Genomic DNA, 656,038 nt, shown 5'->3' with positions numbered 1-656,038 from the left:
CCCAAGTTCACCTCACATTCCGATCCGGCCAGCCAATGGACTGCCGCGCGAAAAGGGCCTGCTTTCTTCAGCTATTCCGACAATTATCTGATCGACACGGATCACGGTGTTATTTTGGACGTCGAAGGCACCCGTTCAATCCGGCAAGCCGAGGTTGGGTCGACGCAGACCATGCTGACACGGGTGAAAGACAAGTTCGGCCTGGTCCCTGACTGGATGATCGCCGATACCGCCTATGGTTCAGGCCCGATGCTCGGCTGGCTCGTAGATCGCGACATCGACCCCTACATCCCGGTAATCGATAAGGCCGCACGCCCCGACGGCACTTGGACACGCACAGATTTCGAATGGGACGCTGAGAATGATCAATACATCTGCCCCGAGGGTCACGCGCTCAAACAGTTTCGCAGGAATTATTCCGATCCGAACCGGGGCCCGACGGGCAAAGGCACAGCCCGCTATCGCGCCTTGAAAGACGTCTGCCAGGTCTGCCCGTCCAAGCAAAAATGCTGCCCCAACGCTGATGCGCGCAAGATCACCCGCGAGGAGCACGAAGATGCGCGTCAGGTCGCCAGGGATCTGGCCAAAACCGAAGAGTACCAGATTGCGATGAAGCTCAGAAAGAAGGTTGAGATGCTCTTTGCCCACCTCAAACGCATTCTCGGGTTGGGACGACTGCGATTACGTGGGCCGTGCGGCGCAAATGACGAATTCCTACTCGCCGCCACCGCCCAAAACCTCCGCAAACTGGCCAAGATCCTTCCTGCACCGCAGCAAACGCGCAAAGCCTGATCAGAAAGGCGCTCGCGGTCAGTTCAGCGCACTACTTTCTGCGACCGCAACACGTTGTTTTTCCACAGAATGGGCTCTCCTTCCTCCTTCGCTGCGCGGTTCAGGAGTGGCAGCTTCGGGAAGCACAACCGTTCGCTGCGCAATGCTCTAACTGGCAGGACGCGGACAAAGCATGGGTAATCGGGCTGACCAGATAGCGGGGTCAGGTTCTTGATAGAGTTGCAGTGTGTTTCTGCAATTTGAGGAGAACGAAATGGATTACTATGTGGGTTTGGATGTGTCGCTGCGGTCGGTTGCAGTTTGCGTCATTGATGTGGATGGCAAGCATGTCTTCGAGCGTACGGTCGAATGCGAGATTGATGACATTGTCCGAAGCCTTAAGAAATTTCCAATCTCAAAGCTGCGCGTTGGTTTTGAATCCGGAGCGATGAGCCAGCATCTCTACTATGGCCTCCGGGCCGCTGGGTTTGAGGTTGTCTGCATGGAAGCGCGTCAGGTCAATGCGGCGTTGTCGGCGATGCGAAACAAGACCGATAGGACGGATGCGCGGGGCATTGCGCAGGTGCTGCGGTCCGGCTGGTTCAGCGAGGTTTTTATCAAGAGCCGGGAAGCCCACGCAGTGCGTGCCCTGCTCAGCAGCCGCAAGGCGATCCAGAAGAAATGCATTGATCTGGCCAATGAGGTTCGCGGGCTGTTCAGGGTCTTTGGCTTGCGGCTACCATCGCGTGTCGATCAAGGGTCGTTTGATGAACGTGTTAGGCCTTTGGTGGAGGCAGATCCGGATCTGTCACATGCTTTGCTTCCACTGCTTGATGCGCGGGTCGTGCTCTACAAGACGTACCGTGAACTGGATCGCCGCGTGAAACAGGCGGCAAGTCGGGATGAGATCTGTCTGCGGTTCATGGCAATTCCGGGAGTTGGCCCTATCGCAGCACTGACCTTCCGTGCAGCTGTCGATGATCCGGCCCGGTTTACCAGTTCCCGCACCGTAGCGGGGAGTATCCGAAACTCTGTGTATGAGACTTAGCCCATGCGGTTTCGACGGGTCATTTGTTGAACCGTTCGGGGTATAGGATAGCGAACTGGTTTCGCGCAGCAACCCATTCCCTGACGGCCCTGCCGGTCTTTTCGAAGCTGCGGATGGCGAGGTAGATCAGCTTTGTCGCGGCATCATCTGTCGGAAAGCTACCGCGCGTTTTGGTTGCTTTGCGGATGACTCGATTCAGGCTCTCAATCGCATTTGTCGTGTAGATGATTTTCCGCACGGCTGGCGGGAAGGCAAAGAACGGGATGACCTCTTGCCACGCCCTTCGCCAGCTTGGGGCAATTGAGGGATATTTTTGACCCCATTCTGCTTCGAAATCCGCGAGCGCTTTCTCGGCCTCGTTGTCGTCGGTGGCTTGATAAATCCGCTTCAGATCTTTGGCGACCATCTTGCGGTCTTTCCAGCCGCAGAAGTTCAGGGAGTGGCGCACGAGATGCACGATGCAGGTCTGGACGGTTGTGTCCGGAAAGGCCGCGTTGATGGCGTCAGGGAAGCCCTTGAGGCCGTCCACAACGGCGATCAGGATGTCTTCGACGCCCCGATTGCGCAGGTTGTTCATCACCGAGAGCCAGAATTTTGCCCCTTCATTTGCCGCGATCCACAGGCCAAGAACCTCGCGTTCGCCCTCGGCGTTGACGCCCAGGGCCACGTAGACTGCCTTGTTCTTCACTTGACGGCTTTCCGCGTCGCGGATTTTGACGCGCAAGGCATCGAGGAAAACAATGGGGTACATCGGCTCCAGGGCGCGGTTTTGCCAGTCCGACACTTCTTCCAGGACGGCATCTGTGACGCGGCTGACCAGATCGGCGGACACCTTCAGGCCATAAACCTCCTCAAGGTGGGCGCGGATATCACGGGTTGATAATCCGGCGGCATACAGACCGATGATTTTGTCATCCATGCCGTCGATCCGGGTCTGGCCCTTCTTGACCAGCTCAGGCTCAAAACTGCCGTCCCGGTCGCGGGGGACATCAATCGGCAACGCCCCATCATTGCCCTTTAGCGTTTTGCGCGTCGTGCCATTGCGGCGGTTGTTCTGTTGGTTCGAGGGTTCCGCATCCGGTTCATAGCCCAGATGCTCGGTCAGTTCCGCACCCAGCATCCGCTCCATCAACTTGACCTTCAGTTCCTTCATCAGGCCCTGATCGCCCAGCAAATCGTCAGCGTTCTCAACGCCAAAAAGCAGCTCGTCTAAAACTTCCTTGGAAATCGTCATTATCGTCATGCTCCTTCAGTTTGGAAGCATGGGCCAATTTACTCATACACAGAAGATCGGACACTCTCCCGTAGCGGCGCACTTCGGGTTGACGCCGCGACGATACCAATCCGGCGAAATTGATAATCCCGGCCGTATATCAAAAGCAGGCGACCGCGATGTGCGCGCAGCGCTCTATGCCGCGGCCAATGCGATGATGATGCGCTCCGTCGCAAGCTCTGAAATCAAAAGCTGGGGCTTGCGTCTGATGCGCCGCAAGGGCCGCCGTCGTGCCGTAGTCGCTGTCGCCAGAAAACTGGCCGTTATCATGCACCGCATTTGGGCAGACAACACCGAGTTCCGTCATGGGAAAATGGAGGGCACTGTATGACCTGACAAACCCACCAAAAGCCAATGACGGGATCGTCCCTCACCGGACGAGGTCTGTGGATGACGCCGAAAAAGCTCACTGCGCAACTTGAAGCGCGAGACAAAGCGGGGCGCTCCACGTCCAATCCGACACATGCATGCAGCGGTCCAACCGAACCGGACCATCAATGACTGCGAAGAGAAGTGTGACCCGGATGAGAGACAACGATCCCTATCTGACGGAAATGAAACGATGAAATGAACTTGACCCAAACGCCCGATTAGAGAAGCGAGCTTTCGCTGCAGTTGCACTAATGGCTACTCCGGCTCAATGCGAAGGAAATTGCTGGCCTTCGCTGCGTGAAGTACATCTCGGTGTCTCTGTCAGACTACCGCTCATACAGGCTGCATTCTCTAGGAGAGATTTCGCGCCTGAAAAAAGCTGCGCCTGGCAGGCAGTCAACGTAAAGCCCTTCGATCTCACTCACTTCGAATGTCAGCAAATGGTCATCGTCGACGATGAGCTTGCAATCAACTCTGACCGGATCAAGCTCAACTTTTGAATCAGAAAGCACCAAAATAGCACAGTTTGCCTCAGCAAGCTCTACTGACCGAGAATAGTCTTCCCTGAAGTCGGTTAGCGTATGGACCCCGTAGCCAAGAAAAAGGCCCACGCAGAAAAGAACTATCCTCATTTCTTTCCCTTAGCTGTTTCAAGTGCATATTGGCATCGACGTGAGCAAGTCTCAATCATTGCCGACATTGGCGCATAGCGCAGCATCAGTCACTAAGGGCTCTCTGCGGACCAACACAATTTGCGGGCATCACGTTTTTTCTCCGGGAACTGGAGGTTGGCCCAGGACAAGGTCGTCTTTGCCAAGACCGGTTCAGTATGGCGGCGCGATGGGTTACACTTGGCAGGATCAACGTTGTCAGGAATGGACATGTCACTGTTTTCAAAACTTTTCGGTGGCGGGGGCGGCGGTAAGTCGGCTGCGCCGCAACCCGTCGAATACAACGGTTTCCACATCATCCCCGAACCGATGGGGGCCGATGGCGGGTTTCGCCTCGCCGCACGGATCGAACGTGAGGTGAACGGGGAAACCAGGTCTCATCACCTGATCCGTGCAGATGTCATCCGCGACAAGGCCGAGGCCGAAAAGGCCGCGATCGAAAAGGCCAAGCAGATGATCGACCAGCAGGGTGAGCGGATTTTTGACTGACCTGGGTCAAACCATGCAGACCGGTTTTACCATCAGGACCCGGGGGCAAGGGCTGTATGAGTTCACCCGCGACGTTGCCGGCTGGGTCGCGCAGCAGGGGGTATCTTCGGGGCTGCTCACGCTGTTCATCCGGCATACCTCTGCCAGCCTGCTCATTCAGGAAAACGCCGATCCGGAGGTGCAGGTCGACCTGCGCAACTTCTTTTCCCGGCTGGTCCCGCCCTCGACCGACCCGGCGATGTCCTATCTGACCCACACCTATGAGGGGCCGGACGACATGCCTGCCCATATCAAGGCCGCGCTCTTGCCGGTCTCTGTTCAAATTCCGGTGAGTGGCGGACGGCTGGCGCTCGGCACATGGCAAGGCATCTACCTGTTCGAACATCGCGATTCTGCGCATGAACGCTCAGTTGTGGCGCATTTGGCGGGCTGAGCGCGCATATCGGGGCATATCTGCCCCTGCCGTGGCACAGGCCGGCAACAGGCTGCGTTTTTCGGGCGCGCGGACATTGCCGAGCCGGGTCTTCTGTGTCAAAACAAAAGACGACAATCTGAACGAACGAGTTTAGTACATGCCCGATTACGCGACCCGCCGGACACTGATGGTGGATACACAGATCCGCCCATCGGATGTCACCAAGTTTCCGATCATTGACGCGATGCTTTCGGTGCCGCGAGAGGCTTTCGTGCCGCGTGACAAACGCGAAGCGGCCTATATGGGCGAGAATATCGAACTTGGCGGCGGCCGCGTCCTGCTGGAGCCGCGCACATTTGCCAAAATGCTGGATGCGCTGGAAATCTCGGGCGACGAGCTTGTGCTCGACGTGGGGGCGGCGCTTGGCTACTCCTCCGCCGTGATCGCCCGCATGGCAGAGGCCGTCGTGGCGGTCGAGGATGACGAGACCCGCGCTGAAGAGGCGCAGGGCCTGCTCACAGAACATCATGCCGACAGCGTGATCCTGCATGTCGGCCCCCTGGCCGAAGGCGCGCCAGAGCATGGCCCCTATGACGTGATCATCGTCGAAGGCGGTGTCGAAGAACTGCCCAAGGCGCTTGACGATCAACTGAAAGAGGGTGGCCGCATCGCGGTGCTGTTTCAGGAAAACGCGTTGGGAACGGTTCGTATCGGTCACAAACACAAGGGGCGCATCAACTGGCGCTTCGGATTCAACGCCGGCGCCCCGGTGCTGCCGGGGTTCGGCAAACAGGATGCTTTCGCGCTCTGACGGGCGGGGCGCAGGCACAACCATCGACCCGGGAAAACGGGCATAGCGACGAGGCAAGCATGGTAGGTACAGCGTTCAAGGCGAAGCTGGCAGCGGGCCTCACGGCCCTCGCGCTGACAGTTCCCGGGGCTACATGGGCAGACACATTGGCGGATGCGCTGGTGGGGGCCTACAACACTTCAGGACTTCTGGAACAGAACCGGGCATTGCTGCGGGCAGCGGATGAAGATGTCGCCGTGGCCCAATCGGCCCTGCGTCCGGTGGTTGACTGGACCGCGCGGCTGAACCGCACGTTTGGGCGCAGCGCGTCCACCAGCACGGCATTCCGGACCGTCGGCACCGCCAATACCCAGGCCTCTTATGAACTCTCGGTTCAGCTGACGCTGTTCGATTTCGGCCGCACCAAGCTTGCCATCGATTCCGCCAAGGAATCCGTGCTGTCAGCCCGCGAAGGTCTGATCAGTCTGGAACAGGACGTGTTTCTGCGTGCGGTCGAGGCGTTCATGGGCGTGCGCAGCGCCACCGAAAACGTGGCCTTGCGCGAAAGCAACGTGCGCCTGATTACACAGGAATTGCGCGCGGCGCGGGACCGGTTTGAGGTGGGCGAAGTGACCCGTACCGACGTGGCCCTTGCCGAGGCAGAGCTTGCCGGCGCGCGCTCCGCTCTGGCCTCCGCCCAGGGCGAGCTGGATCAGGCGAAAGAGGAATACCGCGCCGCGGTCGGCCGGGCGCCGGGCCAGCTTGTGCCGCCGCGCGCCATTCCGGACATCCCCTCCAGCCTTGATCGCGCCAAGGCTCTGGCCGTGCGCAACCATCCTGACATGAAACAGGCGCAGCGCGAGGTCACCGTGGCAGAGCTGAACATCCTGCGGGCCAAGGCGGATTTCAATCCGTCGGTCACAGCCGATGGCAGCTATGGCTTTACCGAGAACTTCAGATCCGAAGCAAGCTCTCAGGGCGGCAATATCGGCATCACCGCGACGAAGCGTCTTTATCAGGGCGGGCGGCGTTCCGCGCTGCTGCGTCAGGCGCAGGCCAACCGCGATGCCGCACGCGCCAATCTGCATGTTGTGCAGGTCGGGCTGGAACAGGCCGCAGGCAATGCCTGGTCCTTCCTGCAATCGACCCGTGCGGCCCGCGATGCCAGCCAGCGCCAGATCCGCGCAGCAACCGTCGCCTTTGACGGCGTGCGCGAAGAGGCGAAGCTGGGCGCGCGTACCACGCTTGATGTGCTCAACGCCGAACAGGATCTGCTGGACGCCCGCGCCGCGTTGATCGACGCGACGGCCAATGAATATGTCGCCGCCTATACGCTGCTTTACACGGCGGGGCTGCTGACCGCGGACCATCTGAAGCTGGGCGTGCAGCAATACGACCCTTCTGCCTATTACAACCTCGTCAAGGACGCGCCACATGTCAGCAGACAGGGCGAAAAGCTTGATCGCGTGCTGAAGGCATTGGGCAAGAACTAGGCCCCTTGCCACCGGTTGTGAGAATCCTCGTCGCCCGGTACAGTTTCCGGGAGGCGAGAGTGGTAAAAAGATGTCTGATCCAGTGACGAATGTCGAAATAGAGGACGTGCTGTCCTCCATCCGCAGGCTTGTATCCGACGAGGAGCGCGTCACGGCGCGAAAGCCGGGCAAACCGCCTGCGGATCTGCTGATCCTGACGCCAGAGCAGCGTGTGCCGGGCACTTCCAGCAAAGGCGCCGCGAAGGCTGCGCCGGGGGCACAAAAGCGCGCTGATCAGAAAACCGACCCTGTTGGCAAGGCGCCGGCCTCTGCGGGCATAAAGGCCGATCCCCCGATTGGGCAGGCATCAGCGGCGCTCTTGCTGGACAGGTCTGCGAAAAGGCCACACCGGAACGATCCTGCCTCGGCAGATGCCAGTGATTCGAACGACACCCCGGCCCGTGGCGACGATCTCTATACGCTCCATGCCAACCGGGCGGGCGCGGACAAGCCTGCTGATGCGTCGTCCGATGGCAGTCTGGAAAGCAAGATCGCCGAGTTGGAGGCGATGTTCGCCAAGGGCGCGCCCCGTTGGGAAACCGAAGAGGACGAGGATGGCAGCACCGCCCCCTTCGCGCCCCCGTCGCCCCGCCCGCAAAACGCTAGTGAAGCTTCGCAGGCATCTGCCGATGGCGCGCCCGCGACCAAGCCGGCGGGCACCGATCTGGTCGATCCGTCAGCCCAGCCGCTTCTGGACGAGGCCGCCCTGCGAGAGATGGTGTCAGAGATTGTCCGACAGGAACTTCAGGGCGTTCTGGGCGAGCGGATCACACGCAACGTGCGCAAACTTGTGCGCCGCGAGATCAACCGTGCCCTGCTCAGCCAGGATTTCGACTGACCGGTCAAGGCCTTCCGCCTGATCAATATCCTTGGCATTCAGACATGAAAAAAGCGCGCCCGATGAACGGGACGCGCTTTTTTTGGGCCGGTTGCCCGGGTGTCGTCAGGCCGCCTCAGCTTGCTGCGCGGCATGACGGCGTTCGCTTTCCTCGCGCGACAGCGCGACGGAGGTGCGGACACCTTTGGACACGAACTCCATCAGGCCGGACACAACCCGTTCGTTCGGGTCGATACCGGCACAGCTGAGAACTTCGCGCCCATCGCGCGAACGTGCCCAACGGGCGATCTGCTCGGGGCCGTTGCCGTACTTCTTGTCGTCGGCAATTGCGTCGTCCAGTGCGGCCAACACAACAGCGGCGAACAATTTTCGGGCACGGTTGCCCTGTTCGCTGTTGAAAGCCGTGCCATCAACGAAATCGGTCATGATTCGTCCTTTTATTCTTGCTCTTTTCTTTTCGGCGTGCCGTGCGTTATGGCTGATTCCGAACGATTCGGATATAGCTAAAAAGCATGGCTGCCATGTTCTGTGCGCATGGCTTTCTGCGGGTGCAGCACGAGATTTGGTTGCCTTGCCAGCACGCCGTCCACGAGATATAGGTGCCGCGCTAATATGATCAAGCGATTGCCAAGGTTTTGACCCATGCCCAAGATCAACGGAAACGAGATACGCCCCGGCAATGTGCTGGAACATGACGGGGGTCTGTGGGCCGCCGTCAAGGTGGACCATGTCAAGCCCGGCAAGGGCGGGGCATTTGCCCAGGTGGAGCTGCGCAACCTGCGCAACGGCTCCAAGCTGAACGAGCGGTTCCGCTCTGCCGACAAGGTGGAACGCGTGCGGCTTGAACAAAAGGACATGCAATTCCTTTACGAAAATGACGGGATGCTGGTCTTCATGGATACCCAGACCTACGATCAGGTCGAGCTGCCCGCAGAAATTCTGGGCGAACGTCGCCCGTTCCTTCAGGATGGCATGACGATCGTTGTCGAATTCCACGAAGAAGAGGCGCTGAACGCGACCCTGCCGCAGAAAGTCACCTGCCAGATCGCCGAGACAGAGCCGGTCGTGAAGGGCCAGACAGCCGCCAACAGCTTCAAGCCCGCAATTCTGGACAATGGCGTCAAGGTCATGGTCCCGCCCTTCGTGGGCCAGGAAGAGATGATCGTGGTCAATACCGAGACCATGGAATATTCCGAACGCGCCTGACCCCTGCGCCAGATCCCACACCAAACCCCGCCCCTGAACCGGGCGGGGTTTTGCGTTGCTGACGCTGCCAAAGCATGCCCGCCCCAGCTACCCGTCCAAAACGGGCACCGTCCGGTTTGAGCCCTTACCTACCGATTTTCCCATCAGAAAGGCCGACCTTATCAACAACATTCCAAACGACACTCTCGAAAAACCAAGCGTCTGGTAGGCGCGGCAACCAAAGGCGGTCTTCGGCACCATAGATCATAAGGGATGTCTTCGTGCCCTTCATCTTAGTAATGCCGTCCAACCCAATTCCGTAGGATTTTCCGTTTGGTTCAACGGCTAGAATTCGTTCTGTCGTAATGATATAAGTAATCGGTCGAAAAATCCGGTGAAGTATTGGTACTAAAAGGAAAAACCACACAGGAACAAACAAAGTAATAAATATCACGTCAGACAAACTTGGAAAAATTCGAGCATCCACAGCCATGACAATCTGTTCGTGTTTGTTAAGTGAAACTGGAGGGTGCTGTTGATTAAGGTGCCGCATCATTTTCCTATAGACGTTGGCGGCTTGGGGGCCAACGTCGTTAACTAACCATACTATACTATGATCCATCCATCGGCTCGTGCCTCTAGACAAGTATGATGCCAATTGGCTGAACGGTAAGTTTGTCCGCCTTCCGACCCAGTAGCGCAGCATCGCAGCATCGTGGCGTCTTCATCGCATGTTGTCGGACACCAATTTTGGGCGAATGGTCGGTCCGGGGGGCTTATGTACAAAAGAGCAGTACAAAAAGCACAAAAGGCCCCAAACGTCAGAGCGTGCTCAGGCTTGGTCTTCCCGCACATCGCCAGAAAATGCCTGTCCGTGACCTTGGGGTAAACAGGTTGAGCGGCGCTTTGTAACCTTAGGGAAAGACAAGCGCGGGAAGTTCTTGGCAACGAACACGTCTTTGGCGTAACGTCACCTTCGGGGCTGCCCGATATTGTGGGAAAGCCCTGACGCAGAGCCGGGTCAGATGTGCCTGCCCCGTGCAGGCGCCGGCCCGGTGACCGCGGCATTGGGGGAGGTGATCTGCAAGGCTCACTGGTTTGTTCGTAAGGGCAAAGGCGCTCCTTTTGCGGGATACGCATGCGCGCCTGATGTGCTGACGAGACCGCCGCCATCCGGATTGGGAGGACCGGATGGCCGATCTGACACGGGATATTCCTGCGTGAATTTTGACGGCTGCCGTGGCGGATGCCCGGATTGATGGGAGCGTCCGAGATGTTCGGAAACCTCGCCGGTTCCCGCGCCGCGGACCAACAGGTTGGGGAGGAACGATGAGCCTTTTGGAGCTCGACAATATCACCAAGAGCTTTGGCGCCATCCATGCGCTGAGCAAGGTCAGCCTGACGATCCAGCCGGGCGAGGCTGTCGGCCTGATGGGCGATAACGGTGCAGGCAAATCCACGCTGATGAAGATCATCGCGGGGAATTTCATGCCATCTTCGGGTGAGATCCGCATTGAAAACAAGCCTGTCGCCTTCCACAAACCGATAGACGCGCGAAATGCCGGGATCGAGATCGTCTACCAGGATCTGGCGCTTTGCGACAACCTGACTGCCGGGGCGAATGTGTTCCTGGGGCGGGAGTTGAAGCGCAAATTCGGGCCGATCAGCATGCTGGACTACCCGGCGATGTACAAACGGGCGGGCGAACTCTTTGCCGAGCTGAAGTCGGAGACCCGGCCGCGCGATCTGGTGCGCCAGATGTCGGGTGGCCAGCGACAGGCCGTTGCCATCGCACGCACGCGGCTGTCGGACCCCAAGCTTGTGCTGATGGACGAGCCGACCGCCGCCATCTCTGTCCGGCAGGTGGCAGAGGTTCTGGCCCTGATCAAGCGATTGAAAGAGACCGGCCACGCGGTCGTTCTGGTGTCGCACCGGATGCCCGATGTGTTCGATGTCTGCGACCGGGTGGCTGTGCTGCGGCGCGGGACCAAAGTCGCGGACAAACCCATCAAGGAAACCAGCCCGGAAGAAGTGACCGGACTCATTATCGGGGCGATCGAAGCAGCATGACGGATACGACACCAAAACCGAACAACGCGGCCCAGGCCGGAACGGACCACGCGGCTATCGACGAAGACATCACCCTGCGCCAGGAAGTGTCCGGTTTTGGCGCAATATTGCGGACGCAGCCTTTCTGGGTGTTCGTTGCAATCCTGTTTATCGGCCTTGTCATGAGCTTCGTGTCCGACGCGTTCATGACAGAGCGCAACATGTTCAACATCACGCGAAACATGGCGTTTTTCGGCATCATGGCATTGGGCATGTCGGCCGTCATCTGCACGGCCGGGATTGACCTTTCGGTAGGCTCGCTTTTGGGCCTGTGCGCGATCACGCTGGGCCTGACCATGCAGGCGGGGTTCGGCATAGGCGCCGGTTTTGTCGTGTGCATGCTGACGGCCGCGGTGGTCGGGCTTATCAACGGGATATTGATTGCCTACCTCAAGATGGCGCCCTTCGTGGTCACGCTGGGCATGCTCGCCATGGCACGATCCATCGCGATGGTGATTTCCAACAACAAGATGATCTACGAATTCGGCCCGGACATGGACCTTTTCGAATGGATCGGCGGTGAAAGCGTCCTTGGCATCCCGAATGTCGTCTGGGTGCTGGCGATCCTGACGGGGGTGTTCTGGTGGGTCTGGAAATTCTCGACCTGGGGGCGCTGGGTCGTAGCGATCGGGGGGAACGCGCAGGCCGCAAAGCTGGCGGGCATTCCGGTCGAGCGCATGATCGTCTCGGTCTATGTCGTCTGTTCGCTTTGCACCGGGCTCGCGGCCTTCATGTTCATTGGCTACACCGGCTCTGCCACCAACGGGATGGGTGCGACCTACGAGCTCAACGTGATCGCCGCGACGGTAATTGGTGGGGCCAACCTGATGGGGGGGGTGGTCTATGCGTTCGGCGCATCCATCGGCGCGGCGCTTGTCGAACTGATCAGAAATTCCTTGTTGCTGGCCGGTATCCCGGCGCTCTGGCAGCAATTCTTTGTCGGGCTGTTCCTGATTCTTGCAGTGCTTCTGGAACAGATCCGCAATCGAGGGGGCAAGTAAGACCCTCATTTCCAAACTCTTCGAAAAATCCAAAGGGAGGAAAGACCATGAAACGACTCTTAGGAGCCACGATCCTGACCGGTTTGCTGTCGCCATTCGCGGCAATGGCGGACGGCCACAGCATGACATTCGCACTGGTGCCCAAGGCGATGAACAACCCGTTCTTCGATCTTGCACGCGACGGTTGCTACAAGGCGCAGGAAGAGGTTGACGGGCTGACCTGCGAATATATCGGACCGGGCGAGCATACGGAGCTGGAGCAGATCCAGATCGTACAGGACCTGATCACCAAAGGGGTCGACGGGATCGCTGTGGCGCCTTCGAACGCGCCGGCAATGGCCAAGGCGCTGAAGGGTGCGGCAGATGCAGGTATCCCGGTCATCACCTGGGATTCCGACCTGTTGCCGGAAGACAAGGACCTGCGGACCATGTTCGTGGGGACCAACAACGGCGATATCGGCGTGAACCTTGCAAAGCTGGCCATGGCGCGCCACCCAGATGGGGGCACGGTCTGCCTGCAAACGGGCGGCGCTGCGGCAGCCAACCATAACGAGCGTCTGAAAGGTGCCCGCGATACGCTGGCAGGCATGGATATGGGGACGCCTCCCGGAAAGGCGCTGTCGGGCGAGGGCGGCTGGACCGAAATCTCGGCCTGTCCGCTTATCACCAATGATGACGGCAATGTCGCGGTGCAGGGCATGTCGGACATTCTGGCAGCCAACCCGGATCTCACGCTGTTCCTGTCGACCGGCGCCTTTACCATGTGGTTCGACAACGCCTATCGTCAGGCGGCGGAGCCTTACAAGGAGCGTATGGATGCCGGAGAGTTGACCATCGTTGTCGCGGACACGCTGGACATGCAGCTGGAGCAGACGAAGGATGGTCTTGCCAACGGTCTGGTTGGTCAGCGGCCGTTCGAGATGGGCTACAAGGCGATGTATATCCTCAAGGACATCGTGGACGGAAAAACGGTTGAAGACCCGCAATATACCGGTTTGGATGTCTGCGATAACAGCAATATCGACACCTGCGTGAACTGACGCCTGTCGCAATCAAACCACTCCGGCGGTACGGGATCCCCGCGCCGCCGGTTCTATTGAGATGAGAGTATAACATGACACATCCCGCATTGAGCGCAGGCGCCGTCGCCGTTGTGACAGGCGCGGCATCCGGCATCGGGTTGGCGACGGTCAAGGCATTGTCGAATGCAGGCCTGTCGGTCGTCCTCGTGGATATCGACGGGACCCGGCTGGATGACATTCTGGCCTCACTTCCCGGTGACGGGATTGCCTGTCCTGCGGATGTCGCCAATCCAGAAGAGATCGAAGCACTGGCCCGGACCGTGCGGGACCGTTTCGGGCGGGTCGACTTTCTGATGAACAATGCCGCCACGCGGGTTGCCGGAGGCGCGCGCGAGGATCTGGACGAATGGCGGCGCACGATGGACGTCAACTTCTGGGCAGCGGTCTATGCGGAACGTGCCTTTTTGCCGGGCATGATCGCGGCGGGAAGGCCTGCCATGATCGTCAATACCGGCTCCAAGCAGGGCATCACCAACCCGCCGGGCAACACGATTTACAACGTGTCGAAATCGGCGTTGAAGACCTATACCGAACAGCTCCAGCACCGTTTGCGCAATACCGAAGGCTGCGAGGTTTCTGCGCATCTTCTGGTGCCGGGGTTCACCATCACCGGGCCGCACAAACCCAACCCCGGTGGCTGGCAGCCCGAAGAGGTGGTGGCCCACATGCTTCCCCGGCTGGAGAAAGGTGACTTCTACATCATCTGCCCGGATAACGAGGTCACCTCTGAAATGGATGCGCGCCGGATCCGCTGGGCCGCCGGGGACATCGCGGAAAATCGTCCGCCCCTGTCGCGCTGGCACCCCGACTGGGCGGACAAGTTCAAGTGATCATCGACGCCCACCACCACTTCTGGAACCCTGCGCGCGGCGATTACGGGTGGTTGCCGCCGGACGATCCGGTTCTCAGCCGCCAATACGGGCCTGCCGACCTTGCCGCATCGCTTGCAGAGACGGGCGTCGCGCAAACCGTGCTGGTGCAGGCAGCACCCAGCGTGGCAGAGACGGAATACCTTTTGGGCATCGCCGATGCCACACCGCATGTTGCCAAGGTGGTTGGCTGGGTGGATTTCGAAGATAGCAGCCAAAGCGGCGTGCTCGAAAGACTGGCCGCCCATCCGAAATTCGCAGGCGTCCGGCCCCTGATTCAGGACATTCCCGATGACGACTGGATGCTGCGCGACGATATCCAATGGGCGTATCGCGCCATTATCGAGCTTGACCTCAGTCTGGATTGTCTGGGATTTCCGCGCCATCTGGAGAATTTTCACAAGGTGCTGACGCGCTACCCGGACATGCGCGCCGTCATCGACCATTGCATGAAGCCGCAAATCGGCGCGCAGTCACAATCCGATTTCGAGGCATGGAAGACGGGCATGACCCGGCTGGCGCGCGACACGTCAGCCGCCTGCAAGCTGTCGGGTCTGGTCACCGAGGCAGGCGCGGACCTGTCGGATGACGCGCTGGCACCCTGCACCGACCACGTGTTGGAGGTTTTCGGCGCGGACCGGGTGATGTGGGGGTCGGACTGGCCGGTGGCACGACTGCGATGCGAATACGGTGAATGGTATGCGCAAGCCCGTCGCCTGACATGCAATCTCGACCCGTCGGCCCGCGCGCAGGTTTTCGGCGGCACAGCGGCCAAATTCTACAGGATAAGGAACACATAGGTGGATAAACGCAGGATCAGCAATACGGGGCTTGGTGTCACGAATATCTGCTTTGGCACTTCGGGGCTGGGGAACATGCCCGACACCTACGGTTATGAGGTGGACGAGGGCCGCGCCCGCGCAACGTTGCAGGCGGTGTTCGACGGACCGGTCAATTTCCTTGATACGTCGAACAATTACGGGTTCGGGCGCAGCGAGGCACGCATTGGCGATGCCATCCGCGAGCGGGGCGGGTTGCCGGACGGGTTCGTGCTGTCCACGAAGATCGACCGCGATATGGAAACCGGACGGCTGGACGCGGACCGCGTGCGCCAGTCGCTTGAGGAAAGTCTGGAGCGTCTTGGCCTTGACCGCGTGCAAATGCTGCATCTGCATGATCCCGAACATGCGCGCGATCTGGGGGAAATCACGGCGACGGGTGGTACCGTTGAGGCATTGTTTCGCTTGAAGGAAGAGGGCCTCGCCGATGCGGTCGGGCTGGCGATGGGGCGGATCGACGTGATGTTCCCGCTACTGCGGGCGAACCCGTTCGACGCGATCATCAGCCACAATCGCTATTCCCTGCTGAACCGCGCCGCCGACGAGATTTTCACCCATGCAAATGGCCGTGGCATCGCGGTTTTGAACGCAGCGCCCTATGCCGGCGGGGTTCTTGCCAAAGGCAGCGCCGTCATGCCGCGCGTGACCTACCAGCCTGCCGGAGAGGCCGAATTGGCGCCCGTCCGCGCGCTGGAAGCAGTCTGTGCGCAAAACGGTATCGCCCCGGGGCCGGTGGCGTTGCAATTCTCGCTGCGCGATCCGCGTATCACATCAACCATCGTCGGCGTCTCTACGCCGGAGCGTGTCAGCCAGACGCTTGATTGGGCGCTGAGGGACATCCCCGCAGAGGTTTGGGAGCAACTGGACGATCTGGGCTATTCAACCGAAGATCCCGAGGCGAACCGCGATTACAGGCCCGGCTGACCCAAGTCGCCCGGTTCAGAATTGCTGTCGTTCCAGCGTGAAGCCGCGCGCTTGTAGCAGGGCAAGCACCCCGTCGGGGCCGGACAGATGCGCCGCACCAAAGGCTGCGACGATCAGGCCGCCTTTTGCCGCGGCTGCTGTGATAACGGGAATCCAGGTCTGATTGCGCGTGGCCAGAAGCGCGCGTTCCATCTTGTCCAGCGCGGGGTCGTTGTCCCCGGCTGAATTGGGGGCGTGCAGCACCGAAAGCTCGCGCATAACCTCCCACGCCTCGGCGTGACGCTCCGCGAAATAGGTGGCAAGCAGGGTGGCGAACATGTCTTCTGCCGTCTGGTTCGGCACGATACTGGACATCAGCAAATCGATCTGATCGTCGCGGCTCATCTCGCCGAAGGCACGCATCCCGGTGTCAAAAGCCTCTAACGACAGCAGCTCTTTGCCGTTTTCCTGCGCGAAGGCGGCAATCCGGCCGTCCATTCCCGCGACGCCCCCTGTCAAGGTGGACATGGCGCAGGGCGGTATCGACAGGAGCGTCGCCAGATACCACGGCTGATACTTGGACACCAAAATGGGCGGCAAGCCACGCGCCGATGCCGCACGCGACAGGGCCTGCCAGTCCTCTTCCGGCAGCAGTTCGGGCAGGGTCGTATCGGTCAGCAAGAGCAGCTCTGGCTGGGTAGAGAGCGCCGAATGGAGGGCGGCCTCCTCGTCTGGTGTGACCTCCAGCAGGATACGGTCCGCCGCTTCAAGGATCGGCCGCAGCCGTTCAAAGGGCGCGTCAAGGCGGGGGTCGTCGATATGGACGGTTCCGATCAGGTGAACAAGTTGGCCGTCGCGCCTTGCCATCCAGTGATTGCCCTCTGCGAAGGGCGTCTGTGCAAGACGTGCCGCAAGCTCCTTTTGCAGCTCCGCGGGCAGGCTGTGGCGCAGGTCGGTGCCCAGGCATTGCGCGCTGGCGATATTTGCCAATCCAAAGAGAATCAGGGTGACCAGGGCGCGTAACATGGGGGGCCTCTTTCAGTTCGGCGTCACGCTATCGCGACGGCTGGGTCTGGACAAGCCGGGCCATGCGGGCATGATCCCACCATGAACCGCGAGAGCGATCTTTATCCGCCGGTCAAGGCGCTTCTGGAACGTCAGGGCTATGAGGTCAAGGGCGAGGTCGGGGCTGCCGATCTGGTCGCCCGGCGTGGCCAAGAGCCGCCCGTGATCGTGGAGTTGAAGCTGCGTTTCGCGCTCACCCTGTTTCATCAGGCGGTCCGCCGTCTTTCGGTGACCGAGGCGGTCTATATCGCGGTGCCAAGGCCCACGGGCCGGACGGCGCGGCGGGTGCTCAAGGACAATCTCGCGCTGTGCCGCAGGCTTGGGCTGGGGCTGATGACTGTGCGGGAAGACGGGCGGGTCGAGGTGCATTGCGATCCCGGCCCCTACGCGCCCCGCCAAAACAAGAAGGCCGCGGCCCGGCTGCTGCGGGAATTCAACCGGCTGGAAGGGGACCCCAACGACGGTGGCGCAACGCGGCACGGGATCGTGACGGGCTATCGTCAGGACGCGCTGCGCTGTGCCGCCTGTCTGGCGCAACTGGGCGCCAGCCGGGGGCGCGACGTTGTCAAGGTGACCGGCGTCAAGGTCGCCACACGGATCATGCGGGACAATCATTACGGCTGGTTCGAGAAGGTCAGCACCGGTGTCTATGCCCTGACCGATCAGGGGCGCGAGGGGCTGGTGCATTGGGCCTATAGCTGGGATGAGACGGCTACAGGGGAACCGCGCTGAATGTCTCTTTGAGCATTTCGGCAGAGGCGCGCAGGGCATCGGCCTCGTCCGTGGAGAGTTCGGGCACCAGTGCTTCGGTGACGCCTCCCGCGCCAAGCACGCGCGGCACAGAGCAGGCAACCTCGCGGACGCCCTGAACATCCGACACGCAGGACACGGTCAGCACGGTCTGCTCGTCTCGGGCGATGGCGGCCACGATGCGGGCAAGACCTGCGCCGATGCCGTACCACGTGGCGCCCTTGCCCTCGATGATGGTGTAGGCCGCGCGCCGCACGCCCTTGTCGATCCGGGCCATCTGGCCGGCGTCGAGCGGTTTGCCGATCTGTGCCGCAAAATCCCCGACGGGGACCGACCCGGCGCGGGCGCTGGACCAGGCCAACACCTCGCTGTCGCCGTGTTCCCCCAGCACATAGGCGTGAACCGATTGCGGCGCGATGCCAAGGTGACGCCCCAAAAGCCAGCGGTACCGGGCGGTGTCGAGTATTGTGCCCGAGGCGATCACCCGTCCGGGCGGCAGGCCGCTGAGCGCGGTGGTGATCTGGCCCATCACATCGACAGGGTTTGAGGCGACCAGCAGGATGGCATCCGGGCTGGCGCGCATGACCTCTGTGACCACATCGCGGAACACGGCGGCATTGAGTCCAAGCAATTCAAGCCGTGTCTCCCCCGGCTTCTGCCCGACACCGCAGGACAGGATCACCACCTGTGCGCCTTTGAGGTCGTCATAGCTGCCCGCATCCACGCGGGTGGCACCGGCAAATGGTGCGGCATGGGCAATATCTTCGGCCTCTGCCAACGCGCGGGCCCGATTGATATCCACCAACACGATGCGCGACGCGACACCGCGCATGACGCAGGCAAATGCGGCAGCTGATCCGACCATTCCGGCCCCGACGATTCCGATTTTCATGCCTGCCATGCTCCAATCTGCCTTCCGCCAGCTTAGGCGCGGCGGGGTGCGGGGTGCAAAGGAAACAAGCCCGTGCAGGCCGGGCAGGGGCTTTGCGCCGGAATTTCGCGCGTTTGCGGGGGCGTCGCGGGGCTTATGGTGCCAGCCATCGCGGCGGCGGGGCTCAGGGCTCCCACATGCACCCCCGTTTCGGACTGTGCGGATTTCTTGATCGGGCTGTTGACACGACGCAGCGACATGCCTAGCTATGCGTCGTTAGCACTCGACCTCTGCGAGTGATAATGATCCCCGGAAGCCACCGGAGGGTCTGGAGGAAACCTAAGAGCCAAGGAGCTTCTTGCAATGGCATTTAAACCGCTTCATGACCGTGTGCTGGTCCGCCGTGTGGAAAGCGACGAGAAAACCAAGGGCGGCCTGATCATTCCCGACAGCGCCAAGGAAAAGCCTGCTGAAGGTATCGTCGTTGCTTGCGGCGAAGGCGCGCGCAAGGATTCGGGCGAGCTGATCGAGATGGCCGTTTCGGCCGGCGACAAGATCCTGTTCGGCAAATGGTCGGGCACCGAGGTCACCGTTGATGGCGAAGAACTTCTTATCATGAAGGAAAGCGACATCCTCGGCATCATCGAGGACGACGCAGCCGCCAAGGCCGCCTGATCGCCCACGATCGCGAACCCCATAGAAATTACGGAAGATCTGAGGAGTAATCCCGAATGTCCGCTAAAGACGTCAAATTCGATACCGATGCCCGCAACAAGATGCTGCGCGGCGTCAACATCCTGGCCGATGCGGTCAAGGTGACCCTTGGCCCCAAAGGCCGTAACGTGGTTCTGGACAAATCGTTCGGCGCACCGCGCATCACCAAGGACGGTGTTTCTGTCGCCAAAGAGATCGAACTGGAAGACAAGTTCGAGAACATGGGCGCGCAGATGGTCAAGGAAGTTGCTTCCCGCACCAATGACGAAGCCGGTGACGGCACCACCACCGCAACTGTTCTGGCACAAGCCATCGTTCGCGAAGGCCTGAAGTCGGTCGCAGCGGGCATGAACCCGATGGACCTCAAGCGCGGTATCGACCTCGCGACTTCCAAGGTGGTTGCAGCGATCAAAGCAGCCTCCCGCCCGGTCAACGACTCGGCCGAAGTTGCTCAGGTCGGCACGATCTCTGCCAACGGCGAAGCCGAAATCGGCCAGCAGATTGCGGACGCCATGCAGAAAGTCGGCAACGAGGGTGTTATCACCGTCGAAGAAAACAAAGGTCTGGAAACAGAGACCGATGTTGTCGAAGGCATGCAGTTCGACCGTGGCTACCTCAGCCCCTATTTCGTCACCAACTCTGACAAGATGATTGCAGATCTCGAAGACTGCATGATCCTGCTGCACGAGAAGAAACTGTCGTCGCTTCAGCCGATGGTTCCGCTGCTCGAGCAGGTGATTCAGTCGCAAAAGCCGCTGCTGATCATTGCGGAAGACGTTGAAGGCGAAGCGCTGGCGACCCTCGTGGTCAACAAGCTGCGCGGCGGCCTGAAAATTGCTGCTGTCAAGGCGCCGGGCTTCGGCGATCGCCGCAAGGCCATGCTGCAGGACATCGCGATCCTGACAGGCGGTCAGGTGATCTCGGAAGATCTGGGCATGAAGCTGGAATCCGTGACCATGGACATGCTTGGCACTGCCAAGAAAGTCTCGATCTCCAAGGATGAGACCACCATCGTTGACGGTGCAGGCGAGAAGGCCGAGATCGAAGCGCGCGTCGCTCAGATCCGCAACCAGATCGAAGAAACCACCAGCGACTACGACCGTGAGAAGCTGCAGGAACGCGTTGCGAAGCTCGCAGGCGGCGTTGCAGTCATCCGCGTTGGCGGCATGACCGAAGTCGAAGTGAAAGAGCGTAAAGACCGCGTTGATGACGCGCTGAACGCAACCCGCGCTGCTGTTCAAGAAGGCATCGTGGTTGGCGGCGGCGTCAGCCTGGTTCAGGCGGCCAAGACGCTTGAAGGTCTGACCGGTGCAAACGCCGATCAGAACGCTGGTATCGTCATCGTTCGCAAGGCGCTTGAAGCACCGCTGCGTCAGATCGCCGAGAACGCCGGCGTCGACGGTTCGGTTGTGGCTGGCAAAGTCCGCGAATCCGACGACCTGAAGTTCGGCTATAACGCACAGACCGACGAATATGGCGACATGTTCAAGTTCGGCGTTATCGATCCGGCCAAAGTGGTCCGCACCGCGCTTGAGGATGCATCCTCGATCGCCGGCCTGCTGATCACCACCGAGGCAATGGTTGCCGACAAGCCCGCCAAGGAAGGCGCTGCCCCCGGTGGCGGCATGCCCGACATGGGCGGCATGGGCGGCATGATGTAATCTGCCTCTCGGCTCAAGCCTTTTGGGGTCGCCTTCGGGCGGCCCCTTTTCGTTTCTGCACCCAAGTCTGCGGGTCACGGTGACCATGCGTAAAGATAATTCTTTCCGACAGCCCGTGTTTCGCCTTATGGTTGAGGCTCCGGGATCGCCTGCAATTTAGATCCCGAGCGAAAGGGAGACATAAACTTGAATAAACTGGCAGGTTTCGCCGTATCCGTTGCTGTCCTGACGATGGCGTTTACAGAATCGACAGAGGCCGGGACGAACCCCTACATCGGCGACATCGTGATGGTCGGTGAGAATTACTGCCCGCGCGGGTGGGCGGAAACTGATGGTCGGTTGATGCCGATTTCGCAGTACAATGCCTTGTTTTCGCTCCTTGGGACAACCTATGGCGGTGATGGGCGCACAACCTTTGCTTTGCCTGACCTGCGGTCGCGTGTCGTGGTCGGGATGGGGCAGGGCGCCGGGCTGTCACCCATCCAGCAGGGCCAGACCGGCGGGGTGGAGATGGTGACGATCACCCAGTCGAACATGCCAAACCACACCCACACGGCCACCACCACGGCCACCACTGTTCTGAACGCCTCTAACGAAAGTGCGACGGAACAAAGCCCGGAGGACGGTATCCTCGCCGAAGCGAGCGGGAATACCTATGGGTCTACAACGGTTGACGCCACGCTGCGCAACGACGCGGCCGCGACGACCGTATCGACTACAATTGCACCGACCGGCGGAGGACAACCCGTGAGTATTGTCCAGCCCTTTATCGGAATGAAATTCTGCATTGCGATCGAGGGCGCCTACCCCAGTCGGAGCTGAAGACGGAGGAGAAAATGATGCAAGGTGAAATGTCGGGATGCGCTGTGCGTCCCTACCTTCAACAGCGGCCATTGACGATCCGCCGCCCCGGATTTCTGCGCGAGATGCGCGGATCAGAGCTTGCTCAGGCAGACCAGCTCTTGCAAGCGGCCTTTGGCGGCCCGGACGAGGCGGCTTTGGTGCGACGTCTGCGCGCCGATCGGGCGCTGGCCGGAGAGCAGGTTCTGCCCTTCGAGGACCGGATCGTAGGCTATGCGGCCCTGTCGGAAATGCGCAGCCCCCAGGGCTGGCTGTGCCTTGCACCCATCGCCATCGCGCCGGATTTTCAGGGTTTCGGCCATGGTCGCCGCATGGTTGGCATGCTCGCTGAATGGGCGCGTCGCTCTGGTGTGTTCCTCGTCGTGCTGGGCGATCCGGCGTTCTACCGGCGGTGCGGCTTCTCGTCGGAACGGGCTGCCAAGCTTCGCGCACCCTATCCGGCTTCGCATCTTCTGCTGGCAGGTCCGGGCGATGCTGTGCCCGAAGAGACCCTCGAATATCCACGCGCGTTCGGCTGATCCTATTCAGTAGGCGAGCGGTTCCAGCGGATCGTAAATCGGCGGCGCAGGTGGTTCAAAAGCCACCTGCGCAAGGCTGTCGGGCTTGTGGCGCATCGTGGCCAGTTCGGTCTTCGTAACCCATCGCCTCTCTGTCACGATGCCTTCAGGGTCGGTCCACGCGCCGTTGCGATCACCGCCGAGGATGCGGCAGTGAAAGAACAGCTCTACCTGATGAAACCCGCGCGCCTCTTCGTGATATTCGTTCAAAAGGCAGGTTTGCCCGACCGCGATCTTCAGCCCGCATTCCTCCCATACTTCGCGCGCAAGGTTTTCGGGCAGGGACTGGTGCATCTCGGCGCCGCCGCCCGGTGCGCACCACAGGTCACCGTCCTTCCAGGCATTCACCATCAACAATCGGCCGTCTTCGACGATGACGGCGCGCAGGGCAAGACGTGGCGACATAAACCGGCTCCGTGTGCATTTGCCCCTGTTGTAGGGGGATCGGGCGGACTATCTCAAGGCGTATGCGGTGGTTCATTCTTTTTCTGGCGATGCTTCCCGGCGCGGCCCTTGCCGATTGCGTCGTGCTGCTGCACGGGCTTGCGCGCACTGAAGCCAGTCTGACGCTCATGGCGTGGAGCCTTGAGGCAGCCGGATATCGCACTGTCAATCCGGGCTACGATTCGACCCACGAACCGCTTGAGCCATTGATGCGCGAAACCTTGCCCGCAGCGGTTGCGGAATGCGGCGAGGACCGGGTGCATTTCGTGACCCATTCGATGGGCGGTATCCTTTTGCGACTGTGGTTGGCAGAGGGGAACCGGCCCGAAGACATGGGCCGCGTGGTCATGCTTGGTCCGCCCAATGCGGGCAGCGAACTGGTCGACCACCTGCGCGATCTTGCGGCCTTTGGCTGGGTCAACGGCCCGGCCGGCGTGCAACTGGCCAGTGACGGCGTGGTGACAGACCTGCCGCCCGTAGAGGCCGATCTGGGTGTGATCGCGGGCAATCGATCGCTCAATCCGGTGTTTTCGCTGATGATCGACGGGCCGGATGACGGAAAGGTCTCTGTCGCCTCGACACAGGTGGCAGGCATGGACGATTTCATCGTTCTGCCCGTCACACATACCTTCATGATGCAGAGCCCGCTGGTGATCGCGCAGGTTCTGGAATATCTGGAGACCGGCCAATTCAGGCCGGATATGGGCTGGGCCGAGGTCCTGCTTCGCAGCGGCCTGACCTGTGCGCTGCAGGGCTGTCTGGAGGATGACAATGAGCTATTCGACTTCGGGGCCAGCCCTTGACCTGACGCTGACGGGCGCGCGCGTGCTGCGGCCCGAAGGGTGGGACGCCGACGCGCTTTGCCTGTCGGGTGGGCTGATCAGCGAGGCGGCAGATGGGCGGCAGGTCGACCTTGCCGGGTGTCTGGTGCTGCCCGGGCTGATTGACGTGCATGGTGACGGTTTCGAACGCCACATGGCGCCGCGTCGGGGCGCCTTGCGAGAGGCGGAAAACGGCGTGATCGCCACGGCGGCCGAGTTGGCGGTAAACGGCATCACTACGGGCGTCATGGCGCAGTTCTTCAGCTGGGAAGGCGGGATGCGCAGCCCGGAATTCGCCGCCTCTGTCTTCACCGCAGTCGGCGCGGTTCGCGACAGTGTGGCGGTCGATCTGCAACTGCAATTGCGGTTGGAGACGCATATGATGGACGATTTCCCCCGCGTGCTGGAGATGATCGCCGCGCATGACATCTCATACGTTGTGCTGAACGATCATCTGCCGCATCAGCGCCTGTCCGAGGGGCGCAAGCCACCACGTCTGACGGGGCAGGCGCTGAAATCCGGGCGCTCGCCCGAGACCCATCTGGCCCTGATGCAGGATCTGCACGCACGCGGTGGCGAAGTGCCAGCGGCGGTTGCGGCGCTGTGTAAGGCATTGTCAGCGCAAGGTATTCGGCTGGGCAGCCATGATGACCGCACCGCCGAGGTGCGGGAGGATTGGCGGAGAAAAGGCGTTCTTGTATCCGAATTCCCCGAAACGGCAGAGGCAGCGAGTGCCGCGCGGCAAGGCGGGGATGCGATCGTACTGGGCGCGCCGAACGTGGTGCGCGGGGCGAGCCATGCGGGCAATGCCTCTGCCACAGAGCTTGTGCGCGAGGGTCTGTGCGACGCGCTTGCCTCCGACTACCACTATCCTGCGATGCGGCAAGCCGTCTGGCGGCTGGTCGATCAGGATATCCTGCCGCTGGAGGAGGCCTGGGCGTTGGTGTCTTCCGGGCCTGCGCGGGTTCTGGGCCTGGCGGACCGTGGCGCGTTGGCACCCGGCCTTCGTGCCGATCTGGTGGTTCTGGAAGAAGACACGCGGCGCGTCGGGGCCGTCATCAGCGGCGGACAGGTTGCATATATGACAGGGCGGGTCGCTTCGCGGTTTCTGGCCTGAACGCCGTGCAAACTGGCGCTGTCCCTCGCCAATCCAGTCTGGCCATGGGCACGGACCTGCCTGACGTCAAAATGCCCTAGGCTTTGCCGCGCTGAATGCGGTTCACATGACCCATCTTGCGGCCCGGTTTGACCTCTGCCTTGCCATAAAGATGCAGCGCGCAATCCGGTTCAGCCGCAAGGTCGGCCACGCGGTCCATGTCGTCGCCGATCAGGTTTTCCATCACCACATCCGTATGGCGCTGCCCATCGCCGAGGGGCCAGCCAGCGACGGCGCGAATGTGCTGTTCAAACTGGTCGATGGCACAGCCGTTCTGGGTCCAGTGCCCGGAATTATGCACACGCGGCGCGATTTCGTTCACGATCAGACCCTTGGGCGTCACGAACAGCTCGACCCCCATGACGCCAACGTAATTCAACGCGTTGAGGATGCGGGCGGCGAGCAGTACCGCGTCGCTGCGTTGTGCAGAGCTGAGCCGCGCAGGCACGGTGGTGGTGCGCAGAATGCCATCCTTGTGGACATTCTCACCCGGATCGAAGGCCGAGACAGACCCGTCCAGCGCACGTGCGGCGATGACCGAAACCTCATGGCTGAAATCCACAAAGCCCTCAAGGATCGCGGGCGCCCCGGCCATATCGGCGAATGCCTGAGCGGCGTCAGACGATGCGGAAATCCGCGCCTGCCCCTTGCCGTCATAGCCAAAGCGGCGAGTTTTCAGGATCGCAGGCGTTCCAATCTCTGCCAGCGCGGCATCCAGCGCCTCGGCACTGTCTATCGCTTTGTAAGGGGCGGTGGTCAGGCCCAGTTCACTAAGGAAGTCTTTCTCTGTCAGCCGGTCCTGACTGATCCGCAGCGCCTCGCGACCCGGAAAGACGGGCGCAATCGCTTCGAGCACGTCAAGCGCCTGCGTCGGGATGTTCTCGAACTCGTAGGTGATGACGTCGACGCTCTTTGCAAATGCGCCCAAGGCGGCCGCGTCGTCATATGACGCCGTCGTGACCGCATGCGCCACATCGGCAGCGGGCGGGTTGGCGCCGGGCTCGTAGATATGGGTGCGCAGCCCCAGCCGCGCAGCAGCGACAGAGAGCATGCGGCCAAGCTGGCCCCCGCCCAGAATGCCGATGGTCGAACCTGTGGGAAGCGGGTTTGTCATCTGCTCGAACCTCCAGCGCTGTCGTGGTCTGCGTTGCCGTGCGGGGTACAGAAGGCCAGCGAACTGTGCAAGACGGGTCAGTCGTCGGTTGGAATCTCGGGGATGGAGGCTGACAACGCCGCGCGCCAGTCGTCCAGCCGCTTTGCAAGCGCGTCGTCCTGAAGCGCGAGAATGCCTGCGGCCATCAACCCGGCATTCGCGGCACCCGCAGCCCCGATGGCCATGGTGGCAACAGGAAAGCCGCGCGGCATCTGGAGGATGGAATACAGGCTGTCGACACCCGAAAGCGCGCGGGTCTGCACCGGCACGCCGATCACTGGCACCCGCGTCTTGGACGCCATCATGCCGGGCAGATGCGCAGCACCGCCGGCACCCGCGATGATCACCTGAAGGCCGCGGCCCACGGCTGTCTTGCCATAGTCCCAAAGACGGTCTGGCGTGCGGTGGGCTGATACGATGCGCGCCTCATAGGGCACGTCTAGCGCGGCCAGCATATCGGCGGCTTCCTTCATCGTGGGCCAGTCGGACTGGCTGCCCATGATGATGCCAACCCGGATCAATGTGTCGTCGCCCATACGGCCCTCCGCGAAATCAGAGCGGGCACTATAGCCGGATCACGCCTGCTGGCAACGGCTCTCAGGCGATGATGTCGGGCAGCAGCCGATCTTCGATTCGCGCGATCAGATCCTTCAGCCGCAGCTTTTTCTTTTTCAAACGCTGCAAGGTGATCTGGTCGGCCGTGCCACGTTCGTTCAGCGCGCGAATCGCATCGTCGAGGTCGCGGTGCTCGCTGCGAAAAACCTCAAGCTCCACGCGCAGGACGTCATCCGTCTTCATCGAGAGATCAGTGGGCGCGTTCATGGATATATACCTGACAGACTATGGGGTTACAGAATACCGCGTCGATTTGCGTTTGGCAAAGGTCTTGCAAGCGCCGGGGGTGCGACCCATATTTGTGTTGCGGTGGTGCCTATAAGGGCCGCCGCAGCATTGTCGCTTGTTTGATAAGGACACCGCATGACGAAACTGACACTGGGATCATACCCGCACATGCTGGGTTTCGAGCAGCTTGAACGCGCTCTGGAACGTACGGCGAAATCGGGTAACGAGGGCTATCCTCCCTATAACATTGAGCAAACGTCGGAGTGTTCCTACCGGATCACGCTGGCTGTCGCCGGCTTCAAGGAAGAGGATCTGTCGATCACTGTCGAAGATCGGCAGCTGGTTATCCGTGGCAAGCAAGGCGACGATGAAGAGGGACGGATCTTTCTGCACCGCGGAATCGCGGCGCGACAGTTCCAGCGGTCCTTCGTTCTGGCTGAAGGGGTCGAAGTGGGCGACGCTCTCATGGAGAACGGGCTTCTCCATGTCGATCTGGAACGATCACGCCCCGAAGCCGTTGTCCAGACTATCCATATCAGGAAAGGTTGACGTCATGCATACCCCTATCGAGCTTCCGAAATTGGATGATGAGCGCATTGTATACGTGCGCCAAGTGAATGTATCCGACCTGCCTGCCGAGGTTCAGAATCAGGCGGGCGGCGTAAAGCAGCTTTACGCGGTACACCGCGCCGATGGCGAACGGTTGGCACTGGTGAAAGACCGGCAGCTTGCCTTCATCCTCGCGCGCCAGAACGATCTTGCGCCAGTCACCGTTCACTAAACCTGCGGCGCCCGGCCTGTTGTTCTGAAATGGCGATTGCGCGGTAAGGCCGTCAGCGATCGCTGCGGTCGAACTGCGCCGCTGCGTGGCGGCACATCAAACCAGCTTACACAAGGCCCGAAACCCGGTGCGGTTCGGGCCTTGTTGCATCCACGCCCATGGCGTTTCGATGGGGTTTTCTGGCAGACCGTTGCGAGGCCATGCCCTCCCAAATTCTTTGGGCGGAATTGCGCCAAATCTCGAACAATTTGCCCGTTTTCATGGGAACCGCCGTGCTCTCGGATCGAGCGCGCCGGGTCTTTTCGTAAATTGTTGAAATAGAATGGCAAAAGCCGCTGAGCCGCTTTGGAGTTATGTCAGAATTCTTGGGCCGGAATTGCGGTCGAGAGGACGCCTAGAGGACGCGCGCGTGATAGGGTGGTCAAATCCCGGTTCAAGGCTCCAGCCGCACAATTTTTTCGTCATCCGTGCAGGAACATTCCCCCTTTCTGCCGTGTTCATCCTCCATAGCCAGACGGGCAAACCTGCCTGTCCCCGGCAAACGAAAACTGGAGGACTGAACTATGAAAACTCTGCTTGCAACAACCGCCATCGTGATGGCCAGTGCAATCCCCGCATTCGCTGAAAGCCACAGCATGGCCACCGAAAGCGGCCCCTTCCTTGACAGCGCCAAGATCGAAAGCAATGCCGATCTGCGTGCCTCGCGTCTGATCGGGATGAGCGTTTACACCACCGAAGCCGAAGTTGAAGGCGAAGCGATGGCCGATGCCGGAACCGACTGGGACCGCATTGGCGAAATCAGCGACGTCATCCTGTCGCGGTCGGGCGATATGGAGGCTGTCCTGCTTGATATCGGCGGTTTCCTTGGCATCGGCGAGCGCACCGTCGCGGTGACCCTGTCCGAGCTGAAGCTGGTTTCTGACAGCGATGATGCGGACGATTTCTTCGTCGTGCTGAACACGGATCGCGCTTCGATCGAAAATGCGCCGGAATTCGATACAGACGTCATTGGCGCCTGGAACGGCGTTGAGCGGACTGGCGAAAACGCCGCAGATATGGCCGAAGAAACGACCGAGAAAACTGCTGATGCGGTCGAAAATGCTGCTGAAGATGCAGAGGGAACCGTTGTTACGACCGGTGCCGAGCTGAACGAAGCGGGTGATCAGGCTGTTGAAACCGCCGAGACTGCTGGTCAGAATATCGAGCAGGAAGCCGAAGAAATGGCTGCCGACACCGAACATGCGATGGACGGCATGACCCATTCGCCCGAAGGTTACATGGCTGCCGACACAGCGACCCTGACGGCCGAAATGATCGACGGCGCCCGCGTCTATGACGGCCGGGACGAGTGGATCGGTGAGATTTCCGAAGTGATCGTGGCCGAAGACGGCAAGATCAGCGAAGTCATCCTTGACGTTGGCGGCTTCCTTGGTCTGGGCGAAAAGCACGTGTCCATGCCGTTCGACAAGCTGAACCTGCAGCAGGAAGACGGTGGCGATGATCTGCGCGTCTATGTCTCTGCCACCAAGGAAGAGCTTGAAAGCATGGAAGACCGCGGCATGTAAGCCGACCTCCATGTGACACGCGACGTAGCTGACGAGTACCAACCCCGGGGCTTTCCCCCGGGGTTTTTTCTATCATGCGACCAGGGTTTCGGCCTTCTTGAGGTCAACCGACACCAGCTGGCTGACCCCCTGTTCCTGCATCGTGACGCCGAACAGGCGATCCATACGGCTCATCGTCACGGCGTGGTGGGTAATGATCAGAAAGCGCGTGTCGGTCTGGCGACACATCTCGTCCAGAAGATCGCAGAACCGGGTCACGTTGGCATCGTCAAGCGGCGCATCGACCTCGTCCAGCACGCAGATCGGCGCTGGGTTCGCGAGGAACACCGCGAAGATCAGCGCCATAGCGGTCAGGGTCTGCTCTCCGCCAGACAGCAGCGAGAGGGTCGACAGCTTCTTGCCAGGGGGTTGGCACATGATTTCCAGCCCCGCGTCCAGCGGATCGTCGGATTCGACCATCACGAGGTTGGCTTCGCCCCCGTTGAACAGGTGGGTGAACAGCAGGCGGAAGTTGCTGTTCACCTGTTCAAAGGCGGTCAGAAGGCGCTCGCGGCCTTCGCGGTTCAGGCTGGCGATGCCGTTGCGCAGGGTGCGCACCGCCTCTTCAAGATCCGCCTTTTCGTTGACCAGCGTATCATGCTCTTCGCGGACTTCGCGGGCGTCTTCCTCGGCACGCAGGTTCACAGCCCCCAGCGCGTCGCGCTGACGTTTCAGCCGGTTCACATCCGTTTCAATACTATCGGAATCGGCCATCTTCTCCGGGTCGGCATCAAGCTGTTCCAAGAGCTTTTGCGGGGTCGTTTCCTGCTCTTCTGCGATACGCTCTTCGGCGGCAGCCACGGTCTCGCGGGCGGCTTCTGCCCGCGCCTCTGCCCGCGCCCGTGCTTCGCGCGCCTCCGATGCCGCGCGCTCTGCCTCGCGTTCGCCTGTCTCTGCCTCGCGCAGGGCGCTTTCGGCAGCGCTAAGCGCATCTGCGGCGGCGGCCCGGCGGGCATCAGCCTCGGAGATCGCATGCGAAAGTTCATCGCGCTTGGCGGCGATTTCCTCTGGCGCGGCGCTGGCTTCTTCCAGTTCCTCTTCTGCTGCTTCCTTGCGGTCCAGCAATTCCTGACTGCGGGTCTTGGCGGTTTCCAGCCGGTGCCGCCAGCCGCTCAATTCCTTCGTGACCTGCTGGCTGCGGGCGCGGCGCGCTTCGCCTTCACGCCGCAATTCATCATGGGCCGATCGCCGGGCCATCATCGTCATCCGCGCGGCTTCGACCGTCATCTTGATGTCGTCGACCTCTGCCCGGGCACTGTCGAGGTCTTCCAGACCCTGCGCGGCGCGCTCTGCTTCGGCGAGCTGCTTGCGCGCGGACATGGCCTCTTCTTCATAGCGGGTCACTGCCATGGCGAGGCTTTCCAGCTTGCCCCGGGCCAAATCGCGGTCGGCCTCGGCCCGGTTGAAGGCGCGGCTGGCCTCGGTCACCTGTGCGTCGGCGTCGCGGCGGGCCTTGCGCGCTTGCTGATCGGCGGCGGCAAGCTCTGCCATCTTGGCCGTCAGCGCCTCGTGCGCGGCCCGCGCCCCATCGACGCGCGCCTCGGCATGGGCGTTTTCCTGCTTGAGCGCTTCCAGGCGATTAAGCTGTTCCAGACGCAGCGCCGCCGCGGATGGTGCGTCCGCCGCCCAGGCCCGATACCCGTCCCAACGCCAAAGATCGCCTTCAAGGCTGACAAGGCGCTGTCCGGGCTTCAGCAGCGGCTGAAGACGCTGGCCATCCTCTTCCTCGACCAGACCGATCTGGGCCATCCGGCGCTGCAGAACATCCGGCACCGATACATGGTTGGTCAGCGGGGTGACGCCCTCTGGCAGGGTCTGCCGGGTGTCGTAGTCCGGCAGGATCGCCCAGCCGGACGGGCCATCGCCTTCCACCTCTGGCGCGCGCAGATCGTCTGCGAGTGCAGCACCAAGCGCCTTTTCGAACCCTTGTTCTACCTGCAACCGGTCGAGCACCTGGCCGCCTTCGGCCGTGTCGCGTTCCAACAACCGCGCCAGCGCCGTGACCTCGGCGCGCAGGGCGTTGGCTTCGCCCTCTGCCTCGGACCGTTCAGCGCGGGCATCTGCCTCTCGGGACTGGGTGTCGGCGCGGGCCTCTTCGGCAAGGTTCAGGGCCGTTTCCGCCCGTTCGGCGTTTTCGCGGGCATGTTCCTCTGCGTTGGCGGCGCGCTCCATCGCTTCGCCCGCAGCTTCCAGCGCCTCTTCGGCGGTCTGCATCGCATCACGGGCACGCGCGGCTTCGCTTTCGTTCTTGTCCAGCATCTTGCGGCTGTCTTCCAGAAGCCGCATCGCTGAATGGTGCCGTGCCGCCAATCGCGCGACATCCTCGGTGCGCTGTGACAGGTCCGCTTCCCGGCTTTGCAGCACTTCTGCGGCCTCATGCGCGGCGGCTGCGGCTTCTTCCAGCCGGGTGTCATGCCCCTCGCCAGCCTTGGCAAGCTCGCGCGCTTCCCATTCCAACTGGTCAATCGTCTCGCCCGCGTCGCGGTTCAGCCCGGTTTCGCGCTCCATGTCCAGCGCCATCTGGGTGATGCGTCGCTTCAACGTCTCGATCGCGTCCAGCGCGCGCTTTTCCTGATCCGCGAGGGTGTCACGCTGCACCTGAAGGCGTTGCAGGACGGCGGCGGCGATCGCCTCTTCCTCGCGCAGGGGCGGCAGGTTCGCGTCACGCTCCTCGCGCAGTTTCGCAGCCTGGCGCGCGGCGGTTTCCGACTGTGCCGCCACTGACGTGCGTTCCCGGAGCACGCTTTCGGCTTCGGCGCAGGCCAGATCGGCCTCTTTCCAGCGGCGATAGAGCAACAGCCCCTCGGCGCGCCGCAGTTCTTCTCCGATAGAGCGATAGCGCGCGGCCTGTTTTGCCTGCCGTTCCAGCTGCGCAAGCTGCGTGGCCAACTGTTCGACCACGTCGTCGACGCGGGTCAGATTGGTTTCGGTATTTTTCAGTTTCAGCTCGGCTTCGTGGCGGCGTGCATACAGGCCCGAAATCCCCGCAGCCTCTTCAAGGATGCGGCGGCGTGATTTCGGCTTGGCGTTGATAAGTTCGCTGATCTGACCCTGCCGCACCAATGCGGGCGAATGCGACCCGGTGGAAGCATCGGCAAAGAGCATCTGAACGTCGCGCGCACGCACATCCTTGCTGTTGGTCTTGTAGGCAGAGCCCACGTCACGGGTGATCCGGCGGACAATCTCCAGCATGTCGCTGTCGTTGAACCCGGCCGGCGCGAGGCGGTCCGAATTGTCGATGGTCAGGGAAACCTCGGCAAAGTTGCGTGCAGGTCGGGTAGAGGCACCGGCAAAGATCACATCCTCCATCCCGCCGCCGCGCATCGCCGTCGGCCGGTTTTCACCCATGACCCAGCGCAAGGCTTCCAGCAGGTTGGATTTGCCGCACCCGTTCGGCCCGACAACGCCGGTCAACCCATCCGCGATGATCAGATCGGTGGGGTCTACAAAGCTTTTGAAGCCTGTGAGTCTGAGTTTCGAAAAGCGCAAGACAACGGGTCCCGTGATTCCCTCGTGTTTTGCGAGACTGAAGGCTCAGCCGGGGTCAAGTCAAGCTATCTGCGCAGCATGTGGCGGTAATTTGCATCTTATCCACAAGATGTAGTCACTCCGCCCTTCAGGAATTGCTTGACCGATTGCAGATTTTATTCTCAACTTCAACAGGTTGGAGAGGAGGGGGCATGACCGTAACGATCAGGGCCGGATCACCGCACGAGCCCCAGGCCAAAACGTTGCTGAAGCAAAGCCAGCGGCATATGCGCGATCTGTTTTCTGCCGAGGATAATCATTACCTGTCCATCGATGCTCTGTGCGACGAAGACGTGACATTTCTGCTCGCCGAAGACGCGGGAGAGATTGTCGGCTGTGTCGCGATGAAGCGCATGGCGGGGTATGGCGAGGTCAAATCGCTGTTCACAGCACCGCGGGCGCGCGGGCAGGGCATTGCGGCCATGCTCGTCACCCGGCTGGAGGCGGTGGCACGGGACGAAGGTCTGCCATTGCTCCGCCTGGAGACCGGCGATCTTCTGCACGAGGCGCACAGGCTTTATGCCCGGCAGGGGTTTGGTCTTTGCGAACCGTTTGGCAGCTACGCGGCCTCACCCGCCAGTATTTTCATGGAGAAACGGCTGGCCTGATCCGCTCATCCCCTGCGGCAGTCCATCTGCAGTTCACCAACGCCGCGTTTTCTAGACAGGTAGCCCCCCGTCACGTCGCAAACATAGCTTCGTCGTTTGCGCGGTTTTGCAGGGGCGCGGCTGCCATTGCAGGACAGGCCCGCAATCATCATCGCGGGATCGCCAACGAACCATCGGCTTTCGCAGCCCGTCTGGGCCAGTATCGCCTCTGCCGCGCGCTCGGCTACGACCGGAAAGCGGGGTAGAAATTCGCGCGATGTGCGTGTCACCTCGACCATCCCGTCAGCGTAACGCAGCAAAAACTGACTCCCGCCAGCTTCGGCGCGGGCTGATGTGGCGCCGCGAAAGCCCGGACCCGCCATGTTGCAGGCGGTCAGAAAAACCAGAAAGACGATCAGAGCGCGCATTGCGACAGCTTGGACCCTGGCTGATTAACAGCCGGTAAACTCGCCTGGCGACGGTACAGTCACAGATTTGGGGGATCGAAGACACCTTACGGCGGCTGCCCTTGCGTCGGCCGCGCGCTCAGATGACCTTGATCACCGCCTTGTCGATGGTCAGCATATAGCCGCGTCTTGCGATGTTCTTGACCAACAGCTCGCTGACAAGCTGGTTGCCCAGCCCGTCGCGCAGGCGTTTGATCCGCGTGGCGCCTGCCGCCTCCTCGCAATCGGATGCGTGGCGGCCCGATATCACGGCCTCAATCTCGGCGCCGGTCATGACGTCATCATCCATGCGCGCCTCGGCCAGCACGCTCAGGGTTTCCATCGCGGCTTCGGTCAGCTTGAACCCCATATTGTTGAGGTAGACGGTGTTTTCCTCCCTGCTGATCAGAAGCGAGGACACCTGTATGCCGGATCGTTCGATCTGTGCCATGCGGCGGTTCAACGTGACGAGCATTACAAGGAACACAAGCGCGGCCACCAATAAAGCGGTCGCAAAAATCAGCAGCACGAAAATCACCATGCGGTAACTGGCCAGCGTTTCGGCAAAGGACGTCCCCGATTGTGCGAGGATCTCCAGCAGCTTGATTTCCGCCTGCGCGGTCAGGTCATTATTCTCTACGAACAGCTGCTCGACACGTTCGTTGAACGCGCCCGCATCGGGCAGGGACGCGAACAGCCAGACAGCGGCGCCCAGCAGCAGGATCACGATGGCGGTGATTCCGCCAACCACGATTCGTGTGCCAGAGCGCCGTGCGTCAGTAGCGGAGGTAATACTGTCCGGCACTGTCTCTCCTTTCGGCAAGCCCGGCATCGTCGAAGACGGACAGGACTGTCAGAAGCGTCCAGCCGTCAGCGGCGAGACGCGGTTTCAACTCTGCCCGGGCGGCATCGCGCGAACAGGCACCTGAGATCTTGGCGATACCGTAATGCAGGCGCAGCGGCGTGTCGCGCTTGGCCTTGTAATCGGCATAGCAATCGGCCTGCGCCATGGCGGGCAGGGCCAGTAGCACGGTCAGGATCACCGCGCGAAGGGGGCGTGTGTGTTTCATGCCCGGACTCTGCGCAAACCCCCGCGGCAATTCAATAACCAACAGTATGTTATCCGATAACAGGGGGGCGTTATTGCCTGACTTTCGTCGCCGGGGCCAGGGTTGATCCATAGGCGATGCCGTGCTGGCCGCGCCGCATCTGCTGACTTCGTATGACGGAAAGGATCCCCCCCATGTCCCGCAAATATATCGCCTCTGTTCTGGTCGCCACCATGGCCATCACCGGTTTCGCCGCCCGCCCCGCAGCCGCCGCCAGCGAAGAGGATATCGCCCGCATTCTGGCCGGGGCGGCCACGATCTTCATCATCGGAAAGGCCATTCAAAGCAGCCGCGACAATGATCGCGACGACAAGAAGAGCGCCAAGAAGGCGCATTCGCAGCGTCACGATCACAAGGATAAGCCTGTCGTGATCCGCAAGCATGACCACAAGGACAAGGGTCGCAAGGTCACCAACAAGAACTACGACCGCAATGATCGCGGCCGGGACGGGCATCAGACCCGCAGCCGGGGCGCCACTCCGTTGCCGCAAAGCTGCCAGATAAGTGCGCGTACACGCCATGGCACGCAGACCTTGTATGGGGCCCGTTGCCTTGATCACACCTATCGCAGCGCAAGGAAGCTTCCCGACGAATGCCGCCGCGAGGTTCGGACCAGTCGCGGGGAAAGCAAGGCCTATAGCGCCGATTGCCTGCGTCAACGTGGTTACACCTCCGCCAGATACTAGGGTTGGCCTGTCCGTAAGAGACAGAGTCGAGCAGCGGGCGCGGCCGCACCCCAGCACCGCGTCCGAAGGGGGAAGGGGCCCGCCTGTGGCCCCTTCCTTTCTTTTTGACTTGGCAAACCCCACAGGCTGCGGTTCAACGACGATATGACCAAGGACATCCTGACGCCCGATTATTCGCTCGAAACCAGCGCTCTCTCTCGTGGGGCGCGCGTCATTGCCGGTGTGGACGAGGTTGGCCGTGGCCCGCTTGCTGGCCCGGTGACCGCCGCTGCGGTCATTCTGGACGCCTCCCGCATCCCGGACGGCCTCAACGATTCCAAGAAGCTGACGGCAAAGCGGCGCGAAGCACTATCGGTGGAACTGGAGGCCGTCGCGCACATATCGGTCGCCCATGCGAGCGTCGAGGAGATCGACAGCCTGAACATCCTGCGCGCCAGCCATCTGGCCATGGAACGCGCGGTAGAAGGCTTGCCGGTCACTCCCGATTATCTGCTGATTGATGGCAATCTGATACCGCGTGGGTTGTCCATTCCGTCCGAAGCAGTGGTGCGCGGTGACGCCCGTTCGGTCAGCATTGCGGCTGCTTCGATTGTGGCGAAATTGTGTCGCGATCGGATCATGTGGGATTTGGCGCAACACTATCCGGGTTATGGGTGGGAAACCAACATGGGCTATCCGTCAAAAAGCCACAGGTTGGCGTTGGAAAATCTTGGGGTGACCCCACACCATAGACGATCCTTCAAACCGGTACACAATATCTTGTATCAAGACAAAACCGTAAGCCCCTGATTCAAAAAAGAATTTGACCGCGAATCGGCTTTGAATCATCTTCGTACTCAATCAGTGAGCGCAAAAAGGCGCCGGATAGAGGCAGAGATGAAAACGATGACCAAGAAAAAGAGCACTGCGGTGCTCCCTCTAAACACGATTCTTGCCGGTGACTGCATCGAAGCGATGAACAGTCTGCCCGAGGAATCGGTCGACCTGATTTTCGCCGACCCGCCTTACAACCTGCAACTCAAGGGCGATCTTCATCGTCCGGATAATTCGCGGGTGGATGCGGTCGATGACCATTGGGACCAGTTTTCCTCTTTCGCGGTGTATGACAAGTTTACCAGAGAGTGGCTGAAGGCCGCGCGCCGGCTTCTCAAGCCAAACGGTGCCATCTGGGTGATTGGCTCCTACCACAACATCTTCCGTGTCGGTGCCTCGCTTCAGGACGCGGGTTACTGGATCCTGAACGACGTGGTGTGGCGCAAGTCGAACCCGATGCCGAATTTCCGGGGCAAGCGGTTCACCAATGCGCATGAAACGATGATCTGGGCGTCGAAATCCGAAGGTGCGAAATACACGTTCAACTACGAGGCACTCAAGGCGCTGAACGAAGGCATCCAGATGCGCTCTGACTGGGTGCTGCCGATCTGCAATGGCGGCGAGCGTCTGAAGGATTCCAATGGCGACAAGGCCCATCCGACGCAAAAGCCCGAAGGTCTGTTGCACCGGGTTCTGGTGGGATCGACGAACCCCGGCGATGTCGTGCTTGACCCGTTCTTCGGCACTGGCACCACGGGTGCTGTTGCCAAGATGCTGGGCCGCGACTGGATCGGGATTGAGCGGGAAGAGGCCTACCGCGAGGTGGCCACCCGCCGCATCGCATCGGTGCGCAAATTCGACCGCGAGGCATTGCAGGTCAGCACATCCAAACGCGCCGAACCGCGTGTTCCCTTTGGCCAACTGGTGGAACGCGGGATGCTGCGCCCCGGCGAAACGCTGACTTCGCCTTCGGGCAAGATCGCCAAGGTGCGCGCCGATGGCACGCTGATCGGCGACGACGTCAAGGGATCGATCCACCAGGTCGGCGCCCATCTGGAAGGCGCGCCAAGCTGCAACGGCTGGACCTACTGGCACTTCCGCCGCGAGGGCAAGACCGTGTCCATCGACGTCCTGCGCCAACAGATCCGCGCGGAAATGACCGACCGCCCACATTGAAATTGAACACCGCCGGTGCCTGTGTTTAACACAAGGCACTCGACTTGACCCCGCCGGTCTGGCGGGGTCTTTTTTCGTTCATGAGGCAAGGAAACAAACATGGATCTGCGCGCGATTCTGATGGGGATTTCCTTTGCCCTGATGTGGTCTTCGGCCTTTGCCTCGGCGCGGATCATCGTGGCCTACGCACCGCCGCTGGCGTCCTTGTCGCTGCGGTTTTTCGTCTCCGGCGTGATCGGCGTGCTGATCGCCAAGGCCCTGGGGCAGAGCTTTCGCCTCAGCCGCAACCAATGGCGCGCAACGATCATCTTCGGGATCTGCCAGAACGCGCTCTATCTCGGGCTGAATTTCGTGGCGATGCAGACGGTAGAGGCGTCACTGGCCTCTATCATCGCATCCACCATGCCGCTGATGGTGGCGCTGGCGGGCTGGATCATCTTTCGGGACCGTTTGCGCTGGCTAGCGGTGGCCGGTTTGATCGCGGGAACGGTGGGCGTGGCGCTGATCATGGGCGCGCGTCTGCAAGCGGGCGGCGATCTCTGGGGCATCGCGCTTTGCGTCGTGGGCGCTGTGGCGTTGACAGTTGCGACGCTGTCGGTGCGCGGCGCCTCCTCGGGCGGGAACCTGGTGATGATCGTGGGCTTGCAGATGTTCGTGGGGGCCATTGTGCTGGCCGTTGCATCGGCGCTTTTGGAATGGCCGTTCACGGTGACGATGTCCCGGCCGCTGGTGCTGGCATTCATCTATACAACGCTGGTGCCGGGGCTGTTGGCGACGATCGTCTGGTTCTCGCTTGTGAACCATATCGGTGCGATCAAGGCCGCGACTTTCCACTTTCTCAACCCGTTTTTCGGCGTGGCCGTTGCCGCGGTTCTGTTGGGTGAAAAAATCGGTCCGCTTGATATTCTGGGTGTTGCCATCATCGCGGCCGGCATTCTGGCGGTTCAAATCTCCAAACAGCACCCGTCGAAAGGCTGATCAGGTCAGCAGCACAAGAAGCAGGTTCAGCGTCACGAAGGACCCGACTGTCGTGCCCAGAAGTGCGAGCGACGCCAGCCCCTCGTGCCCGTAATCCTGCGCTATGATGGTATAGACGCCGATCATCGGAACCGCAGCAGACAGTATGACCGCGACCGCAAGATCCGGCTTAAGCGGCGGAAGACCAAGCAGTGGCAGGGCCAGCAAGAACAGCGCGACCATCGCCGGATGCAGGATCAGCTTGCCAAAGACGATCTGCCCGGCCAGCAAGCGGTTGCCGACGATGGGCAGCCCGGCCAGCGTGCCGCCGATCACGAACAGAGCGATGGCGCTGGTAGAGGCGGCCGTCATCTCCAGCATCCTGCTAAGCGCTTCGGGGATCGGCAGGCCCATGACCGACACCGCCACACCGGACAGAAGCCCGATCACCAGGGGCCGACGGAGGACGCCAACCAATGTGTGGCGCGCGCTTGACCACAACGACATGCCTTTGCGCGGCCGCGAAAGCTCCAGCAGGGCGAAGCTGAGCGGGACCAACAGGAAATTCTCCACCACCAGGTTCATCGCAAGGATCAGCCCCGCGCTGTCCGAAAAGAGCAGCATCATCATCGGAAAACCGATATAGGCGGAATTCGGGCAGGCAGAGCCCATCGTCGCTATGGCACGTCGGGCGGGGCCCGTGCCGTGCAACATCGAGATGCCATAAGCCAGCAGCATGGTCGCCAGCCCGCCAAGCGCAAAGACGACGACGTAGGAAGGCAGGATGATCTCTGTCATCCGGCGGGTCGCCACGGCGTTGAACAGCAATGCGGGCAGGGCGATGTTCAGCACGTATTGCCCAAGGACCCGCATATCCGCTGTCCTGAAAACCTTCAGATAGACGCAGAGGTAGCCAAGCACCACCAGCGCGAAGATCGGGAAGGTGATCGCGAAGATATCAACCAAGCGTGGGACCGATCTTGCCGCGTGTCTCGCCGATTTCGCCGCCAATCTGGCCGCGATGCAGCAGCATGTGGTCAAGGATCACGCAGGCCATCATCGCCTCGCCTACCGGAACGGCGCGGATGCCGACGCAAGGATCGTGGCGGCCCTTGGTGATGATCTCGGCGGCCTCGCCCGATTTGGTGATCGTCTGGCGGGTTTTCAGGATGGAAGAGGTCGGTTTGACCGCGAACCGCACAACGACGTCCTGCCCGGTAGAGATGCCGCCAAGGATACCGCCGGCATGGTTGGACGAATAAGCCGGCTTGCCATCATTGCCCATGAAGATCTCGTCGGCGTTTTCCTCGCCCGTCAGCATTGCCGCAGCCATGCCTTCGCCGATCTCCACGCCCTTGACGGCGTTGATGCTCATCATCGCGGCGGCAAGATCGGTGTCCAGCTTGGCATAGATCGGCGCCCCCAGCCCGGCGGGCACACCGCTGGCCACCACTTCGATGATCGCCCCCACCGAATTGCCGGACTTGCGCAAACCGTTGAGGTAATCTGCCCAGGTCTCGGCCGTTTCTGCCGAAGGCACCCAGAACGGGTTCTGGTCGATCTGCGACATGTCCCGCTCGCCCGTGATCATATGCGGCCCGACCTGCACCATGTAGCCGGTGATCCGCAGCCCCGGTGCCAGCGCGTCAATCGCCGCGCGTGCAATCCCACCTGCGGCCACACGTGCCGCCGTTTCGCGCGCCGAGGACCGCCCGCCGCCGCGATAGTCGCGGATGCCGTATTTCTGCCAGTAGGAGATGTCGGCATGGCCGGGGCGAAACTTCTCGATGATGTCGCCGTAATCCTTGCTGCGCTGATCGGTATTCTCGATCATCAGCTGGATCGGGGTGCCCGTCGTCTGGCCCTCGAACACGCCGGACAGGATGCGCACCTGATCGGGTTCCTGCCGCTGGGTAGTGAATTTGTTCTGGCCCGGCTTGCGCTTGTCCAGCCAGTGCTGAAGCATCGCCTCGTCGATTTTGATCCCCGGCGGGCAGCCATCCACCGTGGCACCAAGTGCCGGCCCGTGGCTTTCGCCCCAGGTCGTGACGCGGAAGAGATGGCCAAACGAATTCATGCTCATGGGACGGCTCCTTTGGGCGTCTCTGTTAGGCCAGAGCCGTCCGACCCTCAAGGGATTTCGCTTGAAACCGGGCCTTTGGGGCCTTACCAATCGCCGCACCTCGGGGTGCCTGCAAGGGGCTGAGATGCGCGACGCGAACCCGTTGAACCTGACCCGGTTAACACCGGCGGAGGGAAGGTATCGGACATATGCTCCTTATCTTGCCCATCTGCCGCAAAAAGGAGGATGCCGATGAAAAAGGCCCTGACATTTGCAGCGGGCATGATGATTGCCAGCATGGCAGGCGCGCAGACGCCCGTGCTGACGGTCTATGCCCCGGATTATTTCACGTCCGAATGGGGCCCCGGCCCGGCGATCGAGGCGGGGTTCGAGGCGCTTTGCGGCTGTGATCTGGAATACAAACCCGGTGACCTTCTGCCCCGGCTGATGCTGGAAGGCGACAAGACCCGCGCCGATGTGGTGATCGGTCTGAACACGGATGTGACGGCCAAGGCGCGGACCAGCGGGTTGTTCGGACCGCATGGGCAGGATCTGTCCCCCCTGACGCTGCCCATCGCCTGGACGGATGAGACCTTTTTGCCCTTCAACTACAGCCAGACCGCCTTTGTCTATGACAAGACGCGCGTCGACACCCCGCCTGAAAGCTTCGAGGCGTTGCTTGCGGCGCCGGATGATCTGAAGATCGTCATTCAGGACCCGCGCAGCTCGATCTCTGGTCTGGCACTGGTGCTGTGGGTCAAGGCGGTCTACGGCGACGAGGCGGAGAGCGTGTGGGAACAGCTTGCGCCGAAGATCCTGACTGTCACCAAGGGCTGGTCGGAAAGTTACGGCCTGTTCACCGATGGTGAGGCGGATATGGTGCTCAGCTACACGACCTCGCCCGCCTATCACATCATCGCTGAAGAGGATGATACAAAGGCCGCCGCGATCTTTCCCGAAGGTCATTATTTCATGGTCGAGCTGGTCGGCAAAATCGCCGCCACCGAACAGCCGGAACTGGCCGATCAGTTCATGGCCTATGTCCTGAGCGGAGAATTCCAGCAGATGATCCCCACCGGCAACTGGTCGCTGCCCGCCGCCTTGCCAAGGTCCGAGTGGCCCGAAGGTTTCGACACGCTGCCCCTGCCGGACAAGACGCTCTTCTTTGACGAGGTGCAGGCCGCGGCCGTGCAGGACGAAGCGATTGAGGAATGGCGACGCGCCCTGTCGCGCTGATCGCCGGATCGCTTGTCGCCGGGCTGACCCTGGGCCCGGTGGCGGCGGTGGCGTGGCGCGCAGGTGTTCTGACGGGGCTGGAGCCCGCCGACTGGGCGGCGCTGCGGTTTACCGTCATGCAGGCGCTTTTGTCGGCGGCGCTCAGCGTTGGCTTCGCCATTCCCGTTGCACGGGCGCTGGCGCGGCGCGCCTTTCCCGGTCGCGCCTTGCTGATCGCACTGCTCGGCGCGCCGTTCATCCTGCCGGTGATCGTGGCCATTCTGGGTTTGCTTGCCGTCTTTGGCCGGTCCGGCGTGCTGAACCGTCTGTTAGAGGCCTTGGGTCTGCCCGAAGTGTCGATCTACGGGCTGCATGGCGTGATCCTTGCGCATGTTTTCTTTAACCTGCCGCTGGCGACCCGGCTGATCCTGCAGGGCTGGCTGGCCATCCCCGGTGAGCGTTTCCGGCTGGCCGCAACGCTTGGTTTCACCTCGCGCGATGTGTTCCGGGTGCTGGAGCGACCGATGCTGGCCTCGATCCTGCCGGGGGCCTTCGCGGTGATCTTTGTCATCTGCCTGTCATCCTTTGCCGTGGCGCTGACCTTGGGGGGCGGACCACGTGCGACGACGCTGGAACTGGCGATCTATCAGGCGGTGCGGTTTGATTTCGACCTCGCCCATGCGGCCTCTCTTGCGCTGGTGCAGCTTGGGATGGCGCTGGTTGCCGGGCTGGTGGCGCTGCGCCTGTCCGGCACTGGGCTGGGGGCGCAGGGGCTTGACCGCGTGGTGCCGCGCTGGGACACGAACAGCCCTGGCCTGCGCGCGCTGGATGCGCTCTGGCTGCTGCTTGTGGCGCTCTTCCTGCTCTTGCCGCTGGGGTTGGTGGCGGCGCGCGGTGCGCTTGGCCTGTTCAGCCTGCCGGGTCCGGTGTGGATTGCAGCGGCGCATTCGCTGGCGGTGGCTCTGGCATCAACACTGCTTTGCATCCTCTGGGCCATCCCGCTGGCCACGCGTCGCGGAGAGTTGTTGGGCCTTGCGGGTATCGCGCTGTCGCCACTGGTGCTGGGCACTGGGCTGTTCCTGATCCTGCGCGAGTTTGCCAATCCGTTTGCGCTGGCGCTGCCGGTGACGGGCGTGGTCAATGCGCTGCTGTCGCTGCCCTTCGTGCTGCGCATCCTGCGGCCAGAGGCAGAGGCGCTGCAGAAGGACTTTGGCCGGTTGGGCGACGCATTGGCGCTTAGCCCGCTGGCATGGTTGCGCTGGGTCTACCTGCCGCGTATGCGCCGCCCCTTGGGCTTTTCCGCCGGTCTTTGCGCGGCCCTGTCGATGGGGGATCTGGGCGTGATCGCCCTCTTTGCCGATCCCGACCGGGCCACACTCCCCTTGCAGATCTACCGCCTGATGGGGGCTTACCGGATGGATCAGGCAGCCGCGGCCGCGGTACTGCTTCTTGCGCTCAGCCTTGGGCTATTCTGGTGTTTCGACAGGGGAGGCCGCGCAAATGCTGGTTCTTGAAAACCTTGTGATAGGGGCGGGGGCGTTCCGCGTTTCTGCCGACTTAAGCCTCGGCTCAGCGGAGCGTGTCGCGATCATCGGCCCGTCCGGGGCAGGCAAGTCCACGCTTCTGGACGCGATCGCAGGCTTCCGGCCGCCGCATGCGGGGCGGATCCTTTGGAATGGCGTCGAGATCACCCATGATGCACCGGGAAAACGGCCCGTGGCGATGCTGTTTCAGGACAACAACCTGTTTCCGCATTTGACCGTGGCGCAGAACCTGGGGCTGGCATTGCATCCCGATGGTCGTTTGCAGAAGTCCGACCGCAGGGTGATCTCTGCCGCACTGGAGCGTGTCGGGTTGGCAGGGATGGAGGACCGGCGTCCCTCGGGGCTGTCCGGTGGTCAGATCAGCCGCGCGGCGCTGGCGCGGGTGCTGTTACAGGCCCGCCCGATCATGGCACTGGACGAGCCGTTTGCGGCGCTTGGTCCAGCGCTGAAGGTCGAGATGCTGGACGTGGTCGGCAAGGTGGCGGACGAGATCGGGGCGCATGTCCTGATGGTCAGCCATGATCCGCAAGACGCGCAGCGTTTCGCGTCGCAGACCATCTTTGTTGATGCTGGATCGGCGCAGGGGCCATTTCTGACCGATAGTCTGTTTTCAGACCCGCCAGAGGCATTGCGGGCCTATCTGGGCCGCTAGCGATATCGCAGTTAAACTCTGCATAGCGTGCTGGACGTCGGTGTCATACGCACTTGAACGGACTTTCTGGAGGATGGTGCAGCTTGGTTCACAGCGAAGGAATGACACCGGACGCGATGACCGGTGTAGAATTTTGGCTTCTGCACGCATCTGCGTAAAGGTCCGGCCGGCAGGATTTAGCGACACAACGCGGCGACTGCACAGATGTCAGTTTCTGATGTTAGCCCGGCGAAAACTCGTCGATCGACGAGACCAGCTTCGACAAGTCAGCCTCATAGAAACCCGCAGCGTTGATGCAATTCGTTTCGAGCATCTTTAGCCCATCATCCGTGCGACAGATGTCGATAACATAGGCGGGCACGTAATCTGGGTTCGCCTTGACCAGCATCTTTGCAAACTCCAAGGCGTCGTCATCAATTTCATGCCGGTAAACGACGCGCGAGCCGTCCTTGTAAAGAGAGAACGTTACGATCTCGTCTCTCACCGCCCACAGACGCCATTCTTTGAGTATGCGAACGGGCTTTGTGAACATCATTTCCGTATCGTGACGAAGTGAGCCATTTGGTATCTCGTGTGCTTCAAGGGCGAGTACCTTGTTGGCCAAATCGATGATTTCACGAGCGGACTTTACGTTTCCCGGCTCCTCCTTGCTGTCTTGCACCGGGCGTAAGAACCAGTCTTTCCCGTCGTCCGGCAGCTGTTCAGGAACGTCGCGCAGTGTCAGGAAAAGAGCATCCGCGCCATTAAGAAGAAATGGGTGCCACGGTGCTTCATGGACAAATGGTCTGATTTTGAAGACGCCGGGCTTCAGGTTATTGGCCTGTGCGTAGCGCCATAGGGCATAAGAACCGAACATGACCACTGCGTTCGGGTCGCTGATCGTCGGGGCCGGTGTCAGTTCGCCGATGAACGGAACGACTTTGTGCCACGTGTACGGAATTTCCAGCTGATCAAGTGCATCAGCCATTTTCCGAGTGTCCTCAAAATCCTGAAGTATCCATTGCATGAGTTTGTGCTCAGATCTGACAGCTTCGTTCCGCACTTACAAAGCATCATCAGGCAAAATGCTCAACAGCAGACATTGGACCTGCGTGTGATCTCAATGCGTGTGGGCTCAAGCCAAACATTCCGGAACATGCTGTGCATTCGCAGCATTGCTGCCTTCACTTGCCAGTCGTTCCAAAAAGAAAAGCCCCGCGTGAGCAGGGCTTTTCATGGTCTATCCAAACGTCGAAGGGTTTACGCCTCGGGCTTGTGCTTGCCTTTGAGTGGCGCCCAGATGCGCTTGTTCGTGAGGTAGAGCAGCACGGACAGCACGGTCAGGAACAGCACGGCGACAAAACCCGCATGCTGGCGCGCCATCATTTTGGGCTCTGCGGTCCACATCAGAAAGGCAGCAACGTCCTGCGACATGTGGTGCACGGTGTTGCTGTGGCCGTCGTCAAACTCGACCATTTCATCGGATAGCGGCGGTGCCATCGAAATCCAACCGCCCGGGAAGGCGTGGTTTTCGTAGAAGGTGGTGCCTGCTTCGACTTTTTCCTCGCCGGTATAGCCCGACAGGAGCGACGCGATGTATTCCGCCCCGCCAATGCCGCGGAACAGCTGGTTGAGGCCGGAACCGTAGGGGCCGTGGAAGCCCGCACGCGCCTTCGCCATCAGCGACAGGTCAGGTGCGCCAACTGCGTCATTCGCCGGGAACTTGTCGACGGGGCCAGCGGGACGGAAGTCATCCAGCTCGGCGTCGAACACTTCGAAATTCTCGGCGGCATAGGCGCGAACCTGTTCTTCGGTGAAGCCCGGGCCGCCTTCGTCGCCAAGCGTGCGCAGCGGGACGAACTTCAGCCCGTGGCAGGCGGCGCAAACCTCGGTGTAAACCTTGAGGCCGCGCTGCAGCTGGTTCTGGTCATAGCTGCCGAAGGGGCCTTCGTAGGAGAAGGCGAAGTCTTCGACATGGCCCTCATCGCCGGCAGCAAAGGCGCTGCCAGAGGTGAGGCCCAGGACCGTGACAGCCGCGATGGTGAGTTTCTTGAACATGCCTGTCAGTCCCCTGTTCATTCCGCCGGAGCCGTGTCGGACGGCTTGGCGTAGTGGGCGTTGAAGTCTTCCTCGATCGTCGCGGGCTGGGCCTGCGGCTTTTCGATCACGCCAAGCAGCGGCAGGATCACGAGGAAATAGCCGAACCAATACGCCGATGCGATCAGCGAGAAGGACGCATAGGGCTCTTCCGCGGGCATTGCCCCCAGCCACATCAGGACGATGAAGTCGATGACCAGCAGCGCGAACCACCACTTGAACATCGGGCGATAGCGGCCCGAACGTACCGAGGAGGTGTCGAGCCAGGGCGCCAGCGCCATGACTGCAATCGCGCCGAACATCGCCAGAACACCGAAGAACTTCGCGTCGATCAGGCCACCAGTGATGAAAGAGGCGATCTGAACAACCCAGACTTCGGAGGTGAAGGCACGCAGGATCGCGTAGAAGGGCAGGAAGTACCATTCGGGAACGATATGCGCGGGCGTCGCCAGCGGGTTGGCTTCGATATAGTTGTCGGGGTGACCCAGGTAGTTGGGCATGAAGCCGACAATTGCGAAGAAGATCACCATGATCACGGCCAGCGCGAACAGGTCCTTGATCACGAAGTAGGGCCAGAACGGAACAGTGTCCTTTTCGGCCTCGGCTTTCGATGCGCGGCGCACCTCAACCCCGGTGGGGTTGTTGTTGCCGGTCGAGTGGAAGGCCCAGATATGCACGGCCACCAGCGCTGCGATCACGAAGGGCAGCAGGTAGTGCAGCGAGAAGAACCGGTTCAGCGTGGCGTTGTCCACAGCCGGTCCGCCCAGAAGCCAGGTCTGGATAGGCTCGCCGATGAACGGGATCGCGCCGAACAGGCCGGTGATCACGGTCGCACCCCAGAAGGACATCTGGCCCCAGGGCAGAACGTAGCCCATGAAGGCAGTGCCCATCATGCACAGGTAGATCAGCATGCCGATGATCCACGTGATCTCGCGCGGGGCCTTGTACGACCCGTAGTAGAGACCGCGGAAGATGTGGGCGTAGACGGCCACGAAGAACAGCGAAGCGCCGTTTGCATGCAGATACCGCAGCATGTGGCCGCCGTTCACGTCGCGCATGATATGTTCGACAGAGGCAAAGGCCATGTCGACATGCGGTGTGTAGTGCATTGCCAGCACGATGCCCGTCACGATCTGCAAAACAAGGCAGAACGTCAGAACAATGCCCCAGATCCACATCCAGTTCAGGTTCTTTGGGGTCGGGATCATAAGCGTGTCATAGAGCAAGCCAACGATCGGAAGCCGTGAGTGGACCCACTTCTCGGTTCCGGTGCGCGGCTCGTAATGGTCGTGAGGAATTCCTGACATGGATCTCTCCTTAACCCAGTTTGATCGTGGTTTCGTCGACGAATTCGGCGACCGGGACATGCAGGTTCTGCGGGGCCGGGCCTTTGCGGATGCGTCCGGCACTGTCGTAATGCGATCCGTGGCACGGACAGAACCAGCCGTCGAACTCGCCAGAGCCGTTGCCGATCGGAACGCAGCCCAGATGGGTGCAGACGCCGATCATGACCAGCCACTTGCCGTCTTCGTCAAGCGCGCGGTTCTGGTCGGTGGCAGGGGCAGGCGCGCCATTGCCGACATTCGGGTTCTGTGCGGTGGGATCGATCAGGGTGTCCACGTCTACGGCACGGGCCTCGTCGATTTCGGTCTGGGTGCGGTGACGAAAGAACACCGGCTTGCCCAACCATTTGACGGTTAACTGCGTGCCCTCTTCGACACCGCTGATATCGACCTGGATCGAGGCCAGCGCGCGCACGTCGGCGGCAGGGTTCATCTGATTGACGAGAGGCCAGACTGCAGCACCGGTAGCCACCGCCCCGGCGCCTGCCGTGGCGTAGTAGAGGAAATCCCTACGGGTGCCTTCGTGATCTTCTGCGTGGGACACGAGGTTAACTCCATTCGTTGGGCCTTGAGAACGGCCAATACGGGTTTTGGCCGCGGTCTGGGCCGCAGCGTTTCCGAGGGCGTATTTAACGGGGCTATGTATGCCCGTCCAGAACACAAAATGACGTGAAGTCGATTAGCGCGCATGTGTCGCGGTTGAGCCGACGTTAAATGGCCTATATGAGTGGGTCAAATACACTCTGACTGCCCGATGAGGTTGCTCCATGAAAAAGGTGATTCTTTCTGCCGCCCTGGCTTTGTGCATGGGGGCGGGCGCAGCTTCTGCGGAAATGGAGCTTAGCGTCTATTCCGGCTGGCAAACCGCGCCGCATAGCCGTGCGACGGGCAACCACCCCGATGGTGGCAGCTATGACGCGTTGATCGGCTGGGAAGGCAAGTCCTTTGAAATGCCGCCCTATTACGGTCTGCGCGGCACGTGGTGGCGGGATGAGCGTCTGGGTTTCGGGCTCGAATTCACTCATGCCAAGGTCTATGCGCCTGATTCCGAACGCGAAAATATCGGTTTCGACCGGATGGAATTCACTGATGGGCTCAATCTGATCACGGTCAACGCCTATCATCGCTGGCTGAACCGTTGGGACGATTTCACACCTTATGTCGGTGGCGGCATCGGTCTGGCGATCCCGCATGTGGATGTGGAGTCCGCCGGGGGCGAGAAGACATTCGGCTATCAGGTGACGGGTCCCGCCGTCAGGGTTCTGGCCGGTGTGAGCTATGATCTCAGCGAACGGTTCGCGGTTTTCGGGGAATACCAGTTCACCTATTCCAACAATAAGGCCGACCTCGAAGGCGACGGCACTCTGGAGACGGAAATCAAGACGAACGCGCTTAATTTCGGTGTAACGCTGAAGTTCTGACGCGGCGATTGCGGATTTTCGGATCGAATGCAGAAGGGCGCCCGCATTGGCTGGGCGCCCTTTTGATTGGTCTGGGTAAGATCTGACCGCCGCTATGCCGGCGGGACGGTCGCTGTCATGGAGTCGCGTTCGGCAAAACTGGCATACCAATTTGCAAGCGCGTCATTGCCCTTGCGCCAGCCGCGCGCGTCATGACGAAAATCGACATAGGCCAGCGCACAGGCCACGGCAATCTGGCCCGCATCGAGCGGCCCGGACAGATGGCTGATCCACCGGGCGTTCAAAGCGGCGCAGGCATTCTCGATCTTGGCCCATTGCCCGTCCACGAACGCTTCCATCTGCTGGGCTTCGGGCCGCAGGCGCGATTCGTAGGTCATCAGAAGCGCGGCATCGGTGATTCCGTCACCGGTTGCTTCCAGTGTCTGCGTCTCCCAGCCCCGGGCCCCCGAGGGATAAAGCCCGGCATCGGCGCGCGCGTCCAGAAAGCGGCAGATCACCCGGCTGTCATATAGAGTGCAGCCATCAGGGCGTTCCAGCGCCGGAACCTTCGTCAGCGGGTTCTTTGCGGCCAGCCCTGTCGCGGGGGCGAGCGGCGTGCCGCTGGTTTCCTCAAGCGACACGTCCTGCAACTGGTCGGTTTCGTGAAGTATCACCATGACCTTGCGGACATAGGGTGAAGTCGGGCTGTAAAAGAGCTTCATCGCGGTGCCTCCCTCGCGGATCGTGACCTGAGGCGCAGACTAGGGACTAATCGCGGCAGCGCAACAGCTCTGGTGGTGCACCCGGTCGGGCGCGGGACGATCCAGGCGTCAGCCAGCCTTGGGGTGGGCCTTGTTATAGGCATCCATCAGATGAACCGTATCGACAGAGGTATAGGCCTGCGTCGTGGACAGTGACGAATGGCCAAGAAGTTCCTGTATCGCGCGCAGATCGCCACCCGCCGCCAGAAGATGCGTGGCAAAGCTGTGGCGCAATGCATGCGGCGTGGCCGTGGCTGGCAGGCCAAGCTGCAACCGGACCCGCGCCATAAGCTGCTGCACGATGCGCGGACTTAACGTACCACCCCGGACGCCGCGAAAAATGGGGGCGTTCTGCGACAGGTCGAAAGGGCAAAGCCTCAGATATGCCTCGACCGCATCGCGCGCCGGACCGATCACCGGCACGATGCGCTCTTTTCCACCCTTGCCGACGATACGAAGCACCTCGCCGATGGGCAGATGCGCCGGGGTCATGCCCAAAGCTTCGGAGATTCGCAAACCGCAGCCATAAAGCAGGGTCATGACCGCGATATCCCGCGCAGAGACCCACGGCGTTTCGGACTGCGTGCCCACCGTGTCCAGCAAATCGCGGGCGGCATCGACGCTCAGGGGGCGCGGAAGCTTCTTTTCGAATTTCGGGGCGCGTGCGGATAGAACGGCAGTGGGTTCGAAACCCTGCCGTTCGCCCAGCCAGCGATAAAAGGACTTCACCGCCGACAGTTTGCGCGCGACAGAACGTGCGCCGACCTCCTCTGCCCGCAGACGCGCCATCCAGGACCTCATTTCGGAAATGCCGACCTGCGTCAAAGGCGCCAGTCCCTGCGGGCCGCCCTGATGATGGGTCAGGAAGACAAGAAAGTCCCGCACATCGGCCCCGTAGGCTGTCAACGTATTGGCCGACGCGCCTTTCAGGGCCTTTTGCGAGATCAGCCAATGCTCCAGTGCGTCGCGCGCGGCTGGTGACAGAGCCAGGCTCATGACAGCCAGCGGCGCATCGACCTTTCGAAGACACCTGCGAAAAAGGCTAGCAGGTCGGTGCCTTGCTGGGCCGAGAATTGCTGGCCGTCCCGCGCGCCCATCACCAGCATGCCGGGCAGGCGGCCTTCGCCAAGGTCCAGCTTGAGGCAGGCCTCGGAATTTACGCTGTCTGCCGCATCCCCGTAAACGCGCGCGTCGACCACCAGAACCTCGCGCAGGGTGACTTGCCGGGCCGGGCCGCCACGGCCCATCGTCAAATAGCTGTCAATGAAGCCCGGGGCGCAGACCGACAGCACGTCACCAAGCTTCTTGACCGCCTCATTCTCTTCATCCTGGGCGGTTTCCAGAACGAGTTTCACGCAGTCGACACGCAGGATATCTGCAACGGGCCCGCCAAGGTCGCGCAAGAACCCTTCGAACTCCGTGGGGTCCAGCATCCGCAGGATGGCGCGATGCACCTGGTTCGTGCCTGCAAGGTTTTCGTATGCGGCGGCGATCACCGAACGATGCGTGTCCTCCAGCCGGTCCAGCCGGGTTTCCAGACGTTCCATCGCGATGCCGCGCAGATCGACGATATTGCCGCCCATTGCCTGTTCGTTCGCCGCAATCAATGCCTGCATCACATCCTGATCATCAAGGATGACATCCGGACGCGAAATAATCGTCTCCCTGAGGGAGTCGTCAATTTGGGGGCTGCTGCTCATGCTTGCCTCTGTTTTGTGTTTTTTGCGACCATAGCAGAGCTTGCGCGGGGAATGCCCGTTTTTTCGGGCGCGGTCCACGGAATTTGTTCACTGTGGCATCGCGCCAACGCAAAGGCGCCGCGACGGAGACCCGCGCGGCGCCAATTTTCGAAGCAATCAGTCCGGGATCAGACGATTTTGATGCCCGCCTGTTTGGCATCTTTGACGAACTGGTCCAGACCTTTGTCGGTCAGCACGTGGTTGGCCATCGCCTTGATCACACCCGGAGGGGCGGTTGCCACATCGGCACCGATCTTGGCGCATTCGCTCATGTGGTTGGCCGACCGGATCGAAGCGGCGAGGATATTCGTCTCGAACCCGTAATTGTCATAGATTTCGCGAATATCGGCGATCAGTTCCAGCCCGTCCATGTTCAGATCGTCCAGCCGTCCAATGAAGGGGCTGATGAACGTGGCACCGGCCTTGGCCGCCAGCAACGCCTGATTGGCCGAGAAACACAGCGTGACGTTGACCATCTTGCCTTCGTCCGTCAGCACTTTGCAGGCTTTCAGGCCATCCCAGGTCAGCGGCACTTTCACGGCGATGTTTTCGGCGATTTCTGCCAGTTTGCGGCCTTCCGCGATCATGCTTTCGGCATCCAGAGCGATCACCTCGGCCGAGACCGGGCCAGAGACCATGTCGCAGATCTCCTTGGTGACTTCGAGGATATCACGGCCGGATTTCAGGATAAGCGAAGGGTTGGTCGTGACCCCGTCCACCATGCCCAAAGCGTTCAGTTCGGCGATGGCATCGGTATCGGCAGTGTCTACGAAGAATTTCATGGCAGCACATCCTTGGTTGGCTTGGCTTTCGATTGCGGCTGTCATACCCCAAGGAGGGGGAAGAGAAAAACCCCTTTCGGACAGCGCAAACAAGCAAGGTCATTCATGGACGCTGGGTATTTCGACGAAGGCGAGCTGGTGGGGGTGCTGACGACGCAGCCCCTCGACAGAGTGCTGGACTATCGCGCCCCCGAAGGCGGCTGCCAGCTGGGCGCGTTTGTCGAGGTGCCGCTGGGCCCGCGCAAGGTTCTGGGCGTGATCTGGGGGCCGGGAAAGGGCGACTGGGACATCTCGAAGGTGCGTCAGGTGATACGCGTGCTGGATACGGCCCCCATGCGGGATGAGCTGCGCGCCTTTCTGGAAAAGGCCGGGGATTACACGCTGACGCCGATGTCAGCGATGCTGCGTCTGGCCACCCGCGCGCCGGGGCTGGGCGATCCGCCATCAATGCGCAAGGTCTACCGGCTGGGTCATGCCGAACCGGAACGCATGACCGATGCGCGCTGCCGCGTGTTGGAAGCGTTGAAGGAATATGGCGGGCTGTCCTTCACGTTAAAGGAATTGGCCGAAATGGCCGGCGTCACGACCAGCGTGGTCAAGGGGCTGGCCAAGCTGGGTGCGGTTGCCGAAGAGGACAGCCCCCGCGACCTGCCATTCCCCCGGCTGGACCCCGATCTTGGCAGCAAGGAGCTGACCGGCGATCAGGCGGTGGCGGCAGATACGCTTCGTGCGGGCGTGGCCTCTGGCAGCTATGGTACGGTCTTGCTGAAAGGTGTGACCGGCTCGGGCAAGACCGAAGTCTATCTGGAGGCCGTCGCAGAATGCTTGCGCCGGGGTCGTCAGGCATTGGTGCTGCTGCCCGAAATCGCGCTGACGGCGGAATTCCTGACGCGGGTGCAGGCGCGGTTCGGGGCGCAGCCTGCGGAATGGCATTCCGGCGTGACAATGACCGAACGCCGCCGGGTCTGGAAGATGATCGGGCAGGGCGGCGCGCAACTGGTCGTCGGTGCGCGATCGGCCCTGTTTCTGCCGTTCCGCGACCTTGGGCTGGTGGTGGTCGATGAAGAACATGACACCTCCTACAAGCAGGAAGAGGGCGTGCTTTATAATGCGCGCGACATGGCGGTGCTGCGGGCATCGCTTTGCGGGGCGCGGGTTGTGCTGGCCTCTGCCACGCCGTCGCTGGAAAGCTGGGCAAATGCCGATGCGGGCAAGTATGACAAGGTCGAGCTGACCTCACGCTATGGGCCTGCGGTGATGCCCGAGATGCGCAGCCTTGACATGCGCAGCGAAAGGCTGCCCTCGGATCGCTGGATTTCCAGTGCATTGCAATCGGCGGTGAACGCCCGGATCGAACGGGGCGAACAGGCGCTTTTGTTCATCAACCGGCGTGGCTATGCGCCCGTTACCATCTGTCGGGCCTGCGGGCATCAGATCGGGTGTGACCATTGCGACGCGCGGATGGTGGAGCATCGGTTCCTCAAACGCCTCGTCTGCCATCAATGCGGTGAGACGAAACCAATGCCAGAAATCTGCCCCTCCTGCGAGGCGGAAGGCAGGTTGGCGGCGGTCGGGCCGGGGGTTGAGCGCCTGACAGAAGAAGCGGTGAAGCTCTTTCCCGAAGCGCGGGTGGCGACGCTGTCTTCGGACATGTTCGGATCGGCCCGCGCGCTGAAGGCAGAGATCGAGGGCATCGCGCAGGGTTCTGCGGACATCATCATCGGTACGCAGCTGGTGGCCAAGGGGCACAACTTTCCGCTGCTGACCCTTGTAGGGGTGATTGATGCGGATCTGGGGCTGCAAGGCTCTGATCTGCGGGCGGCCGAACGCACCTTTCAGCTGATGCGGCAGGTTGCGGGCCGTGCCGGACGGGCCGAGAAATCCGGCGTGGCACTGCTCCAGACCTATCAGCCCGAACATCCTGTGATCCGCGCGATCCTGTCAGGGGACGAGGAAGGCTTCTGGAAGGCGGAGGCGGGCGAGCGCCGCCATGCGTGCGTGCCCCCTTATGGACGGATGGCGGGGATCATCCTGTCGTCATCCGATGTGCAAGAGGCGTTTGACCTTGGCAACGCGCTGGCGCGGCAGGACGCACCTTTGCGCAGAATTGGCGCGCAGGTCTTTGGCCCCGCGCCCGCTCCCATCGCGCGGGTCAGGGGGCGCCACCGTGTGCGGCTGCTGGTCAAGGCAGACCGCGGCACGCCGCTGCAACCGGCCTTGCGTCAGTGGGTGGGGCAATTCCGCCTGAAGGGCGACATGCGCCTGTCGGTCGATATCGATCCGCAAAGTTTCTACTGAGCGTCCGGTTTTTACGCATCAATGCTGGCAACTGCGCCACGTCACCCCGGTTTGTGCGTGGCTGACCTTGTTTGTCGGGCGGGGGCAATCTACATCCCGAACCATGAAACAGTGGATCCCCTACCTGAACAAGGCACCCACCGTTGCGGTGGTCCGGCTGAACGGTGCAATCGGCATGTCCGGGCGCGGCAGCCTGAACGACGAGGCCATCGGCCCGGTTCTTGAAAAGGCTTTCCGGCGCGGAAAGCCCGCGGCGGTGGCGCTCCAGATCAACTCTCCGGGTGGGTCGCCCGTGCAATCTTCGCTGATCGGCGCCCGCATCCGGCGGCTGTCGGAAGACAAAAAAGTCCCCGTTCTGGCGTTTGTCGAGGATGTCGCGGCCAGTGGCGGCTATTGGCTGGCGGCCTCTGCGGACGAGATTTTTGCCGACGAAAGCTCTATCCTTGGGTCGATCGGCGTGATCTCGGCCGGGTTCGGCGCGCATGTCTTCCTTGCCCGCCAGGGGATCGAACGGCGCGTCTATACTGCGGGCCGGTCGAAATCGATGCTGGACCCGTTCCGCCCCGAAAACGAAGAGGATGTCGAGCGGCTCAACCGTCTTCTGGGTCAGATCCACGAGAATTTCATAGCCCATGTTCAGGCACAGCGCGGCCCCAAACTGGCACAGGATCCAGAGCTTTTCACCGGCGAGATCTGGCTGGGCAAAGCGGCAGTGGAAGTGGGGCTGGCCGACGGGATCGGGCACATGATGCCGGTTCTGAAAGAACGCTTTGGCGACAAGGTTCGCCTGCGCCGTTACGGGCTGAAACGCCCCTTCCTGTCGCGGTTCGGCATGTCTCTGGCGCAGGACGCGGTCTCTGGCATCGAGGAACGCGCCCATTTCGCGCGCTTCGGTCTCTGACGTGGTAATCAAGATTGTCATCCTGTTTCTGGTGGGCATGGGCGTAATGGCCATGTTTGGAAAACTCCGGTTCCCGGGCAGCAAGCGGTTGGCTTCGGCGAAATGTCCCAAATGCGGGCGCTACAGGATCGGACGCGGGCCCTGCGCCTGCGGTCACGGAAAGGGCTGACATGGTCTGGTTGATGTCGGGGCTGGGGCTGGTCATTCTGCTCCTCGCCGGGGATGCGCTTGTCAAAGGCGCAGTGAATCTGAGCCTGCGGGTTGGTATCCCGGCACTGATTGTCAGCTTGACCATCGTGGCTTTTGGCACCTCTGCACCAGAGCTGCTGATCGCGATCAGCGCCGTGCTGGAAGGCGCGCCGGGTCTGGCTCTGGGCAATGTGGTGGGGTCGAATACCGCCAATATCCTGCTGGTGCTGGGCGTTCCGGCATTGATCTCGACGCTCAGCACGTCCGAGTGCAAGACGCATAAGACTTACGTATTCATGCTGATGTCATCGGTCCTGTTCATCGGGCTGGCGTTCACGGGCGTATTCGATTGGAAGGTCGGCCTGATACTGCTGGCGGCTCTGGCGCTTATCCTTGCCGACGCGATACGAGACGCGCTGGCCCACCGGCGTGACGCCAAGGCCAATGAGCTTGAAGACGTCGAGGGCGCGGACCCGGACATGCCCTGGTGGCGGATCGTGGGCTTTCTTGCGTTGGGATTGGTCGGGCTTCCTCTCGGCGCGAACCTTCTGGTCGAGAACGCCTCGATCATCGCGCGCATGTATGGCGTCAGCGATACGGTGATTGGCCTCACGCTGGTTGCCGTGGGCACGTCGCTGCCGGAATTGGCAACCACAGTCATGGCGGCGCTGCGGCGTCAGGCGGACGTGGCGCTTGGCAACGTGATCGGTTCGAACATGTTCAACCTGCTCGCCATCATTGGTATTGCGTCATTTGTAGGCCCGATCCCGGTTGATCCGGAATTCCTGCGCTTTGACCTATGGGTGATGCTGGCGGCGTCCCTGGTGCTGTTCCCCTTCGTCTGGATGCGGTGGAACATGTCCAGGGCCTGGGGCGGCGCGTTCACCGCCCTATATGTCATCTACGTGGTGGCCATCCTGATCTGAGGCCCAATGCGGCCAACTGGAGGAACGTCATGACGATTGCATTAGTGACAGGCGCGGGCAAACGGCTGGGCCGGGCCATGGCGCTTTACCTCGCTGGACGCGGCTTTGACGTCGGTGTGCATTACGGCAGCTCCGCAGAGGCCGCAAATGATGTCGCAGAGGAGATCCGCGCGATGGGGCGCCGTGCAGCGCCCTTGCAGGCGGACCTGCTGGACGAGACGCAGGTGCAGGCGTTGCTTCCCGCCTGCCGTGATGCGCTTGGCGGACCGGTGACATGCCTTGTCAACAACGCGTCGATCTTTGAATATGACCGGATCGAGACCGCGACCCGCGACAGCTGGGACCGGCATATCGAAAGCAATCTGCGCGCACCTTTTGTGCTGTCTCAGGCGATGGCGGCAGAAATCCCGGACCCGACGCCTGACGAAAACGGCGAACCGGTGGCGCAGGGGCTGATCGTCAACATGGTTGACCAGCGGGTGCGAAAGCTGACGCCGGAATTCATGACATATACCATCGCGAAGATGGGGCTCTGGGCCTTCACCCAGACTGCGGCGCAGGGGCTGGCGCCGCGTATCCGGGTCAATGCCATTGGCCCCGGCCCGACGCTTCAGGGCGCGCGGCAAAGCGACGAGCATTTCGCGCGACAGCGCGCGGCAACTGTTCTTGAGCGTGGCTCCAACCCTTCTGACATCACCGCCGCACTGGGATTTCTGATCGAGTCGCCGGGCGTCACGGGGCAGCTGATTTGCGTCGACGGAGGCCAGCACCTGGGTTGGCAGACCCCGGATATTCTGGGCACAGAAGGGTAGTGCCGGGGAAGTTGTGCACGGGCGTAACGATTGTCGCAAAACCTTCATAGAAACTTTAATGTTTTCAATAATTTGGCGCAGGTAAAAAATAAATACATTTGTTTTCATGCACTTGGGGGGGTGCCTAAAAATTAGGCAAATTCACGAAAGGGGCCGAAACCAACGAAAATTTCCGTGTGAACCAAACTTGTCCGCAGAGTTATCCACAAGAATCGTGGATGCCTTAGCTCTTGCTCCCGGTGCCGATAGTGTGCAGCCATCACAGAGAATCACGTAAAGAAAACCATGGTCGACGAGAACGAGCAGACGACGGGGAATGCGCCTACCGGGCACCGCCTGATCCAGTCCTACCTCAAGACGCTTGACAGCTCTCCGGGGGTGTACCGGATGCTGGATGCGCAGGCGCGTGTGCTTTACGTCGGCAAGGCGCGGAACCTCAAGGCGCGGGTGTCGAACTATGCCCGGCCCTCGGGGCATTCGGGGCGGATTGCGCGGATGATCCGAGAGACCGCGTCGATGATGTTCCTGACGACGCGGACGGAAACAGAGGCGCTTCTGCTTGAACAGAACCTCATCAAGCAGTTGAAGCCGCGCTATAATGTGCTGCTGCGCGACGACAAGTCCTTTCCGAATATCCTCGTCTCCAAGGAACATGCCTTTCCGCAGATCAAGAAGCATCGCGGCGCGAAGAAGGACAAGGGGGCCTATTACGGACCCTTCGCCAGCGCGGGTGCGGTCAACCGGACATTGAACCAGTTGCAGAAGGTGTTTCTGCTGCGCAATTGTTCTGACGCGATGTTCGAGAGTCGCACCCGTCCGTGCCTTCTGCATCAAATTCGGCGGTGTTCCGCTCCTTGTGTGGGCAAGATTTCAGAGGCCGAATACCTTGAAAGCGTGGCCGAGGCGGAACGGTATCTTTCGGGCAAATCGACCCAGATTCAGGAAACGCTGGCGCGACAGATGCAGGAGGCGTCAGACGCGATGGAGTTCGAGCGTGCGGCGGCGCTGCGAGATCGGATTCGCGCGCTGACGCAGGTGCAGACATCCCAAGGCATCAACCCGCGCGGCGTGGCGGAGGCGGATATCATCGCGCTTCACATGGATGGCGGGCAGGCCTGCGTGCAGGTGTTCTTTATCCGCGGCAACCAGAACTGGGGCAACCGTGATTTCTATCCGCGCGTGGGGGCGGATGTCGAAGAGGCAGAGGTGCTGGAGGCCTTCATCGGTCAGTTCTACGACACCAAAGAGCCGCCCCGGATGCTGCTTTTGTCCCACGCGATCGAGAATACCGACCTGATGGAAGAGGCGCTTGCGGGAAAGCTGGGCCGTAAGGTCGAGATTCTGGTGCCGCAACGCGGGGAGAAGGCAGAGCTGGTTGAGAGCGCAGCCCGCAATGCCCGCGAAAGCCTTGCCCGGAAGCTCGCCGAGACGGCCAGCCAGGCGCGGTTGCTCAAGGGCATCGCCGAAGCGTTCGACCTTGACGGACCCCCGAAGCGGATCGAGGTTTATGACAACAGCCACATTCAGGGCACCAACGCCATTGGCGGGATGATCGTTGCGGGGCCAGAGGGGTTCATCAAGGGGCAGTACCGCAAGTTCAATATCCGCGGCGATGACCTGACCCCCGGGGATGATTTCGGGATGATGAAAGAGGTGCTGAACCGCCGGTTCAAGCGTCTTCTGAAAGAAGATCCGGACCGGGACAAGGGCATGTGGCCCGACCTATTGCTGATCGACGGTGGCGCGGGGCAGGTCTCTGCCGTGGCCGAGATCATGCGGGAACACGGTGTCGAGGATATCCCGATGGTGGGCGTGGCCAAGGGGATCGACCGTGACGCAGGCAAGGAAGAATTCCACCGTGTGGGCCAGCGCCCCTTCGCGCTGCGCCACAATGATCCGGTGCTGTATTTCGTGCAGCGCATGCGGGACGAGGCGCATCGTTTCGCCATCGGCACGCATCGTGCCAAGCGGGCCAAGGCCGTGGGCGCGACGCCGCTGGACGAAGTGCCGGGTGTGGGTGCGTCGCGCAAGCGGGCGCTATTGGCGCATTTCGGGTCAGCCAAGGCAGTGAGCCGCGCAAACCTGTCCGACCTGAAGGCCGTTGATGGCGTCTCTGGCGCGTTGGCCGAACGGATATACGCCTATTTCCACGAGAACGGTTAGGGCCTGACCCGTTCAAGGCAGGCGGCGCACCCAAAATGAGCGCTTCCGCGCGCTCTTTTTTCAGCCAGTGGAAGCGTGACGCGCCAAGGTGACCTGCGCGTCCGGTATTAACTGGTGCGCAGGTTGTTTTGGTCGGCAGGACGCGGGTTCAGATCACTTGTTGGGCCGCGTCACGGATGGCGCGGATGTTCTGGCCATAGATTTCGAGCGCGCCGACCGAGCCGCCTTTGAAAACGGCGGACCCGGCGACAAGAACGTCGGCGCCCGCAGCCGCAACCAACGGAGCGGTCGACGGGTCGACGCCACCATCGATCTGGATGTGAATGTCGCGGTCCCCGATCATGTTGCGAATGGTTTTGACCTTTTCGACCTGGCTGTGAATGAACTTCTGTCCGCCAAATCCGGGGTTCACGGTCATGACCAGCACCATGTCGGCAAGGTCCAACAGGGTTTCTACCGCAGAGGCGGGCGTGCCGGGGTTCAGCGCCACACCTGCCTTGGTGCCGGTGGCCCGGATGGCCTGCAATGTGCGGTGGATATGGGGGCCGGCTTCGACATGGGCGGTGATCATATCGGCGCCTGCGTCCGCATAGGCGTCGATATAGGGATCGACCGGCGCGATCATCAGGTGCACATCCATGAAGGTTTTGACATGCGGGCGGAAGGCTTTGACCGCAGGCGGGCCGAAGGTCAGGTTCGGAACGAAATGCCCGTCCATGACATCCACATGCACCCAATCGGCGCCCTGATCCTCTATCGCGCGGATCTCCTGGCCAAAATTGGCAAAATCGGCGGAAAGGATCGACGGAGCGATCTTGATGGAACGGTCGAAGCTCATGGTGGTCTCCTGCGCTGGTTGAGGGCGCTTTATCAGTAGCCGCGGTCCCGGTCTACAAGGTGATTGAGCGGCAGGCCGTCCTCGGCCCGCCGGATGTTCTGTGCGATGGTGCGGGCGGCGGTCTTGGGCCGTGTTTCTGACGCGATATGGGGCGTGACCGTTACCTTGGGGTGTGCCCAGTAGGGGTCATCGGCGGGCAACGGCTCTACGCGGAAAACGTCAAGCGTGGCATGTGAGATATGGCCCTCATCAAGCGCCGCGATCAGCGCCGCGTCGTCAATCAGGCCACCGCGTCCGGGGTTGATGATGACGGCCCCTTTGGGAAGCCGTGCGAGCGCGTCCGCGTCGATCAGATTTTCCGTATCAATGGTCAGTGGAAGGAGCAGAACGAGGATCGCCGCTGTCTCAAGCGCCTTTGTGAAACCGTCGGACCCGTGCAGACGATTGATGCCGGGCGTGTCGCCGGGCCGTCGGCTCCAACCCGTCACAGGAAAGCCAAGGGTCCGAAGCGCCTCGCCGCAGGCGGTGCCAAGGGCGCCGTAGCCCAGAATGGTGACCGGGCGGTCCTCTGCCAGAGGGGGCGCACCGAGAGCCCATTCATGCGCGGGGTTCACGATATGCGCATCCATGCCCAGATGGTGCCGCAAAACGTGGCCTGTGACCCATTCGACCATGCCTTGCGTCAATCCGTGGTCCACCATGCGCGCAAGCGGAACATTGAGCGTCTGGTTGCCAGCGACGCCTTCGACGCCGGCCCAGAGGTTCAGGACGGCCTTCAGCCGCGTGTAGGGCGTGAAATCCTGCACGTCGCTGCTGGGCGCGTAGACGATGTAATCCACCACCTGTGGGTCGAACGTGGTTCGCAGGTCAAACTCCAGCCCTTCGGTTGTCAGCGCCTCACGCAGAGGAATCTCGTAATCGGGCCAGTCCGCCTGATCGGCGGCGAAAAGTATGTTGACGCTCATGGAGTTCCCTTAACGTGGTCGGTGGATATGGGCGCTTTGCACCAGGCCGAAGGCGATCATCAAGACCAGCATCGCCGAGCCGCCATAGCTGACAAGCGGCAGCGGGACACCGACCACGGGGGCCAGCCCCATCACCATCGACATGTTGACGGCAAAGAACAGGAAAAACGTCAGCCCGACCCCAAGGGTGAGGAGCGAGGAGAACCTGTCGCGGTTCTGAAGGGCGGAAATGATGCAGAAGATCAGGATCAGCACATAGAGCGCCAGCAAAGAAAACCCGCCGATAAAGCCGAATTCCTCGGCCAACGTGTTGAAGATGAAGTCGGTATGCTTTTCAGGCAGAAAGTTCAGCCGTGATTGCGTGCCCTGCATGAAGCCGCGGCCCGTCCAGCCGCCGGACCCCATCGCGATCTTGGCCTGCGTGATGTGATACCCGGCGCCAAGCGGATCGGTGGACGGATCGAGGAACGTATCGATACGGCGGAACTGGTAATCCTTGAGCAGTTGCCAGTCCGTGCCGCGGCTTTGGAAAACCGCAGCGATCGTGCCCCCCGCAAGGGCGAGCACCACGGCGAAATAGGCCCAGTGGACACCGGCAAGAAACATCATCAGCCCGCCTGCGGTGACGAGCAGGATCGCAGTGCCAAGGTCTGGCTGTTTGAGCACCATGGCGGTTGGCAGAAGGATGATCAGGATCGGCGGCAGCACCCAGAGCGGTCTCGACGTATTACGCATCGGCAGCCAGTCGTAATAGGCGGCAAGGAACATAACGAGGGTGATCTTCGTCAGCTCTGAAGGTTGCAGCCGCATGAAGCCAAGATCGATCCAGCGCTGTGCGCCCATGCCGACCGTGCCGAACAGTTCCACGAAGACCAGCAGCATGATCGAGACCAGATAGGCGAGCGCGGCCATGTTGCGCCAGAACCAGATCGGCACAAGCGCCACGAGGAACATCGCGACAAACCCAAGGGCATAGCGCTTCATCTGCGGTTCGGCCCAGGGAGAGAATGACCCGCCCGCGACGGAGTAGAGCATCAAGAACCCGATGCTGGCCACCGCCGTCAGTAGGAGTGCGAGGGGCCAGTTGAGGTAAAGCACCTTGCGCAGCCCCGACGGGACGGCCTTGACGGTATATTCAAGATAACTCATGCCCGGCTGCGCCCATCGCTTTCGGGCAGGCGGCGTTCGCGTTCCAACCGTTCCTGTTGTGCCTTGATGCGGCTGCGATCCTTGCTGGGATAGGCACTGAGCGGCGGGTCGCCGCCGTAAAGTGCCTGAAGTGCCACGTCCCGCGCAATCGGCGTGGCCGCGCCAGAGCCACCGCCATGTTCGACAACCACGGAGACGGCGATTTTGGGTGCCTCGTAGGGTGCGAAGGCCACGAACAGGCCGTGGTCGCGCCGCTCCCACGGAAGGTCATCGTTGCTGGTCACGCCTCGGGCGCGTTCGGCGGCCGTAATGTTTCGGACCTGGCTGGTGCCGGTCTTGCCCGCCATGCGAAACGCCTCTTCGGCGATGCGCTGGCTGTAGGCGGTGCCGCGCTTGTTGTTCGAGACCGCGAACATCGCCTTGCGGATCCAGCGCAGGTGGTTCTCGTTGAAGCCAAGGCTTTCGCCGACCTGGCTTTGGGTTTCGACGCCCTCGATCGATTTCACCAGCCGGGGCGTCACTTTGCGGCCCGTGGCCAGCCGCGCCGTCATCACCGCCAGTTGCAGCGGCGAGGTCAGCACGAATCCCTGCCCGATGGAGGCGTTGACCGTGTCCCCGATCACCCAGGACGACCCGCGTTCGCGTTCTTTCCACGCCTTGGTCGGGGTCAGCCCCTCGGTGACGGCGGACATCGGAATATCGTGCGAGGCACCCAGCCCGAGGCGCAGCGCCGTTTCGGTGATTTTCTCGATCCCGACCTTCAGCGACAGGTCATAGTAGTAGACGTCACAGCTTTCGCGCAGCGAGGTTTCGAGGTTCATGTGACCATGGCCCCGACGCTTCCAGCAGTGGAATTTGCGCCCGCCAACTTCAAGGTGGCCGGGGCACCAGACAGTTTCCTCGGGCGAGATCACACCCGCATCCAGCGCCGCCAGCGCCGTCACCATCTTGAAGGTAGAGCCGGGCGGATAGGCATCCTGCACGGTCTTGGACGCCAGAGGGCGATGCGTGTTGTCGCGCAGGATCGCGTAGTCATCAAAAGAGATACCGCGCACGAATTTGTTGGGGTCATAAGACGGCGACGAGGCGATGGCCAGAACGTCGCCTTCGGTCAGATCCATCACCACGACAGAGGCGCTTTCGGGGCCAAGCCGGGCCTGAATGTAGTTCTGAAGGCCATTGTCGACGGTCAGTTGAAGGTCGGCGCCCGCTTCGCCCTCGCGGCGGCCAAGTTCGCGCATTACACGGCCAACAGCGTTGACTTCGACCCGTTTCGCGCCGGCCTTGCCACGCAGGGCCTCTTCGTATTTCGCCTCCACCCCGACCTTGCCGATCTGGAAGCGCGGGATGCGCAGCAATGGTTCAGGGTCTTCATAGCGCGCCAGATCACGTTCAGAGACGGGGCCGACATAGCCCGCCACATGCGCAAAATCAGATCCCATCGGGTAATGCCGCGACAGGCCAACCTCGGGCGTGATGCCGGGCAGGGCGGGGGCGTTGACGGCCACGCGGCTGATATCGTCCCAACTGACGCGGTCGGCGATGGTGATCGGCAAGAACGGCGCGGAGCGGTCCATCTCGGCCATGGCGCGGCTCAACTCGTCCTCGTCCAGCCTGACCAGAGCCGACAGACGCTCGATCACCTCTTCGACATTGCCTGCATCCTCGCGCACCATCGTGATGCGGTAGGACGGCGCGTTTTCGGCAATAACAGCACCGTTGCGGTCAAAGATCTGGCCGCGCGCGGGCGGGATCAGCCGGATATTGACGCGGTTCTCTTCGGCAAGAAGGCGGAACTCATCGGCCTGTTCGACCTGCATGTACCGCATGCGCAGGCCAAGCAATCCGACAAACCCCAACTGCATGCCGCCAAGGATCAGCCCGCGCCGCGATATGCGGCGATAGCTGTCGACGGTATCCTTTGGCGAGCGTCTCATATCTTGCGTCCCAGAGTGTCTACTTCGCCGGGGGCGGCGTGGCGCACCCCTAGCAGCAGCCGCGAAAGCATTACCACCACCGGATAGGCAAAGGCTGTCATCGCCAGCTGCATCAATGCCAGGTACAACGATCCAGGCGCGTACATGACCGACAGCAAGACCAACCGGTTGGCAAGCGTTGCAAGCGTCAGCGCGGATACTACCGTAAGCCATTCCATAGCGAAAGACGTGTCGCGGTGGCGACGCTGGCGTCGTTTCAGCCATTCGACAGTGATCACGATCAACGCGGCCCAAAGTCCTGGAGGACGTTGAAACATCAGATCCGCCAGCAGCATCACCGCCGCGACAGATAGGGCTGGCACGTATTCAGGGCGTCGGATTGCCCAAACCACGCTGAGTGCAACCATGAAGTCAGGCGCGGCCCATCGGCGCGGCATGGTTTCCAGCGGCAACAGGTGAAAGAAGATCACCACGAGGCACAGCGCCACATAGGCCGCGCGCATCGTCCACAATCTGGATGGGCTTTGATCAACCATTGCCATCCTCGACTTCCGTGACGGGATCGGCGGCCTGTTCTTCGGGCGGCAGCACCTCGTCGGGCAGCGTCAGCGGGGCGATCAATGCGCTGGGGCTTTCAACCCTGCGGCTGCCGTGGTCCCGCAATACGCGCAGGAATTCGAGCCGTTCGTAATCGGCGGCGAGCCGTGCGCGGAAACGTCCGCCCGGGTCTTGTGCAACCTGACCGATCAGCAGGCCCGGCGGGAAGACCTCGCCGTCGCCGCTGGTCACGATCCGGTCGCCGGGGCGCACCTGATCGGGGTCTTCCAGAAAATCGACAGGCGGGGCGGCAGAGTTATCGCCAACAATCAGCGCCCGCTGGCCCGAAGGCTGGATCGTCGCAGGGATGCGGCTGGAGGCATCGGTCAGCAGGATCACCCGGCTGGTATTCTCGCCCACGCCGGAAATCCGTCCGACAAGGCCGATGCCGTCCATAGTCGCCCAGCCATCCACGATCCCGTCGCGCGCCCCGACATTCAGAAGGACCGATTGGCGAAAGGGCGAACCGCTATCGGCCAGAACCACGCCCGTCACGAAGGTCAGCCTTGGATCAAGCCGCACATTGTTAAGGTCGAGCAACCGGGCATTTTCCTGCTCCAGCTGCAGAGCGGCCTCTTTCCACGACTTCATCTGCTGCAATTCGCGGCGCAGTTCCTGATTCTGTTCGTAGATGCTCTGGTAGCTCTGGAAGTCGCGGATCAGGTGGACCGTGGCCGTCACCGGCACCATCACCCATTCAAAACCCGGCATCACCCTGTCGATGACCTGTGCGCGAAACCTCTCGACGCGCGGGCTGTCGATCCGCCAGACCAGAAACAGCCCGATCAGACACAGCACCAGCACAGACACCAGCAGCCGTCGCAACGGGCCTGTGTAGTCTTCGCTTTGTGAACGATCTCTGGCCAAAGGACCCCCTTTACGACAAAGGTGGGCAGCTTAACTGTCGTAGTCAATCGCGTGGCGCAGCTGTTTTTCGTATTCCAGCGCCTTGCCGGTGCCCATGGCGACGCAGTTCAGCGGCTCGTCGGCGATGGAAACGGCAAGCCCGGTCTGTTCGCGCAGCGCCAGATCCAGATCGCCAAGCAGAGCGCCACCACCGGTCAGCATGACGCCGCGGTCGACGATATCCGCCGCCAGATCCGGCGGCGTGGCTTCGAGCGCGGTCATCACGGCCTCGCAGATCTGCTGCACGGGTTCGGACAGCGCCTCGGCGACTTGCGCCTGGCTGATCTCTGTTTCCTTGGGCACACCGTTGAGCAGGTCACGCCCGCGGATCAGCATCGACGCACCGCGCCCGTCATCGGGCATCCGCGCGGTGCCGATGGAGGTCTTGATGCGTTCAGCCGTCGATTCGCCAACCAGCAGGTTCTGCTGGCGGCGCAGGTAGTTGATGATCGCCTCGTCCATACGGTCGCCGCCGACGCGGACAGAGCGCGCATAGACGATGTCCCCAAGGCTGAGAACCGCAACCTCGACCGTACCGCCGCCGATATCCACGACCATGTTGCCGGTCGGATCGGTGATCGGCATGCCGGCACCGATGGCAGCGGCGATGGGTTCCGCGATCAGACCCGCCTTGCGGGCGCCTGCCGACAGAACCGACTGGCGAATCGCGCGCTTTTCCACCGGGGTGGCGCCATGCGGCACGCAAACGATGATCTTGGGCTTGGAGAAGGTCGAACGTTTATGCACTTTGCGGATGAAATGCTTGATCATTTCCTCGGCGACATCGAAATCGGCGATAACGCCTTCGCGCATCGGCCGGATCGCTTCGATGCTGCCGGGGGTGCGGCCCAGCATCAGCTTGGCATCTTCACCGACGGCCAGCACTTTTTTCACGCCATCCTTGACGTGATAGGCGACAACTGACGGTTCCGAGAGGATCACGCCGCGACCCTTGACGTAAACCAGCGTATTCGCGGTTCCAAGGTCGATTGCCATGTCTGATGAGAACATGCCCATCAGTTTGTCCAGTCCAAGCATTCTGTGTCGTGCCTCAAGCAATGAAGTTGGGCCCGCGACTCTTCCGATGCAGGCCGGATGTCCTTATAGGCGCGGAAGCGCGGCAGCGAAAGGGCCAGTACCCTCTGAACAGGCGTTAACTTGCCGGAACTTGCCGACCCGGGCCGGGTTTGCTGTATCGCGGCGGTTTTTGCGAGCTGGCGAGGCAAAAGCCGCAACCCCGCGCGTGGAAAACATACGCCCTGCCAGCGGCACGGATCGGCATGGGCGCGCCCGGAAATTTGCGCTATGTAGGCAGAAGTTGCAGGGGCCGGGAGCACTGGCCTTGCGTCGCGGGTCTTGCAAACGCGGCGCGGGCATCGCATTAGCGGGAACCACAAGGCAAGAGGTGGAAACGTGGCGCCAGCCGAGACCATCGTGAAGACGGGCCAGCGTGTCCTGCGCATCGAAGCCGCCGCGCTGGCGACTTTGGCCGAAGCACTGCCCGCAGATTTTCCCGCAGCCGTCGCAATGATCCTTGGCGCCAAGGGGCGCGTCGTGTTGTCGGGCATCGGCAAGTCCGGCCATATCGGCAACAAGATCGCGGCGACGCTGGCCTCTACCGGGACGCCCGCGCAATTCGTGCATGCATCCGAGGCGAGCCATGGCGATCTGGGGATGCTGACCACCGATGACATTTGTGTGCTGCTCTCCAACAGCGGTGAGACGACCGAACTGGGCGATATCGTGGCCCATACGCGGCGTTTCGGTATCCCGCTGATCGGGATTTCCAGCCGCGAAAACAGCACCCTGATGCGAGCGGCCGATCTGCGTCTGACCCTGCCAGCCGCGCCAGAGGCCTGCGCCATTGGCATGGCACCCACCACATCGACCACGATGATGCTCGCCCTCGGGGATGCGCTTGCGGTGGCTTTGATGGAAGATCGCGGCTTTCAGGCCGAGAATTTTCACGTCTTTCACCCCGGTGGCAAGCTGGGCGCGCAAATGGCGAGCGTCGCGGATTTCATGCATGGCGGTGACGAACTGCCGCTTGTTTCCGCCGATGCGGATATGAGCGAGACCTTGCTGCAAATGACCTCAAAAGGGTTCGGCATTGCCGCAGTGGTCAAAGATGGCAGGCTGGCGGGCGTTGTCTCCGACGGTGACCTGCGCCGTAACATGGCCGACCTGATGAGCCGCACGGCGGGACAGGTCGCCACCCCCGATCCTGTGACCGTGGCGCCAGATTGTCTGGCCGCGGTCGCGCTGAAAACCTTGAACGAGCGCAAGATCGGCGCGCTTGTTGTCGTCTCGGAGGATAAAGAACCCTTGGGCATCCTGCATATTCACGACCTTCTGCGCGCCGGTGTGGCATGAGCGCGGTCATCCTGATCCCCGCCCGCTACGCCTCGCAGCGCTATCCGGGCAAGCCATTGGCCGAACTGCGCCAGCCCGATGGCAGCCGCAAATCCCTGATCCGCATGAGCTGGGAAGCGGCCTGTCAGGTTCCGGGCGTCGATGCGGTGCATGTGGTCACCGATGACGACCGGATAGCCGATGCCGCAAAGGCGTTTGGTGCCAGCGTGATCATGACGTCCGATCAATGCGAAAACGGCACCGCCCGCTGCGCCGACGCGCTTGCGCGGGCCACGCTGAACGCCGACATCATCGTGAACCTGCAAGGCGACGCGCCCCTGACGCCGCCCTGGTTCGTCGAGGCCCTGATCGAAGAGATGCGCCGCGATCCGGCAGTTGGCATGGCGACACCCGTCTTGCGGCTTGACCGCGAGACCTATGGCCATTTCACCGAGGACCGAAAGAATGACCGCGTGGGCGGCACCACGGCGGTCTTCGACAAGCATATGAATGCGCTCTACTTTTCGAAAGAGATCGTGCCGTATCTTGACCCTGAGAAGCTGCCCGATGGTCCCTTGCCGGTGTTCCACCATGTCGGCGTTTACGCATACACGCCCGACGCGCTCACCGCCTATGGCAGCTGGCCGCAAGGCCCGCTGGAAGGCGTCGAGGGGCTGGAACAGCTCCGTTTTCTGGAAAACGGCCACCAGATCCGCTGCGTCGAGGTCGATGGGCGTGGCCGGGTCTTCTGGGAGCTGAACAACCCCACCGATATCGACCGTATTGAAGCTGTATTGAGGACGCTGGCATGACCCCGATGGATGGACGCACGGTAAAGGTCGGCGATATAGAGGTGGGCGGCAACGCCCCCTTCATGCTGATCACCGGGCCGTGCCAGCTTGAAAGTCTGGACCATGCCCGGATGATGGCAGGCCGCATTGCCGAGGCCTGCGCGCCGACCGGCACGAAGTTTGTCTTCAAGGCCAGCTATGACAAGGCCAACCGGTCCTCCATCGGCACCAAGCGCGGCCTGGGCATGGAAAAGGGGCTGGAGATCCTCGGTCGTATCGCAGAAGAGTTCGGCTGCCCGGTCCTTACGGATGTGCACGAACCCGGCCATTGTGCGCCCGCTGCCGAAACCTGCGATATCTTGCAAATCCCGGCCTTCCTGTGCCGACAGACCGATCTGCTGCTGGCCGCCGGCGAGACCGGCAAGGTGATCAACGTGAAGAAAGGGCAGTTTCTGGCACCCTGGGACATGGGAAATGTCGCCGCCAAGATCGCCAGCACGGGAAATGAAAACATCCTGCTTTGCGAGCGCGGCACCAGTTTCGGATATAACACGCTTGTCACGGATTTCCGGGGCCTGCCGACGATGGGCCAGACGGGTTATCCCGTCGTGTTCGATGCCACGCATTCCGTGCAGCAGCCCGGCGGGCAGGGAACATCCAGCGGGGGTCAGCGTGAATTTGCGCCGGTTCTGGCGCGGGCAGCTTGTGCCGTCGGGGTGTCTGCACTGTTCATCGAGACCCATGAAGACCCCGATAATGCACCCAGCGACGGGCCGAACATGATCCCTGTGGATCAGATGTCCGGCCTCATCGCGGAACTTCGGGCGTTTGACGCCTTGCGCAAGGGATTGCCTGCGCCGGGCTGAACGCCCAGGGTCTTAGATGTGGTACAGGTCGGCAAAAACGTGCTGCACGATCCGATCACGCGGGATGCCCAGCTTTTCAAGCTGCTCGTCTGACATCGCTTGCAAACGCTCGACCTTTTCGAGGCGGCGGTTGTGCGACGATGCTTCGATCAGCGCTGTGCCGATACGGCCGAGGAAGGCCAGAAAGCCGTGAGTTTTGCCTTGCGAGCCTGTGGCTGCGTAGGTGGCGGTATGTGCCATGATGTTGTTTCCTTACAGATCATCTTGCTGTTGAGACTGAAGATAGGCCTTGGGTGCCGCGTTGCCTATGCACAATGCTGCATAGCGGCATTCCGTTTAGTGCAAGGGTTTCGTTATGTTTTCGCTAATGTTTTGGGCGATGGGTCTGCAGAAATTCTGCGACGCAGCGTAAGCGGCGTTTCCAAACTGCCCAAATTTTACCAGTTGATAAAAAAATAAACCTGTGAGAGCCTTTCCTGAACCTATTGGACGCGGAGGGATGGAATGGACCCGAAAATGTTAAGTGAAGGGATTGTTGCAGGGCGGCGCAGTGCCGGGCAACTGGCCGAAGCTTTCGACGATCTCCATCCGCCTCTGACAGAGCATGAGGCGCTTGTCGCAGCCGACCGTTGCTACTTCTGCCACGATGCGCCCTGCACCGTGGCCTGTCCCACTGATATCGACATTCCGCTTTTCATTCGACAGATCGCAACCGGCACGCCAGAGGCCGCGGCGCGTACCATCCTGTCGCAAAATATCCTTGGTGGGATGTGTGCCCGCGTCTGCCCGACGGAAACCCTGTGTGAAGAGGTCTGTGTCCGCGAGACGGCAGAAGGCAAGCCGGTCCTGATCGGGCAGCTGCAACGCTTTGCGACAGATACGCTGATGGCGGCGGATGTGCATCCGTTCAGCCGGGCGGCCTCCACCGGCAAGCGCATTGCCGTCGTCGGGGCAGGGCCCGCCGGGTTGGCCTGCGCGCACCGGTTGGCGATGAAAGGCCATGATGTCGTGCTTTACGATGCGCGGTCCAAGGCCGGGGGACTGAACGAATATGGCATCGCGGCTTACAAGAGCGTCGACGGGTTTGCCCAGGCAGAGGTCGATTGGCTGCTCAAGATTGGTGGCATCACCCTGGAGAATGGCAAGGCCCTGGGCCGGGAACTGGCCTTGGAGGCTTTACGCTCAGAATTTGACGCCGTGTTCCTGGGGGTAGGCCTTGGTGGCGTGAATTCTCTCGGCGTGACCGGCGACGAAAAAGACGGGGTGCGCGACGCCGTCGACTTCATTGCCGATCTGCGTCAGGCCACGGATCTGACGGCGCTGCCTGTCGGGCGAGATGTTGTCGTGATTGGCGGGGGCATGACGGCGGTGGATGCGGCAGTACAGGCAAAGCTTCTGGGCGCTCTCAACGTCACCATCGTCTATCGCCGCGGCAAGGATCGTATGGGCGCCAGCGCGTTCGAACAGGATCTGGCCGCTTCTCGCGGAGTGCGGATCATCACCAATGCGCAACCGGTTGCGGTACATGGCAACGGGTCCGTCCGCGAGGTCGAATTCGCGTTCACCGATGACGCGCTGACCCCGACGGGCCAGACTTTTCGTCTGCCCGCCGATCAGCTTTTCCGTGCCATTGGACAGACACTTAACGGCGATGGCCTGCCGGAACTGGATGGCCGCAAGATCGCCATTACCGGTGCCGGGCGAACCAGCGTTGCGGGCGTCTGGGCTGGCGGCGACTGTGCAGCGGGAGGGGATGATCTGACCGTGACGGCCGTGGCAGAGGGAAGAGACGCCGCCGAAGATATTCATGCCCAGCTGATGAAATAAGGGCTGCCCGCCCCGGGCTTGACCCGGGGCCTTGCGGCAGCCGACCCAGAGGCCCCGGGTCAAGCCCGGGGCGCGAGAGGACAAGAAAAGGACGTACGTGACATGGCCGATCTGACGACCGATTTCGTAGGCATCAAATCCCCGAACCCGTTCTGGCTGGCCTCTGCGCCGCCCACGGACAAGGAATACAACGTCCGCCGTGCGTTCGAGGCAGGCTGGGGCGGCGTGGTCTGGAAGACGCTGGGAGAAGAGGGGCCGCCCGTCGTCAATGTCAACGGTCCGCGCTACGGTGCGATCTGGGGGGCGGAGCGACGGCTCCTGGGTCTCAACAATATCGAGCTGATCACCGACCGCCCGCTGGAGGTCAACCTGCGCGAGATCAAGGCCGTGAAGCGAGACTACCCGGACCGGGCGGTTGTCGTCTCCCTTATGGTACCCTGCGAGGAAGAGGCGTGGAAGAAGATCCTGCCGCTGGTGGAAGAGACCGGCGCCGACGGGGTGGAGCTTAACTTCGGCTGCCCCCATGGGATGAGCGAGCGGGGGATGGGCTCTGCCGTGGGTCAGGTCCCCGAATATATCGAGATGGTGACCCGCTGGGTAAAGCAATATTCCCGCATGCCCTGCATCGTGAAGCTGACGCCCAACATCACCGATATCCGTAAACCCGCCGCTGCCGCTCATGCCGGGGGGGCGGATGCCGTCAGCCTGATCAATACGATCAACTCGATCACCGGCGTTGATCTGGACATATTCGCGCCCGAGCCGACGATTGATGGCAAGGGCGCGCATGGCGGCTATTGCGGCCCGGCGGTCAAGCCTATCGCGCTGAACATGGTGGCCGAGATTGCCCGCTCGCCCGAGATGCGCGGGCTGCCGATCAGTGGCATAGGCGGCGTCACCACTTGGAAAGATGCCGCAGAATTCATGGCGCTGGGTGCGGGCAACGTGCAGGTCTGCACCGCCGCCATGACCTACGGATTCAAGATCGTGCAGGAAATGATCTCTGGCCTGTCGCAATTCATGGACGAAAAGGGGCTGACATCGACGTCAGAGCTGGTGGGGCGCGCAGTGCCCAATCTCAGCGACTGGCAGCATCTCAACCTCAACTACATCACGAAGGCCCAGATCGATCAGGATCTTTGCATCAGCTGTGGCCGGTGTTTTGCCGCCTGCGAAGACACCAGCCATCAGGCCATCGCCATGTCGGATGATCGCGTGTTCACCGTCAAAGACGAAGAATGCGTGGCCTGCAACCTTTGCGTAAATGTTTGCCCGGTCGAGGATTGCATCACCATGGTCGAGATGCAGCCGGGCCAGACCGATCCGCGCACGGGCCTTACGGTGCAAAAAGACTACGCCAACTGGACAACGCATCCGAACAACCCGGGGGCAGTCAAGGCCGCGGAATGATCCGTTTGAACTGACAGCCAGATCCCCATCCTGTCTGCTCAAGTGCCGCTGCGGGTTTCGCCCGTGGCGGCACGGTCGTTTTGGGGTAGGCGTGATTGAATTCAATCAATCGATTGATTAAACTTTCAGAATGGCACCGCCCGACTCACCTTCGTCGTCCTCCTCGGACAAAACCCGCGACAATCTCATTTCGGCTGGGTTGCACCTTTTTGGGGCGCAAGGATTTGCCGCGACATCCACCCGACAGATCGCAGCGCGTGCGGGCACCAATGTCGCGTCGATCGCCTATCACTTCGGCGGCAAGATCGGGCTGCATGAAGCATGCGGTCGCGCAGTGGCAGACCGCATGGCCGCCACCGTAGGGAAACCCCGCCACCACGCAGAGCTGACGGCCCGGGAAGCCGCATCCATGATCGAAGCGATGATCCGCAACCTTGTCCGCTTTGTCACGGCGGCGCCTGCGGCGACCGATATCGTCGCATTCCTGCTGGGCGAAATCCGCGACCACGGACCCGCCGCTGACCTGATCTACAGCCGGTTCGTCGGGCCGAAACACTCGGAGCTTTGCGCGCTTTGGGCCGCCGCCACGGGGCGGGATGCCGAAAGCGAGGCGGTGAAAATTGCTGTCTTCGCCCTGGTCGGGCAGATCGTCTATTTCCGCATTGGCCAGCCCTTTGTTCTGAAACGCATGGGCTGGGATCACCTGACAGAGGCAGAGGCCGCGCGGATCGCCGATGTCCTTGTCAATCAACTGCATGCGACGTTGGAGCGGGGGCGGGAATGATGGGGTTCTTCTGTGCCTTGCCTGTCATCAGCGCCCTGCTGGGCAGCTGCGCCCCACCGTCGCCGTTTGCTACCGGTTATGTTGAGGGCGAATTTGCCTTGGTCGCGCCTGTCGCGGTGGCGCAGATCGAAAGCCTGAGCGTGTCGCGCGGCGACCGGGTTGAGAAGGGCGATGTTCTGGCAAGGCTCACCCAGCGTGACGCCGAAATCGCGCTTGCCGAAGCCGAAGCCTCACTCGCCCGCGCAAAAGCCGCACTGGCCAATCTGACCGAAGGCAAACGCCCCGAGGAGATCCGGGTGATCGAGGCCGCACTCGCCAGTGCTCGCGCGCAGGCGGCCGAGGCGGAACGTTCGAGAGAGAGGATTAGCAGCCTTGCTGCACGCGGGGCCGCAACCACGGCGCAACGCGATGATGCGGTGACGGCTGCCGAGGTGGCAAATGCGCGGGTGGCCCAGACAGAGGCTGATCTGGCTGTCGCGCGCTTGCCCGCCAGACCGCAAGAGATTGCCGCCGCAGAGGCGACCGTTGCAGGTGCGGTCGCCGCGCGGGACAGCGCCCTTTGGCATTTGGAAGAGCGCACGCTGCTGGCCGCTGCAACCGGCACCGTCTTTGACGTGATCCGCATTCCGGGAGAAATCGCAGGCCCGACTGCCCCGGTCGTGTCCTTGTTGCCTGACGGCGCGGTGAAGCTACGGCTCTACGTGCCGGAAATTGCCGTCTCTCAGATCGCAGTGGGCAGCATGCTTGACGTTCGGTGTGACGCTTGCCCAGAGGGGCTCCGCGCCCGCGTGACCTATGTTGCGGACGAGGCCGAATTCACCCCGCCGGTGATCTACTCGCTGGAGAACCGGCAGCGGCTGGTCTACCTGATCGAGGCGCAGCCAGACGCGGGATCGCCGTTAAAACCGGGCCAGATCGTTGACGTCGCCCTGCCAGAGCCGGACGAATGACGGCGCCTGCTATCTCTGTCCGGGGGCTGACCAAGCGGTTTGGCGACAGGACCGTGGTCAAGGACGTGTCGCTAAATGTCGCCCGCGGAGAGATTGCCGGATTTCTGGGCCCGAACGGGTCTGGCAAGACCACGACGATCCGGCTGATGTGCGGGCTTCTGACGCCCGATGCGGGCGAAGGTACGGTTCTGGGCCACGACATCCTGCGTGAGGGCCGGGCGATCAAGCGCCGGGTCGGGTATATGACGCAGCGCTTTTCGTTTTACGAAGACCTGACCATTGCCGAGAACCTGCACTTTGTGGCGGGCCTATACGGGATGCGCCCCGTTGCCAGTGTTGTCCGGGACACGCTGGAGGATCTGGGGCTAAGCTCGCGCCGGGATCAGTTGGCGGGGTCACTGTCGGGCGGCTGGAAACAGCGGCTGGCGCTGGCGGCGTGCATCATGCACCGGCCTGACCTGCTGTTGCTGGATGAACCCACGGCCGGGGTGGACCCCAAGGCTCGGCGCGAATTCTGGGACGAAATCCACAGGCTGGCGGCGGACGGGCTGACAGTGCTGGTGTCGACCCATTACATGGACGAGGCAGAACGCTGCCACCGGATCAACTATATCTCTTATGGCGAACTGGTCGCGCAAGGCACGGTGGAAGAGGTCGTGCGCAACGCGGGCCTGACCACGCTGGTCCTGACAGGTCCGCGCAGCGCCGAGGCCGCGCGCCTGCTGAAAGGCGCGCCGGGTGTCGAACAGATTGCGCCCTTCGGCAACACGCTTCACCTTGTCGGCGCCAACGGGGCGACCCTGCGCGCCAGTGCCGAACGGGTCGCGGCACAGACCGGCACGCAATTGGCCCCGGCAGAGACCAGCCTTGAGGACGTGTTCATCCGCCTGATGGGCGACGCACGGGACAACGTGACATGAGCCGGTTCTTCTCATTCGGGCGGCTATGGGCGCTGCTGACCAAGGAAACCATCCAGATGCGGCGCGACCGGCTGACCTTTGCGATGATGCTGGGCATCCCGTTGTTCCAGCTGATCCTGTTCGGATATGCCATCAACACCGACCCCAAGCAGCTGCCTGCGGCCCTTGTCGCGCCGACCCAGGACCGGTTCACCCGCGCGATGGTCAGCGCGTTGGAGCTGACAGGCTACTACCGTTTCGTGACCGTGGGGGCCACGGCGGGCGAGGCGGAAGAGATGATCGCACGTGGCGACGTGGCCTTTGTCGTGACCGTGCCATCGGATTTCGGACGCCGGGTGGAGCGCGGCGACAGTCCGGTCATCCTGATCGAGGCGGATGCCACCGACCCGTCTGTTGCCTCTGGCGCGATTTCCACCCTCAGCACGGTCGCGGCCGAGGCGCTGTCGCGTGAGACCGGGGAGGAAGCGCAAAACGCGCTGAATGCGGCGAAACAGCTGAGTGTGATCGTGCATCGACGCTACAACCCCGAAGGCATAACGCAATACAACATCGTGCCCGGCCTCTTGGGGGTGATCCTGCAACTGACCATGGTGATGATGACCTCCATGGCGCTGACGCGAGAGACAGAGCGCGGCACGATGGAGAACCTTCTGTCCATGCCCGCCACCCCGTTCGAGATCATGCTGGGCAAGGTCATGCCCTATCTGGCGGTCGGGGCGGTGCAGGTGGTGGTGGTGCTGCTTGCCGCCAAGGCGCTGTTTGACATCCCCTTCGTTGGATCGCTGCCGCTGATCCTGATCGGAGTCTTTGTATTCGTCCTTGCGCTGGTGATCCTTGGGTACCTGATTTCCACTGTCGCGCGGACGCAGATGCAGGCCATGCAGCTGACATTCTTCTTTTTCTTGCCGTCGCTCATGCTGTCAGGCTTCATGTTCCCGTTTCGCGGCATGCCGGTCTGGGCGCAGATGCTGGGCGAGGTCTTTCCGCTGACGCATTTCCTGCGGCTAATCCGGTCTGTGATGCTGAAAGGTGCAGATGCGGTGACGGTGGCAGGCTCCTTCGGGGCGCTGGCTCTTTTCGTGGCATTATTGGCCGGGGCCGCGCTGTTGCGGTTCCGGCGTACTTTGGACTGATCCAAAGCAGCCGGATCATTGCTGCGCGCGCGACTGATCGCTGGTTCAGGCCGTCCCCGCGATGATCTGGTCAAGCGGGTCATGCTCTGCCACCAGATGCCCTTCGGATACCTCGTCAAGCTGCGGTACGTAGTCATCCTCGCCCGCCGCCAGCTTTGACGGCAGAAACCGTAGCGCGGCGCGTGTGTCCAATGGCGAGGGCAGCTCTCCGGGCAGGCGGATCCTTTGCCGGGTCCGTTCGACCGCCGGGTCTGGAATGGGCACGGCGGAAATCAGCGATTGCGTATAGGGGTGCAGGGGGCGGGCGCAGATCGTGTCGGCATCGGCCAGTTCCACGATACGGCCCAGGTAAAGCACCATGATCCGGTTGGAAATCGCGCGGACCACGGACAAATCATGGCTGATGAACAGCATCGACATGCCGAATTCATCCTGAAGATCGCGGAGCAATTGCACGATCTGCGCCTGAATGGACACGTCCAGCGCGCTCACCGCCTCGTCACAGATGATCAGGCGCGGCTTGTTGATCATGGCGCGGGCGATGCCGACACGCTGGTTCTGCCCGCCAGACAGCTCGTGCGGGTAGCGGTTATACATCGCCGCCTCCAGCCCCACGCGTTCCATCATCGCCTGCACCTCTGCGCGGCGTTCGCGTTTGGTCAGGTCGGGGCGGTATGTGCGCAGCGGCTCGGCGATGGAATCTGCGATTGTCATGCGCGGATCAAGGCTGGCCAGCGGGTCCTGAAAGACGATTTGCAGATCCTTGCGCTCGCGCTTCATGCCTGCGCGGTCCAGATCCGTCAGCGGCGTGCCCAGCCAGCTGACGCTGCCTGCAGAGGGTTCGATCAGGCGCAGCACCGCGCGGGCAAGGGTGGATTTGCCGCAGCCGGACTCGCCGACGATGCCCAGCGTCTCGCCTGCCCGCAGGCTGAAGCTGACGCCATTCACGGCCTTCAGCGGAACCTTGCGGCCAAAAAGCCCGCCTTTCACCTGAATCGGGAAATGCACCTTGAGGTCATCGACCTTCAGCAGGGTTTCAGAAGCGGCCGCCGCCTCGGGTGCCTCGCCCTTGTCGATGCGGGGCATCGCATCCAGCAGTTTCCGGGTGTAGTCGTGTTTCGGCGTGGAAAAGACCTGCTCCACCGGACCTTCTTCGACAAAGGCACCAAGGCGCATCACCTTCACCCGGTCGCACATCCGCGCCACGACGCCCATGTCATGGGTGATCAGGGCGATTGCGGTCTGCAGATCGTTCTGCAAACCTGCCATCAGGTCCAGCACATCAGCCTGCACCGTGACATCCAGCGCCGTCGTGGGTTCGTCCGCGATCAGCAGCTTGGGTTCGCACAGCATCGCCTGCGCGATCATCACACGCTGACGCATGCCCCCTGACAGTTCATGCGGGTACTGGTCCAGCCGTCGCGCGGCCTCGGGGATGCGCACGCGGTCCAGCCAGTCAAGGCAATGTTTGCGGGCGGCGCTGCGCGACATGCCGCGATGCACTTTCAGCACCTCCGCCATCTGCTCGCCCACCTTCATATGGGGCGTCAGCGCGGTCAGCGGGTCCTGAAAGATCATGCCCACATCGGCGCCGCGAATGCGGTTCAGCCGCCCCGGCGACAGGTTCAGGATCTCGCGGCCACCCAGCGTGACAGAGCCGGACGCGCGCCCGTTGGGAGGCAGCAGCCCCATCGCAGCCATGAAGCTCTGGCTTTTGCCGGAACCGCTTTCGCCGACGATACCCAGACATTCCCCTGCTGCGACGTCGAATGAAACGCCCCTTACGGCCTCGACATGCCCGTCCGGCGTGTCGAAGCCCACTCTCAGATCGGTGACGGAAAGAACGGTCATGTCAGTGATCCTTCGGGTCAAGCGCGTCACGCAGGCCATCGCCGATGAAGAACATCGTGATGATGATGGTGACGTAAAAGAAGAGCGGGTAAAGCAGTTGCCAGAGCGTGCCGTAGGCCATCGTTCCTGCCCCTTCGGCGATCAGCCGGCCGAGCGAGGTGTTGGGTTCGGAAATGCCCAGACCAAGGAACGAGATGAAGGATTCCGCAAGGATCATCTCGGGCACCAGCAGCGATGCATAGACGATCACCACACCCATCAGGTTGGGCAGAACGTGGCGGAAGATAATCGCCGTCTCCGATACGCCACCTGCGCGCGCGGCCTCGATGAATTCGCGGGTCTTCAGGGCGAGCGTCTGGCCGCGGACGATCCGGCTCATCGTCAGCCAACTGACCGCGCCTAGGGCGATGAACAGTGTCACGAAGCTGCGCCCGGCGATCACGAGGATCAGGATGAGGATAAGCGTCAGCGGGATCGCCAGCAGGATGTCGACAAAGCGCATCATCACACTGTCCAGCTTGCCGCCAAAATAGCCCGCGATGACACCCCAGGCCGTGCCCACGATCAGCGCCATTCCTGCGCCGATCAACCCCACCAGCAACGAGGTGCGGGTGGCCTGGATGGTGCGGGAATAAAGATCGCGTCCCAGATCGTCGGCGCCGAAATAGTGGCCTGATTCCAGCGAAGGCGCGCCGAGTGCCAGCACATCGCCCATGACCACCCAGTCGATCTCCTCATTGCTCCAGACCGCGAAGAGCGGCCCGAAAAGAACGAAGAGCACGATAAGCCCCAAGACGAAAACGCTCGCCATTGCGGCCTTGTTGCGCAGAAACCGGCGCAGGGCATCATTCCACAGCGATCGCCCGCGCACGGCGGTGAAATCGGTGATATCGGCGGCGAGCGCCTCGGCTTTTTTCGATTTTCCGAACATGCGCTGCCTCCTTAATAGCGGATCTTGGGATCGAACCACGCATAGGCGAGGTCGGTGAGAAGGTTCACCACGACAGTCAGCGCGCCGTAGAGGATGGTGATCCCCAGGAGCACGGCATAGTCGCGGGTGAGCGCAGAGCTGACATAGGATTGCCCCAGCCCGCCGGTCGAAAAGTAGATATCCACGAAGACCGATCCGGTCAGGACGTAGACGAAGACTGGGCCTAGGTAGGAGACCACCGGCAGCAGCGTCGGTTTCATCGCATGGCGCCAGATGATGGCGCGTTCGGGCAGGCCCTTGGCGCGGGCTGTGCGGATGAAATTGGAGTTCATCACTTCCAGCATCGAGGACCGGGTGATCCGCGCGATGTTGCCCATGTAGGAGGTCGACAAAGCGATCACCGGCATGATGAGGTAAGGCCATTGGCCGCCATTCCAGCCGCCACCGGGAAGCCAGCCAAGCCAGAGTGTGAAGGTCAGGATCAGGATCGGTCCCATGATGAAGTTCGGCAGCGCCTGTGCGGCAATACCCAGACTGACCGCAAAATAATCCAGCCAGGTGTTGTGGCGGATCGCCGCCGCAATCCCCAGCGTGATGCCGACAAGTGATGCGGCCAGAAAGGCCAGAGAGCCGTAGGTCAGCGAGATCGGAAACCCTTGCGCGATGATGTCGTTCACGTCTCGATCCTTGTAGCGGAAGGACGGTCCGAAATCGAAATGCAGGAAGATATTGGTGAAATAGTCCCAGAGCTGTTTCCACAGCGGCTGATCCAGCCCGTAGCGCGCTTCGATATTGGCCAGCACCTCGGGCGGCAGGGGCCGTTCCGAAGTGAACGGACCACCGGGGGCAACATGCATCATGAAGAAGGCGGCGATGACAAGCAGCATGATGGTCGGCACGGCGATCAACAGCCGCCGGATGACATAGGAAAGCATGGTTGGGATGTCCGAAATTTGAGAAACCCGTGCCCCGGACTTGATCCGGGGCCTCTACCTGCGACACGCGCGCTGGCAGGAGGCCCCGGCTCAGGGCCGGGGCACGGGGCGCATCAGGTTACTCTGCGATCTTGTAAAGATCCTTGGAGTACCAGTTCTGTTCGACGTTCTCGACGGGCCAGTTGCCCACGTCGCTGTCCATCATATAAACGCCCGCATAGTGGTAGATCGGGATCACGGGCATTTCTTCGGCGAGGATCTGCTCAATCTCGGTATAGATCGGCGCGGAATCATCGGCAGATTTCGCCTGAACCAAAAGCTCGTCGACACGCGGGTTGCTGTATTTGCCGTCGTTGTAGCCGGATTCGCTGTCCAGCAGATCAAGGAAGGTCGACGCTTCGTTATAGTCGCCACACCATGCGCCGCGGGCCAGATCGAAATCCTGATTGCCGCGCGTCTCGAGAAATACTTTCCACTCCATATTGGCAAGGTTGGCCTGTACGCCCAGCTTCTGCTTCCACATCTGGGTCAGGACCACGGCGATCTTCTCGTGGCTTTCGGACGTGTTGTAGATCATGTCAAAGGTCAGCGGATTGTCGGGGCCATAGCCCGCCTCTGCCAGCAATTCCTTGGCCTTTGCGTCGCGCTCGGCCTGGGTCATCTTGGCCATTTCAGTCTCGGGCGGGGTAAAGCCTGCGACGGCTTCGGGCGTGAACGTGTAGGCCTCAGGCTCGCCGCCCGCCTTGATATTTTCCGTGATGATCTTGCGATCCACGGCCAGCGACAGCGCCTGACGGACGCGGACATCCTTGAACGCCTCGGGGCCGGAATCGCTCTGATTGAACGTGTAGTAATAGTTGCAGAGCTGCGGGAAACTGACCGCCTTTTCCGGGTGTTCCTTCTTAAGGCGGGGGAACTGACCGGCGGGCACTTCGGTGCGGTCCAGCTCTCCGGCCATGAACCGGGTGAGGGCTACGTTTTCATCGTTGATGACCAGCGCAACGGTCTTGTCGATAATCGTGTTCTCGTTGTCCCAGTACATCTCGTTGCGTTCACGCACAGAGCGTTCGTTGGGCAGGTGCTCTGTCAGGACATAGGCGCCGTTGGATACGATGTTTTCGGGCTTGGTCCAGTCCTCTCCAAATTCCTCGACCACCTTCTGCGGCGCCGGGAAGGTGGTGGCATGTGTGGTCATCTGCGGGAAATAGCTGAGCGGCGCTGACAGGCGCACCTCGAGCGTGTGATCGTCGATGGCCGTCACGCCCAGCTCTTCGGGGGGCATGTCCCCGGCCACGACCTCTGACGCGTTTTCCAGCGACATCAGCTTGACATACCATTGATAGGGAGAGGCCAGTTCGGGCGAGGCGGCGCGGCGCCATGCAAAGACGAAATCGCCTGCGGTCACCGGATCGCCGTTCGACCACTTGGCATTGTCGCGCAGGTGGAATGTGTAGGTCATCTTGTCGTCAGACACATCATAGCTGGTGGCGACGCCGGGGATCAGGTTGCCCTTGGCATCCTGGTTCATCAGTCCCTCAAACAGGTCGCGCACGATCTCGGCACCGATCGTGTCTTCGACGACCTGCGGGTCGACAGAGCTATGCTCGTCCAGAACGCGATAGGTGAAGGTCTGGTCCTCGGCCAGCGGTTCGCCGGTCTCGGGGTGGGTTGCCTGTGCCAGCGCGGCACCTGAAAGCAGCGCAGAACACAGGAAGGTGGACAACGTCAGTTTGGCATGATGTCTCAAGGGTTTTCTCCACTATTGTTGGGGCGAGAAAGGACTTCTGGTTGCGAGGCCTTTGATAGGCGAAGTGTAGGGCGCTGTAGTCCTTACGCAAGAGTCGTGATGCGTTTACTCGCCTTGTGCGGCAGGTGTAAGAAAATTTTTCCGATTGGTCAAATTTTGCGCGGATCTGGTCACGGGGCGGTGCGGAAAACCGCTGACGCCGTATGCCCGGCTGGACAGGATGTGGGCGGTGCAGGACGGTGGCCTTCAGTCAACCGGCAACCCGCTTGGCACGCGATCAGGCCGCCCCAAAGGCCGCGTCATGGCGGTTCGGCCGGTCAGCGCGTGCAGGAACGCCTCGATCTGCGCGACCTCTTCATCTGTCAGTATCACGGGCTCTGCATCAAGCATGCGAGTCTGACGGGCCATTTCAAGCCGGTCCGCCCGGATCACAAAGTCGGACGCCTCAAGCCAGGGCGCAGCGGGCAGGCGGGCCATCGTCGGGGTCCAGGCAGACCGCGCACTGACAGGATCTGCCATGTGCCGGATCATATCGGCCAGAGTGGGATAGGCGCCATTATGCCCGTATGGCGCGGTCAGCGCGACATTGCGCAGCGAGGGCGTGCGGAACCGGTAGGCATCTTCCAGCGCGTCCGTCTTGCCCATGCGGCCCACGTCACGCGGCATCGGATCAAACCGCCGGGTGCGGCCGGGGCCAAAGGCGGGCAGCCCCATGGCGTGAAAGTCGTGATCTGTCAGAAGCGGGCCGTTATGGCACCTGCTGCAATTGGCCTTACCGAAGAAAAGTTGCCGCCCAAGCTCGGCCTGTGCGGGCAGGGGCGTGCCAGAGGCCACCCAATCATCGTAAGGGCTGTCATGGCTTTGCCACTCGGTCCCGATAAAGGCGGCAAGCGCATTGGCGACATGGACAATGCTGACATCCTCGGGGTTTTCCACATCGTCAAAGGCCTCGACAAAAAGCGCTGCATATTCGGGAATGATGCGCACACGTTTGGCAAGGATCGGCCAGGCCGCATCAATCCGGTCATGCACGGCGCCCGCGATCTCGTTCTCGCGCGGGTTGCCCGCCATCTCAAACTGAGACGTCATCGGGAACAGCGCCTGCGCAGCGAGGATATTGTTCAGCCCTTGCGGCAGCCATTCCTCCGCAGGGGAATTGAAACCGTTGCCGTAAAGATCCGACACGGCTAGCCGCCCGTCGTGAAACAGTGTCGTGACCGATCTGTGGCCCAGATTCCAAAGGGCCGGGGCATTGCGGGGAATGCGTTTCGCAATACGGTCGGCACCGCTGCCGGGCGTGCGCATTGGGCCGACGCCCTCGCCCCCTTCGCCAATGCCAAGGCTCAGCCCATCCCCGCCTGCATGGTCGTGATGGTGGCAGGTGCCGCAGCTGATATTGCGGTTGCCGCTCAGGATCTTGTCATAGAACAGCATTTGGCCGATGCGGGCTTGCGCCGGGTCGAAGGACAGGAAATCATCCGGGTCAACCGATTGCGCCGCCAGCGGCGATGTGGTCAGGCAGAGGAGGGCCAGAAAGCAATGAAGCCGCGATATCAGCTTGCCGCTCTGGCGCTTATGCTGGGCACGATTGGCCCCCCGGCTGCGGCCGATATTGAAGAGGCGCGCGATCTGATGGAGGCCAGCCGCTTCGAGCAAGCGCGCGCGGCGCTTTGGCCCGCCGCCCGGTCCGGCAATGCAGATGCCGAAGAGCTGATCGGCGTGATGTATGCGCTGGGGCTGGGCGTGGAGCAGGACCACGTACGGGCCTTCGAGTGGTATCTGCGCAGCGCCCTGAAGGGGCATCCCGGCGCGCAATCCGGCATCGGCTGGTATTACGAGGTCGGCCTTGGCATGCCTGCTCCCGACCTTACCCGCGCCTATATGTGGTACGTGCTTTCGGCCATCGGTGGCGACCCCGACGCGGCGATCAGTCAGGAAGAGGTTATCAAGAAGATGACGCCGGACGAAATCGAACATGCCAACACACTGATCGAGGATTATCGCGTATGGATGTACCCGTTTCGGTAAGCCTGCGCCAGTCTCGGCCCGCTGTGTGAGGGGGCGTTCCGGTTATCTCGCGTGCCGTCACAGCAACGAAGAACGGCGACCCGAAGGCCGCCGTGCAAGTTCTTTATCAAGGCTTTTGGCCGAAGCTCAGGCCGCTTTACGCTTCCGCGCAACGCCAAACCCTGCAAGGGCGGTGCCCAGCAGCAGAATACCGGCGGGAAGCGGCACGGGGGCCACGGAGTCCAGTGTCACGGTCGCGGAAGCTGTGTAGTCGGGGTTGCCGTCCAGCAGCCAACCCCGGCCTTCTTCAAAGCCGAGCGAGAAGACAGAGCCATTATCGGCGGTCACCGACAGCGGCATCGTGTCATTCCAGAACAGCTCGCCACCAGTGATGTAACCGAAAGCCGTCAGAGCGCCGCCGCTCCCCGTGCTGCCCGCGGATGCGAGCGGATCGGTGAAGGCCAGTTGAGCTTCGATGTTGAACTGGGATCCGCCGAGCCCGCGTCCAACTGTTTCAAAGTCGATGAAGTCGAACTCAATGCCATCGCCCTCTTCCAAGTCGAAGCTGAGGCCATCGAGCGAGGTTGCCAGAGATGCCGAGACTTGGCAGTTGCCAAAGCAGAGCTGACCATCCTGAAAAATGTTCACGAAAGAATTGGCATAATCGATCGTGAAGCTCTGCGTTGCGGCCATGGCCGACGTGGAGGTCAGTCCGACGACAGCAGCAACCAAAAGTTTCTCTTTAAGTTTCATTAATAATACACCCCTTTTTAATATGCGCGCATTTAAGCCCTCTTAGATAAAGGCAGCTGCCACCATCGGACAACTAAAATGAAATTAAATTGCCCGAAATATGTGCAGTTTATTGGAGTTCTGGGACCTTTTTTAGTGGATTCGCGCTATGATTGTAAGTCGCTGAATGCTCTCTCGCTATAGTATCACCTGATTAATGGTTGCCGCACGTCCCTAAATCAGGGGGCGACTGCCCAAAGGTGTGTCACGACAAAGCCCGGCCTCTTCCAATTCTTCTATGTCCGGGACCGTCAGCTTTCCGTCGGCCCAGATCGCCAATCGGGCGGCCCGCAGCTTTGCCAGTGTCTTGTTCGTATGGACCAGAGATAGCCCCATTGCATCCGCCAGGTCCTGCTGGCGATAGGGCAGCGAGGTTGTGTCGCCGTTGGTCATCTGCAGCGCCTCCAGCTTGCGCCAGATTCGCGCCAGCGCCCAGGCCAGCAGCTCATAGGCGTCGCGCTGCCCCAGGGCGGCCAAAGCCTCCCCAAGAAAGCGTTCCTCGTTCGCGGCGAGCCATGTCAGGTCAAAGGCCCTTTCGGGCTGGGTGCGAAACAGGTTCCACAGCTCAGACCGGTCAAAGACGCAGAGCCTCATCGAGGTGGTTGCCTCGACCGAATGGGTCATCTGGTTCATCACACCCGCCTGCAATCCGATGAAATCCCCCGGCAGCACCAAGCTGATAACTTGGCGGCGACCATCCTCAAGCAGCTTGTAGCGGAGGCCCATCCCGCTGAGGGCTGTATATATCTGCGGAGTATTGCCGCCCTCCGACAGGATTGGAGCGCCCGGGGAAATGCTGAGCTCGCCAACCTTGAAATGCTCCATGAACTCTACTTCGTCCGACGTCATCGGATCGAAGAGGGGCAATTTACGGATCGGACAGTTGCGGCACTTCACGCCCATTTTTCTCTCCAGCTATGTCGTAGTTTAATGCGGAGAATCGGAAAACGTTCCATCATTGCGGTTTGATGGATGGGAGTCCGTATGTTGATCACAGTTGAAAAGCCCACTGTCGGCGCCCGCCAATTCGGCGTGGTTTGTCGCGACCCGGTTATTCAGATCGACGCCGTAGAAACGCTCAGAGAGGTGTTTCCTGGTGCTGCCGTCCACATGGCGCACGGACTTGGATCCACCGAGGCGGAGATCGAGGCGCAGGGCGCTTGCTCGGTCCTTCTGGTGATCGGTCCGGGGATGCATGTTCGCAGTGGCGCGCTGGCCAGCCGCCTTGTCGCGCGCGGTGCGTCGGTTGTTCTGGTCGATTGCGACCCGTCCGAATGGGAAGCGTTCGGTATTCAGCCAATTGAGCTGGAGCTGCCATTCACGTCAGAAACTCTGGCAGCGGCATTGCAGTCCATCTGAGAGGTCCGGCGCTGTCGTGGGGTGGTGAGTGTGACGCCTGACGCAGCGCCGATGGGTGCCGACCCGGTGACCGGGTTCTTGGGAGGGAACCCGAACCGGATCGGTACGATGCCGGGGCCGAATTGAGCGGCCCCGGCATCACTATTACTGAAGATCCTTCGCGCGGCCTTCGTTGATTTCGGCCTCGGCTGCGGCAACCGCCTCTGTCAGGGCGGTGAAGATTTCCTCGCCACCATCGACATTGGTCTTGAACCAGTCATAGACCGGGGCTGCAGCTTCCTTGAACGCTTCCTTTTCCTCGGGCGTGGGGACGTAAAGATCGCCGCCACCGGCCACGAAGTCCTCATATGCCTGGATCGACTTGCGCTTGGGTGACGCGAATGTCGCCTGTTGCAACTGGTAGAACCCGTCCACGACAACGCGGCGCAGCTCTTCGGGCATGGACATGAACTTGTCGTTGTTCATGAACCACAGCGCACCCATATAGGCATGCCCGTCCAGCGTGACATATTGCAGGCCGGCATCGGGGAATTTCATGCCCATGATGTCGGTAATGCCGTTCTTGGATCCCTCGACCACGCCGGTCTGGAAGCTGGTGAACAGTTCCGGCCACGGGATCGGGGTGGGCGACGCGCCAAGCGCCTTGACCAGTTCCTGCGGCAGATCGGCGACCACGGTACGGATCTTCAGGCCTTCCATATCGGCAGGCATCTGTACCCGGCGCTTGGTGTTGGCGAAATTGCGCCATCCGCCGGTATTGCCGATGGTCATCAGGCGGATCATGCCGTTTGAATCCTCGAGCGCCATGTCGCGCATGGTCCGGACAAAATCACCTTGCAGCACTGTTTCGGCAACGCGGTCGTCGGCCATCAGGTAGGGCAGGTCCAGCACCTGCACATAGGGAAAGATCCCCGCCGCGCCACCAGAAGTAGAGATGTAGACGTCGATCGACCCATCAGCGATGCCTTGCAGGCATTCCGTGCCATTGGAGCACAGCTGCGTGCCGATGAACATCTCGACGCCGATCTGGCCGTTGGAGGCGGCTTCGACATAGTTCTTGAAGACCACGAGCCCGTCGTAATCCTCGTCATTCTCGTTGGAATTGGCAGTGGCGCGAATGGTGTATTCCTGCGCGCTTGCGGCGAGTGTGCCGCCCGCCAGAAGTGCCGCGGACAGTGCCGCCGTTGTAAGACCCTTGAGCATGTATAACCTCCCTAATGCTTCGTTCTTGGTCGATGACCGGGCAAGGCGCCCGGGTTAGTTGACGAACCCCGTCAGGCGCGGAATCGTCATTGAAATCGCGGGGATGTAGGTGATCAGGAAGATCACCACCACCTCTACCGCAAGGAATGGCAGGATCGCACGGGCGATCTTTTCGACCCGTTCGCCCGATACGGACGAGGCGACGAACAGCACCAGCCCCATCGGCGGGGTGGCCAGCCCCACGGTCAGGTTGACGGACATGATGATCGCGAAATGCACCGGGTCGACGCCGAGGCTGACAAAGATCGGGCCCAGGATCGGGCCAAGGATGATGATCGCGGGGCCCGCATCAAGGAACATGCCGACGATAAACAGCAGCAGGTTGATCAGGAACAGCAGGATCAGCGGGTTGTCCGAAAGCGCAAGGATGAAGGCTGCCAGTTGCTCTGGCGCGTGGCTGAGGCTGACGACTGTCTTGAACGCCATCGCGGCGCCCACCAGCAGCAGCACAACGGCGCTGGTCATGGCAGAGTTCGACAGCACCTCTGGCAGATCCCGAAACCGCAGCGTGCGCAGGATGAAGAGCCCCACGATAGTGGCATAGGCGACGGCCACCGCCGCCGCTTCGGTCGGGGTAAAGATGCCGCCCAAAATGCCGCCCAGGATGATCACGGGCGTCAGCAGAGGAAAGAAGGCCTTGAGGCTCGCCTGTCCACGCTCTGGCCATGTGTGTTTGCGCGTGGCGACGGGGAAGTCGTATTTGTCGGCCATGACCTTGACCATTACCATCAGCCCGGCCCCGACAAGGATGCCCGGCACGATACCCGCGAGAAACAGCGCCGCGACGCTTTCACCCATGACATAGGCATAGATGATCATGATGCCCGAGGGGGGGATGATCGGCCCGATGACGGAACTGGCGGCCGTGATCGCGGCGGCGAATTTGCGGCTATAGCCCTGTTTCTCCATCGCGGGGATCAGCATGGACCCCAGCGCCGACGTATCCGCAACCGCTGATCCCGACAGGCCCGCGAACAGCATGGAGCTGAGCACGTTCACATGTGCCAGCCCACCGCGCAGGTGGCCCATCATCGCCTGGCTGAACTCCACAAGGCGCATGGTGATGCCGCCGCGATTCATCAATTCGCCCGCCAGCATGAAGAACGGGATGGCCATCAGCGGGAAGCTGTCCATGCCGTTGTAGACATTGCGGTATAGCAGGGCGACGTCACGCTCTTGCCCGTTCATCCAAAGCAGGATGCCCGGTGCGGCAAGAAGGCCAAAGAAGACCGGCAGGCCGATCATCAGGAAGACAAGGAAAAGCGGCAGAAACCAGATAAGCATCTATTCAGCCCCCGGCGTGTCGAGTGTTGGTAGCGGCGGCAGGTCATCCCCGCCCCCGGTCAGGCGCACAAGCTGTCTGAGCAGCAGTTCCACGGTGACAGAGGTCAGCAGGATGACGCCCACATAAAGAGACATGAACATCCAGGCGAGCTTCAGCTTCACCGGCGCCATGCCGATCAGGTCCAGCGGCAGGCGAAGCGAGGATGACGCGAACAACCAGCCGGAATTGACATGCTTCAGCCCCAGTTGCAGCGCGACGACGAGGACCAGAAGGGCCAATGCCAGAAGAACGAAGTTGAGAACCGCACCGATGTTTCTGGGCAGCAACATCGTGAGCGTGTCGATGGCCACGAAGCCGCCCCGGCGGTAGGCGGCGGGCGCAACAAGCCCCGTCATCCAAAGCATGCAGAAGCGCGCCAGTTCTTCGGACCAGTTGGGGGCGGCGTTGAAACCATAGCGCATCACGACCTGATAGAGGATCGACAGGACCATGATCGCCATGGCAAAGACGGCGATCGCCCGGCCAAGGCGCAACACATGCGTGTTGACGAATTGCAGCGGAGCCAGCAGCCCCTTCAATATCGCCATACGGTCTTCTCCTCCCTGCGCCGCGCTACTGTTTTTTCTATGGCGGCGAATTACGACACTTTTTCTATGGCTCCGTATTTTCCGGCGAAAAAGGTCAGCGGTTTGCCGGGCCGGGTCGTGACGCGCGTCACGCGGGCCACGATAATGGAATGGTCGCCGCCATCATGCTGTGCGGTTCGCGTGCATTCGAACCGGGACAGGCACCCGTTGATCAGCGGCACGCCATGGCTGCCTTCCTCCCAGTCGAAGGCATCGAAGACGTCGCCATTGCGCGCGAAGCCAGAGCAGATATCCGTCTGCTCGGCGCTCATGACATGGATCGCGAAATGCTCTGCCGCCATGTAGAACGGGTAGCGCTGAGAGCTTTTCGCAGGCGCCCAGAGAACCAGCGGCGGGTTCAGCGACAGGCTGGCGAAGCTGTTGGCCGTGATGCCGATCGGGCCGCTGCCGGATTGGCAGGTAATCACGGTGACACCCGTTGCGAAATTGCCCAAGGCGGCGCGGAAGCTGCGCGGATCCTCGGTCGCGGGGTCGAAGCTGTGAGGCTCTGCCGTCATCAGTGACATGTCTCAGGCGACTTCGTGGCCGATTGCGTGGGTGTAGATCTCAAACCAGGTCTCCCTATCCATCTTTAACTTAGCAGCATCGCCGATACGGGCGATACGGTCCAGATTGTTGGTGCCGAGGACAGGTAGGATGCGGGCGGGATGTGCCAAGAGCCACGCGACGGCAACCGCGGCGGCATCAACGCCGTGTTCTTCGCCGACTTTCTTGAGCTCTTTGCGCAGATCCTCGCGGCTGCTGGCAAAAAGCGTGCCACCACCAAGCGGCGACCACGCCATCGGCGGGATGCCGCGTTCCTGCAAGAACGCGATGTCGCCATTGGTAAAGGCGTCATGCGTCATCAGGCTAAGCTCGATCTGGTTGGTGGAGAGCGGGGTCTTCATCGCCGATTGCAGCAGGGTCCAGTCCCAGGGGCGGAAATTGGACACACCCACGGCGCGGACCTTGCCCGCGGCCACCACCTCGTCCAGCGCGGCGCCCGTTTCGTGGTGATCCATGAAAGGATCGGGCCGGTGGATCAGCAGCAGGTCAATCCGGTCTGTTTTCATCAAGCGCAGCGAATGTTCGACAGAGGCAAGGATATGCGCTCGGCTGGTGTCGTAATGCTTGACGCGCGCCTTGTCGTAGCGGCCCGCAGGGGCCACGATATCGCATTTCGTGACAATCTCGATCTTGTTGCGCAAATCAGGTGTCAGCGCGTTGCCAAGGATCTCTTCGGCCATGTAGCCGCCATAGATGTCGGCCTGATCCATCGTCGTGATGCCCTGATCAAGGCAGGCGGAAATCTTGGCCTGCACATGCTCCGGCGCGGTATTGTCATCGTCGCCAAGGCGCCACATGCCATAGACGATACGGCTGAAATCAAGTCCCGGGGTAATCTGGATACGGTCCATCAGCGGCGCTCTCCTGCGGCAAGGGGGGTGTTCGGCTGGCCCTGCGGCACGCGGCCGTAGGCTTCGGGCAGCGAACATGTCTTCATCTGCGGAAGCACCTTTTGACCGAAATGGCGGCATTCGTCGAGATGCGGATAGCCCGACAGGATGAAAGCGCGGATGCCCATCTTCTGGTATTGCTCCAGTTCGGACAGAACCTGATCGGTTGAACCCACCAACGCAGCCCCGCAGCCAGAGCGCGCACGGCCCACGCCGGTCCACAGATGCGGCTCGATAAAGCCCTCCATGTCGGCCAGTTCGCGGTTCCTGGCCTGATGCGACACACCAAGGCTGGTGGCGTCCAGAGAGCGTTCACGAATCGCGCGGCCCTGATCGTCGTCCAGCTGGCTGACGATATGCTGCGCCCATTCACGGGCCTCGGCCTCTGTGTCGCGCACGATGACATGCACGCGCAGGCCATAATCCAGCGTGCGGTCGTATCTTTGCGCCACGGCATGCACGGCCTTCATCCGTTCGGCCAGCGCGTCCTTGGCCTCTGGCCACATCAGGTAGACGTCGCAATGCTGGCCGCACAGCTCCAGCGCATCGGGCGAATAGCCGCCGAAATAAAGCAGCGGCCCGCCAGTCTGGTAGGGTTTGGCCGGATCGGTCCACAGCCCCTGAAAGTCATAGACATCGCCCTTGTAGGTGATCTCGTCCTGCGTCCATGCCTGTTTCAGGATCTCGACCACTTCGCGCGACCGCTGGTAGCGGAATTTGCTTTCCGCCTTCTCGCCGGGGAAATCGGACGAGATGATATTCACCGTCAGCCGCCCCTCCAGCATGTGATCCAGCGTGGCGATGGTGCGGGCCAGCATGATGGGCTGCATTTCGCCGCAGCGCACAGCGGCCAGCATGTTGATCCTGTCGGTGATGGGCGCGCAACCTGCCACGAAGCTGAGCGTGTCCTGACCCACCTGATAGGACGACGGGCACAGGATGTTGCGAAAGCCCTGTGCCTCGGCCTCTTTCACGATGGATGAACAATGCGCCCATGATGATCGCAGGCGCCCTTCGGGGACACCAAGGTATTCGTAGTCATCCGAGCAGAGCGCCGCGAACCACGACACTTCGGCCGCGTCAAGATCAGGAGAGGTGATAGGGACCACGGTCATGGGCAGGCTCCGGCATGCGTCATTTTGTCTTGCGTAGCACCGGCTTTAATGTAGATCAATAGTGTATCAATTATTCTTCGCCCGCGCCGGACCCGCTCGATGACCAACCAGAATGCCCTGCCGCTCTATATCCAGATCAGCGAAATGCTGATCCGCGAGATCAACGCGGGCCGCTATCTGGACGGTGAGCGCCTGCCGCCAGAGCGGGACATGGCAGCGACGCTTGAAATCTCTGTGGGCACATTGCGCAAGGCTCTGGCAGACCTGACATCGAAGGGGATGCTGGAACGCGTGCAGGGGTCGGGCAACTACATTCGCGCGCGGGCCGATACGCAGAGCGTCTACACGTTTTTCCGGGTCGAACGGCTGCGCGGGGGCGGGTTGCCGACGGCGGATGTGCTGGACGTGGCCCGGGTCAGCAAACCGGATGACCTGCCGGATTTTGGCACCTCGCCAGAGGCGCATCGCATCCGCCGCCTGCGCAGGCTGGACGGCATCCCGGCAGTGCTGGAGGAAATCTGGCTTGATGGCAGCTTTGCCGGGCGGATCGCGGCGCAGGACCTGTCAGAGTCGCTCTACCTTTACTACCGCCAAACGCTGGGCCTGTGGATCACACGCGCCGAGGACAAGGTGAGCCTTGGTCAGGTGCCCGACTGGGCCCCGCCCGAATTTGGCATGGCTGAGGCCAGCCCTTGTGTCCTGATCGACCGGATCAGTTGGGGCAAGGACGGCGCGCGGGTCGAGGTGTCGCGCAGTTGGATAGATACGAATGTGGCGCGCTACGTAGCGCGGCTGAAATGAAGGCAGGAAGCATGAAAGACACCGTCACCTATGGCATCATCGGCTGCGGCATGATGGGGCAGGAACATCTGCGCAACATCGCCCTTGTGCCCGGCGCCCGCGTCGGCGCCATCTTCGAGCCGGACCGCGCGATGCGCGAAGCCGCAGCGGCGATTGCTCCGGATGCGGTGCTGCCCGAAACCGCCGAGGATCTGCTGGAGGTCGAGGGGCTGGATTGCCTGTTGATCGCCTCTCCCAACCATCTGCATATCCCGCAACTGGAGATGATCGCGGCCAAACGCCCCCTGCCATTGCTGATAGAGAAGCCTTTGTTCACCAATCCCGCCGATGCGGATCGTGTGACGGAGATTTGCGCGGCCTACCCGGCACCGATCTGGGTGGCGATGGAATATCGCTACATGCCGCCCATCGCGGCGCTGCTGGAACAGGCGGATATGGCAACCGGCGGCGTGCGGATGCTGACGATCCGCGAACATCGGTTTGCCTTCCTCAAGAAGGTCGGCGACTGGAACCGGTTCAATCGCTACTCTGGCGGGACCTTCGTGGAAAAATGCTGTCATTTCTTTGATTTGATGCGGCTGGTGATCCCGTCAGAACCGGTGCGCGTCATGGCCAGTGCGGGGCAGGCGGCCAATCATCTTGATGAAAGCTATGGCGGCGAGACGCCGGACATATGGGACCATGGCTATGTCATCGTGGAATTCGCCAACGGCGCCCGCGCCATGCTGGAACTGTGCATGTTCGCCGAAGGCAGCAGGTATCAGGAGGAAATCTCGGCCGTCGGTCCTGCGGGCAAGATCGAATGCCTTGTGCCCGGTCCCGGACGGTTCTGGCCTGCTGATCTTGGCGATCCGCCTGTGCCCCAGCTGATCGTCAGTCCGCGCAACCCCAAGGGGCCGATGGTGCTGGATATCCCGGTCGACCCGGAATTGCTGGAGGCGGGGGATCACAACGGCTCTACCTACTATCAGCATGTGCGGTTCCGTGACGCGGTGCTGGGCAAAGCGGCGCCAGAGGTCACCGCAGAGGATGGGCACATGGCCGTGCGACTTGGGCTTGCTGCGCAATTGTCTGCAAGCACCGGCAAGGCTGTGGAGGTCTGAGGCAGGCAGGGCCTTTGCAGGGCGCGCAACCGGTGTGACAAAAATGCGCTCGCGGTCGGCAATCGCGCCGTGCTAACGCGGCGTCAAAGCCGTGCGCACCCGCATGCAGACCCGGAAGGAAATCCCATGCCCTCAACCTGCGCCCTGTGCAGCGCCCCCGCAACTGCCGAGACTGCTGTGGCCCCTCGCGACGACACGCTGCCGCTGTGCGATACCTGTCAGGCCGGTGTGCAGGACGGGCCGCAGGAGGCACCGCATTGGCAATGCCTGCATGAGGCGATCTGGTCCACTGATCCGGCGACGCAGGTGCTGGCATGGCGGTTGCTGAAGGGGCTGGAGACCGAAGTCTGGGCGCGCGACCTGCTGGACATTGCCTATCTGGAACCGGACGTTCAATCCTGGGCCGAGGCGGGCCTGTCCGACGCACCGGACGTCATCCACCGCGATAGCAACGGCACGGTTCTGGCCCAGGGCGATACGGTTGTTCTGATCAAGGACCTGCCGGTAAAGGGCGCAGGGTTCACCGCGAAACGGGGCACGGCCGTGCGGGGCATTTCGCTGGTCGCTGACAATGCCGAGCATATCGAGGGGCGCGTCGAGGGGCAGCGCATTGTCATCCTGACGCAGTTTGTGAAGAAGTCCTGACGCCTACGCGGCGGTGTCGATCCAGATCGTCACGGGGCCGTCGTTTACAAGGCTGACCTTCATATCCGCCCCGAACTGCCCCCGCGCGGTCTGGATGCCCAGGTCGGCCAGTGCATCGGCAAATGCCTCGTAAGCCGGTTCGCCCGTCGCCGGGGGCGCGGCAGCAGAAAATCCGGGACGGTTGCCGCGCTTCGTATCGGCGGCCAAGGTGAACTGGCTGACGACCAGCGCCGCGCCGCCCGTATCGGAGAGCGACCTGTTCATCTTGCCCGCGTCGTCGGAAAAAATCCGCAGCTTGGCGATCTTGGCCGCCAATCGGGACGGGGCATCTTCGGCGTCGCCCTGCATTGCACAGACAAGGATCAACAGGCCCGGCCCGATTTCGCCCAGCACCTCACCATCGACCCGCACGGCGGCCTCGGTCACGCGCTGGACAAGTGCCCTCATGCCAGTTCTTCGGCCCAGGGCGGGTTGGCGCCAGCACGGCTGACGGTGACGGCTGCGGCGCGTGCCCCCAGTTCGATAGCCGGGCGGAGCGCGTCCTGTCCGGCAGAGGCGATCGCCTCCTTGCTCAGCAACCCGTCCTGCCAGAGACCGGCAAGCAGCCCTGCGTTGAACGTGTCACCGGCACCGACCGTATCCACGACAACGGCCTTCTGCGCGGGCACTTCGAAACTGCCGCTGGCAAGATGCGCCTCGACACCCTTTGCGCCGCGGGTCATCAGGATCAGCTTTGGCCCGCCGCTGGCCAGCAGTGCTTCTGGCGTGGTGCCAAGCCAGGCCAGATCCTCGTCCGAGATCTTGACGATGTCTGTCACGGCCAGCATCGCATCCAGACGGGCGCGATAGCGCGCCTCGTCGGTGATGAAGCTGGGGCGGATGTTGGGATCCATCATGACTGGAAGGCGCGGGGCCTCGCGCAGGGCGAGCGCTTTGTATGCATCGGCCGCGGGTTCGCCGACCAGGCTGATGCCGCCGAAAAAGAGCGCGTTCACCTCGTCCGTCAACGCGGGCAGGTCGTCTGCATGCAGCATCCGCCCGGCCGTATTCTCATCGTAGAAGGCATATTGCGCATGTCCGTCGGTCAGCGTCACAAAGGCCAGCGTCGTCGGCCTGTCAGAACGCGGAGCAAGGCGGCTGTCGACATGGGCAGCGGCAAGGTTGGTTTCCAGCAGCTTGCCAAAAAGATCATGGCTCAGACCGCCGAAATACCCCGCAGGTGCGCCCAAACGCCCCAGCGCGATGGCGGTATTGAAAACAGCACCGCCCGCATGCGGCGCAAAGGCGCCTTCGCCTTCGGTCGTCGTACGCGGCAACATGTCGATCAGCGCTTCGCCACAGCAGAGTATCATGGACACCTCCCAATTGCTTTGTTTGCGCTAACATGAGCAACGATTCCCTTCAAGGCCAAGCCTCGCGGATTTATGCCCGGCTGAGGTAGCGCGCAGTTTTCCACGCTAGACTTCGCAAAGCGTCAAAACAACGTTGAAGAACGCGTAATGGGCGATGGACATTGATATGGTCCGTTCCCGGCAGGTCTGCGCGCGGCCGGAAAAGATTTGCGACCGCGCGGGAACGGGCGCCCTATTGGTTCATCGCGACGACATAGCCGACGCCCGCCGCCACGATCAGACCAAGGATCACGGCAATCGCGATTTTCCAGGCCGACCAGGGCCGTTCGCCCTGCACCCGCCCGGTACGGCCATTGACGACAAAGCGGTAGGTCTTGCCGCGGAATTTATATGCGGCCAGCCAGACCGGTAGCAGGATATGTTTAAAGGTCACGTCGTCCACATCGGTATCAACGCTGTGAATGCGCTGCCTGTCGCCGCCAATGTCAAAGCGGATATCGCGCGCAATCTGGCGGTCCATGATATGGCGGGCCTCGTCGAACCCGTCTTCCAGTTGCACGCCGTAGCCTTCAGCGCGGAAACCGGCCAGAAATTCGGGCCGGTAAGTTTCCAGCTCTGACAGATCCCAGGGTTCCAGCGCGTCGGTGAACCGCTTGGGCAGGGATGTCGAGGCCAGCACGAGCACGTCGTCAAAGAACCGCGCAACGCGGCCCGACACTAACTGCCATCGTATCTTCTGCACGCGGACCTGCTCGGTCTTGCCTTCGCGCGTGACGGTGCGCGTTTCGTAATAGACGGTGCCCCGCTCGCCCCGGTAACGCGACTTCGTATCGGCGTCGAAGGTCCAGTAGGGCACGTAGATCCCGTTCATCTTTCGACCCTTTCGCGCATAGTCCTTCAGGCCGCCGGGGGCGAACCAAAGCCCGCCAAGCCAGTCGTTCATCGCTGTCCGGGCCTCTTCCTGACTAAGGCGGAACGGCAACAAGGCGCGCGGTTTGATATGCCGATGCGCGCCGGTATCGGTGACGACGGGCGTGGCGCAGAACGGGCATTCGGTGGCGTGAATATCTGCGTCGAATTCTACCGAAGCACCGCAATTGGGGCATTTCGTGACGCGGGTTTCCTCGATCTCGGCCTCGGACATGTCGCCCCGGACGGCGCGGTCAAAGTCGATTTCACGGATGCCGCCGGTCCAGGGACCAGATTGCGCCACTTCCGAGGTGTTGCCGCAATGGTCGCAGACCAGCTGGCCCGCATCCGGGTCAAACCGCATATCCGCGCCACATTGATCACAGGGAAAGCGGTGCTCTGATTGCGGCGCAGTCAGGGTCTGGTCGGGCATCTCAACCTCGTGCCTGTTGCGGGTCAGGAGCGCGGGCCGAGTTTTGGCGCCCTTGACCCGAAAACGCTGTCGTCGTCCAAATCCGAAGCCCCCCGCAAACACCGCCTGCGAAGGGCTCTAGCTGTGTCAGATGCCCGGCGGCGGGGGCGGGGGCATGACGGTGAAAAGCTGCGCCAGCTCGTCCACATCCTCGGCAGGTTTCCAGCCGTCCTGACCTGCGGTCCAGACATAGGTCTCGCGGGTCATTTCGCCGTTCTGGGCCATGCGACCCAGTTGCGCCTTGGAGAACGGGCCCTGCGTTTCGCCATTCTTGGCAAGGTGCCAGACATGCTCCACCGGGGGCGGCGGCGGTGCGCTGGGGGCCTGGGCCGGGGCCGCGCCCCATGGGCCGCGCTGGCCGCCCATCATCTGGCCTGCCATCGCCATGCCCATGCCTGCACCCATGCCTGCCCCCATTGCGCCCGATGCGTCACCACCCTGACGCAGCGCCTCGGCGGCAGAGTATTTCAGGTGCTGCTCCAGATCGCCCGACAGCCCGCGAGAGGTGCGGGTGTCCAGCGCCTTTTCCACTGCAGGCGGCAGCGAGATATTCTCGATGTAAAGCTCGGGGATGGTCAGGCCGTATTGCTCCAGCGTCGGAGAAATCGCATGGGCCAGCACTTTGCCCAGCTCGGCGGTGTTCGCGGCCATATCCAGTACGGGTATGCCGGATGCAGCAATCACCCGGCTGAATTCCTGCACGATGATGTTGCGGATCTGAAAGCTGATCTCGTCCATCGTGAATTCGCCATCCGTACCGACGATTTCAGACATGAAACGCGCGGGCTCTCCGACGCGGACGGAGTAGGTGCCGAAGGCGCGGATGCGGGTCGGCCCGAATTCCGGGTCGCGCAGCATGATAGGGTTCTTGGTGCCCCATTTCAGATCATTGAACCGCGTTGTATTGACGAAATAGATCTCTGACTTGAACGGGCTTTTGAAACCGTGATCCCAATGCTGGAGCGTCGTCATGATGGGCATGTTGTTGGTTTCGAGCATGTACAGGCCCGGCGTGAACACATCCGCCAACTGACCTTCATGCACGAACACGGCCGCCTGACCTTCGCGCACCGTCAGCTTGGCACCGTATTTGATCTCGTGGCCCTCACGCTCGAAACGCCAGACCATCGTATCGCGGGTGTCATCGGTCCAGTGGATGACGTCTATGAACTGACCGCTCAGAAAATCGAAAATGCCCATGGGTTACTCCTCGGGTTAACTGGGGCCGCCGGTCATCCGGGCGGCAAGCTCTCGTACGATGGGGCGGGCCTGGTCGGCGGACATGCCGGGCTTCAGCCTTGGATCGTACAGGATTTTCAACAACATCTCGTCGTGCGTCGTCAGCAGGGCGAATTCGTCGTCGTCATTGAAGATGGAGGGGCGTGCGGTCGGGCTGTCATTGCCAAGCCCGAGCCCCTGCGCCAGCTCTTCGTGAATGCAGGATTGGCGCAGCAGATCAGGATGCTCGGCCCGGATCAGCGCCACGGCGCGGGCGTAGTCATAACCGTTCGGGCTGCCCGAGAAGGCGAGCACAAGGCAATGGATACCACGCGGAAGGTTGTCAAAGATCGAAAGGGCGGAATCGCTGATTTCGGGCACAAGGGCGCGAATGCGGGGCTTGAGCTGGTCGCTGTCATCCTCGCCCATGAAAAGCACGTGGAAATTCGCGTTGCTCTGGCTGATGCTGACAGGATGGCGGGTGACGCGCGCCAGCCTTGCAACATAGCGCGCAACCTGGGCCTGATCTGTGATGCGCTGGTCGGCATCGACAGAGGCGCCAAAATCGACCGAAATGCGCACCGGGCCGTTCCACTTCTTGACCCGTCCAAGCTCTCCGCTGCTGCGGGTGAAGCCTGCGCCGCGGGCGTATTCTTCGGCAAGAGCGATACGTTCGAAATTGCGCACCAGCATCGTGTCTGTAAAGGGCGTGTCCGGGCCGCCGCCATCGGTGCGTAACAAACCCTGAACCAACAGATCCTGTTGCAACCGGCCATAATACGCCGCCAGTTCGCGGCTGGCCGCCGATCGCGGGGCAGTGCTTGGCGCCGGGGTCGTGTCTATGCCGGTTGTCGGCGAGGGAGCGGGTTGCGGGGCGGCGCGCGGACGTGTCGGCGCCACCTGCGGTATGTCTTCGGGCGGGGTGGGCTCATTTGGAAGGATTTCACAGGCAGCGAGCGCCGCCACCGCGAACCCGGTCAGCAAGAGCTGACGTGCCCTACGTCCCACCCGCATGTTTCAGCCCCGTGGTACAGAGGTCGAGGCAGTATCGCCCAGCCCGGTCTTTTTGGCCTTTGCTGACGCAAGCGTATCGCGCAGTTCGGCTTCCATCTTCTTCAGTTCAGCTTCGGCAGCGGCGCGGCGGGCCTTGCCTTCATCCGCGATCTGAAGCGATTCCTGAATGGTGCCAATCAGGTCGGCATTGGCTTGCTTGACGGCCTCGATGTCGAAGACGCCGCGCTCCATTTCCTGACGGATCATCTTGTTGCTGTCGCGCAGGTTCTTGGCGTTCGACGTCAACAGCTCGTTGGTCAGGTCATTGGCATCGCGCACGGCAACCGCCGCTTCGGCAGAGCGCTGGATCGTCACCGCCTGTGCCAGTTGGGTTTCCCACAGCGGGACAGTGTTCACGAGGGTCGAGTTGATCTTGGTGACCAGACTCTTGTCGTTTTCCTGCACAAGGCGGATGGAGGGCAGCGACTGCATCGTCACCTGCCGGGTCAGCTTCAGGTCATGGACCCGGCGTTCCAGATCATCGCGCGCGGCGCGCAGATCCCGCAATTCCTGTGCGACCATCACCTGGTCGCCCTCGGGCGTGGCCTGAACTTCGGCCTCTTTCGCAGGGATCACCTCTTCGTCCAGAACGCGCAGCTTTTCTTCGCCTGCCGCGATGTAAAGCGCCAGTTCGTCATAAAAGGCCAGTGTCTTTTCATACAGCAGGTCGAGCGACTTGATGTCTTTCAAGAGCGTATGTTCATGCTTGAGCAGGTCGTCGGTCACGCGGTCGATCTGGCCCTGCACCTGCTCGAATTTGGCGGTAAACTTGGCGAAGGGCGCGGCGCGGCCCAGAAGCTTTTCCCACCAGCTGCGCTTGCGGCGAACATCCAGCTCGGACACCGAAAAGCCCCGGATCGTGGTGACGATATTGCGCAGGGAGTCGCCCGCCGGGCCCACATCCTTGTTGCGCACGTCCTGCAGCATGGCCTGGCTGATTTCCTGCAATTCGGCCTGCGCGGCAGAACCGAACGCGACGATGGAATTGGTATCGCCCATGTCGATCTCGTCCATCCGGCTACGGATTTCCTCACCCAGCGGCGCGTCGGCCTCGGCCAACGAAATGACCTCACCGGCGTCTACCGGTTCGGGCAGGACAACGGCATTCACTTCTTCGACGAGCGCAAGCGTCTGCTCGGCCTTTTCCCTTACGTTCTCAGACATCGGTGTACCTCTTTAAAGTCATGCAATTTTCTATTTCAGCCGGATACCGTCGCGCTGAAGCCGGTCACGAAGGACCTCTATCTCGACCGTCAGGTCGGAATTGTCGTCCAGCAGCAACTTGCGTTTCTTCGCGCTGAAGCTTTCTTCGAGATCGGTCAGCAACATCATGTAGTCAGAGCGCGCCCCGGCATCCTGCGTCCGGCTGTAGACATCGGCGAATTTCACCGAAGCGTCGCGGGCGCCCATCAGGTAGACACCCATGTATTTCCGTGCAGCGGTCAGATCGCGAGGGTCTTCTTCGACCGTGCGCAAAAGTTCGCGCACCTCGCCCTGAAACCGCTCTACCCGCGCTTCGACCTGCCTGTCGCCCGCGCGCCGGATGGCGTCGGACATGGCGGCAAGATGTCTTTCGGCTTCGTCGACGGCCTTGGCCACGCGGTCTTGCTGGAAAGTGTCGATCCCTTCCATGCCCTTGTTGCGCATCGGATCGATGCCGAATGCGGCCAGATGCAACCCACCCGCAGCCGCGGCATAAAGCACGGGGGCCAAGATGCCGGGCTCATTGCGCCATGCGGCAAGGGCCACACCTGTTGCCGCCAGCAGGGCGGCTGCGATTTTTCTGGGAAATCCCGGCCGTCGCGCGACCTTGCGGGCATTATACGCCGCCTCTGCGCGAAGCCCGTCCCGCAGAAGCCATGCCCCCAGCGCCAGTGCCGCAGCGCCAAGCAGGCCAGTGATCAGAGTGGTCGCACCCCCTGCGATGGAGGTAAAGGCCAAGACCACGGGCGGAACGAAAAGAACATTGCTGCGCGCGCCCACGGGATCGACTGTCGCACCGCGAAACGCGCCGCGTTCTTCGGATGTCTCCGGGCCCGTGCCGTCGGGGCTGAACTTGCCGCCAAAACGCTGTGCCATCGTCAAAGCCCCCCGAGCCAGCCGGAAGACACCCCGAACAGGACGACAATAAGCAGAACGTAGGCGATCTTCTGAAATGCGGTGCCAGTCATGCTGCCTCTGGTTTCTGAGCCGGATCTGTTGTGTCAGAACTTAGGCGATAGGCCCTTTGCGTGCTAGGGGGAGAATTGCCTACGCATTCCACCTTTCCGTGGCAGCCCGTAATACAGGCTGCCACGGTTCATTTGGCAGGCATTCAGTGGCGCGAGGCTGTTCTGCGCTCGGCATTCAGCTTTCGCGAATACCGCGACTGGATGATCTCTACCGCGACCAGCACCAACACGCTGAAGTAGAAGGTGGTCTTGGACATGGGCACGACCTCGTAGCCGAAGAAACGCAGCGCAAGCGTTTCGTCATGCATCGCATGGGCCGCGGCCTGTCCGGATTCGCCCAAAAGGACGACGCCCACGATCAGCAGGATGAAGAGGCCCAGAACCTCGTACATCCGGTTCTTTTCAAGAAACGCGGTGACCGTGTCAGCCAGAACCAGCATTGCCAGCCCTGACAGGATGATCGCCGTCGCCAGCACCAGAAACACATCCGTGATCGCAATCGCCGAAAGCACGGAGTCAAACGAGAAGATCAGGTTCATCATGACGATGAGCAGCACGACCTGCGTGGCGCTCTTGCCGGATTTCGCGTCCACATCCGTGCTGAGATGTTCAATCGCCAGCATGTGGCCGATTTCCTTGACCGCCGTGTAGATGATGAAAATACCACCAATTATGAAAACGCAGGTGGCAAAGTTCACACCGCCTTCGATGACGCCCGGCCAGTCAAAGACGTAGAACGGCTCTGCCATCGAGTCGATCAGCTGGATCATGGTGAACAAAAGGACCACGCGCAGCGCCACGGCGATGATGATGCCCCAGTAGCGGACCGCCTTTTGCTGCGCCACAGGCGCGCGTTGCGATTCGATGGAGATGTAGAGCAGGTTGTCAAACCCCAGAACCGCTTGCAGGAAACACAGCATCAGCAGGTTTCCAAGGTTCTCGATGGTCAGTAGTTCGGCCATGAGCGTATTCCCGTAGATAGGTCAATTTGTCGTGAGACTCCACGAAACAACGCCGTTGAACAAGGGGAGTTCCGGCGACAAATCGGCAATGGGGCGACAAAGTGGTGCCATGGCAGCGATCTGCAGCGGTTTGCATCAAGTTGCAAAGGCGTCGCGCATCAGGTGTCGCTTGATGGAAATGCGCCTATCTGCGCTTGCGCGAGACCTTTGGCTTGTCGGTCTTGGCGCCTTCCAGACCCAGCTGGTCGCGCAAAACCTTTGGCCGGATCTCCTCGACCGCGCCCGCCTTGAGCTGACCCAGCTGGAACGGGCCATAGGAGACCCGGATCAGCCGGTTCACGGCCAGTCCCAGATCCATCATCGCGCGCCGCACCTCTCGGTTTTTGCCTTCGCGCAGGCCAACTGTGACCCAGGCATTTGCACCTTGTTGGCGGTCGAGTGTGACGATCATCGGCTGGAACCGCTCCCCATCGATCACCAGACCCTTGCGGAGCGGCTCGAAGGTTTCGTCGGTGGGCCTGCCATTGATCCGCACGCGGTAACGCCGCAACCATCCGGTCGAGGGCAGTTCCATCCGGCGTTTCAACGCGCCATCATTGGTCAGCAGCAGCAGGCCTTCGGAATTCAAGTCGAGCCGCCCGACCGTCATCACCCGGGGCAGATCCTCGGGGAGGTTGTCGAAAATCGTCGCGCGGCCCTTTTCGTCGCTGTTCGTCGTCACCAACCCGGTCGGTTTGTGGTACAGCCACAAACGCGGCGGCTCTGCCTCTTTGAGCGGTTTGCCATCCACCGCGATCCGGTCCTTTTCGGTGACGTTCAGCGCGGGGCTATCGATCTTGCGACCATTCACGCTGACGCGGCCCAGTTCGATCATGCGCTCCGCCTCGCGGCGGCTGGCGACACCGGCACGGGCAAGCACCTTGGCGATGCGGTCTCCGGGAGGGGTGGTCTGGCTCATGCGGCGCACCTTTGACGATGAAAGATCTGTGTCGTTTCGCAAATGCCCGTCAACCAAAGGGCGCGCGAAACGGCGGAACCCGACAGGCCTTAGAGTAATTTTCGCTCTTGGGAAAGCGCGAAGGCGGACTTATGAGGGGCGCATGACCTTCAAGAGCCACATGCACACCGCCTTGTCAGAGGCCCAGGCCGCCGCCGAACGCGGCGAAGTGCCTGTGGGTGCCGTATTGGTCGGGCCGGACGGCAGCATTGTTGCGCGCGCAGGCAACCGCACGCGGGAGCTTAGCGACCCGACAGCCCATGCAGAGGTGTTGGTGATCCGCGAAGCCTGCGCGCGATTGGGTTCGGAACGTCTGACAGGTCACGACCTCTATGTGACACTGGAGCCTTGCCCGATGTGCGCCGCCGCGATTTCTTTCGCGCGGATCCGGAGGCTGTATTACGGGGCGGGTGATCCGAAATCCGGCGGTGTTTCGCATGGCGCAAGGGTTTTCGCGCATCCGCAATGCCACCATGCGCCAGAGGTCTACGATGGCATCGCCGCATCCGAGGCCGAGGCCCAGTTGAAAGCGTTTTTCAGCGCAAGACGAGGCTGATCCGGTGGCCCGACCCCGCAAATCCAACATGTCCAGGCCGCGCGCGCCGAAGCCACGCCCGACAGGGCCTGCGCGGGTGATCCTGCTCAACAAGCCGTGGGGGGTGTTGTCGCAATTCACCGACAAGGGCACCGAAGGGTCGGCCCGTGAGACGCTGTCCAACTATGTGAACGTGCCAGAGGTGTACCCTGCCGGTCGGCTTGACCGCGACAGCGAGGGGTTGCTGATCCTGACCAATGACGGGCGTCTGCAAAATCGCATCGCGCATCCCGACACGAAGCTGCCCAAGACCTATCTCGCGCAGGTCGAGGGCGAGGTCACCGAAGAGGCGCTTGCCCTGTTGCGCAGCGGCGTGGCGCTGCAGGACGGCATGACCCGACCGGCAAAGGCGAAGCGGATTGACCCGCCGGACTGGCTCTGGCCGCGCGATCCGCCGGTGCGGTACCGCAAATCCGTGCCCGACAGCTGGGTGGAGCTGATCCTTACCGAAGGGCGCAACCGTCAGGTCCGCCGCATGACGGCCGCTGTCGGCCTGCCCACGCTGCGCCTTATCCGTTGGAAAATCGGCGACTGGACGCTGGGCGGGCTGCAGCCCGGGCAATGGCGGGATGCCTGACCCCTAGACCCATTTGGCCATCGGGGGCAGGCTCATCAGCACGGCATTCGCATCATGCCCGGTGGCCAGACCGAATTTCGTGCCCCGGTCATATACCAGATTGTATTCGGCATAGAGCCCGCGATGCACCAGTTGCGTGTCCTTGTCGGCGTCGGACCAGTCCTGCACCCGCCGCTTCTCGACCAGTGGGACGTAAGCGGGCAGAAATGCCCGGCCAATATCCTGCGTCAGCGCGAAATCGGCCTCCCAGTCTCCGGTGCAGCGATCATCCATGAAGATGCCACCGACGCCCCGCGCGCGACCGCGGTGGGGGATGTAGAAATACTCGTCCGCCCAGTCCTTCAGCCGCGGATAAAGCTCGGCCCCATGTGGCGCCAGATGCGCCTCTTGCACGGCGTGGAAATGCGCGGTGTCCTCTGCGTATTCAATGCAAGGGTTCAGGTCCGACCCGCCCCCGAACCACCAGGCATGCGGCGTCCAGAACATGCGCGTGTTCATGTGAACGGCCGGGGCACGCGGGTTCTGCATATGCGCGACAAGGCTGATCCCGCTGGCCCAGAAACGCGGATCTTCCGCCATCCCCGAAAGCCCCTTGCGGGCCATCATCGACGCCTGCGCAGCCTCGCCCAGCGTGCCGTAAACGGTCGAGACGTTGACGCCGACCTTCTCGAACACACGGCCACCGCGCATGACGCTCATCAGCCCGCCGCCCGCATCCGAGCCGTCCTCCGAGGCGCGTGTCGTCTCTGTCACGTCAAAGCGCCCCGCTGGCCTGTCGTTCAACGGCCCCTCGGCATGGCTGGTTTCGAGCGCCTCGAAAGCAGCGACGATACGGTCACGCAACTCCCGGAACCATGCCGAGGCGCGCGCTTTCTCACTTTGAAATTCTTCGCCCATCCCGGCCCCCTTTTTCAAGCTTGCCCCGTCCCCTAGCGCAGGGGGGCGGCGATGGGCAAGCTCTGCGCGGCCTGAAGCGGCCTTCCGTCATGTCGGATACGTAACCCACGCGGGCGGCAGGGGCCGCGGCCCGTGTTTCTGCGAAGCACTGAATGCCCTATCTGGCGGCAATTAATGCGCCGGCGCGCATACCGGATCAAGAAGGGTGCGCCCACCATCCACTGTCAGGATCTGGCCGGTCACGAATCCGGCCCCTTCGGAGGCAAGATACTGCACGGCTTCGGCAAGCTCTCCGGGCGAGGCGATCCGGCCCATCGGGGTGTGGCATTCGATCTCGCTGCGATACTCGGCATGCTCTTTCAGCGCACCTTTGAGGCTGGCAGACATCACCGACCCGAATGCGACGGCATTGACGCGAATCCGGTGCGGTGCAAGTGCGACCGCCAGCGACCGTGTCATCTGGTCCAGCGCGGCAGTCGACACCGAATAGGCCAAGAGCCCGGGTTGCGTGCGCCGCGCGGCGATGGAAGACAGGTTCACGATGGACCCCGCCTGACCTTCCTCTTTGCCCTCGGCCTGCTTGACCATGCGCTTGGCCACCAGTTGGGACAGGCGCAGGCTGGCCATCAGATTCTGTTCCAGCAGGGTTTCCACACTGGTGTCATCAAGGTCCAGCGGGTCCGTTGGAATGATTTGACGGGCGCCGTTCACAAGGATGTCGACCCGGTCGAACGTATCCAGCGTGGCAGAGAGCAGGTTTGCGATTGTCAGCCTTTCGCGCAGGTCGCCCGCGAAGAAATGGATGTTGCTGTCTTCGGACAGGTTTCCCACCTCTTCCTGCAGCCGCGTCTCGTCGATATCGGCGAGCATCACATTGGCGCCCTTGTCAGAGAAATGCCGCGCCATGGCAAGGCCCACGCCATTTGCGGCCCCTGTCACGATTGCGGTCTTGCCTTCAATGGAGAAACTCATGCGGCTCCTTTCCCCGCGCCCGCCAAAGCGGGGCCGGTGGCGGTTATCTGCCCTGCCGAAGCGGGCGTGCTGCGTGCAAAATCTTGAAACGGGCGTCGCCGCCCACTTCGGAGTGACTGGTGAAGTACTGCGTTAGCGTTGCTTCATAGGGCAGGTGCCGGTTTGCCACCATCCACAACTGACCTGACGGTTTCAGGCATGCCGCAGCCGTCGCGACAAAGGCCTGACCCAGTGAGGGGTCGGGCGTGCGGCTGGTGTGGAAGGGCGGGTTCATGATCACGCTGTCGGCGCGGGTATCAGGACGCCACCGCGTGGCGTCATCCCAGTGAAATTGCGCGCGCGCGTCGTCAACGTTCCGGCGTGCGCAGTCCAGCGCAATGTGATCGGCCTCCACCAGATCGATGCGGGTGACGGTCTCCCGTTCCAGGACCTTGCGCGCAAGATAGCCCCAGCCAGCGCCCAGATCGACGACATGCGCCCCCAGCTTTGGGGGCAGGGCAGCCGCCAGCGCTTCGGACCCCGGGTCGATGCCATCGGCGGAAAACACGCCCGGCGCGGTGACAAAGCCCTCAAGCTGCGGTTGCGGCGCCTGTGTCCAGTCGTTGCCGAGATCATCAGCTGCAAACCAGAACAGCTTGCCATGCGACCGGGTGTCGAGGCCGACCAGATTGACCAGCTTGCGGATCTTGCGAAGCGCGGCTTCAACCCCATCGGTCTTGAGGCCATCGACTGCGACCAGCCCGCCGGGTGCCGCGGCAGAGGCCTGCGCGATCAGCGTCTCGGCCAGCGCCCGTGTGCGGGGCAGGAACACGATCGCTGCGGCATAGCTGCCCGTCGGCTCCAATACGCAGTTGAACCGCTGGGCGGTAAGTGCCGCCACATCAGGGTAGAAACTGCTGATGACGTCGCAGCGATCCCTGGGCAATGCCGCAAGATCGGTATCGGCGCGGGGCTGAAACAATGCGATGCGGCCCGTATCGGGCAATACCAGATCTGCGCTTTCAAGCGCGTGGGTCAGTCGGGATGAGGCCATGACATCGGGCAAGGAACGCGCAAACGCGGTCCGGCGCCTATTCCTTTTCCATGGTGCATTGCAGCGGGTGCTGGTGGCGCCGGGCAAAATCCATCACCTGTGCCACCTTGGTTTCGGCGATCTCATGGGTAAAGACCCCCACGACAGCCAAACCTTTCTTATGCACGGTCAGCATGATCTCGAAGGCCTGCGCGTGGGTCATTCCGAAGAAACGTTCCAACACATGCACGACAAATTCCATCGGCGTGTAGTCGTCATTCAGCAGCATGACCTTGTAAAGCGGCGGGCGCTTCGTCTTGGGCTTGGTTTCAAGAACCACATCACTTTGGGACCCGCCGCCGGGGGCGTCGGGGGAATTGCTGGCCAGTCTGGTGGCAAAGATGAAGGTCTGCCCGGTCATTGCGCTCGTCTGACTGTGCTTGTCCGCTCCTGAGCGCTCTATATAACCTGATTGGCGCGTGTGAAAAGAGGCGCCGGACGCAGGAGAGGCAGGATGGCAAGAAATCTTCTGACAATCGGCTTCGATGCGGATGATACGCTGTGGCATAACGAGCGCTTCTTCCAGCTGACACAAGAGCGATTCGCAGAGCTTCTTTCGGATTTCACCGAACCAGATCACCTGATGGCCCGGCTGCTGGACGCAGAGAGGCGCAACCTTGGCCATTACGGCTTTGGCATCAAGGGGTTCGTACTGTCGATGATCGAAACCGCGATCGAGGTCACGGAGGAACGTGTGCCGGCCTCGGTGATCCGGCAGCTCGTGGATGCCGGGCAGGAGATGCTGCGCCACCCGATCGAGCTTCTGCCGCATGCGCGCGAGGCAGTGGAAAAGCTTGCCACGGATCACCGTCTTGTCCTGATCACCAAGGGCGATCTGTTGGACCAGGAGCGCAAACTGGCACAATCCGGGCTGGGGGAGTTGTTTGATTCGGTCGAGATCGTCTCTGACAAGACGCCGCAGACCTATGCCAGGATTTTCGACGCGTCGGGCGGGACGGACCGCGCGCTGATGGTCGGAAATTCGCTGAAATCGGACGTTCTTCCTGCAATCAAGGTGGGCGCGCACGGGGTTTACGTTCCTCATTCCCTGACTTGGGCGCTGGAACAGGCTGAGCCGCCAAAGACCGAGCCGCTCTATCATCACATTGACGACCTCGCCGGGCTGGCGCCACTGGTGCAGACCCTCGACTGAGCTGCCCGGTCTTGTGGCAAGGTCCCTGTCTTGTGTCTGGTAACAGATCGGCCGCAACATATCGTGTGCCGACTGAATGAGAATTAATAATTTCTTTATTATTGAAAGCTTTATTCGGATCAGTTGATGTGCTAGGTTGAATTCAATCAAGCAGAATAACGTTCACCGGAAAAATCCGGGAGCGAGAGGCAGTATAAGGGCAGAAATCGTGACGGGACGGCGTAGGCAGCCGGGCCTCTTTGGCCTGTTCATTATCACAATCATCTGGTTGGCGGTTCTTGTGCCGCTCAGTGCGATGGCCGCTCCATATGCGGCGGTCGTGATGGATGCGCGCAACGGCAAGGTGCTGCATTCAAGCAACGCCGATACGCGGCTGCATCCGGCATCACTTACCAAGATGATGACCCTCTATATCGCGTTCGAGGCGGTTGAGAATGGCGAGATCAGCATGGACACGCAGGTGCGGATTTCGCGCCACGCGGCGTCTGAGCCGCCCTCGAAACTGGGTCTGCGCGAGGGCCAGCGCATCAAGCTGCGTTACCTTGTGCGCGCGGCGGCGGTCAAATCGGCCAATGACGCGGCCACCGCCATCGGCGAGGCCATCGCAGGGTCCGAGGCGGCATTCGCCCGCCGCATGAACCGGACCGCAAGCGCGATGGGGATGACCCGGACAACCTTCAAGAACGCACATGGCCTGACAGAAAGCGGCCATCTGTCCACCGCAAGGGACATGACGCTTCTGGGGCAGCACCTGATCTATGACTACCCCGAATACTACAATCTGTTTTCCAGACAGACGGCCGATGCAGGCATCAAGACGGTGTCGCATACCAATCGGCGCCTGCTGCAAAGCTACAGGGGCGCGGACGGTATCAAGACCGGCTATACTCGCGCGGCAGGTTTCAACCTTGTCGCCTCTGCCGAGCGCGGCAGTGAGCGGGTCATCGCAACAGTCTTTGGTGGCCGTTCCACACTGACGCGGAATGCAAAGGTGGCAGAGCTTCTGGACCTTGGCTTCAGCCGGGCGCCGTCGCGCGTCGCGATGCGGGTGCCGCCCAAGCCGCCCTATAAGGGGGGCGTCTCTAAAAGCACGGCAGTGGCCTCTGTTGCAGCAAGCGGCGACAAGCAGGGTAAATCGACACGCGTCGCCGCAGCAGCGGTGAAGCGCAGCCTGCGTCCGGTTTCGCGACCTGCCGCGGCAGCGCCGACACCTGCACCGGTGCTGGTGGCGGCGAAAGTGGATGTCGAGGAAGCCCTGAAAGAAGCGCAGGCGGTCAAGCTGGACAGTGCCAGCGGCTCTGCGCCTGCAAGCTCGGCAAAGCCCGTCAGACGGCCCGCCAATCTGGTGCTAGCGTCGACCCAGGAGGCTGCGGTGGCGGCTGCTCCGGCGCCGGAGGCAGAGGTGGTCACACGTCTGTCAACCTCCGGCGGGCGGCATTGGGGGATCAATGTGGGCAGGTATCCCAGCCGCTATCAGGCGGAGCGGGTGCTGCTGAAAACGGCACTTGCAGAAATGGCGACGCTGGACGGCTCCTTGCGCAAGGTGGTCAGCCGGTCGAATGGGCATGACGCGAATTTCATGGGGCTGACCCGTGATATGGCGGACCTCGCCTGCCGCAGGCTTCAGGCGCGTCAGGTGACCTGCTTCATGATCGGGCCAAACTGAGCGCTGAAAGCGTGTTCAATCGCCACGAGACTTGACTGCAACTCAGGGATTGCGCCCCGGCTTTGCCGGGTCGCCCGGGGGCCGCAGGCGCGCTGCGCGCCCCTATCCGTATTGGCGATGACGGCCTCCGGGCACGGGCCAGGACGGCAGGACCTTACTCTGCCCTTCGGGTCGCGCCCGTCAGGCCAAGGTTAATCCGGTTTCGGGTGATCATCATACTCGTCTGACAGAATGCGCCGCGCATCGCCTTCAGGGTCCTCATATTGCCGCGATTTCACCGTAAAGACGAAGAATGCCAGACCAATTCCGCCGAGAATCAGGGAAATCGGGATCAGGAAGGCGAGGACATTCATGGCTGGCTCCGAAGCCTGAGGGCGTTTAGGCTGACCGTGATGGAAGAGGCCGACATCGCCAATGCCGCAATAAGCGGCGTGGCCAGCCCGGCCACGGCCAGAGGTACGGCAATGATATTGTACCATGTCGCGATGCGAAAGTTCTGGCGAATGCGCTTGGTTGCCGCGCGCGCTGTCCGGACGGCCTCTGGCAACGGGGACAGATCGGTGCCCAAAAGGACGATGTCCGATGCCGCACGGGCCGCGTCCAGCGCTGATGCCGGCGAGATGGACACATGGGCGGCGGCGAGCGCAGCCGTGTCATTCAGCCCGTCACCAACCATCAGGACCTTTGCGCCTGTCTCAGAGAGAGACGCAATCCGTTCCGCCTTGTCTTCCGGCAGGCAATTGGCCTGCCAATTGTCGATCCCAAGTTTTTGGGCAAGCTGTGCGACGGCCCCTTCGGTATCGCCGGACATCAGAAGGATGCGCGTCCCATCGGCTTTCAGTTCGGCCACGGCCTCTGCCGCACCGGGGCGCAGTTGGTCCGTAAAGGTGACAGCACTTGGAGCGGCATCGCCGATGCGCAGCCAGGAGGCTGTCAGGTCAAGCTCTGTCCCGCCTGTCCATCCGGTGCGGCCAAGACGCACGGGCTGGCCGTTCCAGAGCGCCTCTGTGCCGTAACCCGGCACTTCTGACACCGCGTCGAGAATTGCCGGTTCCACCCCCTTCGCGCGCGCGGCACCGGCCAGCGCGACGGAAAGCGGATGGCTGGACCCTTCTGCCAGCGCCAGCGCGACGCTCAACTGTTCGGTTGTAAGGCTATCGAGATTGATGGGTTCCGGCGTCCCGGCGGTCAGAGTGCCGGTCTTGTCGAAAACCACGGTGTCGACTTCTGCCAGACGTTCCAACGCGGTGGCATCCTTGATCAGCAGCCCGCGCCGAAAGAGCCGACCGGAGGCGGCGGTGGTCACGGCAGGCACGGCCAAACCAAGCGCGCAGGGACAGGTGATGATCAGGACGGCAGCGGCGATATTCACGGCTGTACGCGGATCGAACGTCGCCAGATACCAGCCGATGAAGGCCAGCGCCGACAGGATGTGCACACCGGGCGCATAAAGTTTTGCCGCCTTGTCCGCGAGCGACGTGTAGCGCGAACGCCCCGATTCAGCGACAGCAACCAGATCAGCCATGCGGTGAAGCGAGCTGTCGCGGCCCACGGCAGTGGCGCGGATGGTCAGGGGGCCAGTCAAGTTGACCTCTCCGGCGCTGACGGCTTGTCCGGGTTCCGCGTAGATCGGCAAGGTTTCTCCGGTCAGCAGCGACCGGTCCAGTTCCGATGTGCCGGACGTGATTTCCCCATCCACGGGCATGCGGCCACCGGGACGGACGCGGATTAGGTCGCCCACGCTCAGCTCTGCGACAGGTACTTCCGTTTCGCTGCCATCGGGCCAGACGCGGCGGGCGCGGGGCACCTCCAGCGCGGCCAGTTCCTCGGCGGCAGAGCGGGCGATGGCGCGCGTGCGATGGTCGAGGTAGCGGCCGGTCAGCAGAAAGAATGTCAGCGCGACGGCAGCGTCGAAATAGGCATGTTCGCCCGAAAGGGACGTTTCCCAAAGCGAGGTGACAACGGCGAGGCCGATGGCCAGCGAAATGGGCACATCCATGTTCAGCTTGCCGACGCGCAGCGCGCGCCAGGCATTGCCAAAGAAGGGCTGTGCGGAAAAGGCAATCACCGGCAGGGCGATGGCGGCCGAGATCCAGTGGAACATGTCACGTGTCGGACCCTCGGCCCCCGACCAGACGGCGATGGACAGCAGCATGACGTTCATCATGGCAAAGCCCGCAACGGCCATGCGCATCAACAGGTCGCGGCCAGCGCGATCCGTCTGGGTGGCGCGCAACGCGGTGGCATCCAGCTCGTGCGCCTCATAGCCCGCATCGGCGAGAAGCGCGATAAGCTGATCCGCGGTGACGCCTGCATCGGCCACGATCTGCGCGCGTTTCTGCGTCAGGTTCACGCGGGCCTGACGGATGCCCGGCGCTGCGTTCAGCACCTTCTCCACCGTCGAAATGCATGCGGCGCAATGGATCGTGGGCAAGGAAAGCGCCAGATCGGCATCCTTCACCGCTTCGCGTTCCGCAAGCGCCTCTGCCGCGGGGGCCGCGGCGCAGGCGGGGCAGGCAGAGATCTGGGGCCGCATCGCGACGGTCATCTGGGTCAGCCTTTCACGTGCAGGATGACGCGCTGGGTGAATTCCGTCCCATCAAGAGCGGTCGCTTTCATGCGGATGTTCCAGTTCCCGTCGGGCAGCGCCTCGTAGGCGACATAGGCTGTGCCGTCGAACTGGAAATCGGGCCTGCGGTCATCCTTGACCTGCGTGGCGCGGCCCAACGTGGCATCCAGACTGCCGACCTGCACCGGGCGGCCTTCGGCATCGGTGATGGCCAGCATCACCTTGTCGCCCTGGGCATCCGCGTGCACTGTCCAGCCAAGCGCTTCCTGTTTGGCGCGGCGGTCGTCGAAAGTCTGGCTGGCGACGTAGGAGTTTTTCACCTCCAGCCCCGGAAAGGTGCGCACCGCGTTATAAGCGAGCGTAAGATTGACCGCGATGATGACCCCGAAGGCGCCGCCGAAGATCGCCAGCACATGCCAGCCTGTCAGTTTGCGTTCACGGGTCATCAGTTCGTCCTGCCGTTGAAAATCGTGTCTTTATAGGCGCGCTCACCGTTCGAGGTATCCTCGACCCAGAAGCGGAATTCGGTCCTCTCGGCCTCTGCCGGCTGCGAATCGGGCGGTGCGATCACGTAGACCCGCTGAAGGTAGTTGCTGTCGGCGGGGACGGTCACGGACTCGTAGGGTGTGCCCTCCAACTGTACACGCAATGCGGGGTCGCCCGCGACTGTAATGCGGAAAGGCCGGTCATCGCCATGCTTGTTGAGCAGCCGCACGTCATAGGTGTTGCGGATGGACCCGTCAGACAGCGTGACGAAAGTGGGGTTGCGCACGGGCGCGACATTCATTTCGACATCGGGCCGGATGAACAGCGCAAAGACAAGGCCCAGACCGACCAGAGACCACAGGGTCGTGTACATGATCGTACGGGGCCGGAAAATGTGCCGCCAGACGGGTCGCGGTTCGTTGCCTGCACGCTCGCTCGTCTCGTCCGAGGCGGCGAGGTAGTCGATCAGGCCGCGGGGCTTGCCGATCTTGGCCATGACGTCGTCGCAGGCGTCGATGCACAGCGCACAGGTGATGCACTCCAACTGCTGCCCATCCCGGATGTCGATTCCCATCGGGCAGACGTTCACGCAGGCCATACAGTCGATGCAATCGCCCTGATTGGCGTCCAGCTTGCCTTTCTTGAGCTTGCCGCGCGGCTCTCCTCGCCACTCGCGGTAGCCTACCGTCAGCGTGTCCTCGTCCATCATTGCGGCCTGAATGCGCGGCCATGGGCAGGCATAGATGCAGATCTGTTCACGCGCGAAGCCGCCGAAGATGAAGGTCGTCATGGTGAGGACCAGCATGGTCGTGTAGGCGACCGGATGGGCGTTCAGCGTTACCAGATCGCGCAGCAGCGTGGGCGCATCGGTAAAGTAGAACACCCAGGCCCCGCCGGTGGCGAGACCGATCAGGAACCACAGCACCCATTTGGTCAGGCGTAGCCGCGCCTTGCGGAAATCCAGTTTCTTCTGCCGGTGCAGCCGCAACCGCGCGTTGCGGTCGCCCTCCACCCAGCGTTCAACGAGGATGAAGAGATCGGTCCAGACGGTTTGCGGACAGGCATAGCCACACCAGACCCGGCCAAGCGCCGAGGTGAACAGGAACAGCCCCAGCCCCGCCATGATCAGCAATCCGGCGATGAAGTAGAACTCATGCGGCCAGATCTCGATCCAGAAGAAGAAGAACCGACGGTTGGCGAGGTCCACAAGCACGGCCTGATCGGGCAGGTTCGGGCCACGATCCCACCGAATCCAGGGGGTCAGGTAGTAGACGCCCAGGGTGACGATCATGATCACCCATTTGAGATTGCGGAATTTTCCCGAGACACGGCGCGGAAAGATCGGTTCGCGCGCGGCATAAAGGCTCGGGGGGGCTTCGGGTTGAGAATCGGCCACGGAATCACTCCGGAAATTGGGCGTATTTGCGTGCTGTTGTCTCAGCCCGCGCGCATTCGGGCTTTGACCTGTGTCAAATACTGAGTCTGAAACTCACCTATTGGCCGGTTCTCCTTCAGGGCCGGGTCGCAAAGATGCGCGGCATGAAGCGACGGGGCCGGAACCGGCCAAAGGTGCGACATTTCATCAGGTCCGGCAGGGGGTACTTGATATTCCAATTACTGAATACTTATCTGGAGTGCTTATGTGATCTTGTAAAGGACGACCGAGATGAAGAAACACCTGACCATCACCGCTGTTCTGTGCCTTCTGGCCGCCCCCGCATTTGCGGATCATGCGAACCCCTGGGCCGGGGAAGGCGACACCGTCCTGAGCAGGAACCACGATGCCAACCAGGCAAAGAGCGTCAACACGCCGGGTCAGGACGAAATGCGCGGGAAGATGGAGCAACGGGCGCGCGGCAAGCTGGAAGATGCGGGTCGCAGCAACCAGAGCGGTGGACGGTCACAGGCGTCGCGTGGCGGTAAGGGCCGGGGCAGCTGATCTGGCCGCAAGGGAGGGTTGAAAATGACCGTCCCCTTGCCGGAAGCCCTTGGTTACAATGGCGAAGCCGGTCTTTGTATCGCTTGCACTGCGCCAAATCATCTTGGATGATCGCCAATGAAAAAGGCCGCAACCGTTAACGGATGCGACCCTTTTCGTGAGCGCCGGTATCCCTGGAAACGCGCGAACAGGACGGGATACCGGCGTCACACCGCCAGACAAGGGACATGCCCGGCGGTATTCCTGAGTGTCATTCGGGGGTGGCTTCGCCCCCGCCAAGACCGTGTACGTAGGACGCGACGGCGCGGATTTCTGCCTCGGACAGACGGTCCTGCCATTCGGGCATGACTCCGTAACGGGCGTTGTGCACCGTTTCCATCAGCGCGTCGTAGTCGCCCCCGTAAAGCCAGATCGCATCGGTCAGGTTCGGCGCGCCCTGCGTCCGGTCGCCGGTGCCGTCTTCGGCATGGCAGGACGCACAGTTGTCCATGAAAACGACCTCGCCTTCCGCTACGAGCGCCGGATCATTCGGCGTGCCCGACAGCGACATGACGTAGTTCACCACCTGTTCGATCTGCTCGTCTTCCAGCAATTCGTCGCGGCCAAAGGCGGGCATCTCGGAATAGCGCGCATCGGGGTTCGTCTCGTTGCGGATGCCGTAGCTGATCGTTTCGTGGATGGCTTCGATATCGCCGCCCCACAGCCAGTCATCGTCCAGCAGGTTGGGATAGCCCTTGGCACCCGCGGCACCCGATCCGTGGCACTGGGCGCACCATGTGCGGAACACCGCGCCCCCTGCGTTCTGGGCATAGCCCTGAAGCTCTGGATCGGCGCTGATCTGCGTCAGCTCGACCGAGGCCAGCTGTTCGTTGATCCCGGCATTGCGCGCCTCGACGGCGGCGATGTCCTTGGCAACCTCGGCACGTGTCGAATAGCCCAGCACACCGGCCGTTGCCTTGTTGACCATCGGCCATGCCGGGTAGGCGATAGAATAGCCGATTGCCCAGACGATGCAGGCATAGAACGTCCACAGCCACCAGCGCGGCAGGGGGTTGTTGAATTCCTGAATGCCGTCCCAGCTATGGCCGGTGGTTTCGGGATCACCCTTCTTGAGTTCCGGTTTCTTGCTCATGTCCTCGCCTCCTTGTCTTCGGCGGGTTTGTCTTCATGCCGGAAGGGGATGTCGGCCGTGTCGCTATAGGTCTTGCTGGCACCGGGGCGGAACACCCAGATGATGATGCCGATGAAGAAGGCGAACAATGCCAGCAGCATCCAGCTGTCCGCGAATTGGCGAAGTAGAGAATAGGTTTCCATGCTCAGTCTCCCTCAGCGGCTTGCATCAGGCGTGAAGGTCGAGAAATCGACCAGCGTGCCCAGCATTTGCAGGTAGGCGATCAGAGCATCCGCTTCGGTGACGCCCGGCTGACCGTCGAAATTGCTGACGACCACTTTCTCGCCATAGCGTTCCAGAAGACCGTCATAGTCGCTGTCAGGGTCGGCTTGTGCGGCAAAGTCCCGCTGACCTTCCTCGATCATCTCGTCGGAATAGGGAACGCCCACAAAGGCATGGGTGCGCATGAGGTCGGCGACATATTGGCCGTCGATCACCTTTTGCTCCAGATAGCCGTATTTCGGCATCACGGATTCCGGCACGACCGATTGCGGATTACGCAGGTGGTCCACATGCCAATCATCCGAATAGCGCCCACCGACGCGTGCCAGATCCGGCCCGGTGCGTTTGGAGCCCCACTGGAACGGATGGTCGTACATCGATTCCGCGGCAAGGCTGTAATGGCCATAGCGTTCGACCTCGTCCCGCATGGGGCGGATCATCTGGCTGTGGCAGACATAGCAGCCTTCACGGATGTAGATGTCGCGCCCCGTAAGCTCCAGCGGGGTGTAGGGGCGCATGCCTTCCACTTCCTCGATAGTGTTTTCGAGGTAGAACAGCGGCACGATCTGCACCAGGCCGCCGATGGTCACCACAAGGAAGCTGAAGATCAGAAGAAGCGTCGCGTTCTTCTCGAGGATTGCGTGTTTGTCCAGAATTGCCATTGTCTCGGCGCTCCTTATTCGGCCGGGGTGGCATGCGAGGCAGCGATATCGGCTTCGACGGCCGGGCTGCGCTTCACAGTCATCCAGAGGTTGTAAACCATGATCAGGGCGCCGGCGAGGAACATGACCCCACCCAGTCCGCGGACCACATACATCGGGAACTTCGCAGCCACCGTGTCGGCAAAGGCGTTCACGAGGAAGCCGTTCGCGTCAACTTCACGCCACATCAGGCCTTCCATGATACCTGTGACCCACATCGACGCGGCGTAGAGCACGATGCCGATCGTGGCGAGCCAGAAGTGCCAGCTGACAAGGCTTAGGCTGTAAAGACGTTCGCGGTTCCACAGTTTCGGCACCAGGAAGTACAGCGCGCCGAAGGTGATCATGCCGTTCCAGCCAAGCGCGCCGGAATGCACGTGGCCGATGGTCCAGTCGGTGTAATGCGACAGCGAGTTCACTGCGCGGATCGACATCATCGGACCTTCGAAGGTCGACATGCCGTAGAAACCGATGGAGATCACCATCATCCGGATCACCGGGTCGGTGCGCAGCTTGTCCCAGGCACCCGACAGCGTCATCAGCCCGTTGATCATGCCGCCCCAGGAGGGCATCCACAGAACGATCGAGAACACCATGCCCAGCGTCGATGCCCAGTCAGGCAGCGCCGTGTAGTGCAGGTGGTGCGGGCCTGCCCAGATATAGATGAAGATCAGCGCCCAGAAGTGGATGATCGACAGTTTGTAGCTGTATACCGGGCGGCCAGCTTGCTTGGGCACGAAGTAGTACATCATCCCCAGAAAGCCCGCCGTCAGGAAGAAGCCCACGGCGTTGTGGCCGTACCACCATTGCGTCATCGCGTCCTGCACGCCCGAAAAGACCTGAACGGATTTCGACCCGAACAGGCTGACCGGGATGGACAGGTTGTTGAAGACATGCAGCATTGCCACGGTCACGATGAAGGACAGGTAGAACCAGTTTGCGACGTAGATATGCGGCTCTTTCCGCTTGATGATCGTGCCCAGGAACACGGCCAGATAGGCCAGCCAGACAACGGTCAGCAGAAGGTCCACATGCCATTCAGGCTCGGCATATTCCTTGGACTGCGTGGCACCCAGCAGATAGCCGGTCGCCGCCAGAACGATGAACAGCTGATACCCCCAGAAGACATACCACGCCAGATTACCACCCCAGAGCCGCGCAGCACTGGTGCGTTGGACGACGTAGAAAGACGTGGCGATCAGCGCGTTGCCGCCAAAGGCGAAGATCACCGCCGAGGTATGCAGCGGGCGCAACCGACCGAAATTCGCATACCCATCGGCCCAGTCGAAATTCAGCGCGGGAAAGGCCAGCTGAAAGGCGATGAATGTGCCGACCAGAAAGCCGACGACGCCCCAAAAACAGGTGGCGATCACGCCGTAGCGGACCACGCCGTCCATGTAATCGGTCTGCAGCACTGCTGCTGGCACCGGCTCGTCCGTATTGCGCAGCGTCCACAGAAACAGGCCACCTGCGAGCAGCATGATGATAATGGCATGCACCATATAAGCCGCGTCACGCGCATAGTTGGCCGCGATCATCGCAAATAGCGTGACCAGACCAAGCGCGATCAGCTTGAAATAGTTTGTCATTGTTTGTCCCTTCGTCGTACCCGCACGATTCGTACCCTGCGCGGAGGGGTATCCGATTGCCGCGTTTTGCGATGTTTGCGGTGCGGATGCCTTGATCTAGGTCAACCTTTGTCTGTGGGGTCTTTGATGCGCATCAAAGATCGCGTCGCGCATCGGGCCTAGGTTTGTAAGACAAGGCAGAAGGCAGGAGAGGGAATCATGGCCTATAAGACATTATTGACCGTCCTAACCGACAATGGTGTGGCGGGGACGACTTTGGCCCATGCAGCGACGCTGGCAGAGGCCAACGAGGCGCATCTGGATGTGCTGTGCCTTGGGGTCGATCGCAGCCAGGCCGGGTACTACTACGCCGGTGCAAATGCGATGATCCTGCAGGAAACCATCGCGCGCGCGACAGAAGAGGCAGAAACTCTGGCAGCCTTTGCCCGCGAGCATCTTGATGCCCGCGATGGCCGCTGGGGGGTGGAGGCAGGCGTGGCGCAACTGGCCGACATCACGCGTCACGTGGCCGCCCGGGCGCGCTTTTCGGACCTTGTCGTCGTACCGCAGCCCTATGGCAAGGATCGCGGCGCCGAACTCGAACCGGTGGTGGAGGGGGCGCTCTTCGAAGGGCAGACGCCTGTGCTTGTCGTGCCCGATGACGCGGACCTTGTTGCGCAGCCCAAGCGGATCGTGCTGGCCTGGAATGAAAGTGCCGAGGCGCTGAATGCTGTCCGCGCCAGCCTGCCTCTCTTGCAGGCGGCCGACATCGTGCATGTCGTCATCATCGACCCGCCGACCCATGGTCCGAACCGGTCCGATCCCGGCGGCATGCTGTCACAATATCTTGCGCGCCACGGTGTGAAGTCGCAGATCGACGTGCTGTCCAAGGTGATGCCGCGGGTGTCCGATATTCTGGTGCGCCATGTCGGCGACGTCGAAGCGGATCTGATTGTCATGGGGGCATACGGGCATTCTCGGTTCCGCGAGGCGATCCTGGGGGGTGCCACCCGCAACATGCTGGAACATTCGCCCGTGCCGGTGTTCATGGCGCACTGATCTTCGCATAAGGTCAGAGGCGGCTTTCATGCCGCCTCTACCGTCCGGAAATGTCTGCGGTCAGGAAATCAGGCCGCCATCCATATCGTCGCCTGCCTCTTCCAGCAGTCGGCTGATATCCGGGACGGTCACGTGACGCTTGCCTTCCAGAGAGATCACACCATCCTTGCGCAGCGCAGAGACCTGTCGGCTGACGGTTTCCAATGTCAGCCCGAGGTAATCGGCCATGGCTTCGCGTGTCAGCGGCAGATCAAAGACAACCGGCCCGTCCTCGCGGCGGATATGCAGCATGGCGTCGCGCCGGGCGATGATGGACAGGAGCGAGGCGATCTTCTCGCGCGCGGTCTTGCGGCCCAGAACGAGCATCCATTCACGTGCCGCGTCCAGTTCGTCCAGCGTCATCTCAAGCAGCCGGTGCGCGATATGCGGCGTGTCCTCGATCAGCGCTTCGAAAGGGGCCCTGCGGAAACAGCACATCAGCACGTCGGTCGTGGCCGTCACATCATAGGCGGCAACCGCGCGACCGGGGCGGCCCACGAAGTCAGAGGGCAGCAACAGCCCGACCATTTGCGTGCGCCCGTCTTCCATGGCCTGGGTGAGCGAAGCGACGCCCAAGACGACGGACCCCACGAAATCCATGCGGTCGCCGCACCAGATGATGGGCTGGCCGGCCTCGAACCGACGGTAATACTTGACCTCTTCGAGGCGCTGCAACTCATCCGTTTCGCACCGGGCGCACACTGCGCGGTGCCGGATCGGACACTCTTCGCAGTTCTGTGATCCCGTTAGAATGGGCTCTTGCAGCATGTTGAAGTCCCAACTTGATCTAAGTCAAAGCCAATCGAACACTTGACTAGCTAACAATAGGGGGATGATCAGCCAAAAACAACTCGCGCAGATGGGGTTATTTGACGCGCGTGTACCTCGTTACACGAGCTACCCCGCGGCTGCACATTTTTCTGGCGAGACTGGCCCGACGCAGCACCGTGAGTGGATCAAGGCGCTGCCGCCCGGTGCGCGCATTTCGATTTATGTGCATATCCCCTTTTGCAGCAAGCTGTGCTGGTTCTGCTCTGCACGCACCCAGACTGTGCAGGGACGGGGTCCGGTCGCTGCTTATCTTGACGCGTTGAAGGCAGAGCTGCGCCTCCTGGCCCGCGATCTGCCACCGGGGGCCACACTCGCCTGCATGCATTGGGGAGGCGGCACACCGACCTTGCTGGATGCGGCGGCGCTTTCGGATCTTGCGCAGGCCGTTTTTGAGGTAGCGCCCCCCGATGCGTCTACCGAATTCTCGGTCGAAATCGACCCGAACGAGATTGACGCCGCGCGGCTTGAAGCACTTGTTGCGGTTGGCATGAACTGCGCCACGATCGGTGTTCAGGACTTTGACCAGCATGTCCAGAAGACCATCGGGCGGATGCTGAGCTACGAGGTCACCGCCGATGTCGTGGCGATCCTGCGCGACCTTGGCGTGGCCAGACTTGACGCTGAAATCCTGTATGGCTTGCCCGGGCAGACCAATGTGCGGATCACGGACAGCGTGCAAAAGCTGCTCTCTCTTGGTCCGGACAGGGTTGCGCTTAACGGGTATCTGCACGCCCCGTGGATGGCGAAACGGCAGATGCTGATCTCGTCCGATCTTTTGCCGGAACCCGGCGAGCGGCTGCAACTGTTCGAAATCGCCCGCAAACTGTTCGTCTGGGATGGCTATGCAGAGGTCGGAATCGACCATTTCGCGATCAAGGGGGACAAGCTTGAAATCGCGCAGCGCACGGGTCGGTTGCGGCGCTGTTTCCAAGGCTATTCCGACGATAGAGCAGAGGCACTGATCGGGCTGGGTGCCTCGTCTATCTCGCGTTTCGCGCAGGGCTACACGCAGAATGCGGCCGCGACCTCGGCCTATTGCGAAACCGCGGGGGCGGGGGCGTATGCGACGGTTCGTGGTCACGCGCTGACGGAAGAGGATTACCTTCGCGCCCGCCTGATCGAGATGCTGATGTGCGATCTGGGCGTTGATTACAAAGAAATTCTGTCACGCTTCGACATCACGCCCGAGCGTCTGGACGGGATGCTTTCGACCGTCACCAAACGGTTCGCGGATGTTCTGACCAAGACAGCCGAGGGGTTCCGGATCCGCCATTCGGCCCGTCCCTTCGCGCGTTTGATTGCGGGCGCAATTGACGGGTATGACATGCGCCGCGCGGGCAATAGCCCCGCGGTCTGACGCCCGCCGCGCAGACACGTAGCGGACTGGTTGCTAGGCGGCGCCTTTGCCTTGCAGATCAAAGGCAGCGGCCAGCAGTTCGCGCGTATAATCGGTCTTGGGCGCCTCGAATATCTCTTCCGCCGTGCCATATTCCACGACATCGCCCTGTTTCATCACCATGACCCGATGCGACATCGCGCGCACGACTTTCAGGTCGTGACTGATGAACAGATAGGCAAGGTTGTACTTGCGTTGCAGGCTGCGCAGCAGGTCCACGATCTGCACCTGCACCGTCATGTCCAGCGCCGAGGTCGGCTCGTCCAGAACCACCAGCCGGGGGCGCAGGATCATCGCGCGGGCAATCGCGATACGCTGACGTTGGCCGCCGGAAAACTCATGCGGGTAGCGGTGCATCGTGGCGGGGTTCAGCCCGACCTCTGTCATGACCTCGGCCACCAATTCCTGAGAGGGGCGGCCATCCGGGCTGCCATGGACGCCCAGACCCTCGGCAATGATCTGTTCGCAGGTCATGCGCGGCGACAGGCTGCCGAACGGGTCCTGAAAGACGATCTGCATCTTGGCCCGCAGGCGCCGCAGCTCTTTTGTCGACCATTGCCGCACGTCCTGCCCCATGAAGGTGATGCCACCTTCGGACTGGATCAGCCGCATGATCGCCAGTGCAAGCGTGGTCTTGCCCGACCCGCTTTCGCCCACGATCCCAAGGGTTTCACCCGCATGCACCGCGATCGACGCGTCATTCACGGCCTTCACATGGCCCACCGTGCGCTTGAACAGACCCTGCTGGATCGGAAACCAGATCTTCAGCCGGTCTGTTTCAGCAACCAGTTCAGCGCCTTTTGTGACCGGATCGGGCGTGCCGGTGGATTCCGCGCTCAGCAGCATTTGCGTATAGGGGTGCTGCGGATCGGCGAAAATCTCTGACGTGCGGCCGGCCTCGACGATTTCACCGTCCTTCATCACGCAAACACGGTCGGCGATGCGCCGCACGATGCCAAGATCATGGGTGATGAACAGCAGGCTCATGTCGAGATCCTGCTTGAGATCGGCCAAAAGCTCGAGGATTTGGGCCTGAATGGTGACATCCAGCGCCGTCGTCGGTTCGTCCGCGATCAGCAGCTCCGGCCCGTTGGCGAGGGCCATCGCGATCATCACGCGCTGACGCTGCCCACCGGAAAGCTGGTGTGGATAGGCGCCCAGTCGGCTTTCGGGGTCTCTGATGCCCACCTGGGTCAGCAATTCGATGATCCGCGCCCGCGCCTTTTCGCCCGTCAGCCCCTGATGCAGCGCCATCGATTCCGCCAGCTGCTTTTCCAGCGTATGCAACGGGTTGAGCGAGGTCATCGGTTCCTGGAAGATGAAGCTGATGTCGTTGCCGCGCACGTCGCGCAGCCGCGCAGGCGAGGCGCCGATCATCTCTTGACCGTCATAGGTGACAGAGCCTTCGACAATCGCGCTGTCGCCCAGAAGCGACACGGTAGACAGGGCCGTCACCGACTTTCCCGACCCGCTTTCGCCGACCAGCGCCACGGTTTCGCCCTTTTCGATGGTAAAGGACACGCCCTTGACCGCGCGCGAAATCTGGCCGTCCTGACGGAAACCCACCGTCAGGTTTTTGACCTCTAGGATGGTGGTCATGAGAAAGTCTTCCTGGGGTCGAACGCATCCCGCACGCCTTCGAAAATGAAGACCAGAAGCGACAGCATGGCGGCAAAGGTGAAGAAGGCGGTAAAGGCGAGCCAAGGCGCTTGCAGGTTCTGCTTGGCCTGAAGCGTCAGTTCGCCCAGCGAAGGCGCGGAGGAGGGCAGGCCGAAGCCAAGGAAATCCAGCCCCGCCAGCGTGCTGATCGTTCCCGTCACGATGAAGGGCAGCATGGTCACCGTGGCCACCATCGCATTGGGCAGCATGTGGCGGAACATGATCGTCCAGTTGCTGACACCCAGTGCGCGGGCGGCGCGGACATATTCCAGATTGCGGGCACGCAGGAACTCTGCCCGCACCACGCCCACCAGCGCCGTCCAGCCGAAAAGGACAGTCAGGAAGACCAGCAGCCAGAAACTTCGCCCCAGAATCGCGAAGAGGATGATGATGATATAGAGCGACGGCGTCGCGCCCCAGATCTCGATCACCCGCTGGAAAATGAGGTCCAGCCAGCCGCCGAAGAAGCCTTGAAGCGCGCCCGCGACGATCCCCACGACAGAGGCCAGCGTGGTCACGATCAGCGTGAACAGGATCGACAGGCGGAAGCCATAGATCACACGCGCCACGACATCGCGCTTGGTGTCATCCGTGCCCAGCCAGTTCTGCGAGTTCGGCGGCAGCGGCGCGGCTCCGGGCCGGTCAACGGTGGTCTGATAGCTGTAGGGGATCAGCGGCCACAGCATCCAGCCCTTGTGGAAATCACCCTCCAGCACCTCGCCCGCATCCACGCGTTCAATCAGTTCGTCCGGCGTGTCGAAACACTGCTCAAGGCCCCCGGTGCGCACAAGGCATTTCACCTCCGGATCGCGATAGATCGCTTCGGTTTGAAAATCGCCGCCAAAATCCGTCTCTGCGTAGAAGTTGAAGATCGGCGTATAAAGCTCTCCTCGATAGCTTACGAGGATCGGCTTCTCATTCGCGATGAACTCGGCAAAGAGCGACAGGCCAAAGACCACGGCGAAGATGATCAGCGACCAGAAGGCGCGTCGGTTGCGGCGAAAGTTGCGCCAGCGCCGCTGATTGAGCGGGGACAGCGTGAAGAACCCCTTTCGCGGGGCCGGAGCAACGGGTTTGCCGGGCATCGGTTCAGGGATCAGGTCAGGGTTCTGCATCCGCTCAACCCTCCCGCTTTTCAAAGTCGATGCGCGGATCGACGAAAACATACATCAGGTCGGACAGGATACCGACCAGCAGCCCCATCAGGCCAAACACGAAGAGCGTGCCGAAGATCACGGGGTAGTCGCGTGCAACCGCCGCTTCGAACCCCAAACGCCCAAGCCCGTCGAGCGAAAAGATCGTCTCGATGATCAGGCTGCCGGAAAAGAACACGCCGATGAAGACCGCCGGGAAGCCCGCGATGACGATCAGCATGGCGTTGCGGAAGACGTGACCATACAGCACCGCGCGTTCGGACAGGCCCTTGGCGCGGGCGGTCATCACGTATTGCTTCTTGATCTCGTCCAGAAAGCTGTTCTTGGTCAGCAGCGTCAGCGTGGCAAAGGCCGAAATTGTCGAGGCCAGCACCGGAAGGGCGATATGCCAGAAGTAATCGGCAATGCGCGCGGGCCAGGACAGGCTTTCCCAATTGTCGGACACAAGGCCGCGCAGCGGGAAGATCTGCCAGTAGGACCCGCCGGCAAACAGCACCAGGAGCAGGATCGCGAACAGAAAACCCGGGATCGCATAGGCGACGATGATGGCGCCGGAGGTCCATGTATCAAAGGCCGAACCGTCCTTGACCGCCTTGCGGATGCCCAGCGGGATCGACACGATATAGGCGATCAGGGTGGACCAGAGGCCCAGCGAGATCGAAACCGGCATTTTTTCGATCACCAGATCGATCACGCTGATGGACCGGAAATAGCTCTCGCCAAAATCCAGCCGCATGTAGTTCCACATCATTCCGAAAAAGCGTTCCAGTGGCGGCTTGTCAAAGCCGAATTCCTTTTCAAGCTCTGCGATGAATTCTGGCGGCAGGCCGCGCGCGCCGGCATATTGGCTTTCGCCGCCGCCGCCCTGGGTCTCCAGCTCTGATGCGGGCGCGCCACCGCCCCCGGCAAAGCCGCCGAATACGTCGCCGCCGCCTTCGATCTGGGCGATGATCTGTTCGATCGGGCCGCCGGGGACGAATTGCACCAGCGCAAAGTTCATCACCATGATCCCGAACAGCGTCGGAATGATCAGCAGCAGTCGTCTGAGGATATAGGCGCCCATTTAACGAAGCGCGCCCTTGTCCTTGAGGGCCTGTGCCTTGTCGGCATCGATCCACCACAGATCAAGATAGCCAAGGTCATAGGGCGGCAGGGGGTCGGGATGATCGTACATGTCGAAATGGGCTACCCAGTGTTCAGCGATATAGCCGGTGGGTATCACGAAGAATTCGTAACGCAAGGCCCGATCCAGCGCCATCAGGGCTGCATCCTGATCTTCCTGGTTGGTGGTGTCGAAAGACGCCTCAATGATCGCATCGACAAGCGGGCTGGCGATGCCTGCGGGGTTGAACAGGCTGAATTCGGCCTCTTTGGAGCCGTACATCTGGCTAAGCCCGCCACCCGTGGACAGAAACGCGCCATATTGCGTCGAATAGATCACGTCATAGTCGCGTTCGCGCCGCCGCAGCGTGTATTGCGCAGGGTCGATCTTTTCATAGCTGGCATTCACGCCCAGAATTTCGAGGTTCTGAACATAGGTTTCGACCATCGCCTCCAGCGTGGGATCCATGTTCGACGGGATCGGGATGCTCATGTCGAGCGTCTTGCCATCGGCATTGCGGCGCAGCTGATCGTCACCGATGGACCAGCCGGCCTCCTCCAGCATGGCAGCCGCTTTGCGCAGGTTGCCGCGATCGTTCAGGCGGGCGGCACCCGACACATGGCTGGTCATCGGCTCTTCGGTCATCAGGGCCGCAGGGACAATGTCGCCCAACGATTCAAGAAACGCCTTCTCGGCACCTTCGGGCAGACCTTTGGCTTCGAGCGGCGTGCCTTCCACAAAGGAACTGCGCTGGCTGTAAAGACCGTAGCGCAGGGATTCGTTGGTCCATTCAAAGTTGAAGGCCAGCGCCAGCGCCTTGCGGACCTCCTTGTCGGCAAATTGCGGCTTGGCAAGGTTGAAGACAAAGCCCGAGGCATCGGGCGGGCTGCCATCGGGCAGGGCCTCTTTCACCACGGTGCCATCCTGCACCTTCGGGAAGTCGTAACCCGTCGCCCATTGCTTGGGGTCGCCTTCGTTCTTGAACGTGTATTCCCCGGCCTTGAACGCCTCGAACGCGGCGGTACTGTCGGCAAAATATTCAATGCGGATGCTGTCGTAATTGTGGCGGCCCTTGTTGAAGGGCAGATCCTTGCCCCAGTAGTCGGGGTTGCGCTTGTAGACGATCCGGCGATTCACCTCGTAGCTGTCCAGCACATAGGGTCCGGAGCCGATGGCGACCTCCAGCCGGGGTTCATCCAGACGGCGTGATTCGTCCGCTTCGAACCACGCTTTGGAGAAGACTGGCGTGCTGCCGACAGTTTCGATCAGGCTGCGGCGGGTGATACCTTCGGCAAAGGTGAATTTCACGGTGTGTTCGTCCAGCGCCTCGGCCCCGGTCACCATGCGGCCAACAGCTTGTGCATAGGATGGCAGGCCCTGTTCGATGAACAGACGGTGGCTATAGACCGCGTCCTCGGCCGTGACGGGGGTGCCGTCGGAAAAGACCGCTTCGGGGCGGAGGTGGAAAATGACGTAGTTCTTGCCCTCGTCATATTCGAGGCTTTCGCAAAGGACGCAGTAATATTGCCCGACGCTGTCGGCGACGGATTCGATCAGCTGGTCATACTGCAATGTCGTCAGCGCACCCGCGCGCCCCTTGCGGGAATAGGGGTTGAGGCTGTCAAACGTACCGGTGGCGCCCAAAGACAGTTCGCCACCCTTCGGGGCGTCGGGGTTGGCATAGGGCAGGTGCGGGTAATCGGCGGGATAGTCGAGGTTGCCGAAATACGAATAGCCATGCGCCTGGGTGATGTTTTCGGGGGCATCTTCGGCGAGAGATTGGCCCGCCCATAACGCGATACCGGTGGCCATCAGCCCTGCGGCGACGGCATTGACGGTGGAGAATCCCTTGGCGACACGGGTCTGTGCCTGCGCATGCATCCTGGTCATGTCTTCCCTTCCGGTTATGAGAACAACCCCTTGGACATTGGCCATAAGCTAAGGGGCGTGTCCAACCACATTCAAGTTGAGATTGCGTGATCTGCGGGGAAGTTGCCGTTTGGGAAAGAAAAAAGGCCGCTGTCCCGGCGGACAACGGCCTTTATTCGGGATTTGGAGCGATTTAGCCGCCCAGCGTTTCGAGATACGCGATCAGGTTGGCGCGATCTTCGGGTTTCTTCAGGCCGGCGAAGCTCATCTTCGTGCCGGGCGCATAGCCTTTGGGGTTCGCAAGGAAGCCGTCCAGATGCTCGGGTGTCCAGACATCCGCAACTTCTTCGAGGGCGCCGGAATAGGCAAATCCGTCGACGCTGTCCACGGGGCGGCCAACAATGCCGTAAAGCGTTGGGCCGGTGCCGTTCGCGCCGGGTTCAACCTTGTGGCAGGCGCGGCATTTGCTGAAGACCTTTTCGCCCTTGCCTGCATCGGCAGAGGCCAGCAGCGTTGCGAAATCGACTTCTTCTTCGGGTTCAGCCGCGGCGCCATCGCCACCGGTTTCGATGGCATAGCCCATCGCGTGCTCCTCACCGTGGCCGCCTGCACCAACGTGGTACAGTGTTTCGCCGGCCCATTTGCCGAGAAGGAAGATCAGCAGGGCCCCGCAAAATGCGCCGAGGATCTTGGTGAGGGTCATCGTGTCCAGCATAGCTCGCCTGTCCGTATGAATAGGGTTCCGGCGCGTGTCTACGGCTTCCCCTTCGCTCTGGCAAGGTATAGAAACCGCGACCAAACGCCCGACAGGCGTCAGGACACGGGAAATTTGAAATGACCAGACGTATTGCATTCCAGGGCGAACTTGGCGCCTACTCGCATGAAGCGTGCCGACAGGCCCGCCCTGACATGGACGCATTGCCCTGCCGGACCTTCGAAGATGCCATCGAGGCCGTGCGCAGCGGTGCCGCAGAGCTTGCGATGCTGCCGGTCGAAAACACCACCTATGGTCGCGTTGCCGACATCCATCGCCTTCTGCCAGAATCAGGTCTGCATATCGTCGATGAAGCCTTTGTGCGCGTGCATATCAGTCTGATGGCACTGCCCGGTGTGGAAATTGAAGATCTCGAGGCCGTGCGCGCGCATCTGGTGCTTCTGCCGCAGGCAAAGTCATTCCTGTCGAAATACGGTATCCGCGGCGAATCTGCCGCAGACAGCGCTGGCGCGGCTGCGGAACTGGCGGAATCGGGCGACCGCAACGTCGGGGTTCTGGCTTCTGACATTGCGGCGGAATTGCACGGGTTGAACATTCTGGCGCGCCATATCGAGGATCATGCGCATAACACGACCCGGTTTCTTATCATGTCGCCCGAGCCTGATCTGTCACGGCGTGGCACGCACGGGATGATGACAACCTTTGTTTTTCAGGTTCGCAACATTCCGGCCGCGCTTTACAAAGCGATGGGTGGTTTCGCGACAAATGGTGTCAACATGACCAAGCTGGAAAGCTACATGGTGGGCGGGTCGTTCACGGCGACGCAGTTCTATGCTGACATTGAGGGCCACCCGGAGGATCCCGAAGTGGCGCGGGCGCTGGACGAGCTGGGCTATTTCACCAGCATGCTGGAAATCCTGGGCGTCTATCCGCGCGATTCGCGCCGCGACTGAACGGGGCTGTTCCCTTGATGAGCGGCCTTTCGGCCGCACAGGATGTCTCGCTTCCCGCCTTTGGGCAGGAGGCTCGGCGCGCGTGGCGAGGCGACGCGCCTGTCTGACGTCCGGGGGATTGAGGGGTTAGATGAGCAGGCTGGCCGCGCCCTCATGTTTCAGCAGCCAGACCTTGGTTTCGATGCCGTGGCGACCCGAGAAGCCCCCGAGGTTGGAGGCCGCAAGCACACGGTGGCAGGGGATGATCAGCGGGATCGGATTGCCGCCGCAGGCCTGACCAATCGCCTGGGCCGGCGCGCCGAGCGCCTTTGCGATTTCGCCATAGGTGCGGGTTTCGCCGAATGGGATGGCTGACATGGCGTCGCAGGTGCGGAGCTGGAGGGACGATCCGCCCGGGTCGAGTGGCAGGTCGAACCGCGTCAGGCGGCCGTCAAAATAGGCGGTGACCTGCGCTGCGGCGTCTTGCAGGAGCGGGGTGACATCATCGCCCCCGCTGCTCCACTCGGCGCGGGTGATCTGACCGTGCTCTTCGGAGATTGTGAAGGGGCTGGTGGGCGTTGGGACGGTGAGGCTGGGCATGGCCCGCAGGGTGGCGCGGGCAAGGTGTTTTGGCAAGGGCGGTCAGAGCCGGGTCAGCACCACGCCAAGGACGATCAGGGCGGCGGCAAGCGCCTTTGTGCGGTCGATCCGGTCGCCCATGAAGAGCCAGCCCAGAAGGAGGGCAAAGAGGATCGAGGTTTCGCGCAGGGCGGTGACAAGCGCGATGGGTGCCTGGGTCATGGCCCAGACGACGATGGCATAGGCGGCGTAGGACCCGGCGGCGGCGAGGCTGCCCAGCACCCAGTCTGGACGCCGCGCCGTCAGCACCGTGCGTCCGCGCAGTGCCAGACAAATCGGGGTGAAAAACAGCCCGTCGAAGATGAAGAGCCAGGCGACATACATGGCGGCGTTTCCCGCGGCGCGCGCGCCCAGACCATCGACCAGCGAATAGCCTGCCGTCATCAGGGCCGATCCGAGCGCCAGAGGGACAAGGCGCCTGCTTTCGCCGTTCTGAAAGACGCCGTGAGCCATGAGAAGGATGCCCAGGCCGAGGATGGCGATTGCGAAATATTCCAGCGCAAGGATGATGTCGGCAAGCAGCAGGCCCGAAACCAGCGTGACGATCAGCGGCGCGGCGCCTCGTGCGATGGGGTAGACCCTGCTGAGATCGCCCTGTTCGTAGGCATAGGCCAGAAACAGCTTGTAGCCGGAATGAAACACGCCCGAGGCCAGCAGCCAGAGCCAGATTTCGCCCGAGGGCAGCGGGTAGGCCATCGCGATGATGCCGCCCATGCCCGCCTGCACAAGCGTCAGGATGAGCATTGAGGTCATCTTGGACGCGCCGAGCTTTATCAATGCGTTCCAGCCTGCATGCAGCAGGGCGGCGGCGAGGACCGCGAAGAATACCGTCAGGCTCATCGCGGTCCGCCTTTCTTGTCAGCGCCGGGGCGGGTCAGCCCAGAGCCGCGTCGCAACGGGCACAGGTGCCCGGATGCTTGTGCGTGCCGACATCGGGCAGGATCTTCCAGCAGCGCTGGCATTTTTCGCCTTCGGCCTTTTCAAACACCACACCGACGCCTTCGACCTCTGGCAGGCGGAACGCCTCGTTCGGAAGGGGATCGCCAGAGAGCGACACGTCCGAGGTGATGCAGATATCGTCGAAATTGACCGATTTCAGCGCAGTCAGCATATCGGCGTTGCGCACATGCACGACCGGTGCTGCCTCCAACGAGGCGCCAATCACCTTGTCGGTCCGCTGCACTTCGAGCGCGGCTGTCACCACGCGGCGGGCCTGACGGACGCTGGCCCATTTGGCCGCCAGCGGCTCGTCCAGCCAGTCCGCGGGGGTGTCCGGGAAATCGGTCAGGTGGATGGAGCTGTCGGCACTCGGGAAGCGTTCCAGCCAGACCTCCTCCATCGTGAAGACCAGAACCGGGGCAAGCCAGCTGGTCAGACGGTGGAACAGGATATCCAGAACGGTGCGCGCAGCACGGCGGCGATCCGTGTCGCCATCGCAATAGAGCACATCCTTGCGGATATCGAAGTAGAAGGACGACAGATCCACCGTGGCGAAGTTGAACAGCGCCTGGAATACCCCCTGGAAGTCGAACTCGGCATAGCCCTTGCGGACGCGGTGATCGAGCTCTGCCAGACGGTGCAGCACCCAGCGTTCCAGTTCCGGCATGTCGGCAGGCGCGACGCGGTCGGATTCCTCGAAATGCGACAGCGCGCCCAGCATGAACCGCATCGTGTTGCGCAAGCGGCGATAGCTGTCGGCCGTGCCTTTCAGGATCTCCGGCCCGATACGCTGGTCGGTGGTGTAGTCGGCCTGCGCCACCCAAAGCCGCAGTATATCGGCCCCGTATTGCTTGACCACATCATCGGGCGCGATGGTGTTGCCCAGCGACTTGGACATCTTGTTGCCCTTGCCATCCAGCGTGAAGCCATGCGTGACCACGTTGCGATAGGGCGCGCGGCCGATCGTGCCGCAGGCCTGAAGCATCGAGGAATGGAACCAGCCGCGATGCTGGTCGGTGCCTTCCATATAGACATCTGCGATGCCATCCACGGTCCCGTCTTCCCGGTCGCGCAGTACGAAAGAGTGGGTGGAGCCGGAATCGAACCACACATCGAGAATGTCGAAGACCTGATCCCAATCATCGGCATTGTAATCGCTGCCAAGGAAACGCTCTTTCGCGCCGGGCTTGTACCATGCGTCCGCGCCCTCGACCTCGAACGCCTCTAGGATACGGGCATTCACGGCATCGTCGCGCAGAAGGAAGTTTTCGTCCGTGGGCAGCGTGCCCTTGCGGGTGAAGCAGGTGAGCGGCACGCCCCATGCGCGTTGGCGCGACAACACCCAGTCGGGACGCACTTCGATCATCGAATACAGACGGTTGCGACCCGAAGGCGGCGTCCACTTCACCAATTCGTCGATAGAGGTCAGCGCGCGTTCGCGGATGGTCTTGCCATAGGTGTCCTGCCCGTCGCCGACCTCGCGGTCGATGGCGGCGAACCATTGCGGGGTGTTGCGGAAGATGACCGGAGCCTTGGACCGCCAGCTATGCGGATAGCTGTGCGTGACGCGGCCCCGCGCGATCAGGCCTCCCACCTCGACCAGCTTGTTGATCACGGTGGAGTTGGCCTTGCCTTCCTTGCCCTTGCGGTCGAACACTTGGAGGCCCGCGAAGAACGGCACATGCGGAAGGAATTCGGATTCCTCGCCCACGTTATGCGTCATCCGGTCCAGCCAGTTGCGCTTCATGAAGCATTCGAAGTCATCGGCGCCGTGGCTGGGCGCGGTATGGACAAAGCCCGTGCCCGCATCATCGGTCACGTGATCGCCGTCGATCATCGGCACCTCGTAGTCCCAGAAGCCGTCTGCGCCATCAACACCCGCAAACGGATGCGCCAGCGTCAGAGTGGACAGTTCCTCGGCAGAGACATCGCGCAGGCGGCGATACATCGTGTCATCCAGCCGTGCAGCACCCAGCACATCCCCGGCCAGCGTGTCAGCCAGCAGGTAGCGGTCGCCGATCCTGCACCAGCATTCCTCTGGGCGGCCAGTGACCTCGTAGAGGCCGTAGTTGATCTTGGGGTTGTATGCGACCGCCTTGTTCGACGGGATCGTCCAGGGGGTCGTTGTCCAGATCACCACCTTGGCGGATAGCAGGTCAGAGGCGACCAGCGCCGCATCGGCACCTGCATAGTCGTCATCCTCGCCCTCGGGCATTGTGAAATCACCGCCAGAGACGATCTTGAACGGCACCCAGATCGTGTGGCTCTTGTGATCGTGATACTCGATCTCGGCCTCGGCCAGCGCTGTCTTTTCGACCGGCGACCACATCACGGGCTTGGAGCCCTGATAAAGCGTGCCGTTCATCAGGAATTTCTGGAAATCCTCGGCGATGATGCGTTCGGCGCGGAAATCCATCGTCAGGTAGGGGCGGTCCCACTTGCCGGTGATGCCCAGACGTTTGAATTCGTCGCGCTGCACGTCGATCCAGCCCTCGGCAAAGCGGCGGCATTCCTGACGGAAATCGACGACATCGACCTCGTCCTTGTTCTTGCCCTTGGCGCGGTACTGTTCCTCGATCTTCCACTCGATCGGCAGGCCGTGACAGTCCCAACCGGGGATATAGCGCGCATCCTTGCCCATCATCTGGTGGGACCGCACGATCATGTCCTTGATCGTCTTGTTCAGCGCGTGGCCGATGTGAAGATGACCGTTGGCATAGGGCGGCCCGTCATGCAGCGTGAAGGGCGTGCGGTCGCCCGCAGTCTCGCGCAGGCGATCATAGATGCCGATCTTCTCCCAGCGGGCCAGCCATTCAGGCTCGCGCTTGGGCAGTCCCGCGCGCATCGGGAAATCGGTTTTGGGCAGGTTCAGCGTGGCTTTATAGTCGGGCGTCTCGGCGCACATCTTGGGCGTCCTTGAAAATCGGGTGAATTGTCAGGGGGTCAGGGGCGGCGCTGCGGTGCATACGCCTTGTCCCGGCAGCTCGTATGTCAGAGCGCCGGGCATATAATTCGAATGATGATCGCGTGAATAAGCGTCATGTCGCGGGTTATAGGCCCGGTCTGCGCGGGCGTCCAGTGGCCGCGTTGTATGCCGGGTTCAGGCCGCGCGGGGGATGTGCTGGTCGTTCCTGATCCGGTCGAACTTGCGGCGCAGCAATATTGAACGCCGCACGCGGATCAGGATCGCGGCTGTGCCCATGCATATCATGAAGCCCTGCGTTAGTGCCGCCGGAAGGTTGAAATCCTGCGTCAGCCCGATCAGGACCAGCACGGCGGCAGTCGTGTTGACGACGAAATAGCGAATACCCTGAGCGGTGAAGATCTGCGTCGACAACAGGAAATAGTTGATGACGTAAAGGCAGAACCCGACAAGCCCCAGCATGCGGCAAAGCAGCCCCGTGTCGATCGGTTGAGAAAAATCGGGCATGAAATGGCTCCGTACTCAGCAAAAAATTCGTCAAGATATTCCGCATATCAATGGGTTGCGGTCAGAACAGTCTGCCCGAACCCGTGATCGGGGGGTAGTCAGGTAAACCTGACCGGGAAGGTCAACTATCGCGTGTGCGGCGTTTGGGCGGTGGGTGATCAGGGTTGCGCGGGCGTTCGGCGATCGGTCGCCGGTTCCATGGGCAGATGGCACTTGGCGGATCTTGGCGCATCTCGCCTGCCCTGATCGGCGGGGACTGGCCCAGCACTGGCGGGGGGCGACGCTTTCATCGAACCAATCCGAATTTGGCGCGTTTGGTCTGCATGAGGCGGACGGTCCGGACGGGCCAAGCGACGCCCCGATAGCAGAGACGTAAACAGGAGAAACGACATGGCCTTTGAAACGACAGAAACCCGTATCGATGATCCCCGCACGCCCCGCGAGGTTCGGACCACGCGCTCCGGCGGTAATGCTGCACTTGGGATTGGCATCGGGATCGTGGTGATCCTTGCCGTGCTGATCGGCGCATCGCTGATGGGCGGGGCAGACCGGGAAGAACCAGTGATGACAGAACCGGCGACAGAGACTGCGCCCATGATCGAAAGCGACGCGCAGGCCCCCGCCGTTGAAAGCGAAACGACCGCCCCCGCAGCGGAAGCGGAGACGACAACCGAAGGTTCGACGCTTGAGAGCGCCCCTGCCGCGACAGAGCAGCCAGCGGCAGGTGAAGAAGCTGTGCCCGCCGAATAACTCTGGCACACTTATGCCGCCCGCGCCTCGTCGCGCGGGCGTCCAAGGCGCCGACGCTTATGTCGGCGCCTTTTCTGCGTTTTAAGAAAGAGGTGCGCAGCGGCCAGTGTTAACGTTTCAAGTTGCGCGGACGTCCGTTGCTACGAGGTCAAGCTCAGTCCTTGGCCTGCTTGAACAGCCCTGTCAGGGCCGATTTCACCATGCTGCGCACCGGGGGGCGCGGCTCTCTGGTGAAGGGCAGGGGGCGGCAGACCTCCATCGCGGCGGCACCGACGCGGGCTGTCAGGGCGCCGTTTATCAGACCTTCGCCAAAGCGGCGCGAGAGTTTCGCCAGAATCCCGCCGCCCAGCACGGGCTCTAGCATGTCGTCACCGACGGCCACGGCGCCGGTGGCCACCAGATGCGACATCACGGCGCGGGTCAGCCGCCAGCTGCCCAGCGTGCCCGCGCGGCCACCGTAAATTTCGGCAATGCGCCGGATCATCCGCAGGTTCGCCGTCAGGGCAGAGGCCACATCGGCCAGCGCCAAAGGCACCAGCGCTGTCACCGTCGCGACCTGCCGGGCTGCGGCCTCGACCTCTGTCCGCGCGGCGCGATCCAACGGGCGCAGCAACTCGGCCTCGGCCAGACCCAGAAGACCACCCGCGTCGAACTGTTCTGCGCCCAGCTCCGCCACGCGTTGCCGACCCCAGCGTGTGTCTTCGCGCCCACTATAAAGCGTGTCCAGCTCCTTGATGACGATGCGGGCACCGCCAAGGTCATCCTCGGCCAGCGCTTGGGCGGCACGGCGGTGCAGCTTGTCGATCCGCGCCAGACGGGCAAAGACCGATAGTTCGCGCACCGCGATTGCCAGCAGCACCAGCACGAAAAGCGCGAAGAGTGCTGTCACGGTCCATCCCAGAAGCGGCACGCGCCCGATCAGATCGGCGGCAAAGTTCCACGCGGCGACCGACACGACCGTGGTAATCACTGCCGTCAACAACCCCCAGAACCACCGCGCGAGCGGCGAACTGCGTCGCCCGGCAAGCGCCGCCACGGTGGCCATCGCCTGCCCGCTTGGGCCGGGCTGTCCGGTTTCAGGGACGGGCGGCGCCTCGGCGGGCGAGGGAGCGCGGCTCTTTCCGTCCAGGTCGATCAGCACGGGGCCGTCACGGTCGCTCATGTCTTGGCCTTTCGCGTCCAGAGGTATCTGATGTCGGGCAGTTTCTCGTCGTTGCTCTGCCCGTCGGTCCGTTTGACCTCGGTAAAGCCTTCGCGCAGATAAAACCGCTGTGCGCCGGTGTTCAATTGAAAGGTCCAAAGCTCCAGCCTGTCACGTATGGCCTTCGCATCGTCCAGCAGCATCCGCCCGATCCCCGCCCCTTGCGCCTGTGCGGCCACGTAAAGCGAATGCACCTCGTCCTCCTGCCGGGCGATGAAGCCCAGAACGCGGCGGTCCTGACAGGCGACCGTGACCCAGCCGCGATCAATCATCTTGGCGCAAAACCCAATATCTTCGGCGCCGGAATGCAGGTGCGGTTTCCATGGGTTTGCACCGTTCCCGTCGGTCAATATCTCCCCGATCTTGCCTGCATCCAGCGACTGGGCGGGCCTTAGGTAGACGCTCATAGCCGATCTCCGATCAGGAATTGCGCGGCCTTGTCCAGCCGGATATGCGGCGGCCCTTCGCCGGGTTTCAGCGTCAGCGGCGCGGGCGAGAAGCGCATGACCTTGTAATCCTGATCCAGCCAAGCCTCGGCCCCCTGACGCGCGGGGCCCAGCAGGTGACCGGGGTCGTCAGGCAGCGCGCCGGGGTAAAAGGCCGCTTCCTTGCCACTGTCCAGCAGCCTGCCGCGCACGCAGTCCAAATTGCGGCCATCATGTTGGATGGTTTCCTCGACCGTGGCGCGCAGGGCAGCCAGCGACATGGCAGAGGTTTCCGCCCCGGCAAAGCGCGCCCGGTCGCGGGCCTCGCGGGTCAGCGCCTCCATGATCGCGGTCAGGCGGCCATGCTGGGTATGGTGCAGGTGATCGGCCTTGGTGGCGGCGAACAGGATCTTTTCGACCCGTTTGCCGCGGAAAATCTGCGACAGAAATGCATTTCGTCCGGGCCGGAAAGACGACAGGATATCCGCCATCGCCAGACGCATATCCTCGACCGCCGCGGGGCCGGAATGGATCGCACCAAGCGCGTCAACCAGCACGACCTGCCTGTCGATGCGGGCGAAGTGATCCCGAAAGAAGGGCCGTACCACGCGCGACTTGTACGCCTCATAGCGCCGCTCCATCTCGCGCCAGAGCGACCGGCGCGGCGGATCGCCCGGGTCGGGCAGGGGGCCAAAGGTCAGCACCGGCGATCCGGCAAGGTCGCCCGGCAGCAGGAACCGCCCCGGCGTGCAATCGGAATAGCCATCCTGCCGGGCCTGCGTCAGGTAACCGGTAAAGCTGCGGGCAAGCGCCTGCGCATCGGTTTCCTGCAGTTTCGCGGACGGGTCGAGCGCGCCGGACGTGGCCATGAACTCTGCCGCCTGCGGGCGGGACGCAATCCGCGCCAGCGTCTCGCGCGACCAATCGGCATAGGATTTCTCCATCAGGCCAAGATCCAGCAGCCATTCGCCGGGATAATCCACGATATCCAGATGCACGGTCCGCGGCCCCTGTAGCCCCGCCAGCAGCCCGGTCGGTTGCACCCGCAGCGACAGCCGCAACTCAGAGATCATGCGCGTGCTGTCGGGCCAATGCGGCTCTCTCGCGGTCAGCGCGGCCAGATGTGTCTCGTATTCGAACCGGGGCAATGTGTCATTGGGCTGGGGTTGCAGATAGGCGGTGGTGATCCGCCCATCCGCTGCCGCCAGGAGCTGCGGCATCCGGCCACGATCCAGCAGGTTGGCCACGAGCGAGGTGATGAACACGGTCTTTCCCGCCCGCGCCAGCCCCGTGACGCCCAGCCGGATCACCGGTTCCGAAAAAGGGCTGGTCAAAGTGTCGGTCAGGGATTCGACCCCGCGCGTCAAACCGTCTGCCAGCGTCGAGATTACCACTGCTCTGCCCCTTTGCGCATTCTATGGCCGCAAGATAGGGGCACCCGGCGCCAATCACCAGTGCGGCAGACAGGGATTGTGCGGCGGGCGCGCTCGGGGTATCTGCGCCGCCATGCCCAGATACGCGCTCTTGGTGGAATATGATGGCGGCCCGTTTTCGGGCTGGCAGCGTCAGGCCGGCCTGCCGTCTGTGCAGGGCGCGATAGAGGCTGCGCTGGCAAAGCTGGAACCGCGCGCGCATACCATTGCCGCTGCCGGACGCACCGATGCGGGCGTGCATGCGCGGGGCCAGGTGGCGCATTGCGACATGGAGAAGGACTGGGACCCGTTCCGCCTGTCCGAGGCATTGAACTACCACCTGAAACCGGCTCCCGTGGCGATCCGCGCCTGCGCGGTCACGGCCCAGGACTGGCACGCCCGGTTTTCGGCGATGGAGCGGCGCTATCTCTTCCGCATCCTCAGCCGCCGCGCGCCGCTGACGCTGGAGGCCGGACAGGTCTGGCGCGTGAGCCACGATCTTGATGTCGAAGCCATGCACGAGGCGGCTCAGCGGCTGGTCGGGCAGCATGACTTTACCACCTTCCGCTCGACCATGTGCCAGGCCAAGTCCCCGATCAAGACCTTGGACAGGCTCGACATCCGCGCCATTTCCACCCCGGCCGGGACGGAGATCCAGTTTGACGTGCGTGCGCGGTCTTTCCTGCACAATCAGGTGCGCAGCTTTGTCGGCACGTTGGAGCGGGTCGGCGCGGGCGCGTGGACAGCCGATGACGTCAGCGCGGCACTTGAGGCACGCCAACGCGCAGCCTGTGGGCCGGTTTGCCCGCCAGAAGGGCTCTACCTGATGGGGGTGGGATACCCCGACAATCCGTTCGCTGCCGGGCAATAGGGTGTGATGCCCCAAGCGCCGCGTCGCCGCGCGCTGCGATGGGCAGATTTCTCCGCCTGAAACACCAAAACTCTGCCGCTTCTTGTGCGTGGGCCGTCAGACGCGCCGCCCATTGGCATCAAAGAACATGGCATCCGCATCGGCCCAATTGAGCTGTACGCTTTCCCCTTCGGCAGGGATATGGTGCAGGGCGTCCTGCCGGACGGTTACCTGACGCCCGCCTGCAACCCTGCAATGGATCAGCGTCTCGGCTCCCAAGGCTTCGGCAAAGGACACCGTCGCGGTCAGGCGGCCCTGATCTTCGATCTGAAGATGTTCCGGCCGAATGCCGAGGCTGGGCGCTGTCGAAAGTCCGGGCAGAAGTGCGGTATCAAGGAAATTCGTGGGCGGCGACCCGATGAAACCTGCCACAAACTCTGTCCGGGGATCGGCATAGACATCCAGCGGTTTGCCGACCTGATCCGCCACGCCGCCATTCATCACTACCATGCGGTCCGCCAGCGTCATCGCCTCTACCTGATCATGCGTGACGTACAGCGCCGTGACCCCCAGCTCGCGCTGAAGGGCCTTGATCTCCAGCCGCATCTGCACGCGAAGCTTTGCATCAAGGTTGCTGAGCGGCTCATCGAACAGAAAGACCGCAGGTTTGCGCACGATGGCGCGCCCCATGGCCACGCGCTGACGTTGACCACCTGACAGCTCTCGGGGGCGGCGCTTGAGATATTCCTCCAACTGCAACAGTTTGGCGGCGGTGGCCACGCGGTCCTCGATCTCGGATTTGGGGACCTTGGCGATCTTCAGCCCGTAGGCCATGTTGTCGAACACCGTCATATGCGGATAAAGCGCGTAGTTCTGAAACACCATGGCGATGTCGCGATCCATGGGCTCGACCTTGTTCACCAGTCTGCCGCCGATCTCCACCTCGCCGGAGGTGACCGTTTCCAGACCCGCCACCATGCGCAGCAGAGTGGATTTGCCACAGCCCGACGGGCCGACGATCACGATGAATTCGCCATCGGCAATCTCCAGGTCGACGCCGTGGATGACATCGGTCTTGCCAAAGGATTTCCTGACGTTTCGAAGCGTGACAGTCGCCATTATTTCTCGCTCTCCACCAGTCCGCGCACGAACAGTCTTTGCATACCCACCACGACCAGCACCGGCGGCACCATTGCCAGAATGGAGGTGGCCATGATCACCGGCCAATCGGCCAGATCATCGCCGGATGGGAACATCTGCTTGATGCCCATGACGATGGTGTTCATCCCGGGGTCGGTTGTGATCAGCAATGGCCAGAGATATTGGTTCCAGCCGTAAATAAACAGAATGACGAAGAGCGCGGCAATGTTCGTCCGGCTCATCGGCAGCAGGATGTCGATGAAGAACCGCATCGGCTTTGCCCCGTCGACCCGCGCCGCTTCGGCCAGCTCGTCCGGGACGGTCATGAAGAACTGGCGGAACAGGAATGTCGCGGTTGCCGAGGCGACAAGCGGCAGGATCAGCCCCTGATAACTGTTGAGCATCTTGAAATTGGCGATCACCTCGTAGGTCGGCACGATCCGCACCTCGACGGGCAGCATCAGCGTCAGGAAGATCAGCCAGAAGAAGAGCTTTCGCAGCGGAAACCGGAAATACACGATCGCGAAAGCCGAGAGCAGAGAGATCACGATCTTGCCCAGAGCAATCCCCAGTGCCATGATCAGCGAATTCACCAGCATTGCGGCCACGGGGGCGTTCACGCCGGATGTCAGCGCGCGGGCGTAGTTTTCAAGGAACTTGTCGCCCGGCATCAGCGGCATCGGCGGCTGCGAGATGTCCTGCTGCGTCACGGTCGAGGCGACGAAAGCCAGCCAGATCGGGAAAAAGATGAACAGGACGCCGATGATCAGACCCAGATGGGTCAGCCAAAGACCGGCGCCGCGTTTTTCGACCATGCCGTTACGCTCGGCCATCAGTAATGCACCCTGCGTTCGATGAATTTGAACTGAACCACCGTCAGGATCGACACAAGGAACAGCAGCACCACCGACTGCGCGGCAGATGAGCCCAGATCCTGCCCAACGAAACCGTCAGAGAAGACCTTGTAGACGAGGATCGTCGTTGCCTGTTGCGGTCCGCCGCTGGTGATCGTGTGAATGACGCCGAAGGTTTCGAAAAAGGCGTAGATGATATTCACGACCAGCAGGAAAAACGTCGTGGGCGACAAAAGCGGGAAGACGATGGTACGGAAACGTGTCCAGAAATGCGCGCCATCAATGGCCGCGGCTTCGATCACAGATTTCGGGATCGCCTGTAGCCCGGCGAGGAAAAACAGGAAGTTATAGCTGATCCGTCCCCAGGCAGAGGCAACCACGACCAGTCCCATCGCTTCGCCCTCGTTCAGGACATGGTTCCAGTCATATCCCAGAAGGCCCAGATACCAGGCCACAACCCCCACGCGCGTATTGAACATGAAAAGCCACAGCACGCCTGCGACGGCAGGGGCGACGGCATAGGGCCAGATAAGAAGCGTCCGGTACACACCGGAGCCCTTGATCAGCCGGTCTGCGAGCACGGCAAGATAAAGCGCGACACCCATGGAAACGACCGTGACGAGGATTGAAAAGACCGCCGTCGTCACGAAAGAGGCGCGGTAATACGGGTCGGAAAACAGGTATTCGAAATTGCCCAAGCCCACCCACTGCATGGACAACCCGAACGGGTCGGGGATGAAGAGCGATTGCCAGATCGCCTGACCCGCAGGGTAGAAGAAGAAGACAACCGTAATGACCAACTGCGGCAGAACCAGCAGAATCGGCAACCAGATGCCTTTGAAAGTGACGCGCTTTTCCATGGGGTTATTCGGCTGCCCCGCAGGACGGGGCAGCCTTTATCCGATTACTGCGAGGCTTGCTCGAACCGGCGCAACAGCGTGTTGCCACGGTCCACGGCGCTGTCGAGCGCGGCTTGCGCGTCCTTGTCGCCCGCCCAGACGGCTTCCAGTTCCTCGTCGATGATGCCACGGATCTGGTCAAAGGACCCAAGGCGCAGGCCCTTGGAATTGTTCGTCGGCTCCTTGGCGGTCATCTGGATCACCGCGATGTCGGTGCCGGGGTTTTCGTCGTAAAAGCCCATCTCGCGGGTCTTTTCGCCGGCTTCTGTCGTGATCGGCAGATAGCCGGTATCCTGGTGCCACTTGGCCTGGATTTCCGGCGAAGACAGGAAGTTCAGGAACGCGGCAACGCCCTTGTATTCCTCGTCGCTCTGGCCTTCCATCACCCACAAGGACGCCCCGCCGATGATCGTGTTCTGCGGCTCGTCAACCAGCGCTGACCAGTAGGGCAGGGGGCGCACGTCGAAATCGAACTCCGCCTCGGCCTTGATGCCTGCATACCCGGCCGAGCTTTCGGTGAAGAGCGCGCATTCGCCGCCACGGAAATTGGCACCGCCCTCGTTGCGGCGGCCCGCATAGATGAACTTGCCGTCCTGCGCCCATTCGCCCATGGCCGAGATATGCGCGACCTGCGCTTCGCCGTTGAAGGCCAGCTCGGTATCGGTGCCGCCAAAGCCGTTATCCTTCGTCGCAAACGGGACGTCGTGATAGGCCGAGAAGTTCTCGAGGTGAATCCAGCTTTGCCACGCTGTCGTCATCGGGCAAGAGATGCCGGCATCTTTGAGCTGATCAAGCGTCGCGCCCACATTCTCCCAAGTGGAAAGATCGGTGTCGGGGTCGATCCCGGCCTCTTCCAGCTTGTTGCGGTTGACCCACAGAACAGGCGTCGAGGAGTTGAACGGCAGCGACAGCATGTTGCCATCGGGTGATGTATAATAACCCTTGACCGAGCCGATATATTTCGACTGGTCGAACTCTGCGCCCGCATCCGCCATCACTTCAAAGACGGGCTTCACGGCGCCCTTGGCGGACATCATCGTGGCGGTGCCAACCTCGAACACCATCAGGATGTCGGGCTGTTCGCCCGCGCGGAATGCGGCGATCCCGGCATTCAGCGTCTCCGAATAGTTGCCCTTGTGGCTCGCCACGACGGTGTAGTCGCCCTGGCTGGCATTGAAGGTTTCCACCTGTTCGGCCACGAGATCGCCAAGACGCCCCGTGAATGCGTGCCAGAATTCGATTTCGGTCTGCGCAAAGGCAGCCTGTGTCGAGCACAGGACTGCGGCGGTTGCGATAACGGATGTTGAGTGTTTCATCATACTCCTCCCTGGTTGTCCTTTCATAGATCGACGCCCCCGCTCCGACCCTTGCGCGCGCGCCTTGACGGCGTTCTCGCCGGGGATGGTAGCTGGCACCTCCGTGTCGATCTACAGACTATTCGTGACATAAATTTGTCAGTCTTGATAGATAGTTCGAAGATGTGTGCCATTGCGTCCATTCGAATGCAAGCTTTGCGAACCCGCCGATTGCGCGGCGTTTGACCCGGCCTTTGCCGCTCTCGCCGGGGGCGGTTCTGCCTGCCCACGCCCAGCAGATCAAGGGTGCGCAGGCGGGTCGCCCCGGGGTCCGGCAGGCGGTTCCCGGCATCTGTCCTTGTCTTGCTCGCGAGGTCGCGTCGCGCGGTGGTTTCGGTCCGGGGGCGGGCTCATTTTTCCATCGTGCCGCCGATTTTTATCTGGCGGGAGCGTTTGGGACGGTGTAATGCAGCGCCCATGAACACCACGCGCCACATATCCGTGATCCGACGCCGACGCATTCGCGTCTGACGTCCCGCGCCTGCTGTTCCCGCGCCGCCCCCGGCGCAAACATACCCTCTCCAGATTGACTTGAGCCTGCCCATGCGGCACTCAAAGAGCTTCATTCACAAGGATGCTGTCCATGATCCCGTCCGTTCTGCCCACTTATGCGCGTGCGCCCCTGTCCTTCGTCAAAGGCGAGGGCCCCTGGTTGACCGAGGCTGACGGGCGCCGATTTCTGGATCTGGGCGCCGGGATCGCGGTCAATGTGCTGGGCCATGCCAACCCGGACCTGACGGCTGCACTGACCGAGCAGGCCAACAAGGTCTGGCACGTGTCCAACCTTTACTCGATCCCCCAGCAGCAGGCGCTGGCAGACAAGCTGGTCGCAGCGACATTCGCCGACACGGTGTTTTTCACCAATTCCGGGACCGAGGCCTGCGAGCTCGCCGTGAAGATGGCCCGCAAGTACTGGTACGAAAAGGGCCAGCCCGACAAGGTCGAGATCGTGACCTTCTCGGGGTCTTTCCACGGCCGGTCCTCGGCCGCGATTGCGGCGTCGGGGTCCGAGAAAATGGTAAAGGGTTTCGGGCCAGTGCTGCCGGGATTTGTCCATGTCGACTGGGGCGACCATGACGGGCTGCATGCCGCGATCAACGACAACACCGCCGCGATCCTGATCGAACCGGTGCAGGGGGAAGGCGGCATTCGCCCGCTTCCCGATCAGTGCCTGAAGGGCCTGCGGGATCTTTGCGACGAGAAAGGTATCCTGCTGGTGCTGGACGAGGTGCAGAGCGGCATGGGCCGGACGGGGCGGCTCTTTGCGCATGAATGGGCGGGGGTCACGCCCGACATCATGATGGTGGCCAAAGGCATCGGCGGGGGTTTCCCGCTGGGCGCCGTGCTGGCGACCGAGGATGCGGCCTCTGGCATGGTCGTCGGCACTCATGGCTCCACTTACGGCGGCAACCCGCTGGCCTGCGCCGTTGGCGGCAAGGTCATGGATATCGTGGCCGACCCGGATTTTCTGGCAGATGTGCGCAGACGCTCTGGCCTGCTTCGGCAAAAGCTGGAAGGGCTGGTTGCGTCGCACCCGGACGTCTTCGAAGGCGTGCGCGGGTCGGGCATGATGCTGGGCCTGAAATGCAAGGTCGCGCCCGCCGATCTGGTCAAGGCCGGTTACGACAAGCTGGTTATCCTTGTGCCTGCGGCGGATAACGTGGTGCGCCTGCTGCCGCCGCTCAACCTGACCGAGGACGAGATCGCCGAGGCCATCACACGCATCGATGCGGCGGCAAGTGCCGTTGCATCCGATGTATGAATTCCGCCCAGTGACCCGAGCGGATTACGATATGCTGCGCGGGTGGCTGGGACAGGACCATGTGAGCCCTGTCTGGGGCCCGGTCGAGCATGAAATCGCGTTGATCGACGCCGAAATCGACGGCGGCGATTGCCAGATGCATGTGGTGGGGCTGGAGGGCGCGGAATTCGCCTTCATTCAGCACTGGTGCCCGCATCTGGCAGGCGTGCCGCATTTTCACGACGCCCTGCCCGGAACCCGCGCCGTTGATACGTTTCTTGGCGTTCCCGCCTTTCTGGGGCGCGGCCATGCCAAGGCCTATGTCCGCCAATATGCGGAAACGCTGCTGAAGGATGGCGCGCCCGAGGTCGTAACCGACCCGCGCGTGACCAATCCTCGCGGCATCTCGATGTTCCGCGGGGCAGGGTTTGTCCCCGGCCAGATCCGCCCCTGCGAAGATGGCGCCATGGTGCAGAACATGCATTTGCGACGAAACTGACCGATACACTCTTGCCACATTTCCAACGGGGTGAACGCTCCGACGACAGGCCGTATCTTGCCGGCAGACAATAAAGCGAAAAAAGACATGACCCATTTTCTGGATATACATACGACGGATCCCGATCAGCTTCGGCAGATCATTGATGCAGGCAAGGCGATGAAGGCCGCGCGCCTTGGCCGGCCAAAGGGCGCGCCGGATGACGAACAGCCGCTTGCTGGCCACATGGTCGCGCTGATCTTCGAAAAACCCTCGACCCGGACGCGGGTCAGCTTTGACGTCGGGGTGCGCCAGATGGGCGGACAGACGATGGTGCTGTCGGGCGCCGACATGCAGCTTGGCCATGGCGAGACGATCGCCGATACGGCCCGCGTGCTCAGCCGCTATGTTGACCTGATCATGATCCGGACATTCGAGGAGCAGACCCTGCTGGAGATGGCCGAGCACGCGGATGTGCCGGTGATCAACGGGCTGACCAACCGGTCCCATCCCTGCCAGATAATGGCCGATATCCAGACCTTCGAAGAGCATCGCGGCCCGATCGCGGGCAAAAAGGTTGTCTGGTCTGGCGATGGCAACAATGTCTGCGTCTCGTTCATCCATGCGGCCGGGCAGCTGGGGTTCGATTTCACCTTCACCGGCCCGCAAACGCTGGATCCCGAAGCGGGCTTTGTCGAGGAGGCACGCGCCAAGGGCGTGAACATTGAAATCGAGCGTGACCCGATGAAGGCCGTCGAAGGCGCCGATCTGGTCGTGACCGACACATGGGTCAGCATGCACGATCCACAATCCGCCCGCGAGCGGCGGCACAACCAGCTGCGCGGCTACCAGGTGAACCAGCGGCTGATGTCCAACGCCAAACCCGACGCGTTGTTCATGCATTGCCTGCCCGCGCATCGCGACGACGAGGCGACATCCGAAGTCATGGACGGCCCGCATTCGGTGATCTTCGATGAAGCAGAGAACCGCCTGCACGCGCAAAAGGCGATCATGCGCTGGTGTCTGGGCGTCTGAACCTCTGACGTCCAAGCGTCGAAATGCGGGCGTCGGGCATGTGCGGACGTGGGCGGTGCTTGCGTCTGTCAGTGCGCCCTGAGCAGCCCGACGGCGCCCGTACTGTCTATTGCCCGCGCGGTTTTGCGCGCAGGGTCGGGTCGGCCTCGGTTGGATCCTCGGGCCAGGGGTGTCGGGGGTAGCGTCCGCGCATGTCCTTGCGAACGTCCGCATAGGACGTCGCCCAAAAGCCCGGAAGGTCCATCGTTGTCTGCACCGGGCGCCCGGCAGGCGACAGCAGCGTCACCCGCAATGCCTGCCCCGCCACGGTGGGGTGGGTGGTCTGGCCGAACATCTCCTGCAGGCGCAGACTGATCTCGGGTGCCTCGCCGGAATAGTCGATCGGGATCGCGCGCCCCAACGGGGTGGTGAAATGCGCAGGCACCGCGCGGTCCAGCGCTTGCATCTCCTCCCAGCTCAGCATGGCGCGAAGGGCATCCAGCGGCTCGAACCGTTTCCAGTCCGCGGCGCTTTTGACACCGGTGATATAGGGCAATAGCCAGTCCTCAAGCCGGGCCATGAGCGCGTCATCCGACATGTCGGGAAGAGACGCGCCATCGGCACGGGCCAACGCCACACGGGCCCGAAAGAGCTGTGCCTTGTCCGAGAAGGCAAACCCCAGCTCGCGAATGCCCTCCAGCATCGCGCGGGCAACCGCCTCGGAGGGGGCGTCCTTCCACAACCGGTCATCCAGCGCCAACGCGCCGAAACGCTCTTGCTGACGGGCGACAACGCGGCGTTCGCGGCGTGACCACTCGCAGACATTTACCCAGGCGATGCGGTCAGGAAACAAGCTGCGCAATTCCGCTTCGGACAGGGCTATCGCCTGGCGGATCCGGGCCTCGCGGGGGTTGCCATCGGTATCTGTCACGACGATCAGGCGCTGGCCTGCAAGCGGATCTGCATCGCCCATTACGGCCCCTTTGCCGCCCGAAAGGACATAGCGCGGCGCCTCGCCACTGCGGCGCAGGCCCACGCGATCAGGATAGGCAAGCGCGGCCATGGCCGCTGGTGAAAGCTGCCCGTCGCCCTTTGCAGATCGTTCCAGCCGCTTTGCCTCTGTGCGGATGCGCGACACCGCGCCGCGATCGGCAGGCCACGGGCGGTGTTTGGCATACGCCTTTGGGTCGCGCAGCGCCTCCAGCCGCAGGGCCAGATCGACCGGCGCGCCACGCAGCGGGTCGCGGTCGGCCAGCAGCGCGGCCAACAGGGCAGCACCTCGCCCCGCGCGCACCAACATATGTCCCAGGCGTGGATGCAGGGGAAGTGCTGCCAGCGCCTTGCCATGATCCGTGATGCGGCCGCTTTCATCCAACGCGCCCAGCATCCGCAAAAGCGCCTGCGCCTCTGCCAGCGCGCCGGGATTTGGCTGCGTCAGGAATGGCATCTCAGCCGCCTCTGCCCCCCATAGCGCCAGTTCCAGCGCAAGCCCGGTCAGGTCCGCCGTGTCGATCTCTGCGGGTGGAAAGGCAGATAATGCGCCCTCTTCCCCGCGAGTCCACATCCGGTAGGCCACGCCTTCGGCCACGCGCCCCGCGCGGCCCGCCCGCTGTGTGGCCTCGGCTCGCGTGACACGTTCGGTCACCAGTCGCGACATGCCCGATCCCGGATCGAACCGCGCGCGCCGCGCCCGGCCTGCGTCGATGACCACGCGCACATCCTCGATTGTCAGCGAGGTTTCGGCGATGGCCGTGGCCAGCACGATCTTGCGGCAGGACGTGTCAGGCCGGATGGCCGCACGCTGATCGGCAAAGGGCATCGCGCCGAACAGTGGGCGCAGGACGCATCCCTTCGGCAATTGGCCGGACAGGGCCGCTTCGACCCGGCGGATCTCGCCCTCGCCGGGGAGAAAGACCAGCACCCCGCCGGTCGTCTCGCGCAGCGCCACCAGCACCTGTTCTGCCACGGCATGCTCCAGCCGCGCGCGGCGATCAAGCGGGCGCGGCAGGTGGCGCGTCTCGACCGGAAAGCTGCGCCCTTGCGAAGAAATGACAGGCGCGCTCATCAGCTCTGCCACCGGTGCGGCATCCAGAGTTGCCGACATGGCCAGCAGGATCAGGTCGTCGCGCAGCGCGCCCGCGATTTCGAGACATAGCGCGAGGCCAAGATCAGCGTTGAGAGACCGCTCGTGGAATTCGTCGAAGATGACAGCGCCGATACCGGAAAGCTCTGGATCGGACTGGATCATCCGTGTCAGGATGCCCTCTGTGACCACCTCGATCCGCGTGTCGCGCCCGACCTTTGCCTCGCCGCGGATGCGGTATCCAACCTGCTGGCCGACGGGTTGGCCCAGCGTTTCGGCCATACGTTCCGCCGCGGCGCGCGCTGCAAGCCTGCGCGGCTCCAGCATCAGGATACGGCCGTCTGTGAGCCGGGCATCGAGCATCGCGAGAGGGACGCGCGTCGTCTTGCCGGCCCCGGGCGGCGCCTGCAACACCGCACGCCCCTGCGCGGAGAGGGAAGAGATCAGTTCGGGCAGGGCATCATCAATGGGTAAACGATCCATGACCCGCCTTATGAAACGCACCCCCTCCGGCGTAAAGCCTGCGTCTTCGTGGTGGACCCACACTGTCCAGAGCGCAAGACGCGCCAAACCGGGTGTAGGCGCGTGGGTGACACCCAATAAGACCGGCGCGACAGGGCGTGTCGGGGCGGGGCTATGTTGCATCGCTTGCGCTCAGCCCGGTCAAAGGAATGGCGCGGATACCCCGGACCTAGGCCGGGATATCCGCAATGTAAACCGCCGTTCAGGTGCGGGTGTTGCCTGTCAGCTCGCCCTTCGCGTGTCCCGACAGGCCGCCAGAGACCTCCTCTGTCGCCTCGTCTGACAGCTCTTCCGGCAGTACCAGGTTCAGAACGATTGCGATCAGGGCGGCAGGCAGCAGGCCGCTTGTCATCAGGATGCGAACCGAGTCAGGCAGGTATTGGACAGCCTTGGGGTCAAGCTGCAGCCCAAGGCCGATGGACAGCGCAATGGCAAAGATCACCATGTTCCGGCGGTTCCATTTCACGTCCGACAGCATCGAAATGCCTGCCGCTACGACCATGCCGAACATCACGATGACGCCGCCGCCCAGAACCTCAATCGGGATGGTGCGGATCACGGCGCCGACTTTCGGGATCAGACCGCAGAGGATAAGGAAAATGGCGCCAATGGTCACGACATGGCGGCTCATCACACCGGTCATGGCGATCAGTCCGACATTCTGGCTGAACGAGGTGTTTGGAAAACCGCCGAACACACCGGCCACGGCCGTGCCCAGACCGTCAGCATAGGTGGCACCGGTGATCTCTGCCTCGGTCGCCTCGCGGCCCGCGCCGCCCTTGGTGATGCCCGATACGTCGCCGACGGTTTCCACCGCCGAGACAAACGCCATCAGGCAGAAGCCGATGATCGCGGCAAAGCTGAACTCGAACCCGTATTTGAACGGCATCGGCAAAGCGACAGGCGCCGCACGGCCCCAGCTGGTGGCGATGCCCTCGACCGTGATCATGCCCATGAGCAGCGCGTAGACATAGCCTGCGAGAATGCCAATGACGACGGCAGAGACCGCAAGCATGCCCTTGGCATAGAATTTCAGGCCCAGCGTCACAAGGATGACAACCAGCGCCGCCGACCAGTTAAGCAGGGAGCCATATTCCGGGGAATTTATCGCCGGAACACCACCGGCGGCATATTGAATGCCGACCTTGACCAGCGCCAATCCGATCATCGTGACCACAAGCCCGGTCACAAGCGGGGGCAGGGCAAAGCGGATCTTGCCGATGAACGTGGCGATGAACATGTGGAACAGACCACCGATCACGACGCCCCCGAACAACGCGGGCAGCGCCTCGACCCCTTTGCCCGCGACAAGCGGGATCATGATCGGAATGAAGGCAAAGCTGGTGCCTTGCACGATCGGCAGCCGCGCGCCAACCGGGCCAAAACCGATGGTCTGGAACAGCGTGGCGATGCCCGCAAACAACATTGCCATCTGGATCAGGTAGGTCATGTCCGGAAAGCCCTGCGCGCCTGCATCGGACCCAAAGCCAAATCCGGCCGCCCCGGCGATGATGATCGCGGGCGTCACGTTCGAGACGAACATCGCAAGCACGTGCTGGATGCCCAGCGGAATGGCGCGTTGAAGCGCCGGTGTGTAATTCGGATCCCGGAGCTGTTCCGGTGTCCCGATGGACGAATGTGCCATTCTAGTCGTACTCCCCTGAGTGTTGTTGCGTGTCAGCTTTTGCCGATCACATTTTTCAGTCTTCGATCAGGTAGTCCTGTTCGAACCAGTGCTCCTGTAGATTTGGGCCCGCGCCGATCCGGTCGATGACGGCGAACAGACCTGGCTCTGACAGCGGGGTCAGGACGCCGTGCCATGTTCCGCACAGCAGGTTGATTGCCTGACCGGGTTGGGTCCGAAACGCCTTGGGATTTGCAGGTGTGCCGCCCGCATCATCCGCGACGACGACAAGGAATGGATCCGCGCTCATCGGGATGAAGGCCTGACTGCCTTCGGGGTGACGCTCCATCATCTCCAGCCGCAGGGGCAGGTGCGCTGCTTCGCTTTGGAAGATGCTGATACCGGCCCGGCCATCGGCAAAGTCGAGCCGCGCCTGATCGTGGTAGCGCCCGCACCGGCCCTGATTGATCAGCTTGTCCGGCGCGCCCGTGGCATCAAGCACATCGCCGTAGGGCATGAACGCCTCTGCCGTCAAAGGCTGTATCCTGATGCGCACAGTCATCTTCGCAGCTTTTCTTCAAGACGCAGTTCCGCGATCCGTTCCACCTGTCGGCAGGCCTCGGCGAATTCGCTGTCGCGGTCGTTTTCGATCCGGCGCTGAAAGCTGTCGATGATGGATGACTTGGTATTGTCACGCACCGCAATGATGAAGGGAAATCCGAATTTCGCGGTATAGGCGCTGTTCATCTCGGTCAACCTGGTGCGTTCGTCATCCGTCAGCGCGTCCAGCCCGACAGAGGCCTGCTCTGCCGCGGAATCGGCAGTCAGCCGTTTGGCCTCGGCCAGCTTGCCTGCAAGGTCTGGATGGGCGTTGAGCACCTCAAGCCGCTTTCCCTCTGGCGCGCTGCGGAAGATGCGCGCCAATGCCTGATGGACCCCTTTGGGGGTGTCATGGGTCGGCCCCAGTTCCAATCCGTGCGCGGCCTCTGCGATCCATGGGCTATGTTCGAACACGCCGCCAAATTCCGCGACAAAGCTGTCACGATCCATCTGGGAAGGACGCTCAAGGTGCACCGGCGGGTTCTCCTTTGCCCAGTGTTCAGCAATTTCAAGGCGAGTGGCAAACCAGACGCCTTCATGCGATTTGAAATGTTCGAGGGCTCGCTGCAACGCAGCGGCGCGGCCCGGTCGCCCGATCAGGCGGCAGTGCAAACCGATTGACAACATTTTGGGCGAACCGGCGCAGCCTTCGGCATAAAGGTAATCGAAACTGTCCTTGAGATAGCTTTCGAACTGATCGCCATTGGTGAAACCCGCCTGAATGGCAAAGCGCATGTCGTTGCAATCCATCGTGTAGGGCACGATCAACTGGTCGCGGTCGCCGAACTGCATCCAGTAGGGCAGGTCATCCGCATAGCTGTCCGCGACATAGGCAAACTGCCCGGTCTCGGCGGCAAGGCGGACCGTGTTGTTGGAACAGCGCCCGGTATACCAGCCGCGCGGCGGGGTGCCGGTCACTTCGGTATGCAGACGTATCGCCTTGGCAATGGTTGCGCGCTCTTCCTCCTCTGGCATGTCCTTGTGTTCGATCCATTTCAGGCCGTGGCTGGCAATCTCCCAGCCTGCGTCCTTCATCGCGGCCACCTGCTCTGGCGCACGTGCCAGCGCCGAGGTCACACCGTAGACAGTGACCGGCAAATCCCCCAACAGCCGGTGAACACGCCAGAACCCGGCACGCGCGCCGTATTCGTAAATCGATTCCATGTTCCAATGCCGCTGACCGGGCCAGGGCTGTGCGCCCGTGATCTCGGACAGGAACGCCTCGGAGGCAGGATCGCCGTGCAGGATGTTGTTCTCGCCGCCTTCTTCGTAATTCAGCACGATCTGGACAGCGATTTTCGCCCCGTTTGGCCAGTTTGCGGCGGGCGGGGTCGCGCCATAGCCCGTCATGTCGCGTGGGTAACGTCTCAAGTCTTGCCCTCCTGCATGAGATGCGTTCATTTCGGCACAGTTGAGCAGGTTTTCAGATGAACCGAAAGTCAGCACCGTGCAGTTCGGGGTTTGCCTTTGGCGGATCGAATTGAGAGACTGCCCCAAAATGGAGTGATACGACCCATGTCCGGATACCTGACAACCCATATTCTTGATACCGCGCGCGGCTGCCCTGCCGAAGGCATCCATATCGCGCTGTACCGAGTGTCGGGCAATTCACACAAGAAGATCGCCGAGGCTGTCACCAATAGTGACGGACGTACAGATGCCCCGATTCTGCCGACAGAAAGCTTCAAGACCGGAAGCTACGAGTTGATTTTCTTTGTCGGCGACTATCTGCGCGACACCGGGCAGGCCGAGGGCGAGGTGTTGTTTCTTGATCAGATCCCGATCCGTTTCGGCATGTCCGACCCGGAGGCACATTACCACGTCCCGCTGCTGCTATCGCCCTACGGATACTCCACATACCGGGGCAGTTGACCCGCGGCACAGGGGCTTTGCGACGACATCTGCATCCGGCGAGCCGCTGATTGCACGGACCAAAGCCAATTTTGCCCATGCGGGCATCTTTCAGCCGGGTCATGGCCCTTAAAAAGGCGATACCCCTTGGCATGCGCGCGCAATGCCGGAAAACTGCAACTCGCCTGATCTGCGAACACGAATTCTCGGGAGACATTAGATGTACGATATCGCCACAATGTGGGAATGGGTCGCCTTCGTGGTCCGTTGGCTGCATGTCATCACCGCGATGGCGTGGATCGGGGCGTCGTTCTTCTTCATCGCGCTGGATCTGGGGTTGGTCAAAGCGCCGGGAATGCCCGCAGGCGTGACGGGTGAGGAATGGCAGGTCCATGGCGGCGGCTTCTACCATATCCAGAAATACATGGTCGCGCCGGAACACATGCCAGAGCATTTGATCTGGCATAAATGGCAAAGTTACACGACATGGCTGTCGGGCGCCGCTCTCTTGATGATCGTCTATTGGGTGGGCGGAGAGCTGTTCCTGCTGGATCCCAACAAGGCCGATCTTGCGCTGTGGCAGGGTATCGTGATTTCTGCCGGGTCGCTGACCATCGGCTGGGTTGCCTATGATTACCTGTGCAAATCCCGGCTGGGCGAAACGCCGACCGCGCTGATGGTGCTGCTTTTCGTGATCCTTGTGATCATGGCCTGGGGCTATAACCAGATCTTCACCGGCCGCGCCGCCATGCTGCATCTGGGCGCTTTCACCGCAACGATCATGACGGCCAATGTCTTTTTCATCATCATGCCGAACCAGCGCATCGTGGTGAAGGATCTGCAGGAAGGCCGCACGCCGGACCCAAAATACGGCAAGATCGCCAAGCTGCGGTCCACCCATAACAACTACCTGACCTTGCCGGTGATCTTCTTGATGCTGTCCAACCACTACCCTCTGGCCTTTGCCACAGAGTATAACTGGATCATCGCCAGCCTCGTCTTCCTGACGGGGGTGACCATCCGGCACTACTTCAACACGTTGCACGCCACTGGCAAAGGGCCGCACTGGACCTGGGCGGTCACGGTGATCCTGTTTGTGTTGATTGCCTGGCTGTCGACGGCTTCAATGCATGACAGCTATGAAGAGGCAGAAGCGCGCGACCTGACACCTTACGAGCAACGGTTTGCGGCTGCAGACGGGTTCGAGGACGCCTACGACGTCGTGCTGGGCAATTGTTCGATGTGCCACGCCCGGGAGCCTGCTTGGGAAGGCATGCACTGGGCCCCGAAAGGTGTGCTGCTGGAAACCCCAAGCGATGTCGCCCGGCACGCGAAAGAGATTTATCTGCAGGCCGGCCTGACCCATGCGATGCCACCACCCAATGCCATTTCGACGATGGAGAGCAGCAACCGTGCCGCCATCGTGTCCTGGTATCAAAGCGCAGCGCGGGACTGACTTTCTGGGTCGCAGCTAAGGCGCCAATATGCAGTTCTCAGGTGTCTTTCTCGGATGGCTGTTCGTGCTCGCTCAGAAATTGCCGGATGAAGCGCCGGATTTCGCGCGCGGCAGAGGTATCAAGATCCTTGCAAAGCGAAACAAATGCGTCCCTCTCGCCTTTGGGCAGGCGCATCACCAACTGACTGTCTTTCTGGTTTTTCTTCTTGGGCTTCGACATGTCAGTGAGCGCCTCTTGAAATTTTCGTCAAAAATGTATATACATTGGATGTATTTTCGAGTCCATATCGAGGTTTGACATGATCCTTCAAAACGCAAGACACATCCTTGTTCAGGAACGCCTTGGCAGGTCACGCTCGTTCCTGCCCTGGTTGCCGAGGCTGCTTTACAGATCCGATACAAGAAGCAGTAAACGGCGGTCGGCTGACAAGTCCTGACCATTCGGTAAACGCGTCACGCCTCGCACGGCGAAAAAGCGACTGCGCCGAGGATCTGTCGGCAGGGCTGCGAGTGGGGCGTTGTTCCTGATCGGGCGTCCCGTATGGGCGGGTAGGTCACCCCGAGATGATGCCGGGGTGACTGGTCGGGCAAGGGTTTTCCACCCTTTGCGACGCTACTTTTTCTTCGACTTGCTCTTCTTTTTACCGCCCGCCTTCTTACCACCCGACTTCTTGGCGTCCTTTTTCTTTTCAGGCTTTGACTTCTTTGTGGCCGTCTTGCCCTTTTTCTCGGCAACCTTCTTCTTTTTCTTCTTCTTCGAGGTTTTCTTTTCAGCCGGTTTTTTCTTGGATTTCTTCTTGGCAGGCTTCTTTTCAGCCTTTTGCGCAGGTTTCTTCTTGGCGGGCGCCGCTACCGGCTGTACCTCTTCGTCAGAGGCATCGCTTTGAGCCTCTTCATCGGCGGTCGCGACAGGTTCAGCTACAGGTTCAGCGACCTGGGCAGGCGCGGGGGCCTTTGGTGCTGCGGGTTCGGGAGCTTCTTCGGGCGCATTCGCAGCAACTGTTTCTTTGGCAGAGGCAAGGATTGCGGCGGCGCGCTGCGGTCCGACCCGGGGGACCGACTGCAAGCTCTCAAGCGACAGATCGGCCAAATCTTCAGCCGTCTTGACGCCTTTTGCAGCCAAGAGACTGGCCATGGCGGGGCCGATGCCGGTGACTTTCAGAATGGGGGTCATGGGAGGGGTCTCCTTCACTTTGGCCTGAAGGGAACATGCCGAACGTCGGGAGAGCCGGGATGGATCTGCGCCCATTTTCGTCGGATTCAGGCAGCTTGTTACTTTCTATTGAATGAGCATCTTGATGAGGCCGTAAACCGGGCCTAGGCCCGTCACGACGAAGCATAGCGAATGTATATACAAAATTGCAACCTGCTTCTTGGTACACCCGGGTGGCGGCCCTGCGGGACGACCTGTCCCAAAGAAAATTTCGCATCCGCAGAATTTTTCGACGGAACAGCGCGGCAACGGCGTTAAAAAGACCAAGAACTGTTAAAGGGACATTTTTCAAGATGCGCAGACTGATGACTTTGGTCGCAGCGGCCGCCATTCTGGCAGGGGCCTATACTGTGACATTCGGCATGCCCGCCCCGCTATCGGCCATGTTGGGCAATGACAGCACTGCCGGGACCGGTGCCGACGCTGCCAATGGGGCGCGTCCGGGCGCCGGTATGCCCCGTGGTCCGGGCGGACGCTCCAGAGCGACGACGGTCGTGACGACTGCGCTTGAAAACCAGCCCTACGAAAGCGTGCTGAGCGCGATCGGCACCGGGTCGGCGCTGCGCAGTGTTGACGTTGTCTCGGAAATCGCGGGCACCGTGGTTGAGGTAAATCTGGCAGCCAATCGCGAGGTGGCCGAAGGCGACGTTCTGCTGCGCTTTGATGCCCGCATACAGGCGCTGAACCTTGAAATCGCGCATGCCGAACTGGAACTGGCCAGCGACACCGTCGCCCGCTACGAGCGGCTTCGGCAAAGCGGCAACACGACCGTGACGGATGTCACCCTGTCCGAGGCGCGCCTGAACCTGCGACTGGCAGAGGCCGCAGTGGGCCTGGCAGAGGTCGCGCTGGAAGACCAGACAATCCGCGCGCCGATCTCGGGGCGGCTAGGGCAGAGCGACGTCGATGTCGGAGAAACGCTCAGCGCGAACAGCGTCATCGTCAGCATCGACCAGTCGGATGTCATCGTGGTGGAATTCGAACTGCCGGAGCGTGCAATCGGTATGCTGGCCGAGACGAAAGACGTGCTGGCCAGCACCTCCACCCTGACCGGGCGGGTTTTTATCGGCAATATCGTCTCCTTTGACAGCCGTATCGACCCGGTCACCCGCAGCGTGACCGTCAAGGCCGAGATAGACAATTCGGAAGGTCTGCTGTGGCCGGGCATGACATTCGCGGTCCGGATGACCCAGGAAAGCAAACCGTTGCGCCGGGTGCCTTCTACGGCGATCACGTGGTCCCGGTCCGGGTCCAGCGTGTGGATCGACGCTGATGGCGTTGCCAGCCAGGTCCCCGTCACCATCCTGTATCGTCAGAACGACGCGGTGTGGATTGACGCAGATATTCCCGAAGGCACCTTGGTCGTGACCGAGGGTGCGCAGAAATTGCGGGAAGGGATGCAGATCTCGACCCCGGGCGGGGCTCCCGCAGATCGCCGCCCCCCCGCAGACGGGCAGACCCCGCCGGCCGCGCGCCTTATGGATGGCAACGCGCAGGCGCCCGCAAAGGAACCGACATGAGCACTCCTCCCGTGACAGAGCGCCGGTCCGGTCTTGCTGACCTGTTTGTCGGACGGCCGATCTTTGGCGTTGTCATCAACCTGCTGATCCTGATTGCGGGACTGGCGGCCTTGGCGTCCGTCGATGTGCGAGAGATGCCGGATGTGGACCGGCCGGTCCTGTCCGTCCGCACCAGTTACGAGGGGGCTGTACCCTCCACCGTCGACAGGGAGGTCACGCAGGTCCTCGAAGATGCGCTGAGCGCGCTGGAAGGGCTCTCCTACATTGAATCGACCTCTTCGACCGGGGAAAGCCGCATCACCATCGACCTTTCCGAAGGAACGGATGTGGACGTGGCCGCGAACGAAGCGCGCGAGATCGTATCAAGCACACTGCGCCAACTTCCCGATGACATTGACGATGATCCGTCCGTGTCGAAAAGCGACAGCAACGCCGACGCCATCATCCGGCTGGCGCTGCTTGGCGATGCCAGTCTGGACGAATTGACAACCCTTGCCGAAGGCCCGGTCTATGACAGGCTTTCGACCATCGACGGGATTGCCGAGGTCACGGTGCGCGGCGACAGGCCCAACGAATTCCGGGTGACGCTGAACATGCCCGCGCTGCAAAGCCGCGGCATGACGATCTTTGACGTGTCCGATGCGCTGGCAGCGCTGCGCGATGACACGCCGCTTGGTCAGCTTGAGACAGAGGCGCAGACCCTTGCCTTGCGCGTCGCCAATGCCGACGTGACCACTCAGATGGTCGCGCAGGTCCCGATTGATGCGAACACGCGCGTCGCGGATGTGGCCTTTGTCCGGCTTCTGCCAGAGGAAGGTAGCGTTCTGACCCGGGTCAACGGGCAGACGGCGGTCGGGCTTGATATCACCCGGCAGTCGGTCGGCAACACCCTGTCCATTTCGCAGGACGTGGCCGTGGCGGTGGCCGAGCTGAAGGCCTCACTGCCAGAAGGTGTTGAGCTGATCGTGACATCGGATGACGGCACATTCATCGAAGGGTCCATCAACGAAGTGGTCAAATCCATCGGTTTGGCCACGGTCATCGTGGTGGCAGTGATCTTTGCCTTTCTGCGCAGCCCGCGCGCCACGATCATCCCCGCTGTCACGATCCCCGTGGCACTGGTGGGCACGATTGCGGCAATCTGGCTGACGGGGTTCTCTGTCAACACGATCAGCCTTCTGGCGCTGGTTCTGGCGACGGGGATGGTGGTGGACGATGCGATCGTGGTGATCGAGAATATCGTGCGAAAACGCAAGCAGGGCATGGGCGCCTTCGCCGCCGCTGCTGCGGGTACGAACGAGGTGTTCTTTGCCGTCATCTCGACCACCGCGACGCTGGCGGCCGTGTTCATCCCGATTTCATTCCTCCCCGGTCAGGCGGGGGGCGTGTTCAGCGAATTCGGCTTTGTTCTGGCCTTCGCTGTAACGCTGTCCTCCATCACCGCGCTGACGCTGGCACCGGTCCTTGCGGCATTTCTTGATCCCGGCAAGGTGGATGTCGCGGATGGGCCACCGGCGCGTCCGGGCTTTGCCGCGCGCGCCTTTGACAAGGTCATGGACCGCGCAATCCGGATGCCCGTTGTCGTGCTTGCGGTTGCAGGCGCCTTTGTCATCATCGCGGCGGGCGCGGCGGGGACCTTGTCCTCCAGCATCACCCCGACCGAGGATCGCGGGTTCTTCCTTGTGCAGGCGCGCGGCGCGTCCGACACCACGGTCGACTATCTCGATACGCAGGTCGCGCTGATCGAGGACATCCTGCTGCCCTACCGCGAGAGCGGCGAGGTCGCGGCGGTGCAAAGCATCATCGGGGTCGGGGGCGGCACCAGTGCGTTCATCGTGGTGCGTCTGGCGGACTGGGCCGAACGGGATCGCAGCCAGGCAGAGCTTGTGGCCGAACTTAGCACCCGGTTGGCACAGGTCCCCGGCGTTCAGGCAAGCGCCCGCTCGACCAACAGCCTGAACATCCGGGGCGCGGGGCGCGGTCTGCAATTCGCGATCACCGGCATTGATGTTGACGCCATGACGGAGGCTGCGAGCGATCTTGTCGCCGCAATGGCGCAGGACGACACCTTCCTTAACCCGCAACTGTCGAACGATTCCGTTCAGGCCCAGTTCGAAGTGTGGGTTGATCCGGATATGGCCAGCGTCTTTGGCCTGACCGAGGCCGAGATCACCCGCACCATCGGCGCGCTGATACAGGGCGAAACTGCGGTGACCGTCTTTGCCGACAATATCGAAACTGACGTAAACCTCGTGCCGGGCGGCCCGCCGATCGACGACCCGTCCGATCTGGACAACATCCAGTTGCAGCTGCCCGGTGGCGGATATGTCCCGCTTTCGGCCGCCGCGACGCTGGAGCCTGTCCTCAGCCAGTCCACGCTTGTCCGGCAGGGTGGAACGCTGGCCGTTTCGGCGCAGGCGAACCTGGGCGAAGGGGTTGATCTTGGCACCGCCATGGCGCGGCTGACAGAGATCGCGTCAGGGTCGCTGCCCGATGGCATGGGCCTGATCTTCACAGGCGAGGCGGCAAGCTTGGACGACAGCCAGACGGCAATGTACACGGTGTTCGGTGTGGCCTTCATCGTCGTGTTCCTTGTGCTCGCGGCCCAATTCGAAAGCCTCGCCAGCGCTGTTGTCATCATGCTGACCGTCCCGTTTGGCCTTGCGGCGGCACTGCTGGCCATTTCGATCAGCGGCGGATCACTGAACTATTACAGCCAGATCGGGCTGGTGATGCTGATCGGGGTGATGGCCAAGAACGGAATCCTGATCGTCGAATTTGCCAACCAGCTTCGCGAGGCAGGGCAGGATATCGACAGCGCCATTCGCGACGCGCTTCGCCTGCGGATCCGCCCGGTGATGATGACCATGGTGTCGACCGTGTTCGGGGGGCTGCCGCTGATCCTGACCTCCGGGGCAGGGGCAGAGGCGCGTATCGCCGTGGGTTGGGTGATTGTCGGCGGGCTCGGTTTTGCCACCGTCTTTACCCTGTTCCTGACGCCGGTCTTCTACCGCTGGATCGCGGTATGGGGCGCGGAACCCGGCATGGCGACAAAGCGGCTCCGCCATGAAAGAGAGATGGGTACAGCCGTCCCCGCCGAATAGGCGGTGGTTGCCATGACATCACCCCTTCCCCGGCCTGGCGCTGAGGGAGGGGGTCCATCCAGACGCGCTAGCCACCCGTCAGATTGCCAAAGCGGCGCGCAAGCCGCGTTTCAAGCTGCACCATGGCATCGTAGAGCAGCACCGCAAACAGGCCGACGACCAATCCGCCTTGCAGAACATAGGCGGTGTTGTTGGTCAGAAGCCCCGCGATGATCACCTCGCCCAATGTGCGCGCAGCCACCGTTGATCCGATGGTCGCGGTGCCAAGGGCGATCACCGCGGACAGGCGAATGCCGGTCAGGATAACGGGCAGCGCGAGGGGAAGCTCCACCCGCCACAGCCGTTGCCAGCGCGTCAGGCCAATGCCCCGGGCGGCTTCCATTGTTGCTGTCGGCAAAGCGGCAAGCCCGGTCACGGCGTTTTCGAAAATGGGCAACAAGCCATAAAGGAACAACGCGACCAGTGTCGGCCCCGCCCCGAACCCCAACGCGGGCACTGCAAGGGCCAGAACGGCCACCGGCGGGAAGGTCTGCCCGATATTGGTGATCGTGCGGGAGAGGGGGCGAAAGACCGCTCCTGCGGGGCGCGTCACGAGAATGGCGAGCGTCACCGCGACAAGGGTTGCGGCCACTGTTGCCAGCACCACAAGCCCCAGATGGCTGAGCGACAGCGACAGCAGTGACGCGCGCGCATAGATGACAGGGCCACCTTCCGGCGCGAATGGTGCAAAGACCGGTACGAACCAGTCCGGCCGCAAAACCAGTGCCAGAAGCAGCGCACAGAGCGCTGCCCGAAAGACAAGCGCCCGCGTCATTCGGGGCCTTCCGCGCGGGCGCGGATCGCGCCGAGTGTCACCCGGCCAACCGGTGCGCCGTCACGAACCACCGGCAAAGCGTCACGCCCGGACCAAAGGCAGGTTGAAAGCGCATCGCGCAAGTTGGTGCTGGTCTGCACCGGCGCGCCCTCTGCCGGTCCGTCCTCGACAATCTCGGAGACGGGTACAAGCGACAGAAGACGGAGTGGACGATCGACACCGCCGACCATCTCGGCCACGAAATCCGTCGCGGGCCTTTGGATGATTTCTGCCGGGGTGCCGTATTGGACCAGACGCCCCGCATCCATCACCGCCACCTTGTCGCCAAGGTGAATGGCCTCTTCCATGTCATGCGTAACCAGCATGATCGTGGAGCCAAGCGTCTTCTGGATACGGCGCAGATCCTCTTGCGCCCTGGCCCGTATGATCGGGTCAAGCGCGCCGAACGGTTCATCCATCAGCATCAGATCGGGCCGCGAAGCCAGCGCGCGGGCCACGCCGACACGCTGCTGCTGCCCGCCTGACAGCTCGGCCGGGTAACGATCGCGGAACTGGGCGGGCTCCATACCGAAAAGTGTCAGAAGCTCGTCCACGCGCGCGCGGATCTTCTGGCCCGGCCAGCCCAAAAGCTCTGGCACAGCACCAATATTGCGCCCCACCGTGTGATGCGGAAACAGACCGTGACCCTGAATGGCGTAGCCGATGCGGCGGCGCAGCTCGTGTGGTTGCAGCGCCCCGGTGGGCTGTCCGTTTATCCGGACCTCGCCAGAGCTTGGCTCCACAAGGCGGTTGATCATGCGCAGCAGCGTTGTCTTGCCTGATCCGGAAGTGCCAACGATTGCCGTGATCGTGGCGGTCTCGACCGTCATCGAGACGGAATCGACAACGTTGCGGCCTTCATATTGCTTTGAAATTCGGTCGATTTCGATCATGTTGCGCTCTCTGGCAGGGGGCGGGTCAGTGCGACGAGGATGTCCATGACAATCGCCGCCGTGAGCGCCATCGCCACGGTTGGCAGCGCGCCAAGCAGGATCAGGTCCGTTGCCGTCTGGTTGAGGCCCTGAAAGACAAATGTGCCAAAGCCACCCCCGCCGATCAGCCCGGCGATGACGGCCAGGCCAATGTTCTGGACCAGCACGATACGAATGCCTGTGAGGATGATGGGCAGGCCAATTGGCAATTCGACCCGCAGCAAAAGCTGTCTTGCGGTCATCCCCATGCCGCGTGCGGCCTCACGGGTTGCGGGCGGGGTGCCTTGCAGGCCTGCCACCGTGTTCGCAACAACAGGCAGCAGGGAATAGAGCACCAAGGCCAGAAAGGCAGGCGCGAAGCCGATGCCTGCAATGCCAAAGGCCTGCGCACCGGGGACATTATCCCCGACCCAGCCAAGCAACGGGATCATGATCCCGAACATCGCCAGCGACGGGATGGTTTGCAGAAAGCTGAGCACCGGCAGCGTGGCACGCCGCAGCGCCTCACGGCGATGGCACAGCATTCCAAGCGGCAGGCCAAGTGCCGCCGCCGCAATCAGCGACCCGAAGGAAAGACCGAGGTGGCGCAGCGTGGCATCCGCAAAGGCATCTTTGCGGCTGGCAAATTCCTGCATGATGGACAGATCGACCAGCGCCCCTGACCCCAGCAGCACGGCAAGCAGGCTCGCCGCGACGATCAACAGAGACGCCTTGATCAAGGGGCGGGGTGACAGCACTGCCAAGGCGTCAGCCATCAGCAGAGCGAGCACGATCAGCAGGCACCAGAACCCCGCCCCGGGCGAGACGCGCGCATATTCCCCGGCGCCGTCCAGCAGGGCGGAGGCACCCCCGGCCAAAAGCCAGACCAGCCCGGCCAGACCCAGCGCCGCACCTGCCAGCCGCAGCCATGGGCGGCGCGGATGCAGACCAAGCAGAAGCGCCGTGGCCAATGCAGCCAATCCCGGCCATGTCACGCCGGGGCCGGCGAGGTTCCATGACGCCACCCCGTCGCCCGCGACGATGCGGTTGGCCGCCAAGGTCATGAAGGGCGCGCCAAGCGCTGCAAGGCCTAGCACGGCAAAAAGAAGCCCGGGCGCGGAAAAGGCAGCGCGCGGGCTTGGCGAGGACAAGGCTCCGGCGATCAGTCCAGAACCCCGGCTTGGGTGAGGTAGTCGCGCGCCACGGCCTCGGCCGGTTCGCCGCCCACCTGAATGCGCCCGTTCAGCTTTTGAAGCGTCGCCATGTCGAGACTGGCAAAGATCGGGTTCAGCACCTCGGCGATCGCGGGGTATTCCGCCAGCACATCACCGCGCACGATCGGGGCGGGCTCATAGACCGGCTGCACACCCTTGTCATCGGTCATCACGACCAGCCCGGTCGCGCCCACGCCGCCATCGGTGCCATAGGCCATCGCGGCATTCACGCCGGAGGTTCCGCGTGCCGCCGCCTGAATGGTCGCCGCGGTATCGCCGCCCGACAGAACCACCGTCTGATCCTGCGTCAGCACAAAGCCATAGGCGTCCTGCATGGCCGGCAGCACTGCGGGGGAGGAGACGAACTCTGTCGATGCGGCCAGCTTCACCTCGCCCCCGTTCGCCACCCAGGCGCCGAAATCGGACATGGTGACAAGATCATTCTCTGCCGCGAGCGTGCCGGTAAGGGCGATGGCCCAGGTGTTGTTTGCGGGCGCCGATTGCAGCCAGGTGATATTGTTCTGCTCGGCGTCCAGCTCTGCCGCGCGGGTGTGGGCGGCCTCGGCATCCTTCCACACATCGCTGTCGGCTTCGTTGAAAAAATACGCGGCATTGCCGGTATATTCCGGGTAGATGTCGATCTGACCGGCCAAAATAGCCTCGCGCACAACCTGCGTGCCGCCCAGCTGGAGGCGACGGTCCACCGGAAGACCTGCATCCTCAAGGGCAAGGGCGATCATGTTGCCCAGCAGCCCACCTTCCGTATCAATCTTGGAAGAGACGGTGATGTCGGCCTGACTGGCATTTGCCAAGGCGCCGACAAGGCCAGCAGTGGCGAGAACGATTGAAAGTTTCATGGTGAACTGGGTTCCTTTTGAGAGAAGGCCGAATCGTCGATGCAAGTTTTCAGGAACATAGAACGGTAGACGCCGTGGCCAAGGCCTTTGCGGCGCGCAAATTGCGGGAAGGGTAACGCGGGGTCATCGGCCGACAGATATCCACCTTCGAACGGTGGGGCAGGCCGCTCTTGGTTGCGTCGGAATCGGCCCGAAACGCCGCTGCAACCGGGCCGGATCTTGGCGCAGTTACGCCGAAGCACCGCGTGGCCGACCGGCCGCAGAACGAAAAACGCCGCCCCCGAAGGAGCGGCGCTTGGAAATCCCAAAAGGTCAGTGGCTTCAGAAGCCCAGGCCTTCGTATTTCTTTTTGAACTTGGTGACGCGGCCACCGGCATCCATGAGACGCGAGGACCCACCGGTCCAGGCAGGGTGCACAGAGGGATCGATGTCCAGGGCGAGCTGGTCGCCTTCTTTGCCCCAGGTGGAGCGCATCTGAACAACTGTACCGTCGGTCATTTTGACGTCGATGGTGTGGTAGTCGGGGTGGATGTCTTTTTTCATCTCGCCGCTCCTTACGCTTCTGCGCCCGCTTTGGGCTTGTAGTTTGCGACTTCCGCGATGCGGGCCGATTTACCGCGACGCGAGCGCAGGTAGTACAGCTTGGCACGGCGCACACGGCCGCGGCGAACCACGGTGATGCTGTCGATATTGGTCGAATAAAGCGGGAACACACGTTCCACGCCTTCGCCAAAGGAAATCTTGCGGACGGTGAACGATCCGGCAATGCCCTGGCCGTTCTTGCGGCTGATGCAAACGCCTTCGTAGTTCTGCACCCGGGTGCGGGTGCCTTCCGTCACTTTATAGCCGACACGGATCGTGTCACCGGCTTTGAAATCGGGAACGTCTTTCCCGAGGGAAGCGATCTGTTCCGCCTCCAGCTGAGCGATGAGGTCCATTGACCTACTCCTATGTTGCCTGCGGTTGTTCCGCAAAGTTCTGTCGCGTCCTCAGAGCTCTTGGTCTTCTTCCGGGTCCCTGTTGTGCGCTGCACACCAAGCCCGCCAGAGGTCAGGTCGTCTTTCCTTGGTCAGCCTTTCGGCCATGTCCCGCCGCCAGTCGGTGATCTTCGCGTGATGTCCCGAAAGAAGAACTTCGGGGATCTCGCGACCGTTCCAGACAGCTGGGCGCGTGTACTGGGGATGTTCCAGAAGCCCATCGGAAAAGGATTCTTCCTCCGTGGACGCCTGATTCCCAAGCACGCGGGGTATAAGCCGGACCGTAGCATCAATCAAGGCCTGAGCGGCAATCTCTCCGCCCGTCATGACAAAGTCGCCCAAGGACACTTCTGTAATGCCATAATGGTCGATCACACGCTGGTCCAGACCTTCGAACCGGCCACAAATCAGCGTGACACCATCGGTCTGGCTGAGCGCGCGCGCCATGCCCTGATCAAAGCGTCGTCCGCGCGGGGACAGGTAGATCAGCGGGACATTGCCGCGGGTCTTTGATTGTGCATGTTCGATCGCGGCACCCATCACGTCGGGGCGCAACACCATGCCCGCGCCGCCACCCGCAGGGGTGTCGTCGACATTGCGGTGCTTGCCTTCGCCAAAGCGCCGCAGGTCGACCGTGTCCAGTTGCCACAAACCATCCTTCAGCGCTTTGCCGGTCAAAGACCCGCCCAGAATGCCGGGGAAAAGCTCCGGAAAGAGGGTAATGACCCGCGCCGCCCAGACGCCGTGCAGCTCTGGCGTGTGGGTCATGAGCTCCTGCGGTTTCAGCGAAGGGCGTATGGTCTTGCGACCGTGGGATTTGGGCTGGTCAGTCATGCAGCGCTGCATAGGGGGTTTGCGCGGTCTTGGGAATGGGCTTTGCGCAGGTCGGGCGGGTCAGCGGTCGCGGCGGGCAAGCCGCAGGATGTGCCGCTTGGCGTCGGCGACCTTGTCATCCTCCATCCCGCTGCGGTTCAGCGCAAGAAAGACGTCGCTGAGCCCGTCATATGGCATGGCGTTGACGGCAGGCAGGACAGACAGCGCGGTGCGTATCCCTGGCGCAATGTCGAGCAGATCGAGAAGAGGGGTCAGCGGGCCTTGAGGCAGGCCGCTCGTGTGGTCCAAACGTTGGCTGCTGACCCGTGCGGGGGCTACGGACGCGCGAATATCCGCGAGAAGGCTGTCAAATTTCGATGCCTCCACGTGCCGCTTGACGAATTCGGGCAGGTCATCGGTCAGGCGCTTGCTGCGCAGGTTCTGCCAGTAGAGGCTGGCAAACCAGCTGTCAGGCTGGCGCGTTGAAAAATAGAAATCGATCTGTGTTTCATCCCCCAGGGATGCGCGCGCCGAGGCTGCAATCTGGGCCATGATTTTGGGGGTGGCGTCGTAACGCGTCAGCTTTCGGCGCCCCGGCATGTAGCCGCTCAGGTCTTCGGCAGAGATCAGGATCGGGCGCGGGTCCAGAGGATCAAGCGAGGCGAAAAATGCGCGCTCGGCCTGTCCGAGCGTCCGAAGGGCGGCCTGTTCGCGGGTGGCAGAGAACTTCTTGGCAAGTTCGGTGAGCCGTTGCACATCCGACTTGAGGTAACACCGCATGACCGGATCAAGAACCGCGCGGTTGGTGTTGATCATGGCTTGCACGCTCTTCGTGCCGGTCTTGTGAAAACCGGCATGAATGACGACGTGCACCATGTCAGAAAAGGCCGTCCGGAGGGTCGGCCACGATGCGCCCGGAGGCAAGATCCACCGTCGGGACTGCAGCCAGTGTGAAGGGCAGCAGCACGGTGTCGCTTTGTCCCGGGGCCTGAATTTCGAGAAGGTCGGCAGCGCCGTGATTGAGCACAGCCTTGACCCGGCCAAGCTCTGCCCCGCCGGTGTCATAGACCATCATGCCGATCAGGTCGGCGTGATAATATTCGTCATCGGGAAGCGAGGGCAGGCGGTCGCGTGGTGCAAACAGTCTGGTCCCGCGAAGGGCGTCGGCCTCTTCCTTGGTCAGAACGCCCGAAAGCTTTGCGGCAAAACCGCTTTTGACCGGGCGGATCAGGGTGACGTCGAAGCTTTGCTTGCCGTCTTCCGTGACCAAAGGGCCATAGTCGGCGATGCCGGTTGGTTCAGCGGTGAAGCTCTTCAGCCGCACTTCGCCCTTGACGCCAAAGGCGCCCGAGATGGCACCTACGCAGATCAGATCGCTCATTCACTTGCCCCGATGCAATGGCCCCGTCGCATTTCCCCAGACCCCTGGGCACATTGTTCCGCAGCCTGATTGCGTTCGAACATCACGCCCGCAGCGAAGGCGAGAAGCGTGAAGATGACAAGGCGCAGCAAGCGAAACATGCGGGGGTCCGTTTGGTGGGGGATGGGAACGGCGCTCTTTCAGCTTTGCTGAAACTCGCCCCGCCCACCATCCCCGGCGGCGGCCGCTTATTCGGCGGCGGCTTCTTCTGCTGCGTCTTCGGCAGGTGCTGCAGCAGCTTCGGCCGCGGCGGTTGCCTTGGCGGCTTTCTCGTCGGCGCGATCCTGGGCTTTCTTGCCCGGAACAGCTTTCTTGGGGTTGTTGCGGGTTTTCTTTTCCAGAACGCCTGCGGCTTCAAGCATACGCGAGACGCGGTCGGTTACCTGAGCGCCTTCGCCCAACCAATGCTTGACGCGTTCAAGGTCCATCTGGACGCGCTCTTCACTGTCCTTGGCGAGCAGCGGGTTATAGGTGCCCAGCTTTTCGATGAAGCGGCCGTCGCGGGGCATCCGCGTGTCGGATACGACGATGCGGTAGAAGGGGCGCTTTTTGGAGCCGCCACGGGCGAGACGGATTTTGGTAGCCATTGAGTTTCTCCTTTGAATGGCAGGGCTGGCGGGGCAGTCCCGCCTTACGATTGGTGTTGTTCGTGGTGCTTGATGACTTCCTGAATCACGAAATTCAGGAACTTGGCGGCGAATTCCGGGTCGAGATCGGCCTGTTTCGCCAGGTCTTGCAGCCGCTCGATCTGCTGGCTTTCACGCGCAGGGTCCGAGGGCGGAAGGTCGTGCTGAGCCTTCAGCACGCCCACGGACTGGGTATGCTTGAAGCGTTCGGCGAGGGTGAACACGAGGATCGCGTCGAGGCGGTCGATGCTTTCGCGATGCGCCTTCAGAAGGTCTGCGGCGCGGGTCACCGGATCGGTCATGGGGCGGTCCTCGGTCATGGTAAAGGGGGTGCGATCAGTCAATGGGGAACCCCTTTGGCTGAAAGAGAGGGTTGATGTAGTTCTGTATTTCCAGCGCGATACCGTCGGCGATCTGGCTGGAGCGCAGCTGAGCAGGCGAGGGGTGGCGGTAGCAGACATCGCTGCCATCCACGGTCGCCGCGTCCTTGTCTTTCTTCGCACCCAGCCGTTCGGCCAGGCGGATGGAATCCAGGTTCTTGGGGTCGAGATAGCTGACCGCTGTCTCCCAGCCCTGATCCTCGTAGAAATGGTGACGCACGCGGTTCGTGGCTTCAAGCGCGAAGCCCTTTCCGGCCTTGTCGGGCCAGATGATCCAGGCGATTTCACGCTCTGGCCAGCGCGCCGGGAACCAGCCCCCGGCCATGCCGACGGTTTCTTCGGTGTCCTTGAGATGCACCATCCACATGCCGAAGCCGCGAATATCCCAATGGCCGATTTCCGCAGCATAGAGCATCCATGTCTCATAGGCATTGAGAGGCCCCCCCATGAAACGCGCACGGTAAGAGCTGAACGTCGCCTTGAAATCGGGATAGTCCTCGGCACGGGGCGCACGCAGCTCCAGCCTGTCGGTATGCAGGACGGGGATCATTCCAGCACCTCGTCCGGTCCGAGATGGCGAAAGAGCATATCCTTGCCCATATGCGGGTTGTGATAGGTCCGCTCGTAGCGCGCGCCGAGCCGTTCTGCCAAGGCGACGGACCGGTCGTTTCCCGGCACGATATTGGACGTCAGCGTTTTCATGCCCAGATCTTCATAGGCATATTGGCGCGCGCGTTTGGCAGCCTCAAAGGCGATGCCCCGGCCTTCGAACCCTTCGTAGAGGGACCAGCCCAGCTCTGGCTCTGGCCAGCCCTCGGGGTTCCAGATGCCGCACAGCCCGGCAGCTTCGCCGGTATCACGCATCTCGATGGTGAAATAGCCGTAGCCGTGGATGTGCCAATGCCCGACGTTCAGCGCGAACCAGCGCCACGCCTCGCCGCGATTTGAGGCAGCGCCGAAGCCACCGGAACGGCTCTCGTCCAGCAGGAAGGCGATCATCGGCTCGACATCGCGCAGTTCAGGACCCCGCAGAATGAGGTTTTCGGTATCCAGCACCGGGGCTTGCGTCAGGTTCATACGCGCCCTCCCACCGCCACATGGCAGAGCAGGGCACCGAATTCCGGCGCTAGGGTATGGAAGGCGAAGGCGGGCATCGGGTTATTTCTTCTTGCCAAAGCCGCTGAGGCCCGGGGGCAGGCCACCGCCGCCCAGCCCGGGCAGTTTGCCGCCCGCGCCCAGCTGTCTGGCCGCTGCTTCCAGCGCCTTGGGGTCCATGCCCTGTGCCATTTGCTCTGGCGAAGGGCCGCCCTTGCCGAACATGCCCTTCATGGCCTGTTTCAGCATGCCGCCTTTGCCCATCTTGCCCATCTTCTTCATCATGTCGGCCATCTGTCGGTGCATCTTCAGAAGCTTGTTGAGGTCGGACACTTCCATGCCCGCACCACGTGCGATGCGCTTCTTGCGACTGGCTTGCAGCAGGGCGGGGTTGGCGCGTTCCTTCTTGGTCATCGACTGGATCAATGCGATCTGACGCTTGATCATCTTGTCGTCGATCCCTGCGCCTTCCATCTGCTTGGACATCTTTGCGGCACCGGGCATCATCGACATCATGCCTTCCATCCCGCCCATCTTCATCATCTGTTCAAGCTGCATCTTCAGGTCGTTCATGTTGAACTGACCCTTGGTAAAACGGCGCATCATGCGCTCGGCCTGTTCGACCTCCAGCGTTTCCTGGGCCTTCTCGACCAGCGCGACAATGTCGCCCATGCCAAGGATGCGGCCCGAAATTCGTTCCGGTTCGAACGTTTCCAACGCGTCCATCTTTTCGCCCAGACCGACGAAGCGGATGGGTTTACCGGTGACCGCGCGCATCGACAAGGCAGCACCGCCGCGCCCATCGCCATCCATCCGGGTGAGGACAACGCCGGTCACACCGATCTTGTCATCAAATTCTGTCGCGACGTTGACCGCGTCCTGACCGGTCAGACCGTCAACCACCAGCAGCGTTTCTCGCGGGTTGGCGACGTCGCGGACAGCCGCAGCCTGCGCGATCAGCTCGTGATCGATATGCAAGCGACCCGCAGTATCCAGCATATAGACATCATACCCGCCGAGGCTGGCTTGCGTCTTGGCGCGTTTGGCGATCTGGACCGGATCCTCGCCCTTGACGATAGGCAGCGTGTCCACACCGATCTGCACGCCGAGGATCTGCAACTGTTCCATCGCGGCGGGCCGGTTGACGTCAAGCGAGGCCATCAGAACCCGCTTGCCGTCACGTTCCTTCAGCCGTTTGGCCAGCTTCGCGGTTGTCGTGGTCTTACCCGAACCCTGCAGGCCGACCATCAGGATCGGCGCAGGCGGGTTGTCGATCTTCAACTTGCCGGGGTCTTCGTCGCCGGTCAGCACGTGAACCAGCTCGTCATGGACAATCTTGACGACCTGCTGGCCCGGCGTGACCGACTTGGTTACCGCCTGTCCGGTCGCCTTGTCCTGAACGGCCTTGACGAAATCACGCGCCACGGGCAGCGAAACGTCCGCCTCCAGAAGGGCGACCCGCACCTCGCGCAGGGCGGTCTTGACATCCTCTTCGGACAGGGCACCCTGCTTGGTAAGCCGGTCGAATACGCCGGAGAGACGCTCGGATAGATTTTCAAACATTTCCGCGGCTCCTTCGCCCGTTTCGATATAGCCCAACAGTTAAGTAGGACCGGCCCAAATGCAATTGTCCCCCGTGGGCGAAACTCGCTGACGGGGGGCGATCCCTGAACTTTCAGGGACCGGAAGCATGACAGACTTCCGGATGGTTGGTGCGCGGATAGGCCAAAAGGGCATATGGAGTCAAGCCCGCGTGGTCGCGTCTGCCTTGGGAGAGTTGCCATGAAGGATGGTGTGATCTTTGTCGCGACCGGGCAGGGCTATGTAGAGCTTGCCATTCAGGCTGCACAAAGCCTGCGCGCCACTAATCCCGGCCTTGCGGTGGATCTTTTCACCGACAGTGAAAATGCGACAGGGTTGGAGGTTTTTGACGAGGTTCACCCCACCCCGTCCTCTCATCCCCGGGTGAAGCTGGAATGCTTCTCTCGCGCGCGCTTTGAAAGGGTGCTTTTCCTTGATTGCGACGTGTTGGTACTGGCGCCGTTGGGGGATCTTTTCGCGCTTGCAGACCGGTTTGCGCTGTCGATTGCACATGATATGCGGCGGTGCACGAAGCTGATCCGACAAGGTCATGCCGCGACGACGCCCTATGCCTTTCCTCAGATGAACTCTGGCGTCATGGTCTATCGCAACGACGAGGAGATGGCCGCATTCTTTGCAGAGTGGAAACGGCGCTACGACGCGGCAGGGGTCACGCGCGATCAGGTTACGCTGAAGGATCTGCTGTGGGAAAGCGACCTGCGCTTTTATGTGCTACCACCGGAATTCAACCTGCGCCGGGTGACAGAGCTGGACGCGTGGGAGCCGCTGGATGCGATCCCCACGATCCTGCATTCGCACCGATTGTTGCAGCATCTGCGCGGGCAGGGCGCGCGCGTCACCACGCTGGCAGAGTTGCGTGTGCTGGAGCGTGAGGCCTTGGAGCAGGAATGGGCCGCGCTTGCCGGTGCTGCGCCATGGTCGCGTTGACAGGGGCTAGCGAATGGTTTGCTGAACGCTCTTGCTGCTCAGCTCCCTACCGTCGCGGACCAGTTTGACGGTGCCATGATAATGGCCTTTGGGCCAGCTCTCCCCGGACCGTTTGAGCCCGGCCGCGCGGAAAAACTGCGCCTGTGCCTTGTCCAATTGAAGCTCTTGTTTGACGATACGGCCTTCGGGGCCTGTCAGCGTCAGTTCCACCACATCACCCCGCAACCCGCCATAGGCGAGGCCGAAAATCACCATCGCGGGAGAGTTGGCGTCGAGAGGTTTCGCCGCTGTTCCAGCCTTGACCGCTGCATAGTCGGGGATGCTTCCGGCCAGTGCGACATGGATTATTCCGCCAGCGAAGTCTGGCAGGGGCGCGTCCCAAAGCGCAGATGCCGCGGCGCCGTCGCACCGGTCGGCGCCATTCGGTTCGAACGGATCAATCACCGCGCCCTCGTGCCGGACGGTCAGGTGCAGATGCGGGAATTGGGTGCGACCACTCAGCCCGATCTCGCCCAGCGGCTGCCCCGCGGCCACCGACTGGCCTTGAGCCACGGCGATACTGCCCTGGCGCATGTGGCAATATTGGGTCTGCCAGCCATCCTCATGGTCGATCACGACGCCATTGCCGCAGTCTCGCCCATTGATTTCGGCCATGTCGGTTTCAGCAAAGATGCGGTCTGCCATGCCGTCTCGCGTGGCACGGACAACGCCTCCGGCCGCCGCCAGAACCGCGACGCCTTCCTGCATGTCTGACAGGGTGGGCAGCGCGAAATCCGTGCCTTTGTGGCCGTCGTAACTAAGCGCGCCGCAGCGATAGTCCCTGACGTCAGGCCCGGCTGCGCGGTCCATGTAATGCTGGATGTGGCAAGATTCGTTCAGTTTGCAATCTACGGGCACTTGTAACGAAAACTCCCCCGCCACGGATGTCGTGGCGAGGGAGCATGAAATTACGGCCCAAAGCCGAAGCATCACTCTGCGGTAAGCAAAGGCGGCTTATCGCCCGAAAGACGCTTGCTTTCCGGTCCGCTCATCTCAAGGTGCAGCTTGCCATCTTTCAGGCCAACCTTGACCAGACCACCTTTGGCGAGCTTGCCAAACAGCAATTCCTCGGCCAGCGGCTTCTTGATGTGCTCCTGAATCACGCGACCCAGTGGGCGGGCCCCCATCTTGTCATCATAGCCCTTGTCAGCCAGCCAGGCGGCGGCGGGTCTGGTCAGTTCGATGTGAACGTTGCGGTCCATCAACTGCGCTTCGAGTTGCAGCACGAACTTCTCGACGACCTGCAAGATCACGTCCTTCGGAAGCGGCGCGAAGGAAATCACCGCATCCAGACGGTTGCGGAATTCCGGCGTGAAGGTCCGCTCGATCGCGGCGGTGTCTTCGCCTTCGCGACGGTCACGACCAAAGCCGATGGCCGCCTTGGCCAGTTCCGATGCGCCCGCATTGGACGTCATGATCAGGATCACGTTGCGGAAATCCGTCGTGCGCCCGTTATGATCTGTCAGCTTGCCGTGATCCATGACCTGCAACAGGATATTGTAGACATCCGGATGCGCCTTTTCCATCTCGTCCAGCAGCAGCACGCAATGCGGGTTCTGGTCCACGCCATCGGTCAGCATGCCGCCCTGATCAAAGCCGACATAGCCCGGAGGCGCGCCGATCAGACGAGAGACCGCGTGTTTCTCCATGTATTCCGACATGTCGAAGCGCAGCAGCTCAACACCCAGCGTATCCGCCAGCTGCTTTGCCACCTCGGTCTTGCCGACGCCCGTGGGTCCTGCGAACAGGTAGTTGCCGATGGGCTTTTCGGGTTCGCGCAGGCCGGCACGCGCCAGCTTGATCGCCGAAGACAGGGCCTCGATCGCGGCATCCTGCCCGAACACCACGCGTTTAAGGCTGGTTTCCAGATCCTTCAGAACCTCTGCGTCATCTTTCGACACGTTCTTTGGCGGGATACGGGCGATCTTGGCCACGACAGCCTCGATCTCTTTCGCGCCGATGGTCTTGCGGCGCTTGGATTCGGCCACAAGATGCTGCGCCGCGCCCGCCTCGTCAATCACGTCGATGGCCTTGTCGGGCAACTTGCGGTCATTGATATAGCGTGCAGAAAGTTCCACCGCCGATTTGATCGCATCCGTGGTGTACTTGATGTTGTGGTGATCCTCGAAATAGGGCTTGAGGCCCTTGAGGATCTTGACCGTATCATCCACCGACGGCTCGCTCACGTCGATTTTCTGGAACCGGCGGCTTAGCGCGCGGTCCTTTTCGAAATGCTGGCGGAACTCCTTGTAGGTGGTCGAGCCCATGCAGCGGAGTTTGCCGCCCTGAAGCGCGGGTTTCAGCAGGTTAGAGGCGTCCATTGCGCCGCCAGACGTGGCACCGGCCCCGATGACGGTGTGAATCTCGTCAATGAAAAGCACAGCGTCGGGGTGATCTTCCAGCTCTGTCACGACGGCCTTCAGGCGTTCTTCGAAATCGCCGCGGTAGCGCGTACCGGCCAGAAGCGCGCCCATGTCGAGCGAATAGATCGTCGTTTCCGCCAGAACCTCCGGCGTTTCACCGGCGACGATCTTGCGGGCCAGCCCTTCTGCAATTGCGGTCTTGCCCACGCCAGGGTCGCCCACCAGAAGAGGGTTGTTCTTGCGGCGGCGGCACAGCACCTGAATGCAACGCTCAACTTCCGAATCGCGGCCGATCAACGGGTCCACGTCGCCCTTGCGGGATTTTTCGTTCAGATCGACGCAATACTTGGCGAGGGCGGATTCCTTCTGTTCCCCGTCAGTGACAGGCGGCGTTTCCTCTTCGATCTCGGTCGCGCCCTGCACAGGACGCGCTTCGCCATATGCGGGATCCTTGGCCACACCATGGGCGATGAAATTCACCGCATCATAGCGCGTCATGTCCTGCTGTTGCAGGAAGTAGGCGGCGTTGCTCTCGCGTTCGGCAAAGATGGCGACCAAGACATTGGCGCCTGTCACTTCGGTCCGGCCCGAGCTTTGCACATGGATCGCAGCGCGCTGAATAACGCGCTGGAAAGCCGCTGTTGGCACAGCTTCGGAACCTTCGATGTCAGTGACGAGGTTGGCCAGATCGTCGTCAATATACTCGACAAGCGATGTGCGCAGTTCCTCTGTATCGACCGAGCAAGCTTTCATCACCCGCGCGGCATCGGGTTCGTCGATAAGGGCAAGCAGCAGATGCTCGAGCGTGGCGAATTCATGCGCCCGCGAATTCGCCAGCGCCAGCGCTGCGTGGATTGCCTGTTCTAGTGTCGTCGAGAATGAAGGCACGGTGTTGGTGCTCCTCTTATCTGGGTCGGTGCCGGTCGTAGCCTGCTCAACCATGGCCTCTTAGTATTAAAGTGTGGTGGATGTTCCCCCACATCTTCAAGCTATTTCTGCATTTCGTACGGTCACAAATGGGGCTGACGCTGCAACGTGGCGTGAAATGCATCTAGAAGTTATCCTTGCGCTTCCTTATTTCGGCGAAAACGCTCGCGTCCGGGGCGCCCTGCATGCCAAGCGCGGCTTTGACTTCCGGAAGGTTCGCGCGCAAAAACGGGTTCGTCTCCAGTTCTTCGGACAGAACAGAAGGGACCGTGGGGCGGCCTTCAGTGCGCGCTTCTGCAACCGCCTCGTATCTCGATTTAAGCTTTGCGTTGTCCGGTTCAATACTCAACGCAAATTTTGCGTTGCTCATCGTGTATTCGTGACCCGAGTAAATCCTGGTTTCCGGCGGCAGCGCGGCCAGCTTTGACAGGCTGTCCCACATCATTTCAGGCGTGCCTTCAAAGACGCGGCCACATCCCAGGGCCATCAGGCTGTCGGCCGTGAACACGACGCCCGCATTGGGAAAATAGAATGCCATATGGCCCAGCGTGTGGCCCGGCACCATCATTGGCACGGTATAGGCCTCATCGGTGCCGCCATTCATGCCTTCCTCCAGCGCCATGTCCAGCGGGGGCAGCTTTGCTTCTTCGGCTTTCGGGCCCATCACCTTGCATCCGTAGCGATTGCGCAATTCCTGAACGCCGCCGACATGGTCGTTGTGATGGTGGGTGATCATGATGACATCCAGCCCCCAGCCGCGCGACTCCAGCGCCTCAATGATCGGCCCGGCTTCGGGCGCGTCAATCAGGCAAACGCCATCCGGCCCCTTGATGAGATAGGCATAGTTGTCCGACAGGCAGGGAATGGTGACGATCTCAAGGGGCATGGTCTTTCCTCCGGTCTTGACTAAACTGCGGCCAGCTTCGCCGATCAAAGAGGGGGCTGCAATGCATCTTGACGTGCAGGACCTGCGCAATTTCTATTATCGCAGCGCGTTGGGCCGCCAGGCGCAGAAGGCGCTGCGCAGACAGCTGTTGCAGGTCTGGCCGGAGGCGAAGGGGCAGAAGGTGGCCGGATTCGGCTTTGCCGTGCCGCTGTTGCGGCCCTATCTGGCGGATGCGCGCCGGGTGGTCGGGCTGATGCCGGGGCCGCAGGGGGTGATGCCGTGGCCGCCGGGCATGCCGAATGTCAGCGTGCTGTGTGACGAGACGCTCTGGCCGATAGAAACCGGACATGTCGATAAGCTGGTCGTGCTTCACGGGCTGGAGACGTCGGAACAGCCTTCGGCGCTGCTGGATGAGTGTTTCCGCGTGCTTGGGCCGGGCGGCAAGGCGCTTTTCATCGTGCCCAACCGCGCGGGGCTATGGTCCCGCAGCGACAAGACGCCTTTCGGCTACGGTCGTCCCTACACGCTGGGACAGCTGGAGGATCAGCTCAAGAAGCACAATTTCATGCCCGAGCAGCATATCACCGCGTTGTACCAGCCGCCGTCGCGAAAGCGATTCTGGATGAAAACCGGTCCCATGTGGGAACGTCTTGGCGGATCGGTTTCCATGATAATGGCGGGCGGGGTGCTGATGGTGGAGGCATCCAAGCGTGTGCAGGCGCCTTCGGGTCCAAGCGCGCGGGTCAGGGTGCGCTCGCCTCTCGAAGTGCTGGGAGGCGCCGAAGCCAAACCCAAACCGGTGTGATGCCGCGGGGGGGGGGCGGGATAAAGAGTTGACGCACGAGGGGTGGAAATGCGTCTATCGGAACACCAGATGTCGTGTTTTGGAGCGCGATAACTGCACAAGAATCGCGCAAACCACGGCAAACAGACGGAATTTCTTTACCTTTTTGGGCGCGCATTAGGTCGCACTTTGTCTAACCTCATGTAAACGCAAGATTTTGCGTATTCGTCAAAACACTCTAAGCATGTTGCTAGGTTGGGAAGCCTCTGCTACATCCGCGCTGATTTAGTCGTCCCGGACCGATCCGGGGCACCAACACCCCCGGAAGAAGTGCTCCTCGTGGGCAGGGTTCGGGGCAAAGATATCGGAAGGGTGGACGTGTCTGAATCAGCTTCGATTTCCTCCGGCATCGCCGAACGCTACGCGAAAGCGGTGTTCGAGATCGCCAAGGAGACTAACGGGCTTGCCCAGCTTGAAGGCAATCTGGATGAGCTACATGGGGTCCTGCAAAGCAGCAGCGACCTGCGCGCGCTCGTCACATCGCCGATCTACGGCCGCGAAGATCAGGGCCGCGCGATTGATGCGATAGCCAAGAAGGCAGGGCTGATGCCCGTCATGCAGAACGTGCTGAGCCTGATGGCATCCAAGCGCCGTCTGTTCGTGGTTCCGGCAATGATCGAGCAGCTGCGTGAGATGATTGCCGATGAGAAGGGCGAAGTGACCGCAGAGGTGGTTTCCGCCCAGGCGCTGTCCCCTGCTCAGGCAGAAGAACTTTCCAAGACGCTCAAGGCCCAGGTGGGCAAGGACGTCAAAATCAATGCGACCGTCGATGAAAGCCTCATCGGCGGTCTTGTCGTCAAGGTGGGCTCGAAGATGATCGACACGTCGATCCGCTCCAAGCTCAATTCCCTCCAGAATGCAATGAAAGAGGTCGGATAAATGGGTATCCAAGCAGCCGAGATTTCTGCGATCCTAAAGGAGCAGATCAAGAACTTTGGCCAGGAAGCCGAAGTCGCCGAAGTGGGCCGCGTGCTCTCTGTCGGCGACGGTATTGCGCGGGTCTACGGCCTCGACAATGTTCAGGCCGGCGAGATGGTCGAATTCCCCGGTGGCATCCAGGGCATGGCGCTGAACCTTGAATCCGACAACGTCGGTGTCGTTATCTTCGGCTCTGACCAGGACATCAAGGAAGGCGACACGGTCAAGCGAACCAAGTCCATCGTGGACGTGCCAATCGGCGACGAGCTTCTTGGCCGCGTTGTGGACGGTCTTGGTAACCCGCTGGACGGCAAGGGCCCGATCAATGCATCCAAGCGCGGCGTTGCCGACGTCAAGGCGCCCGGCATCATCCCGCGTAAGTCGGTCCACGAACCGATGGCAACCGGCCTGAAATCGGTCGACGCGATGATCCCGATCGGCCGTGGCCAGCGAGAGCTGATCATTGGCGACCGTCAGACCGGTAAAACCGCTGTCGCACTCGACGCGGTTCTGAACCAGAAATCCTATAACGACGCTGCTGGCGATGATGAGGGCAAGAAGCTCTACTGCGTCTACGTCGCGATCGGCCAGAAGCGGTCCACCGTTGCCCAGCTGGTGAAAAAGCTCGAAGAAACCGGCGCGATGGAATATTCCATCGTTGTTGCGGCCACCGCGTCCGACCCGGCGCCGATGCAGTTCCTGGCGCCGTATTCCGCGACCGCCATGGCAGAGCATTTCCGCGACAACGGCCGCCACGCCCTGATCATCTATGATGACCTTTCCAAACAGGCCGTGTCCTACCGTCAGATGTCCCTGCTTCTGCGCCGCCCGCCGGGCCGCGAAGCATACCCGGGCGACGTTTTCTACCTCCACTCCCGCCTGCTGGAGCGCTCTGCAAAGCTGAACGAAGACTTCGGCGCAGGTTCGCTGACGGCTCTGCCGATCATCGAAACCCAGGGCGGCGACGTTTCGGCGTTCATTCCGACCAACGTGATCTCGATCACCGACGGCCAGATCTTCCTTGAAACCGAACTGTTCTATCAGGGCATCCGTCCTGCCGTGAACACCGGTCTGTCGGTGTCTCGTGTGGGTTCGTCCGCTCAGACCAACTCGATGAAATCTGTTGCGGGTCCGGTGAAACTGGAGCTGGCTCAGTACCGCGAAATGGCGGCCTTTGCGCAGTTCGGTTCCGACCTTGATGCCGCCACTCAGCAGTTGCTGAACCGTGGTGCGCGCCTGACAGAGCTGATGAAGCAGCCGCAGTATTCGCCGCTGACCAACGCGGAAATCGTCTGCGTGATCTTCGCCGGCACCAAGGGCTATCTCGACAAGATCGCCGTCAAGGACGTCGGTCGTTTCGAGCAGGGTCTGCTGCAGCACCTGCGCGGCAAGCATTCTGATCTGCTGGACTTCATCACCAAGGAAGATCCGAAGATCAAGGGCGAAGCCGAAGACAAGATCCGTGCCGCTCTGGACGAATACGCCGCAGACTTCGCATAAGAAGGAGATAGGCCTATGCCGAGTCTCAAGGACCTGAAAAACAGGATCGAGTCGGTCAAATCGACCCGCAAGATCACCAAGGCCATGCAGATGGTCGCCGCGGCAAAACTGCGCCGTGCGCAGGACTCTGCCGAGGCGGCCCGTCCCTATGCCGAGCGCTTCAATGAAGTGCTCGGACAGCTGGCGGCCTCTGTGGCTGGATCGGATTCCGCGCCGCTTTTGCTGCGCGGAACCGGCAAGGACGACGTGCATCTGCTCGTTGTCATGACGGCAGAGCGCGGTCTTTGCGGTGGCTTCAACGCCAATATCGCAAAGCTGGCAAAGCAGCATGCTTCGGAATTGCTTGCCAAAGGCAAGACGGTGAAGATCATCACCGTCGGCAAGAAGGGTCGCGACGCCATCAAGCGCGACTTCGGCAACCTGTTCATCGAGCATGTAGACATGAGCGAGATCAAGCGCGTGGGCTATGCCGATGCGCAGGGTATCGCGAAGAACATCCTGTCGCGCTTTGATGAGGGCGAATTCGACGTGGCGACGATCTTCTTCTCGGAGTTCGTCAACGTGGTCACGCAGATCCCGACCGCTCAGCAGATCATCCCGGCCAAGTTCGATGTCGCCGAGGATGAGGGGGCCGCAACTGTATACGAATACGAGCCCAGCGAAGAGGCGATCCTTGCCGACCTGCTGCCGCGCGGCGTGGCAACCCAGATCTTCGCAGCTCTGCTTGAAAACGGCGCCAGCGAACAGGGTGCACGGATGTCCGCCATGGACAACGCGACCCGCAACGCAGGCGAGATGATCGACAAGTTGACCATCGAGTTCAACCGTTCGCGTCAAGCCGTCATCACAAACGAGCTTATCGAAATTATCTCGGGCGCCGAGGCGCTCTAAGGAACCGGAGACGAAACATGGCAAACGCAAAAGGCAAAATCACTCAGGTGATCGGCGCCGTTGTCGACGTGCAGTTCAGCGATGAACTGCCGCAGATTCTGAACGCACTGACCACCGACAACAATGGTAAGACACTGGTTCTGGAAGTTGCACAGCACCTGGGCGAGGGCACCGTTCGTACCATCGCGATGGATGCGACCGAAGGTCTGGTTCGCGGCCAGGAAGTGATCGACACCGACGGTCAGATCCAGATGCCGGTTGGCACCGCGACCCTCGGCCGGATCCTGAACGTCACCGGTGACCCAGTTGACGAAAAGGGCCCCGTAGATTCCAGCGAAACCCGCGCGATCCACGGCGAGGCACCCAGCTTTGCAGAGCAGTCCACCGAAACCGAGATCCTGGTGACAGGTATCAAGGTCATCGACCTTCTGGCGCCCTACACCAAGGGTGGTAAAATTGGCCTGTTCGGCGGTGCCGGCGTGGGCAAGACGGTTCTCATCATGGAACTGATCAACAACATCGCCAAAGTGCACTCTGGCCTGTCGGTTTTCGCCGGCGTGGGCGAGCGGACGCGTGAAGGCAACGACCTTTACCACGAGATGATCGAATCCGGCGTTATCGTGCCCGACAACCTGTCGGAGTCGAAGATTTCGCTGGTTTACGGTCAGATGAACGAGCCTCCCGGTGCGCGTATGCGGATCGCCCTGTCGGGTCTGACCCTGGCCGAGCAGTTCCGTGACGAATCCGGTTCGGACGTTCTGTTCTTTGTCGACAACATCTTCCGCTTCACGCAGGCGGGTTCCGAGGTTTCGGCCCTTCTTGGCCGTATTCCTTCCGCTGTGGGCTACCAGCCGACACTGGCAACCGACATGGGCGCCATGCAGGAACGCATCGCATCGACCAAAGCCGGTTCGATCACGTCGGTTCAGGCCGTCTACGTTCCCGCGGACGACCTTACTGACCCCGCGCCTGCAACGTCATTTGCGCACCTCGACGCGACAACCGTTCTTAGCCGTGCGATCTCCGAGCTGGGCATCTACCCGGCGGTTGACCCGCTCGACTCGACATCGCGCCTGCTCGACCCTGCCGTTATCGGTGAAGAGCACTACAAGGTTGCGACCGATGTTCAGCAGATCCTTCAGCGCTACAAGTCGCTGCAGGACATCATCGCGATCCTCGGGATGGACGAACTGTCTGAAGAAGACAAACTGACCGTTGCCCGCGCCCGTAAGATCCAGCGTTTCCTCTCGCAGCCGTTCGACGTTGCGAAAGTGTTCACCGGTTCTGACGGTGTGCAGGTTCCGCTGGAAGAAACGATCGCGTCCTTCAAGGCCGTGGTTGCCGGCGAATACGATCACCTCCCCGAGGGCGCCTTCTATATGGTTGGCGGCATCGACGAGGTGAAGGCCAAGGCAGAGCGCATGGCCGCAGACGCCGCCTAATCGGAAGTGCTTGTGGGGGGCCTGTGCCCCCCGCGCCTGACAGGAGGCCCAAATGGCTGAAACTATGCAATTCAATCTGGTAAGCCCGGAACGCAGCCTGATGTCGGGTCCCGTGCTGTCGGTAGAGATCCCTGGCGCCGATGGCGACCTGACGGCCCTGCCGAACCACGCGCCGACCCTGACCACCTTGCGCCCCGGCATCCTGACGGTTCAGACCGAAAAGGGTTCCGAGGAATATATCGTAACCGGTGGCTTTGCCGAACTGGGCGAAGGCGTCACGATCCTTGCTGAAAAGGCATTGCCCCGCGGTGATGTCGACCAAGACACTTACGAGGCGCTGGTTGACGAGGCGCACGTGGCCTATGGCAAAGCCAAGGAAGTCTTCAAGAACGAGCCCGGTCCCGTCGATGACGCGGTCAAGCTGCTGCATGACATGGTGGCAATCGGTGGCAAGATCGGTCTTGACCCAAAACAGCCGTCGCTCTGATCCCAGAGTGATATCTGAAATAACAAGGGGCTCCGCTTTGGCGGGGCCCCTTTGCTTTGGTGGTAACACCTTCCGGCTTGCGAATGGCAAAGCGCTGCGGTCCTTATGACCCCTTCGGACAGTCGCTGCGAAGCGACCTCCCAAAGAGCAAAGGCAATCTTGCTGTCACAACAGTCCGGGAAAGCCCCTGCACAGGCTTGGGCGGCAGGGCGATGAAAAGCGCTCAAACATGGGCGCTCCCCTGAGATCAGGCGTAGTACATGCCTTCATAGATCGGGGTCAGGGTTTCGGTTTCAAACAGGGACGAGACCGAGGTGCCATTCCAGATGTTCAGGATGGCTTGCGCAAACATCGGTGCCGTCGGCACGATACGGATATTGGGCGCACCCTTGACCTGATCCGTGGGTTGGATCGAATCCGTGATCACCAGTGATTTCATCACCGATTTGGTGATCCGATCAACGGCCGGCCCGGACAGGACACCATGGGTGATGTAGGAATGCACTTCGGTTGCACCGTGATCCATCAACACTTCGGCTGCTTTGCAGAGCGTTCCGGCGGTGTCGCAGATGTCATCCACGATGATGCATTTCTTGCCGCTGACGTCGCCGATCACCGTCATCTCGGCAATTTCGCCCGGTTTCTCGCGGCGTTTGTCAACGATGGAGAGCGGCGCGTTGATCCGCTTGGCCAGCTCGCGTGCGCGCGCCACACCGCCAACGTCAGGGGAGACGATCATCACATCGCCAAGCTGGTCCTTGAACTGGTGCATGATATCGAGCGCGAAGATCGGGCTGGCATAGAGGTTATCAACCGGAATGTCGAAGAAACCTTGGATCTGCGCGGCATGCAGGTCCATTGTCAGAACCCGCTCGATGCCCGCTTCGACGATCATGTTCGCCACCAGCTTGGACGAAATCGGCGTGCGCGCCTTGGATCGGCGATCTTGCCGGGCATAGCCGAAATAGGGGATCACTGCGGTGATACGTGCCGCGCTGGACCGACGCAGCGCATCGGCCATGATCAAGAGCTCCATCAGGTTGTCATTGGCCGGGTTGGAAGTCGGCTGAATGATGAACATGTCTTCGCCGCGCACATTCTCGTAAACCTCGACAAAGATTTCCTGATCGTTGAACCGTTCCACCCGCGCATCCACAAGGCCGACATTCATCCCGCGGTGCATGGACATGCGCCGGGCAATGGCTTTGGCTAGGGGCAGGTTGGCATTGCCCGAGATAAGCTTGGGTTCGATGATCGAGGCCATGTGAGGGAAGCTCCGCGCAAGTCGTTGATGTCAGATTCGTGACGTTGCGCACCGCTTAGCACGCGGTTACGGTCCCGCAAAGCTGCTCAGTCCCGGGAGAGACCAAATGGCCCATATCGACTACTTCTTTACGACGCTTTCGCCGTATTCCTACCTCGCCGGGCTGCGGCTGGAGGAGGTCGCGCAAAAACATGGCGCGACAATCACCTACAAGCCTTTCGATCTTATCGCGGCGTTCGGGCGAACTGGGGGCACGCCACCGATGCAGCGACACGAGTCCCGTCAGGTCCTGCGCGCGCAAGAGATTGTGCGGCAGGCGAAGAAGCTTGGCATGCCGATCAATCTGAAACCGGCGCATTGGCCGACCAATGCCGCGCCTTCGGGATATGCGATCATTGCGGCCCAGAACGCCGGGGGTGGCGATCTGGGCGCGCTGGTTCATTCGCTTATGCGGGCGTGCTGGGCGGAAGAGCGTGACATTGCGCAGGATGACGTGATCCGCGACTGTCTGGAAAAGGCAGGCTTCGATCCGGCGCTTGCCGATACGGGCCTTCTGGCAGGCGCCGAAACCTATGCGGCGAACCTGGAAGAGGCGGTCAGCCGCGGTGTCTTTGGCGCGCCGTTCTACATCACCGACAATGACCAGCGCTTCTGGGGGCAGGACCGCGTCGGGGATCTGGACCTGCACCTGGCGGGCAAGCTCTAGCTTTCGGGCGCTTTCTTTTGCCCGACCTTGGGTTCTGTGCCCGCGCGCAGCCGGGAAATGTTGGCGCTGTGTCGCAGGTAGACCAGCGCGGTCAAAAGAAGCGCCAGCACAAAGATCCGCCACGGTCCCAGGATCAGCACCCAGAGGGGGGAGCTTGCCGCAGCGGCCAGCGCGCCCACCGAAGAGATGCGGAAAATGGCGAATGCTGCGGCCCATGTGGCGCAGCACGCCAGACCGACCGGCCACGCCAGCGCCAGCATCAGGCCCAGAAAGGTTGCCACGCCCTTGCCACCGCGAAAGCCCAGCCAGACCGGCCAGCAATGGCCTATGAAGGCTGCAAGGCCCGCGACCTGCGCCGCGTCCTCGCCTGCCAGAAGGCGGGCGATCAGCACCGCAACCGCTCCCTTGGCCCCATCCAGCAACAGGGTCGCCAGAGCCGCGCCTTTGTTGCCCGTGCGCAGGACATTGGTCGCGCCGATATTGCCAGAGCCGATTTCCCGCAGGTTGCCAAGGTTCATGGCGCGCGTGATGACCATGCCGAAGGGGACAGAACCCAGCAGGTAGCCAAGCGCGGCCCAAGCCAGAAGAATCGCGACCGAATGCTCTATGACTGGCATCATTCTCTCCCGTAGACCTGCTGACCGCCAACGTAGGTTGCGAGTACCTTGCCCTGCATTCGCTGGCCGTCAAAGGGGGTATTGCGCGATTTCGACCGCAACGTGTAGCGGTCCATCACGAAGGGCGCATCGGGGTCGAAGAGCACCAGGTCGGCAGGCGCGCCATTCGCCAGCCGCCCACATGCCAGCCCCAGCCGTTTCGCCGGGTTCAGCGCCAGCGCGCGGAAGAGCGTCGGCAGATCCAGATGCCCGGCATGGACCAGCCGAAGTGCTGCGGGCAGCAGCGTTTCCAGCCCCACGGCGCCAGAGGCGGCCTCTTCGTAAGGAAGACGCTTGGATTCCTCGTCCTGCGGCGTGTGCATCGAACTTAGCGTGTCGATCAGGCCAGAGGCCAGCGCCTCGACCACGGCCAGCCTGTCATTCTCGGACCGCAGGGGCGGTTTCAGCTTGAAGAACGTGCGATAATCGGCGACGTCGAGCTCGTTCAGCGTCAGGTGATGGATCGAGGCTCCCGCCGTGATGTCCAACCCGTTCTGGCGGGCGCGTTCCAGCGCGGGCAGGGCGCGGGCGGTGGTGATCTGGTCGGCGTGATAGCGCGCACCGGTCATTTCCAGCAGGGCGATATCGCGGTCCAGCCCCATACGCTCGGCCATGGGCGAAACAGCGGGCAGGCCACGCAGCGATGCGAACTTGCCAGAGGTGACCGCAGCGCCCGCCGACAATGTCGGTTCCTGAGGGTGGCCGACCACCAAAGCGCCAAGGCTGCGGGCATAGGTCAGCGCACGTTGCAGCACCTTGGTGTTGCGGACCACGTGATCGCAATCGGAAAAGGCCACCGCACCGGCATCAAGCAGGAAGCCGATTTCGGTCATCTCGTGCCCTTCACGCCCCTTGGTCAGGGCGGCCATGGGCAGGACATTGACGGGCGCGGCCTCATTGGCGCGGCGGCGGATGAATTCCAGCGTTTCAGGCGTGTCGATGGCGGGCAGCGTATCGGGTCGGGTGATGATCGTGGTCACACCACCGGCCGCGGCGGCCAGACCGGCAGAGCCAAAGCTCTCCTTGTGGCGTTCACCCGGCTCGCAAACTTTCACACCCAGATCGACAATACCGGGGGCAAGGCATTTGCCGTTGCAATCGATCATCTCTGCCGCGCGGGTCTTCGCGGCGGCGATCTCGGCACTGTTGGTCATGACCGCGCCGATGGCACCGTTTTCGATCAGCACCGCGCCCGTGTCATCGGTGCCCGTTTCAGGGTTGATCAGGCGGGCATTCCACAGAAGTGTTGTCATTCGTTGTCTTCCCATGCCGCACCGGGCAACCACGCCACCGTCATTTGCCAGCCCCGGAAAATCCCAGCACAATGGCAATGATCGCGGCCAGGACCATAAGCACAAGCGTCACTTTCAGAACCATGGGCAGCGCCGGTTTGACCGGTTCGGCAGTGCCCCCGGCAGAGGCCTGCCCCTGCGCGGTGGCCACATGCAATTGCTCCATCGTGCTGCGGGGGCTTTCCTGGCGAAGCGTCGCGATCCAGCGCAGGGGCGCGCGCGGCTCTACCGTGACGGCCTGCCCTGAAAAGGCACGGGAGCCGACGATCAATACACGCTCCTGTATCGAATCGAGATGGCTGCGCAGCGGGGCAACCTCCTCTTCTGCAATGCCGTACCCTTCGATCAAAAGCCCACTCAGCCCCAGTTCGTCAAGATCACGCGGGTTGACGACTTCCATGTAGCGGCGGTCCATTCGCGTGAACGGGGCGCTTACGCTGGTCGCATTCAGCGTAACGATGGGTGGCCAGTCGCCCTCGGCATCTTCCAGAAACTCCCTGCGCTGCGCTTCTTCCGGCAGGTCGATCAGAAAGAGGCGGACTACCTCTGCCTCATGTGCAGAAATCTCGAAACGGTCGCTCATGCCATTACCTCCTTTGGGAGGGAACGTAGGTTGCGTGCCAGGATGTCCATTGCAGCCATGCGCACGGCCACGCCCATTTCGACCTGCTCCTGAATGACCGAACGGTTGATATCATCGGCAATTGTGCCGTCGATTTCGACGCCTCTGTTCATCGGGCCGGGATGCATGACAATGGCGTCGGGTTTGGCATGGGCCAGCTTTTCCGCATCCAGCCCGTAACGGTGGTAATATTCGCGCTCGGACGGGATAAAGCCGCCATCCATGCGTTCCTTCTGAAGCCGCAGCATCATGACCACATCAACATCGCGCAGGCCTTCGGCCATGTCCTCATAGACCTCTACTCCGAACTCAGCGATGCCCGAGGGCATCAGCGTGGGCGGGCCGATCAGCTTGACCCGGTTTTCCATCTTGCCCAGCAGCAGGATGTTGGAGCGCGCCACGCGGCTATGGGCGATGTCACCGCAGATCGCAATGCTCAGCCGGTGCAGCCGCCCCTTGGCGCGGCGGATGGTCAGCGCATCCAAAAGCGCCTGGGTCGGGTGTTCGTGCTTTCCGTCGCCCGCGTTCAGAACCGCGCAGTTCACCTTTTGCGACAGAAGATCCACCGCGCCGGAATGCGGATGCCGGACGACCAGAAGGTCAGGGTGCATGGCATTCAGGGTCAGCGCCGTGTCGATCAGCGTCTCGCCCTTCTTGATAGAGGACGCCTGCATCGACATGTTCATCACATCCGCACCAAGCCGCATGCCCGCCAGTTCGAAACTGGCCTGCGTGCGGGTTGAGTTTTCGAAGAACATGTTGATCTGGGTGAGACCCGCCAGAGCATCGCCATGTTTGGCGCGTCCGCGGTTCAGGTCGACGTAACGCTCTGCCAGGTCGAGGATCATGGTGATCTCGTCCGGGGCGAGCGGCTCTATCCCCAGAAGATGCTTATGTGAAAAGCGCATGGCCAGGCTCCCTGCCGTGTCCTTGGCGCTTATAGGAAGTGGCGACACGGGCGGCAAGACCCGGCGCGGCATCTTCCCCCTGCGCGGGCGCGGCAGTAGGGTGGGCGCATGGATTCGGCAATGGAATGGCATAGGGCGCGGGCACTGCTGCAATGGCAGGTAGAGCTGGGCGCGACAGAGGCGGTCTGCGACACGCCGATCAACCGCTATGAGGTGGCCGCAGCACCTGCGCCGACAGTGGCAAAGCCTGCCGCGGCAACCGGGCCGGTTGCGGTTCCGCAGTCCCCGCAGATTGATCCTGAGGCGGAGGCGCGGGTCGCTGCATCCGGTGCCGCCGATCTGGAGGCGCTTCGCGCGGCGATGCAGAGCTTCGAGCATTGCGAGTTGAAACGCGGTGCCCGCCAGCTGGTCTTTGCGGATGGTGTGGCGGGCGCGCGCGTGATGATCGTGGGCGAAGCGCCGGGCCGTGACGAGGATTTGCAGGGCAAGCCTTTCGTTGGCCGTGCCGGGCAATTGCTGGACAGGATGGTGGGCGCGATCGGCCTTGATCGCAAGGCGGTTCAGGCAAGGGATGCGGTCTACATCACCAATGTCCTGCCGTGGCGCCCGCCGCGCAACCGCGACCCGGAACGCGACGAAATCGCGATGATGCTGCCGTTTCTGGAACGCCATATCGCCCTGGCGCAGCCCGAGATCCTGATCGCGATGGGCAATATTTCCTGTCAGGCGCTGTTGGGTCGGCGGGGCATCAGCCGTCTGCGCGGGGGCTGGACAGAGGCGTTCGGCCTGCCGCTTATGCCGATGTTCCACCCGGCCTATCTGTTGCGCACGCCGGAAGCCAAGCGCGACACATGGGCGGACCTGCTGGAAGTGGATGCAAAGTTGAAAGGGCGCGGATGAGCAAGATTGACGAGTCCAGAACCTTCGTGCCGGTGCGCATCGCGGTTCTGACCGTTTCGGACAGCCGTAATCTGCAGGACGACCGCTCTGGCGACACGCTTGTGGCGCGGATCACGGCAGCCGGGCACGAGGTGGCCGACCGCAAGATCATTCGCGATGAACGCGGGGAAATCGCTTTGCAGCTGCGGGAGTGGTGTGCCGATCCGGACATCGATGTGGTGATTTCCACGGGCGGCACCGGGTTGACCGGGCGCGATGTGACCGTCGAGGCGCATCGCGATGTCTATGAGAAGGAGATCGAGGCTTTCGGGACGGTGTTCACGATCATCTCCATGAAGAAGATCGGCACCAGCGCCGTGCAAAGCCGTGCCACGGGTGGCGTGGCGCAGGGGACGTACCTGTTCGCCCTGCCGGGCAGTCCGGGGGCGTGCAAGGATGCGTGGGACGAGATCCTCGCCTACCAGCTCGACCTGCGGCACAGGCCGTGCAACTTCGTGGAAATCATGCCGCGGCTGGACGAGCATTTGCGGCGCAAATAGGCCACATTCGGTTGCCCCTGCCAGCGGAGTGTTCTTGCAAACTTGCCCCTCGCTGACCGACGAAGCGCCCTCAATTCAGGGACAAGATCATGCGCCCGACAAGCAAAGTCACTGGCAGGGTGATGAAGCTCAGCAAGGTTTGGGTTGTGATGATGGCCGCCATCAAGGGCGCGTCTCCCCCCATCTCGCGCGCGAGCGTATAGCTGGCAACACCGGTGGGAAGTGCCGCGAAGATCAGTGCCACCTCGATCGCCAAGGGATCGGGGGTCAGCACCAGCGCCGCGATCACCACTGCGGCAGGGTTGATCAGGAATTTTCCGACCGTTGAAAACCCGATCGCCCGGCGTGATCCGCTCAGACCGCGGAGTTTGAGATTGGCGCCAACGCATAGCAGCATGATCGGCAGCGCCGCGCTGCCCAGAATGCGGGCGATTTCATGCAGGACAGGCACCTCTTTCATGCCCAGAACGTTGAAAAGCGCGCCTGCGCAGATACTCAGAATCAGGGGGTTTTTTATCAGGCCGCGCAAGACTGTCTTGCCATTCCCGCCCAGTTGCCGGGTCATCAGCGTGACGACGGTCACGTTCACCACCGGCACCAGAAAGGCCGACCCCAGCACTGCAACCTGCAACCCTTCCGCCCCGAACAGCGCCTCGGCAATCGCCAGCGCAACGAATGTGTTGAACCGCGCACTGCCTTGCAGAAGCGAGCTTGCCTGCGGCGCGGGCATGCCCCGGCTCAGAACCCAGCCGCACAGGATGGCGCAGAAAAAACCGGCATAGAGCAGAATGGCATAGTCCCCAAGCCCGCCGCTCAGATCCGCGGCCGAGATTTTCGCGAAGAAGAGCGCGGGCATCAGAACCCAATAGACCAGACGGTCGTTGAGGTTCCAGAATTCGGTCGAAGGGATGCCCCCGCGCCGTAACCCGTAGCCCATCAATATGAGGGCGAAAACCGGAGCAATGGCCAGAAAGGTTGTCAGCATGTGCGGGGCGCCTTGTGGGAATGTCGAAGGACTATGTGACATTTTTGGGCGATGCAACGGGCGAGGGCGGCCCGGTTTAGCCTGAAGGCAAGATCGGGGCGGGCTTCAAAACGCTTTGGCCATCACGCGCCCTCAATTGATTTGGCGCAATGGCAATCAGCGTGTCTGCTGTAAGATGAGTCGTGCAGCCAGAAGGGGGAAATTCGATGACACGGTATTTGCTGATCCTGATATCGGCCTTGCTTGCAGGCCCCGTCCTCGCCGAAGAGGGCACCGCTTTCTTCAACCTGGGCGGCGATGTCTTTCGCGCCGGGCAGGCGGTAAGCCACGAAGATTCCGGGGCGGACGATCTTTTCATGGCGGGCGAGAAAGTGACGACCCGCGCCGACGTCTCTGGCACCGCGCATCTGGCGGGCCGCGAGGTTACGCTGGAGGGCGCAGTTGGGGGCGATGCCTACCTGGCGGGCGATAATATCCACGTTACAGGCAGCGTCGCTGGCGATTTGACGATGATTGGGCGCGATCTGACCGCTGGCGATGTCTCCGGGGATCTGCGGGCAGCGGGACAAACCGTCAACCTGACAGGAAACATAGGCGGCTACGCCATGATCGCCGGAGAGCACGTCACCGTGAATGCGAGCGTGGCCGGGGACGTGAGCCTCGCCGCAGAGACTGTTGACTGGGGCGAAGACACCGTAATCGCCGGGCGGCTGATACTCTATGAAGAAGAGCCGGGGGAGATTGACGTGCCAGTGAGCGTTGCATCGGCCGATCGGGTCGAGCGGCGTGAAATCGACGATTGGGACGGTCCGCAGGCGCCCGGATGGGGGCGGGCCATTCTTTGGTTCATCACGGGTGTGATCGTCGTGGCGGCGCTTGCGGCGCTGATTGCCGCGCTGGTCCCCGGACGGCTTGCCGAGATGCGAAAACAACTGCTTGCGCGGCCGTTCCGGACCCTCTGGCTGGGTTTTCTCGCGCAGTCCACCGTGATTGGCGCTGCCGTTCTATTCGCGATGACGATCATCGGCCTTCTGCTGAGCCCCGCAATGGTGATGCTGGCCCTGATCGGTGGCTTTGCGGGCTATGTGGTGTCGGCCTACTCTTTCGGTGTGGGGCTGCTGTTGGCCTTTGGCACCAAAGAGCCCGACAGTATCGGGGACCGCGCGCTTGCTGCGGCTGTCGGGGCGCTTGCGGCGGGTGTCATCGGCCTCATCCCCTTCTTGGGATGGCTGTTCGTGCTCGCATTGGTGCTCGCCGGGGTCGGGGCCATCACAGAACGGGTCATCCGGCCGGTGTTTTTCGCTGCGGGTGACCTGAAGGAGTAACGGGCGGGCTGCTTGTTCCCTGCAGAATCCGCAACTCGCTGACTGGGGAAAGGCCTGCGGCTTAGTTCAATCACGGCGGTTTGGGGGCGGCAAGTTAACGCAGCGTTCATATTTTGTTAACCATTCCTTACCTCACGACTTGGTACCGAGTCGCATATGCATCTGTGTAGACCTTGCGCGCACTAAGATGCGCGCAAGTTTCTGTTTTTAATAAGATTTTAGTATTTCTTCCGCGTCGATTTTCCTAAGGTGGCTCGGAAGCAGCATCCTGAGAATTCAGGAACCCGGGCGATGAACTCGCGCCACGGGGGAAAAATGGGATTTGTTTACTGCTTGTTCGACTGCTGCTCCTGCCATAGGGAAACCTAGTGAGTGGTTAATCCCGTGAGTAAAAAGTGCGCTGCCGAATTTGCGGCAGCCTGTTGTTATTATTTTGGTTTGGCTGCGTTGAGCGGCCACGGTGAGGTCAGATCATGCCCGATCAAACGATCAACGTTAACACGACTGTCGACGGCGTCGGTGTTGCAACGACCAGTACAATTCCAGACACCTCTTTCGACACGTTGAGCATTGACCACACGGTCAATATCGGCGCGCAAACCTCGCCGGATATCAACGTCGCCATCGCAGTCGACACGTCCGGGTCTGCAGGCGGGAGTTCCGGGTCCGACGTTGACGGCGATGGCACGACTGACACCTTTCTTGAGGCGCAGGTCTATGCTGCCAAGCAGGTGTTTCAAACCTATATCGACAATGGATACGACCCATCGACGGTGACGGTCACGCTCGTCGAATATAACAGCGATTCGTCCTTGGTTGGTGTATACACGTTGGACCAGCTGACCCAGTTCGAACAGGATATCGACGCATTGACGGCTGGGGGCGGAACCAACTTTGCTGCGCCCCTGCAAGAGATCAACGACAGCTGGACGGCGCAAGGCGTCACGGATCAATCGTCAAACTCGATCATCTTCATGTCTGATGGCGTTCAGAACCGAGGCGGTAATTTTACCGATGAAGCACTGGCGCTGGAGAACGATTTCGGCGCATTGATCTCGGGTGTTGGTGTGGGTGCCAGAAGTGGCCTGAACGCGGGCAGTGATGGCGGTCTGAACGACCTCGACAACACTGGCGGCTCAATCGGGTCGGCTGACGGTGCTATTCAGGTTGTCGATGCCTCGCAACTGACCGACGCGATCAGCTCTCCGCCGCCAATTCTGGACGTCGACTCCGTGACGGTTGTTCTGACCTATCCTGATCCGGCCGATCCGAGCCAGACGATCACGATTACCGAAGTCATTCCGGTTGGCGATCCACGCCTTGTTCCGACGCCCAGCGGTTATGTGCTGGACGACCTTGTCATCGACTACGAACCGAATCCGGCGCGCGGCGATGACATTCAGGTCGAAATCATCACCTCGTTCAATAACGGGACCGATGTCCTGTCGACCGGTGTTGTTACGATCCCGCAGCTGGTCTGCTTTGTTGGCGGTACCCGGATCATGACGGCGCAGGGTGAAAAGGACGTGGCTGATCTTCGGATCGGGGATCTGGTGCTGACGCGGGACAATGGCATGCAGCCGGTCCGGTGGATCGGCCGTCAGAGCTTTGATACGGCGTTTCTGGCCGGGCAACCCAAGGCGCGTCCGGTCTGCATCAAGGCCGATACGCTTGGTCGCGGCATGCCGAGGCGCGATCTTCGGGTGTCCCAGCAGCACCGGATGCTGATCCAGTCCCGTGCTGTCGAGGCACTGATCGGAAAGAGCGAGGCGCTGGTCGCCGCCAAGAAGCTGACCGGCCTGAAAGGTGTGGAGATCGACAACAGCTGCACGCCGCTTGAATACGTGCATTTCCTTTTCGACCGGCACGAGCTGGTGCTTGCTGACGGGGCGTGGTCCGAAAGCCTGTTCATCGGCCCGCAAGTCTGGACGCATATGGACAGCGAGACGAAGGCAGAGTTTCGCCTGCTTATGGGGATCACGCAGCCCGAGGACCGCCCGGCGCAGGCCGCTGCGCGAGATATTCCGACACCGCGAGAGCAGAAAGACATCGTCTTGGCGATGCTTGACAGCGCGAAGTAAGCAATCTTTACGGCAGGCCAGCGTGGCTGGCGACCTCTTGCGCTGATATGGCTTGGCGTCGGCGCGCATCTGGCACGTCGTCATCGGCGGGATGGAGGGTCTAACGCGCGGGCTGCCTCAGATTGCGGAGAACCGGTCAGGGTCGGTATCAGTGAGGTGGGCCGTGACTGCGGGCAGGTCATGACGCGTTGTCTGTCCAACCCGCGCGACACATTCCCATTGGTCCAACGAAAAACGCCACCCAAACCCGGGTGGCGTTTCTTTTTCGATTGGCACGTTGGCCGGTATCAGTGGCCCAGGATCTGGCTGAGAAACAGCTTCGTCCGGTCTGATTGAGGGTTGTTGAAGAACGCCTCTGGCTCGTTTTGCTCCACGATCTGGCCCTGGTCCATGAAGATCACACGGTTCGCCACCTGACGGGCAAAGCCCATCTCGTGCGTGACGCAGAGCATGGTCATGCCTTCCTCGGCCAGCTCGATCATGGTGTCGAGAACCTCCTTGATCATCTCCGGATCAAGGGCAGAGGTTGGTTCGTCGAACAACATCACGCGCGGCTTCATGCACAGCGACCGAGCGATGGCGACACGTTGCTGCTGACCGCCGGAAAGCTGGCCGGGATACTTGTTGGCCTGATCGGGGATCTTGACCTTTTCAAGGTAGTGCATCGCCGTCTCGATGGCTTCCTTCTTGGGGGTCTTGCGAACCCAGATCGGCGCCAGTGTGCAGTTCTCAAGAATGGTCAGGTGCGGGAAGAGGTTGAAGTGCTGGAAACACATGCCAACCTCGGAACGGACCTTGTCGATGTTCTTCAGGTCATTTGTCAGCTTCGTGCCGTCAACCTCGATAGAGCCTTGCTGATGTTCTTCCAGCGCGTTGATGCAGCGGATCAGCGTGGATTTACCCGACCCGGAGGGGCCACAAATCACGATCCGCTCGCCCTGGTAGACGGTCAGGTTGATGTCGCGCAGCACGTGAAACGTGCCGTACCACTTGTTCATTCCCTGGATTTCAATTGCCACCTCGTCAGAGACGGCCAATTCCTTGCGGGCTGTAGCTTGTTCAGACATTTTCTATCTCCTCACCGGTGAGAACGGTCGAGTTTGTTTTCCATGTAAACCGAGTAGCGCGACATGCCGAAGCAGAAGATCCAGTAGATCAGGGCAATGACGAGATAGCCGGTATAAGCGGTGGTGGGCGTCGACCATTCCGGGTCTTTCAGCGTGGCCGACAGGATGCCCAGCAGGTCGAAGATCGAGATGATCAGAACCAGCGTGGTGTCCTTGAAAAGGCCGATGAACGTGTTGACGATGCCCGGGATCACGGTGGTCAGCGCCTGCGGCATGATGATCAGCCGCATCTGTTGCCAGAAGCTGAGACCCAGCGACATGCCGCCTTCGTACTGGCCCTTGGGAATGGCCTGGAGGCCGCCCCGGATCACCTCTGCCATATAGGCCGAGGCGAAGAGGACCACGCCGATCATGGCGCGCAGGAGCTTGTTGAAGTCGACACCCGGTTCCAGGAAATAGGGCAACATCGCGCTGGCGAAGAACAGCACCGAGATCAGCGGAATGCCCCGCACCACTTCGATGAAGATGATCGAGCTGTAGCGGATGATCGGCGCGTTGGACTGTCGCCCCAGCGCCAGCAGCATGCCCACTGGCAGCGAGATCACGATCCCGAAGATAGCGACCACCAGAGTGATGGTCAGGCCACCCCATTTGTTGGTCTCCACGACCTCGGTGCCAAGGGCAAGGTCAAGCGTCATGGTCACCAGCGGAAGGCCGGCGAAGATGCCCAGCACGATGGCTGCCATCAGCAGGGCCGGGGCCATCGCTTCGCCGACATCGCCAATGCTGCCGTGGCTTGTCACCCAGTAGCCGGCAAAGGCAATCCCGGCGAGGATCAGCGGGAACCAGACGCCGGATACGACATGACCAATGTCGCCGTCATGCTCGATCGGCATACCGTTCAAAAGCACAAAGGCGATGACGGGATAGCCAAAGAGCATGAAGGCCGCGACCTTGCCACGATGCGGCAGCGGGAAGATCAGCCAGGCAATACCCACGGCAAGCAAGGCCATGCAGACATTCACCCGCCAGACCTCTTCCGGGGGGTAGAAGCCGTACATGAACTGGTACCACTTTGCCTTGATGAAGGGCCAGCAGGCACCTCCGGCGTCAAGGCAGGCCTCTCGTTTAAGCCCTTCGGGATCGAAGAAGGTGGCCGAGAAGATGGCAAAATCCAGCAGCGTCCATGTCATCCAGACCAGCGCATAGGCGGTGAAGACCGTGATGATCGTCATCATGATCGACACGATGGCCTTGCTGGGGGTGGCATAGTCCGCCATCGACGCGAAGATGTTCTCCCACAGCCATGCGCGGGGACCGATTTGCGAGGAAGGCGGCTCCAGCAGCGGAGCGTCTTCGGTACGAACGTATGAGATATCTTGATTCATCGTGATGTCCCTTTCCTACCGTTCGACCAGCTTCACGCGGTTGTTGAACCAGTTCATGAAGGCCGATGTGAGAAGAGAAATCGTGAGATAGACAAGGATCACGATGGCGATGATCTCGATCGCGCGGCCGACCTGGTTGAGCGTGGTGCCGGCGAAGACGGCAACCAGTTCCGGGTAGCCGATGGCGGCGGCGAGCGACGAGTTCTTGGTCAGGTTCAGATACTGCGAGGTCAGCGGCGGGATGATCACCCGGAACGCTTGCGGCAGGATCACCTTGCGCATGGCAAGGCCCGGGGGAAGCCCCAAAGCGCCTGCGGCTTCTGACTGGCCGTTTGGAACCGCCTGAATACCAGCGCGGACGATCTCGGCGATGAAGGCGGCGGTATAGGTGGTCAGTGCAAGGAACAGCGCGAAGAATTCAGGCGCGATATAGCTGCCGATACCTCTTTCGAAGCCGCGCCGCAGGATCGGGCCTTCGGTCACGAAGTTGGGCCATTCGATTGTCATTGGGCGTCCGGTCACCAGGAACACCAGCGTTGGCACGAGGATCAGCAGGCCCAGCGTGACAAGGCCCACAGAGCTTTGCTTGCCGGTGGCGTCCTGCCTGCGCTTGGCCCAGCGGGCAAAGCCCCAGGCGGCGACACAGGCCAAGAGGAAGGCGATCAGCGTATAGGAAAAGCCGGGCTCGACCAGCGGGTAGGGGCCGTAGATGCCCTTGGAGTTCCAGCTCAGCAATCCGGGGACCAGCCAACCGGCATCGCGCGGACCGGGTGCCACGAGGCGCAGCACAGCCGTCCAGAAGAAGATCTGCAGCAGCAGCGGCACGTTGCGCAGAAGCTCGATATAGATTGTCGCAAAGGAGTTCAGGACGAAGTTGTTCGACAGGCGGAAGATGCCAAGAAGGAAGCCCCAGAGCGTTGCAAAGATCACGCCCGCGATGGCGATGATCAGCGTGTTTGCGATTGACAGCAGGAACACGTCGAACACGGTATTCTTGCCAGCCTCATAGCCGATCAGCCACGTCCCGAAGGTCGTCAGGATCTGGATGTCGGATGGCCGCCCGAAAAAGTCGAAGCCGAATTCCCGGCCCTGCTCAGCAAGGTTGGCGCCCGCGTTACGAACGGCGATGTATGCGGCAATGATGATAAGGATGGCCAGCACGGCCTGGAAGAAGAGCGATCGGGCCTTGGCATCGAAGACAAGCGCGGCCAGACCGCTGCGCTCGCTCCGGACGGCGTCGTCGCTGTCACTGATGGAGCTCATGTTCGTTCCCTGTCGGATGTTATTGTTTTATTGGGAAAGGGACGGGGCATGCCCGTCCCTTTCGATATCTGCAGATCGCGCGATTAGCGGATCGGCGGTGCGTACATGAAGCCGCCGTTGTTCCACAGGTTGTTCACACCGCGGTCAAGCTTCAGCGGCGTGTCGGGGCCGACGTTGCGGTCATAGATCTCGCCGTAGTTGCCAACAGCCTTGATCGCACGGGCTGCCCAATCCTTGGTCAGGCCCATGGGCGCGCCGTAGTCATTGTCGCCAGCACCCAGGATACGCTGAACCGAGGGGTTCTCGGAGGTCATCATCTCGTCAACATTTGCAGAGGTGATGCCATATTCTTCGGCTTCGATCAGGGCGTTCAGGACCCACTTGGACACACGCTCCCACTGCTTGTCGTCTGCGCGAACGGACGGGCCAAGCGGCTCTTTGGAGATGGTTTCAGGCAGAACGACATGCGCATCGGGATCCGCGAGCTTCAAACGCTCGGCGGCCACGCCGGAACGGTCGGTCGTGAAGACGTCGCAACGGCCCGCGCCATAGGCTGCGATCACCTCGTCAGAGTTCTCCAGCGCAACAAGCTCGAAGCTCATGCCGTGCTGGGTGAAGTAGTCGGTGATGTTCAGCTCTGTCGTGGTGCCGGTATTGGTGCAGATCGTCGCGCCATCAAGCTCCAGCGCGGTGGTCACGCCCAGGCTTGCGGGAACCATCATGCCCTGACCGTCGTAATAGCTGACGCCGGTGAAGGTGATGCCCAGATCGGTGTCGCGGGTGATCGTCCAGGTGGTGTTGCGCGACAGGATGTCGATCTCGCCCGAGGACAGCGCGGTGAAGCGGTCCTTGGCCGAAAGCGAGACGAACTCGACGGCCTCGGGATCATCCAGAACGGTTGCGGCCACAGCGCGGCAGTAATCGACGTCCAGACCGGTCCACTTGCCGCTGTCGTCAGGTGTCGAGAACCCGGGTAGACCCTGGCTTACGCCACACTTCAGCTTGCCTGCGGCTTTGACATCGTCGAGCGTGCCCGCGGAGGCACCGCCTGCCACGAGGGCCGCAGCGGCGACCAGGGTATAAAATTTGGGTGTCATTTACGAACTCCATGTTGGTCGTTTTTGGGGGGCGTTTGAAACCGTCCCCGGTTTAGGCGGAGCAGAGGCTCCTTCCAGGCATGCAATCCACGGTCAGGTCCGAGGGGGAGGCGGGGCCTCTGGTTCGGAGCGGAGCGCATCTGCGATCCCAAGCTAGGTGACTCGATGAATAGCATGGGGAACTTTTTAAATCGCGATTCGTGATGGTGTAAATCGCCCATTCACATGGCATTTCCCGCTTTGACGCGGGCGATTCCCGGTGGGTTGCAGCCAAAGCGATTTGAGAAATTTGCAAGCCATTGAAAATCAACAGTTTTAATGGGGTTGATTTTAAAGAATTCAGGCGCGCAGCCAAATATTTAAATATGAACAACACACGTATAAGGCGAATTGCTGCCGGATTTTTTGGCACTAACGTCGCGTCAGTGAGAGGCGGCGCGGGCGCTGGCGCGGCTGAAATGCGGCGCTGAGAGCCGCAGGACGCGGCCCGGGGGGGCGCGCAAAGCGGGTTTGAGGGCGCGGGGGTTTGATGCCTTTTGTGCTTTTTGTACCCCCGTTTTGTACAAATGCCCTCTGACCCCGCCGAAAGCCGCTTGGACCTGATGGCGCGCGCGCCGGGACGGGCGGGGGACCGGACCTGCGGCGCGGGACGGGAATTGCGCGCGGGCGCTGGATTGCGCTGCGGCCACGGGGGCTGCGCGCGCCGGGTTCAGAATTTGGAAAGCCGGCCGTGTAAACATTCCCCCCATGACAACCGAATACCGCATAACCCCGCTGAGCACCTTTCGCCGCGACTCTGGCCGGTTGACCGAATGGGTCCGCCATTCGGGGGGGCGGATCTGGCTGACCAAACACGGCAAGGCCGTCGCCGCCGTGATCCCGATGTTCCAATGCGAACGGCTGGAAACCTGGGAGCGCGTCTCGCTCGCCGAGAAACGCCGCCAGATGGAAGAAGGCTATGCCCGCTGGAAAGCCGTCAAGGCGCTGAGCGGCGACACGGCAGAACGGGATTTCTGGGATCGGGGGATTTGAGGGCGAGCCATTTGTCGCACTTCAATGTAGCGGGCCGGTCTCGCGGTTACAGGTGCTAGCCGGGATTGGCATATCCCAGCTTTTACAAATTGAGCAACGGGCGGCGTCGTACCAAGCAAAGTTGTATTATCTACCAAGTTGGAAAGACATGGCCCTCGACGCAGTTGCTGATGGCAACGGCTAAAGCCCCGGCGGCGACCACATCTTTCATATTGGGCCTCCTCTCCCTTTCAGTGGGGCGAACCAAGGTTGTAAACGGATGCGTGTGTGTCTAGCTGTCTAGGGTTAGTGCCGGGTGGGACGTCTGCGGGGTGCAACGGATAGGAAGTGCATAGTAAGGTAGCAAAATACCGCCTTGCAAAAAACTCACACCGCTTGATAGTTAGGCCTCTCCGTTCAAAGCCCGCCCCGGGCATTTAATCAAAGTGAGGGTCGTTTTGGCGAAGATACCTGTCGTTGCAAGCGTCGGTGAATATTTGGATTTTGTACTCGATGATATAGTTAGTGGGAAAATTACCGCGTATCGCGGCCATTCCAATTATTCCTATAAACTAATTCCAAAGATTTACAGATTTGAGACCGCAAAGAAAAATGAAGAAAGAATTTTGTCAGAGTTGTTGACAGAGTCCCCTAGTGATTTTAAGGATGATAAGTCAGTTTTTGAGCAGCTAGTGAGGGCACAGCATTACGGCCTGCCGACCAGATTACTAGATGTAAGTCTAAATCCTTTGGTCGCATTATTTTTTGCTGTTCGAGACTATAAGTCCGTAGAAAAAGATAATGATGGTGAGGTGATAATTCTTGAAATTTCAGAACAAAGGTCGAAATTGTTTGACAGCGACGCGATAAGTTGCGTTTCTAATCTGGCGCGCCTGACATATGACGAAAAGAATACCCTTTATCAACACTTGATGTCGAAAAAAGGGAAGGGTGGGGTCTCTTCGATAAAGGTCGAGACGTTCAACGATATGCCGGAAGTTGAACGATTGGTGCAATTCGTTCGCGTTGAGAAGCCCTACTTTCAGAACAAGATAAGGGCGTTGGACTTAGGTCGATTTTTCTTTGTGAGACCAAAGAGGACTAATAGGCGTATTTTGGCGCAAAGCGGCGCATTTGTTATGTCAGGGCTCCTCAAACAGATCGGAGAGGAAACCAGTACGGCATTTAATTTTAGCAGAATAAGAATCGACCGCAATGAAAAACATAGCATCTTATCTGACCTGGATAAGCTTCATATTAATGACCGCACGATGTTCCCAGAAATCGAAAACACTTCTCGCTATATAGGTGAGAAGTACACGGATTAAATTTTCAAAATCGTTCATTTGTGGGGCGGCAAAAATTCTATTTGCTGAAATTTCCTGAGTTAAGAGCGCTCCGTCTCCCGACTACAATCACTCCGCCTCCGCCTCCATCACCTGCAATCCGACATTGCCGATGACGGTGTTGCGCAGGCGGTCCCGGTGCATGAGGACTCCGTCGGTGATGTAGAGCTTGTCGACGTCGAGTATCCACGGGCCGACACCGGGGGAGGCGACGCGGATCTTGGCCTCGCCGGCGGTGGCGTTTTTGCCCTCCAGCGTCACGTAATCCGTGCCGGGCTGGATCAGGGCAAACATGGTGGGGTCGGAATTCGCGGCGAGATTCTGCATGATGTAGAGGATCTCGTCATAATCGGTGATGCGGTCGGCCTTGAAATAGCACGCACCCTCGTACCCGCCCAGAGCCACGGCCGTGAGCCCCGCGATCACGATGGTAACGGGCGCGGTGGCGATGGCCGTTGCGGTGCCAAGGGCGCCGGATGCGCCGGTGGCGATGCTGGTGCCCGCAGCCGTTGCACTGGTGACGCCGGAGCTGATCATGGTGGCGCCGGTGACGGGGTTTTCCAGCGTGTAGGCGCCCACGGCCTTGACGCCGGTCGCAGCGGCGCTGGCGGCATCGGTTGCCATGTCGCGCGCGGCGGAGCCTGCCTTGCCCGCGACGATGCTGGGGCGGAAATCGCAGACCTCTGCAGCGCCGGTTTGTGCGGCGAGGATCAGGGCGAGGGTCAGAATCGGGCGCATATGTGCCTCCTGCACGGGCGTTTCGGCGCACTCTAGCGGAGCGGTGCGGGCCCGTGCAGGGGGAATGTCATCACGTTGATGTGCAGGCGTGGCGGCCTAGCCATCCATCTTGAGGGCAGAGATGAACGCCTCTTGCGGGATGTCGACCTTGCCGAACTGGCGCATCTTCTTTTTGCCGGCCTTCTGCTTTTCCAGCAGTTTCTTTTTACGCGTGGCATCGCCGCCGTAGCATTTCGCGGTCACGTCCTTGCGCAGGGCTGCGAGGGTTTCGCGGGCGATGACCTTGCCGCCGATGGCCGCCTGGATCGGGATTTTGAACATGTGGCGCGGGATCAGGTCCTTGAGCTTTTCGCACATGGCGCGGCCGCGCATTTCGGCCCGGTCGCGGTGGACCATGGTAGAGAGCGCGTCGACGGGTTCGTCATTCACGAGGATCTGCATCTTGACGAGGTTGTCTTCGCGGTAGCCCAGCATCTGGTAGTCGAAGCTGGCATAGCCCTTGGTGACCGATTTCAGGCGGTCGTAGAAGTCGAAGACGACTTCGTTGAGCGGCAGGTCGTAGACGACCATCGCGCGGGAGCCCGCATAGGTGAGGTCGAGCTGGATGCCGCGGCGGTCCTGGCACAGCTTCAGCACGTCGCCCAGGTATTCATCGGGGACGAGGATGGTCGCCTTGATGCGCGGTTCCTCGATATGGTCGATGGTCGAGGGGTCGGGCATGTCGGCGGGGTTGTGCAGTTCGATCTCGGACCCGTCGCGCATGTAGATCCGGTAGATCACGGAGGGCGCGGTGGTGATGAGGTCGATATTGTATTCGCGTTCCAGACGGTCGCGGATGACTTCGAGGTGGAGCAGGCCAAGAAAGCCGCAGCGGAAGCCAAAGCCGAGCGCGGCGGAGGTTTCCATTTCCGAGGTGAAGGACGCGTCGTTCAGGGCGAGCTTTTCGATGGCGTCGCGCATGTCTTCGAAATCGGCGGCATCGACGGGGAAGAGGCCGCAGAAGACCACCGGGATCGACGGTTTGAAGCCGGGCAGGGCGGTTTCGCAGCCCTTCTTCTCGGTCGTGATCGTGTCGCCGACGCGGGTGTCGCGGACCTGTTTGATCTGGGCGGTGATATAGCCGATCTCGCCGGGGCCGAGTTCCTTGACCTCTTGCATGGCGGGGCGGTAGACGCCGATCCGGTCGATGTCATAGGTGCCGCCGGTGCGCATCATCTTGATCCGCTGGCCCTTTTTCAGAACGCCGTCGATGACGCGCACGATGACGACGACGCCGAGGTAGGGGTCGTATTTGGAATCGACGAGCATCGCCTTGAGCGGCTTGTCGGGGTCGCCTTCATGGGGCGGCGGCAGGCGCTTGACGATGGCCTCCAGCACCGAGGGGATGCCGATGCCGGTCTTGGCAGAGATCAGGCAGGCGTCCGACGCATCGATGCCGATGACATCCTCGATCTGTTCGCAGATCCGTTCGGGTTCGGCCGCGGGCAGGTCGATCTTGTTGAGGACGGGAACAATCTCGTGATCCGCGTCGATGGCGGTGTAGACATTGGCCAGGGTCTGCGCCTCGACCCCTTGGGTGGCATCGACCACCAGCAGGGAGCCTTCGACCGCGCGCATGGAGCGGGAGACCTCGTAGGCAAAGTCGACATGGCCGGGCGTGTCGATGAGATTGAGGATATACGTCTCGCCATCCTCGGCCTTATACTCGATCCGGACGGTATTGGCCTTGATGGTGATGCCACGTTCGCGTTCGATGTCCATCGCGTCGAGCAATTGCTCTTTCATCTCGCGGGCGGAGACGGTGTTCGTGGACTGGATCAGCCGGTCGGCCAGGGTGGATTTCCCGTGGTCGATATGGGCAACGATCGAGAAGTTGCGGATATGCGAGAGCTTTGTCATGCGAGCCGATATGATGCGGAAAGCAGCAACGGTCAAGGTGGCACGATACGTCGCGGCGGGAGGCTTTGCGGGCCGTGCTGCGCATACCACGGAAAGGAAGGCGACATGACGCGGGAAATTGCACGGCAGGCGCGGGTGATGGGGCGGGTTCAGGGCGTGGCCTTCCGGGTCTGGACACAGGCCGCAGCGCGGCGTCAGGGCTTGCGCGGTTGGGTCCACAACAATGATGACGGGTCGGTCACGACCCTGCTGGTGGGGGCGGAAGACGCGGTAAAGGCCATGCTGCTGGCGCTGCGCGACGGGCCGGGAGCCGCGGCGGTGCGCGATGTGCTGGTGGACGAACTGGAGGATCTGCCGGATGTCGAGGGGTTCGAAATCACCGGTTGAGCGCAACAATTGCCGCCTTTCTTGGCCCGCCCGTCTGTTGGGAATTGAAATCTGCGCGGAAATCGGACAGGATTCCCGCAGAGGCAACAAAGTCCGGGCAAGAGAGGATAACCTCCGCATCCCGGCCGTATCGGAGCAGTAGAATGCGAGTTTTCATCCTGTTGATGCTGGTGACCACACTGGCAAGCTGCGGCGGCAGCAAGAAATCCACCACCTATTCCGGCGGGTCCGTGACCCGTCTTGCGTCGGGGCCGATCAGCCGGGCCTGCCTCGCGTCGGAACGCAAGGCCAGCAGCCCGCGCCTGTGCGGCTGTATCCAGACGGTTGCGAACCGAACGCTGGATGGCGGCGACCAGCGGCTTGCGGCGAAATTCTTTGGCGATCCGCATCACGCGCAGGAAATCCGCCAGTCCGACCGCAGCTCTCACGAGGTGTTCTGGAAGAAGTACAAATCTTTCGCCAGCTCGGCCGAACGGAGCTGCCGGGGCTACTGAGCCCGGCCGCACAACGCGCATCACGGCGACCCGCCTGACAGCATAGCCCGCGGCCCGGAACAGGGCTTGCGGGCTTTTGCGTGGCACGGCCGGCTTGACGGGACGGGCTTGACGGGACGGGCTTGACGGGGCGGGCGATCGGTTTCAGAAAAGGTGAAACTGTGGGCGGGATGAACCGGTGTTCAACGGCGTGACCCTGAAAGGGCTGGAAGTGTTCGAGGCGCTGGCGGCGACCGGCTCTGTCGCGCTGGCATCAGAGCGCACGGGGCTGAGCCAGCCTGCGGTCAGCCAGCAGATGCGCAACCTTGAAACGGCGCTGAAGGTCGATCTGGTGGATCACGGTCGCAGGCCCATGCAACTGACGCCCGCGGGGCGCAGTTTCCTGCAACGCACGCAGGTGGTGCTGGGCCAGTTGCGGCTGGCGCAGAACGAGCTGACGGTCATGGACCTGACGCATCTGGAAACGCTGAACCTGGGCATGATCGACGATTTCGACAATGACCTGACCCCGCGACTGGTGACCATTCTGGCCGAGAGCCTGTCGAAATGCCGGTTCAAGCTGGTCTCGGCCCCCAGCCACGAGATCAGCGCCGCACTGGTTGCGCGCAGGCTGCATATGGCGGTGGCGGCCAGCGCGGGCGATCCCCTTGACGGGGTTACGGAATTTCCGCTTGTCCGCGATCCCTACATCCTTGTCATTCCGCGCGGTGCCGGGGGGGCAGAGGCGGCGCTGAAGACGCTGCCCATCCTGCGCCATGACCGTGATCAGCTGATCGGCCGGCAGGTAGAGGCGCATCTGGCGCGGCAGCGTCTGGACTGGCCCGCGCGGTTCGAAATCGGGCCGCACCTGTCGCTGATGGCGCTTGTCGCGCGGGGTGTCGGCTGGACGATCACGACACCGCTGGGCTATATGCGCGCGGCCCGGTTCCACCCGGAAATCGAGGCGCATCCGGTGCCGTTCGAGCCGTTCTCGCGCCGGATTTCGCTGTTTGCCGGGGCCGACTGGGCCGAGCAGGTGCCCCGCGACGTGGCCCGCACGATGCGGCTGTTACTACAGGAAACGGTGATCGATCCGGCGCTGGCGCAGCTGCCCTGGATGAAGGACGATCTGCGGCTGCTGGACGGCTAGGCCGCCCGGCTGGCGGGGGCCTTTGGTTTTCGATTTTTCGAAACTGCCGCTTATGCGTCGAGAAAGGCGCGGGCGGACGCTTCGAATTCGCGGGGCTTTTCGGCATGCAGCCAGTGGCCCGCGCCGGTGATCCTGGCAAAGCGCGCCTTGGGAAACAGGGTGCGGATGCGGTTCCGGTGGGCGGGCAGGACATAGTCGCTTTCACTGCCGGACAGGAACAGGGTCGGGCGTTCGAACCGGGCGTCGATCTCGGGGAAGCCCAGCACTTTGGGCATCTCGGCCTCCAGCGTGTCAAGGTTCAGCTTCCAGCGGCGTTCCTTGATGTCGAGCGACTGGGTGAAGAAGGACTGGAGGGTCTTGTCCTCGACCGTGCGGGCCAGCTGTTCGGTGGCGTCCGAGCGTTTTTCCACCCCGGACAGGTCCACGCTGCGCATGGCGGCGATGAATTGCGACTGGTCATGGCCGTAGGCGACGGGTGCGATATCGGCCACCAGCAGGCGGTTGAGCAGGTCGGGATGTTTGAGCGCGAGCGTCATGGAGGCCTTGCCACCCATCGAATGGCCGATCACGTCGGCGGGGGCATCGAGGGTGCGGATGACCTCGGCCAGGTCATCGGCCATGTCGGGGTAGCCGTGGGCGTCCGACCAGAAACTGTCGCCGTGGTTGCGCATGTCGACGGCGATGACCTGACGCGTGTCGGCGAGGCGGCGGGCAATGACGGACCAGTTGCGCCCCGACCCGAACAGGCCGTGGACGATGAGGAGGGGCGGGCGCGAGGTTTTCTCGCCGAATGTCAGCATGTTCAGCATGGCCCACATCTAGCCGTCCGCGCCGGGGTTTTCCAGTGCCCGCGCGTGGGGGAGAGAGGCGACTTGCCGGCCGGTTTGGTTCGGGGCGCGCGCGGGAAAGGCGGCTTTGGCTGCGTGCCAGATCCGGGGCGGTGCGTCGCGGGCGGGCGGGTTTAACGCCTCAGCGCGTCGCCTGCGTGCCACAGGGCCGTGTGTGCGGCATCGTCATCCATCTCGATCAGGGCGGCGAGCGGATCGGTATCGGGCCGGTGCAGCGGGTCGGGAAGGATGCCGATGCTCATGGCGAGCGCGGCGAGTTCGGGCCGGCTGTTCACGCCGGTGCGCTGCATCAGCGTGTTCATCCGCTGGCGCACGGCAGATACCGAGATGTCGAACTGTTTGGCGATGGCCTTGTCCTTCTTGCCCAGCCCGATCAGGCGCAGCAATTCCTGCTGCTTGTCGGTGATCTGGTTGCGTTCGGAAAATTCCTGCGAGAAGTGAAAGACATAGCGCTGGTGGCCCGCCAAAGCCGCGGCGTGCAGCGTCCAGCCATGCGAGCGCATGATGGTCTGCATGTCGCGCCGGGAATGATCGCCCGCAAAGGACAGCATTGCCGATTGCGCCGGGCTGTGCTGGCGCAGGGGGATGGAAAACCCCGAGCGGATGCCGCGCCGGGCGGCCTCTTGCAGAACGGCGATGCGGGTGTCGGGCAGGTCGTGATACTCGTCGATGAATTCCAGCCCGATCGCGATCGGGGTGAGGTGGGTCATCGCGTGGCTGCGAAAATAGGACCAGCGATCATTCTCGGGGTCCTGGTTATGTTCATGCAGCCACCTGGAATCGTAGGAGGTGCGGATGAACAGCGTCTTTTTCCAGTCGGTATAGCTGCTGGCAGAGACGAAATCCACGCAAGGCAGCTGCAGATCCCGCCCAAGCCTGACGATCATACGCCAGACCTGACTGGAATGCGTGGTGGTTTCGAGATCGCGGAGAAACCCCTGAAGAAGATCCGGCACAAAGCGCTCTGCCCCGATCAGGGGGCGGGGCGCGTCGTTGTCGGTCTCAGACAGTTTCGTCCTCCAGATGCATCTTCATCTCGATCAGGACTTTCTGAAGGGTCAGCGTTTCCTTCAGCATGCGCTTGGCCTCGTTGACCGTGATGACGCCGTCCTGGATCGACAGGTTGTATTCCGCCATCAGCATGGCGAATCGCTGGCTGAGCACGATGACATCGGAATTGATGCCGCCGGGCTTGTTGGAAGCGGTTGGATTGCCTTCCTGCGACAGGGTCATCCCGCGCAGTTCCGACAGGGCCGCGGTGACATGCGGATAGCTTGATGCCTCTTCCAGACGCGCAACAGCGTCGATGGGCATGAAACGGTCTGAATGTTCGTCATGATCTGAATAATACCGTCCAAGCGTCGCCTTGGATTTTCCGGTGATTTCGCAGGCCGGTTCTATGCCCACATCCTTCACCAAAGCCTCGGTGTGTTTTTTCAGATAACTGCCGATAGTGTCCATTCTGGTCCTCACTTGCCCGCCGGAAGCGGGGAATCCAATCCCCATTTCCCCTTAACCGTATTGAATGGAAATGTCATTTACAAAGCAAGCCCGCACGCAGGTGGGTAGGTAACGAGTTGCCGCTTTGCGGTTTTGTTGAAGAGGCCCCGGTGGGCCAGGCCCGTCAAACGGCCGAACGCACCGGGGTCATGTACCTTGGGCAAATCTCGCCAAAGGGTTTGACTTGTTCCACGACGACGGAGCCGGATGGCGAATCCACTCCCCCGTGAATGGCTGTCTGGCACCGTCGTCGTCCTTTATCCTGTCCTGCCCCTTCGTCCCGGCTTGAGCCCCCAGCAAGGCTGGGGCATATCTTGCGCCATGGCAAAGCTGTATTTTCACTACTCGACGATGAATGCGGGCAAGTCGACCTTGCTGTTGCAGGCGTCTTACAACTACCGCGAGCGCGGGATGGACACCTATCTGCTGACGGCCGAGGTCGATCAGCGCGCAGGTGCCGCGCGCATCGGTTCGCGGATCGGGATCGCGGCAGAGGCTGATACATTTGTAAGCGGCGATGATCTGTTTGCACGCATTGTGCAAAGACAGGAAAGCGGCAGCATTGCCTGCGTCTTTGTCGACGAGGCGCAGTTTCTGGAGCCTGAACAGGTGTGGCAACTGGCCCGCGTGGCCGATGATCTGAAATTGCCGGTGATGTGTTACGGGCTGCGCGTCGATTTCCGGGGAGAGCTGTTTCCCGGTTCGGCCACCTTGCTGGCGCTGGCGGATGTGCTGCGCGAGGTGCGCACGATCTGCCATTGTGGTCGCAAGGCAACGATGGTGGTGCGTCAGGATCAGGATGGCCGCGTGCTGCGCGACGGTGCGCAGGTGCAGATCGGCGGGAACGAGGCCTATGTCTCGCTTTGCCGCCGTCACTGGCGCGCGGCGATGGCGCAGGACGCAGAGGGCTAGCCCCTCAGTGCATCTTGCCGCCATCGGGGACCGGCGTTTTCGGCCCGATCAGGACGATATCGCCATTCGCGTCCGACAGCCCCAGCGTCAGGCATTCCGACATGAACGGCCCGATCTGGCGCGGCGGGAAATTGACCACGGCCAGCACCTGCTGCCCGACAATGGTTTCGGGGTCGTAATGCTGCGTGATCTGGGCAGAGCTTTTCTTTGTCCCCACCTCCTCGCCGAAATCGATCCACAGCTTGATCGCGGGGCGGCGCGCCTCGGGGAAGGGTTCGGACCGGGTGACGGTGCCGACACGGATGTCGAGTTTCAGGAAATCGTCGATCGTGACCTCAGCCATTGGCAAGCTCCCTTGAACGGTCGGCGGCGGCGGCCACGGTGTTTTTCATCAGCGACGGCAGGCCTGTATCCGAGTTCATCAGCACGTCGAGCCCCGCCTGCGTGGTGCCGTTGGGCGAGGTGACATTGACGCGCAGCTGCGCGGGCGTCTCATCTGCCGCCTCTGCCAGCGCGCCGGCCCCGGCAACTGTGGCCTTGGCAAGCGTCATGGCCAGATCCGGGGCCAGCCCCTGCGCCTCGCCCGCGGCGGCGAGGCATTCGATCATGTGAAAGACATAAGCCGGGCCAGAGCCGCTGACCCCGGTGACGGCATCCATCTGCGCCTCGGCCTGCAGCCGGACGGTCTGGCCCACGGCTTGCAGCAGCTCTTCGGCCATGGCCATCTGCGCGTCCGAGGCGACGGCATTGCCGATCAGCGCGGTGATGCCGCGCCCGACGGCGGCGGGGGTGTTGGGCATGGCGCGGATGATCGGGGTGCGGGCGCCCAGCATGTCCTGATAGGTGGCGATGCCGATGCCCGCGGCCACCGACAGGAACAGCGTGTCGCCATTGCCATAGCTTTTCAGCGTCGGCAGCGCGTCCTGCATCATCTGGGGTTTCACGGCGATCAGCACGATGGCGGGGCTGTCCGGCAGGGTGGTGTTGAGGTTCACGCCCTGCGCGGTCAGCCAGTCAGAGGGGTAGGGGTCGTTGACCCAGACGGAAGAGGCAGAGAGCCCGCCTTTCAGCCAGCCTTCCAGCATGGCCGATCCCATTTTGCCGCAGCCCAGAAGCACCAGGCCGCGGTTTGCCAGTTCCGTCATGTTCATAGCAGATCCCCCGTCGGATTATTCCTTGTCGGGGGATAGTGTTACGCGCGGCCGTAAGCCTCTGCAATGGCGACCTGAAGCGCATCTTTGGGGCGCTGGTCGGACCAGATCATCAGCTGGAAGGCGGGGTAGTAGCGCTCGGCGCTCAGCACCGCGGCGGTGATCATCGTGTCGATCTGTTCGGGGCTGGCGACCTGCCCGCCCGCGAGGATCAGCCCGTAGCGATAGACCATCAGCTTGGGTTCGGCCCAGTAGCTGAACGCGCCCGCCCAGCATTGGTCGTTCACAAGGTTCAGCCCTTCGTGCAGCGCGCCCATCTTTTCTTCCGGCGGGTCCATGTCGAAGGTGCAGATCATCCGCAGCGTTTCGTCATAGGCCGACCAGGCGAGGGTGATGGAATATGTGCGCCACTGGCCCTCGACGGCCATCGCGATCTGATCGTCCCCGACGCGGTCGAAATCCCATTCGTGGTTTTCGGCCAGGTGTTCGACGATGTCGATAGGGTGAAGGTCGTCTTCCAGATACTGTTCGGACAATGCCATGGCGCCACCTCATTTTTCTGTAGCGCGGGGGCTTGGCAGCGCCCCCAAGCGCTTGGTGCCTGCTCTAGGATGAGGGGGATTTCCCTCGATCCTTACCATATATGGTGGGGGTTGGGTATCGGCCTGTAAAGCTAAATATTCGTGAACAACGCAATAAGTTGTGGATTACTCCTGGCTCTGCCACCAGATTACGCGTGCTGCCGTAGGGTCAGGCAGGGCTAGTCCACAGGGTCGGATTTTTCGCCCTCGCCCGAGCGGACGATGTGCATTTCTTCGGCCGGATAGGGCTCCAGCAGGTCAAAGGCGGCGTCGGCGTCGGCCTCCAGCCATGTGGCATGATCGCCGGGTTTGAGGATCACCGGCATCCGGTCGGGATGCACGGGGCGCACGACGTCATTCGCGGTGGTGGTGATGATCGTGTAGGTCTCGCATTCCTCGGGGCCGTCCTTTGTCATGTAGCGCGAGCGCGTCCACATGCCCGCAAAGGCGAAGGGCGGGCGGGGGTCGTCGCCTTTCAGGGCGAACCAGTGATAGGTGGCCGGGTTGCGGCCCTTGGCCTCGCAAAAGGACGAGGCAGGCACAAGGCAGCGGCGGTTGAGAAACGCGTCTTTCCAGAGACCTGCGCTGCGCAGTTTGTCGGCGCGGGCGTTGTTCCAGGCCGACGGCATGATGAGGTTGCCTGTCTTCTTGCTTTTGTTCGTGGTGCGGAACCCCCAGCTGAGCGGCAACATCTCGCGCCCCTCTTCCGTCAGGCGCACCACGGGGGCCATATGTTTGGGAAAGATCGCGGGCAGCGGTTCGGCATTGCCGGTGCGGTCCAGCCCGGCAGTCACGTCGAACATCTGGCGCATCGCCTGCGCGGCGGTGGTGTTGGAATACAGATTGCACATGGCGCGGCCCTCCTGCTGCCCTATCCATATGCCAGATGCGGAGCCTTTGCACGACAGGCACATCAATGCGGCAGCGCCCACCCGGCGGGCGGGGGTGCGACGACCTAAACCTTGCATTTACGCAACAGCAGGCATAGCGGTGCTGTATTACCTCTCTTTTCCGGCCGCGCCGGACATTTCTTGCAAGACCGGCACAGCCGTATTTTCGGCGCCGCCATGAACATTCAGTTTCTGAGGACGCAGGTTTTCCCATGAAACCCAAAATCATCACGACGATGGCCAGCTATGACCGTCAGCAATTCACCTCTGACCTGATCGCGGGCGTGACCGTGGCGATGGTGGCCCTGCCGCTGAGCCTTGCCATCGCCATTGCCTCTGGCGCGGGGCCGGAAAAGGGGCTGATCACCGCGATTGTCGCCGGTTTCCTGATCTCTGCGCTGGGCGGCAGCCGGGTGCAGATCGGCGGGCCGACGGGGGCGTTCATCGTCGTCGTGTTCGGCGTGATCGCCGAGCATGGCTATGACGGGCTGGTGCTGGCCACGTTCATGGCGGGGCTGATCATGCTGGTCGCGGGGTATTTCAAGGCGGGCAGCCTTGTCGCCTATGTGCCGGAACCGGTGATCAACGGCTTTACCATCGGCATTGCCGTCATCATCGCCACCAGCCAGATCAAAGACCTACTGGGCCTGTCGATTGCCGAGGTGCCTGCAGAGTTCATCGGCAAGATGGAGGCGCTGTGGTCCGCCCGCGACACGCTGAGCGGGCTGGCGCTGGCCATCGGGCTGGCGACAATGGTGCTGATCGTGGCATTGCGGCGCGTGGCGCCGAAATTTCCGGGTCTGATTATCGCGGTCGGTGTGACCTCTGCGGCCGTGGCGCTGTGGATGCTGCCGGTGGACACGATCTTTTCGCGCTTTGGCGCCTTGCCCAGCACCTTGCCCATCCCCGCGCTGCCGGAGATCAGCCTTGCCCGGATCACGGAGCTTTTGCCCTCTGCCATCGTCATCGCCTTTCTGGCCAGCATTGAATCGCTTCTGTCTGCCATGGTCGCTGACCGGATGAGCGGCGGGCATCACCGCCCCAATGCCGAGGTTCTGGCGCAGGGCTGGGCCAATATCGGGTCGTCCCTGTTTGGCGGGCTGCCCGCGACGGGGGCGATTGCGCGCACGGCGACAAATGTGCGGGCGGGTGGCAAGACGCCGGTGGCGGGGATCGTGCATGCGCTGACCATTCTGCTGGTGATGCTGGTGGCGGCGCCGCTTGCGGGCTACCTCGCGATGCCCGCGCTGGCCGGGCTGCTGATCCTGACCGCGTGGAACATGAGCGAGCCGCATAAATGGGTCAGCTATGCGCAGGCGCGTGTTTCTGACCGGGTGCTGCTGGTGCTGACGCTGGTTCTGACGGTGTTTGCCGATCTGACCGTGGCCATTGGCGTCGGCGTGTCCGTGGGCCTCGCGCTGCGGTTGCGGCGACGCAACGTCGAGATGGAAAAGGACTGGGTTCCGCCCGAGGCATGACCGGCAGGGATGCGCGAGGGGGCGCGTTGGCGCCACGCTCCCCCTTGGCGAGCGGTTTCGGCGGCGCTATGACGAATGTCCCGAAGCCAGACGAGAGAGGCCGCACGTGGACCCCAGCATTCGCATCGCCCGCACCATCGCAACAGAGATTGGCGCGCAGCCGCAGCAGGTGAATGCCGCCGTGGCGCTGCTGGACGAAGGGGCCACCGTGCCGTTTGTCGCGCGCTACCGCAAGGAGGCCACAGGCGGGCTGGACGATACGCAGCTGCGCAACCTGGCCGACCGGCTGTCCTATCTGCGAGAGCTGGAAGCGCGGCGGGTGGCGATCCTCGAATCGATCAAATCGCAGGACAAGCTGACCGATGATCTGGCCCGCGCCATTGCCGGGGCCGAGACGAAGGCTGCGCTGGAAGACATCTATCTGCCCTACAAGCCCAAGCGCCGCACCAAGGCGATGATCGCGCGGGAAAACGGGCTGGAGCCGCTGTTGGAGGCCATTCTGGCGGATCGCGCGGCTGACCCGGAGGCTTTGGCCAAGGGCTATCTGTCCGAGGCGGTCGAGGGCACGAAACAGGCGCTGGAAGGCGCGCGGGACATTCTGGCAGAGCGTCTGACCGAAGATGCGGGGCTTTTGGGCGACCTGCGGGCCTTCATGCAGAAAGAGGCGTTTCTGACCGCCAAGGTTGTCGAGGGGCAAGAGGAGAAGGGCGCGAAATTCTCGGACTATTTCGATCACCGCGAGGCTTGGGCGGATGTGCCTTCGCACCGGGCGCTGGCGATGCTGCGCGCGTCGAAAGAGGGGATCGTGACGGTGGATATCGCGCCTGATCCCGAAGAAGGCGCAGAGCGGGCCGAACGCATGGTTGCCGCGCGTCTGGAATGTCGCGGCGCGGGGCCAGGGGACGACTGGCTGCGCAAGATGGCGGGCTGGACCTGGCGGGTGAAGCTGTCCATGTCGATGATGTTCGAGCTGCTGGGCGATTTGCGTGCCCGCGCGCAGGAAGAGGCGATTGCCGTCTTTGCCCGCAACCTCAAGGATCTGCTGCTGGCCGCACCTGCGGGCGCGCGCCCGACGCTGGGTCTTGATCCGGGTATTCGGACGGGCGTGAAGGCTGCGGTGATCGATGCCACGGGCAAGGTCGTGGCGACGGATACCTTGTACCCGTTCCAGCCCAAGAACGACACGCGCGGCGCGCAGGAGGCGATCCTGCGGCTGGTCAAGGCGCATGGCGTGGATCTGATCGCCATCGGCAACGGCACGGCCAGCCGCGAGACGGAGCGGCTGGTGGCCGAGACGCTGAAGCTGCTGCCTGCGGGCGTGAAGCAGCCCACGAAGGTTGTGGTGTCAGAGGCCGGCGCGTCGGTTTATTCCGCGTCCGAACTGGCGGCGCGTGAATTCCCGGATCTGGACGTATCCTTGCGCGGGGCCGTGTCGATTGCGCGGCGCTTGCAGGATCCGCTGGCGGAACTGGTCAAGATCGAACCCAAGAGCATCGGCGTGGGCCAGTACCAGCATGACGTCGACCAATCGCGCCTGTCCAAATCGCTGGAGGCGGTGGTTGAGGATGCGGTGAACGCGGTCGGGGTTGACCTGAACACCGCCTCGGCACCGCTGCTGGCGCATGTCTCGGGGCTTGGGCCGGGGCTGGCGGAATCCATCGTGGCACATCGTGACAGCAACGGGGCGTTTGCGGCCCGGAAGGAATTGCTCAAGGTTGCGCGGCTGGGGCCACGGGCGTTTGAGCAATGCGCAGGCTTCCTGCGCATCCGCGACGGTAAGGAACCGCTGGATGCGTCATCGGTCCACCCCGAAGCTTACGGCGTCGCGCGCCGGATCGTGCAGGCCTGTGGGCGCGATCTGCGGGCGATCATGGGCGATAGCGGCGCGCTGAGCGGGTTGCGGGCCGAGGATTTCGTCGATGACAGCTTTGGCCTGCCGACGGTGCGCGACATCCTGTCGGAGCTGGAAAAGCCCGGCCGCGACCCGCGCCCGGAATTCAAGACCGCCAGCTTTGCCGACGGGGTCGAGGACATCAAGGATCTCAAGCCCGGCATGGTGCTGGAAGGCACGGTCAGCAATGTCGCGGCCTTTGGCGCTTTCGTCGATATCGGCGTGCATCAGGACGGGCTGGTCCATGTCAGCCAGCTGGCCGACCGGTTCGTGAAAGACCCGCATGAGGTGGTCAAGGCCGGTGACGTGGTCAAGGTCCGCGTGACCGAAGTGGACGTGCCGCGCAAACGCATCGGCCTGACGATGCGCAAGGATGGCGGCGACCCCGCCCGGTCTGCAAAGACAGAGCGGGACGCAGGCCCGGCTGCACGCCGGGGCGGTCCGGGAGGAAAGGGCGGCAATGGCGGCGGCGGTGGCGGTCGTGGTCCGGGCAAGGGGCCCCGGGGTGGCACGCATTCGGCCAAACCTGCGGGCAAGCCCGATCAACCCGGCGCGTTGGGGTCGGCCTTGCTGGACGCGATGAAGAAGAAGTGAGCCGCCAGGGGGCGTCGGGCTTTTCGCTGCGACCCCAACGCCTTGCAGGGCAAGTCGGTTGCGCAGGTCTTGGGCCGAAGGCTGCCACGTGTGCGGCTGCCCCTTCCGGCGTGCGGGGCTAGGGGGCGTCTTCCCTTGGAAGCAAGCCTCAAGGATTTTATACGATCTGGTGCGTCATATCTGTGTGAAGGTGCCGTCCCTCGGGCGGGCGCCCGCGCAGTCTTCGTCGCGAATGTCCTTATCTAAAGGCAGGCAGGGTCGTCGGCGCAGCCGTCAAGGCAAGGTGATCGGTTGGCTTGAGGTGGCTGCTGTCCTGTCTACTTGCCCAGCAGCCGCAGCAGGCCTTTGGTCGCGTCTTCCTCCAGTTTGCGCTGCAGGACATCCTCGACGCTTTCGCCTTCCTCGACGGTCACGCCCAGCTCTTTTTCCAGCTTTTCGGTGACCTTGTCGCGGACCTTGGTTTCCAGCTCTTTCTTCTCTTCTGCAAGGTTGCGGTCGATCGCTTCGCCCATATCGGCACGGATGGCGGGCGCGTCCCAGGACCCTTTGATACGCACCGGGATTGCCAGCCCACGCCCGTCGCGCGCGTTCAGAGCTGTCGGGACGACCAGATAATCCAGCGTGCGTGCACCAAGGTTCACCTTGCCCTCGCCCTCTGCCGTGATGCCGGGCAGGGTCATCAGCAGATCGCTGTTGCGCAACACGCCGCCCGCGATGGTGTAACTGGCGGTGAGCGTATCGAAGACGGTGGTGCCACCGCCTGCGCCGCCCGCGCGAAACAGCTGATCCAGATCGATGCCGGAAATCCTGCCGGGACCGGCCTTGAGCGTCCCGTCGCCTTTGAGCGAGGACATGATCGCGGCCGTGCTTTGCCCGACGCCAAGGAAATTCAGCGTGGCATCGGCCTTGCCCGAAAAGCGGGTGACGTCGGCGGCATCCTTGAGCAGCGTCTGCAATTCGACATCCGACGCCCGGAGCTTGCCACCCACGGAGAGGCCATTGCGGTTGTTGGCGACGAATTCGCCGGTCACCAGCCCGTCATAGGCGCGCACCTCGTTCAGGGCGAAGACGGCGCGCGACCGATCCAGCGTCATGACCGTGCGGGTCTTGCCCAGTTTCAGCGTGCCAAGGTCGATGGCATTCGCGTCGAGCGAGATCTCTCCGTCAAAGGCGGCGAGGCCCGATGCGTCGATGGGGGCGGTGGACCATCCCGAAGACCCGCCAGAGCCGCCACCGGAGCCGCCGCTGCCGCCCGTACCCCCCTGCGCGAGGCCGGAGAAATCCAGCGCATCGGCGTTAAGGCGCGCGGTGATGCGCGGCTTCTCTGCAAGCGTGATGTCAGCGGCGGCTGTCAGCGTGTTGGTATCGAGCGTCAGGCGCGTGTCGCGCAGCGCCAGTTGCGTGCCCTTCGTCAGGGTGATCTGGCCTTTGGCCTTGGCGCGGCGGCCAAGGCCCTGCGGAACCTCCACGCCAGAGACGCCAAGCGCGGCAAGGAATTGCGCGGTGTCGGCAAGGTCCAGCGACAGGGTGCCTTGCGCTTCGGGCAGGGAGCCGAAGCTGCCGTCATAACTGGCCGTGCCGCCCGGTGCCTTGACCGATGCCGTGACAGGCGCGGTCTGCCCGGCCATAAGAGCCGCAGGGCGCGCGATGGTGGCGGCGATGCTGACAGGCTGACCCGCCGGGCGCAGGGTCAGGTTGAGCGTGGCCGCGCCTTGCCGGTCGGGCCAGGAGAGGTCAAGGTCGACCCCCTGCATCGAAACGGGCGCCTCGCCTGCCTGGGTATAGGACAGCGCGGCGTCGCTGAGGCGCAGCCGGTCCAGCGTAAAGACGGGAATGGCCGGGGTCTGGTCGGCGCTGGGCGAGGGGGCGGGGGCGGCCTCTGTCTGCTGCGCCTCTGCCGTGGTCAGCTCCCAGTTGCCGCGCCCGGAGGTGTCCGTGACAAGCGATATACGCGGGGCGTCGGCCTCGATCATCCGAAAGCGCATGTCACCGGATAGCAGCGACGCCGCATCCACGCCGATCCTTGCCGCCTGCGCGCGCAAGAGCGGCGTATCCCCGGCCCAGTCGGCATTGGCAATTTCCAGCGGGCCGGTGCTGACCGACAGGGTGGGCCAGAAGGCGAGCGAAACGTCGCCCGTGATCGTGACATCGCGGCCAAGCTGTTTGGACAGCTGTTGCGAAGCGATATGCGCCAGCCGATCGCCCGGCAGCATCAGCACACCCACAAAGGCCAGCAAAACCAGAATGACGGCTGCGGAAAGAAGGCGGAAAACAAGGCGCATCGGGCTGCTCCTATACCGATTACCAAGGGTTTTGCGCCCAGCGTGACGCGAAGACGCCATGCGCGCAAGCGGGATGCGGGCGTCTTGGCCCTTTTCTGCCGCTATTGCTGGCTGTAAGAGGGCGCATGACGCAGAACCCGCCGAATCTCCGCCCCGATCTTGCGCCGCGTGCGCGATATGATGACAGCCGCCGTGTTGGCCAGCCCACGATCGGGATGGTCAGCCTTGGCTGCCCCAAAGCGCTGGTGGACAGCGAACGCATCCTGACCCGGCTGCGCGCCGAAGGTTACGGCATCTCGGCCGACTATTCGGGTGCGGATGCGGTGATCGTGAACACCTGCGGGTTTCTGGACACGGCCAAGGCCGAAAGCCTTGAGGCGATCGGCGAGGCGCTGAACGAAAATGGCCGCGTGATCGTCACCGGCTGCTTGGGCGCAGAGCCTGACTACATCACAGGGGTGCATCCGCGCGTTCTGGCGGTGACCGGCCCGCATCAATATGAACAGGTGCTGGATGCCGTGCACAAGGCCGTGCCGCCCGATCCCGACCCGTTCATCGACCTGCTGCCCGCGTCAGGCGTGAAGCTGACACCGCGCCATTACAGCTATCTGAAGATTTCCGAGGGCTGTAACCACAAGTGCAAGTTCTGCATCATCCCCGATATGCGCGGACGGCTGGCCTCGCGTCCGGCCCATGCCATCGTGCGTGAGGCGGAAAAGCTGGTTGAGAACGGCGTCAAAGAGCTGCTGGTGATCTCGCAGGACACCTCTGCCTACGGGCTGGATATCCGCCATGCCGAGGATCGGGGCCACCGGGCGCATATCACCGATCTGGCGCGCGATCTGGGCAGCCTTGGTGCCTGGGTGCGGCTGCATTACGTCTATCCCTATCCGTTCGTGCGCAACCTCATTCCGCTGATGGAGGGCGCCGCCGGGGCGGGGGACAGCAAGCTGCTGCCCTATCTGGATATCCCGTTCCAGCACGCGCATCCGGATGTGCTCAAACGCATGGCGCGGCCCGCCGCCGGGTCCAAAACGCTGGACGAGATCGCGGCCTGGCGCGACATCTGCCCGGATATCACGCTGCGGTCGACCTTCATCGTGGGCTATCCGGGCGAGACCGAGGCCGAGTTCCAGACCCTGCTGGACTGGATGGACGAGGCGCAACTGGATCGCGTCGGCTGCTTTCAATACGAGAACGTCGCGGGCGCGCGGTCCAACGACCTGCCCGATCACGTGCCCGAAGAGGTCAAGCAGGACCGCTGGAACCGCTTCATGGAAAAGGCGCAGGCCATTTCCGAGGCGAAACTGGGCGCCAAGGTCGGCACCGTGCAGGAGGTCATCGTCGACGATATCGACGAAGATGGCATCGCCACCTGCCGCACCAAGGCCGACGCGCCCGAGATCGATGGCAACCTGTTTATCGACGAGGGGACGCAGACGCTCCGCGTTGGGGATATCGTGACGGTCACCGTCGACGAAGCTGGCGAATACGATCTGTGGGGGCGCCTGAATTGACGCCATATGGCGTCATACATGCCTCGAAAGCGCGTCAAATCGGTTTCTTCCGTGTCGATCTTAAAGAAAATCTTGATTTGTCGGAATTTGAAGCGCTTTGGAAGAAAAAAATTATGCGTTTCCGGGGGGTTGTCTGAGCGTCCCAAGAACCTGCAAGCGATTGCAACCCTTTGGTTTGTTCGGAAAATTTCCGTATACGAAATTAATCTTCAGATTCGAATCGCATTGGCGTCGCCTGACTGATTTCCGGTCAGCTGTTTGGCAAAATCTGTAATTTCTTACAGGTCTCAAGCGATAAATCCCGATATTTACCATAATCTAAGCGGATTTTGTCGCTGCTGACCGGCGACAAATCACTAAGCCGGAGTTAATATGGTGAGGCACTGGCAGAGTAGACGAGCGCCCAACGCCTCTGAAGCAAAGCCAGTCACGGGGGGGAAGAACCGCATCCGCACCAGTCCCGCGGTACAAGACTAAAGACCCGTGTATGCAGCAAAACCTTTATCCGCGTTTTTAGCGGCTTGATATTGAAGACAACCTTTTAATGATGACAAAGCGGCGCTCTGGAAACAGGGCGCCGCAATTTCTTTGCAGGAAGGCTGCCCGGATTTCGCAGGGCCAGACGTGGCAGGCGCGGCTAGACGAATTGCTCGCGGATCAACCGCTCTTCCAGCCCATGGCCGGGGTCGAACAGAATGTGGTGCACGACCGACGGTTCGGACCGGATGTCGACCACGGCGACATCGCGCACCGATCTGCCATCGGCATCCGCCATGACGGGCCGCTTTTCGGGTTCCAGCACCTCGAACCGCACATTCGCGGATTTCGGCAAGAGCGCACCCCGCCAGCGACGCGGCCGGAACGGTGCGACCGCCGTCAGGGCCAGCACATCCGACCGGATCGGCAGAATTGGCCCGTGGGCCGAGTAGTTATAGGCGGTGGAGCCCGCAGGCGTTGCCACCAGGGCCCCATCGCAGACCAGTTCGGCCATGCGCAGCTTGCCGTCTACGGATATCCTCAGATGCGCGGCCTGCGGACCGGCGCGCAGCAGGGAAACCTCGTTGATGGCCAGCCTTTCATGGGACTTGCCATCGGTGGTCCGGGCCACCATCGACAAGGGGTTGATCACCGCTTCCTCTGCCTCGGCCAGACGCTCTACCAGACCGGATTCGCTGTATTCGTTCATCAGGAAGCCAACGGTCCCGCGGTTCATCCCATAGACCGGGGCGGGCAGGTCGCGCGTGCGGTGCAGCGTTTCCAGCATGAACCCGTCGCCGCCAAGCGCCACGATCACATCGGCATGTTTTTCGGAGTGATCGCCATATTGGCGGCTCAGCGCTGCGAGGGCAGCCTTTGCGAGCGGCGCCCGGCTGGCACAGAAGGCGATTCGGAGGGTCATCGGGAAAAGACGTTTCCTGCAAAGGGGCACATGGTTCCGAAAGAACCACAAGTTTTCCCGAAGGGCCAGTCTTGCCGCTTCGAATTGCCTCCGCGTCGCTTTACGATCTTTGCACTGCGCGCGCAGTCGGGTAGGAACCCACATCCTTTAAAACTGCGCGCCGCAACAGGAGTGACCGCTCATGAACGCCCCTCACCGTGACACAGGCTTTTTCACCGAAACGCTCGCCGATCGCGACCCGGATCTATTTGCAGCGATCACCGGCGAACTTGGCCGGCAGCGCGAAGAGATCGAGCTGATCGCTTCCGAAAACATCGTCAGCCGTGCCGTCATGCAGGCGCAGGGGTCTGTCCTGACCAACAAATACGCCGAAGGGTATCCGGGCCGCCGGTATTATGGCGGGTGCGACTGGGTGGATGTTGCCGAAAATCTGGCCATTGACCGCGCAAAGCAGCTGTTCGGGTGCGAATTTGCCAATGTGCAGCCGAATTCCGGCAGCCAGGCCAACCAGGGCGTCTATCAGGCGCTGATCCAGCCCGGCGACACCATCCTGGGGATGAGCCTTGATGCGGGCGGGCACCTGACGCATGGCGCAAGGCCCAACCAGTCGGGCAAGTGGTTCAACGCTGTTCAATACGGTGTGCGCAAGCAGGACAACCAGTTGGACTATGATCAGGTCGAGGCGCTTGCCAAAGAGCACCAGCCCAAGCTGATCATCGCCGGCGGTTCCGCCATTCCGCGCCAGATCGATTTCGCCCGCATGCGCGAGATTGCAGACATGGTTGGCGCTTACCTGCATGTCGACATGGCGCATTTTGCCGGGTTGGTTGCCGCTGGTGAGCATCCTTCGCCCTTCCCGCATGCCCATGTTGCCACCACCACCACGCACAAGACGCTGCGCGGACCCCGTGGCGGCATGATCCTGACCAATGACGAGACGATTGCGAAAAAGGTCAATTCGGCGATCTTCCCCGGCATTCAGGGTGGCCCGCTGATGCATGTGATCGCCGCCAAGGCCGTGGCCTTTGGCGAGGCGCTGCGCCCGGAATTCAAAACCTATGCCAAGCAGGTCATTGCCAACGCGCAGGCGCTGTCTGATCAGTTGATCAAGGGCGGACTGGACACGGTCACCCATGGCACCGACACGCATGTCGTGCTGGTCGATCTGCGCCCCAAGGGCGTGAAGGGCAATGCCACCGAAAAGGCATTGGGCCGCGCGCATATCACCTGCAACAAGAACGGCGTGCCGTTTGATCCCGAAAAGCCGACGATCACCTCGGGCATCCGTCTGGGCAGCCCCGCAGGCACCACACGCGGGTTCGGTGAGGCAGAGTTCCGCCAGATCGCGGACTGGATCATCGAAGTTGTCGATGGGCTGGCTGCCAATGGCGAAGACGGTAATGCCGAGGTCGAAGCCAAGGTGAAGGCCGAGGTAGAGGCGCTTTGCCAGCGCTTCCCCATCTATTCCGACCTGTAAACTGGTAAAGGCCCGTCCCGGCAGCGTCCGGGGCGGGCCCTTTCATATGGTGTGATGCGCCTGCGGGGGCCACCGATTGGCCGCACCGCAAGATCACGCCTCGCCCTTCTTGAATTCTGCAGATGTTCGTTGTCAGGCTGGCAGGCCGGGCGGCGACCGCGCCATGCGTGTGTACGGAAAATTCGTGCCTTTCCATACGTGGCGCGATTTGGTCTTTGTTAACGCATTGCATGGTTAATTGTTCACAAGGGAGTGAATAGTTCCGTATCCCGTGTTTTTCCTGGCCAGGCCGTATGTAAATTGCAAAAGCATTTAGAACATTTTATTTCCCTGCAATTTTGCGTTTCTATACACGCCTCATTGCTCGACGCCTTCATTGGGGGCGCTATGTCGTGCGAGGATCGGGGGTGTCCCGATCGTTTCACACGTGCCACCCGCAATCTGAACCTAGGGCAAAAACCGATCAAACCACACGCCGAATCTGTGAAATTTCCGAGCGAACACGAGAGCTTGAAGGTGCTTTCCCATAATCAGGGAAGGGCGCCGGTCAGCCACTTGTCTCGGGGGTTTCCACGTGACGGAAAATTAATGGAATACAAAGATGTCATGTTTTGAGTTTACGTTTCTTCCAGATCCTGAACACCCGGAAGTCGCGGATCTCTTTGTGAATGCGGGCAAGTCCGGCACGCCGGTTCGAATTGGTCAGATCGATCAAATACAGGGGTCGAAATACCGGACGAACCTTTTTCTTCCCAATATGACGTCGACCCTCCACCCGACATGTGAGGATGCACGAACGTCCATGACGACCGAGGTCCGCAATTGGTTTGACCGCATGGGCCTGAGCGCCGGTGACGTGGATGCGCATGACGAGCTTGCCGACAGCGACACCCGCCCTTTCCGGCTGGACGAAGCGACGCGCGCAGACATTCAGGCGGCAGTCCGGGACGCGTGCAGTTTGCCCGAAGATCAGGTGACCAAAGCGGTAGCGCTTGGCATTGCCATCGCCCTGCAACGCGGCGTTTTCATGGAAGGGTGATGCGTGGAGCAATCCACGACACTGAAATCGCGCTTGTCCCCTCGCCGGGGCGGCGCGCGCCCTTGGCACCGCAACCCGCAGTGACGTTCTTTCTGCCTGACGATACCCGGGGGTGAGTTTCTGGCCCCCAGAACGCATGAAGCCGCCCATATGGACGGCTTCACGTAGCGATTTCTATGGGTGCCGGGACTAGCGTTTGCGGTCGCGGCGCGAGGACATAGGCTGGAACGCCACGCCGACATGCGCCTCGCAATAGGGTTTGCCTGCCTGTACCGGCAGACCGCAGAACCAGAAATCTTCGGTCGCGGGGTCACCGACGGGCCATTTGCAGGTCCGCTCTGTCAGCTCCATCAGGCTGATCTTCTTGGCTTTCTTTTCAACCTCGTTGACCTTTGCCAGCGCCTCTGGGCTGATCTCGTTGGCCGAGGGTTGCGGCGGCAGCGGCTGGCCGGCCGGGATGATCGCCTTGCGGGCGGGCGAAATGGCGGGCCGGGTTTCGGCAACAGGCGCCTCGGGTGCGGGCTTTGGCTTTGCCACGGCCTCGGGGGCCGGTTTGGGCTTGGGCGCCGCAGGGGCTGCCGCTGGCTTTGCCTCGGCCTTGGCGGGGGCAGGGGTGGCGCCTGCGCGGTTCGACAGACCCAGACGGTGGACCTTGCCGATCACCGCGTTGCGGGTGACGCCGCCAAGCTCCTTGGCAATCTGACTGGCAGATTGGCCTTCGCTCCACATCTTCTTGAGCAGCTCGACACGTTCATCGGTCCAGGACATCGGATTTCCTCAGGCAAAAGGCGGCCTCGCTTGGCGGGCCGCCGGTAAATTCGGACAAGTTCCTATTTTAATCACTGGGCGCTGAGTTACAAGGCTCCGACAACCATTGCGGAGAATGAGATGAGCATGCAGCAAGGACAAGCACATGGCGTCAGGCGTTTCGGGCGCTGGAACACCCTGGGTCTCTATACGCTTTGCGAACGCGAAGTGCTGCGCTTTGCGGTGGTCTGGACGCAGACGCTGCTGGCACCACTGGTCACATCGGGTTTGTTCCTGCTGATTTTCACCATCGCGATCGGTCCGCGCCGCGGCGATGTGATGGGCGTTCCCTTCACCCAGTTCATCGCGCCCGGCATCCTGATGATGACCGTGATCCAGAACGCGTTCACCAACACGTCCTCTTCGATCATGGTGTCCAAGGTGCAGGGCAATATCGTTGATACGCTGATGCCGCCGCTCAGCCCGGCGGAGCTGGTGATCGGCTATATCGTGGGCGGTGTCGCGCGCGGGCTGATCGTGGCGCTGGCCATCGCGCTGGGGCTGGCGCTGACGACGGGGCAGGTGCCGACGCATCCGCTGTGGCTGCTGCTTTTCGTGATACTTGGGTCGGCGCTGATGGGGGGGATTGGCGTGATCGCGGGCATATTCGCCCAGAAGTTCGACCAGATGGCGGCGATCACCAATTTCATCATCACGCCGCTCGCGTTTCTGTCTGGCACGTTCTACTCGGTCGAGGCCCTGCCTGCGGGGTTGCGGGAGATCACCCATATGAACCCGATCTTCTACCTGATCGATGGTGTGCGCTTTGGCATGATCGGCGTGTCGGACAGCTCTCCGCTGCTGGGGCTGGCGGTGTCGGTCGTGTCGGTCGCGGTGATCTGCTTTGTCGCGTGGACGCTGTTCCGGAAGGGCACGCGGCTCAAGTCCTGATTCGCGCCTCGCGCCAGGCCAGAAGGGCGGCGCCCGCGATGATCACCGTCGCCCCGGTGACGGAAACGGCATCGGGCCTTACGTCGAAGACCAGGAAATCGTAAAGCGTGGCAAAGACGAGCGTGGCATAGAAAAACGGCGCGACAAAGCTTGCCTCGGCCCGTGCCATCGCATTCACAAAGCAGAACTGCGCGGCGGCCATCAGCAACCCGATTGCGGCCAGCGCGAGCCATTGCGGCCCGGAAGGCGCCTGCCAGACGGCCAGAAGGGCAAGGCTGGCAATGCAAAGCCCGATCACGTTGTTGATGAACAGGATCTGCAGGCCGGCTTCGCGACCTGACAGCCGCTTGATAAAGATCAGCTCGGCGCCCAGAGCCACTGCGGCGGCCAGCGCCAGCAGGCTTGCGGGGCGAAAGCTGTCAGGGGCGGGGCGCAGCAGGATCATCATGCCGATCAACGCGATGGCGGCGGCGGTCCAGCGGACGCGGCCGACAGTCTCTCCAAGAAAGAGAATCGCGAAGAACATGCCGAAAACCGGGTTCAGAAAGCTGATCGCGGTGGCATCGGCCAGCGGGATGAAGGCAGCAGCGGCAAACATCAGCGTCACACCGCCCCAGCCCAGAAGCGAGCGCGCGGCATGGGTGGCCAGGGCTGGCTTTTCGATCCGCCTGCGCGTGGCCAGCATCGCGACCCCGATGGCCAGAAAGGCGAACAGGAACCGGCCGTGGCTGATCTGGAGAGGATGCAGCGGCTCGCCAAGCGCGCCGGTCCCGATCGCTTTGGCAAGCAGGGTGGTGCCCGCGACAAACCCCGAAGCGCAGAGCGTCAGCAAGACGGCGATTGGCGGGTTGGCGGCTGTCGGGGTGAACATGGCCGCAACCTTTGCGGCAGGGCCCGGGAATGTTCAAGCCCCGACTATTGTTGGCCGGGTCAGCGCCGCAGGGGCAGCGCCTGTTGCGCGATGCCAGCGCCAAGCAGGTAGACGGAGGTGATGACCAGCCCCCAGATCGCCCAGCTTTCGGGGTGGAAATCGACCCAGGCGGCCCAGCCCGCGAAGAAGGTCCAGGCAAGGGCCACGGGCAGTGACACGGCGCGCCACCGGTCCGTGCGCACCGGGTGGATGAATTTCAGCGGCAGGAACATCGCGACGGACAGCACGGCCACCAGCGCGAGGATGATCCAGAAATCGGGTTTCGTGGCAAAAAGCACGATCACCAGCATGTTCCAGCAGCCCGGAAAGCCGTGAAAGGAGTTGTCCTCGGTCTTCATGCGGCTGTCGGCGAAGTAAAGTGCGCTGGCGAAGGTGATGATGATGATCGCGAACCAGCCGGTCCAGCCGGGCAGCAAATCGGATTTGAAAAGCGCATAGGCCGGGATGAAGACATAGGTCAGGTAGTCGATGATCAGGTCCAGCAGCACCCCGTCAAAGCGTGGCGCGTTGGTCTTTACGTCGTATTTGCGCGCCAAAGGCCCATCGACACCGTCCACGGCAAAGGCGACGACCAGCCACAGGAACATCATGTCCCATCTCTGGTCGACGGCTGCGAGCATTGCCAGCATGGCAAAGACAGCGCCCGTGGCGGTGAGGAAGTGAACGGCAAGCGCCTGATTTTCGCGGGTCATGCCCTGTTCATGGCGCAAAACCGGCGGGAATGTAAATCCCGCAGTTCGCCTAAGCGGTCAGCCGGTTTCCGTTACGGCCGGTGATTGTCGCGGTGATGATCTGTCCCTCGGGGTGATCCTGCGCGAAAGTGACCTCGGTGAACTGCTCGGTCCGGCCAAGGCGCGGCTTTTCCATCAGCACGCGGTGGGTCTTTGAGATCTGGGCATCAAGGTGGCGCTGGACTTGCGCATCGCCTGCGGCGCGCAGCCGGGCGGCGCGGTCCTTGATGATCGCGCCGTTGACCTTGTTCGGGATGCGCGCGGCGGGGGTGCCGGGACGGGCCGAATAGGGGAAGACGTGCAGCCATGTAAGGTCGCAATCCTCGACCAGTTTCAGCGAGTTGGCGAAATGCTCTTCGGTCTCTGTCGGGAAGCCTGCGATGATGTCGGCGCCAAAGGTCATGTCGGGGCGCAGCGCGCGCGCCTCTTCGGCAAAGCGGATGGCATCGTCGCGCAGGTGGCGGCGCTTCATCCGCTTCAAAATCAGGTCATCGCCATGTTGCAGGGACAGGTGCAGATGCGGCATCAGGCGCGGTTCGGTCGCGATGGCCTGCATCAGGTTTTCGTCCACCTCGATACTGTCGATGGAGGAAATGCGCAGGCGCGGCAGGTCCGGCACCAGCTTCAGGATGCGCATCACCAGATCGCCAAGGCGCGGCGTGGCGGGCAGATCCGCGCCCCAACTGGTCAGGTCCACGCCGGTCAGCACCACCTCGTTGAAGCCCTTGTCCACCAGCCGTTTGATCTGGTCCACCACAACGCCCGCAGGCACGGATCGTGAATTGCCGCGACCGTAGGGGATGATGCAGAAGGTGCAGCGGTGATCACAGCCGTTCTGGACCTGCACATAGGCGCGGTGGCGGCCGAACCCGTCGATCAGGTGGCCCGCCGTTTCGGTCACGGACATGATGTCATTGACCATCACGCGCTCTGTCTGGCCGATGAAATCGGCCGCCAGCGAGGTCCATGTCTCGGGCTGCATCTTTTCGGTATTGCCGATGACGTGGTCAACCTCGTCCATCGCGGCAAAGGTTTCGGGTTCGATCTGGGCGGCGCAGCCGGTGACGATCAGGCGCGCATCGGGGTTCTCGCGGCGCAGGCGGCGGATTTCCTGACGGGCCTTGCGCACGGCCTCTGCCGTGACGGCGCAGGTGTTCACGACGACAGCGCCGTCCAGGCCTGCAGCTTCGGACAGCTCTCGCATGGCTTCGGATTCGTAGGCGTTGAGCCTGCATCCCAGCGTGGTGAATTTGGGTGGGGTGCTCATCGCGCGCTATCCAGAAAGGCGGCGGTCAGCACGCCGTCAAAAACGTGACTGGTGCCGCCGGTCATCCAGACGCCATCGTCGCGCCAGTCGATCTGCAATCTGCCGCCGTCCAGATCGATCGTGACGCGCCGCCCGGTCAGCCCGCGCCTTGCCGCAGCGACTGCGGTCGCGCAGGACGAAGAACCAGAGGCCAGCGTCAGCCCGACCCCGCGTTCCCAGACCCGCATCCGCAGGTGATCGGGGCCGATGACGCTGGCCACCTGCACATTGGTGCGTTCGGGATATAGCGGATGGTGTTCATAGCGGGGGCCGAATTCCGCCAGCGGAATGGCCTCTGCATCCGGCACGAAGAAGGTGCAATGTGGATTGCCCATGCCGGTGGCCGTCGGGACGCCTTCGATTGGCAGCTCCAGCGTGTCCATTTCTTCGGCCAGTGGGATTTCGTTCCAGAGCAGTTGCGGCGCACCCATGTTGACCGAGGTGATGCCATCGCCCATGTCGCGCCCGTAAAGCGTGCCGCGATCCGTGGTCAGGGTCAGGCTGTCGCGCCCGGTTTCGTCCATGAGGAACCGCGCGATGCAGCGGGTCGCGTTGCCGCAGGCCGCCGAGGTGCTGCCATCCGAATTATAGAATGTCAGATGTGCGTCGCCTGCGCCCCGTGCTTCGATCAGCGCGAGCTGGTCAAAGCCGACGCCCCGGTGACGGTCGGCAATCGCACGCGCAAGGGCAGGTGTTACGTCAAACTCGCGCGCACGCCCGTCCAGCACGACAAAGTCGTTTCCCAGCCCATGCATCTTCATGAAGGGCAATCCGGTATCTGCGCGCGTGTTCATGGGCGGGCATATACGCCTCTCGGGGCGCGCTTTCCAGAGGAGTCGGCGCGGATTGGCCCAAACAGTGGCGTCAACTGCCGCGCAGGCGATCCGTGGCGGTGGTGCATGGCACTTTCAGGCAGCTTGCGTCTGGCCCCTGCCGGACCCATTCTGCGGGGATGAACTCTGTCCATCGCCTTCTTCTGCGTCTGGTTTTCGTACTGCTTGTGGTGCCTTGCGTCGCGGTGGCGGGAGAAGTGACGGTTTTTGCCGCCGCCAGCACCAAAACCGCGCTGGACGACGTGGCTGAGGCCTGGACTGCGCAGACCGGCCACCGCGCGGTGATTGCCTATGCAGGCAGTTCCGCACTGGCGCGACAGATCGACCACGGGGCGCCTGCGGATGTCTTCATCTCTGCCAACGCGGATTGGATGGATGTGCTGGAGCGCGCGGGGCTGCTTCGCGGTGGCACGCGGCAGGATCTTCTGGGCAACCGGCTGGTGCTGATCGCGCATGGGCAGGCGGCCGAGGTTGAGGTCGGCCCGGAGCTTGATCTGGCGGGTTTGCTGGGTGAGGAGCGTCTGGCGATGGCCCTGGTCGAGGCCGTGCCCGCGGGCATTTACGGCAAGGCGGCGCTGGAGGCGCTGGGGTTATGGGCGAGCGTTGCAGGGCAGGTGGCGCAGACCGACAATGTTCGCGCGGCGCTGGCCCTGGTGGCCACGGGGGAGGCGCCCCTTGGCGTGGTTTACGCAACGGATGCGGTGGCGGATAGCCGCGTCAGCGTCATTGGCATTTTCCCGGAGGACAGCCACCCGGCTATCGTCTATCCCGTCGCTGCGGTGAGCGGAGGGGATAACCCGCTGACGATGGATTTCCTGACCTTCCTGCGGTCGGACGCGGCGCGGCACGCTTTTGCGGCGCAGGGGTTTATCACTCTGCGCGAGTGACGGGCGGCGAAGCGGCGCGAGGCCCCGGCTCGGGGGCCGGGGCGGGTGTCGCGGGTGGCATGGGTTCAGCGCTGAGAGTTCTGCCAGTCGGGGTGAATCCAGGGCTGCGCATTCGAGGCGGGCAGCATTCCGCGATCCAGAATGTGGTCGGCGGCCTTTTCCCCCACCATGATCGACGGCGCGTTGAGATTGCCATTGGTGATCTGCGGGAAGACCGAGCTGTCGGCGACGCGCAGCCCGTCCACACCGATCACGCGGGTTTCGGGGTCCACCACTGCCGCCGGATCATCCGCACGTCCCATCCGGCAGGTGCCGCAGGGATGGTAGGCGCTCTCGACATGTTCGCGGATGAAATCATCTAACGCTGCATCGCTTTGCACATCCGCGCCGGGCTGGATTTCCTTGCCGCGATAAGGGGCAAAGGCGTCCTGTGCAAAGATCTCTCGCGTCAGGTGGATGCAGGTGCGGAATTCATCCCAGTCATCCGGGTGGGACATGTAGTTGAACGCGATGCGGGGGGCCTCGACGGGATCGGCCGAGCGCAGGCTGACGGCACCGCGCGACTTTGATCGCATCGGCCCGACATGCGCCTGAAAACCGTGGCCTTCGGCGGCGACCTTGCCATCATAACGTACCGCGATGGGCAGGAAATGGAACTGGATGTCGGGATAGTCGATCCCCGCCCGGCTGCGGATGAAGCCCGCGCTTTCGAACTGGTTCGACGCGCCCAGCCCGGTGCGGGTGAAGAGCCACTGCGCGCCGATCATTGCCTTGCCAAAGAGGTTCCAGTGCTTGAACAGGCTGACCGGCTGGGTCGCGGCCTGCTGGATGTAAAGCTCCAGATGGTCCTGCAGGTTCTGCCCGACGCCGGGACGGTCAGCCACGACATCGATCCCGTGTTCGGCCAGATGCGCGGCGGGGCCGATACCGGACAGCATCAGCAGCTTGGGCGAGTTGATCGAGGACGCCGCAAGGATCACCTCGGCCCGCGCTGCGATCACCTCGGTTGCACCATTGCGCGTGACTTCGACCCCGGTGGCGCGACCCTCGTTGATGACGACACGCCGGGCGAGGGCGCGGATCAGCGTGCAATTCTCGCGTTTCAGCGCGGGGCGGAGATAGGCATTGGCCGCAGACCAGCGCTGGCCTTTCCAGATCGTCGAATCGAAGGGGCCGAAACCTTCCTGCTTTTCGCCGTTATAGTCGCCGGTGACCTGATAGCCGGCCTCTTGGCCCGCCTCGACAAAGGCGCGGGTCAGCGGGTTGGTGCGCGGTCCGCGACTGACATGCAGCGGGCCATCGGTGCCGCGCCAGCTTGCATCGCCGCCATGGCCGCCATCATGCCAATGCTCCAGCCGTTTGTAATAGGGCAGGACATCGGCATAGGACCAACCCTTGGCCCCCATTTCGGCCCATGTTTCAAAGTCGCGCGCGTGCCCGCGCACATAGATCATCCCGTTGATCGACGAGGACCCGCCGATCACCTTGCCGCGCGGCACGACAAGTTGCCGGCCACCAAGGTTCGGTTCCGGCTCGCTGAGATAGCCCCAGTCATAGCGCGACATGTTCATCGGATAGCTGAGCGCTGCCGGCATCTGGATGAATGGCCCCGCATCGGTGCCGCCATGTTCGATGACGATCACGGAATGCCCGGCCTCAGACAGGCGGTAGGCCAGCGCGCAGCCTGCGCTGCCCGCACCGACGATGACATAATCGGCCTGCATCAGAAGGCTGCCTCGCACGGGCCCATCGCGACATAGACGGATTTAAGCTCTGACCAATGGCCAATGGCAGAGCTGCCGTTTTCTCGACCCACGCCGGACATCTTGGACCCGCCAAACGGCGCCTCTACCGGGGTCAGGTTGTAGGTGTTGATATAGCAGCTGCCCGCCTCGAACCCGGCAACCATCCGGTGAGCGCGGGTGATATCCTGCGTGAAGACGCCTGCGGCCAGGCCAAATTCGGTGGCATTGGCGCGGGTCAGGGCCTCTTCTTCGGTGTCGAAATCCAGCACGGACATGACGGGGCCGAAAATCTCTTCGCGGGCGATGGTCATGTCGTCGGTGACGTCGGCAAAGACTGCCGGTTCGATATAAAACCCGTCGCGGTCCAGCCGTTTGCCGCCGGTAACAAGGCGCGCGCCCTCGGCCTGACCTTTTTCAAGATAGCCCAGCACGATATCAAGCTGTGTCTGGCTGACCATCGGGCCGATCGTGGTTTCCATCTGCATCGGATCACCGATCACGGCACCTTGCAGCCGTTCGGCAAGGCGTTTGATGAAGGCGTCCTTAATGCCCCTTTGCACGAAGACGCGCGTGCCGTTGGAACAGACCTGCCCGGTGGAGTAGAAATTGGCGTTGATCGCGCCAGACACGGCGCTTTCCAGATCGGCATCGTCGAAGATCACCAGAGGCGACTTGCCGCCCAGTTCCATCGTGGCGTGTTTCAGCCCGGCAGCGGCTGCGGCATAGACCTTGGCACCCGTCGGCACCGATCCGGTGAGCGAGACCTTGGCCACGCGCGCATCACCGACAAGCTGTGCGCCAACCGCACCCTTGCCCTGCACCACGTTGAACACGCCCGCAGGTGCGCCCGCCTCGGTCAGGATCTCTGCCAGTTTCAGCGCGCAAAGCGGGGTCATTTCGGAGGGTTTGAACACCATCGTGTTGCCGCATGCCAGCGCGGGCGCGGCTTTCCACGCGGCGATCTGGGTGGGGTAGTTCCACGCGCCGATGCCGACGCAGACGCCAAGCGCCTCGCGGCGGGTGTAGACGAAATCGCCGCCGGGCAGCTGGATATGCTCGCCCGCCAGACTGCCCGCGATACCGCCGAAATATTCCAGCGCATCGGCGGCAGAGGTGGCATCGGCGACCAGCGTTTCCGGCAGGGGTTTGCCGGTGTCATAGGTTTCCAGCACCGACAGGTCGTGGTTGCGCTCTCGCATGATGTCGGCGGCGCGGCGCAGGATGCGGCCCCGCTCTGTTCCCGACATGGCGGCCCATGCGGGCTGCGCGCGGTGAGCGGCGGCTAGCGCGCTATCCACCAGATCGGGCGATGCTTCGTGAAGCTGCGCGATTTCGGCCCCGGTAGCGGGGTAGATCACCGAAAGCGGCGTGCCTGAGGCATCTTCGACGTAAGCGCCATTGATGTAATGGCTGGCGGTGGGCTGGGTCGGGTAGGTCATAAGGGGGCCTTTCAGATAGGCGTCATTCGCCGCGCGGGAAGCGCTGGTTTTCTTCGACGTCGTTGAGATCCATGTGGTTGCGCATGAACCGCTCGGAGGCTTTCTGAAGCGGTTGGTAATCCCACGGGTAGTAGCTGCCGTTGCGCAATGCCTCGTAGACGATCCAGCGGCGGGCCTGGCTTTTGCGCACGTCGGCATCGAAGCGGTCCAGATCCCAGCGGGCGTCGGCCTTTGCGCGCAGCGTGGCCAGCGTGCCCGCATGGGCAGGCATATTCGCGAGGTTGGTCAGCTCGTGCGGGTCGTTTTCCAGATCAAAGAGCTGATCGGGGTCGAGCGCGCAGCGGTTGTATTTCCACTTGCCATAGCGCAGCGATACCATCGGTGCGTAAGACGCCTCTGCCGCGTATTCCATTGCCACGGGCGTGTCGCGGGTGGCACCTTTTCCAAGGGGAACAAGGCTTTCGCCCTGTGTCCAGGGGGCCACCTCTTCCATCGACACGCCTGCCAGATCGCAAAGCGTTGGGCAGATGTCGATATTGGACACGGGATCGGTGACCAGCCCCGGCGCCATGCCGGGGGCAGAGATCATCATCGGCACGCGGGAGGAGCCTTCAAAGAAGCTCATCTTGAACCAAAGTCCACGCTCGCCCAGCATGTCGCCGTGATCCGACACGAAAACGATGATCGCCTCTTGCCGGGTGCGTTCCAGCACGTCGAGGATCTCTCCGATCTTCTGATCCAGGTAGGAGCAATTGGCGAAATAGGCGCGGCGCGAGCGGCGGATGTCTGCGCGGGTGATATCGAAGCTGCGCCAGTCATTGGCATCGAAGATGCGTTTGGAATGGGCGTCCTGATCGTCATAGGGGATGGCACCGACCTGCGGTTCCAGATGCGCGCAATCCTCGTAAAGATCCCAGAATTCCCGCCGCGCCACATAGGGGTCATGCGGGTGGGTGAAGCTGACGGTCAGGCACCACGGGCGGTCATCCTTGCCACGCGCGAGGTCATAGAGCTTGCGGGTCGCGTTATAGGCAACCTCGTCATCATATTCCATCTGGTTGGTGATCTCGGCCACGCCCGACCCGGTGACGGAGCCCATATTGTGATACCACCAGCCGATGCGTTCGCCCGGCTTGCGGTAATCGGGTGTCCAGCCGAAATCAGCCGGATAGATGTCGGTTGTCAGCCGCTCTTCGAAGCCGTGCATCTGGTCGGGACCGACGAAATGCATCTTGCCCGACAGACATGTGTGATAGCCCGCGCGGCGCAGGTGATGCGCATAAGTGGGCAGGTCCGAGGGGAACTCGGCCGCATTGTCATAGACGCCCGTGACGGATGGCAGCTGCCCGGACATGAAGCTGGCCCGCCCCGGCGCACAAAGCGGGCTGGCCGTGTAAGCATATTTGAAACGGGTCGACCGTTCGGCCAGCTTTGTCAGGTTGGGCAGGTGCAGGAAATCGGCGGGGCCATCGGGAAAGAGCGTGCCGTTCAGCTGATCCACCATCAGGATCAGGATATTGGGTTTTGTCATGCGGCAGCTCCGATTTCGTGGTCCAGGGCGGACAGGACAAGCGCCGTGGCACTTTCGCCATTCAGCCCAGCAGGGGTCAGGGCAAAGCGCAGGTACAGCCCGTCGATCAACCCGCCGATACGCTCTGCTATGGCTGTCGCCTCTGCCCCGGTCAGCGGTTTGAGGTCATGCACAAGGTTGGAATGCAGCCTGCGCTGATAGACCCTGAGCAGGCGTTTCGCCTCAGGTGAGCGTTGGGCCAGTACGTAGAAGTTCAGCCAGGCGGCGATTGCGGTCGTGCAGAAATTGGACGGGGTAAAGCTGGCATGGATGAGGGCGCGCAGCCGGGCATCATGCCCTTCCGCCCTGGCCAGCGCGGCGCGCACTTCGGCGCCGTAGATTGTCAGCACATAGCGCATGGCCGACAGGAACAGGCGGTCCTTGTCGCCGAAATAGTGAAAGGCCAGCGCCGAAGAGACACCGGCCCGCCGGGCGATCTTGCTGACGGTGACGTCAAGCGACCCTTGCGCGCCGATCTCTTCGATCGCGGCGATCACGAGCTCTCTCTTGCGTCTGACCTCGATTCCCATCTGTCTACCCGGTTGCCAAGAAAACGGTTGTCAAATTGACCCTAATCAGTGATTGATTAACTGGTCAATCAGTAAACGGGACGAAGCGTCCGACAGGGAGAAACGAATGAAGCTGGCAACTGCTGCATCCATTTTTGCACTTACCGCGGGCATCGCCTATGCCGCATGTGACGAGGTTGTCATGTCCGATGTGGGCTGGACCGACATCACGGCAACCACCGCTGCAACAGCCGTCGTGCTGGAAGCGCTGGGATACGACGTCGATGTAAAGGTCCTGTCCGTTCCGGTTACCTATACCGCGTTGGCAGAGGGTGACGTTCATGTCTTCCTGGGCAACTGGATGCCCACGATGGAGGCCGATATCGCGGCCTACCGCGAGGCGGGCACCGTCGATACCGTCCGCGCCAACCTTGAAGGGGCGAAATACACGCTGGCCACCAATGCGGCAGGTGCGGCGCTGGGGATCACGGATTTCGCGTCCATCGCCGAACACAAGGACGCGCTGGATGGCGAGATCTACGGCATCGAGCCCGGCAATGACGGCAACCGCCTGATCATGGACATGATCGCCGACAACGCCTTTGGTCTTGACGGGTTCGACGTTGTCGAAAGCTCTGAACAGGGGATGCTGTCGCAGGTTGCACGCGCGTCGGGGCGCGACGAGCCTGTCGTGTTCCTGGGCTGGGAGCCGCATCCGATGAACGCCAATTTCGACATGACCTATCTGGAAGGTGGCGATGACTGGTTCGGCCCCAACCTTGGTGGTGCCACGGTCTACACCAACACCACGGCCGGTTACGTCGAGGCCTGCCCCAACGTGGGCAAGCTGCTGCAAAATCTCGAATTCACGCTGGCGATGGAAAACGAGATCATGGGCGCCATCCTTGATGACGGCGAAGATCCCGAAGATGCCGCACGCGCATGGCTGGCAGGCAATGCAGATGCCTATGCGGCCTGGCTGGACGGGGTGACCACGATGGATGGTGGCGACGCTTTGGCCGCCGTCAGCGCCGCGCTGAGCGAGTAACCGCAATCCGGGCAGTCCCGATCCGGGTCTGCCCGCCGTGCGGGGCATTTTCTGCGCGGTCACGAACAGGGATGGCCCGATGGACTGGTTGACGGAAAACAAGATCCCCGTGGGAAAGCTCGCGGGGAGTGGCTTTGAGTGGTTGGAGAAAAAGGGGAGCGTTTTCTTCGACTTCCTGGCCGACACGCTGGAGGCGATGATCGACGGCATCCTGTGGGTGCTGCAAACCCCGAACCCGCTGATCGTGATCGCGGTTTTCGTCGCTTTGACCTGGGCGCTGCAACGCAGCTGGAAAGTTTGCCTGTTCGTAGCGGTGGGCTTTCTCTTCGTTATCAATCAGGACTACTGGGAAGAAACCACCGAGAGCCTGACGCTGGTCCTGTCGGCCTGCGTGGTTTGCATGGGGCTGGGCGTGCCGATTGGCATCGCTGCGGCGCACCGGCCACGGCTTTATGCCGCGATGCGGCCCGTGCTGGACCTGATGCAGACCCTGCCGACCTTCGTCTACCTAATCCCTGCAATCGTCTTTTTCGGCATCGGCATGGTGCCCGGATTGATCGCCACGGTGATCTTCGTGCTGCCCGCCCCGATCCGGCTGACATGGCTTGGCGTGTCCTCGACACCGCAGGCGCTGCTGGAGGCGGCGCGGGCCTTTGGCGCAACACCCCGCCAGACATTGCTGAAGGTCGAACTGCCTTATGCCTTCCCGCAGATCATGGCGGGGCTGAACCAGACCATCATGCTGTCACTGTCGATGGTGGTGATCGCGGCACTTGTGGGCGCGGACGGGCTGGGAGTGCCGGTCGTCCGGGCGCTTAATCAGGTGAACACGGCGCTGGGGTTCGAAAGCGGCTTTGTCATCGTCGTGGTTGCCATCATCCTTGACCGGATGCTCAACGTGGGGGCCCGAAAATGACCGCTGCTGTCAAGATCGACAACGTTTCCATCGTCTTCGGGAACGCCCCCGAAAAGGCTTTGCCGCTGATGGATGAGGGGCTTGACCGGGCCGAGATCCAGACCCGAACCGAACAGGTTCTGGGCGTGCATGATTGCTCCCTGACCGTTGAGGAAGGGGAGATCCTCGTCCTGATGGGTCTGTCGGGGTCGGGCAAGTCCACTTTGCTGCGTGCGATCAACGGGCTGAACCCGGTGGCGCGCGGCAGTGTCACGATACATGACGGCGACTGGACTTGCGATGTCACCCATTCGGGTATCGCGGATCTGCGCCGCGTGCGCCGCGAATGCGTCGCGATGGTGTTTCAGCAATTCGGGCTGCTTCCCTGGAGGACGGTCCACGAGAATGTCGGGCTGGGGTTGGAACTGGCCGGTCTGCCCCGCAAGGAACGGCGCGCCAAGGTCGATGAACAGCTGGAACTGGTCGGGCTGGCCGACTGGGGCGACCGCAAGGTTGGCGAGCTATCTGGCGGGATGCAGCAGCGCGTCGGGCTGGCCCGCGCCTTTGCCACCGACGCCCCCATCCTGCTGATGGACGAGCCGTTTTCGGCGCTTGACCCGCTGATCCGGACGCGGCTTCAGGACGAACTTCTCGACCTGCAACAAAAGCTTCGCCGCACCATCATTTTCGTCAGCCACGATCTTGATGAGGCGTTCAGGCTTGGCAACCATATCGCGATCATGGAAGGCGGGCGGATCGTCCAGAACGGCACTCCGAAAGAGATTTTCACCAACCCGGCCAATGAATATGTCGCCGATTTCGTGGCCAACATGAATCCGCTTGGCGTGCTTACCGCGGCGGATGTGATGGAGCCGCTGACAGGGCGGGCAACGCACCGGATCGACGCTTTGGCAACCGTGGAAGAGGCGATGCGCAGCATTGTCGACCAGGACACGCCGCTTGCGGTCGTCGAGGGTGGCGAGACTGTCGGAGAGATTTCCAAAGCCGGCCTGATCCGGAAATTGCTGGATGTCCGGCCCGAAGATTGACGCGTCCGGTTTCCAACAATGCAAAGGTCCCGCATCCCGGCATTATCGCCCCGAAATATGATGGTGATACGTCGCATCGTTGGTCAGCACGCATGGTCGGGCGGCGTTACCGCGGGGACGCGCAGGTCAGAGCGGGCATCCGCCGCGACCTAGAGAAGAGCGCGGATCGGTTCCAGCATGCCGGTATTGCGCAGGGTGCGCACCGGGTAAGTGTCGTCATTCAGGATGCGGTCGAGCGTGAAGCCGGGTTCGATCCGCGTCAGCCGGGTCGCGGTTTCCTGCGCCTTTTCGAACTGACCATCCATTGCATAGAGCGCGAGCAAGTGCCGATGCGCCGGCCGAAAGCTGGGGGCTGCGCGGGCGGCTGCCTCGCCTGCTTCGATCGCTTGATGTGGATTGCCACAGGCGACGCTGATGATGCAGTGATACAGGTCCCACCAATGCTTGAACGGCGAAAAGCGCGCGATGGCACGGCCGTGTTCGGAATGGCGCAGCGCATCTTCCGGGCGTCCGGCCAACATGCTGGCGGCGGCAAGCGCCTGCCATCCGAAGCCGTTGCTTGGGTTGCGCGCCACCGCCTGTTCGGCAAGATCGATCCCGCCTGCGGCATCGCCCAGCGTCATCACCCGGACCTGGCTGATCAGCGCCTGTACCAAAGCATTGTCGGCGCCCGTCTCCAACGCCTGATGGTTCAGCGCCTCTGCCTCTTCCTTGAGGGCATCGGGATTGGTCTCCAGCAGCTCGATGAACTGGATTGACCGGATCAGGCTGCGCCACCCCAGATAAAGCCCGTTATTGTCCACGTCATGCGCCTGCCGCAGCAGGCTGTCGGCCTCGCGCAGCGCGTCGGGCTCAAAGCTGAACATGCGGTACATTGCCAGCCGCGACAGGGCTGTGGCCCGCGCTTCCGGCCGGGCATTCTCGATCATCAGGGGGAGCTTGCCGACCACCCTGTCCGCGGCCTCGAACACAAGGGTGGCGATATCGCGAGAGGTGCCCAGAATGTCGTCGGGGCCGTCGAGTTTATGCAGCTTTGAATAAAGGATCTTGCCGGAAGGCGCGTGTCCGACGCGCACAAAGACGGTAGAGTTGCCGTCCTGATCCAGCAGATCGCAGGACACGTCCAGATCGCGGTGATCGTCCTTGCCGGCATCAATCGGGCGCCCGGATTGCCGCCACGCCCGCACATGTTCGGCAATATTCTCGCCGATCTGGTTGGCCAGCACCTCGCCGATCAGGGCAGAGGTTGCAGAGCCATGCCCGTCAGCGCGGCAATTGATCAGGATGCCTCTGGCTTCCGATGGGCGCACCGCATCATAACGGGCGCGAAGCTGCGCGCGTTCTTCCCTGAGCCAATCTTCGAATTCCGGGTCGCGAACATCAAGCCCTTCAAGCAGGTCGCGGGGCTGATCCAGCCGCAGATCGGGTTGCAGCACATCGACGCTCACGCGGGCCGGATCCAGCGAGATGTTCAGCCGGTCGCTCAGAAGAATTCCGGAGGCATCGCCAAGGGCGGCGCGCAGCTTGGTCAGGGCCTGCCGCAGGTTCGCGCTTGCCTGTTCGGCGCCGAACGTGCTCCACAGCTTGTCTTCGATCCAGCGGCGGGATCGGGACATGCCCGGGCTAAGCGCGAGCAGCGCAATCAGCGCCTGGTTCTTCGCACCTGTCGGGGTCAGGACGACCCCACCCGGTCCGCTGACGATCAACGGGCCGACCATCGCAATCGAAACTTTCTCTGCCGTCTCGGCCATCGGCATGGGTCCATATGTGGCGCAAAGAGCCATATCGCCCCGCGCCTTTTCAAGGCGTTACCGTATCATCCGCTCTACCCTACGGCAACTGGCGTGAATCATGCGTGAAAAACCTGACCGCTTGTTCAAAGAGGTTTGACCGCGCATGCTGTCAGTATGCAGCTTTCTGAATAATTAATTAGCAACAGGGGATTTTTCTATGACCATTTACGGAGGCCAGGGAGGTCAAGGCGGCCAGGGAGGTCAGGGTGGACAAGGTGGCCAGGGCGGACAAGGCGGGCAGGGAGGGCCAGCCCATGCGGGCGGGGCGGCGTCACCCTATCTGAGCCTTGCCCTTGCAATGGCGCGCGATGGCACCCAGCAATACTGGCCCAAAGGTGCAGCGTCGCGCAGCCCGACCCCGGCAGGAAACAGCTGGGAGGCGTTCAGGCGGCTGGACAGTTTCCCGCGTCGTGCCGTCACGGATCAGGCGCTGCAATCCCTGTTTGGCGTCGATTTTGCAAACCATTCCGGCGCCAACACGACAGGCAACCTGAGCTTTCAGGGCATGCCATTGGTGACGCTGGAAAAACCGACAGACCAGTTCACGGCCGACGAGCAGCTGCATTACCTGCGCACGGCGGCGGACCTGCGGCTTGACCGGTTGGCGGAGATTCAGGTCCAGACCTCGGATATCCTGTCTTTCTACGGGTCTGTCGGCTACATGCACCCGGATGCGACCAAGTGGTCACACTGGCTTGCTGCGGCCGTTTTGCGGCTTTGTACCCATGTCGAGATGCCGCTGAAGATGGGCTTTGACGTGGCCCGCCCGATCACCATGTCCTACGAGGTGCAACCCGTCATCCAGACGCCGGGTCATGGCAGCTGGCCATCCGGCCACGCGACAGAGGCGTTTGCCGTGGCGACCTTGCTGACGCGTTTGCTCTATCCCGGTCCGTTCGATCCGGTTGCGGCGATCAAGGACCAGAACGAACTGTTCCGCCACGCGGCACGGATCGCCAACAACCGGACGGTTGCAGGTGTGCATTTCCCGACAGACAGCTTGGCCGGGGCGATCCTGGGTATGACATTGGCGCAGGCGTTGATCTCTTGGATGGACAAATCCGACAATACGCCAGCACGCAGCTTTCGCGGTGCCTCATATTCAGGCGATTTCAATCTGACGATCCTCGGAGAGGTGCTGGATAACACGAATGTGATCGAGTTATCCACTGTCGGACCGTATGATGTGGATGTGCCGCTTTGGGTGTCCGAGATGTGGACGGCGGCGCAAAAGGAGTGGTGACCTATCAGTTTTGGCGGTGCGGTCAAACGGTTATTTACCAGGGTCTTTAAAGAGTTGGGCCGGATATGTCTCGCGACAGTCCGGCCTTTTCCTTGGGCAGTCTGACCGGTTGCGGTCAGGCCGTGCCGCTCAAGGGTTTGCCCGCATCGCCGCGCCGGGCACGCGTGCCTTCATCAGGGATCAGAACGCCGTGGCCCAGACGGGCATCCTGCTGTGGCAAGGCGCGGATGGGCACGGCAAGGTCAGACAGGTGCGTGTCGCCCTGCCCAAGCCGGGCTGCGGAATGGCCAAGCGCGCGGGACAGCCTTCCGGCGGCGGCGCTGGTGCCGCCCATCGCTCGGGTGCTGCCCGAAATGGTCCCCGTCGCCAACACCCCGGCAAGGGCGCGGCCATCCTCTGCCACGGTGGCAACCACAGGGGCGGTCACCGCCCAATCTCCCGCGCCTTGCGCGCTGTAGACGGCCGCGCGATAGTCGCGCATCGCAGGCATGTCTTCCGCTGCGGCTGCGGTGAACACCTGTCGCGCGGTGCCCGGACCGCCGCCGGGATTTGCGGCGGTAACCAATGCGGAATGGCTTGCGGTGCGGGTGATGGCGCAGTCGGGCAAAAGCCCGCCATTGTCCTGTGCTTCATCGTCCCAGCCATAGGCATCTGGCGCGTCGAAATAGGATTGTCGCCCGCCCTGGCGGTAGCCCGGTGAATTGTCGTCGCGCTGTATCTGAAGATGCACCGTTGCGGCTTGCGGCGCCTTGTAGCGCAGGCCAACGGTCCAGCCTCCGGAGGGCGCAAGCGGGACGCCGGGCAGCATCGTCTGGGTAGGGGCCAGGGCGAGGACATAAGTCGAAGAACAGACCGTCTGATCGTCAAGCCGATGCGCAGGCGTGCGGTAAATCCGCGCCACCGGGGCGCCATCGGACCGGACCAGCGATCTGAAGCCGCCCTCGGACAGTGGCGCAAAGCCCGAGGATACCCCGTCCGGCGCGGTCAGCGATACTTCCAGAAGGTCAGCATCCAACCCGCTGCCGATCTCCAGGTAAGAGGCTGTCAGGTCGTCGGGCAGCACCCGCCACTCGATCTTGCGGTCAGTCGCGAAGCGCGGCTCTTCTGGCGGATAATCAAAGCAGGCGACCTGCCGGCTGCGATAATGGTTGCCGAACGCGTAGACAACGCGCACCTTCTGGCCCGTGACGCTTTCCCAATACCGCGCTTCACGCGCGATCTGGTATTCTGCGAACCGGGTGCCGTTCTTCGGCCCGGCGAGGATGCCAAGGCTGATATTGATGATGACCGGGGCGGTCGGATCGACCTTTGCCGCCTGACGCAGGATCCAGCGCATGCCTTGAACGAGGTAGCTCTCGAACCGGGTGCCGGTCGTATCCTCAATGGCTTCGGGCGGCAGTTGCACCCCAAGAAGCGGCCAGTTTTCGACCGGATCGCCCGTTCCGGGGTCTGCACCGGCCGCAAGATCAAGGACATGCGTGCCGTGGCTTTGGGAAAACTCGCAGCTGCGGCGCGCACCTGCGGGAAACAGCGTCTCGTGCAGTGCTGCATAGGCCGCCTGCTCCTCCAACGCATGGCCTTTTGCCAGCAAGCTGTCGATCTCTGCCGCCTCCAACATGTGGCCAAGGCGGATCGCGGGTGCCTCTTCGGCCTCGCTGCGCCGGGTTTCGAGCGCCTGCAACCAGATCGCGTGAAACCGGGTGCGCTGGCTGCCATCCTCTGCCTGCCTGCGAAACCGCGTATTCAGAAAGCCGATACCGTCGTCGATGATTGCCACGATCGGCCTGTCCTTGCAGGTCGGCACTGCCAGAGCGGCGGCGCGGTCGCGCATCTGGTCCGGCGTCGCGTCGTCCAGCATGACCGGGCTTCCGACATCCAGCACTGCGAACAGATCATCATCGCGCTCAGCGGGTTCTCTCAAGGCGTCAAGCCTGCGGTACAGCGCGTATTCGTCGGGAAGCCCGGCATCCCGCGCTGGATCATTGACCCTGTTGCAAAGAACCTCCAGCTCGTGCGGTTCCATCGCCAGAGAACCGCCGACCGTGTTCACGATGGCAAGCAAAGCCTGTCTGCGCGTCTCTATGCCCGCCGCCGCGCAGCTCGGGTTGAGCCGGATGAAGATGGGTTCGTACCAGACCCCTTCTTGAGGCGGGAGCAACGCCGAGCGCCGACGTTCCAGCAGTTGCGACCAGTCCAGATAGGCATCCCAGAGCTGTCCCGATTCGGCTTTGGTCCAGTGCAATGTCATGCGGTCTCCGATCGGTTCAAATCGATAATGCCAGAAAATTCGACCAAATGCCGCTGGGTCAAGCAATTGTAGAGATTTTGCGAATTATTCACGGCTCACCTCTGCGGAAATAGTAGGTGCCGCTACGGAATTTTCGGGTGGATCACGACATTTTCACAGTATGATCACTGTGGGATCACGGACCGGGGGCAGACTGAAGAGGAAGAGTAAGAAAGAATTTACGCCTTGGCGGGCCGCTTTCGGCAAAAGTCGCGCCAGCATTCCGGTCCAGCCGGGAACCGTCAGGGCACCAAAGACGATCCGGGGGAAGACCAATGACCTACCTGACTGACCATGCCCAGCATAGGCGAGCCTGTTTTCGCGTGATCGAAGGCACATGCGGCGAGGACGCCTTCCGCAGCGCGCGTCGAGCGCGGGCCGCGCGGCCGGTACATGCCGATGTGGGCCCGTCGGAACTGGCGGCGGAAATGGCCGTCATCTATGCTTTGTCGCTGCTGCGCGAGGTCCCGCTGGCAGAGCTTGAGAACCCGCATTTCAACCTGCGTATCGATGCGCAGACCTCCTTTTCGCTTCACGAGATGCTGTGCGAGCTGCGCAGCTTGCCTTGGCTGGATCGCCACTCCATTCCCTACCTTGCTCCCCGGGCAGAGGGTTCGTCCACTCTGACGGCGGGAACCGAAGAAATTGAGCGCCGTGCGAGCCGCTGGAACGATGATGGCCAGCTGACCCTGAGGATGCTTCTGCGCGGTATGACGCATGGCGACACGCGCGGACCGCTCTTGTCGCAGTTGCTTCCCGGTCTTGCGTCGTCGCAGCCCGGCACGGATGGGTCGGGTCTGGATGCCGCATTTGAGGCGATGCCAAGCCAGAGCGCGTCTGTGCTGACATGGCAGAACTGGCTGGACGCGAACCGCGAACAGGCCAAAGCGCTTTCCGGGCAAGTGCCGGAAACGCTGTGCGATCTGGCGGCCTTGGGGCATCTCGCCTCGCCGGGACGCGCGGCATTTGCGTTGGCCCTGTCGATGGCAGCAAAGGACATGGCGCCGGTGTCGGCCCTGTCCGGTCGTGGCTGGGCAGGCGCGGAACTGATGGCTCTGATCGCAGAGGCCGTTTCACTGTCCACCCAAGCCGCAAGGGCGCAGGCTGCACAGGCCGACCGCCTGCGTCGCCCTGCGGTTCTGGCCGCGCGCATTTCCCTGATGACCGGACGAGAGGACCCTGCGGGCAATGCCTCTGAGGGGGTGGCCAGGCAGGTTCTGGAAGAGCTGCGCCGCTTTGCGCCCCGTTTGTTGATGTGGGTCCACAGCCGCAATGGCGCGGACGGTTCCGGCGCGATCAGCGTGGCCGATGAGCAGGACACCGATCCGCGCGTGTCCCCGGCAATGCGGATGCGCGAAAACCTGATGCTGCCAATGACGCTGCGCGATGACCTGCCGCTGCACCCATCGGATGCGCAGGCGCAAGGCACCGTTGCAGGGGCTTGCGTGACCATCCTGAAGGCGGTCTACGCCGGTCCGTTCTCTGGCCCCTCGGGACATTCGAGGGCTGGCACTGGCGGACCCACCAACAACATGATGCCACGTCGGCCGGGCCTTTCGGCGGATCTGGACAAGCTGGCGTCCAACGTTGTGCTGGGGCGTCTGGTCACCGGCGGCTACTTCCATTTCGAGAATCTCAACGCCCTGCGCAAGGGCGAGCGTATCGCGATTGCGCTGCTGTCGGAACTTGTGGAGACGCGGGAGGCGCAAGGCGATCTTGGGTTCTTCTCGTTCGACGGGAAATGCGTACGGATCTCGGCGCGGCCCCAGTCGAACGGCGTGCTGCGGGCAGAGGTTCTGGTCGACGGCTGTCCCGTTTCGGACCTGAGCGTTCCGGGCAATCACCGACCCACCCTGCGCGCGGTTTGAACCGGCATTCCCGGCCATCCGGGTAACCTGAAAGGGCCTGCGCTTTTGCGCGGGTCTTTTTCGTGCGGTGGCGGGATGCCTTGGCACCGCTGAGCTGCGTGTGACCGGGCAAATCCGCCGCGCCGTCTGGCATAGGTTTCGTGGCGAGGGGGCCCCAGACGATAAATCTGCTTGGCCACGGTCTGTGCCGTGCCGCCCTGACACCAAGAGGGCAGGGGCACAGGATCCTGTCCATTGCCCCTGCCTGATCTTGGGTTCAGTCAGGCGATGTCGTAGATCTGGCCGCCCAGCATCAGGTTGATCTCGGACTGGGCGCCACCATCTATCAGCGTCCAAAGGATCTGCCCGCTGGGTTCGTAGATCACGAATGCCTCCCGTGCATCGCCGCCCGCCCCGGCGGACTGGGCGTAGTTGACCCGGAAATCGTCGACATCTGCCCGGCGCCCGAAGACAAGCAGGTCGCCTTCCTGCGCACTATAGTCCCTGACCCAGTCCGTGCCGTGCCCCTTCAGGCCAACATGGTAGAACCGGTCGGCCCCCGCACCACCGCTCAGTCGGTCGAAGCCGAACCCCCCGTTCAGGAAGTCGTCCCCGTTGCCGCCAAAAACCCGGTCCGAATAGGCCGCGCCGTTGAGTACATCATCGCCGTCATTGCCGTACACGGTGTCTGCACCAAACCCGCCCGAAAGCGTATCGTTGCCGGACCCGCCGTAAAGGCTGTCATTGCCGTAGCCGCCTTCGACGTTATCATGGCCATCTCCGGCAAAGATGACATCGCGCCGGTCCTTCGTGCTGGAGCCACCGATTATCTTGTCATTGCCATCACCGCCGCTGATCGTGTCGGAGCCGTCATTGCCGCGCAGCACATCGCGGCCGGCCGCGCCTTGCAGCCGGTCTGCCCCGCTGCCACCGTCGATCACGTCATTGCCGAGCGTGCCGGAAATTACTGCCGCGCTCGTGCCGCCGATCACGCGCTCTATGTCGTGAAGTTCACCCGTAAAGCTGCGATCCACCTGGATATACCGGATGGAGAACGCTTCGGCTTCGTCGCTGCCGGGATCGGGCAGGATACGGGTCGCATCATCGGCGGAGTTGGAGAAGGTGGGGTTCGCTTCCTCCACCAGCTCAGGCGTCATGACCTGACCGTTGAAGACGCGCGCCTCGCGGGTGCCGGTATCGTCCCAGACGGGTTGATCGACACGAAGCGTTGCCGAATAGGTGCCGGCCACGAGGTCAATGTTGATGTCGCCATCGAGGTTCCCAAGGTCCAGCGTGTCCGTGCCGGCGCCCCCGAAGAGCGTGGTATTGCCTTGATCCAGAACGAAAGTGTCGTTTCCGTCGCCGCCATAGGCCAGATCGTCGCCCAGCCCCAGAACCAGCACGTCGTGACCGCCACCGCCGATCAGCGTGTCATTTCCCGCCCCGCCCGACAGGGCATTATTGATGCCGTCGCCGATGATCCGGTCATTGCCCGCGCTGCCGATGATGTTTTCGATGTTCAGCAACCGGTCGGAGCCCTGCGCGCCAGTGGCTGTCATCAGCTCCAGGTCAACGGTGACGTTGCCGAAATCCCCCGCACCTATGTCGCCATCCGTGTTTCGCACCACCGCATTGGCATAAGAGGCCGTGTCGCGCCCGGTGCCGCCATCCAGCGTGTCATTGCCCGCGCCACCGTGCAGCACGTCATTGCCCACGCCGCCAAGCAGGGTGTCGCGGTCGTCCCCGCCAACCAGCTCGTCATTGCCGCCATTGCCTTCAAGAAGGTCGCTGCCGCCCAACCCGATGAACCGTTCGCCGATGTCGCGCCCGATCACGTGGTCGGCGATATCCTCGGCGCCAATCACCTCTTCGACATTCAGAACGGTCGCCTCGATCCCGTTTATGTCACCGGGGGTCAGCAACTCCCCGGTGCGCAGGTTCAGCTGTACCTGCCTGACCAGCCTCGGGTTTGCATCAAGCGCCAGCGTGTCATAGCCCACACCACCGTTAATCGTGCCTTCCATGCGATCAACGTAGATATAGTCGTCGCCCTGGTTTCCATGCACGTAGTGTTTGCTGCCCGAGGCGTTGACGCGAAGCTCGTCATCCCCCGCGCCGCCGTAGATCTCTCCGTCCATCCTCAGCTCAAGGTAGTCGTCGCCGCCTTGGCCGAACAGCATCGCTTCGGCGCTGCCATCATTGGAATTGGCGCGGACCAGACGGTCCTCACCGTCCCCGCCATAGATCGTCATATCCTCGTTGCCATCAAGATAGACCTCATCGGCGAAGTCACCGAGGTAGAGGTATTCGAAATCCGTCATGTTCCCGCGCGCAAACACGGTTGTCGTCGTGCTGCCATTGGCGGAGGAAGACCCCAGATCGCCGGATTCGTCGGCGATTGCCGCGCTGATGCGCGTACCCAGAGACCCGGACAGGCGGATCGACCAGCGGGCATTGTCGATGAGCCGGGTGTCGAGCGTATCCTCGCCACTGCCGCCATCGAACGAGCCTCTGTCGCCGGTCACAAAGATCAGGTCATCGCCCGTCCCGCCAAGCGCCTCGGTCGCCCCCTGGGAGCGGATCGTGTCATTGCCGCCGCCGCCATCGATGAAGAACCGGTCATCATAGTTGGCGGGGCGCCCGAACAGCGTGTCGTCCATATCCGACCCGACGACGCGCTGGATGTTCTCGAACCGATCCGTGGCAAGGACCGTGCTGCCGTCATCGCTTAGCCTGCGGATAAGGCCACTGGCCGCGAAGACCCGCAGCGGGCCAGATGTTTCCTGCGTATCAATCCGGCTTTGGCTATGGTCCCGTCCGATCTGGTAGTTGTTCCACTGGCGCGAATAAAAGAGCGTGTCGAACCCTTCGTTGCCGTCATAGACGTCTCCAAGGCCACCAAAGACCGTTCCGCCCGCAATAAGTGTGTCACTGTCTTCGCCACCGGAAACAGTGTCCGCGCCGGACCCGCCGATAAGCAGGTCACGCCCGCCCCCGCCGGAAATCACGTCATTGCCCTCGCGCCCGTCAATGAAATCGCGGCCCGAATTGCCGACCAGGCGGTTGCCCGCACCGTTCCCCCGGAAATCAATGTCGCGATTGTCGTACATCTCGGCATTTTCGATGCTGATCAGGGTGTCGCGGTCGGACCCGTCCCAGGCCTGACCAGTCACCAGATCGACGGTGGTGCGGGAATTGCCGGAGGCAGAGTTTTCGGCGTAGATCCAGGTGTCATTGCCGTTGCCGCCCTCGACCGTATCGGCGCCAAGCAGCGTCACGAAGGCATCATCGCCTACACCACCGACAAGCGAATCCGCGCCGTTCGAACCGGTGAAGCGGTCATTGCCGCCAAGCCCGAAGGCGTGCAGCCCGTTCACCGCCGCATAGATGAAATCCGCCTTTTCGGTACCGGTAAAGGGCGATTGCGTGACACGGTAAACGCTGTTGAGCAATTGGGTCTGCGTCAGCTGGATGTCCCTGAAGACATAGGTTTCGACATCATGGGCAACTTCGATGCCCTGCCGGCCGCCGCCTTCGTGCAGAAAGACCATCGGGCCGTTCTCTTCCGGTCGCGTGTAGCTATACTTGATGAAATCGTCTTCGAATACGAGCCGGTCATTGCCAGAGCCGCCATAGATCGTGTCGTCGCCTATGCTGGCAAAGATGACATCGTTGCCGCCCCGTGCATCCACCACGTCATTTCCGGCGCCCGGGTCCAGCACATCTGCGGTTTCCTGCCCGACAAGCGTGTCGTCCTCTTGAGTGCCGCCGCGAATGTCGCCGGGCGCGTCACCGTCAAGGAAGTCGAAGATATCATCCGTCAGGTCGTCGATGAAATCCGCAATGTCAGTGTTCCAGCCCAGATCATCAAGAAAACCCTCAACTTCGACGAAGGCGCCGTCGATATTGGCCTCGATCCGGTCAAGCACATTTGCCCCCGGTATCAGATCTGCGATCCGGTCCGCGACGCGATCAAGGATATCGGTGATGCCAAGGCTGTCGAGGATCCAGTCGACAACCGGCGCGACGGTGATGTTGTAGATGAAGCCGACCGCATCCAGAACCGGCTCAATCGGGCGCAGCGCAGAATAGGCCGCGTTCAAGGGCCCGGACAGAAAGCTGAGCGAGTCGTTGATCTTTGAAAAAGCCGACGCGACCGAGTTCAGGGGCGAGAACAGCGACGTGTAGAATTTCGCCCGAAAGTCATCGATCTCGGTCTCTATGCCATCATATACGCCGTTCAAACGTTCCATCACGGTATTGAGCGGACTTACAGTGGTGTCCACCGCGCGCGAAAGCGGATTGATCGGGTCACCCACGAAATCGAACACCAGGATCATATTGCTGGCCCGGGCGAGCTCAACGAGCAGCTTTTCGTTGGTCACGGCAAGCGCCTCGTCGAAATCTTCAAGCTTGTCTTCGGCCTTTTCCAGACGGTCCGGCCAGCCCGAACGTTCGATACGTTCGTCAAGCTCGCGCGCCTTGTCGCGGATACGGATCGTCGCCGTCTCCAGCCGGTCAAGAACGCCGTCCATCACCTTGGCGACAGCCTTCATCGGGCCGACCTTTTCCATCACCTTCAGCGAGAATTGCATGGAGCGGATGGTGCTCAGAAAGTCGTTCGCCTGATTTTCGACGTAACCCGCGGCTTCGAGCGCCTGTTGGGCAATTTCCACGGCGTCGAGCATGTTGTCGACCTCTTGCCGCAGGTCGCGCACATTGGTCCGCGTGTGGTTCAGATTGGTCCTGTAATCGAGGAGCTCTTGTCCGGCTGCCATGTCAAAAATCCCATTAAATATAAACAAATCAATATGAAAGCCGCCAAAAAAATGTGGCGAGCTCTATTTGCGTGCCAAAGGTTACCATACGTCACAGGGCGCACCCAATCGGGTGATCACCCCAAAAGCCGGGCAGTGGGGTCAGTGCGCGCGGTCAATCTGCCGGGGGCAGGGCGACATAAAGGCTGGTGCCATCGCTTCGGGGCAGCAGGCCGAAATCCAGCTTGTGGTCTTTCACGATCCCTCCGACGATGGACAGGCCAAGCCCGCTCCCGTCCGCCATTTCGGCGCCGTCAAGCCGGACATTGCGGCCCAGGGCGGTTTGCAGATCGCTTTCGCTCAGGCCCGCGCCGGTGTCGTGTACCTCCAGCCTCGGCCCTGTGGGCCTGTTGCGCAGGCCGACAAGGATTTTGCCGCTTTGGGTATATTTGATCGCGTTGGACACAAGGTTCGTGGCCAGCCGCATCACCGCAAGTGGTGGCAGGGACGTCAGCGCGGTGCTGTTCACGATCCGCAGATCGAGCCCCTTGCTGCGCGCCTCTTCGGCAAACATGTCGCGCAGCGCGTCAAGCACCTGATCCAGCCTGACGTTTTCATCCTCTCGCGCGACCTCGCTACCATCTTCCAAATAAACCTCTACCCCGCCCGGGCCGCTGGCGCTTGCCAGCTCGCGGCTCACCAGCGCTTCGAGATAGCTGAACGTCTCTTCAATATCTGCCGGGCGGCGGTCAGCGGAAGCCGCATCGCCGTCGCGAACGAGGTTACGGACGTTCAGTCGTAGCGCGTGCAGCGGCTGGCGCAGATCATGGACCGCATCGGCCAGCTTGCGCTCTTTGGAGCGTGTCAGCTCGACCGCGAGGGCGTAGCGCTGCTCCAGATCCTGCAAACGGCCCGAGAGCGACAGGTTGCGCCGTGCCTCCGACAGGGACATCTGCAACGCCTCTTCGCGGTTGCGTTTCATCTGGTTGAACCGGTCAAGGATGGCAAAGCCCATCAGCGCCGCATCCAACACCAGGACCACGCGGATGCTGTCGAACTGCACTTCCTCGGAAATCTCCACGCCCAGCCAATGCCGTGCGGTCATGATGCCCGCCGAAACCACGGCGCCCCCCCAGGCCAGAACGTAAAACCGCACCTCGGTGAAACGTGTCCGCGCAACGACCAGCCCACAGACAAAGTAGAGCAGCATGGAGATCAAGGACATCAGAACCAGAAGCTTCTTGATCACCTGCGTGTCCACGACAAGCGTGGCGGCCACTGCTACCAACGTGGCACCCATCATCGTCAGAAGGGTTTTTTCCAGCACCGGATGGAAGAGGTAGGTTTGCAGGAAATGCCGCGCAAAATTGCCGCCAAACAGGATGATCCCCGATCCAAGCAGAACCGACGCATAGCCGTTGAACAACGGCGCGTTCGGCCAGAGATAGCGGAACGTGTTCCCATCAGCATGCATGATATAAAGAAGGCCGCAGATCGCGTAGCTTGCATAGGCAGCAAAGATGAACTGCCGTGTTCCGGCAAAGGCGGCCGTCGACACAAGCACAAGAAACAGCATCATGCCGTAATAGATGAAGTTCTTCGCGGTCTTGCGCTCTGCCAGCAAGGCAAAGCTTTCGGGTGTCCTGATGGCAAGGCTCACTTCGGATGATCCGCCCGACCAGTAGCGGATAAAAACGGTCGCGGCTGTTCCGGGTGACAGGGGTACCGGGACGACAAGCTCCGGATAGGCAATGTCGCGGTCTGAAAAGGGCGAAGACGGGGTCAGCTCTTCCAACAGCTCGGTGCCTTCGGGGCTGTCCAGATAGACGGCGAAGCCCTGAAAGAAGTTCTCGCGGACATGCAGGCGCCATTCCGACACGGCGGGATATTCGTTTTTCAATTCGACCCGAAGCCAGATCACATCCTTGGTGTAACCGAAATCGGCACTGGGCGCGTCGACGCGTTGCCACTGCGCCTCTGCTTCGGCAGATTTGACGTCTTCAAGCGTCAGATTTCGCGTCGGATCGCGCAGGGCGGCGACATATCCCTGCAACTGATCGGCCTCCATCGGGCCGTGCAGTTCGACGACGGGCTGTGCCAGCGCCGTTGCCGCAGACAGAAAAGCCAGATATATCAGACCCATGAGCGGGACGAACTTGCGCATGGTATGCCCTCTAGCTGGAAAGGCCACGACATATGCCAGTCACCCTTCTGGTCGCTGACGATCATGCCTTTACGCTGGACGGTATGCAACGCGCTCTGTCACAGATCGACGGGTTCGAAGTGGTGGCTGTTGCTCATACGGGGATCGAGGCGATTGCCCAGGCCCGGGCCCATCGCCCTGATATTGCCGTGCTCGACATCGCCATGCCGGGGGCGAACGGGCTGGAGGTGGTCGTCGAACTCAGTCGCTGGTCGCCAGAGACCTGCTGCGTCATCGTGACGGGAAGCCCCACGCCCGGCGTGTTGCACCAGTTGCAGGCGTTGGGCGTGCGCGGGATGTTCGTCAAATCCGCCGATCCGAACGAGATCTGCGAGGGCATCAAACAGATCGCAGCCGGGGAGACGGTGATCGCGCCCGAGATACAGCAGCGCCTGGATGATGAGGACGCGTCAAACGCCCTGTCAGAGCGCGAGCTGGAAGTGCTCCAACTCATCGCGCGGGGGCTGACCAATAGCGGGATTGCCGACGCGCTGTCGATCAGTCCCAAGACGGTCGAAAGCCACCGCGCCTCGCTGATGCGGAAACTGAAGGTGCATTCTGTCGCCCAACTCCTGATCCGCGCCGTGCGTGACGGGCTGATCTCTGTCTGACCTTGGGCGCGGCGCCTGACTTGCTGCGTTTGATGCGTGTCAATGCGGGGCAGGGCAGGCCGCGCTAGGCTGGGGCGGTAGGAGGTGCTCCATGAAATCCTTGATCATTCTTGTGTGTCTCGCCGCCAGCCCGATTGCTGCGCAGGAGGCTGAGTCAGGTGCGGCTCATTACCACCAACATTGCGCGACCTGCCACGGGCTTGATGCCGATGGCAACGGCCCGATGGCCGGGGTTCTGACCATCAAGCCGAGCGACCTGACAGCGCTTTCGAAGGGCAACGGCGGGGAATTTCCTTTCGAACGCGTGGCGAAACGCATCGACGGGCGCGACCCTCTGGTGGCGCATGGCTCGCCAATGCCGGTTTATGGCCCGTATTTCGAAGGGGGCCGCGATGTCGCGATTGGCACCGGGAGCGGCCAGCCGCTCATGACCTCCAAGCCCGTGGCCGACCTGATCGCCTATCTGCAAGAGCTGCAATCCGCCGACGAAGGGTAAAACGGGCGGAACAAGTCGACCCTCCCGCGTGTTGTCTGTGTGAATGCAACAGGCATAGGAGACGACGACATGAACTGGGATCAAATCGAAGGCAAATGGGAACAATTCAAAGGCAGCGCCCGCGAACAATGGGGCAAGCTGACTGACGACGAATTGGCCGAAGCCCGCGGCAACCGCGAGCAACTCGCGGGTCTTATCCAGGAACGCTACGGCAAAACCAAAGAAGAAGCCGAGCGCGAAATCGACGAATGGCAATCGCGAATGTGAGTCATCCAACGTAACGGAATATTTGGGCGGGTCGCGAGCCCGCCCAACTTCGTTCAGTGCATCTGCTCGGCTTTATAACCCGTATCTAGTTTATTTTCCGATACTGAAGGTTCGCGCTATCTGCTAAATTGTGCTGCAAAAACCTTTAGATCCAGAGCGTCACCGCTTGAGTAAAGGCGTCCAGCTCTGCTTTAAGCGCGAAATTGTTTAATGTCTGCGTTTACAAAGGCGAACTGGGCAAACCTGCCAGATACAAGTACCAAAGGTTCGTCGGGGCGGACTTTATTAAACATCCAGCTCTTCCACAAAGCGCGCGTTCTCCTGGATATATTGGTAGCGCATTTCGGGTTTTTTGCCCATCAGACGCTCTACCAGATCGCCGGTTTCGCCGGGTTCATCCTCGTCGATGGTGACGCGGATCAGCTTGCGCGTCTCAGGGTTCATCGTGGTGTCTTTCAGGTCCTTGGCGTCCATCTCTCCCAGACCCTTGAAGCGGCTGACGTCGATTTTTCCTTTGCCGCCCAATCCCTTTTCCATCCAGACGTCGCGCTCGCGCTCGTCCAGACAGTAGACGCGCTTTGCGCCCTGCGTCAGCCGGTAGAGCGGGGGGCAGGCAAGGTAGAGGTGCCCGGTGTCGATCATCGGCCGCATCTGGGTGAAGAAAAAGGTCATCAGCAAAGAAGCAATATGCGCACCGTCGACATCCGCGTCGGTCATGATGATGATCTTGTCATAGCGCAGGTCATCGACGTTGAAACGGGTGCCAAGCCCCACGCCAAGCGCCTGCGTAAGATCGTTGATCTCGGCATTCGAGCCGAGCTTGGAGGAGGCCGCACCCAGAACGTTCAGGATCTTGCCCCGCAGCGGCAGCAGGGCTTGAGTCTTCCGGTCGCGCGCCATCTTGGCTGAGCCCCCGGCGCTGTCGCCCTCGACGATGAAGAGTTCCGTACCGGCGCGATTGGTGGCCGAGCAATCCACAAGCTTGCCCGGCAGGCGCAGCTTTTTCGTGGCCGTCTTGCGCTGTGTTTCCTTTTCCTGCTTGCGGCGCAGCCGTTCTTCGGCGCGCAACACAAGGAAATCCAGAATGGCGCCTGCGGATTTCGTATCTGCCGCCAGCCAGTTGTCGAAATGGTCGCGGACAGAGTTTTCTACCAGCCGTTGCGCCTCTGTCGTGGCGAGGCGGTCCTTGGTCTGGCCCACGAATTCCGGCTCTCGGATGAAACAGCTGACCAGCGCGCAGCCGCCCGTCGTCAGGTCGTCGCGGGTGATCTGCGCGGCTTTCTTGTTGTTCACAAGCTCGCCGTAGGCCCGGATGCCCTTGAGGATCGCGGCCCAGAACCCGGCCTCATGTGTGCCGCCTTCGGGGGTGGGCACGGTGTTACAATAGGACTGGATGAACCCGTCGCGGGCGGGCGTCCAGTTGATCGCCCATTCGACCTTGCCCGGCGTGTTGAATTTTTCCTTGAAATCGACCAGCCCCGCAAAGGGGCGGTCGGCATAGGCGGTGGCGCTGCCCAGTGTCTCTGTCAGGTAGTCCGACAGCCCGCCTGGAAAGTGGAACGTGGCCTCTGTCGGCGTCTCGCCATCGTCGATCGCGGATTTCCAGCGGATTTCGACACCCGAGAACAGATAGGCCTTGGACCGGATGGATTTGAACAGCCGCGCAGGTTTGAACCGGTGATGGCCAAAGATCTGCTCGTCCGCATGAAAGGTGACCGTCGTGCCCCGGCGGTTGGGGGCGGCGCCCACCTTTTCCACGGGCCCCTGCGGAATGCCGCGCGAAAAGCGCTGCTCGTAGAGCTCCTTGTTGCGGGCGACCTGAACGACCATCGAATCCGACAGTGCATTGACAACCGAGGCCCCCACGCCATGCAAACCGCCTGACGTTTCGTAGGCCTTGCCCGAAAACTTGCCGCCTGCATGCAGCGTGCAGAGGATCACTTCCAGCGCGGATTTGTCCGGGAATTTGGGGTGCGGGTCGATGGGGATGCCGCGACCGTTGTCGCGGATGGTGATGGCGTAATCCTCGTGCAGTTCCACCTCGATCCGGTTGGCATGGCCTGCGACAGCCTCGTCCATCGAGTTGTCCAGCACTTCGGCGACAAGGTGATGCAGCGCGCGTTCATCCGTGCCGCCGATATACATGCCTGGCCGTTTGCGTACCGGCTCCAGCCCTTCGAGAACTTCGATGGACGACGCGTCGTAATCGGTTGGGGCGGCGCCCGAGAGGAGGTCTTCGGCCATGGCTGCTGCTCTTTTGCTGTTTTTTGCTTGTGTCCAGTATGGCAGAGCATGCGGTTAGGGAAAAGCATCTCTTGTGCCGGGAACCACAGCATGTTGTGTCGCAACGTGATTTCGTGACGACAGATCGGGCAAGAGGCCCCGGCTTGGGAGCCGGGGCGGGCATCACCCGGCAGAGGCCGTTTGTCCGATATCGTCAATCAGGCCCGCAAACCGATCTGGTGCTGGTTTCTGGCCTGACACCCATTGGTAGAGGTCCTGATCGTTTTCATTCAGGAGCGCCTCGTAAAGGTCGAGTTCTGCGTCATCCATCTCTGCCAGCCGTATATCGGCATAGCGCGAGAGCAGGATATCCATCTCTTTTATGCCGCGCCTCATGGATCGCATTGTCAGGCGTTTGAGGCGGATATCGCGCGGTTCGATCATTGTCCGGCTTCCTGCATCAGCAAGCGAAGGCGCTTTTCAAGCTTGGCCATCCGATCTGCCGATTTGCGGAAAGATACCCGCGCTTCGCGAATATCGGCGAGGATTTCGTTCAGCCCCTCGGGCATCTCCACTTCGTCCTCCGGCGCTTCGACGCCTTCGCCGTCGCCGTTCAGCAGCCACATGATCGAAACGTTCATCAGGCCCGCCATCATCGAAAGACGGTTGGCACGGGGTTCGGACGTGTCGGCCTCCCAGCTTTCCAGCGTGGACAATTTCACGCCCAGCCGTTTGGCCAGTTCCTTTTGTGTCATGTTGGCCGCCTCGCGCGCGGCCGCCACGCGGTCACCGAAGGTTGCCCTTTCGGGTCCATACCAGGCGTCGTTCGAATCGGTCATCGGCTATCCTTCCGGGATTGGGCTTGATCGGCCATTGGGCGTACCCTAAGACAACCGGGAATTGCCTTCAAACCGGGTGCGACCATGAGCTTCCTTTCAGCGACACTTTCCCGCGTCAAGCCGTCTCCGACGGTCGCCGTCACCACTTTGGCGCAGGAATTGAAAGCGCAGGGGCGCGATGTCATCGGGCTTGGGGCCGGGGAGCCGGATTTCGACACGCCCGACAATATCAAGCAGGCCGCGATTGCAGCGATCCATGCGGGCAAGACGAAATACACCGCGCCTGACGGGATGCCAGAGTTGAAGGCCGCCGTTTGCGCCAAGTTTGCCCGCGAAAACGGGCTGAGCTACACGCCATCGCAGGTCAGCGTCGCCACCGGGGGCAAGCAGATCCTTTTCAACGCGCTGCTGGCAACGCTCAATCCGGGGGACGAGGTCATCATCCCCGCGCCCTATTGGGTCAGCTATCCCGATATGGTTCTGCTTGGCGGCGGGACACCGGTGATCGTGGAATGCGGGCTTGAGGCGGGTTTCAAGATGACCGCTGAACAGCTCGAAGCGGCGATCACACCAAAGACCAAGTGGTTGATCTTCAACTCGCCCTCCAATCCGACCGGGGCGGGCTATTCGCGCGCAGAGCTGAAGGCCCTGACGGATGTGCTGATGCGCCATCCGCATGTCTGGGTCATGAGCGATGACATGTATGAACACCTCGTTTTCGACGATTTCGAGTTCTGCACCCCTGCACAGGTGGAGCCCGGTCTTTATGAGCGGACGCTGACCTGTAACGGCGTGTCAAAGGCTTATGCGATGACAGGTTGGCGGATCGGGTATGCTGCGGGGCCAGAGCATCTGATCGCCGCGATGCGCAAGATCCAGTCGCAATCGACCACCAATCCCAGCAGCATCAGCCAATGGGCCGCGGTCGAGGCGCTGAACGGGCCGCAGGATTTCCTGCCGGGGTTCAGAACGCTGTTTCAGGGGCGCCGCGATCTGGTGGTGAAAATGCTGAACGAGGCGCCGGGGATCACCTGCGCCACGCCGGATGGTGCCTTTTATGTTTACCCGTCGATTGCCGGATGCATCGGCAAGACCAGCCCTGCGGGTACGCTTCTGGATACGGACGAGGCCTTTGCCAAGGCGCTGCTGGAAGAGACCGGCGTTGCGGTGGTGTTCGGCGCGGCCTTTGGGCTGAGCCCCAATTTCCGGGTCAGCTATGCCACCTCCGACGAGGCGCTGACCGAAGCCTGCAACCGCATCCGGGGCTTTTGTGAGAACCTGACCTGACGCAGAGGCGCCTTCCGGGCTGTCTTGCTGAGGGCCGTTCGTGGCCCCGTACGGGCTGTGCGGCGTATAGATAGGCCAGTCTTTTAAAGAGCGGCCCGGCACGATGCACGAAGGCCCCGTCTGGGGTGGCGAGGGGGCACTCGTCTGTCGATTTTACTGGAAAGGCCCGAGCAGCGAGGGCAGGGGACTCAGCCCTGTAGCAAGGCCCGCATTTTCAGCGCAAAGCGCACCACCATCAGCAAGGCCGCACAGGCAAGTCCCAGCACGAGGCCGAGCCAGACACCGGGGCCGCCAAATCCAAGGGTGAACCCCAGAAGATAGCTGATCGGGACGCCGATCACCCAATAGGCTACAGCTGCCATGATCATCGGGACTTGGGTGTCCTGTATGCCGCGCAGCAGGCCCAGTGCCACAACCTGAGCACCATCGACAAGCTGGAAGAGCGCGGCCATGGCCAGCAAGCTGACGCCTGTGGCAAGTATCGCGCCGTAGCGCATGTCTGTGGGATCGATGAAGGCGGACACCAATACCTCTGGCATAAACAGAAAGACCGAGACGGTGACGAGCGACATTGCCACGCTCAACCCGCCCACGGCGGCAGCGCCACGAAGCAGATGTGCCATGTCCTCTCGTCCCAGCGCGTTTCCGGCCCGCACCGTCGCGACATTCGAAAGCCCCAGATGTACCATGAAGGCCGCCGTGGCCAGTTGCAGCACGATCCCATGCGCGGCCAGAGGCACTTCGCCCAGCCAACCCATCATGATCGCGGAACTGGCAAATAGCGCGACCTCGGCCAGATTGGTCAGGCTGATGGGCCAGCCCAAGCGAAAGACCGTCGTCAGTACCTCTGTATCCGGGCGCCAGAACCGTGTGAAAAGGGCATGTTCGGGCAGGCGGAGGCTGATATAGACCATCACCCCCAGCAGCGCGATTACATTGGTGATGGCCGACGCGACCGCCGCACCCAGCAGGCCCATTTCAGGCGCGCCCCAGTTGCCAAAGATCAGCGCGTAGTTGATCAGCGCGTTGAGGATTGCGGCAAATGCGGTGATCCAGAACACGATGCGCGTATGTTCCAGCGCGGCGAGATAGCTCTTCAGCGCCATGACCGACAGCGCCGGGATCAGGCCGATCCCGGCAATCCGCAAGTAAGATTGCGCCGCGGCAGACAGGCTGTCGCTTTGTCCCAGCCCGCGCAGGAGCGGAGCGGAAAACCAAAGCAGCGGAAGGACCAGAACGGCGAAACCCAGCGAGAGCCAAATGCCCATGCGCGTGGTACGGCGGATCATCACGTCGTCGCCCTTTGCGTGGAACTGCGCCACCATGGGCATCACGGCCCAGGCGAACCCCGCCCCCATGATGAAAAGAACGAAGAACAACGTATTGGCAAGCGTTGCGGCTGCCAGCGCCTCGACGCTGTACCAGCCCAGCATGAGCGTGTCGGTCAGACCGATGGCGAATTGCGCCAGATGTCCGCCGATCAATGGTAGCCCTAGAAAAAGGATCGCCCGAATATGCTGGGGCAGCGTCATCGCCTGAACCATGCTGAGCGTTTAGGCTGGTTTCAACACGCGGGCAAGCCGCGACGGACCCCGCGCATCACTATGGGCTTGCTGGATTTGTGTGGGCAGAAGAAACGGACCACTCACCTTCCGTTTCGTCTGCCCTGGCAGGCGGTCCGCTCCCCCCGGAGTCGCCTACGTTCCGGATGTTTCAAGCCGCGCCTTGCGTGGCGGGCACCTTTCGGCCTGTCCTTGCCTCAGCCGGCAGCCCCATGACGGGTGTCGGGATGCAGCGCCTTGCCAAGGATATGGTTCGTGCGATGGACGACATGCCCGGCACCGCCCACGATCAGCGGATCGGGTTGTTGCAGGATCTCGGGGTTTTTGCCGGGGTAATCCAGCGAGGACAGAAAGTGCCGCATGCAATTGAGCCGCGCGCGCTTCTTGTCGTTCGATTTGATGATCGTCCAGGGCGCGTCTGCCGTGTCGGTATAGAAAAACATTGCCTCCTTTGCCTCGGTATAATCATCCCACTTGTCCAGACTGGCCTTGTCGATCGGTGACAGCTTCCACTGCTTCAGCGGATCAGTTTCGCGACTGGTGAACCGCTTGCGCTGCTCGGACTGCGTTACAGAAAACCAATACTTGTAAAGACGGATGCCGGACCGGACGAGCATACGCTCCAGTTCCGGGGTCTGGCGCATGAACTCCAGATACTCGCTCGGCTCGCAGAACCCCATAACCCGTTCGACACCTGCACGATTATACCAGCTTCGATCGTAAAAAACCATCTCTCCCGTGGTGGGCAACTCGTTAATATAGCGCTGGAAATACCACTGTCCCTTCTCCTCCCAGGTGGGCTTGTTCAGCGCGACCACGCGGGCAGAGCGCGGGTTGAGATGTTCCATGTAGCGCTTGATGGTGCCTCCCTTGCCGGCGGCATCGCGACCTTCAAACAGCAGCACGAATTTCTCGCCGACCTCCTGCGCCCAAAGCTGTACCTTGAGCAATTCGGCCTGTAATTGAGCCTTTTCTTTCTCATAGATGCGGCGGGACAGCCGGTCGCGGTAAGGGTAGCGCCCGCTCTCAAAGGCCTTGCGGACATCCTCGGGGGATGGCGCGGCATCTGACTGCTGCGGAATCTCTCCGTTGGGGACCATGACCTGCGGCGCGTCGGTCTTCTCTGTCTGTGGTGGTGTACTGGCGGTCATGGTCAATCCCTCGCTATGGCAGTTGCCCGCGAGTTTACCCGATGCGCCGCCAGTCCACCTTGACCCCTGTCAAGTCCGCGCGGGATTATTCGCGTCAGTCATCAAGGATATCACGCCAGCTATGCTCTGGCTGGAAACCCAGCATTTCCTTGGCCTTAGCGATTGAATACATGGTCTCGTGCTTGCCCATCTCGCCTTTGACAGGGACGCCCTGATAGTATCGGTCGATCACCTCGGCACTGCTGAGCCCCACCGACAGGTCGTCATTCGCCACGTTGAAAACCTCGTAGCCCAGACCATCCGTCTGCAGGCAGCACTCTACCATCTGTCCCAGATCGCGCGCATCGATATAGGCAAAGATGTTGCGGCGTCGCAGGTCGGGATCGGCGATATAGGCAGGAAAATCCGTGGCATATTCATGCGGCTCGATCACGTTGTTGATTCGCAGCCCATAGATGTCTATGCCGGATCGCGCCTGAAAAGAGCGCCCGCACGCCTCGTTGCACACCTTTGACATCGCGTAGCTGTCATGCGGCACTGTGGGGTGCTCTTCGTCCACGGGCACATAATCCGGCTTCACCTCGCCATCTGCGAAACAGATGCCATAGGTGGTTTCGGAAGAGGCAAAGATAACCTTCGGAATACCCAGCTTCACGGCCGCTTCGATGACGTTGTAAGTCGAGAGCGTATTTGTCCGGAAGGTTTCGTTGTCGGGCTTGATCAGGATGCGGGCCAGTGCTGCGAAATGCACGACCGCATCGAATTTCGGCACCCCTGTTCCGGGCTCAAGCTCTGCAAAATTTGCTAGCGATGTCATTGCGTTGAACACCTGGCCAGAGTCCGTCAGATCGACCGTCAGGTTGTCTACCCCGGGGTGATCCAGCGGGATCAGGTCGGCGTTCAGAACCTGATGACCACGCTCCAGAAGATAGGGTATCACGTGGCGCCCGGCCTTGCCGGAGCCGCCGGTGAAAAGAATTCGCATAAGGGCCTCCCTGATTTCTGGCTCCAGAACTGCTTGAAGGCTGCCCGATTTTCAAGCCTGAGCGCATAAATTGCAGCAAATTTGTCGCTTAACAAATTTTTCGGTTTTTTGACCGAGTCTGCCAGTCAACAAGCGTATGGCGGAGTAAAAATTATGAGCATCCATTCGACAATGGGGCAGGGCCCGGAACAAGGCTTCATGGCGGGTTATCTTGAGGCGCTGGCCTTGGTCGAAAGGCTGCACCGGTTGCTGCTGGACGTCATCAAGGACGAATTCGAACGCGTGGGCGTGCTGGATATCAACGCGGTTCAGGCGCTCTTGCTCTTCAACATCGGTGAGAACGAAGTCACCGCAGGAGAGCTGAAATCCCGCGGCTATTACCAGGGCTCCAATGTCAGCTACAATCTCAAGAAGCTGGTAGAGATGGGTTACATGCACCATCAGCGCTGCGAGATCGACCGACGCTCTGTGCGGGTGCGCCTGACTCAGAAAGGCCGGGATGTAAGGGGCGTGGTGACAGACCTCTTTGCCCGCCATGCCGACGGGTTGATCGAAAAGGGCGTGCTGAGCGATGAGGGCCTTGCCGACATCACCGGGTCCCTCCGGCGGGTGGAGCGCTACTGGACCGACCAGATCCGATACATCTACTGATACGGGTTCTCAGGGCTGGTGGGCGGACATCACCAGCCCTTGAAGTTCCCGTTTCAGCTTTCGCACCATTGTGGCTTCGAAATCGGCAAAGCCCCGTGCGGTTTCCACGAATGCATCCGGGCCTCGCAGGACATATGCCTGAAAATAGGCGGAAAGTTCCGCGCCGGTTGCGTCACCATTTGGGGGCGGGGGGCCAATCACCAACCCGTTCACGGTGATACCGGCAAGTGCTGCACCATCTATATCGCGCGGATGCGGCCCGGTATTGGACTTGCCGTCACCTGAGAGGTCCAGCGTGCGCTTGGGGCAGGTGGCCTGTTCGGCGAGAAGCGCACCACCGTACAGCATAGAGGAACCGATCGCCGTCGAAGGATCGCCCGAGGGGCGCGGTGCCTCTCGCAGGATCGTTGCAACATTGGCAATCGCGGGGGCGCTGTCGATTCGCGTCCATGGCAGGGTGAGACGCTGGCTGGTGGGGCCGCTCCATTCAAAGACCGACAGCCAAACGACGGAGGCGGTATCCGACAGCAACGCCGCCTGCACTTCCGGATGCAGCAACGCATTTGCCAGCCCTTGCATCTGAAGCGCATATTCGGCGCTGTCGACAGAGCCCGAAACATCCAGCCCCAGCGCCAGCGCTTGACGGCAGTCAGCCTGCGCGATGCCCGCAGTGAGCGACGCCACCAGCGCACCCCCAGCCATAAGCCGCCGCATCAGGGTTGCGGTCCCGCTCATCCCCGAGAGCCTGCTGACGGCGGCCCGGCCTGCCCCACGGCCAGATCATTGATTTCCCGAAACAGCTTGCGTGTCATGGCCTGTTGATAGCCTTCATACCCCTGCGATACCTCAACAAAGGCGCGGGGCCCGCGGATCACTTCCTGTGCGAAATACTCCGCCAGTTCCGGCCCGTCCTCCAGCACGGCAAGGCCATTCACGGTTATCCTTTCAAAGGGAAAGTGGCGATAGGCCAGCGCGGGCGGGAACCCTTCATTGCTGCGCCCGTCGCCAGACAGATCAAGGACTTTGCGGGTGCAGCGCGGCCCGCGGTCAAGAAGCGTCGCGCCATATCCAAGCGCGTAACCCATCGCTGTCGGAAAGTTGTCATGGCTGCGTTCGGGCAGTAGCAGGGCCGCTACCGCGCGGTCGATCTGCGCTTCGGATTCCAGCACCGTCCAGTCAAGCAGCATCGCCTGCTTGTCCCGTCCGCTCCATTCATAGGCGGCAATCGCGACATGACCGGGTGCGCCGGATAGGATTGCGTCACGAATGTCGCGGTCATTCAGCGCCGCCGCCATGCCGCGACGCTGAAGGTCATGCTCGTCCGCGTCCACCGAAGAGGATACGTCGAGCGCCAATGCCAGCGCCAGTCGGCACTGCGCGGTCGCCTCAGCAGCCGCGCAAAGCGCCAACAGGACCGCCAGCGCCCTTACCAATGGCCCGTGTTTTCCATGCTGGCCCAGGGTTCTTGCGGCGGCAGGTCGTCGCCTTCCTGAAGCAGCTCGATGGAAATGTTATCGGGGGAGCGCACGAACGCCATGTGGCCATCTCGGGGCGGCCGGTTGATCGTCACCCCGTTATCCTGAAGCTTCTGGCAAAGCTCGTAAATATTGTCGACGCGGTAGGCAAGATGGCCAAAATGGCGGCTGTCGGATGGCAGGCCGTCATCGCCATCCCAATTATAGGTCAGCTCGACCGGGCATTCCTCCTGACCCGGAGGGGCCATGAAGACAAGGCTGAAGCGCCCTTTGTCATTGTCGATCCGGCGCGTTTCCTTCAGGCCCAAAAGCTCGTAGAAGGCCATGGATTTCTCCAGATCCTTCACGCGAACCATGGTGTGCAGGTAGCGTAGGGGCATGTCATTCTCCCGTAGTTTTGACTGCTCGCCACGATAGGGCTGTCCTCGCAGATGTCGAGAGCGCCGGGTCCGGGCTGCACAAATCCGGCGGGTAAACGGGCCGACCTCAAGTGGTGGGCAACCGGTTGTTCAGATCAGTTTCGGCCACGTCCACAGGGTTAAGTGCGGTTTCCCTGATCTAGTGGTTTATCGCGTTGCGTCGTCAAGATATGGTTCGGCTCGACTCATCTAATGCCAAAGGATTCGCCCATGTCCCTCTCGCCCGATCAGCAGGCTGAAATCGACGAGCTTCGCAGCTCTCCGCGCGAGACGCTTCGTGCGACGTCCCCCGGCATGGAACAGCATCTCTACAAGGCGATTCCTGTGCTGGACCACGGTTTCGTGCGGGTCATCGACTATATGGGCGACGATTCCGCGATCTGTCAGGCGGCCCGGGTCAGCTATGGCCGGGGCACGAAATCGGTGCAGAATGACGAGGGGCTGATCCGCTACCTGATGCGGCACTGGCATTCGACCCCGTTCGAAATGTGTGAGGTCAAGCTGCACGTCAAGCTGCCCGTTTTCGTCGCGCGGCAGTGGATCCGTCACCGGACGGCCAATGTGAACGAATACTCTGCGCGCTATTCGATCCTGGACCGCGAATTCTACATTCCCGAGCCGGAAGCGCTCGCCGCGCAATCTGTCGTCAACAATCAGGGGCGCGGCGAGGCCTTGACCGATGAAGAGGCAGACCGCGTTCTGCGCTACCTGCGTGACGACGCCATGCGCGCCTATGATCACTACGAAGAGATGATCGGCCAAGAGGGTCAGCAAGGCCTTGCGCGGGAATTGGCGCGCATGAACCTGCCCGCCAATATCTATACCCAATGGTATTGGAAGGTTGACCTGCACAACCTGCTGCATTTCCTGCGTCTGCGCGCCGATGCCCATGCGCAGTACGAAATCCGCGTCTATGCGGATGCCATTTGTGACGTCGTCGCCGACTGGGTTCCCTTTGCCTACAAGGCCTTTGCGGATTATCGCATGGGCGGTGCCACGCTGTCCTCAAGCGCGCTGGATTGCGTGCGCCGGATGCTGAAGGGCGAGGATGTGAACCAGGAAAATTCCGGCATGTCCAAAGGTGAATGGCGCGAGTTCATGGGCGTTCTGCAAAACGACGGAAACTAGGAAGCGGGTCAGAGCGCTTCAAGTTCCGGGGCGCCAGAAATTTACACCGTTTCGGCCCTTGCATCGTAGGGCCGGTGGACTATTGCGCCGCCCTGTCAACGCTTTCTACGCGCCCCGGCCACGCGCCGGGGCCTTGTCTGTAAGGCTTGATGCGCCATTGAGCGGGGCCGGACATACCTTGCCGTAACCCACGGAAACCATAGGCTGAAATCAGCCTCTGTTGCGCCCGGAACACGGCACAGTTTCGTGACTGCCGCGTGAAGGAACTGTGTGCAGCCTCTACCTATTTATCCCTCAGACGCTCGGCAGAACCGGGCGCCCAGATGGAAACACTAGAACGAGGAGTATGACATATGTCTGCATCCAAATTGTCTTTCGCCGCGGCGCTGGCCGCAACCACCGCAATCGCCGCCCCCGCCTTTGCCGGCAGCCTCGACAACACGCTCAGCGAAGCAGAGCCTGCCGCGCCCGTCGTCGTTACGGCCCCTGCGCCCGTCTATGACTGGACCGGTCCGTCGATCGGTGCGCAAGTGGGCTTCGGTGATATCGAAACTGACAACGCCGGTGGCGTCGAAGGTGACGGCGGCCTTTACGGTCTGCGCGCGTATTACGACTACGACTTTGGCAACTACGTTGTCGGTGGCGGCCTGCAATATGACGAGGCCGACATTGACGTAGATGGCGCCGCAACGCTGGACAAGGTCTTCCGGGCCGGTCTGCGCGCCGGTGTCGATCTTGATCGCACCTTCCTTTACGGGACCGGCGGCTATGCCAAGGCCTTCACTGAAGAAGACACCGTCGATCTTGGTGACTCCAACGGTTACTTCGTCGGTCTGGGTGCCGAGCATTTCGTCACAGAGAAGGTCACCATCGGTGGCGAAGTTCTCTACCATGAGTTCGACGATTTCGAGATTGACGACGTCGAAGCCTCCGCAACCACAGCGACCATCTCGGTCAACTACCGTTTCTGAAGCGATATCCTTGACCGGAGCGTGAGCCCCGGTTGAAGAGGGCGGCCCGTCGTGGCCGCCCTTTTTCATTTGTGCCTGCCTGCACGCAGTCGAAAACTGATCCGCCCGCCCCCCGGTTACGTACCCAAGACACGCAACAAACGAGGGCGCCCATGCATCTGATCATCCTTTACGTCTCGACCGCCGTGGTTTTCCTCGGGCTGGACGCGGTGATGCTGAAAACGGTGATGCGCCCCCTGTTTGAGCGGCACATCGGCAACACGCTGAGCGAAACGCTCAACCTTGGGGCCGCAGCCGGGTTCTACCTTTTTTACGTGGCCGGGCTGATCTATTTCGTGTCGTTGCCTGCACTGCGCGCGGACGCCCCGCCGCAGGCCTTCTTCACGGGGGCACTGTTGGGGGCAATGGCGTACGGCACTTACGAATTCACCAATTTCGCAACGTTGAAGGGGTGGCATTGGCACATGGTGGCGACCGATCTGGCATGGGGAACTGTCCTGACCGGCGTTTCGGCGCTTGCAGGCGTGTTGATCACCCGCGCTCTCTCTTGACGAGTTGCGGCCAAGATGTCATGTAAGGAACTGTAAAGTTTCGGTTTTTGGGAGGCTGATTGCCTTATGTCCTGGACAATCGCACAACTCTTGCACGTCGGGGCGTCCGCGGCCGGGGATGGATGCGCACGGTATCCTTCAGAGGATTTCTGGCGTTTTGTCGTCATGGGCTGTGCTGCGCGGCACTGAAGACTGTAGGTTCGGATGAAAGACGCAGCCCGGTCAAAAGGCAGCGTATCCGGCAGCTTTTGCACTGAAAATCTGACAAGACCCGCTTGAGGCAGGCCGGAATGCTCGAAGTCTGAGCCGATTTTGGCGGGCGACAGTTGCCATGTCACTGCCTTCCAATTGCCGCCATCGCCCACGCCCCTTGGCAATGTCGTTCAGGGCGCGTATACGCGCGGCCTGATTAGATGAGGAACCGGCGCGATGCAGGGCAGTGCAAATCTCAACATCATGATCAAGGCGGCTCGCAAGGCGGGACGGTCTTTGGTCAAGGACTTTCGCGAGGTCGAGAACCTTCAGGTGTCTCGCAAAGGTGCCGGAGATTTCGTGACCAAAGCGGATCTGGCCTCCGAAGAAATTCTGAAGGAAGCGCTGCTTGAGGCGCGCCCCACCTATGGCTGGCTGGCCGAAGAGGGCGGCGAGATCGCAGGCAAGGATCCGACGCGCCGCTGGATCGTCGACCCGCTGGACGGAACCTCCAACTTTTTGCACGGCTTGCCGCATTGGGCGGTTTCCATCGCGCTGGAACACAAGGGCCAGATCGTATCGGCCGTCGTTTTCGACGCTGCCAAAGACGAGATGTTCTACGCCGAAAAAGGCTCTGGCACCTGGCTGAACGACAACCGCCGCCTGCGCGTCTCGGGACGTAGCCGGATGACGGATGCGGTTTTCGCAACCGGGGTGCCGTTTGGCACAAAGCGTACCCTGCCGGCGACGATGCAGGATATTGCAAGGCTGATGCCGGAATGCGCAGGGCTGCGCCAGTCGGGAAGCGCGGCGCTTGATCTGGCTTATGTCGCCGCAGGCCGCTACGAAGGCTACTGGGAGCGCGAAGTGAAGATCTGGGACATCGCGGCCGGAATGCTGCTCGTGTCCGAGGCAGGCGGGCTTGTCGGTCCGGTCCGCGAAGGTCACGACCCATTGGTTGATGGCGATCCTCTCGTGGCCAATGGCGATCTTTACGACGATCTGGTCAAAATCATTCGCAACGTTTGAATGGCGCAAGGCGGCAGACCTCGCTGGGCGGGGTCGTTCTCTGCCCGGCCAACGCGCGGGTTCTGGTGCAAATGGATTGCGTCAAAACCCCAGAAACTTGCGCAGGAGCGTGATGAGCTGCTGCGCCTCCTCGGGGTCCAGCCGGTCCAGCTCACTGTCGGCGAAGTTGAAGAAGGCCTCCTGCCTCTCCTCGACAAACTTGTGACCCTTGGCGGTGAGGCGCAGCTCCATCCCGCGCCGGTCGCTGTCGGGCACGGTGCGCGTGACCAGGCCGCGCTCTTCGAAGTTCTGGATCATCTTGGTCATGTGGGGGCGCTTGATCCGCAAGTGCCGGGCCAGAGCGCCCTGCCGGATGCCGGGGGTTTCGTATAGCAGCCAAAGTACCGAGAATTCGCCGGGGCGCAGGCCATGTTCCGACAGTGTTTGATAGAAGGATTCAAACGAATCTATCTGGGCGATGCGCAACAGGAAGCCTAAAGACGTCCCGAGCCGTCCGAGTTTGATCTCTGTCCCATCCGTATTTTTGTCACTGCGCCGCGATATGAGCTGGTCCCCTGGTCCGTTTCCCGTGCGGCACCATGCAAAGGCCGCGGGTACAGAGTGCCGAAGTTCTTGATTTCTGTCACGGTCTTTGTCGCTGGGCGGATAACGCAGTTAACCTTTGCCAAACCGATCTGGTCAAAATCTGATCGCAGAAAATCAGGCCGCAAATCACTCGGCCTTTCTTTACGGACAGCCTGTCGGGCAGGGTGTCAGATCTCCGGGAAAGCCAATCTCCGCTCTCTAACGGGCCGCGGATGGCTTGGAGAGGCCGTAGCCCGTAGAGGCGAGGGGGGCCGGATAGCCCCCCTGCTGATCGTTCAGGCTGCGGCGGCTTTGGGACCAAACCGGCCGTAGAATTCCTGGCCCTTGCTTGCCATCTCGCGCAGCAGGTCGGGGCAGGCGAACCGGTCGCCATAGGCTTCGGTCAGCTGGTCGCAACGTTCGGCAGCATAAGGCGTGCCGATGATGTCGAGCCAGCTGAACGGGCCGCCCGACCACGGGGCAAAGCCCCAGCCAAGGATCGCGCCCACATCACCTTCGCGGATGTCTTCCAGCACGCCCTCTTCCAGCGCACGCACGGCTTCCAGCACCTGAGCAAAGAGCAGCCGGTGCTGCACTTCGACCAGCGAAGGCTGCTCGTCGGCCTGCGCATACCGCTCGCCCAGACCGGACCACAGGCCCTGCCGCTTGCCCTTGTCGTCATAGCTGTAGAAACCGGCATTGGACTTGCGGCCCAAACGGCCTTCGGCCTCCATCCAGAAGATCACCTCGTCCACCGCGCCGTCAGGATAGGCATCGCCCATCGCGGCCTTGGTCGCGCGGGCAATCTTGGCGCCCAGATCAATGGAGGTTTCATCCACCAGCTGCAGCGGGCCCAGCGGCATGCCGACCATCTTGGCGGCATTTTCGATCAGTGCAGGCGAGACGCCCTCGGCAACCATGCGGATGCCTTCGTTGATATAGGGGATGATGCAGCGGTTGGCGTAGAAGAACCGCGCGTCGTTCACCACGATGGGCGTCTTGCGGATCTGGCGCACGAAATCCAGCGCCTTGGCAACGGCGCGGGTGCCGGTTTCGCGGCCCTTGATGATCTCGACCAGCATCATCTTTTCCACCGGGCTGAAGAAGTGGATGCCGATGAACTGCTCGGGCCGTTTGCTGGCCTTTGCCAGGTCAGAGATCGGCAGGGTCGAAGTGTTGGTGGCAAAGATGCAATCCTCGCCAATCACGGCCTCGACGGCTTGCGTGACCTCGGCCTTGATCTTTGGGTCTTCGAACACCGCCTCGACGATCAGGTCGCAGCCCTTGAGCGCTGCATAATCGGTGGTGGCGGTGATGCGGGACAGCACTTCTTCCTTCTTCTCGGGCGTGGCTTTCTTGCGGGCGATGCCCTTGTCCATATGGCCGGCCGTGTACTCGCGGCCCCGATCGGCGGCGTACTGTTTCTGATCCAGCAGGACAACTTCGATCCCGGCCTGAGCGGATACCAGCGCGATGCCCGCACCCATCATGCCGGCCCCCAACACGCCGACTTTCTTGACGCGCTCATCGGCCACATCGGGACGGTTGGCGCCTTTTTCCAACGCTTCCTTGTTGATGAAGAGCGACCGAATCATCGCGCCCGAGGATGGGTTCAGCAGCACATTGGTGAACCAGCGCGCCTCGATCTTGAGCGCCGTATCAAAGGGCACCATCGCACCTTCGTAAACAGCAGAGAGCAACGCCTTGGCCGCCGGATAGACGCCCTTGGTCTTGCCGTTGACCATCGCGCTGGCACCCACGAAGGTCATGAACCCTGCCGGGTGATAGGGCGCGCCGCCGGGCATCTTGTATCCCTTGGCATCCCACGGCTTCACGATATCGGCGGGGCCGGCTTGCAGCACCCATGCCTTCGCGGCGGCGAGAGGATCTTCGACGACTTCGTCGATCAGGCCCGCGGCCTTGGCTTTCTTGGGGTCCAGAAGCTTGCCTTCGAGCAGGAATGGCGAGGCCGCCATCGCGCCCATCTTGCGCACCAGCCGCGTGGTGCCGCCAAGGCCGGGGAAAATGCCGACCATGATCTCTGGCAGGCCGATCTTTGCCTTGGGGTCATCGGCGCAGAAAATGCGGTGGCAGACCAGCGGCAGTTCATAGCCGATGCCAAGCGCCGTGCCGGGCAGGGCGGCAGCAATCGGCTTGCCGCCCTTGTTCTTGTCATCCATGTCTGCGCGTTCGATCTTGCGCAGCAGCTTGTGCTTGGCCATCGTCCCTTCGAACAGCCCGCGTGCAGGATCGTCGCCTGCGCTTTGCTTCATCTTGGCAATGATGTTCAGATCCATGCCGCCCGCGAAGGTGGACTTGCCAGAGGTGATGACGATGCCTTTCACGGCCTCATCGGCCAGAGCGTCATCAATCAACGTCTCAAGCTGGTCAAAGCCTTCCAGCGACATGACGTTCATGGATTTGCCCGGAACGTCCCAGGTGATGACGGCAACGCCGTCGCTGTCAGTGGCCATCGTGAAATCGGTCATGTCTTGTTCTCCGTTCAGAGGTGTTTCGGGTCCGCTGTTGCGCGGCATGTTCTAAAGGTGGGCGCTAGGAGCGGTCCCGGTCGCTGTCACCTGATCCTGGCGATGACGGCGCATAGCGGCTGTCGGCAGAAGGCCGGGCGGGATCTGGCCAGGCGCCCCCCGGAGGGCTCTTGGCCGTTTTTACTCTGGGCACGATCACCGGCCATGTGGGGTTCGCCAATCCAGACAGGACCAGATCGCATTTCCACCCCCCTTCGGCATTGCGCAGGCGCAAGTAGGAATCGTAGGCGGGAACGACGCGCACCGCGTTGCTCAAAAGCTCAGCGGTATAAAGCGCCCAAAGATCGCCCCCTTCGATCACTTCGTAGTTGCGTACCGTGCGGACCAGATGCGTTACGCGCTGTTCGTGCATCATCCGGACCCATGCGTCGAAGCCATTTTGCAGCATCGCCTCGTCGGTGATTGTCCAGTTTCCGCCACCATCGGTGGTGATGCTGACGGGAAAGGCCATATGCTCCTTGTAGGTCGCAAAATCGTTCGCCACGAAGCACGCGCTGGTGCGGTTGAGCCATTCCTGCACGATCTGCCGCGTCATGAGACCGACCCCGAAGGCGCCACCGGCCCGGCCGGGGCAGGTCCGGCGTTGTCACGATCTTTGACGCAGGACGCCGCCACGGGTTACACGCGCTCGATAATTGTCGCGGCACCCATTCCCGAGGCGATGCACAGCGTGGCAAGCCCGGTACCTTTGCCGGTACGTTCCAATTCGTCCAGCAGCGTGCTGATGATGATAGCACCCGTGGCACCCAGCGGATGGCCCATCGCGATAGAGCCGCCATTGACGTTGACCTTGTCTTCGCCCACGCCGAACGCCTGCATGAAGCGCAGCACAACGGCGGCAAAGGCCTCGTTCACCTCGAACAGGTCGATGTCGTCAATGCTCATGCCGCTATCGGCGAGGATCTTTTCGGTCACTGGCACAGGGCCCGTCAGCATGATCGTCGGGTCAGTGCCGATCTTGGCGGTGGCCCTGATGCGTGCGCGCGGGGTCAGCCCATGGGCCTCGCCAAACGCCTTGCTGCCAATCAGAACACCCGCGGACCCATCAACGATGCCAGAGGAGTTGCCCGCGTGGTGGATGTGGTTGATCCGCTCCAGATGCGGGTATTTCATCAGCGCCACAGCGTCGAAGCCGGGCATGACCTCGCCCATCTGCTTGAAGCTGGGGTTAAGCGCGCCCAGCGACTGCATATCGGTGCCCGGGCGCATGTATTCGTCGTGGTCAAGGATCGGCAGACCGTTCTGGTCGCGCACGGTGATAACGGATTTCGCGAACCGGTTGTCCTTCCACGCCTCCGCCGCACGGCGCTGGGATTCCACGGCCAGCGCATCGGCCTGATCGCGGGTGAACCCGTATTCGGTGGCAATGATATCGGCGCTGATGCCTTGCGGTACGAAATAGCTGTCCATCGCCAGGCTGGGATCAACCGCAATGGCCGCCCCGTCAGAGCCCATGGCAACGCGGCCCATCATTTCGACCCCGCCTGCGATATAGGCCTCTCCCGCGCCGCCGCGCACCTGATTGGCGGCAAGGTTCACCGCCTCCATTCCGGACGCGCAGAAGCGGTTGATCGCCAGACCGGGGATGGATTCGTCCAGATCCGAGGCGAGAACGGCAGAGCGCGCCAGACAGCCGCCCTGTTCGCCAACTTGCGTGACATTGCCCCAGATCACATCTTCGACCGCGTGGCCATCAAGGCCGTTGCGCTCTTTCAGTGAATTAAGCACCTGCGCCGAAAGCCGCAGGCTGGTGACTTCATGCAAGGCACCATCCTTGCGGCCTTTGCCGCGCGGCGTACGGACTGCGTCGTAGATATAGGCTTCGGTCATGCTGTTCGTCCTTTACGGGTCTCGCGTGTTGTCTCTGACTTGGCCGTCAGAACGGGTAACGATCAAGGGTGACGTGGCGACGTTTTACGTAAACGACGCCCCGTCACAAAAAGTCAGCGGCCGGGCGCGGCGCCGCGATATTCCGTTATATAGGGTCGCGCGGCGAAATCTCCTCTTACGCCCTGTCGGCAGGGGAGCCGGGCATCAGGTCATAGGGATGTTTCCATCCGGGAACCTGGCTAAGCCGGGTGAGCCAGGCGTCGATATTGGGCCAGTCCTCGCGCACGAAACCATAGGGTTCGGGGTAATAAAGATAGCCGCAGCAGCACAGATCGGCATTGGTCAGCGCGTCGCCGACGATCCATTCCCGACCGGCGAGATGCGCGTCCAGGATCGCATAAGCCGCCTTCAGACGGCCCTGCATGAAGGCGATCACCTCTGCCGGGCGTTTATCTTCAGGCAGGAAGTTCATCAGAAAACGCGTCATCCCCGCCTGGCTGGACAGCTTGTGATTGTCCCAGAACACCCACCGCATGACCTCGCGGGCCTCTTCGGGGGTCTTGCCGCCGAACAGGCCGGATTTCTCTGTGACATATTGCTGGATGACACCGGACTGGGTCAGCCGCACGTCACCATCGATCATCACGGGCACTTCACCCATCGCGTTGAGCGATTCACGGTAATCGGGTGCCCGGGTCGCACCGTTGAAGAAATCGACATAGACAGGCTCCCATTCGAGGCCGGAGAGCTGCAAAGCCAGTGCCGCCTTGTAGGCATTCCCGGATTCGCCGAAGCAGTGCAGTTGGATGGTCATAGGTGTCGTCCTTGATCGTGGGCAGGCGGGGCGTGCCGGATGCCAAAATGTGACCCCGGTCCGCCCCAGACTTTCGGGGCGGTCGTTTGCCATTGCAAATCGACCTTGCGATCAGTTCTTTCACGATTTCGCTGGTGCCGCCATAGACCCGCTGCACATGGGCGTCTGGCCGCACCTCCCCGATCGCATAATCCTGCATGTAGCTATCGCGCGGGTGTAATTGAAGGCACGCAGCCGGAAGTTTGGATTTCGGTCAGCCGAAGTTTTGCCACGGCTGCGCTTTTCGGCGCTCAGCATGTCCGCCGGATGCAAAGGCGAGGCAGGCGCGTACGAGGGTGGGTTTCGTGACGCAGTCTGCCAGCGTGAACCGGGTGTTCCGAAGCTCTGGTAGGGGCGCAACCCCCGATCGCGCTGCGCGGGATGCAAAAAAGGCGGGGCACTGGCCCCGCCCTCAAGCGATCAGAAGTTTTCGGCTTCCAGCGCCATCACCGTGTCCGCACCGCTTTCAATCCGGGCAAGGTGCATCTTTGTGGCTGGCAGGTGGCGCGCCATGTAATAGCGCCCGGTCGCGAGCTTGGTCTTGTAGAATTCTGTGTCCGAGGCACCGGCATCAAGGGCGGATTTCGCGGCAAGCCCCATGCGCGCCCACATCAGCCCAAGGCAGACGTGACCGAAGAGGTGCATGAAGTCATACGAACCCGCCAGCGCGTTATTCGGGTTCTTCATGCCTTGCTGCATGAAGAACATCCCCGCCGCCTGAAGATCCTTTGACGCGGATTTCAGCGGGTCAAGGAAGTCCTTGTCGAACGCCTCGTCACCGCCATTTTCCTTGATGAAGGTCTTCACCATGTCGAAGAAGGCCATGACGTGCTTGCCGCCATCCTGTGCCAGTTTCCGGCCGACAAGGTCCAGCGCCTGCACGCCGTTGGCGCCTTCGTAGATCATGGCAATCCGGGCGTCGCGGGCGAATTGGGACATGCCCCATTCCTCGATATAGCCGTGGCCGCCGTAAACCTGCTGCGCCTGAATGGCCATTTCGAAACCTTTGTCGGTCTGAAACCCCTTGATTACGGGGGTGAGCAGGGAAATCAGGCCCTCGGCGTCCTTGTCATCCGCCCGGTGCGATCTGTCGATCAGATGCGCCCCCCAGAAGGTAAGCGCGCGCGCGCCTTCGACAAAGCTCTTCTGATCCATCAGGCTGCGCCGGATGTCGGGATGGACGATCAGGGGATCCGCGGGACCGTCGGGGTTTTTGGCACCCGTCACGTCGCGACCCTGAAGCCGGTCATTGGCGTAGATCACGGCGTTCTGATAGGCGGCCTCGGCCTGCGCGTAACCCTGCAGACCGACGCCCATGCGGGCCTCGTTCATCATGGTGAACATCGCACGCATGCCCTTGTGCTCTGTCCCGATCAGGTAGCCAGTCGCCCCATCATAGTTCATCACGCAGGTCGAGTTGCCGTGAATGCCCATCTTTTCCTCGATCTTGCCGCAGCTCACGCCATTGCGCGCGCCAAGGCTGCCGTCCTGATTGACGAGGAATTTGGGAACGATGAACAGCGAGACACCCTTGATGCCCTCGGGCCCGCCCGGGATCTTGGCCAGAACCAGATGGATGATGTTCTCGGCCATGTCGTGTTCACCGGCGGAGATAAAGATCTTCTGCCCGGTGATCTTGTAACTGCCGTCATCCTGCGGTTCGGCCTTCGTGCGCATCAGGCCCAGATCGGTGCCGCAATGCGGCTCCGTCAGGTTCATTGTGCCGGTCCATTCGCAGGTGACCATTTTTGGCAGATAGGTAGCTTTCTGCTCGTCCGAGCCATGCGCATGGATCGCCGAATAGGCGCCATGGGTCAGGCCCTGATACATGTTGAACGCCATGTTGGCGCCGACAAAGATTTCGCCCACCGCAGTCCCAAGCAGGTAGGGCATGCCCTGACCGCCATATTCCGGGTCGCAGTCAAGCGCGGTCCAGCCGCCTTCCTGCATCTGCTTGAAAGCGTCCTTGAAGCCTGTCGGCGTGCGCACGACGCCGTTTTCAAGAACGCAACCTTCAGTGTCGCCCACCGTGTTCAACGGTGCCAGCACTTCGGAGGCGAGCTTGCCCGCCTCTTCCAACACCGCGCCGGTAAAATCGGCTTCCAGCTCGTCATAGCCGGGGACGTCCACGGCCGAGACATTGAGCATTTCGTGCAGAAGGAATTGCATATCCTTCGTTGGGGCGGTGTAGCTGGGCATAATAGATCCTCCGGTCGTGGCGGGGCAGATCCTATTCGGCTGCCCGCTTGGTCTGGTTCATCGAGGTGAGCATCTTCTCACCCCATTTCATCTGGTCTTCGAGCTCTGCGATGGCGGCGTTCAGCTCGTCGCGTTGATTGATCATCGCGTTCAGCCGTTCCTGCGCGATCTCGTATGTCCGGTGAAGCTGCGTCTGCTGCTGGTCACCGACGTGGTATAGATCGAGAAGCTGGCGGATTTCCTCCAGGCTGAATCCAAAGCGCTTGCCGCGCAGGATCAGTTTCAGCCGGGCACGATCGCGATTGGTGAAAAGCCGTTTCTGGCCGTCGCGGATCGGGAACAGCAGTTCCTTCGATTCGTAGAATCGCAGCGCCCTGGGGGTCACCTCGAATGCGTCGCACATCTCCCGAATTGTCATAGTGTTGTCGTTGTTGCTCATTACCAAACCCTCCACTTGTCTGTTGGATAGGCTTTTAGGTACTTTCCGACCACATTCTTACAATGGGAATTTTCCTTACGCAGAAGCAACGCTGCGTCAAAAGCAGGTTGACGTAAGATCATGTCGCGTTAGCGGGCAAGCCCTGAAACTATCTTTCAAAGCGCTTAGATTTTACCGGGTGGTAAAAGGTACGGGTTGTTTACCTAACGTCGTGCCGACTCAGTCTTTCAGCGACTCGGCGACTTCATCGCGCAGGCCTCGCAACTCGTTATAGGCCTCGTCAAGCTGGCGGCGCTGCTCTTCGAGCTCGCCAAGCTGGCGCGTCGCTGCCTCTACCCAGGAGCGATTCTGCGCCTCGGTGCCTTCGTGTTCGTAGATCAGCAGCCACTGGCGGATTTCCTCCAGCTGAAAGCCGAAGCGACGCCCGCGCAGGATAAGCGTCATGCGCGCGCATTCCCGCGGCCCGTAAAACCGTGACCGCCCTTCGCGTTCAGGGTGCAAAAGCTCTATATACTCGTAATAGCGCAGGGTTCGCGGCGTGACGTCGAAACGAGCGCACATTTCCTTGAAGCTGAGGCGGGTATCGGGCATTGGCATGGTCTCCTGCCAACAGGTTATGCAAGCGCGGTGCGAAGGGCAACAGCCGGGGTTGCGATCCGGGCGCGAAGCGGACCATATAAGCATGGCATCAGCAGGACACCTTTTTCAATGAGCGAAGAGCGGACCCGCGTCGCGCGGGATTTCATTCAGGCCATTCCTCATGCCCGCGCGCTTGGCATGCAACTTGAAGAGATCGGCGACGGCTCTGCCGAGATCCGCATGCCCTATGATCCGCGATTTGTGGGTGATCCCCAAACCGGTGTGATTCACGGCGGGGCGGTTTCGGCCCTGATGGATACCTGCTGCGGCGCCGCGGTGATGAGCCATCCTGACCTGCCATCGGTCACAGCCACCATAGATCTGCGCATCGATTACATGCGACCCGCGACACCGGGGCAGACGATTCGCACCCGCGCGACCTGCTATCACCTGACGCGCTCAGTTGCCTTCGTGCGCGCCGTGGCGATGGACGAAGATGCCGACAACCCGGTTGCGACGGCCACCGGCGCCTTCACGGTGGAGGCCACACAGAAATGACCCGCAAGACGCCGGAACCCATCCAGGTGGTCAAACAGCGACGCGACGCGGCATTGCGCGCGCTCGTCGAAGGCGTGCCTTATGCGCAATTCCTTGGCATCCGCTTTGACAGGCGGGGGGATGAGCTGACAGCAGAGCTTGGCTTTGACGACAAGCTGATCGGAAACCCTTACCTGCCCGCCATACATGGCGGGGTCACCGCGGCCTTTCTGGAGGTCACGGCCATCATCGGGCTCAGCTGGTCGATGATGTGGGAGGGCGTGGAGTCCGGGCGTATCGATGTGGCATCGCTGGAGGAGGGCAAACTGCCTCGCCTGCCAAAGACTATCGACTTCACCGTCGATTACCTGCGGTCCGGCCTGCCGCGTGACAGCTATGCCCGCGCGCATGTCACGCGCTCCGGTCGGCGCTATGCGAGCGTTCACACCTATGCCTGGCAGGACAATCACGACAGACCGATTGCCCAGGCCACCGGCCATTTCCTGATGCCGCGCACAGATGGCTGATCCCGCGCAAGACATCTCGCATCGCAGGGTTCTGAAGATCGCGCTGCCGATCGTGCTGGCGAATGCCACGGTGCCGATCCTCGGGGTCGTCGATACGGGCGTCGTTGGGCAGTTGGGCGAGGCGGCCCCGATCGGCGCTGTTGGCATCGGCGCGATCATCCTGACCGCGATCTACTGGATGTTCGGTTTTCTGCGGATGGGGACCGTCGGGTTGACCAGCCAGGCGGCGGGCGCGGGCAACACTGCCGAGGTCGCCGCACTCCTGACACGCGTGCTGATGATCGGCCTAGCAGCCGGGGTGCTACTGATCGTTCTGCAAAAGCTGATCTTTGCCGGCGCCTTTTACGTGTCGCCCGCCTCTGCCGAGGTCGAGGGGATGGCGCGCGATTACCTTGCCATTCGGGTCTGGTCCGCACCTGCCGCCATTGCGCTTTTTGGCATCAGCGGGTGGCTGATCGCGCAAGAGCGCACCCGCGCCGTGCTGGTGCTGCAACTGTGGATGAACGGGCTGAACGTCGTGCTGGACCTTGTGTTCGTGCTGCAGCTTGGCTGGGGCGTGAACGGCGTCGCGGCAGCCACGTTCCTTGCGGAGTGGAGCGGGCTTGGCCTTGGCCTTTGGCTCTGCCGCGCAGCCTTTGGTGTGCCGGACTGGCGCGATTGGCCGCGCGTCTTCGACAAGATGCGGCTGAAGCGGATGCTGGGCGTGAACACCGACATCCTGATCCGGTCGGCCCTGCTTGAAGTGGGGTTCGTGTCTTTCCTGTTCCTGGGTGCCGATTTCGGGGATGTGACGTTGGCGGCCAATCAGGTGCTTCTGCAGTTTCTGCATATCACCGCCGCGGCGATGGACGGGTTCGCCTTCGCCGCCGAAGCGCTGGTCGGGCGGGCCTTTGGTGCAGGGGCGGTGGCACGGCTGCGCCGAAGTGCGGTCATCACAAGCGTCTGGGGCGTGGCCACAAGCGCTGTGATGGTGGTCAGCTTTGCATTGCTGGGCGGGATCATCATCGACCTGATGGCAGATGCGCCCGACGTGCGCGCGGAGGCGCGGCTTTACCTGTCTTACATGGTGATTGCCCCGCTGGCTGGCACGGCTGCGTGGATGCTGGATGGCATTTTCATCGGTGCCACGCGCAGTGCGGATATGCGCAACATGATGGCGCTCAGCTTTGCGGTTTACGTGGGCTCGGTGCTGCTGTTGGTGCCAAGCTTTGGCAATCACGGGCTTTGGCTGGCGCAGTTGATCTTTTTCATCGCGCGTGGCGCGTTCCTGTGGCTGCGCTATCCGGCGCTGGAGGCCGCAGCCTCAGAAACCGGAATAGAGCAGCAGCCCCCAGGGGCGCAGGGCGGCATCCACCCGTGACCAGAGCGCACCACCTTGCAGGGGCTCAAGCCGCGCGGCGCTGATGATTTGCGCAACGGTGCGGGACCCGTCGATCCCTGCCAGAAGCGGCGCCGCCTGCCTTGGCAACTTCAGCCAAGAATCCACCCCCGACACCGAAAGCTTTGGCGCTTTGCCCTGCGCGATCACCTTTGCCAGCGCCTTCGGGGACGCGCCGCGCAGATGCGGAATGGCACTGCGGCTGGCGCCCGTCGCAACCCGGTCGCCGCTGCCTGACGGCGCGGCATAGCCAATATGCAGCTTGATCGTGCCGAGCAGTTTTTCGGCGATGGCCATCGCGTCGGTTTTGCTCAGGTGGTCCGGGACATCCGCGATCCGGGATAGATCATAAAGCGCGGGCTGCGTGAGGTCTGTCAGCGCCCACCCCGTATCACCCAAGGTCTGCATCAGTTCTGCGATGCCAAAGGCGCGATCCTGCGAATGGAGCAGCAGATCATAAAACCCTGCCGCGCTTTGCCGGTGGTCCACCAGATGCGGGTTGAGCCGGAACGGGTGGCCTGCGGGCAGGCCGTCAACCAGCCGCCGCGCCTCCTCCAGACGCTTGGCGGGTGGCAATCCGTCCAGCAGTGCGCCGAACGCCTCTTGCAGCGGGTAGACGCCCGACCGTCCGTATGGCGCATAGACCATAAAACCGAGCCCGCCATCAGGTGCAACGGCGGAACGAAGCGCGGCAAAGCCCGCCGCCGGGTCGGGCAGGTGATGCAGCACGCCGCAGCAATCGATATAATCGAACTCGCCAAGGTCGGGCGCATCCAGCAAGCTGCCGGTCACGAAGGTGATGTTGTTGAGCCCCCGCACCTTTGCGCGGGCCTCGGCCACCTGACGCGACGCGGTGGACAGATCGACATAGGTGATCTCGTGCGGGTGAGAGGAGTTCGCCAGATGCTGCGCCAGCATGATCAGCCCGTCCCCCGTGCCACCCCCTGCCACCAGCGCGCGGAAAGGCCGGGACCAGTCGCGCTGGCCGGAAAACAGAAAATGATCAATCTCGCGCGGGTGGCTGGGCGATCCTTCGATCAGCCGCGTCTTTTCATCCGCCGGGTCGCGTTCAGGATAGGGATAGGCCTCGTATTGTTCGGATACCGTGACCATGTGCTGCCTTTCGTGACGCGACTATTGCGCGGGCAACCTGCCACGCAAATGTCTGAAAGACAAAGCTTACCGAGCGGCCTTTCGAGCGATGTCGATGCGCGCTTCCATCATCGACATTTCCTTCATGATCTCGCGCCGCTTCGTGCGGTCATCTTCGGCGCGCAACTCTTCGCGCAGGCGCGCCAGTTCGCGGGAAAGCGAGACAAATTCAGGCGCTGCGCCGTTTTCCTTCATCAACCGGTTGATCAGCGCGTTTTCCGGATCATCACAGGGCGGAAGAGGTTTGCCTGCACCGGGCAGGTTGTCAAAGGCGCCTTCGGCTTCGGCAGCGCGTATGCGCGCGGTGATCAGATCAATCAGGGGGTGGTCCATGGCCGTTTCCAACTTGCGCGTCTCTTGCGCCAAGATAGACCTCGCACGCCGAAATTTCCAGTGGCCCGGCGGCAACCCCCGTTCACCGGTTCCTGACCCGGCAAACGGAATGGGCCCCGGCAAAGTGCCGAGGCCCATCTGGTGCCGGTCGCCAGAGGCCGACTTATTTCATCGTGATGCGGCCATCCGTGTAGGGCTGGTAGGGCGCGTTTTCAGCAATGAATTCGGCCGTCACATCGGCAAGGTCGGGGCCGAAGTCATAGGCGTTTTCGGCGTCCACGAACATCTTGTAGCCGTCGCCACCGTTACGGACGTAGTTGTTGGACACCACGCCATACATTTTCTCTGCATCAATCGGCGCACCGCCGACCATCACGTCAGAGACACGGCTGCCCGGCTCTGCCGCAGCATCGACCGTGAAGGTGATGCCCGCCACCTGCGGGAAGCGACCTGCGCCTTCCTCGATCTGGCTGACACCGTTTTCAAGCGCCTCGACAACGGTCGCGCCGGAAACCTGGAAGGTGGAAAGCGTGTTCTGGAAGGGCAGCACGGTCAGGACTTCGCCCATTGTGACCTCGCCCGCATCGATAGAGGCCCGCAGACCGCCCGAGTTCGCGATGGCGATCTCGATGCCCTGGTCCTTCACGCGTGCCAGCATGGCATCGGCCACCAGATTGCCCATGGAGCATTCCATCGCCCGGCAGACATCGCGGTTGCCTTCGATCGCTTCGGCGGCTTCGGCCACGACCTTGTTGCGGATCTCTTCCAGCGGCGCTGCGGCCTCGGCGATGCGCGCGACGGTTGCTTCGTCTTCGGTGACGGCACCATCAAGGATGATTGGCTCGCCGACGGCCTCGGTCACGTTGCCTTCGTCGTCAAAGGTCACGTTCAGCTCGCCCAGGAACTTGCCGTAAGCATAGGCCTGCACGATGGCCGTATTGCCAACCATCGTCGGGTAGGAGCCTGCGGCGCCTTCGATTGTGTTGGACAGCAGCGTGTTCGAATGCCCGCCCACGATCACGTCGACGCCGGTCGTGTTCTCGGCAACGGCCTGATCAACACCGTAGCCCGAATGCGACAGGACGATGATCTTGTTCACGCCCATCTCGGTCAGCTTGTCGACCTCGCCCTGCACGGCGTCGCTGGGGTCGGTGAAGATGATGTTCTTGCCGGGCGAGGCCAGCTCGTCCGTGTTTTGCGGTGTCAGGCCGATCAGGCCCAACTTTTCACCGCCACGTTCGATCACGGTGGATTTCATCAGCACATCGGCCAGCAGTTCCTCGCCCGAGACATCGGCGTTGGACATCAGAACCGGGAAGTCGACAGCATCCATGAAGCCGCGCAGAACTTCGGGGCCGTCGTCGAATTCGTGGTTGCCCACGGTCATCGCGTCGTAACCCATCTTGTTCATCATCTCGGCGGCAAGTTTGCCCTTGTAATAGGTGTAGAACAGCGTGCCCTGGAACTGATCGCCCCCGTCCACCAGAATGGCGTTGTTGGAGCGTTTGCGCGCCTCCTCGATCGCGGTGACAAGACGCGCGGAGCCGCCGAAGCATTCGCCATTGGTGTTGTCTTCGGCCGAACAGCCCGAATCATACTTGGAGATCGGCTCGAAACGGGCGTGGAAGTCGTTCGTGTGCAGGATGGTCAACGAATAGTCGGCAGCGGCGGCCCCTGCGGTCAATGCAAGCGCTGCGGCTCCGGTCAAAAGGCGGATAGACATTATCTGGTCCTCTCTGTCGATTTTTTTATCTCCGGGATCGTGCCGTTTCCGGTGACGCGAGTCAAAGCCCGTCGCTACGTAATCGGCGGTTTTTGTCACATTTCCATGACGCTTGACGACGCGCAATTCAGCAGGCATCTGAACGTCATGCTGATCTACAAGATATTGCGCGCCGCGGAATGGCAGGCGCTGGACGCCACAGGTGAAACTGCCGGTGCGCCAATCGACGTGGCCGATGGCTACATCCACTTCTCCACCGCGCTGCATGTGCGCGAAACGGCGGCGAAACATTTCGCGGGCGAAGACGGGCTGATGCTTGCGGCCTTTGAAAGCGATGACATGGGCGATGCGCTGAAATGGGAGCTCGCGCGCGGCGGGGTCGAGTTTCCGCATCTCTACGGCCCGCTGCGCCGCAAGGATGTGCTGTGGAGCTGCGCCTTGCCGCTGGTAAACGGTGTGCACGACTTCCCGCGGGATATGGAATGAACGTGCCAGGGGCGGGATTGGTCGGATGAAGCTGTTGGAACAGGCAGGGCTGCGGGTTCTGCGCCACGTCGATCCCGAAGCGGCCCATGGTCTGGCCTTGCGGGCCTTGCAACTTGGCGTGGCCACATCTCCGGGGCTGGTGACGTCCGATCGCCTGCGCTGTGAGGTTGCGGGCCTGCGCCTGACCAACCCCGTAGGCCTGGCCGCCGGGTTCGACAAGAACGCAACCGCGCTTTTGGGTCTCAGCCGCGCGGGGTTCGGATTTCTAGAGGTGGGTGCCGCCACGCCGCGCCCGCAGCCGGGCAATCCGAAACCGCGCCTCTTTCGCCTGACAGAGGATCGCGCCGCGATCAACCGGTTCGGGTTCAACAATGACGGGATGGAGGCGATCGCCGCGCGTCTGGCCAAACGGCCCCGCGATGCGGTCATCGGCCTGAACCTTGGTGCCAACAAGGATAGCGAAGACCGCGCCGCCGATTTTGCGCGTGTGCTGGCGCATTGTGGGAAGTGGATCGATTTCGCCACGGTGAACGTCTCCAGCCCCAATACGGAAAAGCTGCGCGACCTTCAGGGCAAGGCCGCTTTGGCCGGGTTGCTGGGCGGGGTAATGCAGGTGCGCGACGGGTTGGACCGCCCTGTGCCGGTCTTTCTGAAAATCGCGCCGGATCTGACGCCCGGCGAATTGGAGGATGTGGCAGAGGTCGCGCTGTCCTCTGGCGTTGATGCGGTGATTGCCACCAACACGACGCTGGATCGCGACGGGTTGCGCAGTGCGCATGCCCAAGAGAAAGGCGGCCTGTCCGGTGCGCCGCTGTTCGAGAAATCCACCCGCGTTCTGGCGCAGCTTTCAGTGCTGACCGGGGGCAAGCTGCCGTTGATCGGGGTGGGGGGTGTCGGTTCGGCCGAACAGGCCTATGCCAAGATTCGCGCAGGCGCCAGCGCTGTGCAGCTTTATACCGCGATGGTTTTCGGCGGGCTCAGCTTGGTTGAGGAAATCGCACTTGGCCTCGACCGGCTGCTGGCGCGCGATGGCTATGCCAATGTGGCGGATGCGGTGGGTACGGCCCGAGAGGACTGGCTTTGATGGAATACTGGCACAATCCACGCTGCAGCAAGTCCCGGCAGGGCCTCGCACTGCTTGAGGAAAAGGGCGTGGCGCTGACGGTGCGGCGCTATCTGGAAGACCCGCCGACCGTAGCAGAGCTGCAGGCTTTGCGCGTTGCGCTCGACCTGCCGGTCATCGACATGATGCGGCCCAAAGAGGCGCTTTTCCGGGAATTGGGGCTGACAAAGGATAGCGATGAAGACTGGCTGATAACGGCAATGGCCGAACATCCCAAACTGATTGAACGGCCCGTCTTGATCGCTGGCAATCGTGCCGTCATCGGGCGACCGACAGAGACCTTGCTGACGCTTCTCTGACCTTCTGGCGGAGGCTCCAGCCCGGCAGAACGTTTGGCCGCCCCGCACCGCCATGTTCGGCGAACAATGTGCTGGGTGCTTGCCAAACCGGGGGCCGGGGGGCAGATTGCCCGACAACTCTTTGCCCCGCCCGAACGCTGCCCAATCAAGGACATCTGCCGTGACCAAGACCGTCTACATCCTGAATGGCCCCAACCTGAACCTGCTGGGCAAGCGCCAGCCGGAGATCTACGGTTACGACACGCTTGACGATGTCGAGGCCACCTGCACCCGGTTGGGCGAAGAGTTCGGGATCAGAACCCGGCTTTTGCAATCCAACTGGGAAGGTCAGATTGTCGACTGGATCCACGAGGCGCGCGAGGCCGCGCAGGGCATCATCATCAATCCCGCGGCGCTGACCCATACGTCGGTTGCCGTGCTCGATGCGCTGAACGCTTTCGACGGTCCGGTGCTGGAGGTGCATATCTCCAACGTCCACAAGCGTGAAAGCTTTCGGCATCATTCCTATGTCAGCCTGCGCGCTGATGGCGTGATCGCCGGTTTTGGGGTCGAAGGCTATGCGCTGGCGATGCGCCGGATGGGCAGCCTGCTGCCATGACGGTTTGCCTGACCGTCGCGGGGGCCGGGCTGATCGGGCGCCGCCACGCTCAGGCCATTGCCGCAGCCGAAGGCGTTGCGCTGGCCGCGATTGTCGATCCGTCTGATGCGGCGGCAGAGGTGGCCGCGCAATATGCCGTGCCGCATTTTCGGACCCTTGAGGAACACTTCGAGGCAGGGACACCGGATGGTGTGATCCTTGCCACGCCAAATCAGGCGCATGTGTCGGGCGGGATGGCCTGCATTGATGCGTTGGTGCCGGTTCTGGTGGAAAAGCCGCTTGCCGATGATCTGGCAGAGGGGCAGGCGCTGGTCGAGGCCGCAATTGCCGCCGATGTGCCGCTGCTGACAGGCCACCACCGGCGGCACAATCCGCTGATCGCGCGGGCGAAACAGGTGATCGGCGAAGGTCGCCTTGGCCAGATCACAGCCGTTCAGGGAACCTGCTGGCTGACCAAGCCCGACGAGTATTTCCAGACAGAGTGGCGTCGCCTGAAAGGCGCAGGGCCGGTCTACCTCAACCTGATCCACGATGTTGATCTGCTTCGGCATCTGTGCGGTGACATCACCAGCGTGCATGCGATGGAATCGAATGCCGTACGCGGGCACGAGGTCGAGGAAACCGCCGCCATCTTGCTGCGCTTTGCCAATGGTGCGCTGGGGACGGTCACCGTGTCGGATGCCGTCGTCGCCCCGTGGAGCTGGGAACTGACCGCGCGGGAAAACCCGGCCTACCCGGCAACACCCGAGGATTGCTACCGCATTGGCGGCACACAGGGCGCGCTTTCGCTGCCCAATCTTTCGCTCTGGACTTGCCCCGAGGACCGCAGCTGGTGGGCGCCTATCGCGGCCACGAAGCTGCCCTTCGGCTTTGACGATCCGCTCGTGCGGCAGGTGACGCAATTCGCGGCCGTGATCCGCGGCGAGGAAAAACCGCTTGTCTCCGGCCTCGACGGTCTGGCCGCGCTCCGGGTGATCGAGGCGGTCAAACGCTCTGCAGAAACAGGTCAGACAATCACACTGCCGCCCCCGGAATAGGGTGGCCGCGTTTACATTGCAGCTTGGCAGCGGCAGAGACGCAAAATGGCTTCGTGCCGACATACAGGAAGGACAGGACGTGACGGATCGCTACGCCGTTTTTGGCAACCCTATCGGGCACTCGAAATCGCCCGCCATCCATCGCGGCTTTGCCGCGCAGTTCGGGGATGACATTTCCTACGAGGCGATCGAGCCGTCACTGGACGGGTTCCGCGCAAGCCTTGAGCGGTTCATTGCAGAGGGCGGGCGCGGCATCAATATCACCGCACCGTTCAAGACCGATGCCTTCGATGCGGCCGATCTGCGCCTGGAAGGGGCGGAACTGACGGGGGCGTCCAATTGCCTTAAATTCGAGGATGGCAGCATTGTCGCCGAGAATTTCGACGGCATCGGGCTGCTGCGCGATATCGAGGTTAACCTCGGCCAGACCGTTGTGGGCAAGAACGTCCTCTTTCTGGGGGCCGGGGGCGCGACGCGCGGCGCGGCGCTGCCAATTCTGCGGGCGGGTGCCGCGCAGGTGGTTGTTGCCAATCGCACCCTGACCAAGGCGCAGGCCATCGCCAGAGACTTTGCTGCGGAGGGCACAGTTCTCGCGGCTGGCTTTGATGAATTGACCTCAGGGCATGACATCATCCTCAACGCGACCTCCACTGGTTTGTTCGGGACGCGGCCAGAGGTGTCTGACGACGTGTTCGATGGGGCTGCGCTGGCCTATGAGCTTGTCTACGGGAAGGGTCTGACCGGGTTTTTGCAACAGGCGCAGGACGTGGGCGTGCCGACGCTGGCCGACGGTGTGGGAATGCTGGTCGAACAAGCGGCAGAGGCCTATGCGTGGTGGCGTGGGAAGCGGCCCGAGACCGCAGCGTTGATTGAAAAAATGACGGTGCCTTTGACCTGATCCTTCAGACGGGGCAGCTGATGCGGGCGATCTACAGAGAGATCGGGGAAATCCCGCCTGCGAATGCGGCGAGGATCGGGGCGGTCACCGCAAATCCCGTGCGCAGCAGGTCGCTGGTGCCGCCCTTGAGCCCCCGCGCGGCGGCCCATTCATCGGGATCGGCATCGGACCCAAGATCAGCACTGCGCGTCAACGCGCGGACGCGCGCATCCAGGACCAGAGCGACGGGGATATAAAAGCTCAGGATCAGCAGGCAGAAATACGTCCCCGTGAAAAGCGCAGAGGCCAGTATCAGTGCGCCGTAAGCGTCGCGTTCTGCGCCCGTGACAAGCGGCAACGGCCAGTACATCCAACTGGTCGCGAAGAACATGCCGAAGGTCAGGATCAGGCTGGAAAGGTACAACTGCCGACGCATCCGCGTCAGGTTCTGTGCCAGCAGCGCGGCCTCTTCCTCTGCGTTGCGGGTTTCTTGCGTTTGCAGGCACAGGATCATTCCGACGATCAGGGCGCCGACGCCCAGACCGGCAAGCCCGTTGATGATATCCATGACCCGGTTGAAAAGCGACAGAACCGGATTTTCACCGCATTGGCCCAGGAACCACCAGTCTTCGGGTTGGTTGCATCCCGGCAGGTTGCCATAGGACAGGGCGGTTTCGAAAACGTCTTCGCCAAGGCGGTGATAGATGCGCGGACCGTCCGGGTCTGCATGCTGCTTGACTGTCGCGGTCAGCGCCAGCATCAGGATCACGCCCATTGTCAGGGTGGCCGCCGCCCGTGTGGCGCGCGCCATCGGGGCTGCAAGATCGCGGATGACAAGGGCGACGGCCAGAACCGTCAGGGCGGCAAAGAACCATGTTGCGGAAAGAAAGCGGAAACGACCCGCAGATTCCATCCAGTGTCGGTCGTCCTGAAGGATCTCAACCGGTACGTTCAGATCCTTTGAGAAAAGCTGCCCGGAGATGACATCGTGCATCCAGAAGATCACGATGGGAGCCAGCGCAATGGCGAAGCAACGGGTTTTCACTCTGGGGATGGACACGCCCGGCTTCCCTGATTGTTTTATCCTTCAACACCAATGGTTAGCACAAAACCTTGCCTCTTGCATCACGCCAATGCCTGCCCATGTCCGCCATACGAAGATGCATGCCCGGCAGGCGTTTCTTTTGCTGGTGGATGGCCGCGCCGGTCCCGTCAGAAATCAATCTGCTTGCGATACTTGACGTCGGAACGGCGCTGAAATAAGTGATGTCTGCCTGTGCGGGCGTTGTGTAATGGTAAGACCTCAGCCTTCCAAGCTGATGATACGGGTTCGATTCCCGTCGCCCGCTCCAATCCCCCGAAACTGAAAACTTTCCGATGGATGACGTGCCCTTCGCAGGCGCGTGCCGATGCGCTGCGCCACCGGGACGGAACCTCCGCGCGTTCGCTTACATGCATCTTTGGCGAAGGTGGGGACGCCGTTCCCATCCCTCTTTGGGTTTGAAAGCATATGGTGCATTGGTGTTTTTTGGACCCCGTCGCAGCTTCGTCCATTGTGAACTGGCATTCCGGTCATCCTTGCGTGGCATGAGCATCGGGGCCGCGTCTGAGGCGCCGCGCAGAAAAATAATTTTTTTACGGAACCAATTCCGGGAATGGTTGTTACCTCTGCAGATGCAAGCACGCAAAAGCACTTTCGGCGGCGTGTAAAGTATGACGTTGGCGGGGTCCCTCATGCCTGCCAACGTCTTGCATCCACCAGAGTTCTGTCCGCCAGTTCCTCCCCCTGGCGGTGTCCGGCAGAGGGCTATGCACCATCCAACCGGTGTCCCCTCTGCGGTCGACGCACCCACCGGTTATTGGTCCGGTGGGTGCGTCAGTTTTTGCGACATGGCGACTTCACACCCGGCGCTTAGTCCTGTGCGGCCTGCCGGGTCGCGGAACAAAGTGTTGCGGCCCGCGTTGACCCCGCAACAAACGCCGAAATCTGGCGACGTAAGAAAAAGGACAGCAAATGCCCAGCAAGTTTCAGACCCTGACCGCAAGCGGTGCTTTCATGGCGGCAGCTGCATTGACAGGCGCGACTGCAATAGCAGGCCTCTGGTCCGACTCCCCCGTGGATGCGCTTTCCTCATCCCAAGCGACGACAGAACTGCCCAGCCCGGCCATCATGGATTACGATGAATTGCATGGCCTGCCGATTTATGACGCAGAGGCCGACCCGATCGGAACTGTTGCCGAAGTTAGGGTCGGACCGGATGGTCAGGTCACCGGTGCCATCGCCGAGATTGGCAGTTTCCTTGGTTTTGGCGGCCGTCTGATTGACCTCGACCTGCACCAGATGGGGATGCGGGGTGTGAACAGCGATGCCGCTGCTCCTGCCGTTCAGCTTCTGGTCAGCAACGCGGAGCTGGAACAGTTGCCGCGGTTCGACGGCTGAGCATAGGACATTGCGAATGCATCCCAACCTTCGCCAGCACTGGCAACTGACAATCCTCGCGGCCGTTGCGGTGATCTCTGCCCTGTATTTCGCAAAACCGGTCTTTGCGCCTTTCGTGCTGGCATTCGTGTTCGCTGTCGTGTTGACACCGATTTCCGATTTCTGGCTGCGGACCGGTCTTCCTGCGACCGCCTCCAGCCTGATGACACTGGCACTGTGCGTGCTGGTGATCGTCGTGCTTGCCGTGGCGCTGGAGCCGGTCGTGAACGGGCTTTACACCGAATGGCCGGGCATACGGGCCGGTATGCAGGAAATGGTGTGGAACATCCGCAGCGTGCTGCGGGACATTGACGATGTCTCGCGCGAGGTGACGGACGCATTGGCGCCTACGGCCGCGCAAGGGGCCGGGGGCGATGCCGTCGACGAGGCCAGCAAGTCACTGCCCAGCCTGTCAGAGCTGATGTTCATGGCTCCGGCACTGCTTGGTCAGGTGATGATCTTTCTTGGCGCGCTCTACTTCCTGCTGCTCTGCCGGAGCGACGTTTATCGCTGGCTGGGCAAGCTCTCGACCGTGAACTCCAAGGCAGCTGCCCTTAAATTCTACGAGGCGGATCGCGTTGTGGCGCGATATTCGCTGACAATCACCATCATCAACGTTTGCTACGCAGTTTGCGTGGCCTTGGTGTTCAAGGTGATCGGCATGCCGGGCTACATGATCTGGGGCGTCGCGGCGGGGGTGTTGAATTTCGTCGTGTATCTTGGCCCCGCTCTGGTGGCGACGGCGGCTCTGGTCGCGGGAACGGCAGTCTTCGACGGCGGCATGTCCTTTGTCCCGGCAGGCGCCTATCTGATCCTCAACGTCATAGAGGCGCAGTTTGTCACGCCGACGCTTGTCGGACGGCAGACAAACGTGAACCCGCTGCTGGTGTTCCTGTCGCTTTGTCTGTTCCTGTGGCTTTGGGGGCCGATTGGCGGGGTGGTGGCAATCCCGATCCTGGTCTGGTTCATTGCAGTCTATGACGGGCTATCCACCTTGGCCGCAGAAGAGGCCGCTGCCACGAAGATCCTGACCTAGCATCTGCCACCGGTTGGCAGATGCGCGGCGCAATCACCCACGTCGGGTGTCAATCTTCGCTGAATTCCGCGATGGGGAAAGTGATCTCCAGCACGTAAGTCTCACCACCCTCGGTGACCTCCATCGTGCCTTCAAGCTGACCTACGAAGGCGGCAATCAGCTGCGACCCCAAGCCGCCACTTTCGACCGATGCGGCCTCTTCCGAGACGCGTTCGCCCAGCGAATTGGCGATCCGCAGAACGGCTTCGCCGTTTTCCAGCTCGCGCAGGGTCACCTCCAGCCACGGGCCGCTGCCATCTTCGGGCTTACCGATATATTTCAGCGCGTTGTTCGTGGCCTCTGAAACGGCAAGGCTAAGCGGCACAGCCTGATCGGGGTAGAGGATGATCGGATCGGCGATCTGGCGGATCTCGATCCGGCTGTCGGGCAGGCTGCCTGCCGCGACAACGCGATCGACAATGGCCTTCACCAGTTCATCCGCCTGCACCCGTCCTTGCAAGGAAGTCTCGTACAGGTTGCGATGCACGGTCGCGAGGCTCATCACACGCGACTGCACATCGCGCAGCGCCACGCGCGCGTCGGTATTCGAGGATTCGCGGATCTTCATGTTAAGGATCGACGCGATCAGCTGAAGATTGTTCTTCACCCGGTGGTGGACTTCTTTCAGAAGCACTGTCTTGTCGTGGATCATGTCCTCCAGCTCGGCCTCGTCGCGCAGCACGCTGACGGCCAGCCGATGCCAGGTCTCGTCGATTTCGCGCAGTTCCCGCGGCGCGATAAGATCATTGCGCGGCGGCTGGATCGCGCGCGAGCGCATGAACATCAGCATCCGCGCGCGCAGGTTGCGTGTGGGGCGGATCACCAGCCGTTCGACGGCAACATAGGCCACGGCCAGGCTGGCCAGCCACATCAGGATCGGGAAAAGCAGCGGGATCGCCAGACGTATGGCCCCTGCGGTGATCGAGTTGACCTGCGAGGGCCAGCTGCCAAGCGCATAGATGAGGTCCGGCACGACCGGAACGATGGCAAAGACGCGCTCTTCCGCCATGCGGGTGACGCCGGTAAAGCTTTGCTGTGGTTTGCCAATGTAATCCTGCAGCGGGCGTCCGGCAGGCAGGCGCACCTCGACCCCGTCCATGCCGCCGCTGGCCGACAGGATCTCTCCGTCGTCGTTAAACAGAACAAGGTCCAGCGGCGTGTCGTTGGGGATATCGTTGTCGCGGGCGTGCAGTCTGGCATGCGGAATGGATACCGACACGTGGCCAAGATATTCGTCGGCTTCGAGGATCGGGAGCGACACGATGATCACCGGCACGCCGCTCGCGGTGCCTGCTTCGGACATGGTGACGCGCGGGCGGGGCTCTTCCTTCATCAACTGGTAGAGCTTGTTGCCCGACACATCCAGCTGGCGCGGGGCCGAGGAGCATTCGATGATGCCATCGGCATTGACGAAGCCGGCAAACGAATATGTGTTGGAGGTCTGCAGATAGTCGCGCAGGACCGACGTACACCGTTCAGGCTCGTCCCGGATCAATGGCACGAAGCTGGAAATCGCCTGCGCCGCCCCGAAGGCCGTACGCAGCAAACCCTCCTCACCGCCGGCCGCGGCTGCGGTCAGGGCAAGGAGGCTGCTTTCAGCATTGCGCCGCGATTTCTCGACCACGACGGCGGTCTGCGACACAGAGATCAGTCCAAGCGGCAACAGCGCCGCTGCGAGCATCACGCCGAACCGAAAGGCCAGCCCATCGCTCGCACGTCGAAGCCGTCGTATCACGCCGAGAATCTGCCCGGTGGGATCATGCCGTTGACGACGGCCATGGTGGCCTTGTCGGTCATTTCCATGCTGTCATCGGCATTCAGGTGCAGCAGTTCGGCCAGTCGCGCCCGGCCGCGGTTCACACGGCTCTTGATCGTGCCGATGGCCACGCCGCAGGTTTCTGCCGCATCCTCGTAGGAAAAGCCGGATGCGCCCACAAGAATAAGCGCCTCGCGCTGTTCATCCGCCAACCGCGCAAAGGCTTCTTCAAAGTCGCGCATTGCAAGGCGGCCGTCGTGGTGCGGCTTCTCGGACAGGGTTTCTGCAAAGCTGCCATCAACATCCGCCACTTCGCGGCGGCTCTTGCGTTTGTCGGAATAAAACGTGTTGCGCAGGATCGTGAACAGCCAGGCCCGCATATTGGTGCCGGGTTCAAAATGATCGATCTTGTTCCAGGCCTTGACGACGGTGTCCTGCACCAGATCATCGGCGGCGGCACCATTGCGCGTCAGGCTGAGCGCAAAGGCCCGCATCGACGGCAAATGTTCAACGATCTCGTCGCGCGGATCGGGGTTTCCATCCAGGGATTTCACAGCGCTCATTTGTTGGCTTCCTGTGCCTTGAGCTTTTCAAGGAGCTCTTTGAACCTGTCCGGCACGTCTTCTTCGACAGTTTTCTGGTAAACCTTGCGCAGGTTTTCCTCTATCTGTTCTTCCAGGCCAGATTTTCGGTTTGGTAGAGCCATACTATTCCCCTGCGACGCTTCATCTACGCAAAAAGTTATGCAACATGGGAACCGAACGCAAACCAGCGGCGTTAGGTTCCAAGAAAAACATGAGAGGTACCATAAAATGACGGATGGTCGTTCTGCTGCGGATTTCGCGGAGACGGTTGGCAGCCTGCTGCCTTACTTGAGACGCTATGCACGCGCTTTGACCGGAAGCCAGACGACGGGGGACAATTACGCAGCCGCGACGCTTGAGGCTCTGCTTGAGGATCGGTCGATTTTCGACGCCGATCTTGATCCCAAGGTCGCCCTGTTTCGTGCCTTTCACGTGATATGGACCAGCGCAGGCGCGCCTGTGGCCGAGGATGAGACGGCAATCGGGCGCAGCGCGCAGGCCCATATGGCCAAGCTGACGCCCAATACCCGCGAAGTGCTGCTGCTTTATACGATCGAAGGTTTCCCGTATCGTGACATCGCCGCGATCATGGATATCTCGCAGCAGGAGGCCGAAGAGCTTCTGACCATCGCGCGCCGCGAGATGGAGACCAGCCTGTCGGGCCGTATTCTGGTTATCGAGGACGAGGCCGTCATTGCGCTCGATCTTCAAAGCATCATTGCCGATATGGGGCACGCGGTCACCGGCGTCGGTCGTACCCGCGACGGGGCGGTCTCGCTTGCGGAAAAGGAAAAGCCCGATCTTATCCTTTCCGACATCCAGCTTGCGGACGGATCCTCTGGCATCGATGCGGTGAACGACATCCTTGCGGCGGCGGGCGAAATCCCGGTCGTGTTCATCACCGCGTTCCCCGAGCGGCTCTTGACGGGCGAACGCCCTGAACCCGCTTTCGTCATCACAAAGCCTTATTCGGAAGAACAGGTTCAGTCTGCGATCAGCCAGGCCATGTTCTTCGCGTCGACCGAGACGCTTCACGCCTGAGCGTGACAGTTGCAACAACAAAGAAGGGCGGCCAACCCAGCCGCCTTTTTTTATGCCTTCCGCGCTGGTCCCAAAGGGTCAGACCGGCGGGCGACCTTTGAGGGCGCGCACGATCATCGCGACAACGAACAGCACCACGAAGATGAAGAACAGGATCTGCGCGATCCCGGCCGATGCGCCCGCAATGCCGCCAAATCCAAACAATGCGGCAATCAGTGCAATCACAAGAAATGTCAGTGCCCAGCCAAGCATGAGGGCCTCCTTTCGCTTTGTTTTCCGGCGCGCCGCTCCTTGGCGCGTTGTGTCAGGGAAACGTCCGGTTTGGCGCGGCGGTTCCCGGATTTAAATTGCGCAAGGCGGGGAACAAACCAGCCGCGGCTGCGTTGCGAGGGCCGCCGGAAAGCGCGCGGATCGTAGCCGTTTCAGGGCGGCGTCAGCGCGCAGGCTCCGACCTCCGTTGGGGGCATGGCGGAGCCTGACCGAATCCACTACCACTGGCATGACCGGGCGCGGCATCCCATGCGGCGCAAGCCCCACCCATGGCGCGCCCGATCCTCGCCACAGATCGAACCAGAGGAATGACCAATGCTCAAGAATGACCAACTCGAAGCCTGGGACCGGGAAAACTTCTTTCACCCTTCCACCCATCTGGCCGAATTTGCGCGCGGGAACCTGCCGCACCGGGTCATCACGGGCGGGAAGGGGTGCCACATCACCGACCGCGAGGGCAACCGTCTGCTGGATGCCTTTGCCGGGCTTTACTGTGTGAATGTGGGGTACGGCCAGCAAGAGATTGCCGAGGCCATCGCCACGCAGGCGCGCGAACTGGCTTATTACCATGCCTATGTCGGTCATGGGACCGAGGCGTCGATCACGCTGTCGAAGATGATCCTCGACCGGGCGCCGGATCACATGTCCAAGGTTTATTTCGGCCAGTCAGGCTCTGACGCCAATGAAACCAACGTGAAGCTGATCTGGTACTACAACAACATCCTTGGCCGCCCGGAGAAGAAGAAGATCATCAGCCGGTGGCGCGGCTATCACGGCTCGGGTCTGGTCACCGGGTCGCTGACGGGGCTGGAGCTGTTTCACAAGAAGTTCGATCTGCCGCTGGCGCAAGTCATCCACACAGAGGCGCCCTATTACTTCCGACGCCCCAAGCAGGACATGAGCGAAGAGGCTTTCGCGGCCCATTGCGCGGCCGAGTTGGAAGAACTGATCCAACGCGAGGGCCCGGAGACGATTGCGGCCTTCATCGGCGAGCCGGTGCTGGGTACCGGCGGCATCGTGCCGCCGCCCGCAGGTTATTGGGAGGCGATCCAGGAGGTTCTGGCGCGCCACGACATCTTGCTGGTCGCTGATGAGGTTGTCACCGGGTTCGGGCGGCTTGGCACGATGTTCGGCTCTGACCACTACGGGTTGAAGCCGGATCTCATCACCATCGCCAAGGGGCTGACATCTGCCTATGCGCCGCTGTCCGGATCGATTGTGTCCGACAAGATGTGGAAAGTGCTGGAGCAGGGCACGGATGAAAACGGACCCATCGGCCACGGCTGGACCTATTCCGCCCACCCCATCGGGGCCGCCGCCGGGGTTGCCAACCTCAAGCTGCTGGACGAACAGAAGCTGGTAGAGAATGCGGGTACCGTCGGCGCCTATCTCAACAAGGTGATGGCAGAGGCTGTCGGGGAACACGCCCATGTGGGCGAGGTCCGGGGCGAGGGCATGCTCTGCGCCGTGGAATTCGTCAAGGACGCCGAGACGCGCGAGCTCTTTGATGCGTCAGAGAAGGTCGGGCCAGGCATCGCCGCGGCCTTGCTGGAGCGTGGGGTCATCGGTCGCGCGATGCCGCAAGGCGATATCCTTGGCTTTGCGCCGCCCTTCTGTCTGACGCAGGCAGAGGCGGACGAGATCGCCGCCAAGACAGCCGAGGCCGTGAAGCAGGTCCTGGGCTGACGCCGAAACATTCCCAGCGTCGGGCGTCGCTCTGTCATCGGGGCGACGCGTGGCGCGAAGGGGAGGCCGGTCTCGCCGCATCGCATTTGCCTGTCATACGGTCGCGGCAGGCAGACACACGAAGGCCCATCCCGCCATGCATATTGAAACCGAAAGTGCGACCAGACCGCGGCTCGATCCCGCACTCTTGTCTCTGGGGCTTGGCCCTGCGGTCGCGCTTGGCATGGGGCGCTTCGGCTATGGAATGCTGCTGCCTTCGATGCAGGCGGATCTGGGGTGGAGCTATGTCCAGTCGGGGCTGATAAATACTGCCAATGCCATTGGCTACCTGGGGGGCGCGTTGCTGACCAGCGCGGTGCTGCGGCGGATGAGCCCCGCCAGCGCTTTCGGTGCGGGCCTTGCCGTTGTGGTGTTCAGCCTGCTGCTGACGGTGCTGGTGCGCGACTTCACGGTTTTGCTTGCGCTGCGCCTTCTCGCCGGGCTTGCGGGCGGCGTGGTCTTTGTCTCGGGCGGTGTGCTTGTGTCGGGCGCAGAGGCTGCGCGGCACCGCCGGGGCTTTTACCTCGGGGCGTATTACGCCGGGGCGGGCAGCGGGCTGCTTCTGGCCGGGCTCGCGTTGCCGCAGATCATGGCTTTGGATTTCCCGCAAAGCTGGCCATGGGGATGGGCCGCGATGGGGGCGCTGTCCGCGCCCCTGGCCATCTTTGCCGCCATACAGGCGCGGCGCATCGATCCGCACCCGCAGGGCGACACCGGTGGCAGACGTTTCGATCTGCGGAGCAATGCCGGTATCCTCGCGGGTTACATGCTCTACGGGACCGGATCGATTGGCTACATGACCTTCGTGACCGCCTGGCTGAGCAACGGCGCGGATGAGGGCTGGCGTGTGTCTGTTTTCTGGACGACCTTCGCGCTTGCCGCATTACTTGCGCCGTGGCTCTGGCAGGGGCTGCTGGACAGGTGGCGCGCGGGATGGGCATTTCTTGCGCTGGTCGGGTTGAACGGGATGGGGTCGCTCCTGCCTCTGCTGCCCTTCGGCCTTGTGGCCGTGCTGTCCTCTGCGCTGGTGTGCGGTGCGACGTTTTTCGCGATCGTCGCGGTCACAACGATGCATGTGCGCCGGGCCGCAGGTGCTGCCGACCGGGCCCGCGCGATTGGACTTTTCGCGGTGATCTTTGGCTTGGGGCAGGCGATCGGCCCGGTGCTGACGGGCGCCGTTGCCGACGTGACGGGGCAGCTTGGTGCAGGTCTTCTGCTCAGCGGCGTTCTGATCGTCGGGGGTGCGCTTCTTGGTGCGCGAGCGCGGACGCAGGAGGCCAAACAAACCTAGCGCGGCATAGCTGATGCAGCGCATCGCGGCGCGCGTCACGAAGTCCCGCTGGACAGGCCCCGGCGGATGGCCGATGAACATGCCGCGCGGGCGTTGAGCGTTGCGCTCGTCGCGACCCGTCCGAAGGGTCGGGCGACTATTTCAGTCGGGGTATTTGACCCCGTTTCATCATCAGGGACATGCCATGACAACCGACGATATGGACCGCGAAACCACCCATTCCGCCGAGGATGATCCGCGCAATCGCGACATCCTGATCTATGTCGACGGCGCCCTGAAGCATCGCGACGAGGCAAAGGTTTCGGTCTATGACAGCGGCTTCATGCTGGGGGACGGGATGTGGGAAGGGCTGCGGCTTTACAATGGCAAATGGGCCTTCCTAGATGACCACCTCGACCGGCTATACGACTCCTGCAAGGCCGTGGCGCTGGATATCGGACTGACCCGCGCGGAACTGGTGCAGGCGCTGGAAGAGACGCGGCTCGCCAATGGCATGACCCATGATGTGCATTGCCGCCTGATGGTGACGCGGGGTGTCAAGGTGCGCCCGTTCCAGCACCCGTCGCTGTCGCGCAGCGGGCCGACCATCGTCATCATCATGGAGCATTCGAAACCCGTCGATACGCTCCAGTCCAAGGGCATCCGTCTGGCCACTGTCCCGCAGGTGCGCGGCCTGCCGATGAGCCAGGACGCCAAGTACAACTCTCATTCAAAGCTGAACTGCGTGATCGCCTGCATTCAGGCCGAACAGGCGGGCGCGGATGAAGGTCTGATGCTGGACCCGCATGGCTTTGTGAACACGACAAATGCCTGCAACTTCTTCATCGTCCGCAAGGGGGAGGTTTGGACCTCTACCGGTGATTATTGCATGAACGGCGTGACCCGGCACAAGGTGATAGAGCTGTGTCGTCAGGACGGTATCCCGGTGTTCGAGCGCAACTTCTCGCTGATCGATGCCTATTCGGCGGACGAAGCCTTCCTGACCGGAACATTCGGTGCGCAGACACCTGTGGCCGAAATCGACGGGCGCAGGATCGGCAATGATGACGGGAAAGGCCCCATCTTTGCCCGCATCCGGACGCTATATAAGTCTCTGGTCGAAAACGACACGAGATAAGTCGGTCCGGAGCAACTTGTCCGGCTGCAACGTGACCTGAGGTCGTTTTTTGATTTTCACGTACAAGGATGCTTGCGGCCCCGTCAGGAATTTAGTTTCATACGGTCTTACAGGGGGCTTGAAGCAAAGACCGCATTTGCGAATGCGTGTCGACACTTTGTCAAAGACTTGGGCGACGTAAGCAGGCGAAAACGCCCGCCTACACACCCACGCCCGCGGCAAGGCCTGCCCTTGAGAAATCTGTCTTGCGAAACAGGCGTCGGCGCGTCCGGGCAGTTCGCATGAGACGATCAAGTGAAACCAACTGGGAGATCACAAATGACACTCAAGAAACTTATGGTTTCGGCAGGGTTCGCGGCATTGATGGCCGGCTCTGCCATGGCCCAGCAAACGCTGGTCTATTGCTCGGAAGGCTCGCCCGAAGGGTTTGACCCGGCGCTGTTTACCGCAGGCACCACCTTCGACGCCTCATCGCACCCGATCTACAACCGTCTGGCCGAATTCAAGACCGGCACGACAGAGGTTGTTCCCGGTCTGGCAGAAAGCTGGGAAGCCTCCGAAGACGGGCTGGAATATACGTTCCACCTGCGGTCCGGCGTGAAATTCCATTCCAACGACAGCTTCACGCCGACGCGCGATTTCAATGCCGATGACGTGGTCTTTTCGTTTGAACGCCAGCGTCTGGACGATCACCCCTATCACGGGGTTTCCGGCGGGTCCTGGGAATACTTCCAGTCCATGTCCATGCCCGATTTGATCAAGTCGGTCGAAAAGGTCGACGACATGACGGTCAAATTCGTGCTCAACCGGCCCGAAGCGCCCTTCATCGCCAATATGGCAATGGATTTCGCCTCGATCCTGTCGGCCGAATATGCCGATGCGATGATGGAGGCAGGCACGCCCGAGATGCTGAATCAGGCGCCGGTCGGCACCGGGCCGTTCAGCTTTGTCGCCTATCAGAAGGACGCGGTGATCCGCTATGCCAAGAATGCCGAGTATTGGGCTGATGGTCTGCCCAAGGTCGACAATCTGGTATTCGCAATCACGCCAGACGCTTCTGTCCGCTACCAGAAGCTTCAGGCTGGCGAATGCCACATCATGCCCTATCCCAACCCTGCCGACATTCAGGCGATGCAGGACGATGAAGGCATCACCGTCGCGCAGCAGGAAGGTCTGAACGTCGGATATCTGGCCTATAACACCACCGTCGCGCCCTTTGACAATCCGAAGGTCCGCAAGGCGCTGAACATGGCGATCGACAAGCTGGCGATCATCGACGTGGTCTTCCAGGGCTCTGGCGAGATCGCCAAGAACCCGATCCCGCCGACGATGTGGTCCTACAATGACGCGGTCGAAGATGACGCCTATGATCCCGATGCGGCCAAGGCCATGCTCGAAGCCGAGGGCGTGTCGGATCTGTCGATGAAGATCTGGGCGATGCCGGTGCAGCGCCCATACAACCCCAACGCGCGCCGCATGGCAGAGCTGATGCAGGCCGATTTTGGAGAGATCGGTGTTGATGTGGAAATTGTGTCTTACGAATGGGGCGAATACCTCGAACGCTCGCGCGCGCTTGATCGTGATGGTGCGGTTCTTCTGGGCTGGACGGGCGACAACGGCGATCCCGACAACTTCCTGGCCGTGCTGCTGGGCTGTGACGGGGTCGAAGCGTCAAACCGGGCGCAGTGGTGCCACCAGCCCTTCGAAGACCTGATCCAGCAGGCCAAGACCGTGACCGATCCGGCAGAGCGCACGCGTCTGTACGAAGAGGCGCAGGTGATCTTCAAGGAGCAGGCACCCTGGGCCACGATCGCGCATTCGGTTGTCTTCATGCCGATGCGCCCCGAGGTTGAAGGCTACAAGGTGCACCCGCTGGGCGGCCATATCTTCACCGATGTGAGCCTCGCCGAGTAAACGCGTCACCGCAACGACCGGGAAGGGGCCGTTCGCGGCCCTTTCCGCCACCTCAAGAAGGCAGCCTCATGGATCGTTTCGCAGAATATCGCGGCGTCGCGCGCCGTTTGGGCGTCGACGCTGTTGGCCTTGTGCCGGGGCCGAATTTTACCCGCGCGCTGGGGCAGGCCTTCGGCACGAACGAGCGCCCCAAGCTGGTGATCATCCCGGCAGAGGGCGAGCCTGCGGCACTGATGCCGAACCTTGAACTGGGGTCCTGGGCACAGGTCGATTTTCCGGGCAAGACCTTCGACTGGATGGATCAGACCGGCTACGGCGATGCCTTCGCCGCGCTGGCTGGCCATTTGCCGCTGACGAGCCTTGCCGTCGAGGGGCAGGTGATGCGGGTCTTCGTCCATCACGCGCTGGCCGCCGCCTATCCGGGGTTGCAGATCGTGGATGCAGAGCGCGAAATCTCGGGCCTGCGGACCGTCAAAACGGATGCGGATATCGCCGCGCTTGAACAAGCCATCCGCATTTCCGAAACCGCCCTTTCCGACACCATCGCGCAGGTCCGCGCGGGCATGACCGAAAAACAGGTCGAAAGCATTCTCGTCGGGGCGCTTTTCGCAAACGGCGCCGATGATATGGCCTTTGCGCCCATCGTTGCGGCTGCCGATAACTCTGCCCGCCCGCATGCCCATGCCCGCAGCGATTACCAGATCCGGCCCGGCGACGCGCTGCTGATCGATTTTGGCGGCATTTCGGCCGGGTTCTGCGCCGATATCACGCGCACGTTTTTCGTGGGTCATGCCTCGGACGAGGCGCAAGAGGTCTATGCCACCGTCCTTGCCGCCAATGAGGCGGGTCACAGGGTCACCCGCGCGGGTGTCACCGCGCATCAGATTGACGATGCGGTGATCGGCGTGCTCGAAGCGTCGCCCTATGCCGACCGTATCCGCACCAAGACGGGCCACGGGTTGGGCCGGGACGTCCACGAGGCACCCTATATCATGCGTGGCAACCACGAAGTTCTGGCCGCAGGAACGGTGTTCACCAACGAACCGGGCCTCTACCAATTGGGCGGCTTCGGCGTCCGGATCGAGGATGACGTGCTTGTCACCGAAACCGGTTGCCGCTCGCTTACGACATTTCCCAAAGACCTGACGGTGATCGGCTGATGCTGCGTTTTCTTTTCTCCCGGCTGGCGACCTTTTTCGTAACCTTCGTGGGTGTCACGCTGATTTCCTTTGCCTTCATCCGCGTCATTCCCGGCGATCCGATCATCGTCATGGCGGGCGAACGCGGCATGTCGCAGGAACGCTATGAAGAGCTAAGCCGCCAATACGGGTTCGACCAGCCGCTGCTGACGCAGTTCTGGGACTACCTGACCGGCGTGTTGCAAGGCGATCTGGGGCAAAGCTTCGTCACCAAGAAACCGGTCTGGGACGAATTCTTCGCGCTTTTCCCGGCAACGCTGGAGCTGTCGCTCTGCGCCATCATCCTCGCCATTGCGCTGGGCATCCCGGCTGGGGTGATTGCGGCGGTGAACCGGGGCAAGTTCTTTGACCGGGCGCTGATGTCCTCGGCGCTGGTGGGCTATTCCATGCCGATCTTCTGGTGGGCCCTGCTGCTGATCATCGTGTTTTCCGGCAACCTTGGCTGGACGCCTGTCTCGGGCCGGATGGGGCTGCTGTACTATTTCCCCACGCCCACCGGTTTCATGCTGATCGACAGTCTGCTGTCGGGGCAGGACGGCGCCTTTACCTCGGCCATTCGTCACCTGATCCTGCCGACCATCGTGCTGGCGACCATCCCGCTGGCGGTGATCGCGCGGCAGACGCGGTCCGCCATGCTGGAGGTTCTGTCCGAAGACTACATCCGCACCGCCCGCGCCAAGGGTCTGAAGCCGTGGCGTATCAACGGGCTGCACGCGCTTCGAAACGCGATGATCCCCGTCATTACCGTCATTGGCCTGTCCGTCGGCACGTTGCTGGCAGGTGCCATCCTGACCGAGACGATCTTTTCCTGGCCCGGTATCGGCAAGTGGATGGTCGACAGCATCTTCCGCCGCGACTACCCGGTGGTGCAGGGCGGACTGCTGCTTGTCGCCGTGGTGGTGATGATCGTCAACCTGATCGTGGACATGCTCTACGGGCTCATCAATCCCAGAATCCGGACGCGCAAATGACCGATATGACCGAAGCCGCCGCAACCGCCCCCAAACGCCCCGGCCGCCTTGCCGAGTTCTGGCAGTATTTCAGCGAAAACCGCGGTGCCGTGATCGGGATGTGGACCTTTGGCATCCTCGTCCTGCTGGCGCTGCTCGCCGACGTGATCGCGCCGCATAGTGCGACCGAACAATTTCGCGAAGCCACGTTGCAACCGCCCGTCTGGCAAGAGGGCGGCAGCTGGACCTTCCCGCTGGGCACAGACCCGCTGGGCCGGGACATGCTGTCACGGCTGCTATACGGCGCGCGGTTTTCCTTCTTTGTCGGCATGGTCGTGGTGGTCATCGCGGCGACTGGTGGCATCCTGCTTGGCCTTGTTGCCGGGTTTGCGCCGAAATGGCTTGATACCGTCATCATGCGGCTGATGGACATCATCCTGTCTTTTCCGTCGCTGCTTCTGGCGCTGGTTCTGGTGGCGATCCTCGGGCCGTCTTTGCTGAACGCGATGATCGCGATTTCGGTAGTGCTGCAGCCGCATTACGTCCGCCTGACGCGCGCCGCCGTCATCAACGAACGCACGCGCGATTACGTGGTCTCTGCCCGTGTGGCAGGGGCAAAGCTGCCCCGGCTGATGTTCATCACCGTGCTGCCCAACTGTCTGGCCCCGATCATCGTGCAGGCGGCGCTGTCCTTCTCCAACGCGATCCTCGATGTGGCCGCGCTCGGGTTTCTTGGCATGGGTGCGCAGCCGCCAACGCCGGAATGGGGCACCATGCTGGCCGAGGCGCGAGAGTTCATTCTGCGCGCATGGTGGGTTGTGACCCTGCCGGGGCTGGCGATCCTGATCACCGTGCTGTCGATCAACCTGATGGGCGACGGGCTGCGCGACGCGCTTGACCCCAAGCTGAAGCGGAGCTGACATCATGGCACTGCTGAACATACGCAATCTATCTGTTGATTTCGCCACCGGTGGGGGATCGTTCCGCGCCGTGGACGGGGTGGATGTCACTGTCGAGGCGGGCGAAGTGCTGGCCATCGTGGGCGAATCCGGCTCTGGCAAATCTGTCTCGATGTTGGCGGCGATGGGGCTGCTGCCCTGGACGGCCACGGTCACGGCAGATGAGCTGACCTTTGATGGCAAGGACCTGCGCAACCTGTCACCTTCGGCGCGGCGCAAGGTGATCGGGCGCGATGTCGCGATGATCTTTCAAGAGCCGATGTCCTCTCTGAACCCCTGTTTCACCGTCGGTTTCCAGATCCGCGAGGCACTGGCCCAACACCTGAACCTTGACCGCGCGGCCCGCAAGAAACGCGCGCTGGAGCTGATGGAGATGGTCGGCATTCCTGCACCGGAGAAGCGGCTGAACGCCTTCCCGCATCAGCTGTCAGGCGGGATGAACCAGCGGGTGATGATCGCGATGGCCATCGCCTGCGGTCCCAAGCTGTTGATCGCGGACGAGCCGACAACCGCGCTTGATGTGACCATTCAGGCGCAGATCCTTGATCTTCTGACGGGGTTGCAGCGCGATGCCGGGATGGGGCTGATCCTGATCACCCATGACATGGGCGTCGTGGCCGAAACCGCGCACCGGGTCGCCGTGCAATATGCCGGCTGGAAGGTCGAGGATCAGCCGGTCAAGGACCTGTTCCAGACGCCGCACCACCCCTATACGGCTGCGCTGCTGGCGGCCCTGCCGGAACGCGCGACCGAACGGCGCCTGCCGACCATTCCCGGCGTTGTGCCGGGGCAATTCGACCGGCCACAAGGGTGCCTCTTTTCACCGCGCTGCGCCTTTGCGGATGACCGCTGCCGCAGCACGCTGCCGCCGGTGCAACCACCCGAACTGGGCCGTGCACGGTGTCACTATCCGCTCATGGCCCCCGCCACGGAGGAGGCGCAATGACCCAGCCCGTCGTCACCGCCCGCAACCTGTCACGCCACTATGAAAGCGGCGGCGGCATGTTCAGCCAGCGGCAGGTCGTGCGCGCCCTGTCAGAGGCCAGCTTCTCCATCGATCCGGGCAAGACGCTTGCGGTGGTCGGGGAAAGCGGGTGCGGCAAGTCCACGCTTGCACGGCTGATCACCCTGATCGAAGAACCGACTGCGGGGGAGTTCACCATCTGCGGCACCCCCGGCGTGCCAGAAAACTGGGACAGCCTGCGGTCGCAGGTGCAGATCGTGTTTCAGGACCCTTACGGCTCGCTCAACCTGCGGCACCGGGTCGGGTCCATCATCGAAGAACCGCTGAAGATCAAACGCCCCGACATGCCAGCAGCCGAACGCGCCTCAAAGGCCCGCGAGATGATGGAGATGGTCGGCCTGCGACCCGAACATTACGACCGTTTCCCGCATATGTTCTCGGGCGGGCAGAGGCAGCGGATTGCAATCGCCCGCGCGCTGATTCTGGAGCCGAAGCTGCTGGTGCTGGACGAGCCCGTGTCTGCCCTGGACCTGTCGATCCAGAGCCAGGTGCTGAACCTGCTTTTGGATCTGCAAGAGCGTATGGAGCTTGCCTATCTCTTCATCTCGCACGACCTTTCGGTGGTCAGGCACGTCGCGGATGATGTGGTGGTGATGTATCTGGGGCGCCCGGTGGAACGCGGATCAAAGGAGGCAGTCTTTGGCGCGCCGCGCCATCCCTATACGGTGGCGCTCTTATCAGCGACGCCGTCCGCCGATCCGACCCGGCACCGCAACCGGATCAAGCTGGAAGGGGAACTGCCCTCGCCGCTGGACATCCCCGCAGGTTGCCCCTTTGCGCCCCGTTGCTGGAAAGCGCAGGACCGGTGCCGAACTGAACGTCCTGAACTGGGCGATGCCGCGCATGCCGCCGCCTGTTTCTACCCGGAGGGGACCGAAACCGCCTGAAACTGCTGCGCCTCAGAGGTCAGGTGGTTTCCACGATCAGGTGTTCGAGCCCGTGAAAGTGGTAAAGATCGGCGTAGCGTGCCGGTTCGACCATGCGCAGGTTCGGGTACATTCGCAGCAGAATCGTCAACCCGATCCGCAATTCAAGCCGTGCAAGGGGGGCGCCGACGCAGAAATGCACGCCCGCGCCAAAGCTGGTATGCGGTTTCGCGGGGCGCGCCGGATCAAACCGGTCGGCTGCGTCCCAGACAGCCGGATCACGGTTCGCGGCGCCCAGCATCAGCGCCACCTGGTCACCGCGTCGAAATTCGTGCCCATGGATCGTGACCGGTTCCAAGGCGTAGCGCGTGAATATGTGCAGGGGCGGGTCATGGCGCAGGATCTCCTCGACTGCGAGATCCATATCCGCCAGCGCCACATTCTGCGTTCCAGTCTGCAAGAGGGCCTTCAGCCCGTTTCCCAGCGTATGAACGGTGGCCTCATGCCCGGCGTTGAGCAGCAAGATGCAGGTCGTGATCAATTCGTCGGTAGAGAGCTTCTCGCCTTCCTCCTCCGCTGCGATCAGATGGGTGATGAGGTCATCGGCTGGCTGCGCCCGGCGCTCTTCGACATAGCCGCGCAGGAAATCCGAAAACTCTTGCGCAGCCGTTGCCGCGGCATCCTCTATCGCGCGGTTGCGGCGGGCCTGATACATCGCGACCATCGCGTTCGACCACGCCAGAAGCTGCGGCGCGAGGTTGTCCGGCACGCCCAGAAGCCGCGCGATCACGATCACCGGCAGCGGAGTGGCATAGGCGGCCAGCACGTCCACCGGGCCTTGCGGCAGATCGCGGGCCAGCTGCGTTGCCAGCGTATCGATCTCGGGGGCCAGTTCCTTGATCCGGCGCGAGGTAAATCCGCGCAGGACCAGCCCGCGCAGCCGGGTGTGGCGCGGCGGGTCAAGCTCCAGCATGGAATGCGCCTCGACCGCGTAGAAAGCGCGCAGATGATCCGGGATCGCGCCCGCAAGCTCTGCCGGGCATTCCCGCCCGAATCGACGATCCCGCAGCAAGGCATTCACCGTCGCATGGTCCATCGCGGCGGGCATCTGGTAGTGGGTCCACCACACCAAGGGCGCAACCGCGCGGGCGCGGTCATAGGCAGGGTAGGGGTCCTGGACAAAAACGGGGTCGGTGGGGGACTGTTCGAATGACTGCATGCGGCCAATACATGCTCTGCACCGCACCAAGCGCAAGGGGGATTTGCGGCTTGGCGCAGGTTCTTGTCACTTTCTGAAAAAACTGGCTTGCCTCCCGCGAGGCGCTTGGCTAAACCACCCTCCACGGGTGATTAGCTCAGTTGGTAGAGCGCTTCGTTTACACCGAAGATGTCGGGAGTTCGAGCCTCTCATCACCCACCATCATATCTCTGGCAGCGCTTATTAATCGTTCGCTCTTTGTGGCGGAGATATGGCGCGTGCTGTGCAGCTGTCTGGAGATTCTTGACGCAGCGCTGGTCGCAAAGCGTTGGCGGCCCGGCTGGGCCGCCGGGGTTCAGTATTCTTCGCCGCCGCTATTGCTCTGCCACGGTTTGGCGAGGTTGCCAAAGCGGGTGAACTGGCTTTCGAAGCTGAGGGCGACCGAGCCGATCGGGCCGTGACGCTGCTTGCCGATGATGACCTCTGCCTTGCCGTGAAGGTGAGACATCTCGTCCTGCCAGCGGGCCATTGCATCCAGATCGTGATCGCCGGGTTTTTCGCGCTCCTTGTAGTATTCCTCGCGGAAGACAAACATGACCGCATCGGCATCCTGTTCGATTGACCCGGATTCCCGCAGGTCCGACAACTGAGGCCGCTTGTCCTCGCGGTTTTCCACCTGACGCGACAACTGTGACAGGGCGATCACCGGGATGTTCAGTTCCTTGGCGATGGCCTTCATGCCCATCGTGATCTCGGAGATCTCGTTGACGCGGTTTTCCGAACGCCCGGTGCCGCGGACAAGCTGAAGGTAGTCGATAATCAGCACGTCGAGCCCATGTGTCCGTTTCAACCGCCGGGCACGGGCGGCAAGCTGTGAGATCGGAAGGGCAGGCGTGTCGTCGATGTAAAGCGGACAGGCCTCCAGCGCTTTGGCGGCCTCTACGAAGCGGCGGAATTCGACCTCGTCCATGTCGCCCTGACGGATCTTGTGCGAACTGATTTCGGATGCTTCGGCAAGGATACGGCCGGCAAGCTGTTCGGCGCTCATTTCAAGGCTGTAAAAGCCCACGACACCGCCTTCTATCGCCCCCTCGCTGCCATCCGGCAATGTCCCGCGTTTATATGCCTTGGCCACGTTGAACGCGATGTTGGTCGCAAGCGAGGTTTTCCCCATCGACGGACGCCCGGCGAGGATCAGAAGGTCCGATTTGTGCAAACCGCCGAGCTTGGCATCTAGATCCGTCAAGCCGGTAGAGATACCCGCCAGCCCGCCGTCACGCTGATAGGCAGCGTTTGCGACATTGACCGCCTCGGTCACGGCCTTCAGGAAAGATTGAAACCCGCTCTCGCTCTGGCCCTGTTCGGCCAGCTTATAAAGCGCCTGTTCCGCCTCGACGATCTGTTCTCTGGGCTCTGATCCGATCTCGACCTTGGTGGCCTTGGAACTGATGTCGCGGCCCAGCAGGATCAGATCGCGGCGCACGGCCAGATCATAGATCATCTGCGCGTAATCACGGATCGCAAAGGACGCCACGGCAGAGCCCGCCAGCGTCGCCAGGTAACGCGGCCCGCCCAGCTCCTTCAGCCCTTCGTCATCCTCCAGAAACGCTTTGAGCGTCACCGGAGAGGCGAGGTTGTTCTTGGCGATCCGTGCCGCTGCGATCTCGAAGATGCGGGCATGAACGGGTTCATAGAAATGCTGCGGCCCAATGATGCTGGCGACCCGGTCATAGACATCGTTGTTGGTCAGAATCGCACCCAGAAGCTGCTGTTCAGCCTCGATGGAATGCGGCATCGTATCGGGCTGCTGAATCTCCGCGCCCGTCGGATTGAAAGCGGTGATTTCGTTCATGTCGTGCCCCTCTGGCGTCAGACCGCTGACATAGACCATCCCCGGCGGCTCTCGCAAATTGTATAAACTGTGGAAAGCCTGTGGGTAAGTTTTATTACATCATCTTGGCAGGTGTGATGCTTTCACGTCAACATGTTGTGGCGAATTCTTGCCACAACATTTTTTTAATGTCGCACCGTCGCAAAGCGCGCGGGCGGGCGCAAGGTCAGGCCTTGGCCGCCATCCGCGCCTCTTGCCAGTCGCGCGGCGCTTTCAGGAACGACTCGACTTCTGCAAGCGTGTCGGCGTCGAACGCCTCTTGCGCGCGGGCCTCTGCCAGCACATCCCACCAGGTGCACAGGTGGTGCAATTCGACCCCGTGATCGCCAAGCGTTTTGATCGTCTCGGGGAAGATATCATAGTAGAAGATCACCGCCGTGTGGCCACAGCTGGCCCCGGTTTCGCGGATCGCATCGACAAAGGACAGCTTGGACCCGCCATCGGTTGTCAGATCCTCGACCAGCAGCACGCGCTGGCCTTCGGTCATGGTGCCTTCTATACGCGCGTTGCGGCCGTAACCTTTGGGCTTCTTGCGCACATAGGTCATGGGCAGGGCCATGCGTTCAGCCACAAGGGCCGCGAAGGGGATACCCGCGGTTTCTCCGCCAGCGATGTTGTCGAACGCCTCGAACCCTGCATTGCGCATGATCGTGACGGTCAGAAAATCCATCAGCGTGGCGCGGATGCGCGGGTAGGAGATCAGCTTGCGGCAATCGACATAGCTGGGCGAGGGCAGGCCGGAAGACAGCGTATAGGGCGTTTCGGCATTGAAGTTCACCGCGCCGATTTCCAGCAGCATCCGGGCGGTCAATCGGGCGATTTCCTGCGGCTCGGGGTAGGCAGAGGGGATCATGGCGGTATCCTTTGGTGCTTTGGATCAGGTAACGGCCCAGTGGACCGGAAAGCCGGGGTCAAAGACGGTGACAGGGCCATCGCCGCTGTCAATCTTCGACGGGTAGGTGACAGGGGTGTCCTGACGGGTCAGCGTCAGCGTTGTCTCGTTCGCGGGCAGGCCGTAGAAGGCAGGACCGTTCAGCGAGGTGAAGGGTTCCAGACGGTCCAGCGCGCAATCCTCCTCGAACACATGCGCCAGCAGGGACATGGTGTTGGTGGCCGTAAAACACCCGGCGCAGCCGCAGGCCTGTTCCTTCAGCGCGTCGGTATGCGGGGCGCTGTCCGTGCCCAGAAAGAATGTCGCCTCGCCGCTGGTGGCTGCCTCACGCAAGGCCAGCCGGTGCTCTTCGCGCTTGGCGACGGGCAGGCAATAGTAATGCGGCTTGATCCCGCCCACCAGGATGTGGTTGCGGTTGATGATCAGGTGATGCGTGGTGATCGTGGCGCCCAGGTCGGTGCCGCCCGAGCGGGCATAGTCAACGCCCTGTTTGGTGGTGATATGCTCCATCACCACGCGCAGGCCGGGGGTCGCGCGGCGGATCGGGTCCAGCACGGTGTCAATGAACACGGCCTCGCGGTCGAAGATGTCGATCTCGGGCGCCGTGACCTCGCCATGCACGCAGAGCGGACAGCCAATCTCGGCCATACGTTCCAGCACGGGCCGGACATTGTCAAAGTTGCGTACCCCGGAATTGGAATTGGTGGTGGCACCTGCCGGATACAGCTTGACCGCTGTGATCAGGCCCGATGCATGCGCGGCCGCCAGATCGTCCGGGTCGGTATCTTCGGTCAGGTACAGCGTCATCAGCGGTTTGAAATCCGCGCCCTCGGGCAGGGCTGCTAGGATGCGGTCGCGATAGGCGGCGGCCTGTGCGCCGGTGACAACAGGGGGCACGAGGTTGGGCATGATGATCGCGCGGCCAAAATGGCGGGCGCTTTCAGGGGCCACGGCGGACAGCATGGCGCCGTCGCGCAGATGCAGGTGCCAGTCGTCGGGGCGGCGAAGTGTCAGGGTCTGGGTCATGGGCATGCCGATAGCACGGTCCCGCCGTAACGCGCCAGAGGCATGCCGCGCGAAATTGCCCCTCCCGGCGGGTTTTCCACGCGTGGGGTCTCAGTCCTGCTGAGCCTGCGCCGCCCTGGTGCGCGCGAGGGTAGCATGCCGGATAAGGAATTGCGCCTGATCAAGCGGTACTGGCTGCGATGGCGGGGTCATCAGCAGCCGACCCATGAGGGCACGAAAGGGCTCTTGCGCCAGAAGGCTGTCGAACTGCGCCCGGCGCCAGTGGACGGCCTGTTCGTGCAGCTTTGCCAGTTCCGCGTCCCCGGCCAGCTCTGCCCGGATCGCGGCCGCGGGCTCTGCCATCGCCCGTATCGTGGCGTCCTCGTCCGTGTTGAAATTGCGCTCCACCCAGTAATCCAGCCCAAGCATGTGGTCCGAATGCACTGCCCGCCCGCGCGCGGCCTTCAACACATAGCTTTCCATCGCCCCAAGAGCGTAGTGGTTGAGCTGCGCCAGCCCGTAATTGGGGCGTCCGTAGTTGTTGAAGATGCGCGTCGTGGTAAACCCCTCGCCCAGCGGGCGGCCATGGGCATCGTACCAGCGCGCATCCGCCAGCCGGTCATCGCGCGGGTTGCGTGGGCGGTGGACGCCGAGGTTTCGGTAGGTCCGGTCGTTGCGGTAGAGCGTCTTGAACATCGCAGAGCGCCACGGCCAGTACATGATCTCGGGCGCGGCGCGGGTGAATTGTTCCGGGATTGGCCTGTCCTCGAAACGCTCAATCCCCGCATTGCCGAAGAGCCGCCATGTCAGGGTGATCGCGGTGGCCTCGGGCAGCGTTTCGATCAAGGCGGGCAGGGTGCGGTTGCCGACATGAACGTTGACGAATTCGTCGATATCCAGAGGAAGAAGCCAATCCGCATCCTTCACCCGGTCGGATTTGTCAGCAAGCTTCAGCCCCGCGAACTGGATGCCGTTGCGGCCGTGCGGCCCGTCGTTCCGCAAATGCGTCAGCCCGCCCAGCAGCTGCAGCCGGTCCAGCAGCGCATCTGTGCCATCCTGACAATCGTTCGACAGCACCACGAAATCGGTGACGCCACAGGCCCGGTGGTGAGCGATCCAGTCGAGGAGGAAGGCGCCCTCGTTTCGGACGCAGAGAACCGCGCAGATTTTCATGCAACGATGCCCTTTTGCTGCGCTGACGGCCCGGTTTCGCGCCGATGGGTCGCTGCGGCAGGCATGGTCCTTACCACCCCTTGCGGAAGGTCACGACCTTTGCTTCGGACGCTTTGGGAAAGTAGGTTAGCCCGGCCTTCTGCATCGCATCAAACACTGACTGAACCCCCTCCTGGCCGATCCATTGCGGGTGCAGCTCGATCACGGCGGCGCGCAGCCCGGACCAATCGGCAGAGCCCAATAGCCCGGCCTCTGCGCCTTCGATATCGCAGACCAGAACGGTTGGATTTAACTGCGCCAAAGTGTCGGGCAGGCTGCGGACCTCTACCTTTTCGACAGAGGTGATGTTGTCCGGCCCGCTTTCGCGATCAAGCGACGAGGCCAGAAAATTCTTGCGCACGTAGAAATCCGCAGGCTCGCCTGCCTCCGGCGCCAGCAGCGCGTTGTGAAGCGTGACATTGGTGACATCATTGGCCTCGTGCACCGAGCGGATATAGGGGATGATGGTCGGGTTCGCCTCAAACGCGTGGATATGTTCCGCAGGCGTCTTGCAGGCCATCAGCGTGGACATATAACCCATGCCGGCGCCAAGCTCCAACACCACGTCACCGCGCTGGACCACCTTCATGACCGCGTCGCATTCCTTGCGTTCGTACAGCCCGTCCCGCAGGGCGCCGCGCCGCTGGCCCCGTGTGATGTCGGGATGTTTCGGGATTTTCAGACCGCGCGACCTGATGAACTGGCGTCTCTGTGTCGGGGCTTGCATGTCAGCTCTCCATGTCGAGTGCCAGCGCATAGGCGACACGTTCGGTTTCGGTCAGGCGCAAGGTCAACGCCTTGCGATACAGGTCTTCGAATTCAGGGTTCGCGTGCAGTTCTGTGGCCTTGGCGCGGTGCCACGCAAGACCCTTCTCATGCCAGTGCCGGAGCGCGTCATCCGCCAGAAGCCGGTCATATTCAAGTTGCAGCCGGGGCAGGTTGCGCTTGATCGTGATGTCCTTGAAATCCGACCAATCCATACGAATCCAGTAGTTCAACCCGATGGACCGGTCGACATGCAGGGCGCGACCGCGCTGGCGTTTGATCAGAAAGCTTTCTGCCGAACGCAGCGCATAGTGGTTCAGTTGCAGCAGATCATAGCCGATGGACTTGCGCGAGTTTCGCCAGCCGTTCTTGATGGCCTCGCCCGTCATGTCCGCGCCGGACCCGTTCACCCAGCGCACTTGATCGCGCAGCGTATCGTCAAGCTTGTTTGGCCGGTGGCAGGACAGCTTTTTATAGGCGCCGAAGTTGCGGAACATCGTCTTGAACCCCCAGGCCGTGTGCGGCTTGGGGCAGTATTTCGGCGCGCAACTGTCGAACTGATCGATGACGAACCGATCCGCCAGCCGGTGCACCCCGTTATGGCCGAACAGCCGCCACGTCATGGCGACATTGGTGGCATCGGGCACGCGGTCAAAGAAGTCCTGCAACGTGCCATTGCCGCAGCGCACGTTCATGAACTCGTCCACGTCGATATGGATCAGCCAGTCCGCCTTGCGCACCACCGGCTCTTTCAACGCCTTGTTAAGCGCGTGCTGCTGCGGGGACTTGCCTTTCCAGTCGTCATTGTTGCGGTGCTGGACCACACCCATCTGCTGCAACCGGTCAAGGATCTCTGCCGTGCCGTCCTCGCACCCGTTGGTGTAGATCAGGAAATTGTCGACGCCCATCGCCCGGTGATACGCGATCCATTCAACAATGTAGGGCGCCTCGTTTTTCATGCAGGCGACGATGACATTGCCGGTCGAACCCTCCGGCAGACGGCGCGGCACGATTGGCGTGTAGGCCGGGGCGGCGGCCTCTTCATCAAGCTTGCCCATCCGGTTGTGGGGGGCATAGGCAGACCCTTGCAGGGACGCGAATTTCTGTACGGCCAATGGCGGCATGACCTCTTTGGCCGAGGGGCTGAGGCCGGGAAGCGCAGGGTCCGGTATGGGGGCCTCGCCGTTAAGGGCCGCAATATCCGCGGCGCGCGTCTGTTTTTCCTGGCGGGCGGCTTGGCGGATACGCGGCAGGAAGGCCAAAAGGTACTGCGTTGCGCGATAGCCGAATTGCGGGTCGGGTTCCGCCCAAGGCTCCGAGGGCGCGGCAGGGGCCATCGCCTGTGCCGTCAGGGCGGGGTGCTTTGCCAGCAAAGTGGCATTGTCGCCCGCGAACCGATCCGAGATTGCGCTCAGGCTGCCCGGATCGATCGCGGCGCCATCAATGCGGATCTCGTTCAGCAATCGCCGCCAGACCGGGCGCGGCAGCACGGTCTTTTCGCGGTCGAGATACCGCAGCATGACGTCGTTGAATTGGCGACAGCGCGTCAGCCATGGTGCCGCAGGTTCAGCTGAGAACGGCTGCGCGTCATATTTCCCGAAGTTTTCGGTGATCTCAAAGCTCTGCGCCACCTCGTCCTGAAGGGACTGCGCGCCGAACACCTCTGCGTCCATCGCCCGCAACGAGGTTGCACCGCTGCCGAAAACCGCATCCCATTCCCGCACCAGCCGGGCATAGTCCAGCCAGAAGGGCGCGGCCTGTGCCTCGGTGAACAATCCGACGCTTGGATCGGGCGCAGGGGCCGATTGCAGGGCTGCCTCCCACCAATCAGGTGCGGTGGCCAGGCCAAGCTCCAGATCAAGCGCGCTGCGGCGCCCTTCCATGACCTGATGGGCATAGCGCCGTGCCAGCATGCGCGCCTGCTCTTCGACATGGGCGACGATGCGGATGTCGCTTGAAATGGGCGATAGCAGATCGCGTAGCTGCTCAAGCTCTGACCGTAAGCACAAAGAAGTGCCCAGCTGATGCGCCGACACGATCAGCACCTGAGGGTCGTGCTGTTCGACCTCTCGCAGCAGCCCGCGCGCGACATCCTTGCGCAACGCGGCTTGCTTTTCGGCAGGGCCGTAGCCTCTGCTGAACCGTAGGCTGTCAATTCGGTCGGGGTCCGTGACCGCCATGAACAGCCGTGTGTGGTTGCGCGCACCGGGCGAGCGGGCATAGCGAATGCCCTTTCCGGTCAACTGGTTGCGCTTGGCGTCAAGCACATGTTGCATGCGGTCGGTGGCGGGCCCGTCAAGGCCGATGTGAACAAATATCCGCATCACGCGCGCCCCGGAGCCGGAAGCTCGGTATTGGCATTGGCCTTGCCCCACCACGGCAGCTCAAGCCCCAGAAACGCGCTGATATGGGCTGGGGCCTCGGGGTCTTCGACGTCATATTCCAGAAAATCATCCGCCCCGCGAAACAGCTGCCGCATATGCGCGTAATGCGCCGCGATCCAGCTTTCCCGTTGCAGGCCGGTTTCCCCAAACCCCATGGGAAGCCCCGGAATTTCACCCGCAGGCAGGCGCACCATGCCCAGATTGGTCCATCGCAGCATCGACATGGACAAAGCCCGCACCTCTCGCCGCGAACACAGGAAGCGCGCACCGGGATGGCGCTGGCGGATCGCGTCGATGATGCCCCAATCCGTCTGCGGCCAAAGCGAAAGGTTCGGTGTTATGATGCTGATCTCGGCAAACGCGTCGAACGCCTCCAGAAATTCCAGCGGATCGCCCGAACGGAAGAACCCTTCGTAAAGCTGCCGGGCCACGAATGTTCCCGCGAGGTTCGGATCGGTCGTCTGGTTGCGGCGGATACGATGATCGGCCACGGTCAGGCCAGCGGCGCGCAACGCAATCGACAGCGTCGTGGTGCCGGATTTTGGCAGGCCAAGGTTGATGACGCGCAAACGGCTCATGCGGGCAACCCCAATGCCTGCATCAGCTTCAGCTCTTCGGGCGGGATCGTCGGCGCATCGCACAGTTGGGCGCGCATCGCGGCATAGTCCTGTTGCGCCAGTAACGCATCGCGCTTTTCGATATGCAGCCGCACCGCATCGTCATGCAGTCTGGCGATCTCGGGGTCGGATTTCAGCTCTGCCAGCGCGGCCTCAAGATCGGGCAGGTAGCGCAGGACCGAGCGATCCTCCCACGCGCTGTCGTTTCGTTCGCGCCAATAGGTGTCGTCGAAATTGCGGTTGTCGCGGTTTACGTCGCCACGGTCGTTCTTCACAAGATAGCTGTCGAGAGAGCGCAGCGCGTAGTGATTGAGCGTTGCGTGGTCGCGCGCCCCTGCGGCGGGAAATTTGCGAATGCGCCGGGTATTGGCGGCGACCAGAAACTTGGATGGAACGTCGCGCCCTGACCCGTCCGTCCAGCGCGGCCGTTTCTCCTCGGCAAGACTGTTGCGAAAGAAGGGCCGGTGCGCGCCGTAATATTGCAGCGGAAAGTCGCGCCGCACCAGTGTCTTGACCTCTATGGCGCTTTCCGCACACCACAGGTCCGGGTTATGGCTGCGCATGAATTGCCCGATGATCGGGCGATCCTGATACGCGTTGACCCCGTCATTTGCAAAGAACTGGAAGGTGACAGAGATTGCCTGCGGATCGCCGCAGGCTGCGATGAGCGCCGGAATGGTGTGATCGCCCGCGTGAATGTTCAGAAACTCGTCCACATCCGCGATCCAGACCCAATCGGCCTGGGCCACCTCGTCCTGACGGGCCGCATCCTTCAATGCTTCCATCTGGTAGTTGCGCCCCTTGGCCGGGTTTGGCAGATGCCGGACACCGCCCCGCGCGGCCAGCGCGTCCAGCAGGGTATCCGTGCCATCGGTGCAGTCGTTGGAATAAAACAGGAAATCTGTCACGCCCAAGAGGCGGTTGAAGGCGATCCATTCCAGCAGGAACGGGCCTTCGTTTTTCACGCATGTCACGGCGGTTATGCGCATCCATTCATGCCCGCGATTGAAATATTCATGTTGCGTTGCCTGCCATCTGACTCGGAAGTTCAGCCTCCCGTAGCACGAATTGGTTAGGAGAATCATCGCAGTTTGCGGGGAAAGGGTCAAGAAACGCAGCGGATTTGACGGGCCCCCAATGGTGCGGTGCCGGGGCGTCTGCGACCTTGGCGCTATTGACCCCGGGGGCGGGCCATTGCACCCAAGGGGCAGGAGGACCGCAAATGTCTCAGCCAGATACGATCGATGCCGTGCAGGAAATGCTGGCGCAACAGGGCTATGTCTGCGGGCGGGCGCTCGCAACGGTGGTGTTCCTGTCGCTGCGGCTGGGCAGGCCGCTGTTTCTGGAAGGCGAGGCCGGCGTCGGGAAAACAGAGATTGCCAAGGCGATTGCCGCGTCTTTGGGCCGCCGCCTGATCCGGTTGCAATGCTACGAAGGGCTGGATGCCTCCTCTGCCGTTTACGAATGGAATTTCCCGGCCCAGATGATCGCGATCCGCAGTGCAGAGGCCGAAGGCAATGCCGACAAGGATGTGCTCAGCCGTGAGCTCTTCGGCCCGGACTTTTTGATCGAACGTCCCTTGCTCGAGGCGATGCGCCCTGACGAGAATGGCGCGCCAGTTCTGCTGATCGACGAGCTTGACCGGACCGACGAACCTTTCGAGGCCTTCCTGCTGGAAGCACTGTCCGATTTTCAGGTTACCATCCCCGAGATTGGCACGATCAAGGCGCCAGAGCCGCCCATCGTGATCCTGACCTCCAACCGTACGCGAGAGGTGCATGACGCGCTCAAGCGCCGTTGCCTTTATCACTGGGTCGATTACCCGACTTTCGACCGGGAGATGGAGATCCTGCACGCCCGCGCGCCGGAGGCCGCAGAGACGCTGAGCCGCGAGATCGTCTCCTTTGTACAGAAGTTGCGGACCGAGGATCTGTTCAAGAAACCGGGGGTGGCCGAAACCATCGACTGGGCGAAATGCCTTCTGGCGCTGGATGTGATTGACCTGTCACCCGAGGTGATCAGCGACACGTTGGGCGCGATCCTGAAATACCAGGACGATATCCAGAAAATCCAAGGCTCCGAGGCCAAGCGCATCCTGGATGAGGCCAAAGCATCGCTTGAACCGGTATGAGGTTTGCTGCTGACAAGATCGTTCGGGCGCGGGGAAGACGGCACAACGCAGACCGCGGGTTTGGCATTCCAAAATGGGGCTGACCGATGGCTGAGTATTTCCCCCTCGATATCCCGGACAATCCTCGGCTTGCCAACAATATCACGCATTTTGCGCGGGCGCTGCGGCGCGCTGGGCTTCCGGTTGGTCCGGGGCGGGTGATCGACGCTGTCCGCGCGGTCGAGGCGGCCGGGTTCACCGACAGGCGGGATTTCTACTGGACGCTGCATGCCTGTTTTGTGAACCGGCCCGAACATCGCATCGTCTTTGCGCAGATCTTCCGGCTTTACTGGCGTGATCCGCGATACCTCGAACATATGATGTCGATGATGCTGCCCGCCATGCGCGGGGTGCAGGAGGAAAAGCTTGCGCAATCTGCCGAAAAGCGCGCCGCCGAGGCGCTGCTGGATGGCAAGCAACCTGACGTGCCGGAAAAGCCGGAAAACGAGAATGAAGAGATCAAGATAGAGATCGACGCCTCGATGACCATGTCGGCCGAGGAAAAGCTGCGCTCGCTTGATTTTGAGCAGATGTCCACTGCCGAGATTGCCGAGGCCAAGCGCATGCTGTCGCGGCTGAAACTGCCGGTCAAACCGATCCCCTCGCGCCGCGGAATGGCCGCGCTGCATGGCAGGCACACCGACTGGCGCCGCACCATCCGGGCCGCCATGCGGCAAGGGGGAGAGATCCGCAGCCTGTCGCACACCAAACCGCGCCCGCGCTGGCCGAACCTCGTGGTGCTGTGCGATATCTCGGGGTCGATGTCGCAATATTCCCGCATGGTGCTGCATTTTCTGCACGCGGTTGCGAATGAAAAGGGCGCTGGCTGGGCCAAGGTGCATGCCTTTACCTTTGGCACGCGGCTGACCAATATCTCGCGCCATCTTGCCACTCGCGACGTCGATCAGGCGCTGAAGGCCGCGGGGGCCGAAGCTCAGGACTGGGAAGGCGGCACCCGGATCGGGGCCAGCCTGCATGCCTTCAACCGCGACTGGTCCCGCCGGGTCATGGGGCAGGGGGCTGTTGTGTTGCTGATCACAGACGGGCTGGACCGTGACGATGCGGGCGCGTTGGAACGCGAGATGGAGCGGCTGCACCTGTCCTCGCGCCGCCTGATCTGGCTGAACCCTTTACTGCGTTGGGACGGGTTCGCGCCAAAGGCGTCTGGCATCCGGGCGATGCTGCCGCATGTCGACAGCTTCCGCGCAGGCCACTCGATCCAGTCGCTCGAGGATTTGGCGAAGGCGATCTCCCTCCCCGATGATGTCGGTGAAAAGTCGCGGCTCATGGCATTGCTGGAGAGTTGATCTGGCGGAAGCGCTCTTCGGTTGGGGTGGAACGGTTCTACGCCCGGCCGTAACGCATTCTGGTGCAGGCCGGCTCGCCCGTAAGGCAACTGTTAAAGCAGCCAATTTCGTATAGCTTAGAGCTGCAAAGAATTCCCAAACGAGGCTCTGCTCATAGCTGGAAAACTCGTCTGATGCCGGTGCTGCAGGGCCGCGTTTCAATTTGGCCCCACGACCAAGGAAGGGGGGCGACAGGCCCGTCTTGCGTGCTAGAACGGGCCTATCAGGGAGGGTGACCCATGGACCGTTTCGACAACATTCCCGAACAGGCTCTTGCATGGCATCGCAGCGGTGACGGCGCGGCGCTTGCCACGGTGATCCAGACATGGGGCAGCGCGCCACGCCGCGTAGGCTCTCAACTCGCAATCAGCGGCAAGGGAGAGATCGCGGGCTCTGTCTCTGGCGGATGTGTCGAGGGCGCCGTGATCGTCGAAGCGCTGGAGGCGTTGGAAGACGGCACCCCGCGCGAGCTGGAATTCGGCGTCAGCGACGACGATGCCTTTGCCGTGGGGCTGGCCTGCGGCGGCACGATCCGCGTATTGGTAGAACCTGTCGGGGGCGCATTAAGCGACGCCCTTCTGGCAGAACTGGTGGCCGCCCGTGCCAGGCGCACGGCAATCTGTTACGTGGCCGATCTGGACAGTGGCGCGCGACGTTTGGTTGTGGATGGTCACGAAGACCGGCTGCGCATGGATCGCTCTGGCTTTGACGACACCGCGCCGAGGGTATTCATCGGCGTGCACAACCCGCCTTTGCGCTTGATCGTGGTCGGGGCGGTGCATATCGCGCAGGCGCTGGTTCCCATGGCACGTCTGGCAGGCTACGACCCGGTCGTGATCGACCCGCGCGAAAGCTTTGCCTCTGCGGCGCGTTTCCCCGAGACCACGCTGATGCATGACTGGCCCGATGAGGCGGTGCAGGCGCTGGGTCTTGATGCACGCACGGCGCTTGTCCTGCTGACCCATGACCCGAAACTGGACGATCCGGCGATCGAGGAGGGGCTGCGCGGCGAATGCTTCTATATCGGTGCGCTGGGGTCGACCCGCACCCATGCCAAACGTGTTGCGCGGCTTCAGGATGCGGGTTTCACAGAGAGTCAGATTGGCCGTATCCACGGGCCCATCGGGCTTGATATCGGGGCTGCGAGCCCGGCGGAAATCGCGGTTGCGACGCTCGCCCAGATGACCCGTGTGTTGAGGCGAGGAGAATGAAATTCGGCCCGGTCCCGCTGTCCGGGGCGGAGGGTGCGATGCTGGCGCATTCCATCGCCCTGCCGAAAGGGCGGCTGCGCAAGGGCAAACTGCTGTCGCGGGACGACGTGGCGGCCCTGCGGTCGCTGGGGTTGAGCGAGGTCATCGTCGCGCGGCTGGAGCCGGGCGATCTGCCCGAGGATGAGGCCGCCGCGCGAATTGCCGCCGCACTGGTGCCAGATCCGGAAGCTGCAGGGCTGAAGCTTGGGGAGGCCTCGACCGGCCGGGTAAATCTGCATGCCGCCGCGCCCGGGGTGCTGGAGGTGGACGCCGCTCGCATCAATGCGCTCAACGCCATTCACCCGATGATCACGGTTGCCACCTTGCCGGAATGGCAGCGCGTGGCGCCACGCACCATGGCCGCGACTGTCAAGATCATCTCCTACGCCGTGCCGCAAGACGCGGTAGAGGCGGCCTGTGAGGCGGGGCGGGATGCGTTGCGTCTGCACCTGCCTGTCGTGTCGGATGCGGCATTGATCCAGACGGTCGTGGACCAGCGTAGCGTCGAGAAGGGCGAAAAGGCGTTGCGCACCCGTCTGGCCCGGTTGGGCGTCGCGCTGGCCGACAGCCGGGCCTGTGGGCACGAGATCAAGGCCCTGACCGCCGCGTTGAGGACGGTACGGGCCGAGGTGATCTTTATCCTGACCGGTTCTGCCACCTCCGACAGTCACGACATCGCGCCCGAGGCGGTCCGGCAGGCCGGGGGGGAGGTGACCCATTTCGGCATGCCGGTCGATCCGGGGAACCTGCTCTTCTACGGCACGCTTGGGACGCGACCTGTCATCGGGTTGCCGGGCTGTGCGCGGTCGCCCGCGCTGAACGGGGCCGATTGGGTGATGGAGCGCATCCTTTGCGGTGTAGATGTCTCGCCTGCGGACATCGCCGCGATGGGGGTCGGTGGCTTGCTGATGGAAATCCCGACCCGCCCCAGCCCGCGCGACGGCTGACGGGCAGATCCGCACGGCCCCATGTTTCCTATGCTTCGGCGCGGGCATCCAGCCGATGCGTCCAATGTCAGCCAGCCTTGTTCCCATCGCTGGGCACTCCGGAACGCGCGGAATCGTCGGGTAACCGGGTTCAATAAGTCGCCCCACTGTTTGCGACCACCGGCCAAACGAAAAGCGGCCCCCGAAAGGGGCCGCCCATGCGAACATTGCGATGTGGCAGAGCTTACTTGCTCAGCGGCCCGATCATCATGACCATCTGGCGGCCTTCCATCTTGGGCATGTTCTCGACCTTGCCGACTTCTTTCGTGTCGTCAGCGACCCGTTCCAGCAGTTCCCGGCCCAGATTCTGGTGTGCCATTTCCCGTCCACGGAAGCGCAGGGTGACCTTCACCTTGTCGCCACCTTCAAGGAACCTGAAGACATTGCGCATCTTGACGTCATAGTCGTGCGTATCGGTGTTGGGGCGGAACTTGACCTCCTTCACCTCGATCGTCTTCTGCTTCTTGCGGGCTTCGGATTCACGTTTCTGCTGTTCATATTTGAACTTGCCGAAATCCATGATCTTGCACACGGGCGGATTGGCATTCGGCGAAATCTCGACAAGGTCGAGTCCGGCGTCAACTGCCATTTCCATTGCGCGGGCGGGCGTCACCACGCCGACATTTTCGCCTTCGGCACCGATCAGTCGGATTTCAGGGGCGCGAATCCGCTCATTTACCCTGGGTCCGGTTTCGCGTGTCGGCGGCGCATTATGAGGTCTGCGGGCTATGGTCGTTGTCCTTTCGGTAGGTTACGTGCTCGAATGCGCAAGGTAAACTTGGTGGGTTGTGTATTCAAGCGGCAAATCAAGGGGATTGGGGTGAAAGTTTGGGATTTCCCCCTTGCGTCCTGCATGTCTGCATAGGACACCTGCACCGAATGTTGTACCCTTGCAGGACAGGGGTGCGCTGTACCAGGAAAGGCTTTGCTATGAGAAATCTGATTTGGGTCGTCGTGGCCGCCGTCGTTGCAGTCGCGGGCTACCTTTGGTTCAACGGAAACCAGCAGTCCGAACAGGCAGAGGTCGCCGAACCGGCAGAGACTGTCGCAGCGCCCGAACCGCTTGCGGAAGCCGTGGCAGAAGCGGCCGAGGCGACTGAAACCGCTGCCGAGGAAGCCGCGGATGCCGCTGCCGAAGGCGTTGACGCCGTGGCCGAAGAGGCCGAAGCCGTTGTCGAAGAGGTGACAGAGGCTGCTGAAGGTGCCGCCGATGCCGTGGGTAACGCTGTCGAAGGCGTGGCTGCGCTGGCCGGAGATGCTGTCGAAGCTGCCGGAGGCACTGCCGAACAGGCCGCAGCTGCCGCCGAAGCCGTTGCAGACGCCGCCGGTGACGTGGCCTCTGACGCGGCCGAAGCTGTCGAGGATTCCGTGAGCAATGCTGCCTCATTGGCCGAGAATGCCGACGACGTTGTTGCCGAGGCTGCTGCCGGTGCGACCGAGGCCGTCGAATCGGCGGTTGGCGATGCGATGGAAGCGGCTGGTGAGGCCGCAGAAGGCGCAGCTGATGCGACAGCCGAGGTGGCCGAGAAAACGGCAACCGCGGCCGGTGATGCCACAGCCGCAGCGACCGACACCGCTGCCGAGGCTGTAGAGGCAACCACCCAAGCAGCAGCGGATGCAGCAGATGCGACAGCAGAGGCTGCCACCGAAACTGCAGCAGAGGCGACCGCAGCAGCGACCGACACGGCTGCAGAAGCGGCGGAAGCTGCAACTGGAGTGGCGGAAACCGCGACAGAATCTGCTGAAGCCGCGACAGAAGCCGCTGAAGCAACCGCAGAGAGCACGACCGAAGCTGCCGAAGCGACAACAGAAGCCACTGCCGAAGCCGCCGACAAAACGGCTGAAGCCACCGAATCTGCCGTTGAAGGTGTAAGCGAAGCGGAGGCCGAAGAATTGCTGACCGTCGACGGTTTCAACTTCGACAAGGTCGTCGAGATGATCGACGGATCCGAGCTTGGTGTGCTTGAAAAGACCACGCTGAAAGCGGGCCTTGATCAGGTGAAAGACAATCCCGAACTGCTCGGCGATGCGCTTGCTAAGCTGCGTGAGGCGCTCAACCTCTGAACCTGGCCGACGGCTGGAAACTGAAAATCAAACACGTGCCGCCCGGGAAATTGCGCGGCACGTTTTCGTTCAGGATCATGCAAGAGGCCCAAACGAAAACGGCCCGCCGAAGGTTGCTTCGGCGGGCCGGGTCAAAGTCTGAAGGGCGGGATGTCAGCCGACGAAGGCTTTTTCGACGACGTATTCCGCCGGATCCGAATTCGCCCCTTCGCGCAGGCCGAAACCTTCGAGGATTTTCTTCAGGTCAGTGTTCAGGCCGATCGACCCGCAGACCATCGCGCGATCCGTTTCGGGCGTGATGCCGTCAATTCCGAGGTCGCGGAAGATCGTACCGTCTTCCAGCAGATCGGTGACGCGGCCCATCCGGGGGCTCTGTTCACGTGTGGTGGTCGGGTAGTAGACCAGCTTGTCGGCAAAGCCTTCGCCCATCAGTTCGGCCAGCATTTCGTCATTGCGCACATCTTCGACCAGCTTGCGGCCATATTCCAGCTCTGCCACGTCGCGGCAGGTATGGGTCAGGATGATCTGGTCGTAATCCTCATAGGTCTGCGGTTCGCGAATGAGCGACGCAAAGGGCGCGAACCCTGTGCCGGTCGCAAAGAACCACAGCCGCTTGCCGGACAGCAAAGCGTCATGCACCAGCGTGCCCACGGGCTTGGGCCGCAGGATGATCTGGTCGCCCGGTTTGATGTGCTGAAGGCGCGACGTCAGCGGGCCGTCCTGCACCTTGATCGAGTAGAACTCCAGCTCTTCATCCCATGCGGGGGAGGCGATGGAATAGGCGCGCAGCAGCGGCTTTTGCTTGCCGGTCTTGGGGTCGGGATCGCCCATCAGGCCGATCATCACGAATTCGCCCGACCGGAACCGCAGCGTTTGCGGCCGCGTCACCCGGAAGGAAAACAGACGGTCCGTCCAGTGTTTTACATCGGTGACGGTCTGGGCGTCGGGAAGGGTCGGGGTGGCCTTGACGGCGCTGGCTTGGGTCACGGGCTTCAACTCGGTCATGTTCATGTCATCCGGTGGCTAAACCGGTATCTCCTATTAAGCTTTGATCCATGTCAGAGCAAAGGCGGCGAATGGTCTCAAACGCCGCCCGTGCCAGAAAAGATGCGGTTGTGCTAGCCGCGCAGGCGCGCCTGATAGTCGTTGTCGGTCCAATCGGCACGGAATTGCCACTGGTCCTCGGGCTGGCGCGCGGCCAGATCGTCGCTGATCTCGACCTCGTCGAACCCGGAACGGCGCGCCATCGCGTATTGATCGGCGATCACATGGCCACGGGCACGAAGGCGCCCTTTGTAGCCGCGCAGACGCAGCAACCGCGCCAGCGTGAACCCGCGCCCATCGGCGAAGCTGGGGAAATCGATCCGCACCATGTGCAGCGTGTCCAGCTTGTCAGCCAGCGCTTCGACATCGGCATCGCTGGGCAGGTCCAGCGCCGTTACGTCATTTGCGGCCTCTGCAAGCTCTGTATAGCCGCGGGTCCAGTCGTCAGGGCCAAATCCCGTATCGGTGACGATCACGCTCATGCTGTCTCTCCTTTTCGCACCATCCGGCCATCGACCATGTGGATGCCGCATTCTGTCTTGTCCTGTCCGCGCCAGCGCCCGGATCGCGGGTCCTCGCCGGGGGCAACCTTGCTGGTGCAGGGCGCGCAACCGATCGAGGGGTAGCCCTGCGCCACCAACGGGTGCCGGGGCAGGCGGTTTTCGTCCATATAGGCGCGCACGTCATCGGGCGCCCAATGGGCCAGCGGGTTGACCTTGATCCGGCCGGTATTCTCTTCGGCCTCGAAGAACTCCATCGCGGCGCGCGTGCCCGACTGGAACCGCTTGCGTCCGGTGATCCAGCCGCCGAATTCCGCCAGCGCGCGGTTGAGCGGCACGGTCTTGCGCAGATCGCAGCAGGCATCCGTATCGCTGAAGCGCAGCGCACCGTAAGGATCACGGTCTGCCAATTCGCTGTCGGATGCGCGGATCACCCGCACATCGCTCAGGCCCAGCCGCTCGCTCAGATCCTGCTGATAGACCAGCGTTTCCGCAAAAAGCATCTGGGTGTCGATAAAGAGCACAGGTGTGCTCCGGTCCGTCACCGCAAGCAGGTGCAAAAGCACAACGGATTCCGCGCCGAAGCTGGACACAAGCGCCAGCTTGCCCGCCAGCGGATCGTCCAGCGCCGCGCGCAGGACAGAGGTCGCCCCATGATGCCTGTAGCGCGCGTTCAGCTCTGCCACGCGCGCGTGCAGATCCGTGACCGCTTCGCGCCGCGCGCTGTCAGGCGTGGCTATGGGCGTGTCACGCGGCATTTGCCCGGCTTTCCTGTTTCTCAGGGTACAGCGCTGCCTTGAACGGGTCGGCGCCAAGGCGGCGATACGTTTCAAGGAAGGTCTCGGACCGGTCCGTGCGCAGGTCAAGATAGGCATAGACCAGACGTTCGATGGCCGGGATGACTTCGTCCGCGGCAAAGCCCCGCCCGGTGCGTGCGCCCAAGGCTGCGGTTTCGGTGTGATCGCCGCCCAGCGTGATCTGGTAGTTTTCCACCCCCGCGCGGTCCAGCCCAAGGATCCCGATATGACCGACATGGTGATGCCCGCAGGCGTTGATGCAGCCCGAAATCTTGATCTTGAGCGCGCCGATGTCATGCTCCAGCTTCAGCTCGTCAAAGCGGGTCGCGATCTCTTGCGCGATCGGGATCGAGCGGGCCGTGGCCAGCGCGCAGTAATCCATGCCGGGGCAGGCGATGATATCAGAGATCAGCCCGATATTCGCCGTGGCCAGCCGTTGCGCCTCGAGCTCGGCATGGATCGCGGGCAGGTCCGATTTGTGGACATGCGGCAGGATCACGTTCTGCTCGTGGCTGATGCGCAGCTCGTCATGGCCGTAGCGTGCGGCCAGATCGGCCAGAAGGCGCATCTGATCGGCGCTGGCATCACCGGGCGTTTCGCCCTGCGCCTTGAGGCTGACCTGAACGATGGCATAGCCGTCGGCGCGGTGGGGCGCGAGGTTGGTGTCGGCCCAGCTGCGGAAGACCGGGTCTTCGGCATAGGCGGTATCAAACGCATCTGTCGGCGCTGTGCGGAAGTCGGGGGCCGCGAATTGCGCTTCGATCCCGGCAAGGATCTGCTGGTCGACACCGTTGAAGGCTGTGCGCAGCAGGGCGAACCGCTCCTCCACGCGGGCGCGGATATCGTCGATGCCATGTTCATGCACGGTGATCTTGATGCGCGCCTTGTACTTGTTGTCGCGACGGCCCAGCAGGTTCCAGACGCTGACGATCGCCTCAAGATAGGGCAGCAACTCGGCGCGGGGCAGGAACTCCCGGATGACCTTGCCGATCATCGGCGTACGGCCAAGCCCGCCGCCCACGATGACCTCGAATCCCGGCTCGCCATTCTGTTCGACCATACGCAGGCCGATGTCATGCGCCTTGGTCACGGCACGGTCATTGGGGGACCCGGTGACGGCAATCTTGAACTTGCGGGGCAGGAACTGGAATTCCGGGTGGTCGGTCGACCACTGCCGGATCAGCTCTGCCACGGGGCGGGGATCGGCGATCTCATCGGCTGCGGCGCCCGCGAAATGGTCTGCGGTCACGTTGCGGATCGTGTTGCCCGATGTCTGGATCGCGTGCAGCTGCACTTCTGCCAGCGCATCCAGAATATCCGGCACGTCCGACAGTCTGGGCCAGTTGTACTGGATGTTCTGGCGGGTGGTGAAGTGACCATAGCCCTTGTCAAAACGCTCTGCGATATAGGCAAGCTGGCGCATCTGGGCGCTGGAAAGCGTGCCGTAGGGGATCGCCACGCGCAGCATGTATGCGTGCAACTGGAGATACAGACCGTTCATCAGGCGCAGAGGGCGGAATTCGTCCTCTGTCAGGCTGCCGTCAATGCGGCGCTCGACCTGCTGGCGGAACTGGGCGTTGCGGGACGCCACGAAGGCGGCGTCGAAATCGGAATATTGATACATGAGTGCGTCCTTTCGGGTGAGCGCGACCACATCTCTTTGCAAGAGATTTGCAGAAAACCGTTCGTCACGGTTTCCGAGGTCAGCGCTGTGCCTGCTTTCCGTGGAAATAGTTTGATGGGCCGGTGCGCCGGAATTCCTCGCGGAAATGCGTGGGCTCGGGCCCGGTCACGCTGGGTTTGACATCGGCGAGATAGGCGCCGACCACCTCTGCCTGACGGCTCTCTGCCTCCAGCAGCCGCAATTGCGCGTGCGCTTCGTCGGTGAGGACCTCGGCCTCGGTCAGCTCGCGCGTCCAGCTGTCATCGGCGGCAAGGTAGATCACGTCGCCCTCGATCAATGCGTTGGCGGTGATGACCTTTGGGGTGAAAATCCGGGACATGTCAGGCAAGCTCCTGTTGCGGAATGTCATTCAGAACAGCGGCCGCGGCACGGGGTGCCAGGCCAAAGAAGGTGAGGGCGGGGCCGTTCATCGCGGCCTCCGCAAGGTCGTTGGGCAGTGTCGCGAGCGTCGAGGACAGCACTTTCTGGTCCGCGCGGCTCGCATTCTCGATCACGGTTACGGGCGTTGCGGGGTCAGCGCCATGCATGAGAAGGCGGCCCTGAATGAACCGGGCCGATTTTTTGCCCATATAGATCGCGGCCACCTCGCCACGGCTTGCCAATGCGCGCCAGTCGTGATCGGCGAAACCTTTCGTGTCATGGCCGGTAAGAAACCGGACCGACGAATTGCGCCCCCGCCTCGTCAGGCTTTGCCCGATAGAGGCGACAGCGGCGGAGGCTGCAGTGATGCCGGGCACGATATCCCACGCGATACCGGCATCGTCGCAGGCGTCAATCTCTTCATCAAGGCGGCCAAAAACGGTGGGGTCACCGCTTTTCAGGCGCACAACTGCCGCGCCCGTGCGGGCATGCGCCGCGATGAGGGCATTGATGTCCTCTTGCTTCATCGAGGGGCCGAACCCCTCCTTGCCTGCATCGACAAGAGACGCGCGGGGACCGGCAAGAGCCAGGACTTCGGGGCTGATCAGGCGGTCATGGATGATCACGTCTGCCTCCTCCAGCGCGCGCCGGGCCTTTACGGTCAAAAGCTCGGGGTCACCGGGGCCTGCGCCGACAAAGGCAACCTTGCCGCGGTTCTGACGAATGCCGGAGGGCCGTGTTTGCGCGCGTGCCGGGCTGGGCGCGGGGCGCTTTGCCATCCCCCCCAACACCATCCGCAGAAAGCCAGCAAGCTTCAACACGCCTGCGCGGGGCAGGGATGTGTCCGTTCCGTCAAAGAGGGTCGGATTAAGCGGCATGGCGCGGTCCTTGGGTGTTCGTCTGTTGCGTCCCTCAATATAGGAAAATTTCCCCAATTTTGCCTAGACGCTTGCCTGAATAAGGATGATTGTTCTAGTAGTCGGCCCAGCGGAAACATTTTTCCCGTAAATGCGTGGAAGGGCGAAACCATGGCGCGGATAGACGACACAGACCGGAAAATCCTCAAGGCTTTGCAGGAGGATGCCGGTCGATCACTGGACGATATTGCCAGAGAAGTCGGGTCGTCGAAGACCCCGGTCTGGAATCGCATCCGCAAGATGCGCGAGGCGGGCATCATAGGGCGGCAAACCGTTTATCTGGACGCCGAAGCGCTGGGATTCGAGGCCTGTTTCTTTGTCCTGATCCGTACCAGCGAACATGAAGCGACCTGGCAACAGGCCTTTCTAAAGGCCCTGCGTGATCGCCCGGAAGTGCAGGAAGCGCACCGGCTTGCGGGGGATATCGACTATATCCTGAAGGTGCGGGTCAAGAACGCCCGCGCCTATGACGCCTTTTATCAGGCGCTTATCTCCGAGGTGCGGGTGCATAACGTGACCGCGCTTCTTTCGATGGAAGAGATCAAATCGACCACGGCCCTTCCACTTTGAGAAGGTGACTAAAATGGGCGCTTCCGCGCGCTCTTTTTTCAGAAAGATGCGATGCGACGCAAATCTCCGGCGCCGCGCGTGTTGTTGGGGCCTGCAACTGCCCCGGCGGCGACTGTCGCTTTCGGGGCTAGCTCTTGCTTGCAGCGACGCGGAAGCCGCAATTTCCGATTGATGTGTCAGGGTCGTTCTGCGTCCGGGAATGCACGTGGTAGCGGTCGCAATAGCTGGCGTGGCAGAGGTAGGATCCGCCTCTCTGCACCCGCGCCCTGCCGCTTTCCGGGCCCTGCGGATCACGCGCGGGGCCGTTCGGTCGGGTTGACCCGAACCAGTCCTGAACCCATTCCCAGACATTGCCGGAGCAATTGTAGAGCCCGAAGCCATTCGGGGAAAAGGCGGTGACGGGGGCGGTCCCGAGATAGCCATCTTCGGCCGTGTTATGGTTTGGAAAATCACCCTGCCAGGTGTTCATCGCAAATTCTCCGTTTGGCGTCATCGCGTTGCCCCACGGGAATTTCTTGCGTTCCAGCCCGCCGCGTGCGGCGCGTTCCCATTCTGCCTCGGTCGGCAGTCGCAGCCCGGCCCATTGGCAATAGGCCAGCGCATCGTACCAGGCGATATGCACGGCGGGGTGGTCGGGCTTGTCCTGCCAGGTTGTGCCCGGACCTGTGGGCGCAGACCAGCAGGCGCCATCCACCTTGCGCCACCATGGCAGTCCCGGCGGGGTCTCGGGCCAGCGCGTGGCGTCGTCGAGCATGAGGTGAAACACAAAGGTCCAGCCCCAAACCTCTGCTACCGTGCGGTAGCCTGACGCCGCGACGAAACGGGCAAATTCGGCATTGGTGACGGTGGTGGCAGAAATGAGGAAGGGAGATACCTTTACCTTTACGCGGGGCGAGTCGAGATCGGCCGGATAGGTGCCCTTACGCGTTCCCATCTCGAAAAAACCGCCGGGGATTTCCAGCAGTTTCGCGCGCAGTTCTGCCTGAATATCGGCCGGGGCGGGTGCCACGGCTTTGGCATCGGCCATCCAGTCATGATCCGACAGTTCGGTCGCGCTGGGGATGCAGCAGCCCTTGACCCCAGTGGCCGGGGTGGGGGACTCCTCTGCCGAATTCGGGCGTTCGTCTTTCATTCAAGCCTCTCGATGGTCTCAGGCAGCGGGGTACAGCCGATGTTGATCGGGGTGCCTGCCTGCAGGTTCCCCAAGGATAACCGCCAAGCAGCGCAAGGCCAACTCGACTTCGCGTATTTGTGGGGGGCGAGGTTTGGTCAGTCCGTGTCGGTCACAATGCGGTATTCCTGCAATTCCCCCGGCAGAAAGACGTAGATCTCGTCAGGTGGCGTGAGCAGGGCAGGCTGCATGGCCCGCAGATCAATACCCATGTCCTGAAGGAAGGACATTACCTCGCCCTGACCACGCTGGATCGATTCCACGGCGATAAACGCGGGCAGGATCGTGTTTTCGCCGAAATAATGTTGATGCACGCCGACTGACGCCTGATCTGCCACGGTACGCGTTGTCCCGCCCATCAGGATATAGGGGCAGGCTGACAGGCACACCGTGCTGCCCGTCAGCTGGGTGTGCAGGCCCGCGTCGCGGATGGCCCGACCGATCTGCAAGGCATCCCGGACAGAGCCGCCGGGCGAATGCAGGGCAATCCGGGCCGTATCGGGGTTGGAGGCAAGCGCGTCGGCAAAGCGTGCCGCGTCGCCCTCGCGGATCGTGCCGCTGATGACAAGCCCCGGAGCCCCGTCGATCTCGCGCGGCTCGAACAGCAGGCGCGAGGGCATGTCGGCGGGGATGCCGTAGGGCAGGGTGCCGGGTTGCATCGGGCGGGGCGAGGGCGTGAAGCGGCGCGTCTGGTCGCCGGGCTCTATCGGTGTGTCCAGGGCGGGCTGCCGCGACGGGCTGAGCAGGTTTGGCAGGGCCGCCCCCATGTCGCCCGCGATCAGCAACAAGGCGATGGCAACCTGCAATCCAAGGATCAACCGCATGACGCCGCGTGCGCCGAAAGATGAGGCGCGGGTGGCCGTCATGAGCGTGACCTTTCCGGGTCGAGCGGGACGGGATGCGGGCCCTTACGGTCCTCGGCGCTGGCCTCGGGTCGTGCCTCGACCGGTGGGGCGGGCTGCGGTGGGCCTGCGACGGCCTCCACATCGCGCAGGGCGATCACCGCGGCACGGAGCTCCGAAAGCGTCATGCGATCCTCGACGGGCACGTTGCGGCGGCCTGTGCGGATGGCGCCTTGCGCCACGGCGATGATCAGGACCAGCACGGCGGGCAGCAGATCAATCGCGATCGCACCCGCCCAGGAGGGCACAAAATCACCCGCATAGCGGATCACGGCGTCGGCGGTGCTGATGGGCGTATAGGCGGTCTCTTCCGGGGCGGGCAGATCCATGACTTCGCGTGCCGCTCCCTGCAAAGTCTGGGCGCGCTGCCCCAGCACATCCATGACAGACGCAATCGTTGCCTGCTGGTCGTTGCGGTCATCCGCGCTGCGCCCGTCAAGCTCTGGCAGGACGACGGCTGCTGCAAGGTCGGCCGCGGCGCGTTCGACCAGCGGCGCGACAGACAGCTGGCGCAGGGTGGTGATGACGCCGGCCAGACGCACTGCTTCTTCCGAGAAGATGACCGATCTCGCCTCGACCGGGCCGGTTTCCACCGTCAGTTCACGCATGCGTTTGAGGATCGCATTGCCCTCGGCAAAGGACGCCTCGACCAGCGCGGACTGGCTGGAGATCTGGCTTTCCAGCCCGGCAAGCTCTGCCGATTTCTGGCGCAGGATGCGGAACACCGCGCCCCGCCCGGCAAGCCCGGACAGGTTTCCCTCTGCCTCCTGCTGGGACAGGTCGTCGAGTGTCGAGCGCACGCGCGCCACGTCGCGTTCCAGCCCCTGCGCCGCGACGGCGACGGAATGCGACTGCTCCAACGCACCCTGATAATCCTGCACCGTCCGGGCAAGGTGTTGTTCAACTGCGGCGGATCCCGCAAGCGCGGCTGCGTTCAGCCAGCTCGACATCGCGATGATCGCGCCAGAGCCCAGCAACATGCACAGGACCAGACCGATCCGGCTGGCCGCGGTCTGCATCGCGGGCAGCAGGCGCATCAGGTAGGACCAGAACACGAAAATGCCCACCGACACGGCAATGGAATAGGCCGCGGCGGCGAAAAAGCTGAGCGCACCGGTATCGTCCAGAAGCGAAGAGACCCCAAGATAGGTATAGATCCCCGAAGCTGTTGCCAGCACCCCAAGGGACGTGCCCGTGATCGTGTCCAGCCAGCCAAGGTGCCCTTCAATCTCGCGCACGTCGCGCATTCTTTGGGTCTGCGCCGTGGTCTCGTCGGTCATGGTTCTGCGGTTCCCTTGATCTGGATCATTCAGCGCCTTGGTGCTTCGATATATTAAATGGGTCATGCGCCGCCGAAGACCATAGGCTGCGTCTTGTCAAAGTGCCAACGAATGCTATCTTCAAGATGTATGAGAACCAGGAGTTCACCCATGCCAAAGTTGATCCGCCTCTACATCACTCAGGTTGCCATCGGTTTCGGGATTTCCGCGGCCTTCGTCTTTGGCCTTCTATGGTTTGACGTTGCAGGTCTGGGCCATCTTGTAGGGCAAAGCGATGTGGGTTTTCTGGCGGCCCTGATGCTTTGGGTGTTCAACGGGATCGTCTTCGCGGGCGTGCAGTTCGGGATTTCGGTCATGCGCATGCAAGAGCGTGACGAGGGCCCCCGTGGGGGTGGCCGCGCGCGGGAATACGCGATGGTTCCGGCAAAAGCCGAAAGCCGCAAGCGTCTGCTTTAATTCATTTTTTGGGATGCACGCCCCGGCGAACCGGGGCGTGAAGCGGCGGGACCACACCAACCGTGTGGTTATCTCATTCCCGAGGACCTGTATATACAGGTGGGCGCCAGGTAACCGGACCAGGATCCGGACAGAGCCAGCTCCCTCGGAATTGCTTAAGGCCACCGGAATGCAACCGTAAACGAGAAGGGCAGTACCCGCCACGCGCTTAGGTAATGCGCGGGTGCGCTCGCGGCAAGGGGTGTCACGAAATATCGTGCAACTGACCCATGAAGCCGTGCCAGCCTTTGTCCAGCGCCATGACCAGCCCGTAGCCTTCAGCGCCTTCGGGAAGCCCGGAATGCTCCAGCATGAGTTTCGTGCCGCCCTCTGATTCCTCCAGCGTCCATGCGACGCGGGTCATGGCACCTTGCAACGGACCGACGGTGAAATCCCAGAGCAGAGCGCTGTGCGGCGTCGCGCTGGTAACGCGGCCCCAGCACATGCGGTCGCCGTCCTTCTGGCTGTAAAGTTCGAAATCCTTGCCCTCCACCAGATCGGCGCGGGCGGGATGGAACCACTTTGCCAGCAGTTCGGATTTGGTTAGATGCGCCCACACCGTTTCCGGTGACGCGCTGAGGAAGACTGATTTGTTGATCGTGTGGGTCATGTCCTGTCCTTTTCATCGGGGGCAGAGCTGTCCTCTGCCAGGGTGGATTGCAGCGCCGAGAGCTTGTCGTCCCAGAACCGGTCGAACCATGAAAGCCAGTCCGTCACCGGACGCAGCGCCTCTGCATTGAGCGAGGAGAGCCGTTCGCGGCCATGGGTTTCGAACCGGATAAGGTTCCCTTCCTCCAGCACGCGCATGTGTTTGCGCACGGCGGCACGGGTCATATCGAACCGGTCCGCGACCTGGCCGATGCTCATCCGGTTCTGCCCCAGCATCCGCAGAATGTCGCGGCGTGTCGGATCGGCGAGCGCCCGGAACGCGGGTTGTAGATCAGGCTGCATAAAGCGTCCTTTCGTGATACCGTTTGGTTTCATCTTTATGGGGTACCAAATGGTATCATGTCAAGGGGCTTGAACTTCGTTCATCTTTTGTTCACAATTTGTCGCATGAAAGACGATCTGCAACCCGGACAATTGCTGGCCCGAGGGGTCGCGCGGCATCTGCTGGCGCTTGGTTTCGTATCCGTGGAGGAGTTCGTCCCGGATCGCGGCCTGCGCGTCGATGTTGCAGGGCTGGGCCCGAAAGGCGAGATCTGGGTGGTCGAATGCAAATCCAGTCGGGCGGATTATATGGCCGATGGCAAGTGGCAAGGCTATCTGGGTTGGTGCGACAGGTTCTTCTGGGCCGTCGATCAGGACTTCCCGACCGATATGCTGCCCCCGGAAACGGGGCTTATCATCGCCGACGCCTATGATGCCGAAATCCTGCGCATGGCGCCGGAAGAGAAGCTCGCTGCCGCGCGCCGGACCGTTTTGACCCGCAAGATTGCGCAGCACGCCGCGCGTCGCCTGCAAAGCCTGCGAGACCCGGATGCGGCGATCTGGGGCTAATGCGCGGCCACCGTCGCGGCCCGCGCTACGTGGTCAGCGCTTGCCACCACGTTTCACTGCCGTCGCGGCGGCGCGGATTTCCTCGGCGATCTCTTCCGCCTCTTCCGGCTCGAAATCCATCGGGATCTCCAGGTCGCCAGCATAGACGAACAGACGCACCATCCCCTGATCCGTGGGGCCGATCTGCAGGTTCGCTTCGATATCTTTTTCGGTGTTGATGCCCATCGGTCTTCTCCCAGTGATGGCGCGGAGCTAGCGCTTTACCCGTTGATTTGCAAGCCGGGCTCTGCTTCGGTGTGGCGCATGACGCAAGTTCACCTTCGTAATCTGACCCATGGTGATATCGGCTGGCTGGTCCAGCAACATGGCGAGGCCTATGCCCGCGATGAAGGGTTCGACATCAGCTTCGAGGCTTTGGTGGCTGAGATCCTCGCAGATTTCGCCCGCAATCACGACCCCAGGGGGGAACGTGGCTGGGTTGCGCATCGCGGCCTCGAACGGTTGGGCAGCATCTTTTGCGTGCGTCAGGATGACACGACCGCCAAGCTGCGGTTGTTCTATCTGGTCCCCGAGGCGAGCGGGTTGGGGCTGGGCAAGCGGCTCTTGTCCGAATGTATGGGGTTTGCGCGGGAAAATGGGTATCGCCGCATGGTGCTTTGGACCCATCAGAGCCACCGTTCCGCCTGCGCGCTTTACCGTGCGACGGGCTGGCGCGAGACGCGGTCAGAGCCGAAACATTCCTTTGGCGTGGACGTGGTGGAGCAGGGGTTCGAAATTGATCTGTAAGCCGCCGATTTCCTGCCGCAAGGGGCTTGCAATCACAAGCGCATGGCGGTATCCCGCCCGCCAGTGCCGCCTTAGCTCAGTTGGTTAGAGCGCTGGATTGTGGATCCAGAGGTCCCCTGTTCAAGCCAGGGAGGCGGTACCATCTTCCCCCCATCCTTTTTCGGCCGATCAGTGCGGCGTATTTGCCGCCGGTTTCGCCTGTGACATGCCTGCCTGCTGAGTCGGCGCGGCCTTTGCGGCAGGCGGCCCTTACATGAAGTCAGGGCAGGTCGCGGGCGGGCAGGATCTTGCCGCGACACGCGCCGAATCCGATCCGAAAGCCATCGCCCCTGGCCGCGCCGCGAAGCGTCAGCGTGTCGCCATCTTCCAGAAAGGTGCGGGTCTCGCCGCTGTTCAGCGTCAAGGGCTCCCTCCCGCCCCAGCTGAGTTCCAGAAGGCTGCCGCGATTTTGCTTTTCCGGGCCAGAGATCGTGCCCGACCCCAGAAGATCCCCTACACGCATGGGGCAACCACTGCTGGCGTGATGGGCCAGTTGCTGAGCGGCTGAATAGTACATTTCGCTGTAATTGGTGCGCGACAGGATGGTCTCGGGCTTACCCTCGGGCGCCAGGCCGACCTCCAGCTCGATGTCAAAGAGCATCGGGCCGGGTTCGCGCAAATAGGGCAAAAGCTCCTTTTCGCGCGGGGGCGTGGAGGTGCGAAACGGCTCCAGCGCCGCTTTGGTCACGATCCACGGGCTGATTGTGGTGGCGGTCGCCTTCGCCTGAAACGGACCAAGGGGCGCATATTCCCACGCTTGAATATCGCGCGCGGACCAATCGTTCAGCAGCACGTAGCCAAAGATCATGTCATCGGCCTGCTGAACGGTGATGGGCCCGTCTGAAGGGGTGCCGACGATTGCGCCCATCTCCAGCTCCATATCGAAGCGTTTGGAGGGCCCGAAGACGGGGGCGTCCATATCGGGGGATTTGAGCTGACCGTTGGGGCGGATCACGTCCGTCCCGCTGACAACGACAGAGGACGCGCGCCCGTTATAGCCGATGGGCATGTGCAGCCAGTTGGGCGGCAACGCATTGGCCGGGTCGCGAAACAGGCTGCCAACGTTGAAAGCGTGATGTCGGCCGGCGTAAAAATCGGTGTATTCAGTAACGGTGAACGGCATTTCCATCGCAGCCCGCGCCATCGGAACAAGATGCTTTTGCAGGTCGCCTTGGCGGGGGGATCCGTCGCCAAGGGCGTCGGTCAGGAAGGCCCGGAATTCCGCCCAGTGCTGCGGCCCGAGCGCCATGAAACGATTCCAGGTGCCTTCGGCAAAGACATTGTCCTGCGGCAAATCCAGCAGGCCAACCTGTTCCAAAGCACTGACATCCAGAATTTGCGATCCGATGGCGACCCCGCAACGGCGCGATGTCTGGGGAGTCACAAAGCTGCCATAGGGCAGGTTGTTCAGCGGAAAGTCAGTCTCTGCTGCATTTGCGCTTTCAACCCAGGAGCGGAGGAGCTGTGTCATCGTCATTCCTTCAGCGGGGGCGCGGCCGGACAACAGATCCGGGTCATTTCTTGCCGGGCGTGCCATCGAATTTCTTTTCCAGATCGGCCCAGCAGTCGATGTAATCGTCCTGCAGGGGCGCCTCATTCCCGGCGAATTCGGTCAGGTGCTGGGGGAACCGGGTCTCGAACATGAACGACATGGTGTTGTCGAGCTTGTCCGGCCCCAGATTGGCATTCGACGCGCCCTCGAACGCATTCCTGTCCGGCCCGTGCGGCAACATCATGTTGTGCAGGCTGATACCGCCGGGGATGAACCCTTTGGGCTTTGCGTCATACTGGCCGTAGATATTGCCCATCAGCTCGCTCATGACATTCTTGTGGTACCAGGGCGGGCGGAACGTGTCCTCTGCCACCATCCAGCGTTCACGGAACAGCACGAAGTCGATATTGGCGGTGCCCGGCGACGAGGATGGCGCGGTCAGAACGGTGAAGATTGACGGATCGGGGTGATCGAACAGGATCGCGCCGACAGGGCAATAGTTGCGCATGTCATATTTGACCGGCGCGTAATTTCCGTGCCACGCGACGACGTCCAGCGGGGAATGCCCGATCTTTGTCTCGTGAAACTGTCCGCACCATTTGATCGTCACGGTCGATGGCACCTCGCGGTCCTCGAAAGCCGCCACGGGGGTCTTGAAGTCGCGCGGGTTGGCCATGCAATTGGCCCCGATCGGGCCACGGCCCGGCAGCTCGAACTTCTGGCCGTAATTTTCGCAGACAAAGCCGCGCGCGGGGCCCTCCAGAACCTCGACCCGGTAGACCAGACCACGCGGGAGAATTGCGATCTCCTTGGGTTCGATGTCGATGATCCCCAGCTCTGTCGCAAAGCGCAGGCGGCCCTCCTGCGGGACCACCAGCAGCTCGCTGTCGGCAGAGTAGAAATAGCTGTCCATCATGCTCTGATTGACCAGGTAGATATGCGTGGCCATGCCCACCTGCGTATTCACATCGCCCGCCGTCGTCATCGTGCGCATGCCTGTCAGCCACGTGAGCGGCGCGTCCGTGTGCGGCACCGGATCCCAGCGATACTGGCCAAGGCTGGTCACGTCCGGCACGACATGCGGCGCGGTCTTCCAATAGGGCAGCGCGATCTTTTCATACCGATGCGAATGTTTGACGGAGGGCCGGATCCGGTAACACCATGTGCGCTCGTTCTGGTGGCTGGGGGCGGTGAAGGCCGTGCCGCTCAGCTGTTCGCCGTAAAGACCGAAATTGCATTTCTGCGGACTATTCATGCCTTGGGGCAGGGCGCCGGGCAGGGCCTCTGTCTCGAAATCATTGCCGAAACCGGGCATGTACCCCGGCGTGATGGTCTTGCCGTCAGCCTGCACAACCGGTCTTGCATCCATGTTGGTCATCTTGCATCTCCGTTCGAGAAGGGCGCCAGATCAAAGGCGGGTGGCTTTAAGGGTCGGCTATTTCGCGGCGGCAAGCGCCTGTTTCAGCACGTCGCGGTCGCCGATATGGTTTGCGAGGATCAGGATCAGCCGGGCATTCAGGGCGTCGCTTTCGTCTTTCGTCAGCCCCTCATGCGCGGCCAGCAGATCGGCATAAAGGTCATCGGGGCGGTCAATATTCGGGTCCAGATTCAACGCGCTCATGGCTCTACCTCCATTCCGAGTGCCCGGCGCACGGCGCGGGCGATCCGATCCTTGTCAAATGCCGGAAAGCGCGCGGCCACGTGCTGATCCGGGCGGATCAGGTAGACGGCGCTGTCGCAGTCGCCCAGATAGCGGGCCTTGAGCTGTCCCGAAGGGTCGTCGGCCACCGATAGCGCAATGTTCCGGACCTGGATGCCCTCTGCCTCGATCTTGTCAGGGGCCTCGGCATCGATGGTCAGCAATACGAAATCCTGCCCCAGCCGCGACAGCAGAAAGCCGTCACCAATCGGGGCGTCGGGGCAGGGCGATCCGGGGCGGCTGCGCGCCGGTCCGTCCAGCGCATCCGCGCTGTTCAAAGCAGAACCATCATAGGTGCACGGCACTGACAGTCGGCCCGAATTCACCAAGGGCCGCGCAAAAGCGTATTTCTCGCTGAGGTCGAGGACAGCATCGCGAAAGATCCGGCTGGCTTCGGATTTGGGCGTGATGAAATCGGTAGAGCGGGTGGAGTTCAGAATGTTCTCATCCGCGCCATGGGCGCGCTCGGTATCGTAGCTGTCCAGCAGGGCAACGGGGGCCGTCCCATCGATGACCAGCGCAAGTTTCCACGCCAGATTGTCGGCATCCTGCACGCCGGAATTCGCGCCGCGCGCCCCGAAGGGCGACACCTGATGCGCGGAGTCCCCGGCAAAGAGCACGCGGCCATGGCGAAACTGCTCCATCCGGCGGCACTGGAAGGTGTAAATGCTGACCCATTCCAGTTCGAAATGCACCTCTTCGCCCAGCATCGCCTTGAGGCGGGGGATGACGTTCTCAGGCTTCTTTTCCTCGGCCTTGTCGATGTCCCAGCCCAGTTGCAGATCAATCCGCCAGACACCATCGGGTTGCTTGTGCAGCAGCGCTGATTGGCCCTTGTTGAACGCGGGATCAAACCAGAACCATCGCTCTGTCGGGAAATCGGCCTGCATGACCACGTCTGCGATCAGGAAGTTGTCCTCGAACACCCGACCGACGAAATCCAGCCCCAGCATTCTGCGCGTGGGAGAGCCCGCACCGTCGCAGGCGATCAGCCAGTCGGCCTCGACATTGTAAGGGCCCTCGGGCGTATCCACCTCCAGCGTGACATGATCGTCATGGGTGCCCACCGCGCTGACCTTGTTCTCGCCGCGCAGGTCAATCTGCTTACCCTCGGCCTGCAAGTCGCGAATGCGTTCCAGCAGGTGAAGTTCGAAGTAATATTGCTGCAGGTTGATGAAGGCCGGGCGCTGGTGGCCATCCTCGGGCTGCAGGTTGAATTCGTAGATCCGCCGGTCGCCGAAAAAGACCTTGCCCTTGTTCCAGACGACCCCCTTGTCGACCATGGGCTGGCCACATCCCAGCCGATCAAGAATTTCCAGCGGGCGCTTGGCAAAACAGATGGCGCGCGAGCCGGAACTGACCCTGTCATTGTCATCCAGCACGACCACCGGAACGCCCTTGTGGGCAAGATCAATGGCGATCGTGAGCCCGACCGGCCCCGCGCCGATGATAACGACCGGGTGGCGCACGGGGATCGCCGCGTCCTGATCGGCGCTGCGTGCATAGGGGTAAAGCGCCGTCTCAAATATCTTGGTCATCGCGGTCCTCCCTCCGTCGTCGTATGCGAGTGCCATACCGGTAGATATTCTAGGGCTCTTGCGCGCCATCCTGCATCAGTCGCCTGTGTCAGTCTCGGAAACTGCTTCAGTGACACTAGCTTCAGTCACAGTTTCGGAGGTGTCCTCGTGATCACTAGCGTCTTCGTCCACCCTTTGGCGGACGCTTTGCGCGGTCATCCCAATTGTCGCTGCGAAGAAACTTGACGCAGCAAGTGTCGGGACGACCCAGACCATTTTATCTGTCAGCATGGCTGCGGTGTATGAAGGAATTAACACGACTGCCGCTTTCAGCGAGGCCTCTTTGAAATGGATGATGCGATTCATGGGCTAGCCTTGCAAAGCCTCCCACATCTCGATGTCTCGCTGGGCCGTCCAGATGCGCGGGGTGTCGATGCCGCGCGCCTCGTCATAGGCGCGGGCGACGTTGAAGGGCAGGCAGTGTTCGTAGATCGCGTAGTCCGCGAATTTGGGGTCGCATTCGGCGCGCACGGCGTCCCATGCCTCTTTCAGGCTGCCGCCCCGTGCGGCGACGCGCGCAGCGGGGATATAGGTGCTTTCGACAAAATCGCGGGTGTTTTCCAGCGCGGCATTGACCATGTCCCGACCAAGAAGGGCATCGCCCCGGCCCGGCGCAATGGCGTCCAGATCGAATGACGCGATATTGTCGAGCGTTTCGCCCCAGTCGCTGAAATGCCCGTCGCCGCAATAGCAGGCGCTGTGATATTCCACGATGTCGCCGGTGAACATGACGTTCTGATCGGGCACGTGGATGACGATATCGCCTGCCGTATGCGCGCGGCCCAGATGCATCAGATCGACCCGGCGATTGCCAAGATAGATGGTCATTGCATCATTGAATGTCGTCGTGGGGTAGGTGAGGCCGGGAATGCTTTCATGCCCTTCGAACAGACGCGGGAACCGCTGGAATTCGCTGTCCCAGTCTTCCTGTCCGCGTTCGACAACCATGGCACGGGCCTGCTCGCCCATGATGATCTGATCGGCACCGTAGGCGGAGGCCCCCAGCACCCGCACGGCGTGGTAATGGGTCAGCACCACATGGCTGATCGGCTTGTCGGTGATGCTGCGCACCTTTTCGATCACCATGTTGGCAAGGCGCGGGGTGGCCTGCGCCTCGACGATCATCACGCTGTCATCGCCGATGATGACGCCGCTATTGGGATCGCCCTCGGCCGTGAAAGCCCAAAGCCCGTCGCCCACCTCGGTAAAGCTGATCTTCTTTTCGCTCATGTCGCCCTGCGACGCGAAAGCCTTGGCCATTTCGAGATCCTCCTAATGCGCAAGTCCGAACGCAGCGCCGGTTGCCTGTCGCGGGTGTTGTCATGCCCTCAGCGCGGGTCATTTCAGCTGCAACGATTTTCCTTGCGAAAACGCCATTTGTCAATATCATTTCATATGAAACGAAATGCTCTGAAAGCCGCTGCGATGCCTGCCCCAGACTTCAATCTTTCGGATTTTCTGCCCTACCGGCTGGCCGTTCTTACCGCGCGGGTCAGCAAGTTGCTGGCGTCGATCTACGAGGAACGGTTTGGCCTGACCATGCCCGAATGGCGCGTCATGGTGCATGTCGCGCGCTCTGAAAAGGTCTCGATCCGCGAGATCCACAATTGCGTGAACCTTGAAAAACCAAGCGTCAGCCGCGCGGTGGCAAAGCTGGAAGAGGCGGGGCTGCTGGCAAAGGCGACAAGCGCGCGCGACCAGCGCCTTGTAGAGATCGTCTTGACCCCGGAGGGCCAGAAGGTTCTGGAGGCCCTGATCCCCGAGGCACTGGCCGTCGAAGCCCGCCTGCTGGGGGCGCTTTCGGAAGGTGAGCGGGAACAGTTTTCAGAGCTGATGGAGCGTTTGCACCGGGAACTGGACCTCAATCCCGATGCACCCAAACGCTCTGCCAAGGACCTTCCAAGCTCGGGGTCATCGCGCTTGCCCGCCGAGTAACGTCTTGCTTCGCGCCCACGCCCACCAGATTATCGGGCGTCGCGCTGTACCGGGTCAGCCCTTGTCAGAACGAAGCGCAAGCCGGAGCGCGGCGAGCAGATCATCGCGCCCGACCGGCTTCATCAGCCGGATATCTTCGGGGCGCAGACCGTTACCGTGCACGGTCGCCTCGCTGGCATAGCCGGACATGAAAATGACGGGAAGATCGGGGCGGATCTCTCGCAGGGCCCGCGACAGGGTTGTGCCCTGATGGTCCCCGGGCATGACAATATCGGTCAAGAGCAGGTCGTAATTCGGATCGGCGTCAAAAATTCGTTTCGCCTCGTCGCCCGACCGGGCCGGGGTGACGACATAACCGGCCCTTTCAAGCGTCGCGACAAGAATGCGGAGCACCTCTGCTTCGTCTTCCGCGACAAGCAGCCTGCGCCCCTGACCCTTGTTGAACTCTTCATCGGCAGCGGGAAGGGGGGCATCAAACGCGATGTCGGTTTGGACAGGGAAATAGAGCTTGAAGGTCGTGCCGACCCCGTCCTCTGAATAGACCTGCACCGTACCGTTCGATTGCCGCATGAACCCCTCGACCATCGACAGGCCCAGACCGGAGCCGGATCCCGGGGCCTTGGTGGAATAGAACGGCTCGAAGATGTGTTCGATCTTGTCGTCGGGGATGCCATGGCCGGTATCGGAGACGGCAAGCATCACATATCTGCCCGGGTTCAGAACCTCGTCTCTTGTGTCGATATAGGCTTGATCGATGCGCACATTCGCCGTCTCGATGGTCAGCTTGCCGCCACCTTCCATCGCATCGCGCGCATTGAGGATAAGGTTCAGAAGCGCGCTCTCGGTAGAGCTTGGATCTGCCTTGACCGGCCACAGACCGGCCAGAAGCGATGTCTCGATCAGGATATTTGCCGGAAGTGTCCGGCCCGCCCAATTCTTGGTGTCGCGCACAAACTTGTTCAGATCGATGGTCTTGGGTTCGAGCGTCGCCTTGCGCGCGAAAGCCAGCATGTTCCGCGTGAGGTCCGCGCCGCGATAGATTGCGGCAATGGCGTTGTCGATCAGCTCGACCTGATCCTCGTCCGTGATTTCGTCCCGCAGCAATTCGAGGTTCCCCAAGACGACGGCCAGCAGGTTGTTGAAATCATGTGCCACACCGCCGGTTAGCTGGCCGATGCTGTCATGCTTCTGGGCCCGATGCGTCATTGCCGTTTGCTCGATCAGCTTCGCCTGCGCCTCGACCTCTCGGGTAACGTCCAGAAATACCCCGTCCATATGAACCAGATTGCCGTCAGTGCGGGGCGTCCCCACGCGGTCTTCCAGCCATTTCACATTCCCTGCGCGATCCGTGATCTTGTGCCGACGGGTAAAGCCCACAAGCTGTCTGGCCGACTGGCGCATTGTGTCCAGCATATCGTCCAGATCATCCGGATCATGCGCGCGCACCAGGATTTCCTTGTCGGCCACGATATCCTGCGCAGTATACCCCCACAGCTTCTCGCATTGGTCCGAGACATAGGCGATCCTGAAATCGCCGGTCTCGTCCACATCGAAACTCATCAAAACGCCCGGCAGGTTATTCGCGATTTCGGCAAGGCGTGTCTCGGCCTCGTGGCGTTGCCGGTGCACTTCTTTCATGTCGGTGATGTCTGCCGCCACACCGATGATCCTGCGGACATCGCCATCGGGCCCTCTATCCACGAACCAGTTTGTCCGCACGGAGGCAATCTGGCCATTGGGGCGACAAATCCGGAACTCGTATTCCGGCACGTCTTGTGAGCCCGCCCAAATGGCCTTGTACGTGGCAAGCGTGTCCTCGACATCGTCGGGATGAACGCGAGCGAGCCAGTCCGCATTTGGCACGATATCGGCGTCGCGGTCCATTCCGAGGATCGCCATGGTGCCCGCGTCAAGATACATCGTGTCTTCGCCAGCCTCGGCAACAAACACACCCAGACCGGCCGAGCGCGTCGCAAGCTCGAACCGGGTGGGGCGGCGGACGCGTCGGGCAAAGTATTTCGCGAGTTTCAGCGTGGCGGCCGTGATTCCAGTGGAGACCAACCCAGCGAGGAAAATCACCGCGATGGTCCCGACAGACCGTTGGATGGGCCCGGCTGTGGAAGCGACGATAAAAAGCAGACTCTGCGCCAGTAAGCAGGCAAGCATGATCTTGGCAATGGCCAGCAGCGACAGGTCGGGCCAGCGCCGCTCTGGTCTGCGCTTCGGGATCACGACGCCCGCGAAGGCCAGTCCGACACAAACGATACCGTTCACGATCAAGGCGGGCTCTGCCGTCAAAATCAGCGCAACAATTGCGAAGACCGAGGCAATGCCTGCCGCAATCGGCCCGCCGAGATATCCAGCAAGGATCAGCGGCCCCGATCTGCCATCAATCGACAGGCGTGGCACGTCGTAGGCAACCGGATTGAGCATGAAAACAAACCCGAGAACTCCCAGGCCGATTCCGACAAATAGATTGCGATGCGTGGTGTCTATCGGGGTGGGAAGCGTGGAAAAAAACGCAAACGCGCTGAACCCGAAAAGCAGAAGCAGGGCCAAGTCATGAAAGAACCAAAGAAGCATCCAGCTGACCCCAATACCAATCCACAATATGGGCCCGGCCGCCTGTTCAGCATGGCCCCGTACCTATTGAGTGTCTATCGTCTGAAATTAAAGTCAACAGCCGAGAGAATGATTGAATTGTTAACGAAGCAGGTAATTCTTTCAGCTTAAGTGGGCTTTTTTGTGCAGAATTCCGATGGCGCAGGCGCTCATTCCCAAAGAGGCGAGTAACGCAATGTGGTTACCGGGCGGGTTTTTCCGAAAGGGTGAAAGAAGGCGCGATTTTTTCATAATCGTAATCGGCACTTGCGGGAATTAACGAATTCCACGCCTTGGATGTTTTGCGAAGAGTTTCTGAATTGCCAATCGCGATTGCAGATTAGCGAAACGTGATGAAAAGGCGCCGGTAATGAGAAAAAGGGCCCGCGAGGTTTGCATCGGGACCGCATGGGTAGGGGGGGCGGAAGTGCCAGATGTGCAGCTCAGGACTGCTGTTCCGGCTGCTCCTGCTCTTGCTGAGGATGGTCGAACGTGGCCCAGGGACGCGCCGTGCCCGTTTCGGGAAGGCTATCCTTGTTTTCATTGCGGTGGATATGGGTCTTGGCAATGAAATGTCCGGTGATCGGCGCGGTCAGAAACAGGAACACGGTGATCATCAATTCGTGAAAGGACAGGTCGCGCTCGATCAGGCCGAAATACAGCATTGATGCGATCAGCGCGCCGCCGACGCCCAGCGTGGTTGCCTTGGTAGGGGCGTGCAGACGCATCATCGGATGGGGCAGCTTGATCAGGCCAAAAGAGCCGACAATTCCAAAGATGCCACTGATGACGAGCCCGGCAGAGATAAGGATTTCCACAAACATATCCGGCCTCACTCGATGATGTCGCCACGCAGCATGAAGCGCGTGTAGGAGACGGTGGAAACGAAGCCGGTCATCGCGATGATCAGCGATGCCTCGAAATACATGGTGCTGCTTTGGTGGATGCCGAACAGGGTAATCAGGGCGATGATATTGATCACCAAGGTGTCCAGTGCCAGCACGCGGTCGCCAACGCCGGGGGCGATCACGATGCGGTAGATATTCATCAACAGGGCCGCGCCATAGCAGGCCAGGGCAAACAACAGGGCATATTCGATCATTCGAAAATCTCCTTCAGGCGGCGTTCGTAACGGTCCTTGATCTGGTCGCGCACGGCATCGGGGTCTGGCGCGTCGAGGCAATGCACCAGAAGCGCCTTGCCGCAGGCAGACACGTCGCTTGATACCGTGCCCGGCGTCAGGGTGATGGTGCCTGCAAGGACGGTGATCGCCTCGGGCGTGCGCAAATCCAGCGGGATGGTGACCCAGGCGGGATGGGTATTGGCGTTGGATTTGAACAGGATGATATAGGCAACCTCTACATTCGCGACGATAATATCCCAGATCACGATCGCCGTGTATTCGATGATTGCCAGCGGGTTGCGCAGGCGGGGCCGGTTGGGCCAGTAAGCTGCCGTCACGAAGGGGATCACCAGCCCCAAAATCAGCCCAAGCAACAGGTTGCCGGGTGTCAGCTTGTTGACCAGCATCTGCCAGACGATGATCAGCGTGAGCGTCAGCAGCGGGTGGGGAAGGAGTTTACGCAACATCGCTTAGTGCCCCTCTTCCGTGGCGTGGGTATCGGTTTCACCATGACCATCATCGGCGTCGCCATGTCCCTTTGCGCCGTAACCTGCATCGCCGCCGACGCGCTCCGGCCCGGTCAGCACCGCGTCAACATAGCCTTGCCGCTGATACAGCTGCCCGGTCGTGGCGCTCAGGTAGCTGGTAACCGGCCCTGCAAAGACGGTCAGCAGGATAATCCCGGCGAGGAGCGAAAAGGCTGCGGTGAAGGCCAGCCCCTGCGCGGGTTCCGGGGCGGCCTCAGCGGGCGCGTCTGCGGGTTCGGCACTTTCTTCCGGCGCTTTGGTTTTCCAGAACACCGCGCTGCCGCCTTGGGCAAAACCGACAATTGCGATCAGAGAGGTGACGAGGATCACGGCCCAGATCAGGCCTGCTCCGGGCAGTGGCCAGACGGATTTGAGGATCAGCAGCTTGCCGACAAAGCCCGAAAGCGGCGGCATGCCCGCCATGGCAATCGCCGCAGCAAAGAACAGCGCTGCAATCAGCCCCTGTTGGCGAAAGGCGGGCAGGCTGGCATAGCCGTCGGAACTGCCCATCCGCCGCTCGCGCACCATGTCGACGGTCAGGAAAAGAAGCGCCGTGGAAAGCGTCGAGTGCAGGATGTAGTAAAGCGTGGCGGTGGTGGTCTCGGGTGTAAAGGATGACATCCCGATAAACACCGTTCCCATCGATCCGATTACGGCAAAGGCTGCCAGCCGCCCCAGGCGGTTGGACCCAAGAACGCCGATCATCCCGATGGTGATGGTGATCAGCGCGGCCCCCAGCAGAAGCGGTTCCACGACATCGGCGATATCGGGCAGGTCCGGCCCGAAGATCAGCGTGAACACCCGCAGGATCGCGTAGGCGCCAACCTTGGTCATGATTGCAAAAAGGGCGGTCACCGGGGCGGGGGCCTCGGCATATGTTTCGGGTAGCCAGAAGTGCAGCGGCAAGAGGGCGGCCTTGATCGCGAAAACCGTCAGCAGCAGCACTGCTCCCACCCGGATCAGCGCGATGTCGCTTTGCGGGATCTCGGACACGCGCACCGCCAGATCGGCCATGTTGAGCGTGCCGGTCGTCGCGTAGATCGTCCCCAGGGCAAACAGGAACAGGGTGGAGCCCAGCAGGTTGAACACCACATATTGCAGGCCAGCGCGCAAACGGCGCGTGCCGCCCGCGTGGATCATCAGCCCGTAAGAGGCGATCAGCAACACTTCGAAGAAGACGAAAAGGTTGAACACGTCGCCCGTCAGGAAGGCGCCCATGATGCCCATGACCTGAAACTGCATCAGCGCATGGAAATGGTTGCCGCGCCGGTCCCAGTCGGTTCCGGCCGCATAAACCGTGACGACAAGGGCCAGCACTGCCGTCAGCAGCACCATCATCGCCGACAGACGGTCCAGCACCAGCACGATGCCAAAGGGGGCGGGCCAGTTGCCAAGGTCATAAACCTCGATCACGCCGGTGGAGGCTTGTACCGCCAGACCGGCCGCGATGGCGATCACGGCGGTCAGCCCTGCGATGCTGAATATACGCTGCAACAGCACGTGGTGGCGCATCGACATGACGATGATTGCTGCCATGACTGCGGGCAGAACGATGGGGGCAATGATCCAGTGGGTCATTCGACGGCTCCCGGCTCTGCTTCGGGGATGGGATCGGGGTCGTCTATGTCGATCTCGTCGGTTCGCGACGACAGGTAGGCGCCAAGCGCCAGCATCACGACCACCGCCGACATGCCGAAGGAAATCACGATGGCCGTCAGCACCAACGCCTGCGGCAGCGGATCGGTATAGCCCGCCGCGTCATCGCTGAGGATCGGGGGCATGTTCACCACCAACCTGCCCGAGGCGAAGAGGAACAGGTTCACCGCATAGGACAGCAAGGACACGCCCAGGATCACCGGAAAGCTGCGCAGGCGCAGAACGAGGTAGATGCCGCCGGCGGTCAGAACGCCAATTGCACTGGCCAGAAGAAGCTCCATCTCAGGCCTCCTTTCCATCGGCGGGGGCCGCGCCACGGCCCGGATCCACGTCCATGGGGTGAATGTTGACCTGCTCGCCCGTGCGGCGCGACATGCTCGACAGGCTGTGCAGCGCCAGCATCACCGCGCCGACGACGGTAATGAAGACGCCGGTGTCAAAGGCCATTGCCGTCGCCCATTCGAATTCCTCGATGGGCGGGATGTGGATGTAGCCATAGGAAGAGGTCAGGAACTGCCGACCCGCCAGCCACGAACCCATGCCGGTCACGGCTGCGGTCATCACCCCTGCCGCGATCATGGCGTGATAGTGATAGCGCTGACGCTCCTCCGCCCAGGCAAAGCCCGATGCCATGTATTGCATCAACAGCGCGATGGCGACGATCAGCCCGGCAATGAACCCGCCGCCGGGCGCATTGTGCCCGCGCAGAAAGATATAGGCACCGACCATCAGAGCGATGGGCATGATCACGCGGGTCACGACCACCATCATAAGCGGGTGACGGTCGCCTGCCTCGTCATCGTCCGGACCCCAGTTCAGCAGCCAGCGGCCGCCCGGGCCGCGCAGCACGCTCTTGGTCAGCGCATAGATCACAAGTGCTGCGATGCCCAGCACGATGATCTCGCCAAAGGTATCAAAGCCACGGAAGTCCACCAGGATCACGTTGACGACGTTCTTGCCACCGCCGCCCTTGTAGGAATTTGCGAGGTGATAGGCAGAGATGCTCTCGGCTGCGAAATCTCGCAGCAGGATCGCGTAGGTCAGGCCACCGACCGCAAGCCCCGCGGCACCGGCAATGACCGCGTCACGCAGGCGCCGCGGCATGCCGCTTTCCACCGGGGTGCGGCCGGGCAGGAAGTTCAGCGCCAGCAGGAGAAGGATGATCGTGACGACTTCGACCGAGATCTGCGTCAGCGCAAGGTCAGGCGCCGAGAAGTAGACAAAGGCCATCGACACGGCCAGACCGATCACCCCCAGAAGCACCAGTGACAGGATACGGTTGCGGTGGAACGCGATGATGCAGCCGGTCGAAATCACAAGCAGCACCCAGCCGATGGCCATGATCGCATTGATCGGCAGCATCTCGCGGGTGGGGGCGCTCATCGGGCTTTCGAACCAGGCGAAGAGGCCAGCCGCAGTAATGGCGGCCGCAAAGATCGCGCCATAGCGCGTGATCGATCCGTTATGAAGCGTATCGGTCAACCAATGCGATGCACGGGTCGACGCGCGTGTGATGGCATCGAAGATAACCTTCGCCTCGGGGCGCGGCGCGGCATTCCAGCCGCGTTCCAGAGCGCCGTGCAGCGAAAGGAAGAGCGCACCGCCAAGGATCGCTGCGACCGACATCCAGAAGGCGGGCACCAGCCCGTGCCAATGCGAGATATGGGCATGAGGGTGGCCGCCGGTCACCGCAGCGGCCGTGATATCCACCAATGGACCCGCGATCAGGTTCGGCATCAGGCCGATCAGGACTACCAACACGACCAGAAAAGCGGGCGAGGCCCACATTCCGAAGGCCGGATCATGCGGCTTGGCGGGATAGTCGTCGCGCTTGGGGCCGAGAAAGACATGCGCGACAAGCCGGAATGAATAGGCCACAGAGAACAGCGCGCCAAGGGTCGCAAGCGCGGGCAGGATCCACGGATTGCTTAACCATGCGGTATGCGACGCCTCCTCCAGCATCATTTCCTTGGACAGGAAGCCATTGAGCGGCGGGATGCCCGCCATGGACAGGGCGGCGATTGTCACGATGACGAATGTCACCGGCATCAGGTGCCGCAGACCGCCGAGGCGTTTGATGTCACGCGTATGCGTCTCGTGGTCGACAATCCCCGCGCTCATGAAGAGGGCGGCCTTGAAGGTCGCGTGGTTGAGGATGTGGAACACGGCCACAATCGCGGCGGCCTCCGTGCCAAAGCCGAGCAACATCGTGATAAGCCCGAGATGGCTGACCGTGGAGAAAGCCAGCAGCGCCTTCAGGTCATCCTTGAACAGGGCGATCACCGCGCCCAGCACCATCGTGATCAGACCGGTGGTGGCGACGATGTAGAACCATTCGGGCGTGCCCGACAGGACCGGCCACATCCGCGCCATCAGGAACAGCCCTGCCTTCACCATTGTGGCCGAATGCAGATAGGCCGACACGGGCGTCGGTGCGGCCATGGCGTGGGGCAGCCAGAAGTGGAACGGGAACTGCGCGGATTTGGTGAAACAGCCCGCAAGGATCAGGATCAGCGCGGGCAAGTAATAGGGGCTCGCCTGGATCAGCTCTTTGTGTTGCAGGATCACCGACAGGTCATAGCTGCCCACGATAGAGCCGAGGATCAGCATACCCGCAATCATGGCAAGCCCGCCCAGACCGGTCACGGTCAGCGCCATGCGCGCGCCCTGGCGCCCCTCTGGCAGGTGTTTCCAGTAGCCGATCAGCAGGAAAGAGGACAGCGAGGTCAGTTCCCAGAAAACCAGCAAAAGCAGGATGTTGTCGCTTAGAACGATCCCCACCATCGCGCCCTGAAAAAGCAGCAGGTAGGTGTAGAACTGGCCCATCGGGTCTTCGCGAGACAGGTAGAAACGGGCGTAAAGGATGATCAGCATCCCGATCCCGAGGATCAGACCGGCAAACAACAGGCCCAGCCCGTCGAGCATGAAATTCACGTTGAGGCCCAGCATCGGCAGCCATTCAAGCTGGAATTGCAGGACCTCGCCGCGGAACACCGCAGGGGCCGACAGCATCAGCAGGATGAAGGCAAGTGCGCTGGCCATGAACGTGTAGGTGGCGCAGGCTGTCCGGCCCGCGCGGATCATCACGCCTGGGATCAGGGCTCCGACAAATGGCAAGGCGGCGATGATGGGTAAGAAATTGCCGCCGGTATCCATTCAGCCTGTCCTTTCCATGTCGTCGTCATTCATTCCCCGGCAGGTCCGGGGCCGCTGAAATGCGGGTTGGGTCGATTCGCGCCCGGATGGCGCAGCAATCTTGCCGCGATGTCTCTTGCCATGTTTCTGCATGTGGCTGCAACGGCCCGGCGCGACGTTCCGCGGCAATATTGCCGGGCCTGCCGCTCCTGTCTATTCGCCACGGGGCGATTTCGTGCCGGATCACAAAATTTCGTGTGGTGCCGGAAAGCCCTGAAATTAGGCATGTTTTGAAGAATCTGGTCGCTCTGCGCCATATGCGTTTTCATTTCCTGCATTCTAAGGCGATAACAGCAGGGACTAACAGACGCAGCGAGGCCAGTCACGCATGTCGATCCACGCCAGTATTTACCATCTTACCCACTATACCTACGACCGCCCGGTCACGCTGGGCCCGCAGATCATCCGTCTGCGCCCCGCACCGCAAAGCCGGACCCGCGTCATATCGCATTCGCTGAAGGTGAGCCCCGGCGGGCATTTCGTGAATCATCAGCAGGACCCGTATGGCAACTGGCTGGCCCGATTTGTCTTTCCCGAACCGGTCACAGAGCTGAAGATAGAGGTTGATCTGGTCGCGGACATGTCGATCTACAACCCGTTCGACTTTTTCGTCGAGGACAGCGCCGAACACTGGCCCTTCGAATATCCCGAGGATCTGCGCGAGGATCTGGTGATCTACCGCACGCCAGAGGCCGAGGGGCCGCTGCTTGCGCAATTCGTGGGCTCCATCCCCTTCGACAAAACCCGCACGGTGGATTTTCTGGTCGGGCTGAACGCGCGTGTGGCCGAGGAGGTCGATTACACCATCCGCATGGAAGCAGGCGTTCAGACGCCCGAGGAAACGCTTTCGATCGGATCAGGGTCGTGCCGCGATTCCAGCTGGCTGCTGGTGCAGGTGCTGCGGCATCTGGGCTTTGCCGCGCGGTTTGTCTCGGGCTACCTGATCCAGCTGAAACCGGATCTCAAGGCGCTGGACGGGCCAGAGGGCACAAAGGTCGACTTCACCGATCTGCACGCCTGGGTCGAGGTTTATCTGCCCGGTGCGGGCTGGATCGGGTTTGATCCCACCTCCGGTCTCATGACGGGCGAGAGCCACATTCCGCTGGCCGCCACCCCCCATTATCGCAATGCCGCGCCGATTTCGGGCGGCTTCACCGCGACGGGCCAGCCAGAGATCAGCTTTGATTTCGACATGCAGGTCAAACGCGTGTCAGAACATCCCCGCATCACCAAGCCGTTCTCGGACGACGCATGGCACCGGCTGAACGATCTTGGCAGGCAGGTCGACAAATCGCTGAACGACAACGACGTGCGTCTGACCATGGGGGGCGAGCCGACCTTCGTCAGCATCGACGATTTCGAGGCGGGCGAGTGGAACACCGACGCGGTTGGCCCAACCAAGCGCGGGCTGGCTGACAAGCTGATCCGGCGACTGCGCGATCGCTTTGCCCCCGGCGGGTTCCTGCATTATGGGCAGGGCAAGTGGTATCCGGGCGAAACCCTGCCGCGCTGGACTTTTTCGCTGTATTGGCGGCGCGATGAGAAACCGATCTGGCGCGACGCCGATCTGATTGCCGAAGAGGGCGCCCAGACTGGTGCCACGCCCGAGGATGCGGGCAAGCTTTTGCAAGGCATGGCCGAGAAACTGGGCATTGAACCGGATATGGCCGTGCCCGCCTATGAGGATCCCGCCGAATGGATCCTGAAGGAAGGAAACCTGCCGGAAAATGTCACGCCCGAGAATTCCAAGCTGAAGGATGCCGAGGAACGCCACCGTATCGCCAAGGTCTTCGGGCGCGGGCTGAACGAACCTTCGGGCTATGTCATGCCAATCCAGCGCTGGCAGGCCAAAGCCTCTGGCCACAGGTGGAGGTCCGAAAAGTGGAAACTGCGGCGCGGGCATGTGTTCCTGGTGCCGGGTGACAGCCCTGTCGGCTATCGCATTCCGCTGGGATCGCTGCCCTACGTGCCGCCCTCGCAGTACCCCTATACCTATATTACCGATCCTTCGGTCGAACGCGGCCCGCTGCCTGATTTCGAGGAGGCGCCCAAGCCTGCCGTCGAAGAGGGCAGGCCGCAGCATGTCCAGCCTGTCAGCGCCCCGCAGCCCAGCGGCGACGTGCAGGATGTGATCGAACAGGAAATCGGCCCGGTCGGCGGGGCGGTTCGGACCGCGCTGGCGGTAGAGCCTCGCGACGGGCGGCTTTGTGTGTTCATGCCGCCGGTTGAGGATCTGGAAGACTACCTTGAACTGATCGATGTGGCAGAGCGCACGGCAAAGGAAATGGGCTTGCCCGTGCATATCGAAGGCTACGCGCCGCCGAATGACCCGCGCATGAATGTGATCCGCGTGGCCCCCGACCCCGGTGTGATCGAGGTCAACATCCATCCCGCCCATAGCTGGGAAGAATGTGTCGCCACCACAGAGGCCGTGTACGAAGAGGCGCGCCAGTGTCGCCTAGGGGCCGACAAGTTCATGATTGACGGTCGCCACACCGGCACGGGTGGCGGCAACCACGTTGTGGTGGGCGGGGGTACGCTGAATGACAGCCCGTTCCTGCGACGCCCCGATCTGCTGAAATCGCTGATCCTGATCTGGCAGCGGCATCCGTCGCTCAGCTACCTGTTCTCGGGCATGTTCATCGGCCCGACCTCGCAGGCGCCCCGGATCGACGAGGCGCGGCACGACACGCTTTACGAGCTGGAAATGGCGCTGGCGCAGATCCCGGCCCCGGGCAACGGAACGGCCCCGCCGCCCTGGCTGCTGGACCGCCTGCTGCGCAACATGATGACGGATGTCACCGGCAACACCCACCGGGCCGAGATCTGCGTCGACAAGCTCTTCTCGCCCGATGGGCCTACGGGCCGATTGGGTCTGGTCGAATTCCGCGGGTTCGAGATGCCACCGGACCCGCGCATGTCGCTTGCCCAGCAAGTGCTCTTGCGGGCAATCATCGCCCGCTGCTGGGATGACCCCGTTGAAGGCAAACCGATCCGCTGGGGCACCGTCCTGCATGACCGTTTCATGATGCCGCATTTCCTGTGGGAGGACTTCCTGTCGCTTCTGCGCGACCTGTCCACCCACGGGTTCGAGCTTGACCCCGCGTGGTTCGAGGCGCAGGCAGAGTTTCGCTTCCCCTTCTGCGGCGAGGTTGAATATGAAGGCGTCAATCTGGAGCTTCGTCAGGCGCTGGAACCGTGGCATGTGCTGGGCGAAACAGGGGCCATCGGGGGCACGGTGCGTCACACTGACAGCTCTGTCGAGCGGCTGCAGGTCAAGCTGACCTCGACCCATCAGGACCGCTACAAGGTGATGTGCAACGGGCGGCCGGTGCCGCTTCACCGGTCTGGCACATCGGGCGAAGCCGTTGGTGCCGTGCGCTTCAAGGCGTGGCAACCCCCCGAAGCGCTGCACCCGACATTGCCGGTCAACGCGCCGCTGACCTTCGACATCTATGACGACTGGACCGGTCATGCCTTGGGCGGCTGCACCTATCACGTGGCCCATCCCGGCGGGCGCAACTACGATACGTTCCCCGTGAACGGAAACGAGGCCGAGGCCCGGCGCTTGTCACGGTTCGAACCGCATGGGCATCGTCCGGGCAGCTACCGGCCTGCGCCTGAACAGACCCATCCCGAATTCCCGATGACGCTGGATCTGCGGCGCGCACCGGGGCTTTGATGGCAGGCGCGGCGGCGATACCTTCGGGCGCAGGGGGCGCGCTTCTAAGCGGCTATGCCCGGCAACCGGGGGTCGCCGACGAGCTGTTCACGTCAGACGGCGAAATGCGTGCGGTCTGGCGGCCGTTCATCTCAGAGCTGGAGAAGCTCAACAAGGAAGAGATCTCTGCGCGCTTTGCCCGCGGGGATCGTTACCTGCACGATGCGGGCGTCTTCTTTCGGCAATATTCCAGCGACCCGCTGACCGAACGGGCCTGGCCGCTCAGCCACGTCCCGGTGATCCTGCCCGAAGCCGAGTGGAACACGATCTGCAAAGGTCTGGCCGAACGCGCGGATCTGCTGGAGCGGGTCTGCGAGGACCTTTACGGACCAAACACATTGGTGGCCGAGGGGCATCTGCCAGCGGAGTTGATTGCGGATAACCGCGAATGGCTGCGCCCGATGGTGGGTGTCACGCCACGCTCAGGCCACTACCTTCACGCGCTGGCCTTTGAAATCGGGCGCGGACCGGATGGCAGCTGGTTCGTGTTGGGCGACCGGACGCAGGCGCCTTCGGGCGCTGGGTTTGCGCTGGAAAACCGGATGGCCAATGCCCGCATCTTTGCCGAGATGAACCTTCAGGACAAACGCCTGCGCCTGGCCGGCTTCCTGAGTGATTTCCGCGACGCAATAGATGTCTTGCGCAATCAGGTCGGCGGGCGCAGCGCGATCCTGACCCCCGGCGCCGGTACGGACACCTATTTCGAACATATGTATATCGCGCGCTACCTCGGCCTGCTGCTGCTGGAGGGCGAAGACCTAGTGGTGCAGGATGGCCGGGTGATGGTGCGCACCGTGACGGGGCCCAAACCCATCGGCGTGCTGTGGCGGCGACTGGATGCCAGCTATGCCGATCCGCTGGAACTGGACGAGACCAGCCAGATCGGCACGCCCGGACTGGTCGAGGCGGCGCGGCAGGGGGCAGTCAACATGGTCAACGCTTTGGGGGCGGGGGTTCTGGAAACCCGCGCCCTCATGGCGTTTCTGCCGCGGATATCGCGTGTGCTGACAGGCGACGCGCTGACCTTGCCCAATATCGCCACATGGTGGTGCGGGGGCGCCAAGGAACGCGCCTATGTGCTGGAGAACGCCGAGCGGATGATGATCGGCTCTGCGCTGGCCTGTGATCTGCCGTTCGACATTGGCGCAACCACGGCACTGGGTGGCAAGCTGCGCGGCGGGGCCGCCGGATCTGTTGAGCGCTGGATCACCGAGGACGGCGCCCGGCTGGTCGGTCAAGAGGCGGTGACGCTGTCGACCACACCCGCCTGGGATGGCAACAGGCTGGTGCCGCGCCCGATGACTGTCCGTGTCTTCGCGGCGCGCACGTCCAAAGGCTGGAGCTTCATGCCCGGCGGCTATGCCCGTATCGGCAGCAGCGACGATGTCACGGCACTGGCCATGCAGCGCGGCGGCGCCGTGTCGGATGTCTGGATTGTCGCGGACAACCCCGTTCCCGCAGTGCCACCGCAGGACAGCAAACCCTTTCGCCGTGCGCCCACGGGGTTCCTGCCCAGCCGGGCGGCGGACAATCTGTTCTGGCTTGGCCGCTATGTCGAAAGGGCCGAAGGCATCGTGCGCCTGTTGCGCGCCTATCATCTGCGGCTGGCAGAGACCGGCAACAGTGCCGATCGGCGGCTGGCGGAACTGTCTACCTATCTTGACGGGTTTGGCGTAGATGTCGCGACGCCGATTCCGGATGCCTTGCCGAACCTGCTGGACTTTGCCCGCAACTGCGCCGGAAAGGTGCGCGACAGGTTTTCCGTCGATGGCTGGGCGGCTTTGCAGGATCTGACCGCCAGCCTTGAACCCTTGCAAAAGACCACACGCCCCGGCGATGATTGCGCCCGCGCGATGACGGATCTGCTGCGGCGGCTCAACGGGTTCACCGGTCTGGTGCATGAAAACATGTACCGCTCGATGGGCTGGCGCTTCATGTCGATGGGGCGCGCGCTGGAGAGGGGCGATGCGATGGCGGCGGCCCTTGCAGTCTTTGCCGATGTCGGCGCGGCCCCTGGCGGGTTTGATATCGCTGTAGAGCTTGGCGACAGCGTGATGACCCACCACCGCCGTTACCGGGTTGAAACCACGCGCGACACGGTCATCGATCTGTTGGCGCTGGATGATGCGAACCCGCGCTCGATCCTGTTTCAGATCAACCGGCTTAGCGATCTGGCCTCCGATCTGCCCTTCGCAGAAGTGGCCGGCCGCCCCGGAGAGCTGGTACGCGTTATCCTGACAGCGCAAACGGCGCTGACCGTGGCGGACCCGTCCGACATCACGACAGAGCGGCTCAGCGATCTGCGGGCAGAGCTTGCCGGGATCTCTGAAAAGCTGCTCGCGGTGCATTCGTGAGGGACGCGGTGATGCGCTACAGGATACGGCTGACCATCGAGTACGACTATCAGCAACCCTCCGACCATGCCCGCAACCTGCTGCACCTTCTGCCATCGGACATTGCGGGTGTGCAGACGATTACCTCGCGGCTGTTGACGATTGATCCGATGCCACCGGAGCGCAGCGAACGGCTGGATTTCTTCGGCAACGCGATGACCTCTATCGCCTTTCATGAACCGATCAGCCAGCTCGGTTTCAAGCTGGAGGTCGAGGCGCAGCGCTTTGCGCCTTCTGACGATGTGCTCGACCTGTCCCCGCTGCTGGAGAACATGCCGCAAGAGATCGCGGCCGCGCATCATCTGGGTCCGCTTTCGCCGCAGCATTTCGTGGGCAACTCGCCGCGCGTGGGCGCGATGCCAGAGACGACAGATTTTGCCCGCGCCCATATTCAGCCCGGCATGACGGCGCTTGAAGTGGTGCAGGCCATCGGCCGCGCGCTGTTCCGCGAGATGCGGTTTGATGCCACCGCGACAGAGGTCGACACCCCCCCGGCCGATGCGTTTGCCGCCCGCCACGGTGTCTGTCAGGATTTCAGCCATATCATGATCGCCTGCCTGCGCGGTCTGGGCATTCCGGCGGGCTATGTGTCCGGCTTTCTGCGCACCCATCCGCCCGAGGGCCAGCCCCGGCTGGAAGGTGCGGATGCGATGCATGCCTGGGTGCGCGCGTGGTGCGGGTCAGAACTGGGTTGGGTCGAGTTTGACCCGACCAATGACATGGTCGCCGGGCTGGATCACGTGGTGATCGCCGTGGGGCGCGACTATGGCGATGTGTCCCCCGTCAAAGGCGTGTTGCGCACTTCCGGCGGGCAGGAAAGCAGGCAGGCTGTGGACATGGTGCCGCTGGACTGAGGCGGCCGTGTCAAATCGTCGTGTCGGGCGAGGGCGGTCGGGGGAGCCGTCAGAAATGCGCCACGACCAGATCGGCGGGCTTGCTTTGCGTGGCGACCAGCCTTGCGTTGGGCAGGTCATTGCCTTCCATCTTCGCGATCAGATCGTCGCCTTTCAGGTCGCTCCAGCGCGCTTTCAGCCGACGTTCAAGCTCTGCCAGCGGCACTTCCAGAAACACGGTCAGATCGAACTGCGCGGCCAGCCCGTCCCAGGGTGGCTGGTTCAGAAGCAGGTAATTGCCCTCGACGATGATGTGGCGCACCGATTGCGGGATCAGCCGGGCGCCTGCGCGGGCAATCTCTATACTGCGGTCAAAGACCGGGACGGCGATTTCCGGCTCCTGATTGGCGCGCATCCTTGTCAGCATATGCGAAAAGCCCGACACATCGAACGTGTGCGGCGCGCCTTTGCGCGGTCGCCATCCACGGTCGTTCAGCACGCTGTCGTCGTAATGATAGCCATCCATCGGCAGCACGGCGGCGCTGCCCGGTGCATCGGCGTTAATCGCGTCTGCGAGTTTTTCCGCCAGCGTGGACTTGCCAGATCCGGGCGCGCCCGCGATCGCAGTCAGATACCTTTGCGCGCCGGGTTGTGCCTGTAGACGGTTGCAGAGCGCATCGATTGTGATGGGTTGGGACATGGGGCCTCCGGTCAGAGGGGTGCAGAATGGGGCGTCGCGGCGCTGGCCGCAAGCCCCGCCGCGGATCGGGGCGGGCGAGGGGGGCGCACCCCCTCTTGCGAAACCCGGTTTCCGTCAGTCGCCCCAAGTCAATGCAGACCCTGGGACGCCTGATCTTGCCTCAGTCGGCCAGCGCCAGATCCGGCGCGCCGGTCAGCCATGCGTGGCCGTTTGGTGGCAGGGTCAGGGTCGCACCAACAAGGCTGGCATTTGACGGGCCTGCAAGATCAGCGCCACCTGTCGTCAGAACCTGAGGTTTCGGCGACAGGTTGAAGACGCAGGTAAGCGTCTGACCTTCGGCTGTCCGTGTGAACGCAAGGATCGGTTCGGGCAGGTCGATGAACTGCGTCTTGCCATGGGCCAGCGCCGGGCTGTCCTTGCGCCAGGCGATGATCTGGCGATAGCCATGCAGCACACTGTCATTCTGCGCCTCTTGCACATCAACCGCACGGGTTTGCTGTGGGGGCTTGACCGGCAGCCACGGTTTCGCGGTGGAAAAGCCGCCATTCGCGGCCTCTGCCTGCCACACCATCGGCGTGCGGCAGCCATCGCGGCCTTTGTTCTCGGGCCAGAAGCGCAGGCCGGGCGGGTCGGTCAGCTCGTGATATTCCAGCTCTGCCTGCGGCAGGCCAAGCTCCTCCCCCTGATAGATCCCGATCGTGCCTTCAAAGCTGAACAGCATGGCCGCCATCTGGCGCGCCAGCGTGTCGTGATCCAGCGCATGGTCGGCCCAGCGGGTCACGTGGCGCGGCACATCGTGGTTGGAGAAGGACCATGACGGCCAGCCATCCGGCGCGCCTTTCTGGAAACCTTCGATGGTGCGGCGGAAATGGGCGGCGGTGAAGGTCGGGCCCAGCATCTCGAAGCTGTAGCACATGTGCAGCCGGTCCGTGCCGCGCGTGTAATCGGCCATGATGTCGATGGCCGTCTGGCCACCATCGCCGACCTCTCCGACCATCATGCGGTCGTCGAATTCATCCGTCAGCGCGCGCAGCCGTTTGAGGAAGGCAATATTTTCGGGTCGGTTCTTGGAATAGATATGCTGCTGCATCCCATAAGTGTCGGTCGCCATCTCCTGGTGCCCGTCCGGGTTGGGCGGGTTATCCCGCAGCTCTTGATCGTGAAAGTAGTAGTTCACCGTATCAAGGCGGAAGCCGTCAACGCCACGCTCCAGCCAGAAACGCATCGTGTCCAGCAGCGCATCCTGCACGTCGGGATTGTGCATGTTCAGGTCGGGCTGCTCGATAAGGAAGTTGTGCATGTAGTACTGGCGGCGGCGCGGCTCCCACTCCCATGCGGGACCGCCAAAGACCGAAGGCCAGTTGTTGGGCGGGGTGCCGTCGGGTTTGGGATCGGCCCAGACATACCAGTCGGCCTTGGGGTTGGTCCGGTCAGCGCGGCTCTCGGCAAACCACGCGTGTTTGTCAGAGCTGTGGCTGATGACCTGATCGATGATCACTTTCAGGCCCAAGTCATGCGCGCGCGCGATCAGCGCGTCGAAATCCGCAAGGGTGCCAAAGAGCGGATCGATATCGGTATAGTCCGACACGTCATAGCCCATATCCTTCATCGGCGAGGTGAAGATCGGGCTGAGCCAGATCGCATCCGCTCCAAGGCTGGCAATGTGGTCCAGCCGCGACGTTATGCCGGGCAGGTCGCCCACGCCGTCACCGGTGCTGTCCTGATAGGACCGGGGATAGATCTGATAGACGATAGCGCCGCGCCACCATTCGGACATGACAAATTCTCCCTGATGTCCCACCCTTTTCGGCATGAGGACTGGTCCTGCAAAAGCGAGGCATTGCCGCGCACGAATCGACTGCATGTTAGCGGTATCAGTCCGTATCTTGAAGCGCTTTGCCGGGGTCTGTGCGACGCGTGTTGACGCAGGGGGAAGATCGGCCTGATGTATACTTTAGGTGGTGTTTTTGCCGTTAAGTACGGGGCTTCTGCGCAATTGACAGGGCTTGCGTATACATTCTACCGTTGGGCACTCTTTTGGGGCCTGCACCGGGCACCAGAATGGGAGGGAGAGGCGGATGACGGTTCGGAGAGTGGCGCGGCCAGCGTTGTGTTCAAGGGGAAACACGTCTGGCATTGCGCGTCGCGGTGCAGCGGCTCGGCTTTCCGAAGATGTGGGGCGTGTGTGAAACGGCCGCTGGTCACGCATGTGGCCAAGCCAGTCCACGACCTGCACCGTCATCCGGTCGCTTAGACGGCAGTAGACAACTGGACTGCAGAGTCTAAGGTTTCGAAGGGGATCTCATGATCAGGGAGGATATAATGAGAACGGGTTTTCTGAAGACGGCCATCGCGGCCACGGTGATCGGGATGGTGGGGACAACCGCCACCCTTGCACAGGAATATACATTCAAGCTGCACCACCTACTGGGGGCCAAGGCGCCCGCACAGACCCAGATGCTGGAGCCTTGGGTCAAACAGGTCGAGGAAAACTCGGGCGGCAAGGTCAAGATCGAGATCTACCCGGCGATGTCGCTTGGCGGCAAGCCACCAGAGCTGGTGCAGCAGGCGCGTGACGGCGTGGTTGATATCGTCTGGACGGTCAATGGCTACACGCCGGGCCTGTTCCCGCGCACCGAGGTGTTCGAGCTTCCGGGCGTCTATACCAATGACACGGTCGCCACGAACCTTGCCATGTATGACATGTTCGAAAGCGACCTGAAGCAGGAATACAAGGGCCTGGAGGTCATGTGGCTGCACGTCCATGCCGGGCAGGCGATGATGATGGTCGACAAGGAAGTGCGCAGCCCCGCCGATCTGGCCGGTCTGAAAATGCGCATCCCGACCCGCACCGGTGCCTGGGTGATCGAAGCCCTGGGTGCGGCCCCGCTGGCCACGCCGGTGCCCGAAGTGCCAACAGCCCTGTCCAAGAAGGTGATCGACGGCACACTGCTGCCGTGGGAGATCATTCCGCCGCTGAAGTTGCAGAACCAGATCGAATATTTCATCGAAGGTCACGACAAGACCCGTCTGGGCACCACGACGTTCCAGGTGTCGATGAACAAGGCGCGGTGGGATGGCCTGCCAGAGGATATCCAGAAGGCGTTCAGCGACGCCTCGGGGCGTGACTGGTGGGCGCAGGTTGGTGAATACTGGCGTGCCTCGGATGATTTCGGCATCGGTCTGGCTGAGAAGGCAGGCAAGCAGCACATCATGCTGACCGAAGAGGAAACCGACGCGTTCATGACGCAGTTGGAGCCTGTCGTGCAGAAATGGGTGGATGAGGTGACCGCCAAGGGCATCGACGGTGCGGCCTTGGTTGAAAAGGCGCGTAGCCTGTCCAAGTCGAACGCGATGTAACCTGCATGGCTGACGTGCAAAGCGTACACGGAACGGGGCCTTCGGGCCTCGTTTCACGTGTCATCACGGGCTGGGCGCTGCTGGGCGGTCTGGTCCTGCTGGCGGTCGTGCTGATGAACACCTGGTCGGTGATCGGCAACCAGTTCGGCAAGCCGTTTCCCGGTGATTTCGAGATGACAGAGATCGGCATCTGCATCGCCGCCTTTGCCTTTCTTCCCTATTGTCAGCTGTCGGGTGCAAACGTGACCGCCGACATCTTCACCAGCGGGGCGAGCCCGTTCTGGCTGGCGATCTTCTCTCTGGCGGCCTCACTGGTGGCGCTGGCATTTTCCGGCCTTCTGCTGTGGCGGATGTATGCCGGGATGCTCGACCAGAAGAACTACGAATACACAACGGCCATCCTGCAATTCCCGCATTGGCTGGCCTTCATCCCGATCCTCATCTCGCTGGCGCTGTTGGCGGTAGCCTCGATCATGACCCTCGCGCATTCGGCGCGGCAACTGTGAAAGCGCCGACATGGATGCACTACTGATCGGGTTTCTTGGCCTTGGCGTTTTGATCCTGCTGATCGGCCTGCGTATGCCGATCGCCTATTCGATGATCCTGGTGGGCGGGGTGGGTGTGACCATCCTGAACGGCCCGTCGATCTTCTTCTCGCAGCTCAAGACGTTGGCTTACGGGCAATTCTCCATCTACGATCTGTCGGTCGTACCGATGTTCGTGCTGATGGGCAACTTCTCGACCAAGGCGGGGCTGAGCCGCGCGCTGTTTCGCGCCGCGTCGGTCTGGCTGGGCTGGATGCGCGGCGGGGTGGCTATGGCCGCCATCGCCGCCTGCGCAGGCTTTGGCGCGGTTTGCGGGTCATCACTGGCCACGGCCTCAACGATGGGGCAGGTCGCCCTGCCAGAGCTGAAACGCTACAACTATTCCAACGCGCTTGGCACCGGAACGCTGGCCGCGGGCGGGGTGCTGGGCATCCTGATCCCGCCCTCTGTGGTGCTGGTGATCTACGCCGTAATCGTAGAGGCGAATATTGTCACCATGTTCATGGCAGCGATGATCCCCGGTATCATCGCGGTTCTGCTGTTCCTTGTCACCATCGCCATCTACGTGCGCATCAATCCAACCGCGGGTCCGGCGGGCGAGCTGGCCGACAGGTCAGAGTTCATCTCGTCGCTCGTCGATGTCATCCCGGTGGTGCTGGTCTTCGGGCTGGTAATCGGCGGAATTTACGGCGGTTTCTTCAACCCCACGCCCGCGGCGGCAGTGGGCTGCGTGCTGGTCTGGCTTTACGGTGCGGCGCGCGGTTTCATCAAGCTGCGCGAGACCCGCGATGCGCTGCTGGAGACGGCCAAGACCACCGGCATGATCTATCTGATCCTGCTGGGCGCGGAGATGCTGAAGATCTTCATGTCGCGCGGCGGTGTCCCGCAGGCCGTGGCAGAATGGATGGCAAATTCCGGCCTTGCACCCATGACGATCCTCGTGATCCTGCTGCTGGCGCTGATCTTTCTGGGAATGCTGATGGACAGCCTGTCGATGATCCTGCTGGCCATCCCGTTCTTCTGGCCCGTGCTGGTGGAGATCAACGGCGGCGATTACGTCATGGCGGCGGAGGCAGGCTTTGGCATGACCTCCGAGGACCTCAAGGTCTGGTTCGGGATATTGGCGCTGATCGTGGTGGAGCTTGGCCTCATCACGCCGCCTGTGGGGATGAACGTCTTCGTGATCTCCGCCATCGCGCGCGATGTCCCGATGCGAGAGACGTTCGTCGGCGTGATGCCATTTTTCGTTGCAGAGATGTTGCGCGTGGCGGTCCTCGTGGCGTTCCCGGCGCTGACGCTCTGGCTGCCGACATATCTGGGAGGATAGAGATGTCCCGAATGACCGCGGGCGGTGCGATCTTTCCCCGGCTGAAGGCACTTGGGGTGGATTACGTCTTTGCCAATTCCGGCACGGATTTCCCGCCGATCATCGAAGGTCTGGCAGAGGCTGCCGCCAATGGCGAGGATCTGCCGTGCGCCGTCGTCATCCCGCATGAACACGCGGCGATGGGCATGGCGCATGGCTATTACCTGATCTCAGGACGCCCGCAGGCGGTGATGATGCACACAAATGTCGGGCTGGCCAATGGGGCCATTGGCGCCATCAACGCGGCGTGTGAGAATATCCCCGTGCTGATGATGTCCGGCCGCACCCCGGTAACAGAGGCGGGCCGCTTCGGGGCCCGGACCGTCCCCATCGGCTGGGGGCAGGAGATGCGTGATCAGACGGCGCTGGTGCGCGAGGCATCAAAATGGGATTATGAGCTGCGCTACCCCGAACAAATCTCGGGTCTGCTGGACAGAGCGCATGCCATCGCCAATTCCACGCCGAAAGGCCCGGTCTATTTGTCCCTTCCGCGCGAGGTTCTGTGCGAGGATGTGGAGGCATCAAGCCTGTCCGATCCCGCCACGATCCGCCCGTCACTGGGCGCGGGCGATCCTTCGGCGATTGCCGAGGCCGTCGCGCTGCTTGCCGGGGCCGAACACCCGCTGATCATCTCTCAGCGCGGTGTCGGGTCGGATGCGGTATTCGAGGCGTTCGGCGCGTGGGTGGAACGCCACGGCCTGCCAGTCGCGTCGTGGTGGGCCACGCATCTGTCGCTGCCCACCGACCACCCCTGCCATATCGGTGCAGACCCCGGTACTGCGCTGGCAAAGGCCGATGTGGTGCTGGTGATCAATTCGCTGGCCCCGTGGTGGCCCGACAGGCACAAGCTGTCTGAGGGTGCCAAGGTGATCAATATCGGCCCTGACCCGGTTTTTGACCGCTTTCCAGTCCGCATGTTCCGCTCTGACGTGACCATACAGGGAGAGACTGCGCTGATCCTGCCCGCGCTGATGCAGGCGGTGGATGGCCTGCCGGTGAACGCGCGCGCATCGGCCCGGCGGGCGTCCCTTGCCGAAGGTTCTGCCAGGCGCCTGTCGGACGAGCGCGCCGCCGCCCTTGCAGATACGGCCAAGGGCATCACCAAGGCGCAGGTCAGCCACGCGCTGGGGGAGGCGTTGCAGGGGGAGTGTTTCAGCGTCTTTTCTGAACTGGGTGCGCAGCTTGGGCCGCTGGCCTGCCGCGAGCGGCTCAACTGGTTTCAGGAACCGCATTCGGGCGGGCTTGGCTGGTCCTTCCCGGCAGCGCTTGGTGCGCAGCTGGCCGATCCGGACCGGATCTGCGTCGCTACGCTGGGCGATGGCAGCTACATGTTCGCCAACCCCACCGTTTGCCATCAGATTGCCGAGGCGCTGGACCTGCCGATCCTGATCGTGATCCTGAACAATGCCGAATGGGGGGCGGTGCGGCAGTCGGTATCGCAGCTTTACCCCGAAGGCCACGCCGCGCGCGCCAACAACATGCCGCTGACCAGCCTCTCGCCCGTGCCGGATTTCACTCAGACAGCCAAGGCGAGCCGGGCGTGGACGCAAGAGGTGACGGACCCCGACGAGGTCGCAGGCGCCATCGAAGACGCGCTTCGGGTGGTCCTGGAAGAGCGGCGGCTTGCCCTGCTGAACATCCGCGTTCTGCCTTTGTAAGGCGGCTTGTGGTACCCGGGTGCCCGCATGACCGCGCGCGTAAGGGTTTTGCTTCAGCCGGGGTTGCGGTCCGAAGGGTGGTTCACCCCGTCCACCCAGCCGATCTCGCCCAGATCGCGCAGATTGACGCCTTCGAGCGCGCCAAGGTTGACGCCATATTCATTCGGGTTCGAGCGGCGGCGATGATGGGTATAGATCCCGCAGGTCTTGCAGAAATAGTGTTGCGCCGTTTTCGTGCCCCACTGGTACATCGTCAGGTTTTCTGCGCCGCGCACCACTTTCAACCCGTCCAATGGCGCCGTTACCGCGGCGGCCCCGCGCCTGCGACAGAAGGAACAGTCGCACCGCCGCGCGGTCGACAGGCCCTCTGGCAGCGACAGGTCCAGCTCTACTGCACCGCAATGGCAACTCAGGCGATAGTTGGTCATCTGCGTCTCCGAACTTTCGGAATGGATGTGCGCGACAGGGCGTAGCGCGTTTCAGGATGGGGCGGATGGCCGTGATTGCGGTTCCAGAAGGCCGGACCGCCGCGCGCCATCCAAAGGGGCATCGCCAGCAATATCCCGGCGACAAACCCACCCGCATGCGCCCAATAGGCCACGCCGCCTTCATCCGCGGGGCTTCCGAAACCGCCGAACATCTGCAAAGCAAACCAAAGGCCCAGCGTGATCCAAGCCGGTATTGGGAAGATGCGGAAAAAGATGATGAAGATCACCAGAACATCCACCCGCGCCTTGGGATAGAGCAAAAGATAGCCACCCATCACGCCCGCGATGGCGCCCGATGCGCCAACGGTTGGCACCTGGCTCAGCGGCGCAGAGAGATAATGCGTGAGGCCGGCAGCGACCCCGGAGGCAAGGTAGAATCCGAGATAGGGCAGGTGGCCCATCTCATCCTCCAGATTGTCGCCGAAAATGTAGAGAAACAGCATGTTGCCGACGAGGTGCATGATCCCGCCATGCAGGAACATCGAGGTGAAGATGCCGGTGTAGCCTTCGCCTGCATTGATGCGGGCAGGCACCATGGCCCAGTCCCAGTAGAACTGGCCCATCATGCGGACGTCCCCCAACGATCCCCAATAGCTGACGAAGACCACGACATTGATCGCGATCAGCGCATAGGTGACAAAGGGCGTACGGCCAGAGGGGTTGTGATCTCGGATTGGAAACATGGCCGCTAAGCTGCGGCCATGTTGGTCTCAGGTCAAGCGTTCCCGGCCAGAAGGGCGGTGTTCCCGCCTGCTGCTGTCGTATCGACACACAGGTGACGCTCATGTCGCAGATGCGCCTCGTCCGGCGCGCCGGTGATCAGCGGCAGGATCGGTCCGTTGCTTTGCGCCAGGGCGCGGCGATAGGCGCGGGCCTGATCCTCATCCCCCCACCAGATTGCACCCGAATGGCCAGTAAGGCTTGCGAACGCTTGCGGATCCAGCAATCCCGGAGGTGTCGCCGCAACGCCGCCGCCTGCACGAACCAGCGCGGCCTGTGCTTCTGCCGCCTCTTTGCCCGGCCCAAGGCACAGGAGGGGCGGGCGGGCGATGCTGGACAGCCGGTTCAGTTCCCCGGTTGGTCCGGGCAGGCTGACTTCGCGTCGTTCCTGCGGGACGGGCGTGGCGTTTATCTGGCGTTGCAATTGCGCGGCATCGGCGGGTTTGTCCCACGCGCCTGCTGCATTGTCTGCATCATGGCGCTGGAAACGCGGCAGATAGTTTGGTCCGCCCGCCTTTGGCCCGGTTCCTGACATGCCTTCGCCACCAAAGGGCTGGCTGCCGACGATGGCGCCGATCTGGTTGCGGTTCACATAGACATTGCCCGCGTGGATGCGATCGGTGACATGCTGCACGCGGTCGTCGATCCGGGTTTGCAGCCCGAAGGTCAGCCCGTAGCCAGTGGCGTTGATCGCATCCACCACGGCATCCAGTTCGCTGGATTTGAAGGTGGCGATATGCAGGACCGGGCCGAAGATCTCGCGCTCCATCTCGGCGATGCCGTTCACGCGGATCAGGACGGGCGGCACGAAATGACCGCGCCCCGGGGTTGGCAGTTCCTTGATGAGGCGGCCCCCGGCCCGTGCGGCCTCGATGTAGCTGGCAATGCCCTGGCGGGCCTCGTCATCAATGACCGGGCCCACATCCGTGGACAGGTTCCAGGGCGCGCCCAGTCTCAACGCGTCCATCGCGCCGGTCAGCATCTCGGTGAAGCTCTCGGCGATGTCCTCTTGCACGTAAAGGCACCGCAGCGCAGAGCATCGCTGTCCCGCGGACTGGAATGCGCTTTCGACAATGGCATCCACGGCCTGTTCGGGCAGGGCGGTGCTGTCGACAATCATCGCGTTCAGCCCGCCTGTTTCGGCAATAAGCGGCGCGCCGGGGGCAAGGTTTTCGGCCATCGCGCGGTGGATAAGCTGCGCGGTCTCTGTCGAGCCGGTAAAGGCCACGCCATCGATGCCGGGGTTGGAGGTCAGGGCCGCGCCCACGTCACCTTCGCCCGGCAGCAATTGCAATGCGGCGCGCGGCACGCCTGCCTCATGCAGCAAGGCCACGGCGCGGGCCGAGATCAAAGAGGTCTGCTCTGCCGGTTTGGCCAGCACGGCATTGCCTGCGGCAAGCGCTGCGGATATCTGCCCGGTAAAGATCGCCAGCGGGAAGTTCCAGGGCGAGATACAGGCGAACCGGCCCTGCGGCGGCGTTGCATCAGCGCGCGATGCGTAATAGCGCAGGAAATCGACCGCCTCGCGCAGCTCGGCGACGGCATCGGGCACGGATTTCCCCGCCTCGCGGGCCAGCAGCGCAAAGATTTCGCCGAAATTTTCCTCGTAAAGATCCGCAGCGGCGTTGAGGATGCGACGACGCTCTGCCGCATCGGCATCCCATGCTTGCGCGGCAGCAACGGCTGCAGCGACGGTGTCAGCTGTGGCGAAAGTGACCTCGCCCACTATTTCTTCGGGATTGGCAGGGTTGGTCACGGTGTGGGATGCGGCCACGGGGGCCTCGGTGGCCAGCACCGGCCCCGCTGTCCATTCTGTCTGCACGAAAGGCGCGCGCGCCAGTTCCACCGCCGCAAGCGTCGGGCGATGCGCCAGATCCCAGCCGCGCGAATTGCGGCGTTCCGGCAGGAACAGGTCCGTCCCTTTCGGCAGGGTGGAGGCGGCCGTGAACTCTTCGAACGGATCGCGGGCGACCTCTTCGGGCGGCACGTCCTCGTCCACGATCTGGTTCACGAAAGAGCTGTTCGCCCCGTTTTCCAGCAAGCGCCGCACGAGATAGGCCAGCAGATCGCGATGCGCGCCGACGGGCGCATAGATGCGGCACCGCGTGCCTTCGCCCTCGTGCAGGATGTCGTGCAGTGCCTCGCCCATGCCGTGCAGGCGCTGGAATTCAAATACCGACTTGTCCGTCGCCATATCCAGCACGGCCGCGGTCGTATGCGCGTTATGTGTGGCGAATTGTGGGTAAATTCGGTCGGTCATGCCCAAGAGCTTCCGGGCGTTCAGGATATAGTTCACATCCGTCGCGGATTTGGTGGTGTGAACCGGGTAGGCGTCCAGCCCCGCGACCTGCGCGGCCTTGATCTCGGTATCCCAATAGGCGCCCTTGACCAGACGCACCATGATACGGCGATCCAGCCGCTCTGCCAGCGCATAGAGCCAGTCGATGACAGGCCCTGCGCGGTGGCCATAAGCCTGCACGACAACGCCGAACCCGTCCCAGCCTTCCAGCGAGGGGTCTTCCAGTACGCGTTCGATCACGTCGAGCGAGATTGACAGCCGGTCCGCTTCCTCTGCGTCGATGTTCAGCCCGATATTGGCGGTCCGCGCCAGCCCGGCGAGCGTGCGCAGGCGTGGCACGAGATAGGTCATCACCGCCTCGCGCTGCGCCTCTTCGTACCGCGGGTAGAGCGCCGACAGCTTGACCGAAATGCCGGGGTTCTCGCGGATGTCTTTGGCATTGGCCGCCTCGGAAATCGCGGCGATGGCGCGGCTGTAGGACAGCTGGTAGCGGCGCGCGTCGCTTTCGGCGCGCGCGGCCTCGCCCAGCATGTCATAGCTGTAGGTATAGCCCTTGGCCTCCATCTTGGCGGCGCGGGTCATGGCGCTGGAGATGCTTTCGCCCAACACGAATTGCGCGCCCATTTCCTTCATCGCGCGGCCCACGGCGGTGCGGATGACAGGCTCCCCCAGACGCTTGATCGCGCCGCGCAGATGGGCGGCAGGCCCCGGCTGCTGGTCCCTGAGAACCTTGCCGGTCAGCATCAGCGCCCAGGTGGACGCGTTGACCAGAGGAGAAGTTGAATGGCCTGCATGTTTCGACCAGTTCGACGGCGCGATCTTGTCTTCGATCAGCGCATCGATCGTGGCGGCATCCGGCACACGCAGCAGTGCCTCTGCCAGACACATCAGCGCGATGCCCTCGTCGGTGGAAAGACCATATTCTGCTAGGAAGACCTCCATCAGGCCGGGGCGTGCATGCCCGCGGATCTTCCGCACCAGCTCGGCTGCGCGGGCGCTGATGCGCTGGCGCGTCTCGATAGGAAAGGCCGTATCCGCGCCACCATTGCGGAGCGCGGCAAGACTATCAGTGTAGGTCGCGGCGTCGACGGCGTGACGCAGGTCAAACAGGTTTTGCATGGAGGTCTCCGTTCTTTTGGAATAGCATAGACAAGAGCTGCAGGTCAGTACGCCCGGATTTCGTTCTTTGGCAGGTCGTTCGGGTCGATTTTTGGGGGGATTGCGATGCAAAATGACTTCTCTTCTCTGGATCGTTTCGACCGGGCGATTCTGTCTGCCATGGCCGCGGATGGCCGCATCACCGTGACTGATCTGGCGCGCAGGGTCGGGCTGTCCAAAAGCCCCACGCAGGCAAGGCTGAGACGGCTGGAAGCGGAAGGGTTCATCCTGGGCTATAGGGCGATCCTGGACCCGATCCGGCTTGGCCTTGATCACGTCGCTTTTGTCGAGGTGCGCCTGACGGACACGCGCGAGGCAGCCCTTGCGGCATTCAATGCCGCCGTGGCCCGTATTCCGGAAATCGAACAGGCGCATCTGATCGCGGGGAATTTCGACTATCTGCTGAAGGTGCGGGTGCAGGATATGCGGACGTACCGGCGTGTTCTGGCCGAAAAGATCTCTACCCTGCCGCACATCTCTTCCACCTCAACCTATGTTGCGATGCAGTCGGTGAAGGAAGGTGATCTCGGCGATGTGACTTGACGCATCGGTCTGCGCACGCAGGATAAACACATGATACGTGCCAGCCTGATTGCCATCGGCCTTGCCGCCACGCCCGTGCTGGCGCAAGACTGCCCGCCCGCCCCCGATCATACGGAGCGTTTGACCCAGCTGATCGCAGAGGCGCAGCAAGCGCCCACCGAAATGGCCGGACGGCTGATCTCCAACCAGATGTGGGAACTTTGGGCCGATGCCCCGGATGAACCCGCGCAAGAGATCCTTGATGCTGGTTTGCGCAAGCGGCGCGCCTTCGACCTGTTGGGCGCCCGGACGGATTTCGACCGCCTGATCGACTATTGCCCTGATTACGCTGAAGGCTACAACCAGCGTGCCTTCGTCAATTTCATCCGTCAGGATTACGAACTCGCGCTGATCGACCTTGACCGGACGCTGGAACGGTCGCCCCATCATGTTGCGGCTTTGGCTGGCAAGGCGCTGACCCTGATCGGCTTGCAGCGCGATGAAGAGGCGCAGATCGTGCTGCGGCAGGCGCTGGCGATGAACCCCTGGCTGACAGAGCGTCGCTTTCTTGTGGAGGGAACGGGAGAAGAGCTTTGACGGTGGGTGAGAGCGCTCTATCCGTATTGTTTTTGCCGCGCCCGCCCGCTAGGAACGCGAAACATCATTGTCGTGCGGGCGTGATGGAATGGTAGACATATGGCACTTAAAATGCCTGGGGCGAAAGCCCGTGCCGGTTCGAGTCCGGCCGCCCGTACCATAAGAATCGCATCAAATGCGGTTCCTTGTCGAGGATCTGCCCGGTTTCAACAGATACGCTGTGGTCGGCTGCGGGTCGGGGCAGGCCCCATCAACCGAAACATCCCCAACCAGCGTTTTTACGTTGCTGGCCCGCTGCGAACCCGGTGCGCAAAGCCCGCCTGTCGCGCCGCTTGGTTTCGTGCCTCGCAAAAGTACGATGGGGCGCCGAAAAGACGCCCCTAAACCGGTTCCGCAGAACCGCTGACATGGCCAGTTGCGTTCAGTGCGTCCAGGGGCCGCGGCGGTCGGTGGCGAAGTTTTCGGCGTAGCCACGGGCACGGATGTTGGGTTTGCGGGTCTTCGGTTCGATTACTACGGCGTCGATACCGTGATCGCGGGCATATTCCTCGGCGGCTTCGCGGGTGGCAAAACGCAGCCGGACCTGGCTTTGCGTGTCGCTCGAAGATGTCCAGCCCATCAGCGGGTCAACCTCGCGCGATTCCGCAGGTGCGAAGTCCAGAACCCAGGACTTGGTCTTGGCGACCCCGGATTGCATTGCATTGCGGGCGGGTTTGTAGATGCGCGCTTTCATTGCCGAAATCTCCCTTGCAGCAGCGCTGTTATGCGGGATTTGCGCGCCCCCGGCAAGCGGGCATGTGCGGACAAACTGATGCAGCCATGCGCAAGGCCGGTTCGGCGAAGCCGAGTTTGACGGGGAGTGGGGGTAAGCCAGACCAGACCACGACGAACCGGGACTTGCAGGACCAAATCTAGAAGCCACGCTCGCGACGGGGCAAGAAAATATCCGCGATTTACGACCAATGGACAGGCGAAACCCATCCTCCTGACGGGTTTTGTCAGGGGCGGGGTTGAAAGGCGGGGCAAAGCAATCAAGTTTGGGGCATGCGAAAGGCCATGTTTCATGCACAATAACTCTCCCGAACAGATGCCCGTGCTTCACGCTCCTGCACCCAATGTGCGCGAGCGCGAAAAGCTTGAGGGCGGCAAGCGCTTTGTCATGCAGACAGAATTCTCTGCTGCGGGGGATCAGCCCACAGCCATTGCCGAATTGGTCGAAGGCGTTGCCGCCGGAGAGCGCGACCAGGTTCTTCTTGGGGCAACCGGCACCGGCAAAACCTTCACCATGGCCAAGGTGATCGACGAAACCCAGCGCCCGGCGATCATTCTTGCACCTAACAAGACGTTGGCGGCGCAGCTCTACGGCGAATTCAAACAGTTCTTTCCCGACAACGCGGTGGAGTATTTCGTCAGCTATTACGACTACTACCAGCCCGAAGCCTATGTCGCGCGGTCGGACACATATATCGAGAAGGAAAGCCAGATCAACGAACAGATCGACCGGATGCGCCACTCGGCCACCCGGGCGCTGCTGGAGCGGGATGACGTGATCATCGTGGCATCGGTGTCCTGCATCTACGGTATCGGGTCCGTCGAAACCTACGGCGCGATGACGCAGGATCTGTTCGTCGGCAAGGATTACGACCAGCGCAAGGTCATGGCCGATTTGGTCGCCCAGCAATACAAGCGCAACGATCAGGCGTTTCAGCGCGGCTCTTTCCGGGTGCGCGGCGATTCGCTGGAAATCTTCCCGGCCCACCTTGAAGACCGGGCCTGGAGGCTGTCCTTCTTTGGCGACGAGATGGAAGCGATCACCGAGTTCGATCCGTTGACAGGCGAGAAGACCGATAATTTCGACCGTATCCGCGTTTATGCCAACAGCCACTATGTCACGCCGCGCCCGACGATGAATCAGGCGATCATCGGGATCAAGAAAGAGCTGCGCATGCGGCTGGATCAACTGGTGGGCGAGGGCAAGCTGCTCGAAGCACAGCGGCTGGAGCAGCGCACCAATTTCGATCTGGAGATGCTGGAAGCAACCGGCGTGTGCAACGGGATCGAAAACTACTCGCGCTATCTGACGGGCCGGGCACCGGGCGAGCCGCCGCCCACGCTGTTCGAATTCATCCCCGACAATGCCATCGTTTTTGCGGATGAATCCCACGTCTCGGTTCCGCAAATCGGCGGCATGTACAAGGGCGACTTCCGACGCAAGATGACGCTGGCCGAGCATGGATTCAGGCTGCCCTCCTGCATGGATAACCGGCCGCTGAAGTTCGAGGAATGGGATGCGATGCGCCCGCAATCGGTGTTCGTCTCGGCAACCCCGGCAGCATGGGAGCTGGAACAGACGGGCGGCGTTTTCACCGAACAGGTGATCCGCCCCACCGGCCTGCTGGACCCGCAGGTGGAGATCCGGCCGGTCGAGATGCAGGTGGATGACCTGCTGGACGAGGTGCGCAAGGTTGCTGCCGACGGCTTCCGCACGCTGGTAACCACCCTGACGAAGCGTATGGCCGAAGATCTGACCGAATATATGCACGAACAGGGCATTCGCGTGCGCTACATGCATTCGGATATCGATACGATCGAACGGATCGAAATTCTGCGAGACCTGCGGCTTGGTGCGTTTGACGTGCTGATCGGCATCAACCTGCTGCGAGAGGGCTTGGATATTCCCGAATGCGGGCTGGTGGCCATTCTGGACGCTGACAAGGAAGGCTTCCTGCGCTCGGAAACCTCGCTGATCCAGACCATCGGACGGGCGGCGCGCAACGCCGAAGGCCGTGTCATCATGTATGCCGACCGGATCACCGGCAGCATGGAACGCGCCCTGTCGGAAACCAACCGCCGCCGGGAAAAGCAGATCGCCTATAACGAGGAACACGGCATCACACCGTCGACGATCAAGAAGAATGTCGATGACATCCTTCAGGGGCTCTACAAGGGCGATGTCGACATGAACCGCGTCACCGCCAAGATCGATCCGAAACAGGCAGGGTCGAACCTTGCAGCTGTGCTGGAAGGGCTGCGGACGGATATGCGCAAGGCTGCCGAGAACCTCGAATTCGAAGAGGCGGCGCGGTTGCGAGACGAGGTCAAACGGCTGGAGGCGGTGGACCTTGCACTGCACGACGATCCGATGGCGCGGCAATCCGCGGTCGAGGCTGCCTCTGATGCTGCCACCAAGTCCCGGGGACGCAGCACGGCGGGCAGGCCGGGGCAGCATGGCGGCAACGTGAAACGGCGCAAACGCTAGCGTTTTGCCGGGCGATTTGACTGTGCGGGCGGCGGCCATCATGGGTTCGCAGCCCGTTTCGGCACCGTGTTGCCGAAAAATTCGACAAATTGGCCGTTTCCTGCTCACCTTCTCCGAGTTGTGACTTCTCGGTGTTACGTTGCTCGTATAGGTTGTTCGGGCATCTGTGTGGCGCGGTTGACCCTGCGTCGCGCAATTGGAGGAGGAGGATGCAATGAACCCGTTTTTTCAAGGTTACCAGTATAACGCAATGTGGTGGCGTCTGTGCGGAAATATCGCGCAGAGCAACCTGCGCGTGTTTCAGAAACTGTCAGAGGTCGGCGCACGTCAGGTCCGTCATGCCGCTGTTCCCATGGTTGCCTTCGGTGTCTATGCGGCCAATTCGGCCAAACCGGTGAATTCGGGGTCGACGGCGTCATCCGCGTTGGCGCGTGCACGCCAGAATGCGGGCCGGATCGACGTGGGGTCTCAACGGATCGTGGCGCCTCGGCCCGCACCGTCCCGCGAGCATGTAGTCAAGGCCGACCGCTCGAAAAGCGAGCCTGAGAACACACAGACCACCGCAGTCTGACCTGAAGTGACACGTTCACCTACTTGCAAAAAGCCGCGCCAGCGGCTTTTTCGTTGGGTCAGGCGCCGGTTGGGGTAAGGGTGGCGCGCGGCCATACCGGGCCGGTCACCTTTGCCAACTGGCACATGTGCCACCCCAATACGAGGTTTGACGAAAGGACCTGCAGGCCCGTTGTCGACTCGATCTCTTCGATAACCTCCAGCGTGCGCAGGTTCGTGCAGGACAAGAACAGCCCGTCGATCCCGCCCTGTCTGGCCAATGATCCGGCGGCAGAGGTGATCGACCCCGGCGTGATGCGCACGACCGTTGCCTCGTCACTTTCATTGAAAGATCCAAACGCGGGCGTTTCGATACCGTGTTCGCAAAGCACGGCACGCAGCCGGTCAGAAACCTCCGGCAGGTAGGGCGACAAGATGCCAAGCCGTTTCACCGCCAGCGTTTCGCAGGCGGCAACAAGTGCGGTGACAGGGTCGGTGACAGAACGGGCCGCAACCCCCTTGCGGATCATCGCGGCAACTTTACGCGCCCCGATCACCGCTGTCCCGGAGGTGCAGCCATAGGCCACGACGTCGAACGGGTCGGCCTGTGGCAGCAAAGAGGCCGCGCTGGTCAAATGATGCTCCATCGCGGCGAGCGTGTCGGTTGTGACGTCCAGCCCGCTTGGCACGCGGGTGACTTTCAGGCTCAGCCCTTCTGGCAACATGCGCGCAAAATCGCGCTCTATCGTTTCGTCGGCCGACAAGACCACCAGTCCGAGGCGCGGCTCGCTCAGGGGTTGGGTCTGATAGGGCAGGGCGGTCATTCCAGCACCCCCATCTCTGGCCCCGAAATTGGCGAGAGCGGCTCTGCCGGGCCATCCCGGATAACGATGTCTTCCTCATGGACGAGCATCCGCCCCGGCGCGACCTCACATCCGGGTTCCAGCGTCAGCACCATTCCGGGCTGAAGGACGGTGTGATCCTGCGGGATCAGCGACAGCCCTTCGGTCAGCTGCATGCCCAGCCCATGGCCCAGCCGTCCAGCGTCACCACGGCCCTGCCCGCCGGTCAACACGGCATCCATGGCGCGGAACAGGTCTGCGGCGGTCGCGCCGGGCCGCGCGATGTCCAGCGCGGCATGCGTGGCGTCGATCAGCCGGGCATGAGCTGATCTGGTGTCGGCGTCGGGCGGCCCGAGGCTGAAATTCCGGTTGTAATCGCAGAAATATCCGTGCCGCACCAACCCGGTATCCAGCATCAGGACATCACCGCGCTCCAGCGGTTTCGTCGTGGCGGGAGAGATCACATCAGCGTAGCCACCTGCCGCTGCCGCCCCCGCCAGATAGGGAACCCAATCGGCGCCTTCTTCGAGGCAGAGCCGCTGGAAATCGCGGAACACCCGGTCAAGCGGCGCGCCCGTCCGGGCGATTTTCGGTACCCGGGCAAAGGCCCGTCCGGCGATGGCGCAGGCTGTGGCAATGGCTGCGATCTCGGCCTCGGATTTCACCATCCGCAGCCGCCTGACAATATCGGCGTCATCGCGCAGATCGCGCCCCAGTAGCGCCTGTAGCCGCGCCAGATTCGCCAGTGGCATGCGCAGGTGACTTTCGAACCCCATCGGGGTGCCTATATCGCCACCCTGGGCGGCCTCCTTCAGTGTACCGGCGAGCAGGGTGACGCCGTTATCAGCCGGATCGGGGGCGCGCCATGTGCGTATGTCCGTGATCCATGTCTGCTGCATCAGGGCAGCGCCTATGGACGGGATCACCGCTATCGGATCGCCCGCCGCCGGAAGCACCAGAAACCACGGCCGGGTCGGGCTTTCCCAGAACCGGGTCAGGAAACCGGTGAAGTAGCGCAACTCCGGCTCTGTTGTCAGGAGAAGGGCCGCAATCCCTTCAGCCTGCATCTCCCCTTGCGCCGCGTGAACTCGGGCGCGGTATTCAGCCGTGTCAAAAGGGCCTGTCATGCAGGCTCATTTCTCGGGGCCTTCGGTGACGAAGGCGAGCACATGGCTACGCTCGTCCAGACGCAGCGCCTTGCGGTGCGGTTCCGACAAAAGCAGCGCGGCCAGCCCGGCCCCGCCAGAGGGGGTGGTTTCCAGATCATGCGCGGCAAGGCGGGGAAGGGCGCGGGCGACCGCCTCGTCCGAGAGCGTCACGGCGACGTCGGCATCACGCGCCAGCCCTTTCAGCGCGATCAGCGAAGGTTCCTTGCAGTCCAGACGCCCCATCGTGGACACTGGCCCCGAAGTCGTGACCGGTCGTCCTTCGGTCAGCGAGGCGGCGATGGCTGGGGCGGCGTCGGGTTCGACCACGATGATGCCCGGCGCATCCCCCCAGATCTTGCGGGCATAGGCAGCGACCGATGCCGCCAGACCACCGACCCCGGCCTGCACGAAAATATGGGTTGGCGGGTCTGCGATCTGGTCCGCGACCTCGGCCATCAGCGCAAGATAGCCCTGCATCAGACGCCAGGGCCGGTCTGTATAGCCCTCCCAACTGCTGTCAGACAAAAGGCGCCAGCCGTTGACCCGGGCGGCATGTGCTGCGGCCACCATACTCGCCTCGTAATCCTGACCTTCGCGCACCACCTGAGCGCCCTTGGCCGCAAGACGCCTGGCAAAGCTTTCGGGAACCGTTTCGGCGATGTAGATCACGGCGGCTGCACCGAAAACACGGGCACCCGCCGCGACAGACATCCCATGATTGCCCGCGCTTGCGGTGACATAGGTTTGCCCACGCAAAGCGGTCTGAAGGTCTTTGGCGCCTGTCTTCACGGCGTCATCGGCAATCACGTAAGCGGCACCAAGCGCCTTGAAGCTGCCCAGCCCCATCCGTTCGCGCTCGTCCTTCACACTTACCTGCGAGATGCCGGTGACGCGGGCCAGTTCCGGCAGATCGACCAACGGTGTTGGCGCATAAGCCGGGCATTTCGACAGCAAGCCAAGCGGTGCCGACGCATCGTCTGACGGAAAGGCGATGCCTGGCGGCAACGCGACGCCTGCGGCAAGCTTGCGGAAAAGATTGGGGTGGATTCGCAATTTGCCCCACCTTTCATGAAATGGACCCGACCAGTGAATGATGCAAATCCGCGCCGCGTCAATCCCTTCCATGCAACGGAACGCCGTGCAGCGGGCCGTCGGAGAACTGGTGCATGGGCCTGCAGCGCGGGTCCGCCTGCCGTGACGGAAATTAACTTTTTATCGCAGTCCGGAAGAAACTGTCACAAACTGTCCGCATACAACATCGGAATCATACGAGATCAGGGGGTCATTCATGTCATATTGGTGGAAATCGTTCGTCTTCGGAACGCGCAGTGGCGAGGAACTGTTGGGGTCCGGAAGGTCCGACTGGATTTTCGGCTTCAACGGCGATGACACGATCAAGGCGGGTGGCGGCAACGACCGGGTCTTCGGTGGCAACGGGGACGATGTTGTGTCCGGTGGCGCAGGCAATGACCTGCTTGACGGTGGTCGCGGGTTCGATACGGCGGTCTACGAAGGCGGCATTGGTGACTATGACATCTCCCTGCCGTCGCGCGGCCCCTGGTGGGCGTCCGGGCGCTGGTCCGCAACCACGGTCAAGGCCACGGGTGACGTGGCCGATACGGGTACCGATACCCTCCGCGGGTTCGAGGCGCTTTACTTCGAGGGCGACGATTACACCTTCTACCTGAACGGCCAGAACAATGCCGTGCTTGCGGGCGCTGACGCGTTCACCGCCGGCGAGAACGAGGTTCTGGTGGTCGATGCGGCCGATCTTTTGGCCAATGACCGTGAATTTGACGGCGACACCATGACGGTGACGGCTGTGGGCGCGACGTTGACCGCAGGCACCTCGGTCAGCCTGTCGGGGACGCAGGTGAGCTATGACCCCGGCACGGCCTTCGATGCGCTGGCGGCAGGCGAGACGGCAACCGACAGCTTCACCTACACCGTCGATGACGGCAAAGGTGGCAGCGACACCGCGACCGTGACGGTGACCATCACTGGCGCCAACGACGCCCCGGTGATTGCGGCGCTGTCTGCCGTGACCATCGACGAAAACACCACCGACGTGCCCGCCGCGATCAGCGCGACAGATATCGACAGCGCCACACTCAGCTTCAGCCTGTCGGGGGCCGATGCGGGCCTGTTCCAGATCGACAGCATGACCGGCGCGATTTCCTTTGTCGCAGCACCTGATTTCGAAGCGCCGGGCGACGCGGGTGGCGACAATGTCTATGACGTTACCGTCACTGCCAGCGATGGTGTCGACAGTGACAGCGCGGATATCGCCGTGACCGTCGCGGATGTGGTCGAACTGCCGCCGCTCGACGCGCGGGTCAACGAAATCCATTACGACAATGCCGGGGCCGACACTGGCGAGTTTGTCGAGATCCGGCTGGCCGCAGGAACCGATCCGGCGCGCCTGACGGTGGAGCTTTACAACGGCAGCAACGGCACGCTTTACAACAGCTTCAGCCTTCCGGCCACGCCTGCTGGCAGCGACGGGACGTATGATTACTACGTGATCGATACGCCCGGAATGCAGAACGGATCGCCGGATGGTATCGCCCTGATCGGGGACGGCGCGGTTGTTGAATTCCTCAGCTACGAGGGCACGCTGGTGGCCACTGACGGCACCGCCATGGGCCAAAGCTCGACCGATATCGGCGTGGCAGAGGCCGGATCGACCCCGATCGGTGAATCGCTTCAGCGCAATGCCGACGGCACCTGGCGCGGGCCGGAGCTGGAGACACGCGGGCAGGACAATGACTTTGTGCCGGTCCCGGAGATCGTGATCAGCGAAATCATGCAGAACCCCTCGGCCGTATCGGATGGGAGTGGCGAGTATTTCGAGATCTACAATGCCGGAACGCGCGATGTGGACCTGAACGGCTGGACCATCTCGGACAACGACCTTGACAGCCACGTGATCGACAATGGCGGACCGCTTGTCATTCCCGCTGGCGGTTACCTTGTATTTGGCAGAAACGCCGACACCGCCACGAATGGCGGCGTGACCGTGGATTATGCCTATACCGATATCGCACTGGCCAATGGCGCGGATGAGGTCGTTCTGACCTCGCCCGACTTTGGCGAGATCGACCGCGTGGAATATGACGGCGGCCCGGCCTTCCCGGACCCCACCGGCGCGTCGATGGAACTGGTTGATCTGGCGGCGGATAACAATGTCGGTGCGAACTGGACAACGGCCGTTGCCTCCTTTGGCGATGGCGATCTGGGCACGCCGGGGGCGTCGAACGGTGCCGCGCCCGCTGCCTTTGCGGGCCGGATCAACGAATTCCACTACGACAATGACGGGGCCGATACTGGCGAATTCGTCGAAATCCGTGTCGACGCGGGCAGCGACGTCTCGTCAGCAGCCGTCACGCTGTATAACGGCAATGGTGGCGCATCCTATGCCACATTTGCCTTCCCGGCCGCAGCGAGCTCTTCGGATGGGACATATGACTACTATGTCATCGAGACGCCCGGCATTCAGAACGGCAATGACGGCATCGCCTTGTCCAACGCTGGCACGCTGGTCGAATTCCTGAGCTACGAGGGCAGCTTCACGGCTGTCGGTGGCCCGGCGGATGGCGTCGCGGCGACCGATGTTGTGGTCAGCGAAGCCTCCACCACCCCGGCCGGCCAGTCCCTGCAGCGCAACGATGACGGCACTTGGCGCGCGCCCGAGGCTGAGACGCGTGGCGATTCCAACGAGGCAGATGTGACACCTCCGGGCGAGCTGGTGCTGATTTCCCAGATCCAGGGGGCGGGTAGCATGTCGTCCTTTGACGGGCTTGGTGTCACCGTCAATGCGGTTGTCACCTATATCGGCGCGGGCGGGTTTTTCCTTCAGGAAGAAGATGCGGACGCCGACGCAGACGCTGCCACATCCGAGGGTATCTTCGTCTTTGCCGCCGGTCTGACCCTGCCGTCGCTTGGCGATCTTGTCAGCGTTTCCGGCACGGTGGACGAATTCTTTGGCCTGACGCAGATCACCTCTGTCAGCGATATCACGGTCGAGCTTGGCAACCAGCCGATGCCCACCGCGGCAGAGATCCTGCTGGACCCGGCAGTTTCGCCGGACTTCGAGGCGGTCGAGGGGATGCGCATCTCTCTCGACAGCGGCGTTGCGGGCGAACGCATCACCGTCACGCAGAACTTCAACCTGGATCGGTTCGGCGAGATCACCGTTTCTGCGGGAAACCCCGTTCAGGGCACCCAGCTTTACGACGCACAGACCGAAGCCGCGCAGGTGGCCGCAGTGAACGAGGGCAACGTCAACAACCGCCTGCTGATCGATGACGGCGAGAGCGGGCAAAACCCGACCGAATTTGCCTATATCCCGGTGGAAGCGGCCTATGACAACGGCAACGGTTATCTGGATAGCGGCGATACCTTCACCGAGGGCGGGCCGACCCTGCGCCTTGGGGCAGAGATTGACGGGCCGACAACCGGCGTCATGTCCTATGGCTTTGGCAGCTACCGGATGCTGGTGGATGGACAGCTGAACATCGACCAATCCACCAATACCGGTGCGCGTGATGCGACCCCGGAAGATGTCGGCGGGACGTTGCAGGTCGGTGCTTTCAACGTTCTGAACTACTTCACGACGCTTGGGTCTCGCGGGGCCAGCAGCGCCGGTGATCTGGACCGCCAGACCGATGCAACGGTCAATGCAATGCTGACCTCCGGTGTCGATGTCTTCGCGTTGCAGGAGATCGAAAACAATGGCTTTGGCGCAGGGTCTGCCATGCAGACGCTGACCGATGCGCTCAACGCTGAGGCGGGGCCCGGGGCGGGCTTCTCTGTCGTAGATCCCACCGGCGGCGCGGGCGGTACGTTGGGGACGGATGCGATCACGACTGGCATCGTCTACGACTCGACCAAGGTGACGTTGATGGCCAGCGATTACCTTGTCTTTGACGAGCCTTCGGCTGCGGCGACGTTTGCCCTGGCAGAGGTGCTGCACCCGTTCGTGTCTTCTGGTGACCGGATCGAGGATTTCCAACGGTCGCGTCCTGCTGTGGCAGCCACCTTCCAGGACAATGACAGTGGCGAGGTCTTCACCGTTGTGTCCGTCCACTTCAAATCCAAGGGCGACAGCAACCTGCAGGATCTGGCAGAGGCAGCGCAGTCCTATCTGGATGGCGGCGGCACTGGCATCACCCAGGCCGATATCGACGCGCTGACCAGCGACCCCAACTATGATGCGGGCGACGGTCAGGGCTTCTGGAACGGCGTACGTACGGATGCCGCCGACGAGCTTCAGGACTGGCTGGGCAGCACCTATCAGGGCGGCGTCAGCAGCTACGTGGTTCTGGGCGATTTCAACGCCTATGCACAGGAAGATCCGGTCCAGTCGCTTCGGGATGCTGCGGGCACGACCGACCTGATCGACGCGTTCATCGGGCAGGAAAATGCCTATAGCTTCGTGTTTGACGGGCAGCGTGGCACGCTGGATCAGGCGATTGCGTCTGACGAGTTCGCGCTAAATGTCACTGGTCTGACCGAATGGCACATCAACGCGGACGAGCCGGACCTGCTGAACTATTCGTCACAGTTCAAGGATGCCGCGTTCTACCATGACGATGTCTTTGCCTCTTCGGATCACGATCCGTTGATCCTTGGTCTGGATTTCAGCAGCACGACCGTGATCGGCTAAGACCGCCGCAGCGCCTACGCAAGGCCCCCGCCGGATCAAAACCGGCGGGGGCTTTTTCGTCTTTGCGATACAGGTGTGACGTGTCGAAACGGTCAGGCAGGGGCGGCGTTCCGCGCCAACGCCCGCGCAACAAGCTCCGGCAGGGTCGAGAAGTCCTCAAACCGTGCGGTATGGGGAAGAGCCTCGACCGGGCTTTTCCGGTAGCCTTCGGTGTATAGGAGGAATGGCACGCCTGCGCGCTGCGCGACTTCGGCGTCCACTTCGCTGTCGCCGATATAGATGCCGGGGCCGTCCGGCATCAGTGCGGCCAGAAGCATGGCCGGATCGGGTTTGCGGGTTGGCAATGTGTCGCCGCCGATCACCGTATCGAACAGGCCCTCCAACCCGAAATGCGTCAGGATTTCGCGTGCCGGAGCTTCGGGCTTGTTCGTGCACAGCGTCAGCCGGTGACCCGCCTCCTTCAGGGCCAGCAACGCCGAATGAGCCTGCGGGTAAAGCACCGTGTAAGCGCTGTTGGCCTGAGTGTAATGCGACAGGACGCGTGCCGCGAGGTCATCGTGCCGCGTCATATCCAGACCACGCGCGCCCATGGCCAGCTCGACCAGCCGGGGCAACCCGTTTCCGATGAAGGATGTGACCTCGACCAGTGAAAGCGGCTCGGCACCTGCCTCGGTCAGCATCATGTTGACGGCGTGGGCCAGATCGGGGGCGCTGTCGATCAGCGTGCCATCAAGGTCAAAGGCGATGGTGGCGCGCATTCAGGCGGGCTTCCACTTGATCGAACAGCCCATCGAGGGGATCTGGTCGCGCGGGCCCAACCCCGTCTCGGCGACTTCGCGCATGGCCTCGTAAAGATCACGCCGCACACCTTCGGCAGCGGGTCGGGCGCCGGACGCATCTAGTTGGCCCCGATATTGCAATTCCAGATCCGCGTTGAACCCGAAGAAATCCGGCGTGCAGGCCGCATCAAAGGCGCGCGCTACCGATTGATCCTCGTCATGCAGGTAGGGAAAGGGAAATCCCGCCGCCTTGGCGAATGTCACCATATTGTCGAAACTGTCGGCCGGATGGCTGTCGGCATCGTTGGAACAAATCGCCGCGACGCCGATCCCAAGCGCGGACAGATCCCGGGCATCCCGCACAATCCGGTCACGCACGGCGATCACAAACGGGCAGTGATTGCAGATGAACATGATGAGCGTGCCTTTGGGCCCGCGTATATCATCCAAAGAGTAGGTCTTGCCGTCGGTGGCGGGCAGGGTAAAACCCGGCGCAGGCCAGCCGAAATCGCAGACGGGGGGAGTTGTGGCCATGGGACCCTCCTGTTGTGTGTGCTGCTGGGACTGTCCTACGCGATCCGCCGGAAGGCAAGTCATGACGGATGCGCGTTGGCTGGCAAGATACAAACCCGCCCTTAGACCAAATGGCACTCAACCAGCCGTTCGCCCCGACGTTTGCAGGGCGAAACAAATGTCACCGGACATGCGAACGGGCGGCCCCGGGAGAAGGCCGCCCGCTGATCGTAAAGGTCAGGCCTTATTTTGCGTAACCGATGGTTTTCAACGCATCGCGGATCTCGTCCAGAATAGCCGGGTCATCAATGGTAGCGGGCAGCTTGAACTCTGCGCTATCGGCGATCTTGACCATCGTCGCCCGCAGGATCTTGCCAGAGCGCGTCTTGGGCAGCCGGTCCACGACGAGGCACAGCTTGAATGCCGCGACCGGGCCGATCTTTTCGCGCACCAGCTTGACGCATTCCTTGGTGATCTCGTCATGCGGCCGGTTCACGCCGCTTGTCAGGCAGACAAAGCCCATGGGCAGCTGGCCTTTCAGCTGATCGGTCACGCCGATCACCGCGCATTCGGCAACGTCCGGATGAGAGGCCAGAACTTCCTCCATCCCGCCGGTGGACAGGCGGTGGCCCGCGACGTTGATCACGTCATCGGTGCGCGCCATGATATAAAGGTACCCGTCCTCGTCGATCATGCCCGCATCGCCGGTCTCGTAGAAGCCCGGAAACTGGTTGAGGTAGGATTTGCGGAACCGGTCTTCGGCATTCCAAAGCGTTGGCAGCGTGCCCGGGGGCAGGGGCAGTTTGACCGCGATGGCGCCCAGCTCTCCGGGTTTCATCGGGTGGCCTGCCTCATCAAGGATCTGCACGTCATAGCCCGGCATCGGGACCGAGGGCGACCCGACCTTGACGGGCAGTTTTTCGATCCCCGCAGGCATGCCCGCGATGGTCCAGCCGGTTTCTGTCTGCCACCAGTGGTCGTAGATCGGCTTGTCCAGAACCTTCTGCGCCCATTCGATCGTGTCCGGGTCGGCGCGCTCGCCTGCAAGGTAGACGGCGGTCAGGTTGGACAGGTCGTATTTCTTGACGAATTCGCCGTTCGGGTCTTCGCGCTTTACCGCGCGCAGGGCTGTCGGGGCGGTGAAGAAGCTGCGGACCTTGTATTCCTCGATGATACGCCAGAACGTGCCGGGATCGGGGGTGCCGACGGGTTTGCCTTCGAAGACGATGGTGGTGTTGCCGTGGATCAGCGGCGCGTAGCAGATATAGCTGTGCCCCACGACCCAGCCAACGTCTGATGCCGCCCAGAACACATCTCCCGGATCGACGTTATAGATGTTTTTCATCGTCCAGTTCAGCGCAACAAGCTGCCCGGCAGTGTGGCGGATCACGCCTTTGGGCGCGCCGGTCGTGCCAGAGGTATAGAGGATATAGGACGGGTGGTTGCCCTCGACTGGAACGCAATCCGCCGGTTCGACACCGTATTGGAAGCCGTGCCAGTTGTAATCGCGGCCTTCCTCCAGATGGGCGACTTCCTGTTCGCGCTGGAAGATCACGCAGAAGTCGGGCTCGTGGGTGGCGAGCTCCATCGCGCCGTCAAGAAGCGGTTTGTAATGCACAACGCGTCCCGGCTCGATCCCGCAGGAGGCGGCGATAATGGCCTTGGGTTTTGCATCATCGATCCGCACCGCCAGTTCGTTTGCGGCAAACCCGCCAAACACCACCGAATGGATCGCACCAAGACGGGCGCAGGCCAGCATCGCCTCCAACGCTTCGGGGATCATCGGCATGTAGATGATGACGCGGTCACCCTTTTCGATACCCTTGGCGCGCAAGGCACCTGCGAGGTTTGCGACACGGTTGCGCAACTCGACATAGGTGATTTCGCGCTTGGAATGGGTGACGGGACTGTCATGGATAATTGCCACCTGATCGCCGCGCCCGGCCTCGACATGGCGGTCCACGGCATTCCAGCATGTGTTGACCATCCCGTCCGAGAACCACTCGTACAGGTCATTGCCTTTATCAAACAGCGCCTTGCTGGGCGCACGGTCCCAGTCGATTGCTTTGGCGGCGTCCATCCAGAATGCTTCCGGGTCGGCCTTCCAGCTGTCGTACACGTCCTTGTATGCCATGGTATCCTCCTCAAGCGTTGAAAGTGAGTTACGGGCATGTGGGTAACCGGGGCAAGCATGTTAGCGTTTGCAGCGTCAGAATGGCGCGCAATATTTGCAGAAAACGGGCTTTCGTACCTGCAAATTTTTGCAAACTCTGCTGATTTGCGCAGTATTTTGCGAAAGAGAGGCGACTTTGCAAAGTCTATGCTGCCCATCCGCCAGCTCCGAAAGGTCAAACCGCCGTAGCTTTCAACATCGATCTGGGGTGGCGTCATTGGCGGAGGTGGTCATCGAGAGCAAAACAGCTGAATTCGGTGTCCAGCCGTGCAAAGTACTTATGCTCAAAGTTGAGCGACACCGAATTACTGTGGATAACCCAAATTTGACTTTGCGAAGCGGTTTTATCGGCGCGATAAGATATGGAGTATTTTTCCCTATTTCGCCTTTTATAAAAATATATAAAAATGCTAACGGAGGAATTCTGATGAAAATAATGAAAACGCTCTCAATTGCCGCGGTGACCGGGTTCCTGGCCTTGCCGGCAATGGCAGCCAATGTTACGCCAGATATCATTTTTGGGTCGGGTAACCACAACGGCGGCTTCACCGTCGCGACCATCGGCGATCTGGAACTGGGGCTGCGGGCGAAGCGCCGCTATACCACCCCGAATGACGCGATCGGCGTCGGAATCATTCAGGATGCTGCCGGGAATTATCTGTTTGATTCCACAGGCGCGACGGTTCCGGCCGGTCGGTCCTATTGGAGCTATGACTGGTCGATCAATTCTGACATTGCCGATGGCAGCGACTCGCTGGGCACGTATAAATACCAGATATCGGTCGACTATGACCCTTCGGCTACCGAAAATATGCAGATCTACGATCCACTGGGTGCGGTCAGCACCGGCTATTACCTCGGCACGAATGCGACGGCAAATGGCGCGGCAACTTTCGACAGTGGCGGTGATGAGGACTTCAGCGCATTCAACGTCGCGCAGAACTCCGTCAATATGGGCTTTCTTCCTGGTGCGCCGATAGGTGCGGGCCAATTCCGTGTCTCTTTGACAGCTTTTGATAGCGCGGGTGTGGTTGGAAGCACGTCGATAAATGTCTATGTGGACACACCCGTTTCGGCGGTTCCCCTGCCTGCCGGTGGCTTTTTGCTGCTCACCGCGCTGGGTGGGTTGGCGCTCCGCCGCAAGCGCAAAGCCTGACCTCTCACAGCCTTGCAGACAGACCAGAACGGCGGCCCCCAGGCCGCCGTATCGCGTCTTTCGATCATCCGTATTGTGCGACCGGGGTGCCCGCCACGGCGGCCATGTTCAAAAGACCGCGCGCAGTGATCGAGGGGGTGACGATATGGGCGCGGTTGCCCATGCCCATCAGGATCGGTCCGACCTCAAGCCCGCCGCTTTTCATCTTCAGGATGTTGCGCGCAGCAGAGGCGGCATCGGCATGGCCGAAGATCAGCACATTTGCTGTGCCCTTCATCCGGTTGGCCGGAAACAGCCGCGCCCGCAGATCGGCGTTCAGCGCCGCATCGACGTTCATCTCGCCTTCGTAGCAGAAATCGCGTTCTTCACTGTCCAGCAAGGCAATTGCGTCGCGCAGACGCTTGCCAGACCCTTCGGACTGGTTGCCGAATTGCGATTGCGAACAGAAGGCGATGTTGGGTTCAAGCCCGAAGCGGCGCACGTGCCGCGCAGCCCCCAAGGCGGTCTTGGCCAGCTGTTCGGGCGTGGGCAGCGACCAGACATGGGTGTCGGCGATGAACAGGGGGCCGTCTTCAAGGATCATCATCGAAAGCGCGCCATTGGGCTGGAATTTGTCGTTGCCCAGCACTTGCGTGATGTAATTCAGGTGCCAGCGGTATTCGCCGAACGTGCCGCAGATCAGGCTGTCAGCCTCCTCGCGGTGGACCATGACCGCGCCAATGGCGGTTGAGTTGGTGCGCATGATTGCGCGGGCCAGATCCGGGCTGACACCCCGGCGTGCCATCAACTCGTGATAGCTGCCCCAGTAATCCCGGTAGCGTGGATCGTTTTCCGGGTTCACGATGTTGAAATCGCGCTCCGGCCGGATTTCGAGCCCCATGCGCTCGCACCGGCTGGCGATAACCTCGGGTCGGCCGATCAGGATGGGCTGCTCGGTCGTCTCTTCCAGAATAGCCTGTGCCGCGCGCAGCACGCGCTCGTCCTCGCCCTCGGCAAAGACGATGCGGCGACTGGCCGTGGCGGCGGCAGCAAAGACCGGGCGCATGAGAAGCGCGGATTTGTAGACCGAGGCGTCCAGTTTCTGGCGGTAAGCGTCCAGATCCTCGAAGGGGCGCGTAGCCACGCCCGTCTCCATCGCGGCGCGCGCGACGGCAGAGGAGACGATGCCCGACAGGCGCGGGTCGAACGGTTTGGGGATCAGGTAATCGGCCCCGAAGGTCAGATGCTCGCCCTGATAGGCGGCCGCCGCCTCGGCGCTGGTGGTGGCGCGGGCCAGTTCGGCAATGCCTTCGATACAGGCGAGCTGCATTTCATCGTTGATCTCTGTGGCACCCACGTCAAGCGCGCCCCGGAAGATGAACGGAAAGCACAGCACGTTGTTGACCTGATTGGGAAAGTCGCTGCGCCCGGTTGCGATGATGGCGTCGGGCGCCACTTCGCGGGCAAGGTCCGGCATGATTTCCGGCGTGGGATTGGCCAGCGCAAAGATGATGGGCCGCTTGGCCATCCGCTTGACCAGCTCGGGTTTCAGCACGCCCGGCCCGGACAGGCCCAGGAACAGGTCCGCACCGTCGATCACCTCGTCCAGCCTGCGCAATTCAGATGCCTGCGCAAAGGCAGCCTTTTGCGGGTTCATGTCCAGTTCCCGCCCCTCGTAGACGAGGCCGTGGACATCGCACAGCCAGACGTTTTCGCGCTTTACACCCAGCTTCAGCAGCATGTTCAGACAAGCGATCCCGGCCGCACCACCGCCGGTCGAGACGATCTTGATGTCCTCGAATGACTTTCCCGCGACATGCAGCGCATTGGTGGCCGCAGCCCCCACGACAATCGCCGTCCCGTGCTGGTCATCATGAAAGACGGGGATGTTCATGCGTTCGCGGCACAGCTTTTCCACGATGAAACAGTCGGGCGCTTTGATGTCTTCAAGGTTGATCGCGCCGAATGTGGGCTCCAACGCGCAGACAATATCTGCAAGGCGTTCGGGATCGGTTTCGTTCACCTCGATATCGAAACAGTCGATGCCTGCGAATTTCTTGAAGAGGACGGCCTTGCCTTCCATCACCGGTTTGGAGGCAAGCGCACCGATATTGCCAAGCCCCAGAACCGCGCTGCCGTTGGACACCACGCCAACAAGGTTGCCGCGCGCGGTGTAGCGTGCCGCCGTGCCTTTGTCGGCCTTGATCTCCAGGCAGGCTTCGGCAACGCCGGGCGAATAGGCCAGCGCCAGATCGCGCCCGTTGGCCAGCGGTTTGGTGGCGCGGATCTCCAGCTTACCGGGTTTGGGGAATTCGTGGTAATCAAGCGCGGCTTGGCGCGCTGTATCGGTGGGATTGTCGGCCATGGCTCGTATCCTTGGGGCTGTCCATACGTCAGGCATACCTCACGCGTTCGGGAAGAGAAACCGTTGAGCGTGTCAAACCAACCCCAACCGTCAGCCAGACATGGTTCGCGGATGGCGCGCAGCGAGGGAAGGCTTGCAATCCCCGGGCGGTTACGCACCATTGCCGGAAAGGTGAATGTGGGGAGAGGACCAATGTCACTCAGACAGGCGGCGCTGGATGTGCGCGAACGGGCCTATGCGCCCTATTCGGGGTTCAAGGTGGGCGCGGCGATCCGGGACACTGACGGGACAGTGCATCGGGGCTGTAACGTGGAAAACGTGGCCTATCCCGAGGGCACCTGCGCCGAGGCAGGGGCGATAGCGTCGATGATCGCGTCGGGCGCGTCGCGGCTGGCAGAGGTTTACGTGGTGGCGGACGCTCCTATGCCCGTGACCCCCTGCGGCGGCTGTCGGCAGAAACTGGCGGAGTTCGGCGCACCGGATGTCAGCGTGACCATGGCGACGACCGCAGGCACAGAGCAGGTGATGACGCTGGCAGAGCTCTTGCCGGGTGCGTTCGGCGCGGACCATATGAGCCATTCCGACACAGGCGGGAGCTGAGAATGGATGCGCGCGCCATAAACGCCACCCTGCGAAAGGGGCAGCCCCTGACAGCCCAACAGCTTGCGTGGTTCGCCGAAGGTCTGGCCGACGGGGCCGTGTCGGATGCTCAGGCGGGGGCCTTTGCCATGGCCGTCTGCCTGCGCGGGCTTAGCGAAGAAGGCCGCGTGGCCCTGACCCTTGCGATGCGTGACAGCGGCGATGTGCTGCGCTGGGATCTGGACGCGCCCGCGATCGACAAGCATTCCACCGGCGGTGTGGGCGATTGCGTCAGCCTTGTGCTGGCCCCCGCCTTGGCGGCTTGCAGCGCTTATGTGCCGATGATCTCGGGGCGCGGGCTGGGCCATACGGGCGGCACATTGGACAAGATGGAGGCGATACCGGGTCTCGTCACGGGTCTGGATGAGGACCGCTTTCACAAAGTGGTGCGCGAGACGGGGGCGGCGATTGTCAGTGCCAGTGCCGATATCGCCCCGGCCGACAAGCGGCTCTATGCGATCCGCGATGTCACCGGTACGGTCGAAAGCCTTGATCTGATCACTGCCTCGATCCTGTCAAAGAAACTGGCCGCGGGTTTGGACGGGCTGGTGCTGGACGTCAAGCTGGGCACTGGCGCCTTCATGAAAACGGCCGAAGAGGCGCGGGCGCTGGCACAGGCTTTGGTCAAGACAGCCAATGCCGCCGGGTGCAAGACCACCGCGCTGATCACGGATATGAGCCAGCCGCTGGCCTCCTCGCTTGGCAACGCGCTGGAGGTTGATGCCAGCCTGCGGGTGCTGACCGGGCTGGATTACGGCCCGCTGGGAGAGTTGAGTGCAGAGCTTGGCGGCGCTCTTTTGGCCTCTGCCGGGCTGGCAAAGGATGCCGCTGATGGCAAGGCGAAGATCGCCGACGCAATCCGGTCCGGCACGGCGGCAGAACGGTTTGGCCGGATGGTATACGCCATGGGCGGGCCGGTGCATTTTGTCGAGAATTGGCAACGCTTCATGCCCGAGGCGCCGGTGATCCGGGAAATGCCCGCCAGCGAGGCAGGTGTGGTTACCGCGATTGACGGTGAAGCGCTGGGGCTGGCCGTAGTTGAACTGGGCGGCGGGCGTCAGGTGGAAAGCGATGTCGTCGATCCGGCGGTTGGCCTGTCAGAGGTCGTGCGCCTTGGTGATCGCGTCGAGAAGGGGCAGCCGCTGGCGCGTGTTCATGCCGCGCGGGTCGGGCAGGCGGACGCGGCAGAGGCGGCCGTGCGCGCGGCCATCACCTTGGGTGAAAAGGCGCAGGATCTGCCGCCGCTCGTCCATGAAAGGATCGTGCCATGAGCCGTGCCTTTCTTGTCGTGATCGACAGCGTCGGGATCGGCGGCGCTCCGGACGCGGATGCGTTTTTCAATGACGGTGTGCCGGATAGCGGAGCCAACACGCTTGCCCATATTGCACAGGCCTGTGCAGAGGGCCGCGCAGAGGATGGGCGCACTGGCCCGCTGCACGTGCCGACGCTGGATGCGCTGGGGCTGGGGGCCGCAGTGCGGCTGACATCGGGCGAAGACGTGCCCGATCTGAGTGCCGAGCCTCTGGGTCAGAACAGTGACGCCCCTTTGGGGCAGGCCAGTGACACCCCTTTGGGGCGATGGGGCGCTGCGACCGAAGTTTCCCCCGGCAAGGACACGCCCTCGGGCCATTGGGAACTGGCAGGCTTGCCGGTGCCCTGGGACTGGACCTATTTCCCAAAAGAGATCCCGGCCTTCCCCGACGACCTTGTCGCCAAGGTCTGCAAAATCGCAGGCACGGACGGTATTCTTGGCAATTGCCACGGGTCTGGCACGGTGATGCTGGACGAGTTCGGGCCAGAGCATATGCGCTCTGGCTGGCCGATCTGCTATACCTCCGCCGACAGCGTGTTCCAGATCGCCGCCCATGAAGAGACGTTTGGGCTGGACCGGTTGCTGGATCTGTGCGAGCGCATGGCGCCGGTTCTGCACGAGATGAAGATCGGCCGCGTGATTGCACGGCCCTTCGTCGGTGCGCCGGGCAGCTTCAAACGCACTGGCAACCGGCATGACTATGCCATCCGTCCGCCGGAGCCTGTGCTGACCAACTGGGCACAGGATGCGGGGCGCAAGGTTTTCGCCATCGGCAAGATCGGCGACATCTTTTCGATGGAGGGCATTGACGATCTGCGCAAAGGCGACGATGCCACGCTGATGACCCACCTGTTCGATCTGGTCGAGGACGCCCCGGATGGCAGCCTGACCTTTGCCAATTTTGTCGAGTTCGACAGCCTTTACGGCCACCGCCGCGACGTGTCCGGCTATGCCCGCGCGCTGGAATGGTTCGATGCGGAACTGGCGCGGCTGCTGCCGCGGCTTCGCGGCACCGACATGCTGCTGATCACTGCCGATCACGGAAACGACCCCACATGGATCGGCACCGATCACACGCGCGAACGTGTGCCTGTTCTGGTGGCCGGGCGGGGTGCTGGATCGCTTGGTCAGGTGGGGTTTGTCGATATTGCCGCCTCGGTCGCGGATCATCTGGGCGTGCAAAGCCATGGCCCCGGAAGGAGTTTTCTATGAGTTTCAGATCGCTTCCCAAGGTGGAACTGCACATGCACCACGAGGGCGCCGCCCCGCCGGAGTTCATCCGGCGGCTCGCGCAAGAAAAATCGGTCAACCTTTCGGGCGTATTCTCCGAGGATGGCAGCTATGCCTATCGCGATTTCGTGCATTTCCTCAGCGTTTACGAGGCCGCGACGCAGGTGCTGCAGACGCCCGAGGATTACGCCCGCCTGACACGGGCCATTCTTGAACAGAGTGCCGAGCATGGCGTGATCTATGCCGAAACCTTCCTGTCGCCGGATTTCTGCGGTGGGGGCGATGTTGGCGCGTGGCGCGAATATCTGCACGCGATCCGCGAGGCGGCGGACGAGGGCGAGCGCGACACCGGGGTTGTCCTGCGCGGCATCGTCACTTGCATTCGCCATTTCGGACCTGACCGTGCCAAGCCGATTGCGCTCTGCGCTGCGGAAACGGCCGGCGACTGGATTGTCGGCTTCGGAATGGGCGGGGATGAAAACAAGGGAAAACAGGCCGATTTCGGCTATAGCTTTGACATGGCGCGCGAGGCCGGTTTGCGGCTGACTACCCATGCGGGCGAATGGCGCGGCCCACGCGAAGTGCGCGACGCCATCGAAGATCTGGGCGTTGAACGCATCGGGCATGGCGTGCGGGTGATCGAGGATCTGGCGCTTGTCGATGTCCTTGCAGAACGCGGCATCGTGCTCGAGGTTTGCCCGGGCTCCAACGTGCGGCTGGGGGTCTATCCGCACCTGAGCGCGCATCCGATCGAAAAGCTGCGGGAGCGCGGCGTGAAGGTGACGATCTCGACCGATGATCCGCCTTTCTTCCACACCACGATGACCCGAGAATACGATAATCTGGCGCGGGTCTTTGGCTGGAACGAGGATGATTTTCTGGACCTCAACCGTGTTGCCGCCAATGCGGCATTCTGCGATGAGGCAACCCGCGCCCGCATTTTGGAGAGACTGGAGCCCGCATGACCGATCACCTGACCGTCGTTTCGCACCCGCTGGTGCAGCACAAGCTGACGCTGATGCGCCGGAAGGACACCTCGACCGGCGAGTTCCGCAAGCTCTTGCGTGAGATCAGCCAGTTGTTGGCCTACGAGGTTACCGCGAACCTGCCGATGACAACCCGGACCATCGAAACGCCGATGACCGAGATGGAGGCACCGACGCTGGCGGGCAAGAAGCTTGCGCTGATTTCGATCCTGCGTGCGGGCAACGGTCTGCTGGACGGGGTGCTTGAACTGATCCCGTCGGCGCGGGTTGGCTTTGTGGGTCTTTACCGCGACGAGGAAACGCTTCAGCCGGTGCAATACTATTTCAAGGTGCCCGACAGTCTTGGCGACCGTCTGGTCATCGCCGTGGATCCGATGCTGGCAACAGGCAATTCGTCCGTTGCGGCAATTGATCTGCTGAAACAGGCGGGCGCCAAAAACATCCGGTTCTTGTGCCTGCTGGCCGCGCCCGAAGGTGTTGCCCGTATGAAAGAGGCACATCCGGACGTGCCGATCGTGACAGCGGCACTGGATGAACGGCTGAACGAGAAGGGTTATATCGTGCCGGGTCTGGGTGACGCGGGCGACCGGCTCTTCGGCACCAAATAGGCGCCACGCCCGGTTGCGAGCCCGTGAGGCCCCGGGTGTTCCCCCGGGGGGCGCGGGCCCCCTGATCAGCCGCCGCAGATGGTTTGCAGGCGGATCCAGTTGCTGTCGCTCAGAACTGCGCTGTCGGACCCGTCGGGGTAAGGGTCAGCCTCTATCAGCCCCAGCACCGACTCGCCGGAGACATCGCGGGCAAAGGCATAGGGGGTGGTGCGCAGCTTTGCCTTGGTGAAGGCCGCGACCAGTTCGGCGTCGGGGATGTCTGCGGAGGGCGCTGTCAGGATACGCTCTGCCTGGGCATCGAGCGTTTCCGGGGTCAGCTCACCACGGGTCAGCAGGCGCAGGCTCGACCAGAACCCAGCCGATTGCAGAAGCGTCTCCAGCGGATCGCGGCGGTCAGCGCGCAGCGCCTCGGCGATGACGTAGCCTGCAGGGACGTCGGCATCCTCGAAATCCTCGACCAGCGCACGGTTCATCAGGATCGTGCCACCGGGCAGATGCGCGGTTTCCTGAACCCCGCCGGGCAAAACCACAAGCGCCTCGCGATTGCCCAGCAGACGTTGTGACATGGCCTCCAGCGCGGATTGCGCATAGCGATCCGAGCAGGGCTGGCCAGAGACGCGCGTGATACGTGACAACAGCGCCTCGCCGATCTCGGTCCGCTTTACATCGGGAATGACGGAAACGGTGTGACGCAGCAGCGCGCCGGGCATCCACAGGAAGGCCAGCGCCGCGATGACGGCTGCGGCGGACAGGGTCAGGATCAGCCGCAGGCGGCCGGGCTTGGGGCGGCGACGTTCGATCACGCGGTGCAGCCGTTCGATCGCCTCCAGCATTTCGGTGGCGTCCGCGCTCAGTTCCAGCGTTTCGCCGGGGTCGCCGTCGGGGTGGTAGATCGCGGGCGTTTCACCGGGATTGGCCCGTTCCAGCGCGGCAAGTGACCAATGGGTCAGCGCGCGATCCTGCATGTCGGTGATGGTCAGCGACGCATCGCCCAGCGACACGATCACCTCGCGTCTCTGTTCGCCGGGGGCGGCCCGCCAGAGGCCGCTGGCCTCCAATCTTTCATATTGCAGAAGTGCTGTCATGCCTCGGGCTGCTCTGCCTCTTTCGCGCGGACGCTAGCACGGGCGGCAGGGGGCCGGCAATGCAGCACGGTCGCGCGACCGGGTCAGAGCTCTGCCGCGCGCTTGCGCAGCGCAAACTTCTGGATCTTGCCGGTGGAGGTTTTGGGGAGCTCTTCGAACACCACGGCCTTCGGTGTCTTGAACCCTGCCAGCCGCCCGCGCACGAAGGCGATCAGCTCGGCCTCGGACACGGAGAGGTTCTGTTTCAATTCGACAAAAGCGCAGGGCACCTCGCCCCATTTCTCGTCAGGTTTTGCAACGACGGCGCAAAGGCTAACCGCCTCGTGCGACATCAGGGCATTTTCTACCTCGACGGAAGAGATGTTCTCGCCCCCCGAAATGATGATGTCCTTGGCGCGGTCCGCAATCTGCACATGACCGTCCTCATGCATCACCGCGATGTCGCCCGAGTGGAAGTAGCCGCCTTCAAAAGCCTCTGCCGTGGCGGCGGGGTTCCTGAGGTAGCCTTTCATCACGCCATTGCCGCGGAACATGATCTCGCCGCGTGTGGCCGCGTTGCGGGGCACTTCTTTCATCGCCTCGTCCATCACGGTGACATGATCGATGAAGGGCATCGCCACGCCTTGCCTTGCCTTCACTGCAGCGCGTTCTTCGCCTTCCAGGTGATCCCATTGCGCCAGCCACAGGCTTTCGGTCGCGGGGCCGTAAGTTTCGGTCAGCCCGTAGACCTGTGTGACGTTGAAGCCCATCGGCTCGATCCGCGCCAGCGTCGCGGGGGCAGGGGGCGCACCGGCGGTGAAAACCTCGACCGTATGGGAAAACTCGCGACGGTCCTTTTCGGGCGCGTTGACCAGAGTGTTGAGAACAATGGGCGCGCCGCCGAAATGGGTGACGCCCTCATCCGCGATGGCGTCAAAGATCGCCTTGGCCGTGACGTCGCGGCAGCAGACGATCGTGCCGCCCACCATCGGCATCATCCAGGTGTGGCACCAGCCATTGCAGTGAAACAGCGGCACGATAGTCAGGTAGACCGGGTGCAGGACCATGCGCCAGCTGATGACCTGCCCCATCGCGCTGAGATAGGCGCCGCGATGGTGGTAGACGACGCCTTTGGGGCGCCCGGTCGTGCCGGATGTGTAGTTGAGCGCGAGGCTTTCCCATTCGTCCTGCGGCAGAACCCAGTTGAAATCGGGTTCGCCTGTGGCAAGAACATCCTCATAGGTCCTGTAGCTGCCGCTTGGCTTGAACCCGGCCTGCGCGTCGGGACATTCGATCACGGTGGGGGCCGGGCCATCCATCTGCGCGATGGCGGCCTCGGCGAGGTCAAGAAACTGGCTGTCGACCATCACGACCTTGGCGCCGCCATGTTCAAGGATGTAGCTGACTGTCGAGACATCCAGCCGGGTGTTGATCGTGTTGAGCACGGCGCCGCAGGCGGGCACGCCGAAATGGGCCTCTGCCTGGGCCGGAAGGTTTGGAATGATCGTGGCCACCACATCGCCCGGCGCAACGCCAATCTGCGCCAGCGCAGAGGCCAGGCGCGTGCACCGTTCGTAATACTGGGCGTAGGTCGCGCGGTGCGTGCCATAGATCATGGCCGTTTCGTCCCTGAACACGTCCGCTGCGCGGATCAGCGCGGAAAGCGGCGTGAGCGGCGTGTAATTCGCCGCGCATTTGTCCAACCCGGTTTCATCTGCCAGCCAGCCCATAGCGTCCTCCCATCTGATGCGAGCCCTGACTATGCTGCGGTTTTGAAGCCGTGAAAAGCCCTTTGCGCTTTCCCCTCCGGCTGGTCCGGGTATGGTGACGGCCATGATTATCTCTGAAGGCCGAAATTACGTATTCGTGCATATCCCCAAGACCGGCGGCACGTCGATGGCGCAGGCGCTGGAGGCGCGCGCGATGGCCGATGACATCCTGATCGGCGATACGCCCAAGGCTGTGCGCAGGCGGGGGCGGCTGAAGCAATTGCAGCCGCGCGGGCGGCTCTGGAAACACAGCACGCTGGCAGATATCGACGGGATCCTCACCCCCGACAAGATCGCCCGGATGTTCACCTTCACGCTCGTGCGCAATCCGTGGGACCGGGTGGTGAGCTACTATCACTGGCTGCGGGCGCAGGATTTCGATCATGTCGCGGTGATGCTGGCCAAGCGGCGGGATTTTGCGGAGTTCCTGTTCGAACCGCAGATCCTTGGCAGCCTGCGCGGCTCTCCGGCGCGGTCCTACATGACCGACACCACGGGGGTAGAGCGCGCCTCTGCCTATCTGCGGCTGGAACATCTGGCAGAGGATATGGCCCCGCTGGAAGAGCATCTGGGCTTTGCGCCCGAACTGCCGCATGAAAACAGCTCTGACCGCGGTGTTGATTACCGCAGCTATTACGATGAGAGGCTCGCGGCGCATCTGGCATCGATCTGTGCCGAGGATATCGCGCGCTTCGGCTATACGTTCGATCCTCAGGACTGAAACGCCGAAGCCTCAGGGGGTGGGACGTATCCCCACCGTGTTGATCAGCTTGCCGGTCGCCCGGTCGAAAATCAGGATCCTGTCATCGGCCGTGACCACGGCATACCAGTCCGGGCCTTGCGTGAAAGCAGTGGCCGTCGCGCCATCCGGTAGCGTGATCGTGTCGGGCAGGGGGGCCGTGCGGTCAGAGTAGCGGATGACAACCAGCGCGATGATGATTATTAGTCCGGCGATCATCGTGCCGGTCAGGATCGTGACCAGCATCCGCAGAAACTTCAGGTTCGCCGGTTCTTCGAAAACCTCGACCGGCTTGGGAGCGTCATCCATGGATACCACCGTGATTAGCGTCACGATCGGGCAGGCCCCGCCGCCCCGCCTTGATAAGGCGCTTTCGCGGGATGTGCCAGCGGACGCGTCGCTGTCGCGCACAAGGCTGGCGCGGCTGATCGCCGATGGCTGCGTGGCGCTGAACGGTGCCGTCGTCACGGACGCCAAGGCGAAGGTGTCCGAAGGCGATGTGCTGGATATCACCGTGCCTGTCGCGAGCGAAAGCCATATCGGGCCGGAACCAATCCCGCTCGACATCGTTTATGAGGACGACGACCTTATCGTGGTGGATAAACCTGCGGGGATGGTGGTGCACCCCGCGCCGGGAACGCCGACGGGAACATTGGTCAACGCTCTTTTGCACCATTGTGGCGATACGCTGTCTGGCGTCGGTGGCGAAAAGCGCCCCGGCGTCGTGCACCGTATCGACAAGGATACGACCGGCCTGCTTGTGGTGGCCAAGACCGACCGCGCCCATCACGGGCTGGCCGCACAGTTCGAGGCACATAGCGCCGAACGCGCCTATCTGGCCGTGGTCCACGGCATGCCCGACACGGGCGATCCGCGGCTGCGGGGCACGCGAGGTGTCTCGGTCGAGCCGGGGGCGGTGATCCGCATCACCACGCAGCTGGCGCGGCACAAGACGGACCGTCAGAAGCAGGCGGTGTTGTTCAATGGCGGGCGCCACGCTGTTACGCGGGCAAAGGTGCTGGAGGGTTTCGGCACGCCCCCCGCACTGGCGCTGGTGGAATGTCGGCTGGAAACCGGCCGCACGCACCAGATACGCGTGCACATGGCCCATGCCGGGCACGGGCTGGTGGGCGACCAAACCTATGGCGGGCGGCGCAAGCTGTCTGCAAAGGCCTTGTCCGATGCCGCGCGCGAGGCGGTGGCCGGTTTTCCGCGTCAGGCGCTGCACGCCGCCATTCTTGGGTTTGAACACCCTGCCACTGGCGAAACGCTGCGCTTTGAATCGCCAATTCCCGCCGATATGGGGCGGCTTCTTGCTCAACTGCGCGCATGAAGGGCTCAAATACACAGCACATGCGCGTGAGCGCACTGACATATTGATTTCTTCCCGACGGAATTGGCTTAACTAAACGTTATAGTTTTGTAAGCTACGGGAGTTGAAACCCCGTGAACGGAAGCCTATCTGGATGTTAAGCCCTTAAACATGGGGAGGGACATGAGCCATGAGTAACTACAAGAACCTGCCGGCACCGACGCCGGAGGGCGGCCTGAGCCGCTATATGCAGGAAATCCGGAAATTCCCGCTCCTTGAGCCGGAAGAAGAATATATGCTGGCCAAGCGCTGGGTCGAAGAGCAGGACACAGAGGCCGCCCACAAGATGGTCACCTCGCACCTGCGCCTCGCGGCCAAGATCGCGATGGGATATCGCGGCTACGGCCTGCCGCAAGCCGAGGTGATCTCGGAGGCCAATGTGGGCCTGATGCAGGCTGTGAAGCGGTTTGACCCTGAAAAAGGGTTCCGCCTTGCGACCTACGCCATGTGGTGGATCCGCGCCTCGATCCAGGAATATATCCTGCGGTCCTGGTCGCTGGTGAAGCTTGGCACGACCTCTGCCCAGAAGAAGCTGTTTTTCAACCTGCGCAAGGCGAAATCCCGCATTGGCGCGCTGGAAGACGGCGATCTGCGGCCCGAACATGTGCAGCGAATTGCCCACGATCTTGGCGTGACCGAAGACGAGGTGATTTCGATGAACCGGCGACTGTCGGGCGGGGATGCGTCATTGAACGCGACCGTCGGGCAGGAAGGCGAAGGCACGATGCAGTGGCAGGACTGGCTCGAAGATGAAGATGCCGACCAGGCCGCTGACTATGAAGAGCGTGACGAGCTTGAATCTCGCCGTGCGCTGCTGGCCGAGGCGATGGAAGTGCTGAACGACCGCGAGAAGGATATCCTCACGCAGCGGCGTCTGGCCGATCGCGCGGTGACGCTGGAAGAGCTGTCCGGTCAATATGATGTCAGCCGGGAAAGGATCCGCCAGATCGAGGTGCGGGCCTTTGAAAAGCTGCAAAAGCGGATGCGCGACCTGGCGAAAGAAGCCGGGATGGCAGCTGCGCACTGATCTAAAAGCATAATTGACAGCATGACAGGCCCCCTTTGCGGGGCCTGTTTGCGTTTCTGATGCTGGTTGACGTAAGGGCCGACGCAGGTACTGTGGGGGGCAGCAGGGAGGGAGCTGTCGAAATGACCACGCATGTTCGATGGGGGATTCTGGGCGCGTCGAAATTCGCGTTGGAACATATGGGCCCGGCAATTCATGCCGCCCGCGGCGGGGCATTGACGACCATTGCGAGTTCCAGCGCCGAAAAAGCCGCCCCTTTCGTTGACAAAGTGCCCGGCCTGAAAGTTTTCGACGATTACGATGCTTTGCTGGCAGATGATGGCATTGACGCGGTTTACGTTCCCCTGCCCAATCACCTGCATGTGGAGTGGACGCTGAAGGCCTTGCGCGCGGGCAAGAACGTGCTGTGCGAAAAACCCATCGCGATGCGCGCCGACGAGATTGACGAGATCATCGCTCTGCGCGACAAGACCGGCTTGCTCGCGGCAGAGGCGTATATGATCGTGCATCATCCGCAGTGGCAGAAGGCCAGGGCGCTTTACGAGGAGGGCGCTATTGGCGAGCTGGTCCGCGTCTCTGGTGCGTTTTCCTACGACAACAGTTCTGATGGCGGAAATATTCGAAACCGGCCGGAAACCGGGGGCGGCGCGATCCCGGATATCGGTGTTTATACGTTCGGGTCTGCCCGTTACGTGACAGGGCAAGACCCGCAAGAGATCCTGTCCACCGCCATCCGCTATGAAAATGGTGTCGATGTCTGGTCGCATATCACGGCGCAATTCCCGTCATTCCACTACACGGCCGTGAATTCCATGCGGATGAGCCCTTGGCAGGACATGACGTTCCACGGCTCGCTTGGGGTGATGCGGCTGACCGCGCCCTTCAATCCGATGGTCTACGGCGAGGCGCGCATTGATTTGCACCAAGGGGATGGGGAGATCAGGACGTACCGCTTTCCCGCGGCAAACCACTACGTGCTTCAGGTCGAAGCCTTCAACCGGACGGTCACCCGCGGCGAGAGCTATGCCTGCCCGCTTGAATTCTCGCGCGGGACGCAGGCGATGATCGATATGGTCTTTGACAAGGACCGGGTCTGAGCAGGATGGCGGTTTTTGCCAATAATTCTGCAGCTTTAGCTGGAACAGAAAAGGGGCAGAACCTTCTCAGGTCCGGCCCCTCGATCTGCGGTCGTGACAACCGCGCCGTAACCGTCAGGTCAGGCGGCTGCGTTCTTGTTGGCCGTTTTCGTCGTGCGTTTCGGGGCAGTTGCCGGCTTGGGCGCCCCGGAATTGGCATCGATGAATTCAAGCACAAGCGGGCGGATGTTCTGGCGCCAGCTCTTGCCTGCAAAGATGCCGTAATGCCCGGCGCCGGGTTCGACGTGGCTGGCTTTCTTTTCGTCCGGCAGGCCGGTGCACAGGTCAAGCGCCGCAATACATTGGCCGGGGGCGGAAATATCGTCCTTCGCACCCTCGACCGTCTTGACGGCCACACTGGTGATCTTGCCAATGTCGATCCGCTTGCCGTTGACGCTGAAGGTGTTCTTCGCAATTTCGCAGTTCTTGAACACACGTTCGACCGTGGAAAGGTAGAATTCCGCGGGCATGTCCATCACGGCCAGATATTCGTCGTAGAACCGGTTATGCGCGTCATGGTCGGACGCTTCGCCCCGGCTGACCCGCATGATCTGGTCACCGAACGCCTGGGAATGACGCTCTGCATTCATCGAGATGAACGAGGCCAGCTGCAAGAGGCCGGGATAGACCGACCTGCCCACGCCATTGTATTTGAACCCAACGCGCTGGATCATCGTCTCTTCCAGCTGTCCCATCGTCACGCGGGCACCGAAATCGGTCACGTCCGTAGGGGCCGCGTCAGGATCAATCGGGCCACCGATCAGGGTAAGCGAGCGCGGCTGGGCGTCGGGATCTTCTTCAGCAAGATAGGCGGTCGCAGCCAGCGTCAGCGGCGCGGGCTGACAGACGGCGATTACATGGGTGTCCGGGCCGAGATGGCGCAGGAACTCTACAAGGTAGAGCGTGTAATCCTCGATATCGAACTTGCCTTCGCTCACCGGGATATCGCGGGCATTGTGCCAGTCGGTCACGTAGACCTCGCAATCGGGCAGCAGCGAAATGACGGTAGAGCGCAGCAGCGTGGCATAGTGCCCCGACATCGGCGCAACCAGCAGAACCTTGCGCGGCTTTTCTTCCCGACCCTGCACCTTGAAGTGGATCAGGTCGCCGAATGGGCGTTCCACGACCGTCTGTTTGACGACGACGTGGTCCTTCCCATCCTCGCAGGTGATGGATCGAATGCCCCAACCGGGCTTCACCGTCATACGTTCAAAAGTGCGTTCGGTCACTTCGCCCCAGGCTGCCATCCATTGCAACGCAGGGTTGGGAATCAGGGCGAAGGCAGGGTAAGATGCTGCAGCTTTAGCGGTGGCTCCAAGCCACTGGTTGGTGTTGCGGAGGGTCTCCATAAGGTCGTAGGTCGCCATGTATCGCATGTGCGTCTCCATATGTCCGGGCAGGCAAGCCGGTTCATTTCGTCGCTTTGCCCCCCAACAAGAGGCGACGTTATTCTGCGTAGCAGAAAAAGTAGTGGGAAATTGTTCAAATGACAACAAAAGACGTTGCCGCAGGGCAGAATTTGGAGCGCATGAAAGAAAATCTCACGCGGGTTGAGGAGTTATCGCAACGTCTGATGAATGCGATGTCGCAGAAGCAACCCGTCAATCCGGCGCTGAGCGGTCCGAATCAGGGTCTTTATTCCAAGGCAATGCAGACCTACTGGGCCGAAGCGATCCAGAACCCCTCAAAGTTGATCGAGCATCAGATCGGATTCTGGGGGGAGTCGCTGAAGCATTTCGTCGAGGTTCAGCAGAGCCTAGCGCGTGGCAAGCTGGAGGCGCCCGAGGATCCCGGCCCCAAGGATCGCCGTTTTGCAAACCCGCTATGGGATTCCCACCCCTATTTCAATTTCATCAAGAAACAGTACCTCATCAACTCGGACGCAATTGCGCGTGCCGTCGACGAGATCGAACATCTGGACGAGACCGAGAAACGCCGCCTGACCTATTTCTCGCGCCAGATCCTGGACATGATGGCACCGACGAATTTCTTCGGCACGAACCCCGACGCCTTGCAAAAGGCGGTGGAAACGGATGGCGAGTCGCTGGTCAAAGGGCTGGAGAACCTCGTGTCCGATCTCGAGGCCAACAACGGCGAACTGGTCGTTCGACTGGCGGATGAAAAGGCCTTTGTCTTGGGCGAAAACATCGCCACGACGCCGGGCGAGGTTGTCTATCGCAACAAGATGATGGAGCTGATCCAATACGCGCCCGCGACCGAGCAGGTCTATGCGACGCCCATCATCCTGTTCCCGCCCTGGATCAACAAATTCTACATTCTCGACCTGAAGGAACAGAACAGCTTCATCAAATGGGTGACAGAGCAGGGCTACACCATCTTCGTGGTCAGCTGGGTGAATGCCGATCCCAGCTTCAAGGATGTCGGGCTGGAGCAATATATCGACGACGGCTACCTGACCGCCATCCGCGAGGTGAAGGCCATCACCGGGCAAGAGCAGGTCAACGCGATCGGCTATTGCATCGCGGGCACGACCCTGTCACTGACCCTGTCGCTGATGAAGCAGCGCGGCGACAAATCGGTAAAGTCCGCCACATTCTTCACCACCCTTACCGATTTCAGCGATCAGGGTGAATTCACCCCCTTCCTGCAGAACGATTTCATCGACGGGATCGAAGAAGAGGTGAAGGACAAAGGCATGCTGCCGTCCTTTGTCATGGCGCGGACCTTCAGCTTCCTGCGCTCGACCGACCTGATCTACGGCCCCGCGATCAAAAGCTACATGATGGGAGAGACCCCGCCCGCTTTTGACCTGCTTTACTGGAACGGTGACGGGGCCAACCTGCCGGCGAAGATGGCGATGCAATATTTGCGGGGGCTATGCCAGCGCAACGAATTTGCCGAGGATGGCTTTGAGTTGATGGGGCACACGCTGAAACTGTCAGACGTGGATATCCCGCTTTTCGCCGTCACCTGCGAGACTGACCACATCGCGGCGTGGAAGGATTGCTACCGGGGCGTGCAGAAGATGGGGGGCAGATCCAAGACCTTCATCGTCTCGGAATCCGGCCATATCGCGGGGATCGTCAACCCGCCGACAAAGAAGAAATACGGCCATTACACAAATGCCAGCCTGAAACAGGATGCTGACGCCTGGATGGAAGGGGCGACCTTCCACGAAGGGTCATGGTGGCCGCGTTGGGAAGGGTGGCTGCGCAAGCGTTCCGGCAAGAAGGTAGAGGCCCGCGATCCCGGTGATTCGCAGCATCCCCCCCTGTCACCGGCCCCCGGCACCTATGTAGCGGTCAAGGCAATACGCTGATTTCATTGGATAAGCCAAGTTTTTTCTGCGGCGCAGCATTCTGCACTTGAAATGCTGCGCCGCAGAATGCATATTCTCGATAGCTGCAGGAAACGGGGTGGGCCCGTGACCAGCTCTTAAAGGAATATACCAATGGCTACGAAAACTCAGGATCCGACCGCGATGCTCAAAGAGATGATGGGCGCGTTCCCGGTTGACACGAAAGCAATGGAAGACGCTTTCAAAACCACCGCGACCCTGAACGAGAAGCTTTCCGGCGTTGCTCTGGAAGCCGCCGAGAAGTCGACCGAAATCTCCGCCAAGTGGGCAAAAGACACCCTGTCCAAAATGGCAGACATGTCCAAAGCAAAAGCAGAGCCTGCCGACTACGCCAAGGCGATGTCCGAGTTCGCTTCCGCTCAGGCTGAAGTTGCTTCCGAGAACATGGCTGCTTTCGCTGAAATCGCGAAAAAAGTTCAGATGGACACCGTCGAATTGATGATGGCTGCCGGCAAGGACCTGTCCGAGGACGCGACCGCCGCTGTCAAGAAGGCAACTTCCGACGCGACTGCTGCTGCGAAAAAAGCAACAGCTGCTGCGAAGTAAGAAGACCCGGTTTACTGCGCCATCTCCTCCCAAACGGCGCAGACGATGGGGCGGGCTTTATGCCCGCCCTTTCTTTTTGTTCTGCACTCGCATAAGCTTTTCTGCACTGCTGCATTCCTGGGGAGGACATCCGTGGCCAACACCGACAAACCGCTTCTGATCAAGCGTTACGCCAGCAGGCGTCTCTACAATACCGAGACCAGTGACTACGTCACTCTCGAAGACATTGCCGGGTTCATCCGCGGCGGGCGCGAGGTTCAGATCGTCGATCTGAAGTCCGGGGACGACCTGACGCGCCAATACTTGCTGCAAATCGTGGCCGAGCATGAAAGCAAGGGCGAAAGCGTCTTGCCGATCAACGTTCTGACCGACCTGGTTCGCAGCTACACCACCCAGGCAACGTCCGTCGTTCCGCAGTTCCTGTCGGCCTCGTTCGACATGTTCCGTGACAGCCAGTCAAAATGGGTCGAGAACATGAATTCCCTGAACCCGATCTCCAAGGTGCCGGGTTTCGAGGCGATGCAGGCGCAGCAGGAGGCCTTCGTCAAGGCCATGACCGGCACGATGGGCAAGGGCTGGACCGGGCCTGCAAAAGGCGACGACGCCGAAAAGGGCGACGAGGATCTCGACGACATCAAGAAACAGCTGGCGGAATTGCAGGCCAAGCTTTCGAAAATGTCGAAATAAACCGCGACTGGTGAGCGCCCGTCACCGGCAACATTGGGGTTGCCGGCGGCGGCCACGGTATCGGATCTACGAAGGTTTCAGGTTCCGTAGGCGGGCAGGGGCGCCATGACGGATGCGGCTGCGCCGGTCAAAGCCTCTGCCACGAATTCAAGCTCCGCGCGCGTCAGACGGGCGGGTAGCCGAACATCGCATGCGTTTTCCAACATGGCGCGGGTCCGCGGAAGCTCGGGCATGTCTCCGGGGATGAATTGCCAGTTCCAGAAGGCGCGGGCATTGTCCGTGGACAGCCCGAAAACCTGCACTTTGACGCCTGCGGCATGGGCTGCCTCTGCGAAACTCACCGCGCTGTCACGATCCATGTTCACAAGGTTGAACTGGATGGAATCCGGCGCCCGGTCTTCCTTAGGCAGGGGGGGAGGCACGTCCAGCCAAGGCGACGTGTTCAGGCGTTCAGCCACAAAATCATGGTTGGCACGCCCGTCGCGCACGCGGCGCGCCACTTCATCAAGCTGCGGTCGGATAACTGCCGCGCTCAGGTTGCCCATGCGAAGATTGTAAAGCGGCAGGCGGTTTTGCCAGTGCCGGAAGGCGCTCTCAAGCCCTGCATGTTTCTTCCAGTTATGCTCGTAGGCGCCGGACATGATCACCGCTTGCGCGACGATATCCGCATCATCGGTAATCATGATGCCGCCCTCGCCCGCGTTGATCAGCTTGTAGCTTTGAAAGCTGAAGCAGCCGATCTTGCCGATGGTGCCGATCTTGCGGCCGTCCCAGACGGTGCCCAGCGAATGGGCGGCATCCTCGATCACCGGAATGCCGCGCGCCTCCGCCAATTCCATGATCCGGTCCATATCGGACGTGTGCCCGCGCATATGGCTGATCAGAACGGCCTGCACATCTTCGATTTTCGCTTCGAAATCTTCAAGGTCGATGCGGTAATTCGTGCCGACCTCGCACAGGACCGGCTGGCAATCGGCATGGACAACAGCGGACGGGACAGCGGCGAAGGTAAACGCCGGGATAAGCACCCGCGCCCCGCGCGGAAGCCCCAGAGATTTCAGCGAAAGGAACAGTGCGGCAGAGCAGCTTGAAACGGCCAGCGCGTATTTCGCTCCCATGTATTCGGCGAATTCCCGCTCCAGCAAGGCCACTGGCGCGTCCTGCGGCGCGTGATAGCGGAAAAGGTCCCCGCTTTGCAGCAATTCCTCGACCGCCTTAAGCGCGGCAGGGGGGATGGGTTCGGCATCATGCATTTTGGGCGCGGCTGTCATATTTCAAATTCCCAAATTGATCCTTTCGGTTTTGTAAACTTGCGAGCGCAGATGGCAAAGCAAAAAATGCCCCGGATATGGGGCATTCATGGAAATTTCACATTTCAAAGGGGTCAGAGTCCCAGGCGGTCCCGCAGCGCGTACCAGCTCATCGCGAGGGCAAGCAGGGGGCTGCGCATCGCCGCGCCACCCGGGAAGGCCGGTGTCGGGACTGCGGCCATTGCGTCGAATCCGTCGCTTTGGCCTTCGATGGCGCGGGCCATCAACTGCCCCGCATGGATCGCCGTGCCGACGCCGTGGCCGGAATAGCCAGACGCGGACAGGATGTTGGGCGCGACCCGTGCGAGGTAGGGCATCCGTCGCACGGTGATTGCCAAAGTTCCGCCCCAGGCATGGTCAATGCGCACGTCTTTCAGCTGCGGGAAGCTCTGTTCCATCGGCTTGCGCACAACCGAGGCGATATCGGCCGGGAACCGGTAGCCATAGCTTTCCCCCCCGCCAAAAAGCAGCCGCCCGTCCGGGCTCATCCGGAAATAGTTCACCACGAACCGGTCGTCAGCAACGGCAACGTTCTGCGTCAGAACCTCTGCCGCACGCTCGCCCAGTGGCTCTGTCGCCACGATGAAATTGTTGATCGGCATGACCCGCGCGGCCACCTTGCGATTAAGCCCGCCCAGATACCCGTTGCAGGCAAGGATCACATGATCGGCCAGAACGCGCCCGCCTTCGGTCTGCACGGTTGCAGGAGCGCCGTCGGCAATGTGGTGAACCTGGCTTGTCTCGTGGATTGTCACGCCCGCATCCCGCGCAGCCCGTGCAAGCCCCAGCGCCAGTTTCAGCGGGTGCAGATGCGCCGCCCCGTGGTCAAGGATCGCCCCGCGATGGTCTGGCGAGCGGCAGATAGCCTGCCACTCCTTTTCTTCCAAAACATCAACTTCTTCATAGCCGTAGCGGGCCGCAAGATGTTCGGCGTAGCGATGCAGCCCGTCGACAGAGCCGCGCGAGGTGCCTGCCCATGCCACGCCGGGTGTCAGATCGCAATCGATGCCGTGCCGTGCCACCAGATCCTTGACCAGCGCCTTTGCGTCCTCGGCCAGATCCCAAAGAACCCGCGCCGCCCCGTCGCCTGCCAGCTTTTCAAGACTGTCCTGCGTCATCCGCTGGCCGGACCCTAGTTGGCCACCATTGCGCCCGGATGCGCCAAAGCCCACCCGGTGCGCCTCGATCAGAACCACGGATCGACCGGCCTCTGCCAGATGCAGCGCTGCCGACAGGCCGGTATAGCCGCCACCCACGATGCAGACATCCGCTCGCGTCTCGCCGCGCAAGGGGGCGAAGGGGTCCAGCGCGTCGGCTGTCGCTGCATACCAGGACGGGGGATAAGCTCCCCGTCGATCATTGGAATACAGTAGGTCCATCCTGCGGCCCCCGCTTTTCTGGTTCGAACATATCTGCGGGGCGACGGGCGCAACGTCAGGCCGCCCGTCGCCCCGCGCACAAGACGGCTAGACGTTCAGCAGCAGATGCTCGCGCTCCCACGGGCTGATGACCTGCAGGAACTCTTCGTATTCCGTGCGCTTCACGATGGAATAAACCCGCGCGAATTCCGGCCCCAGCACCTTGTGCAGCGCCTCTGCCCCGTCGAACACATCAAGAGCCTGCCCCAGCACGCGCGGGATGTCACCTTCGCCCTCGTATGCATCACCGCGGAACTGCTTTTGCGGCCGGATCTCTTCCATCAGTCCAAGATAGCCGCAGGCGAGGGATGCCGCGATGCCAAGGTAAGGGTTGCAATCCATCCCGGCCAGCCGGTTTTCCACACGCCTGCCATCCGGGCTCGACAGCGGGATGCGGATGCCCGTGGTGCGGTTGTCGCGGCCCCATTCAAGGTTGATGGGGGCGGCATGGTCCTTCACGTAGCGCCGGTAGCTGTTCACATAAGGCGCCATCACCGCAATCGCCGATGGCATGTAGGTCTGCAAACCGCCGATGAAGTGGAAAAACGCGTCGGTCTCGCCGCCTTGCGGGCCGGAAAAGACGTTCAGCCCGGTTTCCATATCCAGCACCGAATGGTGGATATGCATGGCGCTGCCCGGCTCGTCGGCGATGGGTTTGGCCATGAAGGTTGCAAAGCAATCATGGCGCAGCGCGGCCTCGCGGATCAGCCGTTTGAAGTAGAACACCTCGTCGGCCAGCTTGATCGGATCGCCATGTTGCAGGTTGATCTCCAACTGGCCGGCGCCCCCCTCCTGGGTGATGCCGTCAATCTCGAACCCCTGCGCCTCGGCGAAATCGTAGATATCGTCGATCACCGGGCCAAACTCGTCCACGGCCGTCATCGAATAGGCCTGCCGCGCCGCTGCCGGGCGCCCCGACCGGCCCATCATCGGCATGATGTCCTTGGCCGGATCAAGGTTGCGCGCCACGAGGTAGAACTCCATCTCGGGCGCGACCACCGGCTGCCAGCCCTGATCGTGGTAAAGCTGCACGACGCGGCGCAGCACGTTGCGCGGGGCGTAAGGGATGGGTCGTTCCTTGCGGTCATAGGCGTCGTGGATGACCTGCAATGTCCAGTCACCCGTCCATGGCGCGGCGGTCGCGGTGCTCATGTCGGGGCGCAGGATCATGTCCCGCTCGATGAAGCCTTCGCGCTCGTCCGCGGCCTCTCCCCAATCGCCGGTAATCGTCTGGTAAAAGATGCTGTCGGGCAGGTGAAAGTGTTTCTGCCGCGCGAATTTGCTGGCGGGCACGGCCTTGCCACGCGCGATGCCGGGCAGATCCGAGATGATGCATTCCACCTCGTCCAGCCGTCGCCCTTCAAGATAGGCCCGTGCCGGGGCGGGTAGCCCGTCCTGCCAGTCAGCGTCGGTCATGCGATCCTCTTTTCCTTGAAGAACAGGGTGAACATTTCGGCCAGTCGCGCGCTGTCAGTGTCTTCGTCGATCTGCGCCAGCGCGGCCTGCCGCAACGGCTCGGGGACGATGCCGGGCGCGCGCGTGTCCAACAGCCCCTTCAGGTAGGTCCGATTGATCTCCGGGTGCGGCTGGATCGTGAAAGCCCGCTCGCCATAAAGCAGCGCTGCATATTTGCAGAAATCAGTGGAGCAGACGGTGCTGGCACCCTCGGGCAGGTCAACGACCTGATCCTGATGCCACGCGTTCAGGTTGACTGTCTCTTCGCCGATGCCATAGGCATTGCGGCCCACTGACCAGCCGCCTTCGAATTTCTCGACCTTCCCGCCAAGCGCCTGAGCGATGATCTGGTGGCCGAAACACACACCAATGAGGGGTCGGCCCGATGCATAGATTTCGCGGATCAATGCCTCCAGCGGGGCGATCCAGTGATGGTCCTCATAGGCGCCATAACGGGACCCGGTGATCAGCCAGCCCTCTGCATCTTGGGAGCCATTCGGGAATTCGCCATCCACCACGGCGTAGTTGCGGAATTCCAGCCCGCGACCGGCGAGGAAACTCTCGAATATCTCGGGATAGTCGCCGTTTTCCGCGATAAGGTCTTCCGGGACATGGCCGGTTTGCAGGATACCGATTTGCATGGGGCACCAATGTTGGGTTTCACGTCATAGGTAGACAAGCAAAGGGCCGCCCACAAGAGGCGGCCCTTTGGTGCGTCACACCGTGTCGAGGTAGATTTCGACCTGCTCTGAGGGGCTGAGCTCGGCCATGTAGTGCCGTTCCTGCTTCTTGGTCAGCACCAAGTTGCGGATCAGCTCTGGCGAGAAGATGCGGGGGATGAAGGTGCTGGCCTCGAATGCATCAATGGCCGCACCCCAATCGGCCGGGATATGCGGCAGGTCCTGCGTATAGGCATTCCCGGTGATCGGCGCGCATGGTTCGATCTTGTCCTCGATACCGACCAGTGCGGCGCCAAGGATGGCCGTCAGCAGCAGGTAGGGGTTCACGTCGCCGCCTGCCACGCGATGTTCGATCCGCCGCGCGGCAGGAGGGCCCGAGGGGATACGGATGGCAGAGGTACGGTTCTCGTATGCCCAGCAAATGGCCGACGGGGCGTGTGATCCCGGCACCAGCCGGTCATAGCTGTTGGCATGCGGCGCAAAGATCAGCGCGCTGTCATGCATGCCCGCAAGGCAGCCGCCCACGGCATGGCGCAGCATGTCCGTGCCCTTCGCGCCGCCATCGTCAAAGATATTGTCGCCATTCTCGTCCAGGACAGAGAAATGCGTGTGCAGGCCCGATCCAGCGTAATCCTCGTAGGGTTTTGCCATGAAAGAGGCCGCAAAGCCGTAGCGCCGCGCCAGCCCCTTTACGAGGATCTTGAACAGCCACGCATCGTCCGCCGCACGCAGGGCGTCGTCGCAATGCATCAGGTTGATTTCGAACTGGCCCAGCCCGGCCTCGGAAATGGCGGTGTCGGCGGGAATATCCATCGCCTCGCAGCCGTCATAAAGATCGGTAAAGAACGTGTCGAACTGGTCGAGCGCGCGGATCGACAGCGTCTCGGCCGCCTTGCGCCGCTTGCCGGAGCGCGGGCTGATCGGCACTTGCAGGTTGCGCCCGGAATCGTCGATCAGGAAGAACTCCATCTCCATTGCGACGACGGGGGTCAGGCCAAGCTTCTTGTAGCGTTCGACCACGGCACGCAGCGCGTGGCGCGGATCGCCCTCATAGGGCTTGCCGCCTTCCCGGTACATCCAGATCGGCAGCAGCGCAGTCGGGGCTTCCAGCCAGGGCATCGGCATGAAACCACGCTCTGTCGGCTTGAGGATACCGTCGGCGTCACCGCTTTCAAAGACCAGCGGGCTGTCGTCGATATCCTCGCCCCAGATATCAAGGTTGAGCACGGACATCGGAAAGCGCGTTCCGTCTTCGACGACCTTGTCGGCAAAACGCGATGGCACGCGCTTGCCGCGCGGCTGACCGTTCAGATCGGCTGCGGCCACGCGGATTGTGCGCACTTCGGGATGTTTGCGCAGGTAGTTTTTCATTGTCAGCTTGGACATGGGGCACCGGTGAAAATATGATCAAATCATGGATAGCGGGCGGATGCCCTTCGTGGCAAGGGCCAAGGCTCAGCGCAGCAGGTTCGGGCGGAATTTCAGCCTTGGCCGCCTGTCCTGCGGCAGATGACGGTTCAATCGGCGATTGATCAGGCCAAAAATGCTGACGATGAGCAATGTCAGCAAGATGAAGTAGCCCGCAAGAATCGGGTAGGGGACAAAGGGGTTGAACGTCTTGTCCGCAAAGTAACTGGCGTAGTAGAGCGCGTCGCCCTTCTGCTGCAGCGCGGGAAAGCCGGAGAAGAACACCAGCGTGGTCGCGTGAAACAGGAAAATCGCCTCATTCGTGTAGGCGGGCCAGGCAAGGCGCAGCATGGTGGGCCAGATGACGCGGCGAAACCGCGACCAGCCAGACATGCCGTAGGCATCCGCGGCCTCGACATCGCCTTTGGGCACGGATTGCAAAGCGCCGTAGAAGATCTCGCCCGTATAGGCGGCAGTGTTGAGAAACAGCACCACAAGCGCACCGGCCCAGGCATAGGACAAGGCGCTGAACATGCCCGTTGACTGCTTGAGCAGCAGGAACAGGAAATAGGCAAAGAAGAACTGAATGAAGAGCGGGGAGCCCCGGAAGACGAAGATGAACCATTCCGACAGTTTGCGCAGGACGCGGTTGCGGGACGCCTTCCCAAGCGCGACCGCGGTGGCCAGAAAGAAGCCCGTGATCAGCGCGAGCGTGCCGAAGTAGATGTTCCAGAGCATGCCAGAGCCGATCAGCGTGAATTGCTGGCACAGCGTGAAATCCTCTCGGGGCAGCAGTCGTTCGCCTATCCCGAGTGAGCGTAAGCCGTAATCGGCAATCGTGTCCCAACAGCTCATGGCGCCCACCCGCCTCGGGCCTGACCCGAGGCCTCACGGGAGGAGAGGCGGAGGCCCCGGATCAAGTCCGGGGCGGGTCTTCTGAAGTGCGACCCCATCATGACGTTGCCTTGCGCTGCGCTTCGCCGCCGGTGGTGGCCTGGCCGTGTGTCAGCCGCTTCATCAGCCGGTCCAGCACGATCTCTGAGACGCGGGTGAAGGCAAGGTAGAAGATCAGCAGCGCCAGAAAATACCACATCCGCCAGTCGCCGTGCGGATAGTCGGTGAAGCGTGGCGTCTTTGAGCCACCCAGTTCGCGCGCCCAGTAGACGATATCCTCAACCCCCAGCAGGAACAGCAGCGGCGTCGCCTTGATAAGGACCATCCAGAGGTTGGACAGGCCCGGCAGCGCATAAACCCACATTTGCGGGACGAGAATGCGCCAGAAAATCTGGCGGCGGGTCATCCCATAGGCAGAGCCGGTTTCCAGCTGCGCTTCGGGCACGGCCCGCATTGCCCCGAACAGCACATTGCCCGCAAAAGCGCCAAAGACGATCGCAAAGGTCAGGACGGCGAGCAGAAACCCGTAGGTTTCATGCATCCATTGCGGGGCGTTTCCCAAGGGCAGTTTGGCCGCCGTGCAGACCACGAAATCATTGCCCTGCCGGATCGGCTCGTCCCAGTCAGGGCATTTCACCTTGTGCCGCAGCCATTCGAACCCCTGGTCCAGCGCGATCACGAAGAACAGGAAGAATGCGATATCGGGCACGCCGCGCACGATGGCGATATAGGTCTTGCCGATCCAGCGCAGCGGCGCCAGGGCAGAGCGTGCGGCCCCCGCTGCGGCAAATCCGAATGCAAGCGCGGTGGGGGCGGTGATTGCCAGCAGAAGAAGCACCGTCCCGAACGAGACGTAGAACCCCATATGCTTGCCCGTTGTCAGGTAACAGGCAAACCAGCGCGCCGTGTCAAGCGCTGCAGGATCTGTGCAATAACTGAAGATGGCCGATCTCCGGTAGGGGGTGTTCATGCGCCGGGGGCAGGCAGGCCGCCCCCGGCAAAGCGATCAGAAGGCGGGCGAATCCTCGCCCAGATGTTCGGCGATCATTGCGTTGAGCGTGCCGTCATCCTTCATCGTCTGGATCGCGGCGTCGAACTTGGCGCGCAGGTCCGGGTCGGACTTGCGGAAGGCCATGCCGATACCGCCGCCCAAGGGCAGGTCTTCACCCACGAACATCAGCGCGCCACCGGATTCCTCGACCGCCGGGATCAGGAAGTCCTTGTCGGCCAGCACCGCATCGGCCTCGCCACTTACAACGGCCGCCACGGTCTCGTCGGGGTTGGGGAATTCCAGGATCGTGGCGCCGGTTTCCGCGATATGGGCGGCCTGAATCGTACCTGTCTGGGCCGCGATCACGCCGCCCTCAAGATCGGCGCCTTCGCTGGCTGCGACGAATGCCGACGGCGAGGGAGGCGTGTAGTTCTGGGTGAAATCCACAACTTCCTGACGCTCTGGCGTGATCGACATGCCCGCGATGATGGCGTCGTAATTGCCTGACACGAGGTTGGGGATGATCGAATCCCAATCGTTGGTCACCCATTCGCAGGTCAGTTCGGCGCGCTTGCAAAGCTCGTCGCCCAGAACGCGCTCGAACCCGTCAACTTCGCCCGCATCGTTGATGAAGTTATACGGAGGGTAGGCACCCTCGGTGCCCAGACGGACAACCGAATGGCTTTCGGCAACGGCCATGGAGGCGGTTATGGCCAGCGCGGCGGTGCCAAGGATTAAACTCTTCATGATTACACTCCCATATTGGTGCTTATGCCGCCTGCGTGGCGCTGAGAAATCCCCGCAAGCGTTCCGATTTGGGCGCACCGAACAGCTCGTCCGGGGCGCCTTCTTCTTCGATCAGGCCCTGATGCAGGAACACGACGTGATCCGAAACATCCGCGGCCAGTTTCATGTCATGGGTGACGATCAGCATCGTCCGCCCCTCTGTCGCGAGGTCCTTGATGACCCGCACGACCTCTTGTTCCAGCTCCGGGTCCAGGGCCGAGGTCGGCTCGTCGAACAAAAGCGCCTCCGGCTCCATGCACAGGGCGCGCGCGATGGCGGCGCGCTGTTGCTGGCCGCCTGACAGTTGGGCAGGGTAGGCATCGGCCTTGTCACCAATCCCGACCTTCGCCAGATAGGCCCGCGCGCTTTGCTCCACCTCTGCCCGGTCGCGGCCCAGCACCGTCACGGGTGCCTCCATCACGTTTTGCAGGATGGTCATGTGGGACCAGAGGTTGAATTGCTGGAACACCATCGACAGGTTCGTCCGGATGCGCAGCACCTGCTTGGGATCGGCCGGGTGGCGCGACATGCCCTCGCCGCGCCAACGCACGGGCTCTCCCTTGAAGATCACCTCGCCCTGCTGGCTGTCTTCCAAAAGGTTGCAGCAACGCAGCAGGGTTGACTTGCCCGACCCGGACGACCCGATCAGCGAGACCACATCCCCGGCCCGCGCAGAGATATCCACCCCCCGCAGCACCTCTAACGGGCCATAGCATTTGTGCAGGTTGCGGATTTCGATGACGGTGTCAGAGTCTGCCAAGGTAGGTCCAAGCGGTTTAGGTGTGCGCGCTGTGCAGAATGAGCCGTTTTGCCGACGTATTGCAATATTCAAAGCAGCTTTACCGCCTTCGGAATCGCCAAAGTGACGAAACGGAAGGCGATTGCGTCAGGGCTTTGGCGGCACCGGAAGGGTCATGTAGGCGTCATGCGGGACGCGGGACAGCCCGTAGATCGACAGGATGTCGGCGGTTTCCGCCCCCATCTGCGCGATCGCGGTTTCGAGGGCAGCGGCGATCTCTTCGGGATCATTCTGCCGGCCGGTCAGGTAGGGCGTGGCGGGCGTCGGTTCCGTCCGTCCAATCTCTCGCAGGTTTTCGGTATAGGCATCATAGCGCCGCATCAGCCGCCAGCTCAGCACATCGATGCAGGCCACATCCGCGCGCCCGTCATGGACGGCGCGGGCGGAGTTCACATGCGCCCCAGTGCCGATATGCTCGCCAAACCGCACATCGCGGGCGGCGGCGTAGGTCGTGATCGCGCCCCATCCGGATTGCGACTCCGGCTCGTTATAGGCCAGGCGCTGTCCGTGGAAATCCTCAAGCCGCTGCCCCTTGGCATCGGCCCGCACCACGATGACGCTGTTGTAATACCCGGGCGGGCAGCCGGGGTTGCGGTAATCGGGCGCGCCGATCAGGTGGGTGATCTCGTGCAGTTCTTCGCGATAGGGCAGCCCGCAGGTTTGCGACAGCAACAAATCAGGCGAGCGCCAGCCGTCCCAAAGCGGTGTCGTCCTGTCAAGCGCCTGTGGCCCACGCCCCAAGGCCTTGCGAAACATGGAATAAAAGTGATCGTTGGCTTCGGTCGTGCCTGGCCGGTCATACATGCCAAGCTGGGCAATCATCGCTGTTCCATCCGTTGCCGGGCCAATGCGCTGTCGCGATCATTGACGCCCAGAAGGTTGGAAACCAGCCGCAGCAGCGCGTCTTCTTCCTGTTCCCGCTCACCATCCGCCAGCACGACCTGCCACAGCGCCTCGATCACGCCGATGCGGTCCTCATAGGGGACGGCATCCTTGATTGCGCGGGTAAAGCGGACAGTGTCGGGCGCTTCTGCCTCCAAAGTCTCGGCGTCGCGGCGCAGCGCCGTGGCTTCGAAGGGCGAGAGCCCGTAGCGCGTGGCCACGATACGGTCGATCCGTGCAATCTCGTCATCGGCATAATCGCCATCGGACCGGGCCACCCGGACAAGCAGGGCGGTGAGGGCGAGGCGGGCATCGCCATCATCCAGCGGGGCGGGCTCGGGCTGGGTCAGCCGCTTGAGAAAATCAGCAAACATGACAGAGCATATAGGCCGCTCGTGCAGGCGCGCCAAGCCCGAACGCGCGGCGTAGAACAGAGTTTTACAGGGCGGCGAAGAGCGCGCTCAGCCTGTCTGTTTCTGTATCGAGCCGGTAGGGCGGGTTGAGGATGAAGAGCCCGGACCCCACCATGCGATGCCCCTTCCGGGCGGGCGGAAAGCTGACTTCGTGGCGCAGCGCGTCAGGATGCGCCTGCATCAGCGCCCGCAACATCTTGCGGTGCGGCCCGTCAGACAGGATGGGATACCACAACATGATGATCCCCACATTCCACTTGCGATGCAGCGTTGCGATCTGTCCGGGGATAAGCTCGTAGTCGCGCTTGACCTCGTAGCTGGGGTCGATCAGCAACAGCCCTCGGCGCGGGTCCGGCGGGCAGACGGATTGCGCCATTTCAAAGCCATCCATCTGATAACATTTGGCTTTCGGCATTGCATAGTCGAGCGCGGCAAATTCCTGTGGATGCAGTTCCGCCAGATGCATCCGGTCTGCCGGGCGCAGGATCTGCGATGCAATCATCGGAGAGCCGGGGTAAGAATTCGCGCCGTTTTCCGCATGTGTGAGGCGGATCACTTCTGCGTAAGGATGGGTCTCGGGAAACCAGTTGAGCGCCTCTGCCCGGGTGATGCCTTGCGCGGCCTCGCCGGTTTTCAACGCCTCTGCCGCATCCAGCCGGTACAGCGCACGGCCCGAATGCGTCTCCAGGTAGGTTAGCGGTTTGTCCTTCTTTATCAACTGTCTAAGCATCCATGCCAGCACCGCGTGCTTGTGGACATCGGCCAGATTCCCGGCATGGTAGATATGTTGATAAGACAGCATCCGGATGGCTTAGCCCCGCGGCCCGCCCCGTGCAAGGGCACAGAGTTTGGCACCTCTTGCACCTGTCAGTCCCGGCAGCGCCGCGCTCCTTCCAATCAAACATCCCCCGTTCGCGCGCGGGTGCCGTTCCACGACCCGATTGACGTGGTCGACGGCGTCTCCACGTCCCGGTGCGCTGACAGGACACCCCCCCCGAAGATCGTGGATTTGTCACAGGTGTAAATCAAACCCCCACCGGGCCCGCAAATTTTGCTTGGCTACCTCGAAAGATGTGGTATTCCACCCGGGATCGGCGCCGATTTGAGCTTCAGCTTGCGGGCGCTTTTATAAATGCAGCTAAAGCGGAGAAGGCTCCAGCTTTCTCCCGGATATGTGCCCGTCGGGCCGAAGGAGAATGAGATGCGAGACGATTTCGCTGAAACCGTAGGCCGTGAACTGGACAGGATTTCTGGCGTGCCCGTTGCCCAGATACTGGAAACACGTGCGGCCTTTCCAAAGCAGCAGCTTTCCTTCGACATCCTGCTCGAGACGGAAGAGGCCTGGCAGGGGCTCGATCTTTGTGCCCGGATCGCCCGCAAGGGTCTGCTGGTCACAAACCTGGTTTACCGGAAGCCGGGGCGTATCCTCATTCAGTTTCGCGATGACCCGGCCACCCACCCGGCAGAGCTTGTCGCGCTGATGGGCAGTGCCCCGGACGTCACCGTGGTGCGTTGGACCACCGTGCTGGGCTGCCCTGCCTGACCCGCGCCGCACCACCGTTTCGCGACCATACGTCAACCGAATGGCGAATGGCTTGTCATGTTGCCCCGATCCGCTAGGCTTTGCCGAATTATTTCGAGGGGCGGGCCGCGTGGCATGACTTTCATGGCGGACAAGGAATTGCGCGAGACGGAGCTGCTCGATTATCTGCGTGTCTATGTGATGATCTGGCAGAAGATCGACTTCATCTGGGGGCTGTTCATCACCTCCTACATCCCGCTCTTTGGCTTCCTGCATTTCTACCAGAAACAGATCGGGCTGGTCTTTGCGCTGATGTTCCTGGTGGCGATTGCAGGCTTCACCTTCGTCAACGGGCAGGCGCTGCGTCAACATTACGATATCGCCGTCACGATGAGCCGGGAATTCCGGCGCCGCAACAAGCTGTTTCCGGACATCAACGGCGCCTTGCTGCGCACGGCGCATGATGGCCGCGCCCGGATGGTGCTGTTCACCCATGGGGCCAGCTTTGCGGGGTTTGTCTATCTGATGGGCGAACGCGTGGGCACCGATCTGTGTCAGGCCTCCACCGGCTGGGTCTGTCTGTGGCAGGCCATGTCTGGCTGAGCGCCGCTGCGCTCAGGGCTGGGCAATGTCATGCCGCAGGATCGGGTCAATCGGCGATGAGGGGAGCGCCAGCGCCGTCTCGATATGCTGGGCCACTTGCAAAAGCCGCGCCTCGCCGCGCGGACGCCCGATCAGTTGGACGCCGACGGGCAGCCCGTCCGGGGTGAAGCCCACCGGCAGCGACATGCTGGGCAGGGTTGTCGTGGTGGCAAGGAAGGAAAACCGCAACCAGTCGATGTAATCGGTGGTGGGCACGCCCGCGACGGTTCTGGGAAACTCCTCTTCCACCGGGCCGGGGGCGACGCCGGTCACCGGGCAGGCCAGCACATCGTAGCGGGTCAGGAATTGCTGCATCCGGTCGTACAGGGCAGAGCGGTTCAGCTGCGCATCTGCGATGTCCTGCGCGCTGAGCGCGCGGCCTTCGGCAATGTTCTGTGCCAGTGTCGGCTTGTAGAAGCCCTGCACGAAATCCGGCGCGTCGCCGGGAAGGGCAGCCCAGAAAAAGGCGCGCAACGCCCGGTAGGTCTTTTCCAGACCGGGCAGGTCGGGGCAGGCGTCCTCGACTGTGCAGGTCGGGCTTTGCAGGCGTGTCATCGCATCCGAGAGCAAGTCGGCGATGTCGCTCTCGACCGGGGCAAAGCCGCCCAGATCTGGCGCAAAGGCGATGCGGATCGGGCCGGGGTCTTGCGCGGCGGCCTTTGCGAAGGGTGTGGGCGGCGCGGGCATCGATAGCGGCCAGATTGGTTCATACCCGGCCATCGCATCCAGAAACAGAGCGCAATCGGCCACGTTGCGGGCCATCGGACCCTGCAGCCCTTCATTGGCAAAGCCCATCGCCGCCGGACCGCCGCCCGCAATGCCGGGCGAGGGGCGAAACCCCACAACACCGCAGAAGCTGGCAGGCGTGCGCAGGCTGCCCGCAAGGTCTGACCCGTGGCTCAGCCAGACCTCTCCGGTGGCCAGCGACACCGCCGCGCCGCCAGAGGAGCCGCCCGCGTTGCGCGCGGTGTTCCACGGGTTGCGGGTCCTGCCGAAGATGGCGTTGAACGTGTTGCCGCCTGCGCCCATCTCGGGGGTGTTGGTCTTGCCCATGACAATCGCGCCGCGTTCTTCCAGACGCAGGACAAGCGGATCAGAGGCAAGCGGGTAGTTCCGCTTCAGCCCCTGCGTGCCCATCGTGGTCAGCACGCCCGCGACCGGGGTCAGATCCTTGATCCCGATGGGCAGCCCGCCAAGATCGGTGCCCGCGGCCTTCGGTGCAGCCTCGCGCGCGCGGTCGGCACAGACGGTGACAGTGGCGTTCACAGCAGGTTCGACCTGTGCGATGCGGGTCAGGCTGGCCTCGACCAGCTCTGCCGCCGAAACCGCGCCTTTGCGCAACAGATTGACCACCTCGGTCGCCGAAAGCGCGCAAAGGTCCGGTCCGCTGAAGCTGGTATCGGGGCGCATGGCGGATCCTGTTCGAAGGGGAAGAGCCTAGTCAATCTTGCAAAACAGCTCGTATAGCAGCCCGATGACGCGGCGGGTGTCCTCATTGGCGAGGCTGTAATAGATCGTCTTGCCATCGCGCCGGGTGGAAACCAGATTTTCCTCGCGCAGCCGGGCCAGCATCTGACTGACAGCGGCCTGCCGGATGTCGAGCAATGCCTCCAGCTCGCCAACGGATTTCTCGCCAGAGCCGAGATGACACAGGATCATCAACCGGCCCTCATGGGCCAGCGTCTTCAGGTAAGCGGCAGCGCGGCTTGCATTCTGCGCCATTTCCTGTGGCGGGGCGGTCTTTTCTTCGAGGCTCAAGTCAACAGGTCCCAAACTGGTTCTTACGTTACCCCTAACATGGGGCATGGTGCGGGGGAGTTTCAAGCCTTCGTCAGTCTGGCGGGGGTGGCGCGCCCCCCTGAAACGCGTTCTGGCCCTGATAGTCGCAGGGCGCCTCCTGCATCTGAAGGTGCAACTGGTTGCCCTTGTAGGGGTTGGCGCGGGCCAGATCCTCGTCCACGTCGATCCCAAGACCGGGGCCTTGGGGCGCAGGAACAAAGCCGTTTTCCACCCGGATCGCGCCCCGGATCAGCGCATCGTGGAAGGGCGTTTCGATGGTTTCGGCCATCAGCAGGTTGGGGATGGACGCGGCAAGATGCAGGTTGGCCGCCCATTCCACGGGGCCTGCATAAAGATGCGGGGCCATTTCCGCGTTGAAGCCTTCGGCAAGGGCGGCGATCTTGCGCGCCTCCCACAGACCGCCAGAGCGCCCAAGCGCCGGCTGCAGGATGCGCACGCCGCCCATCCGTAACAGCGCGGCAAATTCGGCCTTTGTGGTCAGCCGCTCACCGGTGGAGAGCGGGATACGCACAGCGCGGGCAACCTCGGCGAATTCGGTCAGGTTGTCGGGCGGCACCGGTTCCTCGAACCACAGGGGGGCGTAGGGTTCCAGCGCCTGACCCAGCCGGATCGCGCCTGCGGTGGTGAATTGGCCGTGGGTGCCAAACAGCAGATCGGCGCGGTCGCCCACCGCCTCGCGGATGGCTTTGCAGAAGGCCACGGATTGGGTGATGTCGCGCATCGCGGGCTGGTGGCCGCCCCGGATCGTGTAGGGGCCTGCGGGGTCGAATTTCACCGCCGTGTAGCCGCGGTCCACGCAGTCCAGCGCAGACTGGGCGGCCATCTCGGGCGAGGTCCAGAAATCGTCCATCCGGTGCTGCGGCAGGGGGTAGAGGTAAGTATAGGCGCGGATGCGCTTGTTCATCAGCCCGCCCATCAGCGCCCAGACGGGCCGGTCGCGCGCCTTGCCAAGGATGTCCCAGCAGGCGATCTCCAGCCCGGAGAAGGCCCCCATGACGGTCAGGTCAGGGCGCTGGGTGAAGCCCGCGGAATAGGCGCGTCGGAACATCAGCTCGATATTTTCGGGGTTTTCGCCTGCCATGTGGCGTTCGAACACGTCGGCGATGACGGCGCGCATCGCTTGCGGCCCGACCGACGCGGCATAGCATTCGCCCCAGCCGGTGATGCCGCAGGCGGTCGTCAGCTTCACAAGGATCCAGTAGCGCCCGCCCCAGCCGGGCGCCGGTGGGGCGGTGATGATCACGTCAAGGTCTTGCAGCTTCATGATGGGTCTCCTTAGGCGGGGGTTTCGGATCGCTTGCGCGATCCGACCGGGTGGGGGGCAAGCCCCCCACACCCCCCAAGAGCAAGGCGGCAGGTCAGGGTGCCAGCATGATCACGTTACGCCGGGCGCCACCGGTTTTTGTGTCGGCGATGGCCTCGTTGATCTGGTCAAGCCGCCAGCGGGCCGAGATAAGCTCGTCAAGCTTCAGGCGGCCCTGCTGGTACAGATCAACCATCCACGGGATATCGCGGCTGATCACCACATCGCCCATTTTTGACCCGACCATGCCTTGCCCCATATAGGCCAGCACGACCGGCTCATAGCTGGACATGGCACCGGAATGCGGCATGCCGACCATCACGACCCGGCCGCCCGCAGCAAGGTAAAGCGGTGCGCTGTCATAGGCGGGGATGGCTCCGACGGTGACGATGACAGCATCGGCGCCGCGCCCTGTAAGCTGGCGCAGGGCTTTCCACGGTTTGTCAGAACTGGCGAGCAATCCATCTGTGGCCCCGAAGTCGCGGGCGATGGCCAGCTTTTCCTCGGTCATGTCCACGGCAACGATGCGGCGGGCGCCTGCGATACGCGCGCCCTGAATGGCGTTGAGCCCAACGCCGCCCGCGCCGATCACCACCACATCCTGCCCCGCACGCAAACCGGCGGCGTTGACCACGGCGCCCACCCCGGTGATCACGCCACAAGACAGCAGGCAGGCGGCATCCATCGCCATGTCACCGGGCAGTTCCGCGATCTGGCTGGTGTCGACCACCACGCGTTCGGCAAAGGCACCGCAATTCATTGCCTGGATAACGTCCTGACCGTCCGGCGTGGCGAGGGGCGAGCCATGCGGGCCTGCCGGGTCTTCGCAAATTGTCGGGCGGCCCGTGGCGCAGTTGGGACAGGCACCGCAACTTCGGATCAGGGTGACGACCACCGGATCGCCAAGCGCATGTCCGATGACGCCTGCGCCAAGAGCGCTGATCCGGCCCGCCGCCTCGTGCCCGTAAACCGCGGGCAGGTCGCCGCCCCACGCGCCATCGGCATAGGAAATGTCGGAATGGCAGATCGCGACCGCCTCCAGCGTGACCTCGACCTCGCCAGCCAAAGGTGCGCGCAGGTCGATCTCTTCAATGCTGAGGGGCGCGCCGAATGCGCGGCAGATGGCGGCCTTGATGCGTGGCATATGTCCTCCGGGCGGTCATGGTCCTGACGGCGACGGTTGCGCGGAAGCTGCCCGGACGCAAGAAGAAATTCCCGCAGTGACCAAAGGTTCCGGCCGTAGCGCAATCTGCAGGAGGCCCGCCAGACAGGATACCCGCGCCGCAGCCCATGCGGCGCCTTCTGCGCTACCGGGCGGTGGCGGTACGGGCGGCTGCCGCAAAGGCGCGCGCCTCGGCCGGGGCCTGCCCCAGCATCGCGGCAGTGCCGAAGCTGTCTGCGGGCATGTCGGGCCATTGCGCCCGCGCAAGCGTCAGAAGGTCACCCCCCTCGGCAAGGACCCTTTGGCAAAGCGCTTTGACAGCCGCCTGCGCTTCGGGCCGCGGCATCTGCGCGGTGAGGGCAAAGCTGATCGCCTCGGCATTCAGCAACCCCTGCGCGGCGTCCAGCGTCGCCTGCATCTGCGCCGCATCGGGACCAAGGGAAGAGGCCAGCCGTTCGGCATGGCCCAGGGCAGAGGCGGCAGACAGGCAAAGCTGCGGCAGAATCAGCCATTCGGTGAACCACGCGGCCCCGTCCCGTTGCAGCGCATGCCCGGCGCTCATATTCAAGGTCGCGGCCAACCCCGCCCCATGCCGCCACAGCGCCACAAGCGCTGACGGCCCCACCGGGTTCTGTTTCTGCGGCATGGTCGACGACCCGCCCGACGCGCCCAGCCGGACCTCTGAAATGCCGGATTGGGTCAGCAGCACCAGATCCGTGCCAAACTTCCCAAGCGCTGCCAGAAGCCGCGTGATCCAGTCGGCAATGCGCAACACGGGCGCGCGGTCAGTGTGCCAGCTGCGCCCCGGATCGGTCAGGCCCAGCTTTGCGGCGATCCCGGCGCGTAAGGCGGGCGCCTCCGGCCCAAGCGCCGACGCGGTCCCTGCGGCGCCCGACAACGACACCCACACCCCGTCTGCGCGCAGCGCCCTCAGCTCTGCCAGAAGGCCCAGCAGTGGCATGCCCCATTGCGCGGCCATGGCGCCAAAGCTGGTGGGCGTGGCGTGCTGGCCATAGGTGCGCGCGGCCATGGGCAGATCGGCATGCCGCTCCGCCAGGCGGGCAAGTCCGGCAATAACCTTCACCAGACCTGCCTCGTACTGACCCAGAACCTGCTTCATCCGCAGCATCAAACCGGTGTCGATGATATCCTGTGAGGTCGCGCCCCAATGGACATATTGCGCATGTTCCGGCGCACTCATCTCCTTGCGGAAGGCGGTCACGAGCGCGGGAACGCTGACGCCGTTCTGTGCTGTGGCCTCGCGCAGCTGAGCGGGATCGATCAACACCTCCATCGCGGCGCGGTGAATGGCGGCGGCGCTGATCTCGGGGATGACACCTGCTTGCCCCTGCACCTGTGCCAATGTGCCTTCGACCAGCAGCATGGCCCGAACCTCTGCGGTGTCAGAGAACAGGCGCGCGGTCTCGCCCGTGTCGAACAGGCCGCCCAGATGGGCGCTGTCAAAAGGGGTGGCGGTCATGTTCCGGGCCTCGCGATGTCAGAGAGCATTTGGGCCAGCGCAACAGGTGCCGCAAAGAACGGGGAATGGCCGGTATTCATCTCGGTCACGTCCTTTGCGGGCCAGTCGGCAGTCATTGTACGCTGGAACTCCGGCGGGATGGTGCGGTCATCATTGCAGCGGATATAGCTGCGCGGAACGCCTGCATAATTGGCCCCAAGTGCAACGCGTGTTTCCTGCGGCAGGATCGCCTGCGCGCCAAGTCGCGCATTTGCATAGGTGACGGTGCCGGGGGGGCAGTCGTGGTAGAATACGGCCTCCGCCATCTCGGGGCGGATCGTGAACGCAAGACCGTCCGCTGTCTTCTGGATGGCAGGCAGCAAGGGCTGGCGTGGCGCCTGACGACGACGCTCTGCCAGCGACAGCGCGTCCGCCGGGACATAAGCGCAAAGATAGATCAGGCGGGTGATCCGGCCCGGGTCACGCTCTGCGGCAAGGCTGATCGGGTAGCCGGCCATCGAATGGCCCACCACCACGGTGGGGCCCTTCAGCGCGTTCAGGATTGTGCGCGCATAAAGATCCAGCGTGATCTCTGCGACAGGCGTCGTGTCCGCACCTTGCCCCGGCAGGTCTATGGCGCGGGCGCTGTGGCCCAACGCCTCCAGCGCCGGGATCACGTCGCGCCAGCACCACGCGCCGTGGCACGATCCGTGGACCAGCAGAAAGTCAGACATGGCCCTGCGCGGTCAGGAATTCGGTCAGGATCGCGGCATATTCCTCGGGCTTCTCGACACAAGGCAGGTGGCCCGCGCCCTGAATCAGCCGGAAATCCGACCCCTTTATCAAACCAATGGTTTCGCGCACCAGATCGGGCGGGGTGGAGCCGTCGACAGAGCCCGCGATCCCCAGCGCGGGCAGGGTCAGCGCTGCGGTGGGCGTGTAGAAATCGGTGCCTGCAATGGCTTGGCAACACCCGATATAGCCTTCCACCGGCTGGCGCAGAAGCATGTGCCGCCATGCGAGGAATTCATCGGTTTCGCGAAACCCGGTCGAGAACCAGCGTTCGAGAATCGGATCGGCCAGCGCCTCTATCCCGCCCGCACGGACGGCGCCGATACGGTCCTGCCACATGTCCTTCGTGCCGATCTTGGCGCCGGTGTTGGACAGCACGATCGCGCGCACCAGATCCAGCCGTTTCGTGGCCAGCCCCTGCGCGATCATTCCGCCAATGGACAGCCCGACAAAGACGCAATCGCGCACGCCAAGTTGATCCAGCAGCCGTTCCGCATCGGTCACCAGCGCGCCCATGGAATAGGGCGCAGGCGGGCAGGTGGACAGGCCGTGCCCACGCTTGTCATAGCGGATGAACTTCAGACCCTGCGGCAGCAGCGGCAGGATCTGATCCCAAAGCCGCAGATCGGTGCCAAGCGAGTTTGCAAAGACCACCGGCGCCCCGTCCGGATCGCCATCAACCCGGTAGTGAAGCCCGATATCCCCCAGCCTTGCGATTTTCATGGTCATCCCTCCTTTGACAGTCCGCAAAGACACCTGGCGACGGGTTTTGGCAAGGGTCTTGCCCGGAAAAATGCCAATCCCGGATGGGCCTTCAGCCTGTTGCGGGGCAGATCTGCGCGGCGTTCCGTGGGTTGCGCTGCACGCACTCGCATGGTGGCGCGGTCTTTTCCATCACCCGCCCTCAAGCATTTTCAGCCCTTGGGCAAAGACGGCCGGATCGACATTCCCGCCCGAAATTGTGCAGATCACGGCGTCGCCTTCAAGCGCATCGGCCCGGTAGAGTGCCGCCGCCAGCGCCACCGCGCCGCCCGGTTCGGCCACCAGTTTCAACCGCAGAAAAGCCTGCGCCATCGCCGTCAACGCCTCATCGTCGCTGACGGTCAGGCCGGGACCGCACAGGCGCTGCATGACCGGGAATGTCAGATCGCCGGGGCTGGGCGTCAGGATCGCGTCGCACAGCCCGCCTGACATCCTTGCATTCCGCTCGATCCGGCCAGAGACCAGCGAGCGGGCCGTGTCGTCAAACTCTTCGGGTTCGACCGGCCGGGCGCGCAGGCCCGGGGCGCGGGCCTCAAGCGCCAGCGCAATGCCAGAGGTCAGCCCGCCGCCGCCGCAACAGACCAGAACATCCGCCTGTTCCACGCCCGCTTCGCGCGCCTGCTCGGCAATCTCCAGCCCGCAAGTGCCCTGGCCTGCCACCACCTGCGGCTCGTCGTAAGGGCGAATGAGGGTGAGGCCGCGCGAGGCTTTGAGCTCCTCGCCAAGCGCTTCGCGGGTCTGTTGGCCTGCGCGGTCATACAGCACGACCTCTGCCCCAAGGGCGCGGGTGTTGGCGATCTTCAGCGCGGGCGCGTCCTCTGGCATGATGATCACGGCGGGGATGCCATGCTGGCGGGCGGCCAGCGCCACGCCCTGCGCATGATTGCCCGAAGAATAGGCCAGCACGCCCCTGGCCCGGACATCCGGTGCCAGCGCAGAGATCGCCGCATAGCCGCCGCGATATTTGAAGCTGCCGGTATGTTGCAGGCATTCGGGTTTGACCAGCACGCGCCGCCCGGCAATCTCGTCCAGAAAGGGCGAGGAGAGTAGCGGCGTGCGCCGGGCGTGGCCGCGCAGCCGGTCTGCCGCGGCCTCGATCATGTCGATATTCACTGCATGCTCTCCAGCCATTCGCGCAGCGCGGCGAGCGCTTCTGGTTCGTCAAGGAACGGGATATGGGCGCGGTCGGGGACTTCGGCGGCAATCATGTCGGGGCGGCGGCGCTGCATCTCGGCAAAGGTTGCGGGGGTCAACAGATCCGAATTGGCCCCCCGGATCGTGGCAAGCGGCAGACCGTCCAGCGCGTCGAAAAACGGCCAGAGATCGGGGGCGGGCTGTGCGCCGGTGGCCAGCACCGCATCGCGCAGGCGCGCGTCATAGGTCAGGTCCAGCCCGTCCTCGGCCTGAATGTAGAGCTTTTCGACCTCGGCGCGCCAACGCTCTGCCGGAACATTGGCAAAGCCTGCCATCAGCTCGGGGCGCGCGGCGGCAGCCTCTTCATGGGTTTTCCAGCTGGGGCGATTGCCAAGATAGCCCATGATCGCCTTTAGCCCGCCCGTGGCCAGATCCGGGCCGATATCGTTGAGCGCCACACCAAGTAGCCGGTCGCGCGCGCCCGCGCCCAACCCCATCGCGATCAGCCCGCCGCGCGAGGTGCCAAGAATGGCGGCGCGGGCGATGCCCAGATGGTCAAGCAGTTCGACCGCGTCGCGCGCCTCGACCGGGATGGTGTAGGTGTCCGGCCCCGGCCAGTCGGATTTGCCGCGCCCGCGATAATCCAGCCGGATCAGGCGGGTGTTTTCCAGATGTGGCGCGACATAATCGAAATCCCGGCCATTGCGGGTAAGACCGGACAGCGCCAGCACCGGCAGGCCCTCGCCTTCGTCTGTATAGTGAAGGCGGACATCGTCGGAAGAGGTGAAATAGGGCATCAGGTGGCAATCTCCGGCAATGTCGTCAGGTCGCTTAAGATGTGGTGCGGGCGGTGGGGCAGGCGGTCGACGGGGTCGCCCGCGCGGTTGGCCCAGACGGTGGTGAAACCGTAGCCCGCAGCCCCCGCAGCGTCCCAGCCGTTGGACGACACAAACAGCACCTCATCGGGCGCGCAGCCAAAGCGGGTGCCGACCATGTCATAGACCTGGCGGGCGGGCTTGAAGATGCCGACATCCTCGACCGAGAGCACCGCATCAAGATAGGTGCCGATGCCCGAGAACTCGACCGCACCTTCCAGCATGTCGGGGCTGCCATTTGACAGGATTGCGCAGGCTTTGCCCGCCGCCTTGAGCCGCGCCAGCATGGCGGGCACCTCGCGGTAAGCGGCCAGTTCCCAGTAAAGCGCCAGAAGGATTTCGCGCAGCTCTGGATCATCATCCAGCCCGTGTTTATCCATCGCCCAGTCCAGCCCGTCCATCGTGACATTCCAGAAGGACGTGTGCTCGCCCGTGATCGCGCGCAGCCATGTGTATTGAAGCTGCTTGTTGCGCCAGTCGGCGGCGAGCGCCTGCCAACAGGCGGCAAGCTTTTCCCGGCCGGGCTGTTCTGCGGCCTGCCTCGCGGCGGCGGAAACATCGAACAGGGTCCCGTAGGCGTCAAAGACACAGGTGGTGATGGTCATACGGTCCTCCCTTGGGTCGCAGAAGCACAGTTGCATGATGGATCGACGGGGAAAAGGGGCGAATTCTGCGCCTATATCGCGCTGCGGTCTTGCTCGCCGGGGAAACTCTGCCGGACCGGTGCGGATGGTTTTCGCAGGAATGCAGGCTGGAACCGAGCGGCCCTGCCACCGCCGGGGTAGGTCCTGGCCGCGTCGGGATGGGACAGGAAAACAGTCGAGTGTCCGGGCGCCGGAAACGCGGGAAAGCTGCTGCCGCCATTGGGCACCGACCCAGCCGTTTGCAATTCGCGGGCATGGCAGATAGGGTCCGCCCCGATCAAAAAGGGCGCCGTGCCGGGAGGCGTTGCGCTGAAATCCACCCCCGAGACAGCACTGGAACCCAGATGACCCAGGTAAAGACGGGCGACACCGTTCGCATTCACTACACCGGCACCCTTGCCGATGGCAGCACTTTTGATTCCAGCGCGGGACGCGACCCGCTGGAATTCACGGTCGGGTCCGGCCAGATCATCCCCGGCCTCGACAAGGCAATGCCCGGCATGGCCGTTGGCGACACCAAGACTGTCGCCGTCGTGGCGGACGAGGCTTACGGCCAGGCCGACCCGAACGCGCGCCAATCCGTGCCGCGTTCTGAAATTCCCGCCGATCTGCCGCTGGATATCGGCACGCAGCTGCAGGTTCAGACCCAGGACGGACAGGTGATGGCAGTGACCGTGGCCGAGGTGACAGAGGCCGAGGTGACGTTGGATGCAAACCACCCGCTTGCAGGCAAGGACCTGACCTTCGATATCGAACTGGTCGAGATCGCCTGAGCCCTACCGCGCCATTGCAAGCCGCAGGCTTGATCCCAATGAGTGCCTTCGGCACGCCGGTTTGAAAGAAAACGCGGCCCTTGCGGGGGCCGCGTTTCGCGTTTGGCCTGCCTTTGCGTTTCACTGGTCTGGCGGCACTTTGTGCGGCGGGCCGGGGATTGCGGGCCGATCCGTGCCCGAGGGGTGGGGCGCGTTTGGCGCGGGCTGCATGCTTGGGGGTTTTCGATTTCACGCCCATGCTGCGGGGCAGGCTGCAAGCGGCGTTGCACCCTTGGCAAATTCACGCCAATTTGGGGGCGGTCGGGTTGCGCCGACAGGCTTACTGGTGGTGGCTGCTCTTCGCCCTATCTAGGTTACTGCGACAGAGCAGGGAAAGGTGCGGTTTCATATGGGTGTTGCGAATTGGGCAGGGGCGGCTGCGATGGCGGCGCTGGGAATCGGGACCGCCCCCTCTGGTGCAAGCGCGCTGGAGGCCGTCGAATTTCGCTTTGCCAATGGCGAGTCGCAGCTGGCTGACGATATCCGCGACGTGTCTCTTGTGGCCGCAGCGAAAGAAGAGGGCCGGACCGGCTCGCGCACCATCCTTGCCGCGGCGCTGGCCGATTACGGGCGCATCGTCGACACGCTATATGCCCATGGCTATTACGGCGGAACCGTCAACATCTTTGTGAACGGGCGCGAGGCGACGGCCATCCCTCTGCTGGACGTACCCGCCGAGATCAGCACCGTCGCCATCGTGGTGGACCGTGGCCCCCAATTCCGATTCGGACGCTTGCGGGTGGAGCCTTTGGCCCCCGGCACAGAGCTGCCAGAGGGGTTTCGCACAGGCAGCAAGGCACGCAGCCCGGCGATCCGAAGCGCCGTGACCACGGCTGTGGATGGCTGGCGCGAACAGGGCCATGCCAAGGCTGATATCGGGTCGCAGGCGGTTGCGGCGCAGCACAGCGACAGCACCCTGTCCGTGGATGTGGGCATCTCTCCGGGGCCGCTGGTGCGTCTTGGCGATCTGGTCATCACCAGCCCGAGCGCCGTGCGCGCCGGACGCATCCAGCGCATCGCGGGGCTGCCCACCGGCGAGGTCTATACACCCGAGGAGATCCGCCTTGCGGCCGAACGGTTGCGCCGCACCGGCGCCTTTGCCTCTGTCAGCCTGTCAGAGGCAGAGGAACTGAACGCCGATGCCAGCATGGATATCGAGGCGGCGCTGGTCGATCAGAAGCCGCGCCGTTTCGGGTTTGGCGCCGAAATCTCCTCGCTCGAAGGGCTGACACTCAGCAGTTTCTGGCTGCATCGCAACCTGTGGGGCGGGGCCGAACGGCTGCGCTTTGACGTGGAAGTCACCAATATCGGGGGCAGCAGCGGGATCGACTATCTTGCAGGTGTCAGGCTGGAAATCCCGGCCGCCCTTGGCGCCGATACAACGGCCTATTTCATGGCCGAATACGACCTGCAGGACGAACCGTCCTATTACTCCGAAGCGGTGACGCTTGGCGGCGGGGCGACATGGATCCTGAACGAACAGATCAGCGCCGAGACCGGCATCGCCTACAGTTATTCCGAAACCCGCGACAGCTTTGGCAGCCGGACCTTCCAGGTGTTTTCATTCCCCACATCGGTCAAGCGGGACACGCGCGACGAGGTGCTGAACCCGACGACCGGCACATATGCCGAACTGGAGGTCACCCCCTTCGTGGGTCTTGAAGGGTCCGACACCGGCACACGTGTCTACAGCGACCTGCGCGGCTATCGCGGCTTTGGCGAGGAGGAAGGCATCGTGGTCGCGGGCCGTCTGCAATTCGGGGCGGTGCTGGGATCGGGGCTGGAACGGACGCGGCCCGAATACCTGTTCTATTCCGGCGGCCCCGGAACGGTGCGCGGCCAACCCTACCAGTCGCTTGAGGTTGATCTGGGCAATGGCGACAGCAGCGGCGGGCGGGGCTTTCTGGGCCTCTCGGCAGAGCTGCGCGTGGCCGTGTCGCAAAGCATCGGCGTGGTCGGCTTTGCCGATGCAGGCTATGTCAACGCCGATAGCAGCTTTGGCGACACTGGCGACTGGCATTCCGGCGCGGGGCTGGGCCTGCGCTACCAGACGGGCATCGGGCCCATTCGGTTCGACGTCGCAGCTCCGGTTTCGGGCGACACCGGCGACGGCGCGCAATTCTACATCGGGATAGGGCAGGCGTTTTGAAACATCTCGCGTATTTACTGGCCTTTCTGGCCGCCCTGATCCTGCCCGCAAGCGGCGGGGCACAGACCGAAGACGCGGATCGCGGCTATCTTCAGGGGCTGCTGGAGGACAACCTGTCCTCTGCCGGGCGCTCCGTGCGCATCGTGGGCTTTGAAGGCGCGCTCAGCTCCACCGCCACGATCGAAGAGATGACGATTGCCGATGACGAAGGCGTCTGGATCACCGTGCGCGGCATCGTCCTGAACTGGAGCCGTTCGGCCCTGCTGCGCGGCGCGGTCGAGGTGCAGGAATTCTCTGCCGAGGAGGTCGACCTGGCGCGTCTGCCCGTGGCCGCCGCGGACGCCACGCCAAAGCCCGAGGCCGCGCCTTTCGTGCTGCCGGACCTGCCGGTCTCGGTCAATATCGGGCAGCTTGCCATCGGGCGCGCGCGCTTTGGCCCGACGGTGCTGGGCCGCGAAGTGGTGCTGTCGCTGGACGGGTCCGCACAGCTGTCGGATGGCGAAGGCGAGGCGGTCCTGAAAGCGCAGGGCGTCGAGGGCACCGATATCGCGCTGAACCTTGAGGGCAGCTATGCCAATGCGACACGCAATCTGGCGCTGAACCTGGGCCTGTCCGAAGGGCCGGACGGGCTGGTTGCCACGCTGATGGGCCTGCCGGACACACCGGCGCTTGCCCTGACGGTGCAGGGCGAGGGGCCGCTGGACGCGTTTGGCGCGCAGATCGCGTTGGAGACGGATAACGAGCCGCGCCTTGGAGGCACGGTCACCCTCTCGCAGGTCTCGGGCGACGAAGACGCAGGCACCGGGCGCAGCTTTCAGGCAGAGCTTGGCGGCGACATCCGGCCCTTGCTGCAACCCGATTACCGCGACTTTTTCGGCGCAGAGCTGACATTGAACGCCTCGGGCACGAGCTTTGATGATGGGCGGCTGGAACTGAGCGCGCTGGAACTGCAGGCGCAGACCATATCGCTTGCGGGCAGCGCCGCGCTGGGGCCGGACCAGTGGCCCGAACGCTTCGATCTGGAGGCCCGCATCCGCTCAGAGGATGGCGCGCCGGTCCTGCTGGCCATTCCGGGCGCCCGGACTGAAGTTGGCAGCGCGCAGCTTGTGATGCAATTCGACAGCGCAGAAAGCGATGAATGGACGGCGCGGCTGTCGGCTGATCGCTTTGCCCGCCCCGATATGGATGCCGAGGCGATGATCCTCGCCGGCAGAGGCACGTTGCGGCGCGGTCAGGGCACGATCCTTGGGCAGTTTCTGGGCACGCTGGAGATGGACATTCGCGGGCTGGGCTTTGCCGACGAGGCGGTCGCCGCTGCGGTTGGCCAGAATATCGACGGCGATATCACCTTCAACTATACCGAAGGCGACCCGCTGCAACTGAACGTGATCCGCGTGATCGGCGCGGATTACATGGTGAATGGCGACGCGACCATCAAGGGCGTCGAAGGCGCGGTAGAGACCGACATCACCGGGCAGATCGCCCTGTCCGCCATGGATCTCAGCCGCTTTGCCGCGCTGGCAGGCCAGCCGCTGGAAGGCGGCGCACAGCTGACAATCGGGGGGAGCGTCCTGCCGCTTTCGGGCGGGTTTGACCTGACGGCAGAGGGCACGACGCGGGATCTGTCGCTGGGACAGGCGCATTTTGACCGGCTGTTTGCAGGCGAGGCAAACCTGTCCATGTCGGCCCTGCGCAATGAAACCGGCATCCGTCTGAACGCTTTCGCGATCGAGGCGAATGACACGCGGCTTACGGCCAGCGGCACGCTTGCCACGGGCGCAAGCAGCGGCGCCTTTTCTCTGGTCACGCCGGACGCTGCATTGATAGAGCCGCGCCTTGACGGGGCCGGACGGGTCTCTGGCACCTTTCGTCAGGACGGCGAGACATGGGATTTCAACCTGGACGGTTCCGGCCCGGGAGAGGCGCGGGTCACCGCAAAGGGGCAGGCCCTGATGCGCGATGGCGCGGTGCAATCGGTGACCGGCGATGGGCGGTTGCAGGCCGCCGATCTGGGCGCATTCTCGGCGCTGGCGGGGCGCTCCCTGGGCGGGGCGGCGACGCTGGATATCACCGGGAAGTTCGACCCCGAAACGCAGTATTTTGACGTCACGGCCAATGGCACCACGCTGGACCTGTCGATCGCGCAGCAGAATTTCGACAGGCTCTTTGCGGGGCCGGCGACGCTGGCCGTGGCAGCGCGCAAGGATGCCGAGGGCCTGACGCTGGAAAGCGCAGAGATCGATGCAGAGGGGCTGCGGCTTGATGCAGAAGGCACGCTGATCGATGGTGACAGCGCGGGCAGCTTCACCCTGACCGCGCGTGATGCGGGCCGGCTGGACAGCGCGCTGAGCGGGGTTGCGACGATCAACGGCACGGTCAGCCAGTCGGGCGATGACTGGGTCTTTGACGTGGACGGCACCGGGCCGGGCGGGGCCGCGCTCAGCGCCCGAGGGACCGCCCTGACCGATGACATGGCCTTTGTGTCCGTCACGGGCGAGGGCAGCGCCAATGTGCAGGACCTGTCCGCCTATGCGCGCATCGTCGGGCGGCCGCTGGGCGGTGGCGTGGCGCTGTCAGGCTCTGGCACCTATCTTGTATCGGGGGATCTTTCGGCCACGGCCAGCGTCACGGGCCAGTCGATGCGCATCGGCATGACAGAGGTTGACCGGCTGCTGGCAGGGCGCAGCACGGCAGAGCTTTCGGTGCGGCGCGAATCCGGCACGCTGGTCTTTGACCGGCTGGACATCGCCACGCCGGAACTGACCGCCGACATGACCGGATCGCTCTCGCCGCAAAACAGCCGCCTGCGGTTTTCCGCAGCGCTGCGGGACGTGGGGATTTACGCATCGGACTTCTCGGGCCGGGCCACGGCGCGCGGCCTGATCACCGGGGCGGGCGGGCCCTACACGGTCGATGTCTCTGCGACCGGACCGGGCGGCATCGCCGCCGATATTGATGGTCAGTATGATGCCTCTGGCGGGCGTGCCGACCTGCGGGTGCGGGGCAATGCGCCGCTGGGGCTGGTCAGCAGCCTTACAGCGCCCAACCTGATCTCTGGCGGGGTGGGTTTCGACATCGCCATCAACGGCCCGCTCGCGCTGCAATCGCTGTCGGGGACGGCCACGCTCAGCCAGGCTCAGATCGTGGTGCCAAGCGCCGGGATCGCGGTCAACCGGATCGCGGGGACGGCCACGCTTGGTGGCGGGCGCGCGGTGCTTGACCTGCAGGGCAGGCTGTCCTCGGGCGGCAGGCTGCGGTTGGCCGGGCCGATCACGCTGACGCCCTCCTACCCGGCGGATCTGGCGCTGGCCCTCAACGGGATCGAACTGGTCAAACCCGGCCTTTACGAGGCCGATGCCGACGGCCAGATCACCCTGCGCGGCCCGCTGACCGGTGGTGCCGTCGTGGCCGGGACGCTGACGCTGAACTCTGTCGAACTGAGCGTTGCCGATACCGGAACCGGCCCCTCCGGCAGCGTCTTTGGCCTGCGCCATGTGAGCGCCCCCGCCGATGTGCGCGCCACGCTGGACCGCGCGGGCAAGGGTGAAAGCAGTGGCGGCAGCAGCTCTGCCAGTCAGGGCAGCACCGGGCCGTCCTATCCGCTTGACCTTGTGATCGAGGCCCCCGCCCGGATCTTCGTGCGTGGCCGGGGTTTGGATGCCGAACTGGGCGGAGAGCTGCGCCTGACCGGCACCACCAGTGATGTCGTGCCGCAGGGCGAATTCAGCCTCATTCGCGGGCGGTTCGATATCCTTGGCAAACGGCTGGACCTGACCGAGGGCAGGGCGCAGCTGCGCGGGAATTTCGACCCCTACCTGCGCATCGTTGCTGAAACCGATGCCAGCGACGTCACGGTGCAGATCATCATCGAAGGGCTGGCATCGGACCCCGAGGTGACCATCACCTCCACCCCCGAACTGCCCGAGGAAGAAGTGCTGTCGCAGCTTCTGTTCGGGCGCGACCTGTCAGAGCTGTCGGCCTTTCAGGCCCTGCGCATCGCAGCCGCCGTGAACACGCTGGTGGGCAAGAGCGGCGACACCATCGTGAACCGCCTGCGGCTGGGTTTTGGCGTGGACGATCTGGATGTGACATCGGACGAGGACGGCACGGTTGGCCTGCGCGTCGGCAAGTATATCTCGGAGAATGTCTATACCGACGTCACGGTCGACGCGACCGGCGAGAGCGAGATCAACCTGAACCTCACCATCTCTCCGACCGTTACTGCGCGGGGCAGGGTGTCTTCGGACGGCGACACCGGTATCGGCATCTATTTCGAAAAGGACTACTGAGGCCGGACTGCCCTTGCAGGGCCAGCGATAGCAGCAGAGAGGGGGCGTCGTTTGACGGCGAAAGCTGACCCGAGCGATTTGTCAGAACGCTCTGGCACCCCATTCACCACCAAAGCCGCATCACAGGATCTGGCTGAGGAATTCCTTGGTGCGCGGGTCCTGCGCGTTCTTGAAGAACGTCTCGGGCGGGCCATGCTCGACGATGACACCGCGATCTGTGAAATAGATATGATCCGCCACTTCGCGGGCAAACGCCATTTCATGGGTCACAAGAATGCAGGTCATGCCGTCTTCGGCCAGATCCTTGATGGTCTGCAAGACCTCCCCCACGGTTTCAGGGTCAAGCGCCGCCGTCACCTCGTCAAACAGGATGACATCCGGCTGCATGGCAAGGGACCGTGCAATCGCCACGCGCTGCTGCTGGCCACCTGACAGCTCGCCCGGATAGGCGTTTTCCTTGCCTTCCAGACGCACCTTTCTGATCAGCGCCCGCGCCGTTTCCTCGGCCTTGGCCTTGTCCTGCTTCAACACGCGAACGGGGGCCATCATCACATTTTGCAGGGCGGTCTTGTGCGGAAACAGGTTATACTGCTGAAAGACCATTCCGACTTTCTTGCGCAGTTCCAGCTTGTCGAGGTTGGGGTCGTTGACCTCCTGACCCTCCACCAGAATGGAGCCCTTCTGGATGTCGTTCAGCGCATTCACGCAGCGGATCAGCGTCGACTTGCCCGACCCTGACGGCCCGATGATGCAGATGACATCGCCCTTCATCACGTCAAGCGAGACGCCGTTCAGCACTTTCAACTCGCCAAAGGATTTGTGCACATCCTTGAGGGAGACCATCGGGTCTGCAGGGGTCCAGTTCATGTCGTTTCCTCAGGTGATGACAGCGTATTTCTTTTCCAACCACACAGTGAATTTCGCGATTGGATAGCAGTAGACAAAGAACAGCAGCAGGACGAAGCCATAGAAGGGCGCCAGAAGATCCGGGCGCCCGCCTTCCGATGCCAGCGCCTGTCCGGTCAGGGTCATGACCTCGTTCACACCCACGATCGAGGCCAGAACAGTAGCCATAGTCAGGATGGAGTAGAGGTTCATCCATGGTGGCAGCATCCGCTTCACGCATTGCGGCAGGATGATCAGCCACAGGGTCTGCAGGCGTGTATAGGCAAGGCTCTCGGCTGCTTCCCATTGCCCGCTTGGCAAGGATCTGACCGCGCCCCGCACGATCTCGGACACGTTGGCCATCACCGGCAGGGACAAGCCAAGGATCGCCTTGAACCAATCCGGAAACGGTATCTTGAGCCCAAAGACGTTGATTTCGAACGGCAACAGGAACATCGCGAAAAACAGCAGGACGAGCCATGGTGCGTTGCGGAAAAACTGTGTCACGAACCACGAGCCGTGGCGCGTTGGTGCAAAGAGCGATATCTGCCCCAGCCCCAATATCGCGCCGCCGACCGTTCCCAACGCCATCGCGCTGACAGAGATGACAAGGTTGAAGATGAACCCTTTGAGCAGCAGGGGCGCCCAGTTCAGCAAGATGCCAAAAGGCGTCTGCCCGTCGGCAGAAGATTGCGCAAATGCAAGGCTGGGACCGATGATGGCAATCAGGGCAATCGGCAGCATATGCCACAGCTTCAGCCCCAGAAAGGGCTCGGCCTCGGGCCGTTTCACAGGCAGCATCACGGGCAGGTCGGTCCTATATGTCATCAGCCATACCCCGGAATTTTCATCGCACGTTCCCAGCGGTTCATGCCGCTGACCAGCACGCCCACCAGCGCGAAATAGGCCAGAAGCAGGAAAATCATCATCTCGGTCACGTTCACATTGTCCGACCAGATTTGGTTGGCCTCGTACAGCATTTCGGGAACCGCGATCGCATAGGCCAGGGTGGTGGTTTTCACCAGATTGACGAGGTTGTTGTTCAGCGCAGGCAACACCACCCGAAACGCCAGCGGCAATGTGATGTCGCGGTAGATCTGCAGCTTCGAAAAGCCAAGCGCCTCTGCCGCTTCGACGGTGGATTTGGGAACGGCCTCGATGCCCGACCGGAAAATCTCGACGTTGAAGGCGCCGGCAAAGAAAGACAGCGAAATCGCCGCCCAGGCAAAGCTGCCCAGGATAGGCGATTGCCCGCCCCAGTCGTTCTCAACCCGCGGCAGAAGCGTTCCGATGGCAAAGTAGAAGAAATACAGCTGCACCAATGGCGGCGTGTTCCGGAACAGCTGGATATAGCCGTTCACGATGCGCCGGGTCCATTTGAACGATGACCCCTGCAGCCACGCGCCAATGACGCCGATGATGACGGAAAAGAACAAACACACCAGCGACAGCCAGATCGTCGTGAGAAACCCGCCGATCATCCGGTTGCGGTCATATTCGTCGTAAAGAAACGGCAGGTTTATGCCCGTCTCCTGATACAGGGTCCGAAACCAGTCGAATACGAATTCCATCCCTGCACCCCTCAGACGGCACGGAGTGGCGGACCCTCGGGGGCCCGCCCGGTCCTGTTTTTATTTGTATTTTTCGTGCATGGCTTGTGCGAACGGGGTGTTGGTGACGCCCCATTTGGTCTCAAGCTCAAGGATGCGGCCGGATTTGTGCCAGTCGATAATCATCTCGCTCATCAGCTCGGCGAAATTGTCCTCGCCCAAGGCAACAGCCAGTCCCCAAGGCGCGTCATCGATGGTCTGAAGCGGCATTTCATAGTCAGCCCATTCCGGCTCTGCCGCCTTGGCGACAATGGCGCTGTCATCATAGACGAACGCCGCGCAATTGCCGCCCTGCAACGCTGAATAGGCCTCTGCCGTGCCCTTGAACGCGACAATCTCGGCGCCGTAAGTCTGCGAGGTCGCCTTGTTGTAGAACGCGCCCTGAATGCCGCAGACCGGCTTGCCGCGCAGGTCTTCCCATTCTTTCAGGCCAAGGCTTTTCAGCGCCAGGACATTCGTGCCAGACGAGTAGTAATTGGGGTCCGGGATCAGGACGATTTCGCGACGATCCGGCTTGTCCGTCATCGTGGCGATCATCAGGTCGATCTTGCCCTGCTCCAGAAACTGCATCCGGTTGGAACTGACAACCGGCACGAATTCAACCTCCACGCCCAGCTTGTCGGCCACGTCTTTCGCAAGATCAGGTTCAATCCCGATGATGTTGCCGTCTGTGTCCAGAAACCCATAAGGCTTGTAGTCGGCCTTTGTGCCGACGATCAGCTTTCCGCGTTCCTTGATCGTGTCCAGAATATCGGCCGAAGCGGCGGTGACGCTAAGTGCTGACACCACGAGCGTCGTTGCGAGAGTTTTCAGATTCATAGGTTTATCCCTGTTGTCTGTTGCGTTTCGTTTTTCAAGTTTCGCCGACCTTCTTTGAGGATCGATCGTCTTTTCCTGTTTCTGCAGGGAGGCTTGCCAGCTACCCAACCCCGTCATCCGGGCGTCATTAGGGGCAAATGTCAACACTGCAGGCTCGTTTTAGGGCTGCGAACCCGCGCGCCGGCCGTTCTTTTGATCAGGTCCGGCTGCCCTCGAACACGGCTGGGAAAAAGGGCATGGCGGTGCGCAACCCATGCCAGAGCCTCGACAATTTGCAGAAAAAGGCCGTTTGCGACACCGGCATAGGCCGTCGCATTCGGCCCGCATCGCGGGCAAAACGATCAGGATACGGGCGGGCAATGCGCCGACCGCGCCCTCAATACGGGTTCCTGGGAGAGCGGTCTTCGGACAGGGATTGGTGCCTCTGCGTGGTCAGCGCCTCGATGGCGTCGGCGATGTGGATGCGGTCGATATGGTGATCACCGCGACCCATACGGATGCGGTGCGCCTCGATCATCACGTCGGCATGGCGGCAGCCTTCGGGCGGCTCGAACCGGTAGGAGGCAAGCTCGATCAGCAGGCCCATCGGGTCCTTGAAATAGATCGAATCCATGAAACCGCGATCCTTGGGGCCGGAATGTTTTATCCCGCGCTCGTCCAGCCGTTCGACCACCTGCCAGAAACTCGCCTGACTGATCGAGAAAGCCAGATGATGCACGCAGCCCGGCTCTGTCGGGGTGCGGCGGATATCGGGTGTGCGGTTCTCGTTGGTGAAAACGGTGATCAGCCGCCCGTCACCGGGATCGAAATAGATATGCCCCTCTTCGGGGTCGTCCAGATTGGGCTGGTCAAAGACAAAGGGCATGCCAAGCAGCCCCTCCCAGAAATCGATCGAGGTCTGCCGGTCGGCACCCACAAGGGTGATGTGATGGACCCCCTGGCTCTGGATCTTGCGCATCTGCATCCTCCTGCTGTCATGGGCAAGAGTGTAGGGCGGACAGGCCGGGATCAAGGGCAAAACCCGCCGCGCCCCCTGACCTTGGGGCCCGTCGCGTCAAACTTGCGTAAGCCAGACATATTCTGCACATTGTATGCGACGCGACGGGGGGGACGGAACTTCATGAAGTCATTGGACCAGCTTTCCGAGCTGGAAGCCGCTGCGCTGGACGCGTGGAAGGATGTCTCGGGCCGCGCCGGTCTGCCCCGCGACGGGTGGTCCTTCACCCGCCTGTCAAAACGCGAAGACGCCGAGATCGCGCGTATCAGTCACCGCGTGGCACATCCCGACCACGATGCGCTGACCTACAAGTTCCAGCTGCGCCCCGTCGCTGCCGAAGGCTTTGCCGCGGATTATCACATGCAGGCCAAGGCGCATGAGGCGTTCCCCCATTCGGCGGAGCTGACCCTGCCGCGGCCCGTCTACCTCGACGCCGATCATCAGGCCAGCCTGATGACATATATGAGGGGCCGACCGCTTTCGGAATATATGCGCGACGCCTGTTTCGACAGGGTAGAGCAGCTGCGCCTGCTGGTGCTTGCCGGGCGCTGGCTTGACGCCTATCACCGCGCCGGGGCGCCGCAGGAGATAGCGTTTCAGCCCGCCCATACGGTCGCCTACTACACCGGCCTGCGCGAACGGATTCTGGCCGGAGAGCTGCGTGTCGCGGCCAAGCCGCTTTTCCTGCAAGGCATCGACAAGATCGTGTCGATGGCGCCGGAAGTGGCGGGGCAAAAGACTGTCACGGCTGCTCAGCACGGTGACTTTCACATGCGCAACCTGATCTTCGACGGCCAGCGCATGGCGGGGATCGACATCTCCAAGGATCAGCACGCGCCGGTGGGGTACGACATCGCCAAGATCCTGCTGGATTACACGTCGATCCTGCGGGGGGAAACGGATCTGCGGCCGGGGCAGGTGATCCCGGACGACGCGATGGCTGCGTTTTTCGACGGCTACCGCCTTGTCGGGCCCGATGATCCGGGGGTGGCCTTCCTGCTTTTTGCACGCATTCTGGCGACGCTCGTCCATGTGCCGCAAAAGCAAAAGGACCGCACCGATGCAAAGCAGCGCACGCTGGCCCGGCTGCGGCCCATCGCGCAGAACGCCTATAGCTCCGCCGCACCGGGCGAGGCTGCGCGGGCCAAACCGGGCATCCGTCTGTATCTGACCAGCGACAGCCTGAAACGGGCACGGGACGGCAGCCACGAAATCTGCAACGCGATGCGCGAGGTCGGGCGACGCACGGGGCGCGATATCGTCCTGTCGCGAAACGCCCCGCGCCACCGGCAGGCCGCCGATTCCACCCAGATGAGCCTTGTCCACATGGCCGCGCCGATCGGGCAGAACGGGCTGGTCTATCGCCGCCTTTACGCAGGCCATTTCTGGCGGATCGAACGCATCGCGGAAAGGTGGCTTTGGGAAACCGCACGCGCGGAATTCGTGCCGGAGGCGATAGATGCGAAACCGGCTGCGCGCTTTTTTGACAGCTGGCAGCACAGGCTCTACGGCGCCGGGGCAGGGCAGGCGACGCGGCAGGGCTTCATCTATATGCCGCTTCAGGGCAAGCTGCTGACGCAACGCTCCTTCCAGTCCGCCTCGCCGGTCGAGATGATAGAGCAGACGCTGGCCCATACCGACCGGCCCATCGTGGCCACCCTGCACCCGACCGAAAGCTACAGCGACGAAGAAAGCGCCGCACTGGCAGAGCTTGAGCGGCGCCATGACAGGTTCCGGATAGAGCCGCTGGCGATGACATGCGCGCTGACCACCTGCGATCTGGTCGTGACAGAGAATTCCAGCGCCGCCTTCCACGCGATGTTTTTCGGCAAGCCTGCGGTTCTGTTCGCGGGCGTGGATTTCCACCACATCTGCGCCAGCGTCCCCGATCTGGGTGTCGCCGGGGCCTTTGACAAAGCCGCGCAGATGAGGCCGGATTTCGCGAAATATCTTTACTGGTTCTGGAAGATGAACGCGATCGACATCGAAGACGAAGATCACGTGGACAAGCTGATCGCGCGGTTCCGCACCCTCGGGTGGGAGCTGTAGGGCAGGTCACCGGATCACCCCCGGCGCATCATGCAAAAGCCGGGGAAAGGTGCCCCTGTTCCCCGGCTTCATACTGTGTGAATTTCCGGTACGCGGCCGGTTGGGCTCAGCCGTAAAGCGCGGGCGCGCCCAGCTGCGCATGCACCTGATTGACCGTGTTCTGGTCAAGGCCCACGGCCTGCGCCAGCTGGTGCAGGTATTGCGCTTCGTTCTTGTTGTCGAGGTCGATGCCCAGAACCGACATCGCGTAGACCTGATGTTCCAGCCCGCGCGGGATGTCACGGGCCAGCCCCGCCACGTCAACTGGTTTGGCCAGCTCGTCATTCACGAACTGCCGTTCCATCGCGCTGACATCGCCAAGCCGGCCCAGCAGCTTTTGCTGTTCCGACTGGTCGAATTTCCCGTCCGATTTCGCCGCCTGGATCATCGCCCGCAGCATCAGCCCGGCCGCTGCGTCCTGCTCGGGCGTGGGCTGGGGCGGTGCCACCGCCTTGCCCCGGTTGGAAATCGTCTGGTTCAGCATGTTCCCAAAGGAATCGCCGCCGGCAGAGGCACTCGCGCCCCCCTGTCCCAACGCGCTGGTCAGCGCCCCGACAAGGCCACCAAGCCCGCCGCTTTGGCCGTTCCCGCCAGAGGTCAATTGTCCGATGATATCGTCAAGCCCACCCGAAGATCCGCCCTGACCGCCGGCCAGTTGCTCCAGCAGACCACCCAGACCGCCTTGCGCCGCTCCGCCGGATTGCTGTGCCTGTCCGCCCAGAAGGGAGCCCAGCATATCCTCGATGCCGCCGCCACTCTGGCCGGATTGCTGGCCGGATTGCTGGCCGAAAAGGCCGCCACCGCCGGTCCGGCCTGGCTGCGCCGCTCTTGCGCCGCCCTTCGATGCCGATACATTTACCACGGCTTCCGCCAGTGCTTGCAATAAACTCATGATTACCTCCTACTAACCGGAGGCACTTTTGCATATCTCCGGGCCGGTTGCCACAGATACATGCGATTTCTCTAATCTGGGCGCGATTTCAAAGGCTTGCGCGCCGGTCTGGTGGGGAATTCGCGGCGCGCCCTAGATCTCGATCTCGGTATAGGCGCGGCGCAGCGCCTCTGACCAAGCCTTGCTCATCTTGGAGAATTGCGGGTCTTCAGGCTCGATCCGGCGCCGCTGCGAGACCTTGAGGCCATCACATTCGATCACGCACAGATCCAGCGGCATGCCGACGCTCAGGTTCGACCGCAGGGTCGAATCCATCGACAGCAGCACGGCCTTCTGCGCATCCATCAGCGAGGTTTCCGGCGTCACCACCCGGTCGAGAATCGGCTTGCCGTATTTATGCTCGCCGATTTGCAGATAGGGCGTGTCGCGCGTAGCCTCGATGAAATTGCCTTCCTTGTAGATCAGGAACAGCCGCATCGGTCCGCCCTTGCGCTGGCCCGCCACGATCAGCGAGGCACTGGCGCTCTGGCTCATCCGGTTCATCCGGCCCGAGATTTCCGCGGTCACGTCAGACAGGGTTGACCCGATCATCTGCGCCACCCGCAACATCGACGGCGCCTTCAGGATAGAGGTCGTCTCGGACGCATCCGGGTCTTCTGCGGCTTCGGTCAGACGCGCCAGAACGGTCTGCGTGACCGACAGGCTGCCCGCCGTCAGAATCGCGATAACCCGCTCGCCCGGTTCTTCGAAGGTGAACATCTTTCGATAGGTCGAAATGTTGTCCAGCCCGGCATTTGTGCGGGTGTCGGACAACAGGACGATGCCTGCATCAAGAAGAAGTCCCACGCAATACGTCATAACAGGTTACCTTGTTTCGTGCCGACGCAAGATAGGCGCTTCGACCCGGGGCGGCAATGCCCCTTTGGACCTGTCAGCTTCGATTGCCCAAACGTTACTGCTGCTGGCCCTGCTGCATCGGCTTTGCCGGCCGTATCATCACCGACACTTCCAGACCCTCGCAGGATTGCCCGCCGACGATGCCGCGGATCGGTGCGGCATCCGATGCCTCCAACCCCGATCCCAGCCGGATATAGCGGTCGTCGGGGCAGCAGGCATTTGCCGCGTCGAACCCGACCCAGCCCAGCCCAGCCACGAAAATCTCTGCCCAGCCATGCGATGCCTCGACCGGGCCATCCTCTTCGCCGGCGAAAAGATAGCCCGACACGTAACGCGCGGGCAGGTCGAAAAGCCGCGCGGCAGAGATCAGCACATGGGCATGATCCTGGCACACGCCCTTGCCCTGTTTGAGCGCCTCTGCCCCGGTCGTATGGGCCTCTGTCTCTCCGGGGGCGTAGGTGATGGCCTTGGCCACGGCCGTGGCCAGCGCATGCGCGCGCGCCAGAAGATCGCTTTCAGGAACCGCGTCCAGCGCGGCCTCGGCCAGCTTGCGGATGTTTTCATCCGGCAGGGTCAGCGGCGTTTCGCGCAGGTAAGTCAACGGGTTGGCGGTTTCGGCATGGCCGCGCAACACGCCGGACGTGTCAGTGGTGATGACCTCGCCGGTCACGATCACATCAATGGATGACACCGGCCCCTTGAAGGCCAGGGTCTGGATCTCGTCGCCCGCGCCGTCGCGGAAACAGGCCCCGCGCGTGGCGCCCTCGGCCTCGATCAGCCAGGTTTGCACGGTCTGCCCGTCAAAACTGGCCGGTGTCAGCCGGTGGCTCTGCGTGACGCGGGACAGCGGCTTTTCGAACCGGTAGCGGGTGATATGCGTGACATGCAGATGCATCAGAACTCACCCCGCAGGTAATTGTCGGTGATCGACATGTCGAGCTTGCCGATCTCCAGGATGAAACGGGTCAGGAATTCGTGCAGCCCCTCGTCAAAGATGTCCTGCACGCCTGCCTCTGCAAGCTCTGCCACCAAAGAGCGGGCGCAGGTCTGGGACGTGCTGCATGTCCCGTAGCCGCGCGACAGGTGGTCCAGATGATCCGACGCCAGCCTCGCGCAGGAGAGCAGCGATCGCGGCGATTGCTGGTTAAGGATGACGAAATGGGCCACTTTCTGCGCGTTCAGCTCGCCCTTGTAGGTCCAGTTGAAGGCGCGCGAGGCCGACAGCGCCCGCAGCAGCGTTGTCCATTGATAGGTGTCCAGCCCCGACCCGATATAAGAGGTGCCGGGCAGCAGCACGTAATATTTCACGTCCAGCAGGCGCGCTGTGTTGTCAGCCCGTTCCACCGCATATCCAAGCTGGGTGAAATAGAACCCGTCATTGCGCAGCTGTGTGCTCTCGATAGCACCGCGCACCAGCGCGCAGGTTTTCACCGTCCAGTCGATCAGGTCCGACAGGGGCAGTTTCGACCGCTCTGTCCGGCGCATCTGGTTGAGCTCCTGAAAGGCAGAGTTCAGCACATCCCAGACCAGCGATGTCAGCGCGGTCCGCACCACGCGCGCATTTTCCCGCGCGATCGAAATGCACGACGCGATCGAGGACGGGTTGCCAAGGTCGAAGAACAGGAACGTCTCGATATTGTGCTGCACCGGCTCTCCGAATTTCTCGGTAAAGCGTTCGGTGGCCCCGCAGGTTTCAAGGATCGCAGACCATTCGTTGCGATACCCGTCACCGATATTGGGCAACAGCGCGTTGCGGCTGCCCACTTCAAGCATGCGCGCGGTCATCTCGGCGCGCTCCATGTAGCGGGCGATCCAGTAGAGGTTTGCGGCGGTCCGGCTCAGCATGGCATCACTCCGCGAGTACCCAGGTGTCTTTCACCCCGCCGCCCTGCGACGAGTTCACCACCAGGGAGCCTTCGGTCAGGGCCACGCGGGTCAGCCCGCCCGGCACCAGGTTGACGTCCTTGCCGACAAGGCAATAGGGGCGCAGGTCGACATGGCGCGGGGCCACGCCTTCCTCCACGAATGTGGGGGTCGTGGACAGCGCCAGCGTCGGCTGGGCGATGTAATTGGCAGGATTTTCACGGATCTTGGAGGCAAAAGCCTCGATATCGCCCTTGCTGGCCTTGGGGCCGACCAGCATCCCGTAGCCGCCCGATCCGTGGACTTCCTTGACCACCAGCTCCGACAGGTGCTCCAGCACGTATTTGCACTCGTCCCGCTTGGCGCATTGCCAGGTCGGCACGTTTTGCAGGATGGGCTCTTCGCCCAGGTAAAAGCGGATCATCTCGGGGACGTGGATATAGATCGCCTTGTCATCGGCAACGCCGGCACCCGGCGCGGAACAGATCGTCACCCCGCCAGAGCGGTAGACATTCATCAGCCCCGGTACGCCCAGCATCGAATCCGGGCGGAAGCATAGCGGGTCGATGAAGGCATCGTCGATCCGGCGATAGATCACATCCACCCGGCGCGGGCCCTCGGTGGTGCGCATCCAGCAGTAATCGCCATCCACGAACAGGTCCTGACCTTCCACCAGATCCACGCCCATCAGGTCGGCAAGGAAGCTGTGTTCGTAATAGGCGCTGTTGAACCGGCCCGGCGTCAGGATCACCGCCGTCGGGTCGCTGTCGCATTTCGCGGGGGCCACATCGGTCAGCGTGCGCCGCAGCAGCCGCGCATAGCCATCCACCGGGGCGATTCGGTTCTCCTGGAAAAGCTGGGGGAACATGCGCATCATGATCTCGCGGTTTTCCAGCATATAGCTGACACCCGAAGGCGTCCGGCAATTGTCTTCCAGCACGAAGAACTGGTCCGGCCCGGTGCGGACCAGATCAATGCCCACGATATGGCTGTAGACGCCCAGCGGCGGGCGGAACCCGGTCACGGCAAGCTCGTAGGCCTCGTTGCGATAGACCAGCTCGGCCGGGATGCGACCGGCCCGTATGATCTCTCCGCGGTCATAGACATCGGCCAGAAAGGCGTTGAGCGCGCGTGCCCGCTGCTTGATCCCGCGTTCCAGCTTGCGCCACTCGTCGGCCGTAAAGACGCGCGGGAACATGTCGAAGGGAATCAGCCGGTCGGTATCCGCCGCCTCGCCATAGACCGCGAAGGTGATCCCGATGCGCCTGAACAGCGCCTCCGCTTCGGATTGCTTCATATGCCGCAGCTCGTGCGGCATGTCTTTCAGCCAGTTTTCCAGAAAACGGTACGGGTCTCGCACCGTGGTGCCGTCGAACATCTCGTTGAAATATTCTGTTGCCATCTTACCCGCCAATTGACCCTTGGGACCAGCAAACAGGACAAGTGGCCGGGATGGAAGGGGGCGCGTGAAAAAATTCAGCTTTTTGTGGGCGACGCACAATTTTTAGGCAGTGCCTCACGCCCCGGTCCAGGGGGGTTTTTCCTGTATCCGGCAGTGGCTTGCCCTTGTCCGCACGGTACAAGAACAGGGCGCGAAGCTGGTGACGCGCAGAGAGGCTTGCATTGGCCCCGGCGTTTCCGTTTCATGGGGCGCAGCATGCAAAGCGATCAGATCACAACCGACTTCCCGGCCGTCTTTCCCCTGCGCGGCCACCGCACGCACGAGGTTTGCGGCCCCGGTGCTGCGGGCTTTGCGGCGGCCTGTTTCGCGGCTGTCGAGGGGCCGGTGCTCTGGGCGGTCGAGGACTGGCGCCAGGACGGGCTGAACCCCGTGGCCCTGTCCGAATTCCGGGATCCCGGCCAATTGCTGACCGCACGTTGCAAGACCCAGACCGATGTTCTGGCTGTGGCCGAGGAAGGCCTGCGCGACGGCGCGCTGGGGCTGGTCGTGGCCGAGATTTCCCAGCCCATCGGCCTGACCGAAGGCCGCCGGCTGCAACTGGCGGCCACCGCGGGCAAGACGCCCGGCCTGCTGATTGTGCCCGAGGGCATGGGCAGCAACGCGGCCGAGACGCGCTGGCGGTGCGCGCCGTATTTTGACAGGCAGGACTCGACTCTGCTGCGCTGGTCTCTTATCAAGAACAAAAAGGGAACATTGGTTGATTGGGTGGTTCGCTGGGATGTCGCGTCGCGTCGTATCATTGTGGTTTCCAAGGTTCGCGAGTGATCGCGCGCTGCGCCTGCGCCCGGTCGAAGGGGCGTTTGCGCTGACGCTGAGCGAAGGCAATGCAGACCGGCTCTATTGTGCCAATGCGGTGGCTGCGGGGCAGGGGCTGGCGCCGGGCATGACGGTGACCGACGCGCGCGCGCTGCAACCCGGGCTTCAGACCCGCCCCGCCGATCCGCGCGGCGATGCGGGGTTCCTGCGCGCGCTGGCCCGCTGGGCCGGGCGCTATTGTCCCTGGGTCGGGCTGGAAGGGCGCGACGGGCTGGTGCTGGATGTCACCGGCGCGGCGCATCTGTTCGGCGGCGAGGCGCAGATGCTGGACGATATGCGCCTGCGCCTGTCGCGCGCGGGCCTGACGGTGCAACTCGGGCTGGCGGGGTCGCGGGGCGGCGCATGGGCGCTGGCGCGGTTCGGTCAGGGCATCGCCGGGCCGGGCGAGGCGCTGCGCCGCATCGGCCCGCTGCCCATCGCCGCGCTGCGGCTGGAGCCGCAGACCTGCATCGCGCTGGAACGGCTGGGCCTGCGCAGCGTGTCCGACCTGCACCGCCTGCCGCGCGCGACCGTCACGCGCCGCTTTGGCCCCGGCCCGCTCTTGCGTCTGGATCAGGCGCTGGGCGAGGTGCCAGAGGCGATCGCGCCCCTGCCGGACCCGCCCGTCTACAGCACCCGCCTGACCCTGCCTGATCCCATTGGCCTGACCGGCGATGTGATGGCGGGCACGGCGCGGCTTCTGGATCAGCTTTGCGCCCGTCTGAAGGCGCGCGAAACCGGCGCGCGCCTGCTGCGCCTGACCCTGCGCCGCGTCGATATGGGCCATCAGCAGGTGGAATTGCGCCTGGCCAGCCCAATGCGTGACCCCGCCCGCATCCTGCCGCTCTTCGAACGTGGCGTGGCAGAGGTCGAGGCCGGTTTCGGCATCGATCAGATGCGGCTGGAGGCCGTGCAGGTCGAGGATCTGCCGGTGCAGCAGCTTTCCCATGCGCAGGCCGGGCAGGGTGCGGGGCGGCTGGAGGATCTGATGACCCGGATCGGCAACCGCATCGGGCTGGAGAACATCCACCGCTTCCTGCCCGCCGACAGCCATATCCCCGAGCGCAGCTTCCTCGTGGCCCCCGCCGCATGGTCCGATCCGGGCGGCAGTTTCGTTGCCCTGCGCCCGCGCCCCTTGCGGCTGTTTCCGCCCGAACCCATCGGCGGGGCAGGGCGCAAACCGCCGCGCAGCTTCCGCTGGCGCGCCATGTCACTGACCACGGAACGCGCGGCAGGCCCCGAACGCATCGCCCCCGAATGGTGGCTGCAAGAGGATGCCTGGCGTTCCGGCCTGCGCGATTACTGGAAGGTGGACACGCGGCAGGGGCGGCGTCTTTGGCTCTATCACACCCCACAGGCGCCGGGCTGGTTCGTGCAGGGGGAATTTGCATGACGGGGCCGGGGCCCAGCCCGGACAGGGCCGCTCTCCGGGGAAGGACGGCCGGGGCGTCCCGATGAGCGACCTCCCTAAGGCGGGGGCGGCGGCGGGCTGCGCGACATCCGAAGCGCCATTTCGCGATGATGCGTCTTCCGGCGCCGCCCCTCTTCGCAACGTGCCGGACGGTGAGCCCCTCCTGCCAAAGCTCAAAGCCAAAGCCAAGCCCGGTGCAGATGCCGGTCCCGGCCCGGATGCGGGGCCGGCATCGGCGCCCTGTGGCGACAGATCTCCCACCGGGGCGGTTCCCACGTCAAAGCCGAGGCCATCCGCCAAGGCCGGGAAGACCCCTGCCGCGCCTGACGCGGCAGCTCTGCCCTCTGCCACCCCTGCGCCGCGCGCCGCGACGGTCATGCCCCCCGCGGACAGGCGCAGCCCGCCCCCCAGCGAGGAGACGCCACGCTATGCAGAGCTTTGCGTGACCTCCAACTTCACCTTCCTGACCGGCGCCTCCCATCCCGAGGAACTGGTCACCCGTGCCGCCGAACTGGGGCTGGAGGCCATCGCCATCACCGACCGCAACTCTCTGGCGGGCGTGGTGCGGGGCTTCTCCGCTCTCAAGGAATTGCAACGCGAGGTGGACGAGGCGATCGCCATCCGCTCTGCCCGCCAGATCGACCCCTGCAGCCGTCAGGATGTGGGCACCGGTGCCACGGTTGCTCGCCCGGAACAGCTCATGACAGGCGGGGCAGAGGAGGGCGGCGCGCAGAAGACGGCCAGATTGGCGCTTGACGACCTGCGCCCTGAAACTGCGCTTTACCCCGACCCCGACCCCGATACTGATGCCGATACTGGCATTGATGCCGATACGGGCGTTTCGGCACCAAAGGCGACCGGAGCGGGGGATGAAGGGCCGGGAGTTGCCGCGTCAGGCGCGGCAAGGGCGCGCGCAGTTCTGTCCGGCATCGCGCCTAAGATGGGGGGGCAGGCCGGGGCCGATGCTGATGCGGAAGGCCACGCAGGTCACGCCGCCGAAGCTGTCCTTGGGGCCGGCGGGACCGGCGCCGAGACCCGCGCCGAACTGGCGCCCCGGTCAGGCGCGCCGATATCTGCGGCCTGCGACGCGGCCTCTCAACAGGCTGCAGCACCTGCCGCGGGCGACGGCATGCCCGTTTCGGGCAACGGGGCGGCAGGCCAGAAAGCCCGTCCCCGATCCGCCCCGCATCTGCCGCGCCTCATTGCCGGGTGCCGCCTTGTGCTGCGCGACAGCCCGGCTCACTGGCTGGCGCTGCCCACCGATCGCGCCGCCTATGCCCGGCTCAGCCGCCTTCTGACGCTGGGCAAACGGCGGGCCGAGAAGGGCCAGTGCCACCTCGACCTGCGCGACCTGCTGGAGGGCGGCGAGGGCATGATCCTGATCGCCCTGCCGCAGAAAGGGCCGGGGGATGCGCAAACGGCCGATCACCTGCGCCGCGCCGCCCGCGTCTTTCCCGGGCAGGTCTTCCTTGGCGCCGCCCCGCGCTATGATGGCAGCGACCGCGAGCATCTGAACCGTTGCGCGCTCCTTGCGCAGCGCAGTTCTGCCCCGATGGTGGCCGTGGGGGATGTGCTGATGCACCGCGCCAGCCGCCGCCAGATGGCCGATGTGCTGACCTGCATGCGCGAACATATCACCATCGACCAGATCGGCACCCGCGCCCTGCCCAATGCCGAACGTCGCCTGAAAGGCGCGGCCGACATGGCCCGCATGTTCCGCGATCATCCCGGCGCGCTCCGCCGCAGCGTGGAAATCGCCGCGCGCTGCAGCTTCGGCCTGAATGAGCTGAGCTATGAATATCCCGATGAAATCTCTACCCACGAAACCCCGCAGGCGCGGCTGGAACGGCTGGTCTGGCAGGGGCTGGACCGGCGCTGCCCGCACGGTATCCCCGACCGCTACGCCGCACTCGCCCGCAAGGAATTGCGCATGGTCGCGGATCTGGGCTTTGCCGCCTATTTCCTGACCGTGCATGACATCGTGCAATTCGCACGCGGGCAGGGGATCCTGTGCCAGGGGCGCGGCTCGGCGGCCAATTCCATCCTCTGCTATGCGCTGGCCATCACCGATGTGACGCCCGAACAGATCACCATGGTCTTTGAACGCTTCGTGTCGAAATACCGGGGCGAGCCGCCGGATATCGACGTGGATTTCGAACATGAACGGCGCGAGGAGGTGATCCAGCACATCTATGCCACCTATGGCCGCCACCGCGCTGGCCTGTGCGCCACCGTCATCCATTTCCGCGGCCGTGCTGCGATCCGCGAGGTGGGCAAGGTCATGGGGCTCAGCCAGGACGTGACCGCGGCGCTGTCGGGGCAGAACTGGGGCTGGTCGCTGTCGGGCACCGAAGAGGACCGGCTGCGCGAAATCGGCCTTGACCCAGAGGACCGCCGCCTTGCGCAAACCGTCCGGCTCATTGGCGAAATCGTGGGCTTTCCGCGCCACCTGTCGCAGCATGTCGGCGGCTTTATCATCACCAAGGGGCGGCTGGACGAGCTCTGCCCGATCGAGAATGCCGCGATGGAGGACCGCACCGTCATCGAATGGGACAAGGACGATATCGACACGCTGGGCATCCTCAAGGTCGATATCCTCAGCCTTGGCATGCTGACCTGCATCCGCAAAAGCTTTGACCTGATCGCGCAGCACCGGGGCAAGCAGCTTTCCATCGCGACCGTGCCGCAGGGCGACGGGCAGACCTATGACATGCTGTGCCGCGCCGATGCCATCGGTGTCTTTCAGGTCGAATCCCGCGCGCAGATGAACTTTCTGCCGCGCATGCGCCCGCGCGAATTCTACGATCTGGTGATCGAGGTCGCCATCGTCCGCCCCGGCCCCATTCAGGGCGGCATGGTGCATCCCTATATCAACCGCCGTCAGGGCCGCGAGGGGGTGGAATTCCCGTCCGAAGAGCTGCGGCAGGTGCTGGGCAAGACGCTGGGCGTGCCGCTCTTTCAGGAACAGGCGATGCAGATCGCCGTGGTCGCCGCAGGCTTCACCCCGGAAGAGGCCGACCGCCTGCGCCGCTCGCTTGCCACCTTCCGCAAGATGGGCACGATCAGCACGTTCCGCGACCGGTTCATCGGCGGGATGCTGGACCGGGGCTACAATATCGAATTTGCCGAACGGTGTTTCTCGCAGATCGAAGGGTTTGGCGAATACGGCTTTCCCGAAAGCCACGCGGCGGCCTTTGCCATGCTGGCCTATGTGTCGGCCTGGCTGAAACGCCACCACCCGGCGGAATTTGCCTGCGCGCTGCTGAATTCCCAGCCGATGGGCTTCTACGCGCCCGCCCAGATCGTGCGCGATGCGCGCGAACACCGGATCGAGGTGCGCCCCGTCTGCGTCAATCACAGCGATTGGGACAACACGCTGGAACGCCGCGCCGATGGATCGCTGGCGCTGCGGCTGGGCTTCCGCCAGATCAAGGGTTTCCGAGAGGAAGACGCGGGCTGGATTGTCGCGGCGCGCGGCAATGGCTACCGCGACCCGCAAGGCATCTGGCTGCGCGCCGGTGTCTCGCCCCCGGTGCTGGAACGGCTGGCAGAGGCGGATGCCTTTGCAGGCCTTGGGCTGGCGCGCCGCGATGCGCTCTGGCAGGTGCGCGCCATTCGTGGCCAGCAACCCCTGCCGCTTTTCAACGACCCGATTGATGGCGAAGGCATCGCCGAACCCGATGTGCCGCTGCCCGCCATGCATCTGGGCGAGGAGATGGTCGAGGATTACGTCGCCACCCGGCTCAGCCTGCGCGCCCACCCGATGGAGCTGATCCGCCCGCATCTTTCCGGCCTGACACCCCATGCCGATCTGGGCGCCGCCCCTTTGGGGCAGGTGGCGGTCTGCGGGCTGGTCATCACCCGGCAGCGGCCCGGCACGGCGTCGGGCGTGATCTTCCTGACGCTGGAGGATGAAACCGGCGTCAGCAACGTGGTCGTCTGGCCCAAGGTTTACGAACGGTTCCGCCGCGAGGTCATGGGTGGGCGGCTCTTGCGCGTCTCGGGCTATCTGCAACGCGAAGGCATCGTCATCCACCTGATCGCGCAACGGATCGAGGATATGTCCGGCCATCTGACGCAGCTGGGCCATCCTCTGGCCGACGATATCGGCCACACCAACCCGCCCGCCGACGAAGCCCCCCGGCCTGCCACGCGCCGCCCCACCGCGCGCCACCCGCGCGAACAGGCCAAGCGGCTGTTCCCAAGCCGGGATTTCCACTGACGCGCAGCGGCCCCGGCGCTCCGCAACCTGCGTCTCTGCCGCCGCAGGGCTCTGCGACTTCGCCCCCGCAGGTGAAAAAATGATAGCGCAAACCGTCCCCATCTATACATTTCCGCAGGAGGGAGACATGCCATGACCGCCGCCGGACCCGCCAAGACCCACGCGATGCGGGCGCTCATCGATCTGCGCGCACGCATCATCAGCGGGACCATTCCCGGCGGCACCCGCCTGTTCGAAGTCTCGCTCGCCGAAGAGCTTGGCATCTCGCGCACGCCGGTGCGCGAGGCGATGTCCCGGCTGGTCGAGGAAGGTCTGCTGGAACGCGCCCGCAATGGCGGCTTCCTCGTGCGAAGCTTTGCCTGTGCCGATGTGCTGGACGCCATCGAACTGCGCGGCGTACTCGAAGGCACGGCCGCGCGCCTGGCGGCCGAACGCGGCGCCGACCCGCAGGCGCTGGACCGCATCAAGGCCATACTCGCGCGGCTGGACGCCTGTTTCGGCACCCGCCCCGAGGATGTGGATTTCGATGCCTATTCGGAACAGAACGCCGAATATCACGCCGTGCTGGCAGGGCTTTCGGGCTCTGACATGCTGCGCCGAGAGATCGCCCGCGTCACCAGCCTTCCCTTCGCCTCGCCCTCCGCCTTCCTGCCCGACCGCAACCGTATCGGAGAGTTCCGCCTGTCGCTGAACATCGCCCAGGCGCAGCATCACGCGCTGGTCACGGCGATCGAGGCGCGCGAAGGCGCCCGCGCCGAGGCGCTGGCCCGCGAACATGTCCGCGCCGCCCGCCACAACGTCGTGCAGATCTTCAACGGCGGCAAGGCCCACCCCACGGATGTGCCCGGTCTGGCGCTTGTGATCGACTAGAAATTGACCTTGCGGCATCCCTTCATCTTGCGGGTGCAAATCATATCTACCCAAACCCTAGAGGCTGTCCTATAGTACTGCCCAAGTAGGCCCCGAGACCTACAAAAAGAGGCGGAAAAACATAGGGGGATGGCCGATGCGCTGCCCGTTTTGCGGAAATATGGACACTCAGGTCAAGGATTCACGGCCCGCGGAGGACCATGTCTCGATCAGGCGTCGGCGCTTCTGCCCGGCTTGCAGTGGCCGTTTCACCACCTACGAACGCGTGCAGCTGCGCGATCTCGTGGTGATCAAGACCAACGGTCGGCGCGAGGATTTCGACCGCGACAAGCTGGAACGCTCGATCCGCATCTCCATGCAGAAACGCCCCGTTGAACCCGAACGCATCGACCAGATGATCTCGGGCATCGTGCGCCGGCTCGAAAGCATGGGCGAAACCGACATCCAGTCCAAGCAGATCGGCGAGATCGTGATGGAGGCGCTGGCCCGGATCGACACCGTCGCCTATGTGCGCTTTGCCAGCGTCTACAAGAATTTCCAGGCCGCGGATGATTTTGACAAGTTCGTCAGCGAACTGCGCCCGGACCCCGCCCCCGAAAAGTGACCAGCGCCGATATCCGGCATATGGCCCACGCGCTGACCCTTGGCCGGCGCGGGCAGGGCAGGTGCTGGCCCAACCCCGCCGTGGGCTGCGTGATCGTGCAGGGCGACCGCATCGTCGGGCGCGGCTGGACGCAACCCGGCGGCCGCCCCCATGCCGAAACCGAAGCCCTGGCGCAGGCAGGTGCGTCCGCGCGCGGTGCCACGGCCTATGTCACGCTGGAACCCTGCGCCCATCACGGACAGACCCCGCCCTGCGCGCAGGCCCTGATCGCGGCCGGTATCGCCCGCGTCGTGGCCCCGTTCGAGGATAGCGACAGCCGCGTCTCGGGCCGTGGGTTTGACATGCTGCGCGCCGCGGGCATCGCCGTCACCACCGGTATTCTTGCAGATCAGGCCGCCGATGCGCATGCTGGCTTTTTTCGCCGCGTCGAACTGGGGCGCCCCTGGCTCACGCTGAAACTCGCCACCAGCTTTGACGGGCGCATCGCCACGGCCAGCGGCGAAAGCCAGTGGATCACCGGGCCCGCCGCGCGGCGTCTGGTCCATGCGCAGCGCAGCCGCCATGACGCGGTGATGGTCGGCGGCGGGACCGCGCGCGCCGATGATCCGTCGCTCACCGTGCGCGATCTGGGGGCGCGGCACCAACCGGTCCGCGTCGTTGTCTCGCGCCTGCTGGACCTGCCGCTGATGGGGCAGCTTGCCCGCACCGCCAATGACATTCCCGTCTGGATCTGCCACGGTCCCGATGTCGATCCGAACCTGCACGCGGCGTGGCAGGGGCTGGGCGCGCAGCTGATACCCTGTGCGCTGCGGGGTCGGCAGGTGGACCCGGCCTCGGTGCTGCAGGCGCTTGGCGCGGCCGGGCTGACGCGGGTTTTCTGCGAAGGCGGCGGCACGCTGGCCGCCTCCCTGCTGGAGGCGCGGCTGGTTGACGAACTGATCGGCTTTACCGCCGGCGTGGCGCTTGGCGCCGAAGGCCGCCCCTCGATCGGGGCGCTGGGGCTGGAACATCTCGCCGACGCGCCGCGCTTTGTGCTGGCCGAAAGCTGCGCCATCGGCCCGGACGTCATGCACCGCTGGACGCGTCAGAGCGCCTGACCGCGCCCCAACCGTGACGCCGCTATTTCCGCCAAAGATGCGCCCGGCTGGCAAACAGCCCCTGCAGTTTGGACAGGCTGCGATTGAAGGGGCCGGGGCGCGGCACCTCTCCCTTTGCCAGCCGTTCGACAACCACCTCGACCGGGCAGGGCAGGCCGGATACCGGATCGCGGTAGCGCGGATAGGCGATCAGCGCGGCATGCACCAGCCCCGGCAGAGACACCCGTGCCCGGCGCCGACCGGGCACCTCTCCCAGATCGGACGTCAGCCCCCATCCGGCATAGAACGGCGCGCCCAGCGTCACGACGCGCACCCCGCGCAGCAACGCCTCGAACCCGGTCAGCGAGGTCAGCGTCCAGACCTCCTCCACCTCTCCCAACAGCCCCCCCATATCGACATGTTCCAGCACCCTGTCCGCAACACGAGCGGCATCCGGCACCGCGCCCTGGCGCAGCCCCGCCTCGACATCCGGGTGGGGTTTGTACAGCAAAACCGCATCCGGATTGGCCTCCCGCGCGGCCTGCAATAACGCCTGATTGCTCCGCAGCGCGCCGCAGCCCGTCAGGATCGAGGCATCATCCTCCACCTGACCCGGCACCAGAACGCGGCGGCCGGGCGGCAGATCGGGAAGGCCCGAAGGCAGGTTGTATTTCGACAGCCCCCCTGCGGTGATCGCGGCGATCAACCGCTCCGCGCGGTGGATCTGATCGGCAGGCAGGTCGGGGCTTGCCGCGATCAGTTGCTCCAGATCCGAGGGCCGGGAGGGGTCATAGTAGATCCCGCGCGTATCGCAGACCAGCGACAGCGGCGGGATCAGCTCTGCCCCCAGCCCGCGCGAGCGTAAAAACCCGTCCTCAACCCGCACCGCACCCGATCCGGGGCTGGCCTTGCCCGCCCAGACCATGTGGCGCCGGTCTTGCGCCCTGGCCGTGTCTTCCGGGGTCTTGTCGTCGAACAGAACCCGGCGCTGAGTGCCGAAAAAGCGCTGCAACGGCGCGCGTTTCCACAGGCGCATGCCCTCGGCCACCCAGCCCCGCCTGTCATCGCGAAAGGCGCGCACCTGCGCCTCCAGCAGATCCACGGCCTCTTCGAAGCTGCACAACCTGTCGCGACAGGGATCGTACCAGCGCGGGTACAGGATCATCGCCGCCGCGAAAAGCTGCGCCGGACGCAGCGCGCGGCCGCGCCGGGCAAGGGGGCGCTCATCCACGCTCAGCCCCCAGCCTGCGTAAAAGGGTTGCCCAAAGACACGGGGGGCATGCCCGGCAAGGATCGCTTCGAACCCCATCTGCGACGACAGCGTGTAGACCGCCTCGGCCCCTTTCAGCAAAGCCCAGGGCGACACGGGCGCATCCTGAAACGCCACATCGCCGCCCGCATCTTCGGGCTGAAAATAGCCGGGGCGATGGCCTGCGCGCGTCTCGGGATGGGTCTTGATAAGGATGCGGCGGCCGGGATTTTCGCGTCGTGCGGCGTCCAGCATCTCCACGAACCGCGCCCGGTCGCCGCCGCTCGCCGTGACAGAGGCATCGCCCCGCGTCTGGTCAACCACCAGCACATAGCCCGGCGCGGGCGCGGGCAGGGCGGGGTCGAAAGCGTTATACTTGCTCAGATCGGCGCGGATCAGCCGGGCGATGCCCGCCTCGGCCCGCGCCAGCAGTGCCGCATCTTCCAGCGGATGGTCCAGCAGCAGGCGTTCCAGATCACAGATGGTCGAGGGGTCGAAATGCACCCCGGAATGGTCGATCAGCAGCCCCAGCGGCGGATCGCCGTCCCGCCCTGTCCGGACAGAGCGCAGAAACGCATCCTCGACCCGGACAAGCGAGGCCGCCCGCCGCGCCGCCACCGCCTCGCCCCGATGCGCGGTCGGGCTGCGGCCCCAGACGCCGACAGGATCGCCCCGCCCGGGCAGGCCCAGCGACACGCGATAACCCGAAAGCGCAAGGATGCGGCGCAGGCGTGCCTGTGTCAGGAACCCGCCATTATAGACGTAGAAACGCCGGGAAGATCTCTCCCCGGCGCTCCGCAGTTCAGTCATGTTACGCCTTCCAGCCGGATCAGAACGTCTCGGCTGCGCTGTTGACAGCACCGACAGAGGCAAGCGAGCCGGTCATGGCGGAAACAACCTTGTTCCACTGGGTGAACGGCGCCTCGGTGACGTAAAGCGTGTCGCCGTCACGAATGGTGAAATCGCGCGCCATGAAGATCCCGTTGGGCTCTGTCAGGTCCAGCACGTAGATCATGCGCTGGTTGCCGCTCAGATCCCGGCGGCCCAGAACGTGGTTCGCCACATGGGCCGGCTCGTCCCGCATCACGAAAACGCCCGTGGGATCGGCGGCAGAGGCCATCAGACCACCCACCTGTGCAATCGCCTCGATCGCGCTGAGCGTCTGGTGTTCGAAGGGCATGCGCGCCTGCTGCCCGGTCGCGCCAAGCGCGGTGAAGGCGCGGCTGTCTTCCTCGACCATCACGCGGTCACCGCCGCGCAGGGCGATATCCATCTCGGGATGTTCGTACAGATCCTGGAACCAGATCTTGCCGCTCTTGCCGCCACGCAGCACGCGGACCTGTGCAATCTCGGGCTCAATCGTGACACCGCCTGCGCGCGCCAGCATGGCAGACAGCGTGCGGGTCGGGCGTTCGATCGGGTAGACCCCCTGCGCGCCCACGGCGCCCACAAGGCTGACCGTGGCCCCGTCACCGGCCAGGCGACGCACCTGAACCTGCGGGTCCGGCGTCTGATCGGCCAGCTTGTTGGTGATGATCCGGCGAATCGCCTCTGGCGTGTTGCCCGCGGCCTGAATACGGCCCGCATAGGGCACGAAGATAAAGCCGCTGCCGTCGACCTGCACCTCTTCCAGCATGGTAGAGTTCAGACCTTCATTCGACAAAAGCCCGTCATCGACGTTTTCCCAGATTGTCAGGCCCAGCGTGTCACCGGCGCGGATCGTGTCGCTTCCCAAGGCGCCCGCGCTGCGGAAACTTTCCGAAAACCCAAGCGACGGCACGGAATCGATGGCATGGGTGACATGATCGTCCACCGCCACGACAAAGGCGTTGCCCTCTTGCTGGACCGAACCGGAATAGATTTCGCGCTTGTTTGGTCCGACGCGGGGAAGGCCACAAGAGGCTACGATCGAAACGATGGCCAGCAAGGCCACGGCTTTCGCGCGGCGGGTCGCAGTAGGTTTCACTGTCTGGCTTCCTCGAACTGTTAATATGTTCTGCCTTGGCTTTCCGCCGGAAGCTACCGGAAAGCAAATCGAAATGCCAGACGGGGCAGGGCCCTTGGTCAGGTCACCAGCCGCAACTGTTGCCTTGGTGCCGCGGTCCCGGACAGCAACGCATCATAGGGATCTTCGGGTGACAGCATCATGTCGACCACCTGTCGCAGCAACTGCCTGCGCCCGCGGGCCGAGTAATAACCGCCCGCCACCTGGCTGGTTTCCAGCAGGTAGCGACGGTAATCGCGATAGGCGCGCGCATCGGGGCGCGTGGCCCCGGCAAAGAACTCCTGCACCGTCTGGTCAGAGACAAATTCCGGCTGGTTGAACACCGCCCGCCCGAAGGCCTTGAGCGGCAATCCGCGCCACAGCACCTGCTGCGCGGCCGTCGAATTGACGGTGACAGCGCTGCGCGCCTCGTTCAGCAGCCGCGCCAGCTTGCCGCCATGCACGTAATGGATGCGGCCCTGCAGCCCGTAGCGTTCGGCCAGTTCTGCAAGCAGCTGACGATACGGCACGCGGCCATCCTCCAGCGGGTGGGCCTTCACGACCAGATGGTGATGCCGGGGCGCGCCTTCGGAAAAGCCACGGCAGACAAGGTCCAGAAACTCGCTCATCGTGTTGAACGGTGAATGCTGCTGAAAGCTCGAATCATGTTCCAGCTGCAACAGCGCAAGGTGATAGGGATAGCCGCCATGGCGGATTCGTGCGGTGGCAAACCGTCGCTGCAGCGACAGAAAGGGCATCAGCATCAGCTGTTTCAGATGCAGGCGCAGCTCTTTCTGCACGGGCATCTCGCGATGCGGTTGGAAATTCCGGTAGCCGCGATTCCTGAACATGACGAACCAGTGATAGAGCGCGCCATAGAAGATATGCGCCCGCATATCGCCCCAATGGCAGGGTGGCAGGGGTGTTTCCATATCCGATTGCTTCAACGCGTCGACCATCTGCGGCACGGTCATGTCCATCAGCCGCGAATTGCCGTTGGACCCGTCGCGTTCATAGGTGATCCACCAGGGACGCAGGTAGCCTTCCTCGAAGACATGCACGGTCAGCCCGAGGCGGCGCGCCTCTGCAACGGCTTGTGCGTGAACGGGGCGCGTGTCGCCGTAAAGTACGAGGTCGGTGATGCCTTTGCGCTTTGCCAGATCGGCGAAGTGGCTGACCCACTCCTCGACCCGGCCGGTATAGGGGATATAGCTGTCCTTGTCGGACCAGAAGGCGCGATCACCCGCATTGAACCCGATGCGCCAGACCTGTGCCCCGGCGCGACGCAGCATTGCACCAAGCCGGTTGAAAAACGGCCCGTGTGGTCCCTGAAGAAACAGGAACACGCGCCTGTCCTCAGACTCGTTGCTCAACTCGTTCAAATATCCCATACCGTCATCACTTACATACACATACAAAAGCTACGGTCGTGCGCCGACTATGGCGGATCGAAGCTGTTGGGTCAATTAAGCAGGAAGGGGAAAAGATTGTGTTTACGGGCATAATTACGGATGTCGGAAAGATCCAGCAGCTGGAGCAGCGTGGCGATCTGCGGGCCAGGATCGGCACCTCCTACCAGACGGATGGCATCGATATCGGCGCCTCCATTGCCTGTGACGGGGTGTGCCTGACGGTGATCGATCTTGGCCCCGGCTGGTTCGATGTCGAGATCAGCGCCGAGACGGTTTCCAAGACCAACCTTGATGCCTGGGCCGAGGGGCGCGATGTCAATCTGGAACGCGCGCTGAAAGTCGGGGACGAGCTGGGCGGCCATATCGTGTCCGGTCATGTCGATGGCGTGGCAGAGGTCGTGTCGGTCAGGGACGAAGGCGACAGCACGCGCGTCCGTCTGCGCGCACCCGATGCGCTTGCGCGGTTCATCGCCCCCAAAGGGTCGGTCGCGCTCAACGGCACCTCGCTCACGGTGAACGAGGTCGAGGGCGCAGAGTTCGGCATCAACTTCATCCCCCACACCAAGGAGGTCACGACCTGGGGTCGCGTCGACGTCGGGGACCGGGTCAATCTCGAAATCGACACGCTTGCGCGCTACGTCGCGCGTCTGGCCGAGGCGGGCTGACACCAGCCCGGCCTCGTGGAATTCGAAGCCCGGTCGAGGGTCTGTCGAGGGTCAAAAGAGGCCGGAAAATCGTGGCCGCGACGGGGCGGGGGGCATTTGTACCAAACAGATGTACAAAAGCCCCCAATGGCCCCAAACTTCGCCGCAGATCACTCGGCCGGCTGGAACCCTTCGATCAGTTGCCGAAGGCCAAAAGCGGCCCCGGCAAGGATGGCGGCAAAGGTCACGGGCGCCGAAATCGCAAGCACCGAAAAGGCGCTGATGCCCTGTCCGACAGTGCATCCCATCGCGATGACAGCGCCTGCGCCCATCACCGCCGCACCCAGGATCTGACGGCGCAACTCCCGTGGATCTTCGCAGGCTTCCCAACGAAAATGCCCTTTAAGAAGCGAGCCTGCAAAAGCCCCGGTCCAGACCCCCGCCACCGATCCCACCGCAAAGGACAAAGGGCGCGCGCTGCCGGTCATGGCAAAGAGGATGCTCTCGCCCACGGGCGCCGAAAAACTGTGTGATACCAATGGCAAAGCTTCGAACCCGTGGCCTGCGACCCAGGCCGTCCCGGCCCAGCCGGTGATCACCGCAACCCCGACCACAAAGGCCCAGAAGATCGCCATGGGCTCTGCCCGCATGGCGCGACTGGCAAGCGAGATCGCAACCAGCGCCGCGCCGATGCCAATGCCCAAAACGGCCACGGGCAGGCCCGTCGCCCCGGCCAGCATATGCGCGATACCGGGTATCGCACCGTCGGTCACCGGCTGCTGGTCAAAAAGCGCCACGCGGAGCGGCGCCAAGGGCCCGCTCAGCACCGTGAAGGCCGAGACGCCCATGACCAGCACGATGACAAAGCTGCGCAGGTCCCCACCTCCCAGCCGCGCAATCGCGCCGTAGCCGCAATTCCCAGACAGCGCCATCCCATACCCGAACATCAGCCCGCCAATGATCGAGGCCAGCGGCATCCAGCGCAGCGACAGGTACATGGTTTCGGCGGCGGGCAGGGCGCCGCTGGCAATCAAGGCAAAGCTGCCGATGATGGCGGTCCCGATGGCAATGCCCCACATCCGCAGCCGGACCACGGACCCGCCATAGAGCCAATCCTCGATTGCGCCCAACGTGCAGAAGCGTCCCAGTCGTGCTGCCAGTCCAAGCAGGATGCCCCCGCCAAGGCCGATCAACGCAACCAGTTGGGTCTCCGACAGGAAATCAAGCAACATGCGGGGCCTCCTCCTGCCCGTGCATCCAGCACATATAGGTTTTTCAGTATGTACCCGGCTTGCCCCTGTGGCAATCACCGCGATATCGGCACCGCGCTCCTTTAAGGCGCGAATCGAACGTGTCAGCGCGCGAGGGACCGACCCCGCGCGCCGAGGCGGGTCAAACCCCCGCAGGGTTGTCCGGTGCGGGTGGCTCTACCAATTGCGTCAGGAATCGTCGGAACAGAACAGCTCGTAGACCCGCTCCAGCATCAGCCTCGGCCGGTCATCCGCCAGCCGGTAATAGATCGCCTTGCCTTCTCTGCGGGGGACGACAAGCCCTTCCAGCCGAAGCCGCGAAAGCTGCTGAGAGACCGCGGCCTGCCGGGCGGAGAGGAGCTCTTCGAGCTCTGTCACGGATTTCTCGCCAGAGACGAGATGGCACAGGATCATCAGCCGCCCCTCGTGGCTGATCGCCTTGAGAAAGGCAGAGGCGGCGGTGGCATTGTCAACGATCTTGTCCATTTCGCCTTCCGACATGTCGGGGCTGAGAACCGGTAGGGGCATCGTTACATTCCTCGTCTGTCGGCACAGGCCGACGCGTCACTTGTGTTTCCTGCGGGCAGCGTCACGAGCCTGCACCGTAGTCGGTTTTGTCCTTTAGCAGCTTTTCAAGCATCATCCAAAAGAGGTCTTCTCCGGGATAGCCCTCTATCCTGCCGATCTCGTCACCTTCTTCCATCAGGATGAAAGTTGGCGTAAACGACACCGCCCGGGCAAACTGCATGCCGTCCGGTGCCCCGTCATGGATATCCGCCCGTTGGAGAGGCGCGAATTTCCCTTCCGGCGTAAGGGGATAGATGGGGCCGATCACCTCGTTCCAGGTCTCGCACCAATGGCAGCCGTCACGTTCCACCATGACGAGCTGAGGGGCCGCGACCGCAGACAGGGCGGCCCCGAGATAAACCGCCAGGGCGGCGAGGGTAATTCTGATCCGTTCCATCAGGTCCTGATTGACGAAGACACGATGCACAACCTAATCTGAATATGTGAATTGATCAAGGAGCCTCCCGGTGTTCGACATATCTTATCTGGGTGCGGCACTGGCGGGACTGCTCAGCTTCTTCACCCCCTGTATCTTACCGATGGTTCCTTTCTACCTGTGCTACATGGCAGGTATTTCAATGAGCGAGCTGCGTGAGGACGGAGCGGTCGCGCATGGGGCGCAGACACGTCTTGTCCTGTCCTCGGTGGCCTTCGCGCTTGGGGTGACGTCGATCTTCGTAATGCTGGGCATGGGCGCCACGGTTGTCGGGCAGGCCTTTGCGCAGTGGAAACAGCCGTTGAGCTATGTCGCGGCGGCGGTTCTTTTCGTCTTTGGCCTGCATTTTCTGGGCGTGATCCGGATCGGGCTGCTGTACCGCGAGGCGCGGATCGAGAGCACGGCCGAACCCACCACCGTGGTCGGCGCCTATGTCATGGGGCTGGCCTTCGGCTTTGGCTGGACGCCTTGCGTGGGGCCTGCATTGGCGTCGATCCTGATGATCGCCAGTGGCATGGGCGATATCTGGCGCGGCGGGTTGCTGCTGCTGGTCTACGGGTTGGCGATGACCGCACCTTTCGTCATAGCGGCCCTGTTTGCGCGCCCGTTTCTGGCCTGGGCAGCGCGAAACCGCAAATACCTTGGCTACGTAGAAAAAGTGATGGGGGCGATGCTGATCCTCTTTGCTATCCTGATCGCAACAGACACGGTGAGCGTGATCGGCAACTGGTTGCTGGAAACCTTCCCGTCCTTCGGCTCTTTGGGCTGAACCATATCTGGGAGAACCTGACATGAAACGATTTCTGGGCGTATTTCTGATGATCCTCGGGCTTGCCGTGCCCGCTGTCGCGCTCGAAATGGGCGATGACGGGCTTTATAACGAGCCTTTCATCCGCGACACGTTCAAGGACATGCGCGAGGATCTGGCCGAGGCCAATGCCGAGGGCAAGCGCATGGCAATCTTCTTTGAGCAGCGTGGCTGCATCTACTGCCATAAGATGCACGAAGAAATCTACGCGCGCGAGGACGTGCGAGCCTTCATCGAGGAGAACTTCTTTGTCGTACGCCTGAACCTGCACAGCGATACCGAGATGACCGATTTCGACGGCGAGGTGATGAGCGAGAAGGCAGCCGCCCGCAAATGGGGGATTCTGTTCACGCCCACCGTTTTGTTCCTGCCGCAGGAGGTGCCCGAGGGCGTCTCGGCTCCGCAGGCTGCCGTCGCTATGATGCCCGGCGCCTTTGCGCGCGGCACCACGATGGACATGTACACCTGGGTGCTGGAAGAGAGATACCTGCTTGATAACGGGGAGGATTTTCAGCGATACCATGCGCGCAGGATTAAAGAGAGGAACGATGGCAATACCGACTGACCCATGCGGCGGCGCAGCAACTATTCACTTCTGTGAATTTGTTGTTGCGTCTCCTGCATGCGGTAGCCTACGGTATGCAAAGCTATCCGCGAGGAAAGAACAGGTAGCATGGGAGGAAACATGAAGATCACAAGGATCGCACTGGCGGCGGCAGTGATGACGGCCGGGGCGGCGCAAGCCGCTGAGGTCACGCCCGCAGAAGTTCAGTTTGACGAATACGGTGCCGTGGAAGTGTCGCTTTCCGGCGCCGAAGGCAACCCGGAGAACGGCGCCGCCATCATGACGTCGCGCGGCAAGGGCAACTGTATTGCCTGCCACGCGGTTACTGCGCTCAACGATGCCCCGTTCCACGGCGAGGTCGGCCCGACGCTTGATGGCGTGGGCGAGTATCGCACCGCCGAAGAACTGCGCGGCATCGTCGCCAATGCAAAGATGACCTTCGAAGGGTCGGTCATGCCGGCCTTCTACAAGACCAGCGGTTTCATCCGGCCGGGCAATGCCTATACCGGCAAGGCCGCAAAGGAAGAAGATCTGACGCCGATCCTTTCGGCGCAGGAGATCGAGGACGTCGTGGCCTACCTGCTGACCCTGAAGGAAAGCTGACCGCGCCGCGGCAAAGAGGAGAGAGAAATGCAATTCACACGACGTGAGACGCTGGCGATGGGGGCCGGGGCGGCCCTGATGACGGTTCTGCCGTTCCGCGCCAATGCGGCCGTTGACGATCTGATCGCGGAATTCACCGGCGGGGCAGAGCTTGCCGAAGCCGGTGTCGAACTGACCGCGCCAGAGATCGCCGAGAACGGCAACACTGTGCCCGTAGAGGTTTCGGCCCCCGGTGCCACAGCGATCATGCTGCTGGCAGCAGGCAACCCGACGCCGCCCGTGGCAACGTTCAATTTCGGTCCGCTCGCGGCATCGCAATCGGCCAGCACGCGGATCCGTCTGGCCGGGACGCAGGATGTTGTCGCGATCGCCAAACTGGCCGATGGCAGCTTTGCCCGCCAGTCCAAGACCGTGAAAGTCACCATCGGCGGCTGCGGCGGCTGATCAGAGGAGAACAAGACTATGGCATCCGGAGTTAAACCCCGCGTCAAGGTTCCCGGCAAGGCATCGGCAGGCGAGGCGGTCACGATCAAGACCCTCATCAGCCATCCGATGGAGTCGGGTCAGCGCAAGGACAGCAACGGCAACAAGATCCCGCGCTCGATCATCAATCGCTTCACCTGCGAATTCAATGGCGAGAGCGTTATCGACGTCACGCTGGAACCGGCGATTTCGACCAACCCTTACTTCCAGTTCGAGGCGACCGTGCCCGAGACCGGTGATTTCAAATTCACCTGGTACGACGATGACGGGTCCGTCTACGAGGAAGCAAAGAGCGTTACCGTCGCCTGATAGGGCGAACGCCCTGTCCGGATTTCCGGGCGGGGCGCAATAACGGGAGGGAAAAATAAATGAACAACAAGGCAATGACGGCAATCGCCGCAATGCTGATCGCCGCAGGCCCGATGGCTGTCGCGGGCGGTGCCGACGATGACAAGCTGGTCATCAACGGCGAGATCGAGATGATTTCCAAGGCTGCCGCGCCCGACCATCTGGATGGTGCTCTGGACGAGGTCATCTCGGGCTGGCATTTCCGCACGGATGAAACGCAGTCGCTGGAAATCGACGATTTCGACAACCCTGCGATGCTTTTCGTGGATCAGGCGATTGACGCGTATGATGTGGTCGAAGGCGAGGCGGGCGAAAGCTGCGCCTCCTGCCACGAAGGTGTCGAGAACTTCGCCGGTCTGACCGCGAAGATGCCCAAGATCGACGAAGACGGCAAGCTGGTGGTCATGGAAGACCTGATCAACGAATGCCGGACAGAGCGTATGCAGGCCGACGAATGGAAATGGTCGGGCAACGACATGCAGTCGATGGTCGCGCTGATTTCGCTTCAGTCGCGCGGTATGCCGATGGACGTGGCGATCGACGGTGCTGCTGCCCCTTACTGGGAGCAGGGCAAGGAGATGTACTACACGCGTTACGGTCAGCTGGAGCTGTCCTGCGCCAATTGCCACGAAGACAACTATGGCAATTACATCCGCGCCGATCACCTGAGCCAGGGCCAGACCAACGGCTTTCCGACCTACCGCCTGAAGCAGGCCAAGCTGATCTCCAAGCACAACCGTTTCCGCGGCTGTATCCGGGACACGCGGGCTGAAACCTTTGCCGAAGGGTCCGACGAGTTCCGCGCATTGGAGCTTTACGTCGCCTCGCGCGGCAACGGTCTGTCGGTCGAAACACCGGCGGTGCGCCAGTAACACCAACACCCCGCGCCGGTCATGATCGGCGCGGGTTTTCTTCGCTCGTGCTATTCACACATGCGAATGTGATGCCAACCTGACAACAGGAATTCCCTCCCATGATCTCCCGCCGCGATTTTCTTCAGGTCTCCATGGCTGCGTCTGCCCTTGTCGGGGCGAGTGGTTTCGGCAACTGGGGGCGCCTTGCAGCGCAACAGGCGCTGACGCAGGATCAGCTTTTGCAATTCGACACTTTCGGGAATGTCTCGCTGATCCACATCACCGACATCCACGCGCAGATGAAACCGATCTTTTTCCGCGAGCCAGAGATCAATCTGGGCGTTGGCGAGAATAAGGGCGAGGTGCCGCATGTCACGGGCGCCGATTTCCGCAAACTCTACGGGATCGAAGATGGATCACCGTCGCATTACGCGCTGACCTATGATGATTTCACGTCGCTTGCGAAGGGCTATGGCAGGGTCGGGGGGCTGGACCGCGTGGCCACGGTTGTGAACGCGATCCGGGCGGACCGGCCCGATGCGATCCTGCTGGACGGGGGCGACACGTGGCACGGCTCTTACACCTGTCTGAAGACCCAAGGCCAGGACATGGTCAACGTGATGAACGCGTTGAAGCCGGACGCGATGACCTTTCACTGGGAGTTCACCCTGGGGTCCGAGCGGGTGAACGAGATCGTCGAAAGCCTGCCTTTCGCGGCACTTGGCCAGAACATCTTTGATGCCGAATGGGACGAGCCTGCCGAGCTGTTCAAACCTTATCAGTTCTTTGAGCGCGGCGGCGTGAAGGTGGCCGTGATCGGTCAGGCCTTCCCCTACATGCCCATTGCCAATCCCGGCTGGATGTTCCCCGAATACAGCTTTGGCATCCGTGACGAGCATATGCAGGAAATGGTGGACGAGGTGCGCGGCATGGGCGCAGAACTGGTTGTCTGCCTGAGCCATAATGGTTTTGACGTCGACAAGAAGATGGCCGGCATCGTCAAAGGCATCGACGTGATCCTGTCCGGCCACACCCATGACGCGCTGCCCGAGCCGGTCCTGGTGGGCGAGACGATCATCGTGGCTTCGGGGTCCAACGGCAAATTCGTCAGCCGCGTCGATCTGGATGTGCGAGATGGGCGGATGATGGGTTTCCGTCACAAGCTGATCCCGATCTTTTCGGACGTCATCGCGCCCGATCCCCAGATGACCGCGCTGATCGACGAACAACGCGCGCCCTACAAGGCAGAGCTGGAAGAGGTGATTGGGAAGACGGATTCGCTGCTTTACCGGCGGGGCAATTTCAACGGCTCGTGGGACGACCTGATTTGCGATGCTCTGATTTCCGAACGCGAGGCGGATATCGCCATGTCGCCCGGCGTGCGCTGGGGGCCGTCCATCCTGCCGGGGCAGGAGATCACGCGCGAAGACCTCTTCAACGTGACCTCGATGACCTATGGCAAGGCTTACCGGTCCGAGATGACCGGCGAGTTTATCAAGGTGATCCTTGAGGATGTGGCCGATAACATCTTCAATCCTGACCCTTACTACCAGCAGGGCGGGGATATGGTTCGGATCGGGGGCATGGCCTACCGCATCGACATCACCAAGCCGCAGGGCGAGCGGATTTCCGAGATGACGCTGCTCAAGACTGGCGAGGCGATTGATCCGGCGAAGAACTACGTCGTGGCCGGCTGGGCAAGCGTCAATGAGGCCACCGAAGGTCCGCAGATCTGGGACGTGGTTGAAAACCATATCCGCAAACAGGGCACGATCGAGCTTGCGCCAAACACATCGGTCAAGGTGGTTGGCGCCTGAGCCTGCTTAAATACCCGGTTCGTCCGGTGATCCCGTAGTGCGCGCCCTTGGGCGCGCGCTTTTGTTTCGTCAGAGCGGCAAAGCCCGACCACGCAATTTCATGTGCAGTGTTCTCAAGACGTCGAAGTGAGGCCGCCAGCCCTGGCCCAATAGCACATAACCTCAGGCAGCGTCGGACGTGTCGGGCTTGTCGAGGATGCCAGTCGTGATCAATTGGCTGACAATCCACGCGCCATAGGCGTCGTTGCCGTGGCGCCCGTCTTCATGGCGATGTTCGGGCGGCAAACTGTCCGCGCCTTCGGGCAAGAAATCATACGGGTCGACCAGCGCGATTTTCATATCGCGGACCGCATCGCAAAGGATTTCGTGCATCGCACGGCTGGTCGGCGTGAAATTGAGCGGGGGCGGGCCCACGACGCAGACCTTGGCGCGCGCGGCAACCCGTTTCATCAAACCGAGCTGAAACCTCCTTTGTTCCAGCACGTAGTCGCGCAGAAACGCCGCAGATACCGGGATGGTCGCAGGGGTGGCGCCACCACCCGTCACGGCAACGTGGTTGTGCCATGACAGGCCGCCCGCAAGACGCCCGAGATTGAACAGGCTGATAAGAACAGGTGCGCCGCAGTCAAAGATATTTTCGCAGCCAAGCTCTTCGGCCATCCTGTTGAAGCGGCGGTTCATGCGCCGGTTGCCGATCGCGCGCAGGCCTCGACTGCGGTCAAAGCGGATAACCCGGTCGGCCCAGGCGCTGCCGCTGGCGGAAAACCCCTGGATCTTCAGCCCATGGGCATTGCAGCCTGAACGCAGGGCCCGGCTGTGGCTGTCGCCGATAACCAGTGCGTCAATTGGCATTCTCGTCCTCCAGCAGCAATTCTTCGCAGGCCAGATCCTCCTCGGCGATTTCCTGTTCGGCCTGAATGCGGCGTGCGGCGTCGGGGTCCGGTTGCCGGTCCAGCGCGGGCAGGGACAGATCGAGACCCCGGAAGAAATGCTCCATCACCAGCGAGACGCCGTAGGGAGAGACCGACCTCATGTTGGGCTCGAAGAACTGGCCCCGGCTTGGCGGCTGCGAGATGATTTCGTAGGACGGGAAATAATCCACGTCAGGATCGGAGTTTGCCAATTCCCCGGCCACGGCGCGCAGCACCGATTTCGAGTAGGTGGTCGCGACCAGAACATGATCGTCAGTCGCAGTTGCCGTCAGCGGCACGGGCGAAACGGTCAGAAGGAACCTGATCCGGGGGTTGATCTGGCGCATGCCCGCGATGGCCTCTTTCATGGAGATCAGGATCTCCATGAAGCCGTAGTTGCAAAACGCGTGAGAGCTGACATCGAAATGGCCTGCAACCGTCCCGGGGCAAAGCGCGTAGGGCTGGCCCGTCCTCGCGTTTTCGAAACCTTCCGTCAGCCCCATCGTGAAGACGAAAACCTCTGCGTCCTCCACAGAACGCCGGAATGCCTGCGCGGTCGCGCGCAGCATCGCATGAGCTTCTTCACGGGAGGCAAAACCCTCAGGTTCTATCAGCGGGCGCAGGCTGTCACGGTATCGGTCGCCATCCTGCCAGACCTCGATCGCGTCGCAACGCGCGGGATCTTCGGCCAGTTTCACCCAGACTTCCAGGGCGCGGGCGGTATAGATGTTTGCAGTCCGCGAGGAATAGACACCGTAATTGTATCTTGCGGCCAGTTCGGCAGACGCCTTTCCCGGCGCCGGTTCTGCATTCACCCAGTTCAATCCGCGTTTCTGCAAAGCCCGGCTGATATGCTGGGCAAAGCACGACCCGTAAGTGGCGAAACGTGCATTGGCGGGCAGGCTGTAGGCGGATTGCCAAAGATCGGCCATGCGGTAGAGGCCCGGTTCGGCAACCGCCGTGCGCCAGAAAGACTTTGGTGGCTGCGAAGCATACGGGTTGGCATCGGTCATTGCAGAGTTTGCCTTCGTCTCGGTCCCTGTCCCCGGGCCGCCCGAGGGTCACAGGATCGGCTGATCTTGTCAAGGAACGCTCTGCCCGGTTTCTTTCCATTCCGGCAGGGGAAAGATCCGGTCGTAGGCCCAGTTAAAGACGAAAGCATAGACGAGGTAGAAGACAGCGAAAGACAGGTCCATCACGAAGGCCTGCCACAGGCCGATCTGCAGATACCACGCGATGAAGGGCAGCAGCAGCGCAAGGATTCCTGCTTCGAACAATGTCGCGTGCAGAAGTCGCGCGGGCACGGATTTGAGCGTGGTTCCGGTTATCCGGTTCAAGGTGATGTCGAAGATCAGGTTGTAGCCATAATTCCACAGCGTGGCGATCGTGGCGCCGACAACGGCAACGACGCCGACATCCGACATTGGTTTGTCAAAGGCCAGTGCCCCAAGTGGCGTGATAATGGCCAGCCCGATCACTTCAAAGCTGATTGCGTGACGAATTCGATCTGCGGTCTTGCGCATGGTGTCCCCCGGTATGCTGGTCCGGGTCGTCCCGGGGTGCTTCCCCGTCCGGGGGGAGGTCGTCCTCGCTTGTTGCAGAGCTAGGCCAAGCGGGCGCCGCGATCAAGGCCGACGTGCAAAAAATCCGATGTGACGGCATGCGGCGGTAGACTCACATAAAGTAATTCATTAACATGAATGTGATGATATGAATGGAGGAGAGAGCATGTCAGCCTCGGGTAAGAACGGGACGGCATCGCGCAGGGCATTCCTGAGAGGGGCCTTGGCCGCTGGAGGGGCCGTTGCAGGTGCCGGTGCGGCGCGCGCAGCTGGGGATCCGGCGATCACGCAGATCCAGCCCTGGATGCAGGAACTGGGCGACGGTGTGGATGTCGCCCCATATGGGCAGCCGTCAGAGCATGAAAGCCATGTGATCCGGCGCACGGTGGAATGGCTGACAGCCGATCCGGTAAGCTCCATCAATTTCACACCGCTGCACGAGTTGGACGGGATTATCACGCCGAACGGGCTGTGCTTTGAGCGTCACCACGGCGGTGCGGCACATGTCGACCCGGCCGAGCATCGGTTGATGATCAACGGTCTGGTGGACACGCAGCTTGTCTTCACCATGGAAGACCTCATGCGCTTCCCGCGTGAAAACCACGTCTATTTTCTGGAATGCGCGGCAAACTCGGGGATGGAGTGGCGCGGTGCGCAGCTCAATGGCTGCCAGTTCACCCACGGCATGATCCATAACGTCATGTATACCGGCGTGCCGCTGCGGTTGCTGCTCAACGAGGCAGGGGTAAAGACCGAAGGCAAGTGGATTCTGCCGGAAGGTGCTGACGCGTCCGGCATGACGCGGTCGATCCCGATGGAAAAGGCGCTGGATGATTGCCTTGTTGCCTTCAAGATGAATGGCGAGGCGCTTCGTGTCGAGCAAGGCTACCCCTTGCGGTTGGTCGTTCCCGGTTGGGAAGGCAATATGTGGATCAAGTGGCTGCGCCGGATCGAGGTTGGCGACGAGCCCTGGCATCACCGCGAGGAGACGTCGAAATACACCGACCTTTTTGCCGATGGCCGGGCGCGCCGGTTTACATGGGAGATGGATGCGAAATCCGTGATCACCAGCCCAAGCCCGCAAGCGCCCATCACCCACGGACCCGGGCCGCTGGTCATCAAGGGGCTGGCTTGGTCGGGTCGCGGCACGATTCCGCGTGTGGACGTCACCATTGATGGCGGCAAGACGTGGCAGCAGGCGCGCATGTCGGGGCCAAGCCTCGATAAGTCGATGCACGCCTTCTACCTGGATATCAACTGGGACGGGCGGCCGCTTTATTTGCAAAGCCGGGCGCATGATTCCACCGGATACGTTCAGCCCACCAAGGAAGCCTTGCGGGAGATCCGCGGCGTGAACTCGATCTATCACAACAACGGCATCCAGACCTGGTATGTCAACGAACAGGGGGTCGCCGAGAATGTCGAAGTCTCTTAAGCTCTTTGGCGGCTCTGCCGTCGGAACAGCGGCGGTTCTGACAGCCGCTGTCAACTTTGCCGACCGGACAATCACCGAACTTCCGGAGCATACTACGCGTATGGCCGTTGCGGCACCGGGTGATCTGGACGGGATGTTCATCGCCGCCGCACAGGCCGATGAGACCGCGCCCGATGCAAAGCTTGGCCTTGGCCGCGAGGCACTGGCAGAGGAGGTCGCCGCGTGGGACATTGATGTGCGCCCTGACGGCACGGGCCTGCCGGATGGGTCGGGTGACGTGCTCACGGGCGAGGAGCTGTTTGTTGAGAATTGCGCCGTCTGCCACGGGGATTTTGGCGAAGGCGTTGGCCGATGGCCGGTTCTGACGGGCGGGTTTGATTCCCTGACCAATGACCGCCCGGTCAAGACGACGGGATCTTACTGGCCATATCTTTCAACGGTTTACGACTACATTAACCGGGCGATGCCCTTCGGGAACGCGCAATCGCTTCAGCCCGATGATGTCTACGCGATCACGGCCTACCTGCTCTATATGAACGATCAGGTGGATGATGATTTCACGCTCAGCAAGGAAAATTTCCTTGAGGTCGAAATGCCCAATGCGAACGGCTTCTACATGGATGACCGGGCCGAGACAGAGTATCCGGTTTTCACCGGCGCGCCATGTATGGAGAATTGCAAGGACGCGGTCGAGATCACCATGCATGCGGCCGTTCTGGATGTGACACCGGAGGAAACCGCGGCCGCTGCGGCGGAAGCAGCCGGTGAAGCAGAGGACGCCTCGGTCGCGGCGCCAGCAGCCGAGGAAGCAACAAGCGAAACACCTACCCAGATGGCGGCGGTCGAGCCTGAAGCGGAGCCTGTTGCAGAGGCCGGTGCCCATGCTGACATTGATCCTGCGCTGGTTGAGGCCGGGGAAAAGGTCTTCAAGAAGTGCAAGGCCTGCCACCAGATCGGTGACGGCGCCAAGAACCGCACCGGGCCGCAGCTCAACGGTGTGGTCGGGCGGCAGATTGCCGGGGTCGATGGGTTCAAATACTCCGCGACGCTGGGCGGGATGGAAGGCGTCTGGGATGACGAGGCACTGTCTGCCTTTCTCGCCAACCCCAAAGCCTACGCCAAGGGCACCAAGATGTCCTTTGCCGGGCTGCGCAAACCCGAGGATCTGGAAGCGATCATCGCTTATATGAAAGCGGCAGGTCAGTAGGAGATGCGGCTGCTGAAACTGATCACCCTCGCCTTGTCGCTGGTGCTGCCTGTCGCTGGCGCATGGGCGGACGAAGAGGCGGTGCCCATCGGCGATGCCGAACGCGGCGCGAAGGTGTTTAACCAGTGCAAAGGGTGCCATCAGGTCGGGGCCGGTGCGGAAAACCGCATCGGCCCTCATCTTAACGGGGTATTCGGACGGCACGCCGGAGGCTTGGACGGTTTTGCTTATTCCAAAGGCATGCAACGGGCGGCGTCTGATGGTATGGAGTGGGATCTGAGGCGGCTTGACGCCTACCTGGAAAACCCTAGGGCGCTGGTCAGCGGCACGCGCATGTCTTTTCGGGGCCTCAAGAATCCTGCCGACCGGGATGATGTGCTGGCCTATCTGAGAGGTTTTTCAGACAGCCCGCAGAACATCCCCGAGGCCGCGCCAACTGCGCAGCACCGCGAGGTCGATCTGCCGCCGGACGTGTTGGAACTGGTCGGGGACACGGCATATGGCGAATACCTGTCGTCGGAATGCAAGACCTGCCACCAGCAAGACGGATCGGATGCGGGGATCCCGTCGATCACCCACTGGCCGGAAGAGGATTTTGTCGTGGCGATGCATGCCTACAAGCAGAAGCTGCGGCCACATCCGGTGATGCAGATGATGGCCGGACGGCTCTCGGACGAGGAGATTGCAGCGCTCGCCGCCTACTTCAAAGACCCCGACTAACGGGGCATCATATCCATGGGAGGAACTATCATGAGATTGAACAGACGTCGTTTTATCGGCACCGGTGTCGCGGCAAGCGCCACGCTGGCCGCGCCGATGGTGATGGGGCAGGCCAGGCCTCGGGTCATTGTCGTGGGTGGGGGTGCGGGTGGTGCCACAGCCGCGCGATACATCGCCAAAGACAGTCAGGGCGCGGTAGATGTGACCTTGGTAGAGCCAACGCGCACCTATTACACCTGCTTCTTTTCAAACCTCTATATTGGCGGCTTCCGCGAGCTTGGCTCTATCGCGCATAGCTATGGCACGCTGGCATCGGAATATGGGGTCAATGTGGTGCATGACTGGGTGGTCGGCGTCGATCGCGACGCGAAAACCGTGGCATTGGCAGGGGGCGGCGCGCTGCCTTATGACCGGCTGGTCCTCAGCCCCGGCATCGACTTTGTGGACGGTGCAGTGCCCGGCTGGGACGTATCGGCCCAGAACGCCATGCCGCATGCCTATAAGGGAGGCTCGCAGACCGAATTGCTGAAGGCGCAGATCGAGGCGATGCCAGAGGGCGGCACCTATGTGATGGTCGCCCCGCCCAACCCGTTCCGCTGCCCGCCCGGCCCGTATGAACGCATCAGCATGGTGGCGCATAAGCTCAAGGCAGAAAACCCGACGGCAAAGATCATCATCGCCGATCCGAAGGCCAATTTCTCAAAGCAGGGTTTGTTCGAGGAAGGCTGGCAGAAGCATTATTCCGGCATGATCACCCGCATCGGCCCGGATTTCGGGGGCGAGAATGTGACCGTCGACCCGGCCGCGATGACCGTGGATATCGACGGAGAGATAGTGAAGGCCGATGTCTGTAACGTCATCCCGGCGCAAAAGGCGGGCCGCATCTGCGAGATCGCGGGCATTACCGAAGGCAACTGGGCGCCGGTCGATGGCCATACGATGCAAAGCCGCGTGGACGAGAATATTCACGTGCTGGGCGATGCCACCAATCAGGGTGACATGCCCAAATCCGGGTTCTCGGCCAACAGTCAGGCCAAGGTTGCGGCCACGGCCGTGCGCGCGGCATTGACCGGCAGCCGCGCCTTTCCTGCGAAGTTCTCCAACACGTGCTGGTCGCTTATCAACGCCGAAGATGGCGTCAAGGTCGGTGCAACCTACGAGGCGACGGATGAGAAGATTGTCAAGGTGGATGGCTTCATCAGCCAGACAGGTGAGGATGCCGATTTGCGGCGCGCCACCTATCAGGAAAGCCTTGGCTGGTATTCGGGCATTACCAGCGACATGTTTGGCTAATCTGCCTGCCTGGTGAAATGGCGCGGCGCCTGGAAACCGGCGCCGCGCGTTTTCCCGCGGCTTTCTCTGGCACCCAAGGCACCCAACGCCGACCGGCAAATGCGTCTGGCCCCCTTGCAGCCCCCCTTGGCCGACACTAAGACTCTGTTAGCTAATCGAGCTTACGGATAAATAAACGCTAGCAGTCAGGGGCGCCATGAAAGACCCGTACGAACACTATATGAACACGCTTGTCCCGATGGTGGTCGAACAGACCAGCCGGGGTGAACGCGCCTACGACATCTTTTCGCGCCTTCTGAAGGAACGGATCATCTTCCTGTCCGGCCCGGTGCATGACGGGATGTCTTCGCTGATCGTAGCGCAGCTGCTGCACCTTGAGGCGGAAAACCCGTCCAAGGAAATCAGCATGTATATCAACAGCCCGGGCGGTGTTGTCACCTCTGGCCTGTCGATCTACGACACGATGCAGTATATCAAACCGAAGGTATCGACGCTGGTGATCGGTCAGGCGGCCTCGATGGGGTCGCTGCTGCTGACGGCCGGTGAAAAGGGGATGCGCTTCTCGCTGCCCAACAGCCGCATCATGGTGCACCAGCCGTCCGGCGGGTATCAGGGTCAGGCGACGGATATCATGATCCACGCCGAGGAAACCCTGAAGCTCAAGCAGCGTCTGAACGAGATCTATGTCAAGCACACCGGTCAGACCCTGAAAAAGGTCGAGGCCGCGTTGGAGCGTGACAACTTCATGTCCCCGGAAGATGCGAAGGATTGGGGACTGATCGACGAGATTGTCGAAAACCGGATCAAGCCGGGTGAAGACGACGACAATTGATCGCCTTCCCGCGGCCCCCGGAGCCGGGCCGCGGGCAATTTGCGATTGTAGACGGGAAATGGCTGGCCTAAGCTAGACCCGATAAGCGGCGAACACATGGTCTGGGTGCCGGTCACGATGATTGGCAAACGCGCAAAACAGGCCTGAAAGGTGGAAGATGGCGACGAATTCTGGCGGCGACAGCAAGAACACACTCTATTGCTCCTTCTGCGGCAAGAGCCAGCACGAGGTGCGCAAACTGATCGCTGGCCCCACGGTATTCATCTGCGATGAATGCGTGGAACTGTGCATGGACATAATCCGGGAAGAGACAAAGGGCGCTGGCCTGAAATCTTCCGAAGGTGTGCCGACCCCGCGCGAAATCTGTGATGTGCTGGATGATTACGTGATCGGCCAGGCAGTGGCGAAGCGCGTGCTGTCTGTGGCCGTGCACAACCATTACAAGCGGTTGAACCATTCTGCCAAATCCTCGGATATCGAGCTGGCGAAATCCAACATCATGCTGATTGGCCCGACAGGGTGCGGCAAGACGCTTCTGGCGCAGACGCTTGCACGAATCCTCGACGTTCCGTTTACCATGGCCGATGCCACGACCCTGACCGAGGCTGGCTATGTCGGCGAGGATGTCGAGAACATCATTCTCAAGCTTCTGCAAGCGTCGGAATACAATGTCGAACGCGCTCAGCGCGGCATCGTCTATATCGACGAGGTCGACAAGATCACGCGCAAGTCGGAAAATCCCTCTATCACCCGCGACGTTTCGGGGGAGGGCGTACAGCAGGCGCTGCTGAAACTGATGGAAGGCACCGTTGCAAGCGTTCCGCCGCAAGGTGGCCGCAAGCATCCTCAGCAGGAATTCCTGCAGGTCGACACGACGAATATCCTCTTTATCTGCGGTGGTGCTTTCGCCGGGCTGGACCGGATCATCGCGCAGCGTGGCAAAGGCTCCGCGATGGGCTTTGGCGCCGATGTGCGCGACAATGATGATCGGGGCGTGGGCGAAGTATTCAAGGAACTCGAGCCCGAGGATCTGCTGAAATTCGGCCTGATCCCGGAATTTGTCGGTCGTCTGCCGGTTATCGCCACGCTGGAAGACCTTGACGAAGACGCCCTTGTGACGATCCTGACCCTGCCAAAGAACGCGTTGGTCAAGCAGTATCAGCGCCTGTTCGAGATCGAAGGCGCCACACTGACCTTCACCGACGAGGCGCTTTCCGCCATAGCCAAGCGGGCGATTGCACGCAAGACCGGCGCGCGGGGACTGCGTTCGATCCTCGAAGACATCCTGCTCGACACGATGTTCGACCTTCCCGGTCTGGACGGTATCGAAGAGGTTGTTGTCAACGAGGAGGCCGTGAACTCGGATGCCTCGCCACTGATGATCTATGCCGACCAGAAGAAGGAAGGCGCCAGCGCAGGCTGAATGCCTGCTACGGGAAATTGACACGGGGCGGGGCTGAAAAGCGCCGCCCTATTCTGTTCAACGGAGAGCAACCATGATCCGACGCATCCATTCAGGCGGGCCATTCGAGGAAAAGATCGGCTATTGCCGGGCCGTTGTGGTTGACGGATGGGTGCATGTCTCGGGCACCGTCGGACAGGGCGATACCGTCACGGCTCAATGTCAAAGCGCGCTGGATGTGATCGGCGCGGCGCTGAGCAAAGCAGGCGCGGGGTTCAAAGACGTGGTGAGAGTTCACTATTACCTGCCCGATGCTTCGGATTTCGAAGCTTGCTGGCCGATCCTGTCGGAAACCTTCGGCGCGCATCCCCCTGCGGCGACGATGATAGAGGCCGCGCTGATTGATCCGAAATACCGGATAGAGATCGAGGTCACCGCAAAATTGCCGTGACCTGCCGGAGTTTGCCGCAGGTGGAGGCTTGGCGCTGGACCTTGCCCCGCGTTTGGTACATATGGAACAGGAATATAGTGGAGGCACCCATGGGCATTTTGAACTCCCTGCTGCGTAGCGTGACCTGGTGGAACGGCCAGACCCTGAACACTCAGCTCTACACCTGGCGTCACGGCCAGAAGGTGGGCGAGGACGAGCAGGGCAACGTTTTCTACCAGACGAAGGACGGTAAGCGCCGTTGGGTGATCTACAATGGTGAAGCCGAGGCGAGCCGCGTCAACGCGGACTGGCATGGCTGGCTGCACCATACCTTCAAGGACGCCCCGACCGACACGCCGCTTCCGCACAAGCCCTGGGAAAAGCCGCATCTCGAGAATCTGACCGGAACCGCGCAGGCCTATGCGCCATCCGGGTCAATACGGCGCGTGCAGCCTGCGGATCGCAGCGACTACGAGGCGTGGTCACCGGAATAACCCGATGTCCGAGAACACCACCGAAGTGCTGGTTGGCGGCGCGGTCCTGGCCGTCGCTTTGGGCTTTGCCGTCTTTGCGGCCCAGAAGACAGGATTGTCGGCCTCCAATAACGGTTACCCGCTCATGGCCAGCTTCCGCTCGCTGGAGGGGATCAGCGTTGGAACCGACGTGCGGCTGGCTGGGGTGAAGATCGGGACGGTCACGGAGGTTGCTCTCAACCCCGAGACCTACCGGGCCGAGACCACGGTCGCCATCCGGGACGCCATCAAGATCCCTGATGACAGCGCGATCGTGATCTCCTCCGAAGGGCTTTTGGGCGGGAACTTCGTCGAGATCTCGCCAGGTGGGTCGCCCTTCTACTATGCAGAGGGGGATGAGATTCTGGACACTCAAGGGTCTGTGAGCCTGATTTCCCTGTTGATGAAATATGTTGGCTCTGGAGGTTCAGACGAATGATCCGCGCGGTTCTGCTCTCTTTGGCGCTTGCTGCGCCTGCTGCTGCCCAAGAGCAGGTCAACGCCGCCCCGGGTGCGGTGCTGCGTGGCCTCGACAAGGTGTCAGGCGCGGTCAGCGATCTTGATCTGCGCAACGGCGAGCGCGGCGGCCTGGGCCGTCTGACCATCACCTTGCGCGAATGCCGCTATCCTGCGGGCGACCCGGCCGGGAATGCCTATGCCTACCTCGATATCGTCGAAGAGGGGCGTCAGGAACCGGTATTTTCCGGCTGGATGGTCGCTTCTGCGCCTGCGCTGAACCCGCTGGATCACGCGCGCTATGACGTTTGGGTCCTGCGCTGCAAGACCTCCTGACCGCATGCGGGCAGGGCAGGTGCGGTGAAATCCGCGTCGCGCGTCAGCGCCTCTTTTAGCAGGGCTTGGTATTTTCGGCGGTCAATTTCCACGGCGCCAAGTGATTCGAGATGCGTCGTGACAAACTGTACGTCAAACAGCGTGAACCCGGCGAGGTTTAGCCGATCCACCAGCCATGCCAGCGCGACCTTTGATGCATCCGTACGGCGCGAAAACATGCTTTCGCCGCAAAAGGCTGCTCCAAGGCTCAGCCCGTAGACGCCGCCCGCAAGCGCGCCGTCCTGCCAGACCTCCAGAGAATGCGCTTCGCCGCGGGCATGCAACTCTATACAGGTCTGGCGGATGGGGTCGTTTATCCAGGTTTCTGTCCGGTCCGCACAGGCCTCCAGCACGTCTTCGAAGGCTGTATTGACTGTGACGGAGTAATCCTGGCGGCGCAGGCGGCGCGCAAGTGAGCGCGAAATGCGAAACCCATCCAGCGGTATGATCCCACGCCGCCGAGGATCGACCCAGAAAACCTCCGGGTCGTCCCGACGTTCGGCCATAGGAAAGATACCGCTGCGATATCCCTTCATGACCAGCTCTGGGGTCAGTGCCGTCATGCTATCTGATCGCCAGTGATGGCCCTTCAGTCGCTGGCCAGTGCCTTTTCAAGCCATTTTTCCAGCCAGTGGATGTTATAGGTGCCGCTGTGGATGTCAGGCTCTTGCAACAGGGCGCTGAACAGGGGCACCGTCGTGTCGATACCATCCACGATCAGTTCGCCCAATGCACGGTTAAGCCTTGCCAGCGCTTCGGGACGGTCGCGGCCATGCACGATCAGCTTGCCGATCAGGCTGTCGTAATATGGCGGAATTCTGTAGCCGTCATAGAGGGCGGAATCCATCCGCACACCAAGACCGCCGGGCGCGTGATACTGCGTGATCCGGCCGGGTGAGGGCGAAAAATTTGGCAGTTTCTCGGCGTTGATCCGTACTTCGATCGCATGTCCGTTGATCGTCAGGTCGTCCTGGCTGAACGACAGCGGCAGGCCTGCAGCAACGCGGATTTGTTCGCGCACCAGATCGATACCAAAGATCGCTTCGGTCACCGGGTGTTCCACCTGAAGACGCGTGTTCATCTCGATGAAATAGAACTCGCCGTTTTCGTAAAGGAATTCGACCGTCCCCGCGCCTGCATAGTCGATCTTGGCGACCGCATCGGCGCAGGTTTTGCCGATGGCAGCGCGCTCTTCGGCAGAAATGGTCGGGCCGGGGGCTTCTTCAAGAACCTTCTGGTGGCGGCGCTGCAAAGAGCAGTCGCGTTCGCCCAGATGCACCGCGTTGCCCTTGCCGTCGCCAAAGACCTGGATCTCGATATGGCGGGGCGTCGTGAGGTATTTCTCGATGTAGACTTCGTCATTGCCAAAGGCTGCCTTGCCCTCCGCCCGGGCAGTGTGGAACGCGCGTTCCATTTCAGAGTCATTGCGCGCCACTTTCATGCCGCGTCCGCCGCCGCCGGCCGTTGCCTTGATGATAACCGGATAACCGATTTCCGCACCGATGCGCTGCGCCTCGGCAAGGTCTGCCACACCACCATCAGAACCGGGAACGCAGGGCACGCCAAGCGCCTTCATCGTGTCCTTGGCGGTGATCTTGTCACCCATGATGTCGATATGTTTCGAGGTCGGCCCGATGAAGGTCAGCCCGTGTTCCTCGACCACTTGAACGAAGCGGGCGTTTTCGGACAGGAAACCGTAGCCCGGATGAATCGCCTGTGCCCCGGTCACTTCGCAGGCCGAGATTATGGCCGGGATCGAGAGATAGCTTTCAGTGCTGGAGGGCGGGCCGATGCAAATTGTTTCATCGGCCATCCGAACATGCATTGCATCGCTGTCAGCCGTTGAATGCACCGCCACAGAGGCAATGCCCATCTCGCGGCAGGCGCGGATGACACGGAGTGCGATTTCACCGCGATTGGCGATCAGGATCTTGTCAAACATGGCTCGTCCTTACTCTAAAATGACGAGCGGAGCGCCGTATTCGACGGGCGCGCCATCCTCCACGAGAATACGCTTCACGGTGCCTGCACGGGGTGCGGGGATGTGGTTCATCGTCTTCATCGCTTCGACGATCAGCAAAGTGTCGCCCTCGGCAACCTGTTGGCCCACGCTGATGAAAGCGGGAGAACCGGGTTCGGCCTGCATGTAGACAGTGCCAACCATGGGCGAGGTCACGGCGCCAGGGTGCGATGCCGGATCTTCGGATGCGGCGGCAGGGGCGGCCGAAGCTGCAACAGCGATCGGCGCAGGGGCCGCGACCGGGGCCGCCGCGACGGGCGCAGGCTGTGTCATGCGGCTGACCCGCACGTTCAGGCTGTCCGCTTCGCCATACTCACGTTTGACTTGAAGCTCTGTCAGATCGTTTTCGCGCAGCAGGGCCGCGAGCGCCTCGATAAAGGCAACATCTGCATCGTGGGTTTTGTTTGTCATCTCGTCCTCGACCGGTTCATGTTCTCGCGCGTATCTGCGCGGGCCTGCCTATGGCTTGAGGGGACTTATAGGCCATGCGTCGAAGCATGAAAAGCGACCCCGTACGTCTTCGGCGCGCTTCATGGCCCGGAAATGACCGGGAATTCAGGGGCAGGGGGCGGTGTCAGCGTAGATTACTGGTCGCCCCGGGCGTGATAACAGAGGTTTTCATGACAGCCTCACGCATCTGGCGCGCAGCATCGGTCGAGGTGGGGAGATGAAACGGTGCTTTGTCTGCAGTATTCGGAAAAGGTGCGACGGCTAATGTATTGATGCTTTCGCCATCGCTTTGAGCGGTTTTGCGGCGCGATGATGATTCGAGCTGAGGCTCTTCCACCCCGTTGCTTTTCGTGTCTTTGGACCGTGCCGCTCGTTCTTCTGACTTGTCTTTGCGGGTTTCCTCTGCCTGTTCCTGTAGCATGGCATTGATCTTAATCTGCAATATCGACGGGGGTGCGGCGCGCTCGTTTCTGCTGCCGTCGGATTGAGAGCCGTCGAAAGAGGAGCCGGTATCCGCGCTTTCACCCGAAGGGGCGATCCGGGTGCTGCCCGACTGCTGCGGCTCTTCCGGTAAGCTGAGGGGGTGGCCCGTTGCCACAGGCGCAAGGGATGGGGGAATGCCGAGTATCGACATGGTGTGAAACCTTTTTCCAGCGGCCCCCACCGCGTTGTTCCAAGTTTAGGGTATCAAAGCCTGTGTGCGCAAACATTTGTTGCTGAAATGATTAACGCGGCAGGCGCCACTTTGTACGACCTACGAAAGCGGGCCGCCCGTTGGGGCGACCCGCTATGATTATCACGTTTAGCCAGAAACTAGCGGTTCATTCTGTTTTCGATGAGGTCGTTGACGACGGATGGGTCTGCGAGTGTTGATGTGTCGCCGAGGGATCCGTAGTCGTTTTCGGCGATTTTGCGCAGGATGCGGCGCATGATCTTGCCGGAGCGTGTTTTGGGCAGGCCGGGCGCCCATTGGATGAGGTCGGGGCTGGCGATGGGGCCGATCTCGGTGCGGACCCAGGTGCGCAGTTCCTTGGTCAGCTCGTCCGACGGCTCGACCCCGTTCATCAGGGTGACATAGCAGTAGATGCCCTGGCCCTTGATCGCATGCGGGTAGCCGACCACGGCGGCCTCGGCCACCTTGGCATGGGCGACCAGCGCCGATTCAACCTCGGCCGTGCCCATCCGGTGGCCCGACACGTTGATCACGTCATCGACCCGCCCGGTGATCCAGTAATCGCCATCGGCATCGCGCCTGCAGCCGTCACCGGAGAAGTAGTAACCCTTGTAGTCCGAGAAATAGGTCTTCTCGAACCGCTCGTGATCGCCCCAGATGGTGCGCATCTGGCCCGGCCAGCTGTCTTTCAGCGCCAGCACGCCCTCTGTCGGGCTGGCATGGATTTCCTCGCCCGACTGCGGGTCCAGCACGACGGGCTGAACGCCGAAGAACGGCTTCATCGCGGCGCCCGGCTTGGTCGCATGCGCGCCGGGCAGGGGGGTGAGCAGGTGCCCGCCGGTTTCGGTCTGCCACCAGGTATCGACGATCGGGCAGCGGCCCTGACCGATGACGTCATTGTACCAGTTCCAGGCCTCGGGGTTGATCGGCTCGCCCACTGTGCCAAGGATGCGCAGGGACGATAGATCGGCTTTGGTTGCGAAATCGTTACCCTGACCCATGAGCGCGCGAATCGCCGTGGGCGCGGTGTAGAACTGGTTGACCTTGTGCTTCTCGCAGACCTGCCAGAAGCGGCTGGCATCGGGATATGTCGGCACGCCCTCGAACATCACCGTGGTGGCGCCATTGGCCAGCGGGCCATAGATGATGTAGGAATGCCCTGTCACCCACCCAACATCTGCCGTGCACCAGAAGATATCGCCCTCGTGGTAATCGAACACGATCTCATGGGTGAGGCTGGCGTAAACCAAATATCCACCTGTTGTATGCACAACTCCCTTCGGCTGACCCGTCGACCCGGAGGTATACAGAATGAACAGAGGATCCTCGGCCCCCATCTCTGCGGGCTGGCTGACATCGGAGGCTTCGAGCGCCATCTCGTTATAGTCGTAATCGCGCCCGTCGATCCAGGTGGTCTGCCCGCCGGTGCGCTTGACCACCAGACATTTGACGGTGTCCTTGCAATGCAGCAGGGCGGCGTCGGCATTGGACTTCAGCGCGGTCTTGCGGCCACCGCGCGGGGCCTCGTCGGCGGTGATGATGACCTTGGCATCGCAGCCATTGACGCGCGCGGCCAGCGCATCGGGGGAAAAGCCCGCGAAAACGATGGAATGAATGGCGCCGATCCGCGCACAGGCCAGCATCGCATAGGCGGCCTCGGGGATCATCGGCAGGTAGATCACCACCCGGTCGCCGCGGCGCACGCCCAGGCTTTCCAGGATATTGGCCATCCGGCAGACATGGCCGTGCAACTGGCGATAGGTGATATGCTTGGCGTCCTCGGCCGGGTCGTCCGGTTCGAAGATGATCGCGGTCTGGTCGCCGCGCGTGGCCAGATGCCGGTCGACGCAGTTGGCCGCAACATTCAGCGTGCCATCGGCGAACCAGTTGATCGAGACCTTGCCAAGGGTAAAGTCCGTGTCCTTGACCTTGGTAAACGGCTTGATCCAGTCCAGCCGCTTGCCTTCCTCGCCCCAGAACCCCTCCGGATCCGAAACAGACGCCGCGTAACGCGCCTCATATCCCGCAGCATCAACATGCGCACCCCTCACCAAATCCGAAGACGGCGGATAGGTTTTGTCTGACATGGTCTCCCCCCATGGCTGTCATTTCGAGTCGGTTGGCAGAAAGGTTAGGGGGCTGATCTGCCGCAAGCAACCACGACCAAAGACTTTCTTGGATGTTCCGTACGGCAAACGAAAAGACCCCGGCTCTGAGGCCGGGGTCGGTCTTCGGTGTTACGCGCGTTGGCGCTGGTGGGAAGTGTTCGCTTAGATTGCGAGGTATTCCGCACGCAGGCTTTCGTTTTCCAAAACCTCTGCCGCGGTGCCATCAAAGACGATGGACCCGGTATCGAGGATGACTGCACGGTCTGCCAGTTGCAGCGCCCGGACAGCGTTTTGCTCGACGATGATCGTCGTCATGCCTTGCGTCTTGATTAGGCGAAGCGTCTTTTCGATTTCATCCACGATCACCGGCGCAAGGCCCTCGTAAGGCTCATCCAGCAGAAGAACCTTGAGATCGCGGGCGAGGGCGCGCGCAATGGCCAACATTTGCTGCTCGCCCCCCGAAAGCGTGACGCCTTCTTGCTTGCGACGTTCACCAAGCCGCGGGAAAAGTTCGTAAAGACGTTCCAGCGACCATCCGATGGGCGGCGCGATCTGGGCCAGTTGCAGGTTTTCCTCCACCGTAAGACCGGGGATGATCCGACGATCTTCGGGCACGAGCCCGAGGCCCGCGGCAGAGGCTTCGTGGCTGGCCATGTGGTGCAACGGTTGGTGGTCCAGCCAGATTTCACCCTTTTGTATCTGGGGCGAACCGAGCCGTGCGATGCCACGCAGAGTCGTGGTCTTGCCAGCGCCGTTACGGCCCAGAAGCGCAAGAATTTCGCCCTCGTGTACGTTGAAAGAGATGCCCTGCACGATGTAGCTTTCGCCGTAATAGGCATGCATATCCCAAACAGACAGGAAGGCAGGCGCGGTTTCGGCCTTGTTGCCGTGCTTGGAAAAATCGGGTCTGACGTTCATTTCAGTGTCCTCCCGTCCCGGGCTTGACCCGGGACCTCATCGGTGGGGCCCCGGGTCAAGCCCGGGGCAGGTGTCAGTGTGCTTCGCCGAGATAGGCTTCGCGGACCTTCGGGTGGCCCTTGATCTTGTCGGGCGTATCCTCGACCAGCGGCGTACCCTGAGCCAGAACGGTGATCCGGTCCGCAAGCGAGAACACCACATGCATGTCGTGTTCAATGATCGCCATCGTGATGTCGCGCGTTTCCTTGATCTCTTTCAGAAGATCGATGGTGTTGTTGGTATCCGCGCGGGCCATGCCTGCGGTGGGTTCGTCCAGAAGCAGTAGCCGTGGTTCCTGCACCAGACACATCGCCATTTCCAACCGCCTTTTGTCGCCGCGCGACATCGAGGCCGTATGCATGTGACGCTTGTCGATCATGTTAACGTCGATCAGCATCTGTTCCGCCTTCTCGACCAGATCCCGTTCCCGCCCGACATTTTCCAAAGCGTGAAGCCTGAACGCGCCGTCGCGTTTGGCGAAACAGGGGATCATCATGTTCTCGAACACTGTAAGATCGCCGAAGATCTCGGGCGTTTGGAACACCCGGCTGATGCCCATCTGGTTGATCTCGTAGGGTTTTCGCCCTAGCACGGACTGCCCGTCGAACATCACCGAACCCGAGTCGGGGATCAGTTTGCCGACAAGGCAGTTGAGCAGGGTGGACTTGCCCGCGCCGTTGGGCCCGATAATGGCGTGCACGCTGTTTTCAGCAACTGAGAGATTCACATCCCCCAGCGCCTGAAGGCCACCGAAGCGTTTGCCGACGTCTTTGACTTCAAGAATTCCCATCTGCCAGGTCCCCTTATTCCGCAGGTTTCACGTCGGTGGACTTTGCGTCCTCCGCAGATTTGCGCCGGAAGAGGCGCCCGATCCGCTGGCCGCCTTCGACAAGGCCGCCGGGCAGGAAGGTCACCACCAGCATGAACAGCAGGCCAAGCGTCAGATGCCAGCTTTTGCCGACAAAGAAATGCGACACGAAAACAAGCGCGTTTTCGAGACCATCCGGCATGAAGCCGAACCAGCCGTGCAGAACGCTGTCGTTGATTTTCGAGAAGATATTCTCGAAATACTTGATGAAGCCTGCACCAAGGACCGGCCCGATCAGCGTGCCCGCACCGCCGAGGATGGTCATCAGGACAACTTCACCCGACGCCGTCCACTGCATGCGCTCTGCACCTGCAAGCGGGTCCATGGAGGCCATGAGCCCACCGGCGAGACCTGCATACATGCCAGAGATGACGAACGCCGCCAGCGTATAGGGGCGGGTGTTCAGCCCGGTATAGTACATCCGCTGCTGGTTCGACTTCACCGCCCGAAGCATCAGCCCGAATGGCGACCGGAAGATGCGGACAGACAGGTAGAAGGCCAGCAGAAGGAACACCGCGCAGAGGTAATAGCCGGTGTTGAACTGGAAGAGCCAGGGGCCCAGCTCCATCGTGAACGTGTCGCGCATCTCGATGCCCGGCAGCAGGTTGGTGACTGGAATGCCACCATCCGCAGTGGCCGACTGGCCCAGGATACGCGGGTCGTTCAGCGTGAGCTGCAGCCCGGTTTCACCATTTGTGATGGGCGTCAGCACCGAATAGGCGAGGTTGAACGACATCTGCGCGAAAGCCAGCGTGAGGATCGAGAAGTAGATCCCCGACCTGCGCAGGCTGATATAGCCGATCAGCAGGGCGAACAGACCTGCCACAACCACCGACAGTGCGATCGCGGGCAGCACGTTCATGCCCAGAAGCTTGAACATCCACACCGCCGAATAGCTGCCCACACCCAGAAAGGCTGCGTGTCCGAAGGACAGGTAACCCGTCAGGCCGAACAGGATGTTGAACCCGATGGCGAAGATCCCGAAGATCACGAACCGCTGCATCAGGTCGGGATAACCCGCGTTGAACTGCGCCAGCGATGACCCTTCAGGGAAGGGGTTGAGGATGAAGGGCGCGCAGAGCGCAAGGAAGGCCACGGCGATCAGAAGCGTGGTGTCTTTTTTGTTTAGTCCGAACATGGCTTAGTCCTCCATCACGCCTTTGCGACCCATCAGGCCACGGGGACGCGTCAGCAGAATGATGATGGCGACAAGATAGATGATGATCTGGTCGATGCCGGGAAGGATCGACTTGATCTCGTTCATCGAGGCAAAGCTTTCGAGGATCCCCAGCAGGAAACCGGCCAGCACGGCCCCCGGAAGCGAGCCCATGCCGCCGACCACCACCACCACGAAGCTCAGGACCAGAAAGTCCATGCCCATGTGGTAGTTAGGCGAATTGATAGGTGCGTACATCACCCCTGCAAGCCCCGCCACCGCGGCCGCAAGACCGAACATGATGGTGAACTTCTTGTCGATATTGATGCCCAGCAGGCCCACGGTTTCGCGGTCTGCCATGCCTGCGCGGACCACCATCCCGAAAGTGGTGAATTGCAGGAAGGCAAAGACGGCGCCGATGATCACGGCAGCAAAGGCAAAATAGACGAGGCGCCAATAGGGGTAGATGATCACATTGGGATCAAAGCCCAGCATCACGCCGAAATCGAAAGAGCCGCGAAAGACGTCCGGTGCGCCAGTCTGGATCGGGTTGGCGCCGTAGAAATACTTGATCAGTTCCTGCAACACGATGGCCAGGCCAAAGGTCACGAGGATCTGGTCGGCATGGGGGCGCTTGTAGAAATGCTTGATCAGGCCGCGTTCCATGACGAAGCCCACGACGATCATCACGGGGATGGCAAACAGGATCGCCAGCGGGACCGACCAGTCGATGATCGATGCGCCCGTCTCGGGACCAAACCAGCTGAAGACATAGGGTGTCTTGACGACCAACGGATTGCCGAGGAAATCGGTTTGCGACGGATCGATCGTCTCGTAGCTGAAATTCAGGACGCGTTGCACAGTAACGGCGCAGAAGGCGCCGATCATGAACAGGGCGCCATGGGCGAAATTCACGACACCAAGCGTGCCGAATATCAGTGTCAGTCCCAGCGCGATAAGCGCATAAGCCGAGCCCTTGTCGAGCCCGTTCAGGATTTGCAGGATGATTGCGTCCATCGCCCAACCCTCGATTATCTATGAGAAAGGCTCCGGATCAGGTCCGGAGCGAGATGTCTGGCCGCACAGGGGGCGTGCGGCCAGACCCGATGCTGACGGGTTATGCGCCGGGGTTACAAGAACCCAGCTGTCCACCAGCAAACATCGGATGATCGGCGGCGTATTCGACCTGGGCGCGCGGGGTAACTTCCACGATTTCCAGAAGGTCGAATTCCGACGTCGGGTTCTCTTTACCCTTCACGACCAGCACGTCCTTGAAGCACTGGTGATCTTCGGCACGGTAGAGCGTCGGACCATTGCCCAGCCCGTCGAACTCGAACCCTTCAAGCGCTTCGGCAACCGCACAGGGGTTGAACGACCCGCCGCGCGTTACGGCATCTGCATAAAGCAGCGTCTGCACGTAGCATGTGTGCGCGGCCTGGCTCGGCGGGAAGCCGTATTTGGTGCCGAAGGATTTGACGAACGCTTTGGAGCCTTCATCCTGCAGCGACCAGTGCCAGTTGGTGGACCCGAAGATGCCCTTGACGTTCTCGCCCGCACCACGTGCCATCAGACGCGAGTAGAGCGGGACGACGATCTCGAAGTTCTTGCCGTTCACCTGCTTTTCACGCAGGCCGAACTGCACGGCGTTGGTCAGGCTGTTGACCATGTTTCCGCCGTAATGGTTCAGGACCAGTACATCGGCGCCAGAGTTCAGAACCGGTGCGATGTAGGACGAGAAATCCGTCGAGGCCAGCGGCGTCAGCACGTTGTTGACGGTTTCCCAGCCCATGGCCTCGGTCGCGGCAGCGATCGATTCCTGCTGTGTCCAGCCCCAGGTGTAATCGGCGGTCAGGTGATAGGCCTTGCGGTCATTGCCGTACATCTTCGCCAGCACAGGTGCCAGCGCTGCCGCCGACATGTAAGCGTTAAAGAAGTGGCGGAACCCGTTGGCTTTCTTGTCTTTACCGGTCGTGTCGTTGGAATGCGTCAGACCGGCCATGAAGATCACGCCAGCTTCCTGGCACAACCCCTGCACAGCCACGGCCACGCCGGAGGACGAGCCGCCGGTGATCATGATCGCGCCTTCTTTTTCGATCATCGCCTTGGCCGATGCGCGCGCGGCGTCAGATTTGGTCTGGGTGTCGCCGGTTACATATTCGACTTTGCGGCCCAGGATGCCGGTGCCGTCCAGAACCTTGGAAGAGAAGGTGGGCAGCATGCCGCCATCGCCGCCGCCGTTCAGGTGTTCAACAGCCAGTTCGTAGGCGCGCAGCTCGTCCGCGCCCTCATCTGCATAGGCGCCGGTCTGGGGTACGTTGAAACCCAGAGTGACCGAGGAATCGCCCGGTGCGTTCGTAAATCCGGTATGGCTGGCCGCCGACAGGTAGGTCGGCAGGGCCAGGCCTGCGCCCGCAACTGCGCCGGTCTGAAGCACGCCTCGGCGTGTCAGGTTGGTCTTGGACATGAAATCCTCCCAGTTTTCTGAAATGTGCCGAAGGGCTCCTCATCCACCACGGCACTGCACTTTTGTGCTGTTACAATATTGGTCAGAGCAAGAAAACTTCGCAACAACTGCTTCGTGTGTATGGATATTTTTGTCAAAAAGTGAACAATCAGACGGGCGGAGTTGTAAAGAACCTTATTTGGCACCGCAGAAAGCTGTTGAATCGGGAGAGAAAAGCAGAATGGCGCGCGATACTTTGACCGGCAGCCGCATCCGGGAACGCCGGATCATGGCGGGGATGAAGCAGTCAGAGCTGGCACGTATTGCGGGTATCTCGGCCTCATATCTCAACCTGATTGAGCACAACCGGCGTAGAATCGGCGGAAAATTGCTTCTCTCCATCTCGCAGATCCTGAACGTGGAGCCCTCTTTGCTGACCGAGGGCGCAGAGGCCACGCTGATCGCCACGTTGCGCGAGGCGGCGCAGGATCGCGGGCGGGCAGAGGATGGTGCCGCAGGGCCGCCGCCGGAAACGGCCCTGCTGGAAGAGTTCGCGGGCCGGTTTCCCGGCTGGGCCTGGCTTCTGGCGGATGGACAGCGACGGATCGATGCGCTGGAGCGCACGGTCGAGACGCTGACAGACCGCATGACCCACGATCCGCATCTTGCCGCTTCCTTGCACGAAATGCTGTCGACCGTCACCGCGATCCGGTCCACAGCGTCGATCCTTGCGGAACCTGCCGAGATCGAGCCGGAATGGCGCGACAGGTTCCACCGCAATCTCAACGAAGACAGCAAGCGGCTGGCGGAAAGCTCTCAGGCGCTGGTGCGCTATCTTGATACGGTGGATGACGTGTCCAGCGATCTGGGTTCGCCGCAGGAAGAGGTGGACGCATTTCTGGGCGCCCATGCTTGGCATTTCCCTGCGTTGGAAACAGGCGGGACGCCGGATGACGTTATGCGCGACAACGCATTGGGGTCTGTCTCGCGCTATCTGGTTCGGCAGGTGCTGGACCGCTACGTGGCCGATGCCGAGGCACTTCCGATGGGCCGTCTTCTGGACGCGCTGGAACAGGTCGGACCGGAGCCGCTGTCACTCTCCCTGCGGACCGGCTGCGACCCGGCAAGGGTGATGCGGCGGCTGGCATCGCTGCCGGACTCGGCAGGGGCCGGGTGGTTCGGATTGGCCGCCTGCGACGCGTCGGGAACGCTTACCATGCGTAAGGCGCCCAAGGATTTTCCGCTGCCCCGCTACGGCGCGGCTTGCGCGCTCTGGCCCTTGTTCACCGCCCTGTCGCGGCCCAATGTCGTGCTTTCGCAGGAGCTGGAACAAACGGGGCGCGATCCCGCGATGTATCAGGCCTATGCAATCGCGCAGCCGGTCGGGACGCCGCAGCTCAACCGCGATCCGCTGCTTGAGGCGCATATGTTGCTGATCCCCAGGGTGGCCGAGGAAATCGGCGATGCTCCCCTCAGGGTGGGGGTCAGTTGCCGCATTTGTCCACGAACCGACTGCGAAGGCCGTCGCGAGCCGTCAATTCTGGACGGGAGCTTTTGACACTGGCTGCCATATCGGGCTTAAGTATTTTCATGACAGGCATATGAAAAAGGTCTGCATGCCACTGGGAGGGGAGACCGGGATGGCGAAGAAGGTCCTGTTGATCGAGGACGAACCGAACATCATTGAGGCGATCAGTTTCATACTGTCGCGGGACGGCTGGCAGGTGGACACCCATTCGAACGGGCACGATGCCGCCGAGGTGGTGCGGAGCAAGGTTCCGGATGTGTTGATCCTTGATGTCATGCTCCCGGGACGGTCGGGGTACGACATCCTGCGCGACCTGCGTTCAGGTGGCGGGACAGAGGCTTTGCCGATCCTGATGCTGACTGCGCGAGGGCAAAGCAAGGACCGCGAGATGGCTGAAAAATACGGCGCCAACCGCTTCATGACAAAGCCTTTCTCCAATTCAGAAGTGTTGGAGGCGGTACGCGATCTGGTGAACGCATGAGCACGCCGCACGACAATTCGGAAGGTCCGCGCCCGACGGTATTCGTCGAACGGCAGACCTACCGGATGCGGCGCACCATGGATGCCGCGCGGCTTGTGCCATTGCTGGGGCTGCTGCTGTTCGCCGTTCCGCTGCTGTGGCCCACGGATCCGGAGAACGCGCTGTCGACCTCCAAAACGATCCTTTACGTCTTTGGCGTCTGGCTGATGCTTATTCTCGTGACCATTCGCCTGTCCTGGGTGCTGCGCAGCCTGCCGCCGTCCGACAAGGCCCCTGATCGCGGTGGAGAGCGTTAGGATGGGCACGCTGAACGCGCTGGTCGCGGTTTGCCTGACCTATGTGGCGATGCTGTTCCTGGTCGCGTTCTTTGCGGAGCGTTCGGCGATGCGCGGGCGCGGGGGCTGGCTGCGGTCGCCGCTCGTCTACACTCTGTCGCTGTCGATCTACTGCACTGGCTGGACGTTTTACGGCGCGGTCGGCTATGCGGCGCGATCCGGACTTGAATACCTGACAATCTATATCGGTCCGTCGTTGGTCATGGTGGGCTGGTGGTGGATCGTCCGCAAACTTGTCCGCATCGGGCGGACCCAGCGGATCACTTCTGTGGCTGACCTGATCTCTTCGCGGTTTGGCAAATCCACGCTTCTGGCCGTCTGTGTGACCATCCTCGCCGTGATCAGCGCCACGCCCTATATCGCGTTGCAACTGCAGTCAGTTACCTTGTCCTTCGCGGTTTTTGCCGAGGCAGGGGGCGGTGGTCAGACAATCTATACAGGCGAAAGTACGGCCCTTTGGGTTGCGATGGGGCTTTCGCTGTTTACCGTGGTGTTCGGCACCCGGAACCTTGATGCGAACGAACGCCATCACGGGGTCGTCATGGCCATCGCGGTCGAGGCGGTGGTGAAGCTTTTTGCGTTGCTGGCCGTTGGCGCCTTTGTTGTCTGGGGCGTGTCGGGGGGTGTGTCTGAAACATTCACCCGCATCGACGCCTCGCAGCTTGGTCAGTGGCAGATGAATGGCGGGCGGTGGGCCGGGCTGATCATGCTGTCCGCTGCGGCGTTTCTGTGCCTCCCGCGGATGTTTCAGGTGCTGGTCGTGGAAAACGACGACGAGGAACATCTGCGCACCGCGTCATGGGCTTTTCCGCTTTATGTCATGCTGATGAGCCTCTTCGTGGTCCCTGTCGCCGTGGTCGGTCTGGACCTGCTGCCGGAAGGGTCCAACCCGGACCTGTTTGTCTTGACGGTCCCGCTTGATCAGGGGAGGGAGGGGCTGGCGATGCTGTCCTTCCTCGGCGGGTTCTCCTCTGCGACGTCAATGGTCATCGTCGCGGCGATTGCGCTGTCGACCATGGTGTCGAACCATATCGTCATGCCGATTTTCCTGCGCATGACGGGTGGCGGGGCCACCGTATCTGGCGATGTTCGCCATGTTGTGCTGCTTTCGCGGCGGGTATCGATCATCGCGGTGGTCATGCTGGGATACATCTATTACCGCCTGACCGGGGGCGGCGAGGCGCTGGCAGCGATCGGGTTGGTCTCTTTCGCCGGTGTGGCGCAGGTGCTGCCAGCCATGTTGGGGGGCATATTCTGGCGCGGCGCGACGCGTCTGGGGGCAATGGCGGGTCTGAGTGTGGGCTTTATCATCTGGCTTTATACGTTGTTCCTGCCAAGCTTTGGTCCCGGCCTGATCCTGCCTGAATTCGTCCTGCAACAGGGGGCATTCGGCATCGACTGGCTTCGGCCCCGGGCGCTCTTCGGGATCGAAGGGCTTGACCCGCTGGTACACGCGTTATTGTGGAGCATGACGCTTAACACCGTTGCCTTTTTCGGTGTCTCGGTCATGACCTTCCCTTCGCCGCTGGAACGGTTGCAGGGCGCGCAATTTGTCAATGTTTTCCAGCATTCCGGCGGGCCGCGCAGTTGGTCGGGCGGTGTGGCGCAAAGCGAAGACCTGATGATCATGGCGCAGCGCATCCTTGGCCCGGCAGAGGCGCGCGCGCTGTTTCGGCGCGAGGCCACGCGTCAGGGTCTGCGCGGCGACCTGCCCGAACCCAGCCCGGATTTTCTGGAAAACCTTGAACGCGAGCTGTCAGGCTCTGTTGGCGGGGCCACGGCGCATGCCATGGTCGGGCAGATCGTCGGCGGGATGTCCGTTTCGGTAGAGGATCTGATGGCCGTGGCGGATGAAACCGCCCAGATGATGGAGTATTCCAACCGGCTGGAGGCGCAGTCGCGCGAACTGACCCGCACCGCCCGCCAGCTGCGCGAGGTCAACCAGAAACTGACCCGTCTTTCGGTTCAAAAGGACGCGTTTCTCAGCCAGATCAGCCACGAGTTGCGCACGCCCATGACCTCTATCAGGGCGTTTTCAGAAATCCTGCGCGACAGTGACGAGCTCAGCGCGGATGAGCTGAACAAATACGCATCCATCATCCATGACGAGGCCCTGCGCCTGACCCGGTTGCTGGATGACCTTCTGGATCTGAGCGTTCTGGAAAATGGTCAGGTCAGTCTCAACCTGCGCGAGGGTCAGCTCAGCGCGCTGCTCGACCGGTCCGCCGCCGCCGCCGCTGCGAGTGACGACGGGCGCGCATTGCGGCTGTCGCGCGATCCCTCCAAAGAAGCCCTGATGCTGCATACCGATCTTGACCGGTTAAGCCAGGTTTTCATCAATCTTATCGCCAATGCCCGCAAATATTGCGACGCGCCCGACCCGCTGCTTGAAATCCGCGTGACTGACCATGGTGACCTTCTATGGGTGGATTTCATCGATAACGGGTCAGGCATTTCCGACGATGCGCAGGATGTCATCTTCGAGAAATTCGCGCGCGTGGGCGAGCCGCGCGTCGGCGGGGCGGGGCTGGGCCTCGCGATCAGCCGGCAGATCATGCAGCGGTTGGGCGGAGAGATCACCTATTTGCGCGGAGAAAACGGCGCGGCTTTCCGCGTCAGCCTGCCGCGTCCCGCGATGGCGGCACAATAAGCGTAGCATTATAAGCAGTTGGTAACCAAATCGTCCCATAACCTTTATGAACGTCCCGGAAGGATGTGTGAGGATATGGCAGGTCAGGCAGTCAACGAGGTACTTAGCAGGAAGGCAAATGCCGCCCGCAAGGAGCAGGAAGCGCGCGTCCTGTCGCCTGCGCGTGCGTTGCGGCGGGCCCTGTCGCGCAGCGCTGATGCGCTTTGGGGGCTGCCGATTGTGGTCGATGGGGTACAGGAAGAAACGCTCGTCCTTGACGCCTGTCTTGATGGCGTTCCGGGTGATGCTCTAGTGATCGTGCTGGAAGGGCCGGATGGTATCGCGGGGGCTGCGGTGCTGGACCGGGCCACGGTCCGGTCTGTGATCGAGGTTCAGACCATCGGGCGTGTCACGAATCTTCCACCCGATCCCCGGGCATTGACGCCGACGGATGCCGCGATGTGCGCGCCGCTGCTTGACGCGATGATGACCCGGTTCAGCAACAATCTTGACGGGCACCCATCGCAGGGCGAATTCACCGGTTATCGCTTTGGCGCGATGGTCGAAGATACCCGCGCGCTTGGCATCCTTATGGATGCGGCAGAGTTTCATTCCTTTCTCGTCTCGGTCGAACTGGGTGACAAGATGCGACGGGGCGAGTTGCTGTTCATCCTGCCGGTTGTAACGCCCCCCGAACCGGATCGTGCGCCGGAAGCGCGTGGCGATCCTCTTCGCGCGAAGAATGCGGCACGCATGCAGATGGTAGAGGCGCGGCTTGATGCGGTTCTTTGCCGTATCCGGATGTCGCTGGCGTCGGCCGATCAATTGAAGCCCGGCGATCTGTTGCCACTGCCCGATGCTGTGCTGGATCAGGTAGAGCTCTCGGCGGGCGGTATGCAGATCGCGAAGAGGTGCAGGCTTGGCCAGATGGGCGGGCTTAGGGCCGTCCGGCTGCGCCTGCCCGCTGTGGCAAAGGCCGACATCCCGCCCGCGGCAGAGCAGTCCCCCCCGCCGCCGGTGGAAAAAAAGCCTGCCGCGGCCAAGTCATTGGCGCTGTCCGAGCCGACGAAAAAACTGCCCGAAGATATCCCGGACCTGCCGGAAATACCAGATATAGACGGGTTTTCGGACTTAACAGCAGGTATCGACGACGGGCTGGACCTCGACGACGACCTTATGAATATCGGGTGAGGTTCGGTGCCGTCAGCGATGGGTATTCCCATGGCGTGATGCACATCTCTGAGCGGCAGGGCGTTTGCCGTTCGGAACGCATCAAGACTGCGCGGAAAGCGCCTCCAGCGTCGGGCGAAGACCGTCCAGCGCATAGCCCGCGCGCTGGGTGGTGGCCAGGATTTCATCTACCGGCAATTTGCCTGCTTGACCAAGCGCCCAGATCACCGAACACCGCGTGCCAGAGGCACAATAGGCCAGGACCGGACCGCCCGCGCTCTCGACCAGTTCCGCCTGCGCGGCGATGTTCTCGGGCGTCATGGTCTGATGTGTCAGCGGAAGCACCGCGAAATCCATCCCCGCCGCACGTATCGCCGCCTCTATCGCCTGCGCCTGATGCGAAGGCGGCACCTCTGCGTCGGGTCGGTTGCAGATGACACGGGCGATGCCTGCATCGGCAAGAGCCTGCGCATCCTCGGCGCTGATTTGCGGCGAGACGTGGTAGCGGGGGGTGATCTGTCTGATGTCCATGAGGAACGCTTACTCGGGCTGCGCGATCCTGTCCAGACGGGCCCGCAGCATTGGCGCAATCCACATCCCCGTCAGCATGGCGGCCACGAAAACCAGTCCGCCTGTCCCGGCATAGCTGAGAGAGGCGATTGCCGGTCCGGGACACAGCCCGGCCAGCCCCCAGCCGATCCCGAACAGCACCGAACCAAAGACCAGGTTGCGCCCAAGCCGGGTGTCGGGCGGCGGCGGAAAGCTGCCCCCCGTCAGAGGTGTTTTGCGAAAACGCGTGATCTGCCAAGCGATGGCCATCGGGATGATTGCGCCGCCCATCACGAAGGCAAGCGTCGGGTCCCAGTTGCCGAAAACATCCAGCCATCCCTGCACTTTGGTCGTGTCGGTCATGCCGGAGATGAACAGGCCCGAGCCGAACAGCCCGCCTGCGATGAGTGCCACGATCAGGCGTCCCATGTCAGATCACCCCCAGAATGTGGCGGAACAGAACAACGCTGAGCCCGCCTGCCAGAATGTAGAAAACCGTTGCCACGATCCCGCGCAGCGAAAGCCGCGAGATCCCGCAAACGCCGTGTCCGGACGTGCAGCCATTCGCCATCCGTGTGCCCACGCCCACGGAAAGCCCCGCGGCAACAAGAACCGTCAGGTTGTCGGTGATATGCGTGTCGACCGCCTTGTAGAAAGGGGTCAGCACGATTGGCATGAGGAATACCCCGGCGAGGAAAACGATCCTCTCCAGCGCATTGGACCGGCCAGAGCCGTCCACCAGCCCGCCGATGATGCCGCTCGCCCCCATGATGCGGCCACTGCCGATCAGGTAGACGGCGCCGCCCAGCCCGATCAGCAATCCGCCAAGCAGGCCCATGATCCAGTCAGGTTGCATGTGTGTTTCCGATCCAGATTCCGGGGCAGGGGCGTTGCATTCGCGCCCTGCCCGATATGTTCAAAGCTTGTTGACGGGCACCTTGAGAAAGACGTCGCCCTTCTCGTCCGGCTCCGGCATGTTCCCGGCGCGCATGTTGACCTGCAACGACGGGATGATGAGTTTCGGCATCGCCAGTGACGCATCGCGCGTGTCGCGCATCTGGACGAAATCCTCGACGGATTTTCCCTGCCCGATATGCACGTTCAGCGCCTTCTGTTCGGCCACGGTGGTTTCCCACTCATACTCATCGCGTCCCGGCGCCTTGTAGTCGTGACCCACGAAGATGCGGGTTTCGTCAGGCAGGGCCAGGATTTTCTGGATGGAGTTGTAAAGCATCTTGGAAGAGCCGCCCGGAAAGTCACAACGGGCCGTGCCGAAATCGGGCATGAACAGCGTATCGCCCACAAAGGCCGCATCGCCGATCACATAGGTGAGGCAGGCGGGGGTGTGGCCGGGCGTGTGCAGGACATCGCCGCGCAACTGGCCAATGTGGAAACTGTCGCCTTCCTTGAACAGCTTGTCGAACTGGCTGCCATCGCGCTGGAATTCGGTGCCTTCGTTGAAGACTTTGCCAAACGTGTCCTGCACGACAGTGATGCGATCACCGATGCCGATCTTGCCGCCAACCTGTTCCTGGATATAGGGCGCGGCCGACAGGTGATCGGCGTGAACATGGCTTTCAAGAAGCCATTGTACATCGTAGCCTTTTTCCTTCACGAATGCTATGATCGCATCTGCGGATCGGGTGTCGGTGCGTCCCGAGGAATAATCGAAATCCAGCACCGAATCGATGATCGCGCAGGCGCTGCCCTTCGGGTCGCGGACCACGTAGGAAATTGTGTTGGTAGCTTCGTCGAAGAAGCCTGTAACTTCTGGTGACATGGCGTGAACCTCCGTTTGCAGAATACATATACGTGTTTGTGAATATGTTTCAAGCCCTCTTTCTCTTGACCTGCATCAAAGTGGGCAGGACGTTCGGGTGACAGTCTGATCTTGCCGCCAAGGAGGATCGAATGGCAACTTTGGAAGACCGCAGAAAAGCGCTTTTGGGCCGAATGGGTGAACTCGGCATCCGGATGGACGCGATAGAGGACGCGTTGGATGCTCCGCACAGCCGCGATTGGGAAGAGCTTGCCACAGAGCGCGAGGATGACGAGGTGCTTGAAGGGTTGGGGGCGGCCGGTCAGGCAGAGGTCGCGCGCATTCGTGCAGCGCTGCGCCGTATCGAGAAGGGGGAATACGGGATTTGTGTCGAATGCGGCGAGAAGATCGCCGAGGAACGGCTTGATCTGGTGCCCGACACGCCATTGTGCCGAACCTGCGCCGCGCGCGCGGCAGACCGCTGAGACATTCCGACGCCCATCCGCCGTTACACGGAACCGACAGTTCACCGAGCAATTCCATGAAAAGGAAGTGACCATGACCGAGAATCTCAGACGCCAGATCGAAAGCCTCATCGAGCAGCTCCGCGTGAGCGATGACACGCAGCGCGATTGGCTCATGCACCGGATGCAAGAGGCTGTCGGCGCGCTGGAGAATCTGGGCGAAGAAGTTCCCGCCGAAGCGCGCGAGCTGCTCAATGGTGGGCGGGATGCCGACACCGGGTTCGAGAACTTCCCGGTCTGACGTCGTCCGCCAGCGCTTGCCATCTTCTGCCAAGTTCCGGTTAATGTCCGCAAGCCGCGAAAGAAGCGCGGAGGACAGAGACGTTGACCGAACGGGTCACAGGCGAGGTGCAGGCTATGGCAGAGGCAATCCATTATGACGTGACGGATGGCGTGGCCGTCCTTTCCATCTGCCACCCGCCGGTAAATGCCTTGGCCTGGCCTGTTCGCGACGGCTTGCTAAGGGCGCTGACGCAGGCAGAAGTGGACCCGGAGGTGGGTGCAATTCTCGTCGCGGGCGAGGGCAGCACATTCCCCGCCGGGGCGGATATTGCGGAGTTCGATGCCGCCCCCAAAGACCCCTGGGTGCCAGAACTGTGCACCCGGCTGGAAAACTGCGCAAAACCCGTGGTGGCAGAACTGCACGGCACCGTTCTGGGGGGCGGGTTTGAACTTGCCCTTGCTTGCCACTACCGCGTTGCCTTGCGGGCCACCCGTGTGGGGTTGCCAGAGGTGAAACTGGGGTTGATCCCAGGGGCGGGCGGTACGCAGCGCACGCCGCGCATGGTCGGCGTGAAGGTGGCGCTCGACATGATCCTGTCCGGGCGGATTTTGCCGATTGACCGGCCACCCTATTCAACCTTTGCCGATCTCCTCGTGGCCGCGCCCAATGACCTGCGGAGCGCGGCATTATCCTTTTGTCACGATGTGATGGCCAAGGGGCCGCGCCCCAGCCGGGACCGGCAGGAAGGCTTTGCCGACCCGGTTGCCACCCAGACCGAACTGCGCAGCCGGGCGGAAGAGGCCTCTGAAGGGCCGGAAAACGCACCGCGCGAGGCCGTCGCCGCGGTCGAGGCTGCGTTTCTTCTGCCGTTCGAGGCAGGCTGTGCCTTCGAAGAGGCCGCCTTTGCGGAGCTTGTGGCCTCTGATCAGTCCAAGGCCCTGCGCTATGCCTTCTTTGCTGAACGGCGCGCTGCCAAAGTGCCTTTGACCGCCGCGGCGCCGCTGCCCCGCATCGGCGCGCTGGCGGTTCTGGGGGCGGGGGCCCTGGCGTCCCAGCTTGTTGTGGCGGCGCTGGATGCGGGTCTGACCGTGCGGTGGGGGATTGCAGACGAAGCGATCCGGGATGCGGCCCGCGCCGAGGTCGAAGACAGTCTGGAGGATGCGGTCAGCGACGGTGCCTTGTCGCGCGATGTCGCATCGGCAAGCCTTGCCCGGCTGACCTGCGGCGCGACGCCGCTGATGATCAGGGATGCGGATCTTGTTCTTGATGCCTCTCGCGGTTCAAGGGCTGAAACTGCGCCGGACGGGGCGTTGCGTGCCACGGCGCCCGGGGAAACTGTCGCGGGTGTCGGTCTGCGCTTTGCGCGCCCTGCGCATCTGTCGCGGCTGGTCGAGGTTCTGGAGGCGCCGCAGGCCAAGGCCGATCAGCTTCCGCTGGCTCTGGCGCTGGTCAAGCGACTTGGCAAAGTGCCGGTCCATGTCCGATCTGACGGCGTGACGGTCGGCGGCAAAATGACACGGGCGCTGCACCGCGCGGCGGATGCGCTGGTCGATCTGGGTGCCAGCCCCTACGACATTGATGCTGTCCTGTCCGATTGGGGGCTGGAACTGCCACCATTCCTGCAACGCGACGCGACCGGGCTGAAAGGCGTGGGTACAGAAGAGCGCCCCGGCGGCGGGCGGGACTGGGCCGCCGTCATCGCGCAGGCCGGACGGTCCGGGCGTGCGGCGGGGCGGGGGTTTTACAACTATCGCGGCGATGCGGGCGCGCCTGTGGCCGACCCGCTCGTGCTCGAGATGATCGAGCGCGCGCGCGGGGACGCGCCGGGCCTTGCGAAACAGGCCATCGTTCCGTTGATGCTTGGCGCTTTGGCGAATGAAGGCGTGCGCCTTGTGGATCGCGGCATTGTCGCGCGGGCATCGGATATTGATGTCGTGATTATGCTGGGGCACCAGTTTCCGCGTTGGCGCGGCGGCCCGATGAAGGCGGCGGAACTGCACGGGCTCTTTCGGGTGATCCGCGCGATGGAGGCCATCGACCATCCCGACCGGGCCTTCTGGGCGCCGGAACCCTGGCTGAAGGCGATGGTCCGCGACGGTGTGGGCATCGAAACGCTGTCGGCCTGAGGGCGGTGTCAGCCCAGAAAGATCCCGACGATCACGATCATCAGACCGATCACTGACAGAAAGAGCGCCCCAAGGTTGAGCGGCATCACGGCTTGTACAGCCTTGCGAAGCTCTTCATCGGTGAGGTTTGCGCGTTTCGCGCGCGCGACCTTGATGATGGACCAGACAAGCCCGATCAGCCCAAGGAGGGAGATCGCGGCACCAATCCAGATCAGAGTGTCCATTGCAGGCCCTTTCGCAGTGCTTTCGACCCACCCGGCGATAATTCAATAGCTGCCCCTCCGCAAGCTCTTGAAGGGCAGAGGGCAGGGCGCTAGGGAATGACAAAATCGGCAGGAGAGCACCAATGGACGATACCACCTATCGCGTCACCGCGGACGAATTGCGTCAGTTCATCGAACGTATCGAGCGTCTTGATGCAGAAAAGAAAGACATCGCGGAGCAGCAGAAAGAGGTCATGGCCGAAGCCAAGGGCCGTGGCTACGACACCAAGGTGATCCGCAAGGTCGTCGCATTGCGCAAGCGCGAACCCGATGACATCGCCGAGGAAGAAGCCGTGCTGGAGATGTACAAAGAAGCGCTTGGGATGTCGTGAATACAATATAACGCATTGATAAAATTGAATTAAATTTCGGGTGTTGTGCAGGCTTCAAAACGTGTTGTGCAGCACCCATTTTTTTGTCGAAAACACGATGCTTGGGAGAGTGAGACTTCACACAAGTGTCCTTCATGGCTGGGCTTTATTAAACGGTTGAAACTACTGGAAAAAAATGCTTCCATCGGCATCTTATTTGAAACTGCAATGGAAAATATATAGACTTTTCAATAGGGTGGATGTGCCATTTGTCTGTGCCAAGCGATCTTGGTTTCGTGCCAATAGACATGTGCCATTGAGTTTTTCCGGAACATTCTGTGGCATATCCATGGAACGTCTCAAGTGTCTGTTATTCATTAGTAAAATAGGACTTGTTCCATCGTTCCAAACAAATGGTGGCGGGGGGTGCAGACTTTGCGTTCACCGGTATTATCCAAGCAATGACCACACCGTTTCTGAATTTTGCGGCTGGACCAGGTTTCCGCAGTTGCCAGTGGCTAATTTTAGGGCCCAAAGCAGATGGAGAAATTTGCAACCTTGATACCAGAAATCGGTTCAAATGTATGTACCGGCTGCTGTTCGCAAATGATTTCTGGCATGTTCTCGGAAGTCGCTCATATGTATCCGGCCTGTTGATCGACACGCGGGTCGTGGCCTTGTTGGGGTTACGCACGCGCCGTGATCTCATTAGCGGACAGGTCGATTGTGACCATTTGGGCCGTCAGATTCTGGGGGCGTAATTATTCCGTTCCATGATTTCTATCTATCGCGAACTCCTTTGGGGCGTCTCGGCTTAGATGCCAATGGCGACCTCGTCTCTGGGCGCATCAAACGCCGTTTTATGTCTCAAGATGCTCCAAGCCATGCGCGCCAGCTTATTGGCCAGCGCAACAGCGGCCTTGTTGCGGTGCATCCGTTCCGATGCGCGCGCGAGCCATTCACCAAAGCTGAAGTCTGGCCACCGATGCGGACGCATCATGATAATCTTTGCAGCCTGAACGAACAGCATCCTCAGATATCGACTGCCGCGCTTGGATATGCGCCCCAACACCGTTCTACCGCCGGTGCTATATTGACGGGGTACCAACCCGACCCATGCAGCAAAATCCCGTCCTCGATCGAAGGCTTCCCCTTCACCAATGGCAGCGACCATGGCAGTCGAGATCATTGGACCAATTCCAGGCACAGTCATGACGTTAACGCAGTTCTCTTCGGTTCGACTGATCTCTTCGATCTCTTGCGATACTTTATCGATGCGATCATCCATCCACATCCAATCGCCATAGAGGCCGATCAGGATCGAACGCATCCGGGGTGATATCTCATCTTTGCGCTCCTCCAGGATCGTTTCAAAGGAATTCTTCAGGGCGCGCAGACCTTTGCGGACAGTGATGCCCTGCTCGATCAAGAAGGCCCGGATCTGATTGATCGTCGCAGTTCGGCGCGACACCAAACGTGATCGCACACGATGCAAAGCTTGCAGGTCGAGCTGATCCTGGCTTTTCTCGGAAACTGCCTTCAAGTTCGGACGCAGCGCCGCTTCAGCAATCGCTTCTGCGTCGTTGTAATCGTTCTTTTGTCCTTTGTTGAAAGGCTTCACGTAGATCGCTGGGATGATACGAGGCTCAAAGCCCAATTTGCGCAGTGTTCGGCTGACAAAATGCGCACTCAAGCAGGCTTCCATGCCCACCACGCAACGCGGCAGTCTTTCAAATGTCGCGACTAACGCGAGGCGTTTGATCTGTTTCCGCAGGACCCGCTGCCCTGCCTGATCGAAGCCCACCAGGTGGAATGTGTCTTTGCCAATATCGATCCCTATCGACATCAGTTCATCAAAGTCGTTCTTCGCCATGCTACTTCTCCTGTTTGCAGAAATAGGCTCAGCCTAACCTGCTGGGTGAAGCAGCCGGTACATCCCATTAGCAGAATTTCTTCCCAGTCGATATGCTGCGTAGCAGCGCCCCAGACTGACAGAGATGACCGCACCGGCTCACGAGAGCAATATGACTTAAATGTATCGGAGTTGGTTTGTCCCCAAGCGAAAACATGTTCTTTCGTAGGCAGAGAGAATATGAAGAAAGGTGAATTCTTCTTTCAGGTTGCGTTGAAGTGGAGGGGAGATTTAGTGTCTGATTAGGGTATTTTGTATTGGGGAAATTATGACTGGGAACATTGAAGCCGCGCGGCAACTTGACCATCATCTCCGCGCTCCCAGACAAGTTTGGCTGACGGGGGCAGGTATCAGTTTCGGTGCTGGACTCCCTTTGATGTATCCACTTACAGATCGAGTCTTTCACCTCCTGGAAAAAAATCCAGCCGACGAGCATGTGCATAAACTCGTTACGGAGGTGCGCTGCGACCTGCCTGACAAACTCCACATCGAACATATTCTCAGCCATCTTGGTGATCTCATAGCGCTTGCAGAGCGAGCAAAAGACATGAGCGCCACTATCGGAAATGAACGTGTGAAGAAGATCAATCTTCAGGCTGCGCATCACACTATTCTGCGGCACATTCGAGATATTCTTCGGTGGGGGTATCAACCAGCATCGGGCGAAGATTCTGAAAAAGTCGGAATGCAAGGCAAACCAATCGTTTCCATCGAAGACCACCGCCGATTTATTCGCACACTATATCGGGTAAATCGTGCTGGATTAGATGAACGCCGGGATGCAATCCATTTTGTTACGACAAACTATGATACCTTGATTGAAGACGCTCTTTCCCTCGAACGCATTCCATACGCGGACGGATTTTCTGGTGGTGCCATCGCTGCCTGGGATGAACGCCTTTTTGAGGCGGCATCAACAGACCAACGTCTAAAAGCAATTATCACGAAGCTCCATGGTTCAATCGATTGGTACCGAAGCGGCGAAGAAAATGGGCGCGTTTTCCGTGTTCGATATGACGATATCTATCCAAGCAGGTCGAACGAGAACGGAAATGTTGTGATCTATCCCCAATCTACAAAGTATATGGCATCTCGTGAAGACCCATTTGGAAACCTTTTCCAGAGGTTTCGCAGTCTTCTTTCGTACGAGCGCCAGCAGGTATTGTTTGTCTGCGGTTATTCTTTTGGGGATGATCACATTGACTCTATCATTAGCCAGCACCTCCTTCACCCAGAAAGCAAGACCACCCTTGTGGCCTTTGCCGGTGCTTACGGCGGCAAACTGGAAGAGTGGGGAGCAAGCGGAGCCGGGGATCGAATATTCGTACTGGCTAAAGATGGGCTCTACCGTGGAAAGAATGGGCCATATTTTCCTCCATCCGCGCCTTTGGCGGACCGGGATTGGTGGACCTTCTCTGGTGCAACTAATTTGCTGGAAAATGGCTTGCCTGACGATATTGCGGAGGCAATTGAATGAGTGATTTTGACTACGACCCAGACATTCAAATTGGTACAGTCTTCGAGATTTCTGGAACCACGATTAAAGTATCGTTGAAGCGCAGTCTAACTGAACTCGTTCAAACCCATGGTGGAACGGTGTATTCAGTTGGTCAAATAGGGAGCTTGGTGAAACTTCATATTGGTCGTACAGTCCTTTTCGGTATGGTTCGATTGCTTCGCTTGCAGACTGAGGAAGAGGCTGCTGCACATGGTGTGACAGACGGGATGGATCGGCGGGTACTTGAAGCAGACTTATTCGGTGAAGCCCGCTGGCAGAAATCGAAAGAGGCTTTGACCTTTGACCGAGGCGTTCGAAATTCACCTCTTCCTCTCCAGGGTGTTTTCATCGTCACATTTTCGGAGGCGCGACGTCTCTATACCGCCATCGAAATGCAAGGCGGAGGCGGCCCCAATCGTTTTGTTTCGTTTGGTTCGTATGTCGGTGCAGATGGGGTTGCTTGCCATGCTGACATGGACAAGCTGTTCGGACAGCACTTTGCCGTTCTGGGGTCAACAGGTAGCGGTAAGTCTACTGCCGTGGCCGCTATCCTTCACGCTGTTCTTGGTCACAAAGCAACGGAAGACGGACAGCTTTCACGACCACGGGTAATCATAATCGACCCGCACGGGGAGTATGGCCCAGCATTTGGGGACCGCGCTGTTGTCTACCGAGCATATCAGGACGCTGGAGATGGCGGCGCTGGTTTTCGCGCAGCGAAACTTCCTTATTGGTTAATGTCCAGCGAGGAATTTCGTCGTCTTGTCGTTGGAAAAGGGGAGTTTGAAGCGACTTCGCAATCAAACGTTGTTTATAAGGCGCTGGCTCATGCCCGGATGTTTGCAGCAGGATTGGTGCTGTCTGCCGAAGATGCAGCAAGAAAAACAGATGAGTTTGGGCATCCTGATCTTCCTCGTCCAGCGCCCGGCAAAACGATGGAGGAAATTGTGCAGTTTGATCGAGACTGGCCAATCCCTTTCGATCTGGATGAGTTTCGAAAGCATATCGAACTTTGCCAAAACAATCGGCCCAGTGGGGCCACTTGGGCACCAGAAACTCCAAGTGAGTTTCAGAAAAAATTCGCCTCAATTTTGGACAAACTATCGGTTCTTCGCTTGGATAGTCGGTTATCTTTCTTAATGCGGAACCAAGTGGGTGGAGATCCAGCGCTTGCAGAAATTTTGGCTCAGTTTGTCGGCGGGGATGAAGATAAGCTGAATGCGCCCATACGGATTCTCGATATTTCGGGTTTACCTACCGAAGTGGCAGGTCCTTTGACTGCAGCTCTCGCGCGCCTGTTGTTTTCATACAAGTTAGTACAGACGCGTGAGGAGCGCGAAAGAGACCCAATTCTTTTGGTCTGCGAGGAGGCACATCGCTACGTCCCTGATCGAGGAGAAGCGCAGTATGCCGCAGCCCAAGATGCAATTCGCCGGATCGCGCGGGAAGGAAGAAAGTATGGGATTGGCCTAATGCTGGTATCACAGAGACCATCTGACGTTGAGAGTACAGTTTTGTCACAGTGTAATTCTTGGCTCGTACTGCGTCTGACGAATGGCCGAGATCAAGAACATGTTGGCCGATTTCTCCCCGATTCCATGGCTGCTCTGATAAAACTTTTGCCGTCATTACCACGCAGAGAGGCTTTGTTTGTTGGTGAAGCAGCTGCTTTGCCGTCCAGGATTAAGCTAACGTTCTTGGCTGAAGGCCAAAGGCCAAAATCCAATGATATTTCGTTTGCAGCTGGTTGGGCCCAGGAACTACCAGACGTTGCCGCATTGAACGCCGTCGCTATTCGAATGGCGAGCCGATAATGCTTTTCGAGGCGATCAATGCGCTCCGGCTTGATCTTTCCCTGTACAAATCCAGAGAATGGCGGCTATCCGCCCATGTCAGCAGCCGTCAATGGCTGTGAACCACGGCTTCTCTGGATCGGCTACCAGGGCGGTGCGAATGAGACTCGGCAGCCTGCGATCATTTTTGAAGGCTCCAGCAAATAGGTGACCGAATGAATGCGGCTGACTGCCCGCTTTACTATGAAAAGATAAAATCATGAATGTAGTGTCGCGCGACAGTGTACCGCTAAGCGATCACGAAATTTGCCTTGTCAAAGGGTTGATCAAGCATCGTAAGCAACTGGGGATCAATCAGCAGCGTCTCATTGCCTATTTCTCGTTCCCACAGCGGACCGTTCATCACAACGTCATTTCTGCGATCGCGCGCGAAGAGGTTTGTGCCAGCGTCGCCGACTATCCTCCCTCGGACTTGCCAAATTGCCGTTTTTTTTTGGACGCATGGACTGGTGATTGGCAGGAACACAACCGAGCGGCAGAGGTCGCCGGCGCGCCAAATTCATCGTTAGATGAATTCGAATTCGGCTACCGCTTCCATCCGGTCGGTCAGGGCCTGTTCTGCTCCGGTCACTTCAACCGGGCCGGCCAGGATCCGTTCCGCTGGGTCTACGATTGTGGCACCGAGGCAGGCTCGCGCAGATCAACCCGTGCTCGACATGTGCGCGCTGAAATGAGGGCGCTCCAAAACGATCAGGCAACGTCCCATCTCGACCTCGTGACGCTATCGCATTTCGACGAAGATCATTTGAGCGGGATGCTCGACCTTTTGAAAAAATTCAGCGTAGGTACCTTGCTCTTGCCCTATCTCACTCCTTGGGAAAGGCTGATCGTTGCCATTTCCGAGCAAACTGCTGTTGAATCGGATCTTTTTACCTTCCTGACCGCGCCGACGGAGTTTCTTCTGGCGCGTGCAGACATGCGGATCGAACGTATCCTTCTCGTACCACCGAGCGCGGGCAGAGAGGCGGCAGCCCCCCCGATCTCGCCGGACGAACCAACACGTGAGACTGAGCCGGAGGCGTTGCCGAAGCTGTTGATCAAGGATCATAAGCCCGAAGGGGAAAACGACATCGACGGGCTTGGAGCTGACGATGGACTGGCCGATCCTCGGGTGCGATTTCTCCACCCAGGGGGATACATCCTCGTCTCTCAGGCCTGGGAGTTTGTCCCCTACAACGACTGTCGGCTCGAAGCGCTTGCCACCAATTCATTTAAGAACAAAGCGCGCCCCCTTGCGCACAAACTCACTCACGCCGAAAACGAAGAGCACCGGCAGACGGCACTCAAGAAGTTGACTAAACTTTACGATGCAACGTTCAAATCTCGAACGGCAAAAAACATCACGCCACGACGGCGGAATGAAATTTCGCTGTTTCTCTATGCGGGGCCAATTGGTCGAGTTGAACTTGTAAACGTGAAGGTGACGATCCCGCGCCATGAGATGGTTTCACACATCGGTCAGGTACCAGACGGTTGGTTGGGAACTGATCGGTTCGGACAGATTTTGACAGGTGACGGTTTTCTCCACACCAAGAAGAAGGTTGCTGATTTCATGGTCTTCTACAGTGTTGGCGATCGGATTAGTCGAGGTGCGATTTTCCAAGTGATGCATCATGGGTCGGATGCAAACTGGAGAGATGACATCGCTTCTCTGTTTAAGCCGGTAGCGAGCCTCTATTGCTCTGATCCGCTCGGAAAGTGGGGCCATCCTGGTGCCAAGGTAAGGAACGATTTTGCCGACTACCACCCGGTACAAGTCGACGGGGTACATGGCTGGCAAGTGAATGGTACCTGCCGCTTTCTCTGAAAAGTCGTGAGGAGAATTTCTTGATAGATCAACCGAAGCTTATTTGCCCCAGGCATCCACAGAAGTCAGCTTTCGTCAGAGTATTCTCAAGACCAGTCGGTCTGCCAATATCCCCAATCTGTCCGTTTGCGTTTTTCGCAGCGATGTTCCACCTCCCCGCTGCAATTTCTGAATAGCCGTGTCCATTAGGTCGAGGCGGTAGGAAGAAACTTAACCTTGGACCTCGACATGATGCCTTGGGATCAAAGTTGACCAAGAGCGTGTACGGTTGCTCCATGAAACCAGAAGCCCTGAACAAAAAACGATCGCCTGCCAAACTGTGGCCCGCACTTCAGAGAAACTTTCCTCACGGTCCCAAATTTTGAGATGGGACCGTGAGGAAAGATCAAATTGGATCTTAGACCCAGGAACCAATTTCACGATGTTAAAATCGATAGAATCCGCTGCCACGTAGGTGGTCATTCATGTTTCCGCATGCTCCAGCGATGGATTGGCCTATATTGCTTGCGTCATGATCCGAACAAGTATGCGAAATCAAAAAAATTCAAAAACTTTCTTCGTCAAAGAAGGAAGTAACTAATATATGTTGCGACTGGCCACACGATCATGTGGTTCTTGGGTTTCCGTACACACGGCACCCTTCTTGACTAAATCGTCCTGATTTGTCCGAGCGGAATGCTCGCCTCGAAACTTTGCGCCAATGCTTGGCGATGAAGGGCAATCACGATGTCAGGAACTATCGACCAAAAATTTCTACCTACTTTCATACTGTTAAAAGCTGAGGTCGAAAGGGACGCAGACCGAAATATCAAGAACACATTTGAGTTTGTAATGGAAACTCTGAAGGTGTCAGGCAGCGAGCCTCTCGACAAGTTTTTTGCTCCGTCTAACTGGGGCGATACTCGCGCAAAATTGCGTTTCAAAGCCCAGGATAAGTGGGCAAACAAGTCAACGCTTCGTGCTCATCTTTCTCGCATCACAAAGATTAATGAGCTGGCAACTGAGTTGTTGGACCAAGGGTTTATGTCCGACGATGGGGCGGATTGGGAGTATCTAACGGCGTTGGAAAAAATTCGACAGAAAATTGCTGATCGTAAGATCAAAAGTTGGTCTGAGCTTGAACGCAAAGCCAACGGGCAGAAATCAAGCTACGTTGGACATCTATTTAGTAAAAAGAGAAAATATCTGCCTAATTACTCCAAGAGAATAGAGCAGAGGCTGGAACAACTCTGCGTATTTCTGGAGCTTGATTGGGGGATTATGCGCCCGATGCTCATCAAGGATGGGGCCCGTCGTCCAGTTTCAAAAAAACTCAAACCATCCGGGTTTTCCTATTATTTGAAATTTGAAAATTGGCCTCCAACACTGCAGCAATCGGTTAATGACATCGAGAGGTTTCATATGCGGATGACGCCTGGGCAGCTGCCCGACGGAACACCGAAATTGCGCAATAAGAAGTCTCAGTGGAAGATTAGGGAAAGTGATGGGAAATGTTCTTCTAAGGGAAGTTTCCACAACTTGCTTGGATCATTTTTCGGGTTTTGCGTGCTTCCTTCAGACAAGAAGGTTTCGGAAAAGTTGGTGCTTGCTCGCCTTAAGACCACGCTGGTAAAATGGCAGGAAGAGGACTTTGATCAATATGTTTCCTGGATGACTGGTGAAGGGAGGAACGCGGCAGAGCTTTCAATCTCCTTGTTGTTTGACTTCGACTTAATCGAGCGTTGGCTCCAGTGGCTTGCAAACCGGAACGGCGGGATTGCCGAAACTCAGCCCGGCTATTGTTTGTCGCTGAGTGGGCTGACGAACCCAAAAACCGGGGCAATTTCGCAATCGTATGAAATTGCGTGCCAAGTAATGGGGTTCCCGCCCTTGTCTGGCCCTATTCTGCGAACTGAAGAAAATGAGCTGTTCCAGAAAAGAATACGTGAATGGTCCGATTTCTGCGGCCGCGCGTCCGCAGAGTTTCGTAGTTTGCAACACTCCTTTTCATCTTCCAAGGTAAAAAAGAAGAAACGCGTTAGTAGCCGTCACTCGAAAATTCTCGAAATCAAGGACCCGTTGGTTCCAGTGCAGACTATGATTGAGCGTTTGCATAGGTCCGAGCCTCGTCACCTTGATAAGAATTCTCAGAGTTGGATGGTGTGGGCTCGCAACATGACATTGCTTGAGTTGACTGTCAGCAACCCTATTCGTGCGGACAACTTGCATTGTCTGAACTTTTGCGAAGATGGAAGCGGTCGGCTGAGGAAAACCGGCGATGTATTTCAGATATATTTGGAAAAACATGAAGTGAAGAACCCTCACAAGGAGAAGGACTACGGTTATCTTGGGATCGTAAGCCCATCGGCCTCTTCGTGGCTAAATTTCTATATTCAATCCGTCCGTCCACATTGGCCTACGGGAATTTCGATGGATGAGAGACTGTTCCTCACAGACAGCGGTAACAAGCTTTCTAATATTGACCTCTGGAAAATATTTGTGACCGTTTCTCGGTTGTATTTGCCGGAGTATAGCGAGCTGAATCCTCATGTTTATCGGCACATCGTCGCGACATCTTGGCTTAAAAATCATCCTGACGATTTCGTAACTGTTTCCCTCATCCTGGGCGATCGTATTGAGACTGTGATGAAGGACTATGCCCACCTTGCTTCTTCTGACGGATTTTCTCGCTACCATAAGCTTCTGGAAAATTGGCGTGGTCGTACCCCACCAACAATGGGAGGCAAGTAATATGTCAAAGCGCCCCGACACTTTCCACAAAGCAAGGTCAGATTTAGGTTCTGGCATGGCTAAATCCCCGAACGAAGAGGAGTTAAAAGCTCGCAAAAACAAGCTGCTTCGCAACAAATTGGCAATGGGGTGGTTGAAGGAGCGGGGTATCGGTCGCTCCATCATCGAAAAACACAATCTTGGGCTTGTTAGCCAATCTGGAAGTCGTGATATCAGGCGATTTCATGACGCGCTGTGTTTCCCGAGAATGACAGTTCTTGGGCCGGTAAAGCGTTACATTCATATCGAAATGACCGGTGTCACCGTTAACGCTCCGAGCCATTTTTGGTCGCAAGGGGAGCCGATGACCCACGTGGGCTATCCTGAGAGGGTGAGTTGCCCTGTAGTCATTGTTCGCATGGAAGACTTCCACTCAATCTGCCAATTGGTCGATCAAGATCCCAGCCTAAATATTCAGGTGCTTGGGGCGTCGGGAGCAGGTGACCCGGAAGAATGGCAATCCCTGGGATTCTGGCAGCAATGGACGGACATTTATAGTGCGCTGCCGTCAACAGACGAAGAACGCAACAAACGTCTTCTTCGCTTTGCCTGTCAACCACTTGCGAGAGTGTCTCTGCCGACGATGGCTTCGACATGGGGCATTCTCGCGGCCGCGCCTGCTGGGGAAACTCCTAAATTTTCGAAGATTTTGGCAAACGTTAACGACGTAAAGGATAACGCTATTCTGAAAAAAAACTCACCAAAACTTGGTCGTCAAGCCTATCAACCGGTCGACGTAGGTCGCGCATTTCATGACGGCTGCCTCTATTATCCTACGCGTACAATGTTGCGCGAGGTACATACAGAAAAAGGAGGGAAATCCACGACCGTCGAAAAGATAGAAACAGTCGTCATCCGATCGGACGGGGATGTGCTTACGGCCTCGGAGATGCCTTCCAAGCCGGGGACACCAATGGATCAAAGAGTCTGGCGTCTCAGCGATGGTACGCTTGTTGATGAGCCGCCGGTGCCATCAAGGAATACGAGCTGGAGTTGGCAGAATATTCAAGAATTTCTTGCCGCCAAGAAAGAGGGGCGCTGTTTGAGTGGCCCGCTCTCAGATGTGATCTGGGCGGTTCGGGACTGCCTCGTGAGAGCGGTATGGCTTCCCAACTCCGATGACTACACGACTTTGGCTTTGGTCGTTGTCGCAAGTTTCGTACAGCCTGTCTTTAAGGCTGTGCCTTACCTGTTGGTATGCGGGGACAAAGGCACGGGCAAAAGCGAACTTGGTATCGTGCTCTCCCAGATTGGGGCGAATGGAAGTATCATCGGTCAGACCTCTGCGGCTTCGGCGGCGCGTATGATGCACGAAGGTCGCGGGCTTACAGTTTTCGACGATCTGGAGAGTATTGGACAAAAACGTGGAAATGACAGTGGCTATACAGAGCTGATTCAATTTCTGAAAGTCTCCTACAATGCGGACACTGCGAAAAAGGTTTGGACAGATAGTTCCAACGGGTTTCGCGTTCGTGAATTGAATGGATTTGGTATCAAGGTGATCAACAATACCGTTGGAACAGACGGGATCTTGGGTTCAAGAATGATCCGAGTTGCCACGAGAAAGATGCCAAAATCGGTTGCTGAGGATCGCATGGGAGTGAGGGGGCCAGGGGCGTCAGAGCTTAAGCAGTTGCAAGATAAGCTGCACGTCTGGGCGTTCGAGAATGTAAAAATCGTAGACGCAGTATATCGCGATCAAGTGCCGCCATCAGAGCGCGAGGATCAGATTGCGGCACCTTTGAGGGTTCTCGCTGAGGTTGCTGGTGATGGTCAGCTCAAGGCCGAATTGGAACGTTCTTTGGCGCGGTCTCGCACTGTTGCTGCAAACGATGACACTGAACCATCGGACATTGTCAGGGAGGCAGCGACAAATTTGGTGAGGCGTGGTCAATACATGCTCTCGGCAACGAACGTCGCTTTGGAAGCTCGGCGGCTCGTCGGACCAAATTTTGGAAAATCGCACATTGGAGAGATTACAGAAATAGACGATGAAAAGGTCGTGGGACGGATCATGAAAAATCTTGATCTTGTAGATCCGCAACAGCAGCGTGCCAGGGTGCGCGGAGTGCAGATCCGCGCAGCGAGGGCCTCAGATAGCTTTCTGCAGGACGTGTTCGGTGAGGAAGAGCGCCCAGTGGACATTGGCGTGGGCGGCTTCTGCGATACATGTGCGAGCTGCCCTTACGTGAGCCAAAGTTGCCCCATCATGGAAAAAAGGATGGGGAAAGCGGTGCGTAGAGAGGCTGGATCAAAGTGATGTCACGACCTCAGAATATTTTATCTTTCTGGAACGAGGTTAATCCACGTGCGCCCGATTTTCGGATCTTGCGCGGGCCTTTTTGTGAGGCCGCGCAGATCAGGAAACTCTGGTAAGGCCGAACCAACACAAACATCAACTTAAGCCAGACCGATAGACGATGCTGCTGCTACAGAGCGTCTGGCTAAATTGCCCTCTGAAAGGAGGAAACGGGCTTCTTGAGCTGCCGATTGGAGCAGCACTTTTCTGGAATGAAAAACATGACCTACTATCAAACGTTCTCTCCTAAGCCTTGCCCAAACCTGATCCATGTCCAAAGGTTCCTGCGCGATCATGGGTCGGTTTTGGCCAAGGCTGTATACCAACTGGGCGGTCCAGGGGCGAGTGCGCGCGTGTTCCTGCTTAGTGAAGCAGTACGCCACACTCAGCGTCTGACACCGGCTCAAAGTAGCCATCTCGTGGCCTTCCACAGGTTGCTGAAGCTGGAGCATGTCAGTGATCCTGATCGAATTGAGAGCAGCCTCTTTGCCTTGATCAATCCTGAATCCACCTTTGTAAATGAGTGCTGCTTGCTGGCCGAGAAACTGGACGCCTTGCTCCAGAAGATCGCTGAAAACGAACCTATCCGAAACATCCATTGCGAAGCACCACAGAAAGTCGGGCAAGTCGCGTGATCCCCGAGAGCCGGCCCTTCCGGGGCTGGCTGTCTTGAAGGGGCGGCCATCCCGGGCGCCCCAATGAACGACACTTAACTCAAGGGATAACACGACGATGCACGTACTTTACAACAAGCAAAACATGGATGACCTGGCGGCCGAGGCTGTAGGATTAGGGAGGCAGGTCGCCGAGAGGGCCAAAGCGCTTCACCTGGGCGACACAGCTAAGGATGTGGCGTTCGTATCGCGTTGCTTTGCGCGCCTGAAAGATCGCCAACCCTTCGATGAAGCCGATGAAGGTGGTTTCGACGCCGTCATGGATATCCTGGAGTGCAGTATCGCGTCCGAATGCCTTGGCAGCGAAGAGCGGTACCAGGAAACGGGTTACGATGACTTCGGGCCCTGCGGCGAAACTCGCGAAACGCCAGTCTATTCCGACCGCGGAAATGAACTCATCGAGCTGCAATACCTGTTCCAGGATTTCCTCAACAGCCGCGACGGTGTGCTCGACCACGTCGCCGCACACCGCTGTTTGTTTGATATCCTGGGCAGCTAACTAATAAAGGAACACCCCGAGCAGCGAAGCTGCTCGGGGTGATTGCAACATTTAAGCGAAAGTCGCTCATTAAGCTTGCCAACATGGACGATGATAGGTTGCGCCGTGGGTTGCTTGATCTACGGTGAATATTCTTTAGTAAGAAAATTGAACACGGGGTAGTTAGGAGTATGGTGACGCCAAGCCATTTGAATTGGTTAATAGATACTGGAGAACGTCAAACGACAAGATGCGGTCGTGAAATAGAGATTTGGATGCTTAGCCCGCAAGACGATGCTGAGATTCTTTCGAATTGGGCCCGGCATTTCCGCGAACACTATATTGACGATGCTGATTTGTCGTTCATGGCTGGGGGCACCGGTCTCAGCCATGCGGATTACCTACGAACAACTCTCCTACCCGATGCGAAGGTGGCGCCTGGGCCGAGCCTTCGATCGGGAGACTTCGGCGAAATCATCGTAGCCGACTTCATCGAATATTTCTTGGGATACTGGTGCCCGCGTGAGTTGCGTTACCAAGATCGCTGGAACCGAAATGATTCCACCAAGGGGTGCGATGTCATTGGGTTCAAATTTGCTAACGAGGACAATCCTGACCCAAGCGACGAGCTTTTTATCTTCGAGACGAAATCCGGCATGTCAGCAACCGCCTCGCACCGCCTCCAGAATGCGGTCGACGACAGTATCAAGGACAGACTTCGGGAGGGAATGAGCCTCAATGCCATCAAACGGCGCTTTTTCGATCGGGGAGAGATAGGCGATGCCCGCAAGGTCGAGCGCTTTCAAAATCAAGCTGACCGCCCCTTCCGCCGGATCAATGGTGCGGCCGCCATTCTTGATGACGCCGTATTCGACGAGATCGATCTCGCGGCGACTGACGGTGCGGCTCACTTCAACCATGCAAATTTGCGACTTCTGGTGATCCGCGGACCATCGCTCATGAAGTTAGTTCACGCGCTCTATGAGAGAGCAGCCGATGAGGCCTGAAGCTACCGCTTTGAACATTCTGTCCACCGCGCGAGCACGGGCAAAAATGCACGAATTCCGCGTTGCACCAGCGGACTTCAATGACCTACCCCGCGACCCGTCTATGCTCTTTTCGTTGGCGATAGGCATCCTGGGAGACGTTGCGGCCGCCGTTGCCGATACGCTCGAAGAAGCAGCTGTCGCGTCGGCTGCGCTTCCCCAACCCCTCGGGTGGGGGGAGTTGGACGAAGATACACAAGAAGTGCTCCGCTTTGCCTCTATTTTTTTCGATTCTTATCTGAACGCACAGCTCGATGCTGATCTGGACACTGAGTTTTCCCTGCTATGCGCAGCAGCTTATTACATTGCCGGGAATGTCGGCAGCGCAACCGTGATCATACGACAGATGGCTACGCCAGAGATCGACCTTGCGGGAGGCCTCGGCCATCTCGTCTATAGTATCCTCCAGAACAGCTTCGTTCCCATTGAGGAACCTCACGCACATCAAGCTGTAACGAACGAGCTTCTGCAGGCAATGGGTCGCTACGTCCACTTTCAGGTTGAAGCAGGTGCCGTTGCTCAGGTTTGCAGCACACTTCGTAGCTATTTCCATCGATCAGGGTCGCCGCGGGAATTGCTTTACTCCGACATTGCCGGGGCTTTGTGTGCGCTCAAACTCCGAAACGCCGCACGGACCATCCTGCCTCCAGCATCAGGCTTGGAACCAGATGCCTGGCTCCCCGCGCTCGCCAAATTGCATTTTCCGATTGAACTTTGGCCAGCCCAGCAGCGGATCGCAGATGCTGGCGTGTTCGCGGGTCGCTCGGTTGTCATCCAGATGCCGACGAGCGCGGGCAAGACCCGCGCTACCGAAATTATCATTCGATCGGCTTTTCTATCGGGTCGAACGCAACTCGCAGTCATTGTTGCCCCATATCGTTCGCTCTGCCATGATATTCGAGGCGACCTGATGACTGCCTTTGCCGACGAGAACGTGCAGTTGGACGAAGCATCGGATGCCTATCAATTCGACCTCGCTCTCGATACGCTGTTTGCTCAAGACTCGGTTCTAATCGTCACGCCCGAAAAACTTCTCTACATGCTGCGGCGGGCTCCTGATCTCGCAGAGCGGATTGGCTTGATAATCTACGACGAGGGCCATCAATTCGACGGGATGACACGAGGCCCAACCTACGAACTACTCCTTACATCACTGAGAATGTCGCTCCGTGCCGAGACCCAAATCATTCTTATCTCCGCAGTGATTGGTAACGCGCCAGATATTGCCGAATGGTTGCTGGGCAATTCTGATGCCGTTGTCGGTGCTGAAGGATTACTGCCGACGACCAAGAGCATCGCTTTTGCAAGTTGGCGAGACCAACGTGGGCGGCTGGAATATGTGCAACCCGAGGATCCAGCCGAACGAGAATACTACGTGCCGCGCGTCATCGGCGATATCGCTTTGCCGCTTCGCGGCAGGGAAACTGCTCCCCGAAGCTTTCCCAAGAAAACTGGCGGTGACGTAGGCTTGTTCCTCGGCCTTCACGTTGTACGTAACGGAAGCGTTGCTATCTTCTGTGGAAGAAAAACCAGTGTGACGAAAATCTGCTCGCGCGCCATCGAAATCGTCGATCGCGGTGTCGCACTTGAATGGCCAATTGAAACTTCGGACGCTACCGAGGTCGAAAAGATCCGTGCGCTTTGCGAGCTGGAGCTCGGAGCAGGTGCGCCGGCGACTCGCGCGGCGGCGCTTGGGATATTTGCACATCATGCCGACACGCCAAGAGGTATCCGACTCGTGATCGAACACGCCATGAAAGAAGGGCTGGCCAAGTTCGTAGTTTGCACCTCAACCTTGGCCCAAGGTGTTAACTTTCCGCTCAAATATCTGATCGTGACATCTACGCGCCAAGGCGGTGAACAAATAATGGTGCGCGACTTCCAAAATCTGATGGGCCGCGCAGGTCGAGCCGGCATGCATACAGAGGGCAGCGTTATATTCTCGACCCCAGCTATCTTTGATCAGCGGGAGCAATTTCGCGGCCGACGGACGTGGAATAGCGCAGTTGAACTTCTCGATTCTCGAAACTCCGAACCGTCTCGCAGCTCGATCCTCGTGCTTTTCGATCCATATCAGCAACCGCGACAGAGCCAACCAGGGATGAGTTTTCCACAGCCGATCATCCTGGAAATCCCGGCCGAATGGCTCGATCTCGCCTTTGTCGATGCTGCACGTATCACTGAAATTATGGCCGCAGCGCTCGCTGCTGAACCTGAAATCGATGAGCAGAAATTTCGGCAGTTCATAGAAGGCCGTGCTCGCGTTATACAAAGCGTAGCCTCATTCCTCGTTGATAACATGACCTTTGGCGAAGGTGAGGATGCGGCAGTCCGGGCCAAAGAACTTGCGGCCAACACGTTGGCCCATCACCTTGCTGATGAAGAAACGCGGGGTCGTCTGGTCGAAGTTTTTCAATCGATCGGGGAGTCGATAGCAGCCAACACCGATGGGGACCAGCGCGCGCTTATTCGACGGTCGCCCCTGCCACCGTCAGCGGTAGCCGAACTGAAAACATGGCTCAGCGAAAACCTCGACACTCTGCAGACGGCAGTGCAGGAGAACCAGCTATTCGCCAAAATTTCTCCGGTGGCGCTCCGTTTAGTCACTTCTCGCGCTATCAAGTCAATAAGCGTTCAAGATGTAGTTCCGCGTGCCTTACAACAGTGGATTGACGGCAGATCTTACGCCGTCATCTTTGAAACTCTGGCTGAAGCAAAAGCTCGGGTTGGGCGCAACCATGTCACTGTCGAAGACGCTGTGGCGCTATGTGAAAGCGGATTCAGCTACGATGTCGCGATGATCGTTGCATCGATAGCGGATCTGACCGAGGGGTTGAACGATGCGGTCAATGCAGGCACCAGTCTCCTGCAGAAACAAATTAAATACGGGCTGACGGATCGCGCTGCTATTGCCTTTTACGAGGCTGGGTTTGCGGACCGACATGTCGCAGGCCTCCTGGGGCTCATCTGGGGAGATGTTGCTGATCGAGCGGGCGTCCGCGCAGTTTGCCAGCAGGAAGAGATTTTGCGTGCTGTTCTCGCAAACATCCCGAGCTATTTTCTCAAAGTGGCTGCTGAACTTGGAAGGTGGGGGTGATACATGCTTTTTCCACTTAGGAGTGCGAATGAATGACATAGAGCACAGGGTTCAAGATGATTGGGTAATACCGGTTCTTGGCATTGCGATGGCATTGGCTATCGCTATTGGGTGTGGTTTCCTTATTGGGCAACAGGCGCCCACGGTGACCGCTGACGTGTCCACAATTTGTGAAGGGGAGCAAATTGCAGAATGCGCAGCTCTTCGGTCTGCAGTCGCGACAGAACAAGCGACGTGGATTTCTCAATGGGCGTTGTGGGTTTCCTTTGGCACTTTGGTGGCAGGCATTGGTGCTTTGGGTGGCTTGATCACTGCCTATTCGCATGGGCGACGCACAATCAAGCTTGCGTTGGATGCCAACCGTATCTCGATGCAAAACAATCAATCACAAGCTCGTGCTTACGTCGTTGTTCAAGCCGTCGAGTGTAGACTCGACGGTCAAGGTCGGCTCAGTACGAGAGTGCAGTTTCAAAATTCGGGTCTCACGCCAGCGCGTCAATTACGTTGGCTACACGGTGCGGATCTAAATATTGTATCAAAAGAAAGTGAGCAAATCTCTTTCAGGGTAGGCGATGAACCAGACCCAGATAACTCCCACTGGCGGCGAGATATTCCGTCGGCAGAAACGTGGACAACAACACCTGTCGGTTTGCCGGAACCCGACTATCCTGAGATTTCCAGTCTAATTGCCGAAGCGGTTTTTATTGCCGCAACCGTGAAGATCGTCGCTGACTATGAAGATGTCTTCGGGGTCAGCCATCGCGAGACCGCATGCTTTCAGGGGCGCGTCGTTTTCGAGGTGCACAACAGCGATTATTGTGAACTTGAACGAGCACACGATGGTGTCTTCGAGGTAATTTAGGTGCATGACATGTGAGCCTAATTCGGAAGTCATATCTGCGTCAGAATATTAGAGGCTTGGTTTGCGAAATACCGATTGCGGCTGTTTTTAATCAGGTCGAAAAAAAGTTGGTCCAGTATCTTCATCGTATCAAAGAATATTGGTTATGCGGATATGAATGCTGAAGAAAAGCACTTGGAGGATCTACGTTCTTACTTGACGTCGATGGCTGCGGACATCCTGCAAACCTCGGATAAGAAGGCCAGGATTGCTCTGGGTGCCACTGCAAATGCTGTTTTGGGGGCGGCCTTTGTGACCACTGTGACAGGGGCGGTAGGAGCTTTGGGTACCGCCTCCACAGGCGCTGCAATTGCTGGCTTGGCTGGCGTCGCGAAATCCACTGCGACGCTATACTGGATAGGTGGTCTGGTCGGAGGGGGAGTCGTTGCCGGCACGGCAGTGATTGGTGCTGGCGCTGTCGGCGTTGGGATTTGGGGTTCGGTGAAAGCGCGAAAGGCGATCCTTGGTTCAGGGCGCATTTCGGCTCTTAATGGAACAGAGCAGCGTATCGTTTTAGCGATAGGGGCCTTAACCAAGGCAATTGGAGAGGCGACAGACGGGTGCGCGCCAAGCGTACGAGAGGTCGACTTATTCGTGAAAATAGGCGTTTTGCCATTGCTGGCAGAAGTCGAGACCGGTTTGGCCTCTGGGGCCTTCGCTAACATGAAGGTCTACCGCCGGGTACGACTCCGGGGGCGGGTCAGCAATCTGTCGCGGCTTGTGGGGAGAGAAAAAAATGTCACGTAAGAGAAGTCTTGTCGTTACCATAGCCGTCACAGTAGGGCAGCTGCTTGCTGGGCGGCGTTCAGACTGGTCAGAGGACCAAGTGCTTGTTTTAGAGGCGCTGCGTCGTTCGGCCAATGACCTCAACAACGCCGATGAAGCCGAACTGGCTGCATATCTTTCTGGATTGGGTCCAGAGCAGCTACGCGGTGTGGTTTCAAACGTGAAGGGAATTTTCCACGAGTTGCTTGTCGAGAGGGCGGAGAATTTTGAGGGTGACGAAATTACAGCCCGGCTTTTTCAGGAAACGAACCATCCAGGTGCTGACATCGAATTTTTGATCGACGGCGGAGTGGTGTGTGAAATGCAGCTCAAGGCCGTACAATCACCTGCAAGCATTATCGAACATTTTTCCCTCTATCCTGACACAGACGTTCTGGCGACCAGTGAGGTCACCGCGCTGCTGGGGGGCGTCTTCGGGGAGAATGTCACGGACTCGGGCTTCAGCAACGAGGAAATTACTCGCCAGACCCAGAAGGCACTTGATGAATTGGCAGATGAAAATCTGGGAGATTTCATTCAGGATGGCATCATCACGTCCGGCTTGCTCACGGGTGCTTTAGCTGCTCGATCAGCGCTATCGCGGCGTATGCCGGATCGCGCCGAGGTAAGAAGCTTATTAGAAGCCGCAGGTGTTGGTATAGGTGCGACTATCACGGTAGAGGCGCTCTTGGGCCTATTGTGAGGTCGGCCGGACGCCAAGCCCTTGGTTCAAAGCAATAAAATATGGTAACTGCCAGGAAGGCAGCCGCAAATTTGAACGCTCGAACCTGGGCGATTGAAGCAGTTTGCACAACTGTTTTGCTGGTGACGAATGCCCAAAAATTGGGAGGGTAACGATTTCAATGACTTATGTTCTTAAAAAGATCGTCGCGCACAATATATTGGCAACCTGGAGATGTACAAGCAAGCGCTTGGGATGTGACAGGCATTGCAAGGCCGCCGGTCATGCATGCACCGAATGTCGGGCGCTGCGCGGTCCCATGCACAGGCTGCGGGGCGCCCAAGGTCGCCGCGCTTCCCGCATGAAGGCCCTTGGCCTATGCGTGTCCGGCGCGATGCGTCCTTGCGTCGGCGTCAGGCGCGGTCAGGACGTTTCCACAAGGCCGATCAGCCGGTCGGCCGCGCGGATGACGGAATGTGCGCCGTGGCGGGAGACGTTTGTGCCTTCTCCCGGGTTGAGATTGCCCAGATAGACAACAGTTCGTTGCTTCGGCCTGTCGTCGCGGGGCGCGGCCATCTCCGCGATCTTCGAGAAAACGGGAAAATACAGCAATCCAACGGCGTTGAAATCCAGCGCCGGCACCGGGCGATAGTGGAAATGCGGCTGCTCCGGCGTGGCTTTGCGTGCCAGACGGGCAAGCATCCGGGCGCGCAGGTGAAGGTGATCCAGCGCAGCTGGCGCCTTCGGAAGATCCTTCAGCGTCGTCAGGCCAGAGCGCAACAGCCGCGTGTTGCTGCCGGAACTGTCATGTTTCAGGAAACAGCTGATCATCCGGACCGTGGCATAGCTGCCTTGCGCGCCCGAGATCGTGTGAAGGGACCCGATACGCTGCGGCGCGACATCGTGAAGCGTCGAATTGACAGTGGCCCGCGCGCCCAGCATCGGCGCCTCATGCCACGTGACGGACGTTGCGCAGAAAGCTGCATAGACGGGGGTGCCGCAGGCGTCGCGAAACGCCATGTTGCTGCCCGCTGCATCTGCGATCAGGCCCCAGTGCCTATCGCCACAATCGCGCAGCAGCCATTGTTCGGACAGGCCGAAGGGGGACAGCTGCGCCATGCCCAGCGTCAAGTGGCCCTGCCGCGCAGGTCCGGTGTCTATGGCACGTAGGACAGGACGGCTCATGCCGCGATCCTGGCCAGTTGGCCCGCGATCTGATCGGCAAGATAGCGGCTGTCTTCCTCGATCCCCAGGAAACGGCCCGAGCCCCAGGTATTCAGCCAGCCCAGCCCGATGAAATGCAAACCGGGGTGACTGGTGACGCCGCGATGGAATTGCGGCTTGCCGCGCGCGTCAAAGACATCGGCCCTGATCCACGAATAGTCGGGGCGAAACCCGATGGCCCAGAGGACAGAGGTGATACCGGCCTCTTCAAGGTCGATCTCCGTGCGCTCTTCCTCTGGCTCCCACAGTTTTTCGAAGGGTGGTTCCTCGGGGGCGTCAATGCCCTCGTGCGCGATATAGGCATCAATCTGGGTGCGGATGCCGACATAGGAGCGGTCCGCGTCGTCAAGGTTCTTCGCCAGATCCGGGAGGAAGGAAACCCGGCCGCCATCCATATCGGCGAGCGAGCCGTAAAGCTCTACACCCTGTTCGACATGAAAACGGCGCAGGTCGATTTCCTTGCCGCCGTCGCGCCCTGACATGTAGTGATTGGTCTGGGTCATCGCCTTTACCGGATCGGGATGCTGGTCGATGGTCACACCGTAATGCCCCGCATCGTACAGCCAATCCGTCGCATCGCGGCCCCGGTAGCGGCGGGGGCTGCGCGGGGCAGGGCCGACGGCAAGATGCACGTCACGCCCCGCACGGGTGAAATCCTCCATCAGCTGCACGCCGGACTGGCCCGTGCCCACTATCAGCACACCGCCTTCGGGGAACTGATCGACACGCCGGTAGTCAACCGAATGCATCTGGAAAATCCCGGGCGACAGGTTGCGCGCATAGGCGGGCTCGATCGGGGTGTCATACCCGCCCGTGGCAACCACCACCTGTTCGCAGCTCCATACCCCGCAAGAGGTCTCGACGACGAACCCTTGCTGTTGCGGCGTCACACGGGTCACGTTGACGCCTTCGCGCAGGTTGGGCCGGGTCTTTTCCGCGAATGCGTCCAGATAGTCGGTGATCTCGTCCTTGAGCATGAAGCCGTCGGGATCGGACCCGCCATATTCGCCGTCGTAGTGGAAATCCGGAAGGCGACACTGCCAGTTTGGCGTCACGAGGCAGAAACTGTCCCACCGGTTCCGGCGCCAGGAATGGAATTTCTCGTTACGCTCGAAGACGATGCTGTCGATGCCTTTCTGTTTCAGGCACCACGCGGTCGAGAGCCCGGCCTGACCGCCGCCGATGATCACGACCGGGATGTGGGTGATAGGGGTGTCTTGCATGGGTATGTTCCTCATCAGGTGATCTTCAGACAGATGACGGGGCCATCCGCGGCCATGTCGAACTCTGCGATGCGCGCCTCAATCCGGTCGAGCTGCTCCATCGCGGAGGAGCAGGCAAAGCCGTATTTCCGGGCAACCCGGTCAGAGGCGCGTTCCAGCGCGACACGGGCGCGACTTTGAAAATCGGACAGCGGATAGCTTGTTCCGGGGGTGAAAAGTTCGGCCACGACGGTGGAGGGGGAGTAGAGTTGTTCCTCGCGGCCATCGGGCCAGCGGACGGTCCAGAAGGTTTCAGGCATCTTGCGCTCGGAGGTTCATGTAGGGGGTGTGGGCGTGGTCCCAGAAGAGGGCACTGGCGCCAGACTGCGAGATCGTCACCGCGCTGCCTTGGGTCACGCGGCCGATGGTGGATGCGTCGATGCCACGCGCCGCGAAGCGCCCGCATACGGCGTTGACCCATTGCCGGTCGACGCTGAGAAGGAAGCCGTAGCTGGGAAAGCTGCGCAGCCATCGGTCCTGCGGCACGCCGGGCGGGGGCGTGATGGCGTCCAGATCAATCTCCATCCCGGTGCCGGAACATTCGGCCAGCATCAAGGCGGTGCCGATCAAGCCGGCCTGGCTGATATCCTTGCCGGCCGTCACAAGCTCGGCTTCGGCAAGCTCTGGCAGGAGGGCGAGATCCCGGCGCAGCCTGTCGGCGGGTGCGTCCAGAGCGGCGCAGAAATTGTCGTAATTTCGATAGGTGCCGCGGTGGTCGATGGCCGCGACGAGCGTGTCGCCGGGACGGGCGTCGAAGCTGGTGATGAGCCGGGTTGCCCGACCAAACACGGAGGCCGCGATGCCAAGCTCCGGCGCGGAAAGGTTGGTATGGCCGCCGACCAGCGGCACGCCATAGCTTTGTGATGCGTCCCGCAATCCCTGAAGGAGCGGCGCTGCGGCCCCGGCATCGGGCGCCCAGACCTGATCCAGCAGCGCCACGGCATGCCCGCCCATTGCGGCAATATCCGACAGGTTCACCATCACCGCGCACCAGCCGGCAAACCACGGATCATCCTGAACAAAAGCGGGGATGAACCCCTCGCCGGCCAACAGATCGTAGCCCCCTTCGCGCGGCAGGGGGGCAGCATCGTCCCCCGGGGTGCCGGGACCGGATGCCAGCAAGCCCAACGCGGCGGTGGCGCCGGAGATAGCCAGTTTCGACTGGATGGACGGATGCGCGCGCAGGGTTTCTGCCAGCGCCTCGATACTCATCGGCGCGGCTCGCGTATCGGGGGGCGGTGATACCAACCCGCCACCGGATCACCGCAGGGCGGATAATATGACAGGTCGGCCTGCATCTTCAAATGCGGGGTGTTATGGATGCGCACCTCTTCCAGCGGTTGCCAGCGCAGGCGCCTGAACAGGGTGACGTTCTGCATCTGGACATGGGCAAGGAAGGTCGTGCAGCCGCGCGCATTCGCCGTGCAGACCGCAAGGCGGATAAGCTCTGCACCCAACCGTCCGACCTGCCGAAACCCCAGATCCACCGCCAGCCGCGATCCCCACCAGAGGCCCGGCGTCTCTTCGTGGATGCGGACAGTGCCGACCACCTCGTCGGCCTCGTGGGCATAGGTGGACAGCGCGACAAGATGCGTCGCGATCAGATCGATATCGTCGCGGTCATGATCGGGAAAGATCCCTTGTTCCTGCACAAAGACGCGGTGGCGCAGGTCGGCCGCCCCGGCCGCCTCGAAGGATTTGGAGGCGGCGCGGATGTAATATCCCGGCGACTGGAACTGGCGCGGCTCTAGCTCGATCATGCCGTGGCCCTCCCCAGGATGTTGAGCTTTTCATAGGTCGCCAGGGCCGAACAGGCACCGCATTTGCCGCAGCCTGCCTTCATCTTGGAGGATTCAATCCCGGCGCGGGCGATCATCGCGCCAAGTGGCCGCAGGATTGACGCCATGAATTCCGGCGCGGGGGCGGGATGGCTTTCAAGCGGCGTTCCCGAAATCGGCACAAACGGCACCACGAACGGGTAAACCCCCATGGCACAAAGCTTTTCACCCATTTCCAGAATGGCTTCGGGCGTGTCGCCCAACCCGGCCAGAATATAGGTCGACACCTGTCCGCGTCCAAACACCTTCACCGCCGCCGCAAAGCTGGAGAAGTATTTCTCCAGCGGGACGGTGGCCTTTCCCGGCATGACCCGGGCGCGGACTTCCGGAGTGACTGTTTCGAGATGCATTCCCAGCGTGTCGATGCCGGCGTCGAACATCCGCTGATGCCAGTTGTCATCTTCGGGCGGTTCACACTGGCCTTGCAGGGGCAGGTCGACAGCGGCCTTGATCGCTGCCGCGCTTTCGCACAACACCTTTGCGCCGCGGTCTTTTCCCGGCGGCGTGCCGGTTGTCAGGACCATATGCGTCACCCCGTCCAGCTCCACCGCGGCCTTTGCCACCTCTGCCAGCTGTGCGGGCGACTTGTGGGCGATGGTGCGACCCGCGGCGAGGCTCTGCCCGATGGAGCAGAACTGGCAAGTCTTCTTGCGGCTTTCATAGCGGATGCAGGTTTGCAGCACCGTGGTGGCAAGCACATCCTTCGAATGCAGCGTTGCGATATGGCTGTAGGGGATGCCGTCGGCCGTCTTCAGCTGGTAGAACTTCGCGCGGGTCGGAAACCGGACCTGTGCCACCTCATCCCCGTCGCGCAGCACGCGGGAGGCGCCGGTGGCATCGGGGGCCTCCACAAGGAAGGGGCTGTCAAAGGACGGCGCGGTATGGACGGGGATCATCACCGTGCGGTCGCCGATCGTGACGGCCTTGTGGTCCGACGGCCCGGCGCCGCCACGGCGGCTGTCCTGTCCGGCACGGGGGTCGACCAGACGCATCCCGTGGGTTTGCAGATCGTTGATGAGGGTTGCGGTGTCAGGCATTTTCCGGGGCCTCCTCTGGATCATCCGTCGCCACGGCGTCCTGCGTATGGCGGGTCACGGCGGGGCGGGTATCGTGGTTCAGGCTGAGCAATTCGGGCCGGGCATAATGGCCGACGCTGTCCATCATGCGCTTGCGCTTTGCGATCAGCCGCATGTCGAGATCGGCAATGGCGATGCCTTCGCCTTCGGTGATCGGATCAGTCAGATGGCGGCCTTCGGGGCTGATGATGCAGGTCATGCAGCCGTCGCGCATCGCCTTTTGCAGTTTCGGGTCGGGATGGAGCGTGGTGATCTGGTCTTCGGTCAGCCAGCCGGTGGCGTTCACGACAAAACAGCCGGCCTCCAGCGCGTGGTGGCGCATCGTGACCTCTATCTGTTCGCCGAAAATCGGCCCGACGAGGCTGCCCGGGAAGTGGCCTGCGTGGATTTCCTCGTGCTGGGTCATCAGCGCATAGCGGGCGAGCGGGTTGTAATGTTCCCAACAGGCCAGCGCCCCGACACGACCGACAGCGGTATCGACAACCTTCAGACCAGCGCCATCGCCCTGTCCCCAGACCATACGTTCGTGATAGGTGGGCGTGATCTTGCGCCGCTTCAGCGCCAGGGTTCCATCGGCATCAAAGATCAGCTGGGTGTTGTAAAGGGACCCATGGTCGCGCTCGTTCACCCCCAGCACGACGACGACACCGCGTTTGCGGGCTGCATCGGCCACGGCCTGCGTCTCAGGCGACGGCACAACCACCGCCTCGCGCATCAGTTCAAGATGCGGCGCGCCCTGCTGCACCGGCGGCAGGACAAAGCTGAAATAAGGGTAGTAGGGAACGAATGTCTCGGGAAAGACGATGAACTGCGCGCCTTTGTCGGCCGCCTCGGCAATGGCGTTGAGCACGCGTTCGATCGTTCCGGCGCGCCCCGTCAGGTCGGGGGCGATCTGAACTGCGGCGGCACGGATGGTGTCGGTTCTCATGAAAGGGGCCTTTCACAATAGGAGGCGGGCAGGACGGGCCGGTGGGGAGGGGGGACCGGCCCGTCCCGGGCGATCAGCGGATCACACTGTCCAGGTGTCGAGGATCACCGCGTTCGCCTTCTTGTGCAGCAGGATGCAATCGAGCACGTCCTGCGGCGCAATCGGAATGATGCCGGGCAGCAGAGAAGGTTCGCCATGCCCGTAAAGCGCCTGAAGCGCAAAGCGGCAGGCATAGACGGTTCCGCCTTCGGACATGAACTTCTTGAGGTTCACCGCAAAGTTCTGGTGGCCGGGGAACGCCTCGTCGCCCAGCGTTGGAAAACCGCGCTGGATGCCGAGCGTGACGCCGGGGCCGTAAAGCAGGATGGAGGTCTCATAGCCCTTGCGGTTGAGCCGGATGGCGTTGAGGATATTAACCAGCCCGATGGAGCCTTCGAAGGCCACGGTGTGGAAGGTGACAAGCGCCTTCTCTCCTTCATCGGCCTTCACGTCCTCAAAGACCTTCTCTTCGTAATTGACGAAGAAATCGCCGTCCTTGTGCATTTCCTTGGTGACTTCGGGCATCTCGCGCTCCTGTTCCTGTGTTGCGTCTTCGATGGATCAAGAGATGCGGTAGCCGGATTGTACGAATCAATCGGCAGTGCAATTTCCATACAATGTAATCGTTCGAAAAGGGTCGTCTGGAGGTGATTGTGCCAATAATTTGCGCAAATACAGTCATTCTACCTACAATTTTCGGCTGAAATCCGGAGAATCGCGCCTTTGCACCAAGGCAGCTAGTGATGCATACAATCTGCTTCAATCCGTGACCAGGATGCGCTAGGCAGGTGTTACGCAAGATGAAAAGGACGCCGATGCACTGGATCCCCACAGCCCTTGAAAACGGCAAGCCGCGCTATCTGGCGATTGCGGATGCGATTGCCCGCGATATTCGCGAAGGTCATTTGACGGACGGCACCCGTCTGCCGCCGCAGCGCAAGCTGGCCGAGCGTTTGGGGATCGATTTCACCACCGTATCGCGGGCCTATACCGAGGCGCGCGCGCGCGGACATGTCGAAAGCCATGTCGGGCGTGGCACGTTCATCCGGGGCAGCGTGGTGTCCAATGCGCCGGACATGGCGCGCGCCGGCGAAGAAGACCTGTCGATGAACATGCCGCCGGAACCCACGGATCCCGCGCTGCGCCGCCGGATGCAAGAGGGGCTGGGCTATGTTTCGGCGAACCTGATCGACCTCTTGCGCTACCAGTCGACGACCGGATCGGATCGCGACAAGGCAGCGGCGTCAAGCTGGCTGTCGATGCGCGGGATGGTGCCTTCGCTTGAACGCGTGGCAGTGACGCCCGGTGCCCATGCAACGATGGCCGCGATCCTGTCGATCATCACGCGCCCCGGCGATGTCGTGCTGTGCGAGGCGGTCACCTATCCGGGCATTCGCAACGTCGCGGGGCGTTTCGGGGTAAAGCTGGTCGGCGTGGAAATGGATGCAGGCGGCGTGCTGCCCGACGCGCTGGAGGCCGCTATCGTGGCGCATGGTCCGAAGGCGCTTTACCTCAACCCGACCTTGCAGAACCCCACCACGCTGACCATCCCGGCTTCGCGACGTGAAGAGATCGCCGCCGTTTTGTTGCGCCACGAGCTGACCCTGATCGAGGATGACGCCTATGGATTCATCCCCACCCGTTCGCCCGCGCCCATCGCGCTGTCCGCGCCAGAGCTGACATGGCATATTGGCGGGCTGGCGAAATGCATCGGCGCGGGACTGCGGCTGGCCTATACGATTGCGCCCACGCCCCGCTGTGCCTTCCACCTGTCGCATGCGATCCGGGCGCTTTCCGTGATGCCGTCGCCCTTGTCCTCTGCGCTGATGACACAATGGATCGAGGATGGCACCGCCGACAGCATCCGCCGCTTCGTCCGGTCCGAGAGTGCTGCGCGGCAGACAATCGCGGCGGAGGTCTTGCGCGGTTTCACGTTTCGCGCGGCGGACAATGCCTTCAACATCTGGCTCGAACTGCCTGCGGGTGTGACCCGTGCAGAGGTGGTTGCCCGCATGGCGCGGCGTCCGATCGGCGTGACGCCGTCGGATGCCTTCACCGTGCTGGGCAAACCGGAAGAGAAGATCCGCGTGGGTCTTGGTGGGTCGGTGACCCGTGCAGACCTGCGCGAGGCGCTCGTGTTTCTGTCCAACACCATGGCGCCGAACACGTTCATGGGGTGACACCACGGCCCTTGGCATCTGTCTGCGCAGATCAAGGCGCCGGGGCGCGACCCTTCAGTGCAGCGTCCCGGTGTATCCGGCTGTCAGCCGCGGCTCGTCCTGCCCGGCCATGCGACGAAGGGCAATGCCAAGCGATTGCGCAAGATCGACGATACAAGGCGCCATATCCGGCCTGACCAGAAGCGTCGCGAGCATCATCGCATCCTCGCGCGCGCCTTCGCTGGCTGCGGCGACGAAATTGGCAAAACACGCCTCATCCGCGCCAAGACATTTGCAGCTGACATGGTGGCGCATCAGCGGGCGACGCCCATGGCGAGAGCATAGCTGGCACAAGTCCTCAAGGCTTTGCAACGCAGAGCGTCCGTGCCGGGTGCCCAGTGTTCCGGCAAAATCGTTCCAAACCTGCTGCTGCGCTTCTGCACCGTTGCACCACAGGCGCAGGTAGAGCACCGCGCCAGCCTCTACGGCGCCAAGCTCGTCAAGGTAGCCGACCGGCGCACCGCCGCGATGTTGGGGAGCGGCCGTCATTTGGTCAGGATCAGCTTGCCGGCCTTCGTGATGCGAAGCCGGTAGACTTGGTCGCCCAGGGTGATCTCTGCCAAATCGCCGCCGCATGTCAGCTCTGTCGCGTCATAGCGGGGCAGGGCTGGCGAGGCGTTGAGTACGGATCTGTCGGGGATCTGAGCTGTCATCTTACTGCCCTCGCTCGGCCTTCGACATGATCGAGCAGCCATTCGAAGCTGAGCCATTCGGTCGCCCGCCCGACATCCGCCAGGTTCCAAAGCTCAGAACGGCAGGGGCAAGGCTCTGCATACCGGGTCGTTTCATCAGGGTTTACGGCGCGTGTTTTCTGCATTGGGATACCTCCACAAAATGTGGTCGGGCTTCCCCTCATGCGTATGGGGTGGCTGGACATCTGATAGGTGACTCATTTGGTCACCTTTGTCAACCTGAGTAATTTAGTCGGATACTATTGCGCAAGGCAGTATTCAGGGCGGATCACCTGCGGGTGTCCGGACATGCGAAGCTGGCGTTGCAGGCCACGATCTGCCCGGCCACCTAAGAGGCAGGGTAAACTCGGCACCGGGCAAAGCACCGTCAGATCAGAAGGGAATGTCGTCCGCCGCAGAGATATAGCTCGCCACGACTTTCTTGGTTCCGGCCTTCTCGAACGCGATTTCCAGCTTGTCGCCTTCGATGCCGATGATGCTGCCATAGCCGAATTTCTGATGAAACACGCGCTCGCCGGTTTCAAAACGCGACACGGCCTCAAGGTCGATCACGGTATTGCGGGTCTCGCGTGGTTGGCTGACGGGGCGCTGTGCGGACCGTTCCTGCAGACGGCGCCATCCGGGAGAGTTGTAGACATTGGCATCCGCCGCACGCTGTTCGATCCCGGAAGAACCACCCATCCCGGCGGCACCATAACCGCCACCGTAAAGGCCCGGCGGTGTCAGAACCTCTACATGTTCCTCGGGCAGCTCATCAATGAAACGCGAGGGCAGGGCGGATTGCCATTGCCCAAAGACCCGCCGATTCGCGGCAAAGGAAATGGTGCAGATCTCCTCGGCCCGGGTGATGCCGACATAGGCGAGACGGCGCTCCTCTTCGAGGCCTTTCACGCCGCTTTCATCCATCGAGCGTTGCGAGGGGAATAGCCCGTCCTCCCATCCCGGCAGGAAAACGGCGGGAAATTCCAGCCCCTTGGCCGCGTGCAGCGTCATGATGCTGACTTTGGCGCCGCCATCGTCTGTCTCGTTATCCATGATCAGGCTGACATGTTCGAGGAAGCCTTGCAGGTTCTCGAAATTCTCCAGCGCCTTCACGAGTTCCTTGAGGTTTTCCAGCCGTCCCGGTGCCTCTGGCGTCTTGTCGTTCTGCCACATGCCGGTATAGCCGGATTCGTCGAGGATGATCTCGGCCAGTTCCATATGGGTGACGTCATCATCGCCCGCCATACGGCCCCAGCGCGCAAGGTCTACGACCAGCCGGCCCAGCTCCTTGGCGCCTTTACCCTTGATCAGCCCCTGTTCCACGGCCAGTGCCGCACCATCGATCAGCGAAACACCATTGGCGCGTGCGGTGGTCTGGATGGTCTGTTGCGCCTTGTCGCCCAGCCCGCGCTTGGGTGTGTTGACGATGCGTTCAAACGCCAGATCATCATCGGGGCTGACCACGCAGCGGAAATAGGCCATGGCATCGCGGATCTCCAGCCGCTCGTAGAAGCGGGGGCCGCCGATAACGCGGTAGGGCAGGCCGATTGTCAGGAACCGGTCCTCGAAGGCGCGCATCTGGTGCGAGGCGCGTACAAGGATGGCCATTTCGTCAAGCGACACCGGCCGCATCCCGCGCGTGCCCTTTTGCATGGACTCGATCTCTTCGCCGATCCAGCGCGCCTCTTCCTCGCCATCCCAATGCCCGATCAGGCGAACCTTTTCGCCGTCCTGTGCCTCGGTCCAGAGCGTCTTGCCCAGCCGTCCCTTGTTGCCGTCGATAACACCGGAGGCAGCGGCAAGGATATGCGGGGTGGAGCGATAATTCTGTTCCAGCCGGACGACATGCGCGCCGGGAAAATCCTTTTCGAACCGCAGGATATTGCCCACTTCGGCGCCGCGCCAGCCATAGATCGACTGGTCGTCATCGCCCACGCAGCAGATATTCTTGTGCGATGCCGCCAGCAGCCGCAGCCAGAGGTACTGCGCGACGTTGGTATCCTGATACTCGTCCACGAGGATGTATTTGAACCAGCGCTGATACTTTTCGAGCACATCGGGATGGGCCTGAAATATCGTCACCATATGGAGCAGCAGGTCACCGAAATCGACGGCGTTCAGCTCTTTCAGGCGGGCTTGATACTGGGCATAGAACTCTACCCCGCGGTTGTTGTAGGCGCCCGCATCGGCGGCAGGCACTTTCGATGGCGTAAGCGCGCGGTTTTTCCAGCCGTCGATGATGCCCGCCAATTGCCGCGCGGGCCAGCGCTTGTCGTCAATATTCGCAGCCCGAATCAGCTGTTTCATCAGGCGAATTTGGTCGTCTGTGTCCAAAATGGTGAAGTTGGACTTCAACCCGGCGAGCTCGGCATGGCGGCGCAAGAGTTTCACACAGATCGAATGAAACGTGCCAAGCCAAGGCATCCCTTCCACCGTCTGTCCCAGCATCCCGCCGACGCGGTTCTTCATCTCGCGCGCGGCCTTGTTGGTGAAGGTCACGGCCAGAATTTCGTTCGGGCGGGCGCGCCCGGTGTTCAGCAGGTGCACGATCCGGGCGGTCAGCGCCTTGGTCTTGCCGGTGCCGGCACCAGCCAGCATCAGGACAGGACCGTCCAGCGCCTCCACCGCTGCGCGTTGCGCCGGGTTCAACCCGTCAAGATAGGGTGCGGGCCGCGCGGCCATCGCGCGCGCCGACAGCGATGCGCCCTCAAAGGCGTCCATTTCGTCGAAACTGCTCATGGCGCCAAACTAGTCGGAGTCGGTCGGGAAGGGAAGGCTCGTTCCCGCTATGTTCGCAGATGGTTTTGCCGAAAAAATAGATTTTTTGTCAGATTCCTGCGGCGATCCGCTGGACAAGGCTACGGTTCCGTCGCAAATACCCGCCATGGATCTTCACGCCCGATTTCCGGCAATCTCCGACCTGAAGACCCGCGCAAGGCGGCGTGTCCCCCATTTCGCCTGGGAATATCTTGACAGCGCGACCGGGGTGGAGGCCACGAAGGCACGCAACCGCGCCAAGCTGGACGAGGTGCTGTTCATGCCTTCGATCCTGCATGGGGAGTTCACACCCGACCTGTCGACCTCGCTTTTCGGCCAAAGCTACCCGTTGCCGTTTGGGGTCAGCCCTGTGGGGATGTCGGGGCTGATGTGGCCCGATGCAGAGCGCAGGCTGGCAAGTGCCGCGACGAAGGCCGGGCTGCCCTACGGGCTGTCAACGGTCGCGACCCGGACGCCGGAAGATCTGGCGCCGCATGTCGGGGGCAATGGCTGGTTCCAGATGTATCCGCCCCGAGATGAGGCCGTCCGGAGGGATATGCTGAAACGTGCCCGTGATGCCGGGTTTTCGACCTTGGTGCTGACGGTGGATGTCCCGGCGGCCAGCCGTCGCGAGCGCCAGCAACGCTCTGGCCTGACCTCTCCGCCGCGGCTGACACCGCGGATACTGGCGCAAGTCGCGCGCTGCCCTGTCTGGGCCGTGGGGACATTGCAACACGGCATGCCGCGGATGAAGCTGATCGATGATTACGCCGCCAAGGTGACCGGTCTCAGCAGCACCGAGCATGCGGGCTACCTTCTGCGCACTGCGCCGGGCTGGGATTACCTGCAATGGCTGCGCGACGAATGGGACGGGCCCTTCGTGGTCAAGGGTGTGATGCGGGCCAGCGACGCGGCACCGCTGGAGGCGGCCGGCGTTGATGCGCTGTGGGTTTCCAACCATGCCGGGCGTCAGTTCGATGCCGCCCCCGCGAGTATCGAGGTTCTGCCTGAAATTCGTGCAGCAACCAAGCTGCCCCTGATTTTCGACAGCGGGATCGAGGGCGGTCTGGACATGCTGCGCGCCCTGGCTCTGGGAGCGGATTTCGTGATGCTGGGCCGGGCATGGCATTTTGCCCTTGCGGCACTGGGCGATGCGGGGCCGCCCCATCTTGTCGACATGCTTTCGCGCGATCTGGCGGCGAATATGGTGCAGATCGGGGCGCGCAAACTCTCGGACCTTCCGGACTGCCTGTGGCCGAGGCGTGCTTGACTCTTATGCTGCAGGTGCAAAAGATCACTTCTAACGCGGCACAATGCCGCCCCGTGTGGCCCGTCAGGGCGACACATCGACGGGACCTCAACGACGGGACAGAACCAGAATGACCGATTTCAACAAGATCCTGATAGCCAACCGTGGCGAGATTGCCATTCGCATCATGCGGGCGGCGAACGAGATGGGCAAGAAGACGGTCGCCGTCTATGCCGAGGAGGACAAGCTGGGTCTGCATCGGTTCAAGGCGGACGAAGCCTATCGGATCGGCGAGGGGATGGGGCCGGTTGCGGCCTATCTCAGCATCGAAGAGATCATCCGCGTTGCCAAGGAAAGCGGCGCCGATGCCATCCATCCCGGCTATGGTCTGCTGTCTGAAAACCCCGATTTCGTTGACGCCTGCGCGGCCAACGGCATCACCTTCATCGGGCCCAAGGCTGCAACAATGCGCGCGCTTGGCGACAAGGCCAGCGCCCGGAAGGTTGCGGTCGAGGCGGGCGTGCCTGTCATCCCGGCGACCGAGGTTCTGGGCGACGATTTCGACGCCATTGCCAAAGAGGCCGAAGAGGTTGGCTATCCGTTGATGCTCAAGGCCAGCTGGGGCGGGGGCGGGCGCGGCATGCGTCCCATCAACGGCCCGGAAGAGCTGAAGGAAAAGGTGCTGGAAGGCCGCCGCGAGGCCGAAGCCGCCTTTGGCAATGGCGAGGGCTATCTGGAGAAGATGATCACCCGCGCCCGCCACGTAGAGGTGCAGATCCTGGGCGACAGCCACGGCAATATCTACCACCTTTATGAGCGCGACTGTTCGGTCCAGCGGCGCAACCAGAAGGTCGTGGAGCGCGCCCCTGCGCCCTACCTGTCCGAGGCGCAGCGCGAAGAGATCTGCGAGCTTGGCCGCAAGATCTGTGCCCATGTGAATTATGAATGTGCGGGCACGGTCGAATTCCTGATGGATATGGACACGGGCAAGTTCTACTTCATCGAGGTGAACCCCCGCGTGCAGGTCGAACATACCGTCACCGAAGAGGTCACCGGCATCGACATCGTTCAGGCTCAGATCCTGATCGCCGAGGGCAAATCGCTGGCCGAAGCCACGGGCAAGGCCAGCCAGTATGACATCCGTCTGAACGGCCACGCTTTGCAGACCCGGATCACCACCGAGGATCCGCAGAACAACTTCATCCCCGATTATGGCCGTATCACCGCCTATCGCTCGGCCACCGGCATGGGCATCCGTCTGGACGGGGGCACGGCCTATGCGGGCGGCGTGATCACGCGTTACTACGACAGTCTGCTGGTCAAGGTCACCGCCTGGGCGCCGACGCCGGAAAAGGCAATCGCACGGATGGACCGTGCCCTGCGCGAATTCCGTATCCGGGGCGTCAGCACGAATATCTCCTTTGTTGAGAACCTGCTGAAGCATCCGACCTTCCTCAACAACCAGTACACGACGAAGTTCATCGACGAGACGCCCGGCCTGTTCGATTTCAAACAGCGCCGCGACCGGGGCACCAAGGTGCTGACCTACCTCGCCGATATCAGCGTGAACGGGCATCCCGAAACCGCAGGCCGTGTATTGCCCGCCTCTGATCTGAAGCCAGCCCGTGCGCCTGAATTGCGTGCGGAACCTGTGCCCGGCACCCGCAATCTTCTGGAAGAAAAAGGCCCGCAAGCCGTGGCGGACTGGATGGCGGCGCAGAAACAGGTGCTGATCACTGACACGACGATGCGCGACGGACACCAGTCGCTGCTGGCCACGCGGATGCGCAGCGTTGACATGATCGGCGTGGCCCCTGCCTATGCCGCCAACCTGCCGCAGCTTTTCAGCGTCGAATGCTGGGGGGGCGCGACCTTTGACGTCGCCTATCGCTTCTTGCAGGAATGTCCCTGGCAGCGCCTGCGCGATCTGCGGGCGCGCATGCCCAACCTGATGACGCAGATGCTGCTGCGGGCCTCCAACGGGGTGGGCTATACCAACTACCCCGACAACGTGGTGCAGAGCTTCGTCAAGCAGGCGGCCGCGACGGGCGTGGATGTGTTCCGCGTCTTCGACAGCCTCAACTGGGTCGAGAATATGCGCGTCGCGATGGATGCGGTGATCGACAGCGGCAAGGTCTGCGAAGGCACGATCTGCTACACCGGGGATATCAACGACCCCGACCGCGCGAAATACGACCTGAAATACTATGTCGCCATGGGCAAGGATCTGAAGGCGGCTGGCGCGCATGTGCTGGGGCTGAAGGACATGGCGGGCCTTCTGAAACCCGCCGCGGCCGGGCCCCTGATCACGGCGCTGAAGGAAGAGGTGGGGCTGCCCATACATTTCCACACGCATGACACCAGCGGCGCTGCGATTGCCACGGTGATGGCGGCGGCGCAGGCGGGCGTGGACGCCGTGGATGCTGCGATGGATGCGCTGTCGGGCAATACCAGCCAGCCGACGCTTGGCTCTATCGTCGAGGCGCTGCGCTGGACCGACCGGGACACCGGGCTGGACATCGGCGCGGTGCGCGAAATTTCCAACTACTGGGAGGCGGTGCGCGGCAAATACGCGGCGTTCGAATCCGGCCTTCAGGCACCCGCATCCGAGGTCTACCTGCACGAGATGCCGGGCGGCCAGTTCACCAACCTCAAGGCGCAGGCCCGCAGTCTGGGGCTGGAGGAACGCTGGCACGAGGTCGCCCAGACCTATGCCGATGTGAACCAGATGTTCGGCGATATCGTCAAGGTCACGCCCTCGTCCAAGGTGGTGGGCGACATGGCGCTGATGATGGTCAGCCAGAACCTGACCCGTGCCGAGGTCGAGGACCCCAAGACCGACGTGGCCTTCCCGGATTCGGTGATCGACATGATGCGCGGCAACCTGGGCCAGCCTCCGGGCGGCTTTCCGGAAGGCATCCTGAAAAAGATCCTCAAGGACGAAAAGCCCAACACCGAACGTCCCGGCAAGCATCTGCCCCCCGTGGATCTGGAGGCCACCCGCAAGGAGCTGTCCGATATGCTCGACGGGATGGAGATCGATGACGAGGATCTCAACGGCTATCTGATGTATCCCAAGGTCTTCCTCGACTACATGGGGCGGCACAAGACCTATGGGCCGGTCCGGTCGCTGCCGACGCTGAACTTCTTCTACGGGATGGAGCCGGGCGACGAGATCTCGGCCGAGATCGACCCCGGCAAGACCATGGAGATCCGCCTGCAAGCCCTGGGCGAGACGGACGAGAATGGCGAGGTGAAAGTCTTCTTCGAACTGAACGGCCAGCCACGCGTGATCCGCGTGCCCGACCGCAAGGCCAAGGCGACCACCGCTGCGCGCCCCAAGGCGGAGCTGGGCAATGCCAATCATGTCGGCGCCCCGATGCCCGGTGTTGTCGCCTCTATCGCTGCGCAACCCGGCCGCCCGGTCAAACAGGGCGATCTGCTGCTGACAATCGAGGCCATGAAAATGGAAACCGGCATCCACGCCGAACGTGATGCGGTGGTCAAGGCCGTGCATGTCCAGCCCGGCGCCCAGATTGACGCGAAGGACCTGTTGGTCGAGCTCGAATAAACGCCGCTTTCAGGGCGCGTGCGCCGCTGCTAATGTGAACAGGCCATGCAATCGCGTGGCCTGTTTTCTGTGAGGGGCTGCATGTTCTTCGACCCAAGTCGCGGCAAAACGTTTCGCGTGTTTGCCCAGCCCCGGATCATCTGCAATCTGGGTCCGCGCCACGCGCCGCCTTCCGATACATCTGAAATGAGAGGCTACCCATGTTGACCGCAACACCGCTTTACGCCGGGTTGATTACCCTTCTGTTCCTCTGGCTCAGCTTCCGCGTGGTCGGCAGCCGACGCAGCCAGAAAATCTCTGTCGGGGATGGCGGCGATGCGCTTGTAATGCAGCGTATGCGGGCGCAGGCCAACTGCGCCGAATATGCCCCGCTGGGGATCATCCTGCTGGCACTGGCCGAGTTGCAGGGCATGCCGGTCTGGCTTGTGCATGTCTTTGGCCTGATGCTGCTGGCCGGACGCGTGGTGCATGCCTACGGGTTCAGCGTGACCCCGCAGGTCTTCAAGGCGCGCGTCTGGGGGATGTACCTGACAATCGCCATGCTGGCGTTCATGGCGCTGGCCAATATCTTTCACGCTCTTTTCTGAGGATTTCCAATGTTGGAACTGCTTAACGATCCGGCGGTCTGGGCCTCTTTCCTGACGCTGACCATTCTGGAAATCGTGCTGGGGGTCGACAACGTCATCTTCATCTCGATTGCGGCCGCGAAGCTGCCGCAGGAACAACGACGCTCCGCGCGGATGATCGGGCTGTCCGGCGCGCTGATCCTCCGGGTGGCGTTGCTGTTCTCGATCGCGTGGATTGTCTCGCTCAAGGACCCGTTCTTCTCGGTCTTCGGGCATCCGTTCAGCTGGCGCGACATCATTCTGCTGGTGGGTGGCTTGTTCCTGATCTGGAAAGCCGCGACCGAGATTTTCGACGAGGTCGAGGGTGTGGAGCATGAGGCGAACGTGGTCGCGGCAAGCTTTGCGTCCGTATTGGTGCAGATCATGATCCTCGACGTCGTGTTCTCTCTTGATTCCGTGATCACGGCTGTCGGGATTGCCGATCATCTGGAGGTCATGATCGCGGCGGTGGTGATTGCCATTCTGGTGATGATGGTCGCGGCGGAACCGATTTCCAGGTTTGTCGAGGCGCATCCCTCGACCAAGATGCTGGCGCTGGCATTTCTCGTGATGGTTGGCATGGCGCTGATTGCCGACGGTTTCGGCTTCCACGTCGAACGAGGCTTCATCTATGCCGCGATGGTTTTTGCGGGCGGGGTCGAGGCGCTGAACCTGATCCGCGCAAAGCGCCGCCGCGCGGCCAAATCCTGATGCTGGCATGACCGGGTGGCAGGCGGGAGGCTTCTGCGCCGTTCTGGCCCGGTCCGGGATGCGAGGGGACGCCCCCCTTGCACGCCAGCGGGTATGTCTGGCGATGTGATGTGGACAGGTGAACGGCAGGTCGGCGCGGGGAACCGGAGGGCAAGGACGCGAAAACTCGCATCTTGTGCATTTTTCCCCTTGCAGCCCGGTCGGCTTGGTTTTACATGCCTCACACCCAACTGATTGCGGGCGTAGCTCAGGGGTAGAGCATAACCTTGCCAAGGTTAGGGTCGGGCGTTCGAATCGCCTCGCCCGCTCCAGTTGGACTATATAGGAGGCGGGCGTAGCTCAGGGGTAGAGCATAACCTTGCCAAGGTTAGGGTCGGGCGTTCGAATCGCCTCGCCCGCTCCAATATAGCCGGTCACCCACCGGCATTTCTGACAGGGCCGCCTTCGGGCGGCCTTTTCTGTTCTTAGGGGCCAGCCCGGCCAGACAAACTTGCGCGCATGGTCCTGTCCGGTTAAGAACGAACTAAGAACATGAGCGTGACGTCCCGTGGGTGGTTGATTTGCGCCGACACAACGGGTTGTATGTGTGAAAAAAGGGCCTGCAACATGCTGACATCTGTGGAACTATGCGCCGGTGCGGGCGGGCAGGCGCTTGGGCTGGAGAAAGCCGGTTTCGCTCACAAAGCTTTGGTCGAGATCGACAAGCATTGCTGCAATACGCTGCGCCACAACCGGCCGGAATGGAACGTTCTTGAAGAAGATATCCGGATCTTCAAGGAGAGCGCCGCCGATCATAAGGGCATTGATCTTCTGGCCGGCGGTCTGCCCTGCCCACCATTCTCTGTCGCGGGCAAGCAGCTGGGCGAGAAGGACGAGCGCAACCTGTTCAACGACGCCATAGACATCGTGGATGCGGCCAGACCACGGGCCGTGATGATCGAGAATGTGCGCGGATTTCTGGATGCGGTCTTTCACGACTATCGCGAAAAGCTGAAGACGCAGCTGGACAAGCTGGGCTACCGGACGGATTGGCGTTTGCTGAACGCGTCCGACTACGGGGTGCCCCAGTTGCGGCCACGGGTCGTGATCGTTGCGGTCGAGAAGGCGCGGGCGGATTTCTTCGACTGGCCCGAACCCAACCCGCATAATCCGCCGACAGTGGGCGAGACGCTGCGCGACCTTATGGCGGCGCGGGGCTGGCGCGGCGCAGAGGATTGGGCCGCGAAGGCCGACGAAATTGCACCGACCATCGTGGGAGGCTCCAAAAAGCATGGCGGGCCGGACCTGGGGCCGACGCGGGCACGCGCAGCCTGGGCCACGCTGGGGGTGGAGGGGAGGACGATTGCGCCCGAGGCGCCGGACCCCTTTCACAACGGCATGCCCCGGCTGACCGTGCCGATGGTGGCGCGCATTCAGGGTTTCCCGGATGACTGGCATTTCACCGGCGCAAAGACCAATGCGTACCGACAGGTTGGCAATGCCTTCCCGCCGCCCGTGGCGCAGGCCGTTTCCGCCCAGATCGCCCGCACGTTGCGCAAGCGCGTCCTGCGGACGGTGCGCGGCTAAGCCTGCACGGCCTTCCCCGTTTCACTGAAGGGGCATTGCATTGAAAAAGACCCTTCCGGACAGCATTGTGGTGACCGGCCACCCCGATCACGCCCTCCTGTCGTCTCTCGCGACAGAGATACTGGCACGGGCAGGCGGCTCCCAGGCGCTGGAGGCATCCTTTCCCGCGATGCTGAGGCAATGCATCGACGACGTGATCATGACGCCCAAGACCGGGCGGCGGTCCTATGACGAGCTGGAAAAGACCGAGAAGACCTATATCGGCACGCGGGTCGAGATTGAGCTGCGTGCCATGCTTGGCCTGTCAAAGGGCAAGCTGGACACGGTCATTCTGGGCCATGATGTCGATATCAAGCACACGATGGGGTCGAACTGGATGATCCCGACCGAAGCGTTGGGGCATCCCTGCATCCTCGTCGCCGCGGATGAGGCGCGGGCGATGTGCTATCTGGGCCTGATCGTTGCGCGTCCCGACTACCTGACACTTGGTCAGAACCGCGACGCGAAGAAAAGCGTGTCGGCGGCGGAGTTCGCGAATATTCTATGGTTGCTGCGGGGGCAGAACTATCCGCCAAATTTCTGGCGGACGGTTCCGGGTGAGGCGATCGGCCGGATCTTTGCGGGACGTTCGGGCAATCTGCGAATGACCACGCTGTTTCGCGAGGTGCAGGACGTCCCCATCTCGCGTGATGTGGTCGCGGCAGTCGCGCAGCAGCAGGACTTCATGCGCCGTATCCGCTCTGACAAGGGCAGGGGGGCGCGAGATCATCTGGCTCGTGAAGGCATCATCTTGCTGTCCGGCCAGTATGACGCGCCGCTGATCGCTGCGCTGGGGCTGCCCCATTGTACGGGAAGCGAGTTCATTTCTCATTCCGTGACCTCGGAAAAAGAGGTGGCGCTGGCGGCGCAGCACGGGATATGCGTGGACGTCATTTCCTGACTGTTTGGGTCGAAAATTGCCCCGCTTTGGGCGATGGGTAAATACCCCTAGGCAATCATACGAATATCTAAATATGAGCGCAAAAGGTACAAAGGTCATGTTCCGTCGTGCATCCCCAAGCCGACATGTTCGCGTAATGAGTGACTTTATCGCGTAACGAGTGCTCCAAGTCTTTTGCGAGTGCCATAAGCGCTCTGCCCACCGCGGCAGAGCGCGTTTTGGCGTTGAACTATATGCGTTTTCAGTGTGTAACCTACCTCAATCCGCGCCAATTTGATGCCGCCGGGCCTTATGGGCCGGGTCAGGCCAGTCTGGATTCGAGAACGGGTGATGAAGTCACTAGGTGTCATACTTGCGCTTGCGCTTGCCGGAATCCAGCTGTTCGCGGTCACCGTGGTGGTGTTTTCGTCCTATTTTACCTCTGAACGCACGCTGCTGGAGTTTGCACGGAATCAGCTGGCCGATGTCGGTACAAACGTCATCGAACACACCAAGGGCTTCCTGACACCGGCGCGCAACGCGACAGAGCTTTCGACCGCATTGGCAGAGAATCAGGTCGTGCGGCGCGAGGAACGGGCGATGCTGGAGGGGCTGTTGTTCCAGCAGCTGCGCTCTGCCCCGCAATTTGCGGCAGCCTATTATGGTGACGAAGAGGGCAACTTCATCTTCGTCAAGCGCGACGGCCCCGACAGGTACCAATCCAAAATCATCAATGTCGCGTCAGAACCCAGGACGGTTTTTATCCAGCGTGACGAGAAATTCAAAAAACTGAGCGAACGGATCGATCCGAACGATACCTATGATCCGCGCGAGCGCCCCTGGTTCATCGCGGCCAAGAAAGAGCTGAGCAGCATCTGGACCGATCCCTATATCTTCTTCACCTCCAGACTGCCCGGCATCACCGCCGCGACGCCGGTGATCAGCTTTGACGGGGTCGTGCAGGGCGCGGTGGGCGTGGATATCGATATTCAGGAGATTTCGAACTTCCTGTCGCAGCTGCGGATCAGTGACAATGGTGCGGCCTTCGTGCTGAACCGCAACGGCGATGTCATCGCGCATCCCAACCCCAACCTTTTGACGACGGTTGGCGAGGGCGGAACGCTGAAATTCCCCTCGATCACACAGCTCAACGACCCGATCGCCCGCGCCGCGTTTGGCGACCGCCTGACAGAGGAGGGGGTCGCCGTCGATCAGGAGATCCGGACTGATTTCGAATATGCGGGCGTCCGGTACGTGTCGATGTTGATGCCTTTTGGCCTTGGCGAAATCCCCTGGACCATTGTCGTCTATGCGCCGGAGAATGATTTCATCGGGCCCATCAAGGCGAACCGCTGGCAGAATACGCTTATCGCCATCGGTGTGGCGGCGGTGACGGGTCTGGTCGGGCTCGCCCTGGCCAACCGCATCCATGCGCCGGTACGTGCCTTCGCCGTCCGCTCTGCGCTGATCTCGCAGGGGGAGATCGACCCGGATGCGCCCATGCCCAGCACCTACAAGGAGCTGGAGAATGCCAACACTGCGTTGGTCAGCGAAATCTCGCAGCGCAAAAAGACCGAAACGGAATATCAGCTGACCTTCGACATGGCCTCGCGCGGGATGGTCTATATCGATGTGGCCTCGGGCAAACTCTTGCGCGTGAATGCGCGTTTTGCAGAGATTTTGGGGTACGATCAGGGCGCGCTCGTCGGCACCGAATTCCAGTCGCTGCTCAACCCCGACGAGCCGGATGTGCTGGAAGAATTCGGTGGCAGTATCGCCGAACATACAGCCTTTGGTTTCGAGGCAGAGGCAGTTCGCAAAGATGGAGAGCCCGTCTGGATCAGCTTTAACGGGGTCATTATCCAATCCGGCCAGGAGGGCGAGGATTATGTCGTCGCCACCATAGACGACATTACCAAGGCGCGGGCATATGAGGATACTATCGAGTCCCTCAACCGCGAGATCGCGCATGTGTCGCGGCGCCAGGTCATGGGCGAGCTTGCCACCGGGCTGGCCCACGAACTGAACCAGCCGCTGACGGCCATCACGCAGAATGCTGATGCCGCGCGCATCATCGTGAGCAATCGCGAGGACGGCAACGGGGAAGTGTCGGCCCTGCTGGAGGAGATCGAACAGCAGGCGCATCAGGCGGGCGATATCATCCGGGCGCTGCGCGGGTTTATTCGCAAAGAGGATAACCGCACGACCAGTTTCGGCATCCGAAACCTGCTGGAACAGGCGCGCAGGCTGGTCCTGTCGGAAGCACGCCAGCAATCCACCGAGATCGTGATCCGCAAGAGCCCCGAATTGATGGTCAAGGCCGTGCGCGTGCAGGTCGCGCAGGTCGTGGTGAACCTCTTGCGCAATGCGATCGAGGCGATTGCGGAGGAGGGCAGCCCGACACGTCGCGTGGTCGTCACAACTCACGAGCTTGGCACGCAGCTGCAGGTCGATGTCGAAGATACCGGCCCGGGCGTGGCCGAAGGCATGGGCCTGTTTACCCAGTTCGAGACGACGAAAGCCGACGGGATGGGATTGGGCCTGTCGATCAGCCGCTCGCTGATCGAGGCGAATGGTGGACGTATCTGGTTTGAAAGCACCGAGTCCGGTGCGCGGTTCAGCTTCACTCTGCCGCTGGAAGGACGAATGACATGACAGGTTTAGCGACGAGCACGGGATGTGTCTTCCTTGTCGATGACGACGCAAATATCCGGTCATCTCTGGCGCGGGCGCTGGGGTTGCGCGGGTACGAGGTGAAGGCCTTCGAATCCGCCCAGGCCTTCCTGGATGCCTATGACGGCGAGTCGTCGGGTTGTCTGATCCTCGATTACGGCATGCCGGAGATGGACGGGTTGCAGTTGCAGCGCCACCTTGTCGACCGGAATATCGCGATCCCCATCATTTTCATCACCGGTCATGGCGGCGTGCCCGAATCGGTTCAGGCCATGAAGATGGGCGCGATGGATTTCCTGGAAAAGCCGTTCCAACAAGCAGTCTTGATCGAACGGATCGACGCGGCGCTGGCCTATGACCAGACCCGACGCGCGGCGACGCAAAAGACCGACGCGGTAAAGGCCCGGTTCGACAGCCTGACCTCGCGCGAGGCGGAGATCGCCCGGCTGATCGTGAGCAATCCGGCCAGCAACTCCTCCAAGGATATCGCGCGGATGCTCGACATCAGCCCGCGGACCGTGGACCATCATCGCGCGCGTATCCTTGAGAAGATGGATGTCGGGTCGGTGGCACAACTCGTCGAACTTGCCCTGAAGGCAGAGGTATTCACCGAGTAACGTGCGCGTCCACGGCTATTGCCAGACCGTCGCACGGCGCTGATGCGTGTCGCTCAGCAGGTCAGATAAACCGGCGCCCGAGTGAACCAACCCGACGGACACGATCCCAAAGTTCGCTTTCTGACTTCTGTCAGCGCAGCGCAGGCCACAGGCCGCCCGTGGTCCATTGATCCAACGCTACATCGCTGCAGCTCCAGCCCTTCAATACCGGATATCGCCAACGACGTCGGCACCATAGGGCCCTGCTGGCATCTACCGCCAACCGCACACCTGCATCTCCGGCAGATCGCTGTCCCTGACCCTTGGATGACGCAAGCTTTTCCTCAGTCAGGGAGGTGCGAGACGTGGCTACTGATGCTGACGTCGCAAGCTGCGCCGGAATGACCAAGTGACACTTCCGCAAGGTGTACGGATGCTGCAAATCCTCCGGGATTCGGCTGCGGAAAGAATAATCCCAGTCATTCGCCATTCAACGCGGCGCTAACTCGATCTCAGCCATGACGACGCAAGCCCCATCCTGAGACAAAGCCGACGCGATTCTGAAGCTGAGTTAGTTTTATGGTGCCCCCACACGGACTCGAACCGCGGACCTACTGATTACAAATCAGTTGCTCTACCAGCTGAGCTATAGGGGCACTGGCGGGGTAGATACTGCCGGTTGCGCGGGTCTGCAAGTGATTTTGCGCCATTTTTACGCCTTAGCGGTTCGCGCGTGCGAGAAGGCCGACCGCACACAGGCCGACGAAGATCACGAGCAGGGCAGCAGGGCTGGCATCGCCAAGGTTTTCAAGGCTCGCCTGCTCATGAACGCGTGTGGCCAGCGTGTCGTAATTGAAGGGGCGCAGCAGCAAGGTCGCGGGCAATTCCTTGACGCAATCCACAAAGACCAACAGCAGCGCCGAGGCGACTGAGGCGCGGATCAGTGGCGCATAGACCGCGCCCAGCACTTGCGCGTTGTTGCGGCCCAAGGATCGCGCGGCAAGTGCGAGATTCGGTGACACTCTTCCCATCGCGGCATCGGCGGCCCCTTGGGCGATGGCGAAGAAGCGGACGCAATAGGCCAGAATCAACGCAAAGGATGATCCGGTGAGGATCAGACCGATGTTGCGCCCGGTAACGGCTTCGACCGTATCAGCAATCGCATGATCCGCCATCGCCAGCGGAATCAGGATGCCCACGCCAAGGACGGCACCGGGGGCGGCATATCCGATCGTGGTCACAGGGAGCAGCAGCCTTGGCAGGGTGCGGCCTGACAGGCGGACGCTGTAGACCAGAAACAGCCCGGCAAGCACTGTCACAACGGCCGCGATTCCCCCGACAGTCAGCGTGTTCAGCGTGGCGCGGATCAGGGCCGGGTTGTTCCACTCTTCCAGATTGGCCAGCGCGTGGGACATGATGACGCCTGTGGGCAGGATGAACCCCATCAGAAACGGAACGAGGCAACTGGCCAGCGCCAGCAAGCCGGCGGTACCGCCAAGGCGGACACGAGCCACCGGGCGAAACCTTGTCGAAAGGTTGAAAAAGCGCAGCTTGCGGCGCGAGCTCTTTTCCAGCGTGACCAGGATGATCACCAGCGCCAGAACCACGCTTGCGATCTGAGCCGCGCCTCCGGCGTTGTTGCTTTCAAGCCAGACGCTGAAGATGCCAGTGGTCAGCGTTTGCACGGCAAAATAGTCGACCGTTCCGAAATCGTTGACGGTTTCCATCATCACGATGGCCACGCCTGCGGCAATCGCCGGGCGCGCCATCGGCAGGCCCACGCGCCAGAATCGTTGCAAGGCGCCCGCGCCAAGCGACTGGGCGACCTCTTCTGCACTGCCGGACTGCTCGCGGAACGCGGCGCGGGCAAGAAGATACACATAAGGGTAAAGCGCGGCGGCCAGCACGATCACAGCCGCCCCCATGCTGCGGATTTCCGGAAACCAGTAGTCGCGGGAGGTTTGCCAGCCCATGAGCTCGCGCAGCGTGGTCTGAACCGGTCCTGCATATTCCAAGAAATCGACAAGCGCATAGGCGCCGATATAGGCCGGGATGGCCAGGGGCAGAAGCAGCAGCCATTCCATCCAGCGCCGACCCACGAAATCGTAGCGCGACACCAACCAAGCAGCCCCGGTTCCAACCATCGCTGTAAGGAGCCCGACGCAAAGCATCAGAACAAGGGTATTCGACATGTAGCGCGGCAGGGTCGTCGACAGGAGGTGCGGCCAGATATTGTCAGTCGGGAAGGCCGCGATCCAAAGCACGGCCACGATCGGCGCGAGGACCACTCCTGCGATCACGATCGCGCCCAGCGACCACGGGTTGAAGTGCTTTCGGCGCAACGCATGCGCGCCTTGTGGACGGGTTGCTGGGTCTGCAAGGGTCATCGGAAAGGGGTCTCGATAAGCGGTTTCAACGTCCGGCAAACCGCTTATACTGCGTCGCGCAGGCAATCGAAAGACCGACAGGCAAAATGCGGATAATCCTCCATCCCGGTGCCCATTGCACCGATGAGGGCAGGCTGGTCAAATGCCTGCTCAGCAATGCGGGACTGTTTCTGCCGCGCGGTGTCGTGGTACCCCCGCCGGGCCGTTACCGACAGTTGTTGCCATCGGTGCTGTCCCGGTTGGAAGACGCGGACCCTTCCGAAGATGCCCGCGACGTGATGTATGATTTCCTGATCGAGGAAAAGCCCGATGGCGTCGAACGGGTGCTTCTGAGCCATGAGAACCTGTTCTGCATCCCCAAGCTGGCCGTGTCGGGGGGGCAATTCTACCGCAGGGCAGAGCGGCGATTGCGGGCCGCGGCGCGGCTGTTCGAGGGCGACGAGGTGGAGCTGTTCCTTGCGATCCGCAACCCGGCAAGCTTGCTTCCGGCGCTTTACAGGGCCACGCCCTACGAGTCGGTCGAAGAGCTGACGGGTGGCGTGGACCCGCGATTGCTGCGCTGGTCCGATCTGATCACGCGCATCCGCAAGGCCGTGCCCGGAATGCCGATCACCGTCTGGTGCAACGAGGACAGCCCCTTGCTATGGGCAGAGATCATCCGCGCGATGGCCGGGCTGGTGCCCAACGAAAAGATCACGGGCGGCTTTACCCTGTTGTCCGAGATCATGAGCCAGAAGGGCATGAAACGGTTCCGCAACTACCTCGCCGACCATCCCGGGATCAGCGAGGCAGAAAAGCGGCTGGTGATGGTTGCTTTTCTCGAGGAATTTGGTGTCGACGACGCCATGGAAGAAGAGCTTGATCTGCCCGGCTGGACCGACGCCCTCGTTGACGAGCTGACCGAGATCTACGACGCGGACACGCTCAGAATCGCAGACATCCCCGGCGTCCGCCTGATGATGCCCTGAGTTGCGGGCAAGACCCCTGATGGGGTATTGCCCTGCCATGTGCTGACAGCATCGCAGGGGGATAAACTCCGCCTGCAAGTGCCACTACTTTTGTCCGAAGAGGATCTTCTGGGCTTCGCGATCCTGATCAAAGCCTTGCTTGGGTTTGCGCATATCCGCATGCAGTTCCTTGCCGCGCTGCACTGCGGGCCGGTTCCCCACCTCGTCCAGCCAGCGCGCCATGTTGGGCTTGTCGTCCAACGTCTGCTGCTGGCCTTCCCACAGGCAGGCCCAGGGCCAGATCGCCATGTCCGCGATGGTGTAGTCCTCACCGGCCACGAACCTGTTTTCAGACAATTGCTTGTCGAGCACGCGGTGAAGCCGCCCGACTTCGTTGCGATACCGGTCCTGCGCGTAGGGCAGAACCTGTGGCGGCTCCATCGAAGGCGCGTATTTCAGGAAATGGTGCGCCTGACCTGCCATCGGGCCAAGCCCGCCCATCTGCCACATCAGCCACTGGTCGACAGCGATGCGGCTGCGTTCGTCCGTCCCGCAGAACTTGCCGGTCTTGCGTGCAAGATATTGCAGGATGGCCCCGGATTCGAAGATCGAGATCGGCTCGCCTTCCGGCCCATCCGGATCAATGATGGCGGGCATGCGGTTGTTCGGCGAAATTTTAAGAAACTCGGGCGCGAACTGCTCACCCTTGCCGATGTTGATCAGGTGAGTTTCGTAGGGCAGGCCCATCTCCTCCAACGCGATGGAAATCTTCCATCCGTTGGGGGTGGGCCAATAGTAAAGATCGATCGGTTTGGTCATGGCGTCCTCCGGTTACGGAGGCATCATGTGGTTTGACGCGGGAAGGGCAAGGGCAGACGTATCGAAGGTGGCTGAAAAAGTCGTGACCAGTGCGGATCGGAGGTCTGCGGCACATGTGTGTGCAGATAGGAGAATGGCAGCCTCTCTGGCTGGCGGAGCAGGGTGCGATATAACGGAAAGACGCCGCCACGCAGGTAAGGCGACCAGTGGCACACGCGATTCTTTGGCGGCGCGACGCGGTGTCCCAACGCCGCCAGCGCCTCCAGCGTTGCGGGCTGATCCAGTTGCAGGTTCAGCATATTGGGCCCGTGCAGCCCGTGCCCCAGCGCGCGATCACCGGGAACAGGGGCCGGTATGGCCATCTCGAACAACAGGTCAAATACGTCGTTTTCGCGGGTCGTGACGTTGATGATTTCCGTCGTCTGGGGCAGGGAATTGGTCTCGGACGCGTAAGCCGCGCCAGCCATCAGGATCATGCGTCCGATCCGCCCGCGCTGCACATGGCGCAACGCAGCGAGCGCGACCCGCGCCCCAAGCGAGTGGGCAAAGATCTGCACGGGCCTTGCAGGGTCCAGCCGGGCAATTTTGTCAACCAGGCGGGCCAGCGCGCGCCCCGCGACAGCGGCGTCCCGGTAACCTTGCCGAAAGCCATTGCGTGCATACCAGCCGAAGCCGACCGACAGCCCTTCCTCCGGCTTGCCATGCCCGAAGCCCAGGTGGCGGGGCCAACTGATCGCGCGCAGGCTTCCCGGTGCAGGATCAAGCGACAGGAGTGTTCGGTGCGGGCAGTGGATCGCATGGCCGGGCTCGTATCTGTAGCCGTGCACAGAGATGATCACGGGCCCGCAAGAGGTGTTCAACGCGCGCTCCAGCTGGGGTCGCGGGCATGTGCCGGTGCTGTGCAACAGCGGGCGGTCGTCGTTTGCAGTGACGCTCAAATGGGTCATCTCAGGTCTCCACTACATCTTGTGGGCAGCGGTTAACCCAGACATACGACACATCCGTGAAACCTGCGTTAAGCCTACGTGACGGTCTTGACCTGTTGCGCAACGGCACTTAAACGCGATTGCGTGGCGATTTGTTACCGGATTGCGGGCCACGTTAAACAAACCGCTAAAAGGTCAGGATGAAGGAGCCCCCTTTCGCTTGACCGCGTCTGGGGTTTTTTCATGGGCGGCGCAGGAGCGCCCCAAAGGACAGGACAATGACAAAGACACGCAAGACCCGCACCAATCTCGTGCATGGCGGGACCCGTCGCAGCCAGTATAACGAAGTCAGCGAAGCGATCTTCCTTACCCAGGGCTTCGTCTACGATTCGGCAGAGGATGCCGAAGCCCGGTTTATACAGGCCGGCGACGACGAATTCATTTACGCCCGCTACGGCAATCCTACCGTTCGCATGTTCGAAGAACGTATCGCCCTGCTGGAAGGGGCAGAGGACGCCTTTGCCACGGCCAGCGGCATGGCGGCCGTCAATGGGGCGCTGACCTCGATGCTGAAGGCAGGGGATCACCTCGTTTCGGCCCGGGCGCTGTTTGGCTCCTGTCTTTATATCGTCGACGAGATCCTCACCCGGTTCGGGGTAGAGGTCACATTGGTCGACGGCACTGACCTTGACCAGTGGCGCGCGGCGATCCGCCCCGATACCAAGGCGGTATTCTTCGAATCCATGTCCAACCCGACGCTGGAAGTCATCGACATCGCCGCCGTGGCAGAGCTTGCCCATGCGGTCGGCGCGCTGGTTGTCGTGGACAACGTCTTTGCCACGCCCGTCTATTCGCGGGCACTGGAACTTGGCGCGGATGTGGTGATCTATTCGGCCACCAAACATATCGACGGGCAGGGCCGTGCCCTGGGAGGCGTGATCCTTGGCAGCCGCGACTTCATCCGCAGTACCGTGGAACCCTACATGAAACATACGGGCGGCTCGATGTCGCCTTTCACGGCCTGGGTGATGCTGAAAGGGTTGGAGACCATCGATCTGCGCGTGCGTGCGCAAACGCAAGGGGCCGCCGCAATCGCCGACGCGCTGATGTCCCATCCTAAACTGGATCGTGTGATCTATCCCGGGCACCCGTCGCACCCGCAATACGATCTGGTGCAGGACCAGATGAGGGCGGGCGGGACCATGCTCGCCATTGTGCTGAAAGGTGGGCAGGAGGAAAGCTTCCGCCTGCTCAACGCGTTGGAGATCATCGTGATCTCGAACAATCTTGGGGATGCAAAATCCATCGTCACGCATCCCGCGACCACGACGCATCAACGCCTGAGCGACGAGCAGCGCGCCGAACTGGGCATCAGCCCTGGTCTGGTGCGCCTGTCAGTGGGCATTGAGGATCCACAGGACCTGATTGACGACCTGCTCGAAGCGCTCGACGCTGTGTAAGCCCGGCAGCGGCGAGGTCAGACAAGCCACCCCGCCGCCGCCCGACCGCACCTGATCCGGATTGCCCCGCCGGGCGTACTACTATCGGAATTGGTAATTTCGTCGCAAAACCACTAAGTATGCTAGCGACGTTCCGAAAGGCTGTGACATGAACCTGCATTTGGCCGACGCTGCAAATGATCTGGCGCGCAAGGAAGCGGAGACCGCTCTTGCGACTTTGCGGCGGTGGGCCGCCACCGCGTCAGAGGAAGAGCTGAACAGTCTCGACCCTGACGCAGCGCGCTTTCTTGCGGATGGCGACTATCCGGCCCTGTCGAATGTCTACCCCGCTGATTTCGACGCCGACGCAGCATACAAGACCACTCTTCCGGATTTGCAGAATGGCCCCGCAGCTCTGATCCGAGGGGCGCGGCGGGCGATCCAGCATGTGGGGATTTCCAACTTCAGGCTCCCCCTGCGCTACCACACGCGCGACAATGGCGACCTGACGCTTGAAACCAGCGTGACCGGCACTGTCAGCCTTGAGGCGGACAAGAAGGGCATCAACATGAGCCGCATCATGCGGTCCTTCTACGGCCATGCCGAAAAGACCTTTAGTTTCGAGGTGATCGAGGCGGCGCTGGACGACTACAAGAACGACCTTGAGAGCATCGACGCAAGGATACAGATGCGGTTCAGCTTTCCGATGAAGGTGGACAGCCTGCGGTCTGGCCTGTCAGGCTATCAATATTACGACATCGCGCTGGAACTGATCGAACGCGATGGCGTGCGGCTGAAAGTCGTGCATCTCGACTACCTCTATTCCTCGACTTGCCCTTGCTCTCTGGAACTGAGCGAGCATGCGCGGCGCACGCGCGGCCAGCTCGCCACCCCGCATTCCCAGAGATCGGTCGCGCGCCTGTCTGTCGTCGTGAATGAAGGCAAATGCCTGTGGTTCGAGGATCTGATCGACATGTGCCGCCGCGCTGTGCCGACAGAGACACAAGTGATGGTAAAGCGCGAAGACGAGCAGGCTTTTGCAGAACTCAACGCCGCAAACCCGATCTTTGTCGAAGATGCCGCGCGGCTGTTCGCGGAACGCCTGATCGCGGACCCGCGGGTTGGGGATTTCCGGATCGTTGCAAGCCATCAGGAAAGCCTGCACAGCCATGATGCCGTGTCGATTCTGACCGAGGGCGATACGTTTGTGGGCAAAAGCCTGGACCCGAAACTGTTCAACACCTTGTTCCACGTCGGTTAATCGGCGCATGCTGCATCGCAGCAACACCTTTCGGGCAGAGATGCATGGCGGGCGAAATCAGCCCGGCCCTGTGGTAGACTGACGGCATGGGAGGAAACCAAATCTTGCGAAGAGGTTTCCAATGTCGACGACGCAGACTCTCAGAATAAAATTCATGTCTCCACAGCTTCGTGGCGCGCTGGACCTGTTTCTTGCGGCGGCCGGGCAGGGGTTCAATTCCTACATAGAAAAGCGCGCGCGCGTTTCGCAACTGGCGGAACTCGATGCAAAATCTGACGAAGAACTCGCACGGATGGGCCTGCGGCGCGATGATATTCCGCGGTATGTCTTTCGTGACCTCATCGGCCTTTGAACGCCACGCCAGAGCTTGACTTCCCCGTGGGCCGCAGCCAACGCTGCGGCCCATGTTTGACGTTCGACCGGTCCTTTATGTCATTGGCCTTCTGGTGGTTGTTCTCGGCCTGACCATGCTTCTGCCGATGTTGGTGGACATGGCCGAAGGACGTGGGCAATGGCCAGTCTTCGCCGAAAGCGCCATCATCACCGTGCTTGTGGGCGGGTTCACGGCCCTTGCCTGCGCCAATGCCGTCCGCGAGGGCCTGTCCATCCAACAGACCTTTCTTCTGGCGACAGGCGTCTGGGTGACCCTGCCGCTGTTCGGGGCAATCCCCTTCATGCTGGGCGCGACCGAGGCCCGCTTCGTCGATGCCTTGTTCGAGGCGATGTCCGGCCTGACGACCACAGGGTCCACCGTATTCACCGGGCTCGACACCCTGCCCAAGGGCATTTTGCTGTGGCGCGGCCTGCTGCAATGGCTGGGCGGGATCGGTATCATCGTCGTCGCAATGGTTTTCCTGCCAGAACTCAAGGTGGGCGGGATGCAGATCTTCCGCTCCGAAGCCTTTGAGACCATGGGTAAAATTCTGCCGCGGGCGACAGAGATAGCCTCGCAAATCTCGGTCGTCTATGTCTCCATCACCCTGCTTTGCGCGCTGTGCTACCTGGTTCTCGGGATGAACGCGTTTGACGCCTCGGTGCACGCGCTGACCACCGTTTCAACGGGCGGTTTCGCCAATTACGATGCTTCCTTCGGGGTCTTTGCCGGGCCGATGGAATATGTGGCATCCGTTTTCATGATCCTCGCGGCGTTGCCCTTTGTGCGCTATGTCCAAATGCTGAACGGCCATCTGGGGGCCATGCATCGCGACACGCAGGCCCGTGGCTTCTTCCTTGTCATCCTGGCACTGGTCCTCGTTGCTTCCATGGTCCTGATGTCGATCTTTCCGCACCATTGGGAACAGGCCTTCCGGGAGGCGCTTTTCAACATCACCTCGATCATTTCCGGCACGGGATATTCCAGCGTCGATTACATGAAATGGGGTCCGTTCCTGATTGCCATGTTCTTTTTCGTCGGGCTGATCGGAGGCTGCGCGGGGTCGACGGCCTGCTCGGTGAAGATCTTTCGTTATCAAATACTTATCGCGTCGATCCGCACGCAAATGCGCAAGATCCGCTCGCCCCATGCCATTTTCATGCCGCGTTACGAAGGGCGCACCGTCAGCGAGGATGTGCTGAACTCGGTCATGTCCTTCTTTGTTGTGTTCGTGGTGTCGCTGGGGCTGACCTCCGTTGCGCTGGGCATGACGGGCCTGGACTTCGTGACCTCTGTTTCAGGTGCCGCAACTGCGCTGGCAAATATCGGGCCGGGGCTGGGAGAGATCATCGGTCCGGCCGGGAATTTTGCGCCGCTCAACGATGTGGCCAAGTGGATCCTGATTTTTGCGATGCTGGCGGGGCGGCTGGAGCTTTTGGTGGTCTTTGTTCTCTTCACCGCGCGGTTCTGGCGCGCCTGATTTACGCAGGTCGAGCGCTGCCGGAACAGGTCTGATCCAGCTTGTGCTGGCAAAGAAAAAGGGGAGGGCTATGCGCCGTCCCCTTTCGTTTTCAATGGGTTGTCAGGTCAGCCCAGCTCGGCGAGCCGGGCGAGCGCGGCTTTGAGAGTCGCTTCTTCCTCTTCACGCTGGGCGAGGTTGGCACGGGTCTCTTCGACCACCTCATCGGGGGCGCTGGCAAGGAATTTGGGGTTGTTGACCCGTCCCTTCATGCCGCCGATTTCCTTGGCCAGCTTGCCAAGGGTTTTCTCCAGCCGTGCCTTTTCTGCGCTCACGTCGATGATGTCGGCAAGCGGCATGCCAAAGCTGGCGCCCTCGGCCGGGACCGTGGCGCAACCCTTTGGAAAGGCGTCCACTTTTGTCAGGCTCTCGACGCGGGCGAGGCGCTTGATCAAGGCCTCGTTATTGCTCCACGCGGCCTCACCGGCCTCGTCAAGATGGGTTGCCAGAAGGGTGACATGCAAACCTGCGGGCACGTTCATCTGCGCACGGGCAGAGCGGATGCCCTCGATGAGAGAGATCACCCAGTTCATCTCTCTGTCGGCGTTTTTGTCAACTATTTCAGCGGCTTGCCATTCCGGCCAATCGGCATGAACCAGCATACCGTCGCGCTTTGTCAGGGTGCCCCACAGCTCTTCGGTGATATAGGGCATGATCGGGTGCAGCATGACCAGGCACTGATCCAATACCCAGGCCATGGTGGCGCGGGTTTCGGCAACGATTTCAGGGTCTTCGGAGTCAAACAGCGGCTTGGAAAACTCCACATACCAGTCGCAGACCTTGCCCCAGACAAAGGCATAAAGCGCGTTGGCCGCGTCGTTGAAGCGGAAGTTGGTCAACGCTTCGTCAACGGCCTCTCGTACCTTGGCGGTTTCGCCCACGATCCAGCGGTTCACAGTGTGCGAGTTTGAGGGCTTTTGTGCCTTTTGTACGTCCGAATTGTACATATCGTAGACATGGTTCATTTCCGCGAAGCGGCAGGCGTTCCAAAGCTTCGTGGTGAAGTTCCGGTAGCCCGCAATCCGCTGGGTCGAGAGCTTCAGATCGCGGCCCATCGCGGCCATCGCCGTCAGGGTGAAACGAACCGCATCGGCGCCGTATTCGTCGATCAGGTCCAGCGGGTCCATCACGTTGCCCAGCGACTTGGACATCTTCTTGCCCTTCTCGTCGCGGACAAGCGCGTGGACATAGACCGTGTCGAAGGGTTTTTCGCCGACAACCGCGTATTGCATCATCATCATCCGGGCGACCCAGAAGAAGATGATGTCAAACCCGGTAATCAGGACCGAGGTGGGGAAGTATTTCTGCAATTCCGGCGTGTCTTCGGGCCAGCCCAGCGTGCCAAGCGGCCAGAGCCCGGAGGAGAACCATGTGTCGAGCACATCGGGGTCGCGCCAGACCGGGTAGATCAGCTTCGTCGGGTCTTGCGTTGATTCGTATTCGGCAAGGCTGGCGGCCAGCTGATGGACAGCGGTGGCACGATCGGCAACTTCGACGACACTCGCGTGGTTGAGCGGCTGCGGCAGACCGGAAAGCACGTCAAGAAACTGCGCCTTGACCGCGTCGAAGTCATGCGCGGCATGCATACGCTCGCTGCCCGGCGCAAGATGCTGTTGTATCAACAGACGCCCCATCTCGACCAGATCCAGTGCACCGTCGCCTTCGTCGTCACGGAAACCATCTGTTTCAATGTCCAGCCCGTACCAGACCGGGATCTGGTGGCCCCACCAAAGCTGGCGCGAGATGCACCACGGCTCGATATTCTCCAGCCAGTGGAAATAGACCTTGCGGTCGCTCTCGGGCAGAATGTCGGTGCCGCCGTTTTCCTTGCCCTTGCGGACAGCCTCCAGCGCCGGGTCAACGATCTTTGACGTGTCGACAAACCACTGATCGGTCAGCATCGGCTCGATGACAACCTTGGACCGGTCGCCAAAGGGCTGCATGATGGGCTTGTTCTCGACAAAGGGGATCATCGCGTCCCGGACTTGATCCGGGACCTCCTGGCCATCCTCGGCCTGCGCATCGGGGTCGTAATCGGGATTGGGGCACATGACCGCCAGCCCCTCGGCGTTGATCGCGGCCACAACCTTGTCGCGCGCCTCGAACCGGTCCAGCCCGCGATAATCGTCCGGGACAAGGTTGATCGGTGTGGTGTCCCGCGGGGCTTCGACCTCTCCGCTGGCGATTTGCGTGGCCAGTTTGGCAGCTTCGGCATAGTCCATCCCATCCGCCCGCATCGCGCCCTTCGTGTCCATCAAAGGATAGAGCGGGATGTTATTGCGAATCGCGACGCCGTAATCGTTGAAATCATGCGCGCCGGTGATCTTGACCGCGCCAGAGCCGAACAGCGGATCGGGATATTCATCGGTGATGATCGGAACAAGGCGACGATGCTCTTTCGGGCCCACGGGAATTTCGCAGAGCTTGCCGATGATCGGCTTGTAGCGTTCATCCGAGGGGTGGACGGCAACCGCGCCGTCGCCCAGCATCGTTTCGGGACGCGTGGTGGCGATGGCGATATAGTCGCGGGTCTCGCGCAGGGTGACGTTGCCGTCCTCGTCCTTCTCGACATATTCATAGGTTTCGCCGCCCGCGAGCGGGTATTTGAAGTGCCACATATGGCCGGGCGTGTCGATATTCTCGACTTCAAGGTCGGAAATCGCGGTCTCGAAATGCGGGTCCCAGTTGACCAGCCGCTTGCCGCGATAGATCAGCCCCTTGTCATACATGTCGACGAAGACCTTGATGACGGCATCGTGGAAATTGCCATCCTCACCTTCGGGCGCGCCCGGCGCGCCGGACATGGTGAACGCGTTGCGATCCCAGTCGCAGGAGGCGCCAAGCCGTTTAAGCTGATTGATGATGGTGCCGCCGGATTGCTGCTTCCACTCCCAGACCTTCTCAAGGAATGCCTCGCGGCCCATATCCCGGCGGGAGGGCTGCTGGTTCCTGGCCAGTTCGCGTTCCACGACCATTTGCGTGGCGATGCCCGCATGGTCCTGTCCGGGTTGCCAGAGCGTGTCAAAACCCCGCATCCGGTGCCAGCGAACAAGGATATCTTGCAACGTGTTGTTGAACGCGTGGCCCATATGCAGTGACCCGGTCACATTGGGCGGCGGGATCATGATGCTGAAGGTCTCTTCCCGCTTGGCATTCGCGCCCGCGCGGAAGGCGCCCGCGGTTTCCCAAGCGTCGTAAAGGCGGGGTTCCGCCTCGGTCGCGTCGAAGGTCTTTTCCATCGCCATGTCTGGTCTTCCCGTATGCTGGCCCGCCCCGGTGGGCGCGCGTGTCGGCTGTTGCACACCCGTCTAGCGAATGGCCACGGGAAGGGAAAGCCGGAGCGGCGGGAAATCGGGCTGGCTGGGGGAGGAAGATGAGCGGCGATACCTCAGGGAGGAGGAGAGAGATATCGCCGCTCTGGTCACGGTTGACGCCAGGGAGGAGGAGAGGCGCCTTCCGAACTGTGTTGGGCCATTTGGGCCCGAATGAGAAGCGAGCGGCAGCACCTCAGGGAGGAGGAGAGAGATACCGCCGCTCTAGTCACGGTTGACGCCAGGGAGGAGGAGAGGCGCCTTCCGAACTGTGTTGGGCCGTTTGGGCCCGAATGAAAGTGAGCGGCAGCACCTCAGGGAGGAGGAGAGAGATACTGCCGCTCTAGTCACGGTTGACGCCAGGGAGGAGGAGAGGCGCCTTCCGAACTGTGCTGGGCCATTTGGGCCCGAATGAGAAGCGAGCGGCAGCACCTCAGGGAGGAGGAGAGAGATACCGCCGCTCTAGTCACGGTTGACGCCAGGGAGGAGGAGAGGCGTCTTCCGAACCGTGTTGGACCATGTGGGCCCGGTGTTTCGAGCGACGATCTTCGGGAGGAGGATGAAGATCGCCGCCTGTAGCGAAGGGCTCAGGGAGGAGGAGAGAGCCCTTCGATCCTTGTGTTCCGGTATCAGACCTCGTATGCGGCCTGGTATGCGATGCGCGTCAGCATGCTGCGGTTCAGGCCCAGATCAGCCAGTTCACGGCTCGACAGGGACTGAAGCTCTGCCAGGGTGCGTTTGTAGACGCGGCGGCGCTCAAGACGGGTGCGGATGTTATCCAGTGCGACGTTGATGCGGGCCGCAAATGCGCTCTGAGGGCGCGATGTGTGTGTTGCGTATGCCATTTGAATGCTCGTTTGTGAGTGTTTGTGTTCGTTTCGTTGACCTCAATGTAGTCGAATGCTGCAGCTGCACAATAGGGCAATGCCTCAATGCTGCTATGCAGAAAATGCATGGAAGAAGTTGACGTAAGGTTATCAAAAGTAGGGATATTTCCTGATTTCACTGCCTGGGGTTGTGTTCCCGGCGAAAGCTGCCAGTTTCTGCGGCAAGCACGATGGAGTATTGGGCATGGTAGAAATTCGCAGCGAAGTGGAGCGCATTCTGGGCGAAATCGCGCTTCCCGATGGTGGCACATTATTATCCCGCGACATGGTGCGGGCGCTGACCATTGAGGGGGGCGCTGTCAGATTCGTCATCGAGGCGCCCAGCCCGGACATCGCCCGCCATATGGAACCCATGCGTCGCGCGGTAGAGCAGGCGGTCAGTGGCATTGCGGGGGTCAGCTCTGTCAGTGTTGCGCTGACGGCCCATGGCCCGGCAGAGAAGACGCCCCCGCCCAGCCTGAAATTCGGCGGTCATGCCAAACCGCAAAGCCAGCCGATGAATCCCGCAGGCGTGGACCGTATACTGGTGGTCGGGTCCGGCAAGGGCGGCGTGGGCAAATCCACCGTTTCTGCCAACCTTGCCGTGGCACTGGCGCGGGCGGGTCGCCGGGTGGGGCTGCTGGATGCAGATATATACGGTCCCAGCCAGCCGCGCATGATGGGGATCAACAAGCGCCCCGCCTCGCCCGATGGCAAGACCATCATTCCGCTGCAGGCGCATGGCGTCACGCTCATGTCCATCGGGTTCATGCTGGAGGAAGGCAAGGCCGCAGTCTGGCGCGGGCCGATGCTGATGGGGGCCATGCAACAGATGATGACCCAGGTGGAATGGGGCGAGCTGGATGTGTTGATCATCGACCTGCCGCCCGGCACGGGGGATGTGCAACTGACGCTGGGCCAGAAGGCAGAGCTGACCGGCGCGCTGATCGTATCTACCCCGCAGGATGTGGCGCTGCTGGATGCGCGCAAGGCCATCGACATGTTCCAGACACTGAAAGTGCCGATCCTCGGAATGATCGAAAATATGTCCACATATATATGTCCCACTTGCGGTACCGAGGCGCATCTGTTCGGCCATGGCGGCGTGGCGGCCGAGGCGGAAAAGCTGGGCGTCCCGCTGCTGGCGGCCCTTCCGATTGATCTGGACACCCGCCTGTCAGGGGATGCGGGCACGCCGATTGCTGCGGGTGACGGGCCGGTCGCGCAGGGCTTTGCGCAACTGGCGGACCGGCTGATCAAGGGTGGCATGGCCTGAGACGCCACGTTTGAGGCAGCAGGATCGGGCGCGTCGTTTCGACAGGCCGCCCGATCCGAGGGTTTCTTGACATAGTGTTCGGAGGGGGCAATCCGCTCCGTCCTGCGCGCGACAGTATATGATGTGCGCGCTTCGCCCGCCGCGCGCTTTCGTGCCGTCGTAAAGATGCGCGGATACTCACTGTATGGGGAAAGATCCGTCAGCTTCGCGTTTGCGCGGCCAATCGTGGGTCCTGCCGCGCCGCACCAACGCGCATTCCGTGGCGGGTAAGCCAGCCCGACAGGGAAGCCGACCGTTGGTGGGCGCTCTTGCGTGCCTCGGCGGTGGCGCAATCCCGGCTTCTGACGTTGCAACAGTGGTCTGCGCCATGGAATGTCTGAACGGTCAGGCGCGATTTCGGCATCCGCGCGGGAGATCATGGACCGAATGGGAAACCATGGGCCGTGTGGGAAATCATGGGCGGGGCAGGGTCGGATGCCAGGGTTCTGGGCGCGATACGCCACGATTCGAAGGGCTCACCATGGGATTTGCGGCCCGCCTGACCAATTGCGCGAAAAAAAATTGGGAAATCGAGGGAAATTTTGGCGGGCGTAAAGCCTACTACATCTAGTTGGGGATATTTCGGGTTCCGCTACAAATCGCGATGATCGTCGCAATTTTGCACCAACATGTTGTTTTTCGGGGGGCGTTTGAACAAGATGCAGTGGTGTCGAACCCCAAATTCCTATTGATTACCATGCATTCCCATAGTATCCCTGTAAGCACGATGAGGGACGGGACGAAGGGGCACACAAAGAACCCCGAAACATTCTCCCAAATAAAAAAAGAACGGCAGGTTTCATACAGGCTCCGCCCTTCATCGTACGAAAGATCCGGCATGCGGGCGAGCAGACATCCCCCCAGATGGCACGCGTAGCTGGACATACTCGCAAAAGCGGGACGAGGGCGGCGGGTTGATCAGTGGCAGCAGATCAGCCCGCCCTTTCGCATTTAACGGGCCGGACAAAATCCGGATGGGGTTAACAAGGGAAGCGACAGGCCAGTGGGTCGCAGGTTCAGAGGCGAAAGCCAGCACAAGGTAGATGGCAAGGGCAGGGTTTCGATCCCGGCCTCTTTTCGTCGTGTGCTGGAAGCGTCCGATCCCAACTGGACCGATGGGCTGAACCCGGAGCTTGTCATCGTCTATGGCGATCACCGCCGCAAATTCCTTGAATGCTACACGATAGAGGCGATTGACGAGGTCGATCAGAAGATCGACGCGCTTCCGCGCGGTTCGATGGAGCGCAAGATGTTGCAGCGCCTGTTCCACGGTCAGTCCCACCCCACCAATGTTGACGAAACGGGCCGCCTTGTGCTGCCCGCAAAGCTGCGCCAGAAAATCGGGCTGGAAGGCGAGGCATTCTTCATCGCCGCTGGTGACACGTTCCAGATCTGGAAGCCCGAGACCTATGAGCAGGAAGAGCTGGCGAAGACCGAAGAGTGGCTGGAAGAGCTGCCCGAGGATTTCGATCCGCTGAGCCTCCTTGAAGGCAACGGAGGAGCGTGAGCAATGTCAGCTTCGCCTGCCTCTGATCCTCACATCCCGGTTTTGCTGCGCCCGCTCTTGCGGGCGGTTTCGCCTGTAACGGGCACATGGATTGACGGTACCTTCGGCGCGGGTGGCTATGCGCGCGGGCTGCTGGATGCGGGGGCCGACCTGGTGATCGGCATCGACCGTGATCCGATGGTGTTCGAAATGGCCGCCGGGTGGGCCTCTGACTATGGCGACAGGCTGCGTCTGGTCGAGTCGAATTTCGCCGATATGGATCAGCATGCCGAGGCTGTCGATGGCGTGGTGCTGGATCTGGGCGTGTCCTCGATGCAGCTGGACATGGCCGAACGCGGTTTTTCCTTCATGCGCGACGGACCTTTGGATATGCGCATGGGCGCCACGGGCGACAGCGCCGCCGATCTGGTCAACACCGCCGAAGAAGTGCATCTGGCAGATATTCTGTATACCTATGGCGAAGAGCGCGCCTCGCGCCGGATTGCCCGCGCGATCGTGCGCGAACGCGAGAAAGAGCCGATCACCCGGACGCTGCAACTGGCCTCGATCATCGAAGGGTGCCTGCCGCGCCAGAAACCGGGCCAGTCCCATCCCGCGACGCGCAGCTTTCAGGCGCTGCGCATTGCCGTGAACGACGAATATGGTGCGCTGTATCAAGGGCTTCTGGCGGCAGAGCGGGTGTTGAAACCCGGTGGTTGGCTGGCTGTTGTCAGCTTTCATTCCATCGAGGACCGGATGGTCAAGCGCTTCCTTCAGGCGCGCGGCGGGGCACAGGGGCGTGCCAACCGCTATGCGCCCGAGATCGAAGTGGCAGAGCCGCAGTTCAAGATCGTCAACCGCAAGGCCATCGGGGCAGATCCCGAGGAGCTGGAGGTCAACCCGCGTGCGCGTAGTGCGCTGCTGCGGGTCGCCACAAGGACCGGGGCCCCGGCGGGCGAGATCGATGCCGGATCCATTGCCATGCCATTGCTGAAAGGAGCGAGATAATGCGTAGCCTGTTTTTTGTTCTCACCGCGCTTTCCGTGATCGGATTGGCCTTCTGGGCCTATCACGAGAATTACAAGACGCAGGAGGCGCTGTCGGATGCCGGGCGCGTTCAGGTTCAGATCGGCGCCGCGCGGGCAAAGCTGGCCGTGCTCAAGGCCGAATGGGCGTTCCTCAACCGGCCCGACAGGCTGCGTGATCTGGCAGAGATCAACTTTGCGTCGCTTGGCCTTCTGCCGCTGCGCCCTGACCAGTTTGGCAGTGTCGATCAGGTGGCTTATCCAATGCGCGCGGCCGTAACAGGTGACGAGGCGATCAAGGTGGCGAGCGCGGGGGCCGGGGAATGAACCGCACCGCATTGCGCCCGCTGGCCCGCATCCTTGAGGCGCGCAGCCGTGGGGAAAACCCCGACGCCATTGAGCGGGAAAACCTGCGCATCCGCCACGAACAGATGCGCGACCGCGCGCGGACCCGCGCCGAGGGGCGGCTGCTGGTGCTTGGCATCATGTTCTTCTGTGCCTTTTCGGTGATCGGTGTCCGTATGGGGACGCTGTCGGCCTCGGTTGCGAGTGAGCCGCGGGCCCAGGCGACAGGGGCGTCGATCATCGCGCAACGCGCTGATATCGTTGACCGTCGTGGCCGTATCCTGGCCACGAATATGGAGACGCATTCGCTTTATGCGCATCCGCAGCAGATGGTGGAACCCGTGCGCGCGGCCAAGGCGTTGGCGGGCATCTTTCCCGATCTGAACGAAGAGCGTCTGATCAAGGATTTCTCGGGCAAGCGCAAATTTGTCTGGGTGAAGAAGAAGATCAGCCCCGAGCAGCAGCAGGCCGTGCATGACATCGGCGAGCCGGGTCTGCTGTTCGGCCCGCGCGAGATGCGGCTATACCCCAACGGGTCCATCGCCAGCCACGTTCTGGGCGGGGCGGCCTTTGGACGCGAAGGCGTGCATTCGGCAGAGGTGGTTGGCACTGCGGGTGTCGAGAAATACTTTGACGAGCAACTGCGCGATCCCGCCCGTGAAGGCGCGCCGCTGGAGCTGTCGATCGATCTGACCGTGCAGGCGGCCATGGAGCGCGTGCTTTACGGCGGCATGAAGCTGATGAATGCAAAGGGTGCGGCCGCGGTTCTGCTGGATGTCCATACGGGCGAGGTGGTGTCCATTGCCAGCCTGCCGGATTTCGACCCCAATGACCGCCCGCGCCCCCCGACAGAGGGCAACCCCTCTGACAGCCCGTTGTTCAACCGCGCGCTGCAGGGTGTCTACGAGCTTGGCTCGACCTTCAAGATATTCGCCACGGCGCAGGCGATGGAGCTTGGTCTGGTCAATCCCGACACCATGATCGACACCCGTGGCCCCCTGCGCTGGGGCAAGCACAGCATTCGCGATTTTCACAACTATGGCAAAAGCCTGTCGGTCACGAAGATCATCGTGAAATCCTCGAATATCGGTACGGCGCGCATTGCCCAGATGATCGGGGCAGAGCGGCAAAAGCAATTCCTGGGATCGCTGGGCTTTTTCGAGCCGACCGCGCTGGAAATGGTCGAGGCGAAAGGCGGCAAGCCACTGCTGCCGCCGCAATGGTCGGAACTGTCGACCATGACCATTTCCTACGGGCACGGGCTTTCGGCCACGCCGTTGCATCTGGCCGCAGGTTACGCGGCCATCGCCAATGGCGGCTTTCAGGTGACGCCGACGCTGCTGAAGCAATCGGGTCCGAAATACGGCCCCCGCGTGATGCGGCCGGAAGTGGCCGACAGATCGCGCATGATGCTGCGCAAGGTTGTGACTGAAGGCACTGCCAGCTTTGGCGAGGTTCGCGGCTATGCCGTGGGGGGCAAGACCGGCACGGCAGACAAGCCCAAGGAACGCGGGGGCGGGTATTACAAGGACAAGGTGATTGCGACCTTCGCGTCCATGTTCCCTGCGCATGATCCCAAATACGTGCTGGTGGTGACGCTGGATGAGCCGTCCGAGAATTCGGGCCCGAAACCGCGCCGGACCGCGGGCTGGACGGCTGTGCCTGTCGCGGCCGAGATGATCGGGCGGATCGCCCCCTTGCTGGGCATGGCGCCAGAGCTTGAGCCCGGCAAAGTGGCTGGTATAACGCTGACAGCCAATTGACGCGAGGCGCGCCCTTGCCTTGCAAGCCCTTCGGTGGCACCTGCGGGGCAGCGACGCCGCTTTGCGGGATCGGTGGGCGCAGGGCGAGGACAGGAAGCTGGGTATGGGTAACGGTACAAAAACGCTTGGCCAATTGGGGCTGACCGCGCGGGGCGGGCGCGAGGCACACATCACCGGCCTTGCCGTTGACAGCCGACAGGTGCGCGACGGTTTCCTTTTTGCAGCGCTTCCCGGCACGCGCGTTCATGGCGGTGAATTCATTCAATATGCGCTGCGCATGGGGGCGGGTGCGATCCTGACCGATGCCGAAGGTGCGCGGATTGCGGCCGACGAACTGGGCGGATCCGAGGCGGCGCTGGTCATCGCAGAGGACCCGCGACAGGCGCTGGCCTTTACCGCCGCCCTGTGGTTCGGTGCGCAGCCCGAAACGATGATCGCCGTCACCGGCACGAACGGAAAGACATCCGTTGCAAGCTTTGTGCGGCATATCTGGCAAGAGCTGGGCCACAGTGCCGTCAATGTCGGCACCACCGGCGTGGAAGGGGACTGGGAAACGCCGCTGGCGCATACGACGCCCGAACCGATCACCCTGCACCGCGTACTGTCGCAGGCCGCAGAGGCCGGGGTGACCCATGCGGCGATGGAGGCCTCCAGCCACGGATTGGCGCAGCGCCGGCTGGACGGCGTGCATCTGCGCGCGGCGGGGTTCACGAATTTCACGCAGGATCACCTCGATTACCACGCCAGTTTCGAGGAATATTTCGACGCCAAAGCGGGGCTGTTTGCGCGGGTTCTGCCCGATGACGGCGCGGCGGTGGTCAATATCGCGGATGCGCGCGGCGTGGATATGGCCGCGATTGCGCGTGCGCGGGGGCAGGATGTTCTGACTGTTGGCGATGTCGAAGGGGCCGATATCTGGCTGGCAGCACAGCGCTTTGACGCCACGGGGCAGGAGATCCGCGTGGTGCATGAAGGCGTCGCGCGGCAGGTCCGGCTGAAGCTGATTGGCGGTTTTCAGGGCGAAAACGTTCTTCTGGCCGCCGGGCTGGTCATTGCCTGCGGGGCAGAGCCGGAAGACGTGTTCGAAACGCTGCCCGCGCTGCGCACCGTGCGGGGCCGGATGCAGCTGGCCGCGACGCGCGAAAACGGGGCTGCGGTCTTTGTCGATTACGCCCATACGCCCGATGCCGTGGCGACGGCGATCCAGGCGCTGCGCCCGCATGTGATGGGACGTCTGGTGGTCATCGTCGGGGCAGGCGGGGACCGCGACCGCTCCAAACGCCCGCTGATGGGGATGGCGGCGGCGGAACATGCCGACCTGGTGATCGTCACCGATGACAATCCGCGTTCTGAAGATCCTGCCGCGATCCGTGCCGCCGTGATGGAGGGCGCGGGCGAGGCGACAGAGGTCGGTGACCGGGCCGAGGCGATCCTGCGCGGTGTCGATGCGCTTGGCGCGGGCGATGCGCTGCTGATCTGTGGCAAGGGGCACGAGACGGGCCAGATCGTGGGCGATGTCGTCTACCCGTTCGATGATGTGGAACAGGCCAGCGTGGCCGTTGCGGCGCTTGACGGGAGACTACCATGACGCTTTGGACCGCCGAAGAGGCAGCACAGGCCACCGGCGGACGCGCCACATGCGACTGGCAGGCAAACGGTGTCTCCATCGACACGCGCACCATTGCCAAGGGCGATCTTTTCGTGGCGCTCAAGGCCGCGCGGGACGGGCATGATTTCGTGGCGCAGGCTCTGAAAGCAGGTGCTGCGGCGGCGTTGGTCAGCCATGTGCCCGAAGGCGTGGCGCCGGATGCGCCGCTGCTGATCGTCGAGGATGTCCTGACCGGATTGGAACAGCTGGGTGCAGCTGCGCGGGCACGCACCGATGCGCGGGTCGTGGCGGTGACGGGATCTGTCGGCAAAACCTCCACCAAGGAGATGCTGCGCAAGGTTCTGGGCGGGCAGGGGCAGGTCCATGCCGCCGAGAAAAGCTATAACAACCATTGGGGCGTGCCGTTGACGCTGGCGCGAATGCCCAAGGTCACCGATTTCGCGGTGATCGAGATTGGCATGAACCACCCCGGAGAGATTGCGCCGCTGGCGCGGCTGGCGCGTCCGCATGTGGCCATTGTCACCATCGTGGCGCCTGCGCATCTGGCCGCGTTTGACAGCATAGAAGGCATCGCCCGCGAAAAGGCCGCCATCTTCGAGGGGCTGGAGCCGGACGGCACCGCCATCGTGAACGGCGATCTTGAAACCACGCCCATTCTGCTCGACGCAGCACAGGCGGCTTCTGCGCGTGCCGTCACATTTGGCGAGGCCGCGCCCTGTCAGTTCCGGGTCGAAACCGTCCAGATCGGGGACGAGACGACCGTGGTCAGGGGCAAGGTCGGCGATGAGGCGCTGCTGTACAAAGTGGCCGTGCCCGGACGCCATTTTGCGGTGAATGCGATGGCGGTGATTGCCGCAGTGGATGCGCTGCATCTCGACCGCGCCGTAGCAATGACCGATCTGTGCCAGTGGCGCCCGGTCAAAGGGCGTGGCGCGCGCGAGGTGATCGCGCTGGATGCGGTCGAGACCCAGATGGCATTCGAGCTGATCGACGATGCCTATAATGCCAATCCCGCCTCTGTGGGCGCCGCGCTGGAGGTGCTGGCAGCCGCCGCCGTGCAGCATGACATCGGGCGCGTGGCGCAGGGGCGCCGGATCGCCTATCTGGGCGATATGAAAGAGCTGGGCAAGGACGAGGCTGCGCTGCATGCCGCGCTAGCCGGGCTTCCCGCGATGGAAAAGATCGACCGTGTGCATGCTGTCGGCCCGCTGATGCGGCATCTTTATGACGCATTGCCGCCGCTAAAACGGGGGCGTTGGACCGAAACCAGCGCCGAGATGGCCGATGGGTTGCGCCGCGATCTGGACGCGGGCGATGTCGTTCTGGTCAAGGGATCGCTGAGCATGGGGCTTGGGCGCGTGGTTGACGGGTTGCGCAAATTGCGCCAAGGCCCAGCCAGCAGTGATGTAACGGAGAACTGAACAGATGCTTTATTGGCTGACAGCCCTGTCGGATGGCGGCGACTTTTTCAACCTGTTCCGCTATATCACCTTCCGGGCGGGCGGCGCTTTTCTGACGGCTTTGGTCTTCGGCTTCCTGTTCGGCCGCCCCCTGATCAACGTGCTGCGCAAGCGGCAGGGCAAGGGCCAGCCCATTCGCGATGATGGCCCCGAGGGGCATTTCGTCAAGGCGGGCACACCGACAATGGGCGGGCTGCTGATCGTGGGTGCGCTGTTGACCTCCACGCTGATCTGGGCGCGCTGGGACAATGGCTATGTCTGGATGGTTCTCTTTGTCACCATGGCCTTCGGTGCCATTGGGTTTGCCGACGACTATGCTAAGGTCAGCAAGCAGAACGTGGCGGGCGTGCCCGGACGGGTGCGGCTGTTGCTGGGGTTTCTGATTGCCGCCATCGCGGGGTTCTGGGCGTCGCAATACCACCCGCCGGAGCTTGCCAACCAACTGGCGCTGCCAGTGTTCAAGGATACGCTGGTCAATCTGGGCATCCTGTTCGTGCCATTCGCGGTGATCGTGATCGTGGGTTCGGCCAATGCCGTCAACCTGACGGACGGTCTGGACGGGCTGGCCATCATGCCGGTGATGATCGCGGGCGGCACGCTGGGCGTGATCGCCTATGCGGTGGGGCGCACCGATTTCACCGAATATCTGGACGTGCATTACGTGCCGGGCACCGGAGAGATCCTGATCTTTGCCTCCGCCCTGATTGGCGGGGGGTTGGGGTTCTTGTGGTATAACGCGCCGCCCGCGGCCGTTTTCATGGGCGATACCGGGTCTTTGGCCCTGGGCGGGGCGCTTGGCGCCATCGCCGTTGCCACCAAGCACGAGATCGTTCTGGCCATTGTCGGCGGGCTTTTCGTGGTCGAGGCGTTGTCGGTGATCATTCAGGTGCTCTATTTCAAACGCACGGGCAAGCGCGTCTTCCTGATGGCGCCAATCCACCACCATTACGAAAAGAAGGGCTGGTCGGAGCCTCAGATCGTGATCCGGTTCTGGATCATCTCGCTGATCCTCGCAATGATCGGTCTTGCGACACTGAAGGTCCGCTAAGGCAGGCCGCTGCCGAATACCGCAGGGTGGCCCGGCGCGGGCGGCCGCGCACCTGTCTTGCCACGGCTGAGCGCCTGATCTACCGGACGCATGTTTGCCGGTTATGGTGTGGCGGACATCAACCGGCTATGCAGGGCGCGGCAGTCATACAAGAGGGATAGGCAGATGATTCCGGTGAATGGTTTCGAAGGGCAAGAGATTGCCATACTCGGCCTTGGCCGGTCCGGCCTGTCGGCGGCGCGGGCCTTGCGGGCCGGGGGGGCAGAGCCTGTCTGCTGGGACGATAATCCCGCCGCGCGTACCGTGGCCGAGGCCGAGGGTTTCACCTGCCGCGATCTGGGGGGCGTTGACGGGTTTCGGGGCATTTCCCGGCTGATCGTGTCGCCCGGCATTCCGCATCTTTACCCCGTGCCCAATCCCGTTGTTGCGGCAGCGTGGGAGGCGGGCGTTCCCGTCGACAATGATATCGGCCTCTTCTTCCGGGCGCTGGCCGTGTCGGACTGGGATGATCACGGCGCCACGCCGCGCGTGATCGCTGTGACCGGGTCGAACGGCAAGTCCACCACCTCTGCCCTGATCCATCACCTGCTGCGCCACGCGGGGCGCAATGCGCAGCTTGCAGGCAATATCGGGCGCGGCGTGCTGGATATCGACCCGCCGGGGGATGGCGGCGTCGTGGTGCTGGAGCTTAGCTCTTACCAGACGGATCTGGCGCGCGCATTGACGCCCGATGTGGCGGTGTTTACCAACCTGTCGCCGGATCATCTGGACCGGCATGGCGGGCTGGGCGGCTACTTCGCGGCCAAGCGCAGGCTGTTCGCCGAAGGTGGGCCGGACCGTGCGGTGATTGGCGTGGATGAGGTCGAGGGCCGCTTTCTGGCCAACCAGCTGTCAGAGGCCGCCGTCGATGACCGGGTCATTCGTATATCCTCGGGTCAGAAACTGTCTGGCCCCGGCTGGCACGTCTTTGCAAGGAAGGGGTTCCTGACGGAATGGCGAAAGGGACGGCAGGTTGCCTCTATCGACCTGCGCGGCGTCAAGGGCCTGCCGGGCGCGCATAACCACCAGAATGCCTGTGCTGCCTATGCCGCTGTGCGCAGCTTTGGCATCGCGCCGCGTGTCATCGAAGCGGCGTTTCACGATTTCGAAGGTTTGCCGCATCGCAGCCAGACGGTCGCGGATGTGGGCGGCGTGCGCTTCGTCAATGACAGCAAGGCCACCAATGTGGACAGCGCGGCCAAGGCCCTGTCGGCCTTCGGGCGGGTGCGCTGGATCTGTGGCGGATTGCAGAAGGAAGGCGGGCTGGACGCCCTGTCCGGGGTGGCCGGATCCGTGATCAAAGCCTATGTGATCGGGCGAGAGGCCGCCGGTTTTGCCATGCAGCTTGGCGGGATCGAAAGCGAGGTTTGCGGCGACATGGCGACCGCTGTTGCCCGCGCATCGGCCGAAGCAGAGCCCGGCGATATCGTACTGCTGGCCCCGGCTGCGGCGAGCTTTGACCAATATGACAATTTCGAACAGCGTGGCGAGGATTTCGCAGCGCAGGTGCACCGGGTGCTGGAGCAGGGCGGGCAGGGCAGATCCTGATCGCGGCGCCACTGCGCCTTAACTGAACATGCCCGCGCCATGATCCGTCCCATGGCCGGGCGCGCGGTGATCCGGCGGGCGGCCAGCTGCGTCCGGGGCGCCGTCCGTGTCACCACAAACGCCGCGTTTCCAAGCGTGCGCCCCCGTAGAACAAGGACGGAATGTCGCGGCGGCCAAGGTTCCCGGGGCTGAATACTTTACATGACAAAAATAGTCTGGTACTCGGATTCGCATCGCCGCGCCATCCAGACTACCTCGGTCCAGACAGCCTCACCGGCAGATAAAAACAGAAAAAATCTGACCGAGGGATTTCCCCAATGCGCAGTTTGCGAAACAAGCCGTCTGCGGCCAATCTTGGCCGTTCAGGCGCAACTTCTTCCCTTTTCGGGGCTTCACTGACAGCGGCCTGCTTTGCCGGCTACGCCTATGCGCAAGATGCCAGCGCGACAGACGAGGGCATGATCGTTCTGCCGACCGTTGATGTCGAAACCACGCAGGCACCCGCGCCGACGCGGACGGTTGCACCGCGGCCCGCAGCCAAGCCTGTCCGCCGCACCGTGGCGGCGCCCACAGTCTGTACACCTGCGCTGGCAGGCACGCCCGTCTGTGCAGAGCAGGAAGCCGCAGAAGCCGCCGCAGCCCAAGCCGCCGCAGAGGCCGCAGCCGCTGCACAAGCCGCAGCGCTGGCCGAGGCCAAGGCCCGCGCAGGCACCAACCCGAACGCAGATCCGGCTGCCCCGTTCAAGGCCGACCGCCTGACGAATTCCAAGATCCAGGGCGAAGTTCTGGACACGCCGCGCACCGTGACTGCGATCACGCAGGAAGTCATCGAGACGACGAACGCCACCTCGGTTCGCCAGCTTGCCCGGAGCACGCCCGGTATCTCGCTGGGCTTCGGTGAGGGTGGCAACGCCTTCGGCGACAACATCTATATCCGCGGTTTCAAGGCAAACAACGACATCTATGTCGATGGCGTCCGCGATCCCGGTATCTCTGTCCGCGAAACCTTTGCGACCGAGCAGGTCGAGGTTCTGAAAGGCCCGGCAGGCTCTGTCGCCGGTCGCGGCACCACGGGCGGCGCGCTGAACATCGCCACGAAGAAACCTCAGGACGTGGATTTCTATGAATTCTCGACCGAGCTTTCCAGCTCTGGCACCGTGCGTCAGACATTTGACCTCAACCAGGCCACGAATGACCGCCTGCAACTGCGCCTGAACGGCCTGCTGCAAGAGGGCGAGGTCGCGGGGCGCGATGAAGTCTATGACAACCGTGAGGGTCTGGCTGCTGCCGCGCGTTACAAGCTGTCCGACAATGTCACGCTGGAAGGTGAATACAGCTACACCAAGATCGAGCAGATGCCCGACTGGGGTGTGCCGTATATCAACGATGGCGACGAGACCGACGGGATCAACATTCCCAGCGGGCCGGTCACCGAACATGGCATCGACCGCGATACGTTCTACGGCGTTCCGGGCCGCGATTTTCAGGACGTCACGCAGAAGGTCGCGACCGCTCGCCTGATCTGGGAAATGGATAACGGGCTGACGCTGACCAACACGCTGCGCGGTTCCCGCTCGATCAACGACTACGTTCTGACGGCCCCTTCCAGTGTCAGCGACAACGGATCGACGGACCCGGATGACTGGACCGTGGGGCTGAGCTTCAAGAGCCTTTATCAGGAAACTGAAGTCATCTCGAATGACACCGAGCTGACCGGCGAAAACGCACTGTTCGGCATGAACCATCAATGGGTTGCGGGTCTGCATGTCTCGAAAGAGACGGTCAGCAAGACCGGCTATGACAACCTGACGTCAGAAGATTACGAACCGCCCGCGGGTCAGAGGGGCTGTACCGTGTCTGCCGTCAATCCCGATCCGTCCGCCTGCTGGCTGGGTGCCGATCCGGAGCGGCGCGACGAGTTCACCGACACGGAGGTCAAGACCGTCTCGCTTTATCTGGTCGACAAGGTTGACCTGTCGCCCAGCTGGATCCTTGATGCCGGTATCCGCGTGGATCACTACCAGATCGACCGCGACAGCGGCGACACCTCGCTGTCACGCGAAGACACGATGTGGAACGGCAACCTTGGCCTGACCTGGAAACCGCAGGAAAACCTTAGCCTCTACGGCGCCATTGCGACCTCGACCAACCCGATGGGGCAAGAGATTGCCGCGGGTGGCAGCTTCTACGGCGGGCTTGATTCCGGCGGCGAGGATCTGGCACCGGAACGCAACACCAGCATCGAGCTTGGCGCGAAATACGAGCTTAACGACCACCTGCTGCTGACCGCCGCGTTGTTCCAGACGACCAAGGACAATGCGCGTGAAGATATCGGCCCGCGCGGTGCAACGGTGACAGACGACACGCTGAAATACCGTCTGCAAGGGATCGAACTGGGCGTTGCGGGCAAGCTGAACGATCGCGTTGGCCTTTATGGCGGTGCCGTCTTCATGCAGTCTGAAATCCTGGAAAGCGATGACGACGAGAATGTCGGTGAATCGCTGGCCACCATCGCGCATAAGCAGTTCAACCTGCTGGCCACCTATGACGTGACAAGCGAGCTGATGCTTGGCGTTCAGGCCAACTGGACGGGCGAGCGCCAGCTGGGCTCTGTCGCGGCCAATGACAACAAGCTGCCGTCCCACTGGACCTTTGATCTGGTCGGATCCTACGACATCAATGACACCACATCCGTTCGGTTTGGCGTCAAGAATGCGGCGGACGAAGTCTACTACGACACGGCTTACCGGTCGGGCGAACCCTTCACCTATGTCGCCCCCGGGCGGGAGGTCTGGGCCGCGCTTGACCTGAAGTTCTAGGCCTTCGGGTTTCCCTCGGCGGGGGCGGCCTCTGGTCGGCCTCGCCACCTGTATTTTAGACCACAAGGGGGCATTTACATGCTCATCACGATCCCGGAAGTGTTCAGCCGCGACGAGGTGCGCGACATCCGCGCACAGCTGGACGCGGCCGACTGGCAGGACGGTCGCCAGACCGCAGGCGCGCAAAGCCAGGAGGTCAAGCGCAACCGCCAGCTGCCCGCGACCGGCGAGGTGGCGCGTGCCCTTGGCCAGACCATTCTGGAACGGCTGGGACAGAACCCATTGTTCCTGTCGGCAGCCTTGCCCCTGCGCATCCTGCCGCCGATGTTCAACCGCTATGAAAGCGGCGAGACTTTCGGCGTGCATGTCGACAATGCGATCCGGGTGAACCCGTTTTCCGGCGACCGGCTGCGTACGGATCTGTCGATGACAGTCTTTTTCTCGGATCCCGACGAATATGACGGCGGCGAGCTGATCGTCGAGGATCATTACGGCGCGCAGGAGGTCAAGCTGCCTGCGGGGGACATGGTGCTTTACCCCTCGACCTCGCTGCACGAGGTCACGCCGGTGACGCGCGGGGCGCGGGTGTCGTCCTTCTTCTGGCTGCAAAGCATGGTGCGGTCGAACGAGCAGCGCACCATCCTGTTTGATCTGGACCAGACGATCCAGACGCTTGCGGGGCGCATGGGGGCAGACGACGCCGAGGTCGTGCGCCTGACCGGTATCTACCACAACATGATCCGCCAATGGACGGAGGTCTGAATATGGAAATCTCGTTTACCGACTGGCAGGCGGGGCTGACCCAATGGTTGGCCGAGGCCGGGCAGGACCACATGTCACCGATGGGCATGTATCTTGCCGCCGATGTCGTCGTGCAATCTGTGATGGTGACGCTGGCCGTGGCCTCTGTTTTGGTCTGGGCGATCTTTGCCGCGCGGCTGGTGCTGCTGTCCTTTGCCCGCCGCAGGCTGCGCCGCAATTACCGCGCGCTGGACCGCGCGGGCACGTTGAACGCGGTGCGGACGCGGTTTGAAAAGGGCCAGGGCGTCGTGGGTGCCATGGTGCGCGCCGCGATGGAGGAACGTCGCAAATCGGCCGAGGCCGAGGCGCCGGGCATTAAAGAGCGCACCGAAAGCGCGCTGTCGCGGATCGAGGCCGGTGCCGCGCGCGGCATGCAGAAGGGCACGGGCGTGCTGGCTATTACCGGCTCCACCGCGCCATTCATCGGGCTTTTCGGCACTGTCTGGGGCATCATGAACAGCTTTGTGTCCATCGCAGAGACCAATACCACCAACCTTGCCGTGGTTGCCCCCGGTATTGCCGAGGCGCTTTTGGCCACGGCGATTGGTCTGGTCGCGGCGATCCCGGCGGTGATTTTCTATAACATCCTTGCGCGCGCCATCGGTGGCTATCGCGGGATGCTGGCGGATGCGTCGGCGCTGGTGCAGCGGACCCTGTCGCGGGATCTGGACCTTGCCCCGCGCACACAGGCGGACCGCATCCTTCAGGCGGCGGAGTAGATCATGGGAGCGCGGCTGTCCTCGGGCATGGATGACGATCTGGCGGAAAACGCCGAGATCAACATCACGCCCTTCATCGATGTCATGCTGGTGCTGCTGATCATCTTCATGGTGGCGGCACCGCTCTCGACCGTGGATATACCGGTGGAGCTGCCCGTGGCCGTGGCCGACGCGCCCGAACGCCCGTCAGAACCGGTGTTCATCACCCTCAAGGAAGACCTGACACTTGCCGTGGGCGAGGCCGAGGCCGAGCTGGACACGCTGCTGATGGAGGTGGGCATCGCCACGCAGCTGAACCGCAACGAGCGGCTTTATATCCGCGCCGACAAATCCGTGCCTTATGGCGAATTGATCAATGTGATGAACGCCTTGCGGGCCGAAGGTTATCTGAAGGTGGGCCTTGTCGGTCTGGACGAGAGTGCCGCACCTCCGACCGGGGAAGCAGAATGAGCCTTGTCTACAAAGGGGCGGCCGGCCTGTTACCTGTAGCGGCCTTGGGCGTCGGCCTGTCGGTTGCCGCCCATGTCGCCGTTCCAGCCGCATTTCTGGCCCGTGCGCCAGAGCAGCCGCCGGAAATCCGCCAGGAAGATGCGGGCGTGCAGGGCGCGATCCTGTTCGACCTGTCTGATGTCATCGCGGCCCCTTCAGAGGCGGGCGAAGACAGCACAGAGGTCGCCGAGGCTGTCGAGGCCCCCACCGTCACGGAATCCCCCGAAGCGGTGGATCCGGCGCAGGCGGCGGACGAGCCGTTGCTGAACCAGACCCCCTATGACGTGACGGATGACGAGCTGAAATTCGGCGTGGCCGCCCCCGATCCCGCGAACGAGACGCAGGACAAGGCCTATGAAACCGCGCAGGAATACGAAGAAGAAAAGGTGGATCAGAACACCTCTCTTGGTGCGACGGCGGCGGATGCGTCGCAGGCATCGGTTTCCGGGGTAGAGGCAGAGGCCACCGCCGACAAGGCCACAGCCAGCAGCGAAGGTCTGACGGCCGAGCAGTTGGCAGAGATCACCGAGTGGCAGAAAGCGGTGGTGTTGCGGATCGCCAAGGCAAAATCCTATCCCTCTTCCGCGCGCAAGAAGGGGCTGGAAGGCGAGGTGCGGGTGAAATTCACGCTCGACCGCTACGGCGTTGTCGTGTCGCGGGCGGTTGCGGAATCCTCTGGCCATGGGGCTCTGGACGAGGCCGCGCTGAAGGTGTTTGACGAGATGGACAAGCTGCCGACCCCGCCGAACCACCTCGTGGGTGACAGCTTTACCCTGATGATCCCTCTGAATTATCGCATCAAGAAGGGCTGATGCCCGCAGGCAGGACGACCCGGTCCCGCGTGATGTCTTTCAGGGTGGCGCATCCGGTCAACGCCATCGCGACCTCCAGCTCGTCGCGCAGCAGGCGCAGCACATGGCTGGCGCCTTGCGCGCCTGCAACCGCCAATCCGTGAACGAGCGGCCGTCCGACCAGAACCGCCGTTGCCCCCAGCGCCAGCGCCTTCAGCACGTCCACGCCGCGCCGGATACCGCCATCCATCAGCACCGGCACCGCGCCTTCGACCCGCGCCACGATGTCGGGCAGGGCGGTGATGCTGGACAGGGCACCATCCAGCGCCCGGCCGCCATGATTTGATACGATGATGCCCGCGGCACCGGCCCCGATCCCGGCGTGGGCATCCTCGGGGTCAAGGATGCCTTTCAGAAGAACGGGCAGGGGGGCGTTTTTGCACAGCCACGCGACATCCTCCCATGTCGGCAGCAGATGCGCGACCCGGTCAAACAGAAGGGATTCGCCGTCATCCAGCGGCGCAAGGCGGGGCGTTGGCATACCGTCAAGATTGACCGCGCGCAACTGCGGCGGCAGGGCGAACCCGGCCTCGATCTCGGCATCGCGAACCCCGTTGACCGGCGCATCCACCGTCAGAACCAATGCACTGAACCCGGCGCTGGCCGCGCGGTTGGCCAGCGCCAATGTCGCCTCTGGCGTCACCTGCCAATAAAGCTGGAACCATTCGCAGCCTTCGCCGTGGGTTCGCACCGCTTCCATCGGTTGCGAGGCCTGCGCGCTCAGCACCATGCCGCCGCCCTGGGCCGTGACCGCCGCCGCCAACGCGGCCTCGCCATCGGGATGCAACAGCGACATATAGGCCATCGGTGCGGCAAGAATGGGATGCGCCAGCCGCTGCCCCAGCAAGCTCAGCCCCGTACCACCGCCGCGCAGATCGCGCAGCACCCGGGGGCGAAGCCGGATCGCCTCCAGATCCGCAAGATTGCGCTGCAACGTGGATTGCTGGCCTGCGCCTTCAAGGAAATAGGCCGCAATGTCGCGCGCCAGCCCTTCCCGCGCCGCCCGCTGGTAGCTTGCAAGCGTCGCGGGCAGGGCGGTGGTGTCGCTGTCGGATCGGGCCTGCGTCATCTTGGGCGCGGCATCGGGAGTGTGCGTGGGGCGTAGGGCAACGGATGGGTCCGGTGTGGGGTAAGTGTATGGCCATATTTCTTGACTGAAATGCTAAGTTTTGTCAAACGATCGGGCATGGCCCCGAAAACTGACGCGCTGGTGCATTTGCGAAGAAGGGGATGCATCGCCCGTTGCAGCAGGCGCAGGCGCGCGACCCACTGGTCAAACCGCGCCGCCGCTTATAGTCTTTCCCCAGCCATCCGTCCGACCTGAAAGCCCAAAGAGTGACCCGAAAATGAGGCAAAGCCCGCAAATGTCCGATCTGCTGGTCTTGCAGTCGGTTCTAGACGCCATGAGCGATGCCTCTGCCATGATCGGACAGGATGGCACCATCCTTTGCGTCAATCGCAAATGGCGGCAGTTCAGCGGCGAGAATGAAGGCGACCTGGTATCGCATTACGTGGGCACGAACTATATCGGCGTGTGCCAGAGCAGCTCTGGCGAGGGTGCGGAACTGGCGCGCCATATCGCGGCCGGTATCGAAGGCGTTCTGCGGGAGGCAAAGGTCTTTGGCGCCGAATATCCCTGCCATTCCAACACCGAACGGCGCTGGTTCGAGGTGCATGCCAACCCGTTCGACCTTGCGGGCGAACGCTATGCATTGATCGCCCATCGCAACGTGACGTCGCGTGTTCTTGCGCAGGACGAGGCGCTTCATGCAGAGCAGAATGCCCAGAACCTTGCGGCCATCGTGGCGACAATGCCGGACGCGGTGCTGGCCTTCGATCTGGAAGGGCGCATCAACAGTTGGAACGCTGCGGCGCAGAAGTTGTATGGCTACCGCCGCGACGAGGTGATAGGCCAGTCGATGGAGATCCTGTATCCGCCCGGATGGCCCAGAGGGATCAAGGATTATATCGCTGATATCGTCGTCAACGACCTGCGGCATTTCGATGTTGTGCGCATGACCAGATCGGGCCAGCTGCGCACGATCGCGATCACGGCGGCGCCGATCAGGGACCCGTCGGGAGAGGTGATCGGCATCTCCAACGTGCATCGCGATGTCACCGAAGAGCGCGAGGCGCAACAGCGGCTACGCAGCGTACTGGATAACCTGTTTTCCTTTGTCGGCGTGCTCGGTCTGGACGGCACGCTTGTCGAGGCGAACAAGGCCCCGCTTGAAGCTGCGGGCCTTCTTCCCAAGGATGTCATCGGCAAGAAATTCTGGGATTGCTACTGGTGGAGCTTTTCGCCCGACACGCAGGAACAGTTGCGCCAGTCCTGCGAAAAGGCGCGGAATGGCGAGGTCGTGCGGTACGATGTCGAGGTTCGGGTTGCCAACGATCAGCTGATATGGATCGATTTCCAGATCGCCCCGTTGCGCAACAGCAAGAGCGAGATCGTCAACCTGATCCCGTCCGGTATCGACATTTCTGAACGCAAGGCGATGCACAAGGCGCTGGAAGCGTCGCATCACACCTTTCAGACCCTCGTCGCGCGGTCGCCCTTCGGAATCTACACCGTCGATTCCGATCTGCGGCTTGCCCATGTCAGCGACGGCGCACAGCCCGTCTTTGCGAATGTGCGCCCGCTGATCGGCCGGGATTTCGCCGAGGCGCTGCGCACGATCTGGCCTGAACCCTTTGCGACCGAGGCGATCAATCGCTTTCACCACACGTTGGAAACCGGCGAGAAATACCACGCGCCCTCCACCATCGAACGCAGGAACGACAAGGATGCGGTCGAGGCCTATGACTGGATGATCGAGCGGATCGACATGCCCGACGGCCGCCCCGGCGTCGTGTGCAATTTCTACGATCTGTCAGAGCGGCAGAGATATGAGGAACATATCCGGCTGCTGATGCGCGAGGTCAATCACCGCTCGAAGAACCTGCTGACGGTCGTGATGTCGATGGCGCGCCAGACAGCCCGGACAGCCTCGCCCGCGGAATTCGTGGAACGTTTCTCGCAACGGCTTTATGGGCTCGCCGCCTCGCAGGATCTGATCGTGCGCGGCAACTGGGGCGGGGTCAGCGTGGCGGATCTGGTCAAATCGCAGCTGATCCACCTGGCCGAAGAGATCCAGGATCACCGCGTTCAGATGGAAGGCCCGGAGATGATCCTGTCGCCCTCGGCTGCCGAAGGCATCGGCGTGGCACTGCACGAGCTGTCGACCAACGCGTTGAAATATGGCTCTCTTTCCGGGGCCGAGGGCACCGTTGCCATTACCTGGAATATCGACGGCGATGACAACTCGTTCCGTATCGGCTGGGTGGAGCAGGGCGGCCCGCTTGTTACCGTGCCCGACCGGACGGGGTTCGGGCGGACTGTGATTGAGAAAATGGCGGCCAGCGCCGTCGGTGGACGTGTAGAGCTGGATTACGCCCCGACCGGTTTACAGTGGACGCTGATCGCGCCCATGACAGAGGTCGAGATGACCGAGACGGGGTAGCGCAGGCGCGGCCGCGCCCTGTCATGAATGGGTGGCATCAACCAGCCGCGCCGCAGCATTGCCGGATGACGCCCTTTTCAGATCTGGCCCGTTGCAGGGTCAGAGGGCCAGCTTGACCTTATCCTCGCGCTCCCAGTTGCGGGCCGACAGTTTACCAGCCAATGCATCGGCCCCGGACGGAAGTTCAAAGAAGAAGCTGTCGGGCTTTGCTCCTGCCTGCTTTATCAGCGGGGCGGCACCGTCAGTGTGGCCGATCGCCTTGCAATGCGCGAAGGCGTCAGAGACGAAATCAACCGCCGCCTTTTCGCCCGCCATCTGCTTTGCACCGTCTTCCGAAAGCACCAGTGCCACGGCATCAAAAAGCACCGACGGCGCGCCATCGACCTTTTCATCGGCGGGCAGGGTATCCCCATCCGCCAGCTTCACGCCGCCCACTTTGGGGCCCACGATCTTGACCATCGCGCCCTGGGCCTCGGCCGCCTTTCGCAGCGCTGTCACAACCGAGCCGTCAGTGCCGTCTGCAACAAGAATGCCCAGCATGCGCCCTGCATTGGGGGCCTCGTGCTTGAGGATCGACAAGGCGTCCGAGGGTTTCATCTCCACCGGGTCCTTGGCGGGGGCGGCGGCGTCTGGCAGGTCAAGGCCAAGCCCGTCCGCAACCCGCTGCGCCAACGTTTCGTCGATATTGCGGAGTTGAGAAAGCACCCGAACCCGGACGTGGTTCAGCTGCACTTTCGACAGCTCAAAGACGATGGCGGCCACGATATGCGTCTGCTCCACCTCCGTCTGCGAGTGGTAGAACTGCCGCGCCTGGCTGAAATGATCGGCAAAGGTTTCGGCCCGCACGCGGCGCTTGCCGCTCCCCGAGTTTTCGGCGTCCTGCACGGTTTTGAACCCGCTGCCGCTTGCACGGGGACCGGGATCTTCTCCGGCTTCGTCAAGGCTGTTGGGTTCATAATTCGCGCGCCCCTTGGGCACATGCGTCTGCATCAGCCCGTCACGCTGGAAGTTGTGCATCGGGCATTTCGGCGCGTTGATGGGGATCTGGTGGAAATTGGTCGTCCCCAGCCGCGATTTCTGCGTGTCGAGATAGGAAAAGAGCCGTCCCTGCAGCAGCGGGTCGTTGGTGAAGTCGATGCCCGGCACCACATTGGTCGGCAGGAAAGCGGCTTGCTCTGTCTCGGCAAAGAAATTGTCGGGGTAACGGTCCAGCACCATGCGGCCGATGATGCGCACCGGTACGTCCTCTTCGGGGACAAGCTTTGTCGCGTCCAGAACGTCATAGGGCTGTTTGTCGGCCCAGTCTTCGTCGATGACCTGAATGCCCAGCTCCCATTCGGGGTAGTCACCTGCCTGAATGGAATCGAACAGGTCGCGCCGGTGATAGTCGGGATCGACGCCCGAAATTTTCACCGCCTCGTCCCATGTCGTGGACTGCACGCCCAATTTCGGCTTCCAGTGGAACTTGACCATGGTGGATTTGCCGTCGGCATTCACGAGCCGGAACGTATGCACGCCGAACCCTTCCATCATCCGCAGGCTGCGCGGAATGCCACGATCCGACATGGCCCACATGATCATGTGCATGCTTTCCGGCATGAGCGACACGAAGTCCCAGAACGTATCATGCGCCGATGCCGCCTGTGGGAAACCCCTGTCTGCTTCGGGTTTGACTGCATGGACAAGGTCGGGAAATTTCATCGCGTCCTGAATGAAGAAGACGGGGATATTGTTGCCGACAAGATCCCAGTTGCCTTCGTCAGTGTAGAACTTCACCGCAAAGCCCCGGACGTCGCGGGGCGTGTCCTTGGACCCTTTCGACCCGGCCACGGTGGAGAACCGTGTGAAGACGGGGACCGTTGCGCCCTTTTCCTGAAAAAGGGACGCGCTGGTAAGTTCGGGGATCGGGTCCGTACATTCGAAATAGCCATGCGCGCCGGTGCCGCGCGCATGCACGATCCGTTCAGGGATACGCTCGTGATCGAAGTGGAAGATTTTTTCGCGCAGAACGAAATCTTCAAGGAGCGTTGGCCCGCGTTCGCCCGATTTCAAAGAGTTCTGGTTGTCCGAAATGGGAACGCCGTGGTTGGTTGTCAGCGCAGGTTCGCCGCGCTGCTGCGTCTCGCCGCCAGTGCCTTGGGGAAGGTCTGTCTTGGTGGGTGTCTTGGCCATGATCGTTGTACTCTCCGGTTGCGCGATATTCGCAGATCAACACCCGATGGGCGCGATTGTTCCGGCAGTACTTGGCGCGTTGGTTGGTGGTGGCGTGTCTTGGGGGAATTGACGGGTCAGCCGCTTTGGTAAGCGCCGAGCAGCCCGATCACCCCGACAAGGACCAAAGACACCGCCCAGAGGATTTCGAGGTTGAACCAGCTTTTGGACAGGAACCGCAACCCCAGCCAGAGGTAGACGCCAACGGCCAGAATTGCGCCGGACAGGATCATCGCCGCCGTGTGGACCGCCGCAACCATCAGCGCAGTGCCAAGGTTGCTGGCCATCAGGGTCGTTGCCGCCTGATGCCCTGCATCCAGCGCGTCCGTCTGACACAGGCCCAGATACATCGGAACCAGCATCAGCCCGGCCCCATGTGCAAGTGCCGCCAGAAAGGACCACAGCGCCAGACGCGAGGGCGGCACGCGCGACAGAAAGCGCGGATGGCGGCGGTTGATCAGCAGGTAAAGCCCCATTCCGATCACGATCAGCGCGGCCGCGATGCGGATCTCGCGTTCGAACGACACCAGTGCCGCCATCATCGAAAATGGCAGCAGGATCAGGGTCATCGACAGGAAATGCCCCACGGCCAGCGCCAGCAGCGCCTTTGGCAGGGCAGCGGCGCGGCCCTCCATCAGTGCCGATGACACGGCAAGGGGCCAGCCCATGCCGGGGTTGATGCCGTGATAGATGCCCACGCCGACGACGGCCCACCAAAGGGCCGCCGCATCGATCATGCCGTCCACGTCAGGCGGAGGGGTAGCAGAAGCTGTCGGTCGAACAGTCGCCGCCTTCCAGCCGGATCTGGTGGCTGCGATAGCCTTCGGGGAAGTCGACCCAGAAGTCTTTGGCCAAAGTCAGCCCGCCGTTTTCGCCGCATTCCGCCATGACCATCGCCGCACCGCGTTCGCCCGGATAGAACTGGTCGTCCCATGTGGAATACAGCGAGTTGGTCCAGTAGACGCGTTTGCCATCGCGGCTGATCTCGACCATCTGCGGACCGTAGCCAAAGGCTTTGCCATTGGGGTGCGGGTTCTTCTTGACGATGCCGCCCAGTTCGACCTTGCCTGCCAACATCGGGTTCATCGGGTCAGAGACGTCGAATTGCAGCATCTCGCCCGTACCCCAGCAGGCGACATAAAGGTATTTGTCGTCAAGGCTGAGGTCGATATCGGTGACCAGCGGCGGCACCGCGCCAAAGCCCTTCAGAAGTTCGGGCAGGTCATCGGCATCGGCGGGTTGCGGGTCAATAGTGGCGGTCTTTTTGGCCTCAAATGTGCCATCCTCGTTGCGCCACCAGGTGAAGATCGCGCCTTGCAGATTGGTCGTGTCGACGACCACGCCGCAGAACCCGTATTGCTTGGCCGGGTCATGCGCGGGGCGGATTTCCAGCGCCATCTGGTGGTTCTCGCCCAGATCAATGGTCTGCGTGCATTTGCGCCCGCGCAGATCCCAGAAATGGATCGAGTGGCCGTATTTGTTGGAAAGAAGATCCTCGGGTACGATGCCGTTCTCAAACTGCGGCGGCAGGCCCCATTCGGAACTGACCATGTAGTCGCGCGGCAGGTTCCACCAGAAATCGTAATGCTTGTCCTGCGCGCCGCGGTCCATCTCGTACCGGCCCAAGATCTCGAATGTTTCGCAATCCATGATGAAGATCCCCGGAGGGCCATCCGTGCCATCCTTGCCTGCGCCACCAAGGGTCGAGACATAAATGCCTTCGGGGCCGCAATGGATCGTGTGGGGGCGGGAATAGCCGGTCTTCTCGAACAGCTCTTCGGGTTCGATGATCTTGTGGATGCTGGCCTTGAGCGGCTCCTTCACGTCGATGATGTAGATGCGCGAGGACCGGATGCCGGGGATGATCAGGTAACGCCGTTCAAGAAAGGCATGGCCGGTCAGCGGCGACAGGGCCGAGGAGCATGCGTTCCACCCGAAATGGTGAAACTCGTCGCCCTTGTTGGGCATGAACAGGCTGTGCAGGATCTGGCCGTAAGTCTTGGAGTTCGGATCAACATCCACCACGGCAAGCCCGTCTGGTTGAGAGCCGTCGGGGCTGAGCATCAGGGTGAAGGCAAGCGTTTCGACCGGCCCTTCCATCGCCAGCTTGGCAGACGGGTAGAATGTCGGATCTGGTCTTAAAGTCATGATTTCCTCCCAAGAAATATACTTAAATGCTCAGATGGTGCCTCCTTTGGTTTGCGGGCGGCTTCTATGGCCGCCGCGCAGGTTGATGTAGCGTGTCAGGCCGTCACGTCGACGACGACGCGGCCCTTGACCTGACCTTTCAGGATGTCGCGGCCAAGGCCCGGCAGGTCCGAAAGTGTCGCGGGCTGGACCATCGCCTCCAGCTTGTCCATCGGCAGGTCCTTGGCAATGCGCTGCCACGCGCGAACGCGGTTCTCGTAGGGCTGCATCACGCTGTCGATGCCCAGCAGGTTCACGCCGCGCAGGATGAAAGGCGTGATCAGCGCGCCCTCGATCGCGGCACCGCCGGCCAGACCGATCGCCGCGACAGAGCTGCCATATTGCATCTGCTTGAGCACGCGGCCCAGCATGGCACCTGCCACAGCATCGACGCAGCCGCCCCAGACCTCTGCCTCAAGCGGTTTGCGCGTCATCTCTGTCAGTTCTTCGCGGGCCACAATCTGGGTTGCGCCAAGGCTTTTGAGGTAGTCCTCCTGCTCCGGTCGGCCGGTCACGGCGGCGACCTGATGGCCGAGATTGGCAAGGATTGCGGTCGCGACAGAGCCAACGCCGCCCGCGGCACCGGTCACCAGCACGGGGCCATCCTTGATGCCCTGATCCTCCAGCGCCATGACGGCCAGCATGGCGGTCAGGCCGGCGGTGCCCACGGCCATCGCCTGCCGGGGGGTCAGACCGTCGGGCAGGGGCACCAGCATATCGGCCTTGACCCGCGCTTTTTCGGCATAGCCGCCCCAGCGGTTTTCGCCCACGCGCCAGCCGGTCAGCACCACCTTGTCACCCGGTTTGTAGCGGTCATCATCCGAGGTTTCGACCGTACCTGCAAAGTCGATGCCGGGGACATGCGGGTAATTGCGCACAAGACCGCCACCCGGCCCGATGCACAGCCCGTCCTTGTAATTGACCGTCGAATACTCGACCGTGACGGTGACGTCGCCCTCGGGCAGCCGGTCTTCGCTGATTTCCTGCACAGAGGCCGAGGTCTTGCCCTCGTCATCCTTTTCAACAAGCAGTGCCTTGAACATTTCGGTCCTTTCTAAAGCCAAAAATTCTCATGTACGGTGGCGTGGCGCAAACCGTCTGGCGCCTCGACCGTCAATTCGGTGCCATCATCCCAATGGGTCATGCGGATCATGCCAATGGCGACGTTGGTGTTGAAATCGGGCGACCACGCGGCGGAAGAGATCCGCCCGACCGTCTTTGACCCTGCCTTGACCGGCCAATACCGGTCGCAGCCGGGGACGGCGGGGCCCTCGATGGATATTGCGCGGATCTGTTTGACCGGGCCTTCGGTTGCAACCCGCAGCAGCGCGTCGCGCCCGATACAGCCGATGGCCGTCTGGGTGTTGCAGAACCGGCCCAGCCCGCATTCATGCGGTGTGTTATCGTCGGTCATGTCGTTGCCATAGGAGAGCAGCCCGGCTTCGATCCTCTCGATCAAGTTGGGGCAGCCGGCATGCACGTCAAGATCGCGGCCCGCCTCCATCAGCGCATTCCACAAAGGCATGCCGATATCGCTGCCTTCGACATAGATTTCGAACCCGCCTTGTTTGGAGTAGCCAGAGCGCGCCACCACCATGTCGCGCCCCTGGAAATCCAGATGCATGAAGCGGAAGAACCGGATATCGCGCACCACATCGCCAAAGACGCGCGCCATCAGATCATCGGCTTTCGGGCCTTGTATGGCGAGCGGGGACACGTCCGGTTCGTCCACCAGCACATCAAGACGGTAGCCATAGGCCAACCCCTTGATCCAATACAGAAGATCGCTGTCGGCGATGGAGATCCACCAGCGATCCTCGGCCAGTTTCACCGCGACGGGGTCATTCAGCATGCCGCCGGTCTCGTCCACGATGGGGACGTAGTAGCATTGCCCCGGCAGCATCGAGCGCAGATCGCGCGGGGTCAGAAGCTGCACCAGCCTGCCGGCATCCGGCCCGCGCAGTTCCACCTGGCGTTCGCAGGCCACATCCCATATCTGCACGGCCTCTTTCAGGTGCCGGTAATCTTCTTCGATAGACCGGAACATCGTCGGCAGCAGCATGTGATTGTAGACCGTATAGGCCTTGACCCCCGCGGCCTCTACGCCATCGGAAAAGGGGGTGCGCCGCAGCCGGCGAGAAGGAGAGATAAGCGCCATCTGTGGTTACTCCAGTAGCGTGATGCGGGGGCGATGGGGTCGGCTTTGCAGACCGTCCACGCGCCCCGGCAAACCTGTTTGCGCCCCTAGCGCGGCCCGTGCCAGTCGATCTGGCAAATCTCGGCAGACCGCCCTTCGAAGTCCCAGACGCGGCCATGCGCCCGGACGCGCGCCTTGGTGGCGGTGGCGACGGTAATGTCTGGCCCCATCCAGTAATCGGTGTTGGAAATCACGATCTCCTTGCCGCCGTTTCCCGTCACGGGCACGACCTCGCCCTGAATTTTCTTGCCCACCATCAGCCGCCGTGTGGCACCTTCAGTCTCGAACGACACCGGCGCGCGTTCGGCACCCAGAAATTCCGACACGAGCATGCCGAACAGGCCCGTCGTGCCGCGCGCCGCACCGCTGAAAATCGCGACCAGCGCGTCATAGGCGGCCTCGCTTGCGCGTTCGTCGATATAGGCGGCGGCCTTCCAGTTGCCGCGCCCCATATTGCCCGGAATATCCATGATCAGCCCGACATTGAGGCCAGACAGGATTTCGTCACCGAAAGCCCCCTCGTCAATGCGGATGCCGACCCATGCCTGACAGTAGCCCTCGGTGGGCGGGTGTTTTCCCAGGCTGACCACGCAGGGGCAGAACACCGTGCAGTTGCAGTTCAGGATCAATTCGCCCTTGAGCGTCCATTCGGGAATGGTGGTGGCGTCCAATGCCATGGTTGGGTCTCCTCCGTCTTAAAATAGGGGTAATGCACACCCGGCGACGATCAGCATCGCGCCAAGCGGCTTTGTCAGGTAGCGCCCGATTTCGGGCAGTTTTTCCAATGTCATCAACACCATGGCCAAGCCCATGAAGCCCAGGTTCATGGTGCCGCCAACAAATCCCAGAAGCATCAGCGCCCAACAGCAGCCGACGCAATCCAGCCCCAGCCGTAGCCCGTTGCGAAACGGGCCTTCGTCCCAGTGCTGCATGAAAAACGCCAATGGCGCGCGGCAGCGAGACAGGCAGGCGCCTTTTAATGCGCTGAACTGGTAAAGGCCCGCGCCGATCAACAGGGCCATAGTCAGGGGGAGAGACACGCTTTGCCCCAATCCGCCGATAAGGCCACGCTCGTAAAGGCTGACCTGCGCCAGGGCGGCCAGTGCAGAAAATCCGGCCCATGCCGTCAGGTATCCGCCCAGCAACTTGCCAAAGCCGGTCGCGGCAACGTTGCCCAGATCGTCATATGTCGCAAAGGCGGGCAGGGCGGTGGGGGCCATCATGGCGGCGCTCATCAATGCCCACATCGCGAAGGACGACAGGAACCCGGATGCGCCCAACCCACCGCTGCACAGGATCTCGATGATCGAGGCGCCGTAGGTCGCCTCCAGATCACGCAGATCTGCCGGTAGAGCCATGCTGAAAAGCAGCGCCCAGCACAGCAGAATGCCGCCAAAAAAGGCAAGCCAATGCGTTCCGCGCAATGATCTGATACGCAATGCGAGCAAGGGACCTCCTCCTTTCTTGCATTTCATGCCGTGGCGTGGGATTAAAATGCCTGACAATTAAATGTAAGACAAATGAAAAGAGACAAGCAAAATCAACGTTCAGACCTGCCGGCGCAGATTGCGAAGGCGATTCGGGATTCAATCCTGGAGGGTCATCTGACGGCTGATGATCGCCTGCCTTCCGAATCGGATCTGGCCGAGACGTTCGAGGTGTCGCGCCCGACCGTGCGCGAAGCGTTGAAACGGCTTGCCGCGCAATCCCTGATCCGCACGGAGCGCGGGGCGTTTGGCGGCGCGTTTGTCCGGCGGCTGTCTTACGGCGAGGCTCAAGCCCAGCACGCCACGACATCGACCCTGCTTTTGTCGATCAACGAGGTTGATTTCAAGGTCGCCTGCGAGGCGCGCTACGCGATGGAGAAATCCTGCACCGCGCTTGCCGCGCAGCGCCGCTCTGCCGATGATCTGGCGGCAGTGCGGGCAGAGATCCACCGCCAGAGCCAGCCGGAACTCAGCGACGAGGCGTTCTGCGCCTCTGACGTTGCCCTTCACCGTGCGCTTGTGGATGCGGCGTCCAACCCGATCCTGTCCTATCAGCTTGCCGGCGCTGTGGAAGCCATGCAGCCGTTGATGAACATGATCACCTTCAGCGCCCGGTCGCGCGGGCATATCGTCCAGTTGCACACACGGCTTGCCGACGCGATCGAGGCGCGCGATGCAACCGGGGCCGACGCCGTGCTGGCAGAGCTGGAGCGGTATACGCTGGAGCTGGGCGAACGTTTTATCGCGGCCCGACAAAGCAACGCCTGAGCAGGCTGTCCCCACCATCTGGAACGCGCGGGCATCGGGCTGAGCCAGGCTCGCCAAGCGGCGTTCAGGCGTCGCGTTTCATGATCCAGTCGACCTCTGGGGCAGGCACGAAGCGCCATTTGCGCAGCGGCCCGGCCATGACATTCAGGTAGTACATCTCGAACCCGTAGGGCGCACCGCAGGGGTGATGCCCGCGCGGCACAAGCACCACGTCGCCGTCTTTCACAGCCATCGTCTCGTCAAGGCTGCCATCATCGGTATAGACGCGCTGAATGCCGAACCCGTCAGCGGGGTTCAGACGGTGGTAGTATGTCTCTTCGAGATAGGTGATGCGGGGAAAGTCATCCTCGTCGTGGCGATGACTGGGGTAAGAGGACCAATGACCTGCGGGGGTGAAGACTTCCGTGACCAGCAGGCTGTCGCAGTAATCCTCGTTCTCCATCGCGATGTTGTTGATATGGCGGGTATTCGTGCCCTTGCCGCGTTCTGTCAGCGTGATGCCGTCAGGGCCGATGCGGCGTGGCGCGTGCCCGCCAGTGCCGGGGGCAGAGCAGACAGCCAGCACGCAATCGGTCGTGGCCGTAGCCTCCCACTCGGTGCCGTTTGGCAGGTAGAGGCAATGCGGCGGGGTCTTCTCGAAAACGTTTGCCCGGTCGCCCAGGACACCCCAGTCCTGCCCGGCGCCGGTGATGCTGGCCTTGCCCTCGACCATCACGAGGATCACTTCCCGGTCGCCTGTAACCTCCGACGCGGTATCGCCCGCCCGTAACCGATAAAGCGAGAAACCGACATAGCGCCAGCCTGCGCTTTCCGGCGTGATCTGGTGCACCTTGCCGCGCGTGCCGAAGGGTTTTCTTTGCAGCTCTGCCATGACAGTTTTCCTTCTCAGGGTAGCGGGTCAGTGCCCACCTTCCGGGTCAATCGGGGCGTAGTATTTTCGGTTGCGTGCAATGGGGCTGATCGTCCTGTTTATCCGGCGACCCCCTTGCCCGCGCGCCGCTTTCTGCGCGTTATCCCAGATCTCGCAATGCCGTGCAAACAGCCTGCCCACGGCCCCGGACAGGCCGGATGGCAGGGTGCAAGAACGCGCCTGCCACGGGCGCCTTTGCGGACACGGTTTGATAGCGCCGGGACTGCGCCGCAGCACAGATCGCAATTGCAGGGCCCCTGTGATGGCGCGGTCAGGTCTTTTTCCGGTCATCCACAATATTCATGGTCGCGACGCCGCTATTGCCAAGCTCGACCGAGGCGAAGGGCCCGCCGTGGCACATGTTGCCCGGGTCCTGATGGTCGAGCGGCCCGGCTTCGGCAAAGACGGCCTCGGCAAACTGTTCCGCGTTGTCCTTGGGACGATAGCCAAGAAAGGCAGCCTTGGCATTGTCGACCGGGGCGCGGTCATTGTTGGACACGCCGTAGATCACGCTGAAGCCGGTGACAGGCGTGTCGATGGCCCGCTGCACAAGCTGGATCAGGTCATCATAGGAGAGCCAGGATCCCACGGCGCGGGGGTTGGTAACCTGTGCGCAAGAGAGGATGCGCAGACAGACGGCCTCCACCTGACGCTTGTCCCAATACATGCTTGCGAGGTCTTCGGCAAAGCACTTGGCCAACCCGTAAAACGTGTCGGGCCGGTGCGGGGCGTCGGTGCCAATGAAATCGGTCTTGGGGTGCATGCCGACCGCGTGGATGGACGAGGCATAGACCACCCGGCGCACGCCGTTGCGATAGGCCGCCTCCCAGACGTTATAGGCGCCGATGAAATTCGGGCCGAGCAATGTCTCGAACGGGGCCTCGTCGCCGATGGCGCCGAAGTGAACAACCATGTCCGCCCCCGCCAGCAGATCGACCATGGCGTCCAGGCTTTCGAGGTTCGCTGCCACATAGCGCTCGCCGGGATAGAGCTTGCCAATATCCTCTGCGAGATCGGTAGAGACCAGCTCCTCGCACATCTTCGAGAGGGGCTCGCGCAGGTAGGAACCCAAACGTCCGGCAGCGCCGGTAAGAACAAGCTTTTTCATGTCGGTCAGGCTTTCTTTGTCGTCGGAAGGTCAAGCAGGGGGCGGAGGATACCGCGTTCAGATGATTGCCTTTTCAAGGATCGGCCGGTCAAGCACCAGCCTTTCGTAATCGAAGGGGCGCAGGTCAAGGCTGCGATATTCGCCATGCACCAGAAGCTCTGCCGTGCCGCGCCCCATGGCGGGGGATTGCTGCAACCCGTGGCCGGAAAACCCGTTGAGGAAGAAGAAATTTTCCACATCCGTGTGGGGCCCCATGATCGCGTTCTGATCAAAAGTGTTGTAGGCATAATGCCCCGCCCATTCGCTTTGCACCTTGATGGCCTCGAATTGCGGGATGCGGGTGGCCAGGATGGGCCAGACGTGATCCTCCCACAGGGTGTGATCCATTGCGAAATCGTCGTAATCCACAGCCGGGTCAATCGCGGTATGCGCCCCGCATTGATACGTTCCGCCGCCATATTCACGCACGTGAACGCCCGACGGATCGATTGTCAGCGGAAGATCGCGGTCCAGTGGCTTTTCGGCAGAGAAGACCCATGTAAAGCGTTTGCGCGGCTCCACCGGCAGGTCAATCCCGGCCATGGCAGAGGTCCGCGCGGCACGCGGCCCCGAAGCGTTCAGAACCTTGCCGCAAGAGACAACCTCGCCCGATTTCAGCGTCACGCTTTCGATCCTTGTGCCGGCCGGGTTCTTCGTCATGGCGACAACTTCGTTGCGGATATACTCCACGCCGCGTTCACGGGCCTGCCTGCGCCAGCAATCGAACACGGCCGTCCCGTCCCAGAACCCTTCATCCACAAGGTTGATCGACCCCAGAACGATGTCATCCAGATTGTAGAACGGGTAGTCGCGCCGGATGTCATCGGGTGTCATCAGCTTTGTCGCGGCACCTGCTGCCAGCTGAACCTTCTGGTTCTCGCGCAGGACATTGGCAAAGCCTTCGTTATCGGCCAGGTACATGTATCCGAAATTGTGGATCGACAGGTTGGGCGCGCGCTCGTCCCCGCCCATATAGCTGCGCAGGTTCTTTACGAAATCGGCGGCGAATTGCGAGATGCGGACATTCAGCTCGTTCGAGAATTGCTGCCGCATGCAGGAATTCGTGTGCATGGTAGAGCTGTTCTGATAGGTCGGGTCACGCTCCACCACCAGCACGCGGCCGTCGAAATCCTTTTGCTCTGTCAGGAACCAGGCCGTGGACGACCCCATGATCGCCCCACCGATGATGACGATGTCATAGCTGGCGTGGTTCGGGGCCTGCAAATCAGCGGTCATGCACTATCCTTTCCTGCGCGAATGGCAGCTTCGACCTCGGCGATATCAGTGCTGCTGAGGCCGTAGTCGCGGCGCGCGGCGTCAGCCGTGATATAGCCGCGCAGCAGGTCGCGTTTGACGGCCTTCTCGGGCCGGTCCTTCGGGTCGCCATAGCCCGCCCCGCCGGGAAGGGAGAGCATCACCCGGCGCCCATGCGGGACGAATTGCTTGCCCTTACCGCGCATGGGCGATCCGTCATCCTGTGCGATTGCCGTTGGCGCGCCCGGATGCCCGCCGCGCCGTCCACGCGCGGGATGTTCGACCCGGTCGAACATTGCCTGAAAGTCGAACTCATGCCCTTCGCGGGCGCCGACTTCCATATACTGGCCCAGCCCGCCGCGCTGCTTGCCGGCGCCACCGGAATCGGGACGCAGCTCCTTGCGCCAGATGATCACCGGGCCTGCATGTTCGGTGGCTTCGATCGGCATGGTCATCACGCCAGAGGGGAAAGCCGTGGCGTTCAGCCCGTCATGCTCGGGCCGCGCGCCGGATCCGCCGGAATTGAAGGTCAGCACCTCCGAGCGCAGGGCGTTTTTCGGGGCAGGGGCATCTGACCGGGGCCGCAGCGAGACCTGGAAGTTGCACAGACAGCCCGCGCCCTCGGCAGGCACGACGCCGGGCAGGATCTTGTCCAGCGCGTCATAGACCGTGTCCGGCACGAAATGCCCGATGATATGGCGCAGGGCGACCGGCGCGGGGTGGACGGCGTTGACGATGGTACCCTCTGGCGCCGAGATCCGGAACGGCTCCAGCGAGGCGGCGTTATTGGGAATCTCGGGGGCAATGGCGCATTTCAGGGCATAGCACGCATAGGCCTTTGTATAGACCAGCGGACAGTTGATGCCTTTCTTGTCGAGCCCCGAGGTGCCTTCGAAATCCGTCAGGATGTGATCTTTCGCGATGGTCAGTTTCACGCGCAGGGTGATCGGCGTGTCGAACCCGTCCACCGTCATCTCTCCGCTGGCGGTCTGGCGGGGCAGGGCGGCGATCCGTTCGATCATGGCACGACGGGAATTGTCGAGGATGAAGGCGGCGATCCCCGCCAGATCCACGAGGCCGAATTCATCCATCATGTCGGTCAGACGCCTGTGGCCGATCTCGTTGCAGGTGGCCAGTGCATACATGTCACCCACCAGCTGATCGGGTTCGCGGACATTGCCGCGCACGATGCGGATCAGGGTTTCATCCACTGTGCCACGTTCGGCGAATTTCATGATGGGCAGGTAAAGCCCTTCCTCGTAGACGCTGGCCGCATCCGCGCCGAACCCGCGCCCGCCAATATCGACGATATGGGCGGTACAGGCAAAGAACCCCACCAGCACCCCGTTGTGAAAGGACGGGCTGACCATTGTAATATCATGCAGGTGGCCGGTGCCTTCCCACGGGTCGTTGGTGACGTAAACATCGCCCTCAAAGATGTTCTGACGCCCGATCCGCCGGATGAAATGCGCGACCGCATCGGCCATGGCATTCACATGCCCCGGCGTGCCGGTCACGGCCTGGGCCAGCATCCTGCCCTGAACGTCATACACCCCGGCAGACAGATCCCCCGCCTCGCGGACGGAGGTGGAAAAGGCGGTGCGCACAAGCGCCTGCGCCTGCTCTTCCACGACCGAGATCAGCCGGTTCCACATGACCTGATAGGCGACGTTGGAATGCTCATTCGTCATGCCTTGTCCTCCGCTGAGGTTTTGCGCCGGATGTCGATACATCCGTCTTGCTGGCGGATCGCGCGGCGGCTGGCAGGCAGGATGATCGTCGTTTCATCCTCGGTAATGGCTGCGGGGCCTTGGACGATCTGCCCGGTTTCCATGGTATTGCGCTGCACCAGACGGGCCTCAACAACCGCACCCGTGGCCGCGTCGAACACGTGCCTTTCCCCGCAGACAGGTGCCATGGCGGCGCCCGTGGTTTCGGGGGTCCGGGCAACCGTTTCAGGCGGGGTGGTGGCATTCACCGACCAGACGGTGATTTCCACATCCATTCCCGCGACGGGCCGACCGAAAAGCCGTGTGTAGTCCTGCTCGAAAAGCTGTTCGAAACTTGTGCGCCGAGGGGCCATCGCCTGTTCTTCGGACAGGATGATCGGGATTTCCCAGCCCTGCCCGGAATAACGCATGTAGACCTTGAATTCGGACAGGATCTCGCTTTCCGGGTCGCAATTGCGGACGAATGCGGTGGCCTCTGCCCGAATATCCGTCAGCAAGCCCTTGATCTTATCGGCGTCAAAATCCGACAGCTTCATGTAGACAGAGCGGTTGGCCTCGAAACTGAAGGGCGCGCGCAAAAACCCGATGGCAGAGCCCACACCCGCCCCCGGCGGAACCAGCAGCCGGTCGATGCCCAGCTTTTCGCAAAGCCTGCCGGCGTGCAGCGGCGCCGCGCCGCCAAAGGCGATCATGGTGTATTCCGACAGGTCCTCGCCATTCTCCACCGCATGCACGCGGGCGGCATTGGCCATGTTCTCGTCCACCACCTCGCACAGCCCGAAGGCAGAGGTCTGCGCATCCATGTCCAGCACCTCCCCCAGAACCGAGGTCAGCGCCGCAGCCGAACTGTCCGCATCCAGCCGGATCGATCCGCCTGCAAAATTGTCGGGGTCGAGCTTGCCAAGGATCAGGTCGGCATCCGTGACGGCGGGTTTTGTCCCACCCCGCCCATAGCAGGCCGGGCCGGGCTCGGATCCGGCGGATTCCGGCCCCACGCGGATCTGCCGCAGGCTGTCGACATGGGCGAGCGATCCGCCCCCCGCGCCGATTTCCACCATGTCGATCACGGGGATCGAGATCGGCATGCCAGACCCCTTCTTGAACCGGTAGGTGCGCGCCACTTCGAAAACGCGGCTGGTCTTGGGGGTCTGGTTCCGGATCAGGCAGATCTTGGCCGTGGTGCCGCCCATATCGAAGGACAGGACCTTGTCCAGACCGTAACGCGCCGCGATATTGGCGGCAAAGACAGCGCCACCCGCGGGGCCGGATTCCACCAGCCGCACCGGGAATTCAGCCGCGCTTTCCAGCGATATGATGCCGCCGCCGGAATGCATCAGGAAGATGTTGCAACCCACGCCCTCGTCCCGCAGCCGCCCTTCGAGCCGACCGAGATAGGATTTCATCAGCGGTTTGATATAGGCGTTGGCGACGACCGTGTTGAACCGTTCGTATTCGCGCATCTGCGGCGAAACTTCGGAAGAGATCGACACCATCACCTCGGGCAGTTTTTCGGCCAGCACCTCGCGGATCATCCGCTCATGCGTGTCGTTCAGATAGGAATGGATCAGCCCCACCGCGACGCTGTCATAGCCACCTTCGGCGATCTCGTCGGCCAGCGCTTCCACCTCGGCACGCTCCAGCGGGATCAGGATCTGACCCAGCGCATCCACCCGCTCGCGGACCGTATAACGCATCTGGCGGGGCAAGAGCGGTTCCGGCAGGGTGAGGTTCAGATCGTATTGTTCGAACCGGGACTCGGTGCGCATCTCAATCACATCGCGGAAACCTTGCGTGGTGATCAGCGCCGTCCTGGCGCCCCGCCGTTCGATCAGCGCATTCGTCGCAAGGGTGGTACCGTGGATGATCTGGCCAATCTCGGCGGGCGTGATCGCAGCCTTTGCACAGACCTGCGCCAGCCCGTCAACAATCGCGTCCTCCGGCGCGGCATAGGTCGTCAGCACCTTGGTGGAGTGGATCTGCCCTTCGGCCTCCAGTACGACATCCGTGAAGGTGCCGCCAATATCCACACCCAACCGGGGCGCTGATTTCTTCATGTACCCTCTCCGTCAGCCTGGATGCCGCAACCGCGTCGGAACAATGCTAAACATCAATTTGGTGGCGTTAAAAGCGCAATCGCATCGTCCGGCGGCGTGGCGGTTGAGCCCACATGCCGGGCGCAACGGGCGACCGGCATCTTGAAGCGGAAACGGGCAGGTACATGAGAAACGGCGCGCGGTTTGACCCGCGCGCCGCCTGTATGCAATTTCAGTGGTTCAGAAACGGCCGGGGGACCAGAAGAACGTCTCGCCAGAGCTGTCATCGACACCGTCATTATCGGTGCTGATCCAGGCCGTGCCATCCGCAAAGATTGCCAGACCTTCGACCTTGTCGACGACATAGCCGCCATTGGCCGCGAGGTCGGGGATCAGATCGCGCACCTCTTCCTTGCTGACCACTGGCAAGACGCTGCCAAGGGGGGCAGGCACCATTTCGGCGGCCGGAATGCGGTAGACCTTCTTGATCTTGGCAGCCGCGCCAATCTGGTTGTCACGCTCGACCACGTAGAAGAAATCACCCTGCGCGACGATCTCGGACAGGCCGACCCAGCCGGTCTCCGCCGCAGCCTTGGGGTAGTGAACAGCGCCCCATTCCTTGGAGGCAATGTTGTAGGCCACCAGCTTTACGTGGTCGGCCGGGTCATCCGCCCATTCGCGTTGCACCGCCATCCAAAGCGTGTCGCCGACCCTGGTGATACCCTCAAAGCCAAAGCGCTTTTCGACGGCCAGCAACTCTGCCGGAAGGCTGATCTCTGCCTCGATTTCGCCATCGGCGTTGACGTGGTAAATCGCATGCGGGATCACGCGGTCCGTGCGCCCTTCGGAGGCCAGCCAATAGCCGCCTTCGCCGTCCAGCGTGATGCCTTCAAGGTCCAGCTTCTGCGCGGCATGGCCTGCGCGGGTCACCGGCAGCGCCTTGGTGATCCGGGCGGGCGTCACATTCGTGTCGATGGTGAAGATCGTGGGCTGGTAGCCGTAAAAGCTGTCATTGACCGCGTAGACGATGCCGTCTTCGCCAGCGACCATGCCAGAGATCGCACCCCAGCCGATCAGCGTGTCAGCACCGGCAGAGGTCAGCTGCGGGTAGGCGGCAGGGGCCTCTTGATATTCATAAATCATGACATGGCTGCGCACGCCACCATCCTCAATGAGATCGGCCTCGTTCGCGGTGACGAACAGGTTGCGGGACGGAATCGCGATGGCGCCTTCGGGGGCGATGCCCGAGGGCAGCATCTGCTTGAGGACGGGCGCTGTCGGATCGCTCACATCATAGACGCCCACGGTCGAGGCGCGCTCTGCCAGGATGAACGCGTAAGGCGTGTCGCCGAATGTGGCGAATTCCATGCCCTCTGGCTCTGCCCCTTTCGCGTCAGAGCGTTTGTCGGGGTAGTGGCCGGTCTGGATGATCGCATGCTCAAAGCTGTTGCCCGCTTCGAAAACCTCGGTGCCGTCCTTGTTGAAGATCGTCCAGCCACGTGCGCCGCCATCCATGTCGCCCTCGTTGGCGATGGCAAAATGGGTGTCGTCGATCCACTGAACCCCGTCCGGCTCGCGCAGGCGACCTTTCTGGCTTTCGTCAAAGATCAGCGCGCCCCGTTCGTCCGTGGCATCGATCTGGTCCAAATCAACGGCACCGGCAGAGAAATGGTTGTAGATCTGTCCGTCTTTGAAGATCACGACGATGTGGTTGTTTTCCTGAAGGGTGACCACGATTTCACCCAGCCCGTTGATGTCGACGAATTCAGGCTCGGGGTCTTCGGGGGAAATTTCGGCCATCCCGGTGACATCGATCTTGTTCAGGCTGTCGCAGACAGGTTGCCCCTCTGCCACGTTCAGCGTCACGACATAGCCGCCGGGGGCCTGACCGGTGCGGCCGTCACCCGCGTCTTCGTCTCTTTCATTTTCGATGGCCACGGCGATGAAGCTGCCATCCCTGGCCGATGCGGTGCTGTCGGGCTGACCGCCCAGGTCGCAGACGGCGAGTTCGTCCATGGTGTTGATGTCATAGGCCTTCAGCAGGCCGGACGGCTTGGTGTAGCTTTCGGACGTGTTCACGCCGACGAAGGCGGTCGTGCCGATGATCGACACGGCGGTGGGTTCACCGCCGACATCGATGCTGCCCTTGGCGGCAGGCGCTGTGGGGTCGGAGATGTCAATGAAGCCAACGGCGCCCAGGGGGCTGTCGGAATAGGCCAGCGTCATGCCATCGGCGGATGCGCTGATGATCTCGGCCGAGGATTCCGCCGCCGGGTCTGCGTTGTTCGCCATGGTGGCAAAGCTGCTGATACGGTTGAAATTCATCTCCGCGGCAGCGGTCGTTGCGACAAGCGCCAAGGCGGATGTCGTGCAAAATAGTCTGAATGACATGAAGTCTTCCCCAAGAGAGTGTAAACGCCGCTTTCAACCAAGCGTGCATGACCCAAAGGTGACAGTTCCATAAAGGTTTTGTGACGTCCGGGGGCGGTTGCAGGACGCCACGGGGAGGGGCGTACCGGCAGGAACCGCCCCCGGCCTCAGTTTGCGGGGTCAGGCTCAGCGCAGCTGCGAAAGCGACGCTTTGCGAAAGTGCGTGAGGGCAGGGACCACGGCCAGCAGCGCGCCCAATCCGATGACGATGAGGGTCAGCCGTATCTCTGCCCACCCGATGCGTGCCGACAGGCTCAGCCCGGTCTCATTCGCGAAGATGGCAGAGATGGCGCGCGCCGTGACCATGCCAGAGGCAAGGCCCAGCACAGCGCCGGCAAGGATCAGGCCGACCATATAGATCCACATGACCAAAAAGATATAGCTCCGCGTGGCGCCCAAGGCCCTGAGCAAGGCAAGCCGCGCACTGTAAAGCTGCATCAGCGCGATGACCCCGGACAGGATGGCCGCGATCACCAGTGCTTGGGTGGCCGTGGTCAGGGCCGACATGATGCGCCGGACATCGCCCATATAGGCATAGATCTCCGTCAAGGCTTCGGCCGGGAAGAAGGCGGTTGTCCGGTCGGTTTGCCAAAGGCTGCGCAGCCAGTAGGCATCGCCCAGACCGCGCGGTTTGAGCACGACAGCCGGGACGGGGCCAAGCGGCCCGTCCGGGGTCAGCTCACCGGGAACGCCTTGATCCGGTGCCATGAGGGCGTGGGTGGACCAGCTGTATTGGATCGGGACAAGCACGGCAGAATCCCAGGCCGTTCCGGTCGGGGCCATGCGCCCGGTGACATGCAGGCCGCCATGGCTGTCTTCATCGTCATGGTCGTCCTGCTGCGAAGCCTCCGCGCCGATCCCGCCCTGACCATGTGCGGAATGAATGGTCTCGCCAATCTCGAAGGGAAGGTTCGCGCCGATGATGGCGTCGTCCTCGTGCTGCCACATCGCGCCTTCGATGGCACCGGCTGTCAGGTGGCGCACCATATCGCGGGTGGTGCCGATGATGGGAAAACCTTCGGCATTGTCGCCAAAGGCAATCGGGGCGGCAAATTCCGCTGCCGGGTCGGCGAGGATTTTCGACAGCGTTTCGGCGGCGATCAGTTCAACGGCGGAGGGGCGCAGATACACGACGTTGAACAGGATTTCCGTGCGGCTGCCGGGGGCTGCGATGATCAGGTCAAACGGATCGGATGCACGCGCCGATCCTTCGCGCATGCTGCGTTCCTGCGCGATGATGGCAACCCCCAGCGCCATGGCAATCGCGATGAGCAGCAGAAACAGCGCAGAGGTGAGCCAGGTCTTGCGAAACAGGGCCAGAACGATGGGGAACGGGTTCATGCGGGCACCTCTTGGCGCAGGCGTCCGCGCGCCAGCTCTATCAGGCGGTCAGCGGCGGCAATCAGCGCGGGGTCATGGCTGACGGCCATGACGAAACGCCCCTCGTCCTGCGCAAGACGGCGCAGCGTTTCGATGACGGCAGCACCGGCGGCGCGATCAAGCGAGGCCGTGGGCTCATCCGCCAGCAGGATCTGCGGATCGAACAGCAGCGCACGGGCAAGGGCGACGCGTTGCCGTTCGCCACGCGACAGCTCTGACAGGCGCCGCCGTGATGCGGGCACGCCCAGATCGGACAGCAAGCCCTTTGCCCGCTGCCGCAGCTTACCGGCGCGAAACCGCGAGAACCACGCAGGCACAAGCACGTTGTCCAGCGGGCTTAGCTCTTCGATCAGGTGGAAATCCTGAAAGACCAGCCCGACATGATCGCGCCGCCATCTGTCACGGGCGGTTTCGGACAGGGATGATATCTCCTGACCGGCCCAGTCGATCCGGCCTTCATCGGCGGCTTGCATGCCGCAAAGCGTGTTCAGAAGCGTCGTCTTGCCGGAACCCGACGACCCGGTCAGCACCAGCAGCGCCCCGGGCCTGGCGTCCAGCCGCGGGATATCCAGAACCTTGAAACGGGTGCGCGCGGCATCCTCGAAGGTCAGCGACAGATTGGTGACATGCAGCATCAGGCGCGCTCGAATTTCGCGTCGGTCAGGCGCAGGCGGCTGACGAACCCAAGCTCCGGATCTTTGTAAGTGCCCAGCTCCAATTTGCCGGTGGCGATGATCGGAACATTGAAGGGCAGCGGCGTGATCTTTCGCTTTGCGTAGACCGCGACAATGTCCGACGGCCATTCAGCCTCGCTTTCGCAAAAGGGGCAGGTGGCCATCGGGCGGCGGGTAAGGACAAAGAAATTCGTCTCAGCCTTGAGTGGCGGGGCCATGTAGCCGCGCACTTCGATCTTGCTGCCCTCCAGCCGAAGCGCGGTGTCAGAGAAACTCTTGTTCTTGTTGTAAAGCTCGCGAAGCTTGATCGGTTCCGACCACGCCACGTTGGGCAGGAAGACTGCACATGCAGAACCGTAAAGAAACTGGCGACGATCCATGAGTGATCCTTTTGACGCGTGCGGTCTGACAAGCGTGCGAAATACGGGCTGCTTGTCGCGGGCCGTCCGGCATTCCGCGCTCAACACCGGGATATTCTGAACGGGAACGGAGCCGCGCATCGAAACGCGGCCCCGCAGGTCGATTTCGACTTGGCGGTTAGTCCGCGGTCACGGCGTGGTGCATGACGTGGAAAATCACGTTCTGCTCGATCGTGCCGTCGAACAGATGGGCCCAAGGCCCCTTGGCATAGACCATGACGTCTTCACCCGAATGGGTTTCCGACGATTTGGGGATCAGCGCCTGCTGGACATAGTCCAGATCGGTCGCATCTTCCTGTGTCACGTCGGGGCGGGCGCCGGAATAGTCGTTGCCGCCATCGATCTGCTTGAGCACCGATCCGACACCGTTGAGGTAGCCGATGACCGTGTAAGGTTTGCCATCATCGGCAAGCAGCGGCTCGTCCGAATGCTTGTCGCCTTCCTTGGCCACGTCATAGCACAGGCCAAGAATGTCGGACCCACGGCCACAATAGCCGTTGAACGCGATGGCGTGCTCGTGGTCGGCAGTGACGATGATCAGCGTGTCCTCGTCATCGGTCAGCTCATCCGCAAGGGCCACGGCCTCGGCAAAGGCGACACCGTCACGCAGAACGCGGGCGGCGTTGCCGTCGTGGTTGGCATGGTCCACGCGACCAGCCTCGATTTCCAGGAAATAGCCGTTTTCGTTCTGGCTGAGGAATTCGATGGCGCGGCGGGTCAGATCCGCCAGCGAAGGTTCGTCCTCATCCGCGCGGTCGGCCTCGTATTCCATGTGGCTGTCGTTGAACAGGGCCAGAACCGGTGCGTCATTGCCAAGCTGGCCGAAGGTTTCGGTGTTCCAGGCATATTGGACGCCCATGTCCTTTGCCTTTTCAATCAGGTTCACGCCGTCCTTGCGGCGACCTGCATTGCCTTCCTCGGTGGTCACACCTTCAGGGGCAAAGTGACGGCGACCGCCTCCCATGGCCAGATCAAAAGTGCCGGCTTCGATCGCGTCGATCAACTGGGCCGCGATGTCCTTCTGGGCGGTGCAGCCTTCGGGAACGCTGTCTTCCCAGTTGCGGTCGGCGGTTTTGGCATAGGTGGCCGCCGGGGTCGCATGGGTGATGCGTGCGGTGGACACGACACCAACCGATTTCTCCATCCCGGTCACGATTTCACCAAAGGTGGTCAATTCGTTGCCCTCGACGGTCGCGCAATCGCCGTGAATGCCGTTCTCATTCAGGTTGATAAGGTTGAAACGCTGCTTCACGCCGGTATTCATCGCACCCGCGGTCGGGGCGGAATCCGGTGTCTGGGCGTTGATGTTGTAGGTCTTGACCAGCGCGGCCCACCAGTCGGTGGTCTCGTAGGGAAGCACGTTTTCTTCGCCCAGCATGCCCTTTTGCTGCCCATCAAACAGCCGCAGCGCATAGTTGGTGCCGACGCCGTTGCCATCCGCGACCAGAAGGATCACGTTCTTGGCTTTGCCGGTCTTTGCCTGCCGGGCCAGCATGGCCTCGATATGGGATTGACCGGCTGTGAACCACGCGCTGGAGGCCTGCGGCAGGTCCATCGTTTGCGTTTGTGCGAATGCGGCGGTCGAAAGGGCGAACAGCGACGCCCCGAAGAGGGCGGTTTTTTTCGAGTCGAGCATGAGTATCTCCTGAGGGCTTTGGCCGCAGTGGCACGGCTCTGCCCGTGGCAAATCTCAGCGGTTTGCGAAGTGCTTGTGACAGTTTGGCAAAGGTTTTGTGACGTGAGGCGCGAAGGCGCGAGAGGTGCGACCCGAGTGCGGGACTTTGATGCGGCATCTATGGTTTTGGTTGTTTTACGCTGCCATATACGCCTTTGGGTTGCTTCAGGGGCGCGCCGGATGAGAGGCCGGAACGACTTGATTCCCTGTCTTTCTTGGTAAGGAAAATTCCGCCACTTTGGACATCAGTGGTCATATGGACTTGAAAATTCATCCACATGGACTTATCTTGCGTGGAGAATGATAGGGAGCGTCCCATGGAAAACCTTGTGATGGAGCGTCCGGCGCCGGATCGGCAGGCCGTCGCGCTGAAGGCATTCGCGCGGATTGCAGAGGCATGGTCTTTGACCCTGCGCGAGGCGGCAGGGCTGGCGGATATGTCGGAATCCACGTGGAAACGGGCGAAAAAGCCGGGATATGCCGGCGATCTTACCCAGGATCAGATGCTGCGTCTCAGCGCGCTTGTCGGCCTGTTCAAGTCGCTGGAGCTTTATTTCAACGAACCCATATCGCGCGACTGGGTGAAGCTGCCCAATAGCGGGCCGGAATTCGATGGTGCGCGGCCGGTGGATGCGATGATCTCGGGGGGGCTTCCCAAAATCCTGCGCGTGCGCGCCTATGCCGATGCGCTGCGGGGTGGGATGTGAGGATCACCTCTCTGAACGACCGTGCGCTTGTGCGGATGATCTCGGAAACCTATCACAAACCGCCCGTCCTGCGCGGGCTTGTGGATTCAGATGAAGAGGCCGCTGTGCTTGCTGCCTTTGAAGGAGAGACCAGCGCCCGCCTGATCGCCGAACGTGAAGGCAGCCCCGCGCTGGACAGGCGGGAATTGGCATTCGCGCGCCGCTCGCATGACCTGAAACTCTACGGGCAAACCCATATCAACGCAGCGTTCACCTATACGCGGCCCACGGGAAACCGTTTCAACACGGGCGAACGGGGCGCGTGGTATTGCGCGTGGGACATGATGACCAGTGCGCAGGAGGTTGGCTATCACCGCACGCGCGAGCTGGGGTTCATCGGCAGGTATGAGGACGAGGCGCGCTACGTCGAACTGCTTGCCGATTTCATCGGTGACTTCCCGGATCTGCACGGTCAGGCGCACCCCGCGCTGGACCCCGATCCGGAGACGGGATACCCGGCGGGGCAAGCCCTTGCGACCGAGCTGCGCGGCGAGGACCACCGCGGGCTGATATACCCATCGCTGCGCAACGAGGGCGGGCGCTGCTTTGTCGCCTTCGACCCCGGCATCATCCAGAACGTGCGCCCGGGCGCGAGTTGGAAGCTGGTGTGGAAAGGCGCGCCGGAATTCAGCATCGAAGGGGTGTAGCCGCCGCGAGGGGCAGAGATGCGCCTGCGCACCCCGATCCAGAGGGGCCGAAGGTGGCATGCAGCCTTTGGCTGGCTATGCGGGCGCCCGCGTAGGTTTGCGCAATGGGCCGATCGTCATGCAAGTCAGCCCACTTGGGAAAATGCCTCAGCCCTCGGCGAAGGCGTTCTGGTATTCATCCCGCAGCAGGTTCTTCTGGACCTTGCCCATCGTGTTGCGCGGCAAAGCGTCCACGAGGACGATCTTGCGGGGATGCTTGAAACGGGCAAGCTGCTTTGCACAGGCCGATTGCAGCTGATCAAGGTCCGGTGCGGACCCGGCCCCGGCCACGACCACGGCCAGCACTGTCTCACCGAAATCCTTGTGAGGCACGCCGATGACCGCGCTTTCCATCACGCCGGGCTGATCGTCGAGCACCAGCTCGATCTCCTTGGGATAGATGTTGTAGCCCCCCGAAATAATCAGATCCTTGTTGCGCCCGACAATGGTGACATAGCCTTCGTCGTCCTGAACGCCCAGATCACCGGTGATAAAGAACCCGTCTGCGCGCAGTTCGGCTGCGGTCTTCTCGGGCATCTGCCAGTATCCCTTGAAGACGTTGGGCCCGCGCACTTCGATCTGGCCGACCTCGCCGCGCGGCAGCTCTGCGCCCGTGTCGGGATCGGTCACTTTCAGCTCCACGCCGGGCAGGGGGAAGCCAACCGTGCCCGCGCGACGCTCCCCCTCATAGGGGTTGGAAGTGTTCATGTTTGTCTCTGTCATCCCGTAACGTTCAAGGATGCGGTGGCCGGTACGCTCCTCGAACCGGATATGCGTTTCGGCCAGCAGCGGTGCGGAACCGGAAATGAAGAGCCGCATATGTTGCGTCAGATCGCGATTGAAACGGTCATCATCCAGCAGCCGGGTGTAGAAGGTCGGCACGCCCATCATCGTGGTCGCCTCGGGCAGGCGCGCAATGATGGTATCGAGGTCGAACTTCGGCAAAAAAATCATCGCTCCCCCGGCCAGAAGCGTGACGTTGGACGCAACGAACAGACCATGCGTGTGAAAGATCGGCAGCGCATGCATCAGCACGTCGTCCGGCGTATAGCGCCAATACTCCACCAGCGTTTCAGCATTGGACAGAAGATTGGCCTGCGTCAGCATCGCACCCTTGGACCGGCCCGTGGTGCCGGAGGTGTAGAGGAAGGCGGCCAGATCATCGGCGCTGCGCTCTGCGGTCGGGAAGGTTTCGGCCTGTCTATCTGCTGCCTCGGGCAAGCTGCCTGTGCCATCACCGTTCAGCGTCAGCATCCGGGCGTCCAGCCCTTCGACCATGGGGCGCAGATCCGCCTCTTTCGCGTTGTCGGCGACAACCAGTCTGGCCCCTGAATTTTCGATGAAATAGGCCAGTTCATCGCGCGTATAGGCCGTGTTGAGCGGCAAGAACACGACGCCCGCCTGCACGCATGCAGCATAAAGCGCCAGCGCCTGCGCGGATTTCTCCACCTGGGCGGCCAGCCGGTCGCCGGGCCTGAGGCCCGCATCGCTCAGCACATGCGCAAACCGCACGGCCATCCTGAGGAAATCGTCATGGGTCAGCACCCGGCCCGATGGCAACAGCAGGAAGGGGGTGGACTTGCCTTCATGGGCCCCGAACAAACGGTCGTAGAGCGGGTTCATTGTGCGGCTTCCTTCAAGATGGTCTCGCCGACCTGCGCAAGGCTGCGCAGCTCGTTCGATGTGGCGATGGTGGCATCGCTGGCGAATTTTTCGTGGTTTTGGGATATTCTGGACAGATCGTAAAGGTAGTTCACCATGACCCCGTGCGATTGCGCCCGCCCCTTGGGCGATACATCCGCGTCTGCGTGAACGGCATGAACCAGCGCGCCATTTCCAAGGTGGAAAGAGGCCACCGGATCAAGCGGTTTGCCATTGCCGCGTTTCGCGCGGGTCAGGTAATAAGCCGCCAATTGGCGCAGTGCAGTGCCATCCTCTGTCTCTTGCGGCAGGTGCTGATCCGCAAGCCAACGGGCAAATCCCGGGATGGGGGACAATGTGACAAAGGTCTTCAGCCCCGGCAGTTCGGTGGAAAGATCCGACGCCACCTGCTTGATCAGCGAATTGCCGAAACTGATGCCCGCAAGGCCCGATTGGCAATTGGAGATCGAGTAGAAAACCGCCGTATTGGCCTGTTCGGGCGGCAACGGGTCGCGTCCTTCGGCCAGCAGCGCCTGGATGGAGCCGGGCACGCCTTGTGTCAGGGCGACCTCCACGAAGATCAGGGGTTCATCCGACACGGCCGGATGAAAGAAGGCAAAGCACCGCCGGTCGGCCGGTTGCAGGCGGCGGCGCAGGTCGTCCCAGCTGTCGATGGCATGCACGGCCTCGTACGCGATGATCTTTTCAAGGATATGCGCAGGGCTTTCCCAGCTGATCGGGCGCAGCACCAGAAAGCCGCGATTGAACCACGAGGCAAAGAGGTGGCGGAAATCGATGTCCAGTGCCATCAGCGCATCATCGTCGCGCCCCAGCCGCAACAGATCGGATCGCATCATCACCAGAAGGCGCGTGGCACCGGGCACCTGGTTGAGGCGACGGATAAGCTCTTGCCGTGGCGGTTCAACGGCGGCCATGAAGCTGCGGTAGCTGGCCTTGCCGGGGGCGACCTCGTAAGCGTCAAGCGCGCTGCGCACCGCTTCGGGATCAAGGTCCATTTCGCTGGCGAGGTGATGGAAAAAGGCGCGCTTTTCGTCATCATTCCACCCGGCATAGCGGTCGAGGATCTGGCGTGCGACGGCCTGTCCGGTGACGTCGCCGGCCGTGCTGACAAGGTCGGCTGTCAACTCTGACAGCGGGCGGTCGTCCTCGCGTGCGAGGCCGAAACGGTAGCGGCGGTCAAAGACATTGCTCAGCAGATCGGCAAAGATGCTCATAATCCCGGTCCCATAACCATGTTTGGCAGCCAGGTCGCCAGCCCCGGAAACACGCATAGCAGCACGATTGCCACCACCATGCAGCCGACAAAGGGCAGGGACCCCAAAAGGATCGTGCGCAAGGAGATATCCGGCGCGATCCCGTTGATGACATAGAGGTTCAATCCGACGGGTGGAGAAATCAAGCCGATTTCCATGTTGATCGTCAGCACGACCGCGAACCAGATCGGATCGAACCCGGCTGCCTGAATGATTGGCAGAAGGATGGGGGCTGCCATCAAGATGACTGCGACGGGGGGCAGGAAAAAACCTGCAATCAGCAGAAAGACGTTCACCGCAGCCATGAGCACCCAGCGGTTGACCTCCAGCTCTCCGATCCATGCCGCGATGGACTGGGTGATGAAGAGAGACGACAGCATGTAGCTGAACACGCCGGCCGCCGCGATGATGAAGAGGATCATCACGCTTTCGCGGGTGCTGTCGCGCAGCACGACCCACAGGTCCCGCGGGTTCCACAGCTTGTAGATCACCATGGCGATCACAAGGCACAGGAGCGCGCCCACAGCTGCCGTTTCCGACGGCGTGGCGATGCCGCCATACATCGCGTAAAGCACGCCAAGGATGATGAAGAGGAAAGGCAGGACGCGGGGCAGGATCTCGAACCGTTCCGCCCAGCTGTAACTGCGGGCCGTCAGCTTGTCGCGGTCACCAGAGCGGGCCGTGGAATACAGCGCCCAGGCCATGAAAAGCGCCATCAGCATGAAGCCCGGAATGACGCCTGCAAGGAACAGCCGCCCGATCGAGGTTTCCGTGGCGATGCCGTAGACGATCATGGTGACCGAAGGCGGGATCAGGATGCCCAGCGTGCCGCCCGCCGCGATGGAGCCTGCCGCCACGCCATCAGGATAGCCGCGTTTGCGCATCTCGGGGATGCCCATCTTGCCGATGGCCGCACAGGTGGCGGGGCTGGATCCGGACATGGCCGCAAAGAGCGCGCAGGCCCCGAGGTTGGAGATCACCAGACCGCCGGGCACCCGGGTCAGCCAGCGCTCCAGCGCCTCATACAGGTCTGCGCCCGCGCGGGTCGAGGCGATGGACGCCCCCATGATGATGAACATCGGGATGGACAGCAGCGCGAAATTGTCGAGCTTGCCGAACAGGATTTCCGGCATCAGCTCCAGCGAGCGCATCCCGTCAAAGACCAGCAGGAAACCGGCAGAGACAATCAGCAGGCCAAGGGCGACCGAAACGCCGGAAAACAGAACGAAGATCGTCATGAAGGCAACCAATGCGCCAAGCGTCAGCGGGTCCATTCAGACGGCTCCTTTGGATGGTGTCGGGCTGGGCTCTTCGATGCCGAAGGGTTTATCCACCCCGGTCAAAAGCGCCACGAGATCGGCCACGAGCTGCAACAGCAACAGCGCGAACCCGACCGGGAGTGCCAGGTATGGGATCCAGAGTTTCACCCCCCAGACCGTGTCGGACCGCCAGCCGCGATCCCACGCGAAATGCCAGTATTCGTAGCCGTAAAACAGCATCAGCGCGACGATGGCGATGGACAGGGTAAGCGTGACGACGGCCATGGCCATGCGAAGGCGCGGGGGCAGGGACAGCGGCACAAGGTCCACATTCACATGCCCGCGCAGGCGCTGGACATAGGACAGCCCGATCAACGTTGCGGTCACCACCAGGTAGATCACCGCCTCTGTCTGCCAGATGGTCGATCCGTTCAAGACCGAGCGCACCCAGATCATCTGGCAGGTGATGATCACCGCCGCGACGATCATCGCGGCCGCGCACCATCCTGCGAATGTCGAGATTGCCGCGACCAGGCGGAGAAAGGGATTGTTTCCGGTCCGCGCCACCGCGGCCGAGCTTTGGCCAGCCATGCCTGCCTCCGTGCGTTTGCATATCGGGGCGGCCCGGTTGCGCCGCCCCTTTCAGGGATCAGTCTACCGAAAGTGCCAGGTCCAGAAGCTCCTGACCCCCGGGTGTTTCCTCGACGAAGGCCTTGTAGGACGTCTCTTGCGCCAGGGCGCGCCAGGCTTCGAACTCCTCGGCGCTCATCTGGGCAATCTCGACACCGTTATCGGCAAAGACCTTGGCCGACTCCGCGTCCTGCTTCTTGGCCTCTTCAAGGTAATAGGCCTGCGCTTTTTCCGACGCCGCCATCAGCGCGGCCTGCTGGTCTTCGGTCAGACCGTCAAAGGTGGCCTTGTTCATCAACAGCGGCTGATACATGAACCACAGCGCGTATTCACCCGCAGGCGTGTAGCAGGCCACCTGTTCGTAGATGCGATAGCTGACAAAGGAAGATGACGACGTGTTGGCCGCATCCAGAACGCCCGTCTGCATCGCGTTGTAGATCTCTGACGAGGCCATCGACGCGATGGACGCCCCGGCACCTGCCAGCATCTGCTCGAACGCCTTGCCGGCCGCGCGGGTCTGTTTGCCTTCCATATGCTCGGGCGCAGTGATGCAGCCATCCTTGCCGGCAAAACCGCCCGCCAGATAGCCGTGGACAAGTACTTTCACATCATCCCCGGCCATGATCTCCTCGATCTTGCCCATGAATTCGCTGTCGTTCATGCGCGCGGCGTGATCGTGGTTCTTCACCAGTCCCGGCATCAGCGTCAGGTTATAGGCAGGTTGCTGGCCGCCCGCGTAGCTGAGCGGCAGGACCGTCATGTCCAATTGCCCACGGCTGAGCGGGTTATACTGCTCGCGCGCCTTGAAAAGCGAGGCGGATGGAAAAATCTTGATCTCCAGATCGACATCAGCAGCGGCCACTTCGTCAGCGACGATCTGGGCCACTTCGTGACGCACATCGCTGGTGGACCACTGATGCGACAGGCGCAATTCCGTTGCAGAGGCCGCAATGCCGGATGTGAACAGGGCAGCGGCCGCGACGGTGGCGGTGAATGACAGTTTCATGATTTCCTCCCAAAGTGCCGGATTTTGTCCAGACTGCCGGGACGGTGGCAGCGATGGCGCATCATGTCAACCAAACTGTATACAAGACGGCTCATATTGCGTTCAAAGCGGTTTCGTGATCTATGCTGTTCATGGATCGCAAACGGTCAGACATCATTGCCGACGATATCGAGGGGCTGATCTTCGACGGCACTTTTGCCGACGGGGCGCGGCTTGACGAGGTGCAGCTGGCAGAGCGGTTTTCCGTCTCGCGCACGCCCGTCCGCGAAGCGCTGCAACGGCTGGCGCTTTCCGGTCTGGTCGATCAGATTCCGCGCCGGGGTGTCTTCGTGCGCCAGCCCGGACCGGTGGAGCTGATCGAGATGTTCGAGGTCATGGCAGAGCTGGAGGCGGTCTGCGCCCGTCTGGCGGCCAGCCGCATCAGCGACGACGCGCTTGCAAGGCTGGAAAGTACGAATGCCCGCTGCGCCGAGGCGGTTTCGGCGAATGATACCGACAGCTATTACCACCAGAACGAACTCTTCCACGCCCTGATCTATGAGCAGGCCGGGAACGGCTTTCTGCAACAGGAGGCCCTGAGATTGCAACGCAGGCTGCGGCCGTTTCGCCGGATGCAACTGCGCGCAAGGGGGCGGCTGAAACAGTCCATGGCAGAGCATCAGGCCGTGGTCCACGCGCTGAAGGACGGCGACGCGGCGGGTGCTGCGGATGTCATGCGCAGCCATGTCGCGGTTCAGGGCGAAAAGTTTCACCACCTGCTGGGATTGCTGAAAACCGGCGGGCGCGGCAATGCGGGCGGGGGGGCACCCTCGACACCCTGATTGCTTCTCGCGGGGCGTGCGTTCTGCACTCGGGCTAAGTGACCCTGACAGAAAGCGCACAGCCCCCGTGTCGCGTCACGATGCTGTTTCAATGGATGCGTACTGATCCCGTGTGGTTCCGGCATGGCGGCGTGGTCGCGGGTGGCCGCCTTCCAGCCATCGCGGCCTGACCGAAAAGCTGCCACATGAACGACTTGACGCCGCCGTGTGGGCGACCGTTCCGCATGCCGTGCCGAGCGACGTCAACGTCCGTCTTGCGTGGGTTTGCGCCATGTCGCGGAGCACTCGTTTAACTCGATCTGATCGCACAGAATACAGCTATAGCGGGAAATTTTCCTTGCGGGATGTGCGGTTTGCGGTCAGACAAATGGTCAGAACGACCGCTCCCGGCGGATTGCCGAGGGCCCCCATTTGGTTCGTATCATCTTTTTCCCGTTCCCCCGATCGCACATTCCAAACTGACTTCGCGCAGGTGATATTCGAACATGACAAGCAATAGCGTCTCCTTCTTTCTCAACGGGCAACGTCAGATCGTACATGATCCATCGCCCCGGCTTTTACTGATTGATTTCCTGCGATCACCGGAGATTGGACTGGCCGGCCCCAAGAAGCCCTGCGGGCAGGGCGGATGTGGCGGCTGCACGGTGATCCTGTCACGTTGGAACGGCGACGGGGACCAGCCAGAGCATCGCGCAATCAATTCCTGCCTGCGCCCGGTTTGCGCATTGGACGGGCTGTCCGTGACCACGATCGAAGGAACGGGGGGCGTCGCGCGTGGGCGTCCTGAGCGGCCCGCGCATGCGCAGGTGTTCTCGCGCATGGCGCCGCAATCCCCGTTGCAGACGCCCCATATCCAGAAGGAAATGGCCGAGGCGCGCGCGCATCACGAAAACCTGCGCCGCGCCGCCGGGACCGAGGCCCGCAATCAGGCGGAAGGGGTCGCCCCGGCCGCCGAGGCGCGCGTCCCGCAGGACAAAGCCGAAACGAGTGGCATGAACCCCGTCGCCTACCGGCTTGCCGCGAATAACGGCAGTCAATGCGGCTATTGCTCTGTCGGGTTCGTGATGAACATGTCCGAATTCATCGCCAACAACCCCAAGGCCACGAAGCGGGAGATCGAGCAGGCCTTTGACGGCAACCTGTGCCGGTGCACCGGCTACCGGCCCATCCTGACAGGCATGAAATCATTCGCCTCTGACTGGACAGAAGCGGATGCGCGCAACCGTATGAAATGCAAACTGGACAGCGACGCAGGGCTACAACGCCCCTTGCGGTCGGTCAACATCCCGTTCCCTTCGGCGGCAAAGGCCCCGGCGCGGCCTGTCGATGTAAAGGCGGAGGGCAAGCGCTGGACGACGCCAGCGGATCTTGCCGGGCTGATTGATGTGATGCGCATGGCCGGGAAGGGGCCCATGCGGCTTGTCCATGCCAACACCTCTTTCGGGATCTACAAGGACGAATATGTCACCGCTGCGGACTATCTCGACATTCGGGAGATCGCAGAGCTGAACGCGCCGCCGCACGTTACGCCAGAGGCGATCCGCCTGTCCGCCGGGACGACCTATAGTGACCTGATCGCTTTTCTCGAAGGCGAGATGACGAAACAGGGGCTGACCGTCGAAAAGAAGGGAGAGACCTTTTTTGACACGTCCTCTGCCCTTGGCGTGCTGCATCATATGGCGATGCGCACTGCGGGGCGGATCGTGCGTAACGCGGCCACGATCGGCGGCAACCTCATGCTGGTGCTGCATCATATCGAGGAAGCAGAGCCTTTCCCGTCGGATCTTGCGACGGCGATGGTCGGGGTGGGGGCAGATGTTGAATTCATCGATATCAGGCGCGGCAATGATGCCGAGGTGATGCCGCTGCAACAGCTGGTCAAAGCGTGCCGGGATGATCCCGACCTTGCCGCGTCGCTGGTGCTTCTGGCTTTCATCCTGCCGAAAAAGCACGCCGTTAGAGGCTATTACCCGCACAAGGTTGCCCTGCGGGAGGTCAACTCGCACAGTCTGGTGAATGCGACGACGCATCTGGGCCCTGACGGCGCGGCCCCTGTGCTGGTGTTCGGGGGGATTGCGCCATATCCTTGGCGCGCGCGGCAGACCGAAGCGTTGATTGCCGAGACGGGCCTGTCGCTGGCCGCTATCCCGAAGATCACGACATGCCTTGAAACCGAAGTTCTCGTCCAACTGGAGATGTGGGCAGAGCGGATGGAGGGCCTGCCGTCCGAAGGGATTTCCGACCGGTACAAGGCGCAGCTTGCCGTCAGTTTCCTGTACAAATCCATCATTGCCGCGCTGATTTCACACGGTCGTTCCGTGCCGTCCGATCTTTCATCCGCGGCCGAGATGTCATGGGGCAGGTGGCCTGTCAGCGACGGCCATCAGTCGTGGAAATCGCGCAGTTTCGAACAGCCGGTGGGCGAGCCTTTCATCAAGGGGCGCGCGATGGAGCAAGCCTCGGGCCAGATCCACTATGCGCATGAGCTGCCCGTGCCGCCCAACACCGCCTATGCCAGTCTGGTGCAATCGCAGCGTGCGCTTTCCCGCTTTGCATTCACCTGCCCGGGCGTCAGGAGGAAGGTGAAGGTGGCCGATCTGCGTGACCACCTGCGCGACAAATTCCCGGACTTCGTGGACATCATGACGTCCGACGATTTTGGCCCCGGCCAGATCAACCTGCAAGGCATGGGGTCCGACCAGCCGATCTTTGCAGAGGAAGAGGTCAGCTATATCGGGCAGACTATCGCGCTGATCGCCGCGAAGCACGCACAGGCGGCCGAGGATATCGCGGCCCATGTCGAGGCGGAGTGCATCCATTACGAGGCGACGCAGGTGCCCGCCGATGCGCCCGACTGGTGGCATCATCCGGTCCTGTCGCTGGAGCAGGCAATAGCGGTTGGCAGCATCTATCCCGATTGGCCCTCGCAGGCGAGTTTCATCTCGCATATCTGGCGGATCACCCGGCCGGGCAGCAAGCTTGACTGGGTCAACTCTGACGAAGACCCGCTTGACCGGACGCCGCTGGACGAAGAGATGACGCTGGACGGCGTGCCATGCCGGTTGGTCGGGCAGACCCAGCAGGTTGGCGGCCAGATCCATTTCTACATGGAACCGCAGGCCGCCATTGCAGAGCCGGTGGACAGTCACCAGATGGTGCTGCGCCCTTCCAGCCAAAGCCCGATGGAAATGCACCAGACCGCCGCCATGGCAACGGGGATGCATTACAACCGGATCGATGTGCAGATCCCGCCCGTGGGGGGCGGGTTCGGCGGCAAGACCGAACAGGCGCGCTTTGTCACCGGGGCTGCGGCAAAGGCGGCCGATGCCATCCGGCGGCCCGTCAAGCTGGCGCTGACGCGCGAGCAGGACACGGCGATGATCGGCAAACGGCACGGCTATTACGGCCAGACACGGGTGGCGATCGACAAGGGCGAACTCGACCCGGAAGATCGCGGATTGCTGCGGGGTTTCGTGACGCGGCTTTGGGGGGATGGGGGTGCGTTCTACGACTGCTCTTTCATTGTCTCCAACTGCATTCAGACCCGGATCGACAATGCCTACCGCATCCCGAATTTCCAAAGCCAGATTGACGTGTGCCGGACCAATACCGCACCCAGCACGGCCTTTCGGTCCTTTGGGGATATACAGGGCAAGCTGATTGTCGAAAGCGCCATCGAGGACGCGGCCTATGCCGTTGGCATGACGGGCGAAGAGGTGCGCGCCAAGAACCTCTATCAGCGGGGCGACGTCACGCCCTTTGGTCAGGCGCTGTCCTTTTGCTACATCCGCGAGGTCTGGGATTACCTGAAAACGCAATGCGACTATGCCGCAAAGCTGAAAGCCGTCGAGGATTTCAACGCGGCGAATAAATGGCGCAAGCGCGGCATTGCGATGATGCCGGTGAAATACGGCTCTGGCTACAACCTGACCATGCTGGAACAGGCCACGGCGATGCTGTCGATCTATCAGGCCGATGGCACGGTGATCATCCATCAGGGCGGCGTCGAGATGGGGCAGGGGTTGCTGACACAGGTCCGCCAGATTGCGTCCTACGTGCTGAACATCCCTCAGGACATGATCATCGTCGAGGCGGCCAAGACCAGCGTCATCCCCAACCCGATCAGCACCGGCGGTTCAACCGGCACGGCCTATAACGGCGAGGCGGTCAAACAGCTGTGCGGGCAGATGCGCGACCGGCTTCTGGGCTTTGCGCAGGATATGCGCACCGAACATGGCGACGAATGGTGTACCGCGCAGGGCATCGATTACTGGAACCATGGGGCCGAGGGCTGGCAGGCCTGTTCCGGCGACGGGGTGCATCTGGTCTGGCAAAAGATCGTGGCGCTTGCCCATACCAACCGGATTGGCCTGACCGCCACCTTCACCGCGCCGATCCGGGGCGGAGAGGTCTCGATGCCCAATGTCACCTACAAACCCCATGACCAGCAGCCGCATATTCCGGGCTATACCGTCGATCCGGATGCCAATGGCGGTGGGTTCGACAATTTCGTGGGGTTCACCTATTCGGCGGCAGTTTCGGTGGTCGAGGTTGATGTGCTGACCGGCGAAAGCAAGGTCATCTCCTCTGACATTGCCTATGACATGGGATGGAGCCTGAACCCCGCAATCGATATCGGTCAGGTCGAGGGCGCGTTTGTCCAGGGCATCGGCCTGGTCCTGTCCGAAAAGCTGGCCTTTCAGCAGACGGGTGATGAGGCCGGCCGACTGAATACGCTCAACACATGGCGCTACAAGGTGCCCGCCACAACCTCGATCCCGCTTAAGATGAACGTGCATCTTTTCCCGCGCGATCTGGCAGAGGTGCCGCCCAGCCCGACTGATGGCGTCTTGTCCTCCAAGGAGGTGGGCGAGCCGCCGCTGGTGCTGGCAACCAGCGTGTTCTTGGCGTTGCGCAACGCGGTGCGCGCCTCGCGGGTCGAACGCGGACTGCCCTGGGCCTTCAACCTCGATGCCCCCGCCACGGTCGACGCGGTCCGGGACGCTTGCGAACTCGACCTGACACAGCTGAATGGCTGACCCCCGAAACTGTTTTCCAAACGACGAGGAGCATAGACATGAAAGCAATTCTATCCCCCGCAATTGCTGCCCTGCTTTTGGCACCGGGCATGGGCGTCGCGCAAAGCGCCGCCGCGATCAATCCGGCCTGTCCGGCTAATGCGACAAAACCAGTGGCGCCGGGCACGAACCAGTCGCCGAATTACGTCGCCGAAAACCCCAACGCGCCGCAAAGCCCATACCCGGATTTCGGGTTCATGGTGACGCCCGCGGAATATTTCGGTTGCTGGAGCGACCAGCCGATCTTTCGGCTCAAGACCGATTTTCCAGAGGCCGTGCCTAAAGAGCTGCCGCCCTTCATGGAGATGGATTTCCAGACCGATACCCATGCCTATCTGATGGCTGTGCGGGATTATGCGCTTGCCGGAAATACGCCCGATTGGGACCCTTTCGCCAACAGCCAGGCCAATTGGTATCACATCCCCTGGCTGCATACCTCGACCTCTGCCTATCCGCCCAATGGCGGCACCGAAGGGTTTCGCGGGCTGATCAAGGAGGCACCTGTGTCACCGGGGCAGCTTGGATCGGGGCAGATGGGGCAGGATGGCAACTATTCCGTTTATGCGATCACGCTGATCAACGAACAGGGCGGCTATACGATGGGCCAGATGTGGAAAGACCAGAACGCGCCCAACCCCGAGGCCACGGACAGGCGCTATGGCGGCGGCTTCCCCGTCGGGACGGTGTTTGCAAAACTGCTGTTCACGGACGCGCCTAAAGGTGTCGACCACCTGCCATTTCTGGAAAACCCGCTGTCATGGCTGGCCTATATCACGCCGAATTTCTGGACGTCGTCCACGCGCGCTGTCCAGCAGGTCAACCTGTTGCAGATGGATATTGCAGTGCGGGACGACCGCGCCGGAGAGACCGGATGGATCCTTGGAACCTTTGCCTATAACGGCCAATTGGGCAACGAGAACAAGTTCGAGAACCTCGTGCCGGTTGGCCTGATGTGGGGCAATGACCCCGATAATCGTACCAACAAGACAACACCTTTCCCGCCGGTGAAGACAGAGGTGAACCCGGATCTGAAAGAGACGATCATCACCGACTCGCCCGACTTGCCGCCACAGCATCTGGGCTGGAACGGGCGTCTGAACGGGCCTGCGGATCTGAACACGACCTCTTGCCTGTCCTGCCATATCAATGCGCAATATCCGGCCGTGACCGGCCTTGTGCCAGCAGGCGCCGTGCCGGATGGCGGGCCGATGCCGCCTGCGGCGGGCGGGTCCGACGAATGGATGCTGTGGTTTCAGAACGTGGCTGCCGGAACCTCTACCAACGATGCGGCCTATTCCACGGATTTCTCGTTTCAGGTCGCCATTGCGCTGACCAACTTTTTCGAGGCGCGCGACGCCGCCGAGCAGGGGATGCGCGCGGCAGAATTCGGGGTGCAGCCCATCCCGATCCAGCGCGGGTTCAACGACTGAGGCCTAAGGGCCGAAACCAACGGGGCGACCAAAATCTGGCCGCCCCAGTCCTTCATCTCGCCCGGAAAGCAGCGGTTCCCGTCAGCGCGATGCGTCAGGCCCGCGCTTCGGTATCAACCCTGGCGTTCAGCTGCGATGTGCCCAGCCAACTGAGGCCAATCATCACCGCCGCAGTTGCCAGGCACAGTGGCAAGCCGCCCACCTGATAGGTGAATCCCGACAGCACCGTTCCAAGAAGCCGCCCCGCTGCGTTGGACATATAGTAGAACCCGACATCCATCGTGACGCGGCGGGCATCGGTGAAGCTGAGGATCAGGAAGGAATGCAGCGAGGAATTCACCGCGAAGATCCCGCCAAAGATCAGCAGGCCTGCGATGATTGTGACGGTCAGCGCAGGGGACGGCTCTGCCGCGATCAGGACCAGCGTGGCCAGCAGTGCAGGAACAACGGCCAGCGCTGCTACCCAACGTCGGGCCTGCGCCAGTATCTCTTCGGGGCTGCGGGAGGCCGCCTTGAGGATGCTGGGTGCCCAGCCCTGCACGATCCCGTAAAGGATGGTCCAGACGGCCATGAACGTCCCGATCGTAAAGAAGGCCGCGCGGTTGCCGTCCTCGCTGCCGTCCGACAGCACGGCGTAGAAATAGATTGGGATTCCGACGACGAACCAGACGTCACGGGCACCGAACAGAAACAGCCGCGCGGCGCTCAGCCAGTTGATGTTGCGGTTCTTCGACAGCACTTCGGAAAACTTCGCATCCTTGCGACCAACCGGCAGGCCGGTGGGCATGCCACTTGCCACGCCGATCAGGATGACAAAGAGGATCGCCGCCATCGTCAGAACCGACGGCACGAAGCCAAAGAGCGCAAGTACCGCGGCCCCCAGCAGGAAGCCCGCGCCCTTCACCGCGTTTTTGGACCCCGTGAGGATGGCGACCCAGCGAAACAGCCCGCCATCATCGGCTGGTGCAAGGATCTTCACCGCGCTTTTGGAGCTCATCTTGGCCAGATCCTTGGCGACGCCCGATAGCCCCTGTACCAGCATCACGAAAATCACCGATGCGGTGATCCCCCAGGCCGGATCAAGCTGCGCCAGCGCCAGAAGCGCCACGATCTGCAGGACAAGCCCGGCATAAAGCGTCGATGTCAGGCCAAACCGCGCCGCGATCCAGCCCGCCGACAGGTTGGTGACCACGCCCGCGATCTCGTAAAGCACGAAGAGGTAGGCCAGTTGCACCGGTGAAAAACCCAGCGTGTGGAAATGCAGCAAGACCAGCATCCGCAGCGCGCCATCGGTCAGCATGAACGCCCAATAGGCCGCCGTCACGGTCATATATGCGCCAAGCCCTGCCGGACGTGTCATAGCTTGCCGCCCACCATCAGCGCGACGTCGATCAGCCGGTGGGCATAACCGTATTCATTGTCGTACCAGGCGTAGACCTTCAGTTGCGTGCCGTTCACGACCATGGTCGACAGCGCGTCAACGATGCTGCTGCGCGTGTCATTGGTGTAGTCGGAGGAGACGAGCGGGCGCTCCTCATAACCCAGGATACCCTTCAGCGGACCTTCGGCTGCGGCCCTGAACAGGGCGTTGACCTCTTCGGCGGTGGTTGCGCGCGCCATCTCGAACACGCAATCGGTGATGGAGGCATTGAGCAGCGGCACCCGCACGGCATGTCCGTTCAGCTTGCCTGCAAGCTCCGGGTAGATCAGCGTGATGGCCGTGGCCGAACCTGTCGTGGTCGGGATCAGGTTGGTCAGGGCCGACCGCGCGCGCCGCATGTCCTTGGCCGGGCGGTCCACGATGGTCTGGGTGTTGGTCACGTCGTGGATCGTGGTGATCGATCCGTGTTTGATGCCGATGCCTTCCAGCAAAACCTTGACCACCGGCGCCAGACAATTTGTCGTGCAGCTGGCCGCAGTGATGATCTGATGTGTGCCCGCGTCGTAGATGTTGTCATTCACGCCGTAGACGATATTTGCGGTCGGGCCATCCTTGACCGGAGCCGACACGATCACCTTCTTCACCCCTGCCGCGAAATAGGGGGCCAGCTTTGCCTCTGTCTTGAACGCGCCGGTGCAGTCGATCACCACATCGACGCCGTCCAGCGGCAGATCCTCCAGCCTGCAGGCATTGGTCAGCGGAAGGCGCGTGCCGTTGATGGTGATGCTGCTTTCATCGGTCGCGAATTCGGCGGGCCACTTGCCGTGAACGGAATCGAATTCCAGCAGCAGCGCATGCATTTCCGGATCGCCTACGGCGTCATTCACAAAGGCAATCTTCGCGCCGCTTTCCAGAAGGGGGCGCAGGGCAAGCTTGCCGATGCGCCCGAGGCCGTTGAGGGCATAGGTCGTCATGTGTTCAGTGATCCTCTGCGATCTTTTCCCTGCCGATTTCGTCGACATGTTTCTGAAGAGAGCTGCCATCCAGCTGTTCGAAGGGCAGGGCGGTGAAGGCGGTGATCCGGTTGCGCAGCGCGCCGTAGGTCTGCTGAAACGCCAGCCTTTTCTGCGCGTCCGTGCCCTCGGCCTTCACCGGATCGGGCATGCCCCAATGGCCAGATACAGGCTGGCCGGGCCATGTCGGACATTCCTCATTGGCGGCGCGGTTGCAGACGGTAAAGACGAAATCCATCTGCGGGGCATCCGGACCCCAAAACTCGCTCACGTTCTTGGACCGCAGATGCGAGATTTCGTGCCCCTTGGATTTCAGCATTTCGACGGCGAAGGGGTTCAGCTCTGACCGGTGCTGCGTGCCTGCTGAATAGGCCGTGAACTTGTCGCCAGCCATGTCGCGCAGAATGGTCTCGGCAAAGATCGACCGGGCGGAATTTCCGGTGCAGACGAACAAGACGTTGTATTTCCTGTCAGTCATGGGGGTGCTCCTCAATTGATTGGCAAGCTGCGGTGGCAACAGATCGGCCCGGCCGCGAAACGAATCCAGCAAGAGATCCGAGATAACCTCGCCTGCAGCGGTCAGGTTGACCGCATAGTGCAACCGTGTCCCGTCGCGGCGTTGCGAAATCAGCCCGGCCTGTGTCAGCGACGACAGGTAGACAGAGGCCGTGCTGGGTTTGAGCGACAGAACATCGGCAATCTCGCCGGCCGAAAGATCGTCCGGATAGCGCCGCATCAGCAGCTGGAAGACAGCCATTCGCTGCGGATGGCTTAGGGTGGACAGGCGAAGGATAAGCTTTGATTCCATATTTCATGAATAATGGAAATATATTAGGCTGGTCAACTTGTTTTTGCGTGAATGGTGTCCCTTTCCCGCGCGAATTTGCGGCGGGCGAGCGGGCGTGGATGGCGGCTCTATGACACCTCGTTGTAATGATTGTGTGACAGTTCGCGCCGGTCAATCCTCGCTGGTGAAGGGTTGCTGGCCCAGGCCCTGTGCGAGCCAATACGCCGCAGGCTCTGCAGAAACGTCTATAACGTCATGATTTTTTGAGGTTCTTTATGGCGGGGTCGAACAGTGCGCGGTAACTCAGGCTCGACGCCCCCGCGCCCCTGCGTAATGATGCAGCACGCGCCACCGGAGACATTGAGCAGTTGCAACAGACACGGACCGATCTTTTGAGAAAAGCATTGCTGGCGCTGGCTGTTGTCGGCCTTGTGGTCGGGCTGGCGCTTTACTTTGCGGACAGAAACGCTGCGGCTGATATGGCGTGGACGCTTGGCGTGCTGCCAGTGCTGGCCGCGCTGGTCGTCGAAATCCTGCGCAGCCTGTGGCGGGGCGAGGTGGGGCTCGACATTGTTGCGGCCCTGTCGATGACCGCCGCCTTGACCTTCGGTGAAACGCTGGCGGCTGCCGTCGTGGCCGTGATGTATTCGGGCGGCAATTTCCTCGAAAGCTTTGCCGAAGGGCGCGCCCGCCGCGAAATGCACGCCCTGTTGTCGCGCGTGCCAAGAACGGCGACGCGGCACCGCGATGGCGGACTGGAAGAGGTGCCGCTGGATGATATCGAGCCCGGTGATCTGCTGCTGATCCGGCAGGGCGACGTGGTGCCAGTGGATGGGACTGTCGCCTCTGGCACTGCCTTTGTTGACGCCTCTGCCCTGACCGGCGAGTCGCTGCCTGCGCATCTGTCCGTGGGCGCCGAGGCGATGAGCGGATCGACCAATGCGGGCGAACCCTTTGATCTGACGGCGACCCGTGTCGCGCGGGAAAGCACATATGCCGGGATCGTCCGGCTGGTTGAAGAGGCGCAGCGGTCAAAAGCGCCGATGGCACGGCTGGCAGATCGCTGGTCGCTGGGGTTTCTGGCGGTCACGGTCGTGATCGCTTTTGCCGCGTGGTGGTTCACGGGTGATCCGATCCGCGCGGTCGCTGTTCTGGTGGTGGCGACGCCCTGTCCGCTGATCCTGGCGGTGCCGGTGGCACTGGTTGCGGGCCTGTCGCGGGCTGCCCATTTCGGTGTGCTGATCAAGGGCGCAGGTCCGCTGGAGACGATGGCGCGCATCAGGACGCTGATCCTCGACAAGACCGGCACGCTTACTGACGGACGGCCCCAAATCGTTTCGATCGACAGCTATGACGGTGTCAGCGAGGGCGATCTTCTGCGGTTTGCAGCGGCGCTGGATCAGGCGTCGAAACACCCGGTCGCGCAGGCAATCGTTGCCGCCGCAAAAACACGCGGGCTGGACCTGCCTGTCCCGTCAGAGGTGTTCGAGAGGCCCGGCGAAGGCGTCGAAGGCATGGTTGAGAACCGCAAGGTGCTGGTCGGTGGAAACGCATTTGTGGCAGGCAAGGTCGCGGCTGTTTCGGGTGAAGGGCCGGATCTTGATGCCGGGTCTGTGCTGGTTGCCGTGGCGATTGACGGGAAAATGGCCGGGCATCTGGTGATGGCTGATCCGCTGCGCGCCGGCACGGATGCGATGCTGGCCGGGCTGCGGCGCGAGGGCGTGCAGCGCATCCTGCTGGCGACCGGTGACCGGATCGAGGTGGCAGAGCGCGTGACAGAGGGGCTTGGCCTTGACGGGTTGCGGGCGGGGCTCTCGCCCGATCAGAAAGTGCTGCTGGTGCTGAGCGAGCGGAAGCATGGCCCGGTCATGATGGTGGGGGACGGTGTCAATGACGCGCCTGCACTTGCCGCGGCGGATGTGGGCGTCGCGATGGGCGCGCGCGGAGCTGCGGCCTCTGCCGAAGCCGCAGACGTGGTTCTGCTGGTGGACCGGGTGGATGAGCTGGGACCGGGGATCGAGATTGCCCGCCGGTCGCGCCACATTGCGATGGAAAGCGTGGTGGTCGGGATCGGCTTGTCGGTGCTGGGGATGATCGCTGCGGCCTTCGGCTACCTGACGCCGGTTCAGGGCGCGGTGCTGCAAGAGGTGATCGATGTGGCCGTCATCCTCAACGCGCTGCGAAGCCTGCGGATCACCCCTCGCGACGCAGTGCCGGAAAAACCTGTGCGCGAGTGACGGCTCTGCCGCGCCGGTTAGTTGACTAGATCAGCGCAGCGTCTCTGCCGCGCGGTCCGTGATCTTCACTCCGTCGGACAGGGCATTGGCGGGATGCAGGACAACCTGTTCGCCTTCTGACAGTCCCGCCAGAACCTCTGCCTGCTGGGCGCCGATCCGGCCAAGCGTCACATCCCGTTGCCGGGCAACGCCGTCTTCGGCGACAAATGTGGCCCAGCCATCGTCGGTCCGGAAGGCGGCGGCAAGCGGCAGGCGGAGCGCATCTTCGGTCTCCCACATCACGATGGTGAGGAACACGCCGTAATTCTGACCGAGCCCTTTGCGTTCCTCCGCCGGGGTCAGCAGATCAAAGACCGCGTCGACGCGCTGTTCCTCGATGCCGAGTGCGGATACGACAGTGCGTGCCACCGGGTCCACGCGCCTCAGCACCGCATCCAGCGGCTCCCTGCCGCCCCAGCGATCCACCCGCGCCACGGCGTTCTTCGGAAGCTCAACCGCGTCCGAGGACAGCAGATCGGCCACGATTTCCAGATCGGTCGGGTCGCCCACTGCCAGAAGCGGAGTGCCTGCCTGAACGGTGCGCTCGCTCAGCATATCAAGCCGCAGCACCACCCCGCTGACCGGGGACGTGACCTCGCGACAGCAGGCGTAGCTTTGGGTTTCGGGGTCTTCCAACAAGGCTTGCGCCCGGACGACAGACCCCAGCGCCATTTCGTGCCGCGACTTGGCCGCGTCAAGCGCAGCCGTGGCGGCGTTGAGTTGCAGTGTGGCGCTTTCAAGCGCGGTTTCGGTGGAGATGCCGCGGCTCACCAACTGCTCTGTGCGATCATATTGCGCGCGGGCATAGCGCTGCTGTTCCTCGGCGGACTGGATTTCGGCCAGCGCGGCCTGTTCGGCGGCTTTCGCCTCGGCCAGCGCAGCCTCGGCCTGCGCGCGGCTTCGCGGATCAAGGATGGGGGCTGCGGCGGGTTCAACCACCGCCACGACGGTTTCGCCTGCGATCACCTCGTCGCCAACACGGACGGGCGCGCGTTGCGCGATGCCGGTGACCGGGGCTGCGACCTCGTAGATTTCGCGCACGCGGGTGACGCCGTCTGCCTGAACGGTCACTTCCATCGGTCCCCTGGAAAGCACATGCAGATCCACCGCTTCCGGTTCGACCCGGAAGGCAACGGTGGCAAGGGCTGCGGCAATGGCAACGGCGACGAGCGTTATGAGAAGCGTTCTGACGGATATCATGGGGCTTACTCCCGTGTCTTCATGACGGCGACAAGGTCCAGCCGGTTGACGCGGCGCAGGACGATTAAGACAGCACCAAGGGCTGCGGCAAGGGTAACGACGCTGGAAAGCGCAAAGGACCGGGGGCGGATCACGAGCGGCAGCGCATAGAGGTCGGACGAGAACTGCGTGGTCATCAGCCGCGCCACCTCGAACCCGATCCACCAGCCCAGTGGCTGGGCCAGAACGGCCAGCAACATGGCCTCTCCGATCAGCACCCAGTTGACCTCCCACAGGCCGAAGCCGAGGATGCGCAGCGAGGCAAGTTCGCGCGCGCGCTCTGACAGCTGGATACGCGCGCCGTTATAGGCAACACCCACCGAGATCGCGGCGCCCAGCAGAACATAGATCAGCGACATTGTATTCATGTTGGCCGCGATCGTATCCTCGAAGGCCACCTTGTTATCCGACAGAAGCAGCGCGCCACCGATGCCCGGCGCATCCTTGATGGCGGCGTGAAACGCGTCTTCCTGATCAGAGCGGAGCGTCACGATGATTGAAGAGAATTGCGGCTCTCGGCGAAGCATGCGGTCCACGGCATGGGCGGACATATGGCCGAATGGTCCCAGATATTGCGGCACAACCCCCACGACCGGCAGGCTCACCGGATCTGTCAGGCGACCCGTCAGCGTCATCTCCACCTCGTCGCCGATCCGCAGGCCCAGCCGGGGCATCAGGCTTTCGGTCAGCAGCAGGCCTTCTTCGGGTGGATCGACCGCGCCGTCATCTCCCAGAATGCGAGCCAGATCGGCGCCGGGCACGATGCCCTGTACGGTGGCGTCTTCCTCGTGGTGACCGTTGCGGAAGGTGGCAGAGAGCCACAGCAGCCCCTCTGCCTGCATCACCCCGGGAAGGCGGCGGGCGTCTTCCAGCGTGGAGGCGGGCACGTCATTGGCAAAGGTCAGGATCACATCCTGCCGGTTTGACAGGTCAAACGACATCTCGAGCAGCCGGTTCAGCGAATCCGGCATGAAATTCGATGCCACCAGAACCGAGGTGCCAAGCGCGTAGCCAAGGCAGGTGGTGCCCGCGCGCATGGGCCAGCGCGTGATTGACCGCAGGATCATCATGTCCGTTTGTGGCAGGCGCAGCCGGGTCAGCACCCGGTCCAGCAGACCTTGCGAAAAGACCGGTGGCGGGGCGGGTGCCATTGCGACGGCGGGTGGAAGGCGGGCCGCGGCAAGCGCCGCGCGGATCGCACCCAGTGACGCGGCGCCAAACCCTGCCAGCGCGCCAAGCGCATAGGTCGTCCAGGAGATGCCGAAGATCAGTTCAGGGAAATCGTAAAAGCGGGCGTAGATTTCGGCCATGGATCGCGAAAGCCACGCGCCGAATATGAACCCGATCCCGATGCCGATCAGCGCGACCAGCCCCGCCAGCAGCAGGTAATGCACAAGGATCGCCTGATTGGAATAGCCGGTGGCTTTCAGAAGCCCGATCTCTGCGCGTTCCAGCGCCACGATACGGCCGATCACCATATTGACCAGAAAGACAGAGATCACGAGGAATACCGGCGGCAGAATCCAAGCCATGATCCGCAGCCCCTCGATTTCGGAGTCGAGGAAGGCGTGGCTGATCTGGTCGCTGCGGTCATGGGCGCCGACGCCGCCATAGGGTTCCAGCAGCGTGTCGATCCTGTCGATCACGGCTTCGGGCTGCGCATTGCGCGTCAGCGAGACGACGATGTTGTCGACCGCGCCGGTCATGTCAAATGCGGCTTCGGCGGCAGGGACGGGCAGCCAGATGATCCCGTGGCTGGCCGGGTCGGGCATCATGGAACCGGGGCCGATCGTGTAGATGAATTCGGGGCTGAGGGCGGCCCCGACGATGGTCAGTTCACGCCGCGTGCCCCCCAGATTGGCGGCGAAACTGTCACCGGGGTGAAAGCCGTGCGCCTCTGCAAAGGGGGCATTGACCAGTATCTCGTCCACTGTGCCGGGATCGGGCCAGCGGCCTTCGGTCAGGATCAACTGGTTGAGCTGGGGGCGTTCTGCCTCGGGCAGTGACACAATCTGCGCGGTGACAGGACGCACCCGTCCGGGCAGGTCAAGGATGACAAAGCGCGAGATGCGCGCCTCCAGATCCCGGACGCCGCGAATGTCGCGCAGTTCCGGCAGCAGCGTGGCGGGCAGGCGTTTGGCCTGAACGAAGATGTCGGCAAAGGCGTTCTTTTCGTAATAGGCCGCGCGGGACCGGTCGAGCGCCCCCGACATGCCCACCGACATCAGCAGAACCGAAACGCCACAGGCCAGCACGACCGCGATGGCCAGCACCTGCGCCCACATCCGCCTGAGGTCACGCAAAAGCTTCAGGTCGATGGCGCGGGCACGGATCATCTGCGCCTCACCAGTCGATCTCGGACGGGGCAATGCGGTGGGCATTGGTCTTTACGTCCACCAGCCGCCCGTCCGTGAAAAACAGCACCCGGTGCGCCATTTTCTGGATCATCGCATTATGGGTGATGACCACGGTGGTCGTGCCGGTTTCGCGGTTCACCTGCTCAAGCACTTCCAGCACCTGCACGCCGGTCTTGCTGTCCAGCGCGCCGGTCGGTTCATCGCAGAGCAAGACGCCCGGCCGCTTGGCGATTGCGCGCGCAATGGCGACGCGTTGCTGCTCACCCCCGGACATTTGCGCAGGGAAGTGATCCAGCCGGTGGGAAAGCCCCACCAGCCCCAGGGCCTCATCCTCGTGCATCGGTTCGGGCGCTATGTCGGTGACCAGCCTGACATTTTCACGCGCGGACAGGGACGGGACGAGGTTGTAGAACTGAAAGACAAAGCCGACATTGTCGCGCCGGTAACGCGTGAGCCCCCTTTGGCTAAGCGCGGTCAGCTCGCTTTCGCGAAACCAGACGCGGCCGGATGTCGGCGTGTCCAGCCCACCCAGAATGTTCAGCAATGTGGATTTACCGGAACCGGATGCGCCCAGAAGCACGGTGAACTGCCCCTCGAACAGATCAAGTGTCACATCATCAAGCGCGGTGACCGACGTTTCGCCGGTCTTGTAGACCTTGCTCAGCCCTTCCGTGTGGAACGTCCTGCCGGGAGAGGAGGGCGCTTGCGCGGCGTTTGTGGTCCGATTGGTCAAGCTTCACCTGTCGCATCGTGCCGGGGATCACTGCATGATAAATAGCGTTTGCGCGCTCGGCGAGCCTTGATCGAAGTCAATGACTTTGGGCGAGGGGCAGGGGCGGGGCCACTTGATCCCAGGCTGGTGCCACGCGATTGCGGTTGGCCTGTCGCGGCGAGGGGCCGTGAAATGTGCCTTACCCGCCCCCCCCCCCGGTTTCGGGGGGCGCTTTGCATCGTCTCGATGTGAAGAAAGCGGGGCCGCGCCATTGGCAGCGACGGTGCTTTGGAATGGGTCCGGCTTAACGGGGGCGTGTGTCCGCCCCGCCATTTTCAGGCAGGGCGGGGGTAGGGGCCGGCCGCCGGGTGATGCCCCGGCGGCGATGGGGTCGTCAGGCCGTGGCCTTGGCGTCAGCGCGTCGCTCTTTCGGGAAGAAGCTGTAGTAGAAGACCGGCGCGGCGATCAGCGTCAGGATCGACGCGAAACCAAGCCCGCCCATGATCGTCACCGCCATCGACGCAAAGAACGCATCCGACAACAGCGGGATCATCCCGAGGATCGTCGTCGCCGCCGCCAGAACCACCGGCCGCAGACGCGAGGTTGACGCATCAAGGATCGCCTGACGGAAGCCGACGCCCTCGGCCCGGACCAGATCGATCTCTTCGACCAGAACGATGCCGTTCTTGATCAGCATGCCCGACAGGCTGAGCAGACCCAGAAGCGCGGTGAACGAGAAGGGCAGACCGGTGCCAAGCAGCCCCAAAGCCACGCCGTTGACGCTCATCGGGACAAGCAGCCAGATGATCACGGGCTGGCGGATCGTGCCGAACAGCAGGACAGAGATCAGCACCATGATGATCAGCGATAGGGGCAGCTGTTTGCCAAGGCTTGCCTGCGCCTTGGTCGAGTTCTCGTACTCGCCGCCCCATTCCAGCTTGTAGCCTTCGGGCAGGTCAATCGCTTCGACCACGTCGCGGATTTCACCAAAGACAGCCGATGCGTTCACACCCGCCGGAACCCCGGCCTGAACGGTGATCGTCTCCACCCGGTCGCGGCGCATCAGAAGCGTGTTCTGCGCTTCCCACCCGAACCCGTCCGTCACTTGAGTCACGGGGATGTAGGACTGTGCCGCGGCGGAATAGACCGGAAGATCCGCCAGATGCGCGATGCCTTCGGCGGTGGCGGTTTCGGTGCGCAGGATGATCGGGATCAGCCGGTCACCTTCGCGGTACAAACCGACGCTGATCCCTTCGGACCCAAGTTGCAGGGACTGTGCCACATCCTCGCGCGTGACACCGGCGGCCTTGGCGCGTTCGTCGGCAAAGCGGGGCAGGATCACGAATTCCCGTTCCCGCCAGTCGGTGCGCAGATCCTGCAACTGGTCCGATGCGCCGATCAGCACCTGCTCTGCCTCCTCGGCCAGGCGGCGCAGCACCACCGGGTCCGGCCCGGAGAAACGCGCAGCGATCGGAGCGCCACCGCCGGGGCCGAAGGCCAGCCGCTCTGTCCGGAACTCGCCAGCGGACAAGGTGTTGCGCCCGAACTCTTCCAGATCGGCCCGCAATTCGGGGATCTGTTCAAGGGATTCGGTCCGGATGATCAGGTGACCATAGGTTGCCAGCGACTCCTCGGGGGCATAGGTCAGCATGAACCGCGTGGCCCCGCCGCCGATGAAGGTCGACGTGGCGACGACGTCGTCGCGCTCTTTCAGCCAATCCTCGACCACGGCCATATCTTCAGATGCACGATGGATGCTGGCACCCTGCGGCAGCTTGTAATGCACGTAGAAAAGCGGGGTGTTGCTGTCGGGGAAGAATTGCTGCTTCACCTGTCCGAAACCGATATAGCAGACAACCGTGATGCCGATCAGCGCGAGGATGACCAGATAGCGCAGTTTCAGCGCCAGCGACAGGATCCCGCGATACGCCTTGAACAGCGGACCGCCATACTGATCGCCCGCCTCGCCGGTGCCGACCTTGAAGAAGTAATGCGCCAGAAGCGGGGTTGCGGTGATGGCAAGCACCCAGGACAGCAGCAGGGAGATCCCGATCACGGCAAAAAGCGAGAACAGGAATTCACCCGTTGCGTCCGGTGACAGGCCGATACCGGCAAAGGCCATGATGCCGATCACGGTGGCCCCCAGAAGCGGGATCTGCGTCTTGCTGGCCACGTCCTCTGCCGCGTCGCGGGCGGTCTTGCCCTGGCTCATGTCGCCTTGCATGCCCTCGGCCACAACGATGGCGTTGTCCACCAGCATGCCCATGGCGATGATCAGCGCACCAAGCGAAATCCTCTCCATCTCGATGCTGAAGACAGACATCAGGAACACGGTTCCCACGACGGTCAGAAGCAGCGTCGCGCCCACAACCACAGCCGCCCGCCACCCCATGAAGAGCGCAAGCACGATCACCACGATGGCCACGGACATCGCAAGGTTCAGAAGGAAAGCGTTGGAGGCCTCGTCCACAACGACATGCTGCTGGTAGATCGGATGCAACTCCACCCCCGCCGGAATGTCGCGCAGGATCTCTGACAGGCGCACGTCAACCCGCTTGCCCACATCGACAATGTTCAGATCGGCCTTGCCCGCGACGCCCAGGGTAAAGGCGTCCTCGCCCTGAAAACGGATGATCTGGCTTGGTTCGGTGACACGGCTGCGGCTGACCTCTGCAAGGTCAAGCAGGTCGATCACATCGCCGCCGACCCCGATGGTCAGATTGGCAATCTCCTCGACCGTATCGGACCCTTCGGGCGCCTGAATGCGGACATCCTGCCCGCTTAGCGTCACGCTACCCGCTTCGGTGCGCGTGTCGGTGGTGGACAGGGCGGCGGCGATGGCGTCCGGCGCGATGCCAAGATTGGTGATGATCGAGGTTCGGGCATCGACATAGACCGCCTCTTCGGGCAGCCCGGCCACGGCAACATCGGCAACCCCGTCAACGGCCAGAAGCTCGCGGCGCAGATAGTCCGAAATCTCGTGCACCTCGGCATCCGAAAACCCCGGCGCCGTCACGGCATAGAAAACGCCATACACGTCGCCGAAATTGTCGTTGACGATGGGCGTGCCTGCTTCGGGGGGCAGGCTACGCTGGGCGTCCTCCACCCGGTTGCGCAGCTTTGTCCAGATCGCCGGCAGTTCCGAGCCATCATAGGTCGATTCAATATTGACCGAGATGCGGCTGACCCCGGGCTTGTTGGACGAGGTGATAAAGTCGATCTCGCCCATCTTCTGGATCTCGGATTCGATGGGTTCCGAGACTTCGCGCGCCACCTGTTCGGCCGTGGCGCCGGGATATTGCGTGATGATGATGGCGTTCTTGATGGTGAAGGCAGGGTCTTCGAGCCGCCCGATCGTGGCAAAGCCCCAAATCCCCCCAAGCAGGCATCCCAGCATCAGGATCCAGGTGATCAGCGCCCTGTCAATGGACGCGCGCGCGATGGACATGGGCTTATTCTCCGACGCGGGTAAAGGGGCGCACGGGCTGCCCGTCCGACAGTTGCGATGCACCGGTCAGCACGATCTGCGTGCCATCCGCGGGGCCCTTCGTCATGTGGATGCGCCCGTCTTGGTGCAGTTCGATCTCTACCGGGACAGAACGCACGGTGCCGTCCTCGTAGACCATGACAAACGGCTTGCCCGCCGGGTCATAGATCAGCGCGGTTTCGGGCAGGATCGTCCCGTCAGGGGCCGCCCCGGTGGCCGAAGCATAAACGGTGACTGACGCGCCGGGCAGCACAAAGGCGCCGGGGTTTTCAACAAAGCCCAGCGTGATCGTGTAGGATTGCCCGACAGAGGATGTTTCGGTCTCGAACTCGCGCATGACCAGCGGGTAGCGCGTGCTGTCGCCCGGCAGCTCTGCCAGGAAAGACACGGCACCACCTGCGCCTGCCTGCCGGAACAGCACTTCGGGCACTTCGATATCGACGCGCAGTTCTGACACGTCATGCAGCCGGACCACGGGGGTTCCGGGCTGAACAGTGGTGAAATTGGCCACCAGCCGCCGCGCGACCAGCGCATCAAACGGCGCATGCAGGGTTGCGTGGTTCAGATTGTCCTGCGCATCCGCAACCGCGATTTGGGCCAGCTGGAGTTGGGTTTCCGCGTCGCGCACCTGCACGTCTGACACGGCCTGACCGCGCAGTGATTCCAGCCGTTCCGCATCGCGCTGCGCCTTGTCGTAATTGGCCTGCGCCTGCGCCAGCGAACGTTGGTAGCCGTCAAGGTCGAGCCTCGCAATCAGCGCGCCTTTGGCCTTCTGGCTGCCTTCATCGGCGTCCAGAACCTCTATCTGCCCACCGACCTGAAAGGCCAGATCAACGGTCTGTCTGGCCTGCACCTGTCCGAAGAACTGCCGTTGCAGCTCTATCGGGCCGGAACGGAGCTCCATCAGCTTTACCGGTTTTGGCACGTCCTGAGCGGCGAGCGGGCTCGCGGTCAGGGCGAGAACACAGAAAATCGAGAAAATTTTGCGCACGGAATGTCCCTGTGAGTCGTTCGAGAGCTGGGGCTTAACTAAGGCAAACTCTGCTCAATGCAAACTGATCGGTTCAGAAATACGTCAAAAAACACGAACAAGCCCTGTGCAGGCCTGCACGTGCGGCGATCAATGGCATGAAATCTGTGCCTTCGTGTGGGTATCGGGACGCCGGAGATTCGTCGCCGCATCGCGGGGCGTGAAATCTGCGCCGGGTTGATCGACCTCAAAAACACGCAAGCCGGAAGGCGCTACTCTGCCCATGAATGACGCCCCCGAATAGCCGCGGAACCGGCCTGACATTCGGAGGCACGCATGAAAGGACGAAACGGCATGCCAGGGCATCCGGACAACGCTGATCGCAAAGGGGGACCACATGGCCGACAGAGTTGACAGGCTGGTCGAGAACATGCGCGCCTTGCAAGACGAGCTTGAGGATGAATTCGAGCGTCGGCGCGAGGAGTTTCACTACCGGATCGAACGCGGGCGCGTGATTTTTGAACAGGATGTGCTGCGCCGGCAACGTGAGCTGAGGCAGAGGCTGGGATCCTACATCGCGGGGGCGCGGCTGCTTGTCGTCCTGACGGCCCCGGTGATCTATGCGGTCATCATCCCCTTCGTGCTGCTGGACCTGTTTGTAACTCTTTATCAGGCGATCTGCTTTCCGGTCTACGGCATCGAGAAGGTCAAGCGCGCCGACTACATCACCTTTGATCGCGGCCAGCTGCCCTATCTCAACGGGCTGGAAAAGCTGAACTGCATGTATTGTTCCTATGGCAACGGGCTGCTCGCCTATGCGCGCGAGATCGCGGGGCGGACGGAAAAGCACTGGTGCCCGATCAAACATGCCAAGCGCATGGCGGGCATGCACGACCTTTACCCGGAATTCGTTGAATACGGGGATGGCGAGGGCTTTCAGCGCACGAAGCGGAGGGCGCCGGATGCGCGGCAATAGCCGGCCCGAGCTATGCGTTGCACAGCGGTCGCGCCAGCCTTCCGCATCGGGGCAATCGCGGCGCCACATCGTCGCAAGACATTCATCGGTCGCGGGTGTTTCCCGCGATCACACATCACCACCGAAAAGGTAGGCTAACCATGATCAGACCATTTCAATTCGCCGCCGCGTTCTTGCTCGTCCTTCTGGCCGGATGTGCAGAGCCGGATCATTATCCGGTCAGCGGGCAGGAATGCAGTGAAGGCGACCCGGTTCAGGATCTGAGCGCGTCGGATTGCTCGCCGCTCACCTGAGGCGGTCACCCGGATTGCAGCAAGACAGAGGGGCACGGCATGAATGGCGCGCCTGTCTTGGGATAGCGACCGGGCGCATGTGCGATTATCCAAAGCCGAACGGGCAAGAGCCGGTCTGACCTGCGGGGCAGGGGGCGGCAGGCACAATCCGCTTTATCGCAGATATTCCGGCGCGCCCGCAAAGCCCGCACCGGACAGAAAAGGGGCCCGAACATGACAGTTCAGGCCCCCCCGATCAGTCATTCAGATCAGTGTTCGGTTTCCAGCTTGAAAAAGGTCACCTGATCCGCATCGCGCCAGCCCGGCAAGGTGCTGTTGTTCTGCGAATAGGCCCCGGCCTTGAAATACATGAAGTCGTCGGCAACGTTGTAGCCGCTTTCCACCATGTCGAAACTGGGGGCCACGATTTCCGTGCCGTCGTCGCGGATGATCTTCACGTCCAGCATCGGGTGGATGACGCCATCAACCTCCTTGCCGGATACCTTGATCTCGTAGCTGAAGATCTCGTCCAGCGCGATCCCGTCCACCGGGTTTTCGGCATTGTCCTTGCGCTCGCCGATGACCTCGACCCAGATGTCATCTTTGCCGATGGGCTCGTGGGCATAGTAGATCGACCCGAACTTGTTGCCCGGCAGCTTGCGGTAATACAGACGGATCGGCTCGTCATCCTTGGCATGGATCTGGCCGATGATCACCCGACCGGCCTTGCCCTGCTCGCCCGTCCGGGTGACCTGGTTGACGGCCAGCGTGGCGCGCAAGGTGCCATCCACACCCCCCGCCATGTCCTGTGCCTCTTGCGGTGCAGACGAGAAGACCCAGTTGTTCTGCGTGGGCGTACCATCGTCGTTGCGGGTAGAGATAGAGGTATCCCCGGCGCGCATCATCTGGCGCAGCTCTGACCGCGCGTAGCTGGAATTCTGCGTGGTGACGCCCGCTGGAATAGTGCGGAAGACCATCCCGCCGGTCACGGGGTCGGTGTAGAAAACCTCTGGATCCTGCCAGCCGGAGCCAAGCTCTGCCTCTTCGATCTCATCCACCTTGCCGTCGCCGTTCCTGTCGTAGGGCACGGTGATCTTCCAGCCGGACAGGTCAAAGTTTTCGGATGGCGGGACGTCGGTGAACAACCCGAACAATCCCTTGTTGGAATATTCCGCCATGTCCGATCCGTCGCCTGTCGGGTCGATCATGCCAAGGCCACAGCCATAGGGCTGGATCTCGAGGATCGAGTTCCATTCGCTCGATTCATTGCCATAGGCCGCGATCTTGACGTAACGCGCGATCATGTCGTCAAAGTCGAACCGCTGGATGGCGGTGGTCTTGCCCGCGCTTGTCGTGCGCGGGATCAAGGCGGCGTAGGCCTTGCCATCGACAGAGGCCGCCATCTCGAAATGGCTCTTGCGCTCATGGCCCTTGTAGAAGGCGATGCCCAGCTCTTTCAGGGTCTGCGGCATACCAAGGTCAAGCACGATCTCGCGCCCGGCGCCCTTGGCCGACCAGCGCGAATCCGCGTCGAAACTATGGTCGATCACCCGGTCGGGGGCGTATTCCTTGTCATAGTCGCCCTCTGCGCGCACCTTTTTGACACGCAGCTGGCCCATGCCTTCGCAGCCATCGGGCAGGGTGGTGTATTCCCGGGGGCCACTCGCGACCTCCTCTGCTGCGATCTTTGCCGGGCCTGAAACGGCCACCAGTTCGAAATCGTCAAAGCGGGCCTCGTCGCCGCCCCAGCCGCCAAACACGCGCGCGCCTGTATCGGCCCCTGTCTTGAACGGAATGTTCAACTGCACCCAGTTTTCGCCATCGCCCGCAGAGCTGGCGGTGACCTCAGTGCCGGCGACCTCCACGCCCACGATGCCGGGGCCTTTCACGAAAGCCTTCAGCTCATACTCAGAGTCCGGGTAGAGCGTGACAGTCTGTTCGAAATGTCCGGTTTCCTTGCTGATCTTCGCAGATTTCAGCCCGGTGTTGAAATGCCCGGAAACAGAGGTCGCGTCCTTGTTCGGATCGACATCGTTCCAGCCTCCCCATCCGGCCTCAAAGCCGGGATTTGTCAGCGTCTGCGCCAGCGCGGGCGAGGCGCCCGCGACAAGAGCCGCCAAGCATAGTGCAGGTCCGTTCTTCATGACACTCTCCTCCATTGGTGTCGCCGTGAGATCCCCGGTTGCCGAGGGTCACGTCTGCATGAAAAATTCGAAATAGTGCCGAAGGTGGTGTGGCTTTGGCCGACCACCGGTCAGTAATTCCAGAGTGTTCCGTCCTGTAGGCGCACCACCGGGTGGCTGCCGGGCGCATAGCTGTAGCGTGCGGCCTCTTTTTCATCGAAATCGACGCCCAGCCCCGGCGCGTCGCTGACATAGACCATGCCGTTTTCCATCTGGTGTTCGGACGGGAACAGCGCGTCACATTCGGGCGTCCCCAGAACGAGGTATTCCTGAATGCCGAAATTGGGCGCCCATGCGTTCAGATGTGCCTGCGCCGCCATGCAAAGCGGCGAGTGGCTGGGCGCGCCATGAAACCCGGTGCGCACATGGTGCAGCCCGGCAAGATCGACAATGCGTTTCACATGCGTGATCCCGCCCGCATAGGTGACAGCCACGCGGATGAAGTCGATCAACTCGGCCTCGATCAGCTTGTTGCAGTCATATATGGAGTTGAACACCTCGCCGATGGCCACGGGAACAGTGGAATGCTGCCGCAAAAGCCGCAGCGCGTCCTGATCCTCTGCCGGGGTCGGATCTTCCAGCCAGTAAAGGCCCACGGGCTCCACCGCCTTGGCAAATTCCGCCGCCTCACGCGGCAGCAGCCGGTGATGCACGTCATGCAGGATTTTCAGATCAGGCCCGAAACGTGACCGGATTTCGGCCAGCGCACCAGGCATGTAGCGCATGTAGCGGTCGGTATCCCATACCTCTACCTTCGGACGGATGCCGCTGAAATCGCTGATGTAATGCTTGCCTTCACCCTTGGTCTCGGGGACGGCATAGCTGGCCGAGGGCATGCCTGGGATGCCGCATTGCACGCGCACCGCCTTGTAGCCCTGTTCGACGTAATGCGCGATGCTGTCCATCAGGTCTTCGAGGTCCGCGCCCGTCGCATGGGCATAGACCATCGCGCCATCACGGCTCTTGCCACCGAACAGCTGGTAAAGCGGCATGCCCGCCAGCTTGCCCTTGATGTCCCACAGCGCCATGTCGATTGCCCCGAACGCGGCCATGGAGATGGGGCCACGCCGAAAATAGGCACCGCGGTAGAAGAACTGCCAGATATCCTCGGAATTGCGGGGATCCATGCCGATCAGGTTGGGGATCAGGTAGTCCTGAAGATAGGCGGCGGGCAGCGTTTCGCGATTGTTCAGCGTCGCGTCGCCAAGACCGTAGACACCCTGATCGGTCATGATCTTGAGCGTGACGTAGTTCTTTGCGGGACCGCCGACAAAGACCTTGGCATCGGTGATCTTCATGGTGTGGGCTCCTCAGGCCAGATGGGCCACATCTGTCCAGTTGTCGTTCTTGCGGATCAGGTCGATGATCTGCTGATATTGGCTGCCTTCCCGGAAGGTCGGGTAGGGGGCGACAGGCTCGCCGCTGATATCCCTGACGAATTCACGCGCCAGGTAGTGCCAGCATTGCTCCGTCTCGCCTTTGACCTGCGGAACGGTATCTGCGATGTCTTGCGGCAGGGGCATTTCCTGCCACGTCCCGGTCTTGTCAGCGAGGTAGAGCTGCCCGCTGCCGTAATGCCCTTTGATGTAGATCGCGCCTTTGGTGCCGTAAAAGACGATGTGATCTTCGTGGAAGCGCGGCACCAGACCGCCATGTTTGAACAGAACCGAAACGGGTTTATCCGCGAACGGGCTGTCGAGCCGCGCGAGCACTGTGTACGACCATTCTACATCGCTCTCTCCCCATTTGAGCGCGGGATCGTCCAGATCCTTGGGGATGAAGTTCCGGCGCGTGGCGAAGTTGTGCACGCCTTCGACGATGGGCGCGCGGCCCAGATCGTCTCGGACCTCACCAATGATCGAAAGGATCTTTTCGCCCACGACCGAACAGGCGATTGACAGCGTATGGGTGAAGTTGTTGTTCAACCGCCCGCCGCCATCTGCCTTGCGATGGGACCAGCCGAACGGGATTTCACGCTCCAGGTTGAAGTGGGAAATGCACTCGACCTCGGTCGGCTCTCCGATCGCCCCCTTGGCGACAAGCTGCTTGGCATGCAGCACGCTGCCCGTGTAGCGGAAGCTCGCGGCATAGGCGGTCTTGACGCCCTTAGCCTGTGCAAGCGCGTGAAGTTCGGCGGCCGTTTCGCCACTGCTGGTCATCGGCTTGTCGCAAAAGACGTGACAGCCATGCGCAATCGCTTGCTTGATCGGCTCGTAATGCGCGCCGCCCGGCGTGGCGATAGAGACAATGTCGGGTTTGCAGACGGTCAGCGCCTCCTGCCAATCGGTGCCGGCATAGGGGATGCCCATGTTCTGGGCAACGTCACGGACGACCTCCGGCGTTCTTCCGACGATTCCGACGATCTCTGCGCCCGCACCGCGAAACGCCTCTGCGTGGCCCTGTCCGGCAAAACCGGTGCCCGCAATCAGAACTCTCAATGCGCGATCCATGCTGTCCTTTTGAGCTATTGCTATACTAGTATGCTATACTAGTATGTTACATTGCAGGTGCGGGCGTTTCAATCACGAAATTTGCCCTTAGGTCAACATGGGCGACGGGCCGCCTGACCGGGCCGCCTGACCGGCCCACTGACCGCTCTGCCGCGGGCGTATCGATGGCCGGAGCCGCGTTGTGGCCGGACCCTCTGACAGGGACTTCGGGCGGTGCGACTTGCTGACAGCCCCCGGGGTGGTTACGCATGGCAGACAAGTGCCGCATGAACATGCAGACCGTCGGCATGTGCTGTGCGGACCCTGATGCCGGGCAGCCCTTTGGCGGATGCGTGAACAAGACAGACTGGAACCTTCATGACCGATTTCCTGACCCGTCCCGAAATACGCGGTACATTCGGGGTCGTGACCTCCACCCATTGGCTGGCATCCGCGGTGGGGTTCGGCATTCTGGAAAAGGGCGGCAACGCGTTTGATGCGGCGGTGGCCACCGGGTTCGTCCTTCAGATCGTGGAGCCTCATCTGAACGGTCCGGCGGGCGATTTGCCGGTAATCTATCACAGTGCCGAACGCGGCGAGACGCGGGTGATCTGCGCGCAGGGTGTCGCCCCGGCGGGGGCCACGATCGAACATTACACCGCACAGGGGCTGACGCTGATCCCGGGATCGGGGCTGTTGTCCACCGTCGTGCCGGGCGCGTTTGACGGCTGGCTATTGCTGCTGCGCGATCATGGCAGCCTGTCGCTGCGCGAGGTGATGCAGCCCGCCATTGATTATGCGCGGGACGGGCATCCGATCCTGCCGCGCGTGGCCCGGACGATATCCGGCCTGAGCGATTATTTCGCCACGGAATGGCCCAGTTCTGCAGCCGTCTGGACGCCGGGAGGCGCCGCTCCGCAAGCCAATACGCTCTTCCGCAACCCCGATCTTGCCAGCACTTATGAACGGCTGGTGGCGGAAGGCGAAGATGCGGGCACGGAGCGCTGCACCCAGATTGACGCGGCCCGCAAGGCCTGGTCGGCGGGCTTTGTCGCTGACACAATTGGCGATTTTCTGGAAACGGCCGAGGTTCACGATGTCTCTGGCAAGGCGCACCGCGCCGTGATGACAAAAGAGGATATGGCAGGCTGGTCCGCAAGCTACGAAGACACGCTGCGTTACGACTATCACGGCTGGACCCTGCACAAGACCGCGCCATGGTCGCAAGGGCCGGTCCTGTTGCAGGCGCTCGCCATCCTGAAACATTTCGATCTGGCAGGCATGGATCCGATGGGCGAGGAATTCGTCCATACCGTGATCGAGGCGATCAAGCTCGCCTATGCCGACCGCGAAGCCTATTACGGCGATCCGGCCCATAGCGACATACCCATGCACCTGCTGCTGTCAGACGCCTATAACGCCGAACGGGCGGCGCTGATCACCCGGCAGGCATCGCTGGACCAGCGTCCCGGTCGCATCGCGGGGTTCGAACACCTCGCCGAGGCTTACGTGAAGCGCGCGGCGCAGGATTTCGGCGTCACTGCTGCGGCCCCACAAGAGCCGACAATGGCGCATCTGACCGAACGGCGCGGCGACACCGTGCATCTTGATGTCATCGACCGCTGGGGGAACATGGTTTCGGCGACGCCTTCGGGCGGGTGGCTGCAAAGCAACCCGGTTGTGCCGGGGCTGGGCTTCCCGCTCAACTCTCGAGCGCAGATGTTCTGGCTGGAAGAGGGGTTGCCGTCCTCGCTGGCGCCGGGGCGTCGGCCGCGCACAACCCTGACGCCTTCCATGGCTGAAAAGGGCGACGCCCGCATCGCCTTTGGTACACCGGGCGGGGACCAGCAGGACCAGTGGCAGCTGGTCTGGTTCCTGCGCTTCGTGCATCACGGTCTGGATCTGCAGCAAGGCATCGATGCGCCGCTGTTCCATTCGATGCATTTTCAGGGCAGCTTTTACCCGCGCGAGGCCAAACCGGGCGAGATGATGATCGAACCGAATGTCACGCAAGGCACGGTTGAAGGCTTGCGCGCCCGCGGCCATCGGGTGACCGTGGCAGAGCCGTGGACGGTCGGGCGGCTGACCGCGGCGATGCGCCACCCGGGCGGTTGCCTTCAGGCGGCGGCGACACCGCGGCTGATGCAGGCCTACGCGATAGGCAGATAAGTGCTGCAATCGCGGCCGCCGCCCGCACCTTTCCACCCCTTGCGGCAATGCCGCGCCAAACCCTCAAGAAGCGAGCCCACGGGACCATGACTGAATTGCAAACCTTCCTGCCGCTTCTGGCAATCGCCATTGGGGCGGGCATTTTCGGCGGGATTCTCGCGGGGCTTCTGGGGGTCGGGGGCGGCATCGTGATTGTTCCCGCGCTTTACCTCGCGCTGTCCTCTGCGGGGATGGAGCCTGCGGTGACGATGCAGGTCGCCGTAGGAACATCGCTTGCCACGATTGTCTTCACCTCGCTGTCCTCGGGCTATGGGCATTACCGGCGCGGCGCCATCGATATGGACCTGCTGCGCCTTTGGGCGCCGTCGCTTCTTGTCGGCGTGATCGCGGGGGCGCTGCTTGGCGGCTATGTTTCGGGCTATATCCTGATCGCCGTCTTTGCCATCGTGGCGGCGCTTGTCGCGATTGACATGATCTTTCGCCGCACCAAAGAAGGGCCGGAACCTAAGAGCTTTTCCAAGGGGGTCTGGGCGGGGCTTGGGACGATCACCGGCGCCCTGTCGGCGATGATGGGGATCGGCGGCGGCACAATCGGTGTGCCGCTTCTGAATTTCCTGGGCTACGACATCCGGCGTGCCGTGGGCACGTCGGCGGCAATCGGCTTCGTCATCGGCCTGCCCGGGGCGATTGTTTACGCCTTGGCGGGTCTGGGCGTCGAGGGGCTGCCGCCATTCTCCGTCGGTTACGTGAACCTGATTGCGGCGGCGGTGATTATCCCTCTCAGCACCAGTTTCGCGCATGTCGGGGTCAGGCTCGCACATTCCATACCGCGCCGGACGTTGCGATTGGCCTTTGGCGTGTTCCTTTTGCTCACGTCGCTGCGGATGTTCACCGACCTTTACGCGATCCTCTTCCCGACTGCCTGACGGGGCTTCCCTGTTGGCAGTTCTGGCTCAGGTGGCGACGGCCGCCCAGACGATCCAGCCAGAGATTTCGCAGATCATTTGCGCAGCACCAAGCACATCGCCCGTCTGTCCGCCGATCCGGCGCCGTGCAAGTGCCGCGACAACGAAGGCGGCCACGCATATGGCCACCAGCGCCGCCATCCCGTCTGTGCCGGTCAGCACAGCAAGTAAAAGCACCAACACCCCGCCGGGCACCATCGCGCCCGCGCTTTGGCTGGTGGCACCCCGGCCAAGGCCGTCCGTGCGTGCAGGCGGCAGCCAGATCAGCAGCGCCAGCATCACGAGGCGGCTCGCGACGCCAAGCAGCAGGAAGGCAAGCAAGGGTATCCCAGCCGTTCCGGCAGAAAGCGCAGTTACATGGATGCCGATGGCAAGGATCAGCGCCACGGCACCGTAGCTGCCGATCCGGCTGTCGCGCATGATCTCCAGACAATGCGCCCTGTCGCGACCGCCGCCTATCCCGTCGGCGAAATCGGCAAGCCCGTCATGATGCAGCGCGCCGGTCGCCCACGCCGTTGTGGCCACTGCAAGAAATCCGGCCAGCGTGGCGGGCAGCCCGCAGGACAGCGCAGCTGCGAAGCCCGCCCAACCGACAAGGCCAATGACCAGCCCCACAAGCGGGAAGGCCCAGCTTGCCTGTCCCAGTGAGGGGGCCGGTTCGGCAAGCCTGCCCACCGGAAGCCGCGTCAGCATCATCAGGGCAAGCCGCGCTTCCTCGATGCGGCGGCGCGCGCTCACCCGGCTGACACTCCGGCTTCGGCGAAGGTGGCCATGCCATTGTGGCAAGCCAGCGCGCCGCGCAGGATCGACAGCGCCAGCGCCGCGCCGGAGCCTTCGCCAAGCGCCATGTCGAGCGACAGGATCGGCTCTTTCTCCATCGCGTCGCACAGCAGGGTGTGGCCGGGCTCCCGGCTGGCATGACCGATCAGGCAATGCTCCATCAGGGCAGGGGAGGTTGCGTATAAGGGCGCGGCTGCCGCGGTGCAGATGAACCCGTCCAGCAGCACGGGGATGCGCGCGGACCGTGCTGCCAGAATGGCACCGCAGATCGCAGCCTGTTCCCGCCCGCCAAGCGCGGCAAGCTGTTCCATGCCGGAAAGCCCGGCGTGACGGGTGACACCGTCCGAGATCACGCGGGCCTTGCGCGCGACGCCCTCATCATCGGACCCGGTGCCACGCCCGACCCAATCGCGTGCCGCGCCGCCAAACGCCGCGTGGGCAAGCGCTGCGGCGACCGTGGAATTGCCGATGCCCATCTCACCCAGCATCAGCACATCCGCCGATGCGTCCACTGCCGCCGCACCCCGGCGCATCGCGTCAAGGCATTCGGCCTCGGTCATTGCCACGGCAGTTGTGAAGTCCTGCGTCGGGTGGTCAAGATCCAGCGCGATGACCGAAAGCTCGGCGCCGGAGATCCGGCAAAGCTGGTTGATCGCAGCGCCGCCCGCCTCGAAATTGGCAACCATCTGTGCGGTCACGGCCTGCGGGAAAGGGTTCACCCCCTGCGCGCAGATCCCGTGGTTGCCCGCAAAGACCAGCGCCTGCGCGCGGGCAATCTCGGGCCGGGCCGTTTCGCGCCATCCCGCCATGAAGGCGGCCAGTTCTTCGAGCCGACCCAGCGAGCCCGGCGGCTTGGTCAATTCCGCCTGCCGCGCGCGTGCGGCCTCTGCCGAGGCGTGATCAAAAGACGGCAGGCTGCGGGCCAGCGCACCAACCGATCCAAGCGTTTCCAGGTGAAGCGTATCTGTCATTGGGGTTTTACCTTCATCGGGTGGCCCGCGACGCAGAACCAGAGTTCGTCGCAAGCTGTTGCCATGCGTTGATTGAGCAGACCTGCGGCATCGCGAAAGTCGCGCGCAAGCTTGTTTTCAGGGACGATGCCAGCGCCAACCTCGTTGGTCACAAAGATCACGGGCGTCTTCTGCTGCGCCAGCGTCCTACGAAGGTCATCGGTGGCCGCCATCCAGTCGCGCCCGTCCAGCATCAGGTTCGTCAGCCAAAGCGTCAGGCAATCGACAAGCCTTGGTCCCTGACCATCCGTTTCAGCAAGGGCACGGGGCAGGTCGAACGGTTCGGAAACCGTCTGCCATTCGGGCCCCCTGCGCGCCTGATGTTGTGCAATGCGTTCCGCCATTTCATCGTCATGTGCCTGAGCCGTGGCGATATAGATCGCGGGCACGCCAAGCTGCAATGTCATGCGCTCTGCAAGGGTGCTTTTGCCGGACCGGGCGCCGCCGGTGATTAGAATCGACTTTCCCATGAGGGCGTGACATTTCAGAAATGCCGCAAAGAGGAAAGAGCGCATTGGTCGAGATTGCACGTGACGAGTTGGTCCTGATACGCCACGCCCCGGCCGATCATGGCGGGCGGCTGTGCGGGCGCACGGATGTGGCGGCGCGTCTTCCCGATGCGACGGCGTTGCGCCCCTTGAAGGCGGCTCTGGCGGGTGTCACGCCAGTCGTAAGTCCTGCGCTGAGATGCAGGCAGACGGCAGGCGCGCTGTTCCCGGATGTCACCCCGCAGATCGACGCGCGCCTGTGGGAGCAGGATTTCGGGATGCAGGACGGCATGGCCTTTGCCGATCTGCCCGATCTGGGACCAATGGCGCTGGAGGATCTGGCCCGGATCCGGGCGACGGGCGGGGAAAGTTTCGTGGATATGGTGGCGCGGACCGAACCGGCATTGAGGGGCCTGTTCCGGCAGGTTCAACAGAGCGGACCGATCGCCGTTGTCGCCCATGCCGGAACCGCACGCGCAGCACTCGGGCTTGCACTGGGGCAGCCGCATCTGGGCCTGTCATTCGAGATTGAACCACTGTCGCTGACCCGTCTGCGCTGCCACGCGGGCGGTTTGTCGGTGGTGCGGACCAACGAACGGATCGTGCCGAAGTGACGCGGGTTTTCGGGCATTTTGGCGAATGGGTGCAGGGCAGGCTGGGGCCGGATGGGCCGCTGGCCCTGCTGACCGTTGCCTGCCGTGCGGTGCATGTCGACATACGCCGCGTGGACGCGGGGGGCCTTGCGCTGGATCAGGACCCCGCCATTCTTGATCTGCCACGGGCGCGGGCGTTTCTGAGCCATGTCGGCGGGACGGCTGGCAGATTTTCCATCACCGCAACCATGCCCGCAGGCGGCGGGGCCGGGGCCTCCACCGCGGCGCTGGTGGCGCTGGCGCGCGCCGCGGGCGGGCAGGAGGATGCCTTGATTGATGCCTGCATCAAGGTCGAAGGCGCAAGTGATCCGCTTATGCTTGCGCGGCCGGATGGCGTGTTGTGGGCCCCGAGGGAAGGCCGCGTTCTTGCATCGGTGGCCCCGCTCCCCAAGGCCGAAATCATCGGTGGGTTCTGGGGCGCGCCGGTGAAAACGGACCCTGCTGATCTCGATTTTCCCGATATCTCGGACCTTGCAACCGGCTTGCAGGCTGGGATCGGGATTGAAGGGCTCGCCCGCATGGCCACGGCATCTGCCCGGCGGTGCACCGCCCTGCGCGGGCCTGAGGGCGACCCGACAGAGGCGCTCGCGCAAGCGCTCGGTGCGTATGGATATCTGCGGGCCCATACCGGCTCCGCGCGTGGGCTGATCTTTGCGCCGGGCACCGTGCCGCAGGGCGCAGAGGCTGCGCTCCGCTCTGCCGGGTATGCCCATGTGCTCAGCTTCGAAACCGGGGGCGGATCATGAGCTTTGCCGCGATGATGCTTGTCGCCTGCGTGCTGGATGTCGCGATCGGCTGGCCGGAGGCGCTGTTTCGCCGGATCGGGCACCCGGTGACGTGGATCGGCGCTTTCATCAGCTGGCTGGAGGCGCGTTGGAACGAAGGCCCCCCGCGCGCGCGCCTGTCCCGTGGTGCGCTGACGGTTGTGGCCGTTCTGGGCTGCGTGCTTCTGCTTGCAGGCATTGCCCAGTTCCTGCTGCCGGACGGCCTGCCGGGGGTGATCCTCGGCGGCGTTCTGGCCTGGCCGCTGGTCGCTCTTCGGTCAATGCATGACCATGTCGCCGCCGTGGCCCGACCGCTGGCCGAGGGGGATATGGCGGGCGCCCGGCACGCCGTTTCGATGATCGTCGGGCGCGATCCGGCACAGCTTGACGCCGCTGGCGTGTCTCGTGCTGCGTTGGAAAGCCTGGCCGAGAATACGTCCGACGGGATCGTGGCGCCGGTGTTCTGGGGTGTGGTCGCTGGGCTGCCGGGCATTGCCGCCTACAAGGCGATCAACACGCTCGATTCGATGATCGGGCACCGCAATACGCGCTACGAGTATTTCGGCAAGATCGCCGCTCGACTGGACGATCTGGCCAATCTGGTCCCCGCCCGCATCACGGGGCTGCTCTTCGCGCTGGTCTCGGGGCGGGCGGGCAAGGCGTTGCGCGCCGTTTCGCGGGATGCCCGCCATCATCGCTCGCCCAATGCCGGCTGGCCCGAGGCTGCCATGGCGGGGGCGCTGAACGTGCGCCTGTCCGGCCCGCGCGTCTATGGTGACCGCATTTCGCAAGAGCCCTGGCTGAATGGCGAAGCGCCCGATCCGCAGGCCCGGGACGTGGTGCGGGGGCTTGCGCTTTTCCGCCGGGCGATGTTTGCACTGCTGATGCTATTGGCGATCTGCGTCGGGATATGGGGAATGTGAATGCGTGATCATGGCGGCGATCTTGACCGGGCGATGCAGGAATATGGCGCGGGCGACTGGCTTGACCTGTCCACCGGGATCAACCCGGTGCCGTATCCGCTGCCCCCCCTGCCAGATTCCGTCTGGGCGAAACTGCCCACAAAGACCGAAACAGCGGGTCTGGAGCGTATCGCCGCCACGGTCTACGGCACGACGGCGGAGGTGGTTGCGCTGGCAGGCGCGCAGGCCGCGATTCAACTCGTTCCGCGCCTTGCTGGGCCGGGACGGGCCTCTATCGTCGGGCCAACCTATAACGAACACGCCGCCGCTTTGCGCGCGCAGGGCTGGCAGGTGACCATGATCGACGATCCCGCCGACGGGGCAGGGGCCGATCTTGTGACCGTGGTAAGCCCGAACAACCCGGATGGGCGTGTCTGGACGCCGCAATCCTTGCTGGAGCTGAGCAAGAGTGTTGGACTACTTATCGTGGATGAAAGCTTTGGCGATACCGACCCGGCGGGCTCTCTTTGCCCGCATCTTGGGCCGGAGGAAAACGGCATCGTCGTTCTGCGGTCCTTTGGCAAATTCTACGGGCTTGCCGGTCTGCGACTGGGCTTTGCTGTCACGGGGGCGGAGCTTGCGGACAGGTTGCGCGCGCTGGCCGGCCCGTGGGCAGTCAATGGCCCGGCGATCGTGACAGGCAGCGCGGCATTGGCGGACCAAAGCTGGCAAGCCGCGACCCGTCGGCGGTTGACGCAGGATGCAGAACGCCTCGACAGCTTGGCCAGCAAGGCAGGATGGCGGCTGGTGGGCGGTACGCCGCTCTTTCGTACCTATGATACCGGCGATGCCAATGCCGCGCAGACCCGGTTGGCACGGGGCAGGATCTGGTCGCGGGTTTTCCCGTATTCCGAAAGCTGGCTGCGCCTTGGCCTGCCCGGAAGTGAGGACGGTTGGGCGCGTTTGGAACGTGCCATGTCCGGGGATCAGACGCTAACGCGCAGCCGCTAGCAGACCCGCTACATCAAGATGCGCCTCAAGGTGATCGGCGAGCTTGTCCAGGGTTGCTTCGACCGTGGCGTCATAGCTTGTGCAGGAGGTCGCGCCGAATTCCGAAAGCCACGCCGCCCGGAACGCGTCATCCGCGAACATTCCGTGCAGATAGCTTCCCTGCACCTTTCTGCAGCTTGAAATCGCGCCTTCCGGAAGACCTTCGGCACAGGCGAAGGGGCGCGCCCTGTCAGGGCCATCGCTTTTGCCGATGTGAATTTCATATCCGCGAAAGGCCTGCCCGCTGGCACAATGGGTCGCCGCGACATTTGTCAGCCGTTTGGCAGGGGTCATAACCGTATCAATATCCAACAGGCCAAGCCCCGCATCGCTGCCGGGGACGCCTTCGATGCCGTCGGGGTCGGACACCGTGTGGCCAAGCATCTGGTAGCCGCCGCAAATGCCCAGAACGTGCCCGCCACGCCGGACATGCGCGAGAAGGTCCACATCCCAGCCCTGCGCGCGCAGGAAGGCCAGATCGCCGCGCGTTGATTTCGTGCCGGGCAGGATCACCAGATCCGCGTCGCCGGGAATGGGCTGGCCCGCCCGCAGCATCGTCAGCCGCACGCCCGGTTCCTGCGCAAGGGGGTCCAGATCGTCGAAATTGGCCATCCGCGACAGGCAGAGGCAAACAATATGCAGACCCTGACTGCGCGAGGGGGCCGCCACATCCAACGCGTCCTCTGCCGGCAGTTTCCACGCCTCTGGAAACCACGGCGCCACGCCATAGCCGCGCCAGCCGGTCCGCGCCTCGATCATCGCATAGCCGTCATCGAAAAGGCTGGGATCACCGCGAAACTTGTTGATCAGGAATCCCGCGACGAGTGCCGCATCCTCTGCGTCGATCACCGCTTGCGTGCCGACGATCTGCGCGATCACGCCGCCCCGGTCGATGTCGCCCGTCAGGATCACTGGCACATCGGCAGCGCGGGCAAAGCCCATATTGGCGATGTCGTTCTTGCGCAGGTTGACCTCTGCCGGGCTGCCAGCCCCTTCGACGATCACCAGATCATGCGCCTGTTTCAGCCGGGCAAAGCTTTCCAGAACGGCGCCCATCAATTGCGGCTTCAGCCTGAAATAATCGCGCGCCTTTGCCGTGGTCAGGCGTTGCCCCTGCACGATGACCTGCGCCCCCACATCCGTTTCCGGCTTCAGCAGGACAGGGTTCATATCGGTATGTAGTGGCAGCCCGCAGGCCAGCGCCTGCAACGCCTGCGCGCGGCCAATCTCGCCCCCATTGGCGGTCACGGCGGCATTGTTGGACATGTTCTGCGGCTTGAAGGGGGCCACTGACACCCCACGCCTGCGCGCTGCCCGGCACAGCCCTGCGACCAGCATTGACTTGCCGACATTGCTGCCGGTGCCCTGGATCATCAGCGCGCGGGACATGGGTCAGACCTGTTTCGGCAAGAACGCTTCGACTGCGGCCTGCGCGATCACGGTCAACTCGCCGGTATCGGGGTTGGTCACGTTCAGCCCGCCTTTCACGGCCCGCACCTCGGCGCGGCCGCGGGGCAGGGTGGCGGCAAGCGTGTCGCAATCGACCGCCTCGGGCTCTTGCACGCCGACGGTTACCTGCACGCGCATCGCATCATGGCCCAGCCCCAAGGCGCCGAACAGCGGGATCGACGAATGGCGCAACGCATCTTCGATCGCGCGGCCTGCGGCCTTGGTGTAATCCTGCCCGTGCAGGTCGTTGCCCATGCCCATTTCGATGATGAAACGCTGCATCATGCACCCTCCACATCAAGTGCGACAGAGATTGCCACATTGGCCATGACCGTCGGATTGCCGTCGCCGTCGGGGCGGGGCACGTCCAGGCCGCCCTGGGTGACGTTCACGGTGACCTGCCCGTAGGGAAAGACCGCCTTGACGGCCGCCACATCCACGCGGTCGGGCTGGGCCACGCCGACATCCACGGTGATCTGCATCTCGGTCTTTTGCTTGCCGAAAAGCTCCGCCAGATTGATCGAATTGTGCCACAGCGCGTCTTTCACGGCGCGGGTGGCGGCCTCGGTATAGTCCTGTCGGCGCAGGGAGCTTCCCATGCCGAACTCTGTCAGCAGGCGTTTGACGGCCATCAGAACTCCACCCCCTTCTGCGCCTTGACCCCATCGCGGAACGGATGCTTGAGCAAGGTCATTTCGGTGACCAGATCTGCCGCCTCGATCAGTTCCGGCTTGGCATTGCGGCCGGTCAGGCAGACATGCGTCATCGCGGGTTTCTCGGTCAGCAGAAAGTCCACCACCTCGTCAATATCGATATAGTCGTAGCGCAGGGCGATGTTGATCTCGTCCAGCAGAACGAACTGGATTTCGGGATCAAGGATCTGTTCCTTGGCGATCTTCCAGCCATTCTGCGCCGCCGCGATGTCGCGCTCGCGGTCCTGCGTTTCCCAGGTGAACCCCTCGCCCGAGACGAAGAATCGTACCTCCTTGGCAAACCGTTCGCGCAGGAAGGTCTTCTCGCCCGTGTCCCAGTTGCCCTTGATGAACTGCACGACGGCCGCGGGCATCTCGTGGGCGATGCAGCGCATGATCATGCCGAACCCGGCAGAGGATTTGCCCTTGCCGGGCCCGGTATGCACCACGATCAGGCCTTTTTCTTCGGTCTTGGTTTCCATCATCTTGTCGCGCGCGGCCTTGATCTTGCGCATCTTCTCATTGTGGCGGACGGTGATTTCATCGCTCATGGCGCGGACCTCTGCTTGACAAACCCCAGGATTGAGGCGCATCTGGCATCAAGCTGGTGCCTGTGTAAACAGGTGAAAAGGGAATGCAGCGCCTGAACGTCTTCGGGTCAAAGCAGCCGCCCCCGCGACCGTGACCGGAAAGGGTTCCGAACCACTGGCCTGACAGGCTGGGAAGGACGGGGCACCGCAGATCAGGACCACCTGATCGAGATCCGCAAGCCGGGAGACCTGCCAGCTGAATGACATCGCAACCGGACGGGGTGTTCTGGTGTCAGGTTCAATGCCCTTTCTTCGGGCGATCCTGCACTTTGCCCCGTTCCAACGACGCAGGACACGTGATCGCGCATGAAGGATCTCGACGACCCGAAGGGCATCGCCCAGACAGAGCTTCTGGTCTGCGTGAAATGCCGCCGGGGACAGGAAACCCCCGAGGATGAGCGCCGCCCCGGCCAGCGTCTGTATGACGATCTGGCAGCGCGGGAGCTGCCCGAAGGTGTGCGTTTGCGGGCCGTTGAATGCCTGCAAAACTGCGAGGCCGGCTGCACCGTTGCGCTGCGCGGCGGCAACCGCTGGACCTATGTCTACGGCGGGCTGGACGAGACCACGCAAGCCGCGATGCTGCTGGACGGTGCGTCCCGCTACAATGCCACGCCGGACGGGCTGATCCCGTGGCGCGAACGGCCCGAGCATTTCAAGCGCAACTGCATTGCGCGTATCCCCCCGATTGACCCCATTGATCCCGCCTAGGAGGCCCGCCCGTGACTGATTTCTCCAAGCTGCCCGTAACCGTTGTCACCGGATTCCTGGGGTCCGGAAAGACCACCCTGATCCGTCAGCTGATGCAGAACCCCGGTGGCAAGCGTCTTGCCATTGTCGTCAATGAATTCGGCGATGTCGGCGTCGATGGCGAGATCCTCAAAAGCTGTGCGATCCCCGATTGCCCGGCCGAAAACATCATGGAACTGGCCAATGGCTGCATCTGCTGCACCGTGGCCGACGATTTCATCCCCACGATCGAGGCGCTGATGGCGCTGGAGCCGCGTCCCGATCACATCCTGATCGAGACCAGCGGGCTGGCTTTGCCGAAACCGCTGCTCAAGGCGTTTGACTGGCCCGATATCCGGTCGAAGATCACCGTTGATGGCGTGATTGCCCTCGCGGATGCCGAGGCCGTTGCGGCGGGTCGTTTCGCGCCAAATGTGGCGGCGGTGGATGCGCAGCGGCAGGCCGATGACAGCATCGACCACGAAACGCCCCTGTCCGAGGTCTTCGAGGACCAGATCTCCTGTGCCGATATCGTGCTGCTGACAAAGCCTGACCTTGCGGGCCCTGAAGGCGTGGCCAAGGCCAAGGCGATCATCGCCGCCGAGGCGCCGCGCACCTTGCCGGTGATCGAGGTCGCCGAGGGTGTCATCGATCCGCGCATCATCCTGGGGCTGGAGGCCGCAGCCGAGGATGACATGGATGCGCGCCCCAGCCACCACGACGAAGCGCATGACCACGACCACGAGGATTTCGAAAGCATCGTTGTCGATATTCCCGAACTGTCCGATCCGGCGCAGCTGGTACGCGCGATCGAGGCGCTCGCGAATGACCACAACATCCTGCGCGTGAAAGGCTATGCCGCCGTTCAGGGCAAGCCGATGCGCCTGTTGGTACAAGCGGTCGGGGCACGGGTGCGGCATCAGTTCGACCGCCCCTGGACAGGGGCCGAATCCCGGCAGGGCCGGTTGGTCGTGATCGCTGAACATGACGACATTCGCCGTGACGTGATCGAAGCCGCGCTTGGCGCGACCGAACCGGCATGACTTCGTAGGGTGGGGATGTCTCCACCACACCGGACGCAAAAACATGCATGTGATCTTTCGCGAGAGCCACGGGCTCGAAGAAACCGAGACACCGACCGACCTGGGCCAAAGCCCGGCGGATCTGGTGGTGCTGTCCTTCTCTGACAGTGATCTTGGCGCCTTTGCGCAAGCGTGGCATCGCGGCGGTGGGCCGACGGGCGGCTTGCCGTCCCTGCGTCTGGCCAATCTCGTGGCGCTCAAACATCCGCTGTCGGTCGATACCTATGTCGAACAGACGCTTTCGGGTGCGAAGGGTATCCTGATCCGGCTGATCGGCGGCGTGCCGTACTGGTCTTACGGGTTGCAACAGGTGCGGGCGCTGGCGCAGGAAAAGGGTATCGCACTGGCGGTCTTGCCCGCGGATGGCCGCCCCGATCCACGGTTGGATGCGGAATCGACTCTGCCGGTTTCCACCCTGCGGCGACTGGCCCACCTGTGTGACACGGGCGGCGTAGTGGCGGCACAGGCGGCTTTGGCGCAGCTGTCACTTGCGGCGGGGCTGTACGCAGGCCCGGTGCCGGGGTCCAAATCCTTGCCGCCGATGGGTGCGTGGTCATCGGAACGCGGCGTCCATGATCCGGCCGATCTCCCTGCAAAAACCGGCACGCGCATCGTGATCACCTTTTACCGGTCCTACCTTGTCGCTGCCGACACCGCCCCAATAGAGGCCCTGATGCGCAGCTTTAAAGCGCGGGGCCACGATGTTCTGGCGCTTTATGTGCCCTCGCTCAAGGCGCCCGATGCGGCAGACTGGCTTCGCACCCAGATCAACCATCTGGCGCCGGACGCAATCGTCAACGCCACGGCCTTTTCGGGGCGGGGCAAGGATGGCAGCTCTCCGCTTGATGCGGGCGGGGTGCCGGTGTTTCAGGTCGCACTAGCGACCTCGACCCGACAAGCGTGGGACGAGGCGCCGCGCGGGTTGTCCCCGACTGATCTGGCGATGCATGTCGTGTTGCCAGAGGTTGATGGCCGGATTCTGGGCGGGGTCGTGTCCTTCAAGCAACCCGGCGCCCGTGACGAGGATCTGCAATTCGCCCGTTTCGCCCACGCGGCAGAGCCGGAGCGTATCGCTGCGGTGGTGGACAGGGTCGAAGGCTGGCTGCATCTGGCCCGCAGCCCGGCCGCGAACCGGCGCGTCGCGCTGGTCCTGTCGACCTATCCCGGCAAGGACTGGAACATGGGCCACGCGGTGGGGCTTGACGCGCCCGCCTCGGCCAGTGCGATCCTGTCGGATCTTGCAGAGAACGGATACGACGTCGAGGGATCGGAGGAGCCGCTTTCGGACGCGCTGCTTGCACGCGATGCCCGCTGGCCGTTGGCGGAATACAAGGCCGCTTTGGCCGAACTCCCCGACGAATTGCAGGACGCGCTGCACCAGATCTGGGGCGCGCCAGAGCAGGACCCCGACTGCCAGGACGGCGATATTCGCTTTGCGGCGATCCGCCGGGGCAAAGCGCTGGTCGCCCTGCAACCCGAACGCGGGAATCCCCAAGCGCGCGATGACGAGTATCACGACCTCTCGCGTACGCCCCGCCACGCCTATGTGGCCTTCTATCTCTGGCTTCAGCGTCAGGCCGATGCGCTGGTCCATATCGGCGCGCATGGCACGCTGGAATGGCTGCCGGGCAAATCGGTTGCGCTGTCGCGCGCATGCTGGCCCGAAGTGCTGACCGGCAAGCTGCCGGTGATCTATCCGTTCATTGTCAACGATCCCGGAGAGGCCGCACAGGCCAAACGTCGGATTGGCGCTGTCACGCTGGGCCATATCCCTCCGCCTCTGAAGCAAAGCGGCACGCCGGACCGGCTGGTACGGCTGGAGGCTCTGCTGGACGAGTTCTCCAACGCCGACGGGCTTGACCCACGCCGCCGCGACAGGTTGCAGGATGATATCCGCGCAGAGGCGCAGGCGCTTGGGGTGGAGGATGACCTTGGCCTTGCAAGCGCGTCCTGTTCGGCCGAGGCGATAACCCGGATCGACCGGTTTGTCTGCGACGTGAAGGAAAGCCAGTTCGGCGAGGGCCTGCATATCTGGGGCCGTCCGGCCCGTCCGGGCGCGCCCTTTGCGACAGAGGCGTCGGTGGCGGGCGAACGGCAATCCCTGCTGGACGCGCTGGAGGGCAAGCGCATCGCCGCCGGGCCGTCGGGTTCGCCCTATCGCGGGCGCAATGACGTGCTGCCCACGGGCCGCAACATCTATACCACTGATCCGCGATCGGTGCCCACGCGCGCGGCCTATGCGCAGGGTGTGCGGCTGGCCGAGGAGTTGATCCGCCGCCATCTGCAGGACGAGGGCGACTGGCCGCGCGGGCTGATCGTCGATCTGTGGGGATCGGCCACGATGCGCACGGCTGGCGAGGAATTTGCCATGGCGCTGCATCTTCTGGGCGTGCGCCCGGTCTGGGACACAGGGTCAGAGCGTGTTTCAGGGATCGAGGTGCTGCCCATTGCAGAGCTCGACCGTCCCCGCATTGACGTGACGCTGCGGGTGTCTGGCCTGTTCCGCGACGTGTTCCCGACCCTTTCTGCCCTGTTCGCCCAGTCCGTGCGGGCTTTGGCCGCGCGCGACGAGGCAGCCGACTGGAACCCCTTTGTCGGGCGCGACGAGGCGCGCGTTTACGGGCCCGCCCC

Annotated in this window: 594 protein-coding genes, 7 tRNA genes, 1 pseudogene and 3 riboswitches (1 of these 605 running past the window's edge); of the genes and pseudogenes, 269 read left to right on the top strand and 333 right to left on the bottom strand. The window is 61.9% G+C overall.

The annotated features are described in order from the left end of the window. Nucleotides 1–792: transposase (locus tag EDD52_RS03855; RefSeq protein ID WP_165907449.1), on the top strand; the 792-nt coding region annotated here is incomplete at its 5' end. A 253-nt stretch (nucleotides 793–1,045) separates the two neighbouring features. Further along, a complete protein-coding gene (locus tag EDD52_RS03850; RefSeq protein ID WP_243651820.1) occupies nucleotides 1,046–1,819 on the top strand; it encodes an IS110 family RNA-guided transposase in 774 nt (257 codons plus the stop codon). 19 nt (nucleotides 1,820–1,838) lie between these two features. Here EDD52_RS03850 and EDD52_RS03845 read toward each other — a convergent pair whose 3' ends face one another. Then, a complete protein-coding gene (locus tag EDD52_RS03845; protein ID WP_132241951.1) occupies nucleotides 1,839–3,053 on the bottom strand; it encodes an IS256 family transposase in 1,215 nt (404 codons plus the stop codon). 7 nt (nucleotides 3,054–3,060) lie between these two features. On the opposite strand from EDD52_RS03845, the gene EDD52_RS03840 reads away from it, so the two are divergent. Continuing rightward, nucleotides 3,061–3,423, top strand: coding sequence for a transposase (locus tag EDD52_RS03840; RefSeq protein WP_207905965.1), 363 nt, complete (start codon nucleotides 3,061–3,063; stop codon nucleotides 3,421–3,423). 367 nt (nucleotides 3,424–3,790) lie between these two features. Here EDD52_RS03840 and EDD52_RS03835 read toward each other — a convergent pair whose 3' ends face one another. Then, on the bottom strand, nucleotides 3,791–4,096 hold the full coding sequence (locus tag EDD52_RS03835) for a hypothetical protein (protein ID WP_132241949.1): 306 nt from the start codon (nucleotides 4,094–4,096) through the stop codon (nucleotides 3,791–3,793). 249 nt (nucleotides 4,097–4,345) lie between these two features. On the opposite strand from EDD52_RS03835, the gene EDD52_RS03830 reads away from it, so the two are divergent. From EDD52_RS03830 to EDD52_RS23590, 5 genes are all read left to right on the top strand, one after another. Next, nucleotides 4,346–4,624: an HlyU family transcriptional regulator gene (locus EDD52_RS03830; protein ID WP_132241947.1), complete on the top strand. Its 279-nt coding sequence runs from the start codon at nucleotides 4,346–4,348 to the stop codon at nucleotides 4,622–4,624. 13 nt (nucleotides 4,625–4,637) lie between these two features. Further along, nucleotides 4,638–5,057: a secondary thiamine-phosphate synthase enzyme YjbQ gene (locus tag EDD52_RS03825; RefSeq protein ID WP_132241945.1), complete on the top strand. Its 420-nt coding sequence runs from the start codon at nucleotides 4,638–4,640 to the stop codon at nucleotides 5,055–5,057. Between the two features lie 139 nt (nucleotides 5,058–5,196). Further along, entirely contained in the window at nucleotides 5,197–5,850 is a 654-nt protein-coding gene (locus tag EDD52_RS03820) for a protein-L-isoaspartate O-methyltransferase family protein (RefSeq protein ID WP_132241943.1), read from the top strand. Nucleotides 5,851–5,909: 59 nt separating this feature from the next. Further along, on the top strand, nucleotides 5,910–7,322 hold the full coding sequence (locus tag EDD52_RS03815) for a TolC family outer membrane protein (protein ID WP_132241941.1): 1,413 nt from the start codon (nucleotides 5,910–5,912) through the stop codon (nucleotides 7,320–7,322). A gap of 70 nt (nucleotides 7,323–7,392) precedes the next feature. Then, a complete protein-coding gene (locus EDD52_RS23590; protein WP_165907426.1) occupies nucleotides 7,393–8,199 on the top strand; it encodes a hypothetical protein in 807 nt (268 codons plus the stop codon). Between the two features lie 105 nt (nucleotides 8,200–8,304). Here the strand turns inward: EDD52_RS23590 and EDD52_RS03805 are convergent, their stop codons facing one another. Further along, complete coding sequence (locus EDD52_RS03805; protein ID WP_132241939.1) at nucleotides 8,305–8,625, bottom strand: DUF6280 family protein; 321 nt, start codon at nucleotides 8,623–8,625, stop codon at nucleotides 8,305–8,307. Nucleotides 8,626–8,841: 216 nt separating this feature from the next. Between EDD52_RS03805 and efp the strand changes: the two genes are divergently transcribed. After that, complete coding sequence (gene efp / locus EDD52_RS03800) at nucleotides 8,842–9,405, top strand: elongation factor P (protein ID WP_132241937.1); 564 nt, start codon at nucleotides 8,842–8,844, stop codon at nucleotides 9,403–9,405. Between the two features lie 124 nt (nucleotides 9,406–9,529). Here the strand turns inward: efp and EDD52_RS03795 are convergent, their stop codons facing one another. Beyond that, nucleotides 9,530–10,006 (bottom strand): hypothetical protein, encoded by a 477-nt coding sequence (locus EDD52_RS03795; protein ID WP_132241935.1) that lies wholly within the window; start codon nucleotides 10,004–10,006, stop codon nucleotides 9,530–9,532. Nucleotides 10,007–10,713: 707 nt separating this feature from the next. Here EDD52_RS03795 and EDD52_RS03790 point away from each other — a divergent pair. The 6 genes from EDD52_RS03790 (at nucleotide 10,714) to EDD52_RS03765 (ending at nucleotide 16,208) form a co-directional block, all read left to right on the top strand. After that, on the top strand, nucleotides 10,714–11,454 hold the full coding sequence (locus tag EDD52_RS03790) for an ATP-binding cassette domain-containing protein (protein WP_132241933.1): 741 nt from the start codon (nucleotides 10,714–10,716) through the stop codon (nucleotides 11,452–11,454). Continuing rightward, on the top strand, nucleotides 11,451–12,494 hold the full coding sequence (locus EDD52_RS03785) for an ABC transporter permease (protein ID WP_132241931.1): 1,044 nt from the start codon (nucleotides 11,451–11,453) through the stop codon (nucleotides 12,492–12,494). Before EDD52_RS03790 ends, EDD52_RS03785 begins: the two co-directional genes overlap by 4 nt. A gap of 47 nt (nucleotides 12,495–12,541) precedes the next feature. Beyond that, nucleotides 12,542–13,534: a sugar-binding protein gene (locus tag EDD52_RS03780; protein ID WP_132241929.1), complete on the top strand. Its 993-nt coding sequence runs from the start codon at nucleotides 12,542–12,544 to the stop codon at nucleotides 13,532–13,534. A 74-nt stretch (nucleotides 13,535–13,608) separates the two neighbouring features. After that, nucleotides 13,609–14,406: an SDR family NAD(P)-dependent oxidoreductase gene (locus EDD52_RS03775; protein ID WP_132241927.1), complete on the top strand. Its 798-nt coding sequence runs from the start codon at nucleotides 13,609–13,611 to the stop codon at nucleotides 14,404–14,406. Beyond that, nucleotides 14,403–15,245 (top strand): amidohydrolase family protein, encoded by an 843-nt coding sequence (locus EDD52_RS03770; protein WP_132241925.1) that lies wholly within the window; start codon nucleotides 14,403–14,405, stop codon nucleotides 15,243–15,245. The genes EDD52_RS03775 and EDD52_RS03770 overlap by 4 nt, the downstream gene beginning before the upstream one ends. Further along, entirely contained in the window at nucleotides 15,246–16,208 is a 963-nt protein-coding gene (locus EDD52_RS03765; RefSeq protein ID WP_132241923.1) for an aldo/keto reductase, read from the top strand. 15 nt (nucleotides 16,209–16,223) lie between these two features. Here the strand turns inward: EDD52_RS03765 and EDD52_RS03760 are convergent, their stop codons facing one another. Then, nucleotides 16,224–17,213: a TraB/GumN family protein gene (locus EDD52_RS03760; protein WP_132241921.1), complete on the bottom strand. Its 990-nt coding sequence runs from the start codon at nucleotides 17,211–17,213 to the stop codon at nucleotides 16,224–16,226. Nucleotides 17,214–17,294: 81 nt separating this feature from the next. On the opposite strand from EDD52_RS03760, the gene EDD52_RS03755 reads away from it, so the two are divergent. Further along, the gene (locus EDD52_RS03755; RefSeq protein WP_132241919.1) at nucleotides 17,295–17,984 is read left to right on the top strand and encodes a DUF2161 domain-containing phosphodiesterase; all 690 of its coding nucleotides are present in this window, start codon (nucleotides 17,295–17,297) and stop codon (nucleotides 17,982–17,984) included. Here EDD52_RS03755 and EDD52_RS03750 read toward each other — a convergent pair. After that, the gene (locus EDD52_RS03750; protein WP_132241917.1) at nucleotides 17,965–18,894 is read right to left on the bottom strand and encodes an L-lactate dehydrogenase; all 930 of its coding nucleotides are present in this window, start codon (nucleotides 18,892–18,894) and stop codon (nucleotides 17,965–17,967) included. The two genes, EDD52_RS03755 and EDD52_RS03750, sit on opposite strands and share 20 nt — an antisense overlap. A gap of 342 nt (nucleotides 18,895–19,236) precedes the next feature. Between EDD52_RS03750 and EDD52_RS03745 the strand changes: the two genes are divergently transcribed. The 4 genes from EDD52_RS03745 to EDD52_RS03730 all read left to right on the top strand — a co-directional run bounded on the left by EDD52_RS03745 (nucleotide 19,237) and on the right by EDD52_RS03730 (nucleotide 22,627). Next, nucleotides 19,237–19,548 (top strand): co-chaperone GroES, encoded by a 312-nt coding sequence (locus EDD52_RS03745; RefSeq protein ID WP_132241915.1) that lies wholly within the window; start codon nucleotides 19,237–19,239, stop codon nucleotides 19,546–19,548. Between the two features lie 56 nt (nucleotides 19,549–19,604). Further along, nucleotides 19,605–21,248: a chaperonin GroEL gene (gene groL / locus EDD52_RS03740; RefSeq protein ID WP_132241914.1), complete on the top strand. Its 1,644-nt coding sequence runs from the start codon at nucleotides 19,605–19,607 to the stop codon at nucleotides 21,246–21,248. Nucleotides 21,249–21,434: 186 nt separating this feature from the next. Next, nucleotides 21,435–22,070, top strand: coding sequence for a phage tail protein (locus tag EDD52_RS03735; RefSeq protein WP_207905961.1), 636 nt, complete (start codon nucleotides 21,435–21,437; stop codon nucleotides 22,068–22,070). 17 nt (nucleotides 22,071–22,087) lie between these two features. Then, complete coding sequence (locus tag EDD52_RS03730; protein ID WP_243651818.1) at nucleotides 22,088–22,627, top strand: GNAT family N-acetyltransferase; 540 nt, start codon at nucleotides 22,088–22,090, stop codon at nucleotides 22,625–22,627. Between the two features lie 6 nt (nucleotides 22,628–22,633). Here EDD52_RS03730 and EDD52_RS03725 read toward each other — a convergent pair whose 3' ends face one another. Continuing rightward, on the bottom strand, nucleotides 22,634–23,071 hold the full coding sequence (locus EDD52_RS03725) for an NUDIX domain-containing protein (protein ID WP_132241912.1): 438 nt from the start codon (nucleotides 23,069–23,071) through the stop codon (nucleotides 22,634–22,636). A 62-nt stretch (nucleotides 23,072–23,133) separates the two neighbouring features. Here EDD52_RS03725 and EDD52_RS03720 point away from each other — a divergent pair, with 62 nt between their 5' ends. Together EDD52_RS03720 and EDD52_RS03715 are read left to right on the top strand one after the other, a co-directional pair. Next, nucleotides 23,134–23,913 carry a lipase family protein gene (locus tag EDD52_RS03720; RefSeq protein ID WP_243651817.1) on the top strand — a complete coding sequence of 260 codons (780 nt, stop codon included), beginning with the start codon at nucleotides 23,134–23,136 and terminating at the stop codon, nucleotides 23,911–23,913. Continuing rightward, nucleotides 23,882–25,048: an alpha-D-ribose 1-methylphosphonate 5-triphosphate diphosphatase gene (locus tag EDD52_RS03715; RefSeq protein ID WP_132241910.1), complete on the top strand. Its 1,167-nt coding sequence runs from the start codon at nucleotides 23,882–23,884 to the stop codon at nucleotides 25,046–25,048. Before EDD52_RS03720 ends, EDD52_RS03715 begins: the two co-directional genes overlap by 32 nt. A gap of 76 nt (nucleotides 25,049–25,124) precedes the next feature. On the opposite strand, the gene EDD52_RS03710 is transcribed toward EDD52_RS03715, so the two are convergent. From EDD52_RS03710 to EDD52_RS03700, 3 genes are all read right to left on the bottom strand, one after another. Beyond that, on the bottom strand, nucleotides 25,125–26,201 hold the full coding sequence (locus tag EDD52_RS03710; protein WP_132241908.1) for a 5-(carboxyamino)imidazole ribonucleotide synthase: 1,077 nt from the start codon (nucleotides 26,199–26,201) through the stop codon (nucleotides 25,125–25,127). Between the two features lie 77 nt (nucleotides 26,202–26,278). Next, a complete protein-coding gene (gene purE, locus EDD52_RS03705) occupies nucleotides 26,279–26,776 on the bottom strand; it encodes a 5-(carboxyamino)imidazole ribonucleotide mutase (RefSeq protein ID WP_132241906.1) in 498 nt (165 codons plus the stop codon). 61 nt (nucleotides 26,777–26,837) lie between these two features. Continuing rightward, complete coding sequence (locus EDD52_RS03700; RefSeq protein WP_132241904.1) at nucleotides 26,838–27,062, bottom strand: YdcH family protein; 225 nt, start codon at nucleotides 27,060–27,062, stop codon at nucleotides 26,838–26,840. Nucleotides 27,063–27,218: 156 nt separating this feature from the next. Between EDD52_RS03700 and EDD52_RS03695 the strand changes: the two genes are divergently transcribed. The 3 genes from EDD52_RS03695 to EDD52_RS03685 all read left to right on the top strand — a co-directional run bounded on the left by EDD52_RS03695 (nucleotide 27,219) and on the right by EDD52_RS03685 (nucleotide 29,429). Next, nucleotides 27,219–27,632 carry an Hsp20 family protein gene (locus EDD52_RS03695; protein WP_132241902.1) on the top strand — a complete coding sequence of 138 codons (414 nt, stop codon included), beginning with the start codon at nucleotides 27,219–27,221 and terminating at the stop codon, nucleotides 27,630–27,632. A 4-nt stretch (nucleotides 27,633–27,636) separates the two neighbouring features. After that, on the top strand, nucleotides 27,637–27,864 hold the full coding sequence (locus EDD52_RS03690; protein ID WP_132241900.1) for a DUF1150 family protein: 228 nt from the start codon (nucleotides 27,637–27,639) through the stop codon (nucleotides 27,862–27,864). Nucleotides 27,865–28,427: 563 nt separating this feature from the next. Next, nucleotides 28,428–29,429, top strand: a complete 1,002-nt coding sequence (locus tag EDD52_RS03685; RefSeq protein ID WP_132241898.1) for a PRC-barrel domain-containing protein — start codon at nucleotides 28,428–28,430, stop codon at nucleotides 29,427–29,429. A 72-nt stretch (nucleotides 29,430–29,501) separates the two neighbouring features. On the opposite strand, the gene smc is transcribed toward EDD52_RS03685, so the two are convergent. Continuing rightward, nucleotides 29,502–32,957 (bottom strand): chromosome segregation protein SMC, encoded by a 3,456-nt coding sequence (smc, locus tag EDD52_RS03680; protein WP_132241896.1) that lies wholly within the window; start codon nucleotides 32,955–32,957, stop codon nucleotides 29,502–29,504. 191 nt (nucleotides 32,958–33,148) lie between these two features. On the opposite strand from smc, the gene EDD52_RS03675 reads away from it, so the two are divergent. Then, complete coding sequence (locus EDD52_RS03675) at nucleotides 33,149–33,604, top strand: GNAT family N-acetyltransferase (protein ID WP_132241894.1); 456 nt, start codon at nucleotides 33,149–33,151, stop codon at nucleotides 33,602–33,604. A gap of 5 nt (nucleotides 33,605–33,609) precedes the next feature. Here EDD52_RS03675 and EDD52_RS03670 read toward each other — a convergent pair whose 3' ends face one another. From EDD52_RS03670 to EDD52_RS03660, 3 genes are all read right to left on the bottom strand, one after another. After that, a complete protein-coding gene (locus tag EDD52_RS03670) occupies nucleotides 33,610–34,011 on the bottom strand; it encodes a hypothetical protein (RefSeq protein WP_132241892.1) in 402 nt (133 codons plus the stop codon). A gap of 118 nt (nucleotides 34,012–34,129) precedes the next feature. Continuing rightward, nucleotides 34,130–34,861 carry a winged helix-turn-helix domain-containing protein gene (locus EDD52_RS03665; RefSeq protein ID WP_132241890.1) on the bottom strand — a complete coding sequence of 244 codons (732 nt, stop codon included), beginning with the start codon at nucleotides 34,859–34,861 and terminating at the stop codon, nucleotides 34,130–34,132. Then, nucleotides 34,806–35,099 carry a hypothetical protein gene (locus EDD52_RS03660; RefSeq protein WP_132241888.1) on the bottom strand — a complete coding sequence of 98 codons (294 nt, stop codon included), beginning with the start codon at nucleotides 35,097–35,099 and terminating at the stop codon, nucleotides 34,806–34,808. The genes EDD52_RS03665 and EDD52_RS03660 overlap by 56 nt, the downstream gene beginning before the upstream one ends. Nucleotides 35,100–35,272: 173 nt before the next feature. Here EDD52_RS03660 and EDD52_RS03655 point away from each other — a divergent pair, with 173 nt between their 5' ends. The 4 genes from EDD52_RS03655 to EDD52_RS03640 all read left to right on the top strand — a co-directional run bounded on the left by EDD52_RS03655 (nucleotide 35,273) and on the right by EDD52_RS03640 (nucleotide 38,791). Then, complete coding sequence (locus EDD52_RS03655; RefSeq protein WP_132241886.1) at nucleotides 35,273–35,824, top strand: hypothetical protein; 552 nt, start codon at nucleotides 35,273–35,275, stop codon at nucleotides 35,822–35,824. 144 nt (nucleotides 35,825–35,968) lie between these two features. After that, nucleotides 35,969–36,613: a ribonuclease HII gene (locus tag EDD52_RS03650; RefSeq protein ID WP_243651815.1), complete on the top strand. Its 645-nt coding sequence runs from the start codon at nucleotides 35,969–35,971 to the stop codon at nucleotides 36,611–36,613. 87 nt (nucleotides 36,614–36,700) lie between these two features. Next, nucleotides 36,701–37,813: a site-specific DNA-methyltransferase gene (locus EDD52_RS03645; protein WP_132241884.1), complete on the top strand. Its 1,113-nt coding sequence runs from the start codon at nucleotides 36,701–36,703 to the stop codon at nucleotides 37,811–37,813. Nucleotides 37,814–37,912: 99 nt separating this feature from the next. Then, the gene (locus EDD52_RS03640; protein ID WP_132241882.1) at nucleotides 37,913–38,791 is read left to right on the top strand and encodes a DMT family transporter; all 879 of its coding nucleotides are present in this window, start codon (nucleotides 37,913–37,915) and stop codon (nucleotides 38,789–38,791) included. Here EDD52_RS03640 and EDD52_RS03635 read toward each other — a convergent pair whose 3' ends face one another. Together EDD52_RS03635 and aroC are read right to left on the bottom strand one after the other, a co-directional pair. After that, entirely contained in the window at nucleotides 38,792–39,736 is a 945-nt protein-coding gene (locus EDD52_RS03635) for an AEC family transporter (protein WP_132241880.1), read from the bottom strand. Further along, the gene (aroC, locus tag EDD52_RS03630; protein ID WP_132241878.1) at nucleotides 39,729–40,853 is read right to left on the bottom strand and encodes a chorismate synthase; all 1,125 of its coding nucleotides are present in this window, start codon (nucleotides 40,851–40,853) and stop codon (nucleotides 39,729–39,731) included. The genes EDD52_RS03635 and aroC overlap by 8 nt, the downstream gene beginning before the upstream one ends. Before the next feature lie 91 nt (nucleotides 40,854–40,944). Continuing rightward, nucleotides 40,945–41,045: riboswitch (TPP riboswitch) on the top strand. Between the two features lie 39 nt (nucleotides 41,046–41,084). On the opposite strand from aroC, the gene thiB reads away from it, so the two are divergent. Genes thiB through EDD52_RS03615 form a run of 3 tightly spaced genes read left to right on the top strand, consistent with a single transcriptional unit; the run spans nucleotide 41,085 to nucleotide 44,243 of the window. Beyond that, the gene (gene thiB / locus EDD52_RS03625) at nucleotides 41,085–42,068 is read left to right on the top strand and encodes a thiamine ABC transporter substrate binding subunit (protein WP_132241876.1); all 984 of its coding nucleotides are present in this window, start codon (nucleotides 41,085–41,087) and stop codon (nucleotides 42,066–42,068) included. Beyond that, entirely contained in the window at nucleotides 42,044–43,561 is a 1,518-nt protein-coding gene (locus tag EDD52_RS03620; RefSeq protein ID WP_132241874.1) for an ABC transporter permease family protein, read from the top strand. Before thiB ends, EDD52_RS03620 begins: the two co-directional genes overlap by 25 nt. Continuing rightward, the gene (locus EDD52_RS03615; RefSeq protein ID WP_132241872.1) at nucleotides 43,548–44,243 is read left to right on the top strand and encodes a thiamine ABC transporter ATP-binding protein; all 696 of its coding nucleotides are present in this window, start codon (nucleotides 43,548–43,550) and stop codon (nucleotides 44,241–44,243) included. Before EDD52_RS03620 ends, EDD52_RS03615 begins: the two co-directional genes overlap by 14 nt. A 220-nt stretch (nucleotides 44,244–44,463) precedes the next feature. On the opposite strand, the gene EDD52_RS03610 is transcribed toward EDD52_RS03615, so the two are convergent. The 4 genes from EDD52_RS03610 to petA form a co-directional block, all read right to left on the bottom strand. Continuing rightward, nucleotides 44,464–45,210, bottom strand: coding sequence for an ATP-grasp domain-containing protein (locus EDD52_RS03610; RefSeq protein ID WP_207905960.1), 747 nt, complete (start codon nucleotides 45,208–45,210; stop codon nucleotides 44,464–44,466). A 272-nt stretch (nucleotides 45,211–45,482) separates the two neighbouring features. After that, a complete protein-coding gene (locus EDD52_RS03605; protein ID WP_132241868.1) occupies nucleotides 45,483–46,280 on the bottom strand; it encodes a cytochrome c1 in 798 nt (265 codons plus the stop codon). 17 nt (nucleotides 46,281–46,297) lie between these two features. Next, on the bottom strand, nucleotides 46,298–47,626 hold the full coding sequence (gene petB / locus EDD52_RS03600; RefSeq protein ID WP_132241866.1) for a cytochrome b: 1,329 nt from the start codon (nucleotides 47,624–47,626) through the stop codon (nucleotides 46,298–46,300). Nucleotides 47,627–47,636: 10 nt separating this feature from the next. After that, on the bottom strand, nucleotides 47,637–48,206 hold the full coding sequence (gene petA, locus EDD52_RS03595; protein ID WP_132241864.1) for a ubiquinol-cytochrome c reductase iron-sulfur subunit: 570 nt from the start codon (nucleotides 48,204–48,206) through the stop codon (nucleotides 47,637–47,639). A 223-nt stretch (nucleotides 48,207–48,429) separates the two neighbouring features. Here petA and EDD52_RS03590 point away from each other — a divergent pair, with 223 nt between their 5' ends. Next, complete coding sequence (locus EDD52_RS03590) at nucleotides 48,430–49,083, top strand: outer membrane beta-barrel protein (RefSeq protein ID WP_132241862.1); 654 nt, start codon at nucleotides 48,430–48,432, stop codon at nucleotides 49,081–49,083. A gap of 92 nt (nucleotides 49,084–49,175) precedes the next feature. Here EDD52_RS03590 and EDD52_RS03585 read toward each other — a convergent pair whose 3' ends face one another. The 4 genes from EDD52_RS03585 to fsa all read right to left on the bottom strand — a co-directional run bounded on the left by EDD52_RS03585 (nucleotide 49,176) and on the right by fsa (nucleotide 52,344). After that, nucleotides 49,176–49,784 carry a glutathione S-transferase gene (locus EDD52_RS03585; protein ID WP_132241860.1) on the bottom strand — a complete coding sequence of 203 codons (609 nt, stop codon included), beginning with the start codon at nucleotides 49,782–49,784 and terminating at the stop codon, nucleotides 49,176–49,178. A 108-nt stretch (nucleotides 49,785–49,892) separates the two neighbouring features. Next, nucleotides 49,893–50,819 (bottom strand): tyrosine recombinase XerC, encoded by a 927-nt coding sequence (locus EDD52_RS03580; protein ID WP_132241858.1) that lies wholly within the window; start codon nucleotides 50,817–50,819, stop codon nucleotides 49,893–49,895. Further along, nucleotides 50,816–51,523, bottom strand: coding sequence for a DUF484 family protein (locus EDD52_RS03575; RefSeq protein ID WP_132241856.1), 708 nt, complete (start codon nucleotides 51,521–51,523; stop codon nucleotides 50,816–50,818). Before EDD52_RS03575 ends, EDD52_RS03580 begins: the two co-directional genes overlap by 4 nt. A gap of 167 nt (nucleotides 51,524–51,690) precedes the next feature. Next, on the bottom strand, nucleotides 51,691–52,344 hold the full coding sequence (gene fsa / locus EDD52_RS03570; protein ID WP_132241854.1) for a fructose-6-phosphate aldolase: 654 nt from the start codon (nucleotides 52,342–52,344) through the stop codon (nucleotides 51,691–51,693). 105 nt (nucleotides 52,345–52,449) lie between these two features. Between fsa and EDD52_RS03565 the strand changes: the two genes are divergently transcribed. From EDD52_RS03565 to uvrC, 5 genes are all read left to right on the top strand, one after another. Then, nucleotides 52,450–54,642: a primosomal protein N' gene (locus EDD52_RS03565; protein WP_132241852.1), complete on the top strand. Its 2,193-nt coding sequence runs from the start codon at nucleotides 52,450–52,452 to the stop codon at nucleotides 54,640–54,642. Nucleotides 54,643–54,745: 103 nt separating this feature from the next. After that, entirely contained in the window at nucleotides 54,746–55,543 is a 798-nt protein-coding gene (locus EDD52_RS03560; protein ID WP_132241850.1) for a S49 family peptidase, read from the top strand. Nucleotides 55,544–55,713: 170 nt separating this feature from the next. Then, the gene (locus tag EDD52_RS03555) at nucleotides 55,714–56,658 is read left to right on the top strand and encodes a calcium/sodium antiporter (RefSeq protein ID WP_132241848.1); all 945 of its coding nucleotides are present in this window, start codon (nucleotides 55,714–55,716) and stop codon (nucleotides 56,656–56,658) included. A 29-nt stretch (nucleotides 56,659–56,687) separates the two neighbouring features. Beyond that, a complete protein-coding gene (locus tag EDD52_RS03550; RefSeq protein ID WP_132241846.1) occupies nucleotides 56,688–57,470 on the top strand; it encodes an SDR family oxidoreductase in 783 nt (260 codons plus the stop codon). A 285-nt stretch (nucleotides 57,471–57,755) separates the two neighbouring features. Next, nucleotides 57,756–59,633, top strand: coding sequence for an excinuclease ABC subunit UvrC (gene uvrC, locus EDD52_RS03545; RefSeq protein ID WP_132241844.1), 1,878 nt, complete (start codon nucleotides 57,756–57,758; stop codon nucleotides 59,631–59,633). A gap of 148 nt (nucleotides 59,634–59,781) precedes the next feature. On the opposite strand, the gene rpe is transcribed toward uvrC, so the two are convergent. From rpe to EDD52_RS03510, 7 genes are read right to left on the bottom strand one after another with little or no spacing between them, the layout of a single operon-like run. Then, on the bottom strand, nucleotides 59,782–60,471 hold the full coding sequence (rpe, locus tag EDD52_RS03540) for a ribulose-phosphate 3-epimerase (protein ID WP_132241842.1): 690 nt from the start codon (nucleotides 60,469–60,471) through the stop codon (nucleotides 59,782–59,784). A 32-nt stretch (nucleotides 60,472–60,503) separates the two neighbouring features. Next, the gene (locus EDD52_RS03535; RefSeq protein ID WP_132241840.1) at nucleotides 60,504–61,436 is read right to left on the bottom strand and encodes a 2-hydroxyacid dehydrogenase; all 933 of its coding nucleotides are present in this window, start codon (nucleotides 61,434–61,436) and stop codon (nucleotides 60,504–60,506) included. Between the two features lie 9 nt (nucleotides 61,437–61,445). After that, nucleotides 61,446–62,585 carry a rod shape-determining protein RodA gene (gene rodA / locus EDD52_RS03530; RefSeq protein WP_132241838.1) on the bottom strand — a complete coding sequence of 380 codons (1,140 nt, stop codon included), beginning with the start codon at nucleotides 62,583–62,585 and terminating at the stop codon, nucleotides 61,446–61,448. Further along, complete coding sequence (gene mrdA, locus EDD52_RS03525; protein WP_132241836.1) at nucleotides 62,582–64,522, bottom strand: penicillin-binding protein 2; 1,941 nt, start codon at nucleotides 64,520–64,522, stop codon at nucleotides 62,582–62,584. The genes rodA and mrdA overlap by 4 nt, the downstream gene beginning before the upstream one ends. Next, nucleotides 64,519–65,064, bottom strand: a complete 546-nt coding sequence (locus EDD52_RS03520; protein WP_341539831.1) for a rod shape-determining protein MreD — start codon at nucleotides 65,062–65,064, stop codon at nucleotides 64,519–64,521. The genes mrdA and EDD52_RS03520 overlap by 4 nt, the downstream gene beginning before the upstream one ends. Next, nucleotides 65,051–65,986, bottom strand: coding sequence for a rod shape-determining protein MreC (mreC, locus tag EDD52_RS03515; RefSeq protein ID WP_132241834.1), 936 nt, complete (start codon nucleotides 65,984–65,986; stop codon nucleotides 65,051–65,053). Before mreC ends, EDD52_RS03520 begins: the two co-directional genes overlap by 14 nt. Before the next feature lie 30 nt (nucleotides 65,987–66,016). Continuing rightward, nucleotides 66,017–67,063 (bottom strand): rod shape-determining protein, encoded by a 1,047-nt coding sequence (locus EDD52_RS03510; RefSeq protein ID WP_132241832.1) that lies wholly within the window; start codon nucleotides 67,061–67,063, stop codon nucleotides 66,017–66,019. Between the two features lie 375 nt (nucleotides 67,064–67,438). Between EDD52_RS03510 and EDD52_RS03505 the strand changes: the two genes are divergently transcribed. From EDD52_RS03505 to kdsA, 3 genes are read left to right on the top strand one after another with little or no spacing between them, the layout of a single operon-like run. Further along, a complete protein-coding gene (locus EDD52_RS03505; protein WP_243651814.1) occupies nucleotides 67,439–68,398 on the top strand; it encodes a KpsF/GutQ family sugar-phosphate isomerase in 960 nt (319 codons plus the stop codon). Next, a complete protein-coding gene (locus EDD52_RS03500; RefSeq protein ID WP_132241830.1) occupies nucleotides 68,395–69,189 on the top strand; it encodes a 3-deoxy-manno-octulosonate cytidylyltransferase in 795 nt (264 codons plus the stop codon). Before EDD52_RS03505 ends, EDD52_RS03500 begins: the two co-directional genes overlap by 4 nt. Then, nucleotides 69,186–70,034 carry a 3-deoxy-8-phosphooctulonate synthase gene (gene kdsA / locus EDD52_RS03495; protein WP_165907447.1) on the top strand — a complete coding sequence of 283 codons (849 nt, stop codon included), beginning with the start codon at nucleotides 69,186–69,188 and terminating at the stop codon, nucleotides 70,032–70,034. The genes EDD52_RS03500 and kdsA overlap by 4 nt, the downstream gene beginning before the upstream one ends. A 12-nt stretch (nucleotides 70,035–70,046) precedes the next feature. Here kdsA and EDD52_RS03490 read toward each other — a convergent pair whose 3' ends face one another. Beyond that, the gene (locus EDD52_RS03490) at nucleotides 70,047–70,274 is read right to left on the bottom strand and encodes a DUF1127 domain-containing protein (protein WP_132241828.1); all 228 of its coding nucleotides are present in this window, start codon (nucleotides 70,272–70,274) and stop codon (nucleotides 70,047–70,049) included. 264 nt (nucleotides 70,275–70,538) lie between these two features. On the opposite strand from EDD52_RS03490, the gene EDD52_RS03485 reads away from it, so the two are divergent. The 6 genes from EDD52_RS03485 to EDD52_RS03460 all read left to right on the top strand — a co-directional run bounded on the left by EDD52_RS03485 (nucleotide 70,539) and on the right by EDD52_RS03460 (nucleotide 77,058). Beyond that, the gene (locus EDD52_RS03485; protein WP_132241826.1) at nucleotides 70,539–71,861 is read left to right on the top strand and encodes an NAD(P)-dependent oxidoreductase; all 1,323 of its coding nucleotides are present in this window, start codon (nucleotides 70,539–70,541) and stop codon (nucleotides 71,859–71,861) included. Between the two features lie 102 nt (nucleotides 71,862–71,963). Continuing rightward, nucleotides 71,964–73,271 carry an NAD-dependent dihydropyrimidine dehydrogenase subunit PreA gene (preA, locus tag EDD52_RS03480; protein ID WP_132241824.1) on the top strand — a complete coding sequence of 436 codons (1,308 nt, stop codon included), beginning with the start codon at nucleotides 71,964–71,966 and terminating at the stop codon, nucleotides 73,269–73,271. Nucleotides 73,272–73,401: 130 nt separating this feature from the next. Further along, nucleotides 73,402–74,055 carry a CerR family C-terminal domain-containing protein gene (locus EDD52_RS03475; protein ID WP_132241822.1) on the top strand — a complete coding sequence of 218 codons (654 nt, stop codon included), beginning with the start codon at nucleotides 73,402–73,404 and terminating at the stop codon, nucleotides 74,053–74,055. Next, the gene (locus EDD52_RS03470; protein WP_207905959.1) at nucleotides 74,052–75,005 is read left to right on the top strand and encodes an HlyD family secretion protein; all 954 of its coding nucleotides are present in this window, start codon (nucleotides 74,052–74,054) and stop codon (nucleotides 75,003–75,005) included. The genes EDD52_RS03475 and EDD52_RS03470 overlap by 4 nt, the downstream gene beginning before the upstream one ends. Then, nucleotides 75,002–75,925, top strand: coding sequence for an ABC transporter ATP-binding protein (locus EDD52_RS03465; protein ID WP_132241820.1), 924 nt, complete (start codon nucleotides 75,002–75,004; stop codon nucleotides 75,923–75,925). The genes EDD52_RS03470 and EDD52_RS03465 overlap by 4 nt, the downstream gene beginning before the upstream one ends. Next, on the top strand, nucleotides 75,922–77,058 hold the full coding sequence (locus tag EDD52_RS03460) for an ABC transporter permease (protein ID WP_132241817.1): 1,137 nt from the start codon (nucleotides 75,922–75,924) through the stop codon (nucleotides 77,056–77,058). Before EDD52_RS03465 ends, EDD52_RS03460 begins: the two co-directional genes overlap by 4 nt. 45 nt (nucleotides 77,059–77,103) lie before the next feature. Here the strand turns inward: EDD52_RS03460 and EDD52_RS03455 are convergent, their stop codons facing one another. The 5 genes from EDD52_RS03455 to EDD52_RS03435 form a co-directional block, all read right to left on the bottom strand. Next, nucleotides 77,104–78,909, bottom strand: coding sequence for an ABC transporter ATP-binding protein (locus EDD52_RS03455; protein WP_132241815.1), 1,806 nt, complete (start codon nucleotides 78,907–78,909; stop codon nucleotides 77,104–77,106). Between the two features lies 1 nt (nucleotide 78,910). Continuing rightward, a complete protein-coding gene (locus tag EDD52_RS03450) occupies nucleotides 78,911–79,840 on the bottom strand; it encodes an ABC transporter permease subunit (RefSeq protein ID WP_132241813.1) in 930 nt (309 codons plus the stop codon). Nucleotides 79,841–79,851: 11 nt separating this feature from the next. After that, nucleotides 79,852–80,775: an oligopeptide ABC transporter permease OppB gene (oppB, locus tag EDD52_RS03445; protein ID WP_132241811.1), complete on the bottom strand. Its 924-nt coding sequence runs from the start codon at nucleotides 80,773–80,775 to the stop codon at nucleotides 79,852–79,854. Nucleotides 80,776–80,893: 118 nt separating this feature from the next. Beyond that, entirely contained in the window at nucleotides 80,894–82,522 is a 1,629-nt protein-coding gene (locus EDD52_RS03440) for a peptide ABC transporter substrate-binding protein (protein ID WP_132241809.1), read from the bottom strand. A gap of 246 nt (nucleotides 82,523–82,768) precedes the next feature. Further along, nucleotides 82,769–83,956, bottom strand: coding sequence for a cytochrome-c peroxidase (locus EDD52_RS03435; RefSeq protein WP_132241807.1), 1,188 nt, complete (start codon nucleotides 83,954–83,956; stop codon nucleotides 82,769–82,771). 141 nt (nucleotides 83,957–84,097) lie between these two features. On the opposite strand from EDD52_RS03435, the gene EDD52_RS03430 reads away from it, so the two are divergent. Then, nucleotides 84,098–84,550, top strand: coding sequence for a tetratricopeptide repeat protein (locus EDD52_RS03430; RefSeq protein ID WP_132242030.1), 453 nt, complete (start codon nucleotides 84,098–84,100; stop codon nucleotides 84,548–84,550). 126 nt (nucleotides 84,551–84,676) lie between these two features. Here EDD52_RS03430 and EDD52_RS03425 read toward each other — a convergent pair whose 3' ends face one another. Continuing rightward, the gene (locus EDD52_RS03425) at nucleotides 84,677–85,282 is read right to left on the bottom strand and encodes a VPLPA-CTERM sorting domain-containing protein (RefSeq protein WP_132241805.1); all 606 of its coding nucleotides are present in this window, start codon (nucleotides 85,280–85,282) and stop codon (nucleotides 84,677–84,679) included. Between the two features lie 213 nt (nucleotides 85,283–85,495). Continuing rightward, entirely contained in the window at nucleotides 85,496–86,224 is a 729-nt protein-coding gene (locus EDD52_RS03420) for a Crp/Fnr family transcriptional regulator (RefSeq protein ID WP_132241803.1), read from the bottom strand. Between the two features lie 81 nt (nucleotides 86,225–86,305). Here EDD52_RS03420 and EDD52_RS03415 point away from each other — a divergent pair, with 81 nt between their 5' ends. After that, entirely contained in the window at nucleotides 86,306–86,680 is a 375-nt protein-coding gene (locus tag EDD52_RS03415) for a hypothetical protein (RefSeq protein WP_132241801.1), read from the top strand. 144 nt (nucleotides 86,681–86,824) lie between these two features. Here EDD52_RS03415 and EDD52_RS03410 read toward each other — a convergent pair whose 3' ends face one another. The 6 genes from EDD52_RS03410 to EDD52_RS03385 are packed head-to-tail and all read right to left on the bottom strand — an operon-like array spanning nucleotide 86,825 to nucleotide 92,426. Beyond that, nucleotides 86,825–87,883 carry a TRAP transporter substrate-binding protein gene (locus EDD52_RS03410; RefSeq protein WP_132241799.1) on the bottom strand — a complete coding sequence of 353 codons (1,059 nt, stop codon included), beginning with the start codon at nucleotides 87,881–87,883 and terminating at the stop codon, nucleotides 86,825–86,827. Between the two features lie 54 nt (nucleotides 87,884–87,937). Further along, on the bottom strand, nucleotides 87,938–89,227 hold the full coding sequence (locus EDD52_RS03405; protein ID WP_132241797.1) for a TRAP transporter large permease: 1,290 nt from the start codon (nucleotides 89,225–89,227) through the stop codon (nucleotides 87,938–87,940). Beyond that, nucleotides 89,228–89,815 carry a TRAP transporter small permease gene (locus tag EDD52_RS03400; RefSeq protein ID WP_132241795.1) on the bottom strand — a complete coding sequence of 196 codons (588 nt, stop codon included), beginning with the start codon at nucleotides 89,813–89,815 and terminating at the stop codon, nucleotides 89,228–89,230. A 50-nt stretch (nucleotides 89,816–89,865) separates the two neighbouring features. Next, entirely contained in the window at nucleotides 89,866–90,372 is a 507-nt protein-coding gene (locus EDD52_RS03395) for a flavin reductase family protein (protein ID WP_132242028.1), read from the bottom strand. 12 nt (nucleotides 90,373–90,384) lie between these two features. Further along, nucleotides 90,385–91,272 (bottom strand): aldo/keto reductase, encoded by an 888-nt coding sequence (locus EDD52_RS03390; protein WP_132241793.1) that lies wholly within the window; start codon nucleotides 91,270–91,272, stop codon nucleotides 90,385–90,387. Next, nucleotides 91,272–92,426, bottom strand: a complete 1,155-nt coding sequence (locus EDD52_RS03385; protein ID WP_132241791.1) for an LLM class flavin-dependent oxidoreductase — start codon at nucleotides 92,424–92,426, stop codon at nucleotides 91,272–91,274. Before EDD52_RS03385 ends, EDD52_RS03390 begins: the two co-directional genes overlap by 1 nt. A 99-nt stretch (nucleotides 92,427–92,525) precedes the next feature. Here EDD52_RS03385 and EDD52_RS03380 point away from each other — a divergent pair, with 99 nt between their 5' ends. From EDD52_RS03380 to EDD52_RS03370, 3 genes are all read left to right on the top strand, one after another. Further along, the gene (locus tag EDD52_RS03380) at nucleotides 92,526–93,227 is read left to right on the top strand and encodes a GntR family transcriptional regulator (RefSeq protein ID WP_132241790.1); all 702 of its coding nucleotides are present in this window, start codon (nucleotides 92,526–92,528) and stop codon (nucleotides 93,225–93,227) included. Between the two features lie 11 nt (nucleotides 93,228–93,238). Further along, on the top strand, nucleotides 93,239–94,330 hold the full coding sequence (locus EDD52_RS03375) for a Gfo/Idh/MocA family protein (RefSeq protein ID WP_132241788.1): 1,092 nt from the start codon (nucleotides 93,239–93,241) through the stop codon (nucleotides 94,328–94,330). A gap of 126 nt (nucleotides 94,331–94,456) precedes the next feature. Beyond that, entirely contained in the window at nucleotides 94,457–94,975 is a 519-nt protein-coding gene (locus EDD52_RS03370; RefSeq protein ID WP_132241786.1) for an alkylphosphonate utilization protein, read from the top strand. A 3-nt stretch (nucleotides 94,976–94,978) separates the two neighbouring features. Here EDD52_RS03370 and dtd read toward each other — a convergent pair whose 3' ends face one another. The 9 genes from dtd to EDD52_RS03325 all read right to left on the bottom strand — a co-directional run bounded on the left by dtd (nucleotide 94,979) and on the right by EDD52_RS03325 (nucleotide 104,070). Beyond that, nucleotides 94,979–95,422: a D-aminoacyl-tRNA deacylase gene (gene dtd / locus EDD52_RS03365; protein ID WP_132241784.1), complete on the bottom strand. Its 444-nt coding sequence runs from the start codon at nucleotides 95,420–95,422 to the stop codon at nucleotides 94,979–94,981. After that, nucleotides 95,419–96,327 carry a carbohydrate kinase family protein gene (locus EDD52_RS03360; protein ID WP_132241782.1) on the bottom strand — a complete coding sequence of 303 codons (909 nt, stop codon included), beginning with the start codon at nucleotides 96,325–96,327 and terminating at the stop codon, nucleotides 95,419–95,421. Before EDD52_RS03360 ends, dtd begins: the two co-directional genes overlap by 4 nt. A gap of 232 nt (nucleotides 96,328–96,559) precedes the next feature. Then, a complete protein-coding gene (locus tag EDD52_RS03355; protein ID WP_132241780.1) occupies nucleotides 96,560–97,669 on the bottom strand; it encodes a TFIIB-type zinc finger domain-containing protein in 1,110 nt (369 codons plus the stop codon). Nucleotides 97,670–97,795: 126 nt separating this feature from the next. Beyond that, complete coding sequence (locus tag EDD52_RS03350) at nucleotides 97,796–98,908, bottom strand: SPFH domain-containing protein (RefSeq protein ID WP_132241778.1); 1,113 nt, start codon at nucleotides 98,906–98,908, stop codon at nucleotides 97,796–97,798. A 15-nt stretch (nucleotides 98,909–98,923) separates the two neighbouring features. Continuing rightward, complete coding sequence (locus EDD52_RS03345) at nucleotides 98,924–99,940, bottom strand: DUF2927 domain-containing protein (RefSeq protein ID WP_132241776.1); 1,017 nt, start codon at nucleotides 99,938–99,940, stop codon at nucleotides 98,924–98,926. A gap of 3 nt (nucleotides 99,941–99,943) precedes the next feature. Then, nucleotides 99,944–101,143, bottom strand: a complete 1,200-nt coding sequence (locus tag EDD52_RS03340) for a toxic anion resistance protein (RefSeq protein ID WP_132241774.1) — start codon at nucleotides 101,141–101,143, stop codon at nucleotides 99,944–99,946. 30 nt (nucleotides 101,144–101,173) lie between these two features. Further along, complete coding sequence (locus EDD52_RS03335) at nucleotides 101,174–102,058, bottom strand: 5-bromo-4-chloroindolyl phosphate hydrolysis family protein (RefSeq protein ID WP_132241772.1); 885 nt, start codon at nucleotides 102,056–102,058, stop codon at nucleotides 101,174–101,176. A 235-nt stretch (nucleotides 102,059–102,293) separates the two neighbouring features. Then, nucleotides 102,294–103,112, bottom strand: a complete 819-nt coding sequence (locus EDD52_RS03330; protein WP_132241770.1) for a TerC family protein — start codon at nucleotides 103,110–103,112, stop codon at nucleotides 102,294–102,296. 184 nt (nucleotides 103,113–103,296) lie between these two features. Further along, on the bottom strand, nucleotides 103,297–104,070 hold the full coding sequence (locus EDD52_RS03325; RefSeq protein ID WP_132241768.1) for a pseudouridine synthase: 774 nt from the start codon (nucleotides 104,068–104,070) through the stop codon (nucleotides 103,297–103,299). Between the two features lie 142 nt (nucleotides 104,071–104,212). Between EDD52_RS03325 and EDD52_RS03320 the strand changes: the two genes are divergently transcribed. Next, nucleotides 104,213–104,665 (top strand): nucleoside deaminase, encoded by a 453-nt coding sequence (locus EDD52_RS03320; RefSeq protein ID WP_132241766.1) that lies wholly within the window; start codon nucleotides 104,213–104,215, stop codon nucleotides 104,663–104,665. Between the two features lie 28 nt (nucleotides 104,666–104,693). Beyond that, the gene (locus EDD52_RS03315) at nucleotides 104,694–105,281 is read left to right on the top strand and encodes a pseudouridine synthase (RefSeq protein WP_132241764.1); all 588 of its coding nucleotides are present in this window, start codon (nucleotides 104,694–104,696) and stop codon (nucleotides 105,279–105,281) included. Between the two features lie 3 nt (nucleotides 105,282–105,284). On the opposite strand, the gene hemF is transcribed toward EDD52_RS03315, so the two are convergent. From hemF to clpS, 4 genes are all read right to left on the bottom strand, one after another. Further along, nucleotides 105,285–106,178, bottom strand: a complete 894-nt coding sequence (gene hemF, locus EDD52_RS03310; protein WP_132241762.1) for an oxygen-dependent coproporphyrinogen oxidase — start codon at nucleotides 106,176–106,178, stop codon at nucleotides 105,285–105,287. A gap of 171 nt (nucleotides 106,179–106,349) precedes the next feature. Further along, entirely contained in the window at nucleotides 106,350–107,150 is an 801-nt protein-coding gene (locus EDD52_RS03305; protein WP_132241760.1) for an SDR family NAD(P)-dependent oxidoreductase, read from the bottom strand. Nucleotides 107,151–107,193: 43 nt separating this feature from the next. Beyond that, nucleotides 107,194–108,183 carry a class I SAM-dependent methyltransferase gene (locus EDD52_RS03300; RefSeq protein WP_132241758.1) on the bottom strand — a complete coding sequence of 330 codons (990 nt, stop codon included), beginning with the start codon at nucleotides 108,181–108,183 and terminating at the stop codon, nucleotides 107,194–107,196. 37 nt (nucleotides 108,184–108,220) lie between these two features. Then, nucleotides 108,221–108,583 carry an ATP-dependent Clp protease adapter ClpS gene (clpS, locus tag EDD52_RS03295; RefSeq protein WP_243651813.1) on the bottom strand — a complete coding sequence of 121 codons (363 nt, stop codon included), beginning with the start codon at nucleotides 108,581–108,583 and terminating at the stop codon, nucleotides 108,221–108,223. A 93-nt stretch (nucleotides 108,584–108,676) separates the two neighbouring features. On the opposite strand from clpS, the gene EDD52_RS03290 reads away from it, so the two are divergent. Next, complete coding sequence (locus EDD52_RS03290) at nucleotides 108,677–109,375, top strand: HAD family hydrolase (RefSeq protein ID WP_132241756.1); 699 nt, start codon at nucleotides 108,677–108,679, stop codon at nucleotides 109,373–109,375. Between the two features lie 295 nt (nucleotides 109,376–109,670). After that, on the top strand, nucleotides 109,671–111,041 hold the full coding sequence (locus EDD52_RS03285; RefSeq protein WP_132242024.1) for a D-alanyl-D-alanine carboxypeptidase family protein: 1,371 nt from the start codon (nucleotides 109,671–109,673) through the stop codon (nucleotides 111,039–111,041). A gap of 191 nt (nucleotides 111,042–111,232) precedes the next feature. Here EDD52_RS03285 and ccoS read toward each other — a convergent pair whose 3' ends face one another. The 4 genes from ccoS to ccoG are packed head-to-tail and all read right to left on the bottom strand — an operon-like array spanning nucleotide 111,233 to nucleotide 115,492. After that, nucleotides 111,233–111,394, bottom strand: a complete 162-nt coding sequence (gene ccoS, locus EDD52_RS03280; RefSeq protein WP_132241754.1) for a cbb3-type cytochrome oxidase assembly protein CcoS — start codon at nucleotides 111,392–111,394, stop codon at nucleotides 111,233–111,235. Continuing rightward, nucleotides 111,391–113,589, bottom strand: a complete 2,199-nt coding sequence (locus EDD52_RS03275) for a heavy metal translocating P-type ATPase (RefSeq protein ID WP_132241752.1) — start codon at nucleotides 113,587–113,589, stop codon at nucleotides 111,391–111,393. The genes ccoS and EDD52_RS03275 overlap by 4 nt, the downstream gene beginning before the upstream one ends. Nucleotides 113,590–113,594: 5 nt before the next feature. After that, nucleotides 113,595–114,056, bottom strand: a complete 462-nt coding sequence (locus EDD52_RS03270) for a FixH family protein (RefSeq protein ID WP_132241750.1) — start codon at nucleotides 114,054–114,056, stop codon at nucleotides 113,595–113,597. Further along, entirely contained in the window at nucleotides 114,056–115,492 is a 1,437-nt protein-coding gene (gene ccoG / locus EDD52_RS03265) for a cytochrome c oxidase accessory protein CcoG (protein WP_132241748.1), read from the bottom strand. The genes EDD52_RS03270 and ccoG overlap by 1 nt, the downstream gene beginning before the upstream one ends. Before the next feature lie 270 nt (nucleotides 115,493–115,762). On the opposite strand from ccoG, the gene EDD52_RS03260 reads away from it, so the two are divergent. Then, complete coding sequence (locus EDD52_RS03260; RefSeq protein WP_132241746.1) at nucleotides 115,763–116,035, top strand: hypothetical protein; 273 nt, start codon at nucleotides 115,763–115,765, stop codon at nucleotides 116,033–116,035. A 250-nt stretch (nucleotides 116,036–116,285) separates the two neighbouring features. Here the strand turns inward: EDD52_RS03260 and ccoP are convergent, their stop codons facing one another. The 4 genes from ccoP to ccoN are packed head-to-tail and all read right to left on the bottom strand — an operon-like array spanning nucleotide 116,286 to nucleotide 119,718. Then, nucleotides 116,286–117,167, bottom strand: a complete 882-nt coding sequence (gene ccoP, locus EDD52_RS03255) for a cytochrome-c oxidase, cbb3-type subunit III (RefSeq protein WP_132241744.1) — start codon at nucleotides 117,165–117,167, stop codon at nucleotides 116,286–116,288. Further along, nucleotides 117,164–117,349, bottom strand: a complete 186-nt coding sequence (locus tag EDD52_RS03250) for a cbb3-type cytochrome c oxidase subunit 3 (RefSeq protein WP_132241742.1) — start codon at nucleotides 117,347–117,349, stop codon at nucleotides 117,164–117,166. The genes ccoP and EDD52_RS03250 overlap by 4 nt, the downstream gene beginning before the upstream one ends. Before the next feature lie 12 nt (nucleotides 117,350–117,361). Next, nucleotides 117,362–118,090, bottom strand: coding sequence for a cytochrome-c oxidase, cbb3-type subunit II (ccoO, locus tag EDD52_RS03245; protein ID WP_132241740.1), 729 nt, complete (start codon nucleotides 118,088–118,090; stop codon nucleotides 117,362–117,364). Nucleotides 118,091–118,104: 14 nt separating this feature from the next. Then, nucleotides 118,105–119,718, bottom strand: coding sequence for a cytochrome-c oxidase, cbb3-type subunit I (gene ccoN / locus EDD52_RS03240; RefSeq protein ID WP_132241738.1), 1,614 nt, complete (start codon nucleotides 119,716–119,718; stop codon nucleotides 118,105–118,107). A gap of 198 nt (nucleotides 119,719–119,916) precedes the next feature. On the opposite strand from ccoN, the gene EDD52_RS03235 reads away from it, so the two are divergent. After that, nucleotides 119,917–120,756, top strand: a complete 840-nt coding sequence (locus EDD52_RS03235) for a universal stress protein (RefSeq protein ID WP_132241736.1) — start codon at nucleotides 119,917–119,919, stop codon at nucleotides 120,754–120,756. 60 nt (nucleotides 120,757–120,816) lie between these two features. On the opposite strand, the gene fnrL is transcribed toward EDD52_RS03235, so the two are convergent. Further along, nucleotides 120,817–121,563, bottom strand: coding sequence for a transcriptional regulator FnrL (gene fnrL / locus EDD52_RS03230; protein ID WP_132241734.1), 747 nt, complete (start codon nucleotides 121,561–121,563; stop codon nucleotides 120,817–120,819). 64 nt (nucleotides 121,564–121,627) lie between these two features. Here fnrL and EDD52_RS03225 point away from each other — a divergent pair, with 64 nt between their 5' ends. Then, nucleotides 121,628–122,983 (top strand): radical SAM protein, encoded by a 1,356-nt coding sequence (locus tag EDD52_RS03225; RefSeq protein WP_132241732.1) that lies wholly within the window; start codon nucleotides 121,628–121,630, stop codon nucleotides 122,981–122,983. A 33-nt stretch (nucleotides 122,984–123,016) separates the two neighbouring features. Here the strand turns inward: EDD52_RS03225 and EDD52_RS03220 are convergent, their stop codons facing one another. The 5 genes from EDD52_RS03220 to EDD52_RS03200 all read right to left on the bottom strand — a co-directional run bounded on the left by EDD52_RS03220 (nucleotide 123,017) and on the right by EDD52_RS03200 (nucleotide 129,521). Further along, a complete protein-coding gene (locus EDD52_RS03220; protein WP_132241730.1) occupies nucleotides 123,017–124,621 on the bottom strand; it encodes an ABC transporter ATP-binding protein in 1,605 nt (534 codons plus the stop codon). Further along, entirely contained in the window at nucleotides 124,618–125,766 is a 1,149-nt protein-coding gene (locus EDD52_RS03215) for an ABC transporter permease (RefSeq protein WP_165907452.1), read from the bottom strand. The genes EDD52_RS03220 and EDD52_RS03215 overlap by 4 nt, the downstream gene beginning before the upstream one ends. Nucleotides 125,767–125,800: 34 nt before the next feature. Beyond that, nucleotides 125,801–126,898 (bottom strand): microcin C ABC transporter permease YejB, encoded by a 1,098-nt coding sequence (locus EDD52_RS03210; RefSeq protein ID WP_132241726.1) that lies wholly within the window; start codon nucleotides 126,896–126,898, stop codon nucleotides 125,801–125,803. After that, complete coding sequence (locus tag EDD52_RS03205; RefSeq protein WP_132241724.1) at nucleotides 126,899–128,827, bottom strand: extracellular solute-binding protein; 1,929 nt, start codon at nucleotides 128,825–128,827, stop codon at nucleotides 126,899–126,901. Nucleotides 128,828–128,999: 172 nt separating this feature from the next. Continuing rightward, nucleotides 129,000–129,521 carry a c-type cytochrome gene (locus EDD52_RS03200; protein ID WP_132241722.1) on the bottom strand — a complete coding sequence of 174 codons (522 nt, stop codon included), beginning with the start codon at nucleotides 129,519–129,521 and terminating at the stop codon, nucleotides 129,000–129,002. Nucleotides 129,522–129,640: 119 nt separating this feature from the next. Between EDD52_RS03200 and EDD52_RS03195 the strand changes: the two genes are divergently transcribed. Then, the gene (locus EDD52_RS03195) at nucleotides 129,641–130,474 is read left to right on the top strand and encodes a prephenate dehydratase (protein ID WP_132241720.1); all 834 of its coding nucleotides are present in this window, start codon (nucleotides 129,641–129,643) and stop codon (nucleotides 130,472–130,474) included. 126 nt (nucleotides 130,475–130,600) lie between these two features. Here the strand turns inward: EDD52_RS03195 and EDD52_RS03190 are convergent, their stop codons facing one another. The 4 genes from EDD52_RS03190 to EDD52_RS03175 all read right to left on the bottom strand — a co-directional run bounded on the left by EDD52_RS03190 (nucleotide 130,601) and on the right by EDD52_RS03175 (nucleotide 135,461). Beyond that, on the bottom strand, nucleotides 130,601–131,053 hold the full coding sequence (locus EDD52_RS03190; RefSeq protein ID WP_132242022.1) for a methylated-DNA--[protein]-cysteine S-methyltransferase: 453 nt from the start codon (nucleotides 131,051–131,053) through the stop codon (nucleotides 130,601–130,603). A 42-nt stretch (nucleotides 131,054–131,095) separates the two neighbouring features. Next, nucleotides 131,096–131,932 (bottom strand): EamA family transporter, encoded by an 837-nt coding sequence (locus EDD52_RS03185; protein ID WP_132241718.1) that lies wholly within the window; start codon nucleotides 131,930–131,932, stop codon nucleotides 131,096–131,098. Nucleotides 131,933–131,966: 34 nt separating this feature from the next. After that, nucleotides 131,967–134,936: an isoleucine--tRNA ligase gene (gene ileS, locus EDD52_RS03180; RefSeq protein ID WP_132241716.1), complete on the bottom strand. Its 2,970-nt coding sequence runs from the start codon at nucleotides 134,934–134,936 to the stop codon at nucleotides 131,967–131,969. A gap of 195 nt (nucleotides 134,937–135,131) precedes the next feature. Beyond that, the gene (locus EDD52_RS03175) at nucleotides 135,132–135,461 is read right to left on the bottom strand and encodes a CBU_0592 family membrane protein (protein WP_207905958.1); all 330 of its coding nucleotides are present in this window, start codon (nucleotides 135,459–135,461) and stop codon (nucleotides 135,132–135,134) included. Between the two features lie 390 nt (nucleotides 135,462–135,851). Between EDD52_RS03175 and EDD52_RS03170 the strand changes: the two genes are divergently transcribed. After that, nucleotides 135,852–136,211 carry a hypothetical protein gene (locus EDD52_RS03170; protein WP_132241714.1) on the top strand — a complete coding sequence of 120 codons (360 nt, stop codon included), beginning with the start codon at nucleotides 135,852–135,854 and terminating at the stop codon, nucleotides 136,209–136,211. A 154-nt stretch (nucleotides 136,212–136,365) separates the two neighbouring features. Here EDD52_RS03170 and EDD52_RS03165 read toward each other — a convergent pair whose 3' ends face one another. Genes EDD52_RS03165 through EDD52_RS03155 form a run of 3 tightly spaced genes read right to left on the bottom strand, consistent with a single transcriptional unit; the run spans nucleotide 136,366 to nucleotide 139,231 of the window. Continuing rightward, entirely contained in the window at nucleotides 136,366–137,373 is a 1,008-nt protein-coding gene (locus EDD52_RS03165) for a YcjF family protein (protein ID WP_132241712.1), read from the bottom strand. Further along, entirely contained in the window at nucleotides 137,370–137,819 is a 450-nt protein-coding gene (locus tag EDD52_RS03160; RefSeq protein WP_132241710.1) for a GNAT family N-acetyltransferase, read from the bottom strand. The genes EDD52_RS03165 and EDD52_RS03160 overlap by 4 nt, the downstream gene beginning before the upstream one ends. Continuing rightward, nucleotides 137,816–139,231 carry a YcjX family GTP-binding protein gene (locus EDD52_RS03155; RefSeq protein ID WP_132241708.1) on the bottom strand — a complete coding sequence of 472 codons (1,416 nt, stop codon included), beginning with the start codon at nucleotides 139,229–139,231 and terminating at the stop codon, nucleotides 137,816–137,818. Before EDD52_RS03155 ends, EDD52_RS03160 begins: the two co-directional genes overlap by 4 nt. Nucleotides 139,232–139,343: 112 nt before the next feature. On the opposite strand from EDD52_RS03155, the gene truA reads away from it, so the two are divergent. Further along, entirely contained in the window at nucleotides 139,344–140,120 is a 777-nt protein-coding gene (gene truA, locus EDD52_RS03150) for a tRNA pseudouridine(38-40) synthase TruA (RefSeq protein WP_132241706.1), read from the top strand. A 96-nt stretch (nucleotides 140,121–140,216) separates the two neighbouring features. Here truA and ugpC read toward each other — a convergent pair whose 3' ends face one another. From ugpC to ugpB, 4 genes are read right to left on the bottom strand one after another with little or no spacing between them, the layout of a single operon-like run. Then, complete coding sequence (gene ugpC / locus EDD52_RS03145; RefSeq protein ID WP_132241704.1) at nucleotides 140,217–141,218, bottom strand: sn-glycerol-3-phosphate ABC transporter ATP-binding protein UgpC; 1,002 nt, start codon at nucleotides 141,216–141,218, stop codon at nucleotides 140,217–140,219. Further along, the gene (ugpE, locus tag EDD52_RS03140) at nucleotides 141,218–142,054 is read right to left on the bottom strand and encodes a sn-glycerol-3-phosphate ABC transporter permease UgpE (RefSeq protein ID WP_132242020.1); all 837 of its coding nucleotides are present in this window, start codon (nucleotides 142,052–142,054) and stop codon (nucleotides 141,218–141,220) included. The genes ugpC and ugpE overlap by 1 nt, the downstream gene beginning before the upstream one ends. Before the next feature lie 17 nt (nucleotides 142,055–142,071). Then, nucleotides 142,072–142,953, bottom strand: a complete 882-nt coding sequence (gene ugpA, locus EDD52_RS03135) for a sn-glycerol-3-phosphate ABC transporter permease UgpA (RefSeq protein WP_132241702.1) — start codon at nucleotides 142,951–142,953, stop codon at nucleotides 142,072–142,074. Nucleotides 142,954–142,997: 44 nt separating this feature from the next. Continuing rightward, nucleotides 142,998–144,308, bottom strand: coding sequence for a sn-glycerol-3-phosphate ABC transporter substrate-binding protein UgpB (gene ugpB / locus EDD52_RS03130; RefSeq protein ID WP_132241700.1), 1,311 nt, complete (start codon nucleotides 144,306–144,308; stop codon nucleotides 142,998–143,000). A 622-nt stretch (nucleotides 144,309–144,930) separates the two neighbouring features. On the opposite strand from ugpB, the gene EDD52_RS03125 reads away from it, so the two are divergent. The 3 genes from EDD52_RS03125 to argF all read left to right on the top strand — a co-directional run bounded on the left by EDD52_RS03125 (nucleotide 144,931) and on the right by argF (nucleotide 147,601). Then, a complete protein-coding gene (locus EDD52_RS03125; RefSeq protein WP_132241698.1) occupies nucleotides 144,931–146,109 on the top strand; it encodes an aspartate aminotransferase family protein in 1,179 nt (392 codons plus the stop codon). Between the two features lie 10 nt (nucleotides 146,110–146,119). After that, nucleotides 146,120–146,587: a GNAT family N-acetyltransferase gene (locus EDD52_RS03120; RefSeq protein WP_165907446.1), complete on the top strand. Its 468-nt coding sequence runs from the start codon at nucleotides 146,120–146,122 to the stop codon at nucleotides 146,585–146,587. A gap of 87 nt (nucleotides 146,588–146,674) precedes the next feature. Continuing rightward, nucleotides 146,675–147,601, top strand: a complete 927-nt coding sequence (gene argF / locus EDD52_RS03115) for an ornithine carbamoyltransferase (RefSeq protein WP_132241694.1) — start codon at nucleotides 146,675–146,677, stop codon at nucleotides 147,599–147,601. 106 nt (nucleotides 147,602–147,707) lie between these two features. On the opposite strand, the gene hrpB is transcribed toward argF, so the two are convergent. The 4 genes from hrpB to puuE all read right to left on the bottom strand — a co-directional run bounded on the left by hrpB (nucleotide 147,708) and on the right by puuE (nucleotide 153,780). After that, entirely contained in the window at nucleotides 147,708–150,146 is a 2,439-nt protein-coding gene (gene hrpB, locus EDD52_RS03110; protein WP_132241692.1) for an ATP-dependent helicase HrpB, read from the bottom strand. Nucleotides 150,147–150,387: 241 nt separating this feature from the next. Further along, entirely contained in the window at nucleotides 150,388–151,830 is a 1,443-nt protein-coding gene (locus EDD52_RS03105) for a uracil-xanthine permease family protein (protein WP_132241690.1), read from the bottom strand. Nucleotides 151,831–151,885: 55 nt separating this feature from the next. Then, nucleotides 151,886–152,371 (bottom strand): ureidoglycolate lyase, encoded by a 486-nt coding sequence (locus EDD52_RS03100; protein WP_132241688.1) that lies wholly within the window; start codon nucleotides 152,369–152,371, stop codon nucleotides 151,886–151,888. Further along, nucleotides 152,368–153,780, bottom strand: coding sequence for an allantoinase PuuE (puuE, locus tag EDD52_RS03095; protein ID WP_132241686.1), 1,413 nt, complete (start codon nucleotides 153,778–153,780; stop codon nucleotides 152,368–152,370). Before puuE ends, EDD52_RS03100 begins: the two co-directional genes overlap by 4 nt. Before the next feature lie 144 nt (nucleotides 153,781–153,924). Between puuE and uraH the strand changes: the two genes are divergently transcribed. Together uraH and EDD52_RS03085 are read left to right on the top strand one after the other, a co-directional pair. After that, the gene (gene uraH, locus EDD52_RS03090; protein ID WP_132241684.1) at nucleotides 153,925–154,281 is read left to right on the top strand and encodes a hydroxyisourate hydrolase; all 357 of its coding nucleotides are present in this window, start codon (nucleotides 153,925–153,927) and stop codon (nucleotides 154,279–154,281) included. 199 nt (nucleotides 154,282–154,480) lie between these two features. Continuing rightward, nucleotides 154,481–155,716: a urate hydroxylase PuuD gene (locus EDD52_RS03085; RefSeq protein ID WP_132241682.1), complete on the top strand. Its 1,236-nt coding sequence runs from the start codon at nucleotides 154,481–154,483 to the stop codon at nucleotides 155,714–155,716. A gap of 37 nt (nucleotides 155,717–155,753) precedes the next feature. On the opposite strand, the gene EDD52_RS03080 is transcribed toward EDD52_RS03085, so the two are convergent. Then, nucleotides 155,754–155,936 (bottom strand): hypothetical protein, encoded by a 183-nt coding sequence (locus EDD52_RS03080; RefSeq protein ID WP_132241680.1) that lies wholly within the window; start codon nucleotides 155,934–155,936, stop codon nucleotides 155,754–155,756. 393 nt (nucleotides 155,937–156,329) lie between these two features. Beyond that, nucleotides 156,330–156,965: a helix-hairpin-helix domain-containing protein gene (locus EDD52_RS03075; protein WP_132241678.1), complete on the bottom strand. Its 636-nt coding sequence runs from the start codon at nucleotides 156,963–156,965 to the stop codon at nucleotides 156,330–156,332. Nucleotides 156,966–157,222: 257 nt separating this feature from the next. On the opposite strand from EDD52_RS03075, the gene EDD52_RS03070 reads away from it, so the two are divergent. Then, a complete protein-coding gene (locus tag EDD52_RS03070) occupies nucleotides 157,223–158,449 on the top strand; it encodes an efflux RND transporter periplasmic adaptor subunit (protein ID WP_132241676.1) in 1,227 nt (408 codons plus the stop codon). Beyond that, nucleotides 158,446–161,553 (top strand): efflux RND transporter permease subunit, encoded by a 3,108-nt coding sequence (locus EDD52_RS03065; RefSeq protein WP_132241674.1) that lies wholly within the window; start codon nucleotides 158,446–158,448, stop codon nucleotides 161,551–161,553. The genes EDD52_RS03070 and EDD52_RS03065 overlap by 4 nt, the downstream gene beginning before the upstream one ends. A 67-nt stretch (nucleotides 161,554–161,620) precedes the next feature. On the opposite strand, the gene EDD52_RS03060 is transcribed toward EDD52_RS03065, so the two are convergent. The 14 genes from EDD52_RS03060 to ffh form a co-directional block, all read right to left on the bottom strand. Further along, nucleotides 161,621–162,367: an ABC transporter permease gene (locus EDD52_RS03060; protein WP_132241672.1), complete on the bottom strand. Its 747-nt coding sequence runs from the start codon at nucleotides 162,365–162,367 to the stop codon at nucleotides 161,621–161,623. Further along, nucleotides 162,364–163,299, bottom strand: a complete 936-nt coding sequence (locus EDD52_RS03055; protein ID WP_132241670.1) for an ABC transporter ATP-binding protein — start codon at nucleotides 163,297–163,299, stop codon at nucleotides 162,364–162,366. Before EDD52_RS03055 ends, EDD52_RS03060 begins: the two co-directional genes overlap by 4 nt. Beyond that, the gene (locus tag EDD52_RS03050; RefSeq protein ID WP_243651812.1) at nucleotides 163,296–164,414 is read right to left on the bottom strand and encodes an ABC transporter permease; all 1,119 of its coding nucleotides are present in this window, start codon (nucleotides 164,412–164,414) and stop codon (nucleotides 163,296–163,298) included. Before EDD52_RS03050 ends, EDD52_RS03055 begins: the two co-directional genes overlap by 4 nt. A 65-nt stretch (nucleotides 164,415–164,479) precedes the next feature. Then, entirely contained in the window at nucleotides 164,480–165,388 is a 909-nt protein-coding gene (gene osmF / locus EDD52_RS03045) for a glycine betaine ABC transporter substrate-binding protein OsmF (RefSeq protein WP_132241666.1), read from the bottom strand. Between the two features lie 321 nt (nucleotides 165,389–165,709). Then, a complete protein-coding gene (gene rpmE, locus EDD52_RS03040) occupies nucleotides 165,710–165,931 on the bottom strand; it encodes a 50S ribosomal protein L31 (RefSeq protein WP_132241664.1) in 222 nt (73 codons plus the stop codon). An 11-nt stretch (nucleotides 165,932–165,942) separates the two neighbouring features. Beyond that, a complete protein-coding gene (gene rplS, locus EDD52_RS03035; protein ID WP_132241662.1) occupies nucleotides 165,943–166,326 on the bottom strand; it encodes a 50S ribosomal protein L19 in 384 nt (127 codons plus the stop codon). 51 nt (nucleotides 166,327–166,377) lie between these two features. Further along, nucleotides 166,378–167,199, bottom strand: a complete 822-nt coding sequence (gene trmD, locus EDD52_RS03030; RefSeq protein ID WP_132241660.1) for a tRNA (guanosine(37)-N1)-methyltransferase TrmD — start codon at nucleotides 167,197–167,199, stop codon at nucleotides 166,378–166,380. Nucleotides 167,200–167,259: 60 nt separating this feature from the next. Beyond that, nucleotides 167,260–167,994, bottom strand: a complete 735-nt coding sequence (locus EDD52_RS03025) for a hypothetical protein (RefSeq protein ID WP_165907445.1) — start codon at nucleotides 167,992–167,994, stop codon at nucleotides 167,260–167,262. 61 nt (nucleotides 167,995–168,055) lie between these two features. Further along, nucleotides 168,056–168,559, bottom strand: coding sequence for a ribosome maturation factor RimM (gene rimM / locus EDD52_RS03020; protein WP_132241656.1), 504 nt, complete (start codon nucleotides 168,557–168,559; stop codon nucleotides 168,056–168,058). A gap of 227 nt (nucleotides 168,560–168,786) precedes the next feature. After that, nucleotides 168,787–169,185, bottom strand: coding sequence for a 30S ribosomal protein S16 (gene rpsP, locus EDD52_RS03015; RefSeq protein ID WP_132241654.1), 399 nt, complete (start codon nucleotides 169,183–169,185; stop codon nucleotides 168,787–168,789). Nucleotides 169,186–169,229: 44 nt separating this feature from the next. Then, complete coding sequence (locus EDD52_RS03010) at nucleotides 169,230–169,526, bottom strand: chorismate mutase (RefSeq protein WP_132242018.1); 297 nt, start codon at nucleotides 169,524–169,526, stop codon at nucleotides 169,230–169,232. 34 nt (nucleotides 169,527–169,560) lie between these two features. Next, a complete protein-coding gene (locus tag EDD52_RS03005; protein WP_132241652.1) occupies nucleotides 169,561–170,154 on the bottom strand; it encodes a GNAT family N-acetyltransferase in 594 nt (197 codons plus the stop codon). Continuing rightward, nucleotides 170,151–170,681: a GNAT family N-acetyltransferase gene (locus EDD52_RS03000; protein ID WP_132241650.1), complete on the bottom strand. Its 531-nt coding sequence runs from the start codon at nucleotides 170,679–170,681 to the stop codon at nucleotides 170,151–170,153. Before EDD52_RS03000 ends, EDD52_RS03005 begins: the two co-directional genes overlap by 4 nt. Before the next feature lie 81 nt (nucleotides 170,682–170,762). Continuing rightward, a complete protein-coding gene (gene ffh / locus EDD52_RS02995; protein ID WP_132241648.1) occupies nucleotides 170,763–172,262 on the bottom strand; it encodes a signal recognition particle protein in 1,500 nt (499 codons plus the stop codon). A 219-nt stretch (nucleotides 172,263–172,481) separates the two neighbouring features. Between ffh and EDD52_RS02990 the strand changes: the two genes are divergently transcribed. Beyond that, nucleotides 172,482–173,228 (top strand): putative nucleotide-diphospho-sugar transferase, encoded by a 747-nt coding sequence (locus EDD52_RS02990; protein ID WP_132241646.1) that lies wholly within the window; start codon nucleotides 172,482–172,484, stop codon nucleotides 173,226–173,228. A 6-nt stretch (nucleotides 173,229–173,234) separates the two neighbouring features. Here EDD52_RS02990 and EDD52_RS02985 read toward each other — a convergent pair whose 3' ends face one another. From EDD52_RS02985 to gloB, 3 genes are all read right to left on the bottom strand, one after another. Beyond that, on the bottom strand, nucleotides 173,235–174,077 hold the full coding sequence (locus EDD52_RS02985) for a M23 family metallopeptidase (protein ID WP_243651811.1): 843 nt from the start codon (nucleotides 174,075–174,077) through the stop codon (nucleotides 173,235–173,237). Nucleotides 174,078–174,196: 119 nt separating this feature from the next. Beyond that, nucleotides 174,197–176,518 carry an ATP-dependent Clp protease ATP-binding subunit ClpA gene (gene clpA / locus EDD52_RS02980; protein ID WP_132241642.1) on the bottom strand — a complete coding sequence of 774 codons (2,322 nt, stop codon included), beginning with the start codon at nucleotides 176,516–176,518 and terminating at the stop codon, nucleotides 174,197–174,199. Between the two features lie 163 nt (nucleotides 176,519–176,681). Then, entirely contained in the window at nucleotides 176,682–177,443 is a 762-nt protein-coding gene (gloB, locus tag EDD52_RS02975) for a hydroxyacylglutathione hydrolase (RefSeq protein WP_132241640.1), read from the bottom strand. Between the two features lie 61 nt (nucleotides 177,444–177,504). Between gloB and EDD52_RS02970 the strand changes: the two genes are divergently transcribed. From EDD52_RS02970 to EDD52_RS02945, 6 genes are all read left to right on the top strand, one after another. Next, nucleotides 177,505–178,248, top strand: coding sequence for a class I SAM-dependent methyltransferase (locus tag EDD52_RS02970; protein ID WP_132241638.1), 744 nt, complete (start codon nucleotides 177,505–177,507; stop codon nucleotides 178,246–178,248). Between the two features lie 351 nt (nucleotides 178,249–178,599). After that, nucleotides 178,600–179,166, top strand: a complete 567-nt coding sequence (locus tag EDD52_RS02965) for a F0F1 ATP synthase subunit delta (protein WP_132241636.1) — start codon at nucleotides 178,600–178,602, stop codon at nucleotides 179,164–179,166. After that, nucleotides 179,167–180,705: a F0F1 ATP synthase subunit alpha gene (gene atpA, locus EDD52_RS02960; RefSeq protein WP_132241634.1), complete on the top strand. Its 1,539-nt coding sequence runs from the start codon at nucleotides 179,167–179,169 to the stop codon at nucleotides 180,703–180,705. It abuts the gene before it with no gap. Nucleotides 180,706–180,720: 15 nt separating this feature from the next. Beyond that, entirely contained in the window at nucleotides 180,721–181,596 is an 876-nt protein-coding gene (locus EDD52_RS02955) for a F0F1 ATP synthase subunit gamma (RefSeq protein WP_132241632.1), read from the top strand. A gap of 17 nt (nucleotides 181,597–181,613) precedes the next feature. Beyond that, nucleotides 181,614–183,038, top strand: coding sequence for a F0F1 ATP synthase subunit beta (gene atpD / locus EDD52_RS02950; RefSeq protein ID WP_132241630.1), 1,425 nt, complete (start codon nucleotides 181,614–181,616; stop codon nucleotides 183,036–183,038). A 52-nt stretch (nucleotides 183,039–183,090) separates the two neighbouring features. Continuing rightward, complete coding sequence (locus EDD52_RS02945) at nucleotides 183,091–183,525, top strand: F0F1 ATP synthase subunit epsilon (RefSeq protein WP_132241628.1); 435 nt, start codon at nucleotides 183,091–183,093, stop codon at nucleotides 183,523–183,525. Nucleotides 183,526–183,772: 247 nt separating this feature from the next. Here EDD52_RS02945 and EDD52_RS02940 read toward each other — a convergent pair whose 3' ends face one another. Next, nucleotides 183,773–184,789: a ribose-phosphate pyrophosphokinase gene (locus tag EDD52_RS02940; protein ID WP_132241626.1), complete on the bottom strand. Its 1,017-nt coding sequence runs from the start codon at nucleotides 184,787–184,789 to the stop codon at nucleotides 183,773–183,775. Nucleotides 184,790–184,895: 106 nt separating this feature from the next. Between EDD52_RS02940 and EDD52_RS02935 the strand changes: the two genes are divergently transcribed. Then, on the top strand, nucleotides 184,896–185,495 hold the full coding sequence (locus tag EDD52_RS02935) for a 2-hydroxychromene-2-carboxylate isomerase (protein WP_132241624.1): 600 nt from the start codon (nucleotides 184,896–184,898) through the stop codon (nucleotides 185,493–185,495). Here EDD52_RS02935 and plsY read toward each other — a convergent pair. From plsY to EDD52_RS02915, 4 genes are read right to left on the bottom strand one after another with little or no spacing between them, the layout of a single operon-like run. Next, the gene (plsY, locus tag EDD52_RS02930; protein WP_132241622.1) at nucleotides 185,492–186,112 is read right to left on the bottom strand and encodes a glycerol-3-phosphate 1-O-acyltransferase PlsY; all 621 of its coding nucleotides are present in this window, start codon (nucleotides 186,110–186,112) and stop codon (nucleotides 185,492–185,494) included. The two genes, EDD52_RS02935 and plsY, sit on opposite strands and share 4 nt — an antisense overlap. Then, complete coding sequence (pyrC, locus tag EDD52_RS02925; RefSeq protein ID WP_132241620.1) at nucleotides 186,112–187,404, bottom strand: dihydroorotase; 1,293 nt, start codon at nucleotides 187,402–187,404, stop codon at nucleotides 186,112–186,114. Before pyrC (EDD52_RS02925) ends, plsY begins: the two co-directional genes overlap by 1 nt. Before the next feature lie 40 nt (nucleotides 187,405–187,444). After that, nucleotides 187,445–188,026 (bottom strand): hypothetical protein, encoded by a 582-nt coding sequence (locus EDD52_RS02920; RefSeq protein ID WP_132241618.1) that lies wholly within the window; start codon nucleotides 188,024–188,026, stop codon nucleotides 187,445–187,447. Next, entirely contained in the window at nucleotides 188,023–188,973 is a 951-nt protein-coding gene (locus EDD52_RS02915; protein WP_132241616.1) for an aspartate carbamoyltransferase catalytic subunit, read from the bottom strand. Before EDD52_RS02915 ends, EDD52_RS02920 begins: the two co-directional genes overlap by 4 nt. A 108-nt stretch (nucleotides 188,974–189,081) precedes the next feature. On the opposite strand from EDD52_RS02915, the gene EDD52_RS02910 reads away from it, so the two are divergent. Further along, entirely contained in the window at nucleotides 189,082–189,873 is a 792-nt protein-coding gene (locus EDD52_RS02910) for a uracil-DNA glycosylase (RefSeq protein WP_132241614.1), read from the top strand. Further along, nucleotides 189,870–190,412, top strand: coding sequence for a molybdenum cofactor biosynthesis protein B (moaB, locus tag EDD52_RS02905; RefSeq protein ID WP_132241612.1), 543 nt, complete (start codon nucleotides 189,870–189,872; stop codon nucleotides 190,410–190,412). The genes EDD52_RS02910 and moaB overlap by 4 nt, the downstream gene beginning before the upstream one ends. Nucleotides 190,413–190,482: 70 nt before the next feature. Here moaB and EDD52_RS02900 read toward each other — a convergent pair whose 3' ends face one another. Continuing rightward, a complete protein-coding gene (locus EDD52_RS02900) occupies nucleotides 190,483–191,397 on the bottom strand; it encodes an AEC family transporter (protein ID WP_132241610.1) in 915 nt (304 codons plus the stop codon). A 206-nt stretch (nucleotides 191,398–191,603) separates the two neighbouring features. On the opposite strand from EDD52_RS02900, the gene EDD52_RS02895 reads away from it, so the two are divergent. Together EDD52_RS02895 and EDD52_RS02890 are read left to right on the top strand one after the other, a co-directional pair. Continuing rightward, a complete protein-coding gene (locus EDD52_RS02895; protein WP_132241608.1) occupies nucleotides 191,604–192,722 on the top strand; it encodes a DUF8173 domain-containing protein in 1,119 nt (372 codons plus the stop codon). A gap of 473 nt (nucleotides 192,723–193,195) precedes the next feature. Further along, nucleotides 193,196–194,803, top strand: a complete 1,608-nt coding sequence (locus EDD52_RS02890) for a Hint domain-containing protein (protein WP_132241606.1) — start codon at nucleotides 193,196–193,198, stop codon at nucleotides 194,801–194,803. A 287-nt stretch (nucleotides 194,804–195,090) separates the two neighbouring features. On the opposite strand, the gene EDD52_RS02885 is transcribed toward EDD52_RS02890, so the two are convergent. From EDD52_RS02885 to EDD52_RS02870, 4 genes are all read right to left on the bottom strand, one after another. Continuing rightward, nucleotides 195,091–195,870, bottom strand: a complete 780-nt coding sequence (locus EDD52_RS02885) for an amino acid ABC transporter ATP-binding protein (RefSeq protein ID WP_132241604.1) — start codon at nucleotides 195,868–195,870, stop codon at nucleotides 195,091–195,093. Nucleotides 195,871–195,881: 11 nt separating this feature from the next. Beyond that, a complete protein-coding gene (locus EDD52_RS02880) occupies nucleotides 195,882–197,258 on the bottom strand; it encodes an amino acid ABC transporter permease (RefSeq protein WP_207905957.1) in 1,377 nt (458 codons plus the stop codon). A gap of 15 nt (nucleotides 197,259–197,273) precedes the next feature. Beyond that, on the bottom strand, nucleotides 197,274–198,521 hold the full coding sequence (locus EDD52_RS02875; RefSeq protein WP_132241600.1) for an amino acid ABC transporter permease: 1,248 nt from the start codon (nucleotides 198,519–198,521) through the stop codon (nucleotides 197,274–197,276). Between the two features lie 83 nt (nucleotides 198,522–198,604). Continuing rightward, the gene (locus tag EDD52_RS02870; RefSeq protein WP_132241598.1) at nucleotides 198,605–199,618 is read right to left on the bottom strand and encodes an amino acid ABC transporter substrate-binding protein; all 1,014 of its coding nucleotides are present in this window, start codon (nucleotides 199,616–199,618) and stop codon (nucleotides 198,605–198,607) included. Between the two features lie 747 nt (nucleotides 199,619–200,365). Here EDD52_RS02870 and EDD52_RS02865 point away from each other — a divergent pair. Both EDD52_RS02865 and EDD52_RS02860 read left to right on the top strand, forming a co-directional pair. Next, nucleotides 200,366–200,650, top strand: a complete 285-nt coding sequence (locus EDD52_RS02865) for a type II toxin-antitoxin system Phd/YefM family antitoxin (protein WP_132241596.1) — start codon at nucleotides 200,366–200,368, stop codon at nucleotides 200,648–200,650. 437 nt (nucleotides 200,651–201,087) lie between these two features. Continuing rightward, nucleotides 201,088–201,957 (top strand): FRG domain-containing protein, encoded by an 870-nt coding sequence (locus EDD52_RS02860; protein WP_165907444.1) that lies wholly within the window; start codon nucleotides 201,088–201,090, stop codon nucleotides 201,955–201,957. 87 nt (nucleotides 201,958–202,044) lie between these two features. On the opposite strand, the gene EDD52_RS02855 is transcribed toward EDD52_RS02860, so the two are convergent. Continuing rightward, on the bottom strand, nucleotides 202,045–202,713 hold the full coding sequence (locus tag EDD52_RS02855) for a hypothetical protein (RefSeq protein WP_132241592.1): 669 nt from the start codon (nucleotides 202,711–202,713) through the stop codon (nucleotides 202,045–202,047). A 96-nt stretch (nucleotides 202,714–202,809) separates the two neighbouring features. After that, nucleotides 202,810–204,612 (bottom strand): translation elongation factor 4, encoded by a 1,803-nt coding sequence (lepA, locus tag EDD52_RS02850; RefSeq protein ID WP_132241590.1) that lies wholly within the window; start codon nucleotides 204,610–204,612, stop codon nucleotides 202,810–202,812. A 105-nt stretch (nucleotides 204,613–204,717) separates the two neighbouring features. Here lepA and EDD52_RS02845 point away from each other — a divergent pair, with 105 nt between their 5' ends. The 3 genes from EDD52_RS02845 (at nucleotide 204,718) to EDD52_RS02835 (ending at nucleotide 206,622) form a co-directional block, all read left to right on the top strand. Continuing rightward, a complete protein-coding gene (locus EDD52_RS02845) occupies nucleotides 204,718–204,999 on the top strand; it encodes an acylphosphatase (protein WP_132241588.1) in 282 nt (93 codons plus the stop codon). Between the two features lie 143 nt (nucleotides 205,000–205,142). After that, nucleotides 205,143–205,493, top strand: coding sequence for a hypothetical protein (locus EDD52_RS02840; protein WP_132241586.1), 351 nt, complete (start codon nucleotides 205,143–205,145; stop codon nucleotides 205,491–205,493). 178 nt (nucleotides 205,494–205,671) lie between these two features. Beyond that, a complete protein-coding gene (locus tag EDD52_RS02835) occupies nucleotides 205,672–206,622 on the top strand; it encodes a LysR family transcriptional regulator (RefSeq protein ID WP_132241584.1) in 951 nt (316 codons plus the stop codon). A 50-nt stretch (nucleotides 206,623–206,672) separates the two neighbouring features. Here the strand turns inward: EDD52_RS02835 and EDD52_RS02830 are convergent, their stop codons facing one another. From EDD52_RS02830 to EDD52_RS02820, 3 genes are all read right to left on the bottom strand, one after another. Then, nucleotides 206,673–207,431, bottom strand: coding sequence for an alpha/beta fold hydrolase (locus EDD52_RS02830; protein ID WP_132242016.1), 759 nt, complete (start codon nucleotides 207,429–207,431; stop codon nucleotides 206,673–206,675). A gap of 152 nt (nucleotides 207,432–207,583) precedes the next feature. Further along, on the bottom strand, nucleotides 207,584–208,426 hold the full coding sequence (locus EDD52_RS02825; RefSeq protein ID WP_132241582.1) for a helix-turn-helix transcriptional regulator: 843 nt from the start codon (nucleotides 208,424–208,426) through the stop codon (nucleotides 207,584–207,586). A gap of 46 nt (nucleotides 208,427–208,472) precedes the next feature. After that, nucleotides 208,473–208,931 carry a hypothetical protein gene (locus EDD52_RS02820; RefSeq protein ID WP_132241580.1) on the bottom strand — a complete coding sequence of 153 codons (459 nt, stop codon included), beginning with the start codon at nucleotides 208,929–208,931 and terminating at the stop codon, nucleotides 208,473–208,475. 360 nt (nucleotides 208,932–209,291) lie between these two features. On the opposite strand from EDD52_RS02820, the gene EDD52_RS02815 reads away from it, so the two are divergent. Next, a complete protein-coding gene (locus tag EDD52_RS02815; RefSeq protein WP_132242014.1) occupies nucleotides 209,292–209,882 on the top strand; it encodes a thymidine kinase in 591 nt (196 codons plus the stop codon). A 4-nt stretch (nucleotides 209,883–209,886) separates the two neighbouring features. On the opposite strand, the gene EDD52_RS02810 is transcribed toward EDD52_RS02815, so the two are convergent. From EDD52_RS02810 to EDD52_RS02795, 4 genes are all read right to left on the bottom strand, one after another. Next, nucleotides 209,887–210,225: a tRNA-binding protein gene (locus EDD52_RS02810; protein WP_132241578.1), complete on the bottom strand. Its 339-nt coding sequence runs from the start codon at nucleotides 210,223–210,225 to the stop codon at nucleotides 209,887–209,889. After that, on the bottom strand, nucleotides 210,218–211,033 hold the full coding sequence (proC, locus tag EDD52_RS02805) for a pyrroline-5-carboxylate reductase (protein WP_132241576.1): 816 nt from the start codon (nucleotides 211,031–211,033) through the stop codon (nucleotides 210,218–210,220). The genes EDD52_RS02810 and proC overlap by 8 nt, the downstream gene beginning before the upstream one ends. 41 nt (nucleotides 211,034–211,074) lie before the next feature. After that, entirely contained in the window at nucleotides 211,075–211,575 is a 501-nt protein-coding gene (locus EDD52_RS02800; protein ID WP_132241574.1) for a type III secretion system chaperone family protein, read from the bottom strand. 218 nt (nucleotides 211,576–211,793) lie between these two features. Then, nucleotides 211,794–212,465, bottom strand: coding sequence for an SOS response-associated peptidase (locus tag EDD52_RS02795; protein ID WP_132241572.1), 672 nt, complete (start codon nucleotides 212,463–212,465; stop codon nucleotides 211,794–211,796). A gap of 251 nt (nucleotides 212,466–212,716) precedes the next feature. Here EDD52_RS02795 and EDD52_RS02790 point away from each other — a divergent pair, with 251 nt between their 5' ends. Both EDD52_RS02790 and EDD52_RS02785 read left to right on the top strand, forming a co-directional pair. Further along, the gene (locus EDD52_RS02790; RefSeq protein ID WP_132241570.1) at nucleotides 212,717–213,982 is read left to right on the top strand and encodes a SulP family inorganic anion transporter; all 1,266 of its coding nucleotides are present in this window, start codon (nucleotides 212,717–212,719) and stop codon (nucleotides 213,980–213,982) included. 106 nt (nucleotides 213,983–214,088) lie between these two features. After that, a complete protein-coding gene (locus EDD52_RS02785; RefSeq protein ID WP_132241568.1) occupies nucleotides 214,089–216,467 on the top strand; it encodes a Tex family protein in 2,379 nt (792 codons plus the stop codon). A 317-nt stretch (nucleotides 216,468–216,784) separates the two neighbouring features. Here the strand turns inward: EDD52_RS02785 and EDD52_RS02780 are convergent, their stop codons facing one another. Continuing rightward, nucleotides 216,785–218,749 carry an AsmA family protein gene (locus tag EDD52_RS02780; RefSeq protein WP_165907443.1) on the bottom strand — a complete coding sequence of 655 codons (1,965 nt, stop codon included), beginning with the start codon at nucleotides 218,747–218,749 and terminating at the stop codon, nucleotides 216,785–216,787. Between the two features lie 125 nt (nucleotides 218,750–218,874). On the opposite strand from EDD52_RS02780, the gene rimO reads away from it, so the two are divergent. Then, nucleotides 218,875–220,266 (top strand): 30S ribosomal protein S12 methylthiotransferase RimO, encoded by a 1,392-nt coding sequence (gene rimO, locus EDD52_RS02775; protein ID WP_132241564.1) that lies wholly within the window; start codon nucleotides 218,875–218,877, stop codon nucleotides 220,264–220,266. Nucleotides 220,267–220,903: 637 nt separating this feature from the next. On the opposite strand, the gene EDD52_RS02770 is transcribed toward rimO, so the two are convergent. Next, a complete protein-coding gene (locus EDD52_RS02770; RefSeq protein WP_132241562.1) occupies nucleotides 220,904–221,665 on the bottom strand; it encodes an NAD kinase in 762 nt (253 codons plus the stop codon). 181 nt (nucleotides 221,666–221,846) lie between these two features. On the opposite strand from EDD52_RS02770, the gene glyA reads away from it, so the two are divergent. Together glyA and EDD52_RS02760 are read left to right on the top strand one after the other, a co-directional pair. Then, entirely contained in the window at nucleotides 221,847–223,142 is a 1,296-nt protein-coding gene (gene glyA, locus EDD52_RS02765; protein WP_132241560.1) for a serine hydroxymethyltransferase, read from the top strand. 802 nt (nucleotides 223,143–223,944) lie between these two features. Beyond that, a complete protein-coding gene (locus EDD52_RS02760; protein ID WP_132241558.1) occupies nucleotides 223,945–224,181 on the top strand; it encodes a hypothetical protein in 237 nt (78 codons plus the stop codon). Between the two features lie 189 nt (nucleotides 224,182–224,370). Here EDD52_RS02760 and EDD52_RS02755 read toward each other — a convergent pair whose 3' ends face one another. Next, nucleotides 224,371–224,949 carry a GcrA family cell cycle regulator gene (locus EDD52_RS02755; RefSeq protein ID WP_132241556.1) on the bottom strand — a complete coding sequence of 193 codons (579 nt, stop codon included), beginning with the start codon at nucleotides 224,947–224,949 and terminating at the stop codon, nucleotides 224,371–224,373. A gap of 120 nt (nucleotides 224,950–225,069) precedes the next feature. On the opposite strand from EDD52_RS02755, the gene EDD52_RS02750 reads away from it, so the two are divergent. Then, nucleotides 225,070–225,879 (top strand): ABC transporter permease, encoded by an 810-nt coding sequence (locus EDD52_RS02750; RefSeq protein ID WP_132241554.1) that lies wholly within the window; start codon nucleotides 225,070–225,072, stop codon nucleotides 225,877–225,879. On the opposite strand, the gene EDD52_RS02745 is transcribed toward EDD52_RS02750, so the two are convergent. From EDD52_RS02745 to dapF, 4 genes are read right to left on the bottom strand one after another with little or no spacing between them, the layout of a single operon-like run. Next, nucleotides 225,869–226,750, bottom strand: coding sequence for a DMT family transporter (locus EDD52_RS02745; RefSeq protein WP_132241552.1), 882 nt, complete (start codon nucleotides 226,748–226,750; stop codon nucleotides 225,869–225,871). The genes EDD52_RS02750 and EDD52_RS02745 overlap by 11 nt on opposite strands. 59 nt (nucleotides 226,751–226,809) lie before the next feature. Continuing rightward, the gene (locus tag EDD52_RS02740) at nucleotides 226,810–227,502 is read right to left on the bottom strand and encodes a CDP-alcohol phosphatidyltransferase family protein (RefSeq protein WP_132241550.1); all 693 of its coding nucleotides are present in this window, start codon (nucleotides 227,500–227,502) and stop codon (nucleotides 226,810–226,812) included. A gap of 49 nt (nucleotides 227,503–227,551) precedes the next feature. Beyond that, the gene (gene mtaB / locus EDD52_RS02735) at nucleotides 227,552–228,808 is read right to left on the bottom strand and encodes a tRNA (N(6)-L-threonylcarbamoyladenosine(37)-C(2))-methylthiotransferase MtaB (RefSeq protein WP_132241548.1); all 1,257 of its coding nucleotides are present in this window, start codon (nucleotides 228,806–228,808) and stop codon (nucleotides 227,552–227,554) included. Further along, complete coding sequence (gene dapF, locus EDD52_RS02730; protein ID WP_132241546.1) at nucleotides 228,805–229,641, bottom strand: diaminopimelate epimerase; 837 nt, start codon at nucleotides 229,639–229,641, stop codon at nucleotides 228,805–228,807. The genes mtaB and dapF overlap by 4 nt, the downstream gene beginning before the upstream one ends. Nucleotides 229,642–229,799: 158 nt before the next feature. On the opposite strand from dapF, the gene modA reads away from it, so the two are divergent. Next, nucleotides 229,800–230,567 (top strand): molybdate ABC transporter substrate-binding protein, encoded by a 768-nt coding sequence (modA, locus tag EDD52_RS02725; protein ID WP_132241544.1) that lies wholly within the window; start codon nucleotides 229,800–229,802, stop codon nucleotides 230,565–230,567. Nucleotides 230,568–230,632: 65 nt separating this feature from the next. On the opposite strand, the gene betA is transcribed toward modA, so the two are convergent. From betA to betI, 4 genes are read right to left on the bottom strand one after another with little or no spacing between them, the layout of a single operon-like run. Further along, complete coding sequence (gene betA, locus EDD52_RS02720; RefSeq protein ID WP_132241542.1) at nucleotides 230,633–232,291, bottom strand: choline dehydrogenase; 1,659 nt, start codon at nucleotides 232,289–232,291, stop codon at nucleotides 230,633–230,635. Then, nucleotides 232,291–233,751 (bottom strand): betaine-aldehyde dehydrogenase, encoded by a 1,461-nt coding sequence (gene betB / locus EDD52_RS02715; protein WP_132241540.1) that lies wholly within the window; start codon nucleotides 233,749–233,751, stop codon nucleotides 232,291–232,293. Before betB ends, betA begins: the two co-directional genes overlap by 1 nt. Nucleotides 233,752–233,773: 22 nt before the next feature. After that, nucleotides 233,774–235,282, bottom strand: coding sequence for a choline-sulfatase (betC, locus tag EDD52_RS02710; protein WP_132241538.1), 1,509 nt, complete (start codon nucleotides 235,280–235,282; stop codon nucleotides 233,774–233,776). After that, the gene (gene betI / locus EDD52_RS02705; protein ID WP_132241536.1) at nucleotides 235,279–235,851 is read right to left on the bottom strand and encodes a choline-binding transcriptional repressor BetI; all 573 of its coding nucleotides are present in this window, start codon (nucleotides 235,849–235,851) and stop codon (nucleotides 235,279–235,281) included. The genes betC and betI overlap by 4 nt, the downstream gene beginning before the upstream one ends. A 106-nt stretch (nucleotides 235,852–235,957) precedes the next feature. Between betI and choX the strand changes: the two genes are divergently transcribed. The 3 genes from choX to choV all read left to right on the top strand — a co-directional run bounded on the left by choX (nucleotide 235,958) and on the right by choV (nucleotide 238,822). Next, entirely contained in the window at nucleotides 235,958–236,878 is a 921-nt protein-coding gene (gene choX / locus EDD52_RS02700) for a choline ABC transporter substrate-binding protein (protein ID WP_132241534.1), read from the top strand. Between the two features lie 79 nt (nucleotides 236,879–236,957). Next, nucleotides 236,958–237,794 (top strand): choline ABC transporter permease subunit, encoded by an 837-nt coding sequence (gene choW / locus EDD52_RS02695; protein WP_132241532.1) that lies wholly within the window; start codon nucleotides 236,958–236,960, stop codon nucleotides 237,792–237,794. Then, complete coding sequence (choV, locus tag EDD52_RS02690) at nucleotides 237,791–238,822, top strand: choline ABC transporter ATP-binding protein (RefSeq protein WP_132241530.1); 1,032 nt, start codon at nucleotides 237,791–237,793, stop codon at nucleotides 238,820–238,822. Before choW ends, choV begins: the two co-directional genes overlap by 4 nt. A gap of 149 nt (nucleotides 238,823–238,971) precedes the next feature. On the opposite strand, the gene EDD52_RS02685 is transcribed toward choV, so the two are convergent. Further along, entirely contained in the window at nucleotides 238,972–240,573 is a 1,602-nt protein-coding gene (locus EDD52_RS02685) for an AfsR/SARP family transcriptional regulator (RefSeq protein ID WP_132241528.1), read from the bottom strand. 199 nt (nucleotides 240,574–240,772) lie between these two features. Here EDD52_RS02685 and EDD52_RS02675 point away from each other — a divergent pair, with 199 nt between their 5' ends. After that, nucleotides 240,773–241,858, top strand: a complete 1,086-nt coding sequence (locus tag EDD52_RS02675) for a phosphatase PAP2 family protein (protein ID WP_165907442.1) — start codon at nucleotides 240,773–240,775, stop codon at nucleotides 241,856–241,858. 115 nt (nucleotides 241,859–241,973) lie between these two features. Here the strand turns inward: EDD52_RS02675 and EDD52_RS02670 are convergent, their stop codons facing one another. Then, nucleotides 241,974–244,106, bottom strand: a complete 2,133-nt coding sequence (locus EDD52_RS02670; RefSeq protein WP_132241526.1) for a S8/S53 family peptidase — start codon at nucleotides 244,104–244,106, stop codon at nucleotides 241,974–241,976. 314 nt (nucleotides 244,107–244,420) lie between these two features. On the opposite strand from EDD52_RS02670, the gene EDD52_RS02665 reads away from it, so the two are divergent. Beyond that, a complete protein-coding gene (locus EDD52_RS02665) occupies nucleotides 244,421–246,013 on the top strand; it encodes a phosphatase PAP2 family protein (RefSeq protein WP_132241524.1) in 1,593 nt (530 codons plus the stop codon). A 260-nt stretch (nucleotides 246,014–246,273) separates the two neighbouring features. On the opposite strand, the gene EDD52_RS02660 is transcribed toward EDD52_RS02665, so the two are convergent. Further along, entirely contained in the window at nucleotides 246,274–250,770 is a 4,497-nt protein-coding gene (locus EDD52_RS02660) for a calcium-binding protein (protein WP_132241522.1), read from the bottom strand. Nucleotides 250,771–250,924: 154 nt separating this feature from the next. Further along, on the bottom strand, nucleotides 250,925–252,913 hold the full coding sequence (locus EDD52_RS02655; RefSeq protein ID WP_132241520.1) for a sensor histidine kinase: 1,989 nt from the start codon (nucleotides 252,911–252,913) through the stop codon (nucleotides 250,925–250,927). A 32-nt stretch (nucleotides 252,914–252,945) separates the two neighbouring features. Between EDD52_RS02655 and EDD52_RS02650 the strand changes: the two genes are divergently transcribed. The 3 genes from EDD52_RS02650 (at nucleotide 252,946) to EDD52_RS02640 (ending at nucleotide 254,326) form a co-directional block, all read left to right on the top strand. After that, complete coding sequence (locus tag EDD52_RS02650) at nucleotides 252,946–253,563, top strand: LuxR C-terminal-related transcriptional regulator (protein WP_132241518.1); 618 nt, start codon at nucleotides 252,946–252,948, stop codon at nucleotides 253,561–253,563. A 91-nt stretch (nucleotides 253,564–253,654) separates the two neighbouring features. Next, complete coding sequence (locus tag EDD52_RS02645; protein ID WP_132241516.1) at nucleotides 253,655–254,059, top strand: c-type cytochrome; 405 nt, start codon at nucleotides 253,655–253,657, stop codon at nucleotides 254,057–254,059. Nucleotides 254,060–254,128: 69 nt separating this feature from the next. Further along, a complete protein-coding gene (locus tag EDD52_RS02640) occupies nucleotides 254,129–254,326 on the top strand; it encodes a CsbD family protein (protein ID WP_132241514.1) in 198 nt (65 codons plus the stop codon). Nucleotides 254,327–254,611: 285 nt separating this feature from the next. Here the strand turns inward: EDD52_RS02640 and parE are convergent, their stop codons facing one another. The 3 genes from parE to EDD52_RS02625 form a co-directional block, all read right to left on the bottom strand. Next, the gene (parE, locus tag EDD52_RS02635) at nucleotides 254,612–256,570 is read right to left on the bottom strand and encodes a DNA topoisomerase IV subunit B (protein ID WP_132241512.1); all 1,959 of its coding nucleotides are present in this window, start codon (nucleotides 256,568–256,570) and stop codon (nucleotides 254,612–254,614) included. 162 nt (nucleotides 256,571–256,732) lie between these two features. Further along, nucleotides 256,733–256,993 carry a succinate dehydrogenase assembly factor 2 gene (locus EDD52_RS02630; RefSeq protein WP_132241510.1) on the bottom strand — a complete coding sequence of 87 codons (261 nt, stop codon included), beginning with the start codon at nucleotides 256,991–256,993 and terminating at the stop codon, nucleotides 256,733–256,735. Then, nucleotides 256,990–257,388, bottom strand: coding sequence for a helix-turn-helix domain-containing protein (locus EDD52_RS02625; RefSeq protein ID WP_132241508.1), 399 nt, complete (start codon nucleotides 257,386–257,388; stop codon nucleotides 256,990–256,992). Before EDD52_RS02625 ends, EDD52_RS02630 begins: the two co-directional genes overlap by 4 nt. A gap of 84 nt (nucleotides 257,389–257,472) precedes the next feature. Here EDD52_RS02625 and EDD52_RS02620 point away from each other — a divergent pair, with 84 nt between their 5' ends. After that, entirely contained in the window at nucleotides 257,473–258,675 is a 1,203-nt protein-coding gene (locus EDD52_RS02620; protein WP_132241506.1) for a pyridoxal phosphate-dependent aminotransferase, read from the top strand. A 188-nt stretch (nucleotides 258,676–258,863) separates the two neighbouring features. On the opposite strand, the gene EDD52_RS02615 is transcribed toward EDD52_RS02620, so the two are convergent. The 3 genes from EDD52_RS02615 to EDD52_RS02605 all read right to left on the bottom strand — a co-directional run bounded on the left by EDD52_RS02615 (nucleotide 258,864) and on the right by EDD52_RS02605 (nucleotide 262,373). Continuing rightward, a complete protein-coding gene (locus EDD52_RS02615; RefSeq protein WP_132241504.1) occupies nucleotides 258,864–260,219 on the bottom strand; it encodes an MATE family efflux transporter in 1,356 nt (451 codons plus the stop codon). A 215-nt stretch (nucleotides 260,220–260,434) separates the two neighbouring features. After that, entirely contained in the window at nucleotides 260,435–261,337 is a 903-nt protein-coding gene (gene ppk2, locus EDD52_RS02610) for a polyphosphate kinase 2 (RefSeq protein WP_243651826.1), read from the bottom strand. Nucleotides 261,338–261,482: 145 nt separating this feature from the next. After that, on the bottom strand, nucleotides 261,483–262,373 hold the full coding sequence (locus EDD52_RS02605; RefSeq protein ID WP_132241500.1) for an NAD-dependent epimerase/dehydratase family protein: 891 nt from the start codon (nucleotides 262,371–262,373) through the stop codon (nucleotides 261,483–261,485). A 153-nt stretch (nucleotides 262,374–262,526) separates the two neighbouring features. Here EDD52_RS02605 and EDD52_RS02600 point away from each other — a divergent pair, with 153 nt between their 5' ends. After that, nucleotides 262,527–263,024, top strand: a complete 498-nt coding sequence (locus tag EDD52_RS02600; protein WP_132241498.1) for a MarR family winged helix-turn-helix transcriptional regulator — start codon at nucleotides 262,527–262,529, stop codon at nucleotides 263,022–263,024. A gap of 9 nt (nucleotides 263,025–263,033) precedes the next feature. On the opposite strand, the gene EDD52_RS02595 is transcribed toward EDD52_RS02600, so the two are convergent. From EDD52_RS02595 to EDD52_RS02585, 3 genes are read right to left on the bottom strand one after another with little or no spacing between them, the layout of a single operon-like run. Beyond that, nucleotides 263,034–263,759 carry a DUF1194 domain-containing protein gene (locus EDD52_RS02595; RefSeq protein ID WP_243651809.1) on the bottom strand — a complete coding sequence of 242 codons (726 nt, stop codon included), beginning with the start codon at nucleotides 263,757–263,759 and terminating at the stop codon, nucleotides 263,034–263,036. Beyond that, the gene (locus EDD52_RS02590; protein ID WP_132241496.1) at nucleotides 263,756–264,457 is read right to left on the bottom strand and encodes a DUF1194 domain-containing protein; all 702 of its coding nucleotides are present in this window, start codon (nucleotides 264,455–264,457) and stop codon (nucleotides 263,756–263,758) included. Before EDD52_RS02590 ends, EDD52_RS02595 begins: the two co-directional genes overlap by 4 nt. Continuing rightward, the gene (locus EDD52_RS02585; RefSeq protein ID WP_132241494.1) at nucleotides 264,451–264,879 is read right to left on the bottom strand and encodes a VOC family protein; all 429 of its coding nucleotides are present in this window, start codon (nucleotides 264,877–264,879) and stop codon (nucleotides 264,451–264,453) included. The genes EDD52_RS02590 and EDD52_RS02585 overlap by 7 nt, the downstream gene beginning before the upstream one ends. Nucleotides 264,880–265,128: 249 nt before the next feature. Between EDD52_RS02585 and thyX the strand changes: the two genes are divergently transcribed. The 4 genes from thyX (at nucleotide 265,129) to EDD52_RS02565 (ending at nucleotide 268,789) form a co-directional block, all read left to right on the top strand. After that, nucleotides 265,129–266,046 carry an FAD-dependent thymidylate synthase gene (thyX, locus tag EDD52_RS02580; protein ID WP_132241492.1) on the top strand — a complete coding sequence of 306 codons (918 nt, stop codon included), beginning with the start codon at nucleotides 265,129–265,131 and terminating at the stop codon, nucleotides 266,044–266,046. Between the two features lie 353 nt (nucleotides 266,047–266,399). Then, the gene (locus tag EDD52_RS02575; protein ID WP_132241490.1) at nucleotides 266,400–267,017 is read left to right on the top strand and encodes an outer membrane protein; all 618 of its coding nucleotides are present in this window, start codon (nucleotides 266,400–266,402) and stop codon (nucleotides 267,015–267,017) included. A gap of 152 nt (nucleotides 267,018–267,169) precedes the next feature. Beyond that, nucleotides 267,170–267,568 (top strand): DUF2177 family protein, encoded by a 399-nt coding sequence (locus EDD52_RS02570; protein WP_132241488.1) that lies wholly within the window; start codon nucleotides 267,170–267,172, stop codon nucleotides 267,566–267,568. Nucleotides 267,569–267,997: 429 nt separating this feature from the next. Beyond that, a complete protein-coding gene (locus EDD52_RS02565) occupies nucleotides 267,998–268,789 on the top strand; it encodes an inositol monophosphatase family protein (RefSeq protein ID WP_132241486.1) in 792 nt (263 codons plus the stop codon). 81 nt (nucleotides 268,790–268,870) lie between these two features. Here the strand turns inward: EDD52_RS02565 and EDD52_RS02560 are convergent, their stop codons facing one another. The 9 genes and pseudogenes from EDD52_RS02560 to EDD52_RS02520 all read right to left on the bottom strand — a co-directional run bounded on the left by EDD52_RS02560 (nucleotide 268,871) and on the right by EDD52_RS02520 (nucleotide 277,814). Then, nucleotides 268,871–269,254: a MarR family winged helix-turn-helix transcriptional regulator gene (locus EDD52_RS02560; RefSeq protein WP_243651808.1), complete on the bottom strand. Its 384-nt coding sequence runs from the start codon at nucleotides 269,252–269,254 to the stop codon at nucleotides 268,871–268,873. Nucleotides 269,255–269,649: 395 nt separating this feature from the next. Further along, entirely contained in the window at nucleotides 269,650–271,842 is a 2,193-nt protein-coding gene (locus EDD52_RS02555) for a 3-hydroxyacyl-CoA dehydrogenase NAD-binding domain-containing protein (RefSeq protein ID WP_132241482.1), read from the bottom strand. A gap of 64 nt (nucleotides 271,843–271,906) precedes the next feature. Next, nucleotides 271,907–272,437, bottom strand: a complete 531-nt coding sequence (locus EDD52_RS02550) for a hypothetical protein (protein ID WP_132241480.1) — start codon at nucleotides 272,435–272,437, stop codon at nucleotides 271,907–271,909. Nucleotides 272,438–272,520: 83 nt separating this feature from the next. Then, nucleotides 272,521–273,732 carry an acetyl-CoA C-acetyltransferase gene (locus EDD52_RS02545; RefSeq protein WP_132241478.1) on the bottom strand — a complete coding sequence of 404 codons (1,212 nt, stop codon included), beginning with the start codon at nucleotides 273,730–273,732 and terminating at the stop codon, nucleotides 272,521–272,523. A gap of 175 nt (nucleotides 273,733–273,907) precedes the next feature. Beyond that, a complete protein-coding gene (locus EDD52_RS02540) occupies nucleotides 273,908–274,546 on the bottom strand; it encodes a glutathione S-transferase family protein (protein WP_132241476.1) in 639 nt (212 codons plus the stop codon). A gap of 109 nt (nucleotides 274,547–274,655) precedes the next feature. Continuing rightward, nucleotides 274,656–274,766 (bottom strand): annotated as a pseudogene (locus EDD52_RS24350) (hypothetical protein); the annotation flags it as partial. A 239-nt stretch (nucleotides 274,767–275,005) separates the two neighbouring features. Next, nucleotides 275,006–276,784 (bottom strand): acyl-CoA dehydrogenase C-terminal domain-containing protein, encoded by a 1,779-nt coding sequence (locus EDD52_RS02530; RefSeq protein ID WP_132241472.1) that lies wholly within the window; start codon nucleotides 276,782–276,784, stop codon nucleotides 275,006–275,008. A gap of 31 nt (nucleotides 276,785–276,815) precedes the next feature. Beyond that, nucleotides 276,816–277,223 (bottom strand): MerR family transcriptional regulator, encoded by a 408-nt coding sequence (locus EDD52_RS02525; protein ID WP_132241470.1) that lies wholly within the window; start codon nucleotides 277,221–277,223, stop codon nucleotides 276,816–276,818. Nucleotides 277,224–277,442: 219 nt separating this feature from the next. Beyond that, entirely contained in the window at nucleotides 277,443–277,814 is a 372-nt protein-coding gene (locus EDD52_RS02520; RefSeq protein ID WP_132241468.1) for a MerR family transcriptional regulator, read from the bottom strand. Between the two features lie 117 nt (nucleotides 277,815–277,931). Here EDD52_RS02520 and EDD52_RS02515 point away from each other — a divergent pair, with 117 nt between their 5' ends. The 3 genes from EDD52_RS02515 to EDD52_RS02505 are packed head-to-tail and all read left to right on the top strand — an operon-like array spanning nucleotide 277,932 to nucleotide 280,226. Beyond that, complete coding sequence (locus EDD52_RS02515; protein ID WP_132241466.1) at nucleotides 277,932–278,360, top strand: PaaI family thioesterase; 429 nt, start codon at nucleotides 277,932–277,934, stop codon at nucleotides 278,358–278,360. Further along, on the top strand, nucleotides 278,357–278,866 hold the full coding sequence (locus tag EDD52_RS02510; RefSeq protein ID WP_132241464.1) for a PaaI family thioesterase: 510 nt from the start codon (nucleotides 278,357–278,359) through the stop codon (nucleotides 278,864–278,866). Before EDD52_RS02515 ends, EDD52_RS02510 begins: the two co-directional genes overlap by 4 nt. Then, entirely contained in the window at nucleotides 278,859–280,226 is a 1,368-nt protein-coding gene (locus EDD52_RS02505) for an MATE family efflux transporter (protein ID WP_132241462.1), read from the top strand. Before EDD52_RS02510 ends, EDD52_RS02505 begins: the two co-directional genes overlap by 8 nt. On the opposite strand, the gene EDD52_RS02500 is transcribed toward EDD52_RS02505, so the two are convergent. The 3 genes from EDD52_RS02500 to EDD52_RS02490 form a co-directional block, all read right to left on the bottom strand. Continuing rightward, nucleotides 280,170–281,357: a class I SAM-dependent methyltransferase gene (locus EDD52_RS02500; protein WP_132241460.1), complete on the bottom strand. Its 1,188-nt coding sequence runs from the start codon at nucleotides 281,355–281,357 to the stop codon at nucleotides 280,170–280,172. The two genes, EDD52_RS02505 and EDD52_RS02500, sit on opposite strands and share 57 nt — an antisense overlap. A gap of 66 nt (nucleotides 281,358–281,423) precedes the next feature. Continuing rightward, a complete protein-coding gene (locus EDD52_RS02495; protein WP_132241458.1) occupies nucleotides 281,424–281,729 on the bottom strand; it encodes a DnaJ family domain-containing protein in 306 nt (101 codons plus the stop codon). 163 nt (nucleotides 281,730–281,892) lie between these two features. Continuing rightward, nucleotides 281,893–283,452, bottom strand: a complete 1,560-nt coding sequence (locus EDD52_RS02490) for a bifunctional metallophosphatase/5'-nucleotidase (protein ID WP_132241456.1) — start codon at nucleotides 283,450–283,452, stop codon at nucleotides 281,893–281,895. 147 nt (nucleotides 283,453–283,599) lie between these two features. Here EDD52_RS02490 and EDD52_RS02485 point away from each other — a divergent pair, with 147 nt between their 5' ends. The 6 genes from EDD52_RS02485 to aroE all read left to right on the top strand — a co-directional run bounded on the left by EDD52_RS02485 (nucleotide 283,600) and on the right by aroE (nucleotide 287,893). Further along, nucleotides 283,600–283,938, top strand: coding sequence for a DUF952 domain-containing protein (locus tag EDD52_RS02485; protein ID WP_132242008.1), 339 nt, complete (start codon nucleotides 283,600–283,602; stop codon nucleotides 283,936–283,938). 25 nt (nucleotides 283,939–283,963) lie between these two features. After that, nucleotides 283,964–285,022, top strand: a complete 1,059-nt coding sequence (locus EDD52_RS02480; protein WP_132241454.1) for a quinone-dependent dihydroorotate dehydrogenase — start codon at nucleotides 283,964–283,966, stop codon at nucleotides 285,020–285,022. Beyond that, a complete protein-coding gene (gene arsC / locus EDD52_RS02475; RefSeq protein ID WP_207905956.1) occupies nucleotides 285,022–285,360 on the top strand; it encodes an arsenate reductase (glutaredoxin) in 339 nt (112 codons plus the stop codon). The genes EDD52_RS02480 and arsC overlap by 1 nt, the downstream gene beginning before the upstream one ends. 160 nt (nucleotides 285,361–285,520) lie before the next feature. Further along, entirely contained in the window at nucleotides 285,521–285,958 is a 438-nt protein-coding gene (gene aroQ, locus EDD52_RS02470) for a type II 3-dehydroquinate dehydratase (protein WP_132241450.1), read from the top strand. After that, the gene (locus EDD52_RS02465) at nucleotides 285,955–286,995 is read left to right on the top strand and encodes a Gfo/Idh/MocA family protein (RefSeq protein WP_132241448.1); all 1,041 of its coding nucleotides are present in this window, start codon (nucleotides 285,955–285,957) and stop codon (nucleotides 286,993–286,995) included. The genes aroQ and EDD52_RS02465 overlap by 4 nt, the downstream gene beginning before the upstream one ends. Nucleotides 286,996–287,074: 79 nt before the next feature. After that, a complete protein-coding gene (gene aroE, locus EDD52_RS02460) occupies nucleotides 287,075–287,893 on the top strand; it encodes a shikimate dehydrogenase (RefSeq protein WP_132241446.1) in 819 nt (272 codons plus the stop codon). Between the two features lie 31 nt (nucleotides 287,894–287,924). Here aroE and EDD52_RS02455 read toward each other — a convergent pair whose 3' ends face one another. Beyond that, a complete protein-coding gene (locus EDD52_RS02455; protein WP_132241444.1) occupies nucleotides 287,925–288,932 on the bottom strand; it encodes a hypothetical protein in 1,008 nt (335 codons plus the stop codon). Between the two features lie 218 nt (nucleotides 288,933–289,150). Between EDD52_RS02455 and EDD52_RS02450 the strand changes: the two genes are divergently transcribed. The 3 genes from EDD52_RS02450 to EDD52_RS02440 all read left to right on the top strand — a co-directional run bounded on the left by EDD52_RS02450 (nucleotide 289,151) and on the right by EDD52_RS02440 (nucleotide 291,387). After that, nucleotides 289,151–289,224: transfer RNA gene (locus tag EDD52_RS02450), tRNA-Gly, on the top strand. Between the two features lie 662 nt (nucleotides 289,225–289,886). Continuing rightward, nucleotides 289,887–290,312 (top strand): PRC-barrel domain-containing protein, encoded by a 426-nt coding sequence (locus EDD52_RS02445; protein WP_132241442.1) that lies wholly within the window; start codon nucleotides 289,887–289,889, stop codon nucleotides 290,310–290,312. Nucleotides 290,313–290,328: 16 nt separating this feature from the next. After that, nucleotides 290,329–291,387 carry an AI-2E family transporter gene (locus EDD52_RS02440; protein WP_165907440.1) on the top strand — a complete coding sequence of 353 codons (1,059 nt, stop codon included), beginning with the start codon at nucleotides 290,329–290,331 and terminating at the stop codon, nucleotides 291,385–291,387. Between the two features lie 49 nt (nucleotides 291,388–291,436). On the opposite strand, the gene EDD52_RS02435 is transcribed toward EDD52_RS02440, so the two are convergent. From EDD52_RS02435 to EDD52_RS02425, 3 genes are read right to left on the bottom strand one after another with little or no spacing between them, the layout of a single operon-like run. Further along, nucleotides 291,437–293,161 carry a sensor histidine kinase gene (locus tag EDD52_RS02435; protein WP_132241438.1) on the bottom strand — a complete coding sequence of 575 codons (1,725 nt, stop codon included), beginning with the start codon at nucleotides 293,159–293,161 and terminating at the stop codon, nucleotides 291,437–291,439. Continuing rightward, nucleotides 293,158–293,745 (bottom strand): RNA polymerase sigma factor, encoded by a 588-nt coding sequence (locus tag EDD52_RS02430; protein WP_132241436.1) that lies wholly within the window; start codon nucleotides 293,743–293,745, stop codon nucleotides 293,158–293,160. Before EDD52_RS02430 ends, EDD52_RS02435 begins: the two co-directional genes overlap by 4 nt. Further along, nucleotides 293,742–293,888, bottom strand: a complete 147-nt coding sequence (locus EDD52_RS02425; protein ID WP_132241434.1) for a NepR family anti-sigma factor — start codon at nucleotides 293,886–293,888, stop codon at nucleotides 293,742–293,744. The genes EDD52_RS02430 and EDD52_RS02425 overlap by 4 nt, the downstream gene beginning before the upstream one ends. 106 nt (nucleotides 293,889–293,994) lie before the next feature. Here EDD52_RS02425 and EDD52_RS02420 point away from each other — a divergent pair, with 106 nt between their 5' ends. Continuing rightward, a complete protein-coding gene (locus tag EDD52_RS02420) occupies nucleotides 293,995–294,807 on the top strand; it encodes a response regulator (RefSeq protein WP_132241432.1) in 813 nt (270 codons plus the stop codon). 78 nt (nucleotides 294,808–294,885) lie between these two features. Here EDD52_RS02420 and EDD52_RS02415 read toward each other — a convergent pair whose 3' ends face one another. Further along, entirely contained in the window at nucleotides 294,886–295,059 is a 174-nt protein-coding gene (locus EDD52_RS02415; protein ID WP_132241430.1) for a DUF1328 domain-containing protein, read from the bottom strand. 333 nt (nucleotides 295,060–295,392) lie between these two features. Here EDD52_RS02415 and EDD52_RS02410 point away from each other — a divergent pair, with 333 nt between their 5' ends. The 9 genes from EDD52_RS02410 (at nucleotide 295,393) to EDD52_RS02370 (ending at nucleotide 306,143) form a co-directional block, all read left to right on the top strand. Then, the gene (locus EDD52_RS02410) at nucleotides 295,393–296,763 is read left to right on the top strand and encodes an aspartate aminotransferase family protein (protein WP_132241428.1); all 1,371 of its coding nucleotides are present in this window, start codon (nucleotides 295,393–295,395) and stop codon (nucleotides 296,761–296,763) included. A gap of 136 nt (nucleotides 296,764–296,899) precedes the next feature. Beyond that, entirely contained in the window at nucleotides 296,900–298,093 is a 1,194-nt protein-coding gene (locus EDD52_RS02405) for a YbfB/YjiJ family MFS transporter (protein WP_132241426.1), read from the top strand. A gap of 184 nt (nucleotides 298,094–298,277) precedes the next feature. After that, nucleotides 298,278–299,210: a D-amino acid aminotransferase gene (locus tag EDD52_RS02400; protein WP_243651807.1), complete on the top strand. Its 933-nt coding sequence runs from the start codon at nucleotides 298,278–298,280 to the stop codon at nucleotides 299,208–299,210. A 318-nt stretch (nucleotides 299,211–299,528) separates the two neighbouring features. Further along, nucleotides 299,529–301,124, top strand: coding sequence for an ABC transporter substrate-binding protein (locus EDD52_RS02395; RefSeq protein WP_132241424.1), 1,596 nt, complete (start codon nucleotides 299,529–299,531; stop codon nucleotides 301,122–301,124). 68 nt (nucleotides 301,125–301,192) lie between these two features. Then, the gene (locus EDD52_RS02390; RefSeq protein WP_132241422.1) at nucleotides 301,193–302,284 is read left to right on the top strand and encodes a M24 family metallopeptidase; all 1,092 of its coding nucleotides are present in this window, start codon (nucleotides 301,193–301,195) and stop codon (nucleotides 302,282–302,284) included. Further along, nucleotides 302,284–303,294: an ABC transporter permease subunit gene (locus tag EDD52_RS02385; RefSeq protein ID WP_132241421.1), complete on the top strand. Its 1,011-nt coding sequence runs from the start codon at nucleotides 302,284–302,286 to the stop codon at nucleotides 303,292–303,294. The genes EDD52_RS02390 and EDD52_RS02385 overlap by 1 nt, the downstream gene beginning before the upstream one ends. Beyond that, the gene (locus EDD52_RS02380) at nucleotides 303,291–304,193 is read left to right on the top strand and encodes an ABC transporter permease subunit (RefSeq protein WP_165907439.1); all 903 of its coding nucleotides are present in this window, start codon (nucleotides 303,291–303,293) and stop codon (nucleotides 304,191–304,193) included. Before EDD52_RS02385 ends, EDD52_RS02380 begins: the two co-directional genes overlap by 4 nt. Nucleotides 304,194–304,197: 4 nt before the next feature. Beyond that, nucleotides 304,198–305,178, top strand: coding sequence for an ABC transporter ATP-binding protein (locus EDD52_RS02375; protein ID WP_132241420.1), 981 nt, complete (start codon nucleotides 304,198–304,200; stop codon nucleotides 305,176–305,178). Then, on the top strand, nucleotides 305,175–306,143 hold the full coding sequence (locus tag EDD52_RS02370; RefSeq protein WP_132241419.1) for an ABC transporter ATP-binding protein: 969 nt from the start codon (nucleotides 305,175–305,177) through the stop codon (nucleotides 306,141–306,143). Before EDD52_RS02375 ends, EDD52_RS02370 begins: the two co-directional genes overlap by 4 nt. 19 nt (nucleotides 306,144–306,162) lie before the next feature. Here the strand turns inward: EDD52_RS02370 and EDD52_RS02365 are convergent, their stop codons facing one another. Further along, nucleotides 306,163–307,341 carry a cytochrome P450 gene (locus tag EDD52_RS02365; RefSeq protein ID WP_132241418.1) on the bottom strand — a complete coding sequence of 393 codons (1,179 nt, stop codon included), beginning with the start codon at nucleotides 307,339–307,341 and terminating at the stop codon, nucleotides 306,163–306,165. Between the two features lie 125 nt (nucleotides 307,342–307,466). On the opposite strand from EDD52_RS02365, the gene EDD52_RS02360 reads away from it, so the two are divergent. Further along, a tRNA-Val gene (locus EDD52_RS02360) sits at nucleotides 307,467–307,542 on the top strand. A gap of 133 nt (nucleotides 307,543–307,675) precedes the next feature. Here the strand turns inward: EDD52_RS02360 and EDD52_RS02355 are convergent. The 8 genes from EDD52_RS02355 to EDD52_RS02320 all read right to left on the bottom strand — a co-directional run bounded on the left by EDD52_RS02355 (nucleotide 307,676) and on the right by EDD52_RS02320 (nucleotide 317,075). Continuing rightward, the gene (locus tag EDD52_RS02355; protein WP_132242002.1) at nucleotides 307,676–309,172 is read right to left on the bottom strand and encodes a replicative DNA helicase; all 1,497 of its coding nucleotides are present in this window, start codon (nucleotides 309,170–309,172) and stop codon (nucleotides 307,676–307,678) included. Nucleotides 309,173–309,377: 205 nt separating this feature from the next. Then, nucleotides 309,378–310,064 (bottom strand): orotate phosphoribosyltransferase, encoded by a 687-nt coding sequence (locus EDD52_RS02350; RefSeq protein WP_132241417.1) that lies wholly within the window; start codon nucleotides 310,062–310,064, stop codon nucleotides 309,378–309,380. Nucleotides 310,065–310,088: 24 nt separating this feature from the next. Beyond that, on the bottom strand, nucleotides 310,089–311,129 hold the full coding sequence (gene pyrC / locus EDD52_RS02345) for a dihydroorotase (RefSeq protein ID WP_132241416.1): 1,041 nt from the start codon (nucleotides 311,127–311,129) through the stop codon (nucleotides 310,089–310,091). Nucleotides 311,130–311,219: 90 nt separating this feature from the next. Continuing rightward, entirely contained in the window at nucleotides 311,220–312,281 is a 1,062-nt protein-coding gene (locus EDD52_RS02340; RefSeq protein WP_132241415.1) for a glycosyltransferase family 2 protein, read from the bottom strand. Nucleotides 312,282–312,351: 70 nt separating this feature from the next. Next, nucleotides 312,352–313,047 (bottom strand): FkbM family methyltransferase, encoded by a 696-nt coding sequence (locus tag EDD52_RS02335; RefSeq protein ID WP_132241414.1) that lies wholly within the window; start codon nucleotides 313,045–313,047, stop codon nucleotides 312,352–312,354. 1 nt (nucleotide 313,048) lies between these two features. Continuing rightward, nucleotides 313,049–315,409 carry a glycosyltransferase family 2 protein gene (locus EDD52_RS02330; protein WP_132241413.1) on the bottom strand — a complete coding sequence of 787 codons (2,361 nt, stop codon included), beginning with the start codon at nucleotides 315,407–315,409 and terminating at the stop codon, nucleotides 313,049–313,051. Continuing rightward, nucleotides 315,409–316,047, bottom strand: coding sequence for a sulfotransferase family protein (locus EDD52_RS02325; protein WP_132241412.1), 639 nt, complete (start codon nucleotides 316,045–316,047; stop codon nucleotides 315,409–315,411). Before EDD52_RS02325 ends, EDD52_RS02330 begins: the two co-directional genes overlap by 1 nt. Next, nucleotides 316,044–317,075 (bottom strand): glycosyltransferase family 2 protein, encoded by a 1,032-nt coding sequence (locus tag EDD52_RS02320; RefSeq protein WP_132241411.1) that lies wholly within the window; start codon nucleotides 317,073–317,075, stop codon nucleotides 316,044–316,046. The genes EDD52_RS02325 and EDD52_RS02320 overlap by 4 nt, the downstream gene beginning before the upstream one ends. Nucleotides 317,076–317,308: 233 nt before the next feature. On the opposite strand from EDD52_RS02320, the gene EDD52_RS02315 reads away from it, so the two are divergent. From EDD52_RS02315 to EDD52_RS02300, 4 genes are all read left to right on the top strand, one after another. Next, nucleotides 317,309–318,217, top strand: a complete 909-nt coding sequence (locus tag EDD52_RS02315) for an AAA family ATPase (protein WP_132241410.1) — start codon at nucleotides 317,309–317,311, stop codon at nucleotides 318,215–318,217. Nucleotides 318,218–318,303: 86 nt separating this feature from the next. Then, nucleotides 318,304–319,563 carry a vWA domain-containing protein gene (locus tag EDD52_RS02310; protein WP_132241409.1) on the top strand — a complete coding sequence of 420 codons (1,260 nt, stop codon included), beginning with the start codon at nucleotides 318,304–318,306 and terminating at the stop codon, nucleotides 319,561–319,563. 278 nt (nucleotides 319,564–319,841) lie between these two features. Continuing rightward, complete coding sequence (locus tag EDD52_RS02305) at nucleotides 319,842–320,813, top strand: XdhC family protein (protein ID WP_132241408.1); 972 nt, start codon at nucleotides 319,842–319,844, stop codon at nucleotides 320,811–320,813. After that, nucleotides 320,810–321,799, top strand: coding sequence for a molybdopterin-binding protein (locus EDD52_RS02300; RefSeq protein ID WP_132241407.1), 990 nt, complete (start codon nucleotides 320,810–320,812; stop codon nucleotides 321,797–321,799). The genes EDD52_RS02305 and EDD52_RS02300 overlap by 4 nt, the downstream gene beginning before the upstream one ends. A 223-nt stretch (nucleotides 321,800–322,022) precedes the next feature. On the opposite strand, the gene infC is transcribed toward EDD52_RS02300, so the two are convergent. Next, the gene (infC, locus tag EDD52_RS02295; protein WP_132241406.1) at nucleotides 322,023–322,568 is read right to left on the bottom strand and encodes a translation initiation factor IF-3; all 546 of its coding nucleotides are present in this window, start codon (nucleotides 322,566–322,568) and stop codon (nucleotides 322,023–322,025) included. Nucleotides 322,569–322,768: 200 nt separating this feature from the next. On the opposite strand from infC, the gene EDD52_RS02290 reads away from it, so the two are divergent. Continuing rightward, nucleotides 322,769–323,902, top strand: a complete 1,134-nt coding sequence (locus EDD52_RS02290; protein WP_132241405.1) for a hypothetical protein — start codon at nucleotides 322,769–322,771, stop codon at nucleotides 323,900–323,902. Between the two features lie 153 nt (nucleotides 323,903–324,055). Here EDD52_RS02290 and EDD52_RS02285 read toward each other — a convergent pair whose 3' ends face one another. The 6 genes from EDD52_RS02285 to cobA form a co-directional block, all read right to left on the bottom strand. Then, complete coding sequence (locus EDD52_RS02285; RefSeq protein ID WP_132241404.1) at nucleotides 324,056–324,907, bottom strand: ferredoxin--NADP reductase; 852 nt, start codon at nucleotides 324,905–324,907, stop codon at nucleotides 324,056–324,058. A 113-nt stretch (nucleotides 324,908–325,020) separates the two neighbouring features. Then, nucleotides 325,021–325,428 (bottom strand): DUF934 domain-containing protein, encoded by a 408-nt coding sequence (locus EDD52_RS02280; protein ID WP_132241403.1) that lies wholly within the window; start codon nucleotides 325,426–325,428, stop codon nucleotides 325,021–325,023. Beyond that, nucleotides 325,425–326,204: a phosphoadenylyl-sulfate reductase gene (locus EDD52_RS02275; protein WP_132241402.1), complete on the bottom strand. Its 780-nt coding sequence runs from the start codon at nucleotides 326,202–326,204 to the stop codon at nucleotides 325,425–325,427. Before EDD52_RS02275 ends, EDD52_RS02280 begins: the two co-directional genes overlap by 4 nt. Next, nucleotides 326,194–327,867 (bottom strand): nitrite/sulfite reductase, encoded by a 1,674-nt coding sequence (locus EDD52_RS02270; RefSeq protein ID WP_132241401.1) that lies wholly within the window; start codon nucleotides 327,865–327,867, stop codon nucleotides 326,194–326,196. Before EDD52_RS02270 ends, EDD52_RS02275 begins: the two co-directional genes overlap by 11 nt. 79 nt (nucleotides 327,868–327,946) lie before the next feature. After that, a complete protein-coding gene (locus EDD52_RS02265; RefSeq protein ID WP_132241400.1) occupies nucleotides 327,947–328,246 on the bottom strand; it encodes a DUF2849 domain-containing protein in 300 nt (99 codons plus the stop codon). Nucleotide 328,247: 1 nt separating this feature from the next. Continuing rightward, nucleotides 328,248–329,165 carry a uroporphyrinogen-III C-methyltransferase gene (cobA, locus tag EDD52_RS02260; RefSeq protein ID WP_132241399.1) on the bottom strand — a complete coding sequence of 306 codons (918 nt, stop codon included), beginning with the start codon at nucleotides 329,163–329,165 and terminating at the stop codon, nucleotides 328,248–328,250. 150 nt (nucleotides 329,166–329,315) lie between these two features. On the opposite strand from cobA, the gene EDD52_RS02255 reads away from it, so the two are divergent. Further along, complete coding sequence (locus EDD52_RS02255) at nucleotides 329,316–329,774, top strand: Lrp/AsnC family transcriptional regulator (protein WP_132241398.1); 459 nt, start codon at nucleotides 329,316–329,318, stop codon at nucleotides 329,772–329,774. Nucleotides 329,775–329,901: 127 nt separating this feature from the next. Here EDD52_RS02255 and EDD52_RS02250 read toward each other — a convergent pair whose 3' ends face one another. The 3 genes from EDD52_RS02250 to EDD52_RS02240 form a co-directional block, all read right to left on the bottom strand. Beyond that, nucleotides 329,902–330,906, bottom strand: coding sequence for a formylglycine-generating enzyme family protein (locus tag EDD52_RS02250; RefSeq protein WP_207905955.1), 1,005 nt, complete (start codon nucleotides 330,904–330,906; stop codon nucleotides 329,902–329,904). Between the two features lie 137 nt (nucleotides 330,907–331,043). Continuing rightward, nucleotides 331,044–331,811: a COG3904 family protein gene (locus EDD52_RS02245; protein ID WP_132241397.1), complete on the bottom strand. Its 768-nt coding sequence runs from the start codon at nucleotides 331,809–331,811 to the stop codon at nucleotides 331,044–331,046. Further along, entirely contained in the window at nucleotides 331,808–333,127 is a 1,320-nt protein-coding gene (locus EDD52_RS02240; RefSeq protein WP_132241396.1) for a hypothetical protein, read from the bottom strand. Before EDD52_RS02240 ends, EDD52_RS02245 begins: the two co-directional genes overlap by 4 nt. Nucleotides 333,128–333,277: 150 nt before the next feature. Here EDD52_RS02240 and EDD52_RS02235 point away from each other — a divergent pair, with 150 nt between their 5' ends. Further along, nucleotides 333,278–333,583 carry a hypothetical protein gene (locus EDD52_RS02235; protein ID WP_132241395.1) on the top strand — a complete coding sequence of 102 codons (306 nt, stop codon included), beginning with the start codon at nucleotides 333,278–333,280 and terminating at the stop codon, nucleotides 333,581–333,583. A gap of 244 nt (nucleotides 333,584–333,827) precedes the next feature. On the opposite strand, the gene EDD52_RS02230 is transcribed toward EDD52_RS02235, so the two are convergent. Then, complete coding sequence (locus tag EDD52_RS02230) at nucleotides 333,828–334,232, bottom strand: SRPBCC family protein (protein ID WP_132241394.1); 405 nt, start codon at nucleotides 334,230–334,232, stop codon at nucleotides 333,828–333,830. Beyond that, nucleotides 334,229–334,573, bottom strand: a complete 345-nt coding sequence (locus tag EDD52_RS02225) for an ArsR/SmtB family transcription factor (protein ID WP_132241393.1) — start codon at nucleotides 334,571–334,573, stop codon at nucleotides 334,229–334,231. Before EDD52_RS02225 ends, EDD52_RS02230 begins: the two co-directional genes overlap by 4 nt. A gap of 105 nt (nucleotides 334,574–334,678) precedes the next feature. On the opposite strand from EDD52_RS02225, the gene EDD52_RS02220 reads away from it, so the two are divergent. Continuing rightward, entirely contained in the window at nucleotides 334,679–335,122 is a 444-nt protein-coding gene (locus EDD52_RS02220; RefSeq protein ID WP_132241392.1) for an MmcB family DNA repair protein, read from the top strand. 33 nt (nucleotides 335,123–335,155) lie between these two features. On the opposite strand, the gene EDD52_RS02215 is transcribed toward EDD52_RS02220, so the two are convergent. Further along, a complete protein-coding gene (locus EDD52_RS02215) occupies nucleotides 335,156–335,347 on the bottom strand; it encodes a DUF6324 family protein (protein WP_132241391.1) in 192 nt (63 codons plus the stop codon). 78 nt (nucleotides 335,348–335,425) lie between these two features. Here EDD52_RS02215 and EDD52_RS02210 point away from each other — a divergent pair, with 78 nt between their 5' ends. Further along, nucleotides 335,426–335,908 carry a GNAT family N-acetyltransferase gene (locus EDD52_RS02210; protein WP_132241390.1) on the top strand — a complete coding sequence of 161 codons (483 nt, stop codon included), beginning with the start codon at nucleotides 335,426–335,428 and terminating at the stop codon, nucleotides 335,906–335,908. A gap of 65 nt (nucleotides 335,909–335,973) precedes the next feature. Then, nucleotides 335,974–336,050 (top strand) — tRNA-His (locus tag EDD52_RS02205). Nucleotides 336,051–336,167: 117 nt separating this feature from the next. Here the strand turns inward: EDD52_RS02205 and fahA are convergent. The 6 genes from fahA to EDD52_RS02175 form a co-directional block, all read right to left on the bottom strand. Continuing rightward, on the bottom strand, nucleotides 336,168–337,418 hold the full coding sequence (fahA, locus tag EDD52_RS02200) for a fumarylacetoacetase (RefSeq protein ID WP_132241389.1): 1,251 nt from the start codon (nucleotides 337,416–337,418) through the stop codon (nucleotides 336,168–336,170). 43 nt (nucleotides 337,419–337,461) lie between these two features. After that, nucleotides 337,462–338,817, bottom strand: a complete 1,356-nt coding sequence (gene hmgA, locus EDD52_RS02195) for a homogentisate 1,2-dioxygenase (protein ID WP_132241388.1) — start codon at nucleotides 338,815–338,817, stop codon at nucleotides 337,462–337,464. Nucleotides 338,818–338,874: 57 nt separating this feature from the next. Then, nucleotides 338,875–339,060: a DUF2783 domain-containing protein gene (locus EDD52_RS02190; RefSeq protein ID WP_132241387.1), complete on the bottom strand. Its 186-nt coding sequence runs from the start codon at nucleotides 339,058–339,060 to the stop codon at nucleotides 338,875–338,877. After that, entirely contained in the window at nucleotides 339,057–340,676 is a 1,620-nt protein-coding gene (locus tag EDD52_RS02185) for an FAD-dependent oxidoreductase (RefSeq protein ID WP_132241386.1), read from the bottom strand. The genes EDD52_RS02190 and EDD52_RS02185 overlap by 4 nt, the downstream gene beginning before the upstream one ends. A gap of 75 nt (nucleotides 340,677–340,751) precedes the next feature. Continuing rightward, nucleotides 340,752–341,021 carry a hypothetical protein gene (locus EDD52_RS02180; protein WP_132241385.1) on the bottom strand — a complete coding sequence of 90 codons (270 nt, stop codon included), beginning with the start codon at nucleotides 341,019–341,021 and terminating at the stop codon, nucleotides 340,752–340,754. Between the two features lie 3 nt (nucleotides 341,022–341,024). Further along, nucleotides 341,025–341,975, bottom strand: a complete 951-nt coding sequence (locus tag EDD52_RS02175) for an MBL fold metallo-hydrolase (RefSeq protein WP_132241384.1) — start codon at nucleotides 341,973–341,975, stop codon at nucleotides 341,025–341,027. Nucleotides 341,976–342,140: 165 nt separating this feature from the next. Between EDD52_RS02175 and EDD52_RS02170 the strand changes: the two genes are divergently transcribed. Then, nucleotides 342,141–342,650 carry a MarR family winged helix-turn-helix transcriptional regulator gene (locus tag EDD52_RS02170; protein WP_132241383.1) on the top strand — a complete coding sequence of 170 codons (510 nt, stop codon included), beginning with the start codon at nucleotides 342,141–342,143 and terminating at the stop codon, nucleotides 342,648–342,650. Nucleotides 342,651–342,704: 54 nt separating this feature from the next. Here EDD52_RS02170 and EDD52_RS02165 read toward each other — a convergent pair whose 3' ends face one another. From EDD52_RS02165 to EDD52_RS02135, 7 genes are all read right to left on the bottom strand, one after another. Further along, complete coding sequence (locus tag EDD52_RS02165) at nucleotides 342,705–345,083, bottom strand: hybrid sensor histidine kinase/response regulator (RefSeq protein WP_243651806.1); 2,379 nt, start codon at nucleotides 345,081–345,083, stop codon at nucleotides 342,705–342,707. Nucleotides 345,084–345,694: 611 nt separating this feature from the next. Continuing rightward, the gene (locus EDD52_RS02160) at nucleotides 345,695–346,075 is read right to left on the bottom strand and encodes a Na+/H+ antiporter subunit G (protein WP_132241381.1); all 381 of its coding nucleotides are present in this window, start codon (nucleotides 346,073–346,075) and stop codon (nucleotides 345,695–345,697) included. 8 nt (nucleotides 346,076–346,083) lie between these two features. Beyond that, on the bottom strand, nucleotides 346,084–346,353 hold the full coding sequence (locus EDD52_RS02155) for a K+/H+ antiporter subunit F (protein WP_132241380.1): 270 nt from the start codon (nucleotides 346,351–346,353) through the stop codon (nucleotides 346,084–346,086). After that, on the bottom strand, nucleotides 346,350–346,841 hold the full coding sequence (locus tag EDD52_RS02150; RefSeq protein WP_132241379.1) for a Na+/H+ antiporter subunit E: 492 nt from the start codon (nucleotides 346,839–346,841) through the stop codon (nucleotides 346,350–346,352). Before EDD52_RS02150 ends, EDD52_RS02155 begins: the two co-directional genes overlap by 4 nt. A 3-nt stretch (nucleotides 346,842–346,844) precedes the next feature. Then, the gene (locus EDD52_RS02145; protein ID WP_132241378.1) at nucleotides 346,845–348,479 is read right to left on the bottom strand and encodes a monovalent cation/H+ antiporter subunit D; all 1,635 of its coding nucleotides are present in this window, start codon (nucleotides 348,477–348,479) and stop codon (nucleotides 346,845–346,847) included. Beyond that, the gene (locus EDD52_RS02140; RefSeq protein WP_132241377.1) at nucleotides 348,476–348,838 is read right to left on the bottom strand and encodes a Na+/H+ antiporter subunit C; all 363 of its coding nucleotides are present in this window, start codon (nucleotides 348,836–348,838) and stop codon (nucleotides 348,476–348,478) included. The genes EDD52_RS02145 and EDD52_RS02140 overlap by 4 nt, the downstream gene beginning before the upstream one ends. A 1-nt stretch (nucleotide 348,839) precedes the next feature. Then, nucleotides 348,840–351,713 (bottom strand): monovalent cation/H+ antiporter subunit A, encoded by a 2,874-nt coding sequence (locus tag EDD52_RS02135; RefSeq protein WP_132241376.1) that lies wholly within the window; start codon nucleotides 351,711–351,713, stop codon nucleotides 348,840–348,842. A 367-nt stretch (nucleotides 351,714–352,080) separates the two neighbouring features. On the opposite strand from EDD52_RS02135, the gene EDD52_RS02130 reads away from it, so the two are divergent. Genes EDD52_RS02130 through EDD52_RS02120 form a run of 3 tightly spaced genes read left to right on the top strand, consistent with a single transcriptional unit; the run spans nucleotide 352,081 to nucleotide 358,720 of the window. Further along, nucleotides 352,081–355,434, top strand: a complete 3,354-nt coding sequence (locus EDD52_RS02130) for a transglutaminase family protein (RefSeq protein WP_132241375.1) — start codon at nucleotides 352,081–352,083, stop codon at nucleotides 355,432–355,434. Beyond that, a complete protein-coding gene (locus EDD52_RS02125; protein WP_132241374.1) occupies nucleotides 355,434–357,827 on the top strand; it encodes a circularly permuted type 2 ATP-grasp protein in 2,394 nt (797 codons plus the stop codon). Before EDD52_RS02130 ends, EDD52_RS02125 begins: the two co-directional genes overlap by 1 nt. Before the next feature lie 11 nt (nucleotides 357,828–357,838). After that, nucleotides 357,839–358,720 carry a transglutaminase family protein gene (locus EDD52_RS02120; RefSeq protein WP_132241373.1) on the top strand — a complete coding sequence of 294 codons (882 nt, stop codon included), beginning with the start codon at nucleotides 357,839–357,841 and terminating at the stop codon, nucleotides 358,718–358,720. 49 nt (nucleotides 358,721–358,769) lie between these two features. On the opposite strand, the gene EDD52_RS02115 is transcribed toward EDD52_RS02120, so the two are convergent. Both EDD52_RS02115 and EDD52_RS02110 read right to left on the bottom strand, forming a co-directional pair. After that, a complete protein-coding gene (locus EDD52_RS02115; RefSeq protein ID WP_132241372.1) occupies nucleotides 358,770–359,399 on the bottom strand; it encodes a nucleoside triphosphate hydrolase in 630 nt (209 codons plus the stop codon). 160 nt (nucleotides 359,400–359,559) lie between these two features. Next, nucleotides 359,560–361,176, bottom strand: a complete 1,617-nt coding sequence (locus tag EDD52_RS02110; protein ID WP_132241371.1) for an alpha-glucosidase family protein — start codon at nucleotides 361,174–361,176, stop codon at nucleotides 359,560–359,562. A 545-nt stretch (nucleotides 361,177–361,721) separates the two neighbouring features. Between EDD52_RS02110 and EDD52_RS02105 the strand changes: the two genes are divergently transcribed. From EDD52_RS02105 to EDD52_RS02090, 4 genes are read left to right on the top strand one after another with little or no spacing between them, the layout of a single operon-like run. Next, nucleotides 361,722–362,759, top strand: coding sequence for a TRAP transporter substrate-binding protein (locus EDD52_RS02105; protein ID WP_207905954.1), 1,038 nt, complete (start codon nucleotides 361,722–361,724; stop codon nucleotides 362,757–362,759). A 5-nt stretch (nucleotides 362,760–362,764) separates the two neighbouring features. Continuing rightward, a complete protein-coding gene (locus EDD52_RS02100) occupies nucleotides 362,765–363,265 on the top strand; it encodes a TRAP transporter small permease (protein ID WP_132241370.1) in 501 nt (166 codons plus the stop codon). A gap of 10 nt (nucleotides 363,266–363,275) precedes the next feature. Then, nucleotides 363,276–364,631 carry a TRAP transporter large permease gene (locus EDD52_RS02095; RefSeq protein ID WP_132241369.1) on the top strand — a complete coding sequence of 452 codons (1,356 nt, stop codon included), beginning with the start codon at nucleotides 363,276–363,278 and terminating at the stop codon, nucleotides 364,629–364,631. 2 nt (nucleotides 364,632–364,633) lie between these two features. After that, nucleotides 364,634–366,328 (top strand): thiamine pyrophosphate-requiring protein, encoded by a 1,695-nt coding sequence (locus tag EDD52_RS02090; protein WP_132241368.1) that lies wholly within the window; start codon nucleotides 364,634–364,636, stop codon nucleotides 366,326–366,328. A gap of 53 nt (nucleotides 366,329–366,381) precedes the next feature. On the opposite strand, the gene EDD52_RS02085 is transcribed toward EDD52_RS02090, so the two are convergent. From EDD52_RS02085 to putA, 3 genes are read right to left on the bottom strand one after another with little or no spacing between them, the layout of a single operon-like run. Next, nucleotides 366,382–366,756, bottom strand: a complete 375-nt coding sequence (locus tag EDD52_RS02085) for a GFA family protein (RefSeq protein WP_132241367.1) — start codon at nucleotides 366,754–366,756, stop codon at nucleotides 366,382–366,384. Next, on the bottom strand, nucleotides 366,753–367,499 hold the full coding sequence (locus tag EDD52_RS02080; protein WP_132241366.1) for a rhomboid family intramembrane serine protease: 747 nt from the start codon (nucleotides 367,497–367,499) through the stop codon (nucleotides 366,753–366,755). Before EDD52_RS02080 ends, EDD52_RS02085 begins: the two co-directional genes overlap by 4 nt. A gap of 32 nt (nucleotides 367,500–367,531) precedes the next feature. After that, nucleotides 367,532–370,954: a bifunctional proline dehydrogenase/L-glutamate gamma-semialdehyde dehydrogenase PutA gene (gene putA / locus EDD52_RS02075; protein ID WP_132241365.1), complete on the bottom strand. Its 3,423-nt coding sequence runs from the start codon at nucleotides 370,952–370,954 to the stop codon at nucleotides 367,532–367,534. 105 nt (nucleotides 370,955–371,059) lie between these two features. On the opposite strand from putA, the gene EDD52_RS02070 reads away from it, so the two are divergent. From EDD52_RS02070 to EDD52_RS02060, 3 genes are all read left to right on the top strand, one after another. Next, entirely contained in the window at nucleotides 371,060–371,536 is a 477-nt protein-coding gene (locus tag EDD52_RS02070) for an Lrp/AsnC family transcriptional regulator (protein WP_132241364.1), read from the top strand. Between the two features lie 30 nt (nucleotides 371,537–371,566). Beyond that, entirely contained in the window at nucleotides 371,567–372,112 is a 546-nt protein-coding gene (locus EDD52_RS02065) for a tetratricopeptide repeat protein (RefSeq protein ID WP_132241363.1), read from the top strand. Nucleotides 372,113–372,186: 74 nt separating this feature from the next. Continuing rightward, a tRNA-Leu gene (locus EDD52_RS02060) sits at nucleotides 372,187–372,272 on the top strand. Nucleotides 372,273–372,533: 261 nt separating this feature from the next. Here the strand turns inward: EDD52_RS02060 and EDD52_RS02055 are convergent. After that, nucleotides 372,534–372,845, bottom strand: coding sequence for an ETC complex I subunit (locus tag EDD52_RS02055; RefSeq protein WP_132241362.1), 312 nt, complete (start codon nucleotides 372,843–372,845; stop codon nucleotides 372,534–372,536). A 330-nt stretch (nucleotides 372,846–373,175) separates the two neighbouring features. Here EDD52_RS02055 and uvrB point away from each other — a divergent pair, with 330 nt between their 5' ends. Together uvrB and EDD52_RS02045 are read left to right on the top strand one after the other, a co-directional pair. Next, nucleotides 373,176–375,371 carry an excinuclease ABC subunit UvrB gene (uvrB, locus tag EDD52_RS02050; RefSeq protein WP_132241361.1) on the top strand — a complete coding sequence of 732 codons (2,196 nt, stop codon included), beginning with the start codon at nucleotides 373,176–373,178 and terminating at the stop codon, nucleotides 375,369–375,371. 214 nt (nucleotides 375,372–375,585) lie between these two features. Continuing rightward, entirely contained in the window at nucleotides 375,586–375,942 is a 357-nt protein-coding gene (locus EDD52_RS02045; RefSeq protein WP_132241360.1) for a hypothetical protein, read from the top strand. A gap of 58 nt (nucleotides 375,943–376,000) precedes the next feature. Here EDD52_RS02045 and EDD52_RS02040 read toward each other — a convergent pair whose 3' ends face one another. Genes EDD52_RS02040 through EDD52_RS02030 form a run of 3 tightly spaced genes read right to left on the bottom strand, consistent with a single transcriptional unit; the run spans nucleotide 376,001 to nucleotide 378,963 of the window. Continuing rightward, nucleotides 376,001–376,744, bottom strand: a complete 744-nt coding sequence (locus EDD52_RS02040; RefSeq protein ID WP_132241359.1) for a maleate cis-trans isomerase family protein — start codon at nucleotides 376,742–376,744, stop codon at nucleotides 376,001–376,003. Then, nucleotides 376,741–377,889 carry a M24 family metallopeptidase gene (locus tag EDD52_RS02035; protein ID WP_132241358.1) on the bottom strand — a complete coding sequence of 383 codons (1,149 nt, stop codon included), beginning with the start codon at nucleotides 377,887–377,889 and terminating at the stop codon, nucleotides 376,741–376,743. Before EDD52_RS02035 ends, EDD52_RS02040 begins: the two co-directional genes overlap by 4 nt. Nucleotides 377,890–377,895: 6 nt before the next feature. Next, nucleotides 377,896–378,963: a diaminopropionate ammonia-lyase gene (locus EDD52_RS02030; protein ID WP_424449618.1), complete on the bottom strand. Its 1,068-nt coding sequence runs from the start codon at nucleotides 378,961–378,963 to the stop codon at nucleotides 377,896–377,898. A 235-nt stretch (nucleotides 378,964–379,198) separates the two neighbouring features. On the opposite strand from EDD52_RS02030, the gene EDD52_RS02025 reads away from it, so the two are divergent. Further along, nucleotides 379,199–383,578, top strand: a complete 4,380-nt coding sequence (locus EDD52_RS02025; RefSeq protein WP_132241356.1) for an ExeM/NucH family extracellular endonuclease — start codon at nucleotides 379,199–379,201, stop codon at nucleotides 383,576–383,578. A 92-nt stretch (nucleotides 383,579–383,670) separates the two neighbouring features. Here the strand turns inward: EDD52_RS02025 and gph are convergent, their stop codons facing one another. The 3 genes from gph to prpE form a co-directional block, all read right to left on the bottom strand. Beyond that, nucleotides 383,671–384,336 (bottom strand): phosphoglycolate phosphatase, encoded by a 666-nt coding sequence (gene gph / locus EDD52_RS02020; RefSeq protein WP_132241355.1) that lies wholly within the window; start codon nucleotides 384,334–384,336, stop codon nucleotides 383,671–383,673. After that, on the bottom strand, nucleotides 384,337–384,891 hold the full coding sequence (locus EDD52_RS02015; protein ID WP_132241354.1) for a thioredoxin family protein: 555 nt from the start codon (nucleotides 384,889–384,891) through the stop codon (nucleotides 384,337–384,339). A 223-nt stretch (nucleotides 384,892–385,114) separates the two neighbouring features. Next, entirely contained in the window at nucleotides 385,115–387,004 is a 1,890-nt protein-coding gene (prpE, locus tag EDD52_RS02010; RefSeq protein ID WP_132241353.1) for a propionate-CoA ligase PrpE, read from the bottom strand. A 466-nt stretch (nucleotides 387,005–387,470) separates the two neighbouring features. Here prpE and EDD52_RS02005 point away from each other — a divergent pair, with 466 nt between their 5' ends. Further along, nucleotides 387,471–388,199 (top strand): VPLPA-CTERM sorting domain-containing protein, encoded by a 729-nt coding sequence (locus EDD52_RS02005; RefSeq protein ID WP_165907438.1) that lies wholly within the window; start codon nucleotides 387,471–387,473, stop codon nucleotides 388,197–388,199. Nucleotides 388,200–388,263: 64 nt separating this feature from the next. On the opposite strand, the gene EDD52_RS02000 is transcribed toward EDD52_RS02005, so the two are convergent. Further along, a complete protein-coding gene (locus EDD52_RS02000; protein ID WP_132241351.1) occupies nucleotides 388,264–390,543 on the bottom strand; it encodes an NADP-dependent malic enzyme in 2,280 nt (759 codons plus the stop codon). A gap of 192 nt (nucleotides 390,544–390,735) precedes the next feature. Between EDD52_RS02000 and EDD52_RS01995 the strand changes: the two genes are divergently transcribed. The 5 genes from EDD52_RS01995 to upp are packed head-to-tail and all read left to right on the top strand — an operon-like array spanning nucleotide 390,736 to nucleotide 395,318. Continuing rightward, on the top strand, nucleotides 390,736–391,143 hold the full coding sequence (locus EDD52_RS01995; RefSeq protein WP_132241350.1) for a cytidine deaminase: 408 nt from the start codon (nucleotides 390,736–390,738) through the stop codon (nucleotides 391,141–391,143). Between the two features lie 2 nt (nucleotides 391,144–391,145). Further along, nucleotides 391,146–392,453, top strand: a complete 1,308-nt coding sequence (locus EDD52_RS01990) for a thymidine phosphorylase (RefSeq protein ID WP_132241349.1) — start codon at nucleotides 391,146–391,148, stop codon at nucleotides 392,451–392,453. Next, entirely contained in the window at nucleotides 392,450–393,706 is a 1,257-nt protein-coding gene (locus EDD52_RS01985; protein ID WP_132241348.1) for a phosphopentomutase, read from the top strand. Before EDD52_RS01990 ends, EDD52_RS01985 begins: the two co-directional genes overlap by 4 nt. Next, entirely contained in the window at nucleotides 393,703–394,689 is a 987-nt protein-coding gene (locus EDD52_RS01980; protein WP_132241347.1) for an adenosine deaminase, read from the top strand. The genes EDD52_RS01985 and EDD52_RS01980 overlap by 4 nt, the downstream gene beginning before the upstream one ends. After that, nucleotides 394,686–395,318 carry a uracil phosphoribosyltransferase gene (gene upp, locus EDD52_RS01975; RefSeq protein ID WP_132241346.1) on the top strand — a complete coding sequence of 211 codons (633 nt, stop codon included), beginning with the start codon at nucleotides 394,686–394,688 and terminating at the stop codon, nucleotides 395,316–395,318. Before EDD52_RS01980 ends, upp begins: the two co-directional genes overlap by 4 nt. 65 nt (nucleotides 395,319–395,383) lie before the next feature. Here upp and EDD52_RS01970 read toward each other — a convergent pair whose 3' ends face one another. Further along, nucleotides 395,384–396,403, bottom strand: a complete 1,020-nt coding sequence (locus tag EDD52_RS01970) for a M48 family metalloprotease (RefSeq protein ID WP_132241345.1) — start codon at nucleotides 396,401–396,403, stop codon at nucleotides 395,384–395,386. Nucleotides 396,404–396,486: 83 nt separating this feature from the next. Then, on the bottom strand, nucleotides 396,487–398,112 hold the full coding sequence (locus EDD52_RS01965) for an AMP-binding protein (protein ID WP_132241344.1): 1,626 nt from the start codon (nucleotides 398,110–398,112) through the stop codon (nucleotides 396,487–396,489). Between the two features lie 103 nt (nucleotides 398,113–398,215). Between EDD52_RS01965 and EDD52_RS01960 the strand changes: the two genes are divergently transcribed. Next, on the top strand, nucleotides 398,216–398,872 hold the full coding sequence (locus EDD52_RS01960; RefSeq protein ID WP_132241343.1) for a sulfotransferase family 2 domain-containing protein: 657 nt from the start codon (nucleotides 398,216–398,218) through the stop codon (nucleotides 398,870–398,872). A gap of 12 nt (nucleotides 398,873–398,884) precedes the next feature. Here EDD52_RS01960 and EDD52_RS01955 read toward each other — a convergent pair whose 3' ends face one another. Then, nucleotides 398,885–399,199 (bottom strand): DUF6476 family protein, encoded by a 315-nt coding sequence (locus tag EDD52_RS01955; RefSeq protein ID WP_132241342.1) that lies wholly within the window; start codon nucleotides 399,197–399,199, stop codon nucleotides 398,885–398,887. Between EDD52_RS01955 and EDD52_RS01950 the strand changes: the two genes are divergently transcribed. The 3 genes from EDD52_RS01950 (at nucleotide 399,198) to EDD52_RS01940 (ending at nucleotide 402,386) form a co-directional block, all read left to right on the top strand. Next, nucleotides 399,198–400,223 carry an RluA family pseudouridine synthase gene (locus tag EDD52_RS01950; RefSeq protein WP_132241341.1) on the top strand — a complete coding sequence of 342 codons (1,026 nt, stop codon included), beginning with the start codon at nucleotides 399,198–399,200 and terminating at the stop codon, nucleotides 400,221–400,223. The genes EDD52_RS01955 and EDD52_RS01950 overlap by 2 nt on opposite strands. A 169-nt stretch (nucleotides 400,224–400,392) precedes the next feature. Beyond that, nucleotides 400,393–401,289, top strand: coding sequence for an RNA polymerase sigma factor RpoH (gene rpoH / locus EDD52_RS01945; protein WP_132241340.1), 897 nt, complete (start codon nucleotides 400,393–400,395; stop codon nucleotides 401,287–401,289). 122 nt (nucleotides 401,290–401,411) lie between these two features. Next, nucleotides 401,412–402,386 (top strand): Gfo/Idh/MocA family protein, encoded by a 975-nt coding sequence (locus EDD52_RS01940; protein ID WP_132241339.1) that lies wholly within the window; start codon nucleotides 401,412–401,414, stop codon nucleotides 402,384–402,386. A 119-nt stretch (nucleotides 402,387–402,505) separates the two neighbouring features. On the opposite strand, the gene phaZ is transcribed toward EDD52_RS01940, so the two are convergent. Next, nucleotides 402,506–403,801 (bottom strand): polyhydroxyalkanoate depolymerase, encoded by a 1,296-nt coding sequence (gene phaZ, locus EDD52_RS01935; RefSeq protein ID WP_132241338.1) that lies wholly within the window; start codon nucleotides 403,799–403,801, stop codon nucleotides 402,506–402,508. Nucleotides 403,802–403,911: 110 nt separating this feature from the next. Between phaZ and EDD52_RS01930 the strand changes: the two genes are divergently transcribed. From EDD52_RS01930 to phaR, 3 genes are all read left to right on the top strand, one after another. Next, on the top strand, nucleotides 403,912–405,705 hold the full coding sequence (locus EDD52_RS01930) for a PHA/PHB synthase family protein (protein WP_132241337.1): 1,794 nt from the start codon (nucleotides 403,912–403,914) through the stop codon (nucleotides 405,703–405,705). 132 nt (nucleotides 405,706–405,837) lie between these two features. Continuing rightward, a complete protein-coding gene (locus tag EDD52_RS01925) occupies nucleotides 405,838–406,290 on the top strand; it encodes a phasin family protein (RefSeq protein WP_132241336.1) in 453 nt (150 codons plus the stop codon). Nucleotides 406,291–406,422: 132 nt separating this feature from the next. Next, entirely contained in the window at nucleotides 406,423–406,977 is a 555-nt protein-coding gene (gene phaR / locus EDD52_RS01920; protein WP_132241335.1) for a polyhydroxyalkanoate synthesis repressor PhaR, read from the top strand. Nucleotides 406,978–407,054: 77 nt separating this feature from the next. Here the strand turns inward: phaR and EDD52_RS01915 are convergent, their stop codons facing one another. From EDD52_RS01915 to EDD52_RS01860, 12 genes are all read right to left on the bottom strand, one after another. Further along, a complete protein-coding gene (locus EDD52_RS01915; protein ID WP_132241334.1) occupies nucleotides 407,055–408,248 on the bottom strand; it encodes a DegT/DnrJ/EryC1/StrS family aminotransferase in 1,194 nt (397 codons plus the stop codon). Nucleotides 408,249–408,361: 113 nt separating this feature from the next. Continuing rightward, the gene (locus tag EDD52_RS01910; protein ID WP_132241333.1) at nucleotides 408,362–409,666 is read right to left on the bottom strand and encodes an NAD(P)/FAD-dependent oxidoreductase; all 1,305 of its coding nucleotides are present in this window, start codon (nucleotides 409,664–409,666) and stop codon (nucleotides 408,362–408,364) included. 87 nt (nucleotides 409,667–409,753) lie between these two features. Then, the gene (locus EDD52_RS01905) at nucleotides 409,754–411,121 is read right to left on the bottom strand and encodes a glutamine synthetase family protein (protein WP_132241332.1); all 1,368 of its coding nucleotides are present in this window, start codon (nucleotides 411,119–411,121) and stop codon (nucleotides 409,754–409,756) included. Beyond that, entirely contained in the window at nucleotides 411,118–411,801 is a 684-nt protein-coding gene (locus EDD52_RS01900) for a type 1 glutamine amidotransferase (protein WP_132241331.1), read from the bottom strand. Before EDD52_RS01900 ends, EDD52_RS01905 begins: the two co-directional genes overlap by 4 nt. Nucleotides 411,802–411,876: 75 nt before the next feature. Further along, nucleotides 411,877–413,211, bottom strand: coding sequence for a glutamine synthetase family protein (locus tag EDD52_RS01895; RefSeq protein ID WP_132241996.1), 1,335 nt, complete (start codon nucleotides 413,209–413,211; stop codon nucleotides 411,877–411,879). 84 nt (nucleotides 413,212–413,295) lie between these two features. Further along, nucleotides 413,296–414,102 (bottom strand): ABC transporter permease, encoded by an 807-nt coding sequence (locus tag EDD52_RS01890; RefSeq protein ID WP_132241330.1) that lies wholly within the window; start codon nucleotides 414,100–414,102, stop codon nucleotides 413,296–413,298. Nucleotides 414,103–414,199: 97 nt separating this feature from the next. Further along, complete coding sequence (locus tag EDD52_RS01885) at nucleotides 414,200–415,084, bottom strand: ABC transporter permease (protein WP_132241994.1); 885 nt, start codon at nucleotides 415,082–415,084, stop codon at nucleotides 414,200–414,202. Nucleotides 415,085–415,147: 63 nt separating this feature from the next. Next, nucleotides 415,148–415,879: a transporter substrate-binding domain-containing protein gene (locus tag EDD52_RS01880; RefSeq protein WP_132241329.1), complete on the bottom strand. Its 732-nt coding sequence runs from the start codon at nucleotides 415,877–415,879 to the stop codon at nucleotides 415,148–415,150. Nucleotides 415,880–415,901: 22 nt separating this feature from the next. Then, entirely contained in the window at nucleotides 415,902–416,678 is a 777-nt protein-coding gene (locus EDD52_RS01875) for an ABC transporter ATP-binding protein (protein ID WP_132241328.1), read from the bottom strand. A 126-nt stretch (nucleotides 416,679–416,804) separates the two neighbouring features. Continuing rightward, complete coding sequence (locus tag EDD52_RS01870; protein WP_132241327.1) at nucleotides 416,805–417,539, bottom strand: phosphate/phosphite/phosphonate ABC transporter substrate-binding protein; 735 nt, start codon at nucleotides 417,537–417,539, stop codon at nucleotides 416,805–416,807. Then, nucleotides 417,536–417,973 (bottom strand): tellurite resistance TerB family protein, encoded by a 438-nt coding sequence (locus tag EDD52_RS01865; protein WP_132241326.1) that lies wholly within the window; start codon nucleotides 417,971–417,973, stop codon nucleotides 417,536–417,538. The genes EDD52_RS01870 and EDD52_RS01865 overlap by 4 nt, the downstream gene beginning before the upstream one ends. A 64-nt stretch (nucleotides 417,974–418,037) precedes the next feature. Continuing rightward, the gene (locus EDD52_RS01860; RefSeq protein WP_132241325.1) at nucleotides 418,038–418,814 is read right to left on the bottom strand and encodes a 23S rRNA (adenine(2030)-N(6))-methyltransferase RlmJ; all 777 of its coding nucleotides are present in this window, start codon (nucleotides 418,812–418,814) and stop codon (nucleotides 418,038–418,040) included. Between the two features lie 399 nt (nucleotides 418,815–419,213). Here EDD52_RS01860 and EDD52_RS01855 point away from each other — a divergent pair, with 399 nt between their 5' ends. Further along, complete coding sequence (locus EDD52_RS01855; protein WP_132241324.1) at nucleotides 419,214–419,555, top strand: hypothetical protein; 342 nt, start codon at nucleotides 419,214–419,216, stop codon at nucleotides 419,553–419,555. A gap of 114 nt (nucleotides 419,556–419,669) precedes the next feature. Beyond that, nucleotides 419,670–420,137: a hypothetical protein gene (locus tag EDD52_RS01850; RefSeq protein WP_132241323.1), complete on the top strand. Its 468-nt coding sequence runs from the start codon at nucleotides 419,670–419,672 to the stop codon at nucleotides 420,135–420,137. A 12-nt stretch (nucleotides 420,138–420,149) separates the two neighbouring features. Here EDD52_RS01850 and EDD52_RS01845 read toward each other — a convergent pair whose 3' ends face one another. The 10 genes from EDD52_RS01845 to EDD52_RS01800 all read right to left on the bottom strand — a co-directional run bounded on the left by EDD52_RS01845 (nucleotide 420,150) and on the right by EDD52_RS01800 (nucleotide 430,068). Further along, nucleotides 420,150–421,586 carry an amidase gene (locus tag EDD52_RS01845; protein ID WP_132241322.1) on the bottom strand — a complete coding sequence of 479 codons (1,437 nt, stop codon included), beginning with the start codon at nucleotides 421,584–421,586 and terminating at the stop codon, nucleotides 420,150–420,152. A gap of 27 nt (nucleotides 421,587–421,613) precedes the next feature. Further along, entirely contained in the window at nucleotides 421,614–421,898 is a 285-nt protein-coding gene (locus tag EDD52_RS01840; protein ID WP_132241992.1) for an ArsR/SmtB family transcription factor, read from the bottom strand. Between the two features lie 109 nt (nucleotides 421,899–422,007). Continuing rightward, nucleotides 422,008–423,240 carry a mandelate racemase/muconate lactonizing enzyme family protein gene (locus tag EDD52_RS01835; protein ID WP_132241321.1) on the bottom strand — a complete coding sequence of 411 codons (1,233 nt, stop codon included), beginning with the start codon at nucleotides 423,238–423,240 and terminating at the stop codon, nucleotides 422,008–422,010. 94 nt (nucleotides 423,241–423,334) lie between these two features. Then, entirely contained in the window at nucleotides 423,335–424,423 is a 1,089-nt protein-coding gene (locus EDD52_RS01830) for a Zn-dependent alcohol dehydrogenase (protein WP_132241320.1), read from the bottom strand. Between the two features lie 163 nt (nucleotides 424,424–424,586). Then, complete coding sequence (locus EDD52_RS01825) at nucleotides 424,587–425,921, bottom strand: lyase family protein (RefSeq protein ID WP_132241319.1); 1,335 nt, start codon at nucleotides 425,919–425,921, stop codon at nucleotides 424,587–424,589. Continuing rightward, nucleotides 425,918–426,634, bottom strand: coding sequence for an alpha/beta fold hydrolase (locus EDD52_RS01820; protein WP_132241318.1), 717 nt, complete (start codon nucleotides 426,632–426,634; stop codon nucleotides 425,918–425,920). Before EDD52_RS01820 ends, EDD52_RS01825 begins: the two co-directional genes overlap by 4 nt. After that, nucleotides 426,627–427,415: a 3-oxoadipate enol-lactonase gene (gene pcaD, locus EDD52_RS01815; RefSeq protein ID WP_132241317.1), complete on the bottom strand. Its 789-nt coding sequence runs from the start codon at nucleotides 427,413–427,415 to the stop codon at nucleotides 426,627–426,629. Before pcaD ends, EDD52_RS01820 begins: the two co-directional genes overlap by 8 nt. A 171-nt stretch (nucleotides 427,416–427,586) precedes the next feature. After that, nucleotides 427,587–428,555, bottom strand: a complete 969-nt coding sequence (locus tag EDD52_RS01810; RefSeq protein ID WP_243651823.1) for a threonine ammonia-lyase — start codon at nucleotides 428,553–428,555, stop codon at nucleotides 427,587–427,589. An 8-nt stretch (nucleotides 428,556–428,563) separates the two neighbouring features. Next, a complete protein-coding gene (locus tag EDD52_RS01805; protein ID WP_207905953.1) occupies nucleotides 428,564–429,385 on the bottom strand; it encodes an alpha/beta fold hydrolase in 822 nt (273 codons plus the stop codon). Continuing rightward, a complete protein-coding gene (locus tag EDD52_RS01800; protein WP_132241314.1) occupies nucleotides 429,385–430,068 on the bottom strand; it encodes a haloacid dehalogenase type II in 684 nt (227 codons plus the stop codon). Before EDD52_RS01800 ends, EDD52_RS01805 begins: the two co-directional genes overlap by 1 nt. A gap of 383 nt (nucleotides 430,069–430,451) precedes the next feature. On the opposite strand from EDD52_RS01800, the gene EDD52_RS01795 reads away from it, so the two are divergent. From EDD52_RS01795 to EDD52_RS01785, 3 genes are all read left to right on the top strand, one after another. Continuing rightward, on the top strand, nucleotides 430,452–430,880 hold the full coding sequence (locus EDD52_RS01795; RefSeq protein ID WP_132241313.1) for an FKBP-type peptidyl-prolyl cis-trans isomerase: 429 nt from the start codon (nucleotides 430,452–430,454) through the stop codon (nucleotides 430,878–430,880). A 388-nt stretch (nucleotides 430,881–431,268) separates the two neighbouring features. Next, entirely contained in the window at nucleotides 431,269–433,068 is a 1,800-nt protein-coding gene (locus EDD52_RS01790; protein ID WP_132241312.1) for an autotransporter assembly complex protein TamA, read from the top strand. Then, nucleotides 433,065–437,357, top strand: coding sequence for a translocation/assembly module TamB domain-containing protein (locus EDD52_RS01785; RefSeq protein ID WP_132241311.1), 4,293 nt, complete (start codon nucleotides 433,065–433,067; stop codon nucleotides 437,355–437,357). Before EDD52_RS01790 ends, EDD52_RS01785 begins: the two co-directional genes overlap by 4 nt. Nucleotides 437,358–437,477: 120 nt before the next feature. Here the strand turns inward: EDD52_RS01785 and EDD52_RS01780 are convergent, their stop codons facing one another. The 5 genes from EDD52_RS01780 to EDD52_RS01760 all read right to left on the bottom strand — a co-directional run bounded on the left by EDD52_RS01780 (nucleotide 437,478) and on the right by EDD52_RS01760 (nucleotide 441,629). Then, a complete protein-coding gene (locus tag EDD52_RS01780; RefSeq protein ID WP_132241310.1) occupies nucleotides 437,478–438,224 on the bottom strand; it encodes an amino acid ABC transporter ATP-binding protein in 747 nt (248 codons plus the stop codon). A gap of 9 nt (nucleotides 438,225–438,233) precedes the next feature. Further along, nucleotides 438,234–439,070: an amino acid ABC transporter permease gene (locus tag EDD52_RS01775; protein ID WP_132241309.1), complete on the bottom strand. Its 837-nt coding sequence runs from the start codon at nucleotides 439,068–439,070 to the stop codon at nucleotides 438,234–438,236. Continuing rightward, a complete protein-coding gene (locus EDD52_RS01770; protein ID WP_132241308.1) occupies nucleotides 439,070–439,813 on the bottom strand; it encodes an amino acid ABC transporter permease in 744 nt (247 codons plus the stop codon). The genes EDD52_RS01775 and EDD52_RS01770 overlap by 1 nt, the downstream gene beginning before the upstream one ends. A gap of 60 nt (nucleotides 439,814–439,873) precedes the next feature. After that, the gene (locus EDD52_RS01765) at nucleotides 439,874–440,671 is read right to left on the bottom strand and encodes a transporter substrate-binding domain-containing protein (protein ID WP_132241307.1); all 798 of its coding nucleotides are present in this window, start codon (nucleotides 440,669–440,671) and stop codon (nucleotides 439,874–439,876) included. A gap of 376 nt (nucleotides 440,672–441,047) precedes the next feature. Next, nucleotides 441,048–441,629, bottom strand: coding sequence for a VOC family protein (locus EDD52_RS01760; protein WP_132241306.1), 582 nt, complete (start codon nucleotides 441,627–441,629; stop codon nucleotides 441,048–441,050). Between the two features lie 162 nt (nucleotides 441,630–441,791). Here EDD52_RS01760 and EDD52_RS01755 point away from each other — a divergent pair, with 162 nt between their 5' ends. Continuing rightward, complete coding sequence (locus EDD52_RS01755; RefSeq protein WP_165907436.1) at nucleotides 441,792–443,717, top strand: phosphotransferase; 1,926 nt, start codon at nucleotides 441,792–441,794, stop codon at nucleotides 443,715–443,717. A 106-nt stretch (nucleotides 443,718–443,823) separates the two neighbouring features. Here the strand turns inward: EDD52_RS01755 and EDD52_RS01750 are convergent, their stop codons facing one another. From EDD52_RS01750 to EDD52_RS01730, 5 genes are all read right to left on the bottom strand, one after another. Further along, the gene (locus tag EDD52_RS01750) at nucleotides 443,824–444,648 is read right to left on the bottom strand and encodes a DUF533 domain-containing protein (protein WP_132241304.1); all 825 of its coding nucleotides are present in this window, start codon (nucleotides 444,646–444,648) and stop codon (nucleotides 443,824–443,826) included. A gap of 132 nt (nucleotides 444,649–444,780) precedes the next feature. Further along, complete coding sequence (locus EDD52_RS01745; RefSeq protein ID WP_132241303.1) at nucleotides 444,781–445,506, bottom strand: proteasome-type protease; 726 nt, start codon at nucleotides 445,504–445,506, stop codon at nucleotides 444,781–444,783. 94 nt (nucleotides 445,507–445,600) lie between these two features. After that, entirely contained in the window at nucleotides 445,601–446,440 is an 840-nt protein-coding gene (locus EDD52_RS01740) for a transglutaminase family protein (RefSeq protein WP_132241302.1), read from the bottom strand. Beyond that, entirely contained in the window at nucleotides 446,440–447,390 is a 951-nt protein-coding gene (locus EDD52_RS01735; RefSeq protein ID WP_132241301.1) for an alpha-E domain-containing protein, read from the bottom strand. Before EDD52_RS01735 ends, EDD52_RS01740 begins: the two co-directional genes overlap by 1 nt. Nucleotides 447,391–447,394: 4 nt before the next feature. Further along, nucleotides 447,395–448,810 (bottom strand): circularly permuted type 2 ATP-grasp protein, encoded by a 1,416-nt coding sequence (locus EDD52_RS01730; protein WP_132241300.1) that lies wholly within the window; start codon nucleotides 448,808–448,810, stop codon nucleotides 447,395–447,397. 255 nt (nucleotides 448,811–449,065) lie between these two features. Here EDD52_RS01730 and EDD52_RS01725 point away from each other — a divergent pair, with 255 nt between their 5' ends. The 6 genes from EDD52_RS01725 (at nucleotide 449,066) to ribD (ending at nucleotide 457,869) form a co-directional block, all read left to right on the top strand. Beyond that, entirely contained in the window at nucleotides 449,066–449,635 is a 570-nt protein-coding gene (locus EDD52_RS01725) for an ImuA family protein (protein ID WP_132241299.1), read from the top strand. Next, nucleotides 449,589–451,058, top strand: coding sequence for a Y-family DNA polymerase (locus EDD52_RS01720; protein WP_132241298.1), 1,470 nt, complete (start codon nucleotides 449,589–449,591; stop codon nucleotides 451,056–451,058). Before EDD52_RS01725 ends, EDD52_RS01720 begins: the two co-directional genes overlap by 47 nt. Before the next feature lie 394 nt (nucleotides 451,059–451,452). After that, complete coding sequence (locus EDD52_RS01715; RefSeq protein ID WP_207905963.1) at nucleotides 451,453–455,298, top strand: error-prone DNA polymerase; 3,846 nt, start codon at nucleotides 451,453–451,455, stop codon at nucleotides 455,296–455,298. 132 nt (nucleotides 455,299–455,430) lie between these two features. Further along, nucleotides 455,431–456,168 carry a GntR family transcriptional regulator gene (locus EDD52_RS01710; RefSeq protein WP_132241296.1) on the top strand — a complete coding sequence of 246 codons (738 nt, stop codon included), beginning with the start codon at nucleotides 455,431–455,433 and terminating at the stop codon, nucleotides 456,166–456,168. Nucleotides 456,169–456,304: 136 nt separating this feature from the next. After that, nucleotides 456,305–456,772, top strand: coding sequence for a transcriptional regulator NrdR (gene nrdR / locus EDD52_RS01705; RefSeq protein WP_132241295.1), 468 nt, complete (start codon nucleotides 456,305–456,307; stop codon nucleotides 456,770–456,772). Then, a complete protein-coding gene (gene ribD / locus EDD52_RS01700; RefSeq protein WP_341539830.1) occupies nucleotides 456,769–457,869 on the top strand; it encodes a bifunctional diaminohydroxyphosphoribosylaminopyrimidine deaminase/5-amino-6-(5-phosphoribosylamino)uracil reductase RibD in 1,101 nt (366 codons plus the stop codon). Before nrdR ends, ribD begins: the two co-directional genes overlap by 4 nt. A gap of 22 nt (nucleotides 457,870–457,891) precedes the next feature. Here the strand turns inward: ribD and EDD52_RS01695 are convergent, their stop codons facing one another. From EDD52_RS01695 to EDD52_RS01685, 3 genes are all read right to left on the bottom strand, one after another. Further along, nucleotides 457,892–459,907, bottom strand: coding sequence for a capsular polysaccharide biosynthesis protein (locus tag EDD52_RS01695; RefSeq protein WP_132241294.1), 2,016 nt, complete (start codon nucleotides 459,905–459,907; stop codon nucleotides 457,892–457,894). A 19-nt stretch (nucleotides 459,908–459,926) separates the two neighbouring features. Next, a complete protein-coding gene (locus EDD52_RS01690; protein WP_132241293.1) occupies nucleotides 459,927–461,063 on the bottom strand; it encodes a polysaccharide biosynthesis/export family protein in 1,137 nt (378 codons plus the stop codon). A 98-nt stretch (nucleotides 461,064–461,161) separates the two neighbouring features. Next, nucleotides 461,162–462,472: a capsule biosynthesis protein gene (locus EDD52_RS01685; RefSeq protein ID WP_132241292.1), complete on the bottom strand. Its 1,311-nt coding sequence runs from the start codon at nucleotides 462,470–462,472 to the stop codon at nucleotides 461,162–461,164. 98 nt (nucleotides 462,473–462,570) lie between these two features. Here EDD52_RS01685 and EDD52_RS01680 point away from each other — a divergent pair, with 98 nt between their 5' ends. Further along, nucleotides 462,571–463,158 (top strand): riboflavin synthase, encoded by a 588-nt coding sequence (locus EDD52_RS01680; RefSeq protein ID WP_132241291.1) that lies wholly within the window; start codon nucleotides 462,571–462,573, stop codon nucleotides 463,156–463,158. A gap of 149 nt (nucleotides 463,159–463,307) precedes the next feature. Here EDD52_RS01680 and EDD52_RS01675 read toward each other — a convergent pair whose 3' ends face one another. The 3 genes from EDD52_RS01675 to EDD52_RS01665 form a co-directional block, all read right to left on the bottom strand. Next, complete coding sequence (locus EDD52_RS01675; protein WP_207905962.1) at nucleotides 463,308–464,366, bottom strand: YeeE/YedE family protein; 1,059 nt, start codon at nucleotides 464,364–464,366, stop codon at nucleotides 463,308–463,310. Between the two features lie 210 nt (nucleotides 464,367–464,576). After that, nucleotides 464,577–464,915 carry an ArsR/SmtB family transcription factor gene (locus tag EDD52_RS01670; protein ID WP_132241289.1) on the bottom strand — a complete coding sequence of 113 codons (339 nt, stop codon included), beginning with the start codon at nucleotides 464,913–464,915 and terminating at the stop codon, nucleotides 464,577–464,579. Between the two features lie 61 nt (nucleotides 464,916–464,976). Further along, the gene (locus EDD52_RS01665; RefSeq protein ID WP_207905952.1) at nucleotides 464,977–465,351 is read right to left on the bottom strand and encodes a thioredoxin domain-containing protein; all 375 of its coding nucleotides are present in this window, start codon (nucleotides 465,349–465,351) and stop codon (nucleotides 464,977–464,979) included. A gap of 70 nt (nucleotides 465,352–465,421) precedes the next feature. On the opposite strand from EDD52_RS01665, the gene EDD52_RS01660 reads away from it, so the two are divergent. The 7 genes from EDD52_RS01660 to soxB all read left to right on the top strand — a co-directional run bounded on the left by EDD52_RS01660 (nucleotide 465,422) and on the right by soxB (nucleotide 470,868). Continuing rightward, nucleotides 465,422–466,159 carry a cytochrome c biogenesis CcdA family protein gene (locus tag EDD52_RS01660; RefSeq protein ID WP_132241288.1) on the top strand — a complete coding sequence of 246 codons (738 nt, stop codon included), beginning with the start codon at nucleotides 465,422–465,424 and terminating at the stop codon, nucleotides 466,157–466,159. Nucleotides 466,160–466,181: 22 nt separating this feature from the next. Further along, nucleotides 466,182–466,763, top strand: coding sequence for a thioredoxin family protein (locus EDD52_RS01655; RefSeq protein ID WP_132241287.1), 582 nt, complete (start codon nucleotides 466,182–466,184; stop codon nucleotides 466,761–466,763). A 120-nt stretch (nucleotides 466,764–466,883) separates the two neighbouring features. Continuing rightward, entirely contained in the window at nucleotides 466,884–467,366 is a 483-nt protein-coding gene (gene soxX / locus EDD52_RS01650; RefSeq protein ID WP_132241286.1) for a sulfur oxidation c-type cytochrome SoxX, read from the top strand. 27 nt (nucleotides 467,367–467,393) lie between these two features. Next, nucleotides 467,394–467,810 carry a thiosulfate oxidation carrier protein SoxY gene (gene soxY, locus EDD52_RS01645; protein WP_132241285.1) on the top strand — a complete coding sequence of 139 codons (417 nt, stop codon included), beginning with the start codon at nucleotides 467,394–467,396 and terminating at the stop codon, nucleotides 467,808–467,810. An 18-nt stretch (nucleotides 467,811–467,828) separates the two neighbouring features. Further along, complete coding sequence (gene soxZ / locus EDD52_RS01640; RefSeq protein ID WP_132241284.1) at nucleotides 467,829–468,158, top strand: thiosulfate oxidation carrier complex protein SoxZ; 330 nt, start codon at nucleotides 467,829–467,831, stop codon at nucleotides 468,156–468,158. Nucleotides 468,159–468,217: 59 nt separating this feature from the next. Then, nucleotides 468,218–469,069 carry a sulfur oxidation c-type cytochrome SoxA gene (soxA, locus tag EDD52_RS01635; RefSeq protein WP_132241283.1) on the top strand — a complete coding sequence of 284 codons (852 nt, stop codon included), beginning with the start codon at nucleotides 468,218–468,220 and terminating at the stop codon, nucleotides 469,067–469,069. 101 nt (nucleotides 469,070–469,170) lie between these two features. Next, entirely contained in the window at nucleotides 469,171–470,868 is a 1,698-nt protein-coding gene (soxB, locus tag EDD52_RS01630; RefSeq protein WP_132241282.1) for a thiosulfohydrolase SoxB, read from the top strand. 162 nt (nucleotides 470,869–471,030) lie between these two features. On the opposite strand, the gene EDD52_RS01625 is transcribed toward soxB, so the two are convergent. From EDD52_RS01625 to EDD52_RS01615, 3 genes are all read right to left on the bottom strand, one after another. Beyond that, entirely contained in the window at nucleotides 471,031–471,720 is a 690-nt protein-coding gene (locus tag EDD52_RS01625) for a hypothetical protein (protein WP_132241281.1), read from the bottom strand. After that, nucleotides 471,710–472,792: a GSCFA domain-containing protein gene (locus EDD52_RS01620; RefSeq protein WP_132241280.1), complete on the bottom strand. Its 1,083-nt coding sequence runs from the start codon at nucleotides 472,790–472,792 to the stop codon at nucleotides 471,710–471,712. Before EDD52_RS01620 ends, EDD52_RS01625 begins: the two co-directional genes overlap by 11 nt. Before the next feature lie 69 nt (nucleotides 472,793–472,861). Continuing rightward, a complete protein-coding gene (locus EDD52_RS01615) occupies nucleotides 472,862–473,302 on the bottom strand; it encodes a PACE efflux transporter (RefSeq protein WP_132241279.1) in 441 nt (146 codons plus the stop codon). A 205-nt stretch (nucleotides 473,303–473,507) separates the two neighbouring features. On the opposite strand from EDD52_RS01615, the gene soxC reads away from it, so the two are divergent. The 10 genes from soxC to EDD52_RS01565 all read left to right on the top strand — a co-directional run bounded on the left by soxC (nucleotide 473,508) and on the right by EDD52_RS01565 (nucleotide 481,964). Next, nucleotides 473,508–474,776, top strand: a complete 1,269-nt coding sequence (gene soxC, locus EDD52_RS01610; protein WP_132241278.1) for a sulfite dehydrogenase — start codon at nucleotides 473,508–473,510, stop codon at nucleotides 474,774–474,776. Next, nucleotides 474,760–475,983: a c-type cytochrome gene (locus EDD52_RS01605; RefSeq protein WP_132241277.1), complete on the top strand. Its 1,224-nt coding sequence runs from the start codon at nucleotides 474,760–474,762 to the stop codon at nucleotides 475,981–475,983. The genes soxC and EDD52_RS01605 overlap by 17 nt, the downstream gene beginning before the upstream one ends. Before the next feature lie 3 nt (nucleotides 475,984–475,986). Beyond that, nucleotides 475,987–476,703, top strand: coding sequence for a c-type cytochrome (locus EDD52_RS01600; RefSeq protein ID WP_132241276.1), 717 nt, complete (start codon nucleotides 475,987–475,989; stop codon nucleotides 476,701–476,703). 30 nt (nucleotides 476,704–476,733) lie between these two features. Continuing rightward, nucleotides 476,734–477,996: an FCSD flavin-binding domain-containing protein gene (locus tag EDD52_RS01595; RefSeq protein WP_132241275.1), complete on the top strand. Its 1,263-nt coding sequence runs from the start codon at nucleotides 476,734–476,736 to the stop codon at nucleotides 477,994–477,996. A 196-nt stretch (nucleotides 477,997–478,192) separates the two neighbouring features. Then, nucleotides 478,193–478,828, top strand: coding sequence for an ATP-dependent Clp protease proteolytic subunit (locus EDD52_RS01590; protein WP_132241274.1), 636 nt, complete (start codon nucleotides 478,193–478,195; stop codon nucleotides 478,826–478,828). 157 nt (nucleotides 478,829–478,985) lie between these two features. Next, the gene (gene clpX, locus EDD52_RS01585; protein ID WP_132241273.1) at nucleotides 478,986–480,251 is read left to right on the top strand and encodes an ATP-dependent Clp protease ATP-binding subunit ClpX; all 1,266 of its coding nucleotides are present in this window, start codon (nucleotides 478,986–478,988) and stop codon (nucleotides 480,249–480,251) included. 73 nt (nucleotides 480,252–480,324) lie between these two features. Beyond that, nucleotides 480,325–480,681, top strand: a complete 357-nt coding sequence (locus EDD52_RS01580) for a RidA family protein (protein WP_132241272.1) — start codon at nucleotides 480,325–480,327, stop codon at nucleotides 480,679–480,681. Nucleotides 480,682–480,770: 89 nt separating this feature from the next. Then, the gene (locus EDD52_RS01575; RefSeq protein ID WP_132241271.1) at nucleotides 480,771–481,154 is read left to right on the top strand and encodes an NADH:ubiquinone oxidoreductase subunit NDUFA12; all 384 of its coding nucleotides are present in this window, start codon (nucleotides 480,771–480,773) and stop codon (nucleotides 481,152–481,154) included. Nucleotides 481,155–481,158: 4 nt separating this feature from the next. Next, nucleotides 481,159–481,611 (top strand): outer membrane lipid asymmetry maintenance protein MlaD, encoded by a 453-nt coding sequence (gene mlaD, locus EDD52_RS01570; protein ID WP_132241270.1) that lies wholly within the window; start codon nucleotides 481,159–481,161, stop codon nucleotides 481,609–481,611. After that, nucleotides 481,608–481,964 (top strand): DUF2155 domain-containing protein, encoded by a 357-nt coding sequence (locus EDD52_RS01565; protein ID WP_132241269.1) that lies wholly within the window; start codon nucleotides 481,608–481,610, stop codon nucleotides 481,962–481,964. The genes mlaD and EDD52_RS01565 overlap by 4 nt, the downstream gene beginning before the upstream one ends. On the opposite strand, the gene aat is transcribed toward EDD52_RS01565, so the two are convergent. The 10 genes from aat to EDD52_RS01515 form a co-directional block, all read right to left on the bottom strand. Then, nucleotides 481,928–482,566 (bottom strand): leucyl/phenylalanyl-tRNA--protein transferase, encoded by a 639-nt coding sequence (gene aat / locus EDD52_RS01560; protein WP_132241268.1) that lies wholly within the window; start codon nucleotides 482,564–482,566, stop codon nucleotides 481,928–481,930. The two genes, EDD52_RS01565 and aat, sit on opposite strands and share 37 nt — an antisense overlap. Before the next feature lie 26 nt (nucleotides 482,567–482,592). Next, nucleotides 482,593–483,945, bottom strand: a complete 1,353-nt coding sequence (gene accC / locus EDD52_RS01555; RefSeq protein WP_132241267.1) for an acetyl-CoA carboxylase biotin carboxylase subunit — start codon at nucleotides 483,943–483,945, stop codon at nucleotides 482,593–482,595. 9 nt (nucleotides 483,946–483,954) lie between these two features. Then, the gene (gene accB / locus EDD52_RS01550) at nucleotides 483,955–484,434 is read right to left on the bottom strand and encodes an acetyl-CoA carboxylase biotin carboxyl carrier protein (RefSeq protein ID WP_132241266.1); all 480 of its coding nucleotides are present in this window, start codon (nucleotides 484,432–484,434) and stop codon (nucleotides 483,955–483,957) included. A gap of 163 nt (nucleotides 484,435–484,597) precedes the next feature. Then, on the bottom strand, nucleotides 484,598–485,107 hold the full coding sequence (locus tag EDD52_RS01545; RefSeq protein ID WP_132241265.1) for a hypothetical protein: 510 nt from the start codon (nucleotides 485,105–485,107) through the stop codon (nucleotides 484,598–484,600). 179 nt (nucleotides 485,108–485,286) lie between these two features. Next, nucleotides 485,287–487,233 carry an acetate--CoA ligase gene (gene acs / locus EDD52_RS01540; protein WP_132241264.1) on the bottom strand — a complete coding sequence of 649 codons (1,947 nt, stop codon included), beginning with the start codon at nucleotides 487,231–487,233 and terminating at the stop codon, nucleotides 485,287–485,289. A 183-nt stretch (nucleotides 487,234–487,416) separates the two neighbouring features. Beyond that, nucleotides 487,417–488,172: an ABC transporter ATP-binding protein gene (locus tag EDD52_RS01535; protein ID WP_132241263.1), complete on the bottom strand. Its 756-nt coding sequence runs from the start codon at nucleotides 488,170–488,172 to the stop codon at nucleotides 487,417–487,419. A 73-nt stretch (nucleotides 488,173–488,245) separates the two neighbouring features. Further along, nucleotides 488,246–489,001 (bottom strand): ABC transporter ATP-binding protein, encoded by a 756-nt coding sequence (locus tag EDD52_RS01530; protein WP_132241262.1) that lies wholly within the window; start codon nucleotides 488,999–489,001, stop codon nucleotides 488,246–488,248. 13 nt (nucleotides 489,002–489,014) lie between these two features. Beyond that, nucleotides 489,015–490,217, bottom strand: coding sequence for a branched-chain amino acid ABC transporter permease (locus EDD52_RS01525; protein ID WP_132241261.1), 1,203 nt, complete (start codon nucleotides 490,215–490,217; stop codon nucleotides 489,015–489,017). A 3-nt stretch (nucleotides 490,218–490,220) separates the two neighbouring features. Then, a complete protein-coding gene (locus EDD52_RS01520) occupies nucleotides 490,221–491,252 on the bottom strand; it encodes a branched-chain amino acid ABC transporter permease (RefSeq protein WP_132241260.1) in 1,032 nt (343 codons plus the stop codon). Between the two features lie 100 nt (nucleotides 491,253–491,352). Next, nucleotides 491,353–492,699 (bottom strand): substrate-binding protein, encoded by a 1,347-nt coding sequence (locus EDD52_RS01515; protein WP_132241259.1) that lies wholly within the window; start codon nucleotides 492,697–492,699, stop codon nucleotides 491,353–491,355. A 220-nt stretch (nucleotides 492,700–492,919) separates the two neighbouring features. Between EDD52_RS01515 and EDD52_RS01510 the strand changes: the two genes are divergently transcribed. The 5 genes from EDD52_RS01510 (at nucleotide 492,920) to EDD52_RS01490 (ending at nucleotide 498,842) form a co-directional block, all read left to right on the top strand. Next, entirely contained in the window at nucleotides 492,920–494,236 is a 1,317-nt protein-coding gene (locus EDD52_RS01510) for a helix-turn-helix domain-containing protein (protein ID WP_132241258.1), read from the top strand. Between the two features lie 82 nt (nucleotides 494,237–494,318). After that, nucleotides 494,319–494,687, top strand: a complete 369-nt coding sequence (locus EDD52_RS01505) for a response regulator transcription factor (protein ID WP_132241257.1) — start codon at nucleotides 494,319–494,321, stop codon at nucleotides 494,685–494,687. Beyond that, on the top strand, nucleotides 494,684–494,983 hold the full coding sequence (locus tag EDD52_RS01500) for a hypothetical protein (RefSeq protein WP_132241256.1): 300 nt from the start codon (nucleotides 494,684–494,686) through the stop codon (nucleotides 494,981–494,983). Before EDD52_RS01505 ends, EDD52_RS01500 begins: the two co-directional genes overlap by 4 nt. A 1-nt stretch (nucleotide 494,984) precedes the next feature. After that, on the top strand, nucleotides 494,985–497,672 hold the full coding sequence (locus EDD52_RS01495; RefSeq protein WP_132241255.1) for an ATP-binding protein: 2,688 nt from the start codon (nucleotides 494,985–494,987) through the stop codon (nucleotides 497,670–497,672). 75 nt (nucleotides 497,673–497,747) lie between these two features. Continuing rightward, nucleotides 497,748–498,842, top strand: coding sequence for a FliM/FliN family flagellar motor C-terminal domain-containing protein (locus EDD52_RS01490; RefSeq protein ID WP_165907433.1), 1,095 nt, complete (start codon nucleotides 497,748–497,750; stop codon nucleotides 498,840–498,842). Nucleotides 498,843–498,923: 81 nt separating this feature from the next. Here EDD52_RS01490 and EDD52_RS01485 read toward each other — a convergent pair whose 3' ends face one another. Genes EDD52_RS01485 through EDD52_RS01470 form a run of 4 tightly spaced genes read right to left on the bottom strand, consistent with a single transcriptional unit; the run spans nucleotide 498,924 to nucleotide 501,150 of the window. After that, nucleotides 498,924–499,352, bottom strand: a complete 429-nt coding sequence (locus EDD52_RS01485; protein WP_132241253.1) for a protein tyrosine phosphatase family protein — start codon at nucleotides 499,350–499,352, stop codon at nucleotides 498,924–498,926. 9 nt (nucleotides 499,353–499,361) lie between these two features. Next, the gene (locus tag EDD52_RS01480; protein WP_132241252.1) at nucleotides 499,362–499,799 is read right to left on the bottom strand and encodes a DUF6691 family protein; all 438 of its coding nucleotides are present in this window, start codon (nucleotides 499,797–499,799) and stop codon (nucleotides 499,362–499,364) included. Nucleotide 499,800: 1 nt separating this feature from the next. Further along, the gene (locus EDD52_RS01475) at nucleotides 499,801–500,226 is read right to left on the bottom strand and encodes a YeeE/YedE family protein (RefSeq protein ID WP_132241251.1); all 426 of its coding nucleotides are present in this window, start codon (nucleotides 500,224–500,226) and stop codon (nucleotides 499,801–499,803) included. 60 nt (nucleotides 500,227–500,286) lie between these two features. Then, on the bottom strand, nucleotides 500,287–501,150 hold the full coding sequence (locus tag EDD52_RS01470) for an MBL fold metallo-hydrolase (protein ID WP_132241250.1): 864 nt from the start codon (nucleotides 501,148–501,150) through the stop codon (nucleotides 500,287–500,289). A 131-nt stretch (nucleotides 501,151–501,281) separates the two neighbouring features. On the opposite strand from EDD52_RS01470, the gene EDD52_RS01465 reads away from it, so the two are divergent. The 3 genes from EDD52_RS01465 (at nucleotide 501,282) to EDD52_RS01455 (ending at nucleotide 504,002) form a co-directional block, all read left to right on the top strand. Next, a complete protein-coding gene (locus EDD52_RS01465; RefSeq protein WP_132241249.1) occupies nucleotides 501,282–501,614 on the top strand; it encodes a TraR/DksA family transcriptional regulator in 333 nt (110 codons plus the stop codon). Nucleotides 501,615–501,687: 73 nt separating this feature from the next. Then, nucleotides 501,688–501,894 (top strand): hypothetical protein, encoded by a 207-nt coding sequence (locus EDD52_RS01460; RefSeq protein WP_132241248.1) that lies wholly within the window; start codon nucleotides 501,688–501,690, stop codon nucleotides 501,892–501,894. 83 nt (nucleotides 501,895–501,977) lie between these two features. After that, the gene (locus EDD52_RS01455; protein WP_132241247.1) at nucleotides 501,978–504,002 is read left to right on the top strand and encodes an enoyl-CoA hydratase-related protein; all 2,025 of its coding nucleotides are present in this window, start codon (nucleotides 501,978–501,980) and stop codon (nucleotides 504,000–504,002) included. An 8-nt stretch (nucleotides 504,003–504,010) separates the two neighbouring features. On the opposite strand, the gene EDD52_RS01450 is transcribed toward EDD52_RS01455, so the two are convergent. Next, a complete protein-coding gene (locus tag EDD52_RS01450; protein WP_132241246.1) occupies nucleotides 504,011–504,226 on the bottom strand; it encodes a hypothetical protein in 216 nt (71 codons plus the stop codon). Nucleotides 504,227–504,348: 122 nt separating this feature from the next. Between EDD52_RS01450 and EDD52_RS01445 the strand changes: the two genes are divergently transcribed. Further along, on the top strand, nucleotides 504,349–504,597 hold the full coding sequence (locus tag EDD52_RS01445; RefSeq protein ID WP_132241245.1) for a DUF2312 domain-containing protein: 249 nt from the start codon (nucleotides 504,349–504,351) through the stop codon (nucleotides 504,595–504,597). A 793-nt stretch (nucleotides 504,598–505,390) separates the two neighbouring features. Here the strand turns inward: EDD52_RS01445 and EDD52_RS01440 are convergent. Beyond that, nucleotides 505,391–506,449: an IS110 family RNA-guided transposase gene (locus EDD52_RS01440; RefSeq protein WP_132241244.1), complete on the bottom strand. Its 1,059-nt coding sequence runs from the start codon at nucleotides 506,447–506,449 to the stop codon at nucleotides 505,391–505,393. A gap of 307 nt (nucleotides 506,450–506,756) precedes the next feature. On the opposite strand from EDD52_RS01440, the gene EDD52_RS01435 reads away from it, so the two are divergent. The 12 genes from EDD52_RS01435 to EDD52_RS01380 all read left to right on the top strand — a co-directional run bounded on the left by EDD52_RS01435 (nucleotide 506,757) and on the right by EDD52_RS01380 (nucleotide 524,378). Next, nucleotides 506,757–507,965 carry an SIR2 family protein gene (locus tag EDD52_RS01435; protein ID WP_132241243.1) on the top strand — a complete coding sequence of 403 codons (1,209 nt, stop codon included), beginning with the start codon at nucleotides 506,757–506,759 and terminating at the stop codon, nucleotides 507,963–507,965. Continuing rightward, complete coding sequence (locus tag EDD52_RS01430; RefSeq protein ID WP_132241242.1) at nucleotides 507,962–509,800, top strand: ATP-binding protein; 1,839 nt, start codon at nucleotides 507,962–507,964, stop codon at nucleotides 509,798–509,800. The genes EDD52_RS01435 and EDD52_RS01430 overlap by 4 nt, the downstream gene beginning before the upstream one ends. A gap of 238 nt (nucleotides 509,801–510,038) precedes the next feature. Next, nucleotides 510,039–511,646 (top strand): ComEC/Rec2 family competence protein, encoded by a 1,608-nt coding sequence (locus EDD52_RS01425; protein WP_132241241.1) that lies wholly within the window; start codon nucleotides 510,039–510,041, stop codon nucleotides 511,644–511,646. Nucleotides 511,647–512,372: 726 nt separating this feature from the next. Next, nucleotides 512,373–514,376, top strand: coding sequence for a site-specific integrase (locus EDD52_RS01420; protein ID WP_132241240.1), 2,004 nt, complete (start codon nucleotides 512,373–512,375; stop codon nucleotides 514,374–514,376). Between the two features lies 1 nt (nucleotide 514,377). Continuing rightward, complete coding sequence (locus tag EDD52_RS01415) at nucleotides 514,378–516,675, top strand: hypothetical protein (RefSeq protein WP_132241239.1); 2,298 nt, start codon at nucleotides 514,378–514,380, stop codon at nucleotides 516,673–516,675. Between the two features lie 260 nt (nucleotides 516,676–516,935). After that, nucleotides 516,936–517,349: a hypothetical protein gene (locus EDD52_RS01410; RefSeq protein ID WP_132241238.1), complete on the top strand. Its 414-nt coding sequence runs from the start codon at nucleotides 516,936–516,938 to the stop codon at nucleotides 517,347–517,349. 97 nt (nucleotides 517,350–517,446) lie between these two features. After that, nucleotides 517,447–517,887, top strand: coding sequence for a hypothetical protein (locus tag EDD52_RS01405; protein ID WP_132241237.1), 441 nt, complete (start codon nucleotides 517,447–517,449; stop codon nucleotides 517,885–517,887). A 170-nt stretch (nucleotides 517,888–518,057) separates the two neighbouring features. Continuing rightward, nucleotides 518,058–518,873: a Hachiman antiphage defense system protein HamA gene (locus EDD52_RS01400; protein WP_481374236.1), complete on the top strand. Its 816-nt coding sequence runs from the start codon at nucleotides 518,058–518,060 to the stop codon at nucleotides 518,871–518,873. Then, nucleotides 518,863–522,009 carry a DEAD/DEAH box helicase gene (locus EDD52_RS01395; protein WP_132241236.1) on the top strand — a complete coding sequence of 1,049 codons (3,147 nt, stop codon included), beginning with the start codon at nucleotides 518,863–518,865 and terminating at the stop codon, nucleotides 522,007–522,009. The genes EDD52_RS01400 and EDD52_RS01395 overlap by 11 nt, the downstream gene beginning before the upstream one ends. A 28-nt stretch (nucleotides 522,010–522,037) precedes the next feature. Continuing rightward, the gene (locus EDD52_RS01390) at nucleotides 522,038–522,871 is read left to right on the top strand and encodes a hypothetical protein (RefSeq protein WP_132241235.1); all 834 of its coding nucleotides are present in this window, start codon (nucleotides 522,038–522,040) and stop codon (nucleotides 522,869–522,871) included. A 75-nt stretch (nucleotides 522,872–522,946) separates the two neighbouring features. Beyond that, nucleotides 522,947–523,657 (top strand): hypothetical protein, encoded by a 711-nt coding sequence (locus EDD52_RS01385; protein WP_132241234.1) that lies wholly within the window; start codon nucleotides 522,947–522,949, stop codon nucleotides 523,655–523,657. After that, nucleotides 523,647–524,378, top strand: a complete 732-nt coding sequence (locus tag EDD52_RS01380) for a hypothetical protein (RefSeq protein WP_132241233.1) — start codon at nucleotides 523,647–523,649, stop codon at nucleotides 524,376–524,378. The genes EDD52_RS01385 and EDD52_RS01380 overlap by 11 nt, the downstream gene beginning before the upstream one ends. 402 nt (nucleotides 524,379–524,780) lie before the next feature. Here the strand turns inward: EDD52_RS01380 and EDD52_RS01375 are convergent, their stop codons facing one another. From EDD52_RS01375 to EDD52_RS01340, 8 genes are all read right to left on the bottom strand, one after another. After that, nucleotides 524,781–525,542 carry a Pnap_2097 family protein gene (locus tag EDD52_RS01375; RefSeq protein WP_132241232.1) on the bottom strand — a complete coding sequence of 254 codons (762 nt, stop codon included), beginning with the start codon at nucleotides 525,540–525,542 and terminating at the stop codon, nucleotides 524,781–524,783. Continuing rightward, the gene (locus tag EDD52_RS01370) at nucleotides 525,539–526,804 is read right to left on the bottom strand and encodes an MSMEG_0569 family flavin-dependent oxidoreductase (RefSeq protein WP_132241231.1); all 1,266 of its coding nucleotides are present in this window, start codon (nucleotides 526,802–526,804) and stop codon (nucleotides 525,539–525,541) included. Before EDD52_RS01370 ends, EDD52_RS01375 begins: the two co-directional genes overlap by 4 nt. 14 nt (nucleotides 526,805–526,818) lie before the next feature. Continuing rightward, nucleotides 526,819–527,103 carry an MSMEG_0570 family nitrogen starvation response protein gene (locus tag EDD52_RS01365; RefSeq protein ID WP_132241230.1) on the bottom strand — a complete coding sequence of 95 codons (285 nt, stop codon included), beginning with the start codon at nucleotides 527,101–527,103 and terminating at the stop codon, nucleotides 526,819–526,821. Continuing rightward, nucleotides 527,096–528,055: a sll0787 family AIR synthase-like protein gene (locus EDD52_RS01360; protein WP_132241229.1), complete on the bottom strand. Its 960-nt coding sequence runs from the start codon at nucleotides 528,053–528,055 to the stop codon at nucleotides 527,096–527,098. Before EDD52_RS01360 ends, EDD52_RS01365 begins: the two co-directional genes overlap by 8 nt. Next, complete coding sequence (locus EDD52_RS01355) at nucleotides 528,052–528,603, bottom strand: MSMEG_0567/Sll0786 family nitrogen starvation N-acetyltransferase (protein WP_132241228.1); 552 nt, start codon at nucleotides 528,601–528,603, stop codon at nucleotides 528,052–528,054. The genes EDD52_RS01360 and EDD52_RS01355 overlap by 4 nt, the downstream gene beginning before the upstream one ends. Further along, complete coding sequence (locus EDD52_RS01350) at nucleotides 528,600–529,718, bottom strand: MSMEG_0568 family radical SAM protein (protein ID WP_132241227.1); 1,119 nt, start codon at nucleotides 529,716–529,718, stop codon at nucleotides 528,600–528,602. The genes EDD52_RS01355 and EDD52_RS01350 overlap by 4 nt, the downstream gene beginning before the upstream one ends. After that, nucleotides 529,711–530,685 carry a Nit6803 family nitrilase gene (locus EDD52_RS01345; RefSeq protein WP_132241226.1) on the bottom strand — a complete coding sequence of 325 codons (975 nt, stop codon included), beginning with the start codon at nucleotides 530,683–530,685 and terminating at the stop codon, nucleotides 529,711–529,713. The genes EDD52_RS01350 and EDD52_RS01345 overlap by 8 nt, the downstream gene beginning before the upstream one ends. An 81-nt stretch (nucleotides 530,686–530,766) precedes the next feature. Then, a complete protein-coding gene (locus EDD52_RS01340; protein WP_132241225.1) occupies nucleotides 530,767–531,249 on the bottom strand; it encodes an MSMEG_0572/Sll0783 family nitrogen starvation response protein in 483 nt (160 codons plus the stop codon). 290 nt (nucleotides 531,250–531,539) lie between these two features. Between EDD52_RS01340 and EDD52_RS01335 the strand changes: the two genes are divergently transcribed. Next, complete coding sequence (locus EDD52_RS01335; protein WP_132241224.1) at nucleotides 531,540–532,904, top strand: aminotransferase-like domain-containing protein; 1,365 nt, start codon at nucleotides 531,540–531,542, stop codon at nucleotides 532,902–532,904. A gap of 54 nt (nucleotides 532,905–532,958) precedes the next feature. Here EDD52_RS01335 and EDD52_RS01330 read toward each other — a convergent pair whose 3' ends face one another. The 3 genes from EDD52_RS01330 to EDD52_RS01320 form a co-directional block, all read right to left on the bottom strand. Next, a complete protein-coding gene (locus tag EDD52_RS01330; protein ID WP_132241223.1) occupies nucleotides 532,959–533,432 on the bottom strand; it encodes a hypothetical protein in 474 nt (157 codons plus the stop codon). After that, nucleotides 533,429–533,596, bottom strand: coding sequence for a hemin uptake protein HemP (gene hemP / locus EDD52_RS01325; RefSeq protein WP_132241222.1), 168 nt, complete (start codon nucleotides 533,594–533,596; stop codon nucleotides 533,429–533,431). The genes EDD52_RS01330 and hemP overlap by 4 nt, the downstream gene beginning before the upstream one ends. Nucleotides 533,597–534,007: 411 nt before the next feature. Continuing rightward, nucleotides 534,008–536,356 carry an ATP-dependent helicase gene (locus EDD52_RS01320; protein ID WP_132241221.1) on the bottom strand — a complete coding sequence of 783 codons (2,349 nt, stop codon included), beginning with the start codon at nucleotides 536,354–536,356 and terminating at the stop codon, nucleotides 534,008–534,010. Nucleotides 536,357–536,501: 145 nt separating this feature from the next. On the opposite strand from EDD52_RS01320, the gene EDD52_RS01315 reads away from it, so the two are divergent. The 10 genes from EDD52_RS01315 to EDD52_RS01270 all read left to right on the top strand — a co-directional run bounded on the left by EDD52_RS01315 (nucleotide 536,502) and on the right by EDD52_RS01270 (nucleotide 548,285). Beyond that, nucleotides 536,502–537,644 carry an alpha-hydroxy acid oxidase gene (locus EDD52_RS01315; RefSeq protein ID WP_207905950.1) on the top strand — a complete coding sequence of 381 codons (1,143 nt, stop codon included), beginning with the start codon at nucleotides 536,502–536,504 and terminating at the stop codon, nucleotides 537,642–537,644. A gap of 109 nt (nucleotides 537,645–537,753) precedes the next feature. Next, entirely contained in the window at nucleotides 537,754–541,194 is a 3,441-nt protein-coding gene (locus EDD52_RS01310; RefSeq protein ID WP_132241220.1) for a pyruvate carboxylase, read from the top strand. A 200-nt stretch (nucleotides 541,195–541,394) separates the two neighbouring features. Continuing rightward, nucleotides 541,395–541,781, top strand: coding sequence for an MAPEG family protein (locus EDD52_RS01305; RefSeq protein WP_132241219.1), 387 nt, complete (start codon nucleotides 541,395–541,397; stop codon nucleotides 541,779–541,781). 9 nt (nucleotides 541,782–541,790) lie between these two features. Beyond that, nucleotides 541,791–542,510 carry a TerC family protein gene (locus EDD52_RS01300; RefSeq protein WP_132241218.1) on the top strand — a complete coding sequence of 240 codons (720 nt, stop codon included), beginning with the start codon at nucleotides 541,791–541,793 and terminating at the stop codon, nucleotides 542,508–542,510. Nucleotides 542,511–542,746: 236 nt separating this feature from the next. Then, nucleotides 542,747–542,821: transfer RNA gene (locus EDD52_RS01295), tRNA-Gly, on the top strand. A 17-nt stretch (nucleotides 542,822–542,838) separates the two neighbouring features. Continuing rightward, nucleotides 542,839–542,913: transfer RNA gene (locus tag EDD52_RS01290), tRNA-Gly, on the top strand. A gap of 203 nt (nucleotides 542,914–543,116) precedes the next feature. Then, nucleotides 543,117–544,076, top strand: a complete 960-nt coding sequence (locus tag EDD52_RS01285; protein ID WP_132241217.1) for a DNA cytosine methyltransferase — start codon at nucleotides 543,117–543,119, stop codon at nucleotides 544,074–544,076. Between the two features lie 40 nt (nucleotides 544,077–544,116). After that, on the top strand, nucleotides 544,117–545,016 hold the full coding sequence (locus EDD52_RS01280) for a NaeI family type II restriction endonuclease (protein ID WP_132241216.1): 900 nt from the start codon (nucleotides 544,117–544,119) through the stop codon (nucleotides 545,014–545,016). Between the two features lie 330 nt (nucleotides 545,017–545,346). Beyond that, the gene (locus EDD52_RS01275) at nucleotides 545,347–547,650 is read left to right on the top strand and encodes a sensor histidine kinase (protein ID WP_243651805.1); all 2,304 of its coding nucleotides are present in this window, start codon (nucleotides 545,347–545,349) and stop codon (nucleotides 547,648–547,650) included. Next, nucleotides 547,647–548,285: a response regulator transcription factor gene (locus EDD52_RS01270; protein WP_132241214.1), complete on the top strand. Its 639-nt coding sequence runs from the start codon at nucleotides 547,647–547,649 to the stop codon at nucleotides 548,283–548,285. The genes EDD52_RS01275 and EDD52_RS01270 overlap by 4 nt, the downstream gene beginning before the upstream one ends. Nucleotides 548,286–548,844: 559 nt before the next feature. Here the strand turns inward: EDD52_RS01270 and EDD52_RS01265 are convergent. After that, nucleotides 548,845–548,920: transfer RNA gene (locus EDD52_RS01265), tRNA-Thr, on the bottom strand. A 63-nt stretch (nucleotides 548,921–548,983) separates the two neighbouring features. Further along, on the bottom strand, nucleotides 548,984–550,651 hold the full coding sequence (locus tag EDD52_RS01260) for an ABC transporter permease (RefSeq protein ID WP_132241213.1): 1,668 nt from the start codon (nucleotides 550,649–550,651) through the stop codon (nucleotides 548,984–548,986). Nucleotides 550,652–550,737: 86 nt separating this feature from the next. On the opposite strand from EDD52_RS01260, the gene EDD52_RS01255 reads away from it, so the two are divergent. Next, the gene (locus tag EDD52_RS01255) at nucleotides 550,738–551,619 is read left to right on the top strand and encodes a hypothetical protein (RefSeq protein WP_132241212.1); all 882 of its coding nucleotides are present in this window, start codon (nucleotides 550,738–550,740) and stop codon (nucleotides 551,617–551,619) included. 84 nt (nucleotides 551,620–551,703) lie between these two features. Here the strand turns inward: EDD52_RS01255 and EDD52_RS01250 are convergent, their stop codons facing one another. Both EDD52_RS01250 and EDD52_RS01245 read right to left on the bottom strand, forming a co-directional pair. Further along, entirely contained in the window at nucleotides 551,704–552,417 is a 714-nt protein-coding gene (locus EDD52_RS01250) for a glutathione S-transferase N-terminal domain-containing protein (protein ID WP_132241211.1), read from the bottom strand. Between the two features lie 23 nt (nucleotides 552,418–552,440). Then, on the bottom strand, nucleotides 552,441–553,364 hold the full coding sequence (locus EDD52_RS01245; protein WP_132241210.1) for an alpha/beta hydrolase: 924 nt from the start codon (nucleotides 553,362–553,364) through the stop codon (nucleotides 552,441–552,443). A gap of 113 nt (nucleotides 553,365–553,477) precedes the next feature. Next, nucleotides 553,478–553,554: riboswitch (SAM riboswitch) on the top strand. 67 nt (nucleotides 553,555–553,621) lie between these two features. Here EDD52_RS01245 and metZ point away from each other — a divergent pair. The 4 genes from metZ (at nucleotide 553,622) to EDD52_RS01225 (ending at nucleotide 557,896) form a co-directional block, all read left to right on the top strand. Further along, nucleotides 553,622–554,803, top strand: coding sequence for an O-succinylhomoserine sulfhydrylase (gene metZ / locus EDD52_RS01240; RefSeq protein WP_132241209.1), 1,182 nt, complete (start codon nucleotides 553,622–553,624; stop codon nucleotides 554,801–554,803). A gap of 148 nt (nucleotides 554,804–554,951) precedes the next feature. Then, nucleotides 554,952–556,043: a GTP cyclohydrolase FolE2 gene (gene folE2 / locus EDD52_RS01235; protein ID WP_132241208.1), complete on the top strand. Its 1,092-nt coding sequence runs from the start codon at nucleotides 554,952–554,954 to the stop codon at nucleotides 556,041–556,043. Between the two features lie 154 nt (nucleotides 556,044–556,197). Beyond that, on the top strand, nucleotides 556,198–556,395 hold the full coding sequence (locus EDD52_RS01230) for a hypothetical protein (protein WP_243651804.1): 198 nt from the start codon (nucleotides 556,198–556,200) through the stop codon (nucleotides 556,393–556,395). 52 nt (nucleotides 556,396–556,447) lie between these two features. Next, nucleotides 556,448–557,896 (top strand): TrkH family potassium uptake protein, encoded by a 1,449-nt coding sequence (locus EDD52_RS01225; protein WP_132241206.1) that lies wholly within the window; start codon nucleotides 556,448–556,450, stop codon nucleotides 557,894–557,896. 107 nt (nucleotides 557,897–558,003) lie between these two features. Here EDD52_RS01225 and EDD52_RS01220 read toward each other — a convergent pair whose 3' ends face one another. Then, on the bottom strand, nucleotides 558,004–561,180 hold the full coding sequence (locus EDD52_RS01220) for a valine--tRNA ligase (protein ID WP_132241205.1): 3,177 nt from the start codon (nucleotides 561,178–561,180) through the stop codon (nucleotides 558,004–558,006). 695 nt (nucleotides 561,181–561,875) lie between these two features. After that, complete coding sequence (locus tag EDD52_RS01215) at nucleotides 561,876–562,091, bottom strand: DUF1127 domain-containing protein (RefSeq protein ID WP_132241204.1); 216 nt, start codon at nucleotides 562,089–562,091, stop codon at nucleotides 561,876–561,878. Between the two features lie 226 nt (nucleotides 562,092–562,317). Here EDD52_RS01215 and EDD52_RS01210 point away from each other — a divergent pair, with 226 nt between their 5' ends. From EDD52_RS01210 to EDD52_RS01140, 14 genes are all read left to right on the top strand, one after another. Further along, entirely contained in the window at nucleotides 562,318–563,388 is a 1,071-nt protein-coding gene (locus EDD52_RS01210; protein ID WP_132241203.1) for an Mrp/NBP35 family ATP-binding protein, read from the top strand. A gap of 1,042 nt (nucleotides 563,389–564,430) precedes the next feature. After that, on the top strand, nucleotides 564,431–564,934 hold the full coding sequence (gene mraZ, locus EDD52_RS01200; protein ID WP_132241201.1) for a division/cell wall cluster transcriptional repressor MraZ: 504 nt from the start codon (nucleotides 564,431–564,433) through the stop codon (nucleotides 564,932–564,934). A gap of 3 nt (nucleotides 564,935–564,937) precedes the next feature. Continuing rightward, the gene (rsmH, locus tag EDD52_RS01195) at nucleotides 564,938–565,921 is read left to right on the top strand and encodes a 16S rRNA (cytosine(1402)-N(4))-methyltransferase RsmH (RefSeq protein WP_132241200.1); all 984 of its coding nucleotides are present in this window, start codon (nucleotides 564,938–564,940) and stop codon (nucleotides 565,919–565,921) included. After that, nucleotides 565,921–566,265, top strand: coding sequence for a cell division protein FtsL (gene ftsL / locus EDD52_RS01190; protein WP_132241199.1), 345 nt, complete (start codon nucleotides 565,921–565,923; stop codon nucleotides 566,263–566,265). The genes rsmH and ftsL overlap by 1 nt, the downstream gene beginning before the upstream one ends. Continuing rightward, nucleotides 566,262–568,046 carry a peptidoglycan D,D-transpeptidase FtsI family protein gene (locus EDD52_RS01185; RefSeq protein ID WP_132241198.1) on the top strand — a complete coding sequence of 595 codons (1,785 nt, stop codon included), beginning with the start codon at nucleotides 566,262–566,264 and terminating at the stop codon, nucleotides 568,044–568,046. Before ftsL ends, EDD52_RS01185 begins: the two co-directional genes overlap by 4 nt. Before the next feature lie 103 nt (nucleotides 568,047–568,149). Beyond that, a complete protein-coding gene (locus EDD52_RS01180; protein ID WP_132241197.1) occupies nucleotides 568,150–569,634 on the top strand; it encodes a UDP-N-acetylmuramoyl-L-alanyl-D-glutamate--2,6-diaminopimelate ligase in 1,485 nt (494 codons plus the stop codon). Next, complete coding sequence (locus tag EDD52_RS01175) at nucleotides 569,631–571,076, top strand: UDP-N-acetylmuramoyl-tripeptide--D-alanyl-D-alanine ligase (protein WP_132241196.1); 1,446 nt, start codon at nucleotides 569,631–569,633, stop codon at nucleotides 571,074–571,076. The genes EDD52_RS01180 and EDD52_RS01175 overlap by 4 nt, the downstream gene beginning before the upstream one ends. 4 nt (nucleotides 571,077–571,080) lie before the next feature. Then, the gene (mraY, locus tag EDD52_RS01170) at nucleotides 571,081–572,163 is read left to right on the top strand and encodes a phospho-N-acetylmuramoyl-pentapeptide-transferase (RefSeq protein ID WP_132241195.1); all 1,083 of its coding nucleotides are present in this window, start codon (nucleotides 571,081–571,083) and stop codon (nucleotides 572,161–572,163) included. A gap of 165 nt (nucleotides 572,164–572,328) precedes the next feature. Then, nucleotides 572,329–573,750, top strand: a complete 1,422-nt coding sequence (murD, locus tag EDD52_RS01165; protein WP_132241194.1) for a UDP-N-acetylmuramoyl-L-alanine--D-glutamate ligase — start codon at nucleotides 572,329–572,331, stop codon at nucleotides 573,748–573,750. Nucleotides 573,751–574,067: 317 nt separating this feature from the next. Next, entirely contained in the window at nucleotides 574,068–576,569 is a 2,502-nt protein-coding gene (locus tag EDD52_RS01160; RefSeq protein WP_132241193.1) for a TonB-dependent receptor, read from the top strand. Nucleotides 576,570–576,647: 78 nt separating this feature from the next. After that, complete coding sequence (locus tag EDD52_RS01155; RefSeq protein WP_132241192.1) at nucleotides 576,648–577,331, top strand: Fe2+-dependent dioxygenase; 684 nt, start codon at nucleotides 576,648–576,650, stop codon at nucleotides 577,329–577,331. Nucleotides 577,332–577,333: 2 nt separating this feature from the next. Then, nucleotides 577,334–578,089: a tonB-system energizer ExbB gene (exbB, locus tag EDD52_RS01150; RefSeq protein WP_243651803.1), complete on the top strand. Its 756-nt coding sequence runs from the start codon at nucleotides 577,334–577,336 to the stop codon at nucleotides 578,087–578,089. Between the two features lie 3 nt (nucleotides 578,090–578,092). Then, nucleotides 578,093–578,539 carry a TonB system transport protein ExbD gene (gene exbD, locus EDD52_RS01145; protein WP_132241190.1) on the top strand — a complete coding sequence of 149 codons (447 nt, stop codon included), beginning with the start codon at nucleotides 578,093–578,095 and terminating at the stop codon, nucleotides 578,537–578,539. Next, nucleotides 578,536–579,390 (top strand): energy transducer TonB family protein, encoded by an 855-nt coding sequence (locus EDD52_RS01140; protein ID WP_132241189.1) that lies wholly within the window; start codon nucleotides 578,536–578,538, stop codon nucleotides 579,388–579,390. The genes exbD and EDD52_RS01140 overlap by 4 nt, the downstream gene beginning before the upstream one ends. Here EDD52_RS01140 and EDD52_RS01135 read toward each other — a convergent pair. Next, nucleotides 579,377–580,498 carry an alpha-hydroxy acid oxidase gene (locus EDD52_RS01135; protein ID WP_132241188.1) on the bottom strand — a complete coding sequence of 374 codons (1,122 nt, stop codon included), beginning with the start codon at nucleotides 580,496–580,498 and terminating at the stop codon, nucleotides 579,377–579,379. The genes EDD52_RS01140 and EDD52_RS01135 overlap by 14 nt on opposite strands. A 295-nt stretch (nucleotides 580,499–580,793) precedes the next feature. On the opposite strand from EDD52_RS01135, the gene EDD52_RS01130 reads away from it, so the two are divergent. Beyond that, entirely contained in the window at nucleotides 580,794–582,932 is a 2,139-nt protein-coding gene (locus EDD52_RS01130; RefSeq protein ID WP_165907432.1) for a PAS domain-containing protein, read from the top strand. 99 nt (nucleotides 582,933–583,031) lie between these two features. On the opposite strand, the gene EDD52_RS01125 is transcribed toward EDD52_RS01130, so the two are convergent. The 7 genes from EDD52_RS01125 to EDD52_RS01095 form a co-directional block, all read right to left on the bottom strand. After that, the gene (locus tag EDD52_RS01125) at nucleotides 583,032–585,104 is read right to left on the bottom strand and encodes a catalase (protein WP_132241186.1); all 2,073 of its coding nucleotides are present in this window, start codon (nucleotides 585,102–585,104) and stop codon (nucleotides 583,032–583,034) included. A gap of 116 nt (nucleotides 585,105–585,220) precedes the next feature. Next, nucleotides 585,221–585,880, bottom strand: a complete 660-nt coding sequence (locus EDD52_RS01120) for a hypothetical protein (RefSeq protein WP_132241185.1) — start codon at nucleotides 585,878–585,880, stop codon at nucleotides 585,221–585,223. Between the two features lie 10 nt (nucleotides 585,881–585,890). After that, nucleotides 585,891–587,291 carry a selenium-binding protein SBP56-related protein gene (locus tag EDD52_RS01115; RefSeq protein WP_132241184.1) on the bottom strand — a complete coding sequence of 467 codons (1,401 nt, stop codon included), beginning with the start codon at nucleotides 587,289–587,291 and terminating at the stop codon, nucleotides 585,891–585,893. Nucleotides 587,292–587,386: 95 nt separating this feature from the next. Beyond that, the gene (locus tag EDD52_RS01110; protein WP_132241183.1) at nucleotides 587,387–588,373 is read right to left on the bottom strand and encodes an oxidoreductase; all 987 of its coding nucleotides are present in this window, start codon (nucleotides 588,371–588,373) and stop codon (nucleotides 587,387–587,389) included. Nucleotides 588,374–588,384: 11 nt separating this feature from the next. After that, a complete protein-coding gene (locus EDD52_RS01105) occupies nucleotides 588,385–589,488 on the bottom strand; it encodes a dimethylsulfoniopropionate demethylase (RefSeq protein WP_132241182.1) in 1,104 nt (367 codons plus the stop codon). 86 nt (nucleotides 589,489–589,574) lie between these two features. Then, nucleotides 589,575–590,204: a DUF1326 domain-containing protein gene (locus tag EDD52_RS01100; RefSeq protein ID WP_132241181.1), complete on the bottom strand. Its 630-nt coding sequence runs from the start codon at nucleotides 590,202–590,204 to the stop codon at nucleotides 589,575–589,577. Nucleotides 590,205–590,222: 18 nt separating this feature from the next. Continuing rightward, nucleotides 590,223–590,975, bottom strand: a complete 753-nt coding sequence (locus tag EDD52_RS01095) for a DUF2182 domain-containing protein (RefSeq protein ID WP_243651802.1) — start codon at nucleotides 590,973–590,975, stop codon at nucleotides 590,223–590,225. Nucleotides 590,976–591,047: 72 nt separating this feature from the next. Here EDD52_RS01095 and EDD52_RS01090 point away from each other — a divergent pair, with 72 nt between their 5' ends. Next, nucleotides 591,048–591,782 carry a FadR/GntR family transcriptional regulator gene (locus tag EDD52_RS01090; protein WP_132241180.1) on the top strand — a complete coding sequence of 245 codons (735 nt, stop codon included), beginning with the start codon at nucleotides 591,048–591,050 and terminating at the stop codon, nucleotides 591,780–591,782. 64 nt (nucleotides 591,783–591,846) lie between these two features. Here EDD52_RS01090 and iolB read toward each other — a convergent pair whose 3' ends face one another. The 10 genes from iolB to EDD52_RS01040 form a co-directional block, all read right to left on the bottom strand. Further along, on the bottom strand, nucleotides 591,847–592,653 hold the full coding sequence (gene iolB / locus EDD52_RS01085; protein WP_132241179.1) for a 5-deoxy-glucuronate isomerase: 807 nt from the start codon (nucleotides 592,651–592,653) through the stop codon (nucleotides 591,847–591,849). Between the two features lie 310 nt (nucleotides 592,654–592,963). Further along, nucleotides 592,964–593,800, bottom strand: a complete 837-nt coding sequence (locus EDD52_RS01080; protein ID WP_132241178.1) for an NAD-dependent epimerase/dehydratase family protein — start codon at nucleotides 593,798–593,800, stop codon at nucleotides 592,964–592,966. Between the two features lie 57 nt (nucleotides 593,801–593,857). After that, nucleotides 593,858–595,075: an NAD(P)/FAD-dependent oxidoreductase gene (locus EDD52_RS01075; protein WP_132241177.1), complete on the bottom strand. Its 1,218-nt coding sequence runs from the start codon at nucleotides 595,073–595,075 to the stop codon at nucleotides 593,858–593,860. Further along, nucleotides 595,072–596,784 carry a hydantoinase B/oxoprolinase family protein gene (locus tag EDD52_RS01070; RefSeq protein ID WP_132241176.1) on the bottom strand — a complete coding sequence of 571 codons (1,713 nt, stop codon included), beginning with the start codon at nucleotides 596,782–596,784 and terminating at the stop codon, nucleotides 595,072–595,074. The genes EDD52_RS01075 and EDD52_RS01070 overlap by 4 nt, the downstream gene beginning before the upstream one ends. Then, the gene (locus EDD52_RS01065) at nucleotides 596,781–598,877 is read right to left on the bottom strand and encodes a hydantoinase/oxoprolinase family protein (protein ID WP_132241175.1); all 2,097 of its coding nucleotides are present in this window, start codon (nucleotides 598,875–598,877) and stop codon (nucleotides 596,781–596,783) included. The genes EDD52_RS01070 and EDD52_RS01065 overlap by 4 nt, the downstream gene beginning before the upstream one ends. Nucleotides 598,878–599,096: 219 nt before the next feature. Next, nucleotides 599,097–601,247: an esterase-like activity of phytase family protein gene (locus tag EDD52_RS01060; RefSeq protein WP_132241174.1), complete on the bottom strand. Its 2,151-nt coding sequence runs from the start codon at nucleotides 601,245–601,247 to the stop codon at nucleotides 599,097–599,099. 165 nt (nucleotides 601,248–601,412) lie between these two features. Beyond that, nucleotides 601,413–602,627, bottom strand: a complete 1,215-nt coding sequence (locus tag EDD52_RS01055; protein ID WP_132241173.1) for an ABC transporter permease — start codon at nucleotides 602,625–602,627, stop codon at nucleotides 601,413–601,415. Further along, nucleotides 602,624–603,301, bottom strand: coding sequence for an ABC transporter ATP-binding protein (locus EDD52_RS01050; RefSeq protein WP_132241172.1), 678 nt, complete (start codon nucleotides 603,299–603,301; stop codon nucleotides 602,624–602,626). Before EDD52_RS01050 ends, EDD52_RS01055 begins: the two co-directional genes overlap by 4 nt. Next, complete coding sequence (locus EDD52_RS01045) at nucleotides 603,301–603,720, bottom strand: hypothetical protein (RefSeq protein WP_132241171.1); 420 nt, start codon at nucleotides 603,718–603,720, stop codon at nucleotides 603,301–603,303. Before EDD52_RS01045 ends, EDD52_RS01050 begins: the two co-directional genes overlap by 1 nt. A 157-nt stretch (nucleotides 603,721–603,877) precedes the next feature. Beyond that, a complete protein-coding gene (locus EDD52_RS01040; RefSeq protein WP_132241170.1) occupies nucleotides 603,878–605,395 on the bottom strand; it encodes an alkaline phosphatase in 1,518 nt (505 codons plus the stop codon). A 356-nt stretch (nucleotides 605,396–605,751) separates the two neighbouring features. On the opposite strand from EDD52_RS01040, the gene EDD52_RS01035 reads away from it, so the two are divergent. Both EDD52_RS01035 and EDD52_RS01030 read left to right on the top strand, forming a co-directional pair. Next, a complete protein-coding gene (locus EDD52_RS01035; RefSeq protein ID WP_132241169.1) occupies nucleotides 605,752–606,141 on the top strand; it encodes an antitoxin Xre-like helix-turn-helix domain-containing protein in 390 nt (129 codons plus the stop codon). Next, nucleotides 606,138–606,827: an RES family NAD+ phosphorylase gene (locus EDD52_RS01030; RefSeq protein WP_132241168.1), complete on the top strand. Its 690-nt coding sequence runs from the start codon at nucleotides 606,138–606,140 to the stop codon at nucleotides 606,825–606,827. Before EDD52_RS01035 ends, EDD52_RS01030 begins: the two co-directional genes overlap by 4 nt. Nucleotides 606,828–606,974: 147 nt before the next feature. On the opposite strand, the gene EDD52_RS01025 is transcribed toward EDD52_RS01030, so the two are convergent. The 5 genes from EDD52_RS01025 to dctP are packed head-to-tail and all read right to left on the bottom strand — an operon-like array spanning nucleotide 606,975 to nucleotide 612,676. After that, a complete protein-coding gene (locus EDD52_RS01025; protein ID WP_132241167.1) occupies nucleotides 606,975–608,489 on the bottom strand; it encodes a malonate--CoA ligase in 1,515 nt (504 codons plus the stop codon). Next, the gene (locus tag EDD52_RS01020) at nucleotides 608,486–609,742 is read right to left on the bottom strand and encodes a malonyl-CoA decarboxylase (protein WP_132241166.1); all 1,257 of its coding nucleotides are present in this window, start codon (nucleotides 609,740–609,742) and stop codon (nucleotides 608,486–608,488) included. Before EDD52_RS01020 ends, EDD52_RS01025 begins: the two co-directional genes overlap by 4 nt. Next, entirely contained in the window at nucleotides 609,739–611,055 is a 1,317-nt protein-coding gene (locus EDD52_RS01015) for a TRAP transporter large permease (RefSeq protein WP_132241165.1), read from the bottom strand. Before EDD52_RS01015 ends, EDD52_RS01020 begins: the two co-directional genes overlap by 4 nt. Continuing rightward, nucleotides 611,056–611,631: a TRAP transporter small permease gene (locus EDD52_RS01010; protein WP_132241164.1), complete on the bottom strand. Its 576-nt coding sequence runs from the start codon at nucleotides 611,629–611,631 to the stop codon at nucleotides 611,056–611,058. Nucleotides 611,632–611,689: 58 nt separating this feature from the next. Further along, nucleotides 611,690–612,676, bottom strand: a complete 987-nt coding sequence (gene dctP / locus EDD52_RS01005; RefSeq protein ID WP_132241163.1) for a TRAP transporter substrate-binding protein DctP — start codon at nucleotides 612,674–612,676, stop codon at nucleotides 611,690–611,692. A gap of 131 nt (nucleotides 612,677–612,807) precedes the next feature. On the opposite strand from dctP, the gene EDD52_RS01000 reads away from it, so the two are divergent. From EDD52_RS01000 to EDD52_RS00990, 3 genes are all read left to right on the top strand, one after another. Next, the gene (locus EDD52_RS01000) at nucleotides 612,808–613,497 is read left to right on the top strand and encodes a GntR family transcriptional regulator (protein WP_132241162.1); all 690 of its coding nucleotides are present in this window, start codon (nucleotides 612,808–612,810) and stop codon (nucleotides 613,495–613,497) included. 485 nt (nucleotides 613,498–613,982) lie between these two features. After that, nucleotides 613,983–618,536 carry a molybdopterin cofactor-binding domain-containing protein gene (locus EDD52_RS00995; protein WP_132241161.1) on the top strand — a complete coding sequence of 1,518 codons (4,554 nt, stop codon included), beginning with the start codon at nucleotides 613,983–613,985 and terminating at the stop codon, nucleotides 618,534–618,536. 38 nt (nucleotides 618,537–618,574) lie between these two features. Beyond that, on the top strand, nucleotides 618,575–620,005 hold the full coding sequence (locus EDD52_RS00990) for a hypothetical protein (protein WP_132241160.1): 1,431 nt from the start codon (nucleotides 618,575–618,577) through the stop codon (nucleotides 620,003–620,005). A 94-nt stretch (nucleotides 620,006–620,099) separates the two neighbouring features. On the opposite strand, the gene arsJ is transcribed toward EDD52_RS00990, so the two are convergent. Genes arsJ through EDD52_RS00975 form a run of 3 tightly spaced genes read right to left on the bottom strand, consistent with a single transcriptional unit; the run spans nucleotide 620,100 to nucleotide 623,207 of the window. After that, nucleotides 620,100–621,365, bottom strand: coding sequence for an organoarsenical effux MFS transporter ArsJ (gene arsJ, locus EDD52_RS00985; protein WP_132241159.1), 1,266 nt, complete (start codon nucleotides 621,363–621,365; stop codon nucleotides 620,100–620,102). Further along, nucleotides 621,362–622,360: an ArsJ-associated glyceraldehyde-3-phosphate dehydrogenase gene (locus EDD52_RS00980; RefSeq protein WP_132241158.1), complete on the bottom strand. Its 999-nt coding sequence runs from the start codon at nucleotides 622,358–622,360 to the stop codon at nucleotides 621,362–621,364. The genes arsJ and EDD52_RS00980 overlap by 4 nt, the downstream gene beginning before the upstream one ends. A 4-nt stretch (nucleotides 622,361–622,364) precedes the next feature. Further along, the gene (locus EDD52_RS00975) at nucleotides 622,365–623,207 is read right to left on the bottom strand and encodes an arsenate reductase/protein-tyrosine-phosphatase family protein (protein ID WP_132241157.1); all 843 of its coding nucleotides are present in this window, start codon (nucleotides 623,205–623,207) and stop codon (nucleotides 622,365–622,367) included. Between the two features lie 347 nt (nucleotides 623,208–623,554). Here EDD52_RS00975 and EDD52_RS00970 point away from each other — a divergent pair, with 347 nt between their 5' ends. Continuing rightward, nucleotides 623,555–625,423 carry a heavy metal translocating P-type ATPase gene (locus EDD52_RS00970; RefSeq protein ID WP_132241156.1) on the top strand — a complete coding sequence of 623 codons (1,869 nt, stop codon included), beginning with the start codon at nucleotides 623,555–623,557 and terminating at the stop codon, nucleotides 625,421–625,423. Between the two features lie 30 nt (nucleotides 625,424–625,453). Here the strand turns inward: EDD52_RS00970 and EDD52_RS00965 are convergent, their stop codons facing one another. The 5 genes from EDD52_RS00965 to EDD52_RS00945 form a co-directional block, all read right to left on the bottom strand. Then, on the bottom strand, nucleotides 625,454–626,662 hold the full coding sequence (locus EDD52_RS00965) for an efflux RND transporter periplasmic adaptor subunit (RefSeq protein ID WP_132241155.1): 1,209 nt from the start codon (nucleotides 626,660–626,662) through the stop codon (nucleotides 625,454–625,456). A gap of 5 nt (nucleotides 626,663–626,667) precedes the next feature. Then, nucleotides 626,668–629,037, bottom strand: a complete 2,370-nt coding sequence (locus EDD52_RS00960; protein ID WP_132241154.1) for an ABC transporter permease — start codon at nucleotides 629,035–629,037, stop codon at nucleotides 626,668–626,670. A gap of 7 nt (nucleotides 629,038–629,044) precedes the next feature. Then, entirely contained in the window at nucleotides 629,045–629,791 is a 747-nt protein-coding gene (locus EDD52_RS00955) for an ABC transporter ATP-binding protein (RefSeq protein WP_132241153.1), read from the bottom strand. A 373-nt stretch (nucleotides 629,792–630,164) separates the two neighbouring features. After that, a complete protein-coding gene (locus EDD52_RS00950) occupies nucleotides 630,165–633,218 on the bottom strand; it encodes an efflux RND transporter permease subunit (RefSeq protein WP_132241152.1) in 3,054 nt (1,017 codons plus the stop codon). A gap of 4 nt (nucleotides 633,219–633,222) precedes the next feature. Further along, nucleotides 633,223–634,248, bottom strand: a complete 1,026-nt coding sequence (locus tag EDD52_RS00945) for an efflux RND transporter periplasmic adaptor subunit (protein WP_132241151.1) — start codon at nucleotides 634,246–634,248, stop codon at nucleotides 633,223–633,225. A gap of 376 nt (nucleotides 634,249–634,624) precedes the next feature. Between EDD52_RS00945 and EDD52_RS00940 the strand changes: the two genes are divergently transcribed. Then, nucleotides 634,625–635,203 carry a hypothetical protein gene (locus tag EDD52_RS00940; RefSeq protein ID WP_132241150.1) on the top strand — a complete coding sequence of 193 codons (579 nt, stop codon included), beginning with the start codon at nucleotides 634,625–634,627 and terminating at the stop codon, nucleotides 635,201–635,203. Between the two features lie 140 nt (nucleotides 635,204–635,343). Next, nucleotides 635,344–635,496, top strand: a complete 153-nt coding sequence (locus EDD52_RS23585) for a hypothetical protein (RefSeq protein ID WP_165907431.1) — start codon at nucleotides 635,344–635,346, stop codon at nucleotides 635,494–635,496. A 248-nt stretch (nucleotides 635,497–635,744) separates the two neighbouring features. Here the strand turns inward: EDD52_RS23585 and EDD52_RS00935 are convergent, their stop codons facing one another. From EDD52_RS00935 to EDD52_RS00925, 3 genes are all read right to left on the bottom strand, one after another. Beyond that, nucleotides 635,745–637,619: a polysaccharide lyase family 7 protein gene (locus EDD52_RS00935; protein ID WP_165907430.1), complete on the bottom strand. Its 1,875-nt coding sequence runs from the start codon at nucleotides 637,617–637,619 to the stop codon at nucleotides 635,745–635,747. A gap of 110 nt (nucleotides 637,620–637,729) precedes the next feature. Beyond that, entirely contained in the window at nucleotides 637,730–638,956 is a 1,227-nt protein-coding gene (manD, locus tag EDD52_RS00930) for a D-mannonate dehydratase ManD (RefSeq protein ID WP_132241148.1), read from the bottom strand. 12 nt (nucleotides 638,957–638,968) lie between these two features. Further along, nucleotides 638,969–640,108: a Gfo/Idh/MocA family protein gene (locus tag EDD52_RS00925; protein ID WP_132241147.1), complete on the bottom strand. Its 1,140-nt coding sequence runs from the start codon at nucleotides 640,106–640,108 to the stop codon at nucleotides 638,969–638,971. A gap of 357 nt (nucleotides 640,109–640,465) precedes the next feature. On the opposite strand from EDD52_RS00925, the gene EDD52_RS00920 reads away from it, so the two are divergent. Both EDD52_RS00920 and EDD52_RS00915 read left to right on the top strand, forming a co-directional pair. Next, on the top strand, nucleotides 640,466–642,256 hold the full coding sequence (locus EDD52_RS00920) for a gamma-glutamyltransferase family protein (RefSeq protein ID WP_132241146.1): 1,791 nt from the start codon (nucleotides 640,466–640,468) through the stop codon (nucleotides 642,254–642,256). Between the two features lie 86 nt (nucleotides 642,257–642,342). Continuing rightward, entirely contained in the window at nucleotides 642,343–643,182 is an 840-nt protein-coding gene (locus EDD52_RS00915; protein ID WP_132241145.1) for a sulfite exporter TauE/SafE family protein, read from the top strand. A gap of 27 nt (nucleotides 643,183–643,209) precedes the next feature. Here EDD52_RS00915 and cobS read toward each other — a convergent pair whose 3' ends face one another. The 3 genes from cobS to cobU are packed head-to-tail and all read right to left on the bottom strand — an operon-like array spanning nucleotide 643,210 to nucleotide 645,481. After that, nucleotides 643,210–643,959, bottom strand: a complete 750-nt coding sequence (gene cobS, locus EDD52_RS00910; RefSeq protein ID WP_243651801.1) for an adenosylcobinamide-GDP ribazoletransferase — start codon at nucleotides 643,957–643,959, stop codon at nucleotides 643,210–643,212. Next, nucleotides 643,956–644,972 carry a nicotinate-nucleotide--dimethylbenzimidazole phosphoribosyltransferase gene (gene cobT / locus EDD52_RS00905; protein WP_132241144.1) on the bottom strand — a complete coding sequence of 339 codons (1,017 nt, stop codon included), beginning with the start codon at nucleotides 644,970–644,972 and terminating at the stop codon, nucleotides 643,956–643,958. Before cobT ends, cobS begins: the two co-directional genes overlap by 4 nt. Further along, nucleotides 644,969–645,481: a bifunctional adenosylcobinamide kinase/adenosylcobinamide-phosphate guanylyltransferase gene (gene cobU / locus EDD52_RS00900; protein WP_132241143.1), complete on the bottom strand. Its 513-nt coding sequence runs from the start codon at nucleotides 645,479–645,481 to the stop codon at nucleotides 644,969–644,971. Before cobU ends, cobT begins: the two co-directional genes overlap by 4 nt. A gap of 44 nt (nucleotides 645,482–645,525) precedes the next feature. Here cobU and EDD52_RS00895 point away from each other — a divergent pair, with 44 nt between their 5' ends. Genes EDD52_RS00895 through cobD form a run of 4 tightly spaced genes read left to right on the top strand, consistent with a single transcriptional unit; the run spans nucleotide 645,526 to nucleotide 648,829 of the window. After that, nucleotides 645,526–646,113: a histidine phosphatase family protein gene (locus EDD52_RS00895; protein ID WP_243651800.1), complete on the top strand. Its 588-nt coding sequence runs from the start codon at nucleotides 645,526–645,528 to the stop codon at nucleotides 646,111–646,113. Continuing rightward, nucleotides 646,110–646,898, top strand: coding sequence for a propanediol utilization protein (locus tag EDD52_RS00890; RefSeq protein WP_165907429.1), 789 nt, complete (start codon nucleotides 646,110–646,112; stop codon nucleotides 646,896–646,898). Before EDD52_RS00895 ends, EDD52_RS00890 begins: the two co-directional genes overlap by 4 nt. After that, nucleotides 646,895–647,839 carry an adenosylcobinamide-phosphate synthase CbiB gene (gene cbiB / locus EDD52_RS00885; protein ID WP_132241140.1) on the top strand — a complete coding sequence of 315 codons (945 nt, stop codon included), beginning with the start codon at nucleotides 646,895–646,897 and terminating at the stop codon, nucleotides 647,837–647,839. Before EDD52_RS00890 ends, cbiB begins: the two co-directional genes overlap by 4 nt. Further along, a complete protein-coding gene (gene cobD, locus EDD52_RS00880) occupies nucleotides 647,840–648,829 on the top strand; it encodes a threonine-phosphate decarboxylase CobD (protein WP_132241139.1) in 990 nt (329 codons plus the stop codon). Here cobD and EDD52_RS00875 read toward each other — a convergent pair. The 4 genes from EDD52_RS00875 to cobO are packed head-to-tail and all read right to left on the bottom strand — an operon-like array spanning nucleotide 648,812 to nucleotide 651,560. Continuing rightward, nucleotides 648,812–650,257: a cobyric acid synthase gene (locus EDD52_RS00875; protein WP_132241138.1), complete on the bottom strand. Its 1,446-nt coding sequence runs from the start codon at nucleotides 650,255–650,257 to the stop codon at nucleotides 648,812–648,814. The genes cobD and EDD52_RS00875 overlap by 18 nt on opposite strands. A gap of 3 nt (nucleotides 650,258–650,260) precedes the next feature. Next, nucleotides 650,261–650,602, bottom strand: a complete 342-nt coding sequence (locus tag EDD52_RS00870; RefSeq protein WP_132241137.1) for a Lin0512 family protein — start codon at nucleotides 650,600–650,602, stop codon at nucleotides 650,261–650,263. Further along, a complete protein-coding gene (locus EDD52_RS00865; RefSeq protein ID WP_132241136.1) occupies nucleotides 650,599–650,949 on the bottom strand; it encodes a Lin0512 family protein in 351 nt (116 codons plus the stop codon). Before EDD52_RS00865 ends, EDD52_RS00870 begins: the two co-directional genes overlap by 4 nt. Further along, nucleotides 650,949–651,560 (bottom strand): cob(I)yrinic acid a,c-diamide adenosyltransferase, encoded by a 612-nt coding sequence (gene cobO / locus EDD52_RS00860; RefSeq protein WP_132241135.1) that lies wholly within the window; start codon nucleotides 651,558–651,560, stop codon nucleotides 650,949–650,951. The genes EDD52_RS00865 and cobO overlap by 1 nt, the downstream gene beginning before the upstream one ends. A gap of 37 nt (nucleotides 651,561–651,597) precedes the next feature. Next, nucleotides 651,598–651,810, top strand: a riboswitch (cobalamin riboswitch). Between the two features lie 95 nt (nucleotides 651,811–651,905). On the opposite strand from cobO, the gene EDD52_RS00855 reads away from it, so the two are divergent. The 3 genes in view from EDD52_RS00855 to cobN are tightly spaced (at most 43 nt apart) and all read left to right on the top strand, a layout consistent with a single transcriptional unit that may run on beyond the window. After that, the gene (locus EDD52_RS00855; RefSeq protein ID WP_132241134.1) at nucleotides 651,906–652,307 is read left to right on the top strand and encodes a DUF1636 family protein; all 402 of its coding nucleotides are present in this window, start codon (nucleotides 651,906–651,908) and stop codon (nucleotides 652,305–652,307) included. Nucleotides 652,308–652,318: 11 nt separating this feature from the next. Further along, the gene (gene cobW / locus EDD52_RS00850; protein ID WP_132241133.1) at nucleotides 652,319–653,368 is read left to right on the top strand and encodes a cobalamin biosynthesis protein CobW; all 1,050 of its coding nucleotides are present in this window, start codon (nucleotides 652,319–652,321) and stop codon (nucleotides 653,366–653,368) included. 43 nt (nucleotides 653,369–653,411) lie between these two features. Continuing rightward, nucleotides 653,412–656,038, top strand: partial view of a cobaltochelatase subunit CobN gene (gene cobN, locus EDD52_RS00845; RefSeq protein WP_132241132.1) — the 5' portion only. The gene runs 661 nt beyond the window's last position; 2,627 of the gene's 3,288 nt are visible here — the first part of the coding sequence; the start codon lies at nucleotides 653,412–653,414; its stop codon lies off the right edge, out of view.

The organism is Primorskyibacter sedentarius, from assembly GCF_004342065.1.
GTDB lineage: Bacteria > Pseudomonadota > Alphaproteobacteria > Rhodobacterales > Rhodobacteraceae > Primorskyibacter > Primorskyibacter sedentarius.
This window is presented reverse-complemented; position numbering and strand designations above follow the sequence as displayed.

Excerpts from the sequence above, each read along its gene's own strand:
- EDD52_RS02955 (WP_132241632.1), top strand. The coding sequence starts at position 180,721 with ATGCCGAGTCTCAAGGACCTGAAAAACAGGATCGAGTCGGTCAAATCG.
- EDD52_RS02750 (WP_132241554.1), top strand. The coding sequence starts at position 225,070 with ATGAGCATGCAGCAAGGACAAGCACATGGCGTCAGGCGTTTCGGGCGC.
- thiB (WP_132241876.1), top strand. The coding sequence starts at position 41,085 with ATGAAAAAGGCCCTGACATTTGCAGCGGGCATGATGATTGCCAGCATG.
- EDD52_RS02490 (WP_132241456.1), bottom strand. The coding sequence starts at position 283,452 with ATGTCTATCCGCCTTTTGACCGGAGCCGCAGCGCTTGCATTGACCGCA.
- EDD52_RS01575 (WP_132241271.1), top strand. The coding sequence starts at position 480,771 with ATGGGCATTTTGAACTCCCTGCTGCGTAGCGTGACCTGGTGGAACGGC.
- EDD52_RS01775 (WP_132241309.1), bottom strand. The coding sequence starts at position 439,070 with ATGACATATAGGACCGACCTGCCCGTGATGCTGCCTGTGAAACGGCCC.
- EDD52_RS02515 (WP_132241466.1), top strand. The coding sequence starts at position 277,932 with ATGAGCGAAGAGCGGACCCGCGTCGCGCGGGATTTCATTCAGGCCATT.
- hemF (WP_132241762.1), bottom strand. The coding sequence starts at position 106,178 with ATGGGCGAAGAATTTCAAAGTGAGAAAGCGCGCGCCTCGGCATGGTTC.
- EDD52_RS02810 (WP_132241578.1), bottom strand. The coding sequence starts at position 210,225 with ATGGCTGAGGTCACGATCGACGATTTCCTGAAACTCGACATCCGTGTC.
- EDD52_RS02130 (WP_132241375.1), top strand. The coding sequence starts at position 352,081 with ATGTCGATCCACGCCAGTATTTACCATCTTACCCACTATACCTACGAC.
- EDD52_RS01605 (WP_132241277.1), top strand. The coding sequence starts at position 474,760 with ATGTCGAAGTCTCTTAAGCTCTTTGGCGGCTCTGCCGTCGGAACAGCG.
- EDD52_RS01510 (WP_132241258.1), top strand. The coding sequence starts at position 492,920 with ATGGCGCGCGATACTTTGACCGGCAGCCGCATCCGGGAACGCCGGATC.
- EDD52_RS01665 (WP_207905952.1), bottom strand. The coding sequence starts at position 465,351 with ATGGAACGGATCAGAATTACCCTCGCCGCCCTGGCGGTTTATCTCGGG.
- EDD52_RS01460 (WP_132241248.1), top strand. The coding sequence starts at position 501,688 with ATGACCGAGAATCTCAGACGCCAGATCGAAAGCCTCATCGAGCAGCTC.
- EDD52_RS02865 (WP_132241596.1), top strand. The coding sequence starts at position 200,366 with ATGACAACCGAATACCGCATAACCCCGCTGAGCACCTTTCGCCGCGAC.
- EDD52_RS02375 (WP_132241420.1), top strand. The coding sequence starts at position 304,198 with ATGGCACTGCTGAACATACGCAATCTATCTGTTGATTTCGCCACCGGT.
- ugpC (WP_132241704.1), bottom strand. The coding sequence starts at position 141,218 with ATGGCGACTGTCACGCTTCGAAACGTCAGGAAATCCTTTGGCAAGACC.
- mtaB (WP_132241548.1), bottom strand. The coding sequence starts at position 228,808 with ATGAGCACCCCACCCAAATTCACCACGCTGGGATGCAGGCTCAACGCC.
- EDD52_RS03565 (WP_132241852.1), top strand. The coding sequence starts at position 52,450 with ATGGACGCTGGGTATTTCGACGAAGGCGAGCTGGTGGGGGTGCTGACG.
- EDD52_RS02525 (WP_132241470.1), bottom strand. The coding sequence starts at position 277,223 with ATGAGCAACAACGACAACACTATGACAATTCGGGAGATGTGCGACGCA.
- EDD52_RS02090 (WP_132241368.1), top strand. The coding sequence starts at position 364,634 with ATGTCCCGAATGACCGCGGGCGGTGCGATCTTTCCCCGGCTGAAGGCA.
- EDD52_RS03275 (WP_132241752.1), bottom strand. The coding sequence starts at position 113,589 with ATGACCGTCGCGATGCGGCCCCAGATCTCTGCCTGCCCCGCCTGCGCC.
- EDD52_RS02480 (WP_132241454.1), top strand. The coding sequence starts at position 283,964 with ATGAAGCTGTTGGAACAGGCAGGGCTGCGGGTTCTGCGCCACGTCGAT.
- EDD52_RS03465 (WP_132241820.1), top strand. The coding sequence starts at position 75,002 with ATGACGGCGCCTGCTATCTCTGTCCGGGGGCTGACCAAGCGGTTTGGC.
- EDD52_RS02310 (WP_132241409.1), top strand. The coding sequence starts at position 318,304 with ATGGCTGAGTATTTCCCCCTCGATATCCCGGACAATCCTCGGCTTGCC.
- exbB (WP_243651803.1), top strand. The coding sequence starts at position 577,334 with ATGGAAATCTCGTTTACCGACTGGCAGGCGGGGCTGACCCAATGGTTG.
- EDD52_RS01220 (WP_132241205.1), bottom strand. The coding sequence starts at position 561,180 with ATGGCGATGGAAAAGACCTTCGACGCGACCGAGGCGGAACCCCGCCTT.
- EDD52_RS01525 (WP_132241261.1), bottom strand. The coding sequence starts at position 490,217 with ATGTTCGGACTAAACAAAAAAGACACCACGCTTCTGATCGCCGTGGCC.
- ffh (WP_132241648.1), bottom strand. The coding sequence starts at position 172,262 with ATGTTTGAAAATCTATCCGAGCGTCTCTCCGGCGTATTCGACCGGCTT.
- EDD52_RS02235 (WP_132241395.1), top strand. The coding sequence starts at position 333,278 with ATGCCAAAGTTGATCCGCCTCTACATCACTCAGGTTGCCATCGGTTTC.
- EDD52_RS02355 (WP_132242002.1), bottom strand. The coding sequence starts at position 309,172 with ATGAACGAAATCACCGCTTTCAATCCGACGGGCGCGGAGATTCAGCAG.
- ftsL (WP_132241199.1), top strand. The coding sequence starts at position 565,921 with ATGCGTAGCCTGTTTTTTGTTCTCACCGCGCTTTCCGTGATCGGATTG.
- EDD52_RS03650 (WP_243651815.1), top strand. The coding sequence starts at position 35,969 with ATGACCAAGGACATCCTGACGCCCGATTATTCGCTCGAAACCAGCGCT.
- EDD52_RS01730 (WP_132241300.1), bottom strand. The coding sequence starts at position 448,810 with ATGGCAACAGAATATTTCAACGAGATGTTCGACGGCACCACGGTGCGA.
- EDD52_RS03100 (WP_132241688.1), bottom strand. The coding sequence starts at position 152,371 with ATGACTGTGCGCATCAGGATACAGCCTTTGACGGCAGAGGCGTTCATG.
- EDD52_RS01380 (WP_132241233.1), top strand. The coding sequence starts at position 523,647 with ATGTCACGTAAGAGAAGTCTTGTCGTTACCATAGCCGTCACAGTAGGG.
- EDD52_RS02025 (WP_132241356.1), top strand. The coding sequence starts at position 379,199 with ATGTCATATTGGTGGAAATCGTTCGTCTTCGGAACGCGCAGTGGCGAG.
- clpX (WP_132241273.1), top strand. The coding sequence starts at position 478,986 with ATGGCGACGAATTCTGGCGGCGACAGCAAGAACACACTCTATTGCTCC.
- EDD52_RS01350 (WP_132241227.1), bottom strand. The coding sequence starts at position 529,718 with ATGCCTGACACCGCAACCCTCATCAACGATCTGCAAACCCACGGGATG.
- ccoS (WP_132241754.1), bottom strand. The coding sequence starts at position 111,394 with ATGAATGTCCTCGCCTTCCTGATCCCGATTTCCCTGATTCTCGGCGGA.
- EDD52_RS02820 (WP_132241580.1), bottom strand. The coding sequence starts at position 208,931 with ATGGACACTATCGGCAGTTATCTGAAAAAACACACCGAGGCTTTGGTG.
- EDD52_RS02495 (WP_132241458.1), bottom strand. The coding sequence starts at position 281,729 with ATGGACCACCCCCTGATTGATCTGATCACCGCGCGCATACGCGCTGCC.
- EDD52_RS03395 (WP_132242028.1), bottom strand. The coding sequence starts at position 90,372 with ATGACGGCAGAGCCTCACAGCTTCGACCCCGCGACCGAGGATCCGCGC.
- EDD52_RS03005 (WP_132241652.1), bottom strand. The coding sequence starts at position 170,154 with ATGATCCCCGTCCTGCATACCGACAGGCTGGAGCTGCGTGCGCCCCGT.
- EDD52_RS02105 (WP_207905954.1), top strand. The coding sequence starts at position 361,722 with ATGAGAACGGGTTTTCTGAAGACGGCCATCGCGGCCACGGTGATCGGG.
- EDD52_RS01120 (WP_132241185.1), bottom strand. The coding sequence starts at position 585,880 with ATGATCGATGCGGCGGCCCTTTGGTGGGCCGTCGTCGGCGTGGGCATC.
- EDD52_RS03850 (WP_243651820.1), top strand. The coding sequence starts at position 1,046 with ATGGATTACTATGTGGGTTTGGATGTGTCGCTGCGGTCGGTTGCAGTT.
- EDD52_RS02755 (WP_132241556.1), bottom strand. The coding sequence starts at position 224,949 with ATGTCCTGGACCGATGAACGTGTCGAGCTGCTCAAGAAGATGTGGAGC.
- EDD52_RS01180 (WP_132241197.1), top strand. The coding sequence starts at position 568,150 with ATGGGTAACGGTACAAAAACGCTTGGCCAATTGGGGCTGACCGCGCGG.
- EDD52_RS02665 (WP_132241524.1), top strand. The coding sequence starts at position 244,421 with ATGACCTACCTGACTGACCATGCCCAGCATAGGCGAGCCTGTTTTCGC.
- EDD52_RS01040 (WP_132241170.1), bottom strand. The coding sequence starts at position 605,395 with ATGCTCGACTCGAAAAAAACCGCCCTCTTCGGGGCGTCGCTGTTCGCC.
- osmF (WP_132241666.1), bottom strand. The coding sequence starts at position 165,388 with ATGAAACTTTCAATCGTTCTCGCCACTGCTGGCCTTGTCGGCGCCTTG.
- murD (WP_132241194.1), top strand. The coding sequence starts at position 572,329 with ATGATTCCGGTGAATGGTTTCGAAGGGCAAGAGATTGCCATACTCGGC.
- ugpE (WP_132242020.1), bottom strand. The coding sequence starts at position 142,054 with ATGGTCGAAAAACGCGGCGCCGGTCTTTGGCTGACCCATCTGGGTCTG.
- kdsA (WP_165907447.1), top strand. The coding sequence starts at position 69,186 with ATGACCCCGATGGATGGACGCACGGTAAAGGTCGGCGATATAGAGGTG.
- EDD52_RS01105 (WP_132241182.1), bottom strand. The coding sequence starts at position 589,488 with ATGGCGCTTATCTCTCCTTCTCGCCGGCTGCGGCGCACCCCCTTTTCC.
- aat (WP_132241268.1), bottom strand. The coding sequence starts at position 482,566 with ATGACGGCACTGACCCCAGAGCTGGTCATGAAGGGATATCGCAGCGGT.
- EDD52_RS03195 (WP_132241720.1), top strand. The coding sequence starts at position 129,641 with ATGACCAGACGTATTGCATTCCAGGGCGAACTTGGCGCCTACTCGCAT.
- EDD52_RS03105 (WP_132241690.1), bottom strand. The coding sequence starts at position 151,830 with ATGGCACATTCGTCCATCGGGACACCGGAACAGCTCCGGGATCCGAAT.
- EDD52_RS01765 (WP_132241307.1), bottom strand. The coding sequence starts at position 440,671 with ATGAATCTGAAAACTCTCGCAACGACGCTCGTGGTGTCAGCACTTAGC.
- cobO (WP_132241135.1), bottom strand. The coding sequence starts at position 651,560 with ATGAGCGATGAAATCACCGTCCGCCACAATGAGAAGATGCGCAAGATC.
- EDD52_RS02575 (WP_132241490.1), top strand. The coding sequence starts at position 266,400 with ATGTCTGCATCCAAATTGTCTTTCGCCGCGGCGCTGGCCGCAACCACC.
- EDD52_RS02910 (WP_132241614.1), top strand. The coding sequence starts at position 189,082 with ATGGATTCGGCAATGGAATGGCATAGGGCGCGGGCACTGCTGCAATGG.
- EDD52_RS01985 (WP_132241348.1), top strand. The coding sequence starts at position 392,450 with ATGAGCCGTGCCTTTCTTGTCGTGATCGACAGCGTCGGGATCGGCGGC.
- EDD52_RS02550 (WP_132241480.1), bottom strand. The coding sequence starts at position 272,437 with ATGACGCGGCAGATCGTGCAGGAATGGCTCAACCGCACCAGCGCGTGC.
- EDD52_RS02225 (WP_132241393.1), bottom strand. The coding sequence starts at position 334,573 with ATGCAGCCTGATCTACAACCCGCGTTCCGGGCGCTCGCCGATCCGACA.
- EDD52_RS03415 (WP_132241801.1), top strand. The coding sequence starts at position 86,306 with ATGTTGATCACAGTTGAAAAGCCCACTGTCGGCGCCCGCCAATTCGGC.
- EDD52_RS01735 (WP_132241301.1), bottom strand. The coding sequence starts at position 447,390 with ATGCTGAGCCGGACCGCCGCAAACCTCTACTGGATCGCCCGCTACATG.
- fsa (WP_132241854.1), bottom strand. The coding sequence starts at position 52,344 with ATGAAATTCTTCGTAGACACTGCCGATACCGATGCCATCGCCGAACTG.
- EDD52_RS02285 (WP_132241404.1), bottom strand. The coding sequence starts at position 324,907 with ATGACCGAGTTGAAGCCCGTGACCCAAGCCAGCGCCGTCAAGGCCACC.
- EDD52_RS02035 (WP_132241358.1), bottom strand. The coding sequence starts at position 377,889 with ATGACAGGCCCTTTTGACACGGCTGAATACCGCGCCCGAGTTCACGCG.
- EDD52_RS01855 (WP_132241324.1), top strand. The coding sequence starts at position 419,214 with ATGCGAGACGATTTCGCTGAAACCGTAGGCCGTGAACTGGACAGGATT.
- EDD52_RS02175 (WP_132241384.1), bottom strand. The coding sequence starts at position 341,975 with ATGGCCAAGGCTTTCGCGTCGCAGGGCGACATGAGCGAAAAGAAGATC.
- EDD52_RS01535 (WP_132241263.1), bottom strand. The coding sequence starts at position 488,172 with ATGAACGTCAGACCCGATTTTTCCAAGCACGGCAACAAGGCCGAAACC.
- EDD52_RS03190 (WP_132242022.1), bottom strand. The coding sequence starts at position 131,053 with ATGCCCAGCCTCACCGTCCCAACGCCCACCAGCCCCTTCACAATCTCC.
- EDD52_RS01760 (WP_132241306.1), bottom strand. The coding sequence starts at position 441,629 with ATGCGCAAGATCCAGAGCCAGGGGGTCCATCACATCACCCTTGTGGGT.
- EDD52_RS02410 (WP_132241428.1), top strand. The coding sequence starts at position 295,393 with ATGCTCAAGAATGACCAACTCGAAGCCTGGGACCGGGAAAACTTCTTT.
- ileS (WP_132241716.1), bottom strand. The coding sequence starts at position 134,936 with ATGTGCGCCGAGACGCCCGACTATAAAGCCACGCTGAACCTGCCCAAA.
- EDD52_RS01695 (WP_132241294.1), bottom strand. The coding sequence starts at position 459,907 with ATGACTGAACTGCGGAGCGCCGGGGAGAGATCTTCCCGGCGTTTCTAC.
- ccoN (WP_132241738.1), bottom strand. The coding sequence starts at position 119,718 with ATGACAAACTATTTCAAGCTGATCGCGCTTGGTCTGGTCACGCTATTT.
- EDD52_RS01600 (WP_132241276.1), top strand. The coding sequence starts at position 475,987 with ATGCGGCTGCTGAAACTGATCACCCTCGCCTTGTCGCTGGTGCTGCCT.
- EDD52_RS01845 (WP_132241322.1), bottom strand. The coding sequence starts at position 421,586 with ATGCGCCCCGATACCAGCTTCAGCGGACCGGACCTTTGCGCGCTTTCG.
- EDD52_RS03025 (WP_165907445.1), bottom strand. The coding sequence starts at position 167,994 with ATGATCAACACCAACCGCGCGGTTCTTGATCCGGTCATGCGGTGTTAC.
- EDD52_RS01915 (WP_132241334.1), bottom strand. The coding sequence starts at position 408,248 with ATGACAGCCGCGCCCAAAATGCATGATGCCGAACCCATCCCCCCTGCC.
- EDD52_RS01745 (WP_132241303.1), bottom strand. The coding sequence starts at position 445,506 with ATGACGTATTGCGTGGGACTTCTTCTTGATGCAGGCATCGTCCTGTTG.
- EDD52_RS01355 (WP_132241228.1), bottom strand. The coding sequence starts at position 528,603 with ATGATCGAGCTAGAGCCGCGCCAGTTCCAGTCGCCGGGATATTACATC.
- EDD52_RS01860 (WP_132241325.1), bottom strand. The coding sequence starts at position 418,814 with ATGCTGTCTTATCAACATATCTACCATGCCGGGAATCTGGCCGATGTC.
- EDD52_RS01340 (WP_132241225.1), bottom strand. The coding sequence starts at position 531,249 with ATGCCCGAAGTCACCAAGGAAATGCACAAGGACGGCGATTTCTTCGTC.
- EDD52_RS02500 (WP_132241460.1), bottom strand. The coding sequence starts at position 281,357 with ATGGTCACGGTATCCGAACAATACGAGGCCTATCCCTATCCTGAACGC.
- EDD52_RS03125 (WP_132241698.1), top strand. The coding sequence starts at position 144,931 with ATGATCCCGTCCGTTCTGCCCACTTATGCGCGTGCGCCCCTGTCCTTC.
- EDD52_RS01135 (WP_132241188.1), bottom strand. The coding sequence starts at position 580,498 with ATGACGCAGGCCCGATCCGACAGCGACACCACCGCCCTGCCCGCGACG.
- choV (WP_132241530.1), top strand. The coding sequence starts at position 237,791 with ATGACCGCTGCTGTCAAGATCGACAACGTTTCCATCGTCTTCGGGAAC.
- EDD52_RS02275 (WP_132241402.1), bottom strand. The coding sequence starts at position 326,204 with ATGCCGCGTGACACGCCCATAGCCACGCCTGACAGCGCGCGGCGCGAA.
- EDD52_RS01185 (WP_132241198.1), top strand. The coding sequence starts at position 566,262 with ATGAACCGCACCGCATTGCGCCCGCTGGCCCGCATCCTTGAGGCGCGC.
- EDD52_RS02140 (WP_132241377.1), bottom strand. The coding sequence starts at position 348,838 with ATGGAGCTTCTTCTGGCCAGTGCAATTGGCGTTCTGACCGCCGGCGGC.
- EDD52_RS03585 (WP_132241860.1), bottom strand. The coding sequence starts at position 49,784 with ATGAAGCTCTTTTACAGCCCGACTTCACCCTATGTCCGCAAGGTCATG.
- EDD52_RS01080 (WP_132241178.1), bottom strand. The coding sequence starts at position 593,800 with ATGAAAAAGCTTGTTCTTACCGGCGCTGCCGGACGTTTGGGTTCCTAC.
- EDD52_RS01445 (WP_132241245.1), top strand. The coding sequence starts at position 504,349 with ATGGACGATACCACCTATCGCGTCACCGCGGACGAATTGCGTCAGTTC.
- EDD52_RS01405 (WP_132241237.1), top strand. The coding sequence starts at position 517,447 with ATGCACGTACTTTACAACAAGCAAAACATGGATGACCTGGCGGCCGAG.
- EDD52_RS23590 (WP_165907426.1), top strand. The coding sequence starts at position 7,393 with ATGTCTGATCCAGTGACGAATGTCGAAATAGAGGACGTGCTGTCCTCC.
- EDD52_RS01275 (WP_243651805.1), top strand. The coding sequence starts at position 545,347 with ATGAAGTCACTAGGTGTCATACTTGCGCTTGCGCTTGCCGGAATCCAG.
- EDD52_RS03500 (WP_132241830.1), top strand. The coding sequence starts at position 68,395 with ATGAGCGCGGTCATCCTGATCCCCGCCCGCTACGCCTCGCAGCGCTAT.
- ccoO (WP_132241740.1), bottom strand. The coding sequence starts at position 118,090 with ATGGCAATTCTGGACAAACACGCAATCCTCGAGAAGAACGCGACGCTT.
- mraY (WP_132241195.1), top strand. The coding sequence starts at position 571,081 with ATGCTTTATTGGCTGACAGCCCTGTCGGATGGCGGCGACTTTTTCAAC.
- EDD52_RS03725 (WP_132241912.1), bottom strand. The coding sequence starts at position 23,071 with ATGTCGCCACGTCTTGCCCTGCGCGCCGTCATCGTCGAAGACGGCCGA.
- EDD52_RS02170 (WP_132241383.1), top strand. The coding sequence starts at position 342,141 with ATGCCTGCCCCAGACTTCAATCTTTCGGATTTTCTGCCCTACCGGCTG.
- EDD52_RS02125 (WP_132241374.1), top strand. The coding sequence starts at position 355,434 with ATGGCAGGCGCGGCGGCGATACCTTCGGGCGCAGGGGGCGCGCTTCTA.
- EDD52_RS02650 (WP_132241518.1), top strand. The coding sequence starts at position 252,946 with ATGCCAGTCACCCTTCTGGTCGCTGACGATCATGCCTTTACGCTGGAC.
- EDD52_RS01175 (WP_132241196.1), top strand. The coding sequence starts at position 569,631 with ATGACGCTTTGGACCGCCGAAGAGGCAGCACAGGCCACCGGCGGACGC.
- groL (WP_132241914.1), top strand. The coding sequence starts at position 19,605 with ATGTCCGCTAAAGACGTCAAATTCGATACCGATGCCCGCAACAAGATG.
- EDD52_RS03710 (WP_132241908.1), bottom strand. The coding sequence starts at position 26,201 with ATGACAAACCCGCTTCCCACAGGTTCGACCATCGGCATTCTGGGCGGG.
- EDD52_RS02425 (WP_132241434.1), bottom strand. The coding sequence starts at position 293,888 with ATGGCTCTACCAAACCGAAAATCTGGCCTGGAAGAACAGATAGAGGAA.
- EDD52_RS02145 (WP_132241378.1), bottom strand. The coding sequence starts at position 348,479 with ATGACCCACTGGATCATTGCCCCCATCGTTCTGCCCGCAGTCATGGCA.
- EDD52_RS02190 (WP_132241387.1), bottom strand. The coding sequence starts at position 339,060 with ATGAGCGCGTTGAATCTGGACCCGAATATTGACCGCCCCGATGACCTT.
- EDD52_RS03620 (WP_132241874.1), top strand. The coding sequence starts at position 42,044 with ATGGCGACGCGCCCTGTCGCGCTGATCGCCGGATCGCTTGTCGCCGGG.
- EDD52_RS02150 (WP_132241379.1), bottom strand. The coding sequence starts at position 346,841 with ATGTTGCGTAAACTCCTTCCCCACCCGCTGCTGACGCTCACGCTGATC.
- EDD52_RS02615 (WP_132241504.1), bottom strand. The coding sequence starts at position 260,219 with ATGGTTCAGGCGATGACGCTGCCCCAGCATATTCGGGCGATCCTTTTT.
- EDD52_RS01850 (WP_132241323.1), top strand. The coding sequence starts at position 419,670 with ATGACTTTCATGGCGGACAAGGAATTGCGCGAGACGGAGCTGCTCGAT.
- lepA (WP_132241590.1), bottom strand. The coding sequence starts at position 204,612 with ATGACAAAGCTCTCGCATATCCGCAACTTCTCGATCGTTGCCCATATC.
- EDD52_RS02840 (WP_132241586.1), top strand. The coding sequence starts at position 205,143 with ATGCGAGTTTTCATCCTGTTGATGCTGGTGACCACACTGGCAAGCTGC.
- EDD52_RS03610 (WP_207905960.1), bottom strand. The coding sequence starts at position 45,210 with ATGGCTGATGCACTTGATCAGCTGGAAATTCCGTACACGTGGCACAAA.
- EDD52_RS02245 (WP_132241397.1), bottom strand. The coding sequence starts at position 331,811 with ATGACGGCCACCCGCGCCTCATCTTTCGGCGCACGCGGCGTCATGCGG.
- purE (WP_132241906.1), bottom strand. The coding sequence starts at position 26,776 with ATGGGCGACGACACATTGATCCGGGTTGGCATCATCATGGGCAGCCAG.
- EDD52_RS01545 (WP_132241265.1), bottom strand. The coding sequence starts at position 485,107 with ATGTCGATACTCGGCATTCCCCCATCCCTTGCGCCTGTGGCAACGGGC.
- EDD52_RS00865 (WP_132241136.1), bottom strand. The coding sequence starts at position 650,949 with ATGGCCGTCAAACGCCTGCTGACAGAGTTCGGCATGGGAAGCTCCCTG.
- EDD52_RS00915 (WP_132241145.1), top strand. The coding sequence starts at position 642,343 with ATGACTGAATTGCAAACCTTCCTGCCGCTTCTGGCAATCGCCATTGGG.
- prpE (WP_132241353.1), bottom strand. The coding sequence starts at position 387,004 with ATGGCATACAAGGACGTGTACGACAGCTGGAAGGCCGACCCGGAAGCA.
- EDD52_RS01465 (WP_132241249.1), top strand. The coding sequence starts at position 501,282 with ATGGCAACTTTGGAAGACCGCAGAAAAGCGCTTTTGGGCCGAATGGGT.
- betC (WP_132241538.1), bottom strand. The coding sequence starts at position 235,282 with ATGACAAAACCCAATATCCTGATCCTGATGGTGGATCAGCTGAACGGC.
- EDD52_RS01410 (WP_132241238.1), top strand. The coding sequence starts at position 516,936 with ATGACCTACTATCAAACGTTCTCTCCTAAGCCTTGCCCAAACCTGATC.
- EDD52_RS01865 (WP_132241326.1), bottom strand. The coding sequence starts at position 417,973 with ATGTTTGCTGATTTTCTCAAGCGGCTGACCCAGCCCGAGCCCGCCCCG.
- EDD52_RS03520 (WP_341539831.1), bottom strand. The coding sequence starts at position 65,064 with ATGGCAATGGTTGATCAAAGCCCATCCAGATTGTGGACGATGCGCGCG.
- EDD52_RS01970 (WP_132241345.1), bottom strand. The coding sequence starts at position 396,403 with ATGACAGCACTTCTGCAATATGAAAGATTGGAGGCCAGCGGCCTCTGG.
- EDD52_RS03225 (WP_132241732.1), top strand. The coding sequence starts at position 121,628 with ATGATCAGCCAAAAACAACTCGCGCAGATGGGGTTATTTGACGCGCGT.
- EDD52_RS02120 (WP_132241373.1), top strand. The coding sequence starts at position 357,839 with ATGCGCTACAGGATACGGCTGACCATCGAGTACGACTATCAGCAACCC.
- EDD52_RS01130 (WP_165907432.1), top strand. The coding sequence starts at position 580,794 with ATGTCCGATCTGCTGGTCTTGCAGTCGGTTCTAGACGCCATGAGCGAT.
- EDD52_RS01250 (WP_132241211.1), bottom strand. The coding sequence starts at position 552,417 with ATGACCAAACCGATCGATCTTTACTATTGGCCCACCCCCAACGGATGG.
- EDD52_RS01830 (WP_132241320.1), bottom strand. The coding sequence starts at position 424,423 with ATGCCACGCATCAAGGCCGCCATCTGCCGCGCATTCGGCGCGCCCCTC.
- EDD52_RS01115 (WP_132241184.1), bottom strand. The coding sequence starts at position 587,291 with ATGACTTTAAGACCAGATCCGACATTCTACCCGTCTGCCAAGCTGGCG.
- EDD52_RS00965 (WP_132241155.1), bottom strand. The coding sequence starts at position 626,662 with ATGATATCCGTCAGAACGCTTCTCATAACGCTCGTCGCCGTTGCCATT.
- pcaD (WP_132241317.1), bottom strand. The coding sequence starts at position 427,415 with ATGAAAATCGCAAGGCTGGGGGATATCGGGCTTCACTACCGGGTTGAT.
- EDD52_RS02570 (WP_132241488.1), top strand. The coding sequence starts at position 267,170 with ATGCATCTGATCATCCTTTACGTCTCGACCGCCGTGGTTTTCCTCGGG.
- EDD52_RS01430 (WP_132241242.1), top strand. The coding sequence starts at position 507,962 with ATGAGTGATTTTGACTACGACCCAGACATTCAAATTGGTACAGTCTTC.
- EDD52_RS03285 (WP_132242024.1), top strand. The coding sequence starts at position 109,671 with ATGGCCGCTCCATATGCGGCGGTCGTGATGGATGCGCGCAACGGCAAG.
- EDD52_RS02340 (WP_132241415.1), bottom strand. The coding sequence starts at position 312,281 with ATGAAAATCTGCGCGGTTCTCTGCGTCCGAAACGAGGGCGCCTTCCTC.
- EDD52_RS01950 (WP_132241341.1), top strand. The coding sequence starts at position 399,198 with ATGGATACCACCGTGATTAGCGTCACGATCGGGCAGGCCCCGCCGCCC.
- efp (WP_132241937.1), top strand. The coding sequence starts at position 8,842 with ATGCCCAAGATCAACGGAAACGAGATACGCCCCGGCAATGTGCTGGAA.
- EDD52_RS03550 (WP_132241846.1), top strand. The coding sequence starts at position 56,688 with ATGACGATTGCATTAGTGACAGGCGCGGGCAAACGGCTGGGCCGGGCC.
- EDD52_RS01140 (WP_132241189.1), top strand. The coding sequence starts at position 578,536 with ATGAGCCTTGTCTACAAAGGGGCGGCCGGCCTGTTACCTGTAGCGGCC.
- EDD52_RS02920 (WP_132241618.1), bottom strand. The coding sequence starts at position 188,026 with ATGAGCGACCGTTTCGAGATTTCTGCACATGAGGCAGAGGTAGTCCGC.
- EDD52_RS01835 (WP_132241321.1), bottom strand. The coding sequence starts at position 423,240 with ATGAAGCTGCAAGACCTTGACGTGATCATCACCGCCCCACCGGCGCCC.
- EDD52_RS02300 (WP_132241407.1), top strand. The coding sequence starts at position 320,810 with ATGAAATTCGGCCCGGTCCCGCTGTCCGGGGCGGAGGGTGCGATGCTG.
- EDD52_RS03210 (WP_132241726.1), bottom strand. The coding sequence starts at position 126,898 with ATGGGCGCCTATATCCTCAGACGACTGCTGCTGATCATTCCGACGCTG.
- EDD52_RS03510 (WP_132241832.1), bottom strand. The coding sequence starts at position 67,063 with ATGCTTGGACTGGACAAACTGATGGGCATGTTCTCATCAGACATGGCA.
- EDD52_RS01210 (WP_132241203.1), top strand. The coding sequence starts at position 562,318 with ATGGTAGAAATTCGCAGCGAAGTGGAGCGCATTCTGGGCGAAATCGCG.
- EDD52_RS02585 (WP_132241494.1), bottom strand. The coding sequence starts at position 264,879 with ATGCCCCTACGCTACCTGCACACCATGGTTCGCGTGAAGGATCTGGAG.
- EDD52_RS02630 (WP_132241510.1), bottom strand. The coding sequence starts at position 256,993 with ATGATCGAACCGCGCGATATCCGCCTCAAACGCCTGACAATGCGATCC.
- EDD52_RS03615 (WP_132241872.1), top strand. The coding sequence starts at position 43,548 with ATGCTGGTTCTTGAAAACCTTGTGATAGGGGCGGGGGCGTTCCGCGTT.
- preA (WP_132241824.1), top strand. The coding sequence starts at position 71,964 with ATGGCCGATCTGACGACCGATTTCGTAGGCATCAAATCCCCGAACCCG.
- EDD52_RS01020 (WP_132241166.1), bottom strand. The coding sequence starts at position 609,742 with ATGAGCATCTTTGCCGATCTGCTGAGCAATGTCTTTGACCGCCGCTAC.
- rimM (WP_132241656.1), bottom strand. The coding sequence starts at position 168,559 with ATGAGCGATCTGATCTGCGTAGGTGCCATCTCGGGCGCCTTTGGCGTC.
- dctP (WP_132241163.1), bottom strand. The coding sequence starts at position 612,676 with ATGAAACTGTCATTCACCGCCACCGTCGCGGCCGCTGCCCTGTTCACA.
- EDD52_RS03385 (WP_132241791.1), bottom strand. The coding sequence starts at position 92,426 with ATGACCGTGGTCCCTATCACCTCTCCTGATCTTGACGCGGCCGAAGTG.
- proC (WP_132241576.1), bottom strand. The coding sequence starts at position 211,033 with ATGAACATGACGGAACTGGCAAACCGCGGCCTGGTGCTTCTGGGCTGC.
- EDD52_RS02390 (WP_132241422.1), top strand. The coding sequence starts at position 301,193 with ATGGATCGTTTCGCAGAATATCGCGGCGTCGCGCGCCGTTTGGGCGTC.
- EDD52_RS01245 (WP_132241210.1), bottom strand. The coding sequence starts at position 553,364 with ATGACCCATTTGAGCGTCACTGCAAACGACGACCGCCCGCTGTTGCAC.
- EDD52_RS03655 (WP_132241886.1), top strand. The coding sequence starts at position 35,273 with ATGTCCCGCAAATATATCGCCTCTGTTCTGGTCGCCACCATGGCCATC.
- EDD52_RS01595 (WP_132241275.1), top strand. The coding sequence starts at position 476,734 with ATGAGATTGAACAGACGTCGTTTTATCGGCACCGGTGTCGCGGCAAGC.
- EDD52_RS01285 (WP_132241217.1), top strand. The coding sequence starts at position 543,117 with ATGCTGACATCTGTGGAACTATGCGCCGGTGCGGGCGGGCAGGCGCTT.
- EDD52_RS02185 (WP_132241386.1), bottom strand. The coding sequence starts at position 340,676 with ATGACCAAGATATTTGAGACGGCGCTTTACCCCTATGCACGCAGCGCC.
- dapF (WP_132241546.1), bottom strand. The coding sequence starts at position 229,641 with ATGAACACGCGCGCAGATACCGGATTGCCCTTCATGAAGATGCATGGG.
- EDD52_RS01425 (WP_132241241.1), top strand. The coding sequence starts at position 510,039 with ATGAATGTAGTGTCGCGCGACAGTGTACCGCTAAGCGATCACGAAATT.
- EDD52_RS02280 (WP_132241403.1), bottom strand. The coding sequence starts at position 325,428 with ATGAGCGTGATCGTCACCGATACGGGATTTGGCCCTGACGACTGGACC.
- EDD52_RS03075 (WP_132241678.1), bottom strand. The coding sequence starts at position 156,965 with ATGGGCGCAGATCCATCCCGGCTCTCCCGACGTTCGGCATGTTCCCTT.
- EDD52_RS01870 (WP_132241327.1), bottom strand. The coding sequence starts at position 417,539 with ATGATTGCCCAGCTTGGCATGTATGACCGGCCAGGCACGACCGAAGCC.
- EDD52_RS00855 (WP_132241134.1), top strand. The coding sequence starts at position 651,906 with ATGAAGGATCTCGACGACCCGAAGGGCATCGCCCAGACAGAGCTTCTG.
- EDD52_RS01795 (WP_132241313.1), top strand. The coding sequence starts at position 430,452 with ATGACCCAGGTAAAGACGGGCGACACCGTTCGCATTCACTACACCGGC.
- EDD52_RS01400 (WP_481374236.1), top strand. The coding sequence starts at position 518,058 with ATGGTGACGCCAAGCCATTTGAATTGGTTAATAGATACTGGAGAACGT.
- EDD52_RS03795 (WP_132241935.1), bottom strand. The coding sequence starts at position 10,006 with ATGGATCATAGTATAGTATGGTTAGTTAACGACGTTGGCCCCCAAGCC.
- EDD52_RS01840 (WP_132241992.1), bottom strand. The coding sequence starts at position 421,898 with ATGGCGCAGAATGCAAGCCGCGCTGCCGCTTACCTGAAGACGCTGGCC.
- EDD52_RS02900 (WP_132241610.1), bottom strand. The coding sequence starts at position 191,397 with ATGCTGACAACCTTTCTGGCCATTGCTCCGGTTTTCGCCCTCATATTG.
- EDD52_RS03320 (WP_132241766.1), top strand. The coding sequence starts at position 104,213 with ATGACCTTCAAGAGCCACATGCACACCGCCTTGTCAGAGGCCCAGGCC.
- EDD52_RS02405 (WP_132241426.1), top strand. The coding sequence starts at position 296,900 with ATGCATATTGAAACCGAAAGTGCGACCAGACCGCGGCTCGATCCCGCA.
- soxC (WP_132241278.1), top strand. The coding sequence starts at position 473,508 with ATGTCAGCCTCGGGTAAGAACGGGACGGCATCGCGCAGGGCATTCCTG.
- soxY (WP_132241285.1), top strand. The coding sequence starts at position 467,394 with ATGCAATTCACACGACGTGAGACGCTGGCGATGGGGGCCGGGGCGGCC.
- EDD52_RS02540 (WP_132241476.1), bottom strand. The coding sequence starts at position 274,546 with ATGACCATCCAACTGCACTGCTTCGGCGAATCCGGGAATGCCTACAAG.
- EDD52_RS03645 (WP_132241884.1), top strand. The coding sequence starts at position 36,701 with ATGAAAACGATGACCAAGAAAAAGAGCACTGCGGTGCTCCCTCTAAAC.
- EDD52_RS02885 (WP_132241604.1), bottom strand. The coding sequence starts at position 195,870 with ATGTCTGAACAAGCTACAGCCCGCAAGGAATTGGCCGTCTCTGACGAG.
- acs (WP_132241264.1), bottom strand. The coding sequence starts at position 487,233 with ATGTCAGACAAAACCTATCCGCCGTCTTCGGATTTGGTGAGGGGTGCG.
- EDD52_RS01270 (WP_132241214.1), top strand. The coding sequence starts at position 547,647 with ATGACAGGTTTAGCGACGAGCACGGGATGTGTCTTCCTTGTCGATGAC.
- EDD52_RS01755 (WP_165907436.1), top strand. The coding sequence starts at position 441,792 with ATGAAGTCATTGGACCAGCTTTCCGAGCTGGAAGCCGCTGCGCTGGAC.
- EDD52_RS03675 (WP_132241894.1), top strand. The coding sequence starts at position 33,149 with ATGACCGTAACGATCAGGGCCGGATCACCGCACGAGCCCCAGGCCAAA.
- EDD52_RS03535 (WP_132241840.1), bottom strand. The coding sequence starts at position 61,436 with ATGAGCGTCAACATACTTTTCGCCGCCGATCAGGCGGACTGGCCCGAT.
- EDD52_RS03420 (WP_132241803.1), bottom strand. The coding sequence starts at position 86,224 with ATGGGCGTGAAGTGCCGCAACTGTCCGATCCGTAAATTGCCCCTCTTC.
- EDD52_RS01070 (WP_132241176.1), bottom strand. The coding sequence starts at position 596,784 with ATGACGAATGAGCATTCCAACGTCGCCTATCAGGTCATGTGGAACCGG.
- EDD52_RS03660 (WP_132241888.1), bottom strand. The coding sequence starts at position 35,099 with ATGAAACACACACGCCCCCTTCGCGCGGTGATCCTGACCGTGCTACTG.
- EDD52_RS03785 (WP_132241931.1), top strand. The coding sequence starts at position 11,451 with ATGACGGATACGACACCAAAACCGAACAACGCGGCCCAGGCCGGAACG.
- EDD52_RS01345 (WP_132241226.1), bottom strand. The coding sequence starts at position 530,685 with ATGAGAACCGACACCATCCGTGCCGCCGCAGTTCAGATCGCCCCCGAC.
- EDD52_RS01065 (WP_132241175.1), bottom strand. The coding sequence starts at position 598,877 with ATGAAGAAATCAGCGCCCCGGTTGGGTGTGGATATTGGCGGCACCTTC.
- EDD52_RS00975 (WP_132241157.1), bottom strand. The coding sequence starts at position 623,207 with ATGGAATCAAAGCTTATCCTTCGCCTGTCCACCCTAAGCCATCCGCAG.
- EDD52_RS00960 (WP_132241154.1), bottom strand. The coding sequence starts at position 629,037 with ATGATCCGTGCCCGCGCCATCGACCTGAAGCTTTTGCGTGACCTCAGG.
- EDD52_RS01055 (WP_132241173.1), bottom strand. The coding sequence starts at position 602,627 with ATGAACCCGTTCCCCATCGTTCTGGCCCTGTTTCGCAAGACCTGGCTC.
- EDD52_RS03425 (WP_132241805.1), bottom strand. The coding sequence starts at position 85,282 with ATGAAACTTAAAGAGAAACTTTTGGTTGCTGCTGTCGTCGGACTGACC.
- EDD52_RS00990 (WP_132241160.1), top strand. The coding sequence starts at position 618,575 with ATGAAAGCAATTCTATCCCCCGCAATTGCTGCCCTGCTTTTGGCACCG.
- EDD52_RS03580 (WP_132241858.1), bottom strand. The coding sequence starts at position 50,819 with ATGAGCCTGGCTCTGTCACCAGCCGCGCGCGACGCACTGGAGCATTGG.
- EDD52_RS02790 (WP_132241570.1), top strand. The coding sequence starts at position 212,717 with ATGAAACCCAAAATCATCACGACGATGGCCAGCTATGACCGTCAGCAA.
- EDD52_RS02325 (WP_132241412.1), bottom strand. The coding sequence starts at position 316,047 with ATGAGCCGTTTGCGCGTCATCAACCTTGGCCTGCCAAAATCCGGCACC.
- EDD52_RS01010 (WP_132241164.1), bottom strand. The coding sequence starts at position 611,631 with ATGGCTGGCCAAAGCTCGGCCGCGGTGGCGCGGACCGGAAACAATCCC.
- EDD52_RS02600 (WP_132241498.1), top strand. The coding sequence starts at position 262,527 with ATGAGCATCCATTCGACAATGGGGCAGGGCCCGGAACAAGGCTTCATG.
- EDD52_RS03390 (WP_132241793.1), bottom strand. The coding sequence starts at position 91,272 with ATGGACCGTATCCAGATTACCCCGGGACTTGATTTCAGCCGTATCGTC.
- EDD52_RS01720 (WP_132241298.1), top strand. The coding sequence starts at position 449,589 with ATGTCGCGTCGCGTCGTATCATTGTGGTTTCCAAGGTTCGCGAGTGAT.
- EDD52_RS03170 (WP_132241714.1), top strand. The coding sequence starts at position 135,852 with ATGGCCTTTGAAACGACAGAAACCCGTATCGATGATCCCCGCACGCCC.
- EDD52_RS03840 (WP_207905965.1), top strand. The coding sequence starts at position 3,061 with ATGCTCCTTCAGTTTGGAAGCATGGGCCAATTTACTCATACACAGAAG.
- EDD52_RS02940 (WP_132241626.1), bottom strand. The coding sequence starts at position 184,789 with ATGGCCTCGATCATCGAACCCAAGCTTATCTCGGGCAATGCCAACCTG.
- EDD52_RS01905 (WP_132241332.1), bottom strand. The coding sequence starts at position 411,121 with ATGACCGACGCTGACTGGCAGGACGGGCTACCCGCCCCGGCACGGGCC.
- EDD52_RS03805 (WP_132241939.1), bottom strand. The coding sequence starts at position 8,625 with ATGACCGATTTCGTTGATGGCACGGCTTTCAACAGCGAACAGGGCAAC.
- EDD52_RS02085 (WP_132241367.1), bottom strand. The coding sequence starts at position 366,756 with ATGACCAACTATCGCCTGAGTTGCCATTGCGGTGCAGTAGAGCTGGAC.
- hmgA (WP_132241388.1), bottom strand. The coding sequence starts at position 338,817 with ATGACCAACATGGATGCAAGACCGGTTGTGCAGGCTGACGGCAAGACC.
- EDD52_RS02335 (WP_132241414.1), bottom strand. The coding sequence starts at position 313,047 with ATGCAAGCCCCGACACAGAGACGCCAGTTCATCAGGTCGCGCGGTCTG.
- EDD52_RS01980 (WP_132241347.1), top strand. The coding sequence starts at position 393,703 with ATGAGTTTCAGATCGCTTCCCAAGGTGGAACTGCACATGCACCACGAG.
- EDD52_RS01360 (WP_132241229.1), bottom strand. The coding sequence starts at position 528,055 with ATGAGTATCGAGGCGCTGGCAGAAACCCTGCGCGCGCATCCGTCCATC.
- EDD52_RS03670 (WP_132241892.1), bottom strand. The coding sequence starts at position 34,011 with ATGCGCGCTCTGATCGTCTTTCTGGTTTTTCTGACCGCCTGCAACATG.
- EDD52_RS01255 (WP_132241212.1), top strand. The coding sequence starts at position 550,738 with ATGCGGATAATCCTCCATCCCGGTGCCCATTGCACCGATGAGGGCAGG.
- EDD52_RS02795 (WP_132241572.1), bottom strand. The coding sequence starts at position 212,465 with ATGTGCAATCTGTATTCCAACACCACCGCCGCGCAGGCGATGCGCCAG.
- choW (WP_132241532.1), top strand. The coding sequence starts at position 236,958 with ATGGACTGGTTGACGGAAAACAAGATCCCCGTGGGAAAGCTCGCGGGG.
- EDD52_RS02830 (WP_132242016.1), bottom strand. The coding sequence starts at position 207,431 with ATGCTGAACATGCTGACATTCGGCGAGAAAACCTCGCGCCCGCCCCTC.
- EDD52_RS02845 (WP_132241588.1), top strand. The coding sequence starts at position 204,718 with ATGACGCGGGAAATTGCACGGCAGGCGCGGGTGATGGGGCGGGTTCAG.
- EDD52_RS03820 (WP_132241943.1), top strand. The coding sequence starts at position 5,197 with ATGCCCGATTACGCGACCCGCCGGACACTGATGGTGGATACACAGATC.
- EDD52_RS01230 (WP_243651804.1), top strand. The coding sequence starts at position 556,198 with ATGTCTCCACAGCTTCGTGGCGCGCTGGACCTGTTTCTTGCGGCGGCC.
- EDD52_RS03715 (WP_132241910.1), top strand. The coding sequence starts at position 23,882 with ATGAGCTATTCGACTTCGGGGCCAGCCCTTGACCTGACGCTGACGGGC.
- EDD52_RS02230 (WP_132241394.1), bottom strand. The coding sequence starts at position 334,232 with ATGACCCACACGATCAACAAATCAGTCTTCCTCAGCGCGTCACCGGAA.
- EDD52_RS02880 (WP_207905957.1), bottom strand. The coding sequence starts at position 197,258 with ATGAATCAAGATATCTCATACGTTCGTACCGAAGACGCTCCGCTGCTG.
- EDD52_RS03435 (WP_132241807.1), bottom strand. The coding sequence starts at position 83,956 with ATGCTGTTCTATGACAAGATCCTGAGCGGCAACCGCAATATCAGCTGC.
- EDD52_RS01475 (WP_132241251.1), bottom strand. The coding sequence starts at position 500,226 with ATGCAACCTGACTGGATCATGGGCCTGCTTGGCGGATTGCTGATCGGG.
- EDD52_RS01440 (WP_132241244.1), bottom strand. The coding sequence starts at position 506,449 with ATGGCGAAGAACGACTTTGATGAACTGATGTCGATAGGGATCGATATT.
- EDD52_RS01330 (WP_132241223.1), bottom strand. The coding sequence starts at position 533,432 with ATGACGGCCGCTCCCCAACATCGCGGCGGTGCGCCGGTCGGCTACCTT.
- EDD52_RS03790 (WP_132241933.1), top strand. The coding sequence starts at position 10,714 with ATGAGCCTTTTGGAGCTCGACAATATCACCAAGAGCTTTGGCGCCATC.
- fnrL (WP_132241734.1), bottom strand. The coding sequence starts at position 121,563 with ATGCTGCAAGAGCCCATTCTAACGGGATCACAGAACTGCGAAGAGTGT.
- manD (WP_132241148.1), bottom strand. The coding sequence starts at position 638,956 with ATGAAGATCACCGATGCCAAGGTCTTTGTCGGCGGTCCCGCAAAGAAC.
- uvrC (WP_132241844.1), top strand. The coding sequence starts at position 57,756 with ATGGTCGACGAGAACGAGCAGACGACGGGGAATGCGCCTACCGGGCAC.
- EDD52_RS02445 (WP_132241442.1), top strand. The coding sequence starts at position 289,887 with ATGCCCAGCAAGTTTCAGACCCTGACCGCAAGCGGTGCTTTCATGGCG.
- EDD52_RS01625 (WP_132241281.1), bottom strand. The coding sequence starts at position 471,720 with ATGCCAATTGACGCACTGGTTATCGGCGACAGCCACAGCCGGGCCCTG.
- rplS (WP_132241662.1), bottom strand. The coding sequence starts at position 166,326 with ATGGACCTCATCGCTCAGCTGGAGGCGGAACAGATCGCTTCCCTCGGG.
- EDD52_RS03405 (WP_132241797.1), bottom strand. The coding sequence starts at position 89,227 with ATGCTTATCTGGTTTCTGCCGCTTTTCCTTGTCTTCCTGATGATCGGC.
- EDD52_RS01565 (WP_132241269.1), top strand. The coding sequence starts at position 481,608 with ATGATCCGCGCGGTTCTGCTCTCTTTGGCGCTTGCTGCGCCTGCTGCT.
- EDD52_RS02740 (WP_132241550.1), bottom strand. The coding sequence starts at position 227,502 with ATGACCCGCGAAAATCAGGCGCTTGCCGTTCACTTCCTCACCGCCACG.
- EDD52_RS03400 (WP_132241795.1), bottom strand. The coding sequence starts at position 89,815 with ATGGCGATATTGAAGGGGCTGCTGGCTCCGCTGCAATTCGTCAACACG.
- EDD52_RS00980 (WP_132241158.1), bottom strand. The coding sequence starts at position 622,360 with ATGACGACCTATGCCCTCAACGGCCTCGGGCGCATCGGCAAGCTTGCC.
- EDD52_RS02315 (WP_132241410.1), top strand. The coding sequence starts at position 317,309 with ATGTCTCAGCCAGATACGATCGATGCCGTGCAGGAAATGCTGGCGCAA.
- pyrC (WP_132241620.1), bottom strand. The coding sequence starts at position 187,404 with ATGACAACACTTCTGTGGAATGCCCGCCTGATCAACCCTGAAACGGGC.
- EDD52_RS03455 (WP_132241815.1), bottom strand. The coding sequence starts at position 78,909 with ATGACCGTTCTTTCCGTCACCGATCTGAGAGTGGGCTTCGACACGCCG.
- EDD52_RS03775 (WP_132241927.1), top strand. The coding sequence starts at position 13,609 with ATGACACATCCCGCATTGAGCGCAGGCGCCGTCGCCGTTGTGACAGGC.
- EDD52_RS02855 (WP_132241592.1), bottom strand. The coding sequence starts at position 202,713 with ATGCGCCCGATTCTGACCCTCGCCCTGATCCTCGCCGCACAAACCGGC.
- EDD52_RS02895 (WP_132241608.1), top strand. The coding sequence starts at position 191,604 with ATGACACGGTATTTGCTGATCCTGATATCGGCCTTGCTTGCAGGCCCC.
- arsJ (WP_132241159.1), bottom strand. The coding sequence starts at position 621,365 with ATGACACGTCCGGCAGGGCTTGGCGCATATATGACCGTGACGGCGGCC.
- cobU (WP_132241143.1), bottom strand. The coding sequence starts at position 645,481 with ATGGGAAAGTCGATTCTAATCACCGGCGGCGCCCGGTCCGGCAAAAGC.
- EDD52_RS01390 (WP_132241235.1), top strand. The coding sequence starts at position 522,038 with ATGAATGACATAGAGCACAGGGTTCAAGATGATTGGGTAATACCGGTT.
- EDD52_RS03845 (WP_132241951.1), bottom strand. The coding sequence starts at position 3,053 with ATGACGATTTCCAAGGAAGTTTTAGACGAGCTGCTTTTTGGCGTTGAG.
- EDD52_RS02270 (WP_132241401.1), bottom strand. The coding sequence starts at position 327,867 with ATGTATCAATATTCCGATTTCGACGCCGCCTTCGTGGCGTCCCGCAAC.
- EDD52_RS01335 (WP_132241224.1), top strand. The coding sequence starts at position 531,540 with ATGCACTGGATCCCCACAGCCCTTGAAAACGGCAAGCCGCGCTATCTG.
- EDD52_RS01300 (WP_132241218.1), top strand. The coding sequence starts at position 541,791 with ATGTTGGAACTGCTTAACGATCCGGCGGTCTGGGCCTCTTTCCTGACG.
- EDD52_RS02415 (WP_132241430.1), bottom strand. The coding sequence starts at position 295,059 with ATGCTTGGCTGGGCACTGACATTTCTTGTGATTGCACTGATTGCCGCA.
- EDD52_RS03830 (WP_132241947.1), top strand. The coding sequence starts at position 4,346 with ATGTCACTGTTTTCAAAACTTTTCGGTGGCGGGGGCGGCGGTAAGTCG.
- EDD52_RS03695 (WP_132241902.1), top strand. The coding sequence starts at position 27,219 with ATGACGAAACTGACACTGGGATCATACCCGCACATGCTGGGTTTCGAG.
- EDD52_RS02685 (WP_132241528.1), bottom strand. The coding sequence starts at position 240,573 with ATGGCCGAGACGGCAGAGAAAGTTTCGATTGCGATGGTCGGCCCGTTG.
- EDD52_RS02660 (WP_132241522.1), bottom strand. The coding sequence starts at position 250,770 with ATGGCAGCCGGACAAGAGCTCCTCGATTACAGGACCAATCTGAACCAC.
- EDD52_RS03360 (WP_132241782.1), bottom strand. The coding sequence starts at position 96,327 with ATGATACTCTGCTGTGGCGAAGCGCTGATCGACATGTTGCCGCGTACG.
- EDD52_RS02545 (WP_132241478.1), bottom strand. The coding sequence starts at position 273,732 with ATGACCGAAGCCTATATCTACGACGCAGTCCGTACGCCGCGCGGCAAA.
- EDD52_RS00925 (WP_132241147.1), bottom strand. The coding sequence starts at position 640,108 with ATGGATCGCGCATTGAGAGTTCTGATTGCGGGCACCGGTTTTGCCGGA.
- EDD52_RS03175 (WP_207905958.1), bottom strand. The coding sequence starts at position 135,461 with ATGCCCGATTTTTCTCAACCGATCGACACGGGGCTGCTTTGCCGCATG.
- EDD52_RS02115 (WP_132241372.1), bottom strand. The coding sequence starts at position 359,399 with ATGTCCCAACCCATCACAATCGATGCGCTCTGCAACCGTCTACAGGCA.
- EDD52_RS01670 (WP_132241289.1), bottom strand. The coding sequence starts at position 464,915 with ATGCCCCTACCGGTTCTCAGCCCCGACATGTCGGAAGGCGAAATGGAC.
- EDD52_RS01015 (WP_132241165.1), bottom strand. The coding sequence starts at position 611,055 with ATGGACCCGCTGACGCTTGGCGCATTGGTTGCCTTCATGACGATCTTC.
- EDD52_RS03070 (WP_132241676.1), top strand. The coding sequence starts at position 157,223 with ATGCGCAGACTGATGACTTTGGTCGCAGCGGCCGCCATTCTGGCAGGG.
- mrdA (WP_132241836.1), bottom strand. The coding sequence starts at position 64,522 with ATGAGACGCTCGCCAAAGGATACCGTCGACAGCTATCGCCGCATATCG.
- EDD52_RS02330 (WP_132241413.1), bottom strand. The coding sequence starts at position 315,409 with ATGCGGATATTTGTTCACATCGGCCTTGACGGGCCCGCCACCGACCGC.
- EDD52_RS01485 (WP_132241253.1), bottom strand. The coding sequence starts at position 499,352 with ATGGACATCAGACAGATCACCCCCCGCTACCACGTCTCGCCGCAAATC.
- EDD52_RS01435 (WP_132241243.1), top strand. The coding sequence starts at position 506,757 with ATGACTGGGAACATTGAAGCCGCGCGGCAACTTGACCATCATCTCCGC.
- EDD52_RS03220 (WP_132241730.1), bottom strand. The coding sequence starts at position 124,621 with ATGACCACCATCCTAGAGGTCAAAAACCTGACGGTGGGTTTCCGTCAG.
- EDD52_RS03380 (WP_132241790.1), top strand. The coding sequence starts at position 92,526 with ATGACCAACCAGAATGCCCTGCCGCTCTATATCCAGATCAGCGAAATG.
- EDD52_RS01580 (WP_132241272.1), top strand. The coding sequence starts at position 480,325 with ATGATCCGACGCATCCATTCAGGCGGGCCATTCGAGGAAAAGATCGGC.
- dtd (WP_132241784.1), bottom strand. The coding sequence starts at position 95,422 with ATGAGGGCACTTGTCCAGCGCGTGACCGAGGCCGCCGTGCGGGTCGAT.
- soxX (WP_132241286.1), top strand. The coding sequence starts at position 466,884 with ATGAAGATCACAAGGATCGCACTGGCGGCGGCAGTGATGACGGCCGGG.
- EDD52_RS03685 (WP_132241898.1), top strand. The coding sequence starts at position 28,428 with ATGAAAACTCTGCTTGCAACAACCGCCATCGTGATGGCCAGTGCAATC.
- EDD52_RS01370 (WP_132241231.1), bottom strand. The coding sequence starts at position 526,804 with ATGCAAGACACCCCTATCACCCACATCCCGGTCGTGATCATCGGCGGC.
- EDD52_RS02055 (WP_132241362.1), bottom strand. The coding sequence starts at position 372,845 with ATGAAAGCGCGCATCTACAAACCCGCCCGCAATGCAATGCAATCCGGG.
- nrdR (WP_132241295.1), top strand. The coding sequence starts at position 456,305 with ATGCGCTGCCCGTTTTGCGGAAATATGGACACTCAGGTCAAGGATTCA.
- soxZ (WP_132241284.1), top strand. The coding sequence starts at position 467,829 with ATGGCATCCGGAGTTAAACCCCGCGTCAAGGTTCCCGGCAAGGCATCG.
- EDD52_RS03350 (WP_132241778.1), bottom strand. The coding sequence starts at position 98,908 with ATGGGCATTTTCGATTTTCTGAGCGGTCAGTTCATAGACGTCATCCAC.
- EDD52_RS02290 (WP_132241405.1), top strand. The coding sequence starts at position 322,769 with ATGAGAAATCTGATTTGGGTCGTCGTGGCCGCCGTCGTTGCAGTCGCG.
- EDD52_RS01655 (WP_132241287.1), top strand. The coding sequence starts at position 466,182 with ATGAAACGATTTCTGGGCGTATTTCTGATGATCCTCGGGCTTGCCGTG.
- betB (WP_132241540.1), bottom strand. The coding sequence starts at position 233,751 with ATGACCTACCCGACCCAGCCCACCGCCAGCCATTACATCAATGGCGCT.
- EDD52_RS01995 (WP_132241350.1), top strand. The coding sequence starts at position 390,736 with ATGTCACTCAGACAGGCGGCGCTGGATGTGCGCGAACGGGCCTATGCG.
- iolB (WP_132241179.1), bottom strand. The coding sequence starts at position 592,653 with ATGGCAGAGCTGCAAAGAAAACCCTTCGGCACGCGCGGCAAGGTGCAC.
- rpmE (WP_132241664.1), bottom strand. The coding sequence starts at position 165,931 with ATGAAAAAAGACATCCACCCCGACTACCACACCATCGACGTCAAAATG.
- mlaD (WP_132241270.1), top strand. The coding sequence starts at position 481,159 with ATGTCCGAGAACACCACCGAAGTGCTGGTTGGCGGCGCGGTCCTGGCC.
- EDD52_RS03370 (WP_132241786.1), top strand. The coding sequence starts at position 94,457 with ATGCCCTCAACCTGCGCCCTGTGCAGCGCCCCCGCAACTGCCGAGACT.
- EDD52_RS02670 (WP_132241526.1), bottom strand. The coding sequence starts at position 244,106 with ATGACATTGCACTGGACCAAAGCCGAATCGGGACAGCTCTGGGATGCC.
- EDD52_RS02135 (WP_132241376.1), bottom strand. The coding sequence starts at position 351,713 with ATGGATACCGGCGGCAATTTCTTACCCATCATCGCCGCCTTGCCATTT.
- EDD52_RS02155 (WP_132241380.1), bottom strand. The coding sequence starts at position 346,353 with ATGATCGAATATGCCCTGTTGTTTGCCCTGGCCTGCTATGGCGCGGCC.
- EDD52_RS02505 (WP_132241462.1), top strand. The coding sequence starts at position 278,859 with ATGGCTGATCCCGCGCAAGACATCTCGCATCGCAGGGTTCTGAAGATC.
- EDD52_RS01900 (WP_132241331.1), bottom strand. The coding sequence starts at position 411,801 with ATGCAAATCGGTATCCTGCAAACCGGCCATGTCCCGGAAGACCTTATC.
- uraH (WP_132241684.1), top strand. The coding sequence starts at position 153,925 with ATGTCCGGATACCTGACAACCCATATTCTTGATACCGCGCGCGGCTGC.
- EDD52_RS03325 (WP_132241768.1), bottom strand. The coding sequence starts at position 104,070 with ATGAGCCAGACCACCCCTCCCGGAGACCGCATCGCCAAGGTGCTTGCC.
- gph (WP_132241355.1), bottom strand. The coding sequence starts at position 384,336 with ATGCGCGCCACCATCGCCTTTGACCTTGATGGCACGCTGATCGACAGC.
- EDD52_RS03165 (WP_132241712.1), bottom strand. The coding sequence starts at position 137,373 with ATGAGCGACCGTGACGGCCCCGTGCTGATCGACCTGGACGGAAAGAGC.
- rimO (WP_132241564.1), top strand. The coding sequence starts at position 218,875 with ATGACGCAGAACCCGCCGAATCTCCGCCCCGATCTTGCGCCGCGTGCG.
- EDD52_RS03485 (WP_132241826.1), top strand. The coding sequence starts at position 70,539 with ATGGACCCGAAAATGTTAAGTGAAGGGATTGTTGCAGGGCGGCGCAGT.
- EDD52_RS01260 (WP_132241213.1), bottom strand. The coding sequence starts at position 550,651 with ATGACCCTTGCAGACCCAGCAACCCGTCCACAAGGCGCGCATGCGTTG.
- EDD52_RS03270 (WP_132241750.1), bottom strand. The coding sequence starts at position 114,056 with ATGACCCGTGAACGCAAACTGACAGGCTGGCATGTGCTGGCGATCTTC.
- EDD52_RS02095 (WP_132241369.1), top strand. The coding sequence starts at position 363,276 with ATGGATGCACTACTGATCGGGTTTCTTGGCCTTGGCGTTTTGATCCTG.
- EDD52_RS02485 (WP_132242008.1), top strand. The coding sequence starts at position 283,600 with ATGCTGATCTACAAGATATTGCGCGCCGCGGAATGGCAGGCGCTGGAC.
- EDD52_RS03200 (WP_132241722.1), bottom strand. The coding sequence starts at position 129,521 with ATGCTGGACACGATGACCCTCACCAAGATCCTCGGCGCATTTTGCGGG.
- petB (WP_132241866.1), bottom strand. The coding sequence starts at position 47,626 with ATGTCAGGAATTCCTCACGACCATTACGAGCCGCGCACCGGAACCGAG.
- rsmH (WP_132241200.1), top strand. The coding sequence starts at position 564,938 with ATGTCAGCTTCGCCTGCCTCTGATCCTCACATCCCGGTTTTGCTGCGC.
- EDD52_RS03160 (WP_132241710.1), bottom strand. The coding sequence starts at position 137,819 with ATGAGCGTCTACCTAAGGCCCGCCCAGTCGCTGGATGCAGGCAAGATC.
- atpD (WP_132241630.1), top strand. The coding sequence starts at position 181,614 with ATGGCAAACGCAAAAGGCAAAATCACTCAGGTGATCGGCGCCGTTGTC.
- cobT (WP_132241144.1), bottom strand. The coding sequence starts at position 644,972 with ATGACAGATACGCTTCACCTGGAAACGCTTGGATCGGTTGGTGCGCTG.
- EDD52_RS01620 (WP_132241280.1), bottom strand. The coding sequence starts at position 472,792 with ATGACCGATGCCAACCCGTATGCTTCGCAGCCACCAAAGTCTTTCTGG.
- hrpB (WP_132241692.1), bottom strand. The coding sequence starts at position 150,146 with ATGGATCGTTTACCCATTGATGATGCCCTGCCCGAACTGATCTCTTCC.
- EDD52_RS03085 (WP_132241682.1), top strand. The coding sequence starts at position 154,481 with ATGTACGATATCGCCACAATGTGGGAATGGGTCGCCTTCGTGGTCCGT.
- EDD52_RS03690 (WP_132241900.1), top strand. The coding sequence starts at position 27,637 with ATGCATACCCCTATCGAGCTTCCGAAATTGGATGATGAGCGCATTGTA.
- EDD52_RS01480 (WP_132241252.1), bottom strand. The coding sequence starts at position 499,799 with ATGGGACGCCTGATCGTGGCACTCATCGCAGGCGGGCTGTTCGGCTCG.
- EDD52_RS02160 (WP_132241381.1), bottom strand. The coding sequence starts at position 346,075 with ATGTTTGTGGAAATCCTTATCTCTGCCGGGCTCGTCATCAGTGGCATC.
- EDD52_RS01420 (WP_132241240.1), top strand. The coding sequence starts at position 512,373 with ATGTCAGGAACTATCGACCAAAAATTTCTACCTACTTTCATACTGTTA.
- ugpA (WP_132241702.1), bottom strand. The coding sequence starts at position 142,953 with ATGGAAAAGCGCGTCACTTTCAAAGGCATCTGGTTGCCGATTCTGCTG.
- accC (WP_132241267.1), bottom strand. The coding sequence starts at position 483,945 with ATGTTTGACAAGATCCTGATCGCCAATCGCGGTGAAATCGCACTCCGT.
- EDD52_RS01315 (WP_207905950.1), top strand. The coding sequence starts at position 536,502 with ATGGATCTTCACGCCCGATTTCCGGCAATCTCCGACCTGAAGACCCGC.
- EDD52_RS01365 (WP_132241230.1), bottom strand. The coding sequence starts at position 527,103 with ATGCCTGAAACCTTCTGGACCGTCCGCTGGCCCGATGGCCGCGAGGAA.
- EDD52_RS02530 (WP_132241472.1), bottom strand. The coding sequence starts at position 276,784 with ATGCCCAGCTACACCGCCCCAACGAAGGATATGCAATTCCTTCTGCAC.
- EDD52_RS02265 (WP_132241400.1), bottom strand. The coding sequence starts at position 328,246 with ATGTCCCGGATTTTCACCCCAAAGGTCATCACCGCCAACGCATTGATC.
- glyA (WP_132241560.1), top strand. The coding sequence starts at position 221,847 with ATGAACGCCCCTCACCGTGACACAGGCTTTTTCACCGAAACGCTCGCC.
- EDD52_RS03335 (WP_132241772.1), bottom strand. The coding sequence starts at position 102,058 with ATGGCACAGCGTTTTGGCGGCAAGTTCAGCCCCGACGGCACGGGCCCG.
- EDD52_RS03315 (WP_132241764.1), top strand. The coding sequence starts at position 104,694 with ATGTCCAGGCCGCGCGCGCCGAAGCCACGCCCGACAGGGCCTGCGCGG.
- EDD52_RS02000 (WP_132241351.1), bottom strand. The coding sequence starts at position 390,543 with ATGGCCGACAATCCCACCGATACAGCGCGCCAAGCCGCGCTTGATTAC.
- EDD52_RS01955 (WP_132241342.1), bottom strand. The coding sequence starts at position 399,199 with ATGGATGACGCTCCCAAGCCGGTCGAGGTTTTCGAAGAACCGGCGAAC.
- EDD52_RS01050 (WP_132241172.1), bottom strand. The coding sequence starts at position 603,301 with ATGCTGCATGTCACCAATCTGTCGCTGACCTTCGAGGATGCCGCGCGC.
- thyX (WP_132241492.1), top strand. The coding sequence starts at position 265,129 with ATGTCCCTCTCGCCCGATCAGCAGGCTGAAATCGACGAGCTTCGCAGC.
- EDD52_RS03375 (WP_132241788.1), top strand. The coding sequence starts at position 93,239 with ATGAAAGACACCGTCACCTATGGCATCATCGGCTGCGGCATGATGGGG.
- EDD52_RS01310 (WP_132241220.1), top strand. The coding sequence starts at position 537,754 with ATGACCGATTTCAACAAGATCCTGATAGCCAACCGTGGCGAGATTGCC.
- EDD52_RS02100 (WP_132241370.1), top strand. The coding sequence starts at position 362,765 with ATGGCTGACGTGCAAAGCGTACACGGAACGGGGCCTTCGGGCCTCGTT.
- EDD52_RS03055 (WP_132241670.1), bottom strand. The coding sequence starts at position 163,299 with ATGATCGAAATCGACCGAATTTCAAAGCAATATGAAGGCCGCAACGTT.
- EDD52_RS03060 (WP_132241672.1), bottom strand. The coding sequence starts at position 162,367 with ATGACGCGGGCGCTTGTCTTTCGGGCAGCGCTCTGTGCGCTGCTTCTG.
- EDD52_RS02005 (WP_165907438.1), top strand. The coding sequence starts at position 387,471 with ATGAAAATAATGAAAACGCTCTCAATTGCCGCGGTGACCGGGTTCCTG.
- EDD52_RS23585 (WP_165907431.1), top strand. The coding sequence starts at position 635,344 with ATGATCAGACCATTTCAATTCGCCGCCGCGTTCTTGCTCGTCCTTCTG.
- EDD52_RS01820 (WP_132241318.1), bottom strand. The coding sequence starts at position 426,634 with ATGTCTGACTTTCTGCTGGTCCACGGATCGTGCCACGGCGCGTGGTGC.
- EDD52_RS03470 (WP_207905959.1), top strand. The coding sequence starts at position 74,052 with ATGATGGGGTTCTTCTGTGCCTTGCCTGTCATCAGCGCCCTGCTGGGC.
- EDD52_RS02220 (WP_132241392.1), top strand. The coding sequence starts at position 334,679 with ATGAAAGACGATCTGCAACCCGGACAATTGCTGGCCCGAGGGGTCGCG.
- rpsP (WP_132241654.1), bottom strand. The coding sequence starts at position 169,185 with ATGGCTACCAAAATCCGTCTCGCCCGTGGCGGCTCCAAAAAGCGCCCC.
- metZ (WP_132241209.1), top strand. The coding sequence starts at position 553,622 with ATGACAAAGACACGCAAGACCCGCACCAATCTCGTGCATGGCGGGACC.
- EDD52_RS01155 (WP_132241192.1), top strand. The coding sequence starts at position 576,648 with ATGCTCATCACGATCCCGGAAGTGTTCAGCCGCGACGAGGTGCGCGAC.
- arsC (WP_207905956.1), top strand. The coding sequence starts at position 285,022 with ATGGAATACTGGCACAATCCACGCTGCAGCAAGTCCCGGCAGGGCCTC.
- EDD52_RS03760 (WP_132241921.1), bottom strand. The coding sequence starts at position 17,213 with ATGTTACGCGCCCTGGTCACCCTGATTCTCTTTGGATTGGCAAATATC.
- putA (WP_132241365.1), bottom strand. The coding sequence starts at position 370,954 with ATGCAAAACCTGTTTGACCTGCGTCACGCCGTCGACGCCGCGACCTAC.
- EDD52_RS01990 (WP_132241349.1), top strand. The coding sequence starts at position 391,146 with ATGGATGCGCGCGCCATAAACGCCACCCTGCGAAAGGGGCAGCCCCTG.
- cbiB (WP_132241140.1), top strand. The coding sequence starts at position 646,895 with ATGAGCTTTGCCGCGATGATGCTTGTCGCCTGCGTGCTGGATGTCGCG.
- EDD52_RS01740 (WP_132241302.1), bottom strand. The coding sequence starts at position 446,440 with ATGCATCTGCATGTCACGCATATCACCCGCTACCGGTTCGAAAAGCCG.
- EDD52_RS01940 (WP_132241339.1), top strand. The coding sequence starts at position 401,412 with ATGACCACGCATGTTCGATGGGGGATTCTGGGCGCGTCGAAATTCGCG.
- EDD52_RS02110 (WP_132241371.1), bottom strand. The coding sequence starts at position 361,176 with ATGTCCGAATGGTGGCGCGGCGCTATCGTCTATCAGATCTATCCCCGG.
- EDD52_RS03010 (WP_132242018.1), bottom strand. The coding sequence starts at position 169,526 with ATGACCGATCCGGTGACCCGCGCCGCAGACCTTCTGAAGGCGCATCGC.
- EDD52_RS02760 (WP_132241558.1), top strand. The coding sequence starts at position 223,945 with ATGACGACCGAGGTCCGCAATTGGTTTGACCGCATGGGCCTGAGCGCC.
- hemP (WP_132241222.1), bottom strand. The coding sequence starts at position 533,596 with ATGACAGCTCAGATCCCCGACAGATCCGTACTCAACGCCTCGCCAGCC.
- EDD52_RS02015 (WP_132241354.1), bottom strand. The coding sequence starts at position 384,891 with ATGGCCACAACTCCCCCCGTCTGCGATTTCGGCTGGCCTGCGCCGGGT.
- EDD52_RS02210 (WP_132241390.1), top strand. The coding sequence starts at position 335,426 with ATGACGCAAGTTCACCTTCGTAATCTGACCCATGGTGATATCGGCTGG.
- EDD52_RS02370 (WP_132241419.1), top strand. The coding sequence starts at position 305,175 with ATGACCCAGCCCGTCGTCACCGCCCGCAACCTGTCACGCCACTATGAA.
- exbD (WP_132241190.1), top strand. The coding sequence starts at position 578,093 with ATGGGAGCGCGGCTGTCCTCGGGCATGGATGACGATCTGGCGGAAAAC.
- EDD52_RS03475 (WP_132241822.1), top strand. The coding sequence starts at position 73,402 with ATGGCACCGCCCGACTCACCTTCGTCGTCCTCCTCGGACAAAACCCGC.
- EDD52_RS03815 (WP_132241941.1), top strand. The coding sequence starts at position 5,910 with ATGGTAGGTACAGCGTTCAAGGCGAAGCTGGCAGCGGGCCTCACGGCC.
- EDD52_RS03700 (WP_132241904.1), bottom strand. The coding sequence starts at position 27,062 with ATGAACGCGCCCACTGATCTCTCGATGAAGACGGATGACGTCCTGCGC.
- EDD52_RS03330 (WP_132241770.1), bottom strand. The coding sequence starts at position 103,112 with ATGGCCGAACTACTGACCATCGAGAACCTTGGAAACCTGCTGATGCTG.
- ppk2 (WP_243651826.1), bottom strand. The coding sequence starts at position 261,337 with ATGGTCCCCAACGGAGAGATTCCGCAGCAGTCAGATGCCGCGCCATCC.
- trmD (WP_132241660.1), bottom strand. The coding sequence starts at position 167,199 with ATGACTGACCAGCCCAAATCCCACGGTCGCAAGACCATACGCCCTTCG.
- EDD52_RS02890 (WP_132241606.1), top strand. The coding sequence starts at position 193,196 with ATGCCCGATCAAACGATCAACGTTAACACGACTGTCGACGGCGTCGGT.
- EDD52_RS00950 (WP_132241152.1), bottom strand. The coding sequence starts at position 633,218 with ATGTCCATCGCGCGCGCGTCCATTGACAGGGCGCTGATCACCTGGATC.
- EDD52_RS02935 (WP_132241624.1), top strand. The coding sequence starts at position 184,896 with ATGGCCCATATCGACTACTTCTTTACGACGCTTTCGCCGTATTCCTAC.
- EDD52_RS03750 (WP_132241917.1), bottom strand. The coding sequence starts at position 18,894 with ATGAAAATCGGAATCGTCGGGGCCGGAATGGTCGGATCAGCTGCCGCA.
- EDD52_RS03835 (WP_132241949.1), bottom strand. The coding sequence starts at position 4,096 with ATGAGGATAGTTCTTTTCTGCGTGGGCCTTTTTCTTGGCTACGGGGTC.
- EDD52_RS01035 (WP_132241169.1), top strand. The coding sequence starts at position 605,752 with ATGGAAAACCTTGTGATGGAGCGTCCGGCGCCGGATCGGCAGGCCGTC.
- EDD52_RS02780 (WP_165907443.1), bottom strand. The coding sequence starts at position 218,749 with ATGCGCCTTGTTTTCCGCCTTCTTTCCGCAGCCGTCATTCTGGTTTTG.
- EDD52_RS01910 (WP_132241333.1), bottom strand. The coding sequence starts at position 409,666 with ATGGACCTACTGTATTCCAATGATCGACGGGGAGCTTATCCCCCGTCC.
- EDD52_RS02440 (WP_165907440.1), top strand. The coding sequence starts at position 290,329 with ATGCATCCCAACCTTCGCCAGCACTGGCAACTGACAATCCTCGCGGCC.
- EDD52_RS02645 (WP_132241516.1), top strand. The coding sequence starts at position 253,655 with ATGAAATCCTTGATCATTCTTGTGTGTCTCGCCGCCAGCCCGATTGCT.
- EDD52_RS01770 (WP_132241308.1), bottom strand. The coding sequence starts at position 439,813 with ATGGAATTCGTATTCGACTGGTTTCGGACCCTGTATCAGGAGACGGGC.
- EDD52_RS01965 (WP_132241344.1), bottom strand. The coding sequence starts at position 398,112 with ATGGGCTGGCTGGCAGATGAAACCGGGTTGGACAAATGCGCGGCGAAT.
- EDD52_RS02605 (WP_132241500.1), bottom strand. The coding sequence starts at position 262,373 with ATGCGAATTCTTTTCACCGGCGGCTCCGGCAAGGCCGGGCGCCACGTG.
- EDD52_RS01375 (WP_132241232.1), bottom strand. The coding sequence starts at position 525,542 with ATGAGCCGTCCTGTCCTACGTGCCATAGACACCGGACCTGCGCGGCAG.
- EDD52_RS02970 (WP_132241638.1), top strand. The coding sequence starts at position 177,505 with ATGCATCTTGACGTGCAGGACCTGCGCAATTTCTATTATCGCAGCGCG.
- EDD52_RS01320 (WP_132241221.1), bottom strand. The coding sequence starts at position 536,356 with ATGAGCAGTTTCGACGAAATGGACGCCTTTGAGGGCGCATCGCTGTCG.
- EDD52_RS02595 (WP_243651809.1), bottom strand. The coding sequence starts at position 263,759 with ATGAGCGGGACCGCAACCCTGATGCGGCGGCTTATGGCTGGGGGTGCG.
- ccoP (WP_132241744.1), bottom strand. The coding sequence starts at position 117,167 with ATGAGCAAGAAACCGGAACTCAAGAAGGGTGATCCCGAAACCACCGGC.
- EDD52_RS02675 (WP_165907442.1), top strand. The coding sequence starts at position 240,773 with ATGACCATTTACGGAGGCCAGGGAGGTCAAGGCGGCCAGGGAGGTCAG.
- EDD52_RS01890 (WP_132241330.1), bottom strand. The coding sequence starts at position 414,102 with ATGAGCTGTTGGGACACGATTGCCGATTACGGCTTACGCTCACTCGGG.
- EDD52_RS02250 (WP_207905955.1), bottom strand. The coding sequence starts at position 330,906 with ATGAAAGACGAACGCCCGAATTCGGCAGAGGAGTCCCCCACCCCGGCC.
- EDD52_RS01110 (WP_132241183.1), bottom strand. The coding sequence starts at position 588,373 with ATGTTCAAGGCACTGCTTGTTGAAAAGGATGACGAGGGCAAGACCTCG.
- EDD52_RS01715 (WP_207905963.1), top strand. The coding sequence starts at position 451,453 with ATGCCCCCCGCGGACAGGCGCAGCCCGCCCCCCAGCGAGGAGACGCCA.
- EDD52_RS01780 (WP_132241310.1), bottom strand. The coding sequence starts at position 438,224 with ATGAACTGGACCCCTGCAGACCCGATGGTCTCCCTCAAGGATGTGCAC.
- betA (WP_132241542.1), bottom strand. The coding sequence starts at position 232,291 with ATGCAGGCCGATTATGTCATCGTCGGTGCGGGCAGCGCAGGCTGCGCG.
- EDD52_RS02065 (WP_132241363.1), top strand. The coding sequence starts at position 371,567 with ATGATACGTGCCAGCCTGATTGCCATCGGCCTTGCCGCCACGCCCGTG.
- EDD52_RS03355 (WP_132241780.1), bottom strand. The coding sequence starts at position 97,669 with ATGCCCGACCAGACCCTGACTGCGCCGCAATCAGAGCACCGCTTTCCC.
- EDD52_RS02255 (WP_132241398.1), top strand. The coding sequence starts at position 329,316 with ATGGCGCGGATAGACGACACAGACCGGAAAATCCTCAAGGCTTTGCAG.
- atpA (WP_132241634.1), top strand. The coding sequence starts at position 179,167 with ATGGGTATCCAAGCAGCCGAGATTTCTGCGATCCTAAAGGAGCAGATC.
- EDD52_RS02395 (WP_132241424.1), top strand. The coding sequence starts at position 299,529 with ATGACACTCAAGAAACTTATGGTTTCGGCAGGGTTCGCGGCATTGATG.
- EDD52_RS03825 (WP_132241945.1), top strand. The coding sequence starts at position 4,638 with ATGCAGACCGGTTTTACCATCAGGACCCGGGGGCAAGGGCTGTATGAG.
- EDD52_RS03250 (WP_132241742.1), bottom strand. The coding sequence starts at position 117,349 with ATGGAAACCTATTCTCTACTTCGCCAATTCGCGGACAGCTGGATGCTG.
- EDD52_RS01895 (WP_132241996.1), bottom strand. The coding sequence starts at position 413,211 with ATGAAAAACTACCTGCGCAAACATCCCGAAGTGCGCACAATCCGCGTG.
- EDD52_RS01415 (WP_132241239.1), top strand. The coding sequence starts at position 514,378 with ATGTCAAAGCGCCCCGACACTTTCCACAAAGCAAGGTCAGATTTAGGT.
- soxB (WP_132241282.1), top strand. The coding sequence starts at position 469,171 with ATGATCTCCCGCCGCGATTTTCTTCAGGTCTCCATGGCTGCGTCTGCC.
- EDD52_RS02305 (WP_132241408.1), top strand. The coding sequence starts at position 319,842 with ATGGACCGTTTCGACAACATTCCCGAACAGGCTCTTGCATGGCATCGC.
- EDD52_RS02875 (WP_132241600.1), bottom strand. The coding sequence starts at position 198,521 with ATGAGCTCCATCAGTGACAGCGACGACGCCGTCCGGAGCGAGCGCAGC.
- EDD52_RS02800 (WP_132241574.1), bottom strand. The coding sequence starts at position 211,575 with ATGGCATTGTCCGAACAGTATCTGGAAGACGACCTTCACCCTATCGAC.
- EDD52_RS03260 (WP_132241746.1), top strand. The coding sequence starts at position 115,763 with ATGAAGAAACACCTGACCATCACCGCTGTTCTGTGCCTTCTGGCCGCC.
- EDD52_RS02215 (WP_132241391.1), bottom strand. The coding sequence starts at position 335,347 with ATGGGCATCAACACCGAAAAAGATATCGAAGCGAACCTGCAGATCGGC.
- EDD52_RS00935 (WP_165907430.1), bottom strand. The coding sequence starts at position 637,619 with ATGAAGAACGGACCTGCACTATGCTTGGCGGCTCTTGTCGCGGGCGCC.
- EDD52_RS01225 (WP_132241206.1), top strand. The coding sequence starts at position 556,448 with ATGTTTGACGTTCGACCGGTCCTTTATGTCATTGGCCTTCTGGTGGTT.
- EDD52_RS03590 (WP_132241862.1), top strand. The coding sequence starts at position 48,430 with ATGAAAAAGGTGATTCTTTCTGCCGCCCTGGCTTTGTGCATGGGGGCG.
- EDD52_RS03235 (WP_132241736.1), top strand. The coding sequence starts at position 119,917 with ATGGCCTATAAGACATTATTGACCGTCCTAACCGACAATGGTGTGGCG.
- EDD52_RS00920 (WP_132241146.1), top strand. The coding sequence starts at position 640,466 with ATGACCGATTTCCTGACCCGTCCCGAAATACGCGGTACATTCGGGGTC.
- EDD52_RS01470 (WP_132241250.1), bottom strand. The coding sequence starts at position 501,150 with ATGTCACCAGAAGTTACAGGCTTCTTCGACGAAGCTACCAACACAATT.
- EDD52_RS02320 (WP_132241411.1), bottom strand. The coding sequence starts at position 317,075 with ATGCGCATAACCGCCGTGACATGCGTGAAAAACGAAGGCCCGTTCCTG.
- clpS (WP_243651813.1), bottom strand. The coding sequence starts at position 108,583 with ATGACCGGGCAGACCTTCATCTTTGCCACCAGACTGGCCAGCAATTCC.
- fahA (WP_132241389.1), bottom strand. The coding sequence starts at position 337,418 with ATGACACAGCTCCTCCGCTCCTGGGTTGAAAGCGCAAATGCAGCAGAG.
- EDD52_RS01925 (WP_132241336.1), top strand. The coding sequence starts at position 405,838 with ATGGCTACGAAAACTCAGGATCCGACCGCGATGCTCAAAGAGATGATG.
- EDD52_RS03205 (WP_132241724.1), bottom strand. The coding sequence starts at position 128,827 with ATGACCAGGATGCATGCGCAGGCACAGACCCGTGTCGCCAAGGGATTC.
- gloB (WP_132241640.1), bottom strand. The coding sequence starts at position 177,443 with ATGCCCCTTGAGATCGTCACCATTCCCTGCCTGTCGGACAACTATGCC.
- EDD52_RS01060 (WP_132241174.1), bottom strand. The coding sequence starts at position 601,247 with ATGTCATTCAGACTATTTTGCACGACATCCGCCTTGGCGCTTGTCGCA.
- EDD52_RS01590 (WP_132241274.1), top strand. The coding sequence starts at position 478,193 with ATGAAAGACCCGTACGAACACTATATGAACACGCTTGTCCCGATGGTG.
- EDD52_RS01045 (WP_132241171.1), bottom strand. The coding sequence starts at position 603,720 with ATGGATCGTCGCCAGTTTCTTTACGGTTCTGCATGTGCAGTCTTCCTG.
- EDD52_RS03000 (WP_132241650.1), bottom strand. The coding sequence starts at position 170,681 with ATGAACCTGACGCAAGCCCCGGTGCTGGATACCGAAAACCTCATTCTG.
- EDD52_RS02465 (WP_132241448.1), top strand. The coding sequence starts at position 285,955 with ATGACGGTTTGCCTGACCGTCGCGGGGGCCGGGCTGATCGGGCGCCGC.
- EDD52_RS01500 (WP_132241256.1), top strand. The coding sequence starts at position 494,684 with ATGAGCACGCCGCACGACAATTCGGAAGGTCCGCGCCCGACGGTATTC.
- EDD52_RS03560 (WP_132241850.1), top strand. The coding sequence starts at position 54,746 with ATGAAACAGTGGATCCCCTACCTGAACAAGGCACCCACCGTTGCGGTG.
- EDD52_RS02565 (WP_132241486.1), top strand. The coding sequence starts at position 267,998 with ATGCAGGGCAGTGCAAATCTCAACATCATGATCAAGGCGGCTCGCAAG.
- phaZ (WP_132241338.1), bottom strand. The coding sequence starts at position 403,801 with ATGCGATACATGGCGACCTACGACCTTATGGAGACCCTCCGCAACACC.
- EDD52_RS02350 (WP_132241417.1), bottom strand. The coding sequence starts at position 310,064 with ATGATCCCCTCTGCCTACCCCGAGCCGCAGGAAATCGCCCGATTGACC.
- EDD52_RS03305 (WP_132241760.1), bottom strand. The coding sequence starts at position 107,150 with ATGAGTTTCTCCATTGAAGGCAAGACCGCAATCGTGACAGGGGCCGCA.
- EDD52_RS02430 (WP_132241436.1), bottom strand. The coding sequence starts at position 293,745 with ATGAGCGCTGTGAAATCCCTGGATGGAAACCCCGATCCGCGCGACGAG.
- EDD52_RS01160 (WP_132241193.1), top strand. The coding sequence starts at position 574,068 with ATGCGCAGTTTGCGAAACAAGCCGTCTGCGGCCAATCTTGGCCGTTCA.
- EDD52_RS03575 (WP_132241856.1), bottom strand. The coding sequence starts at position 51,523 with ATGAGCAGCAGCCCCCAAATTGACGACTCCCTCAGGGAGACGATTATT.
- EDD52_RS01750 (WP_132241304.1), bottom strand. The coding sequence starts at position 444,648 with ATGAGTTTATTGCAAGCACTGGCGGAAGCCGTGGTAAATGTATCGGCA.
- ugpB (WP_132241700.1), bottom strand. The coding sequence starts at position 144,308 with ATGAAACACTCAACATCCGTTATCGCAACCGCCGCAGTCCTGTGCTCG.
- EDD52_RS01930 (WP_132241337.1), top strand. The coding sequence starts at position 403,912 with ATGACAACAAAAGACGTTGCCGCAGGGCAGAATTTGGAGCGCATGAAA.
- EDD52_RS02555 (WP_132241482.1), bottom strand. The coding sequence starts at position 271,842 with ATGACCGATTTCACGATGGCCACTGACAGCGACGGCGTTGCCGTCATC.
- EDD52_RS02365 (WP_132241418.1), bottom strand. The coding sequence starts at position 307,341 with ATGCAGTCATTCGAACAGTCCCCCACCGACCCCGTTTTTGTCCAGGAC.
- EDD52_RS01825 (WP_132241319.1), bottom strand. The coding sequence starts at position 425,921 with ATGACCGCCACCCCTTTTGACAGCGCCCATCTGGGCGGCCTGTTCGAC.
- EDD52_RS02045 (WP_132241360.1), top strand. The coding sequence starts at position 375,586 with ATGAACCCGTTTTTTCAAGGTTACCAGTATAACGCAATGTGGTGGCGT.
- EDD52_RS03460 (WP_132241817.1), top strand. The coding sequence starts at position 75,922 with ATGAGCCGGTTCTTCTCATTCGGGCGGCTATGGGCGCTGCTGACCAAG.
- EDD52_RS03065 (WP_132241674.1), top strand. The coding sequence starts at position 158,446 with ATGAGCACTCCTCCCGTGACAGAGCGCCGGTCCGGTCTTGCTGACCTG.
- EDD52_RS01530 (WP_132241262.1), bottom strand. The coding sequence starts at position 489,001 with ATGGGAATTCTTGAAGTCAAAGACGTCGGCAAACGCTTCGGTGGCCTT.
- EDD52_RS01090 (WP_132241180.1), top strand. The coding sequence starts at position 591,048 with ATGAAAAGAGACAAGCAAAATCAACGTTCAGACCTGCCGGCGCAGATT.
- EDD52_RS01960 (WP_132241343.1), top strand. The coding sequence starts at position 398,216 with ATGATTATCTCTGAAGGCCGAAATTACGTATTCGTGCATATCCCCAAG.
- EDD52_RS01515 (WP_132241259.1), bottom strand. The coding sequence starts at position 492,699 with ATGTCCAAGACCAACCTGACACGCCGAGGCGTGCTTCAGACCGGCGCA.
- EDD52_RS03215 (WP_165907452.1), bottom strand. The coding sequence starts at position 125,766 with ATGCCCGGCAAACCCGTTGCTCCGGCCCCGCGAAAGGGGTTCTTCACG.
- betI (WP_132241536.1), bottom strand. The coding sequence starts at position 235,851 with ATGGGAATCGAGGTCAGACGCAAGAGAGAGCTCGTGATCGCCGCGATC.
- EDD52_RS02870 (WP_132241598.1), bottom strand. The coding sequence starts at position 199,618 with ATGACACCCAAATTTTATACCCTGGTCGCCGCTGCGGCCCTCGTGGCA.
- EDD52_RS01100 (WP_132241181.1), bottom strand. The coding sequence starts at position 590,204 with ATGGCATTGGACGCCACCACCATTCCCGAATGGACGCTCAAGGGCGAA.
- EDD52_RS03080 (WP_132241680.1), bottom strand. The coding sequence starts at position 155,936 with ATGTCGAAGCCCAAGAAGAAAAACCAGAAAGACAGTCAGTTGGTGATG.
- EDD52_RS00940 (WP_132241150.1), top strand. The coding sequence starts at position 634,625 with ATGGCCGACAGAGTTGACAGGCTGGTCGAGAACATGCGCGCCTTGCAA.
- EDD52_RS03410 (WP_132241799.1), bottom strand. The coding sequence starts at position 87,883 with ATGCTCAAGGGTCTTACAACGGCGGCACTGTCCGCGGCACTTCTGGCG.
- EDD52_RS02040 (WP_132241359.1), bottom strand. The coding sequence starts at position 376,744 with ATGACCGCCCTGCCCTATCAGACCCAACCCCTGAGCGAGCCGCGCCTC.
- EDD52_RS01520 (WP_132241260.1), bottom strand. The coding sequence starts at position 491,252 with ATGGACGCAATCATCCTGCAAATCCTGAACGGGCTCGACAAGGGCTCG.
- EDD52_RS02165 (WP_243651806.1), bottom strand. The coding sequence starts at position 345,083 with ATGCTCAATCCGGTTGCCTACGACGTGCCACGCCTGTCGATTGATGGC.
- EDD52_RS02640 (WP_132241514.1), top strand. The coding sequence starts at position 254,129 with ATGAACTGGGATCAAATCGAAGGCAAATGGGAACAATTCAAAGGCAGC.
- EDD52_RS00870 (WP_132241137.1), bottom strand. The coding sequence starts at position 650,602 with ATGATGCAGCGTTTCATCATCGAAATGGGCATGGGCAACGACCTGCAC.
- moaB (WP_132241612.1), top strand. The coding sequence starts at position 189,870 with ATGAGCAAGATTGACGAGTCCAGAACCTTCGTGCCGGTGCGCATCGCG.
- EDD52_RS02620 (WP_132241506.1), top strand. The coding sequence starts at position 257,473 with ATGAGCTTCCTTTCAGCGACACTTTCCCGCGTCAAGCCGTCTCCGACG.
- EDD52_RS02180 (WP_132241385.1), bottom strand. The coding sequence starts at position 341,021 with ATGAATCGCATCATCCATTTCAAAGAGGCCTCGCTGAAAGCGGCAGTC.
- EDD52_RS03720 (WP_243651817.1), top strand. The coding sequence starts at position 23,134 with ATGCGGTGGTTCATTCTTTTTCTGGCGATGCTTCCCGGCGCGGCCCTT.
- EDD52_RS03185 (WP_132241718.1), bottom strand. The coding sequence starts at position 131,932 with ATGAGCCTGACGGTATTCTTCGCGGTCCTCGCCGCCGCCCTGCTGCAT.
- EDD52_RS02080 (WP_132241366.1), bottom strand. The coding sequence starts at position 367,499 with ATGTTTCCAATCCGAGATCACAACCCCTCTGGCCGTACGCCCTTTGTC.
- cobD (WP_132241139.1), top strand. The coding sequence starts at position 647,840 with ATGCGTGATCATGGCGGCGATCTTGACCGGGCGATGCAGGAATATGGC.
- EDD52_RS02915 (WP_132241616.1), bottom strand. The coding sequence starts at position 188,973 with ATGCGCTTTTCACATAAGCATCTTCTGGGGATAGAGCCGCTCGCCCCG.
- EDD52_RS02070 (WP_132241364.1), top strand. The coding sequence starts at position 371,060 with ATGCAAAATGACTTCTCTTCTCTGGATCGTTTCGACCGGGCGATTCTG.
- EDD52_RS01790 (WP_132241312.1), top strand. The coding sequence starts at position 431,269 with ATGGGTGTTGCGAATTGGGCAGGGGCGGCTGCGATGGCGGCGCTGGGA.
- cobA (WP_132241399.1), bottom strand. The coding sequence starts at position 329,165 with ATGCCGCTTAATCCGACCCTCTTTGACGGAACGGACACATCCCTGCCC.
- EDD52_RS01710 (WP_132241296.1), top strand. The coding sequence starts at position 455,431 with ATGACCGCCGCCGGACCCGCCAAGACCCACGCGATGCGGGCGCTCATC.
- EDD52_RS03450 (WP_132241813.1), bottom strand. The coding sequence starts at position 79,840 with ATGTTCGGAAAATCGAAAAAAGCCGAGGCGCTCGCCGCCGATATCACC.
- soxA (WP_132241283.1), top strand. The coding sequence starts at position 468,218 with ATGAACAACAAGGCAATGACGGCAATCGCCGCAATGCTGATCGCCGCA.
- EDD52_RS01025 (WP_132241167.1), bottom strand. The coding sequence starts at position 608,489 with ATGAACCCGCTCTACGACCGTTTGTTCGGGGCCCATGAAGGCAAGTCC.
- choX (WP_132241534.1), top strand. The coding sequence starts at position 235,958 with ATGAAGCTGGCAACTGCTGCATCCATTTTTGCACTTACCGCGGGCATC.
- EDD52_RS03780 (WP_132241929.1), top strand. The coding sequence starts at position 12,542 with ATGAAACGACTCTTAGGAGCCACGATCCTGACCGGTTTGCTGTCGCCA.
- truA (WP_132241706.1), top strand. The coding sequence starts at position 139,344 with ATGCCCAGATACGCGCTCTTGGTGGAATATGATGGCGGCCCGTTTTCG.
- EDD52_RS01395 (WP_132241236.1), top strand. The coding sequence starts at position 518,863 with ATGAGGCCTGAAGCTACCGCTTTGAACATTCTGTCCACCGCGCGAGCA.
- EDD52_RS02240 (WP_132241396.1), bottom strand. The coding sequence starts at position 333,127 with ATGACCGACGAGACCACGGCGCAGACCCAAAGAATGCGCGACGTGCGC.
- EDD52_RS01880 (WP_132241329.1), bottom strand. The coding sequence starts at position 415,879 with ATGAAGAGTTTAATCCTTGGCACCGCCGCGCTGGCCATAACCGCCTCC.
- oppB (WP_132241811.1), bottom strand. The coding sequence starts at position 80,775 with ATGCTTTCCTATGTCATCCGGCGGCTGTTGATCGCCGTGCCGACCATC.
- argF (WP_132241694.1), top strand. The coding sequence starts at position 146,675 with ATGACCCATTTTCTGGATATACATACGACGGATCCCGATCAGCTTCGG.
- EDD52_RS02815 (WP_132242014.1), top strand. The coding sequence starts at position 209,292 with ATGGCAAAGCTGTATTTTCACTACTCGACGATGAATGCGGGCAAGTCG.
- EDD52_RS03755 (WP_132241919.1), top strand. The coding sequence starts at position 17,295 with ATGAACCGCGAGAGCGATCTTTATCCGCCGGTCAAGGCGCTTCTGGAA.
- EDD52_RS03430 (WP_132242030.1), top strand. The coding sequence starts at position 84,098 with ATGCTGGGCACGATTGGCCCCCCGGCTGCGGCCGATATTGAAGAGGCG.
- EDD52_RS02985 (WP_243651811.1), bottom strand. The coding sequence starts at position 174,077 with ATGGACCGCGCAGCCGGGCCTGACGTCAGGGACTATCGCTGCGGCGCG.
- EDD52_RS02990 (WP_132241646.1), top strand. The coding sequence starts at position 172,482 with ATGAAGGATGGTGTGATCTTTGTCGCGACCGGGCAGGGCTATGTAGAG.
- EDD52_RS01125 (WP_132241186.1), bottom strand. The coding sequence starts at position 585,104 with ATGGCCAAGACACCCACCAAGACAGACCTTCCCCAAGGCACTGGCGGC.
- EDD52_RS03345 (WP_132241776.1), bottom strand. The coding sequence starts at position 99,940 with ATGCGGGTGGGACGTAGGGCACGTCAGCTCTTGCTGACCGGGTTCGCG.
- EDD52_RS00995 (WP_132241161.1), top strand. The coding sequence starts at position 613,983 with ATGACAAGCAATAGCGTCTCCTTCTTTCTCAACGGGCAACGTCAGATC.
- EDD52_RS02380 (WP_165907439.1), top strand. The coding sequence starts at position 303,291 with ATGACCGATATGACCGAAGCCGCCGCAACCGCCCCCAAACGCCCCGGC.
- EDD52_RS03605 (WP_132241868.1), bottom strand. The coding sequence starts at position 46,280 with ATGTTCAAGAAACTCACCATCGCGGCTGTCACGGTCCTGGGCCTCACC.
- EDD52_RS02420 (WP_132241432.1), top strand. The coding sequence starts at position 293,995 with ATGACGGATGGTCGTTCTGCTGCGGATTTCGCGGAGACGGTTGGCAGC.
- EDD52_RS03665 (WP_132241890.1), bottom strand. The coding sequence starts at position 34,861 with ATGCCGGGCTTGCCGAAAGGAGAGACAGTGCCGGACAGTATTACCTCC.
- uvrB (WP_132241361.1), top strand. The coding sequence starts at position 373,176 with ATGCACAATAACTCTCCCGAACAGATGCCCGTGCTTCACGCTCCTGCA.
- EDD52_RS02745 (WP_132241552.1), bottom strand. The coding sequence starts at position 226,750 with ATGTTCACCCCGACAGCCGCCAACCCGCCAATCGCCGTCTTGCTGACG.
- EDD52_RS01505 (WP_132241257.1), top strand. The coding sequence starts at position 494,319 with ATGGCGAAGAAGGTCCTGTTGATCGAGGACGAACCGAACATCATTGAG.
- rodA (WP_132241838.1), bottom strand. The coding sequence starts at position 62,585 with ATGAGTTATCTTGAATATACCGTCAAGGCCGTCCCGTCGGGGCTGCGC.
- EDD52_RS03340 (WP_132241774.1), bottom strand. The coding sequence starts at position 101,143 with ATGTCTGAGAACGTAAGGGAAAAGGCCGAGCAGACGCTTGCGCTCGTC.
- EDD52_RS02400 (WP_243651807.1), top strand. The coding sequence starts at position 298,278 with ATGACAACCGACGATATGGACCGCGAAACCACCCATTCCGCCGAGGAT.
- parE (WP_132241512.1), bottom strand. The coding sequence starts at position 256,570 with ATGGCCGAAGACCTCCTCTCGGGCGCCGCCCCAACCGATTACGACGCG.
- aroC (WP_132241878.1), bottom strand. The coding sequence starts at position 40,853 with ATGAGCATGAATTCGTTTGGCCATCTCTTCCGCGTCACGACCTGGGGC.
- accB (WP_132241266.1), bottom strand. The coding sequence starts at position 484,434 with ATGACAAACAAAACCCACGATGCAGATGTTGCCTTTATCGAGGCGCTC.
- EDD52_RS03730 (WP_243651818.1), top strand. The coding sequence starts at position 22,088 with ATGCAAGGTGAAATGTCGGGATGCGCTGTGCGTCCCTACCTTCAACAG.
- EDD52_RS01495 (WP_132241255.1), top strand. The coding sequence starts at position 494,985 with ATGGGCACGCTGAACGCGCTGGTCGCGGTTTGCCTGACCTATGTGGCG.
- EDD52_RS01305 (WP_132241219.1), top strand. The coding sequence starts at position 541,395 with ATGTTGACCGCAACACCGCTTTACGCCGGGTTGATTACCCTTCTGTTC.
- EDD52_RS01805 (WP_207905953.1), bottom strand. The coding sequence starts at position 429,385 with ATGCCCTATTTCACCTCTTCCGACGATGTCCGCCTTCACTATACAGAC.
- rpoH (WP_132241340.1), top strand. The coding sequence starts at position 400,393 with ATGAGTAACTACAAGAACCTGCCGGCACCGACGCCGGAGGGCGGCCTG.
- EDD52_RS01000 (WP_132241162.1), top strand. The coding sequence starts at position 612,808 with ATGGATCGCAAACGGTCAGACATCATTGCCGACGATATCGAGGGGCTG.
- EDD52_RS02520 (WP_132241468.1), bottom strand. The coding sequence starts at position 277,814 with ATGCCCGATACCCGCCTCAGCTTCAAGGAAATGTGCGCTCGTTTCGAC.
- EDD52_RS03745 (WP_132241915.1), top strand. The coding sequence starts at position 19,237 with ATGGCATTTAAACCGCTTCATGACCGTGTGCTGGTCCGCCGTGTGGAA.
- EDD52_RS03555 (WP_132241848.1), top strand. The coding sequence starts at position 55,714 with ATGGTCTGGTTGATGTCGGGGCTGGGGCTGGTCATTCTGCTCCTCGCC.
- plsY (WP_132241622.1), bottom strand. The coding sequence starts at position 186,112 with ATGCCAGTCATAGAGCATTCGGTCGCGATTCTTCTGGCTTGGGCCGCG.
- rpe (WP_132241842.1), bottom strand. The coding sequence starts at position 60,471 with ATGAGCTTCGACCGTTCCATCAAGATCGCTCCGTCGATCCTTTCCGCC.
- folE2 (WP_132241208.1), top strand. The coding sequence starts at position 554,952 with ATGAACCTGCATTTGGCCGACGCTGCAAATGATCTGGCGCGCAAGGAA.
- EDD52_RS01685 (WP_132241292.1), bottom strand. The coding sequence starts at position 462,472 with ATGGGATATTTGAACGAGTTGAGCAACGAGTCTGAGGACAGGCGCGTG.
- EDD52_RS01615 (WP_132241279.1), bottom strand. The coding sequence starts at position 473,302 with ATGCGCAAGACCGCAGATCGAATTCGTCACGCAATCAGCTTTGAAGTG.
- EDD52_RS01490 (WP_165907433.1), top strand. The coding sequence starts at position 497,748 with ATGGCAGGTCAGGCAGTCAACGAGGTACTTAGCAGGAAGGCAAATGCC.
- pyrC (WP_132241416.1), bottom strand. The coding sequence starts at position 311,129 with ATGACCCAGACCCTGACACTTCGCCGCCCCGACGACTGGCACCTGCAT.
- EDD52_RS03490 (WP_132241828.1), bottom strand. The coding sequence starts at position 70,274 with ATGGCACATACCGCCACCTACGCAGCCACAGGCTCGCAAGGCAAAACT.
- EDD52_RS02945 (WP_132241628.1), top strand. The coding sequence starts at position 183,091 with ATGGCTGAAACTATGCAATTCAATCTGGTAAGCCCGGAACGCAGCCTG.
- EDD52_RS01725 (WP_132241299.1), top strand. The coding sequence starts at position 449,066 with ATGCAAAGCGATCAGATCACAACCGACTTCCCGGCCGTCTTTCCCCTG.
- EDD52_RS02655 (WP_132241520.1), bottom strand. The coding sequence starts at position 252,913 with ATGCGCAAGTTCGTCCCGCTCATGGGTCTGATATATCTGGCTTTTCTG.
- EDD52_RS02770 (WP_132241562.1), bottom strand. The coding sequence starts at position 221,665 with ATGACCCTCCGAATCGCCTTCTGTGCCAGCCGGGCGCCGCTCGCAAAG.
- EDD52_RS01075 (WP_132241177.1), bottom strand. The coding sequence starts at position 595,075 with ATGACCGCTGATTTGCAGGCCCCGAACCACGCCAGCTATGACATCGTC.
- EDD52_RS01450 (WP_132241246.1), bottom strand. The coding sequence starts at position 504,226 with ATGGACACTCTGATCTGGATTGGTGCCGCGATCTCCCTCCTTGGGCTG.
- EDD52_RS02625 (WP_132241508.1), bottom strand. The coding sequence starts at position 257,388 with ATGACCGATTCGAACGACGCCTGGTATGGACCCGAAAGGGCAACCTTC.
- EDD52_RS01215 (WP_132241204.1), bottom strand. The coding sequence starts at position 562,091 with ATGGCATACGCAACACACACATCGCGCCCTCAGAGCGCATTTGCGGCC.
- EDD52_RS03300 (WP_132241758.1), bottom strand. The coding sequence starts at position 108,183 with ATGGCCTCATCCCGACTGACCCACGCGCTTGAAAGCGCAGATCTGGTA.
- EDD52_RS01800 (WP_132241314.1), bottom strand. The coding sequence starts at position 430,068 with ATGACCATCACCACCTGTGTCTTTGACGCCTACGGGACCCTGTTCGAT.
- EDD52_RS03640 (WP_132241882.1), top strand. The coding sequence starts at position 37,913 with ATGGATCTGCGCGCGATTCTGATGGGGATTTCCTTTGCCCTGATGTGG.
- EDD52_RS03290 (WP_132241756.1), top strand. The coding sequence starts at position 108,677 with ATGGCAAGAAATCTTCTGACAATCGGCTTCGATGCGGATGATACGCTG.
- EDD52_RS02385 (WP_132241421.1), top strand. The coding sequence starts at position 302,284 with ATGCTGCGTTTTCTTTTCTCCCGGCTGGCGACCTTTTTCGTAACCTTC.
- upp (WP_132241346.1), top strand. The coding sequence starts at position 394,686 with ATGACCGATCACCTGACCGTCGTTTCGCACCCGCTGGTGCAGCACAAG.
- EDD52_RS00875 (WP_132241138.1), bottom strand. The coding sequence starts at position 650,257 with ATGTCCCGCGCGCTGATGATCCAGGGCACCGGCAGCAATGTCGGCAAG.
- modA (WP_132241544.1), top strand. The coding sequence starts at position 229,800 with ATGAACTCTGTCCATCGCCTTCTTCTGCGTCTGGTTTTCGTACTGCTT.
- EDD52_RS02510 (WP_132241464.1), top strand. The coding sequence starts at position 278,357 with ATGACCCGCAAGACGCCGGAACCCATCCAGGTGGTCAAACAGCGACGC.
- EDD52_RS01810 (WP_243651823.1), bottom strand. The coding sequence starts at position 428,555 with ATGATCGAGGCCGCGGCAGACCGGCTGCGCGGCCACGCCCGGCGCACG.